Origin of the sequence: Allomuricauda ruestringensis DSM 13258, from assembly GCF_000224085.1 — a bacterium.
Classification (GTDB): Bacteria; Bacteroidota; Bacteroidia; order Flavobacteriales; family Flavobacteriaceae; genus Flagellimonas; species Flagellimonas ruestringensis.
Window position 1 is genome coordinate 875,172 of sequence record NC_015945.1, and the last position, 922,746, is coordinate 1,797,917.

Here is a 922,746-nt window from a genome sequence, read left to right on the forward strand (position 1 = left end):
CCAAATGGAACAGGTTTTGGCCAATATTGAAGATCGTGACAACAATATTTACAGATTATATTTTGAAGCGAACCCAATACCCGAAGAACAGCGCAGAGCTGGTTTTGGGGGTGTCAACCGCTATAAAGACCTTGAAGGTTTCAACAATTCGGAAATTATAATTGATGCGGTAAAGCGATTGGACATCATCCAAAAGCAAATGGTGATCCAATCCAAATCCTTGGATGAAATTGCCAAATTGGCTGAAGAAAAGGAAAAGTTACTGGCTGCCATTCCTGCCATTCAGCCCGTTAGCAACGAAGACCTTACCCGTATGGCCTCTGGTTATGGTTGGCGATCGGACCCCTTTACCAAAGCACGTAAAATGCATTGGGGCATGGACTTTACCGCTCCACGCGGCACTCCAATATATGCCTCCGGTGATGGAAAAGTGGTGCGTGCCGACAATAGGTCGTCCGGTTATGGAAAACATGTACGAATCGACCATGGCTACGGTTACATCTCACTGTACGGACACATGAGCAAATACAATGTTACTGTTGGCCAAAAAGTAGAAAGAGGTGATCTAATCGGCTTTGTTGGTAGCACGGGACGTTCTCAGGCACCCCATGTCCATTACGAAATATTTAAGGATGGGGAACGTATCAACCCCATTAACTTCTACTACGGAAGTTTGTCCACGGAAGAATTTGAGAGTATGCTCAAATTGGCCAATCAAGAGAACCAATCGCTGGATTAATGCACGTAGACCTACCCGAAAAACGATACTATGGTATTGGCGAAGTAGCCAAGGCCTTTGGGGTAAACACCTCACTGATCCGTTTTTGGGAAAAAGAGTTTGATGTGCTCCAGCCAAAAAAAAATGCCAAGGGCAATCGTAAGTTTACACCACAGGATATCCAAAACCTTCAGTTGATCTACCATTTGGTGAAGGAACGCGGGTTTACCTTGGAAGGTGCAAAAACACATCTGAAAGAAGAGAAACAAAAAGCACTTTCAAACTTTGAGGTGATTCAGAAATTACAAAAAGTAAAGGCGGAACTCCTTAAAATAAAAGAACAACTATAAACACTTTAACCAATAGAAAATGAAAAAAGGTATTATAGCCATTATTGTCCTAGGGCTTTTAGGGGTAATCGTTGTAGGATGGTACGTAAGGACCAACAACAACCTCATCAACATGAAAGGACAGGCCACCAAGCAATGGGCCAACGTGGAGAGTTCTTACCAACGCAGAAGCGATTTGGTCGGGAACTTGGTAAAAACAGTGCAAGGTGCTGCCGATTTTGAACGGCAAACCCTAACGGACGTTATTGAAGCAAGGGCAAAAGCCACCTCAACCAGCATTGATGCCAACAATATTACTCCCGAACAATTGGCAGAGTTTCAACAGGCCCAAACAGGACTTTCCTCCGCCCTATCAAGATTATTGGTTACCGTGGAACGCTATCCCGATATAAAGGCCAATCAGAACTTTTTGGAGCTACAGTCCCAATTGGAGGGTACGGAGAACAGAATCAATGTTGAACGTAACCGTTTTAACGATTTGGCCGGGGAATACAACATTAAAATACAGCAAATCCCAACCAATATTGTGGCCAACATAGCCAATTTTGACCCAATGGCACTTTTTAAATCAGATCCCGGTTCGGAAGATGTTCCCGAAGTGGATTTTGAATTCAATTAAATTATGTCGCACGTAGAAGAGTTTTTGACCGCCGAGGAAGAAAAGGAAATTGTTGAGGCCATTGTTGAGGCCGAAAAAAATACTTCTGGTGAAATACGGGTACATATTGAAGCCTCCACCAGAATAGATCATTTTAGCCGGGCACAACAAATTTTCCACTTTCTAAAAATGGATAATACCAAAGAAGGAAACGGTGTACTTGTTTATGTGGCCGTGGACGATAAAAAATTTGTGATTTACGGCGGACAAGGTATAGACCGGGTTGTTCCCAAAGGTTTTTGGGGTACCACCAAAGACGTAATGGCATCCCATTTTAAAAAAGGAGATTTTAAACAAGGTATCGTTGAGGGAATCCTAATGGCGGGCAAAGAACTGGAAGCCCACTTCCCATGGGACCATAACGACACCAATGAACTGAACGATGCGATATCCAAAGGGTAGTTTGTTACTGGCTTTTTTATGCGTTTCCCTTGCTTGGGGGCAATTCACCATACCCGAGAAACCACAAAAACAAACCAGTGTTTACGATTATGTAAACCTGCTATCCCCATCTCAGAGCAATGCCTTGGAGCAAAAGCTGGTTCGGTATTCCGATAGTACCTCAACCCAAATAGTGGTTGCCATTATTAGTTCCACCGAAGGTGAAAGCATTAATTTTTTAGGGGCACAATGGGGGCAAAAATGGGGCATTGGACAAGCGGACAAAGACAATGGTGTACTTGTGCTTTTGGCCAAAGACGACCGAAGAATTGCCATCAACACCGGATATGGCGTAGAAGGCCGTCTTACCGATTTAATGTCGAGGCGTATTATAGAATCCGTGATTATCCCAGAATTTAAAAAAGGAGATTATTATAGTGGTCTGGACAAAGGTTCCGATGCTATTTTTAAAGTACTTACGGGCGAATTTACCGAGGACCGTACCTTTGGGAGCGGTAAAAAATTCCCGATTGATGCACTCTTCCCTATCATTATCTTTATTGTCATCATCATAATTTTATGGAGCCGTAAAAACAAAGGCGGTGGCCGTAATGGTGGTCGCCGAGGCAGCGGAATCGATATTTGGGACATGATCATATTGAGTAACATGGGCCGTAGCTCAGGTTCTTCCGGCGGTTTTGGCAGCGGAGGCTTCGGAGGCGGAGGCGGCTTCGGCGGTGGCTTTGGCGGAGGCGGTTTTGGAGGCGGTGGTGCCTCTGGGGGTTGGTAATCCAAAAAAAGCAACCAAAGCAGCATTTTTCCATCCATTAAAAAAAGACTTCATGCCTAAAAAATTGCTTGTTTTATTTATTTCCATATTCGTTTTATCGTGCAAATCAGATGACAACTCAATAGATTGTTCTTTGGTGGATTGCTTTGTTGGTGAAGACTCTATCCGACTAAAGTTTTTGAGTTTGGAAAACGATGATAATTTACTGGCTAATGGAACTTTGAATTCAGGAGATATTCAAATTTTCAATGAGCAAAACCAAACCGTTACATTTTCCATAGAAGAATATCCTTCCATAGGAATGATTGTAGTTGTACCTGTTTCAACCGAAGAATTCGGTCAAAAATCTTTTACAATAAATATTGAAGATGAATCATCGTCTGTGAGTTTCAACACAACTTTTATGCAAGGAGAATGTTGCGGCCCCTATACCTCAATAGAAGATGTTGAGACAACTATTTCCTATGATCATACGTTGAAAGAATATGATAGCCTGCCTCTGTCCATCACTTTTTATATTCCCAGCACCTAGTTAAAGTCTTATAAACCTGGGGCCTCCGCCTTTGTTTGGCGCACCTTTTCCCCGAAAGAAATCAAAACTTTGCTCTTTTTATTTAACATCAGTGTAACCTGACCTCATTCATGAATTCAAACCAACTATCCATCAAGTTAAAGGATTCCGCTAATCAATTTTAAGTATCTTGCTTTTGGTTATGGTTTTTTTATTTTAAAATACTCTTTTCTTATGTCCCGGTCATTCAAAACGCTTCTGGTTTCCCTACTAATTCTTGTAGCATCCTGTAAAAAAAAGAACGGTGCTTCCGAGACCGATAATCTTTTTAAGTTCAAGGATTACATCAGTTATCACACCAATGGCAACCAAAGTATTTCCACACCCATTACCATTGCCCTCGCCCAACAATTGGAGCAATTTGAACTGACTCAAGAGTTACCATCAGAATATTTGGACATTTCACCAAAGGTGGATGGTGATTTAGTGATTGAAAATGGCAGAGAACTCCTATTTCAACCTTCGGAATATTTAAAACCCAACACAGAGTACACCATCAACTTGAAGCTCAACAAACTCTTTGAAGATATTGATAGTGAGTTCAAAACCTACACCTTCAGTTTTAAGACCATTGCGCCGAATTTTAAAATCAATTTGGGCAATTTACAGTCGTATAGTAAGGAATGGCAATATGTTACCGGCACATTGGATGCTTCGGACATTCTGGATGCATCAAAAATAAACACGGTGCTTTCCGTAAAGCAAGGAGACAAAAACATTCCTGTAAAGTGGGACAATGCTTCTGAAAATGCACAATACTTCAGCTTCAAAATTGATAGTATATCCAGAAAAACAGCCGATAGCGAACTCACCATAAACTGGACAGGCGACGCTTACAATATTGATAACGAAGGCTCGGAAACCTATCAAATCCCAGGTAAAAATAAGTTTGTGATTATTGATGCCAAAACAACATCCGCTCCAAATGCCGTACTTACCCTGAATTTTTCAGAACCTTTAAAACAAGACCAAAACCTAAACGGTTTGGTCACCATTGAAAACGCTGAAAGCCTTCGATACGAAATCAATGGAAATGTGCTGAGTGTTTATCCCTCCAACCGAATTTTGGGTGAGGTACGTATCAATGCCTTTCAAGGTATTAAAAGTGAGTATGGCTTCACTTTAAAGAACAACTTTTCCGAATTAGTCTCTTTTGAACAATTAAAACCTGCTGTCCGCCTCATTTCCAAAGGAACCATATTGCCCAATGCCGCTTCCACACCTATTTATTTTGAAACGGTCAATCTTACCGCAGTTGAAGTTCGTGTCATCCAAGTATATGAAAACAACATGCTGCAATACCTCCAAAATTATGACTTAACGGAAAATTATAATCCCGATTTCAGGCCTGTGGGTCGAAGAGTAGCATACAAAGTTATTCGCCTGACCGAAGATGACAATAAAAATACCAGTTATTGGCAGGCGCATGGTTTGGATTTATCCAAATTGATTAAGGTTCATCCCGGTTCGTTGTATCGGGTCGAATTCAGCTTTAAGAAAGAACACACCTCTTACGATTGTGGTGATAGTGCAGAAACCGAAGAATCAAAAACCGAATATGCATTGGAACAAAGTTCTGATGAAGCCTCAGAAGAAGAACGCTATTGGGATAATGAAATCTACAATTACAGAAACTATGATTATAATTGGGAAGAGCGTGACAACCCTTGTCACTCGGCATACTACAATTACGATAGAATAGCCGCCACCAATCTATTGGGCAGCGATTTGGGCCTTATCGTCAAAAAAGGAAGCAATCGCTCCCATCATTTTGCAGTGACCAATTTGCTCACCACCCAACCCGTAGCAGGTGCTAAAATAAAGCTCTACAATTACCAACAACAACTCATTGGCGAGACCACTACCGATACCAAAGGTCTATCCGTTTATGATAGTGATAAGGGCATTGCCTTTGCCGTGGCCGAGCACAGCAACAATTTCGCCTACGCCAAACTTGCAGATGGCAACGCATTATCCCTCAGTAAGTTCGATGTTTCTGGCGAACAGCTGCAAAAAGGTTTACAAGGCTATTTGTATACCGAAAGAGGAGTGCACCGACCAGGCGATGTTATCCATTTAACCTTTGTTTTGGATGATAATGCCAATCCATTGCCCAAAGGGCATCCCGTAGCATTGGAGGTCAGTGATGCCCGTGGCAAATTGGTGCAACGCAATGTACTCAAAGAAGGAAGCATTCCCGTTTCGGATGGATTCTATGCCAAAAAAGAAAAGAATTTTTACTATTTCCCTATCCCGACCGATGCTAACGCCCCAACGGGAAATTGGTCGGCCAAAGTGATTGTGGGCGGTGCACAATTCAGTAAAACCTTAAAAGTGGCCACAGTAAAGCCCAACCGATTAAAAGTGGATTTTGCTTTTGATGACGAAGTACTGGAAGCAAATACTTTCAATCGCGGAAAAGCAACCGTAAAGTGGCTGCACGGTGCTCCTGCCCGAAACCTAAAAATTGATATCAATGCCACTTTGAGCCAAACCTCAACCGCCTTTCCAAACTATAAAAATTATATTTTCCAAGACCCAGCTCGTTCGTTCAATGAGACTGAACTGCAATGGATATCAGCAAATTTGGATGCCAATGGTGAATTGGACATCAATAAAAAAATAGAAGTCAATGGCAATGCACCTGGAATGTTGAAGGCAACCTTCACCACCAAGGTTTTTGAGGGTGGAGGTGACTTTTCCATTGATGTATTTTCCAAGAATTTGGCCCCATTTTCAAATTTTGTGGGACTCCGTTCCCCCGAAGCCAAACAATACGGCTCTTTCTTAACGGATGACAATAACACCTTTGATGTGGTCACTGTGGATGCCCAAGGAAATCCATCATCCAACAGAAAACTAAAAGTACAAGTATTCAAAATTGAATGGCGCTGGTGGTGGAACCGCGGTTCTGATAATTTGTCACGCTATGAAAATGCTACCGTACACCGTCCTTTCAAGGAAATGGAGATTACGACCGGAAGTAATGGAAAGGGCAATTTCAACATCAATGTTCCCGATGAAGAAGGAGGCCGATTCTTGATTCGTGTTATTGATGAAGTCTCTGGACACGCTACGGGACGCACCGCTTATTTTTACCGCAATTGGTGGCGAAGACCCGCATCGGCAGATGCGGAAAGTTCTAAAATCTTGATTTTCGCTACCGACAAAGAAAAATACACCCTTGGGGAAGAAGCAACGGTCACTTTCCCATCAGATAAGGGTGGACGTGCTTTAGTAAGCATCGAAAACGGCACGGAGGTCCTCTCCCAACAATGGATTGAGACCTCGGCCAAAGAAACCAAAGCGACCATTCCCATTACTTCGGAAATGGCCCCGAATGCCTATATCAACATTTCCTTGCTGCAACCGCACAGTCAGGTCAAAAACGATCTGCCTATCCGATTATACGGCGTTGTTCCGCTCTTGGTAGAAAACCCAGCGACCTTTTTGGAACCAGAAATCAGTATGCCCGATGTTTTGGAACCAGAAGAATCTTATAATGTCACCGTTTCGGAGGCCAATAAAAAACCGATGACTTATTCGTTGGCCGTGGTGGACGAAGGCCTTCTGGATTTGACACGCTTTACCACTCCCGACATTCACAGTTCTTTTTACGCCAGACAAGCTTTGGGTGTAAAAACCTTCGATATTTTTGATGATGTGATGGGCGCCTACTCTGTAAGTGTGGATAATATCTATGCTATTGGTGGCGGTGGCATCGGTGCTGGTGCCAAAAACCGAAAAGCACAACGTTTTAAACCTGTGGTCACCTATTTGGGTCCATTTACCCTAAAGGCAGGGGAAAAAGCATCACATACCATCGATATGCCGAACTATGTAGGTTCTGTCCGGACTATGGTAGTCGCTGGAAATCAAACTAGTGCCTATGGAAATGCAGAAAAGACAACCCCAGTTCGTAAACCTTTGATGGTTTTAACCTCCATTCCAAGAAAATTATCCCCAGGCGAGACCGTGACCATCCCTGTAACGGTTTTTGCGATGGAACCTAAAGTAAAAAACGTAAAGGTCTCCATCGATGCTGGAAAAGCTTTGGAGCCCATAAGTGGCACTTCCAAAAACATCACCTTCAATGCGGTTGGCGAACAAATCGTCAATTTTGATTTTAAGGTCAACCCAACATCATCGTTCCAGACCATAAAAGTTACCGCTACGGGAGCTGGCGAAAGTGCTAGTAACGAAACGGAAATTGATGTGGAAAATCCAAATCCTGTAACCACCAAAAGTGAATTGTACACGCTCGACCCCAACGGATCGCAGACCATCACAATGGAAACTTTTGGCACTTCTGGCACCAATACAGCGTTTATTGAGTTTTCCACACTACCCCCGATGGATTTCTCCAAACGGATGGATTACTTGTTACGTTATCCCCACGGATGCGTGGAACAGACCACCTCCGCGGCATTCCCACAATTGTTCTTGGCAAATGTGCTGGACATCACTTTTGACAAAAAGAAGGACATCGAGAAAAACATTAAAGCTGCCATTGATAAATTGGGCGATTTCCAAATTCCCAATGGTGGATTAAGCTACTGGCCCGGTTATGGCAATGCCGATGATTGGGGCACTTCCTACGCTGGACATTTTATGTTGGAAGCCAAAAAGGAAGGGTATCAGTTACCGTTGACGTTCCTCAGCAATTGGCTACGCTTTCAAAAAAATGCGGCAAGACAATGGAGCAATCAGAGCACCTATTACAACGATGATATTTCACAAGCGTACCGATTGTACACCTTGGCCCTGGCCCAACAACCCGAACTGGCCGCAATGAACCGTTTACGGGAAACCGAAAACCTCAGCAACGAGGCCAAATGGAGATTGGCAGCAGCGTATGCCTTGGTCGGTAAAAAAGAAGTGGCCCAAGCCATTGTACAAAAGGCCAATATTAATTTTACTCCCAACAATTACAATTACAGAACCTATGGTTCCGTATTCCGAAACAGGGCCATGGCTTTAGAGACTATGGTGATTTTGGGTGACTCCCAACAAAGGGAATTGGCTGTTTCCTTAGCCAAAAATTTATCGTCTCAAAGCTGGTACAGTACCCAAGAAACTGCTTTTGCCCTCTTGGCCATGTCCAAAATGGTGATGAAAAACGGAGGAAGGTCCATCGACCTCACCTTTGCCAACAACGGAAAAGAGGTTGCTGTAAAAACCGACAGGGCCATTGCACAAAGAGAGCTTGCCATTGGCTCGTTCAAAGAGGAGATTGAGGTGAAAAACAATCAAGGCAATACCATTTATGCCACCCTTACCCAAACTGGCAAATTACCAGTCGGTGAGGAATTGGCCCAGCAACAAAACCTAAGATTGTCGGTCAATTACCAAGACCCCCTTGGCAATTCCATCAATGTGGATGAACTGAGACAGGGAACAGAGTTTCAAGCTCAGATTACAATATTTAATGGTTCGGATGATTATATCGATAATGTAGCACTTACCCATATCGTGCCCAGCGGATGGGAAATTGTGGACACTTCATTTGCTGGAGGCAGCAACGCAAATGCTTCAAAAGCGGATTATGTGGATACCAGGGACGACCGTACCCATTTGTATTTTGATATTGATAGCAGAAAGTCGAAAACGTTCACCATAAAACTGAACGCTTCGTTTTTGGGGGAATACTATTTGCCCGGAGCACAAGTAGAAGCCATGTACGATAACACTTATTATGCTAGAAACAAGGGCAATTGGGTCAAAGTTGTTCAGTAGTTTGGTGTGGATGAAGTTTTTTTTATCAGCCCTAAAAAAAACCATTTTAAAACACCGAATCAAGGTTGTCCTTTTATCCATTGTATTGATTTTATGGCTATTCTGTTTGCCAAAAAATCTGTTCAAAGACCCCACCTCAACGGTTGTCGACAGTTCGGAAGGTTCCCTGATCGGTGCTCGCATAGCTGATGATGGTCAATGGCGGTTCCCGCAAATGGATTCTGTTCCGGAACGCTTCAAGCAGAGTATTTTACTGTTTGAGGACGAGTATTTTTATAATCATCCCGGGTTTAACCCAATCTCCATTATCAAGGCCATTGGGCACAACCTCACCAAAGAAACCCGAAGGGGTGGCAGCACCATCACTCAGCAGGTCATCCGTTTGAGCCGAAAAAATCAAAGCAGAACCTATTGGGAAAAACTCATCGAAGTCTTTATGGCCACTCGGCTGGAATTACGGCACTCCAAAGAAGAAATTTTAAAACTCTATGCCTCCCACACACCTTACGGGGGCAATGTAGTAGGTTTGGAAACGGCTGCATGGCGATATTTTGGAATCCCCGCCCACGAATTGAGCTGGGGGCAATCGGCTGCGCTGGCGGTTTTACCCAATGCCCCGGCATTGATTTTCCCCGGAAGAAACGAACAAACCTTTATGGACAAACGAAACCGATTATTGAAAAAATTGTGGGAGAAAGAGGTCATTGACGAAACTACTTACGAATTGGCCATTGCCGAACCACTTCCACAAAAACCAATGCCACTGCCCGATATAGCTCCCCATCTTACGGAACGTATCCGAAACGAGCATCCTGGTGAACGTATAACCACTTCTGTGCAAAGACCGTTACAACATCGATTGAATCTTTTGGCCGAACGGCATTATCGGCAGTTGCAGAGCAACGAAATCCACAATTTGGCTATTTTGGTCTTAGATGTGGAAACCCGAAAAGTGCTTGGGTATGTGGGAAATTCACCTTCAGCGGAAGAGCATTCAAACTACGTGGACATCATCACTAAAAAAAGAAGTACTGGGAGTACCTTAAAGCCATTTTTGTTTGCTTCTTTATTGGATGAGGGAGCATTGTTGCCGAATAGTCTGGTCGAAGACGTTCCCACCGTGATCAACGGATACAACCCTCAAAATTTTGATTTGAAACATGTAGGTGCCGTACCCGCCAGTAAAGCCCTTTCCCGTTCGTTGAATGTACCCGCGGTTAGATTGTTGCGGGAATATGGACTTCAAAAATTCTATAACAAACTCCATAAAATGGAAATGGAATCGTTGGATAAACCCGCTTCCTACTACGGCCTCTCCTTGATTCTTGGTGGTGCCGAGAGTTCCCTTTGGGAAGTGACTTCCACATACGCCTCCATGGCTTCCAGTCTGAATTATTTTTTGAAACATTCCAGCACCTATAGAAACCAAGAGTTTACAGAAGCCTCTTATCTACAGAATGAGACCAAAGATTTTGGGGAAGAGCGGTTTGACCCCTTGGTTTTTGGCGCAGGAGCCATTTATAGCACATTCCAGTCCATGTACGAAGTCAACCGACCGGAAGGTGACGAAAACTGGCAGTTTTTTGATTCCTCACAACCTATTGCATGGAAAACGGGGACCAGTTTTGGCTTTAAGGATGCATGGGCCGTAGGGGTTACTCCAAAATATGCCATTGGGGTTTGGGTGGGCAATGCCGATGGAGAAGGCAGACCCGGACTTACAGGAATCACCGCAGCCGCTCCCTTACTTTTCGACGTTTTGGATGCGCTGCCCCAAAGCGGTTGGTTCCAAGAACCTTTTGATGACCTTACCGAAATTGAAGTATGTGCTCAAAGTGGATTTCGGGCTTCCATTTATTGTGATGACATAAAAAAAGAATTCGTGCCGACCCACGGCACCCGAAGCGGAGCTTGTCCGTATCATCAGCAGGTGTTTTTAGATGCTTCGGAGAAATTTAGGGTGAATTCCGAGTGTTATCCGTTGGGGGATATGATGGCCAAAAATTGGTTGGTGCTCCCTCCTATTTTGGAATATTATTATACATCTTCCAATCCCAATTACAAACCTTTACCGCCTTATTTAGATGGTTGTTCCACATTGGAAAACAATTTAATGGAATTCATTTACCCAAAAAAAAACGAAGCTGTCCTCCTCCCGAAAAATTTGGGTAACAAAACATCGGAAATCATTTTAAAATTGGCCCATCAACAATCCGATGCCGTAGTGTATTGGTATTTGGATGAAACTTTTGTGGGCAAGACCGAAAATTTCCATGAACTCATCTTGGCTATTGAACCAGGGGAGTATGTCCTTACTGCTGTCGATAATCAAGGCAACCGAGTACAACAGTTGGTGGAAGTGCGCTCGGCGTCGGGGAACTAAATGTTCTCTGTAGGTCTAAAAACCAAAAGAACGGTCAGTTTAGATTAAACTACATTTGATTAGCTTTGTTAAATGGAGAGAAACAATTGGTCAAAAGAAGAAACTATTATTGCTTTTAATGTGTATTGTAAAATACCTTTTAAAAGTAGTAGTAAGACCAATCCAACCATTATAAAATACGCAAATATCATTGGGCGTTCTCCGTCAGCACTGAATATGAAGGTTGGAAATTTTGGAAGACTTGACCCTGATTTGAGAAAACAAGGAATCGTTGGTTTAGGAAATGGCAGTAAACTTGATGAGGTTGTTTGGAATGAATTTAATGGAAATTGGGAAAAACTTGCTTTTGAAAGTGAAGAATTGATTGCTAAGTTTCAAAACAAAACCATTGAAGAAAGTGAAGGAATAAATTTAGATGATTTAACCGAAGGAAAGGAACGAGAAACAATTGTAAAAACAAGGGTTAATCAGAGCTTCTTTAGAAGCACAATACTTTCATCCTACAATTTAAAATGTTGCATAACAGGACTGTCAATACCTGATTTTTTGGTGGCAAGTCATATAAAACCTTGGGCAAAAGATAAAGAGAACAGAATTAATCCGCATAATGGACTTTGTTTAAATTCTATTCACGATAAAGCATTTGATAAAGGTTTTATTACAATTACACCTGATTACAAAATTGTACTTTCAAGTCTTTTTGAGAACTATCCAAACGAAGAAGCTGTAAATGACTTTTTCAAAAAACACAAAAACCAAAAAATCAATTTGCCCGATAGGTTTTTACCATCAAAAGAATTTTTAGAATATCATTATGAGAATATATTTATCAAATAATCCGAGCTTACGGAATACAATCTTTCCCTAAAACTTATATCTTCAAAACAACGAGTATAGCAAAAACAGCCCATATGATTGGCAATGCCGTGCCGCCAGAATATGCGGAAGCGATTGGGAAAGCTATTGTAGTAAATCATCAAAGATAATAATTCTTAGACACAAGGTTCTTTTCTCAAATTATTAATCAACTACAATCAGAGTAAGTGGTAGAAGTACACTCGGCGTCGGGCGAATAGTTATTTCTTCCGCATGAAAATGGTCATCGGCACTCCAGTAAAATCAAAATTCTGCCTGATTTTGTTCTCCAAAAACCTTTTATAGGGATCCTTCACATATTGTGGCAAGTTGCAAAAAAACGCAAATTGCGGGTAAGGCGTGGGCAATTGGGTGCAAAACTTGATTTTTACGTATTTCCCTTTGGTAGATGGAGGTGGTGTTTTTTCAATGATAGGAAGCATTATATCGTTCAATTTTCGGGTCGGGATGCGTTTTGAACGGTTTTTATATACGTCCACGGCGGTTTCAATCGCTTTGTAAATCCGCTGTTTGTTCAAAACAGAAATAAAAAGAATGGGGACATCTTCAAAAGGGGATATAACTTCTTTTATTTTGGCGGTATATTCTTTTACCGAATTGGTTTCCTTTTCGATCAAATCCCATTTGTTGACCAGAATCACAATTCCCTTGTTGTTGCGCTGTGCCAACCAAAATATATTCTGTACCTGTCCATCAAATCCTCTGGTAGCATCCAGCATCACAATACAAACATCGCAATACTCGATGGCTCGAACGGAACGCATGACGGAGTAAAATTCCAAGTCTTCTTTCACTTTGGCTTTACGTCGTATTCCAGCCGTATCCACCAAATTGAATTCAAAACCGAATCGATTGTATTTGGTGTCGATACTATCGCGCGTAGTTCCAGCAATATCGGTTACGATGTAGCGGTCCTCTCCTATCAATGCATTGATAAAGGATGATTTTCCTGCATTGGGCCTACCTACCACGGCAAAACGAGGCAATTCGCTTTCCTCTTCTTTTTCATCGGGAAGTACTTTCACCAAAGCGTCCAACAATTCTCCTGTACCGCTACCATTGATGCTTGACAAGGGATAGTATTCACCCAGTCCCAAGGCATAGAACTCCACAGCATCGGCCATACGTTTGCTATTATCGACCTTGTTCACGGCCAAAAAAGTAGGTTTATCTGCTCTTCGCAGCAATTTGGCAACATCTTCATCCATTCCTGTTACGCCAGATTCCACATCCACCATAAAAATGATTGCATCGGCCTCATCTATGGCCAATTCAACTTGTTTGTCGATTTCTTTTTCGAAAACATCGTCGCTGCCCAGAACGTAACCACCAGTGTCAATGACGGAAAACTCCTTGCCGTTCCAGTCACTTTTGCCGTAATGACGGTCGCGCGTAACACCACTGACGGCATCCACTATCGCCTCACGGCGCTGAATAAGTCGGTTAAAAAAAGTGGACTTCCCAACATTGGGTCTTCCTACAATGGCTACGATAGCTCCCATTAGGTTTAATTTTTGGCAAAAATACCATTTATTATGAAGAAAAAATGATACCTTTTTTGATCATTTTCAAATGATTATGAGCGACTTGACCAATGAGATAGTTTTACGGCCCCGTTTCCGCATCTCCCTAAGAACCAATTTAGAGCAATTAGAGACTGTTTTTGATTCCGTTACGGCCAATTCTTTTGTAATCAAAAGGCTCGATGAACACATATTTATAACGTTTAGAAAAGCCGAAATTACCTTTTGGTCACCTCAACTTCACTTGGAACTTTCTTCTTTTGAGGAAGGTGTGAGCAACATTCGGGGGGTATTTGGACCCAATCCTACGCTTTGGACCTTTTTTATGTTCCTGCATTTTGGTGTGGGCACCCTTTTTATCATTTTGGGCATCTTTGCATATTCCAATTATTCTTTGGACAAGGATATTTCTTTGTGGTTGGCGGGCATGTTCTTTTTGGTGGTGATTTGGTTCGCGCTTTACGCCTTTGGCCGCTTGGGAAGAGCTAAGGGAAAAGGACAGATGGAGCAACTGAAACAATTTGTCCGGGATACCATTGCCCCTTTCGAACGAATCAACAATGAATCTTAGCCATTGTACCCAAAGCGCCTGAGCTGCTGGGAATTGCTGCGCCAGTTTTTGTTCACTTTTACATACAGTTCAATATGAACCTGCTTGGCAAAGAATTTTTCGAGGTCTTTACGAGCTTCCACCCCTACTTTTTTAATAGCGCTTCCTTTGTGCCCTATAATGATTCCTTTTTGGGTATCGCGCTCTACCATAATCACGGAGCGAATGCGGATAATGTCCTCATCCTCTAAAAACTCTTCGGTTTCCACCTCAACGGAATAGGGAATTTCCTTTTTATAGTGGAGCAAGATTTTTTCACGAATGGTCTCGTTCACAAAAAAGCGTTCGGGCTTATCCGTGATCTGATCTTTGGGATAAAATGGAGGTGCTTCTGGCAAGAGTTCCAAAATACGGTTGAACACTTCGGTGACATTAAAGTTTTCCAAAGCGGATATGGGGTGAATTTCTGCATTGGGCAATTGCTCTTGCCAATATTGCATTTGTTCTTCCAGTATCTGCTGGTCGGATGTATCAATTTTGTTGAGAAGCAACAATACAGGAATCTTGCTGTTCTGTATTTTTTTGAAGAAGGATTCGTCTTTCAATGCCTTCTCTCCTATTTCCACCATATACAACAGCACATCGGCATCTTCAAAAGCGGATTTCACAAAATCCATCATGGAACTTTGCAGTTCGTAGACTGGCTTTATTATTCCTGGGGTGTCGGAGAGAATCATTTGAAAATCATCACCGTTCACGATGCCCAAAATACGGTGACGAGTGGTCTGTGCCTTGGAGGTAATAATGGACAATTTTTCGCCCACAAAGGCATTCATCAACGTGGATTTACCCACATTGGGATTACCGATAATATTTACAAATCCTGCTTTATGCGCCACCTTTCTTTCTTTTTTCAAAATATTGTTTGGATGCTGCGTTCACCTTTGGTGAAAGGTACAACACAGCAATCATATTGGGTATTACCATGAGTGCATATGATAGGTCAATCAGGTTTTTTACCAATTTTAATGAAGCTATTGCAGCAAAAACAATCATAATAATAAAAAACACATTGTACCATTTTCCGATTTTAGCGTTGGTCAAAAATGAAAGACTCTTCACGCCGTAATACGAATAGGTAAACAGCGTTGACAAGGCAAATGCTGCTACAATCACCATCAGCAGTATATCTCCGATACCGTAAAGGGTGGTTTCAAACGCAGACATCGTCATCACGATTCCACTACCTTCTTCGAGATAGGCACCGCTCAAAATAATAACAACCGCGGTAAAGGTACATACTAAAATGGTATCGATAAACGGTCCCAACATGGCTACGAGTCCTTCTTTTGCGGGTTCGTCGTTACGGGATTGCCCGTGGTACATGGGCGCACTACCTAAACCTGCTTCGTTGGAAAACATGGCCCTACGAACTCCAACGATGACCAAGCCCCAGAATCCCCCTGTGACCATGGTATCGAAGTTCCACGCTTCGACCAATATCATTTTTAGGGCGGGAAAAACTTCATCGGCATGGCTGGCCATTACAAAAATGACCGCCAATAGGTAAATGCCGACCATAAAAGGTACGATTGCCGATGCGACTTTGGCTATTTTGGTAAGTCCTCCAAAAATTACGATAGATGTGATTATGGCCAGAAAAAAGCCGATTCCCAGTTTCCAATTATATTCACTGGTCGCCCAAATGGTCTCTTGGGGTTCCACAACACCCATAAAAGCTTCGGTAAACTGATTGGCGGTAAAAACCCCCAAAAATCCGAACAATCCGCAGACACTAAAAAAAATGGCCATGGGTTTTGCCCATTTTCCCATTCCTTGTGTAATGTAGAACATGGGGCCGCCCTGCATTTTTCCTTCGGAATCTGTGCCGCGGTACATAATGGCCAAACTACCGGAATAAAATTTGATTCCCATACCCAAAAGGGCAGTCATCCAAATCCAGAACACCACACCTGGTCCGCCATCATGTATGGCAATGGCCACACCCGATATATTTCCCAGTCCGACCGTGGCGGCTACGGCTGCAGACAATGCTTGAAAAGAGCTAACATCACCTTTGGCATTTTTATCGTCGTACTTGCCGGAAACCACCGCAATGGCATGCCCAAAGTGTCGGAATGGGGCAAATTTGGAGTAAAACGCCAAAAACAGTCCACCCCCAATAAGGAGAATGAACATAGGCCACTCTGTATAGGGCAAAAGTGAGGATATAAAATCGTTAATTGCGTCCATAAGGTAAAAAGGCCGAATTTATGGATTTTGAGCGGGATTGGCGCTAGTGGAAAAGGAATATTAAGTTTCGTTTGGAAATGATGTAAAAAGCGTTGTATATTTGCCGTCCACATCGCGGGGTAGAGCAGCACCCTTCGACGATGCTCAGGGCAAGGTACCTACACCAACTGAGCATTTTATTGATAATCGACGTTTCCAAAAGAAACAGAAAACATATATCGCGGGGTAGAGCAGTAGGTAGCTCGTCGGGCTCATAACCCGAAGGTCGCTGGTTCGAGTCCAGTCCCCGCTACTAAACAAAAAGCCGAGAAGATTTTCTCGGCTTTTTTTATGTTTTCATCTCAACCCCTTAGTTTATATAGCTTCTAGATGGTAAACTTTTATCGGGGCTTACCTACTTTAATAGTTTATTAGCAATTTTAACAGTTTATTTTCATAAATTGTTAAAGCCTAATTCATCATCAATCAAAAATGAGACAATCTACCAACTATATTGTCTTACTGTTTCTATGGCTGAACACTATGTTAGCCTATGGCATTGCCTCTACTAATGGTTATGCTGGTATCCCTACACCCACAGCGGAAACGTTTAAAGACTCCCTAGATTGGGCAGACTACTATTTTAATATTCACCGGTTTAAGGAAGCAGTACCCTTATATAAAAAAAACCTTGATGTAACCGATAAGGAACAAAAAATTCACATCTTAAAAAAGTTAGCGCTTAGTCAGGCGGCATTGGGGAGGCCTGATGAATCCATTTCATACATCTACGATTATTTTAAAATAGATTTTCAACCTACCTTTCTTTTACATGAGGATTTTGATGGCATTCGAGACGAAGAAAATTTTGCAAAGTTATCTGGAACTGTATTACCAAAATTCACAGGCTGGTCAATTTTTTACTTTTTTGTTTCCCTAATTGGCTTTTACGTCACCTTTGTTTTATTGATCAACAAAAAAATTGACAAACAGGCCAGAATTCTAATCGCCACTTTTGTTTTTATTCATTCCCTTTTCATTTTAAATATATGTATAAACCAGACCAATTATGTGTTCGAGTTTCCACACACCTACCTCATGTCGACTTGGTCTTCCTTTTTATATGGCCCACTGCTCTTTCTTTATTTTAAACGAGTTTCAAAATCAACCGACCTCAACAAAAGCGACCTATGGCATTTTTTGCCCACCTTGGTTTTAACCATATATCTAATTTTTACGGTTTATGGTTTTTCAGGTTCAGAAAAAGTGAACCAAATGTTGCAACGGTTGGAGGAGGGTCTAAATCCGGGAGATTCCACTAAATTATTCTTGATGGTTGCCCTCAAAGCAATTTCGTTGGGTTTGTATGCTTTTTTGGTCCATCTAGTATTGATCAAGAACAAAATGGGCTTGAGCAAAAAAACCAGAACCTGGCAAAAAAACATCTATCTTATACATGTAAGCTATGTAATGGTTTATGTAATTTACGGGGTATATATTATTGCCGGGGTAAACAGTGGAGTACTATACCATGCTCCCATTGTTTTGATGAGCACCATGGTCTTATATGTTGGATATGCTGCCAATGTACAACCCCATGTATTTAGCGGTTTATACGCCTATACCAATCGGCTATTCCCAAAATATATAAAATCCGGTTTAACAGACAGTCTTTCACAAGAGCTCAAAAAGAACCTGAGCGACCTATTTCTAAAAGATAAGCTATACCGCAAAAATGACATCAATCTTGACATGGTGGCCGAAAAACTCGACACTACCCGGCATAATGCTTCACAACTGATCAACGAACATTTTAATATGAGCTTTAGGGAATTTGTGAATTCTTACCGTATTCAAGAAGCCAAAGAACTCCTTGAAAAAGAAAATGAACTCAATATTATAGACATCGCCTACGAGGTGGGTTACAACAATAAGGTATCCTTCAACAAAGCTTTTAAAAAAGACACCCGTCTTACTCCCAGCGAATACCTCAATCACCTAAAACAGGGGTAAAGTCTTATCGGGAACACCTAAAAACAAAGGTTTTATTGTTAACTAGTGGTCATCAATCAAAAATCATCAATCTATGAAACGACTACTAAAGCAACTCGTTTTTAAGTACATTGGGCAGGAGGAGCTGACCTCCGACCCATTAAACGGTCATGAAAAGTACAAGAAGTCCGGACTTACGGAAGAAGAAGCCCTTGCTATTCGAGGGAAAATTAAAAAGGCCTTTGAGGAGGACAAAATTTACAGGAACAACACCATTTGTCTTGACGAGCTTTCGGAACATATCGAAGACAATAGATACAAGGTGTCCCAAGTAATCAATACATACTTCTCCAAAAACTTTTATTCCTTTTTGAACGAATACAGAATAAAAGAAGCCAAACATCTTCTGGTATCGGACCCCACTTTAAGTGTAAAGGCCATTATGTACGAAGTAGGTTTCAACAGTAAGAACAGCTTTTACAGTGCCTTTAAAAAAGTAACAGGGCTTAGCCCCAACGATTACAGAACTGTTGCCTCTGTAGATTTCAATCAAAACAACATACAGATGGCGTAGCAGAACCCATTAAATCGTTCAGAGTTATTCGCAAAAACCTCTTGGAAATCCAAGAGGTTTTTCACATCTTATTATCAAATTGTTATCAAATCCGTTTTGATGTGTTAAAAACGGTACTTCCCCATGGGCATCCTTGTTTTTCAGGTTCTTGCCGTTTAAAAAGTACCTGCTCCACAACACTTATAGGTTGATTTGTTATGCAATTGTAAAGGTAGGGCGGTGAGAGGCTCTGCTTCTTAAAAAAACAAAATCCATTGAGTTTTGTTCACTTCCCAGAAGTATTATTTGAATTAGCTATCATTTTCCCAGTGCCGTCCACCTTTCTCAATTGCCCTAACTCATTTCAAATTACTAACAAAACTTTATTCGTATGAAAGTAAAGAAACTGTTTGGAGCACTGCTGGCCATGTGTCTATCAATAGCATTTGCCCATGCCCAAGAAAAAACGGTCACCGGAACGGTCACCGACCAAGAAGGGGTGCCCTTGCCCGGTGTTAACATTATTGTTAAGGGAACCGCTCGGGGTACACAATCCGATTTTGATGGCAATTATGCTATTGAAGCCAGTGAAGGGGATATTCTTGTATTCTCCTATTTGGGACAAAGAACGCAAGAAAGAAGTATTGGTACAGGGAGTACCATTAATGTACAAATGGAGGAAGATGCATCCCAACTTGAAGAAGTAGTGGTAACCGCCCAAGGTATTGTTCGAGAGAAACGATCCTTAGGATACTCCGTAACCACTGTAGAATCCGACAAAGTGGAATCCAGACCAGAAGCCGACGTTGCCCGTGTATTGAACGGAAAAGTCGCCGGGGTCAACATTACATCCAATAATGGAATGTCCGGTTCAGGTACCAACATTATTATTCGTGGATATTCTTCAGCAACACAATCCAACCAACCGCTATTTATTGTGGACGGTATCCCTTTTGATTCTGGCACCAACACACAGACCAACTTTTTGGATGGAAATACCGAATCCAGTCGATTTTTGGACCTTGATCCAAACAATATAGAAAGTGTAAGCGTACTAAAAGGATTAAGTGCAACCGTGCTGTACGGTAACCGAGGTAGAAATGGTGTAATTTTAATCACCACCAAAGGTGCCGCCACAGGCGACACCCCTTCAAAAACCGAAGTTTCCGTTACACAGTCGGTATTTATGTCGAATGCAGTACTCCCAAAATTCCAAGATAATTACGGAAGTGGGTTTCACCAAGGCTTCGGGTTTTTCTTCAGTAACTGGGGACCACGTTTTGATCGTACGGACGATGATGGCATAGCCACCGCAGCACAATATATTCGTACTGGCCCCAATGGCGTAGCACTTACCCGACATCCATTCAACTATATTGCAGATCCGACTTTGATTGCAGGGTACGAGGATCTTTTGGACGACGAATATCCTTATAAACCTTACAATGGTGTCGAGGAATTCTTCAGGACCGGTTATGTGTACAGTACTTCCGTTAATGTTCGCGGAGGTTCGGAAAAAGTAAACTTCAATGCCAACTATGGTCGCACAGAAGATATTGGGGTTACTCCCGGGAACAAATTATTGCGTAACAACTTTAGTTTGGGAGGCAATGCTACTTTATCCAACAACTTTACCGTTTCAGGTGTGTTCAATTTTGCAAGGACAGGATATAAATCACCTCCAAATGCAGTAAGTACCGGCAGTGGGGCCGCCTTTAACGGTTCTGCCATTTTTGGGGATGTGCTTTATACTCCAAGGAGTGTCGATTTAACCAACATCCCGTTCCAAGCAGCAGATGGTAGAAGTTTATACTATCGCTCAGGAAACGATATCCAAAACCCATATTGGACCGTAGCCAACTCAAAAACCTCTCAGGAAACCGACCGTTTTACAGGAAATGTTTCCATGAACTACGCCATTAACGATTGGATGAACCTCACCTATCGTGTTGGTTTGGATACCTATACCGAGTTAAACTCCTATGGACAAAACAAAGGTGGTGTCGATGGACCGACCTTGGGTATTTTAAGGACAACATCAGTAAGAAACTCCATTTGGAACCATGATTTGATTCTAAGTGCTGAAAAAAGTCTTTCCGAAGATTTAGGTCTTACAGCAACTTTGGGTGCCAATAGCCGTAGGGACACCTATGCACAAGATGGTATTGAAAGTCAAGGACAATTGGTATTTGGAGTGCTCGAACACTACAACTTTACCACCCCATCATCTGTCAACTCTTTCTCTGGAATTAATTTGAATCAAAATTTTGAAGAAAACCTAGTTGGAGTTTATTTAGATGCAACCCTCTCATATAAGGATCTGCTCTACCTGAATGTGGTAGGAAGAAACGATTGGTCCTCAACATTGGAAAGGGAAAACAACTCCTTGTTCTATCCAGGAGCCAGTTTATCCTTTATTCCAACAACCGCATTCCCTGCACTGCAAGGAAACGTGCTGAACTATGCCAAACTCAGAGTGGGCTATGGTTCCTCCGCAGGTTTTCCAACCCCATTTAATACACGGGATGTACTCTCTTTGGGCGCGAGAACCTTTGTGGATTTCAATGGCAATGTAGTATCAGGAAATACAGTTTCGGATGTTTTGGGGAACAGGAATTTATCACCAGAGAGAGTTCAAGAACTGGAAATAGGTTTGGACACTCGATTGTTCAACAGTCTCAATTTTAATGTGAGCTTGTACCAAAAATCAACTACCGATCTTATCACCAACCGTACTTTGGACAGCTCCACAGGTTTCCGTTCCACTTTTGTAAACATTGGTGAAGTAGAGACCAAAGGTGTCGAGGTAGATTACGACCTTAATCTATTGAGGGAAAGTGAAGCAGGAATAGGATTTAATCTAGCAGGAAACTTTACTGCCAACGAAACCATTGTTACCGATTTGGCCGAAGGCACCAACAACATCCTATTGACTTTTGCCATAGCCGGCGAAGCAGCCAACTATGCCGTGGAAGGCAGACCTTTTGGTGTTTTGCTCGGAAGCACCATTCTAAAAGATGACAATGGCAACAAAGTTGTAGGTCCCAATGGTCGCTATTTGGTGGACAACAACATTACTGAAATAGGTGATCCCAATCCAGATTGGACCACTGCGCTGATTCCAACAATAACATTCAAAAACTTCACCCTATCGGCCAACTTACAGTATCGCCATGGCGGTGATGTTTACTCTGTAACTACAGCAGGATTGATCGGTCGCGGTGTGGTTGATCTGGATGATCCGATCCACAGGGAGTCCAATTATATTTTGCCAGGAGTTTTTGCGGATGGCACACCCAATAATGTTGCCATTTCGTCCACGGAATTTGGGTTCAACACCCTTTTTGCAGGTGGTATCAACGAAGCAAATATTTTTGACGGCACCACTATCCGTCTCCAGGAAGCCTCATTAGGGTATTCCATTCCTAAGAAAATGTTGGATAAAACTCCTTTTGGCAGTTTATCCTTTACACTCTCTGGTTCCAATCTATGGTACAAAGCGGTAAACTTCCCAGATGATGTTCGTTACGACACCAACTCTTCCAGTACCGGTGTGGGCAACGGGCAAGGAATCGATTTCTTTACCGGGCCATCTACCAGAAGATATGGTCTTACCGTAAGAGCATCATTTTAAAAGCAGCTAACTAGAATCAAAAAATATATTATGAAAAAAATATCAAATATACTAAGTCTCGTAATCGCTGCACTGACAGTTATGTTGGGCTGTGAGACCACATCCTTGGATGTTGTGGAGAGTCCGAATGCATTAAACCCTTCGCAGGCAAGCGTTGATTTCTTTCTGAATCAAATACAACTCATGACCGCGCAAATCCATTCCGGTGAAGAGGGGCGCGCCGAAAACGGCCTCAGTCAATTTGGAATGGAACCGGTAAGAATGCAACACGGGTTTGGCCCAACGTATCGTGAAAGTTATGACCCGTCAGATTTTGATAGAGTTTGGGACAATGTTTACGCAAGGGCATTGATCGATATCAGAACCATGAACCCCTTGGCAGATGAAGCTGGCCAATACACCCATATTGCCATTGGGCAAATTTTGGAAGCCTATATCATGATGTCCATGGTGGATTTCTTCGGAGATGTACCCTATTCGGAAGCAGTATCTGGCGGTGAAGGCATCCTAAACCCCACCGTGGATTCAGGAGCCTCCATTTACCAAGCAGCAGACCAACTTTTAGTCGATGCCATTGCCAACCTGAATAAAGATGAGACGTCCTTACCGTCCAATGACCTTTTTTACGACGGTAACGAAAGTCAATGGAGAAAAGTCGCCAATACCATGCGATTGAAACTATACCTGCAAACGCGTTTGGCCAGTGCCGATGGGTTTGGAGCATCCGTTTCTACCTCTCGCATCAACGAGTTGATCAGTGGAAACCAGTTGATTTTGAATCCTTCCGATGATTTCTTGTTCCAATGGGGCACCAACAATGCCTCCCCAGATAGTAGACATCCTTATTTTGATGCCAACTACGATGGCGCAGGGCCAAGTTCGGATTTTTATACCTGTAACTATTATATGGATCTGATGGCCAATCAGTATGGTGATCCAGACCCAAGAATACGGTACTACTTTTACCGACAACAATCGGATTTTTCAGGTGCCGATGTTGTTACCAAAGAATGCGTTACGGAAATATCTCTTCCTGCTTGGTGGGATTCTTCACAACCTTATTGCTTAGTGCCCGCAACCAATGGTTTAAGCGGATATTGGGGAAGAAACCACTTGGATGATGATGGAATTCCACCAGATGATGCCTTTAGAACATTGCATGGTACATACCCTGTTGGTGGACCGTTTGATGATGACTCATTTAGAAATGTATCCGGTTCCGGAGCTATAAATGAAGGTTTGGTAGGAGCCGGTATTTCACCCATTCTAATGTCCTCCTACACCTATTTTATGTTGGCCGAAGCAGCGTTGACATTGAACACCACAGGAAATGCTCGGGACTACTTGGAAACAGGAATCAGACAGTCCATAAGCACCGTGGTCGATTTTGGAGCATCTTTGGCAAGTGGCACGGGATACGAACCCACCTCAACGGCTATCGACGATCATATAGCGGAAATATTGGCCAATTATGATGCCGGGGATAATACGGACAAGCTCCGCATTATTGTAGAGCAATACTTTATAGCATTGTGGTGCAACGGAATCGAAGCTTATAACACCTACAGAAGATCCGGTCAACCGGATAACCTTACTCCTGCTTTTACCACCAACGACCCGGGGCCGTTCCTAAGATCTATGTGGTATTCGCAGACCGCAGCGGACAGCAATACGAACATTACACAGAAAAGTGCCCCTAGCACTCCTGTGTTCTGGGACACCAACCCTGACGGATTCGTTGATTGATTTAAAACTAAAAAACAATACAGATGAAAAGTAATTTTAAATATATATTCGGTCTTGTTCTCCTGATCTTGGGAATTGCAGCCTGCGAGGACAACGACAAAAATCCGATCAATGTTTTTGAACTGGAAGATTCAGCTGCTCCTTATGTTAGGATTTCGTTGGATGAGACCATTGTTGCGAAAGGCGACTTGGCCAATTCCACCTTCTCAGGCACAGTTGATGACCCTAGCGACAATGTGGCTTCGTGGGATTTAAGTGTAACCTTGGAATCGGGCGGGGTCTCCACCGATACAGTACCATTGGCAACAATAACGGAATTTCCAAGTGACATTTCCATTCCCTATACCGATATCGCAAGCGCCCTGGGCATAACCGTTGATGATATTTCGGGAGGTGACTTTATCCGGTTTTTAGGCAAATCCACTGGAGTTGATGGTACGGAAACAACTGCAGAAAACTATAGTGCCACCGTAACCGGACAGCCAGAGCAGTTACAGGCCTTCAATTTTATAGTACTGGTTAAATGTTCCCCAATTTCCGGAACCACGGTTCCCGGGACTTGGGTGATCGATATGCAGGACCTTTATGGCGATGGTTGGGACGGTGCCTTTGTTACTTTTGAAATTGATGGCGTAACTACGGACTATACTTTTACCGGAGGTGATGCAGCAACATTCAATGTGGACGTACCAGAAGGAACAAGCTCATTAGTAATTTCCTATACCAGTGGCGCTTTTGAAGAAGAACATGTTTACACTATTGAAACACCGGATGGCGAAGTACTGGGTCCTTTTGGCCCCAATCCGTCTCCCTGTATCAATTGATTTTTACATATTGTTCAAATAAAGTCCCGATCCAATTGGATCGGGACTTTTTGTTTTCAGCTTAAAAGTATTGAAATACGTCATTCTGAATTTATTTCAGAATCTCATTATTCTGGTAAACAAATCATTATAAGAACCTAAATCCTGCCCGTCCAGCAGGCAGGCAAGCTCAGGTTAATGAAAATAGATATTTTAGAACATTTTTTGTTTTTAGCCTAAAAAGGTTCATATAAATCGGGAATGGTACTTGTAGTTGAGGATTTCCGTAAAAAATGAACCATCCACGTACTTTTAGCGTATATAAAAAGTAATCCTCATAACAGCCTTGAACCCAAAATATCTTTTCAAAAGTATTTGTTTCATTTTTTGAATGTATTTGAATTAGTCCAATCTCAAGGCTGTTTTGTTTCTTCCTCAGGTAATTCAAAATAGAATTAAGTAAAAATCCTTGCATCGCTTTCATGTCTTAGGACTTACCTTTGCGTTTTAAGAAAATAAGCTTGGACAACACTTCTCGATCAACCAATAAAAAAGCACTTTTATCTCTTGCCATTGGAGGTTTTGGCATAGGCCTTACCGAGTTCGTAATCATGGGAATTCTTCCCAACATTGCTGAATCCATGGAAATTTCCATACCTAAAGCAGGACATTTTATTGCCATTTACGCCTTGGGCGTGGTAATCGGTGCCCCTGTAATGGCTCGAATCACAAACAACCTAAATCCTAAAAAGACTTTATTGTTCCTAATGTTGTGGTTTACGGTTTTCAACACCTTATCCGCGTTTTCCGGCAACTATTGGGTCATGATGCTATTTCGGTTTTTATCTGGAATGCCGCATGGTGCCTTTTTTGGTATAGGTGCCGTAGTATCGGGATACTTGGCCAAACCGGGTAAAGCTGCCCAGGCCATGGCCATTATGTTTTCTGGATTGACCATCGCCAATATTTTGGGGGTTCCTTTGGGTACTTATATTGGACAGGAATTGCATTGGAGCTATTCGTTTATGTTGGTGGGCGTTGCAGGTATCGCCACCTTATCCAGTCTATATTTTTGGATGCCCAAAGAAGATTTGGAAGAAGTTGATGACCCAGATGCCAAAAGTGCATCCCCAGGTTTAAAAAATAAAAAACTATGGGCTTTGATTGCTCTGACTACTGTGGGGACCGGCGGCTTTTTTGCTTGGTACAGCTACATTGCCCCTTTAGTAATCTCTGTAACAAAACTGCCCGAAGCAAACGTAGGATATGTGATGATCGTGGCCGGGCTGGGAATGTTTTTCGGTAATTTTTTGGGGGCAAGGATGGTGGAAACATTCAATCCGGTAAAATCAGTGGTCATTAGCATGCTGTCTATGACAATCATCTTGACCCTTAACGCTCTTTTTGCCAGTAATGGTATTGCCATATTTGTCTTAAGCTTTTTTGTTGGGGTCATTACGTTTACAATCGCAGCACCTATTCAAATTGCAATAATAAAAGCCGCGAAGGGTGCAGAAAAATTAGGCTCTTCCATGAACCAGAGTGCATTTAACATGGGGAATGCCTCGGGTGCTTATCTTGGTGGTCTGCCCATGGTTTTTGGTCTCGGGGTTAACTATGCCAGTGTTGTGGGGAGTATTTTGGCTTGCATTGGAGCCTGTATCGGAATTGCAATCCTATACCAAAAAAAGAAGAAAAAAGAACCCGTACATCCTTAGTAGGGGTCTATCGTTCTTCTTTCTCTAACACAAAACTCTTTAAAATTCCTTTTTGTTTACTAGCTTTAGTTAATCATTAAAACTTTAGCTGTTGAGAATTCTTATCTTATTATTTATTTTTACTGGATTGACCAGTTCAAATACAGATTTCAAAAACAAAAAGCAGGATAATAAATTTACTAACCTTGTTTTTTCGGATGAATTTGATAACCAAGGTAGTCCTGATGACCAAAAATGGCATCATCAGGTCATCCCCCCGAACAATGGTGGCTGGCACAATGATGAACTACAACACTACACGAACAGGGAAGAAAATTCCTTTGTGAGCGATGGTTCCTTAAAAATAAAGGCCATCAAAGAACAATATTCGTACAACGGAAGTACAAAAGAATATACTTCTGCTAGATTGAATACCAAGTTTGCCTTTACCTACGGTCGGGCAGAAGTACGAGCCAAACTTCCAAGTGATGCAGGTACCTGGCCCGCTATTTGGACATTGGGTGCCAATGTAAACGAAACCGGAAATTATTTCGGGGACCAATACGGCAGCGTAGGCTGGCCTCTTTGTGGAGAGATTGACATTATGGAACAAACTGGTTGGGACAAAGGTAGTACCATATCCCACTTTCATTGGGGCGACCTAAATACCGAGGAATATATGGATACTGGAGGCAAAACGACTGTTCCCAACGCATCCTCCGAATATCATATCTATGCTATGGAATGGGATAGTGAAAGTATTAAGACCTATGTTGACGACACCTTGGTTTTTGAATTGCCCAACACCAATGACAAACCTTATAATCACGAACATTATTTGATTCTGAACATTGCCATAGGCGGGAATTTAGGTGGTGATGTACCAAGCGGTTTTACAGAAGATACCTTTGAAATTGATTATGTAAGGATATATCAGTAGCGCCTTAAAATTGATCAAAGAGAGTTAGACCCTTGGCTCTTTATTGCCCAAGTTCCTTAACATCAAAAAAAACAAGCTCCTGATTATTAAATTTTGCTGTGGCTTTTATTGGGTTGCAGCACACTTCACAATCTTCCACATAGGTTTGCTGTGGCACGGAACTATCCAACAGAAAGGATATTTCCTCCCAACAGTAAGGACATTGAAAAAAATGCTCGTACATGGCTTAAAAATCTACATTGAGCAACTGGCCGCTAACTTGAAGCATTTGGAGTTCCGCTAATTTTGCATTGTATTTGGCCTGACTTTTGGCCAGTTCCGCATTTAACAAGTTCAACTGGGCCTGCCTGAATTCTATTGAGGTTATTTGCCCAAGTTTGTAGCGCTCATCGGTACGCTTAAAGTTGTTTTGGTTGGTCTGCAGGTTTTTCTCCTGAACCTCCAGTACGTACAACGCATTGGTATAGCTGTCCCAAGCATTGCGAATGTCCCTTTCTACTTCCAACCGTATCTGCTTTTTCGCAATCTCTTGATTTTTATAAGCTATTTTGGCATTCTTTATCCCGGTTATGGTGGTTCCGCCATCAAACAAATTCCATGTTAAGTTTATAGTTCCCGTAACCCCTGTAGAGGTATTTTGCAAAACAAAAGCCAGTGGACTATTGTTGTTGGACTCGTTCCAACCATAAGTTCCTGTCAATCCAATGGTAGGCAAATAACCGCTTTTGGCTACCCTAATATCGTTAAGTCCCATATTGATGTCCTTTTCTACAATTTGAAGCCTTACATTGTTCATTTGGGCCTCATTGTACATATTTTCCATTTGAAGTCCAGGAACAAAAGTCACTGTAGTGTCCGCAGAAAATTGGGCAGATAGATTACGGTTAAGTATCAAATTCAAATCCCTCATGGTATTTCTGAGCTGTTGCTTGGAGTTCAATAAATTAATGCTATCTGTGTTGATGTCCACTTCGGCATTCAACACATCCAATCCTGTATTCTGTCCATATTCGAATTGATATTGCGCCCTTTTCAATCTATCCTTGGAAATCTCCAACGCTTGCTCCAATGTTGCGGTATTTTCGGTAAGACGTGCTGCTTCATAATATACTGTAAACAACTGTAAAATGGTGTTTTCAATGGTTTGCCTGACCTCAAGCTCTGATTGTTCAGACCGTTCTTGAAAACTTTTGTAATTATAATACCTTCCCAATCCGTCGAACAAAGTATAGTTTACATTAACCGCAGCACTATACCTTCTGGTTTCGGCCCCTTCTGCTGTACGGGTATCACCATTGCCCAAAACTCCTTCAGAGTTTTGTTTATCAATACTTCCACTGGCATTTCCTGTTACCGATGGCAAATAGCCAGAGTTAAGGATATCGGCATTATTGTCATCTATCAATTTGGTATTACGGGCCACTTTGATATCCAAATTGTTTTCCAAAATCAAATCAATGGCTTCCTGTTTGGTGAGTATTTGATCTTGGGCGTTAACCATCGGACCAAAAAACAATAAAATCAGGGATACGGTATAAAAAATGCTTTTCATTATGTGGTCTCTTCTTCTACAACTTTTGTGGTTTCTTCTCCATTCTGAGAAACGTTTTTACTATCGGTTCCGTTTAAGGCAACACCAGCTGCTTTCATTTCTTCCTCTTCATGCTGTTCACGAATGGCTCGTTCCACTTCTTCGGACGTAACCTCTTCCCCGGTCCACAACTTTTTGGCCGCAACCTTTATATTGTTTCCAAAGGAAAGAAGCAAGGGCAGCATCAGCAAAGTCAAAATAGTGGCAAAACCAATTCCGTAAGCAATGGAAATAGCCATTGGCTTTAAAAATTGGGCTTGACGGCTTTTCTCCAAAAGCAATGGCGCCAGACCTGCAATTGTAGTAACCGAGGTCAAGAATATGGCCCTAAAACGGGAACGACCAGCTTGGTACAAGGCATCATCGAAATTCATCCCACTACGAAGATTAGTATTGAACTTGCCTATTAGTACCAGTCCATCGTTTACCATAATTCCAATTAATGCAATAATCCCCAACATGGACAGGACGTTGATAGGAAAACCGTGCAACCAATGCCCCCATGCCACGGCGGTCAAGCTAAAGGGTACCATAAAAATCAATAATAACGGTTGACTTATGCTCCTAAAGGTGAAGGCTATAACAATAAAAATTAGAAACAATACAATTGGCCCTACAAATCCTAAGGAACCGATCAATTTATTGGCCTCTCTGTTCTGTCCTTCATAAGATGGGCTTATTGATGGGTATTTGGCCAGAATTTCCGGCATTACCTCATTTCGTATCCACAGCATGGCATCGGTTCCGCTTGTAGTTTCCGGATCGGTTAAATCTGAAGATACTTGTATTTCCCTTCTTCCTTCCAAGTGATTGATGGCCACATCTCCCCTTTCAATGGTATAGCTTGCAATCTCTTTTAGGGGGATACGGTCTCCGCTGGGTGCCAAAATCCGCATTTCGTCCAAATCTGAAATGGATGACCTGCCCTCCCTATCGTACCGGACCCAAACCCTAATTTCATCCTGCCCTCGTTGAAAACGTTGTGCCTGCGCTCCAAAGAAGCCACCTCTAACCTGATTCATCACAGTTCTAAGGTCCAGGCCGAGCAAATAGGCATTTTCTTTAAGTTCCAAACGTATTTCCTTGATTCCGGCGGGGTCGTTATCCGTTACATCCTTTAGGTTGGCATTTTCTTCCATCGCTTGTTTAAGCTCTTCTTTTGCTGCCTTGAGCTCGGTAATATTATTACCCAAAAGGGAAACCGAAACCGGACTACCACCAAAGTTACCTCCGGAGCCATAAATTAAACTCTCTACGCCAATAACGGGGCCCACAAGTTCACGAAGCCTAGTGGTCACCATATCGGAACGAATGCCATCGGGGCGTTCTTCACCGGGCAGTAGGTTTATCTCTAATTCAGCAGAAGAAGAACCTGGTCCCAAGTTCTTGATCATATTTACAAAAAGCATCTTATCCATGCCTTGCAAATATTGATCTGTGAGTTCCTGATTTACAATGTGTGCTTTTTCCTGAATAAGGCTTATAATGGAATCCGTTACCTTTTCGTTGGTACCATTGGGCATGGTAAGCTCTATGGATACCTGATCACTTGCAATTCTTGGGAAGAATGAAGTACGGATAACTCCTCCCCCAATAGATCCCAGAGTTAATGCCAAAGCCATAAAGAACAGGGCAAAGGTCAAAAATTTATAGTTCATCATAAAACGAAGGGCTGGACTATACCAGTTATCCCTCATGTAGTTCATTAACCTATCGCCCATTCTATTGATAACCCTAAGTTTTGCAAAAATCTTTGCGATACCTGTTTTGGGTTTGGTGTTTTTAGGACGAAGGGCTTTGGAGTGTGCCAAGTGAGCGGGCAATATAATCAATGCTTCTACCAAGGACACCGCTAGGGTTAGAATTACAATCACGGACACCTCGCTAAAGAATTCACCGATACGGCTATCCAAGAAAAGGAAAATGGAAAAAGCCAAAATTGTGGTGATTATCGCCGAAATAATTGGCGGTATCACTTCCATGGTGCCATCCAAAGCGGCTTGTACCGGAGATTTCCCGTTTTCATAATGTTGATAGATGTTCTCTGCGATCACAATTCCATCATCCACCAAAATACCGATAACGATAATCATCCCGAACAAGGATAGAACGTTAATGGTAACGTTGAACATGGGGGCAAAAACGAACATTCCCAAAAATGCGATGGGAAGTCCAAAGGCTACCCAAAACGCCAATCGGGTATTTAAAAAGAGGGATAAAAACACCAATACCAAAATCATCCCTACGATTGCATTCTCCGTTAAAAGTTGGGTACGCTGTGTTAAAGTAGTGGAGCGGTCATCTATAACATTCAACTGTACATTGGTATATTTTTCGTTGAATTCTTTAATGTACTGCCTAACTTTTTCTGCAGAGCCCATTAAATCCTCTGTATTTGTACTGGTGATGGTTATATTAACGGCCAACTCACCATCAAAATAGGAAGCATTGGGAGTCTCGGAAAACCTGTCCCGTATCGTAGCTACATCTTTTAAGCGTATGGTACGGCCTGCTGCATCACCTCTAACTACGATATTGGAAAGCTCATCTCCATAATACGAACGGTTGTTGGCGCGTATCAGATATTCTTCGGTAACGGTTTTAATATTACCTCCCGTTACCAAAATGTTTGCATTGGAAACGGCTTGCGCTACATCGGTAAAGGATAGGTTATAGGCCAAGAGACTATTCTCATCGACCGCAATCTCGATTTCTTCATCTGGATAGCCCGCTATTTGTATCTGTGAGATTCCATCAATGGCCCTAAGGTCGTTTTCTATTTGGCGGCCAATTTGTTTTAAGGTCGCTAAAGGAATGTCCTTTCCACTTACGGCAAAACTTATGGTGGGCCTAACCGGTTCTTGCTTGGCAACGATCAAAGGTTCCATGCCTGTTGGAAAAGTCGGTACCCTATCCACGGCATTTTTAACCTCCAACAACATGAAGTCTACATTTCTCTCTTTCTCGATCTCCACATTGATTGTCCCACTGTTCTCCCTTGATGTCGAGGTTACCCTTTCCACGCCTTCAAGCCCTTTTAGGTTATCCTCAATTTTTAGGACGATACCTTCCTCGACTTCTTGTGGCGAAGCACCTGGGTAGGTTATAGCAATTGTAATGTTACGGGCCTCAGTAAGAGGAAAAAAGGATGATTTTAAGGAAAGTATTCCCACAACCCCAAAAACAAAAAATGCCAAAATAAAGACATTTACTGCCATGTGGTATTTAATAAAATACGAGATGAGTTTTCTCACGGCTAGGGGGTTTAGGATTTACTTTCGTCAAAAGTTTTAACCAACATACCAGCGTAGGCACCGGTAATAGGTTTTGCTACTATCACTTCCCCATCGGGAACGTTCTTCAGCACTACAGTTTTGTCCGTAAAAAAGATAGGCTTTACATCCATTAGGTCTAAAATGGAGTCCCTTACCACAAAAATCTGGTTGTTTTCCAACAACAAGGACCGATTGACCTCTATGGCATCTGGCTCTTCTTTTGCTTCTAGGTTGGCTTCAAGATATTGGCCTTCTTTTAAATTATCGCCACTTACTTCAATATAAACCATTATGGTCTGTGAGTTTTGGTCTACTCTACTGTTCACACGGGCAACTTTGCCCATATACGTTTGGGTTTTTTCCAAATTGGACAACGCTACCTTTTTTCCTTCTTTTAAGAAGTCCCCGTAGGTCTTGCTAACGGAAACTTCCAGTTCGTACAGTCCCGTATCAATAAACTCTCCTAGTTTTTGTCCAGATCTGACCAATGTTCCCTCCGTGACCAAAGCTTCGGTCAACACTCCAGTAAAAGGAGCAGAAATGGTGTATTTGGACAGTCGCTGTTCCAAATTCTTTACGTTATAGTATGTAGTAATGATCTCTCTTCCGGTTATGAAGAATTTTTCTTTTTCTGAATCCATCTTGGGTAGCTCGGGGGTGGTTTTCTCCAAATCAAACCCATTGAGGTATTCCTGCCATTTTGGATAAATTTCCGGGTAATCCAACCGTAAATCGGGCATTATGGACGTAAGCAGGTTATACAGATTACTTTTGGCCGATTGCACTGTAGCGTAATACTCGTTTGCATCTATTCGGATAAGCGTTTGTCCGGCCGTGTATTGCTGTCCTGTTCGGAACAATTTGCTTCCTGACCTGAATACTCCTTGCACTTCGGAGTAAAGCTCTACGCGTTTTTTGGCGGTAAGGTTCCCATTGGCCGGTACCATTATGGGGATGGTCGTATTTTTTACCGTGTCCACAAAAACAGTCTTTACCACCTTTTGGGAAGGGGGCCTTTTATTGTCCTTACTGCCAGCAATAAGGCCAGCAAAATATAAAGAAGCCAATATGATAATGCCTCCGGCAACTGCCGATATGATAAGCTTTCGCATCCGTTAGTTGGTTTAATAGCTACAAATCTATTCTCTACTTTTTTTACAATGGTTAAATATTTCATAAAATGCATTTTTAACTGGGTCAAATGCAAAAAGGGGACCCCAAACGGCATCCCCAAACCAAACAAACTAAAGTAATAACTAACTACTCGTTTTCGTTTTCATCCTCGAATTTGGTATCTGCCATTCGAGTACGGTCTATTTGAATATCCATAAATTTTGGGTTCAATGTTTTATCGTCGGTATCAAACACCAAAAACTGTTTCGTATCCATACCATGTAAGGCGTTGAACGAGTTGAACCTATTATTTTGAAGTTGTAATATTTTTAAGTTTGCCAATTGGCCAAACTCCTTGGGAATTTCACCTCCTAATTGATTATTGGACAAAACCAATTCCTTTAACTGGACCAAATTCCCAATTTCCCTTGGTATCTGACCTTCCAATTTGTTTTCAAAAAGACCCAATGCCTCTAAGTTTGATAGGTTTCCAATGGATTCGGGTATTGTTCCTTTGAGATTGTTACTGGATAGGTTTAGCTCTTTTAACTTTTTAAGTTCCCCAAATGTTTCTGGAATAGGTCCGGTTAAAAAGTTGTTGAACATAGAGAATACCTCCAACTCCTTAAAATTGGCGACTCCTGTCGGGATACCACCCTTGATTCGGTTCATCTCCAAACGGAAAACCTTTAGTTTTTCCAATTTCACAATATCTTTTGGAAGCACTCCGGTAATCTGGTTAAAAGCCAGATTCAAATTGGAAAGGTGTCTTAAATCACCTATACTCTCTGGAAGCACACCATTTAAATTGTTCATAAACAGTGTTAGGCCCACTACATGTCCGTTATCGACCTCTACACCCTTCCATGTGTCTACGGGTGCGGTCAAGTCCCAAGAAACATTCCAATCCTCGCCATTGGTGCTATTGTACAAATTTACCAATGCAGATTTTTCTTTAGGGGAAATCTGTCCACTGGCAAAAGATATACCCGCAGAGAACATCAAACAAAAGAAAAAAATAGCCGCTCGAATCATTAATTACTTATTAAACCACAAAGAATTTACTTACAAAATACGACAAAGAAGAAATAACTTACAAATATAATCGGCAAATACACTCCAATTTGTTGTGAATTCGATGAAATTCGATGTAAAAGCTGAAATGTTCTGTTAATCAAGTGCTTCTAAATCTTCGGACAAGTTCTCCCAATCTTCCATTAAGGACTCCAAATCCTTCTTTTTACCCTCGTAATTGTCAAAAAAGTTAGGCTTTGCAATGGTGGTGTCGTAGTCCATGAGCAGGTCATGGTCAATATCGGCAATCTGCTTTTCCAGTTGGGAAATCTTCTTCTCTACCCCACTAAGCTTGTTTTTGAGGGATTTTTGCTTCTTTTGGGTTTGATAGTCGCTCTCCTTGTTTTTTTCCTGTGGTTTGTCTTCTTTCTTTGAATCCCCTTTTTCAACACTTCGAAAATCCTCCATCTTACGCTGTTCCAAGTAAAAGTCGATATCTCCCAAATATTCCTTTATACCTCCGTCCTTAAACTCGTAAACCCTATCGGTTAACCCTTGAAGAAAATCACGATCGTGAGAAACGAGAATCAATGTCCCCTCAAAACTTTGAAGTGCCTGTTTTAATACATTTTTGGATTTGATATCCAAATGGTTGGTAGGCTCATCCATTACGAGCACATTAAAAGGCTGCAAAAGCATTTTGGCCAAGGCCAATCGGTTCCTTTCACCCCCGGAAAGTACTTTTACATATTTGTCCACTTCATCACCTCTAAACAGAAAGGACCCTAAAATATCCCTTACCTTACTGCGGTTCTTCTCATTGGCAGCATCGATCATGGTATCCAAGATGGTTTTGTTACCATCCAAGTATTCCGCTTGGTTCTGGGCAAAGTAGCCCAACTGTACGTTGTGCCCAATCTTTAAATCGCCCTTGTAATCCAATTCGCCGACTATAATTTTGGCAAGAGTAGTTTTTCCTTGGCCATTTTGACCTACAAAAGCGGTTTTGCTTCCACGATCAATCATCAGGTCTATATTTTGAAGCACTTTTTTGGGGCCGTAGTTTTTAGAAACTCCGTTTAATTCTGCCACTACCTTGCCGGGGTTTACCGAAACAGGGAACCGAAGATTCATAACACTGCTATCTTCTTCATCCACCTCGATGCGTTCCATTTTATCCAGCTTTTTAATGAGGGATTGTGCCATGGAGGCCTTGCTGGATTTTGCCCTAAATTTTTCAATCAACCTTTCGGTCTGCTGTATCTGTTTTTCTTGGTTTTTTTGGGCACTTAATTGCTGTTCCTTTATTTCCTTTCGGTGCACCAAAAACTGGGAATAGGGCTTGTTGTAGTCGTAAATCCTTCCTAATGAAATCTCAATGGTACGGTTGGTCACATTATCTAAAAACATTTTATCGTGGGAAACAATCACTACTGCACCGGTAAAGTTTCGCAAAAACTGCTCCAACCAAATAATGGATTCAATGTCCAAGTGGTTGGTAGGCTCATCAAGTAGAAGTACATCGTTGTTTTGCAGCAATAGTTTGGCCAACTCAATACGCATACGCCATCCACCAGAGAACGTATCGGTCAGTTTATTGAAGTCTTCTCGTTTAAAACCCAGCCCAAGAAGCACTTTTTCGGTATCACCTTGGTAGTTGTAACCTCCCAAGATTTCATATCGATGCGTCACATCGTTCAGATCTACCATAAGTTGATGGTACCCGTCGCTTTCATAATCGGTTCGCTCCGCCAAGGCGGTATTGATCTCGTCCAGTTTGAGTTCCAGTTCTTTGATTTCTGAAAATGCCTGATAGGATTCTTCCAAGACAGTTCTCCCTTCTTCAAAATCTATGTCCTGTTTAAGAAAACCGATTTTAATATTTTTTTCAGTGGCTATGGCTCCTTCATCCAAGGGCATTTCCTTCGCAAGGAGTTTAAGCATAGTGGATTTACCCGCACCGTTCTTTCCAATAAGACCTACTCTATCCCCGCCGTTAAGACGAAACGATATTTCCTCAAAGAGATACTCTCCTCCAAAGGCTACGGAAAGATTGTGAATATTTAGCATTTTATGTGACCTTGATTACAAAACTTTAGTTGGCGAATTCATACTTTTGTACAAAAGCCCTGCAAATGTTAAAAAAAGGAACCAAAATGTACAGCATTTTAACAGGAAACTGTCCAAGATGCCAAGAGGAGAGCATGTACAAGAAATCCAATCCGTACGCACTTTCCAAAATTTTCAGCATGAACGAAAGGTGTTCGCATTGTGGCTTAAAATACAAGATTGAGCCCTCCTTTTTTTACGGTGCCATGTACGTAAGCTACGGTGTGGGCATTGCTTTTGCCGTGGCAGCTTTTGTAATTTCTTTTTTATTTATCGGCACTTCCTTATTGACCACCTTTATTGCTATTGTGGGCACTTTGATTGTTTTTATGCCGGTAATCATCAGGTTGTCCAGAAATATTTGGATCAATTTTTTTGTGAAGTACGACCCTGCTTCGGTCAAAAAACATGAGGCAGCAAAAAGTTAATTGGAATAGTATTTTTTGGTAAAACGTTGGATGTCCATTTCGGGATCCAAGTCGGCTTTGTTCTCAATATAATCAAACAATTGTCTGGATGCAGCCGGTCCTATAAGCACTCCCCGGGAACCAAATCCATTTAAAACGTACATGTTTTGATGCTCTGGGTGTCTTCCCACCAAAGGCCTACGATCCGCAACTGTCGGGCGTATTCCTGCGACGTGGTCAACAACCTCAAAATCACATTTTAAAAAGGATTTCAGTTTTTCCAAAAGTTCGTTTTTGGATGCTTCCGTAGGTTCGTTGGTTTTGTCTTTCCATTTGTAAGTAGCACCTACCAAATACTTATCACTTTCCATTGGAATGGTAAAAACCGAGGATTTGATCACATTGCCCTCTTTGTAATTGGGCGCATGGATAATCAATAGCTCGCCTTTGGTTCCATTTAAGGGGAGGTAATCAAAATATGGATTCTGCTTGAGGCCGTAACCGCATGCAAAAACAATGTTCTTGGCGGTAATGGACTTATAAGCGACATGATCTTCTGATATTGAAAGCGAATCAAGATCCAGAGATTCTGATAAGAGTTTGCCTTTTTCTTCCAGATAACTTTTGTACGAACGCACCAAAGTGCCCGTATCTATTCTTCCCGTATATTTTACTTCGCCAAATCCATGTGGTGCATCAATGGCTGGGTTGTTGTTCGGTATAATATTGGTTGAAAGAAAATGGTCCAAATCTGGACGGTCGGCAGCTTCAAACCATAGGTTTTGCTCTTCAATGGATGCAAATTTTCGCAGAACAGGAAGCTGGTAGTCTAGTTTTTTGCCCAGTTTCTCCTCCAAATGCCGATAGAACGGTTTCGCAAGTTTCAGTTGTTGTTTGGCTTGCCATGCCATGGTGAACCGTTTCAAAATAACCGGATTGTACAACCCTCCTGCTACCTGTGAAGCTCTTTGAGATTCATCGGTAATTACCTTAAAAGTTTTTCCATTTTTTTCCAAAACCTCACAAAAGGAGATTCCTGCCAAACCCAGACCTACTACTATATAATCCAACATACTACAAAATTAGACATCTGATCGATCAATCAGTCATTCAAACTTTAGTTTAATGCAAAAAAACGCCGCACAATTGTGCGGCGTTTTGCTGTATTGAATTGGAAATATTCTATGGGCTTTTAATATGCCCACATATCTTGCTCTCTGTCCCGTATGCCCTCTTTGATTCTTTGGGCTTCCAAGAGCTGGAACAATGCATTATCAAAAATGTAATCGCTTATTTCACGATCTTCGTGAACGTTTTCCTCTTTGTAGATAACACCGTTGAATCGACGTGCGTTCAACAACATATCAAAGGAAATGGGTCTTGACGAGTTACGCTGGTTGTACACCTTGGCATCGTGCAAAATTTGCCTTGCCGCAGGGTACCACACCCAGAACAATTCTACTTTGTTCTGTCCCGGTTCGATAGACTCATCATCGATGAAGTTCACATCGGGTGCAACCGGTGCAATCCCCAATAAACGATACTTAAGTTCTCCTTGGCGCTTGTCGAAATACCAGATTCCTTTTACACGAAACTCTTCAATATCGGCAGCAGTAATATCCCTTTTGTTAATAAACTCCGGGGAAACCTGCTCTCCAGCATTTACCTGCTCGTAACCAAGATCCGTGGTGTCTACCTTTCTCAAGGTAGCCGAAAGGTCTTCCAACTTTCTTTTTTCAGTAAAGTAGGAGTCTGCATAAACCTCGGTAAGGTTTCCATTTCTGATGTTTTTCATCAAAACATGGTACAGTGACCTTCTATCTGCCCCAATACCTATGGTATCTGTTGGGTAGTACAATGGAAAATTAACTCGTTCATCAAGATCGATGATTTCCCAAACGGTCTTGGACCAAAGGATATCCCTATCATCCACATAACCGTACGGTAAAGGCTCATCGGCATCTTGCTCTATTTGAGCTTGGGTTTTTTTACCTATATCTTCGGGCAACTTGGCATTTAAAATATTTGCCTGCGCCATGATTGATACCGGCAATATGCCCAACAATCCAATTAATAATGCGTTTTTCCAATTCATGATCACTTGTATACTTTTTATACTTCTTAGTTAGTAAGCTCAACCATAACAGGAGATACTTTCTTTAACTTGTAACTCTTGTTGTTTGTGATGTAAGCTTGGATATCGAATATCTGGACAGACTCGCCTCTACCCGCTCTCGCTAGTACAGATTTGGCTCTGCTATCCAATTTGTTTCCATTTACAACTACGGTAGGCTGACCAGGTACTTTAAACTTAAACTGATTAACAGCTAGGTTCAAATCAAAGTCGAAATCTTCCAACATTGCACTAACAGTTGCGATTTCAAGGTTTTTCCTTGGCATTTTAATGCTACCTGATTCTCCACGAACGGTACCACTTGGCCTTGGAATATCCTTGATACGGAATTCGGACGAAGTACGGATTCCTTTACCATCGGGCAACGTTCCAGAAGCTGTAATGGTTACAGATCTACCTGTACCGGGGTTCATTATGTAATTGCTGCCACTTCTTCTGCTCAAACCAGGAGCTGAAGCTGAAACCTTATTATCAGGAATACCAGGAATAGAGATGGTCATTGGGTTGGCAACACCACGGTAAACCACGTTCATCTTATCCGCAGAAATTACTGCTGCGTTAGGCATGGAGATAGTTGCAAAAGTGTTATTCACTTCCACTGGCACCTCTACACCATCTTGCATGTATGTCATGGTTCCTTTAATGGTGTGATCACCTGGGGTACCGGCACTGATCAACATTTTGATGCCTCCAGCTTCCAATTCGTAGTCCTTACCTTCGGTCAATGGTCTTCCGTCCAAAGTCAATTCCGCTTTTACAGGAGTGGAAGTTCTGTCAGTTTTGCTAACAACAATCTTTCCGTCATACTTTTCTCCTGCATAGTAAGCCGTCTTTGGAGCATCCAATCCACTCATAAAGTTTGTCAAGGAAACCGCTTCGGTCAATTCACCTTCCAAAAGGGTTTTCAACACCTCTTGCTCCGTAGTTTTGATATCGGCCTGCAATTGGGTCATTTTCGTCAAAGAGGCTACCAATGGGAACCCTTCGTAGTGATAGTTGATCCAATCTTGACGCGTACCATCCCTCTTCTCAACTTTACCATCTTCATCTCCAGTGGCAAAACGGGTTTCAACACCGGTTTTCAAAGATTTGTATTCATCTGGCAAAGCATTGATAACACCTTCACGGTAATCGTTGATCTGCTTCATGAACTCTTTTCCTTCTGGGCCCAAATTGTCGCCCTGAAAGAATTTTTGATCCAAGTAATCGGACTTATCCATAACCACATAGTCTTTTGGGTCTTCCAAATCTGCGGTCATTTCCTTCTTCAATCCTTCCAAATAGTTATAGTAATTATCGGAAAGTTGTTTGATCTCTTGAGCATTTTGGTACAATTCTCCGTACTCCTCTTCGTTTTCACTGGCCTTTGTTTCCAAGCTGGCCATAAAACTAGAGTTGTTGGAGTCCATATTGGTATTGGAAGTTTCCAGCTTTTCGTTCATTAGTCCGAAAGCGGCAAGTACTTCCTTGCTCATATTAAGTGCCAACATCGCGATGAAGATCAAATACATAAGGTTGATCATCTTCTGACGTGGTGTTTGTTTTCCTCCTGCCATGTTTTTCTAATTAGATTTAATAATTAATTTGATTTGGTTTTGTTTTCTGTTGATTTGAAAACCTCTAATTAGTTTTTTCCGCCCATGGCTGTAAGCATACCTCCGTACACTCCGTTCAAAGAAGATAGGTTAGTGGCCAAAGACTCCATTTGGTCTTTCAACGCACCTGCGTTCTGTACAACTTCTTCGTTGATGGAAGCTTGTCTGCTAGCACTTTCCAATTGTACTTTGTACAAGCTGTTCAAAGATTCCATTTGAGCTGCGGCGTGAGACAATTCCTCTGAGTACTTTTTAGTGTGCTGAATAGCATCTGTAGTTGGAGTGATATTCTTAGCAGCACCTTCAAAGCTCTTGATGCTTTCACCCAAGTTGGTAAAAAGTTCAGAATCGATTTTTGCTTCTTTAAGAAGGTTATCCAGTTTTCTGGAAAGCAATCCTTCAGCTTCTTTTGCATCTTTGGCTTCTTGTTTTCTGGAAGCATCTGCCTCACCGCCGGCCAATTCTGGATATACCAAAGACCAATCGAATTCGTCGTCAACTGGTTCAAATGCAGAGATAGCAAAGATCAATGCTTCAGTAATAAGTCCAACCGCAAGAAGAAGTCCACCTGTAAGGGGCCCGAACTCCCAGTGAAGGATTTTGAACAATGCACCAATAATTACTACCGATGCCCCTAGCCCGTAGGCCATGTTAAACAGCTTTTTTGTTGATTTTGACTGCGCCATAATTCTAGTTTTAATTAAGTTATATAAAAAATAAGTATTTGGTTACTACTCTTACTTGTTTATATAATGTTCTCTCGTGTTTTATTGTTTTATTATAGTCCGCTTCGACTACCGTTGGTAGAATCTTCCTCTCCCATATAATCTTGGACCGTTCTGAATCCTATGTAACTTCTCGCAGAATCTTGATATTCATAATCCCTGGTACTTACTTGAAGGAAGTAAGCTACATCTTTCCAAGAACCTCCACGAATCACTTTACGCTTATTGTCCTGCGAACCAATGTTCGGGTTCATCGTGGATAAATATTGGTAAGCACCTGGATCAAAACTGGAATTTGTCCATTCCGAAACATTACCTGCCATATTGTACAGATTGTATTCGTTAGGCTCAAAGGATTTTGCTTCTACCGTATATAAAGCGGCATCTGCTGCGTAATCGCCACGTTGTGGTTTAAAGTTGGCCATAAAACATCCTGTGTCGCTGATCACATACGGACCGCCCCAAGGATATGTCCCGCCTTCGATTCCTCCTCTGGCAGCATATTCCCACTCTGCCTCGGTTGGCAACCTAAACTGGTTTACAAATTGCTTTCCACGACTTTTTTGATCATCGTTCTTAAATTTTGTTCTCCAGTTACAGAAAGCTTTGGCCTGCATCCAGTTTACCCCGACTACAGGGTAATCGCTATAGGCATCGTGCCAAAAATAATCGTTGTGCATTGGCTCATTGTAGCTGTATTCAAAATCTCGAATCCATACAGTGGTATCTGGGTAAATTTCCAATTCTTCTTGTTTGATGAAGTCTTTTCTATTGCCTGATCGTGCCCTGGCCGCAGCTTCGATGTCCATCCAGTTGTACTTGTATTTGATTTTGGTAACATCTATGCTCCTGAGACCATTATAGCTCTCTTCTTCTGGAAGATACATGGAATCCATAACCTCTGCATAGTACTCATCTGGGTATTCCGATGTATCCCATATCAGGTCAACATCTTTGTTCAATGCCCTGCCTTCATAATAGTTATCTCCCATGCCCGCATAATTATCGAGCATGTATTTGTCGTAAACGGAAAGTTCGGTCGTATCAGTATCTTTAAAACCGTACTCACCAATACCTTCATCCTCGGGCCCTATGCCAAGTTCATCTGCCAAAATGGCCAATCTGGTTCTTACTATGGAATCCTTGACCCACTCCACAAACTGTCGGTACTCACTATTGGTGATTTCCGTATCGTCCATATAAAAGGAACGTACGGTAACCGTTCTTGTGGGAGCGTTCAATGTTTTTGCTTGATCCTCATGGGCTTTCCCCATTACAAAGGCGCCTCTGGGAATCAATTCCATTCCATAGGGTTTTTCTGGATGCCATTTTTTTCCCTTTACCCCAACTAGTTCACCTTTTGACCTTGATTTAGAGCCACAACTGGTAAGCAAAAAAACAAGTGCTAGAGATGAAAAGAATAGCTTTCTCATACTTTAGGTTAAATTGTTCGATTCAAGATTTTAATAACTGTACTACACAGATTCATTACTCTCAAAACTGATTTTTGAATGAATTATTGTGCAAAAACAATTAATGATCAAAATTTAATTTATTTAGTTCAAGCCTTTTCTATAGGCTTTGAACCACCTTTCGGGAATGTTCTGGTTGCAAGCATCCAAATAGTCCTCTTCGGTGCAAGGTAATAACGCCACCGAATTTGTTTTAGTATGCTCTACCAAAATTGTTGGCACTTCTACCCACCACCGTTCTGTGACATGGCTTTTGAAAAAAATCAATTCTTCCGTGTCCGTGGGTACAGTAAACTTTGTGAAGTCTTCGCTCTTAGAGCTCGGGTATTCTTTTATCCTGAAACTCAGCCCTTCTATAAAATACCAGATAATCTGGGCAATCATTTGAAATGCTTGATGAGAGTTTTCCCCTTCGTAGATACCAAAAAGAGAAACTTTATCGCTAATACCGGCATAGCGGGCAATGGTGCATATTTCCCTTCCGGTAAAACCATTGGGCGAAAAATTTCCAGTCATTCCCATTTCGCTGGCCCGGATAGCTCGCAGGTCCAAGCTTACAATATCGCTGCTTCGCAAAACAGGTTCTGCCAATTCTATATTGGCGGCAATCTCACCTAAGCGATAGGCATCAAAAAAAAGACGCTCCATCAAATCTTTCTCTTCCTGGGCATTGAAATAACTCTGGTATCCAATGTTTGAAAAATTAAAAAGATTGTTGGGCTTGTCCGTAATAATCTTACTCATATAAGAATGTGACGAAATCAATTCATCGTCTTCACCAAAGTCAAAACGACTATCGATGGAGACCAAGTTCACCATATTCTTTATTTTGTCAAAAGCGCGGTAGGTGGGAAAAGTAATGTCCTGGGTAAGTCCTAATACAATGGGTATTATACTTTCCTCAAGCAGTCCAGCTACAATTTCCTTGACCACAAAGTAGGTATCCTCCACGGTGTCGCCTTCCTCCACATCCCCTATATCGATAATGGTGGAGTTCCAATTGCCCATCATTAAACGGTAGAGTTGAATACGGACTTCGTCCAAATCCAGTTTTTCTGGTTTTTTCTCGAAGGCGTTTCTGGATTCCAATACGCCAAAAATAGCCACATCGGCATGGGCGAATACGGGAAGCCCATCCTTTTCCGTGTGCATGTGGATATTTTTGCCCAATGCCTGTTCTGGCAGCAATTCGGAATGTGCCAATACTTTGTCCTTGACCGGAACCAGAAAATCGAAGGCCATATTATTTCTTAGCTTTTGCTTTTGTCTTGGCTTTTTTCTTTGGTGATTTCTTCTCCAATAAGGCTTGTGCTTCTTCCAAAGTCACTTTTGTGGCGTCCACATCTTTGGAAATTTCCACCTTCACCTTACCCTTAATAATATTGTGTCGTCCCCAACGGGCTTTTTCTATCCTGATTTTTTCTTCGGGCCATTCCTGAACGACCTTCTCGGCCTCTTTTTTCTTTTTGGCCTCGATCAATTCAGCAATATCGCCTTCGGTAAGATTATCAAAGTCATATTTTTTGTTCACATTGATGAACATACCGTCCCATTTGATGAAAGGTCCAAACCTACCTTTACCTTTGGTAACATCCTTTCCTTCATAGGTGGCGATTGGCGCATCGGCTTTTTGCTTTTCTTTGATCAATTCAATGGCACGATCCATGTCCACATCAAAAGCGCTTTCGCCTTTGGCGAGTGAAATGAATTTTTTTCCAAAACGTACATAAGGGCCATAGCGACCTACATTCGCCTCTACTTCTTCACCTTCGTACACGCCCAATTGTCTTGGAAGTTCAAAAAGCGTCATGGCTTCTTCAAAAGTAATGGTTCCTATAGATTGCTCGGGGAGCAAGCTTGCAAATTGTGGTTTTTCCTCATCGTCCACGGTTCCAATTTGTACCATGGGGCCAAAACGTCCTAACCTTACGGACACCTGTCTGCCAGATTTTGGATCTGTTCCCAACACACGCTCTCCACTTGCCCGTTCGGCAGTTTCTTCGACCTTCAGCACATTGGGATGAAAATCTTTGTAGAAATTTTTCATCATTTCCTGCCAATCTTCATCACCCGATGCGATTTCATCAAAATCCTCTTCTACCTGAGCCGTAAAATTGTAATCCAGAATTTGGGTAAAGTGCGTCACCAAAAAGTCGTTTACAATCATCCCGATATCGGTCGGGACAATCTTTCCTTTTTCCGACCCAACGGTTTCCGTAAGCTGACTATCTGAAACTTTTCCATCTTCGAGAACCAACTGCACATATTTGCGTTGAGCACCTTCAACGGTACCTTTCTCTACATACCCTCTATTTTGAATGGTAGATATGGTAGGTGCGTAGGTAGATGGTCGACCAATTCCCAATTCTTCCAACTTCTTCACCAAAGAAGCTTCCGAATAGCGGTAAGGTGGTCTTGAGAATCTTTCTGTGGCCGAAATAAATACATTTTGAAGCGGCTCCCCCACATTCATGGCCGGCAACATACCTTCTTGCTCCTCCCCATCCTCATCATCGGTTCCTTCCAGGTATACTTTAAGGAAACCATCAAACTTCACCACTTCTCCGTTTGCTGAGAATTCCTCGTTGTGGGTACTTGCTTTTATTTTTACATTGGTACGCTCCAATTGGGCATCGCTCATTTGCGAGGCCAGGGTACGTTTCCAGATAAGTTCGTATAATTTGGCCTGATCGCGTTCCAATTGGGGCGACTGCAATTTCATATCGGTTGGGCGAATGGCCTCGTGCGCTTCTTGTGCACCTTTGGATTTTCCAGTAAAGTTTCTGGTTTGACTATATTTTTCGCCATAGTTATCCAGAATGGCGCTTTTGGCCGCGGACAATGCTTCGTTCGAAAGATTGACACTATCTGTTCTCATATAAGTAATGAGACCTGCCTCGTATAGGCGCTGTGCCACTTGCATGGTGCGGCTCACCGAAAAATAGAGTTTTCTGGATGCTTCCTGCTGTAAGGTAGATGTGGTAAATGGTGCCGCTGGTGATTTTTTGGCCGGTTTTTTGGCCAAATCGGAAACCGAAAAATCCGCACCAATATTCTCTTTTAAAAATGATTCGGCTGCCTCTTTGGTTGGGAATGTTTTGTTCAGCTTGGCTGCAAAAGCATTGCCCTCATTGGTTTTGAATTCTGCCCTTATCCTAAAAGATGCTTCTGGCGTAAACCCTTCAATCTCACGTTCACGCTCCACGATCAAACGTACCGCAACAGATTGAACCCTGCCTGCGGAAAGCCCTGGTTTTATTTTTTTCCAAAGAACCGGCGATAGTTCGTAACCCACCAATCGGTCCAACACCCTACGCGCCTGCTGTGCATTTACCAAATTATAGTTGATGTCCCTTGGATTTTCAATCGCTTTTTGAATGGCCGATTTTGTGATGGAGTTAAATACGATTCGCTTAGTCTTGTTCTTGTCCAAACCTAACTCCTCTGCCAAGTGCCAAGATATGGCCTCCCCTTCTCGGTCCTCATCACTTGCCAGCCAAATAGTTTCTGCTTTTTTAGCCAAATCCTTAAGCTTTTTTACCAAAGCTTTTTTCTCCTTGTCTACAGTATATTTTGGCTTAAAATCGTTCTCAACATCTACACCGAGCTCTTTTGAGGGAAGGTCGGCAATGTGCCCAAAACTAGACTCTACTTGAAATTCTTTTCCTAGGAACCGTTCAATGGTCTTAGCTTTAGCGGGGGACTCTACAATAACTAAATTTTTTGGCATGCACTTGGTTTTGTGACAACAAAAGTATATTAAAATTTAAACTTCAGCATTTACAGGATAGGTTTTAGTACTTAGAACCAAAAAAAATCACCAAGCAAATTCAAAAACTCACATTAATAGCTGATCCGTTACAGATCAGGGTGAAATATTTGTTATTTTTATGAGGACTAACTAAATAACTCAACTAAAAATGACCAACCGCTACTTTATCATGGTACTTGCCGTGCTGTGTTTTTATCCCTCGAACGCTCAACGAAAAAAGAACAAGAACAACGCTCCTCTATTCAAGGAATCCCTTTACGATGGAATGAAATGGAGAATGGTGGGCCCACACCGGGGAGGAAGGGCCGGAACCGTTTCAGGTGTAGCCAACGACCCTAACCTATATTATATGGGTACCGCAGGTGGAGGTGTTTGGAGAACTACTGATGCGGGCAATTCTTGGGAGTGTATTTCTGATGGCTATTTTGGTGGTTCCATTGGAGCTGTCACCGTCGCCGAATCCGACCCTAACATTATATATGTAGGCGAAGGTGAACAAACACTTAGAGGAAATGTTTCCTCGGGCAAAGGACTTTGGAAAAGTATGGATGCCGGTGAAACCTGGGAATTTATAGGACTAAAAGATTCGGAGCACATTGCTCGAATTCGTGTCCATCCCAAGAACCCGGACATTGTTTATGTAGCCGCCATTGGAAACCTCTGGAAGCCTAACGAGACCCGTGGCGTTTTTCGATCCACCGACGGAGGAAAAAATTGGGAGAAAATTCTTTATGTAAGTGATAAAGCGGGTGCTGGAGATTTAATTATGGATCCCAACAACAGTAGAATTCTTTACGCTGCTACTTGGCAGATGAAACGAAACGGTTATCGCATGGACAGTGGCGGCCCCGACAGCAAAATGTTTAAAAGTACCGATGGCGGAGACACTTGGAAGGATATTTCAGAGAATTCAGGATTGCCCGGTTTTCCATGGGGAATTGTAGGGATAACAGTTTCCCCGTTGGATTCTGACAGGATATGGGCCATTATCGAAGCCGAGGACGGTGGTGTTTTCCGTTCCGATGATGCAGGGGCAACTTGGAAAAAAGTCAATGAAAACCGAGGACTAAGGCAACGGGCTTGGTATTACAGTAGAATTTATGCCGACACCCAAAATATCGACAAAGTTTGGGTAATGAATGTGAGCTATGGGGTTTCCACAGATGGAGGAAACACCTTTACACTTAAAACAGCCGGGCATAGTGATCACCATGATCTCTGGATCGACCCTAACAACAATCAAAGAATGATCATTGCCGATGACGGAGGTGCACAAATCTCCAATGATGGTGGAAACAACTGGACCACTTATTACAACCAACCTACCATGCAATTCTATCGAATTGCTACGGATAGTATTTTCCCTTACAGAATATACGGAGCACAGCAGGACAATACTGCCTTGCGTGTTTTCCATCGCTCCTCGGGCTCAAGCATCACAGAAGATGACTGGGAACCCACGGCCGGAGGCGAGAGTGCACATTTGGCACCCGACCCTAAGAACAACCAATTGGTTTATGGAGGAACCTACAAAGGCTACATGAACCGTTTGGACCATACCACCGGTCAAACTATCTCTACCAATATATGGCCCGACAATCCCGCAGGTTCAGGGGCAGAGGTAATGAAGTACCGTTTTAATTGGAACTATCCATTGACTTTTAGCCGACACGACCCCAACGTACTTTATGCTGGTTCAAACTATTTGCATGCAACAACAGATGGTGGACAATCATGGAAAACCATTTCACCTGAATTGGCAAGGGGCATTCCTGAGACCATTGAATCTTCAGGAGGACCCATTACGCAAGACAACACGGGAGCAGAATTTTATTCCAATATTTTTGTGATTACAGAATCCATTCTGGAAAAAGGGGTGATTTGGACAGGTAGTGATGATGGATTGATTCATGTAACTCGCGACAACGGAGTTACTTGGGAAAATGTGACCCCACCTGAATCCATGTCGCCTAAATTGAATATGATCAACTGTATTGATGCAAGTCCGTTTGATCCTGGAACCGTATATGTCGCCGCTTCGTCATACAAATTTGGTGACTACACCCCTTATCTGTACAAAACGAATGATTATGGCCAAACATGGACATTGATTACGGACGGCATTAAAGATAATTACTATACCCGTGCCATCCGTGCCGATAAAGTAAGGAAAGGATTATTGTATGCGGGTACCGAATGGGGCATGTATGTTTCTTTTGATGATGGAGAAAACTGGACACCCTTCCAGTTAAATTTACCTATCACTGCAATACGCGACCTACATGTTAGGGACAATGATTTGATTGCTGCCACCCACGGAAGAGGTTTTTGGATGATTGATGATTTAACACCACTTCATCAGCTTACCAAAGAAGTTGCCGAGAGCGATTTTTATCTGTACAAACCCGATATGGCCTACAGAATGCATCAGGATCGGTCTTGGCAAGAACCCAACACTAAATTAGTAGGGGAAAATCATCCCGATGGAGCAATTATCAACTATTACCTAAAAAGCTTGAAGGAAACCGATACGGTGACCATGGAAATTTTAGAAACAGATGGCAGTGTCATTCAAACTTTTTCCAACCATGCCAAACCTGATAGATTGGATCCCACCTCAACTCAAAAATTGGAAGTTGCCGAAGGAGGCAACCGATTTATCTGGAATATGCGATACCCAGGCTACCAAGAGTTCGAGGGAATGGTGTTCTATTCCTCGCCCAATATTGGTCCAAAAGCGATTCCTGGGAACTACAAGACAAGACTTACCGTAAATGGAAACTCCTCGGAGCAAACCTTCAGCATTTTAAAAGACCCAAGAGTATCGCTCAGCCAAAAAGATTTTCAAGATCAATTCGACTTTTTAATGAAGGTCCGCGAACAAGTCAGCCGTGCCAACAATGCCATCATCAATATTAGGAGCATTAAAAAGGATCTGGCCTATTTAAAGAAGAAAACCAAGGAAAATGCGGAAATCCAGAAAATGGCTAAGGATTTTGAAACGGAGCTTTCCATAATCGAGAACAACATTCACATGACCAAAAATCAGAGTAGGCAAGATCCGTTAAATTATGGTATCCGAATCAATAACAGATTGGCATTTTTGATGGTGGACTCGCAACGTGGCGACCAAAAGCCGACCCAACAGGCCCAAGAGTTTTTTGTGGAGGTGACCAAGGAACTCGACAAGGAAATCAACGACTTAAATATACTGGTGGAAAAGCAAGCCACCCTAATCAACCGGAAAGTGGAAGAGAATCAAATTAAATTGATTTCCTCCCAATAGAAATTTAATGCTCGGCAACAAGTAAAAGCGCCCTCCGAAAAAGGGCGCTTTTTGTTTATGCCAATTACACATCCATGGAAATTCCTACGGCATCTTTATAAATAAAGTAGATAGGTATTTTACTGAACATTGCGGTGAATAAAACCCCGACCAAACACAATATTACTCCAAGTTGAGCAACCATTCCGGCCACAAGTATCAAAAGAAATATCATCAACCAGTTTTTATTGCCAAGGGCAAACCCGGATTTTACAATTTCCATGGCGGTAAGTTTTTTATCAAAAGCAAAAAAGGCGGGAAACAAAGACATGGGCACCATCAAATAAATAATACCCAATCCGCAGGCCAATAAACCTAGTAACGATAGTCCGACCATGATCAAAGAAAGAATCAATGCTTTCGACAAATATTCTTTTTTGAAGTAATAAAAATAGTCATCCCTCCCCGTCTCTTTCAAATCATACCTTCTGCAAATCCTTAAAAAAGCAGCGTTCAAACAAATAGCAACGGTCATTACACCAATCATAAATATAGGCATGACAAAAGTCATTAGCACGGCAAATGCCGGTGGCATTTCCTGTTGATCGAATGCATTGGGGTCGCTAATCCCCATAGCTATCATTGGGAGGTAAATCAGCAAATAAAAAGGAATAATACTAACAAAAGTCAATAAAAGGGTAAGAGCCCCTTGCAGCCATACTTTTTTGAACAATTCAAAAGAGTTGTTGAACACGGTCCCGAATTCTATTGGTGCACTTTGCTTTATTCTTTCGGATAGGTTGGTGAAATTCATTTTGAAAATAGGTTATGTTTTTAAGTTTGAAGGTAACACTAACAGGTGATTCCGCAATATCTTCTTAAAAATTACTGCCAAATTGTCACTAAACTGTAATAAGCTTTATCTTTGCACCCATTGAAACATTTATGATTGAGGAAAAAAGCGTGGAAAAAGTAATAGATGAAAGCCAACAAGGAAGCACCTTGTCGCTGGAAAACAACGAAAAGAACGGCCGAAAACTTTACATAGAAAGCTACGGTTGCCAGATGAACTTTTCCGATAGCGAGATTGTGGCGTCCATATTGGCCAAGGAAGGTTTCAACACCACCCAAAACTTGGATGATGCCGATTTGGTTCTGGTAAACACCTGCTCCATTCGCGAAAAAGCAGAACAAACCGTTCGCAAGCGACTGGAGAAGTTCAATGCCGTAAAAAGAACCAAACCAAATATGAAAGTTGGTGTTTTGGGCTGCATGGCGGAACGTTTGAAAAGTAAGTTCCTAGAAGAGGAAAAAATTGTGGATATGGTCGTGGGGCCCGATGCCTATAAAGACCTGCCCAACCTTATCCAAGAAATAGACGAAGGTAGAAATGCCGTAAACGTTATCCTTTCCAAAGATGAAACCTACGGCGATGTAGCGCCTGTTCGGCTAAACACCAACGGAGTCTCTGCTTTTGTTTCCATTACCCGTGGTTGCGACAACATGTGCACGTTCTGTGTGGTTCCCTTTACCCGTGGAAGAGAGCGCAGTCGTGATCCACAATCCATTTTGGAAGAGGTGAATGATCTTTGGGAAAAAGGATTCAAGGAAATTACACTTTTAGGTCAAAATGTGGACAGTTACCTTTGGTACGGTGGTGGATTAAAAAAAGATTTTGACAAAGCTTCGGACATGCAAAAAGCAACTTCCGTAAACTTTGCCGGATTGTTGGAACTTGTAGCACAGGCCCAACCTAAAATGCGTATCCGTTTCTCCACATCCAACCCACAAGACATGACTTTGGACGTTATCGAGGCGATGGCCAAATACGAAAACATCTGCAAATACATTCACTTGCCCGTACAAAGTGGAAGCAACCGCATTTTAAAGGCGATGAATCGTTTGCACACTCGTGAGGAATATTTTGAGCTTATCGACAACATCAGAAAAATTATTCCCGATTGCGCCATCAGTCAGGATATGATCACAGGCTTCCCAACGGAAACCGAGGAAGACCATCAAGATACCTTAAGCCTGATGGAGTACGTGAAGTACGATTTTGGTTTTATGTTCGCTTATTCCGAAAGACCTGGAACCATGGCCGAACGCAAAATGGAAGATGACATTCCTGATGAGACAAAGAAAAGACGCTTGCAGGAAATTATTGAAGTTCAACAAAAACACAGCCATTACCGCACCCAACAGCATCTGGGTAAAACCGAAGAAGTCCTTATAGAAGGACCCTCCAAAAAATCCGATGCACATTGGATGGGGCGAAATTCTCAGAACACCGTTGTAGTTTTTCCAAAGGAAAATTACAAAGTGGGCGATTTTGTGAACGTAAAAATCAACGAATGTACCTCAGCTACCCTTATTGGTGAGGCTGTAGGATATTCAGAAAACAATTAATAACCAATTTGTCATTCCGCATCGTGCTTCGACTACGCTCAGTATCTGTGCGGAATCAAAAAAAATAAGATTCTTGTTTTCGCAGGAATAACAGCATATGGAAAGTGTACAATCCATAAAACAACGGTTCGAGCTCATCGGAAACGATGTAAAACTCAATCGGGCCATAGAAAAAGCCATACAAGTCGCACCCACCGATATTTCGGTTTTGGTGACCGGCGAAAGCGGTGTGGGAAAGGAATCCATTCCTAAAATCATCCATTCACTCTCCCACCGCAAGCATGCTAAATACATTGCGGTAAACTGCGGAGCTATTCCCGAAGGAACTATAGACAGTGAATTGTTTGGTCACGAAAAAGGGGCTTTTACTGGTGCCACCCAAACCCGTAACGGTTATTTTGAAGTGGCCGATAAAGGCACCATCTTTTTGGACGAAGTAGGTGAGCTTCCGTTGACCACTCAGGTTCGATTGCTACGTGTACTGGAAAATGGCGAGTTCCTAAAAGTAGGATCCTCTCAAGTACAAAAAACCGATGTTCGTATTGTGGCGGCCACCAATATTAATATGTTCGAGGCCATTAAAAAGGAAAAGTTCAGGGAAGACCTTTATTATAGGTTGAGTACGGTTGAAATAAACCTGCCCCCGCTTCGCGATAGACGGGACGATATTCACTTGCTGTTCAGAAAATTTGCTTCGGACTTTGGACAAAAATATAAAATGCCCACCATCCGATTGGAGGACGATGCCGTGGAGCTTCTTTTAAAATATCGCTGGCCCGGCAACATCCGTCAATTAAGAAATATTGCTGAACAAGTTTCGGTATTGGAAGAAAATCGAAATATTTCAGCAGCTACGCTAAACAGCTATTTGCCCAACGCAAGCAGTTCCAATTTACCTGCAGTGATAAAGCAGTCCAAAAAAGAGGGTGACTTTAGCAACGAGCGTGAGATTTTGTACAAGGTCCTTTTTGACATGAAGGGTGATTTGAACGATCTCAAAAAATTAACCTTGGAGCTTCTTAAGGATAATGATTCCAACAAAGTTCAGCGCGAAAACGAAGGCTTGATTCGAAAAATCTATGGAAATCAGGAAGAAGAAGATGTAGAACACGAGGAGAAACCTACAGCAGAATTGTTGCATCTTCCAGAACCTGTTGTTGAAGCATCGGCGCCAAGCACAACCCATCAGCCCCCAGAAGACCGCTATCATTTTGCGGAAGAGATCGAAGAGGAAGAAACCCTATCTTTACAGGAAAAGGAAATCGAATTGATCAAAAAATCGTTGGAGCGCAACAAGGGAAAAAGAAAGGCAGCCGCTGCGGAGCTCGGAATTTCCGAAAGGACACTCTACAGAAAAATAAAACAGTACGATCTTTAATTTACACCTAAAAGTTTTAATGAGAACAATGAAAAAAAATGGACTAAAGGTTGGACTACTTGGATTGGTTTTCTTTCTATCCAATTGTGGAGCATATAATTTTTCTGGAGCGGACATTGGGACCGCACAGAGTTTCCAGGTCAACTTTTTCCAAAATTATGCAGATCAAACACCCGGTTCGGTTATTGTGCCCGGATTAGGGCGTGATTTTACCTTGGCACTTCAGGACATGATCAACAACCTCACCAGTTTGTCCCTTACTGGAAGCAATGGTGATTTGTTGTACGAAGGTGAGATTGTGGGGTACAAGATTGTTCCCATGACGGCCACCTCAGATCAACGCACCTCCCAAAACCGACTGACAATGACTGTAAATGTTCGGTTTTATAACACCACAAAGGAAGATGCTGATTTTGAAAAACGGTTTTCCTTCTTTTACGATTTTGATGCCGCAGCTCCGTTGCCATCAATACAAGCTGCTGCGCACGAAGAAATTTTTGAACGACTTACCCAGGACATTTTTAATGCATCCTTGGGAAATTGGTAATAGTATATGAACGTTTCAGATTTTATACATATTCTTCAAAACTCGAATACCATCCTATCTCCCAAGCAAACAAGGGAGTTGGAGGATATTATTGAGGAATACCCTTATTTTCAGGCAGCACGTGCGCTACACTTAAAAGGGCTCAAAAATCTGGACAGCTACAAGTACAACAATGCCCTTAAGGTAACGGCCGCCCATACTTCGGACAGGGATGTGCTTTTTGATTATATCACCTCCAAAGAATTTATCCAAAACAATATTGCCGACACCATTGCTGGCAGAGGCTCTAAACTTGAGGACCAAGACGCGGTTTCGGAAGAAATACAGCCCAATCCAAATGCGGCAAGTATGCTTTCGGAATCCAACGAACCTGCCCTGCCCCAAAATTTAAACGACGCAGAACAAATTCTGAATCCCGAACTTTTCAAATCAAAAACTCCTGAAAAGCAAGCTGAAAAAGTTGAGGAATCCAAAAAGGAACCGGACACCAATTTAAATTTGGGCAAACCAATCCCGTTCACCAAAAAGGAGAAACACTCCTTTACCGAATGGCTTCAATTGACTTCCACTTCCGAAGAACCGGCCGAAGAAGAAGAGAATACGACAGACCATCAGGAAGAAAATGTGATGGACAAGCTGGAGCGTAAAAAGAAATTTGATCTCTTGGACAAGTTTATCGAGAACAATCCCAAGATAGTCCCAAAGGAATCCAACCCCAAGGTCAATATAAAGGAGTCCACCAAAATCAACCAAAACGAGTTGATGACAGAGACTTTGGCCAAGGTATACTTGGAGCAGAAAAAGTATAAAAAAGCCATTCAAGCCTTTAAAATATTGAGTTTGAAATATCCAGAAAAAAGTGGTTTCTTTGCAGATCAAATTCAGGCAGTGAAGAAACTGCAACAAGAAAAAGATAAGAAATGAGCACGTTTGCAATTTTTTTGGTACTGATAATTATCGTGTGCCTTTTGTTGGTCTTGGTCATTATGGTCCAAAATCCTAAAGGTGGTGGATTGTCTTCATCCTTTGGAGGAAGTGGCAACCAAGTTGTTGGTGGTGTAAAAAAGACCGGGGACTTTTTGGATAAAAGTACTTGGACCCTTGCCACCCTTTTGATTGTTTTGATATTGCTTTCCAATGTTTCCCTAAAAGGGAACTATAGCCAAGCAGATTCCAAACTACTTCAAGGCGACGATACGGAAATACCAGAAACGGTTCCAGAGGAAGTACCTGAACAACTTCCACCTGCCGACACTACAAGTCCAGTAGACACTATTGGATAATACAAAGTGACAAAGCATAGAAAAATGCCAGCTTGAAATGACAAGCTGGCATTTTTGTTTTCCAGAATGTCAGTTTTTGAGCATTGGCACAATTTCTGTCCTTTAGATTCAAGAATTTTTTAAACAAACACCTAAATAATTAAAATATGGCTAAAGTAAATATCAAACCATTGGCAGACAGGGTTTTGATCGAGCCTCTACAGGCCGAGACAAAAACTGCCTCCGGTATCATCATCCCGGACAACGCTAAGGAAAAACCACAAAAAGGAACTGTTGTGGCCGTTGGACCTGGAACCAAGGACGAAAAAGTGACCGTTAAAGTGGGCGATACCGTTCTTTATGGAAAATATGCCGGTACTGAACTCAAGTTCGATGGTACTGACTATTTGATGATGCGCGAAAGCGATATTTTGGCAATCGTATAACCAATATGTCATTCCCGCAAAAGCGGGAATCCATCTAGAAACTAAAACGTATAACCAAAAAGATTCCTGCCTTCGCAGGAATGACAAAATAAGAGTATAAAATGGCAAAAGATATTAAGTTTGATATAGATGCACGTGACGGACTGAAAAGAGGCGTTGACAAATTGGCCGAGGCCGTTAAGGTAACCTTGGGGCCAAAAGGTAGAAACGTAATCATCAGCAAGTCTTTTGGGGCACCACAAGTAACCAAAGATGGTGTTTCTGTTGCAAAAGAAATTGAATTGGAAGACGCCCTTGAGGACATGGGTGCACAAATGGTGAAGGAAGTTGCTTCCAGAACCAACGACCAAGCCGGTGATGGTACAACTACCGCAACTGTATTGGCGCAGGCTATCGTGAAAGAAGGGCTTAAAAACGTCGCCGCCGGAGCAAATCCTATGGATTTGAAACGAGGAATCGATAAAGCCGTTGAAGCCTTGGTGGCCGATTTGGAAAAACAAACCAAGAAAATAGGTAACGACTCTGACAAGATCAAGCAAGTAGCTTCTATCTCTTCCAATAATGACCAAACAATTGGTGACCTTATCGCCAAGGCGTTCGCCAAAGTTGGAAATGAAGGTGTAATTACCGTAGAGGAAGCAAAAGGTACCGACACTTACGTTGATGTTGTTGAAGGTATGCAGTTTGATAGAGGATACCTTTCCCCTTACTTCGTTACCGATACCGATAAGATGATCGCCGATTTGGAGAATCCTTACATTCTTCTTTTTGATAAGAAAATCTCCAATCTACAGGAAATCCTTCCTATTCTTGAGCCAGTAGCACAGTCTGGAAGACCACTTTTGATCATTGCTGAAGACGTAGAAGGGCAAGCCCTAGCTACTTTGGTAGTGAACAAATTGAGAGGTGGCCTTAAGATTGCCGCTGTAAAAGCGCCAGGTTTTGGTGACAGAAGAAAAGCTATGTTGGAAGACATCGCTATCCTAACCGGTGGTACCGTAATCTCTGAAGAAAGAGGATTCTCTTTGGAAAACGCTTCTTTGGATATGTTGGGTACTGCTGAAACCGTAACCATCGACAAAGACAACACTACAATTGTTAATGGTAGCGGAAATGCAGATGACATTAAAGCTAGAGTGAGCCAGATTAAAGCTCAAATCGAGACTACTACATCGGATTATGACAAAGAAAAACTTCAGGAACGTTTGGCCAAATTGGCTGGTGGTGTTGCCGTACTTTATGTAGGTGCAGCTTCTGAAGTAGAAATGAAAGAGAAGAAAGATCGTGTGGATGATGCCTTGCACGCAACCCGTGCCGCTGTAGAAGAAGGTATTGTTGCAGGTGGTGGTGTTGCCTTGGTAAGAGCGAAGAAAGTTCTTGAAAAATTAGCAACAGACTCTTTGGACGAAACGACAGGTGTACAAATTGTGGCCAAGGCCATCGAATCTCCTTTACGTACCATTGTAGAGAATGCTGGCGGTGAAGGTTCCGTAGTTATCGCTAAAGTTCTTGAAGGCAAAAAAGACTTTGGTTACGATGCCAAATCCGACCAATACGTGGATATGCTTAAAGCAGGAATCATTGACCCTAAAAAAGTAACCCGTATTGCTTTGGAAAATGCAGCATCGGTAGCAGGTATGATTTTGACCACAGAATGTGCATTGACCGACATTAAGGAAGATGCCCCTGCAATGCCTCCAATGGGAGGTGGCGGTGGAATGCCAGGTATGATGTAATATCATCCCATTCAGATTAAAAATAGGAACGCCCCAATTTGCATCGGGGCGTTTTCTTTTTATCTAGTTGAACGGTTCTCCTTAAGAACCTAAAACCAAGTTACTTCTTCTTACCAGTAGCTTGGGCAGTCTTCTTTGCTACAGGCTTTACAGCTTTGGCAGGAGATGACTTTCCATTTGACTTTGCTTGTTTCATCGGTCAATAATTTAAAAACCTAAGTAAATGTATTTCACATTTGAATCCGAATAATTTATTTGGCTAAATATTAACTAAAATAGCTTGTGGTGCATTTTGATAATATTATGGTCAAAAACCGTCAGGTCGAGAACCTTTTTTATAAAAATTCTTTTTCTCGATACAAATTTCACTCATGCTTTCGTGAAATCCACTCGAAATGACGAATTTTTCATCAAAATGCACTATGGGTTAAAATAGCTAGTTGATGGTTCCCACCACACTGCCACAGGTAAGCATCGCATCCCCATAATAGGGGTTGCGTATTTCCTCTTCCAAACTGAGCCAATTGGCACCCTTGTCGTTATTGGCCATTGGGCAATGCTGCACATATAGTTTAGTCTCCAAATCATTCATTTGTTGCCCTATTTGAATTATGTTTTGGGAAAGCAAGATAAAATCCTCACGTTGGTCCGCCAAACTACTTTTTGAGGCCATATTTGTTAGTTGTTCTTTTAATTTTGATAGGTGACTTTTGCCCATATCATCCATCTCCAAATTATTTATTTCTGAGGCAATCCTTGCTGCTTTCTGTGTCAACACTTGTGTTCGTTCTTGGTCAGATGCAACCAAGGCATCTTTCAAATCCAGATAAATATTTAAAAGGTCGTTGAACTTTGATTGTGCCTCTGGGGAAAATTCCATTTTCATTGCACCAGGCATATCTACATGGTCATGATTCATGGTTGATGCTGTTCCATCTTGATTCATCATGGATTTTTTACCCTGCAACTGAGCCGCGGCATCTACCGTAAAAGTACCTTGGGCGACTACCAAGTCTCCCGATTTTAACCCTGAATTGACCACATAACTGCCATTTCTCAAATTTCCTAGCTCAACCTCTCGCATTTCAAAAATGGCATTGTCTGGATTTGGCTGTACATAGACCAAGGAACGTTTTCCAGTCCAAAGAACGGCACTTTCCGGTATGGTCAACGATTCATTTTGATGGTTTGAAACCTCAACTTCAGCCTGTACAAACATGCCTGGTTTGAGCAACCCTTCTTTGTTGTCAAGCTCTGCTCGCACCTCCAAGGTCCTTGTATTCTTGTTCAATAGCGGAGATACAAAGGAGACTTTGGCAGGGAATGTTTTGTTTGGGTATGATTTTGTGGTCACGTTCAACGTTTGCCCTTCCTTAAACAAGCTCAATTGGTTTTCATAGGCATCAAAAATAGTCCAAACCGAATTTAGATTGGCCACTTTCAACAAAGGTGAACCTGTTTTGATGTAATCGCCTTCCTCCATCATAATTTCGGAAACTACACCACTCACATTGGAGTACACCGGGAAATTTTCCAGTACTTGTCCAGCACTTTCGATTTCGTTGATTTGTGCTTCGGACAATTTCCAAAGTTTCAATTTGTTGCGAACGGCTTTGTACAATTGGGGTTGGGATTCCTTTAAATTGGCTGCCGTCAACAGTTCTTGTTGGGCCGAAACCAAGACCGGGGCATAAATAGTGGCTAACTTTTGGCCTTTTCGAATCGCTTCTCCCTCAAAATTGATAAAGATCTTTTCTATCCTTCCATCAAAATAAGCCGATTGAACCGCATCCGATTCCTGGTTGACAGCTACTTTACCAGAAACTTTAACATGGTCTTTGCTATCAACTCCAGAACCCACCATCACAGTTTCCACTCCTGCCAATACCATGGCATTCTCGGTCATTTTAATTTGATTTGCCATAAGACCTTCTCCCGCATTGTCGGCAGGAATCAAATCCATGCCACAAATAGGGCACGACCCCGACTCTGGTTGCATAATCTGTGGATGCATGGAACAGGTCCACATGTCGTCCGAAGCAATTTCCGTGCTATGGTCATGCTCGTCTTCGTTTGTGATATCGGCACCATTTCCAAATATGAGATATCCCACCAATAATCCGACCACAACCGCAACTCCAATGTATATGATGTTTTCCTTTTTCATATCACTATTTTTTTCGTTTTATAACTTTTCTCATCGTTGGCGACGAGGTAAACCAAAGCAAAAATCCGCTCAATACGGTAATCAATCCCAACAGGGAAAAAGCACGAAGCAAAGTTGTATTAAAATCATCCCTGCTTTCATAATCCATCGTGTGGGTCATCCAAAGAAAATCGAACCATCTCCAATTCCGATGCCGAACCGTTTGAAAAGATCCATCGGCCACCGAAACATAGGCCTTAATATTTTCCGGTGAATCATACGTAATCACATAGGCGGGCAATTTCTTTTCCCTATACTCATGATGCTTATCGGTCTCATCGATTACCTCAACCCCTTTGACATTTAAATCCGGTGACATTTGACGCTCAGCAACAGCTAGGGCTTCTACTTCCGAAATACCTTCTTTTATGTTCCCGTTTTTAGCATCTACCAAATATTCATTATTGATCCAGTAATACGGTTTGCCCGCTATTTCCTTTAGGCTCAACGAACTTATTTTAGCGGGAATATTAATCTGTGAAAGCCCAATGAGTCCATCAAAAGCTACGGGCTCATAATCCATGTTCCTAAAATGGTCCCCATGGATTTCGTCAATATCTGTCCAGCTAAAGTAGAGCCCACTAGCTGTCCACATGATGAATTGAATGCCCAAGAATATCCCCAAATACCTGTGGGCCTTTCTAATTTTAACCGCTGTTTTTCGTTTTACCATTTCGTTTTTAGTCGATTGATTTAGTTCGTAACCGCAATGCATTAGCTATAACCGACACCGAGCTAAAGCTCATGGCCAAGGCCGCGATCATGGGCGAAAGCAAAATCCCAAAGAAGGGATAGAGTACCCCTGCAGCCACTGGCACACCGATAGTGTTGTATATCAATGCAAAAAATAGGTTTTGTTTTATGTTTTTCATGACGGCCTCACTAAGGTTCCGTGCCTTTACGATGCCGTGCAAGTCGCCTTTCACCAAAGTGATCATAGCACTTTCTATGGCCACATCGGTGCCTGTACCCATGGCAATGCCCAAATCACTTTTGGCCAATGCAGGGGCATCGTTTATGCCATCGCCCGCCATGGCGACCACTTTGCCGTTATTTTGAAGCCGTTCCACTTCCTTCATTTTATCCTCGGGCAAGGTCTCTGCCTTAAAATCATCCAGATGTAGCTCACTGGCCACCGCTTTGGCGGTCGTAGTATTGTCGCCCGTGAGCATGATAACCTTTATTCCTTTATCTTGAATTGCTTTGATAGCCTTGGCACTTGTCTCCTTGATTTTATCTCCAATGGCCACAAAACCGTGACATTTACCATCAATGGCCAAATAAGAAACCGTTTTACCTTTCTCTTGTGCTTTTTTGACTTTCTCCTTCATATCATCAGAGATTTCAACATGGGCTTTTTCCATCAATTTGATATTCCCCAACTGAACCTCCAAATCCTTGATCTTGCCTTCAACCCCCATACCCGTCACGGCATTGAAGTTTTCGGTTTTCAAGATTTCGACCCCTTTTTCTTTGCCGTATTTTACCGTGGCCTGGGCCAAAGGGTGCTCGCTGTTGGCATTTACCGACACTAGATATTGCAGCAATTCTTCTTCTGAATATTCACCCGAAAAAACTTCCAAATGGTCAAAAGTGGGTTTACCTTCGGTAATAGTTCCTGTTTTATCAATGATCAGGGTGTCCACATCGGCCATTTTTTCCAAAGCTTCCGCATTTTTGATCAACACTCCATTTTGAGCACCTTTTCCCACCCCTACCATTACGGACATGGGTGTAGCGAGCCCAAGTGCACAGGGACAGGCTATGATCAATACAGCAATCGCATTGATTAAAGCGTAGACATAAGTGGGCTGTGGACCCCATATCGCCCAAACAGCAAAAGTCAAGATTGAAATAATCACAACCGTTGGCACAAAATAGGCAGATACTTTATCGGCTAAATTTTGAATGGGTGCTCTACTTCGGCTTGCTTCGTTCACCATATTGATGATTTGCGAAAGCAGGGTGTCGCTACCCACTTTTTCAGCCTTCATCAAAAAGGTTTGGTTGCCGTTGATGGTCCCGCTGCTTACTGTATCATCCACAGCTTTTTCAACTGGAATGGGCTCTCCCGTTATCATGGACTCATCCACCGAAGTTTCTCCTTCGGTAATGACTCCATCCACAGGAATTTTTTCGCCAGGTTTTACCCTCAGCACATCACCTTTTTCAATATCATCAATGCTTACCTCAACTTCTTCCCCATCCACAACTTTAATCGTTTTGTTGGGAGCTAATTTCAATAATTCCTTTACTGCATTGTTGGTTTTGCTGTGCGCTCTGGCCTCTAACAATTGGCCCAAAAGCACCAAAGTGAGAATTACGGTTGCTGCCTCAAAATATACATGCACAGCACCTGTTTCTCCCTTGAACTGGTCAGGAAAGAATCCAGGGAACAACAATGCGAGTACACTAAATATAAAAGCCACTCCCGCACCAATACCAATAAGCGTGAACATGTTCAGGTTCCACGTTTTAATGCTTTTGTAAGCTCTTTCAAAAAACATCCAAGTGGCGTAAAAAACCACAGGCAGTGATAACGCAAACTGAACCCAATTCCAAAATTTAGGTGCCATTACTTCATTCAGTGGATTATTGGGAATCATATCGCTCATGGCAATCAGGAAAATGGGCAATGTGAACGCAAGGGCAATCCAAAACTTTTTGAGCAGTTTTTTATAGGTTTTTTCCTCTGCGCTGGCTTCAGGTTCTTTGGGCACTAAATCCATTCCACATTTTGGACAGGAACCCGGACCATCCTCCAACACTTCGGGGTGCATGGGGCAGGTCCATTGTTGTTTGGAGTTTGTAGCCGTATTTTGCTCCTCCACCAAATCCATCCCACAAACTGGGCAATCCCCTGGTTCATCGTAGGTTTTGTCCCCTTCGCATTGCATGGGGCAATAAAAGGTCCCATTTCCATTGGAAACCGGTTTTTTTTCCTTCTTTTTTGGTTGATGGTGGTGTCCCTCAGGATGTATACTGTAACCACCCCCATCATTTTCCAAAGCTTTCTTGAAGGTTTCTATTGAAATGTGTTCCTCCATCTCGATCACGGCCTCGGCTTTTTCCAAATTCACCTCTACCCCCGTAACCCCCTCAACTTTGGAAAGGGTTTGCTCAACATGATTTCTACAGCCATTACAGCTCATTCCGTGTATGTGATAGGTATGTTTCATGTGCTTGTTTATTTTTTTATTCAAAACTAGCTGAACACCAGCTGGAAGCTTTTTACAATTCTGGGTATCTTTTATACAATTTGATCTAAAGGTCTCCTATTCCAATCTTGCACTTTTCTATATTCACTCATGGACATTCCTGTAATCGATTTAAACTGTTTGGCCAAATGGCTACTGCTCTTATAGTTCAAATTATAAGCTATTTCAGAAAATGTTTTATTATCCATCTGGATTTCTTCCTTTACCCGCTCAATTTTTAAAAGAATAAAGTATTTTTCAATGGTCAAGCCTTCTTTGGCACTGAACATTTTACTGAGCACCGAATAATCTTTGTTCATTTTTTCCGACAGGTATTCCGAGAGATTCTGGTGCATATCGTCATTCAAAGCATTGATCAAGTGTTTTTTAATATCAGCTATGTAACTGTCATTCACACCCTCGATCAGTTCAAATCCATTTTTGACCAAAATCTCCCGAATACGTTCCATTTGTTTTTGGGCTCCGTCAGAAAATTGGACTTCTCCCAAATCCATATGTACCACCTCGATGCCCGCATTCTGAAACTCCTGTTTCAAAACATCTTTGCATCTATCGCAAACCATATTTTTTACTTTAATCCGCATCGCTGGTACAGTTGAAACTTTAATTAATTGTGAGTATGTCCGTCTGCCATGTGCTCCTCGTTCAACACATAGGTCATCCCGCAAACCGGGCATTTCCCCTCTTCATCGCTTCCACTGCCTTCACAATGCATTGGGCAAACATATGTGGAGGTATATTCCTTACCTTCCATTTTTGCGGTTTCCATGCCTTCCATGTCGTGACCTTCATGATCCATCTTTTCCATGTCATGGTCCATGGTTTCCTCCGTAGAAGTTTCTTTTGCTTCCTCGGTTTTTCCTTTGCACGATACCGTAAGTACCAATACTGAAGCGAATGCGATTCCGATAATAGTTCTAATGTTTGTTCTCATTTTTGACATTTTAAATTTACTTGTTAATTAAATAATTGATGATGGCAGATTGTAGGTAATACAACTGCACCGATTGTATTTGATTGGTCTGAAACTTTAATTGCAACTCTTGAATGTCCAGCACATCGTTAAAGTCGATGGTGCCCGTTTCGTAGTTCTTGATCAGGATTTCTTCGGCATCCTTGGCCTGTTTTAGGTTTTTTGCTTGGGTTTGATGCGCAATACGTGCCTGGTTCCGTTGCGAAATGGCATTGGCATAGGCATTCTCCAAAATGTTCAATCGCTCCTCTTTTTGGAATTCAATCTCTTTTTGACGAAGCTCGTTCTGTTTGGTGGTCGATTTAAACTTGTTGTTGAAAATGGGAACGGAAAAAGTGACCATCGGCATTACAATATCCTTTCCGTTATCACTAAAAACCATATCATCCCGTTCCGAAACAGGTATATAATCCAACCCTATCCCAAAACTTGGAGCGTTTTCCTTTTGGTTGAGCAGTTCCGACTGGGTGACCGATTCATATAACTGGTCATATTTCAGCAGCTCAGGGTTGAGGCTCAAATCCTCTTTATTAAAAATGGGGTCATCCGAAGGGATGTCCATTTCATCCACCACCTCAACCGCGATACTTTCATCTCGATGCAGCAAATTATTGAAGACAGCCTGTTCTGCTAGATAGGTTTGCTCCAGCACTTCTTTCTGCTGCTGCAATTCATTTTGACGGATTTGAAGCTTCAAAACATCAACCGCGGAGGCGTTTCCCACTTCAACAGAGGTTAGGGCCAAAGTTTCATAGGTTTTCAACAACTCAATATTTTCCTGCAATACCTTTTGCTTGGCCTGAATCCCGTATAAATTGTAGTAGGATTGCGCTACGGAAAGGGCCAACTTTCGTTTGGCTATCACAATTTCCGCATACTCGGTCTCTGCCATGGAACTCGCATAGTTTTCCCGCGCGGTGATGGTTCCGAACCAAGGTAACATTTGCGATACCGAAAACCTGGCACGTTGTGCTCCTGTCCTGGTCTCTGGTTCACTCACAAAATATCCTGCCGCTATGGTGGTATTGGGCAAAGTGTTCATTTCGACCACCTTTTCCTTGGCAATGTTATAGCGAAGCTCCAACGCTTGGATCATGGGACTGTTCAACTCGGCTTCTTGCAAATAGCTTTCCAAAGACTGGGCGTTAACCCCAAAAGCTACTAAAGCAAATACTATATATATGAATCTCTTTTTCATCGGTTTTGCATTTTAAATTGCAGCTCACTTTTCCAACTGTACAGCACAGGTACCACAAAAAGTGTGACCAATGCAATCAACATACCTCCAAAACTTGGAATGGCCATCGGAATCATGATATCGCTTCCCCTCCCTGTACTGGTAAGCACGGGCAACAGTGCCAAAATGGTTGTCGCTGTGGTCATTAAACACGGTCTGATACGTTTTTCACCTGCTTCCAGTACCGAAGCACGAATTCCTTTCAAGTTTTCAGGTTTGTTCTTATCAAAAGTTTGGGTGAGGTAAGTGGCCATCACCACCCCATCATCAGTGGCAATCCCGAATAGGGCAATAAACCCGACCCAGACAGCAACACTCAGGTTGATGGTGTGCATTTGGAATAAATCCCGCAGGTTTTCGCCCATAAAACTGAAATTGAGGAACCAATCCTGACCATAGAACCAAATCATTAAAAATCCACCAGCAAAAGCCACCATAATTCCCGAAAATACCATCAAAGAGGTGGCCACCGATCTAAATTGGAAGTAAAGGATCAAAAAGATAATCAAAAGTGCCAAGGGTACCACCACAGACAATGTTTTTTCTGCCCGCAATTGGTTCTCATACGTCCCGGTAAATTTATAGCTGATGCCTTTTGGCACCACCAACTCCCCACTGTCAATTTTTTCCTGAATCTTGGCTTGCGCATTTTCCACCACATCAACTTCGGCATAGCCGTCTTGCTTATCAAAAAGTACGTAGCCCACCAAAAAGGTATCCTCACTTTTAATGGCTTGCGGTCCTTGCTCGTAACGGATGGTGACCAATTCGCTCAAGGGAACAGGACTTCCTTTTTGTACCGGAACATAAATGTTCCCTATATCGGTTGGATTTTCCCGAAGTTCCCTTGGGTAGCGCACACGAACACCGTAACGCTCCCGTCCTTCCACGGTTTGGGTCAATGTCATCCCGCCAAGGGCAACTTCCAAAATTTGCTGTACATCTTCGATGACCAGACCATAACGTACTAATTTTTCGCGGTCAATGTCAATGAGTAAATACGGTTTCCCTACAATTCGATCCGCAAAAACCGCCTCATCCTTGACCCCTGCAGCTTCTTTTAAAATGGGTTCCAATTGAAGGCCAAAGTTTTCGATTTCTTTTAAATCCTGCCCTTTCACTTTAATTCCCATAGGTGCCCGCATTCCTGTTTGAAGCATCACCAAACGTGTTTCAATAGGTTGCAGTTTTGGTGCGGAAGTGACACCTGGCAATTTGGTCACCTTTACAATTTCATTCCAAATGTCATCTGGGCTTTTAATCTCGGGACGCCAGTTTCGGAAGTATTCACCATCATTGTCAGGAATTAAAAGACTTCGATCTATTCGTAACGGTTCACTCACATGATTTCCTGTATAGCTTTGTTCGTTGCTCACCTCCAAATTTGGATTGGCGAGTACTTTTCCGTTGCTCAATTCAAAATACCCATCGGGATTGACTTTGAATCGTTGTGGACTTCCCGCTTCATTTTTTTGATACTCCGAACGGTACTGGATAATGTTCTCGTACATGGAAAGTGGTGCGGGATCCAATGCTGATTCGGTTCGACCGGATTTTCCCACCACGGTTTGAATCTCAGGGATGGTAGCAACCGCCATATCCAATTGTTGCAACACCCGCTTGTTTTCCTCAACTCCGGCATGCGGCAAAGAAGTGGGCATCAATAAAAATGAACCTTCATTTAACGAGGGCATAAATTCTTGACCTGTATTACGCATGATCATGAATCCAAAAACCACAATCACGGTGGGAATGGAGAGGAACATCAATTTATTCTCCAATGCCCATGTCAAAATACGGCTGTAATATTGTCTAAACAGATAAAACACTCCTAGTAATACGCCACAAATCAACCCAACAAATAGCAAGTTGATGGCAATACTACGATCAAATCCCAAGGGTCTCCAATACGTGGCCAATAAGAAAATGATTGTCGTAACGCAGATGCCCACATTGATCATTCCTGCTTGTTTAGCATCTAGAATTTCTCTCAACTTCAAGATTCCAGAAACGCCAAAGGCGATCAAGGCCAGTCCCGACCAATAACCAAAACCGATTGCAACCAAGCCTAATGCCATCAAAATACCGTTCCAAATATATTTAAAGATGGGGGTTTGTTTTTTCTTCTTAAAAATGATGGCTGCAAAAGGAGGAATTAAAAACAGGGCAATAATAATAGAGGCCGTCAGTGCCATGGTCTTGGTAAAGGCCAATGGTCGGAAAAGTTTTCCTTCGGCACCAACCATGGTAAACACGGGAATAAAACTGATAATGGTGGTTAGCACAGCGGTTAATATTGCTCCGGAAACCTCGGAAGTTGCGTTGTACACCACTTCGTTTATCGGCAAGTTATTCTTATCATCATCCATGTGCCGGATAATGTTCTCGGAGAGAATTACACCAACATCGACCATGGTACCAATGGCAATGGCAATACCAGAAAGTGCCACGATATTGGCATCTACCCCAAATAGTTTCATAGAGATAAACACCATAAGAACGGCAATGGGAAGCAAGCCAGAAATCAGAATAGAGGCCCTAAGATTGAACACCATCACCACGATGACCAATATGGTGATAAGAATTTCGAGTGTCAAAGCCTCATTGAGCGTCCCCAATGTTTCTTGTATGAGTTCGGTTCTATCATAAAAGGGAACAATAGTGAGTTGCGAAGTGGTTCCATCTTTCAATTGTTTGGATGGAAGCCCAGCACTTAATTCTTTTATTTGGTCTTTTACGTTGTTGATGACCTCCAATGGATTGGCGCCATATCGGGCCACGACCACACCACCAACAACTTCAGCACCTTCCTTGTCCAAAATTCCACGACGAACTTCTGGCCCTAATGAAACGTGAGCCACATCCTGTACCCTAATGGAGGTGTAATCTGTTGCAGAAACCACTGCATTTTTGATATCATCCAAGGATTTTATGTAGCCGAGGCCACGCACCAAATATTCCGCTTTGTTGATCTCCAAGGTTTGGGCACCAATATCCCTATTGCTTTGCTTAACGGCCTTCACCACCTGATCTAGTCCCACATTGTACTGTTTCATCAGTTCAGGGTCCACATCCACTTGGTATTCCTGTACAAACCCACCAATGGAGGCCACTTCGGATACGCCGGACGCGGAAGACAATGCATATTTCACATAGTAATCCTGGATACTGCGTAGTTCCTGCAAGTCCCATCCTCCAGTTACATTGCCATCTTTGTCACGACCTTCCAAGGTGTACCAAAAAATCTGTCCCAAAGCTGTAGCATCAGGGCCTAATGCAGGGTTTACTCCATCTGGCAATAAATTATTGGGCAAGGAATTGAGTTTCTCCAGAATTCGACTGCGGCTCCAATAGAATTCCACATCTTCTTCAAAAATGATATAGATGCTCGAAAACCCGAACATGGAAGAGCTCCGTATGGTCTTTACCCCCGGTATTCCCAGCAAGGAAGTTGTCAAAGGGTAAGTAATCTGATCTTCGATATCCTGTGGGGAACGCCCAGACCATTTTGTAAATACAATCTGTTGGTTCTCCCCGATATCGGGAATAGCATCCACTGCAACAGGATTGCTTGGCAAAGCACCAGTATCCCAATTAAAAGGAGTGCTCATTATGCCCCAAGCCATAAAAATCAGCAGGAGCAACACGGCTACCAATTTGTTTTCTATTAAAAATTTGATGCTTTTGTTCAGCATAAAGGTTTGATTTAAGCATTAGATCGACACAAAAACGCGCATAAACGCAGCTGCCCAACCAATTGGGTCGGGAAAATTCAATCTATGTTAAATCAAATAAGGAAAGTCTGGTCCAGAACCTGTACGTCACGTATCAATGGAGGTGGGTTGTACTCGCAAAAGGAGCTAGGTTCTTCAAAATTAAATTCGAAAAGTTGAAAGTAGGTATGGACAAAGCTTACCAAAAAGACTTGTTGGTCTAAACTAAAGTTTTCAAAGGAGATTTTTAGGTCGTCCTGACCTTGAATGGTGAAGGATTCATCAGCACAACAAGATTTTTCCATATCCATGTCCATGTCCATACCGCAGTCATCGGCATGTGAAAACAAGGAAATATCCATCACACGGCCCATACAAATATGCTTGTCCACCGTCCAAGAAACTGTGGAAGCCAACAGCAAAACTGCCATTACCGAGGATACTATTTGATGAAAAATCTGTTTCATTCAACTACAAAACTACAAAATATTAACATTTATTGTTTTGCTTAACAGAACTTTATCTGTTTTTAGCTTGTAAGCATGCTTTATTTTGTCGGACAAAACCACTATTCAATACATTTGCAAAAAAATACCTCATGCTAAAATCGTTGGAACCCAAAATACTTGAAATCGTAAAAAACAAAAATAAATCAGTGGATACCCGTTTGGGCGAAATCTGCGAACTTTTGCGCAGCAATGTTGATTATTACGACTGGGTAGGGTTCTACTTTAAAAATGGTGATAAGGAAGAATTGAAATTGGGACCCTACGCCGGAGCGCCTACCGACCATACTATAATTCCGTTTGGAAAAGGTATTTGCGGGCAGGTTGCCGTGAGCAATGAGAACTTTGTAGTGCCCGATGTGGCCGCCCAGGACAATTATATTGCCTGTAGCATAACGGTAAAAGCTGAAATCGTGGTTCCTTTGTTCGTAAACGGAGAAAATGTCGGCCAAATCGATATCGATTCCAACACTCCCGATCCCTTTACAGAGGAAGATGAACGCTTTTTGGAATTCATCAACCAAAAAGTTGCTGAAATTCTGTAAAACTTCTCCCATTTTGTTGATAAACCGTTCTGCTTTTTAGCTTCAAAAAAAGTACTTTTGTGCGCTTAATAAATTGATTTTAAGACATAGAAGATGACTGCCAAAAAAGCCTCTGCCGCATTAATTTCCGTATTTCATAAGGATGGACTGGAACCCATCGTAAAAAAATTGGACGACCTTGGTGTAACTCTTTATTCCACAGGAGGTACCGAAAAATTTATCCGCGATCTCGGTATCAATGTGGTACCTGTTGAAGATGTCACCAGCTACCCCTCCATTTTGGGTGGCCGTGTAAAAACATTGCACCCCAAGGTTTTTGGGGGAATTTTGAACAGGCAGGACAACGAGAGCGATGTTTCCCAAATGAAGGAATTTGATATTCCACAGTTGGACATTGTGATCGTAGATCTTTATCCTTTTGAAAAAACCGTTGCCAGTGGCGCATCGGAACAAGATATTATCGAGAAAATCGATATCGGTGGCATTTCCCTTATCCGAGCTGCCGCCAAAAACTTCAAGGATGTACTTTGTGTATCATCCATGGAGGATTACGAAGACTTTTTGAACGTGATTTCCGAAGGAAAAGGAACCACAACCTTGGAAGACCGCAAACGCTTTGCGACCAAGGCCTTCAATATTTCCTCACATTACGATACGGCCATCTTTAACTACTTTAACAAGGAAAAAGAAGAAACCGTGTTGAAAATCAGTGAGACCAAAGGACAGGTGTTGCGTTACGGTGAAAACCCACACCAAAAAGGATACTTCTTCGGCGATTTTGATGCGATGTTCTCCAAGCTTCACGGCAAAGAGCTATCATACAACAACCTTTTGGATGTTGACGCCGCCGTAAACTTGATGGGGGAATTCAAAAACGATGACCCGACCTTTGCCATCCTAAAACACAACAATGCCTGTGGATTGGCCACTCGCAGCACCATCAGTCAAGCCTATGTGGATGCCTTGGCGGGTGACCCTGTCTCTGCCTTTGGCGGCATTTTGATTTCAAACAAAGAAATCGATGCTCCAACAGCTGAAGAAATTCACAAATTGTTCTGCGAAGTGGTCATTGCACCAAGCTACGCAGATGATGCTTTGGAAATCTTAAAGGGCAAGAAAAACAGAATCATTCTAATACAAAATGAAACCGAATTGCCCGACACTTTGGTGAGAACTTGTTTGAATGGTGTTTTGGTTCAGGAAAAAGATTCCAAAACCGACAGCAAAGAAGACCTCAACCCTGTAACGGACAAAAAACCAACTTTAGAGGAAATTGAAGATTTGATTTTTGCCTCCAAATTGTGCAAGCACACCAAAAGCAACACCATTGTTTTGGCCAAGAACAAACAATTGTGTGCCAGCGGAACAGGGCAAACATCACGCGTTGATGCTTTGAACCAAGCCATCCATAAAGCACAATCCTTTAACTTTGATTTGAACGGTGCCGTTATGGCCAGTGATGCCTTTTTCCCTTTCCCGGATTGTGTGGAGATTGCGGACAACGCGGGCATTAAAAGTGTGATTCAACCAGGAGGTTCCATCAAGGATCAACTGAGCATCGATTATTGCAACGAAAATGGATTGGCGATGGTGATGACGGGTACAAGACATTTTAAACATTAATTTTAGTACTTTAGCCGTTAAATTTTACCGTTAATCCGAAAAACAGACAATTTGTATGGGATTCTTTGATTTCATGACCGAGGAAATTGCCATTGACCTTGGTACTGCAAATACCCTGATCATCCACTTGGACAAAGTGGTGGTTGACAGTCCTTCCATTGTAGCAAGGGACCGTGTATCGGGGAAAATTATCGCGGTGGGCCGCGAAGCCAATATGATGCAGGGGAAGACCCATGAAAACATCAAAACTATACGACCGTTGAAAGATGGGGTAATCGCAGACTTTGATGCATCGGAAAAGATGATCAGTATGTTCATCAAGAACATTCCGGCACTCAAGAAAAAATGGTTTCCGCCGGCACTTCGCATGGTCATTTGTATTCCTTCGGGCATTACCGAAGTGGAAATGCGTGCGGTACGCGAATCTGCGGAACGCGTAAACGGTAAAGAGGTATACTTGATCCACGAACCCATGGCCGCTGCCATCGGTATCGGTCTTGATATTATGCAACCCAAAGGGAACATGATTGTGGACATAGGTGGCGGTACTACAGAGATTGCGGTAATCGCTCTTGGCGGTATTGTTTGTGACAAATCCGTGAAGATTGCTGGTGATGTTTTCACCAATGACATCATTTATTACATGCGGACCCAGCATAACCTATATGTGGGCGAAAGCACTGCAGAAGCCATCAAAATTGAAATTGGTTCGGCTACCGAGGATTTAAAATCCCCACCAGATGATAAATCCATCCAAGGTCGTGACCTATTGACGGGAAAACCAAAACAAGTTCATGTTTCCTACAGAGAAATTGCCAAAGCTTTGGACAAAAGTATTTTAAGAGTGGAAGATGCGGTTATGGAAACCTTGTCCCAGACCCCACCAGAACTGGCAGCGGATATTTACAATACAGGTATTTATTTGGCTGGTGGTGGTTCCATGCTCCGAGGTTTGGACAGAAGGCTTTCCCAAAAAACCGATTTGCCCGTGTACATCGCCGAAGATCCTTTGAGAGCAGTTGTGAGAGGTACGGGTATTGCTCTTAAAAACTTGGAACGCTATAAAAGTATTTTAATAAAATAGACTTGTATTTTCTGCAGTTCTATTACCTTCAAGGAGTTCAAAAACCTTCTTAACGATACGATTGCATGCAACGCATCATCAATTTTGTTTTACGCTTTCGAAACGCATTTCTGTATGCTTTTCTTGCGTTTATTGCATTGGTGATGACGATTCGTTCCCATTCCTACCATCAATCCAAATTTTTTAATTCATCCCGATGGGTATCTGGCAGTATTTACGGAGCAGGTTCCGATGTTTCCTCGTATTTTAACCTTCAAAAAGAAAACAAACGATTGGTCGAGGAAAATCAACAGTTGCGAAAATTGTTGTTTAATTTATCGGATGACAGCTTTCGACCTTTGGATTCCACTTTGGCCGTCTATCAGGTATTGAACGCGAGGCTTATCAAGAATAGTTTTACCTCTCCTAGGAATTATATCTTAATTGATAAAGGAAAGAAAGATGGGGTACAACAAGATATGGGCGTAATTACCACGGACGGTATTTTGGGCATTGTAGAAAATGTCTCCAATAATTTTGCCACGGTTCAAAGTGTACTGAACACCAAATCCAACATCAACGCAAAAATTAAGGGCACCGAGTACTTCGGCTCCTTGATTTGGGACACTAAAGATTATAAGGTGGTACAATTGATAGATATTCCAAGATTGGTTCCGTTGGTCGTTGGAGACACCATTGTAACGGGAGGTATGTCCAGTATTTTTCCAGAAAACGTACCCATTGGAATCATTAAAAAATATGACTTGAACGCTTCCAAGAGCTTTTACAATATTGATGTAGAATTATTTTCCGACATGGCCAACATTAAAAATGTATACTTGATCGAGAACAAGGACAAAGTGGAGATTGAGGAATTAGAATCCAGAACCATAGAATGAACAATTCCCTGATCATAAATATTCTGCGATTTGTGTTGTTGGTCATCACACAGGTTTTGATATTTAACAATCTCAACTTTCTGGGTTTTATAAATCCTTTTGTCTATGTGATTTTCTTTTATTGGTACCCCATCAAAGGGAACAGGGCACTTTTTATGCTTATAGCATTTTTATTGGGGCTGGTTATCGATATTTTTTCTGATACCCTTGCCTTGAATGCTTTGGCATCGGCAACCATTGCCTATGCAAGACCGGCAATTATGCGATTTTGTTTTGGCGTAAACTACGATTTTCAAAGTTTCAGCTTTAAGAACACCACCAAGGTACAGCGCATCACCTTTATGGCTTTGCTTGTTTTTATCCATCATCTGATATTCTTTTCGTTTGAAATTTTAAGTATCGCCCATATCCTATTAATTTTGAAGAAAGTTTTCGCCACAGGTATTGTAACTTTAATACTTTGTGTATTATTCAGTTCACTTTTTAGTCCAAAAAGCGAATAAAAACGTAGTTTTTATCGTTGGGGTATATAAGAAGCCCTAGAATTTAGGTTGGTCATGAAGAAATTATTGCTGTCATCCATTGTTGTACTTATAGGATTCACCTTTATTGGCAGGTTATCCTATCTGCAATTGTTCCGTTTTTCGCCCGATCAAATATTGGATGATCCCGCCATAAAAAAAGTATATGACTACCCAGAAAGAGGTTACATCTACGATAGGGACGGCAAACTCTTGGTGGGCAATCAACCCGCATACGACGTTATGGTCATCCCAAGGGAAGTAAAACCTTTGGACACTCTGGAATTTTGCAGTCTTTTGGGTATTGATAAACTTGAATTCCTTTCCAAAATGGAAAAAGCGAGAATTTATTCTCCTCGGCTACCTTCTGTTTTGGTGCCCCAGCTCTCCAAAGAGGATTATGCGAAGCTTCAGGAAAAAATGCGGCACTTTACTGGCTTTTATATCCAAAAGAGGTCGTTACGTTACTACAATACCAAAAGTGCGGCCAATGTGCTCGGATATATCAGTGAGGTAAACGAATGGGACCTCAAAAACAATCCATATTATGTTGCTGGGGAATTAAAAGGACGTACAGGTATTGAAAAGCAATATGAAGAAATATTGAGAGGCCGAAAAGGCGTCAAGCATATTCAGAAAGACCGTTTTAACAGGGATATTGGTCCTTACAAAGACGGGAAATTGGACACCCTTCCCCAACAAGGCAAAGAGATTCACATTACCTTGGATAAGACCCTCCAGGAGTATGGAGAAAAATTGATGCACGGCAAACGTGGGGGCATTGTGGCCATTGAACCCAAATCAGGAGAAATATTGGCCATGATATCGGGGCCAACATACGACCCAGCCCTTTTGGTAGGCAGGGAACGCTCCAAAAATTATAGCAAACTACATTACGACACCATTTCCAAACCCACATGGGACCGTTCTATTTTAGCACAGCCTTCCCCTGGATCACCTTTTAAAACGCTTAATGCCTTGGTGGGCTTACAAGAAGGTGTAATAGACACCAATACCAAATTTAGGTGCTATCACGGGTTCTACGTAGGGAATACGCTCAGGGGATGCCATTGCGGTGGTGGTGTTCGAGATTTAAATTCAGGCATTTACCAATCGTGCAATGCTTATTTTGCTGGGGTCTTCCGAAAGATTTTTGACAAATATGAGACTACCGACGAAGGCATGGATATGTGGGAAAAGCACATGAAAAGTTTTGGCCTGGGCGATTTCTTAGGTACTGACCTTCCCACAGGCGCCCCTGGAAGGATTCCAGATGTGGCCTATTATGATAAATGGTACGGAGATAGCAGATGGGCAGCATCCACTATTATATCCAATTCCATAGGGCAAGGGGAAATTGCGGCCACACCCTTGCAATTGGCCAACATGACCGCTGCCATTGCCAACCGTGGTTATTTTTACACCCCGCACATTATTAAAAGTATTGGCAACAATGGAAAAATAGACCCTAAATACACCGAACCCCGATACACCACCATCGACAGAAAATATTTTGAACCTGTAATCGAAGGCATGGCCAATGTGTATAATTATGGAACAGCAAGGTGGGTCAAAATTCCAGGTATTGAGATAGCTGGAAAAACGGGTACCGTTGAAAATTATATTCGGGTCGATGGTGAACGCATGCAACTTACGGACCACTCTGTTTTTGTGGCCTTTGCACCTATAGAAAATCCTCAAATTGCCCTAGCCGTCTATATTGAAAATGGGTATTATGGATCACGCTATGCTGGTCACATTGCCTCACTTTTGATTGAAAAATACATTAAAGGAGAAATTACCAGAAAAGACCTGGAAAAACGCATGCTGGAAAAAACATTGGAACACGAATATGCCAAACCATATAGTGGAGAACCTTTTGAAATAAACGAATATGAGTGGTAGGGGGCCTTTTGGAAGGTTGGATTGGATTACCGTAATCCTCTATGCATTTTTGGTGTTTATTGGTTGGATCAATATTTACTCCACATCGGTGGGCGAAGCCAGTAATTCCATTTTTGACTTTTCCACTTTATACGGCAAACAGCTTTTTTTTATAGGCCTTGCCGCTCTGGGCATCATCTTCGTGCTCTTTGTGGAATCCCAGTTTTTTGAACGCTTTGCCTCAATCTTCTATATTATTTCGATTGTTTTGCTCTTGGGGCTGTTTGTTTTTGGAAAAACCATAGCTGGGGCAACTTCGTGGTACGATCTTGGTTTTTTTAACCTTCAACCTTCGGAGTTGGCGAAAGTGGCAACCTCCTTGGCACTGGCCAAGTTTTTAAGTGATATCCAAACCGATATACGCACAGGAAAGCATCAAATTTTTGCGTTGGTGATCATCTTACTGCCTGCCTTATTAATATTGCCGCAACCTGACCCGGGTAGCTCCCTTATCTATTTTTCACTCTTTTTTGTGCTATTTAGGGAAGGTTTTCCCATCTATTACTTAGGCATCCTCATTTTTGCGGTCGTTTTATTTGCTACAACTTTAATGTTCGGAACTGTTTGGGTCACCATAGGATTGATTATTTTAACTCTATTGATCTACACATTCAAAAGGGCATCCGTAAAAATTCCTATACTACCTGTTGTTGGAGCTATTGTTGTTTCAATACTCTTTTCCCTCTCTGTAAATTTTGTGTTTGAAAATGTTTTTGAGCAACGTCACAGAGATCGTTTTTCTTTATGGCTGAGTTTGGAAAAGGACGAAGAAAAGCTTGATGAAATCCGAAAAACCATTGGCTACAACACCTACCAATCCGAAAAAGCCATTGAATCCGGTGGGTTTACTGGAAAAGGATTTATGGAGGGTACACGGACCAAAGGGGATTTTGTACCCGAGCAGCACACGGATTATATATTTAGCTCCGTGGGCGAAGAATGGGGATTTTTGGGCACTTCTGCCGTGATTCTGTTGTTTTCATTATTCTTTTTACGGCTGATTTATATCGCGGAACGACAAAAGAGTGACTTTAGCCGAATGTATGGTTATGGGGTGATTTCCATTTTGGTGTTCCACTACTTTATAAATATTGGAATGGTGATCGGGCTGTTGCCCACTATTGGGGTTCCGCTGCCATTCTTTAGCTACGGTGGCTCTGGATTGATCTTTTTTACAATGTTATTGTTCATCTTTCTAAAACTGGATTCCAACCGCTTGAAGGATGGTATCTAGAATTTCCAACCGTTATCGTTCACTTCAGACTCTATGACTGACTGCCAGGCTTCAGGTTGGTTTTGAAAAAAATCAATGCCTGTTTTCTTCTCGATTTCATCAACGGGCACTACAAAATTTTGAAGTGGTTCTTGACTTTCTTCTGCTGGAATCAAAAATGCCAGTACTTGCGTTCTTTCACCATTACCTCTCAGCACAATCTTGTAAAATGTACGGGGGACATCCACATCCTCGCTCCCAATTTCTTCTAAATCATTTTTCAATATACCTCCGGTGACCACTATTAAATTGCCATATTTTTTGCACCAATAACGCACTTTTTGCTCCAAACGGTTCCAAATCCCGGCGTTAAAGTATTTGTCCTGTGGACTTATGTTGCTTGTATAAAAAGTCTCGTTATAAGCCTGTTCGGAAAACCGTCGATCACCAGCAGGAAGCAAATGCCCCCTATCGTACCCAGAACCTCTGTAATTACGCCAATCTGCCGATTTTGTTTTCACCTTTGGGTCTTCAATAAAATAGGGGCGTTCCCTATCATCATAGGTAAGATGTTTTCTTTTAAGGGTGTATGCCACCCACTCTGCTTGCTCGTGGGCTTCACTATAAGAAAGTGTATAGTAGGCATGTTGCACTACTTCACCTGTTGTGGAATTGGGTAAAAAATCGGTTTGTACCAAGTCTCTCCTTGTTCCATTTGGATTGGAATAGGTTGCCGGGGTATAGAAATTTTCAAACAACCAAAAGCCAATAACACATAGTGCTATGAGCAGGGCATAAATTATTCTGTTCTTCATTTAGTCAACAATTGTACTGATAAAGTTGTACAAAAAAGCCAACCCATAAGAGTTGGCTTTTAAAACATTCTTTTATAAACGACTATCCTTTTACGCTAGCCAATTTATTTTCTTCTCTCTTGATATTGTTCTTGTGAAGATCCTTAAGCACGTTCACCGCTTCTTCAACATAAATGTCTCGCGCTAAATCTTTGTGCCATCTGTCCCTTTTTTCCCTTAGTACAGAATCTTGTGTAAACAATTCTTTCTCATACTGTAACGAGCTAAAAGATAGTTTGGAATCGTAATCCCTTAAGCTTTTGAACTTTTCTGAACGCTTTTTGGCCTCTTGTTCTTTGCTTACGTAAGCATCGTATTTAAGGGAAATCGTGTTTTCATCTTGCTGCTCTTTCAACCATTTGGCATTTTCCTCAATAAGCTTGATCTGCTCATTTTTCGCCATACGCTCTTTACTGTTTTTTACGGCATCATCAAAATCAATGTAGCCATCCCAAACTTTGTAATCTGCAGGGGTAATCTTATCCCAACCAAGCGGGTTTTGCTGATCGCGTTCTCCTAAATCAATATAACTGTATCTATCCGGAACCACGATGTCACTTTTTACACCTTCCAACTGGGTAGACCCGCCGTTGATTCTATAGAATTTTTGGGTGGTCAATTTGATTGCTCCCAAATCTCCGTGCTCGTTTCCTCGGACGATACCATCCAAAGGAATTACATTTTGAACGGTTCCCTTTCCAAAAGTCTGCTTGCTTCCAATGATTACAGCTCTTTTGTAATCTTGCATGGCAGCGGCCAATATTTCCGAGGCGGAGGCGGATAGTTCATTCACCAAGATAACCAATGGACCATCCCACTGGATACGCTCGTCCTTATCCTCGTGAACTTCTTTGCGTTGGCCAGAGGAACGAACCTGAACAATAGGTCCATCCTTAATGAACAATCCTGCCATTTCGACAACCGTTTTTAAAGATCCTCCACCATTGTCGCGCAAATCCAAAATAATCCCTCCTGCGCCTGCTTCTTTAAGACGTTCCAATTCTTTGGCCACGTCGGATGCTGCGTTTCTTTCGGAGTAATCTTCAAAATCCACATAGAATTTTGGAAGATTGATCAATCCATACTTTTGTTCACCAGCATCAATAGTTGCAGATTTTGCATAAGATTCTTCCAGCTCCACGACATCTCTGGTTATGGAAACCGTTTCAATGGTTCCGTCTACTTTTCTTACTGTCAAATCAACTACTGTTCCTTCTGGACCCTTGATCAATTTAATGGCATCTTCCAATCGCATACCCACAATATTGATGGGCTCCTCACCTTCTTGCCCTACCTTGAGTATTTGATCTCCAACTTCCAGCGACTGATCTCTCCAAACGGGACCACCAGAAATAATTTCCACGATTTTAGCTCCTTCGGGCTTTTTCTGCAATCGGGCTCCGATCCCTTCAAACTTACCGGACATACCAATGTCAAATTTTTCCTTTTCTTCGGGAGCGAAGTAAAAAGTGTGGGGATCAAACTCTTCTACAATGGTATTCAAATATTGTACAAACCAATCTTTACGTTCCAAATCACCCACAAAATCGAAGAACTCGTCCAAGGTGTTTTTGGTTACTTCTCTTGCTTCTTCCTCTGTAGTGACCTTGTCAACAGTGCTGGGAATATCATTAAAAGCCAATATCTCATCGACATTCGAAGCTGATTCCTGATTTGCATCAGAAATCATATTATCAACTTTATTGTCGAAAACATTAAGTGTGTTGTATTTCAACTGCTTTCTCCAACGTTCCTTGAGTTCCTTTTTGTTGGATGCAAAATCTTGTTCGTCATAATCGATCTCAATGGATTCATCGAGCGTATAATCAAAAGGTGTAGCAAGTACTTCTTTATAAATATCCTTGGCCTCTTCCATTCGTACCATTAAACGTTGATATACGGTATTGAAAAATTCAATGTCGGTATTTCTGATCTCATCATCGATCATAAACCTGTATTTTTCAAATTCCCTGATGTCACTTTTTAGAAAGTATCTTTTGGTAGGGTCGATGATGTCGATAAAATCATCAAAAACATTGGAGCTGAAGCTATCGTTCACTTCTTTGGGCTCGTAATGCCCTTTCTCCAAAACGTAGGAAATCAATTCCAACAAAAATTTATCCTTGTCGTCGTTATCAAAAGACTTATTGGTAAAACTGCAGGAGGCAACTGCAACAAGAATAACCAAAAGTGCCAAAATAAAGTTCTTTTTCATAATGTGATTTTTCTAGAGCGAAATAATCTGACCTCATACTGTCAAATCTTCATTACATCACCCATCGTTTCTACTTGTATGAATTCCCTAAGATACAGAAAAAACCGTGCCAGTCTGTTCTGCCCAATTTAATTTTTTGTTAAACGCTGAAGGTTTCATATCCTTTTGAAAAACGTATTTTTATAGCATAAATTATCCAAGATGGAAAAACCGCTTATTCTGGTTACCAACGATGATGGAATTACAGCTCCAGGACTTAGGGCGTTAATCCGCACCATGAAAGAACTTGGAGATGTTGTGGTAGTGGCTCCCGACAGTCCGCAAAGCGGTATGGGACACGCCATTACCGTAGACAGCACCTTGTTTTCCAAAAAAGTTGTCGTGGACCATAAAGAAGGTGCGCCGAGCGAGTACAGTTGTAGCGGAACCCCTGCGGATTGTGTAAAATTGGCGCTTCGGGTAATTTTGGACCGAAAACCCGACATTTGTGTGAGTGGCATAAACCACGGTTCCAATTCCTCCATAAACGTGATTTACTCAGGAACCATGAGTGCAGCCATTGAGGCAGGCATCGAAGGTATTCCAGCTATCGGGTTTTCACTCTGCGATTATTCTTGGGATGCTAATTTTGAACCCGCTTTGGGTTCCATCAAAAAAATTGTTTCCGAAGCGTTGACCAATGGAATTCCAAAGGGAACTGTCTTAAACGTCAATATTCCAAAAACGAAATCAGCACCCAAAGGAATACGAATATGCAGGCAGGCACGCGGTAATTGGAAAGAGGAATTTGACAAAAGAACTAGTCCTTCTGGAAAGGATTATTATTGGTTAACGGGAGAATTTGAACTTTTGGACAAGGGCGAGGACACGGACGAATGGGCCTTGGCACAAGGCTACATTTCGGTAGTGCCCACCCAGTTCGACCTTACGGCACACCACGCCATACCACAAATAAACAACTGGAACTTAAATGAACAATAAGAAAGAAATCATCATAGGATTTATCGTAGGAATTATTGCAAACACCTTTGGAACTTTGCTTTACATTCTCATGTTTTCCGATTTGGGCATCGTTGAAACCTTTAATGCAGCTATTGATCAAGGGCACATTGGCAGTTTATTGGCATTAGGGGCTATTTTGAACTTGGTGGCATTTTTCGGGTTTTTACGGATTAAAAGGGACCAAAGGGCTAAAGGCGTTATGTTGGCGACCTTGGTAACGGCCCTGGTTATCCTAATGTACAAAGTGATGGCTTAAAAGTCTAAAACTCAAACATAAGAACAAGTTCAAGATTAACTGGTTTCACTAAAAACTTTTGAACTTGATACTTGAACTTGATACTTGAACTTATCAATGAAATACTACATTATAGCTGGTGAAGCATCGGGGGACCTGCACGGGTCCAATTTGATAAAGGCCCTAAAGAAAGAGGACCCCTCCGCAGCGATTCGTTGCTGGGGCGGCGACTTGATGCAACAAGCTGGCGGCGATTTGGCCAAACATTACAAGGATATGGCCTTTATGGGTTTTTTGGAAGTACTCATGAACATTCCTACCATCTTCAAAAACATTTCATATTGTAAAGAAGATATTCAAAAGTTCAATCCAGACCAGATTATTTTTATTGATTTTTCAGGATTCAATCTTAGGATTGCCAAGTGGGCCAAGGAACATGGTTTCAAGACCAATTATTACATTTCTCCACAAATCTGGGCATCAAGAGAAAGTAGAATCAAAAAAATTAAGCGGGACATTGACCATATGTACGTAATCCTTCCTTTTGAAAAAGATTTTTACGAAAAAAAACACGGTTACCCAGTACAGTTTGTTGGTCATCCTTTAATTGATGCCATAGAAAACACGTCGCTCCAGGATAATGAAACATTCCGAAAAGAGAACGGACTTGATTCTGATAAACCCATAATAGCATTGCTCCCTGGAAGCAGAAAACAAGAAGTACAAAAAATGTTGGAAGTAATGCTTTCCGTAAAAAAGGATTTTCCATCGTATCAATTTGTGATTGCAGGTGCTCCCAGCCTTCCCGATGAATTTTACACCCCATTTCTTAAAGGCGACAAAGTGGAATACGTTTCCAACAAAACTTATACGCTTTTAAAGCATTCCCATGCTGCAATGGTCACAAGCGGAACCGCAACTTTGGAAACCGCTCTTTTTGGCATCCCTCAAGTGGTGTGCTACAAAGGAAATTGGATTTCTTATCAAATTGCAAAGCGAATCATTACTTTGGACTACATTTCCTTGGTGAACTTGATCATGAAAAGAGAAGTTGTTAAGGAGTTGATTCAAAATGATCTGACAACAAAAAATCTTAAGACAGAACTTTCCAAAATCGTAGATGGGGCCGAACGGGAGCGTATGTTATCCGACTATACATTGCTGAAAGAAAAATTGGGCGGAAAAGGTGCCAGTCAATTGGCAGCGCAATTAATCGTGGAAAATGTGTAGTTTTATCTTCCAAGAAAGTAAATCTATTCTTGGATGTTTCGAAAAACCATAATCTTACTATTGTTTTTTGCTATTACCGCTTGCGGTCCCGGTAAAAAACGACGTACCTACAGCAAGACCCGAACCGTTACGGTAGAGGGGTCCACTACCGACACTATCCCTAAAGAAGAACCCAAAAGGGAACGCAAAAAAGAGAGACGAAAAAATACTAAGGCCAATGAAATCATTTCCACCGCATTGAATTTTTCGGGAACCCGTTACAAATACGGGGGAACTACCAAAAGGGGCATGGATTGCTCTGGATTGGTCTATGTTTCCTTAAAAGAAAACGACATTATGTTCCCACGAACTTCCTACCAAATGGCCATGGAAGGACAAAAAATTCGGGTAAACAATGTAGAAAAAGGGGATTTGCTCTTTTTTAAGACCAGTAAAACCGGAAGGCGTATCAACCATGTTGGTTTGGTAGTGGATGTGGATGGCAACGACATTAAATTTATCCATGCCACAACCTCAAGGGGTGTGCTGGTATCCTCGTTACGGGAGGGGTACTGGAACAGCGCTTTTGTAAAGGCCATGCGTATCCTGTAAAGTGCGCCAACTTAATTTTGTGTCCATAAAACTCACGCTGTGTGTTATTTTGGGCATTGTTGTCGGTTTTTATTTTGAAGTTGCTCCACTCCTGCCCCTTATTGCAATGTTTGTTTTGCTGCCAGTGCTTTACTGGGTCAGCAAAAAACAACAAAGAGAAGGGTTCCCGTATTTTGAGTTGCTGACTTCGTTCATAACGATATGCTTGGGTGTTTTTATTGTAGGTGTTTCTACATCTAAAGGTATGCCCTACCACTATGCCAAACTAAATTTAGGGCAAGAAAGAATCTGGCACTTAAAAATAAGAGAGGTACTCAAGCCCAATACTTATTCACATCGGTACATTGCAAAAATTGTTTCTGCGGATGGGGATACCGCCTCGGGAAAACTGCTTTTCAGTCTTTCGGTGGATTCCACTTTAAAAGAATTACAGGTAGATGATGAGTTTTTGATCTATGACAAACCAGAAGGTATTCGGCCCCCTTTAAATCCTCACCAATTTGATTATAGCAATTATCTGCAAAAACAGGGGATTCAACACCAAATAAGGACCAATTTCCCTTCTATTGTAAAAAAAGAAAATTCTTCTAAAACTTTGTTTGGACTTGCTTCAAACTTTAGGGAATCCATCATTTCTAAATTGAAAAAGGAAAACTTCGGAGAAGAAGAATTGGGCGTAATCCAAGCACTCCTATTGGGTAAGCGCGACGATATTTCGGAAAACACATACAACAATTACACCAATGCAGGAGCCGTTCATATTTTGGCAGTATCCGGGCTACATGTGGGCATTATACTATTATTATTGGAGTTCTTTTTATCGCCGTTGGCACGTTTACCTAAAGGTAAAACCCTTAAACTCCTATTGGTTGTCCTCCTACTTTGGGGTTATGCATTTGTGGCGGGACTTTCGCCATCCATAGTCCGTGCCGTTACCATGTTCTCTTTTGTGGCCTACGCGCTTTACCTTAACCGACCCGCCAATTCATTCAACATTATAGCGCTTTCCATGTTGTTTATATTATTGGTAAAACCCTTGTTTTTGTTTCAGGTGGGGTTTCAAATGAGTTACGCCGCGGTGTTTGCCATTGTTTGGATTTACCCCAAATTGCAAAAATTTTGGTTTCCCGATAATTTCATCATCCGTAAAACATGGCAATTGCTATCGGTAAGCGCTGCAGCCCAATTGGGTGTACTGCCCATTAGTTTGTTCTATTTTCACCAATTTCCGGCACTTTTCTTTATTTCCAACCTACTTATCATTCCTTTTTTAGGTTTGATTTTGGGTCTAGGAATTTTAGTCATTGCATTGGCTTTGATGGATTTTTTGCCCGCATTTTTGGTCGACAGTTTCAATTGGGTCATTAAAATGATGAATTCCATAGTGGGCTGGGTTGCCCATCAAGAAGGTTTTATTATAAAAAATATTCCTTTTGATTCGATTCAATTGATCTTGGGTTACCTCATCATCATTGTTTTGGTAGTTTTCTTATCCAAACCCAAATGGAAAACTGCTTTGGTACTCTTTGGAGGAGTACTAGCTTTTCAAGGTTGGATTATCTGGAACCTGTTTCAAGTAAATCAGAAAGAAGTCGTCATACTTGCTCACCGTTCCAGAAATACGGTTTTATTACATCAATTGGGGGATTCTCTTTCTATAATTGCTTCCGATAGCACCAATATTGGGAACATTGGTTCTGATTATGCCGTGGCGGAGCGGATTCAAAAATTGGACATGGTTCAACTCAGAAATAGCTATCAAATCGGCCAGAAAAAATTATTTGTTTTGGACAGCTTGGCCATCCTTCCTTTGGAAGGGCATTTGGACTACCTGCTGCTTACCCAGTCAACGGAAATTAATCTAGAGCGGGTTCTGGACTCCATCGAACCCAAAAAAATATTTGCGGACGGAAGCAATTACCCGAGCTTGATCAAAAAATGGAAACAAACCTGTAGACAAAAGGAAATCCCTTTCCACTACACGGGTGAAAAGGGATTTTATGTTTTTAGTTTGCAGAAAGATTAACCCCTTTCAATGGTTTCAACCTCATCCTCAACGGAGACTATGGTTTCTTTGTCTTCCGCTCCATGCGTCAATCGTTTTAACGGTTTTATGAGAAGTAGTACCAGTGTTCCAAAAAGTACGGCAAAAATGAACAGTCCTCCGAAAACTTTCTGTTCACCTGCTTGAACCGAACTTTCTCCAACTATACCTGCTACTTTGTTCCCCAGACCGGTAGCCGCCCAATACACTCCCATCATCAAGGCCATATACCTGGCCGGTGCCAGTTTTGTAAAGAATGACAGTGAAACAGGTGACAGGCACAATTCTCCAATAGTATGAAAGAGATACGTTAATACCAACCAGTACATTGCCGAAGAGCCTGAACTTTCATATTGTAATGATGCAAAAACCATATAAATGAATCCTACTCCCATAATAATTACACCAACTGCCATTTTAAACAAGGAGGTGGCTTCCTTACCTTTTAATTTTCTTTTTGCCCAGAAATTGGCCACCGCTACGGCAAAAAGTATGATAAAGCCTGCATTTGCAGCCTGAAACCATGCGGCTGGAACTTCCCAGCCCAAAAACATTCTGTTCGTTTTTTCTTGAGCATATAGGTTCATGAGGCCTCCCATCTGTTCAAAGCTTCCCCAAAAAACAATCACCATCAAAAGTGAAATGAGCAGTACCACATATCTGTCTTTTTCTACTTTACCGTTCAAGTTTTTGTAAATCATCATCATAATTCCGGTAATGAGCGATAGGAAAATATAAAGCACCCCATACCCCCAGTTATCCGGCCCTTCGTAGGTAAATCCTGCGTAAACGGAGTAGGCCAATAAAACGGCCACAATAGCTAATTGCAGGGGAGATTTGAGCAACTGCGCAAACAATTGTCCCAAGCTTACATCAGATGCCTTTTCTTCCATTGTGGGCTCGTTGCCAACATGTACCAAAAATCTGTGCCCGTACAGGTACACCAATAACCCAACGAACATTCCTATACCGGCAAGACCAAAGCCATAATGCCAACCATAGACCGCGGCAACTATACCAACGGTAATGGAAGCAAGAAATGATCCGAGATTTATTCCTACATAAAATATACTAAAGCCTTTATCCCGTCTAATATCGTTTTGCTTATACAAGCCACCAACCATGGTTGAAATGTTAGGTTTTAACATCCCAACACCTAAGATTACAAAACCCAGTCCTGTATAATAGGCCCATAAATCATCAATTGCCAAAACCCCATGCCCAATGGTCAAGAGAATGGCTCCGATGGTCACTGCTTTTTTCTGTCCCAGATACCTATCGGCCAAAAAGCCCCCGGGAATGCTCATTACGTAGACCAACATGGTGTACCATCCATAAAGCGCCAAGGCTTCGGTGGTTGTCCACCCCAATCCACTTTGTGGGTTACTGTCCAAAGTTTCGGCCGTCATGTACAGGGTAAGGAGGGCGCGCATTCCGTAGTAGGAAAATCGTTCCCACATTTCGGTGAAGAACAATACGTACAATCCTACCGGATGGCCAAATAACTCTCTTTTGTGGGCTGGTTTGGTTACTGCTGACATAAATTTATTATTTGATTATAAGTTTTCCTTAATGAAGTTGGTCATTTTTGTATAAAGGTGCAATCGGGTATTGCCACCATAAATACCGTGGTTTTTATCGGGGTAAATGGCCCAATCGAACTGCTTGTTGGCCTGCACCAATGCCTCGATCATTCGCATAGTGTTCTGCACGTGCACATTGTCGTCACCCGAGCCATGCACCAACAAATAGTTACCTTTTAACAATTCTGGATAATTGAACGGTGAGTTATCATCATACCCCGTAGGGTTTTCTTGTGGCGTCTGCATGTAACGTTCAGTGTAAATGGTGTCATAAAAACGCCATGAGGTCACGGGTGCCACGGCAATGGCCATTTCAAAAGTATCGTTGCCTTTTAGCAAACAGTTGGTGGACATAAAACCACCGTAGCTCCATCCCCATATTCCTGTTCTGCTTTTATCAATATAAGAGCGATCGCTCAATTTTTGGGCTGCGGCAATCTGATCTTCCACCTCATATTTTCCCAACTCTTTTTGGGTCAATTTTTTAAAATCACGCCCTTTCAGACCAGTTCCCCTTCCATCTACACAGGCCACAATATAGCCTTGAGATGCTAAAAGTTGATGCCAATAGTCATTGCTGCCCATCCATCGGTTGGCCACTTGTTGCGAACCCGGACCGCTGTATTGGAACATAAACAAGGGATATTTTTTGTTAGGATCAAAATCGGCAGGTTTGATCATGTACATATTGAGGTCGTACCCGTTTATGTTTATGGTGGAAAACGCTTTGGGGGCAATCTCGTACCCTTCCAATTTGTTCAGCAGAGCTGAATTGTCCTTGATCTCCTTGAGCAATTTACCATCGGATGCTTTGTGCAATGTAAATTTGTATGGTGTGCTTGCACTTGAAAAAGTGTTGATATAGTAGGTAAAGTCACTACTGAAAGCCGCTGAGTTTGTCCCCTCTTCTGTGGAAAGCGCCTTTTTACGTTTCCCTTTGGTGGAAATGCTATACACTCCCCTGTTGATGGAACCATTTTCTACCGACTGATAAAAAATACGGTCATGCTTTTCATCATAGCCATAGTAACGGGTCACTTCCCATGGGCCTTCGGTTATTTGATTTTTTAGTTTACCATCTCTTCCGTATAGATAGAGGTGATTGAAACCGTCTGTCTCGCTTGTCCATATAAAACTATCATCATCCAAAAAAGTTAGGTCATCATCAATATCCACGTAGGCTTCATCCGTTTCTTCCAATAAAATGGATACTGAATTATCTTTTGCATTTACGACGTAGAGCTTCAAATCGTTCTGATGCCTGTTCAAGGTCTGAACACTCAAATCATTTGGATTGTGCATCCATTTGATTCTCGGAATGTAGTATGGATCATTCAAATCGACATCTGCAATATTGCCCGAAGCCACATCGTACATATGCAAAGTAACTATGGAGTTCTTTTCCCCTGCTTTGGGGTATTTAAATTCATGTTGATAGGGGTATAAATCTTTTCCGTAGACATCCATCGAAAAATGTGGAACTTCGGTTTCATCAAATCGAAGGAATGCAATTTTGGTTCCGTCGCTATTCCATTCAAAGGCCCGTACAAAGGCAAACTCCTCTTCGTATACCCAATCGGTCACCCCATTAATAATGGTTCCTTTGCTGCCATCTGTAGTTACTTGCTTGGTGGTATTGGCCGTCAAATCCAAAATATACAGGTTATTGTCCAGCACATAGGCCACTTTGCTGCCATCGGGAGAAAGTATGGGTTCTTGGATTTTGGTCTCGGAAATTTTTGCCAATTCTTTGGAGGCGATGTCGTACACATAATAAATTCCCAAACGAGAATGTCTAAAAATGGGCTCTACTTCAGTGGCCAAAAGCACTTTGGATTCATCATCGCTAAAGGTGTAGGATGAAAAATAAGGAATGGCATCGGAAGAGGCCACAATGGTTTCCACCTTTTCCAAGGTTTCGTAGTCATATTTATCCAAACTACTGGAACGCGGGGAACGAGCGGTGTTTAAAATGGTGTATTGTGTGCCGTTGTCCATGGACCGAAGGACGTCCATGTGTTCTGTCCTGAATTCTCCTCCCCAAATCTCTTCAAGGGTTATTTTTTTCTTTTGTGCCGTGGTAAAAGTCAAAACTCCTAAAAGAAATAGGAATAGAAAAGACTGTTTGTTCATGAAGTGAAAAATTGATTAAAAACTTCCAAGTTTACTAATATTTATCGGAAAAATAAATTTTGATGTTGCGTTTGCAACAAATTTTAACCTTTGAACAACCGCTGGCCTTTCAAAATTGTTGTTAGCCCCACCTAAACGGTCAATATCCGTATATTTGAATGCTTTAATCCAGCTCTATGAATACTCCCGTTGAAGGATTTTCCAAACTATCCAAAGCCAAAAAAATAGATTGGATAGCCACCAATTGTACCAAAGACCCTGAAAATACCCGACAGTTGTTGGAACAATATTGGAACAGTGACCAAAAAGTGCAGAAGTTGCACGATGAATTTATAGAAAACACCATTTCCAATTACTATTTGCCTTTTGCCATTGCTCCCAATTTTTTGATCAATGGAGATTATTTGGCCATTCCCATGGCCATTGAGGAAAGCTCAGTAGTTGCCGCAGCCAGTAAAGCTGCCAAGTTTTGGTTGGAACGCGGAGGTTTTAAAACGGAAATCCTTGGAACGGAAAAAGTGGGGCAAGTACACTTTATTTATAAAGGGGACAAAAAAAAACTATCCGATTTTTTCACTTTGTTGAAGCCAAAATTGCTTAAAAGTGTTTCCTCCATCACCCAAAGTATGGAAAAACGGGGGGGAGGCATCAACAATATTGAACTAAGGGATTTGAGCAATGAAATTGAAGGGTACCACCAACTCCATTGCACTTTTGAGACTTTGGATGCCATGGGTGCAAACTTCATCAATTCGTGTTTGGAGCAATTTGCCAAAACTTTAAAGGAACAAGCCATTTCTTTTGAAGCTTTTACGGAGGAGGAAAAAAACATTGAGGTAGTGATGAGTATTTTATCCAACTACGTACCCAATTGTTTGGTAAAGGCAGAAGTTAGTTGTCCAATCTCTGATTTGGGCAATAGTGACATGCCCGCTGAGCAGTTTGCTGAAAAATTTGTACAGGCCGTTAACATTGCCAAAGCTGAGCCGTATAGGGCCGTAACGCACAATAAAGGCATTATGAACGGAATTGATGCCGTAGTTTTGGCTACTGGGAACGATTTTAGGGCAGTTGAGGCAGGCGTGCACGCTTACGCCGCAAAGGATGGGCGGTATTCAAGCTTAACGTACGCCAAAATTGAAGATGGTATTTTCAAGTTTTGGATTGAGGTTCCTTTGGCTCTTGGGACAGTAGGTGGTCTGACCACTTTGCATCCTTTGGTGAAGCTTGCATTGGAAATTCTTCAAAATCCTACAGCAAAAGAATTGATGCAGATTGTTGCCGTAGCCGGATTGGCCCAAAATTTTGCCGCTGTCCGCAGTTTGGTTACTACGGGCATCCAAAAAGGGCACATGAAAATGCATTTGCTCAATATGCTCAACCAGATGGGAGCCACCGAAAATGAAAAAAAACAACTTGTGGAATATTTCAAAAGTCACATGGTGACGAATGCCTCGGTAAAGGAAGCCTTGGAAAAAATTAAATCGAAATAATAATGGAGAAGGAGTTTTACAGCAACGGCAAATTATTACTGTCAGGAGAATATGCTATTTTGGATGGTGCCTTGGGACTGGCCATTCCCACCAGCTATGGGCAATCATTCCATGTAACTCCAACAACATCTGGCTTTTTAGAGTGGACCAGTTTGGATGAAAACGATAAAATTTGGTTCTCTGCAAAGTTTGATCTTGCTAATTTAAAAGTCGTTTCTACTTCGGACGAAGCGATGGCCAAAACATTGGCAACCCTTCTTTTGGAAGCTAATGCACAAAATCCATTGCTGTTAACCGATGGTGATGGATTCCAGATAGAAACGCACCTTACTTTTCCAAAATCCTGGGGGCTGGGAACATCCTCGACCCTTATTAACAACTTGGCACAATGGGCTCGGGTTGATGCGTATCAGCTCTTGTGGAATGCCTTTGGCGGAAGTGGTTACGATATTGCCTGTGCCCAACACAATTCACCCATAACTTATCAGATAAAAGATGGAGTGCCCAATGTTGAAGAAATCAATTTTAATCCCATTTTTAAGGACTCCCTTTTCTTTGTACACCTCAACCAAAAACAGAACAGCAAAGAAGCTATTGCCAAGTACAGGGAGCAACAATTTGATAAGCCCCAACTCATAAAAAGTATTTCCAGCATTACCCAAAAAATGAAAAATGCACCCACTTTGGCCGGTTTTGAGGGTTTAATGGAGGAACATGAAGCTTTGCTTTCCAATGTTTTGAATATAGAACCCGTAAAGCAACGCCTTTTTCCAGACTATTTTGGAATGGTAAAAAGCCTTGGCGCCTGGGGCGGAGATTTTGTTTTGGCCACTGGTGATGAAAAAACGATTTCCTATTTTAAACACAAAGGGTACGAAACTGTAATTCCTTTTTCCAAAATGATGCTTTAACTATCTTCCACATGCAAAAAAACCTATTTTCTTTACTGATTGTTCTTCTTGTTCTTTCATGCAAAACAAAAGAAAAACAAATGGCCTACAAAACGGATTCTTTAGAGATAGGAATGGTTACGGAACATACGTACCAGCACACCTCTTTTCTAGAAACCGAGAGTTTTGGCAGGGTAGCTTGTAATGGCATGATCGTAGTGAACAATGGAGAGGCCATTGTATTTGACACTCCCACCAACAACATGGTTTCCAAGGAACTGATTGATTGGTTGGACACACAGGATATTACTGTAAAAGCTATTGTTGCCACCCATTTTCATGATGATTGTGTTGGTGGCTTGAAAACCTTTCATGAAAGGGGTATTCCATCGTATGCCAACCAGGAAACCATAAGGCTCCTTGCTGGAAAAGAAGCGGAGATTCCCCAAAACGGATTCGCTGATTTTACAGAGTTACGAGTGGGGAGCAAAAAAGTAGTTCTCGATTTTATGGGTGCCGGACATACCAACGACAACATTATTGGGTACTTCCCTAGTGAAAAGATTATGTTTGGTGGCTGTCTGATTAAATCCATTGGTGCCGGAAAAGGTAATTTGGAAGATGCCAATGTTATGGAGTGGCCCAAAACAGTTTCCAAAATAAAGTCCAAATATCCCAATACCTCCATCATTGTTCCCGGTCATGGAAATTATGGGGATGGCGGTCTTCTTGATTATACAATTGCATTATTTAAGGATTGATCAGATGTAGCACAATCCATGAAAACTACCCATTGATGAATCCAGATGGGGCATTCATCAATTACACCATCAATATATCTTTCTTTTTTCGCACCTTGCAGAAAGAAGACTTAGGCTAGCTTAAAAAATCTTCCCAAAAAGAAAGGTATTATGTCACTTTTTTGGGAAAATGTATTATTATTTTTTATTGTTTCTGGACTCCTAATGTCATTTGTTTTACTATCTAAAAAGAGAATATATTTCAATAAGAACAACCTATTGATACTTTTTTTGTTCTTATTCTCCTATAACACTGTCTTATCCTTATATAGTTGGATACAACCTGATTACAAATTGAACGACTTACTCTTATATGCCCTATTCATCCCTTTGCTTCTATATGGCATTCTAATCTATCTGCTCATTAAGTGTCCAGATATTTTAAAAGGACAAAAGCAGTCCAACATTTCTCAAGACCAAAAAAACGTAAAATATGAAAAAACAGGGCTTTCCGAGACATTTTCTTTAGAATTGAAGAGCAAATTGGAACATTTAATGGATACTGAAAAGCTCTATCTACAACACGAAATTAAGCTGGACACTATAGCGGACCTACTTAACATATCAAGACATCATGCCTCGCAAGTCATCAATGAAAATTTTAACATGAGCTTCTATGATTTTATAAATGCCTATAGAATTGAAGAAGCAAAAAATAAACTATGCTCAGGTTTTGAAGATTCATCCGAATCCATTTCGGATATCGCATACCAATGTGGCTTTAACAATCGGGTTTCATTTTACAAAGCCTTTAAAAAGATAACCCATATTACACCAAAAGAATTTATCCAAAAGGCTGCATAATCAAATGAACTACCTCAGCGCAGAAGCTAGCTTTGTCGACGTACCGGATATCGGAAGCCCACCTGCGACCGACAGGCAAGACCCCTTCGCCACAAAAACCAATACTGGAGTCTATTGATATTCCATTGCAGTATACAGTGACCATATCTGTACGCTACACTCGAGGCAGAGACTCAGGGGAATTTTAATGATTAAAAACCTCCAACTGTTAATGTTAATCTTCTTCGGCAAATGCGTAAAGGTTAATAAGCGCTTACAATCTACGCTGCCACTTTCATTTTTTTTGTGCTGCAATCCACAAGGTGGAGGCTCTAAGTCTTACTTCTTACCGAATTTTTAGTTTTCATTGTTTCGGAAGATTTTTTGAATTAGCCTACAAACAAGATTTACCCTCCCCTTGCTTGGATGCAATAACTAACTCTAAATTAATTTTTATGATAATGAAAAATTATTGGATGATGCTAGTGTTGTTTTTCTGTGTTCTCACAGCAGCACTTGCACAAGAAAAGAATGTTTCCGGTACAGTTACCGACCAAGATGGCCTACCGCTTCCGGGCGTATCTATTATGGCCGTTGGTACATCAAATGGCACACAAACCGATTTTGATGGAAACTATTCCATTACTGCGAGTACTGGACAAGTACTTCGTTTTAGCTACATCGGCCAAAAAACCGTGGAAAGAACCATAGGTGCTTCTTCCACCATCAATGTACAAATGGAAGAAGATGCCCAGGCCTTGGAAGAGGTGGTTGTTACGGCGTTGGGGATTGCTAGGGAGGAGAAAGCACTTGGATATGCTTCCCAACAACTTGATACCGAAAAGATAGCGGATGTTCCTACTACCAATGTGGTCAATGCACTAAGTGGTAAGGTTTCTGGGGTAAACATCACTCAATCTTCGGGTGACATCGGTGCTTCCTCTCGTATAACCATTCGCGGTATTTCCACCATTTTTGGAAACTCTCAACCATTGATTGTAGTCGATGGAGCTGTTATTGACAACAACACTTATACGGGAGGTAACTCAGGCACGGACGTTCCCAATGGTCTCGCCGACATTAATCCTCAAGATATTGAAACCATCAATGTGTTAAAAGGAGGGGCCGCCACAGCACTTTATGGAATGAGGGGCACCAATGGCGTTGTAGTCGTCACGACCAAATCAGGTAAAAAAGGAAAAGCTTTAGGTATAAATATTCATAGTTCAGTAACATTTTCAAAGCCCTACATTTTTCCTGATTACCAAAACAAATATGGACAGGGACATAGTTCAACATATTTTGAATTTGTTGATGGTTTTGGATATGACCAAGGAGCCAATGGAGGTGATGGGGGCACCGATGAAAGTTGGGGGCCTGCATTAGATTCTGGTTTTGAGTTTATCCAGTATTCATCAATCATACAGAACCCCAACAATCCACAACCTAAACCTTGGGTTTCCAATCCTGACAGCGTTATCGACGATTTCTATGAAACAGGTATGATGACCGACAATACCGTATCTCTTTCAGGAGGTTCCGAGAATGCCTCTTATAGGTTGTCTTTAGGTTTAGTAGATGGCACTGGCATCATATACAATACTGATCTTAGAAAATATAATATTTCTGGTAGTGTTGACTTTGACTTGAGTGATAAATGGTCAGCTGGTTTTAGCGCTAGGTATATCAAAAGCACTTCTGAAAACCGTAATGCAGTTGGTTATGGGGAAGTCGACAATCAAATAGGACAATTAGTTTGGGGAGCACGTCAAGTGGATTGGTCTGAATTAAAGGATTGGAGAAACCTGCCCATGATAGAGACCAATGTTCCCAATAGACCAACACCTTTAAACTGGAACTTGAGATATAACAACAACCCATTTTGGGCCTTGGATAACAATCTACATCCTTGGGAAAGAAACAGATGGATTGGAACAGCAAAAGTCGCATACCATTTTACAGAAGGGCTAACCCTTAATATGACCACGGGAATTGACTTGTTCAATGATATAAGAGAAACTCAACGCTTGTTTGGTACTGTTGACTTCAGAAATGGATACTATCAAATAACCGAAAGAAACAGGTACGAGGTAAATAGTCAAGCGTTGTTATCCTATAACACTGCACTTGACACAAAAGAAAAACTCAAACTATCAATGAGTTTGGGAAGCAGTGTAATGTTAAACAACTACAGGTTGTTTAGAGGTACTGCTGAAAATCTGGTGATTGACAAATTATTCAATCTTTCGAATTCGGCCGCCCCACCAGAACTTATAGACGACAGTGAAGTCCAAAAAATAAACAGTGTTTTTGGCACAACAGACATAAGCTATAACGATTATTTATTTTTAAGCTTTACTGGACGTAACGATTGGGCCAGTGTTCTACCCATTAAAAACAACAGTATTTTTTATCCTTCGGCATCCTTGAGTTCCTTGGTGCATAGCATGGGTAACTTTAACCCTTCCGGTATATCTTTCTTGAAACTAAGGGGGTCATGGGCACAAACTGGAAGTGCGGGCCCTCTGAACCCATACAGCGTAAGCCCTACTTATGGCTTATCGGCAAACCCGCTAAATGGTCAAACACCAACAGCCTTCCTGCCTAACACTCTATGGAATCCAAACATTACTGCTCAAACAGAAACAGCTATAGAAGCTGGTATAGATGCACGTTTTTTCAACAATAGACTTCGGTTGGATGTTACCTATTATGACAAGAAAAATGAAGATGTCATCATGCCCTTGTCTATTTCCAGTTCATCAGGATATTCAAGTGTATGGAAAAATGCAGCGACAATTACAAATAAAGGTATAGAAGTAGTTTTCGGCGCAGACATAATACAGAATTCTAATGATGGCTTTAATTTAGGTATAGACATAAACTACGCTAAAAACGACAACTTGGTAACCGATATTGAGGGTGAGGGCGTTATAAATCTAGACTATGGAAATATTTGGAATGTCTATACCCAAGCAAGAAATGACAAACCCATTGGTACCATTTACGGGCCCTCATTCGAAAGAGCACCCAATGGAGATATTTTATATAGTGATGGTCTACCAGTTCAAGGAGACTCCAAAGTATTAGGAAATTCACAGCCCGATTGGGTTGGGGGTCTAGGGATAAACGCTTCCTTTAAAGGCTTTAGACTGCGTACTCTTTTTGATATGAAGTATGGTGGTGAAGTTTACTCACAAACCAATACATGGGGCATGCTTTCCGGTGTTTTGGAAGAAACCCTTGTAGGTAGAGAGACTGGTGTTATAGGACAAGGTAGTATGGAAGACGGAAATGGCAACTATGTACCCAACAATGTGGTAGTAAATGCCCAAAACTACTACAGTACCGCTTTCAGTCAGAATATTGCAGAATCTTCTGTTTTCGATGCTTCTTTCGTAAAATGGAGAGAATTGTCCTTAAGTTATGCGCTTCCTTCCAGACTGTTCAAAAATATGGCGGTACAATCTATAGACATTGGAGTGACCGCAAGAAACTTAGCATTATTATACAGAAAAGCACCACATATTGATCCAGAAACAGCATTTGGTGTAAATGTGGGACAACAAGGTTTGGAGTATGCTCAAACCCCTTCTGCACGTACCATTGGTATGACTCTTAATGTAAAATTCTAATTTAAAAAGACCATGAAAAATATATATAATTCTTTCGCTTTTCTTTTCACCCTAAGTCTTGGGTTAGCTCTTATAGGTTGTGATAGAGATTTCGAGGAAATCAATACAGATCCAGACGAGCCCACTGTGATTTCGGTAGATTTACAACTGGGCTTCATAGAGAGAGCTCTTATCAATGAACTTTATGATATTTTTACCGCTGGCGAATGCGCTTCAACTTGGCCTCAGCATATTTCCAAACCCATATATAATGATGCCGATAGATATTTTCCAAGACTAGGGGCCATTAACACTTTTTGGAACACACTCTACTTGAATGTAATTTCCGAAGCAGATGAAATGTACCTTTTGGCAGAAGAAGCAAACAACCAAGCGGTTCAAGGTACCGCCTTGACCCTAAAAGCCATTGCACTTCAAACCCTGACTGATGCATTCGGTAATATTCCGGCTAGTGAAGCGAATTTAGCAACCGATGGAAATTACAATCCTAAATATGATACCCAACAAGAGGTTTACACCCAAATATTTGAACTACTGGATGAGGCTATTGCCAAATTTAAATCTGGTGAAGGGGCTATCAACTCTGATCAGGATTTAATTTATGGAGGAGATGTATCTAAGTGGGTGAAATTTGCAACTTCAGTTAAATTCAGAGCCTTAATGAGGGTCTCTGAAACATCTCTTTTCAGTACAGCCGAATTACAATCTTTAATAGACTCCGGGGATTTGATTACAAATTCGTCCGACAATGCCTTTATCCAATTTTCCAGTATAACAGCACCCAACATAAATCCACATTATGGTACAGTCTTAAATGGGCGCGAAGCAGAATGGTGCATGGGAGAGGCTTTGGTTGATTTTATGTTGGCAGAAAATGACCCTCGCTTGGCAGTTTATGCCAATCCAAATGATGCCAATGAATATAGAGGTAAACCGGCAGGGTATATCAATCCCGGACTAAATGGTTATGGAGCTGGAACGGTTTCAGAAATCGGTGATGCATTCATGGCTGCGGATGCACCTTTGTACTTCATCACTGCTGCTCAAGTAAACCTTTTACTTGCTGAAGTTGCAGAAGTACATGGTATGGGTGGTGATCCAGAAGCGTATTTTAATGCTGGAGTTGCCGCTTCATTGGAACAAAATGGTTTAGATCCAGCAAGTTATACTCCCGCATACAATGGGTATCAATCAATTGCTGAACAATTATGGGTGGGAACTTTTTTACAAGGATATGAGACATGGGCCGAATGGAGAAGATCTGACATTCCTTCAAACCTAACTTTGGCGGTAGACCCTCAACCAGGCGTAAACAGTATTCCTACGAGATACACTTACACTAACGATGAAGTAGCGTTGAACGGATCCAATGTCAGCGAAGCAGTTGCAGATCAAGGAAGCGATGCCCTTACCACCAAGGTTTGGTGGGATGTAAACTAATCATTTAAACTTAAAGACAAAATATTATGAAACGTATAAAACTTTTATGGTTAGCTCTTATACTTGTTAGTATATTATCTGGGTGTGACTCAGAAGAAGAAGCTCAAGTATTACAAGAAAGAGATACTGCTGGTGTTCTTATAGACATTAGTGGATCGGGAAGCGTACAAGGAATTCCATTAACCCCTGAGAATTTGGAAAACTCCATAGTAGACTTTAGTGTAAATACTATTGAAATGAACGTGGAGAAAGTTTCTGGTATTGAAACAGATATATCCAAGTTCGAAATTGTCAAGCGATTTAATGGCGGAGCTGAAATAAGTGTGGGCTCATTTGAATCGGTTCCATTTACTTTCAGTTTAACATCATTAAATGAATTTATAGAAGAAACAGGAGTTTCTGCCGAAGAATTAAGGATAGGAGACGTATTTACCTTTACTGTTAAAGTTCATCAAAATGATGGCGATGTTTACCAATATTCTAATCAAAGTTTTAATTTGACAGTAAATTGTTTTGCCGATTTATCTGGCGCGTACACGGTTAGCAACTCCGTTTGTGGAGCTGGGTCCACTGGTACCATTCCAACAATTAACATATCTCAAACACCAGATGGAAATTGGTATTTAGAAACAGCTGATGGAGGGTTACTGCAATATTGTACCAGCAACACTGCTTTGGTGAACGATGGTACCATATCTGTAGTTTGCGGCGAAGTGTTGCCAACAAGTAACCTAGCTTTTTGTCCTGATTATGGGATCGGTTGTATTACAGGAGGCACTTGGGACCAAGAAAACGGTATCTTGGAACTTAAACTCAATGATGATTTTTTTGAAAATGGTGAATATACCGCCACGTATATAAGACAGTAAAAATAATTGATAAATTAATGAAGAGGGGCTTAATATTAAGCCCCTCTTTCGTTTCACATATCTATTTATCACTCTCTAAAGGGTATCCATCCATCCAAACCGGCCATCCATCAATTGGTGCCCAAAAATTCCATCCATTACATATAAGTTTGAACATATTCATCAAACTATTTGCAAAATGTTACAAAGTAATAAAAGGATGTCTAGAAATTTCCTGGTGGGAACCCTTCTTCTCTTTGTCCATGTCACATTTGGCCAAGATAGCCTTGAGGCCTCCCATAGACTGGACAACTTTTTATATAAAAGTTGCACCACTAACTATAATTTGGTTACTTCAGAGTCGGTTAAAAATATCCTGAAATATAATGTGTTCTACATCACTCAAGAGACCAAAAATATCTATGGTGAAAAAGAAAAGCAGGTCAATGAGTTTATCGTTATCGACAATGGAGAGCAAGTAAAACGATTTGAGCGCATTAAAACCAGTACCGACTTGCCTGAACTTACTAGTTATATTAGGGATGATTTTTTTTTGAACAAAGAATCCGCCCCGTATTTTCAAGTACTTTTAGATTACATATACCCTATTGCAGAATGGAAACCGGACAAAAGAGAGTTCTTTTTTAAAAATGGCAAATGGTATTTTCTCCGTGATGCCTATTTCCGCACCAAACAAGGTTTTGAAATCACAGTTGATTCCAAAGGAAAAATCACCCATATCTGCTATAAGATGAAATGGGATGAACCTGAAAGCAAATAATAATGCTCCAATAAAAAGCGCCTCCCGTTCAGGAGGCGTTTTATTATCTCATATCGCTAAATCCTAGTAGAATGTAGCTCTTTTATCTTCTATCTCTGCTTTGTCCTTCAAAGCATTGTAAACCGCACCATTGACCCTTGCAGCTGCACTTGTCTGCAAATTTTGAGCGTAGGTGCTATAGTTTTCTACATCTGGAGCTTCGGTTTTGTTGGTAACCTTGATCATGTACACCCCTGTGTTTCCTTTAATCAAATCGGAAGTCTGGTCTTTATCCATGGCAAACGCTGTTCCAACCACTAAAGGCTCCCTACCTGCTCCCGGCAAGGTTGGCGACGACAATGTTACTGCAGAGGCTGTGCTTTGACTTACATTATTGTCCGAAGCGATGGCATCCATGGCTTTTCCTTTGTTTGCTGCTATGATTTGTTTTGCCTTAAGCTCTTTTCTAATAGCTGGCAATGCTGTTGCTGAGGCATCTTCGGGGGCCATAAGTCCTTTTTTGTACTTTTTGGTCAACTGTACCACGGCATAGCCGTTGTTTACGTTAAATCGTTTAATATCCCCTACACTGGTGTCTTCGTTAAAAGCCCACTGTACAATGCTTCGTTGTGAACCAAGACCCGGAAGATTCTCTTCCATCTCCTTGATTTTGTTTACGGGTCTAACTGTGTAGCTGCTTTCTTTGGCAATATCCCCAAAGTTTTCTGGTTCTGCATCCATAACGGCCATTTCGTACTTGGTCGCATCGGTGAACAAGGTATTGATGGTCGTTTCTGATGGTTCAATTTCTCTTGCCAAGGTAGCTACCTGAACCACATCTTGTTTGTCGTCAACTTTAATTATGTGGTATCCAAATTGCGTTTCTACCAAACCAACTGTTCCCGTTGGATTTCCAAAACAAAAATCGTTGAACCCATCTGCCATTACCCCTTCTTGAAAATACCCAAGGTCTCCTCCACGTGGTGCGGAAGGGCCGTCTGAATTATCCCGCGCCAAAGCAGTGAAAATCACATCTTCTTTTCTGGCCTCGGCCAATAATCTTTTTGCCTCTGCCTCTGCCTCCTCTTTGGTTCTTGTAATAGATGGGTTGGCACGCTCAGCTCCTTCCCAGGTTATAAGGATATGACTTGCCTTTACGGTTCCATTTTCTTTTCTGTCCATTACTTTGGACACTTTATAAGAATCCCCATCCTTGTATGGTCCATATACTTCTCCAACACTCATCGCCATCAATGTATCGGCCACTACAGAAGGAAGGTCCTTTTTAGCTTTGTATATGGTATCAAGTTTGGTGTCAGAATATCTGTCCAGAAACGCGGCCATGTTTTTGGTATTTCTAAAACCAAGAATGGTATCGTTGGCATCCGTTGCCTCTGAATATTCAACAGAATCATCCATCAAAGCGGTAATCTCTTCTTTTACATTGTTCTCATCTTCTGCAGATGGTTTTTCCTCAAAATACACAAATCGGATATCACGGGCTTTGTCTTGTTCAAACAATGCTTTGTGGTCGTTGATGTACGCTTCGATATCACCTTTGGAAATTTTGATTGTACTATCAGCAATGGAAGTGTAAGGAATGCGAACGTATTGCAAATCCACCTTATCGTTGGCCATGTTATAGTTCATCTCTCCTTCGGTAAGGGTAGCAGTAACCCCTCCTTTTACCAAGTTGAAGTACATACGCTCCTTGGCCGCTTGTATAATGGATGCCTCATCTTGCAACCAGGCATCGTAACGCAAAGGGTCGTTTGCTTTCCAATCGGCAATGGCACTTTTAAAGACTTGTTCGTTAAATACTCCGTTCTCGTCTTGAAAATCTGGAATTTGGGCATAACCCGAAGTTCTCACAAATTCAATGATCTGGTCGCTTTCCACATCAATTCCCAATTCTTCGAACTGTTGGTTCAAAATGGTCTTTCTTACTTCTTGATCGTATACCATGTTCACCAACTGGGTTGAAGTAACACTGGGTCCATATCTTCTGGAAGCTGTTTCAACCTGAGCTCTAAACTCGTTGATGGGAATATTTTCTCCATTCACCTCTGCAACCGTGGAGCCTACTTTTCCACCAGAAAAATTGTCGCTGCTGAATACTCCCGATATTACGAATGCGAACAACGCCAAACCAATAATCAGAATAAGAACTGTTGTTCGTTTTCTAATATTCTCTAATATTGCCATTTTACTGCTTGTTTTCTTTAAATTCAGTGGGCGAAAATACCACTTTCTTTTCAAATAGGAAAGCCAAAAAAGGGACGGAAATTATTAATCTTCAGTATGAACGCGCACACTTACCAAATCTATTTTGGTAGTAGATACCTCCAAAATCTTGAAGGTGAAGTTGCCGACGGTCACTTCTGAATCCTGTTCGGGAATTTCACCCGTCTTATTTACGATCAATCCACCCAAGGTTTCATATTCTTCTCCTTCGGGTAGCTCCAATTTATAGTTTTCGTTAATGTAATCCACCTCCATACGGGCCGAAAACTTATACTCGGTCTCACTTATTTGTTCTTCATAAAGATCGGTGGAATCGTGTTCGTCTTCAATCTCCCCAAAAAGTTCCTCTATAATGTCCTCTACGGTCAAAATACCCGAGGTACCTCCGTATTCGTCCAATACAACGGCCATACTTTTACGTTTTTTGGTCAGTACATTTAATATATCCTGAATAAGCATGGTCTCAGGAACAAATTCAACGGGAAGCAATATACTTTTTATGGTCTTGGGCTTTTTGAACAGCTCGTAGGAGTGCACATAACCGATTATTTCGTCAATACTGTCTTTATAAATCAGAATTTTTGAATAACCGGTTTCAGAAAATAGTTTGGCAAGGTTTTTTGGTGTCTCGCTGATTTCTACCGCGGTAATCTCGGTACGGGGCACCATTACTTCCCTCGCTTTTACGGTTGAAAACTCCAATGCATTCTGAAAAATCTGTATTTCGGAATCTACATCATCCTCTTCCTCAACGGTTTCCATTTGCTCATTGATATAATCCCCCAATTCCAGTTTGGTGAAGGACAGTTGTACCTCATCACCCTCGGTTTTGAAAAACACCCTCAAGATAAAATCGGATACTTTGATTACAAACCAAGATATAACAGAGAACAAGAGGTAAAAAAAATAGGCGGGTACTGCAAAAACCTTAATCAGGGCATTGGAATATATCTGAAAAAACACCTTGGGCAAAAATTCCGCTGTCAACAAAATCAACAAGGTTGAAATGACCGTTTGGGAAAGCAAACTGAAATCTGATAACAGGGCATTTAAGAACTGATAATTTGTCGGCAACAAGTTTTGAAACCAGTCCATAAGTACATCTCCCATAAAAAGTCCGTATACAACCAGTGCAATGTTATTGCCTATGAGCATGGTGGCAATAAATTTTGAAGGTTTATCGGTAAGCAGGGTAAGCACCTTGGCCAAGAAACCTTCTTGCTTTTTCTCTATTTCAATATGAATTTTGTTGGCTGAAACGAAGGCAATCTCCATTCCTGAGAAAAATGCTGAAAACAGCAGGGAAAGAACTATAATAATAAGGGAGGAATCCAATGTTATTGTTGATTATCCTTTTTTCGTTGTTCAAAGCGTTTGCGATATCTTCTTCTGAAAATGAACATAGCAATGGAAACCACCGCAAAGAAGATAAATATGTAGGTATCCTTTGGATTTACGCTCCAAAGTGTAACAATCTTATAAATGGAAATGACCGCTACGGCCAAGTATAGGTATTCTGTGTATCGTAAAATTTTGATCATCCTATTCTTCTTTAATCGTCATTAATCCGTAGGTCTTGTGGGCCTTGAAAAAAGTGAAATCCTTATTAAAATCCATTCCTTCGCCGTCCATTACGGTTCCATCTTCAGGATTGGTGTATTTAAATGCGGCTTCGGTAAAAATCCAATTGTTCTTTCTATCAAAGTACAACTGGTCTGTCTCCAGTTTTTTTCCATCATGGCTTTCTATTACCACATTTCCTTGCAAATCTATCAAATTGGTCTGTGAATATACAATACCATAATCGGCTACAATAACACTTTTTTGGTTTTTTTCATCGTAAAAATCAACCTGAAGTCCTTTTGGGAAGGTACGGAATTTAAACCTTTGATTGTCAAAATCTTCGGACAATGGGCTTCTAAGCACGGCCACTACCCTCGAACTGGCAGAGTCTTGGGTGCTCATGGCCTCTACCGTCTCCGTATAGGTCAAAGTAAAATTTTGTGCCACACCTTGTGGAAACAAAGGTTTAACGGCTTCCTCGCCCACCCTTTGGTAATCGTCACCACATGACATAAAAAGGATTGCCACGGTAAAAACCGTGGCAAAGCTCTTTAAAATATGTCCTGATGTTTGTTTCACTACAGATTAGGTACCGTAACACTACCTCCTACCCAACAGCTGAAAGAAATGCTTTGACCCGCTTTTCCTGAGCTGAAGATCATCTCTTTGGACGGTGCCTTGGCAGCATAACTGGCCGCTGTTTGATTGGCACGGCTACTTAGAGCAGGGTCTACCCTACCGGCTTTTCTGGCCATATCGGCAGCTTTCCAATAAATTGCTCTCTTTTCGAACGGTGTACTACCACAAGCGTTTGCACTGGATGCGTAAAGATTGGCAATCAACAAATATGCTTTACCATTCGCCGGATTTGCATCGATAGCCTTAAGTGCATAGCTTCTTGCTTGTGATTTGCTACTGTTTCTAACAGTTGTTGCAATTTTATAAAGGATATCAGATTTTTTATATGAATCCGTTTCCAACCCTACTGCTTTGTTAAAGTCAGCAAGGGCACCGTTCATATCTCCAGATTTTTGTTTTAGCACCCCACCGTACATGTATGCATCTGCGGATGGGTCCAAAGCCAATTGGGCCTCGAACAATTTTCTGAACATTGGGTCGTCGGTACATTCTTTAGAGAACATTCTTCCTACGGCACGTTTTACCCACTTAACATCATCTTTCTTTTCATCAAAGCTTTTTTCGTACAATGGAATAAGGTTGTCACAGTCGGCAAGTGCTCCCAATTTGGAATCCACACTGCTTGCCACTTTACCAAAAGACTCAGAGTTTACTGTAGCAACTCTAAGGGCTCTTTTCTCTTTAGAGGTCAATGTACCCAAAGAATCTTTAGGAAGAAGTTTGGTTACCACATCGGTCAATTCCTTGTTTTCCTCTTCTATTTTTCCAGTAACATCATCATAAGTATTGAATACATCCTGAAGATCTTTTTTACCAGCACCATGCAAATCTACAAGGCTAGAGAAATATAGGTACAAAGCTCTTGGGTTCTTGAAATTAGCTTGATCTTCTTGGAAACCTTTGTCCAACATATTGAACAACTCTTCGTCCGAAGCCATTTTGTTCTCGTACAACAACAATGCCTTGTCTATCGCCACACCGGCTTTACTGTATTTTGTTGGGAAATATTTTAGGCTATTATCGTACAAGTCCAACAAATCTTGAATGTAACCATCTTTTTCAGCTCCTGTTGAACTCTCAACTTTGGCCTTCAAAATTCTTTCTCCATAGGAGAAATTGGCTTTGTTAATATCCGGACAGCTTTCGTAAACCATTTTCCATGGTTCATAAGCTGCATCATAATTTTTAACCTTTACGTGTTCTGCATAAATCGATAGATTGGTCATACACTCGGGGTTCTGTGCTTGTGCCATACTTAATCCCGTCAACATGGTGACCATTATCATTGTTAAGTAGTGTCTCTTTTTCATCTTACTAGTTTTAAAGCTGTTAAAGTACAAATTTTCATTAAAAAATCCTTTTACAGGACCTTTTATGGGTGGTTATTTATCAAATTTTCAAAAAAATGGCCTATCAATTTATTTTTCTCTGCTGAAACCATCTATCGTTTAACGATAAGCCTATATTGATTTTGAAATAACTTTCTTCAATTAAGTTTTGGTCGGTGGTTCCACGTCTTCCCAATTCAAAACCTACATTAAGATTGGAAAAGTTTGCTCCTACCGGTAATCCTAATCCAAAAGTTATGCCAAAGTTGTTTATTTCTTTGTTGTTCACTGTCATACCACTTACATCATACCTTAATCCGGCACGATAGGTGACTCTTTTAAAATATCCTGAAAGCGAACGGTAATCGGGCACCCAATATCCTCCAAATGCATAAGTGCTGGCATCGTTATATGTTACGTTGTCCAAACCTAGGAACGTATTGTCAAAATCGCTCATCTGTTGAAAACTGTACTCCGCTCCTAAAAACCATTTTTTATTCTCCCCAAAACCAAGCCCTACGGTTGTCCGCGTGGGTATCTTTAATTCGGTGTTCCGAAGGTTGGACGCATCGAGGTTTACATCCACTACCTCTACGTTATTTCCGTTTGAAAGTGAAAAGGACCCAAGCGTTTGTGTGTTTTTGGATACCAAATTACCTTGGGTGTTTACCAAAACTGAGGTGTAAAGTGTGTATTTATCTTTTATTGTAGGTGTATAGTTTAAGGCATATTTAAAATCGTAACCGTTTATTTTAGACTCACGATTGTCCAAGGTTCCGAACTGTACTCCTTCCACACTCTGGATTCTTTCGTATTCCAAAGTTCCAAAATTGAAGTTGGCGGTAACTCCTAAACTAAGATTTTTGATGGGCTCAAACCCAATGGAGGCATACAATCTGTTAAGCCCTCCTTCTCCAGTAAAAAAATTGACCACTTCCGCACCTTGACTGTTTTCGGAGGAGGAATTTAAACTGTAGCCAACAGAGGAATAAGGCATTAGACCAAAACCGAAACCTACATTTTTTGCCAAAGGAAAACCAATGGAAAGGTAATCCAAATTGGTAACGGAGGTGTTCTGTTCTTCGTTCCAACTCTTAAGCCGGTATTCTTTATGGGACAATCCTGCTGTATATGCAGTTAACCTAAGCTTGGAGTATGCCGCTGGATTGGATAGATTTATATGGATGCTGTCCCCATACATACTTATACCGCCCATCATTTGGTTGTCCACGGACCCGTTGTCCCGGTGGTCGCCGATTCCAAAATAAGAATATGGCGAAATAGTTCCATTTTGTGCGAACAAGCCATGGGCAGTCACGCAGAAAAAAGCGATCAGAATTTTTTTAATCATTCAATTTGTATTGTATTCCAGCAAGCAGTTTAGCCCCTCCAAGAGAAATTTGGAGTTCGCAAATATGGTGTTTTTTAGCCTTTTGGCAAAAAAATGGGAGTCTCCGCCTGTTAAAATAACTGTTAAATCTTGAAAACGAGATTGATATTGCGCAATAACCCCATCCACTTCTTGGGTGACACCATTGATTACACCGCTGTGCATGCAGGATTCCGTTGAGTTGCCTATAAAATCCAACAATTCGTCCGGACCAAGCAATGGCAGTCCAGCGGTTTGGTTGTGCATGGCATTGTACCGCATCCTAACACCGGGCGAAATAGCCCCTCCAACGTATTCCCCGGCATTGTTCACCATATCGTAGGTGATACAGGTACCGGCATCTATCACTAAAGTATTTCCGCGCGGATTTTGGTAATATGCCGCAGCGGCCAAGGCCAAGCGGTCTACTCCCAAGGTGTTTGGGGTGGCATAACTGTTCTTAAAAGGGACTTTGGAATTATTGGTAAGCACATGCACCTTGCAAAAAAGGGCCACGACATCTCTTTCCTTTCTGTCCAATTTACCTACGGACGATAGTATGGCTTTGTTAATACTCGGGTATTTTTCGAACAACTCCTTTATTATTGACAAGAACAGACGGGAGGCCGAGGTTTGGTCATAGATTAACTTTCTGTTCTGGAAAACAGCATATTTAACGAGGGTGTTGCCGATGTCGATAACCAAATTCATATGGCAAAGATCGGGAATTGGAAAAAATCAGAACCTTTTTTTCGGGTTTTTGTTTGTATATCCTATTTTTGAAATTATATTTGCACCCGCTTAATAAAGCTTGGTACCTTAGCTCAGTTGGTAGAGCAACGGACTGAAAATCCGTGTGTCCCTGGTTCGATTCCTGGAGGTACCACAAAAAACCCGGCAAAATTGCCGGGTTTTTTGTTTATTGTCTTTCGCAACCGTGCTTTTTAACGAGCAAGCTAAGTGAAGTAAATTCCGCACCACCACAAGGTGCAATCTTATGGGAGCGAGAGAGTAGAAAGGGCGCCGAGTTGATAGTGCCATTAAATGACCTTAAGACCATATAGGGAGATAAAGAGCCTTTGGGGAATCCACGAAAAGAGTATGCAACAATATTTTGAACCTTTTGGTACAACTTAGGTTTGATGTTGAGGTCAAAATGGGAAAGTATCATTCTTACTGGATATTCAGTGCAAAGGATTTTTCAAAGTAGCATAGCCAAAGATTTTTGGGGATTAATACGCATACATGTACAGATGCCAATTACTAATCAAATTGAGTTCAATTTTTAGTGGTCAATTTTGAAGATAGGGGTAATCCTGTCCTAATTTTTATATCTTTGACATACTTTTTTCATCTATTTTACGTATATTTTATAGATGGGATATACAACCAATCATATGGCCTATTCTAAATCCGAAATAGAGAAAATCGGTAATACCCTAGTTTATCTTTGTAAGAATATAGGAGAACCTGTTTCTAAAACCAAAATCATTAAACTTCTTTATTTTATTGAAGAGTTTTCAATGAAAAAGTTTGGCAAACCATTTCTTGGATTGGAGTGGGAAGTATGGCATTTAGGGCCGGTCGCAGAAGACATATACGCTGAAATCAATGATCCATTTATGTTATCGGATTTTATTGAAATCACATCAATGAATGGTTATGATGGAAATTTTGTGTGCGCCAAAAATGAATTCAATGATGATGAATTTTCAGATTCGGAGATTGAATTGCTAAACACACTTATTGCCAAATTGGGCAATATGACCGCAAATGAACTTATTGAGTTCTCTCACAAGCCTCATACACTTTGGTATAAATTATCTAAAGAGAATAATCTTCTTGACAGTTTTCACAACAGGACCAAGACAACAACTGATATAAAAATTGACTTATCAAATCTTCTGCCTGAAGGCAAGAAGGATATCTATTTTAATTACCTAGAGCAAAAGGACATAAAAAGGCTCTATGGCAATTAATCCTTTTACGGTTTTATACTTTCCGACTTTTTATTTTAAAAAAGGAGGTTCAAAACCTAAATATTTCATTCCAATATATATAGAAAACAATAAATTGGTTGTTGCAAGTTTGCCGACCTCGCAGGATTTCATTCCCGATGATATAAAAGTTTCTGGTTGTATGGAATACCCCGAAAGGTGTATTAGTTGTTACCTTTTTCCCAATGGCAAAGAGCTTTGCGATGATACAGGTTTTTCCTTTCCGCTGGACACCTTTATTTATCTTGACGAAATCGATGATTATGACTTGAAAACATTTGAATCCGTTTATCCTGTCGAGGGAATCGATTATCATATTTTAGGAAGCATCAAACCAATTATTAAAGAAGAACTTTTGAACTGTATAAAAAATAGTTCAAGAGTGAAGCGAAAAATCAAAAAACTCATTTTCCCCTAGTAACCATTTCAGTTATAATCTTTGTTCACACATACGGAACTTTACAACACTGAATCTAAGAAATCACCGCCAATTGATTATTGTAGTTTTTTCGCCTCTTTTACATTAAAGAAAATGTTAGTGTAAATATCTTCGTTATTATACAATAACCAAAGTGGAATTGTAATTTCATAATCTTTCGGGGCGGGACTTTTGTTTTGGAAACAAAACTGAATCGAATTGTATTCTGGGCTTAAAATCGGTCTTTTTCCTACTGTTCAAGGGCTTGTGCAATGGTTAACGTTGTTACCACACGTTTTTAATCAGTTTTAGTTAAGAAAGTATAGATGTCATTTGCAATTCCATTTATATCTTTTAGTTCACTGTTTAATGCAACTTTATCTGCTAAAGAAGGGCTGAAGTTTTGCACTTCTTCCTTTGTTACGTTATGCCAGATTGGTAAAATTACCTTTAAACCATTCATTTCTCTATTTACAAATCCGTTTAGCTCGTATTGTGTCCAATTTCGATTAAAAAATGATTTAGATAAAATTATAATTCCATATCTAGAATTAATTAAACCTTTATCAATTGATTTTCTTAAACTATCTCCTAATTTCAGTTCAAATTCATCATACCATACTCTAATCCCTAATTGCTGAAGTTCAATTACCAACGGTCTTACAAAACTATCTTTATCCTCAGAAGAGTGTGAAATAAAAACATCATATTCTAAGGATTTTTCAACATTTGTTATATTGAGACTGCTATAAGTATAATCAACTCTTATTTGGTAATTCAGTTTAGCTTTTTCTCCAATAAATTTGATTAATGCTACTCTTAATAATTTCAGATAATGTTCCTCAATCCATTCGTGAAAAAATTTACTTGGAACTTGAATAGTCAGAGTGTCATTTTCCAATTTAATCGGTATAACTGGTTCGAACCAAGTTTTATAAGCTTGAGGCTGTAAATTGTCTTTAATGAAAATCAGACATTCTTTCCATGCAGATTCAGCGGTTTTATTCATTCATTATGATTTTGAGTATGCTTGCGTTCAAATGAGTGGTAACTTGTTTATATAAAGATAAAATACATCTGTATACACCCAAAATAGGAATAAAACCGATGATCGGCCAAATTGATTTTATAAATCAATCCCTAAACTCAAAAAGCTGTGCAATATCAATATTCAATGCCTTGGCAAGTAATTTCAAGTTGGATATGGTAGTATTCACTTCGCCGTTTTCAATGCGCCACACTTGATTTTTGGATAATCCGGCAATGGCCTCCAATTTGGTTTGCGATAAATTCCGCTCTTCACGTAAAGCCCTGAGATTCATTCCAAAATCTCGTATAAATAATTTCTCTTCACGGCTTAATTTATTTCGCATGCTCCAAGTTGCACTATATATAGAAATAAATCTTCCCTATATATAGTGTTAATATCAAAAAATATCTTATCTTTAATTGCCTTCTTAACCTATTCCAATGTTAAAAAATCCAACTCCAAGCCCCATTCAAACCATTAAAAACTTCCTCCACCAAAATTCCCATACCCAACTGCACATTACCTTTGCAGCGCTGGAAATCACAAACCACCAAAACGGGCAATTCCTTAACCGGGTGCAACGGCAGCAGAGCCGTATCATCCTCCAAAAATTGCCACAAACAGGTGTGGCCAAAATAAACGTGCTGGACAATATGGTCTTCCGCTTTTCCTTTCAATTCCGCATTCCTGATGCAGCAGCGGAGTTCCATAACTTGAAAATGCTCTCCCTGCCCCGCCCCTTGGATCACGGTAAGCTGTACGTGGATAAAGAAAAACTGCGGCTATCCTTTAGGATAGATGCCCCAGACCCGTTACTTCGCGTAGAGATAACCCATGTTTATCAAAGCATCCTTAGTCTTGAACAATTTTGCACACCGCTGTGTGGGCAAACCCAATAATTTGCCGTTTTTTTGCTTTTAGCCCTTTCAGGTTTATATCAATCTACTACCTGAGCGCTTTTTTTACTGTTCTTGAATTCACTTGGACTTATACCATATTTCTCCTTGAAGATTTTGGAAAAATAACTCCTACTGGTAAATCCAATGGAATATACCACCTCGGAAATGTTCATTTCGGTGGTTGTAATGTAATCGCGGGCCAGTTCCAGCCTTGCATGCCTTATATATTCCGTTACCGTTTTATTGTACAACAACTTAAACCCTTCTTGGAGCTTTGCTTGCGTTAGTCCAGTCTCGGCGGAAATATCTTCCAACGAAAAATCCTTGGCGATGTTCTTTTCTATTTTTTTTGCATAGCTTCGAATCGTCTTCAGCTCCCTTTTCAATAAGCTGGTTTGAGGCCTTTTGTTCATCATCTCTTTGTTATGCTGCATCATGTGCATGGATAGTATTTGATAAACATAGCCCTCGATCATCATAATACGGATCATTCCCTTAGCCTTGACTTTTTTTATAGCGGACATCACCTCGGCTATTTTCAAATTATAAGAACCGTAGTAAGCAAACACTTTTTCCTGGTCGGTGTCCAAAAATACTTTGTACAATTGTTTGTTGAGTTCCTCTCCCTGGTTTAATCTTTTGCGCAAGAACGGCTTTCTACGCACCTGTATCACGGTCTGGGAAACCTTCACATCTTTGGGAAAATACCTGTCCGTAATTCCTCCATCACGATTGGTCAAGATAACGGACTGGAACTGCTCCATGATCTTTATCTCGTCCTCCGGCTGGTACCCGAACTTATGTCCGCAATAACCTTCCAAACAATAATAAAAATTGATGGGGTTAAAATTTGAAGTGTCCACCTCAATCAATACCTCATCAAAAAAAATAATGTCCAGTTCCAATAAACTTACCCCCCAATCGAAGGTGATGAAACGGATACTCCCCTTTGCCTTATCATTGGAAACACTCAAAGTGTACTGCCCCCATCTTTCCTCTATTTCCCCTCCAATCACATTTTTGATTTGCCCAACCGATTCGGCGGTGTCTTGGGCGGCAACTTTGATTTTTATCATTGGGATATATACTGCTGTTTATTTCAAATTAGGTCTTAATCCCATAAAGATAGGCTTTGTGGCGGTTTGTACAACTATTCACCTTCACCTTTAAAATAGTTTTAACCTGTTGTGCATTTTGATAAAATTTATGGAAAGCATCACAATTAAATTTGTTTGAGTCAACCTTTTTGCCAACTTAATGCTTATTTGGAGATAAGATTCCAGATAATTATGATTTACAAACTTTCAAATGAAGCAGGGAGAGAAGAGATAGAAAAAGAGTTTGGAATCCCGTTCAGATATCCAAATTTATACCTGCCAAACCCCATTATCAATGGCTTTCATGAAACCAACCTATGTGTGGTGACCATGGAAAACCCAAACAAAATATCGTTTGCCATTTGGGGACTTATGCCCCAAGACTTTAAAGAAGACTGGCAAATTTTTCAGGACAAGACCAATACATTGAACGTGCAGATGGATGAGCTGCAAAGCGTTGGCTGGATGCAGGATTCCTATAAAAAGAGGCGCTGTTTGATCATTGCAACAGGCTTTTACACCCATCTTTTGGAAAATGGCAATACCTGTAGCTACTATATTTATAAGCCATCCGAAAAACCCTTTTACTTAGCAGGCACATACAACAGGCTAAACGATGGTTTTTTGTGCACTGCATTAACGGTAGGCAAAACGGACCCATTCGTTTCCAGCTATCACAACATTAGCAACCGCGCCCCTGTTATTCTCCCCAAAGAACAGGCCTCCGATTGGCTTAGCAAAGATTCCGACGCAAAAAGGTTGGAAGAAATTATCCAAAATCCCAAAAAGGTAAAATTGAAGGCCAAACGCCTGTCCAACGAATTTTTTCTGAAAAATTTGAGCTCAAACACCCAATTGGGGCCATTATTTGTTGGGCTGCAACATTAAAAACGCACCCACAACCTTCTAAAAACAAGATTTTTACACCAAAAAACGTGAAATGCTTCTTTTGAGTCAATATAAACATGAAAAGCGATAAATTCTGGACCACAACTAAGCTATATTTGTAATGTACTGATTAACAGTTAATCAGGCATTAACTAAAAACACTACTATTATGTTACGATGGACAGTCACCTTTATAATATTGGCCATTATTGCCGGTATATTCGGATTTGGTGGAATTGCTGCAGGAGCAGCAAGTATAGCTAAAATCCTTTTCTTCATATTTATTGTATTGTTTATTATTTCGTTGATAACAGGAAGAAAAAAATTATAGAAGCACACTAATTAAAAATCATTAACCTAAAATCAGAGAACCCATGAGAAAGTCAATAAGTTTATTTACAATGCTAATTGCAATGGCACTTACCTTGAGTATGACCAGTTGCAGAGAAACAAAAGAAGATAAAGCCGAAGAGGCTATTGAAGATGTGAAAGACGGAGTCGAGGATGCTGCCGATGATGTGGAAGATGCCGCAGATGATGTTGGGGACGACATTGAGGATGCTGCCGATGACGTGGAAGATGAAGTCGAAGATGCCACAGACGACAGTCCCCAATAATTTTCACACTATACCACATAACTCTGGCAAGTTTTTGCCAGAGTTTTTTTATTGCCCTTCCCCCCTAATTCTTTCCCCAAAGTGTTGATAAACCAATATTCGTTTATACCTTAGAACAAATAAACACCACCATTTTTTTTGAAGACTGTCCTTACCATTCTATATGTTCTGACCTCCGTTTGGGCCATTGGGGCCATAATTTATCACGGAAGAAGGCCGTCGCGCTCCATAAGCTGGGCGCTTGCCATTATAACCCTGCCCATTTTGGGAGCAGCACTCTACTATCTGTTTGGGATGAACCGCAGAAAGTTCAAATTCTTCAACACCAAAGAGTTTGAAAAAAGGAACAAATACACTCCCCCTAAAATTTCCGCCCAAGAAAAATTTTTGACCCATTTTGATGCAGATATTCGAAAAGAAAGACTCAACCGATTAATAAAAGCCAACTCCAACACCACTGCAAAAACAGGAAACAAAATAATACCTCTTCAAGATGGCGAGGAAACCTTCAATGTACTTTTCAAAGCCATGGAAGAGGCCAAAAACTTTATCCATGTACAGTACTATATTTTGGAAAGAGGCACCCTTTTGGACAAAATGTTGGAACTTTTTGAAAGAAAAATCAAAGAAGGTGTAGAAGTTAGAATTATTTACGATTCCTTGGGCAGCTACCAATTAAGGGGGCGCCCCAGAAAAAAGTTTCAGGATGTTGGGGTAAAGATCTATCCCATAATGCCGATTCGACTTAAAAATCTGCTGTTCTCGCTCAATTTTAGGAACCATCGAAAAATTGTGATCATTGACAACAAAGTGGCTTTTACCGGTGGTGTCAATGTTTCCGACAAATACATTAAACGAGAAAACGAACTGGGCAAATGGAAAGATACCCACTTAAAACTCGAAGGGCCCATTGTAAACGATCTACATCTGATTTTCCTTAAAGATTACTTTTTTGCAAGCAACAAAGAGGATTTCCATATCGCAGACTACCTATCCGAGCAACAAACGGCAGGCGATGTTCGTGCACAAGTGGTAGCCGGGGGGCCAGATTCCAAGCATCCTACCATTATGCAACAATATATTGGCATGATGAACCAGGCCAAAAGTTCCATTTGCATAGCAAACCCCTATTTTGTGCCAGGGGAGGCTTTTTTACAAAGTTTAAAAATTACAGCAATGGAAGGTGTGGATATCTCCCTTTTGGTGCCCAAAAAATCCGATTCCAAAGCAGCTAAGTTTGCCATGTTCTCCCATTTTGAAGAATTGCTTCAGGTTGGCGTAAAAATATATCTTCGAGAAGATTTCTCCCATAGCAAAATAATGATTGTCGATGATGATTTGGTGTCCATCGGCTCTGGAAATTTTGATAGCCGAAGCTTTGAACTCAACTACGAGACCAATATCCTTATTTATAACCAAGGAATTAACGCCGAAATGACCGCAGAGTTTCAAAAAATATGTGAAAAATCGGAACCCGTTACTTTGGAGCGCTTTCAGAACAGGACCATTTGGTTCAGATTTTTGGAAGGATTGTTCAAATTCTTCAAACCGTTGTTATAAGCCCATCTCAATTCTTATTTGCATCAACCATTAATTCAATAGAGATAAGTCAACCCCAATACAAAACTATCTTTGTCTCAAAAGAAAACAATCATGAAGAATCTATTTTTAATGCTATTTTTAATCGGAGCAACAACCGTAAGTGCCCAGAGCATATCAAAAAACGCATTGGGTATAAGAGTGGGCGATAACGACGGATTTGGAGGGGAAATCTCCTATCAACGTTATCTCAAGGAATACAACAGATTGGAGTTTGATCTGGGTTGGAGAGATTCCAACAATGTGGATGCCTTTAAACTAGTGGGTCTGTACCAATGGGTAATGCCCATAGACGGAGGATTTCATTGGTATGTTGGTGCCGGTGGTGGTGTAGGATCTTTTGATGCAGGTGAGAACGATGGGGTTTTTGCCCTTGTTGCGGGTGATATTGGTATTGAGTATGATTTCGAAATCCCATTGCTCATTTCGCTGGACATGAGACCGGAACTAGGTTTTAACGACAATTATTCCGATGACCTCGACTTGGATATAGCTCTTGGACTCCGATACCAGTTTTAATAAAAAATAATCAAGTCGAAAAGAGGATGTTTAAAAAGTCAATGGTCGTCAACCTGAACTTGTTTCAGGTTCTCATAATTGTATGTTTATCAGCACGATGAGATTCTGAAATAAACCTGCCTGGCCAGTAGGCAGGTTCAGAATGACGCATTTCAATACTTTTTAGACTCCCTCTTTTTTTAATCCTTTAATCTTGAAAAGAAAACTAAAACTACTTTTTCTACTACTCATAGCCGTATTTTTAGTTATCGTTATTTTGAAAGAACCCAAAAACACAATCCCCGACAATATAAAGCAAGAGGTTAAAATTGCCTTGCAGCATTTCCCAGAACTTAAGGGCATTCCCATTGAGTTCAAGTTTAAAAAAAACATTAAAAAATCGGTGATGCAAGCCCAACCTACATGGAGCGGCCTTCTTAAATCCAAAAACAAGCGCAGCTATGTAATTTTGATCAGTGAAAAGTTTAAAATATCCGGGAAAGAGTTTAAAACGGCAGATGTGCCCAAAGATGTTTTAATTGGATGGATAGGCCACGAACTCGGTCATGTTATGGACTACCAACAGCGGGGCAACCTTAACCTTATTGGTTTTGGGATTCGCTATGTGCTTTTGAAGGAATTTGTTAAAAAAGCGGAACGTGCTGCGGATTCGTTTGCAGTATCTCGGGGTATGTCCGAATATATTTTGAAGACCAAACGGTTTATTCTTAACCATTCCCAAATTGATGAAACCTACAAAACAAGAATAAAACAATATTACCTCTCTCCAGATGAAATTATGGAAATGGTAAAGGAGCAAGACTCCATCAAAAACAACCTCTTATGATTGTTGGGATACAAAATCTTCCCATTCCTTGAAGCGGTCCTCGCCCATTACCCGTTCCATTTTTACCTGCCCGCCCTTTTTCTTGTTGGCCCCGTTCCAATCCGAAAACATTTGTTGGGGCACAAAATTCACTTTTACGCCTTTCAAAGCTTTGCTTCGGGCCACCTTGTAATTTTTATTGGCGTCTTTAAGGTAATTATCCAAAATGGTAGCGGTTTTTTCTTTGTCCATACTTTTATCGGATCCCAAATACCAAGAGTGGTAAAATCCATCATCAAAACGTTTGGCGCAAAGGGTATATTCGGGAATCTTGATGTTCAGCTCTTCTTCCAAATGTTTTACGGCGTCATTTAGCTTGTTTACAGAAAGTTGAGAACCTACGGTATTCAAAAAAAACTTGGTGCGTCCGGTAATTTTTATTTCAGCACGTTCCACATCGGCAAAGGCAATGGTGTCGCCAATGATGTATCGCCATGCTCCAGATACGGTGGATATGATCAAAACATAATCCACATCTTCTTCCACCTCATCCAAAGTAATGGAGGGTGCATCATCTGCTAATGATCCATCTTGGTTTACATACTCGGGTTCAAACGGTACAAACTCAAAATAGATGCCATTATCTGTTATGAGTTTCATCGCAGAGGTCTCTGGCCTGTTTTGACAGGCAAAAAATCCTTCGGATGCCAAATAGGTGTCAATTATTTGTATGGGATGATTCAACAAGGCATTAAAACTTTTCTCGTAAGGATCAAAAGCAACCCCTCCAGAGGTGTAGGCTTGCAAATTGGGCCATATCTCGTGAATGTTGCCCACATTATGATAATCTATGACCTTTTTGAGCATCAGTTCCATCCAAGAAGGAATACCGCTCAAGGCTCCAATATCCCAATTTTTGGCATTTTTGGCTATGGACAGGACACGTTCGTCCCAATCGTCTATTTTGGCGATTTCATCTCCAGGTTTATAGTATTTTTTAAACCAAAATGGAATGTTACTGGCACTTATTCCGCTTATTTCACCTTCTTTTTTACCGTCGCGCTCCTGCAGGTTGGTGGAACTCCCCAACATCATGATTTCTTTCTCGAAAAAATCGGCGGGCATATCAAAATTGCTCATCGCAAACACTTGGTGCCTGCCTGCGCGGGTAATGGAATCCAACATATCTTTGGTAACAGGTATTCTTTTGGGTTTTTTTCCCGTAGTCCCGGATGATAGTGCAAAAAAGTCAGGACTGCCCGGCCAGGTAATGTCAGGTTGGCCCTCAATGGTCTTGTTCCACCATTCTTCGGTGATCTTGTTGTAATCGTGGTAGGGTATGGCTTCGGAAAATGCCTTTTGTATGTTATCGGAGTCCAAAATGGCAGCAAATTTATATTGCTTACCAAATTGTGTGTCTTTGGCCTTGTCCAATAATTCTTTCAAGACTTTTTTCTGCTCCTCAACCGGGCTTGTTTCCTTGCTCAGAGCATCTCGCGCTTCAATAACTCCTTTTATAATGTTTCCTATGATTGCCATATTGGGTAACTTATTGAATTAAATTTACCCACATAGCTGTGGCGAGATTTACTCAATCCATTTTAAGATCGACTTAAATGATCTTAAACATTTATTGTTGCCACCAAGGAAGATGATGAGCTGGAAGCTTTTTGGGTTTCTGGCTGCACAAAGTTGTTGGCAATTTTGGAAAAAAGTGGCTCTGGCGTTTCTTCGTGGACAGACACATAACCGCTGGAAAGATTGATTTCGACAACAACCAAAGAAAGATAATCCATAAGGTGTTCTGCCTCATTGATTAGTATCCTTACAACTTGTAACCGCATAGCATATTCCAAATTAACGATATGCTCATGGTTCAACTTGCTTTTGCCCGCTACATTTTTCCAAATAATTTTCAAGCCTAGTTTTTATACAAAAATAGCCCGGATAATATTTATTTTACGTTTAAGATACATTAATTTAACATTGAAAAATAGCTTAAAACACCTTGCTCCAGATTTGACCTACATAAGAAGATAGACAGATTATCAACCAGATAGAAGTTAAATCAACCCAATTCCGTTATTTTTTTTAGATTTCAATAGGACTTATTGGATTCAACTTCTTAATCTTTTCATAAATATGAAAATCAAATGGTTCCATAGGCAAAAAATATCAAACTATCTCTTATATTTAGCCGATTACGAATAATTTTAAAAATAAAAAATGACCCACGAATTACTAGAAAAGGCGGAAGAGTTTGAAAAAAGGCCCATGAGCCACATGTCCACCAGCGATAGGGTTAAGGCCTCAAGGGAAGCAAAGAGCTTGATTCTTTCCATTAACGAGATCTATAAAAAAACCAAGGATTCCAAATTAATGGAAACCATGAAGAACATTACAGCTAAGAAGCGTAAAATAGAAAAACGACTTAAAGGTTCACCTTTGGTTTAATTGCTATAATCATATATCTTTTATGGAAGGATATTTGTACTTCCAAAAACAAATATCCTTCCCAAAACTTTTTGGTCCCCCACTTTCCTATATACCATAAACAGCTGTATTTCAGCAAATAACGCCTTATTTGCTAAGCCACTCGTATCCCATACGGAACACTTTTTCCATTTACATAAGTTTTGCGACCAATTATGTCCTAATTACTGCAACCAATAAAAATATGGATTGCAGGTGGGTGTCTTTTAGATAATTTAGGAGTGTAGTTTTAACTCAACTAAATAAACACTCAGAAAAATGAACACTATAGAAGCAAAGCTAGGATACCTTTTTTGGTACGCTGTAATTGCACTATCCGTCTACTCTCTTTTAAGCAGTATCTACCTTTACATTAGTTAGCTATACTAAACACTGGCACATCAATCAAAATACCCAATATAGTTAGTAATGTGTTTTCATGGGGCTCCTGCAATGGAGCCCCTTTTTTCTACTCCATTCTTGGAAGTATTACCAAATCGATTCCATCCTCTTAATGGATTTAATTACAATTGGAGCTTGCTCATCCTCATTTACGATAATCAAAGTATGATACGGAACTGTTGGGAATATCTGTTCTGTCATGGAAAGCATTCCTTGATCCACAAACAATTCCATGGACGACCAATCCATTAAGATTTTGAACTCTAGTACGTTCTCTTTCATACCCTTCAAAGGTGCTACATGTTTTTTGGCGCCAAAATCTTCTTGAAAATCAACTTTTCCGGACAAAGTTCTATCTATAGTAAAAACCTGATTTTTAGAATCCATGCTCAGTACAAGCACCTCGTCCAATTCATTTTTAAACAGTAATTTAAAATTTTTAGCGGCCGTTCTAAGCCGAATCTCTGATTGATTGAGCCCTTCTACCTGCAAAGTATCCGATGTATTGGCCGCTACCTCAACCTCATTGACCAGTGTTGAATTGGTCAAATCACTTATTTTGTCAATTGGGTAATTGGCCAAAAAGTAATCATCTACAACTTTGTGCAACGACAATTTTCGAGGTACCGTCATTGCGCTTCGCCATTTTTTGGTCGGGGTGTCCTGGGCATAGTTCCAGTTGCTCATCCAACCAATAAAAAATCGACCGTTTCCTGGAACATTGTTATAGGTCACACCTGCATAATTATCCGTGCCATAGTCCAACCATTTAGGTTCTTTTTGATTGGAAGTAAAGACCTTACCATCAAAATCCCCCACAAAATATTGGGTTCCACTACCGCCATTGGGCGCTCCGGGGTTTATACTTATGATCAACACCCATTTTTCCTCTTCTGAACCATCTACTTGCAATGGAAAAAGATCGGGACATTCCCATACTCCGCCATGGGCACCCTGCGATTTGCCAAAATCGCTCAAATAGGTCCAATCCTTTAAGTTTTTGGATGTATAAAATTTGGCGTGATCACCGGCAACCAAGGTCAAAATCCAACTTTGTGACGACTCGTGCCAAAATACTTTGGGGTCCCTAAAATCTTTAATGCCATCATTTTGTATTATAGGATTGCCCTCATATTTGTTCCAAGTATTCCCATTGTCCAAACTATAAGCAACACCCTGTGTTTGAAAATCCATTCTCCCTGCCTCTTCTCCTTCCTTGGAATGGTATGTAAAAATGGCGACCAAAGGTGCTTCCCCATTTTCTCCAAAGCCCGATGTGTTATTCTTGTCCACAACTGCACTCCCGGAAAAAATATAGCCATGTTCATCCGGGTAAAGTGCAATGGGCTTGTGCTTCCAATGCACCAAGTCCTCACTTACAGCGTGTCCCCAATGCATGGGCCCCCAAACAATATCCTCTGGGTAATATTGGTAAAAAAGATGGTAAACCCCTTGGTTAAAGACCAAACCATTGGGGTCGTTCATCCATTTCTCCTTTGGTGAAAAGTGGAATTGCGGACGATACTCCTCCTTGTACCATGATTCCTCTTGCGGTTGATTCGGCACTTCTTCCCTTTTTTCCTTACAAGAAACAAGTGCAGCCACCACCATGCAACTGATAATAAGTCTAAACATTACCTTAAGTTAAAATAATCTTTTTCAAGATAAAGAAATTTTATCTCCCACCTTACATGCTTCTTGAAACTAAGAAATAATCATTTTGAATGGCAACCAAGGCTACATTCAAAAAAATAATTCCCACATGCTTGAAAGGAATGAAACCAAAAATCTACCTATCTTTAAACAGCGTTTTGCAAACCCCAACTAAATCTAAATAAGTTGAGCAAAAACCTACTTTTAATCCTGACCCGAAACCCCGAACTTGGCAAGTGCAAGACCCGATTGGCAGCCAAGGTAGGCGACAAAACGGCTTTGGATATTTACAATTTTTTGTTGGACAAAACCGTATCGTTTACCAAGGATTTAAAAGTTGAAAAATGGGTGTATTATTCCGAAAGCATTTGGGAAGATGATATTTGGGACAACAAGCTGTATCAAAAAAAGCTTCAGAAAGGAAAAGATTTGGGTGAACGTATGATGAACGCCTTTAGGGAAGGATTTCAAGCCGGTTTTGAAAACATCATCGTTATTGGAAGCGATATGTTCCACCTAAACCAGTCCGATTTGGAAGAGGCTTTCTCAAAATTTAAAGATCACAACTATGTTCTGGGACCTGCCGAAGATGGTGGATATTATCTTTTAGGAATGAAATCTTTAAAAACTGAACTGTTCCAAAACAAAACTTGGGGCACAGACACCGTTCTTTCTGATACCTTATCGGATTTAAAATCAGAAAAAGTCGCCCTTTTGGACGAAAAAAATGACGTTGATTACTATGAAGACATTAAGGATATTGAGGCCTTTGAGCCATTTTTAAAACATATATAGAAGAATGACACAAAAACAGATTGACGAATCCGTTGAATATTTAAAAAAGCGAGGTTTTGAAACCCCAGAAATCGGCATTGTGCTCGGCACGGGCCTGGGGCAACTTGTGGACAAAATAGAAAATTCCATTGAAGCCCATTACAACCACATCCCCTATTTTCCTTTGGCTACGGTGGAATTCCATACCGGTAAATTGATTTATGGGACAATCGAAGGCAAAAAAGCCGTGGTAATGCAGGGGCGCTTCCATTTATACGAAGGCTACGATTTTTTGGATATTACCTATCCCATTAGAGTTATGCACCAGTTAGGTATAAAAAATCTCTTTGTGTCCAATGCAGCAGGAGCCATTAACCTCGACTATAAAAAAGGAGATATTATGTTGATCGAAGACCACATCAACCTGCAAGGTGGATCTCCGTTGGCATTCAAAAATGTATCTGAATTCGGCAACCGATTTGTGGATATGAGCGAACCCTACGACCTGGATATGCGCAAAAAAATTGAAGCCATAGCATCCCGAGAAAATATTTCCTTGCAAAAAGGGGTATACGCTTCGGTAGTAGGCCCGCAACTGGAAACCAAGGCCGAATACCGTATGCTCAAAATTATGGGAGCCGATGCCGTGGGCATGAGCACCGTTCCCGAAGTAATTGTGGCCAATCATTTACGACTACCTATAGTAGCGGTTTCCGTGTTGACCGATGAATGTGACCCAAATAACTTGGAACCTGTTGATGTTCAGGAGATTTTGGAGATTGCCGGACAAACGGAGCCTAAAATGATCAAGCTGTTTAAAGAATTAATCAAAGAACTATGAGCTATTTAGATGCCACACAAGACCTCTACAAAGAGGCCGCCCTAACCCCAGATGTTGGGCTTTGCTGCACCACCAACCCCATTTGGCAATTCCCAGGGCTTTCCATACCCAAAATCATGCAAGAAATGAACTATGGCTGTGGTAGCACCGTTTCAGCACAGGACGTGGTAAACAACCCCAAAATTCTTTACGTAGGTGTGGGTGGAGGAATGGAACTGCTCCAATTCTCCTATTTTTCCAGACAAAAAGGTGGGGTGACAGGAGTGGATTCCGTGGATGAAATGCTGGAAGCTTCTAGAAACAACTTCAAAATAGCCGAGGAGGAAAATGATTGGTTCAAAAGTGAGTATGTGAACTTGGTAAAAGGAGATGCCTTAAACCTGCCCGTGGAAGATGAAAGTATTGACGTGGCCGCCCAAAATTGCCTCTTCAATATTTTTAAAATAGAGGACTTGAAAAAAGCGGTTTCAGAAATGTACCGTGTTTTGAAGCCTCACGGAAGATTGGTGATGAGCGACCCTATTTGCGAACAACCCATGAGCGAGGAACTGCGAAACAATGATAGATTGCGGGCCCAATGCCTGAGCGGAAGCATTCCATTAAAAGATTACGTAAAGGTTTTGACCGATGCCGGGTTTGGCACCATTGAAATCAGGGGCAGAAGGTCGTACAGGGTATTATCACCCAACCATTACCCCGCTGACGAGCTCATACACATTGAATCTATTGAGATAGCCGCCATTAAAGACCCGATGTCAGAGGATGGACCTTGTGTTTTTACAGGTAAAACGGCTATCTATTTTGGTAACGAGGACCATTTTGATGACGGAAAAGGCCACGTACTACAGCAAAATCAGCCCTTAGCGGTATGTGATAAAACAGCAGCAGCCTTGGCGAATGCTTCGAATGAAATTTTTATCAGCAAAAGCACCTACCACTATAATGGTGGCGGATGTTGTTAGATGAATTATTTTGAAATTGTAGTCTTGGAAAATTCGTAGTCCAATAGGATTCCTTCGGATATCCACTTGGCCAAAGCCTGTCGATTATCAGGGTCCAAAATTCTGCGTTGGTCTTTTCTGTTTCTGATATTGCCAATTTCGATATAGGCCATTGCAGGAAGTGTATTTTTAACCATATACAAACTGCTTCGCTCCATAAAAGTACCGTTGTACAATCGGTTGGGCTGAAACTTTTTGTATTTCCTAAAAAAGGTCTGGTGAATGCTCTCTGCCAGTTTTTTGCCGTTTTTGCTCTTTTCGTGATGGTAGAAAAACACATCAATATTGGTTCCCTCGCCCCTGCTATCCACGTGGGTGACCAATAGACGTTGGTATTTGCCTGAATTCTTCAAATACAGATCATTTACAGCTTTGGAGCGCTGCTTCAAACGCTCCAATTGACTCAACGGAATAGCTTCCGAGTTTACGGTTTCATCCGTATCCAATTCGAGCACCCTACTGTCTCGGATGCCATCATTTTCATCTTCAACAATTAAATTCACCTCCGCACCGTGCGATATCAATTCACGGGCCAATCTAAGAGTAACATCGTAGGCATACTCATCTTCGGAAATCAATTTCCCGCGGTACCTTTCCACGGCTCCCGGATCGGGCCCACCGTGTCCTGAAATTAAATAGTAGACTGTATTGTCCAAGCGTTTGCTTACGGCATCAACTTTTTTAAAATCATCACCAAAAATGGGGTAAGTAATTCCTTGATCAATTTCCACCACCTTCTTCGTTGCCAAAGTATCAGGCAATATATAGGAACGTCCCATCAGCAAAGATTCATCCTCGCCCAAATCCTCAGTATTCAGCGTCACAAACTTGTTGTAATGTTTTGTTGGACTGACGCCATGTCTCCGCAAAAGTGAATAGATACCATCCCCTTCTTGGACCACAACTTTTGGAAACTCCTCCTGGGCCATAATAGCACCTTGAAGCAAAAACAAAACACTGAGTGAAAATGTTGACTGAAAATATCTCATTTTAATTTTCAAATTCCAGATCAACATAATCATTAATAATACCATTGCTGATCAAGTTGGCAAATTGTTTTTTGTCGGGTTTGAGAGAAATCTTGCTATCCATAGTATTGGAACCACTTTCAATAGTAAGCAAACTAATGGCCGGCAGCATGTTTCTTGCTAAATACAGGCTGTTCTGATCTTCAAAAATCAAGCTGGCTTTATTAGAAGATTTGCTGGAAATACTTTTTTTCTTAAACACATTTTGAATGTTTTGTGCAAAACGTTGCCCTTGGGTACTTTTATTGTAATGGTAAACGGCCACATTCATATTTCCCGAAATGGCTACATTCTCAGCACGTATGAACAATACCCGTTGGTATTTTCCCGTGTTCTGCAAGTAGCGTTTGTTAACGACCTTTATGTAATCTCCCAATACATCTTTTGTAAATATATCGTCCCCCAAGTCTGTGGCAATCTCATCGCCCATCACATACACTTGGGCCCCGTTCACCATTAGTTCCGCTGCCAATCGTTGGGTGATATCCTTTATAAAATCTTTATCTCCCTCGGTGTTGTTTTCGGTAATCAAGTAATAGACAGCATCCTTGAGTTTATCACTTTTTAGCGACATTTGGGCAAGTTCTTTATCAAAAATGGGTTCCTCCTCATCTTTCTTGGCCTCGACCATCACTCCGGTCTTCTTAAAGGAATCATCAGCATAGGGAACATTATATGCCTCACCCAGTTTTAGCGCGCTTCCTTTTTTTATCTTGTCCGAATTGAGTTCCAGAAATTCTCCATAGTGTTTGGCAGGGTCCAATCCTTGTTTGCGAAGCAGGGAAAAAATACCGTCTCCTTGTTGTGCAACCACCTTGTAGTAAGTGCTTTCCTGTGCAAAAATGAATGTACAGGCCCAAACCCAAAAAAGAAGGGATAATCGTGATTTCATTACTGTATGTCTTTGGGTGGGATGTGTTGCAAATATGGCAAAAAAACACGAAGCTCGGTTACGAATTAGCCCAAAATTTCTGATAAATTAATTTATTAATCCTTAAGACTGGATTCCTTTACATTTGCAAACTGTCTTCGGATAACAGATTCGGCAGGTTTGTTTTGGGGCGTAAAGCGGTTGTCCTCGTGCCCCCCTACCTGATCGTGCTGCATAAACCACTTCCAAACAAAGCCGCCCGCGAACCAATCCTCGTTCCAAAATTCGCCAAAGATTACCTGCGTAGCATCCGCTTGCGCCTTAAGATTTACATCCATCTGGTTTCGATCCACCAACCAAGGCTTTTTGCCCGTATAGTCCATGCTTCGGTATCCAAACTCAGTAAAAAGTATTGGTTTATCCTCTTGTGTAGCCAGTTCCCGCATTTTGGTTTTCCACGGTTGCCAGCCCTCGGTCAATGTTTCAATGGTTGGGTTTTCCTTTTCACACAACGGAAAGTAGGCGTTCACACCAATATAATCCAATTGCGACCAAAACGGTGTTTTAGCATATTCGTCCCAGTTGGCGGCATAGGTAAGCTGACCGTGATATACACTTTTTACTTTTTTAATAAGCTTGTTCCAAAACTCAGGTCGTTCATTAACGAAAGTTTTCAACTCCGTGCCAATACAAAACATATCGCTCTGGGTTTCTTCGGCCAGTGCTGCATATAGCAAGATGAATTTTTCGTAAGCTGCTTCCAGCTGCTTCCAATCCTCTTCCGTTGGCATCTTCATATTTCCTGTAAACTCACCTCTATGGATCCATATTTGAGGCTTTACCATCACGCTCACCCCATTTTGATGCATCTTTTCAATATACTGCTTGGCTCCTTCCCTTCGTTCCCCATACCATTGATGTTCCGTGTCAAAAACCAATTCAGGCGAATCCAAATCACGGATAAAGCCATAAGGCATGATGGCTGCATAATTGGCACTTACATGAAGCACTGGATCAATATGATGTTGAGCCACTTCTTCCCTAGACGAGACAAAACTGACACCATTGACTTTGGCTAACTTGCCACTACTGCAAGAGGCAAAAATAAAGACCCATAATAGAACTATCTTCTTCATAATAAATGTGGAACCCTCTAAAATAATAATTTTAAAACATCATTTAGCTGCCAAATTCTTACTAAATTTCATTTTATCGTTAAGTTCTTCCCATAAAACTCGACACACAAATACAATCAAACCCAACCCATGGAACACATTGTTATAATTGGAAACGGTATTGCAGGGGTAACCGCTGCAAGGCACATCCGAAAACTATCCGACAAAAAAATCACCATTGTTTCCGCCGAATCCAAGTATTTCTTTTCAAGGACCGCCTTAATGTATGTGTACATGGGCCACATGAAGTTTGAGCATACACAGCCCTACGAAAATCTCTTTTGGAAGAAGAACAGAATCGAGTTGGCACATGGATATGTTACCAAAGTAAATACTGAAGAAAAGTTGCTTCAGATTGATGGTGCACCAAGTCTCAGTTACGATAAACTCATTATTGCCACAGGCTCCAAACCTAACAAATTTGGGTGGCCCGGTCAGGATTTTGATGGGGTTCAAGGCCTTTACTCCAAACAGGATTTGGAACTATTGGAAGAAAATGCCCCGAACAACAAGGTTTGCAAACGTGCTGTAATCGTGGGCGGCGGTTTAATCGGCATCGAATTGGCAGAAATGCTACGTACCCGAAATATTCCCGTCACTTTTTTGGTGCGCGAAACCAGTTTTTGGAACGGTGTGCTGCCCCAAGGTGAATCCGAAATGATCAACGAGCATATTCGGGAGCATCATATCGACCTACGTTTGGGTTCCTCTCTCAAGGAAATTGTTCCAGATGAAAATGGAAGGGCGAAATCTGTTGTGATTGAAGAAACGGGGGAAGAAATTGAATGTAATCTTGTGGGCTTGACGGCTGGCGTTACTCCAAATATTGATTTCCTCAAAGATTCGGGCATTGAATTGGGCCGTGGTGTTAAAGTAAATCGATTTTTGGAGACCAATGTTAAAGATGTTTTTGCTATCGGTGATTGTGCCGAGCAGCATGAAGCCATTGGCAACCGCCGACCCATTGAAGCCGTTTGGTACACCGGCCGGATGATGGGCGAGACCCTTGCCCAGACCATTTGCAGTAACCGAATGGAATATAGACCTGGGCATTGGTTCAACTCGGCCAAGTTTCTGGATATTGAGTACCAAACCTATGGTTGGGTATTTCCTGAAGAGAAGAAAAAAGAATCGGAATCGCATTTTCATTGGCGTCACCCGAAAGAAAAAATCTGTATCACGATAGCTTTTGATAGAGATTCCGAAACACTTTTGGGCATCAACACCTTCGGTATTCGTTTACGGCACGAAGTGTTTGACCGGTGGCTCAACGAAAAAAGAAACATGGATTTTGTAATGGAACATCTCGTGGATGCCAATTTTGATCCGGAATTTTATAAAAATTTAGAAGCGCAGATCGTATCCAAATACAATTCCGATTTTGAAAAGTCCATCAAACTGAAAAAGAAAAGCCTAAAACGTATCTTCCAATTGGGTTGATTGGCTTACGTTTTAATAAAAAAGTTTAAATCAGCACAAAGTAACAACAAACTATGAACAACCAAACACATAGTCCAAGTATGGCCCTAACCGGGGAACCACCAAAAAGTTTGAGCATCGGTCAAAAAATCGCTGTTTTTTTAGGAATGTCTGGTCTTGGCATTCTATTATTGGCCGTTTTCAATGTCGGTTTTCCGAACAAAACGTTGTGGTTAACGCTATCGCTTTCGGCTATTACCTTTGGCATCATTTTATTCTCTTGGGATGCCTATTCCAACAAGCTCCCCGGTATCAAAAACGATGGAGTTTGGTTCAAATCCATTTCCAGCCGCGGTTTATGGGGCTGGATGGCCGGCCTTGCACTAACAGGGTTTTACATTGTGCTTTATTTTTATCCTGAATATCTGGGTTTGGTCAGCGATGGAGATAACAAAGGAGTAATCGGCCTTTTTGACCCCCTCAGTAAATTCTTGAGCGGTAATCCGGCCAGTCAATGGTTTGTTTACGGGACCCTCTACACAGTTGCCATTTTCGCTTTTGGCATAAAATTCCTTTGGAAGTACCGCCATAACCGCTACGAAAGGCTACGGACTTGGAGCGTAATATTTTTCCAAACAGCTTTTGCCTTCATCATCCCAGAATTGATGGCTCGTTTAAATGGACATGAAGTTTTGAACGGCGGAAGCCTACCCTATTTTGACTTGAAAAATATTTGGCCCCTCAACTATTATAATTTTGAGAGTTATCGCATCAAAGGCTTTTTAAGTTCGGGAGATATTGGTTTTGCTTTATTGATTTTTGCCATTCTTTCCATCTTCGTTATCACTCCAATCCTCACTTATAAATATGGAAAAAGATGGTATTGCTCCTGGGTTTGTGGTTGTGGTGGACTTGCCGAAACCGCCGGGGATTCGTTTAGGCAATTGAGCGACAAATCCACATTTGCTTGGAAAGTGGAACGCTGGGTGGTGCACAGCGTAGTTGTTTTTGTAACCTTGATGACCACCGCAGTAATTTATTCCTATTTGGGAACGGACACCAGTAAATATTGGTTGACGAAAAGCACTTTTTTAATCGGCGTAGCGGTTTTACTCACCTTGGTTTTTGGTTGGGTAATGATTTTTAAACGGGATCAGCTTCAAAAAGATGCCAAGTACGGGGCCATCGGATATTTTGTGATTATCATTGCGTTGATCGGATTCCACTTTTTTAGTGGTGAGGGAGAAGTTTTTCTCTTCAAATCTGGAACGCTTCGTAAATCGTACTCTTTTTTGATTGGCAGTATTTTCTCTGGAGTCATCGGAACCGGGTTCTATCCCATATTTGGCAGCAGGGTTTGGTGCAGGTTCGGTTGTCCGATGGCTGCTATCCTAGGCTTTCAGCAAAAGTTGTTCTCCCGATTCAGGATTACCACCAACGGTGGACAATGCATTTCTTGCGGAAACTGCTCCACATACTGCGAAATGGGCATCGACGTACGTGCCTACGCGCAAAAAGGGGAGAACATCGTAAGGTCCAGTTGCGTGGGGTGCGGCATCTGCTCCGCAGTCTGCCCTAGAGGTGTCCTTAAATTGGAAAATGGACCTTTGGAAGGTAGAATTGACAGCAATCAGGTACTCTTGGGCAATGATGTGGATTTGATGACCCTCGTAAACAAGAAGTAAATCACTTTTCTTTTTGAACAATTCAAGGTAGAATCCATGGAAAATTTTAGTTTTGGCAACTTAAACATTAACTAAAACCTGTTGTGCATTTTGAAGGCTTCATGTATCAAAAGCCGTCAATTCGAGTGAAATTCCAAAGGAATTTTGTATCGAGAATCGGGTTTTGACTTGAAATTCTGGTTCTCGACCTGCCTGCCGGCAGGCAGGTACAATTTTTCTTGCGAAAAATCACTCGAACTGACGAATTTCAATCATAATGCACAATGGGGTAACTAAAGTTTATTCCCAGCCAATGGCGGATATTAAAGTTATTATCCCAGCAATAAACGAAGGAGATTCCATTGGTTTGGTCGTCTCGGAAATCCCCGATCATGTATCCGAAATTGTAGTCGTCGACAACGGTTCCTCTGACGATACCATTGCAAATGCAAAAAAAGCGGGAGCAACCGTAATCACCGAAAACCGCAAGGGCTATGGGTTTGCCTGTTTAAAGGGATTAAATTATATATCCGAGCGATCCAAAACACCCGACATTATCGTATTTATCGACGGAGACTATTCAGATTATCCAGAGGAATTGGATAAGATTGTCGCCCCAATTTTGGAAAATGACATTGATTTTGTGGTTGGAGCGCGAAAAAAATCACTTCGTGAACCTGGTTCCATGACCCCACAGCAGGTTTTTGGGAACCAATTGGCCACATTCTTAATGCGATTGTTTTTCAGGTCAAAATTTACGGATTTAGGACCTTTTAGGGCGATAAAATATGAAAAGCTCAAAGAATTAAAAATGCAGGACACCACTTACGGCTGGACAGTGGAAATGCAATTGAAAATTTTGAAGAAAAAAATGTCATATATCGAAGTACCAGTGCGTTACAAACAAAGAATTGGTGTCTCAAAAGTATCAGGTACGGTAAAAGGTACTATATTTGCGGGCATAAAAATATTGGGTTGGATCTTTAAATACAGTTTAAAATAATGGGACTTGCTATTGCTTACATCATCATTGCTATTTATAGTTTCGCCTTACTTTTGATTTTCTTCTATAGTCTTGCTCAACTAAATCTCTTGATCAATTATCTAGGCTATAAAAAGCGAAACGAAGAAGCCCCAAAATTCAACCTTCTCGACCCCAAGGAAATTCCGTTCGTAACCATTCAACTTCCCATCTACAATGAGGAGTACGTAATGGAACGTTTGTTGGAGAACATCGCCAAAATAGAATACCCAAAAAGTAAATTGGAGATTCAGGTGTTGGACGACTCTACAGATGATTCTGTAGTAGAAACGGCTCGCTGGGTCGAAGAACTTCAAGAAACCGGACTGGATATACAGCACATCCGCAGGGAAAACCGCAAAGGGTACAAAGCAGGAGCCTTAAAAGAAGGTTTGGAAATCGCCAAAGGTGACTTTATTGCCATTTTCGACGCAGACTTCCTTCCCGAAGCCGATTGGCTTAAAAAGACCGTTCCTTACTTTAAGGACGAAGAAATCGGTGTGGTACAAACCCGTTGGGGACACATCAACAGAGATTACTCTACCCTTACCCGTATTCAAGCTTTTGCTTTGGATGCACACTTTACGTTAGAGCAGGTAGGAAGAAACTCCAAAGGGCACTTCATCAACTTTAACGGTACAGCAGGTATCTGGAGAAAAGAGTGCATTTTTGATGCAGGCAACTGGGAAGGCGACACCCTCACCGAAGATCTCGATTTGAGTTACCGTGCACAATTAAAAAATTGGAAATTCAAGTACTTGGAAGATGTGGAAACCCCCGCCGAGCTTCCGGTAGTAATAAGTGCAGCACGCTCACAACAGTTCCGTTGGAACAAAGGCGGTGCCGAAAACTTTAGAAAAACAGTTTGGAGTGTAATCACTTCCAAAAACATACCTTTTAAAACCAAGTTCCATGGTGTAATGCACCTATTGAACAGCTCCATGTTCCTATGCGTGTTCACCGTTGCTTTGTTAAGCATTCCAATGCTCTACATCAAAAACACTTACGGACATTTAGGTTGGGTCTTTGAAGTGACCAGCTTCTTCATTTTAAGTACCATCATCCTATTTGTGTGTTATTGGTTTACCTACAAAAGTATTCAGGGCAGTAGTTTTGATAATTTTGTGGACTATATTAAACTCTTCTTTACCTTCTTCTCCGTGGCATTGGGCTTCTCTTTGCACAATAGCGTGGCTGTTTTGGAAGGACATTTGGGAAAACGAAGTGAATTTGTTCGAACTCCAAAGTTCAACATCAACAGTATTAAAGACACCTGGAAGGGCAATAAATATTTGACCACCAAATTGTCGCCAAACATGATCTTGGAGTTTGCCTTAATGATTTATTTCCTTTTCGGAATGTACAGTGCCATACCATTGAACGACTATGGATTGTTCCCTTTTCACCTAATGTTGTTCCTGGGTTTTGGGTTTGTATTCTTTAAATCCATAACTTCCAAGGCATAACCCACCACTATGCAATCTTATTGGCGACTGCACAAATACCCGATAATTTTTGCTGTCGCCTGTATTTTATTCTACTGGAGCTTTGCTTACAATTTGGTCCGCACCGATTTTGTTAAGCTATTTATGCTCTTTGGGGCTATCTTTTACCTTACTTATAAAATTATCCAGTTCGAAAAATGGAACTTTAAGTTCCTTTTGGTCATTGGTATCCTGTTTAGGCTGGTATTTTTGATTGCAGAACCTAACCTTTCACAAGATTTTTACCGATTTATTTGGGATGGGGAACTCATCAAAAATGGCATCAATCCCTATTTGTATACCCCGGACCAAATCATGGAGCAGGGTTCGGTAACTTTTGCCAGCATGAATGAACTCCATGAAGGCATGAGCTCCCTTAACGCTAGGCACTACAGCAACTATCCGCCAGTAAACCAAATTCTTTTCGCAATCGCGTCCATATTAGGTGGTGGAAGTGTGATGGGTTCCATGATTGCCATGCGTTTGACAGTAATCGCAGCAGACCTGGGCATACTCTATTTTGGAAGAAAGCTATTGCAAAACCTTAACAAGGCCAACCACATGGCGTTTTGGTACTTTTTGAATCCACTTGTTGTCATAGAATTGACAGGAAATCTTCATTTTGAAGGCGTAATGCTCTTCTTTTTTGTTTGGGCCCTGTACCTCATATCAAAAAACAAATGGTTGTGGGCAACACCTGTTTATGCCATTTCCATCATGGTAAAATTGATGCCTATCCTCTTTTTGCCCATCTTCTTAAAATATTTTGGATTTAAAAAGAGTGTCGTTTTTTATACGCTGGTAATATTGGGGTGTGCCGCCTTGCTAATCCCATTTTACTCTCCGGTTTTTATTGATAATTATACGGAAACGGTTGGACTATGGTTTTCCAATTTTGAGTTCAACGCCAGTATGTACAATGTGGTAAAAAAGATTGCCGTTACCTATTACAAAGCCAAACCTTGGGAACTTATTGACTCCTACGGCTCCATGCTTACAAAGGCCATCATTGTAATTGTGTTGTTGTTTGCGTTCCTAAGGAAAAACCAAAAATTGGATAGTGTCATCACCTCCATGGTGTTTGCGCTGGCCTGTTACTATTTCCTTTCCAGCACCGTTCATCCGTGGTACGTAGTATTCTTGTTAGGTTTCGCCATCTTTACCGATTACAGGTTCCCTCTGGTGTGGTCCTGTACCATCATTTTAAGTTATTATGCCTATTCCAACCCTAACTATAAGGAGAATCTTTGGTTGTTGGCCGTTGAATACATTTTGGTAATTGGCTTTTTTATTTACGAAATGATAGGTAGCAGGCCAAAAAAGTTATATTTCTTCAAAAAGTAATCGCAACTTTAGCCCAATTCGAATTAATTTGTACTTTAGCCCCAGAATGAAAGGACAACTGTACATATTATCTACTTTGAGCATCGCTGCTCCCATCAGTCCGTTTACTCCCCGTCGTCGTCGCCCGTAAGGGTGCAACATAACTATTGGAAATAGGTGAGTCCATTTCCGCAAAATCTCCAAATATATTTTTTCAATTTTTACAGAACAATCGCTTGCAATGGAAATTATTATTGCTAACGAATCACATTTTAAATACGCACAGATCATTAGTGATACCATCACCGAATCGGCCAAGGTTCGAGGTACGGGTATCGCCAGACGTACGCCCGAATATATCATAAAACGCCTCCAAAATGGTAATGCCATTATTGCTTTGGATGGAGATAAATTTGCTGGCTTCTGCTACATTGAAGTCTGGGGAAACAAAGACTTTGTGGCCAATTCTGGATTGATTGTACATCCCGATTACAGAAACCAAGGACTTGCTAAAAAAATCAAGAAGGCAGTTTTTGATTTATCAAGAAAAAAATTTCCCGATGCCAAAATTTTTGGTATTACCACAGGGCTGGCCGTAATGAAAATGAACTACGAGTTGGGCTACAAACCTGTTACCTTTTCCGAACTTACGGACGATCCCGAATTCTGGAAAGGCTGTCAGACCTGTAAGAACTTTGACATTCTCACACGTACAGAAAGAAAGATGTGCTTGTGCACCGGTATGTTGCACGACCCAAAAGCACAAAAGCAAGAACCTGAAAAACTCAATAAAAAGGCCTTTAAAAGATTAAAAAGTATAAAAGAAAGCCTTTTTCTTAAAAAGAAAGACAAATAAATATCAGGTCGAGCTGTCATCCTGAGCGTAGTCGAAGGAGCAGTCGAACCATTGAGAATACAAAAAACTAAGACATAAAATGGATTCCTGCTGGAGTTTATGCTGAGCAAAGCGAAGTGCAGGAATGACAAACTAAAAGAAAAATGGAAAAATTAGTTATAGCCTATAGTGGCGGATTGGATACCTCATATTGTGCAAAATACCTTTCTCAGGAAGAGGGGTTTGAAGTACATGCCGTAAGCGTGAACACGGGAGGCTTCAGCAAAGCTGAAATCAAGGAGATTGAGGAAAAAGCCCTTGCTTTGGGTGCCACCTCATACACATCCATCGATGCCGTTTCCACTTTCTATGATAAAGTGGTGAAATACCTCATCTATGGAAATGTGCTTAGAAATAACACCTACCCACTTTCCGTGAGTGCCGAAAGGATTGTTCAGGCCATCGAAATAGTAAACCACGCCAAGAAAATTGGGGCCAAATACATCGCCCACGGAAGTACAGGGGCCGGAAACGATCAAGTACGATTTGATATGATATTTCAAATCTTGGCTCCAGAAATCAACATTATCACCCCAATCAGGGACAAAAAGTTGGCCAGGGAAGAAGAAATTGAGTACCTGCAACAGAACGGCATCGATTACTCTTGGGAAAAAGCCAAGTATTCGGTCAACAGAGGATTATGGGGAACATCCGTTGGAGGTGATGAAACCTTGACTTCGCATTTATCCTTGCCCGAAAGTGCCTATCCAAGCCAATTGGAGAAAGAACTGCCAAAGGAATTAAAACTTACCTTTAAAAATGGCGAATTGGTTGCTTTGGACGGTGAAGAAGACACGCCTGTGGCCAACATAGAAAAATTGTCCGCCATCGCATCCAAATATGCCATTGGTAGGGATATCCATGTGGGTGACACCATTATCGGAATCAAAGGTAGGGTCGGTTTTGAAGCTGCCGCACCATTGATCATCATAAAAGCGCACCATTTGTTGGAAAAACACACCTTGAGCAAATGGCAACAATACCAAAAAGAGCAAATGGGCAATTTTTATGGCATGCTGTTGCACGAAGGAAACTATTTGGATGAAGTGATGCGAAACATCGAGGCCTTTTTGACCGATACCCAAAAGCACGTTTCAGGTGATGTATTCGTGACCTTGCATCCGTACCGATTTGAATTGAACGGAATCACTTCCAAACACGATTTGATGAACGCTTCCTTTGGAAGCTATGGGGAAATGAACAAAGGTTGGACTGCCGATGAAGCCAAAGGTTTCATCAAAATTTTGTCCAACTCAGGGAAAATTGCAAACCACGTAAACAATAAAATTTAGGAGCCGTCACCCTGAACTTGATTCAGGGTCTCACTAGAGTGAGATGCTGAAATAAATTCAGCATGACGATAAATAATTCTCCATTGATATGAGAAAAAAATATATTAAAACAGGAATCATAGGAGGTTCGGGCTACACAGGTGGGGAACTGATCAGGCTTTTGCTCAATCATCCCCAGACAGAAATCGATTTTGTGTTCAGCACCACGCGAGCAGGAAAGCCCATCACTTCCGCCCATCAAGATTTGTTGGGACAGACGGAATTGAAGTTTTCAGGTGAGGTAAATCCAGCCGTTGATGTGGTTTTTCTTTGTTTGGGACACGGCAATTCAACCTCATTTTTAAACGAGAACCAATTTTCAGCATCAACAAAGATCATCGACCTCAGTAATGATTTCAGATTACAAGCTGATTCTATTTTTAATGGTCAACGATTTATTTACGGACTACCCGAATTGAACAAGTCTGCCATACAATCCGCAGAGGCCATTGCCAATCCCGGTTGTTTTGCCACTGCGATTCAATTGGCACTGTTGCCTTTGGCAAAATCAGGTTTACTGAGTGATGATGTCCACGTAAACGCTGTTACGGGAAGTACCGGAGCAGGAGTTGGCCTATCTGCCACCTCGCATTTTAGCTGGAGGAACAACAACGTTTCTTGGTACAAACCTTTCACCCATCAACATTTGGGAGAAATCGGTGAGAGCTTCGCTTCCTTTGGCAATTCGGTGGGAAAATTATTTTTTCTCCCCAACCGAGGGAACTTTACCAGAGGAATTTTGGCAACGGCCTACACCAAGTATAGTGGCACTTTGGAAGAAGCTCTGCAGTTGTACAACGATTTTTATAAAGATGCTGCTTTTACCCACATATCGGACGAAGCCTTGCATTTAAAACAGGTGGTGAACACCAACCAGTGCCATATCCATTTGCACAAGCATGATAATCTGCTTTTGATTACATCGGCCATAGATAATTTAATAAAAGGCGCATCCGGACAAGCAGTGCAAAACATGAATTTAATGTTCGGCTTCCCAGAAACCGAAGGTTTGTTGTTAAAAGCAGGAGTATTTTAAGATAAGGGGTTAGAAAACAATAATAAGCGGAGCGTCACCCTGAATTTATTTCAGGGTCACACAAAATTATGCCCGTGTCTCTATAATGTGATGCTGAAACGAGTTCAGTATAATCTTAAAGAATCAAAGGGTCTATCTAAAATATGTAAAATAAAATTAGATTCCCGCTTTCACGGGAATGATAAAGAAGATAAATATGAAAATAGCCATCATAGGGGCAGGGAATTTAGGACTGGCCATTGCCAAAGGCATTTTGCACAGCAATGGGGCCACCACCATGTACCTCACCAAACGGAACACCAAATCCGTTCAGGATTTTGAAAAATATGGAAATGTAACCGTCACTTCCGACAACCAAGAAGCTGTCAAAAATTCGGACATCCTTGTTTTTGCCGTGCAACCCGGTCAATTTGTGTCGATTTTGGAAGAAACCAAAGACCTGCTCACCGAAAAACATGTGGTGATCAGTACCATTACGGGTTTCAGCATTTCAAAAATTGAGGAAATCATCGGTGCAGATAAATTCATTATCCGAAGTATGCCCAATACAGCCATTTCGGTGGGCAAATCCATGACGTGCATCTGTAGCAACGAATTGGGCAAAAAACGAGTTGATTTGGCCAAGGCCATTTTTAACCGCATGGGCCACACCATGGAAATTCCAGAAGAGCAAATGCAAGCCGCAACGGTTATCTGTGCCAGTGGAATCGCATTTTGGATGCGTTTGATACGTGCCACAACACAAGGGGCCATTCAATTGGGGTTTGATGCCAAAGAAGCACAAGAACTGGCCATGCACACCTGTAACGGTGCCGCAAGCTTGTTGATTGAGTCAGGAAGTCACCCAGAAGAAGAAATTGATCGCGTGACCACCCCAAAAGGATGCACCATTGAAGGTTTGAACGAAATGGAACACCAAGGATTAAGCTCATCTTTGATCAGAGGAATTGTTTCCTCATTTGAAAAAATTAGCCAAATAAGAAAAGGATGATCCTTAATTGTCCCCTTGAGGGGACTTTAGGGGTGTAAAAAACAGAAAAATGAAACTATTCGACGTATACCCACTTTACGATGTTACTCCAGTGAAGGCCAAAGGCATTGAGGTCTGGGACGACAAAGGGGAAAAATATCTGGATTTTTATGGAGGACATGCCGTAATTTCCATTGGCCACACCCATCCGCATTATGTAAAGCGAATTAAGGAGCAATTGGACAAGATGGCGTTTTACAGCAATTCCGTCCAAAATCCACTGCAAACAGCGTTGGCAGAAAAGTTGGGAACATTGTCTGGCTGTGAAAACTATGATTTGTTTATGTGCAATTCAGGGGCCGAAGCGAATGAAAACGCCCTGAAACTGGCCTCGTTCCACACAGGAAAGTCCAAGGTCATTGCCTTTACCAATAGCTTTCACGGAAGAACTTCGGCTGCGGTCGCTGCCACGGACAACCCGAGCATCAATGCTCCCATCAACAAACAACAAGAGGTTACTTTCTTGGCATTGAACGATTTTGATGCTTTTGAAAAGGCCATCAATAGCGATGATTATTGCGCTGTTATCTTGGAAGCCATTCAAGGCGTGGGTGGTTTGGATGAGCCTTCCACAGAATTTTTCCAGTTTATTGCCAAGAAATGCAAGGAAAACAATGTGGTTCTTATCGCCGATGAAGTACAATCGGGCTATGGCCGTAGCGGAAAGTTTTTTGCTTTTCAACATCATGGTATAGAACCCGACATCATTTCCATAGCCAAGGGCATGGGGAACGGTTTTCCAGTAGGTGGTATTTTAATTCATGAATCTTTTAAACCATCGTATGGCCTTTTGGGCACCACCTTTGGTGGAAACCATTTGGCCTGTGCCGCAAGTCTTGCTGTTTTGGAGGTTTTAGAAGATGAAAACCTGATTACCAACGCTGCGGAACTTGGCTCCTATTTCAAGGAAAAAGCTGAAGAGGTACCAGAAATCAAAAATATAAAAGGAAAAGGGTTGATGATTGGACTGGAGTTCGATTTTGAAGTTGCCGCCCTACGTAAAAAAATGATCGTGGAGCAGCACATGTTCACCGGCAGTGCCAAAAACAAGTATTTGTTGCGGTTCTTACCGGCCCTGAACATCACAAAAAGTGATATAGACCTATTCTTTGAAGCGCTCAAAAAAGCATTAAAATGAAGCATTATCTAACAGTTAACGATATAGCATCACTACCCGATTGGGTAGACGAAGCAATCAACCTAAAAAAAGACCCGTATCAGTTTGAAGGTTTGGGCAAACGAAAAACGATCTGCTTGCTGTTTTTCAACAATAGTCTCAGAACACGTTTGAGCACACAAAAAGCAGCCATGAACCTTGGTATGGAAGTAATGATCATGAATTTTGGCAATGAAGGCTGGGCACTGGAATACGGGGATGGCACAATAATGGACCAAGGCACTTCAGAACATATTAAGGAAGCTGCACAGGTGGTTTCCCAGTACGCTGATATTGTTGCCATCCGTGCTTTTGCAGGTTTGGTCGACAAAGAAAAAGATGAAGCCGAAGAAGTCATTAACGGATTTGCCAAATATGCATCCATTCCCGTAGTGAACATGGAAAGTTCGGTGGGTCACCCGCTTCAGGCATTGGCAGATGCCATAACTTTAAAGGAGAACGAAACCAAAAAGAGGCCTAAAGTGGTGCTTTCTTGGGCTCCCCATCCAAAAGCATTGCCGCATGCTGTGGCCAATTCGTTCACCCAGATGATGAAGCTACAGGACGCTGATTTTGTCATCACACATCCCGAAGGGTATGAACTAAATCCAGAGATAACCAAGGGGTGTACAATTGAGTATAATCAAGATGAAGCGTTGAAAGATGCCGATTTCGTCTACGTGAAAAACTGGAGCAGTTATTCCGATTATGGTAAAGTATTGAGCAAAGACACTAATTGGACGATTACAAAAGAAAAGCTGGGAAATGCAAAGTTTATGCACTGTCTTCCCGTTCGAAGAAATATGATCGTGGAGGATGCTGTTTTGGACAGTGAACAATCTTTGGTGGTGGAACAAGCCAAAAACAGGATTTTCTCAGCTCAAATTGTATTAAAGAAAATATTGGAAGACATATGAAACTGAAGGATAAGGTCTGTATCGTTACCGGAGCGACAAGTGGAATGGGGAGATCCATTGCCAAAGGACTTTCTGCCGAAGGAGCTAGGTTGGTACTTTCTGGCAGAAATCAGGAAAGAGGAAAGGCTTTGGAAGAAGAATTGGACAATGTCGTATTTCTGGCAGGCGACATTACGGACCCATCCTATAACAAAAAATTGGTCGATACGGCTATTGAAACTTATGGCAAGTTGGAAATTTTATCCTTGAACGCGGGTATTCTAGGTATTGGAAATGTTCAAGAGTTATCCATTGATACTTGGCAAAAAACCATCAACACCAATTTGAGCTCTATATTTTACCTTTGCAAATATGCCCTTCCATACTTACAGAAACAACCACAAGGCAATGTGTTGATCAATGCGTCAATTGCAGCCTTTAAGAGTTTCCCGAATCACCCGGCTTATTGCGCTTCAAAAGCTGCATCCGTGGCCCTAATGAAGCAAATGGCCGTTGATTACGCCCCAAAAATCAGGGTGAACGCTATTTGTCCCGGCCCTGTGGATACTCCCCTATTATGGGAGTCCGCCAAGGCTTTTGAAGAACCAGAAACTGCTGTGGAAAATGCGAAAAAGACTACATTGTTAAAAAGGTTGGGCACGCCTGAAGATATTACTAAACTTGTACTTTTTTTAGTATCCGATGATAGTTCATGGATTACGGGAACAACAGTGACCATAGATGGAGGGATTATAAATACATAAAATGAAACAAAAATTATCCGTAGTAAAAATAGGCGGAAACCTTATAGAAGATGCCGAAGGGTTTAAGCACGTATTAGAGCTTTTCTCTAAAATGAACGAAAATAAGATTTTAGTTCACGGAGGTGGTAAAAAAGCCTCAGAATTGGCAAATCAATTGGGTGTGGAATCCAAAATGGTGAACGGAAGAAGGATTACCAATGCCGAAACCCTGGACATTGCCCTAATGGTCTATGGAGGATTGGTAAGCAAAAAAATAGTGGCCAAGTTACAGGCATTGGGTACCGATGCCATTGGAATGAGCGGTGCCGATGCGAATGCGATTCAGGCCCATAAAAGGCCAAAAAAGAATGTAGATTTTGGCTTTGTGGGCGATGTGGACACCGTAAACACCTACGGTATTTTTAAGTTGCTTCAGGCTGGTTTTACCCCCGTTTTTTGTGCACTTACCCACGATGGAAAAGGACAAATGTTGAACACCAATGCCGACACCATTGCCGCCGAACTTGCCATTGCTATGTCCGATCAATTTGAAACAACACTTTACTATTGCTTCGATAAAAAAGGTGTGCTACAAGATGTTGAAGATGAAAACTCCGTAATTCAGCATATAGACTCCAAAGGCTATGATGAACTTTTGGCCTATGGAATCATTGCAGACGGAATGCTTCCCAAAATGCACAACTGTTTTTATGCCTTGCGCAACCATGTTGCCAAAGTTTGCGTAGGAAACACCAATATGCTGGAAGCGGACAACTCAGATTATACCACATTGACTTTATGAAAATTACCCAAAACATATTAACGGAAAAAGCCATTGAACTACTGAAAAAACTCATCAGCATACCCTCTTTTTCAGGTGAAGAAGATAAAACAGGGGATGCCATTGAAGCTTTTCTGCAAAGTTTTGGTGTAAAAACCCAAAGGCAGCACAACAACATTTATGCTTTCAACAAATATTTTGATGAGAGCAAACCCACCTTGTTACTAAATTCACACCACGACACGGTAAAGCCGAACAGTGCGTATACCAAAGACCCGTTTAATGCCCATATTGAAGACGGTAAATTGTACGGACTTGGCAGTAATGATGCAGGGGGATGTTTGGTATCGCTATTGGCCACTTTTGTTCATTTTTATGAGAAAGAAGGCCTAAGTCATAACATAATTGTGGCTGCCACGGGCGAAGAAGAGGATGCTGGAGAAAAAAGTATTAGAGCATTGCTCCCTATTCTTCCTAAAATAGATGTAGCCATCGTAGGCGAACCTACGCTCATGGATCTGGCCATAGCCGAAAAAGGACTGGTGGTTTTTGATGCTGTTGTGGAAGGAACACCATCCCATGCGGCACATCCCAACGACAACAATGCCATTTACAACACTATTGAGGTGTTACAATGGCTCAAAGATTATTCCTTTGATAAAGTTTCTGATGCGCTGGGCGAGGTAAAATTGACCACTACCCAAATCAATGCCGGGAACCAGCACAACGTAGTACCTGGCCATGCAGATTTGGTAATCGATGTTCGCGTGAACGATTGTTACAGCAATCAAGAAATTGCTGATATTCTTCAGAAAGAAGCACCGTGCAAAATGACTCCTCGTTCTTTACGGCTGAATTCATCTTGCATAAATCCCGACCATGATTTGGTGAAAAGTGGATTGGCTTTAGGGCGTAAAACTTATGGTTCCCCTACCTTGTCCGACCAAGCGGCACTGACATGTCAATCGGTAAAATTAGGCCCTGGTGATAGCACACGCTCCCATTCGGCCAACGAATTTATATTCGTCAACGAAGTTGAAGAAGGGATAGATATTTACATCAAAACCCTTACGGGATTTTTGCAATAGCACAAAAATTGGGCCCTGAGCGTAGTCGAAGGGCAATAGATATCGAAAGTATAAGATTCCCGCCTTCGCGGGAATGAAAAAGGAAAACTATGAAACTCTGGGACAAAGGATTCAGTACCGATAAAAAAATAGACCATTTTACCGTAGGCAATGATCGCGAATTGGATTTGGTATTGGCCAAATATGATGTGATCGCCTCCAAGGCGCACGCTAAAATGCTGGGCAAGGTCGGCCTGATTTCCGAAGAGGAAGCCAAGGATTTGACCAAAGCATTGGATGGTATTGCCAAAGACATCCAAAAAGGAAAGTTCGCCATCGAGGATGATTTTGAGGACATGCACTCCAAAATCGAGTTTATGTTGACCGAAAAATTGGGTGATACAGGTAAAAAAATCCATTCTGCACGTTCCCGGAACGATCAAGTTTTGGTAGCCATGCAATTGTACCTTAAAGATGAGCTTACCGAAATCAAAAATCAGGTAAAGGCTCTTTTTGACTTGCTGATGAATCTTGCGGACAAACACAAAAATGTCTTGCTGCCCGGGTACACCCATCTTCAGATTGCAATGCCGTCCTCTTTTGGGCTTTGGTTTTCCGCCTATGCCGAGAGTTTAGTAGATGACTTGTATTTTATACAGGCCGCCCATAAAGTTGCCGACCAAAATCCTCTTGGCAGTGCTGCAGGTTACGGAAGCTCGTTTCCCATTGATAGAAGTTTCACCACTGCCGAAATGGAATTTGCCACCCAAAAATATAATGTGGTGGCCGCCCAAATGGGCCGTGGTAAAGTGGAAAAAGCTACGGCTTTCGGGATTTCGAGCGTAGCTGCTACCTTATCCAAAATGGCCATGGACATTTGCCTGTACATGAGCCAGAATTTTGATTTTATCTCCTTCCCCAATGAACTCACCACGGGAAGCAGCATTATGCCGCACAAGAAAAACCCAGATGTGTTTGAATTGATCAGGGGCAAGTGCAATAAAATTCAAGCGGTGCCCAACCAACTCATTTTAATAATGAACAATTTGCCCAGCGGATACCACAGGGACCTTCAATTGGTGAAGGAGGTAATTGTTCCTGCGTTGCAGGATATGCATGCTTGTTTGGAGATGATGACTTTCAGCTTAAAGGAAATCAAGGTAAACAAAGCTATTTTGGACGACCCCAAATATGATTACCTCTTTAGTGTGGACACCTTGAACGAACTTGTAAAAAGTGGTATGCCATTCCGTGATGCCTATAAAACCATGGGCAAAGCCATAGAGAACGGCAACTTTAAACCGAAACGGGATATTGACCACACCCATGAAGGTAGTTTGGGCAATCTGTGTTTGGAGCAGATAAAGGAGAAAATGGAGAAAGTCCTTAATTCTTAAATTACAACTTACTTTTTTTAATCTTGGCTCAAATCCATCAATTCAAATGGGCCATTCGTCAATTGGGCTTTAATCTTAACATTAAATTTCTCGAACTTCCTCTTTTGCTGAACAAGCATTCACCAATTTTTTTGACCATACATTAACAAATGAACCCTTATATAGGCAGTGATACTGGTTTAGAAAAAAATAAGAGAAGTCCACATTTTGGACGTTATCGACTATGTTTCAATCAGGTATACCCTTTTAGAGAACCACTATACAACAGACTGGTAATTAAAATCAAAAATACTGTTGAAGCAAAAACAGTTTTTGACAATCTTCCAGAGCACATCCAAATCATCTATTTTTTTAAGCAAAAAAATATACGGGAAAACAAATACTGGAATCTCGATTTCTTTGAAGATGAAGATACATTTTTGGTATTTGAATTGGTTTCCGATGTTATATACATTGCTCTGGAAAATATATACTATAGTGTGGTAGAGTTAGCCCCTTTTATGGAGGACTGCCATTTTTTTGTCTTTTCCAATGGGGATGGAAATACAAATTGGATCGATGAGTATTGTGTTAAGAGCAACAAAGTTACCTTAAAAAGAAGTTATATTAAAAATGAAACGTATACCGGACGCTTGGATTTTTATCTTAAAAAAGCAGAAGAAAATCCAAAGGACAACAACTTTTTAAAGTTCGTTTTGTTCCAACTTTATAATAGTTTGCATTCTTGGACAAAAGGTTTGGAAAAGTATCCAACAAAAAACAGTGCCAATAATTCATCGCTAAAAGGCACCTACATCCACTATTTAAATAAATTGTACAGTATTGATCAAGATTGTCAAGATTTATATGCTTTGAACAAAAAATACAATTTCGATTCCATTGTATTGAAGCCAAAAGGTTAGATTTTGCTTGAAGATATGGGGAAGTTGTAAAGTTCGTCTATTCGAACTGTACACCCTATTTGGACACGGAACTTTAACTAGAAAAATACTAATTTTACTTATCTGTGCCAAACTTGTTTTGGCATCTGTCGATATAAATCATTAAAACGATTTATACCCTTTAACGATAAGTGCAACTCTCCAAAATCCAAGCAAAACTTTGCGCTTCGATAAGGATATTTTCATTTACACTGTAACAATACGTTCTCCCCTATCATCCTTAAAAGAAAACCATATCCATGCGCCAATTGTCTTTTCTTTTAGTTTTAGTTGCCACTTTTTCCTTGGGTCAAGCCCAACTAAAGGCACCTTCTGAATTTTATCCAGCCCAAAAAACCAAAGTACTGGTTGTAGGCACTTTTCATTTTGATTTTCCGGGGTTGGACGAAGTAAAAACCGCCGATGAAAACAAAATCGATGTTTTAAAAGAGCCCAAAAAGTCGGAATTGGAAGAACTGGTGGCCTACATCAAAAAATTCAAGCCCACCAAAATTGCCATCGAGGCCGGGCCCTCTTGGAACACCATGCAAAAGTTCGAGGAGTACAAAAATGGAGAACATCGTAACAACAGGGACGAGCGCTACCAGTTGGGCATGCGCATCGCCGCTGATCTAGGATTGGATTCCGTTTATGGAATAGATGCCACAACCTTACGCAATGATCTTTACGAAAAGGATTCCGTTTACCTCAGAGAACTTTTGGAGAATGTAAACTGGGAAATGGAGGACCCTTTTTGGCGCTACGCCGAGGAGTACTTTGACTATCGGGACAAAAAAATGAAAGATGTACATCTGTTGGATTTTATAAAAGCCATGAACACCCGCGAAGGACACAATTTTAATTTTGGTCTTTACCTTACAGGCAGCATTGCTACTGGTGATGGCCAAGGAGCGGACCACCTTTCCATTTGGTGGTACAACCGCAATGTGCGTATCTTTTCCAAGCTCATCAATATCACCAAAAGTCCAGAAGAACGGATTTTAGTGATTTTTGGCAATGGACATGCAGCTGTTTTACGTCAGTTATTAGAAGCTTCACCCCAGTACGACTTTGTGGAGTTCGGCAGTATAGATAATTAAACTACTGATTGTCCGTTTAATGTCATAATGATGTTTTTGGCGTCATGTTGAACTTGTTTCAACATCTCATCCTGCTGAACATGAGCATCTTTATGTGACCCTGAATCAAGTTCAGGGTGACGTTGGTAATATTATGACACATTGCGGACATTCAATTTAAACTATATCCATTGCGCAACAAGAAACCTCTTTTTAAATCAAAAAATACCTATTTGAGAATTTAGATGGGGTTATATTGAATCATTGTTTAAAATCAAAGTAAATTATTACTTTTGTCTCACTAAACAAGCAATGATCAACCGACACTTTTCAACCCCCGTTCTCGTGGCTTTTGCCATGCTCTTTTGCACACTTTCGTTTGCCCAAAAGAAGAATGCCGATTACAAAATCCACCTAATCAAAACCAGTGAAACCTTTACCATAGATGGTAAGGGTGACGAGGCCACTTGGCAAAAGGCAGAAGCTGCCAAGGACTTTTTTATGGTATTGCCCATGGATGACCGCAAGGCCACACAGCCCTCAGAGGTGAAGATGGCCTATGACGACAAACAGCTTTACCTTTTGGCCACATTTTTTAAAACACCTGGGAATACCTACGTGGTGGAATCGCTCCGTAGGGATTTCTCCTTTGGAGGCAACGATAATTTTCTATTGTTCATGGACCCGTTCAACAATCAGACCACGGGTTTTAGTTTTGGAGCAAATGCCTATGGGGCGCAGTGGGACGGCACTATGTCCAATGGAGGCAGCATAGACCTCAACTGGGACAGTAAATGGGTGTCCGAAGTACAGAGTTATGAAGATAAATGGGTGGTGGAAATGGCCATTCCCTTTAAATCCATTCGCTACGAAAAAGATGTAACCGAATGGGGTGTCAATTTTTCTAGATTGGACCTCAGCACCAACGAAAAATCGAGTTGGACACCTATTCCAAGGCAGTTCCCAACAGCCTCTTTGGCCTATACGGGCACCATGGTCTGGGACAACCCACCACCCGAACAGGGGCTCAATTATTCCCTCATTCCATACGTTTTGGGCACGGTGGGCAATTCGACCATCGACGGTATTTCTTATGATGATGAATTTAAAGTGGGAGGGGATCTAAAATTGGGGCTTACCTCATCCTTGAATTTAGACCTCACCATCAACCCGGATTTTTCACAGGTTGAAGCGGATCGCCAAGTGGCCAATTTGACCCGATTTGAACTCTTTTTCCCGGAAAGACGTCAGTTTTTCCTTGAAAATGCCGACCTCTTTGCCAGTTTCGGGTACGATGAGATTCGTCCTTTCTTTTCACGTAGGATAGGACTGGGCGTCCCCATTATTGCAGGTGCCCGGGTAAGTGGAAACCTTAATAGAAACCTCCGTTTGGGCTTAATGGACATGCAAACCGAGAAAATGGACGAAACAGGCCTTCCCAGTCAAAACTTTGCGGTGCTTTCGTTGCAACAAAAAGTATTTTCGCGTTCCAATATTGGTTTGATGTTCGTAAACAAGGAATCCTTGGACTACGAAGCTATGGCCGACAGCTTAAAAACCGAATACACCAAATTCAACCGAAATTTAGGGTTGGAATACAACTTGGCATCTGCCGATAACAAGTACAATGGAAAGGTATTTATGCTCAAATCCTTTGGGCCAGATTCCTCTTATAACGGTTTGGCACAAGGCGCCCATTTGGAATACAGCAGCCGAAATTGGAACTGGCGCGTACAACAGGAATATATTTCCCAAAATTTTACCTCCGAAGTAGGTTTTGTACCGCGAAACAATTATATCAAGCTGGAAGGTTCCGTAGGGTATCTGTTTTTGCCCGCAAGCGATAAAGTAGTGAGCCATGGTCCGCAGTACACAGGTTTTTATTATTTCGACCCAAGCATGAACTCTACGGATTATGTATCTATTCTAGGATACGCAGTAAACTTTTTGGACCGTAGCTCTTTGGGAGTTGATGTTTTTAATGAATATGTACAACTTTTGGCTCCATTTGACCCTACCAATACGGGCAAGGAAGAATTGGCGGCGGGTACACAACACCACTGGAACGGGGCTTATATTTCATATAATTCACGTCCTAAAAGTTTGTTTACCTACAATATGACCACGCGATTGGGCCGCTATTTTTCGGGAGGGTACCGCACCAATATAAACGCGGAATTAGGGTATCGTTTTCAGCCGTATGTGAGTTTGGGCGCTAGACTTAGTTACAATAATTTAGATTTACCCGACCCTTGGTACACTACCGATTTTTGGTTGGTGGGCACCGAGGCCGACATTACCTTTACCAATAAACTGTTTTGGAATACCCTGTTCCAATACAACGAACAGAGTAATAATTTTGGTATAAACTCCAGATTGCAATGGCGCTACGCCCCTGCCTCTGACCTCTTCCTCGTTTTTAACAACAACGAACAACTATCGCCCCTCGAGGGTAATTTATGGTCGTTGACGCTCAAGTTTACGTATTGGTTTAATCGGTGATTGGAATCCGTCAATTCAAAAGGGGCATTCGTCAATTGCCCCCCCTTGCTGGCACGAGTGTGACACTCGTGCCATACCCAAAGACATCACGAAAAGTTTGCAATATCAAATATTTGTACATAAATTTGTACACAATAAAGTATAGTATTATGCAGATTACGAGTGTATCGGACTTCAGAAAAGATATTAAGACCTACTTGGACAGGGTAGTGAAAGATTTTGAAACCTTAGTCATCAACCGTGGAAAAGATTCCGGGATAGTAGTCATGTCTTTACAAGAATACAATTCATTAATGGCCACAAGCCATGAACTATCCTCTCGAAAAAATGAAATGAGATTGGATTCCGCTATTGAGAAACTAAAAAAAGGAGAATCTTTCGATAAGGATCTAATCAAAGATTGACCATGAAATATGTATTTGTGGACGAATCTTGGGAGGATTATTTGTATTGGCAAAAAACGGACAAAAAAAAGGTTAGGAAAATAAATGCCCTTTTAAAGGACATAGCTCGAAACCCTTTTGACGGAATTGGAAAACCAGAACCTTTAAAACACAAATACTCCGGGTTTTGGTCAAGAAGAATTGATAGTGAACACAGACTGATATACCAATACAGAGACGAGGAAATATTGATTGCAAAATGTAGGTTCCATTATGACTAAATAGATAGAAACCCCCATATTGGCGCGAGTATCACATTCGTACCCTTTTGCTGGCGCGAGCCTCTTGGCCCGTACCTCTTGATATTACTTTATATTCTTCAAATTAATTACCTCCTGCTCGGTCAAGTGTCGCCAATGGCCTCGTGGCAAATCCTTTTTGGTAAGTCCAGCAAAAATAACACGGTCCAATTTGGTAACATTGTACCCCAAATGCTCAAAAATACGGCGCACAATGCGGTTACGTCCGCTGTGAATCTCCACCCCTACTTCACGTTTTGGCGCTCCTTGAATGTAACTTACACTATCCACGGTAATTGGGCCATCTTCCAACTCCAGACCAGCTTCAATTTTGTGTAGGTCGGCCAAACTTAGATTATTGTCCAAATGCACATGGTAAATTTTACGCACGTTATGTTTGGGATGGGTCAATTTTTTGGTGAGGTCACCGTCGTTGGTGAACAGTAGAAGTCCAGTGGTATTTCTATCCAAACGGCCCACGGGTAACAAACGATTGTTCGAGGCACTCGAAATCAACTCCATTACGGTACGGCGTCCCTTTTCATCACTCGTAGTGGTGATAAAATTCTTGGGTTTGTTCAGCAAAATGTACTCCTTCTTTTCCAAGTTCAGTCGCTTTCCATCAAAACGTACATCATCGGAACGTTTTACCTTAAAACCCATTTCGGTGATGGTCTTTCCATTAACCGTAACATTCCCGGCAGCAATAAAAGTATCCGCTTCCCTTCGGGAACAAATGCCAGCATTGGCAATGTAGCGGTTCAAACGAATTACATCCGGATTGGATGGTTTTCTTGGAGCGCTCTGCTTTGGTTTTGAGGAAAATTTTTTGTCAAACGGTTTTTTTCTATCCCCGCCCTTGAAGTTTTTGGAAGGTCTTCTACCTTTGTTGTCTGATTTCGCCATCAGTCGAATTTTTTGCAAATGTAGTCTTTTTAAACTCCAAAAAACCTAAAGAACAAAGAATTACAAAATTCGGTTCAGCGCCACATCCACATCAACTAAAAGGATACTGAAAACGCCTGCCACAATTATAAATTTAATGATGTTGTGCAGCCAAACGTAGTGCTTTTTGCCATTGGCCCTCCACAGTAAGAACAAAAACAAAATCAAAAGGGCGATACAGGCCATAAAGTATAAGTACATATACCCCACATCAAAGGTTTTGATAAGTAAAAGGGCAGGAAACAAGGTAAGGACAATGAGCAGGGAAATGATGGTTTTTGATACGTTTGGACCATAAATAATGGGAATGGTTTTATAATTCTGGGCCATATCACCAGCCATATTCTCCAAATCTTTGATCATTTCGCGGGCCAAAATCAACAAAAACAAGAAAATGGCGTGCACAAAAATCACCGTTTGAAAGTTCTGATAATACACAAAAACCACAAAAAATGGAGCAATGGCCAAAGTAGAGGACACTAAATTCCCCATAAAAGGAATACGCTTTAGTTTGTGCGAGTAAATCCAGATACCAAAAATATAGGCAGAAAAAAACAGCACCGCCTTAAACGAAATATAACTGGCGGCAAAAACAGCCAAAAAATTGAGGATAAAATAGGTGGTCAATTTAAAACGCTGGCTCACTAAACGGTCCAACATACTTTTAGTGGGCTTGTTGATCAAATCCTTTTCGGCATCGTAAAAGTTATTGATGATATACCCACTTGCAATAGTAAGTGCCGAAGCGGTAACGATCAGGAACAGATTTAAGTCCAAAACCACCTTGCGAAGAGGAATATTGGGTGCCAAAATATAGATGGACGCCAAGTATTGCGCCAACGTAATCACAAGGATATTATAACCTCTGACCACGGAAAACAGACTCAACAGCTTAAAAAGCAAGAGTTTGTTTTTTCTACTAAGCATGGACTTGCTTTTAGAAGTTGTACACTACTTCCAAATTATGGCCTTTGAGTGCCTTTTTGGCCTTTTCCAAATCTTGGGTAAAGCCCAAAATATATCCGCCGCCACCAGAACCACAAAGTTTGAGGTAGTAATCGTTGGTTTCGATTCCTTTTTGCCAAAGTTGGTGGAATTTGGATGGAATCATCGGTTTAAAATGGTCAAAAACCACGTGCGACAATTGTTTTAGATTTCCGAACAACGATTTTACATTGCCGTTTAAAAAATCTTCTACGCAGGCATCGGTGTGTTTTACAAATTGATTTTTCACCATATTACGAAAGCCTTCCTGCTTCATGTTTTCCATAAACAATTGTACCATAGGTGCGGTTTCTCCTGTCATTCCGCTGTCCAATAAGAATACTGCTCCTTTTCCTTCGGTATTTTGTGAAGGAATACTGGTGGATTCGATATTGTCCTTGGAATTGATCAATATGGGAAGACTCAAATAACTGTTCAATGGGTCCAATCCTGAAGATTTACCATGGAAGAAAGATTCCATTTTCCCGAAAATCTTCTTTAACCGAAGCAATTTTTCACGGGTCAGATTTTCCAAAACCGTGATTTTGTTCATGGCATAGCGGTCGTAAATAGCAGCGACCAAAGCACCACTGCTACCAATACCATAGCCTTGTGGAATGGAGCTGTCAAAGTACATTCCGTCGGCCACATCCTTTTCCAAAACTTCAATATCAAAAGAAACCAAACCAGGCTCTTCAATCTCAAGATTTTTTAAATATTCGGCAAAAGCCATTAAGCTTTTATTAGATTTTAGGGCCATTTCGGAATCGTTCTTGTCCCTTTTCAATGCCCCTTTAAAAAAATTATAGGGTATTGATAGTCCTTTGGAGTCTCTAATAATGCCGTACTCCCCGAACAATAAAATTTTGGAATAAAATAATGGACCTTTCATATAATACAACTAAGATACAAACAAATTTTGTTTAGTTTTTGACAAAACTCGATAAACAAATCGAATTCATCTATAAAAAACTGTTCCCACGGTCTAAAATCTTGGCAAATAACGTAAAAAAACAGCTTAGCTATTCATTTTTAAGTGTTTATTTTGATGGCTCCCGACCCTACTTGATCATGAATATATTGCCCATTTTCGCAATGTTCCGCCAATTCATCTTTGATAAATTTCTGTACTTTTTCTTTGTCCGATACCGGGTAAAGCACATGCACATTGGCACCTGCATCGAGGGTAAAGCATATTGGTGTTTTGGTTGCTTCGCGGTACTCCCAAATTTTGTTGATGATTTTCAAGGTATCGGGTTTCATCAATATAAAATAGGGCATGCTCGTCATCATCATGGCATGCAAGGTCAATGCCTCACTTTCTACAAGCATTACGAATTCTTCTAAATCACCACTCACCAAAATAAGTTTTAGTTTGTCCAAATTGGAAAATGCCTGTTGAAACCTATTTTCCGCATACGGATGTCCATGCATTAATTGGTGCCCCACCGTGCTGCTGACTTGTTTTTGCCCTTTGTGCACCAATAAAATGGTATCGCAATAACTCTTAAAAACCGGGTTGATCTCAAACGGATATTCAATGCCGTACAAATCGGAGCTTTTAGGTATGTTTGCATGCTTTCCCCATTGCACCAAGCTGCCTTTTATGCTGCGGCAGGCACTTCCCGAACCCAACCGTGCCAAATACGAAGCTTTTGCATGGAACAATGATTCGTCCATTGTCGGGTTCAACTTTTTTTCAATATCCATTAAACATAGCGAAAGGGCCGCCATTCCACTGGCCGATGACGCAATCCCACTGCTATGTGGAAAAGAATTTGAGGTTTCAATTGTAAAATGGTACTCCTTCAAAAAAGGCAAGTACATTTCAATCCGCTCCAAAAAAGTCTGGATTTTTGGTTTAAAATCGTCCTTGGGCTTTCCTTCGAACAACAAATCAAAGGAATACGAATCATTGCTGTCCTTTTTCTCAAACAAAACGGAAGTTGTGGTTGCACAGGCATCCAAAGTAAAGCTGATGGATGGGTTTGCGGGAATCTGAACGGGTTTTTTTCCCCAATATTTTACCAAAGCAATATTGCTGGGGGCTTTCCAAATTAATTTGCCGTTATCAGGTAATTTTTGATAGGCGCCTGGCAAAAAATCTTTTTCCGTCATTTGGAATGGATATTTTGGACAAATATAAGCAGGGGGAAGCGTACTGGGAATCGGATTGAAATAAATTCTTATTTTAGTCGAAGTTGCGCCGACCATGAAAAAAAGAATCGTTTACATAACCATCTGTGTAGTAGTTTGCCTTTTGATAGGCTTTCTCTCTAGTATTGCTACCCAAAGCTCCGTCAACGATTGGTACTTAACACTCAACAAGCCATCCTTTACACCTCCAAACTGGCTTTTTGCTCCTGTTTGGACTGCCCTATACATTATGATGGGGATTTCTGCGGGAATTGTTTGGTCCAAAGGCTACCACCATATTTGGGTAAAGACTGCCTTGTACCACTTTGTTTTTCAGTTGTTGCTCAATGCGCTGTGGAGCATTGTTTTTTTCGGATTGAAAAACCCTCTAAGCGGAATGGTGGTTATTTTGGCTTTGCTGACGATGATTATACTTACCATAAAATGGTTCAAAGTCATTAGCAATCCTGCTGCTTTATTGCTCGTTCCCTATTTATTATGGGTTGCGTATGCCGCTGCCCTAAACTACAAAATTTGGGAGCTTAACGCTTAGCCTAGGTCATTTCCAATAGTTTTTCCATAGTTTTTTGATTGCGTGTGGTAGCTTCAACTTTTAGCTTTCTTTCGATAAGATTATTGTTAAGCTTTGCCTTTCCGTACCCTTTTTTACAAAGTAAGTAAACACAGGTGTCGGTAATATGGTATTCTTCATTTTCAAAATGAAGATCTTTTAACTGTCTTGCCGATGCTTTCTCAGGAGGGTTTTTGAGCAAAACGTAGTACAGTTTATTTTCTTCACTTTCACTTGCGAAAGGATTGGCCTCCAAAATGGCTTTCACATCTTCCTTTTTAACCACCAAGGTTGGTACATCAAACCCAAAACGTTGATGGATTGCATCAGTTATAACCGCCTGAAGTTTTTCTCGGTCGGGCTCTTCACTTTCAAAAACAATGTTCCCGCTTTGGATGTATGTTTTTACGTTTTTAAGTCCAGTATCTTCCAAAACAACCTTCAACTCCGCCATTTTTATCTTCTTTTGGCCGCTAACATTGATTCCCCTAAGTAGTGCTATGTATGTATTCCCCATGATTTTTGATGCCATACCCAAATTAATTTTAGTAAATTCAAACGCGCTTAAATTAACAAAATGAATCAATATATCCTTGCTTTGGACCAAGGTACCACTAGTTCCCGTGCCGTGGTCTTCGACAAAAAGGGAACCATTATTTCCGTAGCCCAAAAAGAATTCACACAAATATTTCCTAAACCGGGATGGGTAGAACACGACCCCGACGAAATCTGGTCGACCCAAGCCGGGATGGCCGCAGAAGCCGTGAGCAAAAAAGGGTTGAAAGCCGAGCAAATGGCCGCTATCGGCATTACCAATCAGCGGGAAACCGTTGTGGTCTGGAACAAAAAAACGGGAGAACCCATATATAATGCCATTGTTTGGCAAGACAAACGCACCGCAGATTACTGTGATAAGTTGAAAAAAGAAGGCAAATCCGAATTAATTCGAGAGAAAACAGGATTGGTCATAGATTCCTATTTCTCGGGCACTAAGGTGAAATGGATATTGGATAATGTAGAAGGTGCCAGGGAAAAAGCAGAGGCCGGTGATTTGGTGCTCGGGACCATTGACTCTTGGCTTATCTGGAAAATGACGGATGGTGGACTTCATATTACAGATGTGACCAATGCTTCACGCTCCATGCTGTTCAACATTAATACCATGGATTGGGATGATGAGCTTTTGGAACTGTTGACCATTCCCAAAACTATGCTTCCGGAAGTAAAACAATCCAGCGAAGTATATGGACATACAACTCCTAATTTATTCGCCAAAAAAATCCCGATTGCAGGGATTGCCGGTGATCAGCAAGCCGCTTTGTTCGGACAAATGTGCACCAAAAAGGGCATGGTAAAAAACACCTACGGAACGGGTTGCTTTATGCTGATGAATATTGGAGAAAAACCTATTGTTTCCGAAAATAACCTCCTTACCACGGTAGCTTGGAAAATCAACGGAAAAACCCATTACGCACTCGAAGGAAGTATTTTTATTGCTGGTGCGGTGGTGCAATGGCTCCGTGATAGCTTAAATATTATAAAAACATCTTCGGAAGTGGAAAAACTAGCCAGTTCGGTGGATAGTTCGGACGGAGTGGTTTTTGTTCCTGCTTTTGCCGGTTTGGGCGCTCCGCATTGGAACCAAAAGGCCCAAGGAACTATTTTTGGGCTGACTCGTGGAAGTACCGATGCACATATTGCACGTGCCGCTCTGGAATCCATTGCTTACCAAACCATGGATATTCTTAAGGCCATGGAGGCCGATTCGGGAATTTCCATAAAAGAATTGCGTGTAGATGGAGGGGCCACGGTGAATGATATGCTCATGCAGTTTCAGGCCGATGTATTGAATACCGTTACCGTTAGGCCCAAAATTGTAGAAACCACAGTAATGGGTGCCGCATATTTGGCTGGTTTGGCCGTTGGTTATTGGGAGAGTCCAGAGGAAATCCAAGATATTTGGCAGACCGATGTGCATTTTAACCCTACCAAAGAACGTAACACCATTGAAGAAGGCATCAAAGGGTGGTACAAGGCCATAAAAGCGCTGGAATTCTGGACGGAAAACCCTTAATCTTTAAATACCATAAATACTAACATTCCTTTATATGACTCCTTTTGTATCTGAAATTGTAGGTACTTTTTTGTTGATGGTACTCGGATGTGGCGTAAATGCCAACGTATCCCTACAAAAAACCTACGGTAATGGCTCTGGCTGGATTGTAATCTCTACTGGATGGGCTTTTGCCGTTTATACCGGTGTTGTGGTCGCTGGGCCGCACAGTGGTGCGCATATCAATCCCGCAGTCAGTATTGGATTGGCCGTGGCGGGCGAATTCCCTTGGAGCGAGGTTCCAAGCTACATTTTAGCTCAGTTTATCGGCGCCATGTTTGCCGCTTTTTGCGTTTGGCTCGTTAATAAAGAGCATTTTGATGCCACCGAGGATGGGGGCACAAAGCGAGGTGTTTTTTGTACGGCTCCCGCCATACCCAATACATTTACAAACCTATTTTCCGAAATACTGGGCACTTTTGTATTGGTTTTCTCCGTGCTTTATTTTACCGATGCGGTGCTATCCACAGATGATGTAATTATTGGCCTGGGTTCGTTGGGAGCCTTACCCGTAGCTTTAATTGTTTGGGGCATAGGTTTATCCTTAGGCGGCACCACAGGCTATGCCATAAATCCTGCCAGGGATTTGGGGCCTCGTATTGTTCATGCACTATTGCCTTTAAAAAACAAGGGGCGTAATGGATGGAACTATGCTTGGATTCCTGTAATCGGACCTATTTTGGGAGCTGCTATAGCTGCTTGGATTGCTATTGCCTTACAATAGTTCCTTTAGGAAACAATGGCTTGGGCGGCAATGTACGCTCCTGTCCATGCATTTTGAAAATTAAATCCGCCCGTGATGGCATCCACATTAATGATTTCGCCTGCAAAATAGAGGTTGGGATGCAATTTGCTCTCAAAAGTCTTAAAATTGATTTCTTTCAAGTCCACCCCTCCAGCGGTGACAAATTCTTCTTTAAAGGTACTCTTGCCTTCAACCTTGAACGATGAAGCCGTTAATTGTTCGGACAAGGCTTGCAATTGTTCTTTGCTCATGTCCGCCCAGCGCTCATCAGGTTCAATTTCGGCTGCTTCCACCAAGCGCTTCCACAACCGTTTTGGGAGTTCGGTGACGTTGGTGCGCATAACCGTTTTTTTAGCTTCAACGCCTTTCAATTCCTTGAGGTAGGCTTCCATAGATTCTGTGCTATAATCGGGCAACCAGTTTACCTTTATTCTAAAAGAATAATTATAATCGTGCAGAAGGTTGGCGCCCCAAGCAGAGAGCTTCAAAATGGCAGGGCCGCTCAAACCCCAATGGGTTATCAAAAGTGGGCCATCAGCATAAAGCAAGGTATCTTCCTTAATCTTACTTTTTAGGTTTAACGGTTTTTTGTCCGTATTAAAGGTTTTCTTGGGCATTACCTCAACAGTGGCATAGGTGCTTATTCCTTGAATCCCCTTAAGTCTTTCATCGCTGATATTAAATGTGAAGAGGGAGGGCACGGGCGAAACAATATGATGTCCCAAATTTTCCAACTGTTTCCAAATTTTGGGGTTGCTGCCTGTGGCAAGCATTAGTTTTTTTGTTTGATAATGCTTGTTCATGGTGGTTACCTGCCAGCCTTCCCCAATTTTGCTAATTGCTTTTACAGCGCTGTTTTTCAAAACTTGTACGCCCAATCGCTCAGCTTCACCTACCAAACAATTGATTATGCTCTGGGAAGAATCACTTTTGGGAAATACACGGCCATCTTCTTCAATTTTGAGGGGGACTCCCCGCGCTTCAAAAAAGGACATGACATCCATTGGAGCGTATTTATGAAAAGGGCCCAAAAGCTCCTTTTCCCCTCTTGGGTAGTTCGTTGCCAACTCTTTAGGTAAAAACTCACCATGGGTAACATTGCAACGTCCTCCACCTGAAACCTTTACTTTGGAAAGTACCGTTTTGCCCCTTTCAAAAATGGCAATTTCGAGTTGTGGCGACAATTCCGCTATTTGAATCGCAGCATAAAATCCAGCTGCACCACCTCCTACTATTATAACGTCGAACATTAATTCACGCGTTCCGGATAATTGGTAATAATGCCATCGACCCCGAACTCGGTCATTTTTTGAATATCCTCGGGTTCGTTTACCGTCCATGTATAGACTTTTAATCCCTCTGCTTGGATTTTTGCCGTGTTTTCTTGGGTAAGCGTTTTGTAGTTTGGGTTTATTGCAACTGCTTTTAGTTCTTTGGCCACTTCAATTGCTTCGAGTGGGTCTTTGGAAGTTAAAACAGCGATTTTTATATCTTTGTTTTTCGCTCTCATGGCTTTGAGCTCATCCCATTTGAAACTTGAAATCACAAAGTTTTCGGGGCTCCACCCTTCCTTTTCGATATAATAGTTAACAATATGATTGACTTTATCGGCTGTTCCGGCACCTTTAAGCTCAATATTTAGAGCAACCTGATTGTTGATTTTTTTTAACACATCTTGAAGCATTGGAATTTTGTGTCCGCTATCCAAAGTGAGCTGCCTTAATTGAACAATATTGTATTCTTCAATATTACCACTGGAATTAGCCAGCCTATCCACTGTTTCATCATGAAAAACAACGATTTCTCCGCTATCAATTTTAAACACGTCAATTTCTATCATATCAACGCCAAGGTCCATAGCTTTTTGAACCGATGCCAAAGTATTTTCGGTCTCGTGGCCCATGGCTCCTCGGTGACCTATCACTAATGGTTTTGATTTTGTCATTTCGCAACTAGTTAAAAGTAGAGCAGCTGTAAGAACTACAAGTAAGTTTTTCTTCATTTGGTTTGGTATTGAAAGTTAAAAATACGATTTGCAAACGAAAAACATCAATTCCCTACCTTAAAGATATAGGATTGAAGCGGTTCTAATTCCAGTTGTATTTGTCCTTGTCCATTATCAATGACCATATTCTTTTTAACCTTTCCGTACAACTCCTCCGTCAATGGATGCTCCCCATCCGATAATTGCCATTTTGCAATGACATCTTTGGGCACTTTAAAGTTGAAGGAATAGTTTTTATGTTCATCAAAATTGGATAGGATAATTAGCTTTTCCTGAGCGGACCATCTTACATAGGAAAGCACCCTGTGATCGTATCCTTCTGTATTGTCCTTATTGTAAAAATGAATCTCTTGATACTCGCCCATCAAAGCTTCACTATTTATAGTGAAATTCAAAAGTCGCTTATAGAAATCCCTTAAACTTTTTTCTTCTTCTGATAATTGACCGCCATCGAATTTTTTGTTATTGACCCATCGTTGATGATGTGGCACCCCGATATAATCGAAAATTGAAGTTCGTGTTGGACTACCAAAGCCTGCATCTTCTGCCCCGGGCTCACCAACCTCTTGCCCAAAATAGACCATGGTAGGCGATGTACTTATGGTAGCGGAAACTACCATTGCCGGCTTTCCCAATTGGGCATTGCCCGCAAAATCGGGACTGGCGATACGCTGCTCATCGTGGTTTTCCAGAAAGTGGAGCATGTGGTGCTCTATATCGGCCATCCCTTTTTGCATTACAGGGATGTGATCCGTCCAACCATAACCCTTCATTATATGTTTGATGCTATCGTAAAGTTCTACCTTATCATAGAGGTAATCCATTTTACCTTGATGAATATAATCACGGTACAAACTTGTGTTATAAACTTCGGCCAATAAAAAGGCATCTGGGTTTTTCATTTTGATGTTGGAATTGAGGTAACTCCAAAACTCCACTGGAACCATTTCGGCCATATCAAAACGGAAACCATCCACGCCAAAATCCAACCAATACTGGGCAATGTTCTTAAACTTGTACCAAGAATCCGGCAGGGTCTTGTCTTTCCAAAATTCGTAATGTGCTTTATAATTTTTTTGACGGTATGCTTCGGGCAGTTGCTCAAAGTCTTTGGTTCCATCTGGACGAACTCCGTAGTTGATCTTTACGGTTTCGTACCAGTCGTTAAAATGAGGTTGGGCCAATCGGGAGCCGTTTCCTGTCCATTTCGCTGGATTTTCCTCAAACTTTGAATCAGCCAACCTGTTTTCATCACCTCCCAAGGGTAAATATCCATCTTGCCACTCGGGAACTTTAAATGCTTTGCCGGGAATATAATAGAAGTTGTTGTTTACATCATATACTTTAGTTGTATCATCCGAAGCGCCAAAATCCGTTACGCCTTCGGGGTTGGTCATCCCTTCGTAATTTCTAGCAACGTGATTGGGCACAATGTCGATTATCACTTTTAAGCCAGCTTGGTGCGTTCGTTGAATCAAATCCTTGAATTCTTCCAATCTGTTGGCAGGGTCGACTGCTAAATCAGGATTTACATTGTAGTAATCCTTAACGGCATAGGGTGAGCCCGCCCTTCCTTTTACCACATCGGGGTCGTCATTGGAAATTCCGTAGGCTGTATAGTCGTTAATTACGGCATGGTGTGGCACTCCTGTATACCAAACATGGGTAACTCCCAAGGCTTTTATCTCAGATAAGGCTTTATCTGAAAAGTCTGCAAACTTACCCACTCCATTTTCTTCAATAGTGCCCCAAGGCTTGTTGGTAGCATTGGTGTTTCCGAAGAGACGGGTAAATACCTGATAGACTACTTCTTTCTTCTTCATTGGTGGAGGGGTCGACTTTAGTTTGGTTTGTTGCTTACACGAAGATAATACGGTGAGTACTATGAAAAAAGTCAGTATCCCATTTGTTTTCATACCCACAGCTTAAGAAATATTCATCATTGGATCAATGCGCAATGGAATCCCTGATCACCAAGGTGGGTTCCAAGATTTTGGTTTGATAGGTTTCTTCCTCCGCTTCGCTCTCTACTTTATCTATCAACATTTTTGCGGCCTCTTCGCCCATTTTTTCCCCATGTTGTGCCACAACAGTAAGGCTTGGGTTGGCATATTTGGACAGCACCCCATCGGTAAATCCTATAAAAGATATATCTTCTGGTATCTTTAGTCCCTTTTTCTGCACAAATCGCATACCGCAGACCGCAAAGATTTCATTTACGCACAAAACGGCATCCGGTTCCTTATTGTCCAAAAAGGTTTTTATGGCCCCTTCGTCCATTTCCATTGAGGGCATTTTCAATATCATGGATTCGTCGATTCCAAGGGGACTCTCCTTCAATGCTTTGAGATACCCTTTGGTGCGGGCTTTACTAACGCTCAAATAGTCATCCGTAGTAATCAGGGCTATTCGTTTTTTTCCCTGATCGATAAACTTTTTTGTTGCCTGGTAAGCGCCCAGCTTATCATCAATGATTACTTTATCACATTCCACCTCATGGGTAATCCTATCAAAAAGCACCACGGGGATGCCCTGCTCGGTAACTTCTTTTAAATGATTGTAATCGCCTTTTTCTTGTGTTTCGGAAGAGAGTGACATTATAAAGCCATCAATACTGCCATTGGCGAGCATTTCCATGTTGATGACCTCCTTGTCAAAAGATTCCTCGGAAAGACATACAATAACGTTATATCCCCTGGCATTTGCATATTTTTCGATACCCCGAATGACCGTTGTAAAAAAATGATGTACAATATCCGGGATTACAACTCCAATATTCTTGGTACGCTTATTCTTTAAGCTTATTGCAATATTGTTGGGCTTATAGTTGTAAAGTTTTGCAAAGGCCTGTATCTTTTCTTTGGTATCCCTACCTATTTCCTCACTGTTCTTAAGTGCTTTGGAAACCGTTGATATGGACACTTCAAGTTCTCTGGCTATATCTTTTAAGGTAATCTTTGATTTCAAGGGATAGATAATTTATACTTTTTGGGATATACTCAAATAAAAATAAGTAACTGACCAAATTACACTTTTTGACAAAAACAAAATAACCACTTGAAAATCACTTCTTGAATTAGTTGCCCCAATCAAAGAATAAAAATGTTATATTAGTAGCAATATTGCGGAATCCGTAATTATGAATACACTTTTTAAGATTTAAGCAAGTAAGCTGTTTAAGTTTTGTAAAAAATACACTTCTTAAAGTTATCAACACGAAACCGTTTTCGTCGTGTTTTGCAATATAGTTAAATTTAGATTAACCTTTTTTTTATATATGTTTAACACTTGAATTAAAATTAACTAAACTTAAATTAATTATTTATGAAAATTACGCTACTAAGAAGCTTTTTGTTGCTTGGGGCATTTTTATGCTTTGGGATGGCGAAAGCTCAGACAGTATCAGGTACTGTTTCGGATGCGAATGGGCCGTTGCCAGGGGCAAGCGTATTGGTAAAAGGCACTACCAATGGTACGCAGACCGATTTTGATGGTAACTACACCCTTAACAATGTTGAAGATGCTGCAACATTGGTTTTTAGCTACATTGGATACAAGACCGTGGAAATTGCGGTCAATGGCCAATCCAGCATTAATGTCACCTTGGAAGAAGACGCACAAGCTTTGGATGAAGTGGTAATTATTGGTTACGGTCAAACCACAGTAAAAGATGCAACCGGTTCTGTTACAGCAGTTACCTCTGAAGATTTTAACGGAGGTGTTATCGCTTCTCCCGAACAATTAATTCAGGGTAAGACCGCAGGTGTACAGATTACCCAAGCGAGTGGTGAGCCTGGAGCTGGCATGAATCTAAGGATTAGAGGTTCTAACTCGATTCGCTCCAACAACAATCCACTTTTCGTAGTGGATGGAGTACCATTGTCTGGAGAGTCAACCACACCCTCTGGTGGTGATGTAATTAATGGGAGTAATGCTACAAGAAACCCATTAAACTTTATCAACCCAAACGATATTGAGAGCATGTCGATTCTTAAAGATGCTTCGGCCACTGCTATCTATGGTTCTCGTGGTGCCAATGGTGTTGTGATCATTACTACCAAAAGCGGTAAAACTGGACAAGGTGGTGTGTGGGAATTCAGCTCAAACCTGAGTATTTCTTCACCAGCCAATGAATATGATCTTTTTGACCGTAATGAGTTCTTGGCGGCCACTGCCTCCGAAAGAAGTCAAGAAATTGCAGATGCAAGTGATTTTGGATTTAATACCGATTGGCAAGATTATATTACCAGAACCGTTGCTTCACAAAATCAAAACCTTTCATACTCCAGAAATTATGGTAGTGGTAACGTAAGAGCTACTTTCTCTTATGGAAAGCAATTTGGTGTTATTGAAAAATCGGCCCAAGAACGTATTACTGGAAGAATTAATGCAACTCAAAGGTTCTTGGACGATAAGCTAAGATTAAACCTTCAAGCTTCGCTTTCTCGTGTAAATGATGATGCCCCTCCAATTAGTGGTACTTCGGGAGCAAGTGGTAACTTGATAGGTGCTGCATACTCCGCCAACCCAACTTGGCCAGCAAGTTCAAGTTTTTTCTTGGAAGGTAACCAGTTGAACCCGGCCAACTATTTATCAAACTTCCAATCAGTAACAAATACCAACCGTGCACTGATCAACTTTTCAGCGGAGTATGATTTCATACCTGAACTTACTGGAAAGGTTAGTGTGGGCTACGATGACTCGGATGCAGAAGCATTATCTTCTATATCAGGAAACGCAAATAACTTTAATCGTGTTACGGGGAATGGTCAAACAGCCTTTAATAATTTAAACGCTACAAGTAAGCTTTTGGAAGCTACCCTTAACTATAAAAAGGATTTCGACAATTCTTCTTTGGATGTTATCATAGGTTACTCCTTTCAAGATTTCCGTAGAAGAGGCTTTAACTCACAAGGTTGGCAATCACCAACAACTGACCTCAATGCCATGGGTCAGCTTCTAATCGACGATGTCAACAACATTAGAGCTAGTATCGATGGACCATACCAACAAGCAGGTTATGCACCGAACGGTTCTTTTATAAACAGTATCAATCCTTTTGAGGATACTGCGACCCTAGATGTTGCCTCTGGCGCATATACCTCTGTTTGGATAGATACTTTCGACAACACCGATGAACTTCAATCTTTCTTTGCAAGAGCCAACTACAGCCTAATGGATAAATACTTGTTTACCGCCACGGTAAGAGCAGATGGTTCTTCAAGGTTTGGTGAAAATAACAATTATGGATACTTCCCTTCCGGTGCCTTTGCCTGGAAACTTAACGAGGAAGATTTTATTGGAGAGGCATTCTCTACATTGAAGTTGAGATTGGGAGCAGGTATTACCGGTAACCAAGAAGGTCTGGGGTACGCCAACTATTTAAGAAGGGTACGTTTTGCAGGACCTGGTATTAGTGATAGTGGTGAAATTATTAGACCAGGTGCGCAGACAGTAGCGGTACAAAACCCAGAACTGAAGTGGGAGTCAACATTGGACTTGAACATTGGTTTGGACTTTGGGTTCAATCTAGACAGGTTCAGTGGTTCCATTGATTTGTACAGAAAAGAAACAAAGGATCTATTGTTCAGACAAGGAGCCGCTGCCCCGGCAGCCGATCCATTTGTTTTCAAAAACTTAAAGGATGGTACTGTAATCAACCAAGGTGTTGAAGTAGCATTGAACTATGATTTTATTCAATCACAGGATGTAACATTCTCGTCCTCCTTAAACGTAGCATACAACAAGAATACGGTAGAAGGATTGAATGGTCTTACCGCTAACTTCGGTGCTTTGAACGGACCTGGACTAACCGATGCTTTCGCCCAGCGTTTAGGAGAAGGAAGATCTTTGTTCTCTTATTACATGGCCGAATATGCTGAAGACAGTAATGGGAACCCAGATTTCAATCCTGATCAAAAAGATTTTGTTGACGAAGATGGGCTTCCTGATGTAAACGCTGGTCTATCCCTTAACCTTAGGGTGAAAAACTGGGATGCAGCTGCTTATTTTGCAGGGCAATTTGGATTCTCTGTTTACAACAATACAGCCAACGCATTCTTGAACAGGCCAACCTTTGAAACAACAAGAAACGCTACCCAAAGAGCTTTGGACACCAACGTTAGCCAAGAAGTTTCCACTTTGTACTTGGAAAAAGGTGATTTTGTAAGGTTGCAAAACGCAAGCATCGGATACAACGTACCCCTTAGTGGAGAAGGCACACTAAAAAGTTTAAGATTGTCGCTTACAGGGCAAAACTTATTTTTGATTACCGATTATAGCGGATTAGATCCAGAAGTATCATCCTCTACAGGAGACTTTGGTACTGGTATACCCAGCGCAAGTATAGATTATACTGCTTTCCCAAGACCAAGAACTGTTACATTAGGGATCAACGCTAAATTTTAAAAAAAAAGCAATGAAAAATATTATAAAAGAAACTAACAAATATTTGACACTCACACTATTCGTGGGTGTCATGCTGACTTCCTGCACCGATTTGGAAGTAGAGCCAACGGATTCGTTATTGGCTGAGGGTTTCACAGGAATAGAGACTGCTGAAGCTGCATCCAGTCAAATCACTGCGATGTATAATGATTTATATGGCTATATTGGTACACAAGCCAACCTATATGCATTGAATGAAGTTACCACCGACGCCCTTTTGGTTCCAACTAGAGGTTCCGACTGGGGAGATAATGGTATATGGAGACAATTGCACCAACATTCCTGGACACCGGAACACCAATATATTTTAGCCGTTTGGAACGACTGGAATGGCCTGCAATTACAAGCTAGTGAAGTTTTGGATTCAAGATCTGCATCTTCCGCTGAAGCTACTGGACATGCGGCATTCATAAGAGGTTTATCCATGTTCATCATTCTAGACAATTTTGGACAAGTACCTTTTAGAGATACTGAATCTGCAGATCCATTAGGCGATCCAGAAGTACTGACCGGTGATGATGCGGTTTCTTTCATATTAAGTGATTTGGATACCGCCATCTCCAATCTTCCTACATCTGTTGCAGGTGATGACAACTTGAGAGCTACCAAGGCTGCCGCCAGATTCCTTAAAGCAAAAGTACTACTGAACAGACATATCTATAACGGTTCAGGTACTGCAGCTGCTGCTGATATGAACGAAGTTATTTCGTTGGTAGATGGCATCGAAGGCGACGGATACGAATTAGCTTCTGATTACTTTGATATTTTTGTGCCAGGTGCCGATACCGAAACTATTTGGTATGCACAAGCCTCTGCAGGCGCTAGAATATTTCACACCTTGCACTATAACTCTACCGAGTTAGGTGGTGGTGGCTGGAACGGTTTCAGTACTTTGGCCGAGTTTTACGATTTGTTCGAAGGTGATGCCAATAGCAACGCAGGACTTAATGATGGAACATTGAATGATGGTCAGGAAGAGCGTAGAGGATTTGTTCCTCCTGGTGGTATTGCTTTTGATGGCAGCTACGGCACGGACGAAAACAGTGACGGTATTGTTGATGGTTCCAACGTAGGTTTTGGATTCCTAATCGGACAACAATATGGTCCTAACGGTGCTGCACTTGAAGATAGAAATGGTAACCCTTTGAGCTTTACCAGAGAATTCGTTAGTGCGGTAGATGGTCAGCCAAGCCTAGTTGACAACAACGAAGTAACCGGTATTCGTGTTATCAAATATAATCCAAGAGACGGTGCCTTCGCCAACCATATCATTTTCTTCAGGTATTCAGATGCTTATTTGATGAAAGCTGAAGCCATGATGAGAAGTGGTGGTGACCCAACTACTATGATTAATGAGTTGAGAACTATGAGAGGGGCTGCTCCGCTTGCTTCTGTAACAGGACAAGACCTTTTGGACGAAAGAGCTCGTGAATTGTATACCGAAGGTTGGAGAAGAAACGATATGATTCGTTTTGGACAATACACCAAAGACTGGGATTTTAAAGAAGCTGATGCTGTGGGAGACGTGAACCGTCAATTGTTCCCAATACCATCTGCCCAACTTATTCTTAACCCTAACTTGGTTCAGAACCCAGGCTACTAATAATTCAAAGTTTAAGCTGTTTTTATATATGAAAAGACCACCGATCGGTGGTCTTTTCTTTTTAACCTAACCTATATTAATCAAATATTAGTCTTTTCTTAGGTTAATATTAATCATTTACACCTTATAACATACTGAGTAAATAGTTATATTATCCCAGCTATCGATGAAAGAAATGAGAGGACAGCTCTGTATTATTTTTTTATTACTGTTAACCTTGATAAGTTGCAATACAAACAAGCAGAACAAACTGTTTGTTTTAAAAAGCTCCAAGGATACAGGGATAAAATTCAAAAATCAGCTCAAACAAACCCCAGAGCTCAATATCCTAAACTACCTTTATTTTTATAACGGAGCAGGTGTTGCAGCAGGGGACTTCAATGGAGATGGCCTTGTGGACCTATACTTTACCTCTAACCAAGAATCGGACAGATTATACTTAAACCAAGGTGATTTCAAATTCGTAGATGTTACCGCTCCATCGCAAATAATCAACAAAACAGGTTGGACCACCGGAGTTACCCACGCCGATGTCAACAACGATGGTCTTCTCGACATATACGTATGCAAAGTCGGAGATCATGAGACTATTCGTGGTCAAAATCTCCTCTTCATCAATCAAGGAAATAACGAACAAGGTATCCCAACATTTAAGGAGGAAGCCGCTAAATATGGATTGGATTTTATAGGATATTCCACCCAAGCAGCCTTTTTTGATTATGACCTGGACGGCGATCTGGATATGTACTTAATGAACCATTCCGTAAATCCAAACCGCTCTTATGGGAAAGGTTCCAAACGAAAAATAGTGGATTCCATGTCCGGCGATATACTGTTTAAAAATGAAAATGGCCAATACATTGATGCCTCCAAAGAAGCTGGAATATTCCAAGGAACCATAGGGTACGGATTGGGACTCGCCATAAGCGATGTCAACAATGATGGATATCCCGATATTTACATCGGTAACGATTTTTTTGAAAACGATTACCTCTACATCAACCAAAAAGATGGTACGTTTAAAGAAGCTATTTCGGAAGATGACACCAAACTCGGTCACACCACCCATTTTTCCATGGGCAATGATATCGCCGACATTAATAACGATGGCCTTTCCGATATTTTATCATTGGACATGCTTCCAGAAGATTTGGAAGCCTATAAAACATCTGGGCTGGAACACCCCTACCCTGTGTATCAACAATACCTAAAGAATGGTTTTGCACCTCAATACATGTCAAACGCTCTGCATTTAAATTTGGATGGCGAAAACTTTGGGGAAATTGCCAACTTAAGTGGCATTGATGCTACAGAATGGTCTTGGGGAGCACTTTTTGCCGATTATGACAACGACGGTTTCAAAGACCTTTTTATTTCCAATGGAATACAAGGCGTAACCAACGATATGGATTACATCAACTATATATCCAATGAAGAAATTCAAAAAAACATAGAACAAGGCTTGTCTGACAAGGATATGGAGCTTATCGACCGTCTGCCCAAGAAAAAAGTACAGAACTATTTCTACAAAAATAAAGGAGGAACGGAATTCGAAAATGTTACAGCCACTTGGGGACCTCAAATAGACTCATACAGCAATGGCTCCGTGTATACCGATTTGGATAACGACGGCGATTTGGATTTGGTGGTCAACAATGTGAACCAAGAAGCCTTTATTATGGAGAACACCCTAAAGGGTGGCAATTTCCTTAAAATCCAGTTTGATGGGAGCCCTAAAAATAAATTTGGCATCGGTTTAAAAGCAATTGTATTCGGTAAAAATGGAAAATCGGTCCAAGAAAATATCCCCACCCGTGGATTTATGTCGGCCAAAGACAACAGTCTAAACTTTGGTGTCGGTAAGGATTCCATAATTGATTCCATTCAAATTATATGGCCACAAGGAAAGTTTGAAACCCTAAAACATGTAAAAGCAAACCAAATATTAAAGGTTTCGCAGTCCAACGCATCTGGCGACTATTATGCAACAAAGCATAACGAGACAACATCTAACTATACGACATTAAATAGATTGGACTTTGTCCACAAAGAATATGCAACACTGGATTTTGATCGTAATCCCCTCATCCCCTTTGCCTACTCCAACGAAGGCCCGTCTATCTCCGTCGCAGATATCAACAACGATGGCTTTGATGATATTTTTATTAGTGGGGGTAAAAAACAGGCTTCAAAACTGTACCTTCAAGATGCTGAAAGCAATTTCAAAGAACATCAAAATGAACTTTTTGAAGAAGATGCCATTAATGAAGATACCGACCATGTATTTGCGGATATTGATAATGACGGCGACCTTGATTTGGTCGTGGTCAGTGGTGGCAACGAATTCACCAATGGCAAACCGCTCCAACCCAGGCTGTACCGAAACAATGATGGCCGGCTTTTAAAAGAGAATACTTTAACACAAATTGAAGTCAACGCATCCAAAATAGATGCCGTTGATTTTGACAATGATGGGGATTTGGATTTATTTATTGCTTCCAACGCAGTACCAACACAATTTGGGGTAAAAGCCAAGCAATACCTTTTAGAGAATGATGGAACAGGAAGCTTTAAAGAAGTACCCACTTCCTTTGCTCGAGACCTTCAAGATGTTGGAAACATAAAAGACTTTGTTTGGAAAGATATTGATGGCAACGGATTCCCGGACCTTATCGTAGCCGGACATTGGACTCCAGTAACCATCTTTATGAACAACGGGGAACAGCTTTCTTCTCAAAAAAATAACGGACTTGACAATACAAATGGATGGTGGAACAGCATTAAACTTGCAGATTTGGACAATGATGGAGATTTGGATATCCTTGCTGGTAATTGGGGACGTAATACAAAGTTCAGCGCATCCCCGGAAAAACCTATCACCCTCTATATTAACGATTTTGACGACAACGGGTCCATTGAAACCGTAGTAACCCATTTTCATGGTGAACGAGAGACCGCTTTTGCTTCCAAGGATGAATTGGCCAAGCAAATGCCCTTTTTAAATAAAAAATTCCTCTTCTACAAAGATTTTGCGAAAGCCTCCCTAGAAGAACTTTTTGGGAAAGATAAATTAGAAGAAGCTACCAAAAGAAAGGTGTACACGCTAAGCACTTCCTATTTTGAAAATGACGGCAATAACAACTTCTCGGAGAAGCAACTGCCCTACTTGGTGCAATCCTCATCCGTAAACGATATTTACTTGGTAAAAAATGATAAAGAAAGGATTAATGAAATATTAATGGTGGGCAATAATTTTGAGATAAGTACCCAACTTGGTAGATTGGATGCTTCACACGGATTTTTATTGCAGAATGATGAACACGGTAATGTGGGTTGGAAGCAAAACTTGGGAATTTCCGGTGCAGCCAGAAAAATTGAAAAAATAACAATCAATGGGAAAGAGGAGTTCATCATAACGATGAACAATGATGCTCCCGCTTTTTTGGTCAAAAAACAGAACGATAAATGAAACTGAAAAATATAACCGTAGGGCTTCTGCTCATAAGTTTAGTGGCATGCAACAATAAAGAAGTTGCCCAATCGGAGGAAGAAGTGAAATCCGAAACACTTTTCACCCTTTTGGAGCCAGAGGAAACAGGTGTTACGTTTATCAACAAGGTAGCGAACAAGAAAAATTTCAACATATTCAAATACCGAAATTTCTACAATGGAGGTGGTGTAGCAATTGGTGATATCAACAACGATGGTTTACAAGATATTTACCTGACCGGGAACATGGAGCCCAACAGACTTTACTTGAACAAAGGTGACATGAAGTTTGAGGACATCTCCGAAAGTGCAGGTGTTCTGGGCAACAAACCATGGTCCACAGGGGTGGTTATGGTAGATATTAACCATGATGGCCTTTTGGATATTTATGTGAGCAATGCCGGAAATATGGAAGGCAACAATCATGATAACGATCTCTACATCAACAACGGAGACCTAACCTTTATCGAAAAAGCCGAAGAATATAATCTAGCAAAAACGGGGTTTTCAACGCACGCTTCCTTTTTTGATTATGACAAGGATGGCGATCTAGACGCCTATATCCTAAACAACAGTAACATTCCCGTGAGCAGTTTAGGCTATGCCGAACAACGCGAAGTACGTGCACAAGATTGGGAAGGGGTGCCGGACATTTTTAAAGGCGTTGGGGATATGCTGCTAAGAAACGACAACGGTAAGTTTGTAGATGTTAGCGAAGACGCTGGAATCTACGGTAGTTTGATAGGTTTCGGTCTTGGAGTGCTGGTTACGGACTTTAATGGCGACCTTTATCCAGATATTTATGTCTCCAACGATTTTTATGAGAGGGATTACCTCTACATCAATCAAAAAGACGGTACATTTTCTGAAGAAATTAATGACTGGACCTCTCATTTAAGCCTTTCCGCTATGGGTATCGACATAGCCGACATCAATAATGATGGATACAACGATATCTTCATTACAGATATGCTACCGGAAAAAGAGCATAGAGTAAAATCTGTGATGGAGTTCGAAGGTTACAATGTTTTTAACCTGAAGCAGAACAAGGATTTTGGTCAACAATACATCCAAAACACCCTGCAACTCAACAACGGGAACGGTACATTCTCCGAAGTGGCCTATTACAGCGGTGTTGACGCTACGGACTGGAGCTGGGCCGGACTTATGTTCGATATGGACAACGATGGGCTCAAGGATATTTTTATCACCAACGGCATCAACCACGACCTTACTGATTTAGACTTTGTAGACTTCTTTGCCAACGAGATAGTCCAAAAAATGGCCCTGACGGGCAAAAAACAATCCATAGATTCCATCATCAATAAAATGCCAATCAAGCCACAACCCAATTATGCCTACAAGAACAATGGCGACATATCCTTTACCAACGCCAACAAAGAATGGGGATTTGAGCTTCCATCACGCTCCAATGGGGCAGCCTATGCAGATTTGGACAATGATGGTGACCTGGACCTAGTAATCAACAATGTGAATACACCGGCATTTATCTATAGAAACAACGCAGAATCGCAATTGAACAACAATTACATCCAATTAAAGTTCAAGGGGCCAGAAAACAACCCATTTGCCGTAGGTACCTTGGCCAAAATTTATTTTGATGGTAACATTGTAAACCAAGAATTGATTCCTTCAAGAGGTTTTCAATCCTCCATTCAGTACGATATGACTTTCGGTTTGGGCAAATCAGAACAATTGGACTCCTTGCGCATTGTTTGGCCGGACGAGCGCACACAAAAATTTGAAAATGTAGCTGCCAATCAAATGTTGACATTAGACCATGCCAATGCCACAGAAACTTATACAATTCCCAAAAAAGCAATCAAAAAATCCTTTCTGAAAGAAATCGACGCGGATAGGGTATCATCACACAAAGAAGATACCTACAACGATTTTGACTACGAAGGGCTTATTTCCCACAAGCTTTCCCAAGAAGGCCCATCGTTGGCTGTTGGTGATGTAAACGGGGATGGCAACGAGGATTTCTTCATCGGAGGGGCAAAAGGACAACCTGCATCCCTCTACCTACATACGGGAAATGGAAATGTTTCACCTAAAAAGATTGCTTTTTTTGAAGAAGATTTGGAATTTGAGGATGTCGCGGCAGCATTTTTTGATGCCGATGGTGATGGTGATCTCGATTTGATTGTAGGTTCCGGTGGAAACAACGTTGGTCTGGAAAGAAATTATAGGGCACGACTATATTTGAATGATGGCAACGGAAACTTTTCAAAATCCAAAAACGAACTACCATCAACATTCAAGAATATTTCCACAATCTCTCCATACGACTATGATGATGATGGAGATATGGACCTTTTCATCGGTTCGCGAAGTGTAGTAGGCGTTTATGGGATAAATCCAGACCATCTGCTTTTAGAAAATATGGGGGACGGTACCTTTAACAACGTTACCGAGCGCTTGGGGTACGACCTAAAAGATGCGGGAATGATAACCGATTCCAAATGGGAAGATATGGATGGGGACGGTAAAAAGGACCTTATTGTTACTTCGGAGTGGGACACCCCGAAAATTTACAAAAACACCGGCAGAAGGCTATCTAAAATGAACAGTTCTTTGGATAGTCTTTACGGATGGTGGAACACCGTAGCAACAGCAGATCTGGATGACGATGGAGACAAAGACTTAATTTTGGGCAACCAAGGCCTGAATCTCCACTACAAACCAACGGAATATGCCCCCATGAAATTGTACATCAATGATTACGACAATAATGGCACCATTGAACAAATTATGACCATGCAAGAAAACGGTGGTGATTATCCCATTCATCAAAAGAGAGAACTTACGGAGCAGTTACCTTCTCTGAAGAAGCAGAACCTAAAAGCATCGGATTATGCCCAACGGACCATACATCAACTTTTTCCCAAGGAGGTAATGGACAAATCCATTGTAAAGAAAGTGGAGACCTCTGCATCGGTAATAGCTATAAATGAAGGTGGCGGCAAGTTTACCATCAAAAATTTACCACCAAGAGTGCAACTTTCCTGCGTATGTGACATCACTTGTACCGATGTGAACAATGATGGCTATTTAGATTTGATCATGGCAGGAAACAATTATGAATTTAAACCTCAGTTTTCAAGACTGGATGCCAGTCAGGGAAATCTATTATTGGGAGATGGCAACCTAGGCTTTACATGGCAAGACTACGAAACCAGTGGGTTCAAAATCAGGGATGAAGTAAAATATTTGAAGCAGTTCAAGGATAAAAACGGTAAAATTTATGTTATTGCGGCCGTTAACAACAACAAACCAAAGATTTTTGCTTTAAATGAATAGATTTCCCATCATATTGCTGGTAATAACTCTTTTGTTTTCGTGCGAAAAGGGAGGTAGTCTTTTTGAAAATCCCGAACCGAAAAAAACGGGTGTGGATTTCACCAACACACTAACCTCTTCTCAAGAATTGAGCATTTTGGACTACCTCTACTTTTACAACGGAGGTGGAGTATCCATTGGCGACATCAATAATGATGGATTACCTGATATTTTCTTTACCGGAAACCAAGTCAAAAACAAGCTGTACCTAAACAAAGGTGATCTGAAATTTGAAGATATTTCAAGTGCCGCAGGAATCGAAGGAAATAGCGATTGGAACACCGGCGTTACCATGGCCGATGTGAACGGGGACGGACTCTTGGATATTTATGTTTGTGCGGTGGTGGGCATCAACGGGTTTAACGGGTTTAACGAACTGTACATAAACAACGGGGACAACACGTTTACCGAAAGTGCCGCCCAATACGGTCTGGATTTTGATTCCTATAGTTCAAATGCCACCTTTTTTGATTATGATCTGGACGGCGACCTTGACCTATACTTGCTCAACCATGCCGTGCATACCCAAAATTCCTTTGGGCGTTTTGATTTAAGGTATGAGCGACGATATGAAACCGGGGACAAATTGCTGCGCAACGACAATGGCAGGTTTATCGATGTTAGCGAAGAGGCTGGCATTTATGGAGGCGTAAACGGTTATGGTCTCGGTTTGGCCATTGCCGATTTTAACCAAGACGGATACCCGGACATATACGTGGGCAACGATTTTCATGAAGACGATTATTATTACCTCAACAATGGCGATGGCTCCTTTACCGAAAGTTTGAAGAAATATTTTGGTCATACCTCTCGTTTTTCCATGGGCAACGATGTAGCCGACATCAACAATGATGGCCGACCGGATTTTCTTTCATTGGATATGCTTCCCGAAGACGAAGTGGCCTTAAAATCTTCCGAAGGAGATGATAATATCCAAACCCAAAAAATGCGAATAGACCGTTTTGGGTATCATTATCAGTTTACCAGAAATATGCTTTTTGTGAACCAGCCCGATGGAACCTTTATGGAAACTGCATTAATGAGTGGCGTTGCGGCAACCGATTGGAGCTGGAGCGCACTATTCGGGGATTATGATCTCGATGGGCATCAGGATGTCTTTATTTCCAATGGGATCCCAAAAAGACCCAACGACCTGGATTTCATCAAATTTGTTTCCAACGACCAAATCCAGCAAAAGATGGACAACACCAAACTTGTGGACCAACAAGCACTTGATTTAATGCCGACAGGAAATGTGCATAATTATGTGTTTCGAGGTGGTGGGGACCTTCATTTTCAAGACATGTCCGAAAAATGGATTACCAAAGACACGCTTGTTTCTGGGGCTACGGCCATAGGCGATTTGGATAATGATGGGGATTTGGATTTGGTAACGAACAATATTAATCAGCCTGCTACCTTTTACATCAATAAAACAAACGACAAGGGTAGTTACTTAAAACTGAAGTTCAATTACTCCGAAAAAAATACTTTCGGGATTGGAACCAAGGTTTATTCCTATCAAAATGGTAGCCTACAATTCAAAGAATTGTTCCCAACACGAGGTTTTCAAGCATCTTCTGAACCAATGGTTCATTTTGGTTATAAAAATGTATCAGAAGTAGATTCGATAAAAATCATTTGGCCGGACAAAACCTATCAGGTGCTTCAAAATGTTCCCGTAAACCAAACACTTACAGTAGAACCAAAAAATACCAGATCTTTTGATTACAATTCCCTTCGTGAAACTAAAAAACCGTTATTCAGTCCAGTCGACGGCAATCTAGGTTTGGATTTTACGCATGCGGAGGACAACTACACCGATTTTAACCGCGAAAAACTGATACCCTACCAAATATCGGATAGAGGACCTGCACTGGCTGTTGGTGATTTAAATGGTGATAGAATGGACGATATTTTCTTTGGAGGTTCTAAATACAAGCCTTCACAAATTTTTGTGCAGCAAGATTCTATTTTTGTGAACCAAAAAATGGAAAGCATCCAAAAGGATTCCATTCGGGAAAATGTTTCTGCAACCATCGCTGATTTTAACAACGATGGCAAAAATGATTTGATTACAACCTCAGGAGGGGGGGACTTTTTTGGAAAATCGGAACCCTTGTTAGATGCTTACTACATCCAAAAAGATACTTTTTTTGAGAATGTTGCACTTCCAGAATACTATCAAAATTCATCTGTAATCAAACCTTTTGATTTTGATAGTGATGGAGATTTGGATGTTTTTATCGGCGGACACACCATTACAGCCAAATTCGGGGCTCCAGCCAATTCTTATTTACTTGAAAATAAAAACGGAACTTTTAAAGTGAAGAATGATTTTGAAGAGTTTTCCAAGGGAATGGTAACCGATGCCATTTGGAGCGATTTTGATGGGGATGGAAATACCGATCTTATTTTAGTAGGAGAATGGATGTCGCCCAAGTTTTTGAAATACCAAAATGGTTCTTTTACCGAAGTGGAACAGATAAATATTTCCGGACTATGGCAGGCCATTGAGACTTTTGATATTGATGGGGATGGGGACACCGATTACCTTCTTGGTAACTGGGGCACCAATTCAAAGTTTAAGGCTTCCGAAGAGCATTCCATGAAACTATATTTCAACGATTTTGATGACAATGGCCAAACCGAAACGGTAACCGCCATGGAGAAAAACGGCAACTATTATCCTTTGGAAACCTTGGATGGATTGGCTTCACAAATGGTTTACCTTAAAAAGAAATACACCACGTATGAATCTTTTGCCGGGGACACTATGGAAGAAATATTCGGAGGAGATGTATTGAATTCATCAACCTTGCTGGAGGTCGATACATTAAAATCGGGATATTTGCGAAATGATGACGGCAACTTTGTTTTTGTCCCCTTCAAAAATGAGCTTCAAGTATCCCCTATCATGTCATTTTTAGTAGATGATTTTGATGGTGACGGAAATACCGAGGTACTCGTTGGCGGCAATTACTTTGGAGTAAAACCTTATCACGGCAGGTTGGATTCGTTTCCGGGCGCTCTCATCAAAAGTGAAAGGGACATTGTTTTGGGCAATCAACTCGGTTTGGATTTTACACAAAAATCAATTCGACATTTAAAAACAATCACACTTAACAAACAAAAATATTTGTTAGCTGTATTCAATAACGATAAAGCACAAGTTTATAAAATCAATGATTAATCGCAAGGCCATGAAAAAAAGAATAAGTTTAATCGCAGCACTATTGTTGGTTTTGGCGTCATGTCAAAAAAAACAGGAACCCGTTGAAGTCTCCCCGGAAGAATTCCATGCATCCGTGGACAAAGTGATCGAAATAATGATCCATGATATATTCTCGCCTCCAGTGGCCAGCAGAATATTTGCATACTCCAACATTGCGGCATACGAAATTGTAGCAAAAAAAAACGACACATACAAATCCTTGGCAGGACAGGTAACCGGTCTTAAAACTATTCCAGAGCCTAAAAACGGTGATAACATCAATTACGAAATGGCCGCCTTGATCGCCCAAATGGACATCAGCAAAAGGCTTATCTTTTCCGAAGAAAGAATGGAAAGTTTTAGGGATAGCCTTTACACCATCTGGATGGATAAGAACGAGGCCGTTTTTAATGCCAGTAAGGAATACGGATTGGAAGTGGCCAACTTTGTTGGTGAATGGATGAACAAGGACAACTACAAAGAAACTCGAACCATGCCCAAGTTCTCTGTGGACTCCGAAGACCCTTCACGCTGGCAACCCACCCCCCCAGCCTACATGAACGGTATTGAGCCACATTGGGATAAAATACGTCCTTTTGCCATTGATTCCGCGCAACAATTCAAACCTGCTCCACCACCAGAATTTTCCATGGAAGAAGATTCCAAATTCTATGAAGAGGTAATGGAGGTCTACGAAGTGAGAAAAAGTATGATTGGTAAAGGCGATAAATCGGAAGAAATAGCCATAGCCCAGTTTTGGGATTGCAACCCTTATGTTTCGGTAACCCGTGGACACCTAATGTTCGCCACAAAGAAAATCACCCCGGGAGCACATTGGATAGGCATTGCTAAAATAGCATCTAGAAAATCGGGTGCGGATTTTGCCAAAACGGTTTACGCCTACACCAAAACCTCTATTGCGATTGCCGATGGTTTTATTAGCTGTTGGGCCGAGAAATATAGAAGCAACCTTATTCGTCCTGAAACGGTGATCAATGAGTATCTTGATGACAGTTGGGAACCTGTATTGCAAACGCCTCCTTTCCCAGAATATACAAGTGGGCACAGTGTGGTATCGGGCGCAGCTGCCATAGCACTAACGGATATCTTCGGCGATAACTTTGCCTTTGATGACGATACCGAAGTACCTTACGGCCTTCCTGTTCGTTCCTTTACATCTTTTAACCAAGCATCCAATGAGGCAGCATTGAGCCGAATGTATGGAGGAATCCACTATCGTGCCGCTATTGAGGTTGGAATTAAACAAGGTAGGGACCTTGGGAAATTTATAGTGGACAAATTGGATATGACAAAAAGCTAATCCTTATTTTTGCTCCTTAGTTATGAAGAAGATCATTTCAATAACCCTTGCCCTTGCGGTGGGAGCAGTTTTGTGGTATCTATTTTTAAAACCCCAGGATTATCAGGTCAATTTTGAGGCAAAAGCCATTCCGGGGACCATATTCGAAACCGTTAAGGCTTGGAACCAAGGTTTTGATTCCGTAATGCCTGTGGAGTACATAAGCCCAAGCCATTTTAAGCAAACCATTGTAGTGAACGATTCTGTTCATATGTACGAATGGGAAATAAACCGAGTCCACGATTCACTGAGTGAAGTTCAAGTAAATATCAAGGATGCCGATAATTCCATTGACAATAGGCTTGCCGTTCCATTTTCGGATACCGATTTTGAAAAAGGCTCCAGAAAACTGCTTTTGGATTTCAACAGTTTCCTGAACGAACATCTGGAAGGATTCAACTATTCCATAGAAGGGGAAGCAGAGATATTTTCCTCATTTTGTGCTTGCGTCAAACTAAAGACCACGCCCGAAAACAAGGCCAAAGGCATGATGGCCAACTATAGCTTCTTAGATGGCATCCTTGCCCAGAATGAAGTTCAACTAAATGGCCCTCCTTTTGTAGAGGTGTTGGACTGGGATTTGGAGAACAATAGTCTTTCCTATAATTTTTGCAATCCTATCATCCGTTCGGAAAAACTTCCAAACCACCCTGACATCAAATACAAGCGCATCTTTAGTAAAAATGCCATTAAGGCGGTTTACCATGGAAACTATATTACTTCCGACCGCGCATGGTATGCCATATTGGATTATGCTAAAAAGAACAACATTGCCCTAGAGAAAAAACCAATTGAAATTTTCTATAACAACCCCAATATGGGTGGAAATGAATTGGAATGGACTACCGAGGTATTTATGCCCATAAAAGAATCCGATGAATAAACTCACCCTTGTTTTTTTGCTGATAATGGGCCAAGCTTGTGCCCAAAAGACTTATTTGAGTGAATTGAATCCCTTATCCAAATTCCCCTCCGAGCTCAAAGAAGTCTCCGGGATGGAAATTGCTGCTGATGGGAACATTTGGGTCATTGAAGATAGCGGGAACAAAGACAAAGTATATAAGGTTGACCGGGATTGTGAAGAGAAAGAATCCTTAAAAATTGACCATGCCAAAAACAGGGATTGGGAAGATTTGACAAAAGATATTAACGGCAACCTTTACATTGGTGACTTTGGCAACAACAAAAACGCCCGCAAGGATTTGGTCATTTACAAGATTCCCAAAGAAGAAATGGGCAAAAAGGAACCCAATGCCGACAAGATCGAGTTCAAATATCCACAGCAAAAATATTTTCCGCCTAAAAAAGACAGCCTGTATTTTGATACCGAAGGCTTTTTTCACCTAAATGATTACCTGTACATCTTTACTAAAAACCGTACGAGGCCATACACTGGAAAAACCCTAATTTATAGGGTTCCGGATAAAAAAGGGGAGTACGAAGCTGAATTTTTGGGAACTCTCTTCTTGTGTGCAGACCAAGACCATTGTTCGGTGACCAGTGCCGATATTTCCCCTAACGGAAACACCATTGCCCTGCTGAGCTATGGTTTCGTTTTTTTACTGACGGATTTCAGCGCCCCTGATTTTACTAAATCATCCATCAAAATCATTGATTTAAATACTAACACTCAGGTTGAATCGGTTTGCTTTGTGGACAACAAAACACTTCTTATTGCTGACGAAGAGAACAACCATGGTGGTAGAAATCTTTATGAATTAAAGCTCGATTAAAACCAAAAAGCATACTACAGACAGGCCTGAAAATTTGTATTGATATTTATTTTTTGCGGCTTCAATGCTTCGCTTTGGACAGGACAGACCTAAAACAGCACCACTTAATAAATTGCCCAATTTGTTTTTACTCATTTTATTATTGACATTTGGGCACTATGATTCCCAAACAACAACATAGCCTACAGCTCTTAAAAAAACACTTTGGTTTTGATACTTTTTTACCCAATCAGCAAGCCATTGTCAACAGTATTTTAGAAGGAAATGACCTTTTGGGCATAATGCCCACAGGTGGCGGAAAATCGGTTTGTTTTCAGTTGCCCGCACTTCTGCTTCATGGAACGGCCATCGTGGTCTCGCCCCTTATTGCTTTGATGAAAGATCAGGTGGATGCCCTGCAGGCCAATGGCATCCCTGCGACATTCTACAACAGCAGCCAAGCTGCCGAAGCGCAGAGCGAAATCCTAAAAAAACTTCGGGCACAAGAAATCAAACTCTTGTACGTAGCGCCCGAAAGCCTGCCGCATTTAATGCCGTTTTTAACCGAGGACAACGTGAGTTTGTTCGCGGTGGACGAAGCGCATTGTATTTCGGCTTGGGGACACGATTTCCGTCCAGCCTATACCCAGTTAGGGAAACTAAAGGAAGTTTTCCCCAATGTTCCCATTGCGGCTTTTACCGCCACGGCCGACAGTGCCACGCAAGACGACATTCTCAAACAGCTCAACATAACAAATGCCGAAAGGCACATTGCCTCCTTCGACAGGAAAAATTTATTCCTCGAAGTGCGTCCGGGCACCAACCGCTTTACGCAAATAGTCCGATTTTTGGAGCAGCGCACAGACCAAAGTGGAATCATTTACTGCCTAAGCCGAAAAGGTACTGAAAAGCTCGCTGAAAAATTAAACAACAACGGATTCAAAGCACAAGCGTACCATGCTGGAATGGATACCGAAGCTCGTAATCAGGTACAGGAAGACTTTGTCAATGACCGCACACCTATAATTGTGGCCACCATTGCCTTTGGGATGGGCATTGATAAAAGCAATGTGCGTTGGGTGATTCATTACAACATGCCCAAAAACATAGAGAGTTACTATCAGGAAATTGGTCGTAGCGGGCGCGACCGTTTACCAGCAAACACTTTGCTGTTTTACAGTTTTTCCGATGTGATACAACTGCGCAAGTTTATAGAAGAATCGGAAACAAAAGAAGTGCAACTGGCCAAATTGGAACGCATGCAACAGTTTGCCGAGGCCCTGAGCTGTCGCCGTATTGCCTTGTTGAACTATTTTGGGGAACATGTTTCAGAAAATTGCGGTAATTGCGATAACTGTAAAACACCTCCCCAATTTTTTGACGGTACCATTTTGACACAGAAAGTCTGTTCGGCGGTGTATCGATTAAAGGAACAGGTAGCTTTGACCATGCTCGTGGATGTGCTTCGCGGCGCACAAAATGCCCAAGTGTTCGATAAAGGCTATCAAAACATAAAAACCTACGGCACGGTAAAAGATGTCTCTTGGCAAGATTTACAACAATATATCATCCAAATGGTCAATCAGGGTATTTTGGAAATCCGCTTCCACGAGAACGGACGTTTGTTGCTCACACCTTTGGCCAAGCAAATTTTATTCGAAGGTCGAAAAGTCCAACTCGCCACACTTCAAAAAGCAGAAAAAACAAGCCAGGGCAAACGAAGCGATAAAACACAAACAGTTGGTCTGTTCGATAAGTTGAAAGCTCTTCGTACAGAAATAGCTGTTGAAGAAAACGTGCCTGCCTATATCGTGTTCAGTGATGCCGCTTTGCGCGATATGGAAGCCATACTTCCTGAAACCGAAACCGAGTTTATGCAGGTAAGCGGTGTGGGCGAAGCCAAAAAAGACAAATATGCCACACGTTTTCTTAAGGTTATCAACGCTTGGGCAGCATCCAAGAAAAGTACTCAAGGGCTCTCATTTTCACTATTTGAAAAAGGCATGACAGTAGCCGATATTGCCACGCAGCGGGAATTGAAGGAAGATACTATTTACGGTCATTTTCTAAAAGTGCACGAAGAAGGAAAGCCAATCGACCTATACCAATTTATTTCCGAAGAAGAGGTCAACAAAATACAAGTCGCCAAAACCGAGCTCGGTGATCAAGTTGAAGGGTTAAAACCTTATTTTATGTATTTTGAAGAACAAATTCCATATTGGAAAATTAGGATGGCACTGTATCTTTTAGAAGAAAATAAGGCCTAATAGGATTTTTAAACAAAACTGCTAAAACCCAAATCCAAGACCAAAGGCAAAACGCAGACCATCTGTACTGTTGAAAAGTCCAAGATTTGCAGACACTATATCGGCACCATTCAAGAAAAATCCTCCTCCGTAAGAATTATGCCATTTGTCCGAATCCTCCCCTGGAAACCATACACGGCCGTAATCAAAACCTCCATAAACCCCGGGGGTAACAGGTAACAACCCTGTTTTTACACTTCTAAAACTGTATCGAACGTCCGTGTTTTGAAAATATGCCGTTTTACCCGTAAATCGTTGAAAGCGAAATCCACGCAGACCATTATTGCCCCCTATACTGGCAGCTTGATAAAACTCGTAGCCATCCCCAATGGTAAAATGTCCTTTGAACTTGGTCGCCAAAACCAAACGCCCATCGGCAGTTAACTTGTTGTCCATAGAAAATGAAGGGATTATATATCCAAACAATCTTGATGAATCATCCAGATTGGTTTTAAAACCACCTTCCAACGAAAACCCCATTCCCAAAGTGGGAAACGCCTCGTTGTCAGTATTGGAGTAACTATACACTGCATCTACCCCAAAGAAACTCAAGTGGTTTTCTTCCCCATTTTCAATATAAAATTCATTGATGAACCTGTTCTCCGTCTCTTCAATTTCAATATTTTCATAAGCTATTCCCAACCGAACTTTAGATCCTAAAAATCCGCGCCAAACCAAGGAAGGTGCAAACTTCAAGGTCTGAATCCGTACCCTGTTGTAGTCCAGCCCCAAAGGCTCATCGCCGTCATTGTTTACCGTTTCATTCCCAATTCCGAAAAAGTTACGGGTAAAGTTGGGACTGGTAAACCGAGCATGGACCTCAAGGTTGACCTTATTAAATACATGGGCAAACTCACCTCTGTACCCTATATCAAATCCATCCGTAGCAAAATAATAGGCCGCGTTGAATGTATGTTGTTGTGTAAAGGGGTTTTTCCTGAATCCATTAAAGGTATAAGTATCGGTCAATCCTATTCTGACACCATCGTCGGGATTGTAACCAATAGTGGGCAATACTTGGTTGTTGCTGCCTTTTACATTTAAAAATTCGTAGGTATTGGTATCGTAATCATTAATTAGATTTATGTTCCCTCCATAAGCACCATCAAAAGTGTTTTTTTTGCTCTTAAAGTCGTAAACGAACAATTTTTTGGAGTTTTCCGAGATTTTGTACTCATCATTGTTTTGCCCTCCAGCTATGCGTACCTTTATTTTTGATGTTTCCGTATCGGCATCGAACACATCATCATCATCCAAACCATAGATCCAAATTTCCTTGGTATAATCCGAATCATAAACCTTATTGAAGAAAAGGTCCGTCATTTCCCCTCCTTTTATCCGATAAGCTCTCACCTCAACATCACCATTGGGCAAGGAAACAATATTGAAATAATCGTCTTTATCGGTCCCTGTGACCACGCTATATTTGTTTAATACGGCATAATAGTCCTTTGCCGTTTGGACAAGTGTTTTTTTTCTGGCCAGAAGAATATTCTTGATCTCGGTCAAGGTTTCATCCCTAACCTCTTCGGGAAAGGCCAAAAACGCATCGTCAATAATGTTGCCGTCCAAGTTTTGTTGAATAAACTTGGCTTGATCTATCCACACATCCAAATCCGTTTCAGACAACAGCGCCATATCCAAAGCGAATGTTCTAGGTGATGATGTAAACCCTTTTACGCTTCTTATTTTTTCGTGAAATCCCTCGAAAATACGCAGTGCAGGCACAGCTCTGGAACCAAAATTCATGATAAGGCCGTCTCCCCAGCGAGAAAACACCTGATCTCTATCTCTTGGAATTGGTTTATATACTTTATTGCCCTCTTCTGTTTCAAATTCGGCCCAACGCCATTGATCCACATGCCTATCCCAGTCCCCAACGAGAATATCGAACAAGCGGGCCTTTACGTATTCTTTCTGGTCGATGCTATACTCCTCATCTTCCCTCAATTTATCCATGAGGTCATACGTACTTTCAATTTTTTTTGTGTAACCAAAGCTTTTCAAATTGTCGTGGTCATCCGAAACATGCTCCTCGATCATATAAAGCATATCCCCAAACTCCTTGTTAAAGTCTCCCAAAACGGATTGCTTGGGCACATAATACAGCTTAGGATTGGTATGGTACATGCCCAGCGCATCAGAAAGTTTACCTATGGTAAAAGGAGCGTACGGATGCGCTCCCGTATATAGGTCCAGCAATAGTTTTTCCGTATACGTATCCGAAAACTTCCCAATAATGTACTGATCTTGGAAGGCCATGGCCTGTAGGTATCTTTCGGCACTTTTTCGCAATCCCCGCATCACATACTCCCTGCCGTCCTTATCAGCTAATCTCAAAGAATTGGATTGATTGCCCCCTCCCTTTCTTACAACGGTCAAACCTCCTAAAAGGGTGTCCAAACGTACGGTTGGAGCTTTTACTTTGGTTCCATAGTATTTTCTGTACCGATCGCCCCACAACCATTTGTGAAAACCGCTTTTTTTAATCTCTTCGGGAGCATAAACGGATGCCATTTTGTACGCTGGAAAATTGTCGGATAACACTACTCGTTTGGTTGACCTATCGGGTGGCAGCACTTCCGTTTGAAACAGCATCTCGTTGGTATTGGCATCCGCCCCATAAAATTTCACCTGAGACGAACCGTCTTTATACACCTTCAATATGGCATATCCATTTTTTCCTGTTGAAAATTTACTGCCGTTCAACAATCGGGTTGCACCTGTTTTTGCCCCAGAACCACTCACAATCTGTGGTTTTCCGTACTCCTCAATATACTGTAGTGTGTGCTCGTGCCCAGAAGCAAAAATAATCTTGTCCGAATATTGCGAAAGGGTTACAATCCTATTTTTTAACTCATTGTACTTTTTATTGGAAAGATCCTCTATTGTGGCGCCAGAAGTTTTTCTCAAAAGGTTGATTGCCGTTCCCAAAATAGGCATGGGTACTTTGCCCCCGCTAGGATACATGCCTTGCTCGAATGAAAATTGGCCGCCATGGGTGCCATAGGAAAACATAGGGTGATGCATTGCTATGACCACTGTTTTATCCCTGTTCTTTTTGATCAAGCTTTCCAGTTCTTCAAAAAAACGGCCCCTGTCCTTTATTTCACATTCATCGTTGATGGTCGGGTGCTTGTCCCAATCGACAAGGTACCATTCCGTATCAATGGCAATGACCATAACCTTATCATTGATTTCTATTTTTTCAATGGGGCAACCATTCTCCGGTTGAAAAGCGTTCTTGTTGTCCAGCACATCTTCAACATATTTCTCTTCCCGTTTGAGCCCCTCCAACCCATCGCTGTACCAGTCGTGGTTCCCGGGAATAAAAATGGTATTTCCTTTAAAGGATTCCAAAGTGGCCAACTGTGCATCCAAATAGTGTTTGGAGCGTTCGTGGCCTACAAGGTCATCGTCCTTGTCCACAAATCCGGCGGGATATATGTTATCTCCCAAAAAAATGGCCGTGCTGTTTCTATCGGCGTCATCAAGAACTTTTTTAAACTTTTTTAAGGTAGGGTTCAATTCACCCATTGGGGATTTACCCGCATCCCCGATCAAAAAAAATGTATGTTCTACCTCTTTTTCAACCAAGGAGCTGTGAGCAGAAAAAGGTTCGGCGTATTTGGTCTCGTAGGTTGCGCAGGCAGAGGCCAGGACCAACAAGAAGACAAGAAAGTAATGTTTCTTCATATTCATGAGGTTGATTCCAAAATTTTGTAATTTGGATGTTTTAATTTGGAACTATGTCGGAAATTGTCGAAAAAACTGAACGCTTTGTTTCTGAACTGCTAACGGAAAAATTGGATTCCAGGTTCGTCTACCACAACTTACGACATACCCAACGAGTGGTTAAAAGTACTAAAGAATTGCTCAATTATTACAAACTGGAGGGGGTTGAAAACGAAAGGTTATTGTTGGCTGCTTGGTTCCACGATGTTGGCCATACTAAAGGTTGGGAACATCACGAGGAAAATAGTTGTGAAATCGCCAGAGATTTTCTTAGTAAAAATGACTACGACCCCGAAGGCATTGAGCAAGTCTGCTCGTTAATCATGGTCACAAAAATGTGCAACGAGCCCACCAATCTTATGGAAGGTATTATCCGTGATGCCGATATATCCCATTTTGCAAAAAAAAGCTACTGGGAAACCACAGATTTTTTAAAAGAGGAACTCAGAGAACTGGGGATTGCTGATTATTCAGCTAAAGAATGGCGGGACAAGAACATTAAAATGTTCCGAACTAAACATAATTTTTTTACCGATTATGCCAAGGAGAATTGGGAGGAAGGAAAACAACAGAATCTAAAAAAGCTCCTAAAGGAGAAGAAGGAAGAGAAAAAAATTGCCAAAAAAGAAGCTTTAAAGGCAAAATACAAAAGTGAGAGCCCGGACAGAAGTGTACAGACTTTGTACAGGGTCACTTTAAGAAACCATCTTAAGCTCAGTGATATTGCCGATACAAAAGCGAATATATTATTGTCCGTAAACGCCATCATAATTTCGTTGGTGTTGGCCAACTTGCTCACCAAACTGGACAACCCATCCAACACGTATATGATCTATCCCACATTCATATTGATCATGTTCAGTGTTGTTTCCATGGTCCTATCCGTTTTGGCTACACGACCAAACATTACAAGTGGTAAGTTTACAAAAGAAGATGTGGAAAAAAAGAGGGTAAACCTCCTGTTTTTTGGCAACTTCCATAAAATGGAGCTTGAAGAATATGAATGGGCCTTGCAAGAGCTTGTCAAGGACAAAGATTACGTGTATTCCTCACTTACCAAAGACCTTTATTATTTGGGTATTGTCCTGAACAGAAAATACAAGATACTTCGGATTACCTACAATATTTTTATGATAGGTATGATTATCTCCGTAATTTCCTTTGGGATTGCCTTTCGGTTTTTTGGCCCTGATAGGCTTATGTTCTAAATCTTAGGAACTCAGTTCTTCCATAAGGTCATCGTAGGTATAGGTGCGCTCGGATTTTTTATCTTTTTGATATAAAATCTCTGCTCTGATCGCCTTTAAACCAGATACGCCTTGTACACCCTCCAACTCTACAATTTCGATATTGTTGGTAAAATACCCTTTTGCCTTTAAAAAGCTGATGTAGCGCATATACTCCTTTTCATCCTTGCGCTGTGAGTATACAATGGCAAGTTTGCCTTTTTGCGTCAAACGCTCATTGGTGCCTTTTATGAAGGATTTATCTATACGTTTTTTAATGACTTCGTATCTGGCATTATAGGTGCCATCAACATCAAAACGCTTTTCATCCATTCTAAAGCGAATAGCCAACGAGGTGCTATATACCAAAACCAATGATGCCACATCCAACTTAACCGGTAGATGTGGTTTTAGGCTGTAGTATTTGTTCTCCATTTCGCACATTACCTGGAGCTGCCACAACCTTAGGTTGCTCAAGAAAAGTTCGTTGAACTCCTTATCCTTGGTTATGGATTTACCAATGTACATATTGTGTTCCACACCATCGGTTTTGTAACGCTCAAAATAGTGTGGGAACATCTCTTGGGCTTCTTCCTGTCTTTTGTCCAGAAGAGCTGCGAGTTTCATATTGGCCTCCATTACACTGTTATCGTAGTTTCTACGATGATCATAATAGCTTTCGGTAGCCTTATCAATTTTCTCGCTATATTTTTCCAGTAAACTGGCGATTTCGGCATCTTCTTTTTGAAGATGATCAAAAACGGGGTCCACTTCTTCTTTCACAAAATCAAAAACGGCCTGTTCGGTGTGGGTGAACAAGGCTTCTTTTATCTCATTCAAATAATTGTTTACCCGGAACATTAACTCCTCGTAAATGGGCAACTTGTATTTTTTAAAGGCAACTTCTAAAATCTCATTTACCTCGGAAAGTTGGATCATCAAATCCCTTTGAATGGCAAGGTTACGTTCTTGCGAAGAGTCTTTGATATCAATCTGGCCGTATAAAGGATACACATCCTTGAAAACAATTTCCTTGAATACAGGTTCGTTGCCCGTCAACTCATCTGCCATAAACCGTTTGGCCTCTTCTTGGAACTTCCAATACACGGATGGATGCACGGAAGTACACTCGTGCTGGATTACGGCATCGATCAAGTTCTCCTCTTCCTCAATGGTGCGCATTACGGCCGCAACAATGTATGGCATCACATCATCCAGCTTGTTTGCATTAACGCTGTTGAGCTCGTTCACTTTGCCAGATACTAGCTCCAGTACCCCCAATAAATTTCCATTTACAGCAATCGGGGCCAAAATAGCACTTTTAATGCCTTGTTCCAACAAGCTTTTATAGGGTTGGGTCTCTCCTTTTGATTCTTCAAAATATTTTTCAACATTGGATATGGCAAAGTATTTGTTCTCTTTGAACAACTTTTCGTGGGTATAATTACAAAAGGTACAATCACAATCTTCCATATCCTTGCCATTAAGGATGTAACTTTCCATCCCCTTGCCATATATCTTAAAAAAGCGATTGGCGCCGGAATCGTACCCCGAAAAGCCCACTTTTATATCGCTAAGATTAAAAAATGACCTAAAGGTATCTTCAAAACTCTCCATGAAGGTTTCCTTACCTCTTTGGGCTCGACCTATCAAGGTTGATTTTATCTCCGATACGGAATGCTCCGCAGTAACATCGAACATATTGGATATTACAAATCCCTTGGCTATAAAACTGTTCGGTGGTATTTTTTCTTTCCACAAATCCAAGTTGTAAAAGCTGTCCAGCAACTCATCAACATCATCTTGGGTGATTTCCTTGGCTTTTTCGGTGGGGATAATTTCCATGAAATCCGCATTGTACAAAATCCTGTACCTACGCATCACACCATTGGTATCCGGTATATCGTAGAAGAAGGGGCGCTTAAAGTCCAATTTATAACCGTAATAAAACTGTAGTATTACAGCACACCTCATAATGTAATCGAACTCTCTGGGAATATTGGTTATTTCGAGGTCAAAATCCTCACCTGCATCTGTCAATATCTGACGAAAACGCTCGGATGAATTGAACACTAAGTTCTCAAAAGGAGTAGATGCGGTTTTAATTTCATTTTTTGTCAAAATCGGAGAAAAAGAATCTTCCAAAATAATTCGAATAACATCCTTGTATTTATCCAATAAGGACAAATCGGTAAAACCATCCCTCAACTCTGGGTAGGGGGCCTGTGCCTCCAAAACATATTTTGCTCTTTCGGCAATATGCGGATTGGTGCTTTCCAATTGTTCATCGTAATATTCCAACAGTTTATTGAAACTTACCAGTTGAACCAAAGGGCTTTCCGAATTAAGGTTGTATTTCATACCCTTGTTAGTCGAGGTTTAGCCTGCAAAGTTACAAAAAGTAAAAATGCGGGGCCATTAATGGATATCTTTATGGACAAATCGTCCTTTTTAAGGATATTTAGCAAAAACTTTTTCATGTCCTCTTCAACCCGATTAGATCGAGCCTACAAAAACGCGAAGACCATTTCGTTTGATGAGGATTCCAAATTTATTTTTTTTAGTGATTGTCATCGCGGTGACAACAGTTTTGCAGATGATTTTGCCAATAACCGGAACATTTACTTCCACGCACTGAACCATTACTACCGTGAGGGTTTTCATTATATTGAACTGGGCGATGGTGATGAACTTTGGGAAAATATAAGCTTTGACTCGATTATTGAAGCACATAAAAACGTGTACCAACTTTTACGAAGGTTCCATTTGGAGAAACGGCTCTATATGCTCTGGGGCAACCACGATATGGTGTATCGGGACCCTGATTATGTTGATAAGCACCTTTCACATTATTTTGAACCTATTGATGGCTCCGACAAAGAGCTTTTTGAAGACATTACTTACCATGAAGCGCTTATTCTAAAACACACGGATACTGGACAGGAAATTTTCTGTGTTCACGGTCACCAAGCAGACTGGTGGAACTATGTATGTTGGCGTATTGGTAGGTTTTTGGTACGGGTTTTATGGAAACCGCTCCAAGTCGTGGGCATTGCCGACCCTACCAGTCCTGCTAAAAATTATAAAGAGCTAATCCGCATTGAAAAACGCATCAAACGGTGGATTTTGAAGAAAAACTTGCTCCTCACCCTTACAGGGCACACGCATAGGCCACGGTTTCCGGAACCGGGTCAAATTCCCTTTTTTAACGATGGGAGCTGTGTCCACCCAAGAAGCATCACGGGCATTGAGATTGAAAATGGAAAAATCTCCCTCATCAAATGGCACATTGACACCAAACCCGATGGAACACTTCAAATTGTACGGGTTTTATTGGAAGGACCGGAAAAACTATCGGACTACATCTCCCCCTGAATATGGAAAACTTTGAGACCATACTTGATCAAATTCCCATTAGGCACGACCTTGCATCACACATTATGCTTTTGGGCATTGTTCAAGGTTTTTTCTTGGCCCTAGTTATTTTTTTGAGGGCTAAACGGAAATCGGCCATCAATTTGTTTGGTTGGTCACTTTTGATACAATGCCTGGTTTTTTTGGATGTCTACCTCTGTTACACTGGTCTTATCAAACATATAATCCGCCTGAATGATTCTACCGAATTTTTAGTGCTCCTCATCACCCCTACTCTTTATTTTTTCCTGTATACTTTATTGGAACGAAAACCCATCACCCTAAAAAAGCATTGGCCACATTTTGTCTTGCCCGTATTGTATGCCGTTTCACAAGTCAACTATTATTTGGGTCCCATTGAGGTAAAACTCAACGCCTACTTGGGAGCTTACCACCGAGATCTGGGCTTTGTGGACATTCCTGGAAACATGAATTATTCCTACCACTTCATCAAAGATCAGTTTAGGTGGTTGGTGCTTTTCAGTTTTGCATTTTACTTGGTGCTGTCCCTTTTATTGGTGATAAAAACTAGAAAACGGGGGTGGACGTCGCCCAAAAACATAAAAGTGGACAAGTATATTTTTTCTAGGAACACGGTTGCTTTTTTTATGGTGCTGATGCTGACCCTACTTTTCATTTTTCTAAATTACGAGGACGATGGTGGCGATCATTTTATTGGTATCGTGCAAACGGTCACCATTTTCATCACTTCCTTTTTTATTCTGTCGGAATCCCGCTTTTTTGAAAAATCTTGGATTGCGGACAAATACGAGACCCTCGCCAGCAATTCCATCAAGTTTGAAACCATTGAAAGTTTTATATCCGAAACCCACTACTATTCCCATCAAAATATAAGTTTAAAAAAAGTAGCTGAGGAACTGGGCACCAACAGCAATATCGTTTCCAAATTGATCAATTCCGAAACAGGAACCAATTTCAACGACTACATCAACCAAAAAAGAATTGCATTGGCCCAACAAAGATTATTGGATGATGCATTTAAACAGCTTACTGTGGAGGCCATTGGACAATCCGTGGGGTTCAAATCCAAATCCGCCTTTTACAATGCTTTTAAAAAGCATGCTGGGCAATCACCTTCCGCATTTATGAAGCAAAAAGGAGTGTAATTTCTCCATAATTGCAATTCAGGACGTTTCCCGAACCAAAAAACATCCCTGTTTAAACCACGCTTTTCATCTTTGGAAAAAATTTTAGGATGAAAACTACCATCAGGCGTTACGATTTGGATTGGCTACGGGTCATCGTGTTCGGCCTTTTAATATTTTACCATGTAGGAATGTTTTTTGTACCGTGGGGCTGGCACGTAAAAAACAACGAAATATACGATTGGCTTCGCTGGCCCATGCTATTCTTGAACCAATGGCGCTTGCCCATACTTTTTGTGATATCCGGTATGGGAACCTTCTACGCTTTGGGCAAAAGAAGCATGGGTAAATTTGTGTGGGAACGTTTTCTCCGTTTGGGAATTCCCTTAGTTGTCGGTATGATTTTGATTGTACCGCCACAAGTGTATTTTGAACGGCTGGTCGAGGGTGCGTTTTCAGGTTCGTACTGGGAATATTTTACCACCGTTGCTTTTGATGGCGTCTACCCCGAAGGTAATTTGAGTTGGCACCACCTTTGGTTTTTGCCCTATCTCTTGGTCTTTTCGTGGGTGTTGGCACCCCTTTTCGTCTATCTAAGAAAACATAAAACCCGTTTTATTGAATGGGTCAAACATTTGATTCAAAAAACATGGGGCATTTATCTATTTGTAATACCCCTTTATCTTGTTGAATCCTTGGTGGAACCTTTTTTCCCGATTACTCATGCCTTGGTAGATGATTGGTTCAACTTCATATTTAGTATAATCCTGTTCTTTTATGGCTTTGTTCTAATTGCCATGGGTGATGTTTTTTGGCAAACATTGGCCAAAGTGAAGAAAAAAGCCCTGACTTTGGGGGTTATCGGTTTTTTCGGTCAGGTAATTATCTGGTTATTTTTTGAAGATGGTTACGTAATCCATTTTACAGAAGCTCTTTTAAAAGTAGTAAATATATGGTCTTGGATATTGGTGTTGTTTGCCTTCGCAGCTAAGTACCTCTACAAGCCTAGTTCTGGACTTGCCTACGCAAACAGGGCCGTTTATCCCTTCTACATTTTGCACCAGACCATTACCGTTGGCATTGCGTACTATTTGATGAATCTAGATTGGGGATTGGTACCTAAAACATTAGTATTGGTGGTTGGGACATTTGGCATCAGTTGGCTCATCTACGACCTTATTATTTTAAGAACCCCAATATTACATCCGCTATTTGGTTTAAAAGGAAAGAGCAAAAGAAAGCCTGCAGATTAACGATTTAACTTCAATTTATAATGCTGATGGCAAGGTATTTGCTAAATTTATATTTGGATTATTGCCTTTGTTGCCATGAAAAAGAGAATTTTTGTTTTATTGGGGGTTATTCTTTTCACCTTGCCCATATTCGCACAGGGAGACTTGCCCACCACGCGACCGTTGAAGGTTGGCGACAACAATAAACTCGATGTAAAAGCGAGCAACCAAGGTACTTTACTTCGTATGCCTTCGGTACTGGATGAAAACCTAACCTCCAAAAATGAAAAGCCCGGTGTTAAAATGTTGCCCGACAGGGAACTCCTCCAAGCGGGTCACGATATGGTCATAGACCCCAAAGTGATGGAAAAAAGGGAGAAAGGAGCCAACGAACATTTTGGTGATCAGTATTTGGGCGACTTTAAAACCACCGCAAAATTTGTGGGCATCGTTGCAAGAGACCACGAGTATGTGGATGGCGACCGCATCAAAATTTATGTGAATGGAAAGGTGGTTGAATACAACCTACTGCTATCAGGTTCCTTTAAAGGTATCAACCTAGATTTGATTAAAGGCTTTAACCGCGTAGAGTTTGAAGCCCTGAACCAAGGTTCATCTGGCCCAAACACGGCCCAAGTCGTGGTAACCGACGATAAAGGCGTAGTTATCCACAACAACCGCTGGAACCTTTCCACAGGTTCCAAGGCCAGCCTTATTATTGTTAAGGAAGAGGATAGTGACATAGAAAAAAGCAACTAACCTATTTTTCTCAATACTTCTCACCAGGTGAATACGTCACTTTAGCTCGTTTTAATACATCTTCCTTGTAATATGCCGCGTCTTTGAATTCTTTGTCCGCGTAGCGTTGTGCTTGATCATTAAAATGTGGTGAATCTGGATTACCACTCTGCCCACCGGCCAGCATCGTCTTGGCCTTTACTTTATCACCAAATTCCACCGCGGCCACAAAACTGTTGCCCCGAGTACCATAGATTTTTTTGGTATTGTTATCATAACGGGCTCCATAGGCAGCCAAGGCACCCCAACGTCCGCTCGCAAAACCGATTGGAATACTGGGTTTGGCATCATCAAAAGCTTGGCGAATATCACCGTTCAAACGTTGGTAACGGTTTACTTCGCCCCAAGGCATTTTCCATGTTCCGAAATCGGTTTCCAATCTATCCAATGTTTCTTTTAGAAAACTTAATTTTTTCTGATTTTCCCATTCATCACCCCAATATGCCACCCATTGCATGGAATACATCCCTTCAGGTCTTTCTGCTTTTGAATAACATAAAGTTCCATAATAATGGGCCAAAGTCATGGCGATGGATTCTTTTGATGTTGTATAATCCCAATTCCGTAACACTTCAATCGCATCTTCCAATTCTGGATCTGGACTTACATCATAAGCTTTTACCAACCCTGGAATCAATGTTTCAAAAGCTGGTAAATAGGGGTCGTGAGCCAACTCGATTAGGCTGTCCAACGTATATCCGCTACGCCCCGTCAATAATCTAATAGCATGAATGCCCCTAAAGTTTTCCTGGTCCCGTGACATATAGTTGGGATAATCCTCCTGCTTTGGACTGAACTCAAGAGCCGAAGTAAAAGGAGTGGAGTTACAATTTTGAATCCAGCCATTTTCTGGGTTCAACACCAAAATATTTTCATCCACGGTGTGCAAACCTTGCCAATCCGTTTTGGGATTGCTCCCATCCACGGGTTCGGTATAATCAAATATAGTGTCTCGTTTTGGCACAAAATTTCCGTGGAAATAGGCAATGTTTCCTTCGGCATCGGCATACACGGTATTGTTGGATGAATTGGTTCGAATATCCATCATCTCCCTAAAACCAACATAACCATCCTGTTTGGTTCGGATGTAGGATTGCTCCAATGCCTTTAGGGGTTCCCACATCATCGCCGATGCGGTCCATTGGTCGTCCACTTGATGCGTAATCGGACCATGATGCGTTCGGTACATGGAGAATGTCTTTTCTTTTATACTTTCGCCATCTTTGTACTTCAAGGTTACTTTGCTGGAATCCACAGGTCTCAATTCCTCTCCATATTGATAAAACAGCTTCCCATCATTCTTAACAATGGTCTCCTTGAACTCATCCATCACATCGGTATAGGTTGATGTATGCATCCACCCCGTTTTTTCGTTGAAGCCCTGATACACAAAAAACTGACCCCAAGTGACAGCGCCATATGCATTCAACCCTTCTTCGCTCACCACATGCACCTCTCCTCTAAAATAAAATGAGGTGTGTGGGTTGATCAAAAGCATGGCATTGCCCGATTCGGTCAAATCCCCAGAAATGGCAATTCCATTGGAACCTTGAGGCTCGGCCATTTCCTCCTCTTTTTTGAGTTGAAGGGCTTCCATTTCGGGCAATTCCATCCCGCTTTCGTAAAAACTTCTGATTTTTCGCGTGGAAATACGCTCAATATCCCCTCCTATGGAACCTTCGCTAAAATACATGGGCATCCAAGGTTCAAAACGGGTCAGCAGTTTGGGTTTAACCTCTGGGTGAGTATGTAAGTAGTAATTGATGCCATCCGCAAAAGCATCACAAAGTTCCTTTAACCATTCGGGGCTTTTCTCGTAATTGGCCTTGGCCTCTTCTTCTGTCATAAACAGTTTTGCACGCAAATCACTATACAACGCATCTTCTCCTTCAACTTCCGCCAAACGACCTGTGGCCCAGATATAATTTTGCTCAACCCGGTTAAAATCATCTTCACATTGAGCATACAACAATCCAAAAACAGCATCGGCATCGGTTTTTCCGTAAATGTGCGGCACACCAAAATCGTCTCGGATAATCGTTATGTCTTCAGCTTGCGCCTCCCATTTTTCAACTTCGGATTGAGGTTGTTCGGAACAGGATAGAAACAATAAAAGTAGTGCAAGGATTGTAATTCTCATTTCGGGGATTAGTTTAGTTAGTTTTGTGAAAATACATTAAATACAAAACAATTACCAACTTCCGCTGGCTCCGCCACCACCAGAACTTCCACCACCGCCCGAAAAACTACTGGACGAACTACCTCCACTATAACTTGAACCGAAGGAATGGCTCCCAGAGGACGAAAAGGTTTTGCTCATATAATCTTTATCGGATTTAAAAAATGATAGTTTAAAATCCTCGTTGCCTTTTTTTTTGATTTTTATTATGACCAATATGATGGTTAGACAAACAAAAGCTGCAAAAATAAAGAGCACCCAAGTAAAATCTTTGGCCAATCCGCTAAACAAGTCATCAAAGCCAAGCAATAGTGCCATAAAAAATAGTGGCATCCCTATAAAAACCAACCCAAAAATTAGGGGGAGCACCATAAAAGCGGCCATTAATACACCTTTAACTACCGCTAACTTTCCTATAAACATCCCACGTATGATCTCGATAAGAGTGGAATAACCCTTATAGAGAACAAATCCTCCTGCTGCAACAAACATCAATAAAAACAAGCCTATTACCACCAACATCCACCATGGCATTTCAGCTTCAGCCTCTATTTCCGCTTTGAATTCTTCCAAGGCTTCGGGGTTGTTCAAAAACTCAATAATCTGGTCAGTAGCCAGATTAATCCCGTCAAAATAATTTTCCTCCTTAAACCTTGGAATCATGGTATTTCTGATAATTCGGGAAGCCACAGCGTCCGTAATGTAGGGCTCCAGTCCGTAACCCACTTCAATTCGGACTTCCCTGTCCAGTTTTGAGAAAAGGATTAAAATTCCATTGTCTTTACCCTCTTGACCCAACTTGTTTTGGTTGAAGACTTCAAGGGCATACTGTTCAATGGTTTCATTTCCCAGTTCATCAATGGTCAAAATCACCAATTGATTAGTGGTCTCCGATTCAAATTGATAAAGTTTGGTTCGAAGTGCTTCAAGTTGTGGTTGAGTAAATATTTTGGCATTGTCCGTGACGATTTCAGTCAAATTAGGATGCCCCTTTTGAGCAAAACACAAGGAGAAAATCAAAAATAAAAGACCGAACAATTTTGCTTTTAACATAATCCTTTCAAAATTTGAGCATTTAAATATAGCATTTGTAATCTTGCTAAGTACAGAAGCACTTCAATTAAGGGTCCTCTTAATTTGCCGTAACTTGCAACTTCTTTTGAAAAATTGTTATGCCAGAAAAAAAAGTTAGCATCCTAACCGCTTTTAAAACCATTATTTGGCCAAAACGTAAACTCGTTTTTTTGGGTCTAATTTTGATTGCCATTAGCAAAGCTGCCAGTTTTGTTGCTCCCATTGCCTCAAAACACCTTATCGATGATGTTATCGTGAACAAAGACTTGGATATGCTCAAATATTTGGTCGCTGGAGTAATGTTGGCCATTCTTGTACAGGCGGTCACTTCCTTCTTATTGACCAAGATTTTAAGCGTACAGGCCCAATATTTAATTTCTGAGCTTAGGGCACAGGTACAGAAAAAAGTGCTTGCCCTTCCCGTGCGTTTTTTCGACAACGCCAAGTCGGGAGCTTTGGTATCCCGTATTATGTCCGATGTCGAGGGTGTCCGAAATTTAATCGGTACAGGTTTGGTGCAATTGGTGGGAGGTATCATCACAGCCGTAGTTTCCTTGACTTTGCTTATGGATATCAGCGTTTTTATGACACTTTTCACCTTTATTCCACTGACCATATTTGCCATAATTGCCTTAAAGGCGTTCAAGATAATTCGTCCTATTTTCAGAAATCGAGGTAAAATAAATGCCGAGGTGAAAGGTAGATTGACAGAAACTTTGGGAGGCATACGTGTCATTAAGGGGTTTAATGCGGAAAAGCAGGAAGAAGAGGTTTTTGAAGTTGGTGTGGAGCGTTTGTATGAAAATGTGAAAAAGAGTTTGACCACCACCGCTTTTATGACCAGTTCGTCCACCTTTTTGTTGGGTGTCGCAACCACCAGCGTAATGGGTTTTGGGGGTTATAAAATAATTCAAGGCACCCTAACGGTAGGTGAATTTGTGGAGTTTACGGTGTTGTTGGGCCTAATGATTGCCCCGATTGTGCAAATGAGCAGCGTGGGCAGTCAATTAACAGAAGCATTGGCCGGCTTGGACCGTACCGAGGAATTGATGAATTTGGAGGAAGAATCGGATGAGGAAAACCGTAACATCATTTTGAATGATGTAATCGGTAAAATGTCCTTTTCCGACGTCTGTTTTTCGTATGAAGAGGACAAGCAAGTACTGCACAACATCAGTTTTGATGTGGAACCTGGGCAAGTTATTGCCTTAGTCGGTAGCTCTGGCTCGGGAAAATCGACCATTGCAGGTTTGGCTGCCAGTTTCCTCAATCCTGATTCTGGAACCATTACCATTGACGGACACGACCTTTCTAAAGTGAATTTGAACAGTTTCCGTCAACATTTGGGGGTTGTGCTGCAAGATGATTTTTTGTTTGAAGGCACCATCCGTGAAAACATACTTTTTCCACGACCTGATGCTAGCGAAGAAAAATTGCTCGAAGCCGTAAAAGCAGCCTATGTGGATGAGTTTACCGACCGTTTTGAAAAAGGTTTGGACACCTTGATCGGGGAGCGCGGTGTTAAACTTTCAGGAGGACAACGCCAGCGCATTGCCATTGCAAGAGCTATTTTGGCGGACCCAAAAATTCTGGTTTTGGATGAGGCAACCTCCAGCTTGGACACCGAATCCGAAGCACTTATTCAAAAAAGTTTAGGAGAGCTTACCAAGGGCAGAACTACCTTTGTGATTGCACACCGATTGAGCACCATTCGTAAAGCTGACCAAATTTTAGTGATTGAAAACGGACATATTCTGGAACAGGGAACCCACGAAACATTGATTGCTTCCGAAGGAAGATATTTCAACTTGTTTACCTATCAGGCTAGAATTTAAGGTTTTCCAATCGTAGTTCAATTTTTGGATATATTGCCTAATAATATATAATGTGAAAAAGCTAACTTATTAAAGACCTATACTTCGTAAGAATTTTTACTATATTCCAATAAGTTAATTTCAAGATATAGAAATGCCCAAACATTTAGGTAGAAATCGTAACAAGTATATTGCCAATAAACGGGCTAAAGCAATAAAAAGAAAAAAGTGGCACGAAAAAGTCAATTTACCCGCATGGATTAGTGCTCTTGCCACATTTATTACCGCTATATTCATCTTTTTACAACTGGAGATTTCTGAATATCAAAGTAATATTTTTGATGCACAAACAGAAATTCTAGAAAAACAGACTTTATTAATAAATAGACAGAATAAACTTTTTGAGGAACAAAACATAAAAATTGATTCCCAAAATGTTCTTTTTGGTAGGCAGAATGATTTAGTCAATATCCAAAATTCAAGAACTGATGCTCAAAATCTTCTTATCGGCTCGCAAAATGAACTTTTAGATTTTCAAAACAGTCGCATAAGCCAGCAAACCAATTTACAGGAGGCGGAAAGAAGAAGTGCTATTGTATACTTATTTAGCAATGTACTTGATAAAATAGATGAAGAGTTAAAACAACGACAATTAGCAGGAGAAAATAGAACTTTGTCCACTGAATTAATAGCAAGGATTGCTTCTTTAACCCAAGCTTTAAAACCATACAAATATCTAAATAATGATACTATAATATCTCGGGCAGTAAGTCCTGAAAAAGGGCAACTTTTGTCAGCATTGATAAACTTTAACCTTGAATCAGTTACCTATGATTCTATTTTCAGTAAATCAAATTTTAGGAGTCTAGAATTGGAAAATGCATTTTTAAAAGGCGCAAATTTTCGAAACCTAGACCTTTCTAATTCAATATTTTACAATTGTAATCTTAGCAACAGCCATTTCAAAAACACTAAGCTAATCAATGTAATGTTAAATAGATCAGATATAAGCAATGCAACTTTTGAGAATTGTGATTTAAGACTTTCAGAAATTAAAGGGGTAAACGCTTTTAAAAGTTGGTTTCTTAGCTGTGATTACTTTAAAACTGATTTTTCGTATTCAAATCTAACCGAAGCTAACTTTGATAGTGACCATAATTTCACTTTGGAATTTGGGACTTTTATTGATAACACCGATTTAAATTTAAACAATAGTGCCAACCTAGAAAGAATAAAGACTTTTACAGCATTTAAACTATCTGAAAGCCTATCTGGAGTTTACAAAGAACCAAGAACGAGTACGATGCTATATCACACAATTTCAGTTAAACTTGAAGTAGAGGCAGAGTCCTCCAATAAAAAAATATTAGTTCAGCCTTATCAATCAGATAAAGTTTACATGAATGAAGTCATTTTCGATAATGTAAATTTAACCGATGCTGAGCTACAAAATTATACTATAAAAAATTCAAGTTTTGACAGCACACTTATAACTAACATAAAGTTTAAGAATATAACATTAAGTAATACTTATTTTGAAAATGCAAAATTAGATTCTGGAACATATAAAAAATATTTTCAAGAAGAGTACCAGTTTAAAAAAGAAGAGTTGACCACAAGACTTAAATTACTCACTACAAAGTACGATACAATTAAAGCCGAATTTAATGATACTTTTCAGATAGACATGGGAAGAGGTTGGAAGCAAGAAGGTCAATCCAAAAGTATTACAAGACCCTACACGCTCTATCTAAGAAGAATCAAAAAGAATTGAACTTCTTTTAAAGGTATTTACCTAACCCTCCTCCGGCGCCAGCTCCACCTCAAGTCCATCCAAATCCTTGGTAATATGGATTTGGCAACCCAAACGACTGTTGTCCTTTACAAAAAAAGCTTCGGCCAACATGGCTTCTTCATCATCCGACTTTTCGGGTAGTTGATGATCGGATTTTACGTAGCATTGGCAAGATGCACACATGGCCATACCACCACAAATCCCAATGGTTCCCTCAGGGGCAAGTTCGTAAGAACGTACTATTTCCATCAGGTTCATATTCATATCGGTCGGGGCGTCTACCTCATGTAGTTCGCCATCTCGGTCTATAATCTTTAACTTGATATCACTCATAATCTTTCTAGGGACACTCCTCCCTAAAGTCCCCGTGGGACATTTTCACTTAATAATTAATCTATTGCCTTGACAACTGCCTTTGGCGCTTCCTTTTTACTTCCGTCAAATCCTGTAACGCCGCCAACGGTGGTATATTTCATTACGTATTTCTTATCTGGGTATATCTTTTGATAGGCACTTTGGCACATCAAAGTAGCTTCGTGGAAACCGCACAGGATCAGTTTTAATTTACCTGGATAGGTGTTCACATCACCAATGGCATAAATACCAGGAATGTTGGTCTGGTAATCCAACGAATTATTCACTTTTATGGCATTTTTTTCTATCTCCAATCCCCATTTGGCAATAGGACCCAATTTGGGCGACAGTCCGAACAATGGGATAAAATTGTCCACGACAACATCGGTTTCTTTAGAAGTTGTGGTGTTCTTCACGGTTACTTTCTCCAATTGATCTTTACCTTTTAGGGCCACCACTTCTGCCGGGGTCATCAAATTGATTTTTCCCTCGTTTTTGAGTTGTTGTACCTTCTCAACGGAATCCAAAGCACCTCTAAATTCATTTCTGCGGTGAACCAAGGTTACTTCTTTGGCAACATCAGCTAAAAAAATGGACCAGTCCAAAGCGGAATCGCCTCCACCGGCAATCAAAACCTTTTTACCTCGGTATATTTCGGGCTCTTTGATCATGTAGGCCACTCCGTTGTCTTCATATTTCTCCAAGTTTTCCAACAAGGGTTTTCTTGGCTCAAAACTACCAAGTCCACCAGCTATGGCTACAATGGGTGCATGATGTTTGGTTCCTTTGTTCGTTGTTACTATAAAGGAGCCATCTTCCAACTTTTCAATGGTCTCAGCGCGTTCCCCCAAGGTAAAACCCGGTTGGAACGGTTTTATTTGCTCCATGAGGTTATCCACCAAATCACCCGCCAATACTTCGGGGAATCCAGGAATATCGTAAATGGGTTTTTTGGGGTATATTTCTGCGCATTGACCGCCTGCTTGCGGCAATGCATCTATTAAATGACATTTGAGTTGTAAAAGGCCTGCTTCAAAAACAGCAAAGAGACCCGTAGGTCCCGCTCCAATTATCAGAATATCTGTTTTGATCATATATTAGGGGTTTTGGCATGCAACTTACTGCTTGCCTAAAAAAAGATTTATGATAATAATCAGTTAGCTGATATTGATTACCTCTTCAATTTGGGGTGCGTACTTTTTGATGGTCATCTCCACGCCACTCTTCAGTGTCATTTGGTTCACGGTACAACCAATACAGTTGCCTTCCAAACGCACTTTTACGGTATTGTCTTCAATGGAAATCAAAGTAATATCTCCCCCATCGCTCTGTAAAAACGGGCGTATCTCTTCTAACGCCTTTTCTACATTACTCCTTGTTTCTTCTGATGTCATTGTTGTCATGGTCATTTCTTTTTAACAGCGGAACAACCTGCCATTGTTGTAATTTTTATTGCTTCGGTCGGAGGAAGGTCTGTATTCCTTCTCACCAACTCCTGAACCACATTTTTCGTAAGCTCTTCAAAAGCTTCTTCTGTTGGAGTAGCTGTCTGCAAGGCGGCTGGCCTTCCAATATCACCTGCTTCCCTGATGCTCTGTACCAATGGAATTTGTCCTAAAAATGGAACTTCAAGATCTTCCGATAGATTTTTTGCACCGTTCTCACCAAAAATATAATACTTGTTATCGGGTAGCTCCGCAGGTGTAAAATACGCCATATTCTCCACGATTCCCAAAACAGGGACATTAATCGCCTCCTGTTGGAACATGGCGACTCCTTTTCTGGCGTCGGCCAAAGCGATTTCTTGCGGCGTGCTTACCACTACGGCACCTGTTACGGGCAAGGATTGCATAATGCTTAAATGAATATCTCCTGTTCCTGGTGGCAAGTCCAGCAAAAGGAAGTCCAATTCTCCCCAATGCGCATCAAAAATCATTTGATTCAATGCCTTTGCCGCCATGGGACCCCTCCAAATTACTGCCTGATTGGGCTGGGTGAAAAATCCGATGGAAAGCAACTTTACCCCATAGTTTTCGATGGGCTTCATTTTGGCTTTTCCATTCATGTTGATGGACAATGGTTTTTCGTTGGCCACATCGAACATAATGGGCATGGACGGCCCATAGATATCCGTATCCAACAGGCCAACTTTAAAGCCCATTTTGGCCAAAGTAACTGCGATATTAGCGGTTACTGTAGATTTTCCAACGCCTCCTTTTCCAGATGCCACGGCTATAATATTTTGTATTCCCGGAATCGGGTTTCCCTTGATTTGGTTCACCTTGGGCTTTGAGGGAGCATCAACCTTTAGGTTGACCTTTATTTTAGCTTTCTCGTATACCTCTCTGTGAATACACTTCAATATTTCAACCTCGGTCTTCTTTTTTGCCTGAAGACTAGGGTTTTTGATGGTAACATCCACTTCTACCTCATCACCGAATACCTGAACATTGGTCACCGAACCGCTCTCCACCAAATTTTGGCCTTCACCGGGTGCGGATATTTTTTCCAACGCCTTAAGAATATCTGTTTTTTTCAACTTCATGAATCCAATTTTTTTTAAACCAACTGTTTGAACTGGTTCTAAACTACAAAGATACGGTGTTGGCGTTAGATTAAGAAGTTGTACTGCTGAATTTCAAAAAAATCATTCGGCTAAATTGTAGGGATTGGAATAAATTGTCCTAGAAACTATAAAAGCCACCCATAATTGCTGTCATTTTTTTGAAAAAATGTAGTTTAGATGCTTCCATTTGAAATTATCAACCAACATGCTACCAAAAAACAGAATCCCCCACATTGTTCTATTGTTTATCTCATTGACTTGGTTTTCTTGTTCCACCAACAAAAACACCTTTACCAAAAGAGATGTAAAGAAGTCGGAAAAATTGATCGGGCTTCATTTTGAAACTAAATATCGTGATACCCTATACCCTTATTTGAAAAGAAACCGAAGTGGGTTTGATTCGTTAAGAAAATACCCCTTGGCCAATGATATTTTTCCTGCTATCCGTTTTGACCCCACTCCTTTTGGCTTTACCATGCCAGAGCAACAAAATGGAACCGAGTGGAACATACCGGATAATGTAGAAATCCCCGAGCCATACAATTTATTAGCCTTTTACACCATTCCGCAATTGGCGTCATTGATCAAAAACCAAAAAATAACGGCTACGGAGCTGACAAAATTTTTCTTGAATCGACTGAAAAAATATCAGCCTGCCCTTCAATGCAGTATTACCATAACAGATAGCCTAGCCCTGGAACAGGCCAAGCGAGCCGATGAAGAAATCAAAGAGGGGAAGTATCGCGGGATTTTGCATGGCATCCCTTATGGCACTAAAGACCTGATGTCGGTTCCTGGATATCCCACCACTTGGGGCGCTACTCCGTACAAAGACCAAATAATAGATGAAACAGCAACGGTTGTGAAAAAACTTGAGGATGCCGGGGCCATTTTAGTGACCAAACTGGTATCGGGGGCCTTGGCCCGTGGCGATGTTTGGTTCGATGGTAAAACCAAAAATCCCTGGGATACCGCCCAAGGTGCCAGTGGTTCTTCGGCTGGATCGGGTTCTGCGACATCGGCAGGACTTGTTCCTTTTGCTTTGGGAACGGAAACTTTGGGCTCCATCACTTCTCCAAGTACCCGAAATGGGGTTACGGGGCTCCGTCCAACATACGGTAGAGTAAGTCGACATGGAGTAATGAGCTTGAGCTGGTCCATGGACAAAGTGGGTCCATTGGGAAGAAATGCAGAGGACTGTGCCATTGTTTTTGAAGCCATTCAAGGAAAAGATAAAAATGACCTGACCACCGTTGACCTTCCTTTTGGAGTGAATTGGGAAAAAAACATCAAAAATCTTAGAGTAGCCTATCTAAAAAAAGATATTGAAAAGGACACCACCGAATCTGGAGACAATCTGAGGAATGCGCTCAAATCCCTCAAGGAATTGGACATAGAACCCACTGCAGTAGAAATGCCAGAGGATGTGCCTTATCGTGGATTTGATATTATTCTGAGAGCGGAAGCAGGTGCTTTTTTTGACGAACTTGTGCGTTCGGGCGGAGTGGACGTTATGGTGGAGCAAGACCAGCGTTCCCGTGCCAATTCCCTCAGACAAAGTAGATTTATTCCTGCTGTGGAATACATTCAGGCGAACCGACAACGACAAGTGCTCATCCAAAAAATGCAGGATTTGATGAAGGATTACGATGTATTGATTTCACCCACATTTGGAAATGACCAACTTTTGGCAACCAATCTTACCGGGCATCCTGTAATTGCTGTTCCAACGGGTCTGGATGGCGAAAACCACCCTACGAGCATGACTTTTGTGGGCAATTTGTATGATGAAGCGAGTATTTTATTACTGGCAAAAGCATTTCAGGATGCCACATCGTTTGACGAATTGCACCCACCGGGATATATGGATTAAAGCTCCGAGGCTGGATCCCAAAAGTATTTTTGAAAATCTACGATTTGATTTTCTTTTACCGGTATTCCTTCGTTTTCGAGGAGCTGTTGCATAATATTGGAACCCTCAAAATGATATTTTCCGGTCAGTACGCCCACACGGTTAACCACTCGGTGTGCCGGAACGTCTTTTGCCAAGGAATTGTTCATGGCCCAACCCACCATCCTAGCGCTTCGGGCTGCCCCTAAATATTTCGCAATAGCTCCGTAAGAGGTTACCCTGCCGTAGGGAATCTGTTTGGCCACTTCGTAAACTTTGTCAAAGAAGTTTTTTTCTTCCATGTTAGCGGTACATTATGCGAATCAAGGTAATCACGAGCAGCAAAAGCATCAAAGCGCTTAAAATGTAATTGGAGTTCTTGGAAAAACGGTTGGTCTTGGTCTCCATCTTATCAAAATAAAAGGTGTAGAGGTACAGAACAGAAAAAGTACCAGCCCCTGCGGCGACCACAAAAGTGGTAATGTCCTTGGCTTCAAACTTTATCCAACCCGCTTCGTTCCACATGGCGTTTAAACCGCTGTAATACGGAATGGTCAACAAATTAAGGGCAGCCAACAAAACCCCCTTAAAAAAACTGTTCTTTTTGCTCAGATTGACCTCTTTAATGGCTTGTGCCTTTGCTTTGTTGCGCTTTGCGATCACAAAAAAGTAAACAGCAAAAAATGCGAATACGGCCACAGCGATCTTGAACAACACATCGATTACCTCTGGATTTTTATATAAAAATTTTGAGATATAAACGGCAATATAGGCCTGCACCATAATAGTGCTGGAAACACCCAAGCTAAAAATAACACCGTTCAACTTTCCTTTTTCCACACTAACCTTGGCCGCATTCATGTTTAGCAATCCCGGTGGCACAGTGGCCATAAAGGCTGCTGAGAATGTAGCAAAGAAGAGTATGAGTACGTGGGTCATTGGTTAGTTGATCCTAAATTGAATATAGGTAATTGGTTTTCCGTTTTCAAGATACTGATTTTCGTAGAAAGTTTGGATTTCGAGAACTTCAGGAGGGGCTCCTTCGTTTTTATATACATCGTGATTGGCATATATAATTTCGTGTCCCAAACCTTGCAAAAGCCCTAGGGTGTATCCGTGCATATATTCGCTATCGGTCTTCAGGTTGATTATTCCTCCTGGTTTCAGGATTTTTTTATATCGCTCCAAAAATACGGGGTTTGTCATTCGGTGCTTGGTGCGTTTGTACTTTATTTGTGGGTCCGGAAATGTAATCCAAATCTCGCTAACTTCCCCTTCGCCAAAAAGGTGGTCCACCAACTCAATCTGGGTTCGCAAAAACGCTACATTATTCAATTCTTGCTCCAAAGCGGTCTTGGCACCGCGCCAAAATCGGGCTCCTTTTATGTCTATGCCAATGTGGTTTCTGTCCGCGTTCATTTGGGCGAGACCTACGGTATATTCACCCTTGCCGCAACCCAGTTCCAACACAATTGGATTGTAGTTGCCAAAAAAGGATGCCCAATTGCCCTTATACTTGAATCCGGCCAAAACATCTTCCCTTGCAGGCTGCACCACATTGGCAAATGTTTCGTTCTCCTTAAACCTTTTCAGTTTGTTCTTACTTCCCACTTTGGTATTGAATTGAGCAAAAAAATTAATGATTTGGCAAAACTAAGGAAATCTAAAAGCAATTTACATTTTGTTTTTTTGCTGTTATGAATTCTTCCAAACGTATTCTGGTCGCCCCGTTGAATTGGGGGCTGGGACATGCCACTAGATGCATACCAATTATTCGGGAATTGTTGGATCATGGACATCAACCGTTTATTGCTTCAGATGGGATTGCTTTATCCTTGCTCAAAAAGGAATTTCCAGATTTGCCTGCTTTTGAATTGCCTTCGTATAAAATTTCCTATGCTGAGAAGAGGAAGAATTTCAAAATTAAAATGATATGGGATTCGCCCAAGGTACTCAAAGCCATTAGCAAGGAAAAGAAAGCCGTGAAACTTTTGGTTAAAGAACACGGTTTGGAAGGTATTATTTCGGACAACCGATTGGGTGCTTACTACAAAAAGATACCCTGCGTGTTCATCACCCATCAGCTAAATGTGCTTTCTGGAAATACAACTTGGATGAGCTCCAAAGCGCATCAAAAAATCATTAAAAAGTTTGATGCTTGCTGGGTTCCCGATGCGAAGAAAAAACCCAACTTAACAGGAAAGTTGGGGCATCTAAAAAAATCCAAGCTGAACATTGCCTATCTGGGTCCCCTGAGCCGATTTGAGAAAAAGGAACTCCTCATTACCAACGATTTGATGGTTCTACTCTCCGGTCCTGAACCGCAACGAACCATGCTGGAAGAAAAACTAATGGATGAATTACAGGAGTTCGAGGGTAACATTCTTTTTGTTAAGGGCAAAATTGAGGATGAGCAGGTCCAGGAAGAAATTAAGACGTCAAAAGGGAAAATCCTGCATTACAATTTTATGAAGTCAGATGAACTGGAAAATGCTCTGAACCAAAGTTCAAAAGTGCTCTGCAGATCGGGATACACGACGGTCATGGATTTGGCCAAACTGGAGAAGAAGGCCTTTTTTATCCCCACACCGGGTCAATACGAACAGGAATATTTGGCCAAAAGAATGCTGAAACAAGGACTTGTTCCATTTAGTGCCCAAGAGGACTTTAAATTAGATGATCTATCCAGAATAGATGATTTTGAAGGTCTGACCCAATTGGAATCTGATGTGGACTATTCTTCCTTGTTCAAAGTTTTTTCCAGAGTGAAGGAAAATTCAGAACCTACATCCACTTCACTCTCCACATAGATTTTTTCACCATGTGCCTCTACAATGTGCTTAACAATGGAAAGTCCAAGGCCTGACCCTCCTTCAGCCCGGCTTCCACTTTGGTCGACGCGGTAAAAACGTTCAAAAAGTCGTGGGATATGTTGTTTGGGGATACCTCCGCCATTATCGGTTACTCGAACGATTACTTTGTTTTTGATGAGGTTTTCCACACTCACTTCGGTTGTTCCCTTTGGCAAGCCATATTTTATGGAATTGACCAGAAGATTACTAATTACTTGCTGTATTTTTTCCTTATCCCCGTTTACAAAAATGGGTTCGGTATACTCCATATCAAAAGTGAGGGAGATTTCCTTTTTGGCAGCTTTCATCTCCAAAAGGTCAAAAGTGTTTTCAATAAGTTCAATAATATCAAAATCCTCTCGTTCCAACTTTAACTCACCTGCTTCGAGTTTGGTGATCAAATCGAGGTCCTTTACAATATAAATTAAGCGTTCTACACCTTTATTGGCACGTTGAAGGTATTTTTTTCGAAGTTTCTTGTCCTTCATTGCACCATCCAAAAGCGTTAAAATATAACCTTGGACGGTAAAAAGTGGTGTTTTTAATTCGTGGGACACGTTGCCCAAAAAATCCTTTCGGTACTCCTCACGAATTTTAAGGGTGTCTATTTCTATTTTTTTTCCTTCGGCGAACCTTTCAATCTCCTGAACCAAAGTTCTCATATCTGTAGTTACGGGTTTGGAAGAGAAGGATGAGGATTCCAGAAGGGACACATCATCGTAAATTCTTTTAATACGTCTGTATATAAAACGCTCCACCCGTATTTGGATAATGGCAAAACAAATTGCAAAACAAATTAGTGCAAAAAGAATGGTATGTGGCCAGTTCATGTAATCCGCATCCAAATGAAACCCTACGAATACCGCAGTGATCAAAACGGTAATAACCAAAGAAGATCTTAACGCAAATTTGTATGATTTCTTTAGCTTAATGGCCATTAGAGCACAAACTTATACCCCACGCCCTTAACGGTTTTAAAGTGGTGGTCACCGATTTTCTCGCGTAATTTTCTAATGTGGACATCAATGGTTCGACCGCCAACAACAACTTCGTTGCCCCATACTTTGTCCAGAATAACTTCTCGTTTAAAAACCTTGTTGGGTTTGGACGTTAGAAGCGATAAGAGTTCAAATTCTTTTCTGGGAAGGACCATTTCTTCACCATCATTAACAATTTTGTACTCCTCCCTGTTAATGACGATATCACCAACCTTGACGATATCCTCTATTTCTTTTTTATCCTCCTTCAATCTTCTCAGCAATGCTTTTACCTTGCTCACCAAAACCTTTGGTTTTATGGGCTTGGTAATGTAATCATCAGCTCCTGCATCAAAACCGGCCACTTGGGAATAGTCTTCGCCACGAGCGGTTAAAAAAGTAATTATGGTATGGTCCAGTCCAGGAGTGTTTCGGATAACCTCACATGCTTCGATACCATCCATTTCGGGCATCATCACATCCATAATTATGAGGTGCGGACTCTTTTTCTTGGCCTTGGCCACGCCTTCTATGCCATTCTTGGCAGTATAGACTTCGTAACCTTCAGATGAGAGGTTGTAGCTTATAATTTCCAGAATATCAGGTTCATCGTCAACCAGTAGAATCTTAATGTCCTTGTTTTTCATGGGATGGTATTTCTATGTTAATCGCCCAAATGTAAAGATAATACACTTACGGGATAAACGCTTAACGTTCATTTAATCTAGTAACGTTATTGTAACACTAATAACAAAAACACTTAACACACAACTAACACGGCTTTTACAACCCCCGCCTTTCTTTGCATCGTTCAACATAAGGATTACATCCTACTTATTAAATGACAAAACAACGAATTATGAAAAAATTTATTTCCCCTTTATTAGCTATTGCCATGCTTTTTATAGGAGCGTGTAGTGGCGATGATAACGGTGCTATTCCAGAACCGGAACCAGAGCCAGAACCATCCAGTGAGGAGATAACCAAAACAGGTGTTCTTACTGAAGATGAGACTTGGACCGCTGAGAATATATACATATTGGACGGCAAAGTAGTGGTGGGTGAAGGTGTAACCTTGACCATTGAGCCAGGTACCATTATTAAAGGTGCCGAAGGACAGGAAACACTCGCCTCTGCACTTGTAGTGGACCAAGGCGGTACATTAATGGCCGAAGGTACTCCTACAAGCCCAATCATTTTCACCTCGGTGCTCGATGGCATTGAGTCGGGAGAGACCACTGGAACACTTACCACTGCCGACACAGGTCTTTGGGGAGGTGTAATTGTTTTGGGTAAAGCTCCTATCTCTGTAAACGGGGATATTGAGACTGCCCAAATCGAAGGTCTTCCTGCCGATGAGGATTATGGTGAGTACGGGGGAACAGACCCAGCGGACAATTCTGGATCTCTGAAATACATCTCCATCCGTCACGGCGGTGTGGCTATAGCAACTGACAACGAGATCAACGGTTTGACTCTTGGTGGTGTTGGTTCCGGCACAACGGTTGACCACATCGAGATCGTTGCCAACCAAGATGATGGAATCGAGTGGTTCGGTGGAACCGTGAATGTAACAAACGCATTGGTATGGTCCCAAGGGGACGATGGTTTCGATGCCGACCAAGCTTGGACAGGTTCTTTGACCAATGGTGTAGTTGTTATGTCCACTGAGTCAGGATCTGCCCTTGAGCTTGATGGACCTGAGGGAAGTGCTGCAACAGAAGGAGGTTACACCTTAGAAGACATTACACTAATAGGTGCAGGGACCTCAAGCAAGTATGCAGACCTTAGGGACGGGCTTATCGCCAACCTTAACAACGTTTTTGCTTATGGATTTGGAGCCGATGCCACCGTGAACATCAATGGTGCAGATTCCGCGACAGAGCTCACCAACGATAGGATTACCTTCTCTAACTGGGAAATCGTATTGCCCGAAGGAGTTGTAATGGCAGATATTTTTGCCGGTGATTTTACCCCTGGCGACGAAAGCAAGTTCTTGGATAACGCAACAGCAGTAGGATCAGGAAGCGTAGGTGCCAATATCGACGTGTTTTCTTGGACATTTGCTGCTTCCGAAAGCGCCATTCCTGCAGAACCTCTAGGAACTACTATTACAAAAACTGGTTTCCTTACGGTTGATGAAACCTGGACTGCCGAGAACATTTATGTTTTGGATGGAAAAGTAATCGTTGGTGATGGTGTAACCTTGACCATTGAGCCAGGTACCATTATTAAAGGTGCCGAAGGACAGGAAACACTTGCCTCGGCCCTAGTAGTGGACCAAGGCGGTACATTAATGGCCGAAGGTACTGCCGAAAGCCCTATTATTTTTACCTCTGTACTCGATGGCATTGAGCAAGGACAGACCACTGGAACACTTACCGCTGCCGATACAGGCCTTTGGGGAGGTGTGATAGTGCTGGGTAAAGCTCCTGTCTCTGTAAACGGGGATATCGAGACTGCCCAGATTGAAGGTCTTCCTGCGGATGAGGACTACGGACAGTACGGGGGAACAGACCCAGCGGACAATTCTGGATCTCTGAAATACATCTCCATCCGTCACGGTGGTGTGGCCATAGCAACAGACAACGAGATCAATGGTTTGACTCTCGGTGGTGTTGGTTCCGGTACAACAGTTGACCACATCGAGATTGTTGCCAATCAGGATGATGGTATCGAATGGTTCGGTGGATCTGTGAATGTAACCAATGCTTTGGTATGGTCCCAAGGAGATGACGGTTTTGATGCCGACCAAGCTTGGACCGGTTCTTTGACCAATGGTGTGGTAATCATGTCTGCGGAATCAGGTACGGGTCTTGAACTTGATGGGCCTGAGGGAAGTGCTGCAACAGAAGGAGGTTACACCTTGGAGAACATCACCCTTATAGGTGCAGGTACTTCCAGCAAGTACGCAGACCTCAGGGACGGGCTTATCGCCAACCTTAACAACGTTTTTGCTTATGGATTTGGAGCCGATGCCACCGTGAACATCAATGGTGCAGATTCCGCAACAGAGCTTACCAACGACAGGATCACCTTCTCCAACTGGGAGATCATATTGCCCGAAGGAATTGTAATGGCCGATATTTTTGCAGGTGACTTTACTCTTGGCGACGAAAGCAAATTCTTAAATAATGTAACATCAATAGCAGCTCCCGAAGATGCTTCAGTCGGTGCAGACACAACTGTATTTGCATGGACTTTTGCTTCTAGTGAGAGCGCCTTCTAAGTCTCAAAATAATTTATTAAAAAAAGGAAATGTCCAAAGGCTTTTATAGTCTTTGGACATTTTGTCGAATAATTGAACACTATTTAAATCATACAAAATGCATAAAAAAATCCTCTCAGTAATCGCGATTTCGCTGGCTTTGGTTCAGTTTGCATTCGCACAAGTAGGTACCATTAGAGGAGAGTTGACAGATGGTGAGTTTAATGATGTATTACCTTTTGCAAATATTTTAGTAAAGGGCACTACAGTTGGTACTACCTCCGATTTTGAGGGGGCCTATTCCCTAGAAGTGGAACCAGGTACGTACACCGTGGTATTTTCATATATTGGGTATACCCCACAAGAAATTACCGATGTGGTTGTGGAGGCCAGCAAGATTACAGAACTCAACGTACTGCTCCAGCCTGCCTCAGCCCAATTGGACGAAGTAGTTGTTACAACAACCGTAAGGAAAAACACCGAAGCTTCCGTATTGAACCTTCAAAAGAATTCCGTAACCCTTATGGACGGATTGTCGTTAGAAGGTATCAAAACAATGGGAGCAAGCAATATAGCTTCCGCCGTAAAAAGGGTGCCTGGAGTTTCCGTGCAAGACGGGAAATATGTTTATGTTCGGGGATTGGGCGATCGTTATACCAAATCCATCTTGAACGGTATGGACATACCTGGACTTGACCCGGACAAGAACACTGTGCAAATGGATATTTTTCCGACCAATATTTTGGAAAATGTGATTGTTTTGAAATCAGCATCAGCTGAATTACCAGCTGATTTTACGGGAGGTGTAGTCAATATCATCACAAAAGATTTCCCAACACAAAAGCAGATGTCAATTTCCGCTTCGGTCGGTTATAACCCAAGTATGCATTTCCAAGATAATTACTTAAGTTATGAAGGTGGCGCAACTGACTTTTTGGGGTTTGATGACGGCACAAGAGAACTTCCATTTCCTTCAAGTTCAGTTATTCCAAGCCCATCGGATTCCGATAGAAATAGTATTTTGGATGACTACACCAGAGCTTTTGAACCCAACATGGCCGCTCAGGAACAAACATCCAAACCCGATTTTAGTCTAGGTTTTAGCTATGGGAACCAATTTAATGTAGGCGACAATACTTTAGGTTTTATTGCTTCTTTGGATTATAAAAACACAACAAGGTTTTATGAAGGTTTTGAAAACGGGATATATCAAAAAGCCCCAGAAAGTGATATTTACGAACTTCGCTTTGACAGGAGGCAACGAGGCGATTTAGGAACCAACAATGTATTGGGTTCTGCTTTGGCGGGACTTTCCTATAAAACAGGGAGGTCAAAATACCGTTTAAACCTACTACATATCCAAAATGGGGAATCCAGAGCGGCATTGTACAACCAAAGAACCGAAATTTCCAACGCCCTTGATGTGGTAAAGGACAATTTGGAATATTCCGAACGTTCTGTGAGCAATTTGTTGCTATCTGGAAAACATACCTCTGAAAATGCTTCTTTTACTTCGGAATGGAGCTTGTCACCAACTTTCACAAGCGTTCAGGATAAAGATGTGAGGCTAACCACTTTCATAGTCAACCCCGATGGCTTCACCATTAGTTCAGACGCAGGCTTTCCAACCCGACTATGGAGGGATTTGAAAGAGATAAACGCTGTTGGCAAAATAGACTTTACTAAAAGCTATAGCCTGTTCGACAATAAGGCTCTATTTAAATTTGGAGGGCTCTACAGCTACAAACAGAGAGAATACGGTATCTATAATTACGATATAGCCTTCTATAATTTTAGCACGGCCAGTCTTGATGGAGATCCAGATGCAATTTTACTAGAAGAAAACATTTGGACCCGCGAAAACAATTCTGGCTCTTATGCGAGAGGTAGCTTTCAGCCTGCAAATAGTTTTGATTCAAACCAGAATACTGCCGCTTTTTACCTTTCCAATGAATTCAAGTTTGCCAATAAATTAAGAGCCATCATTGGAATCAGAGCCGAAAACTTCACCACCTTTTTTACTGGACAAAACAATACTGGAACCGAAGTTTACGACGAAGAAAAAACCATAAGCGAACTGGACTTTTTCCCTTCGGTCAACTTTATTTATGAGGTAAAGGACAATGTGAACATGAGGCTTTCCTATTCCAAAACCACGGCAAGGCCAAGTTTTAAGGAACTATCCGTAGTGCAGATTGCAGATTTGTTGACGGGTGTTCTTTTTCTTGGAAACTTGGACCTACAACCTACATATATCGACAATTTTGACTTTAGATTTGAAATTTTTGGCGATAGTGCACAAATGTTTGCTATCAGTAGTTTTTACAAGAAATTTAAAGACCCGATAGAAATCGTTGCCTACGATATAACAGCGCCCAACCAATTTACTCCTCGAAATTCCCCATCGGCAGATGTGTTGGGACTGGAGTTTGAAGCTCGTAAGAATTTTGGTTTTATCTCCGAAGGATTACAGGATTTGAGCCTTAACTTGAACGTATCCATAATCGATTCTAAGATAGAGATGGCAAAAGGTGAAAATCAAGAATATGATTCCAGACAAACATTCGCAAGGGATGGTGAAACCATCGACGAAACAAGACAGTTACAAGGGCAATCCCCTTTTCTGGTAAATGCTGGACTAAACTATAACAACAGAAATATCGGTCTTGAGACAGGTGTTTTCTACAATGTTCAGGGAAAAACTTTGGAAGTAGTTGGTTTTGGGCAAAATCCAGATGTATTCACACAACCTTTCAATAGTTTGAACTTTAATTTTTCAAAAACTTTAGGACAAGAACAAAATAGTAAAATAACCCTTAAAGTGAACAATATACTCAATGACACCAGGGAAAGCTTATACGATTCGTTTGGTGCAGCCAAGCAAAACTTTTCATATAGAGAGATTGGGACAGCTTTTTCGTTAGGGTATAGCCTTAACTTTTAAGGTTCTAAAACAATTCTATTTAAAGAGCCCCCGACCTATCGGGGGCTTCTTTTTTGCATTTCATCGAAAAGTAACCCCCTATTCGTCAAACGGTTCCAGTTTGACATTGCAATTTTTATATATTTGTGGCATACCCTTTGCAACCATTAACGTATGAAGCACTTTTACCTCGTCATTCTCTTTTTTGTCTGTGCACTTGGATTTTCTCAGGAAAGCACCAAGTCAAGTGCGGATATTGACGGGTTTAAGCTCTATCCCAATCCTGTTACCCAAGGCAAGGTCTATATAGAAACTACAGATAATTCTCCCAAGAAAATCCTTGTTTTTGATGTTTTGGGAACAAAAGTGCTTGAAACCACCATTTTAGGAAGGGAACTCAACCTTTCCGAGTTGGACAAAGGCGTGTACATTCTTAGGGTTTTTGAGCAAAACAAAGTAGCTACTAGAAAGCTCATTGTGAAGTAGTTCAGTCCATTTTATCACTTTACAGCACCTCTTAACCACAGTTTTCAACGCTTTACAACCAGTTTTAGTGCTTTCACAACATAAAATGGTCAGCATTAGCCTGTTTACCTACTTTTAAACTGCGCATATACCCCAAATCAGCATACATGAAGAAAATCTACTTTGTTTTACTTATGGCTTTACCTTTATTTTCTTACGGTCAAGACCTGGTTACAGTTAACAATGAGCCCGTACAAGAGCTCAAGGGTTTTAAAATGTACCCTAACCCTGCTTATGGGAGTGAAGTTTACATTACAACGGAAACCAACGGAACCAAGGATGTTAAGGTTTACGATGTTTTCGGCGAAGTTGTTCTCACCAAAAGAATCAGCACCAACACTTTGGACATATCCAGATTGGTACCAGGTGTTTATGTGCTCCAAGTAACGGAACGTAAAAAAACAATGACCCGAAAACTGGTCGTTAAATAATTCAACATTTTTAAAACCCTTTTCACAAAGGGCTTTTTTATTTTTGGGTACTTTTACCCATGAATGAAGCAGTTTGATACCCATCGGATTTTTAACATCGGCAATACGGACGAGTTTAATGCTCTGGCTTTGGATGTTTTTAGGTTTCAGTATGAAAACAACGAGGTTTACAGTGCTTTTTGTGACTACTTGAAAAAGTCGCCTCAAAATGTTTCCCACTATCTGCAAATTCCTTTTTTACCCATTTCATTCTTTAAAACTCACAAAGTACTTTCCTCATCAAAAACACCTGAAACTATATTTACAAGTAGCGGTACCACCCAAAGCACTACCAGCAAACACTTTGTTCCTGACATAACGATTTACGAAGAAAGCTTCCTCCAGGCATTCAAGCAATTCTACGGTAAACCCGAAGATTTTTGCATTCTGGCACTTTTACCTTCTTATTTGGAAAGAGAGGGTTCTTCTTTGATTTATATGGTCAACAATCTCATTGAGAAATCGGAACATCCCAGTAGTGGATTTTATCTTCATAATTTGGAAGAACTCCATCAAAAACTACAAGAATTGGAGAAAAATGAGGTCAAAACCCTGTTGATCGGTGTTTCGTTCGCTCTCTTAGATTTGGCTGAACAATTTCCTACAGCATTAAAAAATACCATTGTTATGGAAACTGGGGGCATGAAAGGCCGTCGTAAGGAACTTATTCGCGAAGAACTACATCAAATCTTGAAGGAAGGATTGGGCGTCAATAAAATTCATTCAGAATATGGGATGACAGAACTTTTGTCCCAAGCCTATTCCAAAGGAAATGGCCTTTTCCAAACACCAACTTGGATGAAAATAATCACCCGCGACACCGAAGACCCTTTAACTATTCAGCCTAACGGGAAAACGGGAGGTATCAATGTTATTGATTTGGCCAACATCTATTCCTGTTCCTTTATCGCTACACAAGATTTGGGCAAAACCCATCCCAATGGAGCTTTTGAAGTTCTGGGGCGTTTTGATAATTCAGATATTAGAGGCTGTAATTTGATGGTATTGTAAACTACTCCACAACAAGAACAAAATAGTTCTTCTTGCCCCTTTGGAGGAGCACAAATTTATTATTGATCAGGTCTGATGCCGTTATCATATAATCCTCCTTTACCTTTTCCTTGTTCACGGCAATGGAATTTTGCTTCAATTCCCTTCTGGCTTCGCCGTTAGAACCCAAAAAGTTAGTCTTGGCCGCCAATGCGCCAATCATATCCAAACCAGGTTCTAGTTCATTTTTACTAACCGTTGCTTGGGGAACGCCCTCAAAAACATCCAAAAATGTTTTTTCGTTCAATTGCTTCAAATCATTGGAAGTAGATTTTCCAAATAAAATGTTGCTCGCCTTTATGGCATTGTCCAAATCTTCTTGGGAATGTACCATAATGGTAACTTCTTCGGCCAATTTCTTTTGAAGCGCTCTCATGTGGGGTGCTTCCTTATGTTCTGCCACTAAATCCTCAATCTCCTTTTGAGTCAAAAAGGTGAAAATTTTGATATACTTCTCGGCATCTTCATCGGATGTGTTCAACCAATACTGGTAAAATTTATAGGGAGAAGTCCTTTCCGCATCCAACCAAACATTGCCACCTTCGGTTTTCCCGAATTTGGTTCCATCAGCCTTGGTAATCAACGGGCAGGTAAGGGCAAACCCCTTTCCGCCTCCTATTCGTCTAATTAGTTCCGTACCCGTGGTAATATTCCCCCATTGGTCGCTACCTCCCATTTGTAACGTACAATCGTGGTTTTGGTAGAGATACAGAAAATCATATCCCTGAACCAACTGATAGGTAAACTCGGTAAAGGACATCCCTTCCATGGCATCGGAAGAAAGACGTTTTTTTACGGAATCCTTCGCCATCATGTAATTTACGGTAATGTGCTTTCCAACATCGCGGATAAACTCGAGGAAGGAAAAATTCTTCATCCAATCGTAATTGTTCACCAAAACCGCCGCATTGGGCTCACCACTTTCAAAATCCAAAAAACGGCTCAATTGTGCTTTTAGGGCATCTTGGTTGTGGCGTAGGGTTTCCTCATCCAATAAATTTCGTTCAGCCGATTTGCCCGATGGATCACCGATCATCCCCGTTGCGCCTCCGACCAAAGCATAGGGCTTGTGTCCGGCCAACTGAAAATGTTTAAGCATCATAACACCTACCAAATGGCCAATATGAAGTGAATCGGCCGTAGGATCTATTCCCACATAAGCGGTACGCATTTCTTCCATAAGGTGTTCTTCGGCTCCTGGCATTACATCGTGCACCATTTCCCTCCATTGCAGTTCTTGAACAAAATTCTTCGTCATGATCGGTTTTTTGGAATAGCTGCAAATATAAAATGAAGTTGGCATTTCCCTCAATTTTTACGGCACAAATAGGTACTTTTACCTTATGATTTTGGTTACAGGAGGTACTGGACTGATCGGTTCCCATTTACTTTTCCATTTAATTGCCAATGGGAACAAGGTCAGGAGCAATTTTAGAACACAAGAGTCCTTAGATAAAGTCCATAAAGTTTTTGGGTACTATGCGGATGATCCATCCCATTTAATTGAACAAATTGATTGGGTACAGGCCGATATTACCGATGTGGGTGGACTGGATTCCCTTTTTGATGGTGTCGAATACGTTTACCATTGTGCCGCATTGATTTCCTTTGACCCAAAAGATTTTAAAATTCTGGAACGCACCAACGTGGAAGGCACGGCCAATGTAGTGAACCTTTCCTTAAAACACGGTGTTAAAAAACTTTGTTATGTGAGTACCATTGCGGCTATTGGTCCGAGCATAAAAGAAAAAGAAGTAACCGAGGAAAATGAATGGAGCGAAGCCAAAGCCTCTGTTTATGGAATCACCAAATATGAAGCTGAACTAGAGGTGTGGCGTGGTTCACAGGAAGGGCTTAGCATTGTAATCGTAAATCCAGGGGTAGTTATTGGACCCGGCTTTTGGAAATCGGGCAGTGGAAGCTTTTTTACCTATGCATCCAAGGAGAAGATGTATTTTATTCCCGGTGGAACCGGGTTTGTCACCATAACCGATGTGATCGACGCAATGACCAAATTAATGGATTCCAACGTCCACACTGAGCGTTTTATTTTGGTCAATCAAAATATGACCTACGAGAAGATGTTCCGGAAAATTGCACCTCAACTAGGTGTAGCTCCACCAACCAAAGAGGTATCCAAATTTATGCTCGAATGTTTTTGGCGATGGGATTGGGTACGCAGCAATGTGTTCGGTAAAAGAAGAAAACTCTCCAAGTCTGTGGCCAAAGGACTGTACCGTCAAAAAAAATATAGTAACGAGAAAATAAAATCCGAGCTGGGCTTTACATTTGAAGATATGGATAAAGCTTTAGCCTTTTGTTGCGACAAGTTTATTGAGCAGGAATAGGCTCCTTCACTTTCCCTTTTTCTTGAATTGCTTTCAAAGAATCGCTTCGTTTCAGGTTTGCTTTACGGACACTATCGTTTCTTCGTTCCCCAATGGCTTCCAATGTATCTTTTTGACGCTTTAATCGCGCTTCTACCTGTTTGTAAATAGTTTGATATTCCAAAGGAAGTGATGCATAATACAGGTCACTTTGGGAAAACTGGGTGCTATCTATACCATATTTTTTATAAAGAAATTCCATGATATCGATGCCCGATTCTTCAAACTTTTTTGCAGCTCCGGATTTAGCAGCATTCAAAATGGCCAAATCATGAAGAATCTCGGTCATTTTCTCTTTAGGAATAAGATTTTCCGGTTCCTCCACTACCTTTTCCGCACAGGAAAGTAACAAGATCATACCAAAAAATAATGTGACGATATATTTCATCCCTTAACGATTAAACGTAAGCCTCATTGCATTCTTTTCCGAACTGAATGTACCTTTTTCATAGGCCAATAAACCATTCACAAAGGTTCGTCTTACTTCCGAATCAAAAGTAACACCTTCAAAGGGAGACCACCCACATTTATAGAAAATATTGGCTTTTTTAACCTCATTTTTTGAATTCCGGTTCACTTGCACCAAATCCGCGTAATAGCCTTCACGAATAAATCCGCGACGGTCAATATCAAACAAAATGGCGGGGTTATGGCACATTTTTTCCACTATCTTTTCCAAACTTATTACACCTTCTTTTTCTTTTTGTAGCATGGCCAAGAGTGCGTGCTGCACTAAAGGTCCCCCAGAAGGTGCGCTGGTGTATGGCTTATCTTTTTCTTCAAGCGTATGCGGTGCATGGTCGGTGGCAACCACATCGATACGGTCGTCCAAAAGGGCTTTCCACAGTTTTTCCCTATCGTTTTTAGTCTTAACGGCAGGGTTCCATTTGATCAAAGTTCCTTTTTTAGCGTAATCCTCATCAGAAAACCATAGATGGTGGATACAAACCTCAGCGGTAATCTTTTTTTCCTCCAAAGGAATCGTATTGGTAAAAAGATCCGTTTCAATACCTGTTGATACATGAAACACGTGTAGCCTTGCCCCTGTTTTTTTGGCAAGAGCAATGGCTTTTGATGAAGATAGGTAACATGCTTCGGCACTTCGGATGATGGGGTGCATCTCTATCGGAATATTGTCCCCGTACATTTCTTTATACTTGGCCATATTGGCCCTGATTGTTCCCTCATCCTCACAATGGACTGAAATCACCATTTCGGTATTCCTGAAAATCTGTTCCAAGACTTTCTCATCGTCCACCAGCATATTTCCTGTGGAAGAACCTAAGAACAATTTAACCCCGGAGCAAGCATTTTTGTCCAATCGTTTCAATTCTTCCAAATTATCGTTGGTTCCCCCAAAAAGGAAAGAATAGTTTGCTGAAGAATCCTTTGCGGCCATGGCAAACTTATCTTCCAGCTTTTCAATGGTCGTGGTTTGTGGATTGGTATTGGGCTGCTCCATAAAAGTGGTGATACCACCAGCTATTGCCGCTCTACTTTCGGTCGCAATAGTCCCTTTGTGGGTAAGGCCCGGTTCCCTAAAGTGTACTTGGTCGTCAATAATGCCAGGTAGCAAAAGATCCCCTTCCAAATCAATGACCTTGGCATGGGCATCGGATATGTCGGTATCGATGCGGGCAATAAAGTCGCCTTCCAACAGCACATCGGACTCAAAAATGCTGTTCTCATTTACAATCTTGGCGTTCTTCAACAGTATTTTTGACATAACTAAAAGCTCTTTTTAAAAAATATACTTCTAAACTTCATGGCTATTACCCCAAAAATGGCCTCTCTTATAATCGCGGAGTTCATTTTTGATTTACCATTCACCCTATCGGTAAAAATAATCGAGACCTCTTCAATCTTAAATTTTTTGAGATAGGCCCTGTATTTCATTTCAATCTGAAAAGCATACCCAATAAAGCGTACATGGTCCAAATTGATGGTTTCCAACACTTTTCTTTTGTAGCAGACAAATCCAGCCGTAGGGTCGTGTACCTTCATTCCGGTAATGATCTTTACATAAAACGATGCTCCGTAAGAAAGTAAAATCCTGGCCAAAGGCCAGTTCACCACATTGACTCCTTTTTTATAACGTGATCCAACGGCCACATCTGCGCCATTAAGACAAGCTCGGTGCAAACGGGAAAGGTCGGCAGGTCGGTGCGAAAAATCGGCATCCATCTCAAAAATGTATTCATAGCCTTTTTTCAGCGCCCATTTAAATCCATGGATGTATGCCGTACCCAAGCCCGCTTTTTCCTTTCGGACCTCCAAAAAGAGGTTTTCAGGAAATTCTTTTTGTAGCTTTATCACGCAATCCGCGGTACCATCGGGAGAGTTATCATCTACCACCAGCACATGAAAATCCTTTTTTAGATCGAAAACCGTTTTAACAATGGCCTCGATGTTTTCAATTTCATTGAATGTGGGTATAATGACCAAGCCGTCTGCCATTCGCACAAGATTAGAATGTCAAAAATACGGTTTTCTAGCTTGCTTACACAAGTTACTATTAGCAAGCCGATTTGGCACTAACCCAATATTTGTAACTTTGCGCTTTAAAAATCTCATTTTGATGACTCAAAAGTTTCCCAGGCTTTTTTTTATTCTCTTAGCGATTCTTTTTGCACTCAACCTTTTACAAGCATCCTTCACCGAGCTTATCTACGATGAAGCCTATTATTGGTACTATGCACAAAACATGGCCTGGGGGTATTTTGACCATCCGTCCATGGTTGCTTTTTTGATCAAGGTCAGTAGCTTATTTTTTGACGGTGAGCTTGGGGTAAGGTTTATGAGCTGTGTGTTATCCGCAGGAACATATATGCTACTTTGGTTATTGATTGATAATCCGAAGAAGAAGGATTATGTAACCCATTTTTTCCTTTTGGTGTTCTCTTTCACCTTGATGAATGCCTATGGTTTTTTGACCCTTCCGGATACGTCGCTTTTATTTTTTACAGCCCTATTTTTATGGTTATATAAACGCTTCTTGAAGGATGAAGGCATAGTGACCGCTATTTATTTGGGATTGGTAATGGCCGCTCTTATGTACAGCAAGTACCATGCGGTGTTGGTGATTTTGTTCGTATTTCTTTCCAACTATAAACTCATTTTCAACAAAAAAGCATGGTTAGCGGTGGTTTTGGCCTTGATTTGCTACATCCCACATTTTGTATGGCTCTATCAAAACGATTTTGTTTCGATAACCTTCCATTTATACGAACGCCCAAATCAAGCCTACCAATTCGATGAATTTACCTTGGGGTACTTCTTGAACATTGTTGCGATCATCGGTCTCTTGTTTTATTGGATTTACAGGGCACTTTTCAAGTTCAAGATAACGGACAAGTTTTCAAAAGCTTTGGTTTATCTGGTTTATGGGGTTTTGATTTTCTTTTTTATTTCTAGTTTTAACAGACGGGTACAGGCACAATGGGCCATTGTAATCTCAATTCCGCTTGCGATAATAGCTTTTAATCATCTTTTGGAGAATGCCAAGAGCAGAAAATGGATGTACCGAATCGGTATTGTAAGTTTGATTCTCTTAATGTATGCAAGGGCATGGATGATATATTACCCCTTGTTCCCCATGTATTTTGAAACCCATGGCAATAAGGAATGGACAAACGAGCTTAAAACAAAGTCTGGTGGTGTTCCCATTCTTTTTGAAAACTCCTATAGACGCTCCTCAATGTATGAGTTTTATTCGGGTGTCCCTGCCACATCATTGAACACTTATATGTATCGAAAAAACCAATATTCTATTGATGACTCCGAAGAACGAATGCGAGGCAAAAAAGTTATGTTTGTTTCCAAGTACAGAAAAAGCGGGGATATTTCCTATATGCATTTGGACAGCACAGTTTCCCATGGAATCTACATCAATGATTTTCAATCGTACCGTAAATTGGAATGTATTGTGGAAAAACCGGAAACTGGCATCAAATACTCCCTCAAAGTTTACAATCCATACCCGTTTGATGTACCCTTGGAGCAATTAAAATATACGATTTCGTATTCCAACAAACACAAACAGGTTAAACAAATGCGCTCCTTAAAGGTTAAAAACACCTCGCCCCAGCAAGCATTGTTAAAATCCAAGGATACGGTTTTTTATACGTTTGAACTGCCATTGACCACTATGGAAAATCCATCGTACTTCAGAATTGGAATTGCAGAAAACAATCTGCCTCCGGGACTTAACGGCAAACCCATTAAAATTGAATAATGAACCCGATTGAAAAAACAATCAGTTCCTTGGATTGGATGACCATCACATTGTTTGTAGGTCTAGTTGTTTTGGCCCTTGGCAAATATTTATTCCATAAAAAGTTTCTGAACTTTATCATTCTCCCTTTTAACGATAAGTACATTCTGCTTCACAATAAAAAAGGGCAGTTTTCGCACTGGTTCCACCTCCTTCTCACCTTGTTTCAACTTATCAATCTCTCTTTATTTATTTTTCTTGTTCTTAAAGGTTTTGACCTGATATCTTATGGAAAAACAGTCATTGTCTATTTAATAATCCTAGGTTTTTTGGCATTGTTTGAACTGGTAAAGTTTTCCCTTCAAATGTTTGTAGGACTCGTTTTTAATAATTTAAACCTTGTTGGCAGTCTTATTTTCAGTAAAATATCTTACCTCAATTACAGCAGTATAATAATCTCCATTGCCAACATTTTGTTGATATACATTGCAACAAACTCAAAAACAACAATATACGTGACTTTAACGCTGATTATTCTAATAAATGGTATTGGTATGGCCAAGCTGTTGAAGAACCATCAAAAAGCACTGTTCCCGTATTTTATGTATTTTATTTTGTACCTTTGCGCACTCGAAATTGCGCCCTTGGTGTTAATTGGAAGCTATTTAAAAGGTTGAAAACTTATGAAAGTAAAAACAATTTTGGTTTCCCAACCAGAACCCAAAGTCGAAAACTCCCCCTATTCGCGATTAATTGAAAAGGAGAAGGTTAAAGTAGATTTTAGACCTTTCATACATGTTGAAGGTGTAGAAGCCAAAAATGTGAGACAGCAGAAAATCGACTTGAACAATTTTACGGCGATTATCCTGACGAGCAGAAACTCTGTGGATCACTTTTTCAGAATTGCCGATGAAATGCGCTTCAAAGTTCCAGATTCCATGAAATATTTTTGTCAGTCAGAGGCAGTAGCCTACTATTTGCAAAAATATGTGGTGTACAGAAAAAGGAAGATCTATGTTGGGAAGAGAACTTTTAACGAGTTGACTCCCTTGATCAAGAAATACAAGGACGAAAAGTTCCTGTTACCATCTTCCGATTCCCTAAAACCCAGTGTTCCTGAGCTATTGGACGAGGTTGGCGTGAATTGGACTCGTGGCATCTTCTACAAAACGGTAATAAGCGACCTTTCGGATCTAAGGAATGTATACTATGACATTTTGGTTTTCTTTAGCCCTTCAGGTATTGAATCCTTGATGAAGAACTTCCCGGATTTTGAACAAAACGATACTAGGATTGCCGTTTTTGGCAACAGTACGGTTAAAGCAGCTACAACGGCTGGGCTACGAATAGATATTCAGGCACCGACGCCCGAAACTCCATCCATGACCATGGCTTTACAGAAATACATTACCAGCGTTAATAAATAAAAATGAACTGGTTTAAAATAAAAAACGCCCCCGGAAAAAGCTGGGGGCGTTTTTATTTTTGAACTGATTTAGAAAGCGTACCGTTGTGGGCCTCCCCTTCGGATTTCCTCACTGGCATGCTCCTCAAACTTTTTAAAGTTCTCCCTAAAGGCATTGGTGAGCTTAAAGGCCGTTCTGTAATAGGCCTCGTCATCGTTCCAAGTGGCCCTTGGGCTGAGTACCTTAGTGGGCACCCCTGGGCACTCCCTTGGCTGCGCCACCCCAAATACGGAGTGGATATGGTACTTCTCATAATTGTAGAGTCCAAGTTCGCCGCTCAGCGCGGCACTGATCATCGCCCGTGTGTATTTCAGCTTCATCCTAGTGCCTACACCGTAGGGCCCGCCGGTCCATCCGGTGTTCACCAACCAAACGTCCACGCCCGACTCCTTCATCTTTTTGCTCAGCATCTCGGCATATTTGGCCGGGTGCAAGGGCATAAAGGGTGCGCCAAAGCAAGCTGAGAACGATGGCTGTGGCTCCACCACGCCCGCTTCCGTGCCGGCCACCTTGGCCGTGTAGCCCGAGATAAAGTGGTAGGCCGCCTGTGCCGGGGTCAGTTTGGAGATAGGGGGCAGCACCCCAAAGGCGTCTGCGGTGAGGAAGAAAATATTCTTTACGTTTTTCCCTATTGATGGCTGCTGGATGTTCTCGATATGGTGGATGGGATAGCTCACCCTGGTGTTCTGGGTAATGGAGGTGTCCGAAAAGTCCACGATTCCGTTGTCGTCCATGACCACATTCTCCAAAATCGCCCCCTTTTTGATGGCTCCGTAGATCTCCGGTTCCTTGTCCTTGGATAGGTCGATCACCTTGGCATAACAGCCCCCTTCAAAATTGAACACGGTATTGTCGGGCGTCCAACCGTGCTCATCGTCACCGATCAGTCTTCGGTTCGGGTCGGTGGACAGGGTGGTCTTTCCCGTTCCCGATAGGCCAAAGAAAATAGCGGTATCGCCCGATTCCCCAACGTTGGCCGAGCAGTGCATGGGCAGTGTGTTCTTGTAAACGGGCAGGATAAAGTTAAGTGCCGAGAATATTCCCTTTTTGATCTCCCCCGTATAGCCCGTTCCCCCGATAAGGGCGATCTTTCTGCCGAAGTTAAGGATGGCGAAATTATGCTGTCGTGTACCGTCCACTTTGGGGTCCGCCATAAAGCCGGGGGCATTGACGACCGTCCATTCCGGGTCAAATTCCTCCAGCTCCTCTTCCGTAGGACGAAGGAACATATTGTAGGCAAACATATTGGACCATGGGTATTCGTTGATTACCCTAATATTCAGTTTATAATCCGGGTCGGCACAGGCATACGAGTCCCTAACATACAATTCCTTTTTGTTGAGATAGGCAATGACCTTGTCATAAAGTGCGTCAAACTTATCACTCTCGAAAGGGATATTGATATTCCCCCACCACACCTTGTCCTTGGTCATGTCATCCTTTACGATAAAGCGGTCCATGGGCGATCTTCCTGTAAATTCCCCAGTGTTCACGGCCAAGGTCCCGGAAGAAGCCTCTTTGCCCATCCCCTTTTCAATGGTAATGTGGTGGAGCTCCTCGGGGGAAAGTTGGTAGTTTACATTATCATGGTTAATTCCGTATGACTTTAACGAAATCGTTTTCGTGGCTGAGGCAGAATCCTTCATAGTTTAGCTTTTATGTTGGTACAAAACTAGAAAATATTAACTTTTTGTCCTTTTAATTCTTGCTTAATCGAGTACTTTTTGGGTTAAAATGTTATATCCTAAGTAAAACCACCCAGAAATCATCAAAACACCCCCGATTGGTGTTAAAAATCCGATAATTTTAAAATCAAAAGCGGTTAAGCTGTTCAATGCCAATAAATAAATAGAAAAAGAGAACAGAATCACACCCAAAAGCACAAGAACAAAAACAATCTTTTTGGGCTTTAAGGCCAACCCGCTCCATATCCCTAAAAAAAGAAGAAACAGCGCATGGTACATTTGATATGTAACACCGGTTTCAAAAGTGGCAACGGCTTCTGCATCGACTAATTTCTCCAATCCATGGGCTCCAAAAGCCCCTAAAACAATCGCCAACAGCCCCATGATTGTACCAACCAATAAAATTGTTCTGTTCATAACTTTAACATGCTATTTTTTTATAAATATAACATTTTAATACCTTAGTGTCCAGTTAAATCAAAAGTAAACAAAACACATGGTCCGTACTATTTTAGTTGTTGGAGCAGGTAAATCAACCTCATACCTTCTAGATTATTTCCTTAAAAAATCAAACCAAGAAAAGATTCATCTCAAGATTGGAGACCTTCATCCAGAAAATATCCCAGATAAATTCGCAAAACACCCAAATTGTACAGTCTTTCCTTTGGATATATTTAACGAGGAGGATAGAAAAAAAGCTGTTGCCGAGGCATCCATTGTTGTGTCTATGCTCCCAGCTCGAATGCACATAAATGTTGCCCATGATTGTATTGAATTTGAAAAGCATTTTATTACTGCTTCTTATGTAAGTAATGAGCTAAGGGCCTTGGATGAAGAAGCGAAGAAAAAAGGCCTTGTATTTATGAATGAAATTGGCCTAGACCCTGGAATTGACCACATGAGTGCCATGGAAGTTATTGACCGGATTCGGGATGCCGGTGGTAAAATGTTGCTATTTGAATCTTTTGCCGGAGGTTTGGTAGCTCCGGAAAGCGATACCAATCTTTGGAACTATAAATTTACTTGGAACCCAAGAAATGTAGTACTTGCAGGCCAAGGGGGCGTAGCCAAATTTATACAGGAAGGCACGTACAAATACATCCCATATCAAAAGCTTTTTAGAAGAACCGAGTTTATGGATATTGAAGGATATGGCACCTTTGAGGCTTATGCCAACCGGGATTCCTTAAAGTACCGCGAAGCTTATGGGCTAGAGAATGCTTTGACCCTGTTCCGAGGAACCATGAGGCGAGTTGGTTTTTCCAAGGCATGGCAAATGTTCGTGATTTTAGGCATGACGGACGACAGCTACACCATTGAAAATTCCGAAGGAATGTCGTACCGAGAATTCGTCAATCTATTTTTGCCCTATTCGCCTACCGATTCGGTGGAACTAAAAATGCGGCACTACCTTAAAATTGACCAGGACGATATTATGTGGGGAAAGTTACTGGAATTGGACATATTCAATCCTTCCAAGAAGATACCCCTAAAAAACGCCACTCCCGCCCAAATGCTCCAATATATTCTAGAAGATACTTGGACACTCAAGGAGGATGAAAAAGACATGATTGTGATGTACCACAAGTTTGGTTACGAATTAAACGGCGAAAAGAAACAAATCGATGCCAATGTGGTGGTAATCGGTGAAAACCGGACATACACGGCCATGTCTAAAACTGTGGGGCTTCCCGTAGCCATGGCCACACTACAAATATTGAACGGCAAGATTAAAACCCCCGGAGTACAAATCCCGATCAACAAGGAAGTGTACAAGCCCATCCTTTCTGAGCTTCATAAGCACGGAATCCAGTTCAAAGAATATGAAAAACCTTATTTAGGCTATAATCCGGATTCGGTGGCCAGTTAGTTTTTGTTAGATTTTCAATACCTTTAACTTCAAATTAAAATCATTGTTGTGAAAAACAATAACAATTCAGTTAAAATTGACGGTATTGATAAAAAAATCCTAAGATACCTGATGGAGGATGCGCGTAAACCTATCCTCGAAATTGCTAGAAACATAGGAATTTCTGGTGCGGCCATCCACCAAAGGTTACGTAAACTGGAAAGCTCCGGTCTTATAGCGGGCTCCAAGTTTGTTATCAATCCAAAGATACTGGGCTATTCCACCATGGCCTATATTGGAATTTATCTGGACAAGGCCATGGCAAACCCCAGAGCGGTTAGGCAATTAGAAGAAATCCCAGAAGTTCTGGAATGCCATTACACCACCGGAAATTGGTCCATACTTATAAAAGTGCTCTGTAGGGACAACGAACACTTAATGCAGGTGCTCAACAAAAAAATACAGCAAATAGAAGGTGTTTCACGTACCGAGACCTTTATTTCTCTAAACCAGCAAATTAATCGCCAAATACAGATCTGATATTTGTATTGAATCTAAATAAATATTACATTTGCCCCCATGAATGTAATATTCCAGTCTACATATTACACCTTGTACCAAGCTGCCAACGAACGCTGCTATTATATAGATTTCGGGCAGAAATTGGTCCGCATGTCGTTATGCCAGCTACTTTCACTTCGCCATAAAGTGAACACTATTGCTATTGAGAACCATTTTGACAGTGATTTGAACGCCCACGGATTTGAGGTTCTAATGCTATGCAACAAAGAGCATCTTTTTATCCTCAATACCTTGGAGGTACTTGACCTTAAAAATCTTGTGGAGCACAGTTTTATGGCCATTGGTCTTTCTACTGGAAGAGAAGTACACACCTACTAACACCACTATTTTTATCCAGTCTTAGTTGTCTTTTAAATAAGCTGGTTAACTGTTACAAACAGATTAAATTCAGTAACTTTATAGTGCATTCACGCTAGAATTTACATTATGAAAGATATTGCAAGACAAAGTATGAGCATAAAAGTGGAATCCATGGATATGCTCAACGCCCAAATAAAAATGGAAGCCCACGCTTCAGCCACCTATTTGGCCATGGCCTCATGGTGCGAACAGAACGGTTTTTTTACCAGCGCCAAGTTTTTCTTTAAACAGGCCGAAGAAGAGCGCGAGCACATGATGAAGATTTTCAACTTTTTGGTTGATACGGGAGGTAACCCAATTTCTCCCGAGATAACAAACATCAATCACGACTATTCTTCCATTGTTGATGTTTTTGAATCTACCTTGGAACACGAGGTCAAAGTGACCAAGTCCATTCACAATATTGTGAATAAATCCCGTGAAATAGGAGATATTGCCACCGAACGTTTCTTGGACTGGTTTGTAATGGAACAAATTGAAGAAGAAAATACCATCAGAGACATTCTTGATATGATCGAGATTACAGGTACTGAAGGTGTAGGTCTCCAAATGATCGATAACCAAGTAGCCAATTGGATTGATTAAACCATCAATATTAGATATAAAAAAGAGGCCGTCTAAAAAGTATTGAAATGCGTCATTCTGAATTTATTTCAGAATCTCATCATACTGATAAACAAATCGCTACGAGAATCTGAATCAAGTTCAGGTTGACGAAATCGACATTTTAGACAGCCTCTTCTTATTTTACATATCGTTCTTTGATGATATTGAAATGACGAAGTTCATGCCCGGCTATATGATAGGCCAATCCCCTAACAGTTCTTTTGTTTATGATGCTCCCATCATAATCTATTCCTTTACCACTACGCTCAAAACTTTCTTCCGGTAAATATTTAAAAAGGGCAATTGTTGATTTTCTCACAAATTCATATTCTTCAAAAATACTCTCCAAACTCCGTTCGTTCGCCCCTGAAAATTTAGCGTATTTGTCTTGGTCAAAACCATGGAGCGGAGTATTGTCTTTACGGGCATACCTCAAAGCCCGATAAGCAAAAATACGCTCATCATCAATAAGGTGCACCAAGATTTCTTTTATGGTCCACTTATCTTTTGCATACCTATATTTTAGTTTCTCCTCAGGAAGTGAGTAAACAAATTCCCTAATTTTTAGAAAGTTTGACCAAAGATGTTCCAAAACCTTACCATCATCTCCCATTAGGTCCATATAAATATGGGAATATGCGGGATACTCCCCAACTATGGGTTTTTGTATATGTCTCATAAAATCATTTTATGCATTATCTTCTCCAAAACTTTGTGCCCATCTATGTCGGGCCCAAGAGCCCATAGGTTCCAGAAGTCCAAACAATTCCTTGCCATATTCGGTAAGGGCATAGCCTTCCAAAGTCTTTTCAATGAGGTTACTATCTTTTAATTCTTTAAGTCTTGTGTTAAGTGTGGTAGGGGAAATGGATTCACAATAGAGCTGTAAACCTCTAAAAGTAGATGGGCCACTGTACAAATGCCAGATAATGCCCATCGCCCAACTTCTGCCCAATAGATCAAGCAAGGCCATTATTGGTTGTCCCGTTTTTGATCCACGAACTGGAATTCCAGGTTTAGGAGTTCTCATTTGCTACTATTTTAATAGCAAAACTACAAAAATTGTAGCATCTAAAAAATAAATACAATCTTATGACCTAGACTAAACAAAAAAGCCTGTTTGAATATTCAAACAGGCTTTTTTGTTTTTACCCTAACCTCAATCCCTTCCACCAAAAACTTGAAGTGCCCAATAAAGCAAAGAGGCCAAAGCACCCAGTGCTGCCACCAAATAGGTTCTTGCCGCCCATTTAAGCGCATCTTCCGCACCTGAGTATTCTTCTTGACTTACCATATTCTTCTGCTTTAACCAAACCAATGCCCTTTTGCTGGCATCGTACTCCACTGGTAGGGTTATAAAACTGAACAAGGTAGCAAACCCCATCATAATTAATCCGGCAACTGCAATATAAAAACCTATACCGCCAGCAACACCCGTTGCAGCCATAAGTATAATACCCCCAAACACCACCCAAGTGGACATTCCAGAGGTAACACTTACCACAGGGACCAATTTGGAGCGCATGGTCAACCACTCATAAGCCTGCGCATGTTGCACAGCGTGTCCGCATTCGTGGGCAGCCACCGCAGCCGCAGAAGCGTTACGTTGGTTGTACACACTTTCACTAAGGTTAACGGTTTTGTTTTTGGGATTATAGTGGTCCGTTAGCATTCCTGGCGTGGAAATTACCTTTACATCCCGAATTCCATGGTCGTCCAGCATTTTCTGGGCTATTTCAGCACCACTCATCCCATTCCGTAAATGGACCTGTGAATATTTTTTGAACTTACTCTTCAATTTATTGCTCACCAGCCAGCTGACCAGGGCAATTCCACCAATCAATATATAATATGTCATCATAGCTTTAAATCTTTTATTTGAATATAAATATACCATATAAAAGCAAAAACCCCGCCAAATAATGGCAGGGCTCTTTTACTGTCAAAATGTTAGTTACTTAAACCAACACTGGTTCTAGTTGAAAGGTTTCGGCTATTTCTTTATAAACTATCTCGCCTTCAACTACATTTAATCCTTTTTCCAAAGATCTATCCAACTTACAGGCACTTCGCCATCCCATATTGGCCAATTTTAGCACATAGGGCAGTGTTACATTCGTCAAGGCAACAGTGGAAGTATAAGGCACTGCCCCTGGCATATTGGCTACACAATAATGGACCACATCGTCAATAATATAAATGGGGTCCTCATGGGTCGTTGGTTTGGTGGTTTCCACACATCCGCCTTGATCTACCGCCACATCAACTATAACGGTTCCTGGATGCATGTCCTTAAGCATATCCCTAGTGATCAGGTTAGGGGCTTTTGCTCCTTTTAAAAGGACACCACCGATAATTAAATCGTTTGTTTTTATATGGTTTCTGATATTGAACTCGTTTGAAAAACCGGTCACCACATGGCTCGGCATTATATCGTTCACATATCTGAGACGTTTCATGTTCACATCCAAAATGGTTACATGGGCACCCAAACCTGCTGCCATTTTAGCAGCCTGAACACCTACGGTACCAGCTCCCAGTACCAAAACGCGACCTGGAGATACTCCGGGAACCCCTCCCAAAAGCACTCCTTTACCTTTCACAGGTTTCTCTAAGTATTTGGCTCCTTGTTGAATGGCCATTCTACCGGCAACTTCGGACATTGGGGTTAGTAGAGGTAAGGTTCCATCTTCATCCTCTACGGTTTCGTATGCAATACAAATGGCTTTGCTCTTGATCATAGCTTTGGTCAACGCTTCGCTAGATGCAAAATGAAAATAAGTAAAGACGATTTGCCCTTCCTGAATTAAGTCATATTCCTCAGCAATAGGCTCTTTTACCTTTACGATCATATCGCTCATAGCATACACCTGACCAATAGTGTCCAAAATAGTAGCTCCTGCCTGTTGGTAATCATGATTAAAAAAACCACTTCCCTCACCTGCACCCGATTGCACATATACGGTGTGATCGTTCTTTACCAATTCAAATACACCGGCAGGCGTCATGCCGACCCGGCTTTCGTTGTTTTTGATTTCTTTGGGTATCCCAACAGTCATAATGTTGTTTTTAATGGTTGATGGGATCAAAGTTGAACAAAAAAATTAGATTAAAACACAAAAACTCGATAAAAAACAGGGGTAAAAGGTTTAAATAGTTGTTTTTTAACATTTATACCCTTATAAAATAGAGGTATAATTAATTTTAAATCATTTTTTAAACAAATACCCTTAATTTTTTAAGGGTATGTGTACTTAATAATAAAAAAGCATGCCGAGCGGCATGCTTTTTAGGGGTACTTCTATAAAATCTTTATTTATCTCTTTGTAAAACAAAACTTTCGTCAACCTGAACTTGTTTCAGGTTCTCATAAAACCAATCATTAATCTTATGAGATTCCGAAACTAGTTCGGAATGACACATAAACTCAAATAACTTTTTAAACTATCCTACGATATTCACAATCTTTCCCGGCACCACAATTACCTTTTTAGGCGTTCTTCCGTCTAACTGGGCCTGTGTTTTTTCGTGTGCCAAAACAGCGGCTTCGATTTCATCCTTGCCCATATCCAACGGCAACTCCAATTTGAAGCGCATTTTACCGTTAAAGGATATTGGATATTCCTTGCTGCTTTCAACCAAATATTTTTCCTCAAACTTTGGGAAAGGTGCTTCGGCAATGGAACCTGTATGGCCCAAACGCTGCCAAAGCTCTTCGGCAATATGTGGCGCATACGGCGACACCAAAATCGCCAAGGGTTCCAAAATAGCTTTGCTAGTGCATTTTTGGGATGTCAATTCGTTGACACAGATCATAAAGGTGGAAACAGAAGTGTTGAACGAGAAATTCTCGATGTCCTCTTCCACTTTTTTGATAGTCTTGTGCAAGGTTTTTAAATTATCCGCGGTGGGTTCCACACCCCCCTCGCCCCTCTCAAGGGGGGGATAGAGCTTCCAAAGTTTTTTAAGGAAGGAATGCACGCCCGTAATGCCTGCCGTGTTCCAAGGCTTTGATTGCTCCAGGGGCCCCAAGAACATTTCGTACAAACGCAACGAATCTGCCCCGTACTCCTCACAAATAGCATCAGGATTGACAACATTGTATTTGGATTTGGACATTTTTTCTATTTCTCGAGAAACTTTAAATGTTCCATCATCTTCGCCAACAAACACCATTTCTTCAAATTCTTTATTCAAAGGATGATTTCTGAAAGCCTCAACATCTATCTCATCAGATGAGTTGACCAAACCAACATCAACTCTAACTAGATTCAATTTGAAATCCACATCAATTTGATTGGACTCAGGAAATCTCTCAGAAACCAATTTCTGAACAGAACTAACCTTATTCTTATATATACCCAAACTTTCAGCATTCTCAACCTTTGATTCTGAAATGAAAAGCACGTTCTTCATTATTAATTTAGAACAAAACTCTTTGATGTCATCTGAATCATAAACTCCAATATCACTTTGATTAATTTGAAGCATCGCTCGGCAAATAAAAGCACTCGTCCCCGTAATCATCCCTTGGTTGATCAACTTTTGGGCAAATTCATCTTTGGGGACATAGCCCATATCAAACATAAACTTTTGCCAAAAACGGGAATACAACAAGTGGCCCGTAGCGTGTTCACTACCTCCGATATACAAGTCCACATCTTGCCAATAGTTAATGGCTTCGGGAGAGAAAATGGCTTCATCGTTGCGTGGATCCATATACCTATTAAAGTATTGGGAGCTTCCTGCCCAACCTGGCATGGTGTTCAACTCCAAGGGGAAAACTGTTTGCTCCCCCTCTCGGTCTCCCCCAGAGGGTGAGAGGTTTTCATTACTTACCACTTTATTCTGTACCGTGTCCCAAGCCCACTCGGTGGCATTTCCCAATGGCGGTTCGCCCGTTTCGGTGGGAAGGTATTTTTCTACTTCGGGCAATTGCAAGGGCAAATGCTCCATATCGATCATTTGCGGCATACCATCCACATAATACACGGGGAACGGCTCACCCCAATACCGCTGCCGGCTAAATACGGCATCGCGCAAGCGGTAATTCACTTTTCCTTTGCCATGTCCGATTCTTTCCAATTCGGAAATCGCCTTTTTCATCGCCTCTTTATAAGGTAGACCGTCTAGAAAATCGGAATTGGCAATAACCGTGGTTTCCTTGTCGGCAAATGCTTCTTTGGAAATATCGACCCCTTCAAAAATGTTGGGGATGTCTATATTGTAATGTTTGGCAAAATCGTAATCGCGTTGGTCACCACAAGGCACGGCCATTACCGCTCCTGTTCCGTAACTGGCCAACACGTAGTCGCCAATCCAAATTGGGATAGGCTCTTTGGTGAACGGATGCTCTGCATACGCTCCTGTAAACACCCCCGAAATGGTTTTTACATCCGCCATACGGTCTCGCTCGGAACGTTTTGCCGTAGCTTCTACATAGGCCTCTACTTCCGCTTTTTGTTCTGGGGTAGTGATTTTGGCCACCAACTCGTGCTCTGGGGCCAAGGTCATAAAACTCACCCCAAAAATAGTATCGGGGCGGGTGGTGAAGACTTCTATTTGATATGGGTGATTGAGCGGAGTCGAAATCACCTCTTGGTCGCTTCGACTACGCTCAGCGTCCAATACATTAAAAGTAACCGAGGCTCCAACAGACCGCCCAATCCAGTTGGTTTGGGAATCTTTTAGCGGTTGAGGCCAATCAATTTTGTCCAAACCGTCCAACAAACGCTGGGCATAAGCGGTGATGCGCATACTCCATTGCGTCATTTTTTTACGCACCACGGGGTGACCTCCCCGTTCGGAAACACCGTTCACAATTTCATCGTTGGCCAAAACGGTTCCCAAAGCGGGACACCAGTTTACTTCGGTATCGGCCAAATAGGTCAATCTATATTTTAAAAGGATTTCTTGCTTTTCCTTATCGGAGTAGCCATTCCAAGTTGCGGCATCAAAACTTGGAGTATCATCATCACAAGTTGCTTCGACATTGGTATTTCCTTCTTTTTCAAAAATGGAGACCAATGTGGAGATATTTTCTGCCTTATCAGATTTCTTATTGTACCACGCATTGAACAATTGGATAAAGATCCATTGCGTCCATTTATAATATTGTGGGTTGGAGGTACGCACTTCGCGGCTCCAATCAAAAGAAAAACCGAGCTGATCTAACTGCTCACGGTATCTGTTGATGTTATTTTCCGTAGTGATAGCAGGGTGCTGACCCGTTTGAATCGCATATTGCTCTGCAGGCAACCCAAAGGAATCGTAACCCATGGGATGCAGTACATTGAATCCCTTATGTCTTTTGTAACGCGAATAGATGTCCGTGGCAATATACCCCAGCGGGTGCCCTACGTGCAATCCTGCCCCAGAAGGGTAAGGGAACATCGACAATGCATAAAATTTAGGTTTGTCGGAATCGTTGGATGCCTTAAAAGTTTCATTTTCTGCCCAATACTTCTGCCATTTGGCCTCAATCTCGCGGAAATCGTAATTCATTGTTAATCTTGTTCAATTTCGTGTGCAAAAATAGGTTTAATCCCCTAAATACAATTTACTTTTCTATTTTTACGTACTGATTCTACTATATGAGCCAATATATTGAACGATATCAGCGACGAAAACTGATTTCCTCTTACTTTTCCGTGGCTTTGAGCATTGCCCTGGTCCTGTTTCTTTTAGGTGTTTTGGGCCTTTTGGTGCTCAATACCAAAAAATTGGCGGATCACTTTAAGGAGCAAATCACCATTTCGGTGTTTTTGAAGGACAACGCCAAACCTGTGGAAATAGATCAGTTGCAGAAAAGCTTGATGCTTGCCGAATACACCAAATCAGCTGAATACATTTCCAAAGAAGATGCCGCGGAACAATATAGCGAGGATATTGGTGAAAATTTTGAGGAGTTCTTGGGCTACAATCCCCTAAAAAATTCCATTGACGTCAACCTTAAGGCAGATTTTGTATCGCCTCAACAGATTGATGAGATTGCCAAGGAACTCGTGGCCAAAGCCTATGTGGACGAAGTAAGCTACGACAAGCCCTTGATTTCGCTGCTCAACAACAACGCACGGAAAATAAGTCTGTGGATCTTGATTGCGAGTGCGGTTTTTACGATCATTGCCGTTTTGTTGATCAACAGCTCCATTCGATTGTCCATTTATTCCAAACGTTTTATCATTAAAACCATGCAAATGGTGGGAGCCACCAAAACGTTTATTCGAAGACCTTTTATCTGGACAAACATTAAATTGGGTATGGTCGGAGCCGTTGTGGCCTTGGTTGGACTAGGGGTCTTGGTGTACTATATTGACAAGAACTTCCCGGAGTTAAATCTTTTACAAGATTATATTGTTCTCATTATTTTGTTCGTTGGTGTATTTGGTTTGGGCGTTATTATTTCATGGGCGAGCACCCATTTTGCAACCCAACGCTTTTTAAACCTGAGGACGGACGATCTTTATTATTAACTTTGCGACATGAGCAAAAAAAACAACAACGGTAAAAAACCACCTAAAGAGTTTGTTTTCCAAAAGAAAAACTACCTCTTCCTTTTTATAGGTCTTGCCTTTATAGCCCTTGGATATATTTTGATGAGCGGCGGCGGAAGCGACGACCCAGAAGTTTTCAATCCCGAGATATACAATTTTAGAAGAATTCGCCTTGCGCCAACATTGATTCTTATCGGCCTTGGTATTCAGGTATATGCCATTTTATTGAATCCTAACAAGAAAAACAAGGAGTAATTTGGAATTAATTGATGCTATAATTCTTGGGATAATTCAAGGATTGACCGAATTTTTACCTGTTTCCTCCAGCGGTCATTTAGAATTGGGAAAAGCCATTTTGGGGGCGCAGGCCGTTCCCGAAGAAAGCCTTTTGTTTACCGTGGTCTTGCATTTTGCCACAGCATTGAGCACCTTGGTAGTGTTCCGAAAGGATGTTTTTGATATTTTTAAAGGGCTATTTCAATTCAAATGGAATGAAGAAACCCAATTTTCATTAAAAATTATCATATCCATGATTCCCGCCGCTTTGGTCGGCCTTTTTTTGAATGATTTTATTGAAGTATTTTTTGATGGTGCCATTGTCATCGTTGGCATTATGTTGGTAATTACGGCATTTTTGCTGTATTTGGCAGATTTGGCCAAAACCACCGATAAAAACGTTTCATTCCGAAGTTCCTTTGCGATTGGTATGGCACAGGCCGTAGCTATTCTCCCAGGAATTTCCCGAAGTGGAGCAACTATCTCGGCAGCCGTTCTTTTGGGTGTAGATAAAACCAAGTCAGCACGTTTTTCCTTTTTGATGGTAGTTCCGTTGATCTTGGGAAAAGTAGCCAAAGATTTGATGGGTGGTGAAATCGCCTTTCACGGTGACCAAGCCATTGCCATGGGCGCAGGTTTTGTTGCCGCCTTTATTGCAGGTCTTGCCGCTTGTACTTGGATGATCAAATTGGTACGCCAAAGCAAGCTTACCTATTTTGCTATTTACTGTTTAATCGTTGGCCTCATAGCCATCGCATGGAGCATTTGGGGATAGATCAGTATATTTGCTGCAAAACCCCAAGTTTTTGAACACCAAAGAAGATTTTTTAAACGGTCAGATTCTTTTGATCGATAAACCATTGGAATGGACCTCTTTCCAAGCGGTAAATGCCTTAAAATGGGCCATTCGTAAAAAGTTTGGCCTTAAAAAGATAAAAATTGGCCATGCAGGTACATTGGATCCTTTGGCCACAGGGCTGCTGATTATCTGTACGGGGAAATTCACCAAAAAAATTCCAGAGCTTCAAGGACAAGTAAAAGAATATACGGGCACTTTCACTTTGGGGGCCACCACCCCCTCTTACGATTTGGAGACAGAAGTCAACCAAACGTTTCCAACAGGGCATATCACGGATGCATCCATCAAAGAAGCCACCAAAAAATTTTTGGGCGAGATTGAGCAGGTGCCTCCTATTTTTTCAGCATTAAAAAAAGATGGTAAACGATTGTACGAGCTTGCTCGTGAAGGAAAAAAAGTAGAAATAAAATCACGAAAAATAGAAATCCTTGAATTTAAAATTACCCGAATTACCCTTCCTGAAGTGGACTTTAAAGTAGTTTGCAGTAAAGGAACCTACATTCGTTCCTTGGCTCACGATTTTGGCGAAGCATTGGGTTCTGGAGCTTACCTATCCGAGCTCAGAAGAACCAAAATAGGGGATTTCAACGTAAATAATGCTACAACACCCCTTGTTTTCAAAGAAAATTTGGGGGTAGGTACCTCGACCTAAACGGGTTGTGATAAAATAATTTTGCAAAAAAGCGGTTATAGTTAAACCATGAACTTAAATAGGCGTCAATTATCTCTTTTGATTACTTTTTTCTCTATGTCCATAGTGATTTTATTGCTTTTCAATATTCACTTGGGAGGCATAAAGGAAGATGAGTACGTTATTGAAATGAGCTTGGCCGATGAGGATATTGAAGAACTTCTTAAAGAGGAAGAAGAACGATTGGAAGAAATGGCCGCCAACAACGACCCCATTAAAAGCCACATGGCCGTAAATGAAACCGCCAAACCTAGTGTTGGGAACCCAGAACCTTTAAAAACCTTGGAAGAGCTTATGGAGGAACGAGCTCTCAACAGTGAAACAGGGGAATATGCCGATAACTCAGGTTTTGAGGAACAATTAAAACAGTTAAAGGCCCAGCGGGACGAGAAAAAAGAAAAATTGGGCGAACGTGATGCCCAAAAAGAGGAATTCACCAATTACTTAAAGGATAGGCGCACTTCTATCTCCTACTCCTTGGTCGAGCGAAATGCTTATTATCTTCCACCTCCCATTTACACCTGTATTGAAGGTGGTAAAGTGGTTGTAAACATTACCGTGGATAATAACGGTTATGTCACGGAAGCCAGCTTCAACGATAAAAGTTCGGGAACCAGCAATGGTTGTTTAGTGGATAATGCCATCGCCTATGCCCTTAAGGCCCGTTTTAGCCCGGATTCCAAGAATTCTCAGATCGGCACAATTACTTACCTATTCCAAAGCAAGTAATTCCAAGACGTCTTCTAAGATATTTTGGCCTTTGTTTTTGTTATACCAAACCTGAAGCTCTTGTTTGAACTCATCTGTCAATTTGCCGTGTTCCCTTTTACATTCCTCCACCATTTGAGTGGCAATGCTAGGTCTTGGGCCCCATTCCCCAATAATTTCATTATTGGCTTTGTCCAAAACAATTAGTTTGGGTATGGAGCGGGCATCATTGGTCAAAAAAGCGTCCATTAAATCGAGACTTTCATCACGTAAAACCACTTTTAAGGTAATGTTGGGGCTTGTTTCGGCTATTTTATGGATTATGGGCAAACTTGCTGCCGCATCCCCGCACCAGCTCTCGGTCAGTACTAAAAACACCAGTTCTTTGTCTAAGACTTTCAGTTTTTGCTGAATGTCTTCGGAAATCTTAAAGGTTTTTTCCCAACGGGCCATTCTGCGGTCGCCCAGCTTGGTATAGTTGATCATAGCTTCGGATTGGTTTGGACCTGTGGACTTCTCCATTTTTGCCAGTTGACCCACCAATTCACGGTATCTTGGGTAATCCATTCCCTTTGAAATGTATTTCTGGACTACTTCCAATCTATTTCTCTCCAATACTTCCATATAAAAAATGTTTTTGCAAAAGTACAATGGGCAGTTGGCCCATTTGGTGACTTTTATCATTGGTTGTTTTTACAACCTAATTCTTACAAGCTTTTTGGGTTAATGGCCAAACTCCTGAACAGCATGGCCTTGGCGTAAAAATATTTGTTCTGCATCTCGTTTCGCTTCAAGTAAGCATCAATGAGTTTGCTTTCCCTGGAATTGATCAAGAACAGGGAGCTTTCACCAAAACTGAATTTTCGTTCCTCTGCATTTAACAAGGTTGAATAATCGTTTACAATATCTGCAATCAACTGGTTTTGTTGGGTATACGAGTCCAGTTCGTTATAAATGGCGATTACCTTGTTCTGTATTTCTACTTGGGCATTGTCTCTTTCGTATTCGGCATCCCTAAGTTTAAATTTGGCCAGTTTTAGGTCTCCGCGCTCTTTCCGCAGAAAAATGGGCATCTGAAAACTTAACCCAGCCTTATAGTTCTCGGTAACAAAGGAATTCATCAACTCGGGGGTTTCTGTTATAAAATTGTATTCTGCCTTTAGTTTTGGCAATAATTTATTCGATTTTAAACGCTTGTCCACCGTCAAGCCTTCAATTTTATAGTCCAAAGACATTAGTTTGGGATGTGTTTCCAGATTAAAGCTATCCAATGGCACACCTTCTATTTCCAAGGTTGAATTGATGTCCATTTCTGGTTCCAAGTTTGGTCTTATACCCACTTGAAGCTCTACCGGCACGTCCTCAATCCATAAAAAATTGCCCAGCTCCAACGATTTTTTCATCAATTTGACCTTGGCCTGCTGATAGCCCAAGTCTCTGTTCCGAACGGCGATTTTAGCCTCTACTGTATCAATCATGGCAATATCTCCAGCCAAGGCACTCTCTTTGATACCTTGAAAACGCACTTCGGCATTCTCCAAAAAATTTTTGTATACCTCAGCATCTCTATAGGCTTGCAACCAATCAAAGTAGGCGAGTGAAGCATCGTACAAAACCTTGTTCACCTGTAAATCTTGTTCTGCTTTGGACTGTTCCCTGAAAAATTTGGCTTTTCTGAGGGTGGCCATACGTTCGTTTATCCAAAACCCCTGCAACACGGACATGGACACTCCTGCACTGTACAGACCATCTTCGGGCAAGGTTTCATCAGGATTTAGATAATATCCTTCATTCTGCTGAAAATTTCCCTTAAGCTCAATACCAAACCAGGTTGGGATTTTAAAAGTGGTATTCAACCGGTCCCAATATTCGGTTCCCTTAAACTCCTTTCTATCAAAATCCACCTCTACCTTGGGATCAAAACCTCCTCTGGCTTTCATTAGGTTAGCCTGCCCAATAGCAATGTTCAATTGGGCCTGTTTGGCAATGGGATGGTATTTTTTTACATAGCCCAAGTACTCCTTAAACCCAAGCACCAAGGAATCTTGCTGAGCGTAAAAAATGCTTACAGTAAAGAAAAAGAGGGTGCAAAATAAAAGTAATCTTCTATTTCTTTTTGGCATCTGTACTTGTATTTTGGGGTTGATAATAATTTGGTGGGAAGCCATTGAGCTGTCTCCACAGTTCATACCAAATAGGAACATCTTCCAATAGGGCCATGGTACTGGCCCCAGAACCTACACGAATATCTTTTGGCCAAGGAGCCTCTTCCTCGTCCGGGGCCAAAAGCACTCTATACTTACCGTTTGGACTGATAAAGTTCTCAATAGCGACCACCTTACCTCCAAAGGTTCCGTAGGAAACGTTGGGCCAACCACTGAATACTATGGCGGGCCAACCATCAAACTGGATACGCACCTTTTCGTCCACATGGATCAACGGAAGATCTATGGGGTCAACAAAAGTTTCTACGGCGATATCGTAATCCGAAGGCATTATCCCGACCAATTGCGCCCCTTCTTTAAAAGTCTCCCCAATACCGGATTGTATGGCTTTGGTGATATAGCCATTTTGAGGCGCTTTGATATAGAGCATTTTGTTCCTCATTTCATAATTGGTGTACTGGTTCTCTAGTTTGGTGACCTGTGCTTCCGAATCAAATTGGTTGGATTGTGCCGTATAGAGATCACTCTGCGCTTTGGAAATTTTGTCGGAGTACTCTGCCCTTACCCTATTTATTTCCACCTGTGCATTGATCACATTGTTTTTACTGGCCAACAATTTGTTTTCTTGGCTTATAAGTTTGGCCTGCGTCTCTTGCAGTTTCAATCGCTTTTCTTCTACATCGGTAACCGCTTTTAACCCTTCTTCCTGTAACTTTTCGGTACGGTCGTACTGGCGTTGGGCTATTAAAATATTGGTCTTGGCCGCTTCAAGGTCAATGCTGTCGCTTTCCACTTTCAATTTGGACTGCATTAGTTTGTTTCTGGTCTGTTCCAGTTTTAAGCCGAGTTCTTGATTAAGGGCTCTGATCTGTTGGTTCAAGGCTTTTACCTTTTCTTGGTAAGAGGACACGGACATGGTTTTCGCCTTGATCTGTTGCCCGGTACGCTCCACTAGGTCGGGGTCGAAATACTCACTTTTTATCTCTGATATGAACAGGATCGTATCTCCCTTTTCAACATAATCCCCCTCCCTAACATACCACTTTTCAATGCGTCCGGGAATCGGAGATTGAATGGTTTGTGGTCTTTGGTCCGGGGTTAACGTTGTTAGGTATCCCCTACCAGAAATATTCTGGGTCCACGGTAGGAACATCATCAAAAGCACTATAATGGAAAAGGATGCCAAAAAGCGATTGAATTGCTTGTAGTGCCTTTTATGAAAGACTTTTTTACCTGCCTTATAGCCGGTAAGGTCTACTTTCTCGTTCAATTTATTATTTGAAGAAATGTTCAGCATGAACTCTATTTTACGTTGATCAATCTACCTTTATCCATTCGAATCACCTGATTGCAGCGACTTGCCCATTTTGGGTTTTCACTGACTATGACCAAGGCCCACCCATTGGCAGAGTCGGCTAAAAAGTCCATCATCCTTTCCGTATCCTCTTCATTATATTGCTCCAAAGGGTCTTTTAAAATCATTAGCTTAGGTCTGGTTACAATGCTTCTGGCCAAAACAATTTTTCTGGAAATAAAATCAGGGATCTTTTTCCCTTCAGGATATAAAATGGTTTTAAGTCCATGCGGCTGCTCTTTTACAAACTGTGTAAGACTTACTTTTTCGAGCGCCCAATACACATCTTCCATGGGAATATCCTTATTACCGAATGTAATATTATCCAATAGGGTTCCTTCAAATGGATATTCCTCGTTTAGGGAATGACCTAAATAGGAGCGGTATTGGCTTAATTTTATTCCTTGGATCGCCACATTGTTCACATATATTTTTCCTTCATCCGGCTCTAGTATGCCAGCTATCATTCTTAGCAAGGTGGATCTTCCCGATCCGCTCTTTCCTTGTATCAATAATTTGGTATCGGGCCGGACGGTGAGCGATAAATGGTCTATTATCTTTTTGTCCATCCCTGGAACCTTGTAAACAATATCTTCAAGCTCTACTGTTAAGCCTTCATTATCTTTAAATGGTGTTTCTCCATTTTGGGGCTCTATTTCTTTATCCACGACCTGTCCCATTTTTTCCAAAGAGGTCAATAGGTCGTAAAACGTTTCAAGGCCCAAGATCATTTTCTCAACAGAACTGATTACCAATAAAATAATGATTTCCGCCGCTACAAACTGACCTATGTTCATCTGCTGATCCAAAACCAACAACCCGCCAATCAACAATAAGCCTGCTGTTACCAAGACCTTAAAGCCTATCATTTGAATAAACTGCAAGACCAATACTCTAAAATGGCTTTCCCTTGCCTCTAAGTACTCCTCGACCAAGGTGTCGTTTTTGTCCAACGCATGAGAGGTTTTTCCCGAAAGCTTGAAACTGACAATGGAACGGGCAATTTCTTGTACCCAATGTGCTACCTTATATTTGATCTTGGACTCTTCCAAACTTGTGTCCAACCCCCTTTGTGCCGTAAACTTGAACACAATGTAGATGAGCAAAAGGAGCAATAAACCATAAATGATAAAGAAAGGATGGTAGAAAGAGAGCAGCAACAACCCAAATATTATCTGCAACAATGCCGCTGGAAAATCAATAAGTATTTTGGACAGCGATTTTTGTACCGTAAGTGTATCAAAAAAACGATTGGCAAGCTCTGGTGGGTAATAATATCGGAGTTCGCTCATTTTTATTTTTGGAAAACGGTAAGCAAACTCAAATGAAGACCTTGTAAAGATTTTTTGCTGAAGGTTTTCAATAATCCGTATCTGCATTAACTGAAGCATCCCCACAAACGCAACCCCAAGGGTAACCAATACCACAAGCACGATCCAAGATGTACTCACCCTGGCTCCCTGTATAAGATTGATTATGGCCTGTATACCCAAGGGGAGAGATAGGTTGACCAAACCCGCAAAAATAGCGTAGTAAAATATTTGAAAAATGTCCTTTTTGTCCAAGGTAAGCAGCCCCATTAATCGCTGCCAAGCTGTGAGTATTTGTTTAGCCATTTACTTTTTGATTTAGTGTCCGGAATATGAGGTCCGTAAAAAAGTCCGTAGGGGTAATTTTTTTGTTACAGTTTGTAAGCGTCGGAAAATGTGCCTTTAAAAAATACTGATGAAGCGAACCTTCCAGAACGGTACTGGCCAAACTTACGGGATATCCGTAATTTTCATCCACGGCCGAAATCATGTCGCTCAAGCGGTTTACCAATCTTTTACAAATAATGAAATAACCATCCTTGCTCTCATTGTTTATTTCTTTAACCAAATAGGATTTGGAATATTCATTGATAATAAGCCGGTTCAGTGCTACTTCGTTCACATGTGTGATTGAACTATCCTCCTCAACATTTTGGGTGAGCACCTCTATCGCCTTTTCCAATTTCTTGACCGGGTCGGAAATACCGTTTGTGGCAAAGACCATGCGATATTCTACCCACCCCCAATACCAAGTGGCCAAATAGAGCAACAGTTTGTGCTTGTTCTCAAAATAGCGGTAAATGGAACTTTCGTTGGAACTGATCTTTACACCCAATTTTTTGAACGTAAAGTTTTCAAACCCCATTTCATCAATCATCAAAATACTCTGTTCAACAATATTCTTGCCCAAAGTTGAAGATTCAGGATCCTTTATATAAAGCTTTTCATTGACCCCAATTTTAAGAGACTGCATCAATAACTCCATTACATCACTTTTAAAATATAGTCTCGCAAATATAAAAGTATTACTATCAATGTATAGCACTTTAACTTTCAATTAACTCTTGTGTTTTTCTCTTATTTTTGATGGGAAAACAAATGGAAATGCAAAAACATAGATGCGGATGGTGCCTTGGAGACCCTTTGTATGAAGCCTACCATGATACGGAATGGGGCGTTCCCGTGAAGGACGATGCCACATTGTTCGAATTTTTGATTTTGGAGACGTTTCAGGCGGGATTGAGCTGGATTACCGTATTACGAAAGCGTGAAAATTTCAGAAAAGCTTTTGATTATTTTGACTACAAGAAAATTGCTAGCTATGATCAAGGCAAAATTGATGAACTACTACAAGACCCCGGAATCATCAGAAATAAACTGAAGGTGAACGCCACCGTTTCCAACGCAAATGCTTTTATGGAAATTCAAGAGGAGTTTGGTAGTTTTAGCAAATACATTTGGGGCTTTGTGGAGAACAAACCCATTAAAAATAAGCTGCAAAATTACAAAAATGCTCCTGCAACCACCTCACTTTCAGATACCATCAGCAAAGATTTAAAAAAAAGAGGGTTCAAATTTGTAGGGAGTACCGTTATTTATGCCCACATGCAGGCCACTGGCATGGTAAACGACCACGAAGTAAATTGTTTTAGGTACCATGAAGTGTAACTATATCTTCCAATAATGCTAGGCATTGTGCAATTACCCCCGTAAAATCTCCACAAACTCTTTTCTGGGAATCAATTCAGCGCCCAAACTTTCCAAATGATTGGTATGCACTTGACAATCGATAAGCTCATATCCCTTTTTATCCAGTTCCTTCGCCATTTTTATGAATGCAAACTTGGAGGCATTCGGTCTAAAACTGAACATACTTTCCCCACAGAACACATGGCCTAGATCAACACCGTACAAACCACCCACAAGCTCATCGCCTTCCCAAACCTCAAAAGATTTGGCATGCCCTTTTTTGTATAAATTCATGTAGGCTGTTTTCATTTCGGGGGTTATCCATGTACCGTCTTGTCCTTTTCGTTCAATTTTGGCGCAATGGTCAATCACCTGCTCAAAACAAGTGTTCTGGGTAAGGGCAAACGCTCCATCACGAATTATTTTCCGCATACTTTTGGACACTTTTACCTTATTGGGAAAAAGAACCATACGCGGGTCGGGGGTCCACCAAAGAATCAAGGAATCATCATTGAACCAGGGGAAAATTCCGTTTTTGTAGGCCAATAACAATCTTTCTGGAGACAAATCACCTCCAACGGCAAGCAACCCATCTTCACTGGCAGTATCAACAGGAGGAAACTCCAATCTTTTGCTCAAAAAATGTAATGGGGTATTTTCCAAGGTCAATTTTTTCTAAAAATACAAATAGGTCCAAAAACAAGAAAATCCGAACCAAGAGGTCCGGATTTTTATTGTAAAATATCTCTCTCTTCTATTAAAAAGGAAGGTCATCATGGTCTTCCTCATTCAGGTCATCTGCTGGTTCAAAAGCTTCCATCGGCGGAACGGGAGGCATGTTATCCGTACTTTGCTCTTGTTGCAGGTTTTCAATTCTCCACCCTTGAATAGAGTTAAAATATTTGGTTTCCCCTTGTGGGTTCACCCACTCTCTTCCTCTTAGGTTTATACTGATTTTTACCATTTGACCAACGCTGTAGCTGTTTAGCAAATCGCACTTATCTTGAACAAATTCCACCAATATGTGTTGTGGATATTGTTCCTCAGTTGTTACGACTACCTCTCTTTTTCTGAAACCGTTGTTGCCGTATGTCTTGGTCTCATCTATCATTTTGATTCTTCCCTGAACTTCCATGCAATGTTAATTTTTGTTGAAAATCCAAAAGTACATAAAATGAATTCCATGGGCAGACGTTATTTCAACTAACTATCAACATGTTTTCCATTTACCTATCTTTAAACAGAATTTGACCACCAATGAACTTTAGTCCTAAAAGGAAAACTTCCAACATTACAATGCTGATTGCAGCATTCGTTATTGTGAGTCTTATTTTATGGAACACCAATAGTTTTTTTAAAAAGTTCAAGGAAGAGGAACGTCTAAAAATGGAAATCTGGGCTACGGCCCAATTGGAACTCATCCAATCCTCCATAGATCAAGAGTTGGGAAACCTTACCCTTAAAGTTTTGGGGAACAACACCTCCACACCCATGATTTTGATGAACGAGGAGGGTTCTTACAAAACACATAATATTTCTGAGGACAAGGTAACCGACAGTATATACATTCGAAAAAAGATTGAACAGTTCAAAAGTGAAAATGAACCGATACAGATAATTCAAGAAGATGAATTATTGGAGACGTTGTACTATGGCAATTCTGAGGTTTTGAACAAATTAAAGTACTACCCATTGGCCCTACTGTTGATTATTTTCTTGTTCGGTGCGGTCATCTTCTTTTTCTTTAGAACGAACCGGGCTTCGGAACAAAACAAACTTTGGGCTGGAATGGCCAAGGAAACGGCACATCAAATTGGAACACCGCTTACCTCCTTATTGGGTTGGAACGAACTCTTGAAATCGGAAGACATCAATCCCGAAGTAACCCAAGAAATTGCTAAGGACATCGATCGTTTGCAGACCATTACAGAACGCTTTTCCAAAATTGGGTCAATTCCCGAATTACGTGAGCACGATATTGTGGCCGAAACCAAAAAGGCCTACGAATATTTGAAACAGCGTAGTTCCAAATTGGTACACTTTTCCTTTAGTTCCAATATGGAGGAGGCTTATGTTTTAATGAATCCACCCTTGTACAACTGGAGCATAGAGAATCTTGTAAAAAATGGCATCGATGCCATGAAGGGCAAAGGAAACATTGCCATCCAAATTGAAAAAAAGGGACAAAATATACATATTTTGGTGTCGGATACAGGCCACGGCATACCCAAAAGCGACTTTCAGAACATATTTAATCCAGGGGTTACTTCGAAGCAAAGAGGCTGGGGATTAGGGCTTTCGTTGGTAAAAAGAATTGTTGAAGAGTACCATAAAGGAAAAATTAAAGTATTTTCGTCTAGTAAAGAAGGAACTATCATGCAAATTTCCCTACGAGCAATAGAAAAATAAGTTATGGCCAAGGAAAAACAACTTGTAATACAAGAAGCTGATATCACCAACAATTGCCCCGAATGTTTTAATCAGGAACTTAAGATTACATTTTACCAAAAACACACTTTTAATGCACTGTACCACAGAACTACAGGTGTTGTAACACATGAAATCAAGTGTAAAAAGTGTAATTCGGTTATTTACCCTGTAAACTGGACACAGGATATTGAGCGGGTTTTTGACTACTACAACAAACTGGTAAAGCCAGATAGACCCGCTGTACGGTTTACCATGCTGTTCTTTATTGTTTTGGTATTGATGCTATGCATGGTAGCAGCAGGTGTATATTTTTATTTGGAAAGCTAAATATTTGACCTGATCGCTTCGGCCACGGCCTCGAACTCTTCTGTGGTAAGGCTTTCCTTATGTTGGAAAGTGGCATTTGCCATATTTTGAAGTGGAATGAGATGAACGTGCACATGGGGCACCTCCAGGCCAATAACCGACATTCCCACACGTTTGCAAGGCACGGCCTTTTCAATGGCAAGTCCCACTTTTCGTGAAAAAGCCATGAGTTTCAAGTAAGATTCCTCATCAAGGTCCATAATCTTGTCCACTTCTTTCTTGGGAACACATAAGGTATGCCCTTTGGAGTTTGGGTTGATATCCAAAAAAGCAAAGTTATCATCATCCTCCGCAATTTTATAACTTGGTATTTCCCCATTGATGATTTTTGTGAAGATACTGGCCATTTTGATTCGGTTTTAAAATAAAAAATCCCGTCTTTCAACGGGATTAAATATAACCAATTTAGTTGCTGTTACTCTCGTGTGATCTCTAAAACTTCAAAATTCAGGGTTCCGTTCGGCACCTTTATCTCTGCTACATCACCTACTTTTTTACCCAACAATCCTTTTCCAATGGGTGATGTAACGGAAATTTTACCCGTTTTAAGATCAGCTTCGCTTTCTGCCACCAAAGTATATTTCATTTCCATACCATTGGCTTGATTTTTAAGCTTAACGGTGGAAAGTACCAATATCTTGGAAGTGTCCAATTGGGATTCATCAATTAAACGGGCATTGGCCAAAGTCTCTTCCATTTTGGAAATTTTCATCTCCAAAAGTCCCTGGGCTTCCTTGGCCGCATCGTATTCTGCGTTCTCGGAAAGGTCTCCTTTGTCCCTTGCCTCTGCGATAGCCTGGGATGCTTTGGGACGCTCCACATCTTTTAAGTGGTTCAGCTCTTCCCTCAATTTCTTCAATCCTTCAGGCGTATAATATGAAACCTTGCTCATGTCGTTAATTTTTAATGCAAAGAGGCATTGAAGAAAATAGAAAAATTTTCCCAATGTTCTCTTCTTTACAAATACAAAAAATCCTCAACTATACCCATGACCTGCATGGTATTTTTGCGAGGATTTAACGCAAATATAGGCAAATTTTCATCAACTTTGCTCAAGAAACGTTTTCAAACATTGATTATGAAGCACTTCTGGGCCATTATGCTTTTGGCGCTAATTTTATCCTGTAGCTCGGATTCCACCAACCGTAATCCCTTTTTACAAGAAGTACGATTTAGGTTTGAACTGAATCTGAACCTTCCGCTGTACAACAATCTACAAAACATCGGAAATCCGGTTTATGTGGGCAACAATGGAGTGGGTACACGGGGTGCTTTTGTTATCAATACAGGATCTAGTTTTATGGCGTGGGAAGCAAGTTGCCCGAACCATGCGCCGAACGATTGCTCTACAATGACCATTGATGGCCAAAATGCAGTTTGTAGCTGTGAAGGATATACCTATAATCTGTTTACGGGACAGCAATTGGATAGGCCCGATGATGGAAACCGTTATCACGACCTTTTATTTTACAGGGCCACCCAAAGTGGGAACACGGTTATAATATCAAATTAAAATTTAAGAATGAATTACAGAAGACTAGGTAAAACAGGAATCAATGTCTCGGAAATCTCCTTGGGTACATGGCAAGTAGGAGGAAAATGGGGTTCTGGATTTAATGATACTTTAGCTGAAAATATTATAAATGAAGCCATTGATGCAGGTGTCAACTTTATAGACACTGCCGATGTTTATGAAGCTGGGGCAAGCGAAGCTGCCGTTGGCCGAGTGGTAAAATCCAGATCGGAAGAAGTTTTTGTTGCCACTAAATGTGGCAGGCAAATAAATCCTCATGTGAATGAAGGCTATACCGTGGAAGTGCTTCGAAAATATGTGGAGGATAGCTTAAAAAACACTGGTTTGGATTGCTTGGATTTGATTCAGCTACATTGTCCGCCAACCGAAGTATTTTACAGACCTGAAATTTTTGAGCTCTTTGACCGATTAAAAGACGAAGGCAAAATAAAAAATCTTGGAGTAAGTGTTGAAAAAGTGGAAGAAGGCCTAAAAGCAATAGAATACCCCAATGTAAACACGGTTCAAATCATATTCAACATGTTTAGGCAGCGCCCCTCTGAATTATTTTTTGAGCAGGTACAAAAAAAAGATATTGGTGTGATCGTAAGGGTTCCTTTGGCCAGTGGACTGCTCACCGGAAAATTTTCTTCGGATTCAACCTTTGAAAAAGAGGACCACAGAAACTTTAATAGGGAGGGTGCAGCCTTCGATAAGGGCGAAACCTTTAGCGGTGTGCCTTTTAATATAGGACTACAAGCCGTTAACGAACTCAAAAAAGTATTCCCACAGAGAGAAAACCTTGCACCAGTGGCGCTTCGTTGGATATTGGATTTTTCTGAGGTGAGTTGCATTATTCCGGGAGCCTCAAAAACAGAACACCTAAAAAGCAATCTCCAAGCTGTGGAATTGCCTCCGCTTACCGAAGATGAAAAGGCTGCTGTAAACCAAATCTATGACAAGCACATCAAAAAGCATGTGCACCAACTTTGGTAAAAGATTATAGTGCTTCAGGTTTCGGGTTGTCCTCTATATATAAAAACGGGATTCTGCAATTGCTTTCAAATTACAGAATCCCGTTAAAAATATTTGAATAGAATTTAGTTCTCGATACAAAATCCCTTTGGGATTTTACTCGAACCGACTAAAAATTGACCGTTGCTCCCAAAAGGAAATTAATCCCTGCTTGCGGATAGTACCCAGCGCCCTCAATGGTTGTGATAGTTCCAGGGTTGGAGTAATCATCATCAAAAGTGTAGAAATAGCCGTTGGAGACAATGTCAGCATCAAAAATATTGTTCACCAGACCGGAAATCTCAATACTTTTCACAAAAGAGTTTATGTTGATGGTATACTGAACATTGAAATCCGTTTGGGTGTAACTATCCAAAACAGAGGTCTCCGAGTCGATGTTGCCCATATATTGCTTCCCAACAAATTTTGACAATAACGAAACTTGAAAATTGGCATTGGGCATATAAGAAATAATGTTGCCCGCAATCAGCTTTGGGGAATAGGCAATATTAGTGTTGCCCAAATTTTGAAGTTCCCCATCACGCTCAAAGAAGAAATCAATATTTCGGTTATCGCTCAAAGCAATGTTCGGTCTCCACTGAAACGTATTGGACAGCCTGATGCTTGCATCGATTTCCAGACCCAAACGGTAACTATCGCCCACATTGGACCTTAACGGTGCCCCTACATCGTTCAACTCTCCGGTCAATACCAATTGATCTTTGTACCGCATGTAGTACACATTGGTATTCAATTGGAAACTTGGTGAAATGTAACGCCATCCCAGTTCAAAATCGTTTAATTTCTCTGGTTTTGGACTCCCACTCTCATAATCATTGCGGTTGGGCTCCCTATTTGCTCTCGCATAAGAAAAATAGAAGTTGTTGTTGCGATTTAAATCAAAGGTTATACCTGCTTTTGGATTGAAAAAGTTGAAGGAATCATCTACCAAACCCGTATCATCACCATTGGCTTTGTAAGTTACACCCCGGTATTGCACATCTCCGAACAAGGACCATTGATCCGTTAATTTGTAGTTGGCCTTGGTATAAACGTTGAAATCGGTTTTGGTGGAATTATCATCATAATACCTGTCCCTTATTTCGCTACCGCTGGCATACTCGGCCCAAATAATCTCACCAAAGTGGTCGCCTTTGTACTCGTTGTAGCCACCTCCCATAATCAGTTCGAGATTCTCGTTATTGTAGGTAGCTGAAAAAATGGTTCCGTAAAAATCATTGTCCAACCAGCGACGACGTATCAAATCCGTGGTTTCCACCAATTCACCATTTACCGTGATGGGCTCTAAACCATACGTAGCAAAATCGTCGTCTTCCTTAAATTGTTCAAAAAAACCTCTTCCACGCGTGTAGTGTACGGCTAAATGGGTGTTCCAAGAAGAATTCCAGGTTTCATACCAATGCAATTGAAAATGATCTTGTTTGTAATTGTCCACCTCGTTTTCGTAGTATTGGGTGTTACCATCATCATCAGTATAAATTCCTGCAGAATTAAAAGTACGATCATTTTCCAACTGTTCTGCAGTTATTCCATTCCAAGCTTGATAAGTAACCTCATGTCCTCCAAAAAGCAAAGCTTTGATCAGGGTATTGTCATCCTTGTAGGCTCCTTGCAGAAAATAGCCATCCAATTCCGAAGCCGCTCGGTCCACATAGCCATCGGATGTGACCCTGGATAGTCGCCCAGAGAATTCAAAATGATCGTTCATTAATCCTGTACTGAACTTTACATTGTTCCGAAGCGTATTAAAACTCCCTATAGATGATGAAATTTTAGCGTATGCCTCTTGGGAAAAAGCATCTGTAAGCATGTTCAAACTTGCTCCAAATGCCCCGGACCCATTGGTAGAAGTTCCCACACCACGCTGCAACTGCAAACTTTGGGTGGAGGAGGCAAAATCGGGCATGTTTACCCAAAAGGTCCCATGCGACTCTGCATCGTTGTACGGAATACCATTAATGGTAACATTTATCCGTGTTGCATCGCTACCACGAACACGCATACTCGTGTATCCCACACCAGCTCCGGCATCCGAGGTGGTGACAACCGCGGGCATAAAATTCATGAGAATGGGAATGTCCTGTCCCAAGTTCCGCGGAGCTAGTTCAACCTTGTCCAAATCGGAAAAAGTAATGGGAAAATCCTTGGTTATCCTTACCGATTGTACCAAAACTTCGTCCAGCACCACTTTTTCTCCTTCAAGACTGTCAATCGGTTCTTCTTGGGCGCTCATGGTAAACGCCAGCCCACCTAGGGCCATTGTTGCAAATAAAGTTTTAATGCGGTTTCCGTGATTGTTTTTTGTCGGTCGCATTGAGCCAAAAACGGCTCTTTTTTGAATAATTGAATAGATTTTCATTCGTAAAAATGTTACGAATAAAAGGGGTCATTATTCTTTGTTAATAATTGATTGTTGTTTCTAAAAGAAACATAGAAATTCCAAGATGCGACTTGCGCATTCCCTTGGCAGCATTACCCGCCCAGGTTCATTGGGTATAATCTCAGCCTTTTAATAAAAGCACCCCTTTGAGATGCCACAAATGTATGATGCGAATATTGATTTTCATAAAAAACATCTTGGAAATTTAACTTTTGATAACAACCAAGACCCCCAAGTGCCTGCGTATATAATGGTATGCATCCTAAATCCAAAAAAAGGTTTACCCTTAAAATCGTGTTGAGCTATGTTGCGCTGGGTATTCTTGCCTCTCTGGCTGCATTCTTCATTTATAATGAATTCAAAAACTACACCTCTTCCAAAAACCAAGACGAAAGCAACGAAAAGCTACTGAAGACCAATAGGTTGCTCACACAACTGTACGATGCCGAAAACCTATCCAAGCTGGCCCTTCAGACCAAAAAACCACAGGATCTAAAATCCTATGCGCAAAAAGTGGACTCGATTACCCAATTCATTGATTCGCTCAAGCCTTTGGTACAATCAAATTACGGTAACCAAAGTTCCAAATTGGACAGTGTTCAAGAATTACTGAGCCAAAAGGTGTTCAACAATGCTGAATTGCGCAAACTGAAAGTAAGGAACGAAAACAATACTTCGTTGGATTCGGTTTTAAAGGCTTTTCATGATATGGAAGTGGGTATGGGCAGGATTACCCCCGAAACTTTCGCTCCCAATTTTGATAAATTGTCCCCGGAAGCCAAAAGATCTATCCGAAAATCCGTGGCCATCCTCAATAAAAACATTCCCAACTCTGATGGGAACACGGACGCAAACAATATCGATTCCATTCTAGAGGTTTCCAAATCCATTCTTAACAAAGCCATTACAGAAACTGCTACCGCCGAGCGGACCGTGCTTCAAAAAGAGCTTGAGATTTACCGCACCGACCTGGAGCTTTCCCAAAAAATGAGAGGTATTTTATCGGACTTTGAACGGGAAATGGCACAGAATACATATCTGGACACACTTCAACAAGAGGAAGCTTTGAAAAAAAGCACACGTTTAGCAGGCGGAGCGGTAATCTTGGGATTGATCATTGTGATTGTGTTCACCTTTATGATATCAAAAGATTATTGGAAGGTCCAGGAATATCGGGAACGATTGGAAAGGGCAAAAAAATATTCCGAATCGCTTTTAAAAAGTAGGGAGCAGCTTATTTCGACCGTCAGCCACGACCTAAGAACACCGCTGAATACCATCAGTGGCTATTCCGACTTGATCGAGCAAAGTGGATTGAACACAAAACAGCTGAACTACCTTAAAAAAATTAAGTCCTCTTCTGGCTATGTAGATAATTTGGTGAACGACCTTTTGGACTATTCCAAACTGGAGGCGGGAAAAATCCAGTTGGACAAGGTGCCTTTTGCCCTATTCCAATTAATAGAAGAAACTGCGGTTGATTTTGAAGAAATACAATCAAAAAAAAGAGTATTGCTCCAATTGAAAATAGCTGACGACTTAAAAACACCTATCATCAACGACCCTTTTAGAATACGGCAAATACTAACCAACCTCATTGGCAATGCTTTTAAGTTTACAGATTCCGGCCATGTTAAGGTTGCTGCGGTAGTGGAAGAGAAAAACAAAGCCACATGGGTGAGGATTGATGTTGAGGACACGGGTATAGGAATCCCTGTTGAAAAACAGGAATCTATTTTCCAAGAGTTTACACAAGCAGGAGCTCCTTCCCAAAAAGCCCAGATCGGGTACGGGCTGGGACTTACCATTTCAAGAAAACTGACAGAATTATTGGGAGGTAAGTTAAGTTTAAAGAGCAAAGTAGGTAAAGGGAGTACTTTTACTGTCCGGGTTCCTGTTGAATTTTCTAAAATCGAAGTGGTCGAAAATAATTCCAAAGCGTTTGTTTCCAAGCCAAAAGAACTATCCATTTTGGTTATTGATGATGATGAGAACATGCTTGGTCTTATCTCTGAGGTTTGTAAAATCAACTACATCAAAACAGAAACTCTTTTGAGTTTTGATGATTTTGAACTATCAAAAATCCACCAGTTCGATGCTGTACTAACAGACATTCAAATGCCCACCACAAATGGTTTTTCCGTACTAAAAACAATCAAAAGTATTGGATATAAAAATCCCGTAATTGCCATGACCGGGCAACAAATCGGCAATAAAACGGACTACTTAGACCCCGGTTTTTCGGATGTGCTACAAAAACCTTTTACGGCCAACTCTCTATTGCATGTTTTAAGATCAACAGAAAAGGTGGCCTTGTCCAATGCAATTCCCGCTTCGGAGTCTTCCATGTTCACTCTTAAAAATATTTCGCCCTTTTTGGATGAACCAAATGCCATTCAGGAGGTTTTACAAGTGTTTTTGGAGAACACGAACAAGGATCTAGCGTTTTTGCTTTCCGCCGTTGGTGATAAAGATTATACAGATATTAGGGCTACATCCCACAAAATGTTGCCCATGTTCAGGCAGTTGGAAATACAAGATGCCATCCACTTATTGGAACATTTGGAAAATATTTCCGATGATGCCAAAGGAGAAAAAACGTTCAATATCCTTTCGGAACTAAAAGAAGTGCTGTCCAATTTGGAAAGTGAAATCCAAAATTATTTATCTAAACATTCAATTGATATTGATTGATCTTGTTGTAAAGCGTCTTGCGAGTGATCTGCAGTAGTTTTGCCGCTTTGCTTTTGTTAAAGTTGGTCTGTTTTAAGGCGGTCAGAATCCGCTCCTTCTCATAATCAGATTTAGAAAAATTGACCTCTTCGTACTTACTTGCACCTTTTACGACCCCTTCTGCCAAAGCATTTGGGAACATGGTTTCCGTTTCAGAAAAAAGAACGGCCCTTTTGATCACATTTTTCATTTCCCTCAAATTTCCCGGCCAATCATACTCCTGAAGGATTCGCTTGGTTTCATCGGAAAACTCTAAAATATTCTTATCCAATTCTGAATTGGCCTCGGTCAGAAAATAATCTGCAAATAGGGGAATATCCTCTCGTCTATCTCTCAAGGATGGTACCTCAATTGAAAACTCATTGAGTCGATGGTACAAATCCTCCCTAAAACCACCTTCTTCCACAGCTTTGGAAAGATTTTCGTTTGTGGCAGCAATAATGCGAATATCCAACTTGATTTCTTTGGTGCTGCCCACTCTTTTTATTTTACGTTCTTGAATGGCCCTAAGCAGCTGAATTTGATGTTCGTAGGATAGATTCCCTACCTCATCCAAAAAAAGGGTTCCTCCGTTGGCCGCTTCAAAATGGCCTTGTTTATCATCTATAGCACCCGTAAAACTGCCCTTTACATGACCAAAAAATTCGCTGGTGGCAATTTCCTTTGGTATGGCACCACAGTCTACCGCAACAAACGGTTGATTATTTCTCTTGCTTGCCCGGTGAATGGCTTTTGCGGTCACTTCTTTTCCTGTACCACTTTCGCCCGTTAGTAAAACGGACATGCTGGTAGGAGCGACCAGTTCCACATACTGTTGGAGTTTCTTGGATTTTTCTCCTTGACCTTTTAAAAAATTGATCTGCTTCTTTTTCGCTTCAGTCGATTTTGAGTTTTCGCGAGAAACTTTGAAATCCGTTACTTTGGTGCGCAGGGCATCTTTAATTACGGAAAGTATTTCTTCTGGTGTAAAAGGTTTTGAAATATAATCGAAAGCACCTTTTTTAATGGCATTTACCGCAGTCTTGACCTCGGCATATCCTGTCATTAAAATAACTTGGGTCTTTGGTGACTCGCGTTTTACCTGGGGAAGCAAAGTAACCCCATTTCCTTTTGGCAATCTAACATCGGATAGAATTATATCGAAGGTAGATGATGCAAGACGTTCTTCTGCATCCTTAATGGAATAACTTACGGATACGGCAAAACCATTCTTGGTCAAAAACTTTTGAAGCATTTGACAAAAAGCAGTATCGTCCTCAATTATTAAGATTTTGGGCATATCTCAGTTATCTAATATACGGCCCTGACACTGTTTGAGATTATTCTATTTTGATAAAATTATCACAAAAAAAGGGCTGCCGAAGCAGCCCTTTTCCAACCAAACTAACTAGTGTGGGGTGATAAAACTAATTACATGTCAATCCAATTCCCCTCGGCATCGGCATAAACAGTTCCTGATGTACCGTCTTCAAGGGTAAGTTCCAATTTATATTGGTCCTTATCGTTTTTGTATGCTTTATCGATTTTAGCGGTAGGGTAGTTGGACTCTACTGCGCTAGATACAGCAGAAGGAAGGTCAGACACGCTGATTTCTTCAAAATCTCCTACTACGATCTCGATTGCACTGTTATTTTCTAGTTCTGGAGTTTCAACATTTGCAAATGCTGTGATTCCTACAAATGATAGTACTGTTGCTAAAGCTAAATTTTTCATGGTATTTAATTTTATTGTTAAACTTGCTTATCTAACTGAAAACATAGTGCCAACACCAGAAAATTTTTAAAAATCAAATCAACATTCTGATTTTTAATGCTTTATGTTTTTGTGCCAATTTTAATGATTGTGTAAAACTGTGTAATACCGTAAACAAAGTGTGTAAAAATTATACAAGAAAGGCTGCCGAAGCAGCCTTTCTTTTTTGCCAATTATACGGTTACAAGGAAAAAAGACCACGGTACAGATTGGCAGAAACGGATAATACATGGATAGTGTTTATATAGCATCATCCTGATTTTGCATGTCCTTATCCTTATTTCTGTTTTTTAAATACGATACCAATATGTATATGGCCAGAGCCAATGATACTAGATTAAAGAACAGGACTATTTTATATATCATTTTAACGTTGTTGTCTATCGTTTCCGAACACTATGAAAAGAAAGCCGTACAAAATGCACGGCCTCTTACCAAATCAACCAACCTAGTTGAGACAACCCACAAGGATTATCAAAATTTAATCATGTCATCGAAAACAATTTCGAATATACTTTTAGGACACACTTTTTAATGATAGGTCACACCTAAACAAAAAAAATCCGCCTCCTTTTTAGGAAGCGGATTAATTCATTATTTTTCTGATTGTCCGTTTAATATCATAATGATGTTTTTGGCGTCATGTTGAACTTGCCTGCCTGCCGGCAAAGGCAGGTTTCAACATCTCATCCTGCTGAACATGAGCATCTTTATGTGACCCTGAATCAAGTTCAGGGTGACGTTGGTAATATTATGACACATTGCGGACATTCAATTATTTTTTAAATCCTTATGCTTGGTGTGTTGGCTTTAAAAGGTTGTTTACGGTCTTGACCGGATTGAACGTTACCAATGGGACCTCTACAAAAATGGTGTTCCAAAAGGCCATGCCCCCGTTCCACAGACCAGGAAGTTCCAAGGCTTTCAATTCCTTACCTTCTTTGGTTTTACCAGTAATAAACCCTTGCTTGGCGTCCACATAATCCAATAGGTTGAACTTTTCTCCTTTATGGTTCCGGACACCGCAGACCAAGTCCACTGGATTAAAATGTGTTGCGTTCTGCACTATTGCAGCTTGTTCCTTGTTGTCCATATCAATTTGGGCGGACTCTATAATTTGAAGGGAGATATTACCTTTCGCATCTTTGATCCAAAAAGGGCCTCCACCAGGTTCTCCCTCGTTTTTAACCATGCCACAAACTCGGATGGGGCGGTTTATCTTATCTTTTAAAACCTTCTTTTGTTCTTCCACTCCTAAATCATCATAAATATTGGGCATGCGAACATTGAGGTCTTTTTCCAAAAAGTCCTTTATTTCATCCGATTTTTCAATGGAAACAGCATCATTTTCCAAAAGTTTGGCATAAGCAAAAGCCTTATCCTGTACTTTTTTTAGGACACCTGCCAACATTTTTTTGCTGTTGGCCACGGTCTCCAAGTTTTTATCAACGACTACGTTATCAATATTTTTAATGAAGATAATGTCGGCATCTTGATCATTAAGATTTTCTATGAGCGCCCCATGCCCTCCTGGACGAAACAGAATGGTTCCATCGCTATTTTTGAATGGCCGGTTGTCCATATCCACCGCTATTGTATCCGTTGAGGGTTTTTGGTTGGAGTAGGACACTTTGAAAATGGTATCGGTCTGTTTTGAAATTTTTGGCCCTACCAAGGCTTCTTCTTTGGCAAACATCTCATCATGCAGTTCCGATACGGTAAAATGTAGATTGGCCCTGCCCTTTGTTTTGGCGTACAGCGCAGCTTCTTTTAAATGTTCCTCGAACGGGGTTGCCGTTCCTGTATCATATTTATGAAAGGGCAATAGGCCTTTTGGATAAAAACCGTAATTGAGACCATCCTCAGTCAACATCTCCTTTACAAAAAGATAGGCTTCTTCATCCTTATTGGAAGCTTTGCCTTTTATTCTTGACATAATGAGGTCGTAAAAAGGAAAATCAGAAAGATTTTCGGTAAACTTTTTAGCATCCTTGTCACCAGTTCGCTCTATGTATTCGGAGAGTTTTTCTTTTGATGGATCATAACTGTCCAAAAAATTGAACATGGCCTTGAACATTCGGGATGCTGCTCCCGAAGCAGGCACAAACTTCAATAGGTTAAGGTTGCCCCTATGGTCTTCAAAATATTGAAGCAGGTTGAGTTGCTCTTTTTCGGAAAACCTAAGTATGCCATTGCCCACCACAGCGGCTTGCGATAGCTGAACAAAGGGGATGCCCTCTTTAAATGTTTGTATTTGGTTTGCTACTTTTTCTTTGGAAATTCCTTTGGAATCCAGTTGTTCCAAGTCTTTAGAACTTAATTCAATCATGTTTTTGGAGAAGTTTATCTATATATTTTACTGCTGTGGATAGCCTTGACGCTTTATCCCCCCTTAAAATAACGAATTTCCTGTTATTATTCTCCAAAGCTTCCTTGAAATACGCAAACATTCGTTCTCTTTCATCTGGCTTGTCCCTCAAATCATCCGCCTCCCATGGTGTATCTATATATGTCAAAAAGTATAGGTCGTAGGTGTTTTTTAGGGCATACTCCTCCAAAAGTGGGTCGCAGGTACTATTGTAATAAGCCTCCGAATATACTTTGGTCTCCAAAAGATCGGTATCACAAATAAGGACTTGATTTGCCTTTTTGGCCAATTCATTTTCCAAACGCATTTGGCCGTAGGCAATGGGAACCAAATCGTGGGGTTCACAAGTTATGTTCTCCCTGTCCCATTTATCTTGAAGATATTCCCGTGCATATTCGGGTACCCATTGCGTATTGTAGTGCTCGGCCAATTGTTGGGCCAAGGTGGTTTTTCCGGTAGACTCGGGTCCAAAAAGGACTACTTTTATGAGGTTTGAGGGCTCTTGCCCAAGTTTTTCTTCCATGCTAGATATCCCTGTATTGCCAACACAGTAAAAATGAGGTATTGTAAAGAGAACATACCCCATCCTCTATATGCGTACAAAGGTACAGTTATTAAATCACCCAAAATCCAAAGGGTCCAGTTTTCCAATTTTTTATTGGCCATATACCACATCGCGGTAAAGAAAATCCCCGAAGTGAATATATCCACGTAATTAGTTGGTTCTATTTCGGCGCCGAACATCCTGTATACCCCATAAGTAACCAACATGGTCAGTAGGAAAAAACCAAACCCTATCCATTTTTCCTTGGTATTGGTTCTCGTAATATTGACCACCAACCGCCTATCTTCACTTCTTCTAGTCCAGTTCCACCATCCGTAAATACTCATAATGGAGTAATAAAAATTCATCATCATATCACCATACAGGCGATCTACAAGAAAAATATAGGTGGTTATTACAGTAGCGACCAATCCCGTGGGGTACACCAAAATATCTTCCCTTTTGGCATAGACCACACTAGCAATTCCAAAGAAAAAAGCAGTGGCCTCTAAAATGATCAGGGATAGCTCTCGGTCTTCGTAGGGGCCGAGAAAAAAATCAAAAATGGGGTTCATACTCGCTTCGGTCGGATTTTACCATTTTCATAGTAAGTACCACATGGTCCAAGTTCTCAAAACTTTCCTTGATTTCTGAATGGAGCAGCTCCATTACCTTATCATAATCACCGAACACCTGTGTACTCAAAGGGTTTTCTAAAATAGTGAGTCCCGAATCGCGCAACTTTTTGATAAAATCAATGACAGGAGCTTCAAAATTGTCTTGAAGTGGTGATAAGGTTAGTTCAACGGATACTTTCATGGGCAGTTATAGTTTCAGCAAAACTACAAAAAGGAATCATCATCCCCCCATCATTTTAAGCGCATAAACGCATGTAAAACCCTCAAACTCTATAAATTCAATTTCGTAATGCGATCTTTTTCCCTCGTATAATATCTCGGCCACGGTACGAGTGTCCTCAAAAGAAAAATCAATCACGTTAATATGCCTTAAAAAACTGAGTCCCTGCTGTGCGTAAATTTTGTAGAGCGACTCTTTGGCGCCCCAAACAATGGTGAGCTTTCGCATCAATGCTTCTGAATTGGCCAAGGTTTTGTACTCTTGGATGGGTGTGAATTTGTGGGCAATCTTTAGGATTTTATCCCGCTGCATCTCAATATCGATACCCACCTCGTCGGTTTCACTGATAATTATTCCGGTAAAGTTATGTGAATGGGTAATGGAGATAAATTTTCCATCCCTAAGATGGGGTTTTCCAAAGTCGTCATAATACAGATCATGATCCACATAACCTGCCTCTGCCATAAGGTGACGAATACTCAAAAAAGCCCTTCGGTGTGCCTCCGATTTCATGCCGTCCATCCTGTTTTGGCAATGCGTTGTAAGCTCCACCCCCTTAGCAAGTTCGGCCTCTGGCTCGGTAACCTTCCAAATGTAAACGTTGGTAGTGGGCGAAACTGTTATTGTTTTGTAAATGGGCATGAACTAAAGTTAAGTGAATTCGTATCTTTGTCGCACTGTTTAAGCGAAGCTACAAAAGTAAATTTATATAAAATATGAGCACAAAGACAATTCCGCATGTACCTTACAAAGTAAAGGATATCTCTCTTGCAGATTGGGGAAGGAAAGAAATTGAGCTTGCCGAGGCCGAAATGCCAGGGCTTATGGCCTTACGTGAAGAATACGGGAGCCAACAACCTTTAAAGGGTGCAAGGATTGCCGGTTGTCTTCACATGACCATTCAAACCGCTGTTTTAATTGAAACATTGGTGGCCCTTGGAGCTGAGGTAACTTGGAGTTCTTGCAATATCTTTTCTACTCAAGACCATGCTGCTGCGGCAATAGCTGCTGCAGGAATCCCGGTTTATGCATGGAAAGGGATGACCGAAGAGGAATTTGACTGGTGCATTGAACAAACCTTGTTCTTTGGTGAGGCAAGAAAACCATTGAACATGATCTTGGATGATGGCGGGGACCTTACCAATATGGTCCTTGACCAATATCCTGAGTTGGCAACTGGAGTAAAAGGTCTATCCGAAGAGACCACAACCGGGGTACACCGTTTGTATGAAAGAATGAAAAAGGGAACGCTTCCCATGCCGGCCATTAACGTGAACGATTCTGTGACCAAGTCCAAGTTTGACAATAAGTATGGATGTCGTGAGAGTGCCGTGGATGCTATCCGAAGAGCCACGGACACTATGTTGGCCGGTAAACGTGTCGTGGTTGCCGGTTATGGCGATGTTGGTAAAGGAACTGCTGCATCGTTCCGCGGAGCTGGCGCCATTGTTACCGTTACCGAAATTGACCCAATTTGTGCTTTGCAAGCCTGCATGGATGGTTTTGAAGTGAAAAAACTGGAAACCGTGGTATCCAATGCCGATATTGTAATCACTACAACAGGTAACAAGGACATTATACGTGAAGAACATTTTAGAGCCTTAAAGGACAAAGCCATTGTTTGTAACATAGGCCATTTTGACAATGAAATTGATATGGCTTGGTTGAATGGAACTTACGGCGATACCAAAGACGAAATAAAACCACAGGTTGACAAGTACACTATTGATGGCAAAGATCTAATTATCTTGGCCGAGGGTAGATTGGTAAACCTTGGATGTGCAACAGGACACCCAAGTTTTGTAATGAGCAACTCGTTCACCAACCAGACCTTGGCACAAATAGAACTTTGGAAACACAGCGACAAATATGCCAACGAAGTATACATGCTTCCCAAGCATTTGGATGAAAAAGTGGCCAAACTGCACTTGTCACGATTGGGCGCTGAGTTAACGGAGCTCAAGCAAGAGCAAGCAGATTATATCGGTGTAAAAGTAGAAGGACCTTTTAAGCCTGAATATTATCGCTATTAAGCTTAAAAAGTCTTTATAAAACAAAAAACCCATGGAGTAGGCCATGGGTTTTTTTATTGAATACGGAAGTTTAGTCTCCTAAAACAGTCTGGTCGTAGTAACAAGTCTTGTTTTCTTGAAGCAAGGCCAAGCCTTCTTCCCTAGTACTCATAGGGTCGATTTTAACCTTTTCTCCGTTTGGCATATAAACAATATAGAACCCTTCTTCAAAAGAGGATAGTTTAATAATCTCACCATTTGGACGAATGGCATTCCAAGATTTTTCATCTGGTTTGTATACCAAATCAATTTTCTTTCCTTTTTTAGGCCCTTCCACAACAGTAACCTGAATTCTGTTTTTGGTGGCCACCATTTTAAATTTGTTTCCATCGTGCTCTACCATTTGGGTTTCGGATTCCCCATCCTTCATAGCAATGGGGTTGGAACCTGACCAGAACTCGATTACGTTGAAAATAATGGCATCTCCAAGAAAAAATAGGCCGTAAACGGGAACTATGTTCAATCCCCAAAATATGAGGTTATCCAAAAACTTGCTATCCGTTAATCCTTGGTTCCAATCTTTTAAATTGTTGAAAGCACTAAAAGAACCTAAGCAGCTAGTAAATAGAATAGAACAAGCCAATAATGATGAAATGATTGCTTTTTTCATGATATAAGATTTATAGTTAATGTTATTAAAGCTACAAAAAAACTTTATGTAAAAGTCACAATGGTTTATCAAGGAACTTTTTTTGGCACCATTTAATTGGTTACATTGCTTTGGCAATTTATATATCAAAACAATGGACAACTGGTACAGTATTCAAAATGTGAAAGCAGTAGATTCACCGTCGGTAGCGTTCTACTTGGAACGTGTAAAGTACAATATTAATGAGATGATTACATTGGTAGACGGCAAAACAGAACGGTTGATGCCACATATCAAAACCAACAAAATGCCCAAGGTAATGGAGTTATTGTTGGCATCCGGAATCTCCAATTTTAAGGCTTCCACCATTTCTGAAGCGGAAATAGCTGCTGAAGCTGGAGCCAAATCTGTTTTGATTTCCCATCAACTTGTTGGGCCCAAAGTAAAGCGCCTCCTTAGTTTGATGAAACACTATTCTGAAACCCGGTTTTCCACCATTCTGGACAATATGGATAGTGCCGAGCTTTTAAACCAAGAGGCTTTGGAACAGGAACTTTCCGTTAATATCTATATTGATATCAACAACGGCATGAACCGTTCCGGTATAAAAATTGGACACGGCCTTGATCAGTTGATGGCTTTTCTTAATGCTTGCAGTGCATTACATTTTAAAGGGTTCCACGTGTATGATGGGCATTTAAGGGACACCGATTTTGAGGAGAGGAACCAAAAAATTGAAAAAGGACTGGATGAAGTAACCGCATACTTTAAAGCAGTTCAAGAAAAGTACCCAGACTCCCAAATGATCTGTGGAGGAACCCCGTCCTTTACTTCCCATCTTATTGAGGACAGTAGAATTACCAGTCCGGGAACTTGTGTGCTTTGGGATTGGGGCTATAATGAAAAGTTAACGGAGCAAAATTTTAAGCACGCAGCACTTTTGATCACAAGGATCATTTCCAAACCCACCGAGGGCATTATTACAGTAGATCTAGGCCATAAATCCGTGGCGGCTGAAAACCCGATTGACAAACGGGTCAAATTCCTCAATCTTGAGGATTATGAATTGCTCTCACAAAGTGAAGAACATGGGGTGATCAGAGTTAAAGATTGGGACAAACATAAGGTTGGAGATGTGCTATATGGTATTCCGTATCACATTTGCCCCACTATTAACCTTCACGATGAAGTATCCGTTATCGAGAATGGTAAAAAAGTTGATACTTGGGCAATTACTGCTCGAAAACGAAAGCTTACGTTTTAAGCATCAATCCGAGTCCAACGCTTTATTCAAATCGTAAAAATAAAAGTTCTTTTCATTGTCCATTGTGGCAAAAGTCTGTTTGGACCTACCCAATTAAATAATAAACAAAATAGAGTACATATTTTGAAAAATGTTTATTTTTTCGCTCCCATAAACTTAAAACCTACAATATGCAAGATGAAAACAACATTTTATTTTATGGAACACTTTACGGTTATAATGCGACAACAGATTTATTGATGGCCGATGGAGAATTTCTTCCGACCTGGAAAGGGTATGATGATGATCGTGTGGAAAAAACATATTATTTCATTAATGAATGTATTGAACCGGCCCAAACTATTCCAGGGGAAAGTTCTATTGACATCATTAGTTATAAGAAGAATGAATTTTGGTTCTTTAGTTGGTTCCCTTCCGAGGAGGCCCATGATTTTTCTTATACACTTGATGGTGAAGAAAACGATACTTCATCAGAAGAAATGATGAAAAAAATCATCGCTGTTCTGGAAGATTTTAGACCCAAGTTAGAAAAAACAATTCCTGAAAAAGAAGAAAAGCCCATTAAGGAAGGTGTGCTTGGCCTTCTTTTTTATGGGGATTCCCCTGAAATGTTTGAGTTAAATACAGAAAGAATTAATGAATTGGCAGAAAAAAAGGGTGTACATGAACTAATAGGAAATAGCCAGCTCATGTATGTAATTGGTGGATTGAAAGATAAAAGTTTTAAATTTATCTCACATTTGAATGATGGGGAAATACGTAACGAACTAGGAATAATAGATTATGTTTCCTATTTAAAAATAGAGTAAACAAATCATTCCAAAACCTTGTAACACCTTTTTGTGTAGAAAAATTTTATATAAATTGGTGCAGATGGTTAAAAAACAGTTTTTGGTGAAATACCAATAACTTATGACTGGGACAAATATAACCTCGGGGACGTGCTCTATGGTGTTACCTACCACATTTGTCCCACCATCAATTCCCATGATGAAGTATCCGTTATTGAGAATGGTAAAAGGTTGATACTTGGGCAATTGCTGCTCGAAAACGAAAACTTACGTTTTAAGCATCAATCCGAGTCCAGCGCTTTTTTCAAATCGTAAAAATAAAAGTTCTTTTCATCGTCCATTACAAGAAAAGAAGGCCATCCTCTCTCACTCCAACATCACCATTAGGTTATGAAACCTTTAAAAATGATTGTATACAAAAAAGGCTCCGCAAATGCAGAGCCTTTTCAATAAATATTATTGCTTATTAAGCTTCAAAAGGTTCGATGGAAACATAAGATTTACCACCTACTTTTTTCTCAAACTTAACTAAGCCATCTACTTTGGCGTGCAAAGTATGGTCTTTTCCTGCGTATACATTTTCGCCAGGGTTGTGCTTGGTACCACGTTGTCTTACAATAATGTTACCAGCAGTGGCTGCCTGACCACCAAAAATCTTAACACCTAAGCGTTTCGATTCTGATTCTCTACCGTTTTTTGAACTACCTACACCTTTCTTGTGAGCCATGATATATAAATTTTAGTTCTTTTCTTATTTGCTTAACGCTTCAATCAACTCGGCCTTCTTCATGGAAGAGTAACCGGTAATTTCCTTGACTTTTGCCATTTCCTTCAATTCGGCCACTGTTTTGGAACTTAAATCCTCAGTTGCCTTTGCCTTTGGAGCTTCTTTTTTTGGAGCTTCAGCTTTTTTCACTGCCTTTTTTGGTTCGGCAGCTGGTTTTGCTTCGGCTTTAGCTTTAGCAGGAGCCGCTTTCTTGGCACCTTTTGCTACAATACCTTCAACAACGATTTCGGTCAAATATTGTCTGTGACCGTTTTTCTTGCGGTATCCTTTACGTCTTTTCTTTTTAAAGACGATTACCTTATCTCCTTTAAGGTGTTTTACTACTTTGGCCTCAACAGCCGCACCTTCTATGACCGGGGCGCCAATGGTTACGTTACCACCATCTTCCAAAAGAAGAACTTTGTCGAAAGTAACTTTTTTACCTTCTTCTTCCTGCAAACGGTGAACGTACACTTTTTGGTCTTTTGCAACTTTAAATTGCTGCCCTGCCATCTCTACAATTGCGTACATAATGCGTTAATTAGATTAAAATTACTGTGCTTTATCAAAATTAGCGGGTGCAAATATACTGCTAAATCCTTAATCTACAAGTATTCTTCCCTGATTTAACCCATAATTTTTTTTGAATTGTTGCTGGTTTTAAAGAGTTGCATAAACGAGAGGGTCAAAACCAAAGTCGTGGCAAACCCCATAATGGCCACTGTAAAAAATACAATCCCTTGGAAATTCTTATAGTCGTTGGACCATGCCGAGGAGAGTTTATCAAGAAAAGTACTGTCCAACTCCGTTGCATAGACGGCAAAGAAAATGGTGAACAACAACGTGGCAACAAAACCAGTAGTAATGCCCGCAGTAAACCCATTTCCATAACTAAAATCTTTGCCCTGTCTTATTTTGGTGTACTTGATTGTCTCATATATGCCAAAACCAGTAATCACCCCATTAAACAGGCTGTAAAAAACATTGGTATGTTTTCCCATCAAGGCCAAAATCAAAAAATACGCAATCAGCACAGCACTGGTGACTATCCCGAAACGAATTGGAAGGGTTAAATTTTTCATGTTTCAATTTTTGGATTTATTGTTTAATTTACTGAATGTTTGTGAATTATCCCACATTTTAAATCTAAAGACTTTTATAAATTCATAGGATCGTCATAAAAAATTTTATATTTAGCGTAACATCGATTGGGAAATCGATACCAACCTCTTAGCAATATCAATTTTAAATACTGACTATTAACATGAAAAAACATTTGTTTTCTGCATTTACAATGCTCTTTGCAGTAACGCTGCTTTCTGCACAGGAAGTGGTTTTTGAAGAGTATGACCTAGACAACGGTCTGCACGTTATCCTACATCAGGACAACGGTGCGCCTGTGGTTACCACATCGGTTATGTACCATGTGGGATCCAAGGACGAGGACCCCGACAAAACGGGTTTTGCCCACTTTTTTGAACATTTATTGTTCGAAGGCACCAAAAACATTGAACGAGGTGAGTGGGATCAAATTGTTGCCTCCAATGGAGGAAGGCATAATGCCAACACCTTTTTGGACCGCACCTATTATTATGAGGTTTTCCCTTCCAACAGCTTGGAAATAGGCCTTTGGTTAGAATCTGAGCGTTTAATGCACCCTATAATTGGGCAAGTTGGCGTGGACACCCAAAAAGAAGTGGTACAAGAAGAAAAGAGACTTCGGGTAGATAACTCTCCCTACGGTGCCTTTTTTAATGAAATCCTGAAAAATCTATATACCAACCATCCATATCGCTGGGGGGTTATCGGGTCTTTTGAGCATTTGGCAAGTGCCACTTTGGATGATTTCAAAAAATTCAACCAAACCTACTACGTGCCCAACAATGCGGTTTTGGTTGTAGCTGGCGATTTTGAAACCGCCAAAACCAAAAAGATGATCGAGGATTATTTTGGACCTATTCCAAAAGGAGCCGAAATTCAAAGGCCAAATGTAAAGGAAGAGCCTATCACCAAAACCAAATTTGCCAAATATCACGACCCGAACATCCAAATCCCTGCCATTTTATTGGCCTATAGAACACCAGGGCAAGGGCAACGAGATGCTTATGTCATCAACATGATTTCTACTTATTTAAGTGACGGGGAAAGCTCCAAACTCTACAAAAAATTGGTGGACGAGAAAAAAATGGCGTTGCAAATACTTTCCGTGCCTATTGATGCCGAAGATTACAGTTCCTATATTGTTGGAGGCCTTCCGGTCGGGGACAATTCCATTCAGGACATCAAAAAAGAAATTGATGAAGAAATCCTAAAACTTCAAATGGAGTTGATTTCCGAAAAGGATTACCAAAAACTTCAGAACAAGTTCGAGAACCAATTTGTAAATGCCAACAGCAGTGTTGAGGGCATCGCCAACTCATTGGCAGAAAATTATATGTTGAAGGACGACACCAACCTCATCAATACGGAGATTGACATTTACCGTTCCATTACCCGTGAAGAAATCATGGAAGTGGCCAAAAAATATTTGAAGGTAAACCAACGATTGGAATTGGAGTATTTACCAGAACAAAAAGATGCTAATTAAGATGAAAAAGTATTTAACTTTAGCTGTGCTGTCCTTATTTATGACAGCCTCATACGCACAAATAGACAGGAGCACACAACCTGAACCAGGGCCAGCTCCCAAGATCAACTTAAAAGAACCAGCCCGTTTTGAGCTTAAAAATGGCTTGAAGGTCCTTGTAGTGGAAAACCACAAATTGCCAAGGGTACGTATTCAACTTTCCATTGACAATCCTCCGATTATGGAAGGAGAAAAAGCAGGTATTTCCACCCTTACGGCAAGTATGCTGGGCAAAGGGTCCAAAAACATTCCAAAGGATGAATTTTATGAAGAAGTGGATTTTTTGGGTGCCAACATCTACATTGGTGATCAAAGTGCCTTTGCAAGCTCACTATCCAAATATTTTCCTCGCATTTTGGAGTTGATGGCCGATGCTGCACTCAATCCAAACTTTCTTCAAGAAGAATTTGAAAAGGAGAAAGAAAAAGTCCTTACTGGAATCAAATCTCAAGAAAAAGACGTTTCGGCCATTGCGGACAGGGTTCAATTGGCCTTGGCCTATGGCAAAGACCACCCCTTTGGTGAGTTTATGACCGAGGAGACCGTTAACAATGTAACCCTACTCGATGTTGAGCAATTCTACCGATCTTATTTTGTTCCCGCCAATGCTTATTTGGTAGTTATTGGGGATGTAGATTTTGATACTGTAAAAGAGTTGGTCACCAAAAACTTTACTCCATGGTCCAAAGCAGCCCCGCCTTCTTTTACATATTCCGATCCAAAAGATGTGCAGTACACCCAAATCAACTTTGTTGATATGCCCAACGCTGTGCAGTCCGAAGTTGCTGTGGAAAACATCACCCACTTAAAAATGAAGGACGAAGACTATCTGGATGCTCTTTTGGCCAATAGAATATTAGGCGGAGGAGGACAGGCAAGGTTGTTCAAAAACCTGAGAGAGGACAAGGGCTACACCTATGGTTCATACTCTGGTATCAGGGCCAACAAATACAGTCCTATGCGATTCAACGCCTATGCTCAGGTAAGAAACGCTGTAACCGATAGTTCTGTGGTTCAAATATTGAAAGAGATAGCTAAAATCACTTCCGAGCCTGTTTCCGATGAAGAACTAGCGAACGCAAAGGCCAAATATGCAGGAAGTTTTGTGATGGCCCTCGAAAAACCTGAAACCGTTGCCGAGTATGCGCTAAATATTGAAACCGAAAACCTTCCAAAGGATTTTTACGAAACCTATTTAGAGCGAATCGATGCCATAACCAAGGAAGATGTACTACAAGCCGCTAAAAAGCATTTCTCCACTACCAATGCCCGCGTAGTTGTTACCGGAAAGGGAAGCGATGTGTTGGGAAACTTGGAAAAAGTAAACTTTAACGGGAAAGATATTCCTGTACTTTACTACGACAAGTATGCCAACAAAGCGGAAAAGCCTGACTATAACGCAGCAGTTCCAGAAGGAATGGATGCCAATACTGTTTTGGAAAATTATATTGAAGCTATTGGCGGTAAATCCAAACTGGAAGGTGTGGATTCTTATTCCATGATGGCAGAAGCTGAAATGCAGGGCATGAAGCTGGAACTTGAAATGAAGAAAACATCCCAAGACCAATTTATGCAAAATGTAAAAGTACAGGGCAACTCCATGCAAAAACAGGTTTTGGATGGTGATTCCGGTTACATGGTAGTGCAAGGTCAGCGCAAGGATCTTTCGCCAGAGGAAATTGCAAAAATCAAAGAAGAATCTGCCGCTTTCCCTGAATTGAATTACTTGGCTGCAGGCGATGTTACCTTGGAAGGTGTTGAGCCTATGGGTGACAAAAACGCCTACAAGTTGAAAATAAACGACGGCAAAACAGCTTTCTATGATGTGGAGACTGGCCTAAAAGTTCAGGAAATCAACACTCAGGAAGTACAAGGCCAGCAAATGACGAGTACTTTGGGGTATAGTGATTACCAAGAAGTTTCAGGTATCAAATTCCCATTCAAGCTGATGCAGAGCATAGGGCCTCAAAACTTTGAGTTTAACGTAAAAGAAATCAAAGTAAACGAAGGAGTCGAGGCATCAGACTTTAAATAAAAAAGATTTTTAAATTACAAAAAGAGGCCATCTAAAAAGCTTGTTACCTGTTAGTTCGAGCGCAGTCGAGAACCTAAGTCAATTTGATGATCAATGGGTTTCGACTGCGCTCAACCTGACAAAATCAAAGTTTTGCTGCTTTTTGGACGGCCTCTTTTAATTTTCGTGATTCTCTAAAAACCGTATTGTATAAAGGCAGATAGATTCCTTCCGGGGTCATTAATCGGCACCCGGCCATAATCTGCTTGGTTCACAAAAGAGAAGTTCAAGTGATTATTGTAGGTCTCATCAAAAATATTGGATGCTGCCACACCTACGGTCAAATGCTCGAAGGGCTTTGCACCAAAACGCAAATCCACAACCCCATAACCATCCGTACTTTGCTCTCCAAAGGAATTCGCAATATTGGATTGTTCCGAAGTAAACGTATAGGTTGCCCTGGCCCAAATCATTTCTCTCTCAAAACTTAAGTTGAAGCGGCTCACCAAAGGTGGTGTCAGCGGAAGGGATTCATCCAAATCCTGATTTTTGGCATACACATAGGACAACTCCGTTTTAAAGGTAAAGTCTTCCAAAAAAGCCAATTCCCCAAAAACTTCAAAGCCAGTTTTGTACGCTTTGTCCAAATTGGTGAACCGTTTTACTTCGATGGGTTCCGCCATGGGCATGTATTTTTTGTCCAAAGATGGGTCTATCACGGGAACAATATAATTGTCATAGATAGAATAATACACAGAAGCTCCATAATCCAATCGGTTGAAAGCATATCCCTCAAAATTGGTATTTGCTTTCATACCCAGTTCAAATTGATTGTTTACCTCGGCACCCAAATAAGGATTCCCAACATACTCGTAAGGATCCTGACCTATTGTAAAATGGTTGATGAACCTCTCAATCATATTGGCAGAACGCACTCCTCTACCATAGGCCAATTCCAACAAAAGTTTGGACGAAGCCATATATTTAAATGATGCTGTTGTACTAAAATTATGCTCCGTTCTTGTATCCAAATCGGGATATTCGGCAACAAAATCATCTGCTGGTGCATCTGTTTTGGACAGAACCATGTCATACCTCGCCCCTACATTCAACAACAACTTTTTGGATAACGGATATTTACCCTCTACAAACGCCCCGTAGTCATCAATTTGGGAATCTTGCCATACCTCATCAACAAACTCCATGGGATTGGGCAGTAAATCACCGTTCATATTCCTTTTTACCAAACGTGTTCTATTTCCCGTTCTTCCTATTGAAAATGCATCCAACCCCGTATAGAGTTTTAAGTCGACAATAGGTCTCCACTCGAGTTCGACCCTACCACCAACAGTAAGGGCATCAACTTCCGATACGGCCTCCGTCATCATAAAAGACGGTCTTAGTTCGTTGGTCATAATATGGTCTACTTTGGAACGGTACACCTTTGCGCTCAAGGCTTTTAATCCATCGGAAATATTGTCCAATTTATAGTCGACAGAAAGTACATTGCTGTTATCTTCCTCAGTATCCATGGACAGTCCAGCATGCAGTACATCCCTTCCAAAAGATTGCCGGAATCCTACCTGAATCCTCTGGTTTTCCGTTGGATTGTATCCTACCTGAACGCCATAATCGGTACTTTTAAAAGACGATGGCACTTCATTGCCGTCTCCGTCCTCATAGTTGCCAAAATCACGGAATCCGAAATTGAGGTTCGCATCAAACTGCTCCCCAACGTACTTTAGGTTGGCAAAACTGGTGATGGCATTCCCGTTGTTCTCACCACCAAAATTAACCTTTCCATGATATCCTTTTTCTTGTTTTTCAACTTCTTGAGTCACCAAATTTACAATACCTCCAAAGGTGGGCCCGTATCTAAAGGTATATGGCCCTTTAACCACTTCTACCCGCTCTATCTCTTCTGGGGTCACATGAGTAGTAATAGGGTCCATCCGGTTAGGACAGGCGTGCATCACCTTGGTGCCGCCATTGAACTGAACATTTAATTGTTCATATTGTGAGGCCCGAAAAGACGGATCTATGGCATAGTTACCGCGTTTAATCAGATTAAAGCCATTGATATCCTTAAATAGATCGGCCACATTCTTGGATTGGACAATTTTCTTTTCCGGTTCACTCTTAAATGAGGACAAAACCGGATCTGTCTTTCGTTTTCCCTCTACCAGTACCTCATCCAATTGTACCGGTGCTTTTGATAAGGTATCTTGCGCATTTGACACTTGCGCATAGGACATACTGGTCCCAAAAAGCAAAACATAAAGTTTTGCCATCGCACTTTTATTCATTTTTGATGTTATGTTTAAGATTATACATATTCGGCAGTGGGTGTTTGCCGTTTTTAGGGTATATCTTAAACCATTGGTGGTTTGATCAGGGTATCGCTAAATCGATACGAATAGGATTCTGTGTAATAGAATGGGTTCATCTTATTCTCGTTGCTACTTGGTAAATTGTAACTAGGTATCTCCATAAAAAATACCAAGACTTCTTCCCAGCCTATTACAGGTAAGGGCTCCTCGTCCTCCGCTTGGGCACGTAGCATTTGTGCCAACATACATTTACCGTCACAATTAAGTTCCGGTTTGTCCTTGTTTTCACAAAGTTGTTCTATAAACCCCTCCCTATCCAAACTGTAATACACGTACATTGATGAAAAACGGAGATTGCTCATCATTATAAAAACAATGAAAAGACAAGCAAAAAGGTTTTTGGGACTAAATATGGACTGTATCCGTTGCAACGAGTTTTATTTAAGTTGCAAAGATAAATCTTACTCAATGTTAAAAATATGAGAATAATCATTAATTAACACATATTATTCCTTTATCATATAATGATGTTTGACAGATGTTTATTTTTGTAGACAAATAAAAATCCATGAAAAAAGCCTTTTTTATCCTAAGCTGTGCCATTTTATTTTTGAGTTTCTCCTGCAAGGAAGAAAAGAAAACTACCGAAGGGCCCTCCCAAATGGAAAAAGTGATGGCCATCCATGACGAAGTAATGCCCAAAATGGGAACCATAGGTAAATTGGTCGGGGAGCTAAAACCTAAAGTGGATTCCACCGAAACGGGGCAGCAATACGAAATCGCCATGAAAGGCCTTCAAGATGCACATAAAACCATGATGGATTGGATGAAGGATTTTGGAGACCGATTCAATCACGAAGAGATTTTAAACGGCAAGGAACTTTCCGAAGAAAAACAGCGATGGTTGGATGAGGAAGAAGAAAAAGTAAAAGTGGTCAAGGAAAAAATCAATGGTAGTATTGCAAAGGCCGAAGCACTACTTGCTAAGGATTCAGTGCAATAAATTAAATCACTTTTTCCACCTCAAGCTTTCCATAATTCTTCGGATATCGTTCTGTAGATACATGGCCGCAGGAAGAATGGAATCGTAATTGGGTTTTGCGTAAAAATACAAAGAGCCTGTTACAAAGTGGTTGATACTGTCGGTTACATAAAATTGGGATTGCGATGCTGCATTGCCACTTACTTCGTAGAACATTCCGTACACATCATCTTCTTGATTAATAAATGGTTGTTCCGCAATGTTATCGGCTTTTACCACGTGCTCGTAAGATAGTTTCTGTGCATCTACAAGCAAGGTGTCCAAATTGCCTTGAATAGGTTTGTAAGTAAGGTAAATTGACCCGTTCATCGTTGGATAGTCCAGTACTAATGAGCAATCTTGATTCTCTTTAATATTGGACAGCGTGTTTTGGTCAAAAGTATACATACAGTCGGAACCTACAGTAGTATACGCTGCCGCAGGATACTCCAATCGCAACATGGCCTTTGGTTTGGGCAACACTTCATTTTTACAACCTACAAAAAATGCTGCTACAACTATGAAAAACAAAATCCTATGCTTCATGGGGCAATGTTACTTTTATACGTTTCAATCTTTTTTTGTCCATACTTTCCACAATAAACTTGTAGTCCTTGAACAAAACCTTCTCTCCTATTTTTGGAAAACTACCTGATATTTCAAGCACAAACCCTGCTATAGTTTCCGATTCGCCCTTTTTGCTTTCAAACTCATCCTCCTCTTCAATTTTAACTACACGGTAAAAGTCCTTGAGCGCCGTTTTGCCATCAAACACATAATTAAAATCATCCAATTTGGAAAAAACAAGGTCTTCATCATCAAATTCGTCGCTGATGTCACCCACAATTTCTTCAATGATATCCTCCAGTGTTACAATTCCAGATGTTCCGCCATATTCATCCACCACAATGGCCAAATGGTTCTTCTTATCCTGAAATTCCAACAACAAATCGTCGAGTTTCTTGTTCTCTGGCACAAAATATGGTTCACGGATAAGTGACATCCAGTTAAAACTTTTTCTTTCAATATAAGGCAATAGATCCTTCACATAAAGAACACCCATAACGTTGTCCATATTTTCCGCAAATACGGGAATTCTGGAATATCCATTCTTTTTGATCTCTTCGAGTATTTCCGGAAACTTCATTTTCTCATTGACCGCGAATATGTCTATCCTTGGCCGCATTACCTGCTTGGTATCCGTATTTCCAAAGGTTACTATCCCCTCCAATATCTTTTGCTCTTCCTTGGTCGTATCTCCTTCGGATGCGAGTTCCAAGGCTTGCGAAAGGTGGTTAATGCTCAAATTGGATTTTTTCTTCCCCAATTTATCTTCTATGAACAAAGTAACAGAGCGCATTGGAGAACTCAAGGGTGTAAGCAGATAACTTAACCCCTTTAAAGGAACTGCCATAAAATGGGAAAATTGTACTCGATTCCGATTGGCATATATTTTGGGAAGGATTTCACCAAACATCAATATTAAAAAGGTAGCCACCACCACCTCCAGTAAAAAGCGAAGGGTTCCATCAATATCTGCAAAAATGGTGTTACCAATGGAACTAAACAAGAGTACTATACCAATATTGATGGTGTTATTGGCAATGAGAATCGTGGCCAATAACTTTTTAGGCTTTGTCAACAACTCCACAATCAACTTGCTTCGGGAAGAATTGCTCTCCTGCATTTCGTTGACATCGGTCTGTGACAAGCCAAAAAGTGCAACCTCTGCGGCTGAAATCAGAGCTGAACCAGCCAATAAAAGTACTAGCACAACAATTTTTAAAGTGAAAATTCCACTAAACGCTGTAAAAATAAATGCCAAACAATGGGGCTCGGGATCCAATTTAATATTGCTTTTTAAACTTTTATCTTAAAATGGTAAGTCATCTTCCTCTTCGGTATCATCGGCAGGTGCGGAAGGGCTTTCGGTCTTGGAAGGTTCTTGATAATTGGCAGGCGACGAACCTGACGATTGCGCATTGGCCATACTCTCCTTTTTGGTGGTCAAAAAAGTAAAGTCCTGTACGTGCACTTCGGTGGTGTATCGGGTATTACCGTCCTCACCTTGCCATTGCCTGTTTTTTAAACGGCCCTCCACATAAACCTTGTCACCCTTACTAAGGTACTTTTCACAAATTTCAGCGGCCTTGTTGCGCACGACAACATTGTGCCAATCCGTATTGGTCACTCTTTCACCCGTTTGCCTATTGGTATAGGTCTCGTTGGTGGCCAAAGGGAATCTGCCGATACAGTTTCCTCCTTCAAAATAGTGCATTTTCACTTCGTCTCCCAAATGCCCGATCAGCATTACTTTATTCAATGTTCCGCTCATATCTCTCTTAATTAACGAACTCGTCTTAAGTTATCCGAATCCGCTGCAAATTTATCTTTTGCACCCATTTTTACCTTTTTATCTTTCCGTAGCTCTGCTATGCAACTCAAAAAAGCCTTCAAATGGGCACAAAACTTTACATTTTCGCTTGAATCCAACAACTCAAGACCAGTTCATCAAAAGTACTAAATTTTCAATGTCTTAATAAAATCTGCTATCAAAACTGGAACCGGAAAATTACCTATTTCATTCCATTGTGTTCCTTGCTCTAATATATGAGAAGTTTTTAGGATCCAAAATTGTGTATGTAAATGTTGATGTGATAGTTTGTGTACGATCGGCTCATTATTATATAATGATAGGGATTCCAATTCTGGAACATCCTCTTTTTCCTTGATCAATGGCTTCAATGCTTCGGCCTGAAGCTTTTTCTCCGACTCGATCAATGGAAACTGATACAGGTTCTGCCAAATGCCCTTGCCCCTGCGTTGCTCTAAGATGGTGTTTTCGTTTTGATCCAACAATACCAAATAGTTAAAGTAGCGATTTCTAACCTTGGTTTTGTTTTGCTTTACAGGTAGACTGTCCACTTTATTCTCTTTTAAAGCAACACAGCTGTCTTGAAGCGGGCACAATAAACAGTACGGTTTTTTAGGAGCACACTGTATAGCGCCAAACTCCATTATCCCTTGATTATAATCTCGTATATTCCTTTCATCCATCACCTCACGGGCGAGTTCTTTAAAATATTTGATACCCTGCGTACTATTAATAGGTATATCCACCCCAAAATATCGCGACAAAACACGATACACATTACCATCAACTACAGGTTCTGGCTCATCAAAACAGAAAGATGCGATGGCACTAGCCGTATAATCGCCAACCCCTTTTAAGGATTTTAACGCCTTATAAGTCTTCGGGAACTCTCCATTAAAATCATTAACGACCATTTTGGCAGCAGCATGCAGATTGCGTGCACGAGAGTAGTATCCTAGTCCTTGCCAAAGCTTTAACACCTGTTCTTCTGGTGCATTCGCAAGGTCAAAAACCGTTGGAAAAGCCTCCACAAAGCTATAATAATAAGGCATTCCCTGCGCTACGCGGGTTTGTTGCAGTATAATTTCCGATAACCAAACTTTATAGGGTTCCCGTGTTTCTCTCCAGGGAAGCTCACGTTGATGTTCACGGTACCAATTCAGAATTTTTGGGGCAAAAATCATTCGATAAAGTAATAAAGTTCAAATGTATTAGTTTATATACTTAAAATTAAAGGGTTAAAGGGAAAGATTAATTTTAATGTTTATATTTGCAAGCCGAAAAAAATTAGAAAATTAATTAGAAGTAATGACGAAAGCAGATATTGTAACTAGGATCTCAGAAAAACTAGGTATTGAAAAAGGAGATGTGCAAGCGACAGTAGAATCCTTTATGGAAGAGGTAAAATCATCCTTGGAGAATGGTGATAATGTTTATTTAAGAGGTTTTGGTAGTTTTATCATCAAGACCAGAGCGGAAAAAACAGGTAGAAATATCTCTAAGAACACTACCATTAAAATTCCTGCACACAATATTCCTGCATTTAAGCCGGCCAAAGTTTTTGTGGAAGGCGTAAAGACTAACGTACAAGTAAAATAATATAATAACACACTAAAGCAAGAGCCATATGCCGAGTGGAAAGAAAAGAAAAAGACATAAGGTAGCTACGCACAAGCGCAAGAAGCGCAGAAGAGCTAACCGACACAAGAAAAAGTAGTTGTTTCAACTACTTTTTCGTTTTACCCTATCACGTTCTTTGACATAGAGATTCAAGAAACGAATTTCAATCGGTTCGAAAAATAACCGATACTATATATTGTTTAATCATTTATCCCAAAATTCATGTGGGATAAATAAAAATCGATTCAGGTGAATAGAGAATTAATAGTAAGATCTACGCCAGATGCAGTCGATTTTGCCTTACTAAAGGATGGAAAATTAGTAGAATTACACAAAGAAGAAGACAACAATAACTTTTCCGTAGGGGATATCTTCCTAGCCAAGATCAGAAAACCCGTTACAGGCCTAAATGCAGCATTTGTAAATGTAGGTTATGAAAAAGATGCGTTCCTGCACTACCACGACCTAGGCCCGCAACTGTCTTCCATGTTAAAATTCATTAAACAAGCTAGAACAGGGAAACTAAAAGATTTTTCCCTGAAAAATTTTCCGTTTGAAAAAGACATTGACAAGAATGGCAGCATCAACGATGTACTAAAAGCCAATCAGTCACTACTGGTACAAATAGTAAAAGAACCCATATCAACAAAGGGGCCAAGAATAAGCTCCGAGCTTTCCATAGCCGGGCGATTTTTGGTCATGGTGCCTTTTTCCGATAGAGTCTCGGTATCCCAAAAAATAGCGAGCAAGGAAGAAAAAGACAGACTTATTAGACTTGTAAAAAGTATTAAGCCCAAGGGATTTGGAGTAATCATCCGTACCGTAGCAGAAGGCAAAAAGGTTGCAGAACTGGATAAAGATCTACAGAACTTGTTTTCCAAATGGACAAACATGTGCAAGAAATTGCAGCGGGCGTCGCATCCATCCAAAGTTTTGGTGGAACTGAACAGGGCGTCATCCATCCTTCGGGATGTCTTCAACGATTCCTTTACCGGAATTCACGTTGATGAAGAAACACTCTACAACCAAATCAAGGATTATTTGCATGAAATTGCACCTCAAAAAGAATCCATTGTAAAGTTGTATACCGGTTCGGCCCCTATTTTCGAAAAATTTGGGATAGAACGTCAAATCAAGACCTCTTTTGGCCGAACAGCATCCATGAGCCGTGGGGCTTACCTTATTATTGAACATACCGAAGCTTTGCACGTAATAGATGTAAACAGTGGCAACCGTTCCAATAAGGCAAAAAACCAAGAAGATACCGCTTTAGAAGTAAACCTTTTGGCCGCAACCGAAATTGCTAGACAATTACGTTTGCGCGACATGGGCGGAATTATTGTTATTGACTTTATTGATATGACCAAAGGTGACCACAGACGAAAATTGTTTGACCACCTTAGGGATGAAATGAAGGACGACAGAGCAAAACACAAGATTTTGCCGCCCAGTAAATTCGGTCTTGTACAAATTACAAGGCAAAGGGTTCGTCCGGAAATGAATATCAAAACCAGTGAGGAAAACCCGAACGGGACAGGGGCCGAAGTTGAAGCTCCAATTGTATTGATTGACAAAATTCAGTCAGATTTAGAGCGAATCCTTAAGCCAGACCGCAAAAACAACGGAATTGTATTGAACATACACCCGTTTATTGCAGCTTACCTTACCAAGGGGTTCCCTTCTATCCGTTCCAAATGGTTTAAAACTTATAAAAAGTGGATTAAAATCCAACCAAGGGATGCTTACAGGTACCTAGAATATCGTTTTAAGGACAAGGACGGTAAAACAATACGTCCATAATACAAAGCGACTCCAGAAATGGGGTCGCTTTTTTTGTTTTTACCAGTTTAGTGCAAAACAGTATTTTTGGTATACAACATCCTCACCATGAAAAAAATATCATCAGCGTTATTCAGTTTATTCATTTTGGCATGTTCATCAAAAGCCGAACGGTCTTTGACCAACCTTTTAAATGATTCCACTAAAATAGAAGGTAAAAAGAGCTACTTGGGTTCCCCTTATGTTACCGCAGGTAACAGACTATACATGGTTGGCCATCAAGATGGAACCTTTCCTGCTCTAGGCTGGCATATAAAAGGAGAAATGGGGGGTATCTGGAACCACCCCATAAAACTTATGGACGGTTTTGAGGTAGAAATGGCAATCAACGACCGTGTATTGCAATTGAACAAGGCCTCTGAGTTTGTGAACTACCCGTACGCAAATAAACATGTATTCGAATTTGAAGAAGAAGGCCTCGTAATTGAAAGGATTCAATTTGTCCCCGATAATATTCAAGGTATTTTAATCCAGTTTGTTATCAAAAATAACAATACAAAAAAAATTGACGGCAAGGTAAAGTTTACTGGTCATACCAACTTGCGGCCAACGTGGCTGGGAGAGCGTTCCAATATGATGGACTCCAAAGATTCCAGTATTCTAGAAGAAAACTATTGGGTTGTTAAGGATAGTTTAAATACTTGGTATACTATTTTTGGATCGGACCAAAAAGCCATTTCTTCTGAAGAACTTAAAAATTCCGACAAACCCAATGGTGTCTCCAATTCACTTGAATATGTTGTTGCGATTCCAGCACAATCTGAGAAAACCCTCAATATTGCCTTGGCCGGCTCCTATGATTCCCGCGAAGATGCAACTAACACCTACAACAATATTCTAAAGAACTTTGTTCCTATGGCCAAAGCAAAAAAAGCTCGTTACAAGGAACTCGCGAACCAGTCCAAGCTTACCATACCGGACAAACACCTACAAGAAACATTTGAATGGTTAAAATACAATTGCGATTGGCTGGTACGCACGATTCCCGAGATTGGCTCGGGCATTGGCGCAGGTATACCTGATTATCCTTGGTATTTTGGGGTGGACAGTGAGTATGCACTCAAAGGGTATATGGCCATTGGTCAAGATGAAATTGTGGAGCAAACAATCCGGCTTTTGGACAGTGTTTCCATGGCAGTCAACGGCAATGGAAGAATTCTTCATGAAATGTCCACAAACGGTATTGTTTTCAATAAAGGAAATATTAATGAAACTCCCCAATTTGCATCATTGATATGGGAAATCTATAAATGGAACGGAGACAAAGAATTTCTTAAAAAGTATTTTCCAACCGTAAAGAAAGGACTAAAGTGGTTATTGGAAGAAAATGATGATAACAAAAATCTTTTTCCAGATGGTTTTGGCATGATGGAAATACACGGTCTGGACAGTGAAATGATTGATGTTGCTGCTTACACGCAAAAAGCTTTTGCTGATGCCCACCTTATGGCACTTGAGCTGGACGAAACTGAATTGGCACTTGAATACCAGCAATTGGCTGATGAATTGAAGAAAAAAATAAATACCGGTTTTTGGTCAGAAACTTTTAAATCCTATGCAGATTTTATCGGAACCGACAAGCAGGCCCTGAAATTAATCGAAGATGCCTTGGTCAGGGCCGATACGCTCAACAAACCATGGGCAATTGAAGAACTTGAAACTACCAAAAAACAAATTTTGAGCAATCCGTCCAACGAGCCCAGACCTTTTGTTCTTTACCACAATTGGGTAGTAAACACTCCTATGGAAATGGGTATAGCCGATTCTACCAAAGCAATAGTGGCTTTGGACAACGCAAAACAATTTACAAATCCTTTTGGGGTATTCGTCACCGGTATTGATCGCGATGAGACAGCTGGTGAAGACGATGGCTCGTTTAAAGGAAGCAAGGTTTTTTCCTACACAGGTGCTGTGATGACATTGCCCACTGGGGTGCAAGCTGTTGCAGAAAATAATTATGGCCGCCCAGACCAAGCATTGGATTATTTAAAAAAAATGTCCCGTTCCTTTAGCTACGCGCTTCCTGGAAGTATTTATGAGGTTTCCCCAGATTACGGGATGATGACACAGGCTTGGAACATTTATGCCTTTGCCGTGCCCATCGTAAACCAGTTCTTTGGAATTAAGCCCTTAGCACACCAAAAAACCATCATTATTGAGCCTCAAATGCCAAAAGAATGGGACAATGCTTCGCTGGAAAATGTAAAAGTTGGAGACAACGAAATTTCCGTATGGCATACCACATCAAAAACTGGTCATCAAATCAAAGTACAACAAACAAAAACTGACTGGAAAATTAAACTTATTTTACCAGAAGCAAACTATAATATAAACGAAGGTAATCCAGAAACAATAAACGAAAACGGTAAAACCATATTCACTTTTTCGGACAACATTATTTTGGTAACCAAAAGCTAAGCCAAAATGAATTCACGGTTTTATTCTCAAAAATATTACTCCTTTCAAGAGGCTATAAAAAAAATGGAGCATTACTGTGCCTACCAAGAGCGCTGCCATAAAGAAGTTACGGAAAAGTTGAAGCATATGAACATGATTCCTGAAGCCATAGATCAAATTTTGGGACACCTCATCCAAGAGAACTACCTCAACGAAGAGCGCTTCGCCAAGGCCTTTGCCAGAGGTAAGTTCGGTATTAAAAAGTGGGGGGCAAATCGTATCGTTAGAGAACTAAAGTTCAGGGATATTTCTGCTTACAATATTAAAAGTGCCCTTGCGGAAATACAGCACGAAGATTACCTTGAGACTTTTGACGAACTCGCCAGAAAACGTTTGGATCAAATCAAAGAAAAGAACCCATTGAAAAGAAAGAAAAAATTAGCTGATTATTTGCTATATCGCGGTTGGGAAAGCCATTTGGTATATGAAAAAGCCAATGAGCTTATCAAATAAAGGCACTTCTAATCCTGAACCAATAATTTCTGTGTTCGCTCCACAGCCTTTTCATTCTTCCAATCAATCCACTCTTGACCCTTGACCTTTCGCATCAAATTATCAAAATGCCGCATTATCAAAATATTATAGACTGCCTTTCCAAAATTTTTCGGCTTTCGTGCAATCGCTCGCAGACTCATTGAAAATCCAGGGGTAATGTATTTCATATGATGCCAATACCCTTCGGGTATGTAGAGAACGTTACCATGCTCCAAATGTGCAACATGTCCTTTGGCATATTGTAAAGCGGGCCATTTATCAAGGTCAGGGTCAGCAAAATCGATATCTTCCCGCGTAATCAAGGAGTGTGGAATCTTGTACAAGAATTTAGTTTCCGATTGCGAGAAAAGGATGCATTGCTTCTTCCCCTCAAAATGAAAATGAAAAATATTGGCCAAATCAATGTCGTAATGCATAAACGTATGCGAGTTCTCTCCACCAAAAAAAAGCATGGGCAATCCCTTCATGAGGCGCAATCCAAAATCTGGATAGGAAAAATCCTTTTGTAATTCGGGAACTTCTTTAAGCAAATTCCAAAGAAATATACGGTATTTGGTAGGGCTTTTTTTTAGTAGATCCACATAATTGGCCAGCTTCATTTTAGCGTGTGGTTCGTTAAATCCTTCGTCATGTTTTACTGGGCGATCATCATACAAAGGAACCTCCTTATCCCCTGCCACCTCTTTTACATAGTCCAAGCTCCATTTGGAATACGCTGGCCAATCCTCAATAAACCGCTCAATGACGACAGGTTTTTGGGGCTTGAAATATTTTTGGAGGAACTCTTTCTTGGAAAGGGTTTTCTCCCGAGGTATCTGTTCAAGATTCAGCTTCAAAATTTCAAGGAATTTGAAACCACTAAATTAGTAAAAGCATTTGAAATGGATGGCGAACTTAATCTTTGGAGACCAATTTACCTTTCTCCTTGGCCGCTTCGTTCCGTTCAATTTTATGTCCTGGTCTGGTCCATTTTGGTTTTTGGTCTCCCATGGATTATTGCGCCTATTTAAAATTATAACGCAGACCGAAAAGCACATTACTTGGCGGCATTGGAACAAATCCAGACTCTATATAATCCGCATCGAAAATATTGCTTGCAGTAATGGTAAACTCTGCCTGCTTCACTTTGATCGCCAATGAAGCGTCCCAAACATTATACGTTTGCCCCGTTGTACGCTCTGCATACTTATATATGATATTCTGACGTACATTTTTAAACAATTGGGTGCTTAAGCGTGTGGTATATTGATGCTTTAGCGTATTTAAAGAGTAACGGGATAGTTCCTCGTTTTGGTCTAAAATGTTGTCATCCAAAAACGCATAGCCCACACTTAAGGTTTGCGTAAAATCCTTGAACAAAAAATTATAGGCAGCATCCAATTCCAAACCTTTGGTATTTACTTCCGTGATATTGGTTGCCACAAATACATCCTCAGAAACATCGTTTCTGATATAATCTATAAGATTATCTGCGTCTCTATTAAATACGGCAATGCTAGCATTAACTTTAGGCGTGGTATACTTTAAGCCCAATTCTTGTGCAAAAGCTTCTTCTGGTTCCAAATTTGCATTACCACTGGTAACAGGATCATTGTAAAACAAATCCGTGTAAGTTGGTATACGGTAGGTATAACCAATGTTGCCGTATACTTTAAAATTATTGGTAAGGTTATAACCTATATCCAATCCAGGAAAAGCACGAAACTTAAAGTCTGAAAAATAGGTTAATGCTACGCCAGGAGTAATATCCAGCCTGTTGTCTGCAATGCTAAAACGATGTTCTAAAAACACATTGGACATGAAACGGTTTCGGTTACCCAAGTTGTTGCTTCTAAGATATATTTTAGAAAGTTCCACCCCAAAACCAGTAATTCCTAATTTAGATGCATAAGAGGCATTGGTTTCGATGCCTATCTTGTTGGAAATATGCATGTTTCTGAAAAAACTGGGGTCATTTCGTCTCAAGAGAAACAAGTCTTGATTACGTTTCCAATAGATTCTTGGCTGTATTTTTAGGTTGTTTTTCTTAAAGGTGGTAGAAAACGCCAAAAGACTGTTTTGGGTTTCTTCGTACTCGTTAAATGTAGGATTGGTGGTGTAAAAGTTCTCGGCCCCATAATTGCGCTCCAAAAAAGTAGCCGTCATTACAATAGGCTGTGCATTTTTATTAAAAGTGCTTTTTAAAAAGTAATTGCCATTATCGTAATCTGAGTTATTTCTATAACCTTCAGATGTTACCCTTCCCACATGTATGATATGAGACGAGTTTTCCTTATCCACACCAGCGGTAACGCTACCATTTAATTGTCCAAAAGAACCCGCTTCTACGTTTAAGGAAACGGAATTATTCAAACTTTTTTTTGTGATGATATTAATGGCTCCGGTAAAAGCGTTTTGTCCAAAAACCCGTGCAGCAGGGCCCTTTATAATTTCTATTCTTTCTATAACCTCTAATGGTAAGGCGGCATTCATGGTATGGTGACCCGTTTGCGCATCGTCCATTTTAACGCCATCTATTAATAGTAAGGTTTGGTCAAAACCACCTCCTCTTATGTACAAATCTGCTTGGCTACCACCTGTGCCGCGTCTTCTAATATCTACGCCCGCAACTTGTTGCAATAAATCCGCCACATTAACCGCTGCACTATTTTTAATATGACTAGAGGTTATTATGTTTGTAGTTCTAGAATTTTCTTTAAATGGAAGGTTGATTCGGTTTGCGGTTACTACAACTTCGCTTAACGAATCTACCTTAACAGCATCGTCTTGTTGTGCTTGTGCTTGTAAAGCACCCACTAGTAAAATTGCAGAAAATAAAATTGATTTCTTCATTATTTAAGCTTGTAACGTAAGTTCTTAAAATTAATGCTGCAAAAGTCCTAACTTTCCGGACGATTAAACTAGTCCACTTTTAAAACAATGAATAGTCCGGTTTCTGATTTGTTAGTCCAGCTGGTATCTATAGACAAGTCTATTGTACAACCTGTATATGTGCATGTGGCACAGCAAATAATGAACGCCATACAACGAGGCTATTTAAATAAAGGCTGTAAGTTACCTGGAACACGGGTTTTAAGTGAGTTATTGAACGTTCACCGTAATACTGCCGTGGCCATCTATGATGAATTGGCCTCGCAAGGATGGGTAAACATTATTCCCAATAAAGGAACTTTTGTGGTGGTTCCAGAAGATTCCAATGTAAAAATCAAGGCAAGTACGCAGCACATCAATCAAGCATACGAGTATCCAAAAGTTCCAGGATTCCCGTTCCAACAATCCTTTAATCTAGCATCTACCAAAGAGGAGAGCACTGCCAAATATTCCATAAATGATGGTAAGCCTGATTTAAGACTACATCCGGTGCACCAATTTTCTAGGTGGTATAGTGCTGCAATGAAACGAAAGCCACTAATCCATAAATGGAATAGAACAAGTGCATTACCCCCTTCCGTTTTTAGCACACAACTTTGCAACTACTTAAATGTAACTCGGGGTTTCCATATTAAACCATCCAATGTATTGAATACACGTAGTACAGAAATGAGTCTGTATATTGTTTCGCAAGTTTTGATTCATCCGGGAGATTTGGTGCTGGTTGGACAACTGAGCAATTACGTGGCCAATATGATATTTCAGGAAGCCGGGGCAAAAATAAAAACAGTGCCCGTAGATAAAGAGGGATTGGATGTTGGGTTTATAAAAGAACATTTTATACCTGAGAACATTCGTTGCATCTATGTATGCTCCAATAGGGACTATCCTACTACCAGAACTTTAAGCACCAAAAGGAGGCTGCAATTACTACAATTGGCCAAAACCTGTGGTTTTGCAATAATTGAGGACGATTTTGACTATGATTTTCAGTTCGATGGATCTTCCATGTTACCCATGGCCAGTGCAGATGCCGGTGGAAACGTTATTTACTTGGGCAAACTGGGTCAGTCTTTATTTCCGAGTTTTCATACGGGTTTTGTCGTTGCTCCAGAACAGGTAATTACCGAAGCCAATAATTACTTACAATTATTGGATACCCAAGGAGATTTAATACAGGAACAAATGCTTTCTGAATTGATATCCGAAGGCGAAATATACCGGCTCAAGAAAAAAAATATCGTTACTTACAAACAACGCAGAGAAGTTTTATGCAGTTTATTAAATCAATATTTTAACACCATCCTTGATTGGCAAATACCTTCTGGAGGACTTGCCATGTGGTTACAATTTAGAACACCCATATCATTGGTAAAATTAGCCGAGGAAGCAGAGCAGTTGGATTTATTCTTACCCAAAACCATTCTCTATCAAAATAAAAACACTTGCGCCATTCGTTTTGGATTTGGGCATCTAAACGAAGAAGAACTAGAAATTGTAATGAAAAAATTAAAACAAGCTTATCTGCAGGTAGTATCTGCCTAAAACAAAAAGTGGCTGTCTAAAAAATATTGAAATGCGTCATTCTGAATTCATTTCAGAATCTCATCATACTGATAAACCAATTGTTATGAGAACCTGAAACAAGTTCAGGTTGACTAAAACCTACCTTTTAGACAGCCTTTTTAAAACGTGTCTTGTTGGGTCAAAGATATTTTTTTATCCCTTTCCGATAGTTTTTCAGCTGCTTCGGAATCACTCAAAACATTCAAATTTATCTATATTGCAAAGATGATAATTAATGGCCAAAAAGCTTAATACGACCGTGCTTAAAAAATTCCACTCCTTTAGCTTTAAAAATCTTGATTGGAAAAGGGTCCTGTTTATTTTGGTAGCAGTATCTGTTTTTATTCGTTTTCCGTTCTTTTTTAGGGATTATGTGGATCGTGACGAGAGCACTTTTATTCTTATGGGACAGTCTTGGGTCAATGGGCATTTACCATACACGCAACTTTGGGACCTAAAGCCTCCGATTACCTTTCTGTATTTTGCTGTTATCATCAAACTATTTGGAAAAAGCTTCTTTGCCATTCGGCTTTTTGGCTCATTCATGGTCGCCCTAACTGCTTTGTTTACCTATGGAATCGCTACAAAGATTACTTCCAAAAAAATAGCATTCTGGGCAGCCATCTTCTGTGTGTTTTTCCAAAGCCTGTTCGGGAGTCTGCAAGGGGTAATGTCCGAGCATATCTGTACGCTCTTTTTTGTGGCCGCCCTGTTTATTCTTTTTTTAAAAGAAGACGGAAAATGGTTTTTTACTACCGGACTTTTGTTGGGGCTTTCGGTAATGACCAAACTGAACATGGCCTATCCTGTTTTAAGCTTAGGCATTTATTTTTTGTGGGAGGGTTTTCATAAAAAGCAGATTTGGATGAACATTAAATACTTGATTTTTATGGGAATCGGGTTTTTGACCTCTGTCCTTTTTACGCTTCTTCCTTACTATCTTCAAGGTGAATCTGAAATTTGGTGGAAATCCATTTTTGAAGCTCCCTTGGCTTATTCGGAAGGTAAGTTTCATTCCCCTTTAAAAGCTCTGCCATTTGTACTGATTTCTGTCGGATTTTTTTATATCACCTATAAAAAAAAGCTATTGAGTTTTAAGAGCAAGCCAATTCAAATGTTGCTTTTGTGCATTGCTGGTGCATTTCTTTCATTCGCCCAAGCTGGTAAGGTCAATGGACACTACCTTATTCAAGTTTACCCCTTCTTCTTGATTTTAATCGGTGTAATGTTCGATAAACTTACCACTATAAAAAAGAGATATCAATATTTAGTAATAGCACTAATTCCATTAATTCCCATTGAATCTTATCTGGAATATGCCAACATCATTTCAAATAAGGTAGAAAAAGCGTCTTTTTATAATGGAGAGGGCATTGATGTTCCGAGATATATTTTGGAACATGAGCTTGAAACAAAGAACATTTTTTTTACCGAATACCATATTGGGTATTGGGTGCTGGGAGTAAAACCTCCTACCAAAGCTGCTACGCATCCCAGTAATATTACCCGTGAAGAGTTATTCCCGTACATGGATAATCCGAGAAAAACTGGTATTGAAGAATTAAAATACATCATGGAGATTATCCGGCCCAAAATCTTGGTAGCTAGGGAGGGCAAGAAGATTTTTGATAAAAAATTGGTGGAATACAACACCTATATTGATGCTTACCTAGAAAAGCATTATGAATTAACGGCAACTGTTGGACGTGGACTTATCTATCAACGGTTATAAAAGCCTACTTCCCTTTAATAAATACTTCCAAATAATATATCTGAAGTTTTTCCGTTGAAGATGTGGGTTACCTTGGTTGCCCGCAGCATATTTATTACCCCATTACTTTTTACCAGACAGGTTTCCCATCCAATTTTGGAGTTGTCTAATAATACCAAATCTTATATGCTGCGATGGTCAAGAACCTGTTTTCCCTTCTCAATAAGGGAACCTTTTTCACAATTATATCCTTATCTTTTCTCATACTTTATGTTATCTCCCTTTTTCTCAATTTAGAGGTTGCTCCTTTTTACAATGAAGAGCCTAGGCGATCTATAATTGCCATGGAGATGCTGTTCAACAAAAATTTTGTGGTAACCACGCTTTTCAATGATGTGTTTTACGACCACCCTCCCTTGTGGAATATTATTTTGGCCGGGAGTTCCTGGTTATTTGGAACCGACACCGAATTTGCATTCAGGTTCCCTTCCGCATTATCATTACTCTTGACTGGCATTCTAATCTATTTTATGGGTAAAAAACATGTAGGACATGTGTTCGGTATTGTTTCGTCCTTTTTATACATGGTTTCTGTAGACCTCTATTTTTTCTTTTCCAATACTGCTGAAATCGACATCTTTTTTTCCTTGCTCATCTTGGCAAGCATTATTGGAATTTATCACTTTTATGAACAAAAGAAATTTACCTCCCTATTTCTATACGCTTATTTTTTCTGCTTTTTGGGTTTTCTGACGAAAGGTGTCGTCTCTTTGGTTTTTTTGGGTATATCTCTGTTGGTGTTCTTTATTTATAAGAAAGATTATAAAAAACTGTTTCTCCCTATACATTTTATTTCCGCATTTCTTTGTTTGGGAGGCATTGCAGTATTCTTCTATGTTTATGGGCAGTATGATGATGTCTACACATACATAGAGGGAATGTGGAGAATTACACGAAACAAATCATTCTTGGACGAACAAAACAATGCCTTTTTCTCCCACTTTTTATGGTTTCCATTAAATATGCTTGGGAACCTTTTTCCTGCCACCTTACTGATTCCTTTTTTATTCAAAAAATCAGTGATTTTGAAAGTCAAGGAAAATCCTTATATAATCTTCTTGATCTCGATTTTCTTTTCAAACTTTATTATTTACTGGTTATCGCCAGGGGCTAAAGCACGATACACTTATATGTTTTATCCCATGCTTATCAGCATCTTAACCTTTGCTTTTTTGATAGAGAAAAATAAGGAAGGATGGAAAACGAAATTATTTTTTGGTGTCTTGTCCGCCATATCATTGTTGCTCGGGATAAGTTGTTTAATTCTCCCTTTTATTGATTATTTCGATACGGTAAAAGGAGTAACTTTCTTTGGTATTCTCTTTGGATTAAGTGGGCTAACCTTATTCCTATTACAACTAAAAACATATAACATCTGGAACAAGTTAGTCTTTGGATTAATGGGAATTGTTATGTTTAAATTAGTGTTCTCACTTACTGTTTACCCATTAAAGCAACAGAAAAGCTCTTCATCCACCTTCAAAAAACATGCTAAAAATATTTTGGAGATCACCAAAAACTCCCCCATTTATCTGTTTTCAGAGCTTGATTTTTTTGGTCATCACGAAATTGGAAAATTTTATACAACAGGAGCCTATTTGGAACTTTTGGGAAATCAAATCCCTAAAAAAACCTCATCCTATAAAGAAAAAGGGTATTATATTCTTCATAAGGAAGAATTAAAAGGGCAAAAGGTTTTATATACCATTGATAATCGGACAAGCTGTCTTGTTTTGATTAAAAATGAAGAAGAGCATGCTGAAACTTGGTCGCATATTCCAGAATTACCGCCTTATCAAAACGAGGTTCCTCGTTGATCCTGCCCAAAAAGGTAGCCTTTGTTTTTTTTAAGATGATTTCCTCGGTTGTAGGGTGTTCATCACCACTGAAAATGATTCCGATTTCAACTTTTTTCTGCTGTAGCCTTTCAATGGTCAACAAAGTGTGATTGATGCTTCCCAAATAATGCCTTGACACCACAATTACTTTGTAATCGGGTTGGATAAGGTCAAAAATGGTGTCGGTATCGTTCAAGGGTACGAGCAAACCTCCTGCACCTTCAATCACCAAATGATTATTGGTCTTGGGTTCCATTATTTTACCCAGGTCAATAGTAATTCCATCAATATCCGCAGCCGCATGGGGACTCAAGACTCATGGGTGTATTCAAGGTGTAGTTAATGGAATTAACGACCGGTTTTCCTGTAACAAATACTTTTATTTTTGGGGCCTTGTAATAAAATTGCATTTCATGCATTGGTACTTTCTGGGCTCAAAGAAAGGAAACAGTTTATAGAAGACGGTGCTTCGGGAGTAATAAATTTCAGATTTTGTGGCCTTACAATTTGGACACACTACTGGATTGCCAAATTCATCCGTGGCATAGTTTCGGACTTCATCAAAAATTTCTTTGGCCCGTTCTTTATCACTGGAATACACCTGAAGTTTTACTCCTCCAAGAGCAGCACTGATCAAAGGGTCGGAATTAATGGTGTTTTCATCTTTTAAAAACACAGCGATTCCCTCGGCCTCCAGCTTGCCTTTTATCACCACGGCATCGGCAGGAAACTCAAACGAGCCTAAAGTGTAAAATTCATTTTTCATGCTTTCATATATTTTTTGAGCAAATCCAACGTATTTTGCTCTAGCTCTCCATTTCCAACCATTCCCAAATAGTCGTTGGAAGAAAAATCAATCAGTCTACCAGGCTTGGAAAGACTTCGCAATGCATTCTCCAAGCTTTTTGATAATTTGGCCGCCAGCTTCTTAGGGAATTTCTCCATAGCACAAATGTAGTACTTACGGTGATTAAACAGTATCTTAGTCGTTCTTAAACCTTTACCAAAAATGAAATTTATCCTTTCTTTTTTAGCATTATTTACCGGGCTATGGATGACTGCCCAAACGAATACTTACGAAATTTCTTTTGACAATGCCGTACATCACGAAGCGGTTATCCAAGCTACTTTTCCCAATTTAACTTCGGACACTGTGGAGTTTCGGATGAGCAGAACATCTCCCGGACGCTATGCACTTCATGAATTTGCGAAAAATGTTTATGGTTTTGAAGCTACCGACAGCAAAGGAAACGCATTGACCGTTATCCGTCCCAATCCCTATGCATGGGAAGTAAGCGGGCACGATGGCACCATCAACATTAAATATATTTTGTTTGCCAACCGCGGTGGCGGCACCTACTCCCAAGTGGATGAAACACATGCCCACTTGAACATTCCTGCGACTTTTATGTTTTCTCCCGAGCTGAGCGCGCGTAGAATAGAAGTGACTTTTGATGTTCGTGAAGATTTGGATTGGAAAGTGGCCACACAGCTTCCTTTGGTATCTGGCACTACATATTCGGCTCCCGATCTATATTATTTTATGGACAGCCCTACGGAAATCAGCAATTACATGCTTCGCTCTTTCGATGTAGATGGACAAACCATCAACCTTGCACTACATCATAAAGGAACCGAAGAAGAAGCTGATACATATTTTGAGAAAGTAAAGAAAATAGTATTGGCAGAAAAAGAAGTCTACGGTGAATTACCCGATTTTGATTATGGAAACTACACCTTTTTGGCCTGCTATATCCCAAATGCCTCTGGAGATGGGATGGAGCACCGCAATTCCACTATTTTAACGAGCACCCGAAGCTTGGCCGATGGCGGAATGGAACGGAATATTGGTACGGTATCGCACGAATTTTTCCATGCTTGGAACGTGGAGCGCATTCGCCCCAAAAGTTTGGAACCTTTTGACTTTAAGGCAGCCAATATGAGCGGTGCCCTTTGGTTTGCCGAAGGGTTTACCAGCTATTACACAGGTTTAATTTTATGCCGAGCAGGCCTTTCTTCGCCCAAGGAGTATGTAGAAGGTTTGGCCGGCACGTTCAATTATGTTTGGAACTCACCTGCAAGGCAGTTCTTTAATCCGATTGAAATGAGTTTTCAAGCCCCTTTTGTGGATGCCGCCACCTCTGTGGACCCGGTTAACAGGGACAATATGTTTATTTCTTACTATTCTTACGGAAGTGTTTTGGGACTGGCTTTAGATTTATCCCTTCGTGAAAATGATTTGAATCTGGATGATTTTATGAAACTGGTGTGGAAAAAATATGGTGCCACTGAAATTCCATATACCATCCAAAATCTTCATGATACCTTGAACGAATACGCAGGCAAATCGTTTGGAGACCATTTTTTCAATAACTACATCTACCAAAGTGAAATGCCCAATTATAAAACGCTTATGGAGTCGGTAGGAGTGGTTTTGGTGCAACCAGAGTCGGACCCCTATTTTGGAGGGTATGTTTCCATGAGTGCCGATAAATCGGGTTATATGATTCTTAGAAATACAAAGATAGGAAGTCCTGCTTATGAAGCTGGTTTGGATAATGGTGATGTTATCCTAAATATTAACGATACTCCATTTACCAAAGACCAAACGTTTGAAGATTATCTAAAACAGTTTGCGATTGGTGAAACTTTAACCATCAACTTTACCCGATATGGCGAGCAAAAATCTACGGAACTGATATTAACACCCAATCCTGATTATTCTTTTAGTTTGATGGAAGACAAAAATGAAGCACCGTCCCAAGAGATGCTTGAACAACGAAAAGAATGGCTTAAAATAGAATAAATGATTAGCTACAAACAAGCTAGCACCTTGGAAGAACTACAACAGATTCTGGTTCTTCAACAGCAAAATTTACCTCAAAATTTGAGCTCCGAAGAAAGAAGTAGTGAAGGTTTCGTAACGGTGGAACACACGTTGGAGGTTCTCAAAACAATGAGCGATGTGTGCGGGCATATCATTGCCGTGGAGGATAATCAAGTTGTAGGGTATGCCCTATGTATGCACCCTAAATTTGCTGATGAGATTGAAGTGCTACGCCCTATGTTCAAAGAAATTGATAGTGCTATCGATGATAATGTCAACTATATGGTGATGGGGCAAATCTGTGTAGCCAAAAGTCATCGGGGCAAAGGTGTTTTCCGAAATCTGTATCAAACCATGAAAGAGAAATTGCCCGAAGGCTTTGATACCATCATTACGGAAGTGGACGGAAAAAACAAAAGGTCTTTGGCGGCGCATGCGGCCATAGGGTTTAAAACCCTGACCATATACCATTCGGGTGAAAAAGAATGGCACATCATTAGTTTGCAATAAGAAATCTTTCCAAATAAATTTTGGTTATCACAGGGGACTGTAAATTAAACTCTGTCCGTTGACCCAATTCCTTTCGGGCTAGCCTTTGGCTGATGCAAGTATCATGCTTGTGCCTCCACTAAAGCTTCTATTTTGAATGCTTTTTCCGGCACGTGCCTAGAGGCACTTGCGCTGGCTCCGACCATCAATCCAACTTTCTGGAATTCTAATACCCGAAGTCCGCTTTGAGGGCATCAATTTTTTTGAGGGCCAAATCCTTGGTCAAAAAGTCGATTTCTTCCAATTGGAAGGCTTTTTCAAACGTTTTAAACGCTTTTTTTGGCTCTCCTATAAACTCATAGTACTCTGCTTCAAAATAAAAGCCCATCATGGTATCGGGATATTCCTTTTTGCAAAGATCGGCCAAAGGTTCCAGTGACTCGTAGTCTTCTTTTTTCAGACAGGCGGCATAAATGGCCATAATATCGTTGAGTTCCACTGGCTTTTCAAACCCGAATAGGTCTTCTATGGTTTGGTATCTATTCTCTAAATAATTGAAAACAGGTTCTTCAGAAGTAAGAATGTCTGATTTGTATTCTGCAGGCGTTATGGGTCTGTAGATGCTGAACACATTATCAAAAGCTTTGCTAATCCCGTAAGCTGCAATGGAAGTGTGGTCGGCGCTTTCGTACTCATCAAAAAAGTAGCGCAATGATTCTTTGGTGATGGAGTTGATGCTGTTGTGCATTTGAAGGATACGCTGTCTATCGTCGGAAGGTTGTTTTTCCACAATCAAATTGTAAAAAATCACTTGATTCAGTTCAGATAAACGAGCGGGAACCCTGCTTTCCATTTCGGTGGCCATTACTGGGGATATGCTGATATAAGAATTGAAAAGAGAGCGTTCTTTGAATAGGTAATAATTGCCAAAATTAGCAGTGATGTCGTAACCTACGAACATTTTGAAGGGAGCTATATTGTAGCTGGTCTCTAAATAGGGAATCAGTTCCGTACCCAAAAATTCGTAGAACATTTTACCTTTCTCGGTGGGCAGGCCAGATACATCTTCGTAAGCACAATCTTCCCATCTCAGGTCGTTCTGTAATTGATGAACGCCAACTACGATTGCTTCGGGCATACGGTCGAACCTACTTTGGAATTTTACGTTGGCCACAACAAGGTCGAACAGGTGTTCGGCATCCAACACCACAATCAACGGGTATGTTTTTTCTTTGGTGTAATCTTCTGGAAAATAATAGGACACATCTCTGCGCTCTTGTAGTTTGAACGATTCAAAGATTTCCTTTTTTACTTGAGCGCCTAGGTTCAGGCAGATGAAGCCTATCAGTAGAAATAGACATTTTTTCATTGGTTAAGTTTTACGCGGTTGGGGCTTACCGATTTCTATTCAATAACGGTAATACAATGAATGATATTGTACCAAAAACTACGACCATTAAGGTTTGTGCGATCCACATGATCCATCCAAATGCATCTCCAGAAACCGAGCTTATTCCGTAAATGCCCAAGGCCGCACTTACAGCTATGGGATACAGGCCAATTCCGCCGTTGGTTGTGGACATGGCGAAGGCTCCGGCCACAAAGGCAACCAACAATTCACCCAAGGATAGTGTTATAGTTTCTTCAACGGTATATTTTATAACCCAAAACATGCCAAAATAGGCAACCCAAATAAAGAGTGTGTGGAAGATGAACGGCCATTTGTTCTTCATTTTGAAAACACTGAGCACGCCATCTTTTAGACCGTTTAAAAATCCTTTTAGCCTTATCGCCAAAGGTGATTTGGATTTACGGATGATGAACGATCCCAAAAACAAGCCTACAATGCCTACGAATAAAATTCCAATGGCACCGATGAAGTTTACTCCTTTTTCTTCCAAAAAACCAAGGATAAAGTCGGTTTGAAGCACCAAGGTGATCATGATGATGGCCAGAAGCATCAAAAGATCGATGACCCTTTCGGTGACAATGGTCCCAAACCCTTTTTCAAAAGGAACATTTTCGTAAGTGGTGAGCGCGGTTGCCCTAAGGATTTCGCCAGAACGGGGAATCCCCAAGTTGGCGAAATAGGATATAAGTACAATAAATATGGTGTTGACGGTTTTGGGCCTGTATCCCATGGGTTTCAAGAGGTATTTCCAGCGAACCGCCCTCGAAATATGGCTCAAAATCCCAATAATCACGGAAACCCCTACCCAGAATGGGCTTGCATTGGAAATATAATGGATAATCTGTTTTCGTTCTTCTGGCGTGGTGGAGTTGTAGGAGTACCAAATCAAAAACAGCCCAAAAGTAATGGGTACGAATATCTTAAGGAATTTTTTTAGGGATTTGCCCAAAATTTACTTGAGTAGATTGGTTTCCTCGTTGGGGAACACCAATGCTGGATTAAATGTTTTTGCCTCTTCGATATCCATCCAAGCGTAGGTGATCAGGATCAATACGTCTCCCACGGCCACTTTTCTGGCAGCGGCTCCGTTAAGGGTCAGCTCTCCGGAATGTCTGGGGCCTGGAATTGCGTAGGTTTCCAATCGCTCACCGTTGTTGTTGTTCACGATCTGCACTTTTTCACCCCTAATTATATTGGCGGCATCCATAAGATCTTCGTCTATGGTAATGCTCCCTATATAATTAAGGTCAGCCCCGGTAACTTTTACTCGGTGAATTTTAGATTTTACGACTTCTACTTGCATGGTGCAAAATTATCAATTCAATCTTAGATTATCAATTAAGCGTACGCCGTCTGCGTAAACGGCTATAAATGCTCTATATTTTTGGTTGTCCTGTATTTTAAAAGCTGGGGTGAGAGTATTCTCGTCGGCAATTTCAAAATATTCCAGATCAAACAAAGGGTGTTGCTCAAATTCGGATTTTACCCAATCCGTTATATATGCAGCACTTTTCGTGCCAAATTTAGCTTTGGCAGCTTGTAGTGTATCATGAATAAAACCAGCTTGTTCACGGGGTTTTTTTGACAGTCTCTCATTACGGGAACTCATGGCCAATCCGTTTGGTTCTCTTTCAATGGGGCAACCTATAATGGTGTAGGGCAAATTCTTGATTTCGGCCATTTTTCGGATAATCTGCAATTGTTGAAAGTCTTTTTCTCCAAAATAGGCACTGTCCGGGGCTACCGTTCTTAGTAAAAGTTCCACGATGGTGCCAACACCATCAAAATGACCTGCTCTGAACTCACCTTCCATTACTTTGTCCAAACCATTGAACTCATAGGATTCAGGGGTAACTTTCCCTTCATAGATTTCATCGACCGTAGGTGCAAATACCACAATATTGTCCGAAACCTGTTTTAATAGGTCGATATCCTTTTCAAAAGTTCTTGGATATTTATCCAGATCATCCTTTTTGTCGAATTGTGTAGGGTTCACAAAAATGCTTACCACGACCAAATCATTTTCCGAAAGGGCTTTTTTTATCAAGGAGATATGACCGGTATGGAGTGCCCCCATAGTGGGTACAAGACCAATGGTGCGGTCTTTGTTGCGCTGCTCCAAGGTAAAGGCGTTGAGTTCTTTTTTACGGTCGAATATCTTCATATACAGGTACAAAAGGGTGCAAAAATACTATAAATACAGCTAATCAGCATAATTTTTGTACTTTTGCAGCTATGTTTTTCGGATAAACAAAAGAAAGTGTTTATGAATGGTAAAAAGGTATTGTTTGTATCTTCTGAATTAGTTCCCTACCTCCCAGAGAATCCTGTTTCCTTAATGTCGTACGAAGCGCCTAGAATGGTGAACAGCAACGGTGGGCAAATCCGCATATTTATGCCAAGGTATGGAAACATTAACGAAAGGAGGCATCAATTACATGAGGTAATACGTTTATCGGGGATGAACCTGGTGATCAACGACATGGATATGCCCCTGATCATAAAGGTGGCATCCATACCAAAAGAGCGAATCCAAGTCTATTTTATAGACAATGACGAATATTTTAAAAGAAAAGCAACGTTTGCCGATGCTGATGGGAATTTGTTTCCGGATAACGACGAGCGCGCGATATTCTTTGCAAAAGGAGTTGTGGAAACGGTAAAAAAATTGAACTGGTCCCCGGATATCATCCATGTTCACGGTTGGATGGCTTCCCTGGTGCCGCTTTACCTAAGAAAATACTATGCAGATGAGCCTTTGTTCTCTGAAAGTAGAATTGTAACATCAGTATATGGTAAAGATTTTGAGGGAGAGCTCGATACTACCATGATAGATAAAATAGCTTTTGATGGCATAGACAAAGAAGAAATTTCTGCACTGTCCCATCCCGAGTATAATAATTTGTTAAAGGTTGCCGTAGATCATTCCGATGCCGTTATTTTAGCCGCGGAGGAATTGTCCGATGACCTAAAAAGCCATATAGACAATCTTTCCGTACCTGTTTTGCCCTACGTTTCACTTCAAGAAGCAGAAGAGGCATACACAAATTTCTATAATACAGAGGTTTTAAAATAGATTTAATGAGATTTTCCAAGATTATCAAAGTTTCGGCACTGTTTGGAACTTTGTTTTTACTAATTGCTTCTTGTGAAGACGAATTGGACACCATAGGTGAAGGTGTTATTGCAGGAGAGCCTTTTACAACCGGTAAAGTGGAGTACGATGTGTTTGCCTATAACAAAGGCATTACTGCGGTACAGACCAATAAATTGCCGCTATACCAATTGGGCACCTTTAATGATCCCATTTATGGCCAAAGGAAGGCCAGCATCATTTCCCAGCTTCAGTTGTCCACAACATCACCCACGTTTGGTGATATTTCCCAAACAGACGAGGACGATCCAGATAACGATCAAGAGAACGAAACCGTAAAAGAGGTCTATTTATACATACCTTTTCAAACATCACCTTCGCCCGATTCGGATGGAGATGGAGTGCCCGACGAGTTGGAAAAAAGCGATGATGACGTTGACGACCCTAATTCCGATTGGGACGGTGACGGGGTAACCGATAACCAAGAGCGGGTCCAAGGTTCAAACCCCTATGACCCCGATGAGGATGGAACTGAGGATAATTTTGTGTCAAACAATTATCCAAATAAGTTCGATTTGGACAGTATTTATGGCTATAGCGATGAAGAACAGACTTTTAATTTGGTGGTCTCTAGATCCAATTACTTTCTTCGGGACTTGGATCCAAATTCCAATTTTGAACAGGCACAGGAATATTATTCCAATCAGGATTTTTCCAGTTTTATTGGTGAAACACTTTTTAATGGAGAGGTAACCATAGACGATGAGGAAATGTTGTTCCGTGATAACGAAGATGATCCCGATACAGAGGACGTTGACGAGTCCAAGGAAATAACCAGTAGATTAAACCCAGGTATCCGTGTAGAGCTAAACAAGGATTTCTTCCAACAAAACATTTTGGACAAAGAAGGTCAAGCTGAGCTATTGAGCAGTTCCAATTTTAAAAATTTCCTTCGGGGAGTACATTTATCGGGAACCGATATGGAGCAGTTAATGTTCTTGCTGGATTTGTCCGAAGCAAATATTACCATTACCTATACGTACGATGATTATGACGCCGAAACCGAGGAAGAAGTAACATCCGAAAAGGATTTTGTATTAAACTTTCTTGTGAGTTCCCAAACAGGGGTTACTGGAAATGCCGTAAATATTTTTGAGAATGAAATGTTACCGCCAGAAGTAGAGAATGCCTTGAACAGTGGAGAGAATGCTTCTAGAATATATGTAAAAGGCGGTGCCACACTTGCCGAGGTACGCTTGTTTGAAGAAGTGGAAAACGGAGGAGCAAACATTATTAACCAGATCAAGCAGAACAATTGGGTGATCAACGAAGCCAATTTGGTATTCTATGTGGATCGTGGAACGCTGGATGAGTCGGTCGTAGAACCACCGAGGCTTTATTTGTACAATGCAGAAACCAATCGACCCCTATTTGATGCATCTAATGAAGACCCAACAGTTAATTCCGGTTCAAATCCATTAAAATATTTTCTAAATCACGGTGGACTTTTGGAGAAAGAAAATAACCGAGGTGTAAAATATAAAATCCGTATTACGGAACATATCAACAATATTATCGTCAGGGATTCTGCAAACGCCAAATTAGGGCTGACTTTGACCCCTAATATTAACTTTATAGGTGTTCAAGAAGTGGTTGGTAGCGATATGCAGGGAATCGATTATCCTGTTGCAGCATCCATAAGTCCTTTGGGTACGGTTTTATATGGGAGTAATGTGTCCAATGGAGAAGAAGGCAAGAAACTCAAATTGGAAATTCACTACACCGAGGCCAATTAAAAGTACGAATTTATCGTAGTTTTTTGAACGTTTATCGTTTTAAAGAACCAGAACTACATATTTTAACGTATACCTTTTAAATTTGATGACCAACCCCCAAATGGTTATTAACTAAAAAAATCTTATGTGTGGAATAGTTGGTTACATTGGTCATAGAGATGCCTATCCAGTAATAATAAAAGGACTTCAAAGGCTAGAATATAGAGGATACGACAGTGCAGGAATTACCTTGTACGATGGAGAGAACATCCATCTTGCCAAAACAAAGGGTAAAGTTGAAGATTTAAAAAACAAGGCCGAAGCTTCTATTCCCATCAAAGGAAAATTAGGTCTAGGTCATACGAGATGGGCTACCCATGGCGTTCCCAACGATGTAAATTCACACCCCCATTACTCCAATTCAGGTGATTTGGTGATTATTCACAATGGAATCATAGAAAACTATGAGTCCATTAAACAAGCACTTATCAAAAGAGGTTACACCTTTGAATCGGATACCGATACCGAAGTGCTCATCAACCTAATTGAAGAAGTCAAGAAAAAAGAAGGGGTAAAACTGGGTAAAGCCGTTCAGATTGCATTGAACCAAGTTGTAGGAGCGTATGCCATTGCGGTGTTTGATAAAAACAAGCCCGATGAAATCGTGGTCGCCAAATTAGGTAGTCCCCTCGCTATCGGAATCGGGGAAAACGAATATTTTATTGCCTCTGATGCCTCTCCATTTATAGAATTCACTAACAATGCCGTATATCTTGAAGACGAGGAAATGGCCATTGTAAGGATTGGCAAGGAAATCAAGCTACGTAAAATCAAGGACGATGCCATTGCCTACCCTAATATTCTAGAGTTACAGCTCAACCTGGAAGAAATAGAAAAAGGCGGCTATGATCATTTTATGCTCAAAGAAATCTATGAGCAGCCCAAGGCTATTTTGGATACCTATAGGGGACGTTTGCTGGCAGATAAGGGTATTATTAAAATGTCCGGTATTGATCAGAACCTCGAAAAATTCCTCAACGCCAACAGAATCATAATCGTAGCCTGCGGTACTTCGTGGCACGCTGGTTTGGTAGCGGAATATATTTTTGAGGACATGGCAAGGATACCTGTTGAGGTGGAATATGCCTCGGAATTCAGGTACCGTAACCCGGTAATTACAGAGAATGATGTGCTGATAGCTATCTCACAGTCTGGAGAAACTGCAGATACTTTAGCTGCAATAAAACTGGCAAAAGAAAAAGGAGCGTTTGTATTTGGGGTTTGTAACGTAGTGGGTTCATCCATAGCCAGAGAAACCTACGCAGGAGCCTATACACATGCTGGACCGGAAATAGGAGTGGCTTCGACCAAGGCATTTACCACGCAGATTACGGTATTGACCTTGATTGCTTTAAAATTGGCGCAAGAAAAAGGGACACTCTCTCAATCCAAGTACCATGAATACTTAGCAGAATTGGAGGCTGTACCGGCTAAAGTGGAAAAGGCATTGTTGTCCAATACTTTGGTAGAAGAAATATCAGAAACTTATAAAGATTCACCTAACTGCCTATATTTGGGAAGAGGATATAATTTCCCCGTGGCGCTGGAGGGAGCTTTAAAACTGAAAGAAATTAGTTACATCCATGCAGAAGGCTATCCTGCCGCAGAGATGAAGCACGGACCCATCGCTTTGATCGATGAGCAAATGCCAGTCGTAGTAATTGCCACCAAAAAAGGCCACTACGAAAAAGTAGTAAGCAATATCCAGGAAATAAAATCCAGAAAAGGACGAATCATAGCCATAGTAACAGAAGGTGACGAAACCGTAAAAGAGTTGGCGGACCATGTAATCGAGGTGCCGGAAACTTCAGAAAGCCTATCACCGCTACTCACAACAATTCCGTTACAATTACTTTCATACCATATCGCCGTAATGAGAGGTTGTAATGTAGATCAGCCGAGAAATTTGGCTAAATCCGTTACGGTAGAATAGAAAGTAAAAACATAAGATCAAACAAAAAAGGTGCTGGAAACGGCACCTTTTTTTGTTGAAAACGTATATTTAAATAGGATTTTTTGCCAAAAAAGTATTATGCATGCATAATTTTTTTCAAATTTGTATAATCAAAATAAAAAAAAATGTATCTTCCCGATTGATACTTAACATGCACAATAACTAAATTAACTCTAATCCATAGCAAATGAAAAAACTTATGTTTCTTTCCCTAATGCTGTTGGGTTTGGCAACTTATGGTCAGACCACCGTACAGGGAAAGGTAGTTGATGAAAATAACGAGCCCATACCGGGAGCCAATGTGGTCTTGGTTGGGAAAGCAGAAGGAACCACTACGGACTTTGATGGAAATTTTACCTTTAATACTGATGAAGAGCCCCCTTTTCAGCTTCAATTTTCCAGTATAGGTTTCTCGGATTTTACAGCGAATGTCACTTCAAACAACCAGACACTTACTATTACACTTTCGGAAGCTAACACCCTGTTGGACGAAATTGTGATTTCAGCTTCAAGAACTCCCGAACGTATTTTTGAGTCTCCCGTATCCGTTGAAAGATTTGGTCTTAGGGAAATTAAAAACACTACGGCAGAATCCTTTTATGGTGGTCTTCAAAACTTGAAGGGAGTGGATATTAATACAAACAGTTTAACGTTTCAATCCGTGAACACCAGAGGTTTTGCAACCTTTGCCAACAACCGATTTTTACAGTTGGTAGATGGAATGGACAACACCGCCCCCGGACTTAACTTTGTTTTGGGTAACCTTGTGGGGATGTCGGAGCTGGATGTGCAGAGCGTGGAAATCCTTCCAGGAGCTTCCTCCGCTTTGTATGGAGCAGGTGCTTTTAACGGTATACTGTTCATGAGAAGTAAAAACCCGTTCGATTTTCAAGGGATAAGTGCCTACGCCAAAGGCGGGGTAACCACCCAAGACGCTGCGGGAAGCAATTTTTATAAAGATTTTGGAGTGCGTGCGGCCCACGCATTCAGCGATAAAGTAGCCGTTAAGGCAAACCTATCGGTTCTGACCGGTGAGGATTGGCATGCCAACAGCAGAGCGGATTTGAACAATCCGGGAGCCGACCGTTCCAATCCAGCCTACGACGGATTAAATGTGTACGGTGATGAGGTTTCGGATTTAATAAATTTCGACTCATTTGCAGGGTTGCCTAGTGGTACCATAGGTTCAGCGGTGGTTTCCAGAACAGGGTATGATGAAGCCGATTTGGCCGACTATGGTGCGGAAAGTGTAAAAGCGGATTTTGCATTGCATTACAGGCCCTTTGCAGATGATTTGGAAGTGATTCTTAACAGTAGAATTGGTCGCGGCACCACCATTTATCAAGGAGCTAACCGGTATGCGGTAAGTGGGTTTACCATGCAGCAGCACAAGTTGGAAATCAAGAACGATAATTTCTTTTTAAGGGGATACATTGTTTCCGAAAACTCGGGCGATGCTTACGATACTCGTTTTGCAGCAATCAATGTGAACAGACTTTGGAAGAGAGATATACCAAATCCAAGTAACCCGAATGAAAGATCATGGTTTGGCGATTACATAGGGACATATATACCTACATTTTTAGGACTTTTTCAGCAAGGAACTTCCCGTGAGGATGCATCTGTACAAGCACATGCCGCGGCAAGAGCTTATGCAGATGAAGGAAGATTGATTCCCGGGACACCAGCGTTTGAAAGTGCATTCAATAAGGTTATCAATGATGGGGACTTAACCACAGGGGCAAAGTTCATTGATAAAACCAAATTCCGTCACGTAAACGGTAATTACAATATTGCCCACCTGATAGATGATTGGGCCGATATTCAAATCGGAGGTTCGTTCAGGGAATATGAGTTGAATTCCAATGGAACCATTTTTACAGATATTGATGGTCCCATCAAATACAACGAGTACGGAGCCTACCTTCAAGTACAGAAGAAATTTTTGGATGACCGTTTAAAATTTACAGGTTCTGCCCGTTATGATAAAAATGAATTTTTTGATGGATTTCTTTCGCCAAGAGTTTCTTTTGCCTACACCTTGGGAGAAGAAAGAAACCATAACCTTAGGGTTTCAGTACAGCAAGGGTTTAGAAATCCAACAACACAGGACTTGTTCATTGGTTTAAATGCAGGACGTGCTATTTTGGTAGGTTCCGCACCATCAAACTTGGACAGGGATGTGAGAACATTTGATATAAGTGAGAAAGCTCAGGAGGATCTTGGTCAACCCGCTACAGTGGAAATTGTAGGTCGTGAAGCCTATGAAAATGCCTATTCCGTAAGTTCCTTACAAGCTGGAGCTCCTGAAGTAGTCAATACACCACTTGTTAAACCCGAGGAAATCATAGCTTATGAAGCAGGTTATCGTGGGCAAGTGGGTAAGTTCACCATTGACTTGAGCGGATACTACAATAGCTATTCCGACTTTTTGGCCAATACCACCACAGCTGTTCCTTTTTATGGTGAAGCAGGAGATGGAGGTCTTTCCTTGTTGGCACTTCAGAACGGAGATTACCAAGTGTATCAAACCTATACCAATTCCGAGGCAGATATCAATTCCTACGGAGGTACCGTTGGTGTAGATACCAAACTTGGAAACTTTGACCTTGGGGTCAACTACACATTCGCCGAATTGGACATTGATGAAGGTAAATATCCAGATTTGAGAACTAACTTTAATACTCCAAAGCACAAGGTAAAAGCTTCTTTCGGGAATGCAGCGCTTTTCAAAAACTTTGGTTTTAACGTAAACTACCGTTGGAGTGACAGTTATTACTGGGAAGCTTCGTTTGCCGATGGCAATATTCCAGCATACACTGTGTTGGATGCCCAAATCAACTATTCGGTTCCATCCATCAAATCTGTTTTTAAACTTGGTGGATCCAATCTTTTGGGTGATGAATACTACACGGCAATCGGTACAGGATTTATCGGTTCCATATACTATTTATCTTGGAGCATAAATCCCTAAACAACAGTAGGCAAGCAAAAGAAAAGGCGTTGGATTTTCCAGCGCCTTTTTTCTTTAAAAAAAAGCTGAAATGGGTTTCTGAATAAAAATGTAAAAGCATATCTTTGCAGCCGAAAAAATAGCGGTCATTTTCCGCGTATTCAATTATAAATAAACATACTAATGTCTAAAGTAACAGGTAAGGTTGCCCAAATTATAGGCCCGGTCATTGATGTTGAGTTTGAATCAGGGGTAGTAATCCCAAGAATTTATGACTCCCTTGAAATAGCAAAAGCTGATGGCTCAAAATTGGTTTTGGAAGTACAATCACACATTGGTGAGAATACCGTAAGAACCATCTCTATGGACTCTACCGATGGTTTGAGCAGGGGTGTAGAGGTAGTAGCTACCGGAAATCCAATTCAAATGCCAATTGGCGAAGATGTTTACGGACGTCTTTTCAATGTGATCGGTGACGCCATCGATGGTATGGAAAACTTACCTAAAACTGGAGACAATGGTCTTCCAATTCACCGTGAAGCACCAAAATTTGAAGACCTTTCCACTTCAACAGAAGTACTTTTTACGGGTATTAAAGTAATCGACCTTATCGAGCCTTATGCAAAAGGTGGTAAAATTGGATTGTTCGGTGGTGCCGGGGTTGGTAAAACGGTATTGATTCAGGAGTTGATCAACAACATTGCAAAAGGTCACGGTGGTTTGTCCGTGTTCGCAGGTGTTGGTGAACGTACCCGTGAAGGAAACGATTTGCTTCGTGAGATGTTGGAATCCGGAATTATAAAATACGGGGACGATTTCTTGCACTCCATGGAAGAAGGAGGATGGGATTTATCCAAAGTAGACAAAAGCGCCATGAAGGAATCCAAGGCAACCTTTGTGTTCGGTCAGATGAACGAACCACCGGGAGCACGTGCTCGTGTTGCATTGTCTGGATTGACCATTGCAGAATATTTCCGTGATGGATCGGGAGAAGGACAAGGAAAAGACGTTCTTTTCTTTGTTGATAACATTTTCCGTTTTACTCAAGCAGGTTCCGAGGTATCTGCACTTTTAGGTCGTATGCCATCTGCGGTGGGTTATCAACCAACATTGGCAACAGAAATGGGTGCCATGCAAGAAAGGATTACATCAACAAAAAGAGGTTCCATTACATCGGTGCAGGCGGTTTACGTACCTGCGGATGACTTGACGGATCCAGCACCAGCCACAACATTTGCTCACTTGGATGCCACAACCGTACTTTCCCGTAAAATTGCCGAGCTGGGTATTTATCCTGCTGTGGATCCTTTGGATTCCACTTCTAGGATTTTGACCCCTGAAATTTTGGGTAAAGAACACTACGACTGTGCACAACGTGTAAAAGAGTTGTTGCAACGTTATAAAGAGCTTCAGGATATTATCGCCATCTTGGGTATGGAGGAACTTTCTGAAGAAGATAAATTGGCCGTAGGTAGGGCAAGACGTGTACAACGCTTCTTGTCACAGCCATTCCACGTAGCAGAACAGTTTACCGGTATTCCTGGGGTGTTGGTTGACATTAAAGAGACTATTAAAGGATTTAACATGATCATGGACGGTGAACTAGATCACTTGCCAGAATCTGCCTTCAACCTTAAAGGTACCATCGAAGAAGCTATCGAGGCTGGAGAGAAAATGTTGGCGGAAGCCTAAACAAGTCATGACTCATAACTAGAAAACATGTATTTAGAAATAGTATCACCCGAAGCTACCTTATTCTCAGGCGATGTAACTGCGGTTACCGTTCCTGGTATAAATGGCGAGTTCCAAATGCTGGAGAACCACGCACCTGTTGTTTCTTTGTTGCAAAAGGGAAACGTAAAAGTAAAGGGCAACATCTCTATAGATGAAGCCTTTGCCGATAAGTTTTCCAAAGGAAAAAATGGAGAAACTGTTTTGGCAATCACAAGCGGTACTGTTGAGATGAAGGACAATAAAGTAATTGTTCTGGCCGATTAAAAAATAAATTCTTGGTTAACCTGAAATAGGTTGACAGATTTAATGAACTTTAGATTAATCCTGTGAAGCTAGCTTCACAGGATTTTTTGTTGCTATAAAGTTAAATGTTATCATATTCAGTGCTGACAAAATAAAATTGCTTTTAAAACCAGTGTTAATAAATTATTTTTTAGGTTAACAGGACTTTATACGGTTTGGGATAACTTACACAAATCGGATAACATCCAAAAATCCATATCTTAGACCCTTCATTTATTTTTAATGGCCAAAACCAAAACAGCATTTTTTTGTCAAAACTGTGGAACCCAATTCCCAAAATGGATTGGGCAATGTTCCTCTTGCAAGGAGTGGAACACCATTGTGGAAGAAGTGGTCCAAAAAGAAGACAAAAAAAGTTGGAAGACCAACAAAACTGCCAAACAAGCCAACAAACCCCTACGTGTTTCCGAAATTACACAAGAAAAAGAACTCCGACTGGATACCTTGGACCAAGAGTTCAATCGTGTTTTGGGAGGTGGATTGGTACCGGGTTCGCTTACTTTACTGGGAGGAGAACCAGGTATTGGAAAAAGTACCTTGTTGCTTCAAATTGCGTTAAAACTACCCTACAAAATTCTATATGTTTCGGGGGAAGAAAGTCAACGGCAGATAAAAATGCGAGCCGATCGTATTCAACCCAACAGCGAAAATTGCTACATCCTTACCGAAACCAAAACCCAAAACATTTTTCAGCAAATATCGACCATTGAGCCCGATTTGGTCGTAATAGATTCCATACAAACGCTGCACACCGATTATATCGAATCTGCGGCAGGAAGCATTTCACAAATCCGTGAAAGCACCGCAGAGCTCATCAAATTTGCAAAAGAGAGCCATACACCTGTTATTTTAGTGGGGCACATCACTAAAGATGGCACCATTGCAGGACCTAAGATTCTGGAGCACATGGTGGATACCGTTCTTCAGTTTGAAGGTGACCGTAATTACGTGTATCGTATCCTTCGTTCCCTCAAAAACCGATTTGGTTCCACAGCCGAACTGGGTATTTACGAAATGCAAGGAAGTGGTTTACGTGAAGTGAACAATCCGTCCGAAGTGTTGATCTCCAAAAATGAGGAAGACCTGAGCGGTACTGCCATTGCGGCAACTGTTGAAGGTATGAGACCTTTGCTTATTGAAATCCAAGCTTTGGTAAGTACAGCCGTTTACGGAACACCACAGCGTTCTGCTACAGGTTTCAATGCCAAAAGATTGAACATGCTTTTGGCCGTTTTGGAAAAGCGGGCAGGTTTTAAATTGGGTGCCAAGGATGTTTTCTTGAACATTACAGGCGGAATTTCCGTAGATGATCCCGCAATTGATTTGGCAGTTATGGGCGCCATCCTATCCAGCAATTCGGACATCGCCATTGAAAAAGGCGTTTGTTTTGCCGCGGAAGTTGGACTTGCTGGCGAAATTAGACCCGTGCAGCGAGTAGATCAGCGTATTCTTGAAGCTGAAAAATTGGGTTTTTCGACCATATTTATCTCCAAAAACAACAAAATCGGTTTAAAAAAGACAGGTATTCAGGTCCGGAAAGTCTCAAAAATTGAAGATGTTGTCGCCCATCTATTCGGATAATCTTTCTTTTTGATGGTTTATTTATATATTTAAAAAATCCAATTGTCCGCAATCAATCATATAAACAAAAAGTTGTCAGGTCGAGACTTCATTTCTATAGCGTTGGGTCTAATAACTTCTCGACTTAAGTTTATCTTGAACGGAGTCGAAAGGCTCGAAGAGACAGGGTATCATGATTGATTACGAATATTCAATTAAAAAAACCTTAAAACTGCACATGAAAAGATATTTCCTTCTTCTTTGCTTAGCCCTATTGACTTCCTGTTCCGAACCAAAACCCAACTCAGCCAACAAACCCTATTTCACCACTTGGGAACATTATTTGGGAGACCCCGAACGAACACATTTTTCCAATCTTGATCAAATCGACACTTCAAACGTTACACAATTAAAATTGGCATGGAGCTATAAAAGCGGAGGTCAGCAAGAAGGAAGAACAACCCAAATACAGACCAGTCCTTTAATGGTAGGCAATACCCTCTATGGCGTTAATGCAGCCATTGAATTATTCGCTATAAATGCGAAAACAGGGAAAGAAATCTGGAAATTTTCACCCAAAACCAAGGATGAATCGGGCTTGGGTCTCAATCGCGGATTAAATTATTGGAAATCGGATGGTAAAGCACCTGGTCGTATCTTTTTTTCCTCTGGGCCAAAACTGTACGCCATCAATATCGAAACGGGCGAGCCCATTACCGATTTTGGCAACAACGGCAGCATTGACCTTCGGGATGGCTTGGGCAGAGACCCCAATAAGCTGTCCGTAGTATCCAATACCCCTGGAGCCATTTTTCATAACATATTGATTCAAGGTACACGAGTAGGCGAAGGCCCCGGCTCTTCACCAGGGCACATACGGGCTTATGATGTGTTCACGGGCGAAATCCTTTGGACATTCCACACCATTCCCCAACCAGGAGAGTTTGGTTACGATACCTGGCCTGTCGAAGCCTATAAAAAAGTTGGTGGTGCCAACAGCTGGCCTGGCATGGCTTTGGACAACGAACAGGGTATTGTTTATATTCCTACGGGTTCGGCCGCTTTTGACTGGTACGGTGGCGACCGCGAAGGATCCAACCTGTTTGCCAATTCCCTGTTGGCACTAAATGCCAATACCGGGGAGCGGATTTGGCATTTTCAAATGGTACACCACGATATTTGGGACCGGGACTTGCCCGCACCACCCAACCTGGTGGATATTGTTAGGGACGGACAAACCATTCCAGCAGTAGCACAAGTAACCAAAAGTGGCCACGTATTTGTGTTCAACCGAATAACTGGAGAACCTCTGTTTCCCATAGAGGAAAAAGCCTATCCAAGTTCCACACTGCTTGGTGAAAAAGCATTCGAAACTCAACCCTTACCCTTAAAACCAGCTCCTTTTGCCCGTCAAATTTTGACAGAAGACGATTTATACGCACCGGACAGAACTGCTTTTGTTGATGATTTGGTTCAAGGGAATGAAACCAAGGACAATCCAACTGTGCTGGAAAAATTCAACTCCATTACATCACAAGGACAATTTATACCGATGGATACCACTGGAGTGATTTTATTCCCAGGGGCCGACGGTGGGGCCGAATGGGGCGGAGCGGCACTCGACCCTAGGGATGGGGTGATGTACGTTAACGCCAATGAAATGGCTTGGATCATTAAAATGAAAGAAGTTGGTAGTGATGGAAAAGGTTCCAGTGTGGGGCAAAGCTTGGCTCAAATCCATTGTGCCCGATGCCACGGTGGCGATTTACAAGGCTTGAACGGAATCCCAGAGCTTCAAAATGTGAAGTTGCGATTGGAATCCGATTCCATAAAAACCATTATCCAAAAAGGGCGTGGTGCCATGCCGGGCATGCCCAACCTTTCCGAGGAGGAAACCAATGCCATTACCGAGTTTGTTATGGGTATGGAGGAAGCCAAAGACCATAGGGTAGAAAAATTAAAAGTTGATGTGCCCTATTCCGTGGCCAGTTTTGCCAGATTTAAAGATGATAGGGGTTATCCTGTGGTAAAACCGCCATGGGGCACCTTGAATGCCATCGACCTCAACTCAGGGGAATATCTGTGGTCGGTGCCTTTGGGGCATGAAGAAAGTTTGGACGACCCCAATGTTTCCGTTTCAGGCTTGGAAAATTATGGCGGTCCTGTCGTCACCAAAGGTGGGGTGCTCTTTATTGCGGCCACAAAAGATGAAAAAATCCGTGCATTCAGCATGAAGTCGGGCAAACAACTCTGGGAAGACCAGCTTCCTGCCGGTGGTTATGCCACACCCATTACCTATCAAGTCGATGGGAAACAATACGTCGTGATTTCCTGCGGAGGAGGCAAAATGGGTACCCCTTCGGGTGATGAATACCGTGCTTATGCCTTAGAATAATTTACGGTGCGGGATTTGGAATCTCTCTATGGATTTCTTCAATCCTGTCCAACACCGCATCGGAAAGGTCTACATCGATACTGCCAATATTTTCCTTGAGCTGCTCCATACTGGTTGCCCCAATAATGTTACTGGTTAAAAAGGGTCGGGTATTAACAAAGGCCAAGGCCATTTGCACCATGCTCAAACCGTGTTCTTTGGCCAATTGGGCATATTTTTCGGTAGCTTGTACCGCCGTTTCTCCACTATACCTATTATAATTGGGAAACAATGTTACTCTTGCTTTTCTTGGCGGTATTTCGGTCAAATATTTACCGCTCAACACTCCAAATCCAAGTGGAGAATAAGCCAACAAACCTATTTGCTCACGCATGGCAACCTCGGATAGTCCAACTTCAAACAATCGGTTCAAGAGATTATATGGGTTTTGAACTGTCAGCATTCTAGGTAAAGACTGGTGCACCTTGCTCTCTTCTAAAAAACGCATGGCGCCCCACGGTGTCTCGTTGGATAGTCCTACGTGACGAATCTTGCCTTCGGCAATCAAATCGCGCAATGTTTCCAATACTTGATGGATATTATCATCCCAAACATCAACCGCATGGGCATTGTAGCCACGTTGTCCAAAATAATTGGTGTTCCGCTCCGGCCAATGGAGTTGGTACAAGTCGATATAATCGGTTTGTAAACGTTTTAAGCTGTCCTCCACAGCACTGATAATGGATTCCTTACTGAACCCCGTGTTACGAATGTGCTTCGCAGCGTGTCCAGGCCCAGCTATTTTAGATGCAAGCACCACTTTGTCCCGATTACCTGTTTTTTTGAGCCAGTTCCCTATAAACTCTTCGGTTACTGCGTACAGTTCTTTCTTGGCGGGCACTGGGTACAGCTCGGCCGTATCAAAAAAGTTTATACCTTGATCCAAGGCATAGTCCATCTGTTCATGCGCCTCATCTTCATTGTTTTGGCGGCCCCAGGTCATAGTTCCCAAACAAATTTTGGATATTCGGATATCGGTATGTGGAATTCTGGTGTATTTCATCTTTTTTGGTTTAGGACAGTTAAAGGTACTGAAACAAAAACTTCGGTCTTTACCCCAATTTTATTTTTCAAGTTCCAATAAAATGGGGCAATGGTCGCTATGTTTGGCTTCGGACAAAATCACAGAACGCTTGAGCCGATCTTCCAAGGGTTCGGCAACCATTCCATAATCCAGACGCCAGCCTTTATTGTTTGCCCTGGCATTGGCCCGATAACTCCACCACGTGTAATTATCGGGTTCTTTGTTGAAATGTCTGAAACTATCAATAAAACCACTTTCCATAAAATTGCCTATCCATTCCCGCTCCACGGGTAAAAATCCTGATACATTTTTGTTGCGAACGGGATCGTGGATGTCTATTGCCTCATGACAGATATTGTAATCCCCACAAACAATTAGGTTGGGGTGTTCTTTTCGGAGCTCCTCTGAATATATTTGAAAATCGGCCATGTAGGTCAACTTAAAATCCAAACGATCCATATTGGTGCCAGATGGCAAATACATGCTCATTACAGAGAGGTCTCCAAAATCGGCACGGATGTTTCTCCCCTCATGATCCATATAATCTATTCCCGTTCCGAATTCTACGTTATCAGGTTCATTTTTACATAGTAAAGCCACACCGCTGTATCCTTTTTTCTGGGCACTGAACCAATAGTGGTAAGGGTAACCCGCTTCCTCAAAAAGATGGGTATCCACTTGCTCTTTCATGGCCTTGGTCTCTTGCAAACAAACTACGTCTGGACCAACGGATGTCAACCAATCCACAAACCCTTTGTTCATTGCCGCCCGGATTCCGTTAACATTGTATGATATGATCTTCATATAATCAAATTTGTTCAAAAATAGCTATTGTGAACGGCTCCCTAAAATTGAATTTACCAATGGATGCATTGATGAAAAGAATCAACACCTGCTTTCTTGATGTTTTCCCGTATTTTTAGATCAAAATTCATCCTCATGACCGCACTTATTCTAATCGACACCCAACTTGGGCTACAAGAAATGAAGTATTACGGCACAGAACGAAACAATCCCGAAGCGGAAGAAAATTGTGGCAGACTACTCAAACACTTCAGAAAAAAACATTTGCCCATTTTTCATATAAAGCACAATTCGACCAACCTTAGTTCTCCCTTGCACCCCAGTAAGATGGGCAACGATTTTCATCCAGCCGTGCAACCAACGATCAACGAACCTGTATTTGAAAAAGATGTGAACAGCGCTTTTATCGGAACCCATCTGGAGGCAAGTTTAAAAGCTCAAAATATTTCCAACTTGGTGATTGCGGGACTAACCATTGAACATTGTATTTCTACCTCGGTGCGAATGGCCTCAAACCTTGGTTTTAATGTTATTTTGGTTTCTGATGCCACTGCGGCCTTTGATAAAATTGGGTTTGATGGAAAAAAATATGGTGCAGACATTATTTTTCAAACAGAAATGGCCAACTTAAAAGATGAGTTTGCAACAATTATGGACACTCGAACACTATTGAACAATCTTACCGATTAGTTCCTATCTTTATTTACTCATTAAAAATCCCATCATGTTGCGAAATATATTCATCCTCCTTTTTTGCTGTTTAAATTTTTTCTCAGGAAATGCCCAAACCAACCCCCTAAAAATAGGTATTGCAGGGCTTACCCACTCCCATGTACATTGGATTTTGGGTAGAGAAGATATTGGTGATGTTGAAATTGTTGGTATTGCGGAACCTAATCGGGAATTAGCACAACGTTATGCAAAACAACATGGTTTTTCGATGGATTTGGTCTATAATAGTTTGGAGGAAATGATTTCAGCCACCAAACCAGAGGCTGTTACTGCATTTGGAACCATTTACGGCCATTTGGAAGTTGTACAAACCTGTGCCCCCAAAGGAATTCATGTCATGGTTGAAAAACCTCTTGCCGTCAATATGCAGCACGCAAAAAAAATGAAAATATTGGCCGAAAAACATGGCATCCATTTGCTAACCAATTATGAAACAACTTGGTACCCCACAAACCACAAGGCCAAAGAGCTTCTTGAAAATGGAAAAATTGGCGATTTGCGCAAGGTAATTGTCCGCGATGGCCATCGCGGACCTGTAAAAATTGGTGTGAATCAAGAATTTTTGGATTGGCTGCAAGATCCGGTGCTCAACGGTGGTGGAGCCATAACAGATTTTGGATGTTACGGGGCCAATTTGATAACTTGGCTTAAAAAAGGGACAAAACCGAATACGGTAACCGCTGTTACCCAACAACTTCAAACCGAGAACAACCCCAAAGTGGATGATGATGCCACAATAATACTTACCTATAACGATTGTCAGGCTATACTCGAACCTTCATGGAACTGGCCCATCGGAAGAAAAGATATGGAGCTTTATGGTCTCACAGGGGCCATTTATGCCGATAACCGAAACAACCTGCGTATTCGAATTGCAGAAGGCTATGACGGATTCCATGAAGAACAAATAACCCTTGAAGAACGCACCAGTCCCTATAACGATCCATTTTCTTTATTCGCAGCAGTGATAAGGGAGGATATTCACTTAGGCCCTAATGACCTTTCTTCCTTGGAAAACAATATGACAGTTGTTGAAATACTGGATGCAGCCCGAAAAAGTGCAAAAGAAGGAAAAACAGTCACCCTAAAAAATTAATCTCACTTACTTTGAAACTATCCCATCAAAATATAAATAGATTTTTGTTTGGTCTATTTTTGTGTTGCTTTAATACAATTTCAGCTCAAAACACGCAAAAAGACTCCATTACACAATTGGATGAAATTGTCTTAACCCAAGATGCAATTCCTAAAAAAGCTACTGGCATCACTTCTTCATCAAAATTATCTACCCAAGCTTTTGAGCGGTTCAATCCTACGGACATCCCCTCTGCCATCAACCAGATTTCGGGTGTGTACATCCTATCTGGGGCCATCAATACCAACCGTATTACCATTCGCGGCATCGGTGCAAGAACTCCCTACGGAACCAACAAGCTACGCATGTACTTTAACGGTATTCCCGTGACCAATGGCACTGGCTCCTCCACTATAGAGGCCTACGATTTTGAGAATTTGGGTGCCGTAGAGGTCATAAAAGGCCCAAAAGCCACCGCCTATGGTTCCAATCTGGGCGGTGCCATTTTGCTTGACACCAAAGCATCTGTCCAAGACAAGACCCAACTCATTAATTCGTTCACGGTAGGGTCTTATAACATGCTCAAGGATAACTTGACATTCTCCCATTCGGAGGAAGGTTTTAACTTCAGTTTGAGTTACAATCATTTGGAAACTGATGGATACCGACAGAACAGTCAGTTCCAACGTGATGGTTTACTGCTGAACGCCCAGTTCCAAACAGGACAAAAAAGCAGCATGGCTCTTCTGGTGAACTATATCGACTACACAGCACATATTCCAAGTTCCATCAACCAAACAGATTTTGAAGAAGACCCCACGAGGGCACCATCAAATTGGTTGGAATCACAGGGTTTTGAGGCCAATAAATATATTTTAACAGGCCTGTCGCACACCTATCGGTTTTCCGAACACCTCCAAAATACCACAAGTGTTTTCTACACCTATTTGGATCATTATGAGCCAAGGCCTTTCAATATTTTGGATGAGTTTACCAACGGATTTGGCCTACGGAGCCGTTTTGCAGGCAACTTGGGCAAAGCACAGTTCACCTTTGGTGGCGAATTCTATAAGGATGAATACCATTGGGGCACTTTTGAAAATCTGTATGAAGAAAATAATGGCAACGGTAGTTTACAAGGAACTCAATTGAGCAATAATACAGAGTTTAGGCGACAGTTCAACCTTTTTGGGACGCTTACCTACCCTTTCGCAAAAAATCTCTCCGCCCAATTGGGGTTGAACTTGAACAAGACCCATTACGATTTTAGGGACTTGTTCAACCAGGGAGAGGCCAACGCCTCGGCAGAACGTGATTTTGATGTGATTTTGCTCCCAAATCTTGGGCTCAACTATCAATTAAAAAACGGGAAAATCTATGCGAACATAAGTAGGGGCTTTTCCAATCCCAGTTTGGAAGAAACACTCACTCCAGAAGGAGTCATCAACCCGGACATTGCCCAAGAAACGGGAACAAATTATGAGTTGGGCAGCGAGTGGACACTGTTCCAAAAAAGGCTTTCCGCCAACATTGCCCTATACCGAATGAACGTGAAAAACCTGTTGGTGGCCCAACGTGTGGGAGAGGACCAATATATTGGCAGAAATGCCGGGAAAACCCGTCACCAAGGGCTTGAGCTGGACTTGCAATACCGAGGAAAGCTATCACGGTCGGTTAGCTTTTCCCCATATTTAAGCTATACGCTGAACGATCATAGTTTTGTGGATTTTGTGGACGGGGACAATGATTATTCGGGCAATCCACTCACCGGGGTACCAAAACATCGGTTAAGCTCGGGGGTCGACCTTCAACATGCCAATGGGTTACAGCTGAACCTGACCCATCAGTTTGTGGACGAAATCCCCCTAACGGATGCCAATTCGGCGAGTAGCAGCTCCTTTAATGTGTTCCATGCCAAGTTGGGATTCCGTACCTCACTTTCGTCGCATATCAGTTTAGGACTGAATGCGGGAATCAACAATATTTTTGACAGTAATTATGCCCAATCCGTATTGATTAATGCCGTTGGTTTTGGAGACGCACAACCCAGATATTATTACCCAGGAAATGCACGTAATTATTTTGGGGGGGTGCAATTAAACTATGTTTTTTAAATTTTGATGAATGGTACCAAGAATAGAAACCCTACTTCCTACTAAATTAATTGGCAAAAAACTGAGCACATCTTTCGCCAATGATAAAACTTTTGAGCTTTGGCGTAGTTTTTCACCAAGGAAAAAGGAAATCAAAAATCCCATAAATGATGACCTTTATTCGGTCGAGATTTATCCCGACACTTCTTTTTTTCAAAATTTTGACCCCGCCCAAGTATTTGAAAAATGGGCCACCATTGCTGTATCAGATTTTGACCAAATTCCCGACGGCATGGAGACCTTGACGATTCCTTCAGGAAAATACGCCGTGTTTCCATACAAAGGAAAACCAAGCGAGGCCATGGAAACCTTCAGGTATATTTATGCCGATTGGCTCCCAAATTCGGAATATGAAATGGATAGCAGGCCCTACCTTGCACTAATGGGAGCCAAATACAAAGGAGAGCACCCCGAATCCGAAGAAGAGTTTTGGGTGCCCATCAAGAAAAAATAAACCACCATGGATTTGAAATCCATGGTTTTAAAGAAAAGAATGAAATTCTTCGTCATCTGGTATCAGGTCCTCCCTTGATCCCTCCAAAGGAGGGAAACCTCTCCCCTTGGGGAGACTGGAGAGGGGATCATCCATAAAGTTTTTAGAAACTAAAGTAACTACAATTTTTAACCCAAAAATTTCTTCATCCCTCTCAACATCAACACCACATCCCTTAGTTCCCTTTGCTCAAAATTTCCTTCTTCCACATAAAATAACATTTCCACGGCCAAATCTAAGTAATAGACCAATTCCTCGGGAGTACCATAGGTATCGGTAAGCCATTCTTGGAGCTGTGCGATTTGGGTTTGGTTCAACATAAAGGCAAAATACCACTCAATTTTCATTTTTGTTACTACGAATTAGTAGCTTTCCCGTCACCCTGAAACTTGCCTGCCGATGGTAGGTTGGGCATGAGGAAAACTCGGTTCCTCTATACTTTTCCTTCGGAAAAACTCGAACGGTTGGATTTTGAATATCTACCATTTCGTATCTTAGTCAGTACATAGACACATCATGAAGAATATTGTCCTATTTGTTTTTTTACTTCTGATTTTTTCCTGTACCGAAAAAAACAAGAAAGAAGTTAGTTCCATCGATCCTGTAAACTGGAGCAATCGCACGGCCCATATCTCCGAACAAGATTCCTTGGTGAATGGCATTTCGTATCTCTCCGTGTATTCCGAGATTTATAGTGAAACCGAACACCGTACCCACAACCTTACCAGTACCATAAGTATGCGCAATACCAACCTGAGAGATACCATCTACATCCATAAAGCCGAGTATTTTGATACCAAGGGCAATCCCATCAGAACTTATTTTGATGAGCCCATCTACATAAAGCCCATGGAAACCGTTGAAATTGTGATTGATGAAAAGGATAAATCAGGCGGAACAGGTGCCAACTTTCTTTTTCAATGGTCCATAAAACCCACTTCCCACGAACCTTATTTTGAAGGGGTCATGATTTCCACCTCGGGACAGCAAGGTTTATCTTTTACCACCGAAGGTAGAAGAGTGGAATAATCCTCACGGACCTACAAATATCATAGTTTTACTCCCTCGATTATGTATCTTGTATAGCAATTACGGGAAGGATACATGCTTTCCTTGCGCATAAAAACTAAACTATGAACGATTTACAAATCGCCAAAGGTGTTTCTTTGAAACACATATCCACCATTGCAGAAAAATTTGGAATCGACCCGGAACACATTGAAATGTTCGGGAAATACAAGGCCAAACTTCCTCTTAAGGCCATTAACCGAGACAAAGCCAAAAACAGTAATTTAATTTTGGTATCGGCCATTTCCCCAACCCCAGCTGGCGAGGGAAAAACTACCATGTCCATAGGCCTTTCCGAAGGATTGAACCGTTTGGGCAAAAAATCAACCGTGGTATTGCGGGAACCATCGCTAGGCCCAGTTTTTGGAATCAAGGGAGGTGCTACAGGAGGCGGCTATTCCCAAGTATTGCCCATGGAGGACATCAACCTGCACTTTACGGGCGATTTTGCCGCCATTGAAAAGGCGCACAACCTCTTATCGGCCATTATTGACAACAATATTCAGAGTAAGACCAATTCTTTACGATTGGACCCGAGAACCATTGGTTGGAAACGGGTAATGGATATGAACGACCGTTCCCTGCGTCACGTGATTGTTGGGCTCGGCGGTACAACCTCGGGCGTACCAAGGGAAACAGGTTTTGATATTACTGCCGCTTCTGAGATTATGGCCATTCTCTGTTTAGCAGAAAGTCTTAGCAACCTAAAAGAGCGATTGGGAAATATTTTTGTGGGGTATACTTTTGATAAAAAGCCTATCTACGCCAAAGATTTAAAAGCGGAAGGTGCCATGGCCGCCTTGTTGAAGGATGCCATTAAACCTAATTTGGTACAAACCATTGAAGGCAACCCAGCCATTATTCACGGAGGGCCTTTTGCCAATATAGCCCAGGGAACCAACTCTGTACTCGCTACTTTGATGGGAATGTCTCATTCTGATTACACCGTTACGGAAGCAGGATTTGGATTTGACTTAGGGGCTGAAAAATTCTTCGACATCAAATGCCAAAGCGCTGGTTTAAAGCCCAAGGCCGTTGTGCTTACCACAACTATTCGTGCCTTAAAATACCATGGTGGCGCAGATTTAAAATCGTTGACCGAACCCAATGTTGAAGCTTTGAAAAGAGGCTTGCCGAATTTGGAAAAGCATTTGGAAAACATCGCTAAATTCAAAGTGATTCCCGTGATTGCCATCAATAAATTTATCTCAGATACCGATGAAGAGATTGGGGCAATCAAAGCATTTGCGGCATCTAAAGGTGTTCGAGTAGCCGTTGCCAATGTTTGGGAGAAGGGCGGTGAAGGTGCAGAAGATTTGGCTAAATCCGTAATTGAGATTGTAGCATCCGATGCATCCAAGTTCCAACCTCTTTACGATTGGAAATCCAGCGTAAAAGACAAAATAGCCACTATTGCCACCGAAATTTATGGTGCGGAATACGTGGATTACACCGTGAAGGCCAAAGCTGACCTGAGAAAAATCGCAGACCTTGGTTTAGATCAATTGCCCGTTTGCATTGCCAAGACCCAAAAGTCACTATCGGACAATCCTAAATTATTGGGCAGGCCTAAAGATTTTATCATCACCGTGCGAGAGATTGAAATTGCTGTTGGGGCAGGTTTCCTTATTCCGATAACGGGCAACATTATGCGTATGCCCGGATTACCAGCACATCCATCATCCGAAGGTATCGACATTAACGATGACGGAGAAATTACAGGCCTCTTCTAAACCTTAGATTTTTTGTAACCAGTAGCGCATGTCCACTTCTTTGGAGATGATATCTTTCACCTCTGAAAGCTTTACGCGTTTTTGATCCATGGTATCCCTGTGTCTAATGGTAACTGTATCGTCTTCCAATGTTTGATGGTCCACCGTAACGCAGAAAGGCGTTCCTGCCGCATCTTGACGACGGTAACGACGCCCTACGGCATCTTTTTCATCATAATCCACATTGAAATCCCATTTTAGCTCATCCACCAATTTTTGGGCAACTTCTGGCAGTCCGTCCCTCTTCAACAATGGCAAAACGGCCACTTTGTTGGGTGCGAGCACAGCCGGAATCTTAAGTACGGTACGTGTAGAACCATTTTCGAGCTCCTCCTCTTGTAATGAATTGGAGAACACGGCCAGGAACATACGATCAAGTCCTATGGAAGTTTCCAACACATAAGGGGTGTAGCTTTTGTTCTCCTCATGGTCAAAATATTGAAGTTTCTTGCCCGAGTATTCCTCATGCTTGCCCAAGTCAAAATCGGTACGGGAATGGATTCCTTCCAATTCTTTGAACCCAAACGGGAACCTAAACTCGATATCCGAAGCTGCATCGGCATAGTGCGCCAATTTTTCATGATCATGGAAACGATAGTTGTCCTCTCCCATTCCCAAAGAAAGGTGCCACTTCATACGTTTTTCCTTCCACGCTTCGTACCATTCCATTTGAGTGCCCGGTTTTATAAAGAATTGCATTTCCATCTGTTCAAACTCCCGCATTCGGAAGATAAACTGACGGGCCACGATTTCGTTACGGAAGGCTTTACCTGTCTGGGCAATCCCAAAAGGAATTTTCATCCTTCCTGTTTTTTGGACGTTCAAAAAGTTGACAAATATCCCTTGTGCAGTTTCTGGACGAAGGTACAGGTCCATGGCGCTATCGGCAGATGCTCCCAATTTGGTTCCGAACATTAGGTTGAACTGCTTCACATCGGTCCAATTTTTAGATCCTGAAAGCGGACATGCAATCTCCAATTCCTCGATCAAGGCTTTTATATCGGCCAAATCCTCATTTTCGAGGGATTTGCCCATACGTTTTAAAATGGAATCAGCCTTTGCCTGATAATCCACCACACGCTGGTTGGTAGCAAGGAATTGTTCCTTGTCAAAGCTATCGCCAAATCTTTTGGCTGCTTTTTTCACCTCTTTCTCGATCTTGGCCTCGATCTTGGCCACATGATCCTCGATCAAAACATCGGCGCGGTATCTTTTTTTGGAATCCTTGTTATCTATTAGAGGGTCGTTAAAGGCATCCACGTGGCCAGAGGCCTTCCATGTGGTGGGGTGCATAAATATCGCCGCATCGATGCCCACAATGTTCTCATTGAGCTGCACCATGGCTTTCCACCAATATTCGCGAATGTTTTTCTTTAGCTCGGCGCCATTTTGACCATAGTCGTAAACTGCACTAAGTCCATCATAAATCTCACTGGATTGAAATACATACCCGTATTCCTTTGCGTGGGAGATAACCTTCTTAAAAATGTCTTCCTGATTTGCCATTGGGCAAAAATAGAATTTTACCCAAAAAGAAGTATGTTATTTCAGCTGAAATTCAGTGGAAGCCAGTAATCTTTCGTCTTCAAAGACATTTAGGGTATAAATTCCCTCGGGCAAAGAGCCTTCGGGTACTGTAATGGCATCACAAATACTGATTTCCTTTCCGGTATACACAATCTCTACCTTTTTGCTATATGTATTTCCGCTAACCGAAATTATATTGGCGTTGTCCTCGATAACGGCCATGTTGGGATCCAAAAACTGGAGATATAGCACTTTTATGTCCCCATCCGAGCTGGGATCGCTTAGAATGGTGACACATCCCCTCAATTTTTCGATTACAGAGGCCTTATTGGTTTTTATGGGTCTGCCTGCCCTTAACCTAAACCCACTGCCCTCAGCATCTTGTAGTTTTAAGTAGCTTTTAATTTTGAGTTCCTTGGTAAGTTCCTTATTGGTCTCGCGAAGCAAAGATTCTGTCTGTTGCATACTATTGGCCCTGCCTCGGAGTTCTTCCAACCGCTTCAAGGTTTCGTCGTACTTACTTGCCAGTAAACTGTTGTTGTATCGGAGAAAGTTGTTTTTGAGCTTGAGGCTGTCAAAACGCAACTCCAATTTACGAAGTTCCTTTCTGGTTTCCTTCAATTTGGTAATACTGAAGTTTAACCTTCCAACTGAATCAAGCAATTGTTGTACCCTGAAACGCGAAGTTTGCAATTCAATTTCGTTCACCTCGTTCAAGCCTGATAAACGGTCGACCTCTGCTCTCATCAATGTTAAATCCTTTACCAAAAGTGATTTTTCCTCCTCCAAATAGATCATTTGGTTTTTGGATTGGGCGTAGCTGTAATAAAAGGCAATAAGAATCCCCACAATTACCGCGGCCATAGCGGCAAAAATAATCTTGTAGTTGAAATTGTTATCTTGGGAACTCATGAGGTTGACAGACTACGCTAAAAATGTATAAGATTTGACACCAAAAAGGTTGGCTAAGATAATAAACGAGATTAACAACATCCTATTGCCAAGGGTATGTTTTGGATGTAATGCGCAATTATTCAGGGATGAACATGTTTTGTGTGCCGTTTGTCGACACGATGTGCCACTCACCGATTATAACTATCTGGAAGAAAATGCCGTGGACCGTATATTTTATGGTAGAATTCCGATAAAAAAAGCTGCCTCGTTCGTTTTCTTCTCAAAAAATGGATTGGTAAAAAATTTATTACACTGGCTCAAATACAAAAACCAAGAACAGATTGGAGGCTTTTTTGGGGATTGGTGCGGTGCCCAATTAAAAGAAAGTGGTCAACTCGACCATATTGATGCAGTAGTACCAGTTCCTTTACATCCCAAAAAATTAAAAAAACGCGGCTACAATCAAGTAGCCTTATTTGCGCATACAATTGCGGAAAATTTAGGTGCTGAGTATTGTGATGATTGGTTGATAAAAGTGAAAAACATAAAAACCCAGACCAAAAAAGGCCGACAAAGTCGCTGGGAAAGCTCTAAAGATGCCTTTGATCTCAATGCATCATACAGCGGAAAATTTAAGCATGTGCTTTTGGTGGACGATGTTATTACTACCGGGGCAACCATTGAGTCGTGTACACAAACACTTCTCCAACAAAAAAACATAGAGGTTTCCGTATTGAGTATGGCCATGGTGCCAGAGGGTTAAATTTTATTAATGCGTTGTCCCGTTTTTCAAATTAGTTGTTTCTTTGTTCCTCATTGGTTTTAGGCATGGTGTACTTAAAAAAATTGTTGGGACTTCTTTTTTTTGCCTTTATGGCCCTTGCTATGTGGCAATGTGCCAAACGAGGTTCCCCAAGCGGTGGTCCAAAGGATATTACACCCCCAAAACTGATACGTAGCGAACCTGAAAACTTCACCACTAATTTTAAGGCAACAAAAATACGGCTCTATTTTGATGAGCTGATCAAGCTTGAGGATGTGCAGGACCAGTTAGTGGTTTCCCCGCCGTTTAAGAACCCGGCCACCATAACTCCAATGGGGGCTCCAAGCAAGTATATTGAGGTTGTTATAAAAGATACGCTTAGAGAAAACACTACCTACACCATAAATTTTGGACAAAGTATTGTAGACAACAATGAGGGGAATCCCAATAGCTTTTTAAGCTACGTGTTCTCTACTGGAGATTATTTGGACTCCCTATCGTTATCCGGTGCCGTAAAAGATGCCGTTAACAGAAAAGCGGACGAGTTTATTAGTGTGATGCTTTACGAAATGGACAGTGCCTATACTGATTCCACCATTTACAAAGAGCCTCCGTTGTACATTACAAACACTGGCGATAGCGTTCCCTTTTTTGAATTGAGGAACCTAAAAGGTGGAAAATATGCCTTGTTTGGCTTAAAGGATGTGAACAAGAACAACATGTTCGATCAAGGGCAAGATAAAATTGGTTTTTTAGCCGACACGATTACAATTCCAACGGATTCCATTTACTTATTGAATCTATTTAGGGAACAGCCAAATTATAAGCCTTCGGTACCCAGTTTGATGGCCAACAACAAAGTTATATTCGGGTATCAAGGGGATTACAGGGATATGGTCATTGAAACTTTGACCCCGATACCCGATTCCGTAAAGAGCACTATTTTGAAGGAACGGAACAGGGATACCTTGAATTATTGGTTTACCCCGACCGATTTGGATTCCATTATATTCACGGTTAGGAATGACAAAGTCCAGATTATTGACACTTTTACAGTAAAAATGCGGGACCTTCCCATGGACTCCATGAAGCTGTCTACCTCCGTTAGCGGAAAATTTAATTTTGAGGATACCTTCAGTATTTTGGCCAATACGCCTATTGCAACATTGGACACCAACCGTGTTTCGTTAAAAGTAAGCGATTCCATTCCCGCATCGTACTCTTATGTGTTGGACAGTTTGAACAACAAAATTGATTTTGATTTTGAGGTGGAGCCGAATCAGAAATATACTTTTTCGTTTTTGCCTGGGGCTATTACCGATTTCTTTGGAGTTCAGAACGATACGTTGGCCTACAATTTATCTACAGGCAGTTTTGCAGATTATGGCAATCTAAGAATGATTTTAGGAGGCGATGTTACCTATCCTGTGATTGTGCAACTGACCAACGAAAAAGGAGAAGTGCAGCGAGAGATTGTTGCTGCCGAGTCACAATTCTTCGAATTCAACTATTTGAATCCGGGCAACTATGTAGCCCGCGTTATATTGGATAAAAATGGAAATGGCAAGTTGGATACTGGTAGCTTTCTCAAAAAAAGACAGCCCGAAGAAATAAGCTACTATCCCGGCGTTATCGAGATCAGGGCCAACTGGGAGAAGGAAGAAACCTTTATCCTATCAAATTAAAACTATCCCGATCTTCTAAAAACCTTAATTTTTTTCTTGTTTTTTCTATGTTTTCATTATCCAATGTGGCATATAGTATCTCTTCTGCTTCAGAATAGGCCAAAGGCTCCCCGAGCACGTCATACACAGCGGAATGTCCAGTGTATTCAAAGTCCACTCCATCCGTTCCTATACGGTTAACACCAATACAATAGGCCATGTTTTCAATAGCTCTTGCTTTTAGCAATGTGTCCCAAGCATTAACTCTTTTCTTGGGCCAATTGGCCACATAAATCAACACATCGTAATCCTCAGTATTTCTGGACCAAACAGGAAACCGTAAATCGTAACAAATCATGGGACAGATTCTAAATCCTTTGTATTCGAAAATCAGTTTTTCTTTTCCTGCCTCATATACTTTATCCTCACCAGCTAGTGTAAAGGTGTGTTTTTTATTGTAGATCTCTGGAGCACCCTCAGGCGAAACAAAATACAAGCGGTTAAAAAATTTGCCGTTTTCTTGAAAAATAATGCTCCCAACCATGGCCACATTATATTGTTGGGCCATTCGTCTCATCCATTCTACTGTGGCATCGGCTTCTGATTGGGCAATATTTTGCGGTTTCATGGTAAAACCTGTCGTGAACATCTCGGGCAGTACAATCAAATCCACATGACCGGGAATGGTATCAATCTTTTCCTCGAACATTTTCCTGTTTTTTACCGGATCTTCCCAGTATAAATTGGACTGAATTAAGGCAATGTTCAAAGTTGTGGGCATCTAATATTTTTTTAAAATTTCTTCCATTGCGCTATTTCCTTGTTCCAAAACAAAATCCATAACTGTTTTCCCCTTGGCGTCTTTTACGGAGGCATTTGCACCATGCTTTAGAAGAAGTTCTGCTATACTTTTACGGTTAAATGTTACGGCATAAATAAGGCAAGTTGCCCCCATGGCATTTATTTGGCTAATATTGGCTCCGGCTTTTATTAATTTTTCGGCAATGTCTGTAAACCCTTTGAAACATACCCCCATAAGAGCAGTATTTCCAGAACCGTCCAAAGCATCCACTTGGGCACCTTTGTCCAACAAAAAATCCACTATATCCTCGTATCCATAATAAGCTGCCAATATAAGTGGCGTTGAGCCTCTTTGGTCCTTAGTTTCCAAAAAATTAGGCTTCTTCCGTATCAGGTTTTGTACGGCTTCTAAATTACCGTTTCGAATTTGGTTAAAGAGTTCTTCCTTGTTGTTCATTGCTATGCAGAAAGTTATAAAAAACTGCCATAACCTTTTTCGCTACGGCAGTTTTTATTGGTATAAATTTTCTTTTTTATTTTTTGGTTCTGATTAGGGTCTACTAATCCAAATCGAAACGATCTAGGTTCATTACTTTGGCCCAAGCGGCTACAAAATCTTTCACAAATTTCTCTTTGCCGTCTTTAGAAGCATAAACTTCGGCCAAGGCACGCAAAATGGAATTGGAACCAAATACCAAGTCCACACGAGTACCGGTCCATTTTAGATCACCAGTCTCACGGTCACGGCCTTCATACAACGATTTTTCATCGTTGGCAGCTTTCCATTCAGTGGCCATATCGAGCAAGTTTACGAAGAAATCGTTGCTCAAAACCCCTACTTTATCGGTAAGCACACCGTGCTTTGAGCCATCAAAGTTGGCACCCAGCACACGCAAACCACCTACAAGAGCGGTCATCTCGGGTGCGGAAAGGGTCAACAATTGGGCCTTATCCACCAACAAATGCTCCGCTGGCACTTTTACGCCTTGTTTCACATAGTTACGGAAACCGTCGTATTTAGGTTCCAAATAATTAGTGGCCTCAACATCGGTTTGATCTTGGCGGGCATCGTTACGCCCTGGTGCAAAAGACACTTCGGTTGGAACACCGGCATCGCTAGCAGCTTTTTCAACTGCGGCAGTACCGGCCAAGACAATCATATCAGCCAAAGAAATTTTCTTGCCACCACTGGCACTGCTGTTGAATTCGTTCGTAATGGCTTGAAGTGATTTTATAACTTTTCCGGTGTCTTTGTTCACCTCCCAACCGTTCATGGGTTCCAAGTTGATACGTGCACCATTGGCACCACCACGCTTATCGCCACCACGGAAGGTGGACGCAGACGACCAAGCGGTGTAAACCAAATCGGAAATTGAAAGACCGGAATCCAATACTTTTGCTTTCAAGGCTTTTACATCGGGGGCATCAACCAAGGTGTAATCAACCGCTGGAATGGGGTCTTGCCAATCCAATTCTTCTTTTGGCACTTCGGGCCCAAGGTAGCGGGAACGTGGCCCCATATCACGGTGTGTCAACTTAAACCAAGCACGGGCGTAAGCTTCGGCAAAAGCTTGTGGGTCATCCAAGAACTTGCGTGAAATCTTTTCGTAGGCCGGGTCAAAACGCAACGACAAGTCGGTGGTCAACATGGTTGGTTTTCTGTTGGGACCGCCAAAAGCATCGGGGATGATGGCTTCGGCATCTTTGGCCACCCATTGGTGTGCCCCTGCGGGGCTTTTGGTCAATTCCCACTCGTATTTAAACAAGAATTGGAAAAAATCGTTGCTCCAACGTACCGGTGTGGAGGTCCAAGTCACCTCAAGTCCAGAAGTAAAGGCGTCACCAGCCTTTCCTGAACCATTTTTATTGACCCATCCCAATCCTTGCAATGCCAAATCTTCTGATTCGGGGTCGGCTCCCACCAATTCGGCATCGCCATTACCGTGGGTTTTACCGATAGTATGTCCCCCAGCAATAAGGGCTACGGTTTCTTCGTCGTCCATAGCCATGCGCTTAAAAGTCTCTCGAATGTCGTGAGCAGCAGCTACGGGATCAGGATTTCCGTCAGGTCCTTCAGGGTTTACGTAGATGAGCCCCATTTGTACAGCTCCCAAAGGGTCTTCCAAATCGCGTTCTTCTTTGTTGTGCGAATAGCGGCTGTTGGGCGTATCACTTAAGGCCAACCATTCGCTTTCGCTTCCCCAATATACATCTTGGTCTGGCTCCCAAACGTCCTCACGACCACCGGCAAAACCAAAAGTGCGGAACCCGGTTGATTCCAAGGCTACGTTTCCGGCCAATATCATAAGGTCTGCCCAAGATATTTTCTGGCCGTATTTTTGTTTGATGGGCCACAACAGGCGACGGGCTTTGTCCAAGCTCACGTTGTCCGGCCATGAGTTAAGTGGAGCAAAACGTTGTTGACCACGACCACCCCCGCCACGACCGTCTCCAGAACGATACGTACCGGCACTGTGCCATGCCATACGAATGAACAAACCGGCATAACTGCCAAAATCGGCAGGCCACCAGTCTTGCGAATCGGTCATAACCTTCAAAAGGTCTTTTTTAAGTGCTGCGTAGTCAAGTTTTTTGAACGCTTCGGCGTAGTTGAATTTCTCTCCCAGCGGGTTAGATTTTTCTGAATGCTGGCTTAAAAGTTCCAACTTAAGACGGTTGGGCCACCAATCTTCATTTTGTGTACCGCTCCCGGCCACTTGTTTTATTTCTCCGTTCAAAAAAGGACAAGCGCCCTCATCTGCACCATTTGCCAATTCTTTACTCATGATAGTATATTGTTTTAAATTAGATTTTTAGTGATATATAAAAATACAAAAACAGCAGTCAAAAGAATAGATGATTAATATTAATATACTATTATAACATAAAGTTAATCTATTTAACTGTTTTGTGATTTGCTTTCAATTGCTGTGCCTTATTTTTCAAAAAATATAAAGCATTCAAATAATACTTTTGAAATTATTTTTCGTTCTGTTTAATTCCTTTTAATTTTAATACATTATGAACCAATAATTTACAACAAAATCAATAAATACCACAACTCATGAAAAAATTAATCCTCCCTTTAGTTGCCCTAGTGCTTTTCAGTTTTTCCAAGGATTCCAGCGCAAGGCTTAGTACAGAAGACCGAAAAATGATGATCAAACATTTAACGGAAACAAGAGAACATATGAACGAGGTATTGGATGGTCTTACGTATGTACAGTTCCACTATAAACCAGACCCAACATCGTGGTCCATTGCCGAATGTGTGGAACACCTTGCCTTGACCGAAAAGATGTTTGTCCAAACAGTACATAAAAGTGTTGAAGAGGGCCCAAAACCTGCACTTAAGGACTCTTTAGTTTTTAAAGACGAACAAATTATGCCCATGGTGGCGGACAGGAGCCAAAAGGTGAAGACCTCCAAACCGTTCGAGCCAAGTGGAAAATTTGGTTCCACCGAGGAGACTTTGGAAGCTTTACTTTCCACCCGAAGCGAACTTATGGAATACGTTGAAACAACGGACGATGATTTGAGAAACCGTTACAATAGCGATCTGCCTTTTGGAACTATAGATGGGGTACAGCTTATTGTTTTTATTGCCGGGCATATGGAAAGACACGTACTACAAATGGAAGAGGTGATGAAAGACGAAGATTTTCCAAAAATACAGTGACAAATTATATACTTTCCTTAACATTAATTGGCAAACCCTTTCCAAAATGGAAGGGGTTCTTCATTTAATTTTGAATGAACTTAAAAACAGAAACATTATGAAACTGATAAAATCATTGGGATTGGCAACCCTTCTTTTGTTCACTACCGTTGCCATGGCACAAAATAAAAAGGACAAGAAAATAATGAAGGACGCCCAAAAGGCCAAAACCACCCTTTTGGAAACAAGTCCAAGTTTGGAGCACTTTTTTGACAATTCTGCTGGATATGTCATTTTTCCCAATGTTGGGAAAGGTGGTTTTATTATAGGTGGTGCATCGGGCAATGGGGTAGTTTATGAAAATGGAGATGCCGTAGGTATGGCCGACCTTAAAAAACTGAACATTGGTCTACAAGCTGGCGGACAGGCCATTATTGAGGTTATTTTCTTTGAAACAGATGTAGACCTGCAACGATTTAAAACCGAAAAGTTCCAGTTTGCTGCTGAAACTTCTGCTGTTGCCCTAAAGTCCGGTATTGCCTTTAATGCAAAATATAAAGATGGTGTGGCCGTTTTTGCCCTTCCTAAAGCTGGGCTTATGGCCGATGCGTCGGTAGGTGGACAAAAATTTAGCTACAAGGCTTTTTAAACCAGACCTTAAATTAAGGTTTAGAGGCTATCTAAAAAGACAGCCTCCAAACTATTAGTCACCAATATCCTCATTTGAAACAGTAAATACGATTTCTCCATATATGAAATTATCACCATCCCTTATGGGTTTGTCATATTTTATAATACTCCAAGAGTCATAATTATAAGGGTTGTTTATCCCACCTCCCAAATATTCAGGAGGTCCTATCCACTCTTTTTTCAATTCATTCCCCACAAACAGTTCAAACTTGCCATAATCATTGATATGGTCATAATAGATGCCCACATTTCTTTCAATAATCAACTTGGAATTGCCATCTTTTACACCATCAGAAGAAACCGAAGATGTAAAGTTGGCAGCCATTTTGGAGTTTGCCTTTAATCTAAGTGTATCTAATTTTTCACCTGTCGAATCCAAGCTATGGTAAACGATACTTACATCAACATTGGTGGTGTTTTCAAATACTCTTTGATAGAAATCTATATAAAAAGATTCTTCAGGGTCACAGCTCAGCAAACTAAGGCCAATCAGGATAGCTGTAAAATGCATTGTCAATTTTTTCATCCCCGTTTTGCTTTGGGAAATACCAGCCCCTAAAGGAGCTGGCAGCCATAAATTACAAGTTGAATCAATTGCCAATGTCCTCATTCGTGATGGTAAAAATGATCTTGCCAACTATATTGTTGCCCGTTGGTTCAATCTTTTGAAATTGCCATGAATCATAATTAAAAGGACTATTGACATCAGGGCCGAAATTTTCTGCAAGACCTGTCCACTCCTTTACAAGATCATTTCCTATATGGACTTCAATTCTCGCAGTGTTGTTCTCACCTATGATAGAAAAAAAGGCATCTATGGCATTTTCCCCATAAACGTATTTATTGCTGCCCTCTTCTTTCATCGCATCTATATGTATAACTATATCGCTACCATCTGCAGAAAGAGGGTGACCTATCATTTTGACTACGATATCTTGATTACTGGAGTTTAAAAATTTAACAACGGCCCACTTTTCAGGCGGATCCATTTCTGTTAATATACATCCTGAAAAAAGAAATATACTAAGGCCAATCAGGATAGTTGGTAAATGCAATGTTAACTTTTTCATCGTATGTCGTTTTAGTTTTTAATTCGGCAATTAAATCGGTAAAAGTATCCGTGGTGGATTTTAAACATTCAAATATTTCTTTGGTTGTAACATCAGAAATATTATCAACCTCCTTTAAAAATCCTGGATTATACCAATCCTCTTCTTCATGAAACCAAAGCCAGTCATTATTAAATGATGTTGTGTATTTGAATTCATTTCTTGTTAGCAATGCACTGAAATAACTCCCCCACATTTCGCCAACACCACAATTCCCTGAATTTATTCCATGTCCATTCCCATAGGCACCATAGGTTATAATGTAGTTGATATACTTGATCCAATAGCCGCTGCCCACTTTTTTAAAATGTGAGGCGTGTGCCAATTCATGAAAGGTAGTGGAGAAGACCCCATCGGTGCCCTTGCTTGCCCCAGCCCTAATGATAATGTCCGGGAGTATGTACTTGCACATTATCCATAACATATTTCCCGCCACCGTTATGCTATTTGCCTTGGCTAAAAAAGTAGACATCTTGGAACGGCTTGTAAGCCCAGCATACCCCCATACCCGCCTTAGCATGGGCGCCGATGAATAACCTGTTCCTCCCAAGGCTACAATCCTAAGATTGTTATGTGGCTTTCCAATGCCCATTTGTGAACAGTAATTAAAATACTTTACTGTTGCATTGTTCACCGTGGCCCAACGCCAGCCCACAGAGTTGGTGTAAAAGTTAATGCTATGGCCATATTTACTGTGCCTTCCAGCCCTATATCTTGCAGAAGAAATACTAACTATGGATGGCCAAATCTTAAACCCCTTGGTGTTTTTGAAAACAACGGTGTAGTGAACTTTGCGTCTGTAGCCTCTATTAACCCTATAATATCCTTGGCCATTTGTCCATCCTTTTGCCCATTTAAACCAACGTCTTGTCTTAATTTTTACCCCAACAACTGGATCAAGGCGTTTTGTTTCTGTATTGTATACTCTGATATAGCCTTTGGGCCTTTTTTTGCTCCTTCTTTGGGTGAGGCTTTCGGGTTCTTCTGGTTCCTCATAATTTCCTGTCAATCTTAGTGCTTCATCTTCCAAATCATACAAAAATTGTTTTGACATTCCACTTTTACCTGCTACGGTAATCGTTGTGGATTCATCCTCATCTTCATCACCTTCCTCCTCTTCGGTTCCTGATTCCTCAATAAGGAAAAGGTCTTCCAGTTTTTCATAACTGATTCCTTGGGGGAATTGATAATCCTTGACTACAGAGGTGTAGAGCCATTGCGCCTCATGAATTTCTGTAGCTTCATCAACATAATAATCTCCCTCTTGTTCAATTTCTACATCCAATGGGATTTCAGAAAGATTTAAGGAATCCGCCAATAACAGGTTTTTCTGTTCATCATTTTTCAACCAAAAATTTCACATAATAGTCAGTCGTAGAAATTTCGGAAGAATCTTTAAGAATTAATCCACCGTATTTCATTTGGTTCTTTTCCTGCTTCTTAATTAAACTGGAATATGCCTTTCTCATATTCGAAACGGAGTAAGGGTTCTCCAGTTTTTTTCCAAGTTTGATTATTTGTAAAGTATCTCTTTGCTCCAAATCAACTTGTTGTGTCTCTTCAGATTTTACCACCTCTTTTTCGCACGAGGCCGACCAACAAATCACCATTGTCATAGATGCAATGGCCCAATACATTTTTGCTTTTCTCATAAATTAAAGTTTTAAATGTTATTGGGGTATGCTGTACCTTGAATAAGGTAATGAAATGAAATGCGCAGATCTGAGCCCGATTAACGGATGGCCCTTTTGGGTCGACGGATATCCGTTTTCAATTGATGATAGGAAAATTCTGTGCACAATTGTATATCAATCCCTAACCCCTGGGGTAAAATCCTCGGGGGCATTTTGGGGTAATTTTGTGGTGCCGGCATCTCCTGTATCGTTAAAGATGATCCATTCAGAAAATGTATAAACAGAATTCCCTACGGTAATATCGCTGTTCCGTATGGCGCGGCCATCCTCAAACTCGTGATCCGTGCCCGAACCATCTTCACCAATTATTCCAAAAACATCGATAACAGTGCCAAAGGGATCTACCAATTCCAAATTGTCATCCCCGTTGGAATCGGCAGGGCTGTTGGTCGACACTCCTAAATCGGGGGCAAATCCGTATACCAGTTCAAACTCCTCTGCCTTTGGTGAAATGACCAAAGTGCTCTCAGCACCAATAATCAAACCAGATAAATCGATGATGGAACTTACTTCTGTATTATCGTTGGTATATCTGTGGAGGGTCCATAAGTTTAAATCCAACTGTTCTGGAGCTGAATTATAGAGTTCCACAAACCTAGCGCTGGAATTGTTGTCCGGGTCGGCCAATTCGGAAATAAAAATTTGATTGGAAGTGAACTCGGTGATGATTTCTGGGCAGCGTTCTTGGGTAAAATCCACATCTTCCAACGTTCTAATCACAAGTTGCGGAGATTTTCCATCCCTTGTTAACACCGCCGTTAGCGTACCATTTGTTTCAGGCAAAGGCTCTTCCTGAAAATCGGCATAGCCACTGTTTAAAAGAACGATTTCGTTTTCTGCGCAGTCCAGAAGCAATCGTTGGGTTTCTTCTTGGGCAAGTGCATAGGTTTCGCCTAGGATTTCCTCTGCAAATTCAACATTCTCCAATTGCACCAATATGCTTGATGGCAGACTATCGATTTCAGAAATTGTTGTCACTAAAGGCTCCGGGGATCCTTCACCATCACAGGAGACAAAAAGATGGTCAAACACTTTTCCTCGGGGCAATCTTCCTATGGAAAGATTACCAAAAGAGGAAAAAACGCTACCGATTCTAAAGGTGCTGCCTCTTTTACCTAAATACAGATCCTTTAGTTTTATCATGACTTTACTCCCTACCGGAAATAATAAATGTGATTCCCTTACATCAACTTCCAGTTGTAGTCCTTTAGATGGATTGCTTAATGCATCTTGCAGATAAAGCACCCCGAAAAAATTCCCCGCCCGGTCGGATGAGATTACGTAGCCTTCCAAGACCAGATCTTCTTGAATCTGTATCACATCATCTTGAACCAATGAATCCAACTCTGTAAAAGTTATATTGGCCAAAATATCGGTTGTGCAGTTATTTTTTGGCGCATCAAACTCTCTACCATCAACACAACATAAAAGAGTCATCAAAGTGATGGTTCCAAAGATTTTAAAAAATAAATTTTTCATAAGTAACATGATTAAAAGCTTATGGCCAGATTCAAAAAATAGGTTCTTCCGTAGCTGTACCAATATTTTGGGGCAAAGGAGGGCGAGCCACTCTGATTATCTTGTTTGAGCTGTCCATAGTTTCCGTTCCTGCTCTGTTCATATCCGCCTGTGCGGAAAACCGTATCGAAAACATTATTGATGCTGGCAAAAAAACTGATGTACTTTCCATTGATCAGCCAAGATTTACCTCCAACCAAATTGAGCAAATAGATGTCGTCCAGCTTATTTTGCTTTAGCAATTTGGAAACGTTCACATCAGACGCGTCTGGAAAGGGTTCGCCTGTTTCGGGGTCCATCAAAAAACTGGACGTTCTGGTAATGATGGAAAGGTTGCTATAATTATTCGTGAGAAAATTGGTTGTACCGCTTATCCACCAATATTTTGGAGCCCTGTAGGACACGCCCAAAGCCAGCGCAGTTTGTGGTCCTTGAGCCAATTTTAAATCTTTTAGGGCGGCAATGCCCAAATCTATATTTCCTTCGGGAGCAATGAGGTCTTCCTCGGCACTTGCCGTATCAAAATTGATTTGAACGGATGGGTCGCTGGCATACACATAATGTCCTACATTTCCGGCAGCGGTCAATTTTATACTGGACGAGGCTTCATACTCAAACCCAAACTCGATGCCCCTATGAAGTCTATCCAATCCTGTGATTACTTCCTGTACAAAATCGGAGCCCAGTCCTGAATCCACAAAAAAGAAGTTGATGTCCGTGGTATGCTGAAACCTGGTATAAAAAGCACTTATACGGCCTGTTAGGCTGGGCAAACGGACAAAATAGCTCAAATCCACACTACTCACGACTTCTTTCTGGAGTTCAGGAACTGTTTCATTGTTTTCCCTTGGATTGATGAATATGTTTTGGATGATGGGCGGCCGTTCCACTATCGCAGCATTGGCCGTGAACCAATGCCTTCCTGTCAGGAAATAGGTGGATCCGCCTTTGTAAGCCAAGTTGGAGAATGATACTTTTTCGCCTGTTCCGAAGGAATTTTCCAAATAGCGCTCATTTTTAAAGAATCCATCACGCAGTACATTGAAATTGGAATAAGAAGCCGATACAAACCCGTTCCACTTTTTGGAGGTGAATTTTACCTGTGCAAAACCTTCCATTTGGAAAGCATCTAAATTGTAATGGTAATTAAACTTTTCTCCTTCGGATTTTTGCAGGTCGCCATCAACATCGTTCAAAGTATTGGAGAAGGTATCCATATCTTCATGGAAACCGGCTCCCAACAAATCTTGAATCTCCGCGTAGTTTTCGGATGATGTGGCTTTATAGTTCCCGCCAAACCCTAGCTTGATGAAATCGCTCAAGGAATAATTAAAATTAGTGGCGCCCGAAATGGTCGTGCTCTTGGCAACATCATCGTAGAGCAAATAGGCCGCTTTTTCACCATTATTGGCATTGGCCGTGTAAAGTTGCTCCCAATTGAGCTGTGGGTTTTCTAAAAAGGCTTCTTTCGCCAAATTTGCGTTGATGAAATCGGCCCCGATGGAACTATTGATGTGATAACTGGGTAAATATCTGTAGTAGGTTGGGTCTGGGTTCGGTGCATTGTAATACCCAAGCCTACTCCTTGAATTAATCCCTGTTTGATAGGCAATCCCAATGTTCCAATTCAATTTTTTCTTCTCTAAAGTATAGTTGAGTAGAAATAGCGGTTCAAAAATTTCACGTTCTCTTGAATTACGGATTTTACCGTCTTGTTCACCCCAATAGGGATTGTACTGACCTCCCATCAAGTGAAAAACTTCTTCCGTGAGTGCAGAAGAGCGACCTCGCCTATTTCGAGCCAACATTGAGGTAAAAGTGAGGCTGTTTTGCGGATTGAATTGATACTCTACCGCTCCAAAAAAGGAGTAAGCATCGTACAAAGTGCCCTCCACAAAACCTTCTTTGGCCCACCTGCGTGAAGCGGATACCGAATAGGCCAATCCGCTTTGCTTTTCTCCTGAATTGTAGGTGGCCATCAACCTGCCGCGATAGGTGCGATTGGACAGTGATGACGAAAGGCGTAAGCCCGGCCTCATTCCAGAAGGTCGGGTATTGATGTTGGTGTTGCCCAATATTCCACCAAAGGTGTATGGGTTCAACGTTAAACTATTAGTGAATTCCTGATTGCGAACAACGTCGTTTAGTCCGCCCCAATTGTTCCATTGTGGCCTGCCATCAAAAAATTTGTTCATGGGAACGCCGTTGATTAAAACCTGACCATTGCGAGAATCATAGCCTCGCACCTTAAAAAAAGCCTGTCCAAAATCAAAAGCGGCACGATTCAGGAAAACATCGCGTGTAGATTGCAGCAATCCCATAGAACTGGAAACGGATTCAAAATCATCGGACAAGTCTCCATCCGTCAGTGAAATCAAATTATCTGTTTGTTCTCTAGCAATATCCCTTTCCAGATAAATTATCCCTAAATCAATCGGGGTTCCATTCAAATAGACCGAAAACCGCTTCGAAATAAAATCCAAGGCGGAAATACGGAGAATTTGCTCTCCCGTTTCGGATACATTGATTTCAAACTCGCCATTGCTATCTGTTGCAAATTCTTGGGAAGTGTTTTCCAGGGTAATTATGGCATTGGAAATGGGCGCATCGGAACCCTTCTCCATCAATTGCCCTGTAATTCGAGTACTTTGTTGTCCACACAGCGATTTACAACAACAAAGCGTGGCCAATACTATGGCTAGCCTCATAGCTTATTGTAGGTTAATTTATAAAAAAGGGGTTGTAATTGCTGTACAAACTGCGAAAAAGCGAACAATTGTACTTATTTTAGCTACAAAATCAAAATAAAATGCGATTATTAATATGCCTACTTGTATTAATATCGACCTCACTTTATGGACAAAAGTCCAAGACATATACCTTAAGAACGATTGCTTTTTACAATTGTGAAAACCTGTTCGATACGGTAAACGATTCACTCACTTTTGATGATGACCGCACTCCCGAGGGACGTTATCATTGGACCGAGGAGCGTTACCTTCAAAAAGTTGAAAACCTATCCAACGTCATCTCTAAAATCGGTGCTGAAACTTCCAAAACATCCCCAGACATTGTGGGTTTGTGCGAAGTTGAAAACCGAGATGTGCTGGAAGATTTGGTACAACACCCGAATTTAAGGGAAAAGAATTATGGTATCATCCATTTTGATTCTCCTGATGCTCGGGGTATTGATGTTGCGTTGCTCTACAAAAAGGCATCGTTTATCCCTTCATCCTTTAAAAGTCATCGGCTATTATTGTTTGATGAAATGAGCGAAAGGAAATACACCCGTGACCAATTGGTGGTCGGAGGCACTATGGACCGTGAAAACATCTATTTTATTGTGAACCATTGGCCGTCCAGAAGGGGTGGAGCCGCGAAGAGTTCGCCATTACGAGTAAGAGCTGCTTTGCTGAACAAACGCATTATAGATTCCATTCAGGAACTGGATTTAGATGCGAAAATCATTGCCATGGGCGACCTGAACGACGACCCTATTGATGATAGTTTGAAAAAAATTCTGAAAACGAAGGGTAAAATACGACAGTTGGATAGCATAAGTCTTTACAATCCCATGGAGGCCATGTTTAAAAAAGGGGTGGGTTCGTTGGCATATCGGGATAAATGGAACTTGTTCGACCAAATGTTCTTCACAGCCAACTTGGTGACTGAAGACCGAACAGCCCTTTCATTTTGGAAAGCGGGAATTTTTGCTCCATCTTTTATCCGAACGGAAAAGGGAAGATTTAAAGGCTATCCGCTTCGTACCTATTCTGGCGGTAGCTATACGGCTGGGTATAGCGACCACTTTCCTTCGTATTTGTTTTTGTTGAAGGAGGCGAAATGAGATTCCCGCCTTCGCAGGAATGACAGATTACGCAAACCATTGTCCCCAAGGGATACGGCTCAAGATCAATAAAAGCCCCAAACCGTAAAAAATGGAAATGGTCTTGAACTTTTTATTGCTTTCCATGAATTTTTTGTGTCGGGACCAACCGATGGTAATCAGCACCAAGGCTATAATGTTTATGAAAGGATGTTCTACCGCCAACAAACGTGCTGGAGCATTCAACCCGCCCATGCCCAAGGTTTGAATCGCCTTAAGGCCATTGGTTGATGTAAAGAACAATAATAAGCCTACCAAAAGCTGAATATGACTTAAAATAAGTGCAAAGAGACTAACCCGAAGGTCTTTTTGCATGGTAAAGTCCTTTTTGCCCAACCAACCTGCTATGGCATTGATTACGGCAATTACTAAAACGGCCAAAACCACATAGGCCAAATAAGAGTGTAGGTTCTTGATAATTTCCATTAGGTATAGTTTGTGAGCTTAAAAGTACGGAATTTTGAGGATAAAAAAAGCCCCTCGCCAAAGTGAGGGGCTTTTGAAATTATGTATCGGTATAACGATTAGAACCTGTAAGTCACACTTGCATTAAAAGTACGACCGTTTCCATAAAAAACACCAAAGGCATCCGTTTGGTTCAAATAAGCATGGTTGAACAAGTTGTAAACGTTTGTCCTTAATTCCATTTTGTTTGTTCCAAAGTCAAATGTGTATGCTGCTGTCATATCAAATAACGTGTAAGCATCCAACTTTGAGGTTTCATAAGAATTTCCTTCGGCAACTACATCAGCTACATCATTGAACTCATATAAGTTACTAAAATGGTTTACATCCAAACCAACTTCAAATCCATTTGCGAAATCATAGTCAGCGTTAAGACCCATTGCAAACTGAGGTGCATTGCTTATCTCAACTCCATCAAGATTTACATTTCCATCAAAGAAGTTTGCTGGAAGTGGGTTGCCGTTTTGATCGGTATAATCATCAATTTGAGCATTGGTAAAGTATGTATTATCCCTAAAATCTCTTGTTCTGTAAGGAGTGCTTCCAGAATATACCCAGTCTCCAATAGAAGTATAGGCTCCAATTATCAATCCTTGAGCCGCTCTCCATCGGGCAGTAAGCTCAACACCCTGGTGCAACTGTGTTACATCAGTTTGTTCACGGTTAATATCTACTTCCGCATCCGTAGCTATATCAATAATAGTGTTACCATTGGCTATAAATCTGTTAGCCCATTCTGTTCTATACAAATCAATAGTGAATTGGAAATCATATGTGTTGAATTTATATCCAATTTCCAAACCTGTAATCTCTTCATTTTCAACTTCTGGATCAGCCAGCTCAGCTGTACCTGAGAAAATATTATCCAAGAAAGGTTGACGGGAATAGAAACCCGCATTGGCATATACAGTGTTTTTTTCATCAAAGTTATATGCTCCACCACTTTTCACGTTGTATCCAAACTTGTTAGCCTTGTCAGATGTTTGGGTAGTCTGATTACCATTGATGTCCGTAGCGAATCTATCTTCCCTTTGATACGATTGGTTAGATATTGCTCCTTGAAAAAATACGGAGAATGCTTCTTCAGCATACTCAACCTGCCCGAACATTCCCTGATAGTTAATATCTTCGGAGTAATCGTAGTTGATTCTCTCGTCTTCATCAGCAAATGTTGTCAAGGTTTTCCATGGATTTATACTAAAAGATTCAGTAACGACTCTATCATCTGGTCTGTCGTTAGACCATCCGGAAAGTCCATAAAAATCAGCTACTTGTCTAAAGTGATCACCTGTATAAAATCTAAAATCGGCACCAACATTAAAACTAAGATTATCGTTAAGGTCGTGACTAAAGTTAGATACCATTCCATACCATTGGTGATTGTTCATAGAAGCACGACGGATATAACCAGCTCCATTTGGTGCACCGTAATCACCACCGATACCTACTTGAGCATTTCTAGCACGTGTTGCCGCATAGTCAATTTGACCATCTATTCCTCCAGCAACAGGATAATCTGGCAATCTTAAAGCACTATTACCTCTTGGTCCAGTTCCACCACCACGACCCCAAGATGCGTAAAGCACTGTTGAAAGGTCTAATTTATCTGAAATATTCCAATCCCAGTTTAAGTTCATGACCGGCTTGTGGTAGAAGTTTGTTCTTTCAGACTCCAATTCACCTTCATCAAATCCCCAGTGTTGATTGTATTTTCTTTTGGCTTCAACAACTTCCAAAGGCTGTGACCAACGCTGCATGTGCCATTGTGGTGCGCCAAAAACCAAAAAGTTGAAGTTGTGGTCTCCGATAAGTTTACCCACAGAGAAGAAATAATTCTGACCTTGTCCTTTAGTTCCTTCAGCAAACTTTCTTTGACCTTGCCAATGATCTAACATCACTGAGAATCCCCAGCCATTCTCATTGATTCCTGAATCGTAAGAAGCAGTTGTCTTAAAGAAACTGTCGTTACCAACCATGAAACGACCGAAACCGCCTTCTCTTTTTTCAGTAGCTTTAGAAACGATGTTAACCGTACCACCTACTGATGAAATGGCCAATTTGGAAGAACCTAGACCTCTTTGTACCTGAACGGCATTGGCAATGTCTGCCATACCTGCCCAATTGGACCAGTACATTCTTCCATCTTCCATACCATTAATAGGCTGTCCATTCAATAGGAAAGCCGTGTTGGTTTGGTCAAAACCTCTCAAGAACATTTGTGAATCACCAAAACCTGTTTGATTCGACACATACACTGACGGTACATTTTTCATTACCTCAGGAAATTCCACGTTACCTGCAGAAACAGCTTGTATTTCGTCTCTTTTAATTGTGGTTACAGCAATTGGTGTACTTCTGTCTTCTTCAAGGTCGATAATACCCGAACCAATTACAACAACTTCTCCCAATTCTTGTGCATCTGGCAACAATTCAATCGTTCCAAGATTTCCTGTTGAAGTAAATTCAACCTGTTTTTTAATAAATCCAATGTAAGAAACAATCAATGTTCCCGAGTTTTGGTTTACCTCCAAAGTAAAGTTTCCATCAAAATCTGTAGATGTACCATTAGAGGTACCTTTAACAACAACGCTGGCTCCTGGAAGCGGACCGCCAAGCTCGCCGTCAACTACAGTACCAGTAAGAGTTCCTTGTGCAAATGCCATCGCGGAAATAAAAATAGCCGCAAAAGCCAAGTAGATTCTTTTCATTTAATTCAGTGTTTAAGTGTTTAATTAGCCCTGCAAATGTGATTCATTTTTGACACTCTGCGATTAAGTCAAAGTTAAAATCGGGCAAATATAGTTAACACTAAATTAACAAATAAAGTTAACTGACAAACAATTGTTTACGGTTTTGTTCCTAATTTGAGAAGATGGCAACCTACTCCTTAAAAAAATGTAAAAGGTTCAATGTGGAACTGTCGTGCTTACCAATTTTTGAATTTTCGATGTCGACCAAAATATTTTTGGCCAATTGCTTACCTAATTCCACGCCCCATTGATCATAGCTGAAGATATTCCACACTACGCCCTGAACAAATATCTTATGCTCGTAAAGTGCAATAAGTGCGCCAAGGCTTTTCGGCGTAAGCTTTTTAATTAAGATGGTATTGGTAGGCTTGTTTCCCTCAAAGATTTTGAAAGGAAGCAGTTTTTGAAGCTCTTCACCTGACAAGCCTTGGGATTCGAGTTCTTGTTTCACCTCATCAGCGGTTTTCCCGTTCATCAAGGCCTCGGTCTGTGCAAAGAAATTCGCCATCAATTTATTATGATGGTCCACATCGCCGTGCAACGATTCCTTATACCCGATAAAGTCTGTTGGAATCAGTTTTGTTCCCTGGTGCATCAATTGAAAAAAGGCATGCTGTGAATTGGTTCCCGGCTCGCCCCAAATTATGGTACCGGTCTCATGTCCAACTCTGTTCCCCGCCCTATCCATGCTTTTTCCGTTACTCTCCATAATACCTTGCTGCAAGTATGCAGAAAAGCGGTGCAAGTATTGTGTGTACGGAATAATGGCCTCGGTCTCTGCCTTGTAAAAGTTATTGTACCAAACACTGATTAAGCCCAACATTACCGGAATGTTCTCTTCAAACGGGGTTTCCTTAAAATGGTTGTCCATTTCATTGGCTCCAATCAAAAGGTCTTCAAAGTTTTCATAACCTATGGAAAGGGCTATGGATAATCCAACAGCGCTCCAAAGTGAGAATCGACCACCGACCCAATCCCACATGGGGAATACATTGTCATCGGCTATACCAAATTCCTTGATTTTTTCAAGGTTGGTGGACACTGCCACAAAATGATCGGCCACATCTTTTTCGGATGCACTTTGCAAGAACCATTTTTTAATGGTCAATGCATTGGATAATGTTTCCTGCGTGGTAAACGACTTTGATACGATAACGAACAATGTGGTCTTTGGGTTGAGTTCCTTCAATACTTCGTGAACCAAATCACCGTCAACATTACTTACAAAATGAGTCTTTAAATCATTTTGATAGAACTTTAATGCTTCGGTCACCATAACTGGTCCCAAATCCGACCCGCCGATTCCAATATTAACGACATCGGTAAAGGCTTTACCCGTATATCCTTTTCTTTCTCCAGAAATAACGGCTTCTGAAAAAGATTTGATTTTTTCTTTGACCTCAAAAACCTCATCAACAATATTGACTCCGTCAACTAAAACCTCATCATCCTTTTTGGCCCGCAGGGCGGTGTGCAGCACGGCTCTTCCTTCGGTCTGGTTAATGAGTTCTCCTCCAAAGTAGCTTTTTATAGCGTCCTTCAATCCCACTTCGTCGGCCAACTCCAACAACAATTTCAAAGTTTTGTCGGTAAGCCTATTCTTTGAATAGTCCACCAAAAAATCGTTCCAAAGTATGGCGTATTTTTTGCCACGACCTTCTTCGGTCGCAAACAATTCCCTTAAATGTACTTCTTTGGTTTCTTTGTAATGCTCCTGAAGTTTTTTCCAAGCATCAGTAGTAGTAGGGTCGATTGTGGGTAGTGCCATTATTGGGTGTATGATATTAAGGTTTCTTCAGGTTCTTCTGGGGTTGGATCCACAAATTCGATACAGTCCAATTGTACTTTTAGGGGGGCAATATGTGCCATATAATCTGCGCGTAACGAATCTGCAATGGGTTCTGCTGCGGGAAGTTCTTCCTTAAATGGGTCTACCTGTCTTCCATTCTTCCAAAAACGATAACAAACGTGAGGGCCTCCAGTGTTTCCCGTCATTCCAATCCAACCAATTACATCACCCTGACGTACAAAGTCACCTCTCTTTACATTTTGTGCCTTCATGTGGAGGTATTGGGTGCTGTAGGTACTATTGTGCTTGATCTTTACATATTTTCCGTTGCCGCCCCTTCGGGTCGACTCCGTTACGGTTCCATCTGCAGTAGCAACAATAGGCGTTCCTATTGGTGCAGCAAAATCTGTTCCTTTATGGGGTCGTACTTTATAACCATAGTAAGCAATCCTTCTTTTAAGATTATAGCGAGATGACAAACGATACCTAAATTTAACCGGTGCACGTAAAAAGGTACTGCGTAAGTTATTGGCATCTTGATCAAAATATTCCAAAATATGGTTAGTGGCATCTGATATATAGGGAAAAGCATAAATGGTTTTTCCTTTATGCTCAAAATAAGCTGCCTTTATGGAACCAATGCCTGCATAAATACTGTCATTGATATAGCGCTCATCAAAAACCACCTTGAACTTGTCACCTTTGTCCAATCGTCCAAAATCGATGGTCCATGCATATATATCGGAAAGCGCAAAGGTTAGATTGTAATCCACTCCCAAATTATCAATGGACATGGACAAACTATGATCGATAACTCCTCCTATCTCACGCTCTACCAATGTTACTTTTTTCTTGCTCTTATAGGCTTTGGTCGAATCGCGCAGGTCGACCACTGTATAATTTATCTTATCATTTTGATAGATAAAGACTTCCGCAACCTCGGAAGTGTCCTTGGATTTAAGGATTAGATATGGTTTGCCGACCATGATTTTGCGGACATCGAAAGTATCTCTATAATTTTCTGAAATAGCCGCAATTTTAGGGTAGTCCACTTTGTTCTTGAGCATTAGCTCCCCAAAACTATCGCCATTGCGAACCGTATCGTGAACTACATTGAACTCATCAAAATTAAAACCATAGCGCAGCACTGGTAGTTTTTCGATCGGTTCTGCCTTTGCTACTTCATTAATAACCGGTTCTTTTGCCTGTTTACACGATATGAGCACTGTCAGCGTCAATATCGCCCCAATAATTTTCCGCATTTCTCTTCTTATTCCTTGTATTCTTCTTTTTCGGGATTAAAAACATGGTCCACCCATTGCTTGCCCCATGTATCCAACTCTTCTTTGGTATGCAAAGTTGGGAAAAAAATTATTTTCTGGAAACTTGGCGGCAAATAGTCCTTCCAATTAGTGCCTCCAGTTGCCTCCACATCTTGGCCTTCCCTTGCCAAATACCTGTGTGCCGATCCCATGTGCATCAACGGCCAATTTACATTGGCATTCAAATCCAATGTCTTTAACGCAGAAATCAGCTCTTCATTGTTTTTGGATGCATCGGGCAGTTGAAGATATTTTTGGTATATGGTACTGTTTTTTACTTGGTTGGCTATACGCAGGAGCCGTGGTGTATATCTTACCTCAAACTGTTTTAGTGTGAGTGTTTTTTCGCCCGTTTCCAAATCGGTTGCCCCTTTTTTCCAATAAACATGTTCAAAAAGCTCTTCTATACTGTTTTCCGAAGAAAATGAATCCCGTTCGGATGGGTGCACCATATTCTCCAATGGGGTGGCGTAGAACTCTATCATCCTATATTGTGCCGATTGGAATCCACTTGCCGGAAGCAAGGCCATTCGGTAACGTAGAAATTGTTCCCTTTCCATTCCCTTTATCATGATGCTAAAGGAGGATATAAGAGCCTTGAAGTAACTGTTGATTCTTCGAACTTTTTCTATAAAAAAGGCTACATCCTGGGATTTATCTTCAACAATCTGTTTTTCTTCATGTAGAATAAGTTTGAAGTACAGCTCTGTAATCTGGTGGTACATGATGAAGATTTCCTCATCAGGAAAATGTGTTCGCGGTACTTGAAGACTGAGCAAGGTATCCAAGCGGATATAATCCCAGTAAGTAAGATATCTCTCGTAAAGAAGCCCATCCAAGTAAGAACTTAAGTCCTGACCCGAGTTTTTGAACTTTTCCTCTAGCTTGTTGATTTGGGAAGCGATTTTTGCATCCTTATCCATTAATCTCGACACTAATCCATTATTATTTTAAATTGGTTCTTTAACCCATTATAACCATCTAAATCTGCTTTTAAAGATCCTACGGCCAAATCTGCCTTGATTCGGATAGGTATTTTGTTCCAATCGTTGGAAACCCAAAGTGTAAGACTCTCTTTTTCCTTAAAAACACGACCGGACTGAACCAAAGGTCTAAATTTAAGACATTCTACCTTTCCATACTTGGTCCTGAGGATTTCTTTTCCCAAATATTTTAATTGAAACCTAAAAACCCCATCGTCGTCAAAAAGCATATCCAAATCGATGGATTCCCCAACCTCAAATTCTTCCAGGTTATAGTTGCTCCTTAAAAAGTAGGAAGCGGAAATCAAATCCTGAATCCCATCATGTATGGCAATGTTCTTTTTTGTATCATTTTTGTTATCAATCAGAATCGCTTTGTCCTTATCGTAATCAAATTCAATTTCTATGTCCTTGGTATAACCGCCCTCATCTATTTTTCTGATAAATTTATACGGTTTGCCATGTTTTTGGCCAAAATAGCTTTCATAAGTATCGTCAACCTTAAAAAAAATACTTGCAAATCCGGTAGTTTTCCCCTTACCTACAACATGATATACAGGAATATTGTCCAAATTTTCGGAAGTCAAGTGCAATGTGGCATAGCTGGCATTTAGGATGCCATAGTGTATCCTAAATTTTAGCCATTCCCCTGGTTTAAAGGCAGGGCGTGAACTTTGACCCATAACCGACATTGACAAAAGAAGCAATAGTGTTGGTATTATAATCTTTTTCATTTGCAATTTTATTGGTATAAAATTAGTAAAATCACTTTAGGGGCCATGCTGTTCACATATACTTAAACAAAACTTATTCCAAAATAGTATAAACAAAAAAAGCCCAGTCTCGAGACTGGGCTTTTCCTAAATAACCAACCAAACTTTAAATTATGAAAAACCAATACTTAAAGTTATAAGGGAACCACCCCTTATGTGGGTCAAAGATACGGCAAGGTTTTGTAGGAAAAAGTGTTTTTAACGGACTTTAACTAAACACTTATATTATTGGTTGATTTTACCTGTTTTTTTGACAAATTATTAAGAGAATTGGGCTTATTGATCGAGTGATTTTTATTAGAACCAATACCCAACACTGAAGAAAATATTGCTTTCACTAATCTCTGGAGACCAAGAATAGTAAACTTGAATTGGTCCTAGAAAAGATTCGAAACCATAGCCTACCCCATATCCTGAAAAACTCGGCTCTTTGAACCAATCCCCTGTTCTAAAAAGATCGTCGTTGATGTTGGCATAATTTGCGGAAAACAAAAAGTGGTGCTTGTAGGTAAATTCGTAATCCAAACGGCCATATCCTTTAATGTAACTATTGCCTGGCAAGCTAAGAAAATCGTAACCAAAGAAGGGCACAAAATTGTTTACAAAGTCGTTGCCAAAACCTCCCAGGATAAAATCAAAAGAAGTTACTTGCGAAGTTCCAAGCTTTACACCTCCATCCGCTTCCAGCTGTATGCTTAAGTTATTTAGCATTGAAAATGTGCCGCCAAACTTAGTCTTTGCTACGGCAAACTGGCTAAAATTATTGTTATAATCGGAAGAGAACGCGTAAAAGTGAAAATCGCCATCGAACAAAAGCCCTTTGGTGGGAAAGTATTTATCATCGTATGTATCCAGTTTTATTTGAGAGAACGCGCTAAAATAATTGGAGTTTTCAAAAGTAGTCCTATTGTTGGATGCTGACATCGCGACTTCCCCATCTGTATCTACTTGATTTAGTGTCCGGGTACTATAATTCAAGAATTTGTGCTCTGCCCCTATGGTAAAGGCAAACTCTTCTTGGAGAACGGTTTGCAGATATACTTGGTTCGTAAGGTCGGTCACATCTATATTAATTCTTTGGATATTGGGGTTGATCGGAACATTAAAGTTGCCTTGGATCAAAGAAAAATCGGTTTCCGCATCAAAATCGGTCAATTTTGAATTTATCCCAAGACTCCAGTAATAGCCCTTATCCAAATAATATTGCATGTTGTACCTAATGTGGTCGCCCAATATAAAATCAAAGGAAGCCACATCGTCCTTCATTAAAAAATTCTTTTTAGTGAGGTTGATCAATGCCGCACTTTTATAGAGGTCATCATAATGGGCAGACATTTTAATGTACATTTTGATTGGGTTTTCCTTGAGTTTTAGAATCAAGTCCGTACCCAGACCGTTCGATACAAGATCGTACCGGATTGCCTTAAAGTTTCCCGTTGCCGAAAGATTGCTCATTCCTTGCTTTAAATCATCAAACGAAATCTTCTCTGCCAGGTTAAACCTCAACTTACCTTTAATGTACCCTCTGGTGTATTGATCGTTACCTTTAATGATCATCCTATTGATGGTTAAGCTATCTACCATCTTGATTCTTTTACGGGGTTTTGGGGCCTCATCTTGACTTTGTGCTATTTGTTTTAGCTCATCCATTTTATTTTGGGCTGCAGCTTCCCCGCTCTTAACAATTTGTTTGCCCTTATCAAAAGCAATAACGGAGAATTGGTCAATGTCCGGCCGGATATACAAATCGGTTTCCTTGGATTTTTTCTTCATATCGTTCACCGTACGATAATTGTTGATCTGGAGCAATATTTCCGTAGCCGAAGAAAGTGATTCCCTTGTGGCCAGATCGTGTTGCACGTCCACCCCAATAATAATGTCTGCTCCCATTGCCTTTACTTGATTTATAGGGTAATTGTTCACCACGCCGCCATCGATCAAGATCTGTCCATCAATTTCTGCAGGTTCAAAAAGTGAAGGGAATGTCCCACTTGCCACAATGGCCTCGGGCAGATATCCTTTGTCCAACAGGACCTCTTCCCCAGTTTCCACATTGGTGGCCACACACAGGAAAGGTGTAGGCAATTTTCTAAAATCTTGCACATCTTTTACATGGTACAAGAGTTGAACCAACAAGTTGTATATGTTCTGTCCGCCAGAAATGGCTTGTGGGAAGGTTACCTTAAAATTCTCGAAGGGCAAGGAAAGGGCATAGCGTTCGGAATCCTCTTTCTCATAAAATGTTTTTGCACTCCGGGGAACGTTGTCCTGTATCAAATCGGTAAAATCGGTATTCCTAAAAATGGAATCCAATTGCTGGGCAGAGTAGCCCGATGCGTACAAAGCTCCAACAATGGCTCCCATACTGGTTCCACCAATATAATCCACTTTAACACCAGCTTCCTCAATAATCTTTAATGCGCCAATATGGGCCAAACCCTTGGCGCCGCCACCACTTAGTACCAGCCCTACTTTTGGCGACTTTTTATCCGTAGTGTTTTGGGCCATCCCTGCCACACCTATTAAAGCAATTAGAAGTGTTATGATTGTTAGTTTTTTTCGCATTGCTTACTTATGAAAAGTTTTATAAATTTTCTTTGCCTTGGACGCCCCAACGGAGGCCGTTAAAGTTTCCAGGGACGCTTCTTTGATTCGTTTTACCGATTTAAAGCTTTTTAATAGTTGCTGGGCGGTTTTTTCTCCTATCCCATCAATATTAACCAATTCTGAACTAATTGCACCCTTGCTCCTTTTGTTCCGGTGATGGGTAATCCCAAAGCGGTGGGCTTCGTTTCGGAGCTGTTGGATTATTTTTAAACTTTCCGACCTTTTGTCCAAATACAACGGTACCGGGTCATCCGGAAAATAGATTTCTTCCAAACGCTTGGCAATGCCAATAATGGCAATTTTTCCACGTAGCCCCAAAACTTCCAAACTCTTTAACGCTGACGATAATTGCCCTTTTCCTCCATCAATCACAATAAGTTGGGGCAGGGGTTCTTCTTCATCGAGCAATCTTTTGTATCGCCTAAACACCACCTCCTCCATACTGGCAAAATCATCCGGTCCCTCCACCGTTTTTATATTGAAGTGCCGGTACTCTTTTTTGGAAGGCTTACCATCTTTGAAAACAACACAAGCTGCCACCGGATTACTGCCTTGTATGTTGGAATTATCAAAACACTCAATATGTCGTGGCTCCTCCGAAAGCCGTAAATCCGACTTCATTTGTGTCATGATCCGTTTAGTATGGCGGTCTGGATCGGTAATCTTGATTTGCTTTAGCCTATCCTGCCTATAAAACCTCGCATTACGTTCGGACAGGTCTAAAATTCTACGCTTATCGCCCAATTTGGGCAAGATCATCTTTAAATCATCATCCACCGTAACCGGAAAAGGTAGATATATTTCCTTTGATTTTGAATTGAACCGCTGTCTGATCTCGGTGATGCCCAGTTGAAGCAATTCTTCATCGGTTTCATCAAGCTTTTTCTTTATTTCCAAAGTATGCGACCTAATTATGGCCCCGTGGGAAATCTGTAAAAAATTTACATAGGCGTGGGTTTCATCAGAAATAATCGAAAACACATCCACATTGTTGATTTTTGGGTTCACTACGGTAGATTTGGCCTGATAATTTTCCAGAACTTCAATCTTGTCCTTCACACGCTGCGCCTTTTCAAACTCCATTTTTTCAGCAAAATCCTTCATTTGTTGTTTAAAGGTCTGTATGGAGTTTTTTAAGTTTCCTTTTATGATTTGCCTAATATCTTCTATCTGGTCATGATACTCTTTTTCGCTTTGAAGTCCCTCGCAAGGCCCCAAACAATTGCCCAAATGATAGTCCAAGCACACCTTGTATTTTCCTGCTTCAATCTTCTCTTCGGAAAGGTCGTAGTTGCAGGTACGCAATGGGTACAGGCTTTTTACCAGATCCAGGAGCGTCCTCACCGTTTTCATACTGGTATAGGGGCCAAAGTATTCGGAACCGTCCTTAATCAGTTTTCGTGTGGAAAATACTCTGGGGAACCTTTCATTTTTAATACAGATCCAAGGATACGATTTATCGTCCTTGAGCAAAACGTTGTACCTGGGCAGTAGTTTTTTAATGAGATTGTTTTCCAATAAAAGAGCATCCGACTCCGTAGGCACCACAATATGTTTAATGGAATGAATCTTCCTTACCAGTACCCTAGTTTTGCCATACTCTTGTTTTTTATTGAAATAAGAGGAAACCCGTTTTTTAAGGTTTTTGGCCTTGCCCACATATAAAATTTTTCCATCGACATCATAAAATTGATAAACTCCAGGATTATTGGGTAGCGAACTTAACTGTACTTCTAAAGATGTTGATTTGGACATAAGTAGTTCTAAAAATGAACTGTTTTTGACTTTATAACAAAGTTATATTTTAATTGCGGTGATAATTGTTAAACTTGATGAATTCACGTTTTGCGTTGATATTTGATCGTTCTCACTTTAAATTCCATCAAAAAGTACACAAAATCAGAATTTTGGCTACTCAATCCCAAACAAGGGTTTGTCCCTAAAAAAACTATGGGAATTGGACAATTTAACGATTGAGGTTTGGTTTAATTTGTTAAACAGTTGCTAAAAACTGTGCATTTCATCGATAAAAAGTGCATTTCATGGTAAAATTTTCAATTGTTTTACTTACATTTAACCGTATAAACATAATCCTATGGAAAACTATATTATCGTTTTGGGAATGTACTTGATTTTGATGCTTTTCTTCAAAATATTTTTCTCCGTTGCAACCAACAAAGGAGAATAATGCTCCATTGCCCAAAAACAACTCCAAAATTTTCAACAGTTAAATGTTGAAACGTGAACTTAGAAAAAAATACAAAAATCTGAGAGCAGCTATTACTTCTGCAAAAGCCTCAGATTTAAGTTTGGTGTTAGCCAACAATATACTCCAAATCCCTATCTGGGATTTTTTTTATTACCATATATTCCTAAGCATTGAGGAAAAAAGCGAAGTGGACACTTTGCCCTTGATAACACTTCTCCAAGGAAAGGATAAAAACGTGGTGGTTCCCAAAGTGGTAAGCAGCAATTCCATGGAAAATTATTTGCTCACCGATAATACTGCCTTTAAGAAAAGTGCTTGGGGCGTACCCGAACCTATGGATGGCATTGAAGTCCCTGAAAACAAAATTGATGTAGTTTTTGTACCATTACTGGCTTTTGATGCCTTGGGCAACCGGGTTGGATACGGAAAGGGCTTTTACGATACCTTTTTGAACAAATGCCGCAAGGAAACCATAAAAATTGGCTTATCGTTTTTTGAAGCTGAAAGCGAACAAATTACCGATGTCCATGAAAACGACGTAAAATTGGACTACTGCGTTACCCCAAAAAAGGTTTATACATTCTGATCGGCAGCGGCCTCTTTCTTATCTTCCTCCTTTGGAAATGCTTTTTTGTTGAATACGATCAAAATTCCCACCCCTGTACTTATTGCGGTATCGGCAATGTTGAACACAGGCTCAAAAAAACGAAAACGTTGACCTCCCCAAGAGGGAACCCAATCTGGCCAAGTGGTATCCACCAAAGGAAAGTACAACATGTCCACCACCTTGCCATGAAACAAACTTCCGTAAGGCTCTTCCGCAAAAAGTGTAGCAACTTGTCCGTTACTGTGGTCAAAAATAAGCCCGTAGAAAACCGAGTCGATAATATTCCCCACAGCTCCTGCAAAAATCAAGGAAACCGCCAAAATCAAAGTTTTGGGTGATTGTTTTCTAATAATGTCCCACAGCCAGTATCCGATTCCAAAAACGGCAAAAATTCGAAATATGGTCAATATCAATTTTCCTGCTGGTTCGGATATGGGCAGCAAATCACTCAATTTTGTACCCCAAGCAGCGCCTTCATTCTCAATAAAAAGTATTTTGAACCAACTGAAAACCTCATTCGCCTCACCCAATATAAAATTGGTTTTGATATAGATTTTACTGATCTGGTCCACCAATAGGATCAGAATGATGATAATAAGGGACTTCTTTAAATTCATTCTTCTATTAAAAGGATTGCAAAAATATGGATATTATTTTGTTTTGGTCAGGAAGATGTCGCCTTCTATCGTCTTCAGAACAAATAGATTGTGACCAAAGGGTATTGTTTCCTTCTCTACTTTCCCGTAAGTGCTCTCCGCAACAATATCTCCACTCGGTGCAGTTACTGTAATATCCCCTTTTTGGGTGGTCACTTTAACAGATTCGGAAACATTCTCCAAGGTACAGCGCCCATCGGACAAAGTAACATTCAAATCTTCATATTTTCCCGAGACATACAAATTGGTATTGGTTCCAAATACATCTACACTTTTGTATTCCGGTACACTAATTTCCAAAGCTATGGAAACAACTTTGTGAGCACTGAGTTTGTCGTTGGGGTTTACAAAAAGGGGTTGAAAGCCTGCACTTATCATAGCGGTGGTCCCGCTTTGCTCAATAGAAATCAATAAATCTTTGGCATATTCCCCCTCCATACTTGCTGAGACTTGGACCTCATCGGACGATGCGGTCTTTAAATCAATTCGGTAGCAATATTGGGCATCAATTTGAATGGTTGCTGTTCGGGGACCAATAAAGGCTTTCCTTACCAATTTTTGCCCGTGAACATGCACGAGCGTAAAAAAAACGAACAAAAACAATAGTGCCCTCATAAATAAAAAACGCCCGAAGGCGTTTCAATTACTTCTGCATGTTCTTCGCCTCAATGCTCAAAGTAGCATGGGGCACAAGCTTTAATCGCTCCTTGTTGATGAGCTTTCCGGTAACCCTGCAAACACCATAAGTCTTGTTCTCAATTCTCAATAGCGCATTCTTTAAGTCGCGGATAAATTTCTCCTGACGGATGGCCAATTGGGTGTTCGCTTCCTTGCTCATGGTCTCAGAGCCTTCCTCAAATGCTTTAAACGTTGGTGAAGTATCATCTGTACCGTTGTTACCATCGTTCATGTAGGAGCTCTTTAAAAGTTCCAAGTGTTTCTTGGCCTTCTCTATTTTTTCCTCTATCAAAGCCCTGAATTCTGCAAGGTCCTTGTCGGAATATCTTACTGTTGAATCTTCTGCCATTTTCTAATGTTTTTGAATAAACAATTTTGTATTCACTTCATCAAAGGCAATTGCTATACCTTCTTCAAGTTTTTCTTCAAAGTTGAGCTCGGCGGTCAAAGTTTCCGTTTTGATGTAATCCTCGTTACTGGAAACCGCATTTTCCACAAAGCCGTCCTTCAATATCTTAATATCAATTTTATCAGTCACCTCAAACCCGGATTCCTTTCGAAGATTCTGGATTCGGTTCACTAGCTCTCTCGCAATACCTTCTTTTCTTAAGGTTTCATCTATGGTAACATCCAGAGCTACGGTCAACGGCCCTGAACTGGCCACCAACCAACCTTCAATATCTTGAGAACTTATATCTACATCGGTTAACTGTAAATTAACGGTTTTATTTTCCAACTGTAGCAATAATTCTCCCTCGCGTTCCATTTTTTGTATGTCCTCTTGACCCAATTTTGATACTCCGGCAGCAATTGCTTTCATATCCTTACCAAATTTTGGGCCCAAAACCTTAAAATTGGGTTTTATTTGTTTTACAAGAACTCCTGAAGCATCGTCCAACATCTCAATCTCTTTCACGTTTACTTCGGATTTCACCAAATCGGAAACGGCTTCAATATCGCTTCTTTGCTCATTATCCAAAACTGGGATCATGATTTTTTGAAGCGGTTGGCGCACCTTTATTTTCTCCTTCTGACGGATGGAAAGCACCAAAGAAGAAATTTTCTGGGCCAACTGCATCTTACGCTCCAAGTCTTTGTTCACCATATTGGCATCAAAAACAGGGAACTCTGCCAAGTGTACACTTTCAAAACCATCCTTTTTGGTCGTGGCATCCAGATCCTTGTACAACTGGTCCATAAAAAATGGCGCGATCGGCGCGGATAATTTGGCCACGGTCGCCAAACAGGTGTAAAGCGTTTGGTAAGCCGAAATCTTGTCCTGTTGATAATCCCCTTTCCAGAAGCGTCTTCTGCTCAAGCGAACATACCAATTGCTCAAATTCTCCTGAACGTAATCGGAAATCATCCTTGCTGCCCGGGTAGCTTCATAATCTCCGTAGGCTTCATCCACATTTTTGATCAAGGTGTGGAGCTCGGACAAGATCCACTGATCAATCTCTGGCCTGTCCTGTAACGGAATATCGGCTTCGGAATAATCAAATTCATCAATATTGGCATAAAGCGCCATAAAGGAGTAGGTATTGTACAGTGTTCCAAAGAACTTTCGTTTTACCTCAACAACGCCTTCAATATCAAATTTCAGGTTGTCCCAAGGGTTGGCGTTGGAAATCATGTACCAACGTGTGGCATCGGGACCATGTTCTGGCAACACCTCGAACGGGTCTACGGCATTGCCCAATCGTTTGGACATTTTTTTGCCTTCCTTGTCCAAAACAAGCCCATTGGAGACTACATTTTTATAGGCGATGCTATCAAAAACCATAGTAGCAATCGCATGTAGGGTATAGAACCAACCACGGGTCTGATCCACACCTTCAGCGATAAAGTTGGCCGGAAACGCTACGCCATCATCAATAAATTCCTTGTTCTCAAAAGGATAGTGCCATTGTGCGTAGGGCATGGAACCACTATCGAACCAAACGTCGATAAGGTCTGCTTCGCGCTTCATGGGCTGTCCGGATGGGGAAACCAAAGTGATGCCATCCACTATATTTTTATGCAGGTCGATTTTGTCGTAGTTGGACTCGCTCATATCACCCACTACAAAATCCTCAAAAACATCCTTCTCCAACACACCCGCCTCAACAGCTTTGGCCATTTCTGACTTTAGTTCTTCCACGGAACCTATCATCAGTTCCTCCTTACCATCTTCGGTTCGCCAAATGGGCAATGGAATGCCCCAGTATCTTGATCGGGATAGGTTCCAGTCGTTCGCATTGGCCAACCAGTTCCCAAAACGCCCTTCGCCAGTGGATTTTGGTTTCCAGTTGATGGTCTGGTTCAGCTCGAACATACGATCCTTGACATCGGTTACTTTGATAAACCAAGAATTCAATGGATAATACAAGATGGGTTTATCCGTACGCCAGCAATTTGGGTAACTGTGCACATATTTCTCGACCTTAAAGGCCTTGTTCTCTATTTTTAGTTTGATGGCAATCTCAACATCAACAGACTTTTCGGGCACTTCGCCCTCATCATAGTATTCGTTCTTTACATATTTGCCGCCAAACTCCTTCATTTCGGGTCTAAACTTGCCTTGAAGGTCCACCAATGGAACTGGATTGTCATTTTCGTCCAAAACCAGCATCGGAGGCACTTCTGGTGTGGCCTGTTTTGCCACCAAGGCATCGTCCGCACCAAAGGTGGGCGCGGTATGTACAATTCCCGTACCGTCTTCGGTGGTTACAAAATCCCCGGAAATTATTCTGAAAGCATTTTCTGGGTTTTGGTAGGGTTGCACATAATCAATCAACTGTTCGTACTGGATGCCGACCAAATCCTTGCCTACAAAAGTTTCTCCTACCAAATATGGAATCTTTTTATCACCTTCTTGAAATGATTTCAGTTCTTCCTCTGTTTCAACTTTGGAGAATTTTCCAGAAAAGTTATAATTCACCAGGTTTTTAGCCACCACCACATTGATGGGCTCAAAGGTGTATTGGTTGTATGATCTTACAAGTACATACTCAATTTTTGGCCCTACGGTCAAAGCTGTGTTCGATGGAAGCGTCCAAGGAGTGGTTGTCCATGCCAAGAAAAAGATATCCCCCTCAACTTTCTTTAAAACCGCTGGAAGTGAATCGGTTTTAGCCTTGAATTGAGCCGTAACCGTGGTATCCGTCACATCCTGATAAGTACCTGGTTGATTCAACTCATGTGAGCTCAACCCTGTACCCGCCTTTGGCGAATAGGGTTGAATAGTGTAGCCTTTATAGATAAGCCCTTTGTCGTAAATCTGTTTTAACAACCACCAAACGGACTCCATGTACTTGGACTTGTATGTGATATATGGATTGTCCATATCCACCCAATACCCCACTTTTTCGGTCATCTCGTTCCAAACGTCCGTGTAACGCATTACCGCTTTTTTACAGGCCGCATTGTAATCTTCAACCGATATTTTCTTTCCAATATCCTCTTTGGTAATGCCAAGCTCCTTTTCTACGCCTATCTCTACAGGTAGGCCGTGGGTATCCCATCCCGCTTTTCTTTTTACCTGAAAACCCTTCATTGTTTTGTACCGCGGAAATATATCCTTGATGGTACGCGCCATTACGTGATGGATCCCGGGCATTCCGTTTGCAGATGGTGGGCCTTCATAAAATACATAGCTCTCCTTGCCCTCCCGTGTGGAAACGCTCTTTTCAAAAATCTGTTTGTCCTTCCAAAAGTCAAGAATTTCTTCAGATACTTTTGGCAAATCCAATCCCTTATATTCCGCAAACTTCATATACTGCTTCTTCTACTAGAATTCAAGTTTGCAAAATTATAAATTTAGATGGAATTATACCCTGCATTTTTGCATTAGAATTCACTTAATTCCCTTAACCTAAATATGATAAGCGCCAAATCACTTCTTAACATAAATTTCCTTATATTGATTCCTCATTAACACTTAACCATATAAATCATGAAAAAAGTACTAATTGCCGCAATGGCATTGACCTTGTCCGTGTCTGTTATGACTTCCTGTAGGGACACTAAGGACAAAACCGAGGAGGCTTCTGAGGAAGCTGCAAAAACCTTGGAAGAGGCTGGTGAAGATTTAGAGAAGGCCGCAGAAGATGCTGCAGATGCCATGAAAGAAGCTGGCGAAGATGCCAAAGAAATGGGCGAAAAGGCTCTGGACAGCATTAAAAAAGCTGGTGAAGAAACCATAGATGCCACAAAAGAGGCTGCGAAAAAAGCTATTGATAGCATGTAGCTCTAAACGGACTCACGGCAAAAAGTCTCAAAAAAAGAAGAGGGTTTCTAAAAGGAGGTTTCCGTCAACCTGAACTTGTTTCAGGTTCTCATAACAATTGGTTTATCAGCATAATGAGATTCTGAAATGAATTCAGAATGACGCATTTCAATACTTTTTAGAAACCCTCTTTGCTTTTTAAAATGCATATCCCAATCCCAAAACCAAGTTAGTCCCTGGGGCAGTAATACCCGAAGAATACATTCGATACCGTTGGTTCGTCATGTTTTCCAGACTCACAGATGCCTTTAAAGCATTGGTTATTTGATATTGTGACCTAAAATTTAAGGTGTACCAAGATGGCGAATAGGGGTTTCCATTGGCATCGCTCGCATACATATAGGTTTTGCCCTGTTCGGAAATCGCCAAATCATTGTTACTTACCTCTCCGTTATAGTTGACGAATACATCTGCTTTTAATTTTTGATTCTCCCAAATCAAATGTACATCGCCAAAAATGGGTGCGGCGTGGCGGGAAGGACTATCGGTTCCATCGTCATCCTCTTCCACTCCCTCCGTTAGAGTTAAATTGGAATTTAACGACAGGTGTTCGTTAAAATAGGCTTCCAATCCAAACTCAAAACCGTACACATAAGCCTTGGCCGCATTTTGTATTGCCTGCACATTGCTGGGTTCCCCATTGTACTCAATTTCTGTTTGACCGCCGAAAGAAAAATCTCTTCTTACCAACGCATCCACCAAATAAGTATAGTAGGTCGTTCCCTTGAGTACCAACACATCATTAAAGTTTTTTCTGAGTCCCAGCTCGCCATTATAGGCATATTCGGGTTCCAAATCGGGGTTGGGCACTACTACCGAGCCAGGTTCGGAGTCAAATATTTTACCGATATCATCAATATTGGGTGCTCTAAATCCAGTAGAACCGTTCAAGGTTACCTGTAAATCGGATCTTGGGAACCAGCTAAGCCCCAAACTTCCGGTAAGGGCTCCGGTTACAATATCTGCCTCATCAAAAGGAAAGGGGTAATAGGTGGTATCGAAAATAGCATTTACCCAAACTTGGCTATACCGGATTCCCGATAATAAAGTAAGGTTTGGCTTTAATTGATACTCTCCATTTATATATCCGGCCAAGGTTTGCCATGTGGAACCATCGGGATATCTTGAAGCTGTTTCCGCTACTTCATCCGTTTCAATATTTTGCATGCTTCCTTTGGAATCGACCTTATTAAAGACATACTCGGCACCATAATATAGGTGCAGGTCTCCCATTTTCTTGTTTTCAAAATCCAAGTTTAAGGATAGGGCATCTACTTTTTCCCTGGTTGAATAAAGTTCAGGATCTTGAAAACCTCTGTCGTGTCGGCTTTCTTCAAAAAACTGATAAGCTGTGGTCAGTTTTACTCCATCATAGAATTTGTTTTTTCCTTTTTGGGTGATTTGAAAATTTCCCATGAACCATTTTTGTGGACCATAGTACCATTCTGCCGAACGAAGCCCTTTACCATCGCTGGTTGGACGAATTAATCTATCATATCTTGGGAAATCCGATGTTTCGGAATAATACAGTCCCAAATCGTAGTTCCAAGTGCTATTGGGTTTATAGGTAAACTTCTGAAGAAAACTTACTTGGTCGTATCCTGAACTCACCTGTTTTTTAGGATCATCATTCGCTACCAAAACATCGGTTCCGTTCTCACGAATCACATAATTGTTGCGCAAATAGGATTCAGGCCCGTGTTCGCCCATCTTCAAATCATCAAAATTGTTGTAGGTAAAGCTGGTATAGGACGCCCATTTTAGCTTTCCTAAATTAAAATCCACATGGGCGGTGTTCTCATTGTTAGCGGTTGAATATCGGTAGTTCACATTTCCAGAGAAAGCAAGGCTATCTGTAAAGGAAAAGCGTGGATCTTGTGTATAAAAATTCATCACACCACCAATGGCATCACTCCCATAGATGACAGAGCCGGGACCAAAGGTCACCTCCGTTTTTTTAATAGTGAACGGGTCAACTGAAATTACATTTTGGAGGTTTCCTCCACGGAATATGGCGTTGTTCATTCGAACTCCATCTACGGACAATAGTATTCTGTTGGTAGCAAACCCCCTGATCATGGGGCTACCGCCACCCAATTGACTTTTTTGCACAAATACTTTTCCGCTATTCTGCAAAAGGTCTGCGGAGGTCTGTGGTGCGGTAAATGCAATATTTCGGGCATCAAAAGTTTCAATTTTTTGGGGGATGTGCTTTTTTTGTTGCTCCCATTTGGAGACGGACATCACTACTTCTTGAAGTTCTTCTGTTTTTAGGTGGAGATAGACCCGATTGCCGCGCCTTTCTATTTGATTTTTGGTAGTGGTATAGGTTGCATAACTGATATGTTTAAAAGTGATTCTTTCATCTGGGGAAAAAATATCAAGTTCACTCTTTCCTCTGGCATCCGTAACTGTGGTCTTAGATTGGTCTTTGTTAAAAATGGCAATATTATCTACAGGTATTCCTGTGTCGGCATCTAAAACGGTTACTTCTTGGGCATAAAATGTTAAGGTAAAAAATAGAAGAATTAGAGTTAAGGTTGCTTTCAGGTTTTGCATTTTTAGGTAAATACTGCATTTAATACGGCGAGAGACTTTGGTTCCCGAAATCCATGCACATGTAAGTGGAAATACTGGATTATCGTTTTTAAGAGCTCTCGTCTGTTAGGCTTAGTTAGTTGTATCGCTTGTAACGCCTCAAAATTCGTGCCTAAAAATCTCTTGAAACTCTCCAAGTTTTCACTCTGGATCAAGGGATTAAGTGATGGCGTTTTACAGAAACGACCCTCCAAAAGATCAAAAAACGGCGAATTTTGGTAAGAAGTGTCCGGATAGAAGCCCAAATACTTGGTAAGATTGAGCAAAAACAGGATGTGAAAATTAGGCGAGAGCTTATGCCCATCCATCCAATGGAGGGCATACTCCAAATAATTGAAAAGACCCTCATCCTGCTCTTGTTCCTGAATACTATTTCCCAACATTTCAGCCAAAAATAGCACCACACTGTTCTTTACCACATCGGTGTGCATGGTTTGGTAAGGAATGGCCACCCTAACATCGCGGATACTTTCCAAAGTGCCCTTGTTTTTATGATGGGCCACAATCTCCAACTGCATTAGAGGGAGAAAATAAGCAGGTCTAATTTTAGCCTTTTTGGAAGCGAGAACTCCTTTTAGCAAATACGATTTTACTCCATCGGATTGTGTAAAGGCCCTAACAATAAGGCTGGTGTCCCCATATTTTAGGGAAGAGAGAACAATGGCCTTTGTTGTGATTTGCATGGGCTAAAAAAAAGCAGTTACCAAAAGTGTAAATTTAGCCACTACTTCTGGTAACTGCCAATCTAAAATTATTTTGGTAATCGGATTAGATCACCCCTTGGGCCAACATAGCATCTGCAACCTTAACAAAGCCAGCAATGTTGGCCCCTTTTACATAGTTGCAATACCCGCCCTCTTCACCATACTCTACACAAGAGTCATGAATATCGGCCATAATCCCTTTCAATCGTTTATCCACTTCTTCCCTTGTCCAGCTAATACGAAGTGAATTCTGACTCATCTCCAATCCTGAAGTGGCTACACCACCTGCATTTGAAGCTTTACCTGGTGCGAACAGAATTTTCGCATCGTGGAATGCATGGATGGCTTCTGGGGTAGAAGGCATATTTGCACCTTCTGCCACGGCAATACATCCGTTTTTGATCAATGTTGCAGCTGCGTCACCATCCAATTCGTTTTGGGTGGCACATGGTAATGCTATATCGCAAGCAATTTTCCATGGTGTTTCTCCCTTATGGAACTCTGCCGATGGATATTTATCTACATACTCGGAAATTCTTCCTCGTCTGTTATTCTTCAAGTCCATCACAAAGGCTAGTTTTTCGGCATCAATACCGTCCTTATCGTAGATGAACCCTCCTGAATCAGAAAGTGTTAATACGGTACCTCCAAGTTGCAATACCTTTTCAGCAGCATATTGTGCCACGTTGCCAGAACCAGAAATCACCACTTTTTTACCTTCAAAAGTCTCGTTTCTGGTTTTGAGCATGCTATCGGCAAAGTAAACCGTACCATAACCAGTTGCTTCAGGACGAATCAAGGAGCCTCCCCAAGAAAGTCCTTTACCTGTCAACACACCGGTAAACTCGTTACGTATTTTCTTGTACATCCCGAACAGGAACCCGATTTCACGGGCACCTACGCCTATATCACCTGCTGGAATATCTGTATTTGGACCAATGTGCCTGCACAGCTCGGTCATAAAAGCATGGCAAAAACGCATGATCTCATCGTCCGACTTGCCTTTAGGGTCAAAATCGGAACCACCTTTACCTCCACCCATGGGCAGGGTTGTCAAACTATTTTTGAAAACTTGTTCAAAGGCCAAGAACTTAAGCACACTGGCGTTTACGGTCGGGTGAAAACGAAGTCCCCCTTTGTATGGTCCAATGGCCGAGTTCATTTGAACACGGTAGCCGCGGTTTACATGGATTTCTCCATCATCATCTATCCATGCCACACGGAATGAAATCAATCGCTCAGGCTCTACCATCCGCAATAAAATGTTTTTACCGTGGTATATGTCGTTCTGTGCTATGTAAGGTATCACGGTTTCCGCAACTTCTTGCACGGCTTGTATGAATTCGGGCTCATGACCATTTCTGGCAATCACCTCATCCATAAACGCTTTTATTTTTGTTTCCATATATGGGTTAAAATTAATTTTCTTTCCGCTCGCGAAAAGTATTTTTTTGTTGAATTATGAATTTGAGGGCAAAATTATATTATTTCAATAATTTGAATGCATGTATTTTATAAATTTTTCAAAAAATGTTATTTCAAGGCCTGATCTAAATCTGCAATCAAATCTTCTACATCCTCAATGCCCACGCTAAGTCTGATCAGGGCATCAACTACACCATTTTTTTCTCGTTCTTCCTTTGGAATACTACCGTGCGACATACTCGCCGGATGTCCCACTAAACTTTCGACACCTCCTAACGATTCAGCTAGTGTGAATAGTTGAAATTTCTCTACAATTTTTATGGCGCTTTCGTAGCTTCCGCCTTTGGGCACAAAGGAAATCATCCCGCCAAAGCCCCTCATTTGATTTTTGGCTACCTCGTGGTTGGGATGCCATTCAAACCCTGGCCAATATATGGTATCGATTTTGGGGTGATTCTCCAAATATTTAGCAATGGATTCCCCATTTTCGCAATGTCGTTGCATGCGCACGTGAAGTGTTTTAATGCCGCGAAGGGTCAAAAAACTATCCATAGGGCCGCAAATACCTCCGCTGGATTTCTGGATAAAATAGAGTTGCTCGGCCAATTTCTCATCCCTTACCACCAAGGCGCCGACCACCACATCGCTATGTCCGGCCAAGTATTTAGTAGCAGAATGCATCACGATATCTGCACCGAGCTCCAACGGTCGCTGTAGGTATGGTGTGGCAAACGTATTGTCCACCGCCAACAGCAACTCATGCTCTTTTGCAATTTTTGAAACGGCTTTAATGTCAATAATATTCATCATGGGGTTGGTAGGGGTTTCCACCCACACCAGCTTGGTATTCCTATTGATTTGTGAAGCCAGTTCCTGCATATCCGTCATATCTGAAAACCTGAACCTGACCCCAAATTTTTCAAAAACACCCTTAAAAAGCCGATAGCTGCCTCCGTACAGGTCACTTGTACAGATTACCTCGTCACCAGGGCCCAACAGTTTCATCACGGCATCTATGGCGGCCATGCCACTGCCAAAAGCCATCCCAAAGTTGCCGTTCTCTAAACTGGCCACCGCATTTTCCAAAGCGGTTCTGGTAGGGTTTGCCCCCCTGGAATATTCGTAACCCTTATGCCCTCCCGGAGTGGATTGCGCATAAGTAGAGGTTTGGTAAATGGGAGGCATTACCGCACCATAGGCTTTATCGGGGTGCTGCCCACCATGAATGGCCTTACTGTTAAACTTTAACTCTTTTTTGCTCATGCTAAAACTATCTTCATACAAATGTATCGTTATCTTTTGGCCTAATCAATGAAGTTGTATTTTTGATGACCCAAAAACCTCGACCCATGAAAAAACACCTTGCAACAATCTTTTTTTTGTGCCTATTGATGAGTTGCCAAACAGAGAGCAAACTTACTTTTGAGCCCAAACAATTACTAGGGGAAAATTGTGATGGCTGCCCAAAAATAGAAGTCAACATTCCAAGTGCATTGGACGACTCCCCGGTTGCCGAAGCCATAAATATTGCGCTTCAAGAAGAGATTATCAGTATTTTGTCCTTTAATGAAGATGAAACCATTGACAGCGTGGATAAAGCCCTGCAATCGTTTACCGCGAGCTACAAGGAACTTAAGGCCAAATTCCCCGATGAGGTGCAATGGGAGGCCGAGATAGATGGTACAGTGGTTTATGAGGATGAAAACATTCTTACTTTGATACTCAATTCCTACTCCTTTACGGGCGGCGCCCATGGCTATGCATCCACTTCCTATCTAAATTTTGATAAAAGAAAGGGTACAGAACTCGAAAACTCGGAACTTTTTGATGATTTGGAAGGTTTTGAAGATTTTGCAGAGACCAAGTTCCGTGTTCAAGAAAACATCCCACAGCACAAAAACATCAATGCTACGGGCTTTATGTTCGATGGAGATTCGTTCCATTTGCCCAACAGCATCGGGTACACTAAAGAAGGGTTAAAATTGATTTACAACCAATACGAGGTAGCCTCATACGCCGATGGCCCCATTGTTTTAACATTACCCTACAATGAAATCAATACCTATTTAAAAAGAAAAGTGAAGCACTAACGATCCCGTTCCAACGCCTTTTTCAAAGCCAAAATGGCCCCAAGGTGAAGCCCTTCATGAAACACATTGAAAGCCAAAGCGTCTTCCACCTTGTTTAAACCAATTTTTGGGGTTGTCATATATTCCTTAAAAGTCTTGAACTTGCCGTGTTCGTAGTCCAACTGAATAAGCTTCACCGTACTGAACAGATAGGCCGATATTTTCTCCATCTCCTCCTTTGTCGGCTCTCCTTCAGGAAATGTTCCTTTTCGGTATTTATCTATCAGCTCTTTCTCGATGGTAAACTCCATATCGCTCAACCCGTAGATCAATAATTGTGGAGTTACCACCACATGGGCTATGTTCCACCAAATATTATTGTTGAAACCTTCAGGAATTTTGAACAAATCCTCTCTTGGGGTATGCTCCAAGTGGCCGTGAAGAATCTTTCTGTTCTTGAGAAGAATATCAAATAACTTTTCCATAGGATAGCAATTGGTTGATGTAAAACTAGCCCTAAAATCTGAAAAAGTATCCCCAAAGCGTGATTAATCCATCATCAAAAAAACAAACACTGCCTTTAAAAGCTGTTGAATTTACATGTTCGTAATGTGATTTGATGGATTTTTGATTTCCTTTGCCTATCCAGCAAAATAGTCATGAAAAAAATATATCATTTGGGCAGCTGCTCAACCTGCAAACGTATTCTTAAAGAATTGGAACCTTTGGACGGTGTTGAACTCCAAGAAATAAAATCTGAGACCATTACACCGAAACAATTGGAACAAATGGCGGAGCTCAGCGAAAGTTATGAATCCCTTTTTAGCAGAAGGGCCGTGCTTTTTAGACAACGGGGTTTACATGAAAAAGAACTTTCTCAAAACGATTACAAAGATTTGATCTTAGAACATTATACCTTTTTAAAAAGACCCGTAGTTATGGTTGACGGTCAAATTTTTATTGGAAACTCCAAAAAAACGGTCCAAGCCGCCAAGGAAGCCCTTCATTCATGAGCAAAAGAACGTTGGCCATTTTGGCCGCCATCGGTGCCACATTTATTTATGGCATAAACCATACTGTGGCCAAAGGGGTCATGCCCACGCATGTTAAACCCTTTGGGTTTATTTTTCTCCGTGTTGGGGGAGCTGCGCTTCTTTTTTGGTTGATTTCTTTTTTTGGCCCCAAGGAAAAAATCGAGAAAAGAGACTGGGGCCGCATGTTGGTTTGTACCCTATTGGGTATGTCCATAAACATGCTTTCGTTTTTTAAAGGCCTACAACTTTCCACCCCCATCAACAGTGCTGTTCTGGTGACCATTACTCCTATAATCGTTGTGGTTATCTCTGCCCTTTTTCTGAAAGAGAGAATTACCTTGAACAAAGGTTTAGGGATTTTTTTGGGATTTGTGGGTGCGGTCGGGCTTATTCTTTTTGGAGCAGAAGCTCGTCAAAATGCACCTAACATACCTTTAGGTAACTTTTTGTTCATTATAAATGCCACTTCCTATGGTGCTTATCTTGTTGTTGTCAAAAAACTGATTGAAAAGTACCATCCTTTTACTCTAATGAAATGGCTGTTCACCATTGGAGTGGTCATTAATCTACCATTGACACTTCCCGAAGCAATGGAAATACAATGGTCCACCATGCCTCTCTGGGCCTATGGTTCTGTTGCCTTTGTGGTGATCGGAACCACATTCTTGACTTATCTGTTCAATATTTTTGCATTGACACAGCTCAAAGCTTCATCTGTGGGGGCCTTTGTATACATGCAACCTTTGGTTGGGATACTGTTCGCCCTGTTTGCAGGCAAAGATGAATTGACGCTTGTTAAGGTTGCTGCAATGGCCTTTGTACTGGTGGGCGTGTATTTGGCGAGTAAAAAACCGAAGGTCTCCTCATAGAATCTTTCAGTCCTTTCATTGTAAACTCCGGCTTATCAATTGAAACGGAGCATCTGTCAATCGAAATGGGGCATCTGTCAATTGAAAGGATATTCTTTTTATAATAAGCTGTATTATCATCGATGAATGTCATCAATTTTTTACAATAAAGTAAAACGGAATACCCGGTTTTTTAGTCCCTAAAGGACTCTTGTTAAAAATATTGATTCTCACTTGGGACTTTGTAGTAACATTAAAACCATGATGCGCTCATTTGGGCCATGTATCCTTAACCTATATCAAAATACTGAAAGTCAAATTATTAACACTTAATACCAACTATACAAGTTTTAATACCAGATATACATTATACAGCTACACTTTTTTAATATTTTTCCTACATTTTAAATGTGTGTTAATTAGTTCATATAAAAATTTAAATATTTTGATTGACCAGCCTGAATCCTCTTTACCCATCAATCTTAAAGACCAAACCGATAAACCCATATTTTTTGACGTTAAGGGATTCGTATCCAAAATATTGATTTTGACTTTTTTTATTGTTCCATTTACATTGTCATCTCAACAAACCATCGATATTGGATTGATTGAAGATAACAAAATGGAGGCCTTTTACAACCTGATATGGTTTTCCAAGAAGTATAATGGATTTACCCCGACCGTTTCATTGAATGGCAATCTTGCCGAAAATTTGAGACAGAGTGAGTTTTTTGTTTTCATGGGTACTTGGTGCCACGACACCAAAATGTTTCTTCCCAAATTTTTCAAGTTATTGGATAGTATGAACATATCAAAAGACCAAATAACCTTATACAATGTCGATAAAAAGAAACGACGTCCAAGGGCTCCCATAAAAAATTACGGGATCAAATATCTGCCCACTATCATCTTTATCAAGGATGGTATGGAAATAGGAAGGATAGTCGAATTTCCTTTTTTTTCAATGGAAGAGGATATTTCAAAAATGTATGCAAACTTAAAGGAAGACACTAAAGATTAATTTATTTATTAACCATTAATTTTTTTACTATGAAAAATGCTTTTTTATTATTGGCCGTAACTTTTATGGCTTATCCTGTGGGTGCTACTACCACAAATGAAAAACCAATGGTAGCTACAGACTGTCATGCCCAAGCATGTCAAGTTGCCGAACAAGGAGCTGCTTCTGGCGGCAATGTTAATGAAATATATGAGCTGGCTTACGAAATGTGCGAGAGTGGTGAATTTTGATATGTGAGTTAAACATATTTAACAAAATCAAGGCTGTTCAATTTAAATTGAACAGCCTTGTTCACTAAAAATAAAAAATTACAATGAAACACGTACTTATACTTTTTGCCATAACAATTTTTATTTTTAAAACCAATGCCCAGGAAGCAATTATCGAATATCATTCGGTTTATTATGATATGCCAAATGTTGAGAAAGACGAGGATTTTAAAAGAAAACTAGCTTTGGAGATAAATGACATGAAATATGCTTTACGTTATAATGTTGAAAAATCATTCTTTGAAGAAATGCCTCGTGTACCCCATGTTGAGTTTATGGGAAAAGTAGCCTCCATAGTAGCCTATTCAGATCGACCATGGCACCAAGATGCAAAACAAAAGAACTCTTTTAGAAACAAAAAAATAAAGGACTCCATGTATATTGTCACCCACAAAGATAGAATGGAGGGATGGAAATTGCACAACGAGACCAAGGACATCGATGGCTATACCTGCTACAAGGCCACCAAACACCATGTCCAATATTATACTGAAATCGAATTCACCATTGAGGCATGGTATACTCCAGAAATACCTGTTCCATATGGACCCGTTGGTTTTGGAGGATTGCCCGGACTTATTCTACAACTGGAACGCAGTCATGTCATATTTGTTGCCGATCAGGTAACACTGAACCCTAAAGGCGGTATCAAACCGATAAAGGCAGTCAAACCGGGCAGGGTAATAACCAGCAAGGAAAAAAATGTTTTAATGAGAAGGGCAAGAAAAGTAACTGAAGATTGAAACTGTATTCCAAAAACCTAACCCATTTTGTTATACAATTTTCAGTACTGTTGGTTGCTGTTGGTTGTTTTGCCCAAGAAAAACCCTCTTTTTCAGGAAGTATTAAGGATATAGCAGGCAATGGACTGGAAGGGGCCAATATCGTGCTCTATCCAACCAATAAGAACATTCCTCCCCCTTTTGCCGTCTCAGGCAAGGATGGTGCATTCAATGTAACTGTTGTTAGGGACGAACCCTATACCCTAAACATAACCTTTATAGGGTTTGAACCAATAAAGGAAGACATTGTTTTTTCGGAGATGGCCACCACAAAAGAATATGTACTCAAGGAAGCCCTGAACGAACTGGAAGAGGTAGTAATCAATTATACCCCGCCGATAAAAATCAAAAAAGATACGACCACCTATCAAGTAGACGCCTTTGTCAATGGCAAGGAAAGGAAACTCGGAGCCGTTCTGAAAAAACTTCCGGGAATCTCCGTGAACCGGGATGGCGAAGTCTTTTTCAAGGACAAGAAAGTAGAGGCTGTTTTGGTAGAGAACAAGACATTTTTTACCGGGCAGCCCAAAATGGCCACAAAAAACATTCCGGCGGATGTGGTCAGTGAAGTCCAAATGATAGAGGATTACAATGAAACCCCTTTTTTAAAGGAATTTGAAAACTCGGACAACCTTGTCATGAACATAAAGCTAAAAGAGGGGAAGAAAAACTTTCTTTTTGGTGACATAGAATCTAGTTTGGGATATAAGGACAGGTACCGGTTTCATCCCAGTGTCTTCAAATATTCCCCTACTACGGTACACAATTTTATTGGTGATATAAACAATACACCGACCAGGTCGTTTACCTTGTCCGATTATATTTCCATGGAGGGGGAGAAAGATATAAAAGGTATTATCAATGCCTATAATTCACCAATAGGTAAATTTTTACAGAACACGGATTACTATAAAAACAACCATTATTTTGGGGGATACAATTTTCAGTATAACCCGAACAAAGCCCATGAATTTAGGGTCTTTGCCCTAGGTATGTTGGATAGATCATCAAATCAGGATGTGTATAGCTATACGTACCAACCCTCTCAGGCTACAGAGCATAGAACGAACAATCTGACGAACAACAATAACGTTTTTTACGGAAAAGTGAAGTACAAATACACCCCGGACCTGTATACTGTTGTGAAACTGGACTTTGCCCTTGACAGGACCAACCTGGAGCGTGACGGCTTGAACATTTCAGACAACAATGAGGACCAACGGGACTATACCTCATTTAAAAACCATCTTGGAGAGCGATTTTCAATGAATGCCATGATGGACAAATGGTTTTCGGGAAGCAACGTATCTACAGCTAAGTTAAGTTTTTTCGGAAATAAAGAATCCTATACCAACTCCTGGAACAGTCCCTTTAATATTTTTTCACCATCCATACCGTTGTCCGAATCGGACACTTATCAAGTAAACGATCAAGGAGAAAGAAAATACTCGAATCTTGATCTGGACTTGAAGCATCATTACCGACCGTTCAGGACAAATATGATCAGTTTTGGGTTTAATGCCAAAATACAAAGGAGCAGTTTAGAGAATTACGCCATTCAAGATATTGACCAAATGCAATCGTTGTTCCTTGATGGATTTGTAAATGATTTCAGCAGTCTTTTGAATGAATTGAACACCTCAGTGACCCATAAATGGTATATAAGCAGACCGTTTATCGTTGATTTTGGAGTGGTGTTCCAGAATGTGTTTTGGAAAGACCGACAAACTCTTATGGAGAATACATATTCTGATAACAATATACTTCCAGCAGCCAAAATTGAATGGAACTTTGATGAGAAAAAAAGTCTGGAACTCAACTACAATATGTCCGTAACCAATCCTCAACCCGATTCCAGGCTTGCTGGACGTACCATTTCAGATTTCAATCGGATATCGGAAGGAAACCCTCTTTTGACACAGCCCACCACAGAAAGAGCTTTGTTATCATTTTCCATATCAAAAACTTATGGCCTTAGTCTTTACACAAAGCTGGGATATAGAAAACATAGCAAATCTATAGTTCAGAACATTATATCCGATGGTATCGACGGGGAGGTATCACCCTATCAACTGGACAATGATCTGGACTCTTATAATGTATCCATACGGGGTAAGTACAATCGAAAATATTGGCGGGTTTCTTTGGAAAACACATATTTTTATAGGAACAGTATTTCCATTTTCAACGGGCAGCAACGGTTCAACAATTCAGTAAATGTGAATAATGATCTTAGGTTCAGCACAACTTTTGAGGAAGTGCCAAATGTGGAGCTCGATATCAACAATTCCTTCTACAAATATTCCAATCCTTTTTTTGTGAACAGGACCATTACCACGGATATTAATCTTTCGGGAATGTATGATTATAAGGATTGGAAATTCGAGGTATCCTTTTTCCAAAATTTTTATAGCAACAGGAGCCAGTCAAACAGTTCATATTTTAATCTAATCGGGGCCAAAGTATTTTACCACAAGGAAGATTCCCCGTTTGAAATTGGGCTTGAAGTCTATAATCTGGGCAACAATGTCAACCAAACCTCAAACCAATATAATTCGATGTATTTTATGGAGCACCACAGACGTGTTTTCCCAAGAATTCTTATGGTCAATTTAAATTATAAATTATAAAAATCAATTTTCCCGTAGTCTTTCTATGAAAATTTTTGACCGAAGGGATTATGCAACCTGGCCAGCAAGTGTATTCACTCGTGCAGCACATAAAAATAAACATAGCCACAAACGGACATGATGCCTGCGCCCACATTGAGGCTAAACCACCTCCAAATCCTTCGGTACCTGCACAAACCTTCGTGTATCCGCCTTGGTCAATGTTTTAAAATCCTCTGTTTTTTCCATGGATTCAAAGGCTTTGAGAAATTTGTCGGGCAATCCTGTTAGCTTCCTTGTTTTCAAATCTATCCAAGCGCCCATCATCTCGCAACGTGCAAAGTTTTTGCCGTTATGGTCGTAAAAATTATGCCTGAACTCAAAAAACATTCCGTTCTCGCTCATCCCTACAAACTCCAACGAAACTTTTACGGGCATGCCAGGAAATGCTTCTTTAAAATAGTATACGTGCTCGTAAAAGACCACAGGACCAATATTATGGGCGGCCATACTTTTTTGGTTGAATCCCAATTGGTTCAAATAAGCCATTCGGGTATGGCTCATAAAATTAATATAAGCGGAATTCGCCAAGTGCCGATTAGCGTCCGTATCGCTCCATCTGATCTCAAATTCTTTAAAAAACATAGTGGGTTATTTTGTTATGCATGCATAATAATTGTAAAAATACCATAGTTTTGGTAACTGATTCCAATGCGGAAGAAGAATTGTTCCTATTTTTAAACATAGTTTAACACATAATCAATGAGCCAAAAAGCTGAATTCATCAAAAATCTATCACTTCCTGTAATTGCCGCACCCATGTTCTTGATTTCGGGACCCGAATTAGTGGTGGAATGTTGCAAAAACGGTATTGTCGGCACATTTCCTGCCCTTAACCAACGCACTAGTGAAGGTTTTGAGGAATGGCTCATCCAGATAAAATCCGAGTTAAAAACATTTGAAGAGAAAACAGGTAAAAAAGCGGCACCCTTTGGTGTTAATCTAGTGGTACACCCTACAAACCCGAGATTGGAGGCCGATGTAAAGCTTTGTGTTAAACATCAAGTTCCCTTGGTAATCACTTCACTGGGTGCCGTGAGTCAGGTTGTGGATGCCATTCACAGTTATGGTGGTCTGGTTTTTCATGACATCATTAAAAAACGTCACGCGGAAAAAGCGGCCGAAGCAGGCGTGGACGGACTCATTCTCGTGTCTGCAGGAGCAGGTGGCCATGCTGGCACCATCAATCCTATGAGCTTGATTGCCGAGGTAAAAAAATTCTTTGATAAGACCATTATTTTATCCGGATGCATCAGTAACGGACGTGATGTTGCCGCTGCTCTTCAAATGGGAGCCGACCTTGCCTACATGGGTACTCGTTTTATCAATACAGAAGAAAGCAAGGCTACCGAAGAGTACCGAAAAATGATCATTGATGCAGGAGCTAGCGATGTAGTCTATACCGCGGCCATTTCGGGGGTGCACGCCAATTTCTTGGCGGCTAGTTTGCAAGCAGCAGGCATCACCGAAGAAGACTTGAAAAAAGACACAAAAATTGATTTTGGCAAAGAACTGGATACCGAAGCCAAAGCATGGAAAACGATTTGGTCAGCCGGACAAGGGGTAACAACCATAGATAATGTATTGTCCGTATCAAAACTCGTTGAAAGTTTGAAAGGCGAATTTAAAACAGCGGTTGAAGAACAAGCAAATCTTTTAAAAAACTTCCCGAAAGAGTAATTTTTAAACCAAAATTGTACCGATGCCCCAAGTCACTTCCGATTACACTCCACCCTTTCTGTTTAAAAATGGTCATTTTGCCACCATTTACTCAGGTATTATCCGTTCGGTAAACGGTGTGGTCCAAAAAAGGGAAAGACTCACCCTTTCCGATGGGGATTTTTTGGATATGGACTGGAGCGATTCGCAAACACCGACCCAAAAATTGGTAGTGCTTCTCCATGGGTTGGAAGGAGATGCGCAACGACCCTATATTACCGGAAGTGCCAAAATTCTCAATCAAAATGGGTATGACGCCTGTGCAGTAAATTACCGCGGTTGCAGTGGCGAGCCCAACAAAATGTACCGCTCCTATCATTCTGGGGCGACTGAAGATTTGATCGAGGTGCTCGACCATATCCTAAATACAAGGAATTACTCCGAAATTTACTTGAAGGGTTTTAGTTTGGGAGGAAACCTCCTGCTTAAATATTTGGGAGAAGAAAACAATATTCCAAAGGAATTGAAAGGCGCCGTTGCGGTATCCGTGCCTTGCAATCTTTATGATTCTTGTCAACAATTGCTGAGTCCAAAAAATATGCTGTATGCGATAAGATTCAAAGGAAATTTATTGGGCAAGCTCCGGCAAAAACAACAAATGTTTCCCGAAAAAATAAGCGAAGCCGACATCAAAAAAATTAAGACTTTAAAAGATTTTGATGACATCTACACCAGTAAGGCGCATCATTTTAAAGATGCTTTGGATTATTACCACAAATGCAGTTCCCTTCAATTCTTGTCAAACATCAAAGTCCCGAGCCTGATCATCAATGCAAAAAACGACTCTTTCTTGGGTCCGGAATGCTATCCGATCAAAGAAACCACAAACAACCATTCACTTTATTTGGAAACCCCAACTTATGGTGGACATGTTGGTTTTTGGGGCAAAAAAAACATCACTTACACCGAAAAAAGAGCTTTGGATTTCTTTAATTCTCTTTAACTACAACGTTTTCTGATCTAATATTGTGATGATCAACACAGAAATGCCCATAATTTTATTGGCTAATTACCTATCTTAGTGCCTACGTTTACACAAACAAAATTCAATAGAATCAGAATGAAAAAAATTGTAATGTTCTTGGCCTTGGGTGCCTTGATAGCTAGTTGCGGTGGAAAAAAAGAAGAAAAAAAAGATGGTTTTGAGGTGAGTCGCACCAAAACTGAAGAAAAAAAAGCTGAAGAAAAAGAAGGTGTTCCCGTTGATTTGGACAACAAAGGAGTTGGACCCATAACCAATTTGGAGTTCCCTGATGAAATCAATGATGAAATGGCTGCGCGTGGAAAAGCTAAATTTGATGCCATTTGTGTGGCATGCCACATGATCGATAAACGCATGATCGGGCCTGCCCTAAAAGGAGTTTACGACAGAAGAAGCCCGGAATGGGTAATGAACATGATCCTAAACCCTGATGGGATGCTGAAAGAAGACCCCATCGCAAAAGCTTTGTTGAAAGAATACAACAATGCGATAATGCTTAATCAAAACTTAACGGAGGACGAGGCTAGAGATGTTGCCGAGTACTTAAGAACGCTCTAACAAACCAACCTAATTATATTGAAAAGCTGCTGTTTTGTGATAAAACAGCAGCTTTTTTTATCTTAATGAAAACTTTTAGGCCATGAAAAAACCAATATTGCTTGCTGTTTCTTTATTAGTTGCCCCTCTCTTACATGCACAGGACTTGCATGGTGCATGGACCGCAACCGAATCCGATGCTGAAGTTCGTCAAACAGAACATACGCTTATTTTTACGGATGCTTTTTTTTCGGAAGCCATTTATGGAAAACCCCATGGAAAATTTATAGGCACCAAAGGGGGCAGTTACACCTTGAATGACGGAATCCTTGACCTTACCTACGAGTTTGCCAACCAAGACCCCAACTTGGTCGGGGAAACCAGATCCATTTCATACACCTTAAAAAACAACATCCTTGAATTGGGCGGGTTGACATGGACCCGAATTGACGATGGAGCCCCGGGCGACCTATTCGGGGCATGGCTGATATCCGGCAGAAAACACGATGGTGAAATTGTAAAGCGCGATACGTCGGGGCCACGAAAAACCATGAAGATATTGTCCGGCACCCATTTTCAATGGATTGCATTTAACACGGAAACCAAACAATTTATGGGAACAGGTGGCGGCACTTATACCACTATTGATGGCAAATACACCGAAAATATCGGTTTTTTTTCCAGGGATGATTCCAGGGTAGGTGCAAGCTTAGAGTTCAACTACGAACTGAAGGATGGCGATTGGCACCATTCCGGACTCAGCAGTAAAGGGCAACCCATTTATGAGGTTTGGAGCCATAGAAAGCTATAAGTTATACGGTTGATAATCATCTGAGAAAATACTTAAATAATCAAAAATTGATTGGATAAAATAATATGAGAAAGATTATTGCAGCATTGAATATGACAATTGACGGGATATGCGACCATACTGCTGGAATACCCGATGAGGAAATACATCAACATTATACGGAATTATTAGGTCAGGGAGACGCAATTTTATATGGCAGGACTACGTATCAACTTATGGAATTTTGGCGGACGTTTTTAGAAAATCCCTCCGAAGAAAAATCAATGAACGACTTTGCTACGGCTATAGACAAAATTCCTAAAATAGTTTTCTCCCGGACAATTAAAAATGTAGAATGGGAAAGTGCAACAATAGCAAAACGTGACTTGAAAGATGAAGTTTTAGAACTCAAGCATCAACCGGGTAAAGATATTTTTGTTGGTAGTCGCAGTTTAATCATACAACTGATTCAACTCGAATTGATTGATGAGTTCCAACTTTGCATTCATCCAATGGTTGAAGGAAAAGGTTTGCCATTATTTGAAAATTTAAACGACAGGACTATTTTTAAGCTTGTTAAGAATAAAACCTTTAAGAGTGGAGCTATAATTCTATATTATCGACCAAAAAACGAATGACAAAGAAAAACAAAGACGGTTGTAAGTAATTGCTTCTACTCGTTTACTCTGAAAATTCCTGCGACCGCTCGGCCAATACTGCAAATAGCACAACCCTCGGAACTATTTTCCCTAACAGAATTGATGCTTACAAACAATATTTTTAGTATTTTACTGACACATTAACCATTAATTTCTGTAAAATGAAATTATCAGTCATCCTCTTTTTTACCGCCGTTCTACTGGCGGAATCCTGCGGTGGACCAAATTCCATTGAAGAAGCATTGTACGGCCCCACTTGGGAGCTCGAATATATTTCTGGGCCACGAATTGCCTTTGATGGCCTTTTCCCGGAAAAAAAACCACAAATAACCTTTAACAAAGAATCTGGTAAAGTATCCGGCACGGATAGTTGCAACGGGTACTCTGCAGATTATATGCTGGAGGGCAGCTCCATTTCTTTCGGAGAGCCAGGACCAACAACCATGATGTTCTGTGGGGGCAGCGAACGCCAATTCTTGGAAATGATGAAAAAAATAGACGGGTATTCCTTCGAGGGCAACAAACTCAACCTATTGGTGGGCGAAATCCCCATGATGCGCTTCAAAAAAGTCAACCCATGATAAAAATACTCATTCCAATTTGCGCATTGTTTTTGTTTTTCAACTGTATTGAAAAGAAAAAACAAGAAACTTCCGAACCCGGGTCATCAGAAATGGAAACAAAGGACACGGTTCAAGTGAAGGAACAAATCCGGCAAATGGAACCCATCACCATAAAAATTGACGGAAGCTATTTTAAGGCCACTGGAACCGAACCTTTTTGGGGACTCAAAATTTATGATGACAAAATTGAGCTTCAGACCATGGAGGACACCATTGTAACGCATTCATCAGAAGCAATTAAGGCACAAGATGCCAATATCAAAATGTTCCGTATTAATACTGAGGCGACCCAGATGGACATTATTATTTCGAACAAGGAATGCACCAATGCCATGTCGGGAGAGGTTTTTCCCTATACCGTAACTGCTTCCTATAAAAGTACAGGCGGAGACGAAACCCGTGTTCTGGAAGGCTGTGGGTCATACATTACGGATTATAGGCTACACGATATTTGGGTATTGGAAGAAATGCAAGGAGCACCGGTATCCAAAGAGGATTTTAACGGGAACGATGTTCCCAATATAGAAATCAACATCAACAACAATAGATTTTCAGGTTTTTCTGGCTGTAACCGGATGACCGGCAGTATTTTTTATGAAAAAGATGTATTGCGTTTTACCCAGATAGCCTCTACCCGAATGGCCTGCCCCAATATGGAAAAGGAATCCGAGTTTTTAAAGGCATTACAGCGCAGCACCAAACACAAAGTGGAAAACAACAGATTATACCTATCCAATGGTTCCAAAGAAAACCTTCTTGTGTTTAAAAAAATAGACTGATTATGAAAAAATTATCCTATTTTTTTGTCATTTTTATTTTGATGATGAATCCCAATCTCCAAGCACAAGAAATGAAATTACCTTACAAAGAAATTCCTGCTTATCCCTCAGACTATGCTTCGGGCAATGTGGTATCCCGAATGATTGATGGATTGGGATACCGGTATTATTGGGCCACAGAAGGCTTAACACAAAAAAATATTGATTATAAACCTTCGGAAGATGGGCGTACCATTATGGAAACCTTGGAGCATATCTATACAATGTCCAACAATATTTTATTGGCACCAGATGCAAAACCGTATGAGCGCCCCAAGAACCCTCCCAAATACTCCTACGAAGAGCTTCGTGCGCTCACCCTGCAAAACTTAAATGCTGCGAGCAACAAGGTTTTGGGCAAAAGCTCGGAAGAAATGGAGCTTTTTAAAGTAATCTTTAAGCAAGAGGAGAGAACATCAGAATTTCCGTATTGGAACATGATCAATGGAATGATTGCAGATTGCATTCAACACACCGGGCAAATTGTTTTGATGCGCCGGGCAAGTGGAAACCCGCAAAACCCAAACGTTAATGTGTTTTTGGGAAAAACCAGGGAATAAACAACTGCACGCATAAAAAAGAACCGCCCCAAGTTTAAATGCTGGGGGCGGTTCTTAACTAAATAACCAACCAAAAAACTTATTTGTATAGTCGAACAATACTGTTCTTCCTTACATATTTCGCTGACGGGTAACGTTCATAGTCGGATTTTTTGTTTTTGAACGTTTTTTGCCCGTTACATCACTCGATTTCAAATATTGAATGTATCCTCTTCCTGTGAATTCATACACCGTTCCGCTGGACACATGGTACAACTCTATGGTACTATCATTAATAACGTACAACTCAAAATAATCATTGCCCAAGAAGTCATAATCGAGTGTTAAAGTTTTCAAAGTGGCATCGTTTGCCTCATCATACACTTCATAATCGCCTTCATAATCCCATTGTATATTGGTGAGCGGGATACCCTGTGCATCCACGGAAGATCTGAAGAGCCCACCACCATCGGCAAAAAACTGAAGGTAGTTTTCTTCATCAAACTCGTTTAAGGCACCAACTTCGCTGGTATACGTTTTTTCCCAAACTTGGTATTCCTGTAAAAGGTAGTGGATGTTGTCGTAGAACACCATATCGTAATCAAAGTTGTTTCTTTGATAACCTTCCAAAATGTAGGACGTATCCGAACGTGGGTCGTACAACTCCAATGTGTTGTTGTCCAAGGCGAACAACTCCATCAACCAAAGACCATCCACATCGTGGTCTATTTCCACTTGTCCGCTGTAGGTAGCATAAGCCCCTACATCAATACCCAATCCGTTGCCCGTTTTGCCCAAACCAGAAAGGTTGTTGTTGGTATAAACGATGCCTCTATCAAAAGAAATCGTGAAAGCACGCTGTAAAAAGGGAACTTCTCCATTTCCACGCGTTTCATTGATATCCACATACCAAAGGTCGTGCGATTCCAAAACCAAGGCGGTATTGACTGGTGATTCTTCTATAAAATCATCTTCCACAATAACCTCGGTATAGCAAGAACCGGCCAAAAGACCTATGAATAAAATTCCAAAGTGTAGTTTTCTATTTTTCATTGTCGAGGTTTTATAGTTCCCTTTACGTAAACCAAGCACTGTGCCAAATTCTTTAACTGTTTGATAATCAAACAAAGGCTAGCTGATGATTTTATTTTTTAGCTTTACACTCTAATTTGGATGCATGAAAGACAAACTTACGTTTGGAGTATTTGGAGGTGGAAGCTGGGGAACTGCTATCGTAAAAATGTTGACCGAAAATTTGGATCAGGTAAACTGGTACATGCGAAGCGATTCTGCAATACGGCATATTAAAAAGGAATGGCACAATCCCAATTATTTGAGTTCGGTAGAGTTTGATGTGGACCAACTTGTTATGAGCCATGATATTAACGAGATTGTTGAAACATCTGATGTGCTCATTTTTGCTATCCCTTCGGCTTTTTTGGAAGGGGAGCTTCAAAACTTGACGGTTTCCTTAAAGGATAAAATTATTTTTTCGGCCATTAAGGGCATTGTCCCTGAAAGTGGACGAATCGTGGGCGAACATTTTAACGAGAAATACGAGATTCCTTTTGAGAATATCGGAGTAATCACAGGACCGTGCCATGCCGAGGAGGTCGCCTTGGAGCGCCTATCGTACCTAACCATTGCCTGTGCCGATGCCGACAAGGCTAAAATGGTGGCCAAACACTTGAAAAGTGATTATATCCGTACCAAAATATCCGACGACATTATCGGTACGGAATATGCCGCCATGCTAAAAAACATTTATGCCATTGCTGCGGGTATTGCGCACGGACTCGGCTACGGGGACAACTTCCAGAGTGTGTTGATGAGCAACGCCATCCGAGAGATGAAACGGTTTATTGACCGCGTGTACAAAATGAAACGTAACATCAATGCCTCTGCCTACTTGGGCGACTTGTTGGTAACGGGCTACTCTGTTTTTAGTAGAAACCGTATGTTTGGGAACATGATCGGTAAGGGCTATACCGTAAAAAGTGCCATGATGGAAATGAATATGGTGGCCGAAGGCTATTACGCCACAAAAAGTGCCCATGATCTTATGGACAAACTGCAAAAAAAATCCAAAACGCCGATTATCAATGCAGTCTATCAAATACTTTATAAAAACAAGAGCCCGAAAAAGGTTTTTGAGAAGTTAACGGAGAAGTTGGATTGATTGGAAGTCTAAAACTTGACAATATCAAAGCTGTAGCTGATAAATGGAACAATAAAAGTCTTTTTTTTATCAAAATACTTTGTGTTTCGAGATATGTAAATACCCATCATTATTTTGGATTTACCTTTTCCATAACCAACGGAAACTTTATTGGCGCTAAAATTATAGTTTTCCATAGAGGTAGTTGAATCGACGACCTCCCCTTCTTCATTAAAAATGGCGTCTGTACGCATATATTCACTATTTCGATTGAGCAAGCTTAGCCCAGCATTGACCAACAAATCTCCTTTTTTAAAAATTTGAAAGTGATAGCTTAAATTAAAATGGTAACCAAACATTAATCCACGTTCCGTTTCCGAAGCTGTTTCATCAATGTAAGTTGTTATCAAATCATACCGAACGGAACTTTTAAAGCCTATGCTAAAGTTTTGCGTGAAATAATAATCAACTCCAATATTTAATACAGGACCAGAATTCTGTAAATCAGGATTAATAAAATTTGTGGCAATTGCTTGGTCCCCCGATTTATGAATAGGTGTGATTCTGAATTCAGCTCCTAAATTGAGAAAGAAACTTTTCTCTCTGGTATTATTTTGTGCTGTAAGATATAATGGTATTAAAAATAGGAGTATCAGTGCTTTTTTCATTGGAAATGATATTTTATCAAATGGTCTTTCTAAAGCTTATAAGACACCTTAAACATCACAATCCTTGGCATTATGGCTGTGGATTGGTCACTGATCAAAAAATCGGAAAAGGAATTTTGCCTTTTAAACCTTACATCAAAAAGGTTGTTTACCGAGATTTCAAATCCCCAGGGGCTATCTTCCTTTTGGTAAAACAGTGATGCGTTGGCCACATCAAATACATTGGTCAGGTTTTGTCCTTCATTGGAATATTCCGTTCGCTCATAATCTCCCTTCAAATAAAAATCATTTAAAAACACATAATCCAGATTTGCGAAGATACTTGAGTTGGTAAAGGTATTTTTATTTGTCGATGTGGTATAGACCGATGGTTTGTGTGTATAACCCAGCTCAACGTTGGGCCATTTATCGAAAAGGGTCTCTACCTTACCTGTGGCAGAAATGGACCGAGAAAGGTTTTTGGAAACATTGTCGTTCACCAACTGGAAAAACTCGTTATAGCTCCCCCTACTTTCCAAACTGAGCTTAATCTTGTTGATTCGCTTCCCAAATCTAAAATTGGTGCTTAAAGAATTTTCAGGCTGGTTGAACATCGTATAGGTCACAAATTGATTTATCCCATCCAAGACCGTGGTGTTTTTTACACTTTGTGTTCTTTTGTTATAGGTCAATCCTACATTCAGATTCAAACCTCGGAACAGACTGAACTTATAATAGCTAAGGGAATAGGAATGGTTTCTTCCATTTTGTAAATCGGGTGCACCCAACCCTACGGAATTAAAGGATCTCAACATAAAATTGGCTCCCAATTGGTCAATGGTCGGGAATTGCATCCGCTGCCTGTATCGAAATCGTATTTTTTCACTACTGTTGAATTCTGCCTCTGCATCAAAAGCAGGTAGCAGAACTTGGGTGCTGTTGTTTACCGAAAGTCCTTCTTGCTCATTGTCCCAGATGTAATTGTGATAAAACAGTCCTGATTTCACGGTGAAAATACCTGCCAAGAATTTATATTCCAGCCCCAGAAATGTATCATTGAACCGATAATCAATAGCATTTCCAAAGCCATTATCTGAAAAATCATTTACGTTTCCATTGGTGAGTTGTTGTATTTCCCCACTTGTGAAATCATCGAACCGTAAATTGGTGCCAAAGGTGGTATAGATATGATTAAAGTTGTTGAGCACCCAATAGTCTTTCAATACCAAATCAAAAGATACAGTTTGGGTTTCTTTTTGCTGAAAAACTTGATAGGAATCGTCTTCTTCCAAAGGAATTAAACCTTGCAAAAATACTTGGTCGGTTTCCCAAGCGTTATCTGGATTATTTTTTTGAAACACCACGGAAGTCTCCAGACTTAAGGTCTGGGCTCTTGAAAATCGTTTGCTGTATTCAACATTCTGCTTTAGCTCTAGTGCCGAAACATCTTGAAGGGTATTGAAAAAACTGTTTTGATCTTCACTCTGAGTCAAAATGATGCCGTCGCCCTTGTTTTTGGTGAGTTTTGCAAACGAATTTAACGTTACATTCTCATCGCGGTTGGGTTCGTGTTCCACGGTCGCTTTCCCGATCAAAAAGAAATTGTTGTAATTGTTGCGTTCCGTTCTGTCCTCGTTCAAGAGTCCATCGGAGTTGTTGTAGATGTTCAAGGTGTTGGATTCCGTTTGTGTATCGCTGCTGTTTGCTATCACGTAACTGTTGATGTCCGTTTTGGATGAAACCGTCTGTCTTAGATTGAATGCCCCAAAGCGATTGGTGTTCGCCCTAAAATCCGTATTGTTCAAAAATTGGGAAAAATCGTCCCTGCTCAACGAAAAGTAGCCGCCAATATCGTCCATAAGCTTGCCAAACCCTCCGTTGAACTCCAAGTAATCTGTAAAGGAGAAACTTTTGACCCCAATGTTGTTCAGGTCCGCAATAAAATTGACATTGGTCTTGGGGCTGTAATAAAATAGATTGGGATGTACCAAGTAACGATCTTTGACTCCGCCTCCTGCTTCCATATCGCCAAAGGCGAATTTCTTTTTGTCTTCTTTAAGTTTGATATTAAGGGCCAACTCATCGGAATCTTGAAGCCCTTTTAAAAACCCAATTTTGTTGTAGTTGTCCAACACTTGAACCTGATCTACAGCATCGGCCGGGATGTTGTTTACTGCGAGTTTGCTATTGCCCGTAAAAAAGGTCTTGTCCTCAACAAGCACCGTGGTCACTTTTTTGCCCTGTGCGGTCACATTGCCTTCGCGGTCCACCTCTATGCCCGGTAGTTTTTTGAGCACTTCGCGCAGTTTGCGTTCCTCACCCGTAACAAAGGCATCGGTTTGGTAGGTTATGGTATCCTCTTTTACTTCTATGGGAATTTTGTATTCCAATACCACCTCATCGAGCTCATCAGGTTTGGGCAGCAATAATAAGTCCTTGGTTTCATCTTGGGTTGCTGTATAATCAAAAGAAAGTTTTTGGTAGCCGAGATAACTAACCTCAATGGAATAGGCCACCTCTTTTTTCAAGCGCAGGGTATACCCGCCCTTATCGTTGGTGATGGCAAATTGGGTACGCTCATCGGCATTTTTGGGGAAGGCCAAAATATTGGCATTGACCATTGGTGTTGTGGTGGAACTATCCAATACAGTGCCACTTAGGGCTACTTTTTGTCCAAATAAATTGGTGATGCTAAAGAAAAGGATACCGATAAACAGGAATAGTCTTTTCAAAAAATTTGTAGCTGTTAAGGAATTATTAAAATTAATGATAACTAAAACTTCGAAATATTGAAGAACTCTTTTGCCTTTTTCTCCACTATACTGTCATATTCCTTTTCAGTAACCAGTTTTCCATTTTCTTTTTCTATATAAAAAGGAGGCTCTTTTCTGGCATCAATTTCTTTGGCCTCTAAACTAATTTTGCCGTTGTGTAATTCCAAAATAATCCCCGGAAGCCCAAAATAACCTGCTGGACCATAAAAACCTGGTAAATCAGGTGAAAACCAAGCAACCACATCAGATGTAAAAACTCCTTTTGGATTTATTATGGTATCGACCGTAGTGGCCTTTATACATTTGTATTTATCCACGTATTTGAAATCCTGTGAATGTATTTGCCATTTTTTTGGTTTTATTTTTACCTTAAAATATGCTCCTGAAAATTCTCTCATATTTAGATATATTGAGTCTTTTTGGTTTATATAAAAAGTACCTCTAGTCCCTCCATATGACGAAGCAAAGTTTCGCGTTGCATTTGTACCAGAACCTATTGTCAATGATTTTTTTTCTTGAAAAAGAGAGTAATCTCCCCATATTTTTAAAACATAGGTCAAATTTTTCACATCTTCCGATATAATTTCATTGAACTTCCATATCATGCTCTTAGCTTTACTAGATTTAGTTGTATCAATCAATTTATCCGTCTTTTTCACATAATATACATGAATTGGAGCTTGAGATTGTGACCACATTCTTTGATATATTGTAAAACTCGCAATCAAAAAGAAAATATTAACTAAAGGTCTTAATTTCATTTTATAAGTATTGAAAATTTTATTTTAAATCAATTCCAATAGAGGCATAAGATAATTTAGTTAGAATGCCTTATTCCCTTAAGAGAACAAGGCATTCCATATAGATGATTAATTATTGACAACGTCTTACATCATCTGAATGGCTTCACATGTTTCGTAAACGGCATAGGCTGCATCATATGCTTCGTTGATTAACATATCAGATTCCAATGCGGCTTCCAAGACCGCAGACGCAACCTCGTAACAATCCGCTTTTACTTCATAGGTTCTGTCGCTTATCTCTTTATCGTCCATCTCATTTCCAAAGGACAGACCAAAAGTCAACATGGCTAATAACTATAGTGTTTTCTTCATTTTTAATAAAATTTAGGTTAAGAATCATTTTTACTTACTACTCGATTTGCGCAAAATATAAGATTGGCATGAAGCTATGTGAAAATTATCTTTCAAAACTATCAGAATCCACGGACGCTTCTTTTGGATTGACGGATGGTGGTTTTGAATTGATAGATGACAACCTGCATACTTAAAAAAAATCTCAAAAAAAAGAATGCCTATTTTAAGAAGGCATTTCACTGAAACCGAATCTTTAACTTTGAGCAATCCGTATAGTTCTTATTTACATTAATTAAAAGTCGCCTTTCTCTACTATTGTTTAAATTTTTCCCGTAATTTTTCAAACTCTTCTTGAGTTATTATGACTCCTTTTTTAGGTTTAACTATTTTATAATCGGATTGGTTCAATGAAATTTCTGTAGCACTGTATGTGCGCTTATCATCAGTCAATTCCAAAATTAATCCTGGTAGACCAAAAAAACCAGATGGCCCATACGAATATGGAATTTCTGGACAGTACCATGCGATTACATTTTTTTTAAAACTTCCTGCATCGTTTTCAATTGTGTAGTATGTAGTCGCCATATAACATTTATATTTCCCAATCATTTTTGAGCTATTGGATAGTTCCCAATTAGGCCTGTTAATTGGAATAAGAAAAGTTTCTCCGTAAGCCACTTCTTGCTTTAGAAATTCTTCAGTTTCTAAGTTGAGATAGAACTTTTTCATACCCCCCAACATTACTTTGGCAATCTTGGTTTGAAAATCATTAGTTCCCATCCCATCCTTCATTTCGAAAAAAGCCTTTCCCTCATTAAAGAATAATTCAAAATCCATTGGATTATTTTTAATAGCTTTATTTATAGCGTCAAATTGTTTATCCTCTTTGCTTGCACTATTTTCTAATCGAAATTTTGAGGTTGCTTTATAAATGATTTTACCAGTTTGTGCTTTTGTAGAAAGCACCATTGCAAAAAAGAAGAATATGTTTAAGTGTAAAATGGTTTTCTTTTTCATGGCTTTCTCAGTTTTTACCACCCTCTATCCAACTGCGCTTTAATCTTATCACCTTCTTTTTTGTATTCCTCCTCCGTCATGGTTTCGATATTGGTTGGCCAATCTATTTTTACCTCTTTTTTGGGGTTAAGCTCAATTTTGCCAGCGGTGTAGGTGGCTATGGGCAATTGTAGTTCCAAGATTAGGCCAGGAAGGTTTCCCACATAATCCACTGGGCCAAAAGAAACAGGGATTTCAGGGGTGTACCAGGCTATAGTATCTTCATTTAACCCAGTGTTGGATTTATCAAGAATTGCTTTATAGCACAAGAACTTACCAATTTGTTTCTGCTCTTTGGTCAATGTCCATTCAAGTCTTTTTATATTGGATTTCACATTATATTGCTTGCCTCCATAAGAAGTTTGTAGGAGTTGCATTCTCTTGGTTAAATCTGTGTAATATACACCCTTGGAAGTTAGGGATTTTACATGATCGTCCAATATGTCTATATCAGAAATACTGAGTCCTCTTTGATGTTGAAAAATGCTACGTCCTTTGTTAAAGATAAGTTGTAATTGTACATTTTTGGCCGCATCAGCGGTCATTCTAAACATCCTCTTCAATTCTGGCGACGCTTTTCCGTCTTTTACACCATCTTTATAAAAACCCTCCATATTTACATTATACCAAACTTTTCCATGAGCTATCTGGGCTGACAGAAGATTAGTTGCTAATAAAGCAAAACTCAAATAAACTAAAATACATTTCTTCATATCCTTTTCTGTTGAAAAGTATGCCCGAAAGAAAATCAGGCATACTTATAATTGATTAAAAAAATGTTAATTCATTGCTGCTTCACAAAGTGCATAAGCAACCTCAAAAGCCCTTCCTGCTTCGAAGCCATCTCCTCCTGTCTTTTCATAGACATGATCAGCATAATCAAATGCCAAATCTTCACAGTCCACAGGTATTTCCGGTGTTGCTGCATTTAAACTACTAGAGGCAAAGCCAATAGCAAAAACAGTGCTCAATAAAAAAATCCTTTTTTTCATTTTCAAAAAATTTAATAGTTAAAGAATTTGTTTCTCCTAACTATTTCAGCGCCGAAAATATAAGATTGGCATGAAGCTATGTGAAAATTATCTTTCAATGCCCTCAAAATCAATGGATGCCCCTTTTGAGCTGATGGATGATGGTTTTGAATTGCTAGATGACAATGAGCCCACTAAAAGTAGATGTCAAAAAGCATCCCTTAATTAGGTGAAATTATCCAATGATTATTTATCCACCCTGCTTTTTGATTTTTGCCATATTGGCGTCCAGCATCTCGAAATACTTTTCAAAAGTCATTTCTTTTGAGCCTTTTGGGAGCTTGATATCAACATCTTTTTCTTGTATTTCTTTGAGCTTAAAAACGACCTTACCTCGATACATTTCAAGTATAAGACCGGGAAGGCCATTATAACCCAAAGGGCCGAAGGAATAGGGCAGTGTTGGTGCGAACCACGCTTCAATTTCTTCGAGATAACTCCCCAACTTTCTTGTTGTGGTGGCTTTTAGCACTTTGACCTCCCCAATTTGTTTTGACTCGTTGGTAATCTCCCACTTTATATGTTCATCCAATGTCAACACCATGGAAGGGTCTGTGTTCAACAATGCTATACGTTTGATGGGGTCGCCCGTTTTTGTGTGCCAAACTTCGTTTCCAGAGCAGAATCCCGATGCCAATTTATACATCATCGGGTTGATATCATCCCTCACCAATTGTTCGGATTGTTTAAAGATGGATTCATTACCATCGATCAATAATTGAAATTCAAAATCAGACATGACCTCGGCTGCCATACTTGCCATGGTTCTCGTCTGTTCATGTTGCATTTCACTCAAATCAAAGTTTGATTCGACAGCATAGGTGATTTCAAAGGATTCTTGACCAAAAACAGCCCCAACAACTAAGAAGAAAAAGAAAATTATAACCCGTTTATATTCAAATAATCTCATAAAAATAAAGGGGAGACCACATAATCTCCCCGATTTTAGTTGTTAACATTCATTTTCAATTACCAATCGCAACCACACTTCTGATAGATACACCAATTATACGCAAGTGCAAATAAATCAGGCCGGTCTGCTGTCAGTTCAGATGCAATACTGACACATGATTCAAATGCAGTTTCTTCGTCTATTACCGTTTTTGCCTCCGCATTCATATTTGTTGAGAAAGCAAGAAAAAATATGAGTATTCCAATAACTTTTTTCATGATTTATAAGATTTATGAATTAATAGTTTTGTTTCTCCTACCTAATTCAGCGCCGAAAATATAAGATTGGTGTCAAGCTATGTACAAATTATCTTTCAAAACTCTTTAAATCAATGGATGTCCCTTATAAGTTGACAGATGATGGTTTTGAATTGACGGATGGGTAATTCTGAGATTTTTTTTAACGAAAAATCGTGTCGAGAACTGGAAATCGACAAAATCCCATAGATTTTCTTCGAATTGATAGATTTTGGCAAAGAAAAATATAGATGACAGGTTGGATTAACCCCGCTCCAACGAAAAATCAGAATGCTCCTTTAATTGCGCTTCCAATGCTTTGGAAAAGGCTTCCATTTCTTCTGCTGAATAGTTGTACGCTTTTTGGAATTCTTCAAAAACAGGTTCTTTGTATTTTCGAACGCTGTCAATATCAAAATAAAGCCTGCCTGTTCTTCGAATAAAAAAGTCCAATGGATTCATCGCCATTTCATGGGCTATGGCGAATTGCGCCTCGGCCCTAATCATCCTTTCCTTGGGTTTATCTCCTTTAATATTGGCATATAGTGCTAAAATGGATTCGGTTTGCTTACCATAAGTGGTCACCAAATACCAAGCATCATATTTGGTAAATCCATCGGCTTGTAATCGCTCTTGTACCTGGCCAATATATTTTTTTACGTGTTTGAACTTTTTAAAATCGTTTCCACAAAGTGGAATCTTATCTGTAGTACAATGCTTTAGTTCTATATCGTGGTCTTCCTCCATTTTTTTGGCGATGCGGTTCACCGTGCGCTCGGCCATTTTTCGGTAACCGGTGAGTTTACCCCCAGCAATGCTCACCAAACCTGTATCGGAAGTAAAAATTTCATCTTTTCGTGATAGCTCGGACGCCGATTTTCCTTCTTCGTGAATCAAAGGGCGCAATCCTGCCCATGAGGAAATGATATCGTCCAACTCCAATTCAATATCGGGGAACATATTGTTCACCGCGGAAACCAAGTATATGGCATCGGCAATATCGGTGGTCACATGGTCCTTGTCCAAATTATAGTTGGTATCGGTGGTACCAATGTAGGTGACCTTACCGCGTGGAATTGCAAACATCATCCTGCCATCAGGGATATCAAAATATATGGATTGCTTCACGGGGAGTTTTTCTTTTGGAAACACCAAGTGAACACCCTTGGTCAAATGCAATCGCTTGCCCTTTTTGGACTGGTTCACGCTCCGGAGTTCATCCACCCAAGGTCCGGCCGCATTGATCACATATTTTGATGAAACACTATACTCATCCCCAAAGGCTTCATCGGTGAATTTTACGCCAGCCACTTGCTCATCCTCATAAATAAAATCGGTGACCTTGGTATAGTTGAACAACTGCGCACCAAATTGAATACTGGTTTTTAGGTTTTCCAAGGTAAGTCTAGCGTCATCGGTACGGTACTCGGCATAATATCCTGCTCCGTTCAAAATCTTCTTGGGCAAAAGGGGCTCTAACTTCATGGCTTCCTTTTTCTCCAGCATTTGCCGTTTATCATCACCGGAAACCTGGGCCAGAATATCGTATACTTTCAAGCCGATGGAAGTCAACCATTTTCCGTAGGAACCACCCTCGATAAGTGGGAGCAACATCTTTTCGGGAATTACCAGATGCGGGGCCAATTTATGTACGATGGCCCTTTCGGAACCTACTTCTTTCACCAACCAAAAATCGAACTGTTTTAAATAACGTAGCCCACCGTGAATAAGTTTGGTGGATTTGCTACTGGTGCCCGAGGCAAAATCCCCTTTTTCGAGCAAAAGCACCTTCATGCCGCGAGAAGATGCATCCAGAGCTATTCCTGCTCCTGTGATTCCACCACCAATCACTACAAGGTCGTAAGTATCCTTGGTAATCTTTTGCAGGTTGTTCTTTCTATCTACGTTTGAAAAAGCAATGTTCTCGCTCATGTTTTATTTGTTGAATTCGTATTCGCGTTCTACCCTGCAAATCCTGACCTTATACCAAGAATACCAAGTTTTTATTCCATTTTTCTGTGCCTGTTTATGGTCCATGTTGGCTTTCCAGTCGGCAATGGCCTCCAAACTTTCCCAATAGCTCACCGTAATGCCCAATCCATCTCTGGCACTTTCAATATCCAAAAACCCCGGTTGTTTTCGAGCCAGGGTTTCCATTTCTTCCGCCATTTTCGCGTAACCTTGGTCGCCTTCAGTCCTGAGACTGGTGAAGATTACGGCATAGTATGGTTTTTTAAGCTCCATTTATGTGATGTATTCTTTTTCCAAGAAATAATTGACCACGGCTTCTTTCATTAAAACAGCCTGTTCCCCGGCCTTAAGCGATGGCAATTGCTCTTTTATTTTATAGTGCGGCCATCCGTCGTCATCGAAAAAATCAAAATCGTAATAGCCATAGGGTTCCAATAATCTACAAATGGCTATGTGCATTAGGTTGACTTTTTCATCCTTTTTAAATTTGCGATGAAAATTCCCCAGTTCCTGTACGCCCACCAAATAAACAATTCCATCCAATTCCAACGGGTCGCCATCAGAAAATTGTGCGGATAATTTTTCCACCAAATATTCCCATCGTTCCTTTAATTGTTCGTCTCTTGACATGTGATTTGATATGAATACCAAAGGTACAAATCAATATTCTATATTTGTTAAAACCCGCGTATGAGCTTTTTGGATATAATCATCGGAATTCTTTTGGTCTGGGGCCTTTACAAAGGCTTAAAAAATGGCCTTTTTGTTGAGCTGGCCTCCTTGATTGCCCTGATTGCGGGAATATACGGCGCCATCCATTTTTCGTACATAACAGGCGATTACCTCGCCGAACGGTTTGACTGGAGTGACCAGTACCTGAAAATTGCTGCATTTCTGATTACTTTTTTCGCCATCATTATTGTAGTGAACTTGGCGGGAAAATTCCTGACCAAGATTGCCGATTTTGCCATGCTGGGCCTATTGAATAAAATTGCTGGGGGTATTTTTGGCGCCCTTAAAGTCGCTGTAATTCTTGGGGCATTTCTTATCTTCTTCGAAAAGCTTTCCTCCCCCCTCGGATTCATTAATGAGGAAACCAAAGAAGAGTCCGTTTTCTACGAGCCCATCAAGGAAATAGGTGCCTTGGTTTTTTCCTATGTTTTTGATGATGAAGAAAACAATCCTTCAAACCAAATCGAGGCGAAGGAAGAAGTTATATAAACGGTACACTTTTACCGATAAAAGGATTTGGGCTTCATCAAAAAAACACTATTGAATGCAGCTTCCTGTATTTCAACGTAATAATCTGTCCTAACATGGAAATTTCATGGAAAAGGGAAGTGTCTCCTTTAGTTTAGCAACGAGAACACTTGGGAATTTAGAACACTCCCTGAAAAATACCCCGAAAAATGAAAAAATTCTCTAGCTTAACGCTGGTATTGGTCTTTTTATTGCTGCTTGGCAGTTGCAGCGACTCTTCAACAGAAGAGTTTGAACAAATGTACTCTGAAACCAATCTTGAAAACCAAAAGGTCACTGTTGATCCCAACAAGATGGAAAAACAACTATTGGGCCTAATCAACGAACATCGAACATCGATAGGATTGAGTTCTTTGGCAGATAGTGCCCCAGCTTACAAATATGCAGAGGAACACAACGATTATATGATTTCCAAAAACAGCTTAAGTCACGATAATTTTGAGGCACGGGCCACTAAGATTGCCGATGAAACCAACGCCCTAAAAGTATCTGAAAACGTAGCTAGATATTATACTACTGCCGAAAAAACATTAAAGGCTTGGGTAGAAAGCGACTCGCACAGAAAAGCATTGGAAGGAGACTTTAGCCACTCAACCCTGAGTGTTCAATTGGATAAAGATGGGAGACCATACTACACACAAATTTTTATCAAAGTGGAGTAGTCACCCAAAAACATATAAGAAAGAGACCCGCCGATCAGCGGGTCTTTTTTGTTAATTGCTATGTTGCCAGCAAGGTTTTTTTTACCTTTCGTAAAATCTTTGAACATGGCAATACAGGAACCTTTCAACCTTAATAAATGGATTGAGGAAAACCGAGAAACCCTAAAACCCCCGGTCGGGAATAAAAACCTTTACAAAGAGTCTGGCGATTATATTGTGATGATCGTTGCGGGACCAAACGCCAGAAAAGATTATCACTACAACGAAACCGAAGAGCTTTTTTATCAGCTTGAGGGTAATATAGAAGTGCACATTCAAGAAGATGGTCAGAAAAAGACTATGAAACTAGGGCCTGGTGACATGTACCTTCACCCCGCTAAAGCGCCCCATTCACCTGCCCGCCAAGAAGGTTCCATTGGCTTGGTCGTGGAACGCAAACGTGCAGATCTTGATGCTGAAGATGGCTTACTTTGGTTCTGCGACAACTGCAATAACAAATTGTATGAGGTTTACTTTAAACTGAATGATATTGAAAAAGATTTTTTAGGGCATTTTAAGCACTTTTACGGTTCGGAAGAATTGCTCACCTGTGATAAATGCGGAACCGTTATGCCCGTTGATGAACGTTTTATAGCCAAAGAAGAATGATACTCCTTTTAGCAAAAATCATTATCGGAATTGTGGCTTTGCTCCACATCTATTTTCTGCGGTTGGAAATGTATGCTTGGACGACAAAAGCAAAAAAGGTATTCCGTACTTTTCCCGAAGAACTGTTTGAGCCCACAAAAACATTGGCAGCCAACCAAGGCCTCTACAATGGCTTTTTGGCAGCAGGTCTTATTTGGTCCTTGATCATTCAAGATTCGCAATGGCAAGTTTATGTTGGACTCTTCTTTTTGAGTTGTGTAGCCGTGGCAGGTATCTATGGAGCCATAACGGCATCAAAAAAAATATTTGCGGTTCAGGCACTTCCGGCCCTTATAGGAATTATTCTTTTGTTCACCGATCTATTCCTGTAAACCGTTTATCCTCTGCAAGATTATTCGTAATATTGTAAAAATATAACAATTCACTACTAAAAAGTTATAAATGTCAAAAACAGCAGCTGCTTTTGGAATTGAAGAAGCCTTAAAAGAACTTGGCTTAAACGAAATAAATAATGGTACTTCCACAGGAAAAGATTGGTTTTCCAATGGAGATATCATCGAATCCTATTCACCCGTAGATGGTGCGCTTATTGGAAAAGTGAAGGCCACTACTAAAGAGGATTACGAAAAAGTAATCACTACAGCCCAAAAAGGATTTAAAACTTGGAGGACAATGCCTGCCCCTCAACGTGGTGAGGTAGTTCGCCAATTTAACGACGAGCTTCGTCGTTTAAAAGAACCTTTGGGCAAATTGGTGTCCTACGAAATGGGGAAAAGCTACCAAGAAGGTTTGGGAGAGGTACAGGAAATGATAGATATCTGTGACTTTGCCGTAGGCTTGTCCCGTCAATTGCATGGGCTTACCATGCACAGCGAACGTCCCGGACACCGCATGTACGAGCAATACCATCCACTTGGTGTTGTGGGGATTATTTCTGCCTTCAATTTCCCTGTGGCCGTTTGGTCCTGGAACACGGCTTTGGCTTGGGTTTGTGGTGATGCCTGTATTTGGAAAGGCTCAGAAAAAACCCCGATGACCTCCGTAGCTTGCCAAAACATTGCGGCTCGTGTGTTTACCGAAAACGGAGTGCCAGAAGGTATTTCTTGTTTGATTACCGGCGATTATACGGTAGGTGAATTTATGACCAATGACGAACGTGTTCCATTGATTTCGGCCACTGGCTCTACCCGAATGGGGAAAATAGTCGCCAAAACTGTTGCGGGGCGCCTTGGGAAATCCCTGTTGGAATTAGGTGGCAACAACGCTATTATTGTAACCCCCGACGCCAACATAAAAAACACCGTAATAGGTGCTGTATTCGGTGCAGTGGGTACATGTGGACAACGTTGCACCTCTACACGTAGATTGATTGTCCATGAAAATGTGTACGATAAGGTAAAAAATGCCATTGTAGATGCCTACAAACAAATACGCATCGGAAATCCCTTGGACGAGAACAACCATGTTGGACCCCTAATAGATAAGGATGCTGTAAAAAATTATTTAAGCGCCTTGGAAAAAGTTGAAGCCGAAGGCGGAAAAGTTTTAGTTGAAGGTGGTGTATTGGAAGGTGAGGGCTACGAAAGCGGTTGCTACGTAAAACCCGCTATTGCAGAAGCCGAAAACCACTTCGATATTGTACAGCACGAAACCTTTGGTCCCGTTTTATATATTTTGAAATATAAAGGTGACCTTCAAAATGCTTTGGACATGCAAAATGGTGTTAGGCAGGGACTATCCTCTGCAATTATGACCAACAATCTGCGGGAAGCGGAACGTTTCCTTTCCGTAGAAGGATCGGATTGTGGCATTGCCAATGTTAATATCGGTACTTCCGGAGCTGAAATCGGTGGAGCCTTTGGTGGCGAAAAAGAAACCGGTGGCGGCAGGGAAAGTGGTTCGGATGCTTGGAAGATTTATATGAGAAGACAGACCAACACCATTAATTACACCACCGAATTACCGTTGGCACAAGGCATTAAGTTTGACCTATAAAAATAAAAAGCCGCCCATTTAGTGTTTAACCTAAATGGGCAGTCTTTAAAACCAACTTAACTAACTCAAACTTAACTTTAAAACCCTATTTCAATGCCGGATCTTCGTCGGGAGAAACAGGGTTCTTCACTTAATATTGATTCTCAAATTTCTAAATATTTTATCAAGAAATTAAAAGGTATCTTACAAGTGGTCATAAAAAATGTATAATCGGTAATTTTTGTTTTGTTTTTGGCCTTTGATTTTTCCTACAAAAACCACTTTTTTTCAGAAATCCCTCAATTTTCTGTGGTTTAATTTAGAATTTTAAGATTTTTTTAATATTTTAAATGAGCAGTCTCTACTGTTTATTTTGTGTAAAATATGGATTGGATAAGTTCTACAATGTGGTATTGGATTGTTTTGGCCATAACGGGAATCATTTCTGGGATTCTTGGTTATTTTTTTGGAAAATCCAGCACACCCTCAGCAGCCGAAAATTCAGTTCAACTCAATATCCTTGAAATTGAAAACGCCAAGTTAAAATCTGACCTGGAAACTTGTAGAAAAAGACTGGATACATCCAAAGCAGAGCAACTAAACTTTAAGGGGGATAAAAGGCCTCCAAAAAAAGACGTTTTCTTCTTTGATGCAAATAGGGCAAAGACAGCTTTTGGGGAAAAAATAAAAGAAAATGATTTAAAGCTTGTTGAAGGTATCGGCCCAAAAATTGAAGCCCTTTTTCATAATTTCGACATCAAAACATGGAAGGATTTGGCCGAAACTTCCGCGGACAAATGCCAAGAGGTGTTGGATTCCGGCGGTAAGCGCTATCGCATCCACGATCCCGCCTCATGGCCCATGCAAGCAAAAATGGCATACGAAGGCCATTGGGAACAGTTGTTCGAGTGGCAGGAAAAACACCGTGCCGGCAAATATTAATGTAATCGGCCAGACTTAACTTGTTTTCTACAACATTCCGTTGGCTTCTACCCATTTAAAAGTATGCTGCTCTTGCGAAAATTTCATGCGTTCGGATATGCGTTGTAACCTTTCGGGGAGTTTCATCAGATAATCCCTGGCCTTTTCTGCTTGGTCAGAAAGTCCGCGAAGGTTTCCTATATCCCAGTAATCGTTCAGTTTTTTCAAAATATCAATATAGTCTTGTGAGGTATACACCCCTAAACGTTGGGCACAATTGGAAAACTGTTCGAATGCCTCTCCTATACTTCCGCCCGATTCCCTAAGAAAATGGGCCGGCATCACAATTTTTTTCTTCATCATATCTGCAAAGGCCAAGACCATTCCATCGGGGTCCTGCCCCATAATGGTCTTTACAAATTCGCGATATGCCAAATGGTGCCTCATTTCATCACCTGCAATTATGGTGCACATTTTTGCGAGCAGTACATTGCCTTTATTTCTGGCCATTTTACCGACTCTCTTGTGCGAAATATTCGTTGCCAACTCTTGGAAAGTGGTATATACAAAGTTCTTGTAGGGATCCCTGTCCGTACCGATATCGAATCCGTCGGATATTAAGTGTTGTGTAGTTATCTCAATCTCGCGCATGTTTACACGGCCAGAGAGGTAAAGATACTTGTTCAAAACATCTCCGTGTCTATTCTCCTCGGCAGTCCAGGCACGTACCCATTTGCTCCATCCATTGTCCTTGCCATTGTGCTGATCAATGCCTTCCACATCCATCAACCAAGATTCGTATGTAGGGAGGGCTTCTTCTGTAATGGTATCAGCTACAAGGGTTACCCAAAAATCGTATCCCAATTCCTTCGCCTCTCCGCGAATCTTTTCTACTTCATCAAAAAAATTATCGCTTTGGGAGTCTGGCAAAAAATCGGTGGGTTGCCATATTTTTTCTGTTGGTATAAGAAATTCATCAATAAACCCTTCAACTTTGGGTTCAATCGCCTGCATTACTTCCAATCTTATATTTTTAATCGACATATAGGGGTTTTTTACAAAGGTCACTATAATTTAATAAAATAAACACTAATTTCTACCTCTTTCACCAGGATAAAATGTGTGTACCGGGTCACTTTGCCAATATTTTTTGGTTTCTACGTCCATTATCGTCAATCCACCCTTGAATGCAGCCCCTGTATCCACGTTCCAAACATTGGCTTTGTTCTGTGGTTGCACAAACTCGTTTTTGGACAAAGGGGTATGTCCTATGTAAATTTCTTTGTAGTGGGTCAACCGTTTTGGAAACTTAGGGTTGGTAGGCTTCAAATCAGGATTAAGTGCAGTTACCAATTCCCATAATGTCCTGTCCCAATAAAAAGTTTGCTCAAAATATTCGTAATCTACTCCCTTAAGGTTTGTGTAGCCCGCGTGCAAATACAACCGGTCGTCATCTGCGAGATGGTAATTTTGCAATTCTTTATAAAACTTCAAATGTAGTTCCCATGTATCCCTATCTGCATTCAAATAAGAATCTCTGGTTGCAATGCCGCCGTGTGCCAACCATTGCGGGTTTTCTTTTTGATCTACCAACCAAGCCCTACAGAGCTCGTCATGATTTCCGCGAATAAAAGTGCAGTTATATTCACTTTTGAGCTGAATCAAAAAATTTACGGTTTCCACTGCCGTGCTCCACCCGTCTACATAATCGCCCAAAAATATGATGTGATCTTTGGAGCTGACATTGGCCTTGCCTATTAATTGCTCCAACGCCCGTACCCCTGAATGGATGTCGCCCACAACCAGTGTTCGCATAGAAAAGTTTTTGACAAAATTACGCACAAATGCTTGGCTGATGAAAAATCATGGTGGCTTTATCTAGCATTTAACCTATATTTCAAATTAACCTAGCTGTTTTTTGGACATGGTATAATTTTCTATGTACCTTAGAATATTCCGAAAGCATTATGAAAAAAGTTTACTGCATTGGTGAAGTGTTGATTGATTTTGTTGCCGAACGGCAAGGAAGCGACCTTTCCAAAGCAAACGAGTTTACCAAAAAAGCAGGGGGTGCTCCTGCCAATGTGGCCTGCGCCATATCCAAATTAGGAGGAAACGGTATTTTTATTGGGTGCGTCGGGGACGACCCATTTGGAAAATTTTTATTGGAAACCCTGAAAGAGGTTGGCGTTGACGTTTCGTTGGCCCAATTATCGGATACTTTCACCACCCTGGCCTTTGTATCGCTTTCGGAAGATGGGGAACGCGATTTTGTTTTTAGCAGGGGTGCCGATAAGGAATTGAAATATAATCCCGACCTAAGAAAGAACCTTCCCGGAAATATTCTTCACTTGGGGGCCGCGACTGCTCTTTTGGGCGGACCTTTGGAAAAAACATATAGCAAATATCTTTTTGATGGCCTTACCAAGGAAATGTTCATCTGTTTTGACCCAAATTTTAGAAGCGACCTTTGGAAAGACGACGAAGATACCTTCATAAAAAAGTGCATGCCCTTTGTGGAAAAATCACATTTGTGCAAGTTCAGCCAAGAAGAAGCACAACTTATTTCAGGTAAAGAAGATTTACATGAAGCCTGTGATGTTTTGCACAAGGCCGGAACGAAAATAATTACCGTTACCTTGGGAAAAGATGGCACCTTACTGAGCATGAACGGCGCCAAAAAAGTAATTCCGAGTGTAAAGGTAGCTCCCAAAGACACCACTGGTGCTGGAGACGCTTTTATAGGGTGTTTATTGTATCAAATTTCCGATTTGGGCAATTTTGGCCCTGTTTTCGAGGATTTTTCTTTAGTTGAAAACATGGTCGCCTTGGCGAACAAAGCAGGGGCCATTACCACTACAAATTATGGCGCTATTGTTGCCTTGCCTACAAAAGAGCAACTCGAAAAATAGATGAACCAAGCGACTAAGCGTACCTTACTTTTCTTAGAATACGCTGGGATTCCTTTAAGGATTGGTAAATATTGCTATCGTAATCTTTTAACAACGCCCTTGAACCGTCCATTTTTTCCTTGGCCTCCTCAAAACCGTTCAAATAACAAATAAGATAGGTTGCTGGGAGGTGGGTCATATCTGTATGCTCCGAATCTGTTAACGGAATACGGTTTTCCAACTTTTTGAGCAACGCATTATTGGAATTGTAAACGTGATAAAGCGTTTTTTTATCAAACTGTGGCGGCTCAAATATTAATTTACTGTTGATGGTGTACTTGCCATTATCCGAAAATGTGATCACCACTTCTTCCAATGGATAATATTTTTGTTGAGAGCCCAACCCCAATTGAACATACTCCAAGGTTTTGAAGTGATTATCATCATAATCAATAGTGATTTCGTCCAAAGCGGAATAAAACAGTTTTACCTGTTCGTTAATGAGTTCTATATCCACTCGGGAATAGTAGATTTTGCCTTTTACTTTTTTCTTGTTCCCTGCCCAACAGACCACGAATTGTTCTTTAAAGACTTTGTAGTCGCTAGTGAGGTCGGGATGCCTAGTGTTGAAGAACTTTATGACCGCATCCAATGTCAATTCTATGTTATTCCGCGCGTGCTGTTCAATCGTCGCCACCTTATCGGAGTTGATGTCCTTTAGCTCAATATCAAAAGCTTTGGGCAAGCTGATACTGCCTTCCCTAAAAAAGACCGCGCCCCCATAATACTTCCAAATATTTTTGCGAAGGGCACAAACTTTTCCGTTGGACCTGATTGTTACGAGACCAACCACCTTGCCTTCGGGCAAATGGGGAAAGGGAATGTTTTCATAAGAAATTAGAGGAGGATTGTCCAAATAGGCATTGACGAGGTTCTGGATTTTGCTGTCATCAAAAAAATCAACGCCAACAATGGTATTGTCTTCATCCTCCACCCCGATCACAATAAAGGAATTGTTCTTTGGATTGCTATTGGCCAAAGCACAGACATGTTTAAGAAACTTCGCTTTGCCTTCTTTTTCGCCAATGGATATAAAACGCTTTTTGTCGTAAAAACTATTCTCATCATTGTGGGCCAAAAGATTTTTTACGAGTAGGCGTTTATTGATCATAGTTCCTTCTTCACAATTGTGCTGCTGGCCTGTGCGGTGGGCATTACTACAAGGTCGGCAATGTTCACATGGTAGGGTCGTGTTACCACAAACAGGATAATATCCGCAATATCCTCTGGTTTTAACGGTTCAAAGCCTTTGTACACGTTTGATGCCTTATCACTATCTCCCTTAAAGCGAACATCACTGAACTCAGTTTCCACCAATCCAGGGTTTACGGCTCCTACGCGAATACCATAAGCATTCAAATCTATCCGCATACCTTGATTAATGGCATCTACGGCATGTTTACTGGCACAGTACACATTTCCGTTGGGATATACTTCCTTCCCCGCCGTGGAGCCAATGTTGATGATATGCCCAGATTTGCGCTCCACCATTTGGGGAATAATGGCTTTGGACATATACAACAACCCCTTTACATTAATGTCCAACATGGCATCCCAATCATCTGGATTGCCTTTATCAATAGGGTCCAATCCATGGGCATTGCCAGCATTGTTGACCAAAATGTCTATTTCTGAAAATTCCTTGGGCAAACTTTCAATGGCCGAGAACACATCCTCTCGATTTCTAACATCAAAATTTAACGTAAAGATTGCTGTATCTCTTCCCAATTCATTTTTGAGTTCTTCCAAACGTTCCTGTCTTCTCCCACAAAGAATTAAATTAAATCCCTGCTTTGCAAAAAGCTCTGCCGCTGCTTTACCTATTCCACTTGTAGCTCCTGTTATTAATGCTGTTTTACCCATTTTCCATTTTTTACGGAACATCGTGTCCTTGGCTCGCCACAAAAAGGGCAAACCAATCTTGAAGTTCCAATTCTATTTTGCTGGCCTTTGCGGCCAATTCCATTCTTTTTTTGTTTGTGGTTCCAATAACCGGATGCACTTTTGCAGGGTGTTTTAAAATCCAGGCCAAGAGCAACTGGCTCTCATCAGCATCATACTTGTCCATCAAAGGTCCCATCACCTCTTTTATTCGTTCTACTTGCTCATCATCTTCCCTAAAAAGTGTTCCCAACGGGCTCCATGCCATGGCCATTCTTTTGTTGGCAATGCAATCATCAAAAGTTCCATCGTACATAGGATTGTGATGCGTCAAAGAAAATTCGACCTGATTTCCTTCAACGGGTATGGCTGTTTCCAACATAGCCACTTGAGAGGCTGTAAAGTTAGATACCCCAAACTGTTTTATTTTTCCACTTTGCAATAACTGCTGGGCAGCTTCGGCCATCTCTTCGGCCTCCATCAAAGGACTTGGTCTGTGCATTAAAAAAAAGTCCAAATAATCCGTTTTCAACTTTTTTAAAGATTCTTCTGCAGACCAAATAATATATTCCTTGTCATACTGGTAATGATTGATTCGGTTATTCCTGCCACGGGTCATTTGAATACCACATTTGGTAATCAGTTGGATATCCTCCCTTTTAATTCCACTTTTCCCAAATGCCTGTCCAAAGTCGGCCTCGGTGGAATAGCTTCCATAAATATCGGCATGGTCAAAAGTGGTTAGGCCACAGGCAATGCTGTGATGCATTAATTCAATCATTCCCTTTTTGGAAAGTTTTTTCCCCCAACTTCCCCATGTCATCGCTCCCGATATAATGCGGGAAAAATTCGTTGTCCTTTCCATAAGTGCTGAAAGTATAAAATTAAAGCCTTAAATCCTTCATAAAACTAGGGGTTTAGCGTTTTTTTTAACCATTAATTAACAGCTAGGTTTTAAATAAATTTTCATTTTGCACACCTTAGCAAAAACCCCGACATTAACACCAAACAATAAAAGTATATAATGGAAGAAAACACTACTATTGATATTAGTGCTGTGAATGAAAAAATCGCCCAGGAAAGCGCTTTTATTGACCTTTTAAGGGTTGAGATGAACAAGGCCATTGTGGGGCAGAACCACATGGTGGAGCGCTTACTGATAGGTCTATTGGGAAAAGGCCACATTCTGCTCGAAGGTGTTCCCGGATTGGCAAAGACGTTGGCCATCAACACTTTGGCCAAAGCGGTGAAAGGAAGCTTTAGCAGAATACAGTTTACGCCCGACCTTTTGCCCGCAGATGTAATCGGCACATTGATATACAACATAAAAGAGAACGATTTCTCCATTAAAAAAGGACCCATCTTTGCCAACTTTGTTTTGGCAGATGAGATCAACAGGGCTCCCGCAAAAGTACAGTCGGCACTTTTGGAGGCCATGCAGGAAAAACAGGTAACCATCGGGGACGAAACATTTATATTGGATGCGCCATTCTTGGTAATGGCTACCCAAAACCCTGTGGAGCAAGAAGGCACCTACCCATTACCTGAAGCACAGGTAGATAGGTTTATGTTGAAAACCGTGATAGACTACCCAAAATTAAACGAGGAACAACTGATTATCCGTCAAAACCTAAAAGGTACAACCGAGGCCGTTAACCCCGTAGTTTCCTTGGAGCAAATTCTAAGGGCCCAAGAAGCTGTTGGCGAGGTTTATATGGACGAAAAAATCGAAAAATATATTCTCGACCTCATCTTTGCTACGCGTTACCCAGAAAAATACAACTTGGAAAGCTTAAAGCCGCTCATCAGTTTTGGTGCTTCCCCAAGAGGTAGCATCAACTTGGCGAAAGCGTCCAAATGCTACGCGTTCATCAAGCGAAGAGGTTATGTGGTTCCCGAAGATGTTAGGGCCGTGGTGCACGATGTACTGCGTCACCGAATCGGAATCACCTACGAGGCCGAGGCAGAAAATATTACTTCCGAAGAAATCATCAACAAGATTGTAAACGAGGTAGAGGTGCCTTAGCGGTTCAATGTTTATCGGAATAAGTAGCAATACTTTTAACCAACCCGAAAACCTATTTTTTTGAACCAAATGGATACAAAGGAACTACTAAAAAAAGTACGTAAAATTGAAATAAAGACCCGCCGTCTTTCCGACCATATTTTTGGTGGGGAATACCACTCTACGTTCAAAGGTCGGGGGATGACGTTCAGCGAAGTACGCCAGTATCAGTTTGGTGATGATGTGCGAAGCATTGACTGGAACGTTACCGCACGCTACAACGAACCTTACGTAAAGGTTTTTGAAGAAGAGCGCGAACTCACCATGATGTTGATGGTGGATGTGAGCGGGTCGGAACTTTTTGGTACCTCAAATCAATTTAAAAAAGAAATCGTCACGGAGGTTTCCGCCACGCTTGCTTTTTCCGCGCTTCAGAACAACGATAAGGTGGGACTTATCCTTTTTTCTGATGAAGTGGAACTTTATATCCCTCCCAAAAAAGGAAAAAGTCATGTACTTCGAATTATTAGGGAATTGCTGGAGTTCCACCCAAAAAGCAGCGAGACAAATCTTGCCGAAGCTTTGAAGTTCCTTACCAATGTGATGAAGAAAAAGGCCATTGTTTTTGTACTATCGGATTTTATTGCCGATGATTACAACAACACACTTCGCATTGTGGGCAACAAACACGATGTAACGGGAATCAGGGTATACGACGAACGTGAGGAGACCATCCCAAACTTGGGAATGGTACAAATGCAAGATGCCGAAACAGGGGAAATACAGTTGGTAAACACCCAATCCAAACAAGTTCGATTGGCCTATGGACAACACTACAAAGACAAAGTGGCCTATTTCACCAATTCCTTTAACAAATCAGGCTGCGGGGTAATCAATTGTAGAGCAGACGAAAGCTATGTAAAAAAGCTATTGGGGTATTTTAAACGAAGAGGATAATGCGAATGAACGGTCTACATAAAATAAGAAGCAAAACAAAGTTCCGATCAGTTTGGGGGATCATGTTGTTTCTATTGCTGATGCCCATGGTCGGTTTTTCGCAAACAGGACCCAAAGTTGATGCCGAAGTGGACACCTTGGCCATTAAAATTGGGGAACAGATTCAATACAAAATTACGGTTGAGACGGATTCTACCGATGTGGTTTTCTTTCCCGAAGGACAAACCTTTTCCCCACTGGAAACCGTAGAGGCCATTATGGCCGACACCCTCAAAAATGATGAGAAGGTCATCCTTCAAAAAATATATTCCCTAACCCAGTTCGATAGTGGGGCGTACACCATTCCCCCACAGCGAATCGCCATCAACGAGCAACCTTTTTTCACGGATTCTTTCCAGGTAAAAGTCGCGGACGTAGTGGTGGACACCACCAAGCAAAAAATGTACGACATTAAACCTCTAATTGAAGTAGAGCGAAGTACCGCTGGTATGTGGCTCACCGCGCTTTGGATTCTTTTGGGGTTGATTGTGGCCGGCGGATTGGTCTATTGGTTCTTTTTAAGAAAAAAACCTTTGACCGAGGAAGAAAAAGTGGCCTTGCTTCCTCCGTACGACCGTGCCCTTATGGAGCTTAAAAAGTTGGAGAACTCCAGATACCTTATTCAGGACGAATACAAGCAATATTATTCGGAACTTACCGATATTGTTCGGTCCTATCTGGAAGAAGATGTACACGTCACTGCCATGGAAAGCACCACTTCCGAACTCATCACCAAACTGGAAATGTTAAGGGATGCCGGTGAGCTTAAATTGGAAGACGACACGCTGCAACAATTTCAAAAAATATTACAAACTGCAGATTTGGTAAAGTTCGCCAAGTCCAAACCTGCCTCATCCATTGCGGAGCAGGATAGAAAATTGGTCGAGGACATTGTGACCAAAACCCACGAAGGACTTCCGGAACCCACAGAAGAAGACCTTTTGCTGGATGAAGAATATCTGGAAGAACTGGCCAGAAAAAAACAACGCAAAAGAATTTACTGGGCCGCAGCCATTTTTGCAGGAATCATTGTTTTGGGAGGTATTGCCTCGGTAACCTATTTCGGGGCCAAAAAAGTTAGGGATACCGTTTTCGGTTATCCCACCAAAGACCTTTTGGAAGGCGAATGGGTGGCAAGTTCCTATGGTTTCCCTCCTATTCAACTGGAAACCCCAGATGTACTGGTACGTCAAGAATTGGAACTTCCCAAAGAGACCAAAGAGCTTATCAAAGAGCTTCAAGCATTCTCCTACGGTAGTTATGTCGGGATTTTTTCGGTAAGCACAAGCTCCATCACATTTAAAGAACAGAAAGAAGAACCCCAATTTGATGCAGTAATCAGTTCCACCCTGACCAATTTTGAACAGTTGGGACTAAAAAATATCATTACCAAACAAGAAGAATTTGTGACCCAATCTGGCGTAAAGGGCATGAAAACCTTTGGCACGGGAACTTTGGAAAGGCCCAATGGTGATTCCAAAAGAGCAAAGTACAATATTCTCTCTTTTGGTGGTAAGGGCTTTATTCAACAAGTAGTAATCACTTGGGAAGAAGGCGATGAATATGCAGAAGAGATCGTAGATCGAATTTTAGGGAGTTTGGACGTAAAAACACAGGCATAAATGTTTGAGAATATAGAATTTGCAAATCCTGAATTTTTCTGGTTGCTACTTTTGCTGCCATTGGCTTTGCTATGGTATTTTTTCAAACGAAAAAATGAAATGGCCTCCCTGCGCATTTCCAGCATCAAAGGATTCACGGTAAAGAGTTGGGTCTCAAAACTAAAACCTGTTCTATTCGGTATTCGACTGTTGGCTTTGGCTGCAATCATAACAGCATTGGCCAGACCTCAGACCGAAGATATTTCAACACGAACCAAAACAACCAAGGGTATAGATATTGTAATGGCCATCGATGTATCGTCCAGTATGTTGGCCCGAGACCTAAAGCCCAACCGATTGACTGCCTTAAAAGAAGTGGCGGCGGACTTTATTGAAGGACGCCCGAATGATCGTATTGGTTTAGTGGGCTACGCGGGCGAAAGCTATACGAAAACCCCTATTACCAGCGATAAGGCCATTGTTTTGAATGCCCTCGAAGAAATTACCTATGGCGTATTGGAAGATGGAACCGCAATCGGAATGGGCTTGGCGACATCGGTAAACCGACTAAAAGAAAGCAAGGCCATAAGTAAAGTTATCATTCTTTTAACGGACGGTGTCAATAATTCTGGCTTTATTGAACCTAGAACCGCAGCCGACCTTGCCGTTGAGTTTGGAATCAAGACATACACCATTGGTCTGGGAACCAACGGAAATGCATTGTCTCCCATCGGCTACAATAGGGATGGCTCCTATAGATACGGAATGCGACAAGTGGAGATTGATGAAGAATTGCTCAAAGAAATTGCAGAGGTAACAGGAGGAAAATATTTCCGTGCTACCGATAATGAATCCTTGGAAGCCATTTATAACGAAATCAATAAGTTGGAAAAAACAGAAATAGAGGAATTCAAATATTACAAGTACGAAGAAAAATTTAGACCGTTGATTTTCTTGGCCGGAATTTTATTGTTGTTGGAATGGGGATTGCGAAATTCCATATTTAAAAGTTTTATTTAGCGAATGATTCAGTTTGACGAAAAAATATATTTCTACCTCTTGGCCATTATTCCGGTAATGGTCCTGACGTTCTTTTTTCTTCAAATCTGGAAGAGAAAGACACAAAAACGTTTTGCAGATTCAAGCCTTTTAAAACGTTTAGCGCCTAACAAATCCAGTTTTAAATCCACTATTAAATTGGTGTTTCTGTTAGCTGGCCTTGCTTTTTTGGTACTGGGACTGGTAAACCCCAAAATAGGGACAAAGCTGGAAACCGTAAAACGCGAAGGTGTGGACATCGTTTTTGCCATTGATGTCTCCAAAAGTATGCTTGCAGAGGACATTGCCCCCAACCGTTTGGAAAAGGCCAAACGCATTGTTTCGGAAATCATCAACCAATTGGCGAGCGATCGTATAGGAATTATCGCCTACGCTGGGCAAGCCTATCCGCAATTGCCCATTACCACGGATTATGGTGCCGCTAAAATGTTCTTGCAGAGCATGAATACTGATATGCTCTCATCACAAGGAACCGCCATCAACGCCGCCATAGATTTGGCCAGTACTTATTATGATGATTCCCAACAAACCAACAGGGTACTTTTTATTGTTTCTGATGGGGAAGACCACTCCGAAAGTTCCACCATCGATGCAGTTGAAAAAGCTACACAGAACGGGATTCGTATTTATACCATTGGTGTGGGACAAGCCAAAGGAGCTCCGATTCCCATCAAAAAGAACGGTATTGTAGAAAGTTTGAAAAAGGACAACCAAGGTGAGGTTGTCATCACAAAATTGAACGAAAACATATTAACAGAGATTGCCGACAGGGGCAATGGCGATTATATTGATGGCTCAAACACAGAAAATGCCGTGGAGTTCATCAAAGAGGAACTGAATAGGATGGACAAAACAGAATTTGAAGCCAAGCAATTTGCAGAGTACAAGGACCAATTCCAATGGTTCCTTGCCGCTGGCTTTTTATTTTTATTTTTGGACATCTTCGTTTTGGATAGAAAAACACAGTGGTTGAAAAAACTGAATCTTTTTAATGAGCATGATGATGACTAAGATTAAGTTGATGTTTGGACTATTGCTATGTTTCGGGATGGTCCAAGCGCAGGACGACATGACCGAAAAAGCGAACAAAGAAGCGGAGAAAGCATTGCAAGCCTCTGCTAATCTTACCTATGAGGCCAACGAAGAACTTACCGCCAACGATTTTGTTACAGCAGAGGCCGATTACAGAAGGGCCATTTCCAAAAGCAATAAAAATGCCGCCGCCCGATTTAATTTAGGAAACGCCTACTACAACAGGGAAAGTTTTGGAGAAGCTTTTGGAAGGTACAAACAGGCAGGAGAAGTTGCCGAGGATAAAGGAGAAAAGCACAAGGCATTCCATAACATGGGCAACGTGTTCATGAAACAGAAAGATTACAAGCAAGCCGTTGAGGCCTACAAACAAGCCTTAAGAAAAAATCCTAACGACGACGAGACCCGTTACAATCTTGCCTTGGCCAAAAAGATGCTCGAGAAACAAGAGGACGAGCAAAAGAACGACCAAAACAAGGACAACGAAGACAAGAAAGATCAGGAAAACGAAGACAAGGATAAAAACCAAGATCAGAACAACGAAGGAGGGGACAACGAGAAGAAAGACGAAGGCGAGCAAAAAGAAGACGAAAACAAGGACAAAGGCGATCAAGGTGAAAATGGAGAGGATAAGCCTAAGGAAAATCAAAAAGGCGATGGGGACAAGAAGAAAGAGCAAGAGAAAAAGCCCAATGAAGGTGACCAGCCTGAAGATAAAAAACAACAACCCAGACCCAATCAACTATCCCAACAGCAGATTCAGAATTTGTTAGAGGCCATGCAGAACGAAGAGAAAAAAGTGCAGGAGAAAATGGAGGCCCGAAAAGTTCGAGGCAAAAAAATTAAAAACGAGAAAGATTGGTAATGAAAGTGTTGAAGGGCAACATATTGTTTATTCTGGGAATGTTACTCTTTACGGGCTTACATTCACATGCCCAAGACGATGCAGAAGCAGAAGAGATTACGTTTACCATGAACTTGAGCAAAGAGGAATTGGGGCTAAACGAACGTCTTCGGGTAGATTTTACCATGAACAAGGACGGCGACAACTTTAAGCCGCCCCAATTCAATGGGTTCAATGTTGTAATGGGACCTTCGCAATCCATTAGCTCTTCTTGGGTAAATGGCAAGCGTAGTTTTTCCAAAACCTACACCTATATTTTGGTGCCCACGGCCAGGGGAAGCTTCACCATAAATCAGGCCACCATCGAGATTGATGGCCAAACATACAAGACAACACCTAAACAAGTAGAGGTAACCGCAGCCGTGGACAAACCCAACTCGCAAAAAACAGTGGATGATGTTGCCGACGAAAGTCTTCATTTGGTTGCAGAAGTATCAAAAGGCAACCCTTATTTAAATGAAGCTGTTACCGTAGTCTATAAGCTGTATGTAAGTCCAAACATAAGTGTTACAAATTACCGTCCATTGGACAATCCTACCTATAATAATTTTTGGAGCCAAGATATTCCGGTTACCAAGCACACCGCGCAAAACGGCACTTACCAAGGTAAACCCTATAGATATGTGGTTTTAAAACGAGTGGTACTGTACCCTCAAAGATCAGGACAGCTGGACATTGAGCCACTTTCTCTCGAGATTTTTGTTGATGTACCCACCAACAGAAGAGACTTTTTTGGTGGCCGAATTTATACCTCAACAAGTAAGACTGTTTCTGCCGGTAGCAGAACCATTAACGTAAAACCATTGCCTGAAGCTGGAAAACCAGCTAATTTCAGTGGAGCAGTCGGAGATTTTGATTTTTCGGTGAGCACTAGCAAAACCCAACTGAATGCCTCGGAGTCGCTTCAGGCCAAAGTTGAAGTTACTGGAAAAGGGAACTTGAAATTGTTCCAACTTCCAGAGCCAGAACTGCCAAGTTCTTTGGAAGTATATGATCCCGAATATGAGGAATCCATCAACACCTATAGTACTGGTATGGAGGGAAAAGTGGCCAATAATTATACCATTGTTCCTTCATTTAGGGGAAAATATCCCATTCCAAGTATTTCTTTCAGCTATTTTAATCCGAGTACAGGTAACTATAAAACCATTAATTCAGAAGAAATCAATATTGAGGTAATCGAAGGACCTACAAGTGGCTCGGCCAATATAACAAGCCCCTCTGCCAACAAGCAATTGGTTGTACCGACCGGGGAGCAGTTTCATTTCATCAACATAAACCCGAACCTGAGCCCTATTGGTATTGATCGCTTTTTTGGCTCAAGACTCTTTTTTATTCTTTTGCTGGCCCCATTATTGTTGATTCCAATAGCCATTTTCACATTTAAAAAGAGAGAGGCCATTGCCAGCGATGTGGTCGGGAACAAAATAAAGAAAGCCAACAAACTGGCCAGAAAATATCTTTCAACAGCTAAAAAGGAACTCGGGAACAAAGAAGCATTCTATGTGGCACTTGAAAAAGGCTTGCACAATTATTTAAAGGCCAAATTGCATATAGAGACATCCGAATTCAGCAAGGATAAAATTACAAGTATTCTTTCGGAAAAAAATGTTGGCCAAAAGGATGTTGATGGCTTTATAGCATTACTGACCAGTTGTGAAATGGCACGTTATAGCCCGTTTTCCAATGTGCAGATGCAACAAGATTATGAAAAAGCAAGTGAAGTAATTTCTAATTTGGACAAACAGTTATGAGCATGAAAAAGATAGTCCTTTTATTTTGTATGCTTTCGCTCTCTTTTGGATTTTCCCAAAACGAGGCTCTGTTTAATGAAGCCACCGAACTTTACAATAATGGGGAATACTCCGTAGCTATTGAAAATTACAAAGAAATTGTAGAAAATGGCGAGCATTCAGCCGCACTGTATTTTAATTTGGGGAATTGCTACTACAAACTCAATTCCATTGGCCCCAGTATCTATTACTACGAAAAAGCATTGCTTCTTGACCCACATAATAGGGAAATCCAAAATAATTTAGCGTTTGCCCAAAATATGAGGCTGGATGCCATTGAGGAGGTTCCTACAACGGGGGTATCCAAAATCTACAAATCAGTTGTGGGCTTGCTCTCCTATAATCAATGGGCTTATTTGGCCGTTGGATTGGTCTTTTTGTTTGTTTTGGCCTATATGGCCTATTATTTTCTTAGACCAGCCAACCAAAAGAGGGCTGCATTTATTTCAAGTATGCTCTCTCTTGCTTTGTGCGCTGTCTCTGTTTTAATGGCCTACCTTGGCTATCAACAATACAAAAACGATGACCCGGCCATAGTTTTTGAGAAAGAAGTCAATGTTAGTTCAGAACCTAATACCAACAGTAGCACTATCTTTACCATTCACGAAGGAACCAAAGTGAATATTTTGGACGAACTGGACGATTGGAAAAGAATACGTATTGCCGATGGGCAGACAGGATGGTTGTTGAGTGACAATATTAAGTCGTTGAAAGACTTTTAGGCATTATTTAACAAATATATCTGCATCGTGCCTTAATTTTGCGACAACTATACTATAATGCGAATACTGGCCATACCTTTTATTTCTATCTTAATGGTGTCAATTTTGTTGACATCATCCTTTATTCCTCTTTTGGGAAAGGAATACTGTACCGCCATTATTCTTGGTTCTTCCGAAGAGGAGAACAATACGCATGATACTTCGAGTAGCAAAACATTTGACATAAAATATTTTATGTCAAAAAGTTTTATTTCAGCGGATCCATCCATAAATCAGGAAAAAAATAATGATGCATTAGGATATGCATTCGCTGTATTGGAGTTTACCCTTGAAACACTAGACCCCCCTCCCCGAAAATTGGTTTAACATTCGTATTCTCGTTTAAATCAAATTTTAATTGTCCTTTACTACCAAATTTTATCTGATGTAGAGGACCAATCTTGTTTATTATTATGTTCAAGTATATAAAAAATGACTTGCCTGCCAGTATTGTGGTCTTTTTTGTGGCACTACCGCTTTGTTTAGGTATTGCCTTGGCCAGTGGTGCCCCTTTATTTTCGGGACTTATTGCAGGTATTATTGGGGGAATCGTTGTAGGTGCACTAAGTGGTTCCCAAATTGGGGTAAGTGGCCCTGCTGCAGGACTTGCAGCCATTGTACTAACCGCTATCGGCACCTTGGGAGGGTATCAAAACTTTCTGGTTGCCGTAGTTTTAGGTGGTATAATCCAGCTTATTTTCGGATTTCTAAAGGCCGGTATTATTGCCTATTATTTTCCATCATCGGTAATTAAAGGTATGCTCACTGGTATTGGAATCATCATTATTCTAAAGCAAATTCCCCATTTTTTTGGTTATGATGCCGACCCGGAAGGTGATTGGGCCTTCTTTCAAGTAGATGGTGAAAACACCTTTAGTGAAATTATAAACTCCATCAATTTTATAAGCCCCGGGGCAACCCTTATCGCTGTTGTTGCCTTGGCCATACTTATTTTGTGGGGTCAGGTTTTAACGAAGAAATCCAAGATCTTTGAGCTTATACAAGGACCTTTGGTCGCTGTGGTTATTGGAATTGTGTATTATTCATTGACCCAGGGCAATGGCACTTGGGGAATCTCGCAAGAGCATTTGGTAAGCGTTCCGGTACCGGATAGCTTTGATTCGTTCTTGGGCTTTTTTAGTTTTCCCAATTTCTCCGCCATATCTAACCCGGAAGTTTGGATAACAGGTTTCACCATTGCATTGGTAGCCAGTTTGGAAACATTGCTCTGTGTAGAGGCAACGGATAAATTAGATCCTGAAAAAAGAACAACGCCCACCAACCGTGAACTTAGGGCCCAAGGAGTTGGAAATATGCTTTCTGGTTTGGTCGGAGGGCTTCCGGTTACACAGGTAATCGTTCGTAGTTCGGCCAATATTCAATCCGGAGGTAAAACAAAGGCTTCTGCTATCATCCACGGATTCTTTCTACTCGGTTCGGTAATATTGATACCGACCTTGCTCAATAAGATTCCGTTGTCCGTTTTGGCCGCCATATTGTTTATTGTGGGTTTTAAACTCGCAAAGCCATCGCTTTTCAAAACCATGTACCAAGCAGGTTGGAAACAATTTGTTCCCTTTGCGGTAACCGTAGTAGGTATTGTTTTTACAGACCTTTTGGTCGGAATCAGTTTAGGCCTTGGAGTTGGTATTGTCGTTGTTCTTATCAAAAGCTACCAAAACTCCCACTTCCTTCATATTGAAGATAAGAGCAATGGAGCGCATAAAATTAAAATGACCCTTGCGGAAGAGGTTACCTTTTTTAACAAAGGTGCCATTTTAAAAGAGTTGGACAGTCTTCCTGAAAACTCTTATCTTGAATTGGATGTTAGAAAAACACGTTTTCTTGATAATGATATCGTGGAAATCCTAGAAGACTTTTCAAACAAAGCGAAGAACAGGAACATCGACATAAAAATTATTTCGGAAAAAGGCGAAATTGAAAATCCAGATAGTTACATCGAATTTTTTAATCTAAGACCGAAAAAATCGGCATAAAATATTTTAGCATGAAAGCACACACAAAAGAAACGCAGTCATCCATGACGCCAGAAAAAGCCATTCAATTTTTGAAGGAGGGCAATCAACGTTTTCAACAAAACTTAAAAGCGAACAGAAACCTGTTGGAACAGGTAAATGATACAAAGGACGGTCAATTTCCGTTTGCGACCATTTTAAGCTGCATTGATTCAAGAGTATCCGCTGAGCTTGTTTTTGACCAAGGGTTGGGGGACATTTTTAGTATAAGAATTGCAGGGAATTTTGTTAACGAAGATATCTTGGGCAGCATGGAGTTTGCTTGCAAATTGGCAGGAACAAAAACCATTGTAGTTTTGGGGCATACTGCCTGTGGAGCGGTAAAAGGAGCATGCGACCATGCTCGTTTGGGCAATCTTACGGCATTGATCAACAAAATTGAACCTGCCGTGGCCGCTGTCCACGAACCTAAGGACGAATCTTTAAGAAACTCTAAAAATTTAGAGTTTGTCGATGCGGTTTCGGTCAAAAACGTTGAAATGACCTTGGAAAACATCAGAAATCAAAGTAACGTTCTAAAAGAAATGGAAGACAATGGAGAAATTGCCATAGTCGGTGCCATGTACGATATCTCTGATGGTAAAGTTACCTTTCTGTAGCACCACAGAATAACTTTATGTAAAAAATGCCGGTATATCTTATTACCGGTATTTTTTATTCATAATATTGTTATATTAAAGCTACGCAAACAACACTATACTATGTTTAAACACCTAAAAGGAGATTTGTTCGGAGGAATTACTGCAGGCATTGTGGCCCTTCCCTTGGCCCTTGCCTTTGGTGTAAGTTCTGGATTAGGGCCTAGCGCAGGTTTGTACGGTGCGATTTTCATCAGTTTTTTTGCTGCTCTTTTTGGAGGAACCAATACACAAATTTCGGGACCCACCGCTCCGATGACAGCCGTGAGCATGGTGGTCATCGCGGGTATCATTGCCGTTAACGATGGAGATATCAACAAGGCGCTTCCCGCTATTTTAACCGTTTTCCTATTGGCAGGAATTATGCAGGTTGGTTTGGGCCTATTGGGCATGGGAAAATATATAAAGTACATTCCATATCCTGTGGTTTCTGGTTTTATGACCGCTATTGGAATCATCATTTTAGTTACCCAAATATTGCCGGCCGTAGGGTATTACCCCAAGGAGGACGAAGGCTATGTCAATCAATTTATGCCCGAAGCCGAAGAGGCGATTTTAGATAATATACTGCAAGAAGAGGCCGGTGAGGGAATTTTAGTTTTGGAAGACTTTACGGAAACCATTAAGCGTGCCGAAAAAATCACACATGCCGATATGCTCAAAGAGGCTGGTACCTTGGCCTCAAAAGACGCATCGGGAGTATTGGGAACATTTAAAGTACTGCCCAGGGCACTCAAGGACATTGACTGGCTGGAATTGGCCTTGGCTTTGGCAACCATTATCATTATTTACGGTTTTAAACGAATAACTACGGCCATCCCCAGTACATTGGTTGCCCTGATCGTAGTTTCTGGTGCGGCTTTCGGATTTGGATTGGATTACAGGCCCATTGAACAGATTCCAAGTGGACTGCCCATTCCCAACTTAGAAATTTTTACATCGTTCAACCTTAGTGTTGTCACGCCCTATATTTTCACCGCACTCACGCTGGCACTGCTTGGCGCCATAGACTCATTGCTTACCTCCGTGGTTGCAGACAATATGACCCAGACCAAACATAAACCCAACAAGGAGTTGGTAGGCCAGGGTATTGGAAACAGTATTGCAGCTATTTTTGGAGGGCTTCCTGGCGCTGGTGCCACCATCAGGACCGTGGTAAACATAAACTCCGGGGGGAAAACAAGGCTGTCCGGTATGATTGCTGGACTACTTTTGCTCATTATTTTACTTGCCTTGGGACCAGTAGCATCGCAAATACCCGCCGCAGTATTGGCAGGTATTTTGGTAACAGTAGGTATTGGTGTGATGGATTACAGAGGCTTAAAAGCCATTCCCCATCTGCCCAAAGACATGAAAATAGGGCCTCTAAAACTCAGTTCCGAAGTAATTATCATGTTGGTGGTAATGGTATTGTCATCCATTTGGAACTTGGTATATGCCGTTGGAATCGGCCTTGTAATTGCCTCTTTGATGTTTATGAAGAAAATTGGAGATTTAACTGCGCAACGCTCTAATGTAAAGGCCCTACGGGAAGAAGCGTGGTCCGACGAAAAAAATATACCTCAAAAAATTAAGGATAAGGTTTTCATAAAACACATAAAAGGGCCTTTGTTTTTTGGATCTACCAACGAATTTCAACAACTCGCTTCACAAATACCCGAAGATGCCTCTACAGTAATAATACGGATGGGCAGAATGCAGTATATGGACCAAACGGGCCTATATGCCATGGAAGATGTTTTGCAAGATTTAAAACGAAAAGATATTCTTGTGCTCTTGGTGAATATTCTGGACCAACCCAGATACATGCTGGAACGTATTGATATTGTTCCAGATCTTATCCCGGAAAAATATATCTTCAAAAGCTTTAAATCCTGTTTGGATTGGGTGGATACAAACTTAAACCACCAAGAATAATATACGTTTTTGATGTTTCTTCGAGAGTTCCCACAAGATTCAGGACCTATATATCTGGAAACCGTTGAGGGTAGGTTTCCCGTTGAACCCTTTAATACCTATAGCAACCTCATTTTTTTGGTGCTGGTTATCTATTGGGGGCTCAAAGTGTACAGAAATCCTAAAGAACACCAATTTTTAGCATGGATACTTCCCATAATTGGCGCCAGTTATATTGGTGGAACTATCTACCATGCCACCCGGAGCCACGAATTCTGGTTGCGTTTGGATTGGATGCCCATTATGCTTTTGTGCGGGGCATTGGTGATTTATTTTATTTTTAAACTGGTAAGTTTATGGTGGCAACGGCTCCTATTGATCATTGTATTGCTCGGGGCTTCTTTTTTATTTCGGATTCTGCCCATCCCACCAAGATTAAGGATTTCTTTAGGATATGTAATAACGGCAATAACCATACTTGTTCCCATAGCTTGGTATTTGGTCAGGACCAAGGGAAAGAACATCATTTTTGTGATTGTTTCCTTTGTAATTTTCGGAATCGCCATCTTCTTTAGGAGCATTGATCTGCATCAAAATTTCTTTCCGATGGGAACCCATTGGCTGTGGCATCTTTTGGGTGGAATTGCAGTACATTTTCTTATTGCCTATATATTCAAGGACAATTTGCTAAATTTGTCCGCCAATAGCATAAGCAATCATGATTGATACCATAAAGGAACACATAGCCGAAGTAGAAAAATTTACTTCAACCTCAATAGAAGAAATTGAAGCATTCCGAATCAAGTATTTAGGAAAAAAAGGGCTTTTGAACAGTTTCTTTGCCGAATTTAAGAATGTACCCAACGAACAAAAGAAAGATTTTGGCAAGGTTGTCAATCAATTGAAAGATGCCGCTACCGATAAAGTCAATGCCCTTAAGGAAACCTTGGAGAGCCAAACAGAAACTGTTGGTAAATATGGGGATTTGACACGCCCTGGGGAGCCTGTTGAAATTGGTTCCCGCCATCCCATCAATATTGTAAAGAATCAGATCATCGATATTTTCTCCCGAATCGGGTTCAATGTTTCCGAAGGCCCCGAAATTGAGGATGACTGGCACAACTTTACGGCACTAAACCTTCCGGAATACCACCCTGCAAGAGACATGCAGGATACTTTTTTCATACAAACGGACCCGGATATCCTTTTACGCACCCATACCTCATCCGTACAGGTAAGGTATATGGAGAGCAATAAACCGCCCATCAGGACCATTTCTCCAGGAAGGGTTTATAGAAACGAGGCCATATCGGCACGTTCCCATTGCTTTTTCCATCAGGTAGAAGGGTTGTATGTGGATAAGAACGTATCCTTTGCCGATCTGAAACAGACCTTGCAATATTTTACCTCGGAAATGTTCGGCAAGTCCAAAATTAGGTTGCGCCCTTCTTATTTCCCATTTACGGAGCCCAGCGCAGAAGTTGATGTTTACTGGGGCCTAGAGACCGAAACGGATTACCGCATGACCAAAGGTACCGGTTGGTTGGAAATAATGGGCTGTGGTATGGTAGACCCCAACGTACTTAAAAATTGCGGTATAGACCCCGATGTATATTCTGGATTTGCCTTTGGAATGGGAATAGACCGTATTGCGTTGTTGCTACATCAAATTTCCGACATTCGTCTCCTCAGCGAGAATGATGTTCGCTTCTTAGAACAATTCAAAAGCGCATTGTAGGTTATTTTATGAAAAAGGATATTGAAATTCCCGTAGCCAAGGATGTTCATGTTGTAATAATTCGAGAGTGGAACGATGAATTTCTATCCAAAGATTGGAATGCCTACCTGATCAATAACAGAACGGATACCATTGAAATGACCATTGTTGTTTCCAAAGGATTTGACGAGGATAAAAAAACCTCTACCATGCGGCATGGTATAGGAGTTCTTGAACCAAAATCCTTTAGAAAAATTGAATTCCTGCAAGAAGAAGTACTGGCACTCAACAACGAATTCTTCGTTACCTTTTTTGCCGAAAACAAACTGTTTGAAAAAAGGTTCCTATTTCCCAAACACACTATTGCTGAAGACCGTCTTACCACAATTCCAATCATAGATAAGGAAGGGATTCTCGCTAAGGATTGATGGGTGTTTTGTAAACCAAAACTTTCTTTTAACAAAAATTTAGTTCCTGTTAGTTCGTTTTGTTCCGAACCAATGTTAATTTTGCCTCTTCAAAATCCCTTTTATGGAGAAGTCGAAGGAAGAAATAATAGAAACTTTAGGACTCCATTTGGAGAAAGAGTATAATCTGCCTCCGCTGGCCGCCCGGTTATATACAATCCTGATTTTAACAGATGAAGACGGAATCACTTTTGAGGATTGTTTGGAAAAACGAGGTGCAAGCAAAAGCTCTACCTCTACCTCTTTGAACCTTTTATTAAACATGGGCTTGGTTACCTATTTTACCAAACCCAGTGATAGAAGAAGGTATTTCACCACCGCTAAGAAAAAGACTTTCTTTCTTTCCAAGCTTCAAGAAAACTTAAGTCGTATGGAAACCGAAAAAAATATAATCACCTTGGTTTTGGGCTATCATAAAAAAAATAGCCCTAAAAAATATGAAGAAGGTCAAGTAAGAACCCAAGTGTATCTGGATTATGTAAACGACAACGAGAAAATCCTAAAAAAATCAATCAAAAAATTAGAATCCATTATAGATGAGTAATCTCTCCAACAGTCATAAACCCAACAATAACCCTAACAACCTTAGTTTGTTCATGAAAACAATCAAACCAATATTAGTAGCAACAGCTGTGCTTTTGTTAATGTCGTGTGGGGGTAAAAACCAACAGCAAGCCGCTGCGCCTCAGGCACCTTCGCTCAAAGTAAGTACGCTTAAAAAACAGGATATTACGATATATAATTCGTATTCCACCAATATTCAAGGTGTACAAAATGTGGAAATCTGGCCAAAGGTTTCCGGATTTGTTCAAAAAATTTATGTGGAAGAAGGACAACAAGTAAAAAAAGGGCAGTCGCTCTTTAAACTGGAAACACAAACGCTTTCACAAGATGCCGAAGCTGCAAAAGCGGCGGTGAATGTGGCACAGGTGGAAGTGGACAAGTTGGTACCCTTGGTAGAAAAAAACATTATCAGCCAAGTACAATTGGAAACCGCCAAGGCACAATTGGAACAGGCAAAAAGCAACTATAACAGTATTGCCGCCAACATCGGCTATTCCAATATAGTGAGCCCGGTAAACGGGTATATTGGTGGGATTCCCTATAAAGTGGGCGCTTTGGTAAGCAGCACCATGGGGGAGCCACTTACCGTGGTATCCGACATTAGTAGCATTCGTGCATACTTTTCCATGACCGAGAAGCAATTGTTACAAATGAAGAGTGAAATGGCAGATAAAGGAGCTCCTGTTTCATCTGAAAATACTCCAGAAGTAGAACTTGTAATGGTAAATGGTGAAACCTATCCGCAAAAAGGAAAAATTGCCATGGTGAACAACATTATCAACCCAACCACGGGAAGTGTAACCCTAAGAGCAGATTTCAACAATCCCAACCGATTGTTGAGCTCTGGCAGTACGGGAACCATAAAGGTTCCGTCTACCTACGAAGATACTTTTGTTATACCTCAATTTGCCACAGTTGACCTCCAAGGCACTAAAATGGTATTTGTGTTGAACGATGACAACACGGTAAATACAAAACCATTGAACATTGTCGCACAAACCGATAAAGAGTTCATCGTAAACGAAGGTTTGAAAGAAGGAAGCACCATCGTAACCGAAGGGGTGTCCAAACTGAAAGATGGTCAAACCATCAAGCCCATAAAACAATAATCGCCATCAATCATTTATAGAGCAAATTATATATGTTCCAAAATTTCATAGATCGTCCTGTACTTTCCACTGTAATATCCGTTATTATTATGATATTGGGTATTCTGGGCCTTAGTACTTTACCCGTAGAACAATATCCCGAGATTGCTCCGCCAACCGTTCAGGTTAACGCCAATTATACCGGAGCCAATGCCGAAACAGTACTAAAAAGTGTAGTGATTCCACTTGAAGAGCAGATCAATGGTGTGGAGGGCATGACCTACATGACCTCATCCGCCAGTAACGATGGTGCGGCCAACATTAGCGTATTTTTTGAACTTGGCGTTGACCCCGATATAGCAGCGGTAAACGTTCAAAACCGAGTTGCAAGGGCCAACAGTTTGTTGCCGCAAGAAGTTATAAACATAGGGGTAACTACCCAAAAGGCCCAAAACAGTGCATTGTTATTTTTCTCCATTTACTCTGAAAATGAGGATTACGATGCCACCTTTGTGGAGAACTATGCCAAAATTAACCTGGTTCCACAATTACAAAGGATCAAAGGAGTTGGTAACGTCAACGTATTCGGGGCCAAAGATTATTCCATGCGGATATGGATTTCTCCTGATAAAATGGCTGCATACAATTTGGTGCCAGCCGATATACAGGCTGCTTTGAGGGAACAGAATACCGAAGCAGCAACCGGTAAAATTGGTGAAAATGCTGATGGTATTTTTGAATATGTGATGAAATACAAAGGACGGCTCTCCGAGGTAAAAGAATATGAAAACATTATTCTAAAAACTACTGAAGACGGAGGGTTTCTTCGCTTAAAAGATGTTGCCGAAATCGAGTTGGGAGCACTAAGCTACGTTAGAAAAAACTCTGGTATGGGAAACCCCGGTGTTGCTGTGGGGGTTTACCAAACATCTGGATCCAATGCAAAGGAAATCATCGACGAAATTGAAACCATCTTGGAAGAATCCAAAGCAGATTTTCCAAAGGGACTGGATTATGTAATCCCCTTTAACTCCAAAGATTTCTTGGATGCCTCCATCGATCACGTTGTAAAAACATTGATCGAGGCATTTATTCTGGTATTTATTGTGGTGTTCCTGTTCCTTCAGGATTTTAGATCCACACTTATCCCCGCCATTGCGGTGCCCGTAGCCATTGTAGGTACTTTTTTCTTCCTACAGTTGTTCGGGTATTCCATCAATATGCTTACCCTTTTCGCTATGATCTTGGCCATTGGTATTGTGGTGGATGATGCCATTGTGGTGGTTGAGGCGGTACACGCAAAGTTGGAAGAGGGAGCCGACTCTGCAAAAACTGCGACAAAAAACGCCATGAGCGAAATTTCTGGGGCCATTATCTCCATTACCTTGGTAATGTCGGCAGTATTTATCCCGGTTTCCTTTATCAAAGGATCTTCGGGTGTTTTCTACCAACAGTTTGGTATTACCCTTGCCGTTGCGATTCTAATATCAGCCGTTAATGCGTTGACCTTGAGTCCTGCCTTGGCGGCATTGTTCCTAAAACCGCATAATCCAGAAAAAGGTAAAAAATCCAATTTCTTGAACCGTTTTTTTAAGGCCTTCAACATTGGTTTTACGGCCATGACAAATAAATACACCAATACCATTGGTACTTTGGTGAAAAGAAAATGGATAACCCTTGTTCTTTTACTCGGTTTTAGTGCACTGGCCATATTTCTGTTCAGGTCAACCCCCTCTGGCTTTGTGCCAAATGAAGACCGTGGGATGATCTTTGTTAATGTGAGCATGCCTCCGGGAACAACCATTGAAAAAACAGAGGAAACCATCATGAAGTTGGATTCCATTTATGAATCCATGGACGTGATCGACGCTAGAATGAGTGTGGCCGGATTTAGTTTATTGAACCGAGTAAGTGCCGGGTCTTATGCATTCTCTATCATGAAGCTGAAAGATTGGAGCGAAAGAGATGCAGATTCTTTGTCCGTTAATGCGACCATGCAAAAGCTTTACGGAATTACGGCAGGTTTCAATGATGCTGAAATCATTTACTTTACGCCTCCGAGTATTCAAGGTTTTGGTACCAGTTCCGGTTTTGAGGTACAACTTCAGAGCAAAACGGGCGAAGATTGGAATTCCATTAACGATGTAAAGAATCAATTTTTGGGAGCGCTCAATGCCAGACCGGAAATTCAGTATGCCATTTCGCAGTTCGACCCTGGTTTTCCACAGTACAATTTGGACATTGACATGGAGAAAGTGAAAATGGCAGGCTTAACCGCAACCGATATTTTCAATTCGCTCCAAGGTTATTTTGGAGGTATTTATGCTACCGATTTTAACAAATTTGGTAAGCAGTACCGTGTCATGATTCAGGCCAAACCCGAAGATCGGGCCAACGAGAACTCCTTGAACCATATTTTTGTTAGGAATGCCAATGGCGAATCCGTCGCTGTAAGCCAGTTTGTGGACCTAAAGAAAATTTATGGTCCCGAGGTTGTGCAACGATTCAACCTGTTGAGTTCCGTAAGCATAACAGGGGTTCCCAACCCAGGCTACAGTACAGGTGATGCCATTACCGCTATTGAAGAAGTGGCTGCTCAAGTGTTGCCAACTTCTTATACCTACGATTACTCTGGACTTACAAGGGAAGAAAGCAATGCCGGTTCACAGACCATCCTCATATTTATATTGAGTTTGGTGTTCGTTTACTTCCTGTTGAGTGCACAATACGAAAGTTACATTTTACCACTATCCATATTGTTGTCGCTGCCATTTGGTATTGCAGGAGCCATTCTTTTCATCAACTTGGCAGGCTTGCAGAACAATATCTATTTCCAGATTGCCCTGATCATGTTGATCGGTCTGTTGGCCAAAAACGCCATTTTGATCGTGGAGTTTGCCCTGCAACGTAGACGCGCTGGACTATCACTTTTTGATGCTGCCGCAGATGGGGCACGTGCCAGACTTCGTCCAATTTTGATGACTTCTTTCGCCTTCATATTTGGTCTATTGCCATTGGCCCTTTCATCAGGAATCGGAGCCGTAGGAAACCAATCCATTGGGATAAGTGCCGTTGGGGGCATGCTGGTCGGAACCATTTTGGGAGTTTTTGCGGTACCTGTGCTCTTTGTAGTGTTCCAAGCGTTGCAAGAACGCATATCAGGAAAACCGGAATCCATCAAAGTAAACAATGCTTAATTACAAAAGCTTAAAAAACATGAAAATAAAATCCATATATAAATTCATCCTGTTACTCTCAGTACCGTTATTGCTCCAATCTTGCTTTGTGGCAAAAAACTACGCTAGACCAGAGGTAGAAACTGAGAATCTATACAGAACGGACAACCTTCCACAGGACAGTGTTTCCATGGCAGATGTATCTTGGAGAGACTTGTTCAATGATGAGCAGTTGAGATCCCACATTCAAGAAGGTCTGGAAAACAATATTGATATCAGGATTGCCCTGCAAAACGTAATGGCCGCCGAAGCTTACCTTAAACAAGGAAAAGCCGGATATTATCCAACCCTTTCAGGGACGGCTAGTTTCACGCGGACAAAAAACTCGCGAAACAGTCAGTTTGGTAGCTTTTTTACAAGTGCCCTGGAGCAATACGAACTCTCCGGTGCCCTTTCTTGGGAGGCCGATGTTTGGGGCAAGATCAGAAGCAACAAAAGAGCTTTTGGTGCAGCCTATTTGCAGAGCGTTACCGCACATCAAGCAGTAAAAACGGAATTGATCGCCAACATAGCCAGCACCTACTATCAATTAATGGCATTGGACAAACAGTTGGAAGTCGCCAAACAAACCTTGGAAGCCAGAAAAAATAGTCTGGAAACCACCATCGCTCTAAAGGACGCAGGACAAGTAACCGAAGTTGCGGTAAAACAGACCGAAGCACAAGTACACACCACAGAAATTATTGTAATCGAGCTGGAGAACAACATCAAACTTTTGGAAAACGCCTTTAGTATGCTATTGGGAGAAGCTCCACAAAAAATACAGCGTGGCAATTTGGACAATCAAACCATTGATACGGAATTGAGCACCGGGGTACCCTACTTGCTGCTTGCCAATCGCCCCGATGTGATGCAGGCAGAATATAGCCTCATTAATGCATTTGAATTGACCAATGTGGCCAAAAGTAGTCTATATCCCTCTTTGAGTTTATCCGCTTCGGGAGGTTTTCAGAGTTTGGAGTTTGATAATTGGTTGGATGCAAGCTCACTCTTTTCAACCCTGGTAGGCTCTTTGACACAGCCCATTTTTAACGGAAGACGGTTACGCACCCAAGTGGAAGTGGCCAAGGCCCAACAAGAACAAGCATTGTTGAGCTATAAACAAGCATTGCTCACGGCAGGTAGAGAAGTGAGCGATGCCCTTTATACTTATGAAGCGGAAACCCAAAAAATGGAGGCTCGTTCCAAAGAACTCGAAGCCTATTCAACAGCCGAAGATTATTCCGAAGAGCTTTTGAACAATGGTTTGGCGAATTATTTGGAAGTATTGACCGCACGTCAAAATGCATTGAATTCCGAGCTCAATTACGTAGATACGCAATACGCACAACTTAGTGCCATTGTGGAACTGTATAGAGCTCTTGGAGGAGGCTGGAAATAAAAACAAAACAGTAGTATTGGGGGATAAAAACGACATATTGGCCTATGCCATTGAGAACTTCACCAAGTTCGGAAGCAAAAGGTTCTCCATGGATGAACTGGCGAAAAACCTTGGCATTTCAAAAAAAACCCTCTACAAGCACTTTAACAGCAAGGAGAAACTGGTAAAGGAAAGTCTACGGTATTATTTGGACAACATTCGGGCCAATGTGGACAATTACATGCTCGAAAACCCTAACGAAGAACAACCCCTTATTACTATAATTTTTATATACAAGCAGGGGTTGATCACCCTTCAGGAAATCAACCCTGCTTTTTTACATGGGCTCCACAAATATTATCCCAAGGCGTATGAAATATATTCCCAGTTAAAAAAGGACATTGTATGGAATGTTGTATGCCCCCTTTTAAAAAAAGCCCAAGAATTGGGGCAAGTCAGAAACAATGTCAATGTTGAATTGGTCTGTACATTGTTTTTGTCCCGAATGGAGGAAACCGTGTATTCAAAGGCCAATTTATTCGATGAATATAGCATCCACGAGCTGCTGGATCATATCATTATCAATAATCTACGGGGCATTCTTACATTGGAATATCTTCAAAAAAGCCCCCTACAATAGTACTCCTCCCAATCAATTTTAAAATAAACCCCTTCAATTTTAAGATGTTCCCCTTTAAATAACTGAACGAAAATTGATGGGCCATGAATTAAAATCTCCCACCACAGAAAACGCTGCCTAAGTTTTTAAGAATAGTTATTCCTAAATTCCTATCTTTCAAAAAACCAGGTAATCATGAAACATCTGCTTACACCCGTATTGACCATTTTTTCCTTTGGAATTTTAATTGCACAACAATCAGACCTCAAAATCAATCAAGACCGTCTTGAAAAAAGAATATTTAATCTTGCCGAATTCGGCCTTCAAGAGAATGGTGAAACCGAGCGGGTTGCCTTTAGCGATGCTGACATAGAGGCCCGAAATTGGGTGATTGAAACCCTAAAGGGTTTTGGAATGGAGGTGAAAGTTGATGCGGCAGGGAACATCATAGGTACTAGGGACGGAACAGATACATCAAAAAAGCCAATTGCTTTTGGCTCCCATATTGATAGGGTACCAAACGGCGGAAATTACGATGGTTGTTTGGGTTCCATGGCAGCTTTGGAAGTGATTGAAACCCTAAACGAGAACAATATAAAAACCAACCACCCGCTTGAAGTCATCATTTTTCCGAATGAAGAAGGTGGTGTGATGGGGAGCAGGGCCATGGCAGGAAACCTTGGGAAATCGGCCCTATCGGTGGTAAATTCTACGGGATATTCCATGGGTGAGGGCATTATGCGAATTGGTGGAGATACCACGAAATTGGAAGAGGCCAAACGCGAAAAAAATAGCTTAGCAGCTTTCTTGGAACTTCATATTGAACAAGGGGGCAAGCTCGAAAAAGAAAAACTGGATATTGGCGTTGTCGAAGGCATTGTTGGCCTTAATTGGTGGGATGTTGTCTTTACAGGCTTTGCGAACCACGCAGGCACTACCCCCATGAACGCTAGACAAGATGCGCTGCTGGCTGCCGCCAAATATATTGTGGCCGTAAACGAGATTACCAATAGCTTCGAAGGAACCCAAGTGGGCACAGTGGGTCGAATTAAGGCCGAGCCTGGTGCTCCAAACGTAATACCTGGTAAGGTCATTGCAAGTTTAGAGATACGTGACCTATCCTCTGAAGTGATTCAAAAGGTGTATGAGGCTATCAAGGAAAAAACGGAGGAGATAGCCAAAGCTTCCGATGTGTCCGTGGAATTTTTGCCCTTGGACACTACAGCGGAGCCTGCCTTGACCGATACAAACATTCAAAAGGAAATCGAGGCATCAGCAAAGGCTCTTGGGTTAACCTATCAATATATGCCCAGTGGCGCAGGCCATGACGCTCAAGACATATCAAGATTTGCACCTGTTGGGATGATCTTTGTGCCGAGCAAAGGGGGTATCAGCCATTCCCCTAAAGAGTTTACTTCGGCAGAAGATATGGCAAATGGCGCCAATGTACTTCTGCATTCCATTTTGTCCTTGGACAAGAAGTTGGATTGATGTATTCCGTCGGCTTTGTTGATCACAGTACTTTTTCGTTACCTTATTTGTATATTCAGATGTTTTCCGAGCCCAATCTCAATCAGCTTGTAATAGGTCGAAATTTGAATGTCGCTTAATCCACGTTCAATTCGAGAGATATAGCTTTTTTTTGTTCCTGTTCTTTCAGCAAGCTCTTTTTGTGTCAAATTTGCCTCTTTTCGAGCTTCTTTTAACATAATACCTAGTCTGAAAGCAAGAGATTCCGCATCATATTTATCTCGTCTTTCAGTTCCTTTCTTGCCATATTTTTCGATGAGGACGTCCTCAAAGTCCGTTACATTTTTCATATCAGCTATTTTTTATTTTTTAAATATTCCTTTTTTAATTTCTCAGCAAGTTTGATTTCTTTTCTTGGTGTCTTTTGGGTTTTCTTTACAAAACAGTTTGCAAGCACAACCAAATTCCCATCGTCGAAAAAACATAGAATCCGTATGCTTTTGTAGGTCGTAATCACACGCACCTCATAAATTCCGTCTGTGTTTTAAAGTGCTTTGAAGAATTTTTTAGGTACTTGCCTTTCAAATCGAACCAAATCCAATACATATTCAATTTTCTCTTGGACTTTATCCTCTTGAGCTTTATAAAAATCAACAAAATATCCTTTGTATACGATTATCTTTCTTACCACAAAACAAAGTTAACCAATTAGTTTACTTTTGGTGATAAAAAGTTTTAAATTTTAGTTCGGTTTTCTCGTATGTGCACCGATTGCTGGTTTTAAAACTATTTTGCGAGTAGCGTTCGCAATCAAACTGATGCTTAACCAATATGTAGCCAAAATCAATGGGCCCGATAGGTAAAATGGGGTCATGAATTTGGCAATCGCCAATAGGGTGTCCGAAAGCATAAAGAACAATACACCCATAGTAATATATGCGTGTGCATTGTTCCTTTCACGTAGGTAGAGGCCCACCCCCTGCCATGCCATAAACGTGATTATCACCACATAAATGGAAACGGGCAGCAGCAAATCTCCTAAACCCGGCCTTAACCAGAAGAACAATACCCCGCCTATGCAAAACAGCACCAAAAAGGAAATCCAGTTTTTGTAAAATCCCTTGTATTGGATAAATGACACTACAAATAGAATATGGGCCACTAAAAACGCTACAAGGCCAAATAAAAAGTAGTTTTCAAAAAGCAACAGTACATCCCCTAGCAAACAGAAAGCCAAGGCGATAGTGACCATTCTACCTAATTGAACACAGCTCTTTTTGGGAGTAAAGAAGGGTAAAGTGATTACCAAAATCGTGGTCAACGGCTTGAATATCATAAAAAGTTGCTTGTGGTCGTAAAGACCAAAGTAAATGGCCAAAACGGCACTAATTACAATCAATATATTGATTGTTCCTGCTGCTTTTAAGGATTTGGCTACCATTCCCTGAACGGTTTTTTACTTAACTGGGAATTGTAGTATTGGATTTGACCGGTTACTTCCTCACCCAACCATTCAGGCTTTTCAAAACGTTCGTCTTCATGGTTCAGTTCTACTTCTGCCAAAATGAGGCCTTTGTTCTCGCTCAAAAACTCATCCACTTCATACAAATGATTTCCAAAGGGCACCTCAAAACGTATTTTTTCTAAAATGCCTGCTTCGCACAAATCAATAAGGTTGGTCGCCTCTGCAGCAGTAATTTCCGTTTCCCATTCAAATCTTGTGGTTCCCGATTCGTTGCTGGCCCCTTTTACGGTTAAAAAACCTTTGTCGCCACTAATTCTCACTCGCACGGTTCTATCAGAGTCTGTATTCAAGAATCCCTGCACTATTCGGGTTTGAGATGTGGCCTTCTGCTTAAACTCATCAGATTTAACTAAAAACTTTCGTTCTATTTCCAAGTGTTCCATCAAACTAAATATACCCTAAATTTGAAAATGGACTTCGATTTTCCGTTAAGAAAAATTATTCATGTGGACATGGATGCGTTTTACGCATCTGTAGAACAGCACGATAACCCGGAACTAAAAGGGAAACCCATTGCCGTTGGTGGAGGTTCCAAACGCGGTGTGGTATCGGCTGCGAGCTATGAAGCCAGAAAATTTGGGGTGCGAAGTGCCATGGCGGGGGCCATTGCCCGAAGAAATTGTCCTGAACTTATTTTTGTAAGACCCCGTTTTGATCGCTACAAAGAGATTTCCAAGCAAATTAGGGGCATCTTTTTTGAATATACGGATTTAGTGGAACCCCTTTCTTTGGATGAGGCCTATTTGGACGTTACCGAGAACAAAAAAGGAAATCCATCGGCCACCCTGATCGCGCAAGAAATACGTAACAAAATCTTTGACAAAACAGGATTAACGGCTTCGGCAGGAATCTCTATAAACAAGTTTATAGCCAAAGTTGCCAGCGATTACAACAAACCGAACGGGCAAAAAACGGTCAACCCCGAGGAAGTCATTGAATTCTTGGAAAACCTGGATATCCGAAAATTTTATGGTGTGGGTAAAGTAACTGCCGAAAAAATGTATCGCTTGGGCATTTTTACAGGATTCGACCTAAAGCAAAAGTCTGTGGATTTTTTAGAAAAGCATTTTGGAAAAAGCGGCAGCTACTATTACAATGTGGTACGGGGAATACATTTGAGCAGTGTAAAACCTCATCGGATTCCAAAATCGGTCGGAGCTGAGCGCACTTTTTTTGAAAATCTGAGCAGTGAAATCTTTATGCTGGAAAAATTGGAGAATATTGCCTCGGAACTGGAAAAAAGACTTCAAAAATCTAAAATAGCGGGCAAAACAATCACCCTAAAAATTAAGTATAGCGATTTTACCTTACAGACCCGTAGCAAAACACTGCCCTATTTTATTGCAAGCAAAGACCTTATTTTGGAAACTGCCAAAGAACTGTTGTACCAATCATCTTTAGAAAACTCGGTTCGCTTGTTGGGTATTTCTTTGGCCAACCTCAACACCGAAAAGAAAAAAGAGAGCGAAAAAAAGGAATCGGTACTCGTTCAGCTCAAATTTGATTTTTAAAAAAGAGGCTGTCCGAAGTATTTTTACTGCAACCTGAACTTTTTTAGGTTCCCATATCGGTTATTCATCAATTTGATGAGATTCCGAAACGAGTTCGGAATGACGCTTTCTCGGACAGCCTCCTCTACAATTTAATTTTTAATATCCGTTTCCACGGGTTCTACCGCAGGTTTTTTGGGATTGCCATCGGCATCAATTTCTATGATGTTATCAAAACCGAGTTCGTCCAATTTGTCTATAATTTCAGCCCTATCGCCCACCATAAACCAATTTATTCTTTCTGGTTGTACCACTTCATTGCTCACTTTTTTGATATCGTCCACAGATAGATTCCTTACGTTTTGATCATACTTCTGATAATAGTCGTCCGGTAAATCATATCGGACCAAATTCCTGACCGAACTGTTGACCGAGCTGTTGGTTTCCCATTGTCCTGGAAGTTTCAACACTTGATTGGTTTTTACCTTTTCAAGCTCTTCTTTGGTTGCGGGCCGTGTAGAGGTAAATTCGGATATTTCCTTTCTTATCTCGGTTACGGATTCCGCAGTTTTATCCGTTTGAACTGGGGCATACACGATAAATGGGCGTTCTTCTTTTGAGCCAATCACAAAACCTCCTGCTCCGTAAGACCAGTGTTTGTCTTCCCTTAAATTCATATTGATCCGGGAAGTAAAATCGCCCCCGAGAATATTCACCATTTGCTCCAAGGCTATCTCGGAAACATCACCGTACTTTTCGGTTAAATGCCCTGCAAGGATTACGGATTGCTGCGACTCTGGTCTGTTCATCAAGTACAGGGTGTTTTTTGTATTGGTCTTTGGCTCGTTAAAAACAATGTTGGGTACATCTCCCTTTTTCCATTTGCCCAAGGTTTTTTCCAATTTGGACTTCAACTCGTTCATCTCCACATCTCCTGTAACAATTAAGGTGGAATTATTGGGTTTGAACCAAGTATTGTAGAACGCTACAACATCTTCCCGGGTCAATTTGGAAACCGTATCCTCATATCCCGTTCCGGTATATGGGCTGCTGTACGGATGATCTTCTCCATAAAGGTATTTGTTCATTACCCGTAAGGCCATGGAAATGGGTTGTGATTTTTCTTGTTTTATATCATTGATCTGCTCTTTTTGAAGCCGTTCAAATTCTTTTTGTGGGAAAATGGGGTTGAGCACAACATCCATAAATAGATCCAAACTGGCATCAAAACTCGGTTTTAATGTGCTCATGTATACATTGGATTCATCTTGGCTGGAAAACGTGTTCAAAGATGCTCCGAGCAACTGAAGTTGTTCGTTGATTTCCAAGGCATCCATGTCCTTGGTTCCCTCATCCATCAAATTCATGGCCAACTTGGCCGTTCCGGGGTTGGATAAGTGATCGGTCTTGTAACCTGCATCGGCCACCAAGTTTATCACTATGGTCGGTACTCCTTCGCGCTGGGCCAAAACTACATTGAGTCCGTTGGATAATTGGGTGCGTTGCAGTTCTGGGAATTTTGAGCTTTTTGGCGCTCCCAGTTCTGGCAATTTACTTCTGTCTACTGAAGTCGCTACGACATCATATTCCGGAAATGGTTTGCACACCAAAATGTGCTTTCCTTTGGTAAGCCATTTAGCCGCAGTTTTCTTTAAATCTTCGATGGTCGCTTCTTCCACATACTTCAACTTGGTTTTATAATAGGATGCATCGCCATGGTAGGTTTGATTGGATGCCAGGATATCCGAAACTCCACCGAAGCCTCCTATACGCTCCAAACCTTTAATGAAATTGGCAAAGTAACTCGCCTTTACCCTTTTAAGTTCTTCTTCTGTTGGGCCCTCTTTGATAAATTTATCGATCTCGGCCTCAAGTTCTTGCTCCAGTTTTTTGGAATCCTCTCCTTCTTTTACATTTAAATACGTGATAAATCGGCTCGCAATCTCACTCGATGCTTGGAAAGAAACAGCGGCACTTGCCGATTGATCTTGGTAAATGAACTTTTGATATAATCTTGAATTTTTTCCACTGGTAAGAATGGCGGAAATTAAATCAAAGTGGAGATCTTCCTTGAATCCGAACGGAGGTGTATTCCAAGCAAAGAGTACCCTGGTCTCGGGAACGCGGTCTTCATATTCCTGACGGGAATCATAGATTTTGTTTGGAATATTGACCTCTTGGCGTTCCACAGTCGGGCCAGATGGGATATCTCCAAAATACTTGATTACTTTTTGATGAACCTCCTCCGCATCAATATCACCAGCTACGGCAACCACTGCATTGGCCGCTCCATAGTAAGATTTGAACCATTCCTGTACATCCTCCAAAGAAGCGGCGTTAAGATCTTCCATTTCCCCGATTACAGTCCATGAATAGGGATGTCCTTTTGGATACATGGCTTTGGTCAAATAATCCCACTGCATGCCGTAGGGTTGATTTTCCCCTTGTCTTTTCTCGTTTTGCACCACACCTCTTTGTTCGTCCAACTTTTCTTGATCAATGGCCCCCAGTAAATGTCCCATCCGGTCAGATTCCAGAAACAACACTTGATCTAAGGCAGAAACAGGTACATTTTGAAAGTAATTGGTCCTATCCGTGTTTGTAGTACCGTTAAGGTCGGTTCCGCCAATACTTTCCAACGCTTGGAAATAATCGGTGTTGTAGTTTTCACTTCCATTGAACATCAAATGCTCAAATAAGTGGGCAAAACCACTTTTCCCGGGTTTTTCATTTTTAGACCCCACATGATACCATACGTTAACGGCAGCGATAGGGGCTTTATGGTCTTCGTAAACCAACAGTGTAAGGCCGTTTTTTAGGGTGTATTTTTTGTAATCGATGTCAATATCATCTGCTTTGAACTGAAAACTCTGTCCATAGTTCATGGAAGCGAAGAGTAGGCCAACAATAAAGGCCAGAAGTAACTTTTTCATTTTAGGTAGTGTTTTAATTATTTGATTGATAAAATTTGATATACAATATAGGAAAATGTTTACAATCAGCACCATATTAAATAGTTAGCCTTTATTTATAGCTTTAATAAAACCAACATTGCTAACTTAAACCCACATAATATGTTATGGTTGAACTTTAGTTTACATAATTTCTTTATTTCTTTGTAGAAGCATCCCCCGTTATAACAAGTATTACAACTTTTCTATGCAGCGAAGTGATTTACACCAACATATTATTACCACGGCGGGTAATCTTTTTTATTCCCAAGGATACAATTCAACAGGCATCAATGAGATTATATCAAAATGTGATATTGCCAAAGCCACACTGTACAGCCATTTTAAATCCAAGGAGGATATTTGTGTTGCTTATCTTAACCAGCGGCATGGTGCCTTCATGAATAGCTTAAAAGACTATGTAAACCAACGAACAGAAAGTAAAAGCCAACTGCTGGCCATTTTTGACCTTTTGAGGGATATGTACCTTGAAGAAAATTTTCAGGGGTGTTGGGGCATCAAAACGCTTGGGGAACTTTCTCCTGATCAAACCAAGATTCTGAACGTGATCCAGCAACAAAAAAAGGAGTTGCTACTGTATTTAGGAGAGGTCGTCGGAGATAATATTGCCAATTTGTCCAAAGCGGAAGCGGAAAAAATATCGAGCGGTCTTTATCTTTTGTACGAAAGTGCCGTTACCGAGAGCCACTTGTTCAAAAACGACTGGCCCATTTTTATGGCCAAGAACATTGCTCCCTTGCTTCTTACAGACATGGATTTAAAGTAACCTAAAACAAAAAAGGTGCGCAATGTTTCCAATGTGCACCTTTAAAGTTTGTTGATCAATGCTGTTTAGAAATTACAGCTTTCTATTTCGGTTACACGCAAGGTGTTTACCATACCTTTTTCCTTAATGGGCATTGCTGCCAAACTTACGAGCATATCCCCAACGTTCAAATATCCTTTATTACAGGCTATTTGGTTCACATCCTCAATGGTTTGGTCAGTGGATACAAATTTATCGTAGTAAAATGCGTTGACTCCCCACAAAAGGTTGAGCTGGGTCAAAATCCTTTTGTTCGATGTAAAAACAAGAATGTGCGCAGCAGGCCTCCAAGCCGAAATCTGAAAAGCAGTATAACCACTATTGGTCAATGTTGAAATTGCCTTTGCCGAAATTTCGTTGGCCATCAATGCTGCATGGTAGCAAACAGATTTTGTGATATATCTTTTGGTACGAATGTGTGGTGGATTCTGAGGTACCTTGATCAAGCTGGAGCCTTCTACACTGGTTACAATGCTAGCCATTTTCTCAATAACCTGAACCGGATAGTTCCCTACCGATGTTTCACCAGAAAGCATTACGGCATCGGCACCGTCCATTACGGAGTTGGCCACATCGTTCACTTCCGCACGAGTTGGTGTTAAACTGGTAATCATGGTTTCCATCATCTGGGTGGCAATGATTACCGGTATTCTGCCTTTTTTGGCACTCAACACCAATTGTTTCTGAATCAATGGCACTTCTTGCGCTGGGATTTCCACGCCCAAATCACCACGGGCAACCATAAGTCCATCGGAAGCCTTCACAATCTCCTCTATGTTTTCAAGGGCTTCAGGTTTTTCTATTTTGGAAATTACCGGGATTTTGTGCTCGGTGTGCTCCTTGATCAAGTTATGAAGGTCGTATATGTCTTGAGCGTGCCGCACAAAGGACAAAGCCATCCAATCCACGTTTTGGCTTATTGCAAAAATGGCATCCTTAATATCCTTCTTTGTAAGGGCTGGCAAAGAAATATCTGTATTGGGTAGGTTTACTCCTTTCTTGGATTTTAATGGCCCCCCTTGTATTACTGTTGCTACGACCTCATCCTCTCCATTGGTGGACTTTACTTCAAAAATAAGTTTGCCATCGTCCAATAGAATACGCTCTCCCGCTTTTACATCCTTTGGAAAGCTTTTGTAGTTCATGTACACTCTTTCGGCAGTCCCTTCAAAAGGCTCACCCGTAGCAAAAGTTACTTCATCACCGGGAGAAACAATGACCTCTCCTCCCATTACCCCAACTCTTAGTTTGGGCCCTTGCAGGTCGGCAAGTATGGCGGTATTTACTTCCATCTCTTCATTAAGCTCCCTTATCATTTTAATCCGCTCCGTAACATCTTCGTAAGCTGCATGTGAAAAGTTTATTCTAAAAACATCTACTCCCGCCAAGATCATTTCCCTTAGGGTTTCCTTCTTACTGGTAGCTGGGCCGAGGGTTGCTACAATTTTAGTCTTCTTTCTAGTTGGCATTGTTAAAAGATTAAATTTCTTTTTGATTTTAAGTTTTGTGTTTCTAATGGATATGCTGTTATTACCTTGGCAATCTGGTTGATGGAATTTATTTTTTGTGAAAACAAAGTTTCATCAGCTGCATCTACTTTCAAAAAATAATCCACTTCTTTTCGTTCTTTCACCAAATAATCGGTCCTTCTGGAAATATTGTTTTCAAACAACCCTACCGAAGGTATTTCTTCTTCAATTTCGCACTTGTTCGAAATCAGTGTCCAATAGACATCGTTCATTTCATCGTCCCAATCGAATACGGAGAAAGACATATTTTCATTGAGATGAAGGTCTTTTTTCATCCGTTTCAAATATAGCCCACAGGTGGAATTTATGGCATAGGTAATAGCATAATCTTCCAAATCACAGTGTATGGCGATGAGCGAAAAACTGTCATCATACAGATCAGCTGATATCTTGTGCGTTGTTAACATGCCCATAACACGAACGGTAAATATAGGCTTAATCCTAATGAATGCCTAGTTAATACAGAACAATACACTTACAAAAACGAGCGAAAACGTTTGAGTTTACCGTTATTTAAAATTACTGGTTCTCTATCTTGCTCTGCAATGCAAAATAGGCACGTTTAGATGCCTTTTCTTCTGCCTTTTTCTTGGATGTGGCCCTAGCTTTTGCCAACATTCTATCCCCAATAGTAAGTTTTACGGCAAAGTGTTTAAGCTCATCATTCCCTGTATCCTCGTACACATTGTAATTGAAGGGCTTCTTTTCTTTTTGGCACCACTCGATCACCAAACTCTTGTAGCTGATTACCTTACCTTCCAATTGTTCAATGTCCACGTAGGGCTCTATCACCCTTTCATCAATAAATTTTTCGCAGTAATTGTACCCTTTGTCCAAATAGATGGCCCCAACCAGTGCTTCAAAAACATTCCCATGGATGTTTTCGCCAAAATGTGCTTTGGGAATCCTACTTTCCACAAATTTTAACAGTCCTAAGTCTTTTCCCAATTCGTTCAGGTGCTTTCGGCTCACTACTTTGGAACGCATTTTTGTGAGATAGCCCTCATCGCCCTCAGGCACTTCGTTGTACAAATATTTTGAAATGATGGTTCCCAGCATGGAATCTCCCAAGAACTCCAAACGTTCATAGTTGACCGGATTTCCCTTATCGTCCCTTTTATTCATGGAACGATGAAGGAACGCAGTCTTGTAGATTTCTATGTTCTTGGGCTTAAATCCAAGGATTCTTTTGATTCCCAAAAAAAAATCCCCATCCGCGTTTGGATGGGAATTGAATATTTTGGAAGTAAGTTTCATGTTACAAAACTACCCTATTTTTTTGAATAACACACATGCATTGTGTCCTCCAAAGCCAAATGTATTGCTCATGGCAACCTTTACCTCTCGTTCTTGGGCCTTGTTCAAGGTCAAGTTGAGCGAAGGGTCTATTTGATCATCCACAACACTATGGTTAATGGTAGGTGGAACCAAATTATTTTCCATTGCCAAAATAGATGCAATGGCCTCAATGGCTCCTGCTGCACCCAACAAATGTCCGGTCATGGACTTGGTGGAGTTGATATTGATCTCTTTGGCATGGTCTCCAAACACTTTGGATATAGCTTTTAATTCGGCTACATCCCCAAGGGGTGTAGAAGTTCCGTGTGTATTGATGGCGTCTACATCCTCTGGTTTCATTCCTGCGTTCATCAAGCAGTTTTCCATCACTTTTACTACTCCTATACCTTCTGGATGTGGTGCGGTCATGTGGTAAGCATCGCTGGAGAGTCCCCCACCCAATACTTCTGCATATATTTTAGCTCCTCTAGCTTTGGCGTGCTCATACTCTTCCAGTATAAGCGCTCCTCCGCCTTCTCCCAATACAAATCCGTCGCGCGTAGCGTCGAATGGTCTGGAAGCGGATTCGGGGCTTTCGTTTCTAGTGGAAAGTGCGTGCATGGCGTTAAACCCGCCCATACCTGCAATGGTCACGGCAGCTTCACTACCGCCAGTAACAATAACATCGCAATGTCCCAACCTAATGTAGTTAAGTGCATCGATCATGGCATTGGCCGAGGATGCACAGGCAGAAACCGTGGTATAGTTAGGCCCCATAAATCCATGTTTAATGGAAATGTTGCCTGGCGCAATATCCGCAATCATTTTTGGGATAAAGAATGGATTGAAACGTGGTGTACCATCGCCATTGGCGTAGTTGATCACCTCATTTTGAAAAGTTTCCAATCCTCCTATTCCCGCACCCCATACAACGCCTACCCTAAACTTGTCCACAACGTTCAAGTCGATTCCAGAATCCGCTATGGCCTCATCTGAGGACACCAAGGCATATTGGGCAAACCTGTCCAGTTTCCTGGCTTCCTTCCTATCAAAATAATCTGAAGGATCATACCCTTTAAGCTCGCAAGCAAACTTTGTTTTAAATTTTTCGGTATCGAAATAAGTAATGGGGGCAGAACCGCTCTTACCGGTCCGTAGTCCTTCCCAATAAGCTTCCAAATTGTTACCTATGGGCGTTAACGCTCCCATTCCGGTAACCACAACTCGCTTTAACTGCATTGAACTATTTTTTTTACCCTTTAGACCTAAATTATAAAAAAAATTATCCATGTGATAACCACCACATGGATAATTTATAATCTTTAGCGATATATCATTTAATTACTTAGCTTCTTCGATGTAGCTAATGGCCTGACCAACAGTGGCAATATTCTCTGCTTGGTCATCTGGTATTTGAATATCAAATTCTTTCTCAAACTCCATGATAAGTTCAACAGTGTCCAAGGAATCCGCTCCTAAGTCGTTGGTAAAGCTAGCTTCTGCAACTACTTCATTTTCATCTACACCTAGTTTATCAACGATGATAGCCTTTACTCTTGATGCAATGTCTGACATAATTATTGTGGTTTTAAAAATTTAAATCGTTGGCAAAAATATAAAACTTTGGATTAAATACACCATTTGTCGATAAAATGTGCTCCAAATTAAACATCTTAAATTGCTGTACCTTACTTTAGCCGACGTAATTTAGTCCAAAATCACATGAATTCCTAACGAATGAAACGAATTGTAATCTTTGCATCGGGCAGCGGGTCGAATGCAGAAAATATTATTTCCTTTTTTCGTGAAAAACCAGAAGTGGCCGTAGTTGCGGTGCTCACCAACAAAAGCTCGGCCAAGGTTCTTGAACGTTGCGACCGTCTTGGGGTGCCCGCTTTTTATTTTAATAAACCCGCTTTTAAAGATTCTGATGCGGTCGTGAATATTTTACAAGGACTTAATGCAGATTTAATTGTGCTTGCCGGTTTTCTTTGGAAGATTCCATCAAACCTTATTAATGCCTTCCCCAATAAAATCATTAACATTCACCCTGCCTTATTGCCCAAATATGGAGGAAAAGGTATGTATGGGGAAAGAGTGCATCAGGCCATAAAAGAAAACAAAGAGACCGAAACTGGCATTACCATACATTATGTAAACGAAAATTATGATGAGGGCGCCATCATCTTTCAAGCTAAAACCACAGTGGAACCTTCGGATGATGCAGAAGTTATTGCCCAAAAAGTACACCAATTGGAATACGAACATTTTCCTAAAGTGATTGAAAAAGTTTTATCCTAAATGGCCAAGAAGAAAAAGTTTTATGTAGTCTGGAAGGGCAAACACCCCGGCATTTTTGAGTCCTGGACAGATTGCAAAGCCCAAATTGATGGGGTAAAAGGGGCACAGTACAAATCCTTCACCACTTTTGAAGAAGCCAAAAAAGCCTTCAACAGCAATTATTTGGAATATAAAGGCAAATCCAAGGGCAAAAAAGAACTTAGCCCGGAAGAATTGCTGAAAATCGGTGACCCCAATTACAACTCCATTGCCGTGGACGCAGCATCGAGCGGTAACCCGGGAAAAATGGAATATCGCGGCGTGGATACCAAAAGCAAGCGGGTTCTTTTTCACCAAGGCCCTTTTGAGCAGGGAACCAGCAACGTAGGAGAATTTTTGGCATTGGTGCATGGTCTTGCCTTTTTAAAACAACAAAAAAGTGACCGCATCCTTTATTCCGATTCCAGAATAGCAATAGGGTGGGTGCGAAAGAAAAAGTGCGGCACCAAGCTGAAAAAAACAGTCAAGAATGCCCAGCTCTTTGAATTAATCGAGCGTGCCGAGGAATGGCTCAAAAAAAATAGACACACTACTCCAATCGTAAAGTGGGAGACCAAGGCCTGGGGCGAAATTCCAGCCGATTTTGGCAGAAAGTAGCTTTAAAAATGAGATGTGAGACTTGAGTTTTGTTGAAGTCGGAAGTCGGTTGGCAGTAACAGTACGCAGTAACCCAATAACTCCAAACTTGAGTCTTGGTTCTTGTCTTTCTGTTCTTTTTTCTCTGTTCTATCTTCCCTTTTGACACTAATTTCACGAATCATCACGAATAGGTTTGCTCTTGAACTTGATGCTTGAACTTGAATTTGTATTTGCTCCACTCTTTTTCTTAAATCCTTTGCCAATGATTCCAAATGGAATATCAAAGCGTATATTTGCAGCAAAAATTAGGGAATGGGCAAATTACTGATCGTGGGAACCATGGCTTTCGATGCCATTGAAACACCGTTCGGGAAAACAGGTAGAATACTCGGGGGCGCCGCCACCTTTATCGGCTTGGCAGCTTCACAATTTAAAATAGACTCCGCAATCGTATCTGTGGTGGGAGATGACTTCCCTCAATCTTACATGGATATTTTAAAAAATAAGGACATCGACCTATCTGGGGTCGAGGTGGTAAAGGGTGGCAAAACCTTTTTTTGGGAAGGAAAGTATCATAACGACCTTAATTCACGAGACACTTTAGCTACCGAACTCAATACCTTGGCCGACTTTAATCCAGTGGTGCCCAATGATTATGCCGATGCTGATATCGTAATGTTGGGTAATCTCCACCCAAATATCCAGTTGAGTGTAATTAATCAGATGGAAAAACGACCAAAACTTATAGTTTTGGATACCATGAATTTTTGGATGGACAATACCTGGGATGAGTTGATGGCGGTAATCTCCAAAATCGATGTTATTACCATTAATGATGAAGAAGCAAGACAAATGACCAACGAATATTCCTTGGTCAAGGCTGCCGCAAAGATTCAGGAAATGGGTCCAAAATATGTGGTGATCAAAAAAGGGGAGCACGGAGCTCTTTTGTTCCATAAGGAAAATATTTTCTTTGCCCCTGCCCTTCCTTTGGAAGAGGTTTTTGACCCCACCGGAGCAGGAGACACCTTTGCCGGTGGTTTTGCAGGATATTTGACCGAGGCAGAAAACATTTCTTTTGAAAGTATGAAGAATGCCATTATCCATGGATCCAATTTAGCCTCGTTCTGCGTGGAAAAATTTGGCACGGAACGTATGGTGGATCTAAAAAAGAGCGAGGTAGACGCCCGCTTGGTACAGTTTAAAGAATTGACACAGTTCAATATTGAATTAACATAAATGTTTGCCCTGAAAATTTTCGGGGCTTTTTTATTTGGTTTGTTATGAGTGATCCCATTAAGCACGAATGCGGAATATCGTTGATCCGTTTGCTTAAACCTCTGGAGTACTACAAAGAAAAGTACGGCACCGCTTTTTATGGTGTAAACAAAATGTACCTGATGATGGAAAAGCAGCACAACCGCGGACAAGATGGTGCCGGTTTTGCCAGCATTAAAATGGATATGGAGCCCGGGGAAAGGTACATGAGCCGCGTACGATCGGCCCAACAGCAGCCCATTCAGGATATTTTTGCCCAAATCAACAACCGTATCAACACGGCTTTGACCGAACATCCGGAGTACGAGGACGATGTGGACTGGCAAAAAAAGAACATTCCCTACATCGGAGAACTTTTAATGGGACACGTTCGTTACGGAACTTTTGGCAAGAACAGCATTGAGAATGTTCACCCATTTTTAAGGCAGAACAACTGGATGCACCGTAACCTTATTGTTGCCGGAAACTTTAACATGACGAATGTTGATGAACTCTTCCAAAACTTGGTGGAGCTGGGACAGCACCCCAAGGAAAAAGCCGATACCGTTACCGTAATGGAAAAAATTGGTCACTTTTTGGATGATGCCGTAGCCAAGCTCTACAAACAGATCAAGAAAGAAGGATACACCAAAAGAGAAGCGTCTGCACTAATTGCAGAACGCTTGAACGTAGGCAAGATTTTAAGGAAAGCATCCAAAAACTGGGATGGTGGATATGCCATGAGCGGGCTTATAGGCCATGGTGATGCCTTTGTAATGAGAGACCCTGCGGGAATACGCCCAGCTTATTACTACCAAGATGATGAAGTTGTGGTCGTGGCATCAGAACGTCCGGTAATACAAACTGTGTTCAACGTTAATTTTGATGATGTAAAAGAGTTGGACCCTGGGCATGCCATTATCATTAAAAAAAATGGTTCCATGGCGCTCAAACAAATTTTGGAGCCCACCGAACGGAAGGCCTGTTCTTTTGAGCGCATCTATTTCTCTCGTGGTAGCGACAAGGAAATCTATCAAGAAAGAAAAAAATTAGGGAAACTTGTCTTTCCAGAAATATTAAAGTCCATTGACAACGATTTGGAGAATACGGTTTTCTCGTATATCCCCAACACGGCAGAAACATCTTTCTTTGGAATGGTAAAAGAGGCCCAGAACTACCTCAACAAGAAAAAGGAGGAACAGATTTTGGCCTTGGGATCAAAAATGACCGGAAAAGAGCTTCATAAAATATTGAATATTAGGCCTCGAATAGAGAAGGTGGCCATTAAAGATGCGAAGCTCAGAACCTTTATCACCCAAGATAGCAGCAGGGATGATTTGGTGACACACGTTTATGATATTTCTTATGGTTCGGTAAAACCTACGGACAATCTGGTTATTATAGATGACAGTATTGTTCGTGGAACTACCTTAAAGCGAAGCATCCTCAAAATCTTGGACAGATTATCCCCAAAGAAAATAATAGTGGTGTCCTCTGCTCCGCAAATACGTTATCCGGATTGTTACGGTATTGATATGGCCCGATTGGAAGATTTTGTTGCCTTTAAAGCCGCATTGGCCCTTCATGAAGAACATGGCACTACCCATAGGATAAAGGAGATTTACGAAAAATGTCTCACACAGACCAATCCCTCAAATAAAAATGCGGTAAACTATGTACAGGAGTTCTACGCTCCGTTCTCCGCCAAACAGATTTCAAAGAAAATTGGTGAGATTTTGAGTCCAGAAGACATCAACGCAGAAGTCGAGATTATTTATCAGACCATAGAAGGCCTGCACAGCGCTTGCCCAAAAAATCTTGGTGACTGGTATTTTACGGGCAATTATCCAACTCCCGGAGGTAACAGGGTGGTCAACAAGGCTTTTGTCAACTTTTTCGAGGGCAAGAACGAAAGGGCTTATTAAGTAATCGATAAAATGCACAAAAGTGCATTTTATCGATGAAACTAGTAGAACAGCGGGTTTTTATACAATCGCAAATCCGCAATCCTACTTTAGTGTCTGCCATAGCATAAGTAGGTTAAGTTCATGGTAAGATTTGGGGCAAAAAAGGTGGAAGCTATTCCACCTTTTTTATTTTCTACATTGTCCGAATCAGAAAATACTCATATTAGTTTCTTGACATTTATCAATCCAGAACCCTAGTTGTACACTTTAACCCATTTAAGGGAGTTTCATCTAAAAGCTTGGGCACTAAAACATCGCTTGGCTTACTTTTGGATCACCATAGCATAAGTAGGTTAAGTTCATGGTAAGATTTGGGGAAAGAAGCCGGAGCATGCTCCGGCTTCTTTATGTTTGACTACCAAGGTTTTAACAATTTTATCGATGAACTGCACAATTTCTTTTTCTTCTTAAAAGCAAAATATTTTTTAAAACCCTTTGTTATTTCTCACAATACCAGTATTTTAGTCTCGCCATAGCATAAGTAGGTTAAGTTTATGGTAAGATTTGGGACGAAAAGGGTGAGGACTTCCTCGCCCTTTTCTATTTTATAGAAACAGAAACAAAAAAAGCCGTGCACCAAGTGCACGGCTTTTCATATTATTATTGAACTAGTCCTTATTTACTAGCTGCATAATTCTCAGAAACTTTGTCCCAGTTGATAACACTGAAAAACTCTGAGATATATTCTGGTCTTCTATTTTGATAATGCAGATAGTAGGCATGCTCCCAAACATCCAAGCCCAAGATTGGGTAACCACCACAACCTACTCCTGGCATAATGGGGTTGTCTTGGTTTGGAGTGGAGCAAATTTCAACTTTTCCTCCCTTGTGTACGCACAACCATGCCCAACCTGATCCAAATCGGGTAGCTGCAGCTGAAGCAAATTTTTCCTTAAAGGCATCAAAAGAACCAAAAGCCTCATCAATGGCAGAAGCCAATTCCCCTGAAGGTTTTCCGCCTCCGTTTGGCGACATTACTTCCCAAAAAAGGTTGTGGTTAAAAAATCCCCCTCCGTTGTTTCTTACTGCTGCGTTGGACATGTCCAAACCAGAAAGGATATCTTCGATTCCCTTTCCTTCCAAATCTGTTCCTTCGATGGCACCATTCAATTTAGTGGTGTAGCCATTGTGGTGCTTGGTATGGTGGATTTCCATGGTCCTAGCATCTATATGAGGTTCCAATGCATCGTATGCATACGGTAATTTAGGTAATTCAAAAGCCATAATTATTTTTTTTAGGTTATTACTTTATTCACGTAAAAATACAAGTTTTAACATTTATATTCCGCTAAAAGCGTGTTAACATGAGGTAAGGAATCCTTATTTTGCAGGAAAAACATCCTTGGAGGGGTCTAATTTTAAAATATATAGTGCTTCGGCAGGTTCGGGCAAGACCTATGCCCTTGCCAAAGCATACCTTACTTTATTGCTCTCCAACGATGCTGCCGTAAAATTTCGTCAGATTTTGGCCATTACGTTTACCAACAAAGCGGTGGACGAAATGAAAACTAGAATTTTGGGCAATCTTTATGCTTTTGGACAGAATAGTGTTCCCGAAAAACAAAAGGTTCTTTTCCAATCACTTTGTGATGAACTTAATTTAACCGAGGAACAATTGCGGCAACGATCAAAACTTATCCTAAAGCGGATTCTCCACAATTACTCCTTTTTTGAGATTTCAACCATAGATAAGTTCAACCATAAAATCATAAAAACATTTGCCCGCGATTTGCACCTGTCCCAAAATTTTGAGATAGAGCTCAATACGGATTTATTGTTGGAGGAAGCTGTGGGAAGATTGTTGGAACGTGCTGGCAACGATGAAAAACTTACCGAGGTCCTGATTGCTTTTTCCTTGGAAAAAATTGATGATGACAAAAGTTGGAACATTACTTATGATCTTGTTGAAATCGGGAAACTCCTTTTTCAAGAAAACCACGCCGAGCATATAAATCCGCTACGTGAAAAATCGATCGGGGATTTCCAGGATATCCAAAAACGAATCGCTTCGGAAAGCAATGCAATTGAGGAAAAGGTAAAGCAACTAGCTCAAATTGTGCTTCAGGAAATGGAGCATCAAGGATTTGATTTTGCAGATTTCCCCAGACAAACCTTGCCCAATCATTTTAAAAAAATGATTGACGGAGAACTCGACCCAAAAAAATTATACGCTGCCAAAACTTTGGAGCCCAATCTGGTGGAAGGGAAATTACTCAAGGCCAGTGACAAAAGAGATGTATCCAATTTAGCCGTCACTATTTTGGAAAACTACCTCACTATAAAGCAACTAATTTATCGGCATAGTTACTTGCAAAACATTTATGGCAACATCGTACCGATGACGGTCTTGAACGAAATCGCCAAGGAAATCAAAAATATTGAACTGGACAGGGACATCATTCCCATTTCTTCCCTAAACGCAATCCTATCCAAAGAAATCAAAAATCAGCCTGTACCCTTTATTTATGAACGGATGGGCGAAAAATACCGTCATTATTTTATAGATGAGTTCCAGGACACCTCAAAAATGCAGTGGGAAAATCTGGTACCTCTTATTGGCAACGCTTTGGAAAGTGAGAATGAAAAAAACGAACGCGGTTCTCTTTTTTTAGTTGGCGATGTAAAACAAGCCATTTATCGTTGGCGTGGCGGTAGAGCGGAGCAGTTCCTCAACCTAATCAATGGAAAGTCACACCCATTTGTGGTGGAACCCAGTATTCATTCACTCGACACTAACTGGAGGAGTTATGATGAAATCGTGAGCTTCAACAACAGTTTTTTCACCGAAGTTGCCCCAGTACTCAGCAATGCGGATTACCAAAACCTCTTTTTGAAGGATTCCCATCAAAAGACAAACAACAAACCGGGAGGATACATCCAAATGTCCTTTTTGGATAAAGATCTGGAGGATAAGGACGAGGTGTATTGCTCGGAAACGCTTAAACACATCCAGCATATCATTTCGGAAAACCATGCCTATGCCGATATCTGCGTTTTGGTGCGGGACAATAAAAAAGGAATGTTGCTGGCAGATTTCTTGGCGCAGCACAACATTCCCATTATTTCTTCGGATGCGTTGTTGTTGAGCAAAAACGAAAAGGTCATCTTTTTGATTTCCATCCTTCGGATTTTTGAAAATGCAAAAGACCGAGAGGCGGCATACCATATATTAATGTACCTGTCCCCCTATGAGAATGGCAAGCACGATTTCATCAGCAAAAATCTAGAGAATATTAAGGCCTTCTTGGCCAGCACATATCACTTTAATATTGATGAATTAAAAGGTGAACCTATGCTCACCATTTTGGAAACAGCTATTGTCCAGTTTGAACTTTATGAGGGTTCCGTTGCGCATATTTCATTTTTGATGGACGAAGTGCTCGATTTGGAAAAAAGAGAAAGCCCCAGCGTGTATGCCTTCCTTAATTATTGGGAGGTGAAAAGGGAATCCCTCTCCATTGCAGCTCCCGATGGTGTGGATGCCGTAAAAATTATGACCATCCACAAGGCCAAAGGGCTTGAATTCCCATTTGTGATTTTTCCGTTTGCCAATGCGATTCTGGACGATAAACGTAAGAAAAAGAAAGCTTGGGTGCCAGCCACTAGTGCTGATGAAACTTTAGGGTTGGATGAATTCCTCATAAACAACAATAAAGATATGTTGGAGTACAATGAGGTGGCCCAGCAAAAATACCTGGACGAAGAGCAAAAAACCTTGTTGGATTCCATGAACGTGCTTTATGTAGCGCTCACCCGTCCCGTAAAAGGGCTGTTTGTGATTACAGAAGTAGGCAAAGAAGTTACTTCTGCTGAGTCTGCTTCTTCATACGCAGACCTTTTTCAATTATTTGTTCAACAAAAGAACATTCCTGAAAACCAGAACGGGGTTTATACCATCGGAACTTTTCCATCAAAAGAAATAGCAACTTCATCTTCGGAATCCAACGAAAACTATATCTCTTACATAACCCGCCCCAAAGAAGATGCAGGCTTTATCATTTCAACCAAATCGGGCCGTTTGTGGGACGACGAGCGTATGGAGGCCATTGAAATGGGGAACTTGATTCACTTTGCATTGAGCCAAATTGAAACAGTTGGAGATGTTGAGCCGGTTTTGGAGCGATTGGAAATTGAGGGCCATTTTCCCAAAGAGGCGGCAACTGACATCAAACAAAAAATTATGGCTGTTGTAAACCACCCGAAGCTGAAAGATTTGTTCTTGGAAAACCTTCACATATTGAACGAGCAAGAAATCTTGACCACGGATGGACAGTCCCTCCGACCAGACAGAATTATAATTGATGGGAACCAAGCGACCATCATAGATTATAAGACAGGTAATCCATCTCCCAAGCACAAAGAACAAATCGCAAACTATGCCGATATTTTAAAAGCAATGGGTTTTAAAATCAAACAATCCATCATTGTTTATATAGACCAAAAAATAGACCCTATTTTTGTATAAAGCTAATTAAAGATATGTACGGAAAAATAAAAGAACACTTGACCAAAGAACTGGAAGCAATTGAAGAAGCTGGCCTATTTAAAAAAGAACGAATCATCACCTCTCCGCAAGGAGCTGTGATAAAAATTTCCACAGGGGAAGAAGTCATTAATTTTTGTGCCAACAATTATTTGGGGCTTTCCTCCCATCCGGATGTGATCCAAGCCGCAAAAGACACCATGGACACCCACGGCTTTGGAATGTCTTCGGTTCGATTTATTTGCGGAACGCAGGATATCCATAAAGAGTTGGAACAGAAAATAGCAGATTTCTACGGCACCGAGGATACCATATTATATGCCGCTGCTTTTGATGCCAACGGTGGCGTATTTGAACCACTGCTCACAGCGGAGGATGCCATTATCTCAGATTCATTGAACCACGCATCCATTATTGACGGTGTTCGTTTGTGCAAAGCAAAGCGATATCGCTACACGAACAACGATATGGCGGACTTGGAGGAAAAACTCAAACAAAGCATTGCCGATGGTGCACGCTTTAAGGTTATCGTAACCGACGGAGTGTTTTCCATGGACGGACTTTTGGCTCCGCTGGACAAAATCTGTGATTTAGCAGATAAATATGATGCCATGGTTATGATAGATGAATGCCATGCCACTGGTTTTATTGGCGAAACAGGCCGCGGTACCTTGGAAGAAAAAGGTGTTATGGGCCGTATTGACATTATCACAGGCACACTCGGTAAAGCTCTGGGTGGTGCCATGGGTGGTTATACCACCGGAAAAAAGGAAATTATTGAAATGCTTCGTCAGCGTTCCAGACCTTATTTGTTCTCCAATTCCTTGGCACCCGCTATAGTTGGGGCATCCATTAAGGTATTTGAGATGTTGGACAAGGATACTTCTTTAAGGGATAAGCTGCAAAGCAATACAGAATACTTTAAAAAAGGAATGAAAGAGGCCGGCTTTGATATTATTGATGGTGACTCCGCCATTGTGCCCGTAATGCTCTACGATGCCAAATTATCACAAAATATGGCCGATATGCTCTTGGAAGAAGGAATTTACGTGATTGGTTTCTTTTATCCCGTAGTTCCTAAAGGTAAAGCACGAATTCGTGTGCAGCTCTCCGCAGCCCACGAAAAAGAGCACTTGGACCATGCAATTAATGCATTTATAAAGGTAGGAAAATCGTTAAATGTCATCTAAATTCGTCGAAATGCAACAAATCTTCTGGCAAATGAGTCAAAAAAAAAGAAATTTAGATTTTGTTAATAAGTCTTAACAACTTACATTTGCTGCTGATAAACACTTAAACTTAAAATTTTGAGCATGAAACATCTTAGCAAATTATTGGTTGTTGCTCTTGTATTTGTAGGGATCAACAGTATACAAGCGCAAGACGAAAATAATCCCTGGCAGGTTAGCATAGGGGTAAATGCAATAGACGCTTATCCTACTAACGATAGTGACAATCCTTTTTCCAGTACTACTTTATTTGATGAGTACTTTAATGTATCCGATCACTGGAACATTTTACCATCTGTTTCTTACGTGTCCGTTTCCAAGTATATTGGAGATGGTTTCTCTGTAGGAGCAAGAGGTTCTTTGAATAGAATCGAAAAATTAGGAGACTTCGAAGTTGACGACTTGTCTCACTATGCTATAGATGGTACCATTAAGTACAACTTTCTTAAAAACACTACCATTGATCCTTTCGTAGAAGTGGGTGGTGGTTACACTTGGATTGATGAAATAGGAGCTGGAACCGTTAATGGTGGCGTAGGTGTTAACCTTTGGTTTTCTGATAACCTAGGTTTTACCCTTCAAACTCAGTACAAGCACGCTTTTGAAGATTACTTGGTTAAGCATTTCCAACACATGGCTGGTATCAGCATCAAGTTTGGTGGTACTGACACTGACGGTGATGGAATTTACGACAAAGACGATGCTTGTCCAGAAGTAGCTGGTTTGGAAGCATTCAACGGTTGTCCTGATGCTGACGGTGACGGTATCGAAGATGCTAAAGATGCTTGTCCTAACGAAGCAGGTTCTAAAGAAATGAACGGTTGTCCTGATGCTGACGGTGACGGTGTTGCCGATAAAGACGACGCTTGTCCTAGCACTCCTGGTCTTCCTGCACTAGCTGGTTGTCCTGATGCTGACGGTGACGGTGTTGCCGACAAAGACGACGAATGTCCTAACGAGGCAGGTCCTGCCGAAAATGACGGATGCCCTTGGCCAGATTCTGACGGTGATGGTGTTCTTGACAAAGACGATCAATGTCCAGAAGTTGCCGGTACTGTTGCTAACAACGGTTGCCCAGAAGTAACTGAAGAAGTTCAGAAGCAATTGAACGATTACGCTAGAACTATCTTGTTCGATACTGGTAAGTCTTCTATCAAAGCAGAATCTACTTCTGTAATGGTTGACATCATCCAAATCTTGAACGAGTATCCTACCGCTAAATTTACAGTAGAAGGACACACTGATAGTGTAGGTAGTGAAAGCTTGAACCAAAAACTTTCTGAAGAAAGAGCTAACTCTGTTAGAGATTTCTTGATCGACAAAGGAATCGATTCAAGCAGATTATCTGCTATCGGTTACGGTGAAGCTAAGCCAATTGCTACCAACAACACAAGAGCTGGTAGAACACAAAACAGACGAGTTGAAATCAACTTGGTAAAATAATAAGAAACAAAGTTTTCTTGAAAAAGGCCCCGCAAATGCGGGGCCTTTTTTATTTTTAGTCCATGCATGATACTTTCCTAGAATATGTGCTGGACGACCTCCACAACAAACAACTGGATATGACCCAGTGTACCTATGTACTTCCAAGTAAAAGATCGGGTACATTTTTAAAAAAACACATTTCCAACAGACTGAAAAAAAGCATATTCAGTCCACAAGTAGTATCCATTCAGGAGTTCATCGGTAACCTATCCGATTTAAACCAAACATCAAATATTGATTTACTGTTGCTTCTTTTTGAGGTTTACAAAGAATCCCAAATAGATGAATCTGACGATTTTGCTTCTTTTATTAATTGGGGACAAACCCTTTTACAAGATTTCAACGAAATTGATGGGTATCTAATTCCCGCTGAAGACATTCTGAATTATCTCTCTGCCATCAAGGAAATCAACCATTGGTCCGCGAGTAAGGAAAAAACAGAACTTGTTGAAAATTACCTCCAGCTATGGAAGAACCTGCAAACCATCTACCACAATTTCTATGATGCCCTGCTCAAACAAAAAAGAGGCTATCAAGGATTGATCCAGCGTGAAGCGGTCAAAGCCATTCAAAGCGGGAATCATGAGGAAACCAATACCAACCCAATCATATTTGTCGGTTTCAATGCCCTCAATGCAGCAGAGTCTACCATCATTCAGCATTATTTGGAACAAGGCAACACCTATATATATTGGGATATCGACTCATATTTTTTGAACGACCCCATACACGACGCAGGCTTGTTTGTGCGGGATTATCAATACAATTGGCCTTACTACAAACATCAGCACAAAATAGAACCGCAGCACAACTTTCTCGAAAAAAAGAACATCACCATCACTGGAGTGCCCAAAAGCATATCTCAAACCAAATATGTGGGCCAATTATTACAGACAATGGGCCAGAACGAAGAAATTGACCTCACCAAAACCGCATTGGTTCTCGCTGATGAAACCCTGCTCAACCCTATGCTCAACGCTGTTCCAAAATCCATTTCGGAGGTGAACATCACAATGGGGATGCCATTAAATAAAACGGTGTTGTATTCCTTTTTTGTAAATTATTTGGAATTGCACCTCAACGTTTCTGAACGAGGATGGTTCTTTAAACGTGTGCAGGAATTTATCTCCAATCCCTACACTTTGGCACTATCTTCCGAAGATCTTGGGAATTTTGCACAGCGGATGTCCAAAGACATTAAAGAAGGAAATCTGCTGTATATCAATGCTGACGTACTTTCTAAATATCCCAAAGCAAAAGATTTACTGTCCGTCATCTTTCCGTCGGGGAAAATCTCTCCCATGGAATGGATAAACAACTGTTTGCTTCTCATCAAGCGATTAAAAACTATCTATCAAGACGAGAAAAACGCCTTGGAACTTGAATATCTGTATCGTTTCTATGCGCTTTTCAATCAACTGGGTCAATATTTGAGCAAGGTGGATTTTATGGGCGAACTCAAATCCATAAAAAATCTCTTCAAACAATTGGCCAATATGGAAACCTTGGACTTTATCGGCCAGCCATTGAGCGGGTTTCAAATTATGGGAATGTTGGAGAGCCGGAACCTTGATTTTGAAACAGTGATCATAACTTCAGTGAACGAGGGCATTTTACCATCAGGAAAATCGAACAATTCATTTATTCCTTTTGATGTAAAACGGGATTACGGCCTGCCCACCTACAAAGAAAAGGATGCCATCTATGTGTATCACTTTTATCGTTTGATTCAACGGGCAAAAAACATTTACATTACCTACAACACCGAACCCGATGTTTTGGAGGGCGGTGAAAAAAGTCGATTAATCACACAATTGCTGACCGATGAAAATCTAAGATCAAACATTACCCATACTATTGCTTCGCCCAAAATTTCTATTGAGTCAAAACCGCTCATACAAATTGAAAAGGGTTACCAGTTTATGGAAGACCTAAAGGCATTCGCCCAAAAAGGTTTTTCGCCCACTTCGCTTACCAATTACATTAGAAACCCTATTGATTTTTACACTCGAAATATTCTAAGAATCAATGATTTGGAAGAGGTAGAAGAGAATATTGCGGCCAACACTTTTGGTACCATTATTCACGATAGTTTGGAGCAACTTTATACGCCACTCATCAATGAAGCATTGACGGAAGAAAATTTAAAATCCTTAAAAAAACAGGTTGCCGGTGTGGTTCAGCATCATTTTGAAAAAAATCTTTCTGGCGTTGATGTATCCAAAGGCAAATTCCTGTTGGTGTACAATGTCATCATAAAATACCTTCACAACTTTTTGGATGACGAACTCAAGCAGCTACAACGGCACCAAATCAAAATTTTATCGCTGGAAGAACGCTACGAAGAATTCATTACCGTCCCTGGTGTAGCGTTTCCCATCAAATTAAAAGGAACCTTAGACCGTGTGGATGAGTTCGATGGAACCACTAGGATCATTGATTACAAAACGGGCAGGGTAGCCCCAAAAAACGTAAAAATAACGGATTGGGAAGCCCTTATTACCGATTATGATAAGAGCAAGGCGTTCCAATTGCTCTGTTATGCCTACCTATATTCCAAAAAACACGGTATAAGTGACTTACAGGCGGGAATCATCTCCTTTAAAAATTTGAGCCAAGGATTATTCCCGTTTTCAGAGGACAAGAACAACCTGATAAATGCCGATACGCTGGCCACCTTTGAAAATTACCTGTACCAATTGATTGGGGAAATTTGCGATGCCGCAGTTCCCCTCATGGAAAAAATCGACTGATTATTTTAAATCGGGCCGTGTAGGGCGTACCTCAATTTTACTTGGCAAGGTTCGTGGGTGCATGGTAAGCAAATCGATGACCAATTTACCAATGTCCTCGGGCTGAATTTTCCAAGCATCTTTTTCCGATGGTTCGTTGTCGTTAAAGTGGCTGGCCACGGAACCGGGCATAATGGTGGTAACCTTGATGTTGTATTGTCTTAAATCCAACATAGCTGCTTGTGTAAAACCAACTACACCAAACTTGGTGGCGTTGTAGCCAGCCGCAGTCGGGAAAAAGTTAGTCCCCGCCAAACTGGCCAAGGTCATGTAATAGCCTTCGGATTTTTTCAATGCTTCCACGGATGCTTTTAGTGTATGGTACACCCCGTTCAGGTTGGTGTCAATCATTTGATGCCATTTTTCGTCCTTCATTTCATCGATCGGGGCAAAATGCCCTACACCTGCATTGGCCATCACTACATCCAATTGTCCCCATTTATCGAGAATGGCGGCAACGGCCTTTTTCTCATCTTCCAATTTAGCCACATCGGACACCAGTCCCAACACTTTATCTGGATTGTTCAAGCTTTTTACGGCAGCGTCGGTACTCTCTTGGCTTCTACCGCTAACGGCCACCTTCATACCCTGTTCCAACAAGCATTCGGCAATACCGTATCCGATACCTTTGGTTCCTCCTGTAATGTATGCTACTTTTCCTTCTAATTTCATGTTGATTTTGTTTTGAAGTAAAGTTCAAAAAAGGACAGGCCAATTACAAAAAATCCATCCTAAAAGGATGGTAAAGTTTGACGAGCAAACCACAAAAGACTAATTAGCCAGTCTCGACATAAAAATGGTATTTTTATGATTGTTGGAATGACTTATAAATGTATTATGTTAAAAATAAGGTTGATGGTCGTGTTGATTTTGGTATTAAACCGGATATCGGCACAAAATGAAAATGAGGTAGTACAGTTTAGCGGCGCACTGAACCAATTTCTGAATGTCCGCGATTTTTGCATTTCAAAAGACGGTAGCGAGGCATTTTTTACCATTCAGAGCCCATTACAGGACATCTCCCAAATTGCTTATATTACAAGAAAGGATAACGAATGGACGAAACCTGAATTATTGCCGTTCTCTGATTCATATATGGATTTGGAGCCCTTTTTATCCATTGACGGAAAACGATTGTTTTTTGTTTCAGACAGACCTTTGGATGATTCCAGTAACCAGAAAAAAGACTTCGATATTTGGTATGTGGAACGGTCCGGTCCGAAAGGGGAATGGTCAAATCCTAAAAACATAGGGGAGCCCATTAATTCCGATCTCAACGAGTTTTATCCATCGATCAGTGAAAACAACAATCTATACTTCACCTTGGAATCGCCAAATGGTTTGGGAAAGGATGATATTTATTTCTCCCGTTGGGACCACGGCACCTACTCCGCCCCGATATTGTTGGATGAAAGCATAAACAGTTCCGGCTATGAATTCAATGCCTTTATCTCTAAGAATGAGGATTTTATCCTGTTTTCCAAGTATAACGAAAAAGATGGTCTAGGAAGTGGTGATCTCTATATTTCCAAAAAGGATGACAACGGAAAATGGGAAAAAGCAAAGAACATTGGAGCACCCATCAATACAAAATATATGGAGTATTGCCCGTTCTATGATGAGGCTAACCAAACACTCTATTTCACCAGCCGACGGAACAATTTATCCCCCAAGAAATTTGATTCTGTGTCGGACTTCCAAGAATACATCTATGAAAGCAATAATGGCTTGAGCAAAATATATATGACCACATTGAAAATAAAATGAGAAAACCGACAATACTGTTCTTGCTCCTCACTGGCGTATCTGTTTGGGGGCAAACCAGCGAGGCAACGAGGAATCTCATAATTTTTTGCCATAGGACTCCTTTACGGATATAGCTCTGTTAAGATGTTATATATGACAAAATACCCGCAACTCTTTCTAGAAAGTATATTAACTTCATGGTTTTTAACCGTTTTTACCAGATAATAGAATAGTATGAATACAAAGTTTGAAGCAGGAATTAATATTGCAATAAAGGTTCCCAAAAGTAAATATGAGAAAACCGTTGCTTTTTATAGGGACATTCTAAAGCTGGAAGTCGAAGAAAAACCCATTGCTAATCCAACCGTTTCGAAAACACACAAAGTAAAGTTCGGAAACAATATAATATGGTTGGACTGCGTGGACAACTATACGCATTCAGAAACTTGGTTACAGCTTACGGTTCCTGATGTAGAAGCAGCGACAGATCACTTGAGATTAAACGGAGTGGAAACATGTGACGAACTTGAAGAGCTTCCTAAAAATATGCATTGGATTCAAGACCCGGCAGGAACAGTATTCAATCTGCAAAAAAGAGAAATCAAACAATCTGAATAAAAAACGAACCCCCAACGGCAATATCGGCAAACCGAAGTTGAAGTACATATAATTGACCGTCTCCAAAAGCCTCACAATACATCAATCCCAACGAAACCCATATCGCCCCCAACCTTGACAAACCTCAACGATTACAAGAATATGGCGTAGGTATTTTTGAGGCCGTAGCTACAAAATCAGCGCTTAAAAAAACTCTAAAGAAAAAGTATATTTCTGTAGATGGCACCATCGCCACGACCGCAACCCTAATTACAGGAGGAGAACACATTACCCTATACATTCCAGAGGAAGCAAAGCCTAAAAAGCAGTTTAATTTTCCACTCAACGTATTGTTTGAAGATGACTATTTAGCTGCTATCCACAAACCCGCAGGCATTGAAGTAAGTGGCAACAAATTCAAGACCATTGCCAATGCTTTGTCTCAAAATCTTAAGGCCAGCACGCTTCCCGATGCTACAACACCGCAACCCGTCCACCGATTGGATTATGCCACTACAGGCATTGTTTTGATAGGAAAAACAAGTAACTGTATCCGTGCCTTAAACAAAATGTTCGAGGACAAACTCATATCCAAAACCTATTACGCGGTTGCCATTGGCGATATGGCGCCAAGTGGAACCATCTCTTCGGAAATAGACGGGAAAGCGTCCCGATCAGATTTTGAAGTGATACAATCCGTTCCCTCAGAACGTTTCGCCAAACTGAATTTGGTGAAATTACACCCTAAAACAGGTAGAAGGCACCAATTGCGGAAACATTTGTACAGTTTGGGGAATCCCATCCTCGGAGATAAAGAATATAACCTAGAAGGCTTAATTTTAAAAGGGAGGGGTTTGTACCTCCACGCCCACTCTTTGGAGTTTGAGCATCCGTTTACCCAACAAAACATCTATATTAAAGATGAAATTCCAGAGAAGTTTGGGAAGCTATTCAATTACGAACCCAAATAAAAAAGCACCCCGCTTGTGAAGTGCTTTTCGTTTTTAGTGGAGAATACCGGATTCGAACCGGTGACCTCTTGCCTGCCAGGCAAGCGCTCTAGCCAACTGAGCTAATCCCCCAAAGAGAGCGCAAAGGAAATACTTTTTTCCGAAAGTATCAAAAATTGCGCTGCTTCCTTAATCTTTTTTAACGCTGAGTACCAGTACAGGTATCTTTACAAAGAACTCCGACTTAGGTATAGTGTTCTTTTCCCATAGTTTTTTAAAGAATCCACGCTTTCTTCTGAACACACATAACATGTCGGGGTGCTCCTTCTGGAAATACTCAGTTACCCCCAAATACGTGGTTCCATTTTCGGTAATCGTCAATTGGGTACTAAGATCCATCAAAGCTGTGTTTACTTTAAGATCATCCTCGGTATAGCCCGGCCTTTTCACCAACAATAAACTTACTTCCGACCTAAACTTGTTTTTCATCATAATCAATGGAGTCAGAATACTGCTTCTTTTTAAAATCCCTGATCCAAAAGCCGTTAAAATCTTTTTGGCAGGTTTAAATGTGGTCCCTTTAGGAACAATCAGTGTAGGGATCTCCGTCTGTTTAATAATCCTACCCGATGTATTTCCCAAATAAAGTTCCTCTTGGATATCGTTACTTCTCGGCGCAATAATGATCAAGTCGATGCCCAGTTCTTTGTTGATACTCTTTAAGCCATCTATAATATCACCATTGTAAGTGGCCATTTTTATATCAACCCCCTTGTTGTTGACCCTATCTATAACCTCTTTTAAATGTTCCTTGCTGCTCTTGGCTACCTTTTCTTCTACATTGGCCAAGCTTCCAACGGCGGTTGGTACATTAAATACATCCATCACAAAGATCTTCGCTCCAAAATTCGAGGCAAAGTCTACAGCGTATTGCAATGTTTGAGAAGAATCTGGGGAAGTTCCAATAGGTACAAGTATGTTGTTCATGGTTTGGTGATTACGATTAAACCTTAAATTTACAATTAAATTGAAACGAATCAATGATAAGACGCGCAAAGATATCCGAAACCCCCGATATCTTGACCATAACCCGGGCCTGTGCCCAAAAAATGCAGGAGAACGGTATTTTTCAATGGAACGAGCACTATCCCTCCAAAGAGGCATTCATCAAAGACATTGAGCGTGATGAACTTTTCGTAATAGAAGAAAACAACATCGTACAGGGCACTATCGTCATATCAACCCTTATGGATGATGAGTACAGACCCATCCAATGGTTAACCCCAAACGGAAACAGCACCTATATCCACCGCCTTTCCGTTCATCCAGACCTTCAAGGGAAAGGGCTAGCGCAACAAATGATGGATTTTGCAGAAAATTATTCCAAAGAAAAAAAGTTTGTATCCGTTAGGTTGGACACCTTTTCGCAGAACAAAAGAAACCAAGGTTTTTACGAACAACGGGGCTACCGAAAACTGGGAGACATCTTCTTTCCCAAACAAAGCGAGCATCCTTTTCATTGTTATGAATTAGTGCTGTAACTTGCGGCCGATTTGAGCACACAGGTAAATTTTAAGAGCATCAACCAACTGGCAATTCCCGCGACCATTTCGGGCATTGCGGAACCCATCCTTTCCATTACGGATACGGCCATTGTGGGCAATATTCCCGTGGACGGACTGGAATCTTTGGCGGCAGCAGGCATCGTAGGTTCCTTTTTGTCCATGCTCATTTGGGTGCTCGGACAGACACGAAGCTCTATTTCCGCCATAATTTCACAATATTTGGGTGCTGGAAGATTGCAAGAAGTTAAAAACCTACCAGCACAGGCGATTTTCTTCAATATTTTACTCAGTATCGTAGTGCTTTTGTCCACCGTATTTGTTATTGAAGAAATTTTTGCCCTGTTCAATGCATCGGGAAAGATTTTGGAATACTGTGTTTCCTACTATTCCATTCGGGTTTGGGGATTTCCGCTCACCCTTTTCACATTTGCCGTTTTTGGCATTTTTCGTGGATTGCAAAACACCTTCTACCCTATGGTGATTGCCATGCTAGGGGCCGGGCTCAATATTTTATTGGACTTTGCTTTGGTTTATGGGATTGATGGTTTGATTCCCGCACTTTATTTGGAAGGTGCCGCATGGGCCAGTTTAATCTCCCAGGCCATCATGGCTATCATCGCCCTTGTGCTTCTGCTGAAAAAGACCGAAATCAGTATGAAACTGGTTTTTCCCCTCAACAAAGAAATGAAGCGTGTGGTATTTATGAGCTTAAATCTATTTGTAAGAACCCTTGCCCTTAACGCTGCATTAATGCTTGCGGTTCGCGAGGCCACAACCTTGGGAGATCAGTTTATTGGTGCCCACACCATAGCCATTAACCTATGGCTGTTCTCCGCTTTTTTTATTGATGGCTATGCCGCAGCAGGTAATAGCATGGGCGGGAAATTACTTGGTGCCGAAGATTATAACGGACTTTGGAAACTGGCCAAAAAAATAATGAAATATGGCATGGTGGTAAGCCTTGGACTAATGGCGTCCGGTTTTATTTTCTACAAGCCCATAGGCAGAATTTTTTCCAATGAAGAAATTGTACTGAACACCTTCTACAGCATATTTTACATTGTTATCATAGGTCTTCCCATGAACACTTTGGCCTTTGTTTTTGATGGACTGTTCAAAGGCATGGGCGAAATGAAATATTTGAGAAATGTATTGCTCGCAGCCACCTTCTTTGGATTTATTCCATGCCTGTATTTGGGCATCTATTTGGGATGGGGCATTTATGCCATTTGGATCGCATTTGTAGTTTGGATGATGATTCGCGGGTTCTCCCTAGTGTGGAAATTTAGGAGAAAGTTCCAGCCCTTGGTACAAAACCCTTAATTTAGTATTCCACTAGAACCATGAACTCATAACTCAAATTAAATGTCCACCGATAGAGCCAACGGAAGTTTATACACCAAAATTGAGAACAAGGTAGCGACCGTAGAATTTGGTCACCCTGCCAGTAATTCGTTTGTTTCAGAACTGTTGGCCCGACTTGCCAAGGAATTTGACAAGCTTGGTGAAAACAACGAAGTTTCTATCATCGTTTTAAAATCCGAAGGAGAAAGAGCCTTTTGTGCCGGTGCTTCTTTTGATGAACTGGTAGCCGTTTCCAACTTGGAAGAGGGAAAACAGTTTTTCAGCGGCTTCGCCAATGTAATCAATGCCATGCGCAAGTGTCCCAAGCCGGTTATCGGCCGGGTGCAGGGCAAAACGGTTGGAGGTGGAGTAGGATTGGCCTCAGCCTGCGATTATGTGCATGCAACGGTCGAAGCGGCCATTAAACTATCCGAGATTTCCATAGGAATTGGTCCGTTTGTAATCGCTCCAGCCGTGGAACGCAAAATGGGAAAAGCTGCTTTGGCAGAGCTCACCTTATATCCCACGGAGTGGAAAAATGCGTATTGGGCCAAAGAACAAGGCTTATATGCCAAAGTGTACGATTCCATTTCCGAAATGGACAAGGAACTTGACATTCACCTGCAAAAATTGGCCACCTACAATCCCGATGCACTTGCCGAAATGAAAAAAGTACTTTGGGAAGGAACCGAGCATTGGGACGACCTATTGTTGGAGCGCGCCGAAGCATCTGGAAGATTAGCACTGTCTCCAAATACTAAAAAAGCATTGGAAAAGTTTAAAAAGTAGTTGAATGTTCTCAATCAATCTTAATAATATTCGTCACCTTGTCCCGATAGTTATCGGGATTGTTTCAGGGTCACATCAAAAAAGGTTTGGTTGTGAGATGCTGAATCAAGTTCAGCATGACGATTTTGAACAAGTACAGAATTAAAAAATTACACAATGAAAGATTTGGTTTTCCCCATATTGGCCCTGTTTGTTGTAGTGGTGTATGTGATCAACAGAATACGTAGCAACAGACGTTACAAAAAATAGTTTATATATAAAATATATATTTTATATATTTGTTGGTGAGCTTTGAAAAATGAAGTTTTATGGAAGATCATGTAAAAAAGCTTATCGAAGTGGATAAGTCACTTGTGATAAAATTAAAAGTGCTTTCCGCTTTTGAAAACTTGAGCGTCAAGGCCTTGATGGAAAAGGCCGTGGTTGAATATGTTAAGAACAAAGAGCTGGAGCGTTTCGAAAAGCTTTCAGAAGAGGAAAAAGAAGATCTTGGGCTTTTACTTTTGATGCAACAAGCAGATACCAAAGAATTTGCAAACGAGGATGATATTTTTAAAATCCTTGATGAATGAATATCAAGTATCATAAATCACTTGAAAAAGATTTAAGAAAGATTAATGATAAAAAGGTAAAACAAAAGTTAAAGCTTATCATTCTCGAAATGAAAGAGGCCAAGGTTTTGGATGAACTTAAATCCGTCAAAAAATTAGCAGGGCACCCGAATGCTTTCAGAATGCGAATAGGTTCTTACCGCCTGGGTTTTTATTACGGGAACAATACCGTAATATTGTCTCGTTTTGTAAAACGCAATGATATCTACAAACTTTTTCCTTAGATCAATTTGAAAAATATCTCACTTCCTAAAGGCAAAAAAGTCTATTTCGCCAGCGACAACCACCTTGGGGCACCCACCCGAAAGGACAGTTTGCCCCGTGAGAAAAAATTCGTGGCTTGGCTGGATTCCATAAAGGATGATGCCGCCGCCATTTTTTTAATGGGCGATCTTTTCGATTTTTGGTTCGAGTACAAAACCGTAGTTCCCAAAGGGTTTACACGAACCCTGGGCAAATTGGCCGAACTATCGGATATGGGCATCCACATCAACTACTTTGTGGGCAACCATGATCTTTGGATGAACGGTTATTTTGAAGAAGAACTCAACATCCCAGTTTATCATAAACCGCAACAGTTCCTCATCAACGATACTTCTTTTTTTATCGGCCATGGTGATGGATTGGGTCCGTACGACAAAGGTTTTAAACGCATGAAAAAAGTGTTTACCAACCCCGTTGCCCAATGGTTTTTTAAATGGTTACACCCTGATTTGGGGGTACGCTTGGGACAGCATCTTTCGGTGAACAACAAGATGATTTCCGGTGAAGCCGATGCCAAATTCTTGGGTAAGGATAAGGAATGGCTCATTTTATACGCCAAGCGCAAGCTGGAGGAGGAGCATTATGACCATTTCATTTTTGGTCACCGCCATCTGCCGATGGAAATTGAACTCAACGAAAAATCCACCTATACCAATCTCGGGGACTGGATTTCCTATTTTACCTATGCTGTTTTTGATGGGGAAAAATTGACCTTGGAAAAACTCGAAGGTTAATCTTCCTTTTCGTGCGCATCAATATCTTTCTGTAGGTCCAACTTCCTAAAGGTAGGTGAAACAATAGCTGTTGTTCCCGCCGTTAAGAGTGTCATACATCCTCCAAACACTACCGCAGTGACCGTACCCAATAGTTTAGCAGCCACTCCGCTTTCAAAAGCACCTAATTCGTTGGACGAGCCAACAAACATGGAATTAACCGAAGCTACCCTGCCCCGCATATTGTCAGGAGTTTTTAACTGTAATATCGTCTGACGTATGATCATGGAGACACCATCCACAGCCCCGCTCAAGAACAAGGCTATCACCGACAACCAAAATAGTTCGGACAATCCAAACACGATGATACAGACCCCAAAGGCGAAAACCGCCATTAGCAATTTTTTACCTGCATTCTTGTGCAAGGGAAACCGTGTAGATCCCAACATCGTAATGGAAGCTCCCACAGCGGGGGCGGCCCTCAAAATCCCGAAGCCTTCGGAGCCCACATGCAAAATATCCTGCGCATAAATGGGCAAAAGCGCGACGGCACCTCCAAAAAGCACCGCTATCATATCCAAAGTAAGCGCTCCAAAAATGGCTTTGTTTCCAAAAACAAATTTGAGTCCATCCCGTAAACTTTGAAAAACGGGCTCTCCGATTTTGGGGTTCAAAATAGGTTTTCTAGGAATTTGAAAAAGGAAAATCAAAGCAAATAAAGAAAAACCGAAAATAACGCACATGCTCCAATGCACTCCAATCCAGCTAATGGAAAATCCTGCCAAGGCCGGGCCCAAAACCGAAGCCAATTGCCAAGTAGAGCTGCTCCAAGTAGCTGCATTGGGGTATATTTTCTTGGGGACGATCAAGGCAATCAGGGAAAATATGGTAGGTCCCAAAAAAGACCGTACAAACCCGCCCAAAAACACCAAAGCATAAATGGAATACAGGATTGTTTTGGATTCCCAAGCATCTTCAAGTCCGGGCCAGCTCAATAAAAAGAGTCCCAGACTAATCACTGAAAATCCCGCAATACAGGTAATTAAAAGGTTTCGCTTTTCTTTTTGATCCACAATGTGTCCGGCAAAGAGTGCCATGCTCACCGCTGGGATTACCTCCATCAACCCAATAATTCCCAAGGACAATGGGTCTTTGGTCAAAGAATACACCTGCCATTCTATGACAATAAATTGCATGGACCACGCAAATACCATGGCAAAGCGTACCAATAAAAAAATGTTGAATTCCTTATAGCGGAGGGCAGCGTAGGGATCCATAAATAGCTAGCGAATATCTCTTAGTTTAATTTGAAGGCTCACCGTTCCGTTCCATTCATTTTCATCCAACGAAAATACGGCATCAAAAGATTGTACGCCCTTAACTTTGTCTATTTTATTGCCCAAATTAAATCCAATGCCACCAAATGGATTGGAACCGGACTGATACACACTGCATTTTAAATGTTTTCCCCCTTCACCTACACCGCGGGCATACCCTGTGTCCTTTAATCCTTCTGCCATAAAAATGGGCGTCATGTTTCCGGGGCCAAAAGGAGCAAATTGTTTTAAGATGCGCATCAATTTTGGCGTAATTTGATGCATTCCGATTTTGGCATCCACAGAAATTTCAGGTTGCAGTAGTTGTGGGTCGATGGTTTCCGATACTACCTTTTCAAACTGTGTTTTAAACGCTTCGTACTGTTCTTCCAAGAGTGTCAAACCTGCTGCGTACATGTGTCCTCCAAATTGTTCCAGACAATCGGAACAGCCTTCCAAGGCGTTGTAAATATCAAATCCTTTTACGGAACGGGCCGAAGCCGCCAATTTATCCCCACTTTTGGTAAAGACCAGTGTGGGTCTGTAATAGGTTTCGGTAAGCCTCGAAGCCACAATGCCTATCACCCCTTTATGCCAATTTTCGTTGTAGACCACAGAGGTAAACCTTTCCTCTTCCTGGTTTTCTTGTATTTGCACCAAGGCTTCTTGTGTAATCTCTTGATCTAAACTTCGTCGCTCGGTATTGAACAATTCAATTTCGGAGGCAAACTGCTTTGCTTGGGCAAAGTCTAATTCGGTTAGCAGGTTTACCGCATGCTGACCGTGCTTCATACGCCCAGCGGCATTAATGCGCGGCGCAATGATGAAGACCACATCGGTTATGGTGAGTTCCCTTTTTTTGGTCTGATCGATCAGCGCTTTTATGCCTGTTCTTGGGTTTTCGTTAATCACGAGCAATCCATAATAGGCGAGCACACGATTTTCTCCTGTAATGGGAACAATGTCGGCTGCGATTGCGGTCGCCACCAAATCCAGATAAAGTAAAAGATCATCAATAGTTTTGCCTTGTTTAGATCCCAAAGCCTGAATCAATTTAAAACCGACCCCGCAACCGCAAAGTTCTTTATACGGGTATTCACAATCTTTTTGCTTAGGGTCTAAAATGGCCACTGCGTCCGGTAAAATTTCCCCTGGCCTGTGATGGTCGCACACAATAACATCTATTCCTTTCTCCTTGGCATATTTTATCTGATCAATCGCTTTAATCCCACAATCTAAGGCAATAATAAGACTGATGTCATTATCTCCCGCAAAGTCAATTCCCTGAAAGGATATTCCATACCCTTCCAAATAACGGTCGGGAATGTACGTGGCCACATTCGGGTATGTTTCCATCAGAAAGGAGCTCATCAAGGCTACCGAAGTTGTTCCATCCACATCATAATCTCCATAAACCAATATGTTTTCCTTATTGGCCATGGCTTGCTGAATCCGTTCCACGGCCTTGTCCATACCCTTCATCAAAAAAGGGTCGTGCAAATGGGACAGCTCTGGCCGAAAGAATGCTTTGGCTCCTTCATAATCAGTGATGCCTCTTTGAAGCAATAGCTGTGCAATTAGACCTTCTACTTTCAATGCATTGGAAAGATGGTCTATGGCCTCTTGTGCAGGTTTTGGTTTTATGGTCCAGCGCATAATAATAGATTTTGAAGACCGTCAGTTCGAGTGTTTCGAAAATTTTTCGAAATGTATCGAGAACGGCTTATTGAAACTTCTTTTTGGCAAGATTGGGCAATACATCATATTCACCGTTTATGAGGGCTTCTTTTTTGGCTTTTGACCATTTCTTTATCTGTTTTTCTTTTTGGATTGCCAAAGCAATATTGGTGAACTTTACATAGAAAACCAATTCTACAGGCCTTCTTGAAAAAGTATAACTGTCTTTGTGCTTACCGTTGGTGTGCCCAAGCATTCGCTTTTCAAGATTGGAGGTAATGCCCGTATAATATGTTCCGTCTGAACATTTTAAGACGTAAACATAAGACAATTTCATTTATTGAGTTACTTCTCGATACAATTCTGATTGCATCAGAATCACTCGAAGTGACGAATTACTTATGGTGAAAACAAACTTGAAGTCCAATTTAGAAGATTTTTTGAACATTCCCCCTAAATCAAATTTTTTGTGGGTCATAAATCATGTTGATTTGATTTTGAGGTTGACCTAATTGTTAAATATAATCGATTTACTCGAATTTAAACTTGGTGCCCGTACTTAAAATTGAACTTGTGCTTGAGCTTGTATTGAAATCTTACTTATGATGAAAAATGGTCTTGATGTCCAATTTGGCAAATTTTCGGAACATTTCCATGACCCCACAATATTTTTCCACAGAAAGATCTACGGCTTTTTGGAGTTTGCCCTCATTGAGATTGGAACCCGTAAAGTGATATTCAACAACAACGGAATCGTAATGTTTTGGATGTTCATCGGTAAGATTGGCTATGGTCTCAATCTTAAAATCATCCACATCCAATTTCATTTTTTTGATGAGTGACGCCACATCAAGACCGGAACAACCGGCCAAACTGGATAACATTAGGGCTTTGGGGCGCAATCCTGCAGCAGATCCGCCACTTTCTTCCCCGGCGTCGATTCGTACGGTATGTCCGGATGGGTTATTGCTCTCAAAAGCCATTTCACCCAACCATTTGGTAGTTATGTGATTTGTCATGAAGTTTAATTTTTGTTTCTTGTAGAGTTCAAAAATACAATTTATAAAATCAACCATGCCTTTAGTTCCCCCTCTCGATTCCAACCACGACCCAAAAACCAAAGAACTGGCGGAATTCTTTAACGAAACCCTTGGGTTTTGTCCCAATTCCGTTTTGACCATGCAGCACAGGCCAGCAATTTCCAAAGCGTTTATTAACCTTAACAAAGCGGTGATGGCCAATGAGGGCAGGGTGACTTCCGCGCTAAAACGAATGATCGCTTGGGTTAGCAGTAATGCAACAGGGTGTAGGTATTGCCAGGCCCATGCTATTCGAGCGGCGGAACGATATGGTGCCAAACAAGAACAGCTGGACAATATTTGGGAGTACAGAACACATGAAGCCTTTTCTGAAGCAGAAAGGGTAGCCTTGGACTTTGCTTTGGCTGCCTCGCAGGTACCAAACACCGTTAATGGGAATATAAAAAAACGTTTGCATCAGTTTTGGGATGATGGTGAAATAGTTGAAATGATGGGGGTTATCTCTCTTTTTGGATTCCTTAACCGCTGGAACGACTCCATGGGCACAACCATTGAAGATGGCGCCGTGGAAAGTGCTCAAAAATATTTAGGCGAAGTGGGTTGGGAAAAAGGGAAGCATGATGGGTCTAAATACTAGAGGTTAGATTCAAGATATAAGACATAAAATTTCTCAGTTATAGGTTTTTCTTTTTATTGATTTTAAAAAAATAATGCTATATTTGAGTCAACTTACCGTCAAGAGACTGATGGTTTTTTAATTAGAAAATCTTCAATTAATTAGAAAACATCAGTATGCAAAAATTTTTCATAAATCATTATAAAGATTGTATCGCATTTTCCCTATTGATTATTTGTCTTATTTCTCTTATTGTATTTGACAGGAAAATTTCTGATAGCCTCCGACAAACCTTGGGGTATGTAATTGTTGGTTGTCTAGGTTTTATATTTAGGGGCACTACGTAAGACAGCCCGAAACCTTTTCCTGCAATTCAGGCAAAACCTTTTCCTCAAACCAAGGATTTTTACTCAACCAAAACCAGTTTCTGGGCGATGGGTGGGGCAACACAAAGCAATCGGGTAAATATTCCTGGTAGTTATTCACCGTTTCCGTCAAGTTTCTTTTCATGGTATTGCCCAAATAATATTTTTGGGCGTATTGGCCTATCAGAATGGTGAGTTTTAGGTCAGACATTTGATTCACCAAAGCTTTATGCCACAGCGGAGCACATTCTGGTCTCGGGGGCAAATCCCCAGATTTTCCCTTACCAGGATAGCAAAAACCCATGGGGATTAAAGCAAAAAGTTGTTCGTCATAAAATTGCTCGTCCGTGACATTCAGCCATTTTCTAAGTTGCTTTCCACTGGGGTCGTCCCACGGAACACCTGTTTGGTGCACCTTGGTACCGGGTGCCTGCCCAATAATGGCAATCTTGGATTTGGGATGGGCAGCAACAATGGGTCGGGGACCCAAGGGCAGATGCTCTTGGCAAACGGAACAGTTTCGGATTTGAGAAAGTAGATGGTCCATTTTTATATAAAAGGGAATTTACTATAAATGAGGGAAATACCCCAGCAAAAAATTGCCAAGGTATTTCAACACAATCAATCAAGAAAAAGATTAGTTATAGGTATTCTTTAGCTTACTCCAATTTTCATTGGCTTTTTTCACCAATTTACTATGATTGTTTTCTGCTAGCCACAATTGCTGGGCATCCAATTCAAGATTGTATAGGTACAAAAAGTACTTTCCGTCCTTTACAATAAACTTATTGGGGTCTGGCCTAAACTTTGCGCCAGCATATACTCCAAAAGCACAATATCCTCCATATTGTGGCAAATACTTGGCCGGGTTCTTGTCAAACTTCTTTTTCTGTTCTGCATCTGTAAAATAATAAACGATCTTGTTGTGTTCTGACTTGAACTCCTTTACTCCTCTTTGGGCTATTCCCAAATCCAAATAGGATACAGGGCTGTACCCTTGGAGCGCAATGTTGCTATTGTCTACGTTAAATTCCTTTTTATCTTGGGCAAAAGCGCTGTTTACGGTAATTAACGCAATCATTAAAATTGAAATATTCTTCAATGTTTTCATGGTTTATGTATTAAAATTATTCGATTATTTGCTCGCACTCAGCGAGACTACTAAAAAAACGACCGTTGCATTGAACCAATAGTAGTTGGCATCCAATCCGGAAAAGCCAAAGGCAAACGGTACGATCATAAAGGTTACGGCCACCAAAAGGTCTATGGCCAAATGTCCTTGAAAAGGGATGACCCTACGCAGACTCAGCTTGTAATCCGTAAGCGAACTGGCCAAAAAAACGGCCAGGCCCGTAGCCACAGAAAACCAAACTGCCAAGCTCGATGATTCTCCCAAACCCAATAGAAAGGGAGCTACTATTAAACCCAGCCCTGCGGTATAATCTGCCACCCCATGGAGCGTTGGTGTAATAAACCTAAGTTTCATGGTCTGGGTTTAGGCGTTAAAGTATTCCTCGTGGATCACTTGGCCCTCGTCGTTCCAAATCCTTCGGATAATCTCGTGCCAATACACCTTACTATCGTCCTTCATCAAAAAATCAAATGTGAATTCTGATGCGGAGACATTCCCATCTACTATGGTCCTGTGCAATTCAATTCCATTAACCTTGGCAATTGCATCTGCAAACCCTCTCATTTTTTCCACCATTTGTGCTTTTCCGGCGGTGGTCACCTGGTTGTAGTCCGAAGTATTCGCGTTTTCCGCAAAGTACTTCTCAACAGCTTCAACAATTGCACCTTGTGCAACAATGCTGTCCATTTCTGTAGCTAAGGCTCTAATATCCATTTGCTATGTTTTTATTGATTAAACTTTATTTGTTGTAATTACATGGCAAATGTCCGATGACACAGGATGTTTGTCGCTACAAAAAAGGAGTGTTTTCTTGTACTTTTTTGTGTATGAATTCCGATGGGTTAATTCCTGTATGGTGCTTAAAGAAGGTAGAAAAGTGATTGGGCTCTTCAAAACCAAGGTAAATTGAAACTTCCTTGACGGGTGTATCCTCATTTAAAAGTTTTTTTGAGGTGTTGATCAATTCATTCCTGATCAACCTTCCCAAAGAATCGTTCATTTTGTCCTTGGTTTTTTTGGCAAGGGCCTTTACGGAAAGGTTCATTTTATCGGCATAAAAGCCCAAAGACCGTTCTTTGGCATGGTGTTTCCGCAACAAATGTGTAAGGTCTTCAACAAACGAGTCTTTACGATCATAATCAAAGTTCTCCCTAAACTGCGTGGGGCTATATCCTGTTCCTTTTTTAAACACTCTATTAAAATAGGCAGGGTCCTTAAAGCCCATTTCGTACGATACTTCTTGAATATGTTTATCCGTAAAAACCACTTCTTTCTTGCTTTCCACCAACCGTTTCTCTTCTAACATGGTTTTGAGTGTAATCCCCAACTTATCCCTTACAAGGCTATGGGCCTGATACCCATTTTCACGGAGCAAAGCCTCTAAATCCTTATTGGTTAAATGGTTGTAAAATTCTTGGTCTATCATTTCCTTGGCATCAAAAATAACTTGATACTCATTTTTACTGGCGTTGAACGGATTCTGCCAGAACCATTGTTTCAAAGAAACGTTTATAATCTCTTTGGTGTTTTCTTCAAAAATTGTTTCCGATAAATATTTTTGGCATTCGGTGCATTCGTTAAAATTGATATAGCCCAACGAGATGAGATGTTTGAAAAGTACCCTAACATCTTTGTTGTCAAAAATCTGCTTGTTGGGAAATTCAATGGTGCGGACCAGAAAATCATCGGACAGAAACTTTATATACTGCCCTTTTTCTAGATAGATGGCCTTGTCCATCCAGTCAACATAGTTTTTAAAATCGACCTGAATGCTCCCTGTTCCTGAAAGGATGTGGAACAGTGTATACTTGTTGATAAAATATACCTTGTTGATTTCTGGATTGAATTTCTTGACCATCGTTGACTAATTGGCTATACCAACTTGGTCGAAATTCTTTTGTTTTGCTAACATCTATTTCTTTCCACCGACTACAATTACGAGTTCCTTATTAAACATTAAAAATCTATAATATTTGTAAAAATGTAAAGTTTAATTTACTTTTAGACAAAAATACTAGCAAATGGACTTTCAAATATTACCCAATTGGGGCAAAAGACTAGGTCTCTTCATTTTCTTTATTTCCATGTTTATAGTAGCTGGAGATTCCTTTATGGATGGTTACAAAGGTGTTCCATCTGGCACACATCATTTTGTTAAAGATTTTCTGGGCAGTTCACTTTTTTACTTTTTTGATGTTTTGACTTTAATAGGTCTTTTGATTTATATGTTATCAAAAGAAAAGATTGAAGACGATTACATTAAATTGCTTCGTTTGGAATCCTATCAGATTACTATAATTATTCTTTTGATTATTGCACTGATAATATATCTTTTTGATGTATCATTTCAGGTTAGCTTAGGTATGATTTTACCCATATTCATGTTGCTCTTCTTAATCACATTTTACTTCAAAAAAAGGGTACATTAATGAAAAATTTAGTGAAAGTAGAAAGAGCAAGGCTAAATTTGACCCAAGCTGAACTGGCCAAAAAGTTGGGCGTTTCCCGTCAAACCATTCATGCTATAGAAAAAGACAAGTTCAATCCCTCGGTCACCTTAGCTTTAAAAATGGGAAGGTTGTTCAAACTCCCAGTTGAAGAATTATTTATAATTGAAGAAGGTTAATCCTTACGTCCACCAACCACAATAACAAACTCACCCTTGGGTGGTTTATCGGTAAAATGCTCCAGCACTTCACTTGCGGTTCCCCGAACGGTCTCCTCATACAACTTTGTCAATTCGCGAGATACAGAAATAGGCCTTTCTGCTCCAAAGTATTCCACAAATTGGGTCAAGGTTTTTATAAGTTTGTGGGGGGATTCGTAAAAAACCATGGTACGGGTTTCTTCAGCAAGTTCCAAAAGTCGGGTCTGGCGCCCTTTTTTTAATGGGAGAAACCCTTCAAAAACAAATCGGTCATTGGGCAGTCCGCTATTTACCAAAGCGGGTACAAAAGCGGTGGCTCCAGGTAAACATTCTACCTCAATATTATTTTCAACACACGCACGCGTCAATAAAAACCCGGGGTCGGAAATAGCGGGAGTACCTGCGTCAGAAATTAGGGCGTATGTAGTTCCTTCTTTCATTTTTTGCACCAAAACGCCCACTTGCTTGTGCTCATTGTGCATGTGGTGGCTCTGCAAATGTGTGTTGATATCAAAATGTTTTAGGAGCTTGCCACTGGTTCGGGTATCCTCTGCCAAAACCACATCTACCTCCTTCAACACCTTAATGGCTCGGAGTGTGATATCTTCAAGATTTCCGATTGGTGTTGGAACCAGATATAATTTTCCCATGCACCAAAGTTACGGCCTTCTGGATAATTAAACCATAACATGGATTTGGTAAGGCAATAAAGTTATTTGGTGATTGGTTCTTGGGTTATTTGGTTAACATAAAACATAATAAGCCAATAACCAGAAGCCCTAATGGCCTCTGGAGTATTAAATTGTAGCGTTTGAATCTAATGGTAGCACAGTTACAAACCAAAAAAGTCTAGGCGAACCTTCTCTCGATCAGGGAGATAAAACGGACTTCGTATTCCTCTTTGCCTTCCCAATTATTGTACTCGGGTTTTACCATATTGTTGATAAAAGCAATAGACCTTTCTTCAGAATCAATGGTGTTAAGCTGGGAAAGCACCCTTGCATAATCTTCCATGTTGTTGTTAAAAAGATGCTTTACAAAGGCAAGTTTATCGTTGAGCCCTACTTGAAAGTCTTTGGCCATCCTATCGTTTAAAGATTTGGGTTTGCTCTGCTGAGCAATTTTGTCCCCATTCTCTTTAGGGGATAGGTTGTCCTTGTCGTTCTTCATAAAATCTGGCTTAGCGACAAATTCGGCAAACACTTGTTCCAAATCTGCATTGGACGGCATTTCGGAAACCATATCCTTAATGGTATCCATGCCAGGAGTCATAATATCTTCCTTGTGTGGATTGCTCTCGGGCACCGATGTATTTCCGCTCAATACCGCATTGGCCATTTTCTCGAATCTTGAAGCGATAACGTTTTGGGAAACATCTACCTCAACATCGCTCAATTTTTCATCTATAAATTTCAACACGGCCAACTTTTCATAAATCTCTTTCGACTTCTCATAAAGTGCCGCAAGATCGGTATCTTCTCTCGCCGTAATGATTTCAGTGGACAACTTAATTAACTCTTCCCTCAATTTCCGTATCATAGCTTTACTTCTTTATTATAAAAATATAATGATTTTGCAAAAACCCTATCAACAAAAGGTTAAAATCTTATTGAAAACAGGGGGGCAATTTTTTAGTAGCTTTGTGGTCGTCCCAATATAACGGGAAAACAAACAATTTCTTTCAAAAATACGGTATGTTTCTCGAAAACACAGTAAACCCTAAAGAACAGTTTGGATGGATTGAGGTTATCTGCGGTTCCATGTTTTCGGGAAAGACCGAAGAACTGATTCGACGACTGAAGCGGGCACAATTCGCCAAGCAAAAGGTGGAAATATTTAAACCCATTGTGGATAGACGCTATCATGAGGAAATGGTGGTCTCCCACGATTCCAATGAAATTAGGTCCACTCCCGTACCGGCCGCAGCAAACATTCGCCTTTTGGCGGATGATTGTGAGGTGGTCGGGATTGACGAAGCCCAATTTTTTGACGATGAAATTGTTACGGTTTGTAACGATTTGGCCAACCGAGGCGTACGTGTAGTGGTCGCTGGTCTGGACATGGATTTTAAAGGAAACCCCTTTGGTCCCATGCCTGCATTAATGGCAACGGCAGAATATGTGACCAAGGTACATGCCGTATGTACCCGAACGGGGAATTTGGCGAACTACAGTTTTAGAAAATCCCTTAACGATAATTTGGTGCTTTTGGGTGAAACCGAAGAGTACGAGCCCTTGAGCAGAGCAGCGTTTTATAAGGCCATGCTGCGGGAAAAAATAAAGGAAATGGATGTGGAATCGGAAGAAGTGGGCACCAAAAAAAAGAAATCCAATGAGTAAGGTCGGAGAAACTACCTTGGTTTTGGATCTTTCGGCCTTGGAACACAACTACAATTATTTGCGATCCAAAATAAAACCGAAAACCAAGTTTTTGGGAGTTGTTAAAGCTTTTGCTTACGGAAGCGACACAGTGACCATTGCCCGAGAACTGGAGCAATTGGGTGCCGATTATTTGGCCGTTGCCTATGTAAGCGAGGGTATGCTGCTTCGAAACGCAGGTGTTAAAATTCCTATTTTGGTATTACACCCTCTTGCTTCAAATTTTGAAGATTTAATAGTGCATCGTTTGGAGCCGAGCATCTACTCCAGAAATATCCTGAACCAATTTCTTGAAGTCGCCAAAGAAAAGCAACAAACCGATTATCCTATCCACATTAAATTCAATACGGGATTGAACCGTTTGGGATTTTCTGAAGATGATGTTGATTTTATTGCTAGGGAAACCAAGCACAGCGGATGCATCAAAATAGTGTCCACATTTTCACATTTGGCCGCTTCGGAAGATGCCAATGAACGTGATTTCAGTTTACTTCAAATCAATTCGTTCAAAAATTTAAGTGATGCGCTCAGGAAAAAAATAGGGTATACGCCCATACGCCACATGTTGAATACTTCTGGCATCATCAACTATCCCAATGCCCAGTTTGAAATGGTACGCAGCGGAATCGGTCTTTATGGTTACGGAAACCAAGCGGAAGTCGATTCACAATTAAAGCCTGTGGCCACACTCAAAACCATTATCTCACAAATCCATGAAATTAAGGCCAACCAGTCCGTAGGATACAACCGTGCCTTTAGATCCAGTAACACTATAAAAAGCGCTACCTTACCCATAGGCCATGCCGATGGAATTGGGCGACAATATGGAAAGGGCAAAGGCTTTGTTGTGATCAATGGTGAAAAAGCCCCGATTGTAGGCAATGTTTGTATGGATATGATCATGGTAGATGTTACTGGAATCGATTGCCAAGAAGGGGACGAGGTTGTTGTGTTCGGTTCGGATAATTCTGCAGAAAACTTTGCTTCTTCTGCAAACACCATATCCTATGAAATCCTCACCGCCATATCCCAACGGGTAAAAAGAGTTCTTATCGAGGCTTAATATTATCTTTTTTGCTTAATTTGTTTACGATTAACCAATACTCAACTATAAAATGGGATTTTTAAAAGAGTTTAAAGAATTTGCCATGAAAGGAAACCTCGTCGATATCGCCGTAGGTTTTGTCATGGGTGCCGCTTTTAAAGAAGTGGTTTCTTCGTTCACGGGAGGCATAGTTTCTCCTTTGATCGGGTTGCTGTTCAATGCAGATTTCAATGATCTGAAATATGTAATTACCGAAGGAACTTTGAATGAGGCAGGAGAAATCGTTGGGGAAATAGCCGTGCTTTATGGCGCATTCCTGACCAATGTGATTGACTTCATCATCGTAGCCTTTGTGATGTTCCTTGTTGTAAAGGCAGTAAACAGGATGAAGAAAAAAGAAGAGCCTGCTCCAGAACCTCCAAAGGGACCGACCCAAGAGGAACTTTTGGCAGAAATCCGCGATTTGTTGAAGAAATAAAAATCGTTGGTACTGAATGATTTTTTCAGTACCGCCGCTACATCACAATAACCTTTAAAACCATCAATGTGTTTCGCTAGCATGTTGATGGTTGTTTTATTTGTAACACTTTGTTATTTTTTGATTATTCATAAAGAAAAGGCTTGTTTAAACCGCTGACTAAAGTACCTTTGCGGCAAGAAATATCATTATAATGAAAGTAGCAGTTGTTGGCGCCACCGGAATGGTGGGCGAAGTAATGTTGAAAGTGTTGGAAGAACGTAACTTCCCTATTTCAGAATTGTTGTTGGTTGCCTCGGAGCGTTCCGTGGGCAAAAAACTGGTTTATAAAAATGAAGAGCATACCGTAATCGGCCTGGCAGATGCCGTTGCTGCCCAACCGGATATCGCTATTTTCTCCGCAGGGGGCGACACCTCTTTGGAATGGGCACCAAAATTTGCCGAAGTGGGAACCACGGTAATCGATAATTCCTCCGCTTGGCGCATGGACCCGACCAAAAAATTGGTGGTGCCGGAAATCAATGCAAATGAACTTACCGTAGAGGACAAAATTATAGCAAATCCCAACTGCTCCACCATTCAAATGGTATTGGCCTTAGATCCTTTACACAAAAAATATCAAATGAAACGTGTGGTGGTTTCCACCTACCAATCTGTTTCGGGAACAGGAGTTAAAGCAGTAGAACAAATGGAGAACGAAGCTGCTGGAATCGAGGGCGAAATGGCATATCCTTATCCCATCAACCGCAACGCATTGCCGCATTGCGATGTGTTCTTGGAAAATGGGTACACCAAAGAAGAGATGAAATTGGCTCGTGAGCCACAAAAAATATTGGACGATCATACATTTTCCGTTACCGCCACCGCAGTTCGTATCCCAACCGCTGGCGGACACTCGGAATCCGTAAATGTGGAGTTCCACAACGATTTTGATTTGACAGAAGTTCGAAAACTGCTCAGCGAAACGCCAGGAATCGTAGTGCAGGACAACCCGGACACCAACACCTACCCCATGCCTGTTTTTGCCAATGGTAAGGACGATGTTTTTGTGGGTAGAATCCGAAGAGACGAAACCCAACCCAACACATTGAACATGTGGATTGTAGCAGACAACCTACGAAAAGGGGCCGCTACCAATGCTGTACAGATTGCGGAATACTTGGTGAAAAATGATTTGGTTTCAAATACCTCCAAGGCTTTGTCATAATTTTCAAATAAAATAGAAAGGGTAAAGTATAGGGTCAACGTGGCATCTGTGCTTTAACCCTTTTTTTGTAGATACTATCATACTCTTTCTGGCTAATAACATTTCCTTTTATTGGATTTTCAACTTGAGTTTCCTTTTCGAAGTCCAAGTTTTCCAATACCACACTTCTTCCCTTTAAATCTAACTGAAGTACCATCCCTGGAAGCCCAACTGCTTCAAACGGCCCTGTTCCAATGGGGATTTCAGGGCAATACCAAGCGATTATCTCTGTTTCAAATATTTCAAAATTTTTCGACACCCCATTTCTTTTTCCTATCGCTTTGTAACACAGGTAATCTGAGACTAGCTTTTGCTCATCGAGCAATTCCCATTCTACATCTTCCAAGTTTGTTTTAACCTGAAACTCTTTCCCCAAGAAGGATTTTTGTTCAACCATGTATGCTTCCTTTAGATTGGTATAATACATTTTGTCCCCATCAAAAATTGTAATGGCCATTTTTGCGGTAAAGTCATTTTTATCAATGGGAAGGTTTTTAACCAACGAAAAAGCGGAGGCGCTTTGATTAAAGGCAAGTTCAAACCTCAATTTTTGAGCTTGCTTTTCAATGTTGTCAATATCATTCTTGTATGAACCCTTTAACTGTGTATTAGTATTTTCTTGCAGTATCACCTTATACTGGGCCACTCCTGAACGTATTTGAGCAATTATGGCCAAAGGGAAAAACAGCGCCACAATTAAAAGAACTCTTGTCGTTTTTAAGATATACATAAAAAATTAATAAGCAGCCTCAATACAATCGCCATAAACAGAAAAATACACCCCATAATAATCTGTGCCATAGGCCAACTCATAATAGGTGGCCAGCTTATGAGCATAGTCACTGCACACGGTAAAATAATCCTCATTTTCAGCACCTGATAAATTTATGCTAAAAATCATAATTAATAGTAAAGTAAGTTTTTTCATGTCGTAAGATTTTATTGGTTAACTCAATATTAAAAAAAAGTAACTCCAAAATTTCCGTGAATTGACGAATAGGTGTTTTCAATTGACCAATACCCTTTTTGAATTGACCAAAGTATATTTAAATCCTTTTTCAAGGTTAAAAAACGTTAACTAGAGAATTCCCCTTTCCCAAAACACAATATTCATTGTATTTTTATCGGAATCAATCCAAAAAAACATGAAAAACATAAGTCTGTTGGCTGCTCTGGTTTTATTTGCAGCCTGCCAAGAAACTAAACAAAGAGACCTCATAACAGTGAACTACCCTACCACCAAAAAAGTTGACACCGTAGATAATTATTTTGGAACCGAAGTCCCCGATCCCTACCGTTGGTTGGAAGATGACCGAAGCGAGGAGACCGAAGCTTGGGTAAAAGAGCAAAACTCCGTCACCTTCGGGTACTTGGAAAAAATCCCTTTCCGCGAAGACCTTAAAAACCGATTGGAAAAACTCTGGAACTATGAAAAAGTAGGCTCTCCTTTTAAAGAAGGCGATTATACCTATTATTACAAAAACAATGGGTTACAAAACCAATATGTGGTTTACCGAAAAAAAGATGGTGGCGAAGAAGAAGTCTTTTTGGACCCCAACACGTTTTCCGAAGATGGCACTACATCTTTAATGGGGCTCAGCTTCACCAAGGACGGTTCCAAAGCAGCTTACCTTATTTCCGAAGGAGGAAGCGATTGGAGAAAAGCCATTACCATCGAAACCGAATCAAAGGAAATTGTGGAGGATACCTTGGTAGATATCAAGTTTAGTGGGGTGTCTTGGAAAGGAAACGATGGCTTCTTCTACTCCAGCTACGACAAACCGGAGGGAAGCGAACTTTCTGCAAAAACAGACCAACATAAATTGTATTATCACAAGTTGGGCACGTCCCAATCCGAGGATAAAATCATCTTTGGGGGTACGCCGGAAGAAAAGCACCGTTATGTGGGCGGTTCCGTTTCCGAAGACCAAAAATACCTGTTCATTTCAGCATCCGTTTCCACCTCTGGGAACAAATTGTTTATGATGGACCTTTCCCTTGATAATCCTAAGTTGGTCACTATTTTGGACGATACCGATTCCGACACCTACGTCATCGACAACGAAGGCGCTACATTATATATGGTTACCAACCGGGAGGCTCCCAACAAAAAAGTTGTAGTTGTGGATGCTTCCAATCCTACACCGGATAATTGGGAAGACCTGATTCCAGAAACCGAAAATGTATTGACTGCGGGCACCGGCGGAGGCTATTTCTTTACCGAATATATGGTGGATGCCATTTCCAAAGTGCTTCAGTATGATTATGAAGGAAATTTGGTCCGCGAAGTGGAACTTCCCGGCGTAGGAAGCGCTGGAGGTTTTGGTGGCAAAAAAGAGGATAAAGAATTTTATTTTTCCTTCACCAATTACAACACGCCCGGCTCGTTGTACAAATACAATGTGGAAACCGGTGAGTACAAGCAATATTGGAAGCCACAAATTGATTTTAATCCAGATGATTATAAATCAGAACAAGTTTTCTATACCTCCAAAGACGGCATCAAAGTACCGATGATCATCACCTATAAAAAAGGAACCGAACTGAACGGCCAAAATCCGACTATTCTGTACGGTTATGGCGGTTTCAATGTTAGTTTAACGCCCTCCTTTAGTATTGTAAATGCTGTTTGGATGGAGCAAGGCGGGGTATATGCCGTTCCCAACCTTAGGGGAGGTGGAGAATACGGTAAAAAATGGCACATTGCAGGCACCAAGCTTCAAAAGCAGAACGTTTTTGATGACTTTATCGCCGCTGCTGAATATTTGATTGACAACAAATACACCTCCAAAGAATATCTCGCCATCCGTGGTGGTTCTAATGGCGGATTGTTGGTTGGCGCCACGATGACGCAACGTCCCGACCTAATGCAAGTGGCATTGCCAGCCGTGGGTGTAATGGACATGCTGCGCTACCATACCTTTACCGCAGGAGCCGGATGGGCTTACGATTACGGAACTTCGGAGGACAGCGAGGAAATGTTCAAATACATTAAGGGCTATTCCCCAGTGCACAATGTAAAAGAAGGAACGGCTTACCCGGCCACTTTAGTAACAACAGGAGACCATGACGACCGTGTGGTTCCTGCGCACAGCTTTAAGTTTGCCGCGGAATTACAAGAAAAACAAGCAGGAGAACAACCTACTTTAATACGTATCGAGACCAAAGCTGGTCACGGAGCAGGAACACCAGTAAGTAAAACCATTGAACAATACGCTGACATCTTTGGGTTTACTTTTTATAATATGGGCTACGATGAATTGCCCAACCAAGCGGTGCTTAAAGCGTTTAAAGATTAAAAATTGACTTAAAGCTGTTCAGAAAGTAAATTAAACCGTCATTCTGAACAGCTTTTTACCCGTTTATGCTAAAAATCCAAGTAAATTCTTTCGGTTACCAAGACCAAAATATTTTAAAGGACATTTCTTTTGAAGTGGCCCCAGGAGAACATGTGGCCTTGATGGGCGAAAGTGGCTCGGGAAAGAGCACCTTGCTAAAGATTATCTACGGATTGCTTCATGTGGAGGAGGGCTCAATTTTTTGGGGCGATATTGAAGCATTAGGCCCCAATTTTAATCTAGTTCCCGGTGAACCCTACATGAAATATTTGGCTCAGGATTTTGACTTAATGCCTTTCATATCCGTTGAGGAGAACATTGGTCAGTTCCTCTCTGTTTTTGAGCGGGAAACCCATGAAGGACGCATCAATGAACTGCTGGAATTGATTGAAATGAAATCGTACGCCAAAACAAAGGTAAAACACCTCAGCGGGGGACAGCAACAACGTGTTGCGCTTGCTCGGGTTTTAGCCCAAGAACCGGAAATACTTTTGTTGGATGAGCCTTTTGGCCATATTGATAACTTTAAGCGCAACACGCTACGCCGAAACCTCTTTTTATATCTAAAGAAAAAAGGCATTACCGTACTCACCGCCAGCCACGACCCAAGTGATGTGCTCCCCTTTGCGGAGCGCACCCTAATTTTGGAGAAAGGACAAATCATTGCCAACCAAAATACCCAAGACCTGTACAGTAAACCTCCCAACTACTATACCGCTTCGTTATTTGGGCAAGTGAACGAGGTGCCCATAAAACTTTTAAAGTCCTACGCTGAAATCGACTCCTCCATTCTAGTCTACCCAAACGAATTCAAATTTTCCGATTCCTCAGGACTAAAAGTAGAGGTGATTCATTCTTTTTTTAAAGGAAGTCATCACTTAAACGAGGGGGTTGCCGATGATGGCACTGTTATCTTTTTTAATTCCGATAAAAAACAGGGAAAAGGAGTGACCATTTTTCTTAATGTATCTTTGGAGACCATCAACAGAAGGCTTCAGGTTGGACAAAAAACAAATACATAGGGAGTTACAGTTTAAGGCCATGCGCAGCAGCGGTGCCGGAGGGCAACATGTAAACAAGGTTTCCTCCAAAGTGGAACTTACTTTCAATATACCTGCTTCCGAAGGACTTTCCGACAGAGAAAAACAACGAATTCAACTAAAGCTCCAATCTCGACTCACTAATGACGGCGCTTTAGTTCTTCAATGTGATGAAGCCCGAAGCCAGCACAGAAACAAAGACTTAGTGGTGAAACGTTTTTTTGAACTTTTGAAGAAAGCACTCACCTTACCCAAAAAGCGAAAGCCCACCAAACGCACCAAATCATCCATAGAAAAACGGTTGCGATCCAAAAAGAAAACTGCAGAGAAGAAGGCCAAAAGAAAACCACCTGATTTGGGATAGTTGGTCCATTTTTAGTAGTATGAGTGTAATCGAGATAGCCTATATATCAACCCAAATAGGCCATTCGTCAATTTGTCCATTTTTTTTCTTTCAAAACTCTCGAACTTCACATAATTGAATGACTAAAGAATCATTAAAACGATATTTAGCTTAATTAAGGAACAACCGAAAATGAATTCTATTAAAGGTATAATAGATAAAAGCGACTATGAAATCTATGATGATTTCTTGAACTTTCAAATTGATGGATATTGGCTTGACGAAAAACTCGAAAAACTTTATCCTGGGAATATGTATAAAGGGACAATTCCTACTCTTTTGTTTGGGATGGAAATTAAAAAGGAAAGTGAAATAGTTTGGAATAGAATTCTACCTGATGTTGGACGAAAAACTATTTGCCCAATTTTAATGTGTCCTGATGATTGCAATTTCTCCTGTATGCTAGTTGATGCTGAAATCGAGAACGCAGGAACAACAATCAAATGGAACAGACTTGGAATTGACCGGACAAAAGAGGATGAACCTGATAAAATAGGCTCCACCGTTGTTTGGTTGAACAAAGTTGAACCGTTTGAATTTAAAGTACGTGAATACCTGGATATGCTCAAAGCATTTAAAAAGCATTTCGAAATTGACAAACAGAATTGGGAAACAATGAACCCCCACTAATGCGGACTCCATAGTTCGAGCCAAAGATGAGCAAGGATGCCTGTTTTTAAAATGTTCTTTTGATATAAAGTTTGAGTATTGTGTAGGTATGAACGGGGCGCTCGAACTCGTCTGGAAAAAAAGCCTGATTTAGGACAATAATAATCTGTCAATCTTATTGCAAATCCATCAAAAAAATCTCTTCCACATAAAATCACAATCATCTGAATTTAATATCCTCGTCACAAATGCTTAATTTTCAGTCAAATTATAACTGAACTCGTTTTGAGTTGTTGGATTCAAGCGAAAATTTAAGATTTTGTGCCCAGTTGAAGACTTTTTTGAATTGCATAGCAGCGCTACGGAAAGAGAGAAAGACAAAATTGGATGCAAAAGATAAATTTACAGCGGATTTGGACAACTCAAGACGAGTTCCTAATTCAAAAAAATGATTTCTAAAACTGCAAACCTCAAAACATTGCTGCTTTCCGCAGTAATGACTTTGTCTTGTGCTGCTTTTTCCGTAGCACAAACAGTCCCCTCCCCCGAAGATGTATATGGATTTAGGGTGGGAGCCGATTACAAATTGGCCGATTATTCCCAAATTGAAGATTATCTGTCCCAATTGGACGCTGCTTCCAATAGGGTGAAAAAAATTGAAATTGGAGAAACCGTATTGGGTCGTAAAATGTACCTATTGTTCATCTCCACAGAAGAAAACTTGGCACAACTCGACAAATGGAAAGACATCAGCACCAAACTGGCACGAGTTCAAGTAGGTGACGAAGAGGCCGTAAAGCTTTCCGAAGAAGGTAAGGCCATTGTTTGGGTAGATGGTGGAATGCACTCCACGGAGCTGGCCCACGGACAAATGACCTCCGAACTGGCTTACACCCTCGCGACCTCCGAAACGGCCGAAATGCAAAAAATCAGGGAAAACGTGATTACCCTTTTAATGCCGGTAATGAACCCTGATGGATTGGACATTGTTGTGGACTGGTACCGCAAAAACCAAGGCACTGCTTATGAGACTTCACGCCCTCCGATTTTGTACCATTACTATATGGGCCACGACAACAACAGGGATTGGTTTATGAACATTATGCCAGAAACCTACAATGTTACCAAAATACTTTACAACGAATGGTATCCGCAGATTGTGTACAATCACCACCAATCTTCCCCATCTTGGACCAAAATTTCGCTCCCTCCATACGCCGATCCGGTAAACCCAAGAATTCACCCAGCCATTACTGCAGGTGTTAGCGAGGTAGGCTCTGCCATGACAAAGCGTTTTTCTCTTGAAAATATGCCCGGTGCCATTGCCGATAACTTTTACACCATGTTTTGGAACGGTGGCGGAAGAACCGTGCCTTACTACCACAACATGATCGGTATTTTAACGGAAACGGGGCACACCACCCCAACCCCAAGATTCTACGATCCCGAAAAATTGCCCAAAACCGTTGCTGGGGGCACACCGACCGATGGAACCGATATTATGTACCCAGACCCATGGAAAGGGGGCGAATCCCATTTTAGGGATGCCGTTGATTATATGTTGACAGCAACTTGGGCCACATTGGACCTTGCCGCCGACCGCAAGAGCAACTACCTACACAATATTTATAAAATGGGTAAATCCGCGGTGGAAAAAGGTACGGCCGAAGACTTGTTTGCTTACATTATCAGCAAAGAACAATGGGATTCATTTGAAGCCGTGAATTTGGTGAACGTATTACTCCAAGGTGGAATTGAAATTGAAAAAGCTACAAAAGACTTTACGGTAAATGGAAAAGAATACGAAGAAGGCTCCTACGTAATCTACACGGCACAAGCTTTTAGGCCGTACTTGTTGGACCTTATGGAAAAACAAAACTATCCGACCCGTTTCCAATATCCCGGTGGACCTCCGGACACACCATACGATTTGGCCGGATGGACGTTACCAATGCAAATGGGTATCGACGTTGACAAAATTGCTGAGTCATTTGAGGCTCCAACTGAAAAAGTCACAAATCTTGTAGAATACTACGAAGGCGATGTTAATAGAAATGGTGCATTTGGATATGCCCTTAGCGTTAACACCAACGCCTCGGTGGTGGCCACAAACAAAGTGCTAAAAGCGGGGGGAACTGCATACAAAAGCATGACCGAGTTCAAAGCTGGCAAGGAAACTTTCCCTGCGGGTTCTTACATTGTTTCTGGAGAAAAAGAGATGATGGAATCCTTGGCCGATGAATACGGACTTAAGTTTACCGGATTGTCCGCCAAACCAGAGGTTCAATTGAAAAAAATCCACTTGCCCAAAGTAGGATTGTATAAATCTTGGGTGGCCAATATGGATGAAGGATGGACGCGCTTTGTAATGGATGAATATGAGTTTGACATGGATACCCTGCACGATGCCGATATTAAAACCAAGGACTTGTCCCAGTATGATGCCATTATTATCCCATCACAAAGGCCAAGCTCCATTTTGCACGGGCACAGTAATTTGAGCATGCCCGAAAAATTCACGGGCGGAATTGGCCTTAAAGGTTCAGTGGCTCTTAGTGACTATATGGAAGAAGGCGGAACCTTGATAGCTTTTGATGCCGCTAGTAATTTTGTAATTGAGCAATTCGGATTACCATTGCGCGATGCCGTAGCAAGTGCCGATAGCAAAGATTTCTTTATTCCAGGATCTTTGATCAAGGCCGGAATTGATACTTCCCACCCATTGGCTTTTGGTATGAAAGACACGGTTGCCGTTTCATTTAACAGAAGTAGGGCCTTCACCATAAACAAACAAAGTAAAAAAGGTGAAGGTGGTGAAGAGGACATTAAAGATGCTCCTGCCCCAGAAGTTGAAGTAATAGCCACCTATGCCGCCAAAGACCTATTAATGAGCGGTTGGGCCATGGGTGAAGAAAAATATATTGCCAAAAAGCCTGCGATGGTCAAAGCCAAATACGGAAAAGGATCGGCAATTTTGTTTGCGTTCCGTCCACAGTTTAGGGCGCAACCTCGCGGAACCTACAAGCTGATTTTTAATGCGATTTACGAAGGCGCTTCGGAATAAATTAAAATATATTTAGAGTAAAAGAAGGCCCGCCAAAATTGGCGGGCTTTTTTGTAATTTGATATTCAAAGTGGCATATATGGGTTCTCAAGTAATATTTAATAGGATAATTTTAATAGGCAATGGGTTTGATCGTTCATTGGGAATGCCCACATCCTATTCCCATTTTCTTGACTGGTCTAGATTACGGGCTATTAAAAATGCATTAGAAAATAAACCGTCGTTAAGATTAGAGCATCAAGAATTCCAATTCGAAACCAATTTGTTTCGTATTACTACAAATGAAGCTACAGCTAATTGGTTAAATGAAGCCATAAAAAATGTGGAATCATTTTCAAGTTTAGAAAAGAAACTGTCACAAAGACGAGAATTTTTATTTAAGCTTTCTATAAGCCCTAAACACCCATTCATAACCGAGCTTTTAAAGTTTGATTCTAAATATAAATGGGTTGATATTGAACAAATGTATTTTGATAGGCTTTTAAAAACCGGCAAGCATGAAATAAATGGGTTTCATCTATACTTTGGGTTGGTAAAACAAGAGCTGTTAAATTACCTGAGTACACTAGAAATCAATAAAGACAAAGGGCATGTACTGATGTCAAAATACAGAAAGCATTTTTTTGGTAAGATTCTTCAGTATGATTCATCTCTAAAAATCTATGAAGAAACAGACCAAAACCCTACCCATTTCTACTTCGTAAATTTTAACTACACTAATTTTTTATTGCAATTGATGGAATATTCTCCAAGTCATGCAATGGATGAAAATACAATCAATCATATTCATGGTAATTTGAATGAATACCCCATAGTCTTTGGGTATGGAAATGAAACTGGCGAAAATTATTCTAAATTGGAGAGCCTGGGAAATGATTATTTAGAAAATATAAAATCAACTCATTACTTTAACAGTACTCATTACAGAGATTTGGAGATTCAATTAAATAGTCCTTATGAAGTCTATGTTTATGGCCTTTCATGTGGATTATCAGATCAGATTTTGCTGAATACAATCATGCAAAAGGAGAACTGTAAGCAGATTAGAATCTTCTATAATAAATACGACGATGTTAATGACAACTATCGGGAGACCTTGATGAATATTTCTAGAGTGTTTGATGATAAAGAAGTTATGAGAAGCAAAATAATATCTAAACAGCCAGATGATTTTATTAGGCAAATTAAATAATCAGCCTTAAAGTCTTACCTAAACAAAATCGCCACCGCACCAATCGCCGTTACAATCAAAATAAAGCGTTTGTAATTTTTTTCGTTGATTTTCTTCACCAAGAAAACACCTAAAACCAAACCAACAAAAATAGCTGGGAGCAATCGTAAATTGATCAAAAGACTTTCCACGGTTATAGTCTTCCAGACAAAAACATGAAAAGGCATTTTAAACAAATTGGTGATAAAAAACAACCAGGCTGCCGTGCCCACAAATTCATTCTTGGGCAATCGCATCGCCAAAAAGAAAATATTGGTAAACGCTCCGGCCAAATTTCCGATCATTGTGCAAACACCGGCAAATATTCCCATGGAACCGGAAAACAACCAATGTGTAGGTACTTTTTTGGACTTTCTTCGGTCCCAAAACACCAACATGCCCAGACTTATGAATATCACGACCACCATGACCCACTTAAATTCACGCTCAGGAAGGTCTTTCCCAATCAAAACTCCTAGTAGGATTCCCAAAATCATCCATGGAAGAAATTTTATAATATACCTCCATTGGGTATGTCGATTGTAATAAATCACGGCAAAAGTGTCGCCCACAATCAGCAAGGGAATAAAAAGTCCCGTGGATGCTTTGGAGCCAAAAGCCAAGGCCATTAGCGTTACATTAAAGATGGACATTCCCTTAAGACCTGCCTTGGAAACTCCCATTAAAAAGACAGCAGTTGCTGCCATGGTCCATGCGGCAACGGAAATATCTGAGAAAGAGGAAAGAAACATGAAGACTTTTTACAGGTTCACAAAAGTAACTCAAAAAACCTATCTTTAGCTCCAGCCAAACTAAACAAATGAAACTAGAACTTTTAGATTACATCATCATTTTTGGATTCTTCGCCATAGTCCTTTTTATCGGAATCTATGTATCCAAAAAATCAGGAAAAAACACAGCAGAATACTTTTTATCTGGCCGTAGCATGCCCTGGTGGCTTTTAGGCTTTTCCATGGTAGCGACTACGTTCTCCACGGATACTCCCAATTTGGTAACGGATTTTGTTCGTACCGATGGGGTTTCCGGAAACTGGGGTTGGTGGGCCTTTTTGCTTACTGGTTTGCTTACGGTTTTTGTTTACGCGAAACTTTGGAGGAAATCCAATGTTGCCACCGATATGGAGTTTTACGATTTAAGATATGGTGGAAAACCCGCTCATTTTCTAAGAGGGTTTAGGTCGTTGTACTTGGGTGTGGTATTTAATGTGATGGCCATGTCGGCCGTAACTTTGGCCGCCATCAAAATTGGACAGGTAATGCTGGGTCTGGAACCTGTTGAAACTGTGCTGCTGGGAGGTACAATTACCGTAATATTCAGTGCCGTTGGTGGTTTTAGAGGAGTGGTCTATACCGATTTCCTGCTGTTTTTTGTTGCCATGGGCGGTGCTATTGGAGCAGCGGTCTACTTGGTAAATATGCCCGAAGTTGGTGGTTTGGATAATATTTTGGCCAATGCACAGGTGCAGGAAAAAATGTCCATCCTACCCGATTTTTCAGATACCGAAGCTTTAATAGGTTTGTTGATCATACCCTTGGCGGTACAATGGTGGAGTGCGTGGTATCCCGGTGGTGAACCAGGTGGGGGCGGCTACATTGCACAGCGAATGTTGGCAGCTAAAAATGAAAATCACGCTATTGGAGCAACGTTTTTCTTCAACATATTGCATTATGCACTAAGGCCTTGGCCTTGGATTTTGGTGGCATTGGCGTCCATCGTGGTATTCCCAGATTTGGACAGTATTCGTCAAGCCTTCCCAAATGTGCCCGAAAACATCCTTAAAAATGATTTGGCCTATTCCGCCATGCTCACCAAATTGCCCACAGGCTTATTGGGATTGGTAATGGCTTCTTTGGGAGCGGCCTACATGTCAACCATTTCAACACACCTCAACTGGGGTTCCTCTTATATTGTAAATGATTTTTACAAGCAGCAGGTCAATAAAAACGCTTCAGAAAAGGAATTGGTGAACGTGGGAAGAATTTCCACCGTTGTTCTGATGATCTTGAGCAGTTTGTTTGCTTTGGAACTTAACAATGCAACGCAATTGTTCGATATCATCATCATGTTTGGAGCGGGAACCGGGCTTATCTTTTTATTGCGATGGTTCTGGTGGCGCATCAATGCATGGAGCGAAATTGTTGCCATGTTCTCCTCGGGAATCATTTCCATTTTGTTCTGGAAGTACGAAGACGTGCTCTTTTTGTCAGAAGCGGCACCATTTCCAGGCTGGAGCAAATTTCCACTGGTCGTGCTTATAACCACGATACTTTGGTTGGCAACAACCTTTTTGACCAAACCTGAAGAAAACAAGGTGTTGTACCGATTCTATAAGATTACCAAACCAGGAGGCCCAGGATGGAACAAGATTCATGCGGAAGCCAAAGCGGATGGAGTTTCTTTGGACGATGGGAATGAAAAATGGACAGTTCCATCAGGTGTATTGGCCATGATCGTGGGCTGTATTTTGGTATATGGATGCCTTTTCGCCACAGGAAACTGGATCTATGGCAATTATCCGTTGGCCATGGGACTCACGGGTTTGGTGTTGGTAGCAACATTTTTCTTGATAAAAATTTGGCGCGGAATGCGGAGTGTGCTTTGATTAGCCCCTTAATTCCAATAATCTGGAAACATATTTCCCCACCACATCAAACTCCAAGTTTACAGTAGTCCCTACTTTGTAGGTATGGAAACGGGTATGTTCGTGGGTGTAGGGAATAATCGCTACGCTGAAACTGTTTTTTTGGGAGTCAACCACGGTCAAGCTCACTCCGTCCACAGTGATGGAGCCTTTTTCAATGGTTACATTATTGAGTTTGGGGTCGTATTCAAAACTATAGATCCAACTGCCGTTTTTTTCCTCGATTGATTTACAAACAGCTGTTTGGTCCACGTGCCCCTGAACAATGTGGCCATCCAAACGGGCGCCCAAAACCATGGCCCGTTCCAAGTTCACTACTTCGCCCAACTCTAAGTCGCTCAAGTTGGTTTTGTTCAGGGTTTCTTCAATGGCCGTCACGGTATAGTTGTCGCCGTCAAGAGAAACCACGGTTAAACATACCCCATTGTGCGAAACACTCTGGTCAATTTTCAATTCTGAAGTAATATCCGAAGCAACGGTAATGTGCAGATTTCCACCCTCTTTTTCCAGCTTTTCAACTTTACCCAAAGTCTCTATGATCCCTGTGAACATGTATCTTATTAATTGACTAGTTTTGTAGTGCAAAAGTAGCCATAACGGCATTCATTTTATGAAGGAAAATCAAAAAATAAAGTTAGGGATCTCCATAGGGGACATCAACGGTATTGGGTGCGAAGTCGCTCTAAAAACATTTGAAGATGTAAGAATGTTAGACTTTTGCACCCCAGTCATCTTTGCATCCAATAAAACTGTTTCCCAACAAATGAAAGATTTGGGGATCGATCTCAAGTTCAATGGTGTTAGGGATGCCGACCAAGCTTTGGAAGGCAAGGTCAATATTGTCAATGTTTGGAAAGAAGTTCCCAAAATAGAATACGGTCAAGCCACTAAAGAAGGAGGTGATTTTGCTATACGTTCCTTGAGGGCTGCGGTTTCTGCATTAAAAGAGGGTAAAATTGATGTATTGGTCACGGCACCCATCAACAAAAACAATATACAATCCGAGGATTTTAAATTTCCCGGACATACGGATTTCCTTGCCCAAGAACTGGAGGGTGAAAGCCTTATGTTTATGGTAACGAACTCCTTGCGTGTTGGATTGCTCACCGATCATATCGCCGTAAAAGATGTGGCCAAGGCCATTACCCCCAAATTGATTCGGAACAAGGTGGCCACCATGGAAAAATCCCTGAAAATGGATTTTGGTATTCGCAGACCCAAAATTGCTATGCTTGGAATTAATCCTCATAGTGGGGACAGTGGAACTATTGGTGAAGAAGACGATAAAATTCTAAAACCGACCATAGAAGAACTGTTCAATAAGGGAACTTTGGTTTACGGTCCCTATTCGGCGGACAGCTTTTTCGGCTCCGATAACCATAAAAATTTCGATGCCATCTTGGCGGCCTATCACGATCAAGGCCTTATTCCCTTTAAAACCCTTTCCTTTGGAAAAGGTGTCAATTATACCGCAGGTCTGGATAAGGTAAGAACATCCCCAGACCACGGAACCGCTTATGAAATAGCAGGAAAGGGCAAGGCGGACGAGGGTTCTTTTAAAGAAGCTGTATTTACTGCAATTCAAGTATTTAAGAATAGAATAGAATATCAGGAACTGACCAAAAACCCCTTGCAAAAGCAGAAAATAAAGCGAGAAAGGTAAAAAGTTTACATCATTTTGGATATTTGTTGTAGCTAGAATTGCAGTTTTGTAAATTAGTAGTATCTTTGCACCCGCCTTTAAAGGCTGGTACACAAACCTTAAGTGTAGAAATGATGAAGCTGAAAGAGTTTTTTATCCCTTTTTCAGGTCTGAAGTTGGGGAAACATAAATTTGTGTACGAGATTGATGATGCGTTCTTTGAATCTTTTGACTACCAAGAATTTAACGGAGTTTCCGTTCATATAAGTGCCGTTTTGGAAAAAATGAGCACCATGATGGAACTTCAGATTGAAGCGGAGGGTACCATAAATGTGGATTGTGATTTGACAGGCGAACCTTTTGACCAGCCTATCGATTCCAGTTTAAAACTGGTCGTCAAGTTTGGCGAAGAGTACAACGATGAAGACGATGAAATCTTGATCATACCACATGGAGAGCACCAGTTTAACATAGCACAGTACATATATGAAATGTTAGTGCTTGCCGTTCCCCAAAAAAGGGTCCACCCCGGAGTTGAGGACGGAACGCTGCAATCGGACATCTTGGACAAGCTGGAAGAATTACAGCCAAAAGAGCATACGAAATCATCAGAAAAAACAGATCCCAGATGGGACGATTTAAAAAAGTTACTAACGGATAAATAGGTTTATAATGGCACATCCTAAAAGAAAAACATCAAAAACCAGAAGGGACAAAAGAAGAACCCACTACAAAGCAGTTGCGCCAACGATTGCCAAGGACTCAACTACAGGTGAAATGCACTTGTTCCACAGAGCCCACTGGCATGAGGGCAAATTGTACTACAGAGGTCAGGTTTTGATTGACAAAACAGAAGAGGAAACTGCGGCCTAACCGCAAATCCCTTGTAATAAAGCAACTCCCGTTGAATTTTTGACGGGAGTTTTTTATGGGCCCCAGTTAACACCCAAAATCGGTTCAATTTTGCCTATAAAGTCATATAAAATGACTAATTTTCACCCCTTTTGGGTCAAATTTCAATCTTTTTGACAATTAAGAAAGGCTAAAAATGAAGAAAACAACAGCAGCAATAACAGCTGTAGGAGGATACGTTCCCGACTTTGTTCTTTCCAATAAGGTTTTGGAAACCATGGTGGATACCAACGATGAATGGATTACCACAAGAACAGGAATCAAGGAGCGAAGAATCTTAAAAGAAGAGAACGCGGGAACATCTTTCATGGCAATCAAAGCTGCGGAAGATTTGCTTCAAAAAAGAGGTATTGAGGCTTCCGAAATAGACTTTGTACTCGTTGCCACCGCCACCCCCGATATGCCTGTCGCTTCCACAGCGGCCTATGTAGCTTCGGAAATTGGTGCGGTAAATGCTTTTGCTTACGATTTACAAGCTGCATGTTCCAGTTTTTTGTACGGGATGTCCACAGCGGCCAGTTATATAGAATCCGGCAGATACAAAAAAGTATTGGTCATTGGGGCCGATAAGATGTCGTCCATTATAGATTATACCGATAGAACAACTTGTATTATTTTTGGAGATGGAGCTGGAGCGGTACTTTTTGAACCCAATGAAGAAGGCTTAGGTTTACAAGATGAGTTTTTGCGCTCGGATGGCATTGGCCGTCAGTTTTTAAAGATTGATGCAGGAGGTTCTATTTTGCCGGCATCAGAAGAAACGGTAAAGAACAAACAGCATTACGTCTTTCAAGACGGGAAGTCTGTTTTTAAATTTGCCGTCTCTAACATGGCCGATGTTTCAGCTTTGATCATGGAGCGGAACAATCTAACAAGAGACGATGTACAATGGTTGGCGCCACACCAAGCCAACAAACGCATTATTGATGCTACGGCTAACAGAATGGGTCTTGAGGCAGAGAAGGTTCTTATTAACATTGACCGATACGGAAACACAACATCCGCCACACTGCCCTTGTTGCTCTATGACTTCGAGAAGCAGTTGAAAAAAGGAGATAATATCATATTCGCCGCCTTTGGAGGAGGTTTTACATGGGGTTCCATTTACTTAAAATGGGCCTATAATTCTTAATCACACAACTAACTAAATTATATTCCATGGACATTAAGGAAATTCAAAGTTTAATCAAGTTTGTCGCCAAATCGGGCGCCAGTGAGGTGAAGCTGGAAATGGAGGACATTAAGATTACCATTCGAACGGGAAGCACTAGCTCCAGTACACCAGAGACCACCATTGTTCAGCAAATACCCGTAGCCCAAGCCCCAACTGCCGCTGCTCCGGCTACGCAAGCACCTGCGGCAACCCAAGAAGCTGCGTCGCCAGCACCATCTGATTCCAAAAAGGGAGATGATGACTCAAAATACATAACCATCAAATCCCCCATCATAGGAACATTCTATAGAAAACCATCCCCGGACAAACCGCCATTCGTAGAGGTTGGCAGTTCCATCAATAAAGGAGATGTTCTATGTGTGATTGAAGCAATGAAACTTTTTAACGATATTGAATCAGAGGTTTCAGGTAAAATAGTTAAGATATTGGTTGATGATTCCTCTCCTGTTGAGTTTGACCAACCTTTGTTCTTGGTAGACCCATCGTAGTGAATTTTAAATGATAAATTTTGGGGGCATTTCGTCACCTAAAACCATTTAAGATTTAGAATTCAGAATTTAAGATTGTGTTCTATGTTTAAAAAAATATTGATTGCAAATAGGGGTGAAATTGCCTTGCGGATTATAAGAACCTGTAAGGAAATGGGCATCAAGACTGTTGCCGTTTACTCCAAGGCCGACGAGGAAAGCCTTCATGTCCGCTTTGCCGACGAAGCCGTTTGTATTGGGCCACCACCCAGCAGCGAATCCTATTTAAAGATTCCAAACATTATAGCAGCAGCGGAAATTACCAACGCCGATGCCATTCACCCAGGTTACGGATTCCTTTCCGAAAATGCCAAATTCTCCAAAATATGTGCCGAGCACGATATCAAGTTTATTGGTGCTTCGGGTGAGCAAATTGAGAAAATGGGAGATAAGGCAACCGCCAAGGAAACCATGAAAAAAGCAGGTGTTCCCACGGTTCCCGGTTCCGAAGGTTTGTTGAAAGATGTTGATCATGCCAGAAAAGAAGCCAAAAAAATGGGCTATCCGGTAATGATCAAAGCTACTGCCGGTGGTGGTGGTAAAGGAATGCGCGCCATTTGGTCCGAGGAGCAAATGGAGAAAAACTTCAACAGTGCCGTAAACGAAGCAACCGCTGCCTTTGGCAATGGCGGTATGTACATGGAAAAACTGATCGAAGAACCCCGGCATATCGAAATCCAAATCGTTGGCGACCAGTATGGCAAAGCCTGTCACTTGTCCGAAAGGGATTGTTCCGTACAGCGCAGGCACCAAAAGCTTACCGAAGAAACACCTTCCCCGTTTATGACAGACAAACTCCGTGAAGACATGGGGAAAGCGGCTGTAAAAGCAGCGGAATATATTAAATATGAAGGAGCTGGAACCATCGAGTTTTTGGTGGACAAACACCGAAACTTCTACTTTATGGAAATGAACACCCGTATTCAGGTAGAGCATCCGATTACCGAACAGGTTGTGGACTACGATTTAATCCGTGAGCAGATTTTGGTTGCAGGTGGTGTACCCATCTCGGGAAAAAACTATTATCCAAAATTGCATTCCATTGAGTGCAGGATCAATGCAGAAGATCCCTATAACGACTTTAGGCCATCGCCTGGAAAAATTACCACCTTGCACACCCCTGGTGGACACGGGGTTCGCTTGGACACACATGTGTATAGCGGTTATATGATTCCTCCGAATTATGATTCCATGATCGCCAAGTTGATAACCACAGCACAAACAAGAGAAGAGGCCATCAACAAAATGAGAAGGGCCTTGGACGAATTTGTGATTGAGGGCGTTAAGACTACCATTCCATTCCATCGTCAACTGATGGATCACCCAGATTATTTGGCCGGCAACTACACCACCAAATTCATGGAGGATTTTGAAATGGATCCAAAATATCAAGATCATCATTAATACAGGAGGTCTAAAAAAATAACAAAACTTTGATTTTGTCAGGTTGAGCGCAGTCGAAACCCATTGATTATCAAGTTGACCTAGGTTCTCGACTGCGCTCGAACTGACAGATAACAAGCTTTTTAGACCTCTTTTCTTTTATGGAATTAAGTTATTGGGAACATAAAAGCTGGTTTTCTAAAGTTGATTTTACCATTGTTGGCAGTGGTATAGTAGGAATTAACTGTGCTATCCGGTTGAAGGAAAAATATCCCAATAGCCACATTTTAATTCTGGAAAAAGGCAGTCTGCCCCAAGGAGCAAGTACCAAAAATGCCGGTTTTGCCTGTTTTGGGAGTGTTTCAGAAATTTTATCCGACCTAGAGCATCATACCGAGGAAGAAGTGGCGCAACTCGTTCAAAAACGGAGGGATGGGATTCAACGTTTGCGAAATCTCCTAGGAGACAAGGCCATCGGTTTTGAATTACATGGAAGCCATGAACTTTTTCCCTTGGAAAAACCTCAGTTCTATAAAAAATGTTTGGAAGCCGTGCCTTACCTCAACAATTTGATGGAGCCTATTTTTGCCCAAAAGCCATTTGTTACCAATGGCAATCTCTTCGGTTTTTCCAATATTCAAGAAAAATATATCACACATCGGCTGGAAGGGCAACTGGATACGGGCAAAATGATGCGTTCTTTGATTCAAAAATGTTTGTCCATGGGGATTCCTATTTTAAATGGGATTCTAGTAAATGATGTGGTTGAATCGAATAATGGAGCTACTATCGTAACGGATGACTTTGAGTTTTCGTCCAAAAAAGTATTTGTGGCCACCAATGGTTTTGCCTCCAAACTATTAAAATCGGAAACCGTGAAACCTGCCAGGGCGCAAGTTCTGATTACGGAGCCTATCAAAAACTTAGCTATCAAGGGCACTTTTCATTTTGACGAAGGGTATTATTATTTCCGAAATATTGATGATAGAATTCTATTTGGCGGTGGAAGAAACCTTGATTTTTCCACCGAGGAAACCACCGAGTTCGGAGAAACCCAAATTATTCAGGACAAGCTCGAAGCATTGCTCCGCAATATGATTTTACCTGATCATCCTGTAAAAATTGAACGCAAATGGAGCGGCATTATGGGTGTGGGCAACCAAAAATCACCTATAGTGAAACAAATATCCAATTCCATCTACTGTGGTGTCCGTTTGGGCGGTATGGGTGTGGCACTCGGCAGTCTTGTGGGCAAGGAGTTGGCCGAATTGGCTGACTAATTTCAAGTACAAGCACCAAGTTCAAGAACAAAGAGAAGAGAAACAAGACCCAAAACCAAACAACACAGGGGCTACTGACTTCCGACTCCCGACTTCCAATAACCTTTTGACACGAATTCCATCAATCTCCACAAATACTTTTTGAACCTGATTTTTGGACTCTTCAAGCACTCAGCAAGCTCAAGTTCAAGACCAAGCCCAAAAGTATTCATGAAACGTATACATTACAAAACCATTGATCCTTGAGTTTGAACTTGAACTTGACTTTTGAACTCGGTCAAACCATTCTTCCATCCAATAAATTAATGATTCTTGAGCCGTATTCGGCATTTTTCTCGGAGTGGGTCACTTGAATTATGGTCACTCCCTCTTCATTCAGTTGTTTGAACAATTCCATGATTTCCTCTCCTTGTTTGGAATTCAAGTTACCAGTGGGTTCGTCGGCCAAAATCAATTTTGGATTGGAAATCAATGCCCGGGCAACCCCGACCAATTGTTGTTGGCCGCCGCTCAATTGTGCAGGAAAAAGGTCTTTCTTGCCCACAATGTTAAAGCGGTCCAGCATATCGGCAACCATGGCCTTACGCTCCGACCCTTTGATTTTTTTATAGATAAGCGGCATTTCCAAGTTTTCCTTTACGGTAAGTTCATCCAACAAATGGTAGGATTGAAATACAAAGCCAATGTATTGTTTGTACAGATTGGATCGGTGTTTTTCTTTGAGCGAATGGACGGATTCGTCCATAAAATTGTATTCCCCCTCATCAAAAGTATCGAGCATCCCGATAACATTGAGCAAAGTGGATTTTCCAGAACCTGATGGCCCCATAATAGAGATAAATTCTCCTTCTTCTACTTCCAAATTAATGTCTTTCAGCAAAAAAAAACGTTGGCCACCAGAGTTGACCCATTTGAATATGTTGTTGAGTTGTAAAAGCATGTTCTGATTTTATTCGGTTCTTAAACTTTTAACAGGGTTTACAATGGCCGCCTTTATACTTTGATAACTCACCGTAAGCACCGCAATGGTCACAGCTATCAAAGCCGCCAACGGAAAGGACCACCAAGGAATGTCTATCCGGTATGAGAAATCCTGCAACCATCGGTCCATGGCAAACCATCCTAAGGGGAGTGCCACAACTATAGCAACACCCACAAGTTTCAAAAAATCCATGGAGAGACGATAGGCAATTTGTCCAACACCAGCACCCAGTACTTTGCGAACCCCAATTTCCTTTACACGTTTTTGCGCATTGAATGCTGCGAGCCCGAGTAGGCCCAAACAGGCAATAAAGATGGATAAAATGGTAAATACCATGAAGATTTTGCCCAAACGTTGCTCTGCTTCATAACTGGTGTTGAAGGAATCGTCCATAAAATAGTGCTCAAAAGGTTGAGAAGGGGCCAATTTCGACCAAATCCCCTCAATTTCGGAAATGGTACGGGACACGTCGCCTTCACTGAGCTTTATGGCCAATCTGCTCGCCCCACCAGCTCCATAGAAAAACCCAAGGGCCTCGACTTCGTTGCGGAGCGATTCAAAATGAAAGTTTTTGACCACCCCCACCACGGTCAGCAGGGTACCATCATCAAAATTGTCGATAAGTTGGGTGCCCAACACATTTTGAGGTGTCTTGCCCATAACGGCCACAGCCTTTTCATTTAGGATGATGCTTGTTGAATCAGTGGCAAAACGGCCAATGTCAAAATTTCTTCCAGAAACCAATGAAATGTCAATAGTTGAGAGATAGTCCTCATCCACATTCCATTGTTGCATATTGATGGTCTTCTCTTGGCTTCGGTCCTCGGCCCTCATGAACGAGCTGTTGGTCCGTGCGGAAGGAGTGGGCAAAAAACTGCTCAAGGAGGCACTTTGCACTTGGTTGATCTGCATCACCTCTTCCTTGAAAGCCTTCTTTTTCCCTTCAAGAGCATTCACACCGTTGATCACCAAAACTTGGTTTTTGGCATACCCCAAGTTTTTGCCCTGGATATACTGCAATTGCTGGAAGACCACCAATGTGCCCAATATCAAGAACACGGAAATGGAAAACTGGAGTACGACCAGTACATTTCTGACCCGTTCCCCGCCAATGGCACTCCCTCCCTGCCCTTTGAGCACCTTGGCGGCCACAAATCGGGACATGAAAAAAGCGGGATAAGTCCCTGAAACAAGCCCTAGAAGCATTGCGGCCAATACAAGTACGGCCCAAAAACCAATATGGTGCAAGGGAAGGGCCAGTTCTTTTCCGGACAATTCGTTGAACAAAGGAAGAATTGCCATGGCCATCAGTAAAGCCAAGCACATGGAACCTAGTGAAATAAGCCCCGACTCGGTCAAAAACTGTCCTATCAGCCCGCTTCTTTGGGAACCCAGGGTCTTCCGAATGCCCACTTCCTTAGCTCTTTTGAGGGAATGTGCAGTAGAAAGGTTCATGAAGTTGACACTGGCCAAAACAAGGAGAATCAGCGCGATGGCCGAAAGAATATAAACGTTCTTGATGTCGCTCACAGCACTGAACTCCGGGTTTCTTCCCGAATACAAATGGATATCTGTCAAGGGTATGGTGGTGTAGTACATGTAGTTGCCAGAATCAATGAACTGTTGTTCCGTAATTCCGGGGAAGAATGTCTGGACATAGGGAATCAAGTATTTCCCGACCATATTTTGCAGTCTATCTTGAATGTCCCCAGCTTTTGTTCCAGGCAACAACTTGATGAATGTGTAGTAATTGTGGCTTCCCCATTCAGCCAATTGTGCATCTTCATAACCTGACATAGCCAGAAAAAGGCCACGATCTTTTAGGAACGAGTTCTTGGGCATATCGTCTATCACCCCGGTTACCCGATATACTTCATTGTCGTTCAACAACACTGTTTGCCCAATGGCCTTATTTGTGGAAAAATGTTTTTCGGCAGCTGTCTTGGTCATGACCAAGGCATTTGGTTCTTTCAAGGCAGAACGTTCATCGCCGTATAAAAGCTTTAACCCGAACATTTTAAAGAAAGTGGAGTCTACATAGGCAACCGAAAGTTCCTTTACATTGCTTTCAGTTCCCTGAGGTCTAATAAAGACACTCCCAACGTTCCTGAACCTTGTGGTAAGTTCCACTTCGGGAATGTCATTGAGCATGGCTTGGGCCATAGGAGCGGACACCTCGGCAAACTGGTTTTCGACTCCGCCAAATTTAAGGTCTGCGTTGACCCTATGGATACGATCTGCATCGGCAAACATAGTGTCATGGTTCAGTTCGTCATAGATATAGAGCCCGAGCAAAAGCCCACCAGCCATTCCTATAGCTAATCCAAAGGTGTTGATAAAAGTGAAGAATGGCTGTTTTTTAAGGCTTCTCCAGGCTATTTTGATGTTGTTCTTGAGCATAGTCGTTCATTTTTTGTGTTTATTCTGTACGCAAACTCCGGGCAGGATCGGTCCGTGCTGCTTTGATTGCCTGAAAGCTCACGGTGAGAATGGTTACGGCCAGGGCTCCCAGCATGGCAAGGGCAAAAATCCACCATTTAAGTATCACACGATAGGGATACTCCTGTAACCATCCGTTCATTACATAATAGGCAATGGGTACGGCAATAAAACAGGAGATAATGACGAGTTTTAAAAAGTCCTTGGACAACATGTTCCATACATTGAACACCGAAGCTCCAAGTACTTTGCGCACCCCTATTTCCTTGGTGCGCTGTTCCGCCACAAAGGAAGTCAACCCAAATAATCCCAAACAACTGATCAGAATGGCAAGAGCCGTAAAAATTCCCGATAATTGACCAATGCGTTCTTCGGTGGCAAATTTTTCACCATATTCATCGTCCACAAAGTCGTATTGAAAAGGAATGCTTGGAAAATGCTCTTTGAAAACTCTTTCGATGACAGCGATATTCTGGCTCGCACTTTGTTCTGGGTTCAATCTCATATTGTAATAGGAGCCGTTACCATATCTGTCGAATACGTACATGCCTTGTTTAACGGGCTCGTAGGGGGATTGGGCAATCATATCCTGAACCACTCCAATGATTTTCAAAGGATCACTTGGATTTTCAGCATCCTCATCTATAAGGAGTTTCCCAATGGGGTCTTTGAGTCCCATATATTTTACGGCTGTTTCATTAAGAAGTACAGCTGTTGAATCGGAAGCAAACTCTCTGGAAAAATTTCTTCCTGCCACAATCTTTAAATTGAGACTTTTGGCATATTCCGGGGATACTTCGGTCCAAGCCAGGTCTTCTTGAAAACCTTCGGGTTTGCCTTCCCATGTCCAACCGCTACGGTTGGACCATATATTTGTTGTTGGGCTGCTGGAGGTCGACATTTCGATGACCGCTCCCGAATTGATAAATTCTTCCCGCATCAATTCAAACTTTCCGGTAAAATCTTGACTCATGGTCGGCACTTGTACCAAGCCTTCTTTATCGTAACCCACAGGTCTGTTTTTGGCATGGTTGATCTGTTGCATCACGATCACCGTTCCGATGATGAAGGCCACTGAAACCGTAAATTGTACCACCACCAATATCTTACGAGGCAATCCTGAGTGTTTTCCTGCTTTAAAGGTGCCCTTTAAAACATCTACCGGCCTAAATGAAGATAAATAAAGTGCCGGATAACTGCCCGCCAAAAGTGCTGTGAACAATATAAAGGCTAATGAGGCAAGCCAAAAACCTATAGATGACCAAGGGAAGTCGATTTCTTTTCTAGCTAGATCATTGAACCCGCTCAAGGATAGGACTACAATAAAGATGGCCAATGCATAGGCAAATAAAACCACTAAAAAGGATTCTCCCAAAAATTGATTGATCAGTTGGCCGCGTTGCGACCCAATGGATTTTCTAATGCCAACTTCTTTAGCTCTCTTTTCGGAACGGGCCGTACTCAAATTCATAAAATTGATGCACGCCAGCAAAAGAACAAAAGCTCCGATAATCCCAAATAGCCATACGTATTTGATTCTACCGCCCACTTGTTTTCCGTTTTCAAAGCGCGATCGTAAATACCAATCCTTCATCGGGAACAAAAACAATTGCGTGTTGAATTCCCTTGAGTTTTCGTTAAGTTCTTGTTTTACCTCGCCGATTTTGGAGGTAACGGATTCCATGGTCGTGTTGTCCGCTATTTGTACAAACATTTGGAAGGAGTTGTTCCCCCACTGATCTTCAGCATTTTTAATCCATTCATTGATGGAAACATATTTGTCCCAAGGCATAATGAATTCAGTATCATTGAAGGTATTGTTAAAAGGAATATCCTCGTATACTGCGGTTACCATCATGTCGTATTGACTATTGACCTCTATGGTCTTTCCAATAGGATCTTCGTCTCCAAAAAGGGCATTGGCTGTCGATTCGTTCAACATAATGGAATTGATTTCTCGAACCCCGTCCTTTTCACCTTTCAATATTTTCAGGTCCAACATTTCGGGGGCTTCGCGCTGCATAAAGTTTCCGTCTCTGGAAATATTCGTTTCCTTGTATTTCAGGTATTGGGAAGTATTCCAGGAGCACATCACCAAATGCTTAAAATTGTCCATATAGCCGTCCCTGAAGGCTTTTTCCAACGGACGTGGGATAGCGGGTCCAGTCCCTGTTTCCCCATTTACGGTCTGCGATTGGTAAATTTGAGCAATTTGGTTTTTATGGGCAAAATAGTTGTTGTGGCTCAGTTCGTCCGTGATCCACAAACCAATAATAAGGGCCACGGCCATACCCAAAGCAAGACCACCAACATTGATAATTGTATAGGCCTTGTTCTTGGTAAGGTTCCTCCAGGCAATCTTTAGATAATTTTTAAACATGATCGTTCGTTTTTTTGATGGTTTGACAGTTGTTCATTTAGTGTCTTTGGTCAATAAAGGATAAAAACCTATTCATCCCTCAGGATGTTCACCGGGTTTGTGGTGGCAGCGTGCCAACTTTGCCAACTTACCGTAAACAAAGCCACTAAAAGCACTAACCCTCCTGTTAGGGCAAAAAGCCACCAGCTCAAGGATGTTTTGAGTGCAAAATTCTGCAGCCACTTGTGCATAAGGTACCAGGCCAAGGGTACTGAAAGCACAAAGGCCAACCCTACCCATTTTAAAATATCTTGATTCAACAAGTATAAAACCTGACCAATTGTGGCCCCGTTTACTTTGCGTATTCCAATTTCTTTGGTGCGCTGGAAAGAGACATAAGTGGTTAGGCCAAAAAGCCCCAGTCCGGCAATGATCATGGCAAGGACGCTGAAAACCCCAAAGGAGTCCGCAAATTTTCGATCCCTATCATACTGGGCTGCGAATTCTTGATCTACGAACCTATAATCAAAGGTGCTGTCAGGGAAGAGATTTTTCCACACGGTTTGTAATTGTGCCAAGGAGGCTTTTGTGCCGTTTGAAGAAAGATCGGTGCCATCCAGTTTTACCAATAATTGGTCGTTTGTGCCCACATATCTTATCAAAAGAGGCTCCACCGCGCTTTTTAATCCAAAATGATGGTAGTCCACCACCCCTTTTATTGTCCAATCCCTGTCCCAGAAGTTCACGGTCTTGCCCACCGCATCTGCCACATTTGAAAGCCCTATAAATCGGGCAAATTGAGTGTTGATCACAATTTGGTCTCCCCTGTCCTGGGCATTGGGCACAAAAGGCCCCCCAGCCACAAACTGTATCCCCATCAGGTCGAAATAATTGGTGTCCGCTCCATAGTTGTACCAGATACGTTTTCCGTCCTCAGTTCCATCTGGAAAGGTAATCCCCACGGAAGAACTTAGGTTATTGTAGCCACCTCCGGGATAGGTATCTGCCATGGCCACTCCTTTTACGTTGGAAAGGTGTCCTATTTCCTTTTCAAGTGTCTGGAATCGCTGAAACCTTAAAGAATCAGCCATTTCTTCCAACACCGTGCCATTTAAGGCCACCACTTGATCAAGATCGGCCCCGATGGACTGATTCTGCATAAATTGAATCTGTTTGGTTATGGCAAAGGTGCCAAACAATAATACCATAGTGGCCAAGAATTGTCCAACGACGAGCACCTTTCTAATGGGAAACCCGTTTGACTTGGGACGGAACTTTCCCTTTAGGGAAAATATTATACCAAATTTACTGATTGCTATGGCAGGATAGAGTGCAAAGACAATGCTTCCCAAAACCACAAAACCCAATACGGGAAAGAGCTGTTTAAAGGTTTCCATATCCCAGTTCAAAGAGATTCCGGACAACGTATTGAAATAGGGAAAGAAAATACCAAGAAGGACAGCTGCCAAGAACACCCCAAAAAAAGTGAGTATGAGGGACTCCATGAGTGATTGTACCACTAGTTGAGGTGCTTTGGCCCCCACCACCTTTTTGATGCCAGTTTCCCGAGCTCTTTCCATGGATTTTGTGGTAGTTAAGTTCACATAGTTGAGCCACGAGAGCAAAATGACCACTAAGGCTATGGCGAAGAGCAACCTTATATTGTCGGCACTGCCATTTATATCGGCCTCATACGGTTTATCGGAATATAAATGGATGCTCTCTATCGGCTCTATATTGTGGCGCTCTCCCTCGAAATCCCCGACCGGAAGTGCCATGATCTTTTCCCGTAAATTGGCAATATCGGTTCCCGGGGCCACTTTGATATAGGTGAAATAACTGTTTTGGTTCCAGGTACTGTTCCATTGGTTCTTAAAAGCATCCCAAGATGCAAAAGAAGAAAAGGAGATAAGAAAATCGTTGTTTATGTGCGATTTCCTGTTGGTTTCTTCCAACACCCCGGTTACCGTAAAAAGTGCTTTTGTTCGCCAAAAAACCGAGAGGGTCTTTCCCAAGGGATCGTCGTTTCCATATAGCTTTTTGGCCAATTTCTGTGAGATCACAATGGAATAGGGCTCCTCCAATGCTTTCTTTTCATCCCCTTTGGCCAAGTGGGTGTCCATCATTTCAAGATAATTGGGGTCTGTCAGCGAGCCGTTAATGTCGGCATAAGCCTGATCTTCTTGTACCACCGTAGATTTTGCTATCTGTAAAAGGCGCAGTTGTTCTTTAACCTCTGGGAAATTATCCCGTATGGTCTGTCCGCTCAAAATATAGGCCTGAGCATCTCCCGGAACATAGGCTCCTTCGGCGGTATAGTCCATATATACCCGGTAAACGTTTTCGGAACCCTTGAACACATCATAGCTTTGTTCATAGCGAACATACAGCATAATAAGAACAAAAGAGGCCACTCCAATCGCCAGTCCAGCAATGTTGATGAAGGAATAAAGCTTGTTTTTCAACAAGTGCCTGAATGCCATTTTAAAGAAGAGAATGTTCATAATGCTGTTTTTGATGATGATGTTATTCCGTACGTAAACCTTTGGTAGGTTTTAACAAGGCAGCTCCAATAGATTGATAACTGATGGTAACTATCGCAATGCCGAGCGCTATGAGCCCTGCGGTTAAAAATATTTCCCAGCCAATGCTGATGCGGTAGGCAAAACCTTCCAACCATCTACTCATCAAATACCACCCAATAGGAATCGCAATACAGATCGAGATGATAATCAGCTTTAAAAAATCGAGGGTCAACAACTGGTAAATGTTTTTGAAGGGAGCTCCCAGAACACGACGTATACTTATTTCCTTTCTACGTTGTTCCACCATAAAGGCTGAGAGGGCAAACAGACCCAGACAGGCCACAAGGATGGCGAAAAGGGCAAAACTGTTGAATATTTTGCCCATGCGTTGAACATCTTCGTGCATTTGGGCAAACTCCTGTTCCAGAAAAGAATAATTGAGTGCTTGATTTGGAACATTTCTGTTCCAAACTTTTTCGATGGAGGCCAAGGCTTCTGTTGGGTCTCCTTTTTCCAATTTTACGGAAACGGCACCAACGTCGCTACCGATAACCAACGACAGGGCAGAGATATCCTCTTTTAAGGATTTAAAGTGAAAATCCTCTATGACACCTATAACCTCAAAAACTTGACTGTTATTATCCAATTTTTTGCCAACGGGGTCTTGCAAGCCCAGTTCCGAGGCCATTTTGGTATTGATAATAATGGAATTGATGGAGTCGTAGGCAAAGTCCTTGGAAAAATCCCTTCCTTTTTCGAGTTGAATACCCAAAGTTTTAATATAATCGTAATCCACCCTCCAAATTTGGGCGGGAATACCCCTTCCACCATCATCCTGCCCTTCCACCATAAAGGTATTTCCATTTCTACTACCGCCATCAATGGGCAAATAGTTGGTGGATGTTACATTTTTTACTTGTGACAATGATGATAGTTGCTCTTTAAAAGATTCTATTTTATTCCCAAGAATATTGGTGCCTTCGAGAACCACTACACGTTCTTTGTTATACCCCAATTCCTTGTTGATTATGAAGTCCATTTGTCGGTAAATAATCAGGGTTCCAATAATCAAGACTACCGAAGTGGTAAATTGAAAAACCACCAGACCACTTCTTAATCTTCCACTTTTACTTCCTACGCTCAAAGTGCCTTTTAAGACATTCGCAGGCCTAAAAGCTGATAAATAGAAAGCCGGATATAAACCCGCCAAAATGCCGACCACTAAAGCTGCCATCAACATTAAGGGAGCAAACCACCATGTGGTCCATGGAAATTCAATGTTTTTGGAAGCGATTTCATTAAAGGTGGGCAACAGCACCCAAGCCAAAACAATGCCCAGAACAAAGGAAATAACGCTAAAAATCACCGATTCTGTGAGGAACTGGTTTACCAGATTGTTCCTGAACGCTCCAATGGTTTTTCTCAGCCCAACCTCTTTTGCCCTATTGGCCGATTTGGCCGTGGAAAGGTTGATAAAATTGATAATGGCCAAAAGCAGTACAAAAATTGCTATGGCAGCAAAAAGCCAAACAAACTTTACATCGCCATGTTTTAGTCCGTCCTGCATTTTTAGGTCCGATTTTAAATAGATGTCCGTTATCGGTTGGAGTTTATATTCGGCCGTTCTCAAAACATCTATAAAATTGGCCGAACGCCCTCGTTTCATTTGAGCTGGAATGATGTATTTTTCAACAATCAAAGTCATTTTTTGTTCCAACTCTTGAATATTGGTGTTGGGGTTTACCAATACATAAGTGAAGTAATTCTGATTGGTCCAGCTTTGGTTGGTGTCTTCAATGGGAAGAAGAAAATCGAAATCAAGATGGGAACTCTCGGGCACATCCTCCATTACCCCTGTAACGGTGTAGGGAGTTGAGGTGTCGTTGTCCAAAAATATGGTTTGCTCCAAAGCATTGCCATTAGGAAAGTACTTCTCGGCCTTGGATTTGGAAAGAACAATGCTTTTGGGTTCCGTCAGAGCTGTTGCAGGGTCGCCCTGCTCCAGTTGTATTTCCAAAATATCGAATGCTTCTTGATCGGCAAGAATAAAGTTCTCCTCAAAGGTGTTCTCTTTTTTTCCGGTTAACCTAAACCCGCGTTTGCCGGCACCAAATATCTCTATGGTGTTTACTTTTCCTGCTTTGATTATTTCGGGAAAATCGGATTGAAGCGCATCGGCAAAGGGCAATTGGAAGTGCGTACTTTTCATTACCTCGCCTTGGATCTCTCCCTGAAAAACTACTCTGTAAATTTGATTTTTCTTGGCATAATGCTGGTCGTAGCTGACCTCGTTACGAATAAATAGGGCGATTAAAAGACAGGCAGCGATACCCACGGCAAAACCACCTGTTTTAATAAAAGTGAAGAGTTTATCCTTTTTGATGGTTCTCCAGGCAATATTTAAGTGATTTTTGAACATGTGATTGATTTTGATTGATGATTTATTCCGTCCGTAAACTTTTTACCGGGTTCGTCATTGCTGCTTTGATACTTTGATAGCTTACTGTTAGCAATGCAACCGCGACTCCCAGAAAAGCAGCAATTGCAAAGACCCACCATGGTAGGTCTACACGATATGAGAAATCTTGTAACCACCTATCCATGGTAAACCAACCTAACGGGACGGCAATTGCAATAGCTATTACAACCAATTTTAAAAAATCATATGCAAGTCGGTAGGTTATCTGTGCTATAGTAGCTCCAAGCACTTTGCGAACACCTATTTCCTTTACCCTCTTTTGAGCATTGAAGGTAGCCAGACCAAAGAGCCCTAAACATGCTATTAGTATGGAAAGAATAGTAAAAACCATAAAGGTTTTCCCCAGACGCTGTTCCGCTTGATAACTTTCATTGAAAGAATCATCCATAAAGTAATACGAAAAAGGTTTGCCTGGTGCCATTTGATTCCAAACCGCTTCAATAGAGGCTATAGTTTGATTTACATTGCCTTCACCCAATTTTAGAGCAAGCCTTCCCGCATTATCAGTAGGGAAAATGCCCAAAGCACTTATCTCATTATGGAGTGTTTCAAAATTAAAATTCTTGACAACCCCAATAATCGTATATACCTGCTCACCAGCTTCCTCGTCAAAGTTATTTACAAGTTGCTTGCCTAATACCTCGGTTGGATTGCTGTTCATTTTCTGTACGGCGGTCTCATTAATAATAACAGCCATAGAATCAGTAGCAAACCGGGAATCAAAATTTCTTCCCGAAACAAGTTCCAACCCCATGGTTTCCAAATAATTATAATCTGCCTGCCATTCCTGCATCTGCACTGCTTTCTCCTGACTACGGTCTTCACCCATTAAAAAGGAACTATCACTACGGCTAGATGGGGTTGGCAAAAAACTACTGAGGGTTGCATGTTGTATTTGGTTTAGGGCCAATAGATTTTCTTTGAAGGAGTTTCTTTGAGTTCCCAACAAATAAATGTCCTCAACAACTAAAACTTGGTTTTTAGCATAACCCAGATCTTTGTCCTTTATATAGTTAAGCTGTTCGTAAACCACCAGAGTAGCAATTATCAAAAGAACCGAAACGGAAAACTGAAAAACGACCAACACATTCCGAGTCTTACCGCCGCCCAACATTTGCCCACTACTTCCTTTTAATACTTTTGACGGGATAAAACGCGACATGAACAGGGCGGGGTAGCTTCCAGAAAAAAATCCCAGAATTAGGGTCGCAACTATAATAATCAATATAAAGTAAGGATTGCCAAAAGGTATGGTAAGCGATTTACCAGAAAGTTGATTGAACAATGGAAGCAAGACACGTGACAAAACCAGTGCCACTACCAATGCACCAAAAGCGATAAGCCCAGATTCGGTCAAAAATTGACGGACAAGAACCAATTTTCCAGCACCTAAAGTTTTTCGAACGCCTACTTCTTTAGCCCTTTTTAAAGACTGGGCCGTGGAAAGGTTCATAAAATTGATACTTGCCAAAACAAGCAAAAACAGGCCTATGGCTCCCAAAATGTAGAGGTTTTGTATGTCTCCGTTCACACTGAATTCAGGACTGCGCTTGGAGTGCAGGTGAATATCCGTGAGGGGTATGGTTCCATATTTTATAAAATTACCGCTTGCCTCAAACTGCTCCAGAGTAATGCCGGGGAAATATTTTTGCACAAATGGGATAACGTAAGTTCCAACCATATCATTAAGAGCGCCTTGTATATCTGTAACCTCTGCACCCTCCCTCAATTTAATAAGGGTGTAATAATTATGGCTGCCCCATTCTCCGGCACGGGCGTCCGCATATCCGGGCATTGCCAAATAAAGGTTTCTGTCCCTTAAAAATGAATTTTTTGGTGTATCCGGTAAAACTCCTGTGACGGTATAAGTACCGTACACATCAATTTCCATGGTTTCACCAATAGAGTTTTCCTTAGAAAAAAGTTTTTCGGAAAGGCTTTTGGTAATCACTACCGTATTTGGACTATTTAATGCTTTGGTAGCATCCCCGTACAATAGTTGCAACCCCAGTAAATTGAACATACTGGTTTCTGCATAGGTAGCCCTTGGCTCTTTAAAACTATTGGCTTCGCCAGTTTTTTTTATCAAAACACCACCTGTATTTCTAAAACGAGTTACGGTCTCCACTTGTGGGATATCGTTGAGAATGGCTTCGGCCATCGGAGCAGAAACCTCAGGCTGGTACTCCACTTGGCCACCAAATTTGATATCGGCATTCACCCTATGGATTCGTTCCGCATCGGCAAACATTTTATCATGACCCAGTTCGTCAAATATGTAAAGGCCAATTAGCAAAGCGCCGGCCAAACCAACGGCAAGACCAAAAATATTGAGAAATGTAAAAAAGGGTTGTTTTTTAAGACTTCTCCAGGCAATATTTAAGTGATTTTTGAACATCTAATTGATTTGACTGTTTTTTTGATTGATGAAAAACTCCTATACCATACTTTTCATTGGCTTGTTCTGGCTTTCGGTCACAATTTGGCCATCGAAAAGGTTAATGACCCTGTGCGCGTAATGTGAATCACGGTCGGAGTGCGTTACCATAACAATGGTGGTGCCTTCTTGGTTAAGTTCCGTTAACAGGTTCATCACTTCGATACCATTTTTGGAATCCAGATTACCCGTAGGCTCATCCGCCAAGATCAGTTTTGGATTGGTGACCACGGCACGGGCAATGGCCACCCTTTGTTGCTGACCCCCGGAAAGTTGCTGTGGAAAGTGTTTTTCCCTATGGGCAATTTTCATACGCTCCAATACTTTCATAACTTTTTCCTTTCGTTCTGCCTTGTTCATTTTTAAGTAGATCAAGGGGAGTTCCACGTTTTCGAAAACCGTAAGCTCATCAATCAAGTTGAAGCTCTGGAACACAAATCCAAGATTGCCTTTTCTAAGCTGGGTGCGTTGGCTTTCCTTTAGTCCGCCCACTTCGTGTCCTGCAAAATTGTAGCTGCCTTCCGTTGGGTTGTCCAGCATACCGATTATGTTCAGCAAAGTGGATTTTCCGCATCCGGATGGGCCCATGATCGCCACAAACTCACCTTCTTCCACTTTTAGGTTTACTCCGTTCAAAGCCAAGGTCTCTACCTCCTCCGTCCGGAAACTTTTTTTAAGGTCTGTTATCTTTATCATTTTTTGATGGTTGTTTTTTGATTTATTAAAAGACTATGTGCTATTGATTGATGTTACATTTTCACGAATTATTTTAATACAATCCGTTCTGCATCACCAAAACTATCGTAGTTACTGGTAATGACCTGTTCTCCTGGTTGAAGCCCTTCTAAGACCTCGTAGTATCTAGAATTTTGTTTTCCGAGTCGGACATTTCGTCTGATGGCTTCGTTTCCATCGGGGTTTATCACAAAAACCCATTGTCCGCCGGTACTCTGGAAAAATCCTCCTTTAGGCAACAACAAAGCATCGTTGGATTCGCCCAACTGTAACCGTATGTTATAGCTCTGTCCTGCACGAATGGTTTCCGGTCTTTCATCCACAAAAACCAAGTCCACACGGAACCTGCCGTTCCTTACCTCAGGATATACCTTGCGCAAACGCAGTTTGAACTCGTTGCCATTGCGCTCCAAGGTAGCGGAAAGATCTCTTTTTACCCGATCAATATAATGCTCGTCGATATCGGCTTCAATTTTAAAATCTGTAAGCACGTTTATCTGCCCTATTCGTTGTCCCTGTGAAATATTCTGGCCGATTTCTGCGTCCAAAAATCCCAATTGTCCGTCCGCAGGGGCTCGCACATTAAGGTGATCCAAACGCTCGTAAACCATGGAAAGTGTTTTTTGCATACGTTCAAGGTCGGCATCCAAACCTTTTAGGGATGTTTCACGCAATTCATCATCCTGTTCTGTTTGTAGTTTTACAATTTCATATTGCTTTTGCGCTAGTTCGTAATCTTCCTTTGCTTTTAGATAAACTTCTTTGGAAACCAGTTCTTCCTCGTACAATTCCTTGTTTTGTTCGTGCGCACGCTTCAATCGCTGTACATCGTATTGTGCGGTGGCCAAAGATTTTCTTCCTTCGACCTGTCTGGAATCGAAGGTGAGTTTGGTGGAGCGCAGGTCGTTTTGCTTTAATGCCAAGTTGCTTTCGCTGGCCAAAATCTGTTCGTAAAGGGCCATGTTTTCTAGTTTTAGGATAATGTCCCCTTTTTTTACCATGGATCCTTCCTCTATCAACTTTTCGGAAACACGTCCTCCTTCGTAAGCATCCATATAAATAGTAGCGATGGGGGCAACGTTGCCATTTATGGTAATATAGTCATCAAATTTACCGTTGGTTACGGTGGAAATGGACAAACGTTCCTTTTCTGTTCTAAAGGTGGACATGGAACTGGCAAAAATCAATTTATAGCCAACAAACAAGAGCAATATCCCTAATGCGATATAGCCGTAGTGTTTTAGTTTAAGTCCTTTCTTTTTTTCTAATTGTATATCCATGTTGTTTTTAGTTGATATTAAAAATGGGCAGCCCGTTATAAAAATCTATGGTGCTTTGGTTAACTTTTAATCTTAGGCCTACCTGCAAATTCTCGTTTTGGGCAACACCGTACAAGTTCTTTGCTTGAAAAAGTTCCAGGGCATTGATCAGTCCCTTCTCGTATCTTTTTTGGGCTATGGTAAAGGCCAGTTGTTGAGCTTCTACCTTTTTAGTGCTTTGTTCATATTCTGCAATAAGTGCTCGATTATCCTGAACCAATTGCTGCAATAGTTTAAAGAGTTCTTGCTCCTGGATCTCCAAGTTGTTCTTGGCTTGCATATGGGCAATTTTTTGCTGTTTTACCTGAGAGTGGTTCGCCCACCCGTTGCTAATGGGGATGTTCAATTGTGCTCCAACAAATTTTGAAGAGTTGTCATTGAATTGTGTTTTAAACGGGATAACATTGCCGTTTTCATCCACATTGGTCTCAAAATAGCTGGTTCCATACCCTGCAACAAGCGATAAAGAGGGAAACAGGGTTCCCCTTGTGGCCTGTAACTGCTTTTTGGCCGCTGTTACCCTATACTCTTGTGATTTTACCAAAGGCACAAACCCTCTTGCAGATTGGTACAGGGAATCCAAAGCAACGTTTTCATTCACCGAAGCTTGTTCCAAATTTTCCTGTAGTTTTATATCCGAAACTTCGGTTAAATTCATTTCCTGAATCAATATCAGTTTGGCGTTGGTAAGTAGGTTCCTGTTCTGGGTCAATAAAAGTTTGTCGCCCAAAAGATTGGATTCCGCTTCATAAAGATCGGCACCCGCCATTAGCCCAAGCTCCACCTGTTTTTCAACCAAATCATAGTTTCCTTGGGAAATTTCAAGTTGCTCCAAGGAGTTGGCCACCAAACCTTCGTAAAACTTGATGTCGTAGAAAGCGCTCATCACCCTAAAGGCCAATAAGAACTTTTCTTGCAAAATGTCTTCTTGTGTGGCCTTGTAAATAAATTTGGAGGCTCTTATGGTATTCAGTTTTTGAAAACCACGGAACAGATCCAAGTTGGCATTGAGCGAGTAATTGTTACTGAAGAAATCCGAGTTCACATAATCGTTGGTCTGTGGGTCGGCAGATCTACCATATCTAATGGTATAATTGGTGGAACCATTTACGGACGGCAATAGATCCCTGATGGACTGTCTATAAGATTCCCTGCTAGATTCGTTGCTAAAAGACGTATTCTTAACCTGAAGATTATGTTCAATGGCATAATCCACACACTCCTCCAGCGTCCAAACCTCCTGCGAAAACCCAATCAAGGATGCAAATAATAATAAAGTTGTAATGTATGTTTTTAGGCTCATAGTTTTATCCTGTGCCAAACTACTGTCTATTCTTATGCCAAAATAAATTTAATCTGATTATCAAATACTTACAATCAAAAATGAACAATTATTAATGAGTGAGTGTAAAAATTTTGTACAAAAAATGTCCAAATATTTTACAGTTGTATAAAACATATCGGAGCAATTATTAGTTTTAGCTTTCAATATGAACCTAAAAGCCCTATGGTTGATGCCAAAATTTTAGTTGTTGACGACAATAAGAGCGTGTTGAGTGCTTTGGAAATTCTATTGCAGTTTGAGTACAAAAGCGTCCAAACCATTTTTAATCCCAACCAGATTTCCTCTTTTCCTAACTTAAATGATATTGACATTGTGCTCTTGGACATGAACTTTTCCGCTGGGGTGAACACGGGCAACGAAGGATTATATTGGCTCAAAGAGATTAAAAAGAAATCGCCCAACACCTCGGTAATCATGATGACGGCATACGGTGCTGTGGATTTAGCGGTTAGGGCGCTTAAACAAGGGGCTTCCGACTTTGTGCTGAAGCCTTGGAACAACGAACGCTTGATGACTACGGTGAAATCGGCATACGAGCTGAGAAAATCGAAACAAGAAATACACAACCTCAAGAAAAAAGAGAACAACCTAAAGCAAGTCATCAACGAAGGACGGAACTATATCATTGGTCAATCCAAGGCGTTGACTTCCGTTCTGAACCTCGTGGCCAAAGTGGCCAAAACCGATGTCAACGTTCTCATCACCGGCGAAAATGGTACCGGAAAAGAATTGATTGCCCGGGAACTACATCGATTATCAACTCGAAAAAATGAGGTTTTTATAGGGGTAGACATGGGTTCCATCGCCGAAAACTTGTTCGAAAGCGAGCTTTTTGGACACGCCAAAGGGGCCTTTACCGATGCCAAAGAAGATAGGGCCGGTAAGTTTGAGGCCGCACATCAAGGAAGCCTGTTTTTGGATGAAATCGGGAACCTTTCGCTTCAAATGCAGGCCAAATTATTGTCTTCCATTCAAAACAAATCCGTGGTTCGGGTGGGCTCCAACAAACCCATCGATGTAGATATTCGGTTAGTATGTGCCACCAATTGCAATTTGGAGCAAATGGTTGCGGATGGATTGTTTCGGGAAGACCTGTTGTACCGCATCAACACTATCCATATTGAAGTGCCTCCGCTAAGGGAGCGCAATGAGGATATTTTGGTGCTGGCCGATTTTTTCCTTAAAAAATTTGCCCATAAATATGATAAGTCCGGATTGCGAATCAATCAATTGGCGCAGGAAAAACTGATGGAATACCCGTGGCCGGGTAATATTAGGGAGTTGCAACATACCATGGAACGAGCTGTCATCCTTTCTGATGGCAATGTTTTAAAACCCTCCGATTTTCTGTTGCATGCCAAGCCCATGCAGTCTTTTGACAGCGAGCCCATGACCCTTAACGAAATGGAGGAACAAATGATCCTTAGGGCTTTGGAACAAAATGAGGGCAACTACAGTGCCGCGGCCGAACAATTGGGCATTTCCCGACAAACGCTTTATAACAAGTTGAAGAAAAAGAGCGACTGATGGCAAGCAGAAACTTTTATATTCAGCTTATTGTTCGGGTAATTTTCCTGTCCCTAACTGCCGTTGCCTTGGCCTTTTCATTCGCCTATAAATGGTATTTTACCTCGGGGCTCTGTGCCATTCTTTTAATGGTACAAGTGTTTTCCTTGATAACCTTCATAAATCGCACCAACAGAAAGATTGCCTATTTTTTTGATGCTATTAGGAACGAGGATTTTACCCTCCGTTTTCCAGAGGGGGTTACCATTGATTCGTTCCAAGAGCTCAACCGAAGCCTTAATCGAGTCAATGGACTTATCCAAGAAGTCCACATGCAACTCCAGATACGGGAGCAGTACTATCAAGAAATTTTGAAACAGGCCAGTATCGGCATCATGACCTACAACGAAAAGGGGCATGTTCTTTTTGCCAATCCCACTCTAGAGCAGTTGTTGGACTATACTCCCTTGAACCACATCAAACAGTTAAAGCAAGTGGATGAAAATCTGTACGAAATCTTTAAAGACTTTCAGCCTTTTCAGCGCAAGTTGTTCCAATTGTCCAATGAGCGCGAACAAACACAATTGGCCCTAAAGTCCACTCCTTTAACGTTGGACGGCCAATCTTTACTGCTGGTGGTGGTCCAAGATATCCATAAGGAACTGGACGAAAAAGAAACCGAGTCTTGGGTGCGCCTCATCCGTGTGCTTACGCATGAGATTATGAATACCATTACCCCGATTGCTTCCATATCGGATTCCATCATCAAATACTACCGAAAAGGAGGCAAAATCACCCCGATGGAAGAGTTGGAGGAAAGTCAGATAAAAAATACGTTGAAAGGATTGGAAGTCATCAAAGAACAAGGTGGAGACCTAATGGATTTTGTGCAATCCTACCGAAGCCTGTTACACGTGCCGGACCCTAGCAAAACCCTTGTGAAAGGAAAAGACTTGCTGGAAAAGATAGATGTTCTCATGTCCGCCCGGCTGCTTGAGGGTGAAAGCGAGTTCAATATACTTTGCCACCCCGAGGATCTGGAGTTTTATATTGATGAAAAACAAATTTCCCAAGTGTTGATCAACTTGGCGAAAAATGGCCTGCAATCTGTTGAGTCCACCAGCGGCGGAAAAGTGCAAATGGTTGCCGGAATCGATGAAAATGGCTCTAAATATATTGATATCAAGGACAACGGACCAGGAATATCCCCCGAGGTAATGGACGAAATATTTGTTCCCTTTTTTACCACCAAAAGCGAAGGCACGGGTATTGGCCTAAGTCTTTCCAAAAGGGTGATGCAACTTCACGGAGGTGGTATTCAAGTACGTTCTATTCCTAATGTTGAAACCGTTTTCCGACTTACCTTTGCTTAACCAAACTATGAAAAAAGCACTTTTAGACTTCTGCTGGAGCCATTTGGACGAGCGAACCACGCGATTAAAAAAGCAGAGCGGTGAACTGCAAGAATCCTTGAGCTCCGAAACCAAAAGTTCGGCAGGTGACAAGCACGAAACAGGAAGGGCCATGGTACAGCTGGAACAGGAAAAACTGGGTCAACAATTACTGGAACTCGATACAACCCGAAGCGTCCTGAATAAAATAAATATTGATACACCCTCAGATAAAATACGTTTGGGTTCTCTGGTAAAAACGAGTGTGGCCGATTATTTTATAGCCATCTCTGCAGGCGCTTTTAAGCATAATGATGGTGTTGTCTACTGTATTTCGGCCAATGCTCCCATAGCCAGATTGTTGCTAGGAAAGGAAAAAGGTGAACGTTTTGTGTTCAATGGGAGTCAATCCATTTTGGAGGTTATTTGAAGCTTGGAAACTCCAAGCTGGTGCGAGCCTGCCTTTGTTGGCAGACAGGCGTCTCGCTAGTCCTCCACTACTTTCAAAATGGATTTTTACGAGCCAAGAGGTTTGCACTAGTGGGATATCTACAGTAGAACATTGTGAAATTTCAATAAAAATCAACCCTATGAAGTCATTATACATTTTTATAATGTGCTGTTTTTTAAATAAAATATGTACAGCACAAGAAAATAACTTCCCAATTACCATTGGCGCCCATCATACTATTCAGTCTTCCGTATTAAATCAAGAAAGAACAATTCAAATTTATACACCTGATGGTTATTCAGATTCAAAGCAAGAATATCCAGTGCTTTATATTTTGGATGGACAATGGTATTTTTTAAGCGGTGTAGCAATTCAAAAAGCCTTGCGCACTCCAGGTGCTATTCCAGAAATGATTGTTGTAGGCATCAATAATAGCAACCCATTAAGAAGAACATTATTTGGGGATGAAAATAAAAAATTCACTGATTTTTTAATTAATGAAGTCATACACTACATAGATTCAAATTACAGAACAAATAAAGAACGTGTCATTTTTGGTTGGGAAGACGCTGCTTACTACATAAGTGAATTAATTTTAGAAAAGAGCGAGGTCTTTAATGGAGCAATAATAACTAATGGGGGTTATGCTTCCGAAGAGATGGTTAAAAAGTTTTCTTCAGAAAAAGATGTTTACCTATTTATGGCCAACTCCAAAAAGGATATTTATTATATCGGTTCAACCGAAGCGTTCCATGAAATACTGAAAAAGAACAGCCCCAAGAATCTTATTTGGAAATATGATCTGTTTAATGATGAAGTGCATGAAACCTTAGCGCATTTAGCAATATATAAAGGGTTGAAATACTACTATTATAATTATGACTCCCCAGTTTTTGAAAGTATACAACAGTATATTGATTTGGGAGGAATGGATTACCTGACCACTTATTTTAAGGAACGGGCAAAACAATTTGGTGGTGATGGCCGTATCGATGACAACACAAAAAATGGATTAATTTGGTTAGCATGGAACAGAAATAATTTTGAGTATTTTAATATTTTCATGACCGAATTTAAAGATGTTTTAAGTACAAAAAGATATGCTTCGGCCTATTGGAAAAATCGTTTCGGGCAGTTTTATTTAAAGCATAAGGACTACCAGAATGCTATTAAATACTTCGAAACAGGGCTTGTCCAATACCCAAATTCAAGCTTTGAACAAGAAATGAGAGAGGGTTTAATGAAATGCAACAATAAAGAATGATGATTCTATTAAAAAAACGTTCTACAACGTCGTGTCTGGCATATACCTTTCGGAGCACGTGCCATACAAATACCGTTGGCGGTAATTAAAACAAACTGAACAATGAGAATTAAAATTATAGTACTGGTATTTGCAATATTTTTGAGTGCTTGCAAACCAGAGAAGTCGGAAATTAAGAAGAATTCCTCAACAGAAGATAACCTTTACTTTGGATATAAGCCTCCAGGGTTAACCCCCGAAATTTTTGTTCCGAAAAAGAGCACTTCTGAAGACTGGAAATTAGGGAGCGAGGACGCTTTGGACATGCAAGAGTTTTACTTCACTTATTCAGGGAACGACCCCTTTCAGCCAGCTGTTGTCGTTTATCGGCAAGAAGAAAGTTATTATAGGGTCAATAAATATACTTTTAACCCTAGAAGCGCTGAAAATAGCAACATTTTATACTCAAGACATAACTATATTGAACGTACAGATTCGGGTTGGTCAAAGATAAAAAGTCTAGGTCCAATGTTTGACAGGGAAGATTGGGGCATTATGGTGTTGTCGGCATCCGATAAAGGGACTATCGTTTTTGATGATTATAAAAGCAATGACGTAATTCGCATATCAAAGATCATTGATGGTAAACGAGAAGAACCAAAACTACTCGGTAAGGAAATTAACTCAGGAAAATGGACAGCCCACCCTTTTATAGCACCAGATGAATCCTTCTTAATATGGGGTAGCGAGCGAGAAGATGGATATGGCAAGTCTGACAATTATATCAGTTTTCGACAGCAAGATGGTTCATGGGGCCCAGCTATTAATATGGGAAATAAGATAAATTCAGAATTAGTAGAGAATGGTGCGAGGTTAACACCTGATGGAAAATATTTGCTTTTTGGAAGGTCAGAAGAAAAAGTAAGGGAAGATGGAAGTACATATTGGCAAACAAAACAATATTGGGTCGATGCTAAAATCATTGAACAGTTAAGACCTCGGCAATGATTTTATGTAAAATTTCATTGGTGTAAATATAACTGTCACCAACTTTGTGTAAGCGCAATAACGACAGAAACCCTCGCTGGTGCAAGCATCATGCTTATGCCTGCTCTACTTTCAAAATGGATTTTTACGGGCCAAAAGGCTCGCACTAGCGGGGATTTGCCATCAGGTTTCCCAAAAAGGTTCGAGCATCCCGCACCTATATAGAAGTTATTTGAAGCTTGGAAACCTCTAGGAATCCTTTTCCACCAGATGCATCCCTGATTTTTCGCGATGGAATACAATAAGAAGAAAAAGTATTCCGATAATGACCAAGAATACTATCTCCAAACGTGATAATAATTGGTTCATGCCAAGAGACCTTTGGGAACGTTGGGTCAATTGTCTTCCTTCTGAAAGTTGGACCCCAGAAAGTTCATCAAGGTCATTGTTTATTCTGGTCAGCTTTGATGATATCCCACGCTTCATTTCGGCGCTTCCGGATGCATTCTTGGCTGATAGATTTTTTTCCATCTCCTGAAGTTCGGAATAGCTGCTCCTCAAGTCCGATAAATACCTCGATTCCTTGACCGTTAATTCTGTTTTTGCGAAATCTGAAAGTATTTTTTCTATGTCGGAAGATTCCGTAAGCGTGTTTGTGCTTAACTCATTCTTGGCCAAGGCCAATTCTTTCTTGTGAAATAGGTTGTTGAGCCTATAAATGTATTCCTGAACCACCAAACGGTCTTCAAAAACTGAGTTTACACTTTGCTCTACGGTAGAAAAATTACGCTGGTTCAATCGGTTGGAAGCAAGCACCAATAAAAATGCCGCAGCAAGTATGAACCCTGCGTTTATTCGCTGTTTTATGGACATTTTTTTTGGCATTCTTTGTTTTTTTGTTATTTCTATCTAATCGAACCTGGATTTATTTTATTTGAATAAATCCGCCCAGCCATTAGCTAACCATCTAATTGAGCAAACCTAAATGCTTTGAGCTGAGCGGAAATCATCAATCAACTACAGTACACTTAACTCTCCCGACTCAAGTGCATTTTTTAAATCAGCCTTAACCACAGGGTGGCTGTTAAAGAATCTTTTACCGTTGGTCTTTTTTATTTTCACCTCCACGGAGCCGTCCTTTTTCTCCTTTATGGCGGTTACCACCACTTTGTTTCCTTCAACTATTTTATAATTGGCAATGCCTCCTTTTTTTATGATGAAGTTGGCACGGGGGAAATCAATGTGCTTGTACTGGGGTGCATCGGGACGGCCAATCTCCAATATATCGCCAACTTTTACTTCTTGGGGGGTTACATTTTGTGCGTTGATATTTGTGGTTGCCACCACGAACAGAATTGCTAAAATTATTATTCTCATAACTATATATTTAAGGTTTACAAATTATTTTCGCATTGTGTTTTAAAAATCAAAACTGGACGACAATTGATGTGATTGCTCCACGTCCACTATCTTAAAGGATTTGGAATCCGAAGGGGCTCCGATTTGAACAGTATCGTCAACTGCAAGTCCGACCAAACTTGCTCCCATGGTGCTCACAACGGATATCATATTATTTTTAAGGTCACCCCGTGTCGATGGAACCAATTGAAACATTTGACGTGCTCCATTTACAAATTCGACCGTAACTTTTGAGTTTAACCGAACCACATCGTCCGGTATATCCAACTCATCTTCCACCAAAGCCTTATCAATTCTATCGCCCAACTGTTCCAAGGCATCCTTATGGGCATAATCCTCATAATACCTATGAAAGTTCAGTATTCGTTTAAGCGTTACATAATCCTTTTTCTCCATGATCAGGCTTCCGTATTTCATTTCCAGTTCTTAACGGACGGGAGGCCAAAAACGGCATCCCAGCATTTTGTCCATATAAGAGCAAGCCCTGTGCCATTTGCAGGAATAGGGGCACATTAAAAATATAATTATTTGATTTTTAGTTGATTATATCTGTTTTAGTTGTGTGAAAGAAAAATAAAGACGGGTGTTTTTTACCCGGTTGGGGCAAAATGCCCCAGTGGTCATTTCAGTTTTTCGCGGAGTGTTTTCCGGTTGATGCCTAAAATTTCAGCTGCTTTGGTTTTGTTTCCTTGAGTGGAGTGGAGCACTTCCTCAATGTATTCTTTCTCTTTTTCCTGAAGTGTTTTAAATCCTTTTGTGGGAAAGTCGATTTTATATTTTAACTCGTCGGGCAAGTGCTCCAAAGTAATTTTGCCATCGCACATAATTACGGCGCGTTGCACAACATTTTCCAGTTCGCGGATATTGCCTGGCCAAGAATATCGTTCCAAAACGTCAAGGGCGTCATCAGCAATGCGAACAAAACGATCTTTGTACTCAATGCCATACTTCTGCATAAACTTGTCGACCAACAAAGGAATGTCGGAGGAACGTTCCCTGAGGGGGGGCACATCAACTGTAACCACGGAAAGACGGTAATAGAGGTCTTCCCTAAATGTTTTTTTTTGAATAAGTTCTTCCAAATCACTATTGGTGGCAGCTATAACCCTCACATCCAGTTTTTCAGGTTTTTGCGAGCCTATTTTGGTTACTTCTTTCTCCTGAAGCACTCGTAACAATCTATTTTGAACTGGCAAGGTGGCGTTTCCTATTTCATCCAAAAAAATAGTTCCCTTGTGCGCTGCCTGAAAAAAACCGTTGCGATTTTCGTTGGCGCCTGTAAAAGCACCTTTGGTGTAACCGAAAAGTTCTGCTTCCAAAAGATTTTCTGGAATGGCGCCACAGTTTACAGCAATAAAAGGAGCCCGAGCAAACTTGCCCGAATAATGAATGGCCCGCGCCACGAGCTCCTTTCCTGTTCCGCTTTCCCCACGGACCAAAACCGTAGCACGGTTGTCCCTTACCCTATCAATGATTTCTGTAACCTTTTGAAACGCTTCGGAGTTTCCGATCATATCGGCATAGCCGTTCGTGGCCATTGGTTTTACCGGTGAGGTCTTAAAAGTATCCTTCGCCTCTTTACTGGCCAAGGCTTTTTTAACGGCCCCATCCAGCTCCATTTTGGTAAAAGGCTTGGTCAAGTAATCCGTTGCTCCGTGTTTGATTACACTGGACGCATCTTCCACCGACGGAAAACCGGTCACCACCAATTTGGGCATATTCGGGTAATGCTCGGCCACATATTTTACCAGTTCCAGCCCATCTATTTCCGGCATATTGATATCCGTTACCAACAAATCTATCTCGGTATCCTTTAAAATGTATAACGCCTCTTTGACTGATACAGCTTTGTAGGTATGGTAGTCCATCGACTTTAAATGCCGTTGCAACAGCTCAAGAATATCGATGTCGTCATCGACCAGCAATATGTTTTCCTTTTTCAACAAAGCATTTACTTTTTTGGAAATTTCAATGTAAAGATAGTGCCTGTTGGGGTATTTGGTGTAACCGCGATGCTTCCTTGATGGCTCTGAACAATGCCGTGTACCACACTAAGCCCCAATCCTGAGCCCTCACCTACGGGTTTGGTGGTAAAAAAAGGGTCAAAAATGTGCGCTATGGATTCTTCTGGAATGCCGGGGCCTTGATCCGCAATTTTTAGGATGATATTTTCCTTTTCGATACCAAGATTAACGGAAATGGTGCTCTTGGGCGGTGCAAAATAGATGGCGTTCACAATTAGGTTGAAGACCACTTGGGTCAACTGAATCTTATCGATGCGTAGTTCAATGGTGTCTTCGGAGTGCTCAAATTCACAAGAGACTTCATTTTGTCTCAAGGTAGTACGCAGCATATTGATGGCCTCCTCCATCACCTCAACCACATTGATGACTTCCCGAGTTTCGGGCATTTCGCAGGCGAAGAACATCAGTTTTTTGACTACTTCTCTAGAAAATATGGTGTTCGTTATGATCTTATCCAAATCCTTGAGGGCTTGTGGATCATTGCTGATGTGTTCCTGTAAAAGCTCGGTAAAACCCAGAATGTTGGCAAGTGGGGTGTTGAGTTCGTGGGCGATACCTGCGGTGATTTCCCCCAATATCCGAAGTCTATCGGATTGTTCCACCTGTCGGCGGATATGCGCTTCCTTTTCCTTGATTTCCTTGCGCTCCAACAGGTTGCCCACCTTTAGACACACATTGTCCAATAATTGTTGTTCTTCTTCCAAAAAATCCTTTAGCTGGTATTTGGGGGACGGATACCCAACTTTAATCTCACCCTTGGGCTTATTGAACACGGTAATGACGGATTCCAAAAACACGTAGTCTTCCCCTTTCTCCTCGGTCTTTATAAAGAAATCTGGGGTAGATAGCAAAACGTAAGTTTCCTCGTCGAATTGCCAGGCGCGCTCCAAACATTGCACAATGCCTAGCAATGCAGTTTCCATATCATCGTAATCGCAGTTTACGATGAGGGAGGTGACCTCGTACAAACAAGTAAGTTCCTTGATGCGTTCCTTGAGCTTTTGTTCGGCGGTGAGCATTTTTTCTTCTTTGTAGCAAATTAGTGAATTCTCGGAACAAGTTTATCATACGAAGCCATCTGTCAATTTTAGTTCATCAATAAAAAAACCCTTCCAAATCCAAGACTTGAAAGGGTTTAAAAAGTAAAAAGATCTATATTTTGATTTAGTGGGAATACAAGATACCTTTTACCTTATTATTTAAACAACATCGGTGCAAACTCTGACAAGTAGATTCTCCAGTTGGACCAAGTATGTCCCCCGGTACTTTCGCGATAGATGTAGTCAAAATCGTGCTTATCCAGTTCATTTCGCATATCAACCACACTTTGGTATAAGAAATCGTCGGTACCGCAAGCAATCCAATAAAGCTCGGGGTCGGCAGCTTTTAATGCTTCTATTTGCTCACCTCTTTTAGAATGGTCCACCTCAATTCCAAAACGACTGAGGTCGGCAAAGCCCATGCTCATAACTCCGATGTAATCGAACAGCTCAGGGTTTTCAAAAGAGGTGTTCATTGTCTGTAAACCGCCCATACTCAAACCGGTCAAAGCACGATTTTCTTTGTTGGATTTCACTCGAAAGTGTGATTCAATATAAGGAATCACGTCATTGACCAAGCTTTTTTCGAACAACATATTTGCCATACCTCCTGCAGGTTGTGTTGAAGGTTCCAGTTTGGGACTTACCGTCAAAGCGGCGGCTTGGCCTGGATTACCATTGGTCATCACCACGATCATGGGTTTGGCTTTTCCTGAATTAATAAGATTGTCCAAGATATGGTTTGCAACCCCAAGGGTTGGCCAAGCTTCTTCGTCTCCACCTCCACCATGCAATAGGTATAGAACAGGATAGTTTTCATTACTATCGGTATACCCTGGTGGGGTGTATACGTACATTCTACGGATTAGATCCAAGGTCGGGGACTCATACCAAATTTTGTGAACGGTCCCTTTTGGTCCTGTTTTGGCCCAATAGAGTTCTGAGGCTTTCCCTGGAATATATAGCACATTTTCTGTTCTAAAAGTTCCGTCACGAGCGACCAATAAATTGGCAGTATCCAAGGTGTTGATATCGTCTACGATAAAAGTGTACCCATAAAGTTCCGGTTCCAATGGGCCAACCGTGGTGGACCAAACACCGTTTTCGTCTTTGGTCAGCGCCACGGTCTTTCGGGTCATACCCATTCCCTCACCGGGTACCATAGGCATCCAATTGCCCGATAAGACCACCTTTTCTGCCTTTGGCGCCTTGATTCTAAAAGTTACTGTGTTATCATCAGCAATTTCAGGAGAGACCAGCCGCTCCATAGAACCTACTTCTTGACCTAGTACCCCCAAGGGCAAGGTTAAGACCACAAGCATCAATTGAATGCGGAACCTACTTAGTTTGTTTACTGTTTTTTTCATTCTGATTCTGTTTAGTTGTTGTTTATGTGTTACTGTCAGTGGGTTGACTTTTAAAAGAGTTGAAACCTTACATACGTTATGGTTGTCCTTTGAAAAATCAGATTATCACTATGTATGAAAGAACCAAGATATGGTATTTTTCTTTATTGTTACAAAATGTTACAATAATGATTTAGAATTAAAGAAAGAAACAGATTGAATGTTTTTGAAATGTTGTACCTATGTTGTACCCGTATAAAAAAGAAAAACCTCCCAATTGCTTGAAAGGCTTATCTTTATTGAGGTGGTCCCACCTGGGCTCGAACCAGGGACCCCCTGATTATGAGTCAGGTGCTCTAACCAGCTGAGCTATAGGACCCGCATTTTGCGGATGCAATATTAGTGTTTATTTTTCTTCAGCGCAAGGTTTTAACGCCCCTACCCTTCTTTTATTTCTTGGCAAAGCTCCACCAGCACGCCATTGGTGCCCTTTGGGTGTAAAAATGCTACCCATTTGTTGTCCGCTCCTTTTTTGGGCCTTTCGTTCAAAACAACAAAGCCTTCGCCCTTTAATCGTTCCATTTCCGATACAATATCCTCCACCGCAAAAGCAATATGGTGAATGCCCTCTCCTTTCTTTTCCAAATATTTGGCAATGGGACTATCCGGATTTGTCGCTTCCAACAGTTCAATTTTATTGGGGCCCGATTTAAAGAACGATGTCTTTACCCCTTCCGAGGCTACTTCCTCAATTTTATAATGGGGCACACCCAAAAGCTTCTCAAACAATACATTGGACGCTTCCAGGTTTTTTACCGCGATACCGATATGTTCTATTTTATCCATAGGATTCACAATAAACGTTAAAATGTTCTCCTTTTTCCAAAATTACGTACTGTAAATGGTTCATAAAGTAAGGTTAGTCATTAATTCGCTTATTTTTGCAGTATGGAGGAAACACAAAGACAGAAAAAAATAGCGGGAATCATTCAAAAAGACCTGGCCGACATTTTACAACGTGCCGCTACCGATGGTGGCCTTAAGGGAACTTTGATCTCTGTGTCCAAAGTTTCTGTAACCGTTGATCTATCCTTGGCCAAGGTGTATGTGAGCATTTTTCCGAACAAAGGTGCCAAAGAACTGTTGGAAGGCATCAAAGAAAGCCAAGTGGCCATTCGATACGAATTGGCACAGCGTACCAAGCACCAATTAAGGCGTGTGCCCGAGCTCAATTTTTATCTGGATGATTCGTTGGAATACATCGAAAAGATTGAAAAATCATTGAAACGAGAAGAAAACCCTATCGAGAACAGGGACTTGCTCGACAAACGTAAGAAATCCTGATTTTGAACTTTCCTCTTTATATCGCAAAACGTTACTTACGGTCCAAAAGCAGCCAAAATGCGGTAAATATTATCAATTTCATTACTTTTTTGGTGATTGTGATAGGTTCCGCGGCGCTTTTTATCGTGCTTTCCGCTTTTGCCGGTCTAAAAACGTTCAGCCTATCTTTTTCCAATACGTTTGACCCCGATTTAAAGGCTTCGCCCACCATTGGGAAGCATTTTACCATTTCTCCCGATGAAGAATCGGCGCTTGGCAATATCGAGGGGTTGGCCAATTTTTCCAAAGAATTGGAAGAGCGGGCCTACCTTACCTATAAAGAAAAAAGTACCATTGCCTACATAAAAGGGGTGGATGAAAACTACCGAGCCGTCACTGGAGTGGACAGTACCCTAATTTTCGGAAATTGGGGCTCGGATGTTTACAATGGAGTAATTGGTATCGGGATTTACAATTTATTGGGTGTACCTATGAACAACCGTACTGCTATGGAAGTTTTGGTCCCAAAACCCGGTGAAGGTTCTTTTTCGCAACCGGGATTCAACCCAAAACCATACGACGACCTTGCTTTGGTGGTAAGCGGCGTTTATGCGGTCGAAGAAAGTTTAGATAAAAAATACGTGTTTGCTCGGCTTCCTTTGGTTCAAGAGCTATTGCAGAAAGATAGTACCGAAGTCTCTGGCATCAATTTTAAATTGATGGAGAATGCCTCTCCCGATCGCGTTAAAAGCTCCATTGCAGATGTTTTGGGGGATAAAGTATCGGTTTTGACGCGTCGTGAGCAAAACACCTCGCTCTACCGAATGCTGAACACGGAAAATTTGGCAACCTATTTGATTTTTACCCTCGTTTTGATCATTGCCCTGTTTAATGTGGTTGGAGCTATCATCATGATGATTTTGGACAAACAGCAGAACTCCAAAACATTGTTTAGTCTTGGCTCGACCATCAAAGAATTGCGTCGTATTTATTTTATACAAGGTATATTGGTCACCTCTTTTGGTGGTTTGATAGGTGTACTGATCGGGTCTTTGTTGATCGGTTCCCAACTGGCGTTCGGATGGTTGAAAATAACACCATCCCTGGCCTATCCCGTAGAATTCAATGTCATCAATTTGCTGATTGTAATCGGAACAATCGTGGTTTTGGGCTTTATTTCTTCAAAAATTGCAAGCAGTCGAATTACCGAAAAGTTAGTTTCCGCCTAAGCGAACTGGTAATCCCCAAATTTTTCTTCTACCTCATCAAAAGCAGCAAACACATCCGCGGCATCATCGCTGGTCACCATTTTCATTCGGTATTCCTTAAAATGGGGTATGCCCTTAAAGTAATTGGTATAATGTCTTCGGGTTTCAAAAACGCCTAATTTTTCACCTTTCCAATCAATGGCCATTTGCAAATGCCTACGAGCGGCCTCCACACGTTCTTGCATTGTGGGTGGCGCTGAATGTTCGCCTGTTTTAAAGTAGTGTTTCACCTCTTTAAAAAACCAAGGATATCCAATGCTCGCCCTTCCGATCATGGCTCCATCCAATCCGTATTCATCACGCATTTTTACCGCCGCTTCGGGCGTGTCCACATCGCCGTTACCAAATACGGGAATATGCATCCGTTGGTTGTTCTTTACCTCGGCAATGGGTTTCCAGTCGGCCTCACCTTTGTACATCTGAACACGTGTACGACCGTGGATGGAAATTGCTTCAATTCCCACATCTTGCAGTCGTTCGGCAACCTCAACAATTTTAATGGAACTGGTGTCCCACCCCAATCGGGTTTTCACCGTTACAGGCAATTTGGTGCGTTTTACGATTTCTTCGGTAAGCTTTACCATCAATGGAATATCCCGCAAAATACCTGCTCCGGCGTTTTTACAGACCACCTTTTTTACAGGACAGCCAAAATTGATATCGATGATATCCGGGTTGGATTTCTCCACAATATCCACTGCCTGTAACATGGAGTCGAGTTCTGCGCCAAAAATCTGGATGCCCACGGGACGCTCTTTTTCATAAATATCCAGTTTAACAACACTTTTGGCGGCATCCCTGATCAATCCTTCGGAAGAAATAAACTCGGTATACACCACATCGGCGCCCTGCTCCTTGCACAATTTACGGAAAGGAGGGTCGCTCACATCTTCCATCGGAGCTAGAAGAAGCGGAAAATCAGGGAGTTCTATGTTTCCAATTTTTGGCAAATCCTTCGTTTTTTTGGATTGCAAAAGTACAAAATAGGTGATAACCAAAAAGCTAGTTTTGCGATTCTAGTCTGTCGCGCTCATTTTTGTCGATGCCCCTCTGATTATCCTCTAATCTAAAATTCCCAAAATTATAGGTGAAACCAAAGCGGATAAACTGCGTTTCGGGACGTCTGCGATAAAAGTTGTCTTGGTTAAGGTACTGCGAACGATAGGTGGGCACATATTGCTCCAAAATATCCTCTGCCGCAAGCGAAAGGGTTATCTTATTGTCGAACAAAGTTTTTCGCAACCCAATCGTCAAATTAAACTGCTCGTCCGATACGTAAGAACCAAAAAGAAACCGGGAAATGTACGTTGCGGCCACCTCTCCCGTGAACGTTCCATCACTGGACAACGTTAAATAATTGCCCACATAGGCATACACCCCATTTACCTCGTTGGTAAAGGGTACATTTCCGCTTTGCTCCGCCAAAAAGGTTTCTTCCTCATGAAAAATTGATGTGTAGGCGTACATATACCATGGGGGCAAAATGGATTTGCTCAAAGTAAAGTCCAAACCGTAGGATTTGCTTTCCAACACATTCTGCTTAAGCTCCACCAAGGTTTGATTGTCATTGTCCTGAAAGACCAGGTACGAAATGTTACTGCCATTGTCCCGATAGTAAATGTCGAAGAAATATTCGCTTTTGAGCGTATAGTTTAAGTTAAAGTTGTTGCTAAAGCTGGGTCTCAAACCGGGGTTTCCCTCTTCGTAATCATTTTCGTTGTAGAAAAAGCGAAAGGGATTAAGGTCGTTGTACTTGGGACGGTTAATATTCCTTCCATAATCAAAAGAAAAACTGTGCTTGCCCGATGGTGAATAGAGCAAATAAAACGATGGGAACGGTTCAAAAAAGTCCTGCGTATTGGTCTCGTTCAAGGTCAACGACCTCCCCTCGGCCTCCGTAAGCTCTCCACGAACTCCTAACTTCATCGACCATTTCTCCCAATTCTTCACAAAGCTCATGTAGGCTGCATACACATTTTCATCATAGGTGTACAAATCCGATAAGGAAGAATCAACCGTATTGCTAGAGCCATTAAAGTTGAAAAAGTTCACCTTGTTTTCGGAAGTAATCGACGAGATCTTTGCTCCCGTTTCAAAAGATGCATTGCCAATTGGTGTGGAATAATCCAACTGCCCGGTAAAAATTCTAATCTCTTGATCAGTATCGGAATCAAACCCAAAGTCCCGTAAAAAAGTGCCGTCCGCATCAAAATAATCGGATGCAAGGCGTTGGAACGTCTCCCCGTTAAAATAGGTGTAATGCCCATTGGCTCGTATCTGTGCCCCTTCCTTTCTTAGTTTGTGAACATAGGTGAGGTCAAACGCCAAGTTGGTGTTGTCCATATTGGCGTTGTTCTGGGTGGTAAATGTGGAGTCCAATTGGGCTTGGGCATTCCTCATTTCGTTGCTGAGCAATGTTTGCTGCTCTTGATCTAAATTAAAAAGCAGGTTGGAGGTCACATTCAAACTGTTTCTGTCATCAAAATCATAATCCAGAATAAAACTTGCATTTTGCGACTGCGACCTATCCGTTTGATTATAATCCGTATCCCAAACGGAAAAAACATCATTGGCATCATCCATAAAATTGATGCCCTTTTTCGTTTTGTTCACGTCCTTCTTTGGATTGATGGTATAGTTGGCAAACAGGTTGAGTTTGTCAGTTTTGTAATAATGGCTGGTACCCATACTGAATTTTGGAAAAACAGCTTGGCTAAATGTCCCGTTGATGCTTCCCTTGTATCCCGGAACAATGTTTTTGCTGGTAACGATGTTCAAAATAGGGCCTCCTTCGGCATCATACCTTGCAGGAGGATTTGCAATTACTTCAACAGATTTAATATTGGTGCCCGAAAGTCCCTGCAACAAATCCCGAACTTCTTGTCCGGACAATTGGACCTTTCGATCATTAAGGTAAACTGTGGCGTTTTGGCCACGAATCAATAAATCATCTTGGTTTACGATTACACCAGGGGTGCTTTTTAGAATATCCCATGAAGTTCCTTGTGAAACCACTGTATTTTCTACCGAAAAGACCAGTCTGTCTGGTAATCTTTTTAATTTAGGGCGCTGAGCCGATACCACAACCTCATCCAGTTCGTTGTTTTCTAAAGGAATAATCAAAGCGCCCAAGGAAACATCCTTGGCAATATCCAAAGGTCTGGGTTCGGAGCCCCTGCCCACATAACTTGCCTGTAACAAATAGAGGTCCGGTTCCACTTCGGACAGTACAAAAAAGCCTTTCTCGTCGGCAGATGTCCCTTGAACAAATGTGGAATCGGTAGCCTGAAGCAGCAAAATGTTGGCGTAGGGAATAATCTGATTCTGTTCGTCCACGACCTTACCAGAAATTGTAAAGGTTTGGCCGTATGCGCCGCATATTGCAAAAAACACCAATAAAAAAGTAGCGGTGTGGTTCTTCATTATAGGTTTGGGTTGATTGTCAAATCTATGAAATAATTTTTGAGCGGGATGGGCGGTAATTTTCTTATTGAGAAAAAACCATTTGCGGGTATTTAAAACAATTATATTTGCAGTTGATTATGTCCCTTTTTTAGGGTATGTTATTGTTGATATGGAGAAGATCAGGAATTTTTGCATCATTGCACACATTGACCACGGCAAAAGCACCTTGGCAGACCGCTTGTTGGACTTTACCGGTTCGGTGACCGAACGCGAAAAACAAGACCAGTTGCTGGACAATATGGATCTTGAGCGTGAACGGGGCATTACCATTAAGAGCCACGCTATTCAAATGGACTACGTTCACAACGGCGAAAAGTATGTGCTCAACCTGATTGATACTCCCGGACACGTTGATTTTTCATACGAAGTATCGCGTTCCATTGCCGCCTGCGAAGGTGCCCTACTGGTAGTTGATGCGGCACAAAGCATTCAGGCTCAGACCATTTCCAACCTATACTTGGCATTGGAAAACGATTTGGAAATTATTCCCGTGCTCAACAAAGTGGATCTTCCCAGTGCAAACCCAGAAGAGGTTACCGATGATATTGTAGACCTATTGGGCTGTAAACCGGAAGAGGTAATCCCGGCAAGTGCTAAAACAGGACTTGGTATCGAGGAGATTCTTACAGCAATTATTGAGCGCATACCTCCTCCCAAAGGGAATCCCGATGAGTCTCTCCAAGCTCTTGTTTTTGATTCGGTATACAATCCGTTTAGAGGTGTTGAAACCTATTTTAGGGTGGTAAACGGAGAAATCACAAAAGGGCAAAAAATAAAATTTGTGGCCACCGGAAAGTCTTACTATGCCGATGAAATTGGCACCTTAAAATTGACCCAGTTCCCTAAAAACAAGATTTCTACGGGCGATGTGGGCTATTTGATCACCGGAATAAAAGATGCTCGCGAGGTAAAAGTAGGGGATACCATCACAGATTCCGCAAACCCGACCAAAAACCCCATTGGCGGTTTCGAGGATGTAAAACCTATGGTTTTTGCAGGTATTTACCCTGTTGACACGGAAGATTTTGAGGATCTGCGTTCTTCGATGGAAAAATTGCAACTCAACGACGCCTCCTTGGTATTTACGCCTGAAAGCAGTGCTGCATTGGGCTTTGGGTTTCGATGTGGTTTCTTGGGAATGTTGCACATGGAAATCATCCAAGAACGTTTGGAACGTGAGTTTGACATGACCGTGATTACCACAGTGCCCAACGTGAGTTACCACGCATATACTACCAAAGGTGACCCAGACCCTATAATTGTCAATAACCCCACGGATTTACCGGACCCATCAACTATAGACCGCGTTGAGGAACCTTATATTAAGGCAACCATCATCACAAAAGCTGATTTTGTGGGCAACGTAATGTCGCTCTGTATTGAAAAGCGTGGACAAATTGTTAACCAGACATATCTGACCACAGAACGTGTAGAGCTGGTTTTTGATATGCCTTTGGCGGAAATCGTTTTTGATTTTTATGATCGTTTAAAAACCGTTTCCAAAGGATATGCCTCTTTTGATTATTCCCCAACAGGAATGCGTGCCTCAAAACTGGTTCGTGTGGACATCCTTTTAAATGCCCAACCTGTTGATGCACTTTCTGCCCTGGTACACTTTGACAATGCTTACCACATCGGTAAAAAAATGTGTGAAAAGCTAAAAGAGCTTATCCCAAGACAGCAGTTCGATATTCCGATCCAGGCTGCCATTGGCTCCAAAATTATTTCTAGGGAAACCATAAAAGCGCTACGGAAAGACGTTACCGCCAAATGTTATGGTGGGGATATTTCACGTAAGCGTAAATTGTTGGAAAAGCAGAAAAAGGGTAAAAAGCGGATGCGCCAAGTAGGTAATGTGGAAATTCCACAACAAGCCTTTATGGCCGTGCTGAAGCTTAATGATTAATCTTCCAGGTTTTTTTAATGATGCACTTTATGGAAAAGGGTGTAGTGCATACTTTGAGTAAATGTTGTTTTAATCCAAAATCGGGGTCTATCATGACTGTTGAACCATTTGTTTTGAAGTTTGATTACAATTTTCTTGAAGCTTGAATTTTATATTGCTACAAAATCAAATCAAAATTGTACATCGCATCTCTTGCATTTGGTGATTTTGATCTCCACAACAGTTACCGCATTTCTGCACTACACTTTAATTATATTGTTGTTTTGTAATTATGGGCATCCAACTCTTGTTGGATTTTACTGATTTCATTTCCCAATTCCACAACACTCTTATCTCTTTCTTGTGTTTTAATAGATGATTCCCAAACATAGGTTTCGGATTTAGAGTAAAGGCTTTTTCCCAGAGGAGCTTTTCCCTCGGTAGTGGGAATGTTTTTTAAAAAACGAATCTGTGTCTTGAGTTCGGATAACCGATAAATCTTTTCCTGAACAGGCTGATTTGCCCGGGTAATTCTCGTTTTTATGGAAATTAATTCTTCGATTGTATTGTTGAGTTCGGCCATTACCTCTTTTGGATCATATGCCCTTGGGTTTCCCTCAATTACGCAATTATATGATGATATTCTGTTTTGTAGTTCTAAAATATTTCTAACAAGTTGGTTTTTTTCTTTTAACGCTTCAACTATCGTCATATGTTTCATGTTTTAAACTTAAAGATGTAAAATAACCAAACAGCAAGCCTTTATGGTCGTGCTAAAGTTGAATGATTAGCACACCCAACTTTTAAAGATTAATATGGTTAATAATGCACCAAAGTACTTGTACTCCATCATTTATTTGCTCTTCAATTGACGGATGCGAAAAAAAGCGTGTCCTTCTTAATTATTTAAAAGGAAAAAAGTAAGGGATTACAAAAGTGGCGGCAATCCAGATAATGATATTAAGCGGTGTCCCTACCTTTAAAAAATCATTGAACTTGTAGTTTCCCGGCGCATAGACCATGGTATTGGTGGGATAGCTTACGGGCGTCATAAAAGTAAGGGAGCAAGCAAACATCACCGCGACCAAAAAAGGCCGCTCACTCACCTCCATTGCCGCGGCAAGACTAATTACTATCGGGGTCATAAGGGCCGCTGTGGCTTTGCTGGAGAGCACATTGGTGCTCAAAAAAGTGACCAAGTACAAAATGCTCAGGGTAACTTGGGCATCGTAACTTCCCAAGGTCTGCTCTATAAAAAGGGCAATTTTTTCGGCCCCTCCGGTTTTTTCAAGGGCCGTTCCCATGGAAAGCACACCTGCCATCATAAAAATGACCTTCCATTCCACTGCTTCGTAAGCTTCCTTTGGTTTTAAGGTGGAGGTGGCCACCAACAACAGAGCGCCAACCATACTGCTGATCAAAATGGAGGTAAGATTAAGCGAAGCCGCAAGCACCACCCCCACTGCAATAACAAGGGCAGGAATGGCTTTTTTTAAATTGACTTTTCCGTGCTTGTGCTCGGAAAGGGCCACCACTAGGTTCTGGGCAACCAATGCGTCCACATCGGCCCCGGTGCCCAAAATCAGTAACATGTCCCCTTCTGTCAACTTTACATCGGCGAGCTTTTCATACAAAATTTCCCCACGCTGCCTTATGGCCAGGACAGAGCCATTGTATTGTCTCCTAAAATTAAGGGAGCGAAGAGATCCCTCTGTCAGTTTGGAACCAAAGGGAACAATAACCTCATAAATGTGTTTCTCAAGTTCTGCTTCGTCCAACTGTTTGTCCCCAGTGATCTTATATCCTTTTAAGCTTCGGATGCCGTTGAGTGCTTTCGGGGGAATCATAACTTTCATTACGTCTCCTTCCAATATAAATGTTTCGGGGCCAATGTCGTGCTTGAGCGAACCCGCCCTCAGTATGGCCAGAACCTGTACATTGTGATCATTGACCAATCTGGATTTATGCAACGGTTTTTTGATGTCGAGACAATCCTTTTCCACCAGTAATTCGGTAATGTACTTTTCAGCTTCTTTGGCAAGTGCGTTCTGTTCCTTTTCTGCCTTGGGCAACAGAAGGGGCGCCACAAAAAAGATGTAGGCAAAGCCAATTATGGCCAAACAAAGTGCCGCCAAACTGAATTCGAACATCCCAAAGCCCTCCAGCCCATATTCTTCGGTGTAACTGCTCACCAAAATATTGGTGGAGGTGCCTATCAAGGTACAGGTGCCCCCAAAAAGTGCTGAAAATGATATGGGGATCAACAGCATCCCCGGGGAAATTTTGGTTTCCCTACAAACGGTAAGGGCAATGGGCAAAAGTAGTGCCACTACGGCTGTATCGTTCACAAAAGCGGAAAACATGCCCGCAATGAGGCAAAATGTGATCAGGGCAATGCTGTAATGTATTTTGGCCAGCTTTATGATCCTATGGCCAAGACCATCCAAGATTCCTGAGTTGAACACCCCGGCACTTACCACGAACATACACCCAAGTGTTAAGGTGGCCGGATGGTTAAAACCCGAAAAACCTTCTTTTGGACTAAGGACGCCCGCCACTATGAACAGGGCCATAATAATGATGGATGTGGTATCTATAGAAAAATAGTCCTTTATAAAAAGGACAATCCCTATGCAGATGATGACAATGGTAATGATCAAATCGCTGTCCATGGTGTCCCTAATTTACAATTCTGTTCGTTGTTTGGCCACCTTTTTTCTGTCCCGATCCTGTCAATAGTGAGTGAGTCGAGCCACAATCTAAACCATTTTCGACTCTTCTACAGAAAACTACCTTAATCTGTTTTGGGATTCTCTCCCTCTTTTGCCACTTCTATCTCTTTACCCAAATAAACCAGTTTGTAGCCTTCACCTTTAGGGGTAAAGTCCTTACTGTTTGCTGGAATGATTTCAATGCTTCCATCGGGAGATTTTGTGAACAACGGAACAATATCCCGCTCTTCGTAGGTAATGTCAATCAACTTGTCGTAGTGTTCCTTATCCTCCAATTCAATTTCGTGGATAACCGGATGCTTTCGTACAGTATCCATCAGTTGGATAAAATCATCCGTATGGGAAAAGAGTCCTTCTTTTGGGTTGTTCTCCGGGTCATTCACCTCTTCGGTGTTTACCAAACGAAACGCTCCGTTTTCACCAAATTGTTTTTGGAATTTATCTATGGCAAACTTGTTAATATCGGAGTTCCCTGTAAGTGCCATTAAATAACCCATGTCGTTCAACTCAATATTGTCTACAAGCGTATCGGAGAAAATATTGGCCGAAAGGGCTTCCAAACCTAATTTCTTTGCTTTATCAACATTGCTTTGGTTATTGTCTATCAGTACTACATGCCTATTGTTCTTTCTCAAATAATTGCCAATAAGTCGGGATAGCTTGGATGCGCCAATAATTAAAATGCCTTCGGACTTTTTTAAGAACACACCAACTAGCTTGGCAAACAAACGTGCCGTAGTGGCATTTAATAGTACCGTACCCAAAACAATCATAAAAACCAAAGGGGTGATGTATTCGGCCCCAGGTTCTCCCCTTAACATTAATTTAGAACCGAAAAGCGAAGCAATACCCGCAGCAACGATCCCTCGTGGACCGACCCAGCCAATAAAAAGTTTCTCATTGAGTTTTAAATTGGATCCCTGCGAACTTAAAAACACCCCCAAGGGCCGTATTATAAATACGATTACTGCAAAAAGAGCGACCGTGTTCCAGTTGTAGATCAGCTCCATGTCGCTAACATTGATGTTGGCCGCCAACAGGATAAAGAGAATCGAAATCAACAACACACTAAGGGATTCCTTAAAATAAAGCAGTTCTTTAAGATTGGGTAGGTTCATATTTCCCATGACCATACCCATGACCACCACGGCCAACAGACCGGATTCGTGGGCAAACAGGTCCGACTCCACATAAACAAGGAGTACGGTGGACAGGGAAACCACGTTCAACAGATAATGTGGAATAAAGTTCTTTTTTATGGCGAAAGCCAGTGCGTGGGCGAACGTAAACCCAAAAGTGGTCCCGAACAGAATAATTTTGCCAAACTCGATGAGCGCTGTTTGTGTAAACGCCTGCCCTTCCCCTACACTGATGAATTCAAAAACCAATACGGCAACCAGTGCTCCGATGGGATCGATCAGGATTCCTTCCCATTTTAACACGGCCGACACGTCTTTTTTGAGAGGAATGTTTCTCAAAATAGGTGTAATAACCGTAGGTCCGGTAACGATAATCAGCCCAGAGAACAAAAATGAAATTTGCCACGACAGCCCAAAAATATAGTGAGCTGCAACACCCGCCCCAAAAAATGTGACTATGGTTCCAATGGTGATCAATTTGGTAATTACGGGTCCTACGTTGGATATTTCTGCCCGTTTAAGGGTAAGACCGCCTTCAAAAAGAATAACACTAATGGCCAAGGACACAAAATAATAAAGTCCCTCTCCCGGGAACAGCCCTTTTTCGCCGTTCCAGATGGGCTCTATTAATTTTGACCCATCTTCTGTGTATAAGGTTGCGATGGGGCCCACCAATAAACCAATCAAAATTAAAGGTAAAATGGCCGGCAATTTAAATCGCCAAGCCACCCACTGTGCAATAATGCCAAGAATTATAATTCCCGCAAGTTCTAGCATGGTCTAAGTTTTGTGGAAATTTAATGTTTTTCTTTTAGATAATCATTCTTGTACATGGTCACCAACTAGATTGAAGAAACCTAATGGTGGAAATCTTGCCAGATTTAACAGCACTCATCCCATTTTTGTTAAAATACGGCCAATATGTCCTTAATTTTTCGGCATTTGGACTGTGCTTTTGTTATTTTGCAAGCCATTTTATTTTCTAAATGACAATTTATCCCATAGAGACCGGTAATTTTAAATTAGATGGAGGTGCCATGTTCGGCGTGGTTCCCAAGTCTATTTGGAACAGAACCAACCCTGCAGACGGCAATAATATGATCGATCTTGCAGCCCGTTGCCTTTTGATCGAAGATGGCGACAGGCTTATTTTGATTGATAATGGCTTGGGCAACAAACAATCCGAAAAGTTTTTTAGCTATTACTATCTCTGGGGCGACCATTCCTTGGACAGGTCCTTGAAAAATGCCGGTTTTCATCGTGATGATGTTACCGATGTTTTTTTGACCCATCTGCATTTTGATCATTGTGGAGGCAGTATCCAATGGAACAAGGACCGTTCCGGGTATGAACCAGCCTTTAAAAATGCCCGTTTTTGGACCAACAAAGATCACTGGGAATGGGCCACCAAACCCAATGCCAGGGAAAAGGCTTCATTTTTAAAAGAGAACCTATTGCCCATGCAACAGAGCGGACAGCTCCATTTTGTGGACAGAAAAGAGGGTTCCTTTGTGGAAAAGTCCGAACTCGGTTTCGGCATCCACTTTGTGGATGGCCATACCGATAAGCAAATGCTCCCTCATTTAAACTATAAGGGCAAGACCTTGGTTTTTGTGGCCGACCTAATTCCGACCGCGGGCCATATTCCCCTACCCTATGTAATGGGGTACGATACCCGCCCTTTACTGACCTTAAAAGAAAAATTAGATTTTTTAAATGCTGCTGTGGAAAACGATTGGCTCTTGCTGTTTGAACACGATGCCCACAACCAAATATGTACTCTTAAACAAACTGAAAAAGGAGCTCGTTTGGATCAGCTGTTTTCCTATGACGAACTATTCAAAATGCAATAACCTTACACTTTTTACAAATACATTCTATGAATCGCACATATAACAAACTATCATTCTTATCCCTATCTGCCGCCCTATTTTTAATGGGTTGTGGATCCACGGCCTTGGTCTCTACCCCTGTTGAGAACATTGATGCCGTTCCCTTAAAAATTTCTGAGCTTTCCGAAGCGGAGAAAAAGCATTGGGGACACCTCGACCTTATTGCGGACACCATTCCCGGCATGAGCGTAGACAAAGCTTACGATGAAATCATAAAGAACAAAAAGGGCAAAACCGTTGTGGTGGCTGTTTTGGATTCGGGCATGGATTTGGAGCACGAAGATTTAAAGAATGTTCTTTGGACGAACACCGATGAAATCCCCAATAATGGTAAAGATGATGATGGCAATGGTTATGTGGACGATATACACGGCTATAACTTTTTGGGAGACTCCTATAATGAACAACTGGAATATGTTCGCATGCTTCGTTTGAATATTGGAGATGCATCCGAAAGAGCTGAAGCAAGACTTTTATTGGACAAGGAATATCCCGAAGCAGTTCAGAACAAACAACAATACGAACAAATATTTCAGGTGGTGAAAGGTGCGGACGAACTTGTAAGGAACGAACTTGGGAAAGAAACATACACGAAAGAAGACTTGCTTTCCATTGAGCTAAAAACCGCCCAAATGGAACAGAGTGTTGCTGTGTTGACACAGATGTTCACCTATGGTGAAAGCATCCCAAAAGTATTGGAGGAACTAAAAGAAGGAATTACATATTTTACCGAACAAGCCAATTACAACCTCAACAAAGATTTTAATGGTAGAACACCTGTGGGCGATGATCCTTATGATATTACCGACGTTCCCTACGGTAATGGCAACCCAAAAAACATGGTGGATACCGAAAGCCACGGAACCCATGTTGCTGGGATTATAGCTGCAACACGAAACAACGGTATTGGGGTGGACGGTGTGGCCAATAATGTGGAAATTATGAGTGTTAGGGCAGTTCCCAATGGCGATGAATACGATAAAGACATCGCTCTTGGCATTCGCTACGCTGTCGACAACGGTGCGTCCATCATCAACTGTAGCTTTGGAAAGTCCTTTTCCCCTAAAGCGGAATGGGTTTACGATGCCATAAAATATGCTGCTTCCAAAGATGTGCTTATTGTTCATGCCGCAGGTAACGACGGAGAAGACTTGGAAATCCCTGAAAACAGAAATTATCCAAACGATGATATGGGTCAAAGTCAGGAGTTTGTGGATAATATGATTACTGTTGGGGCACTTTCCAGCAGCTATGGGTCTGAGATGGTGGCCTCTTTTTCCAATTATGGAAACCATCGTGTTGATGTATTTGCTCCAGGTGCCGAGATTTACTCTACCATGCCCAATGGTGAATACGAGTTTCAAGGTGGGACCTCCATGGCCGCTCCCGCGGTTGCAGGTGTTGCGGCACTTGTTCGTTCCTATCATCCGGAACTGTCCGCATCACAGGTAAAAAACATCATCATGCAGTCCGGTCTTAGAACAAAAAGGTCGGTTATTGTAGCGGGTGACGAGACCAAAACCGCCACTTTCGATAAAATTTCTAAATCCGGCAAAATGGTCAATGCCTATAATGCCTTAATTTTGGCAAACAACATCTCAAAAGGTACAATGACCTTAGAAAGTAATTCAAAATAATATATGAAGCGTTTACAATCCCTCTTTTTTACAGCCTTTTTCGGGGCCACTCTTTTTTTAAGTGCACAAAATTCGGGCAGCTGGCAACAGCATGTGGACTATACCATGGATGTACAAATGGATGTGAAAACATACCAATACACCGGTACTCAAAAATTGGTTTACACCAATAACTCTCCGGATGAATTGAGCCGTGTTTTTTATCATTTGTACTACAATGCCTTCCAGCCCGGTAGTGAAATGGATATCAGGCTCCTAAACATCAAAGACCCGGATAAAAGGATGATGGAAGACGGGAAAAGCAGGATTGCATCGCTTTCGGAAAGTGAAATGGGGTATTTGCATGCCAAATCCTTAACGCAGGACGGCCAACCCGTTTCTTTTACCGAGGAAGGAACCATTCTTGTGGTGGATTTGGCGAAACCTATTCCAGCAGGAGGAAAAACGACTTTGGAAATGTCTTTTGAAGGTCAGGTTCCCCTTCAAATAAGACGTTCTGGAAGAAACAGTAAAGAAGGTGTTGCGCTTTCCATGAGCCAATGGTACCCCAAACTTTCGGAATACGATTTTGAAGGCTGGCATCCAAACCCTTACATAGCCCGTGAATTCCATGGCGTGTGGGGCGATTTTGATGTGAAAATCACTTTGGACAAAGATTACACGGTCGGAGGTTCCGGATATCTTCAAAACCCGCAAGAAATTGGACATGGTTATGAAACACTCGGCACCAAAGTAAAAACCAAGGGCAAAACATTGACATGGCACTTTAAAGCACCCCAAGTACACGATTTTATGTGGGCCGCTGATCCAGAGTACATCCACGATGTTTATAAAATGGAAGATGGTCCAGCCCTTCATTTCTTGTACAAAGACAACCCGGAATTCAATGAAAACTGGGAAAAACTTCAGCCTAAAACGGCGGAAGCCATGGCATTTTTTAGTAAAAATATTGGCAAATACCCTTACGAACAATATTCAGTAATTCAAGGCGGTGATGGTGGAATGGAGTATGCCATGAGCACCTTGATCACCGGCGAACGTGAATTTGGTAGTTTGGTCGGGGTAATGGTGCACGAAATGGCGCACTCTTGGTTCCAACATGTACTGGCAACCAACGAGTCCGAACACGAATGGATGGACGAGGGGTTTACTTCTTTCATCAGTAGCCTGTGCATGAACCAAATTATGGAGCAGAACAAGCAAAACCCTTTCGAGGGGTCGTACAGGGGCTATTATGCCTTGGTCAACTCCGGTTTGGAAATGCCACAGTCCACCCATGCCGATAGATACACCACGAATTTTGCTTATGGTGTTTCAGCTTACAGCAAAGGATCCATATTCCTTTCTCAACTGGGGTACGTAATCGGTCAAGATAAACTAATGGAAACCATTCAAAAATATTTCGAAGACTTTAAGTTTAAGCACCCCGTGCCCAACGACATTAAAAGAACAGCAGAAAAAGTATCGGGAATGGAGCTTAATTGGTACTTGACCGATTGGACACAGACAACCAACACCATAGATTACGGTATTAAAAGTGTTGAGGCTGATGGGGACAAGACCACGGTAACCATGGAACGCATCGGTGAAATGCCCATGCCTTTGGATATTTTGGTTGTAGGTGCCGATGGAACACAAGAAACGTACTATGTGCCATTGCGCATGATGTATGGGGAAAAAGACAACCCTTACCCCAATCTAAATCGCACTGTTTTAGAGGATTGGCCCTGGGCTTACCCAACTTACGAGTTTACGTTGGATATGCCTTTGGACAATGTTCAAGCCATTATGATAGACCCATCGCAATTGATGGCCGACGTGGATGGGGAAAACAACGTATATCAAGCAGGGGAATAAGACCCTCTTTCCTATAAATTATTTTGAAGGGCGGCCCGATTGTGCCGCCCTTTTTATTATGAAAAGGCTCATTTTGTCCCCTTGAGGGGACCTTAGGGGTGTCCATTGACCAATTATTCTTGATATATTTAGGTTTTTAATTGCTTTTGAAAAACAAGATTATTCCATATAACCCAAAGTTGAAAGAGTTTGCAAGGCAACTGCGTAAAAACAGTACCCTTTCTGAAGTCCTTCTGTGGGAAAAATAAAGCAGCGTGCTTTGGGAGTACAATTTCATCGGCAGGTTCCACTGCTTGAGTACATTGTTGATTTTTATTGTCATGAATTGCGGCTTGCCATTGAAATTGATGGAGTATCCCATGAGTTTAAATATGACAAGGATGCCCAAAGAGAACATCAACTAGAAAAAGTAGGTGTACATTTGATTCGGTTACAGGATAGTGAGGTTAAAAACAATATGTTTAACCTGTTATATATTTTGATAAAATTCGTCATTTCGATTTCTATGACGCAACCAAACGATTTTGATAAAAAGCTTGGTTTTTTATTAGTGCAAAAATAAGGTGGATGATTTTGTTCCTTACGGCGTTTAAGACACTCATTTTGTTTTTGCCCTCATTTACCTTTCTCTTGTAATAAAGGGCCAGGTCATTTTCTAACCTGATAGCGCTCATTGCACCAAGGTGCAATAATTTTTTCAACGATTTATCAGCTAAGTTCGACACCCTGTTCCGCCCAAATATAGATGTTCCGGAGGTGTTTTGAAAAGGTGCCACACCACAGTAACAAGCTAATTTCCTTGGTTGGGTTATGCTCTTAAATTCATTTGTCTTCACAAGAATGTTCCAGCACAGGACATCGCCAACACCGGGAATGGATTTTAATTGCCTGCTCAATGTATTTAGCTTGGTGTCCGATTTCAGAAGGGCCCTGACCTGCTGTTCAATGGCCTTTACTTGAACAGTCAATTCTTTGATCAATCTGTTGTTCTGTTCAATTATGTGCTTGGCCAATTTTTGATTCCCAAGAACCATTAATTCTTTGTTCTTGGTCTTTAGTTGTTTTCTTTGGTTGATTCTAAAACCTCTCTCGGACAAAAGGATCTGAAGGTCTTCGATAACGTTTCTCTTTTGGACATAGGTTTTGGTCTCAGTGTAGTTCTTCTTTATAAAATGTGCAATTCTAACAGCATCTACTTTATCGTTTTTGCCCCTGACAAGTCCAAGGCTCCGCTTTAAGTGCAACGGATTTACCACATAAAAATCACAATCCATATCAGCAAGGACACTCATTAACGACCAAGTATATTTCCCTGTGTTCTCAGCACAGATATGATAGCTTATGTTCTCTTCCAACAGGGCATTAAAGAACCGGGCTATATCCTTTTCCCTGTTTTTGACAATAAAAGATCTTGACCGCTCACTGAGCAGGCAAATGTCCAAAGTATCTTTACTCACATCGATACCTATAAAATTCAGTTCTGTTTCCATATCTTTGGTTTAAGTGAAAAAATGATAAGCTCAACTCCTTAATAATGGGATCTGGGTCCCGAATTTCTAATTTGAGTTTATTATCAAAGCGGAAGAAATCTAAATCGAATTATAAGCTCTAAAACTTGGAGTGAATTGATAGTGTATTTCTTCCGTTTTTAAATATAATATTTCAAAGCACCAATCTAAAGGAGTGGATTTCACGACAGCATGAGTGAAATTTGTATCGAGAAAAAGAATTTTTATCCAAAAAAGGTTCTCGATACGATTTTTCGTTTCTCAAAATCACTCGAACTGACGTCTAGAACTAAATTTTATGTTCAAAATGCATAATAATGGGTATGTTTAGTGTTTTGATGACCTTACAAGAAGTCGTATCTAATATGCAAAGTGAAAAACCTGATTCAAAAAAAGAAAAAACACCCCTAAGGTCCCCTCAAGGGGACAATTTTGATTTTTCCTTTCCCAAAAAAGAAAAGCTCACCAACAAAAAAATGTTCGAAGCACTTTTTACGGAAGGTAAAAATCTGCGTGAATTCCCTTTAAAGTTGATTTACCTCAACACCAATTTTAAGGATGAGGTGCCTGTAAAAGTTGCTGTGGTCGCCCCAAAAAGACAATTCAAATCCGCAGTAGACCGTAACCGCATCAAGCGGCTTTTAAGGGAGGCTTACAGACGCAACAAACCCCTCATTTTTAACAACATTGAGGGAAATTTTGCGTTCATATTTTTATACCTTGGCAAGAAGACCCCACGTTTTAATGAAGTTGATGCGGCCATGAAAAAACTGTTAGAGGCCTTTATAAATAAAGAATTCCATGAAAAGATTGATTAAAAAGCAGGTTTTGATTCCCGTTTTGGCACTTGCAGTTTTGGTAGGTGCCAGTAGTTTTAAAAGTGACTTTTTTGAGATTGCCAAGCAAATAGAAATCTTTACTACGCTCTTTAAAGAACTCAACATGAACTATGTGGACGAGACCAATCCGGCGGAGCTGATGGATTCCGCCATAAAAAACATGTTGGGTGAACTGGATCCCTATACCCAGTTTTTGAACGAGCAGGATGTTGAATCGTACAAAATCAATAATTCGGGCGAATACTCGGGCATTGGTGCCCTTGTTCGCTCTTACGAAAACAAATTGGTGGTGGTTGAGCCCTATCAAGGGTATGCCGCCGATAAAGCTGGCGTAAAGGCCGGAGATGAAATTATTAAAATTGGGGAGACCTTGGTTGCCGATTTCGACGATAATGCCGGAGAACTCCTAAAAGGGGCCAACAACTCTTCGGTCGACGTCACCTTTTTAAGACAAGGAGAAACCAAGACTGCAACCATTACCCGCGAGGGTGTAGAGGTAGATGCCGTTCCCTTTTATGATATAATCGATGACAAAACGGGGTATATCGTATTGTCGCGCTTCAACAGAAAAGCTTCCAAACAAACCCAATCGGCCATGCAGGACCTTAAAGGCCGGGGTGCAGAAAGATTGGTCTTGGACCTTAGGGGAAACCCCGGAGGGTTGCTATCCGAAGCCATCAATGTAACCAACCTTTTTGTGCCCAAGGGAGAGTTGATCGTGACCACGAAATCCAAGGTAAAAAAGTTCAATCAGGAATACAGAACCAAAAACAAGCCAGAGGATGAAGAGATTCCCCTTGTTGTTCTGATAGATGGAAAAAGTGCTTCGGCCAGTGAAATTGTTTCGGGCGGACTTCAGGATTTGGACCGTGCCGTAATTGTTGGGGCCCGAAGCTTTGGTAAAGGTTTGGTGCAACGCCCCTTAAAACTTACTTACGGAACACAGTTAAAAGTAACAATATCAAGATATTATACCCCTTCCGGTAGATGCATCCAATCTTTGGATTATTGGAACCGCGATGCACAGGGCAATGCCGTTCGAAACACTGATTTTAAAGAATTCACTACCAGAAACGGGCGAAAAGTATGGGATGGTGGAGGAGTAATGCCAGACATTACCATTGAATCTTTAAAAACCAATTCCCTTATTGATGCTCTGGAGGAAACCAATATCGTTTTTGATTTTGCCACGGATTATTTCTACGACCACAATTTTGATTCGGTGGAAAATTTTAATTTTTCCGATGGTGATTATAGCGCATTTAAAACCTATGCCCAAGAACAGAACTTCTCCTATCAGACCAAAACAGAAAAACTTTTGGAAGAATCCATTAATGGTGATGACACCTTATTGGGGGGCAATGTCCAAGAAAAGTACAAAGACCTTCTTTTGGCCGTAAATAAAGGTAAAATAACCGCTTTGGACACCTTTAAAAAGGAAATCCAAAAGAAGTTGGAAGATGAGATCATAACCCGATACTTTTACCGGGATGGGCTTTACAAATACTATTTGGACCATGACGATGCCATATTGACCGCAAAAGAATTGTTGGACGATACTTCCAAATACGCTGCAATTTTAAAGTAGGGTGTTGTTTCTTCGGTTCGTTTTTCAATCCATATACCGCTTTCATCAAACCAAATACGGCAATTATCAAATGTCCTCACATTAATCGTCCGATATTTACTAATTTTCCTTTGGATAGCCGTTACAGCTCTTTTTTAACAAATAATGCCTATGGCAAAAATTGAACGGGAAGATATACAGACCATAAGCCAGCACAGTAATTGGTCAAAAAGTGGGGTCTCTAAGACCTTGCTCCGCCATATTTATCCCGATAAGACCGCTTGGCAGCGTTTTTTAGCGCTGCTGTTCCTGGGCCTGGGCCTTTCCTTTTGTATTGCCGGTATTATTTTCTTCTTCGCCTTTAACTGGTCGCAGATGCACAAGTTCTTTAAACTTGGCCTCGTTGAGGCGCTTATTGTTTTGGTTTTTTTGTCCATCTATTTTTTTAGGGCAAAGCCTTTTGTCAAAAAAGCATTGCTTACCGTGGCCTCTGTTCTTGTTGGTGTTCTTTACGCTGTTTTTGGGCAAGTATACCAAACCGGGGCCAACGCATACGATCTTTTTCTTGTTTGGACCTTGTTCATTACTGTTTGGGCAGTTATTTCCAATTTTTCCCTGTTGTGGTTGGTTTATATTGCGCTCATCAACATAACCCTTGTGCTTTATGCCGCACAGGTGTCCCTTACTTGGGATGCCATGTTTCTCTCCATCTTGCTTTTTGGCGTGAACACCCTATTTTCTGTACTTTTTATTGCACTGCCCAAACTAACAAGGCTAAAGGCATATCCAACCTGGTTTACCAATGTTTTGATTTTGGCGGCAACAACCATTGGCACAATAGGAGTGTCCGGCGGTATCATGGAAAAGAAAGACATTTCCTTTTATGTGCTGTTGGTCTTTGTTTTTTTATTTTTTTGCTCAGGCCTATGGTATGGGAAAATAACGCGAAACCTATTCTATCTGTCCGTCATTCCCTTTGGCGTCATCATCGTTTTTTGTGCTTTTCTCCTCAATATTTCTGAAGATGCGGGCATGCTATTTGTCATTGGCCTATTCATTATCGCCAGCATATCCTTATTGATAAAAACCTTATTGAACCTTCAAAAAAAATGGACAGGATAGAAAATATAAAAAAACTGTTGAATACCGTACGCTCCTCGGAAGGAAGCGGATTTACTTACGATGAAGGTAAAATCCTTGCCAATTATCACAATAAAAAAGGGGAGAAATCCAGTTTGGCCATAAAAATCCTTTCGGCTCTTGGAGGTATTTTGGCCTCCTCTGCTTTTATCGTGGTTTTGTTCCTTCTCGATGTTTTAGATTCTGAATGGAGCTCCATAATCTTGGGTATCGTGCTTATTGGAACAGCCATTGGCATCAACAAAAAATATGAAACATTGATTATTGATACGTTTAGTGTGTCCATTTATGTGCTCGGGCTTATTCTTTTTATTTTGGGCATGGCAATGCATCATAACGTGCAGGAAGGACATATTGCGTTTTTAATCGTTCTAATTGCCCTGAGCAGCCTGTTCTTTACCCAAAACTATGTTATCTCTTTTATTTCCGTCCTCGCCATTGGTGCTTCTTTTTTGTTCTTGATCATTTCATACCACATCCCCGATGCCATACACGGCTATGTACTGTTTTACGCGACTGCCCTTTCGTATTGTTTTTTAAACGAGGCTTCCTTTTTGACCGCTCATCCCAAATTGGCAAAATTATATGGCCCCTTACGCATTGGGCTTATTTTTTCCTTGCTTTTTGGACTCGTTGTCATTGGCAAGAACGGGCTTGTTCCCATATCCAAAAATTTGATTTGGATGTCTTCCGTTGCTTCCTTTTTCTTTATCTTATACTTGGCCTCCCACGTTTTAAGAACACTACAGGTACGGTCAACAAAGAACAAATGGGCTGCCTATGTGCTGTGCTTTCTTACACTTTTGCCCACACTTTTTGCTCCCGCTATTTCCGGAGCCCTGCTTATAGTTCTTTTAAGCTTTTTGGTAAACCATAAAACTGGTTTGGGGGTGGGAATCGTAGCCTTGGTTTACTTTGTGTCGCAGTATTATTATGACCTTAACCTAAGTTTATTGACAAAATCCATTGTTCTGTTTTCATCAGGAGTGGTGTTCCTTGTTTTTTATCTGTTCTTCACTAAAAAAACCAAAACCCATGAAAAAGTATAGCTGGATCATCATACTCCTAAACCTTTTTCTTTTTTTGGGGTTTTTTAATTATTCCGTCTTCCAAAAGGAAAAACTATTAGATCATGGAAATTTGGTGTTCATGGAACTGGCCCCGGTCGACCCCAGGTCTTTGATTCAAGGTGATTACATGCACCTGCAATATAAATTGGCAAGCGAAATGGTCCTCGACAGTATTCCACCACGCGGTTTATGTGCCATTGAGCCAAATGCTGATGGGGTAGCACAAAAAATCAGGGTTTTACGTGATAACAATGCTATTGGCAAAAATGAACGTATCATTAAATATTCCGCAAAAAAATGGTGGGGCATACGCATTGGTGCAGAATCTTATTTTTTTCAAGAAGGGGAAGCGGAAAAGTATGAAAACGCCAAATACGGCGGCCTGAAGGTAGATGCTCAAGGAAACAGCATCTTGATAGGTTTATATGATGATACACTAAAAAAAATAGAATAAACCCTATTTTTGGGCATGCAAAAACTCAAAGTGTGTGAACTTTTTGCCGGAGTTGGCGGTTTTCGGTTGGGGTTGGAAAATACAGGGCACTACAAAGTAGTGTGGAGCAACCAATGGGAGCCCGCTACCAAAATGCAGCATGCTTCTTTGGTTTATGAAGCGCGGTTTGGAACAGGGAATCACTCCAACACCAATATTGAAAATGTAGAAACTTCCGAAATTCCCGACCACGATATGCTCGTTGGTGGGTTTCCCTGTCAAGATTATTCTGTGGCCACATCTTTGAAAAACTCAAAGGGGCTTATTGGTAAAAAGGGCGTGCTGTGGTGGTCCATCCATCGAATTCTTTCCGAGAAAACGAACAAACCAAAATATCTTTTTTTGGAAAATGTGGATCGCCTGTTAAAATCCCCTTCTTCCCAAAGGGGTCGCGATTTTGCCGTGATGCTCCGTAGTTTATCGAATTTGGGTTATGCTGTGGAATGGCACGTAATAAATGCGGCGGAATATGGAATGCCACAGCGCCGAAGGCGCGTTTTTTTTATGGCGTATTTAAAGGGTACTCCTTTTTTTAAAAAGCTCCTAAAATCCCACCCAAAAGATTGGATTTTGAAAGAAGGAACTATTTCTGCTGCCTTTCCGGTCGACCAAACAGCTCAAAATTTGGTTTCTTTTGATTTGGAAGAAGATTTAGTGGCCTTGTCCCATAATTTCAATACAGAAAAAGGCCTTTCCCCATTTTTAAACTCCGGTGTTTGTGTTAATGGTAAAGTATCTACCCTAAAAACAGTTCCTTCTTACGATGGAAAAAGAACGATACTCTCCGATATTTTGGAAAATGGTTCCATTCCTTCGGAATATTATATTGATGATGCCGATTTGCCCAAATGGGAATATTTAAAGGGCGGCAAAAAAGAAATACGAAAGACCAAAGCTGGTTTTGAATACAATTACAGCGAGGGAAGCATGGTTTTTCCCGATGCACTTGATCAACCTTCCAGAACCATAATAACCGGCGAGGGCGGTAAATCCCCTTCCCGGTTTAAGCACGTGGTCCAAACCTCCAAGGGACTGCGAAGACTTTTACCTGTTGAATTGGAACGGTTGAACATGTTTCCGGATAATCACACTCAGTTAAATGGCATTTCGGATGCCAAACGTGCCTTTTTTATGGGCAACGCTCTTGTGGTGGGAATTGTGGAACAAGTAGGTGCTTCCCTGTTCCGAAAAATATCCGAATTTGAAAAGCAAGTTCAAAGCTGATCTATCCAAAGAAAAACAATTAATCCCTTTACTGGATTCTTATTACCAAAAACACTTGATGCATTACTGTTTTGAGCGGGTTTTCCATCTTAAAAAACAAATGCAGGGCATAGACCTTATCCTAAAGGATAAACATTTAGAAAAGCAATTTTTAGTGGATGAAAAAGCGCAACTGGATTATGTAAATGAAAGCTTGCCCACATTTGCCTTTGAGCTGTTTTACCAAAAGAATGGCATTCAAAAACAGGGATGGTTGTTCGATGCTTCCAAAAAAACAGAGTTTTATGCTTTGGTCACCGGTATTTACTCGGATGAAGATGGTGTTTTTACCTCTTGCAACATCACTTTTGTGAATCGGGAGAAATTGATTCAACACATAGAGGAAGTAGGATTATCGCAAAAGCACCTGGAGGGAATCATTTCTAAAAACCAGAACATACACGGTAAACTGAATTTAGAACAACTAAACCCGAAAAGCGAAGGATATCTCTTCTTTTCCACAAAAAACAAGGCGGAAAAGCCTGTAAACCTCATCTTAAAACTAGACTATTTAATAATGATTGGTGTAGCGAAAAGGTTGGTTTGATATTTTAAATAAGAATCATCTTTTATTATTATCTTTCAAAATATGAGAGGTTTACATTCATTCATCATTTGTACGCTATTTATTGTCCTTGTTTTATTCTCTTGTAAATCTATGATTCAAAATGATTATTCTTTGGTACTCGATGATGATGAAATATGGGTTGAGCAATTTGATAGTACTAATTTAGATACTAGTAGATATAACCATAACAACATTGTTTTTAAGGAGAACATATCATTTATCTATTCCTTTAAACACTTCACTAAAGACAATCAAAGACTTTCTTTTAAATATATTGATAGTATTTCTGATTGGAAATTTGTCCCTTATTCCAATAAAAAAGATGGTCTCTTTGAAAAAGTAAGCATTACGGTGATGAAAGGTTTGGAACCCATGTTAAGAGGTCTACCAGATTATAACCAGACAGTTTTATCTTATTCATATCTAACCCATAATGATTTTGCTCCCTACGGCAGCACATCTGGTGTAATTGAAAATGAAAAAAATATTTGGATGCACCCACCCCGGGACAAATACTTTAAAATATTGGAGTTAAATCCTTTTCCATACATAAAAGCACCGTACAAGGTCGGAAACACATGGGCCTGGTCATTATCAATAGGTGATATTTGGTCCGATTCAAGATGGTTGGCTTGGAATGGCATAGTTGAAAACAGCTATGAATATGAAATCATTAAAAAGTCTAGATTAGACACTTTTTTTGGTAATTTGAAGTGTTTTGTAATACGATCAAAGGCAACCAGTAGATTGGGCGAAACAAAATTGACGTCTTACTTTCATAAAAAATATGGTTTTGTTCGTTTGGATTATCAGAATATCGATGGCAGTAGAACAGTTTTGGAATTAATAGATATTGTTAATCTTAACAAAAGTTTGAATTAACTATTAATATTGTCATTCCTGTAGGCAGAAATCCATTACTAAGAATATAGAGGAAGGTTTATAAAAAGCAACAAAAAGTTTGAATTTGTCAGTTCGAGCGCAGTCGAGAACCTGAATTTATGTTGATAATCAATGGGTTTCGACTGCGCTCAACCTGACAGATAACGAGCTTTTTATAAACCCTCCACATAAATGTTTTTCATTCTTTCAACATTCTTCTATGCGGAATACCATCTTCCAAATATTCTTCGCCAAAGGCATTAAAACCTAGTTCTGTATAAAACTTTAATAGATAGGATTGCGCGGAAATTTCTATCGCTTTGTGCGGAAATCTTTGATAAATAGCAGCTAACGAAGCCTGCATAATCTGTTTGCCCAGTCCATATTTGCGTTGATTTTTGCTCACAACTACCCGGCCTATACTTACATTATCAAAATAATCCCCAGGTTTAAAAATTCGTGTGTAAGCTACTACTTCATCATTTTTAATACCGATAACATGTAGTGCTTTTTGATCTTTGTTGTCCACATCTTGATACACACAGTCCTGTTCCACCACAAAAACCTCGCTGCGAAGACGTAAAATTTGGTAGAGTTCTTTGGTGGAGAGCTCTTCAAAGGTTTTTACCAATACTTCCATTAATCCTGAACTATTACATTTTTGGAATCGCACTTATCAAATTCCGGTTGAATATTTACATGGTTGATACCGTGTTTGTGATAGACGTGTTCTTCTATTTTTTCTAAAATTGCATCGAATTCAGAAAGTCGAATATCGTTCTTAAAGTCGATGTGGGCCTCCATGTGGACTTCGTCTTCATTGAGTTGCCAAATGTGCACATGGTGTACATTTTTTACCGGCTCTATGGTACATATAGATTCCACAATATCCTGTATGACCACAGACTTTGGGGTAAAAAGCATCAATACTTTGGTCGATTCCTTCAAAAGGTCATACCCCATATAGATCAAATAAATACCAATGATCATGGTCAATATGGCATCTACCCAATAAATCTGAAAATATTTCATCAAAATACCACCAATCAAAACGGCTACGGAGGCCATCATATCCGTAAGTAAGTGCAGGTAGGCGGATTTCATATTCATGTTGTGTTCGGAATCCTTTTTCAATAACAACACGCTAAAGCCGTTGCCTAAAATGGCAATCAACGCAAGCCAAATTACGAGATTTGATTCGATTACTTGGGGATCAAGCAACCTTTCAACAGCTTCTTTCATTAAAATTATGGCCACAACCACAAGGGTTGCTGCATTTATAAATGCGGCCAATATCTCTGCTCGTTTATACCCAAATGTTTTGTGGCTGGATGCTTTCCTTTGACCCAATCTCCTGGCACCATAACTGATCATTAAAGAGAGTACATCGCTAAAATTGTGAAGTGCATCGGACAAGAGTGCCAAACTACCCGAGAGCAATCCCCCAATAATTTGGGCCAATGTAATACCTATGTTAAGAACAATGGATATGAGCAAGTTTCTCCCTTTTAGGTCGGGATGTGCATGCGAATGTCCATGATGGTGGTGATGGTTGTGACCCATAGGGTTTATCTACAAGGAATTTTTTCGATTCTACGTTCGTGCCTTCCGCCCTGAAACTCGGTATTTAAAAAAGTTTCCACCATATCCAAAGCTTGGGGGAGTGATATAAATCGCGCTGGCAAGCTCAAAATATTGGCATCGTTGTGTTCCCTGGCCAATTGTGTTATTTCTTTGTTCCAGCAAAGTGCGCCACGAATATTTTTGTGTTTGTTAATGGTCATGGTGGCACCATTACCACTACCGCAAAGCACTATACCAAAATCTACTTTCCCTTCGGCCACGTCGGTGGCTACGGGATGTGTAAAATCTGGATAATCTACACTATCCGTGCCGTCGGTGCCGTAATTTATAATTTCAATTCCTTTGGATTTTAAAAGACCAATGATAGCTAATTTATAATCGGTTCCTGCGTGATCGTTTCCTATGGCAATTTTCATGGTTTTGTATTAAAATGGGTACGTAACAAAGGTACAATATCTTTTAATGTTGTGCTGTTCATAAAAATGAGGAGATATTTTTATTGGGTTCAAATACAATCAATTAACAATATGCCCGTTTTGTTAACTATTTGCATAAAACTATTGGTAACGAAATTTTGTTTTTCAATAAAATCGATCAGTAGAAATAATTATTTAATGTTGAGGAAATATTCCATTAAAAATTAATCAACTGATATAAACCTTTTTTTGTGGGTAATTAACATTAAAAACACATTAACTTTTCAATAAATTGATGTTGATAAGGGTTATTAAAAACCGTGGATAAAAAATATAAATGGTTGATTCTTAATTTTATTGTTGTCTGACAAATTGTGAACAACATATTTTGATCGTTCAAAGCAACTTTTTCCCTAAAATTTTATTCCACATTTCAACGATCAATCATAATCATCATTTTAATTAAATTTTAAAAAGAAGAAAAAATATAATATTGATAATTGTTGATAAAGTTGACTTTGTTTTGGATTACTCTTCCTTTCCTTGTTGGTCAAGGATTATAATTCGTATTTTTCAAAAAAATAAGGACGTTAATGTCAAAGAAAAAGAAGAGAGCTGGGAGTCAGCGAAAGAATGAAATTACGAAGGGCATTTTTACAGTACTTGAAAAAGAGCCGTCCAAAACCTTCAATTACAAGCAAATAGCTTCAAAGTTAGGTATTACCGATACTCAAGATAGAAACCTTTTAATCAAACGTTTGGGGCAGCTAAAGGCCAGCGGACGAATTGTTGAGCCCGAAAAGGGCAAGTATCAAAAGAAACCATCACTCCATACGTATTTTACAGGTAGAGTAGATCTTACTACAAGTGGCAACGCCTATATTGTGGTGGATGAGTTGGAGGATGACATCTTTGTTCAGAACAATAATTTGAACAGGGCTTTCCATGGTGATACGGTCGAAGTATTTATCAAACCAAAGCGTAAGAGCAAGAAAATGGAGGGCGAGGTTTCCAAAGTACTTGAACGAAAAAAAACATCTTATGTGGGCATTGTGGACAAGCAAGCACGGTTTGCATTTGTTCGGCCTACGGATTCCAGAATGTACACCGATATTTTTGTGCCCTTGGAAAAGCTTAAAAAAGCGAATGATGGGGATAAAGTATTGGTAAGCCTTGGAGATTGGCCAGACGATGCCGACTCCCCGTATGGTGAAGTGATTGAGGTACTGGGAAAACCAGGCGAACACAATACCGAAATCCATGCCATTTTAGCGGAATATGGTCTTCCCAATGAGTTTCCGTATGAGGTTGAAGAGTTCGCCAAAACCTTGGATACATCTATCAAAGAGTCAGAAATTGCGAAGCGCAGGGATATGCGCGATGTACTTACCTTTACCATAGATCCCAAGGATGCCAAGGATTTTGATGATGCACTTTCCTTTCAAAAATTGGAGAATGGCAACTACGAAATAGGTATTCATATAGCGGATGTTTCGCATTATGTACAACCCGATAGCATTCTGGAAGAAGAAGCTTATGATCGGGCCACATCGGTATATTTGGTGGACCGTGTGGTTCCCATGTTGCCCGAAGTACTTTCCAATAAAGCGTGTTCCCTGCGCCCAAATGAAGAAAAATATACATTTTCTGCCGTTTTTGAAATGGATGACAACGCCAAGTTGGTAAAACAGTGGTTCGGCAGAACTGCCATTAATTCCAACGAGCGATTTGCCTACGAAGAGGCACAGCATATTATTGAGACCGAACAAAACAAAATTCCGAAGGAAATATCCATCCGGGAGAAAGCGTATTCCGTTTCGGATGATGTGGTCGAAGCCGTACTCACTTTTGATAGATTGGCCAAAATTATGCGACAGGCCCGTATGGATGCCGGGGCGATCTCTTTTGACAAAATTGAGGTGAAGTTCCACCTGTCCGAAAACAACGAACCTGTTGGCGTTTATTTTAAAGAAGCCAAGGACGCCAATAAGTTGATTGAGGAGTTTATGCTCTTGGCCAACAGAAAAGTGGCAGAGTTTATAGGCAAACAAAAGAAAACGTTTGTGTACCGTGTGCACGATAAGCCCGATGAGGATAAATTAATGGCCTTGAACGGCGTTATTTCCAGATTTGGACATAGTATTAATCTTAAGGACCCAAAGTCCATCAATCAGTCCCTAAACAAGTTGTTGGAAGATGTAAAGGGCAAGAAAGAACAGAACCTGGTAGATACTTTGGCTATCCGAAGTATGAGCAAAGCAATTTATACCACGGAGAATATTGGCCACTACGGTCTTGGATTTGAATATTACACGCATTTTACCTCACCGATCAGGAGATATCCCGATGTAATGGTGCACCGTTTGCTGCAGCATTATCTGGATAAGGAAAAAATACCGAAAGCCGTTTCTTTCGAGGAAAAGTGCAAACATTCATCGGATATGGAGTTGTTGGCAGCCAATGCAGAACGGGATTCCATTAAGTACATGCAAATCAAGTTTATGGAAGACCACAAGGACCAAGAGTTCTTGGGCGTGATATCTGGAGTTACCGAATGGGGCATTTATGTAGAGATTATTGAGAATAAATGCGAGGGAATGATCCGAATTCGCGATATTAAAGATGATTACTATGTGTTTGATGAACGGCAATATGCCATAATAGGAGAACGAACCAAACGAATGTATCAGTTGGGGGATGAGGTTTATGTGATGGTAAAGAGCACCGATTTGATCAAACGCCATTTGGACTTTTCGTTGATCGGTAAAAAGAAATAATACTATTTTGGAATAAAATTTGTTATCCTATTGAGAACCAAATTTTTATAACATGAAAGTAATTACGATTGTTCTTATGTTCCTATCGCTTCAATTACTTGAGGCCCAGAATGCAACCGTAACCCAAAGCCTACAAAAATTCACCGAAGTAAAGGGATTTGATGGTATCGCTATCAATCTTATCAGATCCAACGAAAACAAAGCAGTGATTACCGGGGCAAATACTACTAATGTTGCCATTGTTAATAATGATGGGGTATTGAAAATCCGGATGGAAATCGTTAAAATATTCAGTGGCTACAGAACGTATGTAGATTTATATCACTCTGAAAAATTAGTGGTTATAGATGTTAATGAGGATGCCAGAATATCATCCGATGATACCTATGTACAAGATGTTTTGGAACTTAAGGCACAAGAAGGTGGCGAACTGGAGATAAATTGCGAAGTAGGGCAGCTGTTGATAAAGGCGGTTTCCGGAGGAAAAATCTTTGCAGGCGGATTTTCCAATACCCAAGATGTAATTATCAACACGGGAGGGGCATATAACGGAAGAACATTTAAAACAAAATTTACGACCATAAGTGTAAACGCAGGGGGAAATGCCGAAATCCATGCAACAGACTACGTTAAGGCCAATGTAAAAGCCGGTGGTGAGGTTCTGGTATATGGAGACCCAAAAAAAATGGACGAACACACCCTTTTCGGTGGAAAAATAAAAAGAGTAAACTAAAAAATGATCGACGATATCCAAGCTGCGATCCCTTTGGGATTTTTATTGAGCTTTATGATTGGTCCTGTTTTCTTTGTTTTGTTGGAAACAAGTGCCACCAAAGGCTTTAGGGCTGGAGTAAGTTTGGATATTGGAGTAATTTTAGCCGACATAGTTTTTTTGTTGATTGCCTATTTCAGTAGTTTTCAGTTGTTGGAGAACTTGAGCAACGAACCAGGTCTTTTTGTATTTGGGGGAATGATTTTGTTGGTTTACGGGATATTTCTATTTGTGAAGAAGGCAAAGAAAAAATCCAATGTAAAGGCATCAAAAGGAACATATCTGGGATTATTGGTAAAAGGTTTTCTTTTAAACTTCATCAACATAGGCGTACTCGCCTTTTGGTTGGGGCTGATTATTGTTGTTGGACCCAGTTTAGAAAACAATCCCAATAGGATGATGGTTTTTTTCAGTACCGTGCTGCTTGTTTACTTTGCAACGGATTTGATCAAAATACTTTTGGCCAAACAATTAAAAAGGTATTTAACCCAAGAACGTATTGTGCTCATAAAAAAAGGGTTGGGCATTGTATTGATAATCTGTGGCATTGTATTGATAATTAAAGGATTTTTACCAAAAGAGCGGTTCGATATTCAAGAGAAAATTGAAAATATAGAGTACCTGTAAACTACCACGGAGCAATAAAAAAATTTTTGAAACCGACTATCCCCAGGACAAATCCCGAGCAATTCTTTAGATTATAATCTCGATTATCGAGTAAACAAAAAACCCAGCACAAAGTACTGGGTTTTGAGGCATCGAGCGGATTCGAACCGCTGTACAAGCTTTTGCAGAGCTCTGCCTAGCCACTCGGCCACGATGCCAATTGGATCGCAAAGCTAAAAATATTTTGCGAATTTTTATGCTGTAATCTTTTAAATAACTTATCGCTTGGACGTAAGTATCACTGAAACACTCTCTACATCGCCACCAATGGGCGGGTTTATTTTGGAAACTTCCACTTCCACTTCGGTTACTTCTTTAATTTCTCCGAAAATACGATCAATAATTCTTTTGGCCACATGTTCCAATAAATTGGAACGTACCGTCATTTCTTCTTTTATGATGTTATTGAGATGGACATAGTCCACCGTTTCGTTAAGTTGATCGGAGGTGGCAGGTTGGGAAAGGTCGGCAGTGATTTCAAGGTCTACCCTATAATCGCTGCCAATGAGCATTTCTTCCTTTAAACATCCGTGATTGGAATGTATTCTAATGTTCTTTAACCTGATTTTGCCCAAAGCGTTGTATTAAGAAAGGGCAAAAATAGGGTAAAACGCATTAAATCAATACATACATCTACAATTACTTATCCCTTGGAAGAGGTCCATGCCTACAGTAATTACATGGGTTCCCGTACTATAGCCCAAAATTTCGTTGGTTATGACCTGGTAGGAATATCCAAAATAAAAGTTGCTCTTTTTAAAACCTGCAATAGGAGCTATGTATAAAGGTTCTCCCAATTGGTCGTTCAAAAAACGATAGGTAAGGCCTACGTAATAGTAGTCTTCAAAGTCGCGAAAACGGAACTTGGTGTTCAGATCGGTAACGGAACGGCCATCACTCTCGAACCATTGAAAGAAAACGGAAGGTTCTATTTCCAATTTGCTGTTTTTGCTCTTGGAAAAACTGTAGCCCGTATAAGCATAATAATTTCTTAGTTTGTTGGGTTCAATACGAATGATATCGGTATTAAAATTGGATAGATCCTTGTTAAGGACATTACCTGCATTCAAACTAAAAAAGAACTTGTCGTACCTGTAAAGTACGCCCAAATCAAAGTTATGGTTGGTGGTGGCTTTATCATCAGCTGGCAATTCATTGTTGTTTTCTTCAAACTGTTCTACATCTACCCTAAACTGGTTAAAGTTATAGGAGATACCAAAGGAAAGGAAAATATCGTCGTACCTGTCCAACGTTAAGTGGTGGGCAAAGGCTACTTTGGCACCTCTTTGTCTGGTATATCCATTACTATCGTTATAGAGCATCATTCCTATTCCAGACCTGTTCCCGATCCTGGCATCTGCTGCCAAGGTCTGGGTATCCGGGGCGTCTTCGATGCCTACCCATTGCGTTAAGCCGTTTAAACGCACTTTTATATGATCTCCTATACCTGCGTAGGTAGGGGACATTAAAAATGGATTGTCCGCAATGTATTGGGATAATTGGGGTACGGTCAACTCTTGTCCCTTGGCACAAAGTGCCAAGGAAACAAATAAAATAGTTGAATATACTTTTTTTAGCATGGGGTCTAAGTAGTAGGTTATGTTATTCTCTATATAATGTAAAGTGGCCCACAAACTCTCTAAAGTCTTGTTCTCCTTCAAGTTTAACAACATACCAGTAATCTCCGGTAGGCAATGGTTTTCCGTCGTAATTACCGTCCCAACCTTTAACGTTTCGGGTCATCTCTTCCACTACTCTACCATAACGATCGTAAATCTTAATTAGTACATCTGGGAAACCTTCAATATTGTCAGGAATCCATATATCATTACGGCCATCACCATCTGGGGTGAAGAAGTTGGGGAACTCGATATCTATGAATTCCATAAAAATTTCCGCAGTGGCTTCACAACCGTTCTGATCTACCACAGTAACGGTATAGGTATCGGTTCTGTTGATAAAGAACGTATTATCGGTTCCGTTATCAATTCCATTGAAGTAGAAGGTATAATCCTCCACACCACCTTCTGCTATTGCTGTAATTTGGTTGATGGTGGTGTTCTCCAAGCTTAAAACAAGAGGTTCGAATGTTTCAATGGTAAAGTCATAAGTGGTCATACATCCATTGGCATGTGCAATGGTGATGTAATGGTCACCCGGTGTCATATTGGTAAAGTCAGCGGATAATTGCATATCTGCTGGATCTGTCGAATCCAGGGCATACATTAGGTCCCCTGCAATGGATTCATCTTCCAGTACGATGTCCAAGTAATTATCAGGAATATTTTCGGTACACTCGTAAACAGGCGTTACGGTAGCTGCCAAGTTTACTCCTGGATCAATTTCTACAATTACGTTGGTTTCGCAACCTTGGGCATCCCTTACAAATACTACATGCGTTCCTGCGGGCAAATCTTGGAACAAGACCTGATCTTGAACAAAGTTTGCATCAGCACTGGAATTCAGGCTTGTTTGGTAAGGAGCGGTGCCTCCGGAAATTTGAATTTCGAATGAACCATCTCCACTTTCAAAACATACCTCATCCATAATGTTGATGGCTTCGGCCACGACAGGTTCTGGTTGTGTAAGCTCAAACTGGAAAGTAATGAAACATCCGTTCGCATCTTGAGCGATTACATCATAGATGCCGGGTTCTAGATCAGTAAATGTGTTCGTCGTATCAAACTGATCTAGATTAGGTGAAATAGCGTATTGGATTTCACCCGTTCCCCCCGACACTTCAACAGTAATTGTACCGTCGTTCATTCCTGAACAGGTAATATTGGTAAATTCTTCTCTATCGACTACCAATGGTTCTGGATCAACTATAGTAATTACAGGAGATACCTCAACACAGTCCTCGCTGGTTACTCTTACATAGTAATCACCTGCCATTAGGCTATTGAATGTTCCATTGGTTTGCGGTCCATCAACCAAGTTGGTCAAGGCTGCATCGCTGAACAATTCATAACTGTAATTGCCCAAACCACCTGTTGCTTGTGCAATAATGGTAGCAGATGCTTCTCCCATACAGTTGATAATGGCCGCGGACTCGTCGATTTCCAGCATCAATTCCGGAACTTCGTCCACAGTAACTTGGTTTGATATCATTGCATCACAACCATTGGCATCACGCATATAATATTGATATGTACCTGCACCAACATTGAATGTATGGGTGTCCCCACCGCTCATTGGGTTAAACGTAACACCATCGGCACTATAGAAATAAGGTGCGGTACCTCCTGATGCTGTTAATTCCAGTTGAGCATCATCGTTACAGGTCATTCCGCTCAATTGTACCAAAGACGCCATTACTTCGGATGGTTCAGTTATGGTTACTGGATCTGTTGTAAAACTACAGTTCCAACCATCGGTAACAGTGATGCTGTAGGTTCCGGCACCCAGATTATTGAATCTTGGGCTTCCTTGTTCCCCAGAAGTGAACACAATGTTGGTTCCGGTTTCATCATAATAGTTCAACTGGTAGTTGTAAGAACCTTCACCTCCAGCAACATTGTGCGCCCATACGGATGCACTTTCATCTCCAAAGCACAATAGGTCAATTGGAGCAGCATCAATATCTGCAGTAATTGGGTCTACAGGATCTAAGATCAAAGAAGTATTATCAATAATTTCACAACCCTCACTATCAGTTACGCTTACTTCGTATGATCCAGCGGACAATCCAGTGAACACATAACTATGTACATCGTTCATGGTGTAGGATTGTGTTGTGGTGATATTGGTCAATACGATATCGTAAGGAGCATAACCACCTGTTGGGGCAATAAGTACTTCACCCATATCATCAGTACAGGTAACGCTGGCCACTTGTTCTGGGGTAACTTCCAGTTCACTGCTTGGTGATTTAATGGTTACTGAACCAGATGTATCTGTACAAAAAGGCGCTTCGGTTGCTTCTACCTCAACATAATAGTTGCCGCCTACCAAAGCAGGGTGGGTAATGGGCACAGAACCCGTAGAAGTGTTATCATTTCCTGATACAATTAGGGTACCATCATTTCTGAACACTTCATAATAGTAAGCTCCTGTATAGCCAGTTACATCAATTGTCAATTCTCCGGCATCATCAAAACAAACTGCCGGTGATGTGGCGGTGGCCGTTACATCGATAAGGTCGTAAGGTTCGACGGTATGGGTGATAAACTCGTAGCATCCAGTACCATTATCCGTTACCTGAATGGTATAGTTTCCATGGTTAGGAAGCGTAAATGTATATCTATCAGTTGAAACTGTTTGTATATCCCCAGTTTCCAAAACCTCAAATGTTAAATCATTAGGGGATGATTGACCACTGGCTATTACAGTGATTTCTTCTCCACTATTGGCACAACTTATATCAACCACATTGGCTATGGTCAAATCCATTTGAGGTAATGGATCAATAGTTTGTGTAGGCAATGCAAAAGTACATCCATTGCTGTCTCTTATAACTATATTATAATCATCGGCCACGGAGGTGTAATAAGTGAAGACATTTCCACCAGTTGGCATAAAGGTCCCACCATTTACACTGTAGAAGTAGTTTGGTGTACCACTAGTTGGGTCGATGGTTACTTCTATTTCGGCCTGTTGCGTTCCATTATTGGTATCACAAGCTAATTGTGTAGTTGTAGCCGTAGCGCCCAATGGATCAGGCTCCCCAACGGTTTCGGTTTTGACAGCCTCACACTCCCTTTCAGATACTACGCGCACTTGGTAATCTCCTTCTGGTAGATTTTCGAACAGTGGACTATCTTGTAGCGATCTGTCAGGAGCTCCAGCACTCAAACCAACCAATGCATACTGGTAAGGTGGATTAAGTGCAGTGGCTGGATCTAAATTGACCAAGATGCTACCATCACTGCCTCCAGCACAACTTACATCTACAATAGTTGCATCCTCTAGAACGGGATCAACCTTATCATCCAATGTTTGGCGTACTTCATAGGTACAAGGTTCGGAAGTATCCAAATCGGTAACTGTGAAGATGTATTCCCCAGGTTCTGTAAGACCTGTGAAAATACCATCCGCGTCCGCATCTATGGTTATATTGCCCAATGGATCTTCAACACGGTATTCCAAGTTAGAGGAGCCACCTGTTACATTAATGGTGATTTGTCCTCCTGGATTCATTGTACAATCAATAGTTTTATCTACGGTGGCATTGGCTGTCATGGCATTGGTCAATTCCACGGTACCTGGAAGTATTACGGAACAACCCCATTGATCGGTAATTTCAACCGTGTAAGAGCCTGCGCCCAATCCAGAGAAAATGGTACTTGATTGTGGAGAGCCAAAGTTGCTTCCATCCTTGATCAATAGGTAGCTATAGTTGCTTCCTTGTCCACCAGAAGTACCCACTACTTGGATTTCACCTTGCAAGTCCACACAGTTGGACTGGTTGACTTGCAGTGTTGCGGTAATTGGGTCTGGGACGCTCAATTCAACATCGGGTAATTGTAAAGCACATCCTTCTTGATCTATGATCCAAACCTCATAAGTACCTGCCGTAAGATTCTCAAACTTAGGAGTGGGTAAATAGCTGGATGTATTGTTGGGATCAGGATTTGGTGTGGTACTTACATAGTAAGCATATCCACCCCATCCACCAGAAGCTGTTACTTCAATAATGCCATCTTCCACACAAGTAATGTCGGTAACAGTTCTAGAACCGCTGATTGCTGCATTTGGTCCTGCAATATTGAAGGCTTCCTCATTGGTACATTCTGGAAAGACATCTTGTGAAATGACCAAGCGGTAACTGCCTGTGGCCAAGCCACTATATGTTTCAGGACCAGTGGTCGTTGAATTGTCTGAATGGACGGGTAAATCATCCGAAGTATCCACAGGCGTTCCATTGGTGTTGTAAATGGTCCAATTAAATCCGCCGGCATAAGTGGCATCCACAAGTTCAAAGGTTACTTCGCCCGTGGCTGTGCCATAACAGATGATATTACTGACCACATTTAGATCTATATCGAATGTATTGGGGTCGGTAATGGTTTCGGAAGTTGAAACAACACAACCTGTGTCGATATGGCGCACCAAGAAATTGTGGGTGCCCGCATCCAGTCCACCAAAGACATTGGAAATTTCCCAAGTTGCACCGTTATCAATACTATACTCAAAGCGAGATGGGTCTCCTAAAGTTGATGTAACATTAATAGTAATCTCCCCATCCATACCTGGAGTACAGCTTAATGGGTTTGTAATGGCAGCTACGGCATCGGTGATTTGATCATAAGGTGCGATAACCGCTGTTGTTGTCCCCAGACAACCATTGTCATCGTATACATTGATGGTATAGTTACCTCCATTTGTATCGGTTTCAATATATGTTGGATTACTACCAGATTGAACCACCACGGAACCGGCATCGTTGATAAACTCATAAGTCACATAGTTGCCACTACCTCCTGTTATGGAAGCTGTATCCACTGTAATGCTGGCATTGTTTGAATTGTTGCCAACGGCACAGACAAACTCCACCACATCTACATCAATGTTATCAATGGGTTCGGGTTCGGTAATGGTTACCGTTTCAATATCGGCACAATTATTTGCCGCGGTAACCTGAATGTCATAGGTAATACCTGTAGTGGAACCTTCAAGATTTGTAAAGGTGGCAGTTGTTGCCGTACTGTTTGTTGGGGCAATCGGTGTACTGATTGAGGCGTCTGATGCTGCAATGATTTGGAATGTGTATGGGCCAATTCCATTATCAATAGCTTGTACGGAAATGGTTCCATCGTCTGCATCATTACAGGTAACATCTGTATAAGTGTAAGTAAATGATGGATAGGGAGCTTCGGGCACATCTATGGTAACTGTTTTTGGACAGTTTGGCGGTGCTGTGCCCATATCAAAGACGATAACGTCATAACTTCCGGCAGCTCCTGCACCGTCCCAAACAAACTTGTTGGAAGCGTCAAGGGTCAAGGTGCTTTGGGGCATATCGTATGCCGTTCCCGGTCCATCTATGATAAATTCATAATTTCCTGATCCAGAAATCACTTCGATTTCCAATTCTGCATAAGCATTGGTGCCAGACTCGCAATCTAAAGCCACGGTTTGAATTACGTTGAATTCAAGTGGTGGATGGATGTCGAATGTTTCGGAATCAATACAACCGTTTAAGTCTCTTACCTCGATAGTCTGGTTATCGCCTGAACTCAATCCGGAAATCAGATATTGGTTGCTTCCATCAAAAGTAAAGTTCTGGAAGGCAGCACCATTTACACTGATTTGGAAAGGAGCCATGGCATCAGCTGGATTGTCCAAAGTAACCATTACTTCAAATAAACCTTCATCCACACATTCATCCACTACTGCAATGGATATTTCCGGGCTTGGGTCGAGAAGAACAGTTACAGGATCGCTCTGTATACAATCGTTGGCATCTTTTACGTAAACAATGTAATCTCCCGCCTCAACATTTGCTGTTGTGCTGCTTGTCCAACCAGTTGTAGAGGCGGTTGGAGCAGGGTCTAAAGCAGGTAGGTATAGGTACTCATAAGGAGCTGTACCAAATTGAGCATTTGCTGTTATTACCCCAGCATTTGGGGTACAATTGTCATTGGTTGGAGATTCAGCGATTACCTCAAGCAATGTTGGTGATTGTTGTATTACAAAGGAGTCAGATGCTGAAACACAACCATTCTCATCTTCATAAAGAATATAATATTCACCAGGACTTAATCCTGTTGCAGTATCAGTTTCTGGACCACCAACAGTACCAGATATTGTTCCGGTAATTCCTGTGGCGGTGTTAGTAGTGTAATAGAAAATTTCATAGTTCACATTGGTTCCAACATAATCCCATACGGTAAAGTCAACACTACCATCAGCAGCACCCGTACAGGTAATATCAGTAACAGTGTCAATTGATGAATCTAAGCTAGAAGTTGTTGAAACAGGAACAGTGGCTTCTTGAAGATATTCACATTCTGTATCCTCATCATAAACGATAAATGTATAGGTAACTCCAGGTGTTAAACCAGTGAACAAATGGGAGTTATCAGGTGCAGGGGATGCATCCTCAGGAAACCATGCAGGATCCGATGCGTTAAATGTAGGAGCTGGATATAGGGCAAAATAAAAAGTCCCTGTTCCAAGTGTTCCATTTAAAGCATCTGCCTCCACTAACATTTCACCACTGCCAGGGGTACAGCCAGCAGTTGCTTGAGTTGTTATCAACACATCGGGACCCGTGGTTATGGTTACTGTTGATATATCTTGGCACCCATTTGAATCAGTTACCACAAGGGTATAATCGCCAAAATCCAATCCAGTGAATGTGTGGTCATTGGTACCTGCAGATGTATCATAGGTTAAGTTTACACTATGATCATTGTTAAATACCTCGTATATATAAGTTGGTGTTCCTCCAGAAGCATCAACTGTAATTGTTCCTAGTTCAGTGCCGGTAGCCGCACAAGTTAGATTTGTATGGGTAACATTAGAAGAAATAGGAGTTGGTTCAGAAATCACTACTGGATACGGGTCTGATACACAACCTTTGGAATCGGTTACGGTCACTTCATAATTGCCTGCAGGCAATCCTGTAGTTTGTGTTCCATAGTCTGTACCACTGATAGTTTCAAAAACATTAATTGTGTATGGAGGTACTCCTACAGAAGTATCTATAACAACATCCAGCACACCGGTACTTTCCCCATTACACAATATGTCGGTTGGCGTAACACTGCTTATCACAGGTTGAGAGGCAGGTGTTACTACAATACTATTGGTTGTTGTGGTACAACCAGCGGTATCGGTTACAAGGAACGTATAGGTTCCATCTGTACTGGTGTTGAACACATTGCCAGTAAATCCAGTGGAGTTGTAGGTTGTTCCCCCATCATTGGACCATTCGTAAGAATAGGTTCCAGTACCTCCGTTTGCAGTTATGGTAATGGTTGCATCGTCCAAACAAGTCAAATCGCTGTCGAGGAAAGCCGAAGCGGACAAGGCAGGATTGATTATAGCAGTATCCGTAGCAGTACAACCATACCCATCACGTACATCAATGGTATAGGTTCCCGCGGTCAGGTTCTCAAACGTATAAGTTGTATCGGTTGAAGGCGATGGTGTAATCCATGCACCGCCATTTATACTGAACTGATAGTTTCCGTTTCCACTGGTTACATCCACTTGAATACTACCATCGTTGTTGCCACTATAGCATAAGGTTGGTGTTACATCAAACGCAATGATTTCGGCAGGATCAACGGTAACAGGTGTTGTATCCTCACACATATTGGCATCCTGAACCCTTACCACATAATCGCCCGCTGCAAGTCCAGAGAAGCTATTTGAAGATTGGTAGGTTACGATAGGCGTACCACTTGTATCTTCCAATTGATATTGATAGGCCGGTGTACCTCCCGTAGCAGTGGCGGTAATGGTTGCCCCACCATTGGTACAGGTTAGCTCTGTAGTAACCGAAGCAGAAACATCAACCACGTCGGGTTGTGTTAAGGTTTGACTCAACACAACGGAGCATGCAGCATCCCTTAAATCTCTTATGTTGATGGTATGTGTTCCTGCTGCTAATCCAGTAATGGTTACTGGACTAGTGGTTGAAGTGGTAAACACACCACTATTGTCAATTTCATATTCAAAACCAAGACCAGAATCGAAGTTTTCGGCTTCAAAAGTAATGGTACCATCGGCATCGCCGTTACAAGTAATGTCCGTGTGGGCGGTAATGGCTCCATTAAAGGCATATCCTGGTTCTACATTTACAGAAGTTGTAACAGTACATTCACTTCCGTAATCTACCTCAATAGTATGTGTTCCTGAAGCAACTCCACTGAAAACATTGTTCCCTATTTGTGGTGTTCCGCCATTTAAACTATAGGTATACGATGCATCCAAAGGTAGCACGGTTACCTCAGCAGTACCATCACAATTATAGGTAACAGTTGTGCTCAGTGTTGGTTCAACAGGAAGAGGTGGAATTATGATTTCTGGTAAAGTGATGAAACAATCTATTACATTGGCATCACGCACACGAATACTATAGGAACCATCTTCCAATCCTGCAAAAACGGTAGAAGTGGTCCAAGTTCCGCCATTCAAACTGTATTCAAAGTTTCCTGAGCCTCCAGAGGTAGGTGTAATACTGCCCACGGTGATTTCGCCCAGTTGCGTACAGGTGTAATCTTGTGTGATTTCAGCTTCAGCAACAATTGGGTCGGGTTCTGTAATAGTTACCTGAGTTGTAACAGGACAGTTGTTGGCGTCTGTTACACTTATATCGTATGTTCCGGCCGGTAGGTTTATAAAGGTGTTCGATGTTTGATAGGTTGTCCCATTGTCTATACTGTACATATAGGGAGCTTCACCACCAGTTACATTTAAAACAATGCTTCCATCGGAACCTCCATTACAACTAACATTAGTAATATTGGGTGTAAGAGCCAATGAATCATCTTGTGTAATAGTGATATCATAAGTGGCTTCACAATATCCTGAAGCTCCGCCATTATCTCTAACATATACATCGTAATCTCCTGCGCTTGTTACTGTAATTGGGTTTGTTGGAGCAAAGTCCGTATCGGCTGGAGTTGCTCCATCGGCAACCACGGCATACACATAATTTCCATCTCCACCAGCTGCGGTAATGGTTATATCTGTATCCGTTCCACAAGCAGTAATGTTTGGAGCTGAAGCTACAACACTGAGCTCCGGGTCAATGGTGATGGATGCCGTGTCGGTACAATCGTTACCGTCCCTAACTTCAATCGTGTAATCTCCTGGTGCTAGCCCAGTAAACACATTGTTTGTCCCAAATGGACCTCCATTTAAACTGTATTCAAAGTTTCCGTCGCCACCATCAGTAACATTGGCAGTCAGAGTCAAACCTGTGGCATCATCGTAGCAAATATCGTTAGGGACAATTTCTAGAACGGGTTCAACGGCCTCATTAATGGTGAAGATATCCGTGAATTCACAACCGTTCGCATCCGTAACTTTGAAGGTATAGTCGCCCCCAATGGCCAAATTGCCGAACAACCCGTTGGATTGTGGTGCTGGAGGAGTATAACCGGTAGGGCCGGAAATAATTTCGTAAGTATAGCCTTCCCATCCGCCTGTGGCCGTAATATTCACAGATCCATCGACTATACATGTGGGCTGTTCAATTGCTGGTGTTGCATCAATGGGTGATGGTGGAGCATCAATGGTCACGGTTGCCGTATCGGTACAATTGGTTTCATTGTCCGTTACGGTTATGGTGTAGGTGCCATCCTCCAAATTACTTATAGAAATGGAGGAATTTGTTTCGGCCGTTCCAGTATTGGAGTATGCCGAAGGCCCGGATATAGTGTAATCGTAAGAGGTATTAAATCCGGAAACCGTGAAAAGGGCTTCCCCATCTTCAGCATCAATACAGCTTATATTGGCCATTGCTTGACCCACAACGCCAATAGGTGTTGTTGGGGCAATGGTATAGCTTTCGGTGTATTCGCATCCAGTAGCATCGGTAACCCTAAAAGTATAAGTGTCTGGGTCCAGTCCGCTAAAGGTGGCTGTATCTCCGGAAGTGGTATTTGGTGCTATAGGAGAAGGGGCAATGATTTCGTAAACAAAGGCAGCTGTTCCTCCTGCAACGGTTACTGTTACATCCGAAGTTTGATCGGGACATCCTGGAACCGTGGAATTGAAAACCAAGTCCGTTGGAGGGTCCAATGGGGCTATTGTAATAGCATCGGAAAAGGTACAACCATTGGCATCCCTTACAGTAACGGTATAGGTTCCATCTGTTAGATTGGAGAAAGTCGGAGAACTGTCAAAAGTCACCCCGTCTATGCTGTATTCGTAGGGTGCGGCACCACCGGTTACATTTTGGGCTTCGATAATACCGTCTTGCAAACAACTGTACTCTTGTACTATAACGGCATCTAAATCCAAGGCAGCTGCTGGTGCGTCGATGCTATGATATTCATAATAATCACAAGCGGCACTACCTTTTCGTTGGTTGATAACCACCACGTAATCCCCACTGGTCAAACCAGGAAAGTTTCCTGATGAGTTGGTGGCCAAGGCATTGGCAAAGTCGTAGTTTTCTTCGTCAAAACCAGTTGCATCAAACAAATAGTAAGTAAGTTGGTACCCGTTATCGTCTACCAGATTAAAAGTAATCGTACCCGTAGACTCTCCGTAACAGGATACATCCATTACTGATGTTGCATTATACTCTGCTGCTGGTCTAAACTCAATGGTTACGGGATTGGAGATGTCATAACAGTTGTTCCTGTCCACGACCACGTAGGTATATGTACCGGCTCCCGCAGCGCCAACAACGTCAAAAATCTGTTCTGTCTGGAATTCCGAGGCAGGTATATCCGCTACCGAGGGGTATGAAATTTGTGTGACCCCGTTTCTGTCTACAAACGACCAAATAGCATAAACATGGGGGGTCTTTCCTCCTTTGGAATCCATTATGATGTTTCCCTCCTTACAAGTAATGTGTTGAGAAATCCTTGCGGTCAATTCCAAGTTTGATTCATCAAGAATGGTAACTTGTTCCGTATAGGCACATCCATCGTCAGTAGAAACATTAACATCATAGATGCCGGCATTTAAATTCTCAAAGGTGTAATTATTGTCTGTTGACGGACCATGGGTATCCACCTCTACGCCGCCTTGGGAAATGGTGTAATAGTATTGTGGCTCCACATCCAAAACAGAAATGGAAATTGCACCCAGATCGTTACAACTTGTATTTTGGGCGGTAATGTCCACTTGAAAATCTCTTTCGAGAATACCAATGTTGTCCAATACGAATACACAGCCATCGGTTACACCCTCTTGTCTCATTTCTACCATGTAAGCTCCATTTGTGGTAATATCGAAGCTTGGGCTTGGTCCGTAGGGAACCAATACATTGCCTGTAGTTTGGTCTACAAGTTGGTACTCATAACTCAAAGGCATATTGGTTACCGTAATGTTTCCGGGAGTATTACAGATAATATCTCTGGAAGTGTATTGTGGGTCTAGTGGGTTTTTGTAAATATTGAAATAGAATCGACTAAAACATCCGTTCTGATAGTTGATAACCAATCGGTACTGACCGGAATCCGAGGCTAAAAAGTCATTACCCGTGTCAACCGTGTTCCAAGTACAACTGGCATTGGTGTTGGCGCATCCATCGGTAGCTTCCGTACAGCTGGCTTCATCCAACTTTTCCCAAACTATGCTCTGGGCATCTGGAATGTTGATTTGAATGAGCTCGGTGTCATTTAATCCGCACAAGAAAATTTCCGGCAGTTCGCTACCATCATTGGGACATACAAGAATATCTCCGTCTATGGTGTTAGAGGTATCGTTGATCAAGGCGGTAATGGGGTTGCTCTGTGTTTCACCAAAAAGTTCAACCACGATTATTTCAGCAAAATCCTTACAGGGGTCGGCAACTTGCTTATCCACAATGTAAGTTCCTGTTTCATCTACCAATATGGTACTTGGGTCGTTGTCGGAGTCACTGTCCGTAATTACCGTATCGGTACCTATATCAATAGTGTTGTTCCCGTTTTCGTCGCGATACCAGATATAATTGTCGAAGTTGTCACCGGCGTCTAAAAGCACATTTTCGCCGCAGAGCTGAACGGTTCGTGTAAAGTTACAGGCTTCAAGGTCATCCAAAAGGAAATTGGTGGCCCCGGGATAAGCAAAACCACAGCCATCAAAATCGTACACACTGGGGTCGTCGGTTATGGAGGCGCTATTTATTGCACCGCTATAAGTTGAATAAGCAAGGTTTTCAATGATATCGGTACAGGCATCGATAAAGTCAAAACAGTTTTCGGCCACTTGTACCCGCATGCGTATGGTTGCTGCTGGATCATCCTCTTCAACAATACTATCGGGGATAGTAAAAATAATGGTTCGGGTAGCCGGATCAAAAGTATAAGTTGTACCCGTTGGCATGGTTATACTGGATTCGTCGAGGGTTACATTGATAGGTAGCACGTCCCTAATGGTATATCCCACCGCATCATCGTTGCCCACATTTTCGAAAGTGAGGACGTAGTCCAAATATTGTCCAAGATTAACACCTAGTCCGGTAATATCATTGCCCGCAATGTCCTCGACCGTTTTGGCCAAGTTTATCTTGGGCTCTATAATCTCTACATCCATTGAGGTGAAGAAAATGTCGTATTTATCTTGTGTGGACGACGCCCTAAATGTGGCTCCCGTTTCATCATTGGGAATCACGGAATTGCTCGGGTTGGGAATGGTAAACATGTCCACATCCCACCCTAAAGTGTTTTCACTATTGGGATTTCGGGTGGTTACAATACTACCTTCGTTGGTAATATTACTGTTGAAAAAGTTATTGGAGGGGTTTGCGCTGTTGGACAATGTTGTAAAAGAACTATTGCTATCCGCCTTAAAAGCGAGTTGATCCCCGGTAATTCTATTGTCGCCCTCCAAGGTTGCCACACCCAATTTGGCCCGTACAGGAAAAGGAGGAGGCAGTGTGGTAAACCCACTAAAGGGTATGTCCACAGTTTCTCCGGACTTAACACCCGCATAACCATCAAAAGTAGTGATGAATTTACCTGGATAGGTCGGGTTTTCATAAACCACGACCATGGTCCACCCTCCGGAAACACCTCCTTGGATGGAGCTGCCGGAACTGGCCCTTACATTGCCCACAAAATAATCACCTTCCGGATTGGTGAGTCCGGTAACAATGGAAGTCACGTCCTTATAACAGGCGTAAGGGGCGTAGTAACCAAAATCACCATCATTATAACCATCAAATAGGATTTCATCCGCGGTCAAATCCATATAGGAACCACCGGGAACCCTAAATTTTACTTGGTCGAAATCACTACGGTCACTATCTGTATAAACGGCCGACCAATACAGTCCAGCATACCTGATTTGGGAACAGCTGGGGTCTGGAACGGCCAATGTTGCACTACTGGAGCTGAATGTTGAAGGATCACCATCAATATCAATGTACTGCATGTTCAACCTATCGTTGTACTCGGAACTAGACCCTGTAAGGTTATAGGGGTCTTCAGGGTCTTCTGATGAGGTATCCCTGTTGACTATATTGTTCGCAATAAACGTTATGTCACCTTTGAGTCTGTTTTCATAACGGACATCAAAGGTGTTTTTTATTTGTGAAATACCCGTATACGAAAACAAGAGTATACAGATTAATGTGCCCCACCTGAGTAGTGATTTTTTCATAGTATGGTGGTTTTTAAATGGTTGTGTTTGATTTTATTCGCATAATCCACATATCGTCGTTATACGAAGCGTTTAGTTTGGTATAGTAAGATGTTAAGGCGTTGTTCCAGGTTTCGTGCTTTTTCAAATACACGTACCTGTGCTTGTCCTCTGGGCTTATAAAATAGCTTGCATGCAACCCTCTGGAATTCAGTTCTTTTACAAACTCTTTGGCGCTTGATGAACTTTCAAAAACATTGGCAATGATGTAAAAGCCTTCTGGCAGTCCGTCAACGGATTGGGATCTGATTACGACATTGTGCTTTCCTTTGGAACTGTTGGCCACATTTTTGGACAATAGATTATTTTCGTATTTGGAGTTACGTTTGTTGACCTCTCCTGAATACCCCGCTATTCGAGAATTACCATTGTTCACGTTCATTACCCAAGCATCACCTTGGTATGTGCCGTTCATTTTGCTGTGGTAAGCTTCTAAAACATCGTTTTTGTTGCCAAAGTCCCCAATGTAAACGTAGTTAAGACCGTTTTTTGGGTTTTGGAAATAGTCAGCATCAATTCCTTGAGCTCTTAGTTTTTCAATGAATGCATTTACGTTGTTGGGGTCTCTAAAAACATTGGCAATCAAATAATGACCGCTTTCCACATTGGGTACGGCATGAGATTTGAAACCAGTTTTTTTACTTTTTGAAGGTCTATAGGTATTATCCTTTTTTACACCTGAATTTGATGCGTAAGTTGCACGGGTACTACCTTTTGTTTCATTGATCTTGATGACCTTTTTGGTTGAGGTATTGTTAGATAGTCCGTGGTTGGCCAAAGGTTGTTTTCTTTGGGTCACGATATCGGCGCTGTCCATATTGGCAAAGTATACTTCCTTGGCTTTTTCCTCCAAGGCTGGGTTTTGACCTCGGGTTTCGCGTTGAACCATTTTCATTACGGTTTCAAAGCGTCTTTCCAAGTCTTGTTTACGCGTTGATTCTATAGAATCTTGACGCATCAACAATTCATCCAGTATGGCGTCGTTCTCGGCCAGTTTGTCTTTTAGCTGGGCAATTTCAAGGTCTTTATCGGTAATATTAAGACTGTCTTGTGGTACGTCTTCATCATTGGAAACTAATTCTTCCCCTTCTGTTTCGAGCATTACACGATCCTCGGTAAGGTTGGGCGTAAAGGAGTATGCCAATGAGATTTCGTGGGTGACACCAAAGTTTTCAAACTCGTTGGAGAGGCCTTTCTCCACGGTATACCCCAGAGAGATGTTTTTGGTAAGGTTGAAACCAAGTCCTGCGGAAGCCCCATAAAAGTCGTCATATCCTGCTTGTACCCAACCTAATTTAGGCAGGTCAAGAATTAAATTTCCGCCCAATGTGATGTTTTCTTCACCTACTTTCCGCACTCTGGCCAAGGGCATTAAACGGGCACGTTCCATAATACCGCTTCCGTTTTCAAACTGATGGGTATATTGTAGGTGTCCAGAGTAAGTTTTTTCGTTGAAATCAGTTACGGATTCACTGGTTTTTAGGTTGTAATCAAATAGATTTTCTGCAAAACCACCGATATCAAACTTCCCTATGGAAAAGTTGAAACCTGGTTGAAAGCTTACCAAGGAGCTGCTTTCCAAAGTTCCCAACAATGGGTCAAAATCAACGGAATTGGCCCTGTCTTGATTAAATGCACTTTGATAGTAACTAACATTGGCTCCAAAGGTAAATGTGCTGTTCTGGCTCAAACGTACACCATAGGCATAGTTGGCGTGTACACCAAAGTTGTTGAAGAGGCCTTCGCGGTTGGTAAACAAGCTAAGACCAACACCGCTTCTATCGCTCACCCTACCACTATAGCTCAAGAAGTAAACCTGGTTATTGTCATCAAAAGATACCGATTGGTTTCTGTGAAAAAGGTTGATGTAAGACTTGTCTTCCCTAACCGTTGAAAAAGTGGGGTTTAGCAAGAACCTATTGAACTTTAAAAGGTTTTGGGAGGGGACGTTATATGGTACATAGGCTTCTTCTTCCTGTCCTCTCATACCAGAGAAGGCAAGTAGCAAGACGGCAAGTAATAGTAGAGGTTTCTTGGTTTGCATTGCTGCTTATTTAATAACAGTGATAGTTCCTTGTTTCAGGCTTTTTCCACCGCGCGTGATCTTGTAATAGAAAATCATGCTTTGTTTGTTGAACGATGTGGTGGATTGTGGCCAGTTGTTTTCGTAACCGGATTGGCTAAATACCTGTTCTCCCCGCTCATTAAAAATGGTGACAAGAACATTGGGGTCTCTGGAATATGAGTTGGGCAATACCCATAAATCGTTAATACCATCGCCATTGGTGGTAATAACATTGGGTATGGCAAACATATCCCTGTAGGTCACAGTAATCACTTTGCTTATGGTACATGTCCCGAAGCTGGCAATCAACAGGTAGTCCCCTTCTTCGGTAAAGTCATAATAACTACTTGAAGAAATTAGGTTGTTACCAGCATCATACCATTCATAGGAATCTGCACCGCTAGCGGTAAGAGTTTGGGTCTCTCCCTCAACAATGATGAGGTCTTTGGATTTATCGAGCACCAATAGCGATTCATCGAATTTACTAATGGTTATCTCGTTGGATATCAATGTACAGTCGTTGGAAGTGATGACGAGTTGATACACGCCTGTTTCGCTAACGGTAAAGCTTTCAGATGATGAATCAACTACGGTACCATCTTTCTTCCATTTGAAGGATTCATTGGCCAAGTCTGTTGTACTTTCAAGGACAATAGCTTCGCCTCCTTCACACAGCACGGTGCCATTGGCCGTAATCTGTAGTGTTTCGTCGGATGCAAGCTTTACCTGTAGGCTATTGGATGATGCCTCAAAAGCATCAATAGCACCAAACAAAGTATATTCGCCATTGTCCTCTTGCTCGGATATTGTGATGGTTTTGGACGTTTCTCCTAAAACTTCGGCACCATTCAATTTCCACTGATAATCAAAAGCGTTTTGTAAATCAGCAGTCACATTGGTGGTGGCACCATTGTCGTTTACAGCATTTATGGCAGTAAGACTCAAAGTGGCATCTACGCTCTCGCATGAAGCGTAAGTTCCTACGTAGTCTACTACAAACTCAAAAGAATCTGGGGTTACAACGCTAGTGATGGCAGAAGAGACTGGAGCAGGGGTACATGTGCCCCCATTGTCGGTTACTTCAACAAAATAATCCCCTACTTCGTTTATAACCAAAGAGTTGCTGATTGCATCCGTAATTTCGGTCCCGTTTTTATACCATTGGTATGTTGCACTTGATGCAGTAGTGCTAATGGATAATGTTTTGGTCTGCGAAGGAAGCAACACAATGTTTTCTTCATTATTGAGCGTAATATCAAAAGAACCTGCACCCGAAACAGTTACAGGGTCGGATAGTTCGGTACAAATCGCGTAACCGGAAACTTCTACCTCATAAGAACCTTCAAAACCGCTAGCTCCTGCATCAACAGTAAACGTGCTTGCCTCCACGGTTGGTCCGCTTACAATGCTTCCGTCTTTGTACCAAGTATAGGTAAGCCCTTGTCCACTGATGCTGGACTCCAGCACATGTGTTTCCCCAGGACATATTTCCACATTGCTTTCGCCATTTATGGCCAACCCAGAACTTGTCCCTGTAGAAATTTCAATGGTGTTGGACAGGGTATTGGCCGTACCTGAGCAATCACCATAATCCAATTCTACATAATATATGCCCGGTTCAGAAACGGTGATGCTTTCTGATTTTTCCGCAAGCAATGTACCACTACGGTACCAATTGTAAAAGTAGTTGGCAGCATTAGGGATATTATGTGGCTTTAAGGTTACGGAACCTCCGCCGCATAATTGAATAAGACCTCCTGAAGGAATGTTTCCACTTCCATTTTGGCTGATCAATAACGGTGAATTGTAGTCGATATAGTACATGGAAAATGCCTCAGAAGCAGGGCTTGTCTTTGCGGGAGAGGTACTTCGCACCCTCATTTTAAAGTTATCCCCCCTCATATCAGTAGGAAGGGCAAATTTGAATTCAAAATCGAAAATTGTATTCTTGTCGCTAACTCGGGCCAGTTCAATGGGAGAAGAAAAGTATCCGTCGGCATCCGATAGCTCTAGCACAAACTCGTTGTTGCTATCTACCATAGGAGGATCCCAATTAAAACTTACATAGTATTCATTGAAACCATTGGAAGCGCAAACAGCTGTCCATGCTGTATTTCCTCCAAGGTTAGGGTTGGCTGCTGGCTCGGGTTTGTAGAGTATTTGAGCTTGGGCATCAAAAGCACCAAGCAGCATAAAAGCTAAGGCCAAAACTAGAATGCTATACGTTGAACTACTATTTTTCATCACCGTTAGTATTTAAGAGGTTATGGGCCATAAGCCCTGTTAGTTTGTGCCCCTTAATTGTAATTTGTTCAAAAAGACGTTGTTCAGGCGTCTCTTTTTCATATAGTATTCAATAACAAATATGTCTCTAATTTCGACGAAAGGAAAGATATTGTTGTAGGCTATACCCAAAGTGTTGTGAAATCGCCTATTTTGTATACACAGATGCACGAATTATAGCTATCAACACGGGATTTTACTACATTTGCGCATCAAATTATTGGTATGGCAGAAGAAGCTCGATCGCTCAATTTTATAGAACACATTGTTGAGGAGGACCTTACAAAGGGTTACGCACAGGAAGACTTGAGGTTCCGTTTTCCCCCAGAACCCAATGGTTATTTACACATTGGGCACGCAAGTTCCATTTGCCTCAATTTTGGTCTGGGATTGCGCTATAATGCCCCTGTAAACCTACGTTTTGATGATACCAACCCGGCAAAGGAGGAGAAAGAGTATGTGGAGGCCATTAAAGAGGACGTAAGTTGGCTAGGTTTTGAATGGGCCACGGAGTGCTATGCCTCCGATTATTTTCAGCAGTTGTATGATTGGGCCGTAAAGTTGATTGAGGATGGCAAAGCCTACGTTGATAGCCAATCTTCGGAGGAAATTGCCAGCCAAAAAGGGACGCCAACCGAACCAGGAAAGGAAAGCCCCTATAGAAATCGGTCCGTTGAAGAGAACTTGAAGCTTTTCAAAGGAATGAAAGAAGGGGAGTTCAAGGACGGAGCGCATGTACTACGCGCCAAAATCAATATGGCTTCTTCCAATATGTTGATGCGTGATCCCGTAATGTACCGAATCTTGCATAAGGCGCACCACCGCACAAATACCGATTGGTGTATTTACCCCATGTACGATTGGACGCATGGTGAAAGCGATTATATTGAACAGGTCTCACACTCCCTGTGTACATTGGAGTTTTTACCACACAGAGAGTTGTACGATTGGTTTTTAGACCAAGTGGTATCGCATGATAAATTGCGTCCCAAACAGCGAGAGTTTGCCCGTAGGAACCTGAGCCATACCGTTGTAAGCAAGCGAAAACTGTTGCAATTGGTGGAAAAGGGCGTTGTAACAGGATGGGATGATCCCAGAATGCCCACAATTTCCGGTTTGCGAAGAAGGGGCTTTACTCCGGAGTCCATTAGAAATTTTGCGGATACGATTGGCATTGCCAAGCGGGACAATGTTGTTGATGTTGCCCTACTTGATTTTCATGTAAGGGAGCATCTCAATAAAATAGCTCCCCGTGTAATGGGGGTACTCAACCCATTAAAGGTGGTACTTACCAATTATAAGGAGGGTGAAGAGGAATGGTTGGACGCGGAAAACAATCCAGAGGATCCATCGGCAGGTAGCAGAAAAGTACCATTTTCGAGGGAATTGTATATAGAAAAAGAAGATTTTAGGGAAGAAGCTAACCGTAAGTTTTTTAGACTAAAGCTTGGTGGTGAGGTCCGTTTAAAAAATGGATACATCATCAAAGCGGAAAGCTGTACCAAGGATGACGATGGCAACATTATAGAGGTGCAGTGTACTTACGACCCCAAAAGTAAAAGTGGTTCCGGAACCGAGGAGAGCTTACGAAAAGTTAAGGGGACCCTGCATTGGGTTTCCATACCACATGCCATAACCGCTGAAGTTAGGTTGTACGATCGTTTATTCTCCGACCCAACACCCGATAGCCATAAGGATAAAGATTTTATGGACTTTGTTAATCCGGATTCTTTAGAGAAAGTAACCGGTTATTTGGAGCCAAGCCTGAATAATTTAAAAATCGGTGATCGTGTACAATTTCAACGACTGGGTTATTTTAATGTGGACAAAGATTCCACTCCAGAGAATGTGGTCTTTAACAGAACAGTAACCTTAAGGGATACTTGGGCCAAATTGGAGCAAAAAAACTAACATAATTTTTCCTTATTTTAATTAGTTTCCCCATTGATTATTCTTATTAAAAACAGATTCTTCAGGAGAGGTATGCGTGCATTTTTTTATTGTCATGATTAATTACTTGGATGGGCAATAATCTGAGCAGAAAAAGCCTTATTCTCATTTTTTCTTCAAAATTTAGCTAACGCGTCAAGGTTTGCAGCGATTGAATCAATTTCTGTTTAGGATGTAACTTACATTTAGAGTAAATCGATTGGGTCAAGCAATATTTCACCTTTTTGAAGAGGCCTGATGGTTTTTCACTGAAGTTTAATTTAAAAGTTACAATATTATGTCAAATAACACTGGAAACGTATTAACCGCATTATTAACTGGAGCTGTCGTTGGAGCAGGAATAGGAATTTTGTATGCACCGGACAAAGGAAAAAGGACCAGAAAAAAAATCAAGAAAAGTGCAGTAAAGGCAAAAGATGATATTACGCAAAGTATAACACATGCCAAAGAAGAATTCAGCAAGACTGCTGATGCAAAAAAGGAAGAGTTTGAGGAAAAGCTCGAGGACACACTTTCCAACATGAGCTATAAAGCCGACGATATCCTCGTAGCGTTGGAGAAAAAATTGGAAGACCTAAAAAAGAAGAACGCCCAACTACAGAAATAATATATGGCATTCGAAGAAATTAAAGAACAGATAGATCATGTGGAAGAGGGCGTTAGGTCTTACGTAAAGAACAGCCTGGATTTTTACCGACTTCAAAGTTTTCGGTCCATGATGAAAGGCATTACAATGGCCACCAAAGTGCTGTTAATTGGTGGAATAGCTTCTATTGCCCTACTGTTTCTTTCATTGAGTGCGGCATTTTGGTTCGGTAACATGCTGGGCAATACTGCACAGGGCTTTTTAATAGTGGGTGGATTTTATGTGCTAATAGGTATAATCATCTTCCTGTTGAGAATCAAGATCGAGAAGCCACTTTTAAAAGAGTTTTCTAAGTTTTATTTTGATGAATTATGATTCAGACACAATACACATCGTTCGAAGAAATTGATAGAGACCTTAAAGTCTTACGGTTACAAAGACAGATTGAAGAAGAAAAAGTGAAGCTTGCGGTTCAAAACACCAAGAAGGAACTTTACCCAACCAATATTCTTGGTGGAATGGCACCTTTGCTACAAAAAATTGCGATATCCTTTATTGCGAAAAAGCTGCTTAAAAAATTAGATTAACCCTTTGTGCTTTTTGCCTAAAAAAGTTCTCGATACGATTTTTCGTTCCTCAAAATCACTCGAACTGACGCCCAGAACTAAATTTTATGTTCAAAATGCACAACGGACTAGATCAGTATTTGGTACCCAAACTTTATATAGAAGAAAGAGGTCTAAAAAGCATTGAAATACGTCATTCTGAATTTATTTCAGAATCCCATCATATTGATAAACAAATCATTATGAGAACCTGAAACAAGTTCAGGTTGACGAAAACTGACTTTTTAGACCTCTTCCTTTTTATTAAAATAACATTTAAGAGTCAGACGAATCTTTTTCGATTTGTTTGCGCTTCATGGCCTCGCCAATTTGGTTACTTGCCGTAAAAGAAGCCACCATGTTGTTCAGCATATCGCTACCTGCCTGTGGAGAATTCGGTAACAATATTAAATTGGTGTCCGTTTCTTCACCAATGGCCTGTAGTGTATCATAATGTTGGGTAACTACAATAAGGGCCGATGCCTCCTGCGAATTGATGCCCACTTTGTTCAAAACCTCCACGGATTCTTCGAGACCACGGGCAATTTCCCTACGTTGATCGGCAATACCTTGTCCCTGTAATCTTTTGCTCTCTGCTTCGGCTTTCGCTTTCTCAACAATAAGAATACGTTGGGCATCACCCTCAAATTGGGCCGCAATTTTTTCACGTTCCGATGCATTGATCCGGTTCATTGCCGCTTTTACCTGGGCATCCGGGTCAATATCGGTAACCAAAGTCTTTATGATATCAAAACCATAATCGAACATGGCATCTTGCAATTCGGATTTAACGGCGTTGGCGATATCATCTTTTTTTACAAAGACATCATCCAGTTTCATTTTTGGAACCTCGGCACGTACTACATCAAAAACATAAGAGGTAATTTGATCATGTGGGTATTCCAATTGGTAAAATGCTTCATAAACTTTATCGCGGAGAACCACGTATTGAACGGAAACTTTCAACTTTACAAAAACATCGTCCAAAGTTTTGGTCTCTACGATCACATCAAGCTGTTGAATCTTTAAACTCAAGCGACCGGCAATACGGTCTATAATCGGAATTTTCAATTGTAGCCCGGAATTCCGTATGCTATGGAATCTTCCAAAGCGTTCCACGGCCACGGCCGTTTGTTGTTTTACAATAAAGAAGAACTTGAACAGGATAACAAGCGCTACAAAAGCAATAGGTATAAAAAGATAGTTGCCCATAGTGTTTATGATTTTATGTTAGAAATGGAAATTACGAAACTTGGCCATAGTATTGGTAGCCATTCGTCAAATAATGTTACACATCCGTCAATTCTAGAGTTGGGCAATCGCTGTTTTAATACGGTTTATACTTTCCTCTTTGCCAATAAGCTCCATTATATCGAACAAATGCGGGCCTTTCATGTCGCCAACGATGATCAAGCGGAGGGGAGGCATCACTTTTCCAAAGGAAAGCTCATTGTCGGATATCCACCCTTTCACTTTTTCTTCTATTGTGGGCGATTCAAAATCTTGAACGCTATTCAGTACCGATGCCACCTGTTCCATGATTTCCGGAGAACCTTCTTTCCATTGTTTTTTGACAGCTTTCTCGTTGTAAGAAGATGGTGCTTCAAAAAAATAGTCTCCCAATTCCCAAAAGTCCTTTACAAAACTTGCGCGCTCCTTAATCAAGGATACTACTTTTTGAACGTAACCCTGTTCTGATGAAATTTGTTTTTTGGCCAGCTCAGCGGCGAACTGTTCGGCAAGTTCTTCATCAGACTTCCTCTGTAACCACTGTTGATTATACCAATTGTTTTTTTCTGGATCGAACCGTGCCCCCGATTTGTTCACACGCTCCAAGGTAAAGGAATCGACCAATTCCTCCAAGCTAAAAATTTCTTGTTCAGTCCCGGGGTTCCAGCCCAACAAGGCCAAGAAGTTGATTACCGCTTCTGGGAAAAAACCTGCCTCGCGGTATCCTTCCGATTGGTTCCACGTGAGCGGAAATACGGGGAAGCCGCCTTTTTCGCCATCACGCTTGCTCAATTTTCCTTTTCCAACTGGTTTCATGATCAAGGGCAGGTGCGCAAATTTTGGAGCCTCCCATCCAAGGGCATCGTACAAAAGCGTATGAAGGGCCAAGGACGGCAACCATTCTTCTCCACGAATTACATGGGTAATTTGCATTAAGTGGTCATCCACAATGTTGGCCAAATGGTAGGTTGGCATGCCATCGCTTTTAAACAAAACCTTATCATCTAAAATGCTGGTGTCAATTTTAATTTCACCTCGGATGATGTCGTTCAAAAACAACGCTTCATTCTCTGGAGATTTAAATCGGATTACATAATCCTCACCAGCCTCCAATTTAGCTTTCACTTCTTCTTCCGAAAGAGAAAGTGAGTTTGTCAATTTTAAACGGTTGTGCCAATTGTATATAAATGTTTTTCCTTTCGCCTCATGATCTTTTCTATGGTGGTCCAAAGTTTCAGCAGTATCAAAAGCGTAATAGGCCTTGCCTTTTTCAATAAGTTCCAAAGCGTAGGCTTTGTACAGGTCCTTGCGCTCACTTTGTCGATATGGGCCAAAATCACCCTCTTTGCCCGGACCTTCATCAAAGGGAATTCCACACCAGTTCAAGGCCTCGATAATATATTCCTCTGCGCCTTCAACAAATCGGTTTTGGTCCGTATCTTCAATACGAAGTACAAAATCGCCGCCATGTTTTTTGGCGAATAAATAATTGAACAGGGCGGTGCGCAGACCACCAATATGTAATGGCCCGGTTGGGCTTGGCGCAAATCGAACACGTACGTTTTGACTCATAATTAGGTATGATTGTGTCGCAAAGATACATTCCCGCCAATGAATGGGAAAGTGAATTTATTCCATCTTTATCGGACTCTGACGGTCTTGTAATATAAAGGTTTAACAAATTTTTTCTTTTGATTTACCAAGGATCGGGTAATTTGGTTGTAATTAGTATCGATTTTGAGCGCATATCAAGACATTCTCGTTAAGCTGGAAGACTTTATCAAGCGGTTTTATACCAAACAATTGATAAAGGGTATCTTCTTGTTTTTAACTTTAGGGACCCTGTTCTGGATGGCCATTACGTACTTCGAATACGTTTTGTGGCTGAACGAGTCATGGAGACTTACTTTGTTCCTAATCTTTGTTGTAGTAGAACTTTACCTGTTGTATAGATACATCGCGATGCCTTTGTTGTATCTTTTCAGGATTAAGAACGGTATTGGCAATAGGGAAGCTTCTTTATTGATTGGAAAACATTTTCCCCATGTGGATGACAAGCTGCTCAATCTGCTCGAATTGTCAGAGAACCTGCATAAGTCAGATCTTTTAATGGCGAGCATTGAACAAAGGTCAAAAAACTTGGGCCCGGTTCCTTTCGCTGATGCGGTTAGTTTTAAGGACAGTTATAAGTACGCAAAGTACATTTTTATTCCTTTGGTCCTGTTCTGTTTTATTTGGATCACGGGTGATATCGTTTCTTTCTTTAACTCGCACCAAAGGGTAATGCATTACGACATGGCCTACGAAAGGCCGGCACCATTTTCGTTCCAGCTGATGAACGATCAGTTGGAAGTATTGGACAATCAACCTTTGACCATACGAGTTAAAACAGTTGGGGAAATTCGACCGGACAATGTTCAAATGGTTGTAAATGGCGAACAGTTGCTCATGCAAAAAAACGGAGAGTTTTTTGAATATACGTTTCAAGCACCTGTTCCCGAAACCAACTTTTACCTGACAGCCAACGGATGGGATTCCAGAAGTTATTCCATTAAAAGTTATCGTACTCCGGCCTTGGTCGATTTTGCCATGGAATTGGACTATCCCAAATATCTCAACCTGCCTTCCGAGCTAATTACGGGTACAGGAAATGCGGAAGTTCCCGAGGGAACCAAAGTCACTTGGAAAATACAGGGGAACTATGTGGATGATATACAAATGATCATAAAGGACTCCACACTTTCATTTGAAAAGAATAACAACCTGTTTTCCAAAACCGAGCGCTTGTTCAATGACTTTGATTATGAGCTGAGCACATCAAATGAACGAGTCCAGGATTTTGAAAAGTTGGCTTATCGTTTAAATGTGATCAAGGATGAAAAGGCAACCGTTCAGGTAAATCAAGTGCTGGATTCTTTGAATCCAAATCAATCCTATTATACGGGGCAAGCTGCCGATGATCATGGTTTAAGGGAAATTCGTTTGGTTTGTTATCCTTCAGATGATATAAATAATGTTCAACGGATTTCGCTCGAATCTCCCAACACCAATGTGTATCAGTTTTACTATACATTTCCTTCGGGATTGTCCCTTCAACCAGGTAAAAAGTATAAGTTATATTTTGAAGTAGTTGATAATGATGGGGTTAGGGGTGGTAAAGTTACTAAAAGCACTGTTTTTAATGCATCTCTTTACGATGATAATGAATTGAATAACAGAGAGTTGGAGTTTCAAAACTCTACTTTGAACAAAATGGGAGAATCTTTAAAGCATTTAAAGCAACAGGAAGAAAAACTCTCACAGATAAACAATCTACAAAAGGAAGAAAAGTCGCTAAACTTTGAAGATAAGAGCCAGATAAAGAACTTTTTGCAGCAGCAGCAAATGCAAGAAGAATTGATGCAGAAGTTTAGCCAGGATTTAAATAAAAGCATTGATAAGAATTCCGAAAACTCTGAGATGAAAAAGATGCTTCAAGAGCGTTTGGAGCGTCAAGAAGCTGAAGCTAGAAAGAATGCTGAATTACTTGAGGAGCTTAACAAGATTGCAGAAAAAATTGATAAGGAAGACCTTCAAAAGCGATTGGAAGAATTAGGAAAGAATCAGGGGAAGAACACCAGGAACCTTGAACAGATTTTGGAATTGACAAAACGGTATTATGTTACTGAGAAGGCTTCTCAAATTTCCAAGGAGCTTGATGAACTTGCAAAAAGACAAGAAATATTATCCGAATTAAGACTTGGGCAGGATTTTAGTGACAAGGAGCAGAAGAAATTGAATGAAGAGTTCAACGAGTTGGAAAAGGATATTCGCGAATTGGAAAAAGAGAATGAGAAGCTCCAGAAGCCATTGGAACTTGACACTGATAAAAAGAAGACTGATGGCGTTAAGCAGGATCAGAAAGAAGCTCTTGAAGAAATTAATAAACATCAGGGTCTCGAAGAATCTTCCCAAGCCAAGCAAAAGCAAGAAGCAGGTAATAATGCTTCCAAGAAGCAAAAGTCCGCTGCACAAAAGATGCGTGAAATGAGCCAATCCATGAAATCTAGTTCCATGGATGGTGGTTCTTCCGATGCGGAGGATGCCGAAATGTTACGCCAGATTTTAGATAATTTGGTCACTTTTTCTTTCAAGCAGGAAAATTTGTTTGACAACATACAGCGAGCGGATGTTGATATGTCCCAGTTTTCCAAAACCGTCAAGGACCAACAAAACCTAAAAAGGTTGTTCGAGCACGTAGACGATAGCCTCTTTGCACTTTCTTTGCGAAGAGCAGAACTTTCCGAATTTGTGAACGAGCAGATAACCGAAGTATACTATAACATTGATAAATCTTTGGAAAGCATCGCCGAGAATCAAATTTACCAGGGAGCATCGTATCAACAATACGTAATAAATGCCACCAATGCCTTGGCCGATTTCTTGGCAAATATTTTGGACAATATGCAGCAGAACATGATGCCCGGTCAAGGCAGTGGAGAGGGGCAAGATTTTCAATTGCCCGACATTATTAAAGGACAACAGGGCATCCAAAGGAAAATGAATGGTTCGGGAAAAGAGGGCAAAAAATCCCAAGGTCAAGGTGAACAACAAGGCGATAACGAGGGAGGACAGCAAGAAGGCGACAAGGGAAGTCAAAAACAAGGAAAGGAAGGACAAGATGGTGAGCAAGGAGAAGGGGGCAACAAAGGTTCAAAACAAGGAAACGGCTCGCAATCCAACGGAAATGGTTTAGGAGAAATGAATCTTGATGAGGTATACGAGATCTATAAGGAACAGCAGTTTTTACGGGAAAACCTAGAAAAACAATTGGAGGATATGATGCGAGAGTCGGACAAGAATCTGGCCAAAAAATTGATACGACAAATGGAAGACTTTGAGAATGATTTGTTGGAGAACGGGATAACCGAGCGCACCCTAAATAAGGCCAACAACATTCAACACCAATTGATGAAACTGGAAAACGCATCCATGGAACAAGGGGAAAAGAAGGAGCGTGAAAGCAAGACAAATGTGAACCAATTTATTAATCCTGTCACTACCAAACCTGAGTTACTTCAAGAATACCAGAACGACATTGAAATATTAAATAGACAAGCTTTACCTTTGCGGCAAAATTTCGAGAAGAAGGTAAAGGTTTATTTCGATAATGATTGAGTTTCATTTTAAAAGTGAATTCGTAATCCATAACAAATCCGAGTATGCCGATTGGATAAATAGGGTTATAGTTTCCGAGGGTTTTGTTGTTGGTCAAATAGATTATATATTCTGTACCGATGATTACCTTTTGGAACTCAACCAAGAGTATTTAAACCATGATACGTTTACGGATATTATCACATTCGATTATAAGGATGGGAAAACACTTTCAGGAGATATTTTTATATCCACGGACAGGGTGCAAGAGAACGCTGTAAAGTTTGATGTTGAGTTTTTAAACGAGCTTCGCAGGGTAATGAGTCATGGCATTCTTCACTTGGTGGGTTTTGGAGACAAGACCAAAGAGGAGAAGTTGATCATGCGTGAAAAGGAAGAAGAAAAAATAAAAATGTTCCACGTGGAACCATAGGTATGTTTGAAAAGGAATATGATGTTATTGTTGTAGGAGGGGGACACGCTGGTGCAGAGGCCACGGCTGCTGCTGCCAACATGGGCTCAAGTACTTTGTTGGTGACCATGAATCTTCAAACCATTGGTCAGATGTCTTGCAATCCCGCAATGGGAGGGATAGCCAAAGGACAAATTGTGCGCGAAATAGACGCCCTAGGAGGGTATAGTGGAATAGTTACCGACAAGTCTGCCATACAGTTTAAGATGCTCAATAAATCCAAAGGGCCAGCTATGTGGAGCCCGCGAGCTCAGAACGACCGTATGCGATTTGCAGAAGAGTGGAGGATGGCTTTGGAGAATACCCCAAATGCAGATTTTTATCAAGAAATGGTCAATGGTTTGTTGATTGAAGGGGATAAGGTTGTTGGTGTAAGAACAAGTCTTGGTTTGGAGATTAGGGCCAAATCCGTAGTGCTTACAAATGGCACTTTTTTAAATGGTTTGATCCACATAGGAGAGAAACAATTAGGTGGAGGCAGAGCAGGGGAAAAAGCTGCTACAGGAATCACAGAACAGTTAGTTGGTCTCGGTTTTGATAGCGGAAGAATGAAAACCGGAACACCTCCCCGAGTAGATGGAAGATCCTTGGATTATTCCCAAATGATTGTGCAACCAGGAGACGAAGTACCTGAAAAATTCTCTTATCTAAACACCCCAATCCTTAAAACGCAGCGTGATTGCCACATGACCCATACGAGTAAATTGGTACATGACTTGCTTCGTGAAGGTTTTGAAAGGTCTCCTATGTTTAATGGTAGAATAAAAAGTATCGGGCCAAGGTATTGTCCTTCCATTGAGGATAAGATCAATCGTTTTGCAGACAAGGATTCCCACCAAATATTTGTGGAGCCAGAAGGGTGGAATACCGTAGAGGTTTATGTAAACGGATTCTCAACTTCATTGCCAGAGGATGTTCAGTACAAAGCTCTCAAATCCGTTAGAGGTTTTGAAAAAGTCAAATTTTTTAGACCGGGTTATGCCATTGAATACGACTATTTTCCTCCAACACAATTAAAGCATACCCTCGAAACCAAGTTGGTGAAGAATTTATATTTTGCTGGTCAGATCAACGGAACCACAGGGTATGAAGAAGCAGCTTCTCAAGGTTTAATGGCCGGCATAAATGCACACCTTAAAATAAATGAGAAGGAGCCGTTTATTCTTAAAAGAGACGAAGCTTATATCGGAGTTTTGGTAGATGATTTGATTACCAAAGGAACCGAAGAACCATATCGAATGTTTACTTCAAGAGCAGAATATCGAACCTTGTTGCGTCAAGACAATGCCGATTTAAGGCTTACACCAAAGGGGTATGAAATTGGTTTGGCCAAAGAAGAACGCCTCAAAAGAATGGAGGAGAAGATGAGCAAGTCCGAAAACTTTGTCAATTTCTTCAAAAAGACAAGCTTCACTACGGAGGAAATAAACCCGATTTTAGAGTCTTTGGATTCTGCTTTGGTGAAGCAGTCGGATAAACTTTTCAAGGTGTTTTCTCGGCCAAAGGTAACTATGGACCACATGCTTCAATTGGATACTGTTTCCGAATTTGTAAAAGAAAATGAATTGGATTCTGAGGTGTTGGAGCAGGCCGAAATACAAGTCAAATATTCGGGCTATATAGCAAAGGAAAAAACCAATGCAGATAAATTACAGCGATTGGAAAACGTTCGAATTCCCGACAATTTTGATTACTCCAAACTAAAATCCTTGTCCTACGAAGCACGTGAAAAGTTAGAATCGATCCAGCCCGTTACCATATCTCAGGCTTCACGGATCAGCGGAGTATCACCAGCAGACATTAGTGTGCTGTTAGTGTATTTGGGCAGATAATCTACAACACTGTTCCACGTGGAACAGTGTTTTTTTGTTCCCAGGAATTCTTAAAGGGTTTAATCTTTGTTTTTAGATTGGTATAATACAGAGCAAACAATACAAATCTTACCATCCATTTTCCATTATTGATGAAACTTTTTATTTTTCATTTTATGAAGGAGAGACTTCAAACAAGACAACCAACAGATTACGTTTGGGTTTTTTATTTTAGGTTTGGGTAAAATTGTCATTCCTGTGAAAACAGGAATCCAAACAAAAGGATTTTGGTTTTAGATGGTTGATTGTAAAGCTCGGTTTAAAGAGATGAAGTTTTATGCTATCTTCGGGATTTGAAAAGCGAAGATTTGGATACAGATAATTACAATGAAGTTGTTTTTAAAAACTAAGGACTTTTCCGTTTCGGGCGAATCATTTGAATTGTATTGGGATAAGGATTTGGATATGCTGGTGACCCGACCCCAACCCAAAAACCTAGCTCCGTATTACGAAAGTGAGGACTATATTTCGCATACAGACTCCAAATCGTCGTTTACAGATAGGCTATACCAGTTGGTTAAGGGCAAAAACCTTAAAAACAAGATTCAAGTTGTTGAAAATCAAATAGATAAACCTGAATCACTGCTGGATTTGGGCGCTGGTACAGGCGATTTTTTGATTTCAGCCCAAAAATCAGGATTTAAGGCAGTTGGGGTAGAGCCAAACGAGAAGGCTAGGCAGTTGGCCAAAGAAAAAGGAATTGAACTTCATCAAAGTTTAGAAAATCTGTCGGGACAAAAATTTCAAGCCATTACGTTGTGGCATGTTTTGGAGCACCTGCCCAATTTGGAAGAACAGATTAAATCGTTGACTTCCCTTTTGGAAGATGACGGAGTTTTGGTTATTGCAGTTCCCAATTTTAAATCATTTGATGCCAAACATTACAAAACTCATTGGGCGGCTTATGATGTGCCAAGACACCTTTGGCATTTTTCAAAAAAATCCATCTCCAAGCTTTTCGCTCGTCATAAATTGGAAGTCATCAAAATAAGACCCATGTGGTTTGATGCTTTTTATGTTTCTATGCTTTCTGAAAAATATCGAGACAATAAATTGTATTTGATCAGCGCATTTTTTGTTGGGTTGTGGTCCAATCTTTCCGCCATCTTCACCAAAGAGCATTCTTCGTTGATTTACATCCTTAAAAAGGAGAAATAAGCCATTTTAAAGACCTCTGTTGTCCAAAATAGGCGCTGGAAGTGGAATTGTATTCAACAAAAATGATGTGCTTAAATCGACTTGTTTCTAAAAGCCATCAAAATAAGGGTTAACAATTAAACACGTTGACTTCCATAAGAATTTCTTATATAAAGTTTTGGACCAAACAATCGATTAAAAAAACTTAATGACCAGCATTCCAAAAGCTTTTCTATTTTTGCGCATCGATAAAAAGTAAATGATGAAAAAATTAGTAGTGCTTGCTATTGCCATCTCCGCTATGGCATGTCAGCAAAACAAAATTGCATTTGTGGACAGTGTAAGAATCATGGATGAGTATCAAGAGAAAATTGATGTAGAGGCCAGATTCAAAACCAAAGCCGATGCGATGACCAAAAAGAGGGATAGTATTTCCCAAGCATTTCAAATGGAATTGCAGCAATTCCAGGCCAAGGCACAAAAAATGTCCCAAAAGAATGCACAAGAAGAATATTCCCAATTACAACAACGCGGACAATTTGTGGGTCAGCAATTACAGCAAGAAGAGCAACAGTTGCAACAGAACAGCCAAGCCGAAATGGATACCTTGGTAAAAAAGGTGAAGAAGGAAATCAGGGAATACGGTAAGGCCAACGGATACACCTACATTCTTGGAGGTGGTGATGGAGGCTCTGTACTTTACGGAGAGGAAGCAAAGGATCTAACCGATGTTATCCTTACCATTTTGAACGACAAGTACGAGAACTAAACTCGATGAAAAAATAGGCTAAGAAGGCCCACTCATTTGGAGTGGGTTTTTTGTTTTATCGGATGGATGTGAAATAAACCCAGAGGATAAAAAACAACTGTAACGGAATTCGAAACCAAAGGTAAGCAGTTCCCGGGCCGTTCAATTGCCCTGTTTGATAATTGATTTGATGTATTGAGGCTTTTACGTTCGCGGGTAAAATCAATATAAAAAAGACAATAAGGAGCCAACCCACTTGAACCTTATACTGGGGAAACAGAAGGGCAAAGGCAAAGATGATCTCAATAACACCCGTTACCACCACCAACTCTTTTTTAAACGGCATAAACGAGGGAACAATCTCGGCCATGCCCGTTATAAAAACAAAATGTCCAATGGCAGTGAACACTAACATAGCGGCCATGGCAATTCTACCAGCAAGCTGATAATCCCATTGTCCGCGGGTAAATTTTAAGATGAATGCAGAAATAATAAAGGCCGTAACAAGTACAATGAGTGGTTTCATATTTTTTGTCAAAATTCCATCATTGCCGCCTCAATAGCAATGAACCCAGGTTAAGAAATACGCTTTCGGATACGGCTCAACGCTTGCGGGGTAATACCGATGTACGAAGCAATATACTTTAGAGGTATTTGACGTATCAACTCAGGCCGCTCTTCAAAAAGATTAAGATAGCGTTGTTCTGCGCTGTCCCGTAGTAGGGAAAGTTCTCTTTTGGACTTTTTTAAAAAGAGCTCCTCACTGGCCTTACGTCCAATTAAGTTTCCGATTGCAGAAGAAGCATAAACCTCTTGCAAGTCTTTGTAGTTAAGTTGCCACAACACGGTATCCGTAATTGTTTCCACAACATATTCGGCAGGTGTTTGTGTGATAAATGAATCATAAGCACTTACAAAGGCTCCACCAAAAACAAAGCCAAATGTTAGGTCACCGTCCTCTTGTGGAATATAGAGGCGAACAATCCCTTTTTCCACAAAAGAAAGATGATTTTCAACCTCACCTTTGTTGAGCAACACACTTTTTTTGGAATAGTGGTGTAGGGTTAATTTGGAAGAAAAAATATCCCAATCAGGTGGGGAAATCCCAAATTCCGATACAAAGTATAACCTGATTTCTTCCAAAAGGGATTGTTTTTTATTATTCAGTTTTTTTCCTTTCTCCAACGATCACCAAGGCCATGGCCAATATCAAAAGCAAATTGGATAAAATCCCGTATAATGTATCCTCACCGTTATTTAGCCCAATTAAATTCATCACAAACAAAACAAAACTGATAATTATTAGGGCCAAGGCCACTATTGATTTTTTACCAAACATGATTATATCTTTAAGCTGTAGTGACTTTCGTCTTTGCCGGAAAGGTCAGATCTTTGGAAGGACTCGATAATCATTGTTGGAACAATTTTTATTGCATCAAATACACCAAAAAAACAGTTGGAATCAAATACACCACAATGGTTTGTGCCCCAACATAGTCTTTGGCAACCCGCTGGCCCAACAAAAGCATCAATAAAGTTACGGCAGAAATAATAGCTCCGTAGAACCCAAAAACACTTTCTCCATCAATGGCAAATTGAAAAACACTTACGCCACAAAGTATACCAGAAAGCAACTCAAGCATTAAGATGACACTTAGAAGCACAGGAACCGTACCTTTAAAAATGGATTTTGAAAAATGTCCCGTCAACCATCCAAGATTGCCCTTCCAATCCATAAGCTTATCGATTCCGCTCTGTAAAAAAGTAATAGTCAAAAATACCAGCAGTAGAATTTCTGTGGCATTGGAGAGTAAATTATCCATAATTAGTTTTATTATTTAGTTAAACTTTAAACCTTTGCCTTTGCCGGTAGTCAGGTTTAATTGCAGTTACTTTAGTCTCTATAAATTTTATGGATGATCCCCTCTCCAGTCTCCCCAAGGGGAGAAGTTTCCCTCCTTTGGAGGGATCAAGGGAGGACCTGATACCAGCTGACAAAGAATTTCATTCATTCTTTAAAATCACGGATTTCAAATCCATGATTAGTTTTATTTATGCAGCCTTCGCATGCAAAAGCCTCGTAAGCTTAATGGAGAGATCTGTGAAAATCAGCTTGGAATTTCCGTTGCGTTCCACGTGAAAAATCGCCTGCTCCAACTCCTTTACAATATCTAAAATATTGTTCTCATGTACAAAGGGAGCAAATTTTTTCAGATCAAAACCCTCCATGTGCACTTTGGCATGTACAAGTTCATTGGCTTTGTAATTGAGCAAAAGCGCTTGGCGCATCATGGTAAGGCAATAGTTCAGGAATTTTTTTTGGACTTCGCGACCGGTTTTGGCGACCTCCTCGCCCCACAAAATCAGTTCCTGTACGGCACCTTTGTTGCCTTTGGCCTTAAAAGCGCTCCGTACCCACTGCACAAACCAACGTTCGAATACCAAATCTTCAGAATCTTTGTTCAAAAGATCAAGTGCCTTGTTAAAATCACCGTTCGCTTCCAATGCAATGGTAAGTGCTTCGGTCTGTGCCACTCCCCGCCGTATTAGCTCATCGGTAATCACTTGTTCAGCCAAAGGCGGAAAGTTTAAAATTTGGCAACGGGAACGAATCGTGTTGATGATTTGCTCTTCATCTTCGGCCAAAAGGAGCAATATGGTTTTGTTCGGAGGTTCTTCAATCAGTTTTAAGAGCTTGTTGGCCGCAGAAATATTCATTTTTTCGGCCATCCAAACAATCAGGACCTTGTAGCCACCCTCATAAGATTTCAACGAAAGTTTTTTCACCATGTCCTGTGCTTCGTCAACCCCGATTTGGCCCTGCTTTTTTTCAATACCGATGTGCCGATACCAATCGAACAAGTTGCCATAAGGCTGGTCTTTTACAAACTGACGCCATTCTTCCAAATAATGATCGCTGACTGCATGCGACTTCACTTTGTCCGAATTGGAAACAGGAAATGCAAAGTGCAGGTCTGGGTGTGTCAAGGAGTTGCATTTGGTATTGCATACCGTGTTTTCCCCGTCATTTTCTCCACCCGTATTGCCACAGAGCAAATATTGGGCGTATGCCAATGCCATGGGCAGCACTCCGGAACCCTCGGGACCCACAAACAATTGTGCGTGGGCCACGCGGCCCGTTTCTGCCGTGGTCACCAAATGGTTTTTGATATGCTCGAGCCCTAAAACATTTTTAAAAAGCATGTCCCAAAGATACATTTTTAAGTGTTGAACCCGTTATGTATTTAATCTAAAAGAAGGGGTGTGATTGTTGCCGATCAGCAAATTGTAATAAACAAAAGACAATGATCGATTACGTATTTACTAAACCCGCTAAGGAACATGAAAAGCTGTGGCAGAACAAGTTCCAAAAGCTGTTAACCTGACTTTTGATTGCTTTTTTAAATTTGTTGACAATTTTGGTTGAAGCAGGGAAATGGATTCGGTTTTATCCTTATTAGGAGTGTGGTTCGGTTTTTATATGATACAATTAATACTTCAATTAGCGTTATATTAATATGGGATTATTTAAAAAGACTTTTTTAGTAAAGCAATTGGGTATATTGCTTCTAACATCATGTTTGATGGGGTGCTCATCTGATAGTGACTCCAATGTAAATGATGATGGAAAAGAACAATCCAACAACATAACGGAAAACCGGAAATCTGTTGGGGAGTCCGCAGGGGATTTATTGGATGATGTCAACTATGAAGAGCTGTATATTGAGATTCAATATGTACAAGGATTGAAACCCAGCACATCCACTTTGGACCATTTCGAAAACTTTTTGACCGAACGGCTCCGCAAATCTGGCGGCATTACTATTGAGCTGGTTGAAATCCCATCTCCGGGACAGGACACATATTCCATTACCGATGTCCGTAACCTTGAGGATGACATACGCACCGCCTACAACCAGGGTTCTACGCTCAAGGTGTTCGGATTGTTTCTGGATGGGGCGTATTCGGAAAATTCGGAGAATGGCTCTGTTTTAGGGGTAGCCTATCGAAACACTTCCTTTGTAATATTTGCGGAGACCATTAGGGAATTCAGTGGGCAGCCTTTGGCCCCGAGCACCACGGTGTTGGAAAGTACCGTACTTGACCATGAGTTTGGCCATTTGTTGGGGTTGGTCAATGCAGGTACCCCATTACAAAGTGCGCATCAGGATACGGAACATGGCAGACATTGTACTGCCGAGGACTGTTTGATGTTTTGGACCGCGGAGACCGGTGAAGGTCTGATCAATATGATCAGTGGCGGCAATATCCCTGAACTGGACGCCGCTTGCTTGGCAGACTTACAGGCCAATGGAGGAAAGTAAAGGTTGAATACATAAAAAAGCCCCGGTTCGGGGCTTTTTCCCAACAGATCAATATACTATTTAGGATGATGTGGTTCCGATCACAGTTACATTGGCGCTCAACTGTAAAGCGGAGGTAATCTGTAAAGCGGATAGGTCGAGCCCAGTGGTCGATTCCACCTCTAATGTAGAGTTAAAGTAAAATTGATTGCCATCTTGGGTGTAGGATACAAAAATCAATTCGTACTCACCGGCCGATAGAAAATTAAGACTGAAGGAATTGTTAAGTCCACTGGCCTCGGCACTTGTAATGGCATTGGCAAAGCGCACATTGCTTTCTCCTTGCCCCTGAGTTTCAACTTCTGCATTATAGGTGCCTTTTTCATAGGCATATACCACAATTTTGTCCGATGTGTTTTCTGCATCGTTTACGGTCCCTTCGATTTCTCCCGTAGTTTCCTTGTTTACGGCCCGTATTCCTGCGGACAGTTCGGACATCGTCACAAAATCAAAATCTGTTTCCAATGTACCTTGATCTTCTTTTATGGTCTTTCGCAAATCAAAATCGATAACGACCTCATTGGTATTCGAGGCAAATACCTCAAAAGTATCCATAATATCGATGTTGCTCGCAGAGGATATTATTTTGTCCTTTGAACCATCTGCCATTTCTACGTAACAGCCCGGAGAATTTCCATCCATATCGGTTTCATAGTCCAGTACCAGTTCAAGATCGGAATAAGCGCCAGCCTCCAATTGCAGGTTGCCCAAAGTTTTGGTCTGGCCATTGACAAGGGCTGCCAGATTAAAAGTAGTTTTGTTAAAGCCTTCCAGTGATGTGCCATTGACCTTTACATCGGAGACCGTAACAAAAACGGATTCAATTTCTGCGTTGTCCACCGGGGCATCTGTGATTTTAAAGGTCGTGTTATACGACTCTTTCTCTACATTGCCATTACTATTATCATCGCTACAAGAAAAAGACAATACAGCTATTCCAATAGCAAATCCTACATTTTTAAAAAAAGGTTGCATAAAATTTGAGGTTTTTTGGGTTAATATAATCACTTTACCTTATAACAATCGAAAATGGTTTGACCCTACTTTTGATTGTATAGCTCCCTAGAGGTATAAGATAAATCAAACTTCACTTTAACAAATCGGAACAGGGTTACATTATAGTCCTGTCCATGGATTCCTTTGTCCATATCTTTGGTATTGTAAATGGGCCTTTTGTTTTTTGAGCAAGGTAAAATTTGGACCGACACCTCTTTTATCATGATCATTCAAAATGAACAACAAGAGGTCCCGTTAGGAACCCTTACGCAAGCAGATGCCAGTGTAACATATCAAATTAAAATGGTTAAAAATTGAGAAACTTTAAAATTATGGGACAAGTCTGTCCATTGAAAAAGCAGGAAATCTTTACATTTGAGGCTCTCAAAAAAGACCACACTACATGAAGACGATAGACGATTTTAATTTCGAAGGAAAAAAAGCATTGATCAGGGTAGATTTCAACGTGCCGTTGGATGGCGATTTTAATGTAACAGACACCAGCCGTATTGATGCGGCCAAACCTAGCATACTCAAAGTTTTGGAAGATGGCGGATCTGCCATTTTAATGAGCCACATGGGTAGACCAAAAGGAAAGGTAAACCCGGACATGTCGCTTTCCCACATCACCGAAACCGTTTCCGATATTATCGGGGTGCAGGTAAAATTTGCAGAAGACTGTGTTGGATCAAAAGCAGATGAAGCCGTCGCTGGATTGCAGAGCGGAGAGGTGCTTTTATTGGAAAACCTTCGTTTTCATGCCGAGGAAGAAGCGGGAGATGAGTCTTTTGCAAAGGAATTGTCCAAACACGGGGATGTTTATGTGAACGATGCTTTTGGAACAGCCCACCGCGCACATGCATCAACAACCATTGTAGCGAAATTTTTCCCCGAGAACAAATGCTTCGGATATCTGTTGGCGAAAGAAATAAAAGCGATCGACAAAGTGATGGAAACAGGCGAAAAACCGGTTACCGCTATTTTAGGTGGAGCCAAAGTGTCTTCCAAGATCACCATTATAGAAAACATATTGGACAAAGTCGACAACCTGATCATTGGCGGTGGTATGACCTACACTTTTGTGAAGGCAAAGGGCGGTAAAGTAGGGGATTCCATCTGCGAGGACGATAAAATGACGTTGGCGTTGGAGATTCTTAAACAAGCCGAAGCTAAAAACGTAAAGGTGTACCTGCCCGTAGATGTTTTGGCTGCCGATGACTTTGACAATGGCGCCAACACCCAATTTGTTGATGTAGATAAAATTCCTGATGGATGGCAAGGATTGGACGCTGGTCCAAAAACCTTGGAAATCTTTAAACAAGTGATTTTGGCCTCCAAAACTATTTTGTGGAACGGTCCTGTTGGTGTTTTTGAAATGGAAAACTTTGCCAAGGGAACCATTGCCGTGGGCAACTATATTGATGAAGCCACGCAAAGCGGAGCCTTCTCTCTTGTTGGTGGCGGTGATTCGGTTGCTGCAGTCAAGCAATTCGGTTTTGAAGACAAAGTTAGCTACGTATCCACAGGGGGCGGGGCCATGTTGGAAAGTTTGGAAGGGAAAACTCTACCTGGCATTGCTGCAATATTGGGCTAAGTATCACGTTGTGAGTTATTGGGGGAAACGTTAAAAGTTAGAGAATTTTGTCTCAGGGCTTTACTGTTTCAGAAAAAAAAGCCATTTTCGTTTGCCCCAAAATCAAACCTTGTCCAAATGAGCCAGAAATTGAAAATAGCTGTTTTTGCGGTCATCTTGTCCGCAGCTCCGTATGTTGGTGCGCAACAAAAGATAGACACTACTAAAGTGGAGCCGGACTCCACCGCTCCGCATCAGGAGGAAGAAGCCGCCATAAAAGTATCCAACATTAAAATCGATGGTCAGCTTATGGCTCTGGAAACGCATGAAGATGGGAAGTTCAGGCTGCGTGATCTGGAAGAGGCTTGGAAGTATGACAGCCTTTGGCTGAACGAGCTTCACAGCAACGCGGATCTCTTCAGCGACATGCTTTTGGAAATTCAGAAAAGTCCTGAGCACGATTCCATTTTTGTGGTGGATTTGCCAACGGATACCTTGAAGGCACGTTTGGCTCGAATGGACGAGAAGACCCCTTTCAACATTACCTATAATTCATCTTTGGAGAGTGTGATCAAATCTTTTTTGACACGTAGAAGAGACTTGATGCAACGCATGATTACGGCAAGCCAGTTTTACTTTCCCTTGTTTGAACAAGAGCTCGACAACCAAAACATTCCTTTGGAAATTAAATATTTGGCGATCGTGGAATCCGCCCTTAATCCAAAGGCAAGATCCCGAGTGGGGGCCAAGGGGCTTTGGCAGTTTATGTACAGCACAGGTAAAATGTACGGACTGGACGTAAGCAGCTATGTGGATGAAAGGCACGACCCCATAATGGCGACCAAAGCTGCGAGCAAATACCTTTCCAGATTGTACGATATTTTTGGGGATTGGGATTTGGCATTGGCAGCATACAACTCGGGCCCGGGAAATGTAAACAAGGCCATTCGCCGTTCTGGCGGATACGAAAACTATTGGAACATCAGGCCATTTCTTCCACGTGAAACAGCAGGGTATCTTCCAGCGTTCTTGGCAACCATGTACATTTTTGAATATGCCGAGGAGCATGGGTTGCAATACAAAAAAGCGGAGCGGCCTTATTTTGAAACGGATACCGTTCATGTAAAAAACTTGATCACCTTTGATCAAATCTCCAAGTTGGTGGACATTAGCACGAAGGAACTGGAAATGTTGAATCCTGCTTATAAACTCAACATCATACCAAAAGTTGAGGGAAAAGATTATGCATTGCGCTTGCCAAAATCCAAAATCGGGAAATTTGTATCCAATGAAGAAGAAATCTATGCCTATGTAAAGAAGGAACTGGACTCTTTGGAAAAACCATTGCCAAATATGGTTACGGCCAAAGACCAGATTAGATATAGGGTAAAGAGCGGGGATTATTTGGGCAAGATAGCAGAGCGTTATGGCGTCGGGGTCAGTCAAATTAAAAGATGGAACGGATTGCGAAGTAACAATCTTCGTGTTGGCCAACGGTTGACTATTTATCCAAGAAAGCCGTATATCGCCAAAAATGATTCAAAGAGCAATAACCCAAAGTCTTCGGGAACTGTTGTAAGCGGGTCTAAAATTCATACAGTACGCTCGGGAGATTCCCTTTGGACGATTTCCAAAAAATATCCTGGAGTTTCCATAGAAAATTTACGAGAATGGAACGGTATTAGTGGTAACAACTTAAAACCGGGCACAAAACTTAAATTGTGTGATTGTTCTTCGTAAATTTAGCACAAGATGAAAAAATTAGGAATACTATTGATTGCCACAGCTTTGTTGGCATTGGGGGCCTGTAAAGGCTCAGGTTCAAAGAAAAAATTTCTACCACCTTCAACTGGGGGCATCAACACCTTAATGGTTATTATGGACACCGAACTTTGGAGAGGGCCCGTAGGAGAAAAAATAAGGGATGAATTTGCCGCACAAATTGTTGGTTTGCCACAGATAGAGCCCAAATTTACCCTTACCCAGGTACCCCCGAAAGTTTTTAAGGGCACAACTACCCATTCCAGGTCCATCCTATATGTAGAGCAAGATTCTACATCTTTGGCGCACATAAAGGACGATGCATACGCAAAACCGCAAAAAGTTGCCGTGGTAACGGGGCCTACAGAGGAAGTGATGATCAAAAATTTGGATTCCTTGGCCGATAGGGCCATAAAAGAATTCAAGGCAAACGAGATTGCCGAAGCACAAAGACGTTTTGAACGCTCCTTGAGCAAGGACAAGGCATTGGAAGAAGAATTTGGAATTCACCTCGACGTTCCGTCACTCTATAAAGTAGGGAGAAGAGAAGATAATTTTGTTTGGATGGATATTCAGATTCCGAAAGGCACCATGAACATCATAGCTTACGAAATGCCATGGGATTATTTCAGCAACGATTCCACTTTTGTTGAGGACATTGTGCGAATGAGAGATTCCATAGGAGAAAAGTACATCCCAGGACCTTATGAGAATACCTACATGATTACGGAGAAAGCTTTTGCTCCCTATGTATTCCCCGCCGAAATCGGAGGAAAAAAAGCTGCTGAGGTAAAAGGAGTCTGGGAAATCCACGGATATCCAATGGCTGGCCCATTTTTAACCTACATCATCAACGATGAAGAAAACAATCGAAAAATGATTATCGAAGGGTTCACCTTTGCCCCTTCAGAAGCCAAAAGAGATTACATGTTTGAGCTGGAGGCGATATTGAAGACGGTCGAATTTGAACCTTCCGCTGCATCGGATTAAAACAATACAATTTAGATAAAATGGAAGAGGTTGTCTAAAAAGTACTGAAATACGTCATTCTGAATTTATTTCAGAATCCCATCATATTGATAAACAAATCATTATGAGAACCTGAAACAAGTTCAGGTTGACGAAAACCGACTTTTTAGACAGCCTCTTTTTTGTTCTTTAAAGCTTAGGGGGTCAATCAAATGCAAAGCCAGTGGACATCCTGTAAATAAAGGCATAAAGCACTATAAAGAACAAGATAAAGCTAAACCAGGCGAATATTTTGAAATATTTTTCAACTATAAAATGTCCCAAGTTGCGGAACCCTTCAATATATATCTCTTTAACAAGTAATAGTTTTTTCATAAAGTATGATTTAAGGTTTAAAGACAGGTCAAAGGTTTGATTTAGCGGAAAAGAATCGAAAACAAACGGACAAAAGGCAGTAAAATAAGTTTAAAGTCTTGGGCCAAGGCCCAGAATCCGCAAGGATAGCATTTTGATCGATAAACGGCATGTTGCCATAAACAGTCAGGCGGACAGAAAGATCGACAAACTGCGCTGGAAAGCGGAAAAGAAAAAATTATGGACTGATCAGAATGGTTTGGGACTGTTTATTCAGAAACCAGAATAAATTCAGACCTTCGGTTTAAACGGTGCTGGTCTGCAGCACACCGTGTTCCATTGGAGCAATTGTTCAACAAACGTTCTTCACCATAACCAATGGCGCTAATAATTCTTGAAGGGTCGATTCCTTGAGAAACAAGGTAATCACGAGTAGATTTGGCCCGCTTGTCGGATAGATATTTGTTGTAAGCTTCTGGGCCAATGGCATCGGTATGGGATTCGATTTTTAAGGCCAAGCTTTCGTTTTCTTTTAATACGGTAACCAGCTTGTCCAATTCTTGAGCGGAACGGGGGGTGATTTTAAAACTATCAAAATTAAAGTACACATCGCTGGGCTCAAACAGGTCAACAATTGGTTTTTCCTCAACCAGTTTCTTTAGGTATTGGGTCACCGATATGTTTTCGTTTTCCTTGGTTTCCACGGGCAGGCTATCCTTAACGAACCCTTTTTTCTTGGCCACCACGGTATAGTTCGTTGTTGAACCAAGGTTTTTGAACAAATAGTTGCCAGCTGTATCCGAGACGGCTTCATTTATCAACTTACCTTCGTTATTGTACAAGGATATAGAGGCTTTGTTCACGGCCCCTCCTGTTGACTCGTTTTCAACGGAACCGACAATGGCATTTAGGTTGAGTGTGTATTTAAAAGAGTAAATATCGTCATCCCCCTTGCCCCCTTTGCGATTGGATGCAAAATAACCTTGCTCTCCCGTAGCATCAATAATATAGGAGAAATCATCTTTGTTACTGTTGATGGGTTTTCCCAGGTTGATTCCTATGCCGAACTCCCCATTTGCCCCATCAGATTTGTACACATCCAAACCGCCAAAGCCCATGGGCCTGTTGGAAGAATAATAAAGGGCGTTTTCGGCGACATAAGGAAACATTTCCTTGTATTCGGTGTTGATGGTCCTTCCAAGGTTTTTTGGCTCGGAAAAGCCCCCTTTTTCGGCAATATCAACAACATAAATATCCGTTTCCCCAAAACCACCGGGCCTATCGGAAACAAAATACATTTTTGTGCCATCTGGACTAATGGTCGGGTGGCCCGTAGAATAATCTTCACTGTTAAAGGGGAGCTCTTCGGCCTTGCCCCATTCACCATTGGTATATTGAGAACGATATATTTTTAGGTGATTTATACCATTTTTGCCCCTTTTTAAACGTTTGCCATAGTTGTTCCTTGTAAAATAAATGGTTTTTTGGTCAAGAGAAAATGCCATAGAGGCTTCATGGTACTTGGTATTGATTTTTTTTGAAAATTTTCGCGGAGAGGAAAGGTCACCCTCCTTGTTCTTGCTTTTTGCAACGTAAAGGTCTAGGAAAGGTTGATTGGTACGACGGTAACGGCGACTTGTCAAAAATAAGGTGTCCTTTGCAGAGGCATAAACAATATCAGAACCGTTGTGGAACATGGGAGAAAAATCAGAATACCGGGAGTTAATGCCCAAATTCTTGATTTTAACGGTGTAGACCCCTTCCCATGTGCGCGGGTCTATTTTATTGAGCTCATTTAAGGGCTCGTCCCTTTTTTGTCGCAGGATCTTTGTTAGGGTTGCGGCCTTGCGATACTTTCCTGTTCCCTTTAAGGTTTGGGTATATTTTAAATAAGTATCCTCATGCATTTCCTCTTGATACTGCTGGTAAAGCTCGTGGTACCACTCGTAAGCTTTTTCAAGATTTCCCGTGTAGTAATGTGAATCCCCTGCCTTTGACAGCAAGGATGATGTGTGTTCGGCTTCGGTTTTTTCCAGTACAACATCAAAAATGTGTGCCGATTCGGCGTACCACATTTTATCAAAGTAATCGTTGTCTTTTGCAATAAGCTTTTTTGGAATTCCTTCTTTTTTGAGGTAGCGAGTCAGTTTTTTATTGCTTAAACCATCAAGATGTTTTACAAAACTGGAAGAGTTCTTTTCTGTAGAAGGAGCAAACCTATTGGAAGAGGAGGACGTCCCATCGACTTCGTATAGGGCAAGCTCTTGGGAAAACATCCCAAAAGAGCATAGGAAGAATAAAAGCAAGATCAGTCTTTTCATTACCACTCCATCTGCACAAATGAACGATTGGATTCATTTGGAGGTTAAGCATAGGGGCTTACCAGTTTAGTTTGAACCGCTAAAATAGGATATGGTAAGTGGGGTGATAATTTTTTGTTGTGAAAGGGGGAATATGTGGCGTTGAATGCCAAAAAGATGTTGTCGATGGTCGAAAACCCTCATTACAGACAGCAGGCTTTACCCGCTATCGGCCAATTTAGGATTTTGGCTCGTTCGTTTCCCCTTCCAGTTTTTCGTCTTCCTTCGTGGCGTTTTTGAATTCTTTGATTCCGTTTCCAAGACCTTTCATAAGTTCTGGAATCTTTCTGCCTCCAAAAAGCAAAACTACCACGGCAACGATCAAAACAATCTGCCAAGGACCTAACATACCAAGAAATATAGTTTGAGCAATCATATCATCAAATGCTTTAATTAGAAATGTAAAAATACTAAAAAGATGTTGAAGAGCACATTCGATTAACGAAAATTAGCATTTGAAAATGATTTTTAGGAACTTATCCCCTACAGCTTTTTTAAAAAGCTTAACATGCAAATTAAAATCTAAGCCTATCTTTGTTCACCATGGCAAAGGACAAAAAGAAAAGAAAAGAGATAAAGCGCAAGCTGCTGCACAAGTATCGCTTGGTAATTCTTAACGAAAGCACCTTTGAGGAAAAGATATCCTTTAAGCTCAACAGACTTAATGTTTTTGTTACCGGAACTTTGTTTATTATAGTTTTAATAGGGGTTACCACCTTGATCATTGCCTTTACCCCGCTACGGGAATATATTCCAGGCTATTCTTCCACAAGGTTGAAACGGCAGGCCACCGAGCTTACTTATAAAACGGACTCATTGGTTACCGTACTTAATTATACCAACAGGTATTTGGACAATGTGAGAAAGGTGCTGCGGGGAGATATCGAGAACAATCAAGTAAATCGCGACTCACTTTTTGACCAATATAAATTGGACCCAGCTTCCGTGGATCTTACTCCAATTAGACAAGATTTATTGTTGAGGGAAGAAGTGGAACTGGAAGACAAGTACAATCTTTTTGAAAGAGATGTCGAGAACTTGGCAACCTTGTTCTTTTCGCCTGTCAACGGGACTGTTTCGCAAGGGTTTGACCAAAAGACTAAACACTATGCCGTTGATTTGGTCGCTCCAAGGGAAACACCTGTAAAATCCATTGCAGGTGGCACGGTTTTATTTGCCGAATGGACTACGGAAACAGGGTATGTTATCATTATCGAGCATCAAGAAGGAATAACCTCCGTGTACAAGCACAACGGTTCTTTGAGCAAATCCCAAGGAGATATGGTAAAAGCTGGAGAAGTGATCGCATCGATTGGAAATACGGGAGAGCTCACAACAGGACCGCACCTGCATTTTGAACTTTGGAGAAAAGGAAAGCCCGTTGATCCACAGAACTATATTGATTTCAACTAAATGTCCTTAAAAGCGTTTGCGGCAAAAATATTTGCGAATCGGATAGCAAAAAAAACCAATAAATGGATGCGCCGGCCCGTAAAAACCCAACAAAAGGTGTTTAATCAACTAGTGGCCCAAGCTAAGGGAACTGTTTTTGGCAAGGACCATGATTTTGAAGAGATTCGTTCCCATCAAGATTTTGTGGAACGGGTTCCAATTCGGGATTATGAAGAACTAAAAGGATACGTCCAACAAATTATTGATGGCAAGAGTGATGTGCTTTGGCCGGGAAAACCCATTTATTTTGCCAAAACTTCGGGCACTACTTCGGGAGCAAAGTATATCCCTATTACCAAACCATCCATAAAAAATCAGGTAGAAGCTTCACGGAATGCCATACTCAATTACATTCACGAAACAGGAAACGCCGATTTTGTGGATGGAAAAATGATTTTTTTACAGGGCAGCCCCATTTTGGAGGAGAAAAATGGAATCAAATTGGGTAGACTCTCTGGCATATCCGCTCATTACGTGCCCAATTATCTCCAAAAAAACCGATTGCCGAGTTGGGAGACCAATTGCATTGAGGATTGGGAGACCAAAGTGGACAAAATTGTTGAAGAGACCGAAAGGGAGAACATGACCGTTATTGCGGGGATTCCTTCTTGGGTGCAGATGTATTTTGAAAAACTCAACACCAAGGCGGGAAAAAAAGTGGGTGATCTTTTCAAGGAGTTCCAATTGTTCATCTATGGAGGCGTTAATTACGAACCTTACCGGGCCAAATTTGAAAACCTGATAGGAAGAAAAGTGGACAGTATTGAGCTTTTTCCCGCGAGCGAAGGTTTTTTTGCTTATCAAAACTCCCAAAAGGAAAAGGGAATGTTGTTGCTTTTGGACGCAGGAATCTTTTATGAATTTGTAAAGGCAGATGAGTTTTTTGATGAAAACCCGAAGCGATTGACCATTGCGGATGTGGAATTGGATGTAGATTATGCCATGGTAATTTCCACCAATGCCGGATTGTGGGGCTACAACCTTGGGGATACCATTCGGTTTATTTCCAAAACTCCCTACAAAATTATGGTGTCTGGGAGAATCAAGCATTTTATTTCGGCATTCGGGGAACATGTAATAGCCAAAGAGGTGGAAGAAGCTCTGCGATTGGCCGTAGAGCAGACGGATGCTGTAGTAAACGAATTTACCGTAGCTCCCCAGACCAACCCGAAAGAAGGAGAGCTTCCCTATCACGAATGGTTTATCGAATTTCAGAAAGAGCCATCAGATTGGACAAAATTTTCTGGAATCATCGAAGAAAGCATGAAAAAACAAAACAGTTACTATTTTGATCTGATCGATGGGCACATTCTTCAACCCTTAAAAATCAGTAACATTAAGCCAAATGGGTTTCAAGAATATATGAAATCCATAGGTAAATTGGGCGGACAGAACAAGGTGCAGCGCCTTGCCAACGACCGTAAAGTGGCCGATGGATTGCATCCCTTTAAAATTAGTTGACCCATAACTGTTTAATTTTTATAGGAAATCGCTTATTTTGCCAGAAGTTATGATGGCAACAGAAGTAAAACAGACAACCAGGGCGCAAGAGTCCACGAATGCAATCGAGCGTTTGTACATAACTATGCGCCATTTGCTCAACCGTGGGTTTTACAAACCATCGGGCGTTTCGGGCAACGCACTTCGAAATGCACTTTTATTGCTCAGGCCCGAAATTTACGGCACCATAGCAGAGGACAAGGCGGAACTCAACGGACTGATTTATGTCCTGGAACGCTTGCCCGAAGGCATTGAGGAGTGCCGTTTCATCAATCTGACTTCCGATGAAGGCTTTGCCAAATCACACTTAAAACCCATTGTGCCGCCCAAAAGGCGAAGAAACTGCTACCGAATAGACGATGAGCAAATGAACATCGAAATCACACGCGGCAGAAGCGATATCTATGATATTTTGACCCACCTTACCTTTTTGTTCGTTGAATCTGATAAGATTTCCAAAAGAGTTTTGGTGGATGATGGCAATGCCACCATTCGAGATTGGGACAAGCTTACCGAATTTGTGCTGAGCGAGGAAAAGAATAATGATGAACGAGAGGTGGCCCTGATCCACTGTGCCAATATTTTGGGGAGAACTTTTGATGAGGTCGTTGATATCCAAAACAAATTGAAGACCGCGAAGGATCCCGACCGTTTTTTAAATGTGATGTATTGGTTGGGAAAACTCGCTATTGAAGAAGAGACTACGGGCAATAAAAGAACGATTACCTTCAGCCCTTTGTTGCGGGAGCGTTTGGGGCATCATATTCACGGAGAAAAGTGGGCCGATAAAATAAAGAAAACGCTAAAAGCGCATAATTTGATGCACAGGCCGCTTCATATTATCAGTGCGAACATGCACAGTGTTATGAACTCGCTTTTTGCCAAAAAGGCATTAGCCCAAGAGTTTCCCGATAATGAATCCTTGGATATTTATGAGGCATTAGGCTCCGAGAAGCATAAAAGCCTCAATAAAAAAGTAAAAAATCTTGCCGAAAAGAACGGCATGATTTTTTTGGACGACGAATCGGGAGCCAATATTGACATTCAAATCTTTGATACGGCCAAGTTCGGAAAACAGAGTTGTTGCTATAAGTTGCCAGCGGATATTTCGGAGGAAGAAAAACCCGTTATATTTGTGATGGACTATGCCTTTGGGGAACAAGCTTATGAAACCATAGATGAACTTTTAAAGCCTATGGAAGAAGATGATGAAAAGATTTTCCTGAACGTTGATTCGGTCTCCATAATGGGAAAAGCTGGAATTTTGGAAGGCGGTAAAGGCGATTTAATGATTCCCTCGGCACATATTTTTGAAGGAACAGCGGACAATTACCCCTTTAAAAACGAACTGAACGGTTCGGATTTTGAAGGACATGGCCTAAAAGTAATGGAAGGCACAATGGTTACCGTTTTGGGAACATCGCTTCAAAACCGCGATATTCTCCATTTTTTTCACGAATCCACATGGAATGTGATAGGTTTGGAAATGGAGGGAGTGCACTATCAAAAAGCGATACAATCGGCATCCCAAATACGAAAAAGCATAAAAAAGGATGTTAAGGTGCGTTATGCCTATTATGCATCGGACAATCCTTTGGAAACAGGAAGCACATTGGCTTCGGGTGGATTGGGAACAACGGGGGTTAAGCCCACATATTTAATTACGGACAGGATTTTAAAACAAATATTCAATTTATAGGAAATGGCAGACCAACCAGTAAATCAGAATAATTCAGATGAAATAGATTTGGGACAATTGTTCCAGATGATCGGGAGGGGTTTTCAGAAGTTCTTCAATTTTATCGGCAGCATTTTTAAGGGAATTTTCCACTTGGCAATGCTGTTCCTCATTTTTGTGCAGAAGAACATCATTGTCATTGGGGCAGCCGTTATCATTGGCGGAGTGGGAGGATTTATTTTGGACAAAACCCTACCGGAAAAGTATATTTCCAGAATGGTTGTGGAACCCAATTTCAACAGCGTTCAGCAGCTGTACAATAATGTAGCCTTTTATAATGATTTAGCAGATGCAAAAGACTCTGTAGCCTTGGCCACAGCATTGAACATTACCGAGCACGAAGCGGCCAGTGTTAAGGAAATCTTCACCGACTCGTATTCCGATGAGAACCAGAAAATAAAACTCTTTGATGAGTTTATCAGGGAGTTGGACACCACCACGGTTAAAGCAATAGATTACGAGAATTATTTGGAGAACTTCAATTCATTGGATGCTCGGTTCCATCAAATCTCTGTAATAAGTACGGACAATAAGGTGGCCAAAAAGGCGCAACCGGCCATTATCAATTCGATTGCGGTCAATCAATATTTTAAGCTTCAGAAAAGAATCAACGATGAGAACTTGGACCTCCAAGAAGAAATCTACAAAAACCAGCTTGCCGAGATTGACTCTCTGCAGAGCCTGTACAAGACAGTAATGGTCAAGGAGGCGGACAAACCCATGCAAGGGACCAACATTAATCTTGCGGAAAGTTCAGAATCACAAGGCAGGGAGTTGGAGTTGGTGCAAGAAAAAGATGTTCTCAAAGAGAAATTGGTTGCCTTGAACAAAGAACGGGCCAATAAATCGACGATTGTGAATGTAATAAGCGATTTTCCTACAAGAGGTGTGGAACTAAAGGGGTTTTGGAATAGCTATAAATTTTTACTTCCAATATTGTTGTTGGCCTTGGCGCTTGGTGTTTTGGCCTTGCTTGAGTTGAACAGATACCTCAAAACATATAACCAAAAATAGATTGTCCCTAAAAAGGTTATCTCCAAAACAGTTTTTTGGTTCCAGCTGGTGAAAGAAAACGAATGTAATGGTTAGAATCTTGGTAACCGGGTCTAGAGGCCAACTTGGGCTTACGCTCCAGGAACAGTCACATGATTTTCCAGAGGTTTTTTTTGATTTCAAAGCATCCGCAGCACTTGATATTACCCAACCCGCTCAGTTAGTAGATGCTTTTCAGAAAAGGCAATATGACTTCTGTATCAATTGTGCCGCCTATACCCATGTAGAGGATGCAGAGAAGCACCCCGAAAAGGCTTTCTCGGTGAATGCGGAAGGTGTAAAAAATTTAGCCGAGGTATGTAGAGACCATACAACTACTCTAATCCATATTTCCACGGATTATGTTTTTGATGGAGAAAAAGAGGATCCATACACTGTTAATGACAAAACCAACCCAATCAACGAATATGGTAGGTCCAAACTAAGGGGAGAGCGGTTTATTCAAGAGATTTTACCCAACCACTATATAATTCGGTCATCTTGGCTGTACAGCAAAAAATTCGGTCATAATTTTTATCGTACAATTTTGAAAAAGGCTCTGGCAGGAGAAGATTTGTACATAACAAATGCCCAAAAAGGATGTCCGACTGACACGGAGACATTGGCAGAATTTATTTTAAATGAAATCGTGTTGAAAAAAAAGCCCTTCGGCATATATCATTTTACCGACGGCAAACCGATGACGTGGTATGAATTTGCCAAGCAAATACTGGAAGAGAATGGGCTTACAGGCAAGGTCAACCTTGTTTTGGACACGAATTATCGTACTTTCGCAAAGAGGCCAAAGAACAGTGTTCTTTCATGATTAATAGAAGGCTATATTCCTTTTAGAAACAGGACGCATAGGATTATAAAGGAGTTTACATGGAAAAGGATATTCCAAAAAACATTTTAATTACAGGAGGAGCCGGGTTTATCGGTTCTCATGTAGTTCGGCGGTTCGTAACCAAGTACGGTCACTACAAAATCTTTAATCTGGACGCCTTGACCTATGCGGGAAATTTGGAAAATTTAAAGGATGTTGAAGAAGCTTTCAACTACTCATTTGTAAAAGGGGACATCGCCCATTCCGATTTTATCAATGAGCTTTTTTCTAAACATAAATTTGATGGTGTGATTCATCTGGCCGCAGAATCCCATGTCGACCGTTCCATTTCGGATCCCTTATCCTTTGTGCGAACCAATATTTTGGGCACGGTCAATTTATTAAATGCTTCGTTGGAGTTGGCCAAGAACAACTCAAACTTCTTGTTTTATCACATAAGCACCGATGAGGTGTATGGCAGCTTGGGCAAAGAGGGGTTTTTTACCGAAAGCACAGCGTATGATCCAAACTCGCCTTATTCCGCCTCAAAGGCGAGCTCCGACCATTTTGTGCGAGCTTATGGAGCGACCTATAAATTACCATATGTTATTTCCAATTGCTCCAACAATTATGGTCCTAATCAATTCCCGGAGAAATTGATTCCTTTGTTCATTAACAATATCATACAAAACAAGCCGTTGCCTGTTTATGGTGATGGAAATTATACCCGTGATTGGTTGTACGTAAAAGACCATGCTAGGGCAATTGATTTGGTATTTAACAAAGGAAAAAAGGGAGAGACCTACAATATTGGGGGATTTAACGAGTGGAAGAACATTGATTTGACCAAATTGTTATGCCGATTGATGGATAAGAAACTCAAAAGACAAGAAGGCTCCTCAGAAAAACTGATAACCTTTGTAAAGGATCGCCCGGGACATGATTTAAGGTACGCCATTGATGCCACCAAAATAAACCAAGAATTGGGTTGGGAGCCATCCGTAACATTTGAGGAAGGTCTTGAAAAGACCATAGATTGGTATTTTGACAATCAGGAGTGGCTGGATCATGTTACCTCGGGAGACTATTTGGAATATTATAAAAAGCAATATCAAGCATAAAATACAATGAAGGGAATCATCTTGGCAGGAGGAACCGGCAGTAGGCTGCACCCACTTACCCTTTCAGTGAGCAAGCAGTTGATGCCCATTTACGACAAGCCAATGATTTACTACCCATTGTCCACCTTAATGTATGCAGGAATCAAAGATATATTGATTATATCCACACCAAAGGACCTCCCGTTGTTCCAAGAACTGTTGGGTGACGGACAAAAGTATGGTTGTTCCTTTTCTTACGCAGTGCAAGAATCACCCAACGGATTGGCAGAAGCCTTCATTATAGGTGAAGATTTTATTGGGAAAGATAAGGTAGCTCTCATTTTGGGAGACAATATCTTTTACGGCGCAGGCTTGTCCAAACTGTTGCAAGCAAATAATGACCCTGATGGGGGAATTATTTATGCGTACCGGGTCAACGACCCACAGCGATATGGTGTGGTCGAGTTTGATGAAGAGGGAAAAGCCATTAGTATTGAAGAAAAGCCAAAGGAACCCAAGTCCAGTTATGTAGTGCCAGGGATTTACTTTTATGACAACGAAGTAATTTCCATAGCCAAAGGCATTGAACCAAGTAAGAGGGGCGAATTGGAGATTACCGATGTAAACAAAGCATACTTAAAAAGAGGCAAGCTCAATGTAAGTATTCTAGATAGAGGAACAGCCTGGTTGGATACCGGTACGTTCCAGGCCCTGATGCAAGCCTCAAAATTTGTAGAGGTGATTGAGGAGCGACAAGGCTTGATAACGGGGTCGATAGAAGCAGCTGCGTATGAAATGGGCTATATCGACCAAGAAGCATTAAAAGAGTTGGCAAAACCATTGATGAAGAGTGGTTACGGCAATAGATTGTTGGGCATATTGAGTAAAGAAGCATGATTAAGGCAACGGAGACCAAGTTAAAAGGGTGCTTTATAATTGAGCCCACAGTTTTTGAAGATGAGCGGGGCTATTTTTTTGAAAGTTACAACCACAAGGATTTTTGTGAAGCAATCGGACGAGAAGTAAACTTTGTGCAGGATAACCAATCCTTTTCCACAAAAGGAGTACTCCGGGGGTTGCATTTTCAGAGGGGGGAACACGCCCAAGCTAAGCTAATACAGGTTCTTGAAGGGGCAATCCAAGATGTTGTAGTTGACTTTCGTAAAGATTCTCCTACCTTTGCGCGGCATTTCTCCATGGAGCTGAGCGACAAGAACAAAAAACAGTTATTTGTGCCTAGAGGTTTCGCCCATGGGTTTTTAACGTTGAGCGATACGGCAAAAGTAATGTACAAGTGCGATAATTACTATAACCACAAAGCGGAGGGAGGACTTCGTTTTGATTGTCCTGAACTGAAAATAAAGTGGTTAATCGGCGCTGATGATTTGCTACTCTCTGAAAAAGATAGGAAATTGCCAAACTATTTGAGCGCACTAACATAAAAAACAACAAATTGAATCCCATTGATTTAGACCAACAACTCTCCCTAGCAGTTAAAGCATCCATTGAAGCTGGAAAAGCCATTATGGAGATATATGACTCAGCAGATTTTGAAACAGAATTTAAAAAGGACGACTCACCACTTACCCGAGCAGATTTAGAGTCTAACAGGGTAATAATGTCCTATTTAACCAGCACAAACATTCCTATTATTAGTGAGGAGAAAAAAAACCTTGATTATAGTGAAAGGAAAGACTGGGATTTTTGTTGGATGGTAGACCCTTTGGATGGCACCAAAGAGTTTATAAAACGTAATGGGGAGTTTACGGTCAATATAGCACTGATTAAAAATGGAACTCCAATTCTAGGGGTTATCTATGTGCCCGTCACCAAGGAACTATACTATGCCAATGTTGAGGAAGGTAAATCATACAAGATATTTGGAGGTGATACGGAGGAATTACCTCAAAATCTTTTTGATAAAGAGAACCGATTACTTCCAAAAGAAAAGAGCCGCGCTTCGAAAACCAAAGTGGTCGGAAGTCGCTCACACATGAACGAACATACAGAGCAGTTTATTGAACAACTAAAAAATGATGGAAAGTCTGTTGAGATAGTATCAAAAGGAAGTTCTTTAAAATTTTGTATTGTAGCAGAAGGAGAAGCAGATATTTATCCCAGAGTAGCCCCTACCATGGAATGGGATACAGCGGCCGGACATGCCATTTGTGCCGCCATAGGATTAAAGGTAACAAATTGGGAAACTGGAGAAGACTTGATTTACAACAAGGAAAATCTTTTGAACCCATTTTTTTTGGTTAAATAAATGACGCAAAAGGTTTCTTATAAAAGGCATTTGGCCAAGACCATAACATGGAGAGTAGTGGGGACGCTGGATACTATTTTACTCTCTTGGGCCATCACAGGGAATCCTTTTACAGGCTTAAAAATAGGTTTGGCAGAAGTTGTCACCAAAATGGCCCTATACTATTTTCATGAAAGAATATGGGTAAAAGCTGGAATTGATGATAGTAGAAAAAGACATATAATTAAAACGATAACATGGAGGGCCTTGGGCACCTTGGATACTATTATACTATCATGGATTATATCCGGAGACCCTTTCACGGGACTTAAAATCGGATTTGCCGAGGTCATCACAAAAATGATATTGTATTATTTTCATGAAAGATCGTGGTACAAGATCAACTATGGTCTAGATAAAAGGAAACGAGCAAAAAAATGGGGGAGAACATCATAAAGCATAATTATAAAATTGGAATGGATGAAAGAAGAAAGGCCAATGGCCATAATTCATTCCTAGTTTTCTTCACCGGTCTTTCCGGTTCGGGAAAATCCACAGTCGCTTGTGCTTTGGAGCAAAAGTTGTTTGAAGCAAACATAAAAACCTATGTCTTGGATGGCGATAATGTTCGAAGAGGAATAAATAGGGATTTAAAGTTCTCCGAGGAGGACCGATCAGAAAACAACCGCAGAATAGGGGAAATAGCCCATTTGTTCGTGGATGCAGGTATGGTGGTTTTGGCAGCTTTTGTGGCCCCTTTTGAAAAGGACCGAAATTTCATCAAAAAAACGGTAGGAGAAGAGAATTATATAGAGGTTTTTGTGGACACCAGCTTGGAAGAATGTGAAAAAAGAGATGTGAAAGGTCTTTATAAAAAGGCAAGAAAAGGAGAAATAAAGGATATGACGGGCATTTCCAGCCCCTATGAAGTACCTTTGCGCCCAAATATTGTTTTAACGGAAAAAGAGTCCGTAGAAGAAGCGGTAAACAGAATATATGAATTGATTCGACCCAAATTACAATTGTAATGAGTAAATACTATTTAAACTATTTAGATGAGCTAGAGTCCGAAGCTATTTTTATAATGAGAGAAGTTTGGGCCCAGTTTCAAAATCCGGTAATCTTGTTTTCCGGAGGTAAGGATTCCATAGTGGTGACCCATTTGGCAAGAAAGGCGTTTTACCCGAGCAAAATTCCTTTTGCCTTAATGCACGTGGACACAGGTCACAACTTTCCAGAAACGATTAAATTTAGGGACGACCTTATTGATGGTTTGGGTGTAAGACTCATTGTGGGTTCGGTACAAGAGTCGATTGATCAAGGAAGGGTAGCCGAGGAAAAAGGAAAGAACGCCACAAGGAACGCCCTCCAAATAACCACATTGTTGGACGCCATTGAAACCAATAAAGTAGATTGTGCCATTGGGGGAGGAAGAAGGGACGAAGAGAAGGCCCGCGCTAAGGAGCGTTTCTTCTCGCACAGAGACGATTTTGGTCAGTGGGACCCCAAGAACCAGCGTCCAGAACTGTGGAACTTGTTCAATGGAAAACAATTTGAAGGAGAGCATTTTCGGGTTTTCCCCATTAGCAATTGGACCGAGATGGATGTTTGGAACTACATCAAAAGAGAAAACATAAAGATACCATCGCTTTACTTTGCCCATGAGCGGGAAGTAGTTTGGAGGAGCAACTCTTGGATTCCAAACTCGGAATTTTTAAAGCTGGATGAGGGCGAAGAGGTAGTGACCAAAAAAATACGTTTCAGGACCCTGGGCGATATCACCATCACCGGTGGAATAGAATCAAATGCGGATACTGTTGAGAAAATAGCGCAGGAAGTAGCTGCCATGAGACAAACCGAAAGAGGAAACCGAAGCGACGATAAGCGTTCGGAAACAGCAATGGAGGACAGAAAAAAACAAGGATATTTTTAGAAAAGATATGTTGGACAACAATCAATTATTAAGATTTACCACAGCGGGAAGCGTAGATGATGGAAAAAGTACGCTCATTGGAAGACTGCTGTTTGATTCCAAGTCAATTTTTGAGGATCAACTCGAGGCCATTGAAAGCACAAGTAAAAAGAAAGGACACGACGGTGTTGATTTGGCCCTTTTCACAGATGGACTTCGTGACGAAAGAGAACAAGGTATTACCATCGATGTAGCCTACCGCTACTTTACAACACCAAAAAGAAAGTTCATTATTGCCGATACTCCGGGACACATTCAATATACTAGAAACATGGTCACGGGTGCATCAACGGCAAATGCAGCCATTATTTTGGTAGATGCAAGGCACGGTGTTATCGAACAGACAAAAAGGCATGCATTTATTGCTTCCTTGTTGCAAATACCTCACGTAATTGTTTGTATCAACAAAATGGATTTGGTGGATTACTCCGAAGAGGCGTATAACACCGTTATTGCCCAGTTCGAGGAGTTTTCATCCAAACTGCTTGTAAAAGATGTTCGGTTTATACCGATCAGTGCATTGTTGGGAGACAATGTGGTGAACCGATCCAAAAATATGGATTGGTACCAGGGAGCACCCTTATTGCACACTTTAGAAACCATGCATATAAGTAGCGACATCAATAAGGTTGATGCCAGATTCCCTGTGCAGACAGTTTTAAGACCCCAAAGCGAAGAATTTAGGGATTATCGCGGCTATGCTGGACGAATGGCAAGTGGCGTGTTGAGAAAAGGGGATGAAATTACGGTAATGCCCTCGGGCTTTACATCAAAAATTAAATCCATAGACACCTTTTCTGGTGAGGTGGATGAAGCTTTTGCTCCGATGTCTGTATCCATTACCCTTGAGGATGATATTGATATCAGCAGAGGGGATATGATTGTTCGTTCCAACAACAAGCCAGAAGCTCAACAAGATTTGGAGGTAATGCTTTGCTGGTTGAACAATAATCCCGCTAAACCTAGGGCTAAATATACCATCAAACATACCTCTAATGAGCAGAAAGCGATGATTAAAGAGGTATTGTATAAAATAGACATTAACACATTGAGCCGTAGTTCTGATGATACAGATATGTCTATGAACGATATTTGTAAAGTAAAAATAAGGACCACGAAACCATTGATGGTGGATTCTTATCGAGAAAATAGGACTACCGGCAGCATTATTTTAATTGATGATGCGACCAATGAGACTGTGGCAGCTGGGATGGTTGTTTAACCTATACTTCTTTATGTTATTCAATTCTATTGACTTTGCTATTTTTTTCCCAATAGCTTTTGTTCTTTATTGGGTATTGGCGACAAAAAAAAATTCACGGAACGTTTTTTTGATTATTGCAAGCTACGTGTTCTATGGATGGTGGGATTGGCGCTTTTTATTTTTGATAGCTTTTAGTTCTCTGGTCGATTTTTTAGTTGGAAAGGCCATTTACAAGACCGAATCCCAAAAAAGAAAAAGCATTTGCTTTGGATTAGCCTATTGGTCAACCTTGGTTTTTTGGCCTATTTCAAATATTTTAATTTTTTCATTGAAAGCTTTGTTGATGCTTTTCGGCTTTTCGGAAATGAATTGACTTCTCCAGCATTGAATATTATCCTTCCTGTTGGAATTAGTTTCTACACTTTTCAAACACTGAGTTATACGATTGACATTTATAGAAAGCAAATTGAGCCGACCAATGATTGGCCTGCCTTTTTTGCATTCGTTTCATTCTACCCTCAATTGGTTGCCGGGCCTATTGAAAGAGCATATCACTTACTGCCACAATTTTCAAAAACCTATAAGTTTGATTACAATCTAGTAAAGTCAGGTATTTTATTAATGGCATTCGGGTTGTTCAAGAAGATGGTAATAGCTGACAGGGCCGCACTATATGTGAATGAAGTATATAACAATCCAGATTATTACGACGGCACGGCATATACATATGCTACCTTATTATTTGCGTTTCAGATATATTGCGATTTTTCCGGTTATTCAGATATAGCTATTGGTGCAGCTAGAACAATGGGGTTTGACCTGATGAAAAACTTTGATTCCCCTTATTTTTCAAAATCTTTGACGGAGTTTTGGCGTAGGTGGCATATTTCATTATCCACATGGTTTAGAGACTATGTCTATATACCCTTGGGCGGAAGCAAAAAAGGGAAGTACCGTACATATGCCAACCTTTTCATTGTTTTCTTGGTTAGTGGACTTTGGCATGGTGCAGCAATGACATTTGTAATTTGGGGAGCCATACATGGCATTATACTGGTATTGGAAAAAGCTTTCTATAACCTAAAGCAACCTATTTATAATAAAGTTGGATTAGCATCATCAAATTATTCGAATAGTTTAGCTTTTGGTTTGGCCACTTTTGTGGTAGTTTGCTTCGCATGGGTTTTTTTTAGGGCCAATAGTCTATCGGACTCCCTTATGATCAGCACAGGGATGATCAACGACTTTGATTTGGCCAGTATTTTTAAAAATGAAACTTATCGCATCGGTTTAAGGGCTTATGAGTTTAAGGTGTTAATTTTTTCCATATTGAGTCTTTGTGTTTTCGAAGTATTGCATAAAAAGCACAATATAATTTCACTTTTAAACAAACAAGGGTCTTTGTTTCGGTGGGGCGTTTATTTGCTTATAGTTTTTTCAATAGTGATTTTTGGGGTATACGGGGACCGTAACATTTCAGAATTTATATATTTTCAATTCTAAACAAATGGTAAAACTCATTTTCAAAGGTGTAATTTTTTTAATCCTTTTTGGGGTCGTTACCTATATTTTAGACCCTCTTTTTTTGGATAGGGATCAATGGATCTATAGTTCATACAATTCACTCTATGAAGCTGAAAAACCCAAGAATCTCGTATTTATTGGTAATTCCCATCTTAACAAAGGGCTAGACAATTTTATAGTGGATGCTAAAACAGGTTCTGAATCCATAAAACTGGTGGGAGCGGGCCTAAATATTGCACAAATTTATTATAACTTTTTGGAGGTCTTGGAATATCAATTACCAGAATTGATCGTAATAGAAACTTGGTGTTTGTATTCTCCAGGAAATAACCACAACAACCCTATTGATGACAATGGAAAATTAGTGGGATACAACAAATATGCTTTTGAAAACAAAAGAATTGGACCAATAAAGTTCGAAGAAACACAACTTTCCGTTGATAAGAAGGACATAGCTTTCCATTTGTTCAACACTTTTAGATATCATGATAGGTGGACTGATTTAAAAGGATTTTCATTTTTCTTGAATGATGGTTTTAGGGCTCCTGCAGAGGAAGTGTTGCAAGAATGGGTTAAAACGGGCGGGGTATTAACTCCTTCAAAAGCTGAGCAATATGCACATACACAGTTTGATTCCTCGGGGATTTTTTTATCGGCCCAAGAAAAGGACTATCTAAATAAAATTCTTGAATTATCAGAAAAGAAAGGAATAAAACTACTCTTTTTGAACATACCTATTTTTGAGACATACTATCAAAAAAGCAAAAAAGCCTTGGATGGTGTTTCGGATGAATTAACAGAGTTTTTCAAGCCTTATAAAAATGTAGATTTTTTTGATTTAAACAGGAGCATTGGAGGGTTACCCAGGACTTACATGTCCAATGAAAGAAACATATCGGCAAATCAGCATGTAAATTATAAGGGGTGTATAAAAACCAGTAATCTTGTTTCTGATTATTTAATAAAGAACTATAAACTTAATGTAAATGATGAATATCTTTCAAGTGGGGAAGATTTGTTGTACAATTTTAAGAAAATAGAAAAAGATTCATTCTTTTTAGGTGGGATCAATAAGGTCAATAACGTCCTTGTCAGTAAAATGAAATCAAAAAACAGGATTACAATAGGTCCCCAAGAGGATAAAATCAAAATAGAAGGGTGGATGCATAGAGAAGGAATAAACAACCTTCGTTCCGAAAAAGCAATAGCCCTGCGTAAAGGAAATGATTTTATTTACATTTCAGGAGATGAAATGAGAGAAAGAAAAGCTTACGCACTTATTGACAAGTTTGGCGAACAATATACCAAGAGTGGGTATACATTTGAAATCCCAAAGGAAATATTGGAAAGAGGGCAATATAAAATATACCATCTTATTAAAACCAATTCAGGAAAGCATTACATTCAGGATACATGGAAATGGCTAATAGTTCTTTAAAACAAAACAAGTTTACAACCTAAGGCAATCTGTAGATATAATTGAAAAACCGATATTTGCAAGGTCCCTATACAAGCAACTATAATGGATTTGTTATTAGATCATCTCCTTATTTTTTGAATGTTTGGTTCCATTATGATTGGAGAGAGGATTCTAAACGAGTCCTTTTGTATAACCCTACACACCCTATTCTGTGAAGAAGAGTTTTTCCTTTTTGGCCAATAACAAGAAAATAATAGAGAACTTTTCTTATTTGTCGCTTCTCCAAATTTTGAATATGGCTCTGCCCCTATTGGTGTTCCCATACCTTATTCGAGTTCTAGGAAAGGATGTTTATGGTCTGGTTATATATGCACAGGCCATAGTGGGTTATTTTGTAGTGCTCGTCAATTTTGGGTTCAACATTATTGGAACTAAAGAGGTAAGTATTAACAGGGACAGAAAAAACAAACTGAACAAAATACTCAGCAGTATTTTCATCATTAAAGGAGGTTTGTTTTTGTTTTCCTGCTTAACCCTATTGGGATTAACATTTTTTCTCCAAGAATTTAAACAATATTCTCTTTTGTTGATTTTGACACTTTGGATGTGTTTCAACGAATTCATTTTTCCCGTATACTATTTTCAGGGGATAGAAAAAATGAAATACATTACACTTTTGACTCTGATAAGCCGGGTTACTTTGGTATTGTTTGTGTTCGTTTTAGTTAACAACAAGGACGATTATTTGATGGTGCCCATCATAAATGGGATTGGGGTTTTGATATCAGGAATAATTTCACAGAGCATCCTGTATAAAGACGGAATTAGGTATTCATGGCAACCTTTTTATATATTGAAACACTATGTGTTAAAATCCTTTGTAATGGCATTGGCGTATGCCTCAAACACCCTAAAAGCCAACTTTAGTATTGTGGCTGTTAAACTATTGTTCTCACTCAAAGATGTAGCGTACTTCGATTTAGCTTTGAAAATTTCAAGATTGGGCAGTACGTTTCTCGAGTTGATAGGCGTTGCAATTTTTCCAAAAATGAGTCGTGAAAAAAACAAGCGCTTCTTAAGAAAAGTGATGCTGTTGTGTGGAGTTCTGTCCTTAATCTTTGTTTTGGTCATCCAATTGTTCTCAACTACAATCGTTGAAATTGTAGGAGGAGAGGAAATGTCCAACGCAACAGATGTTTTAAGAATAATTGTTTTGTTTGTTCCTTTCCAAATTCTGGGAGCACTGCTTGGTAGAAATGGATTGATAGTACATGGTTACGACAAACATGTTTTGTATAGTATGGGGTTGTCCAGTTTGTTGTTTCTAGCTTTATTGATGGGATCATACATGCTGTTGGGCAGTCTATCCTTGCTTTTTGTAGGGGGAATATTTGTTGTTTCGTTTGTTTTCGATACTGCTTATAGGTACTTTATGTGTAAAAAATTTGAAATTGTGTGATGAAGCGAATTAGTATTTTACGTGCAATATGGAGTTTTTGTTATGGAATGGTGCTGAGTATTATGTGCTATAGAACAGTTAAAGTATACCTTTGCAACCATCTTAATATTGGTATTTGGAAACTTTATAAGTCACGAACGATTTTTCCTCATCCAGTTGGTGTTGTGATTGGAATGAAGGTTGAATTGGGCATGGATTGTAAGATTTATCAAAACGTTACTATTGGAACGAAAGATATAAAGGATTTTAAAAATGGAAAGTATCCCAAAATTGGAAATAATGTTGTTATATTCCCAAACAGTATTATCATTGGAGACATTAAAATAGGTGATGGCTCTCAAATTGGAGCCGGTTCAATAGTTTTAGAGGATGTTCCTCCATATACCATTGTGGCAGGTTCTCCCGCTAAGTTTATAAGGACAATTAAATCATGAAAAACAACATTAAACCAAATTTTTTAATTGTAGGGTTTCCCAAATGTGGTTCAACAGCCTTACATTATTATCTAAATAGCCACCCAGAAATATATATGCCCAACCAGAAGGAACTTCATTTTTTTACCAGTGATATTCTTGGGGCACTTAAAGAAGGAAAGGGCGACAAATATGTAAAGGGAACACAAATAAAAGACATCAATAATTATTTGTCCCACTATGAAGGTGTCCAAAATGAAAAGGCCATTGGTGATGCATCACCATCCTATGTTAACTATCCTGAAAAAGCCATTCCTAGGATAAAAAATACATTGGGCAATCCTAAAATAATAATCTTGCTTCGAGATCCCATAAAGAGAGCCTATTCAAACTATTTGCACTTGGTAAGGGAAAACAGGGAGAGTTTAGGCTTTTTTGATGCGCTCCAACAAGAAAACAAAAGAAAGGAACAGAATTTTTCAGATTTTTGGTATTATCAATTCAACTCAACATACTTTGACAAGGTGAAATCGTATCAAAACCATTTTGATGAGGTTTTGGTGCTAACCCAAGAAGAACTGAACAATAATGTGCTGAACACAGTACAAAAGGTGTTTGCCTTTTTGGGTGTCGACCCAAATTTTGAACCAGGAAACATTGAAAAAAGATACAATCCGGGTGGAGTCTACAAAAAAAATATAATCACAAATTTAATCTTTAACCAAAGTGGGTTAAGGGAGCTTATAAAGAAGCTTGTGCCCATAACCCCCAGAATGAAGCATCTGAAGCATTGGTTGATTAAAAAATACAAGACTCAAACACCCAAAATGCCAATTGAATCAGAGGAATACCTTGTAGAATCCTTAAAAGAAGATGTTAGAAAATTGACAGAAATCGGGGTGGATACTAGTACTTGGAACCCAAGATTCTTTAACTAAAGACAATATCAATATATGAGAATTGTAAGGTTCTTGTTCTTTTTAGGACTTTTTTTTCTTCCTTTCAATTCTTTTGAGGGGTACAAATATATTGGCGAATTTACAAGAGATGGTTCCATTCTGTTTTTTTTGCCCATACCAATTTTGGCTATTTTGCTCAAGGGAAAATTTATTTTTCCGGCCAACGATATAATATATCAGGCATTTTTACTGTTTTTTATTTGGATTGTGTTTTCCATGACCTTGAACCTTTTTGATGCTCATGAATACTATTTCAAAGGCATGAACGGTTATACTCGGTTCACAAGGCAAATCTTTTCGTTGTTAATTTCATCAGTTTATCTTTTTTTGGGATACTATTTGGTGTTTCGGGGCATGGAACCACAGAAACTTTTTTTTACGTTGCGAAAAGTTATTTTTTTTTCGTTCGTATTGGTGTCGGCGTATGCATTTCTAGAGTTTTTAATTCTAAGACTACATTTAACTTCTTTGGAAAAGCTTATTAAGGTCTTTGATTTTTTTCCTTTTACAGAGGTAAAACTTGATTACAGGAATCGAAGGCTTTCTTCAGTTACTTTTGAGCCACCAGCCTTGGCAACTTATCTTTTTAGCGTCTCTGGTTGGATGTTTAGCTATATTGTGACAGGAAAAGGAGTGAAAAAGTATATTCCAGGGCTAATAGTGGTTTTCCTTTGTCTTTTTTCTGGTTCCAGGTCCTCCCTTTTTTTTATAGGGGTTCAGCTTGCAGCATTTGTATGGGTGCTGCTGCGAAAAAAAGATTACAGAAAATATTTTAAAAGGGTTTTGATTTACTCACTCATAGCAGGTCTTTTTGCAGGTGCGCTTTTTGGTAGAACCATATCCGCTTATATTATTGATAAAGCTACTTCTTTTAGTATAAAGGACGATCAATTGTCCAACTCCAACAAATCGCGACTAGGTATATATACCGCATCTTGGCTGGTTTTTCTGGAGAATCCGATTGTGGGAGCGGGATATGGTCAACAAGCATTCTTGGCCAAAGACAAGTATCCTGATTGGGCCGTAAAAAACAATTGGGAATTTAGAGACAAATATTTGAATGAAAACGATCCAAGCTTTCCGCCTGGCTACAACCTTTATTTACGATTACTTGCGGAAACAGGATTGATAGGCTTGTTGATTTTTGCTTTGTTTTCTTTTATGATTGTAACAAGATGCCTAAAGCTTATTAAGTCAGATGACGATACTATTGAAATATTCGGATTGGTTCTATTTGTTTCAATGATAGGCTTTTTTTTGAATTGGTTCAAAATGGATACGTTCAGGGTTTACGGTTTTTGGATAGGCCTAGCGTTACTGATAGTTGTCAATACATATAGAAATGAAGTCAAATCATAGTATAGCATTACTTATTCCGCACTACAATTCCCCTAAAGAGTTGTATGCGTCCATAGATTCCATTAAAGAATCAATTGAGGTAGATTTACTGATTGTTGATGATGGCAGTAAAGTTAAATTTGAAGAGGATCGTATACTTAAGAACTATACTTGTGGTCAAACCCATTTCCATTATCTTGAAGAAAACCAAGGAATTGGGGTAGCACTTAATGAAGGCCTTTCCTTTTTAGTCTCTAAGGGATATGAATATATTGCCAGATTGGATTGTGGGGACTATTGTCATGAGGACAGGCTTTCCAAACAAATTGACTATTTAAAAAAAAATAGAGAAGTGGCCATGGTAGGGAGTTGGGCTAACATTGTTAATGAACAGGGGGATTTGCTGTATGTTTTGAAGCACCCAACTTCGCATGAGGAGATTTCAAAAAAAATGTACTTGAACAATACTTTTGTACATCCATCTGTAGTCTTTAGGTCAAGCGTTTTGAAAAAGGCAGGAAATTATCCTTTTAAATACAGGTTTGCTTCTCAAGACTATGCTTTTTTCTTCAATATAATGAAACATTACAGAGTAGAGAACATGCCCGAAGTGTTGGTTGATTATGTGATTTCGGCAAATTCTATCTCTACAAAGAAAAGAAGATTACAAGTAAAGAACAGGCTTCATATCATTTGGGACAATTATTATTTAGGCTTTTATCCTACGTACGGCCTGCTTAGAAATATGTTGTTGTTGTTATTGCCTCGTTGGGCTACAACGGGCTTAAAAAAAGCGGTTTTCAAGAAACAGGATAAAACAGTCAACAATGAATAGTTTGCTGAAACCCGAACATAAAAAAATTGACTTTTGGTACGGTTTACTCATAAGTGCTTTTTGTTTTTCCCTGCCTTTTGAAGGAGTGGCTCGTGCTGTTCCGAATATTATCTTGATACCATTGTTGGTCCTGTTTCCTTTTACCATCAAAAGGGAAAGCTTTAAAAATTGGTATTGGCGGCCAATAGTTTTATATGCTATTCTTTGGGTATCGTTACTGGTAAAGACATTTGTTTTTGGCCAGTTTGAATCGGAAATGGGCTTTTTGACCAAACTGCTCTTGGTTTCAGCGATATTTTTTCTTATGACTCCTGTCAACTCGATGTCATGGGTAAAAAAAGGATTGGTTTATGGGACTACAGCAGCAATTTTGTTATCATTCGGTGCTGTTATCGGTTATATAATAGAATCTGGACATTTTAAATTCTCAAGTGGCCCACAAGTAAATAGCGTATTGGTGACAGAAAGGGTCTACTTGGCTTTTTTGGCAGTGATTTCCAGTGTTTTTTGTTTTAATGAAACTACAGAAGAGGAAAAGAAGGCCAAAAAAAGTTTGTATTTAGCTATTCTTTTGATCAATGTACTTTTTATCCTTATGGTGGCAGCTAGAATGGCCACGATTAGTTTAATAGTGATAGGTGTTTTCTACTTCATCTTCAAGAAAAGATACAAACAGCTTTTATATTTTGGAGCTGCTGCTTTGGCACTGTTATTCGTTGCAATAATTTCAAACCCCAATTTAAAGAACAGGATTTTTTATGCAGATAAAAAGAAAAACTTTGTTGAAAAGGTACAGGCTTGGGAACCAAGGGTGGTTATTTGGGGGTGCACCTTTTCTTCGCTGTCAGATACGGACTTCAACTATTTATTCGGGTTTGCCTCAAGTAATGAAGTCCAGGGAAAATTATTGGAGTGTTATGATGAAAGCATCGAAAGAGAAGGAAAGAGAGATTATTTTCTTAGGGAGAAATTTAACCCCCACAATCAATATTTTGATATACTGCTTTTGACTGGTTTTCTAGGGTTATTTCTTTTTGGAGGTATTTTTTTTGACCTTTTAAGATGTAACAGACACAATTTTACCAATCTTGCCTTAATACTTTCATTTTTATTACTGGGATTGGTTGAGTGCTATTTACATAGACAGTTAGGAGTATATATATTTGGGGTTTTATGTATAGTCGCACTCAAAAAAACAAAAAAGAACTATTTGACCGAAGAATAAACCATTTCAAGCTCTTTAAAGTTTTTGTTTTGATCAAAAAGCTCAACCACCCTTTCTCTTGAGTTTGTTTCCATCTTGTTTCTCAAACTCTTGTTTTGTATCAGTTGGAGAACAGCATTTTTAAAATCATCTAAACTAGAGCACAAAAAACCATTGTAACCATGCTCAACAGCATCTTTGTTTCCTATTACATCAGTGGCAATAATGGGCTTGCGTAAAGCCATTGCCTCCAAAATTGTAAAAGGCAAGCCCTCCCAAAGGGAGGTTTGAATAAAAACATCAAAGTCTTTGACCATTTGTATTACTTCTTGATTGGGTTTCCACCCAGTAATTATGATGTTTTTAGAGGTTAATTCATGCCTGAGCTCCCCATCTCCAACCCAAACAAACTGAATGCTCGGAAAGCACTTTGCAACCTTGTTGAACAATTGAGGATTTTTTTGGTTACTAAGCCTTCCTACAGAACCAATGGTTTGTACCTTTTGCGAAACTTTTGGTAAATCTCCAAAAGAATCTGGAACAATACCATTTCTTATCAATTGGGAAGGTCCAATCTTTTTCGCCAAGTCGTATTCTGTATCGCCACAGGCAAGGGTTGTACCTCCTAACAAAACATTGGCATACTTTTCAATAAAGAAAAAGGACTTTTGTTTTAAAGGACTTATGTCTTGCCTTACAAAGGCATACCCATTAGGGGTATAGAATATTTCTGCTTTGTTGTACATTCTCCCCGCAATTCTCCCTATTATTCCAGCTTTGGAGGAATGTAAGTGTATTACGTCAGGTCTTATTGATTTAATTGTTTTATGAATTTGTACCAAAGCACTAAAGTCTTTCAAGGGAGAAATGCTCCGCTGCATTGCTATGGGATAAAGGAAGGCCGTATTTTTAAAATCACCTTCTATTTTTTCAAGACTTGTTCCTTCTCTACTCGGACTATATATAACGTGTTGTTCAAATTTGGCGTTTCCTTCAAAAAAATGACAAATGTCTTTGATATATTTATAAACACCAGCAACAAAAGGCTCAGAAATATGTAAAACTTTAATTTTGCTCATAGGAATATAAAAAATGTTAAAGGGTTGAGAAGGACAAATAGGGTTTGAATTTAATTATTGCAATGATAAGAATTAAAAAAACTACTTTTGTTCCCTGTTTTCAAAAAGAGGAATGTAAAACATGGCCAAAAACATAAGCAGAAAAACGGTGTTCGGGTATTTAGCATCTTATCTCTTGGATTTGATAATAATAAATATTCTTGCATATTATCTGCCAATTCAATTCAAGTACCCCATCCTATTCCATAGTTATATTTCTTTGTCATGGGTAATAATCGCCTATAAAATAGATTTTTATGAGATTCACAGATATAACAAAGCCATATACATCTTAGGACTCTTAGTTAAACAGTTCCCGTTTTTTTTCATTACTCTTTATGCCTTTATTGGGTTTTTTAAGCAATACATCATAAGCCGTATAAATCTGGGTCTCTTTTTTATTGCGGTCTTTTTGGTCATAGGTGCAATTAAATTTATTAAATATCTTTATTTAAGGAATTATTGGAGAAGGGCGAAAACAGGGCTTGTAAAAGCAATAATAATTGGTAATAATGCTAAAACAGTACAGTTGAGCGAAGCCTTGGACAAGGAGAAGGGATATGGGTATAAACTTGTCAACCAATTTTCGCCAAAACAAAAAAATTTTAAAATTGAAGACTGTTTCTCTTTTGTTGTTGAAAACAACATTGACGAGATATTTTGTTCCATCAAGGAATTAAGTGATAGTCAGGTTTCATCTCTCATCGATTTTTCGGATAAGAATTTTGTGGTCGTAAAGTTTGTTCCAGACAATAAGAGAATCTTCTCCAAAAAATTGAATTTTGAATATTTCGGATATCTTCCAATCCTATCATTGAAAGAAAACCCATTAACAAATAAAATCAATTACTTAACCAAAAGAGGGTTTGATATTGTTTTCTCTTTATTTGTAATTGTTTTTTTACTGTCATGGTTTACCCCATTAATGGCAATTATTATAAGGCTGGAATCAAAAGGGCCTATATTTTTTAGACAATATAGAAAGGGAAGTGATTTTAATCTGTTTGCCTGTTATAAGTTTCGATCTATGGCAATGAATAAGCAAAGCGATCAGCAGCAAGCTACCAAAAATGATATGAGGATCACAAGGGTCGGAAAGTTCATCCGTAAAACAAGTATTGACGAATTACCCCAATTTTATAATGTTTTGATGGGCAACATGTCTGTTGTAGGGCCCAGGCCACTATTGATACAACATACGAACGACTATATGGACAAAGTAAGCAGGTTTATGGTTAGACATCATGTTAAACCAGGGATAACAGGTTTGGCACAAGTAAAAGGATATAGGGGTGAAATTGAACAAGACCTGGATATGGTAAATAGGGTGCGGTTTGATGTTTTTTATGTTGAAAACTGGTCTTTGCTATTAGATTTTAAAATTATAGTCCAGACAGTCATAAATGTTATAAAAGGAGAGGAAAAAGCGTATTGAACCGAAAAATTCCTGCAACTCGCCTAGAAAAGTTTTTATTCCGTGTTCGGATAGGCTATGTTTGTAAAGTTGAAGATTCCAATTGACATAAAAAATAAATGAAAAGAACTCTTATTACCGGAGCAGCAGGTTTTCTTGGTTCCCACCTATGTGACAGATTTATTGCAGAAGGGCACGAGGTTATTGCAATGGACAACCTTATTACCGGAGACCTTAAAAACATAGAACACTTATTCCCTTTGGAACGCTTTAAGTTCTATAATCACGATGTAACCAACTTTGTGCACGTGCCGGGAAATTTGGATTATATCCTTCATTTTGCTTCACCAGCAAGCCCTATCGATTATTTAAAGATTCCCATTCAAACGCTAAAAGTAGGGGCGTTGGGAACCCACAACTTGTTGGGTCTTGCCAAGGAAAAGAACGCTCGTTTCATGATAGCCTCTACATCGGAAATATATGGTGATCCCTTGGTACACCCACAAACCGAGGAGTACTACGGTAACGTAAACACCATAGGCCCAAGAGGTGTATACGATGAGGCCAAACGCTTTCAAGAATCCATCACCATGGCCTATCACCGTTTCCATGGGTTGGACACAAGAATTGTACGGATATTCAACACCTACGGCCCTCGAATGCGACTGAACGATGGTCGTGTAATCCCAGCTTTTATGGGACAAGCACTTCGTGGTGAGGACTTGACCGTTTTTGGAGATGGTTCCCAAACCCGTTCTTTCTGTTTTGTTGATGATGAAATCGAAGGAATCTATCGCTTATTGATGAGCGACTACACGCTTCCAGTGAACATTGGTAACCCCAATGAAATTACCATTAAAGATTTTGCAGAGGAAATCATTAAGCTAACAGGCACCGACCAAAAAATTATTTATAAGCCATTACCTAAGGATGACCCAATGCAGCGTCAACCCGATATCACCAAAGCAAAAGAAATTTTGGGATGGGAACCTAAAGTGGGACGCGAAGAGGGCATGCGCAAAACGTTTGAATTTTTCAAAGGGTTATCTAAAGAAGAACTCAAAAAAACGGAACACAGGGACTTTTCAAACCATAACAAAAAGTAATTTTTCTGTCATTTCGAAACGAGGAGCGAAGCGACGATTGAGAAATCTGACTTATTGTAGATTTTCCGCATACGCTGTAAATGACAACTGCTCTCTATAATGGCTTAGTGGTATTCGTGAAATTTGTGTCAACCAGAGAGTCTCAGATCATTTTCAAATAAGCCCCAAATTATATTTGAATTGAGTTATTTTTGCCAAAACTTAAATCATGAACATCCTGGTCCTGGGTTCTGGTGGTCGCGAACATGCCATTTCCCTTAAAATTTCACAAAGCCCCAAAACATCCAAACTATTTGTAGCGCCCGGCAATGCGGGAACTTCCCAAATCGCCACAAATGTTGAGGTAGGTGTCAACGATTTTGAAGCCATTAAAGCATTGGTGTTGAAAGAAAGCATCAATTTGGTGGTAGTGGGACCAGAAGACCCTTTGGTTAATGGTGTGCACGATTTTTTCTTGAATGATGAAGCACTAAAATCCGTTCCTGTAATCGGACCAGAGAAAGCAGCAGCAGAACTCGAAGGAAGCAAGGAATTTGCCAAAGAGTTTATGATGCGGCACAACATTCCAACAGCAGCCTACCAAAGTTTTACCAGCGAGACCCTGGAAGAAGGGTATAGCTTTTTGGAAACCCTAAAACCACCCTACGTGCTCAAAGCCGATGGTCTGGCGGCAGGGAAAGGCGTATTGATTCTTCGGGATTTGCAAGAGGCCAAGGACGAGTTAAAGTCCATGCTGGTGGATTCCAAATTCGGTAACGCAAGTGCCACGGTGGTCATCGAGGAATTCTTGGACGGCATTGAACTGAGCTGTTTTGTACTTACTGATGGCACCAACTATAAAATTCTTCCAACAGCCAAGGACTACAAAAGAATAGGTGAGGGCGATACAGGTCTCAATACAGGAGGCATGGGGGCCATTTCCCCGGTTCCATTTGCTGATTCCATCTTCATGGACAAGATAGAGCGTCAAATTGTAAAACCTACCGTAGACGGCCTTAAAACCGATAATCTGCCCTATGTCGGTTTTATTTTTATTGGTTTGATAAAAGTTGGTGAAGAACCCAAGGTAATTGAGTATAACGTTAGAATGGGCGATCCGGAGACCGAAGTAGTCATCCCAAGACTGAAAACGGATTTGGTCGAGGTGCTTATGGCCATGGCCAATGGAACTTTGGACCAAGTAGACCTTCAAATTGACGAAAGGGCGGCAACAACCGTTATGGCAGTATCCGGCGGTTATCCTGAGGCTTATGAGAAAGGCAAGGAAATATCGGGAACCGAAACCATTGAAGATTCCATTGTGTTCCACGCAGGCACAAAACTGTCCAACGGAAAAGTTGTAACCAATGGGGGACGCGTAATAGCGGTTACTTCCTTCGGAAAAGACTTTAAGGAAGCACTACAGAAATCCTATCAAAATATGGAAAAGCTCCATTTTGATGGAATGTATTACCGAAAGGATTTAGGGTTTGATTTATAGGTAGGAGTGGGAGCTGATGCTCTTGTCTTCCTCACCATTATCGTTGAATATTTTCAACTGGCCCATCCAATAAACGGCGGCTATCAAACCAATAACAAAGAAAATCCAGTTAATGGTATTGGAACCCCACCAGCTGTCCATAAAGCGGAAAAAATCCAATGGTGCGAAAAGGTAGTTTACAAATAAGTCTTCTATACCGTAAAAAAACTTGCTCATGTTGGCTATATTTACTTTACAAAAGTAGCAAAAGATAAGATGATTTCAAGCTTTTTCGGAAAAACTAAACCCATAAATTACATTGTTCTTGCCATCATTTTGTTTCTTTTTTACTTCACCAACGTTTTTTTTCAGCACGGGGAACAAAGAATAAATGAGGTTATTACTTTGGAAATCTTGTTGTTCGCGGCCTTGTTGTTGTCTATTTTTATTATCAACCAGATTGTAAGGACCGAAAAGGCAACGGAATCCAATTCCTATGCCATGGTCTTTTTTGTGCTTTTGATTGTTACATTTTCCGATGAACTTGTGCTTCAAAATGTGATTTTCGCCAACTTTTTTTTGCTTTTGGCATTTTGGAGGATACTGTCCATCAAATCCATAAGAAATGTAAAGCACAAGATTTTTGATGCCTCCCTATTGATTGCCCTTGCAAGTTTATTTTACGATTGGTCCCTTGCATTTATGCTTCTTGTCTTTTTTGTAATTGGTGCGTATGACCGTAAAACTTTCAAGAATTGGCTGGTTCCCTTTATAGGTATGGGCACCATATTTATATTGACGTTCACCGTTTTAAAATTGAAAGGGTCTTTGGATTTTTTTGAAGAGCACTATCAGTTCTCATTGGGTCTTTTTACCACCAAATCATTCTTTCAGGTGCTGAACATAAAAACCTTGGTTTACCTTATTTTAACGATTATCGTCTCCGTTTTGGTGTTTGTACGACTGCGAAATGTAAGTGGGGGCAAATTGCTTTTGCTCAGGATAGTATTCATGATCTTTGTTTTGGGAACGGGCATTATTCTTTTTACCCCGGCCGATGCTTCTCCCGTATTGATTACTTTTTTCCCCGCAGCCGTTTTTTTTACCAACTATTTCGAGGGTATAAAAAAGCGTCGGCTTCAAGAGGTGGTTTTAATCCTCACCATGGTCGTGGCTTGCTCGCTTTTTGCCATTCATCTTAACTAATTATGCCATAAAGCAATATCTTTGAACAAATTTATTTGAATTATGTTCAGCGATTTTGCCTTCAAGATATTTCAGGAAAGTATAGATGCCTATCACATTAAGGACGATGTGTACCAAGAGTTTTCCAACCCTTATCCAAAGGATAAAGTAGAGCACTTGCTTTATAGAAAAAACTGGATCGATACGGTACAATGGCATTATGAAGATATTATCCGCGACCCAGAGATTGACCCGGTGGCTGCGCTGGACCTCAAACGGAAAATCGATGCCAGCAACCAAAACCGTACGGATTTGGTGGAATATATCGATAGCTATTTTTTAAATAAATACCAGTCGGTACAAGTAAAGGATGGCGCCACTATCAACACCGAGAGTCCTGCATGGGCAATTGACCGACTTTCCATTTTGGCATTGAAAATCTATCATATGCAGGAAGAGGTGAACCGAGCGGATGCCTCACCGGAACACATCCAAAAATGTAGCGATAAACTTGCCGTGCTTTTGGAGCAGAAAAAAGATCTTTCCACAGCCATTGACCAATTATTGGCCGACATCGAAGCTGGAAACAAGTACATGAAAGTCTACAAACAGATGAAAATGTACAACGACGATGAACTAAATCCTGTACTTCGTGGGCAAAAAGGGTAAAAACACCCATGTTTTATTGATTCGTTTATCGGCGATGGGAGATGTGGCGATGACCGTTCCCGTAATCCGGGTACTTACGGAGAAATACCCGGAAATACAACTTACCGTACTTACCAAAAAACCGTTCATATCAATTTTTAATGGGTTGGAGAACGTTCAGGTAAAAGAAGCCGATGTTAAAAAACGGCACAAAGGCCTTATTGGGCTTTGGCGATTGTACCAAGAACTAAAACCTTTAAAATTTAATGCCGTTGCCGACTTGCATAACGTGTTGCGAAGTCGTGTGCTCAAAAAGTATTTTGCCTTGGAAAGTATTCCATTTGCTCAGATTGACAAGGGTCGAAAGGACAAAAAAGCACTCACCCGCTCCAAGAATAAAGTTTTTCAGCAATTAAAGAGCACCCACCAACGATATGCCGATGTTTTTGCCGAACTCGGTTTTCCTATTGATTTATCCTATGCCAAACCATTGGAACGTGTTCAACTCTCAGAGAAAGTATTGGAACTTGTGCAGCAGGGCACCAAAAAATGGGTAGGGATAGCACCTTTTGCCGCCCACGAAGGCAAAATGTATCCGTTGAAACACATGGAAGAGATAATAAAAACCCTTAACAATACCGATAAGTATAAAATATTGTTGTTTGGAGGCGGTACCAAAGAAGTGGAGGTGCTGGAACAGCTTGCAGCTACCTACAAAAATACCTTGTGCATGGCGGGCAAGTTGAACCTATCCGAAGAATTGCAACTCATTTCCAATTTGGATGTCATGTTGTCCATGGATAGCGGTAATGCACACATGGCCGCCAACTATGGCATTCCAGTAGTGACCCTTTGGGGTGTTACCCACCCTTATGCCGGTTTTTATCCGTTTGGGCAGCCTTTGGAAAACGCACTTATGGCCGACCGCGAAACCTATCCTTTGATTCCAACCTCGGTATATGGCAACAAAGTACCCGAAGGCTACGAGAATATCATGAAAACCATTCAGCCCCAAAAGGTTTTGGAAAAGTTGGTGGGGGTTTTAGAACCATCCGTCAATTCATAAGAGGTATTCATGGATCATTGAGTACCAATGATCAAGTCTATGTTGTTCATTGCCTCTAAATCTACCATCTTTAAGTATTGAAAGCTAAAGAGCATATCAAGCTCCATTTGGAAATATAAGTGAATCCATTCAAAAAAATAGATCCGAAAATAGGATTGTTAAAAGATACAACGAGCCCTTTTTTTGGTCGATATCGCTTGGAGTTTAATCAGGTGTCTCCTTTTAGGGAACCTTCATTTAACAGGGTTTTTATAAAAATCAATACGGATGCAATAGAGGATGTGAAAAGGATATACCATTTATTTCCGCAACATCTGAAGTATCAAATTCAATTATACAACCAAGGAAATATTAGACAGAATCAGAACTATTTAATTGACTGCTTTGAAGATGATGATTGGTTTTTATGTTTGGACATGATGGGAGATGTTGCGTTTATGCCCATGTATAACTTCTATTTTGCACTATTGAGCGTAAGTAGATATGTGGAGAATTGTCATTTTTTCATTTTTTCGTCCGGTGATAAGGATACTCGATGGATAGACGAATATAAAATCAGTGGTGGTGAACTAGATTTTTCAAGAAATGAAATGGAAACAGAGTCTTTTTGGGGATCAATTATTTATTACCTAAAGGAAGCTAGTAAGCTAAACACCTTTGAATTCAAAAGATTTGCTGCATTTCAGCTTTATGATTTACTTTTTGATAACACATATTCTTGCTTAGAAAAGGTAGATGGGTGTCAGAACGGCCATTATACCAGTGAGGAAACTACTGATGGTGTACAAGAATATATTGAAACAATGAGTGTTCAGGAACAAAAAGAAATAAACAGATTAATCAAGGTGCTTTTCAATCTCAAGTTGGACAATAGTTTAAAGGGAGAGCTCAATAAGTTGTTCGCATTTGACACGCTTGATCACAAACGTGGGGATAACGTAGAATAAGAGTTAAAACAATAAAAATGGCAGGCCCTTGCTTCACACTATATTATGAAAACTCAAATTTTGCCCCTATTGAAGCTGTTCGGAACATATTGAACAATTTATTCCCAGCAAGGCAAAAACTTCATAAGCATAATCGGGTAAGTGAACTGGACAATGGCTGGGAATTATTTCTCGACATGTCGCTAATTTCAATGCATCCTTCATCCAAAAGGAGAAAGGCCAAGGGTTTAACAGGAATGATACTGTTAAGTCATTCATCGCAAAATGAATTTAAATATATAAGCAATGCTGAAAAGAGAAGTTTGACCGACAATTTAGGTTTTGTGCCTCAATGGAGTTGGACAGGCTGCGCGATGTGCAAAGAAGACAAAGATATTGATGGGTTGTATTTTCTATTGGACTTTTTAATTCATGAATTTGGAGGGTTTCAGAAATTGGACAAAATAAATGACGGTTTATTATCGAAGGAAGATTCAAACAGTATTAGCTATATTGAATTCAGGGATTATGAAGCATATTTTGGGAAAAGAAACGCATCAGATGAGGAGAAGTGTCAATATGAGCAATACATACCGCTTACATATTACTACATGATAGATTCAAGGAAAACAAGTTTTAGAAACCTTGATTATTAAATGTTATACTATCAATCAAAAAAAATTACGCCACATTACCCTGGCAACTACTCCCCGCTCCCGCAGTACAGCCATAGCAATGCTGTGAGATAACAATGTCCCGATTGTTCAGCACATCATCATTATAATCCTTAATGTGTTTTACTTGGCTTGCTACCTTTAGGTCCAGCATTTGGTTAAAGTCGCAATCGTAGAGCCAACCGTCCCAACTCACGGAAATGGTATTGGTACACATTACATTTTCTACTGCAACCGGGTTGAAAGCTTCCACCAAGGAATACATATAATCTTCATAATTGTCCGAAGCAAGGAGATAATCCAAGAACCTCGAAATTGGCAAATTGGTAATGGCAAAAAGGTTGTGGAAGTCAATATCAAAATCTTCTTTCAACGCTTTTTTAAAATCGTGTTCCATGGCAGCCTGATCGGCAGGCAAAAATGCTCCCGAAGGATTATACACCAAATCCAAACGCAAACCGCTATCTGGCATCCCATAGCCCACTTCGTTGAGCATTTGTAGGGCTTTTATGGATTTATCAAAAACACCGTCTCCACGCTGTTTGTCGGTTTTCCCTCGGGTATAGTGCGGCATGGACGATACAACGTGCACATTGTGCTTTTTAAAAAATTCAGGCAGGTCGTGGTACTTTTTATTGGCCAAAATAATGGTGAGATTGGAACGCACGATAAAATCTTGGATGCCCGCTTTGGAGGCTTCCTCTACAAACCAACGAAAATCGGGGTTCATTTCAGGTGCACCGCCGGTAAGGTCCAAGGTATGGGCCCCAGTGTTTCGGATTACATCCAGACATTGCTCCATGGTCTCCCGAGTCATGATTTCCTTCCGGTCCGGTCCGGCATCCACATGGCAGTGCCCACAAACCTGATTGCACATATAACCCACATTGATCTGGAGCACCTCTAATTTTTTAGGCCGTAACGGGAACTGACCTGTCTCTCCAATTTTGTCCTTGAAATAAGGTAGCTCACCATCTTCAAAAAGCTCCCCGTTAAGGATTTCCATTTGCTTTTCTGAATTGGCAAGCTGGTCCTTTTGTGCTTTTAAGGATTTCTTCGCTGCTTTTTTTATGTCTGTCAGTATGCTTTGCGTCATTGATTTAAATAGGTTTACATGGAAAGTTTGTTGTACTTGTTCATCATCTGAACCCCATGTACCAAGGTAGCGCCACTTTCTATAGCAGCCCCTGCATGTACGGCCTCCATCATTTCTTCTTTGGTGATTCCACGTTGCAAACCATCCTTGGTGTAGGCATCAATACAGTACGGGCATTTAACCACGTGCGATACGGCCAGGGCAATCAAGGATTTTTCTCTGGCACTCAGAGCTCCCTCCTCAAAAACCTTTCCGTAGTAATCAAAAAACTTGTTGCCCAGTTCTTCGCTCCATTCGGTAATCTTACCAAATTTTCTCAAGTCAGCTGGGTCGTAATATGATTTGGCCATGTTTCTTTATTTAATGTTTCACCTAAACATACAACAAATATCACTATTCATTTTGGTCGCAACGATATGGGATGGATTACATGTTTTGATCGATAAATTGTTGGTTTTGTCATAAAAAACAAGCTTACATCTGATTATGAGACTTTTAAAATGAAAAAAGGTGTCTAAAAAACAACAAAATTTTGAATTTGTCAGTTCGAGCACAGTCGAAACCCATTGATTATCAACCTGACTTAAGTTTTCGACTGCGCTCGAACTGACAACGAGCTTTTTAGACACCTCTTGTACTCATTCAAATATAAACCGACCAAAACTATTTGGCCGAAGGAAGTACTACGGTATCCACAACATGGATCACCCCATTGGATTGGTTCACATCAGCTATGGTTACTGTAGACACGTTTCCAGCACCGTCCTTGATCATGATCATACCTTTGTTCATCATGACGGTCAACTTATCTCCGTTCACTGTGGTAAGCTCGGCCATGCCGTCACCTTTCTTAATCCATTTTTTCAGGTCTTTGGCATTGTACTTTCCAGCCACTACGTGATAGGCAAGTACACTTTGTAATTTTGACTTATTTTCTGCCTTGAGCAAGCTTGCTACGGTTCCTTCCGGTAATTTTTCGAATGCACTGTTGGTGGGTGCAAATACCGTAAAAGGTCCCTCGCCTTGCAATGTCTCTACCAGACCGGCGGCTTTTACCGCAGCTACCAAAGTAGTATGGTCCTTGGAGTTTACGGCATTGGAAACAATGTCCTTGCTCGGGTACATGGCGGCACCTCCCACCATTTTAGTTTGAGAGAACCCGGTTGTAATTGTCATAAATCCAACGCAGGATAATATCAGCGTCAATGTTCTTAAAGATTTCATGTGATTTAAATTTTAGTTTATATAATCACTTACGGAGTTTTTGCGGGGAGGGTTTGGTTTCTGTTAAGATTTGATGGCTTTTAATCGAAAGACAACATTTAGACAGTCAAGGCAAGCACTCAAAATGCTAACTTTACGCTCTAAATTCAATTATCCGAATGTTTGAAGATAAATCCATAGGCCTTGTACTTTCTGGAGGAGGTGTTCGCGGAATGGCGCATATAGGTCTGATCAAAGCCATGCGCGAACACCACATTGAGGCCAAGGTAGTTGCAGGGACCAGTATCGGTGCATTGGTGGGAGCTCTTTACGCCAACGGCCACGCCGTGGAGGATATGCTCAAGTTTTTTAAGGAGACCCCTTTGTTCCAGTACAGTTTTTTTACCATTATTAAACCTGGTTTTATTGATACGGAACGATACGTTGATATTTTTAAGAAATTTTTTCCTAACAATTCTTTTGAGAGTTTGGACAAACCATTGTATGTGGTGGCCACCGATCTATTGAGCGGAAAGGAGAAAGTTTTTGATAAAGGAGAGCTTATAAAACCTTTGTTGGCATCCGCCGCCTTGCCGCCAGTGTTTAGTCCAGTGGAAATAAACGATGTACTTTATGCCGATGGGGGCATCATGAACAATTTTCCAATTGAATATGTGAAGGATAAATCCGAATTTATTATTGGAAGTAATGTGTCCGTAACTGTACCATTGAAAAAGAAGGAATTGAGAAACTCCTTCCAACTTACCGCTAGGGTCACTAGTTTAATGATTCATGCCTCAAATGATGAAAAATTGCACCAATGCGACCTTTTTATTGAACCAAAGGAATTGGATTCGATCGGGGTATTGGATAAAAAGGGTATCGAAAATGCCTTCAATATTGGGTATGAGTATGGTAGTAAGGCCTTGGAGAAAATGCTGTCCAAGATGTAGAACCATCATGAATTACACATCGTCGTAATCCACTTTTATTTTTGGTGTGATGGGATGCGACTGACAGGTCAAAACAAAACCCTCTTCGATTTCACTATCGGTAAGAATCTGGTTTTTTACCATTTCCACCTTTCCTTCGGTCAAGCGTGCAATACAACTACTGCAAACACCGCCTTGGCAAGAATACGGAGCGTCTATATCCTGTTTTAAAACGGCATCGAGAACCAATTCTTTTTTATCCATGACAAAGGTAAAGGTCTCATCATCCAAGATTACCTCTACTTGGGTCTTGCCTTCCAATGCTCCGGCAAGTTCGTCTTCGTAATCTTCGCTGGTAAACAGTTCAAAATGAATCTTTTCTTCGGAAACACCGTTCTCTTTTAAGGTATCGGATACTTGATGGATCATATCTTCGGGCCCGCAGAGGTAGAAAGCATCAAATTCAGTTCCCTTGAACTTGTTTTTGAGCACAAAGTTTACGGTAGATCGTTCTATCCTACCAAAAAGGGCATCCTCCTCGTTGGACCTACTGTATACATATTGCACAAAAAAGCGGTCGCCATATTGTTCTTTTAGCGATTGTATTGTTTTAAAATACATGGTTTCTTCGGGCGATTGGTTGCCAAACACCAATACAAAGGTATTTTCTGGGTTGTTCCCCAAAACGGTTTGGGCAATGCTCATGATCGGGGTAATACCACTACCGGCAGCAAATGCGGCAATTTTTTTTGGAGAGGTTTCATCAAAAACAAAACGGCCTTCAGGTAGCATTACCTCTATGGTATCACCGGCCTTTACATTCTCGTTGGCATACACGGAAAAAGTACCGCCTTCCATCTTTTTAATGCCTACCGTTAATTTACCCGAGGATGGCGGTGTAGAAATGGAATAGGCCCGGCGTAGTTCCTGTCCGTTCAGGGTATGTTTTAAGGTAATATATTGCCCAGCTTTGAAACTATAAGCTTCTTTAAGATTTTCTGGAACATCAAAAGTAAGGGCCACGGCATTTGGAGTCAATTGGTCCACCGCGGCTATGGTTAAGGCATGAAAATGGCTCATGTAAAGAATTTTGCTGCAAAATTAAGCATTACACTCCTTTTGAGCAGCTATTTTTATAAAAAGCGTACCTCTTCTGTAACAAATCCAATAAATTGGATACCAACTAAAAAAACGCCAACCATGCTCAAACATTTTATTGGACTCCAGTGGAAGTCATTTTTCAGGTCTGCAAGTTTTAAAACAGAGATTTGGTTTAAGATTTTGATGGCCTTGGGGGCGCTATACTTTATTGTTGTGTTCCTGGGAATGGGGGTTGGGGCCTATTTTATTATCGAGGATATGGAAATTGGCGATCCGCTGCGGGTGGTCAATCGGTTTATGATTTACTATTTTGCCTTTGACCTTGTATTTAGGTACATGCTGCAAAAAATGCCAGTAACCAATATTAAACCTTTGTTGTATTTGCCCATTAGTAAAACCAAGGTGGTCAATTTTTCGCTGGGTAAAACCGTAATCTCGTTTTTTAACATAGCCCACGCGTTCTTTTTTATTCCCTTTAGTATTGTGTTGCTGGCAGAGGGGTACCCACCAGCACAGGTTATTGGCTGGCATTTGGCTTTGATGGCCCTTTTTTACTGTAACAACTTCCTCAATGTTATGGTAAACAACAAAAATGCTGTTTTTTATGTATTTGCCGCATTGTTGATTCTTGCGGGAGCATCACAGTATTATCAATGGTTTGATTTAACCCAATACACCCAGCCCATTTTCGATTCTTTCTATAATCTACCGTGGACGGCCATAATTCCTTGGTCGATTTTGTTGGGAATGTACTACGGCGCTTTCTCCTATTTTAAAAAGCATATGTACCTGGATGGTGGTTTGGCCAAAAAACAGACCGAGGCCAAAACAGAGAACTTGGAATGGCTAGATCGCTTTGGCAACCTGGGAACGTTTTTAAAGAACGACATAAAACTCATTAAACGCAACAAAAGATCGCGAACAGCGGTGCTCATGGGCTTCTTCTTTATATTTTATGGATTACTCTTTTTTACGGGCGCCCTCGAAGTATATGACGGACCTTTTTGGAAAATTTTTGCGGGGATTTTTGTAACCGGAGGGTTCCTCTTTAGTTTTGGGCAGTACGTGCCCAGTTGGGACAGTAGCTATTACCCTTTGATGATGAGCCAGAACATAAAATACCGCGAGTACTTGTCATCCAAATGGTATTTGGTGATCATTGCGACCATCATCTCCACCATTTTGGCCACCTTTTATATCTATTTTGGATGGGAGGCCTATGCTGCTGTCTTGGTAGGTGCAATCTATAATATTGGAATCAACAGTTACTTGGTACTTTGGGGCGGGGCCTATGTAAAAACCCCGATTGACCTCACCTCCAACAAAAAGGCATTTGGCGATAAACAGGCATTTAATGCCAAGACACTCCTGCTCACTTTGCCCAAATTGGTATTGCCGATCGGGATTTATGCCATTGGTCATTTTTTGATTAACCCGATTGCAGGGTACATTTTTGTGGCCGTTTTCGGCTTACTTGGATTTGTTTTTAAGGAAAAGGTGTTTACCATGATCGAGGGCATTTACAAAAAAGAGAAGTACAAAACATTGCAAGCATACAAACAGAAATAACACACCATTAATAAAAATACATGATCACAGTTCATAATTTAACCAAGATTTACGGAGAGCAAACCGTTTTGAACATTGAGGAGCTCGAAATTCCAAAAGGCCAAAGTTTTGGTCTGGTCGGGAACAACGGGGCAGGAAAAACTACCTTGTTCAGTCTGTTGTTGGATTTGATTCAGCCCTCATCCGGGCACATTGTCAACAAGGATGTGCAAGTAGACCAAAGCGAAGCTTGGAAACCGTTTACCTCTGCCTTTATTGATGAAACCTTTTTGATAGGCTACCTCACCCCTGAAGAATACTTCTACTTTATCGGGGAACTGCGCGGCAGAAACAAAGCTGATGTGGATGCCCTGCTATCCAATTTTGATGATTTTTTCCACGGGGAAATTTTGGGCCAGAAAAAATATTTACGGGACCTTTCCAAAGGAAACCAAAAGAAAGTGGGCATTGTGGCCAGTTTTATCGGCAACCCCGAAGTGGTGATCTTGGACGAACCTTTTGCCAATCTGGACCCTACCACACAAATTCGTTTAAAGGGAATCATAAAAGATCTTGCCGCCAAAGAGGGAGTAACGGTACTTGTTTCCAGTCACGATTTGATTCACGTTACCGAGGTATGCGAACGTATTGTGGTATTGAACAAGGGCGAAATTGTGAAGGACATCCATACCTCTGCCGAAACCATGAAGGAGCTTGAAGCTTTCTTTGCGGGTTGATGTTTGAAAAACAGTTCTAAAGAAATCTTGCATTTTATCGATAAGCCTTATAATAATCCGCTTTTTTTTGAGTTTAAGGTTACACAAGATTGTCGATAATTTTGAAGCTTCATCACACATTTATAGGCGCCATGGTTTTGGGAGGACTTGTATTCAATGCATGTTCCACCCAAAAGGATAAATTCATCAACCGAAATTGGCACGCCCTCAACACCGAGTACAACACTTTGTACAATGGTAATCTAGCCTTCCAAAAAGGATTGGAGGAAATCAATGCCAATTATCGTGACGATTATTGGGAAATACTTCCCGTGGAGCGCCTCAAGGTTACCGATGAGATCAAACTCGACTCCGAGGACAACAATCCCAACTTCATCATTGCAGAGGAAAAGGCCACCAAGGCCATCCAAAAGCACAGCATGGACATTAAGGACGAGGAGCGCAACCCTCAAATCGACGAAGGCTTTCTGCTTTTGGGCAAATCAAGGTATTTCGACCAACGCTACATTCCTGCTTTGGAGTCTTTCAACTATATTCTACGAAAATATGTGGAGAGCGATAAGCTGAACGAGGCAACCATTTGGAGGGAAAAAACCAACATGCGGTTGGACAATCCCGAAGTGGCCATCAAAAACCTGAAGCGCTTGTTCAAGTATGAAAAATTAAAAGATCAGGAATACGCTGATGCCAATGCTGTATTGGCACAATGCTACATCAATCTGAATGCACCCGATACGGCCATCCAAAAACTGAAAATATCACAGGCCTACACCAAAAAGAACCCTGAAAAAGGGAGATACCTTTTTATAATTGGTCAATTGTACGATCAATTGGGGCATAAGGATAGTGCCAACTACGCTTACAACAAGGTGATTGAGCTCAACCGTAAATCACCAAGGGTGTACATGATCAACGCACATCTAAAGAAAATCCAGAACACCGAACTTACGGAGGCCAATAGGGAGGGAATGCTGGAATACCTCACCGATTTGGAGGAGAATAGGGAGAACCGACCATTTCTGGACAAAATATACCGTCAAGTGGCCCAGTACCACATGGCCTACGAATCGGATAGTTTGGCCTTGGCCTACTACAACAAATCGATCCAAGCAACACAGGGGGAGCGCAAACTGAATACCTTGAATTATCAAAGTTTGGCCGATTACCATTTTGATGAAGACGAGTACCGAAGAGCAGGCTCCTACTACGACAGTACCTTGACGAACCTGAATGAAAACACACGAAAGTATCGAGACATCAAAAAGAGACTGGACAACCTTGAGGATGTCATCAAATACGAGGATATTGTACAGCACGCCGATAGTGTGATTACCTTATACCAAATGCCAGAGGCAGAACGCAAGGCCTATTTTGAGGATTTTATTGCCGAGATGAAGCGCAAAGAAGCTGCTGCTGCCGAAAAGGAAATGGAACGAACCAATGCCGGTTTTGCCACTTTTGCAGATAGTAAGGGAGGAAAAGAAAATCAAGGCAAGTTTTATTTCTACAACATTACCAGCTTGGGCCACGGTAGAAACGATTTTAGAACCCGATGGGGCAGTAGGAATTTGGAAGATGATTGGCGATGGAGCAATAGATCAAAAACCTTGGTTTCCGAAGCAACGGGCGAAGAGGTTGCCAGCAATGATGAGGTCTTGACGGAAGACCAAAAATATTCCGTGGATTATTATTTGGAACAAGTACCGACTGATGTGACCGTTATTGACAGTTTAAAGGGAGAACGCAACTTTGCCAATTATCAATTAGGGTTAATCTATAAGGAAAAGTTTAAGGACAACATGCTGGCAGCTGCCAAGTTGGAGCGCGTACTTTCTTCAAATCCGGAGGAACGCTTGATTCTCCCATCAAAATACAACCTTTACAAGATTTATGAAGAATCGGGCAGCCCTTTGGCCATGGATATGAAGCAAAACATCATCACCAACCACCCCGATACACGCTATGCCGAGATTTTATTAAACCCGCAAGCTGTGCTCGACGGAGATTCGGACAGTCCGGATGCCAGGTATATGGTTTTGTTCAAACAATACCAAAAGCAAGAATTTTTGAAGGTAATCACGCAATCCGAGGAATACATCAACAAATTTACGGGCGACCCCATTGTACCCAAGTTTGAAATGTTGAAGGCCAATGCCATTGGTCGTTTACAAGGATTTGAGCCCTTTAAGGAAGCCTTGAACTATGTAGCGCTCACCTATCCCAACAATCCCGAAGGGAAAAAGGCACAACAGATGATAGACGAGCAACTGCCCAAACTGGAGAACAAAGAATTCTCACCAGAAACGGGTACCACTGGCGCAGGAAACTGGAAAGTAGTTTTTCCCTTTAAAATTAGAAATGATGCAGAGGCCATCAAACTTAAAGATCGTTTGGCAGAGGTGATCAAAGAATTGAACTACAAGAACATTGTTTCCAAGGACATATATAATCTGGAAGATGAATTTGTGGTGGTACACGGTTTTCCGTCCAAAGATTTTGCCTTAGGCTTTGCAGAGCTTATAAAAAACAACAGGGACTACCTTATTAAAGATGAGAATTTTGTAGTTTTATCGGACAATTACAAAATAATACAGGTCCACAAGAACTTAGAATCATACAAAGCACAATTTTAATCCCCAAAACCCTAGAACACAATGTTTTCTGACAACAAAAAACCTCGACCTATGAATGAATTTGGCGGACAGCCAAATAGAATAGAAAAGAACACTAAAATAAAAGGGGAAATTACCTCCGAAGCCGACTTTAGGATAGATGGCAAATTGGAAGGCAATGTTACCACATCCGGCAAAGTGGTCATAGGAAAAGATGGCTACATCAACGGAAAGGTAGAATGTGTGAATGCAGATATTGAAGGGCGATTTAATGGAGAACTTATTGTGAAGGATTTGCTTTCCCTAAAATCCTCTGCAACTATTGAGGGCACCGTAAGCGTGGCCAAATTGGCCGTGGAGCCCGGAGCTACATTTAATGCTGCCTGTACCATGGGCAAAGCAGGTGCTACTGCTTCCAAAACGGAGTCCATAAAGAAAAATGAGCCAGCAAAAGCCTCCTAACAAACATAAAAAAACAATAAACACAGCAGCCCGTTTGTCTGGTTCGGCCATTCAAATGGGCGTTGTTATTTATTTGGGAAATCTATTGGGGTCATGGGTAGAAAACAAGTATGAGTTTTCATTTGCAGAAGAACTGATTACTTTTATCGCAATAATCATGGCTATGTACATATTAATAAAACAGGCTATTCAATTGAGCAAATGAGGGGAAAAGGTCTGCTACAGGCAACAGTTTTTATTCTGTCTTTTATTTTAACTTACCTATTACATGCATATTTAATCGGTTGCAATTCCTTTTTTAAAGACTGCGCTTTATTTAAGCCTTACGTTTTTCTATTGTCTTTTACGTTATTGGTGGTAATTGTGTTCCTTATATTGGCTCAAATTAAAAAACTAAAGGACCAATTAGGGTTTATTTATATGTCTACATTGGCGTTAAAATTGATACTTTTCGTTGTGCTGTTTCAAAATTATTTTTTTGGTGATTCAGTTGAAATACAGATTAATAAAGGTCATTTTTTAATACCAGTGTTTTTAGGTTTGGGGTGTGAAGTGGTTTTTTTGAGCCAACTTTTAAAAAGAATAGAATGAAATCTCGAAAAAAAATTATTTTTTGACATTTTAATACTACCTTTGCGCGGAATTTGACGAACGGATAAATTCTATAGTTACAATGCGGGTATTTAAAAGATCTATTGATTTAGCAGCCACACTGTTTATATTGTTGTTTTCCATTGGGGTTAGCGCAAACTCCTCCTCCGACGAAGAAAAAGAGGGAGCAGTAAATACCCAAAAAGAGGTAGAGAGTTACATACTACACCACATTAAGGATTCTCACGATTTTCATCTTTTTTCTTATACAAATTCAGAGGGAGAGCGCAAGCACGTCGGATTTCCGCTGCCTGTAATCGTTTGGTCTAGCGAAGGTCTTGTTGCTTTTATGTCCTCAAGATTTCATCATGATGATTCAGGCAATCACATTGTTGAAGCTGGAGGAACACGTTTTGTAAAACTTCATAGCAAAATCTACGAATTGGAATCTGGTGCAGAAGAGATTTCTTTTGATGAAGAACACCATCCAGTTAACGCGCATAAAGTTTTGGATTTTTCAATTACCAAGAGTGTTTTTGGAATGCTCCTGATAGGTGTTCTCATGATTGTATGGTTTGGTGGTTTGGCCAGACAGTATAGGAGAAAACAAATTCCAACTGGTTTTGGTCGGATTTTGGAACCTTTGGTGATTTATGTACGAGATGAGATTGCAAGACCAAATATTGGTAAAAAATATCGTCAGTTCACAGGTTATCTGTTGACAGTTTTCTTCTTTATATGGATTTTGAACCTTTTGGGACTTACTCCTTTTGGGTTCAATGTAACGGGTCAGATTGCAGTAACCGCTGCCTTGGCCATTTTCACTTTGGTTATATATACGTTTAAGGGAAATAAGGATTACTGGGAACATATGCTATGGATGCCCGGTGTGCCAGTATTGATTCGTCCGGTTTTGGCTGTAATCGAATTGGCGGGAGCCTTTTTGATTAAACCATTTTCACTGTTGGTTCGTTTGTTTGCCAACATTTCGGCGGGCCACATTGTGGTTATGAGCCTTATTGCCATTCTAATAACAATGAAATCAGAATTGACCGTGTTCGGCTCTGGTTTGTTGTCGTTTGTTCTTTCTTTGTTTATTACATTGATAGAGTTACTGGTTGCATTTTTGCAAGCATATATTTTCACCATGTTGTCTGCGCTGTTTATTGGTATGGCGGTTGCCGAACATGATCATGGTCATGACCACGAAGAGGAAGATGATGCAGAAGAAGTAAGAGCAGACTTTATTTAAATTGAGTTTATTTTTAACTATATAAATTGACTTTTATGACAGTTCCAAATTTAGTAGGTGCAGGTTTGATTGTAATCGGTGCTGGTATCGGATTAGGTAAAATTGGCGGTAGTGCAATGGAAGGTATTGCTCGTCAACCAGAAGCAACCGGTAAAATTCAGACAGCGATGATTATCATTGCTGCACTATTGGAAGGTTTGGCATTTGGTGCACTTTTCTTAGGAAAATAATCCAAAAAGCAAAATCATTAAGCTGCCGATGGTAACGGTTGGTTATCTATCGGCAGTCTTTTAAATTTAATTTAGTTATGGAACAATTATTAAACGATTTTTCCCCAGGCTTGTTTGTAATGCAAACATTGATCATGTTGGTTTTGATATTCATCATGGCCAAATATGCATGGAAGCCTATAATGAATTCTGTAGAAAAAAGAGAAGAGGGCATCAAAGACGCTCTTGAAGCTGCAGAAGCGGCAAAAAAGGAAATGCAGAACGTTACGGCGGACAGCGAAAGACTTTTAAAGGAAGCCAGAACCGAGAGAGACGCCTTATTGAAGGAAGCCAGAGAAATCAAAGAGAGCATTATTTCCGAAGCCAAAGAGCAAGCTCAGGTAGAAGGGGATAAAATGATCAAGCAAGCCCAAGCCGCTATTGAGGGTGAAAGGAAAGCCGCTGTTGCCGACATCAAGGCACAAGTAGCCAGCCTATCCCTTGAAATTGCAGAAAAAGTTATCAAAGAAGAACTTTCCCAAAAAGGCAAACAACAAAAGTTGGTTGAGGACATGTTGGGTGACATTAAACTGAACTAAGAGCATGAACCAGAACAGGGCAGCCATACGCTACGCAAAAGCAACCTTGGATTTCGCATTGGAAAAGAAAGCGGCAGATGCCGTTGAAAAAGACATGCGGGAGATAGCTGCGACCATTTCCGGGAGTGAGGAGCTTCAGAACCTTTTGGAAAGCCCCATCATAAAATCAGAAGTAAAAAAGAACAGTTTGTTGGAAATCTTTAAAGATTCCAGCGAAATTACCAAAGGCCTTCTTCAAACTTTGATAAGCAACAAGCGTATAGCAATGCTACAGGAAGTCGCCTTCAAATACATCATTCTTCACGAAAAATTGAAGGGTGAGGAAGTAGCTTATGTGACCACGGCAGTTCCATTGACTGCTGAGTTGGAAAAGAAGATTTTGGCTACCGTTACCAAGGCAACGGGCAATACGATTACCCTGGAAAACAAAATCGATGAGAGCATCATCGGAGGATTTGTACTAAGGGTAGGAGACACCCAATACGATGCGAGCATCGCAAACAAATTGAACGGATTAAAAAGAGAATTTACAAATAGTCTATAAAAATGGCAGGAGTAAAAGCCGCTGAGGTATCAGCAATTTTGAAAAAACAGTTATCAGGTTTCGAAGCATCCGCTTCTTTGGATGAAGTAGGTACCGTATTACAAGTAGGTGATGGTATTGCCCGTGTGTATGGACTTGCCAATGTACAATACGGGGAATTGGTAGAGTTTGACGGCGGAATGCAGGGAATCGTTTTGAACCTGGAGGAGGACAACGTAGGTGTTGTATTGTTGGGCCCATCCAAAGAGATCGTAGAAGGCGCCACTGTTAAGAGAACCGAGCGTATTGCCTCTATCAACGTAGGTGAAGGAATTGTTGGCCGTGTGGTGGACACCTTGGGTAAACCTATCGATGGTAAAGGACCTATCTCTGGTGAAACCTTCGAAATGCCCTTGGAACGCAAAGCTCCCGGTGTAATTTTTAGACAACCTGTAAACGAGCCATTGCAAACAGGTATCAAGGCAATCGATGCCATGATTCCGGTTGGTCGTGGACAAAGGGAGTTGGTAATCGGCGATAAGCAAACAGGTAAAACCACTGTTTGTATCGATACCATCCTAAACCAAAAAGAATTTTATGATGCTGGTGAGCCCGTATACTGTATCTATGTGGCCATAGGACAAAAAGCATCCACGGTAGCCGCCATCGCCAATACTTTGGAAGAAAAAGGAGCATTGGCCTATACAACCATTGTTGCCGCTAACGCTTCCGACCCTGCTCCAATGCAGGTATATGCTCCGTTTGCCGGTGCAGCTATCGGAGAATACTTTAGGGATACAGGGCGTCCGGCCTTGATCATCTATGATGATTTATCCAAACAAGCAGTTGCTTATCGTGAGGTATCCTTGCTTTTGAGAAGACCCCCAGGACGTGAAGCATATCCGGGTGACGTTTTCTTCCTGCACTCAAGATTATTGGAGCGCGCCGCTAAGGTGATTGCCGACGATGAAATCGCAAAGAACATGAACGACCTTCCAGAGGTATTGAAACCCATGGTGAAAGGTGGAGGTTCTTTGACAGCCCTACCAATTATTGAAACACAAGCAGGTGACGTATCCGCCTATATCCCGACCAACGTAATTTCCATTACCGATGGTCAGATATTCTTGGAGCAAGATTTGTTCAACCAAGGGGTTCGTCCTGCGATCAACGTAGGTATCTCCGTATCACGTGTTGGAGGTAATGCCCAGATCAAGTCGATGAAGAAAGTAGCAGGTACTTTAAAACTGGACCAAGCCCAGTTCCGCGAATTGGAAGCTTTTGCCAAGTTCGGTTCCGATTTGGATGCCGCTACCTTGAACGTCATTGAAAAAGGACGTAGAAACGTGGAAATCTTGAAGCAAGGTCAGAACGACCCATTTACCGTGGAAGATCAGGTTGCCATCATCTTTGCAGGCTCCAAGAACTTGTTGCGTGATATTCCTGTGAACAAGATAAAAGAGTTTGAAAAGGATTATTTGGAGTTCCTGAACGCAAAGCACAGAGATGTGTTGGATACCCTTAAAGCCGGTAAATTGACCGACGAGGTCACCGATACATTGACTGCAGTTTGCAAGGATCTTTCAAGTAAGTATAAAGGTTAAGTTCAGAGTGATGGGTTATGGGCAAACTTGAAAATAGTCCTGTAAGAATCAAAAGTTTCGAGTTTGCTTGCAAAATTGTCCATTACTGTGATGAATTAAAGAAGAATAAAGATTTTGAAATAGCCTCTCAATTGTTGAAAAGTGGCACTAGTATTGGAGCGAACACTAGGGAAGCACAAAGAGGGGTTAGCGCAAAGGATTTTAAAAATAAATTTGGGATAGCTCTAAAAGAAGCTGACGAAACAAAGTATTGGCTTGAGATTTTGGAAGCAACTGGCCGAGAAGTTCCCAATGATTTGATGGATAGGTGTGAAGAGTTAATGCGTATCATAGTAGCAATAGTCAAAAACTCTTAACTCAACACTCATAACCCATAATTTAAAACAATGGCGAATCTAAAGGAAATACGGAACAGGATAACATCCATCTCATCAACGATGCAGATTACCAGTGCCATGAAAATGGTTTCTGCTGCAAAGTTGAAAAAGGCTCAGGATGCTATTACGGCTATGCGCCCCTATTCGGACAAGCTTACCGAGCTTTTGCAAGGGCTTAGCGCCAGCTTGGAAGGAGACGGAGGAAGCGAATACGCCGACAAAAGACCCGTGAACAAAGTTTTGGTCGTTGCCATCACTTCGAATAGAGGTCTTTGTGGTGGATTCAACTCCAACATCATCAAGCAGAGCAACAATTTGGTGTCCAACAAGTATCCGGGAAAACAAGTTGATTTCTACACCATAGGTAAGAAAGGAAACGATATCCTTCGTAAAAGGCACACGATTTTGGGAGACCAAAGCAAGTTGTACGATGATTTGACCTTTGATAATGTTGCGGAAATCGCCGAATTGTTGATGCGTTTGTTCACCAAAGGTGATTACGACAAAATTGAGTTGGTGTACAACAAGTTCAAGAATGCAGCTACACAGATTGTGATGACCGAGCAGTTTTTGCCTATTGAAAGCGGTGAAGGGGATACAGCAATTGCAGCAGATTACATTTTTGAGCCATCCAAAGTGGAAATCGTAAAAGAATTGATTCCTAAATCCTTGAAAACACAATTGTTCAAAGCGATTAGGGATTCCTTTGCAAGTGAGCACGGTGCCCGTATGACAGCGATGCACAAAGCAACCGATAATGCGGCCGAACTTAGAGACGAGTTGAAATTGACCTATAACAAAGCACGTCAAGCAGCGATTACCAACGAGATCTTGGAAATTGTTGGCGGAGCTGAGGCTTTGAATAACTAGGATTACAATTTATAGATAATGAAAGGCCACCCATTCGGTGGCCTTTTTGTTTTTCTTAAGTTAATAAGGTTTAGGTAATAATGGCTTTTACGTAACTTGTAGCCACCTAATCAAGGTTTTTAAAGAAGCAACACCTATTGAATCCACTAAAAAGGCTTTTTAAACAAACATTTATCTATGGTTTGGCCACGGTATTGCCGCGGGTGCTCTCTTTTCTATTGGTGCCCTTGTACACATCGGTAATGAATCCCGAAACCTATGGTGAGATTTCAGTAATCTTCTCCTGGTTTGCCATTTTTAATGTGGTGCTCGCATACGGTATGGAAACGGCTTTTTTCCGTTTTTTCAATAAGTATTCCGATAAAGAGAACGTGATTTCAACTTCGTTGATTTCATTACTGATATCTTCCTTAATCTTTTTTGTAGTATCACTGATTTTCAAAGAAACTTTTGCTACACTAATAGATGTTCAGGAGTCCCTAATGCTCTACATCATATTGATTCTGGTTTTGGATGCATTGGCCATTGTTCCATTTGCTTGGTTGAGGGCAATGGAAAGACCGCTTCGATATTCCATTGTGAAAGTTACTAGCGTGGCAATGAACCTACTCTTGAACATCTTTTTCTTGACCGTATTACCGGAATTGGCTGAGAAGGGGCCGTCGTTTTGGGCAGAAATCTACAAAGAAAATTTTCAGATCGAATATGTCTTTATCGCTAATGTCATATCCAGCGGCCTTGCCTTTTTATGGGTGAGTGGAATCTATTTTGATAGTAAATATAGTTTTGACAAACGCTTGTTGAAGCAAATGCTCAAGTATTCCCTACCTATAATGGTTGCTGGACTTGCATTTACAGTAAACGAGGTTTTTGATCGTATTCTCTTAGATCGGTTGTTGCCAGAAGACATTGCCAAGGCAGAAATCGGGAAATACTCGGCCTGCTACAAGTTGGCGGTATTTATGACGCTGTTCGGCACTGCTTTCCGATTAGGGGTGGAACCTTTCTTTTTTAGTCACGCAAACACAGATAACCCAAAGAAAGCCTACGCCCAGATCACCAACTATTTTGTGATTATGGGAAGTCTAATCTTCTTGGGCGTGATGGTGTTTATTGACCCTTTGAAAAAATTATTGGTGCGGGATGCCGCTTTTTGGGAAGCCTTGGACGTGGTCCCGATAATTCTTTTGGGAAGCTTCTGTTTGGGCATCTACCACAACCTGTCCGTTTGGTACAAGGTAACGGACCGAACCAAGTTCGGAGCCTATATTTCATCCGTAGGAGCGATCATCACTTTAGTGATCAACATTGGGTTTATTCCAAAAATTGGATATATGGCATCCGCTCTGGCCACTTTGGTCGCTTATGGTAGTATGATGCTCTTGTCCTATTACTTTGGCAAAAAATACTACCCCATACCCTACAACATGCGGAAAATAGCCTTCTACCTTTCCGTATCAGTCATATTTTCAATACTATCATTCTATGTTTTTAATAGAAATTTAATAGCCGGCAGCATACTACTTTTGTTATTTTTGGGGTTAGTGTATAAGATGGAAGGAGATAAATTACGAAGCATATTAATAAGACGTGAAGATTAAGATTATAAACAAATCAGGCCACAAGTTGCCGCATTACGAGACACTTGCTTCGGCAGGTATGGATTTACGAGCAGACATCGATTCACCCATCGTTTTAAAACCTTTGGAAAGGGCCATTGTTCCAACAGGACTTTTTATGGAACTGCCCGTGGGTTACGAAGCACAAGTGCGACCACGAAGCGGATTGGCAGCTAAAAAAGGAATAACCGTCCTAAATGCACCAGGAACCATTGATGCCGATTACCGTGGGAATGTAGGGGTAATCTTGGTGAACCTGTCCAATGAGGACTTTACCATAGAAAACGGGGAACGTATCGCCCAAATGGTCATCGCAAAACATGAACGTGCCCAGTGGGAAGAAGTAGAAACCCTTTCAGACACGGATAGAGGCGAAGGCGGATTTGGAAGTACCGGAACTAATTGAAAGAAGTAAAGTCAGGTCGAGCGTAGTCGAGACCTTTTTTAAATAGAGTATAACCTTAAAAGGATACCCGCCTCCGCGGGCATTTATATGAAAATAATCGTTCCAATGGCGGGAAGAGGATCCCGTTTAAGGCCACATACATTAACAGTTCCAAAACCGTTGATCCCCGTTGCGGGCAAACCCATTGTTCACCGATTGGTGAGCGATATCGCCAAAGTACTGGGGGAACCTATCGAGGAAGTCGCCTTTATTCTGGGCGACCATGCCTTTTTTGGTGATGATGTGGTGGAAAGTTTAATGGAACTGGCTGCCGAATTAGGGGCAAAAGGGTCAATTTATAGGCAAGACAAACCACTTGGTACAGGTCATGCTATTATGAGTGCCAAAGATTCCTTGAGCGGGCCTGCCGTAATCGCTTATGCCGATACATTGATTCGAGCCGACTTCGACTTGGATAAATCTGCCGACAGCGTTATTTGGGTAAAACAAGTTGAGCAACCGGAAGCTTACGGAGTGGTAAAGCTGAATGGCACCAATGAAATCGTCGAGTTGGTCGAGAAACCTCAAGAGTATGTTTCCGACCTTGCTGTAATCGGTATTTATTACTTTAAGGACGTTGGTGTGCTAAAAAATGAATTACAGCATGTGTTGGACAACGACATTACCCATGGTGGCGAATACCAAATCAATGATGGCATAAAACGGATGATGAAAAAGGGCATGAAATTTGTTCCTGGTAAAGTGGATGAATGGATGGACTGTGGCAATAAAAATGTGACTGTAGAAACCAATCAGCGTATGTTGGGCTTTCTGGAAAATGAGGGCGAAAACATGATTGCCGATTCCGTAAAACAGGAAAATGCGAATATTATAGAACCCTGTTTTATTGGCGAGAACGTAGTGCTTAAAAACACAACGGTCGGACCTTTTGTTTCAGTTGGAGCGAATACCGTTTTAGAGAATTCAACCGTAAAAAATAGTTTGATTCAGAGCAATAGTAAAATAAGCAACGCCAATTTGGACAATGCAATGATTGGCAACCACGTTGTTTATAACGGTAATTTTGAGACCATTAGTATTGGAGATTATTCCGTTTTGGAATAACTTTAGAATAGATTTTTTAGTTTGATGGGGACTTAGGATGTTAATATGAAAAAGAAACTTCTTGTTTGCATGGTTTTGGGAGCATCAATAATGATGCATTACAGTACCTATGCCCAAGAAGAACAGGAAAGTGCCGAAGTCTATTTGGAAGAATATACCGATGAGTTTCAAGAAAACTTTTTTGAAGCCTTAAAGCAAAAAGGTATCCAAAACTACGATAGGGCCGTGGATTTTTTCCTAAAATGCAAACAACTGGAACCCAACAATAGCGTAGTGGACTATGAATTGGCCAAGGCCTATATGCTAGACAAAAAATATGTACAAGCGCAGGATTATGCTATTGAGGCCTTGCTTTCAGAACCGACCGATTATTGGTATTTGGACAATTTGCTCACCATTTTGGACAAGCAGGGGAGCCCTATTGAAAACGTAAAACAGCAAATACCTTACGGAAACAATAAACTGAAGCAAAATATGGCCGTCTCATTCTTTAAAATGAAGAAATATGAGGAAGCCTCAAAAGTGCTTGACGACTTGGAAAGCTCTCCTTTGAAATCAGACTTGAATCGAAAAATAAACGACTCCCTTCAAAAAGGAAAACAGGAACAAATTGCTCCGATTGCTCAGAAAGAAGAGGAAATTTTGGATGACCCTGTAGCCCAGTTAAAAGCACAGATGGAAAAACTGATTGTTGCGGCAGACTTTAAGGAGTTATTGAATGTTTCGAAAGGAGCATTGGATTCGTATCCATTGCAGCCCTATTTTTATTTTGCTTACGGAACAGCATTGAACAACACGGGAAATCCGAATAAGGGTATAGAGGTTTTGGAAAGTGGACTCGATTATCTATTGGATGACGAAAATTTAAAGAACAACATTTATAAACAACTTTCCGAAGGATATTCCAAAATTGGAAATACCCAAAAGGCAAACGAATTTTTGAACAAGATTAATACAGGATTATAATGCACCCATACAAAAACATAACTAAAACCGCCGTGCTGATGGTTTTCCTTCTCGCACTTGGATCCTGCAAAAGCACCAAGTCCATTACGGGAGGAGAAGTGGATTCAAGAATGTCGGCGAGGAATATCATCAATGCCCATTACTCCAATCAGCCAAAATTTAAAACATTGAGAGGTAGGGTCAAGATTGATTATGCCAATGGAGACGATTCGCAGGGCGTAAATGTGAGCCTCCGTATGGAAAAGGACAAGGTTATCTGGATGAGCGCGCCCCTAGGTATGGTCAAAGCCCATATTACCCCGAACAAGGTTTCATTTTATAACAAATTACAAAACGAATATTTTGATGGAGATTTTAGTTATTTAAGCGATTTGCTCGGAACGGAACTCGACTTTGAAAAAGTTCAGAACCTACTTCTTGGAAATGCGGTCTTGGATTTAAGAAAGGAAAAGTTCAATTCGGAAGTGTACAATGGCAACTACCAACTAAAGCCAAAAAAGGCACAGGAACTTTTTAAAATTTTGTTCCAACTGGAACCGAAAAACTTTAAAATATCCTCTCAAGAAATATCCCAACCAGAAAAAATGAGACAATTGCAAGCAAATTATACCTATCAGAATATTTCTGGAAACGTGTTGCCCAATGAAGTGAAGATCGTAGCAGAAGAAGCAGGGGATTTAACCACGATAGATTTGAGCTTTCGCAACTTAGAACTCAATAAACTCATGAATTTCCCCTACAAGGTACCCAAGGGGTATGATAAAATTACATTAAAGTAATATGAAAGGTAAAATTTCATATTCTATTTACTGTCTGATAGTTATATTTTTTACTTCAGTAGGTTCGCATGCCCAAACAAGCGAGCAAAAGGTGTTAGAGGCCAAACGGGAGCGATTGCAAAAGGAAATCAAGGAAATCAACAGGTTGCTCTTTGCGGAAAGGAAGGAAAAAGGTACTGTTTTGGATCAAATGGAAGCCTTGGACAATAGAATAAACGTCCGTCAAGAACTCATACAGGTCACTAATCAACAGTCGAATTTGCTCAACAGACAAATCAATGTCAACATTAGGAACATCAGTAAGCTTAGGGAAGATTTAAAAATATTGAAAGAGGATTATGCCGAGCTCATTCAAAAAACCTACCAGAACAAATCGCAAAGCAACCGATTAATGTTCCTTTTGTCTGCTGAGAATTTCTATCAGGCATTCAAACGGCTTCAGTATATGCAGCAATATGCAAAGCATCGTAAAAAGCAAGGAGAGGGAATCGTCAAAAAAACCGAAGAACTCAAAACCCTGAATCAAGACTTAGTGCGTCAACGAAAGGAAAAAGACCAGCTCATAGCCGAAAATCAAAAAGCAAAGGCCGATTTATCCAAAGAGATTGAGTCCCAAAGAAACCTTTTAACGAGCATTAAACAAAACGAGGCCAAATACACCGCCGCCATAGCCGAAAAGCAAAAGGAGGCCCGTAAAATTGATCGTGAGATAGAAAGAATGATTAAAAGCGCTATTGCAAGTTCCAATAAAAGTTCAGGGAAATCTACCAGTAGTGCAACCTTTGCCTTGACGCCCGAAGCTAAATTGCTGGCCGATAATTTCTCTTCCAACAAAGGAAGGCTGATTTGGCCGGTGGAAAAGGGAGTGAAAAGCCAAGGATATGGGGTGTATGCGGATAAATTGTATCCCGGAATCAAGCACCGAAACAATGGGGTTACCATAACCACCGATGCGGGGAGTAAGGCAAGAGCCATTTTTGAGGGTGAGGTGATAGCCATTTTAACTGTGCCCGGTGGAAACAAAGGGGTACAAATAAAACACGGAAACTACATCAGTACATATTACAACCTATCCAATCTCTATGTTAAAAAAGGGGACAAGGTCGCCGTCAAAGAAGTGCTCGGCGAAATCAATACCAATCGGTTGGACGGCACCACAAAATTGAAGTTTTATCTTTATAAAGACTCCAATCGCTTGAATCCTGAAGATTGGATCTATCAACTTTAACACTATGAAGAGAATAACAGATTTACAAGGCTCCTTTGAACTGCACAATGGGGTCCAGATGCCCTATTTTGGATTGGGGGTATATCAATCCGAAGACGGAAACGAAGTTATTAACGCTGTAAAAACTGCATTGAACCACGGCTACAGACATATTGATACCGCCGCCATTTACTACAATGAGGAGGGCGTTGGTACAGGAATCCGCAAAAGCAATGTGGACCGGAAGGACGTTTTTTTAACGAGCAAAGTCTGGAACACCGACCAAGGTTACGATTCCACCCTAAAAGCTTTTGATGCCAGTTTGGAACGTTTGGGCACGGATTATCTGGACCTGTACTTGGTGCATTGGCCCAAAGGAGAGCTGTCCAAGGAAACATGGAAGGCCCTTGAAAAATTATATAAGGAAAAACGAGTGAGGGCTATTGGTGTGAGCAACTTTTTGCGGCATCATCTGGAAGATTTATTGACCTCTGTGGAGATTGTCCCCATGGTGAATCAAATGGAGTTCCACCCCTATTTGGTACAACAGGATTTAGTGGATTTCTGCAATAGCAATGGCATTCAATACCAAGCTTGGTCGCCTTTGATGCAGGGAAATATCTTTGATCTGGATATTATGAAGGACCTGACTTTAAAATACAACAAGACGATTGCCCAGATTGTTTTGCGATGGGACCTTCAAAAAGGAGTGGTCACCATTCCAAAATCATCCAAAAAAGAGCGTATCGTTGCCAATTCCGACCTTTTCAATTTTGAACTTTCCGAAGAGGACGTGCAATTGCTTGATGGCTTGGACAAAGGCAAGCGGTTTGGCCCAGACCCCGATAATTTCGATTTCTAAATCCTATGAAGTAAACAGCGCTTTAAGTTCCGTGGCATCCGCAGGACTCATTTTGCCAGCAAGTACCAAACTCAGCTGCTTTCGGCGAAGCGCGGCAGCATAGCGTTCCTTTTCCAAATCCGTTTCAGGCTTCAATGGCGGAACTTCTGTTGGTTTTCCAGTATCATCTACCGCAACAAAGGTATAAATCGCCTCATTGGCCTTGGTGCGCTCACCAGTAAAGCGGTCTTCTATCCAAACATCGATAAATATCTCCATAGAAGTTTTAAAAGACCTAGAGACTGCCGCCTCCACAGTCACCACACTACCTAGCGGAACAGCTCTGTTAAAAGCCACGTGGTTCACCGAAGCGGTCACCGTAATCCTACGGCTGTGTCTACGGGCAGCAATACTGGCTGCTCGGTCCATACGGGCCAAGAGTTCCCCACCAAAAAGATTGTTGAGGGGGTTGGTTTCGCTCGGTAACACCAAATCGGTCATTACCGTACGGGATTCACTAGGAGTTTTAGCGCGCATACCTTTAAATTTTGCGCAAAGATATTGAAGTGTGGAATGGTTTTAAAGGAAAGCGGAACTATTATTTCTCGGAAAGCATCCAAGCATCCCTTGAATCTTCGACTTTTACCTTTCTCAAAAAGACAAGTGCTTCCTTGGGGTCGTCAAAACTATCGTAGGCCACTTGGTGCAGCCCATATTTGTTCACACCCAGGTAAAACGCATTATACCCCTTGTCTTTGAGTTGGGTCACTTTCTTGTCGGCGTTTTTCTCCTGGCGAAATGCCCCAGCGATTACGTGGTGCTTGCCCAATTGTTTTTTGGTCACCTTAATATTTATCGCGGGAAGTTCCAACGGAGCACTTTCAAAAAATGTAGCTTCTTGAATCAAACGGGACACTTCTTGTTGGGCATCTTGCTGTGCAGCCACTTCCTTTTGCTGAAGGTCACCATAGGTGCGGTATGAAGTAACCCCTAAAGAAACAGCCAATAAAAAGACGGCGGCATACTTTAACCAAGGCCTAAAAGAAGTTTGCTCCCTTTTTTCTGGGGTGATGATAAACGGAATACGTTCTTCCAATTCTTCCACCTCTTCTTTGATTACCTCACGCTGAATAGGGGTGGCAGCAAATGTGGACAGACCAAAGGAAGATGTTAAAAAATTGATTTTTTCCTCAGGTTGGAACTGGATGCGTTGCTCTTTGTTGTGCCAGAGTTTGCCAATCCCAAAAAGCTCAATGCTCTCGCCCTGGACCAATTTATTGTTCCATTCCTGTGCAATATGCTCCACTTCCCGAAGCATTTCCTCATACCCCAAATTCTTTTCTTTGGAAATATGGGACACCAACAAACCATCATTCTTGGAAAGCTGGGCGTTAAAGGAAATGGTCTTGCTTGGCGGCACTAAAGTGTTGGTCTCCAAATCAATTTCTGCGGATTTACCATGGGCCAAAAAAGCCCCGAAACCTGGTACCACAACACAGTTATAATCAAACAACAATTTTTCTATGTATGAATCAATCCGCATAGCCACAAATATTGCAAAAAAAGAGACAGCACAAAATAAGCCGGATAACTTTTTATTAACATTTGAAAATCTGTATTTTGTGAACAACTTTGACACCCAAATCAAATGACTGAACCTGAAATTATTGCGGCTTTACGGCTGCAAAATATTCCCAATATCGGAGATGTTACGGCCAAAAAATTAATTGCTCATTGTGGAAGTCCAATAGCCGTTTTTGAGGACAAATTGCACCATCTTTTAAAAATTGATGGCATTGGTAAGATGACTTTGAAAGGTCTTCATGACCCCATTCATCTTGAAGAAGCACAAAAGGAGTATGAGTTTTTGTCCAAAGAAGACATCACCATGTTCTATTTTATGGATGATGGTTATCCCACCCGTTTGAAGCATTGCGTTGATGGTCCCATTTTGTTGTTCCAACGGGGCAATATCAATTTAAAGCATCAAAAAATCGTTAGTGTGGTCGGAACCAGAAACGTGACCAACTACGGAACTTCGTTTTGCAATCAATTTATTGAGGAGATAGCCCCTTTAAACCCAATTATTGTTAGTGGATTGGCCTACGGCGTGGACATTGCCATTCAAAAAGCAGCAATGGATCATGGATTGCAGACTATTGCCTGCATGGCGCACGGACTCAATCAAATTTATCCCAAAGTGCACTCAAAATACAAATCCAAGATAGAAGCGAATGGTGGTTTTATATCCGAGTTCTGGAGTACGAGCCAACCCAACCGTGAGAATTTTCTAAAACGTAACCGAATTATTGCCGGAATCAGCGAAGCAACCATTGTAATCGAGTCAGCTGAGAAAGGAGGCAGTTTGGTCACGGCGGATTTGGCCCATGGCTATCATAGAGAAGTGTTTGCTGTTCCCGGAAGGGCCACAGATAAATGGAGCAAAGGCTGTAACGATCTCATCAAATTCCAAAAGGCCCATTTGTTGACTTCAGCAGCGGAGCTCGTGTATCTTTTAGGGTGGGAAATTGAGGAGAAAAAGCAGAAAAAAACGGTACAAAAACAACTATTTATCGAGCTGGACGAAACAGAACAGTCAATCTACTCTTACTTGCAGATGAACGGCAAGCAATTGCTGGACACCGTTGCTTTGGAGTGCAATCTGCCCATTTTTAAAGTTTCGTCCACACTTTTAAATATGGAAATGAAAGGTGTAATCCGACCATTGCCCGGTAAAATGTTCGAGGCGATATAATAAATCAATATGGGAAATCTCGAAAAACAATCATTCCGATTAGATTTTTCAGTCACAAGCTCCTTTACAGAAATAGCAATAAATGTATTACTCAGCTGGTAAAGGCGGTGGCGTGTTGCCTCCCAAGAACGATTTCAATTCCTCTACATCTTTCAATGCAGTCCATGTTGCCATGCCCTGTTTCCATACCAAACTATCGCGGTTAATGGTCCGCGAAGCAAATAAGGATTGCATTTGCTCAAAGGTAACGGGACCGTGTTGTGTACCATTTGCTGCGTAAAAGTACATGGTTTGTGTTGGCATTGGGGGAGGAACCGCTCCGGCAGTAGATTGAGCGGCCCTTTGTGTAGCAACTTGAGCGTTTCCGCCCATCATGCCGCTCATTTGTTGGGCAAGTGCAAACCCCATACCCATGCCCATACCAGCTCCGGCGGTACCTCCTTCGTTCTGGGCAGCAGCCTCGATGGCTTTCGCGGTCTTGAATTTGGTTAATTTGTCCAAATCCAGTTTATCGATACGGCTGTACTCGAAGATTTCCTTTTTAAGGTCCTCGGGCATGGAAACGTTCTCAATATAGAATTTTTCCAAGGAAATGCCCACACTTTCAAACTCGGGGGCCATTACTTCCCGACAGGTATCCGAAAGCTCGGTGGTATTGGCCGCATAGAGTTCAATGGGCAGATTGGCTTGGCCGACCGTATTTGTAAATCGGGTGGCGATCAAACTTTTTAAGTGTTCGTTGATTTCAAAATTGGTAAAGTTGCTGTCCGTGCCAACAATATCCTTAATGAATTTTCCAGCATCGGAAATTTTAAAGGCGTATGTTCCAAACGCTCTTATCTCAACCAAACCAAATCGGTCGTCACTTAAAGTGATGGGACTTTTGGTGCCCCATTTTTCATCTGTAAAAAGATGGGTGTTCACAAAGTACACCTCGGCCTTAAAAGGGGAATTGAACCCATATTTCCAACCCTTTAAGGTGGCCAGAATGGGCAGGTTTTGTGTAGTGAGGTCATAGGTGCCGGGTCTGAATACATCGGCCAATTGACCTTCGTTAATAAAAACCGCGGTCTGCCCTTCACGGACAATTAGTTTTGCTCCGTTCTTTATTTCATTTTGATAACGCTCAAAGCGATATGCAATGGTGTCGTCTGTATAATCCAGCCACTCGACAATGTCGATAAACTCGTTGCTGAGTTTTTCTTTGATTTTTCCAAAAATATCCATGGTAGTGTCTTTAGTTTATTCGATGCTTAATTTATAAAAAAAAGAAGATTGTTTCCGTTAGATTAGTGAGAAATGACAAGGTATTGTTACAGTTAGCCAACAATCAGTCCATTTTTCCAGCCTCTTCCAACATTTCCATCACCTTTTCCTTTGGAAGCGCTTCAATAGTATGCCCATCTCGACCTTTCATGGTTTCTCCTGCAAAAAGGGAATTCAAGATGGCCTCCTCAGTCGCTTCAATGGCAGCGAGGAACAAAGGCGTCATGGTGTTATTTCGCAGAATTGTCATGGTTTGTGTCGGGTTTTCACTTTGATAGGGAATACGGCAAGCTTCTGCCGTGGAAACGGCGATTACATAATCGCCACTGCCATTGCTGGCAATACCTCCGGTTCGTGAAAGACCCAACATGGCTCGTTTGGCCAAGCGTTCCAAGTTTCTGGAATCCAGCGGAGCATCGGTGAGCACAACCATCATGCAGGAACCATCCGCTGAATATTTGAGAGCGTCCGCATAACGGTCGAGTTGCTTGTCCACCTCTACGCCTGCAATCTGTAAAACACCTCCGAAATTGGTCTGCACCAAAACGCCTACGGTGTAACCGCCCAATTTTTTGGGCAACACTCTGGATGATGTTCCTATGCCACCCTTGAAACCAAAACAAATTGTTCCCGTTCCGGCTCCGACATTACCTTCGGTAACAGGGCCCGATTTTGCATTGGAAATAGCTTGAAGCACATGCTCTTCCGTGATATGGCGACCTCGGATATCGTTGAGGTAACCATCGTTGGTCTCGCCGACCACCGCATTTACGGAACGAACATCCTCGTTTTCAGGCTGATTGAGCGTGTAACCAATAACTGCATTCATCGCAGTGGGAACGCTGAGCGTATTGGTGAGGAGAATAGGGGTTTCCAAATTACCCAGTTCCTTTACTTGGGTGTAACCTGCCAATTTGCCAAAACCATTGCCCACATAGATGGCCGCAGGCACTTTTTCTTGAAATATATTTCCGGAATGAGGAAGAATGGCAGTGACCCCTGTTCTAACGTTATCACCCTCAATTAGTGTGGAATGACCTACTTGCACCCCAGGCACATCGGTGATGGCATTCAAGGCTCCGGGCTTTAGTACCCCGATTTCGACCCCATGATCCCGAAGACGGTTTTGTGATAGCACCAACAACGGGAATATGTATAATAAAAAACAAAAACTGTGATTTCGCTTATTCATAACTGACCCATTAACCTTTCAAAACACTTACCGTAACCAACAATTGCCCCACATGGCGTTGGCTGTGTTCGGCCGCATGAAAAAGTAATCCTATCACGGTAGTGGGCAGCTTTTTTCTTCCCACAAAGCGTTCGTTTGTAAGCGTCGTTTCCGGGATAGTTTTAAAACACTTCAATGCTTGGCCCACCTTTGTCTCAAAATCCGCTATCAGTTGCTGGGATGTTGGAGCATTTTCTCCATTCCCTTCGTTTTTTAAGTATTGGAATTGTGCATCTGTCAAGGTCTCTTCTTTTGCGTAGGTCAGTAATCGATCTAACACGCCGGTCAAATGTTTCAGATGAAACCCGACCGAAGCCCTGCCAAATGGTTTTTCCCAAAGCTTGTCTTCGGGGAATTCGGACAAATATTCCTTTGCTTCCTGCACAGATTGCAACAAAGCATGCGCTGCTGGTTGCAAAAGTGCGGGTACATCTGGTATAGGGCCACTTAGCCAATACTCCTGGGTGGATGACATAAAATTTTTTACTTTTTAAAAATCCCTGTAATCCCCAGCCAAATATTTGTTGGCTTTTTCTTCTTTGAATTGGGCGGTTTCTGCATCCCAATGCAAGGTTTCTCCAGGGAAGCGGCCTGCAATGGTACCCAATAAAATGGTTTCCGTCAATCTTGCCGCATAATCAAACGGTGCGGTAGTGGTGTCCTTTCCTAAACAAGCGTCCACAAATTGGTGGTAATGCTTGGGCCCTTCAGTACCATAATTTCGGATGGGTTCTCCCAAGTTGTGCTCTTCGGAAACCTTGGCGATTTCTTTGGAGATGTCCACGTATTTACCTTTTCGAATTTTCTTTGGCAATTGCATAAAGTGAGGTAGCAACAAACGTCCTTTTTCACCAACGAACATAGCTCCCTGTTCTGGCAACTCGTTTTCACCCGCTACCCCTGCATCCAAGGAAATACTGTTTTTATCACTCTTGTTAGTGGTCTTTTTGTCCTTTTTCATTTCCATGCCCGGCAACATAAGGTCTTCGTGCATTTCTGGAACGCCAGGTCCATCGTACCAGATCCATTTTAGGGATTTGCCCGTGTACTCTGTACCCGGGAATTCATAGGTAACCGTATTTTTCTCTGGGAAACCAAATCCATTGGTGGGTCTACACTGCGTCATAATGGTTCTTGGAACATCCAGCTCCAAAGCGTTGTATGGGGTGTCAAAAATATGCACGCCCATATCGCCCAAGGTACCACAGCCATAATCCATGAGTTTTCTCCAGTTTCCAGGGTGGTACATTCCATCTTTATAAGGCCTTTCTTTTGAGGTGCCCAACCAAAGGTTCCAATCCAATTGGTCTGGTACGGGGTCTTTTCCTTCAGGTAGTGGCCCATCATAGCCCCAGTTTTTAGGAGACCACGCATGTACGGTATGTACTTTGCCAATAATGCCGGATTGAATCAAAAGTGTGGCCAATTTGTAATCGTAAAATGAATGTACCTGTATCCCCATTTGTGTCACCAAGCCTTTTTCGGCCGCTACTTTTTTCATCTCTCTGGATTCGGAAACGTAGTGGGTCAATGGTTTTTGACAATAGACTGGCTTATCCATGTTCATCGCCATCAACGAAGCTGGTGCATGGGTATGGTCTGGTGTGGAAACGATAACGGCATCAATTTCGTCGCCCATTTCTTCCAGCATGGTACGGTAATCAAAAAAGATACGTGCTCCCGGATGCATTTTATGGGCAGTGGATAGGTTGATGGCATCTACATCGCAAAGAGCGATTACCTCAACTGCTTCGTGGGATGAGACGGCCTTTAGGTCCTCCATTCCCATATTGCCGACTCCAATGTGGGCTGTTCTTAGTTTTTCTTTTGGGAAGCCTGCCTTTAAAATGGAAGGGGCAAACATGATTCCAAGTGCTCCCACACTACTTTTCTTGATAAATTCTCTTTTGTTCATGGTTGGAGGTTATAGTTTTTTAATTTTTATGTTTCTGAACCAAATAGGGCTCGCATGATCCTGAAGGGCAATGTAGCCCGTTTTGTATTTTCCGTAGTCGGGCGCGTTGTCCCATTTCCCTGAATTCTTTTTGGCTTTCCAGTCATCGGACCACGGTACAAATTCCAATAATTTTTTACCGTTGAGCCAGTGTTCCACCTTTTCGGGGGTGAACACAATTTTTGAAGAATTCCATTCGCCTACCGGATTCAGTTGTTTTTGAGATTCGTCCGCGGTATGCATGGCATAATCGGCACCTGTTTTTTGCCAATCTTGAAGAAGCTCTGGGTGTTCTGCACCAAATTGCGAGTTGTACCCTGTCAAATCGTGTATGTCCGCATAGTTTTCATCGTCGATGATCTGATATTCTGGAGACACAACAGGAGGCCCATTATAACCTTCTTTTACATGGTAAAAAATTCCGCTGTTGGCCCCTTTGGGTATTTTCCATTCCAGATAGAGTTCAAAATTATCGAACTCTTCGGCGCCATAAATAATATCTTTCCCGCCGGTATAATCCTGTTCCAGTCCCAATTCGGTGTCAAAAGTGAGGAAACTGTCTTTTATTGTCCACCCCGGAGGCAGGGAATCCATACCGTAACCGCGCCAACCTTCTAGACTGGTGCCGTCAAAAAGGTAGGTCCATTCAGATTTCTTCTCATCAGTTGTGGGGGTTGTTGTTGTTTCGTCTTTCTTGTTTGATTGGTTTTTACAAGCAGCTATCGCCAAGATTAAAACGGCGAGCCTTAAAAATTTGAGCATGGTTTAGTTTTTGATTTTTTATCTGCGAGGTTAAAGTACAAAATATTAGATAATTTTTTTGTGCCTTTTTCACTACTTTTAAGGCAGACTAACTCAACACTTTAAAAATGAAGACTTGCTTTTTCAAAATTGGTATGCTTTTGCTTACCGCAACATTGTTTATTGCCCCAATGCATTCCCAGCGCAGGAACAAAAAACAAAGCGCACCGGAATACCCCGAAAAATTATACTCAAGTTTGGAATACAGATTGATCGGTCCTTTCCGTGGAGGTCGTTCCGGAACTGTTGCCGGAGTACCGGGAGAATCTAATCTGTATTATTTCGGAGCTACAGGTGGTGGTGTATGGAGAACTACCGATGGAGGTCGCTCATGGGAAAATATTTCCGACGGTTATTTTGGAGGGAGTATCGGTGCCGTTGAGGTGGCGCAAAGCGACCACAATGTAATCTATGTAGGTGGAGGAGAGCAAACCGTTCGTGGCAACGTTTCATCAGGTTATGGTGTTTGGAAAACCGAGGATGCCGGAAAAACATGGAAATCACTGGGCTTGGACAAAAGCCGTCATATTTCCCGAATGCGAGTTCATCCCGAGAATTCTGATATTGTTTACGCCGCTGTAATGGGCAATTTGTACAAGCCCACCGAAGAAAGAGGTGTTTACAAAAGCACCGATGGAGGCGCGACTTGGAAAAAAGTACTTTATGCCAACGATATGGCCGGAGCGGTTGATTTAACTTTTGACCCGAACAACCCACGGATTTTATATGCATCTACATGGAGAATTGAACGCACCCCTTACAGTTTGAACAGTGGAGGTGAAGGTTCTGCTCTTTGGAAAAGTACCGATAGCGGAGAAACTTGGACAGAGATTTCCAACAACGAAGGTTTTGCTACCGATACGTTAGGAATTATCGGTGTGGCCGTTTCGCCCCAAAACAGTAATAGGGTTTGGGCCATGGTAGAAAACAAGGAAAAAGGAGGTCTGTACCGTTCGGAAGATGCAGGTAAAACATGGGCTCTTGTTAATAGCGACAGAAGTTTAAGACAACGTGCATGGTACTATACCCGAGTTTATGCCGATACCAATAATGAAGATGTAGTTTATGTGCTGAATGTAAGCTATCACAAAAGTACGGATGGAGGAAAAACCTTTGAATTTTCCAATGCCCCGCATGGTGACCACCACGACCTTTGGATTGCACCGGAAGACTCTAACCGTATGATTATGGCCGATGATGGAGGCGCTCAAGTAAGTTATGATGGCGGTGAAACCTGGAGCACCTACCACAACCAACCCACAGCACAGTTTTACCGAGTTACTACCGATAATGCATTCCCGTACAGAATTTATGTGGCGCAGCAAGATAACTCTACGCTAAGAATCAATTACAGAAGTGATGACGGTTCCATTGGTGAGGACGATTGGGAAGAAACTGCCGGTGGTGAATCCGCTCACATTGCCGTGGACCCAGAGAATGACGATATTGTTTACGGAGGTAGTTACGGCGGATTATTGACTAGAGTAAATCATGCCAAAAATACAGCCAGAGCGGTTAACGTATGGCCAGATAACCCCATGGGTCATGGTGCCGAAGGGATGAAGTACCGTTTTCAGTGGAACTTCCCTATCATGTTCAGTAAACATGACCCCAATAAATTGTACACCTTCTCCAACCATGTGCACATGACCACCAATGAAGGTCAGAGCTGGGAGTTGTTGAGTGGCGACCTTACCCGAAACGACCCCGACAAATTGGTGTCCAGTGGAGGTCCCATCACCCAAGATAATACAAGTGTGGAGTACTACTGTACCATTTTCGCCGCCAACGAAAGTCCTTTAAAAGAAGGATTACTTTGGGTTGGTAGTGATGACGGTCTTATTCATGTCACCAAAGATGGAGGGCAAACTTGGGAAAATGTAACACCGCCCAACATGCCCGAGTGGAACATGATCAATAGCATTGAACCTTCTACTTTTGATGAGGGTACTTGTTACGTGGCCGCTACGCGTTACAAGTTGGGTGACTTTGCGCCATATCTTTATAAAACTACCGATTACGGAAAAACTTGGACAAAAATTACCAACGGAATAGCCGATGAGCACTTTACCCGTGTGGTAAGGGAAGACCCAAAGCGAAAAGGTTTACTGTATGCAGGAACCGAAACAGGCATGTATATCTCCTTTAATGATGGAGCCAACTGGGAGAAGTTTCAGTTGAACTTGCCCATAGTTCCCATTACGGATTTGACCATTAAGGATGATAACTTGATCGTGGCGACCCAAGGTAGAAGCGTATGGGTGATTGATGACCTTACCGTGCTGCACCAATTGGATGATGCCAAAAAATCTGCGGATGCTATTTTGTACAAGCCAAGAGATAGTTACAGAACCAAAGGAAGAGCAGCTAGAAAACCATCTAAGACGGAGGGCGAAAACTTGGCCAACGGAGTCATTACTCATTTTTACTTGAAAGATTTCTCCGAAAAAGACAGTATTGCACTAACGTATACCAAAATGAACGGTGATACCTTGGCAACCTATAGCACTTATGCCAAGGAGAAGGATAAAAAACTGGAAGCCAAAAAAGGAGGGAACACCTACGTTTGGGATACCCGTGGCAAAGGTGCCGAAAGATTGGACGGGATGATTCTATGGTGGGCCAACCTTAACGGACCTAAAGCGGTTCCTGGAACCTACAAAGTTAGTTTGAATGTAAACGGAAATGCCCAAACGGAGAACTTTACCATTCTTCCCGATCCAAGGGCTGAAGTTACTGCTGCAGATATGCAAAAGCAGTACGATTTCATCACCGAGGTGAACGAAACCGTCGACAGAGCGCATCAATCCATCAAAAAGATTAGAGCAATCAATGCCAAGTTGGACGAGTTCATCAAAAAGTATAAAGATGATGAGGCAACAAAAGCCTTGGTGGAAAAAGCCAAAAAGATGAAGGAGAAATTCAGTTCCATTGAAAAAGAACTGTACCAAACCAAGAACAGAAGTAACCAAGATCCATTGAACTTTCCCATCAAATTGACCAACAAACTGGCACACTTGAACAGTTTGGTTTCCATAGATGATTTCCCGCCGACAGAGCAGGATGTCGCAGTGAAAAATGAGATGTCAGGGAAAATAAACCAGCAATTGGAAGCTTTTGACTCCTTGGTCGATGAAGAGATTTCCGCTTTTAATGCAGAGTTCAATCAGCTTAAATTGAATTATTTGAGCATCGAAGAATAAAGAGAATGAGGGTGTATAAAAAGCAACAAAAGTTTGAATTTGTCAGGTTGAGCGCAGTTGAAACCCATTGATTATCAACCTACTTTAGGTTCTCGACTGCGCTCGAACTGACAGATAACGAGCTTTTTAGACACCCTCTTTTCATTGTATACAATACATATTCCATAATACAAACCAACCATCACCATGAAAAAAAGATTATTTCTTCTGTTAGGTGCATTATTTGGCACGCTGACTTTTGCACAGACCGCCAACGATTATTTTGAACCCATGAAATTTAGAAACATTGGACCATTTAGGGGCGGACGTTCCGTAACGGCAAGCGGTGTTGTGGGCGACCCGCTTACCTATTATATGGGTACAACGGGTGGCGGACTTTGGAAAACCAGCAATGCAGGAGGCCAATGGGAAAACATTTCTGATGGTTTTTTTGAAATGGGTTCCGTTGGGGCCGTTTCTGTTTCACCATCCAACCCCAATATTGTGTATTGTGGTATGGGCGAGCATGCGCCCAGAGGTGTAATGACCTCTTATGGAGACGGCATGTACAAATCCAACGATGCGGGAAAAACATGGATCAAGCTAGGCTTGGAAAAAACCCAACACATTTCACGGATTATCATCCACCCGACCAACCCCGATATTGTTTATGTAGCCGCCCAAGGAGCTCTGTACGCACCAAATGAGGAAAGAGGGATATACCGTTCCATGGATGGCGGTAAAACTTGGGAGAAGATTCTATATGTGGATGAGGGAACAGGAGCCGCGGAGCTTTCCATGGATGCCAATAACCCTTTAGTGTTATATGCAGCGATGTGGGAGCATCAGCGCAAGCCCAACAAGGTAATCAGTGGTGGACCCGGAAGTGGATTGTATAAAAGTACCGATGGCGGGGATACTTGGACTGAAATGACCAAAGGTCTTCCCGAAGAAAAAGGGAAAATGGCCATAGCGGTAAGCCCTGCCAATTCTGATAAGGTGTATGCCGTAATCGAAAGTGACACAAACCAAGACAAGGGTGGTCTGTTCGTTTCGAATGATGCCGGTGATAGCTGGCAGATGGTAAGTGGAGATAACCGATTGGTGCAACGTGCCTGGTATTATATTGAAGTGTTTGCCGACCCTAATGATGAAGACACCGTGTATGTGCTGAGTGCTTCCATGTTCCGTTCCGAAGATGGGGGGAAAACATGGGAGACCATCTCAGTGCCCCATGGCGATACCCACGATTTGTGGATCAATCCGGATAACTCCGAAAACATTTTGTTGGCGGACGATGGCGGGGCGACCATTACTTTTGATTATGGCGAAAATTGGACGCTACAGGACAATATGCCCACAGCTCAATTTTACAGAATCAGTACGGATAACCTGTTCCCTTACAATATCTACGGAGGTCAACAAGATAATACTTCGGTAAAAATTGCAAGTCTTTCCGTAGGTCGATGGAGCATCAACCAAGAAGATTGGCATTATTCCGCAGGTGGGGAGAGTGCTTTTTTGGCCTTTGATCCCGATGACCCAAGATATGTAATGGGCGGAAGTTATTTGGGCACTATTGAGTTGTTGGATATGGAAGCAAAAATGTCGAGTAAGGTCATGGCAGCTCCCATCCAATATTTGGGACGTGATGCACGCGATATGAAATACCTCTACAATTGGAACGCACCCGTAATTTGGTCCAAACACAAACCCGGTACGTTTTATCATGGAGCCCAATTGGTGCTAAGAACTAGGGACAACGGTGTCACTTGGGAAGAAATATCCCCGGACCTAACCAGAGATCAAGATGAGCTGCAAGGAAAAGGAGGTGGCCCCTACACCAACGAAGCCGTAGGTGCCGAAAACTACGGAACTTTAGCTTACATTATTGAATCACCGCACGAAAAAGGAATTTTGATTACGGGAAGTGATGATGGTTTGGTGCATATCACCAAAAATGGAGGGGAGTCATGGGAGAACATAACCCCAAAGGGGTTAAAGGAATGTTTGGTGAACGCCATTGAGGTATCGCCACATGACCCAGGTACCATCTACATTGCCACCACCCGATATAAATTCAACGATTACACCCCTGCCATATACAAAAGCAGCGACTACGGTAAATCGTGGACGAACATAAGTGAAGGAATTCCTTATGGAGCTTTTACACGGGTAGTGCGAGAAGATCAAGAGCAAAAAGGATTGTTGTACGCAGGTACCGAGAAGGGACTCTATGTTTCTTGGAACGATGGAAAAAAATGGGAAGCCTTACAATTGAATTTGCCCAAAACACCGATTACGGATTTAAAGGTGCATCAAGGGGATTTGATCGTGGCAACATCTGGAAGGTCTTTTTGGATTTTGGACAACATTACCACACTATCACAGTACAAGGGAGTTGCCAAAGACCTGAAAATTTACAAGCCAGAAGAAGCCATTCACGGTAATTGGGGAAGTCAGCTTAACAGCAGTTCAAAAAGTGTGACGGGAACCAATTCTTTTGAAGGAATGAACCCTGCCAATGGCATGGTAATCTACTATAATCTTCCCGAAAAAATGGATTCTACGGAGGTGACCATGGAAATTTTGAATGGCCAGGGTAAAGTAGTTCGCAATTTTACTTCCCAAAAAGATGAAAGTTATATACCGCATAATGGCGGTGGAGCTCCACCAAAGCCTGTTTTGGGAACCGACAAGGGATTGAACCGCTTTGTTTGGGATTTAAAAACCCCAATAATGCCAGGCATTCCAAGAGTTTATATTGAGGCTGATTTTACGGGTCACAAAGTGCCACCGGGGAACTACACCATCAATTTAAAAGCCAGTGGGGAAACAGTTTCCACGCAAGGAATCGTTGTTCCCACACCCAACACCGAAATAACACAAGAGCGTTTTGAGGAACACAATGCCATTATGACGGATTTCGAGACCAAACTTACCGATATGCACAACAAAGTGAACAAGTTGAAAGAAGTGCAAGGTCAATTGGAGAAGCTTTTGAAAGATTTGGATAATGATGATCTTAAGAAAGAAGGCCAAGCTTTACTCGATAAATTAAAAGCATGGGACAAGGAAATGGTACAGCGAAAATCACAGGCGTATGACGATGTGGAGAACTTCCCCAACAAGTTTACCGCAGAATATCTTTTTGTGATGAACCATAGCAACAGCGCATTGCCACAAATCAATCAACCGTCAAAAGATAGAAAGAGAGAACTGGACGCACAATGGGTTGGGTTAAAACAACGAGCAGAAGCTCTAATGAATACAGAAATACCTAATTTTAACGCCAAACTCTGGGAGAATGGTGTTGGTGCCATTCGGATGTAAAATATAAAAGCTGAATAATTGCTGTACCCCTATATAAAATCGTTGCACTTAATATTTGTGGTGACCTGGTTTGCAGGTTTGTTCTACATCCCCAGGCTGTTCATCTACCATATTGAAGCTTGGCAAAAACCATCACCCGATAGGGAAATCCTTTCCGATCAATTAAAGTTGATGACGAAACGATTATGGTACATCATTACTTGGCCATCGGCAATCTTGTGTACGTTGTTCGCGATATGGTTGTTGATTTTGATGCCCGCATGGTTGCAGCAACCTTGGATGCACGTTAAACTGGCCTTTGTGGCGCTACTTTTTGTGTATCATTTTAAATGCCATCAAATTTTTAAGCAATTACAGCGGGATGAGGTTAAATACACTTCAAAATTTATGCGAATTTGGAATGAGGTGGCTACCCTTGTCCTGTTTGCCGTTGTGTTTTTGGTGGTTTTAAAAAGTGCTTTTAATTGGATCTATGGTATTGTGGGCATCTTTGCCCTTATGATTTTATTGATGCTCGGTATCCGATGGTACAAAAAAGTTCGGGACAAAAATCCGAATGCTTAGAACACCCAATTTTAAGCTTAAATTGAGGTGTAAAAAGATGAGTGTGATGTTGCATTATTTTTTGATTCAAACTTGTGTATATTAACGTATGCCCAGAGAATACCCGAAAGATCGCATCAAAGTACCTCGATTTAGCGAGGATTCGGGGTTTTACACTACACCGCAGCGTTCCAGGATCATGGGAAGAATACGGGGCAAGAACACCAAGCCAGAGCTTGCCTTCAGAAAAGCGTTGTGGCAGTCGGGCTACCGTTACCGCATCGACTACAAAAAACTCATTGGAAAGCCCGATATCGCCCTAAAAAAGTACAAGACCGCTATATTTATTGATGGTGAGTACTGGCACGGCTACAATTGGGAGGAGCGTAAACAAAAAATCAAGACTAACCGAGAGTTCTGGATTCCGAAGATTGAACGCAACATGCAACGGGACGAGGAGGTGAATCAAGCTCTAAAAGAAATGGGATATACCGTCTTCCGTTTTTGGGAATCTGAAATCAAGAAAAACTTAGATGAATGTTTGGAGGAAGTTTTAGTGCACTTGGATAAAGTCAAAGCTGCTTTTTCACAATCTTGAAGACTTGTAACACATCATCCAAAGGCAGCTCAAAGTCCTGAAATTCGGGAGATGTGTTCAAATTATGGCACAAAATCGTCTTATTTTCCCTGTTATACCCTGTAAGCTGTTTACAGATAATCCTATTCGTACAAACCAATATATAAGATTGGTTCCAAAAGGTTTCATTATTGCGCGTTAACGATTCTTTTTTAATTTCCAACCCAAGTACATATGCCTTGTTCGGAATTGCCTCTAAGCTGGAATCGTTCATGGAATCGCCGGACACCTCAAATATGCGATGGGGTTCATCCGCTAAAAAATCAATTATAAAACCTCCCTGAAAAGGATTGCTCAGATTGTTTTTCTTTAAACTTTGAATATATTTTTTGTGCCATTCCACCAATACCAAAGGGGCCATTACCAAGTATTTTCCATGCTCCAACGGGTAAAAAACACTGCCATGTTTTGTAAAAGGCTGTCGCTTGGTGTAGGCCTCTCCCATGTCGTTGACCTCGTGCATATAGAGTTCGGCAATGGTAAGTCCAAAATATTCGGCAATTTTGGTGAGATTCTTAATGGGAATGTTTGCATCCTTGCGTTCGTAGAGCTGAATGGTGCGAAGGCTAACCCCAATTTCTTTACCCAATTGTGATTGGCTAATATTATTTTTTCGTCTTAACTGCTTAATTATATACATTTATTTCTATATTGTGTAATATTGTTACGCAACAAGCAATCAACGCAGCAATTCATCTAATTTTCTGTAATTGGGTTACAAGCCAAATATAGAAAATAGGATCTGACCCCGACATATAATTATTTAAACACGAATTATAAATGGGTTCCATTAAAGGCCTTGGGCCAATCGTAAAAGGCGAATTGATTTTTAGGGAAGAGGATTATGGAAAGCCGATCAATGAAAAGCTGTCCGAAATACTGCGAAGAAATACTTCTAAAAACGATTTTGCCAACATTGCCATACAGAGCAATGTGAGTTTTTCCACAATCCGCGATGTAGTGTACCGCACCAATAGTTTGACCAAATTGAACGCAAATGCCATTTCTTTGCTGATTCATGCCGCTTACGAAAACTCTTTTGCATACAAACTACAGGCGGAGGGCGATATTCTTTATCTGGGAAATTTATTGAAGATCTAAACGCAACAACCAATCGGTTTGTTTATCGGTACCGATATAATAAGGGTGTTCGTTAAACTTTGTAAAACCATGTTTTTGATAAAAACGTATGGCTTTGGGGTTGTGTTCCCATACCCCTAGCCAAATATAGTCTTTATCCAACTCTTTGGCTTTTGTGATGATCTCTTGAAGGATCCAAGCACCTATCTTTTTACCTTGATGCTCCCCAAGCACATAAATACGTTCAACTTCTAAGGCATTGGGATCGTGCACATCGGTCTGCGCCGTTCCAATATTCAATTTAAAATACCCAACCAATGTTTCATCGTCATAAACAAAATGAAAAAGACAGTCCCTGTGGGCAAGCTCTTTGGCTAGTTTATCAGGATGGAACGCTTCTTGGATATACGCTTCAAAATCCTTTGGGTCATTGTCCTTTTCAAAAGCCGTTCTAAAGGTCTCTTTGGATATATGCACCAAAGTTTTTAGGTCGGAAGCGGTACATTTTTTATAGTGCAAGGACATGGCTAGAAATTATGCCCAAAATTATCACAAAAAAAGAGCCTAACACGATGTTGGCTCTATATTTTTCAGGGGGATAACTACTGATCTATAGCATGAAAAGCTTTTTGATCAAAAGCATAAAACCTGTGAAAAAATCGTTTCTGTAGACTTGAACATTTTCGTCCATCGTGGTTTTTGATTTTAGTGCCATGGTTAATTAGGTTTGTGGTGTTAATTTGGGTAAAAATTTCGATATAACCAAATATATAATCGATGAATGGTAATTTAAAACAATTGTTGTGTAATGGCTTGATTTTGTTGTAAAAATTGTTTGGATATTTATTAAATAGTCATTTCGGGAATATCTCCTTCCACAACAAGTTTTCCTTCGGTTGCTTCTACGATTTCCTCAACGGTGACCCCAGGTGCTCTTTCCATTAATTTGAATCCATTGGGAGTCACCTCCAAAACGGCAAGATTGGTCACAATTTTTTTTACACACCCTACACCGGTCAAAGGCAAGGTGCATCGTTTCAACAATTTTGATTCCCCGGCCCTGTTCGTGTGCATCATCGCCACTATGATATTTTCCGCAGAAGCTACCAAGTCCATGGCACCTCCCATTCCTTTTACCATCTTTCCAGGTATCTTCCAGTTGGCGATATCTCCGTTCTCCGCTACTTCCATCGCCCCTAAAATGGTCAAATGGACGTGTTGGCCCCTGATCATTCCAAAACTCAGGGCAGAATCAAAAAAAGAAGCACCTGGCAAAGTGGTTATGGTCTGTTTACCCGCATTGATGATATCAGCATCCTCTTCCCCCTCAAATGGGAAAGGCCCCATGCCCAATACTCCGTTCTCGCTTTGAAATTCAACACTTACATCGTCCCGTACAAAATTGGCGACCAAAGTGGGAATACCAATACCCAGGTTTACGTAGTATCCGTCTTTGACCTCTTTTGCGATCCGTTTTGCTATTCCGTTTTTATCAAGCATTATTTACGTTTTATTAGAAATTTATTAAATCCACTCAAAGCTTTATTTTCTGAAATCCAAAAAAGTAGTGGGATAATAAGACTTGCTGTGGATATAGCTCTGTAGGTATTCCAAAATACCAATGTTAATATTAATCCAATCAAAAGGCCCAATAAAACTATCCTATTATCCACAACAGTAGTGATTTGATTCAAATGCTTTTTGTCCATCTTTCCACAGTTTTCACAATCAACCTTAATATCATCCGTTCCCAGCTTGACTTGTAAATCTGGTCTTGTACTTGCTTTGTGCTTTATATAATTTAACTTCTTGCAAGCAGAGCATGTATAACTTAGCCTCATTTCTTTTGTCTCACCGTTCGCCGCTCTATTCTTTTCTCAAATGATTTTCCTTGGAAAATACGCTGCACAAATATTCCAGGGATATGGATTTCATTCGGGTCCAGACTTCCTGCCGGCAAGAGCTCCTCTACCTCAGCTACGGTAATGGTAGCTGCTCCGCACATACAGGGGTTAAAGTTCCGTGCAGTTCCCTTAAAAATAAGGTTGCCGGCTTCGTCTCCTTTCCATGCCTTTACAAACGAAAAGTCAGCTTTAAATGCTGGCTCCAACACATACATTTTTCCATCAAATTCCCTGGTCTCTTTTCCTTCTGCGACCTCGGTTCCATAACCTGCCGGGGTATAAAAGGCAGGAAAACCTGCTTGTGCCGCCCTGCATTTTTCGGCCAAAGTTCCTTGTGGTGTCAGTTCTACTTCAAGTTCTCCGCTCAACATTTGACGTTCAAATTCATCGTTTTCGCCCACGTAGGAGGAAATCATTTTCTTGATTTGATGTTTCTGCAAGAGTAGCCCCAGACCAAAATCATCGACCCCGGCATTATTGGATATACAGGTAATGTCCTTAACGCCCAATCGTACCAATTCGTCAATGGCATTTTCGGGTATTCCGCATAGGCCAAATCCACCCAACATAAAGGTCATTCCATCCTTTACACCCTCCAAAGCCTCTTTAACATTGGCAACTGTTTTATTGATCATAGCATTCGTATTTATATTGCCTGAAATTACGATTTAAATAAAAAAGCCCCAAGCAAATTACGATATGCTTGGGGCTTTATTTTATTAAAGTGGGTTTGGACTAGAAATCCAAATCGTCCAAATCGTCTCCAGTATCAATATCTTCCTCTTCTTCCTGTTGTTGTTTGGAACAATCTATATTGATCGACATTTCTTCTGGTGCCTCAAAAGCATCCTTGGAAACGCCTATTTCTTCGTTGGCGTAGTTTTTCTTCATATAAAGGGCCCATATTGGCAATGCCATAGATGCTCCCTGTCCATATAATAAGCGATTAAAGTGAATGGACCTATCTTCACCTCCTACCCATACGCCTGTAACCAAGTTGGGTACCATCCCCATAAACCAACCATCGCTTTGATTTTGTGTAGTACCTGTTTTACCGGCAATAGGATTGGTTAATTCATAAGGGTATCCTGTTATGATTTCCTTGTAAACAGTTTGGTTTTTGCCATAGGTGTGCCTTAGACGCCCACCCGAACCATATTGAGTAACACCTTCCAAAAGGTTGATCATGGCATAGGCCACATCTTTGCTCAGTACATCCTTTGTTTCTGGTTTGTATTCAAAGAGCACGGTACCGTTTTTATCTTCGATACGGGTGACCATTACGGGTTTTACATACACCCCTTGGTTGGCATAGGTCCCAAAGGCTCCTACCATTTCATATACACTAACGTCGGGCGTGCCCAGAGCAATGGACGGCACTTCTGCAATATCCTTTGTAACACCCATACTTTTTGCTATGGAAGCCACGGAACCCGGGCCTACCCTATCAATCAATTGCGCGGTGATGGTGTTTACGGAATTGGCCAGTGCACTCTTTAATGTCATATCCTCTCCAGAATATGTTCCATCAGAGTTTTTAGGGGTCCATGCCTCCATATTTCCATGTTTCCCGGGCTCAATACTATATAGGTTGTCTGGCAAGGTGAAACAAGGGGAGTAACGTAATTGATCAATTGCCGCAGCATACACGAAAGGTTTAAACAATGAACCCGCTTGTCTTGATCCTTGAATTACATTGTCATATTGAAAATGTTTGTAATCTATACCTCCCACCCAAGCTTTTACGTGTCCCGTTTGGGGTTCCATGGACATCATTGCAGTACGTAGAAATGTTTTGTAGTACCGTATGGAGTCCATTGGTGTCATTATAGTATCTTTTTCAAAGGAATCGCTGTTCCAATCAAAAACGGTCATTTCGGTTTTCTTGTGGAAAGTTGCTTCAATGTCCTTTTCAGCCAATCCTTCACGTTTAAGATGGCGCCATCTGGCCGATCGTTTCATGGCGCGTTCCATAATGGTATCAATAGCCCCGCTTGTCAAATCCAGAAATGGAGCTGTAGGGTTGCGGTCGGGCGTATTTTGGTGAAAGAACTCAGCTTGTAGGTTTTTCATGTGTTCTTGAACTGCTTCTTCCGCATTTTGTTGCATTCTGGAATCTATGGTGGTATAAACCTTTAATCCATCCAAATAGATATTGTATTTTTCACCATCCGGTTTTGGATTTTCACGAACCCAATTGTTCAAATAACGCTGCATGTACATCCTAAAATAGGTGGCCAACCCTTCTCTGTGCGATTCTGGGTTAAAGTTGATTTTCATCTCTCTATTTTGCAAAGAGTCCTTCTCCTTTTCAGAGATATATCCATATTTGGCCATTTGCCCGAGAACGGTGTTACGTCTGTTAAAAACCAATTCTTCACGGCGTATGGGGTTATAAAGGGACGAGTTTTTTAGCATACCCACCAATACGGCGGACTCTTCGGTTCTAAGTTCGGCGGGCTCTTTTCCAAAGTAAATTCTAGATGCAGAACGAATACCGTCAGCATTGTACCCAAAATCATAAATATTGAGGTACATGGCTATAATCTCCTCCTTTGTGTAGTTACGCTCCAAACGGGTAGCTATAACCCATTCCTTGATTTTTTGTGTTACTGCCTCAAATAGGTTTCTAGATCTTACCCCTACGAAGAGTTGGCGTGCCAGCTGTTGCGAAATGGTACTTGCCCCTCCTTTGGTTCCCAAATAGGCCAAAGCCCTTGCAAATCCCCGGGCGTCAATTCCGGAGTGATCATAATATCGGGCGTCCTCGGTTGCCACAAGGGCATTTACTACATTTTGTGGCAGGGTTTCATAATCTACCCAAGTTCTATTGTCATCTAAATAGAGTTTTCCCAATGTTTCTCCATCCGAAGAGATGAATTCTGTTGCCAAATTGGTCTCTGGGTTTTCCAAACGTTCAAAGGTGGGCATTTCTCCAAGGGCTCCCCAAGAGGCCAATAGAAAGATTAGAACAACGGAAAGTACTCCTGCTCCAAATAAAATCCAAAACCATTTAATGAAAGGAAAAAAATTTTGCTGCTGTTTTTTTTGACGAGTCTTTGCCATTATAATTTGGGTGCTTTTTCTATTTCCAAACCAACATCTGTTACTCCTTCTAAAATATGAAGGCCTTCCACATCGCCATTTTTGCGCATGGCATGGGAAATATTCACTTTATATACGCCAGAATCGGGAAAATCGATGTTTTCCTTGAACCAAAGTTTGTTTTCCTTGACACTGCCCATTCCTTTCCCTAGCCATTCTCCACTGGGTTCTGCCATTTTGTATTCCAACGTATCCTTAACGGTATTACCGCTTGGATATTCTAATTCGGTAATCAAAAATAAATTGCTAAAGGCAAAAGTATCATCATTTCTGATGTTGATGAACATATTGTATGTTTCCGTGGAATCCAGTTCGGAAAATTGGAAGTCCACCCCTTGGTTCATCTGCCATTTTCCTTCTTTGATGGGTTTATAGTCCGAGTAAACCAACAACTCATTGCAGGATGATAGGGCAAGGACTGCAACAAGTAGAAACAAAAAATTATTTCGCATTGGATGCTTTGGATTTTGGTTTTCTACGTTTTTTCTTTCTTCGCTTTTTATTCTTGGGCCTATCAAAACGGGTAAGGCTATCTTGGCCTACTACATTTTCAAACGTAGTTTTTTCCTCATCCACATTATCGGCAGCATACTCCTCTAGGCTTGCAATTTTTTCGTTCTTCTTATTTAGCTCCAAAATTTCCAACACTTGGTCTTTGGACAAAGTATGCCATGTAGCGGGTTCATCTTTGTAGGAGAACCATAGGGTTTCTTTAAAAATATCCGCTTTTTGGCAAAAAGCTATCCCTTTTTGGGTTTTGAGCTTACAATCGGAGGGAGGAAAATTTTTGAGTGCTTCCAGATACATATCCAGCTCATAATTGAGGCAGCATTTGAGCTTGCCACATTGACCTGCCAATTTTTGAGGGTTCAAGGCCAATTGTTGGTAACGGGCAGATGCAGTACTGACCGATCTGAAATCTGTCAACCACGTAGAACAGCAAAGCTCACGCCCACAGGAACCGATACCTCCCAAGCGCTGGGCTTCTTGTCGGTAGCCGATTTGGCGCATTTCAATACGAATACCAAAGGCTTTGGCCATGTCCTTGATCAACTGTCTAAAATCCACTCGATCTTCCGCGGTGTAGTAAAACGTAGCTTTGGAACCGTCTCCTTGGAATTCCACGTCGCTCAATTTCATTTCTAGCCTTAACGAAATGGCTATTTCTCGGGAACGTTTCTTTATTTCTTCTTCCCTATCCCTACATTTTTGCCAAATATCAATGTCCCGTTGGGTGGCTTTTCTGTAAATTTTAGGGATGGTCTTATCATCAGGTGCCACCTTTTTCTTTTTCATCTGTATCCGCACCAATTCACCGGTAAGGGTAACCACGCCAACATCATGACCTGATTTGGCCTGAGTGGCCACTACATCACCTATGGACAATGTGAGATTCTCCGTATTCCTAAAAAATTCCTTTCTACTATTTTTAAAACGTACCTCAACGCAATCAAAAGGTTTTTGACCGTTGGGCAACGACATATTGGAAAGCCAGTCAAAGACTGTTAGCTTGTTACAACCATCAGTGCCGCAAGTACCATTGTTCTTGCAACCACGCGGTTGTCCATCCTTGCCGGTTGAACAACTGCTACACGCCATATTTAATATCTTGATTGAGGTGCCGATAAAACGTTGTCAGCTGGATTACAGTCACAAACTCCTTCAAGCATTGAGAAATTTAAAACTCATCATGACTGTGCTCGATATGACATAAAATTCCTTCCTATCCGTTTAAACAACCTCAATAGGGTTCATAAAAATTACTAATTGTAAATATAGTACAATTTGTTGCAGTAGTGAAATGCTACTTCTTGTATTTCAACACAGGAGAACGTCCTTTTTTGAATATTTTGTTGCTGGCTCCCTTGCCTTTGCGCAAACGTTTTTGCTCCTCGTAGGGCAATGCGTGTATTTCCTTGCAATCCACAGAGCAGCAATTGTTCATGGCTTCCGCACATTCATCGCATTGGATAAACAGTAAATGGCAGGCTTCATTGGCACAGTTCACATGCGTATCACAGGGCTTGCCACATTGGTGGCAATGCGCTATCACTTCGTTTGATATACGTTCTCCCCTCCTGTGGTCAAAAACAAAGTTTTTCCCCAAAAACTTATTTTCCAACTGTTTTTCCCTGACCTGGCGGGTGTATTCAATGATACCTCCTTCCAGTTGGTACACATTTTTGAAGCCTTTGTGCTTGTAATAGGCGCTCGCCTTTTCGCAACGGATACCACCGGTGCAGTACATTACCAGTTTTTTGTCTTCCTTGTGTTCGGCAAGGTCTTGTTCAATGATATCGAGTGAGTCACGGAAAGTGTCCACATCGGGTGTTACGGCATTTTTAAAATGGCCTATCTCGCTTTCGTAATGGTTTCGCATATCTACCAGAACAGTATTCTCGTCTTCAATAAGTTCGTTGAACTGTTCCGCACCTACGTGGATTCCTTTATTGGTGACATCAAAAGTGTTATCGTTCAGCCCATCCGCCACAATTTTTTTGCGGACCTTCACCTTTAATTTCAAAAACGATTTGTTGTCCTGCTCAATGGCGATGTTCAACCTCACATTTTCCAAAAATGTAATGCTGTCCAAATGTTTCTTAAAAGTATTGAAGTTTTCCGCGGGTACCGAAAGTTGAGCGTTTATTCCTTCGTGGGCCACATAAATCCGACCTAGAACTTCCATATCGTTCCAAGCCAAAAAAAGATGGTTCCTTAAAATTTGGGGATTGCCTATGTGTGCATATTTATAGAAAGAGATGGTAAGCCGTTCTTTTCCAGCTTCCTCAATAAGGGCTTCCCTTTCTTTTGCACTTAATGTGTTGTACAGTTGCATGCTATACCTGATTAAGTTAAAGAATGGTTCTTAAAAATGTGGGGCAAAGATAAGAATTAAAGGGAAAATAAAATCAAAAGGGCCTTTTAACGGGCCCTCTTAATCCTTTACTTCCTTTTCATAGCTGAATTTTCTCCCTCCTAGCAATTGCGAGCTGTAACCAGCTCTATATAGATGAGTTAGTACAATTAAGATGTAATGTTATTAAAAAGGTTGCGTGGCCTTTGTAGCATGTTGAAAGAAATGGTATTTTAGCCTCCCTAATCGTTTTTACCATGAGCAAAGAGAAAGAAGCAAAATTAAAAGCCCTCAAACTTACATTGGACAAACTGGACAAAACCTACGGTAAAGGTGCTGTCATGAAAATGGGGGATAGTGTTGTTGAAGATGTGGAGGTAATCCCTTCTGGCTCATTGGGATTGGATATTGCCCTCGGCGTAGGGGGTTACCCAAGAGGACGGGTGATTGAAATTTACGGCCCCGAATCTTCAGGTAAAACCACGTTGACCCTACACGCCATTGCCGAAGCTCAAAAAGCTGGCGGTATTGCCGCTTTTATTGATGCAGAACATGCTTTTGACCGCTTTTATGCCAAAAAGTTAGGAGTTGATATTGACAACTTGATCATCTCCCAACCCGATCATGGAGAGCAAGCCTTGGAAATTACAGAAAACTTGATTCGCTCCGGTGCTATTGATATTGTAATTGTGGATTCCGTAGCGGCCCTTACACCAAAAAGCGAGATTGAGGGTGAAATGGGAGATTCCAAAATGGGATTGCACGCTCGATTGATGTCTCAAGCACTGAGAAAATTGACTTCTACCATCAGCAAAACAAAATGCACCGTAATCTTTATTAACCAATTGAGGGAAAAGATCGGGGTAATGTTCGGAAACCCCGAAACAACCACCGGTGGTAATGCCCTTAAATTTTACGCATCTGTACGATTGGACATTAGGCGTTCTACACAAATTAAAAGTACTGATGGCGATGTACAAGGGAACAAGACCCGGGTAAAAGTGGTGAAAAACAAAGTGGCCCCTCCTTTTAAAACTGCCGAATTTGACATTATGTACGGCGAAGGGATTTCCAAAATAGGAGAAATACTTGATTTGGGAGTTGCCTACGAAATTGTCAAGAAAAGTGGTTCTTGGTTCAGCTATGGCGACACCAAATTGGGTCAAGGAAGGGATGCCGTAAAATCACTTCTAATGGACAACCCAGAACTATCCGAAGAATTGGAAGCAAAAATTAAAGAGGCCATTACTGCAGTAAGCGAATAGTTTTTTTATTACTTTTTTTGGGGATATTAACTTTTGGTTGTGAAAATCCTACGCAACCCTTGTGTATACTGTACATCTAGGGAATAAAAAGGATTTTATTATGAAAAAAGTGTTAGTGCCCTTTATTTTGATTGTGGCATGCTCATGGTTCGTCTCTTGTGAGGTGGATGATGATTCCCCCAATTTTTACTTTACTGCCTTAAAAACAGTTGAGGCCGATGTGCCCGAATCATTTGAGTTTGGGAAAACCTACGACATTGAAGTAACCTACCAACGACCCAACGGTTGCACCTTTTTTGAAGGTTTTGATGTAACAAATACTGCGGAAACGGGTCGTGATATTGTTGTGGTCGGTTCTGTCTTAACTGATGAGGACCGTGCCTGCACCCAAGCCGTGGAAGAAGTTGTGGCCACGTTAAAATTTAATGTAATTTACACTAAAGACTATCTCTTCCGGTTTTACGCAGGTGACGATGCCGATGGTAATGCAACCTATTTGGAATATACAATCCCAGTAGCAGAAGGGGAACCAACAAATTAAACAATCAATAATCCAAAATTGACCAACATTTGGATCTTGAAGAACTTATACATAACTGTAAAAAGGGAAATCGACAGGCCCAAGCCGAGCTATACCGGAGATACTCTGGTATTCTTTTCGGTATGTGCCTCAAATATTCCCGTAACAAAACGGAAGCGGAGGACAATCTGCACGACAGTTTTATGACCATATTCGACAAGGTCGACCAGTTCAGTTTTAAAGGATCTTTTGAAGGTTGGATCAAACGGATAACCGTAAACACGGTACTCCAGAAATACAGAAAAGACCAATACCTCAACGTAGTTTCGGAAAATACAGAAGATGAGGTAGAAGTGGAAACAGAGGGCGCAGACATAAGCCTCTCCACCTTATTGGGTTATATACAAGAGCTGCCACATAAATATAGGTTAACGTTCAACCTTTACGTATTGGACGGCCACAGTCACAAAGAAATCAGTGAGATGTTGGGGACATCCACCGGAACCTCAAAATCCAATTTGGCAAGGGCCAAGGCCATTTTGAGGGATAAAATAGAAAAAGCCAAAATAAACATTGCTTAAATAGAACTAACGATGGGGAAAAAGAATTTAGAGCAATTGTTCAAAGAAAGTTTTCAAGACTTTCAAGAAGTTCCGGACGAAAAAGTCTGGAACTCCATTGAAGCCTCTTTGGACAAAAAGAAACAAAAGAAACGGGTCGTTCCAATTTGGTGGGGCCTTGGGGGTGCAGCCGCTGTTTTGGCAATACTGCTGTTGGCAATCAATCCGTTTGCCGAAGAACCAAAAGAAGAACATATCATTACCGATAGGGAAAACATTGCTATTCCAGACGAAACCGATAATTCAGAAGAAAAGAACAATAAAGGTTTTAATAGTCCAGTGACTACTTCAGAAAAGCGAGAGGATGGTTTGGCAAATACTTCCGATAGTGAAAACTTGGAGGAAAGAAACCATCAAACAACCGATAACGACTTACATGAAAATGAGGTTTCAGCAATTGCCGAAAATGATGCTTCCAGCAATTCAAAAATGAATGACTCAGCTGATAAGACTCAGGCCAAAAACAATGGTTTGATCGAATCTGAAGCAATTTCTTCTGAAAAAGATGGCGCAGAAAAAAACACTGCCATTGCGATGAATGATGATGAAGGCCAAAGGCGAACCACTGAAACAGATGGGGATAACAATCAAGTTGCACAGCATACAGAAGAAAAAGAGGAAGCTGAAAAAAAATCCATTTACGATGCGATTGAAGAACAAAAGGAAATAGAAGAAGCGGTGGCAGAAAACAAAACGGGAAAATGGTCCGTTGGCCCTTCTTTGGCACCTGTATATTTTGATGCCGCTGGAGATGGTTCTCCTGTTGGAGCCGACTTCTCCTCCAACTCAAAATCGGGAAAATTTAATTTAAGCTATGGTCTTACGGTAGCGTATGAAGTTGGCAAAAAATTAAAAATACGTTCGGGAGTGCACAGGGTAAATTATGGCTACAATACCAACGATGTAGTTTTCTCTTCAACATTACGAGCTGCCTCGGCCAATAGAATAGCAAATATTGATTATAACCCAAACTCTGAATCTATAATTGTACAAAGTAGGGAAAATGCCAAGAACGCCCCTGCGGTCAATTCTAAAGAGATAGCATTCAGCGAAGTACCCTCCCTTGATGGCAAAATGGTTCAGCAATTGGGTTATATTGAGGTTCCATTGGAAGTAAATTACGCCGTTTTGGACAAAAAGCTCGGCGTTGATCTTATAGGAGGTGTAAGCTCGCTTTTCCTTGTGGACAATTCGGTTTTGTTGGAATCCAATGAACTGGTTACCGAAATGGGCGAGGCGAACAACATAAACGCTTTAAACTTTAGCGCCAATGTGGGTATGGGCCTCAATTATAAATTTACACCCAAGGTCAGGTTTAATATTGAACCTGTATTCAAGTATCAATTAAACACCTTTTCCAATGTGTCCGGCAATTTTAAACCTTATTCCATTGGAGTTTATAGCGGTATCAGCTTTAAGTTTTAATCTGTAAGAAGTTGGTTAGGAAGATTGCTCCTTTAAGCAATCAATTAAGCGCCCCATTAAAACGGGCGCTTTTTTGCGCCAAAAACATTCACATATTTTTCTTACTTTCAGGCCTATAAAAACTAACCAACCTTTTGACAATGTGAAAAATAATCAGTTTGAAGATGTCCTCATTTACTTTTCAAAATCGCTTATGGGAAAGGAAAATGAAGATGATATTCTCTGGGACGTGGCCAAGAACTGTATTGGCCAGTTGGGGTTTGTGGATTGTGTGATCTATCTTGTAGATGACAACAAGGAGTACTTGATCCAAAAAGCCGCATACGGCCCAAAAAACCCAAAGGACAAGACCATTTACAACCCAGTTAAAATTCCTATGGGCCAAGGAATATCGGGTTACGTGGCCCAAACGGCCCAAGCGGAAATTATTAACGATGCCTCTAAAGACCCTAGATATATTGAGGATGATGAGGCAAGACTATCGGAAATTTGCGTGCCCATTACCTGCGAGGATATTGTTTATGGCGTTATTGATTGCGAGCATCCCGAAAAAGGCTTTTTTACGGACCATCATCTTAAGATGCTCTCGGCCTTTGCCGCCATCTGTGGCATAAAAATTAGAAGCGTTCGCACCCACGAAGCGCTGATGGAAGAACACGATCGTTTGATAAAGATCAAAGAAGAGATGGTCGAGTTGAAGCTAAAAAGCCTGAGTTCGCAATTAAATCCACATTTTGTTTTCAATTCGCTCAATTCCATCCAGTATTTCATTACCTCGGAGAAAAAAAGACTGGCCTTGGAGTATTTGTCCATGTTCAGCAAGCTCATCCGATTTTACCTGAATCAATTGGGGCAGGAAACGGTTCACTTAAAAGATGAGATAGACATGCTCCATTCGTACCTGAAGCTTCAAAAGCTACGTTATGATGGTTTGTTCGATTATGACATATCTCTCCATGAAAACTCAAAAAAGATGGAAGAAGCGACCATTCCTTCCCTTGTAGTGCAAACGCTTTTTGAGAATATTATTGAAAGCGCCATGTACAACCAACAAAAGGGACAACATTTTAATGTGCTGCTAAAAATTGCCGACACTACTGTAACGCTCAAGGTTCTTCACCAATCGCTCCAGACAGGTAAATCCGCAAACAATCAATCAGGTTATCGCGAAAGCATTTTGCAGTGGCAAGATCAAGTCAACCTTCTAAATGCTGTAAAAGATTTTAAAATTACCACTACAATTACCCATAGTTTTGACAATGACATCCAGAAAAGAAGTATTTCCCTAAAACTTCCCAATCTGATATAACCTATGCTAAGACTTACACGAAACCTATCCATTTTGCTTGTCTGTTGGTTATGGCACCCCTGTTTTGCCCAAGAAGCCACTTTTGAAAAAGAGGTTTCATTTAAAATGATCAAGACATCGGATACCAGTTTGACCGTAAAAGATATCCTTAACCAGACCGAAGAATTTAAACTTCCCCGTCAATTTGAACAAAAAACAGACCCAAAGGACATTTACTGGATTAGGTTGGATTTTGAGAACAGCATTGCTTCCAAGGAATCCGATGCTATCTTTTACCTTAAAAACAACACGTTTGATTACGGGGCCTTTTACCACAAAAGCAAAAGTGGCATCGCCAAAAAGCCCATCGGACAATTTGATAAAGACCCCATTGCCAAAAGAATCAGGGGTTCCAATTACTACTCTTACCTCGAGTTCAATACCCAAGACCTGATCAATGATCGTTATTTAATGCTCAAGGTCCAGCGCATTACCTTTAAGGAAGATATTTCCAATTGGCATTTTAATTACAGTACCCTATCGCCTGATAAGTACGGTACACCCAATGATTTTCACCAACAAATTTTTTATGGGGTTTTTGCAGGGATTTGTCTTATCATCTGGTTTTCCACAACTTCCATGTACCTGTTTCAACAAAAACGGGAATTGCTTTATTATTCCACATATTTACTTTTGCTCTTCATCTATTTGACCGGAAGGTATTTCGGTTTTTTTCAGTTTGTGCTTAATGATTCTCCGTTACAACATTGGGCATCCCAAGGCTTTATTTTTTCTTCCAATATAGCTTATGGCTATTTTTTGATAGCCTATCTCAACACCAAAAAAGATTATCTCATCATCCATTATGCTTGTTTGGCAGCGATTGTAGTCAATATCGCAATTATAATCCTAATGGGAATCTTTTACTCCTTAAACTATATTGATGGACTTACATTTCTTGTGGGGCATAGCCAAAAAACTCTCAACCTTTACGGATTGCTTGCCTGTATGTTCTTGTTTTTGATATACCGGGATACACTTATGTATATTGTCCTATCCGCAACAATGGTTCTCTGCCTTGGCGGTTTGGCGCGTTATTATTTGGCAGCCCCAAACGACGGGCTCTATATGAACAGTCTACCGTACTTGATCATAGGATGTTCCATTGAGGTAATCATATTTGCTTTTGGATTAAACTATAAGGCCTATCTGGAATTTAGGGAAAACTATAGATTGCGCGAGGAAGTACTCATCAACAAAATAAAGGCGCTACGGGCACAGATCAATCCACATTTTATATTTAATGCACTTGGTTCCATCCAACATCTTATACTGGACAAGAAGAATACAAGTGCTCTTAAATACCTGACCAAATTCAGTAGATTGATGCGTAACGTATTGGAGAGTTCCATAGTGGCCAACATACCTCTCGATGAAGAGATTGAAATGCTCAAAGACTATTTGGAACTGGAATCCCTTAGGTTCAACAATTCTTTCACGTACAACATTCAAGTCGATGAAAATTTGGATGAAACTGAAATTGAAGTGCCCTCCATGGTTTTGCAGCCCTTTGTGGAAAATGCCCTGATCCATGGTCTGTTGCCCAAAAAGGAAGGGCCCAAGGAGCTCGTTATCCAGTTTAAGGCAAAAGAACAACAACTCTGGTGTATAGTAGATGATTCGGGTGTGGGCAGACAATCGGCCAAAAACAAGACCCACATATATCCAAAAGAAAAAAAATCAAGAGGATTGGAGGTCACAAAACAACGGTTGGAATCCTTGGGGGTTGCCCAGAATCCTATCCAAATAATAGATAAGTTTGATGAAGATAATCGCCCTTTGGGCACCACGGTGATTATAAAAATACCGATATAGGATTTTTACTTTTTGGTCAGTTCTTTCAAAATTACATTTCTTACCTCTTCCCTTAAAGTAGAGGTATCCGACGCACTCAAAATTCCAGTCTCGAAAAACTCGTGCACTTTAGCCCTGATTTGTCCAGGTCCGCCACTAAAAAAGGTAAATGAAAAGCGTTTTTTATTATCCAAAAAAGTCATGGGTACCACAGGAATTTTATGGGCAATCGCCATTTTAAACGCCCCATCCTTAAACTTGTCCAAAACAATATCCTCCTCGGGCACGCCCCCTTCCGGAAAAATACAAATACTCAGCCCTTGATCTAGTCTTCTTTGGGCGCGACGATAAACCCTGGTTCTACTACGAACGTTTTCCCTATCCACCATTATGCAGACCCGTTTATAGAAAAATCCAAAAATGGGAATGCTCTCCAATTCCTTTTTGCCCACAAAAACAAAAGGGTTTCTACTAATCACCAACATCAGCATAATATCAAGCATACTGGTGTGGTTGGCCACTAGCATATAGCTCTTTCCTCTCACCATGCGCTGCTCGCGAACAATCTTGGGAAAACAGCCCATACCGTACAAAATAGGTCTGGCCCATAAATTCCGTGCCAACCAAAAAAAATGGGGGTAGGTTTTTTCGGAGATAGTAAAAATGAGCAAAATCGGGAAAAATAATAGAATGGGAACGGTAACCAAGATATAGAACCAAACCCTATACACTACATGTCCCGCATTTCTGATTATTCCAAGCATTCATCAAAAGTAAAATTTTTGAATATCTTTATAAGACTAACCATTAAAATTTAGGATATGGGTATTTTATATGCTTTATTGATCGGTGCCCTGGCCGGATGGCTTGCGGGCAAAATCATGAAAGGGGGCGGCTTTGGTCTTCTTTTGAATATTATTTTAGGAATTGTTGGTGGTATTGTGGGCAATTGGCTTTTTGGTGCTCTTGGGGTTCATATAGGGTCGGGAATTATTGGCCACCTCATCACCGGGGTTATTGGCGCCGTAGTGATTCTTTTCATTGCCGGGCTGTTCAAGAAATAAACCCTGATTAAATCAATTCTACGTTAAGGGGTACTGCCGCTTTTTTTATATGTACGGGATGCTTACTTTTACGGGCAAAAATTTAGCATGGCCCGAATTCTGACCGGAATACAAAGCACAGGCACACCCCACTTGGGTAATATTTTGGGAGCAATTTCGCCTGCCATTGAAATGGCGGAGGATCCCAAAAACGACTCCTTTCTCTTTATTGCAGATATGCACTCGCTTACCCAAATTAAGGATGGTGAGCTGTTACGAAACAACACCTATGCCATAGCTGCAGCTTGGCTGGCCTTTGGCCTTGATATTGAAAAAACTGTTTTTTACAGACAGAGCGATATTCCACAAACAGCTGAATTGGCTTGGTACCTTAGCTGCTTTTTTCCGTACCAGCGATTAACATTGGCACATTCCTTTAAGGACAAGGCCGATAGGTTGGAAGATGTGAACGCAGGGTTGTTTACCTACCCCATGCTTATGGCAGCCGATATTTTATTGTATGATGCTGATATTGTTCCCGTAGGGAAAGACCAGCTCCAGCATTTGGAAATGACCCGCGATGTGGCCTCCCGCTTTCATAACCAGATGGGCGAAACCTTTGTGATGCCCGAAGCCAAAGTACACGAGCAAACCATGTACGTGCCTGGTACGGATGGTGAAAAAATGAGCAAAAGCCGTGGCAACCTCATCAACCTGTTTCAACCGGACAAAAAACTCCGTAAGCAAATTATGGGCATTGTTACCGATAGTACGCCCATGGAAGAGCCCAAGGACCCAAGCAAGGACAATGTTTTTGCTTTGTACAAGCTATTGGCCTCTACTGCACAAATCGAAGAAATGAGCGCCAACTATTTAGCTGGAAACTATGGTTATGGACATGCTAAACAAGCCTTGTACGAACTCATTTTAAAAAAGTTTGAAGAACCCCGCGAAAAATTCGAATACTATATGAACCACAAAAACGAGGTGGACGAAGCCTTGGCCTTTGGTGCAGAAAAAGCTCGCAAAGTAGCTGATAGTGTTTTGCTTCGGGTTCGTGAAAAGTTGGGGTATTGATTTTGCTTTCTACCATTTTAAGGTGATGCTTTGCAAAACCTATGAATCGTATAGTACCATTCAATTGCTTTGACTCCATTTTGGTATGACTATTTAAATCAAAAACCTCATTTATTGTCCATATAAAATATTGATAAAGAGTCTTTTAGTAGGGGTGAGCTCAAAATTCAGGTAAAATTCAACATAAGGCGCCTATTGAATTCATGGTATTCCAGCGGAAGGCTGGCGCTCAGGATGTCAGCTCTAAATGAACGAACATTTATTGAGAATTGTTCAATAGTTGATTGGTAAATTGTAGTTAAAACAACCTCATCTGCCCATCTTTGTATTGATTGTGAAGCTCCATGTTCAACCGAGGAAAGGTTTTGCCTTTAAAATATCGCTTCTTGGCCAAATGGGCCATTTCGTGTATTTGCTCCGCAATTTTACCCTCTCCTTTTGTTCTTGTGCCAAATCGGCTATCATTTAATGTTCCTCCATGGCAATCCTGTATTTGATGTAAAACTTTTTCCGCCCTATCTGGCATTGCTTTTTTTATCCAGTCCGAAAATATTTGACCTATGGCCCCATTGAGCCGCACTACCGTTAACCCAAAGGAAAGGGCTCCATGGTCGGCCACGGCCTTGGCCAATGGCAACAACTCGTGGGAATTTATTCCAGGGATCATGGGTGCCAGCATAGCATTGACGGGTATATTGTTCTCGGATAACACCTGAATGGTCTTTAATCGTTTTTGAATGGATGCCGTTCTGGGTTCCAATTTTCGTCTCGTCTTTTCCGATAATGATGTAACAGAGATATTGACCCCGACCAATTGGTGTTTGTTCAGCTCTTTTAAAATGTCCAAATCACGAAGAACCAAAGCATTTTTTGTGATGATGCCCACAGGGTGGCGATACTTTAAAAAAACTTCAAGGCATTTACGTGTAATCTCGAACCTTTGCTCTGCGGGTTGGTAACAATCCGTATTGCCGGACAGCACAATGGTCTGTGCTTTCCATTTTTTATGCTTGATCTTGGTTTCTAAAAGCTCTGGTGCCGATTCTTTCACCAATATTCGTCGTTCAAAATCCAAACCTGCACTATAGCCCCAATATTCGTGGGTGTTTCTGGCATAACAATAAATACAACCATGCTCGCAGCCCTGGTAAGGGTTCATGGAATATCCCATCCCCACATCGGGGCTATCCACTTTGTTGACAATCGTTTTTGGAAAAATAGGAATGTACTTTGTTTTGTTGCTTTCAGCTTCCTCTCCTTCCAAACGGCAGAATTCCAAAAAATCCTCCCGCATCTCATACACATGTTGCAAAAACCGATTGCTTGTGTTTTTCTGTGCTCCTCTCCCTTTTAGAAACTCTTTGGACGGCATTGTCTTGGATTTATTCCAAATATATGGATTATTTCCTTTGTTTGGATATTTTGATTGATGGATTACTAGAGATTTAGATGGTTTATAAGTATTAATGAGGTTGACACAAATGTCACTCCGTCATTTCGAATGGGAACCCAATCTTGATTGGGTGTGAGAAATCTGAAGTATCAGCATCAAATAGATTTCTCAATCGTCGTTGCACTCCTCATTTCGAAATGACATCACTTCTCTTGACATTTCAAGGAAGGTGAAGAATCCCTTCAACGCTATAAAGTTTGACACGCCTGCCTGCCGCCTTTAGGCAGGAATTGCACGGATTCCCTCGAATTTATTTTGTTTCACCACGGTTGTCATTCCGTGCGGATGGGCAGATAGCCATCAAGGGTACAATTGTTCTTGAGCTTATCGGGAGTCGGATGTCCGAAGAACGATGCACGAAGTCAGTTGGCAGTGGCAGTTTACAGCAATCCAATAACTCCAAACTTAATTCGTGCAAATTTGTGTCAGGCCGTCATTCCGGACTTGTTTCGGAATCCCATAGGAGTGAGACCCTGAAACAAGTTCAGGGTGACGGGATTTCTCCCCTCTTTCACGCTAGAGTGAGCCTCTTTCGTGCCAAGTACACAAAATGCTGTAAATGATCGGAACGAGCGTGACGCTTGCACCAGCAATAGGTTTATAAGTATTAATGAGGTTGGCACAAATGTCATGAATTTGTATCAAGACACTCCGTCATTTCGAAATGACATCACTTCTATTGACATTTCAAGGAAGGTAAAGAATCCCTTCAACGCTATAAAGTTTGACACGCCTGCCTGCCGCCTTTAGGCAGGAATTGCCGAATTCTTTACCACTGTTGTCATTCCATGTCAAGCACAGAATAAGAAAAGCCGAGCTTTCGCCCGGCTTCTCCGTTTTGGTCAGGTGCCCCAACGGGGGAATATCCTTAATTAAAATGTTTATTATACTTCTTTATCTATTTTTTAGAAAGGAATTCATAAAGTGGAGCCATTCTTTCTTCTGTTGTCATATTTTCCCAACTTTTTAGTTTTGAAGAATCAATATCGCCTTTTCCAGCATTATTGATTTCCTTAGTTTTAATAACTAGAACAGGTCTAAGGTCTGTTTGAATAGCTTCACTAGAAGAAAAACCTATTCTGCTTAAACCATTTACAGCCTCAGTAGACAGTCGCAATCGAACTCCTTTGTTTGCATCACCTTGCTCTCCAATATTATCACATATCCAAGCAGTAACCACGGATTGCGGTAAAGGCAAGGCCATCCATCCTAAATCTTGAGATGAATTAACCATAGTCCCTAATCCAGCCGTGTAGTTATCCGACCCATTAAATGGCCCAACAAAAAGTTCACTTTTAGCCCCCGGTAAAAACCAAGAGTCAACGGCGTTCGCTTGTGTCCAAGTAGCATCTTCCTCATTAAAAATTGGATCGTTGGGGCCATAAAACCCATGATGGATATAGCCTTGATTAAATCCACCTGCTGCAACTGTTCCAGTACTATATAAATATAATATTGCTTGGGTAACAATATAGTCTTCTCCACAATTAGTATGATCAGATCCAAATTCACTATTGATATAATCCGAAATTCCATCGAATCTCATTAGAACATACCTATGGTTATCTGCATCAAGATCTTCTATAAGATTAAGTGTTTCATTATTTGTCGAACCAGAGTTAAAACTAATTTGTACATCTTGAGTTCCTTCATATCCATCAAATCCATTTTGAAAGTAGAAGTCTACGTTTGGTCGGTTCTCTCCATCTTGTCCAGGTTCACCCTGATCCCCTTGTTCGCCTTGGGGACCTTGAGGTCCTTCTTTTCCTTGTAGTCCTTGTTCTCCATCTTCACCGGAGCAAGAGACCAAAACCATTGCCATGCCAAGCACGGCCATACTAAATAATCTAATTGATTTCATAAAAATTTTGTTTTTAATTAGGGTTATATGAAACCAAAAGTATGTTGTAAAAATGGGTGTTTTAGTACCTAACTAACCTATGACCAATTTGGTTTGACGGATGGTGCAAATGAATTGATAGAAAAACTAAATTGTAAGTTTTTTCTTTCTTAATTAAATAATAAAAGGATTGACACTAGTTCCACGAATTAGCATTAAGACCCTCCGTCATTTTCGAACGGGAACCCGATCTTGATTGGGTGGAGTGTGAGAAATCTGAAGTATCAACATCGAATAGATTTCTCAATCGTCGTTGCACTCCTCATTTCGAAATGACATCACTGCCCTCGACATTCCAAACAATGCAAAGAGAATCCTTTCAACGCTGTAAAGCTTGACACGAATTGCACAGATTCTCTCGATTTTTTTGTTTCACCACTGTTGTCATTCCGTGCGGACAGGCAGATAGCCATAAAGGGGACAAATGTTCTTGCTCTTGATGCTTGGGCTTGTCGGGAGTCCGAAGTCGGAGTCAATTTGCAGTAAGCAATAACTCTTGAACTTGAAACTTGAACTTGTCAGAAGTCGGGAGTCAGTAGTCAGTAGGCAGATTGCAGTAACTGGATAACCCAATAACTTAGTCCGATGTACAAAGTCTTGTCTCTTGTGTCTTGGTTCTTGACTCTCTTTTCTTTGTATTTGATGCTTGAGCTTGTACTTGATGTTGATGAGTCTTGGTTCTTATTTAAAATCGACCTTTACCAATTGTTTTCTGCTTCCTTGCTTGGCGTAGAAGAGCATTTTGCCCTCCTCTTCGTCCTTAAGTGGTTTGGAGACCATGAGTGGTAATCTGGCTTCTTGCTGATCGATGATTTTCTCATAATCCATAACTCCGTTTTCATCCAAAGAAATCAGGAAAACGTTACGATTTCTACTAAACCCTTGTTTAAAAATCAATCGCTCGTTGTTTATGAGTTGTGGGTGCTCCGAAGAAGTACAGATAAAAAAATACGTTTTACCATTTTTGCAGTAAGAACTGTAGGAGGCATAGGCTCCATCGCCTTGGGTAACTTCGGTCTTGTTGATATTTCTGGCCCATTTCATATCGCCATTGGCCCCTAATTTAACGCTGACAATGTCATTATAGTGATAACGCTCAATCTTTACACGTTGTCCGGCTCCAGTAACCTCTAAACCTGAAGTGACAAAATATTCTTCCGCATTGAACAAGATATCTTGGTCATCGGTTATCTCAACTCCTTTAAATACCAGGTTTTTGATATCATGGTCCCCTGCCCGTCCAAATTTATCGTCCATAAACTGCTGTGAAAAGGGATTGTATTTTTGGACTTGGATATCCAATGTTCCAGGGTCTACATCAAAATAGGCTATGCCATTGTAGCGATTATCTCTCCTATCTGAATAAAACCCAACACAGACCAGTCTGTTTTTTGTGATGATAGGGTAGAGTCCCTCGGGATACTTGCCAGGATCTACAAAAGGTTGGGTCTTACTGTCGTTTTGCGACACACTGATCAACTCATAATGATACTTTCGCTCATCTACCCGAAATCGTCTCTTTTTATAATAGGCCTTGCCCACTATATATGCCGTTTGCATGTCCCGGGAGATGGCCACATTCTCAAAAGCATAGTTCTTTTCCTCAATCTCATTGGAAAAATCATATTCAAACTTTTTGTTCAGAGCGGTATCGAACAAATGAATCATATGCTTGTTGCTCTTCCCTCTTTTATGATGTGTACTTATGACGAACCCCGATTTGTCTTCATTAAAAAGTATGGCCGTGGTGAATCCTTTTGCAAAATCGCGGTTGTAATAATTTTTGCCCACAGGATCCTTAACTTCTTCTGAAGCTATTGAAAGTAACTTTTTTGGTTTAAAATTAAAGTCGATTATAGGGCTGGTATGTACCCAATATTCATATTCCCCTTTATTGGGATTATAATTTAGGAACAAAAGGTTCAACTGACCATTTTTGAGGAATCCGTCCACAAAATCCAACCCCTTGAGCTTATAATTGTACTCGGACACCAGTTCGAGCTCACTATTGTATTTTTCAATAAGATACCCTTTGGGTTTGAGTACCAATCCCTGATAGTAGGCACGTACCAAAACATAGCCCCCAGAGTCGTCCTCTTCAAGCGTAACGAGATTGGAATAGCGGTGTCTGTCGCGGTATTTTTCCCCAAAATCGTAGGAAACGGGCATTTTTTGGGCATTGACGGCCATACCTGTCAATACAAAGCAAAATAATGGAAGTAGGTATTTTTTCATGATCTGGCTTGGTTAGGCCAATGGTCACGATCCGGGGAAATCTGCCTTGCGTTTGTCCAAAAATGCGGAAGTTCCTTCTTTAAAGTCGTCTGTTCCAAAGCAATTGCCAAAGGCATCAATTTCCACCGAATAGCCATCAGCGTCATATTTAAAACCAGCATTTATCGCTTTTATTGCATGTTTTATGGCGACACTGGAATTATTCGATATCCTGCTCGCAATTTTCATACAAAATGGCAACAATTCTTCAGAAGAAACGACATGGTTCACCAACCCATATCCAAATGCTTTGTCGGAATCGATCATTCCTGCGGTCATGATCATTTCCATGGCCCTTCCCTTTCCTACCAACTGGGGCAAGCGTTGGGTTCCGCCATAACCGGGAATTACTCCCAACGATACTTCGGGCAAGCCCATTCTTGCATTGCTACTGGCCACTCTAAAATGACATGCCATGGCAAGTTCCAGACCTCCTCCCAGGGCAAAACCATTGATGGCAGCAATAACGGGAGTGGAAAGATTTGCTACAAAATCGAACAGATGTTGCTGCCCAACTGCTGCCAACTGACGACCCTCTTTTACCGAGAAATTGGCAAATTCGGAAATATCGGCACCGGCAACAAAGGCTTTCTCTCCACTTCCTGTGATAATGATCACTTTTATGTCCCTATCCTCGTCCAGTTCCTTAAAGGCCACGTGTAACTCTTCAATTGTTCTTTTGTTCAGGGCATTTAGCTTTTTTGGTCTGTTTATGGTTATGGTGGCCAAATTGTTATCTTCTTCAATGTAAATGTTTTCGAAATCCATGTATACTGATGTTTGAGACGGGCTATACAATGTCCGCCATTATTATTTATGTTCTTTTGGAAACTCAATGGTAAAAACGGTCCCTTTTCCAACTTTAGAAGTAAAGTTAATGGTTCCGCCATAGTTTTCCACAATGTTCTTTACCATACCCAGCCCCAGACCCGTTCCACTGGACTTGGTAGTAAACTTAGGCTCAAAAATTTGGTGTTTGTGCTCGTCCGCTATTCCAAGGCCGTTGTCTGCAATCGAAATTTTAACACGATCGCCTACGGAGGCCACTGTTACCAAGATTCTCGGGGAGTCTACATCGGGCACTGCTTGAATGGCATTCTTCACCAGATTGGTGATTACCCTTATTAACTGGGTACGATCCAGCTTGGCCACAATTTCTTCTTCGTCAGCTATAAAATGAATGTAGTCCTCATTAAAAATCTCCATAGCCAATTTTACCACCTTAACCACATTCAAAGTCTCGTTCTGCTGAGCGGGCATATCGGCAAAACTGGAAAATGCTGTGGCTATATTGCTCATCGTGTCTATTTGTTGTATCAAGGTTTTGGAAAACTCTTTGACCTTTTTCTGAATATCAGGATCATTTGGGTCGAATTTGCGCTCAAAACTCTGCACAGTTAGCCGTAAAGGAGTGAGAGGATTCTTGATTTCATGGGCTACCTGTTTGGCCATTTCACGCCACGCCTGTTCTCGTTCACTTCTAGCCAGTTTTACGGCACTTTCCTCCAACTCATCGATCATTCGGTTGTACGAATCCACTAATTTGCCAATTTCCTCTCCAGGACTTTCCAAATATATTTTTTCGTTTTGATGGGTCAAGTTGGTTCTGTTGATTTTGTCCGATATGGTCTGTAGCGACCTTGTAATGTATTTAGAAATGAAATATGCCAAAATAATGGCGATGATCAGCATTAAAAGATACACCATGCCCAACCTAAAGAGAAATTCCCTCAATTCCATATTATTGAAGGTGTTGTCTTCAAAATAAGGAAGGTTCAGTATACCGATGGGTTTGAACCTGAGGTCGTAAATGTAGGTGTAGGTGGATTGATAATTATCTCCGGCCGTCCTTTTTTCTTCCACAAACCGTGGCTCCCCACTTTCCCTTAAAAAATTGAGTACTTCGGGGTCGAGACATGTAGCGATTGAATTGGATTCAAAAGTAGGACGAGAGCTTTTGATCAAATTGCCCTCGAGATCGTAAATGTTGAAATTTACATTTTGGATGTTGGCTATCTCATAAATCTCCTCGCTGAATATAAGGTGGAGATTCTCCGTGGTTATGGGATATGTCGTTTCCTTTAGGACATAATCGATGCTTTTTATGAGCTGCTCTTCCTTTCGCTCCAACCTTTCGTTGTGATAGTCGTTGCCTTGTTCCTTGTATTGATAAACCGTAACCCCGGCAATCAAGACAGAAGCGAGTACTACCAAGGTAATCATGGCAACAAATATGCGTGACCTTAAGGAAAACTTTCTTAACAAGCTCGCTTGATTTAGCCTTAAATTTAAGCAATTATCGAGCCAAATAAAGTGCAAGTGCAAAAATCAAGTTCAAGAACTTCATTTACATTGACTCTTTAGAAAGGTATTGTAGATGTTTTGTGAAATTCCTACCTTAAGGTGGCAGGCGGGCAATCAAAAATTCCACTTACTTTATCATAAAAGATACTTAGTCCAGCAAAGAATGAATAACTCATTGTTCGATTTTTGGATTGATCGTCATTCTAAGAGAGCAGAGCGAATGAAGAATCTAACTTGCACAAAGCAAGTGATTTTGACACAAACCCTACTGATATTCACTAATATGTCACCTTAAACGGAATCCAGAGGTAGAAAGAGAGCTAAAGTCATGGGCGTCCGAGTTGGCACTACTTAGATTTTTTCCACAAAGAAAAAACCCAAACTCCTATTGGAATTTGGGTTTTGTATGTTGAAATATTATGAGATTTATCCCTTTAAAGTAGCGGATAAGTACTCGCGGTTCATACGGGCAATGTTGGTTAAGGAAATACCTTTAGGGCACTCCACTTCACATGCTCCCGTGTTGGTACAATTGCCAAAACCTTCCAAGTCCATTTGACGGACCATATTTTGAACACGTTCTGTAGCTTCGATTCTTCCTTGCGGCAACAAGGCAAACTGGGAAACTTTGGCAGAGGTGAACAACATGGCACTTGCATTTTTGCAAGCGGCCACACAAGCACCACAACCAATACAGGTAGCGGCATCCATGGCTTCGTCTGCATCGTATTTGTTAATGGGAATGGCATTGGCGTCCACAGTGTTCCCCGAAGTGTTCACAGAGATATAACCACCAGCTTGTTGGATTCTCTCAAACGAACTCCGATCCACGATCAGATCCTTGATTACAGGAAATGCTTTGGCACGGAAAGGCTCAATTACAATGGTATCCCCATCGTTGAACTTTCGCATGTGCAATTGGCAAGTGGTTACCAATCGGTCTGGACCGTGGGGCTCTCCATTGATTTGCAAGGAACAGGTTCCGCAGATACCTTCCCTACAATCGTGATCGAACTCAACAGGCTCTTCTCCTTTGGAGACCAATTCTTCATTCAAGATGTCCAGCATCTCCAGGAAAGACATATCTCCTTCTACACCGTCAAGGGTATAATCAACTATTTTCCCAGGTGAGGATGCGTCCTTTTGACGCCATATTTTTAAATGTAGCTTCATTGCTTCGCTAGTTATTAAGTTAATCGGTTATTGGTGTAAACCTTCTTTTAGTTTAGCATCCTTTAAATATTTGATATAACCGTTTAATATTTTCAATGTTTTATTGTGCAACTCTCTAAAGTTATTAAGTTTTTCCTCTGCAATATAGTTTTCATCCAATGCTATTATTACATGATCCAAAGTTTCATTCAACGAACCTCTTGCCATCCTGCAGAATTGAATGTTTTCCTGATAGTTGAACCTCCCAAATCCTTCTGCAATATTGTTTCCAATTGAGCGGGATGAACGCCTTATTTGGCTGATAAGTCCAAACTTTTCAGAATTTGGCAATTGTGGGATAATTTCATCTTTAACATAATTTCGAAGAATTCTCGATTCTTTCCAGCAAGCTAACTCTTCAAAAGATTTAAAACTTCCCACTAATAATTCTACTGCTGTTCTTTATCCAATAACTTAATAACCAATAACACAATAATTATTTATATGATCTTGTCTTCAGTTCAATGTTTTCGTATACCAAATCCTCTTTGTGCAATTCGGCATCTTTGGGCTCGCCTTTATATTCCCAAGCGGCCACATATTTAAAGTTCTCGTCATCACGTAGCGCTTCACCCTCTTCGGTTTGGTACTCTTCTCGGAAGTGTCCGCCACAAGATTCGTTTCTGTGCAATGCATCTTTCGCGAAAAGCTCGCCCAGTTCCAAGAAATCGGCAACGCGCCCAGCTTTTTCCAGTTCTTGGTTTTTAGAATCGATGCTTCCGGGAATTTTTACGTTCTCCCAGAAATCTTTCCTTAGTGCTGAAATCTCCTTGATGGCTTCTTTCAGTTCCTTTTCGTTTCGGGCCATACCACATTTGTTCCACATAATCTTGCCCAGTTTTTTGTGATAGTAGTCCACGGAATGGATTCCATAACCACCCATCAACTTCTCCATTCTATCGCGAACCTGTTGTTCGGCTTCGTCAAATTCTTTAGTATCAGTTGGAATGGCCCCCGTTCTAATATCATGTGATAGATAGTCGCCAATCGTATATGGCAGTACAAAATATCCATCTGCCAAACCTTGCATCAAGGCCGAAGCACCCAATCGGTTGGCACCGTGGTCGCTAAAGTTGGCCTCTCCGGCTGCGTAGCAACCAGGGATTGTGGTCTGCAAGTTATAATCTACCCAAAGCCCTCCCATGGTGTAGTGTACCGCAGGATAAATCATCATCGGGGTTTTGTATGGATTCTGATCTACGATTTTTTCGTACATCTGGAAAAGGTTACCATATTTAGCCTCAACAACCTCTTCACCCAGTTTTATGATGGTTGCCTCATCTGGGTTCTTAAGTCCAGAGGTCAATGCCTTTTCTTTTCCGTAACGCTTGATGGCGGATGCGAAATCCAAGAATACCGCTTCTCCAGTTTTGTTTACTCCAAATCCTGCATCGCAACGTTCCTTGGCAGCTCTCGAAGCCACATCACGGGGAACAAGGTTACCGAAGGCAGGATACCTTCTTTCCAAATAATAATCTCTGTCTTCTTCAGCAATCTCCGTTGGTTTCAACTTGCCTTCGCGGACTGCGATCGCATCTTCTTTTTTCTTGGGGACCCAAATTCGACCATCGTTTCGAAGTGATTCGGACATCAATGTCAATTTGGATTGATGGTCCCCTGAAACAGGAATACAGGTTGGGTGAATCTGTGTAAAACATGGGTTGGCAAAGAAAGCTCCCTTACGGTGTGCTCTCCATGCAGCCATTACGTTACTTCCCATGGCGTTGGTGGAAAGGAAGAACACATTTCCGTACCCTCCAGTAGCCAGAACTACCGCGTGTGCACTATGTCTTTCAATTTCTCCGGTCACCAAGTTTCTGGCGATTATTCCACGAGCCTTACCGTCTACCAATACCAAATCCATCATTTCGTGACGGTTAAAGGCCTGTATCTTACCACGGTTTATCTGGCGGTTCATGGCAGAATAGGCACCGAGCAACAATTGCTGTCCGGTTTGTCCTTTGGCATAAAAAGTTCTCGATACAAGTACCCCTCCAAAAGAACGGTTGTCCAACATTCCCCCATACTCACGGGCAAAGGGAACCCCTTGTGCCACACACTGGTCGATAATGTTTCCAGAGACCTCGGCCAAACGGTATACATTACCTTCTCGGGAGCGGTAATCCCCACCTTTTATAGTGTCGTAGAAAAGACGGTAATTACTATCGCCATCTCCTTGATAGTTCTTTGCTGCGTTGATTCCCCCTTGGGCTGCAATGGAGTGCGCCCTACGTGGTGAATCTTGATAGCAGAATGTTTTTACGTTATAACCCAACTCGGCCAAAGTGGCTGCAGCGGCACCACCTGCAAGTCCTGTACCTACAACAATGATGTCGATGTTCCTTTTGTTGGCAGGATTAACCAGATTGATGTCGTTTTTATGCTTGGTCCATTTGTCGGCCAACGGCCCAGATGGAATTTTGGAATCCAATATGCCCATACTTAATGTGTTATTGGGTTAAGGTGGTGATATAGGGCGATAAAAGCAAAGCCCAATGGAATGACCACCGAAAATATTTTTGTGAAAGTTTTGATGGCTGGAGTGTACTTGTTGTTTACGCCCATGGATTGGAAAGATGAAGCAAACCCATGCCATAAGTGAAGGCTCAGTAGAAAGAATGCCACCACATAAAGGATGGTTCTCCAAAAGGGAGCGAACTTTTCTACGGTTTCTGCGTAGTAACGTGTAGGGTCCTCAGGGTTGGCCTCAATATATTTATAGGCCATTTCGTGCACCCAAAAATCGTAGAAGTGCAATGCCAGAAAAGCAAGGATAACCAATCCAGAATAGATCATATTGCGGGACACCCATGGAGCATTGGCGCTGCCCTTATACTTTACATAGCCTATGCCTCTTGCTTTTTTGTTCTGGATTTCCAAAACAAAGCCCATGACAAAGTGTACAATTACGCCTGCAATCAAAATAGGTTGTAGGATAAACTGTACCAAGGGGTTGTATCCCATAAAATGGGACCAGGAATTAAAAGTTTCGGGATCTACTACCGAAGCGAGATTAATGGTAAAATGTTGTGTAAGAAAAACAACCAAAAAAAGACCCGAAAGTGCCATTATCACTTTTCGGGCAAGCGATGATTTTATCATTCCACTCATTAGTGCTGGTTTTTCAACAAATTTACGGCATGGATGAGTTTTTAACAAGCTTTCAACATCGTAAAGCTAGTTATTTAGATTCATTTTAAGCTACTGGGATTTAATCCTTCAGGATTCTATTTTGGGAATTTTAACCGATATTACGATTGATTTTCAAACCAATGCAAAAAACATGGACATTGCCATCTTATCCGTAAGCCTCAATGTATATTCTACAGCTAGGATTGCAGAGGAATTTGAAAAGGCAGGTCATTATGTGGAGCATATTGACCATACCAAATGTTCGGTGCAGTTGGGCGACGATAAGCCGCAGATTTTTTTAGGAACGGAGAACATTACCGATGAATTTGATGCCATTGTTCCGAGAATTGGAACTACGGTAACCCGTCACGGAGCTGCGATTGTAAAGCAGTTTGAAATGAACCATGTCTTCAGCACGGCAAAATCACTGGGGATCATCAGGGCCAGAAACAAGGTTTCTACCCTACAAATGATGTCCAAGAAGGGAATACCTGTGCCAAAAACCGTGTTCTCCATCAACCCGAACAATGTAGGGGATCAAATAGAGCTGTTGGGTGGTGCACCTGTTATCATTAAACTGCAAGAAGGGACCCAGGGCAAAGGGGTTATTTTGGCGGAGAGTAAAAAATCCGCCAAGTCGGTGATCGATACATTATATAATATGAACACCAGTATTTTGTTGCAGGAGTATATTGAGGAAGCCAACGGTGAAGATTTGAGAATAGTGGTGGTGGGCAACAAAATTGTGGCCAGCATGAAGCGGACCAGCGAATTGGACGATTTTAGGTCCAATGTACACCGAGGAGCGGAAACCCAAAAAGTACAGTTAACGCCAAGGGAAAAATTTATAGCTGTAAATGCTACCAAACATTTGGGTCTTGGCGTGGCCGGAGTGGATTTGATCCGGTCCAAAAACGGCCCTTTGCTGATAGAGGTAAATGCATCGCCAGGGTTAAAGGGTATTGAGGCGGTAACTGGAGTAAATGTGGCCAAGCACATTGTTCAATATGTAGAAAAGCACAGTGGAAGGAACAGAAAATGAACTCGTCTTGAGTGGTTAAGTTCAAGCCGACAAGTCAATTTTTTTTTCTTTGACTTTGGTCAAGCTCCACTTTATGGCATCTTCCAAGTTTGAAAATTGACGTATTTTGTTTCTAAAGAACATTTTTTCCAGAACAAGGCTGGCCAAACCGCTTTTGTTGTAAGCAACAACGGAATAAAATTCCAGTTGGTGTCGGTGTTTGTAAAATTTTAACCAATCGGTAGGGACAACCGAGTAGTTATGAATGCGATTACTGATGTAGGCAATAGGTTTGTCTTTTCCCAAAACCTCGTAGGCCACGGATATTATTTTTTCGGCAATGGACCAGTCAAAAACTTCACCTTCTTTTATTTCTGATATGACCAATCCATCAAAAAAGTAGAAAATTCCAAATTCGTATTCCCGTATTTCCCGTATGGTTTTAAAAAACTCCAAATCCTTAACTCGCTGCATATATCCTTTCAGTAAGATGAATCAAATTGTATTCATCAAAAGTAGAAGCAAGCAACGGTTATTTTTGAGCTGATTTTACCAATGCCCCTGTAGGATTGGTGCAACTGGCTTTTCAATTGACAACTAATTTTTTCACATTTCAACCAAAAAGAAGTATTCCTACATAAGCCGTTATAAAAACTGATTATTTTTCCATATTCTTTAATTGGATTCCCAATGCCTTTGTGGATAATTGCACTTCTAAAAGAGAGAGCACCAAGGAAATCATAAGGAACACCAAACTGATTCCAAAAATAACATTGGCCCAAACACGCATTTCCACATAGATCAAGAACATGGTTACTGCTGCCAACAAAAAACTGATAATGGCAGTTGCCTGCATATTTTTTATGATGCCCAAACGGGCCCGTAATTGGTTGATCTGTTGTTTTAAGGGCTGGGCAGAGGTTTCCTCGAACTGTTTGTGCAATTGCCTAATCAAAGCTGCAATGGCCAAATACCGGGCGTTATAGGCCAACATGGTCAAGGAAATGGCAGGAAAAAGAAGTGCGGGAATACTTAGGTTGAGCTGCATGTTTTCAATTTGATATGGAAGGTAAGAATTTGTCTTCGGTAACGCAATTACCTACATTTGGGCAAATCAAATTAAACTTATGAAATACGCTCAAATAGACAGCAATCTCTTTGTAAAGAACCGCAGGAAATTCATGGCCCAAATGAAGCCAAAAAGCATTGCGGTTTTCAATTCCAATGATATTTATCCGATCGGCGCGGACAGTACCTTGCCTTTTGAGCAAGATCGTGATATTTTTTACTTGAGCGGAGCGGATCAAGAAGAAACGATTTTATTGTTGTTCCCCGATGCCATGGACCCCAAGCACAGGGAAATATTGTTTGTAAGGGAAACCAACGACCATATTGCGGTTTGGGAAGGAGCAAAGCTCACCAAGGAAAAAGCAACCGAAGTATCGGGCATCGAGACCGTTTATTGGCTCACTGAGTTTGATAAAATCTTTTTTGATTTGATGACGGAGGCGGACACGATTTATTTCAATACCAACGAACATTACCGTCAAGCAGTGGAAACCCAAACAAGGGAAGCACGATTTATCGAAAAATGCAAAAAGGAGTACCCAGCGCATCAATGGGCCAAGAGCAATCCTATTTTGCAAAACATCCGTGGTGTAAAAGAACCAGAGGAAATCGAGTTGATGGAAACCGCCTGCGATATTACCGAAAAAGGATTCAGAAGAATCTTGGAGTTTGTTAAGCCAGGGGTTTGGGAGCACGAAATTGAAGCAGAATTTTTGCACGAATTTGTTCGCAACCGTTCCAGAGGTTTTGCATATCCCCCTATTATTGCAGCGGGCAACAATGCCAATGTACTCCACTATTTGGAAAACAACAAAGAGGTGAAAGACGGGGACATGATTTTGTTGGATCTTGCTGCCGAGTACGCCAACTATTCCAGTGATATGACCCGTACCATTCCTGTAAACGGGAAATTTACCGACAGGCAGAAACAAGTTTACAGTGCGGTGCTTCGCGTTAAGAACGAGGCAACAAAAATGTTGGTACCAGGTACAATTTGGGCCGAGTTCCATAAAGAAGTGGGTAAGCTTATGACTTCTGAACTTATAGGTTTGGGCTTGTTGGACAAGGCCGATGTGCAGAACGAAAACCCTGATTGGCCAGCCTATAAAAAATACTTTATGCACGGAACCAGTCATCACATAGGCCTGAACACCCACGATTATGGTGAATTGAAAAAACCGATGAAAGCCAATATGGTGTTTACGGTAGAACCAGGAATTTATATTCCAGCCGAAGGAATGGGAGTTCGTTTGGAAGATGATGTTGTAATTCAAGAAAAAGGAGAGCCTTTTAACTTAATGAGAAACATTCCCATTGAGATTGAAGAGATAGAGGAGTTGATGAATAAATAGACCAGATGAAGGGTTTACTGTTTATAGTACAACAATCAAACATTGAAAAAAAGATGGAAGAAGCTCCCGATAACGCCTACGAAATAGGTGTGGTCATCGGGAGCTACCTCCCTTTTGTGGTATTGGCCGCCATTGCTTATACCATTTACTACTACAATAAAAAGAAGCGGGGTTCGGAATAATTTCTTTAGACCGTGTAACCTGTTTCAATAAAGTACCGTCATACCTTACAAATCAAAAGATGTAAGGTAAAATGAAAAACAGACTTAATACGGGACTTCGATGGTTTCTGTTGATTGCTTTTTTAGTAGGGCTTCAACCGTTGTTGAACGCACAGGACATAGAGACCCAGATAGACAATAAGCTTAAAGAAAAATTTGCCAAAAACGGACCTGGTTCTGTTTTTTTGGTAGCAAAAAAGGGTAATGTCATTTACAAAAAAGCGTTTGGTTTGGCCAACCTTGAACTTCAAGTGCCGATGGAAACCAAGAATGTCTTCGAAATCGGCTCCATGACCAAACAATTTACTGCTGTTTCCATTTTAATGTTGATGGAAGAGGGAAAATTGCAATTGGATGATGAAATAATCGAATACATTCCCGATTATCCCACACGCGGCCACGTAATCACCATTCACCACTTATTGAACCATACTTCAGGAATAAAAAGCTTTACAAGCATGAAAGGGCTCAACGCTATCGCGAACAATAACATGGAACCGTTGGAGATGATTGATTTTTTTAAGAACGAGCCCATGGACTTTCACCCCGGCGAAAAATTTAAATACAACAATTCGGGCTATATCATTTTAGGCTATATTATTGAAAAAGCTTCGGGTATGGGATATGCCGATTTTGTGGAAAAGCATATTTTCAAAAAACTGGGAATGTCGTCGTCCTATTATGCAAGACGTTCAAAAGTGATACCGAACAGAGCTTCCGGCTATCATAAAAGAGAAGACTATATCAACGCTAGGCATATCAATTATTCCATCCCTTTTGCATCGGGATCCTTAATGTCAACTGTGGATGATATGTTAAAGTGGGAACAAGCGATCAAGAACCATATATTGCTCAGTAAGGAAAGCACAAGAAAGGTTTTTACGAATTATACCTTGAACAATGGGGAACTGACCAATTATGGCTATGGGTGGCATGTCAAAACCATGAATGGCAGTAAGAGTCTTGAACATGGAGGCTCTATTTTTGGGTTTAAATCCATGGGTGTTTATTTGCCCGAAGAGGATATTTATGTGATAGGCCTAAGTAATTGTGATTGTAACTCACCTACAAAAATTACACGTGAAATAGCTGAAATGACCTTGAACAATAACGATTTTGGGAGGTGATTGCCAATTTGTTTGATTTTTATCCCGAAATCTCGGAAATTGGAGAAGTCTAAAAAGAAAGATTGAATGTCCGCAATGTGTCATAATATTACCAACGTCACCCTGAACTTGATTCAGGGTCACATAAAGATGCTCATGTTCAGCAGGATGAGATGTTGAAACAAGTTCAACATGACGCCAAAAACATCATTATGACATTAAACGGACAATCAGTAAAGAAAGCATGCCTAAGACGTTTCCAATGAGTCAGGATAGAAAACTTTACCGGACCGCATTTGCTCTGGCCCTGTTCACCATTTTTTACAACATTGCCGAGGGGATTATTTCCACCTATTTGGGTTTTGAGGATGAAAGCCTTGCGCTATTTGGTTTTGGAACCGATAGCTTTATCGAGGTGATTTCCGGACTGGGCATTGCCCACATGGTTTTGCGCATCCAAAAGAATCCGGACAGCAATCGCGACAATTTTGAGCGAACCGCCCTTAGGGTTACAGGGGCGGCTTTTTATCTTTTGGTTGTCGGATTGGTCATTTCCAGCATTTATAATATTTGGACGGGGCACAAACCTTTGACGACCTTTTGGGGAGTCATCATTTCAGCAATATCCATACTCATTATGTGGATTTTGGTCTGGTGGAAACGCAAAGTAGGTCATAAACTGAATTCAGCACCAATTTTGGCCGATGCCAATTGCACGTTGGTCTGCGTGTACATGTCCATCATCTTACTGGTGAGCAGTGGGATCTACGAACTTTTTAAGATTCCTTATATTGATAGTATCGGTACTTTGGGATTGGCCTATTTTGCTTTTTCCGAAGGAAAGGAATGTTTTGAAAAGGCCAGGAGCAATAAACACTGTGGTTGTGATTGATAAAATGTCTTTACTCAAGTAGCCTTTAATCAAAACGCTTCAAAAAGTATTTGATTCAAAAAATAGAGCATTGGCCACTCCTTCATTAGGGAGCGCTTGGCCAGTTTCAACAGAGCAGTTGATCATATCATCTTTTGTCGGCAAGAAATATCTATTTTAGTTTGTAAAACACATAAAATCATTTACTATGAACAAACTGGAAAAGGCAAGACAAGCGATTTTGGATTATCCACTCAAGGAATATTTTGAAATAATTGGAATAGAAGCTTCAGACTATATTTTTTCAAACGAACACATTTCAGAAGGTTTGCAGTTTTGTATTGACGTAGTCAACGATAAAGTGTTAAATGAGTCTGATATTCCAATTGGCTCATCAAAGAGTTTGGGAGCTCCTCACCTTCCAAAAATCGTGGATTTGGAATCATTGAAAGGCTATGACTTTTTGGTTCAATTTAATTTTGAGGAATTAAAACCTTGTGATATTTTCGATTTTTTTCCAAACAAGGGCATTGTTTACTTATTTTATGACTTCAACAGCGTATCGGCAAAAGCGTTGTATTTTGATGGAGATTTTGAGCAGTTGGAAGTATTTGAAAAGGCAGGGGATAATTCAAAGAATAAATTTTCATCTCAATCAAAAAGGGAAAATCCATCAAAAATAACTTTCGATGCTGGATTTACATTTGGAAATTGGGATGAGAGAGAAGAAATAACCAAAGTAATTCCAAAGGAATTGAAAGCGACTCTATCAGAGATTTTTGGCTTCTCCAATCTTGATCCGTTGCGTTATGATTTTAACAAGGAAATATCTGGCAGTATTCTTGGCAAACCAACGTTTCTTATTGATGATGAAGGGTATGATAACCCGTTTTTGGACGACTATATTTTGTTATACGACTATTGTTTTGGGGACAATTACCTCCATTTTTGGATTGCCCCTGAGAATTTAAAAAAACGTGATTTTTCCAGGATTGAGGTAACAGTCTCTGTTGGGTAATAACGAGCAAAAATTTAAATAGTAAGTATGGATAAAAAAGACCATTGGGAAACCGTTTACGAAACCAAAAACCCCGATGAGGTAAGTTGGACGCAGGAGATTCCACAGACCTCTCTGGATTTTATCCATTCTTTTGGATTGGACAAAACATCCAAAATTATTGATGTGGGTGGTGGCGATAGTAAACTAGTCGATTTTTTGCTCGATGAGGGGTTTGAAAATGTTACCGTACTCGATATATCGGGCAAGGCCATTAAAAGAGCCAAAGAAAGGTTGGGGGATAGGGCTCAAAAGGTAAAATGGATTGAAAGTGACATTACCAAATTTAAACCTAAAGAAACTTATGATGTTTGGCATGATCGAGCCACATTTCATTTTTTAACTGAATCAAATCAGATTCAAACCTATGTGGAATTGACCAATAAAGCCGCCGTGGGCTACATGGTCCTGGGAACCTTCTCCGAAAATGGACCAAAAAAGTGCAGCGGTCTCGACATCAAACAATATAATGAACAGCAAATGGAGGCAACGTTTAAGGGATTTGATAAAATAGAATGCAAGACTGAGGACCACATCACGCCTTTTGGCACCACACAGCATTTTATCTTTTGCAGTTTTAAAAGAAAACAAGATTAGCTTGAAGCAGCTGTTTCTTTACTGTTGGTGATGTTCGAAACAATAAAGGCAATCAACGCTGGAAACACCCATCCCATTTGGTGTTGGCCCAACGGAATCCAATCAACATAAGGGGAAATAAACCCACCAAGGCCGATGCTTCCCAAAAAATCGGGAATGCTGAACAGAATAGTCACTCCAATTACCCGTTGAAACACCTTGGGCGAACCCCATTTTTTTGGAACCACATTCAGTAAAATCAAAATTATGGTAATGGGATAAATAAACATGAGTGATGGAACAGCTACGGTAATAATGTAGCCAACATCAAACTGCCCCACCAATACTCCCAGCGAGCAACCGATAAAGGCCGTAATCCGATAGGCCGATATAGCATTGTTGAACCTTCCTTTAATAAAATCCGAAGTTCCGGTTACGATTCCTACCGCTGTGGTAAAGCAGGCCAAGCTTACCAAAATACTGAGCAATATATTGGCCGTTTGCCCCAAGGTTTTTGTGCTGATTCCCCTTAGAAGAGCAGTTCTGGAAATATCGGTATCAAAAGCATCCCCGAACAATGCACCTGTGAGGATAAGGCCCCCGTACACCAAGAACAGCCCAATTCCCGCCCAAAGACCTGCTCTCCCAATAAGTCTCTTTTTATCTTTGAATGAAGCGGCTTTTTCCTTTAGGTTGATGGATATGATGATTACCGCCCCTACGACCACGGCACCAATCGCATCAAAAGTTTGGTAACCCTCCAAAATGCCCGAACTAAAGGGTTGGCCCATTTCTGATGGTACAAAATCAAAGTCCAATGCAAAGACAGCCGTTGCTATCATTATTAATAAGATAATCAGGATGCCTGGCGTTAATAGCTTGCCCAATGTATCTAAAACTTTGGAACGATTGATGACAAACACAAATACCAACATAAAATAGATTAGGCTGGTTAGCAACGAAGAAGAATCCGAAAAGGGCTGGACGGCCATTTCATGCGTTACCGATGCGGTTCTGGGCGATGGCAAAGCGATGGCGATGGCATAAATTAAATAACAGTACACCACACTAAATGTAGGAGAAACTTTTTTGGCAAAATCGAACAGGGTGCCCTGCAATTTGGCATGGGCAATAATGCCCAAAATTGGGATAAGGACGCCCGAAATGCAAAATCCCAAGGTGACCAACCACCATAAATCTCCTGATTTAAATCCCAATAATGGAGGCAAAACAAGGTTTCCCGCACCAAAAAAGAGGGAAAAAAGCGCAAAAGATGTAATTATTAAAGATTTCTTGCCGGTGGATTGTTGATAATTTGTTTTCAATACAGTATATTACAAAAGCGTTTTTGAGCGAAAAAAGATAGCTTTTTGTCGATTTTATTGCATTTCATCGAAAAAAATACTTTATCGATGCGATTACAAAATAAAAAGTTATCAACATCCGTTCCTATTAAAAGTTGAACCACTTAAAAATATTTTTATAACACAAAATTACTATTCACCAATTTAAGCATTTTCGAAGCTCCATATCGTAAATCATTGCTTTTCTCCAAACAACACCAGCTTATGAAAACAACTACTACACAGCATGGCAACAAATTCTCTTCTTTCTTTTGCAGTCTGTTCGGGCACCATTACACGGTTTCCAAAAAAGTGACCCAACACATAAAAGAATACAAATGTGTTCATTGCCAAAAACAGGTTACTACGGATGTTACTGGTAAACTTTCTGCATTGACTCCGCAAATGCAAGAAATCAACAGTACATTGGAAGATATGTACCGAAAACGAAAAAGCAGGGTAGTGCACCAAGTGGCATAACCCTTTTTTATTTTAGAAAAGGCCCAAATCTTATCCCGGAAACTTAAGTAATTGCCTACTGCTAATGGTTGCGTGCCCCAATGCCATGATGTAGGGATGCCCTTGATTTTCGGGATTTTTTATTGATTTTCGTTAAAGGAATTCCATCCCTGAGCCGTAATCGGAATTTTGGTCTCTGCCCTTGTAATCAGGTGGACGCCTTCGCTCTTTTCGGTCATGTGACCGATTACCGTTAGGTTCGGGTTCCCTTTTATTTTAGGAAAATCTGCTTGGTCGATCGTGAATAACAATTCATAATCCTCACCACCGCTCATGGCGATCATGGTACTGTCCATTTTAAATTCTTCGGAAGCGGAAATCACCGTGGGGTCCAAGGGAATTTTATCCTCAAAAACATTGCAGCCCACCTCGCTGTGCTTGCACAAGTGCATTACTTCGGAAGATAGTCCATCACTAATATCGATCATGGAAGTTGGTTTTACTTCCAGCTTTTTGAGCAAATCCACAATATCTTTTCGGGCTTCGGGCTTCAACTGTCTTTCTACGATATAGGAATAGGGCTCTAGGTCGGGTTGGCTGTTGGGGTTGACCTTGAAGACTTCTTTTTCACGTTTCAGGACTTGTAATCCCAAATAAGCACCACCTAAATCGCCGGTAACAACGAGTAAATCATTGGGCCTGCTTCCTTTTCGGTAAACGATGTCGTTTTCATTGGCCGCTCCAAGGGCAGTAACGCTAACAATCATTCCCCTAGTGGAAGAAGTAGTGTCGCCTCCTACCAAATCAACATTGTACAGTTTGCAGGCCAAGGCCACGCCTTCGTAAAATTCTTCAAGCGCTTCCAAAGGAAACCTGTTGGAAATGGCCAGTGAAACGGTGACCTGCGTGGCCATGGCATTCATGGCATAAATATCGGAAAGGTTAACCATCACCGATTTGTATCCCAAATGCTTTAGGGGCATGTAGCTCAAATCAAAATGAACACCCTCAACCAACATATCGGTGGACACAATGGTTTTTTTGCCCTCGTAATCCATTACGGCAGCGTCATCCCCGACCCCGATGAGGGAGGATGGTTGATTGAGTTTAAAGTTTTTGGTAAGATGTTCGATCAGGCCAAATTCGCCCAATTCTTCCAACGATGTACGTTCTTGATTCTTGTCTTCTAGCATTTTGCAAAAATAATGAGGATAATTGTAAATTTTGGTGTGGGACGGAACATAAATTTTTTTCGTTGAAATGATGTGATAAATAAAGGAAAATCCATGAGAGTACAAGCTATACAGGCATTGTGGCCAAGCAGGTCAATTTTCCATAAGGAACACCTATGGAATCATTCGTTATAATAATGTTAGTTGCTATGGTAAAACCCTACATATACAGTATATTTGTGGGCTATTTAGATTAAATACAAGTAAGATGATTAAGGTTTCAGAATCAGCAAGGCACAAAGTAGTTTCGCTCATGACCGAAGAAGGTTTTGATGCAACTACGGATTTTGTGCGTGTTGGCGTAAAGAGTGGCGGGTGCAGTGGATTGTCTTATGAGTTGACATTTGACAATTCTGCGGCAGATACGGATAAAGTTTTTGAGGATAACGATGTGAGAATCATTGTGGACAAAAAGAGCTTTTTGTATTTGGTAGGCACCACATTGGAATATTCTGGAGGTTTAAACGGGAAAGGATTTGTTTTCAACAACCCAAATGCCCAACGAACCTGCGGATGTGGAGAAAGTTTTTCACTATAAACATTGACAAAAAGCCTGTAATTGGCTAACTTATAGATATATGGCTTATACAGAGGAAGAATTAAAAAAAGAACTGGAGACCAAAGAGTACGAGTATGGTTTCTACACGGATATTGAATCGGATACCCTTCCCAAAGGGTTGAACGAGGATATTGTTATTGCCATCTCCAAAAAGAAGGAAGAACCGGACTGGATGACAGCGTGGCGATTGGAAGCTTTTCGTGCTTGGAAAGAAATGGACGAACCCGAGTGGGCAAACGTAACCTATAAGAAACCGGACTTTCAGGATATTTCCTATTATTCTGCACCCAACAAAAAACCGAAGTATGATAGCTTGGACGAAGTGGATCCAGAATTGCTGGACACTTTTAAAAAGTTGGGAATATCGGTGGACGAGCAAAAGAAGTTGGCTGGAGTTGCTGTGGATATTGTTATGGACTCCGTTTCGGTGGCCACAACCTTCAAAAAGACATTGGCGGAGAAAGGGATTATTTTCTGTTCCATTTCCGAAGCCATAAAAGAACATCCTGAATTGGTTAAAAAGTATTTGGGAACCGTAGTGCCCCAAAAAGACAACTTTTATGCGGCATTGAATTCGGCTGTTTTCTCCGATGGGTCTTTCTGCTATATTCCAAAAGGAGTAAGATGTCCGATGGAACTTTCTACCTATTTCCGGATTAACCAAGCAGGAACCGGTCAGTTCGAAAGAACTTTGGTGATTGCCGAAGAAGGCAGTTATGTGAGTTATTTGGAAGGATGTACCGCCCCCATGCGTGATGAGAACCAATTGCACGCAGCCGTTGTTGAGTTGGTCGCCTTGGACAATGCAGAAATCAAATACTCCACAGTTCAGAATTGGTACCCAGGAAACGACCAGGGAAAAGGAGGTGTTTTCAACTTTGTGACCAAACGTGGACTTTGTGAGAACCATGCCAAAATTTCATGGACACAGGTGGAAACAGGCTCGGCCGTAACATGGAAATATCCGTCCTGCATCTTGAAGGGAGATTATTCCATAGGCGAGTTTTATTCCATCGCCGTGACCAACAATTTTCAGCAAGCCGATACAGGGACCAAAATGATCCACTTGGGGAAAAACACCAAGAGCACCATTATTTCCAAAGGTATTTCCGCAGGTAAGTCGCAAAACAGCTACCGAGGATTGGTACAGGTGAACAGTAGGGCGGAAAACGCCAGAAACTTCTCACAATGTGATTCCCTGTTGATGGGTAACGATTGTGGAGCGCATACATTCCCCTACATTGAGGTTAAGAACAAAACAGCGCAGATAGAACACGAAGCCACCACCAGTAAGATCGGGGAGGATCAGATTTTCTATTGTAACCAACGTGGTATCGATACCGAAAAAGCCATTGCATTGATCGTAAATGGATTTAGCAAGGAAGTATTGAACAAGCTGCCTATGGAGTTTGCTGTTGAGGCACAAAAACTATTGGAAATCAGTTTGGAAGGTTCAGTTGGATAAAAAAACATCATAAAATAATATTTGAAGAAGAATAGCATGCTAGAAATCAAAAATTTACACGCAAGCGTAGACGATAAAGAAATCCTTAAGGGAATTGACCTAAAGGTGAATGCAGGAGAGGTACACGCTATTATGGGACCCAACGGTTCAGGTAAAAGTACCTTGGCCGAAGTAATCGCGGGTCAAGAGGAATTTGAAGTAGGTGAAGGAAGCATCCTCTTGGAAGGAGAGGATTTGGAAGAACTTTCTCCAGAGGAAAGAGCTCATAAAGGTGTTTTTCTTTCGTTCCAATACCCCGTTGAGATTCCAGGGGTGTCGGTTACCAACTTTATGAGAACCGCCATTAACGAATCGAGAAAAGCACAAGGTTTGGAAGATATGCCAGCCAATGAAATGCTGAAAAAGATTCGTGAGAAGTCCGAAATGTTGGAAATTGATAGAAAATTTCTATCCCGTTCCTTGAACGAAGGTTTCTCTGGAGGTGAAAAGAAGCGTAACGAAATCTTTCAAATGGCGATGATGGAACCCAAATTGGCCATCTTGGACGAAACCGACTCTGGTTTGGACATTGATGCCCTTAGAATTGTGGCCAATGGTGTAAACAAATTGCGCGGCAAGGACAACGCCATTATCGTGATTACCCACTACCAGCGATTGCTGGAATACATCGTTCCCGATTTTGTTCACGTATTGCACGATGGTAAAATCGTGAAATCTGGAACCAAGCAATTAGCCTTGGAACTGGAGGAAAAAGGATACGACTGGTTAAAAGAAGAAGTTGTTTAAAGTTTCAAGTTTGATGTTCAAGGTTTGAAGTTAATCATAAGTTATGGCAACTGTAAAACGATTTGAAGACTTGGAAATTTGGCAAGAAGCGAGAAAGCTTGCTGAAGAAATCAATAAACTTGCAACTAGTACAGCGCTTAAAAACGACTATAAACTAAAAGACCAAATAAAAGGCTCGTCCGGTTCGGTTATGGACAACATAGCCGAGGGTTTTGAACGTGACGGCAATATGGAATTCCGTCAGTTTTTGTCCATAGCCAAAGGCTCTTCGGGCGAAACGCGTTCACAACTGTACCGAGTTTTTGATTGCGGATATATTTCAGAAGAAATTCTTGATAAATTAACTTCTGAATACAGGCAACTGAGCAAGAGAATTGCTTCGTTTATGACCTATTTAAATAAGAAAGATTACAAAGGAAATAAGTTCAGGTAAAAGGAACTTGAAACTTTAAACCTGAAACAAGAAACCAATGAAAATGGATTTAAAGGAAAAATTAGTCTCCTCTTTTTTGGCTTTTGAAGATGGATTGGATTTAGATCATCCGGTACATGAAGAGCGAAACAATGCCATTAAGAACTTTGAGACAAAGGGCTTTCCCACCAAAAAGGACGAAGCTTGGAAATATACCTCGTTGAGAGGCTTGCAAAAAGTAGATTTCAGCATCTTTCCAAAGCAAGAGACCACTTTGGAATACAAAGATGTCAAGAAATACTTTCTCCACGAGATAGATACTTACAAAATTGTTTTTGTGGATGGCGTTTATAGCTCATACCTATCCGAAACAACGCACGATGGTGTGGATGTCTGTTTGATGAGCTCCGCGTTCAGCAAGCCGATGTTTCAACAGGTGATAGAGGTGTATTTCAACAAGGCGGCATCCAAGGATGAGTCTTTGACCTCGTTGAACACTGCATTTTGTAAAGAAGGAGCATACATCTACATTCCAAAGAACAAAATGCCCAAAAAGCCTATCCAAATATTGCATTTGGCCACAGGCAATGAGGCAGCTTTGATGCTACAACCTAGGAACTTGATCGTTGCCGAGGACAACGCCGAGGTTCAAATTATAGAACGTCACCAAAGCTTGACCGGCAACGAAGTGTTCACCAATTCCGTAACCGAAATTTTTGCGGGCAAGGATGCTATCGTTGATTATTACAAGGTTCAAAACGACGAGTCTACCGCTTCTTTGGTGGACAACACTTATATATCCCAAAAGAATAGCAGTGTCGTAAGGGTACACACCTTCTCTTTGGGCGGAAAATTGATTCGTAACAACCTGAACTTTTATCAGAATGGGGAGCGCATCGACTCTACATTAAAAGGAATTACCATTCTTGGGGATAAACAGCACGTGGATCATCATACTTTGGTACACCACGCGCAGCCCAACTGTGAGAGCCACCAAGATTACAAAGGAATATTTGGAGATGGTTCCACAGGGGTTTTCAACGGTAAGATTGTTGTGGACAAGATTGCTCAGAAAACGGATGCCTTTCAGCAGAACAACAATATTTTGTTGAGCGATAAATCGACCATCAACTCAAAACCCCAACTGGAGATTTTTGCGGACGATGTAAAATGTTCGCACGGATGTACCATTGGTCAGTTGGATGAAGAAGCACTCTTTTACCTAAGATCAAGAGGGATTCCTAAGAAAGAAGCTAAAGCTTTGTTGATGTACGCTTTTGCCAACAACGTGTTGGAAAGTGTTCGTATTCCCGAGCTTAAGGCACGAATCAACAAAATCATAGCCAATAAACTGGGCGTTCGTATGGGATTTGACCTTTAGACATAAAGTTTGTAAAATAATACTTCAACCTTACTCTATATTATTAATCAAAGCTGCACTAATTAGATGTATGGCTTTAAATTCAAGTTTGATTAAATATGAAAAAATCAGTAAGTGTTGTTGTAATTGTTTTGTTAGCGAGCAGTTTATTTGTGAATGCCCAAGAACGAAATTTTGGAGTTGTTGGAGGCATAAATTATGGAAATATTAGAGGAGATAGAGCAGAATCCATCAACAGTAGTTGGCGTCTTGCTTATCATTTTGGTATCTTTTCAAATATTTCATTGAGTGATAGGATAGCTTTGGAGCCAAGAATACTCTTTTCTTCAAAAGGATATGATGATGAAATTGATTTTGACGAGCTTAACTTTGCTCCAATAGATGGCCCAACTATTCCACAAAATCGTGTAAACTATACTAGTAGAAATAATTATCTGTCAGTTCCTGTATTGCTTAAATATAAGTTGGTGAATAATCTTAGTTTGGATTTGGGACCAGAAATTGCTTTCTTATTGCATTCAAAAGATATAATTACCAAAGTCGATAGAGAAGGCTTTTATGCGAAAGGTGATGTGCCGAATGAGGGTTCAGGTGATTTCTTTCTGGATTATGGAGCTATGGCTGGTGTAACCTATTATTTTACAGATGATGCATCCATACAACTTAATTATTTTCATGGGCTATCCAATTTACACAGAAAAAATCCCATAGGTGATTCAACGGAGAACAATTCAGTGATTCAACTTTCTTTAGGTTATCTTATTTTTTAATGATTGTAAAGACTCTAGACATACAAGCAATACGTAAGGACTTCCCCATCCTCCAAAGAGAGGTCAATGGGAAGCCTTTGGTGTATTTGGACAATGCAGCCACCTCACAGACACCACAGCAGGTAATCGATGCGATTGTAAATTATTACCAAGGCTATAATGCCAATATCCACCGTGGGGTACATACCCTGTCACAAGAAGCAACGGATGCCTACGAAGCAGCGCGGTATAAAATCCAAAAGCACTTTAATATTGCCCATCCCTACGAGGTGATTTTTACTTCGGGAACCACCGACAGTATCAATTTGGTTGCCAATGGATTCAATTCGTTTTTGAAAGAAGGAGACGAGATTCTGGTTTCTGCTATGGAGCACCATTCCAATATTGTGCCTTGGCAAATGCTGTGCGAACGAACAGGTGCAGTGCTCAGAGTGATTCCCATGAATCTGGAGGGAGAGTTGGTCATGGAAGAATATCGCAAGTTGTTGTCTGAAAAGACCAAGTTGGTATTCTGTAACCACGTTTCGAATGCATTGGGAACCATCAATCCAATAAAAGAAATCATTGATGCCGCCCACGAAGTCGGAGCCGCCATTCTGATTGATGGCGCACAGGCAGCGGCCCACATTAAAGCGGACCTACAAGCCTTGGATGTGGATTTTTATACCGTCTCCGCCCATAAAATGTGTGGGCCTACAGGTGTTGGAATGTTGTATGGCAAGGAGGAATGGCTTAAAAAATTGCCGCCCTACCAAGGAGGAGGGGAAATGATTGCCGAAGTTACTTTTGAAAAGACCACCTACGCCGATTTGCCCCATAAGTTTGAAGCAGGGACTCCGAACATCTGCGGAGGAATAGCTTTTGGTGCAGCATTGGATTATATGAACAGTATCGGTTTTGATGCCATCGCCCAGTATGAAGATGAGTTGGTGGAATATGCCACAGAACAATTGCTCACCATCGATGGACTGAAAATTTACGGAACGGCAGCGAACAAAACTTCGGTGATATCCTTCAATATTGAAGGAATCCATCCCTACGACATCGGTACCATAGTGGATAAATTGGGCATCGCCGTGCGTACAGGGCACCATTGTGCACAACCCATTATGGATTTTTATAAGATTCCGGGGACGGTAAGAGCCAGTTTCAGTTTTTACAATACCAAAGAAGAAGTGGATAAATTGGTCGAAGCCGTAAAGCGGGCCAGGAATATGTTGCTGTAGCCGAAGCGTTATCATTATCATAAAGACTTGAATTGCAGCTTACCGAGTTGTACTTTTGAACAAAACCACAGCATGACCATAAAAAAAATACAGGAAGAGATAATAGACGAGTTCTCCATGTTCGACGACTGGATGCAGCGATATGAATATATGATTGAACTCGGAAAGGCCCTTCCATTGATAGAGGAACAGTACAAGACGGATGATAACCTGATCAAAGGTTGCCAGAGCAAGGTTTGGGTGCATGCCGAACTGGATGATGACAAATTGGTTTTTACTGCCGATAGCGATGCCATAATCACCAAAGGTATTATAGCCATATTGGTACGAGCTTTCAGCAATCAAAAACCACAGGACATTATTGATGCCGATGTTGAGTTTATAGATGAAATAGGACTTAAAGAACATTTGTCGCCAACACGTGCAAACGGATTGGTAAGTATGATCAAGCAACTAAAATTGTACGCGGTTGCCTATCAAACACAGTTAAAATAACACAGAATGAACGAAGAAACTACCATAGATACACAAGAACTGGGCGAAAAAATCGTAAAAGTGCTCAAGACCATTTATGATCCAGAGATTCCTGTGGACATATATGAACTGGGCTTGATTTACGATGTTTTCGTGAACGAAGAATACGAGGTGAAAATCCTGATGACGCTTACATCGCCCAACTGTCCCGTGGCCGAAACCCTGCCCGTTGAGGTTGAGGAAAAAGTAAAATCCATTGATGTTTTGAAGGATGTGGAGGTGGAGATCACGTTTGATCCCCCTTGGACCCAAGAGTTGATGAGCGAGGAGGCGAAGTTGGAGCTAGGTCTCTTGTAAAGATTGGTCATTCTGAACTTGCCTGCCTGCCGGCAAAGGTAGGTCTTAGAATCTCTGTAGTTAACTATGGATTCCGCATCGTGCTTCGACTACGCTCAGCATCCGTGCGCAATGACATTCTAACTTATTTTATCAAGAGTTTTGTCATTCCTGCGAAAGCAGGAATCCATAAATGAATATTCCTGTTTTGGCAGGAGCAATCCATAGCTTGGTCAAGCACTTGGAACAAAAATATATACGACCTCAGACTTCTGAATATTATGGAAAAGGAAATCGTAAATAGAGTAGCGCAAAGCAAGTTGATTACCTTCAACTTGGAGGATTATTATCCCATAGGAGAACGTAAGGTGCTGGACATTAAAGATTGGTTGTACGAAGGCTTTATTTTGCGTGAAAAGGAGTTTCGTGCCCATGTGGAAGAACACGATTGGTCAAACTACCAAGATGCTTATGTAGCCTTGCAATGTTCCACGGATGCCATTGTGCCGGGTTGGGCCTTTATGCTGATTGCGTCCAAACTCCATCCTTATGCCAAAAAGGTGGTTCAAGGAAGCTTGGAAAATCTTGAAACCGCACTCTATCAAACTATACTGGAACAATTGGATGTTTCGGAATTTGCGGATAAACCCGTAATCATAAAAGGTTGTTCCAACAAACCCGTTCCCGAAAATGCCTACCTAATGGCCGTTACCAAAATACAAGAAGTGGCCAAAAGTGTCATGTACGGCGAAGCATGTTCATCTGTGCCCTTGTTTAAAAGAAAAAAATAAGTTTTATTCATTTGATGTCCATTTCTGTAATTCTGGGTGGAGCGAAGAATCTATATTCGGTTAAGGGATGAAAGGTAAATGGTGCAGCAATCATTTCTTAGCTGATTGGGTTGACACCAATTCCACGAATTTTCACAAGTTGTTCTGCTAAATTCTTATGTATCAACTCCAATAGTCCTGATTCCTTTACCTATTGATTATTGTTGCTTGTTAAATGGAAAAGAAGTGACATTCCTTACATTTGCGGTTCTAAACATAAACTCCATACTATGAAAAAACTACTCTTTACTGCTGTGGCTTTCTTTGTGCTGTTATCGGCAACTGCACAGACCGAGGAAGAACTCAAAGCCCAAATCGCCCCAAAAAAAGATTCTATCGCTGCTATCCAGTCGCGGGTCAATGCGCTTCAAGCAAAACTGAACGCATTGCCGGGTTGGAAAGTTGGTGCTTTTGGAACCATTGGCGGAAGTATATCCCAGTTCAACAATTGGTTTGCCCAAGGAATTCCCAATAACTCATCAGGTAATATTGGATTTACCGTAAATGCTTTTGCCAATCTTCAAGAAGAGAAGTTTTTTTGGAGAAATGCTGCCAATTTGAACCTGTCTTGGGTTAAACTGGACGACAAGGACGACCCCACCGACAATGATAGTTTTCGCCAAGCTACGGATGTGTTCAATATTTCATCTTTGTATGGTAGAAAACTGAGTGAGAAATTTGCAATTTCTGCTTTGGCGGAATACAGGACCACCATTTTGAGCAACTTTAACGACCCAGGATACCTCGACCTTGGTGTAGGTGCTACGTGGACACCTATTCCGGATTTGGTGGTTGTGATGCATCCGCTCAACTACAACTTCGTGTTCAGTAGTGAAGATACTATTTTTGAATCTTCCATGGGTGCCAAGATTGTGGCAGACTACACCAAGCAAATTGGTGCGATTAGCTTTAAGAGTAACCTGTCCTTGTTCCAGAGTTATGAAAGTAGCAATTTGAGCAATTGGACATGGACCAACTCCTTTAGCTACAAGTTATGGAAAATGATTGGTGTAGGTTTTGACTTTGGATTGAGAAACAACAAGCAGGAAACCTTGAATTATATTGTAAACAACGCTCCAACTACAAACCCAGATGCCACGTTCGATACCATTGATAACGAGTTGCAAACATACTGGACCTTGGGATTGAGCTATAAGTTTTGATCAAGCAAGGCACATTGACAAAAAAAGCCCTCGATAAAGAGGGCTTTTTTGTGGGGTGAAAAATATGTTTTCCGTGTTTTTAAGCCATGGTCTAAGTAGGTTAAGATCTGTAAAATCTGTGCGTGACACTAAAATGACTTAAAAACAATGTGAAAGTAGGTCATCTGTTGCCACTCACTAAACTTTTGTTGTGAATTGGCCAGAATATGTTGTGGAAAGAGTCTATCAAGATATAGAACTCGTCTTGAGTTGTTGTAATTTGCTGCAAAATCTTCTTTTGCCCCCATATTTTACCTTTTTCTTGCCCCGTATCCCTGCTATGTCGCTCGAAAAAGTCTTCATCTGGACACAGGACGGAGCGTATAAAAATAATCCTGTGGATTATTATAGCAAACAGGCCGGCCGGCACCAAGGCTAATTTTCGCTTAAATGAAACAACTCAAGACGAGTTCATATAATCGGAAAAATGGAACACTTTGTCCCGAGGAGTTTTTTCAGTATTCGTCCAAAAGTTCGGGATATTTATGGCAAATCCATTTCGTGAATGGTTGCTTTATTGATAATGGGCCAGATTATGATAGTGTTGGATATTGGTAGTATTTGAAACTATAGCGTTAGTGGGTCAAAAGAGGACAACATATTTTAGATGTGCCCCAATTGTCTGAAATTAAGTAACTTGTATGGATACGCCCCTAAAGATGAAAAGATTTTTATCGATACTTTTTTTCCTTGCTTTCGTTTTATCCCATTCACAGAAAAAAGTGGACAGCTTGAGAATGGAACTGTCAAGGACCAAGATTGATTCCTTCCAAATAAAGACCTTGTACCGTCTTTTCGTGGAGTATCAAAAAAATTCGACCAAAAAAGCGGAGAAGACCATACTCCAGGCCATAGAATTGGCAGAAAAATCTGATTACCATAACCTTTTGGCCAAGGGTTACAATTTATATGGAGATTTTTTAAGGATACAGTCTAGGGAAGATTCTGCCATTGCCGTGATCAAGACCGGTTTGACAATTTCCGAGCGTATTGGTTTTGAAAAAGGAAAATGGGAAGCCTTGGTCAGCTTGGGACATTGCTATTGGCAAAAAGGGGATTTTGACAAGGCCCAAAAATCGTATAATAAAGTCATAGGAACCACAAAAGATCTTGGAGGCACGGCCCTGGCCTATATTGGCATGGGAGCCGTATACTCCCAAAAAGGGGAGTACGCGAGGGCAATGGAACAATACACCATGGCTTCCGAAAATTTTTTGCAGTTGGGAGACGAAGCCAATTATGCCGTGGCCATTGGCAACATTGGGTATATACAGCGCAGCTTGGAAAATTATGGAAGCGCGGCCAACTATTTTAAGATAAGCGACAGCATCAACAACAAACTGGGGAATCTTTCAGGCCAGGCTTTCGCTGCCTACAATTTATCGGTGGTTTATAAAAACATGGACGTATTGGATTCTGCCACCATATACAACAAAAAGGGGTTGGAACTTTATTCCCAGCTGGGATATAAAAAAAGAATTTCCTATTGCCATTTTACCATGGGGGAAATCCATGTAAAGAAAAACAATCTCCAAGAAGCCCTGGAATCGTACCAAAAATCATTGGACATTTCCATTGCGGTCGATGACTCGGTACAAATAGGCTATTCCAGTATGGCCGTTGCAGATATGTACAATCTATTGGGCAATCGAAAAAAATCCGTTGCCTACCTCAAAAATGCTGCAAAAGTGGCCAGCAGGATGGAGCTGAACATTCTTTCCATGGATATCCATGAGCGTTTGGCAAAACACCTTTCCGCCGAAGGGGACATGGCCGGAGCCTACAAAAACCTTGAACAGTTCGTGCTGTTGAAAGACAGTCTCTATACCCGGGAAAAGCGCGAACTGGCAAGCGAGATCGAGGCTCAATACCAAAATGAACAAAAGACCAAGGAAATTGCACTCCTGGCTTCCGAAAGGGAATTGCAGACACTTCAGTTGAGGAAAAGGGTGAACGAGCGCAATGCCATAATCATATTTGCAGTTTTGACCATCCTTTTGGCAGTCCTTCTGTTCAATCAGTACCGGATAAAACAAAGGTCAAATAAAGAGCTCCAAGAACTGGATCGGTTGAAGTCCAATTTTTTTGCCAACATTTCCCACGAGTTCAGGACGCCATTGACGCTGATAAAAGGGACGATTGAAAAATGGGAACAAAATCCCGGGGAAAAACCGGAAAAGGAGGACGTGAAGATGGTACGTAGAAACACGAACAAGGTCCTGGGACTCGTAAACCAGTTGTTGGAACTCTCGAAGATAGACCAGGGAAAACTGCAATTAAAGCCCACTGAAGGGGATGTCCATAAATGCCTCCGAACGGCCACCTCATCCTTTAATTCCCATGCGGCACAACGGGACATGGATTATCGTGTAAAGATTCCAAGCGAAGTATTATGGGCAGCTTTTGATCGTGACAAATTGGAGAAAGTAGTGTACAATCTCCTGAGCAATGCATTTAAATTTAGTGGAAATGGCGAATGTGTGTCATTTACTGCCACGTATGAAACCAATGAACTCACGATCCAAGTTTTGGATTCGGGCAAAGGGATTTCCGGCGAAAAGTTGCCTTTCATCTTTGACCGTTTTTATCAGGTCGATAGCACTTTGACAAAGGAACACGAAGGTTCGGGAATCGGGCTTTCACTCTCCAAGGATTTGATCGAATTGATGGACGGCACCATAACCGTAGCGAGCGAGGAAGGCAAAGGATCATGCTTTACGGTACAGATTCCCATTGAAAGGATAGAGACCGGACAGCCCCGGCCAAAGGAACAGGAACAGGTGACTGGAAACAAACAAGCACGATACACCACCCCGTTCCGCCTCAACAAATCGGACAAACGCAATGTGCCAACAATATTATTGGTGGAGGACAATGAAGACATGCGGCAATTCATTAAGGCAGGACTTTTGGATGAATATCGAATCTTGGAAGCAGTGAATGGAGAAGATGGGCTGAAAATGGCCATCTCAAAAATGCCCGACCTAGTGATAACAGATCTGATGATGCCCAAAATGGACGGAGTGGATCTCTGCAAAAAAATGAAGACCATGGTGGAAACCTGCCATATTCCCATAATAATGCTAACGGCCAAAGCAGGTGTGGAAAACAAGATAGAGGGGTTGGAAACCGGAGCCGATGATTATTTGACCAAACCTTTTGAGACCAAAGAACTTTTGGTGCGTGCCCGAAACCTTATCGAACAGCGAAGAAAATTCAGGGAACTTTTTTCAAGCCAAGCAACAAAAATCGACCCCAAGGAAGTCACGGTAAATTCTTTGGACGAGCAGTTCTTGGAAAAAGTACTCGATTTGTTGGAAAGGGAACATGCCGATTCAGATTTCGGTGTGGCCCAAATGCAAAAGGGATTGGCGATGAGCAAAACCCAATTGCACAGAAAATTAAAGGCCATTACCAACGAATCCCCAGGTGAACTGCTAAGGAATTTCAGATTGAAACGGGCCGCACAACTGTTGTCCCAAAATGTGGACAGTGTCACACAAGTTGCCTACCAGGTCGGGTTCAACAATCTTTCCTATTTTGCCAAATGTTTTAAAGAACTCTACGGGGTTTCCCCGTCTTCCTACTAATTTCCATAAGCTATTTGCCAAAGTTCCCGGTATGGAACCTTACTGTCATCTTTTGGAACTTTTCTATTAGTGCCCTGCGTGTCCAACAGATAATTTTGGACTGGTTCCAAAGCTCCCCTTCTTTTTAATCTAAAAACTTTCAATTATGAAAAAATTGGTTCTTTTAACAGTATTGGGTTTGTTGAATTATCTGCCCGGAATCGCACAACAAATAAATTTCGGGGCCAAGGCAGGGCTGAACTTAGCAACACTGTCCGAGGATTATGACCCGGATGTCGCTGCCAGAACATCTTTCCACTTTGGCGCAATGGCGGAAATCCCCATATCTGAAATGTTCTCAATACAACCGGAATTATTGTACTCATCCCAAGGGGCCACTGATGACGGGGATGACGATGAAGAGGTAAGACTCAATTATATCACGCTCCCCGTATTGGCCAAATACTATGTTTTTGATGGGCTGAGCATTGAGGGTGGCCCACAATTGGGATTGTTGCTTTTGGGTGAAATAGAGGATAATGGGGAAACTACAGATGTCAAGGACATTTCTAAATCCACAGATTTTGGTCTTGCGTTTGGCCTTGGATATAAAATGGAAACTGGACTGAATTTTGGGGTGCGCTATTATTTTGGTTCCGACATTAACGACATAGCAGAGTCATCGGATAAAATAAAGAACAAAGTGTTCCAGATTTCTGTGGGATATTTTTTCAATTAAACAACAGGCACCTTAAATGTGCTATAGTAATGAAAAAAAAAGTACGAGATGAAACGATTTAAATACATAACAAACTTTTTATCATTGTCAACAGTTATCATCTTATTAGGTTGTAGCAGTGATGATGGACCAAGTAATCGAGTCCCTGAACAAGCAGTGCTCATCAGCCCCGCAGACCAATCCGAAGGAGTGGATATTGAAAACACAGACCTACAATGGCAGCAAGTAGCCGATCCCGATGGAGATGTGGTGTCCTATGATGTTTATCTTGACAGTGTAAACCCACCCTTGGAAGCAGTTGCAACCGCCCTGAACACGACAAGCTATTCGATAACTGTACCTCTTGGGTACGAAACACCCTATTATTGGAATGTGGTGGCCAAAGACGGCAGCGGAGGGGAAAGCCAAAGTGGAGTGGGCATGTTCACCACCCGGGAAGCCTATCCTGACGAATTGATCGTTGGCAAATGGTTTATAAATGAGCAAATAGTCAATGGAATGCCGGATACCATTACCGATTGCAACAAGACCTCTTATTTTGAGTTTGAGGCCAACGGGACCTTGAGCGTGGTGACCTATGATGGCGACCCCTGCGTGATTTCCTCGAGCACCATCCTCCAATACAGTGTGCCCGATGCCATGACCCTTGTTTTGAGCAATGGGGGGACCACCGAGAGTGTTCCCATTATTTCCCTGACCGAAACAGAATTGAAAATTATGTTGGAAACAACCACCCAATACAATTTGATAAAAGAAGATTGAATCCTTTCATGTGGGCAATCCATGAGTATCAATACTCATCCAAATGTTCCGGATATAGAAAGTTGTTGTATGGGAAACGGGTGACGTGGATATCGCGCACCGCATCGTAAACACGTTTTCTAAATTCGTCCATGTTTTCCTTGTTCAGTGCCGAGATAAATAGCGCTTTGTCCCCGAGCTTATTAAAATAGGTTTTCTTCCATTCCTCTAATGTAAAATGAGCGGTTGTGCGTTCCGTAACCAAATCGTCTTCATCAATAGTTTCGGGGCGGTATTGGTCTATTTTGTTGAAAACCATGATGCAGGGTTTTCCAGAGCTATCAATTTCATCCAAAATTTGATTTACCGAGGCAATATGCTCTTCAAAATTAGGATGCGAAATATCTACCACATGCAGCAGTAGGTCGGCCTCGCGAACCTCATCCAAGGTACTTTTAAAACTCTCTACCAATTGAGTCGGTAATTTTCTGATGAATCCCACCGTATCACTCAATAGAAAAGGAAGGTTTCCGAGTACCACTTTGCGAACAGTGGTGTCCAGCGTAGCAAAAAGTTTGTTCTCTGCAAACACATCGCTTTTGCTGATCACGTTCATTAAGGTAGATTTGCCAACGTTGGTATATCCCACCAAAGCAACCCGAACCAAAGAACCACGGTTACCACGCTGGGTTTCCATTTGACGATCTATTTTGGCAAGTTTCTTTTTGAGCAAAGCAATACGATCACGAACAATACGTCTATCCGTTTCAATTTCCGTTTCACCGGGACCACGCATACCAATACCCCCTCGTTGCCGCTCCAAGTGTGTCCAAAGACCTGTCAATCTTGGTAAAAGATATTCGTATTGGGCTAACTCTACCTGGGTCCTGGCATAACTTGTCTTTGCTCTTTGGGCAAATATGTCCAGAATCAAACTGGTTCTGTCCAGCACTTTACAGCGCAGTAGTTTTTCAACATTGTTCTGTTGTGCTGGCGATAGTTCGTCATCAAAGATTACGGAACCTATTTCATTTTCCTTCACAAATTGGCGTACCTCTTCCATTTTACCGCTGCCAATGTAAGTTTTGGGATTGGGCACATCAATGCGTTGCACAAATCTTTTCTCAACTTCGCCACCGGCAGTGTATGTCAAAAATTCAAGCTCGTCCAAGTACTCTTTTACCTTGTCTTCGTCTTGGTGCTGATTCATTACACCAATAAGTACCGCCTTTTCATATTCAATTGACTTCTTTTCTAGCATCGAACAGGTTTAGAGTACAAATTTACGCAATGTTTTGGAAGCTATTTTTGTACTTTGGCATTTCTATTGAATCGTTGGAAAAAGAAACAGATATCTTGCATAAAAAGGAAAACAGATATACGATAGCATTTTATAATCTCGAAAATTTCTTTGACACCAAAGATGACCCGTATCTGTTGGATGATGATTTTACTCCAAAAGGGTTTAAAAGGTGGAACAAATCTAAATTTTGGAACAAGGCCAATAAGATTTCCAGGGCTATTTCTAGAATAGGATTGGAAGAAAGTAATCATCCTCCAGTTTTGGTAGGTATGGCCGAAGTTGAAAATAAAGGTGGAATTAAATCGCTTTTACGATCAAAACAATTACGGGATATAGATTATGGGGTCATTCATTTTGATTCCCCCGATGAGCGAGGAATAGATACGGCCCTGATTTACCATAAAGAGCATTTTGAGGTGCTCGATGCCGAAACCATTCCTTTGATGGTACAAAATACCAATGGGGATAGAGACCTTACCCGAGATATTTTGTATGTACACGGCAAGTTGCATCAAGAAGCAATCCATGTTTTTGTGAACCATTGGCCATCCCGTAGGGAAGGAGCCGAGGAAACCAGCTATAAACGCATCAAGGCAGCGGAAACCATTCTTCAAAAAATTGATGCCATACAAGAGAATCGTTCAAACATTATTGTTATGGGCGATTTTAATGATGACCCTAACTCACAAAGCATCCAAACGCTTATGGACACTGGAAAGTTCATCAACCCTATGAAAAAATTGTTGTCCCCTGTATCGGGCAGTGCCAATTACAAAGGGGAATGGAGTTTGTTTGATCAGATATTACTCTCGCACAGCTTTTTGAATTACGAAAAGGATACCCACAGCTTTATAGAAGCAAAAATATTTTCACCAAGATTTTTAAAAGAATGGAAGGGCAAATACAAAGTAAATCCTTTCAGAACTTTTGCCGGAAAGAAATATTTGGGGGGCTATAGTGATCATTTTCCTGTATATATTGTATTGGATGAAAGCAAGAAATGATTGTGAGAAAAAAATTACACCACGTAAAAGTGAATTTTCACAACAGAAAGAAGTAAAACGCTATGCATTTCATCGAATAAAGTAGGAATTTTATCGATAAATGGCACATATCGCTATATATTCGTAGTCCAAATCTTACCATAAACTCAATTATGGACTATCGTTTTCCTATAGGGGTTAAGGGAGTAATTTTCTCCTTTTTATTTTCGCTTCTAGGCGTAGTTTCCATATTTGCCCAATCCAAAAGTGCAAAAGAGCAAATTCGTTTTTCCTATGACCAAGGGAAAATATCCTCTTTTATTTCCGAAATGGAAATTGAACACCAGTCCAAGCTTAGAAAAATAGGCGAGCTGATAAAGACCAAAGGACTTACAGCTTCAAAAAACAACAACGGTACACAGATAGCCTTAAAAGATATCGGTACCGATGGAACGCCACTTTACTATACTACCTTAAACGATTACGCATCGCAAACTTCAAGGGCTCATACGCTTTATGATAAAGGGCTGCTAAATTTAGGTTTAACAGGTAGGGGCATGGAAGTTGGTGTTTGGGATTCCGGTGTAGCTTTGTCCTCTCACCAGGAGTTTGATACCAGAGCAAAGAATGCCGATAATGCCAATGAGATAAGTCTGCATGCCACTTTGGTGACAGGCAACCTTATATCTGCCGGTGTGGAACCCAGTGCCAAAGGTGCTGCCTATGGCGCACAAGCCTTGACCCACGATTGGAGTCGCGATAAAATTGAAGTGGCAGAAGCCGCTGCCAATGGACTTTTGTTGAGCAACCACTCCTACGGAATTTTGTCCGATAGAGTGCCAGATTGGTATTTTGGCTCCTATATTAAAGTAACCCAAGACTGGGACAGGATCATGTACAATGCTCCTTATTACCTAATGGTGACAGCAGCGGGCAATGCGCAAAAATCTTACGATAACGAAACACCAAATTTTGGTAAAACCGCCGATGGCTTTGATCTTTTATTGGGTTTTACCGCAACCAAAAACGGATTGACCATTGCCGGTGCCAACACGGAAATTGATGGCAGCGGTGATTTAAAAAAAGCTTCGGTTGCGGGATATAGCAGTTTTGGACCTGTAGATGATGGTCGCGTAAAACCAGACTTGGCAGGAGATGGAGGGGATATTCTTTCCACAAGTTCGGCCACCAATAGTAGTTATCAGGTGTCTGCCGGAACTTCCATGGCCGCACCTGGGGTTACAGGCTCACTTTTGTTGTTGCAACAGTATCACGAAGAGCTTTTTGGTTCCTATATGAAAGCGGCTACCTTAAAAGGACTTGCGCTTCATACTGCCGATGATGTGGATGCCAAAGGACCGGATTATAAAATGGGTTGGGGTATAATGAATGCCAAATCTGCGGCAGAGGTACTTCAGAATAAAGAATATACCTCCTTGATAAACGAAGAAACGCTATCAGACGGAGAAACCTACTCCATAACGGTTTTGGCCATGGAAAATGAACCATTGATGGCCTCCATATCTTGGACCGACCCAGAATCGGAATATATAAACCGAGGAGAGCTTAACAGTACCCGAGCAGCTTTGATGAACGATTTGGATATTAGAATCACCAAGGACGGAGAAACCTACTTTCCATGGAAATTGAACCCTGCCAAGGCCAACGACGCCGCTACTAAAGGAGACAACACGGTTGATCCTTTTGAACGTGTTGAGGTAGAAAATGCAAGAGGGACTTACACCATTACTATTTCGCACAAGGGAGGGTTAAAAAATGGTCTTCAAGATTTTTCCTTGATTGTTTCCGGGGCACAACTGTCCAATTGTTCCATAGCGACTCCTTCGGACGTGGATTTGGAAGGCTCCTCAAGCGAAAGCACAACCATTTCTTGGGACGATGCCGGAGAAACGTTATTTGAAGTGCAATACAAGAGCATTGATACAGATAATTGGGAAAGTGAATTGATCTGGGAAAATAGCTTTGAGCTTACCGCTTTGGAAGAAGGCAAAGTGTACGAAGCCCGTGTTCGTTCTATCTGTACCGAGAATGTCGTATCCGAATTCTCTGAGACCATTGCGTTTGAGTTTAAAGGTGAAGAAACAGTGCTGATACAAAATACCTCGATGTTTGTCCCTCAGGAATTGAACATAACCATTTATCCGAATCCTGCTGTTGATTATTTGAACGTGAATGCGGATTTGTCCAAAGATGCCGAGTTTTCTATTGTTACCACTTCTGGAAACATCATTAAAAAAGGAAAGACCGAAGGTTCCATCAACGTGTCTTCTTTGTCTTCTGGATTATATGTACTGGTGGTTCAGGATTACTCGGGAATCAAAAGTACTAAGTTTTATAAGAACTAGTCGTTGGTTTGATGTCAGTTCGAGCGCAGTCGAGAACTTTCACACCTTCTTAATCTCCTCATCGGCCAGAAGTTCCTCGTTTCGTAATCGTAAGAATACTTGTGCAGTCGTCACAACGTCCAATTCGCAATACGTGATGATTCTATCAATATCGTTTTCCTTGTAGAATACATCCTTTACCATACTCCCGTCCATATCATCTTTGGGAGATGGAATGCCCAGCACATGTGCCAACAATTTTAAGGAGGTGTAATGTTTGTAGTCGCCAAACTTCCAGAGTTCCATGGTATCCAAATGGGGAACTTCCCAAGGCTTTTTACCGAAGAGATCCAGTTTGTAGGGTAAATTGATGCCGTTTATCACCATTCTGCGGGCGATATAGGGGAAATCGAACTCTTTGCCATTATGGGCGCACAAAAGATGCTTAACCTGGCTAAAATGATCTTTAAGAAGTTGTTTGAATTGTTTAAGGATTTGTATTTCCTCACCATAAAAGGAAGTGATTCTAAAGGTTCTCAAATCGCCTTTACTATTAAAATACCCAACAGAAATACAAACAATTTTCCCAAACTCGGCCCAAATCCCCGCACGGTCATAAAATTCTTCGGCGGTAAACTCGTCTTTACGCTTGTACTGCGTTTTTTGTTCCCATAAAAGCTGGGCGGTTTCATCCAAGTCGGTGAAATGTTGCTGTTGGGGTACGGTCTCGATATCCAAAAAGAGGATATGCTCCAGGTTAAGTTTATAAAGCATGGTAGCTAATTAAAAAAGAGTCGTCTGCTTTGCAGGGCTCTCGTGTTCCAATAACCATTTTTTTCTATGCAGTCCACCTGCATATCCTGTGAGGTCTCCGTTGGTTCCGATAACGCGATGACAGGGAACCACAATCCAAAGTGGATTTTTGCCATTGGCCGAGGCTACTGCACGAATGGCTTTTACATCGCCTAGTTGTTTGGAAAGTTCCAAATAAGAAATGGTTTTTCCAAAAGGTATTTTTAAAAGGGCATCCCAAACTCTCTTTTGAAATTCGGTGCCCGAGGGGTTTAGTTTAAGGTCGAATACCTTTCGGTCTCCATTGAAATATTCTTGAAATTGCTGGGCAGCATCCTGTAAAATTTCAGGAATTGTACCATTTGGTTTTTCGTTATTTAAAACAGAGATAGAGGCAAGACCATTTGCATCACCTTTTAACTCTGCTGTTCCAATAGGAGTCTGTATATAAGCAATTTCCATTATTCTACTTCATCTTTACCTTCAATAATTCCTAATCGCTTTGCGCGAGCTTCCCAGTTTTTCCTGGCGAGTGTTTGAAGGTTTTCTACATTGTCACTTTCATCCATAATTTCCAATCCTAGCAAGGTTTCGATCACATCTTCCATGGTGACCAACCCGCTTACCGAACCATACTCGTCCACAACTAGAGAAATGTGTTCTCTCTTCTGTACAAATTTCTTGAAAAGGTCATTTATGGACTTACTACGATTTGTTACCAGTATTTCCCTTCTGATGGTAGATAGGTTTTCATTGCCCTTTTTGTTGATGATAGCTTCCAACAGTTCATCTTTTAAAAAGAAACCTGTGATGTTGTCCATGCGATCTTTGTACAATGGAATCCTTGAAAAACGCAAGGGTCTATTTTTTTCAAAAAATTTCTTTATCGTAGTGTCTTCGGATGCTATTTTCATAACAGTTCTTGGGGTCATTACGTCGCGTGCCAAAATTTCATCAAAATAAAGCAGGTTTTTGATCATTTTGGATTCCGATTCCTTGAACACACCTTCTTCATGGGCAATTTCGGTCATAGCACTAAAATCCTCCCGATTCAACACACTACCATGTTCAGCTTTTGCACCCACCAATTTGGTAAAGAGTTGTAGCAACCATAGCAATCCGGTCCATTTAAGCACAAACACCATAATGTTCAGTGCCTTACTGGTAAAATTGGCCAATTGCTTCCAGAAAGTGGCCCCAATGGTCTTTGGAATGATCTCTGAGGCGACCAAAATCAATATGGTCATTAGGGTAGAGACAATTCCGACCATAAGATCTTCGGTAAGTTTGAAGCCCAATATAGTCCGTTCCGTGCTACCGTATATTTCCGCATAAGCCACTTTGGCCTGTACCCCTACCAAAATGGCACCTACGGTATGCGCAATGGTGTTCAGGGTAAGAATGGCGATCAGCGGCTTGTCCACATCCTTTTTAAGGGTTTCCAATGTGGTGGCATACTCTTTTCCCTCTTGCTTTTTTACATTGATAAAGGTGGGTGTTATGCTCAACAGAACAGCCTCCAATATGGAGCACAAGAATGAGAAGAAAATGGAAATAAGGGCATAAAATATAAGTAGTCCCATAGAATGGCAGAATCTTTAGTACCAAGATAGGGAATAGGAATTAATTTTGAATGCTTAATCCCCCGGCTTTATAGAAAACATCCTGAAGCGCCGTTCGGATATTTAAATTGTAGAGTTCCCGATGGTCTCTGGACGGATACACCCTGTTGGAAAGAAAAATAAAGGTAAGTTTGTTTTCGGGGTCGGCCCATACAAAGGTTCCCGTAAATCCCGAATGCCCAAAACTTTTGGGGCTGGTCAAAGGAGAGGGGTACGCTTCTTCCAATGGGAGTTCGGCATTATCCAGCAAGGGTTTGTCAAAACCCAGCCCCCTGCGGTTTTCGTTTTCGGGATACTGCACTTCTGTAAACTCTTTTACGGTTTGGGTTGAAATCAGCTGTTTGCCATCCACCTTGCCATAATTTTGATAAAATAGCATCAATTTGGCCAGATCATCAGCCGTGCCAAATAATCCAGCATTACCGGAAACACCGCCTTTGAGTGAAGCATTTTCATCGTGAACCCAGCCTTTTACCACCGTTTTTCGAAAGAGCGTATCCACTTCGGTAGGTACAATGGCATTTACGTAGTGGTTTTTGTTTGGCAAATAACCAAGGGTGTGACAACCCAAAGGACGATAGAAATTTTCATCCAAGTAGGTTTGATAGTCGGTTCCTGAGAGCTGTTCAATCAATTTAGGAAAAATGAGAAAGGTGAGCCCGGAATACACGTATTTCTTTTCATTTGAAACCTTGGACCGATTGATGATTCGGTTCATTTTTCGCTCAAAACGATCGTTGATGTAGAGACCATCATACACTTGTCCTTGAAATCTTTTATTGGATGAATTTTGGACAAAGCGTCTTTTGATTTTACCATTCTTCCGTAGCACTTTCTGCAAAAAAACGATGTAGGGCATCAAACCGGCCTGATGCGCCAAAATCTCCCGCAGGGTAAGGTCTTTTTTGTCCTTTCGATGTTGCCAGGGCTTCCAGTAGGTGCTGAAAGGCTTGTCCAAATCGAGTTTGCCCTCGTCCACCAACTTCATCAGGGCAGGCAAGGGCCCCGTGATTTTAGTAACGGAAGCTAAATCGTACAGGTCGTTCAAGGCAACGAGATGAATACTGTCGTAGGTGTGGAAGCCGTATGCTTTGTGAAAAATAACGGTATCGTTCTTAGCGACCAATAGTTGCGCTCCTGGAAAGGCCAAACTATCGATACCCATTTCCATAATGGAATCCACCTTTTGGTTGATGAAAACTTCATCGAAGCCTAATTTGGACGGGTAGGCATGGATGAGCTCCCGTTGGGCAATACACTTTTCAGAAAAAAAAAGTATTGCAACACAAATTAAGGAACGCCTCGTTAATGTAGCCCAAAGAGTAATAATTTGAAAAAAATCTTTGATTTGAGATTTATCCAAATTAAAGAGTAACCTTTTTTTCAATAAGATTAAGCAGTTTTTTAGAAATTATTTCTGCTATTTCCTCTCCATCAGTTTCTTGTCCAATAACTCTTTCATCCAGAGATTCCTCTTTTTTCGACATTTTTTTCAATAATGCAGGAGTTAAAGTGTCGTATTTTGACTTTGGTGAGTTTTTAAGAAACATCGTGATTAAAATTTATTAATTATTATGTCCTAAAATAATTTTTTATAAAATGTGGATTATGGTTTTCTTCGAAATAATGCTTTCTTTTTATCCAAATGAAACCATCGCCTTTGGAAATAATCGCCACATCGACTGGTCCACCAACTGATTCTTCATCAGAACTAATTCTTCTTTTAAGATACGTCAAATATATTAAACTTTCGGCCATTTCCGCAAGGTCTTCCTTTGAAAGGATTGATACGGTATTCACAGTTGGTTGAATGTGCTTTATTTCTTTAACATTTTCAATTTCACTTACAAACTGACTGCATATTTGATTTATATCTATTTCTTGTATTTCCTTCGCCAGTTTTGGTTGGTCTTTTTCAAGTAAGTTAATCAAATGATCATTATAACCATGGAGAAAACTTTTAAACGTAGAAAAAAGAGGTTCATTTATGTCGGGGCTTATTCCCGTAATAAGAGTGTCAATGACATCTCTTTGGGCAAAAGGCATAATGGATCCATTGTTGCCATCATCAATTTTTTCAACGTGTTCGGTATAGAATCTTATTTTATTATCGAAGATGTCTGAAATTTTTGTACTAATTGTGGTCGGGTAAATATCATCATCACCATAACCAGCAAAAACAAGTCCTGTCCATTGACCACGAAAAACCTTACTTTTTAAATAATGAAAAATCAAAGAAGAAAATTTTGCTTTGATTTTTTTTGTATTGAAATCCGAAAACTCTGTTTCCAATATTTCATCTAATTCAGCACCAATAATCTCATCAAATTTATTTTTGGTCAATGATTTGAAATCTGATAGTTTTTCTTCTGATTTAATTTTTTGAATTTGAAATTCGATTATACTTAATAAATTCTCTTTGTAAATTGATTCTCTCTCTTTTTGTGATTTGGTTATTAAGTCAGAATAATCTTCGATTGCCTTTTCCATAGCCATTTCTGATAATTCATTAAATGAATGATATATAAGAGATTGAATGGAATGATTAATGGTTTCAGGAGTATTGAAAAATTCTCGTTCTTCCAGAAATTTAAAAAAGTCATCTGAATAATCTTTGAGATTAGGGAATGACTTGTCTCCTAATTCATTTCTATATATTTTGACAATTATTTCCCATGGCGTGGTTATGAAGTTTGCAGAATTATAAATAACAATGGAAACTGGATGATACTTTGAAAGGGTAAAGATTTTGTTTGCAGTATTATAGATTTTTCTCCCATTACTTCCAGAAACAGTAACGGCTGAATCAGCCGCCAATGCTACGGCATTTTTATTCAGTATTCCTATTACTGCCGTCATATTGTTTTTTTAACAATATTAGTGAAATATTCTGATAAAATCCTTCGCAAAGTAACTGGCGATAATATTGGCACCGGCTCTTTTAATGGCCGTAAGCTGTTCCAACATCACGGCATCGTGATCCAACCACCCTTTTTCGGCAGCGGCTTTTACCATGGCATACTCTCCGGAAACTTGATAAACGGCAACCGGGACATCTACATCGTTTCGGATTTCCCGAACGATGTCCAAATAGCACAATCCAGGTTTTACCATTACAATATCGGCTCCTTCGTCAATGTCCATTTGGGTTTCTTTGATGGCTTCATACCGATTGGCATAATCCATTTGATAGGTCTTTTTGTCCTTGGGCACATTGGCAATATCCACGGGTGCGGAATCCAAGGCATCGCGGAACGGTCCGTAAAATGCGCTGGCGTATTTGGCAGAATAGGCCATAATGCCCGTATTGGTGAATCCTTCATCCTCCAAAGCCTCTCGGATGGTCAAAATTCTACCGTCCATCATATCGCTGGGGGCTACAAAGTCGGCCCCAGCTTTGGCATGGGAGACGCTCATTTCTGCCAAAACCTCTGTAGTTTCATCGTTCAAGATTTGACCTTCGGCAACAATGCCATCGTGTCCATAAGAGGAAAATGGGTCCAGGGCAACGTCCGTCATCACCAACATTTGTGGACAGGCGTTTTTTACTGTTTTTATGGCACGTTGCATCAAACCGTTCGGATTTAAGGCCTCGGTTCCTTTGTTATCTTTAAGTTTATCATCAACCTTTACAAAAAGAAGCACGGAACAAAGTCCCATTTTCCAGAGTTCCTTCACTTCTTTTTCAAGATTGTCCAAACTCAACCTAAAATAGTTGGGCATGGAAGGTATTTCTTCCCTAATTCCTTTTCCTTCTGTCACAAATAAAGGCACCAGAAAGTCGTCTGGCGTCAAGGTGGTTTCCCGAACCAATCTTCTAATGGATTCGGATGCGCGTAGTCTTCTGTTTCGTATGAGTGGGTACATATGTTAAGTTTTAAGCTTTTGGCATTAAGCTGTAAGCTGATATTTTTATTTAGATGTCAATCTCGCCAGTTAAATAAAGAGCTGCTTTTCCTGAAATCTTAACTCGTTCCCCCAAATATTCGCAGACCAAATCTCCACCTCTTTTGGAAAGCTGTTTGGCGGTCATTTTGGTTTTATCCAGTACTTCGGACCAATAGGGACTAAGTGATGTGTGTGCGGAACCGGTCACCGGGTCTTCCGGAACACCACAGGCAGGGGCAAAAAAACGGGACACAAAATCCACTTCGTCCCCGGGCGCGGTTACAATAACGCCCCGAACATCCAATTGCGCCAACAAATGGTGGTTGGGTTCGATGGCTTCAATTTCCTTTTGGGATTGGTAAACCATCATATAATCCGTTTTGCCCTTCAGGGTTTTGATCGGGCTTTGTCCAATGGCATTGTCCAACGCTTCCATATTTTGAATGGCGATGAGATTATCCGTCGGAAAATCCATGGTCAACCAGCCGTTATCTGCTTTGCTAACAATAAGTTCTCCGCTTCGGGGCGAATAAAACTGAATGGTATATTTTTCAAGCTCATAAAAGTGAAACAACACAAAAGCTGTTGCCAAGGTCGCATGTCCGCATAGGTCAACCTCGACTTCAGGTGTAAACCATCTTATTTCGTATAGCTCATCTTTTTTGACAGCAAAAGCGGTTTCGGCCAAATTGTTCTCTTGGGCAATTTTTTGCATCAATTCTGGACTCAACCACGAATCCAAAATGCAGACCGCAGCGGGATTTCCGCCAAAAGTTTGGCTAGAAAATGCATCTATTTGGTAAATTTTCTGTCTCATAGGCTTGGTTTCAGGACAAAACAGTTCGTTTTTGAGTATGGGTTAACGATTGTTAATACTTGAGAATATTATTGAGTGTAGTTTTTTCATCTAATTTTAGCAATAATTGTTCAGGCAAATCATAAACTTTAGGTTTAGAAGTCAATTGAGATTTGTCGTTTTTAATTCGAGATTTCATCTCAGAATTTGAGATGCTATCTTTCAATTCAATATTTGATAAAATTGCTTCATAAACTGCATTTCGATTAGTTTCCTTACCACCCACGTGATAAAAATGTTCTTTTGTTGCTATGAAACAGTTCTCCCAAACTGAAAAAATATAATCGTTAGTTCTATATTTATTGCTTAACCAAGTTGAAAGAATGAACTTGCAGTTTGATTCCTCTAAGCCTTTATTTAATAAGATTTCTTCCTTTTCTGTCCAACTATCAAAATAATCAACGTGTCTTCCAATATAAGGTGGGTCAGAATAAACAAAATCAGTACTTTTTAATTCTGACAAAGTTTCTTCAAAATCTTGGTGTTTAAATTCATAATCTCCTTGTTCAATAATCTTAGAGATATTTTCTACTTGATTAGTTATTTTGGTAACTAATGCTTGTGCAAATCGATTTGGTTTTTTACAGAATGGGACATTAAAACCTCCTTTTTTATTGAATCTCATCATTCCATTAAAGCAGGAACGACTTAGAAACAAAAAGTCTAAAGGGTTCCCTTTTTCATTGAAACGATTTCGAACTGTATAGTAGTGTTCTCCTTCTGTTCCTAATAGTTTTTGACCTTCTTCATTCAAAAAATCTTTTACAATTCCGTTTGTTATTTCTTTGTTTTGAACCGCCTTGTAAAAGTTTATTAAGTGTGGATTGCTATCACAGAGTAATGCTCTTTTTGGTCGAACATTAAAAGCAACAACACCTGTTCCCATAAAAGGCTCGACCCAACGGTCATAGGATACTTCATTTACGTTTGAAGAAATCCATTCAACAAGTTTGGTTTTGATACCTTGTGATTTTATAGGAGGAACAAATACTTTCATTTCTTGTTTTTTCGTTTAGGTTTCATTGGATTTATTTTATCCGAACCCATTCCTTTAAATTCAAGAAACTCAGTTAATTTTGTCAACTTTTTAAAATTGCCTGCTTTCTTTGGGTCGGGAACTTTTAAAACACCTTGATTTATCCAATATTCATCAAATATTTTTTCTCCAAGATTTTTGAATACACCATTTCCTTTAAGAATATCATCTATGTATTGAATACTTCCGATGTTTGCCGTATTTCCGCTGCCACCTTTATCACTCGAAATCTTCCATTTTTCTTCTGCGAAGAAAACGAGGTCTTTTATGACTGAAGTGATTTTGTCTAATTCATTTAATTGAAGAATTTTAGTTTCATCAATGTCTGTGGATAAAGCTCTTGTGTATAAAATCCCTAAACAAATATGAGCTGTATAATCGGCATACGGAAATTGAATGTTTTTTGTGCTTGTTCTTTTTCTAAAATATTCTCCGTGAGAACCAAGAGTAAATCCATTGCAAAATCCATCATAGTCGTCTAATCGGTAAGTTGTTTTTATATCAACTGCGAATTTGATTTTTGGATTTGATTTATTTACAAAAGACAAATCTGGATACCAATTCTGCTTTTCTGCAAGAACTATATCATAACCGTTTTGGTCGGCAAATTCTTGAAATTTTGGGAAAAGTTGAATTTCAAGAATTTTAGAGATTATTTTGGTGTCAGAAGATATAGTATAAATACTCTTTTCTATGTCGATAAACCCCTTTACTTTCCAGTCCCCAACTTTGTCTGAAACGTATTCAGTTAGTTCTTTTGAAAAGTCTTTAAGTTTATCTAAAAAATCTTTTTTTACATTACTCATAATCTCTTTTTGACAATTATTGGGAATTTACAAATAATTGACAATACAATTTTAAAACCTTCTTTGCGTTTCAAGTTGTTATTAACATCTGATGCTAAACCCAATCTTTTGGGCTTTGCAGTACTTCTATCAACTTATCTTCCTCACTTCCTTTTTCGGGATGGTGGTTATATCGCCATTGCACGTGAGGTGGCAAGCTCATCAAAATACTTTCTATGCGGCCATTCGTTTTCAGTCCAAAAAGGGTGCCTTTGTCATGTACCAAATTGAACTCCACATAGCGTCCCCGTCTTATTTCCTGCCAATCTAGCTGTTCTTTAGAGTAGGGTAAATCTTTTCTTTTGGAAACAATGGGTACGTAGGCATCCAAAAAACTATCCCCGACCTCTGTCACAAAATTGTACCAGTCTTCCATGCTCGTTTCTTCGGTTGCTTTGCAATAATCGAAGAACAACCCACCCACTCCGCGGGCTTCGTTTCGGTGTGAGTTCCAAAAATAGTCGTCGCATTTCTTTTTGTAAGCTGGATAAAATTCAGGATTGTGGGCATCGCAGGCTTTCTTGCAAACGGAGTGAAAATGCTCTGCATCCTCTTCAAACAAATAATAAGGGGTAAGGTCTTGTCCGCCACCAAACCATTGATCTACAATTTCACCCTGTTTGTTGTACATCTCAAAATAGCGCCAGTTGGCATGTACGGTGGGCACCATGGGACTTTTTGGGTGAATCACCAAGCTAAGGCCACAGGCGAAGAAATCCACATCCTCCACTCCAAAATAGTTTTGCATACTTTTTGGCAATGGTCCGTGTACTTTGGAAATGTTTACGCCCCCTTTTTCAAAAACAGCTCCGTTTTCGATAACACGCGTTCTGCCGCCGCCACCTTCTTTGCGTTCCCAAAAGTCTTGCTGGAACTTGGCGGAACCGTCCAGTTGTTCAAGTTTGTTGGTAATGGTATCCTGTAGCTGTTGAATGTATTCGTAAAACGTATCTTTCATGGTTATAAAATATGCACCATTTGGTTTTTATATTCAGTTAGTGTTGAGCTATCATCAATTTTGATGGATTCCAAAGTCATTTGCTTTAATAACGCTATGACTTCCTGTTCTGATTTCTCTCTGTTTTGCTCAAAAATGAAACGTCCCACTTCGTTATTGTGCAAATCCATTGCTTCGGGCAATTTTTTATTGGGAAATGAATCCTCGTGCCAATCCGTCACCTTTTTGGCCCAAGCCAAAACGACTTCCTCATTTTCTTGCCATTTAAAACACCGTTTTGCAATCAGATAATTCCAAAAAGCGTGTCTAAACGCATTGGCTCGACCATTTTTATGGTGGAGCTTGCCGTAGTTTTTGGTCGATATGGATATGCAATCCTTGGTAGCTTTTATGGTTGGCCAAATAAAATGTGGACGGCTTAATCCAATACCTATAATTTTCAGTATATTTTTAAAATCAACCCGTTTTAGTACTGCAAAAAGGTTCACTCCTTGTATTCTTTTACGGCATCAATAAACGCTTTTGCATTTTCTACGGGAATATGTGGCAAAATTCCGTGACCCAAGTTTACGATGTACTTGTCCTTGCCAAAATCACGGATCATTTGTGTGACCATTTTCTTGATTGTGGCAGGAGGTGAAAGTAAACGGGCAGGATCAAAATTACCTTGCAGTGTGACGTTTCCTCCGGTTAAATATCTTGCATTTTGAGGTGAACAGGTCCAATCGACCCCAACAGCCGAAGCCCCTGAGTTTGCCATTTCCTTTAAAGCGAACCAGCATCCTTTTCCAAAAACAATAACAGGGGCCTCATCTTTTAAAGCATCCACAATCTGCTGCATGTATTTCCAAGAAAACTCTTGATAATCCTGAGGTGAGAGCATTCCGCCCCAAGAATCAAAGACCTGAACGGCATTTACACCAGCTTTGACCTTTGCTTTAAGGTAGGCGATGGTGGTGTCCGTTATTTTTTGAAGCAATTCGTGAGCAGCTTCCGGCTGGGTAAAGCAAAATCCTCTGGCCTTATCAAAACTCTTGCTTCCTTGGCCTTCGACACAGTAACAAAGCAATGTCCAAGGAGAACCTGCAAACCCGATCAAAGGAACTTCGTCGTTCAACTTTTCCTTTGTCATGGTAATGGCATCCATTACATAACCCAATGTGTCCTGAATATCAGGCACGATTACTTTATCCAAATCCGCTTGCGAACGGATAGGGTTTGGCAGGTAAGGTCCAAAATTCGGTTTCATCTGCACTTTGATGTCCATAGCCTGGGGAATCACCAAAATATCGCTGAACAAAATAGCGGCATCCATTCCGTATCGGCGAATGGGCTGTACGGTAATCTCGGAAGCCAATTCTGGGGTCTGGCAACGGGTAAAGAAATCATATTTTTTACGGAGTTCCATAAACTCGGGCAAATAGCGCCCCGCCTGTCGCATCATCCAAACGGGTGGACGTTCAACAGTTTCACCTTCTAGTGCTTTTAGGAACAAGTCGTTTTTTATCATAGATTTTAATTTGTTATTCCTGTTAAGACAGGAATCTTTTAATTGTTTTTTCGATGTTGAAAGATGCTTCGACTTCGCTCAGCATCCGTTTATTTCGACAGTTCTTTTATTGCCTGTACCAACACATTTTCTACAGTTGGTTTGTTAGCTGTAATTATATTTTTTGAATGCTTTTGAGCTTCAGCAGCTGTAGTTTCACCAATACAGAACAAAGTGCTGTTTCCAATGCTATTTTCTAATAGATAGCTTCGTATTCCACTGGGACTAAAGAACAGAATGCCATCAAAATTTCTTTCAAAGGCCCTTGGATTTAGATGGGTATGATACACCTCCAACTCTTTATACTGAACGTTATTTTTCGTCAAAGTATCAGGAAGGTCATTTCTTCTCTTGTTGCCACAAAGAAATACAAATGCTTCATTTTTGTGGTTTTTGATGAGGATTTCACCCAATTCTGATGCATATTCGGCCATTTTAACCACTTTTACACCATTTTCTTCCAAAAGTGCTTTGGTTTTTTCGCCAACACAATAGGCGCGGAGCTCTGATTTGTCCATACCTTCGGATTGATTCAAAAATACCTTTACGGCATTCTTGCTGGTATAAATATAGTTGGTGTAGTTGAAAGGAATCTTCACATCCAGCGCCTCGATTTTCAAGGCATCGTACTCCACCAATCCCAAACCAGAATTTAGGAATAACTCTTTTTGTGGAGCGGTCAGTATTTTAGTGGAGAGTACTGTTTTCATTTCTGATTTCCTGCATCAATTTATCGCCTCCTTTTTGCAGCACTTCTTGCGCACAACTTTTCCCTAGGCCTTCGGCATCGGACAACTTCACTTCTTTTTTGATGTCTATTTTTTGTTTCCCATCCAAGGAGAACACCACTCCCTCAAAATAAACGGTTTCGTCTTTTATTTGGGCCAACGCACCAATTGGTGCGGTACATCCCCCTTCAAGGGTGCGTAAAAATTCACGCTCAATGGTAGTGGCGGTTTCCGAACTTGGGTGATTGAGTTTTACCAATGCTTCTTTGGTAAATTCATCTTCTTCTTTGGCAACCACCAACATGGCCCCTTGCGCCGGAGCGGGAATCATCCAATCCAGATATAGGGCATCTTTCGGCAACAATTTGATGCGCTGCAACCCTGCTTGGGCAAAAATGGCTCCTTGCCAATCGTTTTCGATTAATTTGAGCAGTCGGGTATTCACGTTTCCTCGCAGATCAACCACTTTGTGGTTGGGATATTTATTGAGCCACTGCGCTTTTCTTCGCAAACTACCTGTGGCAATGGTGGCGGGTTGGTCCGATTCCAGAAAACCGGAACCTTTGTGTACCAGTATATCATGGGTTTTGGCGCGCTCCAAAACGGCTATTTGCACAATACCCTTTGGTAGCTGCGTAGGAACGTCTTTCATGGAATGGACGGCAATATCAATTTGGTCTTTTAGTAAAGCAACATCCAAGGTTTTGGTGAAAATTCCCGTCACACCAAGTTCATACAAGGGTTTGTCCAACACTTGGTCACCTATGGATTTAGTGGGGACCAAAATGGTGTCATACCCCAGTTCCTCCAGCTTTTGTTGCACGGTAGTTGCTTGCCACAGCGCGAGTTCGCTGTCGCGGGTTCCAATTCGGATGATTTTGCTCATTTGGAATGTAATTCTAGCTGAAAAACTTTTTGGATAAGCTCCAGACTGTCTTCGGTATCTACCTCGTTGCTCTTTAGGTGATTGGCAAACTGCTTGGTGATTTTTTGGATGATTCGGTCCGAGATGATTTCCGCTTGTATTTGGTCAAATCCCTCAATTTTTTTGGTCTGAAAATCGATTTCCTCGGTTTTCATGGTGTTTAGTTTGTCCTTGAGGGCATTGATCACGGGAGCAAACTTTCGGGTTTCCAACCATTTCAAGAAATCCTTTTTTACCTTTTCTATGATAGCTTCTGCTTTGGGAACGTATTCTTTTCTTTTGGTCAATGTCTCATCCGTAATTTGTGAAAGTTGGTCCAAATGCACCAAGGACACATTATCCAACTCTTTTACATCGTCCGATACGTTTTTAGGAACGGATAGATCCAAAATCAACAACGGTTTTTTAGTATAGATCAAGGCTTTGGAAACCGTGGGCAACTGTGCTCCGGTAGCCACCACAAGAATATCGGCCTTTCTGATTTCGGTTTGCAAATCGCCATAATCCCTTACGGTCAATTGGAATTTGCCCGCAATATCCTCCGCTTTTTCCCGGGTTCTGTTGATCAAAGTAATGTGGGAGTTGTTCGAATGCTTCACCAAGTTTTCACAGGTGTTTCTACCAATTTTCCCCGTTCCGAACAATAAAATATTCTTGTTGGAAATATCATCAACATTGTCCAAAATATATTTTACCGAAGCAAATGCGACCGATGTAGCTCCAGATGATAGCTCCGTTTCGTTTTTGATGCGCTTGCTGGCCTGAATTACAGCATTGCATAAACGCTCCAAGAACGGATTGGCCATCTCAAGCTTTTTGGAGCGATAAAATCCTTGCTTAATTTGGCTAATGATCTCAAAATCCCCCAAAATCTGACTATCAAGACCAGTACCTACTTTAAACATGTGCGAAATGGCATCATGGTTTTTGTACACGTAGGCTACTTCTTGAAATTCTTCAACAGTACCATTGGTTTGGTCGCAAAGTAGTTTGATCAATTGATAGGGGTGTTGTGCAAAACCGTATAGCTCGGTTCTATTGCAGGTGGAAATGGCCAAAAGACCATCAATACCAATTTCCTTGGCCTTACCTAAGATATGATCAATGGCAGGAACATCCAGACTGAACTTTCCTCTCACCTCTGCATCCGCCTTCTTATAACTCAACCCAATGGCGTAGAAGGAATTATGTTTTGAAATATGGTAGTTCCTCATAAAGGATATAAATCGCAGGACAAAAATAATAGGGTTATGGGTCAAAAAATAACGCTAGCGGAACTATAAATAACTGTTACTGTTATTTTACGTTATATTTTTGATGAAAATGATGGAAAGCATTGTTATTATTGATAAATTTGATGGTAAATAACGCAATTTAGAGCGATTCTAAATTAAATGAAAAACGAGATTAGGTTGAAAACAAACATGAAAAATATCGCTAGAGGTTCATATGACGAAATTTTGGTAGAGGACGGGATTTACATCCTCAAAATCCAAAACGATGCTCAGGAACCAAAGCTTATTGAACGGGATATCGACAGCTCGTACATACAATTCCACTTTTGTTTAAAGGGGAGGTCGAAATTTAATTTTAACGAGGGCAACTATTATTTGGAGGTGAACGAGGAAAACTCCTTGCTCCTATACAATACCCAAAAAAACCTGCCTTTGGACCTTATTGTTCCGCCTGGTTCTTGGTTACTTTCCGTAGTAATGACCATCAGAAAATTTCACTCCTTGTTTTCAGACGAAGCGGATTACATCCCATTTTTAAGCGATGAGAACAAGGAAAAGAAATATTATTCCCAAGAAATAGTGTCGCCGGCAGCTGCGGTTGTATTGAGTCAGTTGATGAATTTCAACCTTCATCCATCCATCAAAAAGTTATACTTGAAAGGGAAGGTATACGAATTGATTTCCCTGTATTTCAACAAAACCGAAGATGCCGATTTGGAACAATGCCCTTATTTGGCAGATGAAGACAATGTGCGCAGGATTCGGATGGCTAAGGAAATCATGATTTCCCGAATGGCCGAACCACCAACATTGGCGGAACTATCCCAAGAAGTTGGGTTGGGCCTCAAAAAGTTGAAAGAGGGGTTCAAACAGATTTACGGCGATTCCGTTTTTGGATTCTTGTTCGATTATAAAATGGAATATGCCCGAAAAATGTTGGAAACGGGCAAACACAATGTGAACGAGGTTGGGTTGAAAGTGGGGTACAGCACAGCCAGTCATTTTATTGCTTCCTTTAAAAAGAAGTTCGGCACTACACCAAAAAAATACTTAACTTCAAACGTCTAAAACTATAACTATGAGATTTACCGTCCTGCTACTAACTTTTTGCTTTGCAATCTGTGCTTGTGCCCAAGAGGAACCTGCAAAAGAAGACGAAAATGTAAAAATGCCAGAATTGGTGATGGTATTTACCAAAACCGAAGGCTGGAGACATAAATCCATTGAAAAAGGAGTGCAGACCCTAAGAAAACTTGGCAGGCAGAACGGATTTGTTGCTTTACAAACCGAGTCAGGTGAAGACTTTACTTCCCAAAACCTTCAAAACTATAAACTGGTGGTGTTTTTGAATACCACGATGGATGTGTTGAACGATGCACAGCAAAGAGCATTTGAATCGTACATCAAAGGAGGGGGTGCTTTTTTAGGTGTTCATGCGGCTGCCGATACCGAATACGATTGGCCTTGGTACGGAAAACTGGTTGGCGGTTATTTTGTGAGCCATCCCAACGACCCCAATGTCCGAAAAGCAACCATTGATGTGGTAAGCAAAGCCCATCCATCAACAGAGCATTTACCAGATTCATGGATGAGGACGGATGAGTGGTACAACTTCAAAGACCTAAGTTCCAGTACCACAGTTTTGCTCAATTTGGATGAGAGTACCTACGAAGGAGGCACCAACGGCTCCAATCATCCCATTGCGTGGTATCACGAATTTGATGGAGGAAGGGCTTTTTACACAGGGGGAGGGCATACCGAAGACTCTTATGACGAGCCCATGTTTCGTCAACATTTGTTGGGAGCCATCGAATGGTGCCTAAAGCGAAAGTAAAGTGGGCCTGGCCACAATAATACCAATATTGCTTTTGATGTTTTTGAGATAATCCGCCAAGGGCAATTCAGAGATTTCCACTTCACCATTTTTGCTGGAGGCGTGCAATAAATGTAATCGACCATCGGGTTGATGGATGGCAATTCCCGTGTGGGTCACGTCCAACCCTTTTATGGATGTGGCCAAGGCAAGGATGTCACCTGATTTGATAAGATGTTCCTTGCTTTCAATTTGGTCTTGTGGCAAGTAGCAAAGCGCTTCTTTGGCAAGTTCTTTTTCCACCTCCAACATCGCTTTAAAGTTCTCGTCGCTGGCCAAAAAAGGATATAGGTTACGGTGGGTACCCATAAAATTGATGGGCTTTTCAAGTTCCTCGCCACCCAGTTCGGCTGTAATGTCCTTTACCAATCCTTTTTTCTCGTTGTTGCGAATCCATTCCGTAAAATAATGCAAGCGAGAGGGATATCCGTTCAAATCTCCGTTTCTATACCGAACGGTCTCTAGGTTTCTAGTGAAATTTTCAAAATCTTTCTGTTGCTTTTGTAGCATCAAGCTAAAGGCCAGCACATTCTCAACAAAGGTGGTACAGTCCAATCCTCCAAAGTTCACTACCAAGGTTTCCGTATCGCCAACTTCCAATGTTTTTTCCACATAGGGCGTTCCCAAAAAAGATTGACCCACGGAGGCAATGGTATCGCCAAGACTGGAAGCTTTTGTTTGCTCTAAATCATTGATTTTGGTTTCAAACAATAATTTGTCCTCAGGCGAGCAAGTGATTTTTTGGGCATTGACAAAAGTTCCCAAAACCAAAAAAAGAGTAACTAATTTATGCTTCATGACTGTTTTCATTTTTTTGTTCAACCGTCAACCTAGTGGTCCTAGCAATACTTTCAGGATAGTTTTCCTGCAGATACACAATGAGCTTTTCTCGAACGTGCACACGTAAATCCCAAGCGGTGGGCGAATCTTTGGCGCTTACAAGGGACCGAATCTCCACATAATTGGGCTTGGTATCGGTAACTTGGAGCACATTAACTTTGCCATCCCACAGGTCAGTGTCCTTTAAAATACGCGTTTGTTCTTCCCGTATTTTATCAAAAGGAACATTGTAATCCACATATAAAAACACGGTTCCCATAAGTTCCGATGAGGTTTTGGTCCAGTTTTGGAAAGGTTTGTCAATAAAATAGGGTGTAGGTACGATCAAACGTCTTTTGTCCCAAATACTCACTACGACGTAAGTCAAAGTAATTTCCTCAATACGGCCCCACTCGCCTTCCACGATCACAACATCATCCAATTTAATGGGTTGGGCAATAGCGATTTGGATACCTGCCAAAATAGTCCCGATAAATTGCTGAGCCGAAAACCCGATGATGATTCCGGCTACACCTGCAGAGGCAAAAATACTGATGCCCACTTCCCGGATTTCTTCAAAACTCATCAGCATAAAGCCCGTGGCCAGCAGGATGATGATGAAAATAAAAATGCGTTCCAAAATAGTAAACTGGGTATATACCTTTCGGGCCTTGAGGTTATCGGCCACACCTATATCATAGTTTTTGATGACGACATTCTTGACAATTTTAAGCAAGGCAATCATCACCCAGGCCATGGAAAAAATAAAAAGAATGGTACTCACTTTTCTAAACCAGAACCCAGCATCTTCAAGACCCAAAATGTTTCGAAGTGCCTTCATGCGAAGCAATATGGAGACAAAAATTAAAATTAAGGGAAACGCCAACCGTTTAAAGGCACTTTTGGGCAGCAGGTATTTTGGGTTTTTTCCCAAGCGTTTCAATATAATAGAAGTGCCCCAATAAAGGATAACGAGCACAAGCAGGGCCACGCCCAAATAAATGAGGGATTCTTTGGAAACATTGTCGTAAAAAGGCTCCATATACCAAAAATAAGACAGAAAAGGCCAAGCAAGGAAGAATGCTTGAACAAAATCGAAAAACATTATTTCATCATAAGAAAGTATTTTGATGAGGAAAAGGCGATGTCCACTTCGTGTTGTATTTTAGCGGACTAAATAGAAGAGCCGTGAAAAAAGGAGTTTTATTGGTCAATTTGGGGTCGCCAGATAGCCCAACCGCCAAAGATGTTAAGCCGTATTTGGATGAATTTTTGATGGACGAGCGTGTAATCGATGTGAACCCCGTGCTCAGAAACATTGTAGTTCGAGGCATTATCTTGAACACCCGCCCCAAAAAATCTGCAGAAGCCTATTCCAAAATTTGGTGGGATGAGGGTTCTCCGTTGATTGTTATTTCCGAAAGATTCGCGGAAAAAGTACAAAAGCATACCGAGCTTCCAGTAGCTCTGGGCATGCGATATGGTTCCAACACCATAAAAGAGGGATTACAGGAATTGAAGGACAAAGGGGTCGATGAGGTTTTCTTGGTGCCCTTGTATCCACATTATGCCATGTCATCTTACGAAACCGTGGTGGTAAAAGCATTGGAAGTGCAACAACAGGATTTTCCCGAAATGCACCTGACCACCTTGCCCGCCTTTTATAGCAATCCGGATTACATCAAAATATTATCAAAAAGCATAGCCGAAGGCCTGAAGGGTTTTGACTATGATCATATTCTTTTCTCCTACCACGGTATTCCAGAAAGACATATTAGAAAATCGGACCCGACCAAGTTCCATTGCCAATTAAATGGCGAATGTTGCAAGACCAACTCGGTGGCTCATCATACCTGTTACAGGCACCAGTGTTACGACACTACCGAGCTAGTAAAAAAGGAACTGGGCTTGCCCGAGGATAAGGTAAGCACTTCGTTCCAATCAAGATTAGGAAGCGATCCATGGTTGCAACCCTTCACCGACAAAGAATTCGAGCGATTGGGACACGAAGGCATCAAAAAATTGGCGGTCATAACCCCAGCATTTGTTAGCGACTGTTTGGAGACCTTGGAAGAAATAGCCATGGAAGGCAAAGAACAATTTCAAGAAGCAGGGGGAGGGGATTACATCCATGTTCCCTGTTTGAACGATCGTGACGATTGGGCCGAACTCATGGCAAAATGGATCAATACTTGGGCTGAAAAAGCCATTTTGCCCGAATATCATATCCGGTAATTCCATTTCAATGCAACAAACAACCGTGGCATGGCCAAAATAACCTCAGATGAACTTGGGCAGGAACCCATAGGAAAATTACTGGTCAAACAGGCCGTTCCCGCTTCCATTGGTATTTTGGTAATGTCCCTGAACGTGCTGGTGGACTCCATTTTTGTGGGAAACTGGATTGGTTCCATTGCCATTGCTGCCATTAATGTAGTGCTTCCCGTTTCCTTTTTTATCGCCGCCTTGGGAATGGCCATTGGTATTGGTGGTTCTAGTATTATTTCGAGGGCACTGGGTGCCAATAATCGGGGAAAGGCCCTTAAAACCTTCGGGAACCAGATTACATTGACCTTATTGGTCACCATCACCATGGTGGCATTGGGTCTTTACTATGTGGATAGCCTAATTCCAGCATTTGGAGGTAAAGGTTCCATTTTTGAACCCGCTAAGATTTATTACACCATCATTTTATACGGAGTACCCTTTTTGGCGCTCTGTATGATGGGCAACTCGGTAATCCGTGCCGAAGGAAAGCCACGCTTTGCCATGATTGCCATGATCATTCCATCTGTTGGGAACCTATTGATGGATTATATTTTTATTTATGTGTTTGACTGGGGCATGCAAGGGGCCGCTTGGGCCACCACGGTGGGCTATTTGCTTTGTTTCCTTTATGTATTTTATTTCTTTCTATCGGACAATTCAGAATTAAAGATTGACGTCTCCCATTTCGGATTAGATCGCTCCATCTTACGTGAAATAGGTTCTTTGGGCTTTGTTACCTTGGCCCGTCAGGCCGTAACCAGCATCGTGTATTTGTTAATGAACAATATATTGTTCAATCTAGGTGGGGAGGCCATGGTAGCGGTCTATGCGATTATCGGCCGAATGCTCATGTTTGCACTGTTCCCTGTTTTTGGGGTTACACAGGGCTTTTTACCCATCGCAGGGTATAATTATGGAGCGATAAAGTACGATCGGGTAAAGGAGTCCATTTACACGGCCATTAAATATGCAGCCTTGGTCGCAACCTTGGTTTTTGTGGTACTCATGATTTTTCCTTCGGAAATAGCCTCCTTGTTTTTGAGTAACCGACCCGAACTGTCCGCAGAAGAAATAGCGACCAACAATTTTGTACTGCAACATACGCCCTTGGCCATGCGCTTGGTATTCGCAGCAACGCCAATCATTGCCATACAATTGATCGGGGCAGCCTACTTTCAAGCCATTGGAAAAGCGATTCCTGCCTTGTTGCTGACCCTGACCCGTCAAGGATTCTTTTTTATCCCTTTGATTTTGGTGCTGCCCAATTTTATGGGCGAAATAGGGGTGTGGCTATCTTTCTGTATTGCCGATGTGCTTTCGACCGTGGTCACAGGTATTTTTCTACGTAAAGAAATCAAATCGGAATTATCCTAAATACCGTTTCTTTGGTTTAGAATGTTTAATTTGGGTGCCCTAACTAAACATCCATGAAAAAAATTGTTTTCGCGGGCATAGTTGCACTTTTGGCAATCGCCTGCGCCGAAAAACCTGAAAAAAAACCTATGTACACCCTATTTGTTGGAACTTATACCGATGGTGATAGTGAAGGGATTTACACCTACACTTTTGATGCAAATACAGGAGAACTGTCCAACCAAAAATTAGCGGCCAAACTGACAAATCCATCTTATTTGACCATTTCTGATAACAAAAAGAATCTGTATGCAGTTCAGGAAACGGCAGATTTTGATAGTTTGGGCGGCGGTGTTACTGCCTTTAGTTTAAACAAGGACGTTTTGGAGCTTCAAAATAGTATGGGAACCCAAGGAGCGCATCCCTGCCATGTTTCACTTTCAGGAGATGGCCATTTGGTTGTTGCCAACTATACGGGCGGCAATGTTTCCATTTTTTCCCTGAATGATGATGGTTCCCTGACCGAAAATCCGCAAGTAATCGATCATAAACCATTGGACTCGGTCAAGACCTCGCATGCACATATGGCACAGTTTAATGCAGATGGGCTCATGGTGACCGATTTGGGATTGGATGCCGTTAAGCGATATAATAAAAAAGGAGATGAGTTTGTGCCAGCGGAACAAAATTCCCTGCCGTTTGAAGATGGGGCAGGCCCACGCCATTTTACCTTTGGTAATAATGGTCAGCTACTGTACGTTATCAATGAATTGAACAGTACCATTTCCGTTTTTGAAAAAGCTGGGAACGGAAATTATCAAGAAGTCCAAGTAATCTCCACTTTGAATGCTGGTTTTGATGGAGAAAGCTTTTGTGCCGATATTCATTTATCACCGGACGGAAAGTTTTTGTATGGCTCCAATCGAGGTGAAAACACCATCGTAATTTTTGAAGTTGATGAAGACTCTGGTCAATTGGAATTGGTAGGTCGGGAATCGGTACACGGTGATTGGCCTCGAAATTTTTCCATGGACCCTACGGGTGAATTTTTGTTGGTGGCCAACAAAAAGACGAGCAACATTGCCATATTCAAAAGACACGCAGAAAATGGAACCTTGACATTTTTAAACGAAGTAAAACACCCTGATCCGGTTTGTTTGGTGTTCTTGGATTAGAAATTTTAGAACATAAAAAGGGCTGTCCAAAGTGTGTCGATTTTCGTCAACCTGAACTTGATTCAGGTTCTCATAGCGATTTGCTTATCAGAATGACGCGTTTCAATACTTTTTGGACAGCCCTTCCGTAAATTCCTATTGGACTGGATTTACTTACATTTCAGGTGTGGTGCCGACCTTGCTCAACTGCTCAGCCTTTTCCTTTAATACCTGTTTTCCTTTTTGAATGGAAATTTCGAGTTCGTTCAGTTTTTCTTCTACCCGCTTTAGTTTTTCTTCCTTTTTAGCGATTAACTCATCGTCCTCTCCGCTGTTTTTGGCTTCTTCAACACGTTTTTTGGCATCGTCCAAGGCCCTTCTACCGTTTCTTAAGATTTCTTCGTCTTGTTTCAATGCTTCCTCGGATTTCTTCAGTTTTTCCTTGGCCTGCGATGCACGATATTGCCCAAATTCCTTTCCGGACATATCTCCTTTATTTTTACCGTAAGCTTTGCTCTTGGCCAATTTCTCTTGGGCTTCATCTTCCATTTCTTTAGTGGTGCGATCGGCCTCTTCTTTAACCTGTTCGGCTTTTTCCTTGCCCTTTTCTTTCATCTCCATCGCCTTTTCTTTGCCCTTTGCCTTGGCACTCTCCTTTTTTTCCTGGGCTTCTTGAGAAGTTTCTTTTACTTCGTCTTCTACTTCTTTCGATTTTTCCCTGACTTCCTTGGCATTTTGTTTTTCTTGGGATTTCCCTTGGGCATTGGCCAAGTTTAGGGCCACAATGGAAAACAAGGCAATTAATAAAATACGTTTCATGTGACTTTGGGTTTTTTAGATTAGATACTATCGAGTTCTTGGATCATTTCCTCGACTTCCGATGCTTTTTGGTCCACATCATTTACGGTAGAATCAACTGCTTGTTCCACAGATTCAATCTGTTCTAGTTTTTGATTCAGTTCCTTTTCCTCTTTTTCGGTGTCCCTGCAAGACAAAGACAGTAGAGCGACAAAAATACCGAGTACTGCAAATTTTTGGTAGGTCATAACTTATCGATTTACAAGTATATACGTGCAAATACTGGAGGATGGATGTTCCGTTAACTATTAACGCCCATGCGGCTCCATATTGGGAAGTGGGTGCTCATCCCTAAGGTAAAGGTCAAAATGTCGTTTCATTTCATAGAACAAATCATTCCTGAATTCCCTAATGCCATGGTCGGCCCCTTCAAAAAGAATAAACCTTGTAGGATGTTTGTATTTATACAATTGATTTACCAACCTCAGAGATTCTTCTGGTGAAACCCGCCAATCAGCACTACCGTGCATGATTAGAAGTGGTGTTGTTTTGCACATTTCATTTGCCCATTTTACAGCAGATCTTTGATTTAACTGGTTTTCTTTATCCGTTGAATAATTGGGAACCAATTCAGAAAACACATGTTCTTCCATTTCGGGTCTGTTTTTAATATTGAGATGGGCATCGGCCAATCCTGCTACAACAACGGAAGCTTTAAATTTACATGATTTTTTCATGGCCAAATAGGTCATCATTCCACCTCTACTACCTCCTTCAATGCCCACGCGAGAAGTATCTGCCTTTGGCAGTTGATTTAAAACAGGAATTAAATTCAATACATCATTCACATCATCACCGCCAAACTGTTCAATGCCTTCACCACCATCATTGCCTCTATATTGACTTGCTACTACTACGTAACCCCAACTCGCCATCTTCCCCATAAAATATGCAATGCTTAAAGGCGTTTGCTCTCCAAAGCTTCTATTGCCGCCACGGTTGGAAATGATACAAGGATACTCGCCTTCTTTTTTTGGTTCTGCTATGTAGCCTGTAACCTTTAGTCCGTCAGATAAGTACGTGATTTTGGAAAATTTTACCGAGCCTAGATCAGGAACACTTTTTGCCAAACGTATTTTGATGGAGTCAGAAATAATCAGTGGTTTTTTGGAGATAATTTTTCCATCCTGCGCACAAGAAGAGATTGATACGAACAGTAAAAGGATTAGAAGCTTTTTCATTATTACATATTATTTTTTTGATAGGAAAACAATCACACCTATTACAATAAGCCCAAATAATACTGCAAAAAATATTTTCCAAAAGCTGTAGGGTCGTGTGCCCGATATTCGGCCATTTTCCCCATTGATGAAAAAGTTATACTCTTTGCCATTGTACCGATACGCGCTAACGTAAACCGGCAATAAAATGTGCTTAAAGGTCTCTTCGGACAGTTTCATGTCCATACTGCTTACGCGCTGCGTGTCTCCACCTATGTCACGTCGGCACCAAGTATCAGCTATACCTCTTGCCACTTCCTTGGAATGGAGATGCCCATCTTTTAGGGGGATTGTATATTTTTCCGTAACAAAACCTGAAAGAAACCCACTGCTAAAGGGCTGTAATTTTTTTAAGTCCCAATAGGCGATTTTCCCTGGAATCCTCCCTGTTTTTTGATGCGAGGCTTTGATCAAGGTATCGTCCACAAATCCCGAAACTTCTCCCGATGCAGGGTACCATCTGGTTTTCCTGACCCTTTGGGTCACTATTTTTCCATTGGCATTGCGCACCCTTCGGGTCTCGTAATAATATTCGCCCCGCTGACCAGTATAGGAAGCATGGAGTTGTGCATCAAAAGTCCAGTACGGTAAATAGAGTCCTTTGGTAAATTGAGGATCTAGAGCGGCCTTTTTTAGATTGTTCGGCGCAAACCACAATCGCTTTACCCAGTTTTTGAAAATGGCAAAGGATTGCTTTTTATCAATTTGAAAAGGCAAAACGGCACCGGGCAAAATCCAGTTTTCTCTGTAGGCATCTTCGATGACCAACGGTTGGCCGCAATACACACAATGGAGTGATTTATAATTTTCCTCAACATGTTGGTCGGCACCACAATTTTTGCAATGCAGCATGGAAATTTCCTCACTGTGCCTTAGTGCCCCCATTTCTTGTAGGTAGGGGTGCAGCTCCAACTCTTCAAAACCGCTTTCTTTTATGGAGATGGTCTCTTCATAACCGCAGTATTCACAACTAATGCTGGTGGTGCCAGGCTTATATTTGAGCTCTGCCCCACAATTGACACAAGCTTTTTTGAGTTCAGTCTTTTGGATTTTTTGTTCTTCCATATCTTCATTCCCGCAAAAACGGGAATCTATAGAAATTAAAATGTACTGTTAAACTATGTTTGCAAGAGGTTAGAATTATATTAATCTTTAAAAATAGATGAATACAAAGGAGAAAGAGCCAGACTGTTTATTGTTGTTAGTTTAAAAACAGCTCGAAATATCCGTCCCTTTCTGCAGATGCCTAAAGATTGAACAGTTCATTAGGCCAAAAGGCTGTACTCAGAATCGATAATCTACAAGCATTTAAAACTATGTATGCCTAAAATTATAGGAATCGCCATTGGCAAACAAACTTTTGATGTTTATTTTAAGAAAGAAAATAAGATGTTCCTTGGTGTTTGCTTATTGTCCCCGTCAACTTTTAAAAAGCTGATCAAAGATTTTCCAAAAGCGAATCAAGTTGTGATGGAAACCTTCGGTCCATTTTAGGTTCAACGGGCAAGTCAACTAATTAAGGTAAGTATAGTCTATTTTTAGGGTGCCGCAAACCTATAAACCTCAACTGTACCGATTGATTTCGTACGCTCTTATCGCTCGGATCTTAATGACAAAAAGTTTCAACATTGATTAGTGAAATCCGCGTCAGGTAGGCATTGACATAAGCAAAAAATGGCCCAAAACGGGCCATTTTCAATATAAAAAACTTAAACTTCAATCTATTTCAATTCCCAGCCTTTGCGGTAATCTCGCGTTACCCAGTCGTTGGCTTTCTCGTAATTGGTAATTTTCATGTTGTCGCCATCCCAGAAAAGTTTTCTTCTTCCGGGGGAATTGTAAGGGCTCCAATCGCTAGGAGTTTTTCCTTCTTGCAACTCTTTGTATTGAAAGGCTTTAACGGCTAAGTTGCCCATAAGTACGGTTTCTGTAAGTCTTCCTGCTTTTTCAAAGTTGGAAGAAGTTGGCGTACCCTTTTGGCAACCATCCACAAAATTGGCGAAGTGTCCACTCATTCCACCGGGCACTCTATCGTATTTAGGAGCTGGGGATTTGTACAAGTCCATCATTTCGGATGGCAACAATCTTGCATTTCTGGAATAGGTATCGCATACCAATATACCTTTTTCACCATACATAACAGTTCCACCACCACCATCACCGATGGTTTCATCATCTTTAAGTTCATCGGGCAAGTTTGGTTTTATACCACCATCATACCAGTTTAAAGCGATATCGCCGTGCTCTTCATGCTCAAACTTCAAGTGAATTTTGGAAGAAGGAGGACAGGAATGGCTATAATCCGCCTCCACAAAATCATCTACCCAAACTGTAGTGCAACTTGCTTCTGCCTCTTTGGGATAACCAAGGTCAAGAACGCTAAAAGGTGTTTCCATAATGTGGCATCCCATATCTCCCAAAGCTCCAGTCCCGAAGTCCCAGAAGCCTCTCCATTTAAAGGGAAGGTAAGCATCGTTATAGTCTCGCATTTTGGCTGGCCCTAACCAAAGGTCCCAATCCAATCCTCTTGGAATACGGTCTTTTTTTGTAGGCAAAGGAACGCCTTGTGGCCATACAGGTCGGTTGGTCCAACAATCTATGGTGTGTACTTTTCCAATAATGCCAGATTCTACCCATTCGCGCGCTATTCGGCTACCATCGCTGGATGCCCCCTGGTTTCCCATTTGGGTTACGATACCCTGTTCTTTTGCAACTTGGGTCATTAAACGTGCCTCGTGAATATTGTGGGTCAACGGTTTTTCCACGTAGGCATGTTTTTTTTCACGCATAAACGGTAAAGAAATAGTGGCGTGTGTATGGTCGGGGGTTGCCACGGCAATGGCGTCAATATCGTTTATATGTGCATCGAAAACCTTTCTAAAATCTTTAAAACGCTTTACATCGGGGAATTGCTCGTAGGTTTGTTGGGCGCGACGGTCATCCACGTCGCAAAACGCCACAAATTTTACCCTTCCGGTATCGTTTAAGCCATTGATTACGGAATTTCCCCTTCCACCAACACCAAAACCTGCTACATACAGCGTGTCACTTGGGGGAATGTGGGTTTTGCCCATAACATGACTGGGAACAATGGAAAACGCAGCTGAAGCGGCCGCGGTGTTTTTAATGAACTTTCTTCTTTGCATTTTGTTTAGTTTGATTTATGTGAAATCCCAAGATACAAAAAACGGTAAGAGAAATCCTAGCGATTATTCATCCCCATTCCACTCTTTATAAAACTGTTTTAGGTAGTCCAACATAAACTGATGTCGCTCCTCGGCCAGCTTTTTCCCCGTTTTCGTGTTCATTTTATCTTTGAGCAACAATAGCTTTTCATAAAAATGATTGATGGTGGGTCCTTTTGATTTTTTGTATTCCTCCTTGGTCATATCGAGGTTCGGAGGAATGTCAGGATTGTGAAGCTCCCTGTTCTTAAAACCTCCATAGTTAAAAGCTCTGGCAATCCCAATGGCCCCAATGGCATCCAAACGGTCTGCATCTTGCACTATTTGAAGCTCTTTGGATGTAAATTTTTCTGTTTCCGTTTCCAAACTGTTCTTAAAGGACATGTGCTTGATGATGTTCGCAACATGATGGATGGTCCCCCCATCGACGGATTTTGATTTAAGAAATGTTTCCGCGGTTTTAGGACCAATACTTTCATCCCCACCGTGGAATTTTGGATCGGCAATATCATGAAGCAGTGCTGCCAGTTGCACGACCATAGCATCTGCCTGTTCGTGTTTCAATAGTAATTTTGAGGTATTAAAAACACGTTCAATGTGGAACCAATCGTGTCCTCCCTCGGCATGTTGGAGTTCTTTTTTTACAAAATCAATGGTGTTTTGTATCAATTGATTTTCCTTCATCATTTGGTTTTAACTCCCGATACAATCTGGTTTTCTACTTGAGCAATAAGTTCTTCGGCGTTGCCTTGGTTTGCTATGGGCGGATGCACTTCAAAAGTAACATGGGAACCCAACCCCATCGGAAATTTGCCATAGCGCAACAGTTTCCAAGAGTTGTTTATACTAATGGGCACGATTAAGGCGGAAGGCGCTTTTTTCATCATTACTTTGAGCCCCATGGTCCTAAAAGGTTTGGGTACTCCATTTCTACTTCGCGTACCTTCAGGAAAAATTACAGCACTTCGGTTGTTTGTTTCAATGTAGTTTCCCAATTTTTGAAGCTCGGCAATGGACTGTTTCGGATCTTTTCTGTCTATTAAAGCCGACCCGCTATGCCTTAAGTTATAGGAAACGCTGGGTATTCCTTTTCCCAATTCAATCTTGCTGACGAATTTAGGGTGGTACTTGCGCATATACCAAATAATTGGGGGTATATCGTACATGCTTTGGTGGTTGGTCACTATGATCAGTGGACGGTCGGTCGGAATATTTTGTTTGTTCCGGAAACTGTATTGTGTCCCCAGCACATTGGTACACCGCATAATGAACCAATTTAATATGGAAACACTTTTTTTGTGTGCATTGTACCCGAATATATTAAGACAAATCCACTGTATGGGATGGAAAATAACCAAGACTAGGCCAAAAAGCAGAAAGAAAATAACGGTCAGGGGATACGAAAGCAGTTTTAGCACGGATACATTTTTATTGGTTGCCGTAAAAATAAAAAAACCACCCTTTAGGGTGGCTATTCAATATTTTATTTTTGAATGTCCGCAAGTCATAATATTACCAACGTCACCCTGAACTTGATTCAGGGTCACATAAAAATGCTCATATTCAGCAGGATGAGATGTTGAAACAAGTTCAACATGACGCCAAAAACACCATTATGACATTAAACGGACAATCAGTTTTATTTCCTTGATTTTAGCAATGCTCGTTGTAGGCTTCCATCAAGTTCTCTGCAATAAGTTCGGCAGGTCTACCTTCAATGTGGTGTCTTTCTATCATGTGCACCAACTCACCATCTTTGAACAAGGCCATGCTTGGTGAGGAAGGAGGAAAGGGAACCATGTGGTTTCTGGCTGTGGCAACAGCTTCCATATCCACACCGGCAAAAACGGTAACCAAGTTGTTTGGCGTTTTGCTGTTTTGCAGGCTCAATTTAGCAGCTGGTCTTGCATTGGCAGCGGCACAACCGCAAACCGAATTTACCACTACCAAGGTGGTTCCATCCTTTTTTAAGGCTTCATTTACAGCTTCACTTGTATGTAGTTCTTCGAACCCGGCACTGGCCAAGTCTTCGCGCATAGGTTTAACCAATTCTTCTGGATACATAGACTTCTTTTTGATTATAGTACAAAGATACGGTATTGTTAGCGTTTTTTCATCACCCTTAACATTGCTTAAAGCTTTGTTTCTCTATCAAACCGTTATCTTTGCCGTTTAAATTTTGAAACATGATCAAGTGGATAGCCGCCTTTATCGGTTATTTTTTATTTCGTTTTCCCGGCGCGGTTTTAGGATTTATCGTGGGAACCTTTTTGGATAATTTAGGGGGTTCTGGCAGTAGGCCTAGGTCTGTGTTCGAAAATGTGACCAGACAATCGGTTTCTCCGGCCGATTTTGAATTGAACCTGCTCTCGCTCTGTTCCATAATTATTAAGGCCGATGGGCAGGTAAACCAAAGGGAACTGGATTATGTGCGACAGTATTTTTTGAGCACCTATGGCAAGGAAAAAGCAAACGCGATTTTCCGGACGTTTAACGAGGTTATAAAAAACCGGGAAATTTCCACACAAAGGATTTGCAATTTTATGGTGCAGCGCACCCGATACGAGGTACGCTTGCAAATGCTTCACTTTTTATTTGGGATTGCTCAGTCCGATGGACAGGTAAGCAAGGCAGAGATTCAAAAATTACGAGAGATAGCGGGTTATTTTCGAGTGAATCAACACGATTTTGAAAGTATTATGGCGATGTTCATCAAGTCCACGGACAACTCGTACAAAATCTTGGAAATTGAAAAGACCGCCACGGATGATGAGGTAAAAAAGGCTTATAGAAAAATGGCCAAAAAGTACCATCCCGATCGTGTGGTCACCGAAAATGAGGCCATCCGAAATGGTGCCGAAGAAAAATTCAAGGAAGTCCAAAAGGCCTATGAGTCCATTCAAAAGGAAAGAGGACTTTCCTAAGCTGTAGCCAATTTATTCTTCTTTCTTCTTTTGCTCTTCTTTTTTAGCTTGTTGATGTAAATGATGGTTCCTGTAATGGGCAAGCTGGTGCCGATCAAGCAAGCCAAGAAATACAACCACTTGCTAAATCCGCCATAAATGGTTCCGGTATGGATAGGTTTTATGGCCGAAGCAATTTTCACATTGAGCGGTTTGTCGGCATATATTTCTTTGTTGATCATTTCGCCCGATTCATGGATCTGTAGTCTGTCCTGAGCCACGGTTGACCAAGAATTGTCCGCAATCTTACGGAAACTATAGATCGGATTTTTTTCGTTGGGCAAACTTACCGTTAGTTCACCTTCGTAGTTCAATTCCTTATTGGCAAGTGTAATGGCTTCTTCCAAGTTAATGGATTTGCCGTTGTCCAAACGCTCCAAATCAACTTCAGGACCTCCACCCCGGTTTCCGAACACCCGTGTCCCCATAACGGCACTCAAACCATCGCGGTAGCCCTCAAAGGACCAGCACAGCCCGGTAATGCCCATGATCAATATTAAAATGCAGGCATAAAAGCCCAAGGTATTGTGCAAGTCATGGTTGATTCGCTTCCAGTTGGCGTTGGTTTTTATCTTGAACCCCGCTTTTACGGTTTTCCATTTTATTTTTTTAGGGAACCAAAGCACAATTCCAGATAAGGTCAATATCATAAAAATGATAGTCGCAACGCCCACAATAGGTCTTCCCCATTTAATGTCCATCAACAACCAACGGTGCATTTTAAACATACTGAACATAAATTTGTCCATTCCCGTTTCTTGCGGAGCCAAAATCTCAGCGGTATATGGGTTTACTCCATAAGTAGAGCCTCTTCTTTGCTTGGAATCTTCTTTAATGGATAATTTGTAGGGTGAGTTTTCATCAGAAGGTATAGTTATGGAGGTAAGAAGTCCTTTTGCTTTAATGTTGGGGTCGTTCACTAAGCTCGAAAGTGATTTTTTCACCCCCATAGCCTCTACTTTCAAATCTTTTTTGAACCATTGTTCAATTTCTTTTTCAAAAGTTAGAATGGTTCCACTAAGACAGACCAAAAATATAATGATGCCGCTCACAAGTCCTAACCACAAGTGTACGTCATTGATAAAAGTCCGGATTCCGTATGTATTCTTTTTTCCCATAACCATAAAAAGGCCCAACATTGGGTTGGGCCGTGCAAAGTTAATTAAAGTTTTGTGTTGATTTAAAATCATATCAAAGTGGGTTTTATTGGTTAAATTTGGACGCAAAAGCTTATGCAGGAGTTTTTATTCTATATAAAATTGGGACTTGACCATGTGTTGGATTTTGGTGCGTACGACCATATCTTGTTTTTGTCGGCTTTAGCGGTTCCGTTTACCTTTAAAAATTGGAAACGGGTGTTGGTTTTGGCCACCATTTTCACCATTGCACATTGCACCTCCCTCGCTTTGTCTGTTTATGAAGTTGCTACGGTGGACGTTGGGCTAATCGAGTTTTTGATTCCTGTTACCATTTTACTTACGGCGCTGTTCAATTTTGCCTATGTGTATAAAGAAGCTATGGACGTGGGCCTTTTTCTCCACATTTTGGCCACCGCTTTCTTTGGATTGATTCACGGTTTTGGCTTTTCCAACTATTTTAAGATGTTGATGGCCGAAGAAGAAGATAAGATTACGCCCTTATTGGGTTTTGCCACGGGAATTGAGCTGTCTCAAATCATCATCATATTGGTAGTTTTGACAATTGCCTATGTGATTTTGGATTTATTAAAGGTTAAGCGTTCCATTTTTATCGCTATTGCATCAATTTTGATTATTGCGATCACAATACCCTTGCTTATTGCTACGTTCCCAAAGTAGACCTACGTTAAAATTTATCGAATAAGGTTGTCTGGGTCTGTCAAAGCAGGTATATTTAATTAATTATCAGCGTTTTTTGGATTTATGAAGGCGAGCAAACAAGAAAAATATGATAAGGCCTATTTGCGAATGGCCCAAGAATGGGGCAAACTATCCTACTGTAAAAGAAGGCAAGTAGGAGCCATAATCGTTAAGGATAGAATGATCATATCCGATGGGTACAACGGAACACCTACCGGTTTTGAGAATTTTTGCGAGGATGATGAAGGGTACACCAAATGGTATGTGCTCCACGCCGAAGCAAATGCCATTCTTAAAGTTGCTTCGTCCACCCAGTCTTGCGAGGGTGCTACGCTGTACATTACCTTATCGCCTTGCAGGGAATGTAGCAAGCTTGTGCACCAAGCTGGCATAAAACGTGTGGTATACCAAAGAGCGTACAAAGACGACTCTGGAATTAAATTTCTGGAAAGGGCAGGAGTTGAAATCGTCCATTTGCCCGTTTTGGAAGAAATGGTTTAAAACCATAATTGCTATATGAAAAAGATCAAAGGATATATTTGGCCTACCTTACTTGCTCTAGCGGTAGCCATCGGCATTTTTATAGGAGGGAAACTTCATTTTAACGATTCCCCGGAGAAATTGTTCTCCACCAATTCCAAAAAAGACAAGCTCAATCGGCTTATTGATTATATCGACTACGAATATGTGGACGATGTGGATACCGATAGCATTGTGGATGTTACCGTGAACAATATTTTGGGCAAACTGGACCCACATTCGGTATACATTCCCAAAGATGAAATGAAGGACGTGGCCGAGACCATGAAAGGGGATTTTGCGGGTATAGGCGTAAGTTTCTACATGTACAGAGATACCATTACCGTGATAAGAACCATCAAAAATGGACCGAGTTATATCAGTGGAATAAAACCGGGCGACCGTATTTTGATGGCCGACATGGATACGCTTTACGGCAGAAGAATAGCCAATGATGATGCGGTCTCTACCTTAAAAGGCAAGATAGGTACAAAGGTAAATTTGAAGGTTTTCAGAAAAACCGAAAACAAAATAATGAACGTTCCCGTGGTTCGGGACCGTGTTCCGATCAGAAGTGTTGAAGCGTATTACATGCTCACCAACGAGATGGGTTACATCAAAATCAATCGTTTTGCAGAGTCCACCTTTGATGAGTTCAAAGATGCGCTGAGAAAATTAAAACTAAGAGGAGCAGAGAAATTGACCCTTGATTTAAGGGATAATCCCGGTGGTTATTTGGGCATTGCCGAAAAATTGGCCGACGAGTTCTTGGAAGATGACAAGTTGATTCTCTTCACCAAAAACAAGAATGGGCGAATCAAAAAAGCATACGCTACCAAAAAAGGGGATTTTGAGAACAAACCGGTATATGTGCTCATTAATGAACGCTCTGCATCGGCCAGTGAAATTATTGCAGGGGCCTTACAGGATAATGATATAGGCACTATTGTAGGTAGGCGTTCCTTCGGGAAAGGGTTGGTACAACGCGAAATGGACTTGGGCGATGGCTCGGCGGTTAGGCTAACAGTTTCCAGATACTACACCCCAACAGGACGTTCCATTCAAAAAACCTATAAAAATGGCAACCACGATTATTACAAAAGGTTTATGGAGCGCTATACCAGTGGTGAATTGATATCTGCGGACAGTATTAAAGTGGCCGACTCCTTAAAGTTTGTTACCCCAAAGGGCAAAGTGGTCTATGGGGGCGGGGGAATTATCCCTGATGTTTTTGTTCCGATCGGAAGCAACCAAGAAGAAGCCATAGAGAGCATGGATGACACCTATCAGTTTTTTGCCCGTTTTGTTTTTGAACATTTGGAAAAGGACAGGACCATGTACGATGACTATGACCAAAACCAATTCTTGGACGAATTCAAGGTAGATGATATCCTTTTCGATAATTTCATCCAATTTGTATTGGATAGAAAGGTAAAATTGGATTTCTATGCACATGAGGAAAAGATAAAGGCGTATGTAAAGGCCAATATTGCAGAACAATTGTTTTCGCCCAACCTATCTGCCCAGATCAAGGGAGATTTTGATTCCATGCTCAATAAGGTAAAAGCATTGGATAAAGCAAGGATAGACCAATCCCAAATTGGTGCTGTGGAAGTAAAACCTTGATTTAGTCTTTTAGCTTTTTGTCTATCTTTTTGGAAGTAATAAAGATCAACATAAGCACTATGGCACACAACGAGGCCACTATCCCGATCAATGCAATGGTGCTATCGCCCTGAATCGGGTTTTCAAAATCTACCAAGGTTACATTATAGGCAATAAGGCCCAACGCCAGTATAATTAAAACTATAGCAAAGGTCTTGTTCATATCAATGTTTTAAATACCGTGCGTAAGTAACTCGTTTATGTTGGTGGCAAAAAGCTTAACCGCAATGGCCATAAGAATTACACCGAACACCTTTCGGATAATGTTGAGTCCGTTTTTACCCAAAATACGTTCGATTCTTGCACTCGACTTAAGCACGATGTACACAAAGATAACGTTTATAATAATGGCGACGATAATGTTCTCCACGTGATATTCCGCCCTAAGTGACAGAATGGAGGTCAAAGTACCTGCACCTGCGATAAGCGGAAATGCAATGGGTACAATAGAAGCGGTTTCCGGCTCATCATCCTTGTATAGCGATATGCCCAGGATCATTTCAATAGCAAGAAAAAATATGATAAAAGCACCGGCAACGGCAAAAGAATTCACATCAATCCCGATCAAAGAGAGTATACTTTCCCCAACAAACAAGAAGGCAACCATAATACAAGTGGCCACAATTGAGGCCTTTTCGGATTGCACATGGCCAACCTTGTTCCTTAGGGATAAAATAATGGGGATACTTCCCAAAATATCGATTACGGCAAACAATACCATTCCAGCGGTAGCAATCTCCTTAAAGTTAAAATTCATCGCATCATTTTTTTCGGACGGCAAATTTACGGGTAAAAAACACTTTTGGACTACATAAAATGTTTATAAATCATCAAATTTTCGGTTTTGAATTACCTTTGCCCAAAAAAGTAACCGCTTAGTATGTTCCAGATAGGTAAAACCATAGTATCCGAAGAGATATTGCAAAATGATTTTGTGTGCAACCTAAATGCATGTAAAGGTGCTTGCTGCGTAGGAGGGGAGTACGGAGCTCCCTTGGATGATTCCGAAACCGACAAACTCGTAAATATTTATGATGATGTAAAACCATTTTTACGCCCCGAAGGCATCGAAGCCATTGAGGAACACGGAACTTTTGTTAAAGGAGAAGATGGCGAATGGGAAACCCCATTGGTAAACAACAACGAGTGTGCCTATGTTATTTTTTCTGATAATGGTATGGCAAAATGTGGGCTGGAAGCCGCTTATGAAGCAGGTGCCACCAAGTGGAAAAAACCAATTTCGTGCTATTTGTACCCGGTAAGAACAAGGGAGTACTCCGAATTTACGGCGGTAAATTACCATAAATGGGAAATTTGTGACCCAGCTTGTGCTTTGGGAGAGGAACTTAAGGTTCCGATCTATAAGTTTGTGAAAGATGCCTTGATCCAAAAATTTGGAGAGGACTGGTACAGGGAATTGGAGGAAGTAGCAGCCGAAAACGTTAAATAGTAGGAATGTCCAGCACTACTTTGGTGCCGTTCGGGTCTCCGTTTTCATCAAACAGATCCAAAATATCCACATCAAATTTGTTTTGATAATCCTTGGCAAAATTGGCCAATCGTTCTTTGGTAATGCGAATGCCCAAGGATTTTCTCTTTAGCACCCTGTTTTCTTTGTTCACTTCTGCCATGGTTCGGCCCACGCCATTGTCCACAATTTCAATGGTTACGTGGCCTTTGTCCTTGTGCTTTACGTTGATTTGTATTTTTTTCTCACCATCCTTTGGGGATAGACCGTGCCACAAAGAATTTTCCAAGAAGGGTTGAAGCGTTAACGAAGGAATCTTTATGTTGTCTACATTGATACCTTCCTCGACCTCAATTTTAAAATCTATTTCATTGGAGAACCTAATGTTTTCGATGTTCATATAGAGCTCCATGGTTCCCAATTCTTCCGATAACGGGATTTCCTTTTGGGATGACGCCTCTAGAATCTTCCGTACCAGTTTGGAAAACTTGTTTAGGTAATGGACGGCATTTTTTTGCTCGTTGTTTATAATGTAAAGCTTGATGGAGTTCAACGAATTGAACAAAAAGTGCGGGTTCATCTGGCTGCGGAGCATCTGTTGTTCCAAGGTCAGTACCCTTTTCTCGTTTTTACTTTGGTATTGGCGATAAAGAATATAGAGAATGGACAAAATTAGTCCAACAATTAGAGCACTAACAAGAAGTGTTGTTTGGTTCTTCTTCAGTCTAAGGCGAACAATCTCATTTTCCTTGGCAAGTACGGCAATTTGGTTGTTCTTCTTGTCATTTTCGTACTTAACAATAATATCGTTCATGTACCTTAAGTTGGTGGCACTGGAAATCTGCTTGTCGTATTCGTCGGCTTTTTTGTAATACTCGTAAGCTTTTTTAAAGTCGCCCTTGGTATTTTGGAGTTCCGACATTTTTTCATAGGCATACAGAATGTTGCTGGGAATGTTTCGGTTTTGGGCCATTTGTAAACCTTCCCTTATAAAGTCCTCGGCTTCCATGTAATTGCCCAATTTTGTCTGTGCCCAACCTGTATTGATAAAAACCAGAGAGGTTATGGAAAAGTCGCCAATTCTTTTTGATTCTTCTTGTAGCGGCTCCAAAAGCACCAATGCCAAGTAGGGCATATCCTGTTTAAGATAGATTTGGGCCAGACTGTTCTTGCATATCAAACGGCCAATATCGGAATCAATATCTTCATTGTAGGCCAGTGATTTTCTGTAGTTTTCCAGAGCACCTTCCAAGTCCCCTTTTTCTTCAAGGCAATGCCCTATATTTTGATGGTTGATGGCCAACCCCAGTTTATTGCCAAGTTCTTCTTCAAGTTTTAGGGCTCTCCGAAACTGTAATATTGCCAAATCATACTGTTCCAAGGTTTGATATAGGTTCCCTATGCCGTTCAGCGCAACATTGATGCTTCTTTTTATATGGTTCGAGGGGTCTTCGACCTGCTCTGCCAATTCCAAGGCCTTTTGGTTGTAGTCCAAGGCTGTTTTAATGGCATCGGTACGTCTGTATACAACTCCTAGCATATTAAGGCTAAGGACTCTAAAGTCGGTGTTGTTGGCCTCCACAGAGGCTGCTAGGGCCTGTTCATGGAGAGTCACCGCTTTTTCGTATTGAGAAACATTTCTGTATTTCATGCCCAACTGGTTCAGGGCATAGGCTCTACCTACCAAATAATTATACTCTTTGCTTAAATTGGCAAAATACCTCAACAACGAGGTGTCTCTTTTTTCTGAATGCAATTCTTTGTCGAGAGCTTCATATGTTTTGGGCTGAAGTTGAACAAGTGTTTCGGCCTTATCCTTAAATTCTTTTGGGATTTCCTGGGCGATCAAGGAACCAAAAAACGAAAACAATAATAGAATGAGCAAAGGAATTCTTTGCGGTCGATATAGATTTTCGAAGTATTGGAGCTTTACGATAGGCACGGGAACATTGTGGGATTAAAGCATATCCAAAAAGTCGGATTTTTTTTGCCGGGAAACAGGAATTTTATGATTGGACTCCAAAACCACATAACCATCGGTTTTGAGGAACTCTTTTATTTTATTGAGATTGATAATGTATGAATTGTGTATTCTAAAGAAGCTGCTCTGGGGTAAAAGTGTGTTTACTTCTTTTAGTTTTTTGGTAAGTAGTATTTTTTGACCATCCGACAAGAAAATGGTACTGTAGTTACCATCCGATTCTGCGTAAAGGATGTCGTCACTGTTCAAGAAAACCAGTTTGCCATCGGTGTTGATGGTTATTTTTTTGTTCTGTGATTCCGCATTGAAGTTGAGCAAAATTTTCTCCAACCGATCAATACTCAAGTTCTTGGAGTTAAACTTTTTTATCTTGGCAATGGTTTCTTCAAGATCATCAGAATCAATGGGCTTTAAAAGATAATCGATGGCCTCATTCTTTAGGGCTTGCAGCGCATATTGGTTGTAGGCTGTAGTAATAACGACCGGGAAATTTTTGTTCTTTAGGTTTTTAATAAACTGAAACCCGTCCATGGCGGGCATCTCTATGTCCAAGAACAGGCAATCGGGAGTATTTTGTTCCAAATAATCCAAGGCCTCTCGGGCATCGGTAAAAGATGCAATAATATCCACCTCATCGCTCAAGTTGGTCAGTTCCCAACTTAAACTTTGCAGGGCTTTTATTTCGTCATCAACTATTACAGCTTCTAGCATAATACAGAATAGGTTATATCAAATTTAGAATTATTCTTCACATAGTAATAAAATTATGTGTTAATGGATATTTAGCACGTATAACTGGTATAAAAAGCCAAATCAAGGGAAAAACTACCATTTTGGGCACACGACAAAAGAACTGCATGAAGAAAACAAACACAATCTGAAAACCGTGCAAACCAATTATACATAAAAAGGAACAGTTTATACATAGACCACATACTTGTGGAGTATTGTTATTTATATTCGGCTTGTCAAAAATTGAAAGACAACTTATAAAGTTTTGGAAATGAGAAAATGTGCAGTATTATTTCTGATTTTAATAATGGTTTTGATTTTTGCGGCGGTGTTAGATAAGAATGATACCGGATTAAATTCTAGTTGGAACAAGATAGTTGTAAAAAAATAAGCTTGTAACCAACAGCTGTTCTTGAAAATTTTGTATTACCAAATAATTGTACGGCCACAGCAACCAATCTCTTGATTGTATAAACCGCTTGCACAATTAATCTTCAATTAGGTCAAAATCTAAATTTGATTTTAGGTTTCGGGGGAACTACCTAGGACGAATAAAGGTTTGTGAAGACCATGATTGAAGAGGCCGTACTCTTTGGTAATATTTGGCCAATGGCCGGTTCATCATAAAAGCGAGACCAAGTAAGTAAACATTATTGCTTCTTGGTCTTTTTTATTTGGTGTGAGTTTATTCTCATTTTTCCGAGAATTTCGACTCTCAAACCAAGATTTTCAACATTTTATGTTAAAAACTTTGTACCTGTTTTGCCAAGGAGACCTTTAAAGTTTCAATACGTTTTTAAATCTTTGCTTACGCAAACTTCAAATTTCAACTTTTTATGTGGTATTGATTGCTGTATCATTCAAGCTGATTTTGGATGATGCAAAAACTTACTGTACAGAAAGTAATTAGGCAATCAAAATTTTGTGCTCGCTGATGTACAGTTTAATTTGTACTGAAAACAGTACGTGTGATAGTGTTTATTGATTTAATACCTCGGACAAGTTCACCCCACATTAGAACGTTCCGAGGTATTTTTTTAAAATAAGACATAAAAAAACCTCCAATTTGGAGGTTTTTGATTTTATAGGTTATAAAGTTAGCTTACAATGACCAAGCTTTGCCGCTGGTCAATGTTTCCATATCTCCACAAGGGACATATTCACCTGGAATTGGCAAATAGGCCAATACTTCTTCACCAATATATTCTGATGATTTATAGGCCCATGTGGCCAAATCCCTTAAATCGTTGGCAAAGGAGAAGCGGGCAATGTCATCGTCCAAACTACCTTCCCCACCTTTCATAATGGCCTCCATGTAATTCATGATGGCTTCGGAATGTGTCTCTTCCTCCTCGTCGGTACGTTTTTTAAGAAATGTTTGCAATGCAGGCTCTATATCCGCTGGTTCAATGTCCATCAAGGTTTCTTTACCTGAATCCGCAAGAACCTTATCGTAGAATTTGTTCATTTTCATGACTACAAAATCCCTTTGTTCCAATGGCATTACTTCATCCAAATACGCATCGATAAAAACATGCACGTTCATCTCGGTTGCTGACGGAGTGTCCGTTTTGGGAAGGATTACGTCCAAGGTCTGTGCCATGGCGTATCCCTGTTCTTTGTTTAGGAAACTGGGTGTCCATTCGGCATAGGCCGGCTTGTTCTTACAGCTCTGTAGCAAAGAGAACAATGTTGGTGTGGCCACTGCATAACCGAAGGCCAATCCCATATTTTTAAGTGCTGATCTTCTTTCCATTATATATTTCCTTTTTTAAGTTCTTGGGCGGCGTGGTTTGCAGCCCTTGCAGTAAATGCCATGTAGGTCAACGATGGGTTAACGCAGCTTGCAGAGGTCATAAAGGCGCCATCGGTTACATATACGTTCTTACATCCATGCACCTGGTTGTGTCCATTTACCACGGATGTTTTTGGATCACGGCCCATACGTGCTGTTCCCATTTCATGTATACCAAGTCCTAGAGCATAAGGTCTATCGTAAGGAGTAATGTCCTTGGCTCCTGATTTTTCCAACATTTGAACGGCCTGATCCTGCATATCCTTACGCATATTCAGTTCGTTTTGTCTGATTTCTGCATCAAAAGTAACGGTAGGTAGGCCCCACTTATCTTTTTTGTCGTAATCCAAGGTCATCTTATTGTCGTGGTATGGAAGAATTTCTCCAAAGGCAAGCATGTTCATGGTCCAACCTCCAGGGGTAAGTACAGCATCTTTATAGTCTTTACCAAAAGAAGCTTCGGCAATCATTTCTTCATAATTGCCCCTGCTGGCACCTCCTTGGTAACCATACCCTCTAACAAAATCCTTCATGTCGGAATCCCCGCCAAGGTTCCTGAATCTTGGAATATATGTACCATTGGGTTTTCTTCCTTTGTAATACTTGTCTTCGTATCCTTCAAATTTACCGGATGCACCGACCAAGAAATGGTGGTCCATAATGTTGTGGCCCAATTCTCCGGAATCGTTGCCCAAACCATTGGGGAACCTATCGGATTTGGACTGCATTAAAATGGAAGTTGATGCTACGGCAGAAGCACAAAGGAAAATTACTTTGGCCTTGAACTCGAATTCCTCTTTGGTTTCCCTATCGATAACCTTAACCCCTGTAGCCTTTTTGGTATTAGGGTCATAAATTACTTCGTGAACAATGGAATCCGGTCTTAGCGTCATGTTTCCTGTAGCTTCGGCAGCTGGCAATGTGGAAGAAACACTACTAAAGTATGCTCCGAATGGACATCCTCTAATACAACGGTTTCTAAACTGACAACGAACACGGCCATCGCCATCAAACTGTTTGTCGCTATTAATGTGCGCGACCCTTCCAGCTGTAATCACACGGCCATTAAAATGTTCTGCAACTTTTCCTCTAACATGGTCTTCCACACAGTTCAGTTCCATCATGGGTTCAAACTTCCCATCTGGCAATTGCGGCAAACCTAAATTTTCACCGGACACACCAATGTAACTTTCCACTTTATCGTACCAAGGTGCTATGTCTTTGTAACGTACGGGCCAATCAACCGCAATACCTTCATTTTTGTTTGCGGTAAAGTCAATATCGCTCCAGCGGTAACTATGTCGTCCCCACATAATGGAACGTCCACCAACATGGTATCCTCTCATCCAATCGAATCGTTTGGTCTCGTTGTATGGGTGGTCCAAATCATTTACAAACCAATGTTTGGATGCCGCTCCAGTTGTGTACCCTGTTCTGGATTGTTTCTCTTGTTTTTTAATGTCTTCTCGGGTTGCTGTTCCCGCATGAGGAAAATCCCAAGGATCCTTATTGGCCGTTGGGTAATCGTCACGGTGCTTTACCATGGGCCCACGTTCCAAGACCAAAGTCTTGAGACCGTTTTCGCACAACTCTTTGGCAGCCCAACCACCGCTGATACCCGTACCTACCACGATGGCATCATAGGATTCCTGCTCCTGATTGTAATAAAATTTACTCATTTATTCGGATTGTTTATTTGCTAAATGTATTAATTATTAAATTAATTTTCTACATTTAAACCCTATGTTTATTGAGAATTCGGCACTATAACGTTGTAGTTTTTGGATTCCGAACGAAATTAACTAACGTAAAAATATGAACAGAAGTAATTTAACACAGAAAAGTATTGTTACCTTGATTATGGTGGCATTTTTAGGATTTTATTCCTGTAAACAAAATCCAAAAAAGGAATCGGCCGAAGAAACCGCAACAGAAGCGGTAGCCGTTGAAGAATCCAAACCGGATATAAAACTTTCTTTGGCACAATGGTCCATCCATAAAATGATTCTTGAAGAGGGAGTTGATCCTTACACTTTTGCAGAAAAAGCAAGTGAATGGGGATTTGAAGGTCTCGAATATGTAAGCGCCCTTTATTATAAGGAGCTACAGGCCGCTAATTTCTCTGAAGAAGCTATGAACAACTGGGTGGAAAAAAGTAAGGCCGAAAGTGAAAAATACGGCTTAACGAACGTCTTGATCATGGTAGATGGTCAAGGAGATATAGCCGTTCCGGATGAGGCCGAAAGAACAAAAGCGGTTGAAAACCATTACAAATGGGTAGATGCCGCCGCAGCTTTGGGCTGCCAGTCTATCCGTGTAAACCTGAACGGAAGCATGGACCCGAAAGTTTGGATGCCGGCCTCTGTCGCAGGGCTTACGCAACTGGCTACTTACGCCAAGGACAAAAACATCAATATTATTGTTGAAAACCACGGAGGACCTTCCTCCAATGCACAACTGTTGGCAGAGGTTATGGAAAAAGTGGGCATGGACAATTGTGGAACCTTGCCCGATTTTGGCAATTTCTGCATCAAAAGAGAAGCTGGTGACTACTATTCATCCAAATGTTTGGAAGAATATGATCGCTATAAAGGAACAAAGGAGTTAATGCCCTACGCCAAAGGCGTAAGTGCCAAATCCTATAGTTTTGATGAGGAGGGGTATGAAACAAGAGTGGATTATCCAAGAATTATGGACATTGTTCTAGAGTCCGGATACGAAGGTTTTGTGGGGGTAGAATATGAAGGCTCCGAACTTAGTGAAGAAGAAGGAATTTTGGCAACCAAGGCACTTTTGGAAAAAGTATTGGAGTAGTCCAAATTAATATGAATGGGTAGATGAAGGGATTTTTGCAACAACTCTTCGATTACAATTTTTATTGTAACAAAAAAGTAATTCAACAATGCAGTGGTCTGGACCATGTTCCGGACAACTGCATTAGACTTTTTAGCCATATACTCAATGCGCACCATATCTGGAACCATCGCATGTTGGGGATTCCAACCGAATATGGTGTTTGGGACGAGCACGAATTGAGTAAGTGGGAGGATATCCATTACGAAAACCAACGTGCCTCTTTTGAAATTGTTTCCAATACGGATACTTTTGAAAAACGGGTGGAGTACGAGAACAGTCAAGGGAGAAATTTTTCAAATGAATTAAAGGATATCCTTTTTCATATTATTAACCATTCCACGCACCATCGGGGGCAAATTATGATGGAGTTGAGAAATTCTGGAATAGCGCCAGAACCTATGGACTACGTACATTATAAACGATAACAAGCAACTAACTAACACTTTACATGAATATTAAAACCAAACTCCAACTGTCCTTTATGATGTTCCTCGAGTTTTTTATCTGGGGTGGTTGGTTTGTTACTTTGGGTACTTTTTTGGGCAACAATCTAGAAGCAACGGCCGGGCAATCATCAATGGCTTTTTCCACACAATCATGGGGAGCTATCATTGCTCCGTTCATTATCGGATTGATTGCTGATAGATACTTTAATGCAGAACGAATTTTAGGGGTACTGCACTTAATAGGTGCTTTTTTAATGTACCAAATGTACCAGTCAACAGACTTTACGGCCTTTTACCCCTATGTATTGGGTTACATGATCTTGTACATGCCAACATTGGCATTGGTAAATTCAATTTCATTCAACCAAATGAAAGACCCAGCAAAAGAATTTTCGAACATCCGCGTGTTCGGAACTATTGGTTGGATTATTGCCGGTCTGGTCATTAGCTATCTTTTTGTTTGGGATTCGCCAGAGGCATTGAAAGCGGGAATGCTCAAAAACACATTTTTAATGGCGGGCATTGCTTCTGCCGTATTAGGGCTTTTCAGTTTTACATTGCCCAAAACCCCACCAACAGTAAACAAAAATGAAAAAGTGACCATTTCCGATATGTTGGGACTGGATGCGCTAAAACTTTTAAAGGACAAAAACTTTTTGGTGTTCTTTATCTCATCCGTATTGATTTGTATCCCATTGGCCTTTTATTATCAAAATGCCAACCCTTTTCTGGCAGAAATAGGATTGCCCAATCCAACGGGGAAAATGGCTATCGGACAAATATCGGAAGCACTGTTTATTCTTGCGCTACCCTTTTTCTTTACCAAGTTTGGATTTAAAAAGACGATTTTGATAGGCATGTTGGCTTGGACCGTTCGTTATTTGCTGTTCGCTTACGGTAATGCCGACGAACTGTCATTTATGCTGATCATCGGAATTGCATTGCATGGTATTTGTTACGATTTCTTTTTTGTATCCGGACAGATTTATACCGATACCAAAGCAGGGGAAAAGTACAAAAGTGCCGCACAAGGATTGATTACTTTGGCCACCTACGGGGTAGGAATGTTAATTGGGTTCTGGATCGCTGGATTAATAACAGATTCGCTTACTTTGGAAGATGGGACTCATGCTTGGGATAGCATTTGGATTTATCCGGCAGCGTTCGCAGCAGTAGTATTTATATTGTTTGCGCTAATATTTAAAAATGAAAAAGTAGAATATAAATCTTAGATACAACCAAAAATCAACTAATACAAACATGAAAAACGTAAACAAGAATCAGCTTTTTGTAGCGGCCTGTATATCGCTCGTCGTTACTTCCATGACCTTTGCCATTAGAGCAGGTATACTGACCCAGTTAGGAGAAGAATTTATGCTTTCCAATCAACAATTGGGGTGGATAAACAGTATGGGCTTTTTTGGATTTCCGATAGCCATGATCTTCGGCGGATTGCTCTACAATAAAATAGGGGCACGTAAACTCATGGTAACGGCATTTGTCTGCCACATGCTTGGATTGGTGCTCACTATCATGGCAGGCGGTTTCTGGACGCTAATTATATCCACCTTCTTTATCGGTTTTGCCAATGGTTCGGTCGAAGCGGCCTGTAACCCTATGATCGCCGATATGTTCACCAAGAACCGGACAGCTATGCTGAACAGGTTCCACGTATGGTTTCCTGGAGGAATTGTAATTGGTTCCCTTATCTCCAAGTTCATGACCGATTTTGGAATGGGATGGCAGGTGCAGATCGCGGTAATGCTGATACCAACACTTATCTACGGATATATGTTCTTTAAACAACAATTTCCGGAAAGCGAACATATCGAAACCGATACCACAAAAAATATCAAAGGCCTAGCAGACCCATTGTTCATTTTTATAATGATCTGTATGACGCTCACCGCGATATCCGAATTTGGACCACAACAATGGGTAGAGCGTATATTGGGTAATTCAGGAGCAAGTCCAATGCTGGTGTTGGCCATGGTAACGGGTATTATGGCCATAGGCCGATACTTTGCAGGCCCCATTGTACATAGGCTAAACCCTATCGGTGTACTGGTAATGTCCGCTTTGATCACTACCGCAGCCGTTTACAGCATGAGTGTTGCCGAAGGGTCGATGATTTATTTTGCAGCCATTCTTTTTGCCCTCGGAGTTTGTTATTTTTGGCCTACCATGATCGGGTTTACCTCGGAATACCTTCCAAAAACGGGAGCATTGGGAATGTCCTTGGTCGGAGGTGCAGGAATGTTCTCCACGGCCATTTGGCAGCCTGTAATTGGCGGATGGTTGGATAGCGCAAAAGAAACAGCCGTAGCATCTGGGTTGACCGACCAGATTGCAGAGTTGGCCGCAGGAAAGGCAACCTTGGGAAAAATGATGTTTTTCCCGCTGGCAGTATTGATTTTGTTTTCCATTTTGTTCCTTTTTAGAAAAAAACTGGAAGAACGAAGAGTGCCACAAGGTCATACCGCAGAAGAAGTAGTATAATTATAAAATAAAATAACAGAAAATGCCTAAAAAGATTAGACTTGGAATTCTTGGGGGAGGCGGTGATTCCCTTATTGGGGTGTTGCACAGAGTAGCCTCTTTTATCAATGACAATTATGAAATAGTCGGTGCCGTATTCAATCCAGATTTGGAAGATAGTATAGCGTTTGCCAAGGAAATCGACATTCCTACCAATCGCGTCTACAAAGATTTTGATACGCTTGTTGAAGAAGAGATGAAGCTCCCAGAAGACGAACGTATTCAGGTATGTTCCATTCTTACGCCAAACTTTCTACATTACCCAATGGCTAAAAAATTATTGGACAATGGTTTTCATGTGATTTGCGAAAAACCAATGACCACTACCTACGAAGAAGCCAAAATTCTTCAGGAAACCCTAAAAAAGGCGGGAACTGTATTTGCCGTTACCCATACCTATACAGGGTATCCGATGGTGCGTCAAATGCGTGAGATGATCAAAGAAGGAGTCATCGGGAAAGTACATAAAGTAGACGCCCAATATTATCAAGGTTGGATGAACCCTATCATCCATGACAAGGAAAAACGCGGAACTGTATGGAGGCTCGACCCCAAAAAAGCGGGAATCAGTTCTTGTATGGGAGATATAGGAGTGCATGCTTTTAATATGATTGAGTATACAACGGGCTTGCAAGTACAATCATTGCTGTGCGATTTCAATTATATGTATGATGATAATGTGATGGACATGGACGGTACGGCCCTTATCCGTATGGACAAAAACGTAAAAGGAGTCATCAGGGCAAGCCAAGTGGCCACAGGAGAGGAAAACAACCTCACCATTGCCATTTATGGTCAAAAAGGAGGCTTGAAATGGGAACAGGAAAACCCCAATTACCTCTATAAACTGAACGATCCAGAACCATTGCAGGTATACAAACCAGGCCATGAATATAATTCTGACCTATCCTTGGATGGAACCAAATTACCTCCCGGACACCCCGAGGGTATTTTTGATTCCATGGCCAATATTTATTTGGGCGTGGCAAGGGCCATCCGCGGCGAAGAATACAATAGCGGAGAGTTCCCGACCATGTTGGATGGAGTTAGAGGCCTTAATTTTATTGAGAACACCGTAGCTTCTCACAAACAAGGAAATGTTTGGGTGGATATGGATTGATATTGGTCTATGGACCTAAAAACTAGACATGATGGCTGCCCTATGGGCGGCCATCATTTTTTATAAAGCATCTCAAATTCCTCAAAAACCACGATCATACTCTCGGTAGGTTTGGTGCCTAGTTCAGAAAGTTCACGGGTGTAATGGTCCCAATGTGTTTTTTTCCAGTGTTCCAAACTTTTGTCGCCCTCGCCCTCTAGGCGAGCATGCTCTTCCCGAATACTAAAAAAGGGCAGTAGTTTAACAGCAGTGGTACGAATAACGCACTTGGCATTGCCCTCCCAATCGGTAACCACGTAAAAATCTCCGATTTTGGGCAAAGCTTCATTGCGTAGTTGAATCCCTTTTAAAGAATGGGTAGTGGCCCTTTTGATTTCTTTGCAAACCAAATCGGCACACAGATCGGCATCTTTTTCATTATCACAAAAATGAATCACTTTGGGCGCATCTTCAGAAGCAAATTCCAAATGGGCATCCAAAAAGTCGCCCCACAGATTTCGGGCAGAAGCATTTTCCATAAGTAGTGTTTAAAAAAAAACTCTAAGCTGTTTTAATTGTTAATGAATCCCTATATTTATGTCTTACTACATGAGACATAAAATTAGCATAGTTTTTTTCTTAAATATAGAGGATAAATCCCAATTAAATTGGGATTTCCAAATTTCTTAAAATTAAATTCAATGAAAACAATTAAAGGACCAGCCGTGTTCTTGGCGCAATTTGTGGACAGTAAAGCTCCGTTCAATACCTTGGACGGTATGTGTAAATGGGCCTCGGATTTGGGGTACAAAGGAATTCAAATACCAACTTGGGAATCCTTCCTGATAGACTTGGACAAAGCGGCCGAAAGCCAAGATTATTGCGACGAGTTAAAAGGAAAGGTCAATTCGTACGGATTGGAGATCACAGAACTATCCACCCACTTGCAAGGGCAATTGGTAGCAGTGCATCCCGCTTACGATATTATGTTCGACAACTTTGCGCCCGAAGCATTGCACGGAAAACCAAAGGAACGTACCAAATGGGCCGTTGAGACCGTAAAAAAGGCCGCAACCGCAAGCCGCAGGTTGGGACTTAACGTGCATGCCACATTTTCTGGCTCATTGCTTTGGCACACCGCTCACCCATGGCCACAACGACCTGCTGGCTTGGTGGAAATGGGTTTTGAGGAGTTGGCGAACCGCTGGATGCCCATTCTAAACCATTTTGATGAAGAAGGTGTAGATGTATGTTACGAAATTCACCCTGGCGAAGATCTCCACGATGGGGATACCTTCGAGCGCTTTTTGGAAGCAACTGGTAATCACAAAAGAGTGAACATTCTGTACGATCCAAGCCATTTTGTATTGCAGCAATTGGATTACATTACCTATATCGATCATTACCACGAGTTTATCAAATCGTTCCACGTAAAGGATTCAGAATTTAACCCAACGGGCAAAAAAGGAGCCTTTGGCGGGTACAACGATTGGGGCGATAGAGCAGGGAGGTACCGTTCCTTAGGCGATGGTCAGATAGATTTTAAGACCATTTTCTCCAAATTGACCCAGTACGGTTGCGATGTTTGGGCCGTAATGGAGTGGGAATGCTGCATAAAAAGTCCAGAACAAGGTGCTCGTGAGGGAGCAAAATTTATTCAAGATCACATTATAGAGGCGACCACAAAAACTTTTGATGATTTTGCAGGTGCCGAAACTGATAAAGAAAAACTTAAAAACATATTGGGATTATGAGAAAATCGATATTATTCGTAGCCCTTGCCATTGCTTTTGCATGTAAGGACAAATCAAAAGAGAACAAACAGGAAGTTGATTCTGACCCAATGGCTGGCATGGAAACTGAAACTCCTGAAGAGCCAAAGCCATCGTGGGATATTCTATTCGATGGAACCAGTTTTGACGGTTGGCACATGTACAATGGAGGAGAAGTTACCGAACCTTGGAAACTTGAAGATGGCGCCATGGTTTTTTATCCGCCAGAGGAGCGGCCCGAAGGTGCCAACTATAACTTGGTGACGGATGAAGAGTTTACCGATTTTGTGCTTACCATGGATTGGAAAATTGCCGAAGGCGGAAACAGCGGTTTCTTTTGGGGAGTGAAAGAAGATGAAAAATACGGACAACCTTACTTAACCGGACCAGAAATACAGGTTTTGGACGATGAAAGACATCCTGATGCACAAAATGGGGAAGACCGATTGGCAGGTTCTTTGTACGATATAATCCCTCCATCGGAAAATGTGGTGAAGCCTGCAGGGGAATGGAATTCCGTGGAATTGATGATCAATCACAAAACCAACCAAGGCCATGTTGTTTTGAATGGGACCAAGATAGTTGAGTTTCCAGTGCAAGGCCCAGAATGGGATGAGCTGGTGGCCAATTCAAAATTTGCAGATTGGGAGGATTTTGCAGCCTTTAAAACAGGTAAAATTGGATTACAAGACCATGGAGATGTGGTAGCCTTTAGAAATATCAAAATAAAAGAACTTTAAAATGAATAGAATCAAGATTGCCCTTATGTTGCTGACATTTTCAATAGGGCTGTTCACATTTGGGCAAGAAGTAGAACCAACTACGCCAGAAGAAACCGAATTTTATAAACCCGTACCACCAAAAGTGACCCCTGGCGAAGATGGAGCCCCACCAAGTGATGCCATTGTACTTTTTGATGGCACCTCCTTGGACAAGTGGATCAGTTCTGTAGACAGTACCGCCGCCAAATGGACTTTGAACAAGGATGGTAGCATGACGGTGAACGATAGGACAGGAGACATTCAGACCAAGCAAAACTTTGGAAGTATCCAGCTCCATATCGAATGGAAATCACCCGCAGAAGTACAACGCGATGGTCAAAACAGAGGTAATAGTGGCGTATTTTTAAATGGTTTGTATGAAGTCCAAGTACTGGACAACAACGATAACGACACTTACGTCAACGGTCAAGTAGGTTCTATTTACAAACAACATGTGCCTTTGGCCATGGCATCTGTACCTACAGGAGAATGGAACACCTACGATATAATTTACCATGCTCCCGAGTTTGAGAAGGGGCAAAAAGTGAAATCTGGAACCTTAACGGTAATCCACAATGGTGTGTTGATTCAAGATCATGTGGAGATAAAAGGAACCACCCCTTACATTGGTTGGCCCAAAAACCCACCACACGGCAAAGGGCCACTTAGGCTTCAAGATCATGGCGACAACAGCAGGGTCAGTTATAGAAATATTTGGGTGAGGGAGCTGGATTAGCTCCCTTATTACTATTTTACTGATACAGAATCTCCAAGAGCCAAAACCTATTTTGGTTACCTTTGGCAAAATTTATCATTTATATATGATTCAATCCATGACAGGCTATGGGAAGCATGTAGTTCAGCTTCCTTCCAAAAAAATAACCATTGAGCTCAAATCGCTCAACAGCAAGAGTTTGGATATCAATGCCAGACTTCCCCAATTCTATAGGGAAAAGGAACTGGAATTGCGCAAAATGATCGCTGGCGCCTTGAACAGGGGCAAGGTAGACTTTAACCTTTATGTTGAAATTACGGGAGAGGAAACTACAGCAGAGGTCAACAAAGGTGTGGTAAAGAATTATATGGAACAATTGGCCGATATTGTCAAGGGCGACGATATAAAATTGATGGAAATGGCATTGCGCATGCCCGATACCCTCAAAACCGATAAGGACGATATTGACGAAGAGGAGTACAAGGCCATAATAGAAGCCATGGACGAAGCCCTTTCCAAAATTGTTGAGTTCCGAAATGAAGAAGGAAAGGTGCTGGAAGCCGATTTTGTGGCCAGGTTGAAGAATTTAAACGAACTTTTGGAAGCCGTGAAAGCCATGGACCCTGAGCGCTTGGGAACGGTAAGGGAGCGATTGGACAAAGCGGTGGCCGACCTTAAAGTGGAATTGGATGCCAATAGATTTGAACAGGAACTGATCTATTATCTTGAGAAGTACGACATCACCGAAGAAAAGGTTCGTTTGGCCAACCACCTTAAATATTTTGAGACCACCTTAAATTCCGATGACTCCAATGGCAAAAAATTAGGTTTCATTTCCCAAGAAATAGGGAGAGAGATCAATACCATTGGTTCCAAGGCCAATTATGCGCCCATGCAACAATTGGTGGTACAGATGAAGGATGAATTGGAAAAAATAAAGGAACAAATGCTCAATGTGTTATGACAGAAGGCGGTAAACTTATCATTTTCTCGGCACCCTCAGGCAGTGGTAAAACCACGATTGTGAAGCATCTATTGGATCAACTAGAACTGAACTTGGCATTTTCCATATCGGCAACATCCCGCCCTCGAAGGGGAAAGGAAAAGAATGGGGTCAACTACTATTTTATGTCGGTTTCCCAATTTAAAAGGCACATCAAAGACGGTGATTTTTTGGAATGGGAAGAAGTGTACCGGGATAATTTTTATGGTACTCTTAAAAGTGAAGTAGAGCGTCTTTGGGCCGAAGGGAAAAACGTGATTTTTGATATTGATGTTTCTGGCGGACTTAGAATTAAAAAGAAGTTTCCGGAGAAAACATTGGCCGTTTTTGTAAAACCTCCCAGTGTTGATGAACTTAAAATCAGACTGAAAAAAAGAAGTACCGAAAGCGATGATAAAATCAATATGCGGATTGCCAAGGCATCCGTGGAGCTGGCCACAGCCCCTCAGTTTGATAAAATCATCAAGAACTACGACCTCGATGTTGCTCTTAATGAGGCCCATAGATTGGTCGCCGAATTTGTTGGGGCCGAGATGCCCCCTAAAGAAGATTAGAACATGAAAAAGGTAGGGCTCTTTTTTGGGACCTTTAACCCTATACACATAGGCCATTTGGTCTTGGCGAACCATCTGGTGGAATTTTCCGATCTGGATGAGGTTTGGTTCGTAATAACGCCACAAAGCCCGTTTAAGGTGAAGCAATCCCTTTTGGACAACAACCATCGCTATCAAATGGTGTTCGAAGCGGTTCAGGATTATCCGAAGCTAAAACCCAGTAAAATAGAGTTTGATCTTCCCCAGCCCAATTATACCACCAATACCCTGGCCCATTTGGATGACAAATACGGAAAAGACCATCAATTTTCACTGATTATGGGGGAGGACAATCTAAAAAGCTTCCATAAATGGAAGAACTACGAGGCTATTTTGGAACATTATTCCATTTATGTGTATCCTAGGGTATCGGACGGTAAGATAGAGCATCAATTTAAGGGACACCCAAAAATTACCAAGGTGGATGCGCCCATCATGGAAATATCATCGACTTTTATCCGCAAAGCACACAAAGCAGGTAAAAATGTTCGTCCCATGCTCCCGCATTCCGTTTGGAAATATATGGATGAAATGAATTTTTACAGATAGCGCTATTTTCTTGCGGTAACCACCCCTACCATGCTATCTGCCGTTCCGTAATACAGATACCAAACATTTTTGAAGAGTACCAAGCCCTCCAGAAAGGTAGTACCATCTTTATATTGGCCTGATTTTTCAAAAGGCAATTCGGGTTTTATAAAAGGTTTCTCGGTACGGTCCAACAGCTTCCAAGGTTCTTGGGCATCAAAAAGGGCCTGCCCTCCTGTATAAATTCGATTTCCGAGTTCCTTTACTCCAATATTTTGTGAATTCCCTGCATTGTAGAGCACCACAATGCCATTATTCGTTAGTAGTGGAGGTGGACCTGCTTCCACTAGCCAAGAATCGAAATAACCGGGCCTAGGGCTTAAAACGGGTGCCAGTTTGCCTTCGTAGGTTTCCACGGGCTCCCAATCTATCATATTGGTTGATGTGGCCAGCCAAATATGGGGCACACCATAGTACATCCAATATTTACCATCAATCTTTGCAGCAACCAGTTTACCATCCTTAAGTGCTGTTACAATGGCTCCCGATTTGGTTTCTTTTTCGTGGTAAATACCGTTCTTATAGTTTTGGAATACTGGTCCATGCTTTTCCCAATGCACTAAATCTTTTGAGGTGGCAACGGCAAGCTTGGGGACTTTACGGTTCCATTGTGTATAGGTAAGAACATACAATCCATCTTCTGTCTCAACTATGCGTGGGTCTTCAATACCGCCTGGCCATTCATTGATTTTTTGATTGTCGTTTTTTGGGTAAAATACAGGTTGTGGCCATTTGTTGTAGGAAGTACCATCCGCCGAAGTGGCCATTCCGATTCGTGAACGATGTCCCCCGATTTCCTTTTCCCCTAATTTTTCTTCAGCCCGATAAAGAACATAGATAGAATCGCTTGTGGTAATCGCGGCGGGGTTAAATGTAGCCATGGATTCCCAATGCACAATAGTTTGTGTTATAGGACTTTTAAAGGTTGAAGCACTATCTTTCTGTAAAATAGGTTGGGCATTTTCCGGACGTTCAAATGGGCCCAACATCCAATCTTTTTCTTTGGTTTGGGAAAATGTGTTGGTTTGGGAAAGTAAAAGAACGAATAGAAATAAAAATGTCTTTTTCATCAAGTTTAAATTTTTTCCAAAGTATCTGTTCCTAAGTATTTATCGTCCTTATTCAGGTACCAAGCTCTTGTCTTGGGCATTTTTATCCCGTTGATTTCCTCTAATCCATTCAAAAGTATGTATTCACCATCATTTTTACTTTCATCATGGTAAAATTGATATACTTCCATGGCGTAGGTAGTTGGGTCAAAATAAAAATACCATGTATCGGTGCCGACTTCAGCATCGTAGGTAACTTTTAAAACCACATACTTTTTGCCCTTGAATGTCTTATTGTAAAGTTTGGGATCCAAGTGTGTACCAGGGTCGTTCAACTTCATTGGGAGGCCGTACAAGTATGTGTAGTAATCTTTCATGAAGTTGCCGCGTTCACAATTCAATCTGAATTTTTCAGCTTCTTCCTCAGAAATATCATTACTTCCATTTAAGGTAATTTCACAAGAATCCTTGTTTATTTTATACAAATAGGAATTGCCATCTTGTTCCACATCCAACGTAAATTCCTGTTGGGGAAAATCCACTGCGATGGTACTTGTACGCAATGGACGGTCCGGGGTTTCCATAACCACCTTAAATGTGGTATTTAAGCTTTCCCAATTGCCATTAGGGTCGTGAAACGCAATGGCCTTTTGCAAAACCTCTTCTGCGGAGGGCGATTGGGCTTGAACGGGAGCAATGGATATAAACCCCAGTGTTAGGAACATAAAACAATATCTTACCATATCAAAAAATTAGATGATAGGAAAGATACCGATTTTATTTCATCTCAATTGTAGCAGGTTCAACAGTACTATCATGTTCACGATAGTACTGCTCCAAAAGGTTCATCATTGCAGTAATTAAATCCCTTGTTTCAAGCAAAAGAGAGAAGTAAAGCGTCGTATTTTTGGGGCTGGATTCCTCTGTCCTTGTCCTAGAGACTTGGATGTCAATTTTTTGTGATACCAAATCATACAGCTCTTGTTTGGAGTCCAAAATGACACCTATTTGCTCAAAGGATCGTTCTTCAAATGCTTTTTGAGTACCATTGAAAATTTCTTCCAACTTATGGTCAATCTCCTTTAGCTCTTTTATTTGGTTGTATTTTAATTTTTTGTGATTGTTGTTGACATGGTTGTAGCTAACCTTCCCAATATATTCCAAGGATTGTGACATATCGGTTAAGTACCCCATAATATTGATGTAAAAATTACTGGCACCAATATGGGCTTCCTCCAAGTTTTTGATAAAATAGAAGGTATGTTCCCTTAGATCTTCTATTTCCAGTGCAAGCTTTTTACCCTGTTTCTTGTTCTTTTTTAATGAGTCCAGTGCTTGTTTGGCAAGCCCGTTGATGGAGTTGGTATAGATTTTATTGCTTCGCTTTATTACATTGGCAATATTGGCGGCACTCTCTTCTATAACTCCTTGGATGGAACTGCTCTCAGCTCTTCTTAAGCGATCCTCAACCTTTATTTCCTTTGATTTTTTGTTATAGGAAATATAGTTTCTTACCAAAAGGAGAACAGCGGCGAACAATAGTATGGAGATGGCAGCTCCTTTTCCAAAGCTTATAAGTGCCAAAATTACTCCAGAGGCCAAGAAAGCAATGATAGCGGTACTGAACCAGCCAGCAATTACGTTGAGTACGCCAGCTACACGATATACGGCACTTTCTGCTCCCCACGCCCTATCGGCCAAAGAAGTACCCATAGCCACCATAAAGGTTACATAAGTGGTGGATAGCGGCAATTTGTAAGATGTGGCAATCGAAATCAGGATACCGGCAACCATCAAGTTTACGGATGCTCTGATCATATCAAAAGCAGGTAGTTGAAGTACTTTGTCCTTTGAAAGATTTACGGTAGGTTTTTCGAAACGCTTATCAATTTTATTCTGTATAGATTTTGGTACCACTGCGGATGCCCAAGTGGATAAACCTATGGAAATCCTTACTAACCCCCTGGATAAAAAATTGGGCTGAAACTTTTCTTTGGCCTCACCCTCACGGGATAGGTTTATCTCGGTATCGGCCACGTATCTTGCTTTTTTGGACAACCAAAGTGTTACCACCATAATCATTCCAGATAGGAACAATAGTATTGTCGGGGTTTCGACTTTAGTGGCCAAGATTCCCATGCTAAATTCAGAGGCTGGGATTCCAGAACCAACCCATGCTTGGTATGATTGCCATGCCGCGATAGGTACACCGATAAAGTTAACAAGGTCGTTTCCGGCAAAAGCTAGGGCCAGGGCAAAAGTTCCCACTCCAATGATCACTTTGTACATATTGACTTTAGCAAACTGGATAAGTAAATAGGATAAAAGGGCCCAAAAGGCAAAGTTGATCAATGCTACCTTGTAAATTTCGGTCTCTAAAAAGTCTTTGATCGTGACACCTCCAATAAAACCATAGGTTTGATCGGCAAAAGGAGTTCCTTTTATACCTTTCAATAATATAAAATAGGATATCGCCGATAGGGCTATTCCAGCAAAAATAGCTCCGACCCACTTTGCTTTTTTCTGAAAATGATAGGATAACAATACCCTTGATACCCATTGTACAAAGGCACCAATGGTAAAAGCTATTACTACTGAGGATAGTATGCCAATGATTATCTCGATGGCCTTGTCGGTGTTGATATAATTGACAACATCGGAGAAACTACCGTTTACATCCGCTATTTTTAATATGGCCATGGCAACGGCCGCACCCAACAGGTTAAAAACTATGGAAACTGTAGTGGATGTGGGCATTCCCAAGGTGTTGAAGAAATCCAGCAACAGAATGTCCGTTATCATCACGGCCATAAAAATGAACATGATTTCGTCAAAGTAAAACTCGCCAGGGTTAAATATACCTTTCCTGGCAACTTCCATAAGACCGCTTGAGAAAATGGCACCAAATGCAATTCCCAAGCTGGCAACAATCATAATGGTCTTAAATGAAATGGCCTTGGAGCCTATAGCAGAATTAAGAAAGTTAACTGCATCATTGCTTACACCAACAACAAGGTCTGCTATAGCTAAAATGCCCAAAGCGACCAGAATTAAAAAATAAATGTTGTCCATAATTAAAATTCAGAAAAATTTTTCAAATATCCAGAGAAATGACCTTTTATTAAGTTATGTTAAGGTTATTTTTTAGAAATGTACCTCTACTTGTAAGCGATACATTAATGTATCAAATCCATCATCTATGTTTAAATAGCTTAAATCGGTTTGCACCTTTAACTTATGACCTGCTATATATTTTGAGAGACCTAAGGTGTATTGTGTTTCAGGTGTTTTTCCAGTTATGTTGTAATCCAATTTAATGTTGGTGTACCTGGCAGATACTTCCCAATTATTTTTAAACAGGTAACCCGATTGAAGGTTAAGCCCCCTTCCCACTTGTACAACATCTCCTGTTTCGGTATTGTCCGAGTTTATGGCTATTGGGTTGTCCGCATCACGATCTGCATATTCGCCCATCAGGGAAAATCCATTGTACTTGAACATGAAATCCAAGAACAATGTAGAGATGTCGGTTTCGTATAAACCTATGTCCGTAAACATGTAAGTGCCCATGTTGCTTCGGGTCTTTACTGCATCATTATTAAGGTCGTATGTGGCTGCAACCATTAATTTTGGAGTCGTTTCCCGGCTTAGGTCAGCTCCTTTATAATCCCCTTTGGCTGTGAACTTTCCAAAGGGCAATAACTCTAGTCTTGTGGTGTATTGATGCCCTCCTAAATTACCTTCGGTAACATTTCTTCCATCTCCTTGGGATAAGGCGAATTTTTCACGCACCAAAAATGTGTCGCCCAAATAAAAATGATGCCTAAGCTGAAAGCCCATATCCCTGTCGATAGTAAATCTGCTATTTAGTAAGGACCGATCTACTTGTTGAAGGTTTCCCGATGAGATGACCCTTTCAATATTGCCGGGCAACTTTGTTTGTCCAAACCAAAGTTCAAAGTTTTGGTAAAAGTTCCACATTACAACTGCATCTAAAATGTATCGAGGTGTATTTCTTGTGAATTCCGAGCCTCCAGAAAGGTCCCTATTGGAAAGGCCAAGTTCTATTTTGTACTTGAGTTTTGGGGAATAGGCAAAACCATCAAATTTTAATCGGGCTCGCCTGACCAAAAAGTTCTGTTCAGGGCTGGCAAATTCATTTTCACCATCGTCTGTCCAACTAAAATTGGACAATAGTTGTATTCTTGTCCCCACCTTCATGGACCAAGTGCTATCCTTTCCAACTATGTTAAGCAATCCATTGCCAAACTTTGTCGGGGATATCTCTTGGGAATAAGAAAATTGTGCGTATGTAAATATTAAGAAGAAGCCGATTAAGGCTAACTTTTTGGTATTCATCACGGTACTAGTTTTTGTCGTTGCAAATAACCGTACCCAATGTTAAGTTAACATTTCCTCTATGTTATTTTATGGATGTTATTTTTAATAAAAAGGCTACCTTCTAGAAGGTAGCCATCAGATTTCAGAGAATAGTCGACAAAAACTAATATCCGTAAAGAAATCCTTAGTCAAAATTCAACTATGGAAATTTCTTTACTGTAATTTTAAGTTTAAGTAATTATTAAACATTGAACTCGTCTTGAGTTACCAATATTCGCTGCAAATTCCTCTTTTGCGCCCATATTTCGTCTTTTTCTCCCCCCGTAGCCCTGCTATGGGGCTCAAAAAAACCTTCATCTGGACACAAAATCTTTAACTTTCGCTTGAATTTGACAACTCAAGACGAGTTCATTGCTTACTAAGGTGATATCCAGTTTTCTTGGTGTATAATCTAGGTTAAATGTATATTGCGCCTATAGTTGAGTATGAACTGGGAACAATTACTTTCTTTAAAACGTCACGGCGACACAGGTAAACGATTACGAAAGGAACAGAACGAAACCCGTTTGGGTTTTGAGGTGGACTACGACCGAATCATTTTTTCGTCTGCTTTTAGGAGCTTGCAGGACAAGACCCAAGTGTTTCCAATGCCCATAGCCGTTGGGTCCCAAAAGAATTTTGTGCATACCCGCCTTACACATAGTTTGGAGGTATCGGTGGTGGGAAGAAGCCTTGGACGCATTGCAGGACAGCAAATTTTGTCGAAATATCCGTTTTTGTCCGAAGTGCACGGTCACCATTTTAATGATTTTGGAGCTATAGTTGCCGCTGCGGCCCTAGCCCACGATATTGGCAATCCTCCATTTGGACACAGTGGGGAAAAGGCCATTGGAAATTATTTTAAACAAGGCAAAGGAAAGTTCTATGAAGATGTGTTGACTTCTGAGGAGTACCAAGACCTTATCGATTTTGAAGGGAACGCCAACGGTTTTAAACTCTTGACCGAGTCTCGCGAAGGCGTTCCGGGAGGTCTCCGGTTGAGTTATGCCACTTTGGGCGCATTTATAAAATATCCAAAAGCCTCCTTGCCCAAAAAGCCATCCAGAAGCATCGTGGATAAAAAGTTCGGGTTCTTTCAATCGGAGAAATCATTTTTTAATGAGCTAGTGGAAGAAATTGGTCTATTGCCCAACCCCAACCATCCCGAAACAGGATTTTTAAGACACCCACTTACCTATTTGGTCGAGGCTGCCGATGATATCTGTTACACCATCATCGATTTTGAGGATGGAATCAACCTGGGGCTCATTCCAGAGGAATATGCATTGGAGTATTTGATCAACTTGGTGAAGGATAACATCAACACCAAAAAATATAATGCCATGACCACCTCAAGCGATCGGTTGAGTTATTTGAGGGCACTTGCCATTAGCACCTTGATCGGGGATGCCGTGGATGTTTTTGTGAAGAATGAGGCTAAAATCCTTAATGGAGCGTTTGATGTTTCTCTGTTGGACAAGGGAAAATATAGGGCTCAGGTAGAGGACATCATCAAATTGAGCGTAGAGAAAATCTATCAATCCACCGAAGTGGTCGATAAGGAACTGGCAGGTTACCGTATAATTTCGGACCTGTTGGACATGTACACTACGGCCTTGATCAATGTAAAAGAGAGGGAGGATACCAATTATGACCGATTGCTGATCAAAAGTTTACCTAAAAACTATCAGAATACAGATAAATCGATTTATAAAATATTGTTGGACACCAGTTGTTTCGTGGCCAGCTTATCCGATAGCGCAGCAGTGCACATTCATGATAAATTAACCGGGAGAAAGATCTAAGAGCCTGTTTAGGAATTTGTGATTGTTTTGTTATGCCCCTTTTTTGTTGCCAACGCACTATCTGGCCCCTCTTTCAAAGGTCAAATCGTTGACCTTTTTCATCGGTCCTGTTATAATTTTGAACCGTAGCCACGGCTATGCTTAAAAATTATGCCTCAAACTGCATCAGAAATAGCCTATATCAATTCCAATCACAAATTCCTAAACAGGCTCTAAAAGGAGTAAAGCAATCCTACTCCAAGCAACTGCTTAAACTGTATTTTGGCTATTCCGGGGTCTATTACAGTACCATCTTCCGCGATTACCTCATCAAATTTTGTGTCATCATCAAAGATGAGATGGGTACCGATATTGGCATTGAGATACTCGTTCACCTTAAGGTTAAAATTCAATTCCCAATCCACATCTATATTTCCAAAACTCCGAACATAGTCCGTGTAAAGATTGATTCTGTGGCTCATTAAAACATTACGAGCAATTTCCGTGTCCCAACTATTGGTTATTAAAAAACCGAGTTCCAAAAAAACGTTTTTACCTTTTTCCACACCAAAAGCTCCTTGATTGGACAGTACTTCATCCAGAACAAAAGTGGATTTCATGGTTGCGGGAGAAATATATAGGTTGAAGTTGTCCTTGGGCGGGATATAGGATGTACCGACACCGACAAACAGATACCCGGGAGCCATAAACCTGGAAATCGGGTTTTCTCTATCGGGATATTTATAACCGTTGGAAAACTGGGTCCGCAAATTTGCCTTTACGGAATAATACCAGTTAGTGATGGTATCTTTTCTAAAACTTAGGGTGGTGGACAATCGAATCTGGTCGTCCGTTTTTCTTAGTTTCCTCCCTTCTTGTGCATTAAGGCCATATCTAAGTTGAACCTCGTTGTTCCAGTTTAAATATCGGAACTTATAATTCCGTGAAAAATCTGCACTTGCCAGTGCAGAAATCGAGTTGTCACCACCAGCATTCCAGTTTACAAACGATACTTCGCTTACGTTAAGTCCAAATTTGTTCACTTTTTTCCAAAATGATGTTGGCTTAAAACGATTGTACCAAATACTCAAAGGTTTTACACGATTGAGGACAGTACGGGGGTCGGTGAGCTTGGCATTCCTTGTGAGATATTTTAGCTTGACATCTTTGATGCGAACAATTTTAAAACCAGTATCGGTGCTGTCGGGTTCAAAAACCTTTAAACGGGTTATCTGTGCATTGGCAGATAAGAAAACAGTAAGGAATAGAATCAAAAAACAATTTATTCGCATTGGTCTAAGGTTGATTGTATGTATGAATGTATTGTATCAAAATCTATACCAGCCAATTGATGGGTCTCGGGTATGGTGCCATGCTCAACAAATTGATCGGGAACTCCAAATATTTTAACAGGTTTTGACAATCCCTCTTCATTGGCAAACGCTATGACGGCCGAACCAAAACCACCCATTTTGGTACCATCCTCTACAGTAATAATGTACTTATATTGGTTAAAAATAGTACGTAGTGTATTCTTGTCCAAGGGTTTTACAAAACGCATATCGTAATGGCCAACTTTTTCAGAACCATCTAAATTTTTAATGAGGTCAGCGATAATGTTACCTATGTGACCCATGGTAAGTACCGCAATTTCGGAACCTTCTTTCAAACATCGGGCCTTACCAATTTCAATGGCCTCAAAATCATTGTTCCAATCAACATGTACACCATGCCCTCTTGGGTATCGTATGGCAATGGGGTTATTTAGCCCCAATTGTGCGGTGTACATTATATTTCGGAGTTCCATTTCGTTCATTGGAGCAAAAATGATGAAGTTTGGGATGCAGCGTAAATAGGCCATATCAAAAACGCCATGGTGTGTAGGCCCATCCTGTCCCACCAAACCAGCACGGTCCAAACAAAAAATAACCGGAAGCTTTTGTAGGGCCACATCATGTATCACCTGGTCATAGGCCCGTTGTAAAAAAGTGGAATAAATATTACAAAAAGGCACCAAACCTTGCGTGGCCATTCCTGCAGCCAAGGTAACGGCATGTTGTTCGGCTATCCCTACATCAAAGGCACGGTCGGGCATTTGATCCATCATAAACTTTAGCGAGCTGCCACTGGGCATGGCGGGGGTAATCCCAACAATATTTTTATTTTTTTTGGCCAATTCCACCATGGTGTATCCGAAAACATCTTGATATTTTGGAGGTCCATTCTGCCCAGATTTTTTCAGACGTTCCCCGGTAACCTTGTCAAACTTTCCTGGAGCATGGTACACCACTTGGTCTTCCTCGGCCTGTTTTAAACCTTTTCCCTTCGTAGTGATGATATGAAGCAACTTTGGACCTTCAACATGCTTTAGCCTTTCCAGTTCCTTGACCAAGGCTTTTACATCATGACCGTCAATAGGACCGGAGTAGTTGAGGTTGAGACATTCAAAAATATTTTCGTCCTTGGCGGTACCTGCCTTTACATTGGTAAGGTATTTTTTTAGGGCTCCAACGCTGGGGTCGATTCCAATAGCATTGTCATTGAGCACGATTAATGCGTTTACATTGGTCACTCCGAGATGGTTCAATCCTTCAAAGGCCATTCCGCTGGCAATGGAGGCATCGCCCACTACGGCAATATGCTGTTTGGTATAATTGCCCTTTAATTGGGATGCCATTGCCATTCCTAATATGGCCGAGATGGCTGTGGAGCTGTGCCCCGTTCCAAAATCATCGTATTCGCTTTCAGTTCTTTTTGGAAAACCACTAATTCCGCCCAATTGACGATTGGTTTCAAAAATTTCCTTTCGTCCGGTCAAAATTTTATGTCCGTAGGCTTGGTGGCCCACATCCCAGATAAGTTTGTCGTTGGGAGTGTTGAACACATAATGTAGGGCAATGGTAAGTTCCACGACCCCCAAACTTGCACCTAAATGCCCTTCTTTGGTGGAAACAATATCAATAATAAACTCCCTCAATTCTTGGGCGAGTCGGGGCAACTCATCCAAAGGTATTTTTTTGAGGTCTTCGGGGAATTCGATATGTGGTAACAGCCTTTCCAATGAATAAAAAACAAAAGTATTGATTCTCCCCAAGATTATTTTATGTGTAGCTTAGCAATCTCTTGAAAAATGACATAAAAAATCGTGGAGGATCCGTTTGATGACAATTATTTTATGAAGAAAGCCATGCAAGAGGCGGAAATAGCCTTTGAAAATGGCGAAGTTCCCGTTGGAGCGGTTATCGTAACAAACAATCGAATCATTGGGAGGGCCCATAACCTTACGGAACGTTTAAAGGATGTTACGGCCCATGCCGAGATGCAGGCGATTACCGCTGCTTCCAATTTTTTGGGCGGAAAATACCTTCAGGGCTGTACGTTGTACGTTACTTTGGAACCCTGTCAAATGTGTGCGGGCGGTTTGTATTGGAGCCAAATTTCGAGAGTGGTCTACGGGGCTTCGGATTTAGAACGCGGATTTAGCGTTATGGGAGGCCATTTGCATCCAAAGACAGAAGTTGTTGGTGGGGTAATGGAAAAGGAAGCTTCCGAGCTGTTAAAGCGATTCTTCATTCAAAGAAGAAACCTGAATTAAACAAAAAACCCCGACATCGCCAGGGTTTTTAAATCAAAATCAAAATAAAATATTATTATCCGATTACTTGCACTTGTGCAGCAACCACTCCTTTTCTTCCTTCTTCTTCAATGTATTCTACTTTGTCGCCTTCGTTCAATTCCACACCGTTCAATGCCGTAGCATGAACAAAAATATCTTTTCCTGTGTCGTCGTTTGTAATAAACCCAAAACCTTTGGATTCATTGAAAAATTTTACTGTACCAGTCATTAAAAATAAATAAATGTTAAATTACGAATGTAACTTTTTTTGTGGCTGATTGGATAAAAAGAAGTTTAAATCTTAAGAAAATTATTGATTTTTTGTCTTTTTGCGCTCTTTTTCTTGCATTTTCTTAATATTTTCCTTAGTAAGCATATAATCTTTCATGTTTTTGCCTTGGCTCTCTTTCCATAGAAAAAGGGGCATGGCCACCAAAAAGAGACCTACGGTACCTCCTCCAACATATTTTTGGGCATCCGGATGATCTTCATCCAAAGAAAGGCCATAGAAGATTGCAGCAAAAGAAGCTATCATGATAAGGAAAATGATATGTTTTAGTTTGATTTTCATTGGGAATAATTAATCAGTTTTCTCCGATAGGCCGTCAACATTTTGGATTTGGATATAAAGCCTTCGTATTTGCCATTTTTGATAACGGGCAAATTCCAAGCACCGCTGTCTTGAAACTTTTTCATCACCTGTTTCATATTGTCCGTTTCGTAAAAGATAACCTCTGGAGGGGCATGCATCAAATTTTTAACAAAAACGGTGTCGTACATTTCGGTATCGAACATCATGGGTCTAATATCGTCCAAGACAATTATTCCAATCAGCTTTTTTTCATCATCCAAAACCGGAAAAAGGTTTCTTTTGGATTTGGAAACGGATTGGTGGAGCATTTCACCCAAGGACATTTTTGGATGTACAGACCGAAAATTCTTTTCAATAACATCGTCCATTTCCATAAGCCCAAGTACCATTTGGTCCTTGTTGTGGGACAAAAGCGCCCCTATTTTGGCCAATTCTTTAGTGTAAATGGTGTAATCGAGCGCGTTTTTGGTGATTAAGTAGGAGATAGCTGCCGTAATCATTAAAGGTACAAAGAGTTGATAACCTCCAGTAATTTCGGCAATCAGGAATATAGCGGTCAAGGGTGCGTGTATCACCCCTGCAATTAAACCGGACATGCCGATCAAGGTGAAATTGCTTTCAGAAACGGAAAACCCCAATCCTAGGTTGTTGATTACCTTGGCAACCACATTGCCCAACGCACTTCCCATAACCATGGTGGGGATAAATACACCACCTGCACCTCCGGCCCCGATGGTGGTCGTCATGGCAATAGCTTTAAAAATGGTAATTCCAAACAAGAGGGCGATCACTACCCAAATATTATGTGTGTAAGCATCAAAAGGAGTAGTGCCGAGCGCTTTTAGATGATTACCATCCAATAGATTGTTTATGAATCCAAAACCTTCACCATAAAGTGGTGGAATGGCATATAGCATTACACCAATGGCAATTCCGCCGACCAAAAGTTTATACTTTGGACTTTTAAGCTTTTTAAAAAGGGACAATATGGCGAAATACATTTTGGTAAAATAGATGGAGGCAAACCCAGTGCCCACACCTAATAAAATGTAAAAGGGAGTGTCTTCCAATTTAAATCCTTCGGACAGGGAAAAGCTGAACAATACTTCGTTTCCCAAAAAGAAATAGGATGTCAGTACCCCGGAAATGGATGCTAAGAGTAGGGGCAGCATGGACATCATGGTCAGATCTAGGGTAAAAATCTCAACGGCAAAAATAATGGCGGCAATGGGGGATTGAAAAATAGAGGCAATTGCCCCGGCCGATGCACATGCCACTAAAAGTGTCCTGGTCTTGGCATCTATATGAAACAATCGGCTCAAATTTGAACTTACTGCGGACCCCGATTTTACGGCTGGCCCCAACAATCCTACGGAACCACCAAAACCTACGGTAAGCGGAGCGGTGATCAAAGGGGTGTAAATATCTTTTAGTTTGAGCAGGCCTCTTTTTTTGGAGAGCGAGAAGATGATGGATGAAACCGCGTGCTGCAAAGGTTCCTTATGCACAAATTTCACATAAAGATATACCAACGTTAGCCCTATGGTCGGGAGTATAAAGTACAGTTGATTCTCTGAAAAAACAATTCCCTTTTTTAAAAGGGATTCGATAAAATAGGTGGAGTTTTTTACGGTAACGGCAACCAATCCGGCCAAAAAACCCACAATAAGGCTCATTATTTGAATAAAGGTCCTGTTGGAGATATTTCTGTATCGCCATTTAAGAAATCGGGTGAGCAGTTTTTTGTTGCTGTAGGGCATCGAGGTATATAATACTATTAAAAGTATTAAAAAATCCCGCTAACAAAGCGGGATTTCAATATATCACAGATCCAATTTTAAATGGAGCTCTTTCAACTGTTCTTCGTCAATGGTTGCGGGAGCATCGATCATAACATCGCGTCCGTTATTGTTTTTAGGGAAAGCAATGTAATCGCGAATGGTTTCCTGTCCACCCAATATGGCCACTAATCGATCCAATCCAAATGCGATACCGCCATGGGGAGGTGCGCCGTATTGGAAAGCATCCATTAAAAAGCCAAACTGTGCTTTTGCTTCTTCATCGGTAAAGCCCAAATGTTTGAGCACGATCGCTTGAGTTTCTTTATCATAGATCCTAATGGAGCCGCCACCGATTTCATTTCCATTGAGCACCAAATCGTAGGCATTGGCCTTTACTTCGCCAGGTTTAGTTTCCAACAATTCCAACTGACCTGCTTTTGGTGAGGTGAAAGGGTGGTGCATGGGATGGTAAGCACCTGTTTCTTCGTCCTGTTCCAACAGCGGGAAGTCGATCACCCATAGTGGAGCAAACTCATCCGGTTTTCTGAGACCTAAACGGGTTGCCAATTCCATTCGCAAAGCGCTCAATTGAGCACGTGTTTGATTCGTGTTTCCAGAAAGTACACAGATAAGGTCACCTGGTTTGGACCCGGTTACCTCGGCCCATTTGGCCAAGTCTTCTTGGTCGTAGAATTTATCCACGGAAGATTTATAGGTGCCATCTTCGTTGCACTTAACATAGACCATTCCTTTTGCGCCAACTTGTGGGCGTTTTACCCAGTCTACCAGTTTATCGATTTCTTTTCTGGTATACGAAGCTGCTCCCGGAACAGCGATTCCCACCACCAATTCAGCGGAGTTGAACACGTTAAAATCTTTGTGCTGGGCTACATGGTTGAGTTCGCCGAACTGCATTCCAAAACGGATGTCGGGTTTGTCGTTTCCGTACAGGCGCATGGCATCATCATAAGTCATTCTCGGGAACTCATCTATTTCCACATCTTTGATTTCTTTCAAAAGATGCTTGGTCAACCCTTCAAATGTGTTCAAGATGTCCTCTTGCTCCACAAAGGCCATTTCGCAGTCTATTTGTGTAAACTCCGGTTGGCGGTCGGCACGGAGATCTTCATCCCTAAAACATTTTACAATTTGGAAGTATTTATCCATTCCTCCGACCATCAGTAATTGCTTAAAAGTTTGTGGGGATTGGGGCAGGGCGTAGAACTGACCTTCGTTCATTCGGCTCGGTACCAAAAAGTCCCTAGCTCCTTCGGGAGTGGATTTTATCAAATATGGAGTTTCAATATCGATAAAGCCTTGGTCGGATAGATATTTCCTAACCTCCATGGTTACTTTATGCCTAAAGATGAGCTTGTTCTTTACTGGATTTCTACGGATATCCAAGTAACGGTATTTCATCCGGATGTCGTCACCTCCATCGGTTTCATCTTCAATGGTAAAGGGAGGCAGAAGGGATTTGTTCAAGATGGTAAGTTCTTTAACCAATACTTCAATCTCACCAGTGGGAATGTTAGGGTTTTTGGAAGTACGTTCAATAACCTCGCCCTTGGCTTGGATAACGGTTTCGCGACCAAGTTCCCTAGCCTGTTCAAGCAATTCTTTGGAAGTGCGTTCTTGGTCAAAAACCAATTGGGTAATGCCGTAGCGATCGCGAAGGTCTACCCAAGCCACGAAACCTTTGTCGCGGAGCTTATGCACCCATCCACTTAAAATAACTTCTGAACCTATATCCGATGCCCTTAATGCACCACAAGTATTGCTTCTGTACATGATGTTTGTTATGAGAGCGCAAATTTAATAGGAATGTGGCTATTTTTTAGGAGATATGTCCATTTTCTGTTTGTTGTTCTTTTTTGAAGGGAAAAGTGATTGCATATTTGAGGGCTGCTTAACGTTAAATTAACATTGCAAGTGGTTTATCAAGCGGTATTGAACGATTATGAGTAAAAATATTCGCTAAAAGTACAGATTGGTAATATTTGTATAAAATTTAACTATCTGAATAACAATAAATTAAAATTTTAAAGTTAATTTAATGTAAACTAAAAGTTATGTAAATGTGTGATTAACGTAAAATTTAAGTAAATTTAATGCGTTATCATTAGGAATCAACAATATTAAAATCCCATAAAGAATGAAAAAAGCAGTATTTTTTTTGGCGGTGATGTTTGCGGTTAGTGTATCTGCTCAAGATGCAAAGCCGACCTTTGAAAAAATGGGAAAAATGGTGAAAGCCACTTATTTTCATGACAATGGTGAAATTGCCCAAACAGGTTATATTTTGAATGGAAAATTACATGGTGATTGGGTAATGTTCAATGTTGAAGGCGAAAAAATTGCCACTGGCCAATACGAAAACGGAGAAAGAACCGGTAAATGGTTTTTTTGGCAGAACGATGGATTACGTGAAGTGGACTTTACGGGCAACCGTATAGTGCAAGTAAAAAATTGGAACGAAGGCGATGCCGTTACGATAAACAAATAAGATAAATCAGTGTTTAAGAAAAAGCCCCGGCCAATTTGGCCGGGGCTTTTCTATTTTCTATTATTTGTGGAGAAACCTTTACTCCCTTACTACTTCTGGTTTCACATTTTTAGTCTTCCACTTTTGAATTCTTATTTTAAGCCTGTAACTAATATTGAACAGTACGGGCACAATGACCAATGTTAAGAATGTGGCCACAATCAGACCAAAAATTACTGTCCAAGCCAACGGGCCCCAAAATATAACATTGTCACCACCCATGTAAACCTGTGCATCAAAATCGGAGAACAGGCTAACGAAGTTGATGTTTAATCCGATGGCCAATGGAATCAATCCTAAAACGGTTGTAATGGCTGTTAGTATAACCGGACGTAAACGAGCTTTACCTCCCCTGATTATAGCATCCGTAACATCTTCACGATTTAGCAGCTCATCATCGGAAATTCCTAGCTCTACTTTTTTACGATCAATAAGGATTTGGGTATAATCAAGCAATACCACGCCATTATTTACCACAATTCCTGCCAAGGAAATAATTCCCATCATGGTCATCATAATAACAAAAGGCCACCCTGTTATGATCAATCCTCCAAACACCCCTATAAAACTGAGGAATATGGCCATCATGATTATAGCAGGCTTGGAGATGCCGCCAAATTGGAAAATTAAAAGAAGCATAATCAATCCCAGTCCCAAAAAGAATGCGCTTACCAAAAAGGACATTTGTTTGTTCTGTTCCTCAATCTGGCCTGTAAAATCAATTTTAACTCCCTCGGGGAGTCCTTTGAACTCCTGCATTTCTTCCTGGATTTCCGCAACAATGGCACCAGCATCCGTAAACCCCGGCTTTAAGGCGGAATACACGGTTACCACACGTTTGGTATCCACATGTTTAATGGCGCTAAATGAAGAGGTGTTTTCTTGATTTGCCACTGCGGAAACGGGTATCTCCTTTATTTGACCGTTGGAGGGGTCCCTAAAGATGATTTTTTGGTCGAACAATGCACTAGTGTTGTAGCGCAGATCTTCGTTAAAACGAACATTAATGTCGTAATCTTCACCGTCTTTCTTGTAAATTCCGGCTTTATCACCAAAAATAGATCTACGCAATTGTTGTCCGACCTGAGCTACGGAAACACCTAGCTCCCCTGCTTTGGCTCTGTTCACTTTAACCTGCATGCCGGGCTTACCTTTATTTACATCGATTTTAAGCTCTTCAATACCTGCAATGTTCTTGCCGTTGATAAAGTTGCGCATGCGTTCAGCCGTACTTATCAAAGTATCATAATTTTGGCCTTCTATCTCTATATTGATGGGATAGCCGGCAGGAGGGCCAACGGCATCCTTTTCAACGGAAATGGTTACACCAGGGTACACTCCGGTCAGCGTATCTTGAATTTGTTGGCGTAGCTCTTCGGTATCCAGCCCGTTCCTATATTTAAACTCGCGCATGGAGAGCGTAATTTTACCGCGATGGGGCATTTCTGCAGCAGAACCTCCTTCGGTAAATGGGTTTTCCGCTCCCTTACCTACTTGGGACACGCTGGATTGAACCAGATAGTTGAAATCCCCTTTGTTGTATTTGCTCCTACCGGTTACACCATAGACCCTTTGCTCGATTTTTTTTGTGATGGCATTGGTCTTTTCTATATCGGTTCCCTGTGGATACTCGATGTACACAAAAATTTCGTTGGGCGTATTATCTGGAAAAAACTCCACTTTTGTACGTTGTGTTCCCAACGACATCCCGAAGAAAACAAATGATAATACCAAAAGGAGGGAAATAAATCCAAAATACCAATAAACGTTTCTGCCTTTAAGCGCTCTCTTTAATTGGCGTTCGTAAAAGTTTTCCAATTTAGCCAAGCTATTGGTCTGAAAACGTCGTGCCCATGGCTTTAAGAAATATTTGTATATCCAGAACATGATGCCGACCAGTATCATTAAGGTGCCAAGCCCACGGACGGCCCCTCCCACAATAAAGATAAATAGTCCAAAGCCTCCCAAAATCAAACTAAGTCGTATCAATTGTTTTTTGGTGAGCTCCTTTTCACCGATCTGCATAAACTGCGAGACCAACATGGAGTTCATGAATATGGCCACAAACAATGAAGAACCAAGTACTACGGATAATGTAATGGGGAAGAAAATCATGAACTCGCCCATAATGCCCGGCCACATTCCCAAGGGAACAAAAGCAGCAACAGTGGTTGCCGTGGATATGATGATAGGTATGGCAATTTCCCCAATACCCTTTTTGGCGGCTTCTTTACGGGACATGCCTTCTTGCTCCATAAGTCGATATACGTTTTCGACCACAACGACCCCATTGTCAACCAACATACCAAGTCCCATAATCAAACCAAAGAGGATCATGGTATTCAGTGTATAACCCAAGGCCGTAAGAATCATGAAAGACATGAACATGGACATGGGTATGGCAAAACCTACAAAAAGGGCGTTTCTAAAGCCTAAAAAGAACATCAATACGGTTACAACGAGTATAATCCCAAAAATGATGTTGTTTACCAAATCATCCACTTGGTTCAGGGTCCTGCTGGAGGAATCGTTGGCTATGGTAACAGTGAGGTCTTTTGGAAAATAATTTTCCTTGGCCTCATCTACTATTTCACGAATCAGGTCGGATGCCTCAATGGTATTTTTTCCGGACCTTTTTTTAATGTCCAACATTACCACTGGACTGCCATGTTCCCTGGCATACGTGGTCTTGTCCCCCTCGGCAAACGATACCGTAGCTATATCCCGAAGGTAAATGGCCCCGTTCTCGGATTTGACCACAAAGTTTTCCAGTTCCGAAGGTTTTTCGACCTCGCCCAAAATGCGTATGGTCCTACGTTGGCCGCTGGTGATCAAGTTACCGGCGGACATGGTCATGTTTCCGTTGGATATGGCCTGGATTACATCATCAAAGCTAACTCTGGATGCCATCATTTTATAGACATCTACCGCTACTTCAACTTCCTTTTCCTGCGCACCTCTTATATCTACCTCTTTTATTTGGGGAAGGTCTTCAATTTCATCTTCCAGATATTCGGCAAACTCTTTTAGTTTTTCTACAGGATAATCTCCCGTGAGGTTCACGTTCATTATCGGAAAGGATTCCGCCAAGTTTAGATCAAAAACATTGGGCTCTACCTTTGCCCCGTTGAAAATGGGCCAGTCTTCACCAGCTTTTTCAGTATCAACTTCGTCTTTTACTTCTTGTTTTGCGTTTTCAACCGAAATTTCTTCATCAAACTCTACAATGATCATGGAGTAATCTTCTTGTGAGGTTGATGTGATTTCGACCACGTTGCTCACATTTTTGAGCACATCCTCGAGAGGATCGGTGATCAAACGCTCCATATCCTCAGCCGTATTGCCGGGATACACGGTACTTACGTATATTTTGGTTTCTTCCACTTCAGGGAAATCTTCCCTGGGCATGGCAAAATAGGAAGACAAACCTATGATAAAGAACAACCCGATCATTACATAGATCACAGACGGATTGTCTATGGCCCACGATGAAAGACGGAATTCCTTGTTTGCGTTCTTTTTAGCTTTTTCCATTTTGGTGAATTAGTTTTTTGCAGTTGTAGTTGTGTCCAGTACTTTAACGGTTTGCCCATCCCTTATACTGCGGGCACCTTCAACTATTACTTGATTTCCAGCTGAAATACCTTCAAGAACTTCTAGATAATCGCCTTGTGTTTTACCCGGTTTAATGATCAATTTTTTGGCAGTAACATCACCATTGTCATCATCAATGGCATATACATATTGTTCTCCTTCTGCATTTTCCGAAACAATACTTTGGGGTATGAGTATGGCATTTTCATTGGTATAATCGTTGATTTTCACCTGTGCGGTTAGATTTGGTTTGATATGCCCATTCTTGTTGGGCACAGGTATTTCTGCAATAAAAGAGCGGTTGCTGGGATTGATAAAATTTCCAGTTTGGCGTACTTTGGTAGTAATGGTTTCTCCCAATACGGGGAAGTAAGCATCTACCGATTTACCGGGAGTTACATTGGGCAAATGGGCTTCTGGCACCTCCACATCAATGTACATATCCGATAGGTTCACTATTCTAAAAACCTCGGAACCAGGACCTGGGCTTACCACCGTACCTTGATCTTTGATCACATCGTCCACAATGCCCGAGAATGGTGCCCGGATGGAAGATTTTCCAACTTGACTCTCCAATTGCTTCACGGCACTTTGTTGGGCCTCGTAATTGGTCTTGGCCTGTAGGTATTGGATCTCGGAACCGATATTTTGTTCCCATAACCTTTTTTGACGTTCAAAAGTGGTTTTGCTCAGCTCCGCTTGGGTTCTTAATTGGGCCAACTGGCTGGAGAGTCCGCCATCATCAATCGAAGCCAATAACTGGCCTTTGGACACTCGTTGTCCCTCTTTTACATACACACGGTAAAGGGTACCGGCCATTTCTGGATAAACCAGTACATTTTGGTCTGTTTTAACATCGCCCTGTAATTCTAAAAAGTGCTGGAATTTTTCAGGATTTACGGTAATTGTAGAGACCAATGGCAGCTTTGAATTGTCGTCCAGTTCTGCAATGGCTTCGTCCAACTTCTTAACTTGATCCTCCAATGCTTTAAGTTCTGCAGTAACGGAATTGCGTTTTGCTCGAATGGTTTCCACATCCTTGCTGGCAATTACTTCGTCCAAAGAATTGCTGTTGCTGCCTCCGCATGAAGCAAGAACTGCTACTATTAGTGTTATATATATTGCTTTTTTCATGATGGAATGGTTTTCTCCTTTTGATTATTGATTTAAAATGTTTTCCAGTGCTATTTTTTTGTTGATTACGTCGACCATGGATTGTAAATATTCTTGTTGACTGGTATATAATTGGGTCTGGGCCTGTCTCAATTCAAAACTGGTCGCCAAACCTTCGGAATATTTTATTTGATTCTTTTTTTCGATGCGCTCCGCCAACTCCAAATTGTCCTTGGATGTACCATACTGTTCTATGGCAAGGATATAATCGCTCTTGGCACTTTCCAATTGAAGACGGATTTGTTCCTGTGCCTCGGTGAACTGGGTTTTTGCCTTTTCCAGTGCAATCTTGGCACGTTGTGTACTTGCACTTCTTCCCAATGAACTAAAAATGGGAATATTAAGGTCAATTCCTAAAACGGAGGAACCAAACCATTGTTGGCCACTGTCCAAAAAGTTGAAATTGTTACTGAATGAGTTTCCTCCGTAATTGATAAAGGCATTGAGTGTTGGCAAAGCTCGGCTTTTGGCCAGTTTTAATTCAAAATAACGTTGATCGTTGAGGTTGGCCGCCAACTTGTAATCCACATTGTTCTCTATATTGAAGGCGGTATCGATCAGTCTCAAATCAATTTGGCTTTGGGAAAGGTCATCCAAATTCTCGGTCAACACGGTCGGTGTTTCAATGGGAAGCCCTAACATCAAGTTCAACATTTGCAGGGTTATCTTCTCCATACGACGTGCATTTTTAAGTTGGTTGTCCACTGTGGAGAGGGTAATCTGCAATTGGTCTACGCTTTCTTCATCGCCTAGGCCATTTTCGTAAATACGCTTGGTTTCGTAAAGGTTTTCTTCCAGGGTAGCTTTGTTCTTTTCCGAAATCTGTACGCTTTCTTGTGCCAAAAGTACATTGCCGTAGGCTTCCACCACCGATTTACGGACATCCAATTCGGTTTTTTCCTTATTGTTTTGGCTATAGTCCAAAAAGGTTTTGGTGGCCTGTACGCCTACAATGTACGATCCGTCAAATATTTGTTGGGTCAAAGTAGCCGTTGCCGACATGGATTGTGCCTGTCCGAATACCACTTCTTGGTATGTTCCCGGTTCCCCGCCAAAAAATTCGGCCGGTATTTGGGAAACAGGTTGTTTCAACTGGTTTTGATAACTGATGGCACCATTGATCTGGGGAAGCCCCGAAGCAATGGTTTCCCATTTTTGTTTTTGGGCGTCCACAATGTCCCGCTGTGCATTTTGGGCACTATAATTATGCTCCAATGCATAAATTATGGCCTGGTCCAAGCTAAAGCTAGGTATGGTATCTTGAGCAGAGGCCAACCAGGGCAATATGAATAGTAAGGTGATTAGTGTTTTTCGCATTTATTCTTGATTTGAATTGATGATTGAGTTGAGTATTCTTCTTCCCTTTGGGGTTACAATGCCCCTAAGGTGATATTCTAAATAGTAGTCCAATAATTCAGGTTTGCTGAATATTTCTGTTGGGAACAAATTATTGTCCTTGATACTGGTTACACCGGTAAAGTATATTCTGGATACAAATTCAACATTTAGGTTGTCCCTGTAAATGCCCAGTTCCATCCCTCTTTTTACATTTTCGGCAATACAACGGTGGGTGCATTCAAATTGTATTTCTTTAAGTGAGGTATAGATTTTTGGATAATATTTTTGGAGTTGGTACAATGGGGATGATTTTTCGTCCTTTAAGTGCACCATTATAAATTTTTTGATTTCGTACAGTTCTTCAATTGGGTTTTTCTTGAACGCAACAATATCGTCTATGCCACAGGTGATAGTATCCGACATTGTTATTGCGGTCTGCTCTACCAATTCCGTTTTGTTCTTAAAATGGGAGTAGATCGTTTTTTTGGAAATCCCCATCTCATGCGCCAAATCGTCCATGGTAACGCTCTTAAATCCTAGGTTTAAGAACATTTCAGTTGCCTTTTGTATAATATTTTCCCTCATAATCAGGGGGCAAATGTAGGTATGGAAACTTTAAAAACAAAAAAAGTTTCCATAGTTTTACAATTTTTTAACGAAGGGTTCAATGTTTATTTTAATTGGACTCTGTACCATCACTGAACACTGGGGAAATTTGGTGGTCGTTGTTGTTGGTTTCGGTACGAATGTTTCCCAACCGCCAAAAAAAGGGACTGAATTGCAGTAAATATCTTTTTTTAGAATTTTTCTTGTGATGTATCATGATTTTCGTTTTTGATTTTCTCTATATATGCTTTGAACGCTTCTTCGCCTTCCTCTTTCCAAAATTGATCGTAGTGTTTCCACTCATCAAAATCCCTTCTCCAAGAACCACACTTGTTGGACGAGTTAATCTTCTTTTTGTGACTTGAACCGCCTTTGCCCTTACCGCCACCACCAAATCCAAATAGGAGCTTTGCCAATACAAAAATGCCCAGGGCTTGCCAGTAGGTTATGCTAGAGAGACCAAAGATGTCGGGCATGAGCCAGTTCCATAAGCGCATCAGCACATAATTGGCCAACAGGAAGATCAGGACCCCCAAAATGACCATGGCGACAATTTTAACTACTTTTTTTACGGTGCTTTTCACCTTCTTTTCCACGGCTTTCTCGAATTCTTTTTTATGTTCCATAACTCAGTTCTTTTATATTCTCTAATTTTTTTGATAGTTCCGACATGGCACGGTGCCTTCTCGACATTAGCGTACCTGCCGGTATTCCGGTTCTTTCTGCTATTTGTTTGTAATTGTATCCTTCAAAATCTATGGCAATCACAATATCGCGATATGCGGGCTTCAAATCTTCGACCGCTTTTTTTAGGGCTTGTTCCATCTCTGGTGAATAGCTGTTGTCCGCATCGCCATAAAAGAAATCCGCAAACTCCCGCCATTGTTGGTCAATATCCTCGCTGGGCAACTTTTTCTCCTTTTTGCCACGCATAATATCAATAATCCTATTGCGAATGGCATTGTACACAAACCCACCAACATTGGTTATGGGCATGGCATCATCCGACCTGGAAAACATCCGTAGGGCCACATCCTGCACAATATCCTCGGCATCCCGTTCCGATGTATCCTGAATTCTCGACTGCACATAAGAGCGCAACGAGCCATACTCCTCATTAAAGAAGTCGGTCAGGTTATTTCGGTTATCGGTTTTGGCTGCCATTCAGACGGATCGGGTTGCTTTTCATCTATAGAGACGAAGAATTTTTTTTCTATTGCAGTTTCTCCACAATTTTTTTTTGAAAGGATACTTTTTTGTGGATCTGGATGCTTTGTAATCCTGTTTTAAGCCAATACGCCAACCTTAAATTAAATATTTGCACGTATTTTTGACTCCATGTCAGATATCGATATCATTAGTAAGTATAGGGAGCAGTTTGTTACGCACTTACAAACAAGGACTAAGTTGGGGAAGCCCAAGAACCTCTACGAACCCGTTCAGTATATTTTAGGATTGGGAGGCAAACGGATGCGCCCCGTACTCACTTTGATGACGGCCGAGGCCTTTGGCGGAAAAGCGGAGGATGCCTTGGATGCAGCATTGGCTGTGGAAATGTTCCACAACTTTTCGTTGGTGCACGATGATATTATGGACGATGCACCATTGCGAAGAGGAAAAACAACGGTGCATGAAAAGTGGGATGTAAATACGGGAATTCTTTCCGGGGATGCCATGTTGATCCTGTCCTATCAATTTTTTGAAAACTACCCTGCTGAAATCTATTTCGAACTCACAAAGCTTTTCAGCAAAACAGCGCTTGAGGTGTGCGAAGGACAACAGTACGATGTGGATTTTGAGACCCGGGATGATGTAACTATTCCTGAATACTTGAAAATGATTGAGTATAAGACTTCGGTGTTGGTGGCTGCCGCGATGAAGATGGGAGCCATTGTGGCACAGGCTTCTCAAAAAGATGCAGATGCCATTTACGAATTTGGACGTAACCTCGGTATTGCTTTTCAGTTGCAAGATGACTATTTGGATGCTTTTGGTGACCCCAAAACCTTTGGTAAGCAGGTTGGGGGAGACATTATGGAAAACAAAAAGACGTATTTGTACCTAAAATCGTTGGAAAAAGCCTCCAAAGATGATCAAGATGGTTTGTTGCACCTGTATTCCATTAAGCCCGATGATTCCACAGCCAAAGTGGAAGCGGTAAAGACTATTTTTAAAGAAAGTGGGGCAGTGGACGAAACCAAAAAGGCCATTCAGGATTTTACCCAAAAAGCATTTGATGCTTTGGCAAAAACTGACCTTCCAGAAAAAAACAAAGCCTTGCTAAAACAATTTGGCAAAAGTTTGATGGAGCGGACGGTTTAGAATATCCGTTTTAAAAGTGCTTTGATGAACGGCATCGGTTTAGGAGCCGTTACAATTTTAAGCTCTTCCCATAAATTGGTTTCATTTTCGAGGAATTTTAGAATCAACGAAGCTTTTCTTCTTTTGAACATCGATTCGAAAATCTCGTGTCCCAAGTGATTTTTATCGTACAAAATGTCCAACAAAAGCATATCGTAGAACATAAACCTGCTCTTTTCATGGTATTCAGATAACGGTTTGCCTGCTTTTAAATGTTCCACCAATTTGGGTATTTGCCTACTTGTATTATAGAAGGTATATCCCGTACTCGGTTTGGCCCACCCACCAGCAATCCCAATATTAAAAATACGTTCTGTATTATGTTGATGAAACGGGTAGCAGGTCATGGGGATACTGCCAAATTCGGTTTCTTCAATGGTGTATTTGGTATCGTTGTAGTTTTCCTTAATGTACCTTTTGATGGCTTCCTCGTACTCGGGTTTTTCCAAAAGATGTTCGGAAAACAAAGTGTATTCCACCAAAGCTTCGGTATCCGAAAATGGAAGCACGTACATAAATCGCGTGTTGCCCTTTTGCGGAATGGAAAAATCCATAAAAGTAGCTTCATCCGAATTGAAGACCGGTTCCTCTGTTTTAACGAACCAGCCCAAAAAATGCTGTTGCAGAACGGGGAACTCCTTCTGTTTAGTTGGAATTGATGCATCATACAAGCTGGAAAATACCTTTTTACCTGTATAAATCTGTGATGGGGTAGTGACCGAAACCTCGTTTGCCTGCTCTTTAATATGGGTTACCTCTTCCTGAACCCAAGTAATGTTCGGATAGGCTTTTACCTTTGGTAAAAAGTGGTTGTAGAAGTCAATGCCGCGGAGCATTTTATAGGTGTAGGGTGCAATGGGTGTTGATTTTTGAAGCTGTTGTCCGCCCACATAAATGTTGTCCCAAGTTTTGTGTATCAAATCATCAAATGGCCCTTTGCCCTGTTCCCAAAAGCACCAGGTACGGTCATTTTTTGTTTTATCGTCCCTGTCCAACACCAAAATGGATTTGGAGGCAAAGAATTTGTCCTTGCCCATGGCATCGGCCAACAAAAGGCCAGCAGCTCCCGCTCCTATAATGATGTAATCGTAGTTGGGCATGGGTTCAAAGATAGGGGAAAGGGGAAATTGGCTATGGACTTTTAATGGGATTTCTTAATCAAAGCCTGATTGAGTCTTGGTAAATCATCTTCAATAATTTGCCAAACTATTTCCAGGTCAATTCCAAAATATTCATGAACAATACGATTTCTGAAACCTCTTAAATAATCCCATTCAATTTCTGGATTATCTGTTTTGTACTCTTCATCCAATCGATTGGCTGCTTCACCAATGATTTCAAAGTTTCTGATGACAGCATCAACAGTCTTGCTATCACCTTCAAAGTCGGTAAAGCCCATGTCTTTAGTGTAGAACATGATTTTTTGTGCAGATTCAATCATATCACGAATCAAAAGGGCATTATCTCTTTTAGACATAGATCAAGTCGGATAGAATGGTGTTAAGATATTGTTCTTTGATACCTTTTTTTGAAACCAAATCTACTTTTAAACCCAAAGCTTTTTCAATCTCGTTGGCCAAATCGATAAATCTGATTCCTATTTTCCCATCAAATTCTACCATAATATCAACGTCGCTGGTATCTGTTTGCTCATTACGAGCATAGGAACCAAACAAAGCCATAGAGGATATGGGGTAGCGCTCTTTTAAACGTACCTTAAGCTTTGAAAGCTTGTTTGCTATGTTTTGGGTAGTTTCCACACTCAAAGTTAACAATTCCCTTCAAAAACCTTCTTTTTTGAAGACTCAAGTAGCAAGTTATATCGTTTTGGCATTAGAAAACCGTATACCGCAACCCAAAAAAACCTCGAATACCTTGGTTGGGTCCGTATACATAGGTAGGGTCGAACGTAAGCGCATTTGGATTGTTGGGCGTGGCCACGGCATTACCGCTGCTGTCGAATGTAACATCTCTGTCAAAAGGGTCGTTGGCACGGGCGATGATAAAGGGATTGCCTCGGTTCGGCGTCCAATCCAATAGGTTTTTGATGCCTCCATATACTTCAACATTGTTCAGTCCCTTATATGTAAACTGAATATTCTGGATGCTCCAAGTAGGGGAGTACTCTCGTCTGGGGTCCAGTTCGCCCAAGAGCGGCAATCGCATCGGACCGTATAAATTTCCCGTATAATCGGCTGTAAGCTTTAACGAGTGAAAGGTGTATGACAAATTCCACGTAGCGGTAATGCTTTCGGTAAGGATTTGCTGTTGGGCAACTCCGTTTTCCGTATTGCTCACATCTTGCCAAGTAGCGCCCACCATAATCTTGAAACTGCTGGGAAAAGCAATATCCAAATTGGCACTAACCCCTTGAGAAACGGATTTTCCATCCAGATTGTCATAAATGATTTGGTTGGGATTGGTTTCATAATCGGGCAGGATAACGTTAGAGAATCGGGTATAAAACGCCGAAGCATCAACCCCGATAAAGGTACCGTTGTCGCTATAAATTTTCTTTAAATAGTTGATGTTGACATTAACCGAGCGCTCGGGTTTTAGTTCTTCTGCAATGATAACTTCCCGAGCCCCTGTGAGGGCAGCATGATCTTCGGTAAACAAGTTCACTACGCGAAATCCTGTACCTGCATTCACTCGAAAAATATCGTTTTTGGAGACCTTCCATTTGTATGCGACACGGGGTGTAAAAATATTGCCGTGTCTTTGGTCATAATCATACCGAAGCCCGCCCAAAAAGGAATGCTTCGGCGCAAAGCTATACTCGTCTTGAGCAAAGAGACTGGGAATCCAAATGTTGTCAGCTTCGGTGGTAGCAGGGGTATTGTCATCGTAATAATTGTAGCGAATCGCACTTCCGAACAGCAAATCGTGATTGCCCGCGGTTTTGTCCCAAGTCAATTGAGCAAAACCAATGCGCTGGTCTGCCAAATACTCCGTGTCGCCATACACCGAGTTCTGGTTATGGTCATTATAGGAGACCGACAACAACATTTTTTCTTCAAACGGCAACTGATATTTTCCGAGCACCTCCCATCTTCGGGTGTAGATGCTTTCCCCATAAATTTCATCACCACCACGAAATTCAGGTGTCCATTGCATTTCGCCTCCCCAACGATCCTCATAAAAAAAGCGTCCCGCCAAAGAGAATAAACGATTGTCGCTTCGTTCAAAATCCCACTTTTGAAATATGGAAATGCGATCTTGTAGCGTTAAATCGGTAAAATTATCGCCATTGTTGTCCACGGGTACATCATAATTGAAGTAGTTGAGACCCAAAAGCAGGTTTGTTTTGTCCCCAACCGATATTTTACTTCCCACATCCAGATTGTATTCCCCCCAACCCGTAGCAAATCCATCGGCAAAAAATTCGGGAGCACTTAAGGCGTTTTTAGTGATAATATTGATCAAACCGCCAACTGCTTCACTACCATAAAGTGAGGACGCAGGACCTTTTACGATTTCAATCTGTTCAATCAGGGAATTTGGAATGCCCGTAAGGCCATACACGGTACCCAAACCACTTACAATCGGCATCCCGTCGATAAGAACCAAAGTGTATGGTCCCTCTAACCCGTTGATATGGATATCTCCCGTGTTGCACACGTTGCAATTGATTTGTGGTCGTACCCCGTTTACGTTTTGAAGCGCATCAAAAACACTCGCCGTAGGGTTCTTTTTTAGAAAAGTAGGGGAATAGACCTCGACGGGCACGGGGCTTTCCAATCGGCTAACGGGTTTGAGGGTGCCCGTCACCACGGTTTCATCCAAACTTTGTGCCGAGGGTTCCAGTTGTATGTTGATGGTTTTGGATTCATTGGCACTTAAGCTGATTTTGGTTTGATACGATTGAAATCCCAAAGAAGTCACCAATACTACATAGTCGCCTGGCTTAATGTTGTTCAACTCAAATAAACCATCAATATCCGTGGCGGCTCCCATTTCTGTTCCATTAAGCTGCACATTTGCCAGCGGCAACGGTTCTCCATTGTCCGTAACCTTTCCGCTTACCGAAGCTGTTTGGCCAAAACAATGACTGCTGACTATTGCTATCCAAGAAAGAGCGATATGCCTACAAATTATTTTCAATATGTATAAAATTAAATTTAGACAAAACTAAAAATAGATTTTGTCAAATAAAAATGTATTTTTGAAAAAATATTTTTTGATGACTAGATCAGAGGAAAACTATTTAAAGACGATTTTTCATTTGGGTGGTGGGGATTCCAAATCCATTACCACCAATGCCATTGCAGAGCAAATGGAAACAAAACCATCTTCCGTAACCGATATGGCCAAGAAACTATCGGAAAAAGGATTGGTGGACTATGTACGGTACCAAGGCATTTCATTGACCGATGCAGGGGTGAAAACAGCTTTGTCCATCATTAGAAAACACCGATTATGGGAGGTTTTTTTGGTGGAAAAATTGGATTTTTCTTGGGACGAGGTGCACGAGGTTGCGGAGCAACTGGAACACATCAAAAGTGAAAAGTTGATTGACAAAATTGACGAACTCTTGGAATTCCCCAAATATGACCCTCACGGTGACCCCATTCCCACCAAGGATGGAAAGTTTCAGGAACGTGATGAAAAATTGCTCAGCGAAATGGCCATCAATTCCAAAGGAATATGTGTTGGGGTAAAGGATTCCTCCGTACCCTTTCTTAAATTTTTGGACAAGAACAAAATTGCTCTGGGAAACACCATCACAATAATAGACAAGGAAGATTTTGACAATTCCCTTCGTATTCAAATGGAAGGGAAGGAAATGCGCATATCACACCAAATAGCATCTAATTTATATGTAAAAAAGAACGACTGATGGAACAAGTAATACACTATTTTCAGGAAATAGACCCAGTTTTGGCAGCCTTTTATGCTACGTTGTTTACCTGGGGACTGACAGCTGCAGGGGCAGGCCTTGTGTTTTTGTTCAAAAGCCCAAAGAGGGCTTTGATGGATGGAATGTTGGGCTTTACGGGAGGTGTTATGGTCGCTGCCAGTTTTTGGAGCCTTTTGGCACCGGGCATTGAGATGAGCGAAGGTGAAGGCTTTGTAAAAGTGATTCCAGCAGCCGTTGGCTTTTTGCTTGGAGCGGGTTTTATTTTTGGTTTGGATAAAATTTTGCCCCATTTGCACATCAATTTTAAAATAGATGAAGCAGAAGGGGTAAAGACGCCCTGGCACCGTACCACGCTGCTGGTCTTGGCCATTACCTTGCACAATATTCCCGAAGGATTGGCCGTAGGTGTTCTGTTTGGAGGTGTTGCTTCTGGCTTTGAAGGTGCAACTATTGGAGGGGCTGTTGCCTTGGCCTTGGGTATCGGGTTACAAAATTTCCCAGAGGGTTTTGCCGTTGCCGTACCCATGCGCAGGCATGGTCTGAGCCGAAGAAAAAGTTGGATGTACGGTCAGGCATCGGCCTTGGTAGAACCTATTGCTGGTGTATTGGGGGCTTGGGCCGTATTAACATTTGAGCCTATTCTTCCCTACGCACTTTCGTTTGCCGCGGGTGCCATGATTTTTGTGGTGGTCGAGGAGGTAATCCCCGAAACGCAACAAGACAAATACACCGATATCGCCACAATGGGTTTTATCGGTGGATTTATAATTATGATGACCTTGGATGTTGGGCTGGGATAGATTTATTTACCCCCCTATCAAATCAAAAACACCCTTGGTCAAGAACTGATCGGCTTTGTTCAGGTCTGTTGAGATGATTTCGGTATACCCACCATAGGTATTGCCTTGTTTTACGGCGATACGTTCAAAAGTATAGCCTGCACCTTGTTTATTTACCAATTTAAGTACGTAGGAGGTACCTTCTGATTCAATGACCGCTTCTTCCGGCAAAGAGAGTGTTTTGATGGTATCCGTCATAATTTTGGCATCCACGAACATACCGGGCAGGAAGTTCGCCTCTTCTTCGTGTTCCAGATGCCCGTGTACTTTAATAGATCTTTTGGCATCGTCAATAGAGGTGCCCACCAAGTAAACTTCACCATTAAAGGCTTCTTCGGAGGCTTCAGGAATCCTAAATTGAATTTTTTGTCCCTTCTTCACTTTTAGGATGTCTTTCTCAAAAACGGTAAGTTCCAAATGTACGTGGTCGTTGTCCACAATCTCCAAAATCTCCGTGGCAGGAGAAACATAGCTTCCTTTGGCCACGTTCATTTTTGTGATGCTTCCCGAAATTGGTGCATAAATGGCGGCTTGTGACGATATATTGCCTTGTTCCACCTTGCTAGGAGAAATGTTGAGCATTTGCAATTGCTCCCGCAAGCCTCGGTAACGTGCCTTGGCTGTTTCATAATTGCTCTTGGCCTGAAGAAAATTCTTTTGAGAGGCTATTTTTTCTTTAAAAAGCGTTTCGTTTCGTTCAAATTCTGCTTTTAAATAATCCAACTGATTAAAAACCTCCATATATTCTTGCTGCATTTTCAAAAACTCCTGATTTTCCAAGACCACCAAAAGCTGTCCTTTTTTTACTTTGTCACCGACTAACAGCGACGTCTGTTTCACAAAACCGCCCATAAAGGCCATTACGCTAGCTCGGTTTTCGGGGGGCACATCGATCATCCCAGAAGTCTCCACCATTTTTGGGAAGGTTCTTTTTTCCATTGTACTAATCATGAGGTCATTGGTGTCGAATTGTTCCTGAGTTACCTTTATTCCTGTTTCTTCTCCTTGTTCTTGGGAAGCGGATTCCTTGTTGTTTTTATTGCCACAGCCCATCAATAGAAGGAAAACAGCGGCGATTTGAATTATATTTTTCATGGTTAAAATGTTATTGTCAAGTAATTAATGGCGATTACCGTTTGATTGTATTGGTTCAGCACATCCAAATAGTTGAGTTGGATGTCGTATGCGTTTTCTAAACTTAGGATGTATTGGAAAAAGTCGATTTCCCCATTTTGAAAGTTTCCAGTGGCCGCTTTCAAAATTTGATCGGAAAGATGACCGCCTTCGTCCTCGTAATAAGAGAGTTCTTTGGTCTGCTGTTTCAATTGTCCCAGCAAGGTTTTATAGCGTTGGTTCATGGCAACAGTGATTTCGGTATTTTCCATCTCCGTGATCTTGGTCTGAATCTTGGACGATTTCAGCTTGCTGCTGTGCCCGAAGAAAAAGATGGGAACGCGAACCCCCAGTTGAATACCGTACAATGATGTTCCCAGACCACTGTTGGTCCCTTGGAAATACTCCAGGTTAAGGTCGGGCAGTAATCTATTTTCTTCCAGACTCTTTTGGGCATTGCTCAGCTCTTGGCGGTTATCTAAAAATGATGCTTCCGTTTCCAGCATACCTACGGCATTCAGTACCGAAAGCTTTTCGGGTTTTTCCACAGCGATGTTCAAGGTGTCTTCACTTTGCACCAAACTCACAATTTGATTATAAGTGGTGAGTAGTTGCTGCTTTATTTTGGAATAGGTGTTCATGATTTGCCTTTGTTTTGCCTGGGCCGTCACTTTTTCCAGATAATTGGTTTCTCCCAGTTCAAACCTCCTATCGGCTGCACTGGAAAATTTACCATAAATACTATCCAATGTACTATAAAGCTCTGCTTTTTGCTGCAAGGTCTGATACTCATAGTAAGCTATGCTCAGCGATTGGAACAATTGTTTCTTCTTTATTTCAAAGGATGATTTTTGAAGCTCATAATTCGATTTTTGAAGTCTGCTTTTTGCGCCATACACTGTAGGAAACTCAAACTGCTGTTGCGCACCAAAAACTTTGAGCGGTGCCCCGTTCAATGCTAGATTGTTTTCATCATATTGGTAGTAAATATCCGTTTTGTCGAACATAAAGGCAGTTCCCTTGAGGGTTTTCGCCTGGTCCACCATTAAGGATTCTGCTTGGATTCCCTTATTGTTTTCCAGGCAAAGTGCCATTAAATCTTCCAAATCCAATTTGGTTTGGGAAAATCCTGAAACTGAAATCAGTAGCAATATGACGGTCAATGTGTTCTTTTTCATCATTTTACGTTCTTTCCTTCTTTTTCTCATTCCACGGAATTTAATATTGTGTGAATACGCATATAAAACAGGTAATACCACCAAGGTCAGTATCGTTGCCGTTACCAATCCACCGATAACCACAGTGGCAAGCGGTCGTTGTACTTCGGCACCAGCATTGGTGGAAACCGCCATGGGCAAGAAACCTAAAGCTGCAGCTGAGGCGGTTAAAAGCACGGCGCGGAGCCTATCTTTGGTCCCCTGTTTGATGAGATCCTCCATAGAATTGAAATCACTGCCCTTCAGTTCCTTAAAATGTTCAATGAGCACAATGCCGTTCAGTACGGCGATACCAAAAAGGGCAATGAAACCGACCCCAGCAGAAATACTAAAAGGCATATCCCTTAACCAAAGTAATAGAACCCCTCCAACGGCAGATAACGGAATGGCCGAGAAAATAAGCAAGGCTTCCTTAACAGAGCCGAAAGCAAAATAGAGCATAATAAAGATGAGCAACAAAGCAATGGGCACGGCAATCATTAATCTGGCTTTTGCATTTTGAAGGTTCTCAAACTGTCCGCCATAGGTGATGGTGTAGCCTGGAGGTAATGTGATGTTTTCATTGACCAATAATTGTACATCATCCACCACAGATTGAAGGTCTCGATTCCTTACGTTGATACCGACAACAATTCTTCTTTTGGTATCATCTCTTGAGATTTTTGCAGCCCCTTTTTGATAAGTGATTTCGGCCAGTTCGCTCATAGGGATTTTACCGCCGTTAGGAATATCGACATAAAGGTTTTTTAGGTTCGAAATATCTTTACGGTTTTCGGAATCCAAACGAACGGCCAAATCAAACTGTCGCTCACCCTCGAATACACTGCCTACTACCTTGCCTGCAAAGCCCATGGAAATCATTTCGTTAAGGTCGGCGATATTGAGTCCGTGGCGTGCAATTTTGGCCCGGTCAAAGGAAACGTTCATTTGTGGAAGACCTTCCACTTTTTCCACCACGATATCAGATGCTCCCTCTACATTTTGAATAAGGTCTTTGATTTCGTTGGCCTTTTTGTTCAATGTTTCCAAGTTTTCACCAAAAATCTTGATAGCGATGTCCGCTCGTACCCCAGTTATCAATTCATTGAAACGCATTTCAATGGGCTGGGTAAACTCAAGCTCCATTCCTGGAATTACGGCAAGGGCCTCTTTGAACTTATCAGCCAACTCATCCTTGGTTTCAGCCGATACCCATTCATCTTTGGGTTTAAGGGAAATTATCACGTCACTTTCTTCCATGGACATGGGGTCCGTGGGTACTTCCGCAGCGCCTATACGACTTACTACCTGTTTGACCTCGGGAAATTGATCTATTAATATCTGTTCGATTTTTGTGGTAGTTTCTACAGTTTTAGACAAAGTGGTACCTGTTTTTAGCACGGGTTGAATCACAAAATCCCCTTCGTCCAAGGTGGGCACAAATTCACCTCCCATGGAGGAGAACAGCAAAATGGCTCCTACTAAAAGTGCTGCAGCTGCAGAAAGCACCAGTTTTTTACTTTTCAAGGCCCATTCGATGACCGGTTCGTATTGTTTATTGATCCAGTTGACCAAACGTGTGGAGATACTTTTTGCTGATTCCTTGGATGGCTTTAGGAACATAGCCGATGCAACGGGTACATAAGTAAAGCATAACAGAATAGCTCCCAATAAGGCAAAACTGAAGGTCAATGCCATTGGCTTGAACATTTTTCCCTCCACACCACTCAGTGAAAGGATAGGGATAAAGACAATCAAGATGATCAACTGCCCAAAAACGGCTGAATTCATCATCTTGGAAGCACCTTCCAAGGTTATTTTATCCTTAATTGTTTGTGTTTCATTCTTGCTCAATTGGGTAAGTTCTCCTTGCCTTTGGGTGATTTGGTAGGCGATATATTCCACTATGATCACAGCGCCATCTATAATAATTCCAAAATCGATAGCCCCAAGGCTCAACAAATTGGCATCCACACCAAAAACATTCATCAGGGTAAGTGCAAACAACAAACAGAGTGGTATTACCGATGCCACTACAAGACCCGAACGCCAGTTGCCCAAGAGCAAGACCACTACAAAAATGACAATCAAACAACCCAAGACCAAGTTTTCGGTCACCGTGAAGGTTGTCCGCCCAATGAGTTCACTACGGTCCAAAAACGGATTAATGTAAACGCCTTCGGGCAAGGATTTGGAAATGGCCGCAACTCGTTCCTTAACGGCTTCGATTACTCGTTTGGAATCGGCATCCTTGAGCATCATAATTTGCCCAAGGACTTTTTCACCCTCACCGTTGCCGGTTATCGCACCAAAGCGTGGTGCACTGCCAAAACCAACTTTCGCCACATCCTTAATATAAATAGGGATGCTGTTTCGGGTCGTTACCACTATATTTTCAATATCCTTTAGGCTGCTTACCAAACCTTCACCACGAATAAAATAGGCTTGGTTTACTTTTTCAATATAACCACCACCGGTAACACTATTGTTCTTTTCCAAGGCGGTGAACACTTCTTTTGCGGTAATGTTGAAGGCGTTCAATTTTTGGGTCTGAATAGCTACCTCGTATTGTTTTAGGTGACCGCCCCATGTATTTACTTCTACTACACCTGGAATGCCCGAAAGCTGACGTTTTACGATCCAATCTTGGATGGTCCTAAGTTCCGTTGAGGTATATTGGTCTTTGTACTTTGGCTTTACATCCAAAATGTATTGATAGATTTCGCCCAAGCCAGTGGTAATCGGCCCCATTTCTGGGGAGCCAAACCCTTCGGGTATGCGGCTGGATGCAGACTTGATTTTTTCGGCAATGAGTTGTCTGGGCAAATAGGTGCCCATATCGTCTTCGAATACGATGGTTACAACCGACAATCCAAACTTGGACACCGAACGGATTTCCTTAACGCCAGGAAGGTTTGCCATTTCCAGCTCTATGGGGTAAGTGACAAACTTTTCCATATCCTGAGTGGAGAGACTGTTTGATGTGGTTAATACCTGTACTTGATTGTTGGTTACATCGGGTACCGCTCCGATGGGTATTTGTGACAGGGAGTATAACCCCACAAGGGCTATAGCTGCTGTAAATAGAAGAACAATGAACTTGTTCTTTATACTAAAGTTGATAATTTTTGAAAACATGATTCATAGAAATAATAGCATTATTAAAGTGGAATAAGGCTTGCGAAAAGTGTTCAGCAAAACTGAAATACTATGAATTATGCGTGTTTGGGCGGCTGGAAAAGATTGTCTCCCCAAATGTGGGAGTAAGACATTTGATAGTGAAAATTGCTTTTGGTGGTCACAGGAATTTCGGAGCGAGAATAGATAAAGTTGTCGGCTCCGAGAACAAAAACCAGGGACTGTGCACATTGCGATTGATGCTGAAAGGGTAGTTTTTCGTGCTCTTTCTGTTCCTCTTGGTGTTTTTCGCTGTGCGACGCTTTGAGTTCCCCGTAGTGTTTGGAAACAAAAACCATAAAGTTATCACCATATTCCTCGTTGTGGAATTGGTAATGCTCTACAAGTTGTCCAAGTTCTACCAAATCCTTAAAATGGATGTTGGCCCCTTGAAGCAAAATGAGCAGGGATATCCCTATGGTTACAATTTTATTCATCCTAACAACGTAAAATTACGAAGAATGCGCTGTAGAATATATAGCTCACCACTAATTTAGAATGAGTCTGATTCTTGAAAACCATGAGGCCCTATTGGGCCTCGATGGTTGAAATTCCGTTGTCTTCTAAAATAGCGTTCACCTTTGGAAGCTCTTTTTCCAATACGGTGTTCAGCTTGGCCATGTGGCCGTCCAACTCTGCTGTAAGCTCATCAAACACCACATAGGCAGCATCAGTTGGTCTGGCATCCCCGTTTTCAATACTTCTTTGGAGCGCATTGAATCTATTGTTCAATTTTATGGGGAAGTTCAATGGGTCTTGTCCCGATTGGTTCTTGGTTTGATAAAGGTCTTCCTCAATCTCTGTGAGGGTTCCCATAAATTCCTCTGAAAGCTTCTTGAATTTTCTACTGGAAACACCTTTGCCCAAACTATCCATTTGCTTACGGATGCTTCTGATTTGAATCACAGCTTCGTTGGAAATAGTAGCTTTGTCGGTTATTTTGGAAGCCAATTCAAACTGTTTTTGAAGGTCTTCCGCAGAGATTCCTTTCAAGTTCGGATCCATTTCAATTTTAAATGGATAGCTTTTAATGACTTCGTCGCCCACTTTCATTTGCACAGTATAGGTGCCAAGAGGTGCTTTAGGACCGGTAGTGGCCGATGCTCCCCAAATAATGATGCCATCAAAAGTGGTGGGCCCGGGATATCTGAGGTTCCAAGTAAAGGTATTGATGCCTTTGGCCGTAGTGGGTTTGGTACTGTTCCCTCGACTCCACCAAGATGCGTTGTCGTCCTTTTCATATTCTGGTTGGTTGCCACCAAAAGATTCGATAAGGTTGTTGTTCGCATCAAAAATTGAAAAAGTGACCGTATCCACCTGCTCTTCCAAATAGTATTGGAAATTGGCTTTGTAAATGCCTCTTATGGCATCTGTGGGCTTAAAAAGTACGTTTTTCTCATTTTTAAGGTCTTCGGAATATTCCCGAAAAGGTTGGATGTCGTCTAAAATCCAGAATCCTCTTCCGTGAGAGCCCAAAACCACATCGTTGTCCTTGATTACCAAATCCCTGATCGGGGTATCGGGCAAATTTAATTGGAGCGATTGCCATTCAGCACCATCGTTGATGGAGAAATAAACACCGTGTTCGGTAGCGAGAAACAATAGACCTTCTCTTTTATGGTCTTCGCGAATCGCCCTTGCAAAGTGTCCGTCCTCTATTCCTGTAATTATTTTGGTCCAAGTTTTCCCATAATCGTGTGTTTTGAAAACATAGGGTGCCCTGTCATCCACTTGGTATCTGTTGGCCGCCACATATAAAGTTCCAGGATTGTGAATGGATTCTTCGATGATGCTTACCCTTGAATATTTTGGCAGTTCTTCAGGTGTAATATCTTCCCAGTTTTCACCGCCGTCTCTTGTGATGTGTATTTTTCCATCATCCGATCCTGCCCAAATGGTATTGATGTCGTGATTGGATGGTGCCAAAGCGAACACCGTGGCATAAATCTCCGGTCCGTTCATGTCCATGGTAATCACTCCACCGGTTTTCCCCAAGGTTTCTGGGTCGGCATAGGTAAGGTCTGGACTTATCTTTTCCCAAGTTTGTCCGTCGTTGGTGGTTTTCCAAACGTGTTGTGAACAGGTGTACATTACGTTGGGATCTTTGGGAGCGAACATAATGGGGAATGTCCATTGCCAGCGCTCAGGAAGCGCACTTGCAGGTTCTCCAGAGAAAAATCTGGGGTACACTTGAATGTCCCTGACCTGACCGTTGCTTCGATCGTAACGTGTTAAAAGAGCTCCTTGGCTTCCAGCATAAAAAATATCGGGGTTGGTAGGGCTTTGCGTGATCCAACCACTTTCGCCACCACCAACGGCGTAGTACCATTCGGAACTTGGACCTCTCGCTTGCATAAAGTCCCATCCATCGCTGGGCATGGCCAAGGTAGAATTGTCCTGCTGGGCACCTGCCACATGGTAAGGAATGTCACTAGTGGCCATTACATGATAAAATTGCGATGTAGGATAATCCTGCTCGGTCCATGTTTTACCTCCATTAATGCTCACCACACCTCCACCGTCGTTAGCGTTGATCATCCTGTTGGGATTGTTTGGGTCTATCCAAAGATCGTGGTTGTCACTATGGGGGGTGATTATTCTTTCGTCAAATGTTTTACCTCCATCGGTGGATTTAAAGAAACCGACATTCAAACCATAAACTACATCTTTGTCCTTGGGATCTGCGACCAATCGGGAGTAGTAAAATGCTCGTTGTCTCAATTTACGTTCGTTATTGGCCAATTCCCAAGTCTTGCCTGCATCATCAGAACGAAAAACACCCCCTTCGTTGGCCTCTACAACGGCCCAAACTCGGTTGGAGTCCACTGGGGATACGGTTACGCCTATTTTACCAATGGGGCCTTTAGGCATTCCGTGGTTTTCGGTAAGGTCAGTCCATGTTTCTCCTCCATCTGTCGATTTCCATAGCTTACAATCGGGTCCGCCTCCCCACATTTTCCATGCTTTACGGTACACTTGCCACGTACTGGCGTATAATACGTTGGGATTGTTTCGGTCTATGGTCAGGTCGGCAGCACCGGCCTTGTCGCTTACATAAAGGACTTTTTTCCAAGTTTTGCCCCCGTCCACAGATTTAAAAACACCGCGTTCTTCGTTTGCACCATAAGGGTGTCCCAGTGCGGCAACGTAAACAATATTTTCATTGGTGGGGTCAACACGAACTCTGGAAATGGCTTGGGTCTCTTCCAGACCAAGGTGTGTCCAGGTTTTACCACCATCCGTGGTTTTGTATACCCCATCACCTTGGGTAATACTACCACGAAGTTGGGTCTCGCCCATCCCGATATAGACTACATCTGGGTTGGTTTCGGCTATGGCCACAGCTCCCACGGAAGAGCTTGTTATTTGGCCATCGGTGACACATTCCCAAGTGTTTCCGCCGTCTATCGTCTTCCATAAACCTCCTCCGGTGGCACCGAAATAGTATTCGTTGGGTCTGGATGGACTTCCAGAAGCACCTAAGGATCGTCCCCCTCGGTTGGGACCAATGTTCCTCCATTCGAAACCACTGTAAAAACTTGTGTCAACGGTAACGGGGGATACATTTTGTGCGTAAATACATAGTGTTGAAAGAAATATGGAAAGCAGTGTCCATATCTTTGTTGAGATTGTTGGTATTCTCATAATGTCAAGGTTGGTTGTGGGTAGTTAGAATAAAGTTACAATTTACTCAAACTTTTTGAATTGGATAAGTATTCCAATCATAGTTCTGGATCGTCGTAATTGATTCCGGGTGGATTAAAGAGTCCCCAACGATCCAGTGAATAGTTCCAAGGGTCGAAAGTTTGCACCCATTCTGCGAACAAAATCCTGAATTCTTCAATTTCTTTTCGCAACAACTCAAGATATTCGGTATGCTTGAAACCCCACATTTCCAATCCTGAGCAACCCGTCTGGACCTCTCGGGCTGCTTTTCTGATGATAGTGGCGTTTTCCATACGGATTGCATAAAGATCGCCACCTTCGGCACCTGCTATTTTTGGACATATAAGCATGGCATCGTTACGCAGTTGTTCAGCGTGGTGACGCAACAGGCCCAGTTCCGTTTCTTCGAGAGATGCATACTCCTCTTCATCATTTACCAAGGAAGCGATTTTATCGGCCAGATCAAAAATGAGCCACCCTTTTTTGTAAATGGGCATCTTTTCAAATTCCTCTCGGCGTTTGCCAGGTTCATCGTTGTCTTCGAACATGGTTTTTTAGTGGTTTAGTTGTTGTAAAATCACTCCATAATCGTGTTGTAAGTCTTCGTGAAGCAATGGAATTTTTTTATTGATATACTCCAACTGCCTGTTGTATAGGTTTTTAAGGGTCGTATTCCTATTGATGGATGGCCGGAAAGATTTCAGCTTCTCACAGAAGTACAGCAACAGTTCCACCTCGGTGGCTTTATTTCCCGAATAGCGAATATACTTTTTGATGGTCCGTAGTATTTTTCGAACGCTTTTTTTGATGTAGAAATAACTGTTGATGTTGATATCTGAGAACATCACATCAACCTCTTCTTTTACGGTTTCGATATACCCTTCCTCACTGTCCGACTCAAAAAGAAGATAGGTGAGGAGCTCCTTGTTCTCTTTTTTGAATCTTGCCAATCGCAAACAAAGTTGCATGGTCTCTTCCTGGGATTTAAACTTCAGTTCTTTTTTGAGTTGTGCAACCGTAGCAGCTTTCATAATCAACTATCTTAAATAAGAAGCTCCGTTCACGTCGATAATGGTTCCTGAAGAATAGGCCGCTTCGGAAGACGCCAAGAACAATATGGCATGGGCTACCTCTTCGGGTTGTGCCATTCGTTTAAAGGGCGATTCGCGCAGCAGATTTTCCCGCTCAGCGGGGGTCAGGGTTTCTTTGGCCATTTCGGTTTCGGTGAATCCTGGGGCGACAACCCCTACATAAATGTGGTGTGGCGCCAATTTTTTGGCAAGGGATTGACTCATGGAATTCAATGCAGCTTTGCTGGCCCCGTAAGCTGGTTTGGTGGGCTCCCCCCGGAAGGCACCGCGAGAAGATACGCTTACGATATGTCCGCCTCCTGTTTTCATCATGGCTTTTGCACTCCAATAACACAAATTGGCCACAGCAAAAAGATTGGTCTCAAAAGTTTTTTTCCAAGCGTTAGTCCAATGATCAAAATCAACTTGGTCTATTTCGTGGAAAATGGAAATGCCAGCATTGTTCACCAATACATCGAGTTGACCAAATTCTTTTACGAAATCATTGATCAAGGCTTTGGTTTCTATCTTTTGGGAAATATCCCTTTTAAAAAGTTGATGTCCGTCCCCGGGCAATGCTGCCAAGGTTTTTTGGGCATCTTCGTCATTGCTTCTGTAATTGATGCCCACTTTGGCCCCTTTTTTGGCGAAGGCCATGGCCGTTGCTTTTCCGATGCCCCTTGAGGCACCTGTAATCAATACGTTTTTTCCTGTAAAATCCATAAACAATACTTAATACTTCAAATATACTAGGATCGTAGCTTCTTGACCCTTAAAAAGAATTGAACTACCTTTAAATCTTATCAAATAGCACCTGACTGTAAGAAGATGAGCAAAAGAAAAAAACATTGGTTGTGGAACGTTTTGATAGTGCTTACCATAATACTTTGTATTCTATCCTTTGTGGAACACTATAAAAACTGGCACAAGATTGAAGAGGGCAACCTAAAAATCTTCTCTGGTATTTATTATCAAAAAATACCCTTGACCGAATTGGACAGTGTATTGTTGGTGGACAAGTTGCCCGAAATGGAACGCTCCAGCGGGTTTTCCTGGATGGAAAAGGAAAAAGGAATCTTTAATGATTCCATTACCAATACAAAAGTGTACGTTTTTGTGGATGACCTGTATCAACAAAAGATAAAGGTGGTGCACCACGATTCCCTTAAAATGTACCTGAATCTTAAGGACAGTCTGGAAACCCAAAAATTATATGCTATTTTGCAGCGTAATTTGTTGGGTGAAACCGAGTAGCCCGAATAATTTACTAAATAGTCCTGGATTACCATGAGAATACTCCTTATTGCCCTATTTCTAGCGCCTTGGACCATATTTTCACAAAATAACATTTCGGTTCATGTGCACAATGTGCCATCCAACAAAGGACATATTAACGTAGCCGTTTATAATTCGGACGCTACATTTTTGTCTTTTGACGGAGTGTTTAAAGCTGGGACAGAAGTTGCTCACGAAGGTATTGTGCAATTGCTGATCGAAGATTTACCTCCCGGGGAATATGCTCTGGCGGTTTTCCACGATGAGAACGGAAATGGTGAATTGGACACGAATTGGTTGGGCGTGCCTAAAGAAAAAGTGGCTTTTTCCAAAGGAAAAATGAAAACCTTTGGGCCGCCGAAATATAATGAGTGTGCATTCCGAATCCATTCGGATTACGAAATCAACGTTGAACTTTAAAAGTTAAAAGATGGGAACAATTTTTATGGCCCAGCTCATGGGAGCCTTGTACGGATTATTGGCTGTAATATTTGGTGCTTTTGGCGCCCATGCCCTAAAAAGGAAATTGACCCCCGAACTACTGCAAAGTTTTGAGACAGGGGTCAAATATCAGATGTACCACGCAATTGTGCTATTGGTTTTGGCCTTTAACCTCAATTTTGATAGACCGCTGGATTCGGCAATTGTAAACTGCTTCATTTTTGGCACATTGTTATTTTCTTTTAGTATTTATGCCCTTTGTTGGGGTGCTGCCAAAGGCAACAAACCCCGTTTTTTGGGACCCGTCACTCCAATTGGTGGCTTGCTTCTGGTTATGGGATGGGCCTTGTTGCTCTATTCTTTTGTTTCCAATCTAATCTAGAGACGCAGGTACATATTACCGTTTATTGTGTTGAGCTTTAATCGATGGGTTGCATTGTCAAATCTGCCCTCCACTTTTTGGCCAACATAACGATCTATGACCTTAAGGTCAAGCTTTTCATCGGCATAGATGTTGCCGTGTATGGTCTCGGCAATCAGGCGTGAATTCTTCATCACCAAATCGATTTCGCCGTTGATGGTCTGTAGGTCCATGTCACCGTCATATTTTTTGATGTCGATGTCACCATTGATCAAATCTGCGGTAAAATCCCCTTCAATAACTTCGGACCTTAGGTCGCCGTTTATGCTGCTAACCTTGAAGCTTGCATTTTTGGGGACATAGAGTACATAATTGAACTCGTAGGTATCTTCTTCCATGTACCCTCTGTGTTTTGAGTTGGGATTGTTTCTGTCCCACTCTTTCTGAAACGCCTTAAATAGAGGAATGGCGTCCGAGGCGATTTTGAGGCTAGAGCTTTTATCATCAATATCCAGCCCATAAAGATCAAGGAACTTTCCATTCTTTGTGGTAATGTCGGCCTTAAAATAGACCGTGGATTTATCCCAGGTCTTTACCTCGATGTTGTTGGCAAATTTTACATCCAAATCAATGGATTGTCCGGAATACTTAAAACTTTTTTCAATAATTTTTTGTGCACCCAGGGATAGGATGCCCAATCCCATAAATGCGGTGATGATTAATTTTTTCATGACTGTTCAATTTTTGATTATATTTTTAATTGATGCTTTGTAATGGTGAGTGCAGTCGAAGGATGAGTAGCAAACATCTCGACTGCGCTCGATGGTTTTTGAGATTATTTTTTTCTTAGGTACATATTTCCATTGGTCGATTTCATGGAAATTTTTACACCACCTCCGTTAATGGATGCCTTAATGTCTCTTCCCAAAACTGATTTTAATCCGTCTTTGTTCTCTGCTTGTACATCAAAGTCGGTATAAACGTTTCCGTTTAGGGTGCTCAAGGCCAAATTTGCCGGTGTACTACTGGGAAGACTCACATCTACCGCTCCGTTGGTGGAATACAGGGAAATAGGAGAGTTTTGGGCAACCTTTCCAAAAACCACTTCGAGTTGACCGTTCAAGGAGTTGGCGGTTACTGGCCCGTTTACGTTTAGTATTTTTACTCCCCCGTTAAGCTGGGCATCGGCCTCAATTTCTCCAGAAAAGCCATCGATTTCAATATCACCGTTCCATGTACTTTTTACGGCAACATTTTGTGAAGCGGGCAAATAAATTTCGGCCCCCTTGTTTTTTCGGAGGTTGTAAACAATAAGAGTGTTGCCGTCCTGTACTACGGAAAATCCGATGTCGGTGTTGTCCGTGCCTCCTTCGCCGACCAATTTTAAGCCTTTGGCGCGCTCTGGCGTTTTTATCGCTGGGCCGGATTTGATCAACAGTTCGTTGGAGCTGTGGGTTTTTAACACAATGTCCGTTTTGGACTCTATTTTAACCCATTGGATGCCATTTAGGGATTTGGTGTAATCGCTTTGCGCTTTGGCAATACTGCCCATAAAAAGGGCCATTAAAATAAATGTGATTTTTCTCATGATATTCGCTTTTTTGATGTTTATGTTATGCTTGGCAATACTGCCCTGATTTGCTCTTTTATAAAGGGTTGTGTGTCTTCTTTTTCCAATAATTTCTTCATGGGTTCGGCCGCTTTTTTCTCCTGTATCTGCACCAATGCTTGTATTATGGCCACCTGAATACTTGGATTTTTCTCCTGTGCCAAGGCTTCAATAAAGGTGCTCTTTACCGTTTCGGAGGAGCTGAACTTCGCCAAGGCTTCAAAAGCGCTCATACGAACGTTGTCGTTTTCATCGTACAGCAATCGGTTGGCCAATGCTAGGATGATGGCTTTATCTGGCCGATCAAATTCCTCGATATAGTTGACCCCCTGTATGCGCTTACTTGCGGATTGATTTTCCATTAGCGACAGCATAGCTGTTTGCTTCATTTGATTGGTTTCATCCTGTAATTGAGCGATATTTTGATTTACTTTCCTTTGTTGAAACATACTTCCCATTTGAAAAGCGACTGCCAAAAGGGCAATGCTGGCAGCAATTTTCAATAGGTTTCCTGTCCAACCTGATGAAGTTTTTGATTCCATTTGAACCACCTTGCCTTGATTGTTCTTTTCTAGTTCAAGAGCTGCTTCAAACTTTGTTTTAAGCCTGTTCGTGGGGATTGGAATTTCTTTTTCAAAAACATTGAAGAAGGCTTTCATCTCCTCTAGCTCCTTTTTGCATTCGGTACATTGTTCTAGGTGTTGTTCAAACTTGGCTTTTTCAGACTTGTCCAATATGCCATCCAGATAATCCGGTATTTGGTCAAAAACATGTTGCTTTTCCATGGCTATATACTTTCTAAATAAATATTCTTCAATTTTTTTAAAATCCTGCACACTCGGGTTTTTACAGCTCCTGGGGTGCTCCCCATTATTTCGGCCAAATCTTCGTACCGCACTTCCTTGTATCGGTTCAAAATCACAAGCTCCCTGTCATATGGGTCAAGCTGGCTCAAGGCATACTTTAGGTGAGCATTGTTTTCAGAAGCATCCTCCTCATCTTCCACTGCTTTGTGTGCCAGAACTTCGATATCGTCATGCGGTCTTTGGTTCCTTGTGTAATGTGTTTTTAGGCTGTTCCGTGCTATGGTGAACATCCAAGACAAGAAAGACCCATTATTGTATGAGTTCCGATACTTGATCAGTTTGTAAAAAACATCCTGTGTAAGATCTTCGGCCAACATACGATCACCCGACATTTTGTACAGAAAATTGTACACGTGTTTGTGGTGTCGGTCAAAAAGTTCCTTGAGCAAATCCAAGTCGCCGTCGGATACTTTTTGCATGATCATTTCATCTGAAAGTGTTTCCAAATGCTGTTTTTTAGTTGGCATTTACTTTATATAGTCAGGAAATTAAGAAAGGTTACAGAAAGGGGGTGAAAAAAATAAAAAATTGTTTGATGGAGTGGTAAGTTTGTAATAATCAAGGTTTAGTGGTGGGGTCTCGAACTTAGTCGAGCTAGGGTTATACGTGCCGAGGTCTCGACTGCGCTCGACCTGACACTATTCACGTATAAATTTAAGGTAGATTAACTACAGCCACAATTGTCCTGGCCACAGGAATTGGAATTGTTGTTCCCTTTGCTGAAGAGTGATTTTGGAAGCAAGAATTTCCAAACCAAATAGCCTGCTGCAACGAGCAAGGTTCCGTATGCCAATATTTGTTGGATCATCTTTGTATTAACTTAGGATTTGGTATGCTATCAAAGCTACAATATAAGCAAAAACACTCATAAAGCCCAATTGAATCATGGGCCATTTCCATGAGTTGGTCTCTCTTTTTACAATCGCGAGCGTGCTCATACATTGCATGGCAAATGCATAAAAGAGCATCAAAGAAATACCCGAGGCCAAATTGAACAGCGGCTCGCCATCTTCATCCAGCTCAGCGGCCATTCTATTTTTAATGGTTTCTTCTTCGTCGTTGCCCACACTGTAAATGGTTGCCAAGGTTCCCACGAAAACTTCGCGGGCGGCAAAGGAGGTCAAAACTGCGATGCCAATTTTCCAGTCGTACCCCAAAGGTCTTACCAAAGGTTCAAAGGCTTTTCCCGCTTGGCCAATATAGGAATGCTCCAACTTATAGCTCGATATTTCCTGCGCCACGGCTCTTTCGGAAAGTTCTGCGGTCAAAACCTGAATGGAATCCTGAAGGGCATTGGGCGCCATACCTTCCGTTTCTGCAGATTCACGATACGATGCTACGTTGTTTTGGATGTAATTTTTACTGTAGGTGCTCAACCCTTCATTTTCAATTCGCTTTGTCACGATACGGTCGGCATCCTGAAAATCATCGGAATAACCATTGGAACCTAAGAACCACAATACAATGGAGATGGCCAAGATGATTTTACCAGCACCTAGCACAAAACTCTTGGTTTTTTCTATTACGGTGTAGACCACATTTTTCACCAAAGGAAGGCGGTAAGTGGGCATTTCCATCATAAAAACGGACCTACTTTGTATGTTGAGGATTTTATTCAACACCATTGCGGACAATAGGGCCATTCCAAAACCAATCATATACAAAAGCATCAAGGTCAATGCCTGGTAGCTAAGCCCTAAGAAACTGCCTTCTGGAATTACCAGGGCAATCAAAATCAAATACACGGGCAATCTGGCAGAACAGGTGGTAAATGGTGTCACCAAAATAGTAATCAGCCTTTCTTTCCAATTTTCTATAGTACGTGTGGCCATAATAGCGGGGATGGCACATGCATTTCCTGATATTAGGGGCACTACACTTTTTCCGCTCAATCCAAACGGACGCATTAAACGATCCATTAAAAAGACGACACGGCTCATATACCCTGATTCTTCCAAAAGGGATATGAAAAGGAACAAAAAGGCTATCTGAGGTATAAAAATTACAATTCCGCCAATACCGGCGATGATACCTTCGGCCAACAAATCCGTAAACAAACCTGCTGGCAAGGTGTTTTTCACCCATTCACTGGCCAAGGCAAATTTTTCATCTATAAAATCCATCGGGTAGCCGCTCCAATCAAAAATAGCTTGGAATATCAGCAACAAAATGGCAAAAAAGATGAGGTAACCAAAAACTTTATGTGTCAGAATTTTGTCCAAGGAAGCTCGTAGGCCCTTGGCGGCCATAAAATCCACCTTATAGGTTTCCTTTAAAATATTGTTGATGAGCTGATATCGAAGTACGGTTTCCTTATGCTGTAATTTTTTGAGCTCGTCCTTGGACTTGGTGGCAAAATCCGTGGCATCTTGTATCCGCTTTTTTTCAATGGGCATAAAGTTCACGTCTTGCGTGATTACCAACCATAGTTTGTACAAGTCTTCTTGTGGGAAGGTCTTTTTCAGACGGTCAAAATATTCAGGGGAGATTCTGGTCGGGTCCAGTAAGGATTTGGAAGAAATGCTTTTATAGTCTGCAATGAGCTCCTTTATGCGTTCAATTCCCGTGTTTTTTCGTGTACTGACCAAAGCAATTTTGGTGTCCAACTTTGTTTCCATGGCATCAACGTCAAGCGATATCCCCTTGCGACCCATCCTATCTGCCATATTGATGACCAAAATGGTCGGAATCTTAAGATCTTTAATCTGGGTAAAAAGAAGTAGGTTCCTTTTCAGGTTTTCCACATCGCTGATCACCACGGCCACATCGGGGTAGTCCTTGTCATTTTTATTGAGCAGGAGCTCCACTACGAGGCTTTCGTCCAAAGAAGTAGTGTTTAAGCTGTAGGTGCCCGGAAGGTCGAGAATATGTGCTTTAACTCCTCGGGGAAGTTTACAGATTCCTTCTTTTTTCTCTACGGTGATACCTGGATAGTTGCCTACTTTTTGCTTGAGTCCGGTAAGTTGATTAAAAACTGAGGTTTTTCCGGTATTGGGATTGCCGATGAGGGCTACGTTGATGTTTTTGCTCATTTGGCCTGTGTTTCATCAATAATATCCAGCTCAATGAGTACTGCCAAGGACCTTCTTATTGCCAAATGACTTCCGCTGAGATTAATGTAGATGGGATCGTTTAGGGGCGCAATTTGTAAAAGCTCGACGCTGTTCCCTGGAAGACAGCCCAACTCCATTAATTTTACAGGGAGGATATGCTCGGTAAAATCCTTGATAATGCCCTTTTGTCCATATCGTAAATCTGCTACGGTCGCCACTGTTCTTATTTAGAATAAATTTAATTAAGAGCAAAAATAAGTAAAAAAGTGAAATTACGAGGTGTATTCATAGAGAAAGGTGCCAGGATTTACTCTTTGTAACTGGCTTCAAGTATTTTAATGTCTTCCAAAAGCTTGTCGATATCTTCACGATTGGTGCCATCATAAAAACCACGAATGCGTTTTTCCTTGTCCACCAAAATAAAGTTTTCTGTGTGGATCATATCAAAAGGCCCTCCATCACCATCATTTTTAACCGCTAGGTACGATTTTCGCGCCAACTCATAAATCTGTTTTTTATCCCCTGTTACCAAGTTCCATTTGCTATCCACTACGCCTTTTTCCAAGGCATATCTTTTTAATTGGGCGACAGTATCGATTTCCGGGGTCACAGAGTGGGAGAGGAGCATAATATTGGGGTCATCCAGAAGAGCGTCCTGTATTTCCGTCATGTTTTTGGTCATGATCGGGCAAATGGTGAGGCATGTGGTAAAAAAGAAGTCGGCCACATAAATCTTGTCCTTGTAATTTTCCTGGGTGATGGTATCCCCGTTTTGGTTCAACAAGGCAAAATCAGCCACTTTATGGTATTTTTTGGTGTAGTGCAAAGTGCTGTCCACTAAAGATTTATCCACCATAGAGGGTTGATATATGGGAAGCATTTTCTTGGGTTGCAGGGCATTATAGAAAAGATAGACTATAACTGCTGATAGCCCCAACATCACGATTCCAAACAGCTTATACTTTGCAAAAAATAATCCCATGTTTACAAAATTACGGCCCAAATGGCTATTCCTCAAGGATAAAGCCACTAATTGTTGCTAAATCTTTCTTAAATCATGAAGGGATCAAATTTGTCGTTTTTTTATCAATACCTAAAAGGTTACTTTTGTGCGTTTTAACAAAAGACGACGAATGACCCCTATAGTAATAAAGACCATACAATTCTTTTTGAGCTTATCGCTTCTCATCGTGCTTCACGAGTTAGGGCATTTTATCCCTGCAAAGCTTTTTAAGACCAGGGTAGAGAAGTTTTATCTCTTTTTTGATGTCAAGTTTTCCCTTTTCAAAAAGAAAATAGGGGAAACCGTTTACGGAATTGGTTGGTTGCCCTTGGGCGGATATGTGAAGATATCCGGGATGATCGACGAGAGTATGGACAAGGAGCAGATGCAGCAAGAGCCAAAACCTTGGGAGTTTCGAAGTAAACCGGCTTGGCAGAGATTGATCATTATGCTGGGCGGGGTTACGGTGAACTTTATTTTGGCTGTTGTAATTTACATTGGGATGGCCTATTCTTATGGCGACCAATATATTCCCATGGATAGTTTAAAAGATGGGGTTTGGGTAATAGAAAAGAAAATTGGGGATGAAGTAGGTATACAGACCGGGGATAAAATTATTGCTGTTGATGGCGAAGAGTTAAAAACCTTTAATAGCGTATTTGTTGAGTTGATTAATGGAAACAATATTACTATAGAGAGGGACGGCCAGCGTATAGAAAAAGAAATCCCCATTGATTTTATCTCCACTTTGATTGAAGACGAGGATAAGATTCGGTTCCTAAGTTTTAGAGTTCCGTTCCAAGTAAATAAAATCCCCAAAGCATCACACAATAAAACAGCAGGGTTTCAATCCAAAGATAAATTCTTGACCATTAATGGTTCCGAAGCCGTTTACAGGGATCAAGTGATGGATATGCTGGAAAAGAACAAGGACAAAGACATCAACATTGTGGTAGAACGTGCTGATGGAACACGGTCCAATATTGTAGCCCATGTCGATGAGGAAGGTAAATTAGGTTTGGAGATTGGGGGATATACCATGGATGATTTGCAAGAAGAAGGGTATTTAGAGGTAGAAACTGAAAAATATACCTTTTTGGAAGCCATTCCGGCAGGAATTGACAAAGGTGTTTCCACTCTATCCAGTTACGTAAAGCAATTAAAGAAGATTTTTAATCCTGAAACAGGAGCTTATAAGGGTGTGGGAGGTTTTGCCGCTATTGGTGGCATGTTCCCCGATACTTGGAACTGGCCTGCATTTTGGGCGACAACGGCATTTATTTCCATTATTTTGGCCTTTATGAACATTCTGCCTATCCCCGCATTGGACGGCGGACACGTTATGTTCTTGTTGTACGAAATGGTTACGGGCCGTAAACCCAGCGATAGATTTTTGGAGTATGCCCAAATGGTCGGATTCTTTCTATTGATTGCTTTGTTGCTGTTTGCCAATGGAAATGATTTATATAAATGGCTTTTTAAATAGAAAAGCAAATTTTTTGTTTGTGGTGTAAAAAAGATTCTTTTATATTTGCACCCGCTTAAGGTAAAATATTCCTCCTTAGCTCAGTTGGTTAGAGCATCTGACTGTTAATCAGAGGGTCCTTGGTTCGAGCCCAAGAGGAGGAGCAGAGATAAAAATCCAATACTAGAAATAGTGTTGGATTTTGTTGTTTTATAGGGTGTTACCATGATAGTGGAAACTCAAACATCCATCATAATTTCTGTAACCTAATAAAAAAAGGTGTACAAAAAGGTTACATCAAACACTTAAAAAGGTTGCAACCTCATTCCGAATTGTGTGCCAATTGTTTAATCAAAACAAATTATCTATTCGCTTTATCATAAATAAGGCAAGACAAAAGCAAGTTCAAGTGTCATTCCTGTTGTTCCCTGAGCGAAGTTGATGGGAAGCAGGAATCCATTTATGATACAAGGAAACAGCTATCCACAAGCAAACTACTTAATTTGCAAATTGAGCCTATTGTTTCCAATATTATTTTATTGAATCATTCGGAAGTCAAAAAGTAGCCCCGGCAAGAATCGAATTTTTCTCCCAGACCCCCAGTTTTATTGGGGTTTCCATTTTTTGATTTCAATATGTTGACGATTTGTGAACTTTTTTGACCGATTTGTCTTTCGTCATATCAAAGATAAACAAACAGCTGTAAAATGATTGATTCATAAATTGAAACCAATCGTTTATTTGAACTTTGTACAGGCCATTATGACTGAACTTTTCCATTGTTCTTAGTTGTATACACCTCTAGAATGATTCTGGGTAAAGTATGATATTAATTGCTAACGTATCTCTTGTGCCCAATTACTCATGTGGTTAAACAAATTTTTCTTGGACGTCATCATATTAATTAAACATGATGATGGATTCATTGTCTTTTGTGAAATAACCAATATAGATAGTATTCAATCAAAATAAATCACATTGCCTTACTGATTGATAATGTCCAGGATTAATTAAAAGTGACCATTGTCATTTGATGGTTTCGCCTTACGAAGTAATTTTATGTGATTAAAGAGTCATGTTATGAAAGAACCATATACAACATCGCAAACTAGGATTTATTGGATTCTTTTGATACTATCCTTAATTATCGGTTTCGTTTTGTACGGCTTTTTGCAAGAACAATTTAGCTTGCAATTTCTTGTTTTTTTCTCTGGTGTTCCCTTTTTGTTATTTGTGACAGGAGTTTTTGGATTATTATGGCCCAAATTAAAGCCAGAAGGAGATGAGGTATATATTATTCATGCATTGCTAATAGGATTGTTATTTATCATTCTATTTTTCATTCACGTTTGGATTTTATTACCGCGAATTTGTCCGAATTTTGGTGAGTGTTTGGGATTTTGATTTAGAATATGCAATAAATCAAAATTGATATGGAATCAATTCTTACAATTGTTGAATTGAACTTTGGCAATGATTTCCTATTTACCGTCAATAACGGAGTACGTTTGTTATTGCAACCATGAAAGAAGAAACCGTTTCATTGACCGTGGTAGACCGGTCAATCAGTTAAAGAAAGTAGCTTAATTATTTTATTGATTTTTATAGTAAGCTTGTCCTAAGGATTTAGATACCTAAAATACCGCCATTCTCCAATTACTAAAAAATAATATATCAATTTAACTTGAAGAACAAAAAGACTGATGATGCTATTGAAAGTTTGGTCAACTTTAAGCAGTTTTCATCCCTAAATCCTTAACCAGAAAATATTCTCGGAAGAAATAAAACAAATCTAATAAACGAATTGAATTGCTTAAAGCAAGAGATGTAGATGGAATAATTTTAGGCTGTACAGAATTACCGTTACCGATACAACAAGGAGATGTTGACATTCCAACCTTGGCAACCACCAATCCACATGCGCAAATGGCGGTTGACTTTATTTTTAATAAGTAGTTCATTGAATTAGAGCCTGTGTAATCGTTAAACAACCGTTAAAGTTCAGTAGTGTAACATTCGTTACTGCAAAGATCTTTATCATAAGTTATTTTTATCATGAATTAAACATTGATAAATATAATTTATAACACTATGGAAAATTCTTATTCAGAAAACGAAAAAGTAAATCAAATGCCCCGAATTGGGGATATGGCTCCAGATTTTGAGGCCGTGACCACTAAAGGAAAGATTAAGTTCTCGGAATTTGCCAAGGATAAATGGATCGTAATGTTCTCCCACCCTGCAGATTTTACACCTGTATGCACAACGGAAATGAGCGGGTTCGCACAAAGAAAAGATGAATTTGATGCCTTAAATACTGAACTTCTTGGTTTAAGTATCGATAGTATTCACGCCCACTTGGGTTGGGTTCAAAATGTAAGGGAAAACACTGGTGTATACTTCGATTTCCCAATTATTGCAGATTTGGACATGAAGGTATCCAAATTGTACGGAATGCTTCAACCCAACGAAAGTGAAACCGCAGCAGTACGCGCTGTTTTCTTTATCGATCCAGCTAAAAAAATCAGATTGATCATGTACTATCCTTTAAATGTTGGTAGGAACATGGATGAAATATTAAGGGCCTTGGAAGCGCTACAAACCTCGGATGAGTACAAAGTTGCCATGCCTTTGGATTGGAAAAAAGGAGATAAGGTTATTGTTTCCCCTCCTAAGACTCTAGATGAACTTAATGAAAGACTTGCGGACGATACACTTGAAAAAGTGGATTGGTACCTTGCCAAGAAAGAAATCTAAAAAATAATGTTGAATACGGGGCGCCTTGTTCCAAGGTGCCCTTTAAACCCTATTTTATGGAAATAAAACAGTTTGAATATAAACCTTTAGCCCACTATTCCTATGCTATTGTGGATAATGGTGAAATGGCCGTTATAGATCCAGAAAGGGATCCTATGCAGTACTATGTGTTTGCACAAGAACATGGTGCAAAAATAGTAGCCGTTATTGAAACCCATCCACACGCTGATTTTGTGAGTTCCCACTTGCAAATACACCAAGAAACCGGAGCACCTATTTATCACAGCAAAGATTTGGGTGCCGACTATGAATATGAGCCTTTTGATGAAGGTCAAAGTATTATGGTCGGGGATATCAAGGTTTCTGCCTTAAATACTCCAGGACACTCACCAGACAGTATTACCGTTGTAGCCGAAAAAGACGGAAAAACAGCACTCTTTACAGGGGACACCCTTTTTATTGGGGACGTAGGACGACCAGATTTACGTGAAAAAGCCGGTAATATGACCGCAAAGCGTCAAGAACTGGCCGAAATGATGTATGATACCGTCCAAAATAAATTCAAGGATCTGCCCGATGGAGCTTTGGTGTACCCCGCTCATGGGGCCGGTTCCTTATGTGGAAAAAACCTGAGTTCTGACAATAGCAGTACTCTCGGCAACGAAAGAATGGGTAACTGGGCCTTTAAACCTCAATCAAAAGAAGAATTTGTAAATACCCTTTTGGATAGCCAACCCTTTATCCCATCTTATTTTGGATTTGATGTGGATATCAATAGACGAGGTCCAGAAAATCTAAGAACCTCCATTGCAAAAGTGCCTCTACAATTAAATACAAGTATCAGTGGATTAATTGTGGATGTCAGGGACGAAACAGAATTTAAAAAAGGGCACCTGCCAGGGAGCATCAATATTATGGCCGTTTCGGAAGACTCAAAGTTTGAAACCTGGCTGGGTGCCATAGTTAATCCAGGAGAACCCTTTAGTTTGGTTATCGATAAACCGGATGACATGGAAAAAATATTGGAAAGGGTTGCTAAAATCGGATATGAGAAGCAAGTGAATTTGGTTTTGACGTTGGATGAAACCGAGCTTTTACAAAGTGATAAAATTGACCTGACACATTTTAAAAACAACCCCGATGAGTATACTATTGTGGATATCCGTAACCAAAGTGAAACCAATGAGGGAAAGTATTTTGAAAACGCCATACACATACCATTGAATGAACTACGAAATTCAAAAAACCATATCCCAACTGATAGGCCAATTGTAGTTCATTGTGAAGGTGGTTATAGAAGTGCTATCGGAAGCAGCATTGTAGGGAATATGCATGACAAAGCAAATGTCTTCGATTTAAGCGAAAATATAGATAACTTTAAAAAAACAAAAAGATGAAAAAATCCGAATTAAACAACATTGGTCTAGAAATTAATGACTCAAAGCAAGTTGCAGAAAAGTTAAACGACCTGTTATCAAACTACCAACAATTCTATATGAATTTAAGGGGATTTCATTGGAACATTAAAGGAAAAAAATTCTTTGAACTACATTTAAAATTTGAAGAACTGTATAACGATGCTTTAGAAAAAGTAGATGAGATAGCAGAGCGTATACTCACTTTAAGTCAATCGCCATATCATACATTTTCAAAATACCTAAACCATTCAGAAATTAAGGAAGCAGAAAATGTTTCGGATGGTGAAACAGCAATTGACAATGTTTTAAAAGCTCTAAAAATTTTACTTTCAAAAGAAAGAGTGATCTTAAAAGAAGCAGCTGACGCAGACGACGAAGGTACCGTAGCCCTTATGAGTGAATACATTGTGGAGCAAGAAAAATTGGTTTGGATGTTATCTGCATATAAGAGTTGACCAATATTGGAATAAAGCAAAAGGGGCATTTTAAATGTCTCTTTTTATTTATATAATTCACAAAAATAGATTAAAAACCAAACATCCGATCTCATATGGAAGATATGCTTTTCTATGACCGAATGCAATTTGCATTTACTATTACCTTTCACTATCTCTTCCCTCAATTGACAATGGGATTATCCCTAATGATTGTCTATTTTAAGTGGAAGTTTTTAAGAACTAAAATCGACACATACAATGATGCAGCAAAGTTTTGGATGAAAATCTTTGCACTCAATTTTGCTATGGGTGTAGTTACAGGAATCCCCATGGAGTTTCAATTTGGCACAAATTGGGCTAAATTCTCTGAACTTACCGGAGGGATAATTGGACAGACTTTAGCAATGGAAGGGATGTTTTCCTTTTTCTTGGAATCATCATTTCTTGGGCTTTTTCTGTTTGGGGAAAAGCTACTTGGACATAAGCTTCATTTTGTCACCGGGTTTTTGGTATTTCTTGGCTCATGGGCAAGCGGGTATCTCATTATCGCCACACATTCTTGGATGCAACATCCTGTAGGTTACGAAATCCTTGAAAACGGCAAGTTTGTTTTAAACAATTTTTCCGCATTATTTTCCAATCCTTGGTTACTTCCAGCTTATTTACACAATCAATTGGCTTCACTTATTACAGCATCCTTTGTAGTGGCAGCTATTGGAGCTTTCTATCTATTGAATAACAAACATGGTGAGTTTGGAAAATTATTTGTTAAAACAGGAGTGGTCTTTGGTTTGGTCTCTAGCATCTTGGTTGCATTTCCAACAGGGGATTGGACCGCTAAAAATGTTGTTAAGCACCAACCTGTAACCTTTGCAGCTATGGAAGGAATTTTTGAGACAGAAAAAGGTGGTTCTGAAATTATTTTGATCGGACAACCTGATATGGAAAATAAAAAACTGGACAATAAGGTTGCAGTACCGAATATATTGAGTTTTTTAACTTATCAAAGTTGGGATGCCGAAATTAAAGGCTTAAATGAATTTGATAAAAGCCTATACCCAACCAATGTCCCAGGGCTATATTATGCCTATCATATTATGGTAGGACTTGGCACCATATTTATAGGGTTAATGTTGGCAGCTTCAATTCAACTGTATAGAAAAAGACTTTATAAAACAAAATGGATTCTCTGGTCATTGTTATTAATGTTACCTCTTCCATACATTGCCAATACAACAGGTTGGTACACCGCCGAATTAGGCCGTCAACCATGGTTGGTTTACAACCTTTTAAAAACTGGAGACGGTATATCGCCAACAGTATCTTCAGGTAATACTTTATTTACACTTCTAGGGTTTATTGGACTTTACTTATTATTGGGACTCTTATTTTTAATATTAGTGGGCAAAATCATCAATAAAGGACCTCTTGCCTTAAAACACAATTAACTATGGAATTATTCTGGTACATTGTTTTAATGACTATGCTGGCCATATATGTTATTTTAGATGGCTATGATTTTGGGGCAGGGATCATTCACTTGTTCTTTGCTAAAAACGAAAAAGATAAAAAAGCCATTACGAATGCCATTGGTCCTTTTTGGGATGCCAATGAAGTTTGGTTGATTGCAGCTGGCGGTGTATTATTTTTTGCATTTCCTACCTTATATGCTTCCTCGTTCAGTGGTTTTTATTTACCGCTCATAATAATACTTTGGCTACTTATTTTCAGGGCAATCGGATTGGAATTAAGAGGACAAATACACAATAAAATTTGGGAAATTGTATGGGATAAAGCCTTTGGAATAGCGAGTTTTTTATTGGCTTTGTTTTTTGGTGTTGCCTTGGGAAATGTGGTTAGAGGTGTCAATCTGGGCATGGTTGCAAATGGGGTTTCAACTCAAGAAGCCCATTATTTTTTCTTGCCACTGTGGAACCCGACTTTTAGTCCGAAAGCCGAACATTTGGGTATTATTGATTGGTTTACACTGCTGTTAGGGGTCATCGGTGTTGTCTCATTGACTATCCATGGTGCAAATTGGATTATTTTCAAAACAAATTCATCGTTAAATAAAAAGCTTAAGAGAGTAGTATTCCGCCTAAATATAGCCCTTATCATTTTAGTGATCATATCACTGTTAGTTTGGCATATCATTGAGCCCAAGCCTTTTCATAATTTTATTGAAACACCTTGGTTATGGGTATTTCCCATAATCACTTTCACGGGATTATTTGGTCTATTTAAAGTGAGGTCTTTCAAAAAAGATGGCATGGGATTCCTGTTTTCATCTTTGTTTTTGTTGGGAGGGTTCACATCTACTGCAGCCTCAATTTTTCCAAACCTACTACCATCAAGCAATGGTATTAATCCATCCCTAACAATCGAAAATGTTGCAGCCCATGAATATGGTTTATCCGTTGGTATCAACTGGTTTGTTCTGGCAGTTTTGTTAGTGATTATTTATATGGCCATCCAGTATAGGGTGTTTAAGGGTAAGATGGATGATGTTGGTTATGGAGAACATTAATTATATGTGCACATGATTGGCCTATTTTACTGTGAACTTAACTTTCTTAAATAATATACCGTCTGTTATTATTTATTGCCAACTGACTTTTTTCAATTGTCTAACCTACAACACTTAGCGGAAGACCAATGTTAATGAGATGTCAAAATCTTGTTTGGATTAAAACCTTGATGGTTAAGCCACCATAAAGAACAATCATAACTAAATACTTTTTTACTATGTAACACGGATTAATGTTTATTTAATTCTAAAAAGCAAAATTTACTCTGAAGGGGCTTTGCCATTTTTTGACCTACCGGAATAAAGCCAAAAAAGGACGGAAAAAGTGGAATTTGACCTCATATTTGTCTTCTTTATGTTAAACGTTGACGAAGACGAAGGTCAAATCAAATCGAGTGTTCCAACTAAATTACTGAATTTTAATTACTTAGTTTAAAACAATAACCTAAAAAATGTTGACGATTTGTGAACTTTTAAAGCACATATCAAAGGAATTCAATTGAAATCAAAAAACATTAAATGTCTGATTTTCATTTATTTAATGATTTATTGAATCATTCAGAAGTCAAAAAGTAGCCCCGGCAAGAATCGAACTTGCATCTAAAGTTTAGGAAACTTCTATTCTATCCATTGAACTACGGGGCCATCCATAAAAATGGACTGCAAAAATAGGTTTTTTTAAAAACTTTATGCAACCGTGGGAATCAAATTAGCTTGATTTACTTTTAAGCCATTGGAGAGGTCAGGCTAAGCCCGTTTTTTCTCTTCTTCTTTCAATATTTTTTCCAGATAGGAACGTGACAAAGGCTTGTCCACGTAACCGGAAATCAACCCATTCTTTTTGGCTATGGCGCGATCCTTAGCATTGGTAAAGGCTGAAAGTACATATACACTTGGAAGTTCGTGCTCCACGAACAAATTTTTAAGGTTTTGTAAAAAATCCCATCCGTTCATATCATCCATAACAAGATCTAAAAAGACAATGTCAGGTAATCTGTCGTGCTTCTCAATGGAACTGAAACAGGCTTGTATACCTTCTTCGCCACTGGAACAGGTAACAATATCAAAATTACCTTGGGATTGTTGTATACAGTACCGGGTTGCGAACTGTGACACCAAATCATCATCTATGATAAACGTGGTAAGCTTCATTATTTGTGCATTAAGTAGGTTTGGGACAGGCAAAGCTAGAGGCTGGACTCCAATGAGCCATTCATTTTCGTTGTTTTGCCCAAATATCCCGTTAAGTCACTCTTAGTGTGGTAATTTACTCCTTAAAACGCCATACGCAAAGGCTCCAAGTAACGCTCCAACCAAAACAATGACTATGGGCCAATACCCAGCTCCCACCAAAATATAGATAGGTCCGGGACAAGCTCCGGCCAAGGCCCACCCCAATCCAAAGAGTGCTCCTCCCAAAATGTATCTGGCAATTGATTTTTCTTTGTCCAGTATAGTAATTGTTTCTCCTGAAAATGATTTTAGCTTCGATTTTTTGATCCATTGCACCAAAACAATGCCCACTGCCAATGCCGAGCCAATGATTCCGTACATGTGGAACGAATCAAACTGGAACATTTCATATATCCTAAACCACGAAGCAGCTTCCGATTTATACAAAACAATTCCCAAAAAGATGCCCAATATGATGTATACTACATTCTTCATACCGTAAAAATTAAGGGAAACAACAAGTGAACCATGATCAATCCTCCGATAAAAAATCCGATAACTGCAATCAAGGAAGGTCGCTGTAAATTGCTCAAACCAGAAATAGCATGCCCAGAGGTACAACCTCCCGCATATCTTGTGCCAAATCCTACCAAAAAGCCAGCCACCAAAAGAATGATCCACACTTTAGGATCGGCAAGGGATTCCACACTAAAAAGTTCCGTGGGCAAATAGGCTGTACCAGCACTATCAAACCCGAGTTCTTGCAATTTGGTAACGGTTTTATCTGAAATGTTTACTGCTGGATTGGGGGAAAGCAGCTGAGCTCCAACAAACCCCCCGATTACAGAGCCAAGGACAACCAAAAGGTTCCAGCGTTTGGATTTTACATCTATTTTGAAGTAATCCGAAAACTTTCCAGCACCACCAATGGAACAAAAAGTCTCAAGGTTGGACGACATTCCAAAACGTTTGCCCATAAGAATAAGCAAAGCCATGATCAGGGCAATGAGTGGGCCCGATACATACCAAGGCCAAGGTTGATAAAGCATTTTCGTGAGATTTTGGGCAAAGATCACGAAAATGCCTTAAATAACAAACTTATGGGATATCAACAACAGTTCTTATCAGAATCTTGAACTCCGAATTTCTTCAAAATATCTTCCAACAAGCACCATCTGGTCAAGGATGACTGAAGCAAGTTGGCCCCGACAAAAGCGGTAAACCAAAGCCAATTTTGACTTACATAAATAGCCAAAATCAGACTTATTAATATAAACGTTCCCGCTACGCCTCTTACAATTCTATTTCTCATAATTTAATTTTTATACAGTTCTTTCAATAGGTACCTCAACCGCCCGAATGGGGTTTGTGGTCTCACTTTTTTGGTTGAATTCTTCCAACAATTTGAAAAACTCGGTGACTTTTTCTTCCTCGGTGAAGGAAAAAAACAGGTTGGAAGCCGCTCCACCCTTTTCACTTGGGAACCAACTATTGGTGTAGAACATAGGCGGAGTGTTTTTGTACCCATCTATGTCCGACCCGCTAAAATTTTCTATACCTGCCTTTTTGAAGAGTTTGAACACTTCCTTTTCATACTCTTCTACCGTGGTAACGATGATCATTTTCATGTGCTTATTTTTATAGTTTTTTCAATGGTCACATGGAACCTTTGACGACTAAAAGAATCATTGTACTGTGTGTCCAAAGATTATTTTAGTCGTGTCGGTTTCATTTTACTTGTAGTTTTTGCGTTCAATTAGATAATAAACCAATGGCACCACCAATAGCGTCAAGACGGTGGATACTATGGTTCCTCCCATAAGCGATATGGCCAATCCCTGAAAAATAGGGTCGAACAAGATCACAAAGGCTCCAATAACCACGGTTCCTGCAGTCAATAAAATTGGTGTGGTACGAACGGCACCCGCTTCTATCACAGCTTGTTTCAAGGGAACCCCGTCATCCAATCTTAAATTGACGAAGTCAATCAGTAGCACCGAGTTCCGTACCATGATTCCCGCAAGGGCAATCATACCGATAAAAGATGTTGCTGTAAAGAATGCACCGAGCAACCAGTGTCCGAGCACAATCCCAATCAATGACAATGGTATGGCTACCATCATCACCATAGGTGCCTTAAAGTTTTGGAACCACCCCACGATCAACATATAAATAATGACAATCACACCCAAGAATGCGATTCCCAAATCGCGGAACACCTCCAAGGTAATTTGCCATTCTCCATCCCACTTTACGGTGTAATCATCTTCAAATTGGGGCTGTTCCATGTAAAGCTCATTGATGGAGTATCCCTGCGGAAGTTTCAATTGATTCAGCTTATCGGTCATCCCCAAAATGGCATAAACCGGACTTTCCAATTCCCCCGCCATATCGGACATTACATACACCACTCTTTTTTGATTTTTTCTGTAGATACTTTTGGCTTTGATTCCTTCTTTCACCGAAACCAAATCACCAACAGATACCATATTGCCCTGCTGTGATGCTATTTTCAGTTGCTTGATTTCCTCCAAGCTGGATTTATCCTTCTCACTAATGGAAAGTACAATTCCAATTTGGTCAAAGGCATCTTCACGGTAGATATGCGATACGGGCTGTTCACGGAAGGCCATGGCCATCACCTGTACAATTTGTTGCGGAGTAATGCCATAAAGCATCGCTTTTTCCTTATCGATCACAAAATCATACTCCACTTGATCATCTTCGACCATCCAATCCACATCCACCACATCGGCAGTGTTGTTCAAGATGCCCTTCACCTTGTCGGCCAAGGCAATCTGCTTGTCGTAATCGGGACCGTAAACCTCAGCCACAATGGTAGATAATACGGGAGGCCCTGGGGGTACTTCAACAATTTTGATGTTCGCATCGTATTTTTTGCCCAATTCCTGGATTTTTGGTCTGAGCAATTTGGCAATGTCGTGACTTTGCTCGCTTCTGTCGTGCTTGTCCACCAAATTGACTTGAATATCGGCCATATTACTACCTCCCCGAAGGTCGTAGTGCCTTACCAATCCATTGAAGGTAATCGGAGCCGATGTACCTACGTAGGTTTGATAGTTGACCACTTCCGGACGAGTGGACAGATACGCTCCAATTTCTTTGGTTACAGCCGATGTCCTTTCCAAGGTCGTTCCTTCGGGAAGGTCTATCACTACTTGGAACTCGTTCTTGTTATCAAAAGGAAGCATTTTTACGGCTACCGATTTGGTAAAGAACATTCCTATGGAGGCAAGCAGCAAGAAGAAGGTAATCCCCAAGAACAACCATCTTTTTTTCTTGCTCTCGATCAAAGGACTTTCAAAGCGCGAATAGGCTTTGTAGATAAACGTATCTTGGATTTCGACCGGTTTTTCTTCTTTTTTCTTCTTTTTGTCTTTCTCTCTCAGGAAGATGTAGCCCAAATACGGGGTTATCGTCAATGCCACAAACAATGATAGCAACATCGCAATCGAAGCTCCAATGGGCATGGGCGACATATAAGGTCCCATCAAGCCAGATACAAATGCCATGGGCAACACCGATGCAATTACCGTGAAGGTGGCCAAAATTGTCGGGTTCCCTACCTCGTTGATGGCATAAATCGCAGCATCTTTAAACGGCAACCGTTTCATTTTAAAGTGACGGTGCATGTTCTCCGCAATGATGATGGAGTCGTCCACCACGATACCGGTTACAAAAACCAAAGCGAACAAGGTGATTCGGTTTAAGGTGTAATCCAGCATATAGTAACTGAGCAAAGTCAATGCAAAGGTAATGGGCACCGATAGGAACACCACGAGTCCACCTCTCCACCCCATGGCCAACATGACCACAAAGGTCACGGCAATGATGGCGCCGATCAAGTGCATCAACAATTCAGATACTTTTTGCGATGCAGTCTGTCCATAGTTTCGGGTCACCTCAACCTTTACCTCATCTGGAATCAGGGTTGTTTTTAAATGATCCACTTTCTCCAACACCACATCGGCAATCTTCATCGCATCGGCACCTTTGCGCTTGGCAATGGATATGGTTACCGCCGGATATTCTGATTTATAGGTCTCTGCTTTTTCACTTGCTTCTCCAAATCCAAGGGAAACATAGTTTTTAGGTAGTTCTGGGCCATCCAATACCTTTGCAATCTGTTTTAGATAGATGGGTTGACTTTGTTTGGTGCCTACAATCAGGTTTTCAAGGTCTTCTTTGGTCTCCAAAAAATTTCCTGTGCTGATGTGGAACTCGGTATCGTTGGAAATGAAGTTACCGGAATCCATCTGTTGGTTATTGGCTTTTATCATTTGGGCCACGGCCAACATATCAATGCCAGATTCGGCCATTTTATCCTTGTCCACCACCACACGAAGCTGGGGACTGCGTCCTCCTATCTTTTTGGTGATGGAAACACCATTAACTTTTTCGATCTCGTTGATGAGCTCTCCTGAAATTTGCCTTAACTGAAAATCATTGTACTCCTCGCTCCAAAGTGTCAAGGCCAGCATGGGTACATCATCAATGGCACGTGTTTTTACCAAAGGCATGGTAACTCCAGCCGGCATTTGGTCCATGTGCTTGTTGATCTCATCGTACAAGCGTACCAAAGACCTTTCGATATCTTCTCCCACGTAGAACTGTACAATGGCCATTCCCTGCTCTTGCATGGAAGTGGTGTACACATATTCTACGCCTTTAATGTTCGATATAATTTTTTCCAGTGGTTTTGTAATCCTGGATTCCACCTCTGTTGGGCTGGCTCCGGGATACCCCACAAATATGTCCGCCATGGGCACGTCTATCTGGGGCTCTTCTTCCCTTGGAATCAGAAAAGAACTGTACACCCCAATCACCATAAATACGATCATTAAGAGTACAGTTAGTTTGGAGCTTATAAACCCTTTGGCTATTCTACCTGCAAGTCCTTCTTTCATTGTTAGCGTTTTTGGGTTATTGAATGCTTACTTTAGCTCCGTTGTACAACTTACCCTCTGCCGAGACGATATATTGGTCTCCTTCGGACAGGCCGGACAAAACTTCTACTTCATCGCCATAGGTATCGCCCAGTCTCAACCAACGTAAAAGAGCGACATTGTCTTGCCCCAGGGTATAAACACCCGTTAACTGACCTTTATGCACCAAGGCTTTGGACGGAACGGTAACAACTGTTTTACCATTGCTCTCATTTTCCGCCTCGAGCCTTACGGTTGCATACATACCTGACAAAATCTTGGTTTCTGTTCTGTCCAATAATACTTTCATTACATATTGTCCTCCTGTATTTTGTGCCGAGGCACTCAACTCCGATACTTTACCTGTAATCGTGGTATCCAAAGCCTTTACCAGAATGTGTGCTTTGGTTCCCACTTCTATACCGGAAATATTATTCTCTGAAACCTTCGCAACTACTTCAAAACCTCCTCCAGCTGATTCAATGGATACCAACGGAACACCTGGATTGGCCATATCGCCTTCTTCAATGTAGGTGTTGGTGACCACCCCACTGAAAGGGGTCCTAATGTTCGCGTAGGCGAATTGGGAATTCACTTCGTTCTTCATTTGGTTTGCGGCTTCCAATCTGGCTTTAGCCATTTCGTAGCGTGCGGTCATATCATCCAGCTCTTTTTGTGAAGCACTGTTTTGCTCAAAAAGATTCTGAAATCTTTCATAGTCCTTCTTTGCATTATTGAAGGCCGCAGTAGCCTCTGTAATGGATGCCTCCACCTGTGCTTTTTTGGCACGTAGGTCTACATTGTTGATTGAAATCAAAAGGTCTCCCTTGTTTACTTTCTGACCTATTTTTACAGGAAGTGATTCCACATGACCCATTATTCTAGTACTCAAGGTGGCGCTATTCACGGCCTTAATTTGACCACTACCCGCCAAAATGGTGGAACTATCGCCCATGTCCACATCGGCAATGGTTACCTTTACAGCCTCTGAGGTCGTTGCGGCTTGTTTTTCATCACTCCCACACCCTGCAAGGGTCAATCCCAAAGCAAGAATTAAAGTGAAGCTTTTATATATCGTAGTGTTTTTCATGTTGCAATTATTCTTTGGTTAAAAATGTTAATAAGGATTGTGCTTGATTGTATTCAAAAATGGTTTGATAATAGGCCAATTGTTTTTCGGCATAGGTGGCTTCGGCCATCAATAGATCCGTTGTTTTTTCCAAACCTTCCTTGAATCTGTTGGTACGAATCCTTAAGGATTCTTCGGATTGCTCCATAGCCAATTTTGAGGTCTGGAGTCTACTCGCGGCATCCTCGACCATCCGTTTGGTGCGTTGTAGCTCCATAGTACTTTTGGCGATGTACTGTTCGTATTCCTGTTTCGCTTTTTCATAACTTGTTTTGCTCTTTCCTACTTTGGCAAAGCGTTGGGATCCTTTAAAAACATCCCAGCTCAGACTTGCCCCAATAATGTATCCTTTGGCATCGGCCTGAAAAATTTGATCGTCGTACATTTCGTAGCTGGCAAATGCATTCAGTCTTGGCAAAAAGGTCATATTGTCGGCCTTCATGTTTGCTTTGTAGGCTTCGGACACCAAATCCATGGCTTTTACATCGGCCCTGTTTTCCAGTGAAACTTCCACTGATTCGCCCAAATTATCAGGCACCAATTCTTCGGAGGGTTCATAGACCACATCTCCCTGTTCGTTCATTAAAAAGGCTAGGTAGTCCGATGCATTTTTCACATTGCTTTTAGCAGTATTCAGTTGATCGGAAACCTCAGTTACTCGAACCTTTACTTCCAACAGATCTGCTTTTTGAAGCAAGCCTTGGTCGAAGCTGTTCTGTGCCATATTCAAATTGGCATTGGCGGCATCGTAGGCTTTTTGAAGTACGGCCACAGCTCTGTGCGCCAATTGCAGTTGACCATAAGCCTTTTGGGCTTCAAAATCCAGATAGTCCCTAGTTCTCATGGCCTGAAGCTCTTTGGCTTCCATAGTGGTCTTGGCGGCTTTACGCTGATAAAATCCATCTAAATTGATCAAGGGCTGTTCCACCGAAACTTTGGTGGTGTAGTTCTCAATCTGATCTGGGTCGTTCAACAAAGCAGGGTTGAAATCTGCCTGGGTCAAAATCTCCTGGTTGAGTTTGGAACCAAAGGCCATCAATGGATTCGTGGTTGCCATTCCTGTATGCGACACAGCAATCTGTGGCAAAAAGATGGAGTTGGAGAACCTATAATCGTATTTTGCCATTTTGGCTTCCTGTTCGGACACCTTGATGCTGGCATTGGACTCTTGCACCTTTGTCAATACTTCTTCCAAAGAAATTTTGACAGGGTCTTGGGCAAATAGTTGTCCCTGGATCCAAATGAGTATTGTTAATGTAATTATTCGTTTCATGTATTTAAATAATTTGAAGCAAAATTAAATTTGGCTATTCAACTGCACAGTAACCTTGGTTACCGAGAAAAATGTCCTGTTTTCCTAAAAAAATGAACCTCAACATGCCCCGATTACCAAAGAAATGGGTCATATTGAGGCTTGTCCAATAAGGAGGACATGTTTTAAGCGTTCCGGGTTCCCCCGTGTCCCCCGGCAACAATGACCAATACTTTTATGCTCAAATAGATGAACTTAAAGAACTGGATTATGGGGTTCATCATAACAAATCGTTTGTATTTGGATATTCTTCGTGTCATAACTGTCTATTCTGGAATTAACCACCAAAAGGGTTTCATTTTTGCTTTGTAAAGGAAGGCGTGGTGCAATGCCAACTTCAGCCAATGTCCGGCAAGACCAATGGTACCAAAGGTTTTGCCCAATTTTCTGCCGTGTGTGTCTGGATATTTCTTAAAATCCGGCACAATGGGGTAGGTGGTTATGCTGATACCACTGCCCTTCGTCATCCCAAATCCTGCCGATGCTATGCATGCTGCGCCCATATTACCCATAGACCCTTTGTGATGGAGTTCATCATTGGAATGCTTGATCATTTCTATGATGTTGTCGGCCACCAATTTTGCAGTGATGCCCGATGGCATTCCCGTTCTTGGAGGAGCGGGTGAAATATCGGTGCCATTTTTGCTCTTTCTGGGTTTGGAAATACTGTGTGGTGGTGCAAAGGCAATTCCTGGGGCAAAAATATTGGGATAGGAAGGGTTTTGATAGGTTTCCGGCCAATCCTGTACACTCCACTCTTCATAAGGTTTGGGTGTGTAGTCGGCATCCACGATCATGAATCCCCTAAAAAGTCTGTCCGTGATATCGCCCCCTGTTTTGTCGTAGGCCTTAAAACCATGACCTGAAAAGGAAGGAATCAACATGGCAAAATCAAAAGATTCCTGTTTTTGCTCCCCTCCAAGGTTTTCATAATGGGCCACCCCATCTTCCACTTTATGGACACCAGCTCCCAAAATCCATTTGATTCCCCTATCCTCAAAAACCATTTCCACCATTTCACTGGACTTCATAATGTTGCTTCCATAACTCAACAACATACCGTCCATGCCAAAATCTCCAAGATTATATTCATTGGCAATCCAGGTGATCTCAGCCATATCCCTCACTTTGTGCCTACGCAGCTCTTGTTCCACGTTCAGGATGTATTCGAAGGCTGCACCCTGGCAGGTTGATTTCGCATGCCCGGTCCCAATCAAAATTTTGGCCTTTTTCCCCTGTTTCATTTGTTGGATAAGATCATTCAGGGCGTTCCATGCCTCATCGGCATGGGTATAGGTGCAAACGGAATGGGCTTTATTTTTTCCGGGGGACAGTCCTTCAGTGGCTTCAAAATTGAGTTTTGGCCCAGTGGCATTGATCAGGTAATCATAGGTCACTTTTTCCGTGGCTCCTTTTTCGTTCCCTGACACATATTCTGCCAACACATAAGGTTTTGGCTCTTGCTGGTCGCCTTCGGGATGGAAACTGACGGCCTTGGCCTGTTTATAATCGATATGTTTTTTTGCATACAAGGGTGCCAATGGGAACAGGATGTCCTTCGGTTTCATTCTGCCAATTCCCACCCAGATATTGGAAGGGATCCATTGGTAGTTACTGTTGGGTGACACCACCACTACTTCATGCGCTTTGGAGAGCTTTCTTCTGAGATGGGATGCGGCCACATGACCTGCTATACCAGCTCCAAGGACGACTATTTTGGCCATTTTTATATCATTTTACCCAAAGTTAGCTTTTGGTTACCAGATATAAAGTGACCTAGGTCACATTACATAAAACAAGTATGGGTAAGTCACAAATATCCAATGATTGCAAAAATTATCGATCAAAAACAGTTTTAACACAACGATAAACATCATCGTTTAAAAACTGCTATATACAAAGAAGTTGTTTATTTTTTGCCACTGTTCATCATGGCCAAGACTGCAATTACGAGAACAACGACCACAAGAGCGAACACACCTATCATCCAGATGCCGTTCTCCCATGATACCAATGGAATACTAAAGAGTGTTTTCACAACGTATTGGTTTTAAGTTTAAATCAAAATTAACTACTGTGCTGTAACCAAAACATGATAATCCTCATAAAGCCCTTAACCAACTTTCTGGATTTTAATGCGTAAAACTCAAATTCCTGCATTTTAAACACAAAAAAGAGGGTTATCTAAAAGTTCGTTATCTGTCAGTTCGAGCGTCCCGAAAACTTTCTGGAAGAACCTGAATTATATTGGTAATCAATGGGTTTCGACTGCGCTCAACCTGACACATTCAAACTTTTGTTGTTTTTTAGAAGGTAGCCTCTTCCTTTTCAACCATCAAAAAAATCTAATTCTTGACCTTACATGTACTAATCCCCAAAAGGGTGTACAAAGGACAAAAACTAACAAAGCTCGTTAAGACAAACATGACAGCTAATGCCAGCAATATATACGCTAATGTTCCTGTAATCACATTAAAATAATACAGTGCCCCTACACCAAGTGCCAGGATAATCCGAATTGTGCGGTCTGCACCGCCCATGTTTTTTTTCATAATTGATAGTTTATGATTCTTGCTACCCGTTGTGCATTATGATTGAAATTCGTCATTTCGATTAGATTTCACGACAGCATGAATGAAATTTGTATCGAGAAAGGAATTTTTATCTAAAAAAGGTTCTCGATACGATTTTTCGTTCCTCAAAATCGAACTGACGCCCAGAACTAAATTTTATGTTCAAAATGCACAATGGGTTCTTGCTATACAATTTACCAAAAATTGGATCAGCTTGTGCAGCTTCTTTTTGATTTTCAAAGAATTGTTTTAAAAAAGTAGAGGTTCATTGCAAACCGGATAGTAAACTTGGTTGCACAGATGCACTATTTTTAAAGTATTTTTGTTTTTGAATCAGTTTTTAGCTTTTTTAACGACTCAATACAAGTATGCTGGATTATTTTGATGCTTTTATCAACGGTTTTTTGGGAACGGTCAGGTGGACTTGGAAATCAATCATTTTTGAAGTCCCCTGGTACACCAACTATTTCTGGGGCCTGATCCTAATTTCTGTTTTAGTTTGGGTTTTGGAGATTTTGTTTCCTTGGCGTAAGGAACAATCCATTTTTAGAAAGGATTTTTGGTTGGACACATTTTACATGTTTTTCAACTTTTTCATTTTTGCCATTGTAATAAATGGGGTTTACAAAGTACTCGGTGTATTTTTTGCCGATGTGGGAATTACTTCAAAAACATTGACCATTGTAGATATTGCACATTGGTCACAATGGGTTCAATTGCTAGTCTTTTTTGTGGTTCTCGATTTTGTGCAGTGGTTTACCCACGTGTTACTGCACAGGTATCCCGTGCTTTGGGAGTTCCATAAAGTGCACCATAGTGTTAAAGAAATGGGTTTTGCGGCCCATATGCGTTTCCATTGGATGGAAAATGTTCTTTACAAGCCTTTAAAAACATTGGGGGTGATGGTTCTTGGTGGTTTTGAACCTGAACAGGCCTATATTGTACATTTTGCGGCTATTGCTATTGGGCATTTCAACCATTCTAACATCAAATTGACCTACGGACCATTAAAATATATCTTGAACAATCCCGTGATGCACCTGTACCACCATGCATACAATCTACCAGAAGGACATCGGTATGGAATGAATTATGGCATAAGTCTCAGTGTCTGGGATTATCTTTTCAAAACCAATTACATTCCGGAAAGTGGCGGAAAAATTGAATTGGGGTTCCCTGGTGATGATAAATTGCCCAAAGGATTTTGGGGCCAGTTGGTTCACGGATTCAAAAAGCCCAAAAAATAAAATCTAATCAGAAGAGCTTTTTGAAGCATCGAAAACTATACTCCAAATACCTCGTACCTCATCGGGCCCATAACCAACTGCCTTGTCTTCTGGATAAAGTTTTGATAAATGGGTTAGCACCTCTGGAGCAATATTTTTTTCTGGGATTCCATGACAATTCAAGCACAAACCTGTGGTAATAATAGGGTAGTAGAAATAAACTTCCCCGTTTGCCTTATCCAAAATAGGTGCGATTGAATCACCTGATGCAACTGCTTTCTTAAATGTTTCTATATATGTCAATTCTGTGGCATTGGCCTTATTGTTGGGATTTCGGGGTTTATCGGAAACCCTTTTTATTCGGGCGTTAAACTTTGTAGCCATGCTATCCGTTAATGGATAGGCTTTCTCGTTACAGAAAACAACAGCCTCCTCTACACCCTTGTTCTGTATAGTTTCCATTAATGTTTTTCCCAAAACTTTCTGGGTTCCTTGGGCATAGGACATGCCTATTTCTGCATAATCAGGATTTTCGGGCGATACTTTTTTATCCGATATTTTTGGCCCCTGCTTACAGGAAAGGAGCAGCAGAAAAATTAATATGGAAATTGGAGAAAATCGCATTATTTGGATATTTTACCACTGGCACAACTTACAAAATATTTTGCTTTTTCCACAAAACCATTTTCCTCATCATTAGTGGGGTAGCCCATTTGTTTGAGGGTTTCCTTAACCAAGGAAGCATCATCGGTGCTTTGATGTTCAAAGCTGACCGATGAGCTATCCTTCTCCACAATCACATCTTTTATTTCTTTTATTTCTGATAATTCCTTCGAAATGGTATTGATACACCCTCCGCATTTGAGGTTTTGTAGCCGGAATGTTGTTTTTATATTGACTATATCCAGATCAATAGCACCAACCCATGTATCCGCCTTTTAAATCGTAAACCTTGGTGAAGCCCAAACTCACCAGCTTTTTTGCTGCTTTTTGACTTCTATTTCCAGATTGGCAATAAATGTACACGGGAACATCTTTTTTCAATTTTGAAAAAGCCGATTCAAATACAGGCCCTTGGAAAAAATCAATGTTCTTGGCTCCTTTTATATGACCGGACATAAATTCTCTCTTTGTTCTAACATCAACCAATTGGACCTTAGCTTTGGAAATGGCTTCTTTATATTTATCCCTATCCAAAATATTGATTTCATCAGGGAGATTTTGTTCTTTGAACAAAAAACTGAATATTGACATAGTATCGTTATTTTAAGGGGCTAAAATACCTCAACCAACCTATGAGGGTCAGTAACGATAGTTACACAAAAACAACTTTAATGCTTTTTTATGAAGTTATCCCCACCTTACTTCAAAGTAGTAGGACATACGTAATCCGTAACCGGAATTCCCGCATTTTTAATGTCGGCAAAACCGCCTGTTACATCAACTAGGTTATGAATCCCCCTACTTTTTAAGATAGAAGAAGCTATCATGCTCCTATAACCTCCTGCACAATGGACATAGAACGTTTCTTGTTCTGGAAATTCTGCCATATGATTGTTGATAAAATCCAAAGGGGTTAAATGAGCATCTTCCACGTGCTCTGCTTTAAATTCAGATTCTTTTCTAACATCATAAACGGGCACACCTTTATCCACTAATGCTTTTAGCGCTTCGGCATTAACGCTGTCCACGGTATCAACTTCTTTCCTCGCTTTTTTCCAAGCCTCGATTCCTCCTTTCAAATAACCAAGGGTCTTGTCAAAACCTACCCTTGACAATCTGGTAATGGTTTCCTCTTCCCGTCCTTCGGGGGTTACGAGCAGAATCGGTTGTTTTACATCGGCAACCAGGGCACCGACCCAAGGAGCAAAACTTCCGTCCAGCCCAATAAATATGGAACGGGGCACATGGCCTTTGGCAAATTCATCTTGATGGCGCACATCGAGCACAATGGCCCCTGTTTCGTTGGCAGCAGTTTCAAAAGCCTCTGGAGATAGGGCTTGGGTTCCCCTTTCCAATATTTTGTCGATATCCTCGTAACCTTCTTTGTTCATTTTCACATTGAGTGGAAAGTATTGCGGTGGTGGCAAAAGGCCTTCTGTTACTTCCTCGATAAATTCATCTCTCGTCATATCTGCCCTGAGAGCGTAGTTCATTTTTTTCTGGTTGCCCAAGGTATCCACGGTTTCTTTCATCATGTTTTTTCCGCAAGCGGAACCGGCTCCGTGTGCCGGATAAACAATCACATCATCGGCCAATGGCATAATCTTGTTGCGAAGGCTATCAAACAAAGTACCGGCCAACTCTTCTTGCGTCATGTGGGCTGCCTTTTGGGCAAGGTCAGGCCTTCCCACATCTCCCAGGAACAAGGTGTCCCCGCTGAAAATGGCATGGTCTTTTCCATTTTCATCCTTCAACAAATAGGTTGTGCTTTCCATGGTATGCCCAGGCGTGTGCATAGCTGTTATGGTAATTTTCCCCAACTTAAACTCTTGCCCATCTTCAGCGATAATTGCATCAAAAGATGGTTTTGCCGTTGGGCCGTATACGATAGGTGCTCCTGTTTCTTTGGACAGCGTTACGTGCCCGCTCACAAAATCCGCATGGAAATGGGTCTCAAAAATGTACTTGATGGTTGCCCTATCTTCCTTGGCCTTTTTTATGTAGGGCTGCACTTCCCTGAGTGGGTCTATAATGGCGGCTTCCCCTTCACTTTCTATATAATAGGCTCCTTGGGCCAAGCACCCTGTGTATATTTGTTCAATTTTCATTTCTTATGGTTTTTCCCAAAAATAAATTTACCTCTTGCACTTTTCAGTCACCAAAGTTACAAACTCTTTGTCTTGGACTGTAAGGATACTTTTTTTTGCATAAGGCTTCGCTCCTTTTGTTCGCTACAAGAGTCCACCGCATCAAAAGTCTGGACAAACAGGTTTTCTTCCCCAAGAATATCAACGATTCCGCTACTGTACAGAATATCCCTTGTGGGACCTATGGCGGCTGCAATAAAAAAATGGATACCTCTTTTCCTCAAGTCGAGTATGATCCGTTCCAACATGCTCGCAGCACTGCTATCAATATAATTGATGGGTTCTGCATTTAGGATGATGTACTTGAGGACAGGGCCTTTTTTTTCGATCTGTCGATAGAGTTGTTTTTTAAAATAATCCTTATTGCCAAAATACAACTGGGCATCGAACCGTATAACCAATTTATCTGCATCCACTTCCACATCTTCCGAGAAACGGTCAATGTTCTTATAATAGTGGGTTCCCCTGACTTTTCCCAAAACGGCCATGTGAGGTTTGGATATTCTATATACGAGCAACATTAGGGAGAGCAATACTCCCAAAAGGATTCCCTCCATCAAACCAATAAAAAGGGTCATCAAAAAAGTGGCCGTCAACAGGAAAAACTCGTCCTTTCTGTTTTTCCACAATACCGAGGGGTATCTTATATCTATAAGGCCAACCACCGAAACTATGATGATGGCACCCAAGACCACTGTGGGTAATTTGTAAAACAAGGGAGTGAGGAAGAGCAGTACGCCCGCTATAATAAGTGTGCTAAAGATAAGTGACATCCCCGTTTTTGCCCCGGCCTGATCATTGACCGCGGTCCTTGAAAAACTGCCGGAAACTGAAAAAGACTGAAAGAATGAGCCCAAAATATTGGAAAGGCCCAAAGCTCGTAGCTCTTGGTCGGCATCCAGTTCGTATTCCGGATGTTTTTCCTCAACTGTCTTTGCTATGGAAACGGACTCCATAAACCCATAAAGCGCCACTGTTATGGCAATGGGCATGAGCTGTCCTATTTTGTCCCATTGGAATTGTGGGGGCTGAAAATCGGGAAGACCCTTTGGAATATCGCCCACAATATAGATTCCCTTTGTTTCCAAATTAAAAATCACTACTGCCAAGATACCGAGCACCACGATCAACAAGGGGGTGGGCAACTTTTTGTTGATGCTTTTTAGTAGAAACATCAAAAATATGGAAGCTGCGCCTAGCCCCAAGGTCAATAGGTCGACATTGTCCAGACTTCCAATAATATTGCCCAACAGTTCATAAATTTTACTGGACTGTGCAAAGCTTGTCCCTAATATGTGTTTCAATTGTCCCAGACCTATCAATATGGCAGCAGCGGATGTAAATCCGCTAATGACCGGTTTGGACAAAAAATTGACAAAAAAGCCCATTCTCAAAATACCCAAAAGAAGCTGTATTCCTCCTATGAGCAGGGTCAAAAAAAGTACGGTGGAAATATATTCCTCTGTGTTTACCAGTTGTAGTGCGCCAACCCCTGCGGCCACCAACAACGAATCCATGGCCACAGGCCCCACGCCCAATTGCCTTGATGTTCCCATGAGAGCATATACCAAGGGAGGCACCAATGCAGCATATAGCCCATAGATCGGAGGCATTCCCGCGATCATCGCATAGGCCATTCCTTGTGGCACCAACATGATTCCTACGGTAAGGCCCGCAACCAAGTCTCCTCGGAGCAATGATTTGTTGTATGTGGCCATCCAAGATAAAAATGGCAAGTACCGTTTGATCATGTGATAGGTTTTATACAAAAATAGGGTGACCCATGAAGAACCAATGTAACAAAGGACACACTTATAAATCCACAATTTGGATGTAACTTCGATGGAGCACCAGTTTCTTCATTTTTTCCAATTTTTTCAATAATCTGGAAACCACAACCCTTGAGGTGTGAAGATCATAGGCAATTTCTTGGTGTGTGTTTCGAATGCGGTTATCGTTGGTTACCTCGACTTTCTTTTGGAGGTAGTCCACCAATCTTTGATCTAAATTCTTGAACGCTATGCTGTCCACGGTCTGCAACAACTCGTTCAAACGGTTGTGGTAACTTTCAAAGACATAGTTCCGCCACCCTTTGTACTTGGCCATCCACTCTTCCATTTTCTGAACGGGAACCATTATCATTTCGGTTTCGGTTTCTGTTATGGCCCTGATCTCACTTTTGGTTTGCCCCATGCAACACGCCATGGTTACGGAACAGGTTTCGCCTTGTTCCAGATAATACAAGAGCAATTCATCTCCTTCATCATCTTCCCTGAGTACTTTTATGGCTCCTGACAACAGCAAGGGTATGCTTCTTATGTATTGTCCGATATCCATTATGGTTTCGCCTGCTGGGACTTCCACTAATTTCCCCGCTTCAAGAATCTCATCAATAAGGGGTTGTTCAAAATGGTTGCTAAATGTTGCTAAAAGCTCTTCTTTCATGTTATTAAAATACACTCCCCTAAGGTAACTATTTTAGTAAAACTGGGGTGTCCTTCAATAGCTTTAAAAGCAAAACCAGTACTCTTGGCACGGGTCTGTTGCTTTAACACAAACTTATAATTTTATTGGCTCTCCCTTAATTTCTTTTGCGACGGGCATTCCCATTATCTGCAGAATAGTCGGTGCAAATTGGTTGGAATACAATTGTTCTTCTCGCTCGACTTCTCCCAACGGTGTAATATTCTTTCCAAAAGCCATCATCCAAACAGCGCCGGCCCCTTTAATGTCGCTTCCATGGCTACGCCACGTACCCAAAGGCTCTGTTCCCCTGCCATGGTCGGTTGTGATGATAAAAACGGTTTGGCCTTTATAAAAATCGTCTTGTTGGGTAAATTCCCAAACTTCTTTGATCAAGGTATCCGTATTATGTGCTGATTTTAAATACGCTTGATAATCGCCATCATGGGCAAAATCATCCGTTTCACCGTAGGAGATATAGACCAGCTTTGGGTGCTCCTTTTTCATATATTCCAAGGCATAATGATGCGTGAATGCATCCAACCTTACCGAACCCCATGGACTTGGTATTTGCTCCTGAAGTTGATTCAAGAACTTTTCCCTTTCGTTCAAATTTTCTGTGGCAGCTTCAAAACCTGCATTTACGGGAACTCCAGAACGTTCTTCATTTATAATGAAGGGAAACACATCCCAACTACCAAAAGCGGCTACTTTGCCTTTTCCTTCGGGAGTGTTATTGTACCGCTCCAAAATAGTAATGTTGGGGTTTGGTATTTTATCATTGCTTTGGATAAGTGCATCGTCAGCGGCTCCCGTCAAAATTTCATTGTAACCTGGGTAGGAAAACCACATCGAGTTGGTCAAGTTTACTTTGCTGCCCAACTTTCGGTTGCCACGGATTTGCCCCATTTTTTCCACTTGGCCCCAGATAAATGGCAATAGTGCTTCTCTTCTTTCTTTAGGAATTTCTCTCCAGAAAGCTTCTTTCAACATGTCGGTTTCATGGACATAATCTTTATTGGCTATCAAAAGGGAATCTGCTCCTGTGAACAATTCCTGCCAACGAAAACCGTCCAAAGTAATCAATACCACTTTCGTGTCTTCTGTGTTTTGGGCGTTGCCAACCATTAAAGTTGCCAATACTGCGATTAAAAATAAAATATTGTTTCTCATTTTCTTTTTTGTTTGGTTATGGTGAATGGGGTGATAGTTGTAACACATTTCCTTTGGAAACTTTAAACCTCAACCATTGTTTTGAGGTGCCAAAAGTAGCAGGCGAAGAAGGTGGAACAAAAACTAAACTTGGTCGCTTTCCGACCTTGCTTTCATTAATCAATGTTTACAAAAAATAAAGGTTTGGTTTCAAATTACTCAAATTTATAAGAAGGTAACCGTACTTTTTAGTTTAAATTTTTGTTAGCAAACGATTATTGATTTATATGTTGAATTATTGAAACAATAAGGTACACTTCATAATAATTAGCTATTTTCATTGCCATTTTAATCTTGTTATATGTATTGGATAGGTTTCGATATTGGTAGTTCTTCCATAAAAGCTGCTTTGATCAGTGCTGACGATGGGAGTTTTGTAAGTATGGCCCAATATCCCGAGAAAGAAATGTCCATAACCTCGATCAATCCAGGTTGGGCAGAGCAAGATCCAGAGGTTTGGTGGAAAAACCTGTGTATCGCTACCAAAAAATTACTTTCAGAAAATAATGTCGATAAAAACAATATTAAGGGAATAGGCATTTCCTACCAAATGCACGGACTTGTAGTGGTGGACAAAGACCTTAATCCATTGAGGCCTTCCATTATTTGGTGCGATAGCAGGGCTGTAGCAACTGGGGAAAATTTGTTCCAAAAGGTTGGAAAGGAAAAATGTGTAGATCATTTGCTCAATTCACCCGGTAATTTTACACTATCCAAGCTAAAATGGGTCAAGGATAACGAATCTGATATATACCAAAAAATCCACAAGTTTATGCTTCCAGGTGATTTTATTGCCTTACGGTTATCCGGGGAGTGCGTTACCACCCCCTCGGGACTTTCCGAAGGGATAATGTGGGACTTTAAAAAGAACGACCTTGCCGATTGGCTTTTGGAAGCGGCAGAAATAGACCCTAAGCTTGTTTCCAAAATTTGTCCCTCGTTTTCAGAACAAGGATATGTGAACAAGCAGGGAGCCATGGAAAGTGGCCTGCCCGAAGGCATTCCCATAATGTACAGGGCCGGGGACCAACCCAACAACGCCCTTTCCCTCAATGTAATGGAGCCAGGGCAAATTGCCGCCACCGGAGGAACTTCCGGGGTTGTATATGCCATATCTGGACAGGAAAATACACGGGAGCATACAAGAATCAACAGTTTTGCGCACACCAACCATACAGCTCAAAAAACGCGAATAGGGAAACTATTGTGCATCAACGGTACAGGAATCCAGTACAGTTGGATCAAAAACGAACTGACCCATGGACTTTCTTACAATGATATGAACCAACAGGCCGAAACCATTCCGATCGGTTCCAATGGCCTTTGCATTCTTCCCTTTGGGAACGGTGCAGAACGCATGTTGGAAAATTGTAGAAAAGGCTCAAGGATCCTTAACCTCAACTTCAACATCCATAAAACGCCACATCTATTCCGGGCAGCACTCGAGGGCATTGCATTTGCGTTTGTGTACGGCATGGAAATATTACAAAACGACGGCGTTGATATTCAATCCATAAAAGCTGGAAACGACAACCTTTTTAGGGCAGGAATATTTTCCAAAACCATTTCTATACTCACACAGAGCCGGATTGACATTGTGGAAACCACTGGCGCCGTAGGGGCAGCCAGGGCTGCAGCCTATGCCTTTGGGGATTTTTCGAGTATTGCCGAAGCTACGGCATCTGACGCCATCCAATTAACCTACGAACCAGACAATAACCTTAACGAGTACAAACAGGTCTATGAAACATGGAAAAAGGCCTTAAATGATTATATTGATTAACTGAACATAAAAATTATGATTACAAAAGGAGACAAAGAATTTTTTAAAGGCATAGGCAAAATTCCTTTCGAGGGGAAAGAATCGGATAACCCTTTGGCTTTTAAATATTATGATGAAAATAAGATGGTAGGCGGCAAAACCATGAAAGAACATTTCAAATTTGCCATCGCCTACTGGCATACTTTTAACGACACGGGTAGCGACCCCTTTGGGGCACCCACCAAAAATTTCCCGTGGTTGATCAATACAGACCCTGTTCAGCAGGCCAAGGACAAAATGGATGCCGCCTTCGAATTCATCACAAAAATTGGTGCGCCCTATTACTGTTTCCACGATATTGACCTGATTGATGAGGGCAGTACCTTGGCCGAATCGGAAAAAAGATTGGACATCATAACGGATTATGCCCAAGAAAAGATGAAGGAATCCGGAGTTAAATTGCTCTGGGGAACGGCAAACTGTTTCAGCCATCCACGCTACATGAACGGAGCCGCTACCAACCCCGATTTTGACGTGGTAGCCACTGCAGGAGCCCAAGTTAAAAATGCACTCGATGCCACCATCAAACTTGGAGGGGAAAACTATGTGTTCTGGGGAGGACGCGAAGGGTACATGTCATTGCTCAACACCGATATGGGCCGCGAACAGGACCATATGGCACGCTTCCTGCACATGGCAAAGGATTATGCCCGTGCGCAAGGGTTTAAAGGAACATTCTTTATTGAGCCCAAACCCATGGAACCCACAAAGCACCAATACGACTTTGATTCGGCCACTGTTATCGGGTTCCTTACCAAATACGATTTATTGGACGATTTTAAACTCAATATTGAGGTAAACCACGCAACTCTGGCACAACATACCTTTGAGCATGAACTGCAAGTGGCAGCGGACAACAATCTTTTGGGAAGCATTGATGCCAATAGGGGCGATTACCAAAACGGTTGGGACACAGACCAGTTCCCTGTTGATGTTTACGAGCTGGCCCAAGCTATGTTGGTAATCCTGCAAGCAGGTGGTTTCCAAGGTGGAGGCATTAATTTTGATGCCAAACTGAGAAGAAACTCCACCGATCTGGAAGACATTTTCTATGCGCACATTGGGGGAATGGATGCATTTTCAAGGGCATTGTTGGCGGCCAACGCCATTTTGGAAAATTCCAATTACCTTAGCTTGCGAAAAAATCGCTACGCATCTTTTGATACCGGTTCTGGGAAGGCATTCGAGGAAGGTGAACTTTCTTTGGAAGACCTTTATGCACATGCTACAACCCATCAGGACATCAAAAAAATCAGCGGTAAGCAAGAATTGTTCGAAAATATTATCAACCAGTATATTTGATCAAACAATCGACTAAACAAACCGTTTTGGTCTAAAGCCGAAACATCAAACTTTATTTTATGGCACTTATTTCGTTTTTAGGATTCACACTTTTAGTGGGGATAATATCCTGGTGGTCCGTTAGAAAAACAGATGAATCTTCCTCCGACGGCTACTTTTTGGGAGGCAGGAGTCTTACCGCAGGGGTCATTGCCGGCTCCCTGTTATTGACCAATCTGTCCACGGAACAAATAGTGGGCCTTAATGGGAGCGCCTATAAAGATGGTCTTTCGGTAATGGCCTGGGAAACCTTGGCCGCGCTTGCCATTGTGGTCACAGCATTATTTTTGCTGCCACGCTATTTAAAAGGCGGGCTAACTACGGTACCCCAGTTTTTGGCCAAGCGTTTTGATGTTACCACAAAAACCATAACCTCTGGATTGTTCCTAACGGGGTATGTGGTGGTATTGCTGCCAGTAATTCTTTATTCTGGATCGGTGGCCATAAGCGGCATGTTCGATGTTCCTGGATTACTTGGGGTCTCGGATTCCACTGCCTTGGTAATTTGTATCTGGGGAATTGGTATCATAGGATCCATTTATGCCGTTTTTGGTGGATTGAAAGCAGTTGCCGTTTCGGACAGTATCAACGCGGTCGGACTTATAATCGGGGGAATACTGATTCCTGTTTTTGGTTTGATGGCGATAGGCGATGGAAGTGTTTTGGGAGGGCTGGAAACCTTAATGGCCGCCAACCCCGAACGTTTCGATTCTACAGGAAACCCCGGACAAGAAGTCCCCTTTGCCACTATTTTTACCGGAATGATGCTGGTTCAGCTTTTTTATTGGGGCACCAACCAACAGATCATTCAGCGTGGATTGGGCGCCAAAAACTTGGCGGAAGGGCAAAAAGGACTTTTATTGGCGGCATTCTTAAAAATTTTGGGACCAATCATTTTGGTATTGCCCGGAATGATCGCCTACTACTATTTTGAAGGAGGACTTGCAAGCAGCGACCTTGCTTATCCGGAACTGGTTAGGGCAGTACTGCCAAAACCGCTGATGGGCTTTTTTGCGGCAGTTCTGTTCGGTGCTATCCTGAGCTCTTTTAATAGTGTGCTCAACAGTTCGGTTACCTTGTTCGGGATAGATATCTACAAACAGCACATCAATAAAAATGCATCTGAAACGACCGTGGTAAAATATGGTAAGGTGTTTGGCGTATGTTTGGCACTAGCAGCCATGTTTATCGCCCCGCTCATTGCCAATGCTGGTAGTTTGTTCAACTATCTACAAGAAATCAACGGAATATACAGTATCCCGATTTTCACGATCATTGTAGTTGGATATCTTACAAAAAGGGTCCCTGCCATTGCAGCTAAAATCGGTATCCTTTCAGGATCCGTTCTTTATATCATCAGCCAATTTATTATTGGTCCCAAAATGGTAGCTAATGCCCTTGCCGAAGCTAAGGCAAATGGAATTACCGACCCTGCTGAACTAAACATGGTAGAGGCTGGAGCATATCCGCATTATCTTCATGTAATGGCCATATTGTTCGTTTCCAACATCATTATTATGCTGATTATTGGAAAATTCTATCCAAGAAAGGAACCTTTCCAACTGGAGTACACCAAACAGGTATCCATAGAGCCTTGGAAACATGTAAAACTGGCAAGTGGGTTTATCGCTTTTATTGTAATTGCCATCTATATCTACTTTGCTAAGTAGAACCGATTGAATGGAAACAAAAGAGGTCTAAAAAGTCAATTGTCGTCAACCTGAACTTGTTTCAGGTTCTCATGATTGTTTGTTTACCAACGTGATGGGATTCTGAAATAAATTCAGAATGACGCGTTTCAATACTTTTTAGACTTTTTTTATTGCAATATGTTTTTTAAGAAATTGTCTTTGTATGCCCTCCCCATAGGTATTTTGGCACCATTGGTCAACAAAACTAAATTACCCGAGATCCTATCAATCTTTTTGGTGTTGATGATATGGGATTTGTGTATTTGATAAAATTGGCTGCCGCCCAATACCTCTACCCAGTGGCGTAGTGGCTCATTGGACAATATTTTCTTTTCCTTGAAGTGGATTTCGGTATAATCGGAATCTGAAGTAATCGTAAAAATGTCCTTTATCAATACCTTGATATGTTCGTGGCTGGATTTTACGTAGATTTCCGCAAGGGGCGGAGTATCGTTTTTAGATATGATATGTTCGTGCTTGGCGTTTACTTTGTTTATGGCCTGCAAAAAACGCTGGAAAGAAAATGGTTTTAGCAGGTAATCCACAACATTCAGGTCGTATCCTTCAAGGGCGTATTCGGAAAAAGCAGTGGTCAAGATAACCTGTGGCGGTTCCGGAATACTTTTTAAGAAATCCAACCCGTTAATTTTAGGCAAATGGATGTCCAAAAACATCAAATCCACCGAATCGGTATTCAAGAATTCCATCGCCTTCAGCCCATCGGAAAATACATCTACCAACTCCAAGGTGGGTACATCTTGGATAAATTTTCTTAAAATTCGCTGTGCAGGCGGTTGGTCTTCAACAATAATACACCTCATAACCTATACTTTTTCCAATTCCAATCTTAGGAACACATTATAGGAATTGTCGGCCTCTTCTATTTTTAAAACATGTTTTTTAGGGTACAACAGTTCAAGGCGTTTTCGTACGTTCTTTAAACCTATCCCCTTTGCAACACTGTCCAGGCTAAATCCCGGTTCATAGTTGTTCTTGCAACTAAACTCCAATGTAGCATTACTCAGTTTTACGGATATGTCTATTTCGATATCGGATGATTGGCCGGACTGACTGTGCTTAAAAGCATTTTCAATAAATACAATCAAGATCAAGGGTGCGATCTTATACTCCCCTTCAATCTTGTCCACATCAAACCGAACCTCGCCCCTATCCTCTATCTGCAGTTTGTACAACCGGATAAAGTTGCCCAATTGCTCCAATTCCTTTTTTAAAGGTACAAACTGTTCCTTGGATTCGTACAACATATACCGCAGTACCCCGCTCATTTCAAGAATGATCTCTGGGGTCTTTGGCGATTCCTGCAAGGCATAAGAATAAAGGTTGTTCAAATTATTGAACAAAAAATGGGGGTTTATCTGACTTCGCAAAAATTGCAGTTCGCTTTCTTGTATGGTCGTTTCGAGTTCATCTATTTGAGCTTGTTTTTTTAGGGCATCCCAACCAAATTTGCACCCAGAAAGAATGAACATTACGGGCAAAACCCCTAAAAGGGAGATATAGATCCCTGGGAAAGTATCCGCCCTTTTTGTATTGGGAAATATAAGAGGCTCCAAAACCGTTTCTTCTATGGTAATTATCATCGCTACGACCATGCCGGCTCCTAAAAAGAATTGCCAATATTTTTTTTTGTACAAAAATTTGGGCATGAGGTAATACGTAATCGCTACAGTGGCAAGGGCGTAAAACAAAAGGAATATAGCCCGGTGCACAACTATGCTTCCTGTATGTCTTTCAAAAGAAAAAAACAGCAGCACTAGTATGTGGAGCACTATTTGAAAAAGAAGTTCTTTTTTAGAAATCAATACACAATAATTAATTAGAGCCAAAACTATAGATAAAACTGTTGTAAATGAAAAGCAGTTTTACCAACAACCAAATTTACCCCCTAAACGACATTTTACTTCTTGTCATTCATAATTAATTGGTTGATTGAGGGTTAACCTATGTCGTTCACGGAAAATATTTACAATTCACATTCTGATGGTCCATATTTAAACCGGGTCATCGTCAAATATGAAGACTCACAAGTTTAAAAAAAACAATATCACTAACACTTAAATCACTCAACAATGAAGAAGACATTTCTCGCACTGGCATTCTTAACCTCTTTTATGGTTGTGGCACAATCTACATGGAAATCGGATGGAGCACACTCCAAGGTAGGTTTTGGCATTACCCATTTAATGATATCGGAAATAGAAGGACATTTTAGCGACTTTGACATAATAGCGACCGCAACCGATACCTTTGACGAGGCTGAATTTACCGTTGACATTAAAACAACCAGTATTGATACGGATAACGATAGACGCGACGACCATTTAAGAAGTGCTGATTTTTTTGATGCTGAAAAGTATCCTTCCATTACCTTTAAAAGCACCAATTTTGAAAAAACAGGGGACAATACCTTTAAACTGACCGGAGACCTTAGTATGCACGGTGTTACCAAACCGGTAAGCTTGGAAGGAAAAGTGAACGGGATAATTACTGACCAGCGAAGCCAAAAATTGAAAGCAGGGCTCAAACTGACCGGAACTATTAACCGATTGGAGTTTGGTGTTGGTGGCGACACGCCTACTTTGGGCGATGAGGTGGAAATTACCATTAACCTAGAAATGGCCCAACAGTAACATATAATCCTTCGTGTAGCATATAAAGAGGTCGCCTAAAAATATATAGGCGGTCTTTTTAATTAAGGTTTTTGTGGGTGTATGCTTTACTGTTTCGATTTCATTTGGATAAAATTGGGCTAGAGGGTCTACATGCCCTAAAAGTTATTTCTTTAAGGTTGTGTACCGTGACAATGAGCCCTAATTCGGTCTCCACCTTATTGATGCTCCCTTAACAGTTCTCATCTCTTGCTCTTTTTTAATACTATCTTCTGGTCGATTGGGGACCCTGTTAGGCACAAATCTGGGGCAGTCCATTTTTTTTGTTTGTATTTGCCGATTATGCATTTACAATTGATAGCAAGTGCTTATCAAAGCTTTCCAGTATAAATTTTGAAAGCAATGAGTCTTAAATACTAATCCAACATTTTTTTGCATGAATTTTAAAAAGATTCCTCTAGAATTCGTTTGAGTAAAGGTGAGCAGGAAAATATTTTATGAATTTTGTGGGATTCAAATAAATAGCTACAGCTTTAAAATAACTAAAATCTTATATTTACCATTGAAAATAGTTTTATCCAGATTGATAAAAAATAACAACAAGAGACATAATGTTAGCACTTTCAAGAGGGATACTTCTATTCAGTTGATGGTTCTTATACTTATCTTTTCTACCTCTTTGTTGGCACAAGGCCAAACAAATAAAATAACAGCACCTAAAGTTTACTCAACGTTCGACTCTATTGTCGGGGAGCAAAACATGGCATTGTACAATGGTCCCATATTTAAGGAAAGGTCGACAGGTGCTTCCGATACACATGCATATTTTTTAGAAACCAATTTTTTGAAAGGGGACATCATCTTTGATGAACAACCCTATTTTGAGCAAAATCTCAAATACAATGTTCATTTGGATGAGCTTTTGATCACCCCAAAATTTAACCCGACCGGGCTGTTGGTCCGACTTGTAAAAAACAAGGTTAAAGAATTTACAATCGATGGGCACCGTTTTATACGCCTGCCTTCTACATTGAGGGACAGCCAACAATATGGATATTTGGAGGTTCTGGAAAGCGAAGAAGGTAATTTGTTGCTAAAAAAGTATAGAAAGAAGAGCGTGCAATCAAGACGGGAAAGTCAAGTGATCACTGAATATGAAGAAAGCATAGATTACATTTTGTTGTTTGGGGAAGAACTTATAAAAGCAAACACAAAAAACCAATGGAACAATGTTTTTGTTGACCAAAAGAAAGAGCTTAGGGATTTATTTAAGCAGAATAGGATAGCATTTAAAACTGACAAGGATACCTTTTTTAAACTGTTGTTCAATAAATTGGTAAACCCAACAGAATTATGAGAAATTATTTAGTCTTGATTCTGTTTGTCTTGGTTTTCAAGATATCATATTCCCAATTTAACGAAAAGGAGCTGTCTTTCACTTTTGAGAACGTTTCCCATTTAGAAGCTCTGCAAAAAATTAATTCGGACACAGATTATCAAATTTATTATCTGCAGAATTGGTTTACGGACAGTCTAATTCAAAAAAAATATACCAATGAAAATATAGAGTATATTGTGGCAGACCTATTGAAAGGCACAATGGTGAATTATTTTCTGTATCCGCCCAATAAAATAATACTTACCAACAATAACAATATTTACAGTAACCTTCCCGAAGGATTTTTTGGAAAAGATTCAGCAGAAGTCCAGACTGTGTCAGCTTCCAGAAAGGTGGCTCCAATATTTTATGCAAAAGGAGATGAAAGCGTTTCCAAAAGTATGGAAACCATCAGGGTGGGTCGAGAAACTGGCGATAAATCAAAGGAAACGTACACGCTTAGCGGCTATATCACAAACTTTGAGTCTGGAGATCCAATTCCAGATATGACCATTTCAACCAATGACAACCGATTGCTTGCCGTAACTAGTTTTGAGGGGTTTTATCGTATTGAATTACCAATAGGATCCAATATTTTAAAGTTTAGGGCGCTGGGCATAGAGAGGACCGAAAAGGAAATCATCATTTTTAACGATGGCACTTTGGATTTGGAGTTCAATGAAAGTATTGAGCAGCTGGATGAAGTGGTAGTGGAGGGAGATATTTACAAAAATATTGAAGAAACTGTAAGCGGAACAGAAGAAATCGATAGTGAAGAAAGCAAAACTATTCCTTTGGTCCTTGGTGAAAGGGATGTCTTAAAAGTTGCAACGGCATTGCCGGGAATATCATCGGCCGGTGAAGGGGCAACAGGATTTAATGTTAGGGGAGGAAAGGCAGACCAAAATTTGGTATTGTTTGATGGTGCCACCATGTACAACCCCCAGCACTTCTTTGGAATATTTTCAGCCATTAATCCTTTTTCAATAGGGCAATTGGAGGTGTATAAGGGAAATATTCCAGCAAAATTTGGAGGTCGTTTATCTTCAGTTTTTGATATTAAAACAAAAGATGGCGACAATTCCGAGTTTAAGGGTGAAGCCTCATTGGGTCCTGTAACGGGCAATTTGGTTTTGGAAACTCCGGTGGTAAAGGGAAAATCCTCGTTTATGTTTGGTGCCAGAGGTGCTTATGCTAACTGGATCTTACGATCTATGAAAGAGGAATCTTTGAGTAAAAGTCGCGCAACATTTTATGATGGAGTGGCCAATTATACCCATCAGGTGAATGAGAACAACAAAATAAAGGCTACGGCATACTACAGTAAGGACAATTTTAGTATTTCCTCTGACTCCCTTTACATTTATGATAACAGGTTGGTATCACTAAGATGGCAGCATAAGTTCAACGACAAGCACTTATCCGAGGTTCAGATTGCCAATAGCGGTTACACTTTTAATATAGAATATGAAAGAGGGGCCAACAATGATTTTGACTTAGGTTATAAAATCAACGAAACAGAAGCGAGGATAAACTTGGATTACTTGCACAGCACCGACCTCAAATTTAACTACGGGGTCGAAGGAAAGCTATATGCCGTAGCGCCTGGAACTTTGGAACCCTTAAACGAAGAATCCTCGGTGGAATACAATTCCTTGGAAAAGGAGAGGGCTTTGGAATCGGCAGCATATATATCGGCAAATTATAGTATAACCAAAAAGTTTGCCGTCGATTTGGGGTTGAGGTATTCCACGTTCATGGCTTTGGGAGAACAAACCCAGTATGAGTACGAAGAGGGAGCTCCGAAGAATCAGGGTACTGTTCGGGACACGATCCAATATGGCAACAATGAAGTAATAGAAACCTACGGTGGCCCCGAGATAAGGGCAGGAGCACGATACCTACTTACCCCCAGTCTATCTTTAAAAGCAGGATACAACAGATCCATTCAGTACGTTCACATACTTACCAATAACACTACAATTTCGCCAATTGATACATGGAAACTCTCCGATTTGAACATTGAACCTCAAACAGGACATCAATATTCCTTTGGAGTATTTAAAAACCTGGATGCCAATGCCTACGAAATAAGCTTGGAAGGGTTTTATAAAACAAGCGACAAGGTATTGGATTTTAAAACGGGAGCACAGCTATTGATGAATGAGAATGTGGAAACCGAAGTATTGCAAGGGGAAGGGAAATCTTATGGGGTAGAATTCTTGTTAAGAAAAAACAGGGGTAAATTAAACGGTTGGCTGGGTTATACCTATTCACGTTCCTTTTTAAAATTGGATAGTGAGTTCGAAGAGGAAAGAGTGAACAATGGAGAGTTTTTCCCCTCGAATTTTGATAAACCTCACGATTTGAGTATGGTGGCCAATTACAAGTTTACCAAAAGATTTAGTCTGTCCGCAAATTTTGTGTACCAAACCGGTAGACCTGTTACTGTTCCCGTGGGCAATTTTACTTTTAATGATGCTGAATATGCCGTTTATAGTGATAGAAACAGCTACCGAATCCCTGATTTTTATAGGTTGGACCTCGGTTTTAATATAGAAGGGAACCACAAGCTCAATAAGGTTGGACATAGCTTTTGGACCATTTCTGTATACAATGTTTTGGGCAGGAACAACCCTTACTCGGTTTTTTATGTCACAGAGAATGGAAATGTTGAGGCTTATAAGAGCTCTATTTTCTCAATACCGGTTCCTTCCATAACCTACAATTTTAAATTTTGAAACCGCTCAGTATGCCAACAGGAAATCGTTTTATCTTTTTGTTAGTCACAGGAGTTTTACTGGCCATTAGCGCCTGTACTGAGCCTTTTGAAGTAGAGACAACGGACTTTGAAGATATCCTGATAATCAATGCCAGTATTACCACAGAGACCAAACGCCACGAAATTTTTATTACCAGAAGCTACGAAGAAGGTGATGACGAAGTACAGGTTTCCGGAGCAATGGTGGAGGTTCTGGTAAATAATGCCAGTTCAATTCAATTTGAGGAAGCATCGCCCGGGGTTTACCGATCTACTGTTGGGTTCGCGGCAGAGACGGGGATAGATTATCAATTAAGGGTTACGGATGAAAAGGGTGAAACGTTTGCTTCGCCCCAAGTACAATTAACGGCCCCAACAACAATAGATGAGATAACGGCCAAGAGGGTTTTGAACGAGGATGGAGAAGATGGGGTCGAAATTTATGTGGATGGAACATCCACGGGCGATAATGAAGGATATTTTAGATATGAGTACGAGGAAACCTATAGATGGGAATCTTTTTATAAGCCATTGCAGGGCTTTAGGATTGTTTCCGAGTCACCGCCGCTTCTCGAAATCGTTTACAAGGAAAAGGAGGAAAGGGTGTGTTATGTTACCGAAACATCCAATAGAATCCTGATTGCTGAAACCAATAACTTGGCTGAAGACGAGGTCGTGGATTTCCCCGTTCGTTTTATAGAACGAAGGGATAGAAGAATAGCACATAGATATAGTATTTTAGTAAAGCAATACGCCCAAACCAGTGTATCTCATGAGTTTTATCAAACCTTGAAGAGCTTTTCCAGTAGTGATAATCTGTTTTCTCAGCCCCAACCCGGTCTTATAGTTGGGAACGTTAGGCATATGAACGATGATAGTGTTAAGGTAGTAGGTCTTTTTGAGGTGGTCTCCTTTACCACAAATCGGTTCTTTTTCAGTTTCCAAGAAATTTTTGGGAACGATATCCCATTTTTGGATGATTGTGAGTTCGACCGTTATAGTTCACTTTCCGACCCTGAACTTTTTCAACGGGTTCAGAGTGGTCAATACAAATATATTGGGGAAGACCCGCCCCTCGTCTATCAAGTTGCTCCTGCTAGATGTGTGGATTGCACCTTATTTGGTTCCAACGAAGTACCGGATTTTTGGGAAGAACAATAATTGGATATGACAATGCTAAAAAAGTATGTGTTACAAATAATGACTTTTTTCCTCGTTGCGGTTGCTGCGGGCCAGTCCAATATGCCTTATTCCGCATATTCTAATTTGATCAAAGATATTGGTACGGAGGGCGTCTATGTCCATTATAATACCAACCTTCTGTTCACGGGCGAGTATCTTCATTTTAAGTTGTATGCTCTCAGCAAAAAGAATCAATCCCTTTCAAAAACAAGTAAAATTGCCTATGTAGAGCTTTTGGACGGGGATGGGGAGCGTAAAATAATTCAAAAGGTAAAACTGGTCGATGGAATGGGGCAGGGAGACATTTTTGTGCCGACCAATTTGGATTCTGGTCATTACACCTTTGTGGCCTACACAGCCTATATGAAAAACTGGCCAAGCGACACTTTTTTTGCAGATGATGTTGTTGTTTTGAACCCCTATACCAATGATCAAAAAGTGTTTTGGGAATCAAAAGGCAAAGACTCATTGGATGATGGTCTAATGAATTTAAACAAGGAAGCTACAAAAACCTTGAGCAAGGATTTGGGGTTGGCCTTGGATAAATCACAATATGGGAAAAGAGAAAAAGTGAGATTAAAGGTTGAAACCAAACCAAATAATTCCGGAATATACTCAATATCAGTACGAAAACTATCCAAAGAACTTACTTATGGTGACAGAATCTCGCCAGTAGATTACACTAAGAACTATAAATTAGTGGATTTAGACGAGGCAAGCAATGATTATTTACCCGATTTAAGGGGAGAAATGGTTGCAGGTCGCCTTTCCAGTATTAATGGCTTGCAAACAATGAACAAAAAGGTGGTTTTTTCCTTACCAGGAAACCAATATTCGTTTAAGATGGTCACTACAGATTCAGAAGGTAAGTTTAGGTTTTCGTTGCATTCGGAAAACTTGGATACAGAATCAATTTTTCAGGTATGGGGTGTTGATAAGGACCAATACTCGGTTGAGGTTGCCTCGGTTCCCGAATTAAATTTGAGGAGAAGCCCATCAAAACATTTTGTTTTAAATAAGGGCATGAAAAAATTGATTGAGGAACGAAGTACCCATAATCAAATAGAAAATGCATATTTCAATAGTAAACCCGATACCGTAAAGTTGAACAATAATTTTATACCCATCTACGGCAATAATTTTATAGAGTACAATTTAGATGAGTATACACGGTTCCCCACTTTTAGGGAAACTTTGGTGGAGATAGTGGATAATGCCTGGATCGCTTCAAATAATGAGGGAGAGGAGAACATCTTTGTCAGGGATTTTGAGGCCACCAATATGGATGTGGGGTACAATCCGTTGATAATTGTTGATGGAATTCTGCTCCAAGACCATGAGGATTTAATAGACTATGATGTAAAAAGGGTAGAGACCATAAGATTGGCCAGAAACCAATATGTTGTAGGAGGCCAAATTTTTCAAGGAGTTTTTGATGTAAAAACGTTTGATTCTGATTTTGCAGAGAATTATCAGAAAACATATTTAAATAAAATATCATTGCTAAGGCCCAAACCTCAAAAAAAGTATTTCAAACAAAATTATGGGAGTAAAACCTTTGGGACAATTCCAGATTTTAGACAGCAATTGTTGTGGGAGCCTAATTTGGAACTAGGGGAACCTACAACTACTTTGGAATTTTATACATCTGACCTCGAAGGGGAATTTGAGATTGTAATTGAAGGCTTTACAGCTAGAATGCAGCCTGTAAAAGTGGTGACAAAGTTCAAGGTTCAATGATTTCCTTAACTTAATCTTTTTATGTACTCCTTCTTAACCCTTTTTTAATACTATCTTCAGGTTCACACCATATTTGGTCGATAAAATCATTTCAATTTTGACAACACAAGATTTTTTTTATAATTTTTCAATACAATCACATTTGTTCTAACTTAGGGCAAGAAGTAACCACAGCATCATGGATAACCTCAAACGCGTAATTGTAGACTATAAAAAATTGACCTCGGAGGTGCTCAAGCTTTTGGTGGAAAAATACCCCGATGGATATGGAGACGATGATGTAATCAACTTCAAGAACCTAAAAGGAGAATCCATAGAAGCCGTGGAAGTATCCACTCAGGATACCAAATACCTCGTAAAGATCAGTTCCAAATTGGAGCGGACCATGGCCGACTTTGACGAAGATGATAGCGAAGATTTTGATTCGGAGGATTTTGAAAAAATCCCTGAGGGCGATGAGGACTTTTCAGATTCCGAAGAAGAATAATTTATTATTCCTTTAGATTTTTAAGCATTTCCTCGGTAGTTTGGTCCAAATCAAATCTAGGTTCCCAACCCCATTGCTCTCTTGCGGCAGAATCATCAATGCTGCTTGGCCAAGAATCGGCAATTTCTTGCCTAAAATCGGGAGCATAACTTACTTTAAAACCAGGGATATGCTTTTCAATACTTTTTGCCATATCCTTCGGCGTAAAACTCATTCCTCCCAAATTATAGGATGATCGCACCTTAATTTTTTCCGAAGGACTGTCCATTAATCTTATGGTAGCCCTTATGGCATCGTCCATGTACATCATCGGAAGTTCGGTATCTCCGTTCAAAAAACACTCGTACGTTCCTTTATTAAGGGCTTCATGGTAAATTTCCACAGCATAGTCCGTTGTACCGCCACCAGGCATGGTTTTCCAGCTTATCAAACCAGGATAACGAACACTTCTAACATCGACCCCATATTTTTTGTGGTAGTACTCGCACCACCTCTCACCGGACTGCTTGCTTATGCCGTAAACCGTGCTAGGCTCCATTATGGTGTTTTGTGGTGTATCTTTTTTGGGTGTATTGGGGCCAAATACTGCTATGCTCGAAGGCCAGAACACCTTGGATATTTTCTTTTCCTTGGCCAAGTTGAGCACATTAAAGAGCGAGTTCATGTTAAGGTTCCACGCACGCATCGGAAATTTCTCCGCGGTAGCGCTCAGCATGGCCGCCATTAAATAAACCTCGTCAATTTCATAATGCATCACCACATCCTCAATTGCAGCATAGTTGGTAGCATCCAAAAGCTCAAAAGGGCCGGACTGCATCAATGCGTTGCTGCCTTCCCTAATATCGCTGGCAATCACATTTTCAGCTCCGTATTTGTTTCGGAGTTCAAAGGTCAGTTCAGTTCCTATTTGGCCACATGCGCCGATTATTAAAATGGGTTTGTGCATTAAAATCAAAGTTAATTTAGTTTCACGGCAAAGATACCCTTTATTAAAATTTGTACATTCGCTTATGCGAAAATTGTTAGGCATACTTATCCTATTCTCAGTTTTGGGGGCATGTAAAAAGACTGAAAAAGCCATAGCTGAAGTTGAAAGCCAAGAATTGGAGTTCAATTATCGGAAAATGCCCGAGAAAGTCAGTATAAATCCCGATGCAACTGCAATTGTTGAAGAATGGCAGCAATTCAAGGATTTGAATGCCAGTATGGACGTACTCTATAAAGCCACAAACAACGAAGATCTGGCCCTGGCCATTGACGACCTTATCGAAAAGGAGAAAAAAATGGCCGATGGAGAATATCCAGAACTGTTCGATACCTTTCAAGTGAAGAGCAGGCAAAGGGTACTGCGTACTTTTTTGTACAAGACAAAGGCTAGTATTCTTGAAAATCAGCCGACCACGGAGCCAACTGTAAAAGTATTGGATGCCTACAACTCCATGCGCAAACAGTTGAATGTGATCATGAACAGTCAGTTGGACAAAAAATTGATTTTAGATGAAGCATAAAATTTTAGTAACGGGATTGTTGCTGGTTTCCATGACCATTCTTGCCCAGCATACGGAAAAGAAAAAGGTCAACGAGGTATTGGACAGCTGGCACTTGGCCGCTGCCAACGCAGATTTTGATGCCTATTTTGGCAAAATGACCAAAGACGGTGTTTTTTTGGGAACCGATGCCATGGAAAATTGGCAGAACGAAGCATTTAGAAAATTCTCTAAACCTTATTTTGATCAAGGGAAAGCATGGAGTTTTACCGCGGTGCAGCGCAACATTTATTTAAATGAATCGGGGACCTTTGCTTGGTTCGATGAACTGTTGGATACCCAAATGAAGATATGTCGCGGTTCCGGAGTGCTGAAAAAAGTAAATGGGCAATGGAAAATTGCCCATTATGTATTGTCGATTGCAGTGCCCAACGAAAATGTGGACGAACTCATTCAAATCAAAGAAAAAAGGGACAACGAACTGCTTCAAGAACTAAAAAAGAAGCAATAGTCTAGTTTTTAGTTTCCGCTGTAGCTTCTTTTTTTCTCGATTCCAAAGCCTGCTTGCTCAAACTTGCCAGGTTAAAGTTAGGTGCAATTTTAAGTGCTTCGTCAATAGAAGCGATGGCTGCATCAATGTTTTCCTTGTCCTTATTAAAGTCCGCCAAACCTTTTAAATGATAAAATGCAGCTTTTAGGGGAACCTCATAGGGTTGTTGCCGCTCATAAAAGGCATATTTCATTTCATCGGTAGCATTCGCAATGCCATATTCAATGTTGGTGGTCGCTCCACTCATATCCCCCGTTTGAATTTTAAGGTCGGCCATTTCATACGCCAAGTAAGGAGAAGGATTTCGTGAATTCAGCTCTTCAAAATGCTCCAATGCCCTTTTGGGCTGATTCAAAGATTTCAAAGAAAAAGCCTTGATTTGTACGGCAAGGTCAGAGTCATCTGCATTTTTCTCCACACCTATGGTGTTTAGGGCCTGCATGTGCTGACCATTGTTCATGTAAACAAAAGCCAAAGTATCCCTTCGCTCTTTGGATGGGGACAATACGTTCAGGTGTGTCAAAGCACCGATAACACCGTTTACGTCACCCTGCAAACGCATTTCTTTGTAATAAGCCTTGTAATGTTCTACAAGCGCGTTGTTGGTTTGGGAAATACCACTAAACCCCACCAATAGGAGCAATAAGAGTACAGTCTTTTTCATTGATCTTCAATTTAGTGCGCCAAATCTAACAAAATATTCCTAACCAGCCTGTTAAGAATTCGATAAGTAATTGCAGGGTTTTTAGGAAATGATGGAGGTGGTAAAAAGGTGGCCCTTATCCAAAAAATTCTTGCTCAAAACTATTTTGCCTTCTTTTTTGATCGATTCTGTTTTGTACAACGGTGCGGGCAAGCCTCTTTTCTGAGCTTCTTCGAAATAATACACTTGTTTTTTGGGATGATGTGGATATACGCCGTTGAATACTTCGCCCCAATACTCTTGTTCCAAAATGGTGAGAATCAAGTGGATACAATCGGTTAGATGAATTAGGTTGATGGGATGATTGCCATTGGTAAGATTTTCTCTGCCCGAAAGCATTGTCACAGGGTGTCGGTCGGGGCCAATCAAACCTCCAAACCTTATGATGGTCGTGTTGAACCCCTCTTCATTTGCTAATAGATTTTCGCTTTCCAAAAGTTGTTTGCCAGATTCGGTGGCAGGTTGGGTAGGGGATGCTTCGGTAATCTCTCCTTCGGCATCCCCATAAACAGCGGTACTGCTTACAAATAGGATATGGGAAACCTCACTTTTTTTGATTTCTGCACGCAAAAATTTCATCTTTTCCACAAAACTTTCGGTTTGCTTGCCCCGTAGTTTGGGTGGCACATTGATGATCAAGGTTTTGATGTCGGAAAGAAACCCTTCAATGTCTCCATCGATACCTGTTTCGGATAAACGTACTGTAAAAGGAGTTATTCCCTCATCTTGTAAAACTTTTAATTTACTGGAAGATGTAGTGGTTCCGTGAACGGTGTACCCTTTTTCAATCAATTTTTTGGCCAAGGGCAAACCAAGCCATCCACAACCCATTATTCCTATCTTTTTAGTCAAATCGTAAGGTTTTTATACTCAATATAGCATCATTTAGCACAAAAGGCATGGGAATACTGTTTTTCGGCCGCTCCGGGATGCTAAAATCGGGATGTGTTAAAAGGTTATTGGAAGCTTCATACAAAGTGAGCTCCAAAATGGAATCTTTTGGAAATTCCAGTTGTAATTCCGTGAAATCATTGTTGGTAATATAGTGTGTCACCAATCTACTCTTTCTATTCTCCAAGAAATAGGGGGATAATGCAATCTGGTTCACTTTGGCAGATGTTATATCAATTGGATTTGTAAATACCTCAAGCCGATTTACATCTCTTTTTGGCGTGATACAGAGTTCGATAACCCTGTTTTCTCCGATGATGGTATCCATTACAGTATCAATGTAGGGAGTTTTAATATCTTTCTTTGGTGCATTGGCCACATAATTAAGATTTGTACGGTATTTGCTGGAAATGGTCTCCGCTTCGGGTTTTCTTTTTCCATCTCCCAAAAACTGGCCGTTCCAATCAATCAATACGTTATCGTAAGTGGCCCAAAGCGTGGAATCGGTATCTGCATTATAAACATACAGCAGACTGCTTGGTTTTGGTCTTTCCTCATTAAAATCGGATTGAATATGGCTGGAAATGCCAAAAGCGAAGAAGAGGAACAAGAAGAGGTAAGCCAATCTGCCCTTGCTCTTTAATTGACCAAAAAATGGAAGTGCCAAGAAAAATAGAAGCGTTGTAAAAAGGGTTGCGGCAACCATCATTTTTAAACCAAGGCCAACAGGGAACATTTTGATGAATGGCGAATAAATGAGCACCGCGGGCAATGCCAAAAACACCATTAGGAACGGATTGGGCTTTTCTTGATTAATGGTCACCAAAAGTCCTGCCAACAACCCGAACAAGGGAACAATAAAAAAGCTGGCACCTTTTAAATAATGTGCTACCAATCCGCAGATAAGCAACCAAATAAATAGAGGTGCCACCAATAAATTGGGCGTACTGGTTTTTCGGAATTTATGATAGGTGTAAAAGCACACAAATAGAGAAAACATAACATAAACGGCAATGTAGGTATGGCCATTATAGGTAAAGCCATGCAGCATGTCCTTAAAACTTGGATACCACCAAGTAATTACGGACCAACAAAAATAGCCTACCAGTCCATTGACGATCAGGGTGATCAGTACGGGTACAAACCCCTTAAAAATGTCCTTGGTATTGAGTTTCTTTTTTTTGAACCCAGAAAAAAGTAACAGGACAAATGCCAAGACTGCCACACCGAACATGGGCCAAATCCATTCAAAAGGGTAGGAGACCATGTTGTAGAACGGGAGGTTATAGTAAACTTCATCGTTCAAACTTTTTAGGTTGTTCAGGTCGGCATTACTAAAATAGGCAAGCAAGGGCATTAAATAACTGCCTTGGTGCGCCAAGGTGTTTCTGTCCAATCTTTCGTAATTGTCCAAAGCGGTATGATAATCAAAATGGTCATCAATAAACGCAAAGTTGAAACCTTCGATATCACCATCTTCCCTAAAAACGGTGAGATCCGTATCGTTAGGGAGCATTTTATAAATGCTATAGGCCAACGAATTTGCTACGGGATATTTAGGATTGGCTTTTTTAAACTCTTTTATTAAAGTGCCGTTGCCCCTGTTGGTTTCAATAAGCATGTAGCTTGGACCGCCACTGCCCCGGGCTTCAAAATTTAGGGCGAGTCCCACATCTTTGGCCCAAGGATGCTTGTTTACAAAAAGATCGGCCCCATTAAGCCCAAGCTCCTCGGCATCGGTTATTAATATGATGATATCGTTCTTAGGAACCTTGTTTTCGCTCAAAAATGCCCTGATGCCTTCCAAAATCGTAGCGACACCGCTACCAGCATCACTAGCTCCGTGGGAAGAATGCGGACTGCTATCGTAATGTGAAAGTAAAAGCAATGCTTTTCCATTTCCGCTGCCTTCAATTCTGGCCAAAATATTGGTAGCCCTGCTCAAATTGCCCCAATCACCTGCGGTGTAGCCTTCTTGCGTAATGGTCTCCAAACCCATTTTTTTCAATTCGGAAATAATGTAGCTTTTGGCTCTTTCATGTCCCGGAAAACCAACGGCATGGGGTTCTTTGGATAACTGTTCTACATGGGTCAGGGCCCTATCCGTAGAAAAGGATTGTAAAGAAACCTCCTTATTGGGTTTATAGGAAGGCATTAAAGATTTAAAACTCCAATACACGGCAAAAAATAGCAGAATTAGGGCAAGGGTTCGAGAAAATTTCATGGTATAGCGGTGTTGGTGTCTAAATGTATGAAATTATGAAAGGTTCTTATATTTTGACATGTAAAATTAGGTTATTCGCCAAAAAAGTCTATATTTATTACTCAACTTTAAAATCTAACCATATGGCAATCAAAAGTTTTCAAGGCGTACGAAGCAAGGAGGAGAACAAGAAAAAGTACAATGCCCCAATTTTGGTGGAGGATTACATGACCAAAAAATTGATCACCTTTTCTCCAGACCAGTCCATTTTGGAAGTGATGGAGACTTTTGCCAAACACCATATTTCCGGTGGTCCGGTTGTGGATAACAATGGTTTTTTGGTAGGTATTATTTCCGAGGCGGATTGTATGAAGCAAATTTCGGAGAGCAGATACTTTAATCAACCTATTTTGGATAAGAGCGTTGAACGTTTTATGACCAAAAATGTGGAGACTATTCCGCACGATATGTCCATTTTTGACGCGGCAGGTGTTTTTGACAGGCACAACAGGCGTAGATTACCCGTAATGAAGAACGATATCCTCGTGGGACAGATCAGCCGAAAGGATATTGTGATTGCGGCCTTAAAACTAACTTCCCATAGTTGGAAATAAATAAGCCGGGGCTTACTCTCTTTTCACGATCATGTAATAATCATTATCAAGTGGCAAGTACCCTAAATCATATACAAAGTAGTAGGTACTTCCCTTTTTGGTAGTGTAAAGGTTGGTTATATATTCAAAATCAAAACCTTTGTCCAGCAACCGCATTTTAGTGGTCTTGGTCTTGCCGTCACGTAGTGGGAAACTATCCAATATCCTGTAGTTTTTGCGAAGCTTATTGTTGATGTTGCGCACCAAGTTCTTGCTATCTCGGTTCAATCGGTTGTTGTAGTCGTTTCTACAATGGTCGGAACAGTATTTTTGGTCGATGCGGCCTACAAGTTTTTCACCGCATACCAAGCATTTTCTTTCGGACATAGGATAAGATTAGGTCACCACAAGATCATACTTTTTTAACAAACCGATCAATCCGTCCTTGCTGAAACGGGTTTTCTTTATTTGGTTGATGGACGGATCTATGTTAAAATTTATGGCTGAAGTAAAATCAGCTTGCTCAAGATTTGTGTTGTTAAATATTGAATTGTCAAAATCACAATTAGGGAATTTGGCCTGTTTTAAGTTGGCCTCGGAAAAGTCAGTTTGATGGAGTTTACAATCATAAAATTGGATATTGGGGAGATGCATCCCTATAAATGATGCTACGGATAAATTGCAGCCCACAAAATTAAGTGATAACAAAAGTTGGTTACAGGTCTCAAACTGAAGGCCGACCATTTTGCATTCCTCAAAGGTAACATCATTAAAAATCGTGTTTGCAATATTGGTGTTGGTGAAATCGCACCCGTCAAAAGTGCATTCCACAAAATTCTGATTGTCCAAAAACCCTTTGGAGAACAAGCAGTCCACAAAACGGCAATTTTCGTAATCGCCCTTGGGCAACTTGGTTTGCGTATAATCCTGTTTTGTGAACTCCTGATCTAACCAAAAGGATTCAGCCATTACTCTCCTGTTAAAATAATAGCGGGAATGTCCAATGCTTTGAACATATCGTTGTATTCTTTCATGCCAGTACCCACGATGGCATTTTTCTCATCTTCAAAAGTTTTCCATTCGGCCATGTTGTCCCTAAAAAGTTCTTTGGCACCTTCGGTTACTTTGGGTTCTGGTACATCGATAAATCCCCTCAAATGCATAAAATCAGCATTTAACTTACTGCTGAAGTTCACCACATCTTGGAAAGTTTTCTGCTTGGGCTGGATGAGGTTCTCTTCCCAGGTATTGATGCGTTCCAGCAGTGCATCACCTTTCTCCAATAGCTCTTTGGCTTTTTCGTTGTCCTTAAGCAATTCCTTATAGCTTTTAAGTTGACTTTTGGCCGTGCGCATTTGGTTCACCGCTTTGTGCATGTTTACCAAGGTTTCATCGATTTGGGTCAAGTACGATTGCTGTTCCGCATAGTCAGCAGCTGTGGCATCGATTACAGGGTCTGGCAATACCATCGCATTGGTTTCCACGGTTTCGGCACCCATGGTCAGCCGAAGGGTGTAAGTGCCCGGCGCCACACGCGAACTTCCATAACCATCAAATCCAAAAACGTTTTCAATGGCAGGGGATGGTTCGCGGTAAAAATCCCAAGTGAATCGGTTATACCCTTTGGCGGAAGGCAAAACCTTTGGTTTTGAAGGTCCGCCTGCCCAGCTTCTAAAATCTTTCGGTGCTTGATTGGTGTATGTTCGGATCACTTTACCGCCAGAAAGTACTTCCAATTTTAGTTCGGTGGAATCCAATTTTTTTGGCAAGTAATAATCAAACGTCACCCCGGATTTTGGGTTTTGACCCAATCCCGGTACATACTCGTCAGTGCTGCCATTAAAAATTCGGTAAGATGGTTTTGGTGTCACAATTTGTAGTGAATTTACAGGCTTCAAACTATGTTGAATGGCTCCCAAATCATCCAATATCCAAAAAGCTCTCCCTGCCGTGGCGGCTACCAAATCATTATCCTGAATAATCAAATCATTGATTGGGACTACAGGTAAATTCAATTGTAGCGGTTGCCAATGTTGGCCATCATCCAAAGATACATATAGCCCCGTTTCTGTACCTGCATAAAGTAATCCTTTTTGCTTTTTATCCTCACGGACGACTCGGGCAAAAGTGTGTTCTCCATCAATTCCGTTGGTGATTTTCGTCCAAGTTTGACCATAATCGGAGGTTTTGAAAATGTAGGTGTCCAAATCCATAAACTTGTATCGCATTAACGTAATGTATGCCGTAGCGGGCTCGTGAGGTGATACTTCAATACTGTTGATGATACCCTCTTTAAGGTTCGGAGGAGTAATATTTTCCCAAGTTTCGCCACCATTTTTAGTAATATGAACCAATCCGTCGTCCGAACCGGCATAAAGTACGCCTTCTTCGTGGGGAGATTCCACCAAGTACATGATGGTATTGTAGTTTTCTCCACCGGCAGCTTCGTTGGTGTACGGACCGCTTCCAGGGCCTTGCTTCTCAATTTCGTTTTTGGTTAAATCGGGACTTACCACATCCCAACTGTACCCACCATCTTTGGTTCGGAACACCACATTGCCCGCATGGTAAATGGTATTACGGTCGTGTGGCGAGCTTATGATGGGGGCGTTCCAATTATAACGGAACTTAAAATCCTTTGGAATATTTCCGAGACCCAATTCCGGGTACGCTTTGATGGGTTTTGCTTGACGAGAAGCTTTCACCCACTTTTCAATGATTCCTTGGTAACAACCACCGTAAACAAGCTCGGGGTTATCAGGGTCAAAAGCCAAATAAGCACTTTCGCAACCGGCAACCGGGTACCAGTCTTTCCAATCTATACCGCCATCGCGTGTACGGCTGGCAATTGCCACGGAAGAGTTATCTTGTTGTCCTCCGTACACATTGTAGGGTACTAAATTATCCGTGATCACTCGGTAAAACTGTGAGGTTGGTTGGTATTGTTGGGAACTCCAGCTAGCACCTCCGTTATTGGAAACATTGGCGCCACCATCGTTGGAGTTGACCATGATTTGGTTGTTTTTGGGATGTATCCAGAGGTCGTGATTATCCCCATGGGGCGTAGGTACGGGAGTAAACGTTTTTCCACCATCAATGGATTTGGTCACGGGAGCATTGAGCACATACACGATGTTTTCATCTTGTGTATCTGCATAAATCTCCATGTAGTACCAAGATCGTGCAATATTGATTCGCTCCTTATTGGTCTGTTTCCAAGTTTTCCCGGCATCCACACTTTTATAAACACCGCCTTTTTCTCCTTCGGCCTCAATTACGGCATAGACTACATCTGAATTTGCTCTTGAAACAGAAACACCAGATTTTCCAAATTCCTTTGGAAGTCCTTTGCCCATTTTGTCCCATGTGGTTCCGCCATCGGTAGACTTATAGAAGCCCGAAGAGGCTCCTCCAGAAGTAATGGTCCAAGGAGTTCTTTCGTGTTGCCATAGAGCTGCATATAAAATAAGGGGGTTGTTCATGTCCATACTCAGGGACGAAGCCCCGGTAATATCGTCAACATAAAGCACTTTTTCCCAAGTTTCCCCTCCGTTGGTGGAGCGATAAATGCCACGGTCTTCGGATGGTCCATATTGGGCGCCTTGGGCCGCAATAAAAATAATGTCGGGATTGGTCGGGTGGATAATTACATCGGAAATGTGACGTGTATGGTCCAACCCAATGTGTTTCCATGTTTTTCCAGCGTCTGTGGATTTGTAAACACCATCGCCCATAGAGGTCATTACCCCACGGGCAGCGTGTTCTCCCATTCCAGCTATCACAATGTTGGGATTGTTTTCTGAAACGGCAATATCCCCTACGGTTCCTGTTTTAAGGAATCCGTCGGAAATGTTTTTCCAAGTGATACCGTCATCGGTAGTTTTCCAGATACCGCCTCCAGTCGTTCCCATATAATAGGTATGGGGCTGTCCCACCACCCCAGCTGATGTAACGCTACGACCACCCCGGAACGGGCCGATGTTGCGCCATTTTAATCCCGGAAAAAGGGAATCGTTTATTACAATGGAAGGTTGGTCTGATTTTTTGCTTCTTCGTTGTGCATCCATAGGATACAACGCCAATAACATGGCACATAAAAGTAGAGGTCTTAGTTTCACGAGTGTTGGAATTAGTTAGTCTGTTAAAGATACTAATTCAACTTATTCCAATGAAACTAAATCACTTCAACCCGTTGGGTATTTTGGCTATAAAAAAGAATAACTGTCAGTTCGAGTGATTTTGAGGAACGAAAAATTTTATCGAGAACTCATTTTAAAGCAAAATTCTTTGTTCTCGATACAAATTTTACTCATTTCAATCGTAAAACCCACTCGAACTGACAGTGTTTTTTAAAATGTAAAATGGGTTCACTTTACTCTTTTGTAGGCAAACAAGACTTCTTCTTGGTTTCCATTCTCTTCAATGAGGACCCAAACATTCATTTGGTCGCTACTTAGCTTTTCCATGGTGAGTCCTTCAAAATATACCTTGTTCGGTTCCAGTTTCACCAATTTAAAATCGATGGTTTCATCTTTTTCTTCCCAGCCCATCAGGTTTCCATCAAAATGTTTGAGTTGAAGTATGATGGAATCGTCCAATTGTTGAATGTGGCCCGATTCGTAGAAGGAGACTTTATCATCGTTAACCATTCGGAATACGAACATCATGGAATTGCCCATGGGTGCACTCCATATTTCCTCGGCAATGCCTCCAAAAGCCTCGCCTTTCCAATGGCCCTCAATCCACGAAACATCTTCCAGATTAGCTTTGGGTGATGATTCACCTTCGGATAGTTGCATGGTATGTTGCGCAGAAACAAGTCCTGTACTGAACAAAAAAATAAGTGCGATTGATTTCATGATTAAGTTTTTTGATTGATGAACACCCCACCATTAATTGGACAGGGCGAATTTTACGTTGACGGTGGTCTCCACTTTTATTTTTTCAAAATCGATATCCAAGGGTTGCGCTTGGCCCATATCGGCAGAAACGGCTTTCATTTCCATCATAGGGGCTTGATTGTACCTGGGATAATATTGGGAGTTATCCACAATATGTATGGCCATGCCTACTTTTTGCCCAAGTGGCTTTGTAAGGGCATCAGCTTTTTGCACCGCTTTTTGCACGGCCCTTGTTCTAAGCTCCAGTTCCAGTTCCTCCATTTTAGAATACTCGGTTTTTTCGATAGTGGTGTTGGCGATGTCCAATTGTTCCAGTGCCATCATCACATCGCCCAATTCTTTCCCTGAGTAAACGACTAAGGCGTACTGTTTGCTTTTGAGGACTTCTTTTTGACGCAGAAAGTATTTTTTAAAGTTGCTGCCCATATCCTTGATGACCAATTGCTCATCTAAATCAATGCCCAAGGTTTTAAAACGTTCTGCCATTTGGTTTTCCTGTTCCTCAACAGAAACACGCCCTTTGGTATCTTTTTCTTGAATGATGATGTTCAGGTAGATTTTATCAGGGGTGACCATGGTATCCACTTGGGCCTGAGTTTCCAAATAAGGGGTATCCAAAAAGTTTTTGGATTGGGCAAAAATTGTGGTGGTGAATAAGACCGTTGCTATAAAAAGGATTGTTTTTTTCATGATGTAATTTTATTAAAGTTAAATACTTCTCCCTTATGTTCAAAACCTGTGCCGCATTGTATTTTGTCCCTGTACGGAATAAATTCTCTGGGTTAACTCGATTAACTTGAGTACATTGTGGATATGAAATTTATTTTGGCACCCGATAAATATAAAGGCTCGTTAACTGGACGTGAATTTTGTGAAACCGTTGCTCTTGGTATCAAAAAAGTTTTTCCAAATGCTGAAATTGTAAATAGGCCGTTGGCCGATGGTGGTGATGGTACCATTGATGTTGTGGCTCACTATCTGAATGCATCAAAAGTGTCTGTGATGGTAAAAGACCCACTTTTTCGGGAAATCACGGCCCAATATTTACTTTCCGAAGATAAGCAAACGGCTTTCATCGAAATGTCCGAAGCATCGGGATATAAATTGCTCAAAAAGTCCGAAATGAACTGTATGAACACCACTTCCTTAGGTACTGGTGAAATGATTGCGGATGCCCTCGAAAAAGGAGTTAAAAATATTGTACTGGGCATAGGCGGTAGCGCTACCAACGATGGGGGCATGGGGATGGCGACGGCCTTGGGCTATTCGTTTTTGGATGCTGATGGAAATGAATTGGAACCTATTGGGAGGAACTTGGTAAATGTATCGGAAATCAATCAAGATAATGTGAACCCGAAGTTGTTTGGCACCAAAATACAAGTGGCCTGCGATGTCAACAATCCTTTTTATGGTGAAAATGGGGCGGCCAAAATCTATGGGGCACAAAAAGGTGCTTCCGATCAGGATATTGAGTATTTGGATGAGGGATTGAAAAATTTTGCCAAGGTGTTAAAGTCCACTTTTGATGTTGACGTCCAAAATATTGCTGGTGCAGGTGCTGCTGGCGGTGTTGGAGGTGGCGCTGTGGTTTTTTTGAATGCTGAACTGGCGTCTGGTGTTGATTTGGTGATGGAACTCGCCAATTTTGATGAAGTTTTGGAAGGTGCCAACTGGGTAATCACGGGAGAGGGACAGTTGGATGGACAGACGTTCTCGGGAAAAACCATCAACGGGGTGGTGCAATGCTCCAAAAAACAAAATGTTCCCATTGCGGCCTTCTGTGGTTCCGTTGATGTTACCATTGATGAAATGCAACGAATGGGATTGGATTATACCGTTTCCATTCTCAATCAAATAGGAAACTTGGACGATGCGAAGGCAAAGACTGCCGAAAACCTGGAGCTGGCCAGTTACAATTTTGCGCACTTGTTGAAACTGAGTAAGGACTAGCTCAAATAACTTCTCTTCATTTTATACTCCAAGGAGGTTTTAACGGTATTCCATTCACTGTTTAAAATAGAAAATACGACGGTGTCCCGAAGGTTGCCCTGCGCATCTACTCGGTGATTTCTTAAAATACCATCTTGTTTGGCTCCCAAGCGAAGTATCGCATTTCTGGATGGATGGTTATGGAAGTGGGTTCGGAACTCCACGGCGATGCAGTTCAAATTTTCAAAGGCATACTTTAGTAAAAGGTACTTGCACTCCGTATTGATTGCGGTGCGCTGTACTTTTTTGGCATACCAGGTCGCTCCGATTTCCACTCGTTTGTTTTTCGCATCAATATTTAAAAAGCGGGTGCTCCCCACAATGGTATTGGTTTTTTTATTGATGATGGCAAAGGGCAATGCGTTTCCCTTTTCTTGCTCCGAAAGGGCAATGTCCAAATAGGAATCTATGGTTTTGGGAGAAGGTACGGAGGTGTACCAAAGTTCCCAAAGATTTCCGTCCGATGCGGCAAAGGCCAAATCCACTTTCTGTGATTTTTGCAGGGGGACAAGCTTTACCAATTCGCCTTCCAATTGTATGGGACGTAACCAAGAATCCATAGGTTGAAATTAAACCCCAAATATAAGTTTTAATCCCATTAAATGGGTTTGATTCCTTGATGCTCTGCATCGAAATGGGTTAAGGTTTTGTTTGTTTGAATACCTTGCAGGCTTGCCCTGTGGTAGTTGATTGTATCCATTTTAACAAAGAAAAAAGCCAGGGATTTCCCTGGCTTAATCATCAATCAAAAAACGAAATTATATCAACTATTCCGATTCAAATTCGTCGATAATAAAGAAGTTTTTGTTCTTCTTGTTCACGAGATAGTTGCTTTCCAATACATCGTAATGCATGGTTTTGTCATCTACATTAATATCAAACCCTTTATCGGTCTGTACTACTTCAAAATCATTGTTCTCGGTACCTTTATATTTCAGTACCATATAATCGTCGTAATTTTTATCGGAATCACTGTCAATAGCTACCAATTTGGTGACAAAAGGGGAGGTTAGTTTTCTATCTTGATTGACCATACCTCTATCTTTATTGTCCAGTGCCATTCCGTACTTTCTGCGTTCCATCACCTTTACGCTGTATTGCTTTTCTTTCCCATCTTCGGATACGGTAAAGGTCTTAAGCTGTGTGGTAGCCTTCATGACCCCGGAGTTTTGGTTTTGTCCATATCCCGCAAATGCGGTCAGGGTTGTAAATGATAGTATAGTGAGTAACTTTTTCATAGTGTTATTTTTTGTGGTTAATAAATCGGTTTTCTGGATGGATTCTCTATTTCTTACTTTAAGTAAGATGTGAACATCCAATGTCTTTTCTCTAGCTCGGTCATAAACTCGGTCAACATATTTTCTGTCACAACATCGCCGGTTTCAAGGGCTGCATTTACGCCATCGAGCATACTGTCGTGCAATATTTCGTAGTCGTGCATCACTTCTCTTACCATTTCCAAAGCAGAAAGATTCTTCTCTTGCTCTTTGATTTTTGAAAGTTCCATGGTTTTCTTCATGGTAAAATTACTTTTTACACCGAATACTCGGATTCTTTCTGCAACGATGTCAATGTTTACCTTAACCGTATTGTATTCCTTTTCAAATTCTTCGTGGAGTTCAAAAAAATCAGGTCCTTCAATGTTCCAGTGAAAATTTCTGAGCTTATTGTAGAATACCTGATAGTTGGCCAGTAATGTATTTAAACTGACAACAATTTCAGCAGTTTCCAAATAAGTAAATCCCAGTTTTTTAAAAGTTTTATTTTTTGCTTTAATAGCTTCCATATAATATGTTTTTGATTTGTTCACTTACAATGTACGAGTCAATACTTCATAGGATTGATTGGAATGATGTAATCCTTGATGCAATTGATTTTTTAGTGACTTTTAGGCGGTAAATCGGTGTAACTAGAGTTCGAATGGTCATGCCTTTAGTTGAAGTCACCAAAATGCCATCAATTAATAATGCCTTCGTATAAAACAGAAAATCAATTGCTTAACTAATTTTAATGTTTATTGGAAGGTTTTGTGGTTAGATAAGTTTTTCTCTCACAACGATAAAACCTTTGCATAAGGAGAGGTAAATACCGGATGATATGTCCATAACGTATTCTTTTTTGCCATTAAAGACTTTTTGAGGCTCCCCATTTTTAGAGTCATGCTCTTGAATGTAGATGGTGTCCAATTTGTCGTAAAGCATTTTGCCTAAACTAAATCTTTTGATTACAGTGTATTTATTGATACTTCGAATGGACATTAGGCAGACAATCTTGGTTGCTTGATTTGACACAAAAACCCTTATTAAGTCACATGTAATTAAGTATAATCACTTACATACGTTTACAAACGAAAACAAACAATTACAATCCGAATATTAATTTTAAGTGCTTCTAAGTTTGCCCTGTCGGACAATGATAGTTCGATAAATAATTTTAAAAACTTAAATCTTACTATTATGAATTCACTTAGAAACAAAGTACAATTGATCGGCAACTTAGGAAACGACCCAGAAATCATCACCTTGGAAAATGGCACTAAACTGGCCAAGTTTTCCATTGCCACCAATGAATCCTACAAAAATGCTAAAGGCGAAAAAGTAACGGATACGCAATGGCACAATATTGTTGCATGGGGAAAGTTGGCCGAAATTTCAGAAGATTTTTTATCCAAAGGAAAAGAAGTGATGATAGAGGGCAAACTCACCAATCGCTCTTACGAAACCAACGAGGGAGAAAAAAGATACATTACCGAAATTAAATGCAACGAATTACTGATGCTTGGAAAGTAAGTTCAAGCAATAGATAACGACTTAAAAGGGGTAATGGCCCCTTTTTTGCTTTTATGTTAGGGTAAATGCAATTTGAGTTGTTACATAACCAAACGCCAGAACTTTAGTAAATGAATAAAGTAATTTTTAAAACGTATTTTAATGAGGATAACAACTCTACTTGCGGTACTATTTGCATTGGGTCTGGCGACCGTGGTTTCGGCACAGGACAATACAGTTTCTTTTTATGAAAAACAGGCTCGAAAAGATGCGCAGCTTGAACAATCTTCAACCTTTTCCAGTTTAGAAGACGAAAAAGACTTTTGGTACGACCAAGCACGCTATGAAAAGGATTTAAAGACCCAGGACAGTAAAGCCTATAATATTTACATGAAGGCAAAAAGATTGGCCTATTCCGAACATGCTGAATCTTGTAAAAATCAATGTATACATAGCGACTACTACTACAAACAAGCTAGTTTCTACTTTACTTATAAAGACAATCAAAACTTATCAAAAGAAGCCGTTGGTGAAATAGTCCAAGTAGCTTCTCCCCGAATTTTTTAAATGTGCATTCTTAGTTGGTTAATTAAATAGGGTCTATAAAGCAACAAATTTTGATTTTGTCAGGTTGAGCCCTTCGGCTATGCTCAGGATAAACTAAATTCGAAACCTCTTGGTTATCAACCTAATTTAGGTTCTCGACTGCGCTCGAACTGACAGGTAATAAGCTTTTTAAACACCCTCCTTTGTTGTAGCCTATGTTTTTTTAATTCTGACCACCATTGCGTTCTGGAGAACGGGGTGTTGGCCACTCCAGTTGTTCCCCTGTTCTGTTGCTTATGGGCAACACAGCTTTTTCTCTGGATGTTTTTTCGGGATGCTCGCTGGCCATATAGGCAAGAATTGCCGTGAGTATGGCATTGTTTCTAACATCATCAAAAATAATTTTATCATAAGTGTCCCTGTTGGTGTGCCATGTGTAGTTCCAGTAGGACCAACTTAATGAACTCAAACTAAAGGCGGGTGCGCCTGCTGCTTGGAAAGAAGCATAGTCAGAACCGCCGCGGGCAGGTGTTCCAGGGAAAGTCGTTTCAATCTCATCCGTGATTTCTCCAGGCACTTCATGCAACCACTTTCCTAAATAATCATAGGCTTGTAAAAACCCACCACCAGAGATTCGGACTACTCTACCAGTTCCATTATCTTGGTTAAAAACGGCCTGGACACCATCAACAATCTCCGGGTTGTCCTCCACAAAGGCTCTTGACCCGTTCAGGCCTTGCTCTTCGCTGCCCCAATGTCCCACAAGAATGGTCCGTTTTGGGTTTGGATAGGCTTTTTTTAAAATACGCATGGCTTCCATCATCACCAATGTTCCAGTTCCGTTATCGGTAGCACCGGTTCCCCCGTCCCAAGAATCAAAATGAGCAGATAAAATTACATATTCATCAGGTTTTTCGGAACCTTTGATTTCCGCAATGGTATTGAATGTGGGTACCTTGCCCAATTCCTTGGATTCTGCTACAATATGAAGTTGAGGCTTTTGTCCCGATTCCACCAATCGATACAACATCCCATAGTCTTCCAATTCCAAATCTACGGTTGGGATTTCCTTGGTATAGGCACCAAATATTTTGTTTACGCCAAACCCTTTGGACCAATACGAAGCAACAATGCCTACGGCACCCGCTTCTTCCAATGCAACAGGAAGGGTGCGTCTGTCCAGCCCGGTATTTCCCATATTTTGGTTCCAAGCATCGTTTAGCTCATCACGCTCTTTTTTCATCTTTTCAAAGGACTTCTCTGTAGCAAATTCTTCCCAGTTATAATCGGGTCTTCCTGTGGGCTGTGGCATGGAAATCATTACCAACTTGCCTTTTACGTTTGGCAACCAATTCACAAATTCCAAGGAATCGGATACCATCGGTAATACTACCAATTCTGCTGTCACCCCTTTTTTGGGGGTACTGGGGCTCCAGGCCAATTGGGTGCCTCTTAGGCTTTGGACTCTGGGGTGCACCATATCAATATGGCTTATTCCACGTTCCCATCCTTTCCACTCTCCCCATTGTTCGTTGCGTGCAGGAATTCCCCAACTTTCGTATTTGGCAACGGCCCAATCGTGAGCGTTCTTCATTTGGGGTGTACCTACCAATCGTGGTCCAATACCATCCATAAGTTGATGGCCGAGTGTTTCCAATTGAGAGTTTTCGTTGGCTTCTTGAATTATGGCTTCAATGACTGCATCCTCGTCCTGCGCCAACATGGATAGGCTGGATACAAGGAGCATGGCAAATAAAAGGGAGATTTTTTTGATCATGGTTTCTAGTTTGCCTTAAAAATAGGACAAAATTAAATGAAACCTTTTGGATTTGGGCAGGAGATATAAAATAGGACTTAAGCCACTTTTTTGAAAAGATCAAAGCAAGGACACTTTTTGCAGCGCTTCTTTTCGCTTTTCTTGTATTTTTCGCAGCACTTGGATTTTACCTTGCCAGTTGGCGGCAATTCTCTAAGCTTAGCTTTTTTGAGTTTCTTTTTGTCTTTTTTCTTTCCCATGAACAGCAACGAAATAGGATGCGAAAATAATTATTTTAAATCAATCTAAATAAAATTTAACATTCTTGTGTTTTCAATGCATTAAAAATGAAGCGAAACGCCCAGAGTGTTGGGTCCAAAAGAAAGATTCCAACTTACATTTTTGGGTTTGCCATCATTGTACTTTTCATCGTATTTGGAATCCAAGTATTTGTCTATGGACTCCACAATAAAAATACTCAGCACGGTACTGAAGGCAACATCGGAAACCCAGTGAAAATCATCCAGCACACGAACAAGACCGGGAATCATGCCAACGGTGTAAAGACCGCCCTTAATCCACGGACTTTTAAACTGTTTGGCAATGGCGTAGGCATTGCTAAAAGCCAACATCGCATGGCCTGATGGAAATGAGTCGTAATCGTAGACCCTGTCTAAGTGCAATGGGTCGAAGGTTGCGGAACCTGCCCCGCTCTTAGGTCGTGCCCTACCAATGATCCGTTTGCTCACTTGCTGTAAAAAGCCCCCGGCCGTGGCTGAGGAAATCAAAAGGACACCCGTTCGCCTCAATTTTTCATTTTTGGTGAACAGTCCAGCAAGGTAAACCCCTCCCGTGAGCATATAGTTGTTTTCGGGGCTGCCATATTCATGGCCATAATCCATAATTGCATCTGGAATATCCTGATTAAAGCCATTTTTCCATTTATTTAGCTCGTCGTCCACCGTAAAAAGAAGCAAAGTACCTCCGGTTAAATATCCAAAATTGGCCCAGTCATTACCTTTCCAATGGAATGGGCGTGAATAGGCATAACCCACACCACCAAACATATTTCCGACATCGTAGGTAAAGTTGTTCCAAAGGTTTTTCTCTTTGTTGGACTGGAGCTCTTGACCCGTCACGCTGATGGTCAATAAAAAGAAGGCGAGGTATTTTAAAAGTTTCATGAGGCTATAAAGCAAAAGTAGTCGGTAAAATTACTCATAAATATCTTGGGCAAGGCGAAAAGTGTTCGCATGCGCGTCAACTATTATTTTGATGTCCGGCGAGTAACCGCCACCCATACTGCATTGCACGGGAATTTTGGCATCGTAACAGGTTTGAAGCACAAATAGGTCGCGTTCCTTACATCCTTCCAAAGTCATGGACAGGGTGCCCAATTTATCCGATTCCAAAACATCCACTCCACAGAGATAAAAAATAAAATCAGGTTGTACTTGTTCCAACAATTCGGGGAGAGTATTTTTTAAGAGGGACAAATACTCTTGGTCCGTTGTGCCTTTTTCCAAAGGAATATCCAAATCAGAAATCTCCTTTTTGAAAGGATAATTGCCATTGCCATGCATGGAAAAAGTAAAAACAGAATGGTCTGTCTTAAATATTTCCGCGGTTCCATTGCCTTGGTGAACATCCAAGTCAACGATCAATATCTTTTTAGCTAGTTCATTATTCAAAAGGTATCGAGCGCCAATCGCTTGATCGTTCAGCATGCAAAAGGCTTCACCTCTATCCGAATAAGCATGGTGCGTTCCTCCAGCAATGTTCATGGAGATGCCATGTTCCAGCGCAAAATCACATCCCTTGATTGTACCGTCAGCAATGATTCGCTCTCTCAAAACAAGTTCATCGCTTAATGGAAAACCAATCTTCCGGACAGCACTTTTGGAGAGGTTCAAATCCACCAAATCCTTAAAATAGACCTCATCATGTGCGGCAAAAATATGATGGTCTTCAGGAAGTCCGGGTTCAAAAAAATTATGCTCAGTACAAGTTCCTTCGTGGATCAGTTGCTGGGGCAACAATTCGTATTTGATCATGGGGAAACGATGTCCTTCGGGCAGTGGATGTTTGTAAATGGGGTGATAGGCTATTTTGAGCATTTTAAGCACCTTGTTTATGCAAAGCCAATTGTATACGTTTTCTTTGGACATCCACATCCAAAACTTTCACCACAACTTGTTGATGAAGGCTCACATGTTCGTTCACATCTTTCACAAAAGAATCGGAAAGGTTGGAAATATGGACCAGACCACTTTCCTTGATCCCAATATCCACAAAACAACCAAAATTGGTAATGTTGTTGACAATTCCCGGTAACAATTGCCCTTGTCGCAAGTCGGTAATCTCCTTGATGTTTTGGTTAAAAGTGAAGACCTTGGCCTTCTCTCTAAGATCTAAGCCCGGTTTTTCCAATTCTTTCAAAGTATCCTCCAAAGTGGGCATTCCTATAGTGTCGGTACAATAGGATTTTAGGTCGATACCTTTTAGAGCAGCTTTGTTTCCAAGAATTTCTTTCAGGGAAATTCCTTGGTCCTTGGCCATTTTTGCCACCAAACCATAGCTTTCTGGGTGTACGGCGGAATCATCCAATGGATTGTCACCATTTTTGATACGCAAAAACCCTGCACTCTGCTCAAAGGCCTTTCCGCCTAAACGTGCTACTTTTTTGATTTGCTCCCTGTTTTTGAACTTCCCGTTTTCATTTCGGTAAGCTACAATGTTCTCCGCCAATTTCGGCCCAATACCGGAAACATAGCTTAATAAGGGAACACTCGCCGTATTGATATTGACTCCAACGGAGTTTACACAACTTTCTACTACGGTGTCCAAAGATGTCTTCAGTTGGGTTTGGTCTACATCATGCTGATATTGCCCCACACCAATGGACTTGGCATCTATTTTTACCAATTCGGCCAAGGGATCGGCCAAACGACGACCGATGGAAACGGCACCCCTTACCGTAACATCGTAATTCGGGAACTCGTCCCGGGCAATTTTAGAGGCTGAATAAATGGAAGCTCCAGCTTCGCTCACTACAAATACCTCAATTTCTTTTTTAAACGGAATGCGTTTTACCAATTGCTCAGTTTCGCGAGAAGCTGTTCCGTTACCAATGGCAATGGCCTCGATTTTATAGGCATCCACCAAGGAACTTATCTTTTTGATGGCTCCAGAGCTGTCACGTTGAGGTGGATGTGGATAAATAGTTTCATTGTGCTTTAAGTCGCCCTGCTCGTCCAAGCAAACCACTTTGCAGCCCGTTCTAAAACCGGGATCTATGGCCAAAATACGCTTTTCGCCCAGGGGTGCACCAAGGAGCAGCTGTTTTAGATTTTTAGAGAAAACCTGAATGGCGGAAGCATCTGCATTTTCCTTGGCGGTTTTTAAAAGTTCGTTGGACAGGGATGGTAACAAAAGTCGTTTGTAGGCATCAGCAATGGCCAATTTGATTTGTTTTGCACAGGCATTGTTCGATTTGATCAAGCGTCTTTCGATGTTCTGGAGAGCCCTTTCGTTATCTATTTCGATTTTTACCCGAATGAAACCTTCCTTTTCAGCGCGCATGATGGCTAAAAATCGATGCGAAGGACAACGGTTCAACGGTTCGCTCCAATCAAAATAATCCCTGAATTTTTGGGCCTTTTCATCATCCTTTTTGGTCTTGACCACTTTGGTGGTGATAAGGGCATGGCGTTCCAACTGACCGCGCAACTGATTACGAATATCAGTCCGTTCGTTAATCCATTCGGAAATGATGTGCCTGGCCCCTTCGAGAGCATCATCTTCGTTGATGACGTCCTTGTTCAGGTATTTGGAAGCAATGAATTCGATTTCATCGCTCCGTTGTGCCATAATGATTTTGGCCAAAGGTTCTAGGCCATTTTTACGTGCGGTTTCTGCCTTGGTCTTTTTGCTCTTTTTGAACGGAAGGTAGAGATCTTCCAAACTCGTAAGTTCGGTACAGTTCAAAAACTTGGCCTCCAGTTCTGGGGTAAGGGCATCCTGTTCCGAAACTGCTTTGATGATGGCCGTTTTTCGCTTTTCCAACGCCTCAAACTGGGCTTTGTACTCCACAATGGAGCCAATCTGAACTTCGTCCAAATTGCCCGTAAGTTCCTTTCGATACCTTGAAATAAAGGGAACGGTACAATCTTGATTCAAAAGTGTCACGGTGTTCTCCACACTTTTTTCTGAAAGATTGGTGTGGCGGATTATGTAGGGGACAAGTTGCATGATGTTTGTTTAATAGTTGTCACTTCGAGCCTGCCTTTGTCGGCAGACAGGCGCAGTCGAGAAGTCTTACAATCCAAATTTTTTAAAGTGGGTCTCGACTGCGCTCGACCGGACAGTTTCTTTGGTTATGAATTAACTTATAGCCTCCCCATTATCAACCCCATCCTCATCCGGATTGAGAAAAACTATTTTCCCTTCCTTGTTCTCCGTCATCAAAATCATACCCTGACTCTCTACACCGCGCAGTTTTCTTGGAGCCAAATTGACCAAAACGGTCACTTTTTTGCCCACAATATCTTCGGGTTTAAAGCTATTGGCGATACCTGACACAATGGTGCGTGTATCCAAACCTGTATCCACTTTTAATACCAAAAGTTTATTGGCCTTGGGCATTTTTTCGGCTTCGATGATGGTTCCCACGCGCATATCGAGTTTAGAGAAATCATCAAAAGTAATGGTGTCTTTTTGCGGGGCTACTTCCTTGTCCATTGAACCTGTGCTGAGCGCAGTCGAAGCATTTGCTTTTTTGGTGGCTTCCAATTTATCCAGTTGTTGTTGTATTTCGGTGTCCTCGATTTTTCTGAAGAGTAGTTCGCTCGGGTTGAGTTGGTGTCCGGCGGGGAGAAGAACGTCATTTGTTGAAATGTCATCCCAATGGGATGCTGAATCAAGTTCAGCATGACGTAAAATCCCCTTTAATTTACTTGATGTAAACGGCAAGAAAGGCTCGCTTAAAATGGCCAATCCCGTTGCAATCTGAAGTGCCACGTACATAATGGTCTTTACACGTTCCTCATCCGTTTTAATTAGTTTCCAAGGTTCTTCGTCCGCCAAATATTTGTTACCCAATCGCGCCAAATTCATCAATTGTTGACTCGCTTCACGGAAACGGTACCGTTCCAGTGATTTGGATAAGATTTCTGGAAATTCCTTCAAGGCTTGCAGGGCCTCTTTGTCAACAGCTGTAAAGTCGGCTGGAGCTGGAACTTCACCTCCGTAGTATTTGTGCGTCAATACCGCCACACGGTTCACAAAGTTGCCAAAAATGGCCACCAATTCGTTATTGTTCCTCGATTGAAAATCCTTCCAAGTAAAGTCGTTGTCTTTGGTTTCGGGTGCGTTCGCGGTCAGCGCATATCGGAGCACATCTTGCATATCTGGGAATTCTTCCAAATACTCGTGCAACCAAACCGCCCAGTTTTTTGAGGTGGATAGTTTGTTTCCTTCAAGGTTCAGAAACTCATTGGCAGGTACATTGTCTGGCAAAATATAGTCGCCATTGGCCTGTAACATACTCGGGAAGATGATACAATGGAACACAATGTTGTCCTTACCAATAAAGTGAACCAATTTGGTGTCCTTTTCTTTCCAGTAGGGTTCCCAGTCCTTTCCTTCGCGTTCGGCCCACTCTTTTGTGGAGGATATGTAGCCGATGGGCGCATCAAACCAAACATAAAGTACTTTTCCTTCTCCACCTTCCACGGGAACGGGGATGCCCCAGTCCAAATCGCGAGTTACGGCACGGGGTTTTAGGCCTTCATCAATCCAGGATTTACATTGGCCGTACACATTGGGTTTCCAGTCGGATTTATGTTCTTCCAAAATCCATTTTTTCAGGAACCCTTCGTAGCGGTCCAAAGGCAAGAACCAATGTTTCGTCTTTTTTAAAGTAGGAACAGTACCTGTGATGGTAGATTTTGGTGTGATGAGGTCCGTAGCATTGAGCGATGACCCGCAATTTTCACATTGGTCGCCATAAGCTTCTTCGTGTCCACATTTGGGGCAAGTTCCAATCACGAATCTATCAGCCAAAAACTGTTTGGCCTCGTCATCGTACAATTGTTCGGTTTCTTCTTCGATAAAATCCCCTTGCTCGTACATTTTTTTGAAGAATTCCGAAGCGGTGTCGTGATGCACTTTTGCTGAAGTTCTGGAGTAGTTGTCAAAAGAAATTCCAAAATCAACAAACGACTTTTTGATGATGCCGTGGTACTTGTCTATAATTTCTGTGGGGGTAACACCTTCCTTTTTGGCCTTCATGGAAATGGCTACTCCGTGTTCATCGCTACCGCAGACAAAGGCCACGTCGTTGCCTTTTAAGCGTAAATATCGCGAATAGATATCAGCAGGAACATAGACGCCGGCCAAGTGCCCAATATGAATGGGTCCGTTGGTGTAGGGCAGTGCCGCTGTAATGGTGTATCTGGAAGGTGATGTATTTTGAGCCATTTAAATCTAATTAGGTCCCAAAAATACTGATTTTAACGGGATACACATAAAAAACGAAACCCTCGAAAATGCGACCCTATTTGGGGTGAGGGGTGCATTACCGAAGGGCTCCGAAAAATGGACAACAAAGTGTCCCGCTTTTTTAAGAAATCATTACTGATTTGCTCATTTTTTTATCGCCCACAGAAATTCGGTAAATGTATTTTCCTGTGGATAAACTGTCGCGCATACGTTCCCGTATATTGATGTCCACTTGGCCTTCCAGCATCATTTCGTTGAACAAGGTTCCCATCCGTTGTCCCAAAATATTGAAGAGCTCAATATCCACATGGGCAGCTACGGGCATTTCCAAATGAATGTGTGGTGCGCGTGATTGTGGGTAAAAGGGTGTATGGACTATTCCATCCAAAACATCAATATCTGGATTGTTGGGGTCTTGGCTCGGCGGAGTCTCCGGCAATGTAGGTGGGTCGTTGTCCATGGCAATATCATCAAATTCCTCTCCACTGCAGTTGAAGCCTAGATCGATAGCTTGGTAGGGATGACCCAGTAAATGTTGTTCCACAGACTCCCTTGGAACACAGAGCCATTCGGCCAGTACGGTTCCGTAAAGGTTTCTAAAGTCCATAGTATATTCCAAATTTCCTCGGTTGTTGGGTTCATCCAGCGAAGGGTGTTCGCCAACAAATGCACTTCCACTCAATCCTGAACCAAAGAACAGGGTAGGGGCGGCCTTTCCATGGTCGGTACCATTGGAACCATTTTCAAAAATCCTACGGCCAAACTCGGAGAAGGTCATACTTAGTACGTTATCATCTTGCTCTGTGAATGCAAGGTCTTCGTAGAAATTGTTGATGGCCACAGATAGGTTGGACATCAAACGCTCGTGTACAATGGGTTGATTGCCGTGGGTGTCAAAGCCTCCCAAGGAAATCATATAAACCTTGGTGCCCAAATTTCCTTTGATCAAACGTGCCAAGAGCGCCAATTGCCTTGCAAAGCCATTGTCTTGATATTCTACTTGGTTTTGACCTCTCATATAGGCATCGTGAATTGTACCTGCATACTCGTACGTAGTATTGGCAACACCACGGAGAAACCTCAATTGGTCGCCATACATACAGTCATCAAAGGGTGCGTTTTCAATATCGTAAAAGGCACCGGTCTCTGCAATTTGCTCCAACTGGTCTACATTGTTGGTAACAAAAGCATAGTTGGTTTCGTCACCTTGAAAAATCATATTGGCCAAGTTTCCAATTTGAATGGCAGCAGGGGCAGCTGGCGGATTGATCAAATAATCTGGATAAAGCTCCTCAAAATGTCTGCCCATCCAACCTGTATTTTCTCCGGAGAATCCAGTAGTGGTCAAATCGGTATTGGCGAAAATATCGGAACCTGTAAAGTGGGATAAACTTTGGTTTTCGTACCCCACACCATGTACGGCCTTAAACTGTCCGTCGCCCCAAAGGGATTCCAAGGAGCTCATATAAGTGGGCACCCCAAAATCATCGGTAAGTTTTAAGACCTTGCTCTCTGGGATGTAAATGTTAGGTCTTGCATTCGCATAAGTATCATATTGTTGTATCGGGATTACGGTACTGAGTCCGTCGTTCCCTCCCGATAGTCGAATCAGGATTAAAATATTGTCGGTTTCCGCGGCTGCGACAGCGGCCGTAAGCGGTGATGGTGAGGAAGCTGAAATTAGATGGCTTCCCAAGAACATGGAACCCGAACCTGCAATGCCCAAAGCTTGGACAAAGGAGCGTCGGCTCCATTTTTTGTGTTCTAGATCATGGCCTTCGTGTTCGAGGCCTTTGTGTGGTGATTTATCGTGGGTATGGTGATTATCGCACATGGTGGTGGGGTTATTTAAGTTGAAATTCGGGTTCTCTGGATAAATGACGTAACAGGATATACACCTGTGTTGGAGATTCTGCACTCATTTGCAGCATCCATTGGCTTGTTCCTCCCGGAAAATAATCGGGGGAGTAATATTCTTCTGGAACATCGTCAATTTTGAAGGCATCCATAGCTCTTTCAAAATCAGCATCCGTCAAAAGTCCCTTAGGTGTAAACTTGTTTACCAATGCCCTAACCACAATTTCCGGGTTACTTGTATTGCTATCAGCTGGGCCAACGGCATCCATGGCCAAATTTCTGAACTGCTCTGGGTCGTTTTGAAAAAAACGTTCCAAGAATACTTCCGTTGTCAACCATCGCCCTATAATAAAGTTTGTATTGATCCATGTTCGGTCGCGTTGCCAACCTTCCACTTCAGGAGGCTGAAAAAAGCGTTGCCCAATCAATGAACAAGAATCGATCATATTTAAAACCGTTCCGTCATCGTAAGTGAAGCTGGTTTCCTTCAATAAATTAAAATAAAGGTCGGCTGGACTTTTAATGATGACCCCGATGGCAGTTTCATCAAAAAAGTGCTGACTTTTAAATAGTTGACGAAGAACAGGGGCAATTTCAAATCCACTGCCGATAAAGGTCTGGGCCATTCCGTCAATAATTTGTGGAGCAATCCCTCCATCTTCGTTGGTCGAATCGGGATGGACAAAAAACTCGTAAAGCTTTTTACAGATAAACCATCCGATCTCATCAGCTCTTTCGTTGAAAAGAATGTCGATGACATCGTCGTAGTCCCAATTCCCAGTTTGACCGAATATGGTTTTGCTATCGGTATTGAACTCTGTGGGGTCGAAGGTAACTTGGGTACAACCTTCTTCGCCACGTTCGGTATATCCGGAGAGCGCCTTTGCGGTTTCAATAATATCTTCTTCTGTGTAGTTGTTCCCTTCACCTAAGGTAAAAAGCTCGTAAAGTTCACGCGCGTAGTTCTCGTTAGGATTGTCCCCTCGGTTTCTGGCACCGTCCAAATAATAAAGCATGGCACTGGTGAGCCCGACCTCACTAGTCAGGTTCTTAAAATTGCCCAATGCATTCTGCTGCAAGCAAAGCACATAATAATATAGGAATTGTGGGCAATTATAGGTCTCCAATTGCGTAACAAAGTGATTGCTCCAAAAGAAGCTCATTCTATCCCTGAGGCTATTGTCCAAAAGTGCGTTGCCGTAGGTGGTGGTAAAATCTTCAACTTGTGCACTGCGCAGTTGTCTGGCCAAATCATCATCTTCAGGATAATTGGCACCGGTCCAATCGGCCCATTCAGGAGCAGGTATGGTCGGTAAGCTAAGGGCCTGGTCCACCAAGTTGTCCACGAGGGCACTTGCTGATAGTCCCACAGCGGCATTTATGGTTTGTACAGAAGCACTAAAACCAAGTCTTCGGTACAAGTGGGCCGCACGCACCTCATCTAATGGAGTAGTGTACGGCGCCAAGGTTGAGGAATTACAATTGATAAAGTACTCCATAGCAATGTCTGGCGTTAATTAGGTCATAGTTGGGGAAACTATATGTTTTGCTAGTGTTGGATGTGGTTCAATTGAGCCAACAAAGTACAATCTTAACGTTCTAAAGTCCATGAACGACCAATTTTTTCGATAAAATGCATAATTTTTTTTGATTTTTACAAATTGTATGGCCAATCACAACAAATTTGGAAAACTGGGAGAGCAAAAAGCAGTGGACTTTTTGAAGGCTTCCGACTACGAGATAAGAGCACTTAACTATCGGCACCTCAATGCCGAGGTAGACATTATTGCGGAGAAAGATGGTTTCTTGGTAATAGTTGAAGTAAAGTCAAGAAATATGGGGTTTCTTGAAGATATTTCCCGTGTGATCACACCCAAAAAAGTGAAGCTTTTAACCATGGCGGCCAACCATTACATGGAAGAATTGGATAGCGATTTGGAGGTTAGGTTTGATGTAATTACCGTGGTAAAAAACACTGATAATTTTGACATTGAGCACTTTGAAAACGCATTCTACCATTTCTAACCATTTGTTTGTTTTGTAACAATATGTTATTTTTGTCCAAAACCAACTGAATAAATGAAAACAATATCTGCAGTAGTTGAGCATTACATCAAGAAAAAGCCCTTTTTGCAAACTGCTTTGGCACAAGGGATTATCAACTTGACTTCTTTGTCTAGACAGATAAAACCGGAAATTGCGGAAGAATTGGGTAAAGATGTAAAGGATGGAGCCATTGTAATGGCGCTCAAACGTCTATCCGACGATTTGGAATTTAGAGCTACCCATAAAATTGTAAAGGTCCTTAAAAATATTGGGGAAATCACGGTACGTTCCAACCTTACCGATTACACATTTTTGGCTTCGGACACCATTTTGCAACAACAAGCTAGATTGTTGGAAGAGGTCAATGTTAACCAAGATGTATTCTATACTTCATCGCGAGGAGTGAACGAGATCAATATTGTAATCAGTAATATAATGGACGGTGTTGTGGAAAAGTACTTTAAAATGGAGCGCTGCACCCAAAAGGCCGAAGGACTTTCCTCAATTACCGTAAAATTGCCCGCAGAGAATGTTTCGGTTCCCGGAATTTACTATTTTATCTTTCAGCGGTTGGCCTGGGAAGGCATTGTGCTTTATGAGGTAATCTCTACGACCAACGAGTTTACTATTTTGGTGAACGATGAACAGGTAGATGTTGCTTTCAAGACCATCAAAGATTTAAAATCACTATAATCGGGATTCCTTTTCTTGATCTAAACTAAAACGAAATCTTCTTCGTTGTAGAAAAAGACACTTTTTGGAAAAATGACCAAAAAAAGGATTCTTTACGGTTTTTTGGGCCTAATGGTACTGTATTTGTGCTATTTGGCCTATATTTTTATACTCTCCCCCAAGACCAACCTACAGTCCATTTACCTTATTCCCAAGGATGCGGTTTTCATCATTGAATCCGAAAGACCAGTGGAAAGTTGGCAAAAAGTAAGCGAGAGCGAAGCTTGGCACCATCTAAAAAAGAACGACTACTTTTCGGAACTTACCGAAAATATCCAAAGAGTGGATACGGTATTCAACGATAACCATAAGCTGTTCGAATTTTTTGACGACCGCTCCCTTTTTATCTCCATCCACATGATTTCTCCCAAAGATTACGGGATTTTTTATGTGTTGGACCTTAAGCGCATCGCTAAATTACAATTGCTCAAAACGTACTTGAATACGTTGCTGGACGATGGCTATGTATTGAGCAAACGAACCTATCACGCGCATGAAATTTTGGAAGTTCACGATCGGGAAAGCAAGGAAACCATGTACTTGGCCTTTATCAAAAACCAATTGGTGGCCTCGTACACCCATACTTTGGTAGAGGCTTCCATAGATCAGTACCTCGAACCTGTGTTGGGTCGAAACCTGAATTTTTTGGAGATCAACCAAAAGGTAGGGCACGAGAATTTGTTCCGTATGTATGTGCAGTACCACTATTTTGATGATTACATCCAACAATACACAAACAAGCCTTCCGACTGGGTAAAACGGGTAAGCGAAAACTTTTTGTTCTCAGGTTTTTATTTTGATTTGGACGGGAACAGTACCCTTACCGCCAATGGGTACACCAATATTAGCGCTGTAAACGAATATTATTTGGAGGCGCTTCAAAAGTCAGGGACCTCGGAACGCTCCATTCCCCAAATTGCACCATTAAGCACGGCACTTTACATTAGTTATGGGTTTGATAGCTTCGCTGAGTTCTACAAAAATTTTGAGAGGGTTCAGCAGAACGATCCTGGGCAGTTCGAGAGTTATCAAAAAGGAATAGCCAAGGTTGAGAAGTTCCTCAAGATTGATGTAAAAGAGAACTTTGTCAGTTGGATTGGGGACGAAATTGCGGTCCTTCAAATTCAATCCCACATTACTAAAGGTAAGAATGATGTAGCCTTGGTACTCAAAGCCAACGACGCCGAAGCTGCCAAGACCAATCTAGATTTTGTAGTGGAACAGATTCGTAAAAAAACGCCCGTAAAGTTTAAAGCCGTTAATTATAAGGATTACGAAATCAATTTCCTCTCCATTAAGGGGTTCTTTAAAATGTTGTTGGGCGGAAGGTTCGATGAGTTCGATAAGCCTTATTTTACACAGATTGATGAATACGTTATCTTTAGTGATAACCCCAATACCCTAAAGGGTATAATTGACAAGGTGGTGGAGGGCGAAACACTCGCTACCTCGGAAGAATTTAGGAAGTTCAATCAAAAATTCGATTCAGAAACCACAGTATTTGTGTATAGCCATGTTCCGTTGTTGTATGATAATATGTATGCTTTGGCCGATGCTCCGACCAAGCAAAAAATGCGCAAAAACAAGGATTTTATTATTTGCTTTCCACAAGTGGGATTACAACTAAAACCAGAGGATGACTTGTTCGAGAGTCGATTGGTACTGAACTATCAGGATGTGGAAGAAGTGAAGAAGACCATCAATATTCCGAAAAACACCAATAAAACGACTCCAAAAACCCAAAATGCAGCTTCAACAGAAATTACAGACGCTGTTTTTAATCTGAGCTCCATCTACCCCACGGATTTGAACGCTAAATCCTTTAGTAGAAAATACGCAAACGGAAACATTCGGTTTGAGGTGGATCTCAAAGATGGGTTAAAGCACGGGCGATACGAAGCATTTTATCCCGACGGTACTCGAAAAATCCGTGGTCGCTTCCGAAATGATGAGCAGGTGGGCACTTGGCATTATTATAATAAAGAAGGAGATCAGGTCCACAAAAAACGTTTTTAATAAGGCTGTCATTCCGTACGGATGCTGAGCGAAGTCGAAGTATGACACGGAATCTCATACAATTAGGTGTTTTTGTATAAGTTACCCTAAAAGTTATCGTAGATGATAAATTCCTCAACAATTAGTACCTTTCTTGCCCAAACCAAACCTCCGACAATGAAAAATCTTCTTTTTACAGCAACACTCATTGTTGCTTTTGCCACAACTTTAGAAACCAAAGCACAAGAACTCAATTTCCCAGAACGATACGAAACTTGGAAAACTGCGGATAAAGGTCAGTTTAAGTTTGATCAGGCAGCGTTGGACAAAGCTGTGGAATACGCAAAGTCCAATGAATATTCAGGTTCTCGGGATATCCGTCAGGCGATTTTAGAAGGATTTAAACGCGAACCCTTTCACGAAATTTTGGGGCCCACCAAAAAACGTGGAGGTCCTGCTGGAATGATTATGAAAAATGGATATGTTTTGGCTTCTTGGGGTGATACCAAACGTGTGGACATGACCTTTAGTGTAACCAAAAGCTTTCTTTCTACAGTGGCCGGACTTGCCGAAGATCATGGTTTGATCAAGAACACCAGGGACAAAGTGGGCAACTACATTTGGGATGGCACTTTTGATGGGGAACATAACTCCAAAATAACTTGGGAGCATTTATTGCAGCAGAACTCCGATTGGTCAGGTGAACTTTGGGGAGGCAAGGATTGGGCAGACCGTCCACCAAGTGAAGGTGGTCTGGACGATTGGAAATTTCGTAAACTCAATGAACCTGGTACCGTGATGGAGTACAACGACGTTCGTGTAAACGTGCTAGCTTATTCTTTGACTCATGTATGGAGAAAACCTGTACCAATGGTGCTTAAAGAAGAAGTGATGGACAAAATTGGAGCCACCACCACTTGGCGTTGGTTTGGTTACGAAAACGCGTGGACTGTTATTGATGGAATGAAAATGAAATCTGTAACCGGTGGTGGACACTCAGGTGCTGGACTTTTTATTTCCACTGAGGACATGGCCCGTTTTGGAACACTCTTCTTGAACAATGGCAAATGGGAAGACCAACAAATCATTAGCGAGAATTGGATCAAAAAAGCAACCACACCTTCGGTACCCAATGTAAATTATGGTTATATGTGGTGGTTGAACCAACAAGGTGACCGCCACTGGGATGGCGTTCCCGAACATGTGTTCTACGCCGCAGGTTTTGGAGGCAATTTTATTGTGGTGGACCAAAAAAGCGGATTGGTCATTGTAACCCGTTGGTTGGAACCTTCAAAAATTGGAGAGTTTGTGAAGCAGGTGTATAAGGCTTTTTGATTAGCCTGTTTAAATAATATCTAATTTAAAATGTTTACCAAGAGTTTTAAAAAGACAAAGGAAAAGCTCCAAGCACATTACAAAGGAATTGGTGCAACCATTGCTATTTTAATGTTGGCAATCACCTATTGGAATGAGCTAACTGAATTCATGGACAATATTTTTCAAGAGGAGTCTGAACCATTTGTTATAAATCATCAGCTAGGAATAAATTTTGGGTTTGAAAACTTTTTTTTTCAACCAAACATCGAAGGAAAGCTTAGTAAAATCGGCTACATGAATTTTATTAAAGTCACAAATAATACAGGAAAGATTGCTCAAATTAACTCAATTGAATTGGAAATCTTTTTAGATGACAAATGGGTTTATTTGCCCATGGTAGAATCTAAAATAGGGTTTGTTAGAAATGAAAAAATGAAAAGGTATACTGGGGGCACGAACTTTACCTACTTAGATTCGCTTTATGTGGCAAGAAAAGGTGATTTGTCTTTAAGTCAAACATGTTACTTTTATAGTTTTGATTCTCAAGTTCGAGGTGGTAAAATTGATTTTGGAGAAACAGTGACAGGTTGGATCACATATATGTGGCCATCTCAATTAAAAACAAGCTTTGCCCCTGATTTTTCTAAAATAAGATATCGAATAGGCACTGAAAGGGGTGATAAATACTATGTTACATTAGATGACATTGATATTAGTAAACCAGTTGGTAATTTAGACAATTATCGAGCTTCTGCATTAAGATTGGTTGGTGATACAATAGATATTTCAAACTTAGAAGTTATGGCTTTTCGTTGATTGCTGTTCTTTTGTGTTTAGCCTAAAAGGCTCCAGAACTTTCAATGCCTTGTCGACACTTGTAATCCTATCAAACACCAACAATAATCGAAGTCCGTTTCGGGTTTGTTTTTCCTTGAGTTTTACAAGTTGGGGATGGGTCTGCGCGTATTGCAGTATTTGGGTAAACACGGCACTTTGGTAAAAACTGGATTGCTGGTCGGCGATAAAGTAACCGATAAACTTGCCCTTTTTCATGATTACCTTTTCCAGACCAATGTGGGTGGCAATCCATTTAATGCGGACGGAGTTCATCAAATCTACCACAGGTTCGGGCAATTCGCCGAAACGGTCCACCAACTGAGCTTCAAATTTCTGTAGACCTTCCTCGTCCTCCACATCGTTCAATTGGGTGTAGAGGTTTAAACGCTCGGTAATGTTGTTGATGTAGTCATCAGGGAAAAGCAATTCAAAATCCGTGTCCAACTGCATTTCTTTTACATACACTTTTTCCTTGCCGCCCTCTACTTCTTCATACAGTTCCTTGAACTCATTTTCCTTGAGTTCGTCAATGGCTTCCGCCAATATTTTTTGATAGGTCTCAAACCCAATTTCGTTGATAAACCCACTTTGTTCACCTCCCAACAAGTCACCTGCACCACGAATCTCCAAATCTTTCATCGCAATATTGAAACCACTTCCCAGTTCTGTAAATTGTTCCAGGGCCTCAATACGTTTTCGGGCTTCGGTGGTCATTACCTCGTAAGGCGGGGTGATGAAATAGCAGAACGCCTTTTTGTTGCTTCGCCCAACACGCCCACGCATTTGGTGGAGGTCGCTCAAACCAAAATTATTGGCATTGTGGATAAAAATGGTGTTGGCATTGGTCACATCCAACCCACTTTCTATGATGGTGGTCGAAACCAAAACATCAAATTCACCGTTCATAAAGGAAAGCATAAGGTTTTCCAGTTTTTTGCCCTCCATTTGTCCGTGTCCGATCCCAATTTTGGCATCGGGTACCAAACGCTGCAGCATTCCGGCTACTTCCTTGATGTTTTCAATGCGATTATGAATAAAGAACACCTGTCCGCCGCGTTGGATTTCGTAGGACACGGCATCACGGATAATTTCTTCGTTCAATCGAATCACATGGCTTTCGATGGGGTAGCGATTCGGTGGCGGCGTATTGATTACGGAAAGGTCGCGAGCAGCCATCAAACTAAATTGAAGAGTTCTCGGAATTGGTGTGGCGGTTAGCGTGAGGACATCCACATTTTCCTTTATGGAACGTAGTTTTTCCTTCACCGAAACACCAAACTTTTGCTCCTCATCTACAATGAGCAAGCCCAAATCCTTAAACTTCACATTTTTGTTGACCAACTGGTGCGTTCCTATGATGATGTCAACTTTTCCACTTTCCAAATTTTCGAGGGTCTCCCTTTTCTCTTTGGCCGTTCTAAAGCGATTGAGGTAATCCACCGTAACGGGCATTTCTTTCAATCGTTCCGAAAAAGTACGATGATGTTGGAAAGCCAAAATGGTAGTAGGTACCAAAATCGCCACCTGTTTGCCATTGTCTACAGCCTTGAATGCCGCACGGATGGCCACCTCTGTTTTTCCAAAACCAACATCCCCACAAATAAGTCGGTCCATGGGGCGTTCACTTTCCATGTCCTTCTTAACATCTTGGGTGCTTTTTTCCTGGTCCGGAGTGTCCTCGTATAAAAAGGAAGCCTCCAACTCGTGTTGTAAATAACTATCGGGAGCGTATTGAAATCCTTTTTCGAGTCTTCGCTTGGCATAGACTTTAATAAGGTCGAAAGCAATTTTTTTGACCCTTGCCTTGGTCTTTTGTTTGAGTTTTTTCCAAGCAGCGGAACCGAGCTTGAATATTTTTGGTGGGGCACCGTCCTTGCCGTTGTATTTGGATATTTTGTGGAGCGAATGGATACTGACGTACAAAATGTCGCGGTCACCATAGATCAGTTTGATGGCTTCTTGCTTTTTGCCTTCCACATCAATCTTTTGTAAACCGCCGAACTTACCGATACCATGATCAATATGGGTAACATAATCCCCAATCTCCAGTTTGTTGAGTTCCTTGAGTGTGATAGCCTGCTTTTTGGCATAACCATTCTTTAAATGGAACTTGTGGTAGCGTTCAAAAATTTGATGATCGGTGTAGCAGACCAATTTGAGATTATCATCCACAAAACCTTGGTACAGCGGAAAAATGATGGTTTGATAATGAACCGTTTCGTCCACTTCGTCAAAAATATCGTGAAAACGCTTGGCCTGTTGCTCGGTGGAACAGAAAATATAATTGCTATAGCCCGCATCCCGATTGTCATTAAGATTTTCAATGAGCAAATCAAACTTTTTGTTGAAAGCAGGCTGAGGTTTGGTGTTGAATTGGATTTCGTCACCCTGAACTTGTTTCAGGGTCTCACTTGAAACTCCTATCTCCACCAATAAAAAATCCTCCAACTGCTCTTTCAGCAAAGTTGAATCTAAAAAGAGCTCTTTGGGTCGCGCGTGTTTTATTTCTTGGCTCAACTTCGCAAAACTGTCCTCCGCTTTTTCAAAAAAGGATTCTATTCGATCATAAATCAAAGCGGGATTCTTTGCAAAAACCACTGTTTTGGCAGAAATATATTTTAGGAAGCTTTCCCGTATTTCCTCCGTGAATTTGTTCTCCACATTTGGAATAATGCTGATTTTCTTCACCTTGTCCGTCGAAAGCTGAGTTTCCACATCAAAAGTTCGGATGCTGTCCACTTCATCGCCGAAGAACTCGATGCGATAGGGCTCATCATGTGAGAAGGAGAACACATCCACAATACCACCACGAACGGAAAATTCCCCAGGTTCGGTTACAAAATCCACACGCTTGAACTGGTATTCAAAAAGTACCTCGTTTAAAAAATCCAATGAAATCTCATCGCCCAATTTTATTTTTTGGGTGTTCCTGTCCAGTTCCTTTCGTGTGACCACTTTCTCAAAAAGGGCATCAGGGTAGGTGACGATCACCGCAGGTTTTTTTCTGGAATTGATACGGTTCAAAACCTCTGCACGTAACAACACATTGGCATTGTCGGTTTCCTCAATTTGATAAGGTCTGCGGTAACTCCCCGGGTAAAAAAGCACATCTTTTTCACCAATCAGTTGTTCCAAATCGTTCAAATGATAGGCTGCTTCCTCCTTATCGTTCAAAATCAATAGAAAAGGTGATTCTGCCGACTTAAATGCTTCGGAAACCACAAAAGAAAGTGAGGAACCAACAAGTCCTTTTATATTGATTCTTTGACTGGCAAAAGACTTCTCGACTGCGCTCGAAGTGACAGTTTGGGCAATAATATCCCTCAGTTTCCCTAGTTGGGGAGACTGTTCAAAAAGTTGTGAAATCTGGGTTTTGGTCAATCCAAAAAACTTTGCGGCAAAGATAAACCGCAAAAAGGTTTACTAAAAATGTTTTTTTGAGTTTCTTATCGTCACGCTGAACTTGTTTCAGCGTCTCATCCAGTGTGCTGTAAGATTTCTCGACTGCGCTCGAAATGACATAAAAGAAATTTGGGGATAATTCGCATCAAACTTTTACTAATAGATTCTTCGCTCTACTCAGAATGACATATAAAACACTGTCATTCCATGCTTGACACGGAATCTCATCTGACAGGGATACTGAAACAAGTTGAGCGTAAATAAAAAGAAGAAAACCTAAACCTTAATAATACTGTCTTCAACAATGGCATACACTTCGTCACCTTTCTTGGGATTGAGGGCGTGCGTTCCTGTGAATTGCCCAAAAGCGGGCAAGATCATTTGATTATTGGACTTAAAAAAGCAGGGCAGTTTTATGCGATCCCGTCCAAATCCTTTAAGTTTTATAGCGGGGTGAATGTGTCCGCAAAAAGTAAAATGGTCTTTTCGTTCTTCAGGATGATGGGTCAACAAGAAAGAGTCTATGACCAGTTCTGGAAATATGGGAACCTTCAGTTTTTTGAATTTTTCTGGCGCAATGATGTCATGGTTGCCCGCCACCAGCAGAATTTCAGCCGGTGTTTTGGCTACCCAATTCTCGAAGAACTCCCATTCTTTGTTCAGGGAAGAATGAAACAAATCGCCCAAAAAACAGATTTGAAAGGGCTGAAAATCGGCAACAATTTTATCCAAAAGCAGGAAGTTCTTATGGATGGCTTTTCTGGGAACGGCAGCCCCAAATTTTCTAAAGTGTGACACTTTTCCCAAATGAACGTCGCTAATCAGCAAGAGTGATTTTTCTTCCCAAAACAATCCACCCAAAGGGTGAAGTTGAAATTCTTGATTTTGTATTTGAATGTTTAGCGTCATTTGAGTCTGGAACAACAAATTTAAAGCAATTGTAATTTCGAACCGCGCGAAGCAAGTGTGAGAAATCTATGGAAAAACAGATTTCTCAATCGATGCTTTGCATCTCATTTCGAAATAACCGTATTGTCTTTATACTGAACACCTGCCGGCTGGAGCACAGAATGACAAGTACTTGGGAGTTCTTTGGCTATTTGGTCAATTTATCCACCATTCTTTTAATACGGTCCACCAATTTTTCGTTGGACAGTTTTTCTCTTAACCTATCCGTAATTATAGGGAAAGATAGGGGAGTGGGTTGGGAGCATTGTTTCCAAATTATCTCTTGTTGGGCGATGCGCTCCAAGGCCAATCGTAATCGACCTTCTTCTAGCTGGTGTTCAAACGTTTCGGTGTAGGCCTGTTGGTAGAGCAGATTATCGTCCTCAAAATCACGGAAAACATCAAAGAGCAGTTCCGAACTACTTTGTAGGTGTTTCATTTTGACTCCTTTTTCGGGATATCCCGTAAAAACCATTCCGCTGATTACGGCAATGTCCCTGAACTTCCGTCGGGCCATTTCGTTGGAGTTCAAACTTTTTTGAAGGTCGGACAACATGTATTGGGGGGTGAACAAATTGTTGTCCAAAATATCCTGAATGTTGATTTCCTTGTCCGATAGCAATTCAAAACCGTAGTCGTTAAAGGCCAGTGAACAAGTAATTGGGTCAAGAAGGCTGATTCGGTAAGCCAAAAGACTGCTCATGCCCTCGTGAATGGCCCTGCCTTCAAACGGGTAAAACATGTGGTGGTAACCATCACGGGTCTTGAAGGTTTCGATTAAAAACTGATGCGGTTGTGGCACTATGCTTTCTTCCCGCTGCTTGTTGAACATCGGTTGCAATGCTCGAATTTCTTCCGATTGTTCGGGGAATTTCAGCTCAGCGGTGTACAGTTCTTGACGCAACAACTCCGACATTTTTGCGGAAAAACTCAATCGGCCACCCATCCAGCTAGGTACTTTATTGGTTCTCTTTTTTGAGTTTCGCACATGTGCTGCCATTCCTTTGATTCTGATAAATTCCAGATTTCGCCCAGCAAAGGTGAACACATCCCCGGGGCTCAGTTTGGAGATGAAATATTCTTCAATGCTGCCGATATAACCTCCTTTTTGATAGCGAACGGAGATGGTGGCATCGCTCACAATGGTTCCAATTTGAAATCGGTGCCGCATGGCAACCGCCCTGCTGTTTACCTTAAATTTTCCATCTTCCTCAATCTCCACTTTTTTGTATTCGTCGTAACTTTTAAGGCTCTGGCTGCCCATCACCAAGAAATTAAGGAGCCATAGCCATTGTTCATCCGTGATGGCCTGGTAGCAAAATGTTTGTTTGATCTCAGGATAGATCTCTTCTGGATAAAACCCATCGGAGACAGCAAGTGTAGTCAAATACTGAATGAGGACATCAAAACTGTTGAGGTAGGGAATTCGGTCTTCCACCGCACTGTTCAGCACTGCTTTTTGCATGGCTGATGCCTCTACCAGCTCAATGGCGTGGGTGGGTAAAAAATAAATGACACTTTCCTTGCCGGGTTGGTGACCGCTTCGCCCTGCCCGTTGCAAAAAACGAGCAACTCCTTTGGGTCCACCAATTTGAACTACGGTTTCCACTGGGGCAAAATCAACTCCAAGGTCCAAGCTTGATGTGCAGACCACGGCCTTTAAACTTTCGTTTCGGATGGCCTGCTCCACCCAAAGTCGTGTTTCTTTGTTGATGCTGCCGTGGTGCATCGCCATTTCGCCAGCAAACTCGGGATGTTTTTCCAAGATTTTCTGGAACCAAATTTCACATTGACTACGGGTATTGGTAAAAAGCAAGGTTGTTTTACTATTGTTGATGATGGGCACTACTTGGTCCAAAAGATGCAATCCCAAATGCCCACGCCACGGGAAGGTTTCCATTTTTTCTGGAACAATACTTTTTACCGTAATTTTTTTGTTGAGCTTGGCCTTTACCAAGACCGAGTTGGCAAGTTCTGGAGATGTAGGCCCCAGCAATACTTCGCGTGATTGTTCCAGATTTCCGATGGTGGCCGATATGCCCCAAATTCGCAATTGTTTGCAGACCGTTTTTAATCGGGACAGCCCCAACTCCATTTGAACACCGCGCTTGGTGCCCAAAAGTTCATGCCACTCGTCCACTACAATGGCAGAACAGTTTTTGAAGGTTTTACCGTATTCTTTGGATGAGAGCAGTAATTGCAGACTTTCTGGGGTAGTGATCAACAAGTCGGGCATGTTGGACCGCATTTTTGCACGTTCTTTGGCGGAAGTATCTCCCGTACGAATCCCTACGGTCATTTGGGTTTCCAAATCGTTAGTAATCCGTTCTGCCGATTGCTTTATTTCTTGAGAAAGGGCCCGAAGGGGAGTAATCCAAATCGCTTTTAACCCTTTTTTGTGCTTGGTCTTGTAATCGGGATGGTTTTTAATGTAATTGAGTACAATGGGAAACCAAAGGGCGTAGGTTTTTCCACTGCCCGTGGGGGCATTCAACAAACCATGTTTACCCTTCAAAAAAGCTTTCCAGGTCTCTTTTTGAAACGGGAAGGGTTTCCAATTTTGTTCTTGGAACCAGTTTTCAGCAATATGGAACAATTCTGATTCTTGCAGCGCCGTGGTACTTAAGACTGAAAAATACGAATTTCTTTGCTGGGTTTATACCCACTTATTTGCGATAAGATTTATATTTGTGCCACAAAATTTAAGGTATGCCAATTTTAGATCTTTACGAACACGGAGACCATAGGAAAAACATGGCCCATTTTGCCACATTGGCAAGTTTGGCAGCGGCTGATGGGGATATAAACCCAAAGGAAATGTCCGTTTTGGAAAAGTTTGCCTTTAAACTCAACATTAGTAGTGACGAATTTAAGGAGGTAATGAAAAAGGAGAACAGCTATCCTATCGAAACTCCGCACAGTGGCGAGAAAAGATATAAAAGGCTGTTTGAATTTTTTCAGATTATCTTCTCTGATCACGATATTGATAATGAAGAGCGCAGACTTGTAGAAAAGTATGCCGTTGGACTAGGTTTTTCTCCAAAAACGGCAGCTCAGATTATTGATAAATCCATCAAAATTTTCAGGGGGGAAATCCCGTTCGAGGATTACCACGAATTGGTAAAACGGGAAGGCTAGGGCTTAGCCATAAATTCTTCCGCTTTTTCCACCATTTTTTTACTTCCACAGAAAAAAGGAACCCGTTGGTGCAGCTCGGTGGGCTGAATATCCATAATTCGCTGAAAACCATCACTGGCCTTACCATTGGCTTGCTCTGCCAAAAATGCCATGGGGTTGCACTCGTAAAGTAAACGGAGCTTGCCATTTTGGGCCTTGCTGCTTTTCGGGTACATATAAATGCCACCTTTGATCATGTTACGGTGAAAGTCCGAAACAAGCGATCCGATATATCTCGAAGTATAGGGCCTATCTCCCTCTTCCATTTGGCAATATTTAATATAATCCTTTACCCCTTGTGGAAAATGGATGTAATTACCTTCATTTACGGAATAAATTTTGCCCGTTTCGGGGAATTGCATATCGGGATGGGACAAGTAAAAAGTACCAAGGGCTGGATTTAAGGTAAAACCATTGACGCCATCACCCGTGGTATAAACCAACATAGTTGACGTTCCATAAATGATGTAACCGGCCGCAATCTGATTTTTTCCCGGCTGCAAGAAGTCTTCCAAGGTAACCGGTGTACCGACGGGCGTTACCCTTCTGTAAATGGAAAAAATCGTTCCCACCGATACATTTACATCAATGTTGGACGAACCATCCAAAGGATCAATAAGTACAACATATTTGTTTTGATGTTGCTTGTCAAAACTATTGATGCTGATAAAATCGTCTTCCTCCTCCGAGGCTATTCCGCAAACAATTTCCCGGTTCTTTAGTGTTTGAATGAACTTTTCGTTGGCCAGAACATCTAGTTTCTGCTGATTCTCCCCTTGAATATTGGTTTCTCCCGCTGCTCCAATAATATCGACGAGACCAGCTTTGTTAACCTCGTGGTTCACTACTTTTGCCGCCAAACGGATACCGTTCAGCAGTCTTGATAGTTCTCCGGAAGTATATTGAAATGAATTTTGGTTGGCGATGATAAATTCACCGAGGGTGCGGTGTTGCTTCTCAAACATGGAAAGGCTGTTTTATTTAAGGACAAATATCGGGCATTTTGTGAAACTACAACGTTTTCGAAGAACTTTAATCATGTAATTTTATAACTTTGAGTTTTATTTGTAACAATTATGGAATATACAATCAGAGAAGCTCGACCAGAGGACATGGAACAAGTATTGGGTTTGGTTCAAGAACTGGCCCATTTTGAAAAAGAACCCGATGCCGTTGAAATTACCAAGCAAGATTTGGTTAAACATGGTTTTGGGGAGCAAAAGATGTTCCATTGTTTTGTTGCCGACACCGATGACGGTATTGCGGGAATTGCTTTGGTGTACCCTAGATACTCCACATGGAAGGGTCCTGCGATTCACTTGGAAGATTTAATCGTCTCCGAAAAAATGAGAGGAAGCGGTCTTGGTACCGCTTTGTTGGACCAAGTGGTCAAGTATGGGGATAGTTTGGGTGTAAAGCGGATTTGTTGGGAGGTATTGGATTGGAACGAACCTGCCATTGCGTTTTACGAGAAAAAGGGAGCCAACGTCCTCAGGGATTGGGATGTGGTTCAATTGGATGAAAAAGGAATCAAAAATTATATGGAGAGCCTAAACTAGGCCGACTAAATTCTAGAATATAAAATACATGAGGGTATTTAAGTTTGGGGGAGCATCCGTTAAAGATGCAGATGCGATTAAAAATGTGGTCAACGTTTTACAGGAAGTAGGTTACAACGACACCTTGGTGGTGATTTCCGCAATGGGTAAAATTACCAATGCCATGGAAAAGGTGGTGGAATCCTATTTTAATGATAAAGACGCCGTTCAAGAATCCTTACAAGAAGTGATGGAATATCACAACAGCATATTGTTGGATCTATTCCAAAACCCCAACCATCCAGTTTATGGTAAAGTAAAGGTACTTTTTGAGGAGGTAAAAGGCTTTTTGGCATGGAACAAATCACCCAAATATGCATTTGTTTATGATCAAGTGGTTTGTTATGGCGAATTATTATCCACTACAATAGTAAGTGCATACTTAAATGAGATCGGTATTTCCAATACATGGTTGGATGTCCGTACCCTTATCAAAACAGATAGCAATAACAGGGATGCCCAAGTAAATTGGGAGCGCTCACAACAAGAAGTGGTTTCCAATGTGGATATATCCAAACTGAACATTACCCAAGGTTTTTTGGGTAGCGACGATAACAATTTTACCACTACCTTGGGAAGGGAGGGCTCCGATTATTCCGCTGCAATTTTGGCATATTGTCTCAACGCCGAATCGGTAACTATTTGGAAGGATGTGCCGGGAGTTTTAAATGCAGACCCAAGAAATTTTGAGAATGCCCAATTGTTGGACAAGATTTCTTACCGAGAAGCCATTGAGCTTGCATTTTATGGAGCTTCCGTAATTCACCCCAAGACATTGCAGCCTTTGCAGCGAAAAGAAATCCCCTTAAAGGTAAAATCCTTTGTAAACCCAAAAAACAAAGGAACCACAGTGGGTAAAGGCGCGGGAATAGAACCTAAAATCCCCTGTTTTATCGTAAAAAAAGATCAAGTGCTGTTAAAACTTTCTTCCCTTGACTTTTCTTTTATCGTCGAGGACAATATCAGCGAAATCTTCAAACTGTTCCATGATCATAGGCTCAAGGTAGACCTTATCCAAAACTCTGCCATTAGCTTTTCCGTTTGTTTGGACAATAAATTCCGAGGACTTCCCCCCTTATTGGAAGAACTCAAAAGAAAATTTAAGGTAGTGTGCCACGAAGATGTTTCACTTTATACCATTCGTCATTTTAACGATGATTCGGTCAAATCCCTTCAAAATGGAAAGTCCGTTTTGGTAGAGCAAAGAGGTAAGGAAACGGTTCAATTGGTTGTAAAATAAAAGCTTAGGCTTTATATTTAGGTAAAAAGTGCTCTAGGGTTTATTTTCTATCTTTACACGTACCTAAATACTTTTTCTATGGGCTTGGTTTCTGCTAAAGAGGTGGCGAAAGTCATCCATCTGGACAAATATGGCTTTTTGGGCACGTTTGTAGGATGGCTTTTAATGGTAGCCACTAGGATTAGCACCATCAATAGATTTTACGACAAAAACAAAGATCTTTCTGGTCCAGAATTCCTCGACGCTATTTTGAACCACTACGAAATCGACTTTGAGATTCCGGAAGAGGATATCAAACGCTTGCCCAAATCAGGCCCATACATCACCATTAGTAATCATCCTTTAGGTGGCATAGATGGTGTGTTGTTGCTCAAACTATTATTAAAGGAAAGACCCGATTATAAAATTATAGCCAACTTTTTATTGCACAGGATAGAACCTATGAAGGACTACATTATGCCTGTGAATCCTTTTGAAAACCATAAAGATGCGAAAAGTAGTATTGTTGGTTTCAAAAATGCGCTCCAACATTTAAGAGATGGACATCCACTTGGTATTTTTCCGGCTGGGGAAGTATCCACTTATCGGGATGGTAAATTGGTGGTAGACCGACCGTGGGAAGAAGCTGCCATAAAACTGATCAGAAAGGCCGAAGTGCCTGTGGTGCCCATATATTTCCACGCTCGCAACAGTCGATTGTTTTACCGGCTGTCCAAAATAGACGATGTATTCCGAACGGCGAGGCTGCCCTCCGAGCTTACCTCACAGAGCCGAAGGCCCATTAAGGTGCGTATCGGTCAGCCCATATCCGTAAATACCCAGAATGAGGAAGAGACTTTGGAAGATTTTGCAGAGCTTCTTCGGAAAAAGACCTATTTGCTGGCGAATGCTTTTGAAAAGGAACGTTTTATAGACAAGGTTCCCACTTCTCTTAAAATCCCAAAACCGCCCCAGAAAATCGCCACTGCAATAAGTGCAGAGGTGTTAGAAGGTGAGATTGATAAACTACGGGAGAAGGACTGTCGCATGTTGCAAAGCAAGAACTACGAAGTGTTTTTGGCCCAGGCCAAGGATATGCCCTTTTGTTTGAACGAGATTGGACGACAACGTGAAGTAACTTTCCGGGAAGTAGGAGAGGGTACCAACAATGCCATTGATTTGGACAAGTTTGATTCCTACTACCACCATTTGTTTTTATGGGACAACGATAAAAAGGCCATAGTTGGTGCTTACCGTATGGGCTTGGGATCGGAAATCTTCAAAAAATATGGTATTGATGGTTTTTACCTTCAAGATCTTTTCCGATTTGAACCCGAATTATACGGAATGATGGAGAAATCCATCGAAATGGGCAGAGCTTATATTGTAAAAGAGTATCAGCAAAAACCCATGCCCCTTTTCTTGCTTTGGAAAGGAATTGTGCATACGACCTTGAGGCATCCAGAACACCGATATTTGATCGGAGGAGTAAGTATCAGTAACCAGTTCTCCAATTTTTCAAAATCGTTGATGATCGAGTTTATGAAATCGAACTATTGGGATC

Annotated in this window: 813 protein-coding genes, 7 tRNA genes and 1 pseudogene (2 of these 821 running past the window's edge); 433 read left to right on the forward strand and 388 right to left on the reverse strand. The window is 41.2% G+C overall.

The features are described from left to right. The 10 genes from MURRU_RS04025 to MURRU_RS18205 all read left to right on the forward strand — a co-directional run. Positions 1-739, forward strand: the 3' portion of a protein-coding gene (locus MURRU_RS04025) for a M23 family metallopeptidase (RefSeq protein WP_014032143.1). Its footprint begins 239 nt before the window's first position; the window shows 739 of its 978 coding nt (coding positions 240-978); its start codon lies off the left edge, out of view; it ends in the stop codon at positions 737-739. Further along, positions 739-1,068: a MerR family transcriptional regulator gene (locus MURRU_RS04030; protein ID WP_014032144.1), complete on the forward strand. Its 330-nt coding sequence runs from the start codon at positions 739-741 to the stop codon at positions 1,066-1,068. The genes MURRU_RS04025 and MURRU_RS04030 overlap by 1 nt, the downstream gene beginning before the upstream one ends. Positions 1,069-1,087: 19 nt before the next feature. After that, positions 1,088-1,687 carry a LemA family protein gene (locus MURRU_RS04035; RefSeq protein WP_014032145.1) on the forward strand — a complete coding sequence of 200 codons (600 nt, stop codon included), beginning with the start codon at positions 1,088-1,090 and terminating at the stop codon, positions 1,685-1,687. A 3-nt stretch (positions 1,688-1,690) separates the two neighbouring features. Beyond that, positions 1,691-2,128 carry a TPM domain-containing protein gene (locus MURRU_RS04040; protein ID WP_014032146.1) on the forward strand — a complete coding sequence of 146 codons (438 nt, stop codon included), beginning with the start codon at positions 1,691-1,693 and terminating at the stop codon, positions 2,126-2,128. Continuing rightward, positions 2,109-2,897 (forward strand): TPM domain-containing protein, encoded by a 789-nt coding sequence (locus MURRU_RS04045; protein ID WP_041801292.1) that lies wholly within the window; start codon positions 2,109-2,111, stop codon positions 2,895-2,897. The genes MURRU_RS04040 and MURRU_RS04045 overlap by 20 nt, the downstream gene beginning before the upstream one ends. Then, complete coding sequence (locus MURRU_RS04050; protein WP_148261478.1) at positions 2,851-3,429, forward strand: hypothetical protein; 579 nt, start codon at positions 2,851-2,853, stop codon at positions 3,427-3,429. Before MURRU_RS04045 ends, MURRU_RS04050 begins: the two co-directional genes overlap by 47 nt. 213 nt (positions 3,430-3,642) lie before the next feature. After that, positions 3,643-9,204, forward strand: a complete 5,562-nt coding sequence (locus MURRU_RS04055; RefSeq protein ID WP_014032149.1) for an alpha-2-macroglobulin family protein — start codon at positions 3,643-3,645, stop codon at positions 9,202-9,204. A 10-nt stretch (positions 9,205-9,214) separates the two neighbouring features. After that, complete coding sequence (gene pbpC, locus MURRU_RS04060; protein WP_041801296.1) at positions 9,215-11,587, forward strand: penicillin-binding protein 1C; 2,373 nt, start codon at positions 9,215-9,217, stop codon at positions 11,585-11,587. A 72-nt stretch (positions 11,588-11,659) separates the two neighbouring features. Next, positions 11,660-12,424 carry an HNH endonuclease gene (locus MURRU_RS04065; RefSeq protein ID WP_014032151.1) on the forward strand — a complete coding sequence of 255 codons (765 nt, stop codon included), beginning with the start codon at positions 11,660-11,662 and terminating at the stop codon, positions 12,422-12,424. Positions 12,425-12,438: 14 nt separating this feature from the next. Beyond that, a complete protein-coding gene (locus tag MURRU_RS18205) occupies positions 12,439-12,573 on the forward strand; it encodes a DNA cytosine methyltransferase (protein ID WP_417870666.1) in 135 nt (44 codons plus the stop codon). 90 nt (positions 12,574-12,663) lie between these two features. Here the strand turns inward: MURRU_RS18205 and der are convergent, their stop codons facing one another. After that, a complete protein-coding gene (gene der / locus MURRU_RS04070) occupies positions 12,664-13,965 on the reverse strand; it encodes a ribosome biogenesis GTPase Der (protein ID WP_014032152.1) in 1,302 nt (433 codons plus the stop codon). 76 nt (positions 13,966-14,041) lie between these two features. Between der and MURRU_RS04075 the strand changes: the two genes are divergently transcribed. Further along, the gene (locus MURRU_RS04075) at positions 14,042-14,557 is read left to right on the forward strand and encodes a hypothetical protein (RefSeq protein WP_014032153.1); all 516 of its coding nucleotides are present in this window, start codon (positions 14,042-14,044) and stop codon (positions 14,555-14,557) included. Here the strand turns inward: MURRU_RS04075 and era are convergent. Both era and MURRU_RS04085 read right to left on the reverse strand, forming a co-directional pair. After that, entirely contained in the window at positions 14,554-15,435 is an 882-nt protein-coding gene (gene era / locus MURRU_RS04080) for a GTPase Era (protein ID WP_014032154.1), read from the reverse strand. The two genes, MURRU_RS04075 and era, sit on opposite strands and share 4 nt — an antisense overlap. Further along, on the reverse strand, positions 15,425-16,789 hold the full coding sequence (locus MURRU_RS04085; RefSeq protein WP_014032155.1) for an alanine/glycine:cation symporter family protein: 1,365 nt from the start codon (positions 16,787-16,789) through the stop codon (positions 15,425-15,427). Before MURRU_RS04085 ends, era begins: the two co-directional genes overlap by 11 nt. 219 nt (positions 16,790-17,008) lie before the next feature. Between MURRU_RS04085 and MURRU_RS04090 the strand changes: the two genes are divergently transcribed. The 8 genes from MURRU_RS04090 (at position 17,009) to MURRU_RS04130 (ending at position 28,133) form a co-directional block, all read left to right on the forward strand. Beyond that, positions 17,009-17,081, forward strand: a tRNA-Met gene (locus MURRU_RS04090). Positions 17,082-17,260: 179 nt separating this feature from the next. Beyond that, complete coding sequence (locus tag MURRU_RS04095; RefSeq protein ID WP_014032156.1) at positions 17,261-18,781, forward strand: helix-turn-helix domain-containing protein; 1,521 nt, start codon at positions 17,261-17,263, stop codon at positions 18,779-18,781. 73 nt (positions 18,782-18,854) lie between these two features. Continuing rightward, the gene (locus MURRU_RS04100) at positions 18,855-19,334 is read left to right on the forward strand and encodes a helix-turn-helix domain-containing protein (RefSeq protein ID WP_041801298.1); all 480 of its coding nucleotides are present in this window, start codon (positions 18,855-18,857) and stop codon (positions 19,332-19,334) included. 370 nt (positions 19,335-19,704) lie between these two features. Beyond that, positions 19,705-22,947 (forward strand): SusC/RagA family TonB-linked outer membrane protein, encoded by a 3,243-nt coding sequence (locus MURRU_RS04105; RefSeq protein ID WP_014032157.1) that lies wholly within the window; start codon positions 19,705-19,707, stop codon positions 22,945-22,947. A 30-nt stretch (positions 22,948-22,977) separates the two neighbouring features. Next, complete coding sequence (locus tag MURRU_RS04110) at positions 22,978-24,693, forward strand: SusD/RagB family nutrient-binding outer membrane lipoprotein (protein WP_014032158.1); 1,716 nt, start codon at positions 22,978-22,980, stop codon at positions 24,691-24,693. A gap of 23 nt (positions 24,694-24,716) precedes the next feature. Continuing rightward, a complete protein-coding gene (locus MURRU_RS04115; RefSeq protein WP_014032159.1) occupies positions 24,717-25,517 on the forward strand; it encodes a hypothetical protein in 801 nt (266 codons plus the stop codon). 500 nt (positions 25,518-26,017) lie between these two features. After that, positions 26,018-27,214 (forward strand): MFS transporter, encoded by a 1,197-nt coding sequence (locus MURRU_RS04125; protein ID WP_014032161.1) that lies wholly within the window; start codon positions 26,018-26,020, stop codon positions 27,212-27,214. Between the two features lie 91 nt (positions 27,215-27,305). Further along, a complete protein-coding gene (locus MURRU_RS04130) occupies positions 27,306-28,133 on the forward strand; it encodes a glycoside hydrolase family 16 protein (protein ID WP_014032162.1) in 828 nt (275 codons plus the stop codon). Between the two features lie 40 nt (positions 28,134-28,173). Here the strand turns inward: MURRU_RS04130 and MURRU_RS04135 are convergent, their stop codons facing one another. The 6 genes from MURRU_RS04135 to MURRU_RS04160 all read right to left on the reverse strand — a co-directional run bounded on the left by MURRU_RS04135 (position 28,174) and on the right by MURRU_RS04160 (position 37,196). Next, the gene (locus MURRU_RS04135; RefSeq protein WP_014032163.1) at positions 28,174-28,356 is read right to left on the reverse strand and encodes a CPXCG motif-containing cysteine-rich protein; all 183 of its coding nucleotides are present in this window, start codon (positions 28,354-28,356) and stop codon (positions 28,174-28,176) included. 3 nt (positions 28,357-28,359) lie between these two features. Next, positions 28,360-29,685, reverse strand: coding sequence for a TolC family protein (locus MURRU_RS04140; RefSeq protein WP_014032164.1), 1,326 nt, complete (start codon positions 29,683-29,685; stop codon positions 28,360-28,362). Beyond that, on the reverse strand, positions 29,685-32,978 hold the full coding sequence (locus tag MURRU_RS04145; RefSeq protein ID WP_014032165.1) for an efflux RND transporter permease subunit: 3,294 nt from the start codon (positions 32,976-32,978) through the stop codon (positions 29,685-29,687). Before MURRU_RS04145 ends, MURRU_RS04140 begins: the two co-directional genes overlap by 1 nt. An 11-nt stretch (positions 32,979-32,989) precedes the next feature. Continuing rightward, positions 32,990-34,111 (reverse strand): efflux RND transporter periplasmic adaptor subunit, encoded by a 1,122-nt coding sequence (locus tag MURRU_RS04150; RefSeq protein ID WP_014032166.1) that lies wholly within the window; start codon positions 34,109-34,111, stop codon positions 32,990-32,992. Positions 34,112-34,259: 148 nt separating this feature from the next. After that, on the reverse strand, positions 34,260-35,147 hold the full coding sequence (locus tag MURRU_RS04155; protein WP_014032167.1) for a leucine-rich repeat domain-containing protein: 888 nt from the start codon (positions 35,145-35,147) through the stop codon (positions 34,260-34,262). Positions 35,148-35,282: 135 nt separating this feature from the next. Further along, entirely contained in the window at positions 35,283-37,196 is a 1,914-nt protein-coding gene (locus MURRU_RS04160; protein ID WP_014032168.1) for an ABC-F family ATP-binding cassette domain-containing protein, read from the reverse strand. A 65-nt stretch (positions 37,197-37,261) separates the two neighbouring features. Here MURRU_RS04160 and MURRU_RS04165 point away from each other — a divergent pair, with 65 nt between their 5' ends. Next, positions 37,262-37,663, forward strand: coding sequence for a DUF983 domain-containing protein (locus MURRU_RS04165; protein WP_014032169.1), 402 nt, complete (start codon positions 37,262-37,264; stop codon positions 37,661-37,663). Here MURRU_RS04165 and MURRU_RS04170 read toward each other — a convergent pair. From MURRU_RS04170 to topA, 7 genes are all read right to left on the reverse strand, one after another. Continuing rightward, positions 37,660-38,715: an NAD(P)/FAD-dependent oxidoreductase gene (locus MURRU_RS04170; protein ID WP_014032170.1), complete on the reverse strand. Its 1,056-nt coding sequence runs from the start codon at positions 38,713-38,715 to the stop codon at positions 37,660-37,662. The genes MURRU_RS04165 and MURRU_RS04170 overlap by 4 nt on opposite strands. Before the next feature lie 119 nt (positions 38,716-38,834). Then, positions 38,835-39,737 carry a type IX secretion system ring subunit PorN/GldN gene (porN, locus tag MURRU_RS04175; protein ID WP_014032171.1) on the reverse strand — a complete coding sequence of 301 codons (903 nt, stop codon included), beginning with the start codon at positions 39,735-39,737 and terminating at the stop codon, positions 38,835-38,837. A 26-nt stretch (positions 39,738-39,763) separates the two neighbouring features. Further along, complete coding sequence (porM, locus tag MURRU_RS04180; protein ID WP_014032172.1) at positions 39,764-41,332, reverse strand: type IX secretion system motor protein PorM/GldM; 1,569 nt, start codon at positions 41,330-41,332, stop codon at positions 39,764-39,766. Between the two features lie 68 nt (positions 41,333-41,400). Further along, positions 41,401-42,057 (reverse strand): type IX secretion system motor protein PorL/GldL, encoded by a 657-nt coding sequence (gene porL / locus MURRU_RS04185; RefSeq protein ID WP_014032173.1) that lies wholly within the window; start codon positions 42,055-42,057, stop codon positions 41,401-41,403. A gap of 92 nt (positions 42,058-42,149) precedes the next feature. Continuing rightward, entirely contained in the window at positions 42,150-43,529 is a 1,380-nt protein-coding gene (gene porK, locus MURRU_RS04190) for a T9SS ring complex lipoprotein PorK/GldK (protein ID WP_014032174.1), read from the reverse strand. Between the two features lie 123 nt (positions 43,530-43,652). After that, positions 43,653-44,810, reverse strand: a complete 1,158-nt coding sequence (locus MURRU_RS04195) for a formimidoylglutamase (protein WP_014032175.1) — start codon at positions 44,808-44,810, stop codon at positions 43,653-43,655. Position 44,811: 1 nt separating this feature from the next. Next, positions 44,812-47,298, reverse strand: coding sequence for a type I DNA topoisomerase (gene topA, locus MURRU_RS04200; protein WP_014032176.1), 2,487 nt, complete (start codon positions 47,296-47,298; stop codon positions 44,812-44,814). Between the two features lie 190 nt (positions 47,299-47,488). Between topA and MURRU_RS04205 the strand changes: the two genes are divergently transcribed. Then, positions 47,489-50,626, forward strand: a complete 3,138-nt coding sequence (locus MURRU_RS04205) for a sialidase family protein (protein WP_014032177.1) — start codon at positions 47,489-47,491, stop codon at positions 50,624-50,626. Positions 50,627-50,690: 64 nt separating this feature from the next. Here the strand turns inward: MURRU_RS04205 and MURRU_RS04210 are convergent, their stop codons facing one another. Then, on the reverse strand, positions 50,691-51,419 hold the full coding sequence (locus tag MURRU_RS04210) for a hypothetical protein (RefSeq protein WP_014032178.1): 729 nt from the start codon (positions 51,417-51,419) through the stop codon (positions 50,691-50,693). A gap of 149 nt (positions 51,420-51,568) precedes the next feature. On the opposite strand from MURRU_RS04210, the gene miaB reads away from it, so the two are divergent. The 7 genes from miaB (at position 51,569) to groL (ending at position 58,383) form a co-directional block, all read left to right on the forward strand. Then, a complete protein-coding gene (gene miaB / locus MURRU_RS04215) occupies positions 51,569-53,014 on the forward strand; it encodes a tRNA (N6-isopentenyl adenosine(37)-C2)-methylthiotransferase MiaB (protein ID WP_041801782.1) in 1,446 nt (481 codons plus the stop codon). 97 nt (positions 53,015-53,111) lie between these two features. Further along, a complete protein-coding gene (locus MURRU_RS04220; RefSeq protein ID WP_014032180.1) occupies positions 53,112-54,392 on the forward strand; it encodes a sigma-54 interaction domain-containing protein in 1,281 nt (426 codons plus the stop codon). A 19-nt stretch (positions 54,393-54,411) separates the two neighbouring features. Then, a complete protein-coding gene (locus MURRU_RS04225; protein ID WP_014032181.1) occupies positions 54,412-54,939 on the forward strand; it encodes an LptE family protein in 528 nt (175 codons plus the stop codon). Positions 54,940-54,945: 6 nt separating this feature from the next. Next, positions 54,946-55,863: a hypothetical protein gene (locus tag MURRU_RS04230; RefSeq protein ID WP_014032182.1), complete on the forward strand. Its 918-nt coding sequence runs from the start codon at positions 54,946-54,948 to the stop codon at positions 55,861-55,863. After that, positions 55,860-56,222, forward strand: a complete 363-nt coding sequence (gene secG / locus MURRU_RS04235; RefSeq protein ID WP_014032183.1) for a preprotein translocase subunit SecG — start codon at positions 55,860-55,862, stop codon at positions 56,220-56,222. Before MURRU_RS04230 ends, secG begins: the two co-directional genes overlap by 4 nt. A 146-nt stretch (positions 56,223-56,368) precedes the next feature. Next, entirely contained in the window at positions 56,369-56,647 is a 279-nt protein-coding gene (locus MURRU_RS04240) for a co-chaperone GroES (protein WP_014032184.1), read from the forward strand. Between the two features lie 101 nt (positions 56,648-56,748). Further along, complete coding sequence (gene groL / locus MURRU_RS04245; protein WP_014032185.1) at positions 56,749-58,383, forward strand: chaperonin GroEL; 1,635 nt, start codon at positions 56,749-56,751, stop codon at positions 58,381-58,383. Between the two features lie 436 nt (positions 58,384-58,819). On the opposite strand, the gene MURRU_RS04250 is transcribed toward groL, so the two are convergent. The 8 genes from MURRU_RS04250 to MURRU_RS04285 form a co-directional block, all read right to left on the reverse strand. Then, complete coding sequence (locus MURRU_RS04250; protein ID WP_014032186.1) at positions 58,820-60,550, reverse strand: efflux RND transporter periplasmic adaptor subunit; 1,731 nt, start codon at positions 60,548-60,550, stop codon at positions 58,820-58,822. 4 nt (positions 60,551-60,554) lie between these two features. Then, positions 60,555-61,262, reverse strand: a complete 708-nt coding sequence (locus MURRU_RS04255) for a membrane protein (RefSeq protein WP_014032187.1) — start codon at positions 61,260-61,262, stop codon at positions 60,555-60,557. A 7-nt stretch (positions 61,263-61,269) separates the two neighbouring features. Further along, a complete protein-coding gene (locus MURRU_RS04260) occupies positions 61,270-63,768 on the reverse strand; it encodes a heavy metal translocating P-type ATPase (RefSeq protein ID WP_014032188.1) in 2,499 nt (832 codons plus the stop codon). Between the two features lie 71 nt (positions 63,769-63,839). Then, positions 63,840-64,391 carry a helix-turn-helix domain-containing protein gene (locus MURRU_RS04265; RefSeq protein WP_014032189.1) on the reverse strand — a complete coding sequence of 184 codons (552 nt, stop codon included), beginning with the start codon at positions 64,389-64,391 and terminating at the stop codon, positions 63,840-63,842. A 23-nt stretch (positions 64,392-64,414) separates the two neighbouring features. Further along, positions 64,415-64,741 (reverse strand): heavy metal-binding domain-containing protein, encoded by a 327-nt coding sequence (locus MURRU_RS17750; RefSeq protein ID WP_014032190.1) that lies wholly within the window; start codon positions 64,739-64,741, stop codon positions 64,415-64,417. A 16-nt stretch (positions 64,742-64,757) separates the two neighbouring features. Then, entirely contained in the window at positions 64,758-65,978 is a 1,221-nt protein-coding gene (locus tag MURRU_RS04275; protein ID WP_014032191.1) for a TolC family protein, read from the reverse strand. Then, a complete protein-coding gene (locus MURRU_RS04280) occupies positions 65,975-69,712 on the reverse strand; it encodes an efflux RND transporter permease subunit (RefSeq protein WP_014032192.1) in 3,738 nt (1,245 codons plus the stop codon). The genes MURRU_RS04275 and MURRU_RS04280 overlap by 4 nt, the downstream gene beginning before the upstream one ends. Before the next feature lie 92 nt (positions 69,713-69,804). Then, complete coding sequence (locus tag MURRU_RS04285; protein WP_041801302.1) at positions 69,805-70,197, reverse strand: HYC_CC_PP family protein; 393 nt, start codon at positions 70,195-70,197, stop codon at positions 69,805-69,807. 131 nt (positions 70,198-70,328) lie between these two features. On the opposite strand from MURRU_RS04285, the gene MURRU_RS04290 reads away from it, so the two are divergent. The 7 genes from MURRU_RS04290 to rodA all read left to right on the forward strand — a co-directional run bounded on the left by MURRU_RS04290 (position 70,329) and on the right by rodA (position 78,065). Beyond that, positions 70,329-70,781 (forward strand): GAF domain-containing protein, encoded by a 453-nt coding sequence (locus MURRU_RS04290; protein ID WP_014032194.1) that lies wholly within the window; start codon positions 70,329-70,331, stop codon positions 70,779-70,781. Positions 70,782-70,874: 93 nt separating this feature from the next. Continuing rightward, the gene (gene purH, locus MURRU_RS04295; protein WP_014032195.1) at positions 70,875-72,404 is read left to right on the forward strand and encodes a bifunctional phosphoribosylaminoimidazolecarboxamide formyltransferase/IMP cyclohydrolase; all 1,530 of its coding nucleotides are present in this window, start codon (positions 70,875-70,877) and stop codon (positions 72,402-72,404) included. Between the two features lie 55 nt (positions 72,405-72,459). Continuing rightward, positions 72,460-73,488 carry a rod shape-determining protein gene (locus MURRU_RS04300; RefSeq protein ID WP_014032196.1) on the forward strand — a complete coding sequence of 343 codons (1,029 nt, stop codon included), beginning with the start codon at positions 72,460-72,462 and terminating at the stop codon, positions 73,486-73,488. 65 nt (positions 73,489-73,553) lie between these two features. Further along, positions 73,554-74,366 (forward strand): rod shape-determining protein MreC, encoded by an 813-nt coding sequence (gene mreC, locus MURRU_RS04305; RefSeq protein ID WP_014032197.1) that lies wholly within the window; start codon positions 73,554-73,556, stop codon positions 74,364-74,366. Next, a complete protein-coding gene (locus MURRU_RS04310) occupies positions 74,363-74,869 on the forward strand; it encodes a hypothetical protein (protein ID WP_014032198.1) in 507 nt (168 codons plus the stop codon). The genes mreC and MURRU_RS04310 overlap by 4 nt, the downstream gene beginning before the upstream one ends. A gap of 54 nt (positions 74,870-74,923) precedes the next feature. Next, positions 74,924-76,792: a peptidoglycan D,D-transpeptidase FtsI family protein gene (locus tag MURRU_RS04315; RefSeq protein ID WP_014032199.1), complete on the forward strand. Its 1,869-nt coding sequence runs from the start codon at positions 74,924-74,926 to the stop codon at positions 76,790-76,792. After that, on the forward strand, positions 76,782-78,065 hold the full coding sequence (gene rodA / locus MURRU_RS04320) for a rod shape-determining protein RodA (protein ID WP_014032200.1): 1,284 nt from the start codon (positions 76,782-76,784) through the stop codon (positions 78,063-78,065). Before MURRU_RS04315 ends, rodA begins: the two co-directional genes overlap by 11 nt. Here rodA and MURRU_RS04325 read toward each other — a convergent pair. Both MURRU_RS04325 and MURRU_RS04330 read right to left on the reverse strand, forming a co-directional pair. Beyond that, positions 78,062-78,859: a DNA/RNA non-specific endonuclease gene (locus MURRU_RS04325; protein WP_014032201.1), complete on the reverse strand. Its 798-nt coding sequence runs from the start codon at positions 78,857-78,859 to the stop codon at positions 78,062-78,064. The two genes, rodA and MURRU_RS04325, sit on opposite strands and share 4 nt — an antisense overlap. A gap of 82 nt (positions 78,860-78,941) precedes the next feature. After that, positions 78,942-81,113, reverse strand: coding sequence for a carboxy terminal-processing peptidase (locus MURRU_RS04330; RefSeq protein ID WP_014032202.1), 2,172 nt, complete (start codon positions 81,111-81,113; stop codon positions 78,942-78,944). A 201-nt stretch (positions 81,114-81,314) separates the two neighbouring features. Between MURRU_RS04330 and surE the strand changes: the two genes are divergently transcribed. From surE to MURRU_RS04355, 5 genes are all read left to right on the forward strand, one after another. Next, positions 81,315-82,094, forward strand: coding sequence for a 5'/3'-nucleotidase SurE (surE, locus tag MURRU_RS04335; RefSeq protein ID WP_014032203.1), 780 nt, complete (start codon positions 81,315-81,317; stop codon positions 82,092-82,094). After that, positions 82,084-82,371 (forward strand): hypothetical protein, encoded by a 288-nt coding sequence (locus MURRU_RS04340; RefSeq protein WP_014032204.1) that lies wholly within the window; start codon positions 82,084-82,086, stop codon positions 82,369-82,371. The genes surE and MURRU_RS04340 overlap by 11 nt, the downstream gene beginning before the upstream one ends. Before the next feature lie 96 nt (positions 82,372-82,467). Continuing rightward, positions 82,468-83,580 carry a lipid-A-disaccharide synthase gene (lpxB, locus tag MURRU_RS04345; RefSeq protein ID WP_014032205.1) on the forward strand — a complete coding sequence of 371 codons (1,113 nt, stop codon included), beginning with the start codon at positions 82,468-82,470 and terminating at the stop codon, positions 83,578-83,580. A gap of 33 nt (positions 83,581-83,613) precedes the next feature. Continuing rightward, on the forward strand, positions 83,614-84,171 hold the full coding sequence (locus tag MURRU_RS04350) for a C40 family peptidase (RefSeq protein ID WP_014032206.1): 558 nt from the start codon (positions 83,614-83,616) through the stop codon (positions 84,169-84,171). Between the two features lie 19 nt (positions 84,172-84,190). Next, positions 84,191-86,197, forward strand: coding sequence for a ComEC/Rec2 family competence protein (locus tag MURRU_RS04355; protein WP_014032207.1), 2,007 nt, complete (start codon positions 84,191-84,193; stop codon positions 86,195-86,197). Here MURRU_RS04355 and MURRU_RS04360 read toward each other — a convergent pair. Both MURRU_RS04360 and MURRU_RS04365 read right to left on the reverse strand, forming a co-directional pair. Then, complete coding sequence (locus MURRU_RS04360) at positions 86,194-87,756, reverse strand: peptide MFS transporter (protein WP_014032208.1); 1,563 nt, start codon at positions 87,754-87,756, stop codon at positions 86,194-86,196. The genes MURRU_RS04355 and MURRU_RS04360 overlap by 4 nt on opposite strands. A gap of 15 nt (positions 87,757-87,771) precedes the next feature. Next, on the reverse strand, positions 87,772-89,931 hold the full coding sequence (locus MURRU_RS04365; RefSeq protein ID WP_014032209.1) for a S9 family peptidase: 2,160 nt from the start codon (positions 89,929-89,931) through the stop codon (positions 87,772-87,774). A gap of 176 nt (positions 89,932-90,107) precedes the next feature. Between MURRU_RS04365 and MURRU_RS04370 the strand changes: the two genes are divergently transcribed. The 8 genes from MURRU_RS04370 (at position 90,108) to MURRU_RS04405 (ending at position 100,601) form a co-directional block, all read left to right on the forward strand. Continuing rightward, complete coding sequence (locus MURRU_RS04370; RefSeq protein ID WP_014032210.1) at positions 90,108-91,424, forward strand: hydroxymethylglutaryl-CoA reductase, degradative; 1,317 nt, start codon at positions 90,108-90,110, stop codon at positions 91,422-91,424. 2 nt (positions 91,425-91,426) lie between these two features. Further along, positions 91,427-92,335, forward strand: coding sequence for a GYDIA family GHMP kinase (locus MURRU_RS04375; RefSeq protein ID WP_014032211.1), 909 nt, complete (start codon positions 91,427-91,429; stop codon positions 92,333-92,335). A gap of 11 nt (positions 92,336-92,346) precedes the next feature. Continuing rightward, positions 92,347-93,075: a subclass B1 metallo-beta-lactamase gene (gene bla / locus MURRU_RS04380; protein WP_014032212.1), complete on the forward strand. Its 729-nt coding sequence runs from the start codon at positions 92,347-92,349 to the stop codon at positions 93,073-93,075. A 333-nt stretch (positions 93,076-93,408) separates the two neighbouring features. Then, positions 93,409-93,918 carry a helix-turn-helix domain-containing protein gene (locus MURRU_RS17300; RefSeq protein WP_187289872.1) on the forward strand — a complete coding sequence of 170 codons (510 nt, stop codon included), beginning with the start codon at positions 93,409-93,411 and terminating at the stop codon, positions 93,916-93,918. Between the two features lie 440 nt (positions 93,919-94,358). Beyond that, positions 94,359-97,532 (forward strand): SusC/RagA family TonB-linked outer membrane protein, encoded by a 3,174-nt coding sequence (locus MURRU_RS04390; protein ID WP_014032215.1) that lies wholly within the window; start codon positions 94,359-94,361, stop codon positions 97,530-97,532. A gap of 12 nt (positions 97,533-97,544) precedes the next feature. Then, the gene (locus MURRU_RS04395; protein WP_014032216.1) at positions 97,545-98,972 is read left to right on the forward strand and encodes a SusD/RagB family nutrient-binding outer membrane lipoprotein; all 1,428 of its coding nucleotides are present in this window, start codon (positions 97,545-97,547) and stop codon (positions 98,970-98,972) included. Positions 98,973-98,998: 26 nt separating this feature from the next. Then, positions 98,999-99,841, forward strand: a complete 843-nt coding sequence (locus MURRU_RS04400) for a hypothetical protein (protein ID WP_014032217.1) — start codon at positions 98,999-99,001, stop codon at positions 99,839-99,841. Positions 99,842-100,040: 199 nt separating this feature from the next. Next, entirely contained in the window at positions 100,041-100,601 is a 561-nt protein-coding gene (locus MURRU_RS04405; RefSeq protein WP_014032218.1) for a hypothetical protein, read from the forward strand. A 63-nt stretch (positions 100,602-100,664) separates the two neighbouring features. Here the strand turns inward: MURRU_RS04405 and MURRU_RS04410 are convergent, their stop codons facing one another. From MURRU_RS04410 to MURRU_RS04440, 7 genes are all read right to left on the reverse strand, one after another. Then, complete coding sequence (locus tag MURRU_RS04410; protein WP_014032219.1) at positions 100,665-102,785, reverse strand: peptidylprolyl isomerase; 2,121 nt, start codon at positions 102,783-102,785, stop codon at positions 100,665-100,667. 84 nt (positions 102,786-102,869) lie between these two features. Next, positions 102,870-104,099, reverse strand: coding sequence for a hemolysin family protein (locus MURRU_RS04415; protein WP_470207091.1), 1,230 nt, complete (start codon positions 104,097-104,099; stop codon positions 102,870-102,872). Positions 104,100-104,161: 62 nt separating this feature from the next. Continuing rightward, entirely contained in the window at positions 104,162-104,365 is a 204-nt protein-coding gene (locus MURRU_RS04420) for a hypothetical protein (RefSeq protein ID WP_014032221.1), read from the reverse strand. Position 104,366: 1 nt separating this feature from the next. Next, positions 104,367-104,966 (reverse strand): LPS export ABC transporter periplasmic protein LptC, encoded by a 600-nt coding sequence (lptC, locus tag MURRU_RS04425; protein ID WP_014032222.1) that lies wholly within the window; start codon positions 104,964-104,966, stop codon positions 104,367-104,369. Further along, positions 104,966-106,336, reverse strand: coding sequence for a hypothetical protein (locus MURRU_RS04430; protein ID WP_014032223.1), 1,371 nt, complete (start codon positions 106,334-106,336; stop codon positions 104,966-104,968). The genes lptC and MURRU_RS04430 overlap by 1 nt, the downstream gene beginning before the upstream one ends. Positions 106,337-106,439: 103 nt before the next feature. After that, on the reverse strand, positions 106,440-107,705 hold the full coding sequence (locus tag MURRU_RS04435) for a BamG family beta-barrel-assembly machinery protein (RefSeq protein WP_014032224.1): 1,266 nt from the start codon (positions 107,703-107,705) through the stop codon (positions 106,440-106,442). Further along, on the reverse strand, positions 107,706-108,434 hold the full coding sequence (locus MURRU_RS04440; RefSeq protein WP_014032225.1) for a type III pantothenate kinase: 729 nt from the start codon (positions 108,432-108,434) through the stop codon (positions 107,706-107,708). Between the two features lie 102 nt (positions 108,435-108,536). Here MURRU_RS04440 and MURRU_RS04445 point away from each other — a divergent pair. The 3 genes from MURRU_RS04445 (at position 108,537) to MURRU_RS04455 (ending at position 110,138) form a co-directional block, all read left to right on the forward strand. Next, a tRNA-Phe gene (locus MURRU_RS04445) sits at positions 108,537-108,609 on the forward strand. A 511-nt stretch (positions 108,610-109,120) separates the two neighbouring features. Next, on the forward strand, positions 109,121-109,702 hold the full coding sequence (locus MURRU_RS04450) for a Panacea domain-containing protein (protein ID WP_014032226.1): 582 nt from the start codon (positions 109,121-109,123) through the stop codon (positions 109,700-109,702). Continuing rightward, positions 109,692-110,138, forward strand: a complete 447-nt coding sequence (locus MURRU_RS04455) for a hypothetical protein (protein WP_014032227.1) — start codon at positions 109,692-109,694, stop codon at positions 110,136-110,138. The genes MURRU_RS04450 and MURRU_RS04455 overlap by 11 nt, the downstream gene beginning before the upstream one ends. Before the next feature lie 298 nt (positions 110,139-110,436). Here the strand turns inward: MURRU_RS04455 and MURRU_RS17305 are convergent, their stop codons facing one another. Both MURRU_RS17305 and MURRU_RS04465 read right to left on the reverse strand, forming a co-directional pair. Further along, positions 110,437-111,147, reverse strand: coding sequence for a toll/interleukin-1 receptor domain-containing protein (locus MURRU_RS17305; protein WP_014032228.1), 711 nt, complete (start codon positions 111,145-111,147; stop codon positions 110,437-110,439). A gap of 124 nt (positions 111,148-111,271) precedes the next feature. Beyond that, positions 111,272-111,511: a helix-turn-helix domain-containing protein gene (locus tag MURRU_RS04465; RefSeq protein ID WP_014032229.1), complete on the reverse strand. Its 240-nt coding sequence runs from the start codon at positions 111,509-111,511 to the stop codon at positions 111,272-111,274. Between the two features lie 97 nt (positions 111,512-111,608). On the opposite strand from MURRU_RS04465, the gene MURRU_RS17755 reads away from it, so the two are divergent. Further along, positions 111,609-112,067, forward strand: coding sequence for a hypothetical protein (locus MURRU_RS17755; RefSeq protein WP_014032230.1), 459 nt, complete (start codon positions 111,609-111,611; stop codon positions 112,065-112,067). A gap of 38 nt (positions 112,068-112,105) precedes the next feature. On the opposite strand, the gene MURRU_RS04475 is transcribed toward MURRU_RS17755, so the two are convergent. After that, complete coding sequence (locus MURRU_RS04475) at positions 112,106-113,143, reverse strand: helix-turn-helix domain-containing protein (RefSeq protein WP_014032231.1); 1,038 nt, start codon at positions 113,141-113,143, stop codon at positions 112,106-112,108. A gap of 213 nt (positions 113,144-113,356) precedes the next feature. Here MURRU_RS04475 and MURRU_RS04480 point away from each other — a divergent pair, with 213 nt between their 5' ends. The 6 genes from MURRU_RS04480 (at position 113,357) to MURRU_RS04505 (ending at position 117,613) form a co-directional block, all read left to right on the forward strand. Then, entirely contained in the window at positions 113,357-114,052 is a 696-nt protein-coding gene (locus tag MURRU_RS04480) for an SOS response-associated peptidase (RefSeq protein WP_014032232.1), read from the forward strand. Between the two features lie 169 nt (positions 114,053-114,221). Then, entirely contained in the window at positions 114,222-114,383 is a 162-nt protein-coding gene (locus tag MURRU_RS17595) for a DUF1328 family protein (RefSeq protein ID WP_014032233.1), read from the forward strand. A 43-nt stretch (positions 114,384-114,426) separates the two neighbouring features. Continuing rightward, positions 114,427-114,669: a hypothetical protein gene (locus tag MURRU_RS04490; RefSeq protein WP_014032234.1), complete on the forward strand. Its 243-nt coding sequence runs from the start codon at positions 114,427-114,429 to the stop codon at positions 114,667-114,669. 138 nt (positions 114,670-114,807) lie between these two features. Next, positions 114,808-116,229 carry a cardiolipin synthase gene (gene cls / locus MURRU_RS04495; RefSeq protein ID WP_014032235.1) on the forward strand — a complete coding sequence of 474 codons (1,422 nt, stop codon included), beginning with the start codon at positions 114,808-114,810 and terminating at the stop codon, positions 116,227-116,229. Between the two features lie 93 nt (positions 116,230-116,322). After that, positions 116,323-116,787: a hypothetical protein gene (locus MURRU_RS04500; protein WP_041801311.1), complete on the forward strand. Its 465-nt coding sequence runs from the start codon at positions 116,323-116,325 to the stop codon at positions 116,785-116,787. Between the two features lie 193 nt (positions 116,788-116,980). Further along, complete coding sequence (locus tag MURRU_RS04505) at positions 116,981-117,613, forward strand: hypothetical protein (RefSeq protein ID WP_014032237.1); 633 nt, start codon at positions 116,981-116,983, stop codon at positions 117,611-117,613. Here the strand turns inward: MURRU_RS04505 and MURRU_RS04510 are convergent. After that, positions 117,608-119,131 (reverse strand): GH3 family acyl-acid amido synthetase, encoded by a 1,524-nt coding sequence (locus MURRU_RS04510; RefSeq protein WP_014032238.1) that lies wholly within the window; start codon positions 119,129-119,131, stop codon positions 117,608-117,610. The genes MURRU_RS04505 and MURRU_RS04510 overlap by 6 nt on opposite strands. Before the next feature lie 83 nt (positions 119,132-119,214). Next, positions 119,215-119,511 carry a hypothetical protein gene (locus MURRU_RS04515; RefSeq protein WP_014032239.1) on the reverse strand — a complete coding sequence of 99 codons (297 nt, stop codon included), beginning with the start codon at positions 119,509-119,511 and terminating at the stop codon, positions 119,215-119,217. Positions 119,512-119,818: 307 nt separating this feature from the next. Between MURRU_RS04515 and MURRU_RS04520 the strand changes: the two genes are divergently transcribed. Continuing rightward, complete coding sequence (locus MURRU_RS04520; RefSeq protein ID WP_014032240.1) at positions 119,819-120,046, forward strand: hypothetical protein; 228 nt, start codon at positions 119,819-119,821, stop codon at positions 120,044-120,046. 507 nt (positions 120,047-120,553) lie between these two features. On the opposite strand, the gene MURRU_RS04525 is transcribed toward MURRU_RS04520, so the two are convergent. Continuing rightward, complete coding sequence (locus MURRU_RS04525) at positions 120,554-122,101, reverse strand: glycoside hydrolase family 32 protein (RefSeq protein ID WP_014032242.1); 1,548 nt, start codon at positions 122,099-122,101, stop codon at positions 120,554-120,556. Between the two features lie 204 nt (positions 122,102-122,305). Here MURRU_RS04525 and MURRU_RS04530 point away from each other — a divergent pair, with 204 nt between their 5' ends. The 3 genes from MURRU_RS04530 to arsM are packed head-to-tail and all read left to right on the forward strand — an operon-like array spanning position 122,306 to position 124,696. Continuing rightward, a complete protein-coding gene (locus MURRU_RS04530) occupies positions 122,306-122,914 on the forward strand; it encodes a TIGR04282 family arsenosugar biosynthesis glycosyltransferase (RefSeq protein WP_014032243.1) in 609 nt (202 codons plus the stop codon). Positions 122,915-122,918: 4 nt separating this feature from the next. Next, on the forward strand, positions 122,919-123,734 hold the full coding sequence (locus tag MURRU_RS04535; RefSeq protein ID WP_014032244.1) for a purine-nucleoside phosphorylase: 816 nt from the start codon (positions 122,919-122,921) through the stop codon (positions 123,732-123,734). Then, positions 123,731-124,696, forward strand: coding sequence for an arsenosugar biosynthesis arsenite methyltransferase ArsM (arsM, locus tag MURRU_RS04540; protein WP_014032245.1), 966 nt, complete (start codon positions 123,731-123,733; stop codon positions 124,694-124,696). The genes MURRU_RS04535 and arsM overlap by 4 nt, the downstream gene beginning before the upstream one ends. A gap of 5 nt (positions 124,697-124,701) precedes the next feature. Here arsM and MURRU_RS04545 read toward each other — a convergent pair whose 3' ends face one another. From MURRU_RS04545 to MURRU_RS04555, 3 genes are all read right to left on the reverse strand, one after another. Then, a complete protein-coding gene (locus tag MURRU_RS04545; RefSeq protein ID WP_041801791.1) occupies positions 124,702-125,724 on the reverse strand; it encodes an N-acetylmuramoyl-L-alanine amidase family protein in 1,023 nt (340 codons plus the stop codon). 1 nt (position 125,725) lies between these two features. Continuing rightward, the gene (locus MURRU_RS04550) at positions 125,726-126,655 is read right to left on the reverse strand and encodes an N-acetylmuramoyl-L-alanine amidase (RefSeq protein ID WP_014032247.1); all 930 of its coding nucleotides are present in this window, start codon (positions 126,653-126,655) and stop codon (positions 125,726-125,728) included. Positions 126,656-126,750: 95 nt separating this feature from the next. Next, positions 126,751-127,770 carry a glycoside hydrolase family 113 gene (locus tag MURRU_RS04555; protein WP_014032248.1) on the reverse strand — a complete coding sequence of 340 codons (1,020 nt, stop codon included), beginning with the start codon at positions 127,768-127,770 and terminating at the stop codon, positions 126,751-126,753. 129 nt (positions 127,771-127,899) lie between these two features. Between MURRU_RS04555 and MURRU_RS04560 the strand changes: the two genes are divergently transcribed. The 20 genes from MURRU_RS04560 (at position 127,900) to MURRU_RS04655 (ending at position 150,217) form a co-directional block, all read left to right on the forward strand. After that, the gene (locus MURRU_RS04560) at positions 127,900-129,249 is read left to right on the forward strand and encodes an NAD(P)/FAD-dependent oxidoreductase (protein WP_014032249.1); all 1,350 of its coding nucleotides are present in this window, start codon (positions 127,900-127,902) and stop codon (positions 129,247-129,249) included. A 53-nt stretch (positions 129,250-129,302) separates the two neighbouring features. Next, on the forward strand, positions 129,303-130,913 hold the full coding sequence (locus tag MURRU_RS04565; RefSeq protein ID WP_014032250.1) for a 4Fe-4S binding protein: 1,611 nt from the start codon (positions 129,303-129,305) through the stop codon (positions 130,911-130,913). Positions 130,914-131,205: 292 nt separating this feature from the next. Next, on the forward strand, positions 131,206-131,895 hold the full coding sequence (locus tag MURRU_RS04570; RefSeq protein WP_014032251.1) for a glycosyltransferase family 2 protein: 690 nt from the start codon (positions 131,206-131,208) through the stop codon (positions 131,893-131,895). Next, positions 131,895-133,379 carry a cellulose synthase family protein gene (locus MURRU_RS04575; RefSeq protein WP_014032252.1) on the forward strand — a complete coding sequence of 495 codons (1,485 nt, stop codon included), beginning with the start codon at positions 131,895-131,897 and terminating at the stop codon, positions 133,377-133,379. The genes MURRU_RS04570 and MURRU_RS04575 overlap by 1 nt, the downstream gene beginning before the upstream one ends. Positions 133,380-133,388: 9 nt before the next feature. Further along, positions 133,389-134,741 carry a polyprenol phosphomannose-dependent alpha 1,6 mannosyltransferase MptB gene (mptB, locus tag MURRU_RS04580; RefSeq protein ID WP_014032253.1) on the forward strand — a complete coding sequence of 451 codons (1,353 nt, stop codon included), beginning with the start codon at positions 133,389-133,391 and terminating at the stop codon, positions 134,739-134,741. Positions 134,742-134,961: 220 nt separating this feature from the next. Then, a complete protein-coding gene (locus MURRU_RS04585) occupies positions 134,962-135,576 on the forward strand; it encodes a GNAT family N-acetyltransferase (RefSeq protein WP_014032254.1) in 615 nt (204 codons plus the stop codon). 143 nt (positions 135,577-135,719) lie between these two features. Next, complete coding sequence (gene argG, locus MURRU_RS04590; RefSeq protein ID WP_014032255.1) at positions 135,720-136,907, forward strand: argininosuccinate synthase; 1,188 nt, start codon at positions 135,720-135,722, stop codon at positions 136,905-136,907. Positions 136,908-136,995: 88 nt separating this feature from the next. Continuing rightward, positions 136,996-137,982 carry an N-acetyl-gamma-glutamyl-phosphate reductase gene (gene argC / locus MURRU_RS04595; RefSeq protein ID WP_014032256.1) on the forward strand — a complete coding sequence of 329 codons (987 nt, stop codon included), beginning with the start codon at positions 136,996-136,998 and terminating at the stop codon, positions 137,980-137,982. 196 nt (positions 137,983-138,178) lie between these two features. Next, the gene (gene proC / locus MURRU_RS04600) at positions 138,179-138,973 is read left to right on the forward strand and encodes a pyrroline-5-carboxylate reductase (protein WP_014032257.1); all 795 of its coding nucleotides are present in this window, start codon (positions 138,179-138,181) and stop codon (positions 138,971-138,973) included. Positions 138,974-139,022: 49 nt separating this feature from the next. Beyond that, on the forward strand, positions 139,023-140,150 hold the full coding sequence (locus MURRU_RS04605; protein WP_014032258.1) for an aspartate aminotransferase family protein: 1,128 nt from the start codon (positions 139,023-139,025) through the stop codon (positions 140,148-140,150). After that, complete coding sequence (locus MURRU_RS04610) at positions 140,147-141,085, forward strand: Rossmann-fold NAD(P)-binding domain-containing protein (RefSeq protein WP_014032259.1); 939 nt, start codon at positions 140,147-140,149, stop codon at positions 141,083-141,085. The genes MURRU_RS04605 and MURRU_RS04610 overlap by 4 nt, the downstream gene beginning before the upstream one ends. Next, positions 141,082-141,828, forward strand: a complete 747-nt coding sequence (locus tag MURRU_RS04615; RefSeq protein ID WP_014032260.1) for an SDR family NAD(P)-dependent oxidoreductase — start codon at positions 141,082-141,084, stop codon at positions 141,826-141,828. The genes MURRU_RS04610 and MURRU_RS04615 overlap by 4 nt, the downstream gene beginning before the upstream one ends. Before the next feature lies 1 nt (position 141,829). Further along, entirely contained in the window at positions 141,830-142,609 is a 780-nt protein-coding gene (gene argB, locus MURRU_RS04620; protein ID WP_014032261.1) for an acetylglutamate kinase, read from the forward strand. Beyond that, positions 142,606-143,676, forward strand: coding sequence for a M20 family metallo-hydrolase (locus MURRU_RS04625; protein ID WP_014032262.1), 1,071 nt, complete (start codon positions 142,606-142,608; stop codon positions 143,674-143,676). Before argB ends, MURRU_RS04625 begins: the two co-directional genes overlap by 4 nt. Before the next feature lie 89 nt (positions 143,677-143,765). Further along, complete coding sequence (gene argH, locus MURRU_RS04630; RefSeq protein ID WP_014032263.1) at positions 143,766-145,052, forward strand: argininosuccinate lyase; 1,287 nt, start codon at positions 143,766-143,768, stop codon at positions 145,050-145,052. Between the two features lie 149 nt (positions 145,053-145,201). After that, a complete protein-coding gene (locus MURRU_RS04635) occupies positions 145,202-145,954 on the forward strand; it encodes a hypothetical protein (RefSeq protein WP_014032264.1) in 753 nt (250 codons plus the stop codon). 278 nt (positions 145,955-146,232) lie between these two features. Then, positions 146,233-147,072: a DUF5694 domain-containing protein gene (locus MURRU_RS04640; RefSeq protein ID WP_014032265.1), complete on the forward strand. Its 840-nt coding sequence runs from the start codon at positions 146,233-146,235 to the stop codon at positions 147,070-147,072. A 291-nt stretch (positions 147,073-147,363) separates the two neighbouring features. Then, positions 147,364-149,553, forward strand: coding sequence for a DUF5916 domain-containing protein (locus MURRU_RS04645; protein WP_014032266.1), 2,190 nt, complete (start codon positions 147,364-147,366; stop codon positions 149,551-149,553). 149 nt (positions 149,554-149,702) lie between these two features. Beyond that, on the forward strand, positions 149,703-149,957 hold the full coding sequence (locus tag MURRU_RS04650; protein ID WP_014032267.1) for a type II toxin-antitoxin system Phd/YefM family antitoxin: 255 nt from the start codon (positions 149,703-149,705) through the stop codon (positions 149,955-149,957). A gap of 2 nt (positions 149,958-149,959) precedes the next feature. After that, a complete protein-coding gene (locus tag MURRU_RS04655; protein WP_014032268.1) occupies positions 149,960-150,217 on the forward strand; it encodes a Txe/YoeB family addiction module toxin in 258 nt (85 codons plus the stop codon). An 84-nt stretch (positions 150,218-150,301) separates the two neighbouring features. Here MURRU_RS04655 and MURRU_RS04660 read toward each other — a convergent pair whose 3' ends face one another. The 4 genes from MURRU_RS04660 to mvaD all read right to left on the reverse strand — a co-directional run bounded on the left by MURRU_RS04660 (position 150,302) and on the right by mvaD (position 154,282). Beyond that, complete coding sequence (locus MURRU_RS04660; RefSeq protein WP_041801313.1) at positions 150,302-151,141, reverse strand: pseudouridine synthase; 840 nt, start codon at positions 151,139-151,141, stop codon at positions 150,302-150,304. Between the two features lie 60 nt (positions 151,142-151,201). Beyond that, a complete protein-coding gene (locus MURRU_RS04665) occupies positions 151,202-152,107 on the reverse strand; it encodes a geranylgeranylglycerol-phosphate geranylgeranyltransferase (protein WP_014032270.1) in 906 nt (301 codons plus the stop codon). Positions 152,108-152,117: 10 nt separating this feature from the next. Further along, positions 152,118-153,056 carry a mevalonate kinase family protein gene (locus MURRU_RS04670; protein ID WP_014032271.1) on the reverse strand — a complete coding sequence of 313 codons (939 nt, stop codon included), beginning with the start codon at positions 153,054-153,056 and terminating at the stop codon, positions 152,118-152,120. A 140-nt stretch (positions 153,057-153,196) separates the two neighbouring features. Continuing rightward, entirely contained in the window at positions 153,197-154,282 is a 1,086-nt protein-coding gene (gene mvaD / locus MURRU_RS04675; protein WP_014032272.1) for a diphosphomevalonate decarboxylase, read from the reverse strand. A gap of 94 nt (positions 154,283-154,376) precedes the next feature. On the opposite strand from mvaD, the gene MURRU_RS04680 reads away from it, so the two are divergent. Further along, complete coding sequence (locus tag MURRU_RS04680; RefSeq protein WP_014032273.1) at positions 154,377-154,853, forward strand: TspO/MBR family protein; 477 nt, start codon at positions 154,377-154,379, stop codon at positions 154,851-154,853. Between the two features lies 1 nt (position 154,854). On the opposite strand, the gene MURRU_RS04685 is transcribed toward MURRU_RS04680, so the two are convergent. After that, positions 154,855-155,403: a DUF1697 domain-containing protein gene (locus tag MURRU_RS04685; protein WP_014032274.1), complete on the reverse strand. Its 549-nt coding sequence runs from the start codon at positions 155,401-155,403 to the stop codon at positions 154,855-154,857. A gap of 45 nt (positions 155,404-155,448) precedes the next feature. Here MURRU_RS04685 and glpK point away from each other — a divergent pair, with 45 nt between their 5' ends. Next, on the forward strand, positions 155,449-156,945 hold the full coding sequence (gene glpK / locus MURRU_RS04690) for a glycerol kinase GlpK (RefSeq protein ID WP_014032275.1): 1,497 nt from the start codon (positions 155,449-155,451) through the stop codon (positions 156,943-156,945). 34 nt (positions 156,946-156,979) lie between these two features. Then, positions 156,980-157,708, forward strand: coding sequence for an MIP/aquaporin family protein (locus MURRU_RS04695; RefSeq protein ID WP_014032276.1), 729 nt, complete (start codon positions 156,980-156,982; stop codon positions 157,706-157,708). A gap of 5 nt (positions 157,709-157,713) precedes the next feature. Here MURRU_RS04695 and MURRU_RS04700 read toward each other — a convergent pair whose 3' ends face one another. From MURRU_RS04700 to MURRU_RS04715, 4 genes are all read right to left on the reverse strand, one after another. Next, the gene (locus tag MURRU_RS04700) at positions 157,714-158,979 is read right to left on the reverse strand and encodes a BaiN/RdsA family NAD(P)/FAD-dependent oxidoreductase (protein WP_014032277.1); all 1,266 of its coding nucleotides are present in this window, start codon (positions 158,977-158,979) and stop codon (positions 157,714-157,716) included. Further along, complete coding sequence (locus MURRU_RS04705) at positions 158,979-159,674, reverse strand: glycerophosphodiester phosphodiesterase (protein ID WP_014032278.1); 696 nt, start codon at positions 159,672-159,674, stop codon at positions 158,979-158,981. The genes MURRU_RS04700 and MURRU_RS04705 overlap by 1 nt, the downstream gene beginning before the upstream one ends. A 104-nt stretch (positions 159,675-159,778) precedes the next feature. Beyond that, positions 159,779-161,650, reverse strand: coding sequence for an alpha-amylase family protein (locus MURRU_RS04710; RefSeq protein ID WP_014032279.1), 1,872 nt, complete (start codon positions 161,648-161,650; stop codon positions 159,779-159,781). Between the two features lie 31 nt (positions 161,651-161,681). Further along, positions 161,682-162,701: a LacI family DNA-binding transcriptional regulator gene (locus tag MURRU_RS04715; protein WP_014032280.1), complete on the reverse strand. Its 1,020-nt coding sequence runs from the start codon at positions 162,699-162,701 to the stop codon at positions 161,682-161,684. Positions 162,702-163,058: 357 nt separating this feature from the next. Here MURRU_RS04715 and MURRU_RS04720 point away from each other — a divergent pair, with 357 nt between their 5' ends. The 9 genes from MURRU_RS04720 to recQ all read left to right on the forward strand — a co-directional run bounded on the left by MURRU_RS04720 (position 163,059) and on the right by recQ (position 183,189). Then, entirely contained in the window at positions 163,059-166,142 is a 3,084-nt protein-coding gene (locus MURRU_RS04720; RefSeq protein ID WP_014032281.1) for a SusC/RagA family TonB-linked outer membrane protein, read from the forward strand. Positions 166,143-166,152: 10 nt separating this feature from the next. Then, the gene (locus tag MURRU_RS04725; RefSeq protein WP_014032282.1) at positions 166,153-167,784 is read left to right on the forward strand and encodes a RagB/SusD family nutrient uptake outer membrane protein; all 1,632 of its coding nucleotides are present in this window, start codon (positions 166,153-166,155) and stop codon (positions 167,782-167,784) included. A 166-nt stretch (positions 167,785-167,950) separates the two neighbouring features. Continuing rightward, positions 167,951-171,253: a VCBS repeat-containing protein gene (locus MURRU_RS04730; RefSeq protein WP_014032283.1), complete on the forward strand. Its 3,303-nt coding sequence runs from the start codon at positions 167,951-167,953 to the stop codon at positions 171,251-171,253. Further along, a complete protein-coding gene (locus MURRU_RS04735; protein WP_014032284.1) occupies positions 171,250-174,597 on the forward strand; it encodes a CRTAC1 family protein in 3,348 nt (1,115 codons plus the stop codon). Before MURRU_RS04730 ends, MURRU_RS04735 begins: the two co-directional genes overlap by 4 nt. Beyond that, on the forward strand, positions 174,590-177,829 hold the full coding sequence (locus tag MURRU_RS04740; RefSeq protein ID WP_014032285.1) for a VCBS repeat-containing protein: 3,240 nt from the start codon (positions 174,590-174,592) through the stop codon (positions 177,827-177,829). Before MURRU_RS04735 ends, MURRU_RS04740 begins: the two co-directional genes overlap by 8 nt. Before the next feature lie 10 nt (positions 177,830-177,839). Next, positions 177,840-179,171: a vanadium-dependent haloperoxidase gene (locus MURRU_RS04745; protein ID WP_041801795.1), complete on the forward strand. Its 1,332-nt coding sequence runs from the start codon at positions 177,840-177,842 to the stop codon at positions 179,169-179,171. 22 nt (positions 179,172-179,193) lie between these two features. Next, positions 179,194-180,093, forward strand: a complete 900-nt coding sequence (locus MURRU_RS04750) for a GyrI-like domain-containing protein (RefSeq protein ID WP_014032287.1) — start codon at positions 179,194-179,196, stop codon at positions 180,091-180,093. After that, positions 180,086-180,943, forward strand: coding sequence for an NHL repeat-containing protein (locus MURRU_RS04755; protein WP_014032288.1), 858 nt, complete (start codon positions 180,086-180,088; stop codon positions 180,941-180,943). The genes MURRU_RS04750 and MURRU_RS04755 overlap by 8 nt, the downstream gene beginning before the upstream one ends. A 158-nt stretch (positions 180,944-181,101) precedes the next feature. Next, positions 181,102-183,189, forward strand: coding sequence for a DNA helicase RecQ (gene recQ / locus MURRU_RS04760; protein WP_014032290.1), 2,088 nt, complete (start codon positions 181,102-181,104; stop codon positions 183,187-183,189). 21 nt (positions 183,190-183,210) lie between these two features. Here the strand turns inward: recQ and MURRU_RS04765 are convergent, their stop codons facing one another. After that, positions 183,211-186,930 (reverse strand): metallophosphoesterase, encoded by a 3,720-nt coding sequence (locus MURRU_RS04765; protein ID WP_014032291.1) that lies wholly within the window; start codon positions 186,928-186,930, stop codon positions 183,211-183,213. Positions 186,931-186,977: 47 nt separating this feature from the next. Between MURRU_RS04765 and MURRU_RS04770 the strand changes: the two genes are divergently transcribed. Next, complete coding sequence (locus MURRU_RS04770; RefSeq protein ID WP_014032292.1) at positions 186,978-188,171, forward strand: Pycsar system effector family protein; 1,194 nt, start codon at positions 186,978-186,980, stop codon at positions 188,169-188,171. Between the two features lie 3 nt (positions 188,172-188,174). Here the strand turns inward: MURRU_RS04770 and MURRU_RS04775 are convergent, their stop codons facing one another. Next, positions 188,175-190,550 carry a hypothetical protein gene (locus MURRU_RS04775; protein ID WP_014032293.1) on the reverse strand — a complete coding sequence of 792 codons (2,376 nt, stop codon included), beginning with the start codon at positions 190,548-190,550 and terminating at the stop codon, positions 188,175-188,177. 117 nt (positions 190,551-190,667) lie between these two features. Here MURRU_RS04775 and MURRU_RS04780 point away from each other — a divergent pair, with 117 nt between their 5' ends. The 4 genes from MURRU_RS04780 (at position 190,668) to MURRU_RS04795 (ending at position 194,700) form a co-directional block, all read left to right on the forward strand. Continuing rightward, positions 190,668-191,564, forward strand: coding sequence for a metallophosphoesterase (locus MURRU_RS04780; RefSeq protein WP_041801316.1), 897 nt, complete (start codon positions 190,668-190,670; stop codon positions 191,562-191,564). A gap of 2 nt (positions 191,565-191,566) precedes the next feature. After that, positions 191,567-192,730 carry a helix-turn-helix domain-containing protein gene (locus MURRU_RS04785; protein WP_014032295.1) on the forward strand — a complete coding sequence of 388 codons (1,164 nt, stop codon included), beginning with the start codon at positions 191,567-191,569 and terminating at the stop codon, positions 192,728-192,730. 89 nt (positions 192,731-192,819) lie between these two features. Further along, positions 192,820-193,962: an acyltransferase family protein gene (locus MURRU_RS04790; protein WP_014032296.1), complete on the forward strand. Its 1,143-nt coding sequence runs from the start codon at positions 192,820-192,822 to the stop codon at positions 193,960-193,962. 75 nt (positions 193,963-194,037) lie between these two features. After that, complete coding sequence (locus tag MURRU_RS04795) at positions 194,038-194,700, forward strand: hypothetical protein (RefSeq protein ID WP_014032297.1); 663 nt, start codon at positions 194,038-194,040, stop codon at positions 194,698-194,700. Between the two features lie 10 nt (positions 194,701-194,710). Here the strand turns inward: MURRU_RS04795 and MURRU_RS04800 are convergent, their stop codons facing one another. Further along, the gene (locus MURRU_RS04800; protein WP_014032298.1) at positions 194,711-196,879 is read right to left on the reverse strand and encodes an acylase; all 2,169 of its coding nucleotides are present in this window, start codon (positions 196,877-196,879) and stop codon (positions 194,711-194,713) included. A 51-nt stretch (positions 196,880-196,930) separates the two neighbouring features. After that, positions 196,931-197,971, reverse strand: coding sequence for a TPM domain-containing protein (locus MURRU_RS04805; protein ID WP_014032299.1), 1,041 nt, complete (start codon positions 197,969-197,971; stop codon positions 196,931-196,933). A gap of 119 nt (positions 197,972-198,090) precedes the next feature. On the opposite strand from MURRU_RS04805, the gene MURRU_RS04810 reads away from it, so the two are divergent. After that, entirely contained in the window at positions 198,091-199,827 is a 1,737-nt protein-coding gene (locus MURRU_RS04810) for an ABC transporter ATP-binding protein (RefSeq protein WP_014032300.1), read from the forward strand. Positions 199,828-199,960: 133 nt separating this feature from the next. Then, positions 199,961-201,580, forward strand: a complete 1,620-nt coding sequence (locus tag MURRU_RS04815; protein WP_014032301.1) for a pentapeptide repeat-containing protein — start codon at positions 199,961-199,963, stop codon at positions 201,578-201,580. A gap of 21 nt (positions 201,581-201,601) precedes the next feature. Here MURRU_RS04815 and MURRU_RS04820 read toward each other — a convergent pair whose 3' ends face one another. The 4 genes from MURRU_RS04820 to MURRU_RS04835 form a co-directional block, all read right to left on the reverse strand. Beyond that, positions 201,602-201,934, reverse strand: coding sequence for a 2Fe-2S iron-sulfur cluster-binding family protein (locus MURRU_RS04820; RefSeq protein WP_014032302.1), 333 nt, complete (start codon positions 201,932-201,934; stop codon positions 201,602-201,604). 56 nt (positions 201,935-201,990) lie between these two features. After that, positions 201,991-203,049 carry an NAD(P)/FAD-dependent oxidoreductase gene (locus MURRU_RS04825; protein WP_014032303.1) on the reverse strand — a complete coding sequence of 353 codons (1,059 nt, stop codon included), beginning with the start codon at positions 203,047-203,049 and terminating at the stop codon, positions 201,991-201,993. Positions 203,050-203,112: 63 nt separating this feature from the next. Further along, positions 203,113-203,349 carry a NifU family protein gene (locus MURRU_RS04830; RefSeq protein ID WP_041801799.1) on the reverse strand — a complete coding sequence of 79 codons (237 nt, stop codon included), beginning with the start codon at positions 203,347-203,349 and terminating at the stop codon, positions 203,113-203,115. Between the two features lie 11 nt (positions 203,350-203,360). Beyond that, positions 203,361-204,500, reverse strand: coding sequence for an Mrp/NBP35 family ATP-binding protein (locus MURRU_RS04835; protein WP_014032305.1), 1,140 nt, complete (start codon positions 204,498-204,500; stop codon positions 203,361-203,363). A gap of 226 nt (positions 204,501-204,726) precedes the next feature. Here MURRU_RS04835 and MURRU_RS04840 point away from each other — a divergent pair, with 226 nt between their 5' ends. Beyond that, positions 204,727-206,394, forward strand: coding sequence for an amidase (locus MURRU_RS04840; protein ID WP_014032306.1), 1,668 nt, complete (start codon positions 204,727-204,729; stop codon positions 206,392-206,394). On the opposite strand, the gene MURRU_RS04845 is transcribed toward MURRU_RS04840, so the two are convergent. From MURRU_RS04845 to trmB, 3 genes are read right to left on the reverse strand one after another with little or no spacing between them, the layout of a single operon-like run. Further along, positions 206,391-206,714, reverse strand: coding sequence for an MGMT family protein (locus tag MURRU_RS04845; protein WP_014032307.1), 324 nt, complete (start codon positions 206,712-206,714; stop codon positions 206,391-206,393). The two genes, MURRU_RS04840 and MURRU_RS04845, sit on opposite strands and share 4 nt — an antisense overlap. A 1-nt stretch (position 206,715) precedes the next feature. Next, positions 206,716-207,351, reverse strand: a complete 636-nt coding sequence (locus MURRU_RS04850) for a LysE family transporter (RefSeq protein WP_014032308.1) — start codon at positions 207,349-207,351, stop codon at positions 206,716-206,718. Between the two features lie 3 nt (positions 207,352-207,354). Next, positions 207,355-208,023 carry a tRNA (guanosine(46)-N7)-methyltransferase TrmB gene (gene trmB / locus MURRU_RS04855; protein WP_014032309.1) on the reverse strand — a complete coding sequence of 223 codons (669 nt, stop codon included), beginning with the start codon at positions 208,021-208,023 and terminating at the stop codon, positions 207,355-207,357. 86 nt (positions 208,024-208,109) lie between these two features. On the opposite strand from trmB, the gene MURRU_RS04860 reads away from it, so the two are divergent. Continuing rightward, the gene (locus tag MURRU_RS04860) at positions 208,110-209,222 is read left to right on the forward strand and encodes a glycosyltransferase (protein ID WP_014032310.1); all 1,113 of its coding nucleotides are present in this window, start codon (positions 208,110-208,112) and stop codon (positions 209,220-209,222) included. Here MURRU_RS04860 and MURRU_RS04865 read toward each other — a convergent pair. Beyond that, positions 209,147-210,202, reverse strand: a complete 1,056-nt coding sequence (locus MURRU_RS04865) for a sensor histidine kinase (protein WP_014032311.1) — start codon at positions 210,200-210,202, stop codon at positions 209,147-209,149. The two genes, MURRU_RS04860 and MURRU_RS04865, sit on opposite strands and share 76 nt — an antisense overlap. Next, a complete protein-coding gene (locus MURRU_RS04870; RefSeq protein ID WP_014032312.1) occupies positions 210,202-210,888 on the reverse strand; it encodes a response regulator transcription factor in 687 nt (228 codons plus the stop codon). Before MURRU_RS04870 ends, MURRU_RS04865 begins: the two co-directional genes overlap by 1 nt. A 212-nt stretch (positions 210,889-211,100) precedes the next feature. Between MURRU_RS04870 and MURRU_RS04875 the strand changes: the two genes are divergently transcribed. The 5 genes from MURRU_RS04875 to MURRU_RS04895 all read left to right on the forward strand — a co-directional run bounded on the left by MURRU_RS04875 (position 211,101) and on the right by MURRU_RS04895 (position 218,378). Then, positions 211,101-213,470: a hypothetical protein gene (locus MURRU_RS04875; protein ID WP_014032313.1), complete on the forward strand. Its 2,370-nt coding sequence runs from the start codon at positions 211,101-211,103 to the stop codon at positions 213,468-213,470. A gap of 97 nt (positions 213,471-213,567) precedes the next feature. Further along, entirely contained in the window at positions 213,568-216,393 is a 2,826-nt protein-coding gene (locus MURRU_RS04880) for a TonB-dependent receptor (protein WP_014032314.1), read from the forward strand. 153 nt (positions 216,394-216,546) lie between these two features. Beyond that, a complete protein-coding gene (locus tag MURRU_RS04885) occupies positions 216,547-216,858 on the forward strand; it encodes a T9SS type A sorting domain-containing protein (RefSeq protein WP_014032315.1) in 312 nt (103 codons plus the stop codon). Between the two features lie 146 nt (positions 216,859-217,004). Continuing rightward, complete coding sequence (locus tag MURRU_RS04890; RefSeq protein ID WP_014032317.1) at positions 217,005-217,328, forward strand: T9SS type A sorting domain-containing protein; 324 nt, start codon at positions 217,005-217,007, stop codon at positions 217,326-217,328. A 63-nt stretch (positions 217,329-217,391) separates the two neighbouring features. Continuing rightward, positions 217,392-218,378 carry a LuxE/PaaK family acyltransferase gene (locus MURRU_RS04895; protein WP_014032318.1) on the forward strand — a complete coding sequence of 329 codons (987 nt, stop codon included), beginning with the start codon at positions 217,392-217,394 and terminating at the stop codon, positions 218,376-218,378. A gap of 1 nt (position 218,379) precedes the next feature. On the opposite strand, the gene tyrS is transcribed toward MURRU_RS04895, so the two are convergent. After that, positions 218,380-219,675, reverse strand: a complete 1,296-nt coding sequence (gene tyrS, locus MURRU_RS04900; protein WP_014032319.1) for a tyrosine--tRNA ligase — start codon at positions 219,673-219,675, stop codon at positions 218,380-218,382. An 85-nt stretch (positions 219,676-219,760) separates the two neighbouring features. Here tyrS and MURRU_RS04905 point away from each other — a divergent pair, with 85 nt between their 5' ends. After that, a complete protein-coding gene (locus MURRU_RS04905; protein ID WP_014032320.1) occupies positions 219,761-220,765 on the forward strand; it encodes an NAD-dependent epimerase/dehydratase family protein in 1,005 nt (334 codons plus the stop codon). Here the strand turns inward: MURRU_RS04905 and MURRU_RS04910 are convergent. The 3 genes from MURRU_RS04910 to MURRU_RS04920 are packed head-to-tail and all read right to left on the reverse strand — an operon-like array spanning position 220,749 to position 223,261. Continuing rightward, positions 220,749-221,162: a DUF4296 domain-containing protein gene (locus tag MURRU_RS04910; protein WP_245545061.1), complete on the reverse strand. Its 414-nt coding sequence runs from the start codon at positions 221,160-221,162 to the stop codon at positions 220,749-220,751. The two genes, MURRU_RS04905 and MURRU_RS04910, sit on opposite strands and share 17 nt — an antisense overlap. Positions 221,163-221,195: 33 nt before the next feature. Further along, positions 221,196-222,530 (reverse strand): dihydroorotase, encoded by a 1,335-nt coding sequence (locus MURRU_RS04915; protein ID WP_014032322.1) that lies wholly within the window; start codon positions 222,528-222,530, stop codon positions 221,196-221,198. A gap of 2 nt (positions 222,531-222,532) precedes the next feature. Then, positions 222,533-223,261 (reverse strand): polyprenol monophosphomannose synthase, encoded by a 729-nt coding sequence (locus MURRU_RS04920; protein WP_014032323.1) that lies wholly within the window; start codon positions 223,259-223,261, stop codon positions 222,533-222,535. 121 nt (positions 223,262-223,382) lie between these two features. On the opposite strand from MURRU_RS04920, the gene MURRU_RS04925 reads away from it, so the two are divergent. Genes MURRU_RS04925 through MURRU_RS04935 form a run of 3 tightly spaced genes read left to right on the forward strand, consistent with a single transcriptional unit; the run spans position 223,383 to position 226,444 of the window. Then, entirely contained in the window at positions 223,383-225,038 is a 1,656-nt protein-coding gene (locus MURRU_RS04925; RefSeq protein WP_014032324.1) for a glycosyltransferase family 39 protein, read from the forward strand. Continuing rightward, complete coding sequence (locus MURRU_RS04930) at positions 225,038-225,694, forward strand: DUF4271 domain-containing protein (RefSeq protein WP_014032325.1); 657 nt, start codon at positions 225,038-225,040, stop codon at positions 225,692-225,694. Before MURRU_RS04925 ends, MURRU_RS04930 begins: the two co-directional genes overlap by 1 nt. A gap of 6 nt (positions 225,695-225,700) precedes the next feature. Then, a complete protein-coding gene (locus MURRU_RS04935) occupies positions 225,701-226,444 on the forward strand; it encodes a uroporphyrinogen-III synthase (RefSeq protein ID WP_014032326.1) in 744 nt (247 codons plus the stop codon). A 68-nt stretch (positions 226,445-226,512) separates the two neighbouring features. On the opposite strand, the gene pckA is transcribed toward MURRU_RS04935, so the two are convergent. After that, complete coding sequence (pckA, locus tag MURRU_RS04940) at positions 226,513-228,129, reverse strand: phosphoenolpyruvate carboxykinase (ATP) (RefSeq protein WP_014032327.1); 1,617 nt, start codon at positions 228,127-228,129, stop codon at positions 226,513-226,515. A gap of 63 nt (positions 228,130-228,192) precedes the next feature. Further along, complete coding sequence (locus tag MURRU_RS04945; protein ID WP_014032328.1) at positions 228,193-228,585, reverse strand: DUF423 domain-containing protein; 393 nt, start codon at positions 228,583-228,585, stop codon at positions 228,193-228,195. Between the two features lie 79 nt (positions 228,586-228,664). Between MURRU_RS04945 and MURRU_RS04950 the strand changes: the two genes are divergently transcribed. The 4 genes from MURRU_RS04950 to MURRU_RS04965 all read left to right on the forward strand — a co-directional run bounded on the left by MURRU_RS04950 (position 228,665) and on the right by MURRU_RS04965 (position 231,544). Further along, positions 228,665-230,038: a saccharopine dehydrogenase family protein gene (locus tag MURRU_RS04950; protein ID WP_014032329.1), complete on the forward strand. Its 1,374-nt coding sequence runs from the start codon at positions 228,665-228,667 to the stop codon at positions 230,036-230,038. A 48-nt stretch (positions 230,039-230,086) separates the two neighbouring features. Then, a complete protein-coding gene (locus MURRU_RS04955; protein ID WP_014032330.1) occupies positions 230,087-230,557 on the forward strand; it encodes an Lrp/AsnC ligand binding domain-containing protein in 471 nt (156 codons plus the stop codon). 39 nt (positions 230,558-230,596) lie between these two features. Next, complete coding sequence (locus MURRU_RS04960; RefSeq protein WP_014032331.1) at positions 230,597-230,917, forward strand: hypothetical protein; 321 nt, start codon at positions 230,597-230,599, stop codon at positions 230,915-230,917. 108 nt (positions 230,918-231,025) lie between these two features. Continuing rightward, positions 231,026-231,544, forward strand: coding sequence for a ferritin (locus MURRU_RS04965; RefSeq protein WP_014032332.1), 519 nt, complete (start codon positions 231,026-231,028; stop codon positions 231,542-231,544). 157 nt (positions 231,545-231,701) lie between these two features. Here the strand turns inward: MURRU_RS04965 and MURRU_RS04970 are convergent, their stop codons facing one another. From MURRU_RS04970 to MURRU_RS04990, 5 genes are all read right to left on the reverse strand, one after another. Continuing rightward, complete coding sequence (locus MURRU_RS04970) at positions 231,702-232,244, reverse strand: DinB family protein (protein ID WP_014032333.1); 543 nt, start codon at positions 232,242-232,244, stop codon at positions 231,702-231,704. 9 nt (positions 232,245-232,253) lie between these two features. Beyond that, positions 232,254-232,595, reverse strand: coding sequence for a winged helix-turn-helix transcriptional regulator (locus tag MURRU_RS04975; protein WP_014032334.1), 342 nt, complete (start codon positions 232,593-232,595; stop codon positions 232,254-232,256). 129 nt (positions 232,596-232,724) lie between these two features. Continuing rightward, positions 232,725-233,426, reverse strand: coding sequence for a zinc metallopeptidase (locus MURRU_RS04980; protein WP_014032335.1), 702 nt, complete (start codon positions 233,424-233,426; stop codon positions 232,725-232,727). A 97-nt stretch (positions 233,427-233,523) separates the two neighbouring features. Further along, positions 233,524-234,624 (reverse strand): alanine dehydrogenase, encoded by a 1,101-nt coding sequence (gene ald / locus MURRU_RS04985; RefSeq protein WP_014032336.1) that lies wholly within the window; start codon positions 234,622-234,624, stop codon positions 233,524-233,526. A gap of 385 nt (positions 234,625-235,009) precedes the next feature. Further along, entirely contained in the window at positions 235,010-238,069 is a 3,060-nt protein-coding gene (locus MURRU_RS04990; protein WP_014032339.1) for a leucine--tRNA ligase, read from the reverse strand. Between the two features lie 89 nt (positions 238,070-238,158). Here MURRU_RS04990 and MURRU_RS04995 point away from each other — a divergent pair, with 89 nt between their 5' ends. Genes MURRU_RS04995 through MURRU_RS05015 form a run of 5 tightly spaced genes read left to right on the forward strand, consistent with a single transcriptional unit; the run spans position 238,159 to position 241,613 of the window. Then, positions 238,159-239,037: a cell division protein FtsX gene (locus MURRU_RS04995; protein ID WP_014032340.1), complete on the forward strand. Its 879-nt coding sequence runs from the start codon at positions 238,159-238,161 to the stop codon at positions 239,035-239,037. A 9-nt stretch (positions 239,038-239,046) separates the two neighbouring features. Then, positions 239,047-239,313, forward strand: coding sequence for a DUF3098 domain-containing protein (locus MURRU_RS05000; protein WP_014032341.1), 267 nt, complete (start codon positions 239,047-239,049; stop codon positions 239,311-239,313). A 1-nt stretch (position 239,314) separates the two neighbouring features. Beyond that, positions 239,315-240,109 (forward strand): undecaprenyl-diphosphate phosphatase, encoded by a 795-nt coding sequence (locus MURRU_RS05005; protein ID WP_014032342.1) that lies wholly within the window; start codon positions 239,315-239,317, stop codon positions 240,107-240,109. Positions 240,110-240,140: 31 nt separating this feature from the next. Then, complete coding sequence (gene truB / locus MURRU_RS05010; RefSeq protein ID WP_014032343.1) at positions 240,141-240,845, forward strand: tRNA pseudouridine(55) synthase TruB; 705 nt, start codon at positions 240,141-240,143, stop codon at positions 240,843-240,845. A gap of 48 nt (positions 240,846-240,893) precedes the next feature. Next, entirely contained in the window at positions 240,894-241,613 is a 720-nt protein-coding gene (locus tag MURRU_RS05015) for an energy transducer TonB family protein (RefSeq protein ID WP_014032344.1), read from the forward strand. On the opposite strand, the gene MURRU_RS05020 is transcribed toward MURRU_RS05015, so the two are convergent. The 5 genes from MURRU_RS05020 to MURRU_RS05040 all read right to left on the reverse strand — a co-directional run bounded on the left by MURRU_RS05020 (position 241,596) and on the right by MURRU_RS05040 (position 247,406). Next, positions 241,596-242,216 (reverse strand): thioredoxin family protein, encoded by a 621-nt coding sequence (locus tag MURRU_RS05020; protein WP_041801801.1) that lies wholly within the window; start codon positions 242,214-242,216, stop codon positions 241,596-241,598. The genes MURRU_RS05015 and MURRU_RS05020 overlap by 18 nt on opposite strands. A gap of 83 nt (positions 242,217-242,299) precedes the next feature. Continuing rightward, positions 242,300-243,715, reverse strand: a complete 1,416-nt coding sequence (locus MURRU_RS05025) for a TolC family protein (RefSeq protein WP_014032346.1) — start codon at positions 243,713-243,715, stop codon at positions 242,300-242,302. Further along, positions 243,699-245,054, reverse strand: coding sequence for an HlyD family secretion protein (locus tag MURRU_RS05030; RefSeq protein WP_014032347.1), 1,356 nt, complete (start codon positions 245,052-245,054; stop codon positions 243,699-243,701). Before MURRU_RS05030 ends, MURRU_RS05025 begins: the two co-directional genes overlap by 17 nt. 5 nt (positions 245,055-245,059) lie before the next feature. Further along, entirely contained in the window at positions 245,060-246,727 is a 1,668-nt protein-coding gene (locus tag MURRU_RS05035; protein WP_014032348.1) for a peptidase domain-containing ABC transporter, read from the reverse strand. Beyond that, positions 246,720-247,406 carry a TetR/AcrR family transcriptional regulator gene (locus MURRU_RS05040; RefSeq protein ID WP_041801319.1) on the reverse strand — a complete coding sequence of 229 codons (687 nt, stop codon included), beginning with the start codon at positions 247,404-247,406 and terminating at the stop codon, positions 246,720-246,722. The genes MURRU_RS05035 and MURRU_RS05040 overlap by 8 nt, the downstream gene beginning before the upstream one ends. Before the next feature lie 119 nt (positions 247,407-247,525). Between MURRU_RS05040 and MURRU_RS05045 the strand changes: the two genes are divergently transcribed. Continuing rightward, complete coding sequence (locus tag MURRU_RS05045) at positions 247,526-248,089, forward strand: DNA-3-methyladenine glycosylase I (RefSeq protein WP_014032350.1); 564 nt, start codon at positions 247,526-247,528, stop codon at positions 248,087-248,089. A 33-nt stretch (positions 248,090-248,122) separates the two neighbouring features. On the opposite strand, the gene aat is transcribed toward MURRU_RS05045, so the two are convergent. Together aat and MURRU_RS05055 are read right to left on the reverse strand one after the other, a co-directional pair. Beyond that, on the reverse strand, positions 248,123-248,779 hold the full coding sequence (aat, locus tag MURRU_RS05050) for a leucyl/phenylalanyl-tRNA--protein transferase (protein ID WP_014032351.1): 657 nt from the start codon (positions 248,777-248,779) through the stop codon (positions 248,123-248,125). Positions 248,780-248,867: 88 nt separating this feature from the next. Then, positions 248,868-249,245, reverse strand: coding sequence for a DUF3127 domain-containing protein (locus MURRU_RS05055; RefSeq protein ID WP_014032352.1), 378 nt, complete (start codon positions 249,243-249,245; stop codon positions 248,868-248,870). Positions 249,246-249,367: 122 nt separating this feature from the next. Here MURRU_RS05055 and MURRU_RS05060 point away from each other — a divergent pair, with 122 nt between their 5' ends. After that, positions 249,368-250,519 carry a sensor histidine kinase gene (locus tag MURRU_RS05060; protein WP_014032353.1) on the forward strand — a complete coding sequence of 384 codons (1,152 nt, stop codon included), beginning with the start codon at positions 249,368-249,370 and terminating at the stop codon, positions 250,517-250,519. Between the two features lie 3 nt (positions 250,520-250,522). Then, positions 250,523-250,867, forward strand: a complete 345-nt coding sequence (locus MURRU_RS05065) for a hypothetical protein (protein WP_014032354.1) — start codon at positions 250,523-250,525, stop codon at positions 250,865-250,867. Here MURRU_RS05065 and MURRU_RS05070 read toward each other — a convergent pair. After that, positions 250,864-251,253: an HIT family protein gene (locus tag MURRU_RS05070; protein WP_014032355.1), complete on the reverse strand. Its 390-nt coding sequence runs from the start codon at positions 251,251-251,253 to the stop codon at positions 250,864-250,866. The two genes, MURRU_RS05065 and MURRU_RS05070, sit on opposite strands and share 4 nt — an antisense overlap. Before the next feature lie 68 nt (positions 251,254-251,321). Then, complete coding sequence (gene greA / locus MURRU_RS05075; protein ID WP_014032356.1) at positions 251,322-251,798, reverse strand: transcription elongation factor GreA; 477 nt, start codon at positions 251,796-251,798, stop codon at positions 251,322-251,324. 186 nt (positions 251,799-251,984) lie between these two features. On the opposite strand from greA, the gene MURRU_RS05080 reads away from it, so the two are divergent. Together MURRU_RS05080 and MURRU_RS05085 are read left to right on the forward strand one after the other, a co-directional pair. After that, positions 251,985-252,419, forward strand: a complete 435-nt coding sequence (locus MURRU_RS05080; protein WP_041801803.1) for a Rieske (2Fe-2S) protein — start codon at positions 251,985-251,987, stop codon at positions 252,417-252,419. A gap of 9 nt (positions 252,420-252,428) precedes the next feature. Further along, positions 252,429-253,415: an aldo/keto reductase gene (locus MURRU_RS05085; protein ID WP_014032358.1), complete on the forward strand. Its 987-nt coding sequence runs from the start codon at positions 252,429-252,431 to the stop codon at positions 253,413-253,415. A 148-nt stretch (positions 253,416-253,563) separates the two neighbouring features. Here MURRU_RS05085 and MURRU_RS05090 read toward each other — a convergent pair whose 3' ends face one another. Next, positions 253,564-255,813: a TonB-dependent receptor gene (locus MURRU_RS05090; protein ID WP_014032359.1), complete on the reverse strand. Its 2,250-nt coding sequence runs from the start codon at positions 255,811-255,813 to the stop codon at positions 253,564-253,566. 276 nt (positions 255,814-256,089) lie between these two features. Between MURRU_RS05090 and MURRU_RS05095 the strand changes: the two genes are divergently transcribed. Then, positions 256,090-258,528: a hybrid sensor histidine kinase/response regulator gene (locus MURRU_RS05095; protein WP_014032360.1), complete on the forward strand. Its 2,439-nt coding sequence runs from the start codon at positions 256,090-256,092 to the stop codon at positions 258,526-258,528. Here the strand turns inward: MURRU_RS05095 and MURRU_RS05100 are convergent. The 7 genes from MURRU_RS05100 to MURRU_RS05135 all read right to left on the reverse strand — a co-directional run bounded on the left by MURRU_RS05100 (position 258,503) and on the right by MURRU_RS05135 (position 264,731). Further along, a complete protein-coding gene (locus MURRU_RS05100) occupies positions 258,503-259,846 on the reverse strand; it encodes a sigma-54-dependent transcriptional regulator (RefSeq protein ID WP_014032361.1) in 1,344 nt (447 codons plus the stop codon). The genes MURRU_RS05095 and MURRU_RS05100 overlap by 26 nt on opposite strands. Before the next feature lie 131 nt (positions 259,847-259,977). Continuing rightward, positions 259,978-260,280 carry a hypothetical protein gene (locus MURRU_RS05105; protein WP_014032362.1) on the reverse strand — a complete coding sequence of 101 codons (303 nt, stop codon included), beginning with the start codon at positions 260,278-260,280 and terminating at the stop codon, positions 259,978-259,980. Between the two features lie 829 nt (positions 260,281-261,109). Continuing rightward, the gene (locus MURRU_RS05115; RefSeq protein ID WP_014032364.1) at positions 261,110-262,648 is read right to left on the reverse strand and encodes a DUF4301 family protein; all 1,539 of its coding nucleotides are present in this window, start codon (positions 262,646-262,648) and stop codon (positions 261,110-261,112) included. Then, positions 262,641-263,210: an AAA family ATPase gene (locus MURRU_RS05120; protein ID WP_014032365.1), complete on the reverse strand. Its 570-nt coding sequence runs from the start codon at positions 263,208-263,210 to the stop codon at positions 262,641-262,643. The genes MURRU_RS05115 and MURRU_RS05120 overlap by 8 nt, the downstream gene beginning before the upstream one ends. Continuing rightward, the gene (gene pnuC / locus MURRU_RS05125) at positions 263,171-263,806 is read right to left on the reverse strand and encodes a nicotinamide riboside transporter PnuC (protein ID WP_014032366.1); all 636 of its coding nucleotides are present in this window, start codon (positions 263,804-263,806) and stop codon (positions 263,171-263,173) included. Before pnuC ends, MURRU_RS05120 begins: the two co-directional genes overlap by 40 nt. Then, positions 263,790-264,050, reverse strand: coding sequence for a thiamine-binding protein (locus tag MURRU_RS05130; protein WP_014032367.1), 261 nt, complete (start codon positions 264,048-264,050; stop codon positions 263,790-263,792). Before MURRU_RS05130 ends, pnuC begins: the two co-directional genes overlap by 17 nt. 39 nt (positions 264,051-264,089) lie before the next feature. Further along, positions 264,090-264,731: a 4'-phosphopantetheinyl transferase family protein gene (locus MURRU_RS05135; RefSeq protein WP_014032368.1), complete on the reverse strand. Its 642-nt coding sequence runs from the start codon at positions 264,729-264,731 to the stop codon at positions 264,090-264,092. A 74-nt stretch (positions 264,732-264,805) separates the two neighbouring features. Between MURRU_RS05135 and ahcY the strand changes: the two genes are divergently transcribed. Continuing rightward, entirely contained in the window at positions 264,806-266,122 is a 1,317-nt protein-coding gene (gene ahcY, locus MURRU_RS05140) for an adenosylhomocysteinase (RefSeq protein WP_014032369.1), read from the forward strand. A 70-nt stretch (positions 266,123-266,192) separates the two neighbouring features. Here ahcY and MURRU_RS05145 read toward each other — a convergent pair whose 3' ends face one another. Further along, positions 266,193-266,771 (reverse strand): DUF3332 domain-containing protein, encoded by a 579-nt coding sequence (locus MURRU_RS05145; protein ID WP_014032370.1) that lies wholly within the window; start codon positions 266,769-266,771, stop codon positions 266,193-266,195. A gap of 133 nt (positions 266,772-266,904) precedes the next feature. Here MURRU_RS05145 and MURRU_RS05150 point away from each other — a divergent pair, with 133 nt between their 5' ends. The 3 genes from MURRU_RS05150 (at position 266,905) to MURRU_RS18210 (ending at position 269,120) form a co-directional block, all read left to right on the forward strand. Next, on the forward strand, positions 266,905-268,014 hold the full coding sequence (locus MURRU_RS05150) for a D-TA family PLP-dependent enzyme (protein WP_014032371.1): 1,110 nt from the start codon (positions 266,905-266,907) through the stop codon (positions 268,012-268,014). 170 nt (positions 268,015-268,184) lie between these two features. Beyond that, positions 268,185-268,823 carry a hypothetical protein gene (locus tag MURRU_RS05155; protein ID WP_014032372.1) on the forward strand — a complete coding sequence of 213 codons (639 nt, stop codon included), beginning with the start codon at positions 268,185-268,187 and terminating at the stop codon, positions 268,821-268,823. A 132-nt stretch (positions 268,824-268,955) separates the two neighbouring features. Beyond that, positions 268,956-269,120, forward strand: a complete 165-nt coding sequence (locus MURRU_RS18210; protein ID WP_417870663.1) for a hypothetical protein — start codon at positions 268,956-268,958, stop codon at positions 269,118-269,120. 151 nt (positions 269,121-269,271) lie between these two features. On the opposite strand, the gene rpmA is transcribed toward MURRU_RS18210, so the two are convergent. The 3 genes from rpmA to MURRU_RS05175 form a co-directional block, all read right to left on the reverse strand. Further along, positions 269,272-269,532, reverse strand: coding sequence for a 50S ribosomal protein L27 (rpmA, locus tag MURRU_RS05165; protein ID WP_014032373.1), 261 nt, complete (start codon positions 269,530-269,532; stop codon positions 269,272-269,274). Between the two features lie 24 nt (positions 269,533-269,556). Continuing rightward, the gene (gene rplU / locus MURRU_RS05170) at positions 269,557-270,102 is read right to left on the reverse strand and encodes a 50S ribosomal protein L21 (RefSeq protein WP_014032374.1); all 546 of its coding nucleotides are present in this window, start codon (positions 270,100-270,102) and stop codon (positions 269,557-269,559) included. A gap of 95 nt (positions 270,103-270,197) precedes the next feature. Continuing rightward, positions 270,198-270,653 carry a DUF4199 domain-containing protein gene (locus tag MURRU_RS05175; RefSeq protein ID WP_014032375.1) on the reverse strand — a complete coding sequence of 152 codons (456 nt, stop codon included), beginning with the start codon at positions 270,651-270,653 and terminating at the stop codon, positions 270,198-270,200. A gap of 182 nt (positions 270,654-270,835) precedes the next feature. Here MURRU_RS05175 and MURRU_RS05180 point away from each other — a divergent pair, with 182 nt between their 5' ends. After that, positions 270,836-272,158: a M16 family metallopeptidase gene (locus tag MURRU_RS05180; protein WP_014032376.1), complete on the forward strand. Its 1,323-nt coding sequence runs from the start codon at positions 270,836-270,838 to the stop codon at positions 272,156-272,158. Between the two features lies 1 nt (position 272,159). Further along, a complete protein-coding gene (locus MURRU_RS05185) occupies positions 272,160-274,232 on the forward strand; it encodes a M16 family metallopeptidase (RefSeq protein ID WP_014032377.1) in 2,073 nt (690 codons plus the stop codon). A 173-nt stretch (positions 274,233-274,405) separates the two neighbouring features. Here the strand turns inward: MURRU_RS05185 and MURRU_RS05190 are convergent, their stop codons facing one another. Both MURRU_RS05190 and MURRU_RS05195 read right to left on the reverse strand, forming a co-directional pair. Beyond that, entirely contained in the window at positions 274,406-276,502 is a 2,097-nt protein-coding gene (locus tag MURRU_RS05190) for a TonB-dependent receptor domain-containing protein (RefSeq protein ID WP_014032378.1), read from the reverse strand. 80 nt (positions 276,503-276,582) lie between these two features. Further along, positions 276,583-276,906 carry a hypothetical protein gene (locus MURRU_RS05195; RefSeq protein ID WP_014032379.1) on the reverse strand — a complete coding sequence of 108 codons (324 nt, stop codon included), beginning with the start codon at positions 276,904-276,906 and terminating at the stop codon, positions 276,583-276,585. Positions 276,907-277,109: 203 nt separating this feature from the next. On the opposite strand from MURRU_RS05195, the gene MURRU_RS05200 reads away from it, so the two are divergent. Beyond that, positions 277,110-277,544: a hypothetical protein gene (locus MURRU_RS05200; RefSeq protein ID WP_014032380.1), complete on the forward strand. Its 435-nt coding sequence runs from the start codon at positions 277,110-277,112 to the stop codon at positions 277,542-277,544. A gap of 6 nt (positions 277,545-277,550) precedes the next feature. On the opposite strand, the gene gldD is transcribed toward MURRU_RS05200, so the two are convergent. The 4 genes from gldD to mutY form a co-directional block, all read right to left on the reverse strand. After that, positions 277,551-278,108 (reverse strand): gliding motility lipoprotein GldD, encoded by a 558-nt coding sequence (gene gldD / locus MURRU_RS05205; protein ID WP_014032381.1) that lies wholly within the window; start codon positions 278,106-278,108, stop codon positions 277,551-277,553. Then, positions 278,098-279,408 carry a gliding motility-associated protein GldE gene (locus MURRU_RS05210; protein ID WP_014032382.1) on the reverse strand — a complete coding sequence of 437 codons (1,311 nt, stop codon included), beginning with the start codon at positions 279,406-279,408 and terminating at the stop codon, positions 278,098-278,100. The genes gldD and MURRU_RS05210 overlap by 11 nt, the downstream gene beginning before the upstream one ends. 27 nt (positions 279,409-279,435) lie before the next feature. After that, on the reverse strand, positions 279,436-279,897 hold the full coding sequence (locus tag MURRU_RS17765; RefSeq protein WP_014032383.1) for a single-stranded DNA-binding protein: 462 nt from the start codon (positions 279,895-279,897) through the stop codon (positions 279,436-279,438). 185 nt (positions 279,898-280,082) lie between these two features. Beyond that, positions 280,083-281,120, reverse strand: a complete 1,038-nt coding sequence (gene mutY, locus MURRU_RS05220; RefSeq protein WP_014032384.1) for an A/G-specific adenine glycosylase — start codon at positions 281,118-281,120, stop codon at positions 280,083-280,085. Between the two features lie 124 nt (positions 281,121-281,244). Here mutY and MURRU_RS05225 point away from each other — a divergent pair, with 124 nt between their 5' ends. The 4 genes from MURRU_RS05225 (at position 281,245) to MURRU_RS05240 (ending at position 286,305) form a co-directional block, all read left to right on the forward strand. After that, positions 281,245-281,535 (forward strand): HU family DNA-binding protein, encoded by a 291-nt coding sequence (locus tag MURRU_RS05225; RefSeq protein ID WP_014032385.1) that lies wholly within the window; start codon positions 281,245-281,247, stop codon positions 281,533-281,535. A 270-nt stretch (positions 281,536-281,805) separates the two neighbouring features. Next, a complete protein-coding gene (locus tag MURRU_RS05230; RefSeq protein WP_014032386.1) occupies positions 281,806-283,356 on the forward strand; it encodes an Rne/Rng family ribonuclease in 1,551 nt (516 codons plus the stop codon). Positions 283,357-283,443: 87 nt separating this feature from the next. After that, positions 283,444-285,813 (forward strand): alpha-L-rhamnosidase-related protein, encoded by a 2,370-nt coding sequence (locus MURRU_RS05235; RefSeq protein ID WP_014032387.1) that lies wholly within the window; start codon positions 283,444-283,446, stop codon positions 285,811-285,813. 6 nt (positions 285,814-285,819) lie between these two features. Beyond that, a complete protein-coding gene (locus tag MURRU_RS05240; RefSeq protein WP_014032388.1) occupies positions 285,820-286,305 on the forward strand; it encodes a regulatory protein RecX in 486 nt (161 codons plus the stop codon). A gap of 8 nt (positions 286,306-286,313) precedes the next feature. Here the strand turns inward: MURRU_RS05240 and MURRU_RS05245 are convergent, their stop codons facing one another. Both MURRU_RS05245 and MURRU_RS05250 read right to left on the reverse strand, forming a co-directional pair. Then, positions 286,314-287,183: a cupin-like domain-containing protein gene (locus MURRU_RS05245; RefSeq protein ID WP_014032389.1), complete on the reverse strand. Its 870-nt coding sequence runs from the start codon at positions 287,181-287,183 to the stop codon at positions 286,314-286,316. A 166-nt stretch (positions 287,184-287,349) separates the two neighbouring features. Continuing rightward, complete coding sequence (locus MURRU_RS05250; protein WP_014032390.1) at positions 287,350-289,179, reverse strand: TonB-dependent receptor plug domain-containing protein; 1,830 nt, start codon at positions 289,177-289,179, stop codon at positions 287,350-287,352. An 87-nt stretch (positions 289,180-289,266) separates the two neighbouring features. Between MURRU_RS05250 and MURRU_RS05255 the strand changes: the two genes are divergently transcribed. From MURRU_RS05255 to MURRU_RS18060, 4 genes and pseudogenes are all read left to right on the forward strand, one after another. Continuing rightward, positions 289,267-290,763 carry an aminotransferase-like domain-containing protein gene (locus MURRU_RS05255; protein WP_014032391.1) on the forward strand — a complete coding sequence of 499 codons (1,497 nt, stop codon included), beginning with the start codon at positions 289,267-289,269 and terminating at the stop codon, positions 290,761-290,763. Between the two features lie 256 nt (positions 290,764-291,019). Continuing rightward, positions 291,020-292,516 (forward strand): ArnT family glycosyltransferase, encoded by a 1,497-nt coding sequence (locus tag MURRU_RS05260; protein ID WP_014032392.1) that lies wholly within the window; start codon positions 291,020-291,022, stop codon positions 292,514-292,516. Positions 292,517-292,845: 329 nt separating this feature from the next. Further along, positions 292,846-293,388, forward strand: a pseudogene (locus MURRU_RS18215) (ArnT family glycosyltransferase); the annotation flags it as partial. Positions 293,389-293,580: 192 nt separating this feature from the next. Then, a complete protein-coding gene (locus tag MURRU_RS18060; protein WP_245545064.1) occupies positions 293,581-294,372 on the forward strand; it encodes a cytochrome c oxidase subunit VIa family protein in 792 nt (263 codons plus the stop codon). Here MURRU_RS18060 and bioD read toward each other — a convergent pair. The 3 genes from bioD to MURRU_RS05275 form a co-directional block, all read right to left on the reverse strand. Beyond that, complete coding sequence (bioD, locus tag MURRU_RS17600; RefSeq protein WP_313777679.1) at positions 294,293-294,706, reverse strand: ATP-dependent dethiobiotin synthetase BioD; 414 nt, start codon at positions 294,704-294,706, stop codon at positions 294,293-294,295. The two genes, MURRU_RS18060 and bioD, sit on opposite strands and share 80 nt — an antisense overlap. 66 nt (positions 294,707-294,772) lie before the next feature. Further along, the gene (locus MURRU_RS05270) at positions 294,773-295,159 is read right to left on the reverse strand and encodes a putative signal transducing protein (protein ID WP_014032394.1); all 387 of its coding nucleotides are present in this window, start codon (positions 295,157-295,159) and stop codon (positions 294,773-294,775) included. Further along, positions 295,156-295,338 (reverse strand): hypothetical protein, encoded by a 183-nt coding sequence (locus MURRU_RS05275; protein WP_014032395.1) that lies wholly within the window; start codon positions 295,336-295,338, stop codon positions 295,156-295,158. The genes MURRU_RS05270 and MURRU_RS05275 overlap by 4 nt, the downstream gene beginning before the upstream one ends. A 64-nt stretch (positions 295,339-295,402) precedes the next feature. Here MURRU_RS05275 and MURRU_RS05280 point away from each other — a divergent pair, with 64 nt between their 5' ends. Together MURRU_RS05280 and MURRU_RS05285 are read left to right on the forward strand one after the other, a co-directional pair. After that, entirely contained in the window at positions 295,403-297,199 is a 1,797-nt protein-coding gene (locus MURRU_RS05280; protein ID WP_014032396.1) for a M61 family metallopeptidase, read from the forward strand. After that, the gene (locus tag MURRU_RS05285; RefSeq protein WP_014032397.1) at positions 297,200-297,730 is read left to right on the forward strand and encodes a GNAT family N-acetyltransferase; all 531 of its coding nucleotides are present in this window, start codon (positions 297,200-297,202) and stop codon (positions 297,728-297,730) included. A gap of 205 nt (positions 297,731-297,935) precedes the next feature. Here the strand turns inward: MURRU_RS05285 and MURRU_RS05290 are convergent, their stop codons facing one another. Genes MURRU_RS05290 through panC form a run of 4 tightly spaced genes read right to left on the reverse strand, consistent with a single transcriptional unit; the run spans position 297,936 to position 301,284 of the window. Then, entirely contained in the window at positions 297,936-299,078 is a 1,143-nt protein-coding gene (locus tag MURRU_RS05290) for an alpha/beta hydrolase (protein WP_014032398.1), read from the reverse strand. Between the two features lie 25 nt (positions 299,079-299,103). Next, on the reverse strand, positions 299,104-300,069 hold the full coding sequence (locus MURRU_RS05295; RefSeq protein WP_014032399.1) for a lysylphosphatidylglycerol synthase transmembrane domain-containing protein: 966 nt from the start codon (positions 300,067-300,069) through the stop codon (positions 299,104-299,106). 3 nt (positions 300,070-300,072) lie between these two features. Beyond that, a complete protein-coding gene (gene panD, locus MURRU_RS05300; protein WP_014032400.1) occupies positions 300,073-300,423 on the reverse strand; it encodes an aspartate 1-decarboxylase in 351 nt (116 codons plus the stop codon). A 12-nt stretch (positions 300,424-300,435) separates the two neighbouring features. Further along, a complete protein-coding gene (gene panC / locus MURRU_RS05305) occupies positions 300,436-301,284 on the reverse strand; it encodes a pantoate--beta-alanine ligase (RefSeq protein WP_014032401.1) in 849 nt (282 codons plus the stop codon). 102 nt (positions 301,285-301,386) lie between these two features. On the opposite strand from panC, the gene MURRU_RS05310 reads away from it, so the two are divergent. The 8 genes from MURRU_RS05310 to MURRU_RS05345 all read left to right on the forward strand — a co-directional run bounded on the left by MURRU_RS05310 (position 301,387) and on the right by MURRU_RS05345 (position 314,948). Then, complete coding sequence (locus MURRU_RS05310) at positions 301,387-302,196, forward strand: glycogen/starch synthase (protein WP_041801331.1); 810 nt, start codon at positions 301,387-301,389, stop codon at positions 302,194-302,196. Positions 302,197-302,201: 5 nt separating this feature from the next. After that, positions 302,202-304,010 carry a DUF4270 domain-containing protein gene (locus MURRU_RS05315; RefSeq protein ID WP_014032403.1) on the forward strand — a complete coding sequence of 603 codons (1,809 nt, stop codon included), beginning with the start codon at positions 302,202-302,204 and terminating at the stop codon, positions 304,008-304,010. Between the two features lie 124 nt (positions 304,011-304,134). Further along, the gene (gene glmS, locus MURRU_RS05320) at positions 304,135-305,982 is read left to right on the forward strand and encodes a glutamine--fructose-6-phosphate transaminase (isomerizing) (protein WP_014032404.1); all 1,848 of its coding nucleotides are present in this window, start codon (positions 304,135-304,137) and stop codon (positions 305,980-305,982) included. A 208-nt stretch (positions 305,983-306,190) separates the two neighbouring features. Continuing rightward, the gene (locus MURRU_RS05325) at positions 306,191-308,977 is read left to right on the forward strand and encodes a TonB-dependent receptor (protein WP_014032405.1); all 2,787 of its coding nucleotides are present in this window, start codon (positions 306,191-306,193) and stop codon (positions 308,975-308,977) included. A 162-nt stretch (positions 308,978-309,139) separates the two neighbouring features. Continuing rightward, positions 309,140-310,648, forward strand: a complete 1,509-nt coding sequence (gene atpD / locus MURRU_RS05330; protein WP_014032406.1) for a F0F1 ATP synthase subunit beta — start codon at positions 309,140-309,142, stop codon at positions 310,646-310,648. A 27-nt stretch (positions 310,649-310,675) separates the two neighbouring features. After that, positions 310,676-310,954, forward strand: a complete 279-nt coding sequence (locus MURRU_RS05335) for a F0F1 ATP synthase subunit delta/epsilon (protein ID WP_014032407.1) — start codon at positions 310,676-310,678, stop codon at positions 310,952-310,954. A 261-nt stretch (positions 310,955-311,215) separates the two neighbouring features. After that, positions 311,216-312,574 carry a DNA repair protein RadA gene (gene radA, locus MURRU_RS05340; RefSeq protein WP_014032408.1) on the forward strand — a complete coding sequence of 453 codons (1,359 nt, stop codon included), beginning with the start codon at positions 311,216-311,218 and terminating at the stop codon, positions 312,572-312,574. 217 nt (positions 312,575-312,791) lie between these two features. Further along, positions 312,792-314,948 (forward strand): outer membrane protein assembly factor BamB family protein, encoded by a 2,157-nt coding sequence (locus MURRU_RS05345; RefSeq protein WP_014032409.1) that lies wholly within the window; start codon positions 312,792-312,794, stop codon positions 314,946-314,948. 1 nt (position 314,949) lies between these two features. Here MURRU_RS05345 and MURRU_RS05350 read toward each other — a convergent pair whose 3' ends face one another. After that, positions 314,950-315,990 carry an NADP(H)-dependent aldo-keto reductase gene (locus tag MURRU_RS05350; protein ID WP_014032410.1) on the reverse strand — a complete coding sequence of 347 codons (1,041 nt, stop codon included), beginning with the start codon at positions 315,988-315,990 and terminating at the stop codon, positions 314,950-314,952. A gap of 60 nt (positions 315,991-316,050) precedes the next feature. Further along, a complete protein-coding gene (locus MURRU_RS05355; RefSeq protein WP_014032411.1) occupies positions 316,051-316,815 on the reverse strand; it encodes an exodeoxyribonuclease III in 765 nt (254 codons plus the stop codon). A gap of 135 nt (positions 316,816-316,950) precedes the next feature. On the opposite strand from MURRU_RS05355, the gene MURRU_RS05360 reads away from it, so the two are divergent. From MURRU_RS05360 to MURRU_RS05375, 4 genes are all read left to right on the forward strand, one after another. Then, complete coding sequence (locus MURRU_RS05360) at positions 316,951-317,505, forward strand: cysteine hydrolase family protein (protein ID WP_014032412.1); 555 nt, start codon at positions 316,951-316,953, stop codon at positions 317,503-317,505. A gap of 34 nt (positions 317,506-317,539) precedes the next feature. Further along, positions 317,540-318,643 carry a Gfo/Idh/MocA family protein gene (locus MURRU_RS05365; protein ID WP_014032413.1) on the forward strand — a complete coding sequence of 368 codons (1,104 nt, stop codon included), beginning with the start codon at positions 317,540-317,542 and terminating at the stop codon, positions 318,641-318,643. 116 nt (positions 318,644-318,759) lie between these two features. Beyond that, positions 318,760-320,736 (forward strand): TonB-dependent receptor family protein, encoded by a 1,977-nt coding sequence (locus tag MURRU_RS05370; protein ID WP_245545065.1) that lies wholly within the window; start codon positions 318,760-318,762, stop codon positions 320,734-320,736. Positions 320,737-320,746: 10 nt separating this feature from the next. Further along, on the forward strand, positions 320,747-321,229 hold the full coding sequence (locus MURRU_RS05375) for a GyrI-like domain-containing protein (RefSeq protein ID WP_014032415.1): 483 nt from the start codon (positions 320,747-320,749) through the stop codon (positions 321,227-321,229). Between the two features lie 167 nt (positions 321,230-321,396). Here MURRU_RS05375 and MURRU_RS05380 read toward each other — a convergent pair whose 3' ends face one another. After that, the gene (locus tag MURRU_RS05380; protein WP_014032417.1) at positions 321,397-321,615 is read right to left on the reverse strand and encodes a hypothetical protein; all 219 of its coding nucleotides are present in this window, start codon (positions 321,613-321,615) and stop codon (positions 321,397-321,399) included. 169 nt (positions 321,616-321,784) lie between these two features. On the opposite strand from MURRU_RS05380, the gene MURRU_RS05385 reads away from it, so the two are divergent. Together MURRU_RS05385 and MURRU_RS05390 are read left to right on the forward strand one after the other, a co-directional pair. Further along, the gene (locus MURRU_RS05385; RefSeq protein ID WP_014032418.1) at positions 321,785-322,297 is read left to right on the forward strand and encodes a DUF3124 domain-containing protein; all 513 of its coding nucleotides are present in this window, start codon (positions 321,785-321,787) and stop codon (positions 322,295-322,297) included. A gap of 104 nt (positions 322,298-322,401) precedes the next feature. Then, positions 322,402-324,069 (forward strand): formate--tetrahydrofolate ligase, encoded by a 1,668-nt coding sequence (locus MURRU_RS05390; protein ID WP_014032419.1) that lies wholly within the window; start codon positions 322,402-322,404, stop codon positions 324,067-324,069. 3 nt (positions 324,070-324,072) lie between these two features. On the opposite strand, the gene MURRU_RS05395 is transcribed toward MURRU_RS05390, so the two are convergent. Both MURRU_RS05395 and MURRU_RS05400 read right to left on the reverse strand, forming a co-directional pair. Continuing rightward, positions 324,073-325,614: a glycine--tRNA ligase gene (locus MURRU_RS05395; protein WP_014032420.1), complete on the reverse strand. Its 1,542-nt coding sequence runs from the start codon at positions 325,612-325,614 to the stop codon at positions 324,073-324,075. A gap of 36 nt (positions 325,615-325,650) precedes the next feature. Further along, a complete protein-coding gene (locus MURRU_RS05400) occupies positions 325,651-326,547 on the reverse strand; it encodes a hypothetical protein (RefSeq protein ID WP_014032421.1) in 897 nt (298 codons plus the stop codon). Positions 326,548-326,596: 49 nt separating this feature from the next. Between MURRU_RS05400 and MURRU_RS05405 the strand changes: the two genes are divergently transcribed. Both MURRU_RS05405 and MURRU_RS05410 read left to right on the forward strand, forming a co-directional pair. After that, positions 326,597-327,292, forward strand: a complete 696-nt coding sequence (locus tag MURRU_RS05405; protein ID WP_148261481.1) for a ComF family protein — start codon at positions 326,597-326,599, stop codon at positions 327,290-327,292. Positions 327,293-327,378: 86 nt separating this feature from the next. Continuing rightward, positions 327,379-328,977, forward strand: a complete 1,599-nt coding sequence (locus tag MURRU_RS05410) for an Ig-like domain-containing protein (protein WP_313777680.1) — start codon at positions 327,379-327,381, stop codon at positions 328,975-328,977. Here the strand turns inward: MURRU_RS05410 and MURRU_RS05415 are convergent. From MURRU_RS05415 to katG, 3 genes are all read right to left on the reverse strand, one after another. Continuing rightward, entirely contained in the window at positions 328,961-329,737 is a 777-nt protein-coding gene (locus tag MURRU_RS05415) for an amidohydrolase (RefSeq protein WP_014032424.1), read from the reverse strand. The two genes, MURRU_RS05410 and MURRU_RS05415, sit on opposite strands and share 17 nt — an antisense overlap. Beyond that, on the reverse strand, positions 329,738-330,214 hold the full coding sequence (locus MURRU_RS05420) for an ankyrin repeat domain-containing protein (RefSeq protein WP_014032425.1): 477 nt from the start codon (positions 330,212-330,214) through the stop codon (positions 329,738-329,740). A 103-nt stretch (positions 330,215-330,317) separates the two neighbouring features. Then, positions 330,318-332,543, reverse strand: coding sequence for a catalase/peroxidase HPI (gene katG, locus MURRU_RS05425; RefSeq protein WP_014032426.1), 2,226 nt, complete (start codon positions 332,541-332,543; stop codon positions 330,318-330,320). A gap of 278 nt (positions 332,544-332,821) precedes the next feature. Here katG and MURRU_RS05430 point away from each other — a divergent pair, with 278 nt between their 5' ends. Next, positions 332,822-333,436 carry a DinB family protein gene (locus MURRU_RS05430; protein ID WP_014032427.1) on the forward strand — a complete coding sequence of 205 codons (615 nt, stop codon included), beginning with the start codon at positions 332,822-332,824 and terminating at the stop codon, positions 333,434-333,436. 97 nt (positions 333,437-333,533) lie between these two features. Further along, positions 333,534-334,064: a lipid-binding SYLF domain-containing protein gene (locus MURRU_RS05435; protein WP_041801812.1), complete on the forward strand. Its 531-nt coding sequence runs from the start codon at positions 333,534-333,536 to the stop codon at positions 334,062-334,064. A 54-nt stretch (positions 334,065-334,118) separates the two neighbouring features. Here the strand turns inward: MURRU_RS05435 and MURRU_RS05440 are convergent, their stop codons facing one another. The 6 genes from MURRU_RS05440 to MURRU_RS05465 all read right to left on the reverse strand — a co-directional run bounded on the left by MURRU_RS05440 (position 334,119) and on the right by MURRU_RS05465 (position 341,134). Further along, complete coding sequence (locus MURRU_RS05440) at positions 334,119-334,631, reverse strand: hypothetical protein (RefSeq protein ID WP_148261482.1); 513 nt, start codon at positions 334,629-334,631, stop codon at positions 334,119-334,121. Positions 334,632-334,695: 64 nt separating this feature from the next. Then, on the reverse strand, positions 334,696-335,175 hold the full coding sequence (locus MURRU_RS05445) for a hypothetical protein (RefSeq protein ID WP_014032430.1): 480 nt from the start codon (positions 335,173-335,175) through the stop codon (positions 334,696-334,698). After that, positions 335,129-336,532: a hypothetical protein gene (locus MURRU_RS05450; RefSeq protein ID WP_014032431.1), complete on the reverse strand. Its 1,404-nt coding sequence runs from the start codon at positions 336,530-336,532 to the stop codon at positions 335,129-335,131. Before MURRU_RS05450 ends, MURRU_RS05445 begins: the two co-directional genes overlap by 47 nt. A 19-nt stretch (positions 336,533-336,551) precedes the next feature. Beyond that, positions 336,552-336,866 carry a hypothetical protein gene (locus MURRU_RS05455; protein ID WP_014032432.1) on the reverse strand — a complete coding sequence of 105 codons (315 nt, stop codon included), beginning with the start codon at positions 336,864-336,866 and terminating at the stop codon, positions 336,552-336,554. A gap of 156 nt (positions 336,867-337,022) precedes the next feature. After that, complete coding sequence (locus tag MURRU_RS05460) at positions 337,023-338,387, reverse strand: DUF5689 domain-containing protein (protein WP_014032433.1); 1,365 nt, start codon at positions 338,385-338,387, stop codon at positions 337,023-337,025. Between the two features lie 11 nt (positions 338,388-338,398). Next, complete coding sequence (locus tag MURRU_RS05465; RefSeq protein WP_014032434.1) at positions 338,399-341,134, reverse strand: TonB-dependent receptor; 2,736 nt, start codon at positions 341,132-341,134, stop codon at positions 338,399-338,401. A gap of 101 nt (positions 341,135-341,235) precedes the next feature. Here MURRU_RS05465 and MURRU_RS05470 point away from each other — a divergent pair, with 101 nt between their 5' ends. After that, a complete protein-coding gene (locus MURRU_RS05470; RefSeq protein ID WP_014032435.1) occupies positions 341,236-342,273 on the forward strand; it encodes an endonuclease/exonuclease/phosphatase family protein in 1,038 nt (345 codons plus the stop codon). Positions 342,274-342,300: 27 nt separating this feature from the next. Here MURRU_RS05470 and MURRU_RS05475 read toward each other — a convergent pair whose 3' ends face one another. The 8 genes from MURRU_RS05475 to uvrC form a co-directional block, all read right to left on the reverse strand. Then, complete coding sequence (locus MURRU_RS05475) at positions 342,301-342,738, reverse strand: hypothetical protein (protein ID WP_014032436.1); 438 nt, start codon at positions 342,736-342,738, stop codon at positions 342,301-342,303. Between the two features lie 98 nt (positions 342,739-342,836). Beyond that, the gene (locus MURRU_RS05480; protein WP_014032437.1) at positions 342,837-345,485 is read right to left on the reverse strand and encodes a TonB-dependent receptor; all 2,649 of its coding nucleotides are present in this window, start codon (positions 345,483-345,485) and stop codon (positions 342,837-342,839) included. 172 nt (positions 345,486-345,657) lie between these two features. Next, positions 345,658-347,295, reverse strand: a complete 1,638-nt coding sequence (gene pgi / locus MURRU_RS05485; protein WP_014032438.1) for a glucose-6-phosphate isomerase — start codon at positions 347,293-347,295, stop codon at positions 345,658-345,660. Next, on the reverse strand, positions 347,295-348,578 hold the full coding sequence (locus MURRU_RS05490) for a M23 family metallopeptidase (RefSeq protein WP_014032439.1): 1,284 nt from the start codon (positions 348,576-348,578) through the stop codon (positions 347,295-347,297). The genes pgi and MURRU_RS05490 overlap by 1 nt, the downstream gene beginning before the upstream one ends. A gap of 8 nt (positions 348,579-348,586) precedes the next feature. Continuing rightward, positions 348,587-349,561 (reverse strand): tryptophan 2,3-dioxygenase family protein, encoded by a 975-nt coding sequence (locus MURRU_RS05495; protein WP_014032440.1) that lies wholly within the window; start codon positions 349,559-349,561, stop codon positions 348,587-348,589. Positions 349,562-349,572: 11 nt separating this feature from the next. Continuing rightward, positions 349,573-350,355 carry a DUF3108 domain-containing protein gene (locus tag MURRU_RS05500; protein WP_014032441.1) on the reverse strand — a complete coding sequence of 261 codons (783 nt, stop codon included), beginning with the start codon at positions 350,353-350,355 and terminating at the stop codon, positions 349,573-349,575. A gap of 336 nt (positions 350,356-350,691) precedes the next feature. Continuing rightward, positions 350,692-352,959, reverse strand: a complete 2,268-nt coding sequence (locus MURRU_RS05505; protein ID WP_014032442.1) for a patatin-like phospholipase family protein — start codon at positions 352,957-352,959, stop codon at positions 350,692-350,694. A 3-nt stretch (positions 352,960-352,962) separates the two neighbouring features. Next, complete coding sequence (gene uvrC, locus MURRU_RS05510; protein ID WP_014032443.1) at positions 352,963-354,756, reverse strand: excinuclease ABC subunit UvrC; 1,794 nt, start codon at positions 354,754-354,756, stop codon at positions 352,963-352,965. 476 nt (positions 354,757-355,232) lie between these two features. On the opposite strand from uvrC, the gene MURRU_RS05520 reads away from it, so the two are divergent. Then, a complete protein-coding gene (locus MURRU_RS05520; RefSeq protein ID WP_014032445.1) occupies positions 355,233-355,796 on the forward strand; it encodes a 5-formyltetrahydrofolate cyclo-ligase in 564 nt (187 codons plus the stop codon). Here the strand turns inward: MURRU_RS05520 and MURRU_RS05525 are convergent. The 4 genes from MURRU_RS05525 to ileS form a co-directional block, all read right to left on the reverse strand. Continuing rightward, positions 355,784-356,434: a lipoprotein signal peptidase gene (locus tag MURRU_RS05525; protein WP_014032446.1), complete on the reverse strand. Its 651-nt coding sequence runs from the start codon at positions 356,432-356,434 to the stop codon at positions 355,784-355,786. The genes MURRU_RS05520 and MURRU_RS05525 overlap by 13 nt on opposite strands. A 33-nt stretch (positions 356,435-356,467) precedes the next feature. After that, on the reverse strand, positions 356,468-357,028 hold the full coding sequence (locus MURRU_RS05530) for a DUF4097 family beta strand repeat-containing protein (protein WP_148261484.1): 561 nt from the start codon (positions 357,026-357,028) through the stop codon (positions 356,468-356,470). A gap of 88 nt (positions 357,029-357,116) precedes the next feature. Continuing rightward, on the reverse strand, positions 357,117-357,500 hold the full coding sequence (locus MURRU_RS05535) for a TraR/DksA family transcriptional regulator (RefSeq protein ID WP_014032448.1): 384 nt from the start codon (positions 357,498-357,500) through the stop codon (positions 357,117-357,119). Positions 357,501-357,503: 3 nt separating this feature from the next. Next, complete coding sequence (gene ileS / locus MURRU_RS05540) at positions 357,504-360,905, reverse strand: isoleucine--tRNA ligase (RefSeq protein ID WP_014032449.1); 3,402 nt, start codon at positions 360,903-360,905, stop codon at positions 357,504-357,506. 180 nt (positions 360,906-361,085) lie between these two features. Between ileS and MURRU_RS05545 the strand changes: the two genes are divergently transcribed. Next, entirely contained in the window at positions 361,086-361,379 is a 294-nt protein-coding gene (locus MURRU_RS05545; protein ID WP_014032450.1) for a hypothetical protein, read from the forward strand. A 177-nt stretch (positions 361,380-361,556) separates the two neighbouring features. Here the strand turns inward: MURRU_RS05545 and MURRU_RS05550 are convergent, their stop codons facing one another. The 4 genes from MURRU_RS05550 to MURRU_RS05565 all read right to left on the reverse strand — a co-directional run bounded on the left by MURRU_RS05550 (position 361,557) and on the right by MURRU_RS05565 (position 367,408). Next, positions 361,557-363,977, reverse strand: coding sequence for a TonB-dependent receptor (locus MURRU_RS05550; RefSeq protein WP_014032451.1), 2,421 nt, complete (start codon positions 363,975-363,977; stop codon positions 361,557-361,559). A 2-nt stretch (positions 363,978-363,979) separates the two neighbouring features. Further along, positions 363,980-364,699 carry a DNA repair protein RecO gene (gene recO / locus MURRU_RS05555; protein ID WP_014032452.1) on the reverse strand — a complete coding sequence of 240 codons (720 nt, stop codon included), beginning with the start codon at positions 364,697-364,699 and terminating at the stop codon, positions 363,980-363,982. Positions 364,700-364,784: 85 nt separating this feature from the next. Then, entirely contained in the window at positions 364,785-366,125 is a 1,341-nt protein-coding gene (gene gdhA, locus MURRU_RS05560) for an NADP-specific glutamate dehydrogenase (protein ID WP_014032453.1), read from the reverse strand. A gap of 128 nt (positions 366,126-366,253) precedes the next feature. Next, positions 366,254-367,408, reverse strand: coding sequence for a cystathionine gamma-synthase (locus MURRU_RS05565; RefSeq protein ID WP_041801344.1), 1,155 nt, complete (start codon positions 367,406-367,408; stop codon positions 366,254-366,256). 86 nt (positions 367,409-367,494) lie between these two features. Here MURRU_RS05565 and MURRU_RS05570 point away from each other — a divergent pair, with 86 nt between their 5' ends. Then, the gene (locus tag MURRU_RS05570) at positions 367,495-368,235 is read left to right on the forward strand and encodes a DUF3298 and DUF4163 domain-containing protein (RefSeq protein WP_014032455.1); all 741 of its coding nucleotides are present in this window, start codon (positions 367,495-367,497) and stop codon (positions 368,233-368,235) included. Here the strand turns inward: MURRU_RS05570 and MURRU_RS05575 are convergent. Next, positions 368,232-368,699 carry a DinB family protein gene (locus MURRU_RS05575; RefSeq protein WP_014032456.1) on the reverse strand — a complete coding sequence of 156 codons (468 nt, stop codon included), beginning with the start codon at positions 368,697-368,699 and terminating at the stop codon, positions 368,232-368,234. The genes MURRU_RS05570 and MURRU_RS05575 overlap by 4 nt on opposite strands. Positions 368,700-368,873: 174 nt before the next feature. On the opposite strand from MURRU_RS05575, the gene MURRU_RS05580 reads away from it, so the two are divergent. The 6 genes from MURRU_RS05580 to MURRU_RS17320 all read left to right on the forward strand — a co-directional run bounded on the left by MURRU_RS05580 (position 368,874) and on the right by MURRU_RS17320 (position 374,798). Next, entirely contained in the window at positions 368,874-369,227 is a 354-nt protein-coding gene (locus MURRU_RS05580; RefSeq protein WP_014032457.1) for an arsenate reductase family protein, read from the forward strand. Beyond that, on the forward strand, positions 369,224-370,117 hold the full coding sequence (locus MURRU_RS05585; protein WP_014032458.1) for a DMT family transporter: 894 nt from the start codon (positions 369,224-369,226) through the stop codon (positions 370,115-370,117). The genes MURRU_RS05580 and MURRU_RS05585 overlap by 4 nt, the downstream gene beginning before the upstream one ends. Positions 370,118-370,541: 424 nt before the next feature. Continuing rightward, positions 370,542-371,117, forward strand: coding sequence for a thioredoxin family protein (locus MURRU_RS17310; RefSeq protein ID WP_014032459.1), 576 nt, complete (start codon positions 370,542-370,544; stop codon positions 371,115-371,117). 29 nt (positions 371,118-371,146) lie between these two features. Then, positions 371,147-371,347 (forward strand): hypothetical protein, encoded by a 201-nt coding sequence (locus tag MURRU_RS05595; protein WP_014032460.1) that lies wholly within the window; start codon positions 371,147-371,149, stop codon positions 371,345-371,347. An 83-nt stretch (positions 371,348-371,430) separates the two neighbouring features. After that, positions 371,431-372,129, forward strand: a complete 699-nt coding sequence (locus MURRU_RS17315) for a GLPGLI family protein (protein WP_014032461.1) — start codon at positions 371,431-371,433, stop codon at positions 372,127-372,129. Continuing rightward, the gene (locus MURRU_RS17320; RefSeq protein ID WP_014032462.1) at positions 372,126-374,798 is read left to right on the forward strand and encodes a carboxypeptidase-like regulatory domain-containing protein; all 2,673 of its coding nucleotides are present in this window, start codon (positions 372,126-372,128) and stop codon (positions 374,796-374,798) included. Before MURRU_RS17315 ends, MURRU_RS17320 begins: the two co-directional genes overlap by 4 nt. A 141-nt stretch (positions 374,799-374,939) precedes the next feature. Here MURRU_RS17320 and MURRU_RS05610 read toward each other — a convergent pair whose 3' ends face one another. Further along, on the reverse strand, positions 374,940-375,422 hold the full coding sequence (locus MURRU_RS05610; RefSeq protein WP_014032463.1) for an acyl-CoA thioesterase: 483 nt from the start codon (positions 375,420-375,422) through the stop codon (positions 374,940-374,942). A 117-nt stretch (positions 375,423-375,539) separates the two neighbouring features. On the opposite strand from MURRU_RS05610, the gene MURRU_RS05615 reads away from it, so the two are divergent. From MURRU_RS05615 to MURRU_RS05650, 8 genes are all read left to right on the forward strand, one after another. Next, positions 375,540-376,517, forward strand: coding sequence for an NAD(P)H-dependent flavin oxidoreductase (locus tag MURRU_RS05615; protein WP_014032464.1), 978 nt, complete (start codon positions 375,540-375,542; stop codon positions 376,515-376,517). Positions 376,518-376,539: 22 nt separating this feature from the next. Beyond that, positions 376,540-377,499 (forward strand): YheT family hydrolase, encoded by a 960-nt coding sequence (locus MURRU_RS05620; RefSeq protein WP_014032465.1) that lies wholly within the window; start codon positions 376,540-376,542, stop codon positions 377,497-377,499. Positions 377,500-377,616: 117 nt separating this feature from the next. Then, positions 377,617-378,096: a c-type cytochrome gene (locus tag MURRU_RS05625; RefSeq protein WP_041801346.1), complete on the forward strand. Its 480-nt coding sequence runs from the start codon at positions 377,617-377,619 to the stop codon at positions 378,094-378,096. A gap of 82 nt (positions 378,097-378,178) precedes the next feature. Continuing rightward, positions 378,179-378,886: a hypothetical protein gene (locus MURRU_RS05630; RefSeq protein ID WP_014032467.1), complete on the forward strand. Its 708-nt coding sequence runs from the start codon at positions 378,179-378,181 to the stop codon at positions 378,884-378,886. Between the two features lie 65 nt (positions 378,887-378,951). Further along, entirely contained in the window at positions 378,952-379,503 is a 552-nt protein-coding gene (locus MURRU_RS05635) for a dihydrofolate reductase family protein (protein ID WP_014032468.1), read from the forward strand. A 182-nt stretch (positions 379,504-379,685) separates the two neighbouring features. Further along, positions 379,686-380,105, forward strand: a complete 420-nt coding sequence (locus MURRU_RS05640) for an META domain-containing protein (protein WP_014032469.1) — start codon at positions 379,686-379,688, stop codon at positions 380,103-380,105. Then, positions 380,102-380,926: an META domain-containing protein gene (locus tag MURRU_RS05645; protein ID WP_014032470.1), complete on the forward strand. Its 825-nt coding sequence runs from the start codon at positions 380,102-380,104 to the stop codon at positions 380,924-380,926. Before MURRU_RS05640 ends, MURRU_RS05645 begins: the two co-directional genes overlap by 4 nt. A 2-nt stretch (positions 380,927-380,928) precedes the next feature. Beyond that, positions 380,929-381,525, forward strand: a complete 597-nt coding sequence (locus tag MURRU_RS05650) for a DinB family protein (protein WP_014032471.1) — start codon at positions 380,929-380,931, stop codon at positions 381,523-381,525. 111 nt (positions 381,526-381,636) lie between these two features. Here MURRU_RS05650 and MURRU_RS05655 read toward each other — a convergent pair whose 3' ends face one another. Then, positions 381,637-382,557, reverse strand: coding sequence for a hypothetical protein (locus tag MURRU_RS05655; protein ID WP_041801348.1), 921 nt, complete (start codon positions 382,555-382,557; stop codon positions 381,637-381,639). Between the two features lie 124 nt (positions 382,558-382,681). On the opposite strand from MURRU_RS05655, the gene MURRU_RS05660 reads away from it, so the two are divergent. Then, positions 382,682-383,683 (forward strand): NAD(P)H-dependent glycerol-3-phosphate dehydrogenase, encoded by a 1,002-nt coding sequence (locus MURRU_RS05660; protein WP_014032473.1) that lies wholly within the window; start codon positions 382,682-382,684, stop codon positions 383,681-383,683. Between the two features lie 8 nt (positions 383,684-383,691). Here the strand turns inward: MURRU_RS05660 and MURRU_RS05665 are convergent, their stop codons facing one another. From MURRU_RS05665 to MURRU_RS05720, 12 genes are all read right to left on the reverse strand, one after another. After that, the gene (locus MURRU_RS05665; protein WP_014032474.1) at positions 383,692-384,330 is read right to left on the reverse strand and encodes a hypothetical protein; all 639 of its coding nucleotides are present in this window, start codon (positions 384,328-384,330) and stop codon (positions 383,692-383,694) included. 29 nt (positions 384,331-384,359) lie between these two features. Continuing rightward, positions 384,360-387,041 (reverse strand): carboxypeptidase-like regulatory domain-containing protein, encoded by a 2,682-nt coding sequence (locus MURRU_RS05670; RefSeq protein ID WP_014032475.1) that lies wholly within the window; start codon positions 387,039-387,041, stop codon positions 384,360-384,362. A gap of 41 nt (positions 387,042-387,082) precedes the next feature. Continuing rightward, a complete protein-coding gene (locus tag MURRU_RS17325; protein ID WP_014032476.1) occupies positions 387,083-387,844 on the reverse strand; it encodes a GLPGLI family protein in 762 nt (253 codons plus the stop codon). Between the two features lie 126 nt (positions 387,845-387,970). Then, positions 387,971-388,171 carry a hypothetical protein gene (locus tag MURRU_RS05680; RefSeq protein ID WP_014032477.1) on the reverse strand — a complete coding sequence of 67 codons (201 nt, stop codon included), beginning with the start codon at positions 388,169-388,171 and terminating at the stop codon, positions 387,971-387,973. 321 nt (positions 388,172-388,492) lie between these two features. Further along, positions 388,493-389,197, reverse strand: coding sequence for a GLPGLI family protein (locus MURRU_RS05685; protein WP_014032479.1), 705 nt, complete (start codon positions 389,195-389,197; stop codon positions 388,493-388,495). Between the two features lie 14 nt (positions 389,198-389,211). Next, positions 389,212-389,949, reverse strand: a complete 738-nt coding sequence (locus MURRU_RS17330) for a GLPGLI family protein (RefSeq protein WP_083816274.1) — start codon at positions 389,947-389,949, stop codon at positions 389,212-389,214. A gap of 66 nt (positions 389,950-390,015) precedes the next feature. Further along, positions 390,016-390,228 (reverse strand): hypothetical protein, encoded by a 213-nt coding sequence (locus MURRU_RS05695; RefSeq protein ID WP_014032482.1) that lies wholly within the window; start codon positions 390,226-390,228, stop codon positions 390,016-390,018. A 229-nt stretch (positions 390,229-390,457) separates the two neighbouring features. Continuing rightward, complete coding sequence (locus MURRU_RS05700) at positions 390,458-391,177, reverse strand: GLPGLI family protein (RefSeq protein WP_014032484.1); 720 nt, start codon at positions 391,175-391,177, stop codon at positions 390,458-390,460. A 59-nt stretch (positions 391,178-391,236) separates the two neighbouring features. Continuing rightward, a complete protein-coding gene (locus MURRU_RS05705; protein ID WP_014032485.1) occupies positions 391,237-391,437 on the reverse strand; it encodes a hypothetical protein in 201 nt (66 codons plus the stop codon). 282 nt (positions 391,438-391,719) lie between these two features. Further along, positions 391,720-393,387 (reverse strand): glycerol-3-phosphate dehydrogenase/oxidase, encoded by a 1,668-nt coding sequence (locus tag MURRU_RS05710; protein WP_014032486.1) that lies wholly within the window; start codon positions 393,385-393,387, stop codon positions 391,720-391,722. Between the two features lie 3 nt (positions 393,388-393,390). After that, on the reverse strand, positions 393,391-393,699 hold the full coding sequence (locus MURRU_RS05715) for an antibiotic biosynthesis monooxygenase family protein (protein ID WP_014032487.1): 309 nt from the start codon (positions 393,697-393,699) through the stop codon (positions 393,391-393,393). Further along, positions 393,700-394,056 carry a hypothetical protein gene (locus MURRU_RS05720; RefSeq protein ID WP_014032488.1) on the reverse strand — a complete coding sequence of 119 codons (357 nt, stop codon included), beginning with the start codon at positions 394,054-394,056 and terminating at the stop codon, positions 393,700-393,702. A gap of 60 nt (positions 394,057-394,116) precedes the next feature. Here MURRU_RS05720 and MURRU_RS05725 point away from each other — a divergent pair, with 60 nt between their 5' ends. From MURRU_RS05725 to MURRU_RS05750, 6 genes are all read left to right on the forward strand, one after another. Then, the gene (locus tag MURRU_RS05725) at positions 394,117-394,647 is read left to right on the forward strand and encodes a CvpA family protein (RefSeq protein ID WP_014032489.1); all 531 of its coding nucleotides are present in this window, start codon (positions 394,117-394,119) and stop codon (positions 394,645-394,647) included. 188 nt (positions 394,648-394,835) lie between these two features. Then, positions 394,836-395,348, forward strand: a complete 513-nt coding sequence (locus tag MURRU_RS05730) for a CAP domain-containing protein (RefSeq protein ID WP_014032490.1) — start codon at positions 394,836-394,838, stop codon at positions 395,346-395,348. A gap of 105 nt (positions 395,349-395,453) precedes the next feature. Beyond that, complete coding sequence (locus MURRU_RS05735; protein ID WP_014032491.1) at positions 395,454-395,996, forward strand: 3-hydroxyanthranilate 3,4-dioxygenase; 543 nt, start codon at positions 395,454-395,456, stop codon at positions 395,994-395,996. Beyond that, complete coding sequence (locus tag MURRU_RS05740) at positions 395,993-396,367, forward strand: DUF1304 domain-containing protein (protein WP_014032492.1); 375 nt, start codon at positions 395,993-395,995, stop codon at positions 396,365-396,367. Before MURRU_RS05735 ends, MURRU_RS05740 begins: the two co-directional genes overlap by 4 nt. Before the next feature lie 70 nt (positions 396,368-396,437). Then, positions 396,438-397,991, forward strand: a complete 1,554-nt coding sequence (gene amaB, locus MURRU_RS05745) for an L-piperidine-6-carboxylate dehydrogenase (protein ID WP_014032493.1) — start codon at positions 396,438-396,440, stop codon at positions 397,989-397,991. A gap of 363 nt (positions 397,992-398,354) precedes the next feature. Continuing rightward, positions 398,355-398,912, forward strand: a complete 558-nt coding sequence (locus tag MURRU_RS05750; protein WP_041801352.1) for a hypothetical protein — start codon at positions 398,355-398,357, stop codon at positions 398,910-398,912. A 27-nt stretch (positions 398,913-398,939) separates the two neighbouring features. Here the strand turns inward: MURRU_RS05750 and MURRU_RS05755 are convergent, their stop codons facing one another. Further along, positions 398,940-399,935 (reverse strand): acyl-ACP desaturase, encoded by a 996-nt coding sequence (locus tag MURRU_RS05755; protein WP_014032496.1) that lies wholly within the window; start codon positions 399,933-399,935, stop codon positions 398,940-398,942. A 45-nt stretch (positions 399,936-399,980) separates the two neighbouring features. Continuing rightward, positions 399,981-400,706 carry a metallophosphoesterase gene (locus MURRU_RS05760; RefSeq protein WP_014032497.1) on the reverse strand — a complete coding sequence of 242 codons (726 nt, stop codon included), beginning with the start codon at positions 400,704-400,706 and terminating at the stop codon, positions 399,981-399,983. Positions 400,707-400,858: 152 nt separating this feature from the next. On the opposite strand from MURRU_RS05760, the gene MURRU_RS05765 reads away from it, so the two are divergent. After that, positions 400,859-401,803 (forward strand): carbohydrate kinase family protein, encoded by a 945-nt coding sequence (locus MURRU_RS05765; RefSeq protein ID WP_014032498.1) that lies wholly within the window; start codon positions 400,859-400,861, stop codon positions 401,801-401,803. Between the two features lie 13 nt (positions 401,804-401,816). Here the strand turns inward: MURRU_RS05765 and MURRU_RS05770 are convergent, their stop codons facing one another. From MURRU_RS05770 to MURRU_RS05780, 3 genes are read right to left on the reverse strand one after another with little or no spacing between them, the layout of a single operon-like run. Then, positions 401,817-402,953, reverse strand: a complete 1,137-nt coding sequence (locus tag MURRU_RS05770) for an ATP-binding protein (protein ID WP_014032499.1) — start codon at positions 402,951-402,953, stop codon at positions 401,817-401,819. Then, positions 402,950-403,705, reverse strand: coding sequence for an SDR family NAD(P)-dependent oxidoreductase (locus MURRU_RS05775; protein ID WP_014032500.1), 756 nt, complete (start codon positions 403,703-403,705; stop codon positions 402,950-402,952). Before MURRU_RS05775 ends, MURRU_RS05770 begins: the two co-directional genes overlap by 4 nt. Before the next feature lie 10 nt (positions 403,706-403,715). Then, on the reverse strand, positions 403,716-404,588 hold the full coding sequence (locus MURRU_RS05780) for an aldo/keto reductase (protein WP_014032501.1): 873 nt from the start codon (positions 404,586-404,588) through the stop codon (positions 403,716-403,718). Between the two features lie 159 nt (positions 404,589-404,747). Between MURRU_RS05780 and MURRU_RS05785 the strand changes: the two genes are divergently transcribed. The 8 genes from MURRU_RS05785 (at position 404,748) to MURRU_RS05820 (ending at position 413,835) form a co-directional block, all read left to right on the forward strand. Continuing rightward, positions 404,748-405,749 carry an AAA family ATPase gene (locus MURRU_RS05785; RefSeq protein WP_014032502.1) on the forward strand — a complete coding sequence of 334 codons (1,002 nt, stop codon included), beginning with the start codon at positions 404,748-404,750 and terminating at the stop codon, positions 405,747-405,749. Between the two features lie 69 nt (positions 405,750-405,818). Continuing rightward, positions 405,819-406,685 (forward strand): DUF58 domain-containing protein, encoded by an 867-nt coding sequence (locus MURRU_RS05790; RefSeq protein WP_014032503.1) that lies wholly within the window; start codon positions 405,819-405,821, stop codon positions 406,683-406,685. After that, on the forward strand, positions 406,685-408,346 hold the full coding sequence (locus tag MURRU_RS05795; RefSeq protein ID WP_014032504.1) for a BatD family protein: 1,662 nt from the start codon (positions 406,685-406,687) through the stop codon (positions 408,344-408,346). The genes MURRU_RS05790 and MURRU_RS05795 overlap by 1 nt, the downstream gene beginning before the upstream one ends. Next, a complete protein-coding gene (locus MURRU_RS05800; protein ID WP_014032505.1) occupies positions 408,347-409,345 on the forward strand; it encodes a vWA domain-containing protein in 999 nt (332 codons plus the stop codon). A gap of 3 nt (positions 409,346-409,348) precedes the next feature. Further along, a complete protein-coding gene (locus tag MURRU_RS05805; protein WP_014032506.1) occupies positions 409,349-410,395 on the forward strand; it encodes a VWA domain-containing protein in 1,047 nt (348 codons plus the stop codon). A 10-nt stretch (positions 410,396-410,405) separates the two neighbouring features. Continuing rightward, positions 410,406-411,281, forward strand: a complete 876-nt coding sequence (locus MURRU_RS05810; protein WP_313777681.1) for a tetratricopeptide repeat protein — start codon at positions 410,406-410,408, stop codon at positions 411,279-411,281. Next, a complete protein-coding gene (locus tag MURRU_RS05815; protein ID WP_014032508.1) occupies positions 411,281-413,074 on the forward strand; it encodes a BatD family protein in 1,794 nt (597 codons plus the stop codon). The genes MURRU_RS05810 and MURRU_RS05815 overlap by 1 nt, the downstream gene beginning before the upstream one ends. A gap of 2 nt (positions 413,075-413,076) precedes the next feature. Continuing rightward, positions 413,077-413,835, forward strand: coding sequence for an SH3 domain-containing protein (locus MURRU_RS05820; RefSeq protein WP_041801354.1), 759 nt, complete (start codon positions 413,077-413,079; stop codon positions 413,833-413,835). A 47-nt stretch (positions 413,836-413,882) separates the two neighbouring features. Here the strand turns inward: MURRU_RS05820 and MURRU_RS17900 are convergent, their stop codons facing one another. Further along, positions 413,883-414,059, reverse strand: coding sequence for a hypothetical protein (locus tag MURRU_RS17900; RefSeq protein ID WP_187289873.1), 177 nt, complete (start codon positions 414,057-414,059; stop codon positions 413,883-413,885). 228 nt (positions 414,060-414,287) lie between these two features. Here MURRU_RS17900 and MURRU_RS05830 point away from each other — a divergent pair, with 228 nt between their 5' ends. The 12 genes from MURRU_RS05830 (at position 414,288) to MURRU_RS05885 (ending at position 428,986) form a co-directional block, all read left to right on the forward strand. Next, positions 414,288-415,871, forward strand: coding sequence for a SulP family inorganic anion transporter (locus MURRU_RS05830; protein ID WP_014032511.1), 1,584 nt, complete (start codon positions 414,288-414,290; stop codon positions 415,869-415,871). Positions 415,872-415,882: 11 nt separating this feature from the next. Then, a complete protein-coding gene (locus tag MURRU_RS05835) occupies positions 415,883-416,509 on the forward strand; it encodes a carbonic anhydrase family protein (protein ID WP_014032512.1) in 627 nt (208 codons plus the stop codon). Between the two features lie 102 nt (positions 416,510-416,611). Beyond that, a complete protein-coding gene (locus MURRU_RS05840) occupies positions 416,612-418,465 on the forward strand; it encodes a SulP family inorganic anion transporter (RefSeq protein WP_014032513.1) in 1,854 nt (617 codons plus the stop codon). A 12-nt stretch (positions 418,466-418,477) separates the two neighbouring features. Beyond that, the gene (locus tag MURRU_RS05845; RefSeq protein ID WP_014032514.1) at positions 418,478-419,170 is read left to right on the forward strand and encodes a membrane protein; all 693 of its coding nucleotides are present in this window, start codon (positions 418,478-418,480) and stop codon (positions 419,168-419,170) included. Beyond that, complete coding sequence (gene pheS, locus MURRU_RS05850; RefSeq protein ID WP_014032515.1) at positions 419,163-420,182, forward strand: phenylalanine--tRNA ligase subunit alpha; 1,020 nt, start codon at positions 419,163-419,165, stop codon at positions 420,180-420,182. Before MURRU_RS05845 ends, pheS begins: the two co-directional genes overlap by 8 nt. Before the next feature lie 8 nt (positions 420,183-420,190). Continuing rightward, complete coding sequence (locus MURRU_RS05855) at positions 420,191-420,589, forward strand: hypothetical protein (protein WP_014032516.1); 399 nt, start codon at positions 420,191-420,193, stop codon at positions 420,587-420,589. A gap of 103 nt (positions 420,590-420,692) precedes the next feature. Next, entirely contained in the window at positions 420,693-421,172 is a 480-nt protein-coding gene (locus tag MURRU_RS05860; RefSeq protein ID WP_014032517.1) for a GbsR/MarR family transcriptional regulator, read from the forward strand. Positions 421,173-421,224: 52 nt separating this feature from the next. Next, a complete protein-coding gene (locus MURRU_RS05865; protein WP_041801828.1) occupies positions 421,225-422,301 on the forward strand; it encodes an efflux RND transporter periplasmic adaptor subunit in 1,077 nt (358 codons plus the stop codon). A 32-nt stretch (positions 422,302-422,333) separates the two neighbouring features. Next, positions 422,334-425,477, forward strand: a complete 3,144-nt coding sequence (locus MURRU_RS05870) for an efflux RND transporter permease subunit (RefSeq protein WP_014032519.1) — start codon at positions 422,334-422,336, stop codon at positions 425,475-425,477. Between the two features lie 19 nt (positions 425,478-425,496). Continuing rightward, positions 425,497-426,897, forward strand: coding sequence for an efflux transporter outer membrane subunit (locus MURRU_RS05875; RefSeq protein ID WP_014032520.1), 1,401 nt, complete (start codon positions 425,497-425,499; stop codon positions 426,895-426,897). 16 nt (positions 426,898-426,913) lie between these two features. Then, positions 426,914-427,516 carry a TetR/AcrR family transcriptional regulator gene (locus MURRU_RS05880; protein WP_014032521.1) on the forward strand — a complete coding sequence of 201 codons (603 nt, stop codon included), beginning with the start codon at positions 426,914-426,916 and terminating at the stop codon, positions 427,514-427,516. Positions 427,517-427,690: 174 nt separating this feature from the next. Continuing rightward, a complete protein-coding gene (locus MURRU_RS05885) occupies positions 427,691-428,986 on the forward strand; it encodes a Zn-dependent hydrolase (protein ID WP_014032522.1) in 1,296 nt (431 codons plus the stop codon). 38 nt (positions 428,987-429,024) lie between these two features. Here MURRU_RS05885 and MURRU_RS05890 read toward each other — a convergent pair whose 3' ends face one another. The 4 genes from MURRU_RS05890 to MURRU_RS05905 form a co-directional block, all read right to left on the reverse strand. Then, positions 429,025-429,315 carry a helix-turn-helix domain-containing protein gene (locus tag MURRU_RS05890; RefSeq protein ID WP_014032523.1) on the reverse strand — a complete coding sequence of 97 codons (291 nt, stop codon included), beginning with the start codon at positions 429,313-429,315 and terminating at the stop codon, positions 429,025-429,027. 5 nt (positions 429,316-429,320) lie between these two features. Further along, positions 429,321-429,497: a type II toxin-antitoxin system RelE/ParE family toxin gene (locus MURRU_RS18065; RefSeq protein ID WP_281023875.1), complete on the reverse strand. Its 177-nt coding sequence runs from the start codon at positions 429,495-429,497 to the stop codon at positions 429,321-429,323. Positions 429,498-429,707: 210 nt separating this feature from the next. Continuing rightward, positions 429,708-430,406, reverse strand: a complete 699-nt coding sequence (locus tag MURRU_RS05900; protein WP_014032524.1) for a lysoplasmalogenase — start codon at positions 430,404-430,406, stop codon at positions 429,708-429,710. After that, entirely contained in the window at positions 430,400-430,873 is a 474-nt protein-coding gene (locus MURRU_RS05905; RefSeq protein ID WP_014032525.1) for a CYTH domain-containing protein, read from the reverse strand. Before MURRU_RS05905 ends, MURRU_RS05900 begins: the two co-directional genes overlap by 7 nt. A 27-nt stretch (positions 430,874-430,900) precedes the next feature. Between MURRU_RS05905 and dinB the strand changes: the two genes are divergently transcribed. Further along, the gene (gene dinB, locus MURRU_RS05910; RefSeq protein ID WP_014032526.1) at positions 430,901-432,001 is read left to right on the forward strand and encodes a DNA polymerase IV; all 1,101 of its coding nucleotides are present in this window, start codon (positions 430,901-430,903) and stop codon (positions 431,999-432,001) included. 131 nt (positions 432,002-432,132) lie between these two features. Here the strand turns inward: dinB and MURRU_RS05915 are convergent, their stop codons facing one another. Beyond that, positions 432,133-434,913 carry a M16 family metallopeptidase gene (locus MURRU_RS05915; RefSeq protein WP_014032527.1) on the reverse strand — a complete coding sequence of 927 codons (2,781 nt, stop codon included), beginning with the start codon at positions 434,911-434,913 and terminating at the stop codon, positions 432,133-432,135. A gap of 226 nt (positions 434,914-435,139) precedes the next feature. On the opposite strand from MURRU_RS05915, the gene MURRU_RS05920 reads away from it, so the two are divergent. Beyond that, entirely contained in the window at positions 435,140-435,718 is a 579-nt protein-coding gene (locus MURRU_RS05920; protein ID WP_014032528.1) for a TetR/AcrR family transcriptional regulator, read from the forward strand. 65 nt (positions 435,719-435,783) lie between these two features. Here MURRU_RS05920 and pyk read toward each other — a convergent pair whose 3' ends face one another. From pyk to MURRU_RS05945, 5 genes are all read right to left on the reverse strand, one after another. Continuing rightward, positions 435,784-437,226, reverse strand: a complete 1,443-nt coding sequence (gene pyk / locus MURRU_RS05925) for a pyruvate kinase (protein ID WP_014032529.1) — start codon at positions 437,224-437,226, stop codon at positions 435,784-435,786. A gap of 2 nt (positions 437,227-437,228) precedes the next feature. Then, a complete protein-coding gene (locus tag MURRU_RS05930; protein ID WP_014032530.1) occupies positions 437,229-437,699 on the reverse strand; it encodes an IPExxxVDY family protein in 471 nt (156 codons plus the stop codon). Between the two features lie 106 nt (positions 437,700-437,805). After that, positions 437,806-438,543, reverse strand: a complete 738-nt coding sequence (gene rnc / locus MURRU_RS05935) for a ribonuclease III (RefSeq protein WP_014032531.1) — start codon at positions 438,541-438,543, stop codon at positions 437,806-437,808. A gap of 9 nt (positions 438,544-438,552) precedes the next feature. Then, the gene (gene fabF, locus MURRU_RS05940) at positions 438,553-439,803 is read right to left on the reverse strand and encodes a beta-ketoacyl-ACP synthase II (protein ID WP_014032532.1); all 1,251 of its coding nucleotides are present in this window, start codon (positions 439,801-439,803) and stop codon (positions 438,553-438,555) included. A 102-nt stretch (positions 439,804-439,905) separates the two neighbouring features. Then, positions 439,906-440,139, reverse strand: coding sequence for an acyl carrier protein (locus tag MURRU_RS05945; RefSeq protein WP_009778413.1), 234 nt, complete (start codon positions 440,137-440,139; stop codon positions 439,906-439,908). Between the two features lie 162 nt (positions 440,140-440,301). On the opposite strand from MURRU_RS05945, the gene purN reads away from it, so the two are divergent. The 4 genes from purN to MURRU_RS05970 all read left to right on the forward strand — a co-directional run bounded on the left by purN (position 440,302) and on the right by MURRU_RS05970 (position 444,665). Further along, complete coding sequence (gene purN, locus MURRU_RS05950) at positions 440,302-440,865, forward strand: phosphoribosylglycinamide formyltransferase (RefSeq protein ID WP_014032533.1); 564 nt, start codon at positions 440,302-440,304, stop codon at positions 440,863-440,865. Beyond that, on the forward strand, positions 440,866-441,501 hold the full coding sequence (locus tag MURRU_RS05955) for a ribonuclease H1 domain-containing protein (RefSeq protein WP_014032534.1): 636 nt from the start codon (positions 440,866-440,868) through the stop codon (positions 441,499-441,501). A gap of 294 nt (positions 441,502-441,795) precedes the next feature. Continuing rightward, the gene (locus MURRU_RS05965) at positions 441,796-442,722 is read left to right on the forward strand and encodes a PfkB family carbohydrate kinase (RefSeq protein ID WP_014032535.1); all 927 of its coding nucleotides are present in this window, start codon (positions 441,796-441,798) and stop codon (positions 442,720-442,722) included. A gap of 44 nt (positions 442,723-442,766) precedes the next feature. Beyond that, entirely contained in the window at positions 442,767-444,665 is a 1,899-nt protein-coding gene (locus MURRU_RS05970) for an amidophosphoribosyltransferase (RefSeq protein ID WP_014032536.1), read from the forward strand. Between the two features lie 657 nt (positions 444,666-445,322). Here the strand turns inward: MURRU_RS05970 and MURRU_RS05975 are convergent. Beyond that, on the reverse strand, positions 445,323-445,931 hold the full coding sequence (locus MURRU_RS05975; protein WP_014032537.1) for a superoxide dismutase: 609 nt from the start codon (positions 445,929-445,931) through the stop codon (positions 445,323-445,325). Between the two features lie 118 nt (positions 445,932-446,049). On the opposite strand from MURRU_RS05975, the gene MURRU_RS05980 reads away from it, so the two are divergent. The 4 genes from MURRU_RS05980 (at position 446,050) to MURRU_RS05995 (ending at position 454,657) form a co-directional block, all read left to right on the forward strand. Beyond that, positions 446,050-449,172 (forward strand): UvrD-helicase domain-containing protein, encoded by a 3,123-nt coding sequence (locus MURRU_RS05980; protein ID WP_014032538.1) that lies wholly within the window; start codon positions 446,050-446,052, stop codon positions 449,170-449,172. Between the two features lie 14 nt (positions 449,173-449,186). Continuing rightward, positions 449,187-450,380 carry a glycine C-acetyltransferase gene (gene kbl, locus MURRU_RS05985; protein ID WP_014032539.1) on the forward strand — a complete coding sequence of 398 codons (1,194 nt, stop codon included), beginning with the start codon at positions 449,187-449,189 and terminating at the stop codon, positions 450,378-450,380. Positions 450,381-450,503: 123 nt separating this feature from the next. Next, positions 450,504-451,862 carry an OmpA family protein gene (locus MURRU_RS05990; RefSeq protein ID WP_014032540.1) on the forward strand — a complete coding sequence of 453 codons (1,359 nt, stop codon included), beginning with the start codon at positions 450,504-450,506 and terminating at the stop codon, positions 451,860-451,862. 62 nt (positions 451,863-451,924) lie between these two features. Further along, a complete protein-coding gene (locus MURRU_RS05995; RefSeq protein WP_014032541.1) occupies positions 451,925-454,657 on the forward strand; it encodes a PD-(D/E)XK nuclease family protein in 2,733 nt (910 codons plus the stop codon). Here the strand turns inward: MURRU_RS05995 and MURRU_RS06000 are convergent, their stop codons facing one another. Beyond that, positions 454,658-455,368 (reverse strand): SDR family oxidoreductase, encoded by a 711-nt coding sequence (locus MURRU_RS06000; RefSeq protein WP_014032542.1) that lies wholly within the window; start codon positions 455,366-455,368, stop codon positions 454,658-454,660. A gap of 183 nt (positions 455,369-455,551) precedes the next feature. Between MURRU_RS06000 and MURRU_RS06005 the strand changes: the two genes are divergently transcribed. The 3 genes from MURRU_RS06005 (at position 455,552) to MURRU_RS06015 (ending at position 458,010) form a co-directional block, all read left to right on the forward strand. Then, positions 455,552-456,463, forward strand: a complete 912-nt coding sequence (locus MURRU_RS06005) for a TolB-like translocation protein (protein WP_245545067.1) — start codon at positions 455,552-455,554, stop codon at positions 456,461-456,463. Positions 456,464-456,676: 213 nt separating this feature from the next. Beyond that, on the forward strand, positions 456,677-457,060 hold the full coding sequence (locus MURRU_RS06010) for a VOC family protein (protein ID WP_014032545.1): 384 nt from the start codon (positions 456,677-456,679) through the stop codon (positions 457,058-457,060). A 329-nt stretch (positions 457,061-457,389) separates the two neighbouring features. After that, positions 457,390-458,010, forward strand: coding sequence for an RluA family pseudouridine synthase (locus tag MURRU_RS06015; RefSeq protein ID WP_313777682.1), 621 nt, complete (start codon positions 457,390-457,392; stop codon positions 458,008-458,010). Positions 458,011-458,047: 37 nt separating this feature from the next. Here the strand turns inward: MURRU_RS06015 and MURRU_RS06020 are convergent. After that, positions 458,048-458,121 (reverse strand) — tRNA-Ala (locus MURRU_RS06020). Positions 458,122-458,178: 57 nt separating this feature from the next. After that, positions 458,179-458,976, reverse strand: a complete 798-nt coding sequence (locus MURRU_RS06025; RefSeq protein WP_014032547.1) for a universal stress protein — start codon at positions 458,974-458,976, stop codon at positions 458,179-458,181. A gap of 53 nt (positions 458,977-459,029) precedes the next feature. On the opposite strand from MURRU_RS06025, the gene MURRU_RS06030 reads away from it, so the two are divergent. The 6 genes from MURRU_RS06030 to MURRU_RS06055 all read left to right on the forward strand — a co-directional run bounded on the left by MURRU_RS06030 (position 459,030) and on the right by MURRU_RS06055 (position 463,296). Then, complete coding sequence (locus MURRU_RS06030) at positions 459,030-459,530, forward strand: GNAT family N-acetyltransferase (RefSeq protein WP_014032548.1); 501 nt, start codon at positions 459,030-459,032, stop codon at positions 459,528-459,530. A 12-nt stretch (positions 459,531-459,542) separates the two neighbouring features. Then, positions 459,543-460,877 carry an MATE family efflux transporter gene (locus MURRU_RS06035; protein WP_014032549.1) on the forward strand — a complete coding sequence of 445 codons (1,335 nt, stop codon included), beginning with the start codon at positions 459,543-459,545 and terminating at the stop codon, positions 460,875-460,877. Positions 460,878-460,919: 42 nt separating this feature from the next. After that, positions 460,920-461,687 carry an enoyl-CoA hydratase/isomerase family protein gene (locus MURRU_RS06040; RefSeq protein WP_014032550.1) on the forward strand — a complete coding sequence of 256 codons (768 nt, stop codon included), beginning with the start codon at positions 460,920-460,922 and terminating at the stop codon, positions 461,685-461,687. A gap of 308 nt (positions 461,688-461,995) precedes the next feature. Further along, on the forward strand, positions 461,996-462,259 hold the full coding sequence (locus MURRU_RS06045; protein WP_014032553.1) for a hypothetical protein: 264 nt from the start codon (positions 461,996-461,998) through the stop codon (positions 462,257-462,259). Beyond that, positions 462,256-462,522, forward strand: a complete 267-nt coding sequence (locus MURRU_RS06050) for a type II toxin-antitoxin system RelE family toxin (protein ID WP_014032554.1) — start codon at positions 462,256-462,258, stop codon at positions 462,520-462,522. The genes MURRU_RS06045 and MURRU_RS06050 overlap by 4 nt, the downstream gene beginning before the upstream one ends. 6 nt (positions 462,523-462,528) lie before the next feature. Further along, positions 462,529-463,296 (forward strand): UDP-2,3-diacylglucosamine diphosphatase, encoded by a 768-nt coding sequence (locus tag MURRU_RS06055; RefSeq protein WP_014032555.1) that lies wholly within the window; start codon positions 462,529-462,531, stop codon positions 463,294-463,296. Here the strand turns inward: MURRU_RS06055 and MURRU_RS06060 are convergent. The 4 genes from MURRU_RS06060 to MURRU_RS06075 form a co-directional block, all read right to left on the reverse strand. Then, complete coding sequence (locus MURRU_RS06060) at positions 463,293-464,552, reverse strand: MFS transporter (protein ID WP_014032556.1); 1,260 nt, start codon at positions 464,550-464,552, stop codon at positions 463,293-463,295. The two genes, MURRU_RS06055 and MURRU_RS06060, sit on opposite strands and share 4 nt — an antisense overlap. Positions 464,553-464,558: 6 nt before the next feature. Then, positions 464,559-466,247, reverse strand: coding sequence for a single-stranded-DNA-specific exonuclease RecJ (gene recJ / locus MURRU_RS06065; protein WP_014032557.1), 1,689 nt, complete (start codon positions 466,245-466,247; stop codon positions 464,559-464,561). A 67-nt stretch (positions 466,248-466,314) separates the two neighbouring features. After that, positions 466,315-466,605, reverse strand: a complete 291-nt coding sequence (locus tag MURRU_RS06070; protein ID WP_014032558.1) for a GIY-YIG nuclease family protein — start codon at positions 466,603-466,605, stop codon at positions 466,315-466,317. A gap of 259 nt (positions 466,606-466,864) precedes the next feature. Then, entirely contained in the window at positions 466,865-467,287 is a 423-nt protein-coding gene (locus tag MURRU_RS06075) for an OsmC family protein (protein ID WP_014032560.1), read from the reverse strand. A gap of 55 nt (positions 467,288-467,342) precedes the next feature. On the opposite strand from MURRU_RS06075, the gene MURRU_RS06080 reads away from it, so the two are divergent. Further along, a complete protein-coding gene (locus MURRU_RS06080; protein ID WP_014032561.1) occupies positions 467,343-467,945 on the forward strand; it encodes a carboxymuconolactone decarboxylase family protein in 603 nt (200 codons plus the stop codon). A 318-nt stretch (positions 467,946-468,263) separates the two neighbouring features. Here MURRU_RS06080 and MURRU_RS06085 read toward each other — a convergent pair whose 3' ends face one another. From MURRU_RS06085 to MURRU_RS06105, 5 genes are all read right to left on the reverse strand, one after another. Further along, complete coding sequence (locus MURRU_RS06085) at positions 468,264-468,836, reverse strand: uracil-DNA glycosylase family protein (RefSeq protein WP_014032563.1); 573 nt, start codon at positions 468,834-468,836, stop codon at positions 468,264-468,266. A 90-nt stretch (positions 468,837-468,926) separates the two neighbouring features. Further along, positions 468,927-469,400, reverse strand: a complete 474-nt coding sequence (locus MURRU_RS06090) for a YHS domain-containing (seleno)protein (RefSeq protein WP_014032564.1) — start codon at positions 469,398-469,400, stop codon at positions 468,927-468,929. Between the two features lie 24 nt (positions 469,401-469,424). Further along, the gene (locus MURRU_RS06095; RefSeq protein WP_014032565.1) at positions 469,425-469,775 is read right to left on the reverse strand and encodes an SPW repeat domain-containing protein; all 351 of its coding nucleotides are present in this window, start codon (positions 469,773-469,775) and stop codon (positions 469,425-469,427) included. A 9-nt stretch (positions 469,776-469,784) separates the two neighbouring features. Then, positions 469,785-470,135: a hypothetical protein gene (locus MURRU_RS06100; protein WP_014032566.1), complete on the reverse strand. Its 351-nt coding sequence runs from the start codon at positions 470,133-470,135 to the stop codon at positions 469,785-469,787. A 76-nt stretch (positions 470,136-470,211) separates the two neighbouring features. Next, positions 470,212-471,279, reverse strand: coding sequence for a helix-turn-helix transcriptional regulator (locus tag MURRU_RS06105; protein ID WP_014032567.1), 1,068 nt, complete (start codon positions 471,277-471,279; stop codon positions 470,212-470,214). 163 nt (positions 471,280-471,442) lie between these two features. On the opposite strand from MURRU_RS06105, the gene MURRU_RS06110 reads away from it, so the two are divergent. Beyond that, positions 471,443-471,850: a hypothetical protein gene (locus MURRU_RS06110; protein ID WP_014032568.1), complete on the forward strand. Its 408-nt coding sequence runs from the start codon at positions 471,443-471,445 to the stop codon at positions 471,848-471,850. Then, positions 471,850-472,047, forward strand: a complete 198-nt coding sequence (locus MURRU_RS06115; protein WP_014032569.1) for a helix-turn-helix transcriptional regulator — start codon at positions 471,850-471,852, stop codon at positions 472,045-472,047. Before MURRU_RS06110 ends, MURRU_RS06115 begins: the two co-directional genes overlap by 1 nt. Here MURRU_RS06115 and rsmI read toward each other — a convergent pair. Beyond that, positions 472,044-472,718 (reverse strand): 16S rRNA (cytidine(1402)-2'-O)-methyltransferase, encoded by a 675-nt coding sequence (gene rsmI / locus MURRU_RS06120; protein WP_014032570.1) that lies wholly within the window; start codon positions 472,716-472,718, stop codon positions 472,044-472,046. The genes MURRU_RS06115 and rsmI overlap by 4 nt on opposite strands. A 199-nt stretch (positions 472,719-472,917) precedes the next feature. Further along, entirely contained in the window at positions 472,918-473,607 is a 690-nt protein-coding gene (locus MURRU_RS06125; protein WP_014032571.1) for a hypothetical protein, read from the reverse strand. A 155-nt stretch (positions 473,608-473,762) separates the two neighbouring features. Between MURRU_RS06125 and MURRU_RS06130 the strand changes: the two genes are divergently transcribed. The 4 genes from MURRU_RS06130 to MURRU_RS06145 all read left to right on the forward strand — a co-directional run bounded on the left by MURRU_RS06130 (position 473,763) and on the right by MURRU_RS06145 (position 477,176). Continuing rightward, on the forward strand, positions 473,763-474,407 hold the full coding sequence (locus tag MURRU_RS06130) for a thymidine kinase (RefSeq protein ID WP_014032572.1): 645 nt from the start codon (positions 473,763-473,765) through the stop codon (positions 474,405-474,407). Further along, complete coding sequence (gene alr / locus MURRU_RS06135) at positions 474,400-475,509, forward strand: alanine racemase (protein WP_014032573.1); 1,110 nt, start codon at positions 474,400-474,402, stop codon at positions 475,507-475,509. Before MURRU_RS06130 ends, alr begins: the two co-directional genes overlap by 8 nt. A gap of 52 nt (positions 475,510-475,561) precedes the next feature. Then, positions 475,562-475,969, forward strand: coding sequence for a large-conductance mechanosensitive channel protein MscL (gene mscL / locus MURRU_RS06140; RefSeq protein ID WP_014032574.1), 408 nt, complete (start codon positions 475,562-475,564; stop codon positions 475,967-475,969). Positions 475,970-476,162: 193 nt separating this feature from the next. Then, positions 476,163-477,176: an aspartate-semialdehyde dehydrogenase gene (locus MURRU_RS06145; RefSeq protein ID WP_014032575.1), complete on the forward strand. Its 1,014-nt coding sequence runs from the start codon at positions 476,163-476,165 to the stop codon at positions 477,174-477,176. A gap of 34 nt (positions 477,177-477,210) precedes the next feature. Here MURRU_RS06145 and MURRU_RS06150 read toward each other — a convergent pair whose 3' ends face one another. Both MURRU_RS06150 and MURRU_RS17905 read right to left on the reverse strand, forming a co-directional pair. Further along, the gene (locus MURRU_RS06150; protein ID WP_187289874.1) at positions 477,211-477,909 is read right to left on the reverse strand and encodes a GLPGLI family protein; all 699 of its coding nucleotides are present in this window, start codon (positions 477,907-477,909) and stop codon (positions 477,211-477,213) included. A 42-nt stretch (positions 477,910-477,951) separates the two neighbouring features. Next, a complete protein-coding gene (locus MURRU_RS17905; RefSeq protein ID WP_187289875.1) occupies positions 477,952-478,116 on the reverse strand; it encodes a hypothetical protein in 165 nt (54 codons plus the stop codon). A gap of 244 nt (positions 478,117-478,360) precedes the next feature. On the opposite strand from MURRU_RS17905, the gene MURRU_RS06160 reads away from it, so the two are divergent. From MURRU_RS06160 to MURRU_RS17335, 6 genes are all read left to right on the forward strand, one after another. Further along, the gene (locus tag MURRU_RS06160; protein WP_014032578.1) at positions 478,361-480,514 is read left to right on the forward strand and encodes a prolyl oligopeptidase family serine peptidase; all 2,154 of its coding nucleotides are present in this window, start codon (positions 478,361-478,363) and stop codon (positions 480,512-480,514) included. A gap of 65 nt (positions 480,515-480,579) precedes the next feature. After that, the gene (locus MURRU_RS06165; protein ID WP_014032579.1) at positions 480,580-481,575 is read left to right on the forward strand and encodes a sulfate/molybdate ABC transporter ATP-binding protein; all 996 of its coding nucleotides are present in this window, start codon (positions 480,580-480,582) and stop codon (positions 481,573-481,575) included. After that, on the forward strand, positions 481,553-481,957 hold the full coding sequence (arfB, locus tag MURRU_RS06170) for an alternative ribosome rescue aminoacyl-tRNA hydrolase ArfB (RefSeq protein WP_014032580.1): 405 nt from the start codon (positions 481,553-481,555) through the stop codon (positions 481,955-481,957). The genes MURRU_RS06165 and arfB overlap by 23 nt, the downstream gene beginning before the upstream one ends. A gap of 171 nt (positions 481,958-482,128) precedes the next feature. Beyond that, on the forward strand, positions 482,129-482,626 hold the full coding sequence (locus tag MURRU_RS06175) for a hypothetical protein (RefSeq protein ID WP_014032581.1): 498 nt from the start codon (positions 482,129-482,131) through the stop codon (positions 482,624-482,626). Between the two features lie 427 nt (positions 482,627-483,053). Then, positions 483,054-485,669 (forward strand): M14 family metallopeptidase, encoded by a 2,616-nt coding sequence (locus MURRU_RS06180; RefSeq protein WP_014032582.1) that lies wholly within the window; start codon positions 483,054-483,056, stop codon positions 485,667-485,669. Between the two features lie 79 nt (positions 485,670-485,748). Further along, on the forward strand, positions 485,749-486,861 hold the full coding sequence (locus tag MURRU_RS17335) for a bacteriophage abortive infection AbiH family protein (protein WP_014032583.1): 1,113 nt from the start codon (positions 485,749-485,751) through the stop codon (positions 486,859-486,861). Positions 486,862-486,875: 14 nt separating this feature from the next. On the opposite strand, the gene MURRU_RS06190 is transcribed toward MURRU_RS17335, so the two are convergent. After that, entirely contained in the window at positions 486,876-487,631 is a 756-nt protein-coding gene (locus MURRU_RS06190; RefSeq protein ID WP_014032584.1) for a sulfite exporter TauE/SafE family protein, read from the reverse strand. A 68-nt stretch (positions 487,632-487,699) separates the two neighbouring features. On the opposite strand from MURRU_RS06190, the gene MURRU_RS06195 reads away from it, so the two are divergent. Beyond that, positions 487,700-489,502: a sodium:solute symporter family protein gene (locus tag MURRU_RS06195; protein ID WP_014032585.1), complete on the forward strand. Its 1,803-nt coding sequence runs from the start codon at positions 487,700-487,702 to the stop codon at positions 489,500-489,502. Here the strand turns inward: MURRU_RS06195 and MURRU_RS06200 are convergent, their stop codons facing one another. Beyond that, complete coding sequence (locus MURRU_RS06200; protein WP_041801363.1) at positions 489,503-490,093, reverse strand: riboflavin synthase; 591 nt, start codon at positions 490,091-490,093, stop codon at positions 489,503-489,505. 58 nt (positions 490,094-490,151) lie between these two features. Between MURRU_RS06200 and pdxA the strand changes: the two genes are divergently transcribed. From pdxA to MURRU_RS06235, 7 genes are all read left to right on the forward strand, one after another. Next, on the forward strand, positions 490,152-491,204 hold the full coding sequence (pdxA, locus tag MURRU_RS06205; RefSeq protein ID WP_014032587.1) for a 4-hydroxythreonine-4-phosphate dehydrogenase PdxA: 1,053 nt from the start codon (positions 490,152-490,154) through the stop codon (positions 491,202-491,204). 110 nt (positions 491,205-491,314) lie between these two features. Next, positions 491,315-491,848, forward strand: a complete 534-nt coding sequence (locus tag MURRU_RS06210; RefSeq protein ID WP_041801833.1) for a YceD family protein — start codon at positions 491,315-491,317, stop codon at positions 491,846-491,848. 7 nt (positions 491,849-491,855) lie between these two features. Then, on the forward strand, positions 491,856-492,056 hold the full coding sequence (gene rpmF / locus MURRU_RS06215) for a 50S ribosomal protein L32 (protein ID WP_014032589.1): 201 nt from the start codon (positions 491,856-491,858) through the stop codon (positions 492,054-492,056). Positions 492,057-492,231: 175 nt separating this feature from the next. Further along, positions 492,232-493,227, forward strand: a complete 996-nt coding sequence (locus tag MURRU_RS06220; protein WP_014032590.1) for a beta-ketoacyl-ACP synthase III — start codon at positions 492,232-492,234, stop codon at positions 493,225-493,227. 26 nt (positions 493,228-493,253) lie between these two features. Next, the gene (accB, locus tag MURRU_RS06225; RefSeq protein WP_014032591.1) at positions 493,254-493,757 is read left to right on the forward strand and encodes an acetyl-CoA carboxylase biotin carboxyl carrier protein; all 504 of its coding nucleotides are present in this window, start codon (positions 493,254-493,256) and stop codon (positions 493,755-493,757) included. Between the two features lie 84 nt (positions 493,758-493,841). Continuing rightward, on the forward strand, positions 493,842-495,200 hold the full coding sequence (accC, locus tag MURRU_RS06230; protein WP_014032592.1) for an acetyl-CoA carboxylase biotin carboxylase subunit: 1,359 nt from the start codon (positions 493,842-493,844) through the stop codon (positions 495,198-495,200). Positions 495,201-495,340: 140 nt separating this feature from the next. Beyond that, a complete protein-coding gene (locus tag MURRU_RS06235; protein ID WP_014032593.1) occupies positions 495,341-496,459 on the forward strand; it encodes an NAD(P)/FAD-dependent oxidoreductase in 1,119 nt (372 codons plus the stop codon). A 277-nt stretch (positions 496,460-496,736) separates the two neighbouring features. On the opposite strand, the gene MURRU_RS06240 is transcribed toward MURRU_RS06235, so the two are convergent. The 9 genes from MURRU_RS06240 to MURRU_RS06280 form a co-directional block, all read right to left on the reverse strand. Continuing rightward, entirely contained in the window at positions 496,737-497,399 is a 663-nt protein-coding gene (locus MURRU_RS06240; protein ID WP_014032594.1) for an ABC transporter ATP-binding protein, read from the reverse strand. 9 nt (positions 497,400-497,408) lie between these two features. After that, a complete protein-coding gene (locus tag MURRU_RS06245; RefSeq protein ID WP_014032595.1) occupies positions 497,409-499,841 on the reverse strand; it encodes an ABC transporter permease in 2,433 nt (810 codons plus the stop codon). Positions 499,842-499,860: 19 nt separating this feature from the next. Continuing rightward, on the reverse strand, positions 499,861-502,260 hold the full coding sequence (locus MURRU_RS06250; protein WP_014032596.1) for an ABC transporter permease: 2,400 nt from the start codon (positions 502,258-502,260) through the stop codon (positions 499,861-499,863). 68 nt (positions 502,261-502,328) lie between these two features. Next, positions 502,329-504,743: an ABC transporter permease gene (locus MURRU_RS06255; protein WP_014032597.1), complete on the reverse strand. Its 2,415-nt coding sequence runs from the start codon at positions 504,741-504,743 to the stop codon at positions 502,329-502,331. Positions 504,744-504,765: 22 nt separating this feature from the next. Next, positions 504,766-507,183, reverse strand: coding sequence for an ABC transporter permease (locus MURRU_RS06260; protein ID WP_014032598.1), 2,418 nt, complete (start codon positions 507,181-507,183; stop codon positions 504,766-504,768). A gap of 22 nt (positions 507,184-507,205) precedes the next feature. Beyond that, the gene (locus MURRU_RS06265; RefSeq protein ID WP_014032599.1) at positions 507,206-509,641 is read right to left on the reverse strand and encodes an ABC transporter permease; all 2,436 of its coding nucleotides are present in this window, start codon (positions 509,639-509,641) and stop codon (positions 507,206-507,208) included. A gap of 39 nt (positions 509,642-509,680) precedes the next feature. Beyond that, positions 509,681-510,376, reverse strand: coding sequence for an ABC transporter ATP-binding protein (locus tag MURRU_RS06270; RefSeq protein ID WP_014032600.1), 696 nt, complete (start codon positions 510,374-510,376; stop codon positions 509,681-509,683). 68 nt (positions 510,377-510,444) lie between these two features. After that, a complete protein-coding gene (locus MURRU_RS06275; RefSeq protein ID WP_014032601.1) occupies positions 510,445-511,695 on the reverse strand; it encodes an efflux RND transporter periplasmic adaptor subunit in 1,251 nt (416 codons plus the stop codon). Positions 511,696-511,702: 7 nt separating this feature from the next. Then, the gene (locus MURRU_RS06280; protein WP_014032602.1) at positions 511,703-513,037 is read right to left on the reverse strand and encodes a TolC family protein; all 1,335 of its coding nucleotides are present in this window, start codon (positions 513,035-513,037) and stop codon (positions 511,703-511,705) included. 204 nt (positions 513,038-513,241) lie between these two features. Between MURRU_RS06280 and MURRU_RS06285 the strand changes: the two genes are divergently transcribed. The 5 genes from MURRU_RS06285 to MURRU_RS06305 all read left to right on the forward strand — a co-directional run bounded on the left by MURRU_RS06285 (position 513,242) and on the right by MURRU_RS06305 (position 518,678). After that, positions 513,242-514,606, forward strand: a complete 1,365-nt coding sequence (locus MURRU_RS06285; protein ID WP_014032603.1) for a sigma-54-dependent transcriptional regulator — start codon at positions 513,242-513,244, stop codon at positions 514,604-514,606. Beyond that, positions 514,606-515,958 (forward strand): sensor histidine kinase, encoded by a 1,353-nt coding sequence (locus MURRU_RS06290; protein ID WP_014032604.1) that lies wholly within the window; start codon positions 514,606-514,608, stop codon positions 515,956-515,958. The genes MURRU_RS06285 and MURRU_RS06290 overlap by 1 nt, the downstream gene beginning before the upstream one ends. A 7-nt stretch (positions 515,959-515,965) precedes the next feature. Continuing rightward, positions 515,966-516,406 (forward strand): 3-oxoacyl-ACP synthase, encoded by a 441-nt coding sequence (locus tag MURRU_RS06295; RefSeq protein ID WP_014032605.1) that lies wholly within the window; start codon positions 515,966-515,968, stop codon positions 516,404-516,406. Beyond that, a complete protein-coding gene (locus tag MURRU_RS06300; RefSeq protein WP_245545068.1) occupies positions 516,375-517,691 on the forward strand; it encodes an alpha/beta hydrolase-fold protein in 1,317 nt (438 codons plus the stop codon). Before MURRU_RS06295 ends, MURRU_RS06300 begins: the two co-directional genes overlap by 32 nt. A gap of 102 nt (positions 517,692-517,793) precedes the next feature. After that, positions 517,794-518,678: a hypothetical protein gene (locus MURRU_RS06305; protein WP_014032607.1), complete on the forward strand. Its 885-nt coding sequence runs from the start codon at positions 517,794-517,796 to the stop codon at positions 518,676-518,678. 228 nt (positions 518,679-518,906) lie between these two features. On the opposite strand, the gene MURRU_RS06310 is transcribed toward MURRU_RS06305, so the two are convergent. The 8 genes from MURRU_RS06310 to mce all read right to left on the reverse strand — a co-directional run bounded on the left by MURRU_RS06310 (position 518,907) and on the right by mce (position 525,332). Continuing rightward, a complete protein-coding gene (locus MURRU_RS06310; protein ID WP_014032608.1) occupies positions 518,907-519,542 on the reverse strand; it encodes an MCP four helix bundle domain-containing protein in 636 nt (211 codons plus the stop codon). A gap of 132 nt (positions 519,543-519,674) precedes the next feature. Next, positions 519,675-520,034, reverse strand: a complete 360-nt coding sequence (locus tag MURRU_RS06315) for a hypothetical protein (RefSeq protein WP_014032609.1) — start codon at positions 520,032-520,034, stop codon at positions 519,675-519,677. A 42-nt stretch (positions 520,035-520,076) separates the two neighbouring features. After that, positions 520,077-520,493 carry a GreA/GreB family elongation factor gene (locus MURRU_RS06320; protein ID WP_014032610.1) on the reverse strand — a complete coding sequence of 139 codons (417 nt, stop codon included), beginning with the start codon at positions 520,491-520,493 and terminating at the stop codon, positions 520,077-520,079. A 203-nt stretch (positions 520,494-520,696) separates the two neighbouring features. Beyond that, positions 520,697-522,022, reverse strand: coding sequence for a sigma-54-dependent transcriptional regulator (locus MURRU_RS06325; protein WP_014032611.1), 1,326 nt, complete (start codon positions 522,020-522,022; stop codon positions 520,697-520,699). 5 nt (positions 522,023-522,027) lie between these two features. Beyond that, positions 522,028-523,119, reverse strand: a complete 1,092-nt coding sequence (locus MURRU_RS06330; RefSeq protein ID WP_014032612.1) for a sensor histidine kinase — start codon at positions 523,117-523,119, stop codon at positions 522,028-522,030. A gap of 176 nt (positions 523,120-523,295) precedes the next feature. Next, positions 523,296-524,507, reverse strand: coding sequence for an esterase (locus tag MURRU_RS06335; RefSeq protein WP_014032613.1), 1,212 nt, complete (start codon positions 524,505-524,507; stop codon positions 523,296-523,298). Between the two features lie 284 nt (positions 524,508-524,791). Then, a tRNA-Ile gene (locus MURRU_RS06340) sits at positions 524,792-524,865 on the reverse strand. A gap of 59 nt (positions 524,866-524,924) precedes the next feature. Next, complete coding sequence (mce, locus tag MURRU_RS06345) at positions 524,925-525,332, reverse strand: methylmalonyl-CoA epimerase (RefSeq protein ID WP_014032614.1); 408 nt, start codon at positions 525,330-525,332, stop codon at positions 524,925-524,927. 102 nt (positions 525,333-525,434) lie between these two features. Between mce and rbfA the strand changes: the two genes are divergently transcribed. After that, on the forward strand, positions 525,435-525,830 hold the full coding sequence (rbfA, locus tag MURRU_RS06350) for a 30S ribosome-binding factor RbfA (RefSeq protein ID WP_014032615.1): 396 nt from the start codon (positions 525,435-525,437) through the stop codon (positions 525,828-525,830). A 2-nt stretch (positions 525,831-525,832) separates the two neighbouring features. After that, on the forward strand, positions 525,833-527,038 hold the full coding sequence (locus tag MURRU_RS06355; RefSeq protein WP_014032616.1) for an ABC transporter permease: 1,206 nt from the start codon (positions 525,833-525,835) through the stop codon (positions 527,036-527,038). Here MURRU_RS06355 and dusB read toward each other — a convergent pair. Then, a complete protein-coding gene (dusB, locus tag MURRU_RS06360; protein ID WP_014032617.1) occupies positions 527,035-528,027 on the reverse strand; it encodes a tRNA dihydrouridine synthase DusB in 993 nt (330 codons plus the stop codon). The two genes, MURRU_RS06355 and dusB, sit on opposite strands and share 4 nt — an antisense overlap. A 52-nt stretch (positions 528,028-528,079) precedes the next feature. Beyond that, entirely contained in the window at positions 528,080-530,500 is a 2,421-nt protein-coding gene (locus MURRU_RS06365; protein ID WP_014032618.1) for an outer membrane beta-barrel family protein, read from the reverse strand. Positions 530,501-530,651: 151 nt separating this feature from the next. On the opposite strand from MURRU_RS06365, the gene lepA reads away from it, so the two are divergent. After that, positions 530,652-532,448: a translation elongation factor 4 gene (gene lepA / locus MURRU_RS06370; RefSeq protein ID WP_041801835.1), complete on the forward strand. Its 1,797-nt coding sequence runs from the start codon at positions 530,652-530,654 to the stop codon at positions 532,446-532,448. Between the two features lie 250 nt (positions 532,449-532,698). Here the strand turns inward: lepA and MURRU_RS06375 are convergent, their stop codons facing one another. From MURRU_RS06375 to MURRU_RS06385, 3 genes are all read right to left on the reverse strand, one after another. Beyond that, positions 532,699-533,148: a DIP1984 family protein gene (locus MURRU_RS06375; RefSeq protein WP_041801365.1), complete on the reverse strand. Its 450-nt coding sequence runs from the start codon at positions 533,146-533,148 to the stop codon at positions 532,699-532,701. Between the two features lie 181 nt (positions 533,149-533,329). Beyond that, the gene (locus MURRU_RS06380) at positions 533,330-535,099 is read right to left on the reverse strand and encodes an SLC13 family permease (RefSeq protein ID WP_014032621.1); all 1,770 of its coding nucleotides are present in this window, start codon (positions 535,097-535,099) and stop codon (positions 533,330-533,332) included. 122 nt (positions 535,100-535,221) lie between these two features. Further along, positions 535,222-537,075, reverse strand: a complete 1,854-nt coding sequence (locus MURRU_RS06385) for a cation:proton antiporter (RefSeq protein ID WP_014032622.1) — start codon at positions 537,073-537,075, stop codon at positions 535,222-535,224. Between the two features lie 209 nt (positions 537,076-537,284). On the opposite strand from MURRU_RS06385, the gene MURRU_RS06390 reads away from it, so the two are divergent. The 4 genes from MURRU_RS06390 to MURRU_RS17605 all read left to right on the forward strand — a co-directional run bounded on the left by MURRU_RS06390 (position 537,285) and on the right by MURRU_RS17605 (position 542,246). Next, the gene (locus MURRU_RS06390; protein ID WP_014032623.1) at positions 537,285-538,151 is read left to right on the forward strand and encodes an MBL fold metallo-hydrolase; all 867 of its coding nucleotides are present in this window, start codon (positions 537,285-537,287) and stop codon (positions 538,149-538,151) included. A gap of 26 nt (positions 538,152-538,177) precedes the next feature. After that, positions 538,178-539,827, forward strand: coding sequence for a S8 family peptidase (locus MURRU_RS06395; protein ID WP_014032624.1), 1,650 nt, complete (start codon positions 538,178-538,180; stop codon positions 539,825-539,827). Between the two features lie 3 nt (positions 539,828-539,830). Next, on the forward strand, positions 539,831-541,684 hold the full coding sequence (locus MURRU_RS06400; RefSeq protein WP_014032625.1) for a M1 family metallopeptidase: 1,854 nt from the start codon (positions 539,831-539,833) through the stop codon (positions 541,682-541,684). A 235-nt stretch (positions 541,685-541,919) separates the two neighbouring features. Further along, positions 541,920-542,246, forward strand: coding sequence for a DUF559 domain-containing protein (locus tag MURRU_RS17605; protein ID WP_041801368.1), 327 nt, complete (start codon positions 541,920-541,922; stop codon positions 542,244-542,246). Here the strand turns inward: MURRU_RS17605 and MURRU_RS06410 are convergent. Then, positions 542,188-543,174 (reverse strand): IS110 family RNA-guided transposase, encoded by a 987-nt coding sequence (locus tag MURRU_RS06410; RefSeq protein WP_014032626.1) that lies wholly within the window; start codon positions 543,172-543,174, stop codon positions 542,188-542,190. The genes MURRU_RS17605 and MURRU_RS06410 overlap by 59 nt on opposite strands. Before the next feature lie 335 nt (positions 543,175-543,509). Between MURRU_RS06410 and rnpA the strand changes: the two genes are divergently transcribed. From rnpA to MURRU_RS06450, 8 genes are all read left to right on the forward strand, one after another. Beyond that, positions 543,510-544,010 (forward strand): ribonuclease P protein component, encoded by a 501-nt coding sequence (gene rnpA, locus MURRU_RS06415; protein WP_281023868.1) that lies wholly within the window; start codon positions 543,510-543,512, stop codon positions 544,008-544,010. After that, entirely contained in the window at positions 543,994-545,619 is a 1,626-nt protein-coding gene (locus tag MURRU_RS06420) for a S41 family peptidase (RefSeq protein ID WP_014032628.1), read from the forward strand. The genes rnpA and MURRU_RS06420 overlap by 17 nt, the downstream gene beginning before the upstream one ends. 150 nt (positions 545,620-545,769) lie before the next feature. Next, positions 545,770-546,720 carry a DUF2157 domain-containing protein gene (locus MURRU_RS06425; RefSeq protein ID WP_014032629.1) on the forward strand — a complete coding sequence of 317 codons (951 nt, stop codon included), beginning with the start codon at positions 545,770-545,772 and terminating at the stop codon, positions 546,718-546,720. Continuing rightward, on the forward strand, positions 546,708-547,787 hold the full coding sequence (locus MURRU_RS06430; RefSeq protein ID WP_014032630.1) for a DUF4401 domain-containing protein: 1,080 nt from the start codon (positions 546,708-546,710) through the stop codon (positions 547,785-547,787). The genes MURRU_RS06425 and MURRU_RS06430 overlap by 13 nt, the downstream gene beginning before the upstream one ends. After that, a complete protein-coding gene (locus MURRU_RS06435) occupies positions 547,774-548,262 on the forward strand; it encodes a GDYXXLXY domain-containing protein (RefSeq protein ID WP_014032631.1) in 489 nt (162 codons plus the stop codon). Before MURRU_RS06430 ends, MURRU_RS06435 begins: the two co-directional genes overlap by 14 nt. Positions 548,263-548,277: 15 nt before the next feature. Next, positions 548,278-549,525, forward strand: a complete 1,248-nt coding sequence (gene dcm, locus MURRU_RS06440) for a DNA (cytosine-5-)-methyltransferase (protein ID WP_014032632.1) — start codon at positions 548,278-548,280, stop codon at positions 549,523-549,525. 58 nt (positions 549,526-549,583) lie between these two features. Beyond that, complete coding sequence (locus MURRU_RS06445) at positions 549,584-550,111, forward strand: hypothetical protein (protein WP_245545069.1); 528 nt, start codon at positions 549,584-549,586, stop codon at positions 550,109-550,111. A 42-nt stretch (positions 550,112-550,153) separates the two neighbouring features. Beyond that, the gene (locus MURRU_RS06450; RefSeq protein ID WP_041801370.1) at positions 550,154-551,014 is read left to right on the forward strand and encodes a hypothetical protein; all 861 of its coding nucleotides are present in this window, start codon (positions 550,154-550,156) and stop codon (positions 551,012-551,014) included. A gap of 199 nt (positions 551,015-551,213) precedes the next feature. Here the strand turns inward: MURRU_RS06450 and MURRU_RS06455 are convergent, their stop codons facing one another. The 3 genes from MURRU_RS06455 to rpiB are packed head-to-tail and all read right to left on the reverse strand — an operon-like array spanning position 551,214 to position 553,014. Beyond that, positions 551,214-551,654, reverse strand: coding sequence for a GNAT family N-acetyltransferase (locus MURRU_RS06455; RefSeq protein WP_014032635.1), 441 nt, complete (start codon positions 551,652-551,654; stop codon positions 551,214-551,216). Continuing rightward, positions 551,654-552,577, reverse strand: a complete 924-nt coding sequence (locus MURRU_RS06460) for a cation diffusion facilitator family transporter (protein ID WP_014032636.1) — start codon at positions 552,575-552,577, stop codon at positions 551,654-551,656. The genes MURRU_RS06455 and MURRU_RS06460 overlap by 1 nt, the downstream gene beginning before the upstream one ends. Before the next feature lie 5 nt (positions 552,578-552,582). Continuing rightward, entirely contained in the window at positions 552,583-553,014 is a 432-nt protein-coding gene (gene rpiB, locus MURRU_RS06465; protein ID WP_014032637.1) for a ribose 5-phosphate isomerase B, read from the reverse strand. Positions 553,015-553,607: 593 nt separating this feature from the next. On the opposite strand from rpiB, the gene rnr reads away from it, so the two are divergent. Genes rnr through MURRU_RS06480 form a run of 3 tightly spaced genes read left to right on the forward strand, consistent with a single transcriptional unit; the run spans position 553,608 to position 557,190 of the window. Then, the gene (gene rnr / locus MURRU_RS06470; RefSeq protein WP_014032638.1) at positions 553,608-555,791 is read left to right on the forward strand and encodes a ribonuclease R; all 2,184 of its coding nucleotides are present in this window, start codon (positions 553,608-553,610) and stop codon (positions 555,789-555,791) included. Between the two features lie 52 nt (positions 555,792-555,843). Further along, positions 555,844-556,524: a head GIN domain-containing protein gene (locus MURRU_RS06475; protein ID WP_014032639.1), complete on the forward strand. Its 681-nt coding sequence runs from the start codon at positions 555,844-555,846 to the stop codon at positions 556,522-556,524. Between the two features lie 3 nt (positions 556,525-556,527). Further along, positions 556,528-557,190: a LysE family translocator gene (locus MURRU_RS06480; RefSeq protein WP_014032640.1), complete on the forward strand. Its 663-nt coding sequence runs from the start codon at positions 556,528-556,530 to the stop codon at positions 557,188-557,190. 126 nt (positions 557,191-557,316) lie between these two features. On the opposite strand, the gene MURRU_RS06485 is transcribed toward MURRU_RS06480, so the two are convergent. The 6 genes from MURRU_RS06485 to MURRU_RS06510 all read right to left on the reverse strand — a co-directional run bounded on the left by MURRU_RS06485 (position 557,317) and on the right by MURRU_RS06510 (position 576,796). Next, positions 557,317-557,387 (reverse strand) — tRNA-Cys (locus tag MURRU_RS06485). 60 nt (positions 557,388-557,447) lie between these two features. Next, a complete protein-coding gene (gene folB, locus MURRU_RS06490) occupies positions 557,448-557,804 on the reverse strand; it encodes a dihydroneopterin aldolase (protein WP_014032641.1) in 357 nt (118 codons plus the stop codon). A 45-nt stretch (positions 557,805-557,849) separates the two neighbouring features. Beyond that, positions 557,850-558,809: a PorP/SprF family type IX secretion system membrane protein gene (locus tag MURRU_RS06495; RefSeq protein ID WP_014032642.1), complete on the reverse strand. Its 960-nt coding sequence runs from the start codon at positions 558,807-558,809 to the stop codon at positions 557,850-557,852. 22 nt (positions 558,810-558,831) lie between these two features. Beyond that, positions 558,832-572,448, reverse strand: a complete 13,617-nt coding sequence (locus tag MURRU_RS06500; RefSeq protein ID WP_014032643.1) for a T9SS type B sorting domain-containing protein — start codon at positions 572,446-572,448, stop codon at positions 558,832-558,834. Positions 572,449-572,461: 13 nt separating this feature from the next. Next, complete coding sequence (locus tag MURRU_RS06505) at positions 572,462-574,531, reverse strand: PorP/SprF family type IX secretion system membrane protein (RefSeq protein WP_014032644.1); 2,070 nt, start codon at positions 574,529-574,531, stop codon at positions 572,462-572,464. Positions 574,532-574,537: 6 nt separating this feature from the next. Next, positions 574,538-576,796 (reverse strand): T9SS type B sorting domain-containing protein, encoded by a 2,259-nt coding sequence (locus MURRU_RS06510; protein ID WP_014032645.1) that lies wholly within the window; start codon positions 576,794-576,796, stop codon positions 574,538-574,540. Between the two features lie 264 nt (positions 576,797-577,060). On the opposite strand from MURRU_RS06510, the gene MURRU_RS06515 reads away from it, so the two are divergent. From MURRU_RS06515 to MURRU_RS06530, 4 genes are all read left to right on the forward strand, one after another. Continuing rightward, positions 577,061-578,746 carry a glutamine--tRNA ligase/YqeY domain fusion protein gene (locus tag MURRU_RS06515; RefSeq protein ID WP_014032646.1) on the forward strand — a complete coding sequence of 562 codons (1,686 nt, stop codon included), beginning with the start codon at positions 577,061-577,063 and terminating at the stop codon, positions 578,744-578,746. A gap of 316 nt (positions 578,747-579,062) precedes the next feature. Next, on the forward strand, positions 579,063-579,392 hold the full coding sequence (locus tag MURRU_RS06520) for a YtxH domain-containing protein (RefSeq protein ID WP_014032647.1): 330 nt from the start codon (positions 579,063-579,065) through the stop codon (positions 579,390-579,392). Positions 579,393-579,395: 3 nt separating this feature from the next. Then, positions 579,396-579,746: a hypothetical protein gene (locus MURRU_RS06525; RefSeq protein ID WP_014032648.1), complete on the forward strand. Its 351-nt coding sequence runs from the start codon at positions 579,396-579,398 to the stop codon at positions 579,744-579,746. Further along, positions 579,743-579,958, forward strand: coding sequence for a DUF6327 family protein (locus tag MURRU_RS06530; protein ID WP_014032649.1), 216 nt, complete (start codon positions 579,743-579,745; stop codon positions 579,956-579,958). Before MURRU_RS06525 ends, MURRU_RS06530 begins: the two co-directional genes overlap by 4 nt. A 294-nt stretch (positions 579,959-580,252) precedes the next feature. On the opposite strand, the gene MURRU_RS06535 is transcribed toward MURRU_RS06530, so the two are convergent. Then, entirely contained in the window at positions 580,253-581,188 is a 936-nt protein-coding gene (locus MURRU_RS06535; RefSeq protein ID WP_014032651.1) for an SPFH domain-containing protein, read from the reverse strand. A gap of 93 nt (positions 581,189-581,281) precedes the next feature. Further along, positions 581,282-582,778, reverse strand: coding sequence for a glutamate--tRNA ligase (gene gltX / locus MURRU_RS06540; RefSeq protein WP_014032652.1), 1,497 nt, complete (start codon positions 582,776-582,778; stop codon positions 581,282-581,284). A gap of 165 nt (positions 582,779-582,943) precedes the next feature. Here gltX and MURRU_RS06545 point away from each other — a divergent pair, with 165 nt between their 5' ends. The 5 genes from MURRU_RS06545 (at position 582,944) to MURRU_RS06565 (ending at position 590,591) form a co-directional block, all read left to right on the forward strand. Further along, a complete protein-coding gene (locus tag MURRU_RS06545; protein WP_014032653.1) occupies positions 582,944-586,363 on the forward strand; it encodes a hypothetical protein in 3,420 nt (1,139 codons plus the stop codon). Continuing rightward, positions 586,356-586,775 carry an rRNA maturation RNase YbeY gene (gene ybeY, locus MURRU_RS06550; RefSeq protein WP_014032654.1) on the forward strand — a complete coding sequence of 140 codons (420 nt, stop codon included), beginning with the start codon at positions 586,356-586,358 and terminating at the stop codon, positions 586,773-586,775. Before MURRU_RS06545 ends, ybeY begins: the two co-directional genes overlap by 8 nt. Positions 586,776-586,777: 2 nt before the next feature. Then, a complete protein-coding gene (gene mnmG / locus MURRU_RS06555; RefSeq protein WP_014032655.1) occupies positions 586,778-588,646 on the forward strand; it encodes a tRNA uridine-5-carboxymethylaminomethyl(34) synthesis enzyme MnmG in 1,869 nt (622 codons plus the stop codon). A gap of 366 nt (positions 588,647-589,012) precedes the next feature. After that, positions 589,013-589,843 carry a class I SAM-dependent methyltransferase gene (locus tag MURRU_RS06560; protein WP_014032656.1) on the forward strand — a complete coding sequence of 277 codons (831 nt, stop codon included), beginning with the start codon at positions 589,013-589,015 and terminating at the stop codon, positions 589,841-589,843. Between the two features lie 241 nt (positions 589,844-590,084). Continuing rightward, positions 590,085-590,591, forward strand: coding sequence for an OmpH/Skp family outer membrane protein (locus tag MURRU_RS06565; RefSeq protein WP_014032657.1), 507 nt, complete (start codon positions 590,085-590,087; stop codon positions 590,589-590,591). Between the two features lie 55 nt (positions 590,592-590,646). On the opposite strand, the gene MURRU_RS06570 is transcribed toward MURRU_RS06565, so the two are convergent. From MURRU_RS06570 to MURRU_RS06590, 5 genes are all read right to left on the reverse strand, one after another. Further along, on the reverse strand, positions 590,647-591,096 hold the full coding sequence (locus MURRU_RS06570) for a DoxX family protein (protein WP_014032658.1): 450 nt from the start codon (positions 591,094-591,096) through the stop codon (positions 590,647-590,649). Positions 591,097-591,146: 50 nt separating this feature from the next. Then, complete coding sequence (locus tag MURRU_RS06575) at positions 591,147-591,713, reverse strand: Crp/Fnr family transcriptional regulator (protein WP_014032659.1); 567 nt, start codon at positions 591,711-591,713, stop codon at positions 591,147-591,149. Between the two features lie 16 nt (positions 591,714-591,729). Further along, positions 591,730-591,909 carry a hypothetical protein gene (locus MURRU_RS06580; RefSeq protein ID WP_014032660.1) on the reverse strand — a complete coding sequence of 60 codons (180 nt, stop codon included), beginning with the start codon at positions 591,907-591,909 and terminating at the stop codon, positions 591,730-591,732. An 88-nt stretch (positions 591,910-591,997) separates the two neighbouring features. Next, positions 591,998-592,393: a hypothetical protein gene (locus tag MURRU_RS06585; RefSeq protein ID WP_014032661.1), complete on the reverse strand. Its 396-nt coding sequence runs from the start codon at positions 592,391-592,393 to the stop codon at positions 591,998-592,000. Between the two features lie 229 nt (positions 592,394-592,622). Then, positions 592,623-593,774 carry a DNA polymerase III subunit gene (locus MURRU_RS06590; RefSeq protein ID WP_014032663.1) on the reverse strand — a complete coding sequence of 384 codons (1,152 nt, stop codon included), beginning with the start codon at positions 593,772-593,774 and terminating at the stop codon, positions 592,623-592,625. A gap of 380 nt (positions 593,775-594,154) precedes the next feature. On the opposite strand from MURRU_RS06590, the gene MURRU_RS06595 reads away from it, so the two are divergent. Next, entirely contained in the window at positions 594,155-594,895 is a 741-nt protein-coding gene (locus MURRU_RS06595) for a hypothetical protein (protein WP_014032664.1), read from the forward strand. 60 nt (positions 594,896-594,955) lie between these two features. Here MURRU_RS06595 and MURRU_RS06600 read toward each other — a convergent pair whose 3' ends face one another. Further along, on the reverse strand, positions 594,956-595,909 hold the full coding sequence (locus tag MURRU_RS06600) for a DUF4382 domain-containing protein (protein ID WP_014032665.1): 954 nt from the start codon (positions 595,907-595,909) through the stop codon (positions 594,956-594,958). A gap of 424 nt (positions 595,910-596,333) precedes the next feature. Here MURRU_RS06600 and MURRU_RS06605 point away from each other — a divergent pair, with 424 nt between their 5' ends. From MURRU_RS06605 to MURRU_RS06615, 3 genes are all read left to right on the forward strand, one after another. Next, the gene (locus MURRU_RS06605; RefSeq protein ID WP_014032667.1) at positions 596,334-597,524 is read left to right on the forward strand and encodes a phosphoglycerate kinase; all 1,191 of its coding nucleotides are present in this window, start codon (positions 596,334-596,336) and stop codon (positions 597,522-597,524) included. Positions 597,525-597,641: 117 nt separating this feature from the next. Further along, positions 597,642-599,243 (forward strand): LysM peptidoglycan-binding domain-containing protein, encoded by a 1,602-nt coding sequence (locus MURRU_RS06610; RefSeq protein ID WP_014032668.1) that lies wholly within the window; start codon positions 597,642-597,644, stop codon positions 599,241-599,243. A gap of 12 nt (positions 599,244-599,255) precedes the next feature. After that, positions 599,256-600,254, forward strand: coding sequence for a DUF4837 family protein (locus tag MURRU_RS06615; RefSeq protein ID WP_014032669.1), 999 nt, complete (start codon positions 599,256-599,258; stop codon positions 600,252-600,254). Positions 600,255-600,437: 183 nt separating this feature from the next. On the opposite strand, the gene MURRU_RS17910 is transcribed toward MURRU_RS06615, so the two are convergent. The 3 genes from MURRU_RS17910 to tatA all read right to left on the reverse strand — a co-directional run bounded on the left by MURRU_RS17910 (position 600,438) and on the right by tatA (position 603,323). Then, positions 600,438-600,608: a DUF6747 family protein gene (locus MURRU_RS17910; RefSeq protein WP_014032670.1), complete on the reverse strand. Its 171-nt coding sequence runs from the start codon at positions 600,606-600,608 to the stop codon at positions 600,438-600,440. Positions 600,609-600,856: 248 nt separating this feature from the next. After that, entirely contained in the window at positions 600,857-602,908 is a 2,052-nt protein-coding gene (locus MURRU_RS18135; protein ID WP_041801372.1) for an OmpA family protein, read from the reverse strand. A 217-nt stretch (positions 602,909-603,125) separates the two neighbouring features. Beyond that, positions 603,126-603,323, reverse strand: coding sequence for a twin-arginine translocase TatA/TatE family subunit (gene tatA / locus MURRU_RS06625; RefSeq protein ID WP_014032672.1), 198 nt, complete (start codon positions 603,321-603,323; stop codon positions 603,126-603,128). A 167-nt stretch (positions 603,324-603,490) separates the two neighbouring features. Here tatA and MURRU_RS06630 point away from each other — a divergent pair, with 167 nt between their 5' ends. The 21 genes from MURRU_RS06630 (at position 603,491) to MURRU_RS06730 (ending at position 625,189) form a co-directional block, all read left to right on the forward strand. Then, entirely contained in the window at positions 603,491-604,360 is an 870-nt protein-coding gene (locus tag MURRU_RS06630) for a M23 family metallopeptidase (RefSeq protein ID WP_014032673.1), read from the forward strand. Next, positions 604,361-605,860: a GH3 family acyl-acid amido synthetase gene (locus tag MURRU_RS06635; protein WP_014032674.1), complete on the forward strand. Its 1,500-nt coding sequence runs from the start codon at positions 604,361-604,363 to the stop codon at positions 605,858-605,860. It abuts the gene before it with no gap. Between the two features lie 49 nt (positions 605,861-605,909). Further along, a complete protein-coding gene (locus tag MURRU_RS06640) occupies positions 605,910-607,598 on the forward strand; it encodes a DUF6909 family protein (protein WP_014032675.1) in 1,689 nt (562 codons plus the stop codon). Positions 607,599-607,601: 3 nt separating this feature from the next. Further along, positions 607,602-608,651: a hypothetical protein gene (locus tag MURRU_RS06645; RefSeq protein WP_014032676.1), complete on the forward strand. Its 1,050-nt coding sequence runs from the start codon at positions 607,602-607,604 to the stop codon at positions 608,649-608,651. 67 nt (positions 608,652-608,718) lie between these two features. Next, positions 608,719-609,495, forward strand: coding sequence for a dTDP-4-dehydrorhamnose reductase (gene rfbD, locus MURRU_RS06650; RefSeq protein WP_014032677.1), 777 nt, complete (start codon positions 608,719-608,721; stop codon positions 609,493-609,495). Positions 609,496-609,554: 59 nt separating this feature from the next. Continuing rightward, positions 609,555-610,616 carry a dTDP-glucose 4,6-dehydratase gene (gene rfbB / locus MURRU_RS06655; RefSeq protein ID WP_014032678.1) on the forward strand — a complete coding sequence of 354 codons (1,062 nt, stop codon included), beginning with the start codon at positions 609,555-609,557 and terminating at the stop codon, positions 610,614-610,616. A 6-nt stretch (positions 610,617-610,622) separates the two neighbouring features. Continuing rightward, a complete protein-coding gene (gene rfbA / locus MURRU_RS06660) occupies positions 610,623-611,492 on the forward strand; it encodes a glucose-1-phosphate thymidylyltransferase RfbA (RefSeq protein WP_014032679.1) in 870 nt (289 codons plus the stop codon). Then, the gene (gene rfbC / locus MURRU_RS06665) at positions 611,489-612,037 is read left to right on the forward strand and encodes a dTDP-4-dehydrorhamnose 3,5-epimerase (protein ID WP_014032680.1); all 549 of its coding nucleotides are present in this window, start codon (positions 611,489-611,491) and stop codon (positions 612,035-612,037) included. The genes rfbA and rfbC overlap by 4 nt, the downstream gene beginning before the upstream one ends. Positions 612,038-612,048: 11 nt before the next feature. Then, complete coding sequence (gene cysQ, locus MURRU_RS06670) at positions 612,049-612,861, forward strand: 3'(2'),5'-bisphosphate nucleotidase CysQ (protein WP_014032681.1); 813 nt, start codon at positions 612,049-612,051, stop codon at positions 612,859-612,861. Further along, on the forward strand, positions 612,862-613,296 hold the full coding sequence (locus MURRU_RS06675) for a DUF2061 domain-containing protein (protein ID WP_014032682.1): 435 nt from the start codon (positions 612,862-612,864) through the stop codon (positions 613,294-613,296). Then, complete coding sequence (gene cysC / locus MURRU_RS06680) at positions 613,278-613,868, forward strand: adenylyl-sulfate kinase (RefSeq protein WP_014032683.1); 591 nt, start codon at positions 613,278-613,280, stop codon at positions 613,866-613,868. The genes MURRU_RS06675 and cysC overlap by 19 nt, the downstream gene beginning before the upstream one ends. Continuing rightward, positions 613,868-614,773 carry a sulfate adenylyltransferase subunit CysD gene (gene cysD / locus MURRU_RS06685; RefSeq protein ID WP_014032684.1) on the forward strand — a complete coding sequence of 302 codons (906 nt, stop codon included), beginning with the start codon at positions 613,868-613,870 and terminating at the stop codon, positions 614,771-614,773. The genes cysC and cysD overlap by 1 nt, the downstream gene beginning before the upstream one ends. Before the next feature lie 7 nt (positions 614,774-614,780). After that, the gene (gene cysN / locus MURRU_RS06690) at positions 614,781-616,034 is read left to right on the forward strand and encodes a sulfate adenylyltransferase subunit CysN (protein WP_014032685.1); all 1,254 of its coding nucleotides are present in this window, start codon (positions 614,781-614,783) and stop codon (positions 616,032-616,034) included. A gap of 243 nt (positions 616,035-616,277) precedes the next feature. After that, on the forward strand, positions 616,278-617,519 hold the full coding sequence (locus tag MURRU_RS06695; protein ID WP_313777683.1) for an MBOAT family O-acyltransferase: 1,242 nt from the start codon (positions 616,278-616,280) through the stop codon (positions 617,517-617,519). 4 nt (positions 617,520-617,523) lie between these two features. Next, on the forward strand, positions 617,524-618,978 hold the full coding sequence (locus MURRU_RS06700) for a hypothetical protein (protein WP_014032686.1): 1,455 nt from the start codon (positions 617,524-617,526) through the stop codon (positions 618,976-618,978). A 193-nt stretch (positions 618,979-619,171) separates the two neighbouring features. Beyond that, positions 619,172-620,419, forward strand: a complete 1,248-nt coding sequence (locus tag MURRU_RS06705; RefSeq protein ID WP_014032687.1) for an oligosaccharide flippase family protein — start codon at positions 619,172-619,174, stop codon at positions 620,417-620,419. Continuing rightward, positions 620,419-620,853 carry a transferase gene (locus MURRU_RS06710; RefSeq protein WP_014032688.1) on the forward strand — a complete coding sequence of 145 codons (435 nt, stop codon included), beginning with the start codon at positions 620,419-620,421 and terminating at the stop codon, positions 620,851-620,853. The genes MURRU_RS06705 and MURRU_RS06710 overlap by 1 nt, the downstream gene beginning before the upstream one ends. Continuing rightward, the gene (locus MURRU_RS06715; RefSeq protein WP_014032689.1) at positions 620,850-621,770 is read left to right on the forward strand and encodes a sulfotransferase family protein; all 921 of its coding nucleotides are present in this window, start codon (positions 620,850-620,852) and stop codon (positions 621,768-621,770) included. Before MURRU_RS06710 ends, MURRU_RS06715 begins: the two co-directional genes overlap by 4 nt. Before the next feature lie 15 nt (positions 621,771-621,785). Further along, complete coding sequence (locus MURRU_RS06720) at positions 621,786-623,150, forward strand: O-antigen ligase family protein (protein ID WP_014032690.1); 1,365 nt, start codon at positions 621,786-621,788, stop codon at positions 623,148-623,150. Continuing rightward, a complete protein-coding gene (locus MURRU_RS06725; protein ID WP_014032691.1) occupies positions 623,134-623,964 on the forward strand; it encodes a glycosyltransferase in 831 nt (276 codons plus the stop codon). The genes MURRU_RS06720 and MURRU_RS06725 overlap by 17 nt, the downstream gene beginning before the upstream one ends. After that, positions 623,957-625,189 (forward strand): O-antigen ligase family protein, encoded by a 1,233-nt coding sequence (locus MURRU_RS06730; protein WP_014032692.1) that lies wholly within the window; start codon positions 623,957-623,959, stop codon positions 625,187-625,189. The genes MURRU_RS06725 and MURRU_RS06730 overlap by 8 nt, the downstream gene beginning before the upstream one ends. On the opposite strand, the gene MURRU_RS06735 is transcribed toward MURRU_RS06730, so the two are convergent. Next, positions 625,171-626,247 (reverse strand): glycosyltransferase, encoded by a 1,077-nt coding sequence (locus MURRU_RS06735; RefSeq protein ID WP_014032693.1) that lies wholly within the window; start codon positions 626,245-626,247, stop codon positions 625,171-625,173. The two genes, MURRU_RS06730 and MURRU_RS06735, sit on opposite strands and share 19 nt — an antisense overlap. A gap of 121 nt (positions 626,248-626,368) precedes the next feature. On the opposite strand from MURRU_RS06735, the gene MURRU_RS06740 reads away from it, so the two are divergent. From MURRU_RS06740 to purD, 3 genes are all read left to right on the forward strand, one after another. Beyond that, on the forward strand, positions 626,369-627,721 hold the full coding sequence (locus tag MURRU_RS06740; protein WP_014032694.1) for an exopolysaccharide biosynthesis polyprenyl glycosylphosphotransferase: 1,353 nt from the start codon (positions 626,369-626,371) through the stop codon (positions 627,719-627,721). A gap of 98 nt (positions 627,722-627,819) precedes the next feature. Next, positions 627,820-628,806, forward strand: coding sequence for a UDP-glucuronic acid decarboxylase family protein (locus MURRU_RS06745; RefSeq protein ID WP_014032695.1), 987 nt, complete (start codon positions 627,820-627,822; stop codon positions 628,804-628,806). Between the two features lie 208 nt (positions 628,807-629,014). Further along, a complete protein-coding gene (gene purD / locus MURRU_RS06750) occupies positions 629,015-630,286 on the forward strand; it encodes a phosphoribosylamine--glycine ligase (RefSeq protein WP_014032696.1) in 1,272 nt (423 codons plus the stop codon). Here the strand turns inward: purD and MURRU_RS06755 are convergent. Further along, complete coding sequence (locus tag MURRU_RS06755; RefSeq protein ID WP_014032697.1) at positions 630,281-630,502, reverse strand: DUF6341 family protein; 222 nt, start codon at positions 630,500-630,502, stop codon at positions 630,281-630,283. The genes purD and MURRU_RS06755 overlap by 6 nt on opposite strands. Before the next feature lie 39 nt (positions 630,503-630,541). Here MURRU_RS06755 and MURRU_RS06760 point away from each other — a divergent pair, with 39 nt between their 5' ends. From MURRU_RS06760 to MURRU_RS06780, 5 genes are all read left to right on the forward strand, one after another. Next, complete coding sequence (locus tag MURRU_RS06760) at positions 630,542-631,471, forward strand: DUF6427 family protein (RefSeq protein ID WP_014032698.1); 930 nt, start codon at positions 630,542-630,544, stop codon at positions 631,469-631,471. Positions 631,472-631,513: 42 nt separating this feature from the next. Next, positions 631,514-632,119, forward strand: a complete 606-nt coding sequence (locus MURRU_RS06765) for a DUF4254 domain-containing protein (protein ID WP_014032699.1) — start codon at positions 631,514-631,516, stop codon at positions 632,117-632,119. Then, positions 632,103-633,164, forward strand: a complete 1,062-nt coding sequence (locus MURRU_RS06770) for a glycosyltransferase family 9 protein (protein ID WP_014032700.1) — start codon at positions 632,103-632,105, stop codon at positions 633,162-633,164. The genes MURRU_RS06765 and MURRU_RS06770 overlap by 17 nt, the downstream gene beginning before the upstream one ends. A gap of 119 nt (positions 633,165-633,283) precedes the next feature. Next, positions 633,284-634,111 (forward strand): hypothetical protein, encoded by an 828-nt coding sequence (locus MURRU_RS06775; protein ID WP_014032701.1) that lies wholly within the window; start codon positions 633,284-633,286, stop codon positions 634,109-634,111. A gap of 176 nt (positions 634,112-634,287) precedes the next feature. Beyond that, the gene (locus MURRU_RS06780) at positions 634,288-634,746 is read left to right on the forward strand and encodes a hypothetical protein (RefSeq protein WP_148261487.1); all 459 of its coding nucleotides are present in this window, start codon (positions 634,288-634,290) and stop codon (positions 634,744-634,746) included. 25 nt (positions 634,747-634,771) lie between these two features. Here MURRU_RS06780 and arsS read toward each other — a convergent pair whose 3' ends face one another. The 3 genes from arsS to MURRU_RS06795 all read right to left on the reverse strand — a co-directional run bounded on the left by arsS (position 634,772) and on the right by MURRU_RS06795 (position 637,084). Beyond that, the gene (gene arsS / locus MURRU_RS06785; RefSeq protein WP_014032703.1) at positions 634,772-635,860 is read right to left on the reverse strand and encodes an arsenosugar biosynthesis radical SAM (seleno)protein ArsS; all 1,089 of its coding nucleotides are present in this window, start codon (positions 635,858-635,860) and stop codon (positions 634,772-634,774) included. 14 nt (positions 635,861-635,874) lie between these two features. Further along, positions 635,875-636,210, reverse strand: a complete 336-nt coding sequence (locus MURRU_RS06790; protein ID WP_014032704.1) for an arsenosugar biosynthesis-associated peroxidase-like protein — start codon at positions 636,208-636,210, stop codon at positions 635,875-635,877. A 313-nt stretch (positions 636,211-636,523) separates the two neighbouring features. After that, positions 636,524-637,084, reverse strand: coding sequence for a fasciclin domain-containing protein (locus tag MURRU_RS06795; RefSeq protein ID WP_014032705.1), 561 nt, complete (start codon positions 637,082-637,084; stop codon positions 636,524-636,526). A 158-nt stretch (positions 637,085-637,242) separates the two neighbouring features. Between MURRU_RS06795 and MURRU_RS06800 the strand changes: the two genes are divergently transcribed. Next, positions 637,243-638,016, forward strand: coding sequence for a patatin-like phospholipase family protein (locus tag MURRU_RS06800; RefSeq protein WP_014032706.1), 774 nt, complete (start codon positions 637,243-637,245; stop codon positions 638,014-638,016). A gap of 12 nt (positions 638,017-638,028) precedes the next feature. On the opposite strand, the gene MURRU_RS06805 is transcribed toward MURRU_RS06800, so the two are convergent. Beyond that, entirely contained in the window at positions 638,029-639,075 is a 1,047-nt protein-coding gene (locus MURRU_RS06805; RefSeq protein WP_014032707.1) for a ferredoxin--NADP reductase, read from the reverse strand. A gap of 120 nt (positions 639,076-639,195) precedes the next feature. Between MURRU_RS06805 and MURRU_RS06810 the strand changes: the two genes are divergently transcribed. From MURRU_RS06810 to MURRU_RS06905, 19 genes are all read left to right on the forward strand, one after another. Further along, on the forward strand, positions 639,196-640,665 hold the full coding sequence (locus MURRU_RS06810; RefSeq protein ID WP_014032708.1) for a DUF5687 family protein: 1,470 nt from the start codon (positions 639,196-639,198) through the stop codon (positions 640,663-640,665). A gap of 20 nt (positions 640,666-640,685) precedes the next feature. Continuing rightward, entirely contained in the window at positions 640,686-641,381 is a 696-nt protein-coding gene (locus MURRU_RS06815; protein WP_014032709.1) for an ABC transporter ATP-binding protein, read from the forward strand. Between the two features lie 101 nt (positions 641,382-641,482). Continuing rightward, entirely contained in the window at positions 641,483-644,014 is a 2,532-nt protein-coding gene (gene porW / locus MURRU_RS06820; RefSeq protein WP_041801378.1) for a type IX secretion system periplasmic lipoprotein PorW/SprE, read from the forward strand. A 21-nt stretch (positions 644,015-644,035) separates the two neighbouring features. After that, positions 644,036-644,455 carry a bactofilin family protein gene (locus MURRU_RS06825; RefSeq protein WP_014032711.1) on the forward strand — a complete coding sequence of 140 codons (420 nt, stop codon included), beginning with the start codon at positions 644,036-644,038 and terminating at the stop codon, positions 644,453-644,455. A 201-nt stretch (positions 644,456-644,656) separates the two neighbouring features. Next, complete coding sequence (locus tag MURRU_RS18220) at positions 644,657-645,046, forward strand: DUF6168 family protein (protein ID WP_014032713.1); 390 nt, start codon at positions 644,657-644,659, stop codon at positions 645,044-645,046. Positions 645,047-645,128: 82 nt separating this feature from the next. Further along, the gene (gene atpB, locus MURRU_RS06840) at positions 645,129-646,298 is read left to right on the forward strand and encodes a F0F1 ATP synthase subunit A (RefSeq protein WP_014032714.1); all 1,170 of its coding nucleotides are present in this window, start codon (positions 645,129-645,131) and stop codon (positions 646,296-646,298) included. A gap of 35 nt (positions 646,299-646,333) precedes the next feature. Next, a complete protein-coding gene (gene atpE / locus MURRU_RS06845; protein ID WP_014032715.1) occupies positions 646,334-646,528 on the forward strand; it encodes an ATP synthase F0 subunit C in 195 nt (64 codons plus the stop codon). Positions 646,529-646,605: 77 nt separating this feature from the next. Then, the gene (locus MURRU_RS06850) at positions 646,606-647,106 is read left to right on the forward strand and encodes a F0F1 ATP synthase subunit B (RefSeq protein ID WP_014032716.1); all 501 of its coding nucleotides are present in this window, start codon (positions 646,606-646,608) and stop codon (positions 647,104-647,106) included. Between the two features lie 4 nt (positions 647,107-647,110). Next, entirely contained in the window at positions 647,111-647,650 is a 540-nt protein-coding gene (gene atpH / locus MURRU_RS06855) for an ATP synthase F1 subunit delta (protein WP_014032717.1), read from the forward strand. 2 nt (positions 647,651-647,652) lie between these two features. Continuing rightward, the gene (gene atpA / locus MURRU_RS06860) at positions 647,653-649,233 is read left to right on the forward strand and encodes a F0F1 ATP synthase subunit alpha (protein WP_014032718.1); all 1,581 of its coding nucleotides are present in this window, start codon (positions 647,653-647,655) and stop codon (positions 649,231-649,233) included. Positions 649,234-649,250: 17 nt separating this feature from the next. Next, positions 649,251-649,589 (forward strand): four helix bundle protein, encoded by a 339-nt coding sequence (locus tag MURRU_RS06865; protein ID WP_014032719.1) that lies wholly within the window; start codon positions 649,251-649,253, stop codon positions 649,587-649,589. A gap of 30 nt (positions 649,590-649,619) precedes the next feature. After that, positions 649,620-650,480, forward strand: coding sequence for an ATP synthase F1 subunit gamma (gene atpG, locus MURRU_RS06870; RefSeq protein WP_014032720.1), 861 nt, complete (start codon positions 649,620-649,622; stop codon positions 650,478-650,480). 137 nt (positions 650,481-650,617) lie between these two features. Further along, the gene (locus MURRU_RS06875; RefSeq protein WP_014032721.1) at positions 650,618-652,081 is read left to right on the forward strand and encodes a lipopolysaccharide biosynthesis protein; all 1,464 of its coding nucleotides are present in this window, start codon (positions 650,618-650,620) and stop codon (positions 652,079-652,081) included. Continuing rightward, on the forward strand, positions 652,071-652,505 hold the full coding sequence (gene dut, locus MURRU_RS06880; RefSeq protein WP_014032722.1) for a dUTP diphosphatase: 435 nt from the start codon (positions 652,071-652,073) through the stop codon (positions 652,503-652,505). The genes MURRU_RS06875 and dut overlap by 11 nt, the downstream gene beginning before the upstream one ends. Positions 652,506-652,592: 87 nt before the next feature. Then, positions 652,593-653,609, forward strand: coding sequence for a sugar phosphate nucleotidyltransferase (locus MURRU_RS06885; protein WP_014032723.1), 1,017 nt, complete (start codon positions 652,593-652,595; stop codon positions 653,607-653,609). Between the two features lie 45 nt (positions 653,610-653,654). Further along, positions 653,655-654,575, forward strand: coding sequence for a tetratricopeptide repeat protein (locus tag MURRU_RS06890; RefSeq protein WP_041801379.1), 921 nt, complete (start codon positions 653,655-653,657; stop codon positions 654,573-654,575). Further along, positions 654,575-655,354 (forward strand): lipoprotein insertase outer membrane protein LolB1, encoded by a 780-nt coding sequence (lolB1, locus tag MURRU_RS06895; protein WP_014032725.1) that lies wholly within the window; start codon positions 654,575-654,577, stop codon positions 655,352-655,354. The genes MURRU_RS06890 and lolB1 overlap by 1 nt, the downstream gene beginning before the upstream one ends. Before the next feature lies 1 nt (position 655,355). Further along, a complete protein-coding gene (locus MURRU_RS06900) occupies positions 655,356-656,582 on the forward strand; it encodes a murein hydrolase activator EnvC family protein (protein ID WP_014032726.1) in 1,227 nt (408 codons plus the stop codon). 4 nt (positions 656,583-656,586) lie between these two features. Beyond that, entirely contained in the window at positions 656,587-657,423 is an 837-nt protein-coding gene (locus MURRU_RS06905) for an aldo/keto reductase (protein ID WP_014032727.1), read from the forward strand. Between the two features lie 3 nt (positions 657,424-657,426). Here MURRU_RS06905 and MURRU_RS06910 read toward each other — a convergent pair whose 3' ends face one another. Both MURRU_RS06910 and MURRU_RS06915 read right to left on the reverse strand, forming a co-directional pair. Then, positions 657,427-657,939, reverse strand: coding sequence for an acyl-CoA thioesterase (locus MURRU_RS06910; RefSeq protein WP_014032728.1), 513 nt, complete (start codon positions 657,937-657,939; stop codon positions 657,427-657,429). Between the two features lie 61 nt (positions 657,940-658,000). Further along, on the reverse strand, positions 658,001-658,945 hold the full coding sequence (locus MURRU_RS06915) for an HU domain-containing protein (RefSeq protein ID WP_014032729.1): 945 nt from the start codon (positions 658,943-658,945) through the stop codon (positions 658,001-658,003). Positions 658,946-659,050: 105 nt separating this feature from the next. On the opposite strand from MURRU_RS06915, the gene dprA reads away from it, so the two are divergent. After that, a complete protein-coding gene (gene dprA / locus MURRU_RS06920) occupies positions 659,051-660,157 on the forward strand; it encodes a DNA-processing protein DprA (protein WP_014032730.1) in 1,107 nt (368 codons plus the stop codon). 87 nt (positions 660,158-660,244) lie between these two features. On the opposite strand, the gene MURRU_RS06925 is transcribed toward dprA, so the two are convergent. The 5 genes from MURRU_RS06925 to MURRU_RS06945 form a co-directional block, all read right to left on the reverse strand. Beyond that, positions 660,245-661,384, reverse strand: a complete 1,140-nt coding sequence (locus MURRU_RS06925; protein WP_014032731.1) for an SPFH domain-containing protein — start codon at positions 661,382-661,384, stop codon at positions 660,245-660,247. Between the two features lie 103 nt (positions 661,385-661,487). Next, entirely contained in the window at positions 661,488-662,615 is a 1,128-nt protein-coding gene (locus MURRU_RS06930) for a DmpA family aminopeptidase (protein WP_014032732.1), read from the reverse strand. 10 nt (positions 662,616-662,625) lie between these two features. Continuing rightward, positions 662,626-663,129, reverse strand: a complete 504-nt coding sequence (locus tag MURRU_RS06935) for a DinB family protein (RefSeq protein ID WP_014032733.1) — start codon at positions 663,127-663,129, stop codon at positions 662,626-662,628. Between the two features lie 15 nt (positions 663,130-663,144). Next, complete coding sequence (locus MURRU_RS06940) at positions 663,145-664,569, reverse strand: Gfo/Idh/MocA family protein (protein ID WP_014032734.1); 1,425 nt, start codon at positions 664,567-664,569, stop codon at positions 663,145-663,147. A gap of 9 nt (positions 664,570-664,578) precedes the next feature. Continuing rightward, on the reverse strand, positions 664,579-665,370 hold the full coding sequence (locus tag MURRU_RS06945) for a 3-keto-disaccharide hydrolase (RefSeq protein ID WP_014032735.1): 792 nt from the start codon (positions 665,368-665,370) through the stop codon (positions 664,579-664,581). 107 nt (positions 665,371-665,477) lie between these two features. Here MURRU_RS06945 and MURRU_RS06950 point away from each other — a divergent pair, with 107 nt between their 5' ends. The 4 genes from MURRU_RS06950 to MURRU_RS06965 all read left to right on the forward strand — a co-directional run bounded on the left by MURRU_RS06950 (position 665,478) and on the right by MURRU_RS06965 (position 673,065). Continuing rightward, positions 665,478-668,612, forward strand: a complete 3,135-nt coding sequence (locus tag MURRU_RS06950) for a VPS10 domain-containing protein (RefSeq protein WP_014032736.1) — start codon at positions 665,478-665,480, stop codon at positions 668,610-668,612. A gap of 186 nt (positions 668,613-668,798) precedes the next feature. Beyond that, the gene (locus MURRU_RS06955) at positions 668,799-671,924 is read left to right on the forward strand and encodes a VPS10 domain-containing protein (protein ID WP_014032737.1); all 3,126 of its coding nucleotides are present in this window, start codon (positions 668,799-668,801) and stop codon (positions 671,922-671,924) included. 18 nt (positions 671,925-671,942) lie between these two features. Next, positions 671,943-672,488, forward strand: coding sequence for a CopD family protein (locus MURRU_RS06960; RefSeq protein WP_014032738.1), 546 nt, complete (start codon positions 671,943-671,945; stop codon positions 672,486-672,488). Positions 672,489-672,576: 88 nt separating this feature from the next. Beyond that, on the forward strand, positions 672,577-673,065 hold the full coding sequence (locus tag MURRU_RS06965; RefSeq protein WP_014032739.1) for a very short patch repair endonuclease: 489 nt from the start codon (positions 672,577-672,579) through the stop codon (positions 673,063-673,065). On the opposite strand, the gene MURRU_RS06970 is transcribed toward MURRU_RS06965, so the two are convergent. Further along, the gene (locus tag MURRU_RS06970) at positions 673,040-673,744 is read right to left on the reverse strand and encodes a helix-turn-helix domain-containing protein (protein ID WP_014032740.1); all 705 of its coding nucleotides are present in this window, start codon (positions 673,742-673,744) and stop codon (positions 673,040-673,042) included. The genes MURRU_RS06965 and MURRU_RS06970 overlap by 26 nt on opposite strands. A 140-nt stretch (positions 673,745-673,884) precedes the next feature. On the opposite strand from MURRU_RS06970, the gene MURRU_RS06975 reads away from it, so the two are divergent. Then, entirely contained in the window at positions 673,885-674,205 is a 321-nt protein-coding gene (locus tag MURRU_RS06975) for a hypothetical protein (protein WP_014032741.1), read from the forward strand. On the opposite strand, the gene MURRU_RS06980 is transcribed toward MURRU_RS06975, so the two are convergent. The 7 genes from MURRU_RS06980 to trhO all read right to left on the reverse strand — a co-directional run bounded on the left by MURRU_RS06980 (position 674,191) and on the right by trhO (position 682,029). Further along, complete coding sequence (locus tag MURRU_RS06980; RefSeq protein WP_014032742.1) at positions 674,191-674,709, reverse strand: GNAT family N-acetyltransferase; 519 nt, start codon at positions 674,707-674,709, stop codon at positions 674,191-674,193. The two genes, MURRU_RS06975 and MURRU_RS06980, sit on opposite strands and share 15 nt — an antisense overlap. Before the next feature lie 321 nt (positions 674,710-675,030). Continuing rightward, positions 675,031-675,684: a 3-oxoacid CoA-transferase subunit B gene (locus MURRU_RS06985; RefSeq protein WP_014032744.1), complete on the reverse strand. Its 654-nt coding sequence runs from the start codon at positions 675,682-675,684 to the stop codon at positions 675,031-675,033. A gap of 337 nt (positions 675,685-676,021) precedes the next feature. Beyond that, positions 676,022-676,723, reverse strand: a complete 702-nt coding sequence (locus tag MURRU_RS06995; RefSeq protein ID WP_014032746.1) for a CoA transferase subunit A — start codon at positions 676,721-676,723, stop codon at positions 676,022-676,024. 100 nt (positions 676,724-676,823) lie between these two features. Continuing rightward, complete coding sequence (locus tag MURRU_RS07000; protein ID WP_014032747.1) at positions 676,824-679,154, reverse strand: penicillin-binding protein 1A; 2,331 nt, start codon at positions 679,152-679,154, stop codon at positions 676,824-676,826. Further along, entirely contained in the window at positions 679,154-679,645 is a 492-nt protein-coding gene (locus MURRU_RS07005) for a gliding motility lipoprotein GldH (RefSeq protein ID WP_014032748.1), read from the reverse strand. Before MURRU_RS07005 ends, MURRU_RS07000 begins: the two co-directional genes overlap by 1 nt. Further along, complete coding sequence (locus tag MURRU_RS07010) at positions 679,635-680,792, reverse strand: PSP1 domain-containing protein (protein WP_014032749.1); 1,158 nt, start codon at positions 680,790-680,792, stop codon at positions 679,635-679,637. The genes MURRU_RS07005 and MURRU_RS07010 overlap by 11 nt, the downstream gene beginning before the upstream one ends. Positions 680,793-680,997: 205 nt before the next feature. After that, the gene (gene trhO, locus MURRU_RS07015) at positions 680,998-682,029 is read right to left on the reverse strand and encodes an oxygen-dependent tRNA uridine(34) hydroxylase TrhO (RefSeq protein ID WP_014032750.1); all 1,032 of its coding nucleotides are present in this window, start codon (positions 682,027-682,029) and stop codon (positions 680,998-681,000) included. A 275-nt stretch (positions 682,030-682,304) separates the two neighbouring features. Here trhO and recA point away from each other — a divergent pair, with 275 nt between their 5' ends. From recA to MURRU_RS07045, 6 genes are all read left to right on the forward strand, one after another. Beyond that, positions 682,305-683,312, forward strand: coding sequence for a recombinase RecA (gene recA / locus MURRU_RS07020; protein ID WP_014032751.1), 1,008 nt, complete (start codon positions 682,305-682,307; stop codon positions 683,310-683,312). Between the two features lie 100 nt (positions 683,313-683,412). Continuing rightward, positions 683,413-683,853 (forward strand): hypothetical protein, encoded by a 441-nt coding sequence (locus MURRU_RS07025; RefSeq protein WP_014032752.1) that lies wholly within the window; start codon positions 683,413-683,415, stop codon positions 683,851-683,853. A 29-nt stretch (positions 683,854-683,882) separates the two neighbouring features. After that, positions 683,883-684,413 carry an RNA polymerase sigma factor gene (locus MURRU_RS07030; RefSeq protein WP_014032753.1) on the forward strand — a complete coding sequence of 177 codons (531 nt, stop codon included), beginning with the start codon at positions 683,883-683,885 and terminating at the stop codon, positions 684,411-684,413. A 12-nt stretch (positions 684,414-684,425) separates the two neighbouring features. Next, a complete protein-coding gene (locus MURRU_RS07035) occupies positions 684,426-685,877 on the forward strand; it encodes an outer membrane beta-barrel protein (protein ID WP_014032754.1) in 1,452 nt (483 codons plus the stop codon). A gap of 142 nt (positions 685,878-686,019) precedes the next feature. Beyond that, entirely contained in the window at positions 686,020-687,186 is a 1,167-nt protein-coding gene (locus MURRU_RS07040; protein WP_245545071.1) for a histidine kinase, read from the forward strand. Positions 687,187-687,189: 3 nt separating this feature from the next. Then, on the forward strand, positions 687,190-689,040 hold the full coding sequence (locus tag MURRU_RS07045; protein WP_014032756.1) for a sensor histidine kinase: 1,851 nt from the start codon (positions 687,190-687,192) through the stop codon (positions 689,038-689,040). A gap of 5 nt (positions 689,041-689,045) precedes the next feature. Here the strand turns inward: MURRU_RS07045 and MURRU_RS07050 are convergent, their stop codons facing one another. Next, positions 689,046-689,783: a lysophospholipid acyltransferase family protein gene (locus tag MURRU_RS07050; RefSeq protein WP_014032757.1), complete on the reverse strand. Its 738-nt coding sequence runs from the start codon at positions 689,781-689,783 to the stop codon at positions 689,046-689,048. A gap of 57 nt (positions 689,784-689,840) precedes the next feature. Here MURRU_RS07050 and MURRU_RS07055 point away from each other — a divergent pair, with 57 nt between their 5' ends. Then, positions 689,841-690,083, forward strand: coding sequence for a GlsB/YeaQ/YmgE family stress response membrane protein (locus MURRU_RS07055; protein WP_014032758.1), 243 nt, complete (start codon positions 689,841-689,843; stop codon positions 690,081-690,083). Positions 690,084-690,170: 87 nt separating this feature from the next. Then, positions 690,171-691,139 carry a tryptophan--tRNA ligase gene (gene trpS / locus MURRU_RS07060; RefSeq protein WP_014032759.1) on the forward strand — a complete coding sequence of 323 codons (969 nt, stop codon included), beginning with the start codon at positions 690,171-690,173 and terminating at the stop codon, positions 691,137-691,139. 298 nt (positions 691,140-691,437) lie between these two features. Here trpS and MURRU_RS07065 read toward each other — a convergent pair whose 3' ends face one another. The 9 genes from MURRU_RS07065 to MURRU_RS07105 all read right to left on the reverse strand — a co-directional run bounded on the left by MURRU_RS07065 (position 691,438) and on the right by MURRU_RS07105 (position 703,393). Next, the gene (locus MURRU_RS07065) at positions 691,438-692,511 is read right to left on the reverse strand and encodes a PA0069 family radical SAM protein (protein ID WP_014032760.1); all 1,074 of its coding nucleotides are present in this window, start codon (positions 692,509-692,511) and stop codon (positions 691,438-691,440) included. A 979-nt stretch (positions 692,512-693,490) separates the two neighbouring features. Then, positions 693,491-694,453 carry a collagen-like protein gene (locus MURRU_RS17920; protein ID WP_014032761.1) on the reverse strand — a complete coding sequence of 321 codons (963 nt, stop codon included), beginning with the start codon at positions 694,451-694,453 and terminating at the stop codon, positions 693,491-693,493. A gap of 720 nt (positions 694,454-695,173) precedes the next feature. Next, positions 695,174-696,727, reverse strand: a complete 1,554-nt coding sequence (locus MURRU_RS07075; RefSeq protein WP_014032762.1) for a hypothetical protein — start codon at positions 696,725-696,727, stop codon at positions 695,174-695,176. 24 nt (positions 696,728-696,751) lie between these two features. Then, entirely contained in the window at positions 696,752-697,534 is a 783-nt protein-coding gene (locus MURRU_RS07080; RefSeq protein WP_014032763.1) for an enoyl-CoA hydratase/isomerase family protein, read from the reverse strand. Between the two features lie 42 nt (positions 697,535-697,576). Beyond that, a complete protein-coding gene (locus tag MURRU_RS07085) occupies positions 697,577-698,989 on the reverse strand; it encodes a HAMP domain-containing sensor histidine kinase (protein ID WP_014032764.1) in 1,413 nt (470 codons plus the stop codon). A 507-nt stretch (positions 698,990-699,496) separates the two neighbouring features. Continuing rightward, positions 699,497-700,243: a succinate dehydrogenase/fumarate reductase iron-sulfur subunit gene (locus MURRU_RS07090; protein ID WP_014032765.1), complete on the reverse strand. Its 747-nt coding sequence runs from the start codon at positions 700,241-700,243 to the stop codon at positions 699,497-699,499. A 27-nt stretch (positions 700,244-700,270) separates the two neighbouring features. Then, on the reverse strand, positions 700,271-700,663 hold the full coding sequence (locus MURRU_RS07095; protein WP_014032766.1) for a four helix bundle protein: 393 nt from the start codon (positions 700,661-700,663) through the stop codon (positions 700,271-700,273). A gap of 55 nt (positions 700,664-700,718) precedes the next feature. Beyond that, entirely contained in the window at positions 700,719-702,722 is a 2,004-nt protein-coding gene (locus MURRU_RS07100; protein WP_014032767.1) for a fumarate reductase/succinate dehydrogenase flavoprotein subunit, read from the reverse strand. Between the two features lie 2 nt (positions 702,723-702,724). Continuing rightward, a complete protein-coding gene (locus MURRU_RS07105) occupies positions 702,725-703,393 on the reverse strand; it encodes a succinate dehydrogenase cytochrome b subunit (RefSeq protein WP_014032768.1) in 669 nt (222 codons plus the stop codon). A gap of 172 nt (positions 703,394-703,565) precedes the next feature. On the opposite strand from MURRU_RS07105, the gene MURRU_RS07110 reads away from it, so the two are divergent. Then, positions 703,566-704,456 carry a RimK family alpha-L-glutamate ligase gene (locus tag MURRU_RS07110; protein WP_014032769.1) on the forward strand — a complete coding sequence of 297 codons (891 nt, stop codon included), beginning with the start codon at positions 703,566-703,568 and terminating at the stop codon, positions 704,454-704,456. A 21-nt stretch (positions 704,457-704,477) separates the two neighbouring features. Here the strand turns inward: MURRU_RS07110 and MURRU_RS07115 are convergent, their stop codons facing one another. Together MURRU_RS07115 and MURRU_RS07120 are read right to left on the reverse strand one after the other, a co-directional pair. Continuing rightward, positions 704,478-704,909 (reverse strand): hypothetical protein, encoded by a 432-nt coding sequence (locus tag MURRU_RS07115; protein WP_014032770.1) that lies wholly within the window; start codon positions 704,907-704,909, stop codon positions 704,478-704,480. A 184-nt stretch (positions 704,910-705,093) separates the two neighbouring features. Continuing rightward, entirely contained in the window at positions 705,094-705,483 is a 390-nt protein-coding gene (locus MURRU_RS07120; protein WP_014032771.1) for a DUF2721 domain-containing protein, read from the reverse strand. A gap of 79 nt (positions 705,484-705,562) precedes the next feature. Between MURRU_RS07120 and MURRU_RS07125 the strand changes: the two genes are divergently transcribed. The 6 genes from MURRU_RS07125 to MURRU_RS07145 all read left to right on the forward strand — a co-directional run bounded on the left by MURRU_RS07125 (position 705,563) and on the right by MURRU_RS07145 (position 710,707). Further along, entirely contained in the window at positions 705,563-706,855 is a 1,293-nt protein-coding gene (locus MURRU_RS07125) for an aminopeptidase P family protein (protein ID WP_014032772.1), read from the forward strand. Between the two features lie 5 nt (positions 706,856-706,860). Beyond that, complete coding sequence (locus tag MURRU_RS17925) at positions 706,861-707,037, forward strand: hypothetical protein (protein ID WP_014032773.1); 177 nt, start codon at positions 706,861-706,863, stop codon at positions 707,035-707,037. Between the two features lie 71 nt (positions 707,038-707,108). Next, complete coding sequence (locus MURRU_RS07130) at positions 707,109-708,203, forward strand: serine hydrolase domain-containing protein (protein ID WP_014032774.1); 1,095 nt, start codon at positions 707,109-707,111, stop codon at positions 708,201-708,203. Positions 708,204-708,444: 241 nt separating this feature from the next. Further along, positions 708,445-709,074, forward strand: a complete 630-nt coding sequence (locus tag MURRU_RS07135) for a cation efflux transmembrane domain-containing protein (RefSeq protein ID WP_148261489.1) — start codon at positions 708,445-708,447, stop codon at positions 709,072-709,074. A 187-nt stretch (positions 709,075-709,261) separates the two neighbouring features. Continuing rightward, positions 709,262-710,071 carry a DUF1963 domain-containing protein gene (locus MURRU_RS07140; RefSeq protein ID WP_014032776.1) on the forward strand — a complete coding sequence of 270 codons (810 nt, stop codon included), beginning with the start codon at positions 709,262-709,264 and terminating at the stop codon, positions 710,069-710,071. 27 nt (positions 710,072-710,098) lie between these two features. After that, positions 710,099-710,707 (forward strand): class I SAM-dependent methyltransferase, encoded by a 609-nt coding sequence (locus MURRU_RS07145; protein WP_014032777.1) that lies wholly within the window; start codon positions 710,099-710,101, stop codon positions 710,705-710,707. Here MURRU_RS07145 and brnQ read toward each other — a convergent pair. Beyond that, positions 710,704-712,011 carry a branched-chain amino acid transport system II carrier protein gene (brnQ, locus tag MURRU_RS07150; protein WP_014032778.1) on the reverse strand — a complete coding sequence of 436 codons (1,308 nt, stop codon included), beginning with the start codon at positions 712,009-712,011 and terminating at the stop codon, positions 710,704-710,706. The genes MURRU_RS07145 and brnQ overlap by 4 nt on opposite strands. A 243-nt stretch (positions 712,012-712,254) precedes the next feature. On the opposite strand from brnQ, the gene MURRU_RS17610 reads away from it, so the two are divergent. Then, positions 712,255-712,509 carry a hypothetical protein gene (locus MURRU_RS17610; protein ID WP_014032779.1) on the forward strand — a complete coding sequence of 85 codons (255 nt, stop codon included), beginning with the start codon at positions 712,255-712,257 and terminating at the stop codon, positions 712,507-712,509. 119 nt (positions 712,510-712,628) lie between these two features. Here the strand turns inward: MURRU_RS17610 and thiL are convergent, their stop codons facing one another. After that, positions 712,629-713,681 carry a thiamine-phosphate kinase gene (thiL, locus tag MURRU_RS07155; RefSeq protein ID WP_014032780.1) on the reverse strand — a complete coding sequence of 351 codons (1,053 nt, stop codon included), beginning with the start codon at positions 713,679-713,681 and terminating at the stop codon, positions 712,629-712,631. 247 nt (positions 713,682-713,928) lie between these two features. Here thiL and MURRU_RS07160 point away from each other — a divergent pair, with 247 nt between their 5' ends. The 14 genes from MURRU_RS07160 (at position 713,929) to MURRU_RS17350 (ending at position 728,231) form a co-directional block, all read left to right on the forward strand. After that, positions 713,929-714,258 (forward strand): HesB/IscA family protein, encoded by a 330-nt coding sequence (locus tag MURRU_RS07160; protein ID WP_014032781.1) that lies wholly within the window; start codon positions 713,929-713,931, stop codon positions 714,256-714,258. 40 nt (positions 714,259-714,298) lie between these two features. Beyond that, a complete protein-coding gene (sufB, locus tag MURRU_RS07165) occupies positions 714,299-715,744 on the forward strand; it encodes a Fe-S cluster assembly protein SufB (protein ID WP_014032782.1) in 1,446 nt (481 codons plus the stop codon). Positions 715,745-715,780: 36 nt separating this feature from the next. Beyond that, positions 715,781-716,530, forward strand: coding sequence for a Fe-S cluster assembly ATPase SufC (gene sufC, locus MURRU_RS07170; protein WP_014032783.1), 750 nt, complete (start codon positions 715,781-715,783; stop codon positions 716,528-716,530). A gap of 43 nt (positions 716,531-716,573) precedes the next feature. Further along, positions 716,574-716,963: a four helix bundle protein gene (locus tag MURRU_RS07175; RefSeq protein WP_014032784.1), complete on the forward strand. Its 390-nt coding sequence runs from the start codon at positions 716,574-716,576 to the stop codon at positions 716,961-716,963. 43 nt (positions 716,964-717,006) lie between these two features. Then, positions 717,007-718,323, forward strand: a complete 1,317-nt coding sequence (sufD, locus tag MURRU_RS07180; RefSeq protein WP_041801852.1) for a Fe-S cluster assembly protein SufD — start codon at positions 717,007-717,009, stop codon at positions 718,321-718,323. Between the two features lie 98 nt (positions 718,324-718,421). Then, entirely contained in the window at positions 718,422-719,093 is a 672-nt protein-coding gene (locus tag MURRU_RS07185) for a porin family protein (protein ID WP_014032786.1), read from the forward strand. Then, positions 719,093-720,319, forward strand: coding sequence for an aminotransferase class V-fold PLP-dependent enzyme (locus tag MURRU_RS07190; RefSeq protein ID WP_014032787.1), 1,227 nt, complete (start codon positions 719,093-719,095; stop codon positions 720,317-720,319). Before MURRU_RS07185 ends, MURRU_RS07190 begins: the two co-directional genes overlap by 1 nt. 72 nt (positions 720,320-720,391) lie before the next feature. Further along, complete coding sequence (locus MURRU_RS07195) at positions 720,392-720,814, forward strand: SufE family protein (protein ID WP_014032788.1); 423 nt, start codon at positions 720,392-720,394, stop codon at positions 720,812-720,814. Between the two features lie 6 nt (positions 720,815-720,820). After that, positions 720,821-721,150: an iron-sulfur cluster assembly protein gene (locus tag MURRU_RS07200; protein WP_014032789.1), complete on the forward strand. Its 330-nt coding sequence runs from the start codon at positions 720,821-720,823 to the stop codon at positions 721,148-721,150. A gap of 260 nt (positions 721,151-721,410) precedes the next feature. Then, positions 721,411-721,920 (forward strand): DUF2480 family protein, encoded by a 510-nt coding sequence (locus tag MURRU_RS07205; RefSeq protein WP_014032790.1) that lies wholly within the window; start codon positions 721,411-721,413, stop codon positions 721,918-721,920. A 269-nt stretch (positions 721,921-722,189) separates the two neighbouring features. After that, entirely contained in the window at positions 722,190-723,122 is a 933-nt protein-coding gene (locus MURRU_RS07210) for a DUF3078 domain-containing protein (protein ID WP_014032791.1), read from the forward strand. Between the two features lie 761 nt (positions 723,123-723,883). Further along, positions 723,884-726,751: a hybrid sensor histidine kinase/response regulator transcription factor gene (locus MURRU_RS17345; RefSeq protein ID WP_187289878.1), complete on the forward strand. Its 2,868-nt coding sequence runs from the start codon at positions 723,884-723,886 to the stop codon at positions 726,749-726,751. 145 nt (positions 726,752-726,896) lie between these two features. Further along, positions 726,897-727,469, forward strand: coding sequence for a porin family protein (locus MURRU_RS07225; RefSeq protein WP_014032793.1), 573 nt, complete (start codon positions 726,897-726,899; stop codon positions 727,467-727,469). Between the two features lie 48 nt (positions 727,470-727,517). After that, positions 727,518-728,231, forward strand: coding sequence for a lipocalin-like domain-containing protein (locus MURRU_RS17350; RefSeq protein ID WP_014032794.1), 714 nt, complete (start codon positions 727,518-727,520; stop codon positions 728,229-728,231). A gap of 28 nt (positions 728,232-728,259) precedes the next feature. On the opposite strand, the gene hflX is transcribed toward MURRU_RS17350, so the two are convergent. Further along, positions 728,260-729,471 carry a GTPase HflX gene (hflX, locus tag MURRU_RS07235; RefSeq protein WP_014032795.1) on the reverse strand — a complete coding sequence of 404 codons (1,212 nt, stop codon included), beginning with the start codon at positions 729,469-729,471 and terminating at the stop codon, positions 728,260-728,262. 29 nt (positions 729,472-729,500) lie between these two features. On the opposite strand from hflX, the gene MURRU_RS07240 reads away from it, so the two are divergent. Both MURRU_RS07240 and MURRU_RS07245 read left to right on the forward strand, forming a co-directional pair. Beyond that, positions 729,501-730,517: an endonuclease/exonuclease/phosphatase family protein gene (locus MURRU_RS07240; protein ID WP_014032796.1), complete on the forward strand. Its 1,017-nt coding sequence runs from the start codon at positions 729,501-729,503 to the stop codon at positions 730,515-730,517. A 152-nt stretch (positions 730,518-730,669) separates the two neighbouring features. After that, the gene (locus tag MURRU_RS07245) at positions 730,670-732,862 is read left to right on the forward strand and encodes a S8 family serine peptidase (RefSeq protein ID WP_014032797.1); all 2,193 of its coding nucleotides are present in this window, start codon (positions 730,670-730,672) and stop codon (positions 732,860-732,862) included. Between the two features lie 39 nt (positions 732,863-732,901). Here MURRU_RS07245 and MURRU_RS07250 read toward each other — a convergent pair whose 3' ends face one another. The 16 genes from MURRU_RS07250 to hemA all read right to left on the reverse strand — a co-directional run bounded on the left by MURRU_RS07250 (position 732,902) and on the right by hemA (position 747,254). Next, positions 732,902-733,615 carry a 3'-5' exonuclease gene (locus MURRU_RS07250; RefSeq protein ID WP_014032798.1) on the reverse strand — a complete coding sequence of 238 codons (714 nt, stop codon included), beginning with the start codon at positions 733,613-733,615 and terminating at the stop codon, positions 732,902-732,904. Between the two features lie 9 nt (positions 733,616-733,624). Then, positions 733,625-734,095, reverse strand: a complete 471-nt coding sequence (locus MURRU_RS07255; protein ID WP_014032799.1) for a methylated-DNA--[protein]-cysteine S-methyltransferase — start codon at positions 734,093-734,095, stop codon at positions 733,625-733,627. Further along, complete coding sequence (locus MURRU_RS07260) at positions 734,095-735,216, reverse strand: CNNM domain-containing protein (RefSeq protein WP_014032800.1); 1,122 nt, start codon at positions 735,214-735,216, stop codon at positions 734,095-734,097. The genes MURRU_RS07255 and MURRU_RS07260 overlap by 1 nt, the downstream gene beginning before the upstream one ends. A gap of 40 nt (positions 735,217-735,256) precedes the next feature. Beyond that, the gene (locus MURRU_RS07265; RefSeq protein WP_014032801.1) at positions 735,257-736,642 is read right to left on the reverse strand and encodes a serine hydrolase domain-containing protein; all 1,386 of its coding nucleotides are present in this window, start codon (positions 736,640-736,642) and stop codon (positions 735,257-735,259) included. Next, on the reverse strand, positions 736,620-736,805 hold the full coding sequence (locus MURRU_RS07270) for a hypothetical protein (RefSeq protein WP_014032802.1): 186 nt from the start codon (positions 736,803-736,805) through the stop codon (positions 736,620-736,622). The genes MURRU_RS07265 and MURRU_RS07270 overlap by 23 nt, the downstream gene beginning before the upstream one ends. Before the next feature lie 22 nt (positions 736,806-736,827). After that, entirely contained in the window at positions 736,828-738,114 is a 1,287-nt protein-coding gene (locus tag MURRU_RS07275; protein ID WP_014032803.1) for a hypothetical protein, read from the reverse strand. An 18-nt stretch (positions 738,115-738,132) separates the two neighbouring features. Then, positions 738,133-739,122 (reverse strand): porphobilinogen synthase, encoded by a 990-nt coding sequence (gene hemB, locus MURRU_RS07280; protein WP_014032804.1) that lies wholly within the window; start codon positions 739,120-739,122, stop codon positions 738,133-738,135. 49 nt (positions 739,123-739,171) lie between these two features. Then, positions 739,172-739,960: a PhzF family phenazine biosynthesis protein gene (locus MURRU_RS07285; RefSeq protein WP_014032805.1), complete on the reverse strand. Its 789-nt coding sequence runs from the start codon at positions 739,958-739,960 to the stop codon at positions 739,172-739,174. Positions 739,961-740,012: 52 nt separating this feature from the next. After that, positions 740,013-740,996, reverse strand: coding sequence for a DNA adenine methylase (locus tag MURRU_RS07290; protein WP_014032806.1), 984 nt, complete (start codon positions 740,994-740,996; stop codon positions 740,013-740,015). After that, positions 740,993-741,841 (reverse strand): EcoRV family type II restriction endonuclease, encoded by an 849-nt coding sequence (locus tag MURRU_RS07295; RefSeq protein ID WP_014032807.1) that lies wholly within the window; start codon positions 741,839-741,841, stop codon positions 740,993-740,995. The genes MURRU_RS07290 and MURRU_RS07295 overlap by 4 nt, the downstream gene beginning before the upstream one ends. Positions 741,842-741,935: 94 nt before the next feature. Then, on the reverse strand, positions 741,936-742,838 hold the full coding sequence (gene hemF, locus MURRU_RS07300; protein ID WP_014032808.1) for an oxygen-dependent coproporphyrinogen oxidase: 903 nt from the start codon (positions 742,836-742,838) through the stop codon (positions 741,936-741,938). Between the two features lie 2 nt (positions 742,839-742,840). Then, positions 742,841-743,326 carry a DUF6973 domain-containing protein gene (locus MURRU_RS07305; RefSeq protein ID WP_014032809.1) on the reverse strand — a complete coding sequence of 162 codons (486 nt, stop codon included), beginning with the start codon at positions 743,324-743,326 and terminating at the stop codon, positions 742,841-742,843. Continuing rightward, complete coding sequence (gene hemE, locus MURRU_RS07310; protein ID WP_014032810.1) at positions 743,323-744,348, reverse strand: uroporphyrinogen decarboxylase; 1,026 nt, start codon at positions 744,346-744,348, stop codon at positions 743,323-743,325. Before hemE ends, MURRU_RS07305 begins: the two co-directional genes overlap by 4 nt. A gap of 89 nt (positions 744,349-744,437) precedes the next feature. Further along, positions 744,438-745,097 carry a uroporphyrinogen-III synthase gene (locus MURRU_RS07315; protein ID WP_014032811.1) on the reverse strand — a complete coding sequence of 220 codons (660 nt, stop codon included), beginning with the start codon at positions 745,095-745,097 and terminating at the stop codon, positions 744,438-744,440. Then, positions 745,075-746,001 carry a hydroxymethylbilane synthase gene (gene hemC / locus MURRU_RS07320; protein WP_014032812.1) on the reverse strand — a complete coding sequence of 309 codons (927 nt, stop codon included), beginning with the start codon at positions 745,999-746,001 and terminating at the stop codon, positions 745,075-745,077. The genes MURRU_RS07315 and hemC overlap by 23 nt, the downstream gene beginning before the upstream one ends. Beyond that, the gene (gene hemA, locus MURRU_RS07325; RefSeq protein WP_014032813.1) at positions 745,998-747,254 is read right to left on the reverse strand and encodes a glutamyl-tRNA reductase; all 1,257 of its coding nucleotides are present in this window, start codon (positions 747,252-747,254) and stop codon (positions 745,998-746,000) included. Before hemA ends, hemC begins: the two co-directional genes overlap by 4 nt. A gap of 210 nt (positions 747,255-747,464) precedes the next feature. Here hemA and MURRU_RS07330 point away from each other — a divergent pair, with 210 nt between their 5' ends. Both MURRU_RS07330 and MURRU_RS07335 read left to right on the forward strand, forming a co-directional pair. Beyond that, positions 747,465-748,343 carry a helix-turn-helix transcriptional regulator gene (locus MURRU_RS07330; protein ID WP_148261490.1) on the forward strand — a complete coding sequence of 293 codons (879 nt, stop codon included), beginning with the start codon at positions 747,465-747,467 and terminating at the stop codon, positions 748,341-748,343. A gap of 10 nt (positions 748,344-748,353) precedes the next feature. Continuing rightward, positions 748,354-749,109: a ThuA domain-containing protein gene (locus MURRU_RS07335; protein ID WP_014032815.1), complete on the forward strand. Its 756-nt coding sequence runs from the start codon at positions 748,354-748,356 to the stop codon at positions 749,107-749,109. Here the strand turns inward: MURRU_RS07335 and MURRU_RS07340 are convergent. Next, on the reverse strand, positions 749,095-749,946 hold the full coding sequence (locus MURRU_RS07340; protein WP_014032816.1) for an N-acetylmuramoyl-L-alanine amidase-like domain-containing protein: 852 nt from the start codon (positions 749,944-749,946) through the stop codon (positions 749,095-749,097). The genes MURRU_RS07335 and MURRU_RS07340 overlap by 15 nt on opposite strands. Further along, positions 749,936-751,009, reverse strand: coding sequence for a mechanosensitive ion channel family protein (locus MURRU_RS07345; protein ID WP_041801861.1), 1,074 nt, complete (start codon positions 751,007-751,009; stop codon positions 749,936-749,938). The genes MURRU_RS07340 and MURRU_RS07345 overlap by 11 nt, the downstream gene beginning before the upstream one ends. 146 nt (positions 751,010-751,155) lie before the next feature. Between MURRU_RS07345 and hemH the strand changes: the two genes are divergently transcribed. Genes hemH through MURRU_RS07360 form a run of 3 tightly spaced genes read left to right on the forward strand, consistent with a single transcriptional unit; the run spans position 751,156 to position 754,763 of the window. After that, positions 751,156-752,202 carry a ferrochelatase gene (hemH, locus tag MURRU_RS07350; protein ID WP_041801863.1) on the forward strand — a complete coding sequence of 349 codons (1,047 nt, stop codon included), beginning with the start codon at positions 751,156-751,158 and terminating at the stop codon, positions 752,200-752,202. Positions 752,203-752,232: 30 nt separating this feature from the next. Next, the gene (locus MURRU_RS07355) at positions 752,233-753,609 is read left to right on the forward strand and encodes an MATE family efflux transporter (protein ID WP_014032819.1); all 1,377 of its coding nucleotides are present in this window, start codon (positions 752,233-752,235) and stop codon (positions 753,607-753,609) included. A gap of 53 nt (positions 753,610-753,662) precedes the next feature. Continuing rightward, on the forward strand, positions 753,663-754,763 hold the full coding sequence (locus MURRU_RS07360) for a lactonase family protein (protein ID WP_014032820.1): 1,101 nt from the start codon (positions 753,663-753,665) through the stop codon (positions 754,761-754,763). A 153-nt stretch (positions 754,764-754,916) separates the two neighbouring features. Here the strand turns inward: MURRU_RS07360 and MURRU_RS07365 are convergent, their stop codons facing one another. The 8 genes from MURRU_RS07365 to MURRU_RS07400 all read right to left on the reverse strand — a co-directional run bounded on the left by MURRU_RS07365 (position 754,917) and on the right by MURRU_RS07400 (position 762,069). Beyond that, positions 754,917-755,561 carry a hypothetical protein gene (locus tag MURRU_RS07365; RefSeq protein ID WP_014032821.1) on the reverse strand — a complete coding sequence of 215 codons (645 nt, stop codon included), beginning with the start codon at positions 755,559-755,561 and terminating at the stop codon, positions 754,917-754,919. Between the two features lie 20 nt (positions 755,562-755,581). Continuing rightward, positions 755,582-755,788 (reverse strand): hypothetical protein, encoded by a 207-nt coding sequence (locus tag MURRU_RS07370; protein WP_014032822.1) that lies wholly within the window; start codon positions 755,786-755,788, stop codon positions 755,582-755,584. A gap of 60 nt (positions 755,789-755,848) precedes the next feature. Further along, positions 755,849-756,781: an alpha/beta hydrolase family protein gene (locus tag MURRU_RS07375; RefSeq protein ID WP_014032823.1), complete on the reverse strand. Its 933-nt coding sequence runs from the start codon at positions 756,779-756,781 to the stop codon at positions 755,849-755,851. A 9-nt stretch (positions 756,782-756,790) separates the two neighbouring features. Further along, entirely contained in the window at positions 756,791-757,885 is a 1,095-nt protein-coding gene (locus tag MURRU_RS07380) for a TFIIB-type zinc ribbon-containing protein (RefSeq protein ID WP_014032824.1), read from the reverse strand. A gap of 656 nt (positions 757,886-758,541) precedes the next feature. Beyond that, positions 758,542-759,966, reverse strand: coding sequence for a Gfo/Idh/MocA family protein (locus MURRU_RS07385; protein WP_014032826.1), 1,425 nt, complete (start codon positions 759,964-759,966; stop codon positions 758,542-758,544). A 63-nt stretch (positions 759,967-760,029) separates the two neighbouring features. Beyond that, positions 760,030-760,689: an HD domain-containing protein gene (locus MURRU_RS07390; RefSeq protein WP_041801867.1), complete on the reverse strand. Its 660-nt coding sequence runs from the start codon at positions 760,687-760,689 to the stop codon at positions 760,030-760,032. After that, entirely contained in the window at positions 760,689-761,423 is a 735-nt protein-coding gene (locus tag MURRU_RS07395; protein ID WP_014032828.1) for a lysophospholipid acyltransferase family protein, read from the reverse strand. Before MURRU_RS07395 ends, MURRU_RS07390 begins: the two co-directional genes overlap by 1 nt. A gap of 235 nt (positions 761,424-761,658) precedes the next feature. Further along, positions 761,659-762,069: a BrxA/BrxB family bacilliredoxin gene (locus MURRU_RS07400; protein WP_014032829.1), complete on the reverse strand. Its 411-nt coding sequence runs from the start codon at positions 762,067-762,069 to the stop codon at positions 761,659-761,661. 122 nt (positions 762,070-762,191) lie between these two features. On the opposite strand from MURRU_RS07400, the gene MURRU_RS07405 reads away from it, so the two are divergent. Continuing rightward, complete coding sequence (locus MURRU_RS07405; RefSeq protein ID WP_014032830.1) at positions 762,192-762,929, forward strand: TerB family tellurite resistance protein; 738 nt, start codon at positions 762,192-762,194, stop codon at positions 762,927-762,929. Here the strand turns inward: MURRU_RS07405 and MURRU_RS07410 are convergent. Next, a complete protein-coding gene (locus MURRU_RS07410; RefSeq protein ID WP_014032831.1) occupies positions 762,926-764,158 on the reverse strand; it encodes a PepSY-associated TM helix domain-containing protein in 1,233 nt (410 codons plus the stop codon). The two genes, MURRU_RS07405 and MURRU_RS07410, sit on opposite strands and share 4 nt — an antisense overlap. Before the next feature lie 42 nt (positions 764,159-764,200). Here MURRU_RS07410 and MURRU_RS07415 point away from each other — a divergent pair, with 42 nt between their 5' ends. The 3 genes from MURRU_RS07415 (at position 764,201) to MURRU_RS07425 (ending at position 766,951) form a co-directional block, all read left to right on the forward strand. Further along, positions 764,201-764,785 carry a HupE/UreJ family protein gene (locus MURRU_RS07415; protein WP_014032832.1) on the forward strand — a complete coding sequence of 195 codons (585 nt, stop codon included), beginning with the start codon at positions 764,201-764,203 and terminating at the stop codon, positions 764,783-764,785. 84 nt (positions 764,786-764,869) lie between these two features. Then, on the forward strand, positions 764,870-765,307 hold the full coding sequence (locus tag MURRU_RS07420) for a deoxycytidylate deaminase (protein WP_014032833.1): 438 nt from the start codon (positions 764,870-764,872) through the stop codon (positions 765,305-765,307). A 15-nt stretch (positions 765,308-765,322) separates the two neighbouring features. Then, entirely contained in the window at positions 765,323-766,951 is a 1,629-nt protein-coding gene (locus MURRU_RS07425) for a S41 family peptidase (RefSeq protein WP_014032834.1), read from the forward strand. A 1-nt stretch (position 766,952) separates the two neighbouring features. Here MURRU_RS07425 and MURRU_RS07430 read toward each other — a convergent pair whose 3' ends face one another. Continuing rightward, on the reverse strand, positions 766,953-767,153 hold the full coding sequence (locus MURRU_RS07430) for a hypothetical protein (RefSeq protein WP_014032835.1): 201 nt from the start codon (positions 767,151-767,153) through the stop codon (positions 766,953-766,955). A gap of 9 nt (positions 767,154-767,162) precedes the next feature. Further along, entirely contained in the window at positions 767,163-767,747 is a 585-nt protein-coding gene (locus MURRU_RS07435) for a MarC family protein (protein ID WP_014032836.1), read from the reverse strand. Between the two features lie 123 nt (positions 767,748-767,870). Here MURRU_RS07435 and MURRU_RS07440 point away from each other — a divergent pair, with 123 nt between their 5' ends. Further along, positions 767,871-768,440, forward strand: coding sequence for a DUF3109 family protein (locus MURRU_RS07440; RefSeq protein WP_014032837.1), 570 nt, complete (start codon positions 767,871-767,873; stop codon positions 768,438-768,440). Here the strand turns inward: MURRU_RS07440 and MURRU_RS07445 are convergent. The 4 genes from MURRU_RS07445 to MURRU_RS07460 all read right to left on the reverse strand — a co-directional run bounded on the left by MURRU_RS07445 (position 768,433) and on the right by MURRU_RS07460 (position 774,645). Then, on the reverse strand, positions 768,433-770,343 hold the full coding sequence (locus MURRU_RS07445) for a tetratricopeptide repeat protein (RefSeq protein WP_245545072.1): 1,911 nt from the start codon (positions 770,341-770,343) through the stop codon (positions 768,433-768,435). The genes MURRU_RS07440 and MURRU_RS07445 overlap by 8 nt on opposite strands. 72 nt (positions 770,344-770,415) lie before the next feature. Continuing rightward, complete coding sequence (locus tag MURRU_RS07450) at positions 770,416-771,150, reverse strand: LytR/AlgR family response regulator transcription factor (protein ID WP_014032839.1); 735 nt, start codon at positions 771,148-771,150, stop codon at positions 770,416-770,418. Between the two features lie 1,123 nt (positions 771,151-772,273). After that, a complete protein-coding gene (locus MURRU_RS07455) occupies positions 772,274-772,927 on the reverse strand; it encodes a gluconate 2-dehydrogenase subunit 3 family protein (protein ID WP_014032840.1) in 654 nt (217 codons plus the stop codon). Then, on the reverse strand, positions 772,927-774,645 hold the full coding sequence (locus MURRU_RS07460; protein ID WP_014032841.1) for a GMC oxidoreductase: 1,719 nt from the start codon (positions 774,643-774,645) through the stop codon (positions 772,927-772,929). The genes MURRU_RS07455 and MURRU_RS07460 overlap by 1 nt, the downstream gene beginning before the upstream one ends. 136 nt (positions 774,646-774,781) lie before the next feature. Here MURRU_RS07460 and MURRU_RS07465 point away from each other — a divergent pair, with 136 nt between their 5' ends. Genes MURRU_RS07465 through MURRU_RS07485 form a run of 5 tightly spaced genes read left to right on the forward strand, consistent with a single transcriptional unit; the run spans position 774,782 to position 779,926 of the window. Beyond that, positions 774,782-775,780 (forward strand): sugar phosphate isomerase/epimerase family protein, encoded by a 999-nt coding sequence (locus MURRU_RS07465; RefSeq protein WP_014032842.1) that lies wholly within the window; start codon positions 774,782-774,784, stop codon positions 775,778-775,780. A gap of 23 nt (positions 775,781-775,803) precedes the next feature. Further along, on the forward strand, positions 775,804-776,247 hold the full coding sequence (locus MURRU_RS07470; RefSeq protein WP_014032843.1) for a DinB family protein: 444 nt from the start codon (positions 775,804-775,806) through the stop codon (positions 776,245-776,247). Positions 776,248-776,270: 23 nt separating this feature from the next. Then, positions 776,271-777,500 (forward strand): nucleoside permease, encoded by a 1,230-nt coding sequence (locus MURRU_RS07475; protein WP_014032844.1) that lies wholly within the window; start codon positions 776,271-776,273, stop codon positions 777,498-777,500. 28 nt (positions 777,501-777,528) lie between these two features. Next, positions 777,529-778,767: an MFS transporter gene (locus MURRU_RS07480; protein WP_014032845.1), complete on the forward strand. Its 1,239-nt coding sequence runs from the start codon at positions 777,529-777,531 to the stop codon at positions 778,765-778,767. A gap of 22 nt (positions 778,768-778,789) precedes the next feature. Next, complete coding sequence (locus tag MURRU_RS07485) at positions 778,790-779,926, forward strand: Gfo/Idh/MocA family protein (RefSeq protein WP_014032846.1); 1,137 nt, start codon at positions 778,790-778,792, stop codon at positions 779,924-779,926. Between the two features lie 53 nt (positions 779,927-779,979). Here MURRU_RS07485 and MURRU_RS07490 read toward each other — a convergent pair whose 3' ends face one another. After that, on the reverse strand, positions 779,980-780,444 hold the full coding sequence (locus MURRU_RS07490; protein WP_014032847.1) for an ASCH domain-containing protein: 465 nt from the start codon (positions 780,442-780,444) through the stop codon (positions 779,980-779,982). Between the two features lie 162 nt (positions 780,445-780,606). Between MURRU_RS07490 and MURRU_RS07495 the strand changes: the two genes are divergently transcribed. The 6 genes from MURRU_RS07495 (at position 780,607) to nadD (ending at position 785,298) form a co-directional block, all read left to right on the forward strand. Beyond that, on the forward strand, positions 780,607-781,659 hold the full coding sequence (locus MURRU_RS07495; protein ID WP_014032848.1) for a sugar phosphate isomerase/epimerase family protein: 1,053 nt from the start codon (positions 780,607-780,609) through the stop codon (positions 781,657-781,659). Continuing rightward, positions 781,656-782,417 (forward strand): 3-keto-disaccharide hydrolase, encoded by a 762-nt coding sequence (locus MURRU_RS07500; RefSeq protein ID WP_014032849.1) that lies wholly within the window; start codon positions 781,656-781,658, stop codon positions 782,415-782,417. Before MURRU_RS07495 ends, MURRU_RS07500 begins: the two co-directional genes overlap by 4 nt. Positions 782,418-782,442: 25 nt before the next feature. Then, complete coding sequence (locus MURRU_RS07505; RefSeq protein WP_245545080.1) at positions 782,443-783,174, forward strand: 3-keto-disaccharide hydrolase; 732 nt, start codon at positions 782,443-782,445, stop codon at positions 783,172-783,174. Positions 783,175-783,259: 85 nt separating this feature from the next. Continuing rightward, the gene (locus MURRU_RS07510) at positions 783,260-784,117 is read left to right on the forward strand and encodes a YicC/YloC family endoribonuclease (protein WP_014032851.1); all 858 of its coding nucleotides are present in this window, start codon (positions 783,260-783,262) and stop codon (positions 784,115-784,117) included. After that, entirely contained in the window at positions 784,114-784,710 is a 597-nt protein-coding gene (gene gmk, locus MURRU_RS07515; protein WP_014032852.1) for a guanylate kinase, read from the forward strand. Before MURRU_RS07510 ends, gmk begins: the two co-directional genes overlap by 4 nt. 3 nt (positions 784,711-784,713) lie before the next feature. Beyond that, positions 784,714-785,298 (forward strand): nicotinate (nicotinamide) nucleotide adenylyltransferase, encoded by a 585-nt coding sequence (gene nadD / locus MURRU_RS07520; protein WP_014032853.1) that lies wholly within the window; start codon positions 784,714-784,716, stop codon positions 785,296-785,298. Between the two features lie 2 nt (positions 785,299-785,300). Here the strand turns inward: nadD and MURRU_RS07525 are convergent, their stop codons facing one another. The 4 genes from MURRU_RS07525 to MURRU_RS07540 all read right to left on the reverse strand — a co-directional run bounded on the left by MURRU_RS07525 (position 785,301) and on the right by MURRU_RS07540 (position 790,745). Next, positions 785,301-786,407 (reverse strand): glycoside hydrolase family 130 protein, encoded by a 1,107-nt coding sequence (locus MURRU_RS07525; protein ID WP_014032854.1) that lies wholly within the window; start codon positions 786,405-786,407, stop codon positions 785,301-785,303. A gap of 5 nt (positions 786,408-786,412) precedes the next feature. Then, positions 786,413-787,129 carry a DUF6503 family protein gene (locus MURRU_RS07530; protein WP_041801387.1) on the reverse strand — a complete coding sequence of 239 codons (717 nt, stop codon included), beginning with the start codon at positions 787,127-787,129 and terminating at the stop codon, positions 786,413-786,415. Between the two features lie 34 nt (positions 787,130-787,163). Then, positions 787,164-789,458: an inorganic phosphate transporter gene (locus MURRU_RS07535; RefSeq protein ID WP_014032856.1), complete on the reverse strand. Its 2,295-nt coding sequence runs from the start codon at positions 789,456-789,458 to the stop codon at positions 787,164-787,166. Positions 789,459-789,530: 72 nt separating this feature from the next. Then, positions 789,531-790,745: a porin gene (locus MURRU_RS07540; protein WP_014032857.1), complete on the reverse strand. Its 1,215-nt coding sequence runs from the start codon at positions 790,743-790,745 to the stop codon at positions 789,531-789,533. Positions 790,746-791,212: 467 nt separating this feature from the next. Between MURRU_RS07540 and dgt the strand changes: the two genes are divergently transcribed. Then, entirely contained in the window at positions 791,213-792,571 is a 1,359-nt protein-coding gene (gene dgt, locus MURRU_RS07545; RefSeq protein WP_014032858.1) for a dGTP triphosphohydrolase, read from the forward strand. 212 nt (positions 792,572-792,783) lie between these two features. Here dgt and MURRU_RS07550 read toward each other — a convergent pair whose 3' ends face one another. Continuing rightward, complete coding sequence (locus MURRU_RS07550) at positions 792,784-793,842, reverse strand: DUF3078 domain-containing protein (RefSeq protein WP_014032859.1); 1,059 nt, start codon at positions 793,840-793,842, stop codon at positions 792,784-792,786. Beyond that, the gene (locus MURRU_RS07555) at positions 793,833-795,644 is read right to left on the reverse strand and encodes a 1-deoxy-D-xylulose-5-phosphate synthase (RefSeq protein ID WP_014032860.1); all 1,812 of its coding nucleotides are present in this window, start codon (positions 795,642-795,644) and stop codon (positions 793,833-793,835) included. Before MURRU_RS07555 ends, MURRU_RS07550 begins: the two co-directional genes overlap by 10 nt. Positions 795,645-795,695: 51 nt before the next feature. Between MURRU_RS07555 and MURRU_RS07560 the strand changes: the two genes are divergently transcribed. Beyond that, positions 795,696-796,145, forward strand: a complete 450-nt coding sequence (locus MURRU_RS07560; RefSeq protein ID WP_014032861.1) for a nucleoside deaminase — start codon at positions 795,696-795,698, stop codon at positions 796,143-796,145. 55 nt (positions 796,146-796,200) lie between these two features. Here MURRU_RS07560 and MURRU_RS07565 read toward each other — a convergent pair whose 3' ends face one another. The 4 genes from MURRU_RS07565 to aspS all read right to left on the reverse strand — a co-directional run bounded on the left by MURRU_RS07565 (position 796,201) and on the right by aspS (position 800,330). Further along, positions 796,201-796,395 carry a cold-shock protein gene (locus tag MURRU_RS07565; protein ID WP_014032862.1) on the reverse strand — a complete coding sequence of 65 codons (195 nt, stop codon included), beginning with the start codon at positions 796,393-796,395 and terminating at the stop codon, positions 796,201-796,203. An 81-nt stretch (positions 796,396-796,476) separates the two neighbouring features. Continuing rightward, the gene (locus tag MURRU_RS07570) at positions 796,477-796,737 is read right to left on the reverse strand and encodes a hypothetical protein (protein ID WP_014032863.1); all 261 of its coding nucleotides are present in this window, start codon (positions 796,735-796,737) and stop codon (positions 796,477-796,479) included. Further along, positions 796,734-798,518, reverse strand: a complete 1,785-nt coding sequence (locus MURRU_RS07575) for a chloride channel protein (protein ID WP_014032864.1) — start codon at positions 798,516-798,518, stop codon at positions 796,734-796,736. Before MURRU_RS07575 ends, MURRU_RS07570 begins: the two co-directional genes overlap by 4 nt. A 63-nt stretch (positions 798,519-798,581) precedes the next feature. Next, complete coding sequence (aspS, locus tag MURRU_RS07580; protein ID WP_014032865.1) at positions 798,582-800,330, reverse strand: aspartate--tRNA ligase; 1,749 nt, start codon at positions 800,328-800,330, stop codon at positions 798,582-798,584. A 364-nt stretch (positions 800,331-800,694) separates the two neighbouring features. Between aspS and MURRU_RS07585 the strand changes: the two genes are divergently transcribed. After that, positions 800,695-801,045 carry a toxin-antitoxin system YwqK family antitoxin gene (locus MURRU_RS07585; RefSeq protein ID WP_014032866.1) on the forward strand — a complete coding sequence of 117 codons (351 nt, stop codon included), beginning with the start codon at positions 800,695-800,697 and terminating at the stop codon, positions 801,043-801,045. Between the two features lie 78 nt (positions 801,046-801,123). Here the strand turns inward: MURRU_RS07585 and MURRU_RS07590 are convergent, their stop codons facing one another. The 6 genes from MURRU_RS07590 to MURRU_RS07615 form a co-directional block, all read right to left on the reverse strand. Continuing rightward, positions 801,124-804,618 (reverse strand): efflux RND transporter permease subunit, encoded by a 3,495-nt coding sequence (locus MURRU_RS07590; RefSeq protein ID WP_014032867.1) that lies wholly within the window; start codon positions 804,616-804,618, stop codon positions 801,124-801,126. Positions 804,619-804,627: 9 nt separating this feature from the next. Beyond that, positions 804,628-805,812, reverse strand: a complete 1,185-nt coding sequence (locus MURRU_RS07595) for an efflux RND transporter periplasmic adaptor subunit (protein WP_014032868.1) — start codon at positions 805,810-805,812, stop codon at positions 804,628-804,630. A gap of 24 nt (positions 805,813-805,836) precedes the next feature. Continuing rightward, a complete protein-coding gene (locus tag MURRU_RS07600; protein ID WP_014032869.1) occupies positions 805,837-807,168 on the reverse strand; it encodes a TolC family protein in 1,332 nt (443 codons plus the stop codon). Further along, positions 807,169-807,774, reverse strand: coding sequence for a TetR/AcrR family transcriptional regulator (locus MURRU_RS07605; RefSeq protein WP_014032870.1), 606 nt, complete (start codon positions 807,772-807,774; stop codon positions 807,169-807,171). Between the two features lie 212 nt (positions 807,775-807,986). Next, positions 807,987-808,421 carry a hypothetical protein gene (locus MURRU_RS17355; RefSeq protein ID WP_014032872.1) on the reverse strand — a complete coding sequence of 145 codons (435 nt, stop codon included), beginning with the start codon at positions 808,419-808,421 and terminating at the stop codon, positions 807,987-807,989. Next, a complete protein-coding gene (locus MURRU_RS07615) occupies positions 808,411-808,959 on the reverse strand; it encodes an RNA polymerase sigma factor (RefSeq protein ID WP_014032873.1) in 549 nt (182 codons plus the stop codon). The genes MURRU_RS17355 and MURRU_RS07615 overlap by 11 nt, the downstream gene beginning before the upstream one ends. A gap of 174 nt (positions 808,960-809,133) precedes the next feature. On the opposite strand from MURRU_RS07615, the gene MURRU_RS07620 reads away from it, so the two are divergent. Next, positions 809,134-810,117 (forward strand): polyprenyl synthetase family protein, encoded by a 984-nt coding sequence (locus MURRU_RS07620; protein ID WP_014032874.1) that lies wholly within the window; start codon positions 809,134-809,136, stop codon positions 810,115-810,117. Here MURRU_RS07620 and MURRU_RS07625 read toward each other — a convergent pair. The 4 genes from MURRU_RS07625 to MURRU_RS07640 form a co-directional block, all read right to left on the reverse strand. Next, positions 810,114-811,256: a lycopene cyclase family protein gene (locus MURRU_RS07625; protein WP_014032875.1), complete on the reverse strand. Its 1,143-nt coding sequence runs from the start codon at positions 811,254-811,256 to the stop codon at positions 810,114-810,116. The genes MURRU_RS07620 and MURRU_RS07625 overlap by 4 nt on opposite strands. A gap of 41 nt (positions 811,257-811,297) precedes the next feature. Then, positions 811,298-811,633: a HepT-like ribonuclease domain-containing protein gene (locus MURRU_RS07630; RefSeq protein WP_014032876.1), complete on the reverse strand. Its 336-nt coding sequence runs from the start codon at positions 811,631-811,633 to the stop codon at positions 811,298-811,300. Beyond that, positions 811,626-811,916 carry a nucleotidyltransferase family protein gene (locus MURRU_RS07635; protein ID WP_014032877.1) on the reverse strand — a complete coding sequence of 97 codons (291 nt, stop codon included), beginning with the start codon at positions 811,914-811,916 and terminating at the stop codon, positions 811,626-811,628. The genes MURRU_RS07630 and MURRU_RS07635 overlap by 8 nt, the downstream gene beginning before the upstream one ends. A gap of 73 nt (positions 811,917-811,989) precedes the next feature. Then, on the reverse strand, positions 811,990-814,260 hold the full coding sequence (locus tag MURRU_RS07640; protein ID WP_014032878.1) for a TonB-dependent receptor: 2,271 nt from the start codon (positions 814,258-814,260) through the stop codon (positions 811,990-811,992). A 79-nt stretch (positions 814,261-814,339) separates the two neighbouring features. On the opposite strand from MURRU_RS07640, the gene MURRU_RS07645 reads away from it, so the two are divergent. Next, a complete protein-coding gene (locus tag MURRU_RS07645; RefSeq protein ID WP_187289879.1) occupies positions 814,340-814,996 on the forward strand; it encodes a metal-dependent transcriptional regulator in 657 nt (218 codons plus the stop codon). Beyond that, complete coding sequence (locus MURRU_RS07650) at positions 814,996-815,817, forward strand: ZIP family metal transporter (RefSeq protein WP_014032880.1); 822 nt, start codon at positions 814,996-814,998, stop codon at positions 815,815-815,817. Before MURRU_RS07645 ends, MURRU_RS07650 begins: the two co-directional genes overlap by 1 nt. A gap of 6 nt (positions 815,818-815,823) precedes the next feature. On the opposite strand, the gene MURRU_RS07655 is transcribed toward MURRU_RS07650, so the two are convergent. The 7 genes from MURRU_RS07655 to MURRU_RS07685 form a co-directional block, all read right to left on the reverse strand. Continuing rightward, positions 815,824-816,951: an efflux RND transporter periplasmic adaptor subunit gene (locus MURRU_RS07655; RefSeq protein WP_014032881.1), complete on the reverse strand. Its 1,128-nt coding sequence runs from the start codon at positions 816,949-816,951 to the stop codon at positions 815,824-815,826. 2 nt (positions 816,952-816,953) lie between these two features. Beyond that, complete coding sequence (locus tag MURRU_RS07660) at positions 816,954-821,303, reverse strand: CusA/CzcA family heavy metal efflux RND transporter (protein WP_014032882.1); 4,350 nt, start codon at positions 821,301-821,303, stop codon at positions 816,954-816,956. Between the two features lie 77 nt (positions 821,304-821,380). Further along, on the reverse strand, positions 821,381-821,779 hold the full coding sequence (locus MURRU_RS07665; RefSeq protein WP_014032883.1) for a hypothetical protein: 399 nt from the start codon (positions 821,777-821,779) through the stop codon (positions 821,381-821,383). Positions 821,780-821,870: 91 nt separating this feature from the next. After that, a complete protein-coding gene (locus MURRU_RS07670; RefSeq protein WP_014032884.1) occupies positions 821,871-824,987 on the reverse strand; it encodes a VPS10 domain-containing protein in 3,117 nt (1,038 codons plus the stop codon). A gap of 77 nt (positions 824,988-825,064) precedes the next feature. After that, positions 825,065-825,556: a hypothetical protein gene (locus tag MURRU_RS07675; RefSeq protein WP_014032885.1), complete on the reverse strand. Its 492-nt coding sequence runs from the start codon at positions 825,554-825,556 to the stop codon at positions 825,065-825,067. A 6-nt stretch (positions 825,557-825,562) separates the two neighbouring features. Further along, entirely contained in the window at positions 825,563-826,039 is a 477-nt protein-coding gene (locus MURRU_RS07680; protein WP_014032886.1) for a hypothetical protein, read from the reverse strand. Positions 826,040-826,045: 6 nt separating this feature from the next. Further along, the gene (locus MURRU_RS07685) at positions 826,046-826,801 is read right to left on the reverse strand and encodes an SDR family NAD(P)-dependent oxidoreductase (RefSeq protein ID WP_014032887.1); all 756 of its coding nucleotides are present in this window, start codon (positions 826,799-826,801) and stop codon (positions 826,046-826,048) included. A gap of 105 nt (positions 826,802-826,906) precedes the next feature. Here MURRU_RS07685 and MURRU_RS07690 point away from each other — a divergent pair, with 105 nt between their 5' ends. The 3 genes from MURRU_RS07690 to MURRU_RS07700 are packed head-to-tail and all read left to right on the forward strand — an operon-like array spanning position 826,907 to position 828,176. Next, positions 826,907-827,332 (forward strand): hypothetical protein, encoded by a 426-nt coding sequence (locus MURRU_RS07690; protein WP_014032888.1) that lies wholly within the window; start codon positions 826,907-826,909, stop codon positions 827,330-827,332. Positions 827,333-827,365: 33 nt separating this feature from the next. Then, positions 827,366-827,773, forward strand: a complete 408-nt coding sequence (locus MURRU_RS07695) for a DUF2141 domain-containing protein (RefSeq protein ID WP_014032889.1) — start codon at positions 827,366-827,368, stop codon at positions 827,771-827,773. A 10-nt stretch (positions 827,774-827,783) separates the two neighbouring features. Beyond that, positions 827,784-828,176 (forward strand): DUF423 domain-containing protein, encoded by a 393-nt coding sequence (locus MURRU_RS07700; protein ID WP_014032890.1) that lies wholly within the window; start codon positions 827,784-827,786, stop codon positions 828,174-828,176. On the opposite strand, the gene MURRU_RS07705 is transcribed toward MURRU_RS07700, so the two are convergent. The 8 genes from MURRU_RS07705 to MURRU_RS07735 all read right to left on the reverse strand — a co-directional run bounded on the left by MURRU_RS07705 (position 828,173) and on the right by MURRU_RS07735 (position 834,665). Next, a complete protein-coding gene (locus tag MURRU_RS07705) occupies positions 828,173-828,886 on the reverse strand; it encodes a DUF4097 family beta strand repeat-containing protein (protein ID WP_014032891.1) in 714 nt (237 codons plus the stop codon). The genes MURRU_RS07700 and MURRU_RS07705 overlap by 4 nt on opposite strands. A gap of 104 nt (positions 828,887-828,990) precedes the next feature. Further along, positions 828,991-829,743 carry a DUF4097 family beta strand repeat-containing protein gene (locus tag MURRU_RS07710; protein ID WP_014032892.1) on the reverse strand — a complete coding sequence of 251 codons (753 nt, stop codon included), beginning with the start codon at positions 829,741-829,743 and terminating at the stop codon, positions 828,991-828,993. A 20-nt stretch (positions 829,744-829,763) separates the two neighbouring features. Then, positions 829,764-830,549 carry a HEAT repeat domain-containing protein gene (locus MURRU_RS07715; protein ID WP_041801393.1) on the reverse strand — a complete coding sequence of 262 codons (786 nt, stop codon included), beginning with the start codon at positions 830,547-830,549 and terminating at the stop codon, positions 829,764-829,766. A 2-nt stretch (positions 830,550-830,551) separates the two neighbouring features. Then, positions 830,552-831,097 (reverse strand): RNA polymerase sigma factor, encoded by a 546-nt coding sequence (locus MURRU_RS07720; protein WP_014032894.1) that lies wholly within the window; start codon positions 831,095-831,097, stop codon positions 830,552-830,554. A 197-nt stretch (positions 831,098-831,294) separates the two neighbouring features. Beyond that, complete coding sequence (locus tag MURRU_RS17930; RefSeq protein WP_014032895.1) at positions 831,295-831,438, reverse strand: hypothetical protein; 144 nt, start codon at positions 831,436-831,438, stop codon at positions 831,295-831,297. A 7-nt stretch (positions 831,439-831,445) separates the two neighbouring features. Beyond that, on the reverse strand, positions 831,446-833,662 hold the full coding sequence (gene feoB, locus MURRU_RS07725) for a ferrous iron transport protein B (RefSeq protein ID WP_014032896.1): 2,217 nt from the start codon (positions 833,660-833,662) through the stop codon (positions 831,446-831,448). Further along, complete coding sequence (locus MURRU_RS07730) at positions 833,659-833,901, reverse strand: FeoA family protein (protein WP_014032897.1); 243 nt, start codon at positions 833,899-833,901, stop codon at positions 833,659-833,661. Before MURRU_RS07730 ends, feoB begins: the two co-directional genes overlap by 4 nt. 89 nt (positions 833,902-833,990) lie before the next feature. Then, the gene (locus MURRU_RS07735) at positions 833,991-834,665 is read right to left on the reverse strand and encodes an SCO family protein (RefSeq protein ID WP_014032898.1); all 675 of its coding nucleotides are present in this window, start codon (positions 834,663-834,665) and stop codon (positions 833,991-833,993) included. A gap of 151 nt (positions 834,666-834,816) precedes the next feature. On the opposite strand from MURRU_RS07735, the gene rseP reads away from it, so the two are divergent. The 7 genes from rseP to cydB all read left to right on the forward strand — a co-directional run bounded on the left by rseP (position 834,817) and on the right by cydB (position 843,290). Then, the gene (gene rseP, locus MURRU_RS07740; RefSeq protein ID WP_041801395.1) at positions 834,817-836,172 is read left to right on the forward strand and encodes an RIP metalloprotease RseP; all 1,356 of its coding nucleotides are present in this window, start codon (positions 834,817-834,819) and stop codon (positions 836,170-836,172) included. Positions 836,173-836,241: 69 nt separating this feature from the next. Continuing rightward, positions 836,242-836,315 (forward strand) — tRNA-Asn (locus tag MURRU_RS07745). A gap of 1,927 nt (positions 836,316-838,242) precedes the next feature. Next, on the forward strand, positions 838,243-838,908 hold the full coding sequence (locus MURRU_RS07755) for a peroxiredoxin (RefSeq protein WP_014032902.1): 666 nt from the start codon (positions 838,243-838,245) through the stop codon (positions 838,906-838,908). Positions 838,909-838,964: 56 nt separating this feature from the next. After that, the gene (locus tag MURRU_RS07760) at positions 838,965-840,305 is read left to right on the forward strand and encodes an MBL fold metallo-hydrolase (protein WP_014032903.1); all 1,341 of its coding nucleotides are present in this window, start codon (positions 838,965-838,967) and stop codon (positions 840,303-840,305) included. Next, positions 840,302-840,781: a Dps family protein gene (locus MURRU_RS07765; RefSeq protein WP_014032904.1), complete on the forward strand. Its 480-nt coding sequence runs from the start codon at positions 840,302-840,304 to the stop codon at positions 840,779-840,781. Before MURRU_RS07760 ends, MURRU_RS07765 begins: the two co-directional genes overlap by 4 nt. A 95-nt stretch (positions 840,782-840,876) precedes the next feature. Next, on the forward strand, positions 840,877-842,211 hold the full coding sequence (locus tag MURRU_RS07770) for a cytochrome ubiquinol oxidase subunit I (protein WP_014032905.1): 1,335 nt from the start codon (positions 840,877-840,879) through the stop codon (positions 842,209-842,211). A gap of 2 nt (positions 842,212-842,213) precedes the next feature. Next, positions 842,214-843,290, forward strand: a complete 1,077-nt coding sequence (cydB, locus tag MURRU_RS07775) for a cytochrome d ubiquinol oxidase subunit II (protein ID WP_014032906.1) — start codon at positions 842,214-842,216, stop codon at positions 843,288-843,290. Positions 843,291-843,863: 573 nt separating this feature from the next. On the opposite strand, the gene MURRU_RS07780 is transcribed toward cydB, so the two are convergent. The 13 genes from MURRU_RS07780 to MURRU_RS17620 form a co-directional block, all read right to left on the reverse strand. After that, positions 843,864-843,935: transfer RNA gene (locus tag MURRU_RS07780), tRNA-Arg, on the reverse strand. A 102-nt stretch (positions 843,936-844,037) separates the two neighbouring features. Next, positions 844,038-844,442 carry a response regulator gene (locus MURRU_RS07785; RefSeq protein WP_014032907.1) on the reverse strand — a complete coding sequence of 135 codons (405 nt, stop codon included), beginning with the start codon at positions 844,440-844,442 and terminating at the stop codon, positions 844,038-844,040. A 102-nt stretch (positions 844,443-844,544) separates the two neighbouring features. Further along, positions 844,545-844,958: a YeeE/YedE family protein gene (locus MURRU_RS07790; RefSeq protein WP_014032908.1), complete on the reverse strand. Its 414-nt coding sequence runs from the start codon at positions 844,956-844,958 to the stop codon at positions 844,545-844,547. Continuing rightward, positions 844,955-845,512 carry a YeeE/YedE family protein gene (locus MURRU_RS07795; RefSeq protein ID WP_041801396.1) on the reverse strand — a complete coding sequence of 186 codons (558 nt, stop codon included), beginning with the start codon at positions 845,510-845,512 and terminating at the stop codon, positions 844,955-844,957. Before MURRU_RS07795 ends, MURRU_RS07790 begins: the two co-directional genes overlap by 4 nt. A gap of 59 nt (positions 845,513-845,571) precedes the next feature. Beyond that, positions 845,572-845,775 (reverse strand): YgaP family membrane protein, encoded by a 204-nt coding sequence (locus tag MURRU_RS17615; RefSeq protein ID WP_014032910.1) that lies wholly within the window; start codon positions 845,773-845,775, stop codon positions 845,572-845,574. Between the two features lie 10 nt (positions 845,776-845,785). After that, positions 845,786-846,091, reverse strand: a complete 306-nt coding sequence (locus MURRU_RS07800) for a hypothetical protein (RefSeq protein WP_014032911.1) — start codon at positions 846,089-846,091, stop codon at positions 845,786-845,788. Positions 846,092-846,196: 105 nt separating this feature from the next. Continuing rightward, positions 846,197-849,391: an efflux RND transporter permease subunit gene (locus MURRU_RS07805; protein WP_014032912.1), complete on the reverse strand. Its 3,195-nt coding sequence runs from the start codon at positions 849,389-849,391 to the stop codon at positions 846,197-846,199. 16 nt (positions 849,392-849,407) lie between these two features. Beyond that, positions 849,408-850,499 (reverse strand): efflux RND transporter periplasmic adaptor subunit, encoded by a 1,092-nt coding sequence (locus MURRU_RS07810; protein WP_014032913.1) that lies wholly within the window; start codon positions 850,497-850,499, stop codon positions 849,408-849,410. Positions 850,500-850,506: 7 nt separating this feature from the next. Beyond that, on the reverse strand, positions 850,507-851,811 hold the full coding sequence (locus MURRU_RS07815; RefSeq protein WP_014032914.1) for a TolC family protein: 1,305 nt from the start codon (positions 851,809-851,811) through the stop codon (positions 850,507-850,509). A gap of 164 nt (positions 851,812-851,975) precedes the next feature. Beyond that, positions 851,976-852,110 carry a hypothetical protein gene (locus MURRU_RS18140; RefSeq protein ID WP_281023871.1) on the reverse strand — a complete coding sequence of 45 codons (135 nt, stop codon included), beginning with the start codon at positions 852,108-852,110 and terminating at the stop codon, positions 851,976-851,978. A 6-nt stretch (positions 852,111-852,116) separates the two neighbouring features. Further along, on the reverse strand, positions 852,117-853,574 hold the full coding sequence (locus MURRU_RS07820) for an NAD(P)/FAD-dependent oxidoreductase (RefSeq protein ID WP_014032916.1): 1,458 nt from the start codon (positions 853,572-853,574) through the stop codon (positions 852,117-852,119). A 185-nt stretch (positions 853,575-853,759) separates the two neighbouring features. After that, on the reverse strand, positions 853,760-853,888 hold the full coding sequence (locus tag MURRU_RS18145; protein WP_281023872.1) for a hypothetical protein: 129 nt from the start codon (positions 853,886-853,888) through the stop codon (positions 853,760-853,762). Positions 853,889-854,195: 307 nt separating this feature from the next. Next, on the reverse strand, positions 854,196-854,402 hold the full coding sequence (locus MURRU_RS17620; protein WP_014032917.1) for a YgaP family membrane protein: 207 nt from the start codon (positions 854,400-854,402) through the stop codon (positions 854,196-854,198). Positions 854,403-854,791: 389 nt separating this feature from the next. Between MURRU_RS17620 and MURRU_RS07830 the strand changes: the two genes are divergently transcribed. Continuing rightward, positions 854,792-855,670 carry a sterol desaturase family protein gene (locus MURRU_RS07830; RefSeq protein WP_014032918.1) on the forward strand — a complete coding sequence of 293 codons (879 nt, stop codon included), beginning with the start codon at positions 854,792-854,794 and terminating at the stop codon, positions 855,668-855,670. A gap of 3 nt (positions 855,671-855,673) precedes the next feature. On the opposite strand, the gene MURRU_RS07835 is transcribed toward MURRU_RS07830, so the two are convergent. The 7 genes from MURRU_RS07835 to MURRU_RS07865 form a co-directional block, all read right to left on the reverse strand. Then, positions 855,674-856,273, reverse strand: coding sequence for a Tll0287-like domain-containing protein (locus MURRU_RS07835; RefSeq protein WP_014032919.1), 600 nt, complete (start codon positions 856,271-856,273; stop codon positions 855,674-855,676). Then, complete coding sequence (locus MURRU_RS07840; RefSeq protein WP_313777686.1) at positions 856,273-856,563, reverse strand: heavy-metal-associated domain-containing protein; 291 nt, start codon at positions 856,561-856,563, stop codon at positions 856,273-856,275. Before MURRU_RS07840 ends, MURRU_RS07835 begins: the two co-directional genes overlap by 1 nt. Then, a complete protein-coding gene (locus MURRU_RS07845; protein ID WP_014032921.1) occupies positions 856,559-856,903 on the reverse strand; it encodes a rhodanese-like domain-containing protein in 345 nt (114 codons plus the stop codon). The genes MURRU_RS07840 and MURRU_RS07845 overlap by 5 nt, the downstream gene beginning before the upstream one ends. Positions 856,904-857,010: 107 nt before the next feature. After that, on the reverse strand, positions 857,011-858,420 hold the full coding sequence (locus MURRU_RS07850; protein WP_014032922.1) for an MBL fold metallo-hydrolase: 1,410 nt from the start codon (positions 858,418-858,420) through the stop codon (positions 857,011-857,013). Positions 858,421-858,476: 56 nt separating this feature from the next. Continuing rightward, positions 858,477-860,210: a SulP family inorganic anion transporter gene (locus MURRU_RS07855; RefSeq protein ID WP_014032923.1), complete on the reverse strand. Its 1,734-nt coding sequence runs from the start codon at positions 860,208-860,210 to the stop codon at positions 858,477-858,479. A gap of 61 nt (positions 860,211-860,271) precedes the next feature. Beyond that, positions 860,272-860,904 carry a Crp/Fnr family transcriptional regulator gene (locus tag MURRU_RS07860; RefSeq protein WP_014032924.1) on the reverse strand — a complete coding sequence of 211 codons (633 nt, stop codon included), beginning with the start codon at positions 860,902-860,904 and terminating at the stop codon, positions 860,272-860,274. A 114-nt stretch (positions 860,905-861,018) separates the two neighbouring features. Then, positions 861,019-862,095, reverse strand: a complete 1,077-nt coding sequence (locus tag MURRU_RS07865; protein ID WP_041801400.1) for a sulfatase-like hydrolase/transferase — start codon at positions 862,093-862,095, stop codon at positions 861,019-861,021. 340 nt (positions 862,096-862,435) lie between these two features. Between MURRU_RS07865 and MURRU_RS07870 the strand changes: the two genes are divergently transcribed. Genes MURRU_RS07870 through MURRU_RS07880 form a run of 3 tightly spaced genes read left to right on the forward strand, consistent with a single transcriptional unit; the run spans position 862,436 to position 866,967 of the window. Next, the gene (locus MURRU_RS07870) at positions 862,436-863,917 is read left to right on the forward strand and encodes a xylulokinase (RefSeq protein ID WP_014032926.1); all 1,482 of its coding nucleotides are present in this window, start codon (positions 862,436-862,438) and stop codon (positions 863,915-863,917) included. Positions 863,918-863,932: 15 nt separating this feature from the next. Then, positions 863,933-865,258: a xylose isomerase gene (xylA, locus tag MURRU_RS07875; RefSeq protein WP_014032927.1), complete on the forward strand. Its 1,326-nt coding sequence runs from the start codon at positions 863,933-863,935 to the stop codon at positions 865,256-865,258. A gap of 59 nt (positions 865,259-865,317) precedes the next feature. Then, positions 865,318-866,967 carry a solute:sodium symporter family transporter gene (locus MURRU_RS07880; protein ID WP_014032928.1) on the forward strand — a complete coding sequence of 550 codons (1,650 nt, stop codon included), beginning with the start codon at positions 865,318-865,320 and terminating at the stop codon, positions 866,965-866,967. Positions 866,968-867,116: 149 nt separating this feature from the next. Here the strand turns inward: MURRU_RS07880 and MURRU_RS07885 are convergent, their stop codons facing one another. Both MURRU_RS07885 and MURRU_RS07890 read right to left on the reverse strand, forming a co-directional pair. Beyond that, positions 867,117-867,809 (reverse strand): LytR/AlgR family response regulator transcription factor, encoded by a 693-nt coding sequence (locus MURRU_RS07885; RefSeq protein ID WP_014032929.1) that lies wholly within the window; start codon positions 867,807-867,809, stop codon positions 867,117-867,119. Positions 867,810-867,812: 3 nt separating this feature from the next. Beyond that, the gene (locus MURRU_RS07890; protein ID WP_245545073.1) at positions 867,813-868,778 is read right to left on the reverse strand and encodes a sensor histidine kinase; all 966 of its coding nucleotides are present in this window, start codon (positions 868,776-868,778) and stop codon (positions 867,813-867,815) included. A gap of 300 nt (positions 868,779-869,078) precedes the next feature. Between MURRU_RS07890 and MURRU_RS07895 the strand changes: the two genes are divergently transcribed. From MURRU_RS07895 to MURRU_RS07920, 6 genes are all read left to right on the forward strand, one after another. Then, positions 869,079-869,639, forward strand: a complete 561-nt coding sequence (locus tag MURRU_RS07895) for a YceI family protein (RefSeq protein WP_014032931.1) — start codon at positions 869,079-869,081, stop codon at positions 869,637-869,639. A gap of 739 nt (positions 869,640-870,378) precedes the next feature. After that, on the forward strand, positions 870,379-870,975 hold the full coding sequence (locus MURRU_RS07900) for a hypothetical protein (RefSeq protein WP_148261491.1): 597 nt from the start codon (positions 870,379-870,381) through the stop codon (positions 870,973-870,975). Then, positions 870,972-873,737, forward strand: coding sequence for a TonB-dependent receptor (locus tag MURRU_RS07905; RefSeq protein WP_014032933.1), 2,766 nt, complete (start codon positions 870,972-870,974; stop codon positions 873,735-873,737). Before MURRU_RS07900 ends, MURRU_RS07905 begins: the two co-directional genes overlap by 4 nt. An 11-nt stretch (positions 873,738-873,748) precedes the next feature. After that, positions 873,749-874,918, forward strand: coding sequence for a DUF4249 domain-containing protein (locus MURRU_RS07910; protein WP_014032934.1), 1,170 nt, complete (start codon positions 873,749-873,751; stop codon positions 874,916-874,918). Between the two features lie 39 nt (positions 874,919-874,957). Further along, entirely contained in the window at positions 874,958-876,679 is a 1,722-nt protein-coding gene (locus MURRU_RS07915) for a hypothetical protein (protein ID WP_148261492.1), read from the forward strand. Between the two features lie 178 nt (positions 876,680-876,857). Next, positions 876,858-877,166 (forward strand): hypothetical protein, encoded by a 309-nt coding sequence (locus tag MURRU_RS07920; RefSeq protein ID WP_014032936.1) that lies wholly within the window; start codon positions 876,858-876,860, stop codon positions 877,164-877,166. Between the two features lie 4 nt (positions 877,167-877,170). On the opposite strand, the gene MURRU_RS07925 is transcribed toward MURRU_RS07920, so the two are convergent. Then, a complete protein-coding gene (locus MURRU_RS07925) occupies positions 877,171-878,112 on the reverse strand; it encodes an NAD-dependent epimerase/dehydratase family protein (RefSeq protein WP_014032937.1) in 942 nt (313 codons plus the stop codon). A 64-nt stretch (positions 878,113-878,176) separates the two neighbouring features. Between MURRU_RS07925 and MURRU_RS07930 the strand changes: the two genes are divergently transcribed. Beyond that, entirely contained in the window at positions 878,177-878,674 is a 498-nt protein-coding gene (locus tag MURRU_RS07930; protein WP_014032938.1) for a hypothetical protein, read from the forward strand. Further along, positions 878,664-879,164: a nuclear transport factor 2 family protein gene (locus tag MURRU_RS07935; RefSeq protein WP_014032939.1), complete on the forward strand. Its 501-nt coding sequence runs from the start codon at positions 878,664-878,666 to the stop codon at positions 879,162-879,164. Before MURRU_RS07930 ends, MURRU_RS07935 begins: the two co-directional genes overlap by 11 nt. Position 879,165: 1 nt before the next feature. Here the strand turns inward: MURRU_RS07935 and MURRU_RS07940 are convergent, their stop codons facing one another. The 3 genes from MURRU_RS07940 to MURRU_RS07950 form a co-directional block, all read right to left on the reverse strand. Further along, positions 879,166-879,867 (reverse strand): hypothetical protein, encoded by a 702-nt coding sequence (locus MURRU_RS07940; RefSeq protein WP_014032940.1) that lies wholly within the window; start codon positions 879,865-879,867, stop codon positions 879,166-879,168. Positions 879,868-879,948: 81 nt separating this feature from the next. Then, positions 879,949-880,758 (reverse strand): SDR family oxidoreductase, encoded by an 810-nt coding sequence (locus tag MURRU_RS07945; protein WP_014032941.1) that lies wholly within the window; start codon positions 880,756-880,758, stop codon positions 879,949-879,951. Then, a complete protein-coding gene (locus tag MURRU_RS07950) occupies positions 880,751-883,021 on the reverse strand; it encodes a M28 family peptidase (RefSeq protein ID WP_014032942.1) in 2,271 nt (756 codons plus the stop codon). The genes MURRU_RS07945 and MURRU_RS07950 overlap by 8 nt, the downstream gene beginning before the upstream one ends. A 122-nt stretch (positions 883,022-883,143) precedes the next feature. On the opposite strand from MURRU_RS07950, the gene MURRU_RS07955 reads away from it, so the two are divergent. Continuing rightward, positions 883,144-883,614, forward strand: coding sequence for a CBS domain-containing protein (locus MURRU_RS07955; protein WP_041801884.1), 471 nt, complete (start codon positions 883,144-883,146; stop codon positions 883,612-883,614). A 12-nt stretch (positions 883,615-883,626) separates the two neighbouring features. Here MURRU_RS07955 and MURRU_RS07960 read toward each other — a convergent pair whose 3' ends face one another. From MURRU_RS07960 to MURRU_RS07980, 5 genes are all read right to left on the reverse strand, one after another. Beyond that, the gene (locus MURRU_RS07960) at positions 883,627-883,980 is read right to left on the reverse strand and encodes a hypothetical protein (RefSeq protein WP_014032944.1); all 354 of its coding nucleotides are present in this window, start codon (positions 883,978-883,980) and stop codon (positions 883,627-883,629) included. 9 nt (positions 883,981-883,989) lie between these two features. Beyond that, a complete protein-coding gene (locus tag MURRU_RS07965) occupies positions 883,990-884,562 on the reverse strand; it encodes a pentapeptide repeat-containing protein (protein WP_014032945.1) in 573 nt (190 codons plus the stop codon). Then, positions 884,562-887,711: a VPS10 domain-containing protein gene (locus tag MURRU_RS07970; protein ID WP_014032946.1), complete on the reverse strand. Its 3,150-nt coding sequence runs from the start codon at positions 887,709-887,711 to the stop codon at positions 884,562-884,564. Before MURRU_RS07970 ends, MURRU_RS07965 begins: the two co-directional genes overlap by 1 nt. 249 nt (positions 887,712-887,960) lie before the next feature. Further along, positions 887,961-888,452 carry a DUF6265 family protein gene (locus MURRU_RS18025; RefSeq protein WP_014032947.1) on the reverse strand — a complete coding sequence of 164 codons (492 nt, stop codon included), beginning with the start codon at positions 888,450-888,452 and terminating at the stop codon, positions 887,961-887,963. A 33-nt stretch (positions 888,453-888,485) separates the two neighbouring features. Beyond that, positions 888,486-889,184: an SIMPL domain-containing protein gene (locus MURRU_RS07980; RefSeq protein ID WP_014032948.1), complete on the reverse strand. Its 699-nt coding sequence runs from the start codon at positions 889,182-889,184 to the stop codon at positions 888,486-888,488. Positions 889,185-889,307: 123 nt separating this feature from the next. On the opposite strand from MURRU_RS07980, the gene MURRU_RS07985 reads away from it, so the two are divergent. Continuing rightward, complete coding sequence (locus MURRU_RS07985) at positions 889,308-890,444, forward strand: glycerate kinase (protein WP_014032949.1); 1,137 nt, start codon at positions 889,308-889,310, stop codon at positions 890,442-890,444. On the opposite strand, the gene MURRU_RS07990 is transcribed toward MURRU_RS07985, so the two are convergent. From MURRU_RS07990 to MURRU_RS08005, 4 genes are all read right to left on the reverse strand, one after another. Continuing rightward, complete coding sequence (locus MURRU_RS07990; RefSeq protein WP_014032950.1) at positions 890,441-891,043, reverse strand: GNAT family N-acetyltransferase; 603 nt, start codon at positions 891,041-891,043, stop codon at positions 890,441-890,443. The genes MURRU_RS07985 and MURRU_RS07990 overlap by 4 nt on opposite strands. Positions 891,044-891,250: 207 nt before the next feature. Then, positions 891,251-891,721 (reverse strand): hypothetical protein, encoded by a 471-nt coding sequence (locus tag MURRU_RS07995; RefSeq protein WP_014032951.1) that lies wholly within the window; start codon positions 891,719-891,721, stop codon positions 891,251-891,253. 53 nt (positions 891,722-891,774) lie between these two features. Beyond that, positions 891,775-892,269 (reverse strand): Dps family protein, encoded by a 495-nt coding sequence (locus tag MURRU_RS08000; RefSeq protein WP_014032952.1) that lies wholly within the window; start codon positions 892,267-892,269, stop codon positions 891,775-891,777. 247 nt (positions 892,270-892,516) lie between these two features. Next, complete coding sequence (locus MURRU_RS08005; RefSeq protein ID WP_041801410.1) at positions 892,517-892,741, reverse strand: hypothetical protein; 225 nt, start codon at positions 892,739-892,741, stop codon at positions 892,517-892,519. 198 nt (positions 892,742-892,939) lie between these two features. On the opposite strand from MURRU_RS08005, the gene MURRU_RS08010 reads away from it, so the two are divergent. Beyond that, complete coding sequence (locus tag MURRU_RS08010) at positions 892,940-893,272, forward strand: single-stranded DNA-binding protein (protein ID WP_014032954.1); 333 nt, start codon at positions 892,940-892,942, stop codon at positions 893,270-893,272. A 141-nt stretch (positions 893,273-893,413) separates the two neighbouring features. Then, complete coding sequence (locus tag MURRU_RS08015) at positions 893,414-893,818, forward strand: hypothetical protein (RefSeq protein ID WP_014032955.1); 405 nt, start codon at positions 893,414-893,416, stop codon at positions 893,816-893,818. A 202-nt stretch (positions 893,819-894,020) separates the two neighbouring features. Here the strand turns inward: MURRU_RS08015 and MURRU_RS08020 are convergent, their stop codons facing one another. The 7 genes from MURRU_RS08020 to MURRU_RS08050 all read right to left on the reverse strand — a co-directional run bounded on the left by MURRU_RS08020 (position 894,021) and on the right by MURRU_RS08050 (position 905,410). After that, positions 894,021-895,574: a M20/M25/M40 family metallo-hydrolase gene (locus MURRU_RS08020; protein ID WP_014032956.1), complete on the reverse strand. Its 1,554-nt coding sequence runs from the start codon at positions 895,572-895,574 to the stop codon at positions 894,021-894,023. Positions 895,575-895,894: 320 nt separating this feature from the next. Further along, positions 895,895-896,737, reverse strand: coding sequence for a phosphatase PAP2 family protein (locus MURRU_RS08025; protein ID WP_014032957.1), 843 nt, complete (start codon positions 896,735-896,737; stop codon positions 895,895-895,897). A 30-nt stretch (positions 896,738-896,767) separates the two neighbouring features. Next, a complete protein-coding gene (locus MURRU_RS08030) occupies positions 896,768-897,670 on the reverse strand; it encodes a histone deacetylase family protein (RefSeq protein ID WP_014032958.1) in 903 nt (300 codons plus the stop codon). A gap of 1 nt (position 897,671) precedes the next feature. Continuing rightward, complete coding sequence (locus MURRU_RS08035) at positions 897,672-899,804, reverse strand: Tex family protein (protein ID WP_014032959.1); 2,133 nt, start codon at positions 899,802-899,804, stop codon at positions 897,672-897,674. Positions 899,805-899,936: 132 nt separating this feature from the next. After that, positions 899,937-902,033, reverse strand: coding sequence for a methionine--tRNA ligase (gene metG / locus MURRU_RS08040; protein ID WP_014032960.1), 2,097 nt, complete (start codon positions 902,031-902,033; stop codon positions 899,937-899,939). A 142-nt stretch (positions 902,034-902,175) separates the two neighbouring features. Beyond that, on the reverse strand, positions 902,176-903,888 hold the full coding sequence (locus tag MURRU_RS08045; protein ID WP_014032961.1) for a DUF1501 domain-containing protein: 1,713 nt from the start codon (positions 903,886-903,888) through the stop codon (positions 902,176-902,178). 10 nt (positions 903,889-903,898) lie between these two features. Further along, positions 903,899-905,410: a DUF1800 domain-containing protein gene (locus MURRU_RS08050; protein ID WP_014032962.1), complete on the reverse strand. Its 1,512-nt coding sequence runs from the start codon at positions 905,408-905,410 to the stop codon at positions 903,899-903,901. Positions 905,411-905,576: 166 nt separating this feature from the next. Between MURRU_RS08050 and MURRU_RS08055 the strand changes: the two genes are divergently transcribed. The 5 genes from MURRU_RS08055 to MURRU_RS08075 all read left to right on the forward strand — a co-directional run bounded on the left by MURRU_RS08055 (position 905,577) and on the right by MURRU_RS08075 (position 910,817). Continuing rightward, the gene (locus MURRU_RS08055) at positions 905,577-905,936 is read left to right on the forward strand and encodes a YraN family protein (protein ID WP_014032963.1); all 360 of its coding nucleotides are present in this window, start codon (positions 905,577-905,579) and stop codon (positions 905,934-905,936) included. 54 nt (positions 905,937-905,990) lie between these two features. Further along, entirely contained in the window at positions 905,991-906,650 is a 660-nt protein-coding gene (locus MURRU_RS08060) for a hypothetical protein (RefSeq protein ID WP_014032964.1), read from the forward strand. Positions 906,651-906,722: 72 nt separating this feature from the next. Beyond that, positions 906,723-908,705, forward strand: a complete 1,983-nt coding sequence (locus tag MURRU_RS08065; protein ID WP_014032965.1) for a DUF3352 domain-containing protein — start codon at positions 906,723-906,725, stop codon at positions 908,703-908,705. Positions 908,706-908,861: 156 nt separating this feature from the next. Continuing rightward, a complete protein-coding gene (locus tag MURRU_RS08070; RefSeq protein WP_041801888.1) occupies positions 908,862-910,019 on the forward strand; it encodes a serine hydrolase domain-containing protein in 1,158 nt (385 codons plus the stop codon). 30 nt (positions 910,020-910,049) lie between these two features. Next, the gene (locus MURRU_RS08075; RefSeq protein WP_014032967.1) at positions 910,050-910,817 is read left to right on the forward strand and encodes a hypothetical protein; all 768 of its coding nucleotides are present in this window, start codon (positions 910,050-910,052) and stop codon (positions 910,815-910,817) included. On the opposite strand, the gene mfd is transcribed toward MURRU_RS08075, so the two are convergent. The 3 genes from mfd to MURRU_RS08090 all read right to left on the reverse strand — a co-directional run bounded on the left by mfd (position 910,794) and on the right by MURRU_RS08090 (position 917,799). Beyond that, the gene (gene mfd / locus MURRU_RS08080; protein WP_014032968.1) at positions 910,794-914,252 is read right to left on the reverse strand and encodes a transcription-repair coupling factor; all 3,459 of its coding nucleotides are present in this window, start codon (positions 914,250-914,252) and stop codon (positions 910,794-910,796) included. The two genes, MURRU_RS08075 and mfd, sit on opposite strands and share 24 nt — an antisense overlap. Before the next feature lie 264 nt (positions 914,253-914,516). Further along, positions 914,517-915,149: a ligase-associated DNA damage response endonuclease PdeM gene (gene pdeM / locus MURRU_RS08085; RefSeq protein ID WP_014032969.1), complete on the reverse strand. Its 633-nt coding sequence runs from the start codon at positions 915,147-915,149 to the stop codon at positions 914,517-914,519. A gap of 187 nt (positions 915,150-915,336) precedes the next feature. Continuing rightward, positions 915,337-917,799, reverse strand: a complete 2,463-nt coding sequence (locus tag MURRU_RS08090) for a ligase-associated DNA damage response DEXH box helicase (RefSeq protein ID WP_014032970.1) — start codon at positions 917,797-917,799, stop codon at positions 915,337-915,339. A 98-nt stretch (positions 917,800-917,897) separates the two neighbouring features. Here MURRU_RS08090 and MURRU_RS08095 point away from each other — a divergent pair, with 98 nt between their 5' ends. Then, positions 917,898-918,326 carry a tellurite resistance TerB family protein gene (locus MURRU_RS08095; protein ID WP_014032971.1) on the forward strand — a complete coding sequence of 143 codons (429 nt, stop codon included), beginning with the start codon at positions 917,898-917,900 and terminating at the stop codon, positions 918,324-918,326. Here the strand turns inward: MURRU_RS08095 and fbp are convergent. Further along, a complete protein-coding gene (gene fbp, locus MURRU_RS08100) occupies positions 918,323-919,330 on the reverse strand; it encodes a class 1 fructose-bisphosphatase (RefSeq protein WP_014032972.1) in 1,008 nt (335 codons plus the stop codon). The two genes, MURRU_RS08095 and fbp, sit on opposite strands and share 4 nt — an antisense overlap. 111 nt (positions 919,331-919,441) lie before the next feature. Here fbp and MURRU_RS08105 point away from each other — a divergent pair, with 111 nt between their 5' ends. From MURRU_RS08105 to MURRU_RS08115, 3 genes are all read left to right on the forward strand, one after another. Next, on the forward strand, positions 919,442-919,924 hold the full coding sequence (locus MURRU_RS08105; protein ID WP_014032973.1) for a GNAT family N-acetyltransferase: 483 nt from the start codon (positions 919,442-919,444) through the stop codon (positions 919,922-919,924). 28 nt (positions 919,925-919,952) lie between these two features. Next, positions 919,953-921,203, forward strand: a complete 1,251-nt coding sequence (locus MURRU_RS08110) for an aspartate kinase (RefSeq protein WP_014032974.1) — start codon at positions 919,953-919,955, stop codon at positions 921,201-921,203. 78 nt (positions 921,204-921,281) lie between these two features. Further along, positions 921,282-922,746, forward strand: the 5' portion of a protein-coding gene (locus MURRU_RS08115; RefSeq protein ID WP_014032975.1) for a GNAT family N-acyltransferase. Its footprint extends 356 nt past the window's final position; only the first 1,465 of its 1,821 coding nucleotides appear in the window; it begins with the start codon at positions 921,282-921,284; the stop codon falls past the right edge of the window.

Bases quoted from the DNA above. Each gene is read 5' to 3' on its own strand.
- MURRU_RS04030 (WP_014032144.1), top strand. From the start codon at position 739: ATGCACGTAGACCTACCCGAAAAACGATACTATGGTATTGGCGAAGTA.
- MURRU_RS04035 (WP_014032145.1), top strand. From the start codon at position 1,088: ATGAAAAAAGGTATTATAGCCATTATTGTCCTAGGGCTTTTAGGGGTA.
- MURRU_RS04040 (WP_014032146.1), top strand. From the start codon at position 1,691: ATGTCGCACGTAGAAGAGTTTTTGACCGCCGAGGAAGAAAAGGAAATT.
- MURRU_RS04045 (WP_041801292.1), top strand. From the start codon at position 2,109: ATGCGATATCCAAAGGGTAGTTTGTTACTGGCTTTTTTATGCGTTTCC.
- MURRU_RS04055 (WP_014032149.1), top strand. From the start codon at position 3,643: ATGTCCCGGTCATTCAAAACGCTTCTGGTTTCCCTACTAATTCTTGTA.
- pbpC (WP_041801296.1), top strand. From the start codon at position 9,215: ATGAAGTTTTTTTTATCAGCCCTAAAAAAAACCATTTTAAAACACCGA.
- MURRU_RS04065 (WP_014032151.1), top strand. From the start codon at position 11,660: ATGGAGAGAAACAATTGGTCAAAAGAAGAAACTATTATTGCTTTTAAT.
- der (WP_014032152.1), bottom strand. From the start codon at position 13,965: ATGGGAGCTATCGTAGCCATTGTAGGAAGACCCAATGTTGGGAAGTCC.
- MURRU_RS04075 (WP_014032153.1), top strand. From the start codon at position 14,042: ATGAGCGACTTGACCAATGAGATAGTTTTACGGCCCCGTTTCCGCATC.
- MURRU_RS04085 (WP_014032155.1), bottom strand. From the start codon at position 16,789: ATGGACGCAATTAACGATTTTATATCCTCACTTTTGCCCTATACAGAG.
- MURRU_RS04095 (WP_014032156.1), top strand. From the start codon at position 17,261: ATGAGACAATCTACCAACTATATTGTCTTACTGTTTCTATGGCTGAAC.
- MURRU_RS04100 (WP_041801298.1), top strand. From the start codon at position 18,855: ATGAAACGACTACTAAAGCAACTCGTTTTTAAGTACATTGGGCAGGAG.
- MURRU_RS04105 (WP_014032157.1), top strand. From the start codon at position 19,705: ATGAAAGTAAAGAAACTGTTTGGAGCACTGCTGGCCATGTGTCTATCA.
- MURRU_RS04110 (WP_014032158.1), top strand. From the start codon at position 22,978: ATGAAAAAAATATCAAATATACTAAGTCTCGTAATCGCTGCACTGACA.
- MURRU_RS04115 (WP_014032159.1), top strand. From the start codon at position 24,717: ATGAAAAGTAATTTTAAATATATATTCGGTCTTGTTCTCCTGATCTTG.
- MURRU_RS04135 (WP_014032163.1), bottom strand. From the start codon at position 28,356: ATGTACGAGCATTTTTTTCAATGTCCTTACTGTTGGGAGGAAATATCC.
- MURRU_RS04140 (WP_014032164.1), bottom strand. From the start codon at position 29,685: ATGAAAAGCATTTTTTATACCGTATCCCTGATTTTATTGTTTTTTGGT.
- MURRU_RS04150 (WP_014032166.1), bottom strand. From the start codon at position 34,111: ATGCGAAAGCTTATCATATCGGCAGTTGCCGGAGGCATTATCATATTG.
- MURRU_RS04155 (WP_014032167.1), bottom strand. From the start codon at position 35,147: ATGATTCGAGCGGCTATTTTTTTCTTTTGTTTGATGTTCTCTGCGGGT.
- MURRU_RS04160 (WP_014032168.1), bottom strand. From the start codon at position 37,196: ATGCTAAATATTCACAATCTTTCCGTAGCCTTTGGAGGAGAGTATCTC.
- MURRU_RS04165 (WP_014032169.1), top strand. From the start codon at position 37,262: ATGTTAAAAAAAGGAACCAAAATGTACAGCATTTTAACAGGAAACTGT.
- MURRU_RS04170 (WP_014032170.1), bottom strand. From the start codon at position 38,715: ATGTTGGATTATATAGTAGTAGGTCTGGGTTTGGCAGGAATCTCCTTT.
- porN (WP_014032171.1), bottom strand. From the start codon at position 39,737: ATGAATTGGAAAAACGCATTATTAATTGGATTGTTGGGCATATTGCCG.
- porM (WP_014032172.1), bottom strand. From the start codon at position 41,332: ATGGCAGGAGGAAAACAAACACCACGTCAGAAGATGATCAACCTTATG.
- porL (WP_014032173.1), bottom strand. From the start codon at position 42,057: ATGGCGCAGTCAAAATCAACAAAAAAGCTGTTTAACATGGCCTACGGG.
- porK (WP_014032174.1), bottom strand. From the start codon at position 43,529: ATGAGAAAGCTATTCTTTTCATCTCTAGCACTTGTTTTTTTGCTTACC.
- MURRU_RS04195 (WP_014032175.1), bottom strand. From the start codon at position 44,810: ATGGCCTTCGATTTTCTGGTTCCGGTCAAGGACAAAGTATTGGCACAT.
- topA (WP_014032176.1), bottom strand. From the start codon at position 47,298: ATGCCAAAAAATTTAGTTATTGTAGAGTCCCCCGCTAAAGCTAAGACC.
- MURRU_RS04205 (WP_014032177.1), top strand. From the start codon at position 47,489: ATGACCAACCGCTACTTTATCATGGTACTTGCCGTGCTGTGTTTTTAT.
- MURRU_RS04210 (WP_014032178.1), bottom strand. From the start codon at position 51,419: ATGAATTTCACCAACCTATCCGAAAGAATAAAGCAAAGTGCACCAATA.
- MURRU_RS04220 (WP_014032180.1), top strand. From the start codon at position 53,112: ATGGAAAGTGTACAATCCATAAAACAACGGTTCGAGCTCATCGGAAAC.
- MURRU_RS04225 (WP_014032181.1), top strand. From the start codon at position 54,412: ATGAGAACAATGAAAAAAAATGGACTAAAGGTTGGACTACTTGGATTG.
- MURRU_RS04230 (WP_014032182.1), top strand. From the start codon at position 54,946: ATGAACGTTTCAGATTTTATACATATTCTTCAAAACTCGAATACCATC.
- secG (WP_014032183.1), top strand. From the start codon at position 55,860: ATGAGCACGTTTGCAATTTTTTTGGTACTGATAATTATCGTGTGCCTT.
- MURRU_RS04240 (WP_014032184.1), top strand. From the start codon at position 56,369: ATGGCTAAAGTAAATATCAAACCATTGGCAGACAGGGTTTTGATCGAG.
- groL (WP_014032185.1), top strand. From the start codon at position 56,749: ATGGCAAAAGATATTAAGTTTGATATAGATGCACGTGACGGACTGAAA.
- MURRU_RS04250 (WP_014032186.1), bottom strand. From the start codon at position 60,550: ATGAAAAAGGAAAACATCATATACATTGGAGTTGCGGTTGTGGTCGGA.
- MURRU_RS04255 (WP_014032187.1), bottom strand. From the start codon at position 61,262: ATGGTAAAACGAAAAACAGCGGTTAAAATTAGAAAGGCCCACAGGTAT.
- MURRU_RS04260 (WP_014032188.1), bottom strand. From the start codon at position 63,768: ATGAAACATACCTATCACATACACGGAATGAGCTGTAATGGCTGTAGA.
- MURRU_RS04265 (WP_014032189.1), bottom strand. From the start codon at position 64,391: ATGCGGATTAAAGTAAAAAATATGGTTTGCGATAGATGCAAAGATGTT.
- MURRU_RS17750 (WP_014032190.1), bottom strand. From the start codon at position 64,741: ATGAGAACAAACATTAGAACTATTATCGGAATCGCATTCGCTTCAGTA.
- MURRU_RS04275 (WP_014032191.1), bottom strand. From the start codon at position 65,978: ATGAAAAAGAGATTCATATATATAGTATTTGCTTTAGTAGCTTTTGGG.
- MURRU_RS04280 (WP_014032192.1), bottom strand. From the start codon at position 69,712: ATGCTGAACAAAAGCATCAAATTTTTAATAGAAAACAAATTGGTAGCC.
- MURRU_RS04285 (WP_041801302.1), bottom strand. From the start codon at position 70,197: ATGAAACAGATTTTTCATCAAATAGTATCCTCGGTAATGGCAGTTTTG.
- MURRU_RS04290 (WP_014032194.1), top strand. From the start codon at position 70,329: ATGCTAAAATCGTTGGAACCCAAAATACTTGAAATCGTAAAAAACAAA.
- purH (WP_014032195.1), top strand. From the start codon at position 70,875: ATGACTGCCAAAAAAGCCTCTGCCGCATTAATTTCCGTATTTCATAAG.
- MURRU_RS04300 (WP_014032196.1), top strand. From the start codon at position 72,460: ATGGGATTCTTTGATTTCATGACCGAGGAAATTGCCATTGACCTTGGT.
- mreC (WP_014032197.1), top strand. From the start codon at position 73,554: ATGCAACGCATCATCAATTTTGTTTTACGCTTTCGAAACGCATTTCTG.
- MURRU_RS04310 (WP_014032198.1), top strand. From the start codon at position 74,363: ATGAACAATTCCCTGATCATAAATATTCTGCGATTTGTGTTGTTGGTC.
- MURRU_RS04315 (WP_014032199.1), top strand. From the start codon at position 74,924: ATGAAGAAATTATTGCTGTCATCCATTGTTGTACTTATAGGATTCACC.
- rodA (WP_014032200.1), top strand. From the start codon at position 76,782: ATGAGTGGTAGGGGGCCTTTTGGAAGGTTGGATTGGATTACCGTAATC.
- MURRU_RS04325 (WP_014032201.1), bottom strand. From the start codon at position 78,859: ATGAAGAACAGAATAATTTATGCCCTGCTCATAGCACTATGTGTTATT.
- MURRU_RS04330 (WP_014032202.1), bottom strand. From the start codon at position 81,113: ATGAAAAAGAACTTTATTTTGGCACTTTTGGTTATTCTTGTTGCAGTT.
- surE (WP_014032203.1), top strand. From the start codon at position 81,315: ATGGAAAAACCGCTTATTCTGGTTACCAACGATGATGGAATTACAGCT.
- MURRU_RS04340 (WP_014032204.1), top strand. From the start codon at position 82,084: ATGAACAATAAGAAAGAAATCATCATAGGATTTATCGTAGGAATTATT.
- lpxB (WP_014032205.1), top strand. From the start codon at position 82,468: ATGAAATACTACATTATAGCTGGTGAAGCATCGGGGGACCTGCACGGG.
- MURRU_RS04350 (WP_014032206.1), top strand. From the start codon at position 83,614: ATGTTTCGAAAAACCATAATCTTACTATTGTTTTTTGCTATTACCGCT.
- MURRU_RS04360 (WP_014032208.1), bottom strand. From the start codon at position 87,756: ATGTCAGCAGTAACCAAACCAGCCCACAAAAGAGAGTTATTTGGCCAT.
- MURRU_RS04365 (WP_014032209.1), bottom strand. From the start codon at position 89,931: ATGAACAAACAGTCTTTTCTATTCCTATTTCTTTTAGGAGTTTTGACT.
- MURRU_RS04370 (WP_014032210.1), top strand. From the start codon at position 90,108: ATGAATACTCCCGTTGAAGGATTTTCCAAACTATCCAAAGCCAAAAAA.
- MURRU_RS04375 (WP_014032211.1), top strand. From the start codon at position 91,427: ATGGAGAAGGAGTTTTACAGCAACGGCAAATTATTACTGTCAGGAGAA.
- bla (WP_014032212.1), top strand. From the start codon at position 92,347: ATGCAAAAAAACCTATTTTCTTTACTGATTGTTCTTCTTGTTCTTTCA.
- MURRU_RS04390 (WP_014032215.1), top strand. From the start codon at position 94,359: ATGAAAAATTATTGGATGATGCTAGTGTTGTTTTTCTGTGTTCTCACA.
- MURRU_RS04395 (WP_014032216.1), top strand. From the start codon at position 97,545: ATGAAAAATATATATAATTCTTTCGCTTTTCTTTTCACCCTAAGTCTT.
- MURRU_RS04400 (WP_014032217.1), top strand. From the start codon at position 98,999: ATGAAACGTATAAAACTTTTATGGTTAGCTCTTATACTTGTTAGTATA.
- MURRU_RS04405 (WP_014032218.1), top strand. From the start codon at position 100,041: ATGTCTAGAAATTTCCTGGTGGGAACCCTTCTTCTCTTTGTCCATGTC.
- MURRU_RS04410 (WP_014032219.1), bottom strand. From the start codon at position 102,785: ATGGCAATATTAGAGAATATTAGAAAACGAACAACAGTTCTTATTCTG.
- MURRU_RS04415 (WP_470207091.1), bottom strand. From the start codon at position 104,099: ATGGAGATTGCCTTCGTTTCAGCCAACAAAATTCATATTGAAATAGAG.
- MURRU_RS04420 (WP_014032221.1), bottom strand. From the start codon at position 104,365: ATGATCAAAATTTTACGATACACAGAATACCTATACTTGGCCGTAGCG.
- MURRU_RS04430 (WP_014032223.1), bottom strand. From the start codon at position 106,336: ATGAAAAAGAGACACTACTTAACAATGATAATGGTCACCATGTTGACG.
- MURRU_RS04435 (WP_014032224.1), bottom strand. From the start codon at position 107,705: ATGATTAAAAAAATTCTGATCGCTTTTTTCTGCGTGACTGCCCATGGC.
- MURRU_RS04440 (WP_014032225.1), bottom strand. From the start codon at position 108,434: ATGAATTTGGTTATCGACATCGGCAACACCCTCGTTAAATATGCTGTT.
- MURRU_RS04450 (WP_014032226.1), top strand. From the start codon at position 109,121: ATGGCCTATTCTAAATCCGAAATAGAGAAAATCGGTAATACCCTAGTT.
- MURRU_RS04455 (WP_014032227.1), top strand. From the start codon at position 109,692: ATGGCAATTAATCCTTTTACGGTTTTATACTTTCCGACTTTTTATTTT.
- MURRU_RS17305 (WP_014032228.1), bottom strand. From the start codon at position 111,147: ATGAATAAAACCGCTGAATCTGCATGGAAAGAATGTCTGATTTTCATT.
- MURRU_RS04465 (WP_014032229.1), bottom strand. From the start codon at position 111,511: ATGCGAAATAAATTAAGCCGTGAAGAGAAATTATTTATACGAGATTTT.
- MURRU_RS17755 (WP_014032230.1), top strand. From the start codon at position 111,609: ATGTTAAAAAATCCAACTCCAAGCCCCATTCAAACCATTAAAAACTTC.
- MURRU_RS04475 (WP_014032231.1), bottom strand. From the start codon at position 113,143: ATGATAAAAATCAAAGTTGCCGCCCAAGACACCGCCGAATCGGTTGGG.
- MURRU_RS04480 (WP_014032232.1), top strand. From the start codon at position 113,357: ATGATTTACAAACTTTCAAATGAAGCAGGGAGAGAAGAGATAGAAAAA.
- MURRU_RS17595 (WP_014032233.1), top strand. From the start codon at position 114,222: ATGTTACGATGGACAGTCACCTTTATAATATTGGCCATTATTGCCGGT.
- MURRU_RS04490 (WP_014032234.1), top strand. From the start codon at position 114,427: ATGAGAAAGTCAATAAGTTTATTTACAATGCTAATTGCAATGGCACTT.
- MURRU_RS04500 (WP_041801311.1), top strand. From the start codon at position 116,323: ATGAAGAATCTATTTTTAATGCTATTTTTAATCGGAGCAACAACCGTA.
- MURRU_RS04510 (WP_014032238.1), bottom strand. From the start codon at position 119,131: ATGGCAATCATAGGAAACATTATAAAAGGAGTTATTGAAGCGCGAGAT.
- MURRU_RS04520 (WP_014032240.1), top strand. From the start codon at position 119,819: ATGACCCACGAATTACTAGAAAAGGCGGAAGAGTTTGAAAAAAGGCCC.
- MURRU_RS04525 (WP_014032242.1), bottom strand. From the start codon at position 122,101: ATGTTTAGACTTATTATCAGTTGCATGGTGGTGGCTGCACTTGTTTCT.
- MURRU_RS04535 (WP_014032244.1), top strand. From the start codon at position 122,919: ATGACACAAAAACAGATTGACGAATCCGTTGAATATTTAAAAAAGCGA.
- arsM (WP_014032245.1), top strand. From the start codon at position 123,731: ATGAGCTATTTAGATGCCACACAAGACCTCTACAAAGAGGCCGCCCTA.
- MURRU_RS04545 (WP_041801791.1), bottom strand. From the start codon at position 125,724: ATGAGATATTTTCAGTCAACATTTTCACTCAGTGTTTTGTTTTTGCTT.
- MURRU_RS04550 (WP_014032247.1), bottom strand. From the start codon at position 126,655: ATGAAATCACGATTATCCCTTCTTTTTTGGGTTTGGGCCTGTACATTC.
- MURRU_RS04555 (WP_014032248.1), bottom strand. From the start codon at position 127,770: ATGAAGAAGATAGTTCTATTATGGGTCTTTATTTTTGCCTCTTGCAGT.
- MURRU_RS04560 (WP_014032249.1), top strand. From the start codon at position 127,900: ATGGAACACATTGTTATAATTGGAAACGGTATTGCAGGGGTAACCGCT.
- MURRU_RS04565 (WP_014032250.1), top strand. From the start codon at position 129,303: ATGAACAACCAAACACATAGTCCAAGTATGGCCCTAACCGGGGAACCA.
- MURRU_RS04570 (WP_014032251.1), top strand. From the start codon at position 131,206: ATGGCGGATATTAAAGTTATTATCCCAGCAATAAACGAAGGAGATTCC.
- MURRU_RS04575 (WP_014032252.1), top strand. From the start codon at position 131,895: ATGGGACTTGCTATTGCTTACATCATCATTGCTATTTATAGTTTCGCC.
- mptB (WP_014032253.1), top strand. From the start codon at position 133,389: ATGCAATCTTATTGGCGACTGCACAAATACCCGATAATTTTTGCTGTC.
- MURRU_RS04585 (WP_014032254.1), top strand. From the start codon at position 134,962: ATGGAAATTATTATTGCTAACGAATCACATTTTAAATACGCACAGATC.
- argG (WP_014032255.1), top strand. From the start codon at position 135,720: ATGGAAAAATTAGTTATAGCCTATAGTGGCGGATTGGATACCTCATAT.
- argC (WP_014032256.1), top strand. From the start codon at position 136,996: ATGAGAAAAAAATATATTAAAACAGGAATCATAGGAGGTTCGGGCTAC.
- proC (WP_014032257.1), top strand. From the start codon at position 138,179: ATGAAAATAGCCATCATAGGGGCAGGGAATTTAGGACTGGCCATTGCC.
- MURRU_RS04605 (WP_014032258.1), top strand. From the start codon at position 139,023: ATGAAACTATTCGACGTATACCCACTTTACGATGTTACTCCAGTGAAG.
- MURRU_RS04610 (WP_014032259.1), top strand. From the start codon at position 140,147: ATGAAGCATTATCTAACAGTTAACGATATAGCATCACTACCCGATTGG.
- MURRU_RS04615 (WP_014032260.1), top strand. From the start codon at position 141,082: ATGAAACTGAAGGATAAGGTCTGTATCGTTACCGGAGCGACAAGTGGA.
- argB (WP_014032261.1), top strand. From the start codon at position 141,830: ATGAAACAAAAATTATCCGTAGTAAAAATAGGCGGAAACCTTATAGAA.
- MURRU_RS04625 (WP_014032262.1), top strand. From the start codon at position 142,606: ATGAAAATTACCCAAAACATATTAACGGAAAAAGCCATTGAACTACTG.
- argH (WP_014032263.1), top strand. From the start codon at position 143,766: ATGAAACTCTGGGACAAAGGATTCAGTACCGATAAAAAAATAGACCAT.
- MURRU_RS04635 (WP_014032264.1), top strand. From the start codon at position 145,202: ATGAACCCTTATATAGGCAGTGATACTGGTTTAGAAAAAAATAAGAGA.
- MURRU_RS04640 (WP_014032265.1), top strand. From the start codon at position 146,233: ATGCGCCAATTGTCTTTTCTTTTAGTTTTAGTTGCCACTTTTTCCTTG.
- MURRU_RS04645 (WP_014032266.1), top strand. From the start codon at position 147,364: ATGATCAACCGACACTTTTCAACCCCCGTTCTCGTGGCTTTTGCCATG.
- MURRU_RS04650 (WP_014032267.1), top strand. From the start codon at position 149,703: ATGCAGATTACGAGTGTATCGGACTTCAGAAAAGATATTAAGACCTAC.
- MURRU_RS04655 (WP_014032268.1), top strand. From the start codon at position 149,960: ATGAAATATGTATTTGTGGACGAATCTTGGGAGGATTATTTGTATTGG.
- MURRU_RS04660 (WP_041801313.1), bottom strand. From the start codon at position 151,141: ATGGCGAAATCAGACAACAAAGGTAGAAGACCTTCCAAAAACTTCAAG.
- MURRU_RS04665 (WP_014032270.1), bottom strand. From the start codon at position 152,107: ATGCTTAGTAGAAAAAACAAACTCTTGCTTTTTAAGCTGTTGAGTCTG.
- MURRU_RS04670 (WP_014032271.1), bottom strand. From the start codon at position 153,056: ATGAAAGGTCCATTATTTTATTCCAAAATTTTATTGTTCGGGGAGTAC.
- mvaD (WP_014032272.1), bottom strand. From the start codon at position 154,282: ATGACGGAAAAAGATTTTTTGCCAGGCGCCTATCAAAAATTACCTGAT.
- MURRU_RS04680 (WP_014032273.1), top strand. From the start codon at position 154,377: ATGAAAAAAAGAATCGTTTACATAACCATCTGTGTAGTAGTTTGCCTT.
- MURRU_RS04685 (WP_014032274.1), bottom strand. From the start codon at position 155,403: ATGGCATCAAAAATCATGGGGAATACATACATAGCACTACTTAGGGGA.
- glpK (WP_014032275.1), top strand. From the start codon at position 155,449: ATGAATCAATATATCCTTGCTTTGGACCAAGGTACCACTAGTTCCCGT.
- MURRU_RS04695 (WP_014032276.1), top strand. From the start codon at position 156,980: ATGACTCCTTTTGTATCTGAAATTGTAGGTACTTTTTTGTTGATGGTA.
- MURRU_RS04700 (WP_014032277.1), bottom strand. From the start codon at position 158,979: ATGTTCGACGTTATAATAGTAGGAGGTGGTGCAGCTGGATTTTATGCT.
- MURRU_RS04705 (WP_014032278.1), bottom strand. From the start codon at position 159,674: ATGACAAAATCAAAACCATTAGTGATAGGTCACCGAGGAGCCATGGGC.
- MURRU_RS04710 (WP_014032279.1), bottom strand. From the start codon at position 161,650: ATGAAAACAAATGGGATACTGACTTTTTTCATAGTACTCACCGTATTA.
- MURRU_RS04720 (WP_014032281.1), top strand. From the start codon at position 163,059: ATGAAAATTACGCTACTAAGAAGCTTTTTGTTGCTTGGGGCATTTTTA.
- MURRU_RS04725 (WP_014032282.1), top strand. From the start codon at position 166,153: ATGAAAAATATTATAAAAGAAACTAACAAATATTTGACACTCACACTA.
- MURRU_RS04730 (WP_014032283.1), top strand. From the start codon at position 167,951: ATGAAAGAAATGAGAGGACAGCTCTGTATTATTTTTTTATTACTGTTA.
- MURRU_RS04735 (WP_014032284.1), top strand. From the start codon at position 171,250: ATGAAACTGAAAAATATAACCGTAGGGCTTCTGCTCATAAGTTTAGTG.
- MURRU_RS04740 (WP_014032285.1), top strand. From the start codon at position 174,590: ATGAATAGATTTCCCATCATATTGCTGGTAATAACTCTTTTGTTTTCG.
- MURRU_RS04745 (WP_041801795.1), top strand. From the start codon at position 177,840: ATGAAAAAAAGAATAAGTTTAATCGCAGCACTATTGTTGGTTTTGGCG.
- MURRU_RS04750 (WP_014032287.1), top strand. From the start codon at position 179,194: ATGAAGAAGATCATTTCAATAACCCTTGCCCTTGCGGTGGGAGCAGTT.
- MURRU_RS04755 (WP_014032288.1), top strand. From the start codon at position 180,086: ATGAATAAACTCACCCTTGTTTTTTTGCTGATAATGGGCCAAGCTTGT.
- recQ (WP_014032290.1), top strand. From the start codon at position 181,102: ATGATTCCCAAACAACAACATAGCCTACAGCTCTTAAAAAAACACTTT.
- MURRU_RS04765 (WP_014032291.1), bottom strand. From the start codon at position 186,930: ATGAATATGAAGAAACATTACTTTCTTGTCTTCTTGTTGGTCCTGGCC.
- MURRU_RS04770 (WP_014032292.1), top strand. From the start codon at position 186,978: ATGTCGGAAATTGTCGAAAAAACTGAACGCTTTGTTTCTGAACTGCTA.
- MURRU_RS04775 (WP_014032293.1), bottom strand. From the start codon at position 190,550: ATGAAATACAACCTTAATTCGGAAAGCCCTTTGGTTCAACTGGTAAGT.
- MURRU_RS04780 (WP_041801316.1), top strand. From the start codon at position 190,668: ATGTCCTCTTCAACCCGATTAGATCGAGCCTACAAAAACGCGAAGACC.
- MURRU_RS04785 (WP_014032295.1), top strand. From the start codon at position 191,567: ATGGAAAACTTTGAGACCATACTTGATCAAATTCCCATTAGGCACGAC.
- MURRU_RS04790 (WP_014032296.1), top strand. From the start codon at position 192,820: ATGAAAACTACCATCAGGCGTTACGATTTGGATTGGCTACGGGTCATC.
- MURRU_RS04795 (WP_014032297.1), top strand. From the start codon at position 194,038: ATGAAAAAGAGAATTTTTGTTTTATTGGGGGTTATTCTTTTCACCTTG.
- MURRU_RS04800 (WP_014032298.1), bottom strand. From the start codon at position 196,879: ATGAGAATTACAATCCTTGCACTACTTTTATTGTTTCTATCCTGTTCC.
- MURRU_RS04805 (WP_014032299.1), bottom strand. From the start codon at position 197,971: ATGTTAAAAGCAAAATTGTTCGGTCTTTTATTTTTGATTTTCTCCTTG.
- MURRU_RS04810 (WP_014032300.1), top strand. From the start codon at position 198,091: ATGCCAGAAAAAAAAGTTAGCATCCTAACCGCTTTTAAAACCATTATT.
- MURRU_RS04815 (WP_014032301.1), top strand. From the start codon at position 199,961: ATGCCCAAACATTTAGGTAGAAATCGTAACAAGTATATTGCCAATAAA.
- MURRU_RS04820 (WP_014032302.1), bottom strand. From the start codon at position 201,934: ATGAGTGATATCAAGTTAAAGATTATAGACCGAGATGGCGAACTACAT.
- MURRU_RS04825 (WP_014032303.1), bottom strand. From the start codon at position 203,049: ATGATCAAAACAGATATTCTGATAATTGGAGCGGGACCTACGGGTCTC.
- MURRU_RS04830 (WP_041801799.1), bottom strand. From the start codon at position 203,349: ATGACATCAGAAGAAACAAGGAGTAATGTAGAAAAGGCGTTAGAAGAG.
- MURRU_RS04835 (WP_014032305.1), bottom strand. From the start codon at position 204,500: ATGAAGTTGAAAAAAACAGATATTCTTAAGGCGTTGGAAAAAATATCC.
- MURRU_RS04840 (WP_014032306.1), top strand. From the start codon at position 204,727: ATGCTACCAAAAAACAGAATCCCCCACATTGTTCTATTGTTTATCTCA.
- MURRU_RS04845 (WP_014032307.1), bottom strand. From the start codon at position 206,714: ATGGAAGAAAAAAACTTCTTTGACAAAGTTTACGAAGTGGCCAAACAG.
- MURRU_RS04850 (WP_014032308.1), bottom strand. From the start codon at position 207,351: ATGACCCACGTACTCATACTCTTCTTTGCTACATTCTCAGCAGCCTTT.
- MURRU_RS04860 (WP_014032310.1), top strand. From the start codon at position 208,110: ATGAATTCTTCCAAACGTATTCTGGTCGCCCCGTTGAATTGGGGGCTG.
- MURRU_RS04865 (WP_014032311.1), bottom strand. From the start codon at position 210,202: ATGGCCATTAAGCTAAAGAAATCATACAAATTTGCGTTAAGATCTTCT.
- MURRU_RS04870 (WP_014032312.1), bottom strand. From the start codon at position 210,888: ATGAAAAACAAGGACATTAAGATTCTACTGGTTGACGATGAACCTGAT.
- MURRU_RS04875 (WP_014032313.1), top strand. From the start codon at position 211,101: ATGAAAAAATTTATTTCCCCTTTATTAGCTATTGCCATGCTTTTTATA.
- MURRU_RS04880 (WP_014032314.1), top strand. From the start codon at position 213,568: ATGCATAAAAAAATCCTCTCAGTAATCGCGATTTCGCTGGCTTTGGTT.
- MURRU_RS04885 (WP_014032315.1), top strand. From the start codon at position 216,547: ATGAAGCACTTTTACCTCGTCATTCTCTTTTTTGTCTGTGCACTTGGA.
- MURRU_RS04890 (WP_014032317.1), top strand. From the start codon at position 217,005: ATGAAGAAAATCTACTTTGTTTTACTTATGGCTTTACCTTTATTTTCT.
- MURRU_RS04895 (WP_014032318.1), top strand. From the start codon at position 217,392: ATGAAGCAGTTTGATACCCATCGGATTTTTAACATCGGCAATACGGAC.
- tyrS (WP_014032319.1), bottom strand. From the start codon at position 219,675: ATGACGAAGAATTTTGTTCAAGAACTGCAATGGAGGGAAATGGTGCAC.
- MURRU_RS04905 (WP_014032320.1), top strand. From the start codon at position 219,761: ATGATTTTGGTTACAGGAGGTACTGGACTGATCGGTTCCCATTTACTT.
- MURRU_RS04910 (WP_245545061.1), bottom strand. From the start codon at position 221,162: ATGATCTTGTTACTTTCCTGTGCGGAAAAGGTAGTGGAGGAACCGGAA.
- MURRU_RS04915 (WP_014032322.1), bottom strand. From the start codon at position 222,530: ATGTCAAAAATACTGTTGAAGAACGCCAAGATTGTAAATGAGAACAGC.
- MURRU_RS04920 (WP_014032323.1), bottom strand. From the start codon at position 223,261: ATGGCAGACGGCTTGGTCATTATACCCACATTCAATGAAATTGAAAAC.
- MURRU_RS04925 (WP_014032324.1), top strand. From the start codon at position 223,383: ATGACTCAAAAGTTTCCCAGGCTTTTTTTTATTCTCTTAGCGATTCTT.
- MURRU_RS04930 (WP_014032325.1), top strand. From the start codon at position 225,038: ATGAACCCGATTGAAAAAACAATCAGTTCCTTGGATTGGATGACCATC.
- MURRU_RS04935 (WP_014032326.1), top strand. From the start codon at position 225,701: ATGAAAGTAAAAACAATTTTGGTTTCCCAACCAGAACCCAAAGTCGAA.
- pckA (WP_014032327.1), bottom strand. From the start codon at position 228,129: ATGAAGGATTCTGCCTCAGCCACGAAAACGATTTCGTTAAAGTCATAC.
- MURRU_RS04945 (WP_014032328.1), bottom strand. From the start codon at position 228,585: ATGAACAGAACAATTTTATTGGTTGGTACAATCATGGGGCTGTTGGCG.
- MURRU_RS04950 (WP_014032329.1), top strand. From the start codon at position 228,665: ATGGTCCGTACTATTTTAGTTGTTGGAGCAGGTAAATCAACCTCATAC.
- MURRU_RS04960 (WP_014032331.1), top strand. From the start codon at position 230,597: ATGAATGTAATATTCCAGTCTACATATTACACCTTGTACCAAGCTGCC.
- MURRU_RS04965 (WP_014032332.1), top strand. From the start codon at position 231,026: ATGAAAGATATTGCAAGACAAAGTATGAGCATAAAAGTGGAATCCATG.
- MURRU_RS04970 (WP_014032333.1), bottom strand. From the start codon at position 232,244: ATGAGACATATACAAAAACCCATAGTTGGGGAGTATCCCGCATATTCC.
- MURRU_RS04975 (WP_014032334.1), bottom strand. From the start codon at position 232,595: ATGAGAACTCCTAAACCTGGAATTCCAGTTCGTGGATCAAAAACGGGA.
- MURRU_RS04980 (WP_014032335.1), bottom strand. From the start codon at position 233,426: ATGATGACATATTATATATTGATTGGTGGAATTGCCCTGGTCAGCTGG.
- ald (WP_014032336.1), bottom strand. From the start codon at position 234,624: ATGACTGTTGGGATACCCAAAGAAATCAAAAACAACGAAAGCCGGGTC.
- MURRU_RS04990 (WP_014032339.1), bottom strand. From the start codon at position 238,069: ATGAATTACGATTTCCGCGAGATTGAGGCCAAATGGCAGAAGTATTGG.
- MURRU_RS04995 (WP_014032340.1), top strand. From the start codon at position 238,159: ATGAGCCAATATATTGAACGATATCAGCGACGAAAACTGATTTCCTCT.
- MURRU_RS05000 (WP_014032341.1), top strand. From the start codon at position 239,047: ATGAGCAAAAAAAACAACAACGGTAAAAAACCACCTAAAGAGTTTGTT.
- MURRU_RS05015 (WP_014032344.1), top strand. From the start codon at position 240,894: ATGAACTTAAATAGGCGTCAATTATCTCTTTTGATTACTTTTTTCTCT.
- MURRU_RS05020 (WP_041801801.1), bottom strand. From the start codon at position 242,216: ATGGAAGTATTGGAGAGAAATAGATTGGAAGTAGTCCAGAAATACATT.
- MURRU_RS05025 (WP_014032346.1), bottom strand. From the start codon at position 243,715: ATGCCAAAAAGAAATAGAAGATTACTTTTATTTTGCACCCTCTTTTTC.
- MURRU_RS05030 (WP_014032347.1), bottom strand. From the start codon at position 245,054: ATGCTGAACATTTCTTCAAATAATAAATTGAACGAGAAAGTAGACCTT.
- MURRU_RS05035 (WP_014032348.1), bottom strand. From the start codon at position 246,727: ATGGCTAAACAAATACTCACAGCTTGGCAGCGATTAATGGGGCTGCTT.
- MURRU_RS05040 (WP_041801319.1), bottom strand. From the start codon at position 247,406: ATGGAGTTATTGATGCAGTCTCTTAAAATTGGGGTCAATGAAAAGCTT.
- MURRU_RS05045 (WP_014032350.1), top strand. From the start codon at position 247,526: ATGCAAAAACATAGATGCGGATGGTGCCTTGGAGACCCTTTGTATGAA.
- MURRU_RS05055 (WP_014032352.1), bottom strand. From the start codon at position 249,245: ATGGAAGTTCAGGGAAGAATCAAAATGATAGATGAGACCAAGACATAC.
- MURRU_RS05060 (WP_014032353.1), top strand. From the start codon at position 249,368: ATGAACTTTAGTCCTAAAAGGAAAACTTCCAACATTACAATGCTGATT.
- MURRU_RS05065 (WP_014032354.1), top strand. From the start codon at position 250,523: ATGGCCAAGGAAAAACAACTTGTAATACAAGAAGCTGATATCACCAAC.
- MURRU_RS05070 (WP_014032355.1), bottom strand. From the start codon at position 251,253: ATGGCCAGTATCTTCACAAAAATCATCAATGGGGAAATACCAAGTTAT.
- greA (WP_014032356.1), bottom strand. From the start codon at position 251,798: ATGAGCAAGGTTTCATATTATACGCCTGAAGGATTGAAGAAATTGAGG.
- MURRU_RS05080 (WP_041801803.1), top strand. From the start codon at position 251,985: ATGAAGCACTTCTGGGCCATTATGCTTTTGGCGCTAATTTTATCCTGT.
- MURRU_RS05085 (WP_014032358.1), top strand. From the start codon at position 252,429: ATGAATTACAGAAGACTAGGTAAAACAGGAATCAATGTCTCGGAAATC.
- MURRU_RS05090 (WP_014032359.1), bottom strand. From the start codon at position 255,813: ATGAAAATCTATTCAATTATTCAAAAAAGAGCCGTTTTTGGCTCAATG.
- MURRU_RS05095 (WP_014032360.1), top strand. From the start codon at position 256,090: ATGCATCCTAAATCCAAAAAAAGGTTTACCCTTAAAATCGTGTTGAGC.
- MURRU_RS05100 (WP_014032361.1), bottom strand. From the start codon at position 259,846: ATGCCCAAAATCTTAATAATTGAGGACGATACTGCTTTTTGTCAAATG.
- MURRU_RS05105 (WP_014032362.1), bottom strand. From the start codon at position 260,280: ATGAAAAATTTAGCTTTAGCAACAGTACTATCATTTGTAGGAATCACA.
- MURRU_RS05115 (WP_014032364.1), bottom strand. From the start codon at position 262,648: ATGATTGAATTAAGTTCTAAAGACTTGGAACAACTGGATTCCAAAGGA.
- MURRU_RS05120 (WP_014032365.1), bottom strand. From the start codon at position 263,210: ATGGAAGAAAAACTTGGGCAAGAGCCCTCAAACCTCATAAAAGTAGTC.
- pnuC (WP_014032366.1), bottom strand. From the start codon at position 263,806: ATGAACCCCATTTTTGATTTTTTTCTCGGCCCCTACGAAGACCGAGAG.
- MURRU_RS05130 (WP_014032367.1), bottom strand. From the start codon at position 264,050: ATGAAAGTATCCGTTGAACTAACCTTATCACCACTTCAAGACAATTTT.
- MURRU_RS05135 (WP_014032368.1), bottom strand. From the start codon at position 264,731: ATGCCCATTTACAAAACAATAACAGTTTCGCCCACTACCAACGTTTAC.
- ahcY (WP_014032369.1), top strand. From the start codon at position 264,806: ATGAGCACAAAGACAATTCCGCATGTACCTTACAAAGTAAAGGATATC.
- MURRU_RS05145 (WP_014032370.1), bottom strand. From the start codon at position 266,771: ATGAAAAAAGCAATCATTTCATCATTATTGGCTTGTTCTATTCTATTT.
- MURRU_RS05150 (WP_014032371.1), top strand. From the start codon at position 266,905: ATGGACAACTGGTACAGTATTCAAAATGTGAAAGCAGTAGATTCACCG.
- MURRU_RS05155 (WP_014032372.1), top strand. From the start codon at position 268,185: ATGCAAGATGAAAACAACATTTTATTTTATGGAACACTTTACGGTTAT.
- rpmA (WP_014032373.1), bottom strand. From the start codon at position 269,532: ATGGCTCACAAGAAAGGTGTAGGTAGTTCAAAAAACGGTAGAGAATCA.
- rplU (WP_014032374.1), bottom strand. From the start codon at position 270,102: ATGTACGCAATTGTAGAGATGGCAGGGCAGCAATTTAAAGTTGCAAAA.
- MURRU_RS05175 (WP_014032375.1), bottom strand. From the start codon at position 270,653: ATGAAAAATTTAACCCTTCCAATTCGTTTCGGGATAGTCACCAGTGCT.
- MURRU_RS05180 (WP_014032376.1), top strand. From the start codon at position 270,836: ATGAAAAAACATTTGTTTTCTGCATTTACAATGCTCTTTGCAGTAACG.
- MURRU_RS05185 (WP_014032377.1), top strand. From the start codon at position 272,160: ATGAAAAAGTATTTAACTTTAGCTGTGCTGTCCTTATTTATGACAGCC.
- MURRU_RS05190 (WP_014032378.1), bottom strand. From the start codon at position 276,502: ATGGCAAAACTTTATGTTTTGCTTTTTGGGACCAGTATGTCCTATGCG.
- MURRU_RS05195 (WP_014032379.1), bottom strand. From the start codon at position 276,906: ATGATGAGCAATCTCCGTTTTTCATCAATGTACGTGTATTACAGTTTG.
- MURRU_RS05200 (WP_014032380.1), top strand. From the start codon at position 277,110: ATGAAAAAAGCCTTTTTTATCCTAAGCTGTGCCATTTTATTTTTGAGT.
- gldD (WP_014032381.1), bottom strand. From the start codon at position 278,108: ATGAAGCATAGGATTTTGTTTTTCATAGTTGTAGCAGCATTTTTTGTA.
- MURRU_RS17765 (WP_014032383.1), bottom strand. From the start codon at position 279,897: ATGAGCGGAACATTGAATAAAGTAATGCTGATCGGGCATTTGGGAGAC.
- mutY (WP_014032384.1), bottom strand. From the start codon at position 281,120: ATGATTTTTGCCCCAAAAATTCTGAATTGGTACCGTGAACATCAACGT.
- MURRU_RS05225 (WP_014032385.1), top strand. From the start codon at position 281,245: ATGACGAAAGCAGATATTGTAACTAGGATCTCAGAAAAACTAGGTATT.
- MURRU_RS05235 (WP_014032387.1), top strand. From the start codon at position 283,444: ATGAAAAAAATATCATCAGCGTTATTCAGTTTATTCATTTTGGCATGT.
- MURRU_RS05240 (WP_014032388.1), top strand. From the start codon at position 285,820: ATGAATTCACGGTTTTATTCTCAAAAATATTACTCCTTTCAAGAGGCT.
- MURRU_RS05250 (WP_014032390.1), bottom strand. From the start codon at position 289,179: ATGAAGAAATCAATTTTATTTTCTGCAATTTTACTAGTGGGTGCTTTA.
- MURRU_RS05255 (WP_014032391.1), top strand. From the start codon at position 289,267: ATGAATAGTCCGGTTTCTGATTTGTTAGTCCAGCTGGTATCTATAGAC.
- MURRU_RS05260 (WP_014032392.1), top strand. From the start codon at position 291,020: ATGGCCAAAAAGCTTAATACGACCGTGCTTAAAAAATTCCACTCCTTT.
- MURRU_RS05270 (WP_014032394.1), bottom strand. From the start codon at position 295,159: ATGAAAAATGAATTTTACACTTTAGGCTCGTTTGAGTTTCCTGCCGAT.
- MURRU_RS05275 (WP_014032395.1), bottom strand. From the start codon at position 295,338: ATGGAGAAATTCCCTAAGAAGCTGGCGGCCAAATTATCAAAAAGCTTG.
- MURRU_RS05280 (WP_014032396.1), top strand. From the start codon at position 295,403: ATGAAATTTATCCTTTCTTTTTTAGCATTATTTACCGGGCTATGGATG.
- MURRU_RS05285 (WP_014032397.1), top strand. From the start codon at position 297,200: ATGATTAGCTACAAACAAGCTAGCACCTTGGAAGAACTACAACAGATT.
- MURRU_RS05290 (WP_014032398.1), bottom strand. From the start codon at position 299,078: ATGAAAAAATGTCTATTTCTACTGATAGGCTTCATCTGCCTGAACCTA.
- panD (WP_014032400.1), bottom strand. From the start codon at position 300,423: ATGCAAGTAGAAGTCGTAAAATCTAAAATTCACCGAGTAAAAGTTACC.
- panC (WP_014032401.1), bottom strand. From the start codon at position 301,284: ATGAAGATATTCGACCGTAAAAAAGAACTCAACGCCTTTACCTTGGAG.
- MURRU_RS05310 (WP_041801331.1), top strand. From the start codon at position 301,387: ATGAATGGTAAAAAGGTATTGTTTGTATCTTCTGAATTAGTTCCCTAC.
- MURRU_RS05315 (WP_014032403.1), top strand. From the start codon at position 302,202: ATGAGATTTTCCAAGATTATCAAAGTTTCGGCACTGTTTGGAACTTTG.
- glmS (WP_014032404.1), top strand. From the start codon at position 304,135: ATGTGTGGAATAGTTGGTTACATTGGTCATAGAGATGCCTATCCAGTA.
- MURRU_RS05325 (WP_014032405.1), top strand. From the start codon at position 306,191: ATGAAAAAACTTATGTTTCTTTCCCTAATGCTGTTGGGTTTGGCAACT.
- atpD (WP_014032406.1), top strand. From the start codon at position 309,140: ATGTCTAAAGTAACAGGTAAGGTTGCCCAAATTATAGGCCCGGTCATT.
- MURRU_RS05335 (WP_014032407.1), top strand. From the start codon at position 310,676: ATGTATTTAGAAATAGTATCACCCGAAGCTACCTTATTCTCAGGCGAT.
- radA (WP_014032408.1), top strand. From the start codon at position 311,216: ATGGCCAAAACCAAAACAGCATTTTTTTGTCAAAACTGTGGAACCCAA.
- MURRU_RS05345 (WP_014032409.1), top strand. From the start codon at position 312,792: ATGAAAAGATATTTCCTTCTTCTTTGCTTAGCCCTATTGACTTCCTGT.
- MURRU_RS05350 (WP_014032410.1), bottom strand. From the start codon at position 315,990: ATGAAATACACCAGAATTCCACATACCGATATCCGAATATCCAAAATT.
- MURRU_RS05355 (WP_014032411.1), bottom strand. From the start codon at position 316,815: ATGAAGATCATATCATACAATGTTAACGGAATCCGGGCGGCAATGAAC.
- MURRU_RS05360 (WP_014032412.1), top strand. From the start codon at position 316,951: ATGACCGCACTTATTCTAATCGACACCCAACTTGGGCTACAAGAAATG.
- MURRU_RS05365 (WP_014032413.1), top strand. From the start codon at position 317,540: ATGTTGCGAAATATATTCATCCTCCTTTTTTGCTGTTTAAATTTTTTC.
- MURRU_RS05375 (WP_014032415.1), top strand. From the start codon at position 320,747: ATGGTACCAAGAATAGAAACCCTACTTCCTACTAAATTAATTGGCAAA.
- MURRU_RS05380 (WP_014032417.1), bottom strand. From the start codon at position 321,615: ATGAAAATTGAGTGGTATTTTGCCTTTATGTTGAACCAAACCCAAATC.
- MURRU_RS05385 (WP_014032418.1), top strand. From the start codon at position 321,785: ATGAAGAATATTGTCCTATTTGTTTTTTTACTTCTGATTTTTTCCTGT.
- MURRU_RS05390 (WP_014032419.1), top strand. From the start codon at position 322,402: ATGAACGATTTACAAATCGCCAAAGGTGTTTCTTTGAAACACATATCC.
- MURRU_RS05395 (WP_014032420.1), bottom strand. From the start codon at position 325,614: ATGGCAAATCAGGAAGACATTTTTAAGAAGGTTATCTCCCACGCAAAG.
- MURRU_RS05400 (WP_014032421.1), bottom strand. From the start codon at position 326,547: ATGAGTTCCCAAGATAACAATTTCAACTACAAGATTATTTTTGCCGCT.
- MURRU_RS05415 (WP_014032424.1), bottom strand. From the start codon at position 329,737: ATGCCCACAACTTTGAACATTGCCTTAATTCAGTCCAATTTATACTGG.
- MURRU_RS05420 (WP_014032425.1), bottom strand. From the start codon at position 330,214: ATGAACAACAAGGAAGAACTCTTTAACCAAATTCGAAACGGTAATTTA.
- katG (WP_014032426.1), bottom strand. From the start codon at position 332,543: ATGAGTAAAGAATTGGCAAATGGTGCAGATGAGGGCGCTTGTCCTTTT.
- MURRU_RS05430 (WP_014032427.1), top strand. From the start codon at position 332,822: ATGAAAAAATTAATCCTCCCTTTAGTTGCCCTAGTGCTTTTCAGTTTT.
- MURRU_RS05435 (WP_041801812.1), top strand. From the start codon at position 333,534: ATGAAACTGATAAAATCATTGGGATTGGCAACCCTTCTTTTGTTCACT.
- MURRU_RS05440 (WP_148261482.1), bottom strand. From the start codon at position 334,631: ATGAAAAAATTGACAATGCATTTTACAGCTATCCTGATTGGCCTTAGT.
- MURRU_RS05445 (WP_014032430.1), bottom strand. From the start codon at position 335,175: ATGAAAAAGTTAACATTGCATTTACCAACTATCCTGATTGGCCTTAGT.
- MURRU_RS05455 (WP_014032432.1), bottom strand. From the start codon at position 336,866: ATGAGAAAAGCAAAAATGTATTGGGCCATTGCATCTATGACAATGGTG.
- MURRU_RS05460 (WP_014032433.1), bottom strand. From the start codon at position 338,387: ATGAAAAATTTATTTTTTAAAATCTTTGGAACCATCACTTTGATGACT.
- MURRU_RS05465 (WP_014032434.1), bottom strand. From the start codon at position 341,134: ATGAGGCTAGCCATAGTATTGGCCACGCTTTGTTGTTGTAAATCGCTG.
- MURRU_RS05470 (WP_014032435.1), top strand. From the start codon at position 341,236: ATGCGATTATTAATATGCCTACTTGTATTAATATCGACCTCACTTTAT.
- MURRU_RS05475 (WP_014032436.1), bottom strand. From the start codon at position 342,738: ATGGAAATTATCAAGAACCTACACTCTTATTTGGCCTATGTGGTTTTG.
- MURRU_RS05480 (WP_014032437.1), bottom strand. From the start codon at position 345,485: ATGAAAAGAATCTACTTGGCTTTTGCGGCTATTTTTATTTCCGCGATG.
- pgi (WP_014032438.1), bottom strand. From the start codon at position 347,295: ATGGCACTACCCACAATCGACCCTACTACTACTGATGCTTGGAAAAAA.
- MURRU_RS05490 (WP_014032439.1), bottom strand. From the start codon at position 348,578: ATGCGGAAAATTATTGGGGCGATATTGACGCTGACAGTGCTCATATCG.
- MURRU_RS05495 (WP_014032440.1), bottom strand. From the start codon at position 349,561: ATGGATAAGGATGCAAAAATCGCTTCCCAAATCAACAAGCTAGAGGAA.
- MURRU_RS05500 (WP_014032441.1), bottom strand. From the start codon at position 350,355: ATGAAAAAGATTATAATACCAACACTATTGCTTCTTTTGTCAATGTCG.
- MURRU_RS05505 (WP_014032442.1), bottom strand. From the start codon at position 352,959: ATGCGAAAAAAACTAACAATCATAACACTTCTAATTGCTTTAATAGGT.
- uvrC (WP_014032443.1), bottom strand. From the start codon at position 354,756: ATGTCCAAATCAACATCTTTAGAAGTACAGTTAAGTTCGCTACCCAAT.
- MURRU_RS05520 (WP_014032445.1), top strand. From the start codon at position 355,233: ATGTTGAAACGTGAACTTAGAAAAAAATACAAAAATCTGAGAGCAGCT.
- MURRU_RS05525 (WP_014032446.1), bottom strand. From the start codon at position 356,434: ATGAATTTAAAGAAGTCCCTTATTATCATCATTCTGATCCTATTGGTG.
- MURRU_RS05535 (WP_014032448.1), bottom strand. From the start codon at position 357,500: ATGGCAGAAGATTCAACAGTAAGATATTCCGACAAGGACCTTGCAGAA.
- ileS (WP_014032449.1), bottom strand. From the start codon at position 360,905: ATGAAGTTTGCGGAATATAAGGGATTGGATTTGCCAAAAGTATCTGAA.
- MURRU_RS05545 (WP_014032450.1), top strand. From the start codon at position 361,086: ATGAAAAAAGTACTAATTGCCGCAATGGCATTGACCTTGTCCGTGTCT.
- MURRU_RS05550 (WP_014032451.1), bottom strand. From the start codon at position 363,977: ATGCAAAACCTGAAAGCAACCTTAACTCTAATTCTTCTATTTTTTACC.
- recO (WP_014032452.1), bottom strand. From the start codon at position 364,699: ATGCAAATCACAACAAAGGCCATTGTTCTCTCTTCCCTAAAATATGGG.
- gdhA (WP_014032453.1), bottom strand. From the start codon at position 366,125: ATGGAAACAAAAATAAAAGCGTTTATGGATGAGGTGATTGCCAGAAAT.
- MURRU_RS05565 (WP_041801344.1), bottom strand. From the start codon at position 367,408: ATGAGCAAAAAAGAGTTAAAGTTTAACAGTAAGGCCATTCATGGTGGG.
- MURRU_RS05570 (WP_014032455.1), top strand. From the start codon at position 367,495: ATGAAAAAACACCTTGCAACAATCTTTTTTTTGTGCCTATTGATGAGT.
- MURRU_RS05575 (WP_014032456.1), bottom strand. From the start codon at position 368,699: ATGGAAAAGTTATTTGATATTCTTCTCAAGAACAGAAAGATTCTTCAC.
- MURRU_RS05580 (WP_014032457.1), top strand. From the start codon at position 368,874: ATGAAAAAAATATATCATTTGGGCAGCTGCTCAACCTGCAAACGTATT.
- MURRU_RS05585 (WP_014032458.1), top strand. From the start codon at position 369,224: ATGAGCAAAAGAACGTTGGCCATTTTGGCCGCCATCGGTGCCACATTT.
- MURRU_RS05595 (WP_014032460.1), top strand. From the start codon at position 371,147: ATGAAAAATGCTTTTTTATTATTGGCCGTAACTTTTATGGCTTATCCT.
- MURRU_RS17315 (WP_014032461.1), top strand. From the start codon at position 371,431: ATGAAACACGTACTTATACTTTTTGCCATAACAATTTTTATTTTTAAA.
- MURRU_RS05610 (WP_014032463.1), bottom strand. From the start codon at position 375,422: ATGTTTTTTAAAGAATTTGAGATCAGATGGAGCGATACGGACGCTAAT.
- MURRU_RS05615 (WP_014032464.1), top strand. From the start codon at position 375,540: ATGAGCCAAAAAGCTGAATTCATCAAAAATCTATCACTTCCTGTAATT.
- MURRU_RS05620 (WP_014032465.1), top strand. From the start codon at position 376,540: ATGCCCCAAGTCACTTCCGATTACACTCCACCCTTTCTGTTTAAAAAT.
- MURRU_RS05625 (WP_041801346.1), top strand. From the start codon at position 377,617: ATGAAAAAAATTGTAATGTTCTTGGCCTTGGGTGCCTTGATAGCTAGT.
- MURRU_RS05630 (WP_014032467.1), top strand. From the start codon at position 378,179: ATGAAAAAACCAATATTGCTTGCTGTTTCTTTATTAGTTGCCCCTCTC.
- MURRU_RS05635 (WP_014032468.1), top strand. From the start codon at position 378,952: ATGAGAAAGATTATTGCAGCATTGAATATGACAATTGACGGGATATGC.
- MURRU_RS05640 (WP_014032469.1), top strand. From the start codon at position 379,686: ATGAAATTATCAGTCATCCTCTTTTTTACCGCCGTTCTACTGGCGGAA.
- MURRU_RS05645 (WP_014032470.1), top strand. From the start codon at position 380,102: ATGATAAAAATACTCATTCCAATTTGCGCATTGTTTTTGTTTTTCAAC.
- MURRU_RS05650 (WP_014032471.1), top strand. From the start codon at position 380,929: ATGAAAAAATTATCCTATTTTTTTGTCATTTTTATTTTGATGATGAAT.
- MURRU_RS05655 (WP_041801348.1), bottom strand. From the start codon at position 382,557: ATGAAAAATAGAAAACTACACTTTGGAATTTTATTCATAGGTCTTTTG.
- MURRU_RS05660 (WP_014032473.1), top strand. From the start codon at position 382,682: ATGAAAGACAAACTTACGTTTGGAGTATTTGGAGGTGGAAGCTGGGGA.
- MURRU_RS05665 (WP_014032474.1), bottom strand. From the start codon at position 384,330: ATGAAAAAAGCACTGATACTCCTATTTTTAATACCATTATATCTTACA.
- MURRU_RS17325 (WP_014032476.1), bottom strand. From the start codon at position 387,844: ATGAAATTAAGACCTTTAGTTAATATTTTCTTTTTGATTGCGAGTTTT.
- MURRU_RS05680 (WP_014032477.1), bottom strand. From the start codon at position 388,171: ATGTTGACTTTTGGTCTGTCCTTTGGAAATGAGATGGACGATAAAGAG.
- MURRU_RS05685 (WP_014032479.1), bottom strand. From the start codon at position 389,197: ATGAAAAAGAAAACCATTTTACACTTAAACATATTCTTCTTTTTTGCA.
- MURRU_RS17330 (WP_083816274.1), bottom strand. From the start codon at position 389,949: ATGAAGAAATGTATTTTAGTTTATTTGAGTTTTGCTTTATTAGCAACT.
- MURRU_RS05695 (WP_014032482.1), bottom strand. From the start codon at position 390,228: ATGAAAAAAAGGATTTTTTTATTGAGCACTGTTTTTGCTATTGGCTTT.
- MURRU_RS05700 (WP_014032484.1), bottom strand. From the start codon at position 391,177: ATGAGATTATTTGAATATAAACGGGTTATAATTTTCTTTTTCTTCTTA.
- MURRU_RS05705 (WP_014032485.1), bottom strand. From the start codon at position 391,437: ATGAAAAAAGTTATTGGAATACTCATATTTTTTCTTGCTTTCTCAACA.
- MURRU_RS05710 (WP_014032486.1), bottom strand. From the start codon at position 393,387: ATGAGCGAGAACATTGCTTTTTCAAACGTAGATAGAAAGAACAACCTG.
- MURRU_RS05715 (WP_014032487.1), bottom strand. From the start codon at position 393,699: ATGGAGCTTAAAAAACCATACTATGCCGTAATCTTCACCAGTCTCAGG.
- MURRU_RS05720 (WP_014032488.1), bottom strand. From the start codon at position 394,056: ATGTCAAGAGACGAACAATTAAAGGAACGATGGGAATATTTGGTGGAA.
- MURRU_RS05725 (WP_014032489.1), top strand. From the start codon at position 394,117: ATGAGCTTTTTGGATATAATCATCGGAATTCTTTTGGTCTGGGGCCTT.
- MURRU_RS05730 (WP_014032490.1), top strand. From the start codon at position 394,836: ATGAAAAAATTCTCTAGCTTAACGCTGGTATTGGTCTTTTTATTGCTG.
- MURRU_RS05735 (WP_014032491.1), top strand. From the start codon at position 395,454: ATGGCAATACAGGAACCTTTCAACCTTAATAAATGGATTGAGGAAAAC.
- MURRU_RS05740 (WP_014032492.1), top strand. From the start codon at position 395,993: ATGATACTCCTTTTAGCAAAAATCATTATCGGAATTGTGGCTTTGCTC.
- amaB (WP_014032493.1), top strand. From the start codon at position 396,438: ATGTCAAAAACAGCAGCTGCTTTTGGAATTGAAGAAGCCTTAAAAGAA.
- MURRU_RS05750 (WP_041801352.1), top strand. From the start codon at position 398,355: ATGGATTGGATAAGTTCTACAATGTGGTATTGGATTGTTTTGGCCATA.
- MURRU_RS05755 (WP_014032496.1), bottom strand. From the start codon at position 399,935: ATGTCGATTAAAAATATAAGATTGGAAGTAATGCAGGCGATTGAACCC.
- MURRU_RS05760 (WP_014032497.1), bottom strand. From the start codon at position 400,706: ATGCGAACACTGGTTGTGGGCGACATCCATTCAGGGGTACGGGCGTTG.
- MURRU_RS05765 (WP_014032498.1), top strand. From the start codon at position 400,859: ATGAAAAAAGTTTACTGCATTGGTGAAGTGTTGATTGATTTTGTTGCC.
- MURRU_RS05770 (WP_014032499.1), bottom strand. From the start codon at position 402,953: ATGATCAATAAACGCCTACTCGTAAAAAATCTTTTGGCCCACAATGAT.
- MURRU_RS05775 (WP_014032500.1), bottom strand. From the start codon at position 403,705: ATGGGTAAAACAGCATTAATAACAGGAGCTACAAGTGGAATAGGTAAA.
- MURRU_RS05780 (WP_014032501.1), bottom strand. From the start codon at position 404,588: ATGGAAAGGACAACGAATTTTTCCCGCATTATATCGGGAGCGATGACA.
- MURRU_RS05785 (WP_014032502.1), top strand. From the start codon at position 404,748: ATGGAAGAAAACACTACTATTGATATTAGTGCTGTGAATGAAAAAATC.
- MURRU_RS05790 (WP_014032503.1), top strand. From the start codon at position 405,819: ATGGATACAAAGGAACTACTAAAAAAAGTACGTAAAATTGAAATAAAG.
- MURRU_RS05795 (WP_014032504.1), top strand. From the start codon at position 406,685: ATGCGAATGAACGGTCTACATAAAATAAGAAGCAAAACAAAGTTCCGA.
- MURRU_RS05800 (WP_014032505.1), top strand. From the start codon at position 408,347: ATGTTTGAGAATATAGAATTTGCAAATCCTGAATTTTTCTGGTTGCTA.
- MURRU_RS05805 (WP_014032506.1), top strand. From the start codon at position 409,349: ATGATTCAGTTTGACGAAAAAATATATTTCTACCTCTTGGCCATTATT.
- MURRU_RS05810 (WP_313777681.1), top strand. From the start codon at position 410,406: ATGTTTGGACTATTGCTATGTTTCGGGATGGTCCAAGCGCAGGACGAC.
- MURRU_RS05815 (WP_014032508.1), top strand. From the start codon at position 411,281: ATGAAAGTGTTGAAGGGCAACATATTGTTTATTCTGGGAATGTTACTC.
- MURRU_RS05820 (WP_041801354.1), top strand. From the start codon at position 413,077: ATGAAAAAGATAGTCCTTTTATTTTGTATGCTTTCGCTCTCTTTTGGA.
- MURRU_RS17900 (WP_187289873.1), bottom strand. From the start codon at position 414,059: ATGTCAAATGTTTTGCTACTCGAAGTATCATGCGTATTGTTCTCCTCT.
- MURRU_RS05830 (WP_014032511.1), top strand. From the start codon at position 414,288: ATGTTCAAGTATATAAAAAATGACTTGCCTGCCAGTATTGTGGTCTTT.
- MURRU_RS05835 (WP_014032512.1), top strand. From the start codon at position 415,883: ATGAAAGCACACACAAAAGAAACGCAGTCATCCATGACGCCAGAAAAA.
- MURRU_RS05840 (WP_014032513.1), top strand. From the start codon at position 416,612: ATGTTTAAACACCTAAAAGGAGATTTGTTCGGAGGAATTACTGCAGGC.
- MURRU_RS05845 (WP_014032514.1), top strand. From the start codon at position 418,478: ATGTTTCTTCGAGAGTTCCCACAAGATTCAGGACCTATATATCTGGAA.
- pheS (WP_014032515.1), top strand. From the start codon at position 419,163: ATGATTGATACCATAAAGGAACACATAGCCGAAGTAGAAAAATTTACT.
- MURRU_RS05855 (WP_014032516.1), top strand. From the start codon at position 420,191: ATGAAAAAGGATATTGAAATTCCCGTAGCCAAGGATGTTCATGTTGTA.
- MURRU_RS05860 (WP_014032517.1), top strand. From the start codon at position 420,693: ATGGAGAAGTCGAAGGAAGAAATAATAGAAACTTTAGGACTCCATTTG.
- MURRU_RS05865 (WP_041801828.1), top strand. From the start codon at position 421,225: ATGAAAACAATCAAACCAATATTAGTAGCAACAGCTGTGCTTTTGTTA.
- MURRU_RS05870 (WP_014032519.1), top strand. From the start codon at position 422,334: ATGTTCCAAAATTTCATAGATCGTCCTGTACTTTCCACTGTAATATCC.
- MURRU_RS05875 (WP_014032520.1), top strand. From the start codon at position 425,497: ATGAAAATAAAATCCATATATAAATTCATCCTGTTACTCTCAGTACCG.
- MURRU_RS05885 (WP_014032522.1), top strand. From the start codon at position 427,691: ATGAAACATCTGCTTACACCCGTATTGACCATTTTTTCCTTTGGAATT.
- MURRU_RS05890 (WP_014032523.1), bottom strand. From the start codon at position 429,315: ATGAAAAATGTAACGGACTTTGAGGACGTCCTCATCGAAAAATATGGC.
- MURRU_RS05900 (WP_014032524.1), bottom strand. From the start codon at position 430,406: ATGGTAGCCAAATCCTTAAAAGCAGCAGGAACAATCAATATATTGATT.
- MURRU_RS05905 (WP_014032525.1), bottom strand. From the start codon at position 430,873: ATGGAACACTTGGAAATAGAACGAAAGTTTTTAGTTAAATCTGATGAG.
- dinB (WP_014032526.1), top strand. From the start codon at position 430,901: ATGGACTTCGATTTTCCGTTAAGAAAAATTATTCATGTGGACATGGAT.
- MURRU_RS05915 (WP_014032527.1), bottom strand. From the start codon at position 434,913: ATGAAAAAGTTACTTCTGGCCTTTATTGTTGGCCTACTCTTCGCTTCC.
- MURRU_RS05920 (WP_014032528.1), top strand. From the start codon at position 435,140: ATGCAGCGAAGTGATTTACACCAACATATTATTACCACGGCGGGTAAT.
- pyk (WP_014032529.1), bottom strand. From the start codon at position 437,226: ATGCCAACTAGAAAGAAGACTAAAATTGTAGCAACCCTCGGCCCAGCT.
- MURRU_RS05930 (WP_014032530.1), bottom strand. From the start codon at position 437,699: ATGGGCATGTTAACAACGCACAAGATATCAGCTGATCTGTATGATGAC.
- rnc (WP_014032531.1), bottom strand. From the start codon at position 438,543: ATGAAACTTACTTCCAAAATATTCAATTCCCATCCAAACGCGGATGGG.
- fabF (WP_014032532.1), bottom strand. From the start codon at position 439,803: ATGCAGTTAAAGCGAGTTGTGGTTACCGGAATGGGAGCGTTAACGCCC.
- MURRU_RS05945 (WP_009778413.1), bottom strand. From the start codon at position 440,139: ATGTCAGACATTGCATCAAGAGTAAAGGCTATCATCGTTGATAAACTA.
- purN (WP_014032533.1), top strand. From the start codon at position 440,302: ATGAAACGAATTGTAATCTTTGCATCGGGCAGCGGGTCGAATGCAGAA.
- MURRU_RS05955 (WP_014032534.1), top strand. From the start codon at position 440,866: ATGGCCAAGAAGAAAAAGTTTTATGTAGTCTGGAAGGGCAAACACCCC.
- MURRU_RS05965 (WP_014032535.1), top strand. From the start codon at position 441,796: ATGGGCAAATTACTGATCGTGGGAACCATGGCTTTCGATGCCATTGAA.
- MURRU_RS05970 (WP_014032536.1), top strand. From the start codon at position 442,767: ATGAGTGATCCCATTAAGCACGAATGCGGAATATCGTTGATCCGTTTG.
- MURRU_RS05975 (WP_014032537.1), bottom strand. From the start codon at position 445,931: ATGGCTTTTGAATTACCTAAATTACCGTATGCATACGATGCATTGGAA.
- kbl (WP_014032539.1), top strand. From the start codon at position 449,187: ATGTACGGAAAAATAAAAGAACACTTGACCAAAGAACTGGAAGCAATT.
- MURRU_RS05990 (WP_014032540.1), top strand. From the start codon at position 450,504: ATGAAACATCTTAGCAAATTATTGGTTGTTGCTCTTGTATTTGTAGGG.
- MURRU_RS05995 (WP_014032541.1), top strand. From the start codon at position 451,925: ATGCATGATACTTTCCTAGAATATGTGCTGGACGACCTCCACAACAAA.
- MURRU_RS06000 (WP_014032542.1), bottom strand. From the start codon at position 455,368: ATGAAATTAGAAGGAAAAGTAGCATACATTACAGGAGGAACCAAAGGT.
- MURRU_RS06005 (WP_245545067.1), top strand. From the start codon at position 455,552: ATGGTCGTGTTGATTTTGGTATTAAACCGGATATCGGCACAAAATGAA.
- MURRU_RS06010 (WP_014032545.1), top strand. From the start codon at position 456,677: ATGAATACAAAGTTTGAAGCAGGAATTAATATTGCAATAAAGGTTCCC.
- MURRU_RS06025 (WP_014032547.1), bottom strand. From the start codon at position 458,976: ATGAACAACATACTTGTACCTATTGGAACTTCCCCAGATTCTTCTCAA.
- MURRU_RS06030 (WP_014032548.1), top strand. From the start codon at position 459,030: ATGATAAGACGCGCAAAGATATCCGAAACCCCCGATATCTTGACCATA.
- MURRU_RS06040 (WP_014032550.1), top strand. From the start codon at position 460,920: ATGTCCACCGATAGAGCCAACGGAAGTTTATACACCAAAATTGAGAAC.
- MURRU_RS06045 (WP_014032553.1), top strand. From the start codon at position 461,996: ATGGAAGATCATGTAAAAAAGCTTATCGAAGTGGATAAGTCACTTGTG.
- MURRU_RS06050 (WP_014032554.1), top strand. From the start codon at position 462,256: ATGAATATCAAGTATCATAAATCACTTGAAAAAGATTTAAGAAAGATT.
- MURRU_RS06060 (WP_014032556.1), bottom strand. From the start codon at position 464,552: ATGGATCCCTACGCTGCCCTCCGCTATAAGGAATTCAACATTTTTTTA.
- recJ (WP_014032557.1), bottom strand. From the start codon at position 466,247: ATGCGCTGGACCATAAAACCAAAACCTGCACAAGAGGCCATAGACCAT.
- MURRU_RS06070 (WP_014032558.1), bottom strand. From the start codon at position 466,605: ATGAAATTGTCTTATGTTTACGTCTTAAAATGTTCAGACGGAACATAT.
- MURRU_RS06075 (WP_014032560.1), bottom strand. From the start codon at position 467,287: ATGACAAATCACATAACTACCAAATGGTTGGGTGAAATGGCTTTTGAG.
- MURRU_RS06080 (WP_014032561.1), top strand. From the start codon at position 467,343: ATGCCTTTAGTTCCCCCTCTCGATTCCAACCACGACCCAAAAACCAAA.
- MURRU_RS06085 (WP_014032563.1), bottom strand. From the start codon at position 468,836: ATGGACCATCTACTTTCTCAAATCCGAAACTGTTCCGTTTGCCAAGAG.
- MURRU_RS06090 (WP_014032564.1), bottom strand. From the start codon at position 469,400: ATGAAAACATTGAAGAATATTTCAATTTTAATGATTGCGTTAATTACC.
- MURRU_RS06095 (WP_014032565.1), bottom strand. From the start codon at position 469,775: ATGAAACTTAGGTTTATTACACCAACGCTCCATGGGGTGGCAGATTAT.
- MURRU_RS06100 (WP_014032566.1), bottom strand. From the start codon at position 470,135: ATGGATATTAGAGCCTTAGCTACAGAAATGGACAGCATTGTTGCACAA.
- MURRU_RS06105 (WP_014032567.1), bottom strand. From the start codon at position 471,279: ATGGTCAAGAAATTCAATCCAGAAATCAACAAGGTATATTTTATCAAC.
- MURRU_RS06110 (WP_014032568.1), top strand. From the start codon at position 471,443: ATGGACTTTCAAATATTACCCAATTGGGGCAAAAGACTAGGTCTCTTC.
- MURRU_RS06115 (WP_014032569.1), top strand. From the start codon at position 471,850: ATGAAAAATTTAGTGAAAGTAGAAAGAGCAAGGCTAAATTTGACCCAA.
- rsmI (WP_014032570.1), bottom strand. From the start codon at position 472,718: ATGGGAAAATTATATCTGGTTCCAACACCAATCGGAAATCTTGAAGAT.
- MURRU_RS06125 (WP_014032571.1), bottom strand. From the start codon at position 473,607: ATGATACGGAAATTGAGGGAAGAGTTAATTAAGTTGTCCACTGAAATC.
- MURRU_RS06130 (WP_014032572.1), top strand. From the start codon at position 473,763: ATGTTTCTCGAAAACACAGTAAACCCTAAAGAACAGTTTGGATGGATT.
- alr (WP_014032573.1), top strand. From the start codon at position 474,400: ATGAGTAAGGTCGGAGAAACTACCTTGGTTTTGGATCTTTCGGCCTTG.
- mscL (WP_014032574.1), top strand. From the start codon at position 475,562: ATGGGATTTTTAAAAGAGTTTAAAGAATTTGCCATGAAAGGAAACCTC.
- MURRU_RS06145 (WP_014032575.1), top strand. From the start codon at position 476,163: ATGAAAGTAGCAGTTGTTGGCGCCACCGGAATGGTGGGCGAAGTAATG.
- MURRU_RS17905 (WP_187289875.1), bottom strand. From the start codon at position 478,116: ATGATTTTTAGCATAAATTTATCAGGTGCTGAAAATGAGGATTATTTT.
- MURRU_RS06160 (WP_014032578.1), top strand. From the start codon at position 478,361: ATGAAAAACATAAGTCTGTTGGCTGCTCTGGTTTTATTTGCAGCCTGC.
- MURRU_RS06165 (WP_014032579.1), top strand. From the start codon at position 480,580: ATGCTAAAAATCCAAGTAAATTCTTTCGGTTACCAAGACCAAAATATT.
- MURRU_RS06175 (WP_014032581.1), top strand. From the start codon at position 482,129: ATGAATTCTATTAAAGGTATAATAGATAAAAGCGACTATGAAATCTAT.
- MURRU_RS06180 (WP_014032582.1), top strand. From the start codon at position 483,054: ATGATTTCTAAAACTGCAAACCTCAAAACATTGCTGCTTTCCGCAGTA.
- MURRU_RS17335 (WP_014032583.1), top strand. From the start codon at position 485,749: ATGGGTTCTCAAGTAATATTTAATAGGATAATTTTAATAGGCAATGGG.
- MURRU_RS06190 (WP_014032584.1), bottom strand. From the start codon at position 487,631: ATGTTTCTTTCCTCTTTCTCAGATATTTCCGTTGCCGCATGGACCATG.
- MURRU_RS06195 (WP_014032585.1), top strand. From the start codon at position 487,700: ATGAAACTAGAACTTTTAGATTACATCATCATTTTTGGATTCTTCGCC.
- MURRU_RS06200 (WP_041801363.1), bottom strand. From the start codon at position 490,093: ATGTTCACAGGGATCATAGAGACTTTGGGTAAAGTTGAAAAGCTGGAA.
- pdxA (WP_014032587.1), top strand. From the start codon at position 490,152: ATGAAGGAAAATCAAAAAATAAAGTTAGGGATCTCCATAGGGGACATC.
- MURRU_RS06210 (WP_041801833.1), top strand. From the start codon at position 491,315: ATGATGAAGCTGAAAGAGTTTTTTATCCCTTTTTCAGGTCTGAAGTTG.
- rpmF (WP_014032589.1), top strand. From the start codon at position 491,856: ATGGCACATCCTAAAAGAAAAACATCAAAAACCAGAAGGGACAAAAGA.
- MURRU_RS06220 (WP_014032590.1), top strand. From the start codon at position 492,232: ATGAAGAAAACAACAGCAGCAATAACAGCTGTAGGAGGATACGTTCCC.
- accB (WP_014032591.1), top strand. From the start codon at position 493,254: ATGGACATTAAGGAAATTCAAAGTTTAATCAAGTTTGTCGCCAAATCG.
- accC (WP_014032592.1), top strand. From the start codon at position 493,842: ATGTTTAAAAAAATATTGATTGCAAATAGGGGTGAAATTGCCTTGCGG.
- MURRU_RS06235 (WP_014032593.1), top strand. From the start codon at position 495,341: ATGGAATTAAGTTATTGGGAACATAAAAGCTGGTTTTCTAAAGTTGAT.
- MURRU_RS06240 (WP_014032594.1), bottom strand. From the start codon at position 497,399: ATGCTTTTACAACTCAACAACATATTCAAATGGGTCAACTCTGGTGGC.
- MURRU_RS06245 (WP_014032595.1), bottom strand. From the start codon at position 499,841: ATGCTCAAGAACAACATCAAAATAGCCTGGAGAAGCCTTAAAAAACAG.
- MURRU_RS06250 (WP_014032596.1), bottom strand. From the start codon at position 502,260: ATGTTTAAAAATTATCTAAAGATTGCCTGGAGGAACCTTACCAAGAAC.
- MURRU_RS06255 (WP_014032597.1), bottom strand. From the start codon at position 504,743: ATGAACATTCTCTTCTTTAAAATGGCATTCAGGCACTTGTTGAAAAAC.
- MURRU_RS06260 (WP_014032598.1), bottom strand. From the start codon at position 507,183: ATGTTCAAAAATCACTTAAATATTGCCTGGAGAACCATCAAAAAGGAT.
- MURRU_RS06265 (WP_014032599.1), bottom strand. From the start codon at position 509,641: ATGTTCAAAAATCACTTAAATATTGCCTGGAGAAGTCTTAAAAAACAA.
- MURRU_RS06270 (WP_014032600.1), bottom strand. From the start codon at position 510,376: ATGATAAAGATAACAGACCTTAAAAAAAGTTTCCGGACGGAGGAGGTA.
- MURRU_RS06275 (WP_014032601.1), bottom strand. From the start codon at position 511,695: ATGGATATACAATTAGAAAAAAAGAAAGGACTTAAACTAAAACACTAC.
- MURRU_RS06280 (WP_014032602.1), bottom strand. From the start codon at position 513,037: ATGAGCCTAAAAACATACATTACAACTTTATTATTATTTGCATCCTTG.
- MURRU_RS06285 (WP_014032603.1), top strand. From the start codon at position 513,242: ATGGTTGATGCCAAAATTTTAGTTGTTGACGACAATAAGAGCGTGTTG.
- MURRU_RS06290 (WP_014032604.1), top strand. From the start codon at position 514,606: ATGGCAAGCAGAAACTTTTATATTCAGCTTATTGTTCGGGTAATTTTC.
- MURRU_RS06295 (WP_014032605.1), top strand. From the start codon at position 515,966: ATGAAAAAAGCACTTTTAGACTTCTGCTGGAGCCATTTGGACGAGCGA.
- MURRU_RS06300 (WP_245545068.1), top strand. From the start codon at position 516,375: ATGGGAGTCAATCCATTTTGGAGGTTATTTGAAGCTTGGAAACTCCAA.
- MURRU_RS06305 (WP_014032607.1), top strand. From the start codon at position 517,794: ATGAGAATTAAAATTATAGTACTGGTATTTGCAATATTTTTGAGTGCT.
- MURRU_RS06310 (WP_014032608.1), bottom strand. From the start codon at position 519,542: ATGCCAAAAAAAATGTCCATAAAACAGCGAATAAACGCAGGGTTCATA.
- MURRU_RS06315 (WP_014032609.1), bottom strand. From the start codon at position 520,034: ATGAGAATAATAATTTTAGCAATTCTGTTCGTGGTGGCAACCACAAAT.
- MURRU_RS06320 (WP_014032610.1), bottom strand. From the start codon at position 520,493: ATGAAATACGGAAGCCTGATCATGGAGAAAAAGGATTATGTAACGCTT.
- MURRU_RS06330 (WP_014032612.1), bottom strand. From the start codon at position 523,119: ATGCTCACCGCCGAACAAAAGCTCAAGGAACGCATCAAGGAACTTACT.
- MURRU_RS06335 (WP_014032613.1), bottom strand. From the start codon at position 524,507: ATGAAAAAAACAGTAAACAAACTAAGTAGGTTCCGCATTCAATTGATG.
- mce (WP_014032614.1), bottom strand. From the start codon at position 525,332: ATGGATAAAATAGAACATATCGGTATCGCGGTAAAAAACCTGGAAGCG.
- rbfA (WP_014032615.1), top strand. From the start codon at position 525,435: ATGGAGGAAACACAAAGACAGAAAAAAATAGCGGGAATCATTCAAAAA.
- MURRU_RS06365 (WP_014032618.1), bottom strand. From the start codon at position 530,500: ATGAAGAACCACACCGCTACTTTTTTATTGGTGTTTTTTGCAATATGC.
- lepA (WP_041801835.1), top strand. From the start codon at position 530,652: ATGGAGAAGATCAGGAATTTTTGCATCATTGCACACATTGACCACGGC.
- MURRU_RS06375 (WP_041801365.1), bottom strand. From the start codon at position 533,148: ATGAAACATATGACGATAGTTGAAGCGTTAAAAGAAAAAAACCAACTT.
- MURRU_RS06380 (WP_014032621.1), bottom strand. From the start codon at position 535,099: ATGGACAGCGATTTGATCATTACCATTGTCATCATCTGCATAGGGATT.
- MURRU_RS06385 (WP_014032622.1), bottom strand. From the start codon at position 537,075: ATGCTAGAACTTGCGGGAATTATAATTCTTGGCATTATTGCACAGTGG.
- MURRU_RS06390 (WP_014032623.1), top strand. From the start codon at position 537,285: ATGACAATTTATCCCATAGAGACCGGTAATTTTAAATTAGATGGAGGT.
- MURRU_RS06395 (WP_014032624.1), top strand. From the start codon at position 538,178: ATGAATCGCACATATAACAAACTATCATTCTTATCCCTATCTGCCGCC.
- MURRU_RS06400 (WP_014032625.1), top strand. From the start codon at position 539,831: ATGAAGCGTTTACAATCCCTCTTTTTTACAGCCTTTTTCGGGGCCACT.
- MURRU_RS06410 (WP_014032626.1), bottom strand. From the start codon at position 543,174: ATGGAAACAGAACTGAATTTTATAGGTATCGATGTGAGTAAAGATACT.
- rnpA (WP_281023868.1), top strand. From the start codon at position 543,510: ATGGGTATGTTTAGTGTTTTGATGACCTTACAAGAAGTCGTATCTAAT.
- MURRU_RS06420 (WP_014032628.1), top strand. From the start codon at position 543,994: ATGAAAAGATTGATTAAAAAGCAGGTTTTGATTCCCGTTTTGGCACTT.
- MURRU_RS06425 (WP_014032629.1), top strand. From the start codon at position 545,770: ATGGCAAAAATTGAACGGGAAGATATACAGACCATAAGCCAGCACAGT.
- MURRU_RS06430 (WP_014032630.1), top strand. From the start codon at position 546,708: ATGGACAGGATAGAAAATATAAAAAAACTGTTGAATACCGTACGCTCC.
- MURRU_RS06435 (WP_014032631.1), top strand. From the start codon at position 547,774: ATGAAAAAGTATAGCTGGATCATCATACTCCTAAACCTTTTTCTTTTT.
- dcm (WP_014032632.1), top strand. From the start codon at position 548,278: ATGCAAAAACTCAAAGTGTGTGAACTTTTTGCCGGAGTTGGCGGTTTT.
- MURRU_RS06445 (WP_245545069.1), top strand. From the start codon at position 549,584: ATGCATTACTGTTTTGAGCGGGTTTTCCATCTTAAAAAACAAATGCAG.
- MURRU_RS06450 (WP_041801370.1), top strand. From the start codon at position 550,154: ATGAGAGGTTTACATTCATTCATCATTTGTACGCTATTTATTGTCCTT.
- MURRU_RS06455 (WP_014032635.1), bottom strand. From the start codon at position 551,654: ATGGAAGTATTGGTAAAAACCTTTGAAGAGCTCTCCACCAAAGAACTC.
- MURRU_RS06460 (WP_014032636.1), bottom strand. From the start codon at position 552,577: ATGGGTCACAACCATCACCACCATCATGGACATTCGCATGCACATCCC.
- rpiB (WP_014032637.1), bottom strand. From the start codon at position 553,014: ATGAAAATTGCCATAGGAAACGATCACGCAGGAACCGATTATAAATTA.
- rnr (WP_014032638.1), top strand. From the start codon at position 553,608: ATGTCAAAGAAAAAGAAGAGAGCTGGGAGTCAGCGAAAGAATGAAATT.
- MURRU_RS06475 (WP_014032639.1), top strand. From the start codon at position 555,844: ATGAAAGTAATTACGATTGTTCTTATGTTCCTATCGCTTCAATTACTT.
- MURRU_RS06480 (WP_014032640.1), top strand. From the start codon at position 556,528: ATGATCGACGATATCCAAGCTGCGATCCCTTTGGGATTTTTATTGAGC.
- MURRU_RS06495 (WP_014032642.1), bottom strand. From the start codon at position 558,809: ATGCTAAAAAAAGTATATTCAACTATTTTATTTGTTTCCTTGGCACTT.
- MURRU_RS06500 (WP_014032643.1), bottom strand. From the start codon at position 572,448: ATGAAAAAATCACTACTCAGGTGGGGCACATTAATCTGTATACTCTTG.
- MURRU_RS06505 (WP_014032644.1), bottom strand. From the start codon at position 574,531: ATGCAAACCAAGAAACCTCTACTATTACTTGCCGTCTTGCTACTTGCC.
- MURRU_RS06510 (WP_014032645.1), bottom strand. From the start codon at position 576,796: ATGAAAAATAGTAGTTCAACGTATAGCATTCTAGTTTTGGCCTTAGCT.
- MURRU_RS06515 (WP_014032646.1), top strand. From the start codon at position 577,061: ATGGCAGAAGAAGCTCGATCGCTCAATTTTATAGAACACATTGTTGAG.
- MURRU_RS06520 (WP_014032647.1), top strand. From the start codon at position 579,063: ATGTCAAATAACACTGGAAACGTATTAACCGCATTATTAACTGGAGCT.
- MURRU_RS06525 (WP_014032648.1), top strand. From the start codon at position 579,396: ATGGCATTCGAAGAAATTAAAGAACAGATAGATCATGTGGAAGAGGGC.
- MURRU_RS06530 (WP_014032649.1), top strand. From the start codon at position 579,743: ATGATTCAGACACAATACACATCGTTCGAAGAAATTGATAGAGACCTT.
- MURRU_RS06535 (WP_014032651.1), bottom strand. From the start codon at position 581,188: ATGGGCAACTATCTTTTTATACCTATTGCTTTTGTAGCGCTTGTTATC.
- gltX (WP_014032652.1), bottom strand. From the start codon at position 582,778: ATGAGTCAAAACGTACGTGTTCGATTTGCGCCAAGCCCAACCGGGCCA.
- ybeY (WP_014032654.1), top strand. From the start codon at position 586,356: ATGATTGAGTTTCATTTTAAAAGTGAATTCGTAATCCATAACAAATCC.
- mnmG (WP_014032655.1), top strand. From the start codon at position 586,778: ATGTTTGAAAAGGAATATGATGTTATTGTTGTAGGAGGGGGACACGCT.
- MURRU_RS06560 (WP_014032656.1), top strand. From the start codon at position 589,013: ATGAAGTTGTTTTTAAAAACTAAGGACTTTTCCGTTTCGGGCGAATCA.
- MURRU_RS06565 (WP_014032657.1), top strand. From the start codon at position 590,085: ATGAAAAAATTAGTAGTGCTTGCTATTGCCATCTCCGCTATGGCATGT.
- MURRU_RS06570 (WP_014032658.1), bottom strand. From the start codon at position 591,096: ATGAAACCACTCATTGTACTTGTTACGGCCTTTATTATTTCTGCATTC.
- MURRU_RS06580 (WP_014032660.1), bottom strand. From the start codon at position 591,909: ATGTTTGGTAAAAAATCAATAGTGGCCTTGGCCCTAATAATTATCAGT.
- MURRU_RS06585 (WP_014032661.1), bottom strand. From the start codon at position 592,393: ATGGATAATTTACTCTCCAATGCCACAGAAATTCTACTGCTGGTATTT.
- MURRU_RS06590 (WP_014032663.1), bottom strand. From the start codon at position 593,774: ATGCTTTTTAAAAATGTTTTAGGGCTCGAGCATATCAAAAACCATTTG.
- MURRU_RS06595 (WP_014032664.1), top strand. From the start codon at position 594,155: ATGGGGTGCTCATCTGATAGTGACTCCAATGTAAATGATGATGGAAAA.
- MURRU_RS06600 (WP_014032665.1), bottom strand. From the start codon at position 595,909: ATGCAACCTTTTTTTAAAAATGTAGGATTTGCTATTGGAATAGCTGTA.
- MURRU_RS06605 (WP_014032667.1), top strand. From the start codon at position 596,334: ATGAAGACGATAGACGATTTTAATTTCGAAGGAAAAAAAGCATTGATC.
- MURRU_RS06610 (WP_014032668.1), top strand. From the start codon at position 597,642: ATGAGCCAGAAATTGAAAATAGCTGTTTTTGCGGTCATCTTGTCCGCA.
- MURRU_RS06615 (WP_014032669.1), top strand. From the start codon at position 599,256: ATGAAAAAATTAGGAATACTATTGATTGCCACAGCTTTGTTGGCATTG.
- MURRU_RS17910 (WP_014032670.1), bottom strand. From the start codon at position 600,608: ATGAAAAAACTATTACTTGTTAAAGAGATATATATTGAAGGGTTCCGC.
- MURRU_RS18135 (WP_041801372.1), bottom strand. From the start codon at position 602,908: ATGAAAAGACTGATCTTGCTTTTATTCTTCCTATGCTCTTTTGGGATG.
- tatA (WP_014032672.1), bottom strand. From the start codon at position 603,323: ATGATTGCTCAAACTATATTTCTTGGTATGTTAGGTCCTTGGCAGATT.
- MURRU_RS06630 (WP_014032673.1), top strand. From the start codon at position 603,491: ATGGCAAAGGACAAAAAGAAAAGAAAAGAGATAAAGCGCAAGCTGCTG.
- MURRU_RS06635 (WP_014032674.1), top strand. From the start codon at position 604,361: ATGTCCTTAAAAGCGTTTGCGGCAAAAATATTTGCGAATCGGATAGCA.
- MURRU_RS06640 (WP_014032675.1), top strand. From the start codon at position 605,910: ATGATGGCAACAGAAGTAAAACAGACAACCAGGGCGCAAGAGTCCACG.
- MURRU_RS06645 (WP_014032676.1), top strand. From the start codon at position 607,602: ATGGCAGACCAACCAGTAAATCAGAATAATTCAGATGAAATAGATTTG.
- rfbD (WP_014032677.1), top strand. From the start codon at position 608,719: ATGGTTAGAATCTTGGTAACCGGGTCTAGAGGCCAACTTGGGCTTACG.
- rfbB (WP_014032678.1), top strand. From the start codon at position 609,555: ATGGAAAAGGATATTCCAAAAAACATTTTAATTACAGGAGGAGCCGGG.
- rfbA (WP_014032679.1), top strand. From the start codon at position 610,623: ATGAAGGGAATCATCTTGGCAGGAGGAACCGGCAGTAGGCTGCACCCA.
- rfbC (WP_014032680.1), top strand. From the start codon at position 611,489: ATGATTAAGGCAACGGAGACCAAGTTAAAAGGGTGCTTTATAATTGAG.
- MURRU_RS06675 (WP_014032682.1), top strand. From the start codon at position 612,862: ATGACGCAAAAGGTTTCTTATAAAAGGCATTTGGCCAAGACCATAACA.
- cysC (WP_014032683.1), top strand. From the start codon at position 613,278: ATGGGGGAGAACATCATAAAGCATAATTATAAAATTGGAATGGATGAA.
- cysD (WP_014032684.1), top strand. From the start codon at position 613,868: ATGAGTAAATACTATTTAAACTATTTAGATGAGCTAGAGTCCGAAGCT.
- cysN (WP_014032685.1), top strand. From the start codon at position 614,781: ATGTTGGACAACAATCAATTATTAAGATTTACCACAGCGGGAAGCGTA.
- MURRU_RS06700 (WP_014032686.1), top strand. From the start codon at position 617,524: ATGGTAAAACTCATTTTCAAAGGTGTAATTTTTTTAATCCTTTTTGGG.
- MURRU_RS06710 (WP_014032688.1), top strand. From the start codon at position 620,419: ATGAAGCGAATTAGTATTTTACGTGCAATATGGAGTTTTTGTTATGGA.
- MURRU_RS06715 (WP_014032689.1), top strand. From the start codon at position 620,850: ATGAAAAACAACATTAAACCAAATTTTTTAATTGTAGGGTTTCCCAAA.
- MURRU_RS06720 (WP_014032690.1), top strand. From the start codon at position 621,786: ATGAGAATTGTAAGGTTCTTGTTCTTTTTAGGACTTTTTTTTCTTCCT.
- MURRU_RS06725 (WP_014032691.1), top strand. From the start codon at position 623,134: ATGAAGTCAAATCATAGTATAGCATTACTTATTCCGCACTACAATTCC.
- MURRU_RS06730 (WP_014032692.1), top strand. From the start codon at position 623,957: ATGAATAGTTTGCTGAAACCCGAACATAAAAAAATTGACTTTTGGTAC.
- MURRU_RS06735 (WP_014032693.1), bottom strand. From the start codon at position 626,247: ATGAGCAAAATTAAAGTTTTACATATTTCTGAGCCTTTTGTTGCTGGT.
- MURRU_RS06740 (WP_014032694.1), top strand. From the start codon at position 626,369: ATGGCCAAAAACATAAGCAGAAAAACGGTGTTCGGGTATTTAGCATCT.
- MURRU_RS06745 (WP_014032695.1), top strand. From the start codon at position 627,820: ATGAAAAGAACTCTTATTACCGGAGCAGCAGGTTTTCTTGGTTCCCAC.
- purD (WP_014032696.1), top strand. From the start codon at position 629,015: ATGAACATCCTGGTCCTGGGTTCTGGTGGTCGCGAACATGCCATTTCC.
- MURRU_RS06755 (WP_014032697.1), bottom strand. From the start codon at position 630,502: ATGAGCAAGTTTTTTTACGGTATAGAAGACTTATTTGTAAACTACCTT.
- MURRU_RS06760 (WP_014032698.1), top strand. From the start codon at position 630,542: ATGATTTCAAGCTTTTTCGGAAAAACTAAACCCATAAATTACATTGTT.
- MURRU_RS06765 (WP_014032699.1), top strand. From the start codon at position 631,514: ATGTTCAGCGATTTTGCCTTCAAGATATTTCAGGAAAGTATAGATGCC.
- MURRU_RS06780 (WP_148261487.1), top strand. From the start codon at position 634,288: ATGTCGCTAATTTCAATGCATCCTTCATCCAAAAGGAGAAAGGCCAAG.
- arsS (WP_014032703.1), bottom strand. From the start codon at position 635,860: ATGACGCAAAGCATACTGACAGACATAAAAAAAGCAGCGAAGAAATCC.
- MURRU_RS06790 (WP_014032704.1), bottom strand. From the start codon at position 636,210: ATGGCCAAATCATATTACGACCCAGCTGACTTGAGAAAATTTGGTAAG.
- MURRU_RS06795 (WP_014032705.1), bottom strand. From the start codon at position 637,084: ATGAAATCTTTAAGAACATTGACGCTGATATTATCCTGCGTTGGATTT.
- MURRU_RS06800 (WP_014032706.1), top strand. From the start codon at position 637,243: ATGTTTGAAGATAAATCCATAGGCCTTGTACTTTCTGGAGGAGGTGTT.
- MURRU_RS06805 (WP_014032707.1), bottom strand. From the start codon at position 639,075: ATGAGCCATTTTCATGCCTTAACCATAGCCGCGGTGGACCAATTGACT.
- MURRU_RS06810 (WP_014032708.1), top strand. From the start codon at position 639,196: ATGCTCAAACATTTTATTGGACTCCAGTGGAAGTCATTTTTCAGGTCT.
- MURRU_RS06815 (WP_014032709.1), top strand. From the start codon at position 640,686: ATGATCACAGTTCATAATTTAACCAAGATTTACGGAGAGCAAACCGTT.
- MURRU_RS06825 (WP_014032711.1), top strand. From the start codon at position 644,036: ATGTTTTCTGACAACAAAAAACCTCGACCTATGAATGAATTTGGCGGA.
- MURRU_RS18220 (WP_014032713.1), top strand. From the start codon at position 644,657: ATGAGGGGAAAAGGTCTGCTACAGGCAACAGTTTTTATTCTGTCTTTT.
- atpB (WP_014032714.1), top strand. From the start codon at position 645,129: ATGCGGGTATTTAAAAGATCTATTGATTTAGCAGCCACACTGTTTATA.
- atpE (WP_014032715.1), top strand. From the start codon at position 646,334: ATGACAGTTCCAAATTTAGTAGGTGCAGGTTTGATTGTAATCGGTGCT.
- MURRU_RS06850 (WP_014032716.1), top strand. From the start codon at position 646,606: ATGGAACAATTATTAAACGATTTTTCCCCAGGCTTGTTTGTAATGCAA.
- atpH (WP_014032717.1), top strand. From the start codon at position 647,111: ATGAACCAGAACAGGGCAGCCATACGCTACGCAAAAGCAACCTTGGAT.
- atpA (WP_014032718.1), top strand. From the start codon at position 647,653: ATGGCAGGAGTAAAAGCCGCTGAGGTATCAGCAATTTTGAAAAAACAG.
- MURRU_RS06865 (WP_014032719.1), top strand. From the start codon at position 649,251: ATGGGCAAACTTGAAAATAGTCCTGTAAGAATCAAAAGTTTCGAGTTT.
- atpG (WP_014032720.1), top strand. From the start codon at position 649,620: ATGGCGAATCTAAAGGAAATACGGAACAGGATAACATCCATCTCATCA.
- MURRU_RS06885 (WP_014032723.1), top strand. From the start codon at position 652,593: ATGAAAATAATCGTTCCAATGGCGGGAAGAGGATCCCGTTTAAGGCCA.
- MURRU_RS06890 (WP_041801379.1), top strand. From the start codon at position 653,655: ATGAAAAAGAAACTTCTTGTTTGCATGGTTTTGGGAGCATCAATAATG.
- lolB1 (WP_014032725.1), top strand. From the start codon at position 654,575: ATGCACCCATACAAAAACATAACTAAAACCGCCGTGCTGATGGTTTTC.
- MURRU_RS06900 (WP_014032726.1), top strand. From the start codon at position 655,356: ATGAAAGGTAAAATTTCATATTCTATTTACTGTCTGATAGTTATATTT.
- MURRU_RS06905 (WP_014032727.1), top strand. From the start codon at position 656,587: ATGAAGAGAATAACAGATTTACAAGGCTCCTTTGAACTGCACAATGGG.
- MURRU_RS06910 (WP_014032728.1), bottom strand. From the start codon at position 657,939: ATGCGCGCTAAAACTCCTAGTGAATCCCGTACGGTAATGACCGATTTG.
- MURRU_RS06915 (WP_014032729.1), bottom strand. From the start codon at position 658,945: ATGCGGATTGATTCATACATAGAAAAATTGTTGTTTGATTATAACTGT.
- dprA (WP_014032730.1), top strand. From the start codon at position 659,051: ATGACTGAACCTGAAATTATTGCGGCTTTACGGCTGCAAAATATTCCC.
- MURRU_RS06925 (WP_014032731.1), bottom strand. From the start codon at position 661,384: ATGGATATTTTTGGAAAAATCAAAGAAAAACTCAGCAACGAGTTTATC.
- MURRU_RS06930 (WP_014032732.1), bottom strand. From the start codon at position 662,615: ATGAATAAGCGAAATCACAGTTTTTGTTTTTTATTATACATATTCCCG.
- MURRU_RS06935 (WP_014032733.1), bottom strand. From the start codon at position 663,129: ATGTCATCCACCCAGGAGTATTGGCTAAGTGGCCCTATACCAGATGTA.
- MURRU_RS06940 (WP_014032734.1), bottom strand. From the start codon at position 664,569: ATGAACAAAAGAGAATTTATCAAGAAAAGTAGTGTGGGAGCACTTGGA.
- MURRU_RS06945 (WP_014032735.1), bottom strand. From the start codon at position 665,370: ATGCTCAAATTTTTAAGGCTCGCCGTTTTAATCTTGGCGATAGCTGCT.
- MURRU_RS06950 (WP_014032736.1), top strand. From the start codon at position 665,478: ATGAAGACTTGCTTTTTCAAAATTGGTATGCTTTTGCTTACCGCAACA.
- MURRU_RS06955 (WP_014032737.1), top strand. From the start codon at position 668,799: ATGAAAAAAAGATTATTTCTTCTGTTAGGTGCATTATTTGGCACGCTG.
- MURRU_RS06965 (WP_014032739.1), top strand. From the start codon at position 672,577: ATGCCCAGAGAATACCCGAAAGATCGCATCAAAGTACCTCGATTTAGC.
- MURRU_RS06970 (WP_014032740.1), bottom strand. From the start codon at position 673,744: ATGTATATAATTAAGCAGTTAAGACGAAAAAATAATATTAGCCAATCA.
- MURRU_RS06975 (WP_014032741.1), top strand. From the start codon at position 673,885: ATGGGTTCCATTAAAGGCCTTGGGCCAATCGTAAAAGGCGAATTGATT.
- MURRU_RS06980 (WP_014032742.1), bottom strand. From the start codon at position 674,709: ATGTCCTTGCACTATAAAAAATGTACCGCTTCCGACCTAAAAACTTTG.
- MURRU_RS06985 (WP_014032744.1), bottom strand. From the start codon at position 675,684: ATGCTTGATAAAAACGGAATAGCAAAACGGATCGCAAAAGAGGTCAAA.
- MURRU_RS06995 (WP_014032746.1), bottom strand. From the start codon at position 676,723: ATGATCAATAAAACAGTTGCCAATGTTAAAGAGGCTTTGGAGGGTGTA.
- MURRU_RS07000 (WP_014032747.1), bottom strand. From the start codon at position 679,154: ATGGCAAAGACTCGTCAAAAAAAACAGCAGCAAAATTTTTTTCCTTTC.
- MURRU_RS07005 (WP_014032748.1), bottom strand. From the start codon at position 679,645: ATGCGAAATAATTTTTTGTTTCTACTTGTTGCAGTCCTTGCCCTATCA.
- MURRU_RS07010 (WP_014032749.1), bottom strand. From the start codon at position 680,792: ATGGCGTGTAGCAGTTGTTCAACCGGCAAGGATGGACAACCGCGTGGT.
- trhO (WP_014032750.1), bottom strand. From the start codon at position 682,029: ATGCAACTGTACAACACATTAAGTGCAAAAGAAAGGGAAGCCCTTATT.
- recA (WP_014032751.1), top strand. From the start codon at position 682,305: ATGAGCAAAGAGAAAGAAGCAAAATTAAAAGCCCTCAAACTTACATTG.
- MURRU_RS07025 (WP_014032752.1), top strand. From the start codon at position 683,413: ATGAAAAAAGTGTTAGTGCCCTTTATTTTGATTGTGGCATGCTCATGG.
- MURRU_RS07035 (WP_014032754.1), top strand. From the start codon at position 684,426: ATGGGGAAAAAGAATTTAGAGCAATTGTTCAAAGAAAGTTTTCAAGAC.
- MURRU_RS07045 (WP_014032756.1), top strand. From the start codon at position 687,190: ATGCTAAGACTTACACGAAACCTATCCATTTTGCTTGTCTGTTGGTTA.
- MURRU_RS07050 (WP_014032757.1), bottom strand. From the start codon at position 689,783: ATGCTTGGAATAATCAGAAATGCGGGACATGTAGTGTATAGGGTTTGG.
- MURRU_RS07055 (WP_014032758.1), top strand. From the start codon at position 689,841: ATGGGTATTTTATATGCTTTATTGATCGGTGCCCTGGCCGGATGGCTT.
- trpS (WP_014032759.1), top strand. From the start codon at position 690,171: ATGGCCCGAATTCTGACCGGAATACAAAGCACAGGCACACCCCACTTG.
- MURRU_RS07065 (WP_014032760.1), bottom strand. From the start codon at position 692,511: ATGCCGTCCAAAGAGTTTCTAAAAGGGAGAGGAGCACAGAAAAACACA.
- MURRU_RS17920 (WP_014032761.1), bottom strand. From the start codon at position 694,453: ATGAAATCAATTAGATTATTTAGTATGGCCGTGCTTGGCATGGCAATG.
- MURRU_RS07075 (WP_014032762.1), bottom strand. From the start codon at position 696,727: ATGAAAAAATACCTACTTCCATTATTTTGCTTTGTATTGACAGGTATG.
- MURRU_RS07080 (WP_014032763.1), bottom strand. From the start codon at position 697,534: ATGGATTTCGAAAACATTTACATTGAAGAAGATAACAATTTGGCCACC.
- MURRU_RS07085 (WP_014032764.1), bottom strand. From the start codon at position 698,989: ATGATTACCTTGGTAGTACTCGCTTCTGTCTTGATTGCCGGGGTTACG.
- MURRU_RS07090 (WP_014032765.1), bottom strand. From the start codon at position 700,243: ATGAAGCTACATTTAAAAATATGGCGTCAAAAGGACGCATCCTCACCT.
- MURRU_RS07100 (WP_014032767.1), bottom strand. From the start codon at position 702,722: ATGGGCATATTGGATTCCAAAATTCCATCTGGGCCGTTGGCCGACAAA.
- MURRU_RS07105 (WP_014032768.1), bottom strand. From the start codon at position 703,393: ATGAGTGGAATGATAAAATCATCGCTTGCCCGAAAAGTGATAATGGCA.
- MURRU_RS07110 (WP_014032769.1), top strand. From the start codon at position 703,566: ATGGACATTGCCATCTTATCCGTAAGCCTCAATGTATATTCTACAGCT.
- MURRU_RS07115 (WP_014032770.1), bottom strand. From the start codon at position 704,909: ATGCAGCGAGTTAAGGATTTGGAGTTTTTTAAAACCATACGGGAAATA.
- MURRU_RS07120 (WP_014032771.1), bottom strand. From the start codon at position 705,483: ATGCAGCTCAACCTAAGTATTCCCGCACTTCTTTTTCCTGCCATTTCC.
- MURRU_RS07125 (WP_014032772.1), top strand. From the start codon at position 705,563: ATGAAATACGCTCAAATAGACAGCAATCTCTTTGTAAAGAACCGCAGG.
- MURRU_RS17925 (WP_014032773.1), top strand. From the start codon at position 706,861: ATGAAGGGTTTACTGTTTATAGTACAACAATCAAACATTGAAAAAAAG.
- MURRU_RS07130 (WP_014032774.1), top strand. From the start codon at position 707,109: ATGAAAAACAGACTTAATACGGGACTTCGATGGTTTCTGTTGATTGCT.
- MURRU_RS07135 (WP_148261489.1), top strand. From the start codon at position 708,445: ATGAGTCAGGATAGAAAACTTTACCGGACCGCATTTGCTCTGGCCCTG.
- MURRU_RS07140 (WP_014032776.1), top strand. From the start codon at position 709,262: ATGAACAAACTGGAAAAGGCAAGACAAGCGATTTTGGATTATCCACTC.
- MURRU_RS07145 (WP_014032777.1), top strand. From the start codon at position 710,099: ATGGATAAAAAAGACCATTGGGAAACCGTTTACGAAACCAAAAACCCC.
- MURRU_RS17610 (WP_014032779.1), top strand. From the start codon at position 712,255: ATGAAAACAACTACTACACAGCATGGCAACAAATTCTCTTCTTTCTTT.
- thiL (WP_014032780.1), bottom strand. From the start codon at position 713,681: ATGCTAGAAGACAAGAATCAAGAACGTACATCGTTGGAAGAATTGGGC.
- MURRU_RS07160 (WP_014032781.1), top strand. From the start codon at position 713,929: ATGATTAAGGTTTCAGAATCAGCAAGGCACAAAGTAGTTTCGCTCATG.
- sufB (WP_014032782.1), top strand. From the start codon at position 714,299: ATGGCTTATACAGAGGAAGAATTAAAAAAAGAACTGGAGACCAAAGAG.
- sufC (WP_014032783.1), top strand. From the start codon at position 715,781: ATGCTAGAAATCAAAAATTTACACGCAAGCGTAGACGATAAAGAAATC.
- MURRU_RS07175 (WP_014032784.1), top strand. From the start codon at position 716,574: ATGGCAACTGTAAAACGATTTGAAGACTTGGAAATTTGGCAAGAAGCG.
- sufD (WP_041801852.1), top strand. From the start codon at position 717,007: ATGGATTTAAAGGAAAAATTAGTCTCCTCTTTTTTGGCTTTTGAAGAT.
- MURRU_RS07185 (WP_014032786.1), top strand. From the start codon at position 718,422: ATGAAAAAATCAGTAAGTGTTGTTGTAATTGTTTTGTTAGCGAGCAGT.
- MURRU_RS07190 (WP_014032787.1), top strand. From the start codon at position 719,093: ATGATTGTAAAGACTCTAGACATACAAGCAATACGTAAGGACTTCCCC.
- MURRU_RS07195 (WP_014032788.1), top strand. From the start codon at position 720,392: ATGACCATAAAAAAAATACAGGAAGAGATAATAGACGAGTTCTCCATG.
- MURRU_RS07200 (WP_014032789.1), top strand. From the start codon at position 720,821: ATGAACGAAGAAACTACCATAGATACACAAGAACTGGGCGAAAAAATC.
- MURRU_RS07205 (WP_014032790.1), top strand. From the start codon at position 721,411: ATGGAAAAGGAAATCGTAAATAGAGTAGCGCAAAGCAAGTTGATTACC.
- MURRU_RS07210 (WP_014032791.1), top strand. From the start codon at position 722,190: ATGAAAAAACTACTCTTTACTGCTGTGGCTTTCTTTGTGCTGTTATCG.
- MURRU_RS07225 (WP_014032793.1), top strand. From the start codon at position 726,897: ATGAAAAAATTGGTTCTTTTAACAGTATTGGGTTTGTTGAATTATCTG.
- MURRU_RS17350 (WP_014032794.1), top strand. From the start codon at position 727,518: ATGAAACGATTTAAATACATAACAAACTTTTTATCATTGTCAACAGTT.
- hflX (WP_014032795.1), bottom strand. From the start codon at position 729,471: ATGCTAGAAAAGAAGTCAATTGAATATGAAAAGGCGGTACTTATTGGT.
- MURRU_RS07240 (WP_014032796.1), top strand. From the start codon at position 729,501: ATGTTTTGGAAGCTATTTTTGTACTTTGGCATTTCTATTGAATCGTTG.
- MURRU_RS07245 (WP_014032797.1), top strand. From the start codon at position 730,670: ATGGACTATCGTTTTCCTATAGGGGTTAAGGGAGTAATTTTCTCCTTT.
- MURRU_RS07250 (WP_014032798.1), bottom strand. From the start codon at position 733,615: ATGCTTTATAAACTTAACCTGGAGCATATCCTCTTTTTGGATATCGAG.
- MURRU_RS07255 (WP_014032799.1), bottom strand. From the start codon at position 734,095: ATGGAAATTGCTTATATACAGACTCCTATTGGAACAGCAGAGTTAAAA.
- MURRU_RS07260 (WP_014032800.1), bottom strand. From the start codon at position 735,216: ATGGGACTACTTATATTTTATGCCCTTATTTCCATTTTCTTCTCATTC.
- MURRU_RS07270 (WP_014032802.1), bottom strand. From the start codon at position 736,805: ATGTTTCTTAAAAACTCACCAAAGTCAAAATACGACACTTTAACTCCT.
- MURRU_RS07275 (WP_014032803.1), bottom strand. From the start codon at position 738,114: ATGACGGCAGTAATAGGAATACTGAATAAAAATGCCGTAGCATTGGCG.
- hemB (WP_014032804.1), bottom strand. From the start codon at position 739,122: ATGTACCCACTCATACGAAACAGAAGACTACGCGCATCCGAATCCATT.
- MURRU_RS07285 (WP_014032805.1), bottom strand. From the start codon at position 739,960: ATGAGACAGAAAATTTACCAAATAGATGCATTTTCTAGCCAAACTTTT.
- MURRU_RS07290 (WP_014032806.1), bottom strand. From the start codon at position 740,996: ATGAAAGTATTTGTTCCTCCTATAAAATCACAAGGTATCAAAACCAAA.
- MURRU_RS07295 (WP_014032807.1), bottom strand. From the start codon at position 741,841: ATGAGTAATGTAAAAAAAGATTTTTTAGATAAACTTAAAGACTTTTCA.
- hemF (WP_014032808.1), bottom strand. From the start codon at position 742,838: ATGAAAGATACGTTTTACGAATACATTCAACAGCTACAGGATACCATT.
- hemE (WP_014032810.1), bottom strand. From the start codon at position 744,348: ATGATAAAAAACGACTTGTTCCTAAAAGCACTAGAAGGTGAAACTGTT.
- MURRU_RS07315 (WP_014032811.1), bottom strand. From the start codon at position 745,097: ATGAAAACAGTACTCTCCACTAAAATACTGACCGCTCCACAAAAAGAG.
- hemC (WP_014032812.1), bottom strand. From the start codon at position 746,001: ATGAGCAAAATCATCCGAATTGGAACCCGCGACAGCGAACTCGCGCTG.
- hemA (WP_014032813.1), bottom strand. From the start codon at position 747,254: ATGAGGAACTACCATATTTCAAAACATAATTCCTTCTACGCCATTGGG.
- MURRU_RS07330 (WP_148261490.1), top strand. From the start codon at position 747,465: ATGAAAAATATCGCTAGAGGTTCATATGACGAAATTTTGGTAGAGGAC.
- MURRU_RS07335 (WP_014032815.1), top strand. From the start codon at position 748,354: ATGAGATTTACCGTCCTGCTACTAACTTTTTGCTTTGCAATCTGTGCT.
- MURRU_RS07340 (WP_014032816.1), bottom strand. From the start codon at position 749,946: ATGAAGCATAAATTAGTTACTCTTTTTTTGGTTTTGGGAACTTTTGTC.
- MURRU_RS07345 (WP_041801861.1), bottom strand. From the start codon at position 751,009: ATGGAGCCTTTTTACGACAATGTTTCCAAAGAATCCCTCATTTATTTG.
- MURRU_RS07355 (WP_014032819.1), top strand. From the start codon at position 752,233: ATGGCCAAAATAACCTCAGATGAACTTGGGCAGGAACCCATAGGAAAA.
- MURRU_RS07360 (WP_014032820.1), top strand. From the start codon at position 753,663: ATGAAAAAAATTGTTTTCGCGGGCATAGTTGCACTTTTGGCAATCGCC.
- MURRU_RS07365 (WP_014032821.1), bottom strand. From the start codon at position 755,561: ATGAAACGTATTTTATTAATTGCCTTGTTTTCCATTGTGGCCCTAAAC.
- MURRU_RS07370 (WP_014032822.1), bottom strand. From the start codon at position 755,788: ATGACCTACCAAAAATTTGCAGTACTCGGTATTTTTGTCGCTCTACTG.
- MURRU_RS07375 (WP_014032823.1), bottom strand. From the start codon at position 756,781: ATGAAAAAGCTTCTAATCCTTTTACTGTTCGTATCAATCTCTTCTTGT.
- MURRU_RS07380 (WP_014032824.1), bottom strand. From the start codon at position 757,885: ATGGAAGAACAAAAAATCCAAAAGACTGAACTCAAAAAAGCTTGTGTC.
- MURRU_RS07385 (WP_014032826.1), bottom strand. From the start codon at position 759,966: ATGCAAAGAAGAAAGTTCATTAAAAACACCGCGGCCGCTTCAGCTGCG.
- MURRU_RS07390 (WP_041801867.1), bottom strand. From the start codon at position 760,689: ATGAAGGAAAATCAATTGATACAAAACACCATTGATTTTGTAAAAAAA.
- MURRU_RS07400 (WP_014032829.1), bottom strand. From the start codon at position 762,069: ATGTATCCAGAAGAATTGGTTAAACCTATGCGCGAAGACTTGGCCAGT.
- MURRU_RS07405 (WP_014032830.1), top strand. From the start codon at position 762,192: ATGATCAAGTGGATAGCCGCCTTTATCGGTTATTTTTTATTTCGTTTT.
- MURRU_RS07410 (WP_014032831.1), bottom strand. From the start codon at position 764,158: ATGATTTTAAATCAACACAAAACTTTAATTAACTTTGCACGGCCCAAC.
- MURRU_RS07415 (WP_014032832.1), top strand. From the start codon at position 764,201: ATGCAGGAGTTTTTATTCTATATAAAATTGGGACTTGACCATGTGTTG.
- MURRU_RS07420 (WP_014032833.1), top strand. From the start codon at position 764,870: ATGAAGGCGAGCAAACAAGAAAAATATGATAAGGCCTATTTGCGAATG.
- MURRU_RS07425 (WP_014032834.1), top strand. From the start codon at position 765,323: ATGAAAAAGATCAAAGGATATATTTGGCCTACCTTACTTGCTCTAGCG.
- MURRU_RS07430 (WP_014032835.1), bottom strand. From the start codon at position 767,153: ATGAACAAGACCTTTGCTATAGTTTTAATTATACTGGCGTTGGGCCTT.
- MURRU_RS07435 (WP_014032836.1), bottom strand. From the start codon at position 767,747: ATGAATTTTAACTTTAAGGAGATTGCTACCGCTGGAATGGTATTGTTT.
- MURRU_RS07440 (WP_014032837.1), top strand. From the start codon at position 767,871: ATGTTCCAGATAGGTAAAACCATAGTATCCGAAGAGATATTGCAAAAT.
- MURRU_RS07450 (WP_014032839.1), bottom strand. From the start codon at position 771,150: ATGCTAGAAGCTGTAATAGTTGATGACGAAATAAAAGCCCTGCAAAGT.
- MURRU_RS07455 (WP_014032840.1), bottom strand. From the start codon at position 772,927: ATGGAAAGAAGATCAGCACTTAAAAATATGGGATTGGCCTTCGGTTAT.
- MURRU_RS07460 (WP_014032841.1), bottom strand. From the start codon at position 774,645: ATGAGTAAATTTTATTACAATCAGGAGCAGGAATCCTATGATGCCATC.
- MURRU_RS07465 (WP_014032842.1), top strand. From the start codon at position 774,782: ATGAACAGAAGTAATTTAACACAGAAAAGTATTGTTACCTTGATTATG.
- MURRU_RS07470 (WP_014032843.1), top strand. From the start codon at position 775,804: ATGAAGGGATTTTTGCAACAACTCTTCGATTACAATTTTTATTGTAAC.
- MURRU_RS07475 (WP_014032844.1), top strand. From the start codon at position 776,271: ATGAATATTAAAACCAAACTCCAACTGTCCTTTATGATGTTCCTCGAG.
- MURRU_RS07480 (WP_014032845.1), top strand. From the start codon at position 777,529: ATGAAAAACGTAAACAAGAATCAGCTTTTTGTAGCGGCCTGTATATCG.
- MURRU_RS07485 (WP_014032846.1), top strand. From the start codon at position 778,790: ATGCCTAAAAAGATTAGACTTGGAATTCTTGGGGGAGGCGGTGATTCC.
- MURRU_RS07490 (WP_014032847.1), bottom strand. From the start codon at position 780,444: ATGGAAAATGCTTCTGCCCGAAATCTGTGGGGCGACTTTTTGGATGCC.
- MURRU_RS07495 (WP_014032848.1), top strand. From the start codon at position 780,607: ATGAAAACAATTAAAGGACCAGCCGTGTTCTTGGCGCAATTTGTGGAC.
- MURRU_RS07500 (WP_014032849.1), top strand. From the start codon at position 781,656: ATGAGAAAATCGATATTATTCGTAGCCCTTGCCATTGCTTTTGCATGT.
- MURRU_RS07505 (WP_245545080.1), top strand. From the start codon at position 782,443: ATGTTGCTGACATTTTCAATAGGGCTGTTCACATTTGGGCAAGAAGTA.
- MURRU_RS07510 (WP_014032851.1), top strand. From the start codon at position 783,260: ATGATTCAATCCATGACAGGCTATGGGAAGCATGTAGTTCAGCTTCCT.
- gmk (WP_014032852.1), top strand. From the start codon at position 784,114: ATGACAGAAGGCGGTAAACTTATCATTTTCTCGGCACCCTCAGGCAGT.
- nadD (WP_014032853.1), top strand. From the start codon at position 784,714: ATGAAAAAGGTAGGGCTCTTTTTTGGGACCTTTAACCCTATACACATA.
- MURRU_RS07525 (WP_014032854.1), bottom strand. From the start codon at position 786,407: ATGAAAAAGACATTTTTATTTCTATTCGTTCTTTTACTTTCCCAAACC.
- MURRU_RS07530 (WP_041801387.1), bottom strand. From the start codon at position 787,129: ATGGTAAGATATTGTTTTATGTTCCTAACACTGGGGTTTATATCCATT.
- MURRU_RS07535 (WP_014032856.1), bottom strand. From the start codon at position 789,458: ATGGACAACATTTATTTTTTAATTCTGGTCGCTTTGGGCATTTTAGCT.
- MURRU_RS07540 (WP_014032857.1), bottom strand. From the start codon at position 790,745: ATGAATACCAAAAAGTTAGCCTTAATCGGCTTCTTCTTAATATTTACA.
- dgt (WP_014032858.1), top strand. From the start codon at position 791,213: ATGAACTGGGAACAATTACTTTCTTTAAAACGTCACGGCGACACAGGT.
- MURRU_RS07550 (WP_014032859.1), bottom strand. From the start codon at position 793,842: ATGCGAATAAATTGTTTTTTGATTCTATTCCTTACTGTTTTCTTATCT.
- MURRU_RS07565 (WP_014032862.1), bottom strand. From the start codon at position 796,395: ATGACTGGTACAGTAAAATTTTTCAATGAATCCAAAGGTTTTGGGTTT.
- MURRU_RS07570 (WP_014032863.1), bottom strand. From the start codon at position 796,737: ATGAAAATCAAACTAAAACATATCATTTTCCTTATCATGATAGCTTCT.
- MURRU_RS07575 (WP_014032864.1), bottom strand. From the start codon at position 798,518: ATGCCCTACAGCAACAAAAAACTGCTCACCCGATTTCTTAAATGGCGA.
- aspS (WP_014032865.1), bottom strand. From the start codon at position 800,330: ATGTACAGAAGCAATACTTGTGGTGCATTAAGGGCATCGGATATAGGT.
- MURRU_RS07585 (WP_014032866.1), top strand. From the start codon at position 800,695: ATGAAAAAAGCAGTATTTTTTTTGGCGGTGATGTTTGCGGTTAGTGTA.
- MURRU_RS07590 (WP_014032867.1), bottom strand. From the start codon at position 804,618: ATGGAAAAAGCTAAAAAGAACGCAAACAAGGAATTCCGTCTTTCATCG.
- MURRU_RS07595 (WP_014032868.1), bottom strand. From the start codon at position 805,812: ATGAAAAAAGCAATATATATAACACTAATAGTAGCAGTTCTTGCTTCA.
- MURRU_RS07600 (WP_014032869.1), bottom strand. From the start codon at position 807,168: ATGCGAAAAACACTAATCACCTTACTATTCATATTGCCCTGGTTGGCC.
- MURRU_RS07605 (WP_014032870.1), bottom strand. From the start codon at position 807,774: ATGAGGGAAAATATTATACAAAAGGCAACTGAAATGTTCTTAAACCTA.
- MURRU_RS17355 (WP_014032872.1), bottom strand. From the start codon at position 808,421: ATGGAACATAAAAAAGAATTCGAGAAAGCCGTGGAAAAGAAGGTGAAA.
- MURRU_RS07615 (WP_014032873.1), bottom strand. From the start codon at position 808,959: ATGGCAGCCAAAACCGATAACCGAAATAACCTGACCGACTTCTTTAAT.
- MURRU_RS07620 (WP_014032874.1), top strand. From the start codon at position 809,134: ATGTCAGATATCGATATCATTAGTAAGTATAGGGAGCAGTTTGTTACG.
- MURRU_RS07625 (WP_014032875.1), bottom strand. From the start codon at position 811,256: ATGCCCAACTACGATTACATCATTATAGGAGCGGGAGCTGCTGGCCTT.
- MURRU_RS07630 (WP_014032876.1), bottom strand. From the start codon at position 811,633: ATGTCTAAAAGAGATAATGCCCTTTTGATTCGTGATATGATTGAATCT.
- MURRU_RS07645 (WP_187289879.1), top strand. From the start codon at position 814,340: ATGACTAGATCAGAGGAAAACTATTTAAAGACGATTTTTCATTTGGGT.
- MURRU_RS07650 (WP_014032880.1), top strand. From the start codon at position 814,996: ATGGAACAAGTAATACACTATTTTCAGGAAATAGACCCAGTTTTGGCA.
- MURRU_RS07655 (WP_014032881.1), bottom strand. From the start codon at position 816,951: ATGAAAAATATAATTCAAATCGCCGCTGTTTTCCTTCTATTGATGGGC.
- MURRU_RS07660 (WP_014032882.1), bottom strand. From the start codon at position 821,303: ATGTTTTCAAAAATTATCAACTTTAGTATAAAGAACAAGTTCATTGTT.
- MURRU_RS07665 (WP_014032883.1), bottom strand. From the start codon at position 821,779: ATGAATAAAATTGTAACCATAGGGATATCCCTGCTCATTTTGCTTCAA.
- MURRU_RS07670 (WP_014032884.1), bottom strand. From the start codon at position 824,987: ATGAGAATACCAACAATCTCAACAAAGATATGGACACTGCTTTCCATA.
- MURRU_RS07675 (WP_014032885.1), bottom strand. From the start codon at position 825,556: ATGTTCGAAGACAACGATGAACCTGGCAAACGCCGAGAGGAATTTGAA.
- MURRU_RS07680 (WP_014032886.1), bottom strand. From the start codon at position 826,039: ATGAAAGCTGCTACGGTTGCACAACTCAAAAAAGAACTGAAGTTTAAA.
- MURRU_RS07685 (WP_014032887.1), bottom strand. From the start codon at position 826,801: ATGGATTTTACAGGAAAAAACGTATTGATTACAGGTGCCTCAAGGGGC.
- MURRU_RS07690 (WP_014032888.1), top strand. From the start codon at position 826,907: ATGAGCAAAAGAAAAAAACATTGGTTGTGGAACGTTTTGATAGTGCTT.
- MURRU_RS07695 (WP_014032889.1), top strand. From the start codon at position 827,366: ATGAGAATACTCCTTATTGCCCTATTTCTAGCGCCTTGGACCATATTT.
- MURRU_RS07700 (WP_014032890.1), top strand. From the start codon at position 827,784: ATGGGAACAATTTTTATGGCCCAGCTCATGGGAGCCTTGTACGGATTA.
- MURRU_RS07705 (WP_014032891.1), bottom strand. From the start codon at position 828,886: ATGAAAAAATTAATCATCACCGCATTTATGGGATTGGGCATCCTATCC.
- MURRU_RS07710 (WP_014032892.1), bottom strand. From the start codon at position 829,743: ATGAGAAAAATCACATTTATTTTAATGGCCCTTTTTATGGGCAGTATT.
- MURRU_RS07715 (WP_041801393.1), bottom strand. From the start codon at position 830,549: ATGGAAAAGCAACATGTTTTTGACCAAATACCGGATTATCTGGATGGC.
- MURRU_RS07720 (WP_014032894.1), bottom strand. From the start codon at position 831,097: ATGCCAACTAAAAAACAGCATTTGGAAACACTTTCAGATGAAATGATC.
- MURRU_RS17930 (WP_014032895.1), bottom strand. From the start codon at position 831,438: ATGATCCAACAAATATTGGCATACGGAACCTTGCTCGTTGCAGCAGGC.
- feoB (WP_014032896.1), bottom strand. From the start codon at position 833,662: ATGAGCAAAAACATCAACGTAGCCCTCATCGGCAATCCCAATACCGGA.
- MURRU_RS07735 (WP_014032898.1), bottom strand. From the start codon at position 834,665: ATGGGATTATTTTTTGCAAAGTATAAGCTGTTTGGAATCGTGATGTTG.
- rseP (WP_041801395.1), top strand. From the start codon at position 834,817: ATGACCCCTATAGTAATAAAGACCATACAATTCTTTTTGAGCTTATCG.
- MURRU_RS07755 (WP_014032902.1), top strand. From the start codon at position 838,243: ATGGAAAATTCTTATTCAGAAAACGAAAAAGTAAATCAAATGCCCCGA.
- MURRU_RS07760 (WP_014032903.1), top strand. From the start codon at position 838,965: ATGGAAATAAAACAGTTTGAATATAAACCTTTAGCCCACTATTCCTAT.
- MURRU_RS07765 (WP_014032904.1), top strand. From the start codon at position 840,302: ATGAAAAAATCCGAATTAAACAACATTGGTCTAGAAATTAATGACTCA.
- MURRU_RS07770 (WP_014032905.1), top strand. From the start codon at position 840,877: ATGGAAGATATGCTTTTCTATGACCGAATGCAATTTGCATTTACTATT.
- cydB (WP_014032906.1), top strand. From the start codon at position 842,214: ATGGAATTATTCTGGTACATTGTTTTAATGACTATGCTGGCCATATAT.
- MURRU_RS07785 (WP_014032907.1), bottom strand. From the start codon at position 844,442: ATGAAGCTTACCACGTTTATCATAGATGATGATTTGGTGTCACAGTTC.
- MURRU_RS07790 (WP_014032908.1), bottom strand. From the start codon at position 844,958: ATGAAGAATGTAGTATACATCATATTGGGCATCTTTTTGGGAATTGTT.
- MURRU_RS07795 (WP_041801396.1), bottom strand. From the start codon at position 845,512: ATGCTTTATCAACCTTGGCCTTGGTATGTATCGGGCCCACTCATTGCC.
- MURRU_RS17615 (WP_014032910.1), bottom strand. From the start codon at position 845,775: ATGAGAAATAGAATTGTAAGAGGCGTAGCGGGAACGTTTATATTAATA.
- MURRU_RS07800 (WP_014032911.1), bottom strand. From the start codon at position 846,091: ATGAAAATGATCATCGTTACCACGGTAGAAGAGTATGAAAAGGAAGTG.
- MURRU_RS07805 (WP_014032912.1), bottom strand. From the start codon at position 849,391: ATGAAAGAAGGACTTGCAGGTAGAATAGCCAAAGGGTTTATAAGCTCC.
- MURRU_RS07810 (WP_014032913.1), bottom strand. From the start codon at position 850,499: ATGAAAAACACTACGATATATAAAAGCTTCACTTTAATTCTTGCTTTG.
- MURRU_RS07815 (WP_014032914.1), bottom strand. From the start codon at position 851,811: ATGAAACGAATAATTACATTAACAATACTCATTTGGATCCAGGGACAA.
- MURRU_RS18140 (WP_281023871.1), bottom strand. From the start codon at position 852,110: ATGACACGAAGAATATCCAAATACAAACGATTTGTTATGATGAACCCC.
- MURRU_RS07820 (WP_014032916.1), bottom strand. From the start codon at position 853,574: ATGGCCAAAATAGTCGTCCTTGGAGCTGGTATAGCAGGTCATGTGGCC.
- MURRU_RS17620 (WP_014032917.1), bottom strand. From the start codon at position 854,402: ATGAAAAAAAACATGGGCGGTGCAGACCGCACAATTCGGATTATCCTG.
- MURRU_RS07830 (WP_014032918.1), top strand. From the start codon at position 854,792: ATGCTGGATTATTTTGATGCTTTTATCAACGGTTTTTTGGGAACGGTC.
- MURRU_RS07835 (WP_014032919.1), bottom strand. From the start codon at position 856,273: ATGCGATTTTCTCCAATTTCCATATTAATTTTTCTGCTGCTCCTTTCC.
- MURRU_RS07845 (WP_014032921.1), bottom strand. From the start codon at position 856,903: ATGTCAATATTCAGTTTTTTGTTCAAAGAACAAAATCTCCCTGATGAA.
- MURRU_RS07850 (WP_014032922.1), bottom strand. From the start codon at position 858,420: ATGAAAATTGAACAAATATACACAGGGTGCTTGGCCCAAGGAGCCTAT.
- MURRU_RS07855 (WP_014032923.1), bottom strand. From the start codon at position 860,210: ATGATCAAACGGTACTTGCCATTTTTATCTTGGATGGCCACATACAAC.
- MURRU_RS07860 (WP_014032924.1), bottom strand. From the start codon at position 860,904: ATGAAAGAAGAGCTTTTAGCAACATTTAGCAACCATTTTGAACAACCC.
- MURRU_RS07865 (WP_041801400.1), bottom strand. From the start codon at position 862,095: ATGAGAAACAATATTTTATTTTTAATCGCAGTATTGGCAACTTTAATG.
- MURRU_RS07870 (WP_014032926.1), top strand. From the start codon at position 862,436: ATGTATTGGATAGGTTTCGATATTGGTAGTTCTTCCATAAAAGCTGCT.
- xylA (WP_014032927.1), top strand. From the start codon at position 863,933: ATGATTACAAAAGGAGACAAAGAATTTTTTAAAGGCATAGGCAAAATT.
- MURRU_RS07880 (WP_014032928.1), top strand. From the start codon at position 865,318: ATGGCACTTATTTCGTTTTTAGGATTCACACTTTTAGTGGGGATAATA.
- MURRU_RS07885 (WP_014032929.1), bottom strand. From the start codon at position 867,809: ATGAGGTGTATTATTGTTGAAGACCAACCGCCTGCACAGCGAATTTTA.
- MURRU_RS07895 (WP_014032931.1), top strand. From the start codon at position 869,079: ATGAAGAAGACATTTCTCGCACTGGCATTCTTAACCTCTTTTATGGTT.
- MURRU_RS07900 (WP_148261491.1), top strand. From the start codon at position 870,379: ATGGCATTGTACAATGGTCCCATATTTAAGGAAAGGTCGACAGGTGCT.
- MURRU_RS07905 (WP_014032933.1), top strand. From the start codon at position 870,972: ATGAGAAATTATTTAGTCTTGATTCTGTTTGTCTTGGTTTTCAAGATA.
- MURRU_RS07910 (WP_014032934.1), top strand. From the start codon at position 873,749: ATGCCAACAGGAAATCGTTTTATCTTTTTGTTAGTCACAGGAGTTTTA.
- MURRU_RS07915 (WP_148261492.1), top strand. From the start codon at position 874,958: ATGACTTTTTTCCTCGTTGCGGTTGCTGCGGGCCAGTCCAATATGCCT.
- MURRU_RS07920 (WP_014032936.1), top strand. From the start codon at position 876,858: ATGGATAACCTCAAACGCGTAATTGTAGACTATAAAAAATTGACCTCG.
- MURRU_RS07925 (WP_014032937.1), bottom strand. From the start codon at position 878,112: ATGCACAAACCCATTTTAATAATCGGCGCATGTGGCCAAATAGGAACT.
- MURRU_RS07930 (WP_014032938.1), top strand. From the start codon at position 878,177: ATGCGAAAATTGTTAGGCATACTTATCCTATTCTCAGTTTTGGGGGCA.
- MURRU_RS07935 (WP_014032939.1), top strand. From the start codon at position 878,664: ATGAAGCATAAAATTTTAGTAACGGGATTGTTGCTGGTTTCCATGACC.
- MURRU_RS07940 (WP_014032940.1), bottom strand. From the start codon at position 879,867: ATGAAAAAGACTGTACTCTTATTGCTCCTATTGGTGGGGTTTAGTGGT.
- MURRU_RS07950 (WP_014032942.1), bottom strand. From the start codon at position 883,021: ATGAAATTTTCTCGAACCCTTGCCCTAATTCTGCTATTTTTTGCCGTG.
- MURRU_RS07955 (WP_041801884.1), top strand. From the start codon at position 883,144: ATGGCAATCAAAAGTTTTCAAGGCGTACGAAGCAAGGAGGAGAACAAG.
- MURRU_RS07960 (WP_014032944.1), bottom strand. From the start codon at position 883,980: ATGTCCGAAAGAAAATGCTTGGTATGCGGTGAAAAACTTGTAGGCCGC.
- MURRU_RS07965 (WP_014032945.1), bottom strand. From the start codon at position 884,562: ATGGCTGAATCCTTTTGGTTAGATCAGGAGTTCACAAAACAGGATTAT.
- MURRU_RS18025 (WP_014032947.1), bottom strand. From the start codon at position 888,452: ATGAAATCAATCGCACTTATTTTTTTGTTCAGTACAGGACTTGTTTCT.
- MURRU_RS07980 (WP_014032948.1), bottom strand. From the start codon at position 889,184: ATGAAAAAAACAATCCTTTTTATAGCAACGGTCTTATTCACCACCACA.
- MURRU_RS07985 (WP_014032949.1), top strand. From the start codon at position 889,308: ATGAAATTTATTTTGGCACCCGATAAATATAAAGGCTCGTTAACTGGA.
- MURRU_RS07990 (WP_014032950.1), bottom strand. From the start codon at position 891,043: ATGGATTCTTGGTTACGTCCCATACAATTGGAAGGCGAATTGGTAAAG.
- MURRU_RS07995 (WP_014032951.1), bottom strand. From the start codon at position 891,721: ATGAAAAAGTTACTCACTATACTATCATTTACAACCCTGACCGCATTT.
- MURRU_RS08000 (WP_014032952.1), bottom strand. From the start codon at position 892,269: ATGGAAGCTATTAAAGCAAAAAATAAAACTTTTAAAAAACTGGGATTT.
- MURRU_RS08005 (WP_041801410.1), bottom strand. From the start codon at position 892,741: ATGTCCATTCGAAGTATCAATAAATACACTGTAATCAAAAGATTTAGT.
- MURRU_RS08010 (WP_014032954.1), top strand. From the start codon at position 892,940: ATGAATTCACTTAGAAACAAAGTACAATTGATCGGCAACTTAGGAAAC.
- MURRU_RS08015 (WP_014032955.1), top strand. From the start codon at position 893,414: ATGAGGATAACAACTCTACTTGCGGTACTATTTGCATTGGGTCTGGCG.
- MURRU_RS08020 (WP_014032956.1), bottom strand. From the start codon at position 895,574: ATGATCAAAAAAATCTCCCTTTTATTTGCCATGCTCCTTGTATCCAGC.
- MURRU_RS08025 (WP_014032957.1), bottom strand. From the start codon at position 896,737: ATGAAACTTTTAAAATACCTCGCCTTCTTTTTATTGACCATCAGCGTG.
- MURRU_RS08030 (WP_014032958.1), bottom strand. From the start codon at position 897,670: ATGCTCAAAATAGCCTATCACCCCATTTACAAACATCCACTGCCCGAA.
- MURRU_RS08035 (WP_014032959.1), bottom strand. From the start codon at position 899,804: ATGCAACTTGTCCCCTACATAATCCGCCACACCAATCTTTCAGAAAAA.
- metG (WP_014032960.1), bottom strand. From the start codon at position 902,033: ATGGCTCAAAATACATCACCTTCCAGATACACCATTACAGCGGCACTG.
- MURRU_RS08045 (WP_014032961.1), bottom strand. From the start codon at position 903,888: ATGTGCGATAATCACCATACCCACGATAAATCACCACACAAAGGCCTC.
- MURRU_RS08050 (WP_014032962.1), bottom strand. From the start codon at position 905,410: ATGGAGTACTTTATCAATTGTAATTCCTCAACCTTGGCGCCGTACACT.
- MURRU_RS08055 (WP_014032963.1), top strand. From the start codon at position 905,577: ATGGCCAATCACAACAAATTTGGAAAACTGGGAGAGCAAAAAGCAGTG.
- MURRU_RS08060 (WP_014032964.1), top strand. From the start codon at position 905,991: ATGAAAACAATATCTGCAGTAGTTGAGCATTACATCAAGAAAAAGCCC.
- MURRU_RS08065 (WP_014032965.1), top strand. From the start codon at position 906,723: ATGACCAAAAAAAGGATTCTTTACGGTTTTTTGGGCCTAATGGTACTG.
- MURRU_RS08070 (WP_041801888.1), top strand. From the start codon at position 908,862: ATGAAAAATCTTCTTTTTACAGCAACACTCATTGTTGCTTTTGCCACA.
- MURRU_RS08075 (WP_014032967.1), top strand. From the start codon at position 910,050: ATGTTTACCAAGAGTTTTAAAAAGACAAAGGAAAAGCTCCAAGCACAT.
- pdeM (WP_014032969.1), bottom strand. From the start codon at position 915,149: ATGACGCTAAACATTCAAATACAAAATCAAGAATTTCAACTTCACCCT.
- MURRU_RS08095 (WP_014032971.1), top strand. From the start codon at position 917,898: ATGCCAATTTTAGATCTTTACGAACACGGAGACCATAGGAAAAACATG.
- fbp (WP_014032972.1), bottom strand. From the start codon at position 919,330: ATGTTTGAGAAGCAACACCGCACCCTCGGTGAATTTATCATCGCCAAC.
- MURRU_RS08105 (WP_014032973.1), top strand. From the start codon at position 919,442: ATGGAATATACAATCAGAGAAGCTCGACCAGAGGACATGGAACAAGTA.
- MURRU_RS08110 (WP_014032974.1), top strand. From the start codon at position 919,953: ATGAGGGTATTTAAGTTTGGGGGAGCATCCGTTAAAGATGCAGATGCG.